The organism is Rathayibacter sp. PhB127, assembly GCF_003751665.1.
GTDB lineage: Bacteria > Actinomycetota > Actinomycetes > Actinomycetales > Microbacteriaceae > Rathayibacter > Rathayibacter festucae.
Genome location: NZ_RKHW01000001.1, coordinates 334,135 through 1,233,720, shown reverse-complemented (window position 1 = coordinate 1,233,720; position 899,586 = coordinate 334,135). Strand labels below are relative to the sequence as shown.

Here is an 899,586-nt window from a genome sequence, read left to right as displayed (position 1 = left end):
TCAGTCCGCGCTCGAGGTGCCACTGGGTGTAGGCGGCGACCACGCCGCTCGCTCGGGAGCGGGTCGAGGGCTCCGTCGTCTCGGCGTGCTCCCAGTCTCCCGTGAGCAGGGCGCCGAGGAGGACGACCACCTCGGGGGCGACGCGCGGGGCGCCGGGGGGCGTGCAGTCCTCGCAGACCACTCCGCCGAGCTGGACGACCACCGCGCCGTGCGGGCCGGGGGCGCCGCAGCGGGCGCAGTCCTCGAAGCTCGGCGCCCAGCCGGCGATCGAGAGCGCGCGCAGCAGGTAGGAATCGAGCGTGAGCACCGGCTCGTGCTCGTGCTTCGAGAGCGAGCGCAGGGCGCCGACGAGCAGGAGGTACTGCTGCAGCGACGCGTCGGCGTCGGTGAGGCGGTCGGCCGTCTCGACCATCGCGCTCGCCGCGGTGTAGCTGTCGTAGTCGGCCGCGATGATCGCGCCGTACGGGCCGAGCGACTCGGCCTGCGTGACGATGTCGAGGCTCCGGCCCTCGTAGAGCTGCAGGTCGGCGACCATGAACGGCTCGAGTCGCGAGCCGAACTTGGAGCCGGTCTTGCGCACGCCCTTCGCGACCGCGCGGATCTTGCCGTGGCTGCGCGAGAGCAGCGTCACGATGCGGTCGGCCTCGCCCAGCTTATGGGTGCGCAGCACGACGGCTTCGTCACGGTAGGTGGGCATGTGCTCGATTATCCTCCCCACCCCTGACAACCCCGCGGTGGACCGGCACCCGCCCGCTCCCGCCCGTGGAACGATGGCTCGGTGGCCGCCTCCCTCTTCGAGATCCCCGCCTGGGCCGACCTCCTCGCCATCGCGATCGGCTGCCTGCAAGGTGCGATGTTCGCGGGCGAGTTCCGCGACCGCCGGATCGACCTGCTCGGCGTCACGATCATCGGCACGGCGACGGGACTCGGCGGCGGTGTTCTGCGCGATCTGCTGCTGCAGACCCCGCTGGTGGCGCTGCACACCAACGCCTACCTGCTCGTCGCGGTGACGGCCTCTCTCTTCGGCATGCTGCTGCAGCACGTCCTCAACCGGGTCGACGGCACGATCACGGCGCTCGACGCCCTGACGATCGGGCTCTTCGGCGCCATCGGCACGACGAAGGCGCTCTCGCTCGGCGTGCCGGAGGTGCCCGCGGTGTTCGTCGGGACCGTCTCGGCCGTCGGCGGCTCGGTGATCCGCGACATCCTGCTCAACCGCCCGATCGCGCTGATGCACGTGGGCTCGCTCTACGCGATCGCGGCGACCGCCGGCACCGTCGTGCTGGTGGTCGCGCTGCGGTTCGGGATGGTGATCGACTACGCGGCGCCGATCGCGGTGGCGGTCACGGCCGTCATCCGGCTGCTGGCGGTGCGCTACGGCTGGAGCCTGCCGGAGCAGCGGGCGCTGAGCAGGGTGCCGCGGCTCGGCTGGCGGAAGCGCGGCTGACGGCGAGGATGCACGTCCGGACGGCCCGCGGAAGCCCGCGCCCGTGTCGGAGGTCCGACCTAGGGTGGCGGCATGACCGCTGCGGGCACCACGACCGACCGACACGACGTGCTGATCATCGGCGGGGGGAACGCGGGACTCTCGGTCGCGGGGCGCCTCCGCCGCTACGGCGTGGAGGACGTCGCGGTGATCGAGCCGCGCGAGACGCACCTCTACCAGCCGATGTTCTCCCACGTGGCCGGCGGCACCGCTCCCGCCTCGAAGGCGACCCGGCCCCAGGGCTCGGTGACGCCGAAGGGAGTCACCTGGATCCAGGACCGCGTCGAGGCGATCGATCCCGCTGCGAAGACGGTCGTGCTCGCCTCCGGTCGGCACGTCGGCTACGGCGACCTCGTCGTCTGCCCCGGCATACAGAAGGACTGGGAGGCGGTGCCCGGGCTGTCGAAGGCGATGGCGTCGCCGGTCGGTGTCTCGAACTACGAGTTCGAGTACGCGCGGAAGGCGTCGAGCGTGCTCCGCGGGGTCCGCTCCGGCACGGTCGTCTTCACCCAGCCGAGCGGCCCGGGCACCTGCTCCGGCGCCTCGCAGAAGCCGATGTACCTCGCCTGCGACTACTGGCGCGAGATCGGGGTGCTCGCGGACGTCCACGTCGTGCTCGTCGTGCCGACGCCGACGATGTTCGGGATGCCGCTGATCGACGCGGAGCTCGAGCGGAAGGTGGCGGAGTACGGGATCGACGTGCGCTACAGCCGCGAGCTGGTCGAGGTGGACGCCGAGAAGCGGACGGTCGTCATCGCCGGCGAGGACGGCCGGAGCGCGCAGCTGGGTGTCGACCACGACGGCGGGCACGTCGTCACCGAGCAGCGGGAGACGCTCTCCTACGACGTGCTGCACGCCGTACCGCCGCAGTCCGCGCCGGACTGGCTCGCGGACACCGGACTCGTGGTAGAGGGCGGCTTCGTCGAGGTCGACCCGCTGACGCTGCGCCACCCCCGAAACCCCGAGGTCTGGGCGCTCGGCGACGCCGCGGCCACCACCAACTCGAAGTCGGGCGGCGCGCTCCGGCAGCAGACGAAGACCCTGGCGAAGAACCTCGTCGCGGCTCGCAAGGGGAAGCCGCTTCCCCAGGTCTACAACGGCTACTCGGTCTGCCCGTTCGTCGTCTCGCGCTCGACCGTCGTCTTCGCCGAGTTCGACGACCGCTACCGCCCGAAGCCGACCATCCCCTTCTGGAAGGGCCTCGCGAAGGAGCGCCGCCTCACGTTCCTCGCCGACCGCTACCTGCTCCCCTGGGTCTACTGGAACCTCATCCTCCAGGGCCGCGCCTGACGGAGGTCCGCCTCGGCGGCGACCACAGCGGCGCGCAGCATGCTGATCGGGAAGCCGCGGAACGCGGCATCCCCATGCTGGTCGAGTAGCCGCGGCACGCGGCGTATCGAGACCCACCACCGCATGGACGGGGGGTCTCGATACGCCCGCTCCGCGGGCTACTCGACCAGCATGGCGTGCCCGCTCCTCGGGCGACTCGCAGGCAGGGAACGGGCCGCGCCGCCTCGGCGGCCGCCCAGCGCGAGCGTCAGGCCGAGGCCGTCGCCAGCTCGCGGTCCGGGGCCTCCTCGCGGAGGGCGCGGTTGACGGCCGAGACGATCGCCTTCAGCGAGGCGGTCGAGATGTCAGCGTCGACGCCCACGCCCCAGAGGGTGCGGCCGTTGACCGAGCACTCGACGTAGGAGGCGGCCAGCGCGTCGCCACCGGCGCTGAGAGCGTGCTCGACGTAGTCGAAGACGCGGACCTCGACGCCGTGCTGCGCCAGCACCGCCTCGAAGGCGTTGATCGGGCCGTTGCCGGTCGCGCTCGCGGTGACCGTCTCGTCGCCGACGCGCAGCACGGCGTCGAGGGCGATCGAGCCGCCCAGGTCGCTCGAGGTGCTCGTGCGGGCCAGCTCGAAGCGACCCCACTTGTCCTCGGCGCGGTGCGCGGGCGCGGGCAGGTACTCGTCCTGGAAGATCGTCCAGATCTGCTCGCTGGTGACCTCGCCGCCCTCGGCGTCGGTCTTGGCCTGCACGACCGCGGAGAACTCGATCTGCAGGCGGCGCGGCAGGTCCAGCGCGTGGTCGGTCTTCAGCAGGTACGCGACACCGCCCTTGCCCGACTGCGAGTTGACGCGGATGACCGCCTCGTACGAGCGGCCGAGGTCCTTCGGGTCCACCGGCAGGTACGGCACGGCCCAGGTCAGCTCGTCGCGGCTGACGCCGGTGCGCTCGGCCTCGGCCTCCATCGCCTCGAACCCCTTCTTGATGGCGTCCTGGTGCGAGCCGCTGAACGCGGTGAAGACCAGGTCGCCGGCCCAGGGGCTGCGCTCGGGCACGGCCAGCTGGTTGCAGTACTCGGCCGTCCGCTTGATGCCGTCCATGTCGCTGAATTCGATCTGCGGGTCGATGCCCTGGGTGAACAGGTTCACGCCCAGCGCGACCAGGTCGACGTTGCCGGTGCGCTCGCCATTGCCGAAGAGGCAGCCCTCGATGCGGTCGGCGCCGGCCAGGTAGCCCAGCTCGGCCGCCGCGACCGCGGTGCCGCGGTCGTTGTGCGGGTGCAGGGAGACGATGATGTTCTCGCGCTGGGCCAGGTTGCGGCACATCCACTCGATCGAGTCGGCGTAGACGTTCGGCGTCGCCATCTCGACCGTGGCGGGCAGGTTGAGGATGACCTTGCGCTCCGGAGTCGGCTCGAAGACCTCGACCACGCGATCGCAGATCTCGCGGGCGAAGTCGAGCTCGGTGCCGGTGTAGCTCTCGGGCGAGTACTCGTAGTAGACGGCGGTGCCGGGCACCGACGCCTCCATCTCGCGGCACTTGCGCGCGCCGGCGAGGGCGATGTCGATGATGCCCTGGCGGTCCTTGCGGAAGACGACCTCGCGCTGCAGCACGCTGGTGGAGTTGTAGAGGTGCACGATCGCCTGGCGGGCGCCGCGGATCGACTCGTAGGTGCGCTCGATCAGGTGGTCGCGGGCCTGGGTCAGCACCTGGATGGTGACGTCCTCCGGGATCGCGTCCTCCTCGATGAGGCTGCGGACGAAGTCGAAGTCGGTCTGGCTGGCGCTCGGGAAGCCGACCTCGATCTCCTTGTAGCCCATCCGGACCAGCAGGTCGAACATGATCCGCTTGCGCTCCGGGCTCATCGGATCGATCAGCGCCTGATTGCCGTCGCGGAGGTCGACGGCGCACCAGCGCGGCGCCGTCGTGATGCGCTTGGCTGGCCAGGTGCGGTCGGGCAGCTCGACGACGATCTGCTCGTGGAACGGCTTGTACTTGCCGATCGGCAGCGACGACGGCTTCTGGGTGTTCTTCATGAGGGTGCTCTCCCGGCGCGCGGACGCGCCTGTCTCTCGTCTCGCGGGGATCCGGATGCGGATCGAACCACGCGGGTGGTCTGTGGTGACGATGGGTCTGATTCAGCCGACGACGGACTCCGCGACGAGGAGGGCCTGAGGATCAGATCTCGTCGCGGCGGCTAAGAAGGAGCAGACCGATGCGCACGCGACCACGGTAGCACTGCGCCCGCGCGTCGGCACCCACGAGGCACCACTGCGGCGCGGACGTCGTCCTCAGGCGACGAGCCCGTTCTCGTAGGCGTAGACGACGAGCTGCACCCGGTCGCGCAGCCCGAGCTTGCCGAGCGTGCGGCTGATGTGCGTCTTGACCGTCGCCTCGCTGAGGAACTCCGCTCGGGCGATCTCAGTGTTGCTGAGGCCGCGCGCGGCGAGGTGGAAGATCTCGCGCTCCCGGTCGGTCAGCGTGCCGAACGCGGCGGGAGTCTCGCGGCCGCTCCCCGGCGCGCCGAAGTGCTCGAAGAGCTCGCGCGTCGCGGAGGCGGCGACGACCGCGGTGCCGGCGTGCACGGTGCGGACGGAGGCGAGCAGGAAGCCCGGCTCGGTGTCCTTGAGCAGGAAGCCGCTCGCTCCGGCGCGGATCGCGCGGGCGGCCGCCTCGTCCAGGTCGAAGGTGGTGAGCACCAGGATTCGCGGCGGCTCCACGCCCTTCTCCGCGGCGTCGGCGAGGATCCGGCGCGTCGACTCGATGCCGTCGACCCCCGGCATCCGGATGTCCATCAGCACCACGTCCGGGGCCAGCCGGCCGACGAGCTCCGCGCCCTCCGCGCCGTCGGACGCCTCGCCGATCACCTCGAGGTCCGGCTGGGAGCTGAGCAGCATGCGGATGCCGGCGCGGAAGAGCGCCTGGTCGTCGACGAGGACGAGGCGGATGGTGTCGGTCATGCGGGGTGGCCTCCAGAGGCGACGGGCAGGGCGGTGGAAGAGGGGGCGGGCAGGCGCGCGTCGACCACGAAGTCGTCGCCCTCGGGGCCGGCGCGGAGGACGCCGCCGACGAGTGCGGCACGCTCGCGCATGCCGACCAGGCCGTGCCCCTCCCCGGGCACACGAGCGGCGGCCTCGGCATCGGCGCAGCGCGCGTTGCGGACGGTGAGGACGATCTCGCCGGACTCGCGGCGCAGCGCGACGTCGAGCGGGGAGCCGGGCCGGCCGTGCCGGAGCGCGTTCGTCGTCGCCTCCTGCACGATGCGGTAGAGCGCGAGGCCGATGCCGCGCGGCACGGTCTCGAGGTCGACCTCGAGCTCGGACCGCAGCTGCGTCCCGGCTCCGGAGACGCTCTCGAGCAGCGCCGGCAGGTCGCGCGCCTCGGGTTGCGGTCCGTCGCTCTGGCTGTGCCGCAGCTGAGCCAGGAGGACGCGGACGTCGCCGAGCGCGTCGCGGGCGACCGAGGAGATGGTGAGCAGGGCGGCGTCGGTCTGCTCCGGGCTCGACGCGCCGAGGTAGCGGGCGCCGTCCGCCTGCGCGATCACGACGGCGAGCGAGTGCGCGACGACGTCGTGCATGTCGCGGGCGATGCGGTTGCGCTCCTCGACCGTGTCCAGCTCGCGTTGCGCCGCCGCGCGCTCGCGCTCGGCCTCGGCGCGGAGGGCCTGCCCCTCGCGCGCTCGCCGCACCGAGCGGGAGAGCAGGCCGACCGTCCAGGAGAGGCCGAGCGTGGCGAGGATCCCGCCGAACACCGCTCCCCCGGTCAGGATCGGCGACGTGGTGCTCGCGATCAGCCCGAAGATCAGGACCAGGTAGACGACGGCCACGATGGCGCCGAGCACCGCGGAGACGGCTCCCGCCGCGCGCACCCGGCGCCGCTCGGACGCACCGGTGCCGAAGAGCACCGCGAGGATCGCGAGGTCGGCCGGTCCCGGTGCCAGCTGCAGACCCATCTGCAGGAGTGCCCCGCCCCAGGCGATCGTGAGGGAGAGCGCCGGCGCCCGGCGGTGCAGGACCAGCGCGACCGCCAGCACTCCGCCGACGACCGGCTGGAGCGAGCCGTCGGGCGCCGCGAACGGCACGGTCGAGATCAGCAGCAGGAGGAGCGCCTGCCAGCCGGCCGCTCCGACGGCGAAGCCGTCCTGCGGACCGGCGACGCGCACCACGAGTGCATCGATCCTGTCGTCGGGACCGACCGGCCGCCGCACCCCGGCGCGCCAGACCAGGACCTCCGCGCCGGCGAGGAGGGCGGCGACGACCAGTGCGGCGACGGCGCGGAAGAGCAGGACCTGGTCGGCGCTCTCCTCCTGCGGCAGCAGCAGCTCGGTCCCGCTCAGTGCGGCGACCAGCCCGGCGACGCCCGCGAGCAGGAGGGCGCCGACGAGGGTCAGCGTCCGCGTCCAGGGACCGAGCCGACGCGCGGTGGACCAGAGGACGAGCAGGCCCACCAGGACACCGTCCACCGGCACGCCGAGGAGCGGGATCCCGCCGCCGGTGACCGCCCCGACGGCGACCAGGGACGGCGCGAGGGCCGGCAGGAAGGCCGCGAGGCCGAGGCCGAGCGCGATCAGCAGGCCGCCGCTGAGGTGCTCCGGCGCGATCAGGCCCGCCGCGCTCAGTCCGAGGTGGAGGAAACCGAGCAGCGCTCCCGCGATCGGGAGCGTCGCCGGACGATCCAGGAGCGCACGCATGAGCCCCACGCTACGCGGCGACGTCGCCGCCGGGCGTCGTCCGGCAGAGTGACTGCCGTCCCCCTCCCGATCCGGCGCCGCGCTCACCGGCTCAGAAGCCGAGGCGGCCGAGCAGCTTCGGGTCGCGCTGCCACTCCTTGGCGACCTTCACCCGGATCGAGAGGAACACGCGCCGGCCGAGCAGCCGCTCGATCTGCTCACGGGACACCGCGCCCACCTCGCGCAGGCGCTGACCGCCCTTGCCGATGATGATGCCCTTCTGGCTGTCGCGCTCGACGAAGACGTTCGCGTAGATGTCGATGAAGGAGCCGTCCTCGCGCTCGACCATGTCGTCGAGGGTCACGGCGAGCGAGTGCGGCAGCTCGTCCGAGACGCCCTCGAGCGCGGCCTCGCGGATGAACTCCGCGATGCGCGAGCCGGTGTCCTCGTCGGTCACGGCCTCCTCCGGGTAGAGCGCGGGCGAGACCGGCATGAGGCGCAGCAGCTCGACCGCGAGCACCTCGAGCTGCTCCTCGGTGACCGCCGAGATCGGCACGATGGTGTCCCACTCGCGCAGCTCGGAGACGGCGAGCAGCTGCTTGGCGACCGACTTCTTCGAGGAGAGGTCGACCTTGGAGACGATCGCGACCTTGCGGGCGCGCGGGAAGGCCTCGAGCTGCTCGTTGATGAAGCGGTCGCCGGGGCCGATCGGCTCGTCGGCCGGGAAGAGCATCCCGATCACGTCGACGTCGCCGAGGGTCGAGGTGACGAGGGAGTTGAGCCGCTCGCCGAGCAGCGTGCGCGGGCGGTGGATGCCCGGGGTGTCCACCACGATGAGCTGGCCGTCGGGGCGGTGCACGATGCCGCGGATGGCGCGGCGAGTGGTCTGCGGCTTCGAGCTGGTGATGGCGATCTTCTCGCCGACCAGCGCGTTGGTGAGCGTGGACTTGCCGACGTTCGGGCGGCCCACGAACGACACGAAGCCCGCCCGGTAGGGGGTCGTGGGAGTGCTGGGGTCGGTCATCGTGCGTCCTCGTCCTGGTGGTCTGTCTCGGCGACGATCGCGACCGGTCCGGTGCCGGTCTCGCCTGAGGGATCGTAGTCGGGATCGCGCCGCACGATGACGGTCGAGATGGTGCCGCGACGGGGATCCGCCTGCTCGGCCTCGAGGATCACCCCGTCGATCCGGGCGGTCGCGCCCCGCTCGGGCAGGCGGCCGTAGGCCTTGGTGAGCAGTCCGCCGACCGAGTCGACGTCGTCGTCCTCGAGTTCGAGGTCGAACAGCTCGCCCAGCTCGTCGACGGGCAGCCGCGCCGAGACGCGGTAGACGCCGGGCTCGATCTCCTCGAAGAGGTCGACCTCGCGGTCGTACTCGTCCGAGATGTCCCCGACGAGCTCCTCGATCAGGTCCTCGAGTGTCACGAGCCCGGCGATGCCGCCGTACTCGTCCACCACCATCGCGAGGTGGTTGGACTCGAGCTGCATCTGGCGCAGCAGCTCGTCGGCCTTCTTCGACTCCGGCACGAACAGCGCCGGGCGGGCGAGATCGGCCGCGGAGTCGTCGTCGTCCGGGCGCTCGTAGGTGTGCCGGGCGACGTCGCGGAGGTAGAGCACGCCGAGCACGTCGTCGACGCCGTCGCCGATGACGGGCAGCCGCGAGATGCCGCGACTGAGCAGCAGGCCCATGCCGGCGCCGACCGACGCACCTGCCTCGATCGTCACCATGTCGGTCCGCGGCACCATCACCTCGCGCACCAGCGTGTCGTTGAACTCGAAGATCGAGTGGATCAGCTCGCGGTCGTCCTGCTCCAGGACCGACTGCTCGGTCGCCTCGTCGACCATGCTCAGCAGCTGCTCCTCGGAGGAGAAGCCGGCCGAGCGGCCGGTGCCCGGGGTGACCCGGTTGCCCAGCGCGACGAGACCGTGCGCGACCGGGCCGAGCGCGACCCGCAGCACGTGCACGAGCGAGGCGCTGGAGCCGAGCACGGCGCGGGCGTGGGCGCGCCCGACGCTGCGCGGGCTGGAGCCGACGAGCACGAAGGACACGGCCGCCATGATCAGGATGGCGAGCAGGAGCGCCAGCCACAGGGCGTCGACCACCACGACGAGAACGGTGGTCACGAAGACCGCGGCGGTCGTCTCTGCCGCGATCCGGGTGAAGTTGACGACGTTGACGTGCGCGCTCATGTCGCCGGCGATGGCCCGCAGGGCGCGGGAGCTGCGGGAGTGGTTCGCCATGTCGAGGAGGTCGCTGCGCGAGAGGACGCCGAGCGCGGCGTCGGTCGCTGCGAGCCAGCCGCCGACGGCGACGAGGGCGAGAGCCGCGATGAGGAGCTGGACGGTGAGCACGCCGGGCCTAGCGGCGTCGCTCGCTGATGTGGAACCCGACGAGGATGTCGCGCTGGATGCCGAACATCTCGCGCTCCTCCTCGGGCTCCGCGTGGTCGAAGCCGAGCAGGTGCAGCAGCCCGTGGGCCGTGAGCAGCAGCAGCTCGTCGAGCACGGAGTGGCCGGCGGCCTCGGCCTGGCTCTGCGCCACCTGCGGGCAGAGCACGATGTCGCCGAGCAGGCCGGCCGGGGTCGGCTCGTCCTCGGTGCCGGGCCGCAGCTCGTCCATCGGGAAGCTCAGCACGTCGGTCGGGCCGGGCTCGTCCATCCACTGCACGTGCAGCTGCTCCATCGCGCCCTCGTCGACCAGCACGATCGCGAGCTCGGCGTCGGGGTGCACGTGCATCGAGTCGAGCGCGTAGCCCGCGAGGCGCAGCAGAGTCGCCTCGTCCACGGGGATGCTCGACTCGTTGTTGATCTCGATGCTCACGGGGTGCGGTGTTCCTTCGATAGGGAGGGGCTCGGCGGGAGGCGGTGGTACGGCGTTCAGGCGCGCGGGCGCTTGGGCTGAGCGTCGCCGGTCGAGCGGGTGGCCGCCCGGCGCTCGGCGCGGGCCGCGAACTCGCGGGCCTGCTCGCGCTCGAAGCTCTGCGCCTGCTTCTGCTGGTCGTACTCGGTGTACGCGTCGACGATCCGGCCGACGAGGCTGTGGCGGACCACGTCCTCGCTGGTCAGCCGCGCGAAGTGGATGTCGTCGATGTCGTCCAGCACCCGGGTCACCAGGCGGAGTCCGCTGGAGCCGGCGGGGAGGTCGACCTGGGTGATGTCGCCCGTGATCACCATCTTCGAGCCGAAGCCGAGCCGGGTGAGGAACATCTTCATCTGCTCCGGCGTCGTGTTCTGCGCCTCGTCGAGCACGACGAACGAGGAGTTCAGCGTGCGACCGCGCATGTAGGCCAGCGGAGCGACCTCGATCGTGCCCGCCGCGAGCAGCTTCGGCACGATCTCCGGGTCCATCATCTCGTTCAGCGCGTCGTAAAGCGGGCGCAGGTACGGGTCGATCTTGTCGGTGAGCGAGCCGGGCAGGTAGCCCAGCCGCTCCCCCGCCTCGACCGCGGGGCGCGTGAGGATGATCCGCTCGACCTCCTTGCGCTGCAGGGCCTGCACCGCCTTGGCCATCGCGAGGTAGGTCTTGCCGGTGCCGGCAGGCCCGATCCCGAAGACGATCGTGTTCTGGTCGACGGCGTCGACGTACTCGCGCTGCCCGAGGGTCTTGGGGCGGATGCTCTTCCCGCGCGCCGTGAGGATCGCCTGGCCGAACGCGTCCGCGGGACGCACCGGCCCGCCGTTCTCGAGGATGCGCGCGGACTCGCGCACGCCCTCCGGGTCGAGGTCGTGGCCGCCTGCCGTCATGAGCACCAGTTCTTCCACCAGCCGCGCCGCGGCGGCGACAGGGGTGCCCTCGCCGTCGAGGGTCACCTCGTTGCCGCGCACGTGCACCCGGACGTCGGGGAATCGCGATTCGACCGCCCGGATGAGGCGGTCCTGAGGTCCGAGGAGGCGCACCATGGCGATTCCGTCGACGGCGATGACGCGATGCGTCCCGCCGGTGGCCCGGTCCGCGTCGCTCTGCGGGACCGTCGGCTCCGTCGATTCGGTTCGAGTGAGGTTCTGGTCCGCGGAGCGATCGCCCGCGTGATCAACCGGTGGCAAGGGAGCCTTCCGTCAGGTGGGCGCCCAGGACGTGGGCGTGGACGTGGAACACGGTCTGACCGGCCTCTTCGCCGGAGTTGAAGACGAGGCGGAACTGGCCGTTGCTGTGCGCGTCGGCCAGGGTCTGCGCGACGACGGCCATCTCGGCGAGGAGCTCCGGATCGCCCGCGGCGAGCTCGGCGACGTTCGCGTACTCGGGGGTCTTCGGGAAGATCAGCAGGTGGACGGGCGCCTTCGGCGCGATGTCCTGGATCGCGAGGATCCGCTCGTTCTCGAACACCACGTCGGCGGGGATCTCGCCGCGGACGATGCGCGTGAAGACAGTGGGCTCGGTCATGCATCCATCTTAAACGGCGAGGCGACCCGGGCGGGGGCGCGTTCGCCCAGGGCGCGCGGATCGGCAGGGATCACCAGCGGCCGAGACGGGCCGAGAGCACGGCGATCGCGGCCGGGCCGGCGGTCGAGGTGCGCAGGACGGAGTCGCCGAGCGCGACGGCCTCGGCCCCCGCGTCGGCGAGCGCGCGCAGCTCCTCCGCCGCGATGCCGCCCTCGGGTCCGACGACGAGCACGAGGTCGCGCCCGTCCGGCTCGATCGCGGTGAGCCGCTCCTCGGCCGAGGGCTCGAGCACGAGGACGCGCGCCGTCGCGGCCCGCTCCACGAGCGCGCGGAGGCCGACCACCGCCGACACCTCCGGCACGCGGGCGCGGAGCGACTGCTTGCTCGCCTCGCGGACGATGCTGCGCCAGCGCTCGCGGCCCTTCTCCTCCTTGACGCCCGACCAGCGCGAGACGCTGCGGGCGGCCTGCCACGGCACGACCTCGTCCACGCCGAGCTCGGTCGCGGCCTGGATCGCCAGCTCGTCGCGGTCGCCCTTCGCGAGCGCCTGCACGAGCACGAGGCGCGGACTCGGCGCGGGCACCTCCTCGACCGACTCGACCGCGAGGACGACACGCGACGGCTCCGCGCTCCCGACGACGGCGATCGCCACCCTGCCGCGACCGTCGCCGACGCGGACGCTCTCGCCCGCACGGATCCGGCTGACGGTCGCGAGGTGGCGCGCCTCCGCGCCCGAGAGCTCCAGCCGGCCGCCGGCGACGAAGTCCCCGGAGTCGAGCGACTCGTCGATGTAGTGGTGCGCCACGCCGGATCCGGTCAGCCCAGGAAGCGGTCGCGGAGCTTGGAGAAGAGCCCCTGCTGGAAGTGCGTGAGGGCCGGCTTCTGCGGCTTGTAGTGCTTGGCGAACTCCTGCACCAGCTCGCGCTCGCGGTGCCCCAGCTTGGTGGGAGTGACGACCTGGATGCCCACGCGGAGGTCGCCGCGGCCGTTGCCGCGCAGCTTGGTGACGCCGCGGCCCTTGATCGTGACGATCTCGGTGCTCTGCGTGCCCGGCTTGACCTCGATCTCGATGTCGCCGTCGAGCGCCGCGAGGGTCGTCGTCGAGCCGAGGATCGCGTCCGTCATCTGCACCTCGAGGGTGCAGAGCAGGTCGTCGCCGTTGCGGCTGAAGATGTCGTGGTGCTTGACCTTGATCTCGAGGTAGAGGTCGCCGCTCGGGCCGCCGGCCGGGCCGACCTCGCCGCTGCCGGGCATCTGCAGGCGCAGGCCCGTGTCGACGCCCGCGGGGACGTCGACGGGGATGGTCCGGCGCGCGCGCACGCGGCCCTGGCCCTGGCAGGTGGAGCACGGAGTGGCGATGACGGTGCCGTAGCCGCGGCAGGTGCCGCAGGGGCTGGCGGTCATCACGTTGCCGAGCAGCGAGCGGACGGTGCGCTGGATCTGGCCGGAGCCGTGGCAGATGTCGCAGGTGACCGGCGAGGTGCCCGGCTGGCAGCACGAGCCCTGGCAGGTCTCGCAGAGCACGGCCGTGTCGACCTCGAGGTCGCGGTGGGTGCCGAAGATGACCTCGTCGAGCGAGACCTCGACGCGCAGCAGCGCGTCCTGGCCGCGCTCCCGGCGCGACCGCGGGCCGCGCGAGGAGCCCTGCGCGCCCTGGCCGAAGAACGTCTCGAAGATGTCGCCGAACCCGCCGAAGCCCTGCCCGCCGCCGCCGGGGAAGCCGTCCTGCGGGCCGCGGTCGTACTGCTGGCGCTGCTGGGCGTCGCTCAGGACGTCGTAGGCGTGCGTGACGAGCTTGAACCGCTCCGACGCGTCCGCACTCGGGTTGACGTCGGGGTGCAGCTCGCGTGCGAGCCGGCGGTACGCCTTCTTGATCTCGTCGGCGGAGGCGTCTCGGTCGACGCCGAGGACTTCGTAGTGATCGGCCACAGGGGGCTTCGTCCTTCGTTCGTGGGTCGGTGCGCCGGGCACGGCGGACCTGTCGGGAGCCGGGGGTGTCCGGCGAGGGTCTGGGAGCGGGTCATTCCTCGCCGAGGAGGCGGGAGAGGTAGCGGGCGACGGCGCGGACCGCCGCGATGTTGCCGGAGTAGTCCATCCTGATCGGTCCGAGGACCCCCAGGCGCGAGACCTGGCCGCCGGCCGTGTTGTAGCCACTGGTCAGCACGGAGGTCTCCTGCAGGCCGAACGGCGCGTTCTCGCGGCCGATGCGGACCGAGATGCCGCGCGGGTCCGGCGTCATCTCGGCGAAGAGGCGCAGCAGCTCGACCTGCTCCTCGATCGCCTCGAGAACGGGGTAGATGCTGCCCGAGAAGTCCTCCTCGGTGCGCACCAGGTTCGCGGCGCCCGCCATCACCAGGCGGTCCTGCCGGTTCGCGCCGACCTGCTCGAGCAGCGTCTGCACGACCGGGTCGACGACGGCGCGGCGCTCGGGGCTGAACTGCTCGGTCGCGCTCTGCAGCGTCTCCGCCGCGGCGGCGAGGCCGAGCCCGAGGACGGCGGTGTTGAGCTTCGCCCGGATCTCGCCGAGCAGCAGCTCGTCGACGTCCTCGGGCGTCTCGAGCACGCGCTGGTCGACGCGGCCGGTGTCGGTGATCAGCACCGACAGCAGCCGGCGCGGGGCGAGGGCGACCAGCTCGACGTGCCGGATGCGCGCGGCCCCGAAGGACGGGTACTGCACGAGCGCGACGCTGTTGGTGAGCTGCGAGAGCAGGCGGACCGTGCGGACGAGCACCTCGTCGAGGTCGGGGCTCTGGCCGAGGAAGGTCTCGATCGCCTGCCGCTGCGCCGCGGTCAGCGGGCGCAGGTCGGTCAGCTGGTCGACGAAGAGGCGGTAGCCCTTGTCGGTGGGGACGCGGCCGGAGGAGGTGTGCGGGGCCGCGATCAGCTCCTCCTCCTCGAGCTGCGCCATCTCGTTGCGGATGGTCGCCGCGGACACGCCGAACGCGTGGCGCTCGACGATCGACTTGGAGCCCACCGGCTCGCGGTTCGCGACGTAGTCCTGCACGATCACGCGCAGGACCTGGAGACCGCGCTCCGTCACCATACGACCGACCTCCCGCCGGACTCCGGGTGCCTCGCGGCACGACCACCTCGGCGCCGTGGCGCCGCGCGGAGCTTGGCACTCCGCGAGATTGAGTGCCAATCATAACCGCGCAGGAGGAAGGAGGGCGGGGCTTGCCCCGGATCGCCTCCCGGTGCGGCTGCGTCTCTGCCACGATGGACGCCGAGCGCCCGGGGTCGCCCGACGCGCCGATTCCTGAGACGGAGATCACCATGTCGGCCACCCCGCCACCGCCGCCCGCCTACTCGACGCCCGCGCCGCCGCTGAACCCGGCCGACGAGAAGACCTGGGCGATCGTCACCCACATCACGGGCATCTTCTTCAGCTTCATCCCGTCGCTGATCGTCTACCTCGTCTTCAAGGGCCGCGGGCCCTTCCTCGAGGCGCACGCGAAGACGGCGCTGAACTTCCACCTCACGACCCTGATCGCCTACGTCGCCGGGACGATCCTGAGCTTCGTGCTCGTCGGCTTCATCGTGTTCATCGTGGTGCCGATCCTCGTGATCGTCTTCGCGATCATCGCCTCGGTGCGCGCCAGCGCCGGCGAGTACTACACGTACCCGCTGAGCATCCCCTTCTTCAAGTAGAGACCGAGCGGGATCTCGATACGCCCGCTCCGCGGGCTACTCGATCAGCATGAAGGGAAGCAGCCGCCGCAGGCGCAGCCACATGCTGGTCGAGCAGCCGCCGCAGGCGGCGTATCGAGACCCACGTCCCTCGGAGGGTGGATCTCGACACGTCCGCCCTGCGGGCTGCTCGATCAGCATGGAGCGGTCCGGCTCAGCCGTCCGTCAGGCGGCGGACGACCGCGTCGGCCAGCAGCCGGCCGTGCAGGGTCAGCACGAGGCGCCCGCCGAGGGCCGCCGGGCCGTCGACGAGTCCATCGGCGATCAGCCCCGCGACCTCGCGGCGCCGTTCCGGGTCGATCGCGTCGATCGGCAGCCCGTCCGCCAGGCGCGAGCGCAGCAGCACGTCCTCCACCCGGCGCGTCGCCGCGTCCAGCGTCTCGCGGCCGGCGGCGGGCGACGAGCCGGAGTGCAGCCGCTCCGCGTAGGCCGCCGGGTGCTTCACGTTCCACCAGCGCACCCCGCCGACGTGACTGTGGGCACCGGGCCCGACGCCCCACCAGTCGTGGCCGAGCCAGTAGGACAGGTTGTGCCGCGACCGGTGCGCGTCGTCGCGCGCCCAGTTGCTGACCTCGTACCAGGAGTAGCCGGCCGCGGCGAGCCGCGCGTCGGCCAGCTCGTACATGTCCGCGGTCAGGTCGTCGTCCGGAGTCTCCACGTCGCCCCGGCGGATCTGCCGCGCGAGCTTCGTGCCGTCCTCGACGATCAGCGCGTACGCCGAGAGGTGATCGGGCCGGTTGGCCAGCGCCGAGTCGAGCGAGCGCTCCCAGTCGGCCAGCGACTCCCCCGGCGTCCCGTAGATCAGATCGAGGCTGACCTGCAGCCCCGCCTCGCGCGCCCACTCGACGACGAGCGGCACGCGCTCGGGATCGTGGGTGCGCTCGAGCGTCGCGAGCACGTGCGGCACGGCCGACTGCATCCCGAAGCTGACCCGCGTGAACCCGGCGTCGGCCAGCTCACGGAGGTAGGCGGCGTCCACCGAGTCGGGGTTCGCCTCCGTCGTCATCTCGGCACCGTCGGCCACGCCGAAGTGCCGGCGGAGCCCGTCGAGCATGCGCACCAGATCGCGGGCCGGCAGGAGCGTCGGAGTCCCGCCGCCGAAGAACACGGTCGCCGCGGGACGCCGCGGCAGACCCGCGGCGGCCAGCACGCCCTCGCCGAGCGCCATCTCGACGATCGCCTCGTCGGCGTAGTCCTGCTGCTTCGCACCGCGCAGCTCGGTCGCGGTGTAGGTGTTGAAGTCGCAGTAGCCGCAGCGCACCCGGCAGAACGGGACGTGCACGTAGAGCCCGAGGTCGCGGGTCTCCACGCCGTCGGCGACGGAGGCCGGCAGGAGTCCGTCGAGCGGCGCCGGGTCGGCGAGCGGGAGGGCGCTGCCCACGTCAGCTGACGCGCGCCGGCAGCAGCGCGCGCAGGTACTTCTTGACCTGCCGCTTCTGCACGACCCGGAGGACGGGGGTGCCGAGGCGGTAGAGAGCGGTGGAGGGCCGCGAGAACACGCGGATGACGAGCCAGACGGAGTCGTCGGCGCGCTTCTCGACCACGAAGGACTCCTCGCCGCTCTCCGGGTGGCCCTCGAGGGTGCCGTAGGCGAAGCCGACCTGATCGGGCTCGTCCACGACGTAGACGACCCGCACGGGAGCGTTCACCGTCCGGCCGAGCAGCGTGATCTTGAGCACGGCCGTCACGCCGGCGGTGATGTAGGGCGTCCCGTCCGCCGAGAACTGCTCCTCGGTCGGGCGGCTGGCGAGGTCGATCGGGGTGCCGGCGGAGTCGAAGTTGACGCCGGTGTACTGCACGCCGCTGCCGGCGGTGATGTCGGTGACGGCGATGCCGCTGCCGCGCTGCACGCCCCACGTCATCAGCGACGCGGTCGTGATCGCGAAGCGCTCGGCCCCCGAGCCCAGGCGCGCCTCGAACCGCTCGGCGGTGAAGCCGTCCGGCGGGTACTCGAGCAGGTCCGGCGCGAGCGTGCCGCCGACCGCCGCGTAGGTGACCTGCGGCTGCCCCTCGAAGCTCGAGCGCCGGACGCTCACTTCTTGTCCTTCGTCTCGACGTCACCACTCAGGGCGGCGATGAACGCCTCCTGCGGGACCTCGACGCGGCCGACCATCTTCATGCGCTTCTTGCCCTCCTTCTGCTTCTCGAGCAGTTTGCGCTTGCGGGTGATGTCACCGCCATAGCACTTGGCGAGGACGTCCTTCCGCATCGCGCTGATCGACTCGCGCGCGATGATGCGGGCGCCGATCGCGGCCTGGATGGGCACCTCGAACTGCTGGCGCGGGATCAGCTTGCGCAGCCGCCCCGTCATCAGCACGCCGTAGGCGTAGGCCTTGTCGCGGTGGACGATCGCGCTGAACGCGTCGACCTGCTCGCCCTGCAGCAGGATGTCGACCTTCACCAGGTCGGCCTCCTGGTCGCCGGCGGGCTCGTAGTCGAGCGAGGCGTAGCCGGCCGTCTTCGACTTGAGGTTGTCGAAGAAGTCGAAGACGATCTCGCCGAGGGGCATGTGGTAGCGGATCTCGACGCGGTCCTCGCCGAGGTACTCCATGCCGATCAGCGTGCCGCGGCGGCTCTGGCAGAGCTCCATGATCGTGCCGACGTAGTCCTTCGGCGCGAGGATCGCCGCCCGGACGATCGGCTCGGTGACGCTGGCGATCTTGCCGACCGGGAACTCGCTCGGGTTGGTGACCGTGACGGTGCTCTTGTCGTCGGTGGTCACCTCGTAGATGACGGACGGCGCCGTGGTGATCAGGTCGAGGCCGAACTCGCGGTCGAGCCGCTCGGTGACGATCTCGAGGTGCAGCAGGCCCAGGAAGCCGCAGCGGAAGCCGAAGCCGAGCGCGACCGAGGTCTCGGGCTCGTAGACGAGTGCCGCGTCGGAGAGCTTGAGCTTGTCCAGTGCCTCGCGGAGATCCGGGTAGTCACTGCCGTCGATCGGGTAGAGACCGGAGAACACCATCGGCAGCGGCTCGGTGTAGCCGGGCAGCGCCTCGGTGGCGGGCTTGGACGCGGTGGTGACGGTGTCGCCGACCTTCGACTGGCGGACGTCCTTCACGCCGGTGATCAGGTAGCCGACCTCACCCACGCCGAGGCCCTTGGTGGAGACGGGCTCGGGGCTGGAGACGCCGATCTCGAGGATCTCGTGCGTCGCGCGCGTCGACATCATCTGGATCTTCTCGCGCGGCGAGAGCTGGCCGTCGATCATCCGGACGTAGGTGACGACGCCGCGGTAGGAGTCGTAGACGGAGTCGAAGATCATCGCGCGAGCGGGAGCGTTCTTGTCGCCGACCGGCGCGGGCACCAGCTCGGTGACGCGGTCGAGCAGCGCCTCGACGCCGACCCCGGTCTTGCCGGAGACGCGGAGGACGTCGGCCGGGTCGCCGCCGATGAGGCTCGCGAGCTCGGCCGCGTACTTCTCCGGGTCGGCCGCGGGGAGATCGATCTTGTTGAGGACCGGGATGATCGCCAGGTCGTTCTCGAGCGCGAGGTAGAGGTTCGCGAGGGTCTGCGCCTCGATGCCCTGCGCGGCGTCGACCAGCAGGATCGCGCCCTCGCAGGCGGCGAGCGAGCGGCTGACCTCGTAGGAGAAGTCGACGTGGCCGGGGGTGTCGATCATGTTCAGCGCGAACGTCTGTCCGTCGCGCTCCCACGGCATGCGCACGGCCTGCGACTTGATCGTGATGCCGCGCTCGCGCTCGATGTCCATCCGATCGAGGTACTGCGCGCGCATCGCGCGGTCCTCGACCACGCCCGTGATCCCGAGCATGCGATCGGCGAGCGTCGACTTGCCGTGATCGATGTGGGCGATGATGCAGAAGTTGCGGATGGACGCCGGATCGGTCGCGGCGGGCTCGAGCCCGAGGTGTGCACGTGGAGACATCGTGCGTCCAGTGTCCCACGGCCGGGGTGCGGCGGCGGGCGAGGGGCCGGGACCGGTCGGATGCGGGGCAGAACATCAGCTGTGGAGGGGACTCGTCGCCGATCGGCGACGAGCGCGGCTCTCCGCCGATGTTCTGCGGCATTCCCCGCTAGAGGTCGAGTCCGTAGGTGCGCGTGGGCTCGATCCCGGGCGGGTTCTCGCGCTCGGGGAGCCGCACGAAGCCCATGCTCTCGTAGAGGGCGTGCGCGGCGAGCATGTCGGTGCCGCTGTTCATGACCACGCGCTGGAGTCCCCGCTCGACGGCGAGCATCACCACGAACTCGGTGAGCAGACGGCCCAGCCCGCGACCGCGCGCCTCCGGAGCGACCGCGAGCAGCCGCCAGTCGAGCTCGCCCGGGCGGCCGAGGGAGTACAGGGCGGCGCCGGGAGCCGCGGTGGTGACGGTCGCGAGGATCGCGCCGTGCTCCTCCGCGACCCAGACCTCGCCCTCGCGGTCGTGCCGGGCGACGTCGGCGACGTCCGCCGCGTACTCCTCCCCCAGCTCGTAGTCGTGCGCGTAGGCGGCCAGGCGCAGGCGGGAGACCTCGGCGTACTCGTCGGGACGGACCCGGCGGACCAGGACGTTCTCGGCGCTCATGCGCTCGCCGCCGCGATCGGGGCCGGCAGTGCGCGGAGCCCGTGCTCGAGGTCGGCGGGGTCGGCCGCGAGGCAGACGCGGATCCAGCCCTCGCCGGTGCGCCCGAAGGCGCTGCCCGGCGCGACGGCGACGAGCGTTTCGAGCAGGAAGGACTCGGCCCACGAGGCGACGTCGCCGTCGCTCGCGTGCGAGACGTCGATCCACAGGTAGAAGGCGCCCTCGGGCTCGCGGAAGCGGAGGCCGCGCTCGTCGAGCAGCGCCGTCGCGAGCCGCAGGTTCGAGAGGTAGTGCGCGGCGGCGTCGACCACCGCGTCCTGCGGCCCGGTCAGTGCCGCGAGGGCCGCGCGCTGGTCGGGCGTCGCGACGCAGCTGATCGACGCCTCCTGGACGGTGACCATCGTCGAGGTCAGGCCGGGAGGGGTGACCAGGTAGCCGACGCGGACGCCGGTCATCGCGTAGGTCTTCGAGAGCGAGAAGACGCTGAAGACGCGGTCGTCGTCGTGACCGGCCTCCTGCGCGAGCGCGGCGAGGCTCACGTGCGGGCGGCCGTAGGTGAAGCACTCGTAAACCTCGTCGCTGATGATCCAGAGGTCGTGGCGGCGGGCGAAATCGAGCAGCCGCTCGAGCATCGGCCGCGGCAGGACGATGCCGAGCGGGTTCGAGGGGCTGTTCACGATGATCGCGCGGGTGCGGTCGGTGATGATCCGCTCGAGCTCGTCGAGATCGGGGAGGAAGCCGTTCTCGGCGCGCAGCGTGTACGGCACCGGGACGGCGCCGATCATCCGCGCGTTCATCGTGAAGGTGGTGTAGCCGGGGTCGGGCAGGAGCACCTCGTCATCCGGGCCGAGCGTCAGCGTCATGGCCTGGTAGAGCGCCTGCGTGGCGCCGACCGTCACCCAGACCTGCTCGACGTCGGCGCGGAACCCGTTGTCGCGGGCGAGCTTGGCGACGATCGCGCGCCGCAGCTCCATCAGGCCGCCGTTCGGGCCGTAGCCGGTGTCGTCCGCGGCCCAGGCGGCGCGGGCCGCCTCGATGATGTGCGGCGCGACGGCGACGTCGGGCTCCCCCACGGCGAGCAGCGTCACGCCGTCCAGGCGGAGGGCGATCTCGAACAGCCGGCGGATGCCCGAGGGCGGAACGGCGGGGATGTGATCGGCGAGTCGGGGCATCGCTGGTCAGGCTACTGGCGGGCTCCTCCCGCGAGATGCCACTTGCGTACGCCTCGCGCGGCGTGTCGCGTGCACAAGTGGCATCTCGCGGGAGGGGACGGGGCGTGGGCGGCGGGCGCGGCGCGGTTGAAGGGTGGCGGCGGGTGCGCTAAAGTTCCTTGTTGGCTTGCGCTCCACCATTGGCGTGTGTGGAGTGATTCAGAAGCCGGCGACCTCCAGTCGCACCGGGATGGCGTTTCCACGCCACCGGAAGGGGCACTCCGTCGAGTAGCCGGCTGCACACACATCCGAGAAGAAGGTAATAGACGTGGCAAACATCAAGTCGCAGATCAAGCGCAACCTCACCAACAAGAAGGCGAACGAGCGCAACAAGGCCGTCAAGAGCGAGCTGAAGACCGCCGTCCGCGCGGTGCACTCCGCCATCGCCGCCGGCGACACCGAGAAGGCCGCCACCGCGCTCGCCTTCGCCGCCAAGAAGCTCGACAAGGCCTCGAGCAAGGGCGTCATCCACAAGAACCAGGCCGCGAACCGCAAGTCGGCCATCGCGAAGCAGGTCGCCGCGCTGTAAGGCTGCGTCTCACTGCAACGACGAAGGGTCCGGCCTCTGGCCGGGCCCTTCGTCGTTTCCGCTCGCCGTCGACGGACTCCTCGTTCCTCGTCGTCCGTCGCGCGGTCGGCTTCCCGAGAGGGTCGCGCTGAGTGGAGCGGGTCGCGTTCCGGCTACGACGATTCGCTGGCACGCGAATCGCCTGTTCGCCTGCGAGGCCGCGGCTTGAGCCCATCGGCGCCGGCTCGCCAGGACATCGCGCAACACGAGCCCGGACGACAACATGCTGGTCGAGTAGCCCCCGACGGGGCGTATCGAGACCGACCGTCGTCAGCACCAACGGCGCAAGCTCGCCAGAACATCGCGCAACACGAGCCCGCACACCTCATGCTGGTCGAGTAGCCCCGCAGGGGCGTATCGAGACCCACCACCGCAAGGACGTCCGGTAGCGTCACCGTGACGGACGGCTCCCGCGAAGAGCTGCCCGCGCGCGATCGGGGGATCATGACCAGCACGGAGACGGTGAAGCCGCTGAGCCAGGACAGGGCGATCCTCCTCGGACTGCTCGGGATGATCGTCGTGCCGACCGCGATCGTGGGTGGGACGAACTCCTGGACGGAGCCCGAGGCTGCGGACTGGGTCAGGATGGCCCTCGGCTCGGTGATCGCCGCGCTCGTCTCCGTCGTCGCGGCCTGGTGGCTCGCCTTCGACCGCCGTCGCGCGCATGCTCCCGGCCGCACCTGGTTCTGGGGCGTCGCCTGCGTCGTCACGCTCGTCGCCGTCTCGACGATCTCCTCCGCCGCGGATCGACTCACCCGGTTGATCGAGGCGGGCTGACGGTGGCCGCACCGCTCGACGCCACGACCGCTCCCGCCCGACCGCGGACCTCCGAGAGCCGGGCGCGGATCGGCTTCTGGACCGTGGCCTGCCTCGGCGTCCCCGCCGCGCTCTTCTCCTGGTGCTGGTTCGGCTTCGCGATGGCCGAGGCGCAGTCGGAGCAGGGCAAGGCCCTCGCCGCGGGGACGACGATGGCGGGCTTCGGGGAGACCGTCGGAGGAATACCGGTCGCCGTCGCGCACGTCGTCGGGCTGATCGTGCTCCTCGTTCTCGCACACAGGGCCTATCCGGGATCGGCGCTGGTCATCGCCGGCACGGCGGTGATCGTCGCGTCGGTCATCGGGCTCGGCGGCGCGCAGCTGCTCTTCGGCGGAGCCGTCTTCCACTTCGACCCGGAGAACCGGCAGACCTACATCCCCTGAGAATCCGGCGGTGCTGACGGGTCGGATCTCGATACGCCCGCTCCGCGGGCTACTCGATCAGCATGATTCTGCACGGCGGGCCCGGCACATGCGGGCTGATCGGAGGAGCCCCCGGGTGGCGGGTCGGGCACTTGCATGCTGGTCGAGGAGCTTTGCCCGGCATGCCACTCCACACCCGTACGTTCTTCGAGGAACTCGGACTGGCGGGCCCGGCACGTGCATGCTGGTCGAGTAGCCCCGCAGGGGCGTATCGAGACCCACCGCCCCCGGCAGGAGAAGTGCCGGTCGTCAGACCCCGCGCGCCGAGATGACGGACACCATGCGCTCCAGCGCGAAGACCGGATCGCGCGTCGCACCCTTCACGTTCGCGTCGGCCTCCGCGACGGTCAGGATCGCGGTCCCCAGGCCGTCACCGGTCCAGCCCGCCAGATCGCGGCGAGCGCGGTCCACCTGCCACGGCGCGAGGCCCAGCCGCGAGGCGATTTGACCGGACCCCTCGCGGGACCCGGCGACCTTCGCCATCGTGCGCAGCTTGCTCGCGAACGCCGCGACGATCGGCACCGGGTCCGCACCCGATGCCAGCGCGTGCCGGAGCCCCAGGAGAGCCTCCCCGTGCCGGCCGGCGATCGCGGCATCGGCGACCGTGAACGCGGTGGTCTCGACGCGACCGCCGTAGTACTTCGCGACCGTCGCCTCGGTGATGTCACCGGTGACGTCGGAGACGAGCTGCTGGCAGGCCGAGGCGAGCTCGTTAAGGTCGTCCGAGAACGCCGACACCAGCGCCCGCACCGCACCGGTGGTCGCCGTGCGCCCGGCCGTGCGGAACTCCGCGATCGCGAAGTCGACCTTGTCGCTCTCCCGCTTGAGCTCGGCGCAGACGATCTCGATGCCGCCGCCGGTGCCCGAGCGGATCGCGTCGAGGAGCTTCTTGCCGCGGTTGCCGCCGCCGTGACGGAGCACGACGGTCGCGCCGTCCGCCGGCTGGGCGAGGTACTCGATCATCTCGACGAGGAACGCGTCGGAGCACTTCTCGACGTTGGAGACGCGCAGCAGCCGCGGTTCGTCGAACAGCGACGGGCTCGCCAGCGTCAGCAGCTCCCCCGGCGCGTAGCCGCCGGCGTCGATGTCGTTGACCTCGAGACTCGGGTCCTCGGCGCGCAGGAACTCGCGGAGGAACCGCAGTGCCCGGTCGGCGAGGAACTGCTCGGGACCGGTTATCAGCACGATCGGAGCGGGTCGCGTCTGGTTCCACGCGAGCTGCGGGATCGCCGCCTTCGAGGGGGCCGCCTTGCCGCGCGCCGGGGCTCTGCCTGCCATGCCGTCGTCCTTCCGTGACCCTCGATTCTACGAGTCCGGAGACACCCGCTGGAGGAGCGAGGAGAGGTCGCGCCGTCAGGACGGACCGCGCCGTCGCTGCCTCTCCAGGTACTTCCGTCGGTACCTGCGGGAATCGGAGAAGGCGCCGATCCCCGTTCCGACCAGCGCGACCGCGGAGACGACGATCCACCACGGCGGCTGGTGGGGCACCGCGGCCAGGAACAGGAGGAGTGCCACGTGGGCGAACATGACCAGAGAGATCGAGACGCCGGGTTGATCCTTCCGGAGTTCGGGTCGTTCCTTCCGAGTCACGCCGACTCCTTCTCCTCGTCACGCCACGTCGATCCCGTATCCAAGCAGTCGGCGACGTCCGCGACCGATCCGCGGCGCCAGGCTGTCCACTCCGTCGCAAGACACCTGCGGATCGGGTTCCGGCAGCACCGTCCTCCCCGGCGACCGGCGACCCTCGGCCGAGCACAGACGTGACCCCACCTCCCTGCTCGTCCAGAGCGGCCACCGGGGCGGCGGCGCCGCTCGTCCAGACGACGACCCCCTCGGGTCGCGAGGAGAGCAGCACCGTCCCCTCCAGGTCCGTCCGAAGGGCGCGGGTGCCGCGCTCGGCCAGCAGGGCGAGCAGCGACGGCGTCGGATGGCCGTAGGTATTGTCGGCGCCGACCGAGACGAGGCCGATGCGGGCGCCGAGCGCGTCGTAGAGGGCCGGCGACTGGTCGGCGGAGCCGTGGTGCGCCACTTTCACGACGTCGACGCGGCCCGGGTCCAGGCGAGCGAGCCGCCCCTGCTCCTCGGCGCCGAGGTCGCCGAGCATCGCCAGCGAGAGCGGACCGCCGGTCTCGTCCGCGGCGATGTCGATCCGCAGGGTCACGCTCGCCTCGTTGCCGCGGAGGGTGGTCCCCCGCTCCGGCCAGACGACCCGCCAGTGCAGCGAGCCGACCGAGCCGCTGTCGCCGCGCGCCGCCTCGCGCACCGCGGCCCCGCCGGACACGAGGTCGGCGCGATCGCGGGTGTCGCCCTCGTCCGCCACCGGGCCGACGAGCGCCTCGTCGACGCGGCCGACCACGGCCGCCAGGCCGCCGACGTGATCGAGGTCGTAGTGGGTGAGCAGCAGCAGCGCGAGGCGGTCGATGCCGAGCAGGTCGAGGCACGCGTCGAGCCGCTCCGGCAACGGGCCGGTGTCGACGAGGACGACGCCGGCGTCGCCGCGGACCAGCACCGCGTCGCCCTGCCCGATGTCGCACATCGCCACCCGCCAGTCGGAGGGGACGGCTCCGGAGCGCAGCAGCGGCGTCGCCACGCTCGACGCTCCCCCGACGACCAGCGCCCCGGCGAGCACGATCGCCGCGACCTGTCGCGCCCGCGTGAGGCGACGCGAACGGGTGACGAGCAGCAGGGCGAGCACGGTCAGTACCGTGAGCGCCAGCATCCCGCCGAGCCCGGGCAGCCAGGCGATCCGCGGAGACGGCCAGGTGGCAACGGCGCGCGCGATCGAGGCGATCCACCAGGCAGGCACGGCCGCGAGACGGATCGCGACGTCGGCGCCGCCCGGCCACCACGGCGCCAGGAGGCAGCCGATCAGCCCGAGTCCGGTGGCCACCGGGGCCGCCGGCTCGGCGAGCAGGTTCGCCAGCACCCCGTAGACCGGGATCGACGGGTCGATCAGCAGGACCGCGGGCTGACAGGCCAGCTGGGCCGCCAGCGGGACCACGACCACCAGCGCGAGCGGACGCGGCAGCACGTCGCCGAGCCGGTCCGCGATCGGCTCCGCCGCGAGCAGCAGCCCGCCCGTCGCCAGCACGGACAGCACGAAGCCGAGCCGTCCCGCGATCGCGGGATCGATGAGCATCAGCAGGACGACACTCGCCAGCAGCGCCGGGACCGCCGCGCCCGAGCGCCGCCCCAGTCGCGCGAGCAGCACGACGCTCGCCATCACCGCCGCACGGACGACGCTGGGCTCGGGAGTGACGAGCACGACGAAGGCGCCGAGGACCGTCAGAGCCGACGCGGTCCGCAGGCGACGGCCCGCGCCGAGCAGCGCGGCGACGAGCCAGCCGGCCGCGACCACGACCGCGCAGTTCGCTCCGGACACCGCGGTGAGGTGGGTGAGCGAGGCGGTCCGCATGTCGTCCTCCAGATCGGACGGGAGGGCGGAGGTGTCCCCGGTCGCGAGGCCCGGCAGCAGGCCGGACACGTCTCCCCCGAGCACCGCGGTCCGGGCGAGGAAGCCCGAGCGCAGGACCTCCGCGACCGCCGCCACCCCCACGGGCGGGCGCCGCTCGAGCACGGCGCTCGCCGTCAGGAGCGTGCTCTCGCCGACGACGCCCGGCTCCTCGGCCCGGGCACGCAGCACCACCTCGGAGCCGACCGGCAGCCGCCCTCCGGGCTCGGCGAGGAACACCCGGACCGGCGCGGACATCGGCTGATCCTCCAGCTGCAGCACGGTGCCGTCGAACCACACCCCGCCGGTGACGAGCGACCGCGCGGACGTCTCGACGCGGACGAGCACGGCCTGAGCCGCTCGGGACTCCGCGGCTGCCCGCAGCTCAGGAGGATGCCGCTCCGGAGTCGTGACCACGACGGAGGTGACGGCCAGCGCCGCGCCCCCGAGAGCCACCGCGATCCCGGCCAGGACGACGGCACCGCGCCGCCGACGAAGCAGTCCGAGAGCCAGAGCGGCGACGAGGCACGCTGACCACGCGACCGTGCAGAGCAGCACCCCGCCCCCGAGAACGGCCGTGACCGGCAGCAGCCCGGTCGCCGCGGCCGCCGCCCAGGCAGAGAGTGCGAGCGGCAGCAGCCGCAGGTCCTGCGCGCGGATCACGGCGCCACCTGCTCGCGGAACGCCTCGAGCGTCTTCTCGCCGACGCCGGGCACCTCCAGCAGCTGGTCCACGGAGGTGAACGGCCCGTGCTCCTCGCGGTAGGCGACGATCTTCGCCGCCGTCGCAGGGCCGATCTCGGGCAGCTCCTCCAGTTGCGCGGCCGTGGCCGTGCTCAGGCGGACGATGCCGCCGGTGGTGCCCGCAGCTGCGGCCGGACCCGTGCCGCCCGGCACGACTGCCGCGCCCCGCTCGGGGACGAGGATCTGCTCACCGTCCACGAGTCTGCGCGCGAGGTTCACGGCGGCCCGCTCGGCCGGCTCCGTGAAGCCGCCCGCCGCCGCGAGCGCATCGGCCACCCGCGCACCGGGATCGAGCAGATACAGGCCGGGCGCGGCGACCGCCCCGGCGACGTGCACGTAGAGCACCTCACCGGCGCTGCTGCTCGGCTCAGGCGTCGCGTTCCCTCCGGCGGACGAGGGCGCTCCGGACGGACCCGCCGCAGCAGTGACATCACCGGCCGGCGCGAGCACCTCCGTCCGGCCGCTCGCCCGCGTCCCGGCGAGAAGCACCGCGACGACCGCCGCCGCGATCACCAGCACCATCGCCGCGCCGACCCCGATCCGCCAGCGCGAGCGCGCTCGCCGCGGACGGCGCAGCAGCCCCGCGGGGTCGTCGGCCTGGCTCGTCTGCTGCATCCGACGACGCTAGGGCGGCCCGGTTCGGGCGATCAGCGACTCCTGCGGATCAGTGGACGAAGCCCGAGATCCCGTCCTGTGGAGGACACACCCCCCGACCGCTCAGAGCAGTCGCAGCCGCCCGACGATCTTGTCGATCCGGTTCCTCGGCCCGATCAGACCGACCGCCAGGTACTCGACGAGCTCCGGCCCGGTCGCCCCGAGCACCTCGCGGTACTCGTCGTACACGCGGGTGTCCTGCGCGGCGGCCGGCATGTCGGCGACGAACGTCCCCTCGTGCGCCTCCGCCTTCGCCCGGATCATCCGCAGCGTGGCCGCGTCGGCGGCGAGCACGGTGCAGCCCGCCCACGGCAGCCCCGGGTGCTCGGAGCCCGAGGCGTCCTGCGCAGCAGGACCGAGCAGTCCGGGTACCTGCACACCGGTCGCCGCGGCGACGCAGACGGCGGCGTTCACCGCGCGCCCGATCGGCAGCGCCTCGTCGACCACGACCACCCACTTCAGCCGCGCCGATCGGGTCGGCGCCGCGGTGTCGATCTCGTCCTCGGCGTAGCCGACAGGTGCAGTGCTCATCGTCGTCCCTCTCTGGTCGATCCTCCCGACCGACCGCGCTCACGATAGGCGGATGCGCGAGCGTGCCGCAGGATATCCGTATGAACGACCAGCAGTACCATGATCCGGTGGTCCTCGACGCGATCGACATCGCCATCCTCCGCCTCCTGCAATCGGATGCGCGGATGTCGAATCGCGACGTCGCCACCGCGGTCGGGGTCTCCCCCACCACCTCCCTCGACCGCATGCGGCGCCTGCGCACCCGCGGCGTCATCCGAGGCGCCACCCTCGACGTCGACCTCGCCGCGATCGGCCGCGGCGTCCAGGCGCTGATCGCCGTCCGGATCCGCCCGCCGTCCCGCGAGGTGATCGAGTCGTTCCGCGACTGGGTCAGCGGCCTCGAGCAGACCCTCGGCGTCTTCGTCACCGCCGGCAACGAGGACTTCATCATCCACGTCGCCGTCCGCGACAACGACGACCTCTACGCCTTCGTCATCGACCGCCTCACCGAGCGCCGCGAGGTCGCGGACGTCCGCACCTCGGTCGTCTACCAGCACATCCGCAACGGCTCGGTGCCGCCCGCCTGACTCGACGCGTCTGACCCGGGAACGCCGAAGGGGCCCCTCCGCAGTGGAGGAGCCCCCTTCGACGTGAGCCGGCGCTCGAGACGGCCTAGGCCGGCTTCGTCACCAGGTTCACCAGGCGCGGCGCCCGCACCACGGCAGTGACGACCTCGCGGCCCTGCAGCGCCCGCGCGACACCGGTGGCCGCCCGCGCCTTCTGCTCGAGCTCGTCCGAGGAGATCTTCGGCGAGACCTCGATGCGGTCGCGGACCTTGCCGTCGACCTGCAGGATCGCCGTGACCTTCTCCTCGACCAGGAGCGTCGGGTCGGCCTTGCGCCAGAGCGCGTGAGCGACCGAGCCCTCGTAGCCGAGACGGTTCCACATGTCCTCGGCCGTGTACGGCGCGAACAGGTTCAGTGCCATCGCGACGACCTCGGTCGCCTCGCGGACGGCGGGGTCGCCCGCGCCGGCGCCGGAGTCGATGACCTTGCGGGTGGCGTTGACCAGCTCCATCAGGCGCGCGACGACGACGTTGAACTTGAACGCCTCGATCAGCGAGGGCGACTCGGCGAGGAAGCGGTGCGTCTGCCGGCGCAGCGCCGCGTCGCCGTTCTTCCACTCCACATCGGGCTTCGTCGTGACGTCCTTCGCCAGGCGCCAGGCGCGGGCGAGGAACTTCGCGCTGCCCGACGGCGAGACGTCGGCCCAGTCGATGTCGTCCTCGGGCGGGCCGGCGAACGCCATCGTCAGGCGCACGGCGTCGACGCCGAACTCGTCGAGCTGGTCCGACAGGCGAACGATGTTGCCCTTCGACTTCGACATGGCGGCGCCGTCCATCTGCACCATGCCCTGGTTGAGCAGCGCCGTGAACGGCTCGGTGAAGGAGACGTACCCCAGGTCGAAGAGCACCTTGGTGATGAAGCGCGCGTAGAGCAGGTGCAGGATCGCGTGCGTCACGCCGCCGACGTACTGGTCGACGGGCGCCCACTTCTCGGCGAGCTTCGGGTCGAACGCCTGGGTGTCGTCCTTCGGCGAGAGGAAGCGGAGGAAGTACCACGAGGAGTCGACGAAGGTGTCCATCGTGTCCGGGTCGCGGCGCGCGGGGCTGCCGTCGTTCGGGTTGGCGACGTTCACCCAGTCCTCCGCGGCACCGAGCGGCGAGGAGCCCTTCGGCTGCAGGTCCAGGCCGTCGGTCGAGGGCAGGCGCACGGGCAGCTGGTCCTCGGGGACCGGGATCAGCTCGCCGTTCTCGCCGTGGATGATCGGGATCGGCGTGCCCCAGTAGCGCTGGCGCGAGATCAGCCAGTCGCGCAGGCGGTAGTTCTTCGCCGAGCGGCCGCGGCCGCGCTCCTCGAGCAGCTTGATCACGCGCTCGATGGCGGTGCGCTTCGACAGGCCGTCGAGGGGGCCGGAGTTGATCAGGCGGCCGTCGCCGGTCAGCGCCTCGCCGGTGGTCGCCGGGTCGAGCGAGTACTCCTTCTCGAGCGCGGCCAGCTCCTCCGGGTCCTTCGGGATGACCGGGATCGCGCCGGTGACCGAGGCGGTCGTGTCGACGACGACCCGCACCGGCAGGTCGAAGGCGCGGGCGAAGTCGAGGTCGCGCTGGTCGTGCGCGGGCACGGCCATGACCGCGCCGTGACCGTAGTCGGACAGCACGTAGTCGGCCGACCAGATCGGCAGGCGCTCGCCGTTGACGGGGTTGATCGCGTAGCGGCCGAGGAAGACGCCGGTCTTCGGGCGGTCGACGGTGAGGCGCTCGATCTCGCTCGACTTCTGCACCTTCTCCAGGTAGCTCTTGAACGCGGTCCGCAGCTCGGGCTCGGCGCCCTCGACCAGCTCGGCGGCCAGGTCGGAGTCGGGCGCGACGACCATGAAGGTCGCGCCGAAGAGGGTGTCGGGGCGCGTCGTGAAGACCGTGATCCGCTCCTCGCGGCCCTCGATCTCGAACTCGACATCGGCGCCGATCGAGCGGCCGATCCAGTTGCGCTGCATGGCGATGACCTTCGACGGCCAGGAGCCCTCGAGCTGGTTGAGGTCGTCGAGCAGGCGGTCCGCGTAGTCGGTGATCTTGAAGTACCACTGCGTGAGCTTCTTCTTCACGACGACGGCGCCGGAGCGCTCCGAGGTGCCGTCGGCGAGGACCTGCTCGTTCGCGAGGACGGTCTGGTCCACCGGGTCCCAGTTGACCCAGCTGTCCTTGCGGTAGGCGAGGCCCTTCTCGTACATCTTGAGGAACAGCCACTGGTTCCACTTGTAGTACTCGGGATCGGAGGTGTGCAGCACGCGGTCCCAGTCGAAGGACGCGGCGTAGCGCTTCATCGAGCGCTTCTGCTGCTCGATGTTGTCGTAGGTCCAGGTGACCGGGTTGAGGCCGCGCTTGATCGCCGCGTTCTCGGCGGGCAGGCCGAAGCTGTCCCAGCCGATCGGGTGCAGCACATTGAAGCCCTGCTGGCGCCAGTAGCGCGCGATGACGTCGCCCAGCGCGTACGCCTCCGCGTGGCCCATGTGCAGGTCGCCGGAGGGGTACGGGAACATGTCCAGCACGTACTTGCGCGGGCGCTTGTCGGTGGAGTCGCCGGTCGCGAACGGCCGGGTCTCCTCCCAGATCGGGAGCCACTTCTCCTGGAGCGCGCGGAAGTCGTAGCGCTCCTCGTCGGTCGGGCCGGTCTGCTGGGAGGTCTCTTCTGCCACAGGTGTGTCCTACTTCTGTGAGGGTGGGGGTGGGCGCGCGCTCGGAGGGCGCCTGCGTCCGACCAACAACCCTACTGGCCTCTAGTGGCCGGGCGACGACTCCGCCGTGACGTGCAGGTCGACTCCGAGCGCGGCCAGCAGTGCGCGGGCCTTGAGGCGGGTCTCCTCCACCTCCTCGTCCGGGACGGAGAGAGCGGTGATGCCTCCGCCGGTGCCGATCCTGGCGCGGACGCCGTCGAGCACGAGGGTGCGGATGGTCATCGCGAGATCGAGCGAGCCGTCGCCGCCGAGGCGGCCGAACGCGCCGGCGTAGAGACCGCGCGGCCCGGCCTCCCACTCGCGCAGGAGCTCGATCGCGCGTCGCTTCGGCGCTCCTGTCATCGATCCGGCGGGGAAGGTCGCGGCGAGCAGCTCCGCCGGTCCGACACCGGGCGCGAGCTGCGCCGACACCTCGCTCACCAGCTGGTGCACGTGCGGGTAGGTCTCGATCTCGAGGAGGCGGTCCACCTGCACCGAGGCGGGGGCGGCGATGCGGGCCAGGTCGTTCCGCACGAGATCGACGATCATCACGTTCTCGGCGCGCTCCTTGACGCTCGCGAGCAGCTCGGCCCGCAGCTCCGCGTCGACGACGGGGTCGGCGCTGCGGGTCCGGGTGCCCTTGATCGGATGCGTGGCGACGCGGCCGTCGGTCGTGACGTCGAGGAAGCGCTCGGGCGAGGCGCTGACGAGGGCGAGCCCGCCGACCCGGATCAGTCCGCCGTGGTGACTGGGGCTCGAGCGGCGCAGGCGCCGGTACGCCTCGACCGGATCGAACGCACCCTCGACCACCACCTCGTTGGTGAGGCAGAGCTGATAGGCGTCACCCGCGCGGATCGCGGCCTGGCAGTGGGCGATCAGGGCTCGGTACCGCTCGGGACCGTGCCGCCACTCGGCGGGTCCGGACGGCTCCGCGTCACGCGGCGCGCCGACGTCGGCAGCGGTCTCGACGAGCGCCGTCAGCGCTCGCTCCAGCCGCCGCGCCTCCTGCTCCCTCTCCGGGGAGGAGACGAGGTGCAGGGTCTGCCGGGCGTGGTCGAACTCGAGCACCGGGTCGCCGCGGATCAGCGCGAGCGCGGGCGGAGCGTCGGCGTCGACGGGGGCGGGCGGAAGGGCGACGAACGGCGCACCCGCCTCGTAGGCGATCCAGCCGTACCGGCCGAGCGCCCGGTCGCCGGTGCGCTTCGTCGCGACGGCGGCGAGCGCCGCCGACACGTCCGCGCCGGGCCCGACGGTGAGCACGTCGTCCGAGGAGCCGAGGAAGGAGAGGCCCTCGGCGGCGTCGCGACCGGAGTCGAGCCAGAAGGAGGCGTTCGCCGAGGCGAACAAGCCGAGGTATGCTCGCTCGGGATCGACCCAGGTCAGCTGCCGCCGGGCGGCGGAAACCTCGGGGAACGCGGCCACTGGGCTAGCGTAGGCCGTCGTGGACGGCGAGCTGGTGCGGAAGTGGGACGGGCGGGAGCTCGGTCCCGCAGTGGACGAACCGGCCGGCGCCCTCCTCGCGGCCGACTCCTGGCTGGTGTCGGAGGGCCGCGTGCGCGGTCTCGAGCTGCACCGGGAGCGGTTCCTGGGCGCGCTCACCGACGCCGGGCGGCCCGTCGGCGGAGACCACGACGACACCGCGGCGTTCTTCGACGCCGCGATCGCGGCGCTCCCCCGCACCGGCGACTCCTTCCCGCGCGTCGAACTCACCGCCGAGGGTCTGCGCCTCCGGCTGCGCCCCGCCCCGCCGCGGGACCGCACCGTCGTCCTCTGGACCAGCCCCGTGGATCCGCGCCGCACCCCGGAGCGCAAGGGACCCGACATCGCACGGCTGGCGCTCCTGCGCTCCCGTGCTCTCGCCGCTGGTGCGGACGAGGCCGTGATCCTCGGTGCCGACGGCGCCGTGATCGACGGCGCCTCGAGCGCCGTGCTCTGGTGGCTCGGCGACGCGCTGGTCGTCCCGCCCGCGAACAGCCGCCGGGTGCGGAGCGTGACGGCCCGCACGGTCTCCGTGCTCGCGGGGGCACTGGGCGTCGACGTCATCGAGGCGCCGGCTGAGCCGGTCGACCTCGACGGCCGCGAGGTGTGGACGGCGAACGCCCTGCACGGCCTGCGCCTGGCCACGGGCTGGGTCGACGGACCGGCGCTCGCCGCGGTGCCGGGCCGGCTCGATGCCTGGCGCCGGCGCCTGGACGCCCTCCGCCGCCCCCTCCCCTGACGCGCGCGAGGCGCCGGAACGGACGGCGTGCCAAGGACCGGTCACCGCGCGCCGATCCCTCGTCGTACGCACCCGCGCGCGCCAGGATCGAAGCAGTCCGCTCGTGATGCCGCCCTCACCCCGACGGCGCCCATCTCTCGAGAAGGAACTGCGATGACAGCACACACCACCCCCCGCCCGCTCGCCTCAGGTCTCGTCGCGCTGGTCGCGACCGGCGCCCTGCTCTTCAGCGCGACACCCGCCCTCGCTCAGGGCGGTCTCAGCACCGCGTCCTCGAGCATCTCCGCCGCCGCCCGCGCGTCGGCCCCCGACGCACTGAACCCCGGCCAGCAGCTCCTCGCCGGTCAGTCCATCGCCTCGAGCCAGTCGGGAGGCGGGTACACCTTCCGGATGCAGGACGACGGGAACGCCGTCGTCTACGACGAGGTCGGCCACGCCCTCTTCAGCACGGCCACCTCGGGGCGGAGCAACCGCCTCGTGATGCAGGAGGACGGCAACGTCGTCATCTACTCCGCGGACGGCCGTGCGCTCTGGAGCACCGGGACGGACAACGAGCCGGACGCCCACCTCGTGATGCAATCGGACGGCAATCTCGTCCTTTACCGCGAGGACGACTCCCCGGCCTGGGCGAGTGACAACAACAGCAGGATCCCCGAGCCGCCGTTCAGCACTCTCTACGACGACGAGGTGCTGTACCGCGGCCACCAGCTCACGTCACCGAACGGACTGTTCCGCGCCGTCATGCAGCGCGACGGCAACCTCGTCGGCTACGGCCCGGACGGCGTCGTCTGGAGCACCGGCACCTTCGGCACCGACAACCAGCTCCTCGTCTCCGACGACGGCTACGCCGTGATCATCGGCGCGGACGGGGGGATCGTGTGGGCGGCCGACACCGAGGGTCCGGCCACCTCCATCGCCCTCGACGACAGCGGCGTCCTGAACGTCCTCGACGAGGACGACGCCGTCCTGTGGACGAGCCAGTCCGGACTGCCCGGCGCTCAGCTGTACGCCCCCAACACCCTCGAGGTCGACGACCACCTCCGCTCCGACGACGGCGCCTACCGTGCCGTCATGCAGGCCGACGGCAACTTCGTCGTCTACGGCCCGACCGGAGCGATCTGGCAGACCGCCACCTCCGGAGTCGAGAGCTCGTTCGAGTTCTCGGAGGACGGCACGGCACAGGTCGTGGCCGGCAACGGCGCCGTCACCTGGACGGCGACACCCGCCGCCGGTGCCGCCCCGTTCCACTTCGTCATGCAGGGCGACGGCAACCTCGTCGAGTACGACGCCCACCACCACGCGGTCTGGTCCAGCCGCTGACGGCTCCTGCGGTCCGGCGACCGCAGTCGCGCTGACGCTTCCACTCGACGGCCCGGCCCGTGCCCCTCAGCACGAGCCGGGCCGTCGTCGTGCCCTCGGAGCAGCATGCGAGGAGATCGCGTGCCGACCGCCGGCGCCGTCCGGAGAGCCGGGAACCGGACCGCGCGACAGAGAGCACGTACCGAACGCCAACGGGTGACGGGTCCGAGCGCGAGTGCTTCGGTGAGAGGGAAGACCGCTCGGCGACGCCGCCTCGTCAACGGCGGTGCCGATCTCTCGAGAAAGAACTGCCATGACATCCACCACCCACCCACGACGCCGATCCTCCGGGATCGTCGCACTCGTCGCAGCCGGAGCCCTGCTCCTGGGCGCGACACCTGCTGTGGCCCAGGAGGCCGCCCCAGACGCGTCTGCATCGACTCCCTGGAGTCCGACCACCCCGGCCTTCAAACGGTGGCCCGCCCCGTCCGGTGGCCCCGACCGCGATTACTACAACGCTCTTCTCGCCGGTCAAACGGTCTACTGGTCGGGCACGAACCCGGACGGAAGCCCGGACCTGGACCAGAGCGTCCTCTCCGACCCGTCCGGAAGCTACGTCTTCGCCATGCAGGAGGACGGTGACGTCGTCCTCCGCTCCAACGACGGCAGGATCCTGTTCCGTACAGGAACTCTCAACCCCTCCCCGACTCAGGTGAACCGTCTGGTGCTGCAGAAGGACGGGAACATCGTGGTCCTCTCGGGCGATGAACGTCCGATCTGGAGCTCCGGAACGGACGGCGAACCGGGCGCGAATCTCGTACTCGGGGAGGACGGCGACCTCGTCCTCTACCGCCGGAACGGCACTCCGGCCTGGTCCGCCAGCGCCGGCAAGATCGCCGAACCGCCGACCGACACCCTCGCCACCGGCGGCACCCTCACCTACGGCCACCAGCTCACCTCCGAGAACGGGCTCTTCCGCGCGGTCATGCAGCGCGACGGCAACCTCGTCGGCTACGGCCCCTCCGGAGCGATCTGGAGCACCGGCACTCGCGGCATCGGCAATCGCCTCGTCATCCAGGACGACGGCAACGCCGTGGTCTACGGGGCCGACGGCGCGGTGAAGTGGGCGTCCGGTACCAGCGGGGACGGTCTCACCGTCCAGCTCGAGGACAGCGGCGTGCTGGATGTCCGCGATGCCGACGACGACCTGGTATGGGACAGCCAGTCGGCGCTGCCCGGATCGGTCATGTACGCCCCGAACGACCTCCAGACCGGCAACCGGCTGCGCTCGGACGACGGCGCCTATCGTGCCGTGATGCAGGGTGACGGCAACTTCGTCGTCTACGGCCCGACGGGAGCGATCTGGCAGACCGCCACCTCCGGTGTCGAGAGCTCGTTCCAGTTCTTCCGGAACGGGAGAGCACAGGTCGTGGCCGACAACGGCGCCGTCACCTGGACGGCGAGGCCCGCCGCCGGCGGTGACGGCCCGTTCCGCCTGGTCATGCAGAGCGACGGCAACCTCGTCGAGTACGACGGACAGGGCCACGCGATCTGGTCCATCCGCTGACCCCGCCGGGATCGACGCGTCGGCGGACGCGCTGACGTCCCCCTCCGATGGCCCGGCTCGTGCACACCCTGCACGCGCCGGGCCCTCGGCGTTCTCACGCGCACGGTCCGGCCCTGCGCGACTCCCCCTCAGAGCGCAGAAGCAGGACGACGCGACAACGACCCTGCGCCCCGCGCCGGAACGCATCGAAGTCCAGCAGCAGTGCTTCGGTGAGAGGGAAGACCGTTCGGCGATGCCGCCTCGTCGACGGCGGTGCCGATCTCTCGAGTAAGGAACTGCCATGACGTCCACCTCACATCCACGCTCCCTCGCCTCCGGACTCGTCGCGCTCGTCGCGGCGGGAACCCTGCTCCTCGGCGCGACACCCGCCCTCGCCGAGAGCGCCGTCGGAGCAGCATCCTCAGCGAGCCGCGCTCCCGCCTGGTCCGCCGGCGCCGGGACGACCGCCGAACCGCCGCACGACACCCTCGGCACCGGCGGCAGCCTCGCGCCGGGCGACCAGCTGACCTCGAAGAACGGGCTGTTCCGCGCGGTCATGCAGACCGACGGGGACCTCGTCGGCTCCGGGCCCTCCGGCGTGATCTGGCACACCGGCACCCACGGCGCGGGCAACCGCTTCGTCCTGCAGAACGACGGTGACGCCGTCGTCCTCGGCGCCGACGGCTCGGTGAAGTGGACGTCCGGCACCAGCGACGACACTCTCACCGTCCAGCTCGACGACAGCGGAGTGCTGATGCTCGTCGACGACGAGGGCGACCTGGCGTGGGACAGCCAGTCCCAGCTGCCGGGGTCGGTCCTGTACGCACCGAACTACCTCTCGGCCGGTGACGTGCTGCGCTCGGACGACGGTCGGTACCTCGCGGTGATGCAGTCGAACGGGGACCTCGTCGTCCACGGTCCGACGGGCACTGTCTGGCAGAGCGGGACCTCCGGCATCGACAACGCGCTGCACGTCGCCGAGAACGGCGTCGCGTCGATCGACGACTGGAAGGACACCGTGGTCTGGACGAACGGTCCCGCCTCCGGTGCGGTCGGACCGTTCCGGTTCGTGATGCAGAACGACGGCGCCCTCGTCGAGTACGACGGCCAGGGCCACGTCGTCTGGTCCAGCCGCTGACGGCAGCGGACAGCGGGCTCCGCCGAGGCGGTCGGCCCTGCTCCGACGGCCCGGTCGTGCGCATCCCGCACGGACCGGGCCGCCGTCGTGAGGGCACGAGATCGGGGCGACGGGCGAGCGAGTGCCTCCGTCATGCCGACGAGCGCTGGACCGGGACACGGCGTCCCGACCGCACGCCCGATCCCGCCCCCGCGTGCGAGCATTCGAGGATCCGCTCGGCGACGCCGACCTCTCGAGAAAGAACTGCGATGACGCCTCCCTCTTCCTCCCGCTCCACCGGAGCCTCGCGCTCCACCAAGCCCTCCCGATTCGCCGGCTCCGGGCTCGTCGCGCTGGTCGCGACCGGGGCTCTGCTCTTCACGGCGACGCCGGCGTTCGCCGAGGAGGCGGTGCAGCAGCCGCTCTCCTCGTCCTCCGCCGACTCGGCGCCCGCACTCCAGACGAACGCCGACTCGCAGGCCCGCGCCGCCGGCGCGTACTACAACGCGCTGGAGGGCGGCGAGGAGCTCGCCCGCGGCGAGAGCATCGTCTCCGACAACCCCGGACCCGCCTACGAGTTCGTGATGCAGGCCGACGGCAACGCCGTCACCTACGGGCCCGACGGCCGCGTCGTCTACGCGACCGGCACCGCCGGGCGCGGCGACCACCTCGCGATGCAGACCGACGGCAACGTCGTGATCTACTCCGCCGACGACCGGCCCGTCTGGAGCACCGGCACGAACGACGAGCCCGGTGCGTACCTGATCATCCAGCAGGACGGCAACCTCGTCGTGTCCCGCGAGAACGGCTCCCCCGCCTGGGCGAGCAGCGTCAACGGGAGGATCGCCGAGCCCGCGACCGACACCCTCTTCACCGGCGAGACCCTCCGCGGCGGGCACCGGCTCACCTCGGCCGACGGCCGCTTCCGCGCCGAGATGCAGACCGACGGCAACTTCGTCGGCTACGGCCCGCAGGGCGTCGTCTGGACCACCGGCACGCGCGGCGCCGGCAATCGGCTCGTGCTGCAGACCGACGGCAACGCCGTGATCTACGGGCCGGACGGCTCGGTCCAGTGGTCCTCCGGCACCCGCGGCTCGGATCTGCGCCTCGGCATCAACAACGCCGGATCGCTGATCATCGTCGACCAGGTCGACACCGTGCTCTGGACCAGCCAGGCGCAACTGCCGGGCTCGAGCCTCTACGCCGAGAACGGGCTCGCGGCCGGCAGTCTCCTCCGCTCGGCGAACGGCGTCTACCGCGCCGTCATGCAGGGCGACGGCAACTTCGTCGTCTCCGGCCGCTCCGGCCCGATCTGGTCGACGGTCACATCGGGCGCCGGCAGCTCGTTCAACCTCTACGAGGACGGCTTCATGGCCGTCGTCCGCGGCGACGGCGCCGGGACCTCGACGGTGACCCCCCGCGCCGGCGCGGTCGCTCCGTTCCGCCTCGTCATGCAGGACGACGGCAATCTGGTCGAGTACGACGGCCGCAACCAGGCGGTGTGGGCGAGCCGCTGACCGCGGTCGACTCGACGCAGCTCTGATGGGGTCCCGCCCTGCGGCGGGCCCCTCCCGACGGCCCGGCTCGCGCCTCCCCTGCACGGGCCGGGCCGTCGGCGTCCCCGGGCGGCGTGACCCGCGGCCGAGGGCGGACCGCGACCTTCGGCGCGCGGTCGCCGGCGGAGCACGGTTCGTCGCTGCTCCCCCGCGCGTCGCATGATGGAGGGGTGAGCGACGCCGGCGACTTCATCCGCACGGCGCTGGAGTACGAGGGCGACGTCTGGCGCGCGCAGGACGTGCGCGAGCGACTCGGCGCGGGCCTCGATTCCACCGGCGCCTCCGTCGGCGCCGTGCGCGGGACCGTGCGGGACGCGCTGAAGAAGTTCCGCGGGCTCGGGCACGACGACGTCACCGCGCTGTCGTCGGAGCTGTGGGAGGCGCACGTCTTCGAGACGCGGCTCGCCGCGATCGTCCTGCTGCAGTCGCGGGCGGCGCTCCTGCGCGCCTCCGACCTGACCCGGCTCGAGGGATTCGTCCGAGATGCACGGGTCGAGGAGTTGACGGCGCCGCTGGCCCGCGACGTGATCCGTCCTCTGCTCGAGAGCAGCAGCGGATCCGCACGGGCTCGGGTCGACGGCGTGCTCAACCGATGGGCCGCCGAGGGCGGGACGCTCGCCGAGGCCGAGAGACGGGTCCGGCCGGCGCACTGATCCGGCCGGATCACCACTCGATCACGACCGCGCCTCGGCGGCGTGGCGCGGCGAGCGGCGTGGAAGCATTCGGGAGAACTGCCCACCGACTCCGCTCGAAGGACCCGCGATGACGCCTCTCCACCCCGCCCGCACCCTCGTCTCCGGGGCGGTGGTGCTCGTGACCGCGGGCGCCCTGCTGCTCGGCGCGACTCCTGCCCTCGCCGCCGGCCCCGGGCAGGTCCCGACCACGGTCGCCACCGCCGCGAACGTCTTCACCGACGCGCTGGTCAGCGGAGAGCAGCTCGCGCCCGGCGAGAGCATCGCCTCGGTCGGCGGCGGCTACCGCTTCGTGCTGCAGACCGACGGCAACGCCGTCACCTACGACGCGAGCGGCCGGGCCACCTTCAGCACCGGCACCGAGGGCCGCGGCGACCGCCTCGTCATGCAGGCCGACGGCAACCTCGTGATCTACGCCGCGGACGGCCGACCCGTCTGGTTCACCGGCACCGACGGCGAAGCGGGTGCCGCCGTGCGGATCCAGAGCGACGGCAACCTGGTCGTCAGCCGCGCGAACGGCAGCCCCGCGTGGGCGAGCAGCATCGGCACGACGATCGCAGCGCCGCCCACCGACTTCCTCTACCCCACCGAATCCCTCCGGCCGAACCAACGCCTCACGTCGGGCGACGGCCGCTTCACCGCGGTGATGCAGGGCGACGGCAACTTCGTCGGCTACGGTCCGAACGGAGTGACCTGGAGCACCGGCACCTCGGGCGCCGGGAACCGGCTCGTGCTGCAGGAGGACGGCAACGCCGTGATCTACGGTGCGGACGGCTCGGCGAAGTGGGCCACCGGCACCAGCGGCTCCGGAGTGCGGATGAACCTCGACAACACGGGCAGGCTCGTCCTGTACAGCATCGAGGACACCGTGATCTGGAGCAGCCGGATCGCCTTCCCGAGCAGCACCCTGTTCGCTCCGGCCGCACTGTACGCGGGCGAGGGCCTCCGGTCGGGCAACGGCGCCTACCGAGCGACGATGCAGGCCGACGGCAACTTCGTCGTCTCCGGCCGCACCGGTCCGATCTGGACCACCGGGACGTCCACGTCCGGCGACTTCCTCTCGATCGACGAGAACGGATACATGGCGGTCGCCGGCCAGGGCCGAGCGAGCTGGAGCGTTCTACCGCGCTACTTCGTCAATGCCGGCCCCGCTGTTCCGCCGTTCCGCCTGGTGATGCAGGACGACGGCAACCTGGTGCAGTACGACGGGCGCGGCCGCGCGAGCTGGTCCAGCCGCTGATCGCCGCGCTCCCGGGCTGAGCGGATCCCCGGGCCGTCCTCCGGTCCGGGGATCTGCCGCGTCGGGGGTCAGCGGGCGGTGCCCTCCGCGACCGTGATCCGCCGGTCGAAGGCGAGGGACGCGGGGACGCGGTGCGCGATCAGCACGACCGTGCGGCCCGAGGCGGCGTGCAGCAGGTCGGCGAGCAGGGCGTCGGCCACCGGCGCGTCCACCGAGGCGGTGGGCTCGTCGAGCACCAGCACGTCGAAGTCGGCGAGCAGGGCGCGGGCGAGCGCCAGCCGCTGCGCCTGACCGCCCGAGACGAGCGAGCCGCGCTCGCCGACCCGCGCGTCGAGACCGCCGCGCACCGCGGTCCAGGAGGCGAGGCCCACCCGCTCGAGAACGGTGGTCAGCACCGCGTCGTCGGCCTCGGGCCGGGCGAAGAGCAGGTTCTGCCGAATAGTGTCGTCGAAGAGGTAGGGCTGCTGCTCGACGAGGCCGACCAGCCGGCGCAGCTCGTTCTGGGGCAGCGTGCGCGCCTCCACCCCGCCGATCCGGTAGGAGCCGGTGTGGTCGAGGAACCGGACGAGCGCGTGCGCGAGGGTCGTCTTGCCCGAGCCGCTGCCACCGGTGACGAGGACCCGCTCGCCCGCGCGCAGCTCGAGCGAGACGTCGCGGAGCGCCGGCGTCGCGGCTCCGGGCCAGGAGATCGAGAGGTCGCGGAGGACGATGTCGCGGCCGAGCGGGACGGCGGCCGACGGATCGACGTCGGCGTCGGTCGCCAGCGCCGGCGACGCGGCCTGCGCGTCGAGGTCCGCGAGCCGCTGCGCGCTCGAGAGCGCGGAGCGCGCGCTCTGCACCGCCAGCGGAGCGGCGGCCGCGACCTCGAAGACGGCCAGCGGCACCAGGGCGAGCACCCCGAGCGCGGGGCCGCCCAGCTCGCCGACCGCCGGGATCCCGAGGGCCAGACCGGCCCAGACCGCGCCGCCGGAGCACAGCGCGAGAACGGCGGCGGCGAGCCCGGTCGACGCCGCGCGGCGACGAGCCGCCCGAGTCAGCGCCGCCTCCGCCTGCGCGACGTCGGCGATCGCGGCCTCGGCCGCGTCGAAGGCGATCAGCACGTCGAGCCGGGTGACCAGCAGGTTCAGGCGCTCGGCCAGCTCGCCGCGCAGCGGCGCCAGCTCGCGGTCGGCGCGCGCCGAGACCAGCCCCGAGCCGAGGGCTCCACCGAGGAAGGCGAGCACGAGCAGACCGAGCAGCACGGCGCCCATCGCGGGCAGCAGGAGCCAGACGCCCACCACCGCGGCGGCGGAGACGACGGCGGTGACGACCAGCGGCTGCACGATCCGCAGCGGCACGTCCTGCTGGGCGTCGACGTCGGCGACCACGCGCGAGACGAGATCGCCGCGGCGGACCCGCCCGAGCCCGTCGGGCGCCACGGGGACCAGCCGGTCGTAGACGCCCGCGCGCAGCTCGGCCAGCGCGCGGAACGCCGCGTCGTGCCCGGAGAGGCGCTCGAGGTAGCGGAAGAACGCCCGCGAGAGCGCGAAGGCACGCACGCCGACGACGGCCATCGAGAGGAACAGGATCGGCGGCTGCTCGGCCGCCCGCACGATCAGCCAGGCCGAGCAGGCGAGCAGGGCGACGACCGACGCGGACGACAGCAGCCCGAAGGAGAGTCCGGGGAGGAAGCGTCGCGGCGCCGGCATCGCCGCGCGCAGCACCTCGGCGCGGTTCACCGGAGCACCGCCTCGGCGGGGGCGAGTGCGAGCACCGCGTCGGCGGCGGCGATGGTCGCCGGGCGGTGCGTGGCGACGAGCACGATCACGCCCTCGTCGGCGAGAGAGCGGAGCCCGGCGAGCAGCGCGCGCTCCGACTCCTCGTCGAGCGCGGCGGTCGGCTCGTCGAGAGCCAGTACGGCGCAGCCGCGCTCGAGGACGCGGTGCACGGCCCGGGCCACGGCGACCCGCGCCGCCTGCCCGCCGGACAGTCCGGTGCCGTCCGCATCGATCCGCCGGCCAGGGTCGAGGTCGGCACCCGCGATCGCGAGCGCCCGGTCGATGCGCACCGGGTCGGGCGAGCGCGAGCCGAGCGCCACGTTCGAGCCGACGGTCCCGGGGAGCAGATCGGGCCGCTGCCCCGACCAGGCGAGCCAGTCGCGGCCGGTGGCGTCGTCGACCGCAGCCCCGCCCAGGACGCTCGCGCCGGTCGCCGGGGCGAAGCCGGCGAGAGCGGCGAGCAGCGTCGACTTGCCCGAGCCGCTCGGACCGGTCAGCGCGGTGATCGACCCGGGAGGCAGAACGGCGTCGACCGGCGCGAGGACCCGGCCCGCGCCGTCGTCGACCCCCAGGGCGCGGAGCTCGAGCGCTCCGGAGCGTCCCGGGGCCGCGGAGCGGGCGGGCACGGCGGAGGCGGCCTCGATGATCGCGAAGGCCTCGTCCGCCGCCTGCACGCCGTCCGCCGCCGCATGGAACTCGGCACCGACCTGCCGCACCGGCAGGAACACGTCCGGCGCCAGCACGAGCACGAAGAGCCCGATCGCGAGCCCGAGCGAGCCGTCGACCAGGCGCAGCCCGATCGACACCGCGACGAGCGCGACCGAGAGCGAGCCGGCCAGCTCGAGGACGAAGCTGCTGACGAAGGTCACCCGCAGCACCTTCATCGTGTGCACGCGGTAGTCCTCGGTCAGCGCGCGGATGCGTGTGCTCTGCCGCTCCGCCCGTCCGAAGATCTTCAGCGTGGCCAGTCCGCCGACCGTGTCGACGAAGCCGGAGGCCAGCGCCTGCAGGCGGCTCCACTGCCGCTTCTGCACCGCCTGCGTCGCCCAGCCGATCAGGATCATGAACACCGGGATCAGCGGCAGCGTCACCACGAGGAAGAGCGCGCTGAGCGGATCCGCGAGGAAGACCACGAGTGTCAGGATCGGCGTGGTGATCGCGGTCGCGATCAGCTGCGGCAGATAGCGGGCGAAGTAGCCGTCGAGCGCGTCGAGCCCGCCGCCGAGCAGGGCGACCACGCCGCCCGAACCACCCGTGCGGCCGGCCGGGCCGAGCGCGACGAGCGAGGCGAGGACCGCCGACCGCAGCTGCGCCTTCGCGTCGGTGCCGCCCCGCGCGGCGTTCACCTCGACGGCCCAGGCCAGCAGCGCGCGCACCGCCACGATCCCCAGCAGCGCCGCGAGTGACGGCGCCAGGTCGGCGGCGGAGCGCCCGTCGACCGCCCCGGCGGCGAGCTGCGCCACCAGCCACGCGAACGCGACCGCGGTCGCCGTGCGCGCCAGCGCGAGCGCCCCGCCGAGCACGAGGAACAGGCGTGCGGAGCGGGCGTAGCGGAGCAGTCGGGGGTCGAGGGGCTTCACGGTCGCGATCGGTCAGTGCGCGTCGACCGGGATGTGGCTCCGGGTGATGCGCTTGCGGAAGATCCAGTAGGTCCAGGCCTGGTAGCCCACGATGAGCGGGACGAAGACCAGCGCCGTCCAGCTCATCACCGTCAGGGTATAGGGCGTGCTCGAGGCGTTCTCGATGGTCAGGCTGTTCGCGACGTCGTTCGAGGCGGGCATCACCGCCGGGAAGAGCGTGGTGAACAGCGCGAGCACCGCGAGGCCGATCGTGCCGGCCAGCAGGGCGAAGGCGCGGCCCTCCCGCCCGCGCACGTTGGCGACCCAGGCGAGCACCAGGGCGGTCGCCGCGGCGATCGACAGCAGCCAGGACGGGCCGCTCCCCTGCGCCAGGTTCGTCCAGCCGAGGAACACCGCGGCGACCGCGATGGTCACCAGTCCCGCCCGCGTCGCCAGCCGCCGCGCCCGCTCGCGGATCTCGCCGTCGGTCTTCAGCGAGACGAAGACGACGCCGTGGGTGAAGAAGAGCAGGAGCGTCGTCGCGCCGCCGAGCAGCGCGTACGGGTTCAGCAGATCGAAGACCGTCCCGATGTAGTTGTGGTCGGCGTCCAGCGGGACGCCCTGCACGATGTTCGCGAACGCGACGCCCCAGAGGAACGCGGGCACGGCCGAGCCGACCACGATCATCGTGTCGAAGCGCTTCTTCCAGGCGGCCTCCGGGCGCTGGTGCCGGTACTCGAAGGAGACGCCGCGGGCGATCAGCGCCAGCAGGATCAGCAGCAGCGGCAGGTAGAAGCCGCTGAAGAGCGTCGCGTACCACTCGGGGAACGCGGCGAACATCGCCGCTCCCGCGACGATGACCCAGGTCTCGTTGAGGTCCCAGACCGGCCCGATCGTGTTGATCAGGACGCGGCGGTCGGTGTCGTCGCGGCCGAGGAACGGCAGCGACATCCCGACGCCGAAGTCGAAGCCGTCGAGGACGAAGTAGCCGATGAAGAAGACGGCGACGATCCAGAACCAGAGCGTGGCGAGATCGAGCGATCCGAGGTCCATGTGCGCAGTGCCCTTCTCAGTAGACGGTGCCGACGAGCTGCGGGCGACCGCTCTCCTCGTCGATCTCGGGGGCGTCGTCGGGGCCGGCCTGGGCCGCCCGCTTGATCAGCCGGAACTCGACGACCGCGAGGGTGCCGTAGATCGCGGTGAAGGCGATCAGCGAGATCAGCACCTCGAGGCCGCTGACTCCGGGCGAGACGCCGTCCGCGGTCTTCAGCAGGCCGAAGACGAGCCAGGGCTGGCGGCCCATCTCGGTGAAGACCCAGCCGACGATCATCGCCATCAGCGGCAGCGGTGCCGCCCAGATCGCGATCTTCCACATCCACTGCTTCGGCTGTCGGCCCTTGCGGGTGAACCAGAGGCCGGCGGCGGCGACGCAGATGGCGAGGATGCCGAGCGCCATCATCCAGCGGAACGACCAGTAGGTGACCCAGATGATCGGCGTGTAGTCGCCCGGTCCGTAGACCGCGCTGTACTGCGCCTGCAGGTCGTTGATGCCCTCGACGGTGCCGGTGAAGGTGTGCGTCGAGAGGAAGGAGAGCAGGTAGGGGATGCGGATCGAGAAGAGCTCGCTCGAGCCGTCGGGGGTGCCCCAGGTGAAGACCGAGAACGAGGCGTCGGCGCCGGTGGACGTCGTGTAGAGCGCCTCCGCGGCCGCCATCTTCATCGGCTGCGTGTCGACCATCGCGAGGCCGAGCGAGTCGCCGGTGAAGAGGGTGAGACCGCCGCTGATCAGCATCATCCAGGCGCCGAACTTCAGCGCCGGGCGCATCGTCTCGAGGTGCTGGTTCCGCGAGAGGTGGTAGGCGGCGACGCTGACGATCACCGCGGCCGAGACCATGAAGCAGGCGAAGATCGTGTGCGGGAACGCGGCGAGCGCGACCTTGTTGGTGAGCAGGGCCCAGATGTCGGTGAGCTCGGCGCGGCCCTTGGCCTCGTTGATCCGGAAGCCGACCGGGTTCTGCATGAAGGCGTTCGCGGCGATGATGAAGTAGGCCGAGAGCGTCGTGCCGAGTGTGGTGAGCCAGATCGTCGCGAGGTGCAGCTTCGCCGGGAGCTTGTCCCAGCCGAAGATCCAGAGGCCGATGAACGTCGCCTCGAGGAAGAACGCGAGCAGGCCCTCGAACGCGAGCGGGGCCCCGAAGACGTCGCCGACGAAGCGGGAGTAGTCGCTCCAGTTCATCCCGAACTGGAACTCCTGGACGATGCCGGTGACCACGCCCATCGCGAAGTTGATCAGGAAGATCTTCCCGAAGAACTTCGTCAGCTGCAGGTAGTGCACGCGGCCGGTGCGCACCCAGCAGGTCTGGAAGATCGCCACCGTGAGCGCCATGCCGATGGTGAGCGGCACGAAGAGGAAGTGGTAGATCGTCGTCAGGCCGAACTGCCAGCGCGACAGGAGGAGCGGGTCCAGGAGTTCGTTCACGGCTCCGAGCCTAGGTCGGCCGGAGGGGCGCGATGCCCTCGGATCCCAGTACTGGGGCGGATGTGCGCCTCCCGCGGGGCCCCCGGCGACACCCTTCCGGGGCGGTCCGAGCCGCCCGCCGACGGCCCGCGCGTCAGCGACGTCTCGACGTCGAGACAGAGCGTCTCCACATCGAGAGATCTTCGCCCGTGGGTCCGGTCGAGCAGCGCCCCCGGTCGTCGGAGGGTCGGCGACGGACCTCTCGACGGCGAGCGACCACGTGCGCCGACGCTTCCCGCTGTCGAGCTCGCATCTTCACAGGTCTTTCCCAGTCGCCCCGGCGTCCCGCGTCCGCTGTGAGAGATCGTGCGCCGTCACCGCGCGACGCTCGCGGCTCCCGCCCGGCCGCGCCCCCTACGATCGAGGGATGCCGAGCAAGGGGAGCTACGCCAAGGGCGTCGCGAAGCGCGAGGAGATTCTGCAGACCGCTCTCGAGGTGTTCTCGCGGCAGGGGTACCGCAAGGCCTCGCTGCGCGAGATCTCGGAGGAGGTCGGCCTGACGCAGGCGGGGCTGCTGCACTACTTCGACTCGAAGGAGGAGCTCTTCGCCGAGGTCCTCCGCAAGCGCGACGACACGGACCGCGCCGTCTACGACCTCGAGAAGAAGGGCGACCAGGCGATCGAGGAGGTCGTCAGGCTGATCCGTCACAACAGCGAGGTGCCCGGTCTCGTCCACCTCTACGCGACGCTCTCCGCCGACGCGACCGACGAGTCGCATCCCGCGCACGAGTTCTTCATCGAGCGCTACCGGACCGTCAACGAGGTCTTCGCCGCCCGGGTCCGCGAGGACCAGAGCGAGGGGCTCATCGCCGCCGACATCGACCCCGAGCTCGCGGCCAAGATGATCACCGCGCTCTCCGACGGCCTGCAGGTGCAGTGGCTGCTCGACGACCGGGTCGACATGGGCTCGATCGTCGAGACGTTCTGGTCGCTGCTCAAGCGGGTCCGCTGACATGCCGGAGCGCACGCAGCCGTGAACGACGCTCTGACCGGCATCCTCGCCTTCGTCGTGAGCGTGCCGCCCGTCTGGCGGACGCTGCTGGCCGGCCTCGCCGTCTTCTTCGAGACGACGATCCTCGCCGGGCTGATCGTGCCGGGCGACACCATCGTGATCGTCAGCGCGACCGGCGTGACGTCTCCCCTGCAGTTCGTCGCCCTCGCCGTCGCCGTGATCATCGGCGCGCTCTGCGGCGAGTCGGTCGGCTTCTACCTCGGCCGCTGGTTCGGACCGCGCATCCGCGGGTCGCGCCTCGGCCGCCGCCTCGGCGAGAAGAACTGGCTGCGGGCCGAGCGCTACCTCGCGCGCCGCGGCGGCATCGCCGTCTTCCTCTCGCGCTTCCTCCCGGTGCTGCACTCCCTCATCCCGCTCACCGTCGGGATGAGCGGCATGAGCTACCGGACCTTCATGGCCTGGACGACGCCCGCGTGCATCCTCTGGTCGTTCGCCTACGTCGGCGTCGGAGCCGCGGCGGCGGGCGGCTACCGCGAGCTGTCGGACAGCCTGCACTACGCGGGCTACCTCTTCGTCGGCGCGATCGTGGTCTTCGTGCTGGTCGTCATCGGCGTGAAGAAGCTCCTCTCACGCGCAGAGGCGCGTCACCTCGACGAGTGACGCGCCTCGGGGCGTGAGCGGGTCGGGTCAGCCGAGCAGGCCGGCCGAGGTGAGCCACTCGGTCGCGATGGCCGCGGCCGACTTCTGCTCGTTGACGCTCTCGGAGTTCAGCGCGACGAGGTCGTCGGCGGTCAGCTTCGCGCTGACGCCGTTGATGATCTCGGCGGCGTCGTCGTCGACCTTGTCGGAGACGATGGGCACCACGTTGTCCGCGACGAACAGGCCGTCGGGGTCGGCGAGGGGCAGCAGATCGTTCGACTCGATGTTCGGGTCGGCGGTGTAGATGTTCGCCATCTGGATCTGGTTGCTGGCCAGCGCGTCGACGGTCGTCGATCCGCCGCTGTCCTCGATCGCCTGGAACGTCGTGGTGATGCCGTACTTCGACTGCAGCGCGTCGGGTCCGTAGGGACGGGTCTGCAGCTCCGAGTTGCCGCCGAGCACGATCGGGTCGGTGACGTTCTTCAGCGAGGCGATGTCGGTCAGGTTCCACTTGTCGGCGAAGGCCTGGGTGACCGTGTAGGAGTTCTGGTCGCTCGCGTCCGCGGCGTCGAGCGCGCGCAGTCCGTCGGGCAGGGCGTCGGTGAGCGCCGAGTAGACGTCGTCGGCCGTGGTCGCGGTCGTGTCCGGCTCCAGCGCCTGCAGGAGGCTGCCGCCGTACTCGGGGAAGACGTCGATCGAGCCGCTCTCGATCTCGGGCAGGTAGATCTCGCGCTGACCGATGCGGAAGTCGCGCTGCACGGTCATCCCCCCGTCCTCGAGGGCCTGCGCGTAGATCTCGGCGATGATCTCGTTCGAGTAGTAGTCCTGCGAGCCGATGACGATGGTGTCGCCGCCGGCGGTCGCTCCCGATCCTTCGTCGAGCGGATCGCTGGACGAGCACCCTGCCAGCGCCACCACGGCGCCGACCGCGAGTGCGCTGAGAACGACACGGCCCTTCTTGGTTGCTGTGAACATCTCTTATTTCCCTTCGTCGATGGGGATTCCCACCACCGCGCGGCGTCGGAATGACGACGCGCGGAAACCTGTGCGCTCGGTCGAGGCGCGGCCGAGGCCGAGCACGACGCCGCGGGGCACGGCGATCCGCTGGAGGACCGCGAACAGCACCTCGCTGAGCAGCGTGAGCACGATCACGATGATCGAGCCCGCGAGCATCTGCGGGTAGTCGCCCGCCTTCACGCCCTGGAAGATGTAGCGGCCGAGACCGCCGGCGCCGATGTAGTCGGCGAGCGTCGCCGTGGCGATGATCTGCAGGGCCGCGACGCGCAGACCGCCGATCAGCAGCGGCAGGCCGAGCGGGATCTCGACCTTCGCCAGGATCTGCCACTCCGTCATGCCGACGGAGCGCGCGGCGTCGACGGTGCGGCGGTCGACCGCCTCGAGCCCGGAGTAGGCGCCCGCGAGGATCGACGGGATCGCCAGGATCACGAGTGCGATCAGCGGTGCGCCCAGGCCGAGGCCGAGACTCATCGCCGCGAGCACCAGCACGCCCAGGGTGGGCAGCGCGCGGAGGCCGCCGGCGACGGGCACGGCGATGCCCTTGCCCTTGCCGGTGTGGCCGATGAGGTAGCCGAGCGGGATGGCGATGGCCGCGGCGATCACCAGCACGACGAGGCTGATGCCGAGGTGCTGCGCGACGCGGGTCGGGATGCCGTAGATGCCCTCCCAGTGCGCCGGGTCGCCGATCCAGGCGAAGGCCTGGGCGATGAGGTTCATGCGGTCACCGCCTTCGCGCTCGCGGCGCTCCTGCGGCGGGAGCGGCTCCGGTCGAGGGTGGTCCACGGCATGAGCAGGCGCCCGAGCAGCACGAGGAGCCCGTCGAGGACGAGGGCCAGCACGATGGTCAGCACGATGCCGGTGATGATCTCGCCCTGGATGCCGCGCTGGAAGCCGTCCGTGAAGAGCAGGCCGAGGCTCTGGATGCCCAGCACCGCGCCGACCGTCACGAGGCTGACCGTGCTCACCGTGACCACGCGCAGGCCCGAGAGCAGGACGGGACCGGCGAGCGGGAACTCGACCTTCCAGAACCGCGCCCAGGCCGAGTAGCCCATCGCCGTCGCCGACTGGGTGACGTCCTCCGACACCGCCGAGAGCGCGTCGGAGGTGGTCCGCACCATCAGCGCGATGCCGTAGAGGGTGAGGCCGATGATGACGTTCGCGGTGGAGCGCAACGGGATGCCGAGCAGCGCGGGCAGCAGGATGAACATCGCCAGCGACGGGATGGCGTAGAGCACGCCGAGTCCGGTGAGCAGCGTGCCGCGGCTCCAGCGGTAGCGGTTGGCGACCCAGCCGAACGGCAGCGAGATCACGAAGCTGAGCAGGATCGGCGGGACCGAGAGCGCGAGGTGCGCCAGCAGGTTCGCGACGATCTGATCGGTGTTGTTGACGACCCAGTTCACGCGCCGACGCCGTCCTGCGCGCGCAGGACGCCGGTCGGCCGCCCGTCGCCGTCGACGACGATCCGGGCGCCGTCGCGCTCCTCGATCGACAGCGATCGCTTGCCGCGGTCGGCGCCGACGAAGCCGGCGACGAACTCGCTGGCGGGGTTCGCGAGGATCTCGGCGGGCGAGCCCTTCTGCGCGATCCGGCCGCCCTTCTCGAGGATGACGACCTGGTCGCCGAGCAGGAACGCCTCGTCGATGTCGTGCGTGACGAAGACGACCGTCTTGTCGAGCTCGCGCTGCAGGCGGAGCGTCTCGCGCTGGAGGTCGGCGCGCACGAGCGGGTCGACGGCGCCGAACGGCTCGTCCATCAGCAGGATGTTGGGGTCGACGGCGAGGCCGCGCGCGACGCCGACGCGCTGCTGCTGACCGCCGGAGAGCTGGCTCGGGTACCGGGTGGCGAGGGAGCGGTCGAGGCCGACGGTGTCCATCAGCTCGAGCGCGCGGTCGTGGGCGGGCTTCTTCGCGACGCCGTTCAGCCGAGGCACCGTGGCGATGTTGTCGATCACCCGGCGGTGCGGCAGGAGACCGGAGTTCTGCATCACGTAGCCGATGCGGCGGCGGAGCGAGACGGCCGGGAGCCTGGAGATGTCCTCGCCGTCGATCTCGATCGTGCCGCCGGTCGGCTCGATCATGCGGTTGATCATCCGCAGGATCGTCGTCTTGCCGCAGCCGGACGAGCCGACGAAGACGGTGGTCTGCCGGGAGGGCAGCACGAGCGAGAAGTCGTCCACCGCCCGCGTGCCGTCCGGATACTGCTTGCTCACTCCGCGGAATTCGATCACGGTCCTGCTCTTCCCTGTCCCGTGGTCCCGGTCAGAACCTGGCGATCAGCAAAACATCATTCGGAGACGCGTGCCAACCCGGATGGCGCAGTGTTGCACCCGAGCGTGGAAAGAGCTAGGCCGCCGGCGGCCGTCGCGGTCAGGCCTCGATCGGCCCGTAGTGCATCGAGAGGTAGTTGCGCAGCAGCACCCGGGCCTCGTCGATGAAGCGCTGGTCGCCGGCCGGGTCGATGAGGAAGGCGCGGGTGAGCATCGCGTCCGCGACCTCGATCACGACCTCGAGGCGGAACGACAGCTGGGCACCGCCGGGCAGGCCGTACTCGGAGGCGAGGATCTCGGCGAAGCGGCGGGCGAAGAAGCCCGCCTCGAACGCCTCCCCCGCGACCTCGGGCGCGTGGATCGTGTCGACGAAGCGGATCGAGCGGAAGCCGGCCTCGGTGCGGTGCATCTCGCAGAACGCGTCGACCGCGCAGTCGACGGCGCCCCACCAGTCCGCCGGGTGCTTCTCGCGGATGTCGGTGATGACCTTCTTGCGGAAGCGCTCGAGCGCGCGCTCGCGCAGGGCCTGGAGCACGGCGATGCGGTCGGGGAAGTAGCGGTAGACGGTGCCGATCGCGGCGCCCGCGCGCTCGGCCACCATCGCGGTGGTCAGGCGGTCGAAGCCGACCTCGTCGACCACGGCCGCGGCGGCGTCGAGGAGGGAGGCCAGCCGGGCCGCGCTGCGGACCTGGACCGGCTCGTTGCGGACCTGAGGCGACTCTCCGAAAGGTCGATCGACGAGGTTTCCAAGCGGCACGGCGAAGCTCCTTCGGTATCGGTTTCTACAATCGTACGCACGCGGACGTGCCGTTCGCGTCGAATCACCGAATGTCTCTCGCTTTCTTCGCCCCGCGTAGGGTGGGCGCGCAGCGGCACCCCAGGAGGACCCATGTGCGGACGCTTCGTCCTCTCGCAGACCAGCGCCGACCTGGTCGCGCTCTTCGACATCGACGAGCCCGGCGCGGATCTTCCGGGCCCGTCCTGGAACATCGCGCCGACGCAGCGGATCGCCGTCGTCGCGGAGTCGATGAAGGGCGTGGAGGAGGGCGAGCCGCCGCGCCGCCGCCTGGCCGGCGCGCGCTGGGGCCTGGTGCCGCGCTCCGCCGCGGATCCGTCCGGTGCGCCGCTCTTCAACGCGCGGATCGAGTCGGTCGCCGAGAAGCCCTCCTTCCGGGAGTCCTTCGCGGCGCGACGGGCGATCGTGCCGGCCTCCGGCTGGTACGAGTGGCGGGTCGGCGCCGACGGCGTGAAGGCACCTGTCTTCGTGTCGCCGGGCGGTGGCGCGCTCGTGCTGTTCGCCGGGCTGTACGAGTGGTGGCGCTCGGCGGAGCCCGGGGCGCCGTGGCTGCTGTCGGCGACGATCCTGACGCGCCCCTCCGCGGGAGCGGTGGCCGAGGTGCACGAGCGGATGCCCGTGCTGCTGCAGCCGGAGTTGATCGAGGACTGGCTCGACCCGCTCACCGCGGGCGAGGGCTCGCTGCTGCGCGCGGCGTCGGACGGCGCGGCCGAGCTGGCCGAGGAGCTCGACGTGCACCGCGTCGGCGCCGCGGTCGGCACGGTGGGCAGCAACGGGCCGGATCTGATCGAGCCCGTCGAGGACTGAGCCGGACCGGCGTCCCTCCACCGGTGCAGCGCGGCGCCCGCCGGACGGGGGCGACCGGCTCCCGGGGCCGTCTGGCACACTGGGCGGATGCCGCTGACGCCTGAGAGCAAACCGATGAGCGCCGGGGCGGCCGAGGTCCTGCACCGCGCCGCACGCATCGAGGACCGGATCCACGCGCTGCGCATGCGCCGGGTGACGCGCAAGGGCTACGTGCCGCGGATCATCCCCTACACCGGCTACGGCACCACCGAGCAGCTCCGCGTGCTCGCGCGCGTCCTCTACACCCGGCCGACCCCGCCCGGGGCGGAGGAGGTCCAGCCCGTGGAGAGCGTCCGCGGCTGGCGCAGCTTCACGAGCCTCTACATCAGCGGCGCGGTCGTCTCGGTCTCGGTCGACGGGCAGAGCCACCGGATGGTCGCGGATCGCGGCGGTGTCATCGACACCGACATCCCGATCACGCTCGAGCCGGGCTGGCACCGCATCACCCTCACTGTCGAGGGCGGCGCGCCGGTCGAGGCCCCCGTCTTCATCGTGCGGCCGGAGGCGAGGATCGGCGTCGTGTCCGACGTCGACGACACGGTCATGGTCACGGCGCTCCCCCGGCCCTTCGTCGCCGCCTGGAACACGTTCGTGCTCGACGAGCACGCGCGGATGCCCACGCCGGGGATGGCCGTCTTCCTCGACCGCTTCTCCCGCCAGAACCAGGGCTCGCCCGTCATCTACCTCTCCACCGGCGCCTGGAACGTGGCGCCGGCGCTGACGCGGTTCCTGTCGCGGCACCTCTACCCGGCGGGGGCGCTGCTCCTGACCGACTGGGGGCCGACGCACGACCGCTGGTTCCGCAGCGGCAAGCAGCACAAGGAGGAGAACCTCCGCCGCCTCGCCGCGGAGTTCCCGGACGTCCGCTGGCTGCTGGTCGGCGACGACGGGCAGCACGACGAGGAGATCTACTCCGACTTCGCGCACGAGCACCCCGAGAAGGTCGCGGCGATCGCGATCCGCCAGCTCTCCAACGGCGAGGCGGTGCTCGCGGGCGGTCGCTCGAAGGCGGCCGACCTCTCGGAGACGAGCGGCACCCCGTGGGTCTACGCCCCGGACGGCGCCGGCATCTCCGAGCAGCTGACCGAGCTCGGCATCCTCTAGCCCGGTGCGGCACGGCCGTGCCGACGCGCGGGTCTCGGGCATGCAGAGCCGGCCTCGGCACGCGGAGACCGTGCGGAACGACGAGCCGGACGTGGAATCGCGAGCCGCGACTCCCGCAGCCCGAGCTTCGGCTCGCGAAACTTGCCTGGGCACGCGAAAACCGCGCAGAACGACGAGCCGGAGCTGATTCCGCGAGCCGAAGCTGCTCGACGGCGAAGTCCGGCTCGCAGAATCCACCTCGGCACGCGGGAACCGTGAGGAACCGCGAGCCAGAGGTCGAATCACGAGCCGAAGATCCTCCCGCCGGACCTCCGGCTCGCCGAACATTCCTCGGCACCCGGAAACCCCGCCAGACCACGAGCCGTACGCGTAATCGCGAGCCGAAGGCCTCGCCGCCCAAGCTCCGGCTCGCGAGAACCGCCCAGGCACGCGGAAACTGCGTAGAACGACAAGCCGAAGAGCATTTCGCGAGCCGACCGTCGAATCGCAAACCGGAGGGCTTCCCACCCGAGGTTCGGCTCGCGAAAACCGCCCCGGCACGCGGAAACCCCGCAGAACCACGAGCCGGAGCTCGAATCACGAGCCGAAGCTCATCGCGCCTGACGTGTTCGGCTCGCGGAAACGTCCTCAGCACGCGGAAACCGCGCAGAACGACGAGCCGGAGATGATTTCGCGTGCCGAAGGTCCTCCCGCCGGAGGTTCGGCTCGCGGAAACCGCCTCGGCACGGGGAACGGGGCGGAATCACGAGCCGGAGGTTCTCCCGCCAGAGGTTCGGCTCGCGGAAACCGTCGCGGCACGCGGAAACGGGGCGGAATCGCGAGCCGGAGGGCGAATCACGAGCCGGAGATCCTCCCGCCGGAGGTTCGGCTCGCGGAGACCGCCTCGGCACGCGGGAACCGGCAGGAATCGCGAGCATGAGGTGGTTTCGCGAGCCGGAGGTGCCGGGGTGGCGGAGGGGTGGAGTGGCGGAGGGGTGGCCTGGAACGACGGAGGCCGCCCGCTCCCCGGGTGGGGAGGGGCGGCCTCGGTCGTGGGGGGACGGACTACGCCTGGTGCGCGGCCTGGAGGTCGAGCGTGATGGTGACCTTCTCGCCGATGAGCACGCCACCGGTCTCGAGGGCGGCGTTGTAGGTGAGACCGAAGTCGGTGCGGTCGATGGTCGCCTTGGCGGTCAGACCGGCCTTGTAGTTGCCGTAGGGGTCGGAGCCGAAGCCGCCGAACTCGACCTCGAAGGTCACGGGCTTGGTGACGTCCTTGATGGTGAGCTCGCCGTCGACGAGGAAGTCGTCGCCGTTCGCGCGGACCGCGGTCGACACGAAGTGGATCGAGGGGTACTTCTCGGCCTCGAAGAAGTCGCCGGTGCGGAGGTGTCCGTCGCGGTTGGGCTCGTTGGTGTTGATGGAGGCGACCTCGGCGGTGGCCTCGACCTTGGAGTCGAGCGGGTTCTCACCGGTGGTGAAGGTGGCGGTGAAGCGCTCGAACTTGCCCTTGACCTTGCTGATCATCAGGTGGCGGACGCTGAAGCCGACCTCGCTGTGCGTGGGGTCGATGACCCAGGTGCCGGCGCGGTATCCGGGGATGGTGGTGGTGTCGCTCATGGTTTCTCCTCGAGAGTGTGAATCGCGCGGGAAGCTCGTCCCCGTCCGATGTATGCAAGCGCATCGACGGATCGAGTATTCCATGTAGCGACAACCTTTTTCGACACGGGACCCCTGTCCGACGACTGACGGACACTTCCACGCCGCCTTCGACCCTCGAAAGGGGCACAGGCGGTCGCCACGGCCCGGGTGAGTCCGCGCGGAGCACGACGAAGACTGAGGACGGCCCCGCAGCATCCGCGCGATCCCCGGCCAGAGCCGGCGCCCCTTGGGAGGCGCCCTTCGACAGGAGACACCGATGACCGACGCCCCCACCCCCGCCGACGCCCTCCGCCGCCGCACCGTGCTGGCCGGCGCCTGGGCCGCTCCCGTGGTCGGAGCCGCCCTCGCCTCCCCCGGCGCCGCGGCCTCGACCACCGAGATCACCGGGACGATCGTCTTCAACCCCCGCCAGTACCGCGGGACCCGCGTCGGCGACCGGGTCGAGTTCCCGCCGCTGACCGGCACCGTCACCATCTCGCGCGGTCCGATGCCCTCGAAGGCCTTCGTGAACTTCTCGGAGCCGAACGAGCGCGTCGACCTCCGCCGCGACGCGGGCCGGTTCACCCCGGTCGATCCGGTGACCGGCCGCTTCTCCTTCGACGGCATCTACAACGCGATCGTCGACGGCGAGAACCCGTTCGGCTTCGCCTACGCCGGCATCGCGGAGGAGGACGCCGACGGCGCGATCTTCGGCTACGACGTCGCCGAGCTGGACGGCTGAGCCGTCCGGGGCGGCCGACCTGTCAGCGCGCGGCCGTCGGCTCCGCGTCGCGCACCGGGTTGCGAATGCCGAGCAGCGAGACCAGCCCGCCGAGGAAGAGCAGCACGGCGGTCGCGATCGCCGCGCGGCGGAAGCCCTCGGCGTCGAGCGTGTCGCCGACGATCAGGGAGGTGGCGGCGATCGCGACCAGCCCGGCGATCCGCGAGACCGCGTTGTTGATCGCGGAGCCGACTCCGCTGTGCCGGCTGTCGACCGCGCCGAGGATGGTGGAGGTCAGCGGGGCGACGGTGATCGCGAGGCCGAGGCCGAAGAGCAGGATGCCGGGCAGCAGCTGCGTCACGTAGTCGGCGGGCGGCCGCACACCGGCCAGCAGCAGGAAGCCGACGCCGGCGACCAGCGGGCCGACGCCCATGAAGAGCCGCGGCCCGAACCGCGCTGTCAGCGCGCCGGCGACCTGCGAGAGCAGCAGGAGCAGGATCGTCGGCGGGAGCGTGGCGAGGCCGGCGAGCGTGGCCGAGAAGCCGAGCCCCTGCTGCAGGTAGAGACCCAGGGCGAAGAAGCCGAACGAGAGCGCCCCGTAGATGAAGGCCGTCGACACGTTGCCGACCGTGAAGTTGCGCGAGGCGAACAGCGAGAGCGGCAGCATCGGGTTCGGCGTCCGCCGCTCCCAGAGCACGAAGGCGACCAGGGCGGCCAGACCGCCGATCAGGGCGACGAGCACCAGCGGGTTCCCGAAGCCGAGCCGCTCCTGCTCGATCAGCGCGAAGACCGGGCCGCCGAGGCCGATCACGCCGAGCACCGCGCCGACGCCGTCGATCGGCACCCGGGTGCCGGAGTCGACGTGGCCGAGCCGGCGCAGCAGCAGCAGCGTCACCGCGATCGGGAGGAGGTTGAGCGCGAAGACGTAGCGCCAGGAGCCGGCGTCCACGAGCAGCCCGCCGATCACCGGGCCCGCGATCGTCGCCGTGCCCGTCCACGCGGTCCACGCGCCGATGGTCTTCGCCTGCGCGGCGCCGTGGACCGTCGCGATGATCAGCGCGAGCGAGCTGGGCACGAGGATCGCCCCGGCGGCGCCCTGGAGCATCCGGGCGACGATCAGCACCTCCGCCGTCGGCGCGAGCGCGCAGAGCAGCGAGGTGACGCCGAAGCCGATCAGACCGATCGTCATGCTGCGGGCACGCCCGATCCGGTCGGCCAGCGAGCCGGCGACCAGGATCAGCGCGCCGAGGGTGATCAGGTAGCCGTCCACCACCCACTGCTGCACGGCGAGCCCGCCGCCGAGCTCGCGGGTGATCGCGGGCAGTGCCACGTTGACGACGGTGCCGTCGAGGAACGCCACGAAGGAGGCGAGGATCGCGACCACGAGGACCGCGCGCGGGCGGCTCGTCGCGGTGCCTTCGGAGGTGCTCATCGCTGCTGCCGGCTCATCCGCTCACCGTACTCCGAGCCGACGCGGCGCAGCGCGGCACCGCCGGTACAGACTCGTCGCCTACTCTCGTAGCCATGTCTGCGCAAGGAACCGCCCGCAGCGGCGTGCTCGCCCGCGTCCTCGGTGTCGTCGGAGCGAGCCTGGCCGGAGGGCTGCTGATCACCGTCGGCGTCACTCCCGCCCTCGCCGTCACCGGGCTCGCCGCCAACAACCCGATCGGCCTCTTCGAGACCGTGCCCGAGTACCTCGAGCTGGGCCAGCTGGCGCAGAAGACCGAGATCTACGCGAAGAACGCCGACGGGACCGACGGTCTCCTCGCCTCCTTCTACGCGCAGAACCGCGAGGAGGTGGCCTTCGACCAGGTCAGCCAGTTCGTGAAGGACGCGGCTGTCTCGACCGAGGACCCGCGCTTCTACGAGCACGGCGGCGTCGACCTGCAGGGCACGATCCGCGCGGTGCTGAGCAACGTGGTCGGCGGCGATCTGCAGGGCGGGTCCTCGATCACCCAGCAGTACGTCAAGAACGTCCTCGTGCAGAAGGCCGAGGCGCTCAGCGACACCGACGCCGCCGCCTCGCAGGCCGCCTACGACGAGGCGACCGCCACGACGCCGGCGCGCAAGCTCAAGGAGATGAAGCTCGCCGTCGACCTCGAGAAGAAGTACAGCAAGGACGACATCCTGCTCGGCTACCTCAACATCGCCGGCTTCGGCGGGCAGGTCTACGGGATCCAGGCCGCGGCCGAGTACTACTTCTCCAGCACAGCGGCGACGCTCTCGCTCGCCCAGGCCGCGAGCCTGATCGCGACGGTGAACAACCCCAACGGCCTCCGGATCGACCAGCCGGAGAACATCCCCGAGAACAAGGTCCGGCGCGACTACGTCCTGGGCCGGATGCTCGAGGAGGGGAAGATCTCGCAGGCCGACCACGACGCGGCGGTGGCCGAGGAGGTCGTCCCCGCGATCAAGGAGACGCCCACGGGCTGCCAGCAGGCCGGCAACGCCGCCTTCTTCTGCGACTACGTCACCCGCGTCATCCAGAACGACCCCGCCTTCGGCGACGACGAGAACACCCGCTTCGCCAACTTCCAGCGCGGCGGCTACAAGATCTACACGACGCTCGACCGCGAGCTCCAGGACGTCGCGACGGCGGCCACGAACGCCGCGGTGCCGAAGGTGCCCACGAACGACGTCAACATCGGCAGCTCGACCGTCTCGATGGAGGTGGGCACGGGCCGCGTCCTGGCGATGGTGCAGAACAAGGACTACGACGCCGCCGGCTCCGTGAACGGAGCGAACTTCTCGGCGATCAACTTCAACACCGACACGGCCTACGGCGGTTCCGCCGGCTTCCAGGTGGGGTCGACGTACAAGGTCTTCACCCTCGCGCAGTGGCTCGCCAACGGCCACACCCTCTTCGAGACCGTCAACGGGCGGATCCGCACCTTCGAAGGCTTCCCCGCCAGCTGTGTTCCAGGCGGTGAAGACGACACGCCCTACAAGGTCGGCAACGACGAGGATGAGAACGGGACCTTCAGCGTCCTGGCCGGAACCATGCAGTCGATCAACACGGCGTACCTCGCCATGGCGCAACAGCTCGACCTCTGCGCGATCCGCGACCAGGCCGCCGCCTTCGGCGTCAAGGCGGCCGACGGCGGCCAGCTCGGAGTGAAGCCGTCCTCGGTCCTCGGCTCGGACTCGAACATCTCGCCCCTCTCGATGGTCACCGCCTTCGCCGGTTTCGCAAACAACGGATCGGCGTGCTCGGCCATCGCCATCGATTCGATCACCGACGCGAGCGGAACCGCGGTCCAGCCGCCGACGTCGACCTGCAACCAGGCGCTCTCGCCCGAGCTGACGGCCGTCGCGAACTACGCTCTGCAGCGCGTCGTCACCTCGGGAACCGCCGCCCAGTCCGATCCCGACGACGGAATCGAGCACATCGGTAAGACCGGCACCACGGACAACGCGGAGTCGACCTGGATGGACGGCGCCAGCTCGCGCGTCGCCACGGTCGTCTGGGTCGGCAACATCGACGGCCACGTCTCGATGCGCGAGGTCCGCTTCCCGAACTCGGACCTGGAGTCGCGGCCCTACGCGTCGAACATCCGCCACTACATCTGGAACAGGGTGATGACGGCCGCCGACGAGAAGTACGGCGGAGACGACTTCGCCGAGCCGAGCAGCGCGCTGCTGAACGGCCGGCAGATCGCCGTGCCGAACGTCGCCGGGCAGTCCGTCGACGACGCGACCGAGGTGCTCGAGGACCTCGGCTTCGACGTCGAGGAGGGCGCCACCGTCGACTCCGCGACGCCCGCCGGGACCGTCGCCGGCACCGACCCGGGCGCCGGGACGACGATCGCCCGCTACTCCAGCATCACGCTGCTCGTGAGCAACGGCGCCCTGGTGCCCGCGCCCGAGACGCAGGCGCCCGCTCCCACGGCGACCACGGCGCCGACCGCCACGGCCGAGCCCACCGCGGAGCCGACCGCGACTCCGACGCCGCTGCCGACCGCGACGCCCACCACCACCCCGACGGCGGAGGTCGACCAGTGAGCGGCTTCGATCCCGGCTTCCTGGGCGCCCCGCTCGCGGCGCCCCGTCCCTCAGGTGACCGCGTGGTGCGGCAGCTGCCGTACACGCACTTCGAGGTGCTCCTCGACCCGGAGCGCCGGCTCGCGCTCTCGACCGCGGTGAACATCGACGGCGCGCGGCTGCTCGACCTCGGCCGCGGCGACGACTGGCACCTCGACGAGCGCGTGCCCGCGAGCGAGCAGACCGGGCCGGAGGTGTACGCGCGGAACGACTTCGACCGCGGCCACCTCGTCCGCCGCCGCGATCCCGTCTGGGGCGAGCCGGCCGAGGCGCGCGCCGGCAACGTGGACAGCTTCTGCTACACGAACGCGGCGCCGCAGGCGAGCGGCTTCAACCAGTCCAAGGAGCTCTGGCTCGGCCTCGAGGACCTCGTCCTCGAGTACGCGCAGGCGAACCGCGCCCGGATCGACGTCTTCACCGGCCCGGTGCTGGCGGAGGGCGACCCGGTCTACCGCGGCATCGGCATCCCGCTGCGCTTCTGGAAGATCGCGGCCTGGAGCCCTGACGGCACGACCCTCGCGGCGAGCGCGTACCTGCTCGACCAGACCGCGCTGGTGCGGCGGATCGTCGACGGCGAGGACCGCGAGGGCCTCGCCCCGCTCGGCGCCTACCGGACCTTCCAGGTCGCGGTGTCGAGCCTGGCCGGGCCGACGGGTCTGGACCTCGACGCCCTCGCCGCCGTCGACGTCCTCGGCGCGGCCGGAGCGCGGGCGGAGCCGCCGCGCGAGCTGCTCACGGCCGAGGACGTGGCGCGCGGTCTGACCGCCCGCTGAGCCGCACGCCGAGCCGCCCGCCGAGCCGCCCGGCGGTCCAGGATGGGGGCATGACCTCCCCCGTCCTCGTCGAGATCGACGACTCCGGCACTCCCCTGCTCCGCGATCCAGGGGCCGGGCTCGTCCGCGTCGACGAGCCGGGGTATCTGCGCGGCGACGGCGTCTTCGAGACGCTGGCCGTGATCCGCGGCCGTGCTCGCGGGCAGGAGGAGCACCTGACACGCCTCGCGGCCTCCGCCGCGGCCGTCGGGCTCGAGATCCCGTCCGCCGAGGTGTGGTCCGCGGCGATCGCCCTCGCGGTCGCCGAGCACGACGCGGTCGAGGACCTCAGCATCCGGCTGGTCGCGGGCTACCGGGACGCCACGACGGCGCGGGCGACGGTCCGCGCGGAGCCGACCGCCGACTCCTCGGAGCTGCGTGACCGGGGCGCCGCCGTCGCCGTGCTCGACCGCGGCTACCCGCACGGGGTGCAGGAGGAGGCCCCCTGGCTGCTCAGCGGCGTCAAGACGACCTCCGGTGCCGTCACCCGCGCCGCACTGCGCGAGGCGAAGCGGCGGGGCGCCGACGACGTGGTCTGGCGCACGAGCGACGGCCTCCTGCTCGAGGGCGCGACCTCGAGTCTCGTCCTGCTCGCGGACGGGGTGCTCGTGACGCCCGCCGCCGGCGCAGGGATCCTCGATGGGACGACGGTGGCGAGAGTGCTGCCGATCGGCGAGGGGCGCGGCCTCTCCTCCGCGCGGCGGGACCTGCCTGTCGCGGCGCTGGCCGGCGCCGACGCGGCCTGGCTGGTGTCGAGCACCCGGCGCGCCGTGCCGATCCGCTCCGTGGACGGACAGCCGCTCGCCGTGGACCGCGCGCTGACGGCGGCGTTCGAGCAGGGGCTGCTCGCCGACTGACGTGTCCCGGGCGCTCAGGCCGCGTCGGCGAGCTCGCGCGCCGTCCAGGCGCCGACCCCGACCGACTCCGCATGGCGCAGGTCGTCGACGGTGTCGACGTCCAGCCGCAGCGTCGAGGACTCGGTCAGATCGAGCACGCGGTAGCCGGCAGCGACGTGCTTCTCGCGCGAGTCGAGACCGAAGGCCGGCTCCGGGCCGGTCCCGCCGGGCAGGAGCAGCGCGGTCGTGCCGCTGCCGGCGCGGTCGCCGACCATCGCCGGGGTGTCGCCGGCGGCGGCGAGCGCGGCGTCGAGATCCGCGGCGGTGAGCGCTGGCAGGTCGGCGGTCAGCGCGATCACGGGCGAGCCGGGGCGGTGGTCCTGCGCCGCCGCGATGCCCGCGGCGACGGCGGGATTGAGCTGCCCTGGATCGCCGACGACGTGCAGGCCGGGGTGCTCGAGCGCGGCCCGCTCCACCGCGGACATGTCGGAGGTGACGAGGACGACGGCGCCCACGGACTCCGCCGCGCCGACCGCGGCCAGGGTGTCGAGGAGGAACGCCTCGGCCAGGGCGGAGCGCGCGACGAGCTCGAGGCGGGTCTTGGAGGTGCCGCGGCCCCGGTACACGACGACGGCGGTCCAGGCGCCGCTCACGACGCGACCCGCCCGGCCGCTTCTTCGAGCCCGGCCGCGTGGCCCTCGGCGTAGCCCTCCGCGTGCGCCTCGTCGGCGCCGACCCGGAACATGTCGTCCGGACCGGTGCGGGTCAGCGTGCGGGCGCCCGGTGCATCGAGGCCGCTGACGAAGCGGTCGAGGCCGCGGACAACGGCGACGGGATGCCCGGTCGCCTTGCCCTTCACCAGGTCGCCGAGCGCGGCGATCTCGTCGGCGACCGCGGGCATGGTCACCGCGAGCGTCCGGCCGAGCGCGTCCACGGCGCCGCGCAGGTCGTCGATCACCAGCAGACCGGCCGCGCCGATCGCCGCGTCGGTCTGCCCGACCCGCCACGCACGGCCGAGCGTGTCGCTCACGACGACGCCGACCCGGGCGCCGAGCCGCTCGCGCAGACCGGCGCAGAGCGCGCGGGCCGAGGCGTCCGGATCCTCGGGCAGCAGCAGGACGGTGCCCTCGGCGACGTTGCTGGAGTCGACCCCCGCCGCCGCCTGGACGATGCCGAGACGGTTCTCCACGATCCGGGTGACCCCGTGCGCGTGCGCGCGGGTGGCGACGACGCGGACCGTCTCGGCGGTGATGGCGTCCTCGCGGTCGTCGGCCGCGACGACCCTGCCCTCGGCCTTCGAGACCACCTTGCTGGTCACCACGAGGACGTCGCCGTCGACCGGACGGTCGGGTTCGGGAGCGGCCGCGACCGCCGCGAGGATCAGCTCGAGCAGGTCGTCCCCCGGGACCACCTCGGGGATCCCCTCGAGGACCCAGGCCGCCACGCGCATCGCACTCATCCCGCCATTGTCCCAGGCGCCGGAGACGCGGAGCGCACGCCCCCGGGGCGCTTGCGGCCCGGGCCCGGAACGTGCGAGCGGACGGTCAGGAAGCGAGGTACGCCGCGACGGCCGGCGGCACGTAGGGCGAGACGTCGCCGCCCAGCCCCGACACCTGGCGCACCAGCGAGGAGGAGACGTGGGCGTGCGCGGGGTCCGGCAGCAGGAAGACGGTCTCGACGTGCGCGAGGTTGCGGTTCACGATCGCCATCGGCGTCTCGTAGGCCACGTCGACCTGCGAGCGGATGCCCTTCACCAGGATGCTCGCGCCGACGTCGGTGCAGTAGTCGACGAGCAGTCCCATGCTCCAGGAGGCGACGACGATCGACCCCTCGATGCCGGCCTCGGCGATCGACTGCTCGATCAGCGCGACGCGCTGCGCGATCGGCAGCAGCGCGGTCTTGGACGGGTTGTGCACGACGACGACGTGCAGCTCGTCGACGAGGCGCGCGGCGCGCTCGATGACGTCGAGATGCCCGAGGGTGACGGGGTCGAACGAGCCGGGGACGACGGCGATGCGGGCCATGCCTCCAGCGTATCGGGCGCCCCGGCGGGCCTACCCGGACCCGACCACCCCGTCGGGGGTCAGCTCTTGCCGAGGAACTCGCGGTCGCGCTCCTGCACGCGCCGCTCGAGGGCGGCGCGCAGGCGGTCGTGCGTGGCGAGCACCGGGTCGGTCTCGAGCAGCCGCTCGGCCAGCACCCGCGCCTCGAGTATCATCCAGGAGTCCTGCACCACGCGCAGCAGGCGGAGGGAGGAGCGCCCACCCGACTGCGAATCGCCCAGCACGTCGCCCTCGCGGCGCAGCTCGAGGTCGGCCTCGGCCAGCTCGAAGCCGTCGAGGGTCGCCGCGACGGTCTCGACCCGCTCGCGCGCGGTCGTGCCGGCCTCGGCCGCGGTGACGAAGAGGCAGACGCCGGGCACCCCGCCGCGCCCGATCCGGCCGCGGAGCTGGTGGAGCTGCGAGACGCCGAACCGCTCCGCGTCCAGGACGATCATCATCGACGCGTTCGGCACGTCGACGCCGACCTCGATCACCGTCGTCGAGACGAGGACGTCGATCTCCCCGGCCGCGAAGGCCCGCATGACGGCGTCCTTCTCCTCCGCCGTCATCCGGCCGTGCAGGGCGGCCGAGCGCCGCTTCCCGAGCAGGGCGTGCCCGCGGACGCCCTCGATCGTCTCCGACACCGTCGACAGCGGGGTGGCCGCGGGCTCGTCCTCGCCGGCGAGCGGACCCTCCGCCGCCTCCCCCGGCTCGATCGCCGGGCAGACGAGGTAGACCTGGTGGCCCTTGCGGATCTCCTCCTCGGCCCGCTCCCACGCCCGGGCGATCCAGGCGGGGTGATCGGCCAGCGGCACCACGTGGCTGGTGATGCCCGGGCGACCGGCCGGCAGCTCGCGGATCGTCGAGACGTCCAGGTCGCCGAAGACGGTCATCGCGACCGTCCGCGGGATGGGCGTCGCGGTCAGCACGAGCACGTGCGGCGGCTGCGCCCCCTTGCGCCGCAGCGCGTCGCGCTGGTCGACGCCGAACCGGTGCTGCTCGTCGATCACCACCAGACCGAGGTCGTAGAACGAGACCTTGTCGCCGAGCAGGGCGTGCGTGCCGACCACGATCTTCGCGGTGCCCGAGACGATCCGCAGCAGGGCCGCGCGCCGGGCCGCGGCGCCGAGGCCGCCGGTCAGGAGGGTCGGCGAGAGCTCCGCCGCCAGCTCCGGCCCGAGGGTGCGCACGATCGAGCGCAGGTGCTGGCCGGCGAGCACCTCGGTGGGCGCGAGCAGCGCGGACTGCCCGCCGCTCTCGGCCGTCGCGAGCATGGCCCGCAGCGCGACCAGGGTCTTGCCCGAGCCGACCTCGCCCTGCACGAGCCGCGACATCGGCGACTCGGCCGCGAGGTCGCCGGCGATCTCCCGGCCGACCGTCCTCTGGTCGTCGGTCAGCGTGAACGGCAGCGCGGCGTCGAAGCGCTCGAGCAGACCGCCGGGCTCGGCGACCCGCCGAGTGCCCGGGGTCGAGCGCGCCGCAGCCCGCCGCTCGAGCAGGGCCAGCTGCAGCAGGAACGCCTCGTGGAAGCGCAGGGTGTCGCGCGCCGGGATCTCCTCGCCCTCGCGCTGCGGCCGGTGGATCAGCTCGAGCGCGGCGCCGAGGTCGAGCAGCTTGCGGTTCGCGCGCACCTCGGCGGGGATCGGGTCCTGCACGTACTTCAGGTCGTCGAGCACCACGTCGATCGCCGCCTGCAGCTGCCAGCTCGCGATCGTGCTGGTCGCGGGGTAGATCGGGATCGGCCGCTCGGTCCAGTCCTTCGTGAGCGCCGACTTCGCGATCGGGCCGTGCGCCGTGACCTCCTCGTCGTCGAAGAGCCGGTAGTCGGGGTGGGTGAGCTGCTTCGTCTCGCGGAACATCGACACGGTTCCGGCGAAGATGCCGCGCACGCCCCGGCGCAGCTGCGCGGCGCGCCAGGGCTGGCCGAAGAACGTCAGCGAGAGGGTGCCGGTGCCGTCCGAGATGATCACCTCGAGCAGTCCCCCGCGGCGGTTCTTCATCTCGCGCGAGCGCACCTCGCGGACCTCGGCGACGATCGTCACGTTCTCGCCCACCGGCAGCCGCGACACGTCGGTCAGCTCGCCGCGCTTGGCGTAGCGGCGCGGGTAGTGGCCGAGGAGCTCGCCGACCGTGCGGTAGCCGAACGCCTTCTCGATCGGCTTGGCCGTGCGCGGGCCGATCAGCGGCGCGAGCGAGGCGTCGAGGGGGTCCGGGATCACCCGACGATCATAGGTCGGACCTCGGACGCCGGGCCCGCGCGAGGCCCGGGAGGACCGATCGCGGCGCGACAGCGGCGCTCAGGCGGCGGCCGGTGCCGACGGAGGAGCGCAGTCCGGCGACCACCGTCGTCGCCGCGCGCCAGCCCGCGGACTGCTCCGCGACCACCGGCGCGTAGCGGACGCGCTCGACCCCCTGCCGGAGCTCCCGCAGGGCCGACCGTGCGCCCTCGTCCTCACCGAGGGCATCGGCGATCAGAGCCTCCTGGGCTCGCGGCGACTCGCCGTCCTCGACCGGGACACCGAGGTCGCGCGCGCTCGCCACCAGCTCGGCCCAGGCCGGCTCGAGCGAGCCGTCGGCCGCCCGGCGCCGGCGCACGGCGCGCTGGACGACGCGCAGCAGCCACGGCACGAGCAGCAGCAGGACCAGCAGCGACCAGAGCGTGACGACCGGGGCGGTGGACGCCGTGGAGCCGCCGAGGGCCCCGGGCGTCGCCGTCGCGGTCGATGCCGTGGGCGTCGGCGTCGCCGTCTCGCCGGGCTCCGCGCCGGGCGCGGCACTCGCGGCGGCTCCGGGGGTCGTCGACGGGGCGGAGGTCGTCGCGCTCGGCAGCGTGTACGAGGCCGGGGCGCCGCGGCTCGGCGTCGGCTCGAACGGGAGCCAGCCGACGCCCTCGAAGTACAGCTCCGGCCAGGCGTGCAGGTCGGACGACTGCACGCGGTAGCTGGTCAGCTCGGTGCCCGGCGAGGGCACGACCGAGCCCGGCTGGTAGCCGATGGCGAGCCGGGAGGGGATCCCCAGCTCCCGCGCCATCACGGCCATCGCCGAGGCGAAGTGCACGCAGTAGCCCTCGCGGACCTCGAGGAAGGAGGCGAGCACGCCGACGCCGTCGCCGTCGTAGCCCTCCTCGGCGGGGGTGTCCTCGGAGTAGCGGAACTCGGACGAGCGGAAGAAGGTCTGCAGCGCGCGGGCCCGGTCGTAGGCGGTGACCTCGTCCGCGGTGACCTCCGTCGCCGTGCTGCGGACGATCTCCGGCACGTCCTCCGGGAGCGAGAGGTAGCGCTCGAAGCCGGTGGGCACGGGCGCGTCGAGGAGCTGCTGCGGGTCGGGCTCGAGGCGCAGCGCCTGCACCTGGTACTCGTCGCCGGCGCGGGTGGTGGCGTCGCCGCGGATCGAGCCGTCCTGCACGTCCTGCAGCCAGCCGTCGCCGACCCCGCTGAGCTCGGAGACCGGGTAGGGCACCGGCAGCCAGCGGCTGCGGAGGGTCTCGACCGAGACGTCGACCTCCTCGGTCTCGCGCGGAACGGCCTCGCCGAGACCGGCGGGAGCGATGGGAGCGGCGATGTCCGCGGTCTCCTCGGTGTCGCTCGGCGCCCAGTCCTCGCCCTCGAAGTCCGAGACGGTGAGCACGCGGAGATAGACCGGCAGGTCGGAGTCGGTCGCGTAGCGCAGCACCGTCACCGGGTTGGGCCGGCGGAGGTCGGCGCCGAGGGCGACGACCGGGTCGATCGAGCCGTTGAAGAGCGTGCCCGAGACCCCTGACGGCGTGGAGACGCGGGTGAAGCCGCCCGCGGAGCCGGCGACGAGCCCCGCGGCGATCACGACGACCCCGGCCATCGCGATCGACGGCACGGCGGCGCCGAGCGAGCCCCCGCGCGGCGCACGGCGCTCGGGACGCGCGCTGACCGCGAGGATCCCGAGGTAGACCAGCGCCGTGAGCAGCAGGCTCGGCCAGGAGACGTCGGCCGGGTCGATGATCGCCGGCACCGCCAGCAGGGTGGCGGGGAAGAGACCGGCGAGCGCGGGCAGCCGCACCGAGAAGGCGAAGAGGTCGGCGGCCCAGGCCAGCACGACGACACCGCCGACGAGGAGGAAGGCGATGCCGTTGTCGGCGACCGCCGGCAGGCCCTGCTCGGCGATCGAGGTGAAGCCGGCCTGGGCGAGTGTCTGCGCGTCGGCGATCGCTCCCGGCGTCGGGACGAGGAAGAGCAGCGCCCGCCCGGGCACGAACATCGCGGTGAGCACACCGACGGCGGCCAGGGTGCCGAGGATCGGCGGGACGACCGGGTGAGCGCGGACGGCGCGCGCGGCGGCCGGGACGGCGAGGACGACGCCGACCGCGACGGCCAGCTGGACGAGCCAGCCGATCCCCTCGAGAAGACGGCCGATGCCGGAGGACGCGGTGACGAGCGAGAGCCAGAGCAGGACCGAGAGCAGGACCGAGCCCGAGCGGGCGTCGCGCCCGCGGCGGCTCACGCGACCACCCGGAGCGCGAGGGCCTGGGCCCACGCCTCCTCGACGGCGGTGCGCGGGGTGACCGGGACGGGGTACCAGCCGAGGGAGCCGAGCGCGGCCTCCTCCTCGGGGGTGCCGCCGACCAGGAAGGCGACGGCCGGGCGGGCATGGGCGGCGAGGGAGGCGAGTGCGGCGAGGTCCTCCTCGTGCAGCCGGGAGAGGACGGCGAAGACCGGGCGGCTGCCGCCGGCGTCGCGCATCTCGGCGGCGATGCGGCCGACCGCCTCGACCGACTCGGCGGCGGGGGCGAGCTCGGCCAGGCGCAGCAGCACGTCGTGCGCGGCCTCGCGCTCGTCCTCGGAGCGGACGGGCTGGTCGGGCGCGCCGGTCTCGATCAGGTGCGTCTCGAAGCCGCGCTCGAGCAGGTGCACCGCGAGCGAGGCGGTCATCGAGACCGCCCACTCCAGGCGGTCGTCACCGCCGCGCTCGTCGAGGATGCGGGCGGCCCGCGTCTCCAGCAGGATCCAGGCGTGCGGGTCGGTGTTCTGCTCGTCCTGGCGGACCTTGAGCTCGCCCGAGCGGGCGCTGGCCCGCCAGTGCACGCGGCGCATGGCGTCGCCGGGCCGGTAGTCGCGCGGGATCACGTCATCGGTCCCGGCCCCGGCAGTCGCGTGGGCGACCGGGCTGGAGCCGCCGGCGCCGTGGGCGTCGAGCACGTCGCTCTGCAGCGGGACGGCCCGCGGAGTGACCACGAAGGGCTGCGCCGCGCCCGCGATCGTCTCGCGCACGGCCAGGCCGAAGAGGTCGCCGCGGAGGAGCCGCAGCGGGCCGATGCGGTGGATGCCGCGCCGCCCCGCAGGGAGGCGGTAGCGCGCGCGGACCCGGCTCGAGCCGCTCCCCCGCTGCGCGACCGCCGGCAGGGTGAAGGCGCCGCGGGCGACGGTGCGCCCGGAGACGAGACCGCGCTCGACGCGGTCGAGCCGATCCTCCGCCCGGGCACCGGCCCGCAGCGCCGCGCCGCGGTTGTCGAGGACGACGTCGACGTCGACCACGTCGCCGACCGCGACGACCTGCGGGGCGAAGCGCCGCTGCACCTGCAGCACGGGCGTCACGGCGAGCAGCGCGAGGACGGCGGCGACGGGCAGGCCGAGGAGGACGATCCCCACGAAGAGCAGCTCGCGGAACTCGATGATCGGCGCGACGACGATCCCGAGCGCGCCGAGCACGACCAGTGCCCAGCCGCGCAGGGTGAGCGCGACCCCGCGGACCGCCGGGAGCGCGCCGATGCGCCGAGCCGGGCGCTCCGCACCGCGCCGCTGGGGCTCACGGGACCGGGGTGCGCCGGCGCGGGGACCGCGCGGCTCAGTCGGCACGGCCGCTGAACGGGACGGGGGTGGCGGCGACGATGCGCTGGACGATCTCGGTGACGGAGTGCGAGGCGCCGGTGCCGGAGCGGCCGGGGAGCCGGGTCGCCGGCAGCAGGCGGTGGCCGAGCACCGGCACCGCGAGCACGTCGATGTCGTCCGGGACGACGAAGTCGCGGTCGTTGATCGCGGCGAGCGCCTTCGCCGCGGCGATCAGCTGCAGGGTCGCGCGCGGGCTGCCGCCGAGGCGCAGCTCGGGGTCGATGCGGGTCGCCTGCATGATCGCCACCACGTACTCCTGCACCGGCGGGGCGACGTAGATCGACTGGACGTAGTCCATCATCCGGGCGAGCTGGTCGTGGCCGACGACCTGGCGCAGCTCCTCCAGCGGGCTCGCGGCGTCGCGGGTGCGGATCATCTCGAGCTCGGCGCGCTCGTCGGGGTAGCCGAGCGAGAGCCGCGCCATGAAGCGGTCGCGCTGCGCCTCGGGGAGGCTGTAGGTGCCCTCCATCTCGACCGGGTTCTGCGTCGCCACCACGGCGAACGGCCGCGGCAGGATGTGGGTCACTCCGTCGACCGAGACCTGGCGCTCCTCCATGCACTCCAGCAGCGCCGACTGGGTCTTGGGCGAGGCGCGGTTGATCTCGTCGCCGATCACCACGTTCGCGAACACCGGGCCGGGCTTGAACTCGAAGTCGCGGGTGGCCTGGTTGAAGACCGAGACGCCGGTGACGTCGGAGGGCAGGAGGTCCGGGGTGAACTGGATCCGCGAGACGGTGCCGCCGACGGACGCCGCCAGCGACTTCGCCAGCACGGTCTTGCCGGTGCCGGGGACGTCCTCCATCAGCAGGTGGCCGCCCGCCAGGAACACGGTCAGGGCCATCGAGACCTCGGCGTCCTTGCCGTCGATCACGCTGCACAGGTTCTTCAGGATCGCGGCGCAGTGGGCGCTGAACTCCTCGCGGGTCATCGCCGACCCGGGAGCCGCACCGCGGTCCGATGCCGTGCCGACTGCGGAGCGGGTCTCATCGAGGGACGTCATAACTGGTGATTCTCGCAGTGCGAACCGGAAAACGGCTCAGGCTTCCGGGGGGCTCCCAGCCCTCGGCGCGAGTCCTATGCTCGGAACGGTGACCAGGATCATCGCCGGCTTCGCCGGATCGCTCACCCTGCGGGTCCCCCGCGCCGGCACGCGGCCCACGAGCGACCGGGTGCGCGAGGCGATCTTCTCGGCGCTCGAGGCGCGCGACGCCCTCGACGGCGCGACGGTCATCGACCTCTACGCGGGCTCCGGAGCGCTCGGCCTCGAATCGGCCAGCCGCGGCGCCGCCTCCGTGCTGCTGGTGGAGCGCGACCCGAAGGCCGCGAAGACCGCCGGCGAGAACGCCCGCGCGATCGCGACGGCCGCGGCCTCGAACAAGCGCCCGAAGCCCCGGATCGAGGTCGTGATCGCCTCCGTGCGCTCGTTCCTCGACGGCTCCCCCGCGGTCAACGCCGACACGGTCTTCCTCGACCCGCCCTACGACCTCCCCGAGGACGAGCTGGCCGCGGATCTCGCCGGTGTCCTCCCGCTGCTCGCCGAGCACTCCGTCGTCGTCGTCGAGCGGAGCTCGCGCAGCCCGGAGCCGCGCTGGCCCGCCGGGCTCGAGCGCGACCGGCGGAAGGACTACGGCGAGACGACGATCTGGTGGGCGTCGCCGGCGGCGGGCGAGTAGCCGAGCCGCCGCCGCGGATCAGCCCGCGGCGCCGTCCCAGCCCAGGTAGGGGTCCCATCCGCCGCGCTCGTCCAGCGCGACTCCGCCGAGCCGCACCTCCGGGGCGCCCTCGCGCACGGTGCCCAGGGGAGTGAAGCCGGGTGGCAGCGCCGTGCCGGGCGGGAAGCAGGCGAGCATCGCGTGGTCCTCGCCGCCGCCGAGAACGAGCGCGCGGGCGAGCGCGGCGTCGATCCCGTCCACGGCCGTCAGGGGCGCGGCGTGGGCGTCGACGGCAGCAGGATCGAGATCGAGCACGACTCCGCTCGCCCGGGCCATCCGCCGCGCGTCGAGGACGACGCCGTCGGAGACGTCCATCATCGCCGTGGCGACGCCGCCCGCCGCGATGCCGGCCGCGATCGGCGGCGTCGGCCGCAGCTGCGCGTCGAGCACCTCGGGATGCTCGGACCGGAGCGCCTGGGCGAGGGCCGCGTCGGGCTCGCCGGCCGTCCGGGCACGCTCGAAGAGCAGCCGGAGGCCGAGCCCGGAGACGCCGAGCGGCCCGGCGGTCGCGATCACGTCGCCCGGGCGCGCGCCGCTCCGCAGCACCGGCGGCCGGCCGTCGAGCGAGCCGAAGGCCGTGATCGCCAGGGTCAGCGTCGCGGAGGCGGACAGGTCGCCGCCGACCACGCCGCAGCCGGGGGCCATCGCCGCGCAGCCCGCGGCGAGACCGTCCGCGATCCCCTCGAGCACGTCGACCCCGAGACGCTGCGGCGCCGCGATGGCGACCACCAGCGCGGTCGGGCGCGCGCCCATCGCGGCGACGTCGGAGAGGTTGGAGGCGGCGGCCTTCCAGCCGAGATCGAACGGCGAGGACCAGGCGAGCCGGAAGTCCGGGCCGTGCACCATCATGTCGGTCGTGACGACGAAGCGGCCGTCCGGCGCCCGCAGCACCGCGGAGTCGTCGCCCGGCCCGACGAGCGTCTCGGCACCGCCGCCGAGCCTCGGCAGGATCCGTGCGAGGACCTCGCCCTCGCTGAGCTCGGCCAGGGTGGGGCTCGGATCCGGTGCCATGGTTCACACGCTAGCGTTGCCGTCGATGTCCTCCCGCCTCCTCCGCACCCCCCTCGTCGCCGCCGCCGCCGTCCTGCTCCTGAGCGGCTGCTCGGCCGCCGTGGCGCTGCAGCCGGCCGACGACGCGACGAACGAGGGCTGCGCCGAGGTCTCAGTGCGCCTGCCCGACGTCGTCGCCGAACTGCCCGAGCGCGAGACGAACGCGCAGGGCACGGCGGCCTGGGGCACCCCCGCCGCCGTCATCCTGCACTGCGGCGTCACGCCGCCCGGCCCCACCACCGAGCTCTGCGTCTCGGTCAGCGGCGTCGACTGGATCATCGACGAGTCGCAGGCCGCCGACGACGTCTACACGCTGACCACCTACGGCCGCGACCCGGCGGTCGAGATCACCGTCGATCAGAGCCGCGCCTCCGGCACCTCGGCCGTCGTCGACCTCGCGAACGCCGTCTCCTACCTGCCGCAGGAGCGCGCCTGCACGAACGTGTCCGACACGGACACCCTCGACCCGCCGAGCACGCCCGCGGGCTGAGCCGTCGTCAGCCCGACGTGCCGAGCGCCGCGGCCGCGACCTCGAGCGCCCGCTCCGGCGTCGCTCCGAGCGCCCGGACCCGCGCCGCGTACGCACCGGCCGCCAGCTGCAGCTCGTGCTCGACCGAGTCGACGCCACCGGAGACGACGGTGCCCGCGCGGCCCCGCGTCTCGACGATCCCCGCGGCCTCGAGCTCCTTGTACGCCCGCGCGACGGTCCCCGGAGCGACGCCCAGCTCCTCGGCGAGGGTCCGCACCGCGGGCAGCCGCGTGCCGACCAGGAGCGACCCCGCGGCGATTTGCGCGGTGATGCCCTCGCGGATCTGCTCGAACGGCGCCCGCGGGCCCGGCTCGAGCCGGAGGCCGAGGCCCGCCGCGGTCATCGGACCGCGGCCGGCACGCGCTCGAGCGCCAGGTCGAGCAGCTCGCTGATCAGGTCGGGGTAGTCGACGCCGCTCGCGCCCCACATCCGCGGGAACATCGAGATCGGCGTGAAGCCGGGCATGGTGTTGATCTCGTTGATGACGAAGCCGTCGGCCGTGAGGAAGAAGTCGACCCGCGCGAGGCCCTCGGCCCCGATCGCGGTGAAGGCGCTGACCGCGAGGGCCCGCATCTCGGCGAGCTCGTCCTCGGTGAGCTCGGCCGGGCAGACCAGCTCCACGCCCTTCATGCCGAGGTACTTCGCTTCGAAGTCGTAGAAGCCGCCGCCGCTGACGACGACCTCGCCGGCCACGGACGCCCGCGGGGACTCCCCCCGGCGCGCGCCGAGCACGCCGATCTCGACCTCCCGGCCGACGATCGCGGACTCGATCAGCACCCGGGAGTCGTGCGAGAACGCCTCCTCGAGGGCGGCGTCGAGCTGCGAGCGCTCGTCGACCCGGCTCACGCCGACGCTCGACCCGGCACGGGCCGGCTTGACGAAGGCGGGCAGGCCGAGCTCGTCGAGGGCCGACGCGGCGTCGCTCGGGTCGTCGCGCCACTCCGCCTCGGTCACGGTGTACCAGGGGGCGACCGCGATGCCCGCGGCGCGGAAGACGGTCTTGGTGAAGTGCTTGTCCATCCCGAGCGCGGACGCGAGCACGCCCGAGCCGACGTAGGGCAGCCCGACCAGCTCGAGCATCCCCTGGACGGTGCCGTCCTCGCCCCACGGGCCGTGCAGGATCGGCAGCACCACGTCGACGTCGCCCAGCGAGCGGACGGAGCCGTTGGCCGCGGTGACGGTCAGCTCGCGGGAGAGCGCCGACTCCGGCCAGCGCACGCGCGTCCCGTTGTCCTCGACGCGCGGCAGGGCGCTCGCGTCGAGCGCGAACTTCTCCGGCCGGTCCTCCTCGAGCACGAACGCGCCGTCAGCGGTGATCCCGACGGGGATCACGTCGAAGCGGTCACGATCGATCGCCCGCAGCACCCCCGCCGCCGTTGCGCAGCTGATCGAGTGCTCGCTTGAACGCCCCCCGAACAGAACGGCCACTGCGAGCTTGCTGGTCATCGAGGTTCCTCTCACCCTGGGGCTCGTCCGAATCCGTGGTCAGGTGCGGCGCGATGTCCTTCGGATCGAGCGTACCGGCGAGCACCTGCGACACCTGCTCGACGATGGGCATGTCGACTCCGCGGGCCCGGGCGAGCTCGAGGATCGGCGCGACAGAGGAGAGTCCCTCCGCCGTCTGCTGCATCGACTTCACGACGTCGCCGAAGCTGTAGCCCTGGCCGAGCAGGCGCCCGGCCGTGTTGTTGCGGGAGAGCGACGAGCTCGACGTCGCGATCAGGTCGCCGAGGCCGGCCAGCCCGGACATCGTCTCGGGCCGCCCGCCGTACGCGACGGCGAAGTCGGTCATCTCGGCGAGGCCGCGGGTGATGATCGACGCCTTGGTGTTCTCGCCGTAGCCGACGCCGTCGACGATGCCGATCGCGACGGCGATCAGGTTCTTCAGCACGCCGCCGAACTCGGTCCCGATCACGTCGGTGTTGACGTAGGAGCGGAAGTAGCGGTTGGTCGCGGCGAGCGCGACCTCCTGCGCGGTGACGAGGCTCTCCGAGGCGATGACCGCCGCGGTCGGCTGCTCCTTGGCGATCTCGAGCGCGAGGTTCGGCCCGGAGGCGACCGCGATCCGGCTCGGATCGATCGGCAGCACCTGCGAGATCACCTCGCTCATCCGCTGGCCGGTGCCCTTCTCGACGCCCTTCATCAGGCTGACGAGGACGGTCCGCTCGGTGAGGAACGGCGTGATCGCCTCGAGGTTCCCGCGGAGGGTCTGCGACGGGATGGAGAGGTAGACGTGGTCGGCGCCCTCGAGCGCCTCCTCGATCCGCGGCGTCGCCCGGATGTTGCGCGGCAGGTTGATCCCGGGGAGGTAGTCGCTGTTGCGCTTGGCCTCGGTGATCTCGCGGGCGAGCTCGGCCCGCCGCGCCCACATCACGACGTCGGAGCCGCCGTCGGCGAGGATCTTGGCGAAGGTGGTCCCCCAGCTGCCGGCGCCGAGGACGGCGACACGGCGCGGCACGGGGATCGGCGCCTTCTCGGCCCTACTGCCCCTGCTCAAAGCGTCCCGTGCCCTTCTGATTGTGCTCGGCCGGGTTCCAGCGCTTCTCCGGTGCCGTCTCGCCGCGCAGCTCCTCGAGCAGGCGGGTGATCGCGGCCATCACGACGGTCGACGCCTCGTTGAGGGTCGCGGAGTCGAGGCTGCGCCCGCGGAACGCCGACAGGTCGACCGGATCGCCGACCAGGACGTCGACGCGCTTGCGGCGGAAGAGGGTGACCTTCTTCGAGTAGCGGCCCATGACCTGCTGGGTGCCCCAGTGCGCGACGGGCACGACGGGCAGTCCGTACTGCAGCGCCATCCGCACCGCGCCGGTCTTGCCGCGCATCGGCCAGAGCTCGGGGTCGCGGGTGAGGGTGCCCTCCGGGTAGATCAGGACGGAGCCGCCCCGGTCGACCAGCTCCTTCGCCGCCTTCAGCGGCTCGCTGCCGCGCACGGAGCCGGCCCGCTCGACCGGGATCTGCCCCGAGGCGCGCAGGATCGCTCCGGCGACGGGGATCTTGAACAGCGACGCCTTCGCCAGGAAGCGCGGCGCGCGACCGGCCCGCCACAGCACCCAGCCCGTGATGAACGGGTCGATCTCGCTGTAGTGGTTCGGCGCGAACACGAACGCGCCCTTGCGCGGGATCTTGTCGATGTCGCGGACCCGGAGGTCCACGGAGGCGGTGAGCGTCGGGATCACCAACGCCGCGAGGAGCCAGAAGATGGACGGGCGGCTTCGTTCAGACACCCGCCCATCCTCGCATCCCGGCTCCGCCGCCCCCACCGCCCACGCCAACGCGCGGCGCGGTGCACGCGCCGACGCTGGTCAGGCAGCCCCGCAGGGGCGTATCGAGGCCCCTCTCCCGTCGCTGTGCGCTCTCCGCTCGCGGGCTCCGGCAGGCCGACGCGACTTCGGCACGCGGTTCCGGCCGATCACGGGAGGGCGGCGCCGCAGCGTTAGCGTGGCGGAGTGAGCGAGCGACGCGAGAACCCGGTGTCCGCCGGACTCCGCGGGCTCACCGATTCGGTGACGGCGCTCCCGACGCTCGCGTTCGTCCTCCTGCTCGGCTTCGTCGCCGTCTACTCGATCGGCACCCGCAGCCCGGAGCTGCTCGCCCAGCTGCTCGCGTGGGCGGGTCTCGTCGCGGTCGGAGTCGCCGTCGCCACGGGGATCGTCCTGGTCGTCGTGCGCTCCATCGCGCGCGCGGTCGGCGGCCCGCTCGCGCACGTCGAGGCCGAGGCGAGCGACGGCGAGGTCGTGCTGGGCCGCGGAGACCTGGTCGACGTCCTCCGCTGGGTGGAGCCCCGCCTCCCGAGGCGGATCTCCCGCCCCTACGCCGTCGTCGTCCCCGGAGCGAGGGGACTCTCCGTCTCCCTCCGCTCGCAGGTCGTGATCGTCCCCTGGTCGCGCGTCCGCGCCGTCCGGCGACGCCGGGTCCGCCGAGGGCTGCGCCGGCACGACGCCGTCGTCGTCGACCTCTCCCGAGCCGGGGGCGGCCGAGCGCGGTCGCTCACGCTCGTCCCGGTCGTGCAGCCGGGGCTGCTCGGTCAGCGCCCCGCCTCCGAGCAGACACTGGTCCTCCTCCACCGCCGCATCGCCGCGGCGCTCCCGCCGGGCGAGCCTGCGCCGGCCTGGGGCACTCCCGACGAGTGACGCCGCCCTCGACGAGCTGCGCCGGCCGGGAGGACCGATCCGCTTCGGGGCGTCGCGCCGGCGGGATGCAGCGACGCCCCTCCGGACACGTCCCGTGCGTCACCGTCACCGTGCGGCGGATCGCCTCGGTACCGTGTCGACGTGATCCGCGCCCCTCGCCTCCTCGAAGCGGTGCTCGCCGCCGCATCGGAGAGCCCCGCGCTCCTGGTCGCTGCGGCGACCGCCGCGGTCACGATCGTGCTCCTGGTGGTCCTCGTCGCCGCGCGCCTCGTCACCGCTCCGCGCGCCCTCGTCCAGGCGAGCGCGATCGGCGGTGTCGTGGTCGTCGGCGGACCGGCGGTCTCGCGCCTGCTGCGGTTCGGCGACCCGACCCTCCCGACGCCCGATCTGCACCCGTACCTCGTCCTCGATCCGGCGGAGGAGGCCCTCGTGGTGCTCGCCGGCGATCGGCGCGTCGAGATCCTCTGGGACGAGATCCGCACCCTCGAGCGACGTACCGTCGGCTTCGGGAGCCGGACAGCGATCGGCATCACGGTGTCTCGTGGGTTCAGGCCCCGGTCCGCGGACCTGCGTCTCGTCGAGGAGCCGGGGCTTCTCGGACTGCGGCCGGCATCGGCTGAGAGCGTCGACCGCTTTCTCGGGCGGCTCCGCGCACGGGTGGAGGCGGCCGGGTCCGCGACCCCCGACAGCCGCTGAGCACGGCGCCGCAACGGGCCTCGTGACTGCCCACGGCCTGCAGGGACCGATCGCGAGGGGTGGGCCCGCGGGACGCCGGCCGGACCCGCGGAGCGACCGTGCGGCCGGAACTCCGGCACGCGGACACGACTCGGGCACGCGGGATCCCGCCGATCCGACGAGCCGGAGACGGTTCCGCGAGCCGGAGGTCGAGCCGACGAGCGGCGACGAGACGTCCGGCACGGGGAAACGGCTCCGGCTCGCAGGATCGGGGGGATTCTGCGAGCCGGAGCCGGTGTCACGTGCCGGAGGTGCTCCGGCGCCGCGGGCTACGCGTCGAGCGAGAAGTCGGCGCCGAGCAGCTCGAGCTTGGTGAGGAAGTTCTCGTAGCCGCGGCTGATGATGCCGACGTTCGAGACCGAGGAGGTGCCCTCGGCCGAGAGCGCCGCGATCAGGTGCGAGAATCCGCCGCGCAGGTCGGGCACGACGATGTCGGCGCCGTGCAGCTTCGACGGGCCGGAGATGACCGCGGAGTGCATGAAGTTGCGCTGACCGAAGCGGCAGGCCTGGCCGCCGAGGCACTCGCGGTGGATCTGGATGGTGGCGCCCATCTCGACCAGCGCGTCGACGAAGCCGAAGCGCTGCTCGTAGACGGTCTCGTGCACGATCGACACCCCCTTGGCCTTGGTCAGCGCCACGACGAGCGGCTGCTGCCAGTCGGTCATGAAGCCGGGGTGCACGTCGGTCTCGATGATGACCGGCTTGAGCTCGCCACCGGGGTGGTAGAAGCGGATGCCGTCCTCGGCGATCTCGAACGCGCCGCCGACCTTGCGGAAGACGTTGAGGAAGGTCGTCATCTCCTGCTGGCGGGCGCCGCCGACGAAGATGTCGCCGTCGGTCGCGAGCGCCGCGGCGGCCCAGGAGGCGGCCTCGTTGCGGTCGAAGAGCGCGCGGTGGGTGTAGCCCTCGAGGCGGTCGACGCCCTCGATGCGGATCACGCGGTCGGTGTCGACCGAGATGATCGCGCCCATCTTCTGCAGGATGTTGATGAGATCCATGATCTCCGGCTCGATCGCCGCACCCGACAGCTCGGTGATGCCCGAGGCGCGGACCGCGGTGAGCAGCACCTGCTCGGTCGCGCCGACGCTCGGGTAGGGCAGCGACACCTTGGCGCCGTGCAGGCCCTCGGGCGCCGACATCCGGATGCCGGAGGGCAGCTTCTCGACGATGGCGCCGAAGTTGCGGAGGACCTCGAGGTGGTAGTCGATCGGGCGGTCGCCGATGCGGCATCCGCCGAGGTCGGGGATGAACGCCTCGCCGAGCCGGTGCAGCAGCGGTCCGCAGAAGAGGATCGGGATGCGGCTGGACCCGGCGTGCGCGTCGATGTCGGCGAAGTGCGCGGACTCGACGTTGGAGGGGTCGAGGATCAGCTCGCCCACCTCGGGGCCCTGCTTCACCTTGACGCCGTGCACCTCGAGGAGGCCCTTCACGACGCGGACGTCGCTGATGTCCGGGACGTCGCGCAGGGTGGACGCGGTCTCGCCGAGGAGCGCGGCGACCATCGCCTTGGTGACGAGGTTCTTCGCGCCCTTGAGCTCGATCCGGCCCTTCAGCGGTCGCCCGCCGTGGATGGTGATCCGCTCGGTGGTCATCCCCACACGGGCTCCCGCCGCCTTCGCATCCTGTGCTCCCGCCGCCTTGGCGTCCTGAAGAAGTGTGTTCACGCTATTTCACCGGCAATGTCTTGGGCCGCCAGCTCGCGCGACGGGTCTCGAATTCGGAAATGAGCGCTTCGTCGCGCAGGGTCAGGCCGATGTCGTCCAGCCCTTCGATCAGGCGCCAACGAGTGTAGTCGTCGACCTCGAAAGGGAAGGTCTCACCACCGGCGGTGACCGTACGACCAACCAGATCGACGGTCATTTCTATTCCCGGCGTCGCGTCGATCAGCTCCCAGAGCCGGTCGATGTCGCTCTCCGCCAGGGCCGCCGCGAGCAGCCCCTGCTTGCCGGAGTTGCCGCGGAAGATGTCGCCGAAGCGGGAGGACAGCACGACGCGGAAGCCGAAGTCGCGCAGCGCCCAGACGGCGTGCTCGCGGCTGGAGCCGGTGCCGAAGTCGGGGCCCGCGACGAGGATCTGCGCACCCTGGAAGGCCGGCTGGTTGAGCACGAACTCCGGGTCCTGGCGCCAGCCGTGGAAGAGCGCGTCCTCGAAGCCGGTCTTGGTGACCCGCTTGAGGAAGACGGCGGGGATGATCTGGTCGGTGTCGACGTTGCTGCGCTTCAGCGGCGCGGCGATGCCGGTGACGGTCTCGAACTTCTCCATGATCAGGCCTCCACCAGCTCGCGGACGGGCTCCAGATCCGACGGACTGGAGAGAGTGCCGCGCACGGCGGTTGCAGCGGCGACGAGCGGCGAGACGAGGTGTGTGCGGCCGCCCTTGCCCTGCCGGCCCTCGAAGTTGCGGTTCGAGGTGGAGGCGCAGCGCTCCCCCGGGGCCAGCTGGTCCGGGTTCATCCCGAGGCACATCGAGCAGCCGGCGAAGCGCCACTCGGCGCCGAACGCGGTGATCACCTTGTCCAGGCCCTCGGCCTCGGCCTCGATGCGCACGCGGGCGGAGCCGGGGACGACCATCACCCGGACGCCGGGCGCCTTGGTGCGGCCGGCGATGATCGACGCGAAGGCGCGGAGGTCCTCGATGCGGGAGTTGGTGCAGGAGCCCATGAAGACCGCGTCGACCGGTATCTCCTTCATCGGGGTGCCGGCCTCGAGGTCCATGTACTCCAGCGCGCGGCGGGCGTTGGAGCGCTCGTTCGGGTCGGCGATCGCGTCGGGGTCGGGCACGGCCTGGGAGAGCGAGACGCCCTGGCCGGGGTTGGTGCCCCAGGTGACGAACGGCTCGAGCGCGTCCGCGTCGAGGACGACCTCGGCGTCGAAGACAGCGCCCTCGTCGCTCGGCAGCGTCCGCCAGTAGGCGACGGCGTCGTCCCAGTCCTGGCCCTCGGGGGCGTGCGGGCGGCCCCGGAGATAGGCGAAGGTCGTCTCGTCGGGCGCGACCATGCCGGCGCGGGCGCCCGCCTCGATCGACATGTTGCAGATCGTCATCCGGCCCTCCATCGAGAGCGCGCGGATCGCCGAGCCGCGGTACTCGAGCACGTAGCCCTGACCGCCGCCGGTGCCGATCTTCGCGATCACGGCGAGGATGATGTCCTTCGCCGTGACGCCCTCGCGCAGCTCGCCCTCGACGGTGATCGCCATGGTCTTGAAGGGCTTGAGCGGCAGGGTCTGCGTGGCCATCACGTGCTCGACCTCGCTGGTGCCGATGCCGAACGCCATCGCGCCGAACGCGCCGTGGGTCGAGGTGTGCGAGTCGCCGCAGACCACGGTGATGCCGGGCATGGTCAGGCCGAGCTGCGGGCCGACGACGTGCACGATGCCCTGCTCGATGTCGCCGAGGGAGTGCAGGCGGACGCCGAACTCGGCGGCGTTGCGCCGCAGGGTCTCGATCTGGGTGCGGCTGGTGAGGTCGGCGATCGGCTTGTCGATGCCGACGGTCGGGGTGTTGTGGTCCTCGGTCGCGATCGTCAGATCGGGGCGGCGGACGGGTCGGCCGGCCTGGCGGAGGCCGTCGAAGGCCTGGGGGCTGGTCACCTCGTGCACCAGGTGCAGGTCGATGTAGATCAGGTCGGGCGTGCCGTCCTCGCCCTTGGCGACGAGGTGGTCGTCCCAGACCTTCTCGGCCAGGGTGCGCGGGCGCTCGGCGGCCGGGGTGTCGGCGGCCGAGGGCGCGGCGGTGTCGGGGGAACTGTCGTTCATGACGGGTTTCTCTTCCTCAGGAATGGTGGTCAGCCCGCGAGAGACACCGCGACGAGGGAGGCCTGTCAGATCGAGGTCTCGTCGCGGCGGAGAAGGAGGAGCCGGCCGAACAGCATTGACCGAGGATAGCACCGCGTCGACGAGCGGCAGGGAGGCGGGACCCGAGCGGATCGGGGCGGGCCGGAGCGGCCGTCAGGGCGCGACGAGCATCGCGATGAGCACCGCGGGGACCACCAGCAGTGCGGCCGCGCCGACCACCACGCCGCCGACGACGAAGACCGCGGCGACCGCCGCGCCGACCATCCCGACGAAGCCCGAGCGCCGCTTCACCGGCAGCGCCTCGTGCTCGAACCAGTCGCCGTCGAGCGGGTCGGGCGACTCGCGCTCGAAGCGCTCGGCCTCGTCGATGCGGGCCGGGAGTGCCGCGAGCATCATCGCCGCGTGCTGCGACTCGGCCGCGAGCTCGAGCGGGCGGACCAGGGCACGCTCGGCGAATTCGAAGGGGTCCTCGTCGGTGCGCACGAGCGCACGCTCGAAGGCCCGCCGCTCCTCGGGAGCGGCGCAGTTCTCGATCAGGTAGCCCCACCGGCCCGCCTCGATGAGGTCGCCGGACCTCCGGTAGAGCTCGGACAGGAGGACGCGGGGGTCGATCCAGGTGGGGTCGGCCTCGACGCAGCGCTCGAGCAGCGACACGGCTCCTCGGACGTCCCCCTCTGCGAAGCGCATCTTCGCGCGATCGAGAGCCTCGACGGTGTCCATCCCTCCAGTATGCCCATCGACAGCCCGGCTCTGCAGTCCGGAGCCGGAGACGCTGCCACCTGTTCGAGGGGCACGACCAGTGGAGTCGGGTCGACGGTCTAGGCCCGGGGCACGAGCACGGCCTCCACGACGACGACCGTCACGTTGTCCCGTCCGCCCGCGTCGACCGCGGCGCGCACGAGCTCCTCGGCGAGATCGGCACCGTGCAGGTCCCCCGCGTCGCGGCGGGCGAAGAGCTCGGCGATGCGGGCGTCGGAGAGCTCCTTGGTGAGGCCGTCGGAGCAGAGCAGGTAGGTCGCCCGGGGCACGATCGGCAGGGTCCAGACGTCCGTCTCGACCTCGTCGTCGGCGCCGAGCGCCCGGGTGACGATGTTGCGGTCGGGGTGCGACTCCGCCGCCTCCCGGCTGAGCAGGCCGGCCGAGACCAGCTCCTGCACCGCCGAGTGGTCGACGGTCAGCTGCTGGATTCCCGCTCCGTCCCAGCGGTAGACCCGGGAGTCGCCGACGTTGAACAGGGCCCAGGAGGCGGGTCCGCCGTCCTCCGGCCGGACGAGCGTGAGGCCGGTGAGCGTCGTCCCGCAGAGGGCGCCGCCGACGTCGAGGTCGCGGACCGCGGCGTTGGCGGTCTCGACGACGGCGAAGACGTCCGAGACCGGGCCGATCGCCTCGGCCGCGCTCGCCCGCAGGCTCTCGACGGCGGTCGAGCTGGCCAGGTCGCCGCGGGCGTGCCCGCCCATGCCGTCGGCGACGGCGACCAGCGTCGGCGCGACCAGGAGGGCGTCCTCGTTCACCCGGCGGACGGCGCCGACGTCGGTGCTGCTCGACACCGTCAGGTGCAGGACGCCCTGGGGCAGGTCGATGCTGGTCGTGCTCGTCGTCGCAGTCACAGGACCGGGCTCACTTCTTCTCGGCGCGGTCCTGCCCGTCGGCGTCGGCGACGACCTCCGGGTGGCCGTCGTGCAGCTCGATGTGGGAGTGCTCGCGGCGCATCTTGATCAGGCTCGCGACCGTGGCGACGGTCATGCTGACGACGATGACGGCGAGCGAGGTGATCGTGTCGATGTCCCAGACCGGCAGCGGCTCGCCGCCGTTGAGGAACGGGAGGTCGTTCTCGTGCAGGGCGTGCAGCACCAGCTTCACGCCGATGAAGGCGAGGATGAACGCGATGCCGTACTTGAGGTACTCGAGCTTGTCGATCAGACCGCCGAGCAGGAAGTAGAGCTGGCGGAGGCCCATCAAAGCGAAGATGTTCGCGGTGAAGACGATGAACGGGCTCTCGGTGATGCCGAAGATCGCCGGGATCGAGTCGAGCGCGAAGAGCAGGTCGGTCGAGCCGATCGCGAGGAACACGATCAGCATCGGCGTGAAGTACGTCTTCCCGTCCTTCACCGTGCGGATCTTCGAGCCGTCGAACTCGTCCGAGATCTTCACGCGCTTGCGCAGCAGGCGGATGAGGAGGTTGTCGGTGCCCTCGTTCTCGTCCTCCTTGCCGAACGCCTGGTTCCAGGCGGTGTAGACGAGGAAGGCGCCGAAGAGGTAGAAGATCCAGCTGAAGCTCTCGATCAGCTGCGCGCCGAGCAGGATGAACACCCCGCGGAAGATCAGCGCGATGATGATGCCCACCATCAGCACTTCCTGCTGGTACTTCGGCGGCACCGCGAAGCGGCCCATGATGATCACGAAGACGAACAGGTTGTCGATCGACAGGCTGTACTCGGTCAGCCAGCCCGCGACGAACTGGCCGGCGACCTCTCCCCCGCCCAGCAGCAGCATCACCAGGGCGAAGATCAGCGCGAGCGTGACGTAGAAGCCGACCCAGAGGCCGGACTCCTTCAGGCTCGGCACGTGCGGGCGCTTGTAGACCAGCAGCAGGTCCGCGGCCAGGATCAGGCTGAGGACGACGAACGAGCCGGTCACGAACCAGACGGGCAGCTCTTGCATGGGGACCTTCCGGGGGTCAGTGGATTCCGACGGTCTCTCCCCGGGGAGCGGGCCGTTAAACGAGAAGAACCCCCGGCCATGACCGGGGGTTCTTCTCGTGTTGCCGTGGTGACCCCAGCGGGATTTGAACCCGCGTTACCGCCGTGAGAGGGCGACGTCCTAGGCCGCTAAACGATGGGGCCGCGTTTTTGCAACTCGAAGAGTGTTGCACACGGATCCGCGCCGGTGCAAATCGAGCGGGCGGACGGCACGGCCCCCGGGACCGTCTTGCACCGCGGTCGCCCCCGCGAGAGGCTCGGAGCATGCGACTGACCAAGCTCGAGCACGCCACCGTCCTCGTCGAGGAGGCGGGCTCGCGGCTCGTCCTCGACCCCGGCTCCTTCACGCGGCCCCTTGAGGGCACGGCCGACACCGTCGCGGTCGTGATCACCCACGAGCACGCCGACCACTGGACCGCGGAGCAGCTGGAGCGGCTGCGCGCCGCGAACCCGGCGCTGCGGATCCTCGGCCCCGCCGGAGTCGCCGCGGCGGCCGAGGGCTTCGACGTCGAGACGGTCGCCGAGGGCGACGTGATCGAGGTCGGACCCTTCGAGCTGCGCTTCTTCGGCTCGCGGCACGCGGTGATCCACTCCTCCATCCCGGTGATCGACAACGTCGGGGTGCTCGTGAACGGCCGGCTCTACTACGCGGGCGACTCGTTCACCGTCCCCGCCGGCGTCGACGTCGAGGTGCTGGCGGCCCCCTCCGGTGCGCCCTGGATGAAGATCGCGGAGTCGATCGACTACGTCCTCGAGCTCGCGCCGCGGCACGCCTTCGCGACGCACGAGCGCGTGCTGTCCGAGGCGGGCCAGAAGCTCGGCCACGACCGCCTCGGCTGGGCGACCCGCGAGGGCGGCGGCGAGTACCACGCCCTCGAGCCGGGCGACGTGCTCGAGCTCTAGCCGCCCGTCGGAGTGCGCTCCGCCGTCAGAGGACGCGGGCGTCGAGGATCTCGGCCTGATCGAGGTCGGTCCCCGCGGGCAGCACCCCGATCTGGACGAGCGCGCCCTCCGGAACGGTGCCGTCGGGCGTGACGATCGAGGCGCCGTCGATGTTCGTCTTCGACGCGTACAGCGAGACGTCGTCGAGCACCTCGGCCCGGTAGACGCCGTCGACCCAGACCACGACCCGCTTCCCCGAGTTCACCAGCGCGCTACTCATCGTCACCGCGACCCGGTCACCGGTCCGCTGGACGCTGTCGACGCCGGTGAGCGTCGACTGGAAGAGCAGGTCGGCCGCGGCGACGTCCACGCCGGAGGTCAGCTCGCCGACCTGGACGAGGTCGCCGTCCTTCACGGGCGTGGTGGGGACGATCTTCGTGCCGCCCGGGACGTCGTACTTCCACGCGTACCAGCCCCTGCCCTCGTTGTAGTCACCCGCGTAGCGCCCGTTCAGCCAGACCACGACGCGCTTCCCGGAGCGGACCAGCGCCTCGCTCATCGTCGCCTCCACGTACCCGCGGACGACCGAGACGTCCGTGATGCCCACCGTCTGGTCCGAGGCCGCCTCCCGCGGGGATCGGTCGTGCCCCTGCAGCTCCTTCAGCTTCTCCAGCGCCGGCCGCACGTCGGTGTACCCCATCATCGGCACCCGTTCATCGGGAAGGGTCGTCCCGTAGAACACCCCACGAGGTTCCCGTTCACGATCAGCGGCCCGCCCGAGTCGCCGGTCTCGCCGATCTGCTCGGTGCTGCCCGTCGTCGCTGTCGAGTGGAAGCCGATGAGACCGTTCGGCATCCGTCCCACCCTTCTGATCCAGACCTTCTCGGTCCTCTGCGTGGGGAACATGTCCGGACCCAGCCCGTAGAGGTGGCCCACCGAGCCGACCCGGTAGCCGCCCGGCACCAGTCGCGGGTAGTGCGGCAGCGCGTGCGGGCGGGAGAGGTGGAGGAGCTTCATGTCCGCGGGAGCGAGCGAGATCGACTCCGCCACCGGAACCGCTTCCGTCACCTCGTCCTCCGTCGGCGACGGGGCGTAGCGGTAGTAGACGTGACTCACGGGGCAGTGGTCCACGGTGAGCACCCAGTCGGCGGCGATCGCCGTGCCGGTGCAGGTGTTGGTCTGGATCCCCACGACCTTGTCGTACACCTGCACCACCCAGGGCTCGTTCGACTTCGTCCCCGACGTCAGTGCCGCCGCGGGCGCCGTCGTGAGCGCACCGATGCCCAGCACGGTCGCCAGCACGACCAGCGCAGCCGCCGTCCTCCGCAGGACGCGAGTCCTCATCGCCGTCACCTCTTCCTCAGCGCGGGGGTCACCCGGGGCCGGGATCCCTCTCCACCCGAGAACGATCGACGAATCACCGAGGTCGCGTCGAAGATTTGGCGCCGAAGAGTCCGGACGGCGGGATCAGGACCGATCGACGACGTGCTCGAGGTCGGCGCCGAACTCGAACGTGCGGTCGACCACCGCGCCGGAGTGCAGCACCGCGGGGAGCCAGAAGCGCGCGTCGTCCCACATCCGGCCGTACGGGACCTCGTCGAGTGGGACGAAGGCCGCGGCGAGCTCGCCCGAGGCGACCACCTCGCCCGACCAGCGGCGGCAGACGAAGACGTGCGAGCGCTGACTCCACGCGGGCCGGTGCGGGAAGAAGTAGTCGAGGGAGCCGCGGAGCTCGAGGTCGCGAGGATCCGCGCGCAGGCCGACCTCCTCCGCCAGCTCGCGGACGGCCGCTTCGGCGGGCGACTCCCCCGGCTCGAGCTTGCCGCCGGGAGCGACGACCCGGCCCTCGCCGAGACCGCGGAGCTTCCGCCCGAGCAGCACCTCGGTCCCGCGGGGCGACTCGCGGAGGACGTAGACCACGCAGACCTCGGGCAGCGGGTCGGTCGGCGGGTCGGTCGGCGGCCGCACGCCCATCCCGCACCTCCGCTCGCCGGGTCCGGGGGGTCGGGACCGCCGTCGTAGGCTAGCCCGGTGACGACGACCGCGCTCGAGCGCTTCCAGGCCCTGCTGCGGGTCGACACGGTGTCGCACTCCGACGAGTCCGACACCGACTGGAGCCGGTTCCGCGTCTTCCAGGAGCTGCTCGAGCAGTTCTACCCCGCGCTGCACAGTGCCCTCGAGCGCGAGACCGTGGCCGGTCACTCCCTGGTCTGGCGCTGGCGCGGCACCGAGGACGGCGAGCCGTCGGTCCTGATGGCGCACTACGACGTGGTCAGCGTCACCCCCGACGACTGGTCGATCGCGCCCTTCGCGGCGGACACGGTCCTCCGCCCGGACGGCCGCACCGCGATCGTGGGGCGCGGCGCGCTCGACGACAAGGGCTCCCTCGTCGCCCTGCTCGAGGCCGTCGAGGCGGCCGTCCTGCGCGGCGAGCGGCCCCGCCGCGACGTCTACCTGGTCTCCACGCACAACGAGGAGACGGCGGGGGACGGCGCACCGTCGATCGTCGCGCTGCTCGGGGCGCGCGGCGTGCGCCCCCGCTTCGTGCTCGACGAGGGCGGCAACGTCCGCCGCGGCATCGTGCCCGGAGTGACCACGCCGATCGCCGTCATCGGCGTCACCGAGCGCGGCATCATGAACCTCGAGCTGACCTGCCGCGACGCGGGCGGGCACGCCTCCGCCCCACCGCCCCTGCCCGGCATGCTCGCCACCCAGCGGCTCGCGCGGGCGATCCACCGCCTCACCGAGAACCCGTTCCCCTCGACGCTGCCGGAGCCGATCGCCGAGCTGGTGCGCGCGGCCGCGCCCCGCGCCGACGCCGCGCACGCGGTCTGGTACGCGAAGCCGCACGAGCACCCGGACGCCGTCGTCGCGGCCCTGGCCGCGCACTCCAACCGCTCCGCCGCGATGCTGCGGACCACCGTGGCGATCACGCAGCTGCGCGGCAGCACCGGGGCGAACGTGCTCGCGTCGACCGCCAGCGCGGTCGCCAACGTGCGGATCAACCCGGGCGGCACCGTCGCCGGCGTCGTCGAGCGGATCCGCGCGGTGATCGACGACCCCGAGGTCGAGATCGAGGTGCGCGTCGCGCACGAGCCCTCCCCCGTCTCCCCCACCGGCGAGCCCGGTGACGGCGGCCCGTACGACGTACTCCGCCGCGTGGTGCAGGAGGTCTTCCCCGAGGCGATCGTCGCGCCCTACGTGCAGACCGGCGGCAGCGACGCCCGCCACTTCCACGCGATCAGCGACGGCGTCTACCGCTTCATCCCGTTCGAGATCAGCCCGCAGCAGCAGCTCGGCATCCACGGCGCCGACGAGTCGGTCGAGGTCGACCAGTTCGAGCGCGCCATCGCGTTCTACGCGCGGCTCCTGCTCGAGCTCTGACGACTCCCTCTGCGACGCCGATGCGCGGCGTGGGCGGTCGGTGTGCGGGGAGTGCGCACCCGGTGAGCGGTTCCTGAGGACGGAGCCACCATCCGGCGCTGAATCTGGGAAAACCGTTCGATGACGCGCCGGGCCTCGTTGGCCCGCCGTTCACCCCGCGATGATGGACTGAGCCTCGCGGGAGCAGTTCCCAGCCCGCGGACCAGCAGTACAGCACCATGCGACATCCCGTACCGACGCCGACTCGATCGAGCCGGCCCCACCGATCGTGGAACCCGAGGATCATGACTGTCCGCCAGGCCGAGTACCCCCGGCCGAACCACTTCATCCTTCACCTCAGCGACACCCACTTCATCGCCGGAGACGGCGGGCTGTACGGCTCCGACGTCGACAGCGAGGCCCAGCTCCGCCGCCTGTTCGACGAGCTGGAGGCCTCGGGCGGTCGCCCGGAGGCCGTGGTCATCACCGGCGATCTGGCGGACAAGGGCGAGCCCGAGGCGTACGCCAAGCTCCGCGCCGTCGTCGAGCCGGCCGCCGCCCGCCTCGGTGCCGAGGTGATCTGGGTGATGGGCAACCACGACGACCGCGGTGCCTTCCGCTCCGGGCTGCTCGACCAGCTGCCGACCACGCAGCCGATCGATCGGGTGCACGACGTGAACGGACTGCGCATCATCGCGCTGGACTCGACCGTCCCGGGCGCGCACTACGGCGAGATCTCGGACGCCCAGCTGGACTGGCTCGCGGAGGAGCTCTCCAGCCCCGCGCCGCACGGCACGATCCTGGCGCTGCACCACCCGCCGGTCCCGAGCGTCCTCGACCTCTCGGTGCTCGTCGAGCTCCGCGACCAGCCCGCGCTCGCGGAGGTGCTCGAGGGCTCGGACGTCCGCAGCATCATCGCCGGCCACCTGCACTACTCCTCGACCGCGACGTTCGCCGGCATCCCCGTCTCGGTCGCGTCGGCCACCTGCTACACGCAGGACCTCAACGTGCCGGTCGGCGGCACTCGCGCCCGCAACTCCGCGCAGGCCTTCAACCTCATCCACGTCTACGACGGCACGGTGCTGCACTCGGTGGTGCCGATCGGCGCCTCGACCGAGGTGTCCTACGTCTCGGCGAACGAGACCGAGCGGATCCTCGCCTCGCACGGAGTCGAGATCGCGCCGGCCACGGCCGCACCGCTCGAGCAGGTCGAGGCGCTCTACCCGCCCGTCGCGGAGCCGGTGGGCGTCAGCGCCTAGCGGCCTGAGTCCGATCTGCAGGCGATCCGCGCCGAGAGACGATCTCGACCGCGGGTCCGAGGCTCCGGAGCCGCGGAGCGCCTGCAGAACGGACGTCAGCGCTTGGGACGAGTGCGGTCGAGGGCGAACAGGTGCCCGGCGAAGGCGAGGGCCGCGCCGAGCGCGATCCCGACTCCGAGGCCTGCCCCGATCCCGATGCCCGGGAAGACGAGCGCGCTGGCGAGCCCGAGCAGCAGCCCGAGGACTCCGCCGCCGATCGCCCAGGCCATGCTCAGTCCACCCGCTCCCAGGGCGCCGGGATCGGGTAGTACTCCTCGAGGAAGTCGATCACGGCGCGGGTGCGCGCCTCCGCCGAGATCTCGGGGAAGCTGCCGTCGTTGAGGCAGAAGAAGTCGACGCCGCGATTCTTCAGCAGCTTCTTCATGTCCTTCAGGCCCTGGTGCATCGTCGTGTCGACGTACTTCACCGAGGCGTTCTCCTGCACCACCGCTCGGCCCGTCATCAGCGCGTAGTAGTGGTAGAGCGAGTTGGTGACGGAGACGTCGCTCGCCGAGCGGAAGCGGCTCGCGGCGGTCGCGGTGAACTCCGGCTCGAACTCGGTCTCCAGCTCGGCCATCACGCTCTTGCGGAGAGGCGTGGCGGCGTGCTCGAGGTGCCGGGTCGTCATCGCGCCGAAGCGCTCGCGGAGCAGCCGGCGGTTGACGCGCGCCGCGTTCTCGAAGCCGCTCCGGGAGGCGTTGGAGTCGCCCATCCCGATGCGGGTGGTCGCCTCGATGAACTTGGTGATCCCGCCGGGCGAGAAGAAGATCGACGGGTCGACGGGGCGGCCGAAGAACATGTCGTCGTTGGAGTAGAGGAAGTGCTCCGCCAGGCCCGGGATGCGGTGCAGCTGGCTCTCGACCGCGTGCGAGTTGTGCGTGGGCAGCACCGAGAGGTCGCGGAAGTGGTCCTCGCTGCGGACCAGGGTGACGTCGGGGTGCTCGTCGAGCCAGCGCGGGCGCGGCGAGTCGGTGACGATGTAGATGTGCCGGACCCACGGCGCGTACATGTAGACGCTGCGCAGCGCGTACTTGAGCTCGTCGATCTGACGGAAGCGCGCGGGGGCGTCGTCACCCTCGCCCACGACGTAGCTGGCCATCCGGGCGGCGCGGGCGCGCTGGAACTCCAGGTCGGTTCCGTCGACCCAGGAGAAGACGATGTCGACGTCGAAGCGGATGTCGCTGACGAGCGGCTCGAACATGCCCTCGAAGGTCGGCCAGGTGCGTCCGTAGGCCTCGACGTGCGCGTCGATCGCCTCGGCGACCGGGAGGCTGCTGCGCATCAGCGCGTTCTCGGCGGGAGTGGTGATCTCCTCCTCGCCGACCTTCCAGAACTCCAGGCGGACGCCGCTGCGGGCGCCGTAGCGCAGCGAGCCGCTCGAGGAGACGCGGGGGCGGAAGAGCGAGAAGACCGCGGCGCGCGGGTACGGCGCGATCGCACCCTCGGCCAGGAGCAGCGGCGGGGTGCCGCGCTTGTCGAGCGTCTTCACGTAGAACGGCTCGGTCGCGAAGGCGCGCGCGAGCAGCGTGGCCAGCTCGGCGCCGAGCGAGCGGTCGATCGCGAGGAAGGGCGCGCCCTTCGTACCGCGGATGAGGCGGTAGGGGAACTCCGCCTCGTCGAGCACCTCGCCGAGCGCGATCAGGTCCTCGGTCCAGGCCGCCTGCGGTGTCGTACTCGAGTTGACCAGCGAGAACAGACCGGCATGGACGACCACGTCGTCACGGTCGAAATGGCGCGGACGCAGGAGGGCTGACGGAAGAGGACGGACGGAAGGCATGATTCACATTATCCGCCGCCTGTTTCGTGCGGATGACCGTCCTGCTCAGCTTGACAGGGAGTGCAGCCGCTCCAGGGCCGCGTCCCCGGCTCGCGCGGCCTCGTGAGCCCGGCTCTCCTCGCGGGCGGAGGCGACGCCGAGGGCGAACGCCGGCTCGCCGCGGCGGGCCGCCACGAGTGCGTGCGCGCAGAGCACGTCGCGGGCGGCGAGGGCGTCGCGCTCCTCCCCCAGCGCGTCGGCGACGGCCTTCGCCGCCTTCGCGATCTGTCGCTGCTTCGCGCCGACGGCGTCCGGAACGACCGCGCTCCAGGCCTCGACGACGTAGCGCAGGCGCTTCGCGGCCTTGCGCAGCTCGTGCCGGGCCTCGACGTCGTCTCCGCCCGTGCGGGCCGCGTCGACGCGCGAGACCTCCTTCGCGAGGGAGCGGCGGACGAGCTTCTTCGCGCTCGCGCCGGCCTTCGCCGTCCGCGGCGGGTCGGCCAGCAGGGCGTCGAGCGCGGCGAGCAGGGCGAGGTATCGGGCGCCGCGCAGGGTCTTGGCGACCCGCTGCAGGGCGATCGCGTGCCGGCGCTCGATCGCGTCGAAGAGGGTGGTGCCGGCGACGGCCTTCGCGGGCAGTCCCTCCCCCGCCTCATCGACGGCGGTGCGGAGCCGGGCCGCGAGGACCTCCTCGTCGCGGGCGGCGCCGAGGACGCCGGCGAGCCAGCGCAGCTCGTCGCGCAGCGGATCGAGGGCCTCGCGCTCCAGCACGGACCGGGAGGCGGCGAGGACGCTGCGCAGGCGGCGGGTGTGCAGGCGCATCCGGTGCAGCGCGTCGTCGGCCTCGAGGCGCACCCTCGGATCGACGGCGCGCAGACCGGTGAGGAGCTCGCGGATCGCGGCGAGCGCCGCCTCCCCGCCGTCCTCGGGTGCCGGGTGCGTGTCCTCGATCGGACCGCCGGTGGCGCGGGCGAGCTTCGAGGCGCTCTCGGCGGGGCGGGCGCCGGCGGCGAGCAGTCGCTCCTCGATCGCGTCGAGCACCGCCTCGCCCTCGGGGCCGTGGACGTCGACGAGCTCGACCTCCCACTCCCGCCAGCGCCGCTCGACGCCCGAGCGCTGATCGTGCGCGATGACCAGGTCGTCCGCGATCTCGGCGAGGCGGCGGCCGGCGGCGTCGGCGACGCGGGTGATCGAGCGGACGGTCTCCAGGGTGGCGAGCGGCTCGAGCCGCGAGCGGCCGACGTGGCCGAGCACCGGCTCCCGGACCTCGGCCGGCACGGTGCGGGAGGCTGTCAGCGCGGCGTGGATCTCGGTGCGGCCGGCCGAGCCGGGGAGCTTGACGTGCCAGCCCTCGTCCTCGCCGCCCTCGCGACGGCGGAGGGTGATCCGGCCGCGGGACAGGGCGCGGCCGGCGGTGTCGAAGTACTGGGCCCGGAGGCGGACGGGCTCCTCGGCGAGCGCCGTGGCGACGGTGCCAGCGCCGATCAGCTCCGGCAGGGCGGTGTCCGCGTCGACGTCGTACTTCCGCTCCACCTCGGTCTGCACGCGCCGCGGCGCCTCCGTCTTCGTCCGGTCCGCACGCTGAGCCATGGTCCATTGTGCGCACGTGGACGGTGCTCCCGGCGGCAGGCCCGCGGCGGGGCGCGAGGTCGGCCTAGGCTGGAGCGATGACCGCGCCCGTCCCTCCCGTCGCCCGCCGTGTCCCGCTCGAACGCCGTCACCACGGCGATCTCGTGGTCGATCAGTACGAGTGGCTGCGGCAGAAGGAGGAGCCCGAGGTGATCGCCCACCTCGAGGCCGAGAACGCCTACACCGACGCGCTCCTCGCTCCCCTCGCCCCGCTCCGCGAGCGCCTCTTCGACGAGATCCGCTCGCGCACGAAGGAGACCGACCTCTCCGTCCCCGTCCGCGAGGGCGCCTGGTGGTACTTCTCCCGCTCCTACGAGGGCCGCCAGTACGGCGTGCACTGCCGTGCGCCGATCTCCGGCCCGGACGACTGGACCCCGCCCTCCATCGCCGAGGGCGGACCGCTCGAGGGCGAGCAGGTCGTGCTCGACGGCAACATCGAGGCCGAGGGCCACGACTTCTTCTCGCTCGGCAGCTTCGACGTGTCCAGCGACGGGCGCTTCCTGCTCTTCGGCACCGACGTCGAGGGCGACGAGCGCTACACCCTGCGCATCCGCGACCTCAGCACCGGCGAGGACCTGCCCGACGTCGTCGAGGGCACCGGCGGCGGCGCCACCTTCGGCGCCGACGCCCGCTTCGTCTTCTACCCCACGGTCGACGAGTCCTGGCGGCCCGACACGATCTGGCGGCACACCGTCGGCACCGAGTCGACCGCCGATGAGGTCGTCTTCTCCGAGCCCGACGAGCGCTACTGGATCGGCGTGGGGCTCACCCGCAGCCGCCGCTTCCTCGTCATCGAGATCGGCAGCAAGATCACCAGCGAGTGCCTGCTGCTGGACGCGGAGGAGCCGACCGGCGAGTTCCGCTCGGTCTGGCCGCGGCGCGAGGGCGTCGAGTACGAGGTCGACCACGCCGTCGTCGACGGCCGCGACCGCCTGCTGATCGTGCACAACGACGGCGCGCTCGACTTCGAGATCGTCGAGGAGCCGGCCGACCTCGCGCTCTCCCCCGAGGAGCGGGCGGCCGAGCGCCGCGTCCTCGTCCCGCACACCCCCGGCCGCCGGATCGAGGGCGTCGACGCCTTCGCGCGGCACGTCGTCGTCTCCTACCGCGAGGCGGGGGCGACCCGCCTCGGCCTCCTGATCGACGGCGACGGCGGCGCGCGCCTGGACGAGATCGTCTTCGACGAGCCGCTCTACGACGCGGGCCTCGCCGGCAACCCGGAGTGGGAGCAGCCCGCGCTGCGCCTCGCCTACACCTCGTTCGTCACCCCCTCCACGGTGCTCACCCTCGACGTCGCGACCGGCGAGCGGACCGTGCTCAAGCAGCAGCCGGTGCTCGGCGACTACGACCCCGCGCGCTACGAGCAGCGCCGCGAGTGGGCGACCGCCGAGGACGGCACGCGCATCCCGCTGTCGCTGGTCTGGCGGAAGGACGCGGCGGCGCCCGACGAGGCCCCCGCGCCGCTCCTGCTCTACGGCTACGGCTCCTATGAGGCGAGCATCGACCCGGGCTTCTCGATCGCCCGGCTCTCGCTGCTCGACCGCGGCGTGGTCTTCGCCATCGCGCACGTCCGCGGCGGCGGCGAGATGGGGCGCTCCTGGTACGAGGAGGGCAAGACCCTCGCCAAGCGCACCACCTTCACCGACTTCGTCGACTCCGCGCGTCACCTCGTCGAGGCGGGCTTCACCACGCCCGAGCGCCTCGTCGCGCAGGGCGGCTCGGCCGGCGGGCTGCTGATGGGCGCGGTCGCGAACCTCGCCCCGGAGGCCTTCGCCGGGATCCTGGCGCAGGTGCCGTTCGTGGACGCGCTGACCTCGATCCTCGACCCGTCGCTGCCGCTGACTGTGATCGAGTGGGACGAGTGGGGCGACCCGCTGCACGACCCCGAGGTCTACGCCTACATGAAGTCGTACTCGCCGTACGAGAACGTGCGCGAGGGCGTCCAGTATCCACGGATCCTCGCGACGACGAGCCTCAACGACACCCGCGTGCTCTACGTGGAGCCGGCCAAGTGGGTCGCGCGGCTGCGCGAGGTCGGCGCGCCGGCACTGCTGAAGATCGAGATGACGGCCGGGCACGGCGGCGTGAGCGGGCGCTACGAGCGCTGGCGCGAGGTGGCGTTCGAGTACGCCTGGCTCCTGGACGTGCTCGGGCTGGCGGAGGAGACCCGCGACTCCTGAGCCGGGGATCCGGATCGGGTGGGCGCGCCGCAAGCCCCACCGGAGCGTCGATCGCGCCGCGTAAGGTTCGGGGTGCCGACCGAGGGGAAGTGCAGAGATGAGCGCAGGACTGTCGATCGACCGGGCCGCGGCCTGGGTCGCCGATCAGCGGTGGTACGCGAGCAAGGGGCGCCGCCCCGAGCTGGAGATCCGGGGCGAGTGGCGCCTGGAGCGCGGTGACGGCGACGTCGTCGTCCACCTCGTCATCGACCGGGCCGGCTCGAGCCCGGTGCTCTACCAGGTGCCGGTGACGGTGCGCTCGGCGCCTGTCGCGGGCCTCGAGGGCGCGCTGATCGAGAGCGACGGCACCCGCTTCGTCTACGACGGACCCCGCGACCCGCTGTTCGCGCGGGCGCTCTTCGAGCTCATCGCCGACGGCGGCTCCTCCGACGCGGAGGGCGCTCTGGGCGGCGCCCGCGCCGAGGGCCACCGCCAGCCCGGTGCCGTGATCGGCGCGTTCGCGTCGTCGCGGATCCTCAGCGGCGAGCAGTCGAACACCTCGATCATCGTGCAGACCACCGCGGAGGACGGCTCGGCCGGCACCCCCGTGATCGTCAAGGTCTTCCGCGCGCTGCACCACGGCGAGAACCCGGACGTCACCGTGCAGTCGGCGCTGAACGCGGCGGGCAGCACGCTCGTCCCGCCGGTGATCGGCAACGTCACCGGTGAGTGGGACGACCGCGGCGAGCCGACCGGCCGGGCCTTCGGGCACCTCGCCTTCGCGCAGGAGTTCCTGCCGGGCGTCGAGGACGCCTGGCGCGTCGCGCTCGAGGCCGTCGCCGGCGACACCGACTTCACCGGGCCGGCGCGTGAGCTGGGCCTGGCGACCGCGCAGGTGCACTCCACCCTCGCCGAGGTGATGCCGACCGAGGACGCGACGCCCGAGGTCGTGCAGCGGATGATCGCGACCATGCGTCGCCGGCTGCGGATCGCCTCCTCCGAGGTGCCCGTCATCGCCGAGGACGCCGACGCGATCGACGCGGTCTTCCAGGCGGCCGAGCAGGCGTCCTGGCCGCGGCTGCAGCGCATCCACGGCGACTACCACCTCGGCCAGGTGCTGGCCGTGCCCGGCCGCGGCTGGGTCCTGCTGGACTTCGAGGGCGAGCCGCTGCGGCCGATGCACGAGCGGCTGCTGCCGGACATCGCGCTGCGCGACGTGGCCGGGATGCTCCGCTCCTTCGACTACGCCGCGGGTGCGCACGAGCAGGCCTCGCCGGGCGACTCCCGGGCCGCGTGGGCGCTCGCGAGCCGCCGAGCGTTCCTCGAGGGCTACACGGAGGAGGCGGGCGACGCGGTCACCGCGCACCGCGCCGTCCTAGACGCCTTCGAGCTCGACAAGGCCATCTACGAGGCCATCTACGAGGCGCGCAACCGCCCCGAGTGGCTGTCGATCCCGGTGACCGCGGTGCAGCGGCTCGTCGGACGCTCGTAGGGTGCAGGTATGACCGCACGCGACGAGACCAGCGACGCCCCCGACTCCGCCAGCCACGAGGACGGGCCGCTCGACCCGCTGAGCGACTTCAGCATCCCCGGCGACACCGACCTGCACGTGGACGGCGACGCCTCCGGCGCCGATGGCCGGAAGGTCGCGGAGCCCTCCGAGGACGACTCGGCCGAGTAGCTCGGCCGACGGCGGATCTCGATACGCCCGCTCCGCGGGCTACTCGATCAGCACGAGGACCCGCGCCGCGGGCTGCTCCGTCATCCGCACGAGCACCCTCCCTGCTGGTCGAGTAGCCCCGCAGGGGCGTATCGAGACCCACCATCACCCGCACCCCCGGCGACAGCGGATCTCGATACGTCCGCTCCGCGGGCTACTCGATCACCAGGGGTGGCCGATGCGGGACGCCCTGCCGCAGAACATCGGCTGAGAAGGGTCATCGTCGCTGATCAGCGATGACCGCGGCTCCCAGCGGATGTTCTGCTCGGGCCGGGCCGCTCAGCGCAGCCGCGTGAGCGGCGTGACTGCCGGGCCCTCCAGCACCGTCCCGTCGGCGGCGAAGCGCGAGCCGTGCAGCGGGCAGTCCCAGCTGCGCTCGGCGTCGTTCCAGGTGACGACGCCGCCCAGGTGCGAGCAGACCGCCGAGACCGCGCAGCGTCGACCCTCGACCGTGGAGACGGCCACCGGCTGGAGCCCGTCGCGGGCGAGCGCGCCGTGCCCCTCCTCCGGCACCACGTCCACCGAGCGCGGCGCGCGCAGGGCCGACCAGTAGCCGCGGGCGTACCAGGCGCCGACCGCGGCGAGCGCTCCGGCCCCCTCCGCCATCACCCGGGGCAGCGTCGGGCGGCGGTGCAGGACCTTCGCCCACGGCGGCGTCTCGCCCCTCGAGTCGCCGACGAGCGTGAGCGCCGCCTGCACCGCGTTGGTCATCCCCCACTTGTCGTACCCCGAGGCGAAGAAGATCCGCCCGCGGCCCCGCGGCAGCCAGCCGACGAACGGCACCCGGTGGAACGCCTCGTAGTCCTGCGCGCTCCACTGCGCGATCGGCTCGGCACCGGGGAAGGAGCGTCGGGTCCAGGCGATCAGGTCGTCGACGCTCTCCTGCGTCCGCGCCCTCCGGCCGACGACATGGCCGTTTCCGCCGATCAGCAGCAGCCGCTCCCCGTCCCGGTCCAGGTCGCGGATCGAGCGCGAGGGCCCGTCGACGGAGAGGTACATGCCGTCCGGGATCGTCTCCGCGCCACGGAACGCCACCGCGTAGGAGCGCAGCGCGACCTGCTTGGCGAAGTAGAGGCCGCGGTCCAGAATCGGCGTGCCGGTGAGCAGGTATGCCCGCTCGCCGGTCACCTCGCCGGCGCTGGTCCGCACCCGCACGGGCGCGGAGGCGCGCAGCCCGAGCGCGCGGACGCCCTGCACGAGGACGCCGCCCGCGGCCCGGAAGTCGGCGGCGAGCGCCGTCAGCACCGCCATCGGATCGAACTCGGCCTGGTCGTCGAGCGCCACGGCGGCGGTGCTCGGGAAGGGCGTGTCCAGCGCGCCGACGAGGCGGGTGGCGAGGCCGAAGCGGCGGGCCGTCTCGTGCTCGCGGAGCACCGCGTCCACGCCGTCGGGGGTCTGCGCGTAGCTGTACGCGGTGCGGCGCTGCACGGGCACGCCGGCCTCGCGGAGGTAGTCGACGAGCCAGGTGAAGCCCGCGAGGTTCGCCGCGACGTAGGCCCGGGTGACCGCGGGGGTGTTGCGGGCGGCGATCCTCGAGAGGTGCGTCCCCTGCAGGAGGCTGAGCTTGGCCGTGCTGCTGCCGGTCGCGACCGCGCCGACGTCGCGGGCCTCGAGGACGAGGACGCGGCGGCCGCTGCGCTGGAGCAGGAGCGCCGTCACGAGTCCGGAGAGGCCGGCTCCGACGATCACGTCGTCGTAGTGCGCGCCCGGCACGAATGCGTCCCCCGGGATCGGCGCGGCGTCCTGCCGCCAGAGCGAGGTCCGCTCGATCGCCGGCACGTCGATTCGCTTCATCGGGTCTCCCTGCACTCGGGCCGCGGAGGGCGGCTCGGACCGACGCTACGCGCGGCGGCCGGACCCGTCAGGGTGTTGACAGCGCGCGCGGCCGTCGGCGGCGGCTCAGAGCCAGCCCCAGCGCTTGAACAGCCGGTGCAGGACCACGCTCGAGGCGACCATCAGCCCGAGCGCAGCCGGGTAGCCCCAGGCCAGGTGCAGCTCGGGCATCGCGTCGAAGTTCATGCCGTAGACGCTGGAGATCATGGTCGGCGCGAAGAAGATGGCGGCCCAGGCCGAGATCCGCTTGACCTCGTCGTTCTGCTGGTTGCCCGCCTCCGCGAGCTTCTTCATGTCCTCGTTCTGGCGCTGCGCGACCAGCGTGGCGTTCACCGCGAGGATCTCGCGGAGGGTCGTCCGGAAGCCCTCGACGCGCTCGTCGACCACGGCGACGTGGTCGGCGACGTCGCGGAGGTAGCGGCGCAGCTCGACGTCCTCGCGGAAGACGTCGAAGTCGGTGACCAGCCGGCCGAGCATGCCGGTCAGCGGACGGGTCGCCCGCTGGAAGTCGAGCACCTCCTGGGAGAGCTCGTAGATGCGCCGGGACACCGCGGGGTCCCCCTCGAAGACCTGCGCCTCGATCTCGTCGATGTCGTTCTCGAGACCGGCGACGACCGGGGCGTACTGGTCGACGACCGCGTCGAGGATCGCGTAGAGGACCGCCACCGGGCCCTTGCGCAGCAGCTCGGGGTCGGCCTCCATCCGGCGCCGGACCAGCGAGAGGTCGGGCTTCTCGGAGTGGCGGACGGTGACGACGAAGTTCGGCCCGACGAAGAGGTGCAGCTCGCCGAAGTCGACCTCCTCGCGCTGGTCCGCGTAGCTCGCGGCCCGCAGCACCACGAACATGTCGCTGCCGTAGCGCTCGAGCTTGGGCCGCTGGTGCGCGCTGATCGCGTCCTCGATCGCGAGCGGGTGCATCGAGAACTCGTCCTCGAGGGCGGCCAGCTCGGCCTCGGTCGGGCGGTAGAGGCCGATCCAGGCCATCGCATCCGGCAGCTTCTGCAGGGCGGCGAGCGCCTCCGGGATGCTGTGCGGCGAGACGACGCGCCGGCCGTCCTGGTAGATCGCGTTGTCGACGGTGCTCCGGCGGACCGGCTCCTCCTCGGGGCGGATCCGCTCGATCGGGCTGGTGTCCTCAGCGGCGGCGCGGGTGCGCGAGCCGAGACCGAGGAGGGTCGAGGGCACTCGGGGCAGCTTCACGCGGGGCCTCCTTCGATCGACCGACGACCCATTCTGCACCCGCGGGTGAACGGGAGGTGTCCGGCGGCGACGGCTCGGCCGGCGTCCGGTGTCGGAGCCGCTCAGTAGCCTGGAGGGGCACGACAGAGAGCGCCACCGCACACCCGCAGACCCCGCGAAAGGACGGTCGTGAAGCTCCTGCACACCTCCGACTGGCACATCGGCCGCACCTTCCACGGCCACTCGAGCGTCGCCGCGCTCGGCGTCGTGCTCGACGCGCTCGTCGAGACGGTGCGCTCCGAGGCGGTCGACGTCGTCCTGATCGCGGGCGACGTCTTCGACTCCGCGGTGCCGGCGGCCGAGCACTACACCCTGCTCACCCGCACGCTCGAGGCGATCCGCGCGGCCGGCGCCGAGGTCGTGCTGACCAGCGGCAACCACGACTCCCCCGCCCGGCTGGGCTTCCAGGCCGGGCTGCTGCGCGGCTCCGGCGTGCACGTGCTCACCGATCCCGAGGCGTACGCCGAGCCGGTCGTCCTCCGCGCCGGGAGCGGGCTCGAGGTCGGCGTCTACGGCATCCCCTACCTCGAGCCGGCCCTCTACCGGCACCGGCACCCGGAGGAGTCGCTCCGCCGGCACGAGGACGTCCTCGCCTTCGCGATGCGCCGCATCCGCGCGCACGCCGAGGCGGCCGGGCGGCGCTGGGTGGTGCTCGCGCACTGCTTCGCCGTCGGCGCCCCGGCCGGCACGGTCGAGCGCGACATCACGGCCGGCGGGATCGACTACGTCTCGGTCGACCACTTCGCCGCGGCCGACTACGCGGCACTCGGGCACATACACGGGCGGGCGATCCTGCTGCCGAGCGTGCGCTACTCCGGCGCTCCGCTGCACTACTCGTTCGGCGAGGCCTCGAAGCCGCGCGGCGGCTGGCTGGTCGAGCTCGGCCCCGACGGGCTCGGCGAGGTGACCTGGTCGTCGCTGCCCGTGCCGCGGCGGCTGAGCGTGATCGAGGGTCGGCTGGACGAGCTGCTGAGCGACCCGTCGCTCGCCGAGTACGAGCCGGACTGGGTCTCGGCGGTGCTGACCGACGAGGTCCGCCCGCTCGACGCGATGGCGCGGCTGCAGTCCCGCTTCCCCGGCTGCGCGACGCTCGAGCACCGGCCCCCGCACGCGGCGGTCGACGAGCGGCGCTACGCCGAGCGGATCCGCGGGCGCAGCGACGTCGAGGTGATCGACGACTTCCTCGCGCACGTCCGCGGTGGGCACGGCGCGAGCGAGACCGAGCGCGCGCTCGCGCTCGACGCGCTGGCGCAGGTCGACGCCGAGGCACTGCGGTGAGGATCCGCCGCCTCTCCTTCGCCGGTCTCGGCCCCTTCCGCGCGGAGCAGGAGATCGACTTCGACCGCCTGGAGGACGTCGGGATCTACCTGATCGCCGGACGCACCGGCGCCGGCAAGTCGACGATCCTCGACGCGATCAGCTTCGCGCTCTACGGCTCGGTGCCGCGCTTCGACGGCACGGCCTCGCGCCTGCGCAGCGACCACAGCGCCCCCGAGGACGAGACGTTCGCCGAGCTCGACTTCGAGGCGGCCGGCCGGCTCTACCGGGTCCGCCGCTCACCGGAGTACGAGCGGCCGGCCAAGCGCGGCGGCGGCACCACCCGGCAGGCGGCGAAGGTCGCGCTGCTCGAGCACGTCGACGGCGAGTGGCGGGGTCTGTCCTCCAGCGCGCGCGAGACGGGGGCCGACATCGGCCGGATCGTCGGCCTGACCAAGGACCAGTTCCTCCAGGTGATCCTGCTGGCGCAGAACCGCTTCCACGAGTTCCTGCTCGCGAAGAACGACGACCGCCAGCGGCTGCTGCGCACCCTCTTCGCGACGGAGCGCTACGACCTGCTGCGCCGGCGGCTCGTCGAGCAGCGGCAGGAGAGCGGAGCGGCGCTCGAGGAGGAGCGCGCGGCCGTGACGGCGCTGGCCGACGAGGCCGTCCGGCTCACCGGTGACGAGGAGCAGGCGCCGACACCGCCCGATGCGGAGTGGTTCCGTGCCCTGGTGACCCGGCTCGACGCTCCCCTCGCGCTCGCCCGCGACGAGGTGGCGGAGGCCGACGCCGCGAGCCGCGCGGCCGAGACCGCGCGGGACGAGACGCGGCTGGTGAAGCGGGCGCAGGACCGCCGCCGGAGCGCGCTGATCGAGGCCGAGGAGCTCGCGGTCGCGGAGTCGCTCGTCGTCCGGGAGCGCGAGCGGATCGAGCGGGCCCGACGGGCCGAGGGCGTGCTGCCGCTGCTGAAGGGCGCGCGCTCGGCGGCCGAGAGAGCCACCGCCGCCGACCGGAGCCGTGACAGCGCCGCCGTGGCCTTCACGGCCGCTCTCGACGAGCCCGCGGACCGGGCCGCCGCCGCGCGGGCCGCCGAGCGCCTGGCCGCGACGCTGGGAGCGCTGACCGAGGCCCTCGCCGACGAGCGCACGCTGCCCGAGGCGGTCCGCCTCGCCGAGCGCACCGTGACGGCGCGCGAGCGGTCCACCGCGGCGCTGGCCGTGCTCGAGCGCGAGCTGCGGACGCTCCCCGCCCTGCTCGACGCGCTCTCCGCGGAGGAGGACTCCCTCGCGCCGGACGCGACGGCGCTGCCGGCCCGCACCGAGGAGCTGGCCGCGCTCGAGCGCCGGATCCGCGCCGCCGCCGAGCGCGCGAGCGCCGCGACCGCGCTCGATCGCCTCCGCTCCGCCCACGCGGAGGCGGCCCGTGAGCACGGCGTCCGCGCCGCCGAGCACGCCGAGCTGGTCGCCCGCCGCTTCGCGGGCTTCGCCGGTGAGCTGGCCGGAGCGCTCGTCCCCGGCGACCCCTGCCCCGTCTGCGGCTCCTGCGAGCACCCGCGCCCCGCCGAGCACGGCGAGCTGCCTCCCGTCGGCACCGGTGAGATCGAGAAGGCGCGCATTGCCGTCGATCGCGCCGCCGCAGCGATGGATTCCGCCCGCGAAGCAGAGAGCACCGGCGCGCTCGCCCTGGCGGCCCTCGAGGAGCGGGCCGGCAGCACGACCGCCGAGGAGCTGCAGACCGCCCGCACCGAGGCCGAGGCGCGGCTCACCGCATCCCGGAGTGCCACGACGCGACTCGAGGAGCTGCGGCGCGAGCGGTCGGACCTCCGCGTCCGGAGCGAGGATCTCGCATCCGCCCTCGAGACCGCCCGCGCCGAGCACCAGCGCCTCAGCTCCGACGAGGCCCTCGCCGCCGAGGCGCTGCGCCTCCTGCGCGAGCGGATCGACGCCCATCGCGACGGCTCCGCCAGCATCGCCGACCGCGTCGCGGCCCTCACAACACAGCGCCGCCTGGCCGACGCGCTCGTCGAGGCCGAGGACGCGGCGACTGCCCGCCGCGAGGCGGCCGAGGCGGCCGAGGTCCAGCTCGCCGAGGTGATCGCCGACCGCGGCTTCGCGAGTGCCGAGGACGCCGAGTCCGCCGCCCTCACCTCGGGCGAGCGCGCCCGCGCCGAGGCCGTGGTCGCCGAGCACGAGCGCCGCCGCAGCGCCGTCGACTCGGTGCTGGCCGACCCCGAGCTCGCCGGCCTGCCGACCGCCCCCGTCGACCTCGCCGCCGCGGAGGAGGACGCGCGCGCCGCCTCCGCCCGCCGCGACGAGGCCCGCTCGCGGCACTCGGTGCTGGAGCACCGCGCCGCCCGGCTCGCCGAGCTGGCGGGCCGCGCCGAGGAGCGACTGGCGACTCTCGACGAGCGCCTGGGCCGGCACGAGGAGCTGCGCGCCCTCGCCGAGACGATCGACGGCCGTGGGCAGAACACCCGCCGGATGGACCTCGAGGCCTTCGCCCTCGCCGGCCGGCTGGAGGAGATCGTCGCCGCCGCGAACCTGCGGCTGAACGCGATGACCAGCGGCCGCTACGCCCTCGTGCACGACGACTCGCTCGCCTACCGCGGCGCCGCCTCCGGTCTCGGGATCGACGTGCTCGACGCCTTCACCGGCGCCCGCCGGCAGCCCGCGTCGCTCTCGGGCGGAGAGACGTTCCTCGCCTCGCTCGCCCTGGCCCTCGGGCTGGCCGACGTGGTCACCATGCAGTCCGGCGGCGTCTCACTCGAGACGATGTTCATCGACGAGGGCTTCGGCTCGCTCGACGCCGAGACCCTGGAGACCGCGCTCGGCACGCTCGACGCGCTGCGCTCGGGCGGGCGCACGATCGGCCTCATCAGCCACGTCGACGCGATGCGCGAGCGGCTGCCGACCGGGTTGAAGGTCGTCGTCAGCGACCGCGGCGACAGCAGGATCCTCACGGCGTGACGGAGCGACCCGCTAGGGTCGTCGGCAGTGACACGGGGTGCCCACCAGGGCTGAGATGAGACCCGTCGAACCTGATCTAGTTCGTACTAGCGAAGGGATGTCGCGAATGAGCATTCGCACGCCTGCCCACCCGACCCTCCTCGACGGCCCGGCCGTCGCCCGAGACCTCGACGAGCTGCGCCGCGCAGCGCCGCTCGTGCAGTGCATCACCAACGCGGTGGTCACCGGCTTCACCGCCAACAGCCTGCTGGCGCTCGGCGCGAGCCCCGCGATGTGCGATCTGCCCGGCGAGGCCGGCGTCTTCGCGGGCATCGCCTCCGCGACGCTGGTGAACCTCGGCACCCCGCACGCGGAGCAGCGCGACGGCGCCCGCGAGGCCGTCGCGGCGGCGCGCGCGGCCGGCACCCCCTGGGTGCTCGACCCGGTCGCCGTCGGTCCGCTGCCGGTGCGCACCGCCCTCGCGGCGGAGCTGCTCGAGGCGCGGCCCACGATCATCCGCGGCAACGCCTCCGAGATCCTCGCCCTCGCCGGCCTCGGCGCCGGCGGTCGCGGTGTCGACGCCGTCGACGGCCCGGAGGAGGCGCTGGAGGCCGCGACCGCGCTCGCTCAGAGGTGGGGGTCGGTCGTCGCCGTCTCAGGTGCCGTCGACGTCGTCACCGACGGCGAGCGCGTCGTCCGCGTCACCGGAGGGCACCCACTGCTCACCCGTGTCACCGGCGGCGGCTGCGCGCTGGGCGCCGTGATGGCCGCCTTCCTCGGCGCTCGGGGCTCCGACGCACTCGGGGCCGCGGTCGCCGCGTCCGTCGTCTGGGGTCTCGCCGCCGAGCGCGCCGCCGCCACCGCCGCCGGCCCCGGCTCGTTCGCGGTCGGCCTCCTCGACGCCCTCGCCGCGCTCACCGCCGACGAGGTCGAGAGCGGGGCGCGGATCGCATGATCGACCTCTCCCTCCAGCTCGTCACCGACACCCGCCTCTGCGGCCCGCGGGGAGTCCCGGCCGTCGTCGCCGCGGCCGTCGCCGGTGGCGTCCGCGTCGTCCAGGTCCGTGACCACGAGGCGACCGCCGCCGAGCTCGTCGCCCTCACCTGCGCCGTCGCCGCCGTCCTCGACGAGCGCACGACCCTGCTGGTCGACGACCGCGTCGACGTCGTCCTCGCCGCCCGCCTGGCCGGCGCCCGCGTCGACGGCGTGCACGTCGGCCAGTCCGATCTCCCGGTCCTCGCCGCGCGCAGCATCCTCGGCGTCGGCGCGGTGATCGGGCTGACGGCGAACACCCCGGCCCACCTCGCCGCCGCCCACGCCCTGCCCGGCGGCACCGTGGACTACCTCGGCGTCGGCGTGATCCGGGCGACGGCGACCAAGCCCGACCACCCGGTCCCGCTCGGGATCGACGGCTTCGCCGCCCTCGCCGCCGCGACCCCGCTCCCCTGCGTGGCCATCGGCGGCGTCACGGCCGACGACGCCGCGGCCCTGCGCCGCGCCGGCGCGACCGGACTCGCGATCGTCTCGGCGATCTGCGCGGCCGACGATCCGGAGTCCGCGGCCCACGCCTTCCGTGCGGAGTGGGACCGATGAGCGCCGCACTCCCCCAGCCCCGCCGGATCCCCCGGGTCCTCAGCATCGCCGGCACCGACCCGACCGGCGGCGCCGGCATCCAGGCCGACCTCAAGTCGATCGGCGCGCTCGGCGGCTACGGGATGGCCGTGGTCACCGCGCTCGTAGCGCAGAACACCCGCGGCGTGCGCTCGATCCACCTGCCGCCCGCCGAGTTCCTCCGCGAGCAGCTCGACGCGGTCAGCGACGACGTCGAGATCGACGCCGTGAAGATCGGCATGATCGCGAACGCCGAGCTGGGCGGGGTCATCGCCGCCTGGCTGGACGACGTCCGCCCGCCGCTCGTCGTCGTCGACCCGGTGATGGTCGCGACCAGCGGCCACCGCCTGCTCGACCCCGAGGCGGAGGAGGCGGTCCGCGCGCTCGTCCGCCGCGCCGGCCTGGTCACCCCCAACCTCCCCGAACTGGCCGTGCTCGCCGGAGCGGAGCCGGCCGCCGACTGGTCCGCCGCGCTCGAGCAGGCCCGCTCCCTGGCCCGGGATCTCGGCACCGCGGTCCTGGTGAAGGGCGGGCACCTCGACGGCCCGGCGACGCCGGACGCGATCATCACCCCGGACGGCGGCGTGCGCGAAGTGCCGGGCGAGCGCGTCGCCACCCGGAACACCCACGGCACCGGCTGCTCGCTCTCCTCCGCGATGGCGACGCTCCTCGCCGGTGGCGGGACGACTCCGGACACCCTCACGCAGGCGCTGACCGACGCCAAGGACTGGCTGAACGGCGCTCTCCGCGGCGCCGACGCGCTCCATGTGGGCGAGGGCAACGGGCCGATCGACCACTTCCACCGCCTGCGCGCCCCGGCGTTCTGCGAGCGGATGTGGGCCGAGACGGAGCAGCTCCGTGCCGGGATCGACGCGCTGCCGTTCGTGACGGCGCTCGGCGACGGCTCCCTCGAGCGCGACGACTTCGAGTGGTACCTCGAGCAGGACGCGCTCTACCTCACCGAGTACGCCCGGGTCCTCGCGATCGCCGCGCAGCGGGCGCCGAGCACCGCCGAGCAGGTCTTCTGGGCGGAGTCGTCGGCCTCGGCTCTGGCGGCGGAGGCGCAGCTGCACCGCGACCGCCTCGGCGAGCGCACGGCGACGGCGTCCCCCGTCACCCGCGGATACGTCGACCACCTGCTGGCGGTCGGCACGAGAGGGAGCTACGGCGAGATCGTCGCCGCGCTGCTGCCCTGCTTCTGGCTCTACGCGGACATCGGCGAGCGCCTCGCGGCGGCGAATCGGCCCGGGCACCCCTACGCGGACTGGCTCGTCACCTACGCGGATCCTGCCTTCGCCGTCGCGACCGAGCGCGCGATCGCGATCACCGAGGCGGCCGCCGCTCGCGGCACGAACGCGGAACGCGCCGCCATGGGCGACGCGTTCCTGCGCTCGAGCGTGTTCGAGCGCGACTTCTTCGCGGCTCCGCTCAGCCGATTCTTCGCGGCTCCGCTCAGCCGATCGCCTCGCGGAGGACGTGCATGAGCGCGTCCAGCTGAACCGTGTCGGCCGAGGCGACCTCGGCGTCCGCGCCGTCGAGCGCGCGGGCGGCGAGGCCGGCCTTCGCGTCGATCAGCTCGGCGATCTTGGCGTCGATCGTGTGCGCCGCGATGATGCGCCAGGCCGTGACCGGCTCCTCCTGGCCGATGCGGTGCACACGGTCGATCGCCTGCGTCTGCTCGGCCGAGGTCCAGGACAGCTCGGCCAGGACGACGTTGGACGAGGCCTGCAGGTTGACGCCGACGCCCGCCGCGGTGAGCGAGCAGACCGCGACCGAGACGTCGGGGTCCTCGTTGAACGCGTCGATCTGCGACTGGCGGAACGTCGCCGACTGGTCGCCGCGGATCGAGACGGAGGTGAGCTCGCGCTTCTCGAAGGTCTCCTCCGCCTGGTCCATCACGTCGATGTGCTTGGCGAAGAAGACCACCTTGCCGACCGAGCGGGCCAGCTGCGAGGCGTAGTCGGCGGCGAGCGCCGCCTTGGCCTGGCCGATCCGGCGCACCATCGTGAAGACGTTCTCGCCGGTCTTGGCCGACTTCGACTCCTCGAGCTCGCTCTGCGCGACGATGCGGACGAAGCGCTCGCGCTCGTCGTCGTCGAGCTCGTGCGTGATCGACGCGGTGACGGCCTTGTAGCGCTGCAGCATCCGGGCGCCGAGCTCGCGCTCCGCCTTCTGGATCGAGCGGCCGAGGTCGTCGTCCAGCTCGACCGGCAGGTCGACGATCCGCTTCGAGGGCAGGTCCGCGGCGACGTCGATCTTCTTCCGCCGGACGATGCCGAGGTCGATGACCGCCTCGCGCGCCTCCGGGTAGAAGCCGGTGTCCGCGGGGGTGAGCCCGGTGTCCTCGAGCAGGCTCATCAGCTCGGGCCCGGGCTTGGTCTCATCGATCCAGCCGAGGAAGCGCCAGATCGCGCGGAAGTCGTCCACGTCGTTGATCAGCGGCGTTCCCGTGAGGGCGATCATCAGCGGGTCGTGGCCCGGCGTCGTCTCGCGGATCTTCGCGGCGAGCGCCAGCACGCTCTGCGAGCGCTGCGAGCGGAGGTTCTTGATGAAGTGCGCCTCGTCGACGACCATGCCGCGGAAGCCGAGGCTGCCGAGCCAGCCGATGTGCCGGTCGAGGATGTCGTAGTTGACGATCACGACGTCGGCGAACGCGTCGAGCGTGCCGCCGTCGCCGTGGATGACGGTGGCGCGGCGCTGCGGCGTCCAGCGCTCGACCTCGCGCGCCCAGTTCATCTTCACGACGTTGGGCACGACGGCCAGCAGCGGGTAGGAGCCGGTGACGGAGGCGGCGAGGAGGCTCTGCGCCGTCTTGCCGAGGCCCGGCTCGTCGGCGAGCAGGAAGCTGCGGTGCCCCTCGCGCGCGCCCTCGATGAAGCGGGCCTGGTGCGGCATCAGGTCGCGCCCGCGCGGCGTCACCCGGTCGATCTTCGGCGGCTCGGGCAGCTCCATGCTGGCGGCGCGGCCGCCGGCGCCGTACTCGAACGCCTTGAACAGCGGACCGAGCAGCTCCCAGTCGTCGAGGCGGCGGCGGGCGGGGGTGGGCGCGCTGGCGATCGAGAAGTCCGGCGGGAGGAAGGGGTTGGCGAGCTGGCGCGCGCGCACCGACGGCGGCACGACCTGGTTGACCGGCACCTCCGGCTTGGGCTCCGGCTCGGTCACGATCAGCAGCTCGTCGGGGCTCAGCTCGGCGCCGGCCTCCAGCAGCCAGTCGCGGCGCAGCTTCTGCGCGGCCGCGGTGATGCCCGCCTCCGACTCGAGGAGGGCGATCAGGCTGGTGTCGCGCGCGGCGGTCTTCGCGAGGATCGTCGCGATGCCGTCGAGGCGCTTCATCTCCTCCGCGCGCTGCGAGTCGCTCAGCTCGGTGTCGGTCTTCACCCGCTTGCGCTCCTCGCGCATCAGCAGGGCGATGACGAGGAACTTCGTGCGATTGGTGGGCCCGACCTTGCCGGTCTGGGCCTTCGCCTCGACCTCGCGCACGCGACGGGCGAGGATCGGGATGATCCCGGAGTTGTCGACGCCACGCGGGCGCGACCGCGGGCGGGTGCCCGGGCTCGCGTTCGTCGAACGACGCGACTGACCGGACTGACGCTGGCCGCTGCGAGCCATGCTCCTCCTCGACGTGGACGGGGGCGGAGGAGGGGTTCCCGCGCTCTACCGTCGCATTGCACTGTGCGTGTCTTGCGTGCTGTGCGGGTCTTGCCTGCACTGCGTGTGTTGCACTGGCCGCGTCACGCCTGGGACGAGACGGGCACCGATGCACCCGGTGGCCGTCGGGAGCTCCGAGCAACGGGTCTGAGACCCGGTCGCAGCATCCCCGGCGTGCGGGTGCGCGACAAGTCTACTCCTCAGCGCCGGATCGGCGGCACCTCACGCCTGCGGGCGCGTCCAGCGGCCGATGGATCACTCGGCGACGCGCACCCGGATGATCAGGCCGGCGGCCACCACGACGCCGACCGCGGCGAGGTGGAGCGAGGACCAGACGGCGTCCGGGAAGGAGAACGGGAAGACCGGGTTCCAGAGCACGACGATCGGCGCGAGCCCGATCAGCCAGTAGTACGCCTTCGCCTGGATCGCGAACCAGCCGATGACGGCCGCGAGGATCGCCACCGGATACCGGACGAAGTCGTAGGCGTCGCCGCCGACCAGCGCGAGCCCCGCGAGCAGGATGATCGCCGCGAGGATCCCCGGCGCCAGCGCCATCCGCGCGCTCGAGCGGGACGGGTAGCGGGCGGTCGTGCCGCCGCGCGGGGGGCCGGACTTCTCAGCGTTCACCCGTCGATCGTACGGGGCGGTCCCGACCGCTCCGCTCCGGACCCCGCACGGCCCGTTCGGCTCCGGCCCCGTGCGAACCGACCCGAACCGGGCGCGCGCCCACGCACAGGCACCAGCAAGCGTCCACTCGCAGAGCCGCGCCCCCGTGCCGTCACGATCGGACCCGGATCGGGTCCTGACCCACCCGTGGGCCCCGACAGCTGTCCGTTCGACCTCCTCCTCCCGAGCGAGTCGACCCGGTCTGGGCTCGAGTGCGCCCGCAGACCCCATCGAGCGTCGACTCGAAGGAGTGCGGCCCCGCTCGTGCGCGCCCGGACGCGAAGAGGGGCCGGACAGGCCGGCGCACCCCAGCACGGGTTCACTCGTGCGCGGCACCCCGATCGAGACGACTCGAAACGGGCGCCGACGCTGCTTTCACCAATCACAGCTCGCGTCGTCTCACGGGCCGATACCCCCGCCGGGTATCGGCGTCGAGGCGTAAACTGGCCGGGTGATCGAGGATCTGAAGAAGCGCTCCCTGCACCGCGCCCGCATCCTGGCGGGCCAGATGCGCGGCCTCGAGAAGGCCATCGAGAACGAGGACTACTGCGTCGACATCGTCACGCAGTCGCTCGCCATCCAGAAGTCGCTCGGCTCGCTGAACAAGCTGATCGTCGAGAATCATCTGCGGACGCACGTGACCGCGATGTTCGACGAGGGCGGCGACGCGCGCGAGGCCGCGATCGCCGAGCTCGTGAAGATCTTCGAGTTGTCGAACAACCGCTCGTGACCGCGCTCACCGCCGTCCGCGGCGACATCACCCGCGAGCAGGTCGACGTGATCGTCAACGCCGCCAACTCGTCGCTGCTCGGCGGCGGCGGGGTCGACGGAGCGATCCACCGCGCGGGCGGCCCCGAGATCCTCGAGGAGTGCCGGCGCCTCCGGGCGGGCGAGCTGCGCGACGGACTCCCCGCCGGCTCCGCGGTCGCGACCACCGCCGGCCGCCTGCCCGCCCGCTGGGTCGTGCACACCGTCGGCCCCGTGTACTCGCGGAGCGACGACCGCTCCGCCGTCCTCGCCTCCGCCTACACCGAGTCGATCCGCGTCGCCCGCGCCCTCGGCGCCCGCACCGTCGCCTTCCCGGCCGTCTCCGCCGGCGTCTACGGCTGGCCGATGGCCAGCGCGGCGCGCATCGCCGTCGACTCCGTCCGACTCGCCGCCGCCGAGGACCGCCCGGGCGCCCTCGACGAGGTCCGCTTCGTGCTCTTCTCGGACGACGCCCTCGCCGCCTTCCGCGAGGCGCTCGGCTAGCTCGCCGTCCCGGTCGCGGCGCTTGAGCCCGCGTCCGCTCCGGTACCGGAGTCCGTGCCCGAGTCCGTCCCGGTGCCGCTCCCCTGGCCGCCGAACGACCCGGGCCCGCCACCGCCGGGGAAGCCGCCGTCCGGCATCCCGCCCCGCTGCGACGGGTCGAATCCGCCGACGGCGGAGGACCCGACCGAGTTCCCGACGGCGTAGCCGATCCCGAAGCCGCCGCCCAGCAGCAGCAGACCGGCGAGGACGGCGAGCGCGATCCACCGGACGCGTCGCCGTCGCCAGAGCGGCTGACGCGACCGCGCCGGCTCCGCCGCGCCCGGTGCCGCGGTCCCCGCCGTTGGCGGCGGCCACTCCGCCGTCCCCGGTCCCTGGTTCTCGATCGTGCTGCTCATGCTGCGCCTCCGGCTCTCGTCCGCACCCGGCCGGGTGCACGATCGACAGTGCCGTCGCCGCCTATGCTCCGGGCAAGAACCGCTGATCGATCACTGAAGACCCGAGCCGTCGGAACGAGCCTCGCCGCGGCAGCAAAAGAGAGAACCAGCCCATGTCGTCTCGGCGACTCGAGAATCAGTGAGCGACAGCGGGGCTGGTATTTCTGCATCGAGGCTAGGGGCCGCTGCTGTCGCGCACCCACGATGGCGTGAGATATCGGACCACTAACGCGCAATCCGCCGTTCTCGACAGCGAGAAAGGGGAGCGGGACCACACGGTCCCACTCCCCTTCGCCTCGTGGGGCTACGCCGTCTTCGGCCGCGCGAACTCGTCGTACGGCAGGGTGATCGGCCGGGTGCGCGGCGGCATCCGCAGCACCGAGTCGAGGGCCGGGCCGAGGGCCTCGCGCCAAGCGCCGTAGCCGGCCTCGTTGAGGTGCAGGCCGTCGGGCGAGTACTGCTCGAGCAGGGCGCCGTCCTCGCCGGCGAGCACCGGCCAGAGGTCGAGGTAGCCGGCGTGCGCCGTGGGCGCGAACTGCCAGAGGTGGCGGTTGACCTCGCGGATCTGCGCGCCGAACTCGCGGGCGCGCGGCAGGATCGAGGTCACCAGGATCCGCACGTCGGGGAGGTCGCGGCGGAAGGTCGCGACGATGGTCTCGATGTTGCGCACGATGTGCTCGGTCGTGCGGTGATAGGCCAGGTCGTTCGTCCCGACGAGCAGGACCACCGTGTCGGGCGCCGCCTCGACGAGCTCGGGCAGCCGCTCGACGACGTCGTCGCTGGTCGCTCCGCCGATGCCCTCGTCGACGACCGTCGACGCGGTCAACCACTCGTCCCAGGACCCGCCCTGGATGATGCTGTCGCCGATGAAGGCGACCTTTCCCAGCTGGAGATCGCGCCCCGCGTCCGTGTCCGATCGTTCGCTCATCGTGCTCCTCTCGTTCGCGTCCGAGGCGGCGTCGCCGCCCGCGGACCCCTCCATTGTCACCGCTGCGCCCCGCGCCCACCAGGGGAGCGCTCCTCGCCGGCGTCGGCGAGGTCGGTCGCGGTGGCCGTGATGCGGTTGGCCATCCCGTTGAAGATCACGCCGTGGAAGGGCAGCACGGCGAACCAGTAGAGCCGCCCGCCGAGACCCTGCGGGAAGAAGACGGCGCGCTGGGTGTACACGGATCCGCCATCCTCGCCGGGCTCCGCGCGCATCTCCAGCCAGGCGCCGCCCGGCACCTTCATCTCGGCGCGCAGGCGCAGCAGCGTCGGCCGCTCGATCGCCTCGACGCGCCAGAAGTCCAGGGCGTCGCCGGCGTGCAGCCGCTCGGAGTCGCGGCGCCCGCGCTGCAGGCCCACTCCCCCGACGAGCTTGTCCATCCAGCCGCGGATCGCCCACGCGAGCGGGAAGGAGTACCAGCCGTTGGTGCCGCCGATGCCCTCGATGACCCGCCAGAGCTTCGCCGGGTCGGCGTCCGTCCGGCGCACCTTGAGGTCGACGTAGACCGTGTGGCCGGCCCACTCCGGGTCGCTCGGCAGCGGGTCGCTGGGGGCGCCGACGACCTCGGCGTTCTGCCAGCTGGTCTCGATCTCGCCCGCCTGCATCTTGCCCAGCGCGAGCCGGACCGAGCGGCGGTACGGCGTCAGCCCGCCCTCGGGGTCCGGGATCAGCCCGCGGATGTCGTCCTCGCGCACGACGCAGTCGTACTGCAGCGAGGCGATGATCGGCACCGCGAGCGAGCGCGGGATGGGCGTCACCAGGTTGACCCACTGCGAGGCGAGCCACGGCGTGAACACCGGCAGCGACGCGATCGGCCGCTGCGCGAGCCCCGCCTCGACCGCGTAGCCGTTCATCATCTGGCCGTAGCGGAGGACGTCCGGCCCGCCGATGTCGAAGGTGCGGTTCAGCGTCCCGTCCTCGAGGGCGGCGGCGCCGAGCAGGTAGTGCAGCACGTCGCGCACGGCGATCGGCTGGATGAAGTTGCGGACCCACTGCGGGGCGGGCATGTAGGGCAGGACGTCGGTGAGGTGGCGGACCATCTCGAACGAGGTCGAGCCGGAGCCGATGATGACGCCGGCCTGCAGCGCGATCGTCGGCACGCCGGACGCCATCAGGATGCGGCCGACCTCGGCCCGCGAGCGCAGGTGCGGCGACAGCTTCTCCACGTCGGGGTGCAGGCCGCCGAGGTAGACGATCCGGTCGACACCGGCCGCGAGCGCGGCCTCGGCGACGTTCGTGGCGGCGCGGCTCTCGACCTGCTCGAAGCGCGCGTGGTCGGCGCCCGAGCCCATCGAGTGCACGAGGTAGTAGAGGACGTCGACACCCTCGAACGCGGCCGACAGCGACTCCGGGTCGCTGAGATCGCCCTGCGCCACCTCGACCTCCTCGGCCCACGGGACCTCGGCGAGCTTCCGCGGGTCGCGGACCAGCACGCGGACCCGGTAGCCGGCCTCGAGCAGGCGCGGGGTGAGGCGGCCGCCGATGTAGCCGGTCGCTCCGGTGACGAGCGCCAGCGGGCGAGACGGGTCCGAGGGGCGCGACGGGGCGGGTGAGGATTCGCTCATGCGAGCCACGGTACGCCGCCGCCCCTGGGCGCTCTCCCGCTGGTGCACCGCTCCGGCCACTGCTAGGACCGCCGGAGCCGCCCCCGCGGAGTCCGAGAGCGTCAGCCGGCCGGTCGCTCCGCGCCGAGGATCGTGCGGACCTTCTCGACGTCGTCGTTCATCTGCCGGATGAGCGGCTCGACGCCCTCGTAGGCCACCTGGCCGCGGATGCGCGAGACGAAGGCCACGTCGACGACGCGGTCGTAGAGGTCGATCGTCTCGTCCAGCAGGTAGGCCTCGACCTGCTTGGGCGGCACGCCGACGAAGGTCGGGTTGCTGCCGACGGAGATCGCGGCCGGGTAGCTGCGGCCCTCGGTGACGAAGCGGCCGGCGTAGACACCGTCGGCGGGGATCAGCCCCTGCGACTCCGGCGAGAGGTTCGCGGTCGGGAAGCCGAGCTCGCGGCCGCGCTTCGCGCCGTGCACGACGACGCCGCGCACCACCGGCTCGTGTCCGAGCAGCCAGGTCGCATGCTCGACGTCGCCCTCGGCGAGCAGCTCGCGGATCCAGGTGGAGGAGACGCGGCGGCCGTGCTCGGGCCGCACGTCGTCGATCAGCTCGACCTCGAAGCCGTGGGTCTCCCCCAGCTCCCGCAGCATCGCGACGCCGCCGGCGCCGTGGGCACCGAAGCGGAAGTCCGAGCCGACCAGCACCACGCGCGCCTCCAGGGCGTCGACGAGCACCTGCTGCACGAACTCCTCGGCCGTGAGCGATCGGAACCGCTCGTCGAACGCCAGGAGCAGCGTCGCGTCGATCCCCGTCCCGGCCAGCAGCTCGAGCTTCTGCTCGTTGCCGACCAGGGCCGGCGGGCACTTCTCCGGGGCGATCACGCTGAGTGGATTGCGGTCGAAGGTGACGACGACCGCCGCGAGACCGCGCTCGCGGGCCCGCGCGTGCAGGGTGTCGATCACGGCCCGGTGGCCGGTGTGGACGCCGTCGAACTTGCCGATGGTGACGGCGGACGGGCCGATGCCGGTGAGGTCGGCGGGGCGCTGCTCGACGCGCATCAGGCCGCCGTTCCCGCGGAGGAGCGCCGACCCTGCACCCGCAGCCACCAGAGCCCGAGCACCGGCAGCACCAGCGGGATGAGCAGGTAGCCCGCGCCGAACGCCGCCCAGACCGTCGACTGCCGGCCGAACGGATCAGCGCTCGAGAGCCCGAGCAGCTGCGGGGCCAGCACGCTGATCGCGCCGACGACGAGCACGCCGACCAGCTCGAAGGTGATGGTCACGAAGGCGATGCGCTGCCAGACCCGGCCGGGAGCCACGAGGGCGATCGTCGCAACGATGTACACGACGGCGGAGAGGGCCGAGAGCGAGAACGCGAGCGGCGCCTCGTCGAAGCGGTCGATGATCTGGAAGACCGAGCGGCCCGTCGCGGCGAGCGCGAGGATGCCGTAGACGACCACGAGGAGGCTGCCGATCCCCCGGGACCGCGCCGAGCGGGCGGGGCGCTGATCGGGGTTCGGCAGAGCTGGGTCCTGGGCCGCCCGTCCGGGCGCATCGCTGGGTTGGTTCGACATCGCAGGGTCAATGGTAGGCGCTCGCTGCGCCCTCTCCCCCTCGGCCGGGGATCGAGGGCGTCAGGCGGCCTGGAAGAACCAGATCTGGTGCATCCGGTAGACCATCACGGCGATCGCGAGGCAGACGACGCCGAGGATGACCGTGCTCCACCGGCTGCGCTCGATCAGCGCCCAGAAGCCGGCGGCGAGCGGCAGGATCAGCGCCGAGACCAGGTAGATGTAGAACTCGGGCAGGCTGCCGGTGGGGCGGTTGCCGACCAGGGGCGAGACGATCGCGACGGCGAGCTGGACGATCAGCAGCAGCTCGACGATCGCGGTGGCCCCGACCGTGACGTCGGAGGGGCGCCGGCCGATCATCCCGAGCACCAGGCAGAGCAGGCCCGCCGCCACGGCGATGCCGACCTGGAGCGTGGTGAACCAGTCGATCACGACGTCGCCACCCGGAGCTCCTCGGTGGGGAAGTTGACGACGCTCTTCAGGGCGGCGCCGCGGCGCTCGGCGAGGCCGACCAGGCGCTCCCCCGGACCGACGGCGGCGAGCAGGCCCTTGGCTCCCGCGAACGCCTCGGGCACCGGGATCCGCTTGCCGTTGGCGAGGTCGACCGCCTCGCCGGCGTCCAGGTGCAGCAGCGGGAACAGCTCGCCCGCGACCGCGGTCGGCGTGAGCAGGGCGGCGGGGACGTCGAGCTCGTCGATGACGCCGGCCTCGGCGACCCGGAACGGGCCGACGGCCGTGCGGCGGAGCACGGTGAGGTGCCCGCCGACGCCGAGCGCGGCGCCGAGATCGCGCGCGAGCGCGCGGATGTAGGTGCCGGACGAGCAGGTGACGCGGACGTCGAGGTCGAGGAAGCCGTCGGCCTCGCGGCGCTCGAGCACGTCGAAGGCGCTCACGGTGACGGGTCGCGCCGGCAGCACGACCTCCTCGCCGTCGCGCACGCGGGCGTAGGCGCGCCGGCCGTCCACCTTGATGGCGCTGACGGCGCTCGGGATCTGCTCGATCGCGCCGGTGAGGGTTGCCACGACGGCGTTGACCGCCTCGGCGGTGAGCGCCGCCACCGCGCCGGGCTCGGCGGTCGTGAGCGTCTCGCCCTCGCGGTCGTCGGTGCTCGTCGCGGCGCCGAGGCGGATCGTCGCCTCGTACTCCTTGTCGAGGCCGACCAGGTAGGTGAGGAGCCGGGTCGAGGGGCCGAGGCCGAGGATCATCAGCCCGGTCGCCATCGGATCGAGCGTCCCGGCGTGCCCGACCTTGCGCGTCCCGGCGCGGCGGCGGGTCCGCGAGACGAGGTCGTGGCTGGTGATCCCGCCCGGCTTGTCCAGCAGGAGGATCCCGTTCGGAGCCGCCGCAGAAGGGCTGGGAGTCTCGAGCACGGGTGCGAGGATACACGCGCAGTTCGGGAGTCGGCCCCGCGGAGCCCGCGCCCGGCACGGCCGCCGCCCGCCGCGGTTCTAGGCTGTCCGGATGAGGATCGCCGTACTCGGAGCGGGCGCCGTCGGCGGCACCGTCGCCGCTCTCCTGGACCGCGCAGGACACGACGTCGAGGTGACCGCCCGGGGCGAGAACCTCACGGCGATCCGGCGGCAGGGCCTCCGCCTCGACGGCGCCTGGGGCGAGCACACCGCCTGGGTGCGCTGCGGCGAGACGCTCGACCTCGTTCCCGATCTGGCCGTGCTCTGCACGAAGGCGCAGGACGCCGAGGACGCGCTCCGCGCCAACCGCCGCACGGTCGACGGCACGCTCCTGGTCGTGGTGCAGAACGGGCTCGACGGCCTGGAGGCCGCCGCCCGCCAGGTCCGCGACGCCCGCCTCGTCGGCGCGCTCGCCCTCTTCGCGGCCAGCCACCTCGAGCCCGGCCGCGTCACGGTGACCGCCCCGGCGACGACGACTCTCGGCGTCCCCGGCCGCCCCGCCGACGACGACGTCCGCCGGGCCGCCGCGATCCTCGGCGAGGCGGTGCCCACGGCCACCACCGACGACTTCCTCGGGGCGCAGTGGACGAAGCTGCTGATCAACGAGGTCAACGCGCTGCCCGCGATCACCGGGCTCTCCGTGCAGGAGACGATCGCGCACCCGGGCCTGCGCCGGCTGCTCGCGCGGGCGATGCGGGAGGCGGCGCGGACCGGCCTGGCCGCCGGCGTCCGCTTCGGCGCACTGCAGGGCCTCTCCGGCGCCCGGATTCGCGCGCTCGCCGCCGCGCCGCTGCCGGTCGTCGAGCTGCTGCCGCGGCGGATGGCGACCCGGATGGGCGACGTGCCGAACCCCGGGTCGACGCTGCAGAGCGTGCGGCGCGGAGTCCCGAGCGAGATCGACCATCTGGCCGGCGCCGTCGTCCGCACGGCGCACCGCCTCGGGCGCGAGGCGCCGGTCAACCAGCTGCTCGTCGAGCTCGTGCACGAGGTCGAGCGCTCGGGCGCCTTCCTGCCGGCGGACGACGTGGTGCGGCGCGCGTCCTCCGTCTAGGCGGAGGACCGCACCCGGCGAGCGGGACGACGACTCAGCAGGAGTCGGCGAAGAGCCGGCGCGGGTGCTCCGGGTCGCGGACGTCCACCAGGATCCCCGCGATCCGCTTCGGATCCGTGCTCGCCCGGTAGGCCTCGTCGACCGGCGGCTCCTGGGTGTCGAGCCGGATCGACGTGCTCCACGCTCCGCGGAGCTCGGGACGCAGGGCGAACGGCCCGTCGACGAGCAGCACGGCGTCGCGGCCGGCGGTGCGCCAGCGCGCCTGCCGCGCCTCGTCGCGCACGCCGTCGTAACCGGCCAGGACGAAGCCGGTGCTCCCGCCCAGCTTGAACGGATCGAGCAGCACCCGGCGCAGCAGCTCGTAGTCGTAGCCCGCGAGGTAGGCGCGCTGCGCCTCCGGAATCGACGGATCCTCCCGCTGGGCCCGCGGACGACGGAAGTCGGCGAGGTGCGCGACCACCGTGTCCCGGCCCGCCCGGCGCATCGCCTCGGCCAGCGCGAGCGCGAACTCACCGGACACCTCCGGGTCGTCGCCGTCGATCCCGACCGCCACGCGGCCGTGCCCGTAGTTGTGCAGCACCTCCGCCGCGAGAGCGTCGAGCACATCGGCCTTCTGCGGAGCCCACTTGGTCATTCGCCCACGATACGCGGCACGGCCTAGGGTGACCTGATGCCCACCGGATCGACGCCCGTCGCACCGATGCCCGCGCTCTCCGCCGCGATCGTCGACTGGTTCCGCGAGAACGCCCGCGACCTGCCCTGGCGCCGCGAGGGCTTCCCCGCCTGGGGAACCCTCGTCAGCGAGTTCATGCTCCAGCAGACCCCGGTCGTCCGGGTGATCCCGCGGCTCGCCGAGTGGCTCGAGCGCTGGCCGACCCCGGCCGATCTGGCGGCCGTCCCTCCGGGCGAGGCGGTGCGCGCCTGGCAGTCGCTCGGCTACCCGCGCCGCGCGCTGCGCCTGCACGCCTGCGCCGTCGCCATCACCGAGCAGCACGGCGGCGTCGTTCCGCACGACGTCGAGACGCTCCTCGCCCTCCCCGGCATCGGCGACTACGCGGCGCGCGCGATCGCCGTCTTCTCCTTCGGCCACCGCCACCCCGTCGTCGACACCAACGTCCGGCGGGTGATCGCCCGCGCGATCGACGGCGCGGCCGAGCCCGGCCCGCCGCGGGCCAAGACCGACCTCGCCGCGATGGAGGCGCTCCTCCCCGACGGCCTCGCCGACGCCGCCGCCTTCAACGCGGGCGCGATGGAGCTCGGCGCGATCGTCTGCACCGCCCGCGCTCCCCGCTGCGACGCCTGCCCGATCCGGGACGCCTGCGCCTGGCGGGCCGCCGGCTACCCGGCCTACGACGGCCCGGTCAAGGCGCGGCAGAAGAAGTACGAGGGCTCCGACCGGCAGGTCCGCGGCCTGATCCTCGCCGAGCTGCGCGCCGCACACGGCCCGGTGACCGCGGCCGAGATCGCCACGCTCTGGCCGGACGCCGAGCAGCGCGACCGCGCCCTCGCCGGTCTCCTCGCCGACGGCCTCGCCACGGGCACGCCGGACGACGGCTACCTGCTCCCCCACTCCTGAGCGGCGCTCCGGTGTCGGACGGGGCGGGTAGCGTGGCGCCGTGACCGGTCGCCGACTCCGACTCCCCCGCCCCGACGCCGAGCTCGACAGCGCGCTCGCCGCCGTCCGCACCGCGAACGACCTCCCGGGTACCTTCCCGCCCGAGGCCCTCGCCGAGGCGGAGCAGGCCGACCGCACGGCCGACGACGCGGGCCGGCTCGACCTCACGGGCGTCCCCTTCGTCACGATCGACCCGCCCGGCTCCCTCGACCTCGACCAGGCCGTGCACCTCGAGCGCCGCGGATCCGGAGTCGTGCTCCGCTACGCCATCGCCGACGTACCGGCCGTCGTCCGCCCCGGCGGGGCCCTCGACGCCGAGACCCGCCGCCGCGGCCAGACCTACTACCTCCCCGACGGCCGCGTCCCGCTGCACCCGCCGGTCCTCTCCGAGGGCACCGCCTCGCTGCTCCCCGACCTCGAGCGCCGCGCCCTGGTCTGGACCCTCGAGCTCGACGACGCCGCCGAACCGACAGACGTCCGCCTCGAGCGCGCCCTCGTCCGCAGCACCGCCCGACTCGACTACGACGGCGTCCAGCGCAGCGTCGACGCCGGCGAGCCGCACCCGTCGATCGCGCTCCTTCCCTGGTTCGGCGCGGAGCGCCTCGCCCGCGAGGCCCAGCGCGGCGGAGCGAGCCTCGCCCTCCCCGAGGAGGAGATCGTCGCCGTCGACGGCGTCTACCGGATCGAGCGCCGGGCACCCCTCGCGTCCGAGGGCTGGAACGCCCAGGTCTCGCTGCTCACCGGCATGGCGGCCGCGACGATGATGCTCGACGCGGGCGTCGGCGTCCTCCGCACCATGCCTGCAGCCGACGAGGACACCGTCACCGCCTTCCGCGCCCGCACCGAGGCCCTCGGCGTCCCCTGGGGCGCCGACGAGCTCTACGGCGCCTACCTCCGCCGCCTCGACACCGCCGACCCGGCGCAACTCGCGATCATGTCGGCCGCGGCGACCCTCTTCCGCGGAGCCGGCTACACCGCCTTCGACGGCGCCGCCCCCGAGCAGCCCGAGCAGGCCGCCCTCGCCGCCCCGTACGCGCACGTCACCGCGCCGCTCCGCCGCCTGGTCGACCGCTTCGGCCTGGCCACCTGCCTCGCGATCTCGACCGGAGCGGAGCTCCCGGCCTGGCTCCGCACGGCCCTGCCCGAGCTGCCCGCCCTGATGACCGCGAGCGACCGCCGCTCCGGAGCCGCCTCCCGCGCCGCGACCGCCGTCGTCGAGGCCGCGATCCTCCGCGGTCGCGAGGGCTCCACCTTCGAGGGCGTCGTCGTCTCCTCCGCGAGGACCCGCTCGCAGGTCCAGCTGCTCGACCCCGAGATGACCGTCGACGTGCCGGCCCCGCAGACGCCGGGAGCCCGTGTCGTCGTCGTCCTCGAATCGGTCGACGTCGCCACGGGCTCCGCGGTGTTCAGGCCTGCTGCCTAGTCCTCGTCCTCGTCCTCGCGCGGCTTCACGTAGGGGTCCGCGTCGCCGGCGTAGTCCGCCTTCGCGGCGAGCGACTGCACCTGGGTGTCCTGGTTGCGCGCCGTCGCGAGGAGGTCCTCGATGTGCTTCGCGTTCTCCGGGATCGCGTCGAGGATGAACTCGAGCGACGGCGTGAGCCGCGCCGTGATGTTCTTGCCGACCTCTGTGCGGAGCATGCCCGTCGCCGCCTTCAGGGCGAGCGCCGAGTCGGCGCGCTCCTCGTCGGTGCCGTAGACCGTGTAGAACACGGAGGCGTGCTGCAGGTCACCTGTCACCTGCACGTCGGTGATGGTGACGAAGCCGAGTCGGGGGTCGCGGAGTCCGCGCTCGAGCCGCTTGGCGACGATCACCTGAATCCGTTCGGCGAGCTTCCTCGCCCGTGCCGGATCTGCCATGGCTGGTCCTCATCTCTCTCGACGAACCGTTCGGCTCGCCATCTAACCACTCCCCGGCAGTCCTGCCGGGGGCTTGCTCTGTGCTCGACGGTTCTGCGCGGCACTGCCGGCGCGGGTGGGGTGCCTCGCCGCGGCTCCTTCCCGCGCGGCTGCGCCGCGCCCGCCAGACCCGAGCCAGGAGCCGCGACGAGACACCCCACCCGCACCTCACGTCAATACAGGCGGAAGTCCGTACTCCCGGTCCCCCTCCCGCGCAGGCGCCCCACCCCACGTGCTGGTGCAGGTACCCGACGCGACACGCCTCGAAGACCGGGCCCCGTCCGCACGTGCTGACGGAGCAATCCTCCCGGAGGGAGGGAGCCCACTCCTGCCCTCGCGCGACAGGCTCGGGTCTGGCGGGCGGGCCGCAGGCCCGCGGGAAGTCGCGCGAGGGCAGGAGTGGGCTCCCGATCCCCCCTCAGAAGACGAGCGGAACGCCGGAAGCCGAGGACCCCAGCAACGCCGGAAGGCCCGGGCGGACCCGGGCCTTCCAGTGAGTATTCAGGGTCAGCCTCGCGGCTTCTCCTTCATCTCGATCGTCTCGATCTCGTCGCCGATCTGGATGTCGTTGTACTTGCCGAGACCGATACCGGCCTCGTAGTCCGTACGGACTTCCGTGACGTCGTCCTTGAAGCGACGCAGCGACTCGATGGCGAGGTTGTCCCCGACGACGACGCCGTCGCGGATGACGCGCGCCTTCGAGTTGCGGGTGATCGTGCCGGAGCGGACGATGACACCCGCGATGTTGCCGACCTTGGAGGAGCGGAACACCTCGCGGATCTCGGCGACACCGGACTGGACCTCCTCGTACTCGGGCTTGAGCATGCCCGTGAGCGAGTTCTCGACCTCTTCGATCGCGTTGTAGATGACCGAGTAGAAGCGGATGTCCACTCCCTCTCGAGCAGCGCGCTCGCGGGCCTTCGGGTCGGGGCGGACGTTGAAGCCCACGATGATCGCGTTGTCGATCGTCGCGAGGTTGACGTCCGACTCCGTGATCGCACCGACACCGCGGTGGATGATGCGCAGCTGCACCGAGTCGTCGACCTCGATCTTGACGAGCGACTCCTCCAGCGCCTCGACGGCACCGGACACGTCGCCCTTGATGATGAGGTTGAGCGACTCGACCTTGCCCTCCTCGAGAGCACGGGTGAAGTCCTCGAGCGAGATGCGCTTGCGGGCCTTGGCCAGCAGGGCGTTGCGCTGAGCGGCTTCGCGCTTCTCGGCGATCTGACGGGCGGTGCGGTCCTCCTCGGTGACGAGGAAGGTGTCGCCGGCGCGGGGCACGGACGAGAGTCCCTGCACCTGCACCGGTCGCGACGGCACGGCCTCGAGCACGGCGACGCCGTTCTCGTCGGCCATCGCACGGACGCGGCCGTAGGCCGTTCCCGCGACGATCGCGTCGCCGACGCGCAGCGTTCCCGACTGGATGAGGACCGTCGCGACGGCACCGCGTCCCTTGTCGAGCTTGGCCTCGATCGCGACTCCGCGGGCCTCCTTGTCGGGGTTGGCGCGCAGGTCGAGACCGGCGTCCGCGGTGAGCAGCACGGCGTCCAGGAGGTCCTGGATGCCGGTGTTCGCGCGGGCCGACACGTCGACGAACATGACGTCTCCGCCGTACTCCTCGGCGACGAGGCCGAACTCGGTCAGCTGCTGGCGCACCTTGGCCGGGTTGGCGTCGGGCTTGTCCACCTTGTTGACCGCGACCACGATCGGCACGTTGGCCGCCTGGGCGTGGTTCAGCGCCTCGATGGTCTGCGGCATGATGCCGTCGTCCGCCGCGACCACGAGGATCGCGATGTCCGTGACCTGGGCACCGCGGGCTCGCATGGCGGTGAACGCCTCGTGACCCGGGGTGTCGATGAAGGTGATCGGGCGCTCGATGCCCTCGTGCTCCGCGACGACCTGGTACGCACCGATGTGCTGCGTGATGCCGCCCGCCTCGCCGGCGACGACGTTGGCGTTGCGGATCGCGTCGAGCAGGCGCGTCTTTCCGTGGTCGACGTGACCCATGACGGTGACGACGGGGGGACGGATCTGGAGGTCCTCGTCCGTCTCGTCCTCGAGCTCCTGCTCAAGGTCGAGGCCGAAGCCCTCGAGGAGCTCCTTGTCCTCGTCCTCGGGCGAGACGACCTGGATCTTGAAGCCGAGCTCACCGCCGAGCACCTCGAAGGTGGCCTCGTCGAGCGACTCGGTCGCCGTCGCCATCTCGCCGAGGGCGAAGAGGACGGTGACCAGGTTGCCGGGGGGCACCGGCACGCCGGTCATGGCCTCGATCTTGTCGGCGAAGTCCGAGATCGACGCGCCGCGGCGCAGACGGATGACCGTCTTGCCGTCGCCGCGGGGGACGCTGACGCCGCCGAGCGACGGGGCCTCCCTGAGCTCGAACTCCTGACGCTTCGTGCGCTTCGACTTGCGGGCCTTGCTCTTGCCGCCACCGCGACCGAAGGCACCAGCGGTGCCACCGCCGGGGCCGCGACCGCGACCGCCGCCGCCACCGGGACGAGGGGCGAAGCCGCCACCCGCTCCAGGGGCGCCGCCGGGACGCTGGAAGCCGCCGCCGGCCGGACGGCCGGGGCCGCCGGGACGACCGGCTCCGCCACCGGGACCGCCGGGACGCTGGCCGAAGCCGGCGGGGCGCTGGCCCATGCCGGGTCCACCGGGTCGGGGCGCACCGGGGCGGGGAGCCGCGGGACGGGGGATGTTGCTGGGCGTCGGGCGCGAGCCCATGCCCTGCGAGCTGGCGAACGGGTTGTTGCCCGGGCGCGGGGGCGTCGCGGGACGCTGGCCCATGCCCTGGTTGCTCGCGAAGGGGTTGTTGCCCGGACGCGGGGCACCACCGGGACGGCTGGAGCCGCCGGGAGCAGAGCTGCTGCCGCCGGACTTCGGCGGGGCCGCCGCCGGGGCCGGACGCGGGGTCGCCGGCTTCGGTCCGCCGGGGGTGGCGGGCGAGGCGGCGGGGGTCGCTGCGGCGGGCTTCTCGGCCGCGGGCGCCGGAGCGGCGGCCTCGGTCGGAGCCGGAGCGGCGGGGGCGTTCGCAGCGGCCTGGGCGCGAGCCGCGGCTGCGGCCTCCTGGGCGGCCTGAGCGGCCGCCTGACGCTCGGCGACCGACATCGGCGGAGCCGGCGCCGGAGCGGGCGGCTTGGCCGGGCCGGGCATCGGCGCGGAGGGGCGGGCACCCGAGGGGCGAGGAGCCCCCGGACGGGCGGTGCCGGCGGCGGGCGCCGACGGGGTCGACGGTGCACCCGTGCTCGCGCTGCCCTGGAGGGCCTGGCGGAGCTTGCGGGCGACGGGGGGTTCGATGCTGGAGGACGGTCCCTTGACGAACTCGCCCAGTTCTTTCAACTTCGCAAGTGCGACCTTGCTGTCGACGCCGAGTTCGGCGGCGATCTCGTGCACGCGTGGTTTAGCCACTTCTCTCCTGTCTCGGACCTGCGCCCAAGACGGGGCAGGCCATCACAAACGGACGGATCTCATTTCGAGCCGCTCATCAGTCGTTGCTCATGATCAGTTCACGGGCCGTTCTGCCTGTTCTCTCTGCGGTGTGATCGTTCGCCTGGCCGGTTCCTCAGGGTGAGGAGCCGAGCCGGTCAGGTCACGGGTGACGTACTGCTCCACGGCGCTCGCGTCCACGCTCTCGCGCGTCCGGAACGCCCTGCTGAACGCGCGGCGCTTCACCGCGAGCTCGTAGCAGTCGTACGCGTCGTGCAGCCACGCTCCCCGCCCAGCACGGACACCCCGCGGATCTACCACGAGGACGTTCGAGGGGAGGACGAGCCTCAGAAGTGAGGCCCTTGGGGCGCGCAGACGGCAGCCGACGCACGTTCTGACGGGTTCCACTGTACTCCCTCGTTCCCGGGAGCGCCTCCCCGCACCGCCGACAGCGGGGATCACTCCCCGTCCATCACCGAATCGGGCTGGATGTCGATCTTGGCGCCGGTGAGCTTGGCGGCGAGTCGGGCGTTCTGGCCCTCCTTGCCGATCGCGAGCGAGAGCTGGTAGTCCGGCACGAGGGCGCGGACGGCCTTGAGGCTCTGGTCGATCACGAAGGCGCTGGTCACCTTGGCGGGCGAGAGCGCGCTGGCGACGAAGGTCGGCAGGTCGGAGGAGTAGTCGACGATGTCGATCTTCTCGTTGTTGAGCTCCGCGGTCACCGCGCGCACGCGCTGGCCGAGCTCGCCGATGCACGCGCCCTTGGCGTTGACGCCCGGCTCGGTCGCCCGCACGGCGATCTTGGTGCGGTGGCCGGCCTCGCGGGCGAGCGAGACGATCTCGACGACGCCGGAGGCGATCTCCGGGACCTCGAGGGCGAAGAGCTTGCGGACGAGCGACGGGTGCGTCCGCGAGACCTGGACCGACGGGCCCTTGGGGCCACGGCTGACGCTCGTCACGTAGACGCGGATGCGACGGCCGTGGCTGTAGTCCTCGCCCGGCACCTGCTCCTCGGGCGAGAGGATCGCCTCGATCGAGCCGAGGTCGACGTGGATCATCTTCGGGTTGGGGCCCTGCTGGATGACGCCGGCGACGATGTCGCCCTCGCGGCCCTTGAACTCGCCGAGGACCTTCTCGTCGCCGATGTCGCGCAGGCGCTGGTTGATGACCTGCTTGGCGGCGAAGGCCGCGATGCGGCCGAAGTCGCGCGGCGAGTCCTCGGACTCGCCGACGACGGCGCCCTCCTCGTCGATCTCGGGCACGAACACGCTGACGTGCCCGGTCTTGCGGTCGAGGTGCACGCGGGCGTCCACGGCGGTGGCCTTGTCGGCGTCGTCCGCCTGGCCGATGTGCTTGAGGTAGGCGGTGAGGATCGCCTGCTCGATGATCTGCACGAGCTCCTCGAAGGGGATCTCGCGCTCGCGCTCCAGCAGGCGCAGAACGCTCAGGTCGATGTCCATGGGCGGGCCTTTCTCTCTATTCACTTGGGGCATGGCGGCGCAACGCGACCACGTCGAAAACCGGTCCGACGCCGGCGGCGCCACGGCCGGAGCCGGGCCCGCGCGTCGGGACCATTGAGCATAACCGACCGCGCTGAGGGCGGACGGGACGGAGGGACCGGAGCCGCTCAGGCTCCGAGGCGGGCGAGCGCCTCGGCGGCGGGCAGCTGCTCGCGCTCGCCGGTGCGCCGGTCCCAGAGCTCGACGATGCCGTCGGCGGCGCTGCGGCCGGCGATGACGATCAGCGGAACGCCGATCAGCTCGGCGTCGCCGAACTTGACGCCCGGCGAGACCTTGGGCCGGTCGTCGATCAGCACGTCGCGGCCCGCGGCCTCGAGCGAGGCGCCGACCGACTCCGCGAGCGCGAGCGCCGCAGGGTCCTTGCCGGTCGCGATCACGTGCACGTCGAACGGCGCGACGTTCTCGGGCCAGATGAGTCCGCGGTCGTCGTGGTTGCTCTCGGCGATGATCGCGAGGATCCGGGTCACGCCGATGCCGTAGGAGCCCATCGTGACGGTGACGAGCTTGCCGTTCTCGTCGAGGACCTTGAGGCCGAGGACGTCCGCGTACTTCCGGCCGAGCTGGAAGACGTGGCCGATCTCCATGCCGCGGGCGGTCTCGATCGGGCCGGAGCCGTCGGGAGCGGGGTCGCCGCTGCGGACGTCGGCGACCTCGACGACGCCGTCGCCGGAGAAGTCGCGGCCGGCGACGAGGTCGAGCACGTGCTTCCCGGTGGTGTTCGCCCCGGTGATCCAGGAGGTGCCCTCGACGACGCGGGGGTCGAGCAGGAAGCGGATGCCGCTCGCGGACTCCTCCCCCAGGACGGCGCCCTCGGCCGACCACGGGCCGATGTAGCCCTTGACCAGCGCGGGATGCTTCGCGAAGTCCTCCTCGGTCGCGGCCTCGACCTCGGCGGGGGCGAAGGCGACCTCGGCGCGCTTGAGGTCGACGTCCCGGTCGCCGGGCAGCCCGACGACGACGAGCTCGCGGGTTCCGTCGAGCGCGGTGAGCGCGAGGACGACGTTCTTGAGCGTGTCGCCGGCGGTCCAGGCGCGGCCGTCGGCGCGCGGCTCCTGGGCATTGGCGAGGTCGACGAGCGTCTGGATGGTCGGGGTGCCGGGCGAGTCGAAGACGCGCGCCTCGGCGAGTCCGTCCACGGGCAGCGCCTCGGGGACGGGCGTCCGGTACGCCTCGACGTTGGCCGCGTAGCCGCCGGCGGAGCGCACGAAGGTGTCCTCGCCGACCGGGGTCGGGTGCAGGAACTCCTCGCTGCGCGAGCCGCCCATCGCACCGGCGTCGGCCTGCACGATCACGTACTCGAGGCCGAGGCGCGCGAAGATCCGCTCGTAGGCGTCGCGCTGCACCTGGTAGCTCGCGTCGAGACCGGCGTCGGTGTAGTCGAAGGAGTAGGCGTCCTTCATGGTGAACTCGCGACCGCGCAGGAGGCCTGCCCGGGGTCGCGCCTCGTCGCGGTACTTGTCCTGGATCTGGTAGAGCGAGAGCGGCAGGTCCTTGTAGGACGAGTAGAGGTCCTTGACCAGGAGGGTGAAGAACTCCTCGTGCGTCGGCGCCAGCATGTAGTCCGCATCCTTGCGGTCCTTCAGGCGGAAGACGCCGTCGCCGTACTCGGTCCAGCGGCCGGAGAGCTCGTAGGGCTCGCGGGGCAGCAGCCCGGGGAAGTGGACCTCCTGCGCACCGGCGGCGGCCATCTCGGCGTGGATGATCGCCTCGATGCGGCGCTTGACCTTCAGACCGAGGGGCAGCCAGGCGAAGACGCCGGGGGCCTGACGGCGGATGTAGCCGGCCCGGACCAGGAGGCGGTGGCTCGCGACCTCGGCGTCGGCCGGATCCTCTCGGAGGGTGCGGACGAACAGGTGCGAGAGACGGGTAACCACGAGGGACGATCCTATCCGGAGTCCGCGGCGGGGTGTCCCGCGCGGTCCGGGGTGGCGGCGGACCGGGCGTGTGCCGGTCCGCCGCCCGCGGTCACTTCGAGACGACGACCACCGGGGAGCCGGTCGAGGTGTCGTCGGCGGGCATCTCGGCGGCCAGGCGGTTGGCCTCCTCGATGAGCGTCTTGACGATCTCGGACTCGGGGACGGTTTTGATGACCTCGCCCTTGACGAAGATCTGGCCCTTGCCGTTGCCGGAGGCGACGCCGAGGTCGGCCTCGCGGGCCTCGCCCGGTCCGTTGACGACGCAGCCCATGACGGCCACGCGGAGCGGGACGCTCATCCCCTCGAGGCCGGCGGTCACGTCGTTCGCGAGCGTGTAGACGTCGACCTGCGCGCGACCGCAGCTCGGGCAGGAGACGATCTCGAGCTTGCGCTCGCGGAGGTTCAGCGACTGCAGGATCTGCAGGCCGACCTTGACCTCCTGCGCGGGCGGCGCCGAGAGCGACACGCGGATGGTGTCGCCGATGCCCTCGCCGAGCAGGATGCCGAACGCCGTCGCCGACTTGATCGTGCCCTGGAACTCGGGGCCGGCCTCGGTGACGCCGAGGTGCAGCGGCCAGTCGCCGCGCTCGGCGAGCTGGCGGTAGGCCTGGACCATGATCACCGGGTCGTTGTGCTTGACCGAGATCTTGAAGTCGTGGAAGTCGTGCTCCTCGAAGAGGCTCGCCTCCCAGACGGCGCTCTCGACGAGCGCCTCGGGGGTGGCCTTGCCGTACTTCTGCAGCAGGCTGGGCTCGAGCGAGCCCGCGTTGACGCCGATGCGGATGGAGACGCCCGCGGCCTTCGCGGCGGCGGCGATCTTGCCGACCTGGTCGTCGAACTTGCGGATGTTGCCCGGGTTCACCCGGACGGCCGCGCAGCCCGCGTCGATCGCGGCGTAGACGTAGTTCGGCTGGAAGTGGATGTCCGCGATGACGGGGATCTGGCTCTTCTTCGCGATGATCGGGAGCGCCTCGGCGTCGTCGCGGCTCGGCACGGCGACGCGCACGATGTCGCAGCCGGAGGCGGTCAGCTCGGCGATCTGCTGGAGCGTCGCGTTGATGTTCGTGGTCGGCGTGGTGCACATCGACTGCACGCTGACCGGGGCGTCACCACCGACCAGCACCTTCCCGACCTTGATCTGACGGGTCTTCCGGCGGGGGGCGAGGGTCACGGGGACCTTGGGCAAACCCAGATTCACAGCAGGCACGAGCCCCATCGTACGCGCGCCGCGCGGCCGGACGCCGCCGCTCCCCCGGTTCCCAGGTCCCGCCGATCTGCGCCGCACCACCCGGAACGAGTTCCCGCTCCGGCTACTCCGAGTAGGCCTGTCGGATCAGATCGGCGGCCTGGTAGTAGACGCTCTCCCTCGAGTCGGAGAGAGTCACGCTGTCGTCGCCTTAGACCTTGAAGGCGATGTCGACGATCCGCTCCGGATCGTGGATGTCGAGGTGCCGGACGAGGGCGATCAGGTCACCGGTGTCCTTCGCGCGCCCCGCGGCGAGCTTCATCGCGAGGAGGAAGCGGGGCGAGGCGATCCGCAACCGCCCGTCGCCGATCGTCAGCTCGGTCGCCTCGATGTCGTCAGCCGGGTCGAATTCGACGAAGGACGACGCGCTGTCGCTGAACCACGACGGCGAGATGCCCTTCTCGCGCGCCAACGCCTCGGCCTCCGCCCTCGCGGCGGAGTATTCCGCGAAGAGCCCGTCGAGGTCCTCCGTCAGACGCCGCGCAGTCACCTCACGAGTCATGGCGAAGCCGCCGATCACATATCCGGAGAGCCGGACGCCGCGCCTCGCGAGCCTCTCGCCGAGCTCGGTGAGGAGAGCAGTGAGCTCCTCCTGGTTGAAGAGCGACGGCCGACCGGTCACCGGATCGACCAGCTCTTCTCCCGGGCGAGGATGTTCTTCTCGAGGAAGTCCTGCGGTGTCTCCCGGCGAACGATGTCGCGCCACTGCGGGATCGGTGTGCCCGTCGTGCCGGGCATCCACTCCTCGTCGAGGGCCCGGACATCTGTCCAGTCGGGGATCCGAAGTCCTCGCTGACGCGACGTCCGGCGCGCAAGGACAGCGATCAGTACGTCGAACCGGAGGTCGCCGGTCGAGCGCGGTGCGAGGAGGAAGTCCTCGAGCTCCTCACCCACGCACTGCGGCCGGAGCCCGCCGAAGGCCTGAGTGACGATCCTCAGAGCGGCGTCCTCGTCGTGCCGTCGAAGCTCGACTCCCGCCTCCTCCGCCGCTCGCCGCACTGTCAGCGCGTGCCCGTCCGACGAGAAACTCATGCCCTCATTTTACGGAGCCGCAGTGCGCTTCTCGTCCCTCATTCCACCGGTGAACCCTCGCGAGAACGCCGACTTCCGGCTCGCGGTGGGCCGGGCGAGGACCGGCGCCACCTCCAAGGCGAACGCGCGAATCGCGTGCCAGCGATTCGCGCTAGCCGACCGCAACACGCTCCTCCCCACACCACCCGTCGCGAAGCCGATCGCGGCGAGCCGGGCGAGGACCGGCGCCATCTCCAAGGCGAACGCGCGAATCGCGTGCCAGCGATTCGCGATAGCCGTCCGCGACACGCTCCTCCCCACGCCACCCGTCGCGAAGCCGACCGCGGCGAGCCGGGCAGGGACCGGCGCCATCTCCAAGGCGAACGCGCGAATCGCGTGCCAGCGATTCGCGATAGCCGTCCGCGACACGCTCCTCCCCACGCCACCCGTCGCGAAGCCGACCGCGGCACGCCGGGCAGGGACCGGCGTGCAAGACGACTCAGAACAGCTGGATCGGCTTGACGATGTCGGCGTAGATCAGCAGCGCGCTCATCCCGCCGAGGAGCAGGACGACCGCGTAGGTGAGCGGGAGGAGCTTGGCGATGTCGACGGGGCCGGGGTCGCGGCGGCCGAAGAGCTTGGCGATGCGGCGGCGCAGGCCCTCCCAGAGGGCGCCGGCGATGTGGCCGCCGTCCATCGGGAGGAGGGGGACGAGGTTGAAGACGAAGAGCGCGACGTTGAGGGAGGCGAGGACGCCGACCATCGTCTGCACCTTGGAGACGACGGGCAGCTGGTCGGAGGCGGCGATCTCGCCGGCGATGCGGCCGACGCCGACGACGCTGATCGGTCCGTTCGCGTCGCGGGCCTCGGTGCCGAAGGCGGCCTGCGCGACGTCGATGAGGCGCTGCGGCAGGTTGAGGATGACCCCCGCGACACTCCTGATGTTCTCGCCGACGGTGCCGGGGACCGCGGTGATCGGCTGCTGCACGAGGGCCTGGGTCGGCGAGATGCCGATGAAGCCGACGGTCTGCGTCTCGACCGCGCCGGAGGAGTCGAGCACCGCGTTCCCCGCGGCGTCGGTGACGGCCACCTCGTTCTCGGCCGGGGTGATCGTCAGGGTGAGGGGCTGGCCGTCGCGGTCGACGGCGACGCTGAGCGGCACACCGGCGGACGCGCGGATGATCGGGGTGAGGTCGTTCCAGGAGGAGACGGGCGTGCCGTCGATCGCGGTGATGGTGTCACCGGGCAGGATGCCGGCCGCGGCGCCGGGCGCGAGCGGGTCGTCGGCGGAGCAGCTCTCGGTGGTGGTGTCGCTCGCCGGGACCACGCACTGCGAGACGGTGGAGATGGTCGACGTGTTCTGGGCGACGCCGATGCCGCAGAGCAGCACCGCGAAGAGGACGGTGGCGATCACGAGGTTCATGAACGGGCCGCCGAACATCACGATGACGCGCTTCCAGACCGCGAGCCGGTAGAAGGCGCGGTGGTCCTCGCCCTCGCCGATCGTCTCGGCGCTGGCGGCGCGGGCCTCGTCGATCATGGTCGCGTAGCCGCCGCGGCGGGGCTCGGGGTCGGGCGCCGACTCGTTGCCGTTCAGCCCGTTGAAGAAACCCGTGCTCGACTCGCCGACGCGGTCGCCCGGGTGCTTGGGCGGGTACATCCCGATCATCGCGATGTAGCCGCCGAGCGGCAGCGCCTTGACGCCGTACTCCGTCTCGCCGCGGCGGACGGAGAAGACCGTCCGGCCGAAGCCGATCATGTACTGCGTGACCTTGACCCCGAAGAGCTTCGCCGGAACGAGGTGCCCGACCTCGTGCAGCGCGATCGACAGGGCGACGCCCACGGCGATGATGACGACGCCGAGGACGAAGAGCAGCACGGATTCCACTCGGTCACTGTAGGCCGCGGGATGACCCCTCGGCTGGAGAGGCGCTGGAGGATCGCGATGAGGGCGCGATCAGCCCGTCGAGGCCGGCGACCCGATCGAGGTGCTCTCGCGCCCGAAGCGCGCCGAGCTGCCGACCTGCGGTCCTCCTTCGAGCGCGCGCTCGCCTGAGGTTGGACCGCTGGACCGGCTCGAGCATGCTGATCGAGTAGCCCTCGGAGAGGGCGTATCGAGATCCACCGTCGTCCGGTGGGTGGGTCTCGATACGCCGCTCCGCGGCTACTCGACCAGCATGGTGCGGCTGCTGCCCTGCTATTCGACCAGCATGGGCTGCTGCCCGGCTACTCGACCAGCGTGGGCGGCCTCTGCCCGGCTGAGCGACCGCCTTGGTGGCCGCGGCGGAGCCGTCCTGCCAGCATGATGGGGCGTTGCAGGTTCGCGGGCCCGGCATTAGCACGCTGATCGAGTAGCCCGCCGGAGCGCATCCTTCCTCCCCACGCGCCGATCCGTCAGGAGTGGTCGCCGCCGGGTGCGCGAGAGGACCGTTCGCGACGGATCGACGGTGCGGCTCGGTGTCGGGATGCCGCAGCAGTCCCGTCGCGCTCAGGCGGCGGCGATCCGCTCATCGGCCGTGCGGCGCGCCCAGGCCTCGGCCTCGGCCAGCGACCCGCGGGTCAGCTCGCCGTCCACGGTGTGCGCGTCGACGACGGCCTCGACCGTCGCGAGGATGTCCAGGTAGCCGATCCGCCCGGCGTGGAACGCCTGCACGGCCTGCTCGTTCGCGGCGTTGAAGACGGCCGGGTAGGAGGCCCCCGCGACTCCGACCTTCTTCGCGAGCCGGACGGAGGGGAACGCCTCCTCGTCGAGCGGCTCGAACGTCCAGGACTGCGCGCGGGTCCAGTCCAGCGGGACGCCGACGCCGGCGACGCGGTGTGGCCAGTCGAGGCCGAGCGAGATCGGCAGTCGCATGTCGGGCGGCGACGCCTGGGCGATCGTGGAGCCGTCGACGAACTCGACCATCGAGTGGACGATCGACTGCGGGTGCACGGTGACGTCGATCCGGTCGTACGGCACGTCGAAGAGCAGGTGCGCCTCGATCACCTCGAGGCCCTTGTTGACGAGCGTCGACGAGTTGGTCGTGACCACGAGGCCCATGTCCCAGGTCGGGTGCGCGAGCGCCTCCGCCGGGGTGACGTCGCGGAGCGAGGCGCGGTCGCGCCCGCGGAACGGACCGCCCGACGCGGTCAGCACCAGCCGGCGGACCTCACGGTGCTCCCCCGCGAGCAGCGCCTGCGCGATCGCCGAGTGCTCGGAGTCGACGGGCACGATCTGCCCGGGAGCGGCGAGCGAGGTGACCAGCTCGCCGCCGACGATCAGCGACTCCTTGTTCGCGAGGGCGAGGGTGCGGCCCTCCTCGAGCGCCGCGAGCGTCGGGCCGAGGCCGACGGAGCCGGTGATCCCGTTCAGGACGACGTCCGCGTCGACCGAGCGGATGAGCTGCTCGGCCTCCTCGGCGCCGAAGGCGGTGTGCTCGACGCCGAAGTCTCGCGCCTGCCGGGCGACGACCTCTCGGTTGGAGCCGGCCCCCAGGCCGACCACCTCGAAGCGGTCGCGGTTCGCGCCGATGACGTCGAGGGCCTGCGTGCCGATGGACCCGGTCGAGCCGAGGATGATGACCCTGCGCATCCGCCCATCCTGGCACGGCGGCACCCGGCCCTCCGGGTCAGCTCACCGCGAGGATGTCCACCACGAAGACGAGGGTGTCCGTGCCGCTGATGCCCGCGTTCGCGTTGCCCGCCTCGCCGTAGCCCTTGTCCGGCGGGATGACCACGAGCACCTGCGAGCCGACGGTCTGACCGACCACCGCCTCCTTGAAGCCCTCGATCACGTCGCCCGTGCCGAAGGACGCGGGCGTGCCCTTGCCCCAGCTCTGGTCGAAGACCTCGCCGGTGCCCCAGACCACGCCCTGGTACTGGACGATCAGCGAGTCGCCGTCCGCCACGGTCTGCCCGTCGCCCTTCTTGAGCACCTCGAGCTGCAGCTCGGCCGGCGGGTCGGTCGCGGGGATCGTCACGGTCGGGGCGCCGTCCTCGGCGAGCGCCACCGTCGGCAGCCCGTCGACCGGGGCCTGCGGCTCGCCGGTCGCGGCCGAGGGGACGATGCCCTCGACGTCGATGACCATCACGATGGAGTCGTCCGCGGCGATCCCGAGGTCGGTGCTGCCGGCGTCGCCGAACGCGTCGGCGGGCGGGACGACCGCGACGACGCGCGAGCCGACGGTGGCGCAGTTGACCGCCTTCACCAGGCCGGCCAGGTACTGCTCGGTGTCGACCTCGAAGGCCGCGCGGCCCCCGGAGGCGTAGCTGCTCGCCGAGAACTCCGCGCCGCTCGTGCCGTTGTACAGGGTGTAGTCGACGAGGACGGTGTCGCCCTCGGCGACCGTCTCGCCGGTGCCGTCGATGACGGTGGTGCCCTCGGTCGCGTCGACGCTCATCGGGGTGGGGAAGACGGTGACCGGCTTGGTCCCGAAGTCGCCGGCGGCGTCCACCGCCTCGGACGCGTCTCCGGAGGAGATGCAGGAGAGCGGAGTCGGGCTCGCACTCGGGAGGGCCTCGGGGGCACCGCCCGTGCAGGCCGCGAGGCCGAGGGAGGCGCCTAGGACGGCGAGGATCGCGAGGGTTCTGCGCACGGGTGCACCTTTCCTGCCCGGCAGGGAGCGGGACGACGTCGGGGGGATCGGTCCATCCTGCGGGCTGCGCCTCTGCCCCGGCTGAACGATCCCTCCACGGCGCCCACCCGGTCGCGCCGCCCCGGAGCGTCCCCGGCCCCCTCCCCGGGAGCCGCGCCTAGCATGGAGGAATGCGTGAATTCTCGGTCCCCCAGTCCCGCGCGCTCGTCACCGAGCTCCCCGGCCCCCGCTCGATCGCGCTGCAGGAGCGCCGCGTCGCCAGCGTCTCCCGCGGCGCCGGAACCCTCGCGAACATCTACATGGACCACGCCTCGGGCGCCGTCCTGGTCGACGTCGACGGCAACCGCCTGATCGACCTCGGCTGCGGCATCGGCGTCACCACCATCGGCCACGCGCACCCCGCGGTCGCCGCCGCCGCCGCCGCCCAGGCCGAGAAGCTGACCCACACCCTCTTCACCGTCACCCCGTACGAGAACTACGTCCGGGTGGCCGAGAAGCTCGGCGAGATCACCCCCGGCGACTTCGAGAAGCACTCGATCCTCGTGAACTCCGGCGCCGAGGCGGTCGAGAACGCGGTCAAGATCGCCCGCAAGCACACCGGTCGCCGCGCGATCGCCTCGCTCGACCACGCCTTCCACGGCCGCACCAACCTCACGATGGCGATGACCTACCGCCCCTGGCCCGAGCGGGCCGGCATGGGCCCGTTCCCCGGTGAGATCTACAGCCTCCCGATGAGCTACCCGTTCCGCGACCCCGAGGGCATGACGGGCGAGGAGGCGGCCGAGCGCTCGATCGACTACATCCGCACCCACATCGGCGCCGAGGAGCTGGCGGCGCTGTTCGTCGAGCCGATCCAGGGCGACGGCGGCATCATCATCCCGGCGGCCGGCTACTTCGAGCGGCTGTCGGAGTTCTGCACCGAGAATGGCATCGTCTTCGTCGCCGACGAGATCCAGGCCGGCATCGCCCGGACCGGCGCCTGGTACTCGATCGAGCACTTCGGCGTCGTCCCGGACCTGATCACCACCGCCAAGGGCATCGCCGGCGGCTTCCCGCTCGCCGCGGTCACCGGCCGCGCGGAGATCATGGACGCCGTCCAGCCCGGCGGCATCGGCGGCACCTTCGGCGGCAACCCCGTCTCGACCGCCGCCGCGCTCGCCACCTTCGAGGCCATCGAGTCCGAGGGCCTGATCGCCGAGGCGCAGCGCGTCGAGCGCGCCCTGCAGGCCCGCATCGGTGACTGGGCCGAGCGCTTCGCCGTGGTCGGCGAGGTCCGCGGCAAGGGCGCGATGTTCGGCGTCGAGCTCGTGCACCCCGGTACCAAGAAGCAGAACCCGGAGGCGCTCTCCGCCGTCCTGAAGCACGTCACGACGAACGGCGTCATCGCTCTGGACGCCGGCAGCTGGGACAGCGTCCTGCGCATCATGCCGAGCGTGGTCATCAGCGAGGAGCTGATCGACGACGCCGCGGGTGTCATCGAGGAGGCGCTCGCCACCTTCGGCTGAGCCACTCCCTCTGCGTCGATCTGCGGGCCGCTCCTCGTCACGAGGGGCGGCCCGCGGTCGTCCACCCCGGCCCGCGAGAAGGGCCCGGCGGAGCGGTCGGCGGAGCATGACCCGAGCGGCATGCACCCGCCGGTAGCGTCGGGCGAATGCCGACCGACGACGCTCCCGCACCGCCGACACCCCCGGGGATCGGCGTCTCCGCGCGCGTGGCCCGCTTCACGATGAGCCGCCTCGGCCGGATGATCTACCGCCCGATCGTCGAGGGCCGCGACAACGTCCCCCGCACCGGCCGGGTCATCCTCGCCAGCAACCACCTGTCGTTCATCGACTCCCCCGTCCTGACCCTGCTGGCGCCGCGGCCGGTGCAGTTCCTCGCGAAGGCCGACTACTTCACCGGCACCGGCGCGCGCGGCGCCGCGTCGCGCTCGTTCTTCACGGCGGTCGGAGCGGTGCCCGTCGAGCGCGGCGCCGGCCAGGCCGCGCAGGAGGCCCTCGACCTCGGCCGCGCGATCCTCGAGCGCGACGAGGCGTTCGCGGTCTATCCGGAAGGCACGCGCTCGCGCGACGGCCGCCTCTACCGCGGCCGCACCGGCGTGGCGTGGCTCGCGCTCACCACCGGCGCACCCGTCGTCCCGGTCGGCCTCGTCGGCACCCAGGAGCTGCAGCCCGTCGGCTCGAAGATCCCCCGCCTGCACCGGATCACCGTGCGCTTCGGCGATCCGCTCGACCTCTCCCGGCACGGCTCCGCCGACTCGGGCCGCGCGCGCCGGCACGCGACCGACGAGGTGATGGCCGCGATCCACGCGCTCTCGGGCCAGGAGGCGGCGGGCGTCTACAACGAGTCGCCCCCGGTCACGACGGTCGAGAAGATCAAGCGCGCGCTGCCGCACGAGCGGCGCTGACGACTGACGCCGCCGCACCCGACGCGCTCGCCGCGGATCAGTGCGCGTCGGCCGCCGAGGTCTGCGGCTCGTGCCCGACCGGGAAGTTCACCGAGTTCGCGATGAAGCACAGCCGCGACGCCTCGCCGTGCAGCGACTGCGCGAGCTCGACCATCGACTCGTGCGCGACGCGGACCCGCGGCCGGAGGGTCACCGAGACGAAGCGCCCGCCCTCGCCCTCCTGCACCATCCGCCCGGCGGCGTCGTCGACGTACTCGGTCACGACGACGCCGTTCTTCACCGCGACGTGCAGGAACGAGAGCAGGTGGCACTGCGCGAGCGCGGCGAGCAGCAGCTGCTCGGGGTTCCAGCGGTCCGGGTCGCCGCGGAAGGGCTTGTCGGCCGAGGCGAGGATGGGCGGCGGGCCCTCGGCGACGAGGACGTTCTGGCGCCCGTAGTCCCGGTAGCCGCTGGTGCCGGTGCCGCGGTTGCCCTCCCAGACGACGGATACGGCGTAATCGTGCTCCGCTTGCATCGGAATCCTCCTTCTCGGCCGTGGTTCAGGCCGGTCTCGACGGTCTGGACCCCTGCTCCTCCGAGGCCCGCGGGTACACTCGGGGGACCATGACAGACACGCTCGCTCCCCAGGTTCCCACGTCGGCCGTCCCCCAGGAGCGTCGCGTCGCGACCGAGATCCCGGGGCCGCGATCGAGGGCTCTGCACGAGCGCCGCCTCGCCGTCGTCCCCACCGGAGTGGGCACCGCGCTGCCCGTCTACATCGACCGCGCGCACGGCGCGATCCTCGTCGACGTCGACGGCAACCAGTTCATCGACCTCGGCGCCGGCATCGGCGTGACGACGATCGGCCACACCGACGACGCGGTCGTCGCCGCCGCCACCGCGCAGCTCGGCCGCCTCACCCACACGCTCTTCACCGTCACGCCCTACGAGCCGTACATCCGCGTCGCGGAGCTGCTCGGCGAGCACACCCCCGGCGACCACGCGAAGAAGACCGTGCTGGTCAACTCCGGCGCCGAAGCCGTCGAGAACGCGGTCAAGATCGCCCGCAAGCACACCGGCCGCCCCGGCGTCGCGGTGCTCGACCACGCCTACCACGGCCGCACGAACCTGACGATGGCGATGAACTTCAAGGCACTCCCCTACGGACTCGGCTTCGGCCCGTTCGCGAGCGACGTCCACCGCGCGCCGAGCTCGTACCCCTACCACGACGGCCTCTCGGGCGCCGAGGCGGCCGAGCAGACGATCGCGTACCTCGAGAAGACGGTCGGCGCGTCCGCGCTGGCCTGCCTCGTCGTCGAGCCCGTCCAGGGCGAGGGCGGCTTCATGGTCCCGGCGCAGGGCTTCCTGCCCGCGCTGCAGGAGTGGTGCACCGCGAACGGCATCGTCTTCGTCGCCGACGAGATCCAGTCGGGCATGGCCCGCACCGGCGCCTGGTTCGCCAGTGAGCACTTCGGCCTCGTCCCGGACCTGGTGCTCTCGGCCAAGGGCATCGCGGGCGGCCTGCCGCTCGCCGGGGTCACCGGTCGCGCCGAGATCATGGACTCCGCGCAGGCCGGCGGCCTCGGCGGCACCTTCGGCGGCAACCCCGTCGCAGCGGCCGCGGCGGTCGCCGTCTTCGAGCGGATCGAGCAGGACGGCCTCCTCGCCGAGGCCGATCGGATCGGCGCCCGCCTCGGTGCCGCGCTGCACGCCCTGCAGGAGCGCTACGACATCATCGGCGACGTGCGCGGCATCGGCGCGATGATGGCGATCGAGCTCGTCGAGCCGGGGACCGCGCAGACGACCAAGCGGCCGAACACCGCGGCGGTCGGCGCGATCATCGACTACGCCGCCAAGCACGGCGTGCTCGTGCTCAGCGCCGGCACCTACGGCAACGTGGTGCGCTTCCTCCCCAGCCTCGCCCTCACGGACGAGCTGCTGGACGAGGCCATGGCCGTCCTCGGCGAGGCGTTCGCGACCCTCTGAGCCCCGCTCCCACCGACGACGGCCCGGCCCCTGGGCTCAGGAGGCGCCGGGCCGTCGGGCAAGATGGGGGGATGTCCGCAGGTACCTTCACTCTCGCCGAGTCCGTCGAACTGGCGGTGGTCGAGCGATCCGGCTTCGTCGAGTCGCGCCACGCCGGATCGGCCGTGCTCCTCGACTCCGACGGCCGCGTCGCCCGCACCCTGGGCACCCCGACGGCGCCTGTCCTCCCCCGCTCCTGCCTGAAGCCCTTCCAGGCCCTCGCCGTGATGACCGCCGGCGTCGAGCTGAGCGGAGCGGAGGCGGTGATCGCGACCGCGAGCCACGCCGGCATCCCGCAGCACGTCGCCCTGGTGCAGAACCTGCTCTTCCGCGCGGGCCTCGACCACACCGCCCTGCAGTGCCCGGCCGACTGGCCGAGCGACTCGGCCTCGCGCACCAAGCTGCTGCGCGCCGGCGCGAGCGCGGATCCGCTCTACATGAACTGCTCCGGCAAGCACGCGGCGATGCTGCTCGCCTGCGTGCAGAACGGCTGGAGCACCGACGACTACCTCGAGCGCTCGCACCCGCTGCAGCAGCACATCGTGGACACGATAGAGCGCCTGACCGGCGAGCGGATCGCGGGCTCTGCCGTCGACGGCTGCGGCGCACCGGTGCACGCACTGCCGCTGACCGCGCTCGCGAAGGGGATCTCGCGGATCGTCTCCTCCTCCCCCGCCTCGCCGTTCGGGCTCTACCGGCAGGCCGGAGTCCTGACCGAGGCGATCCTCGAGAACGCCTGGGCCCTGGACGGGCCGGGTCGCGACAACACCGTCGTGATCGAGCGCCTCGGCCTGGTCGCGAAGCTCGGCGCGGAGGGCGTGCTCGTGATGGCGTCGCCCGACGGCACGACGGTCGCTCTGAAGATCCTCGACGGCAGCCTGCGCGCCGCCACGGTGGTCGCGCTCAAGCTGCTGGTGGAGGCGGGCACCGTCGACCGCACGGCGGCGAACGAGGTGCTGGTGCGGCTCAACCCGGTGGTCACCGGCGGCGGCAAGCCGGTCGGCGCGGTCCGCGCCTCCTACGTCTGAGGCGCTGGGGCGCCGCCGGAGCGGCCGGTCCCGCCGCTACTGCGTGCGCGCCAGCCGCTTCGCCCGGGCCGCCGCCGACACCTGCGTGACGACGACGATCAGGATCGCCAGCACGAACACCGCCGACGCGATCACGTTCGCCTCGGCGGGGATGCCTCGGGCCGCCGCGATGTAGATGTACTTCGGGAACGTGGTGACGGACCCGGAGTTGAAGTTCGTGATGATGAAGTCGTCGAAGCTCAGCGCGAACGAGAGCAGAGCCGCCGCGAGGATGCCGGGCAGCAGCAGCGGGAAGGTGATCCGCCAGAAGACCTGGGCCGGCGAGGCGTAGAGGTCGCGCCCCGCCTCCTCGAGCCGCGGGTCGAGGCTCGCGACGCGCGCCTTGACCGTCACCACGACGAAGCTGATGCAGAACATCGTGTGCGCCAGGATGATCGTGACCAGGCCCTTCTCGGTGCCGAGCGCGAGGAACTGGGCGGCGAGACCGGCGCCGAGCACCACCTCCGGGGTGGCCATCGGCAGGAACAGCAGCAGGCTGATCGCCGAGCGGAACCGGAAGCGGAACCGCACGAGTGCGATGGCGATCATCGTCCCGAGTGCGGTGGCCAGCACGGTCGCCACGACGCCGACCAGCAGGCTGTTGCCGAACGCCGTCATCACCTCCTCGCTCGTCCACGCCGACACCCACTTGTCGAAGGTGAAGCCCCGCCAGGCGAGATTGCTCTTGCCCGAGTCGTTGAACGAGTAGACGAAGGTGTAGCCGATCGGGATCAGCAGGAAGATCAGGGCGAGGGCCGTGTAGATCCCGAGCCCGAGGCCCTTGAAGCGGCGCGGGCCTCGCACCTGCGCCGGAGCGGGTGCCCCCAGCGCCTCCTGAGCACTCGCGACGGGGCGGTCGGCGGTGGCGGTCACAGGAGGTCCTCCGTTCCACTGCGCTTCACGTAGAAGCCGACGATGACCAGGATCACGGCCATCAGGACGATCGACAGCGCGGCGGCGGCCGGATAGTTCTCGAGGGTGAGGAAGTTCGCCTCGATCGCGTTGCCGACCATCGAGGTCTGCGAGGAGCCGAGGAAGTCCCGGCTCGCGTTGATGTAGTCGCCCGCCGCCGGGATGAAGGTGAGCAGCGTGCCCGAGACGATGCCGGGCATCGAGAGCGGCACGGTGACCTTCCAGAACACCGAGGCGGGGTGCGCGTAGAGGTCGGAGCCGGCCTCGAGCAGCCGGGTGTCCAGCCGCTCCAGCGTCGTGTAGAGCGGAAGGGTCATGAACGGGATGAAGTTGTAGGTGATGCCGAAGACGACCGCGATCGGCGTCCCCGTGAGGTGGCCGTCCGAGGGCAGGATCGCGACGGTCTTGAGCGCCTGCACGAGCGGGCTCTCGTCGGCGAGGATCTGCTTCCACGCCAGCGTGCGCAGCAGGAAGCTGATGAAGAACGGGGCGATCACCAGCGTCAGCAGGAGTTTCTGCAGCAGCGGCCACGGCCGCGCCTTGACGCCGATGAAGTAGGCGAGCGGGTAGCTGATGACGAGCGCGAGCACCGTGGCGATCAGCGCGTAGCCGAAGGAGCGGATCGCGTGCGGCCAGTAGTCGGCCATCACGACGAGGTAGTTCTGCCAGGCGAAGCCCGGCGCGTACTCGCCGATGTCGCCGTCCGGGACCTCGACCTGGAACGAGGTCAGCACGAGCGAGATCAGCGGCGTCAGGAAGAACAGCAGCATGTAGACGATGCCCGGCAGCAGGAGCACCAGGGCGATCGTCGACCGCCGGCGGACCGGCGGATCGAGCGTGTCGGCCGAGCCGGTCGCGAACGCGGCGAAGGCCATGCCTACGCCCCTCCGGAGCGTCCGGCGAGCAGCCCGCGCTTCTGCAGGGCGATCGAGCGGGTGGAGTCATCGGCGGCGAAGCGGGGCACGGTGCCCGGCTCGTCGGCCAGACCGAAGCCGTGCTCGATGCTCCAGCTGACCCAGACCTGCGCGCCCTCGCCGACGACCGGCCCGAAGACCATGTTCTGGGCGAAGACGACGATCGAGCCGAGCGTCGGGATCTCGATCGTGTACTGCGTGCTGACGCCGCTGAAGGAGACGTCGACCACGCGGCCCGGCCCGAGCACGTTGCGGTCCGGCGTGTCGGCCGGAGCCTCGGTGAGCAGGAGGAGCTTCTCGGGGCGGACGCCGATGGTCATCTCCCCGGACTCGCGGGCCGCACGGGCGGTGGGCACGACGATCCGGGTGTCGCCGGCCTCGATCGTCAGCGCGGTGCCGCTCGAGGCGACGACCTCGCCGGTGAAGAGGTTCGACTGGCCGAGGAAGTTCGCGACGAAGACCGTCCGCGGGAGCTCGTAGAGCGCCTCGGGGGCGCCCATCTGCTCGATCCGGCCCTTGTTCATCACCGCGACGGTGTCGGCCATGGTCATGGCCTCCTCCTGGTCGTGCGTGACGTGCAGGAAGGTGAGGCCGACCTCCTCTTGAATCGACTTCAGCTCGAGCTGCATCTGGCGGCGGAGCTTGAGGTCGAGCGCGCCGAGGGGCTCGTCGAGGAGCAGCAGCGCGGGCCGGTTGACGATGGCGCGGGCGAGGGCGACCCGCTGCTGCTGACCGCCGGAGAGCTGGGCCGGGCGGCGCTGGGCCAGGTGGTCGAGCTCGACCAGCCGGAGCGCCTCGTGCGCCTTGCCCACCGGGTCGTCGATCCGGCGGCGCTTGAGGCCGAAGGCGACGTTCTCGAGGATCGACATGTGCGGGAACAGCGCGTAGGACTGGAAGACCGTGTTGACCGGGCGCTGGAAGGTCTTGGTGGCTGTGACGTCCTTCCCGCCGATGAGGATCCGGCCGGCGCTGGGCTCCTCGAGGCCCGCGACGAGGCGCAGGGTGGTCGTCTTCCCGCAGCCGGAGGGCCCGAGGAGGGCGAAGAAGGAGCCCGCGGGGATCGTCAGATCCAGCGAGTCGATGGCGGTGAAGCCCGGGTACTGCTTGCTGATCCCGACCAGCTCGAGGTCGGCGCCGCGCTCGGCGAAGGTTCCCATCGCCATCAGATGCCCAGCAGCACTTTCTGGAACTCGGCCTGGTAGTCCTTCTCCTCGTCCGCGGTGAGCGTCCGGAAGATGTGGGACTGCGCGAGCGTGTCCTCGTCGGGGAAGATCAGCTGGTTCTCGGCCAGCTCCGGGTCGATGCTCTCCATGGCGTCCTTCGCTCCGTCGACGGGGGTGATGTAGTTGACCCAGGCAGCCACCTCGGCGGCGACCTCCGGCTCGTAGTAGTAGTTCATCAGCGCTTCCGCGTTGGCTTTGCGCTGGGAGCCCATCGGCACGACGAACGTGTCGTTCCACAGGGTGCCGCCCGAGTCGGGGAGCGCGAACTCCCACTTGTCGCCGGCCTCGGTGTTGATCAGCGTGATGTCGCCCGACCAGCAGATCGCCGCGAGGGTGTCCTCGTTCTGCAGGTCGTTGAGGTACGCGTTGCCCTTGATGTTGCGGATCTGGCCCTCGTCGACCTGCTTCCGGAAGACGTCGATCGCGTTCATGAACTCGTCGTCCCCCCAGGAGCCGGCGATGTCGGTGCCCTGGGCGAGCATGATCAGCCCGATGGTGTCGCGCATCTCGCTGAGCACGCCGACCCGGCCGCGCAGTGCCGGATCCCAGAGGTCCTCCACGCTCGCGAGTCCGTTCGGCAGCTTCTCCTTGTTCCAGCAGATCCCGGCGAAGCCGGCCTGGAACGGGAGGGAGCGGTGGCGGCCCGGATCGAAGTCCGGGTTCGCGAGCGAGGGGGTGAGGTTCGCGATGTTCGGGATGTTGGCGTGGTCGAGCTCCTGGATGTAGCCGCGCCGGGCCAGCCGAGAGACCATCCACTCGGTCAGGCAGACGGTGTCGGCGCCGATGTACTGGCCGAGCGCGAGCTGGTCCTTGACCTTGCCGTAGTAGGAGTTGTTGTCGTCGACCGCGACGTTGTAGGTGACGGAGATGCCGGACTGCTCCTCGAACGCCGCCAGAGTCGGGTATCCGCCGTCGTCGTCCTCGTCGAGGTACGCCGGCCAGTTGTCCCAGACCAGTCTCGGATCGGAGGCGGACTCGTCGACCGCGGCGGTGGGGGCGGCCCGCGAGACCGGGGCGCAGCCGGCGAGCGCCAGCGCGCCGACGCCGAGCCCGAGGCCGCCGAGGACCGCGCGCCGCGAGAGCATCGCGCGCCTCTCCCGCTCGCGGGATCGTGCGACGGCGATGGCCTCGCGGAGGACGGGGTCCCTCGGGAGAGGACGGGTCATGGCTGCGGCTCCTGACTGCGTCGGTGCTCGGGCCCACCGGCGTGAACGTGGGGAAATACTTGCACAGTGCTCGGACGTCTGTCGATGACGGACGGAGGAGATCGGTGATCTGGAAACATGATTGTCACGAAATCCGCGCTCCGAGGGCTCTCCGACCACGGATTCCTCCTGTTCGGCGCCGGTGGTCAGGACGCCGGGGCGTCCGGCCAGCGCGCACGACGGAGACGGTCGTCCACCAGGAGCAACACCCTGTCGCCCGCGCAGAGAGGTGCCGGCGGGAGCGGACCCAGCACGACCCGCGCCTCGGCCGGGGGGAGGTCGAGCACGACGGGAGCGCTCGCGCGGAGGCGGGCGAGGAGCGCCCTCGCCACGGACCGCTCCGCGACCGACCCGAGGATCGCCGCGCCGGCCGGAGGCAGCCCGTCCGCCACCGCCGGGACCGGGAGCGCGGGGACGCCGGCCGCGGTGAGCCTCGCCCTCAGCGCCCCCGCGCGATTCGTCAGGACCGCGAAGGGCTTCTCGCCCCTCGGCACGACCGGCACGGCCGCCGGACGCCTGCCCGGCGGCGACGGCGGCGGCGCGAAGACCTGGATCCGCTCCCCGCGCCACCAGCCGCCGCCCGGGGGCAGGTCGCCGCGGTACGGCTCGCCGTGCAGCGCGAGCAGCTGGTGCTCCTGCCGGTGTGCGGCGCGCAGCAGCAGGACGTCGTCGAAGGCGTCCCGGAGGCCGGCGAGCCCGTCGGTCGCCCGGCGGGCGGTGGCGACGATCGGCTCCCCGCCGGAGCGGAGCGCCGTCTGCAGGGCGTCGAGGAGTCGTCGGCGCTCGTCCTCGGTGCAGCGCCGCAGCAGCAGATCCAGGTCGTCGATCAGCAGCGGACCGGACGGCCCGTCCTCGGCGACGACCGCGTCCCAGGCCTCCTCGGCGTCGAGCGGGCCGACCGTGCGAGCGCTGCCGAGCTGCGCGGCGACCGTGCGGAGCGCACCGCTGCGACCGGAGCCCGCTGCTCCGAGGACGAGGAGGGAGCGGTGAGCGAGGTGGACGACGTCCTGGCGCTGCTCGGCAGGGCTGTCGACGACGCCGAGCACGATCCGGCCCGTCCGCCGGCGCTCCGGCAGGGGGATCCGGTCGGGCAGCGGGTCGAGCCAGGGCCGGTGCGCCGGGGCCGACCCGGCGCCGCTCCGCCTCGCCCTGGCGATGTCGCCCTCCTGCGCGAGAGCCGCCTGGACCAGCTGTCCGCGTCCGCCGATCGACACGACGCACCGACCCGCCGCGCGGTGCGGGATCCGCGCGGCGGCGTCCGAGCCGATCAGCGCTCGCGAGTCGGCGGCGTCGTGCACCCGGAGCGCGATCCGGAGACCGCAGTTCGCCGCGACCGCGTCGCGGACGACGCCGACCGGCCGCTGGGTGCAGAGCACGAGGTGGACACCGAGTGAGCGCCCGCGCGCGGCGATGTCGGCGAAGGTGCGGTGCAGCTCCGGTGCGCGCTCCAGCACGACCGCGCACTCGTCGACGACGACGACCAGCCGCGCGAGCACGCCGGGTGCCAGCCGGGCGATGTCCGGAACGCCGCGCTCGGCGAGGACCACCTCGCGACGGCGCAGCTCGGCGGCGATGCTGGTGAAGGCGCGGAGAGCCCCCTCGGTGTCGAGATCGGTGATCACCCCGGTCACGTGCGGGAGGGGCCGGAGCGCGCCGAACCCCGCGCCGCCCTTGAAGTCCGCGAGCAGGAACGTCACGGCGGTCGGCGGGTGCCGGATCGCCAGTCCCACGACCCAGGCGATCAGGAGCTCGCTCTTGCCGCTCCCCGTCGTCCCGCCGACGACGACGTGCGGACCGTCGCGGACCAGATCGATCTCGATCGGGCCGCTCGGCGTCCGCCCCAGCAGCACCGGGAGTCCGGCGCCGTCGTCGGGTCCGTCCCGGCCGCCGAGGTCGGAGAGCAGCACGGTTCCCGGGAGCTCCGCCGGCCCTGCGCCGCGGGCGGCGGCGAGCGACTCGGCGTAGCCGCGCGCCTGCTCCGCGGCCACGAAGTCGACGACCAGCGGCTCCGTGGTGCCGGGCCCTCTCCGGCCGACGACGCTCGCGACGCCGGCTCCGCCGAGCTGGACGATGCAGCGGCACCGCTTCGGCAGCTCGGCCGCTGTGCCGGCGAGGGCGAGGACGGCGTCCGCCTCGGTCGCCGCGTCCGCCTCCAGGACGGCGAGGGCGTGCGGCGCGCCAGCCGGCCGCGTGTGCGGAAGAGCGCGGAGGCAGCGCCAGCCGCTTCCGTCCGGCAGCTCGATGCGGAGGGCTTCCGGCGCGACGAGCTCCGCGATCTGCACCAGGAGCCCCCGCACCAGCGCGCGGGTGAGGACGGTGGGGCCGACGACGCCGATCCCCGAGGACATCGCCGCCAGCAGCACCTCCCCGTCCTCCCGGGCCCCCTCCGCTGTCCCTCTCGCCCGTCCGAGCACGACCTCGAGTCCCTCCGCCGGCCGGCGCCAGCGGGCGTCCGCCGGGACGCGCTGCTCGAGGACGTCGAGCGGGAGCGGCGACGCGCGCCGGAGGGCGGCGAGCTCCTCCGCCCGCGCCTTCGCCGTCGCGACGGTGTGCTCCGCGAGCTCCCGGGAGTAGCGCTCCGCCTCCCGTCGCGCGGTGCGGCGGCGGAGTCGGGCCGCGTCGAGGAAGGAGGCTAGCGCCACCACCGGTCCGAGAGCGGCGAGGGCCAGCGTGTACGGCGACGAGGTCAGCGCGTACAGCACGAGGGACGACAGCACCGGGGTCAGCGCCGCGATCCACGGGAACGGCGGCCTCGGCGGCGTGCTCGGTGGAGTGGGCGGCAGGAGCCGTGCCCTGGGGTGCTGGATCGTCATCCGACCAGCGAAGCGGACGCCGGCCGCGCGCGGTGGGTCAGCGGGTGATCGGTGGACGGTTCGAGGCTGTGGAGGAGCCGTCGACCCGTTCCACCGCCATCTCGACCGCGGACAGCAGGAGCCTGCTGCCGATCTTCGCGCGGTAGCGGCGGCCCGCCTCGAGCGGGAGCGGAGCCTGCGTCGGGGCGACCAGCACGGTGCCGTTCGCGGACCATCGATCGCTGACCCACAGGCCGCCCTCGTCGAAGCCGAACTCGAGGTGCGTCTTCGAGAGCGAGCGCGTCGGATCCGGGACCGCGAGGATGTGCCGGAAGGTCTCACCCGCATCCGGCAGCGGCTGGCGGCCGATGAGACCGCTGCCGGTGACGATGGCGTGCTGCCCGGAGGCGAAGATCAGCTTCACGAGCCCCTGACTCGGCGGCGCCATGGGCGCCCCGGGGGCGGGCCGCCGGTGCCGGCCCGGCGCGAGACCGGGCAGCCAGGCACGGCGCGAGGGGTCGAGGACGGTGGTGTCGCCGGTCGACGCGGGGCGGGAGGCGCCGGGAGTCGCGTGCGAGGCCACCGAGGTGCCGCACTCTCCGCAGAGGATCGCCCCGGGATCGAGGGTGGAGCCACACGTGCTGCAGATCACCGAGACCACCCCTCCTCGACCCATGCTACCCGGGGCTCCGGCGGGCCTCGCGGGTCCTCGATCAGTCGCTCTCGCCGGTGACGGCGAGCACGTCGACGACGATCACCGTCACGTTGTCGCGTCCGCCGTTGCCGAGCGCCGCCTCGACAAGTCCGTCGGCGGCGTCCTGGGCAGTCTCCGCAGTGGAGAGCACGTGCTCGAGGCCCGCGTCGGTGAGCTCCTTGGTCAGGCCGTCCGAGCAGATCAGCAGCCGCGACGGGGCGATGACGGGAACGAGACGGTAATCGGGGACGGGCGGCTCGTGGAAGCCGACCGCCCGGGTGATCACGTTGCTGTGCGGGTGCACGTCGGCCTCGTCCCGGGTGATCAGGCCGGCATCGACGAGCTCCTGGACGATCGAGTGGTCGACCGTCAGCTGGACCAGGGCACCCTGGACGCAGAGGTAGACGCGCGAGTCGCCGATGTTGAAGACGGACCAGTAGGGCTCGCCGCCCACGGCGGTCAGTGCCGCTCCGGTGACGGTGGTCCCGGTCCCGCCGTCGGCGGTCTGCGACTGGCGGGCGATGTCGTCCACGGCCTCACGGAGCGCGCGGTCGATCTCCTCCGCTCCCACCGTGCTGCCGGTCGCGGCGAGGGAGAGCCGGGACACGACGGCGTCGCTCGCCACCTCTCCGGCCGCGTGACCGCCCATCCCGTCGGCGACGGCGAAGAGCGGCGTCTTCGCGAGGTAGCTGTCCTCGTTGGCGCTGCGCACCAGGCCGACCTCGGTGCGCGCCGCCCAGCCGAGGGTGACCTCCGCGGAGGGCGTGTCCGAGGACCAGGCCGAGACGGGGACGGTCACCGACGCTCGGCTGCGGCCGATCTGCGTCATCGCGTCTCCTCGCCTCCGCCGGCTCCGCGCATGCGGGCCGATCCCTCCGATGCTAGCGGCTGTGCGAGCACCGGAGACGCCCGCTCGGCGGCGCTCCGTAGCGCTCCCGCGGAGGATCGGACCGACCGTCGCCCGCGTGGGCGAGAGCGCTTCCGCGACAGTGGATTCCGTCATCCGGGACGCCTCGCCGATGCGGATTCACTTGCCGGGCCCCGCCGAGGCTGCCAGGATCATCGCATGAGCCCCTCCCGCCCTCCTGCGCCGCGCCCGCTCCAGCTCGACGACGTGTCCAAGGCGATCATCGAGCAGCTGCAGGCCGACGGCCGGCGGTCCTACGCCGAGATCGGCAAGGCGGTCGGGCTCAGCGAGGCGGCCGTCCGCCAGCGGGTGCAGAAGCTGACCGAGTCGGGCGTGATGCAGATCGTCGCCGTGACGGACCCGATGCAGCTCGGCTTCTACCGGCAGGCGATGATCGGCGTCCGCGTCACCGGGGACACCAGGGTGGTCGCGGACAGCCTCGCGGCGATCCCCGCGGTGGACTACGTGGTGCTGACGGCCGGCACGTTCGACATCCTCGCCGAGGTCGTCTGCGAGAACGACGACGACCTGATCGCCCTGCTCAACCAGGAGATCCGGTCGCTTCCGGGGGTGCTCTCGACCGAGACCTTCGTCTATCTGAAACTCCACAAGCAGTTCTACAACTGGGGAACGCGGTAACCGATGACCACAGAGACAGCATTCTCGAGCCAGGGCCTCGCGTCCGGCGATCCGGTGAAGGGCGAGGACGCCCCGGCCGGCTTCGACGACGCAGCGCTGCAGAAGAAGGCCAAGGACCACCTCTGGATGCACTTCACCCGGCAGTCGGTGATGGACTCCGGCGCGGGCGTCCCCATCATCACCCGGGGCGAGGGCCACCACATCTGGGACAGCACGGGCCGGAAGTACTTCGACGGGCTCTCCGGGCTCTTCGTCGTCAACGCGGGCCACGGCCGGCGGCGGCTCGCGGAGGCGGCGGCCAAGCAGGCGGCCGAGCTCTCGTTCTTCCCGCTCTGGTCCTACGCGACGCCCTCGGCGATCGAGCTCGCCGATCGTCTCGCGGATCATGCACCGGGCGACCTCAATCGCGTGTTCTTCTCGACCGGTGGCGGCGAGGCGGTCGAGACCGCCTTCAAGCTGGCGAAGCACTTCTGGAAGCTCCAGGGCAAGCCGGGCAAGCACAAGGTGATCTCGCGCGCGGTCGCCTACCACGGCACCCCGCAGGGCGCGCTGGCGATCACCGGCATCCCGGCGATGAAGGCGATGTTCGAGCCGATCGTGCCGGGCGGCTTCCGCGTGCCGAACACCAACTTCTACCGCGCGCCCCAGCACGGCGACGACCTGGAGGCCTTCGGCGTCTGGGCCGCGGACCGCATCGAGGAGATGATCGAGTTCGAGGGCCCCGAGACGGTCGCCGCCGTCTTCCTCGAGCCGGTGCAGAACTCCGGTGGCTGCTTCCCCCCGCCGCCCGGCTACTTCCAGCGGGTGCGCGAGATCTGCGACCGGCACGACGTGCTCCTCGTCTCGGACGAGGTGATCTGCGCCTTCGGGCGGATCGGCCACATGTTCGCCTGCGACGAGTACGGCTACGTGCCGGACATGATCACCTGCGCTAAGGGCATGACCAGCGGCTACTCCCCCATCGGCGCCACCATCGTCAGCGACCGCATCTACGAGCCCTACCGGCACGGCGAGGTCTCCTTCCCGCACGGCTACACCTTCGGCGGGCACCCCGTCTCGGCCGCGGTCGCGCTGGAGAACCTCGACATCTTCGAGGAGGAGAAGCTCAACGAGAACGTGCGGGAGAACTCGCCGCTCTTCCGCTCCACGCTCGAGAAGCTGCTCGACCTGCCGATCGTCGGCGACGTCCGCGGCGCGGGCTACTTCTTCGGGATCGAGCTGGTCAAGGACAAGACGACGAAGGAGACCTTCGACGCCGAGGAGTCCGAGCGCCTGCTCCGCGGCTTCCTCTCGAAGGCGCTGTTCGACGCCGGGCTGTACTGCCGGGCGGACGACCGCGGCGACCCCGTCGTGCAGCTCGCGCCGCCGCTGACGATCGGACCGAAGGAGTTCGACGAGATCGAGCAGATCCTCCGCTCGGTGCTGACGGAGGCCTGGGCGCGACTCTGACGCGCTCGTGCGCGCCGCCGGATCGAGTGGCGGCGCGTACGAACCCGCCGGACACGCCTCACGCGGCACGTCGCCCCTCGACGACCCACGGGCACGGTCCGCCGCCCTCGAGAGCGGCCAGGAGGAGCCGCGCATCGTGATCGTGCGGATCGAGGCGGACCGCCTCCCGCGCAAGGAGCGCCGCTGAGCGGGTCGACCCCGACGACCAGTGCAGCGTGGCGAGCAGGACCAGCAGCGGTCCCCGCTCGGTCCCCGGCGCCGCCGCGGCGGCGTGCGCGACGAGCCCGATGACGGACGGCGCAGCGGCGCGGTCGGGAGTGGCGACGAGTCGGATCACCCGCTCCCGGCCTTCCCGCCGCTGCGCGCCGACGATGAGCGCCGCGAGGGCGCGGGTCCGCGGCTGCCAGGGACGACCCGACGCCGCGCGCAGCAGGAGGGTCTCCACGTCGGCCGTCACCGCCTCCGGGAGACGAGCGCGCGGGTGACGGTCGAGCAGCGCGTCCACCTCCGCCGCGATCGCGAGCGCCTCCCCTCGGTCGACAGCGGGCAGCAGTTCCACCGAGGGGGTGTCGCCGGCCCTCCTGAGGACCGTCGTTCCGCTGCCCGGCCGAGTCGGGCGGCGGGCGCCCGAGGGGACGAGCACCTCCACGGCGAGTCCGACCTCCTGCGCTCGACTGCTCAGCGCGCCGAGGAGCGTACCGGCTGACGGGTCGCGCCGGCCGCTCGAGAACAGCGCGATCACCAGGCGCTCCACGCGCCCGAAGCGCCCGAGGGCCCCGATCCAGACCCGTGCTGCTCGTGTCGGATCGCCGACAGCGAGGTCGAAGCGGAGGGCACCGGTGGGCGTGCCGCCCCTCAGCGGAACGAGGACGACGCTCTCGTGCGGCGGATGGCCGAGCAGGCGAGGGATCGCCGCGAGCACGGCGCTGTGATCAACGGGACGGACCGGAGGCGATGCAGTGGATGTCATCCGGCAACGGTGGCGGGCCCGGCATCGCAGCGGGGCGGGCCCCTCGGCGACCGGAAGACAGATCGCCGGAACGCCACCTGTGGAGGACGCCCGCCGACGGCGCCCGGACGCGCGGCCACCTGCTGGTCGACCGGCCGCAGCCCATCGCGCGCGAGGACATGCTGGACGACCGACCGCAGGCGAACAAGCGCGCGGACATGCTGGTCGAGTAGCCGCCGCAGGCGGCGTCTCGAGACCCACCGTCTCTCGGTGGGTGGACCTCGATACGCCCGCTCCGCGGGCTACTCGATCATCATGGGGGCCCGACGCTCCGCAGTCGGCACAGTCATGCTGGTCGAGTAGCCCCGAAGGGGCGTATCGAGACCCGCGCACCGTCAGCACGGCGGGACTGCGAGGTCAGTGGATCTCGACGCGCCCGTTGCGTCCTCCACAGGCCACCGAGCTGCGGAGCCGTCCACCGATGTCCGATTCCCGCCGGTCGGCCGAGGGTCCCGCGGATACTCTCGTGGCATGAGAACGACTCCCCTGCACGTGCGCCGCACCGTCAGCCCCCTCGGCCGGATCGAGGTCGGCAGCGACGGCGAGTCGATCGTCTCGCTCGCGATCGAGAACGGCGGAGCCCTCCCGCACGACCACCTGCCCGACGGCTCGCTCCCCGTCCTCTGCAGCGCGGCCGACCAGCTCGACGCGTACTTCGCCGGAGAGCGGCGCACCTTCGACCTGCCGCTGCTGCTGCGCGGGACGCCCTTCCAGCTGGAGATCTGGGGAGCGCTCCAGGGCATCGGCTTCGGCGAGATCACCTCCTACGGCGCCCTCGGGCAGGCGACGGGACGGCTCCGCTCCGGCCGGCCCATCGGCGGCGCCGTCGGCGCGAACCCGATCCCGATCCTCGTCGGCTGCCACCGTGTGCTGGCCGGAGACGGCCGGATCACCGGCTTCAGTGCCGGCGAGGGCGTCGCCACGAAGGCCTGGCTGCTCGATCACGAGGGGATCGCGCACCGATGACGGCCGAGAACGGGCTGATCACCGACGCGGACGGGACCGTCCGCTGCGGCTGGAGCGGCGACGACGTCGAGTACCGCCGCTACCACGACGAGGAGTGGGGCGTCCCCCTGCACGGGGACCGGCCGCTCTTCGAGAAGATCTGCCTCGAGGGCTTCCAGGCGGGGCTCTCCTGGATCACCATCCTCCGCAAGCGGCCTCGGTTCCGCGAGGTCTTCCACGGCTTCGATCTCGACGTCGTCGCAGCGATGGACGCGGACGACGTGGACCGCCTGATGGACGACGCCGGCATCATCCGCAGCCGCCCCAAGATCCTCGCGACCATCGGCAACGCGCAGGCGGCCGTCGCCCTGCGCGAGCGCGACGGCGAGGGCGCGCTCGACCGCCTGGTCTGGTCGTTCGAGGAGGACACGCCGCCCGGCCGCGTCGTCCGCCCCGCCGACGTTCCCACCTCGACGCCGGCGTCCCTCGCGCTCTCGAAGGCGCTGCGGACGGCCGGCTTCCGCTTCGTCGGTGCGACGACCATGTACGCGCTGCTGCAGTCGGCCGGCGTCGTCGACGACCACCTCACCGGCTGCTTCCGCGCCCGCTCCTGACGCTCAGGCGGACCGCACGACGAGATCCAGCTCGCCGCTGCCGGCGTTCGGCGCCAGCTCGAACCCGCGGGACGCCGCCCACTCGATCAGCTCGGCGAGGGAGTCGGTCTCGACGCCGTCCTCCGCGAGCGCGCGGACGAAGAGACCCTTGCCCTGCTTGTTGAAGTGGTTGAGGTTGCGCAGCTGCCCCGACGCGTCGCGCGACCGCACCCGGACGAAGAAGCGCCCCTCCCCCGGCTGCAGCGGCCCGAGCGCCGCGTAGGACTCGCTGCGCAGGTCGAGGAGGAGCCCCGGGAGCGCCGACAGCTCGCGCCCCGCCTCGGCAGCCCACCAGCGCTTGAGCGGCATCCCGGGGATGCGCGAGTCGTGCGACAGCCGGTAGGCGGGGATGCCGTCGAGGCCCCGGACGGGCCCCCAGAGCGCGGACTGCACCACGACGATCCGGCCGAGCACGCCGCGCGCTCCGGCCGAGAGCGACGCCGCCTCGAGCGCATCGAACAGCACGCCGTCGAAGCGGTCCACCGCGGGCATCGCCGGCGCGGTCGGCAGTGCCGCGTTGCGCTCGATCTCGCCGAGCTGCCGGGGACCGAGCTTCAGTGCGCGGGCAGCCGCGTCCCGGTCGCCGGCGAGCGCGACCAGGGCGTCGCGCAGGGCGACTCGACGCTCGGTCAGCCCCGGGAACGACAGCTCCTCGACCCGGAACTCGGCCGAGCCGCCGTCGCGCTTGGTCTCGGACGGGGGAAGCAGGACGTGCACGGGACTCCTCGGGGAAGACGGCGCGCGAGAGCGCACGGGTGGAACGCGGCGAGGGGACGCCGCGCACGACGGAGGGGCCGGGCGATCGCGATGATCACCCGGCCCCTCCGGTCGCCGCCCGAGGCGGCGGGTCGTCAGACCAGCGCGGCCTCGCGGGCCACGACGGTGACGACGTCGTTCTCGACGGACAGGAAGCCGTCGTCCGCCTGAGCGGTGATCCGGCTCCCGTCCGCGGCCGTGACGCGGACCTCGCCCGAGGCGAGAATCGCGAGCATCGGCTCGTGACCGACCAGGATGCCGATCTCGCCCTCGACGGTGCGGGCCGAGATCTGCTTGGCCTCACCCGACCAGACCTCCGCGTTCGCGGAGACGACGCTGACCTTCAGGAACGCGGCCATGATCAGCCGTTCTCCTTCTGGATCTGAGCCCACTTCTCCTCGACGTCCGTGATCGGGCCGACGTTGAAGAACGCCTGCTCCGCCACGTGGTCGAACTCGCCGCGGGCGATCGCGTCGAACGACTCGATGGTGTCCTTCAGCGGGACGGTCGAGCCCTCCACGCCGGTGAACTTCTTCGCCATGTAGGTGTTCTGCGAGAGGAACTGCTGGATCCGGCGCGCACGCGACACCGTGATCTTGTCCTCCTCGGAGAGCTCGTCGACACCGAGGATCGCGATGATCTCCTGCAGCTCCTTGTTCTTCTGCAGGATCTGCTTGACGTTCGTGGCCACGCGGTAGTGGTCGGCACCCAGGTAGCGGGGGTCGAGGATGCGCGAGGTCGAGGTCAGCGGGTCGACGGCCGGGTAGAGGCCCTTCGACGCGATCTCACGGGAGAGCTCGGTCGTCGCGTCGAGGTGCGCGAACGTCGTGGCCGGCGCCGGGTCGGTGTAGTCGTCGGCGGGGACGTAGATCGCCTGCAGCGAGGTGATCGAGTGTCCGCGCGTCGAGGTGATGCGCTCCTGGAGCACGCCCATCTCGTCGGCGAGGTTCGGCTGGTAGCCCACCGCGGAGGGCATGCGGCCCAGCAGGGTCGACACCTCCGAGCCGGCCTGCGTGAAGCGGAAGATGTTGTCGATGAAGAGCAGCACGTCCTGCTTCTGCACGTCGCGGAAGTACTCCGCCATCGTCAGCGCGGAGAGCGCGACGCGGAGGCGGGTTCCCGGCGGTTCGTCCATCTGGCCGAAGACGAGTGCGGTCTTGTCGAAGACGCCCGCCTCCTCCATCTCGGCGATGAGGTCGTTGCCCTCACGGGTGCGCTCGCCGACGCCGGCGAACACGGACACTCCGCCGTGGTCCTGCGCGACGCGCTGGATCATCTCCTGGATGAGGACGGTCTTGCCGACGCCCGCTCCGCCGAACAGGCCGATCTTGCCGCCCTGCACGTACGGGGTGAGGAGGTCGATGACCTTGATGCCGGTCTCGAAGAGCTCGGTCTTCGACTCGAGCTGGTCGAACGCCGGGGGCTTGCGGTGGATCGGCCAGCGCTCGGTGATCTCGAACGACTGTCCGTTGATCGTGCCGTCGGCGTCAGCGTTGAGCACCTCGCCGATCACGTTGAAGACCTTGCCCTTGGTCACGTCGCCGACCGGAACCGAGATCGGCAGGCCGGTGTCGTGGACCTCCTGGCCGCGGACGAGTCCGTCGGTCGGGTTGAGCGAGATGGCGCGGACGAGGTCGTCGCCCAGGTGCTGCGCGACCTCGAAGGTCAGCTTGGACGAGACGCCCTCGACCTCGACGTGCGTGTAGAGCGCGTTGTAGACCTCGGGGATCGCGTCGTGGGGGAACTCGATGTCAACGACGGGGCCGGTGACGCGGGCGATACGGCCAACGGCCCCGCCCGGAGTCCCGGTCGCCGCCTCAGGTGCGGTCAGTGTCATTGCTTCTTCCTTCTGTGGTCTCACCGCACCCGGAGGGCGGAGGCTTCGTGTCGGGGAGGTGCGCCGTCTACTTCGAGGACGACAGGGCGTCGGCGCCGCCGACGATCTCGGCGATCTGCTGCGTGATCTCGGTCTGGCGCGCGTTGTTGGCGAGCCGGGTGTACGTCTTGATGAGCGTGTCGGCGTTGTCGCTCGCCGACTTCATCGCCTTCTGGCGCGCCGCGTGCTCGGACGCCGCCGACTGCAGCATCGCGTTGAAGATGCGGCTCTCGACGTAGACCGGCAGGAGGCGGTCGAGGACCGTCTCAGGGTCGGGCTCGAACTCGTAGAGCGGGTACAGATCGGTGCTCTGATCCTCGGCGCCCTCGACGACCTCGAGCGGCAGGAGCCGGACGACGGTCGGCTGCTGGGTGACCATGCTGACGAAGCGGTTGTACACGAGGTGGATCTCGTCCACTCCGCCCTCTTCGTCGTCGAGGTTGTAGGAGTCGACGACCGCGTCGGCGATCTCCTTCGCCGTCTCGAACACCGGCTGGTCGGTGCCGCCCGTCCAGATGCGGACGCTCGGGCGCCGGCGGAACGAGAAGTACGCGTTCGCCTTGCGGCCGACCAGGTAGAAGACGACCTCCTTGCCCTCGCTGCGCAGCAGCGAGGCCAGCTCCTCCGCCTCCTTGAGCACGCTCGAGGAGAACGCGCCGGCGAGGCCGCGGTCGGAGGTGAAGATCACGATCGCCGCCGTGTCGAGCTTCTCGCGCTCGGTCGTGAGCGGGTGCTCGACGTTCGAGTAGGTCGCGACGGCCGACACGGCGCGCGTGATGGCGTTCGAGTACGGCGCCGCGGCGGCGACGCGGTTCTGCGCCTTCTGGATGCGCGAGGCCGAGATCAGCTCCATGGCGCGGGTGATCTTCTTGGTCGTCTGGGCCGAGCGGATCTTCGACCGGTAGACCCGGAGTTGCGCTCCCATGTGTCTCCTGTAGTCCTTCTCTGAATCGTCAGGGGGCCGCTGTTAGCGACGGCCCTTGACGATCTTCTCCTGGCCGACCTCGTCGGCCGAGATCGCCTTGTGCTCCTCGCGCCCGACCGAGGCGAGCGGCTTGCCCTCACCGGTCTGGAACTCGAGCTTGAAGCCGTCGACGGCACGGTGCAGCTCGGCGACGGTGTCGTCGGAGAGCACGTTGGTGTCGCGCAGCGTGGAGAGGACCTGCGTGTTGCGGCCCAGGTAGTCGAGCAGCTCGCGCTCGAAGCGCAGCACGTCGGGGACGGGCACCTCGTCGAGCTTGCCGTTCGTTCCGGCCCAGATCGAGACGACCTGCTCCTCGACGGGGTACGGCGAGTACTGCGGCTGCTTGAGCAGCTCGGTGAGGCGGGCGCCGCGGGCGAGCTGACGACGCGAGGCGGCGTCGAGGTCCGAGGCGAACATCGCGAAGGCCTCGAGCGAGCGGTACTGCGCCAGCTCGAGCTTCAGCGTTCCGGAGACCTTCTTGATCGACTTGACCTGGGCGTCACCGCCGACTCGCGACACCGAGATGCCCACGTCGACCGCCGGACGCTGGTTGGCGTTGAAGAGGTCGGACTGGAGGAAGATCTGGCCGTCGGTGATCGAGATCACGTTGGTCGGGATGTACGCCGAGACGTCGTTCGCCTTGGTCTCGATGATCGGGAGACCCGTCATCGAGCCGGCGCCGAGCTCGTCGGAAAGCTTCGCACAGCGCTCCAGCAGGCGGGAGTGCAGGTAGAAGACGTCACCGGGGTACGCCTCGCGTCCCGGCGGGCGGCGCAGGAGGAGCGACACGGCGCGGTAGGCCTCGGCCTGCTTCGACAGGTCGTCGAAGATGATCAGGACGTGCTTGCCGCCGTACATCCAGTGCTGGCCGATGGCCGAGCCGGTGTAGGGGGCGAGGTACTTGAAGCCGGCGGGGTCCGAGGCGGGGGACGCGACGATCGTCGTGTACTCCATCGCTCCGGCGTCCTCGAGCGCGCCCTTCACCGAGGCGATGGTCGAGCCCTTCTGGCCGATGGCGACGTAGATGCAGCGGACCTGCTTGTTCGTGTCGCCGGACTCCCAGTTGGCCTTCTGGTTGATGATCGTGTCGATCGCGATGGCCGTCTTGCCGGTCTGGCGGTCGCCGATGATGAGCTGGCGCTGTCCGCGGCCGACGGGGATCATCGCGTCGATGGCCTTGATGCCGGTCTGCAGCGGCTCGTGGACCGATTTGCGCGACATGACGCCGGGGGCCTGGAGCTCGAGGGCGCGGCGGCCCTCCGAGGCGATGTCGCCGAGTCCGTCGATCGGGTTGCCGAGCGGGTCGACGACGCGGCCGAGGTAGCCGTCGCCGACGGGGACGGAGAGGACCTCGCCGGTGCGGGTGACCTCCATGCCCTCCTCGATGCCGGAGAACTCGCCGAGGACGACGACGCCGATCTCGTTCTCGTCGAGGTTCTGGGCGAGGCCCAGCACGCCGTTGGAGAAGCGGATCAGCTCGTTCGCCATGACGCCGGGGAGTCCCTCGACGTGGGCGATGCCGTCGGCGGCGTCGATGACGTAGCCGACCTCGGTGGTGGACGCCTTGCCCGGCTCGTACGACGAGACGAAGTCCTTCAGCGCGTCGCGGATCTCATCCGGGCTGATGGTGATATCTGCCATGGGAATTCCTATTCGTTGGGTCCGTGCGAGCCGAAGCGGTCGTCGGGGCCTGACCTGGGTGGTGCGGAGGTCGGAGGCGGCGCGAGCCGCTCCCTGAGGATACGTGCGTCCGTCAGGACGCGAGCTGGAGCTTCAGGTCGGACAGCCGCGCCGAGACGGAGCCGTCGATGACCTCGTCGCCCACGTGCAGTCGCATGCCGCCCAGGAGGGAGGGGTCGACCAGGACGTTGACGGAGACCGGGCGGCCGTACTGGCGCGTGAGCGCCGAGCGGAGCCGGTCGAGCTGCTCGGGATGCAGCGGAGCCGCGACCGAGACCGTGGCGATGGTGAAGCCGCCCTGGTCCGCGACGACGCCCGCTGCGAAGCGGACGAGCTCGGGGATGCGGCGACCGCGCGGGTGCGCGATCAGCTGGCGGAGGATGGCGAGGGTCTCCGCGGCGGCCTTCCCCTCGAGGAGGCGCTGCACGAGCGCGACCTTCGAGTCCGCCGCGGCGAGCTTGCTGCCGAGCGCGAGCTCGAGCTGCGCGTCCGACGCCACGACGGCGCCGAAGGTCTGCAGCTCGGTCTCGAGCGAGACGCCCTCCGGGGTGGCGGACGCGATCGCACGGACCCCGACCTCCTCGATCCCGGCGATCAGATCGCTCGGGCTCGACCAGCGGTGGCCCACGACGACGGTGAGCAGGCGCTTGGCCGGCTCGCCGAAGGGCGCGAACACCCGGGCGACGAGGGCCTGCCTGCTGCCCGCGTCGGTGCTCGGGTCGGAGAGGACCGTGCGCAGCTGCGCCTGCCCGTCGATGACCCGGGCCGCCTCGAAGAGCTGCTGGGCCGTGTCGAGGGACGCCTGGCCGCCGAGGGCGGAGAGCTCCGCCTTCGCCGACGCGAGTGCCTGCCTGGACGCGCTGCCCATCAGCTGTTCGCCTTCTCCGAGGCCTCGAGGTCGGCGAGGAAGCGGTCCACGATCGCGGACGCCTTCGCGTCGTCGTTGAGGCTCTCGCCGATGACGCCGGAGGCGAGATCGATGGCGAGGGTTCCGACTTCGGAGCGCAGAGCGACGACGGCCGACTGGCGGTCCGCCTCGATCTGGGCGTGCGCGTTCTGGAGGATGCGCTCGGCCTCGACCTGCGCCTGCTCCTTCTTCGCCGCCACGATCGCGTTGCCGTCGGCGTTCGCCTTCTCGCGGATCACTCCGGCCTCGGCGCGGGCCTCGGCCAGCTGAGCGGTGTACTTCTCGAGTGCGATCTCAGCCTGTCGCTGGGCCTCGTCGGCCTTCGCGATGTTCCCCTCGATCGCGGCGGAGCGCGCGTCGAGCATCGTCTGGATGCGCGGCAGAACCAGCCTCCAGAAGAAGAACAGCAGGATGAGGAAGATCACCCCCGACCAGAAGAAGTCGTAGAACTCCGGGATCAGAATGACCGCGGGGACGTCACCTTCTTCCGCAGCGATGTTCACAGCGGTGCTGAACACGACTACGCCGCGAAGATGAAGTAGGTGGCGAGACCGATGAGCGCGAGCACCTCGGTGAACGCGATGCCGAGGAACATCGTGGTCTGGAGGCGGCCGGCCATCTCGGGCTGGCGCGCCATGGCCTCGACGGTCTTGCCCGCGACGATGCCGACACCGATGCCGGGGCCGATCGCTGCGAGGCCGTAACCGACCGTCGCGATGTTGCCGGTGAGTTCGGCGAGAACGGTGACTGAGTCCACGAGTGGGTCCTTTCAGTGGGGTGATCGTGTGAACGGGCGGGAGCCCGTGAGTAGTGGGGTCAGTGCTCCTCGGCGACGGCCAACTGGATGTAGACCGCTGCGAGGAGAGTGAAGATGTAGGCCTGCAGCACCGCGACCAGCAGCTCGAAGAGCGTGAAGGCGCCGCCGAAGGCGAAGGTCACGACACCGAAGAGCTTGAAGCCCGGGTCGATCTGCGAGCTGAAGAGGAAGAACTGCGTGGCCGAGAAGCACAGCACCAGGAGGAGGTGCCCCACGATCATGTTCATCACGAGCCGCAGCGCGAGCGAGAGCGGACGGATGATGAACGTCTGCAGCAGCTCGATCGGCGTGAGGATGAAGTAGATCAGGAACGGGGCTCCGGGCGGGAAGAGGGCGTTCTTGAAGAAGCCCATCCCCCGGTCCTTGATGCCGGCGTAGATGAAGGTGACGTACGCGACCAGGCCGAGGAAGAGGGGCATGCCCACGACCGACGTTCCCGCGATGTTCAGGAACGGGACGATGCCGGTGAGGTTCATCGCGATGATCGCGAAGAAGATCGTCACCAGGATCGGCAGGAAGCGGCGCGCGTCCTTCTCGCCGAGGATGTCCTTCGCGATCGTCACGCGGACGAAGTCGAAGGCCATCTCCACGACGCTCTGGAAGCGGCCCGGGACGATGCGCATCTTGCGCGTCCCGAGGTAGAAGAACAGCATCAGGGCGATGACCGCGATGAAGCGGACCAGCATGACGCGGTTGATCTCGAAAGGGGTTCCCTCGAAGAGGAAACCGGGCGGGAAGAACTCGGAGATCGACGGGGTGTGGAAGTCACTCTCACCGGTCGAGGACGAGACCAACAGGGTCACAGCGTTAGCAAACAGCGCTAGCTCCTGGAATTCGGGGCGTGGCACGTGGCAGACGAACGACGTGAATCGTTCGGACGCAACGCTCTCGCGACGACGAAAGGTGGGGTATTCCGCTCGGACGGCGTTCGCACTCGGCGGTCGACATCAACGATGAGACGACCTGAGGACGGGCACACGTCGCCTGCGGGGATTGGACCCTACTGTAGCAACAGAACGGCCTGAGAGCCGAATCGTGATCCTCTCAGACGCCACTCGGGGCGCGCTCATCGGGCGATGTCGCTGACGTTCGCCATGCGCGAGCGCGAGACGACGAGCACGTCGATGACGAGCGAGCCGAGCACCGCCGCGATGATCGTGACGAACATCGCGGTGCTGTTCAGCCACGGCTGGTCGCGCAGCACGAGGGCCGCGATCACGAAGAGGACGAACTTGGCGAGCCAGGTGCCGAGCACCACGGCGAAGAACCCGCCGATGTCCATCCGGTTGGCGACGAGGATGCTGGCGGCGGTGAGCGCCACCATGACCCCGCCGACGACGGCGCCGATCAGGGCGCCGACGGCGCCCTCCCCGCCTGCGGCGAGGAATCCGACGACCGCGCCGACGACGGCGAGAGCGAGGACGAAGACGCCGCCGACGGCGAGCGTGCGCCGCAGGACGGGCACCGAGGCGGGCTGGGGGCGGGGGGCGGCCGGGGAGGCTCCGGTCATGATGCTTCTTTCCGCGCCTGGTGCGGCGCTGTCGTGTCGCGACCGAGCGGCAGGCCGATCGGCGAACGGCTCGTGTCCGTCTCGGACGCGCGGTCGAGGGGGTCGAGGACGGGGGACGCCTCCGCCGACTGCGCCGCCGCCTCGAGCCGCTTGCGGCGGCTGAGCGGGAGGAGCGTGACGACGGTGCAGGCGAGCAGCCCGATCGCGAGGAAGGCGAGCGGCACCCAGAGCACGTCGACGACGAACATCAGCAGGCAGCTGAAGGCGACGACGGCCGTCCAGGCGTAGAAGATCAGCACGGCGTGCAGGTGCGAGTGCCCCATGTCGAGCAGCCGGTGGTGCAGGTGCTTGCGGTCGGCGCTGAACGGCGACTTGCCCGCGCGCAGCCGCCGGATCACCGCGAGGCCGAAGTCCATCAGCGGGACGACCAGGATCGCGAACGGCAGGATGATCGGGATGAACGCGGGCAGCAGCTCCTTCGCCGCGAGCTGCGAGGGGTCGATCTGGCCGGTGACGGCGATCGCAGAGGTCGCCATCAGCATGCCGACGAGCAGCGCTCCCCCGTCGCCCATGAACATCTTCGCCGGGCGCCAGTTGATCGGCAGGAAGCCCGCGCAGGCGCCGACGAGGACGACCGCGATCAGCGAGGCGAGGTTGAAGTAGTCGGTCGGCGACGTCTGCTGCACGAGGAGGTAGCTGTAGAGGAAGAACACGCCGTTGGCGATCAGCGCGACGCCGGCGACGAGGCCGTCGAGGCCGTCGATGAAGTTCAGCGCGTTGGTCACCAGCACGATCGCCAGCACGGTGATGATCAGCGACATCCAGGGCGAGCCGACGGTGAGGCCGCCGATCGGCAGCGAGACGATCTGCACGCCCTTCCAGGCGATCAGCCCCGCGGCGATCATCTGCCCGGCGAGCTTCGTCGTCCAGTCCAGGTCCCAGATGTCGTCGGCGACGCCGATCAGGACGATCAGGAGGCTCGCGCCGAGGATCGCGAGGATCGGCTCGGGATTGGCGAACACCAGCCTGAAGTAGGGCAGCTGCGAGGCGATGCCGAAGCCGACGAGGATCCCGAGGAACATGGCGATGCCGCCCAGGCGCGGGGTCGGCCGGGTGTGCATGTCGCGCACCCGGATCGCCGGGTAGAGCCGGTACCGCAGGCTGAGCTTCCAGATGACCCACGACAGCCCGCAGGTCACGACCGCGACCGCGAGCGAGACCAGGACGAAGGTGATCATCGGCTACTCACCCGGGGTGGAGTCGGGGCGCGCGGTGCCGCTCGCCGCCGGCTCGTCCTGCACCTGGGCGCGCGACGCCCAGTCCGGCCGCGCGGTGGGAGCGGGCTGCTCCTCGGCGGCGACGGGCTCGTCGTCCTCGACGGTCGGGTCGCTGAGCTCGGTGGACGCGTCGTAGGACGCGACCGGCGCGGGGGCCTCGGGCTCCTCGGCCGTGGCGACGCCGTCGAGGAGGAGGTCGCCGACGACCTCCCGGATGCTCTCGGCCGAGACGACGCCCTGGCGGAGGATGCGCAGGGTGCCGCCCTCGAAGCTGAGCGCGGTCGCGTCGACGATGGTGGAGGACTCGCTCGCGCCGACCGGCCGGTCGCCGTAGCGGCGGCCGGCGGTGCCCGCGTCGAGGTAGACGTCGACGGAGTCGCCGAGCTGGTCGAGCGCCTCCTGGGCGGTGGTGGCGGACGGGCGGCCGGTGCGGTTGGCCGAGGAGACCGCGAGCGGCCCCGTCTCGGCGAGGAGCTCGAGGGTGACCGGGTTGTCGGGCATCCGGAGGGCGACGGTGCCCCGGGTCTCGCCCAGATCCCAGACGAGGGAGGGCTGCGCGTGCAGCACGATCGTGAGCCCACCCGGCCAGAAGGCCTTCGCCAGCTCGCGGACGGCCTCGGGCACGTTCTCCGCGAGGGCGTCGAGCGCGGCCACGTCGCCGATCAGCACGGGCGGCGGCGACTGGCGGGTGCGCCCCTTCGCGTCGAGCAGGCGCTGCACCGCCGCGGCGTCGAAGGCGTTGGCCGCGATCCCGTAGACCGTGTCGGTCGGCAGGACGACGAGCTCGCCCCGGCCGATCGCGGTGCGCGCGAGACGGGTGCCGGTCAGGAGGTCCGTGTCGACGGAGCAGTCGTAGATGCGTGACATAACGCCGCAATGATACGGGACCACCGGCGGTGGCCACCCGGAGGGGGCCCGCTGCACGCGACCAGGCGATCCGCGCCGCGGGACGCGCCAGACGAGGCGAAGTGGAACGGGGGCGTCCTACCGTGTCCCGGCGGCTCGCCTGCCGTCGTGATCCCCGATCGGGAGGCTCCCTCGATGGACCGGAAGTCCCGCCGCGCGCCGGAATCCGGGGCTCTCCGCCCCGGAGCTCGATGATCCTCCGCGTCACCGCACTGCTGCGCTCGCCGACAGCGCGGAGCTCCTCGAACGCCGCCCTCGAACGGCTCGTCTCCCGCGGCACGAGCGCGGTCGTCGGCCTCGTCGTCGCCGTCCACGTGTCTCCCGCGGAAGCAGGCGTCTACGCGATGGCCTTCCTCGCGCTCTCCCTCCTGCAGGAGATCGGGGAGAACACGGTGCGCCCGCTCGGCGTCGCGATGTGGCGGAGGGAGGGGGGCGCGCGCCAGCTCCGGCGCGCCGCCGCCGTGGTCTCCGTCGGCGGGGCGACGGCGATGGCGGTCGCGATCGGTCTGCTCTGGGCCCTGTCGGTGGCGTCCGCCGCGCAGGCCGTCGCCCTCCTGCCGTTCGTCGCCGTCGCGGCGCTCCACGGGGCGATCCTGCCCGCACTGACCCGGGCGCAGTACGAGGGACGCTGGGCCTCGATCGCGCGGGGCCAGGCCATCGGCAGCATCGCCTCGATCGTCGTCTGCGTCCCACTCGCTCCCGTGCTCGGCATCGCGGCCGGATCGCTCCAGACCGGGGTGACCGAGGGGATGCTCCTCCTCCTGCTCGCGAGACGGGGGACGCTGCCCACTCCCGACCTGCCACGTCGGCCGATGCTCAGGGACTACGTGATCCCCACCCTGCAGAGCAACGTCTTCGGCTGGTTGCAGGGCCAGTCCGAGCGGATCGTCCTCTCCGCTCTCGGCGGAGCCACGACACTCGGGCTCTACTCGATCGCGAGTCAGATCGCGCGCGCCGTCTCGGACGCCGTCGTCCTCGGACTCACCAACGTCCTCCGCGCCCGGGTGGCCACCTCCCGGACGGACGAGGAGCGGCGCGCAGTGCTCCGCTCCGTGATGATGCAGGCAGCGGTCGGCGCCCTGGTCGTCCAGGCGACGATGGTCGCCCTGGATCTCCTCGTCCTCGGCCGCGTCCTCGACTCCTCCTGGCATCCCGCCCTGCTGATCGTGCCGATCCTCTCCATCTCCTCCGCGCCGATCGCCTGCATGTGGTGCGCCTCCTCGTTCCTGATCGTGCAGGGCCGCGCGAGCGTGCTCGTGCCGTGGCACTGGATCGGCGTCGCTCTCAGCGTCGGAGCCGGATTCGCCGTCGCCGCCGATCTGCTCGCGGGCGCGTGCGCCGCCGTCCTCCGCGACGCCGTCGCCCTCGCCGGTCGCCTGCCGCACGTCGCGCAGGACATCGGCCGCGCCGGCCTCCTGCGCGTCTACGGCTGCCTCTCGGCCGGCCTGCTCATCGGCGCCGCAGGCTTCTGCGCGGCGCTCCTCACCTACAGCTGACCACCCAAGCCCCCGACCCTCCGACCTCTGAGGCGACCCGCCATGACACCACCTCCCACCGGCTCGCACCGGCGTTCGCTCGCGCGGTCTCCACGACGACTGCCGCCTCCGCCCGGTCAGCCGCAGTCCCCGCGTCCGGGCAGAGCGCCCGCGCAGCGCTCGAACGCCGTCTGGCTTCCCGCCCTGGCGGTCCTCCTGCTCGGCGCCGCGGTGGTCGCGGTCGTCACCGGCGAGCTCCGGATCCCGGCGCTCGCCGCCGCGGCGGCCTGCGTGCTGATCGTCGCCCGCCTGCTCCCGCCGGCCGCCGCCCTGACGCTCGTCCTCGTCCTCTACGCGGTCGTCCCGTTCGACTACCTGGCGCTGCCCGCGCCGTTCCGGATCCTCAGTCCGATCATCGTCTTCGCGGCACTCCTGGCGATCGCGACCGGAGCTCCGCCACCGCCCTGGCTTCGCAGGACCCGGCTGGTGGCGCCGATCGCGTTCACGGTCTACGCACTGGTGATCCCCGTCCTCCGGCCGCAGGGGCAGATCGAGACGATCGCCTCCTGGACGGTCGTCGTCGTCATCGCGCTGATCGCCCTTCCGCTGTGGATGAGCGACCCCTCGGTCTTCCGGCCGCTGACCACCGCCCTCCTCCTCGTGTCGGTCGTCCTCGCGATCGTCGGGACGGTCGAGTTCACGACCCGGTCGAACCTGTACGCCGAGATCTTCGCCTCTGCTCCCTTACCGCTCACGCAGAAGTGGAGCGTGTACCGAATCCTGACGACGCTCGGGCACCCCCTGGTGAACGGCACCTTCTTCGCCTCGGTCGGGTCCCTCGCGTTCGGGCTGTTCCTCAAGGGCAGACGGCCGGGTGCCCTCCTCGGCTTCGCGGCCTGCTGCGCAGGCGTGCTGCTCTCCGGATCACGCAGCGCCGTGATCGCGATCGCGGTCGGCGTCCTGGTGGCGGGCGGCGTGACCGTCGTCCGCCTCACGGGCAGCCGGCTCGTCCGACTGATCCTCGCGTTCGCCCCTCTCCTCGTGATCGTGTCGACCGTGGGTGCGCAGGCCCTCGACCCCCGCTCCGAGACGGAGGAGGGCGCCCGGTCCGCGGACGTCCGCGACCTGGTCCTCCGGATCGGTCTGAAGGTGCTGCCGACGGAGTCGGGCGTCTTCGGCTCCGGCGGAGGACTGTCGGGCGTCGTCTTCGCGCAGAACGGCGGGGGGAACTACGTCCTCGAGAGCAGCCTGTGGCAGACGGTCTTCAGCTACGGGCTCATCGGCACGACGCTCCTGCTGGCCCACCTCCTGATCGTCCTGATCTGCTCGATCGCCCGGGGTGCCGTGGCCGGTCCCGCGATGCTGGTCGCCTACCTGGTGGCGGCGTCGGCCTTCAACCTCCTCGAGTCGGCGCCGGCCTCTCTGATCATCCCGGCGCTCGCCCTCCTGCTGACCATCGCGGAGGCCCGGTCGGAACCGGCACCGCCGCGCGCACTCCCACCCGTCCCTCCGCGCCGCGTCCGCCCCGGCGAGCGCTCCGCACGGAGCACGGACCCTCACGGCGCCAGCGGCGCAGGACGGGCGCGCCGGAGCAGCCGGACCGGCGACAAGCCGGGTCGTTCCGGCCGCGCCGCGCCAAGAGCCCCGGAGACCGCGCCGCACGCCGCAGTGCCGGCGAGCGTCTTGGTAGCGTCCCGCGAGCCGCTGGACATCCCGCCCCCGGCGGACACCGAGGAGTGCTGATGACATCGACGCGGCGCTGGCTGGTCGCCACCACGGAGTACGCGGGGCTGACGCCCTACACCGGCGGAATCGGGCGCGGCTTCGCCTCGCTGCTGCCGGCACTGGTGAGGGCGGGCGTCGAGGTCGACCTCGTCGTCCTCTGCTGCGACCCGCCTCTCGACGGCTTCGATCCCGAGGGCGTGCGGATCCTCGAGTACGTCCGTCTGCGCCGTCGGCCCGCCATCGGCCGGCTCCTGCAGCGGGCGCTCCACCTGCGCGCGCTCGTCCGCCGCACCCGCTACGACGCGATCTTCCTCGCCGAGTGGGAGGGCCTGGGCGCGCTGCTCCCGCGGCACGCCCCGCTCGTGACGAACCTCGCGACCGGCTACCGCATCGCGGACTGGATCGCGGGCGGGTCGGCGAGAGGGCGCACCCTCCGCACGCGCCTCCTGATCGGGCTCCAGAAACGCCTCGAGACCCGCCAGATGAGACGATCGCGCGGACTCGTCCCGATCTCCCGCGCGGTCCGGGACTGGTACTCGACGCGGATCCCCGAGCTTCCGCCCTCGATCGTCGTCCGCAACTGCATCGACGTTCCGATGGTGCAGCAGAGTGCGCGGTCCGGCGACCTCCCGGACGGCTGGCCGCCGGGCCCGGGTCCCGTGGTGCTCTTCCTCAGCCGCATCGAGCGGCGCAAGGGCGTCGAGACCGCGATGCAAGCCTTCGAGGCACTGGCCCGGACCCGTCCGGACGTCTCCTTCGTCTTCGCGGGAGCCTTCTGCTTCCTCGAGCCGACGGAGGCCGAGCTCCTCGGCACGGTCGCCGACGAGCACCGCGACAGGTTCACGTTCCTCGGCCACGTCGGTGGTGACGAGGTGTTCGCCGCGATCAGGGCCGCCACCGTCGTGACCTGTCCCTCGCGCTGGGAGGGCTTCGGGAACGCGGCGCTCGAGGTCAAGGCGGTGGGTACCCCGCTCGTCGCCACCACCGGCAGCGGCTTCGACGACTTCTGCGAGGACGGCGTGGATGCGCTGATGGTGCCTCGGGACGACCGCTCGGCGCTCAGCGAGGCGATCGGACGACTGCTCGACGAGCCGGAGCTCAGGGAGCGCCTCATCGATCGCGCTGCGCGCGGGATCCACGCCTTCACCGCGGACGCGGTGGCACCGGACCTGCTCGCGGCCGCCCGGCAGCTGCTCGAGGGCGACGGCCGGGCAATCGGCGGGGCGAGCGCCTCGAACGGGCACCGATGACCCGCCCGAGCACGGCGCGTCCCCGCTCGGTCACGATCGGCGTCCCGGTCCACGGGGTCTCCGCGTACGTCGAGCGCTGCCTCTCCTCGCTGTGGGCGCTCGCGCTGCCGACCGGATGCGCGGTGGAGGTGATCATCGTGGACGACGCGAGCCCCGACGACTCGATGGTGAAGGTCCGCGCGTCGATCGCGGACGCGCCTTCGTCGTTCTCGGTGCTGGTGGTGACGCACGAGTCGAATCTCGGGCTCGCCGAGGTGCGGAACACGATCCTCGAGCGCGCCTCCGGAGACGCCGTCTGGTTCGTCGACTCCGACGACCACGTCCATCGGGACATGCTCGCCGCGATGGTCGACGCGATGTCCGGTGAGGTGGACGTCGTCGTCACCGATCTCGTCGCCGTCGGCGAGTCGGGCGAGCGGCTCGCCGTCGGTGCGATGCCGTACACCGGGGACCGCCTCTGGACGGGATGCGACGCCGCGGTCGAGCTCTTCGAGTTCCGGCTCTGGGCCTTCCTCTGGAACAAGCTCGTCCGACGCGAGCTCTACGACGGCCTCCGCTTCCCCGGCTCCCGCTCCTACGAGGACACGGCGCTGATGGCCGTCCTGCTCGCGCGTGCGCGCACGGTCTCCTTCGTCGATCGCGAGCTCTACGTCTACTCCGTCCGCCCCGGCGCGATCACCGACGGCCTGCGGGTCGACCTCCTGGACCTCTCGAGGAACGTCCGTCACGCCGTGCGCCTGCTCGAGGCGGACTTCCCCCGACTCGCCGCGCACCCCTCGGTCAGCTCCTACACGGCGCGGGTCGCCCACCTGTCGGCGCTGCACCACGTCGCCGAGCACCCCTCCGCCGGCGACGTCGGCCGCACGATCGAGCGGGAAGTCTCGGCCGACGTCCGAGCGAGCGACGTCCTCCGCACCGCCCGCGACGGGCACCTCGCCGTCGCGGGCGCACTCGCCCTCATCGCCGTGTCGCCGAGCACCTACGTCGGTCTGCGCCGCCGGTCGACGATGACGTGCATCCTGCGCCACCTGCGCCGATTCCGGCGCGTCTGACGCGGTCCGAGCGGTGCTGCGCGCCAGTCCCCCGACGAACACGTCCCTCCGGGTCGACGCTCGGTCCCGCGCGAATAGCGTCCCCGCCATGCCAAGATCCCTCGCCGTCCTCGGCACGCGCGGCTACCCCAGCTACTACGGCGGCTTCGAGACTGCGGTCCGCCGGCTCGCCCCCCACCTCGTCGACGCGGGCTGGGACGTCACCGTCTACGGGCGCCCCGGAGCGACCGTCGACGACGCCGAGGGACGGGACCCGCGCGTCCGCACCGTGGTCACCTCCGGCTGGGACTCCCGGTCGCTGAGCACGCTGAGTCACGGGCTGAGCGCGACCCGCGACGCGGTGCGACGCGCCCCCGACGTCGCACTCGTCATGAACGCCGCGAACGGCCTCTTCCTCCCGCTGCTCGAGCGAGCCGGCATCCCCACCCTCGTCAACGTGGACGGCATGGAGTGGGAGCGGGAGAAGTGGGGGCCTCTCGCGCGATCCGTCTTCCGGAGGGGCGCGCGGATGACCGCGGCGCACGCCACCGAGCTCGCCTTCGACTCGCACGAGATCGCCCGGCGCTGGGGCGCCGACTTCCAGCGCGACGGCGTCTTCCTGCCGTACGGCGGCGACGTCCCGCCGGCCCTGCCCGTCGAGCCCGGGCTCCGGCACCGGTCGTACGCCCTCCTCGTCTCGCGGTTCGTTCCCGAGAACACCGTCGAGGAGTTCTTCGCCGCCGCGCCCGCGATCGCGTGCACCCACGACGTCGTCATCGTCGGCTCCACCGGCTGCGGCGGCGCACTGGATCAGCGGGCCGCTCGTCTGGCGGCGTCCCACGAGCGCATCCACCACCTCGGTCACCTCCGCGACGACGCCCGGCTCTTCTCGCTCTGGCAGCACGCCGGCGCCTACTTCCACGGTCACAGCGTCGGCGGCACCAACCCCGCGCTGGTCCAGGCCATGGCCTGCGGCGCTCCGACGGTCGCTCGCGACACCGTCTACAACCGGGAGGTGCTCGGGGAGGGCGGCGTCTTCGTCGCGCCGGACGCCCCGTCGATCGCCGCGGCGGTCCGGCGGATGCTCCTCTCCCCCGACGAGCAGTGCGCCGCGAGCGACGCGGCCCGCGAGCGCGCCCGCGAGCACTACACCTGGAAGGCCGTCTGCACCGCCTACGAGGAGACCCTCGCAGGGCTGGTGGACGGCGCCTCGGCACGGTCGCCACGTCCGCGCGCCCACCGCCGCCCGCTGGTGAGCCGGTGAGCGGGTCCGCCGGCCGGCGACGCCGTCCCCGCCTTCCGGCCGCGGCGTCCTGCCCGCGGACGATCCTGTTCCTCCATCCCTCCGACGAGACCTACGGCGCCGATCGGGTCCTCCTCGAGGCGCTGCGAGCGGTCCCCGAGGACGTGACGGCCGAGGTCTGGCTCCCGGACGACCTGGACTACCCCGCTCGCCCCCTCACCCGCCTGCTCGAGGAACGCGGGGCGACCGTGCGCCGCATGCCGCTGCCCGTCCTCAGGCGCGCCTACCTCCGCCCGCGCCACCTCCTCTCCTTCCTGCGGCGGACCGCAGCGACCGGCCGGGCGATCCGCGAGCTCGGTCCGGCGCTCGTCTACGTGAACACCGCCGCGCTCGCGCTCGTGCTGCCCGTCGCCCGCCTCCTCGGTGCACCGACCCTCCTTCATCTGCACGAGCACAGTCGAGGGATCGAGCGGTGGGTCCTCTGCCTGCTGTTCCGCTCGGCGGATCGCCTCGTCGTCGTGAGCCGAGCGGTCGCGGACACGCTGACCGCCTCGAACCGGAGACGGTCGACCGTCGTCCACAACGGATTCGAGAGCGCGCCGCCGGTCCCGCTCCCGCAAGGAGACGAACTCGTCTTCGTCCTGGCGAGCCGGTGGAACGCGTGGAAGGGCCACGAGCACTTCCTCCGGGTGTGGAGTCGCCTCGAGCGCCGGGACGTGCGGCTGATCGTCCTCGGCGGGCCTCCGGTCTGCGGGACCGGAGTGGACGTCCCCGGCATCGTGGCGGGCATGCGGAACGGCGAGTCCGTCGAGGTGCGCGGCGAGTGCGAGGACGTGCGGCGAGTGCTCGACGCGGCTCACGTCGTCGTCGTGCCGAGCACGTCGCCGGATCCCCTGCCGACGATCGCCCTGGAGGCCGCCGCAGCCGGACGAGCAGCCCTCGTCAGCCGCTCCGGCGGGCTCCCCGAGATCGTGCTGGACGGAGTGACCGGGCGCACTCTCGCTCCCGGCGCGGTGGAGGAGTGGGTCGCGGTCCTCGAGGGGCTGGATCGGGCTGCCGTCGAGTCGTTCGGCCGGGCCGCGCACGAGCACTCCAAGGCGGCGTTCTCGCGGACCGAGTTCGTGCGCCGCATCGGCGAGGAGCTCCGGGCGATGCTGCGATGACGCGGCCGAGACGTGCACTCGTCGTCGCGAGCCCGTACTCCGAGGGGGCGGCCAGGGCCCTGATCGCCGGCGCCGCGTCCCGCGGGGCTCTGGCCGCGGAGATCCTCCCGCGGACGAGGCTGGTCGCTCTCGCCGCGTCGCTCCCCCTCCCGTCCGCTGCAGCCCGCACGACCTTCGGGCGGCGGATGCGCGTCCTCCGGGACGGCTACGCCGCCTCCCGTCCCCACCGGGTCGAGCGGGTGTCGCATCTGGCCGAGATGGTGCTCCGCGCGGGTCTCCGGCTGCCCTGTCCCGGTCTCGCGCTGCGGGCGTCCTACCTCTCCAAGGTCCTCTTCGACCGGGCGGCGGCGGCTGTCGAGCTCCCCGAGGGCGCGGTCGTGCTGGGCTTCGCGGGCGCCTGCCTCGCGCTCTTCCGCGCCCACCCCGACGCCCGGCGGGTCCTCCACGCCGTCGACGCGCATCCGCGAGCGCACAACGGCGAGCTCCTCCGGCACTTCTCCCGCCGCCGGACCTGGGACGAGCGCTACCCCGGGCGACTCGTGCGCCGGATCGAGAAGGAGCTCAGGCTCGCCGACATCGTCCTCACCCCCTCGGCGCTCGTCTCGGAGCAGATGGCCCGGTACGGCGTCGATCGCGCGAAGATCGTGCAGATCCCCTACGGCGTGAGCCTGACGGGCTTCACCCCGGACGGACCGTCCGTCGATCGGGACCCCGAGCGGCGACGACTCGTCTGCGCGGCCCACCTCTCGCATCGCAAAGGGATCCCCCAGCTCCTGGACGCCGTTCGAGGGCTGCCGGTCGACCTCGTCCTGGCCGGCGGGGTCTTCGATCGGCGCCTCCTGCGCGGTGCCCCGCCGAACGTGATCGTCACCGGCCCGCTCTCCGCGGAGGAGCTCGCGCGGGAGTTCCGGGCCGCCGACGCCTTCGTCCTCCCGACGCTGGAGGACGCCTGCTCCCTGGTCGTCGCCGAAGCCGCGGCCTCCGGGCTCCCTGTCATCACGACCGACGCCAACGGCGCCTCCGCCCTTCTCGACCCGCTGCACAGCACGGTCCTGCCCGCGGGAGACGTCCGGGGGCTCCGAGACGTGCTCGGCCGGGTGCAGCCGCTCGATCGGGCGACCCGGCTGGCGATCGCGGACTCGGCGCGCGCCGCGGCGACGTCGATCACCGACTGGACCACCTACGCGGAGCGGGTGCTCGACGTCGTCCTCGCCGAAGAGGTGGCTCGGGGGGCGGATGGTCTGGCCGATCGCAGAACGCGACTCGGCCGGAACTGAGAGAATCTCCCGTAATAGCGAGAACCCCTCATTTTCTCGTGTACGGTGCTGTTCCTGTCCTCCTCGCTCGAGGCGGCGCCGCTCCCGGCGCCCGCCTCTCGCTCCCGCCCCTCACCGAAGAAGAGACCACCGCCATGCTCCGACGCCTCGACGGCACCGAACCCCGGGTCATCGCCGTGACCGTGACCACCGGAAAACGCACGGCCACACTCGCCCGCGTCGTCGAGGCGGCTCTGCAGGCCGGCGCCGACTCGGTGCACGTCGTCTTCAGCGGCAACGGCGGCCAGGAGCGCGTGCTGCGCGGACTGCTCCCGGCGGGCCTCGACGCCCGAGTCAGCTCCACGGTCCTTCCGAACGACCTCGGCACCGCCGGCGGCTTCCGGGCCGCGATCGAGCACTGCCGGACGCTGGAGCCGGACTACGCCTGGCTCCTCGAGGACGACACTGCGCCGCGGCCGGACGCGCTCGCCGTGCTGCTGACCTCTCCCCTGGCGCTCGATCCGCGGGCCTGCCACGCGAGTCTGCGCGAGACCGACTTCTACCAGTCCCAGCTCGTCACGGGTCGGCCCGCCGCCGAGGTGTTCCCGAGTCCCGGCCGGTTCCTGGACACCGACGTGCGCCGGCTGCTGAAGCGCGGCGCCGGAGGCCGGTGCGGGGCGCGCCCGCAGGAGCCGATCGTGGTTCCGATCGCGCCCTACGGCGGCCTGCTGGTCTCCCGGGCCGCGCTCGTCGGGGTGGAGCCGCCGCGTCAGGAGTTCGTGCTCCAGGGTGACGACCGGGAGTGGACGCGGCGGATCACGCGAGCCGGCTTCACGATCACCCTGCATCCCCTCAGCCGGATCGACGAGCTCGACCGGTGCCGGAGCGCGGCCGAGCGCGCGTCCGCGACCGACGTGCTCCTGCACTCCTCGAACTCCCGCGAGCTCTACCTCGCCGTCCGGAACCGGACCGCCCTCGACCTCGAGCTGGCCCGGACGGAGGGGCGCCGCGGCGGCAGCGTCTTCGCTCTGAACCGCGGAATCTACTGCGCCGCGCTGGCGGCCCGGGGCCTGCGATGGGGCCGGACCGCGACGACCCGCACGATCCTCCGCGGCGTCGTCGCGGGCAGCCGGGGGCGCTTCCTCTCGGCGCGCTGACGTGCCGCTGGCCCTCCCCGGGTCGGTCCGCTGATCCCCCGGACAGGGTGGTCAGCTCCCCGCGTCAGGCCGCTAGGAGGCCGAGTTCGACGAGCTCGTCGAGGAGCTGCTCGATCTCCGCCCGACGGCCGTCGGCGAGCACGTCGCCGAACTCGTCCGCGGCGCGCACCACCGCGTCGGCCCCTGCTCGCGAGCGCGCGTCCTGAGCGGAGAACCGCTCCCAGAGCAGCCGAGCCGACCCCTGCAGCACGACCGGCTGCGCGCTCGCGGGGGCACCGAGGGGCAGGAGGTAGAGGCCCTGCGGGGTCGCCATCGCCGCCACGCGGGCCCCCGTCGCGGACGGCCGGCCGGACGTCAGCGCGCCGTCGACGACCGGCACTGCCTCCGGAGCCGTCCGCTCGATGCCGGGCGTCGGCGCGGGAGCTCCGCCGACGGGACCGGTCCTCCCGGGCGCGAGTCTCGGAGCAGCGCTCGGGTCGGCTCCCACCTGAGAGGCGCGGCGCACGGCCACGAGGTCCTGGATCGCGGGCAGGAGCGCACGCGTCGCGGCGACGAAGCGCCGCGCACGGATCGCCAGTCGAGCGGCGGCGGTCGGTGGGAGCAGCGGGTGGTCGATCACGAGGTCCCGGCCGGTGGGGTGGAGCGCTCGCCGGAGCACGACGAGACGCTCCGCGAGCGTCGGCGCCTGGACGATCGCCAGCAGCCAGTCGGCCGTCCTGCTCGGCCGGCGCGTGCGCAGCCGCCAGAGCGCGTACTGGCGACTCGGCCGGGCGGGCAGCGCGACGGTCCTGCCGATCCGCGCGAGGAAGGGGGCGATCGGCTCCAGGCAGCCGAGCTCCGCGGCTCGAGCGACCACCGCCTCCTCCCGGCCCTGTGCCGCCACCACCGCGACGAGCTCCTCCAACTCCTCCTCGCTGCGCTGCTGATACGGCGAGCGCAGGCTGTGCAGGGCGGAGACCACGACGGACGTGTCGACGCCGATCGCCCGAACCGGAACGCCGGCGACGACGATCTCGCAGCGGGTCCGCCAGAGCACCTCGAAGGCGAGCTGCGGATCGACGAAGAAGCCGGGCCAGCTGATGTGCACGTCGATGTCACAGGGCCAGGAGGGGTGGAGGAGGGTGATCGAGTGGGTCACGAACGCGCGGTGCGCGGCGGATCCCGGCCGGACCGACCAGCCGCGCTCTCCGAGCAGGGTGAGCAGACGGTCGGCGTCGCCCGGGGCGACGAGGACGTCGGCGTCGCTGGAGGGGTGCGGGCGGCGGATCCGGTGCGCATCGGCGATCGGGCCCTTGAGGAACAGGGCGCGGATCCCCGCACCGCGGGCGAGGTCGTCCACCAGCGCGTGGACCAGGCCGACGGCGGCGGGGAGCGGGAGGTCGACGACGGGTCGCATGGTGGCTGCCTGTCCTCCTTCCTCCGGGACGCGGTTCCGCGCCGCAGGAAACCGTAGGAGCCGTCGGTCGGAGAACGGCCCCGGGGCGCGGCATCGCGGGTCCGCGTGCGCGGGACGTCGCCCGGGCCAGGTGGGCCGCTCGCGGCCGGTGGGCGCCGAGGTGCCGTCCGGGCGTCCGCTCGTGGTGCGGTAACGTCCCTGCTGGAAGCCCCTGTCCCCCTCCCTCCCACTCACAGCAGGAGCACTCGTGCGAATCCTCGTCACCGGCGGAGCCGGCTTCATCGGCAGCAACTTCGTCCACCTGACCCTCCGCGAGCGCCCCGACGCGCGGATCACCGTGCTGGACAAGCTGACCTACGCGGGCAACCGCGCCTCCCTCGCCCCGGTCGCCGACCTGATCACGTTCGTCGAGGGCGACATCGCCGACGCCGAGCTGGTCGACCGCCTGGTCGCCGACGCGGACCTGGTCGTGCACTTCGCCGCGGAGTCGCACAACGACAACTCGCTGAACGACCCGACGCCGTTCCTCGAGACCAACATCATCGGCACCTTCACGCTGCTGCAGGCGGTGCGGAAGCACGACGTCCGCTACCACCACATCTCGACCGACGAGGTCTACGGCGACCTCGAGCTCGACGAGCCGGCGAAGTTCACGGAGCAGACGCCGTACAACCCCTCCAGCCCCTACTCCTCGACGAAGGCCGGCAGCGACCTGCTGGTGCGCGCGTGGGTCCGCTCCTTCGGCGTGAAGGCCACGATCTCGAACTGCTCGAACAACTACGGGCCGTACCAGCACGTCGAGAAGTTCATCCCCCGGCAGATCACGAACGTCATCGACGGCGTCCGGCCGAAGCTCTACGGCGCCGGCGAGAACGTCCGCGACTGGATCCACGTCGACGACCACAACAGCGGCGTCTGGGCGATCATCGAGCGCGGCGCGCTCGGCGAGACCTACCTGATCGGCGCGGACGGCGAGAAGAACAACCTCGAGGTGATCGGACTGATCCTGACGGAGTTCGGCCAGGACGCCGACGCCTTCGACCACGTCACCGACCGGCCCGGCCACGACCTCCGCTACGCGATCGACTCCACGCGCCTGCGCACGGAGCTGGGCTGGGTGCCGCGCTACACGGACTTCGAGTCGGGTCTTGCGGCGACCGTGCAGTGGTACCGCGAGAACGAGGACTGGTGGCGTCCGCAGAAGGCGGCGACCGAGGCGAAGTACTCGGCGGCTGCGAGCTGAGCCGCGGCTCACCCACTGCAGGTTATCTCCGAAGGCGAGCGCCGATCGGGCCAGCTCTGCGCCCGTTTCACGCGCTCTCGGAGATCAGCCCTGCCTCAAGGAGGACCTCGAGTGTCTCGGCGCTCACGGATGCCACCTCGTCCTCCAGTCGATCCGGGTACGCTTCGGCCAAGCATGCATGAAGCGCGGGCCGATCCTGGGGCACTTCGAGGGCGGTGAAGATGACGGCCGCTGGTCCACTAAGGGCGAGCGGCCGAAGTCGATGAGGGCCCGCAAATGACAGGACGTAAACATCGCCACCGCGCTCGAGGATGGTTGCCAGGCCTCCGGATCGCCAGATCATCGGTCGACCTCCCGCTCTCGATGTCGACGCTCAGCCGTCTAGAATCACTGCCGTGACCGGCGCCGCAATTTTACCATCCTCTGTAGCGACGCGTTTCGCTCATGTCCTCTGCCATCGCCTCGCCCAGGAGAACGGCGTGAGACTGCTGTCCATCAAAGGACCTGTAGCGATGGCGGAGGGCCTTCGCCCCCCTTACACACCGAGCGACGCTGACGTTCTGGTGGATCCGAATGACGCCGACCGGTTCGTGGAAATTCTCGGCGCTCTAGGCTGGCGCGCCCGTCCATCCGAAGGATTGCCTCGACTTCTCGAGGAGCACTCCGTCACGCTGATCAACGACAGATGGCCATGCGACATCGATGTGCATCGCCGTTTTCCAGGGTTCCTCGCGGCCGACGATCAGGTCTTCGATCTGATGTGGAACGACCGATCGGCCATCGATATCGCCGGCGTCGCCTGCGACGCACCGCCGACCGAGGCGAACTGGGCTATCGCTGTCCTGCACGTCTACCGCGACGGTTGGAAAAGCGATCAGAGCGCGAGTGACGGCTTGATCGAATTCGCCCGCCGACGGTTCGCCCGCGAGAGTCTTGCCGGCCTGGTCTCCTGGGTGAAGGCGAGCGGAGCAATGGCGACCCTCGAGCCAGCCATGACAGCACTGGGCGTGTACGACGCTTCATGCGCGGTCGACTCTGTTGCGCTAGCACGCTGGCGAATCAGACGCGAGGCGGGACTGAGCCCCGCGCTTCCGCTCATCGTGGAGCTCGCGGAAGGCCGTCTTCTCAGCGCGGCAACACTCTGCTGGAAAATGCTGACGGCCTCGTCACATCGACGACACAAGGGCGAGAGCCCAGACCGACGACCACTAGTCCTGAGAGTCGTCCGCACTCTACCCGCCCTTCCCAGATGGGTGAAGCTGGTCAGACGGTCACTCCGCACCGGTCCGGAGTGAGCGCTCGTTGGCATGTGCCGTCTTGGGCGGATCGGAGTGGCGTCCTGTAAGGAGGTCCTTGGCCAGCAACCGGGCAAGCTTGAGCGGTTCTACGAGGTAACGGCCGGCGAGCCTGCGAGGATCGTGGACCAAACGGAAGGCCCATTCGATGCCAGCTGCGCCCATCCACCTTGGCGCGAGAGCCTGTACGCCACCGAGGTAGTCGAGGCAGCCTCCGACATTTGCGAAGGCTGCTTGCGGAGCTTGAGAGCGGTACTTCATCACCCAGCGCTCTTGCTGGGGCATACCCATACCGACGAGCACGAGATCTGCTTGCGCCAGAGCCTCTGAGAGGGTGATGGGAGTACCTGCGCCCCGGTACTGCCCTTCGAAGCCGTCGAATGCGTGCCAGACGAGGCGCTTCGCTCCGCTCTCGACGGCGGCACTCGCGGCAGCGGACGCTTCGGGAGTCCCGCCCACCGCCACAATCGTGAGCGGCTGGTCGTACTCGATCAGGGGGAAGAGCCAGTCAGTGCTGCCGATCCGGTGGGCAGGAGTCAGATTCGAGCGACCGAGCCCACGCGCAAGAGCGAGAACAGGCCAGCCGTCGATCAAAACCGTCTCCGCCTCATCGCAGTAACGCTTAAATTGCTCATCCGTGCGGTAGAGAAACAGGCCGTGCAGATTCATGTTGCCAATGATCCGACCGCGATGAGAGCCGCGCACGATCTCCTCGACCATCTCGTCAGCTGTCCGAGCATCGACCGTCCCCAGGCCGAAGGGAAGTCGGGTCCGCGGTGTTTTCTCCGTCATACAGCAGTCCGGACGGCGGAGAGCACGGTCTCGACACGCCGACCCCACGAGTGCTGCGCCCACACCTCGAGCTGCTTCTCAGCAGCCCTCTGCGCAAGCTCCGGCAGAGAGGCGATCGAGCGAGCTAGCACGGTGCCGAGATCCTCCGGCCCGATCGGGTCGTAGCAGACGACAGGGAAGCCATCGCGTTCAAGGGCGGCGGTGACCTCGTGACGACTCGCAATGACGGGCTTCCCCGCCGCCAGATACTCCCAGAGTTTAAGTGGTGAGAAGTAGCTGCCGTTGGTGCTCGAGTGACCGGCGAAGCAGAGATCGACGTCGGAAAGGAAGCGTGGGACATCATCCGGGTGTACGCGACCTCGGAAGGTGACCCGGTGCTCGATTCCCAGCTCCCGCACCTGGCGTTCGAGAGCAACTCGCTCCGGACCGTCGCCCGCAATGTCGACTTCAACCGACTCGATTCCTTCGGTCGTCAGCAGTGCTAGCAACGAGGACACGTTCTGCCAGGGGTAAAGGGTTCCCAGGAAGCCGACACGGCACGTCGTCGTCCTCGCAGGGTCGACTCGACCGTGAACGGTGTGGTCGACGCCGTTCGCAACCACCAGAAGACGCTGCCGATCGATCCCGTAGTGGAGGACGAGTTGGTCAGCGAGGGCCTGCGTGACCGCGACGATCTTGTCCGCCCGACGCAGAGTACGCTTCTCCATCCACTCGGCCAGCCAGCGGCTCGTTGTAGCGCGACGCTCACTTGTCGCTTCGAGGGCGAGCAGTGCGTTGACCTCGAGGACCCATGGGGCTCCCGTCAGCTGCCGGGCAGTCGAGCCGAGCTCCTGGAAGAGTGCGTACCGCTCGTAGATGAAGTCGACGTCCTCGTGGTCAGAGCGCTTCTTCAGACGGCGCTGCGAACGAAAACGCGAGACGAGGCGGAACGCATCGGCGGCGAGCAAGGAGAGGGCATTCGACGTCATCCTGCCCTCCGACCCTTGACCGTGAACGGATTCCGGCATTGAATCACCAACAATGAAGCGCTCAACGTGAACTCCGTGCTGCTCAAAACCTCGAATGACTCCGAGAATATGTGACCGGGGTCCGAGACTCTCCGTGGATGCTTTGGTCGATAGGCGCGGTGCACCGGACAGGTACATTGCTTTCACGGGGCGATGCTCTCCAGACGATTCGTTCCACGGTATCACCGCGGTTGCGGGGCTCCTGAGGGCGAGGGGGGCCCGTTCGGGTGTCATGCGCACGAGGTCGTCTCACGTCTCGTTGCGAACCCGTCGGATTCGCTTCCTCGCCGAGTTTCGAGTATTACATAGGTACTGGACGCGAGCAGGACCTTCGAATCCGAGGGATCACCAGCAAACCGGCAGGTGTCGGAGAATGGAAGTGAAAACGGCGTGAGTTCCTCACGAGACGAAGAGCCGCACATTTCCGTACTCCTTTCGGTGGCGCCACCGGACGGCACTACGCGCTTTGTCGATCAAGTCACCCGTCACGCACCGCCGAACATCCATTTCCAATTTTTTTCCTGGCGGATTGCTCTCTTCGGCCGCTGGGACGTTTTCCACGTACACTGGCCCGAATTTCTCATCCGCGGCCGGACTACCGCGGTCGAAGCGATTCGAACGATCCTTTTTATGCTCTTTCTCCTTAGGCTCTTGTCTACACGTAAGAAAGTTGTTCGAACTCTCCACAATATTACGCCGCACAAGGCGGGGAGCGGCTTAGAATCGTTTTTACTCCGACTTCTGGACAAGCGGACAAACGTCTTCGTTCGACTCAACAACGAAACCCCAATACCGTCCGACGCGCCGTCCGTGCACATTCCGCACGGTCATTATCGCGATGTCCTCAACTCAGCGGCCCGACGCCCACCGATTGGCGGGCGACTGCTCTACTTTGGACGCATCGAGTCGTACAAGAATGTCGAGAGGCTCGTTCGTGTCTTCGGGCACCTCTCGCAGGCCGACCTGGAGTTGAGGGTCGTCGGCAAGGGATCCGCTGAGCTTCAAGAACGGATCGTCAACGCCTCGAGTGGCGACGATCGGGTTTCCATCCGATTCGGCTTCGTTCCCGACGACGACATGGTGGCCGAAATGACTGCGGCACAGCTCATCGTGCTTCCTTACACGGAGATGCACAACTCAGGGATCGTGCTCGTCGCGCTCTCGCTCGACCGACCCGTTCTGGTGCCGAAGACGCCGGCGAATGCGCTGCTCGCCGACGAGGTCGGAAAGCACTGGATCCGCTTGTTCGACGGCGAGCTGAACGAGGCCGACCTCCTCGAGGCCCTCGAGGCGACAACGGCTCTCCCCGCGAGTGGTCCGGAGCTCAGCGGTAGAGACTGGGATACTGTCGCCACCTCCTACGCGAAGGCCTACCGCTTCGCGCTCGGCCCTGGAACGCCTCGCTCCCCCACGTCCGGAAAGTCCAAATGACCATCAGGATCTTCGTCAACCCGAGCGGCCAGAAGGACAATCTCGGCGATTCGATTCTTCGACGCGCCTACCTCAACGCTCTCCGTCGTCACGGTGAGCTTCATGTCTTCGCAGGCACTCACTCCGAGTATGTTTCAGGACTCGGTCTGAGACCCGAAGACATCGTCTACAGGTCTCGACGCTCTTGGCTGGTCGCGGCACTTCACGGGAACCCCGCCAAGGAGAAGACCTCCTTCGCGATGAACGCCGGCGAGTGGGTGCTCGATCGACGATTCCTCGTAAATTCACTCTGGCAGTCATTGCTCCTACTGCGTTGTCGCATCAGCCGTGGGCGATCCGTTGCGTTGGGCATCGCGGTTCGGCGCAACCAGAACCGGCCTGCTCGGTCCTACTTCCAGACTATGCTCCGCCTCGTCGCGACCGTGAGTTGGCGAGATCCCGAAAGCGGAGCCGACTTCGGTCTTGGCACGGTGGCGCCGGACTGGGCCTTTGCTCTCGGCTCGGCCTCGGAGGATTTCCGCGCCCTTGGGGAGCGTGGCTCAATCGCTGTGGTTCTGCGCGGCGACCGCCCAGCCCCCGGTTCTGCGTGGATCGGAGCAGTCAGAGCACTGGCAGACGAGCACTCGTGCAGAGTCGTTGTCGTCAATCAAATGCGCGAGGACGAGGCGCGCTGCGAAGAGCTCGCGAAGGCACTTGACGGCGAAGTCCTGGCTTGGGCGCCCGGCATCCCGCATTCCGCTCAGGAGGAGCGCGTCCGATCCGTGTATCGCGATTCAGTGGCGGTGGTGAGCGACCGCATCCATGCCCTGATTCTGGGTGTGACAGAAGGTGCCGTCCCCATCGGCTTCACAACAGGAGACCCTGAGAAGGTGCGACGGACCTTCGCCGCCCTCACCGATCTTCCCGTGGCTTTCGCGGAAGCCGATGTCGATGACCTCGACGACGCCTTGAAGCGTTCGCGAGACCTGATCGGAGCTCACCGAAGCGTGGTCCAGAACCTTGCGGACGGAAGACGCCGCCTTGACGAGCTGGGGAAAAATCTCTCGCTAGGGTGACGCTTCTAACGCCCTGCCCACCGCTGCACGTCGGACTTATTCAGCGCGGACGGCACCTGCGTTAGCGGTGTCGCATCCTCCGGATCGTCGACCACAGCAGTCGGGCGTCCCGACGATACGGCGAGACCGCGACGACAACCGCGAGAACGACAAGTAGATCGAGGCCACCGACGGTGATGAGCTGCGCGATCGCCGTCCAGGAATCCAGGAACATCAACGCGAGTACTGATACCAAGACCACGATCACACCTAGCAGCAGGGGGCGGAGCGCCTGCACTGCAAGGGCCCTAACGTCAACCCCAGCCTTCGGAATCGCGAACACGGTGAGGACCACCCAGTTCAAGATGAGACCGGCGGTGCTGCCGATCGCAACCCCCACCGGACCCCAGATGACCCCTACCGCCATGAAGGCCACCATGAGCGAACGGGACAGCACACTGAAGCGCAATTGAAGACCGGTGAGTGCCTTTGCGAGGAATACCCAGTAGTAAACGAACCCGAGAGCTTGGAACACACCGCCGATAGCGAGGATGCGGAAGATCACCTTCGATTGGTCCCAGCCGTCGCCAAGCGCGATCTCGATGAGCGGATCGGCGAGCGCCGCCGCCACGAAGAAGACTCCGCCCATTGTGTACGCGAGGACGAGCTGGGCTCGCTGGACATAACTTTCGAAGCCGGGTTCGTCCTTCATTCGTGACAGCACGGGGAACGCCACCCGGGTCATCGGAGCAGCGATCTGCTGAAGCGGCATTCGAAAGATTTGGTACGCCCGGTCGTAAACGCCGAGGGCGCCTGCGCCCCAGACCCGGCCGATGAGCACGCTGTCGGCGTTCCCGCTGATGTAATTCACCAGCTGCACCCCGACCGTATTCGCGCCGAAGCTGAGAAATGAACGCATTCCGTCGGTTCGCCTCGGCAGCCCGGGTAGCCATCGAGCGCCGATGACGAGGACCACGAGGGTCGTCGCAGCGACGAGCACCTGCTGCGCTACAAGCGCCCAATAGCCCGCACCCGTCAGCGCGAGGAGAACGGCGGCCGACGAGCCGACGAGCTGCGCGCTGACATCGGACGCGGCGAGCCAACGGAAACGGAACGACCGCGAGACCTCAGCTTTGAATTGAGCCGTGATCGAGTTCACTAGGAACACAGACGCAAGCACCTGGCAGACCAGAACGAGCTCACTGCGCCCGTAGAAAGCCGCGATTGGATACGCAAGCAGGAAGACAACGCCGCTGAGGACGGAGCCAAGCGCGACATTGATCCAGAAAAGATTGCTTCGCTGAACGTCGGAAACGTCAGTCGATTGAATGGAGGCCATCGAGAGTCCGAAGTCACCAAGCAGCGTCGCGACCCCCGCGATGGCTAGAACCATCGAGATGACTCCGTAGTCGTCCGGCGACAGTAATCGCGCGAGCACCGCCAGCGCGACGAGTTGCAGCAGGAAGCGTAGCCACTGACCACCGAGCGTCGTCGCTGCCCCACGGGCAGCGTCGCCGGCGATCGTCACCGGCTGACCTGCTTTGCCCGTCCCCATAGATCGCGGGGGAACGAGGCAAGCAGCGGCGTAGGATCCCAATCCAAAGGAGGTTCGCCGCCCATCGCTATCGCTTGAGCGGCCGTGGCCGCCGGCGCGAACGACGACCGCCCTGATCCCTCGTAGTAGTCGCGGTACTTGAATTCAGGTTCACTATCCGAGACCACCAGGCGGGCAGGAATTCCCAGTGATTCCGCGATCACGACGGCATGCAGTGACGAGCCGACGACGAGGTCGCTCGCGGCTATTGCTCTAATGACGTCGCGGACTGGCTGCGTGGGCTCGACGAGCCCGTCCTCCACCGCCGGGACGGTGCCGACTGCGCGCATCCGCCGAAGATCGTTCAGGTTTGGGATGATCGTGACAGGTCGCGCTTGAACGTCTCCACGCAACTCCTCCCGTGTCCACAAGGCCCCTATGAGCAGACCGGGGTCTCCGTAGATCTCCGGGGCCGTGATTCCGCGGCGAGCAAGGAAGTCACGCGTAAGCGGACCCCTCACCGCGCGGACATCGAGGTTTGTGAACTCGAATCGGTCCTTCAGCGACTTCCCGTTCGCGCCAACTCCCCAGAGCGTGTCGCCTTCGCGTGCAAGCCTCAAGATCGACCCGACGGCGAGCAGCCTTCGCGGTTCGACCGCGGATGATGAGTCGATCCCTTCGCGCTTCAGCATGCGCGCGACGATCATCGGACCCAGCAGATCGCCGAAGTTGTCGACTCGCCGCCGAAACGGGAGGAAGCGAGCCCACGGGGATTCACTGATCGGTCTGCGCGGATTCCAATGGACCACTTCGATCTTCGGCACCTAAAGCTGTTCCCCTCGGGATCCACAAGTCATGATTCGGTAGACGCATCTATACTAGATCCCAGGTGAGGCCACATTCGGCCACTTTCTCGCGACGCCTCACCGCCGTCGCCGATGTACTCCGGAGAAGATCCCATCTCGAATCATCGATCAGTCACAGCACCCCCGAACGGGCGCTACCGCACGCGACCCTCCGCAGGGAAGGTCCCCGCCACGCAGCGCAACGCCCGCCGCCCGATGGTCGTTGGCTTGCTTCTCGGCATCTCGGCAGCGGTGGTCGGAGTGCAGATCAACTCTCTTGGCCCGTTCCAGGGCTTGAGTATTGTCTTTCTCGCCTTGGCTTTCGTCACAGCAATTCTCTGGAACGATCGCGCTCCACTTCTTCGACTTCGTCTCACATCTCTCGATTATGCTTTTGTGGCTCTTCTCGTCATTTGGACGGTCATTGAGTTCGTCAATAGTTCAGAGTTGGAACACCGCCCTTATCTGGGCGTCATCCTCACGGTCGGATTTGGTTACACAGCATCTATTCCGGTGAGAATGGTGATTCGTGGAAAGATCGATCTTTCTCCATTCCTCCGAGGTTTTGCCCTTCCAGGTGTGGCTGTCTCGGCAATTGCTTTGGCGCAACTGCTACGAGTACCCGGCGTCAACGCTTTACTCGTCGAATTCACCAGCTCAGGAGGACTTGCCGATCGACTGGCAAGCGGTTGGGACATCCGAGGTACCTCCACCATCGGACACTGGACCGCTTTAGGTGGTTATCTCGCCTGTGTGATCGCCGCGACGTGCGTCGACCTGCTGATAAGCCGGAGTGGAACTCGGCTCGCGGGCTGGCCCATCATCGTGCTCGCCATCCTCTTCGCCGGCTCCATCACCACGCTGACCTTCGCGGTGGTCGGTACAGCTGCGCTCATCATCGCTCTAACGGCCCTGCGACTGAGGGCTCGTCCATCATTGGTCATCTCGAGCGCAGGTGTCGTCTTCGCTGGCTGGTTCTTCTTCGGCAACAGCATCACCGAACGTCTCGCACAGCAGTCCGGTCAATCCGAGTACGTCGTCGCTCAATATGCGTGGCTGCCACAGACGATCGGGTACCGCATGAACATTTGGGTCACCGAGACGATCCCTGCGATTGAGGAGCGCCAGCTCTTCGGGTGGGGTGCGCAGGTCTACGCTGCGGCGCTCAAGGGGTGGCCGGTCCGCCCGCAGTCGCTCATCTGGGTCTCACCGGAATCGGAATGGATGCGCACCCTGACCGCGAGCGGGATGACGGGTCTAGTGATCGAGATCGTCCTACTAGTTGCGGCCTTCAGCGCGCTCTGGCGGTCGCGACGAACGCTCGGTGCTGCCATCGTCTCTCCCGTCGTCGTCCTGCTGACGTCGCTGGTTGTCATCTCGACGATTCACAGCCACTTCTCCAACCCTGGTGTCCCCCTCGCCCTTTGGCCTCTCGTGTTCGCGATCGCTACCGCTGCCTTGCGGACACAACGACAAGATGAGGGCCCGCCGATCGACACTGCTGTCTCCAATGATCGATCTCGGCGAAGCGGACGAACCCTCGCGCGGCCGCCGGTCCGCCGCGTCAGGCGATGACGCAGGAGGACCGATTCCGTGCTGCCGATCAGGGTGCTTCTCGCCAAACAGCGCCGTCCCAGAACAGGAGAAGCTGCCCACCAGGCTCAAGGACGAGATCTTGACCTGTGGTCAGAGCCACGTTGCCGGCCGAACCCTGCTTCACGGTCACAGGTCTCGTTCCGGAATGTAGGAAGTGCAGGCGCTGACCGAAGATCGTCGAGACAGGCAAGGCCGCCATCGTCAAGGTGTTTGAGGCCGTGATCCGCACCATGATGACCGGGTCCGGCGAGACAGCCAATCGCTGCTGTGTCGCAAGTACCTCGTTGTTACCCCAGGTGTACACAGCCGAGGAGGCGATCTCAGTGCTTCCGTTGGCCGGCGCATCGCAGCGCCACTCCACAGACGAACCGCCGGCTAGGTTCTCTCCCGGCATGTATCTGAAGGGATAGGTGAATCGCACGTTCCTCGCACGAACCTGATGAGTTGGGCCGCTGAAGGCACCCCATGTGCGAGCAACCACATCGGCGGTGCTTCGGACTTCCAGGCCATCGATCTCGGTCCTCTGCAAACCTGGATCGGCGCCGGTCGTCGTGCCTGCCGCAATCGGTCGGGGCGTCCCGGAGGTATTCGCCTCGAAGTCGAGGATCGTGTCGCGCAGACGAAGGAGGCTGTTCTCTGCGTAGACGCCGTGGTAGTCGCCGCTTCCGGGATTGGACTCGCCGGCCCGGAAGACCCCGCCGCTGAGGACTACAGAGGCGTTGTAGCTCAGGAGAAGGGCACCGGACCGTTCCGCGTAGACGTCGGAGATCGTGACTGTCGGCGCGGGGTCGTAGAGGCCTGCCCGGGGATGGCCGGTCGGTCTCCGCGCCACTCTCACCGCCGCACCTCGAGCGTCGAAAACCCGCAGACCATTGATCTGATGCGATCGCGAGTCTCCGCCCTTGACCTCGTCTTGCACAATGACACCGTTCTCGACGAATCGAGCTGTGCAATCGACAACCCGGTGCCCGATCCCACGTAGCTGGAATCCGCTTTGACCCTGGCTACCCTGCCCCACGCCGGACGTCGCGTTGCAGGCAATGAATGTCACACCTTCAGAGCAGTGGTGAGTGTCGAATGCGCTCGATGTCGTCATCAGTGCATTCACGCCCGACACGACCGTTCCGTAGGTCCGGCCGTACCCCGAGATCTCGCTGTTGGCTGCCACACGGTTCGTATCGTCCGAGTAGGCGTGCCGCACGTGCGAGTAGACGCCGCGTTCAACTTGACCGAAGCTACTTCCGACATCCGAGACTCCATAGCCGAGTATGGACGCGCCGGCATCATCAGTCGCGAATCGGACGACAGCGTCTTCGACGAGGTAGCCGTAACAGGAGGAGAAGCGGAACACCGGTCCCGAGGCGCGTGGAACGGTGACTGATCGTAGCTGCGGGTACTTGAGTCGCGAGAAATAGAGGAGCGGGTTGTTCGATGCGCCGACTCTCGCGTCCGAGACCTGAAGCGTCCCACCTTCAAGGGAGAAGGTCTGATCGGAGATTGCAGCGACTCGGATGTTGCTTGTGTACTGCTCGCGGAGCGGTCCGCCGAGTACGACGTTAGAGCCGTTCACCGAGCGCACGACCGCAAACTCCCCAATACGCGACTCGACCGAGCCGTCTCCCGGGCGTCGCTCTGGGATCACATCGTCCGACACTACTTTCACGACGGTACCCGCCGCCCATCCTGGGGGCGCCTCCATCATCAGCTGTGAGACCGAGGATGCCCCCGACGGACTGACCCGCGTCACTCCGCTCACGGCATAGACAGTGCCATAGCTCCCGGAGACGGAGAAGATCGGCGCTGCAGTGGTCGCGGTGAGGGTCGCACCCCAGGCGCTGACCCGCATCGACTTCGTGAGACGAGGATAGAGCGCGGTACCAACCAGATAGGTCCCCGTGGGGATGACCAAGACGCCCCCCTCAGGAGTCGCGTTGATTGCGAGCTGCAAGCCCGCACTCGAGTCCTTTGCACCAGTAGCATCGATCCCCGCAAAACGCGCGGCCGAGGCAACGACCGCGACGCGGTCCATCTCACCTTGGGAGATCGTGACGGCCGCCTCTGCCTCAGGTGCAGCAGCAACGCTCACCCCTCCGGCAAGCCCGAGCGCAGCGAAGGAGAGGATACTTCGCCGCCCTGGGGTCCCAAAACCGCCGCGTAGAGATTCGCCGAGCGCCGTGTCTGCCATCTTGAGGCCTTCCCCCTGCCGAGGGCCGCCATGTGCAAACCTCGTGACCAAGAGTTTCGACTCCTCCGGGATCGCGGCGGCCGCACTGAGGAATCTTGACCTGTTTTTGCCCCCCTGGAGAGGGGTAGATTCCGCCTCGGCCAGAATGCGCGAGCGGCTGAGTAGTCAACGTGAGAGGTGTTTTTCAATCACTGCGCTCTGTGAGCGCGCATCGTCGATCTCATCGCCGTTTCCGCAATATGCCATCAGCCACCCGCAGGAGCTCTTCCGCGTCGAAGCGAAGTACGTTATGTCCATGCCGTAAGCATCTGCGAGCGCGTAGAATTTCTCACCGAGAGAACTCCACGACGATCTGTCATCCCTCGAGATGTCCAGGCTCTCGTCACTTGGCCAGCCAACCTCGCCGATCGAACAGTGCACGTCGTACCGACGGCACCAAGTCCCGAACTCTGTCAGCGCGGCGAGAAAGGCCTCGTCTGCAGCGGATGCCGCGGTGTTGGGGCGGAGGGCCGTTCCGGTACCGCCGGGGTAGAAGTGCTGCGAGTACACGACACGGTCGAGTGTATCGCTGATCCATGGGCCCCCCGGAGCGATCTGCGCCACACCGCCAGTCGCCGCCTCCTTCATCCCCTCGACCCACAGAGTATGCGTGTCGCCGTTTGCCCTGATCGCGTCGACGACCGCTTGCGTATAATTCCGGTAGGTTTCAGCGCTCACCATCGATAGTCGTACCTCATTGAAGATGTCGTAGGCGGCCACGACGTGATCATTCCTGAATTTATCCGAAAGTTTCCGCCAGATCTCCTGCGCCTGCGACTTGGAGATTCCGTTCCCGAACCACACGGTCCCGGAGGGGAATTCACCCTGACTGGAAGGGTAGGTGCCGTTATTGTGCAGATCAAGCACCACACGCATGCCCGCTGCCCCTACCGACGCGATTTCCGTCCGCAGCACATGGACAGCAGACGGATCGAGCCCTCGGGACAATGCCTCGTCAGTAGACTCGCCAGCTCTCTGCGGTTGGAGGAAGCTCCACGGAACTGCAAGCCGCACGAGAGCGACTCCTCGAGCAGCGAGGAAGGAATAGCTCGACGCCGGATTGCGCGCCGTGCAATCGACGCCGACACTCACACGGGACTGCAGATCGAAAACATTGACTCCGCGCAGATATTTTCGATCGCCGAGGTACTCCACCTCCGCTGGAGAGGTCGTCGTCGACGGCGCAACCTGCGCAGGCGACTGTGAGACCGAGGCGGAAGGAGAAGTGCACGCGGTTGAGTGAGGCGAGGTCCCCGATTGCTGCGCAACATCTAGCTCGGCCACAACAACCACGACCACGATCAGTAGTGCGAGAAGAACGGCTGTAACCCTCGTTCGCTGCCGCCACCGCCGATGGGCCCTGGGCCCAGGGTGCTCATTGTCGATGCCGACCTCCCGCATCCGATCACTCTCGTGTCCGTGGATCCGGCCACGGTAGCAGGGCAGTCAGACCCATTCTGTCGTCCCGCCCCTGCTGCTAGCGAGACGCCTTCAGCGCACCGCCACCGTCGACCGATCGCGCCCGGTCAGATCCCGCTGCGTGGTCGCCCCGCGCCAGCCGTCCGCCGTCAGCAGCGCGCGGATCTCCGCCCCCTGCAGCTCGCCGTGCTCGATGACGAGCACTCCGCCGGCCCGCAGCAGTCGCAGCGCCGTCCGCGAGAGCGAACGCACGACGTCGAGACCGTCCTCGCCGCCGTAGAGCGCGGCCGGCGGGTCGTAGCGCTGCACCTCGACGTCGCGCGGGATCGCCGCCGACGGGATGTACGGCGGGTTGGAGACGACGACGGAGACCGTGCCGTCGAGCTCGGGCAGCGCGTCCGCGAGGTCGACGAAGACGATGCGGGCGTTCTCGAGGCCCAGGCGGTCGCGGTTGCCGCGCGCCCAGAGGAAGGCGTCCACGGAGTTCTCGACGCCGATCACCCGCGCGTGCGGGACCTCGTGCGCGAGCGCGAGTGCCAGAGCTCCGCTACCGGTGCCGAGGTCGACGGCGATGGGCGACTCGTCGGGAACGGCACGGAGGGCGTCGATGGCGAGCTGCGCCACTCCCTCCGTCTCGGGCCGCGGCACGAAGACCCCGGGACCGACCGCGAGCTCGAGCGAGCGGAAGGGCGCGACGCCGGTGATGTGCTGGAGCGGCTCGCGCGAGGCCCGGCGCTCGATCGCGTGATCGTAGGCGTCGCGGGTCGTCTCGTCGAGCGGGAGACCGGTGATCAGCCGCGCCTGGAGCGTCCCGCGGCCGAGGCCGAGCAGGTGGCCGAGCAGCAGCTCGGCGTCGACGTCCGGGGTGGGCACGCGCGCCGCGGTCAGGCGGGCGACGGCGTCCGCGAGGAGCGCACGCGCGTCGAGGTCCATCGTCACCGCGCTCACGACTCGTCGGAGCCGATGTCGGCCAGGCGGGCCTCCTCGTCGAACTGGATCGCGCTCTCGACCACGGGGTCGAGCGCTCCGTTCATCACGCCGTCGAGGTTGTAGGCCTTGTAGCCGGTGCGGTGGTCGGCGATGCGGTTCTCGGGGAAGTTGTAGGTGCGGATGCGCTCCGAACGGTCCATCGTGCGGATCTGCGTCTTGCGCGCGTCCGAGGCGGCGGCGGCGATCTCCTCCTGCTGGCGCGCGAGGATGCGGGCGCGCAGGACGCGCATGCCGGCCTCGCGGTTCTGCAGCTGGCTCTTCTCGTTCTGCATCGAGACGACGATGCCGGTCGGGAGGTGGGTGATCCGCACCGCGGAGTCGGTGGTGTTGACCGACTGGCCGCCGGGGCCGGAGGAGCGGTAGACGTCGATCTTGAGGTCGTTCTGGTTGATCGCGACCTCCTCCGGGGCGTCGACCTCGGGGAAGACGAGCACGCCGGTCGTCGAGGTGTGGATGCGGCCCTGCGACTCCGTCACGGGGACGCGCTGCACACGGTGCACGCCGCCCTCGTACTTCAGGTGCGCCCAGACGCCCTGCGACGGGTCGGTCGCGTTGCTCTTGATGGCGACCTGGACGTTCTTGTAGCCGCCGAGGTCGGACTCGTCGCGGTCGAGGATCTCGGTCTTCCAGCCCTTCGCCTCGGCGTAGTGCAGGTACATCCGGAGCAGGTCCGCTGCGAACAGCGCACTCTCGGCGCCGCCCTCGCCGCCCTTGATCTCCATGATCACGTCGCGGCCGTCGTCGGGGTCGCGCGGGATGAGCAGGCGGCGCAGCTTCTCCTGCGCGACGCGCAGGGACTCCTCGAGCTCCGGCACCTCCTCGGCGAAGGCGTCGTCCTCGCGGGCGAGCTCGCGCGCGGCCTCGAGGTCCTCGCCGGCCTGGATCCAGGCGGCGTGCGCCGACTTGATCTGGTTCAGCTCGGCGTAGCGGCGGTTGACCTTCTTCGCCCGCGCGGCGTCGGCGTGCAGGGCGGGGTCGGACAGCTGCGTCTGGAGGTCCTCGTGCTCGGCGAGGAGGACGCTGACGGATTCGAACATGGGTTCCTGGTTTCCGGGTGGTGGTGGAGGGGTGGGTCTCGATACGCCCGCTGCGGGGGCTGCTCGACCAGCATGGACGGCCCGCTTGGTGGGCTGCTCGACCGGCAGCACATGCTGGTCGAGCAGGTGCCGCAGGCACCGTATCGAGACCGACGTGCTCGGCGGGGCGGGTCTCGATACGCCCGCTGCGCGGGCTACTCGACCAGCCTGAGCGGCCCGCTTCGCAGGCTGAATGAAGAACAGGGCGGCCCGCACTGCGGGCTGCTCGACTGCAGAGCCGCACCGCAGGTGCCGACGGACGCGAAAACGTCCGCGGCCGCCCCCGGAGGGGCGACCGCGGACGTCGGGGCAGCTAGTGGTGGCCGTTGCCGTGGTTCGCGGTGGTCGGGCCGACGGCGGACTTCGAGACCTGCATCAGGAACTCGACGTTCGAGGACGTCTCCTTCAGGCGGGACAGGATGATCTCGAGCGCCTGCTGCTGGTCGAGCCCGGCGAGGGCGCGGCGCAGCTTCCAGGTGATCTTGACCTCGTCCGAGCTGAGGAGCATCTCCTCGCGGCGGGTGCCCGACGCGTTCACGTCGACGGCGGGGAAGATCCGCTTGTCGGCGAGGTGGCGCGAGAGGCGGAGCTCCATGTTGCCGGTGCCCTTGAACTCCTCGAAGATCACCTCGTCCATCTTCGAGCCGGTCTCGATGAGCGCCGTCGCGAGGATGGTGAGCGAGCCGCCGTTCTCGATGTTGCGCGCCGCGCCGAAGAACTTCTTCGGCGGGTACAGCGCCGACGCGTCGACGCCACCCGAGAGCACGCGGCCCGAGGGAGCGGCGGTCACGTTGTAGGCGCGGCCGAGGCGGGTGATCGAGTCGAGCAGCACGACGACGTCGTGGCCCAGCTCGACGAGGCGCTTGGCGCGCTCGATGGCCAGCTCGGCGACCGTGGTGTGGTCCTCGGCCGGGCGGTCGAACGTGGAGGCGACGACCTCGCCGCGCACGGTGCGCTGCATGTCGGTGACCTCCTCGGGACGCTCGTCGACGAGCACGACCATGAGGTGGACCTCGGGGTTGTTCTGCACGATCGCGTTGGCGATCTGCTGCAGGACGATCGTCTTGCCGGCCTTGGGCGGCGCGACGATGAGGCCGCGCTGGCCCTTGCCGATCGGGGCGACCAGGTCGATGATCCGCTGGGTCAGCTTGCCCGGCTCCGTCTCGAGGCGCAGGCGCTCGGTCGGGTAGAGCGGCGTGAGGTCGTGGAACTCGACGCGCGCGGCGGCCTCGTCGACGGTCTGGCCGTTGATCGAGTCGACGCGGACGATGGCGTTGTACTTCTGGCGGCCGCCGCCCTCGCCCTCGCGGGGCTGGCGGATCGCGCCGACGACGGCGTCGCCCTTGCGCAGGTTGTACTTCTTGACCTGGCCGAGCGAGACGTAGACGTCGCTGACACCGGGCAGGTAGCCCGTGGTGCGCACGAAGGCGTAGTTGTCGAGGACGTCGAGGATGCCGGCGACCGGGATGAGGACGTCGTCCTCGCTGATCTCGGGCTCGAAGTCGTCGCCGACCGCTCCCCCGCGGCGCTTGCGGTCGCGGTAGCGGCTGCGGCGGCCGTCCTCGCCGTCGGCCTGCTGGCCGTTCTGCGAGGATCCCTGGGCGTTCTGCCCGTTGCCGCCCTGCGGCTGACCGCCCTGGTTGCCCTGGTTGCCGCCCTGGTTCGACGGCGCCTGGCCGTTGCCGTTCTGCGCGGCGCCGTTCTGGCCGTTGCCGTTCTGACCGTTGTTCTGGCCGCCGTTGTTCTGCGCGTTGCCGCCCTGGCCGTTCTGCTGGCCGTCGTTCGCCTGGCGGTCCTCGCCGCGGCGGTTGCGGTTGCGGCGGTTGCGGCCGCGGCCGGTGCCCTGCTGGTCGCCGCCGTTCTGCTGGCCGTCGTTCTGCTGGTCGCCGGAGTTCTGCTGCTCGTCCTGGCGGTCGCCGGAGTCCGGCTCGTCGCCGGAGTCCTGCGCGGCGGACTCGACGGCGTCGGTCGTCTCGGGCTGCTCGTTCTGCTCGGCGCTGCCGCCGCGGCTGCGACGGCGTCCGCGACGCTCGCGCTGGCCGCCCTCGCGGGAGGAGTCGTCCGACTCCGGCCCGTTGGGCAGCTCGATCTCGATGACGGGCCGCGGCGCCTGCTCGGCGTCGGGGACCTGCTCGATGACGGGCGGGAGCTCGGGGATGAGCGACTCGACACCGCTGCCGGCCGGGACGTTCAGGTGCTCGCCGGCAGCGACCGTGCCGCTGGAGGCGCGACGCGAGCCGCGACGACGGGGCGCGCGCTCGGCGGCGGGCTCGGCGACCGGCTCGGCGACGACGGGGAGCTCGAGCTCGACCGGTGCGGCCTCGGCGGCGGCGGGTGCCGGCTCCTCGGTCGTGGCGGCGGCCTGCTCGAGGACGTCGGCGGTGTCCGCCTCCGTGCTCTCGGCGGGCGCGGGCACCTCGGCGGGGGCCTCGAGCACCGGGGCGCTCTGCTCCGCCACGTCGGCGGGCTCGGCCTCGACGCTCGTGCCGTCGACGACGGGCTCGGCCTCGGCCGGCTCGGCGAAGGCCTGCTCGGCGACCGAGGGCTCGGCGGGCGCCTGCTCCTCGGCGGGAGCGGCGGGCTCGGCGCCCTCGGAGTCCGCACCGGCGCGGAGGTCCGAGATGGCCGAGACGAGCTCGCCCTTGCGGAGCTTGGAGGCTCCGCCGATGCCGAGGCTCGTCGCGAGGGCCTGGAGCTCCGCGACGCGGAGGCCGATGAGATCGGCGTTGGTGTCCGCGGCGGTACCGCGGGTGTTGACATCTGTCACTGGAGAGGGGTTCCTTCCCCCCGGGAGCGATCGCTCACCGGGAGAGCACATCAGCCGTGCGGGTCCATCGCGAGTTCTGATCCACGCGATGCTCTCGGTCGCCGGCTCGACCTGCCTCGGGAAGCGCAGAGAGGGCACGAGCGACCAGGCGCTGATCTGCAAGAGAAGCAGGGGCGCCCTTCACACGATGTGATGGCCGTGATTATCGGGACGATCCGTCGGACAGATTCCGCTCGTTACGCGGCTCCTCGGGATGCGATCCCCACTGTAGCACCCTTGAAGTCGACGGCCAGCATGTGCGCGCGCCAGGGCGTGTGCGCCTGCTTCGCCACCAGATCCGCGGCGGCGAGGCGCTGCGCGGGGTCGCTGCACAGGACGAGCACGCTCGGTCCGGCGCCGGAGACGACGGCCGCGTACCCGTGCGAACGCAGCAGCGCGATCAGCTCGGAGGTCTGCGGCATCGCCGCCGCCCGGTAGTTCTGGTGCAGCTTGTCCTCGGTCGCCGCGAACAGCAGCTCGGGGCTCTGGATGAGCGCCGCGATCAGCAGCGACGAGCGCGAGACGTTGAAGACGGCGTCCTCGTGCGGCACGCTGATCGGCTGCAGCGAGCGCGCCAGCCGCGTCGACATGGTGTGCTCGGGCACGAAGACGACCGGCGAGACGCCGCGATGCACCATCAGCTTCTTCGAGCGCGGCCGCAGCGGCGCCTCGGGCCCGCCCTCGGCACCCGGCTCGACCCACGCGATGGTGAGACCGCCGAAGAGCGCCGGCGCGACGTTGTCGGGGTGCCCCTCCATCTCGGTCGCGATCCGGAGCAGGTCGTCGGAGTCGAGCTCGACGATCCCGTCGAGCAGACCCTTCGCGGCCATGATGCCCGAGACGATCGCGGCCCCGGACGAACCCATCCCGCGGCCGTGCGGGATGATGTTGCGCGCGGTCACGTCGATGCCCGGCATCTCCTGCCGCTGGTCGGCGAAGGTGTAGGCGATGGCCTGCACGACGAGGTTCGTCTCGTCGGTCGGCACCTCGCCCTCGCCCACGCCGTGCACCGACACCCGGGCGCCCGTCGCCGTGACGGCCGTGACCTCGAGCTCGTCGTAGGCCGAGAGCGCGAGGCCGAGCGTGTCGAACCCGGGGCCGAGGTTCGCCGAGGTCGCGGGGACCTTGACGTGCACGGTGCGGCCGACGGGAACCGCCGAGGTCATGCGCCGGCCAGCCCCAGCACGTCGGCGATCGCCGCGGTGTCCACGGGCACGACGGTCGGAGTGATGTCCTCGCCGTCCGCGGTGCGCAGGGCCCACTGCGGGTCCTTCAGGCCGTGGCCGGTGACGGTCAGCACGACGGTGGCGTCCTTGGGGATCGCCCCCGCCTCGGCGCGCTCCAGCAGGCCGGCGACGCTGATCGCGGAGGCGGGCTCGACGAAGACGCCGACCTCGCCCGCGAGGATGCGGTACGCCTCGAGGATCTTCTCGTCGCTGATCGCGCCGAAGTAGCCGTCGCTGACGCTGCGCGCGTTGAGCGCGAGCTCCCACGAGGCCGGGTTGCCGATCCGGATCGCGCTGGCGATGGTCTCGGGGTGGCGGACGACCGCGCCGTGCACGATCGGCGCGGAGCCCTCGGCCTGGAAGCCGAACATGCGGGGCAGCTTCGTCGACTCGCCGCGCTCGAGCTCCTCGGAGTAGCCGCGGAAGTAGGCGGTGTAGTTGCCCGCGTTGCCGACCGGGACGATGTGGAAGTCCGGCGCGTCGCCGAGGACCTCGACGACCTCGAAGGCCGCGGTCTTCTGGCCGGCGATGCGGTCCGGGTTGACCGAGTTGACCAGGTGCACCGGGTAGTTCTTCGCGAGGTCGCGGGCGATGTCGAGGCAGTCGTCGAAGTTGCCCTGGACCTGCAGCAGCTGCGCGTTGTGCGCGATCGCCTGGCTCAGCTTGCCGAGCGCGATCTTGCCCTCGGGCACGAGCACCGCGGCGGTGATGCCGGCGTGCGTCGCGTAGGCCGCGGCGGAGGCGGAGGTGTTGCCGGTCGAGGCGCAGATGACGGCCTTCGCGCCGTGCTCGACGGCCTTCGAGATCGCCATGGTCATGCCGCGGTCCTTGAAGGAGCCGGTCGGGTTCATGCCCTCGTACTTGACCCAGACCTTCGCGCCCGTGCGGGCCGAGAGAGCCGCCGCCGGGATGAGCGGGGTGCCGCCCTCGCCGAGCGTGATGACGGGGGTCGCCTCGGTGACATCGAGGCGGTCCGCGTACTCGTGCAGGACTCCGCGCCACTGCTTGGCCATCTCAGGCTCCTTCAACTCGTAGAACGGACGTCACGGCGCCGACGAACCCGTGGGATTGGAGAGCGGTGACGGTGGCCGCCAGATCGGACTCTGCCGCGGCGTGCGTGCCGATGACCAGGGTAGCGGTCGGCTCGCGCCGCTCCGCACCGGTGTCGGCGAGGGGGTCGAGCACGGGCGGCGTCTGCACGAGCGTCTCGACGGAGACCCCGTGCTCGGCGAAGACGCCGGCGATCTGGGCGAGCACGCCGGGGCGGTCGAGCACCTCGAGCGTCACCTGGTAGCGGGTGGTGACGTGCCCGATCGGCAGCACCGGGAGTCCGGAGCTGGCGCTGGTGACGAGGCCCGGACCGCCGACGACGTGGCGGCGGGCGGCCGAGACGACGTCGCCGAGCACGGCCGAGGCGGTCTCGACGCCGCCGGCGCCGGCGCCGTAGAACATCAGGCTGCCGGCCGCCTCCGCCTCGACGAAGACGGCGTTGTTCGCGCCGTGCACGGCGGCGAGCGGGTGCGAGCGGTGCACGAGCGCGGGGTAGACGCGCGCAGAGACGCCCTCCTCCCCCGTCTTCGCGTCGACGAGGCGCTCGCAGATCGCGAGCAGCTTGATCACGTAGCCCGAGGCGCGGGCCTGCTCGACCTGCTGCTGCGTGACGCCGGTGATGCCCTCGCGGTGCACCAGCGAGACCGGCACGTCGGTGTGGAAGGCGAGCCGGGCGAGGATCGCCGCCTTCTGCGCGGCGTCGTAGCCCTCGATGTCGGCGGTCGGGTCGGCCTCGGCGTAGCCGAGCTCGGTGGCGAGCGCGAGCGCCTCCTCGAGGGTGGCGTGCTCGGTGTCCATCCGGTCGAGGATGAAGTTGGTGGTGCCGTTCACGATGCCGAGGATCCGGTGCACCCGGTCGCCGGCGAGGCTGTCGCGCAGCGGGCGGATGATCGGAATCGCCCCGGCCACCGCGGCCTCGTAGTTGAGCTGCGCGCCCACCTGGTCGGCGGCCTCGAAGAGCTCGTTGCCGTGCGCCGCGAGCAGCGCCTTGTTGGCGGTGATCACGTCGGCGCCGGAGGAGATCGCCTTGAGGATGTAGCTGCGCGCCGGCTCGAGGCCGCCGATCAGCTCGACGACGATGTCGGCGCCGAGGATCAGCGCCTCGGCGTCGGTGGTGAGGTACTCCTTGGGGATGTCCGCGGTGCGCGGCGCGTCGAGGTCCCGGACGGCCACGCCGGCGAGCTCCAGCGGCGCCCCCACGCGCTGGGCGAGCTCGTCGCCGTGGTCGAGCAGGAGGCGTGCCACCTGGGCACCGACGGACCCGGCGCCCAGCAGGGCGACGCGGAGGCTGCGGTACTCGATCATCGGAGGATGGCCTTTCGTTCGATGCCGGCATCGCGGCGGAGGAGGTCGTCCTCGGTCTCGCCGTGCACGATGACGCGCGCGACTCCGTCCCGGACGGCGACGACCGGGGGGCGGCCGAGGTGGTTGTAGTTGCTCGACAGCGACCAGCAGTAGGCGCCGGTCGCGGCGACGGCGAGCAGGTCGCCCGGCTGCACATCGGCGGGGAGGAAGTCGTCGTGGACGACGATGTCGCCCGACTCGCAGTGCTTCCCGGCCACGCGCACGAGGGCGGGCTCGGCGTCGGAGACGCGGTTGGCGATCCGCGCCGTGTAGTCCGCGCCGTAGAGGGCGGGCCGCGCGTTGTCGCTCATCCCGCCGTCGACGCTGACGTAGCGGCGCACGCCGTCCGTGCCGACCGCGACGTCCTTGATGGTGCCGACCTCGTAGAGGGTCAGCCCGGCGGGCCCGATCAGCGAGCGGCCCGGCTCGATGGCGATGTGCGGCACCGGGATCCCGCGGCTCGCGCACTGCTCGCCGACCGCGTCCGCGATCGCCGCGGCGATGTCGTCGATCGGGGTCGGATCGTCGGCGCTCGTGTAGGCGATGCCGAAGCCGCCGCCGAGGTTGAGCTGCGGGACCGGGCCGTCGGCGAGGAGCCCCGCGTGCACCGCGAGCAGTCGCGAGGCGGACTCGGCGAAGCCGGCCGAGCCGAAGATCTGCGAGCCGATGTGGCAGTGCAGGCCGAGGAAGCGCAGGCTCCCGTGCGAGCGGATCCGCGCGACGGCGTCCGGGCAGTCCTCGAGGGTGATGCCGAACTTCTGGTCCTCGTGCGCGGTGGCCAGGAAGCTGTGGGTGTGCGCGTGCACGCCGCTGTTCACCCGGAGCCGCACCGGCTGGACGCGGCCGTGGCGCTCGGCCGCCGCGGCGACCCGCTCGATCTCGAGCACGCTGTCCAGGACGATCGCGCCGACGCCGGCCTCGACCGCCCGATCGATCTCGGCGAGCGACTTGTTGTTGCCGTGCAGGCCCATGTGCTCGGGCTCGACGCCCGCGGCGAGCGCGACGGCGAGCTCTCCCCCGCTGCAGGTGTCGATGTTCAGGCCCTCGGCGCGCATCCAGCGCGCGACCTCGGTGGAGAGGAACGCCTTGCCTGCGTAGTAGACGGTGACGCCGGTGCCGATCCGGCCGAGCTCGCGCTCGAAGGCCTCGCGCGTCGCGACGGCGCGGCGGCGGGCGTCGTCCTCGTCGACGACGTAGAGCGGGGTGCCGAAGCGGGCGGCCAGCTCGGTCGCCGCGACGCCGGCGATCTCGAGACCGCCGTCCGCCGAGCGGAGCGTGCCGCCGGACCAGACGCCGTCGGCGAGCGCGTTCGCGTCCTCGGGGCGGTGCAGCCAGTCCGGAGCGAGGGGATGACGGGGGGCGCGGACGGGTGCGTCGGCGTGTGCCACGGGTGAGACCTCACAGGAGAGAGTGGGAGCGTCACTGCGTGGCGAGCGAGTCCGGATTGACCCCTGAAGCCAGCAAGATCCTTGAGAGTGCTGTCGGTGGCAGTGCTCTCGGTGCGCGCACTGCCGGCGTTCGGCCCGCGGGACACGCGGGCACAGGGCTCCGATCCTACCGGTCGTGCGCTGCGCGTCCGTCCCGGGTCAGGAGCAGACGCCGGTCTCCTGCTGCGCCGGGTCGCTGAGGAACGTCGGAGAGAGGTCGAAGGAGGCGTTCAGCGAGTCGGCCGTCACGGCGACGTCGGTGAGCGCGAGCCCCTGCGGCACGGCGTCGGCGATGCAGACGGAGCGCGCGGCGAGCAGCCCCTCGGCGACGGCGCCGAAGCGGTCCTCGACGTCGGCGGCACTGATCGTGGTGCCGCCCGCCGTCACCTCGGACGGCGTCAGCTCGATCGCGCCGTCGGCCGCGCCGAGCTCGATGCCGACGCCCGCGGCGAGGGTGAGCCCGAGCACGTCGACCGAGGTGTTCACGCGCACCAGCGGCGGGTCGAGCGTGACACCGTCGATCGGCACCTGGCTCCGGGCGGCGACGAGCGTGCTCACCGAGTCGGGGTCGAGGGCCACGGTCGCGCGTCCCGCCTCGAGCGGACCGTCGCCGCTCGCGGGGACGCCCTCGAGAGTCGCGTCGACATCGCCGTTCAGGTCGCCGAACGCGACGTCCTCACTGCGGATGTCGAGCCGGTCGAGCGAGCCGGCGATCAGCTGCGGCAGCACCGCCCAGCCGGCGACCTCGACCTCGACGGGGTGGTCCGCGGGGAGCGAGAGCGCCTCCCGGATGCTCGACGCCGCGGTGTCGGCGACCGCGCGGCGGGCGAGCACGTCGCCGACGACGGCGGCGACCGCCAGCAGCACGATCACGATCACGGCGACGATCGCGATCCGGCGGCCGCGGCGCGGCTCACCGGCATCGGCGGCGGTCACATCCGGTCCGGAGCGGTCACGCCGAGCAACGAGAGCCCGTTGCGCAGGACCTGCGCCGTCGCGTCGTTCAGGCGCAGGCGGGTCGAGTGCACGGCCTCGATCGGGTCGTCGCCCTGCGGGACCACGCGGCAGTTGTCGTACCAGCGGTGGTAGAGACCGGCGATCTCCTCGAGGTAGCGGGCCACACGGTGCGGCTCGCGCAGCTCGGCGGCCAGGGCGACGATCCGCGGGAACTCCTGCAGCCCGCCCAGCAGTGCCGACTCGCTCGGGTGAACGAGCGTCTCGGGGGCGAACGGCTCGCGCGGCACGCCCGACGCCTCCGCCTTGGCCGCCACCTGCCGGGTGCGGGCGTGCGCGTACTGCACGTAGTAGACGGGGTTGTCGTTGCTGCGCTTCGTGAGCAGGTCGAGGTCGATGTCGAGCGAGGAGTCGGCCGAGGAGCGCACCAGCGAGTAGCGCGCGGCGTCGACGCCCACGGCCTCGACCAGGTCCTCCATCGTCACCACGGTGCCGGCGCGCTTGGACATCCGGACCGCCTGGCCGTCGCGGAGCAGGTTGACGAGCTGCCCGATCAGGATTTCGAGGTTGACGCCCGGGGTATCGCCGAAGGCCGCGCACATCGCCATCATCCGGCCGATGTAGCCGTGGTGGTCGGCACCGAGCATGATGATGGCCCGGTCGAAGCCGCGCTCGCGCTTGTCGAGGTAGTAGGCGAGGTCGCCGGCGATGTAGGCCGCCTCCCCGTCGCTCTTGATGATGACGCGGTCGCGGTCGTCGCCGAAGTCCGTGGTGCGCAGCCAGGTCGCTCCGTCGGCCTCGAAGATGTGGCCGAGCTCGCGGAGGCGCTCGATCGCCCGCTCGACGGCACGCGACTCGTGCAGCGAGTTCTCGTGGAAGTAGACGTCGAAGTCGACGCCGAACTCGTGCAGGCTCTGCTTGATCTCGCCGAACATCAGGTCGACGCCGATCGAGCGGAAGGTCTCGTTCAGCTCGGCCTCGGGCAGGACCGAGAGGTCGCCCGGGTAGGCCGCGACGACGCGATCGGCGATGTCGGCGATGTACGCGCCGCCGTAGCCGTCCTCGGGCGTCGGCTCGCCGCGGTAGGCGGCGAGGACGCTCCGGGTGAAGCGGTCGATCTGCGCGCCGTGGTCGTTGAAGTAGTACTCGCGGGTCACCTCGGCGCCCTGCGCGATCAGCACGCGGGCCAGGCTGTCGCCGACGGCCGCCCAGCGGGTCCCGCCGATGTGGATGGGGCCGGTGGGGTTGGCCGAGACGAACTCGAGGTTCATCTTCAGTCCGGAGTAGGCGGAGCCGGTGCCGTAGGCCTCGCCCGCGTCGACGATCGCGCCGGCGAGCGCGCCCGCCGCGGCGGCGTCGAGCCGCACGTTGAGGAACCCGGGGCCGGCGACCTCGACCGAGGCGACGCCGTCGATCGCGCCGAGGCCCTCGGCGAGCTCGGTCGCGAGCTCGCGCGGGTTCGCCCCGGCCTTCTTCGCGATCTTCATCGCGATGTTCGAGGCCCAGTCGCCGTGGTCGCGGTTCTTCGGCCGCTCGAGCACGACGTCGCCGAGCGCGACCTCGGCGTCGCTCCCCCGTCGCTGCACGGCGTCGAGGACGAGGGCGTGCAGGGAGGCGGCGAGCTGTTCGGGAGTCACGGAGCACGATTCTACCGGCCGGTCCCCACGCGCCTTCTTCCTCCGGATCGAGCAGCCCCTCTCCTTCTGCTGATCGAGTAGCCGGCGCAGCCGGCGTATCGAGATCCACTGCCGCCAGCACTCCACCCGCCCGCGCCCCGGCGCCCCGACCGCCGCGATTGCTAGGGTGCAGCGCATGCGCCGACCCGCCGCCCTCGCCCTGATCGTCGCCGTCGCGGCCCTCGCCGGCTGCGCGCCGGCCGCGGATCCGGCGCCGAGCGCGAGCGACGCGGTCACCGGCACTCCGATTCCCGTCACCTGCGAGCAGCTGGTGCCCGCCTCCGCCCTGACCGGCCTCTGGGCGAGCTTCTCCCCCAGCGACGCGGTGGAGCCGACCGCGGTCTCCGCCGAGATCGCCGGCTACGACGGCCTGGTCTGCGGCTGGGCCGACTCCGAGGGCGCCGACTTCCAGCTCGCGGTCGCCCGGCTCGACCCGGCCGTCATCGAGGCCCTCAAGAACGAGTTCTTCACCACGAGCGAGGCCGTCCCGACCTACGGCCGGCCGCCGGAGATCGAGGGCTACTACGAGGTCGCCGACAGCCGCGGCATCGCGGACGCCTTCATCGGCGACCACTGGCTCGAGGCGTCGAGCGCGTCGTTCGTCGAGCCGGGCGACCCGGAGCCGCTCGTGCGCGCGGCGCTGGACGCCCTCGCCGACTGACCGCCGCGGTCGGTGGGGCCGCTCAGCCCAGGCGCACCGGCGAGACGTGGTCGTCCTCGATGACCTCGTCGCAGGTCGCCTCGACGTTCATCGTCTCGAGCCGCAGGTCGGTGAGGTAGCTGCTGAGGAAGGCGGTGTCGGCGGTGTCGCGGCCGGAGGAGATCCGGAGCATCGACGGCCGCGGAGCGAGCCGTGTCGCGTCGACCACGTGCCAGGCCCCGTCGACCCAGGCCTCCGACACCGCGTGGAAGTCACGCGGCTCGAGGCCGGGAGCGTAGACGGCGGTCACCCGCGCCGGGATGTCGAGCGCGCGCAGCAGCCCCACGACGGTGTGCGCGAAGTCGCGGCAGACGCCCTGCCCGCTCTCGATCACCTGCGCGGCTCCCCCGGTCGCGACCGTCGAGCCGTAGACGTAGGAGAGGTGCGCGTGCACCCACTCCTCGACCGCGGCGAGCGCCTCGAAGCCCCGCGCCCGGCCGAACTCGCGCCGGGCGATCCCGCCGAGCGCATCCGTCTCGGCGTAGCGGCTCGGCCGCAGGTACTCGACCAGCTCGAGCTCGCTCGGCTCGTCCGGCACACCGCGCCCGGAGACGCGACCGCGGTACTCCACCTGCATCGCCCCGGCGTTCGCCGCGACACGGTGCACCCGCGCGCCGTGCCGCGCCGGGAACTCCCGCACCGGGACGGGCTCGCCGTCCAGAGTGACGGTGAACGAGTCCTCGAACTCGTCTCCCGTCGGTGTCGCCGCCATCAGGAAGATCAGGTCGGTCGGCCCGTTCAGTCGCAGGCCCAGCGAGGCGGAGACGGTGCGCAGCATGCCTCCATCGTGGCACGACCGCACGGCCCGCCAGGGCGTCCGGCAGCGCCCACCCCGGGTGCTAATGTTGACAGGCACTCCTGGCCCCCATAGCTCAGGGGATAGAGCACTGCCCTCCGGAGGCAGGGGCGTAGGTTCGAATCCTACTGGGGGCACCACTCTCGAAGGCCCGGAATCACGCGGAAAGCAGCGCAGCCGGGCCTCCCTCGCTCCCGCTCGCCTTCTCTGACGACCGTCCCGACCAGGTCAGGGTCCTCGGCCGATCAGCCGCCGCCTGTGGCCGCGCGCCGCCGTCGCCGGAGACGCTCGACGATGCCGAGCACCCGGGCGCGCACGGCCTCGGTCCTCCGCTCCGTGAGCGCGCCGAAGGCCCAGCCCACGGCGCAGGCGAGGAGTGCGAGAGCGAGGACGGCCGCCCAGCTCGCCGCCGACGGCTGCCACCGGGCCGACGGCGGCGGGAACAGCAGCGCGTGGAGCAGCATCAGCACGGGCACGTGCGTCGCGTAGAGCGAGAACGAGAACCCCGAGACCCAGGTGCCGCCGCGCAGCAGGCGGTCGAGACCCTTGTCCGGAGTCCCCTCGGAGTGGCACAGCACGACGACGAGGGCCGCCGCCGCGACCGTCGTCGCCCACGTCGTCCAGCCGAGATCGTCCGTCCCTGCTTTCGCGAGGCGATCGACCGACATCGCCGCGATCAGGAGCAGCAGCACCGCGAGGATCGAGGCGGCGGTGCCCTTCGGTCCGAGTCGGGAGAGGAACCGCGTGGCCGCCGATCCCTTCCAGGCGACCGCCGCGCCGGCGAGCCAGGCGAGGAAGAGGCCGGTGCCCGCCGGCCCGAGAACGCAGACGATCACGACGGCGGCCCCGGCGCACAGCACTCTCCGCTGCCGAGAGCCGCGCGTGAGCCCGACGAGGAGCAGCGGGAACAGGAGGTAGTAGCCGGCCTCGTAGCCGATCGACCAGAGCGGCTGGTCGGTGCCGAAGGGCCGGACCAGGTGCGGCTGGAGGAAGATCACGTTGCCCAGCGCACCGAGGACGCCGCCGTCGACCTGGGCGGAACCCCCCGGCGCGTACTGCGGCCGGTCCGCGAGGAAGGCGACGCCGACGGCGTCGAGGACGGCGGTGAGCACGAGGGCCGGGATCAGGACGAGCCAGAGCCGGGTCAGTCGGGACGTGAGGTACCTCGTCCAGCTGAAGGCGTCGCGGGAGAGGGAGCTGAGCACGGAGCCGCCGACGAAGAAGCCGCTCAGGACGAAGAAGACGATGACGGCGCCGTGACCGAGGGACGTCAGCGCATAGAGCGCGCTGTCGACGGGACCGAGCCGCGTCTCACCGGCCGGGATCAGGAAGGCCTGCCGCACGTGGGCGACGAGGACGAGCAGTGCGGCGCAGGCCCGGACGGAGTCGAGGGCTCGGTAGGTCATCGCCGCCGCTCCATCCGATCACCCGGACGCAGCGGAGCTCGTAGCGATCGCAGCGGGGGACGTCAGAAGGCTGCCGTATCGGCGGCACCGCTCGTTCGCAAGTCGCTGCTAGGGGCAAAATTGTCGCGGGACGGCGCGTCCACCGGGGTGCGAAATGCCTGCCCCAAGGATTCAGATCGAATGGCGTGCAGTCGGGGTGGCTAGAACACCCTGCGGAGCCGGAATATACGACGCTGTCACCGCAAGGAGAGGGCCGAGGCGCGCACCGAACACTGCAGGGATCGCCGACGGCCTCCGCGGTCTTGCCGCCAGTGGGGGTCCTCGTCGTCCGTGTTCAGCTGTAGTGGCCGTCGTCGTTCGCGCAGCCACGGGAACAATGAGGGTGGGCAAGATGACCGCCGCGACTGGCCGACCCTTGGCGGGACATCGCGATCGGGAGGCTCATTCCGTCGCAGACCGAGCGCCGTCGCCGATTTGGGATCCGTCGGTCCTGCAGCCGACGTGACCGAGGCGAAACACTCCCTTTCGCTGGGAGGACCACGCGGCACAACAGAGCGCCGTCCTGCGCCGCACTGCAGGTGATCCACGCCCGCCGCTGGACACTGCGTGACCCCGCAACCAGACTCACCTGCATGAATTTCGCGGAGCTTCGAGCCAACATCCGGGGAGACTTTGCCGCTCGGGGACGCACGTCCGACCGGCTGACGGTCCTCATCTTCCGGGTCGGCCAGTACGCCACCGGCCCGAAGGCTCGCTTCCCGTTGTACCTCCTGTTTCGCCTCGCCGACTTCCTCTGGACTCGTGCCATCGTGGGCGCCGAGCTCCCGGCTACCGCGCAGATCGGCCCGGGACTGCGACTTCCCCACTGGGGGCGTGGGGTCATACTTCATCCACGAACCGTAATCGGCCGAAACGCGTACATCTACCACGGAGTGACGCTGGGCGAGTCGAAGGGCGGCACCCCGACGATCGGCGATGACGTCTACGTCGGAGCGCGCGCGACGATAATCGGTGGCGTTACCGTCGGCAGCCGATCGCGCATCGGTGCAGGAGCAGTCGTGGTCCGGGACGTTCCGGCAGATGAATCGGCCGTAGGAGTGCCTGCACGGCCGACAACGAGGGCGCTCTAGCAGCTGCCCGCAGATTCCCGCGCCACATCGTCAGCGCGCGTGGCATGGTCGCTCGGAGACACTAGCCCGGACCCATCCCCCGCTGACGATGGTCGACTACAGACCACCTCGATGTGGACAAGCCGAATCGGACGATCTGACTCGGGCTAGTCGCTCTTGGTGGGGTCGGACACGACGGGCATCGACGCTCGCTGCCGCTCGACCGGTCGCTGGAACGGCAGCAGGAGGAGCATGATCGGCAGAGCGACCAGCCACAGAACGACCGACAGCATGACTCGGCTCCAGATCAATATGAAGGAACTCACGGTCGCACGGCGCCGTGAGGGAGCGGGACGCACGACGTCGGTCGCCTCCGGGCGCTGTTGATTCTGTCGGGGCAAATTCGAAGGTGCGGGCATGGGGATCACCGTTTCGTCGACGTCGCGAAGTTCCGTCAGACGGATTGCGCTTCGGGTGCACATGCCTCGCCGGGAGACGTCGAGTCCTATTCGTACTCGTGCCGAAGTCTGATTGGTATCGTTTGGCGTGAAATGAGGCAAAATCACGGTCGCGAGCGCGAGTTCGTCCGACGGACAGCGAGAAGTCATCCGTCGCTTGAGTTTCGTAGGGGTCCGTCTCACGGGCCCGTCCTTGCCGAAGTCACTCGAAACGCGCTCGGCGCACACCGCGTTCCTGAGAGCGGCGTCGTAGGGTGAGCGCGTGAAGATCCTTGTCGTCGAAGACGATCCAGCCATGGGCGAAGCACTCGTGGGCGGCCTAGAAGACGCCGGCTACGAGGCGGAGCTGACGACGAACGGCATCGACGCGCTCGTCGCGTTCAGCAACGCCGAGTTCTCGGCCGCCATCGTCGACGTGATGCTCCCCGCGATGTCGGGCTTCGAGATCTGCCGGCGCATCCGCGAGCTGGGCCGCTCCACGCCGATCCTGCTGCTCACCGCCCGCGACTCCGTCGAGGACCGCGTGTTCGGCCTGGACGCCGGCGCCGACGACTACCTGACGAAGCCGTTCGCGTTCACCGAGCTGAACGCGCGGCTGCGGGCTCTGCTGCGGCGGAGCCCCTCGCTGATGTCCACCTCGATCGAGGTCGGCCGCATCACCGTGGACGGCTCGAGCATCCGCCGCACCGCCGACAACACGCGCATCCACGTCAGTCCGAAGGAGCTCGAGCTGCTGAAGCTGCTGATCTCGCCGGTCGGATCGGTCGTCACCCGCCAGCGCATCCTCTCCGAGATCTGGGGCGGCGGCGAGATCGTCGACAACAACATCGTCGACCAGTACGTCAGCTACCTCCGCAAGAAGCTGCCCGCCGAGGACACCGGGGTCAGCATCGTCACGGTGCGCGGCAAGGGCTACTTCCTCCGCCCGGTCGAGTAGCCGCATGGCCGCCCCGAGCCCGCTCGCCGCGGCGCGTGCCGCGAGGCGGCGCTCGGGAGCCCTGTCGATCCGCGCCAGGATCACGGTCGGCTCCGTCGCCGTCGCAACCGTGCTCTTCGCCCTCGCGGCGATGCTCTTCTACCAGGTCGTCACCGGGATCGTCGAGCGCAGCGAGCGGACGATCCTCGTCTCGATCGAGGACGAGATCCGGCGGGACATCGCGGCGGGCGACGTCCCCCGGGTCCGGGACTCCTCCACGGGTCAGCTCTATCTCGCGATCACCCCGGACGGCGCGGTCGACGCGACCACCATGCCGACCGAGGTGCGCCGCTCGGTGCAGGCGGAGCTGCGCGAGCGCGCGGCCGACGCAGTGCCGCGCTACACCGAGGTCGCCACCGCCACCACGCGCTACCTGGTGCGTATCACCGCGGTGGACGGCGAGGACGGCACCTGGAGCGTCGCCACCGCCCGCGACCAGGCCGCGTCGCAGCTGGTGCTCGACGACTTCGCGCACGTCCTGGTCTACGCCGCGATCTTCCTCGTGGTCACCTTCGGGCTCGCCTCCTGGATCCTCACCGGAGCGGCCTTGGCCCCGGTGCGCCGGATGCGCGCGCGCGCCGACCAGATCGCCGCCGACCCCACTCCCGGCGATCAGCTGCCGGTCGTCGGCACCCGGGACGAGATCGACGAGCTCGCCGAGACTCTCAATGCGTTCCTCGCCAAGCAGACCGCCTCCCTGGCGCGGGAGAAGCAGATGGTCTCGGACGCCAGCCACGAGCTGCGGACGCCGCTCGCCGCCCTCTCCGCTCAGCTCGAGATCGCGCACCACCGCGTCGAGGACCCGGTCGCCGTCGACCGCGTGATCCTCGACGCGCAGAAGAGCGTCGACCGCCTGGTCCGCCTCGCGTCCGCACTGCTGGACATCTCCCGGATCGAGAGCCGCTCGGCGCGGCCCGCCTCGCCCTTCGCCGAGCTGGTCGACGAGCTGGTCGGCGCGGTCGACCGCACCCGGCTGCTCGCCGCCGAGTCGGACGTCGAGATCGACTACGAGATCGACGAGCGCGAGCCCGCCCGGCTCTACGCCGTCGCCACTCAGGATTTCGGCCGGGTGATCGACAACCTCGTCCGCAACGCGATCCAGGCGATCGGCCACGGCGGGACGATCGTCGCGGCGCTCGCGCAGAAGGACGGCCGGCTGCTGCTGACGGTCTCCGACGACGGACCGGGCATGCCGGCGGAGTTCATCCCGGTCGCCTTCGATCGCTTCTCCCGTCCCGACGACTCGCGCACGATCGCCTCGGGCGGCAGCGGCCTGGGTCTCGCCCTCGTGCACACCACGGTGCTCTCCGGGGGCGGGACCGTGGCGCTCTCCAACCGGGAGCCGCACGGCCTCGCGGTCGACATCGTCCTGCCTCCGGTGGGCTCCGCCGCCCGTTGAGGCGACGGCCCGACGCACGGGCCGTCAGATCAGGACGGTCCGGTCACCATGGCCCGGACGCGAAGAAGGCCCCCGAATCGCTCCGGGGGCCTTCGAGGTGGGTCAGCGCCGCTCGTCCTCCGGACGGATCGGCACCGGCTCCGCGTCCGCGGGAGGCGGCGACCAGACCGGCGCCGTCGACTCGGCGGGGGTGCCGTCGAGCAGGTTGCGCGCGCGGTTCACCACCTCGGGGTCGACGATCACCGAGTAGCTGGTGGCGATGACCTGCATCGTCGAGGTGAAGTCGCGGCGGCGGCGGTTGACCGCGTAGGAGGCGAGGCCGAAGAGCATGCCGAAGCCGGCACCGAGCAGCACGGCCGCGATGAGGAAGGAGAACTCGGTGGCCGGCGAGAAGATGATCAGCAGCAGGCCGAGGAAGACGCCGAGCCAGGCGCCCGAGGCGGCGCCGGCCAGAGCGACGCGGCCCCAGGTCAGTTTGCCGGTGACGCGCTCCACGCTCTTGAGGTCGTTGCCGAGGATGGCCAGCTGCTTGACCGGGAAGTCGGCCCGGGCGAGGACGTCGACGGCCTGCTGCGCCTTCTCGTAGGTGTCGAAGGTGGCGAGGATCTCGCCGCGCGGGATCGTCGGGGAGACGGCGCCCCGGCGGTTGTTCATGGGCATCTGCTGAGTCACCTGCTCAGACTGTCACAGAGGACTTGGAGCATTCTGGACACGGATTGGGAGGTTCCCGAGCGCGCGGTGGGAGCGCCGGGACCCCGCGCTCGGCTTCCGCAGGGGCGCCCGGGTCTAGGTTGGTAGCCGTGAGTTCCGCCAGAGTCTTCGTAGCGCGCTTGGCCGGTTGCAGCGTCTTCGACCCGGCGGGCGATCGCGTCGGCAAGGTCCGCGACGTCCTGCTCGTCCCCCGTCAGAACGACGCGCCGCGCGTGGTCGGCCTGGTCGTCGAGATCCCCGGCCGCCGCCGGGTCTTCGTCTCGATCGGACGGGTGACCAGCATCGGCAGCGGGCAGATCATCACCACCGGTCTGATCAACGTGCGCCGCTTCGAGCAGCGCGGCGGCGAGGTCCGCGTGATCGCCGAGCTGCTCGGCCGGAGGATGACCTTCGTCGACGGCTCGGGCGACGCGATCGTCGAGGACGTCGCGATCGAGGAGGTCGGGCCGGGCGAGTGGGAGCTCGCACAGCTCTTCGTCCGCCGCCCCAAGACCAGCCCCTCCCCGTTCGCCAAGGGCGCCACCACCTTCGCCGGCTGGCGCGAGGTCCGCGAGAGCGTGTCCACCGAGGCGCAGTCCGCCGAGCAGTACGTGGCGAGCCTCGCCGAGCTCAAGCCCGCCGACCTGGCCAGCACGCTCCTCGACCTGCCGCAGCAGCGGATGCTCGAGGTCGCGGGCGAGCTCTCCGACGACCGGCTCGCCGACGTCCTCGAGGAGATGCCCGAGAGCGAGCAGGTCGAGATCCTCGGCCGGCTCGACGACGACCGTGCGGCCGACGTCCTCGACCAGATGCAGCCGGACGACGCGGCCGACCTGATCGCGCAGCTCTCGGACGAGCGCGGCGAGGCGCTCCTCGGCCTGATGGAGCCGGAGGAGGCGGACGACGTCCGCATGCTGCTCTCCTACGCCCCGGAGTCGGCCGGTGGACTGATGACGACCGAGCCGATCATCGTCTCCTCCGAGGCGACCGTGGCCGAGGGTCTCGCGATGATCCGCCGCCACGAGCTGGCTCCGGCGCTCGGCGCCGCGGTCTGCGTGACCCTGCCGCCCTACGAGCCGCCGACCGGCCGCTTCCTCGGCATGGTGCACTTCCAGCGGATGCTCCGCTACCCGCCGCACGAGCGCCTCGGCACCCTCCTCGATCAGAGCCTGGACCCGATCACGCCCGACACCTCCGCGGCCGAGGTCGCCCGCATCCTCGCGAGCTACAACCTCGTCTCGGTGCCGGTCGTGGACGAGTCGCACCGCCTGGTCGGCGTCGTCACGATCGACGACGTGCTCGACTACCTCCTCCCCGACGACTGGCGCAGCCACGACGGCGACGACGAACCGCGCGTGCCGGTGAGCACGACGACCCAGGGCATACCGATCCCGGCACCGGTGGCGGCGGCGGGCAGGTTCAAGGCAGGACGACGAGGACGGAGGGGTGCGCGTGGCTAGGGACACCAAGCAGGATCGACGGCTCGACGCTCCGAAGGGCCTGCGCACGCGGGTGCTCCCCCGGCGCAACCGGCAGAGCAGCGACCGCTTCGGCCGCCTGACCGAGTCGTTCGCCCGCGGCATGGGCACGCCGTGGTTCCTCGTCGGCATGACGATCTTCTGCGTGTTCTGGCTGCTGTTCAACACCTACGGTCCGGAGGAGTCGCGCTTCGACTCCCAGGCCCTCGGCTTCACGGTGCTCACGCTGATCCTGTCGCTGCAGGCCTCCTACGCGGCGCCCCTGCTGCTGCTCGCGCAGAACCGCCAGGACGACCGCGACCGCGTGCAGATCGAGCAGGACCGCCAGCGCGCCGAGCGCAACCTGGCCGACACGGAGTACCTGGCCCGCGAGGTCGTCGCGCTGCGACTGGCGATCCGCGACATGGCGAGCAAGGACTTCATCCGCTCCGAGCTGCGCAGCCTCGTCGAGGAGCTCGAGAAGGACCGGGCGGAGTCGACCGCGAGCGAGCGGCGCGATGCCTGACCCGGCGACGCCCGACACGGTCGATCCCGCCGCTCTCGAGCAGGCGGTCCTCGCCGCACTGGCGCGAGTCATCGATCCGGAGATCCGGAAGCCGATCACCGAGCTCGACATGGTCGACTCGGTGTCGGTGGCCGAGGACGGCGCGGTGACCGTGGCGATCCGGCTGACGATCGTCGGCTGCCCCGCGGCGTCCGCGATCGAGCGCGACGTGCGCGCCGCAGCCGAATCGGCTGCAGGCGTCGGCGCCGTGCAGGTCGAGGTCGGCGTGATGACGCCGGCGCAGCGCACGGCTCTGACCGAGCGGCTGCGCGGCGGGCGGCGCGAGATGCCGTTCGGCCCGGACTCGCTGACGCGGGTCTACGCGGTGACGAGCGGCAAGGGCGGGGTCGGCAAGTCCACGGTCACCGCGAATCTCGCGGTGGCTCTGGCCCGGCGCGGACTCGCGGTCGGGCTGGTCGACGCCGACGTGCACGGCTTCTCCATCCCGGGGCTGCTCGGCCTCATGCACGACGGCCGCGTCGCGGGGCCGACGCGGGTCGGCGAGCTGATGCTCCCCCCGGTCGCCCACGGCGTGAAGGTGATCTCGATCGGGATGTTCCTCGAGGGAGACACCCGCGGCGCGGCCGTCTCCTGGCGCGGGCCGATGCTGCACCGCACCATCTCGCAGTTCCTCACCGACGTGTACTTCGGCGACCTGGACGTGCTGCTGCTCGACCTGCCACCGGGCACGGGCGACGTCGCGATCTCGATCGGCCAGCTCCTGCCGCACGCGGAGGTGCTGATCGTGACGACTCCGCAGCCGGCTGCCGCCGATGTGGCGGAGCGCAGCGGTGCGCTCGCCCGGCAGTCGGGGCAGCGGATCGTCGGCGTGGTCGAGAACATGTCCGGGCTGCCGCAGCCCGACGGGTCCGTGCTCGAGCTCTTCGGCAGCGGCGGCGGGGCCGAGGTGGCCCGCCGGCTCAGCGCGAGCGGTGAGGACGTGCCGCTGCTCGCCTCGCTGCCGATCAGCGTGGCGCTGCGCGCGGGCGGCGACGACGGCCTGCCGGTCGTCATCGGCGATCCGGAGGACCCGGCCGCCGTCGCGATCACGGAACTGGCTCAGATGCTCGCCTCGCGCCCGCGCGGTCTGACGGGCCGCCGCCTCCCGATGTCGGTCGGCTGAGGCCTTCGCCGCATGCTCCGGCCTGAGCGGGTCCCGATACGCCCACTGCGCGGCCTACTCGACCAGCATGCAGTGCCGGGCCTCCACCACCCACGCTGGTCGAGTAGCCCCGCAGGGGCGTGCATTCATGCTGGTCGAGTAGCCCCGCAGGGGCGTATCGAGACCCACCGTCGTCAGCACTCCGGCCGACGGGCGCGGGTCAGGTGGCTTCGAGGTCGATGGGCGGGGGCGCCACCGTCGAGAGCTCGCCGGCTCCGGCCGAGCGCTTCATCGTCGTGTAGTAGCTGTCCGCCGTGGAGGCGCCGCCACCCGCGGTGACGGGCGCGGAGACCGCGGAGGGCGGTTTGACCGTGGGGGCCGGCTCGTCCTCGAGCAGGGCGTCGCGGATGATGCGCCGCGGGTCGTACTGCCGCGGATCGAGCTTGCGCCAGTCGACCTCGTCGAACTCGTCACCCATCTCGTCCTTCACGCGCTCGCGCGCCTGCGTGGCGAATCCGCGGACCTTCCGCACCAGCGCAGCGAGCTGCGAGGCGTAGTAGGGGAGGCGGTCAGGGCCCAGCACGAAGACGGCGATGACTCCGATGATGAGGAGCTTGTCGAACGTCAAACCGAACACGGGACCACCCTAGTCCGCCGCGCCTGCGCCGACGACCGCGCGGACCCCCGTACCCTGGCGATGCGCAGGCGCGATCCGCCCGCCGCGACCACCACCAGAGGAGCCCACCCGTGTCCGACAAGGATGCCAACTGGAAGTACGCCGAGGACGCCGTCGTCGAGCCCGAGGCGATCGCCTCCGCCCGGCGGCTCGCCGTCGAGCTGGGCATCGACGCGATCGCGCCCTCGATCGGCGCGCAGTCCGCCCTCGTCGCGGCGGCCGCCCGGGCGACGTCGATCATCGAGATCGGCACCGGCACCGGGGTGAGCGGACTCTGGCTGCTCGACGGTGCTCCGGAGGCGATGCTGACCTCGATCGACTCGGAGGCGGTGCACCAGCAGCACGCGCGCGCCCAGTTCCACGAGGCCGGCATCTCGCCGAACCGCCTGCGCCTGATCCCGGGACGCGCCCTCGAGGTGCTCCCCCGGATGAACGAGAACTCCTACGACATCGTCTTCGTCGACGGCGACCCGCTGCAGGTCATCGAGAACGTCGAGCACGCGCTGCGCCTGGTCCGCGTCGGCGGCACGGTGCTCGTGCCGCACGCGCTCTGGCGCGGCCGCGTCTCGAACCCGGCGCAGCGGGACGAGATCGCCTCCGCCTTCCGCACGCTGGTCGCCGAGGTCTGCGGCTCCCCCGCCGTGGTCAGCGTGCTGTCGCCGATCGGCGACGGGCTGCTCCAGGCGAACAAGCGCCGCGCCTAGCACCGAGCCGACCCCGGGAACGAGGGAACGCCCGCCGCATCGGATGCGGCGGGCGTTCTCGACGGTGCTGGTGGGTCAGGCTGGAGTCACCACCGACGCGAGAGCGTCGTGGAGTTCTTTCGCCTCTGCATCGTTGACTGAGACGACGAGGCGTCCGCCGCCTTCGAGCGGAACGCGCACGACGATGAGTCGCCCCTCCTTAACAGCCTCCATCGGTCCGTCTCCGGTCCTCGGCTTCATGGCCGCCATAGAGTTCCCCTTTCGTGACGTATCCGTCTATTATCGTGCATCCGCGCCAGGGACGAAATCGGCGGCCTTCCGCGGAAACACGGCGTCGATCACGGCGGCGTCCAGTCGTAGCCGTCGACGGCCCAGCCGATGGTGATCCAGCCGATCTGGCCGGCGATCGAGACGATCACCAGCCCGCTCCGGAACAGGGGCGAGCGCGGCACCGCGAGCGCTCCGACCAGCGGGAACATCGGGCCCAGCAGGCGGAACGTGCTCGACTGCGGGAAGAAGAAGGCGAAGAGGTAGACGCCGTAGCCCGCGACCCACGCGCGGCTGAAGAGGTCCAGCCGCCGCGTCCAGGGCGAGGCCAGGATGCCGACGAACAGCAGCACGAGGACGACGACCAGCGCGATGCCGAGCATCGGCGCGCCGAACCACCAGCCGCCCCACCACGCGCCGCCCTGGAACCAGGAGGTGAAGGGGAACAGCTCCTGGTAGCCGATGTAGGAGGCTCGCCAGGCCAGCTCGGTGTCGGTGTAAGCCGTCGGCGAGCCGGTGACCGCCCAGGCGACGGCCGGCCACAGGAAGCCGACCACGAGGCCCCAGACCGTCAGCGCGACCGCGGGCACGGCGTCGGACCGCGGGAACGGCTCCTTCGCGCGCCGGACGAACCGGTAGAGGACGTAGAGGCCCATCGCCGCGGCGAAGGCCAGCCCGCTCGGGCGCGTCAGCCCGAGCGCGAGCACGGTCGGGAAGACCCAGGCGTACCGGCGCCGGACGAGCAGCAGCAGCACGATCGCGGTCAGCATCATCGCCATCGACTCGGCGTAGGCGATCTGCAGCATCGGCGAGGTGGGCGCGACGCAGAAGAACAGCACGGCGACGAGGGACTGCGACTCGCTCAGCGAGTGCCGCATCAGCCGGTAGAGCACCAGGCAGGTGACGGCCGCGCAGATCACCGAGACGGCGACGCCCGCGGTGGCCCAGCCGAGCCCGGTCAGCACCATCAGCAGGCGCACGACGACCGGGTAGAGCGGCATGAACGCCCAGGCGTTCTCGCCGATCTCCCCGGCCTCGGTCACGGGCAGCTCGGTCGGATAGCCGGCGGTCGCGATGATCTCGTACCAGCGGCCGTCCCACATCGTCGCGAAGTCGACATAGGCGGGTGACGGGCCGGTCCACGAGTTCGCCTGCTGATTCGCGGCGAACTGGAGCATGATCACGGTCGTCACGATGCGGGTGAGGACGAAGACCGCGAGGACGCGCGCCCACCAGGGGACGAGGCGCAGCTGCGCGCGGCGGCGGACCGGGAGCCCGGTGAGGACGGCGCTCACGCGGAGCCGCTCAGCCAGCGGCGGAGGCCCTCGGTGCAGGCGGTGATCTCGTGCACGGCGACGTGCTCGTCGTCGGCGTGCGCCTTGAGCGGGTCGCCGGGGCCGTAGTTGACGGCGGGGATGCCCATCGCCGAGAAGCGGGCGACGTCGGTCCAGCCGTACTTGGGCTTCGCCTCCGCGCCGACCGCGGCGATGAACGCCTGCGCCAGCGGGGCGTCGAGCCCGGGGCGCGCGCCCTCCGCCAGATCGACGACCTCGAGCTCGAAGCCCTCGAACAGCTCGCGGAGGTGGGCGACCGCCTCCTCGCCGGTGCGGCTGGGCGCGAAGCGGTAGTTGACGTGCACCGTGCAGAGATCGGGGATCACGTTGCCGGCCACTCCCCCGCTGATGCGGACCGCATTGACGCCCTCGCGGTAGACGAGGCCCTCGACCTCGACCTCGCGCGGCTCGTAGGCGGCGAGCCGGTCGAGGATCGGGGCGGCGGCGTGGATCGCGTTCTCGCCGACCCAGCTGCGGGCGGAGTGCGCGCGGCGGCCGTGCGTCGTCACGTCGACGCGGAGGGTGCCGTTGCAGCCGCCCTCGACCTCGCCCCGCGTCGGCTCGCCGAGCACCGCGAAGTCGGCGGCGAAGACGTCAGGGCGGTGGCGGGAGAGGCGGCCGAGGCCGTTGAGGTCGGAGGCGACCTCCTCGTTGTCGTACCAGATCCAGGTCACGTCGACGACCGGATCGGTCAGCTCGGCGGCGAGGACCAGCTGGACGGCGACGCCGGCCTTCATGTCGGTCGTGCCGCGGCCGACGAGGTGCTCGACGCCGTCGATCGTCTCGGCGCGCACCGGGAGGTTGTCATTGATCGGGACGGTGTCGAGGTGGCCGGCGACGACGACGCGCTGCTCGCGCCCGAGGTTCGTCCGGGCGACCACGGTGTGGCCGTCGCGGATCACCTCGAGGTGCGGGTACTGCTCGAGGGCGAGCTGCACCGCGTCGGCCAGCGCCAGCTCGTCGCCGGAGACGGAGGGGACGTCGCAGAGCACGCGGGTCAGCGCGATCGGATCCGAGCGCAGATCGAGGGGCGCGACGGGCGCCGGGGCGGAGGTCGGTACGGCCATGCGCCCCAGGGTACCGGCCGGATCGTGCGCGCTACCCTGGGCGACATGAGCCCCCAGAACACCGCTGACTCCGCCGTGCCTGCGCCCGCCTCCGCCTGGGGCTACGGACTGGCGACGATCGCCTCGGACGGCACCGTCCTCGACACCTGGTTCCCCGAGCCGCGGCTGGGCACGATCCCCGCGGGCCGCGACCCGTGGATCGTGCCGGCGGAGTTCGAGTCCCTCGCCGGCGAGGACGCGCGGCGCGAGGTGCGGATCGACGTGGTGACGCTGCAGATCGACCTGCAGAGCGCGCCGGCCTCGACCTCCGACGCGTACCTGCGGCTGCACCTGCTCTCGCACCTGCTCGTCCAGCCGAACACCGTGAACCTCGACGGGATCTTCGCGCACCTGCCGAACGTCGTGTGGACGAACGCCGGGCCCGTCGCGCCGGACTCGTTCACCCGGCTGCGTCCGTCGCTGCGGCGCCACGGGATCCAGGCCGCGGGGATCGACAAGTTCCCGCGACTGACCGACTACGTCACGCCGGCGAAGGTGCGCATCGCGGACACGTCGCGGGTGCGATTGGGCGCGCACCTCGCTCCCGGCACGACGGTCATGCACGAGGGGTTCGTCAACTTCAACGCCGGGACGCTCGGCAGCTCGATGGTCGAGGGCCGCATCTCGCAGGGCGTCGTCGTCGGCGACGGCTCGGACATCGGCGGCGGCGCCTCGATCATGGGGACGCTCTCCGGCGGTGGCGTGCAGCGCGTGTCGATCGGCGCGCGGGCGCTGCTCGGCGCGAACTCCGGCATCGGCATCTCGATCGGCGACGACACCGTCGTCGAGGCCGGGCTCTACGTCACGGCGGGCACGAAGGTCGTCGTCGTCGGCGGCGCCCCGCGCGCCGACGGTCGGCCGCAGACGGTGAAGGCCGTCGAGCTCTCGGGAGTGCCGAACCTGCTCTTCCGCCGCAACTCGCTCACCGGCGCGGTCGAGGTGCTCCCCCGCACCGGAGCCGGCATCGAGCTGAACACGGCTCTGCACGCCTGACGCGGGGGCGAGGCGCCTGCTGGTCGAATGGCCGCGGAACGCGGCGTAGCGAGACCCGCCATCTGCAGACGGCGGGTCTCGATACGCCCGCAAGCGGGCTACTCGACCAGCATGAGGTGCCCGCAAGCGGGCTGCTCGACCAGCATGATGCGCCCGCTGCGCGGGCAATGGGGGCCCGCGGAGCGGGCTCCCCGGACCGGGTCAGCGGTCGGTGGGCCAGTGGCGCTCGGGGGCTCCCGTGTAGAGCTGCTGGGGGCGGCCGATCTTGGTCTGCTTGTCGGTGTTCATCTCGCGCCAGTGCGCGATCCAGCCGGGCAGGCGGCCGATGGCGAAGAGAACGGTGAACATCCGGGTCGGGAAGCCCATCGCCTTATAGATGACGCCGGTGTAGAAGTCGACGTTCGGGTAGAGGCGACGCTCCTTGAAGTAGTCGTCCTCCAGGGCGAGGGCCTCGAGCTCCATCGCGATGTCGAGCAGCGGGTCCTTGACGCCGAGCGCCTGCAGCACCTCGGAGGCGCTCTCCTTGACGAGCTTCGCGCGCGGGTCGTAGTTCTTGTAGACCCGGTGGCCGAAGCCCATCAGGCGGACGCCCTCCTCCTTGTTCTTCACCCGCTCGACGAAGGTCTGGACGCTCTCGCCCGACTCGCGGATGCGGCCGAGCATCGTCAGCACGGCCTCGTTCGCGCCGCCGTGCAGCGGGCCGAACAGGGCGTTGATGCCGGCCGAGACCGACGCGTAGAGGTTCGCCTCGGTCGAGCCGACGAGGCGGACGGTGGAGGTCGAGGCGTTCTGCTCGTGGTCCTCGTGCAGGATCAGCAGGCGGTCGAGCGCCTTGGAGAGCACCGGGTCCACCTCGAACGGCTCGGCCATGGTGCCGAAGTTCAGGCGGAGGAAGTTGTCGACGAAGCTCAGCGAGTTGTCCGGGTAGAGGAACGCCTGGCCGATCGCCTTCTTGTGCGCGTACGCCGCCATCACCGGCAGCTTCGCGAGCAGGCGGATGGTGGTCAGCTCGACCGCCTCCGGGTCCTTCGGGTTCGAGCTGTCCTCGTAGTAGGTCGACAGCGCGGAGACGCCGGCCGAGAGGACCGACATCGGGTGCGCGCTGTGCGGCAGCGCGTCGAAGAAGCGCTTGAGGTCCTCGTGCAGCAGCGTGTGCCGGCGGATGCGGTCGTCGAAGCCGGCGAGCTCGTCCGCGGTGGGCAGCTCGCCGTAGATCAGCAGCCAGGCCACCTCGAGGTACGTCGCGTTCGTCGCGACCTCCTCGATCGGGTAGCCGCGGTAGCGCAGGATCCCCTCGTCGCCGTCGATGTAGGTGATGCTCGACTTCGTGGCGGCCGTGTTGACGAAGCCGTAGTCGAGCGACATCAGACCGGTCTGCTTCGACAGGGTCGAGAAGTCGATGCTCGAGGAGCCGTCGACGCTGCGCAGGACCGGGAACTCCGCGGTGCGATCACCGAACGTGAGCGTCACCTTCTCGGGCAGGACCTCGGCCGCGGCCGGCGCACTCTCCGTGGCGGGCTCGGGTGTCTCCACCGTCGCGGTTCCGTCGCTCTGCGTGCCGGATTCGGTCACAACGCCTCCCAGGTCATCGGTCGCACCCGGGTGCGCTCGCGCGGAGCGGGCGGCGCCGGGGCTGGAACTGGCCGGACCCAGGGCCGTTTGTGGCGACACTGACCGAACCGCATACAGCCTATGGGCAAAGCGGGGGCACTGTGACATCGCCCAGTGCTCGCCCCCGTCCCTTGTGGAGATCCTTCAGGAACGGGGTGCGCGCGGGGTCAGAGACCGCCGGCGAGCCGCTCGGCGGCCGCCGCGATGCGCTCGTCCGTCGCCGTCAGCGAGAGGCGGACGTGCTCGGTGAAGTGGTCGCCGTAGAAGACGCCGGGCCCGGCGAGGATCCCCAGGCGCGCGAGCCTGTCGATCGACTCCCAGGCCGGCCGCCCCTCGGTCGCCCAGAGGTAGAGGCCCGCCTCGCTGCAGTCGACGCGGAAGCCGGCGGCCTCGAGCGCCGGGCGCAGGAGGTCGCGCCGGGCGCGGTAGCGCTCCTTCTGCTCGGCCACGTGGCCGTCGTCGGCGAGAGCGACGACCATCGCCTCCTGCAGCGGTGCGGGGACGATCATCCCGGCGTGCTTGCGCACGGTGACGAGCCGAGCGATCAGCTCGCGGTCGCCCGCGACGAACGCGGCGCGGTAGCCGGCCAGGTTGGACTGCTTGCTGAGGGAGTAGACGCCGAGCACGCCGCGGCGGTCCTCGCCCGCCACGCGGGGATCGAGGACGCTCGGGATCGGCTCGTCTGCCCAGCGGCCGTCCCAGCCGAGCTCGGCGTAGCACTCGTCGCCCGCGACCACGGCGCCCAGCTCGCGCGCCCGGTCGACCGCGCGTCTCAGGGCGTCGACGTCGAGCACGGCGCCGTCGGGGTTGCCGGGCGAGTTCAGCCAGACGAGGCGCGTCTCGGCCGGCCACTCGTCGGGATCGTCGGACGCCAGCACCGAGGCTCCGGCGATCGCGGCGCCCATCGCGTAGGTCGGGTAGGCGGCGCGCGGGTGGACGACGACGTCGCCCTCACCGAGACCGAGCAGGAACGGCAGCCAGGCGACGAGCTCCTTCGAGCCGATCGTCGGCAGCACTTCGTCGAGCCCGAGACCCGGGACCCCCCGGCGCCGGGCGTACCAGGCGGCGATCGCCTCGCGCAGGGCGGGCGTGCCGACCGTGGTCGGGTAGGCGTGGGCGTCCGTCGCCCGGGCGAGCGCCTCGCGGATCGGCTCCGGCGTCGGGTCGACGGGCGAGCCGATGGAGAGGTCGACGAGGCCGCCGGGGTGCGCGGAGGCGACCCGGGTGGCGGGACCCATCAGGTCCCAGGGGTAGTCCGGCAGCGGTCCGAGTGACACGGACGCGCGCTCAGTGGCTCTGCGGCGGGAGGACGGCGATGACCGGGTGGTCCTTCGCGATCACTCCGACCTTCGCGGCACCGCCGGGCGAGCCGATCTCGTCGAAGAACTCGACGTTGGCCTTGTAGTAGTCGGACCACTCCTCGGGGAGGTCGTCCTCGTAGTAGATGGCCTCGACGGGGCACACCGGCTCGCACGCCCCGCAGTCGACGCACTCGTCGGGGTGGATGTAGAGCGAGCGCTCGCCTTCGTAGATGCAGTCGACCGGGCATTCGTCGATGCAGGCGCGGTCTTTGACATCGACGCACGGAAGTGCGATCACGTAGGTCACGGTCGTGGACGTCCCTTCGAACAGTGTTCTCTATCGTACGGGGAGCGGCGGGGCGGTGCTGTCGGCCGCCGGTTCCGCCGGAGCGGGGCGGGACGGCGGGCGGACACGCGGCCAGGCGATCACCACGAGGGCGATCAGCGCGGGGGCGAAGGTCCAGACCACGCCGAGGCCGTTGGCCGGCACGAGGACCGAGCCGCCGGTGCTGCGGAGGGCCAGCAGCCCGATCGCGCCGAGCAGGCCCATCGCGGTGCAGAAGGCGACGAAGCGGTCCACCATCACGAGACGGAGGCCGAGCAGCAGGAGCAGCACGGCGGCCAGCGACACGGCGAGGCCGACCGGGAGCTCCGCATCGCCGACGGTCACGGTGCTCTGGTGCGCGACGGTCGTGATCGCACCGACCACCGCGCCGGTCAGCACCGAGAGCAGGCCCGAGACGATGCGGGTGCCGAGATCGGGCCGCTCCTCGGCGACCGGCTCCGGCGGCGTCGGCGCACCCTCGGGGCGGAAGCGCTCGAGGCGGCCGATCGGGAACGCCGGGCCGCTCGAGAGCCGCAGCTCGTCGCCGTCGACGACGAGCTGCGTGCGGTGCGCCTCGAGCGCCGCGCGCTTGCGGGCGTAGTCGCTGTCGTCGAGCTCGATCGCGACGTCACCGGGCTGCTCGGCGACGGCCTCGGGCAGGACGGCGAGGTAGCGCAGTCCGAGCCGCTCGGCGGCCGTCGAGGCGATCAGGGCGGCGCGGATGTGGTCGGGATGGCCGTAGCCCCCGCCGACGTCGTAGGAGAGCACGAGGGTCGCGCCGGTCTGCACGAGGACGGCGACGAGGTCGGCGATCGCCTCCTCCTGCGGCGCGGAGGTGAAGGAGCGCGGGTCGACCGGCTCGAGCGGGACGGGCACTCGGCCCGGGCCCCACTGCATGCCGGAGTCGCGGTAGACCCGCGGGGCGAGGCCTGCGGCGCGGGCGGCCGGGTCGCCGAGGAAGCGGTGATCGGCGACGCCGAGGGCGGTCAGGGCGACGACCAGCTCGGTGGTGCGGTGCGCGGCGAGCTCGTCCGAGCCCTCGAGGTGCGCGAGATCGGGCGGGATGACCTCGCCGCACTCGCCGCGCGTCGCGGTGACGACGGTGACCGCGGCGCCGTCCGCGACGAGTCGCGCGAGGGTCCCGCCCATCGTGATGGTCTCGTCGTCGGGATGGGCGTGCACCGCCACGACCCGCTCGCCTGCGCCGTCTCGACTCGCGTCCACTCTCCGCCTCTCGTCCGTCGTGTGCTCTCGTTCCGCCGCGCGGCCCCGCCCGAAGCGCCTCCGACCGGCTGCCCGGCGCCGCACATCGCACGCCCGGCGTCCTGTGTGGACACACGACCGGATGGCCACTACAGTCGTCCACGGGTTAGGCAAGGCTTACCTGAGGATGCGGCCCGGGGGTGGGCTTCGCACCGTCCTCCCGTGCAGACGACGAAGAGAACACACGTGCTCGCAAACTACCTCATCGGCCTCCGTGAAGGCCTCGAAGCCGGGCTCGTCGTCGGCATCCTCGTCGCGTACCTGACCAAGCTGCAGCGGCGCGACGTGCTCCCCCGGCTCTGGACGGGCATCGCCGCCGCGGTCGTCCTCTCCCTCGTCACCGGCGCGATCCTCACCTGGGGCCCCTACGGCCTCAGCTTCACCGCGCAGGAGCTCCTCGGCGGCGGCCTCTCGCTGCTCGCCGTCGGCCTCGTCACCTGGATGATCTTCTGGATGGGCGCGAACGCCCGCAGCCTGAAGGGCGAGCTCGAGTCCAAGCTGGACGCGGCGGTCAGCGGCTCCGCCCTCGGGATCGTCGTGCTCGGCTTCGTCAGCGTCGGCCGCGAGGGGATCGAGACCGCGCTGTTCGTCTGGGCGAGCGTCTCCTCGAGCAGCGCCTCCTCCGACTCGGACGCCTGGGTCGGCACGGTCGGCGCGTTCCTCGGCATCCTCAGCGCGGTCGTCGCCTCCTACCTGATCTTCCGCGGCTTCGTCCGGATAGATCTCGGCCGCTTCTTCACCTGGACGGGCGGCTTCCTCATCGTCGTCGCGGCCGGCGTGCTGCTCTACGGCGTCGGCGACCTGCAGGAGGCGGCGCTGCTGCCCGGCTCGGGCACCCCGCTGTTCGACCTGGGTCCGATCCTGCCGGCGCCGGTCGCCGCGATCCTCGGCGGGCTCTTCAACTACACGCCCGAGCCGACGGCGCTGCAGTTCTCGGCCTGGCTGCTGTACCTCGTCGTCGTCGGATCCCTCTTCGTCCGCCAGGTCCGCTCCCGCCGGCCGCGACGGGGCAGCGCGGCCCCGGTCGCCGCTCCCGTCGCAACCTCCGTCTGATCCCGCCCCGGCACCGCCGGAACGACCTCCCACCACCAGGAGAACCATGCCCCCGCGCACTCGACCCCGCCTTCCCCGCGTCGCCTCCGGCCTCGCCGGCGCCGGCGCTCTCGCCCTGCTCCTCACCGGCTGCGTGCCGAACACCCCGGCCGCCTCCTCCGCCGCGGCCCTCGACGTCGCGATCGACGACGGGGCCTGCGCGGTGTCCGCCGCCACGGCCGAGGCGGGTGCGGTCACCTTCGCGCTCGAGAACACCGGATCGGACGTCAACGAGTTCGAGATCCTCGCAGAGGACAAGCTGCGCATCGTGGGCGAGAAGGAGAACGTCACCCCCGGGCAGAGCGTCTCCTACGTCGCCCAGCTCGAGCCCGGCACCTACTACACGGCCTGCAAGTTCCAGCAGGTCGGCGCTCCCGTCGGGCTCGCCGAGTTCACCGTGACCGGCGAGGCGACCGAGCAGTCGGCCGACGAGCAGGCCGCGACCGAGGCCGCCGTCACCAACTACGTCTCCTACGTGCAGTCGCAGTCGGGCGAGCTGCTGCCCGCCGTGACGGCCTTCGCCGACGCGTACGCGGCCGGCGACGACGAGAAGGCGCGCAGCCTCTTCGCCGCGACCCGCGTCTTCTACGAGCGCATCGAGCCGACCGCCGAGGCGTTCGGCGACCTCGACCCGAAGATCGACTACCGCGAGGTGGACGCCGTCGCGGAGGGACTGGAATGGACCGGATTCCACCGCATCGAGAAGGACCTCTGGGTCCCCGCCGCCGACGCGCTGAACTCCGACGGCACGAGCGCCTGGCTCGACTGGGCGCCGTCGACCCCGGAGCAGCGCACCGCGTTCGCCGACGGGCTCGTCTCGGACGTGCAGGACCTCTACGACCTCGTCGCCGCACCCGACTTCACCGTCTCGGTCGGCGACATCTCGAACGGCGCGATCGGCCTGCTCGACGAGGTCGCCGCCGGCAAGATCACCGGTGAGGAGGACTGGTGGTCGGGCACCGACCTGACCGACTTCGCCGCGAACGTGCAGGGCGCGGAGGTGGCCTTCGGCAACGTCGAGCCGATCGCGACCGCCTCCGGCGAGGACGGCGCGGCGCTGACCGCCGAGATCGGACAGCGCTTCGCCGAGCTCGACGCGATGCTCGCGCAGTACGGCTCGCTCGACTCCGGCTTCGTCGCCTACTCGAGCGTCACCGCCGAGCAGAAGAAGGAGCTCTCCGACCAGGTGAACGCCCTGTCCGAGCCGCTCTCGCAGCTCACGCACACGGTGCTCGGCGTCGAGGAGCCCGCGGAGTAGTGGAGCCCGAGCAGAACAGCGCCGACCCCGGCACCGACCCGGGCCCGAGCGCCGAGCAGCCCCGCCGCCTCTCGCGGCGCGGGCTGCTCGGCCTCGTCTCGGCAGGGACCGCGGGCCTCGCCGCGGGGATCGGCGGGACCGTCGCCGTCACCTCGGCGACCAGCGCGAGCGCCTCCTCCGCCGCGACGCGCGTCGTGCCGTTCTTCGGCGCGAACCAGGCCGGGATCACGACGGCCGCGCAGGACCGGCTGCACTTCGCGGCGTTCGACCTGGCCTCCACGGCGACCCGCGACGACCTGATCGAACTGCTGCAGGACTGGACCCTCGCGGCCGCCCGCCTCACGCAGGGGCTCGACGTCAGCGAGGAGGGCGCCGTCGGCGGCCCGGACACGGCGCCGCCGGACGACACCGGCGAGGCGCTCGGCCTCGACGCGTCCTCGCTCACGCTGACCTTCGGCTTCGGGCCGACGCTCTTCACCGACGAGTCGGGCGCCGACCGCTTCGGCCTCGCCGACCGGCGGCCGGCCGAGCTCGCGGCGCTCCCCCGGTTCCGCGGCGACGCGCTGGTGCCGACCGCGGGCGGCGGCGACCTCTGCATCCAGGCGTGCGCCGACGACCCGCAGGTCGCGGTGCACGCGATCCGCAACCTCAGCCGCATCGCCTTCGGCCGCGCCTCGCTGCGCTGGTCCCAGCTCGGGTTCGGCCGCACCTCCTCCACCTCGACGGCGCAGGCGACTCCGCGGAACCTCTTCGGCTTCAAGGACGGCACGGCCAACATCAAGTCCGAGGAGCCGGACGCCGTGCAGGAGCACGTCTGGGTGCAGGACGCCGACGGCCCGGCCTGGCTCGCGGGCGGCAGCTACCTCGTCGCGCGCAAGATCCGGATGATCATCGAGACCTGGGACCGCAGCCAGCTCGGCGAGCAGGAGCGCGTGATCGGCCGGAGCAAGGGCTCCGGCGCCCCGCTCTCGGGCGGCGGCGAGTTCACGGAGCCCGACTTCGAGGCGGCAGGAGCGACCGGCGTGCCGCTGGTCGACCAGGAGTCGCACGTGCGGCTCGCGCACCCGACCGTCAACAACGGCGTCCGGCTGCTGCGCCGCGGCTACAACTTCGTCGACGGGAACGACGAGCTCGGGCGGCTGAACGCGGGGCTCTTCTTCCTCTCGTTCCAGCGGTCGCCGGAGCAGTTCATCACCGTGCAGAGGAACCTCGCGACCGATGCGCTCAACGAGTACATCAAGCACGTGGGTTCGGCGGTCTTCGCCGTCCCGCCGGGCGTGCGCGACGAGAGCGACTACGTGGGGTCGGGGCTCTTCGCCTGAGCCGCTCGCGTTCCTGAGGGAATCTCCATCCCGGCACAGGTCGTCGGCGGCTGCCTCTCCGAGTGCGGCAAGGTCGGCTCCCTAGCCTCGACGGCGATGTCCGGGAACAGTGCGAAGAACCAGCCGACCAAGCGCGAGCGCCAGGAACTCGCCCGCCTCGAGGCGAAGGAGCGGCGCGAGCAGGAGCGGCGCCGGAAGCGGCGGAACCGGCTGCTCGGGCAGAGCGGTGCGGTGGTCGGCGTGCTCGCCGTCGTGGCGCTCGTCGCGTGGAACGTCTGGTCGCAGCAGGAGATCGCGAGCACCGGGCCGGCGAACATGCTGAGCGACGGGATCGTGCTCGCGGGAGCGGAGTCGGCGGTGACTCCCGTGACGACCGCTCCCCTCGAGGCGGGCGAGGAGCCGGTGCCGACCGACGAGGCCGCTGCGCGCGCGGGCGGCGTCGTCACGGTCGACCTGTACGTGGACTACCTCTGCCCGTACTGCGGGCAGTTCGAGACGGCCAACACGGCGAATCTCCAGTCGTGGCTGACGCAGGGGGCGATCACGCTCGAGATCCATCCGGTCGCGATCCTCGACTCCTCCTCGGCGGGGTCGGAGTACTCGAGCCGGGCGGCGAACGCCGCGGCCTGCGTGGCGGACGAGGATCCGGACCGCTTCCTCGCCGTGCACGAGGCGCTGTTCGCGAAGCAGCCGGCGGAGGGGACGACCGGGCTGAGCGACGACGAGCTGCGGGCGCTGGTGACCGGGGCGGGCGTGACGGACGACGACGTGCTGGCGTGCATCACGAGCGGCGAGTTCCGGCCGTGGGTCGCGGCGGCCACGAAGCGGGCGACGAGCGGGACCCTGGCGAACTCGTCGCTGGCGAAGCTGAGCTCGACGCCGACCGTGCTCGTCAACGGCGAGCAGTACACGGGGAAGCCGGACGACGCCGACGCGTTCGTCGCCTTCATCACGGCGACGCTCGAGGCGGAGGGACCGACGGCGACCCCGACGCCGGCGGGCTGACGGCGGGGTCTCGATACGCCGCGTTCCGCGGCTACTCGACCAGCATGCTGCGCTCCATGCTGGTCGAGCAGCCCTCGGAGAGGGCGTATCGAGACCCGGCGGACCGCGGAACGACGAACGACCGGCGGAGCGGGCTCCGGCCGGTCGTGCGTCGTGGGAGCGCCGCTGGGGCGCCCCGGGTCAGGCCTGCTTCTTGAGGCGGCTGGTCGCGCGGGCGCGGGCGTTCGCGTCCAGCTCGACCTTGCGGATGCGGACGATCTCGGGGGTGACCTCGACGCACTCGTCCTCGCGGGCGAACTCGAGGCACTCCTCGAGCGTCAGCTGGCGCGAGGGCGTCATCGACTCGAACGTGTCGGAGGTGGACTGACGCATGTTGGTCAGCTTCTTCTCCTTGGTGATGTTCACGTCCATGTCGTCGTTGCGCGAGTTCTCGCCGATGACCATGCCCTCGTAGACCTCCTCGGTGGGGTTCACGAAGAAGGTCATCCGCTCCTGCAGGGCGATGATCGCGAACGGCGTCACGACGCCGGTGCGGTCGGCGACGATCGAGCCGTTGTTGCGGGTGACGATGGCGCCGGCCCACGGCTCGTAGCCGTGCAGGATCGCGTTCGCGATGCCGGTGCCGCGCGTGGTGGTGAGGAACTCGGTGCGGAAGCCGATCAGGCCGCGCGAGGGCACGATGAACTCCATGCGGACCCAGCCGGTGCCGTGGTTCGCCATGTTCTCCATGCGGCCCTTGCGGGCGGCGAGGAGCTGCGTGATCGCGCCGAGGTACTCCTCCGGAGCGTCGATGGTGAGGTGCTCGAAGGGCTCGTGCACCTTGCCGTCGACCTGGCGGGTGACCACCTGCGGCTTGCCGACCGTGAGCTCGAAGCCCTCGCGGCGCATCTGCTCGACGAGGATGGCCAGCGCGAGCTCGCCGCGGCCCTGGACCTCCCACGAGTCGGGGCGGCCGATGTCGAGGACCTTGAGCGACACGTTTCCGATGAGCTCGCGGTCGAGGCGGTCCTTGACCATGCGCGCCGTGAGCTTGTGGCCCTTGACCTTGCCGACCAGCGGCGAGGTGTTGGTGCCGATGGTCATCGAGATCGCCGGGTCGTCGACCGTGATGGCCGGCAGCGGGCGGATGTCCTCCGGGTCGGCGATGGTCTCGCCGATGGTGATCTCGGGGAAGCCCGCGATCGCGACGATGTCGCCGGGGCCGGCGGTCTCGGCCGGGTAGCGGTCGAGCGCCTTGGTGATCAGCAGCTCGGTGATGCGGGCGTTGGTGTGCGAGCCGTCGTGGTGGACCCAGGCGACGGTCTGGCCCTTCTTGATCGTGCCGTTGAAGACGCGGAGGAGGGCGAGGCGGCCGAGGAACGGCGACGCGTCGAGGTTGGTGACGTGGGCCTGGAGGGGCGCCTCGTCGTCGAAGGTCGGCGCCGGGATGTGCTTGAGGATCGCCTCGAACAGCGGCTCGAGGTCCTCGGCGTCGGGCAGCGTGCCGTCCTCCGGCTTGTTCGCGGAGGCGCGGCCGGCCTTGCCGGACGCGTAGACGACGGGGACGTCGAGGATGGCGTCGAGGTCGAGGTCGGGGACGTCGTCCGCCATGTCGGAGGCGAGGCCGAGGAGGAGGTCCTGGCTCTCGGCGACGACCTCGTCGATGCGGGCATCGGGGCGGTCGGTCTTGTTGACCAGCAGGATGACGGGGAGCTTCGCCTCGAGCGCCTTGCGGAGCACGAAGCGAGTCTGCGGGAGGGGGCCCTCCGACGCGTCGACGAGGAGGCAGACGCCGTCGACCATCGACAGGCCGCGCTCGACCTCGCCGCCGAAGTCGGCGTGGCCGGGGGTGTCGATCACGTTGATGGTGATGGGGCCGTCGACCGCGTGCTTGCCGCTGTAGGACACAGCGGTGTTCTTCGCGAGGATCGTGATGCCCTTCTCGCGCTCGAGCTCGTTCGAGTCCATCGCGCGCTCGTCCACGTGGGCGTGCGCGTCGAAGGAGTTCGTCTGCTTGAGCATGGCGTCCACCAGGGTGGTCTTGCCATGGTCGACGTGGGCGACGATCGCGACGTTGCGCAGGTCGGAGCGGGTGGCACTTGCCATGTGAACGGACTCGTCTCGTGTTCTCGTGCAGTAAGGGGGACCCTCCATCGTACCGCAGGCTCGCGCCGAGACGGCGGAGGGCCCCGTTCCGGGCCGGCGACCCGATGAACATCGGGTGTCGCCGGCCCGGAACGGGGCCCTCGTGGCGTGGATCGGGCGGACTAGACCGCGAACTCGATCCCGGCGCCGGGGATGGCGGCGAGCAGCTCCCGGGTGTACTCCTGCTGCGGCGACTCGAACACGGTGTCGGTCGAGGCGTGCTCGACGATCCGGCCCTTCTGCATCACGCAGACGTCGTCGGCGATCACGCGGACCACGGCGAGGTCGTGCGTGATGAACAGGTAGGTCAGCCCGAGCTCGGCCTGCAGGTCGGCCAGGAGGCGGAGGATCTGCGCCTGGACGAGCACGTCCAGGGCCGACACCGCCTCGTCGAGCACCACGATCTCGGGCTTGAGCGCGAGCGCGCGGGCGATCGCCACGCGCTGGCGCTGGCCGCCGGAGAGCTCGTTCGGGTAGCGGCTCGCGATCACCCGCGGGAGGGACACCTGGTCGAGCAGCTCGAGCACGCGCTCGCGCTGCGAGGTGCGGTCGCCGACCTTGTGCACCCGCAGCGGCTCCGAGATGGTGTTGCCGATGTTGTGCAGCGGGTCGAGCGAGCCGTACGGGTCCTGGAACACCGGCTGCATCGAGCGCCGCAGCGCCAGCATCTCCTTGCCGCGGAGCTTCTCGGTGCGGCGGCCGTCGATCGAGATCGCGCCGGACGTCGCCGTCTCCAGACCGAGCACGAGGCGGGCGATCGTCGACTTGCCCGAGCCCGACTCCCCCACGAGCGCCGTGGTGGTGCCCTTGGGGATCGAGAACGACACGTCGTCGACCGCCGTGAAGTCCTCGGCCTTCAGCCCGCCGCGGCGGATCTTGAAGACCTTGGTGAGCCCGTCGAGCTCGATCATCGGCCGCGCGGTGGTGGTCGCTGCGCCGTGGTGGGCGCCGGCCGCGCCGACCAGGTCGACCTCGCGGACGGCGTCGGACTCGCCGGGCACCGCCTCGGTCGCCGTGCCGGCGGTGGACTGGATGCGGCGCGAGGCGAGGCTCGGCGCCGCGGCGATCAGGCGCTGCGTGTAGGGGTGCTGCGGGTTCTGCAGCACCTCCACCGAGGCGCCCGACTCCACGATCCGGCCCTTGTACATCACGATGAGCTTCTCGGCGCGCTCGGCGGCGAGGCCCAGGTCGTGCGTGATGAAGAGCAGCGCAGTGCCGTCGGTCCTCGTCAGGGTCTCGAGGTGGTCGAGGATGCGCCGCTGCACCGTCACGTCGAGCGCCGACGTGGGCTCGTCCGCGATCAGCAGCTGCGGCGACGCGGCCAGGCCGATGCCGATCAGCACCCGCTGGCGCATGCCGCCGGAGAACTGGTGCGGGAACTGCTTGAGCCGCTTCTCGGCGTCCGCGAGCCCGGCGTTCTGCAAGACCTCGATCGCCTTGGCGCGGACCTCCTTGCGGCCGGAGGCGAGGCCGTTGGCCTTGATCGTCTCCTCGACCTGGAAGCCGACCGACCAGACCGGGTTGAGGTTGGACATCGGGTCCTGCGGCACGTAGCCGATCCGGCGGCCTCGGATGTCCTCCAGCTCGGTCCTGGTCGCCTTCGCGAGGTCCTTGCCGTCGAACAGCACGGAGCCGCCGGTGACCGTGCCGGTGCCGGGGAGCAGGCCGATGATCGCCGCGGCGGTCGTCGACTTGCCGGAGCCGGACTCGCCGACGATCGCGACGGTCTGGCCGTGCTCGATCGTCAGGCTGACGCCGCGGAGGGCGGGGACCAGTCCGCTGCCGGTCTGGAAGCCGACCTCGAGGTCGGTGACCTGGAGCAGCGGCCCCTGCGGGGTGCTCGGTGTCGTGGACGTCATCGGAGGGCCCTCGCCTTCGGGTCGAGCGCGTCGCGGAGCGACTCGCCCAGGAGGATGAAGCTCAGCACCGTCACCGTCAGCGCGATCGACGGGTAGATCAGCGTCTGCGGGTTGGTGCGCAGATCGCGCTGCGCCTGGCTGATGTCGTTGCCCCAGGACATCACCGAGCCGGGCAGGCCGACGCCGAGGAACGACAGCGTCGCCTCCGCGGTGATGGCGGCGCCGAGCGAGATGGTCGTGACGACGATGACCGGAGCGATCGAGTTCGGCAGCACGTGCCGGAACAGGATCGCCATCTTGGACAGGCCCGTCGCGGTGGCGGCGCCGACGAAGTCGGACTGCTTCACGCGGAGGACCTCGGAGCGCAGCACGCGCGCCGTCGTCGGCCAGGCGAACGCTCCGATCGCCAGGGCGATGACGAAGACGTTCCGGTAGGCCGAGAAGACCGACATGATGACGACCGCGGCGAGGATGTAGGGGATCGAGAAGAAGATGTCGCCCAGGCGCATGATCACGGTGTCGACCCAGCCGCCGAAGAAGCCGGCCAGCGCGCCGCCGATGACGCCGGAGACGGTCGTGATGACGATCACGATCAGACCGACGGTCAGCGACGTGGACGTGCCGTGGATGATGCGCGAGAAGACGTCGCAGCCCTGCTTGGTGTAGCCGAGCAGGCTGCCGCCGCCCGGGCCCTGGTTGCTGAACGAGAGCGCGCACTGCCGCGGGTCCACCGAGGTGAACAGGCCGGGGAGCAGGGCGACCGCGATGATCACGACGATCATCACGCCGGAGATCCAGAACATCGGGCGCTTGCGCAGATCGCGCCAGGCGTCGGTCCAGAGGTTGCTGGGCTTCTCGTCGAGGCTGACCGCGTCGACGGACGCGATCGGCGTCTCCTCGAGCGGGGCGACGAAGTGGTCGATGCGGCGGGCCTTCTGCGCGCCGCCGGAGAACTCATTTGGCATAGCGGATCCTCGGGTCGAGTACGGCGTAGAGCAGGTCGACGAGGATGTTCACCACGAGGTAGAACAGCACCATGACCGTGACGAAGGAGACGACGGTCGGTCGCTCCCCTCGGATGATCGCCTGGTAGAGCGTGTTCCCGACGCCGGGAACGTTGAAGATGCCCTCGGTCACGGTGGCACCGACGATCAGGAGGCCGAAGTCGGCTCCGAACTGCGTGGTGACCGGGATCAGCGAGTTGCGCAGGACGTGCACCGGGATGACGCGACGACGCGAGAGTCCCTTGCTGTACGCGGTGCGCACGAAGTCCGAGCCGGCGGTCTCGATGACCGAGCCGCGGGTCAGGCGGATCGCCGAGGCGACCACGAACAGCGCGAGCACGATCGCCGGGAGCAGGAGCCTCTGGAACGACGCGTCGGCACCGACCGTCGGAGGGAACCAGCCCAGCTGGATCGCGAAGAACGACTGCGCGATGAAGCAGAGCACGAAGATCGGCACCGAGACGAGCAGGAGGCTGACGACCAGGGCGCTCGCGTCGAAGAAGCTGCCCTTGCGCAGTCCGCTGATGAGGCCGATGGTCAGCGCCACGACGATCTCGATGATGATCGCCATCATCGCGAGGGTCAGGGTCACCGGGAAGGTGCGGGCGAGGATCTCGTTGACCGACTGGCCCGAGAACGAGATGCCGAAGTCGCCGCGGACGACGCCTCCCAGGTAGTACAGGTACTGGACGATGAACGGCTCGTTCAGGTGGTACTGCTCCTCGAGGCGGGCGAGGAGCGCGGGGCTCGGCGTCTTGTCGCCGAAGAGCGACAGGAGCGGGTTCCCCGGCATGGAGAAGACCATGAAATAGATGAGGAACGTGGTGCCGATGAGCACGGGGACGGCTTGCAGGATGCGTCGGACGATGTAGGCGAGCATGTCAGCCCAGCCGGTTCCGGAGTCGCATGGATGGGGACCTCATTCGATTGTGACCGAAACAGGGCGCTCCGCCCGTGCCGTGACCTGGTGGCCGGCGGCACGGGCGAAGCGCCCCAGTGGTTCGAGCTTAGTTCTTGGTGATCTCGTAGTAGAGCGGCACCGAGTTCCAGCCGAACTCGACGTTCGACACGCCCTCGCCGTAGCCGCCGGTCACGTTCGCGTACCAGAGCGGCAGCGCCGGGAGGTCGGTGAGGAGGGTCTCCTGTGCCTGCTGGAACGTGGTGTTCGCAGCGTCGGTGTCGGCGTCGGAGAGACCCGAGGCGACGAGAGCGTCGAACTCGGGGTTCGTGTAGTCGCCGTCGTTCGACGAGGCGCCGGTCACGTAGAGCGGTCCGAGGAAGTTGTAGAGGCTCGGGTAGTCGGCCTGCCAACCGGTGCGGAACGCCGTCTCGATCGAGCGGTCGACGATCTTGGTGCGCGCCTCGGCGAAGGTCGGGTAGGCGTCGCCCTCGGCCTCGATGCCCAGCGTGTTCTTGATCGAGTTGGTCACCGCGTCGACCCAGCCCTGGTGGCCGCCGTCCGCGTTGTAGGCGATCTTGAAGGTGCCGTCCCAGGGGCTGATCGCGTCGGCCTGAGCCCACAGCGCCTTGGCCTCGTCGGGGTTGTACTCGAGCACGTCGGCGCCCTCGAGGGAGTCGCTGTAGCCGTCGATCACCGGGGAGGTGAAGTCGGAGGCGGGGGTGCGGGTGCCCTCGAAGATCACGTCGGTGATCTCCTTGCGGTCGAAGGCCATCGAGATGGCCTGACGGCGCAGCTGGCCCTCCTCACCGCTGAAGTGCGCGAGGCGCTCCGGGATGGTGAAGGACTGGAAGATCGCGGCGGGCTGGTTCACGGCGCGGTCGCCGAGGTCGCTCTCGAAGGTGCCGAAGGCGGAGTCCGGGATCTGGTCGACCACGTCGACGTTGCCGCCGAGGAGGTCGGCGTAGGACGCGTCCTGGGTGGCGTAGAAGACGATCTTCAGGCCGCCGTTCTGCGCCTCGCGGGGACCGGAGTAGTCCTCGTTCTTGACCAGGTCGATCTGGACGTCGTGCTGCCACGCGTCGTCGCCGGCCAGCTTGTACGGGCCGTTGCCGATCGGGTTCTCGCCGAACGCGGCCATGTCGTCGAACGCGACGGCGGGCAGCGGGTAGTACGCCGAGTAGCCGAGGCTGATCGGGAAGTCCGACTGCGGGGACTTGAGCGCCACGGTGAAGGTGGTGTCGTCCACGGCCTTGAGGCCGGTGAGCTCGCTGTCCTCGGTGTCGCTGTAGCCCTCGAAGTTCGCGAAGAACGACGAGCTGAGCTGGTTGTTCGAGAGCTTCGCGCCGTAGTTCCAGGCGTCGATGAAGGAGCTCGAGGTCACCGGGTCGCCGTTCGTGAACGTCAGGCCGTCCTTGATGGTGATGGTGTAGTTCTGCGCGTCGTCCGACTCGATCGACTCGGCGACGTCGTTGTTCGGCGCCCCCTCGGCGTCGTAGTAGACCAGGCCCGCGAAGATCTCGTCGAGGATCTTGCCGCCGCCCACCTCGTTGGTGTTGGTCGGGACCAGCGGGTTCTGCGGCTCCGAGCCGTTGGTGGAGATGATCGCGGCGGTGTCGCCGCTCGCGTCTCCCCCGCCCGAGTCGTTCGAGCTGCTGCAGCCGGCCAGGACCAGCGTGCTCGCGGCGACGAGCGCCAGAGCTCCGAGGCCGTAACGTCTGATTTTCACAATTCCTCCAGTGGTGTGGGGGCGCGCGAGAAGTGGTTTCCCTGACGCGTGGAGTGCCGTGCGCGTGGCGACGACGTCGGCGCGCGAGACTGGTGGCCACCGCGCGATTGCCTCCGACGAGACTATGTATCGACTGCCTATCGCCACAAAACGATGAGGAAACCGTTACACAGCGGTAACCAGGAGGTGGAATCCTTGCGCGGATTCGCACGAAACGTGCGTCTGCGCGTCGTTCCGCGCACACCAGCGAATCCGAGGAAGGGGCCCGCGTGTCCACCGCTCCCCCAGCGTCCGCACAGTCCCGGGGCCGGATCGGGGCGGAGATCCTCCTGGTCCTCGGGCTCTCCCTCGGGGCGTCGGCGGTCTACTCCGTCGTCTCGATCGCCAACAAGCTCACCCGCTCGGTGTCGCTCGGGCAGCAGTCGACGACGATCAACGGAGCGCTCAGCGACCGGCCCGCTTTCGACCTGATCTACCAGCTGCTCGCGCTGTTCTTCGACCTCGTGCCGGTGCTGCTGTGCGTCTTCCTGCTCTGGCAGGGCGGTCGGCGTCCGCTCGGTCGGCTCGGTCTCGATCTGCGCCGGCCGCTCCCCGACCTCGGCACGGGACTCGTCCTCGCGGTGGCGATCGGCGCGCCCGGCATCGGGCTGTACGCGCTCGGCCGGGCCCTCGGGATCACGGTGGCGGTCGTGGCGTCGCCGCTGGACGCCTACTGGTGGACGGTGCCCGTGCTGGTGCTCTCCGCGATCCGGGCGGGGGTGCAGGAGGAGGTGATCATGATCGGCTACCTCTTCGCGCGCCTGGGCGACCTCGGCTGGGGGCGGTGGAGGATCCTGTTCGCGAGCGCCCTGCTCCGGGGCAGCTACCACCTGTACCAGGGCATCGGGCCGTTCATCGGCAACGTGATCATGGGCGTGGTCTTCGGGCTGTTCTACCAGCGCTTCGGTCGCACGCTACCGCTGGTGATCGCGCACTCGATCATCGACATCGTGTCGTTCGTGGGCTACCCGCTGGCGGTCGCCCTCTGGCCGGAGCTGTTCGCGGCGCCGACGCCGCAGCCGACGCCCTCGGTCACTCCCACCCCTTGACGCCCCTCGTCGTCCGACGCCGAGCCGATCCGTCACGAACGGTCGTGTCGAGCGAGCGGACACGACCGTCCGCGACGGATCGTCGGCGGGCGTCAGGCGCGGATCAGGCGAAGGCCTCGATCGGCGGGCAGGCGCAGACGAGGTTGCGGTCGCCGTAGGCCTGGTCGACGCGGCGGACCGGCGGCCAGTACTTGCCGCGGACCAGCGAGCGGACAGGGTAGACGGCCTCCTCGCGGCTGTACGGGTGCGACCACTCGGCGTCGACGAGGCACTCCGCGGTGTGCGGGGCGCCCCGCAGCGGGTTGTCGTCCACCGGCCACTCCCCCGCGCCGACGCGGTCGGCCTCGGCCTTGATGCCGATCATCGCGTCGATGAAGCGGTCGATCTCGGCGAGGTCCTCGCTCTCGGTCGGCTCGACCATCAGCGTGCCCGCGACGGGGAAGCTCATCGTCGGCGCGTGGAAGCCGTAGTCGACGAGGCGCTTGGCGACGTCGTCCACCGTCACTCCGGTGGCCGCGGTGAGCGGGCGGATGTCGAGGATGCACTCGTGCGCGACGAGTCCGCTGCCGCCGGTGTAGAGGACCGGGTAGTGCTCGCGCAGGCGGGCGGCGACGTAGTTGGCCGAGAGGACAGCGGCGCCGGTGGCGGCGCGCAGTCCCTCCTCGCCCATCATCCGGGCGTAGGCCCAGGAGATCGGCAGGATGCCCGGGCTGCCGTACGGGGCCGCGGAGACGGGCGCGCCGCCGTGGACGACGGTCTCGCCGTGCTGGCCGACGGAGTGCTCGAGCCGCTGCGCGAGCGGGTGGCCCGGCAGGAACGGCGCGAGGTGCGCCTTCGCGGCGACCGGGCCGACGCCGGGGCCGCCGCCGCCGTGCGGGATGCAGAACGTCTTGTGCAGGTTGAGGTGCGAGACGTCGCCGCCGAAGTCGCCGAAGCGGGCGAAGCCGAGGAGCGCGTTGAGATTCGCGCCGTCGACGTAGACCTGGCCGCCGGCCTCGTGCACGAGCCGGCAGATCTCGGCGACCTCGTGCTCGTAGACGCCGTGGGTCGACGGGTAGGTGATCATCAGGGCGGCGAGGCCCTCGGCGTGCTCCGCGATCTTCGCGCGGAGGTCGTCGAGGTCGACGTTGCCGAGCTCGTCGCAGGCGACGACCACGACGCGCATCCCGGCGAGGACGGCGCTGGCCGCGTTCGTCCCGTGGGCGCTCGAGGGGATGAGGCAGACCGTGCGCGCCTCGTCGCCGCGCGAGCGGTGGTAGCCGCGGATGGCGAGGAGTCCGGCGAGCTCGCCCTGCGAGCCGGCGTTGGGCTGCAGGGAGACGGAGTCGTAGCCGGTGAGGTGCGCGAGCCAGCGCTCGAGCTGGTCGATCAGGGCGAGGGAGCCCTCGACGTCGGCCTCGGGGGCGAAGGGGTGCAGGCCGGCGAACTCGGGCCAGCTGACCGCCTCCATCTCGGCGGCGGCGTTGAGCTTCATCGTGCAGGAGCCCAACGGGATCATGCCGCGGTCCAGCGCGTAGTCGGCGTCGGCGAGGCGCTTGAGGTAGCGCATCATCGAGGTCTCGCTGCGGTGCGTGTTGAAGACGGGGTGCACCAGGAACGGCGTGGTCCGCTCCAGCGCGCCGGGGATGCTGCGCGCGGCGCCGGCGAGCACGCCGTGCCGGGCGTCGACGTCGCCGATCGCGACGGCGACCGCCACGACCTCCTCCGGGGTCACGGTCTCGTCGAGCGCGACCGCGACGGTGTCCGCGTCGACGAGGCGCAGGTCGAAGCCGGCCTCGCGGGCGCGGGCGACGGCCGCCTCCGCGCCCTGCGGGACGACGACCGCGACGGTGTCGAAGAAGTCGGCGTGCCGGAGCGCGTGCCCGCGGTCGAGCAGGAGGCGGGCCAGCAGCGCGGCACGGGAGTGCACCTGCTCGGCGATCCGGGCGAGGCCGTCCGGACCGTGGTAGACCGCGTACATCGCGGCCATCACGGCGAGCAGGACCTGCGCGGTGCAGATGTTCGAGGTCGCCTTCTCGCGGCGGATGTGCTGCTCGCGCGCCTGCAGTGAGAGCCGGTAGGCGGGATTGCCGGCCGCGTCCTGGCTGACGCCGACGAGGCGGCCGGGGAGCTGGCGCTCGAGGCCCTTGCGGACGGCGAGGTAGCCGGCGTGCGGTCCGCCGAAGCCCATCGGGACGCCGAAGCGCTGGGTGGTGCCCACGGCGACGTCGGCACCGAGCTCGCCCGGCGAGCGGACGAGGGTGAGCGCGAGGAGGTCGGCCGCGACGACCGCGAGACCGCCGTGCGCCTTGACCGCGCCGAGGACGGCGGACGGGTCCCACAGGTGGCCGGACGCACCGGGGTACTGGACGAGGGCGCCGAAGGACTCGGGCACGTCGTCCGCGTCGGTGCGCGAGAGCGGCAGCTCGACGATCCGGATGCCGACCGCCTCCGCCCGGCCGCGCAGCAGCGCGAGGGTCTGCGGCAGAGCGTCGGAGTCGACGACGAAGACGTCGGTCTTCGCCTTGGAGGCGCGGCGCGCCAGCAGCATCGCCTCGACGACGGCGGTGCCCTCGTCGAGCATCGAGGCGCCGGCGGTGTCGAGACCGGTGAGGTCGGCGACCATCGTCTGGAAGTTGATCAGCGCCTCGAGCCGGCCCTGGGAGATCTCCGGCTGGTACGGCGTGTAGGCCGTGTACCAGCTCGGGTTCTCGAGGACGTTGCGCTTGATCACGGCCGGGGTGAGCGTGCCGTGGTAGCCGAGGCCGATCAGCGGACGTCGCACGGTGTTGCGCGCGGCGAGGGCGCGCAGCTCGGCCAGTGCCTCGGCCTCGGTGGCCGGCGCGGGGAGCACCGGTGCGAGATCGCGGACGTGGATCGACTCGGGGACGGCGGCCTCGACCAGCGCGTCGACGGAGTCGTAGCCGAGGGCGGCGAGCATGGTGCGCTGGGCGTCGGCGTCGGTCCCGATGTGGCGGGACTCGAACTCTCCGGGCGTGCGGGCCGCCATCTACTCGCCCACCAGCTCGTCGTAGGCGGCGGCGTCGAGCAGGCCGTCGGGCAGGGCGTCGAAGCGCACCTTGATCAGCCAGCCGTCGCCGAAGGGGTCGGCGTTGACCAGCTCGGGGTTGTCGACCACCGCGGCGTTGGTCTCGAGGACCTCGCCGTCGACGGGGGCGAACAGCTCGCCGACCGACTTGGTCGACTCGATCTCGCCGACGACGCTGCCGCCCTCGACCCGGCTGCCCGCCTCGGGCAGCTCGACGAAGACGACGTCGCCGAGCTTGTCGGCGGCGTACGCGGTGATGCCGACGGTCGCGGTCTCACCCTCGACCAGGATCCACTCGTGGTCGGAGGTGTACTGGAGCTCGGTGGGAACGGCCATGGTCAGTTCTTCTTTCTGGAGTAGAAGGGGAGCTCGGTGACGGTCATCGGGAGCCGGCTGCCGCGGATGTCGACGGAGACGACGCTGCCGGGCTGCGCGGAGGCCGGCGCGACGTAGGCCATCGCGATCGGCACGCCGAGGGTGGGCGAGAGGACGCCGCTGGTGACGACGCCGATCACGTCGTCATCGGGGCCGTGGACGCTGTACTCGGCGCGGGCGGCGCGGCGGCCCTCGCCAATGAGGCCGACGAGCACAGGAGCGTCGCCGGAGGGGCCCTCCTCGCTGGCCGCGCGGCCGACGAAGTCGATCGGCTTGCCGAGGGCGACGACGCGGCCCAGGCCGGCCTGCGCGGGGAAGACGTCGCGGGAGAGCTCGTGGCCGTAGAGCGGCATGCCCGCCTCGAGGCGGAGGGTGTCGCGCGCGGCGAGCCCGGCGGGGACGAGGCCCGCGCCGGCGCCGGTCTCGGCGAGCGCCTCCCAGAGCTCCGGGGCGGTGTCGGGGGCGACGTAGATCTCGAAGCCGTCCTCGCCGGTGTAGCCGGTGCGGGCGATCAGGATCGGGTGCGCCTCGAAGCTGGCGGGGACGGCGCGGTAGTAGCGCAGCTCCTCGAGCAGGCGGGCGGCGTCGTCGGTGTCGAGCACCGACTCCTCGCCGCGGTCGACCTCGATCGCGAGGCCCTGCACGTTCTGCAGGATCTCCAGCGAGCGCGGGCCCTGGATCGCGATCAGGGCGACGTCGTCGCTCTCGTCGTAGAGCTCGCACTCGAACATCGCGGTGCGGTCGCGCAGCTGCTCGGCGACCACGTGGCGGTTGGCGGCGTTCGCGACGACCATGAAGCGGTCCTCGCCGGTGCGGTAGACGACGAGGTCGTCGATCACGCCGCCGGTGCGGTCGAGCAGGAGGGTGTACTTCGCGCGGCCGACGGTGACGGCGGAGAGGTCGCTCGCGAGCGCGTAGTCGAGGGCGTCCACCGCCTCCGGGCCGACGACGAGGATCTCGCCCATGTGGGAGAGGTCGAAGAGGCCGGCCGCGGTGCGGACGGCGTGGTGCTCGGCGAGGTCGCCGGAGTAGCGGACGGGCATCCACCAGCCGGCGAAGTCGGTGAAGGAGGCGCCGGCGGCCACGTGCACGTCGTGCAGCGGCGAACGGCGGGGCTCGGAGCTCGGCGCGGTGGCGTCGGGCGAGTCGATCTCGATGCCGCCGGTCTCGGGGGCGCCGGACTCGGGGGCGCCGGTACCGGCGGGGGTCTCTTCGACGGAGTTTTCTTCGGACATGTGGGAGTTCTCCATTTCGTCGCAGTGCTGCGCACGCGCCCGCACAGGTCGGTGATGCGTGGCACAGCAGTGCCGTGGGAACTCCCCCTCTGTCGTGGTGCCTGAGAGATTCACGCCGTCCCTCGCGGGGCGATCGCTTTCACCATCGGCGGATCCTCTGCGGATCGCTTTCCAGAGTGGCCAGTTCGACGCGGTACAAGACCTGAGAGATTGGCGGGGAGGCTTGCTCCTTCGGTGCCGACCGGAGTCGGCTCTCCCGCGTCGCGTATGCGGCCCGGTATTCGGTTGTCCGCTCACCCTAGCGGGCGGGTGCGCGTCCTGTCCCCCCGCCGCGAGATGCCACCTATGCACGCTTCTCACGGCGTGTCGCGTACGCAAGTGGCATCTCGCGGCGGGGAGGAAGGCGTGCACCGGGTTGGTGTTCGGGTCGGGGTGACACTAAGCTCGAGGGAGTCGTTAGGGTCAGGGTGACCTTTAGGGGGGTCTCGTGGAGGCAGCAGTGCCGCAGCTCGCGGTGTCCACCGTGATCTTCGCGCTGCGCCCGCATCCGGAGACCGGGGCCGCGGCCGTCTGGATTCCCGTCGTCCGCCGGCTCCGCGATCCGTATCAGGGGCTCTGGGCGCTGCCCGGCGGTCCGCTCCGGCCGGACGAGGACCTCGCCGAGGCGGCGCGCCGCACCCTGCGCGAGACGACGGGCCTCGCCCCGCGCTACCTCGAGCAGCTCTACGCCGTCGGCGGCACCGAGCGCTCCCGGAGCGAGCGACGCGTGGTCTCCATCGTCTACTGGGCGCTGGTGCGCACCTCCGAGGCCGACGCCGCGATCGTCGACGGGAACGTCGCCTGGCTCTGCACCGATCTGCTGCCCGAGCTGGCCTTCGATCACGGGCTGATCGTCGACTACGCCCTCTGGCGCCTGCGCAACAAGATGGAGTACTCCCGGATCGCGCAGGCCTTCCTCGGCGAGACCTTCACGCTCGCCCAGCTGCGCGAGGTGCACGAGGCCGTCCTGCAGAAGCCCCTCGACCCGGCGAACTTCCGCCGGACGATCGAGGCCTCCAAGACCGTGGTGCCGACCGAGCAGCGGCTGACGGGCACCCGTCACCGCCCGCCCCGGCTGTACCGCTACGACGGGTCCGTGGCACTCGTCGACAACGGGCCCCTGCCGGTCTAGCACCGGCCGCCGCCCCCGTCCGAACCGCACCATCGAGGAGACACCGTGACATCGGTCGACAGCACCATCCAGCTCATCGAGCGGGGAGCCGCCCCCGGCGCGACCTGCGCACCCGAGCTCGCCGAGGCGCCCTGGTCGTTCGACCTCGGCCTCCCGGCCTACGGCCCCGGCGCCTCGCAGGCGGACCCGATCCCGGCCGCGTCGCCCGTGCAGGGCCGGCTGCCCGACGAGTACACCGCGGCGAGCGCCGACGAGCTGCACCGCCGCATCCTCGCGGCGAAGGAGACGCTGGGCGAGCGCGTCGTCGTGCTCGGCCACTTCTACCAGCGCGACGAGGTGGTGCAGTACGCGGACTTCGTCGGCGACTCCTTCCAGCTCGCGAAGGCGGTGGCGAACCGGCCCGACGCCGAGGCGATCGTCTTCTGCGGCGTGCACTTCATGGCCGAGACCGCGGACATCCTCTCCCGGCCCGACCAGGCGGTCATCCTGCCGAACCTCGCCGCGGGCTGCTCGATGGCGGACATGGCCGACATCGACTCGGTCGAGGACGCCTGGGCCGAGCTGACCGAGCTCTACGGCACCGAGCCGGACGCCGACGGCCGGGTGCCGCTGATCCCGGTGACCTACATGAACTCCTCCGCGGCGCTCAAGGCGTTCTGCGGACGGAACGGCGGCGTGGTCTGCACCTCGTCGAACGCGACCACCGTGCTCGAGGACGCGTTCGCGCGCGGGCAGCGGGTCCTCTTCTTCCCGGACCAGCACCTCGGCCGCAACACCGCGAAGGCGATGGGCGTGCCGCTCGAGCGGATGCCGATGTGGAACCCGCGGAAGCCCGGCGGCGGCTCGGACGAGGCGACGCTGCTCGACGCGCAGGTCATCCTCTGGCACGGCTTCTGCTCGGTGCACAAGCGCTTCACCGTCGCGCAGATCGAGCGCGCACGCCTCCAGCACCCGGACGTCCGCGTGATCGTGCACCCGGAGTGCCCGATGGCGGTCGTCGACGCGGCGGACGAGTACGGCTCGACCGATTACATCGTCAAGGCGATCCAGGCCGCGCCGGCAGGCAGCACCTTCGCGATCGGCACCGAGATCAACCTCGTGCAGCGCCTCGCGGTGCAGTACCCGCAGCACACCATCTTCTGCCTCGACGACGTGGTCTGCCCGTGCTCGACGATGTACCGGATCCACCCGGGATACATCGCGTGGGTGCTGGAGGGGCTGGTCGCCGGGACGGTGCACAACCGGATCTCGGTCGACGAGTCGGTGCAGGACCAGGCGCGCGTGGCGCTCGAGCGGATGCTCGCCGCGGTGCCGCCGGCCGGGCCGGTGGCTCCTGCTCCTACGCCTGCTGCAGGGGTCTGACGTGGCCCGCGTCGTCGTGGTCGGCAGCGGGATCGCCGGCCTGGTCGTCGCCCTGCTGGTCTCGCGCCGGCACGAGGTCGTCCTCGTCACCAAGGGCGCGCTCGCGGAGTCGAGCACGCGTGCCGCGCAGGGTGGGATCGCCGCCGTCACCGCGGCGGGAGACTCCGTCGCTCTGCACGTCGAGGACACCCTGACCGCGGGCGCCGGGCTCTGCTCGCGCTCGGCCGTCGAGGTGCTCTGCGCCGAGGGTCCGGCGGCGGTCGCCGCGCTGCAGGCGTGGGGCGTCGGCTTCGACCGCGACGGCGACGACCTCGCCCGCGGGCTGGAGGGGGCGCACTCGCGGCCGCGGATCCTGCACGCCGGCGGCGACGCGACCGGCTCCGCGATCGAGGAGGCGCTCGTCGCCGCGGTGTGCGCCGCCGCCGTCACGGTGCTCGAGGAGACGGTGCTGGTCGACCTGGTGCGCCCGGGCGCCGCCGTGACCGGCGTGGACGTGCTGCGGGACGGCCGGGTCGAGCGGATCGACGCCGACGCGGTCGTCCTCGCGACCGGCGGCGCCGGGCAGCTCTACCGGCACACCACGAACCCCGCGGTCGCGACCGGCGACGGGCTCGCCGCGGCGCTCCGGGCCGGTGCCCAGACGGCCGACCTGGAGTTCTACCAGTTCCACCCCACCTGGCTCGCGCTGGCCGGCGGGTTCCTGGTGTCGGAGGCGGTCCGCGGCGAGGGCGCGGTGCTGCGCGACGCCGCGGGCGTGCGCTTCCTCGTCGGCGTGCACCCGGACGCCGAGCTGGCGCCCCGCGACGTGGTGGCCCGCGCGATCGCCGACCGGATGCTGCTCCAGGGTGGGCTGCCGGTGCACCTCGATGCGCGCGCCGTTCCCGCGGACGTGCTCGCGCAGCGCTTCCCCACCATCTCGGCCGCCTGCCGCGCGGGCGGACTCTCGCTCGCCGACGACCTCATCCCCGTGACGCCGGCCGCGCACTACTGGATGGGCGGCGTCGCCACCGACCTCGACGGGCGGACCAGCCTCCCCGGGCTCTTCGCCGTGGGCGAGGTCGCCTGCACCGGCGTCCACGGCGCGAACCGGCTGGCGTCGAACAGCCTGCTCGAAGGCGTCGTGTTCGCGCGGCGGGTCGCGGCGGCGCTCGACGGACCGGTCGGTGCGCCGACGTCCGACGCGGTCGAGCCCTCCGCCCTCGTGCCGCTCGCGCTCGACCGCGCGCTCCTGCAGGAGACGCTCTGGACGGGCGCGGGACTCTCCCGCGACGCTGCCGGCCTCGAGACGGCACGGACCTCTCTCGCCGCCGCCGGCTCCCCCGTCGCGCTGTCCCGGGCGACCCTCGAAGACGCGAACCTCCGCGCCTGCGGCCTCGCCCTGATCGACGCCGCCCTGGCCCGCGCCGAGTCGCGCGGCGCCCACCACCGCACCGACCACCCCCACCCCTCGGCGAGCGCCTACCGCGTCGCCGGTACGAGAAAGGTCGCCGTCCCGTGCTGACCCGTCAGAGCATCGAGCGCATCGTCACCCTGGCCCTGGAGGAGGACGCCCCCTGGGGCGACCTCACCTCCGACACCCTGCTGCCCGCCGACGCGACCGCCTCGGCGGCACTCGTCGCCCGCGAGCCCGGCGTCTTCAGCGGCGGCGCGGTGCTGCTCGGCACGTTCCTGCAGGCCGACTCGCGGATCCGCGTGCAGGACGTCGCCGCGGACGGCACGGTCTTCGCGGCCGGCGACGTCCTCGCGCGGATCGACGGCCCCGCCGGCGGGGTGCTGCGCGGCGAGCGCGTGGCGCTCAACCTCGTGCAGCGGATGAGCGGCATCGCGACGCTGACCGCGCGCTACGTCGAGGCGGTGGCGGGCACCCGTGCGCGCATCGTCGACACCCGGAAGACCACTCCGGGCCTGCGCGCCCTCGAGCGGCACGCGGTGCGCAGCGGCGGCGGGCACAATCACCGCTTCTCGCTCTCGGACGCGATCCTCGCGAAGGACAACCACCTCGCGATCCTCGCCCAGCGCGGTCTCGACCTGACGGAGGCGCTGCTCGCGGCGCGCGCGGCCGTCTCGCACACGACGCACATCGAGGTCGAGGTCGACCGGCTCGAGCAGATCGGCGCGGCCCTGGCCGGCGGCGCCGACACGATCATGCTCGACAACTTCACCCCCGAGCAGCTGGCGCAGGGCGTCGTGCTGATCGGCGGCCGGGCCGTGGTCGAGGCGAGCGGCGGGGTGAACCTCGAGACGGTCCGCGCCATCGCCGAGGCCGGCGTCGACGTGATCTCGGTCGGGGCCCTCACGCACAGCGTCCGCTCGCTCGACCTCGGCCTCGACATCGCGATCGAGGCTCCGGCCGCGTGATCTACCTCGACCACGCGGCGACCTCGCCCGTGCGCCGCGAGGTGCTCGAGGCGATGTGGCCGTACCTCACTGGCGAGTACGGCAACCCGTCGAGCAGTCATGCGCTGGGCGCGTCGGCGGCGCGCGCGCTGGAGGAGGCGCGGCGGCACGTGGCGCGCTTCCTCGGCGGGCGCGGCTCGGAGGTCCTCTTCACCTCGGGCGGGACGGAGTCGATCAACACGGCGGTCAAGGGCATCGCGCTCGGCGGTCTCGCCGCGGGGCGAGGCCGGCACGTCGTGATCTCGGCGATCGAGCACGAGGCGACGGTGGAGTCGGCCGATCATCTGCGGCGGCTGCACGGCTTCGAGGTGTCGGTCGCGCCGGTGGACGGCGCGGGGCGGCTCGACTTGGCGGCGCTCGCCGCATTGCTGAGACCGGACACGGCGCTGGTCTCGGTGCTGGCGGCGAGCAACGAGATCGGCACGCTGCAGGACGTGCCGGCGATCGCGGCGCTCTGCCGGCCGCACCGGATCCCGCTGCACGTGGACGCGGTGCAGGCGGCGGGGTGGATCGACCTGGTCGGACTCGGCGCGGACGCGGTGTCGATCTCGGGGCACAAGCTCGGGGCGCCGAAGGGCGTGGGGGCACTGCTGCTGCGCAGTCGCGTGCCGTTCGAGCCGCTCGTGCACGGCGGCGGTCAGGAGCGGGCGCGGCGCTCGGGGACCGAGAACGTGGCGTTCGCGGTGGCCCTCGGGGCGGCGGTGCAGCTCGTGGATCCCGCGCGGGGCACCCGCGTCTCGGCGGTGCGCGACGCGTTCGCGGCGCGGGTGGCGGCGGAGGTGCCGCGGGCCGTGCCGCTCGGGGCGGCGGAGCACCGGCTCCCCTCGATCGCGTCGTTCGTCGTGCCGGGGCGCAGCGGCGAGTCGATCCTGCTCGCGCTGGAGGAGCGCGGCGTCGTGGTGTCCAGCGGCTCGGCCTGCGCGGCCGGCCGTGACGAGCCGTCGCCGACGCTGCTGGCGCTCGGGCTCGAACCGTCCGTCGCCCAGACGGCGGTGCGCTTCAGCTTCGGCGCGGAGTCGACGCCCGCGGACGCGGACGCGGCGGCGGACGCGTTCGCGGCGGTGCTCGCGCCGGCGTAGGGCGCGGCGCGAGTGCCCCCCTCCCTGCTGGTGAGGAGTGGAGCAGGCGCACCTCCTCCCTGCTGATCGAGTAGCGCGCGCAGCGGGCGTATCGAGATCCACCACCGTCAGGAGCAGGGCCCTCAGCGCTCACGTACCGACGGGGCAGGTCTCGTGACGCCACTGCGGGGCTGCTCGACCAGCATGTGAGTGCGGCCCGATCCACTGACCAGACGTCGCGCGCCGATGCCCTCGAGTTCTTGCGCCGGGAAGGCTCTGGCTGTCGATCGTGCCTAGGGTCCTCTACGGACCAGGACGACGACGATCCTGCAGAAGGACGAGCGGTCGGTGTGCAGATGGTGATTCGCGAGCCGACGCCGTCGCCCTCCCGGTCCGGCGCCAGGGCGGCGACCGTCCTCGCGGTCGTGACCGCCGTCCTCAGCGGCTGCGCACTCGGACTGCCGCCGATCGACGGATCCGCACCACCGTCGCCCGCTCCGAGCGCCGTCCCGAGCGTCGACGGACCCGGTCAGGCCGTGCCTCTCGATCTCGAGGCGTTCGACGCGATCAACAGCGCGACGGTCGCGTCGGTCGGCGACCCGAGCGGCGCGGATCTGACGCGGGCGCTGATCGCCGGTGGCGTGGACCGGGCCGGTCTCGAGGTCACGGCCGACATCACGACCGCCGGCAAGAGGGCCGATGCGGTCTTCGTCGCGGTGAGGGTCGGCGACTCCTGCCTCCTGGGTCAGTACCGGCACAAGGCCTCGGGCGAGGACGGCGACCCGAGGTACCTCGGGGCGGTCGTCGCACCGCTCGCCACCGGTCGGTGCCTGATCGGGGACCCGGTTCCCGTCGAGTGACGATCGCGCGGGCGTCATGCTGATCGAGTAGCCCGCAGAGCGGGCGTATCGAGATCCACCGACGGCAGACGAGACGACTGACGACCTGCCCTGCTGGGGACGGTGGGTCTCGATACGCCCCTTCGGGGCTACTCGACCAGCATGCAGTCGCGACATGCCCCTGCAGGGCACCTCGACCAGCATGCAGTCGCAGCAGGCCCCTGCGGGCTGCTCGACCAGCATGCAGTCGCGGCGGCGGTGCGCCGTCGCGCCACCACTCGCCTCGCGGCCGACACGCCGGATGCGCGACGGATGTCGGCCGATCGGGAATGTCGGAGGCGCCTGGCAGTGTTCTGAGTCTCGTACCGCCCATCGCATCGACGTCACCCTGGCGATGCGCCCCCTCACGACGATCCCCTTCACGACCGGAGACGCACCAGTGACCGAGCGCACCCTTCCCGAGACGCGGCCCGCCCCCGCGACCGACACGCCCTCGACGGCCCTCGATCCGCGCAGCCGCCTGGTGATCAGCCTCCTGCTGGTCTCGGCCTTCGTCGTCATCCTCAACGAGACGATCATGAGCGTGGCGCTGCCCGACCTCATGCGCGACTTCGGTGTCGAAGCTCACGTGGGCCAGTGGCTGTCCACGGCGTTCATGCTGACGATGGCGGTCGTCATCCCGATCACCGGCTACCTGATCCAGCGGCTGCACACCCGCACGCTCTTCGCCGCCGCGATGACCCTCTTCAGCCTCGGCACGCTCAGCGCCGCGCTCGCGCCGACCTTCGAGGTCCTGCTGGCGGCGCGCGTCGTGCAGGCCGGCGGCACGGCGATCATGATGCCGCTGCTGATGACCACCGTGATGACCCTCGTGCCGCCGGCGATCCGCGGCCGGATGATGGGCAACATCTCCATCGTCATCTCGGTCGCACCCGCCGTCGGGCCGACGATCTCGGGCGTCATCCTCAACTTCCTCAGCTGGCGCTGGATGTTCTGGATCGTGCTGCCGATCGCCGTCGGCGCCCTGATCCTGGGCCTCCGCAAGGTCGAGAACGTCACCGAGCCGCGCAAGATCCCGATCGACTCGCTCTCCGTCGTCCTCTCGGTCTTCGGCTTCGGCGGCCTGGTCTACGGCCTGAGCAGCCTCGGCGAGGGCGGCGAGGCGATCGTCGCTCCCTGGGTGCCCTTCGTCGTCGCAGGTGTCGCGCTCGCCGCCTTCATCGTCCGCCAGCTGCTGCTGCAGAAGACCGACCGCGCCCTGCTGGACCTCCGTACCTTCTCCTCGGGCAACTTCACCGTGGTCATCGTGATGATGGCGGTGAGCATGTCGGCGCTCTTCGGCACGCTGATCCTGCTCCCGCTCTACACGCAGAACGTGCTCGGCCTCACCCCGCTCGAGACCGGTCTGCTGCTGCTGCCGGGCGGGCTGCTGATGGGTCTGCTCGCGCCGTTCGTCGGCCGCGGCTACGACCGCTTCGGCCCGCGGGTGCTGCTGGTGCCCGGCTCGATCATCGTGGCCGGTGCGCTCTGGGGCTACACGACGCTCGACGAGAACTCGGTCTCCTGGTTCATCCTCTCCCTGCACGTGGTGCTGAGCCTCGGCCTCGCGCTGGTCTTCACTCCGCTGTTCACCGCGGGCCTCGGCTCGGTGCGCCCCGCGCTGTACTCGCACGGCAGCGCGATCATCGGCACGGTCCAGCAGCTCGGCGGCGCAGCCGGCACGGCGCTGTTCGTCACGGTTCTCTCGGTGCAGTCGGCCGCGCTCGCCCGCGAGGGCGTCGACGAGGTCGTCGCCACGGCGGGCGGCATCCACTCCGCGTTCGTCTGGGGAGCCTCGATCGCGACCGCCGCGATCGTCGCCGCCTTCTTCGTGAAGCGCCCCGCCGAGACGGACGGCCCGCGGCCGATGGTCGCGCACTAGGCCGACCGTCGGTGCTCCGCGTCCGCGCGGGGCACCGGCTGTTCACCTCCGCGACACCGGGTGCCCCTACCGTGGCGCCCCGGCCGATCCGCTCCCGGACGCGCGGCCGGAACGGAGAGCACTCGTGAGCACGGACGCGCATCCCCAGGACCTCCTCGACGCCGGCGCCCTCGCCCCGGCACCGCGGACCCTGATCGACGTGCTCCGCGACACCGCCGAGCGCCACCCCGACGCCTCCGCACTCGAGGATCCCGCCGGCGCCCTCAGCTACCGCGAGCTCCTCGCCCGCGTCGTCTCCGCCGCCGCCGAGCTGACCGCCGCCGGGGTGCGTCGCGGCGACCGGGTGGGCGTGCGGATGGCGAGCGGCTCTCGCGAGCTCTACCTCGCGATCCTCAGCATCCTGGCCGCCGGCGCCGCCTACGTCCCGGTCGACGCCGACGACCCCGAGGAGCGGGCGCGACTCGTCTTCGGCGAGGCCGCCGTCCGCGGTGTCATCACCGGCTCCGGACGCTTCGAGCGCGCCGACGCGGAGCCGGCGCGACTGTTCACCGGGTCGGCACCGCACCCCAGCACCGCCTCGATCCCGCTGCTGCAGCCGCCGATCCTCGAGGACGACGCCTGGATCATCTTCACCTCGGGCTCGACCGGCACACCGAAGGGCGTGGCCGTCAGCCACCGCTCGGCCGCGGCCTTCGTCGACGCCGAGGCGCGCGTCTTCCTCCAGGCCGAGCCCCTCGGGCCCGGCGACCGGGTGCTCGCGGGCCTCTCGGTCGCCTTCGACGCCTCCTGCGAGGAGATGTGGCTGGCCTGGCGGCACGGCGCCTGCCTCGTGCCTGCGCCGCGCTCGCTCGTGCGCAGCGGGATGGACCTCGGCCCCTGGCTGACGACGCACGGCATCACCGTCGTCTCGACCGTGCCCACCCTCGCCGCGCTCTGGCCCGCCGAGTCGCTCGAGAACGTCCGCCTGCTCATCTTCGGCGGCGAGGCCTGCCCGCCCGAGCTCGGCCAGCGCCTGGCCGTCGACGGCCGCGAGGTCTGGAACACCTACGGCCCCACCGAGGCGACCGTCGTCGCCTGCGCCGCTCCCCTCGGCGGGCCCGGCCCGGTGCGGATCGGCCTGCCGCTGGACGGCTGGCGGCTCGCCGTCGTCGATCCCGAGGGCCGCCGCGTCGGCGAGGGCGAGGTCGGCGAGCTGATCATCGGCGGCGTCGGCCTGGCCCGCTACCTCGACCCGGTGAAGGACGCCGAGAAGTACGCCCCCGCGCCGACGCTGGGCTGGGAGCGCGCCTACCGCTCCGGCGACCTCGTGCGCTTCGAGAGCGCCGGGCTGGTCTTCCAGGGCCGCGCCGACGACCAGGTCAAGCTCGGCGGCCGGCGGATCGAGCTCGGCGAGGTCGAGGCGGCGCTGCAGGGCCTGCCAGGAGTCTCCGGCGCCGCGGCCGCCGTCCGCACCACCGGCGCGGGGATCCAGGTGCTCGTCGGCTACCTCGCCCTCGCCGGCGGCCGTGAGCTCGACCGCGACGCGGCGCTGACGCGGCTGCGCGAGGAGCTGCCGGCCGCCCTGGTCCCGCTGCTCGCGGTGGTCGACGAGCTGCCGACGCGCGTGTCGGGCAAGGTCGACCGGGCCGCGCTGCCCTGGCCGCTGCCCGAGAGCACCGCGGCCGACCCCGGGCTCGACGCCGGGACCGCCTGGCTCGCCGGACTCTGGCGGGAGGTCCTCGGCGTCCCGGTCGATGAGAGGGCGAACTTCTTCGACCTCGGCGGCGGGTCGCTCGCCGCCGCCCAGCTCGTCGCCCGCATCCGCGAGCAGGACCCCGAGTTCACCGTCGCCGACGTCTACGCGCACCCTCGGCTCGCGGCGATGTCGGCCGAGATCGCGAGTCGCGCGACCGGCGCCGGCGAGGTCTCGAGTCACCGGATCGCCCCGGTCCCGCGCCGGATGCAGGTGCTGCAGACCCTCCTGGGCGCGCCGCTCCTGGTGCTGAGCGGCGCCCGCTGGACGACGGCCGTGCTCACGGTCTGCGCCCTGCTCGACCTGCTGCCCGGCTTCGGCTGGCTGCCCACCGTGCCGCTGCCCGGGCTCGTCGTCGCGTTCGCCCTCTTCTGCACTCCGTTCGGCCGGATGGGCCTCACCGTCCTCGCCGCCCGCGCACTGCTGCGCGGCGTGCGCGCCGGCGACCACCCGCGCGGCGGCGGGGTGCACCTGAGGCTGTGGCTCGCCGAGCGGATCGCCCACCAGCTCGGTGCCGTCAGCCTCGCCGGAGCACCCTGGGTCGCGCACTACGCCCGCGCGCTCGGCGCCCGGATCGCCGACGACGTCGACCTGCACTCGCTCCCGCCGCTCACCGGGATGCTGACTCTCGGCCGCGGCGCCGCCATCGAGCCGGAGGTGGACCTCTCCGGCTACTGGATCGACGGCGACGTCCTGCGGGTCGGCGCGGTCCGCGTCGGCGCCGGCAGCACGGTCGGCGCCCGCAGCACCCTCCTGCCCGGCACCCGCATCGGCAAGAACGCGCAGATCGAGCCCGGCTCCGCGGTCTTCGGCCGGGTGCCGGCCGGCCAGCGCTGGGGCGGCTCGCCCGCGCAGCGCCTCGGCAAGGCGAGCGCGGGCTTCCCCGCCGAGCGCCCGCCGCGTGCGACGCCGTGGGTCTGGGCCTACGCCGTCTCGGCAGTCGGCCTGGCCGCCGTGCCGGTCGTCTCCTTCGCGGCGGGACTCGGCGTCCTCGCCCTCGCCGTGCAGGGCGCAGCGGATCTCGCGGAGGCTCTCCCCCGCGCCGTCGCCGCCCTCGTCCCCGCGGTCGCCGTCACCGGCGTCGTGCTGGCGGGGCTGGTCGTCGTGCTCGTGCGCCTGCTCGGCCGCGGCGTCGAGGCCGGCACGCATCCTGTCCGCGGCCGGATCGGCTGGCAGGTCTGGTCCACGGAGCGCCTGCTCGACCACGCGCGCGCGCTCCTCTTCCCGCTCTACTCCGGCCTCTTCACGCCGGTCTGGCTGCGGCTGCTCGGCGCGAAGGTCGGCCGCGACGTCGAGGCCTCGACCGTGCTGCTGCTGCCCGCGATGACGACCATCCGCGACGGCGCCTTCCTCGCCGACGACACCCTCGTCGCCTCCTACGCCCTCGGCGGCGGCTGGATGCGGCTGGCCCGCGCGGAGATCGGCGAGCGCGCGTTCCTCGGCAACTCCGGAATGGCGGCGCCCGGCCACACGGTGCCGGCCGGCGGGCTGGTCGCGGTGCTCTCCTCCGCCCCGCGGAAGTCGAAGGCGGGCTCGTCCTGGCTGGGCTCGCCGCCGGTGCGGCTGCGGCGCACCGTGGTCGAGGCGGAGTCGGCGCGCACGTTCCGGCCGGCCGCGCGCCTTCGCGCCGCCCGGATCGTCTGGGAGCTGCTGCGCTTCGTGCCGGTCGTCGTCTCGATGGCGATCGGCCTCGGCGTCGTCGCGGCCCTGCTGGCGCTGATACCGGTGATCGGGGCACCGGCGACGGCGGTCGTCGGCGGCGTCGTCCTGCTCGCCGCCGGTGCGGTCGCCGCAGGTGTCTCGACCGCGGCGAAGTGGCTCCTGATCCAGCGCGTGCGCCGGAGCGAGCACCCGCTGTGGTCCTCCTTCGTCTGGCGCAGCGAGCTGGCCGACACCTTCACCGAAATGGTGGCGGCGCCGTGGTTCGCGCACGCCGCGGCCGGAACGCCCGCCCTCGTCTGGTGGCTGCGGAGCCTCGGCGCGCGGATCGGCCGCGGAGTCTGGTGCGACAGCTACTGGCTCCCGGAGGCCGATCTGGTCGATCTGGGCGACGGAGCGACCGTGAACCGGGGCTGCGTCGTGCAGACCCACCTGTTCCATGATCGAATCATGAGCATGGATCTCGTGAGTCTCGACGCCGGCGCGACCCTCGGCCCGCACAGCGTGATCCTCCCCGCCGCGACCATCGCCGCGCACGGCACGGTCGGCCCCGCCTCGCTCGTCATGCGCGGTGAGCTCGTGCCCGCGGGCAGCCGCTGGAGCGGCAACCCGATCGGCCCGTGGCGCGAGGTCCGTGTCGGCGACTACCACGCGCCCGTCGCGTGAGCGACGCGCAGACCGGACTGGAGACGGCGGGCGACCCATACCTCCCCGGCATCGGCAACACCGGCTACCGCGTCGAGTCCTACGATCTCGACCTGGACTACCGGGTCTCGAGCAACCGGCTCGCCGGCCGGGCGACCCTGCGGATCGTCGCGCTGCAGCCGCTGCGCCGGTTCTCGCTCGATCTCAGCCGCCTCCGGGCGACGCGGGTGCGGGTCGCCGGACGCAAGGCGCGCAGCGACCAGGCGGCGCACAAGCTCCGGATCACCCCCGCCGAGCCGCTCGAGGCCGGCGCGAGCGCCGTCGTCGAGATCGAGTACGGCGGGCACCCCGGACCGCGCGCCAGCCACTGGGGCGAGCTCGGCTGGGAGGAGCTGACCGACGGCGTGCTCGTCGCCTCGCAGCCCTCCGGCGCGTCGACCTGGTACCCCTGCAACGACGACGTCGCCGACAAGGCGACCTACCGGATGCGGGTGAGCGCGGAGGAGGGCTACTCCGTCCTCGCGAACGGCGTCCTGCTCGAGACGAGCGAGCGCTCGGGCCGCCGCACCTGGCTCTACGAGCAGCTCGAGCCGACCGCGAGCTACCTCGCGTCGGTGCAGATCGGCCGCTACGTGCTCGAGGACCGCCTGCTCTCCGGAGTGGCCGTCACGCTCGCGCGCCCGGCCGCGCTGGCCGCGCGCGTCGCCCGCGACTTCGCACCGCTCAGCGCCATGCTCGCGTTCTTCTCCCGGGTCTTCGGCCCGTACCCGTTCCGCCAGTACACCGTCGTGGTCACCGCGGACGAGCTGGAGATCCCGCTCGAGGCGCAGGGCATGGCCGTGTTCGGCGCGAACCACGTCGACGGCCGCGGTGGCTCGGAGCGCCTGATCGCCCACGAGCTCGCGCACCAGTGGTTCGGCAACAGCGTCGGCCTCGCCCGCTGGCGGCACATCTGGCTGAACGAGGGCTTCGCCTGCTACGCCGAGTGGCTGTGGTCGGAGGAGTCTGGCGGAATCAGCGCCGACGCCCAGGCCCGCCGGCACCACGCACTCCTGCGGTTCCAGCGCCAGGACCTCGTGCTGGGCGACCCGGGACCGGTGGACCTCTTCGACGACCGCGTCTACAAGCGGGGCGCGCTGACGCTGCACGCGCTGCGGCTCCGGCTCGGCGACGAGGCGTTCTTCCGGCTCCTGCGCACCTGGACCGCGCGGCACGCGTCCGCCACCGCGAGCGAGGACGACTTCCGTGCGCTCTGCACCGAGGTCGCCGGCGGCTCGGCGATCGCGGGCGGCACGGCGGCCTCGGCGGTCGAGTCGCTGCTCGACGCCTGGCTCGTCGACGTGCGGCTGCCGCCGCTACCGCCCGCCCGCTGAGACCAGCGAGTCCTCGAGCGCGTCGCCGTGCTCGCGGCGCCAGCCGATGATCGGACCGGCACCTCCGACGGAGTCGCCCAGCGCGACGCTGACCCGGAGCGACGGGTCGAGGTGCGGCTCGGCGAGCCGAAAGCGCGAGGTGTCGATGCGAGCCTCCGCGGTGAAGCGCGACTCGTGGATCCGGACGCGCCGTGGGTCGACGTCCAGCCCGCGGCCGTCGGCCTTCAGTGCGGCCTCTATGCGGGTCCAGTGCAGGATCGGATCGGCGGCGCGGTACCCGCCCGTCGCGAAGGGAGCGCCGGCGATCCGCGTGATCGCGACGCCGCGCTCGGGCGGACCCGCGACCGGCTCGACGTCGACCCCGACGACGCCTGCGCTGCTGGCCGCGACGACGACCGCGCCCGGGCAGTGCGCGATGCTGACGGAGAGGTGCTCGGCGCCCTCAATCCAGGGGCGCCCGTGCGGACCACCGCAGCGGGAGCAGCGGGCGGTGACCCGGACCATCGAGGCGGACAGCCCCAGGAGCTCGCCCGCGAGCATGCGCAGCAGGACGCGGCCGAAGACGAAGCGCTCCGCCACCGCCGCCGACCCCGTCGCGCGGTAGCGCTCCCGCTCCGCCGTGCCGAGCAGCGGCAGCAGCCGCTCGGCGTCGAGGCGCTGCTCGTCGAGCGCGAGCCAGCGCAGGTGCACCCCCGGCAGGTCGCGCACGCCGTCGTCGTTCCTCATCCCGTCCCCCACGGTCGTGTCCCCCATGATCCCGTTCCCCCGGTCCGGCGCTACTCGGCGGCCCGCGCTGTCGCCGCGTGCTCGCCGCGCTCGTAGACGTCCGCCGCCGAGCCGACGATCAGGGGATCGGGTCCGAGCGGCGACACGACCTCGTCGTCCCGGCCGTCGTAGTCGTACAGGCTCAGCACGTAGCGCATCGCCTCGAGCCGGGCGCGCTTCTTGTCGTTGCTCTTGACGATGGTCCACGGCGCGTCGGCGGTGTCGGTCGCCGCCATCATCGCCTCCTTGGCCGCGGTGTAGTCGTCCCACTTGTCCAGCGAGGCGAGGTCCATCGGCGAGAGCTTCCACTGCCGCACCGGGTCGATCATCCGGATGGTGAACCGGGTGCGCTGCTCCTCGGCCGAGACCGAGAACCAGAGCTTGACCAGGTCGATGCCCTCGCCGACGAGCATGCTCTCGAACAGCGGCGTCTGCCGGACGAACTCGTCGTACTGATCCGGCGTGCAGAAGCCCATCACGCGCTCGACCCCCGCCCGGTTGTACCAGGAGCGGTCGAACAGCACGATCTCGCCCGCTGCGGGCAGGTGCGAGACGTACCGCTGGAAGTACCACTGCGTGCCCTCCCGCTCGGTCGGCTTCTCGAGCGCGACGACCCGGGCGCCGCGCGGGTTGAGGTGCTCGGTGAAGCGCTTGATGGTGCCGCCCTTGCCCGCGGCGTCGCGCCCCTCGAAGACGACGACCAAGCGCCGACCGTGCTTCTTGATCCAGTTCTGGAGCTTGAGCAGCTCGATCTGCAGCAGCCGCTTGCCGGCCTCGTACTCCTCGCGCGACATCCGCTCGTCGTAGGGGTAGCCCTCGCGCCAGGTGTCGATCTGCGTGCCGTCGCGGCGCAGCAGCACCGGATCGTCGTCGTCCTCGTCGAGCACGACGAGGTCGCGGGCGTCCTCGGGCGTGAGCGAGCGGAGCAGCTCGGGCGTCGGCACGAGGGCACCGTGGGGAGCGGCATCGGGAGCGGCACCGGGAGCGGCGTCGAGGACGGCGTCGGGGCTGAGGGAGCGATCGGAGACGGAGGGCACGGAGCGACGCTAGGGGCCCCGAGCGACGCCGGGGTGAACGGCGGGTGTCCGCCCTCTCGCGCCCGCGCGCAGCCGGACGTACCCTCGTCGCATGTGCCGGAACATCCACACGCTCCACAACTTCGAGCCCGCCGCCTCCGACGAGGAGGTGCACGCCGCCGCCCTCCAGTACGTCCGCAAGATCAGTGGCGCCACCCGCCCGTCGAAGGCGAATCAGGAGGCGTTCGACCGCGCCGTGGCGGAGATCGCCCACATCACGGGCCACCTCCTCGAGGACCTGGTGACCACCGCGCCGCCGAAGGACCGCGAGGTCGAGGCGGCGAAGGCCCGCGAGCGCTCGGCCCAGCGCTTCGCGACGGCCTGAGCCTCGACGCACGCGCCGACCGATCCGGGAGAGGCACGCGCTAGCCGATCAGGTAGACGAAGCCGCGACCCGACCGCGCGATCCGGGACGCGAACTCCACGGCGCGGTCCAGGTACTGCCCGAGCTGCTCCCCCTCGGGGTGCTGCGACAGGCCCTCCTCGAGCTCCTGCCGGAGCGCGAGGAGATCGTCGGCGATCTCGGGGACCTCGCCCGGGAGAACGGCGCGCGTCCACGGGTCCCAGCACATCCCCCGCAGCGAGACCCGGCCCTCCAGCATCCGGTGCGCCGGCCGCGGCGACTGCCCCGGCGAGCGCGGAGCGGTCAGCGCCTGCAGCCCGGACCACGCCCGGTCGAGGAACAGCATGTCGTCCTCCGGCACCGGCTGCGGCAGGTCGGCGGCCTCGATCGCGGCGCCGTGCGGCATCCCCCAGGCGCCCGCCAGTGCGGTCTCGCCGATCACACTCCGCGGGTCGGCGAGCGCGCGCTCGGTCAGATCGGCATCGAAGGCGTAAGCGTAATAACGGATTCCCATGCGTCGATGGTGGCGAGCGCCGCGCCCGCTCCGGCGCCGGATATCGACATCTGGGGAGGGCCGAGCGATCCCGCGGCTGTGGAGGGACGAGCGACCGCTTCTGCTCCCGGACTCGTCAGGCGTCGAAGGCCGCCGGCGGCAGGTCCGTCTCGCCGTCCTCGACGGCGCGGACAATGCGCGCCGCGACCGACTCCGGCGAGTGCCCCGCGCCGAAGCGCGGAGCCGTGCCCGCCAGCGGGTGCTGCGACAGCGCGGTCTCCGTGTGGCCGGGCCGCGCGTCGAGCAGGAGGACGCCCGCCTTCCGGTACTCCCGTGCCGATGCCCGGACGAACGAGTACAAGGCCGCCTTGGACGCGGAGTACGCCGCGAGACCGGCGGTCGGCGCCTCGGCGACCACCCCGCTGATCGTGACCGCGAAAGGCCGATTCCCGGAGGCGGACAGGGCGGCGAACGACGCCGTGAGCACACGGATCGGCGCCAGGGCGTTCACGTCGACGAGCTCCTCGAGCACCGCCGGATCGAGCTCGGCCGAGGGGCCGAAGGCGACGACGCCGGCCGCGACGACGACGCCGTCGAGGCGCCCGTGGCGGCGCAGGACCTCGTCCACCAGGCGCTGCGGGGCGTCCTCGCCGAGGAGATCGGCGACGAGCGGCGAGTCGCCGAGGTCGGCGGCGCGGCGCCCGGAGCGGACCACGGTCGCGCCGCGCTGCTCCAGCTCGTCCACGATCAGCCGCCCGAGCCCGCCGGAGGCACCGAGGACGAGGACGACGGAGTCTTCGAATCGAGTCATGTTCGAAGCGTAGACGGGGGGTCTGGCGCGAATCGCCTCTACCGGGACGCAAGGGCCGTCAATACGGTGGATCGCATGTCGCGACCGGACACCTGCGCCGTGCTCCACCGACTGGTGGAGGTCCTCGAGGACCCCGCGCCGATCAACCCGGGCCACGCCCGGCACGTGAGCGGACTGCTCGCCGGCGCCCTCGACTCCGCCCCGGTCCTCCGCGACTGCGCCGGCGCCCCGGCCCAGCTCGTCGCCTTCGCGACGGAGGACCCGGCGGACGAGAACCCGGCCCTCTGAGCGCACCGGCCGCCACCGCGTCACCCGGCACGTCGCCGCCTCGCCCCACTCCTCAGAAGTCGCGGTGGTCGAGCGCGAGAGCCGCGACTCCCGCGGACTCGGAGGCGTCTCTGCCTCTCGGCCTCGCTCCACTCCCCAAAAGTTGCGGTAGTCGGCTGCGACTACCGCGACTTCTGCGGAGTCGCGCCGCCGCCGCCGTCCGCCGCACGCCCCCTCGTAGACTCGACGGGCCGAGAGAACGGGGACCCGGTGGACGAGGAACGCGCCGCACCTGCGGGCTGGTACCGCGATGACGCCCACCCGGGGTCGATGCGCTGGTGGGACGGCACCGCCTGGACCGACGCCCGCCGCTCCGCGGAGGACTCGGCGCCCGGCGACCCGGACGAGCAGGAGAAGCGCAGGCTGCCGGACACCGCCCCCGAGCACGTCGAGTACCGCCTCCCCCACTCCGCCGGCACCCCCACGGTCGACGCCGTCGACGAGGCGGAGCGGATCGAGGAGATCGCCGCCGTCGTCGGCCGCCCGCTGCGCGTCGGCGAGATCTCCGACCAGATCCTCGACGTCGTCCTCGTGCCCGAGCCCGACCACCCCACCGGCACCCCCGCCGTCTCGGTCCGCGCCGGCGGACGCGTGATCGGCTACCTCCCCGACGCCTACCGCCGCGCCCCCGCGCTTCCCGGGCTCTCCCGCGTGGTCGCGAGTCGCGCCGCCCCCACCACCACCGCCCGGCTCCGCGCCGAGCGGACGGAGGCGGGACTGCGCGCCTCCGTCACGGTCGCGCTCGTCGCCCCCGAGCTGCTGATCCCGCTCAACGCTCCGCCCCAGGAGCGCTACTCGATCCTCCCCTGGGGCCGCGCCCTGCAGGTGCAGCGCGAGGACGAGCACTTCGTCCGTCTGGCCGGCGTGGTCCCCGAGGGCGGCCGCGGGCTCCTCCTCGTGACGCTCCACCCTGTCGGCGGCCTCGTGGAGATCCGCCTCGACGGCGACCGCGTGGGCGAGCTGACCACGGCGACGTCCGAGCAGTTCGCGCCCACCCTCCGCCACCTCGCCGGCCTCGGCCTCACCGCCGTCGCCTACTGCTCCTTCCAGGGCTCGCCGCTGAAGGCCGAGCTGACGCTGCAGGCCGCCCGCGCCGCCGAACTGCCCGCGGACTGGGTCGACGGCCGCCCGGCGACCCTCCCCCGCCTGGTCCCCGGCGCCACGGAAGCCCCGCCCGCCTACGTCGCGCCGCTGCGGCCGACCCCGCGCACCTCGGAGGCCGTGGCCCGGTCCACCCGCCGCACCGTCGCCTGGGTCGTCGTCGGCGTCTGCACGCTGGTCGGCCTCTCCAGCTGGATCATCGGCGACGTCCTGAACTGACCCGATCGGGACACGAGCTACTCGACGGCCCGCGTCCACGATTCGAGCAGGCCGGCCGTCTCCGCCACCTCGACGGAACCGGTGGCGACGCCGATGACGAGGTCGTACGCGTCGTCCTCTGGGGCGTCGAGTTCGAGTCCGTTGAGACCGAGGAAGACGACGACGGACATCCAGCCGAGCCGCTTGTTCCCGTCGACGAGCGGGTGGTTCCGCACGAGCGACTCGAGCAGTACCGCGGCCTTCTGAGGAATGTCCGGATACGCCTCCCGGCCGAAGAGTGAGGACTGCGGCCGATGGGCGGCCGAGTCGAGGAGTCCGAGATCGCGGACGTGCGGCACCCCGAGATCGTCGGCCAGCGCCAGCAGGTCCTCGAGTCGCAGGTACCGGACCCGTCGCGCGTCGCGCACCGATCTACTGAGCGAGACGATCGAGCAGAGCCGCGTACCGCTCCCGCCCACGGGCGGACAGCGCGGCGACGTCCTCGCGGTGCACACGTCGATCCGCTGCCTCGAGGATGGCGCGCACCGTCGCCTCCTGCTTGCTGATCCCCTGCGCCTCCGCGAGCGCGGTCAGCGCGGACTCCTGCTCGTCGGTCAGTCGAAGCGTCATGGCCATGCCGTCATGATACCGCCGTGATACCACGACGTGCAGTGGAACCAGGCCTGAGCAGGGCGCTGACGAAGTAGCCCCTCCCCCCTCACGCCCGAACGCATTCCTTCCATTCCTCGTGCCACAGCGGAGCTTCGTTCAGCTCGTCGCGACGTGCCCGCCAGCCGGGAAGGGCTTGGTCCATCAAGGCGACGAACTTCTCGCCGTGCCCGCGTTCACGTAGGTGGGCGAGTTCGTGGACGACGATGTACTCCAGGCACCGCGGGTCCTTTTTCGCCAACTCCGGGTTGAGCCAGATCGTCCGTGATGTAGCGATGCAGGTGCCCCACTTAGTCTTCATCCGGCGCACGACGAACCTGTTTACCTCGACTCCGAGGATCGGTTGCCACTTCTCTAGCAGCGCGGGCACGGCGGCCTTCAGTTCACGCCGATACCACCGATCGAGTGCTCCGAACCGCCCGGTGGCTTCGGTTCCGGGCGGAGTGATTACCCAGAGCGTGTTGCCCTTGATCTCGACACTGTGCCCACCGCTCGACTTGGAGACGTCGAGGAGATACCGCTGCCCCCAGACGTAATGGGTCTCCCCCGAGACCATCTTGCGCTCTGTCTGCCTGTCCGCGTTCTGGAGCTGCTCCCGCTGACGCTTGATCCACGAGAGCCGCTGCACGACCGCGAGCCGAATTGTATCCTCAGTCATCCGATGCGGTGCAGCGACTCGCACCCGGCCCACCGGCGGGTAGACCGAGATGTGCAAGTTTTTGATGTCTTTGTAGACTACGTCGACGCTAAGGCCCGCGACGGTGAGGTAAGCGTTAGCGGTACTCATCGTTATTCTTCAGCAGTTCGATAAAGTCCGCAAGTGAGTCCTCTTCGACGCCGGGGAGTTGCTTTCGTAGCTCACGAGCGAGCGAGCGTTCCTTCATCCTGCCGGCACCAGCGTCGGCCCATCCATGTTCCTTGCCCGCTTGGATTCGGTGATGCAGTCCTTCGTAGTCGACGACCACATGTTCTGGACGCCACACGAAGTCCACGATCGCCCGACGTGCTGGTGTGCTTGCCCATTCGGGGTAGGTCTTGCCGTCTGCGGCCTCCCGGGTGCCAACCTTCTTTGTCAACTCGATGAGTTTCCGGAGGTAGGCCGCGTAGTCCTCCGCGTCTTCCTTCTGCTTCTCGATGAGTGCGTCGAGGAGTTCGGACATGTGCTCGTAGTAGCGCGGGTTCATCGCGTGCTCGTCCACGATGGTTTTGCGGACATTGTTGATGATCGTTTCCGCCGTAGCCGCGCTGCTGCCCTTCACTCCAGGCGGTAGCGTGTCGATCGCGTCGGGCCCCCGCTCGACGATGAGCTGGACCAAGGTCTTCTCCAGGTCGGCGACCTGCGCGACGGGTTTGGCGTTAATGTAATTGTCGAGCAGTTGGCGCATCCCCGCCTCATACTGCTTCATGTCAATGTTCTCGCCGGCTCCGGCCTCGACCTCGCTCTTGACGGCGGCATAGAGGGCGACCTCGTCTCTAACCGACGCAATCTCAGCGGTCGTATAGCCGGCGGCTTCCATGTCGCTGGCGACGGCTCCGAAAGCACGTACCAGAGTGGCGACAGACTTGTAGAGTAAGACGCGTTTGGGTTCGTTGTCCTTTGTCTGGTCGGTATCGCCGGGCGTAGACGCAACGAAGTAGTGCTGGTATTCGAGCGTGCCCTTGGGCGGGGCGACGGGCTCGCACAGAGCACGGACGGCATCGAGAGCATCCTCCAGATCTCTGCGGTCCTGCTCGTTGCGATCGCTGATCAGTCCGTTGACGTCATCGGCTTCGAACTCGCCGAAGGCCTCGGAGGTGTAGTCGGTCACGGTCTTGTCGAGCGACTTGAACAGGTCGCGGTAGTCGACGATGTACCCGTAGGTCTTGTCGTCGCCGTCGAGACGGTTGACGCGGCAGATTGCTTGAAAGAGGCCGTGATCGCGCATCCTCTTGTCGATGTATACAAACGTTGCACTCGGCGCGTCGAAACCGGTCAGCAGTTTGTCGACCACGATGAGCAGCCGCATCTGGCCGGGCTCGTTGACGAACTTCTTCTTGGCATCGGTCTCAAACTCTTCCACCCGGCCAATGGCCTTGTTGGGGTGCTCGCCGAAGTGGTCGGCGAGCATCTGCCGGTAGATTTCGTACTTGCGGAGCTCTTCCGTGTCGCCCTCACCAGCGTCTTCCTTGGAAATTGCGGTCGGGTTGGGCTTGTAGCTGGTGACGATCGCGACCTTGCCCTTGAAGCCGCTCCTCACGAAGGCCTCGTAGAACGTGCAGGCCTGAAAAACCGAGTCACTGACCAAAATCGCGTTTCCCCGGCCGCTGATCAATCGTGGCTGGGTCTCCATGTCCATGAGGATGTCCTGGACGATTTGCGCCGAGCGAGGTGCTGAGGAAAAAACCTTTTGGATAGTGCCCCACTTCTGCTTCAACCGGGCCTTCGACAGGTCGGTGAGGTTGCGGGTCTTGGCCTCGAACCATCTGTCGACAGCCGCGGATCCCTGGAGCTCCTGTTCGACGTTGCGGGCCTCGTACTTCAGGTCGAGTACAACCCCGTCACGGACGGCCTCGTCGAACTTGTAGGTATGGATGAACGACCCGAACGTCTCGATGCTGGTCTTCTTGTCACTCTTCAGCAGCGGCGTGCCGGTGAAGCCGATGAACATCGCCCCCGGCAGAAGGTCCTTCATGAGGCGGTTCATCTTGCCGCTCTGGGTGCGGTGGGCCTCGTCGACGAATACGAAGATATTGCCTTTGGCCCTGAATCCGTCGGGGATATTCGTCTTGAGTTCCTTCGCGAACTCTTCGGCGCCCTTATCGCGCGCCTCGTCGTCGGTGCCGCGAAACTTGTGCACCAGGGAGCACATGAGTCGCGGGTTCGAGGTGTTTAGCATCGCAAGCATGTCCGCGCCCGACTGGGTACGAACAATCTTTTCGCCGACCCCAGAGAAGCCGCCCTCGATCTGCTCGTCCAGCTCAGTGCGGTCGGTGATAACAAGGACGCGAGCATCATGTTGGGTCTCCAGGATCCACCTGGCCAACCACACCATCGTCAGGCTCTTGCCCGACCCTTGGGTGTGCCAGATGATGCCGCCCTCACGCTTAGCGATCCGGGCCTTAGAGGCCTTGACGCCGAAGTATTGGTTGTGGCGAGGGGACTTCTTCACGCCCGCGTCGTAGACGATGAAGTCGTGGATGATCTCCAGGAAGCGCTCTTTGGAGCACATTTGTGTGATCGCGAGGTCGAGGGCAGCGTTCTCGCCGGCTTCCTTCCACCGCAACCAATACTTCTCCGGTGTCTCAATGACCCCGTAATGCAGTCCCTCGACATCGTTGCCCGCGAACAGCAGTTGGACCGTTGTGAAGAACGGGCGGACGAAGTCGTGGCGCTGGTTGCCGATGTTTTGACGGATGCCGCTAGCGACACTCACCGTTGAGCGCTTCAACTCCACCACACCGAGCGCGATCCCGTTCACAAAGAGGACGAGATCGGGTCGCTTCGTGTGCTGGCCCTTGACGGTGACTTCTTCGGCCACGACGAAGTCGTTCTTCGCCGGATTGGTCCAATCGATCAGGTGGACCGACTGGGTGGTCTGGTCGACGTCGGTCTTGACCTTTGCGCCGTATCTGAGCAACTCATAGACTTTGCGGTTCTGGTCGTACAACGAAGAGCCACCGCCGAACGCTGCAGCGATCAGGAGTTGATGTACCGCTCGAGAGATCAGAGCCTCGTCGTATCCACGACGGAGCAGGTAAGCGTGGAGCTTGGCTTCATCGACGTTGCGGTTGTCCTGATCCTTCAGGCTTCCGCCATAATCGTACCCGAGCTTGTCACGGAAGAGCTTGACGACCCGGTCCTGCGTCTCGCGTTCCTTCTGTCCGACCGTGCTCATTCTTGCTCCTTTACAGGCAGACGAGTGCGCCCCGTCAGCAGTTCCTGCATCAGCCCGACCTTCATCGCGCGCGCAGCCTCCAGTCGACGTCCAAGAGCTTCGATCTCAGCATCTGCATCCTGCAAGGCATCGGCGATAGCACGCTGCTCTTCCGTTCCGGGCAGGGTCAGCGCAATACTTGAGACATAGTTACGGGTCGTGGCAAGCACTTTCGTACCGGCGGCCAACCGGAGCAAAGCGCCACGAAATGCGGGCATGAACTGGATGTAAGCTTTGAAGCCATCTGCGAGTATGGATTTGTCGAACCGTGCGGCAATGGTATGGAGCCCCGGAACCACACCCTCTGGAGGCACATCAGAAATTTCCACCGACCTGCCTACTCCATCCGGATCTTCTGATGCATCAGCAAAGACCAAATCTCCAGGGAGCAAACGACCCGCAGAGGACGCTAGGTGCGCGGCTGTCCGCGGCATGCTCTCGGTAGATGCATCAAGACGAACGGAACTACGTGTGTGGATATCTCCATAGTGGAGGTAACGCAGAGGAGATTTTTGGTCGAGCTGATCGCGAGACAGCGCAACCGTACGAATGTATGTGACATGGTCACCGAGAAGGACTTGGCGCCAGTCACGGGTGAAGCCGGGGAGACGGGTACGCCCGGTGAGGAGCTCGTGCATCATGCCCCGCTGTACATCCCGCTTCTTCGCGATCAACCGCTCCAGCGACGCCCTGAGGTCATCCGCGGAGCGCAAGACTGTCGCTATCGCCTTCTGCTCAGCAGACGGCGGGACCGGCATTGGAACCCTGAGAAGATTTTCTTTGGTCAGATGAGCGAGGCTTGACTTCCCGACGATCGCCTGAAGCGCTCCTGTAGCGACGAAGTATTCGAAGAATGCCGCGGCCAATTCGGGTTCGTATCCTTGCTTGGGGCGCAAGCGATGGAGGGTATTGAGGTAATAGGCCTCTGAAAGTTCACCCCGCCAGACGCTGGAGCGTCCGATCTCGCCACCTTCACAAACAAGCAAGTCGCCTTCAATCAGTCGCAACGCACGAATATCGGCTTCGTTCAGTAGCTCAACAGCCGCCACCGACGGATTAATATACCCCCAGCGCACGCCGCGATTATTGATACATAGCTTTGGAACGCCCCGAGCAACAGCCGCGTCCACTCGCTTCCCAAGCTGAACCGAAAACTCGTCACCGACAGTCGAGGTGCCCCACGCGGTCATGCACGAATCCCCAGGTCGACAAGCCGGCGCACTACCTTTTGACCAAGCTGACAGACCAAAGCATCCAGCTCACCGACCGTAGCTTCGTACCGCCCGGCAAGCACGCCGAGGCGTTCGATCAGGGTCTGCCCGAGCGCGGTGATCTCACCATCTATCTGTCGTCGGAGCGTGGCACCCCATTTGTCATCTATCACGAGACTTTGCACTTCGGTCTCGGTCAGTAACTTGTACTTGGCAACGGCCTTTTCGTTGAGCGCAATCGTTGAGTCCTTGACCCTGGCCTTTGCCTTGGCCTCTAAAGCATACAGCGTGATGACCCTAGTGAGCGCTGCGATCTCTTGGGGGTAGCCATTGGTGGCTTTGAGTTCCTTTAACGCGGCCTTCGCGGCAGCATCGGTGAGCCTGCCTTCGACTTCTACTAGGTCGAACAAGGGCCCGTCTTCAATGGCGTTCTCTTCGATGAAGTCAGCAACCGCGAGGGTGGCTGCGTCGCGTGCTTCAGTGAGGCAGTCCAATGCAGCCTGCTCGGCAGCGAAGTAGCGGGCAATCACAAGCTCGGGCGGCAGGAGGTCCATGACCCAGCGCTGCGCCTTCGCACCGGTGCCGAAGGCGATGTGGGCGTCTTCGTACTTGGGCTTGTTGTTTTTGTCTTTCCAAGTACGCGCGGCGCGCGGCTGCACGGCCTGAATCCAGCCTTCGCCGACGATCAGCGACGCGTCATCTTGTATGACGTCGTTCCAGTAGCTCATTAGCCTCTCATATACGCCGTACTCGTCAATTAGCGGACGTGGCCGGAAGGCGTCCAAGAGCGCCTCAGAGATGTTGTGAATAAGGTCAGCGGGTTTTGTGTGAGCTTCGATTTTCTCAAGCGGACGGCGCTTGTTCGCCCACCACTGCTGAAACGTGCTCACGGTGTCGTGAACGAAAGCCTCGTACTCGCCGGAGCCGGTGACCGTTGACTGGATCGCGCCCGGTTCGACCTTCAACTGCGAGTAACCGTCGCGCAGCGGCGAGAAGAGCTCACCGCGGAGGTCTGGGAACGCATCCCAGTAGGGCTGGAGCGCGTCGAGGTCGCGATTCGGGATGCCGCCGAGCATATGGGCATGGAGATCCTGGATGTCCTCGGGCTCGGTAGAGTCGATGTATCGCGGGATGTTGAGATTGTAGTCGTTCTTAGGGTCCGCGATTTCGCTCACGGGCACCATGCGGGAGTACCTGGAGATCTCTTTGCTACTCGTGCAGGCGTCGACGATCTTGTGCATGTCGCGCGGGCGCAGGCGGTTCTTGGGACCGTCCTTGGCGAAGCCCTTGCTCGCGTCGATCATGAGGATGCCGGTGCGCGCCTGAGCGTCTTCCTTGTCGAGCACCATCAGGCAGGCGGGAATGCCGGTGCCGAAGAAGAGATTCGCCGGCAGACCGACGATCGCCTTGATGTAGCCACGTTTGATAAGCTCGGTGCGGATTCTCGCCTCGGAGTTCCCGCGGAACAACACACCGTGCGGAAGGACGACGACACCCTTGCCTCGTGGCCGTAACGACTTGACCATATGCAAGAGGAAGGCGTAGTCGCCGTTCTTGTCCGGCGGGGTGTCAAACCCGTCAAAACGGCCGAAGGAGAAGTCAAAGCCGTTGCGCCAGGTCTTGTGGGAGAACGGCGGGTTGGCCACGAGGTAGTCGAATGTCTGGAGGTTGCCGTTGTAGGTGAACTTCGGGTTCGCCAGCGTATTGGCCTGGCGCAGGTCGTGGGTCTCGTTGCCGTGAAGAATCATGTTCATCCGCGCGAGCGCCCAGGTGGCGTTGTCGTTCTCCTGGCCGTAGATCGTTAGTCCGTTAGGTGCGGCATCAGCGACTTTAATCAGCAGTGATCCGGAGCCGCATGTCGGGTCGTACACGGTGGTGGACTTCGGGGTGTTTGCAGGGATCTGGAGCAGCTGCGCTATCACGCGAGAGACCTCGGCTGGGGTATAGAACTGCCCCTTGCTCTTGCCGGACTGGGTGGCGAAGTGCCGCATGAGGTACTCGTAGGCGTCCCCTAAGAGGTCGTCCCCTTCAGCCTTGGAGCCGGTGAAGTCAATGTCCTGGAAGATTCCGATCAGGTTCGAGACCCTGTCCTGCAGCTCCTTGCCGGAGCCCAGCTTGGCGGGGTCGTCGAAGTTTGCGTTGTTGATGACGCCAAGCAGGTCGTTCTCTTCGGCGAGACGCCTGACCGCGATGTTGACCTTCTCGCCGACGTCGGGTTTCCCTTTGAGCGATATCAGGTGGTCGAAGGAACCGTCTTCGGGGACGTAGATGAGCGTCGAGTTGTCTGCCTTCGCCTTGTCGGAGACATACTTTACGAACAACAGCGTCAGGACGTAGTCCTTGTATTGGCTAGCATCCATGGATCCGCGCAGCTCATCAGCACTGCTCCACAGAGAGGAGTACAGATCAGATTTCTTTAGCGCCACAACTAACTCTTTCTCCGTCATGCATGAATCTCGGGCCTAGATCAGGCTTTCCTACCCGCCACCGCTTCTCAGAATCTTCCACTGCCGTTGCCCTCGTCCCAGATCGCGGCACCGCCGCTACGGACCCATTCGTCGACCTCGCGGGTCTGGCACTTCCAGGGCCCGCCGAACTCGTGGGCCGGAACGGAGCGTTCGGCGGTCCAGCTTTAGAAGGTCTCCTTAATTCCGCCGAGGTAGTTTACGATTGCGTCGGCAGAAAGCCATGGTTCGCTCAATTTCGCGCTCCTTGGAACAGGAAGCGGCCCTCAGGTCGCTTTCATCCGGTTTAGTCCGCCATGCCCGTCAGGGGCTCTCCGTCTAGCCAACGCGCCTCTCCTTTCGAATACTCGGAGACAGTCGGCGAGGAAGTTTGCTCTCCCTTACGCGCGCGACCACTATAAGAGACTCGATAGTCTACCTGACTACCATCAGACCGACGAAAAGTCAGGATCCATGGGACCCCCTGCAACGTGCCCCTTTTGTTGTAAGGTCGGAATGAGCCTATAAGGTTTCCTACCAACCACGATCCAGTACCGTTTCCGGGCCCCTTCCACCACTGCACCAGGTCCGCGAGCAGCTTCAACGGCACAGCCGATGCGCGGCGATACTCTCCGATGCTCCGGACGAAGATTACGTCACTCTCGTCGCTAGCGGACACCTCGGGCTCTTCTGAGGCAGAGTCAGGGCTACTCTCACCGACATCTGATTCGGGACCAGGCTCTGCGGCGGCCCGTGTGGCCGGCTCCATTGCCTCGAGGAAATCTTTCATGGATTCAACGCCGGACGCTGCTGCTGCGGAGTTGCTTGCAGCCTCCATAGAAGCAACACCAATATTTTTTAGCAGAAGCTCCTGTGCATTTTGGTCATCTACTGCCTTCTTCGCCTGAACACGGAAAATAGTCACCGCCACTGCCGCCCCGAAACCAGTAACCGCCAGGGAAAGCAACGAAAGCGCATTCCATATCCAGACATCGTCCCGCAGTACAACCGTGTAGAAGACTAGAAAAAGGGCGGCAGCCACTGACAACGAGTAGGCCCCCCTCTCCGCCCACATCCAGCGGCCCGCTGGCTTCACACCAGCAGCGCCGAGGTCAGCAGTGGCGCGCGACACAGCTACTTCTGACCAGAGGTTGTTTGGAAGCGGAACTCCACCACGTCGCCGTCCTGCATGACGTAGTCCTTGCCCTCGATGCGGGCCTTGCCCTTGGCGCGCGCCTCGGCGATGGAGCCGGTCTCGACGAGGTCGTCGAACGAGATGATCTCGGCCTTGATGAAGCCCTTCTGGAAGTCGGTGTGGATCACGCCGGCCGCCTGCGGAGCGGTCCAGCCCTTGCCGATCGTCCAGGCCCGCGTCTCCTTCGGGCCCGCCGTCAGGTAGGTCTGCAGGCCGAGGGTGTCGAAGCCGATGGACGCGAGCTGGTTGAGGCCCGACTCGGTCTGGCCGGTGGACTCGAGCATCTCGGCAGCGTCGGCCTCGTCGAGGTCGATCAGCTCGGACTCGATCTTGGCGTCGAGGAAGATCGCGTGCGCCGGGGCGACCAGCGCGGCCAGCTCACCCTTGCGCGCCTCGTCGGTCAGCACGGCCTCGTCGACGTTGAAGACGTAGATGAAGGGCTTCGCGGTCAGCAGGCCCAGCTCGCGGATCGGCTCGAGCTCGATCGAGGACGCCGAGAGCGGCTTGCCGGAGTCGAGGAACTCGCGCGCCTTCTTCGCCGTCTCGAGAACGATGGGCTCGATCTTCTTCCCCTTCAACTCCTTCTCGTAGCGCGCCTCTGCCTTCTCGAGGGTCTGCAGATCGGCGAGGACGAGCTCGGTGTTGATCGTCTCCATGTCGCTCGCGGCGTCGACCTTGCCGTCGACGTGCACGACGTCGGCGTCCTCGAAGCCGCGGATGACCTGGGCGATCGCGTCGGCCTCGCGGATGTTGGCGAGGAACTTGTTGCCCAGGCCCTCGCCCTCCGACGCGCCGCGGACGATGCCGGCGATGTCGACGAACGACACGGGCGCGGGGAGGATGCGCTCCGAGCCGAAGATGCCGGCGAGGACCTCGAGGCGCGAGTCGGGCAGATTCACGACTCCGACGTTGGGCTCGATCGTCGCGAACGGGTAGTTCGCGGCGAGCACCGTGTTCTTGGTCAGCGCGTTGAAGAGCGTCGACTTGCCGACGTTGGGGAGTCCGACGATTGCGATAGTGAGAGCCACGGGCATCCATCCTACGGCGTGGTCGCGGGGGCGCCGCGTGCCGGTCCCGGCGGCGTCGGAGGTGCGTGAGAGGGTGAAGTCGTGCCCATCGACTTCACCGCCATCGACTTCGAGACCGCCAACTCGCACGGAGCCTCCGCCTGCTCCGTCGGGCTCGTGAAGGTCCGCGACGGCCGCGTCGTGGACCGCGCGGGCTGGCTCATCCGCCCGCCCTACGGCTACGACGACTTCCTCGAGTGGAACACCCGCATCCACGGCATCCGCAAGCACGACGTCCACGGCGCCGCCTCCTGGGTCGAGCAGTTCGCCGACCTCGTCGCGTTCGCCGGCGAGGACGTCTTCGTCGCCCACAACGCCGGCTTCGACATGAGCGTCATCCGCGCCGCCTGCGCCGCGACCGCGCTCGAGCTCCCCGCCTACGACTACCTCTGCTCGCTGCAGCTCGCCCGCAGGACCTACCAGCTCGAGTCCTACCGCCTGCCGTCCGTCGCGTTCGCCGCCGGCTACGACGACTTCCGCCACCACGACGCCTCGGCCGACGCCGAGGCCTGCGCTGCGATCGTGGTGCACGCCGCCCGCCGGCACGGGGCCGGGAGCCTGGCCGAGCTCGGCGAGCTGGCCGGCGTCTCCGTCAAGCACCTGCGGCCGAAGGCGCCGGTCGCCGCCTGACTCCCGGGTCGGCGATCCGAGGGCCCCTGCGACTCACTCCCCCGCGCGCGGGTCGCCGAACCAGTTGCTGAAGATGCGCCAGAAGTTGCGGTTTCCGTAGGCCGAGCACGCGTCGCCCGAGCCGTAGAGATTCGCCAGCGCCGCGGCGTTCGGCTGGTACGGCGTGTAGTAGTAGAGCCCCGCCGTCGCCGCGTTCTCGATCCGCACCGGAGCCGTCCCGCAGGCGGCGTCGGGCGAGTACTGGATCTCGCTGGTCTCACCGACCGGATACCAGTCGAAGCTGCTGTCGGGGTTCCGGTAGCGCTGGAACTGCCAGGCCGCGCCGTAGACCTGGCCGAAGAAGCCGAAGTAGTCGCTGTCGCAGTCGGCGGTGTCCGGGCAGCCGTAGCCGGTGGCGCTGCGGAACTGCCGCTCGCTCGGCGCACTGTCGGTGACGAGCGACTGCTCCTTCTGCAGCAGTGTCAGCAGCACGGCGGGGCTGACGTCGCAGGCGCCCGCGACCGCGCTGACGATCTCCGCTGCGGAGACGTCCTGCCCGCCGAGGTACGCGTCGCACTGCTCATCGGCGGCGACGTCGCCGGTGTCCTCGGCGTAGTCGCGCAGGCACGGGACGTCGGTCCCGTTGCAGGAGGGCACCCGCGCGTTCAGGAACGCCTGCACGGTCAGCGGGCCGAGCGCCCCGCCGTCGAAGAAGACCTCGTCCGAGACGATGTCGCCCGGGTCGAAGCCGGACTCGTCCACGCCGCCGGCCAGGTCCGTCCACATCCGGATGCCGGGCACCTCCGTCGCGGGAGCGGCCGCGGCGCCCAGGTCCGTGGCTCCGGTGAGCAGCAGCACGACCCCGAGGGCGGCGAGGACCGCCGTCCCTCCCCGGCGCCGTCGGACGGCGGACGAGGAGGCGGCGGCCGGTGAGGGATCGGCCGGGCTCATCCCTCCACGCTAGCGGCCGGGCGCCGGACGATCCGCTGCAGGGCGCGCGCCGCGCGGCAGCGTCCGACCGCGTGTCCGGCGCCCCGGGAACCGGTGGAGGACACCCCGTCGAGCGCAGCTCTCCGGGGCGCAGGACGGCCGCTCCGGAGCGCCGCCGCTCGGATGTCGGAGGTCCGTGGTCTCCTCGGCGCATGGAACTCAGCTTCGTCCTCGGCCTCGCGGTCGGTGCGCTCCTCGCCGCCGTCGTCGCCGTGCTGCTCGCCCGCGCCCGTACTCCCGACACCGCGCTCGCCCTCGAGCTGGCCATCGCACAGGCGCGGGCCGAGGGGCTCGAGGAGCGGCACGAGTCCGTCGTGGAGCAGCACCGCGAGCACCTCGGCTCCGCCCGCGACCAGATCCGCGAGCTGCAGGAGCAGCTGCGGGTCGTCGCCGAGCGCGAGCGCCACGACGCTCGGATCCTGCAGACGCTGTCCCCCGTCGCCGAGAGCCTGCGTGGGATGCAGGAGTCGGTGCGCCGCCTCGAGAGCGAGCGCGCCGCGCAGTTCGGGGCCATCACCGAGCAGCTGGAGGGGCAGCGGCTCGCCGGGGAGAGGCTCCGCTCGACGACCGAGACGCTCGCCTCGGCGCTGCGCTCGAGCGCCAGCCGGGGTGCGTGGGGCGAGACGCAGCTGCGCAACGTCGTCGAGGCGGCCGGGCTGACCCAGCGGGTCGACTTCGACGTGCAGTTCGGCCTGGATGGCGAGGGCGGGAGGGGCCGCGCCGACATGGTCGTGCGCCTCCCCGGCGGCAAGGCGATCGCCGTCGATGCGAAGGTGCCGTTCGACGCCTACCTCGAGGCGAGCGCGATCCCCGCCGGCGCCGGGGCCGAGGAGGAGGCCCGGCGCGCCGGGCTGCTGCGCGCGCACGTGCGTGCCCTGCGCGGGCACGTCGACGCCCTCGCCGGCCGCGCCTACTGGACCGGGCTGCCGGCGAGCCCGGAGTTCGTCATCGCCTTCATCCCCAGCGAGCCGCTGCTCGCCAGCGCGCTCGACGCCGACCCGACGCTGCTGGAGTACGCGTTCCGCAAGCGGGTCGCCCTCGCCTCGCCGGTGACGCTCTGGTCGGTGCTGAAGACCGTCGCCTACACCTGGCAGCAGGACGTCCTGACCGACGACGCGAAGCGGCTGCTCGACCTCGGCAAGACCCTCTACGCGCGCCTCGCCACCCTCGCCGACCACGCCGAGGGGCTCCGGCGCTCCATCGAGAAGACGGTCGACTCCTACAACGCCTTCGCCGGCTCGCTCGAGACCCGCGTCCTCGTCACCGCGCGCCAGTTCGACACCCTCGACGAGTCCCGCGTGATCGCGCCGGCCGGCGGCGTCACGACGTCCCCCCGTCGGCTGACCGCCGTCGAGCTCCTCGCCCCGGACGAGCGCACGGCCTGAGCCGCGGGGTCTCGAGACGCCGCTCCGCGGCTACGCGACCAGCACGGACGAGCGACTGGTCTGATTCATGCTGATCGAGTAGCGCCCGAAGGGCGCGTATCGAGATCCACCGTCCGGCAGACGTCGGTCTCGATACGCCGCTGCGCGGCTACTCGACCAGCATGAGCGCGCCGCTTCGCTGCCGCTCGACCAGCGTGGGCGCGCCGCTTCGCGGCTATCCGCGAAGCACGGCTCCGCCGCTGCTCGACCAGCCCAGAGCGGCCTAGACCCACTTCTCCGCGAGGTGCTGGGCCGTCACGCGGCGGATCGTGCCCGAGCGCGAGCGCAGGACGATCGACTCGGTGGTGATGATGTGGCCCTCCTTGCGGACGCCCTTCACCAGCCCGCCGTTGGTGACGCCGGTGGCGACGAAGTAGGTGTTGTCGCTGCGGACCAGGTCGTTCGCGTGCAGGACGCGGTCGAGGTCGTGGCCGGCGTCGATCGCGCGCTGGCGCTCGTCGTCGTCCTTGGGGCGGAGGATGCCCTGGATCACGCCGCCGAGCGCGCGGATCGCGCACGCGGTGATGATGCCCTCGGGCGTCCCACCGGTGCCGACGCACATGTCGACCCGCGAGTCGTGCCGAGCGGCGTTGATGCCGCCCGCGACGTCGCCGTCGAGCAGCAGCCGCGTGCCGGCACCGGCGGCGCGGATGTCGTCGATCAGCTGCGCGTGCCGCGGGCGGTCGAGCACCGCGATCCGCATTTCGTCGACGGGCTTGCGCTTGGCCCGCGCGAGCGCGCGGATGTTCTCGCCGATCGGGCGCTGGATGTCGATGATCCCCACGCCCTCGGGCCCGGTGACGATCTTCTCCATGTAGAAGACGGCGGACGGGTCGAACATCGCCCCGCGGTCGGCGACGGCGATCATCGACAGCGCGTTCTGCCGGCCCGCCGCGGTCAGCGAGGTGCCGTCGATCGGGTCGACGGCGATGTCGGCGGCCGGCCCGGAGCCGTTGCCGACGTGCTCGCCGTTGTAGAGCATCGGGGCGTTGTCCTTCTCGCCCTCGCCGATGACGACGACCCCGTCGAAGTTGACGGTGCCGAGGAAGGTGCGCATCGCGTCGACGGCGGCGCCGTCAGCGGCGTTCTTGTCGCCCTTGCCGATGAAGGGGACGGCGCGGATCGCGGCCGCCTCGGTGGCTCGGACGAGCTCCATGCCGAGGTTGCGGTCCGGGTGGAGGTAGAGCGAGTCGTGGTCGATATCGGTCACAGCGCGGAGTCCTTCGCGTTCGAGTTCGTGCAGACGGCGTCGTCGCAGGACCCGCGGAGCGGATCCCCATCCCAGGGCGAAGCCTATCGGAGGCGTGCCCCGCGCCCGGGGGATGCCGGGGAGCCGCCTCGCTAGACTCGACGCCGACGCGGGCCTCGCCCGACCCCCTCCCGTTCATCCGTCAAAGGAGATGCCATGCCCGTCGCTACCCCGGACCAGTACGCAGAGATGCTCGACAAGGCGAAGAAGGGCGGCTTCGCGTACCCCGCGTTCAACGTCTCCTCCTCGCAGACCATCAACTCGGTGCTGCAGGGCCTGTCCGAGGCCGGCTCGGACGGCATCATCCAGGTCACGACCGGAGGCGCCGACTACTTCGCCGGCCACACGGTCAAGAACCGCGCCGCCGGTGCGATCGCCTTCGCGAAGTTCGCCACCGAGGTCGCCAAGAACTACCCGGTCACGGTCGCGCTGCACACCGACCACTGCCCGCAGAACGCGCTCGAGGGCTTCGTCTACCCGCTGATCGCCGCCTCCGAGGAGGAGGTCAAGGCCGGTCGCGAGCCGCTCTTCCAGTCGCACATGTGGGACGGCTCGGCCGTGCCCCTCGACGAGAACCTGAAGATCGCCCAGGAGATCCTGCCGCGCGTCAAGGCGATCAACGCGATCCTCGAGGTCGAGATCGGCGTCGTCGGCGGCGAGGAGGACGGCGTCTCGCACGACATCAACGAGCACCTCTACACCACGCTCGACGATGCGATCGCGACCGTCGAGGCCCTCGGCTTCGGCGAGCAGGGCCGCTACATGGCCGCGCTGACCTTCGGCAACGTCCACGGCGTCTACAAGCCCGGCAACGTGCGCCTGCGCCCCGAGCTGCTCCGCGAGATCCAGGACGGCCTGCAGAAGAAGTACGGCACCGAGGCCCTCCCGCTCGACCTCGTCTTCCACGGCGGCTCCGGCTCGACCGACGAGGAGATCGCCGAGGCGGTCCGCAACGGCGTCGTGAAGATGAACATCGACACCGACACCCAGTACGCCTTCAGCCGCTCGGTCGCCGACACCGTGCTGAAGAACTACGACGGCTTCCTCAAGGTCGACGGCGAGGTCGGCAACAAGAAGGTCTACGACCCGCGCTCGTGGGGCAAGATCGCCGAGTCCGCCATGGCGGTCCGCGTCGCCGAGGCGACCCGCCAGCTCGGCTCCGCCGGCCACTCCGGGAAGTAGGGCACCGCTCCGTGACGAACGCACACGACCAGCCGGGCCGCACCGAGCGCCCGGAACCGCAGTACGGCGAGTACGCGCCGCCCGGCTGGTCGTGGACGCCTCCGGAGGACGCCGTCGTCGTCCCCGATCCGCGAGGGTCCGAGACCGATCCGCGGCCCGCGACCGCGCCGTCGGCGAAGACCGTCGCGCACCCCGTCGACCGGCTGATCACGATCGTCCTGCTCGCGCTCGGCGTCTTCTTCGCGGTGCCGACCCTGCTCGACCCGTCGAGCTTCGCCACCACGCTCTCCGAGCTCTACACGAGCCAGGGCATCGGCACCTACGCCTCCCCCGACCTCGCCCGCACCCTCGGGCTGGTCGTGGCGCTCGCGCAGGCGCTGATCGTCGCGTTCGCGGTCTGGATCTCGATCCGCCGGCTGCGGGCCGGCAAGCGCGCCGTGCTGGTGCCGATCCTGGGGATCGTCGCGACGGTCGTGCTCTCGCTGGCGGTCGCGGCCATCGCGATCCTCGGCGATCCGACCTTCGCCGACTACGTCTCGCGGATGTCCGCCGGGACCGGCACGGACGTCTAGCGCCCGAGCCCGCACACGTGAGAAGGCCGCCCTCCCTCGGGAGCGGCGGCCTTCTTCTCGTTCTGGGTGCGGAGTCAGGCGCTGACGGAGGCGCTCACACGTCCGCCGGCCCCGCGGGCGTCGCGCTTGCCGGCGACGTCCTTGCGCAGCTCCTTGGGGAGCGAGAACATCAGGTCCTCCTCGGCCGTCTTGACCTCCTCGACGTCGCCGTAGCCGGCGGCGGCGAGGTCGTCGAGCACCTCGCGCACGAGGACCTCGGGCACCGAAGCGCCGCTGGTGACGCCGACGGTGCGGATGCCGTCCAGCCACTCCTGCTTGATCTCGCTGGCGTAGTCGATCCGGTACGCGGCCTTCGCGCCGTACTCGAGCGCGACCTCGACGAGGCGGACCGAGTTCGAGGAGTTGGCGGAGCCGACCACGATGACCAGCTCGGCGTGCTCGGCGACCTTCTTGATCGCGACCTGGCGGTTCTGGGTGGCGTAGCAGATGTCGTCGCTCGGCGGATTCTGCAGGTTCGGGAAGCGCTCGCGGAGGCGGCGCACCGTCTCCATCGTCTCGTCGACCGAAAGCGTGGTCTGCGAGAGCCAGACGACCTTGTCCGGGTCCTTCACCACGATGTTCGGGACGTCGTCGGGGCTGCCGACCAGGGTCACGTGATCGGGGGCCTCGCCCGCGGTGCCCTCGACCTCCTCGTGGCCCTCGTGGCCGATCAGGAGGATCTCGAAGTCGTCGCGCGCGAAGCGGACGGCCTCGCGGTGCACCTTGGTGACCAGCGGGCAGGTCGCGTCGATCGCCTGGAGGCCGCGGTCGGCCGCGCCCTGCACGACCGCCGGCGAGACGCCGTGCGCGCTGAAGACGATGTGCGAGCCCTCGGGGACCTCGTCGACCTCTTCGACGAAGATCGCGCCCTGGCTCTCGAGCGTGGAGACGACGTGCACGTTGTGCACGATCTGCTTGCGCACGTAGACGGGGGCGCCGTAGTGCTCGATGGCCTTCTCGACGGCGACGACCGCGCGGTCGACGCCGGCGCAGTAGCCGCGCGGAGCGGCGAGGAGCACCCGCTTGGCGCCGTCGACGGGCTCGTCGCGCAGGCGCCCGGTAGCGCGAGGCATGCGCGGCATGGGCAGGCTGATCGGGGCTTCACTCACCCCGCGATTCTACGCGGTGCATCCTGTGCTCCCCGCGGAACGGCCGGATCCGCTGACCGGCGGCCGGACGGGCGGCCCTGCGCCCGTCCGGCGCCGCGGCCGCCGAGGTGTCGGAGGCATCCCGTACCGTTGTCGTCGCGGGCCCGCCACCCGCTCCCCCGCCCGCCCGCTCCAGCGAAGGCACCGATGACAGACGCCCCTCCCACCGCCGATGCTCCCTGGCCGGTCGGTCTGCTCGCGAGCAAGATCAAGGGCTGGATCGAGCGCCTCGGCACCGCGTGGGTCGAGGGCGAGATCACGCAGTGGGGCGTCTCCGGCGGCAACGTCTACGGCAAGCTCAAGGACCTCTCCGGCGACGCGACCGTCGGCTTCACGGTCTGGTCCTCGGTCCGAGCCCGCCTCCCGGTCGACCTCAAGCAGGGCGACCGCGTGATCGCCCTGGTCAAGCCGAACTACTGGGTCAAGGGCGGCACCCTCTCGATGCAGGTGTTCGAGATGCGCCACGTCGGGCTCGGCGATCTGCTCGAGAAGCTCGAGCGGCTGCGCCGGCAGCTCGCCTCGGAGGGGCTGTTCGAGCCCGCGCACAAGAAGCGGCTGCCCTTCCTCCCCCACGGGGTCGGCCTGATCACCGGCAAGGACTCCGACGCCGAGAAGGACGTCCTCCGCAACGCCCAGCTGCGCTGGCCGGCCGTCCGCTTCCGCGTCGTGCACGCCGCCGTGCAGGGCGAGCGCACGGTGTCCGAGGTGACCTCTGCCCTGCGCACCCTCGACGCCGACTCGAGCATCGACGTGATCGTGATCGCCCGCGGCGGCGGCGACTTCCAGAACCTGCTCGGCTTCAGCGACGAGTCCCTCCTGCGGGCGGTCGCGGCCTGCACCACCCCCGTCGTCAGCGCGATCGGCCACGAGGCGGACCGCCCGCTGCTCGACGACGTCGCGGACCTCCGCGCGTCCACGCCGACCGACGCGGCGAAGCGGGTCGTCCCGGACGTGTCCGACGAACTGCTCCGCGTGCAGCAGGCGCGCCTGCGGATGACCACCCGAGTCAGCGGGCTCGTCTCGCACGAGATCGACCGCCTCTCGCAGCTGCGCTCCCGGCCGGTCCTCGCGCAGCCCCGGGTCCTGGTCGACCAGCGCTCGGAGGAGCTGACCCGCTGGGTCGCCCGCGGCGCCGAGCTGGTCGAGCGGCGGATCGAGCGCGCCCACCTGGAGGTCGAGCGCCTGCACGGCCACCTCCGCGCGCTGTCGCCGCAGCACACCCTCGACCGCGGCTACGCGATCGTGCAGAACGGCAGCGGTCACGTGGTCCGCACCCCGCAGGACGCGGCCGAGGGCGAGGCGCTCGTGCTCACCCTCGCCGAGGGCGCCGTCGCCGCCCGCTCGACCGGGCCCGCGGCCGATCCCGCCGGCCGCGGCTGACCCGCCCCGCTCCCACCCGCCCGCGCCCTCCTCGCAGCCCCGATCGATAGGATCACCCCCATGGCCGACGCCCGCACCGACTCCCCCGCCGTGCCGTCGAGCGACCCCGTCCCGACCCGCGAGACCGACGTCTCCGGCTTCAGCTACGAGCAGGCGCGCGACGAGCTCGTCCGCGTCGTCTCCGAGCTCGAGCAGGGCAGCTCCACCCTCGAGCGCTCGCTCGCCCTCTGGGAGCGCGGCGAGGCCCTCGCCGCCCGCTGCGAGGAGTGGCTGATCGGCGCCCGCGCCCGGCTCGACGCCGCCCGCTCGGGCGGATCGGCCGCCGGCGGATCGAGCGCCGGATGAGCCGCGAGAAGCCGCCGCGCGTCGTCGCCGAGCTCGGCCGGCCCGAGACCGCCGCCGAGACCGCGGCCCGCAAGGCCGAGAACTCCCGGCTCTACCGCCAGCGCAAGACCGTCAACAACCTCGTCTTCTCGCTGCTCGCCACCGTCGGCGCCGTCGCGCTGATCGTCCTGATCGTCCCCCGCGGCGAGGGCACCGTCCGCGATCCCGTCGACGTCCCGGCGGTCGCCGCCCAGTTCCAGCTCGGCGAGAGCGAGACCCTCGCCGCGCCCGACATGCCCGACTCCTGGTCCTCGAACGCGGCCGAGCTGCGCGAGGACGGCGGGATCGAGTACTGGTACGTCGGCCTGATCACGCCGAAGAACGGCTACATCGGCGTCAGCCAGGGCTTCGACGCCGATGAGCGCTGGGTGTCCGGCCAGCTCGACAGCGCCGCGGCGACCGGCGTCGAGCAGATCGAAGGCCGCGAGTGGACGGTCTACGACCACCGCGACGGTGCCGGCGAGACCGGCAACAGCCCCTACGCTCTCGAGACGACGGCCGGTGGCAGCACCTACCTCGTCTACGGCACGGCGCCGACGGACGAGATCCGCCAGGTCGTCGACGCCATCACCCCGCAGATCGGCCAGGAGGAGTCCCGTTGAGCTTCGATCCGTCGAGCCCCCAGCACGAGGTCCCGCAGAGCATCGCCGTCGCGCGCGAATCGCGCCCGCCGTCGTGGGTCTGGAAGGAGATGCTGCGCGGCAACCAGCGCTTCGTCGCCGGTGAGCCCCGCCACCCCCGCCAGGACGTCGAGCGCCGGAACGAGCTCGCCGCCGAGCAGAAGCCGCTCGCCGCGCTCTTCGGCTGCAGCGATTCGCGCCTCGCGGCCGAGATCATCTTCGACCTCGGCCTCGGCGACCTCTTCGTGGTCCGCAACGCCGGCCAGGTCATCGCGGACTCGATCATCGGCTCGCTCGAGTACGGCGTCGCCGTGCTCGGCGTGAAGCTGATCCTCGTCCTCGGCCACGACGAGTGCGGAGCGGTCAAGGCCGCGATCCAGTCGCAGGCGCCCGACGCCGCGCGCCTCCCGCCGCACATCGAGCACCTGATCGAGCCGATCGTCCCCGCCGTCCGCCGCGTCGTCGGCCCGCAGCCCGACGGTCGCGTGCTCGTCGACCCGTCAACGACCGACGCCCTCGCGGTCGGCCGCGAGCACCTCCGCGACACCGTCGCCGAGCTGCTGCAGCGCTCCCCGCTGATCGCCGACGCGGTCGCCGCGGGAGAGCTCGCGGTCGTCGGCGCCAACTACCGCCTCGCCGACGGCACCGTCGACTCCGACGTGGTCCTCGGCATCGACCCGCCGCAGATGAGCCCGTACCGCTCGGAGCAGGAGCGCACCTCCAGCCCCCTGCAGAGCGTGTCGAGCCCCGACGCGCCCGCTCCGGCCGCCGAGTAGCCGGCCCTCGACCTCCTCTCTCCGAACCGATGAACCGAACAGAACAGGACGAACACAGCGTGGTGGACACCTCCCCGACCGACTCCGGCGCCGACGAAGCCTTCCGCATCGAGCACGACACGATGGGCGAGGTCCGCGTCCCGCGCGACGCGCTCTACGCCGCGCAGACGCAGCGCGCGGTCGAGAACTTCCCGATCTCCGGCGCCGGCCTCGAGACCGCCCAGATCGCGGCCCTCGCCCGGATCAAGAAGGCCGCGGCCCTCGTCAACGCCGATCTCGGCGTGCTCGAGGGCGAGATCGCCCGCTCCATCGCCGACGCGGCCGACCTCGTCGTCGGCGGCGGCTACGGCGAGCACTTCCCGATCGACGTCTACCAGACCGGCTCCGGCACGTCGTCGAACATGAACATGAACGAGGTGCTCGCCACCCTGGCGACCACCGCGCTCGGCCGCCCGGTGCACCCGAACGACCACGTCAACGCCTCGCAGTCCTCGAACGACGTCTTCCCCACCTCGGTGCACGTCGCCGTGACCGGTGCGCTGATCCAGGACCTGGTGCCCGCCCTCGAGCACCTCGCCGAGGCCCTCGAGACCAAGGCCGAGCTGTGGGCCGAGGTCGTCAAGGCCGGCCGCACCCACCTGATGGACGCGACGCCGGTCACCCTCGGGCAGGAGTTCGGCGGCTACGCGGCGCAGATCCGCCTCGGCATCGAGCGCGTGCAGTCCGCCCTCCCCCGGGTCGCGGAGGTCCCGCTCGGCGGCACCGCCGTCGGCACCGGCATCAACACGCCCGCCGGCTTCCCGGCGAAGGTCATCGCCCGCCTCGCGGAGGAGACCGGCCTGCCCGTCACCGAGGCGCGCAACCACTTCGAGGCGCAGGGCGCCCGCGACTCGCTCGTCGAGGCGTCCGGCGCGCTCCGCGTGCTCGCCGTCAGCCTCACCAAGATCAACAACGACCTGCGCTGGATGGGGTCCGGCCCGAACACCGGTCTCGGCGAGCTCAGCATCCCGGACCTCCAGCCCGGCTCGTCGATCATGCCGGGCAAGGTGAACCCGGTGATCCCGGAGGCGGTCCTGATGGTCTGCGCCCGCGTGATCGGCAACGACGCGACGATCGCCTGGGCCGGCGCCTCCGGAGCCTTCGAGCTGAACGTCGCCATCCCGGTGATGGGCACCGCGCTGCTGGAGTCGATCCGCCTGCTCACCGCCTCGGCCACGCTGCTCGCCGACAAGACCATCGACGGCCTCGAGGCGAACGTCGAGCACGCGCGCGCCCTCGCCGAGTCCTCGCCCTCGATCGTCACGCCGCTGAACAAGGTGATCGGCTACGAGGCCGCCGCCAAGGTCGCGAAGAACTCGGTCGCGAAGGGCATCACCGTCCGCGAGTCCGTCGTCGACCTCGGCTTCGTCGAGCGCGGCGAGGTGACGGAGGAGCAGCTCGACAGCGCCCTCGACGTCATGTCGATGACCCACCCGGGCTGAGCCGGCCTCCATGCTGGTCGAGTAGCGCCGCAGGCGCGTATCGCGACTCACCCTCCGGACACCGGCGGATCTCGATACGCCCGCTCCGCGGGCTACTCGATCAACATGAAGGGTCGGCCGTCGCGCGACGGGCGCCCGCGCATGCTGGTCGAGTAGCCCCGCAGGGGCGTATCGAGACCCGCCGCCGTCAGCGCGCGGCCGGCCGCCGCGCCCACGACGGCGCGCGCTCGGGTCGGGGACCGATGCCGACCAGTGCCGCCGGCACGACGGCGAGCCCGGGCAGCAGCCGGAGCAGCGCAGCGAGCGCGGGCGGCGGCCCTGAGAGCCGCCCGGCCAGCGCCGGCAGGATCAGGCGTGCGTGCAGCACCCGCTGCAGCGACTGGATCAGCACCGCGGGCAGCGCGCGCCGGCGCTGCACCCGGGCGAGCACGCGGTCGCCCGCCGCCGTCCGCAGGACGCCGCGGCGCAGCGGCCCGGCCAGCAGGCGCGCCGCCGCCACCGCGTCCTGCACGGCCAGGTTGATGCCGACGCCGCCCACCGGCGACATCGCGTGCGCCGCGTCGCCGAGGCAGAGCACCCCCGGAGCGTGCCAGCGCGGCAGCCGCTCGAGCCGCACGTCGAGGTGCTTCACATCGTCCATCGACGCGATCCCCGCCACGTCCTCGGCGACCTCGGGGAGCAGCTCGGCCGCCTCCGCCCGGAACGCCGCGATCCCCCGCTCCCGGACGGCGGCATCGGTGCCCTTCAGCCCGAGCCGCGCGATCTGCAGGTAGCCGTCGCGCGGGATCGCGATCGACACCCGCCCGCGCCCGATCCGCGGCAGGAGGGACTCGCCCACGGCCCGCGCGGTCGGCAGGCGGTACCACCAGACGTCGAAGCCGACCGGCAGCGACCGCACCCGCAGCCCGACCGCCCGGCGCACCGCCGACCAGCGCCCGTCGCAGGCGACGGTCAGATCGGCGAGCAGGCGCCCCTCCCCGGCCGGCGACCGGTACTCGACGCCGACGACCCGCCCGCCCTCGCGGACGACGCCGGTCACCTCGTGCTCGGTGAGGAGCGTGAAGCGGCGCTCGGCCTGCGCCGCCTCGGCGACCAGGGCGAGCAGGTCCCACTGCGGCACCATCGCGACGTACGGGTGGCGTACCGGCAGCCGCGCGAAGTCCGCGATCACCACGTCGCGCCCGTCGCGGCCGGGGATCGTCACCCGCTCCACCCTCGAGTGCCGGATCGCCTCGAACCGGTCGAGGAGCCCGAGGTCCTCGAGCAGCCCCAGCGTCGTCGGATGCACCGTGTCGCCGCGGAAGTCGCGGAGGAAGTCGGCGTGCTTCTCCAGGACCGTCACCGCGACGCCGGCCCGCGCCAGCAGCAGACCGAGCACCAGGCCTGCCGGGCCACCGCCCACGATCGCGCAGGTCGTCCGCCGCTCCCGCACCGCGCTCCCGCTGTCCGTCCCGTCGTCTCCGCCGCCGTCCGCCATGTCGGCCTCCTCGCTCGGCACCGGTCTACACCTCCGCGACCGTGCTGACCAGCGTCCGAGGCTCGCCCGTCACGCGCCGACGATGACGAGCCAGAACGCGGCGAGCTGGAATGGTCCGAACGGGATCCGCTCGCCCCCGCCGCGGAGCGCCGACGGCAGACTCCACGCGCCGGCCAGGACGAACGCCAGCACCGGCGCGGCCAGCGCGAGCCCCGGATCGCCCGCCGCGAGCGGAAGCGCGAGCCCCGTCCCGAGCTTCACGTCGCCCCGGCCGAGCCCGCCCGCGAGGTGCAGCACCCCGAGCGCGAGCGCGGTCACCAGCGCGGCGGGGAGCTCCGACGGCACCCGGCCGACCGAGGACCCGCCGGCCATCGACGCGAGCCCCGCCAGCAGGATCGGCACCGTCATTGCGTTCGGCAGCCGCCGCTCGCGCACGTCCGCGAGCACGAGCGGCACGGTGGCCGCGGCGACGACGAGGACGACGATCGCCGCCCGCCCCTCGACCCGCGCGAGCCCGATCGCGCCGAGCAGGACCGCGCCGACGAGCGCTGCCGAGAGGTCCTGGAGCCGGTGCATCCGGAGACTGTAGGGCCGATCGCCCCGCGCACGCCGGAGTTGTCCACAGGCGATGCCGGACGTCCACCGCTCACTCCCGCGGCGGCACCGGCCCGAGCAGCGCGTTCGCGAAGAGCCCGTGCGCGGACTCGTCGTCGGAGGGGTGGAAGAGCCCGGCGAGCACGTCGCGGTAGAGCCGGGAGAGCTCGGAGTCGCGGCGGTAGGACGAGCCGCCCGAGACGCGGACCGCGCTCTCGACGATGCGCAGCGCCGCCTCGGTGGTGCGGATCTTCACACCGACGAGCGACGGGAACCAGCCCGCCCCGCGGTCCACGAGCGCGTCGACGTCGGCCGCCGCGCTCGCGAGCGGTGCCCGGAGCCCGTCGAGCAGGATCGCGGCGTCGGCGAGGCGCCAGCGGATGTCCGGGTCCTCGGAGAGCGGCCGCCCGCCGGCCCGGAGCGACGTCCGCTTCCGCGCCGACGCCACGCCGAGCTCGAGGGCGCGCTGGGCGACTCCGAGGTAGACCGAGGCGATCAGCAGTTCGAAGTCGGCGAAGATCGCGAAGACCAGTGGGTCGGCGGTCGGGCCGACGGGCAGCGAGCGGAACATCCGCGCGGCCGGCACCTCGACGCCGTCGAGCACCGTGGTCCGGCTCTGCGTGGCGCGCATGCCGAGGGTGTCCCAGTCGTCGTGCACGGTGAGCCCCGGCACCGGCGCGTCCGGCGACGGCCGGTCGACGAAGCCGTGCACGAGCCGCGGCTCCGGCCCGCTGTCGTCGCGGCCGAAGACGCCGAGCCGGGTCCAGGCGGGCGAGAGCGAGGTGAAGATCTTGGTTCCAGTGAAGCGGTAGCCGCCGTCGCCGAGCGGCTCCGCGCGGGTGAGCGAGTCGGAGAGCACGAGGTCGTTGCCGGGCTCGCTGTTGCCGAAGGCGAAGACGTGCCCGGCCGCCGCCTCGACGAGGACGTGCTCGAGCGAGACGTCGCCGCGGGCGCGCAGGGCCTTCGCGATCCCGGTCCAGACCAGGTGCATCGTGGTCGCGAGCGCGGTCGCGGGAGCGGCCGTCGCCAGCCGGGTGTGCTCGGCCGTGGCCTGCTCGAGGCCGAGGCCGCCGCCGCCGAGCTCCGCCGGGACGAGCATCGTCAGATACCCGGCGGCCTTCAGCTCCTCGAGGTCCTCGGTGAAGAAGACGTTGCGCGCGTCGTAGTCGGCCGCGCGGAGGCGGAAGCGCTCGAGGAGCGCGTCGTCGAGGATGCTCACCCGCCCCACGCTACGCGCCGCACCCCCGGATCACTCCAGCCGTGGAGCACCTCCGGCACGCGGAACGACCTCCGGCTCGCGGGAACCAGTGATTCCGGCGAGCCGGACGTGATTCTGCGAGCCGGAGGCGACCGAAGGTCGCTCAGGACCTAGGCCGACTCGTTCGACTCCAGCATCTCGGTCACGAGCGCCGCGATCGCCGAGCGCTCGGAGCGGGTCAGCGTCACGTGCGCGAACAGCGGGTGCCCCTTCAGCGTCTCGATCACCGAGGCGACGCCGTCGTAGCGGCCGACCCGCAGGTTGTCGCGCTGCGCGACGTCGTGGGTGAGCACCACCCGCGAGTTCTGGCCGACCCGGGACAGCACCGTCAGGAGCACGTTGCGCTCGAGTGACTGCGCCTCGTCCACGATCACGAAGGCGTCGTGCAGCGAGCGCCCGCGGATGTGCGTCAGCGGCAGCACCTCGAGCATCCCGCGCTCGATCACCTCGTCGAGCACGTTCTGCGAGACCAGCGCGCCGAGGGTGTCGAAGACCGCCTGCGCCCAGGGGTTCATCTTCTCGGCGGCGTCGCCGGGCAGGAAGCCGAGGTCCTGGCCGCCGACCGCGTAGAGCGGCCGGAAGACCATGATCTTCTTGTGCTGGCGCTTCTCCAGCACCGCCTCGAGCCCCGCGCAGAGCGCGAGCGCCGACTTGCCGGTACCGGCCCGACCGCCGAGCGAGACGATGCCCACCTCCTGGTCGAGCAGCAGGTCGATCGCGAGCCGCTGCTCCGCGGAGCGGCCGTGCAGGCCGAAGACGTCCTTGTCGCCGCGCACGAGCGTGATCTGGCGCTTGCCGGTCACCCGGGCGAGCGCGGAGCCGCGATCGGAGTGCACGACCAGGCCGGTGTTGATCGGGATGTCGGCGACCTCGTCGGTGAAGAGCCGCTCGCGGTCGTAGAGCTCGCTCATCTGGTCGCCCTGCAGGGTGACGTCGTCCATGCCCGTCCAGCCCGACTCGGGGGCGAGCTCGGCGAGGTACTCCTCGGCGGCGAGGCCGATCGAGGCGGCCTTCACGCGCATCGGCATGTCCTTGGACACGACCGTGACGAGGGCGCCCTCGCTCTGCAGGTTCATCGCCACGGCGAGGATCCGCGAGTCGTTGTCGCCGAGCTGCAGTCCGCTGGGCAGCACCGACATGTTCGAGTGGTTCAGCTCGACGCGGAGGGTCCCGCCCCGGCCGACCCGGATCGGGAAGTCCAGCCGCTCGTGCTTGACCCGCAGCTCGTCGAGGTGCCGCAGCGCCTGGCGGGCGAAGTAGCCGATCTCGGGGTCGTTGCGCTTGCCCTCGAGCTCGCTGATCACGACGATCGGCAGGACGACGGCGTGCTCCGCGAAGCGGAACATCGAGGAGGGATCCGACAGCAGCACCGAGGTGTCGAGGACGTAGGTGCGCTGGAGCTGCTCGGTGCGATCCGAGGAGCCGTGCTGCGCGCGGCGGTGGACCGCGCCCTGCGTGCCGTTCTGCGGATCCGTACCCTGGGGAACTGTCACGTCGACTCTCCACATTCCGGGGGCCGGAGCCCCCGACTCACTTCAGAGGATTCGAGTCGGCCGGTGGTGCGTCTCGGCACCGCGCAGTTCCTTCACTGGCAGTCATCGAGTCGTACTTGTGTGGCCGACTCGACCAGGCGCGTCACCTGATGATCCGAACCTAATCCCGGAAATGACAGCCGTGTGGTTCTTGCCGAGACGAACGTGTAACGGCTATGTGAACAGCGCGCGCGGGAGGGCGGCTCAGCTGCCGAAGCGGCGGTGCCGACCGGCGTAGTCGCGCAGCGCCCGGAGGAAGTCGACCTCGCGGATGTCGGGTCCGAGCGCCTCCATGAAGTAGAACTCGCTGTGCGCGCTCTGCCAGAGCATGAAGTCGGAGAGGCGTTGCTCGCCCGAGGTGCGGATCACCAGATCCGGGTCGGGCTGCCCGCTCGTGTAGAGGTGCTCGCCGATCAACTCGGGCGTGAGCAGCCCCGCGACGTCCTCGATCGACGAGCCGCGCTTGCCGTGCTCGTCCAGGATGCTGCGGACCGCCTGCGCGATCTCGTGGCGGCCGCCGTAGCCGACCGCGAGGTTCACGTGCAGACCGGTGTGCGAGGCGGTGCGCTCCTCCGCGCAGTCGAGCGCCGAGACGAGCGACTCCGGCAGCCCGTCGTCGGAGCCCACGTGCTGCACGCGCCACTCGGGCTGCTGCGAGACCTCCTCGGCGAGGTCGGCGATGATCGCGATCAGCTCGGTCAGCTCGGAGCTGTCCCGGCCGACCAGGTTGTCCTGCGAGAGCAGGTAGAGGGTGACGTGCCGGACACCGAGCTCGTCGCACCACTGCAGGAACTCGTGCACCTTGGCGGCGCCCGCCCGGTGGCCGTGGGCGGCCGTCTCGAGTGCGCGCTGGCGGGCCCAGCGGCGGTTGCCGTCGATGATCATCGCGACGTGGTTCGGCAGCGCGGCGCCCTCGAGACTCGAGCGCAGCCGCTTCTTGTAGACGCCGTAGAGGAGGTCCCTTCCCACAGGCAGTCTCGGCTTCGGCACCCTGCCACGGTAGTCGAAGACGGACCCGGATGACGGACCCCACGGCCACTCCCCCGTCCGAGCGCGGACTCCCGGGGCGGGCGGAGCGGCGGGTCGTATCCTCGACCGTATGAGCCACCGGCCGACCTCCCCCACGCCCGATCCGGATGCGCGCGCCCTGGCGGAGGACGACGCGGCAGGCCCGGCGCTGCCCGCCCTCCCGCTCGTCGAGGACGAGATCGCGCACGGTGCGGCGACGGAGGCGCGGCCGACCTGGCGCGGCTGGATCCACGCCGGACTGTTCCCGGTCGCGATCGTCGCGGGCATCGTCCTGGTCAGCGTCGCCGAGGGCGCTCCGGCGAAGTGGGCCGCGACCGTGTTCGCCGTCTCGTCGCTGCTGCTCTTCGGCAACTCGGCGCTCTACCACCGCTTCGACTGGTCGCCGCGGACCAAGATGATCCTCAAGCGGATCGACCACGCGAACATCTTCCTGCTGATCGCCGGCACGTACACGCCGCTCGCCGCGCTCGCCCTGCCGCCCGCGCAGGGCTCGCTGCTGCTCGTGCTGGTCTGGGCGGGGGCGCTGCTCGGGATCGGCTTCCGGGTGTTCTGGATCTCCGCGCCGCGCTGGCTCTACGTGCCGCTCTACCTGCTGCTGGGCTGGGCGGCGGTGATGTACCTCGGCCCGCTGTTCGAGGCGAGCGCGGCGATGATGGTGCTCGTGCTGGTCGGCGGCCTCTGCTACTCCGTCGGCGCGGTCGTCTACGGGATCAAGCGGCCGAACCCCGTGCCCGGGGTCTTCGGCTTCCACGAGATCTTCCACGCGCTGACCGCGGTGGCGTTCCTCTGCCACTGGACGGCGGCGCTGATCGTCTGCCTGCACCCGACCTACAACGTCGGCTGAGCGCCGGGCGCCGTCAGCGCAGGGCGCGTCAGCGTCCGAGCGTCAGCGTCCGGACGGGGCGTCCTCCGCGCGCTCGCGCTCCTCGGAGTCGAGCTGCTCGTTGACCTGGCCGCGGTAGGTCGTCCGGCGGACCCGGCGGACCATGTCGAGTGCGAGGAACACGGCGGCGAGCGCGATCACGAACATCGTGATGAAGCCGAACAGGCCGGGTGTCACCGTGTCCTCGTTGAACTCCGGCGCGGTCGTCGGCACCGGCGTCGCCTCGGCGGCGCGGATCAGGGCGAGGTGGGCGGCCTCGAGAACGGTCGCGGCGATCATGCGGACTGCTCCTCGGGGGCGGGGGCGGCGAGGGCGGCGTCACCCGGCAGCGCGACGTCGATCCCGGCGAAGAGGTCGGTCTCCGGCGTCGGCGCGTCGACCCGGCTCTGCACGAGCTGGAAGTCGTCGGTCGGCCACGCGGCGTCGATCGCGGAGTGCGGGAGGAAGAAGAACTTGTTGTCGGGCGCGACCTGGCTCGCGTGCGCCAGCAGGGCCGCGTCGCGGCGGTCGTGGAAGCCGGAGACGACGATCTTCGTGGTGGCGAGGTAGGGCGTCTCCTCGTTCCAGCGCTTCATCTCCTCGAAGGAGGCGAGCAGCGGGTCCTCCGGGTCGATCGAGCGGATGTGCTCGGCGATCGCCCGCAGCTTCTGCGAGGAGAAGACGCGGTCGTAGTAGAGCTTCGAGACAGACCAGGCGGCGCCGGTGCCTGGGTACTCGTCGGTCTCGCCCGCGGCGCGGAACGCCTCGACCGCGACCTGGTGCGCCCGGATGTGGTCCGGGTGCGGGTAGCCGCCGTTCTCGTCGTAGCTGATGATCACGTGCGGGCGGAACCGGCGGACGAGGCGCACCAGCGGTGCCGAAGCGGTCGGCAGCGGCAGGCCGGCGAAGGAGTCCGCGGCGACGGCGCCGTCCTCGGGCATCCCGGAGTCGACGAAGCCCAGCCAGGCGTGCTCGATGCCGAGCGCCCGCTGCGCGGCGGCCATCTCGTAGCGGCGCAGGCCGCCCATGTCGCGCTCGGCGTGCGCTCGGGCGCCGAGCGCCTCGTTCAGAACGGAGCCGGCCTCGCCGCCGGTGCAGGAGACGACCATGACCTCGGCGCCGCGATCGGCGTAGGAGGCGAGGGTCGCGGCGCCCTTGCTGGACTCGTCGTCCGGGTGGGCGTGCACGGCGAGCAGGCGCGGGACCTCGCGCGGCGCGGCGTCCGCACGCGCCTCTGAATCTGCGGAGACCTGGACGGCCTGGGACACGATCGCTCGATTCCTCGGGGTTTAATGGGGGGCGTCGCTCGGTTCTCACCGGCGCACGTCATCCGCCAGAATAGTCGCTTCACCCAGGGAGTTCCGTGGCCGCCCGAACGTCCGAGAGCGACGAGCGCGCGAGCGACCCCGCCCTCGACCCGGACGCCGTCCGCGCCGCCGGACCCCTCGCCTCCCGCTACGGGAGAACGCCGCGCAGCCGCCGCGGCGACCGCCGGCTCTTCGCCCTCGTCGCCGTCGCCTTCGTCGCGGTGTTCGCCGCCTGGGTGATCTGGGCCGGCCTCGACGGAGCCCGCGACGGCGTCGACGTGCAGGACACCGCGCACGTGGTCGTGGACGACCGCACCGTCCAGGTGTCCTTCGACCTCACCGTCCCGACCGGACGCGACGCGGCCTGCGCCGTCCAGGCGCTCAATGAGCAGTCCGCCGTGGTCGGCTGGCTCGTCGTCGAGTACCCCGCGTCCACCGATCGCTTCCGCTCCTACACCGAGACGGTGCGCACCACGGAGCTCGCCACGACAGGTTTGATCTCCTCCTGCTGGCTCCCGTAGGGTGTCGGGGTGCCCTGACGGACTCGTCGGGGCCTTGTCTTTTCCCCCGCCGCACGCCCTCGGTCGATCCGCTCGACGGGCCAGGCGCCCGACAGCACCGTCGGTCGCGCGCGGCCGTCATGTGAGGAGCCCACCATGGCCGACCAGCCTCAGGTCACCTGGATGACCCAGGAGTCGTACGACCGCCTCCAGGCGGAGCACACCGAGCTGTCCACCAACGGACGCCTCGAGATCGCCAAGCGCATCGAGGTCGCGCGCGAGGAGGGAGACCTCAAGGAGAACGGCGGCTACCACGCCGCCAAGGACGAGCAGGGCAAGATCGAGGCGCGCATCCGCCAGCTGACCGCGCTGCTGCGCGAGGCCGAGATCGGCACGCCGCCCGAGAGCCACGGCGTCGTCGAGGCCGGCACGATCATCACCGCCGAGATCGCCGGCGACGAGTCGCGCTTCCTCCTCGGCAACCGCGAGATGGCGGGCGAGAGCGACCTCGACGTCTACAGCCCGCAGAGCCCGCTCGGCGGCGCGATCATGGGTCTGAAGGTCGGCGACTCCACCACCTTCGAGGCCCCCAACGGCCGGAACATCACGGTCAAGGTCACGAACGTCGAGACCTGGAACGGCCACTGACCCTCAGCGCTGACGCACTCCGCGAGATGCCACTTGTGCGCTCGACACGCCGTGTCGGGCCGTCACACGTGGCATCTCGCGTATCCGGCGGGCTAGCCGCGGGAGAGGCGCGGGCTGTAGCCGGCGTCGCGGAGGACCTGGAGGACGCGGTCGGCGTGCTCGGGGCCGCGGGTCTCGACGCTGATCTCCAGCTCGACCTCGCTGATCTGCAGACCGCGGCCGTGCCGGGTGTGCAGCACCTCGACGACGTTGGCGTTGGCCTCCGAGATCAGCTCCGCGATCCGCGCGAGCTGGCCCGGCCGGTCCGGCAGGCCGATGCTCATCTTGAGGTAGCGCTCGGAGGCGGCGAGGCCCCGGCTGATCACCCGCTCCATCATCAGCGGATCGATGTTGCCGCCGGAGAGGATGACGGCGGTGCGGCCCGCGTTCCTGATCTTGCCGGTGAGGATCGCCGCGATGCCGACCGCTCCGGCCGGCTCGACGACGAGCTTCGCGCGCTCGAGCAGTACGAGCAGGGCGCGGGCGGTGTCGTCGTCCTCGACGGTGACGACCTCGTCGACGACCTCGCGGATGATCTCGAAGTTGAGCTGCCCCGGCTTCGCGACCGCGATGCCGTCGGCGATGGTGGGCGAGATCGTGATGGCGATCGGCTCCCCGGCCGCCAGTGACAGCGGATACGGCGCGGCGTTCGCCGCCTGGACGCCGATCACGCGCAGCGTGCGGCCCTCCTGGGCCGCCTTCTGCTTCGCGGCCGACGCGACACCGGCGATGAGGCCGCCGCCGCCGATCGGGACGACGAGTGTCTCGACGCCCGGCGCCTGCTCGAGGATCTCCAGGCCGATGGTGCCCTGACCCGTGATCACGTCGGGGTGGTCGTAGGGCGGGATGAAGACGGCACCCGTGCTCTCGGCGAACTCGGCCGCGGCGGCGAGCGCCTCGTTGAAGATGTGCCCGCTGAGCACCACCTCCGCGCCGTAGTCGCGGGTCGCCGCGAGCTTGGGCAGCGCGACGCCGATCGGCATGAAGATGGTCGCCTTGATGCCGAGCTCTCGCGCGGCGAAGGCGACACCCTGGGCGTGGTTGCCGGCCGAGGCGGCGACGACGCCGCGCTCCCGCTCCTCGGGGGTGAGGTGCGAGAGCCGGAACACGGCGCCGCGGATCTTGTACGAGCCGGTGCGCTGCAGGTTCTCGCACTTAAGGAAGACGGGCGAGCCGAGCACCTCGGCGAGGAAGGTGCTCGTCTCCATCGGGGTGTTCGCGATGACGGGGGCGAGGACGGTTCGGGCCGCCTCGAACTCGCTCAGGGTCGGTCCGACGACGCGGCTAGTCTGCATGCTCTTCGGCAACTCTCTCGGGGGTTCGGGTCGGCGAGCGCCAGGCTCCGCTCGCGACGTAGTTGACCATGACGTTGAGGGTCGCGACCACGGGGACCGCGAAGAACGCGCCCGCGATGCCCGCGACGATCGAGCCGCCGGCGACCGCGAGGACGACGGCGAGCGGGTGCACCTTGACGGCGGAGCCCATGATCAGGGGCTGGAGGATGTGCCCCTCCAGCTGCTGCACGCCGAGGACGACGATCAGCAGGATCAGCGCGATGACCGGTCCGTTGTAGACCAGGGCGATGAAGACGGCCAGCGCACCGGTGACGACCGCGCCGATCACGGGCACGAAGGAGCCGAGGAAGACCAGCACGCCGATCGGGATCGCGAGCGGGACGCCGAGCAGGAACGAGCCGAGCCCGATGCCCACCGCGTCGACGAAGGCGACCAGGATCTGCACCTTCACGAAGTTGGTCAGCGTGATCCAGCCCGCGCGGCCGGCCCCGTCGACGGCGCTCCGGGCGCGGTGCGGGAAGAGCCGCACGACCCAGCGCCAGATGTTCGGACCGTCGATCAGGATGAAGAGGGTCGAGAACAGGGTCAGCAGCACGCCGGTGAGCACGTGCCCGACCGTCGAGCCGACGCTGAGCGCACCACTGACCAGCATCCCCGAGTCCTGCTGCACGGCGGCGAGCGCCTGCTGCGCGTACTGGTTGATGTCGGTCTCGGTCAGGTGCAGCGGCCCCTCGAGCAGCCACGACTTCAGGGCGTCGTAGGACTGCACGGTCTGGCGGCTGAGGTCGTCGAAGCCCGAGGTGACCTGGGTGACGACGAGGAAGAGCAGGCCGCCGATCACGAGGACGATGCCGAGCTCGGCCACCACGATCGCGAGCCACTTGGGCCAGTGGTGCCGCTGCAGGAACGTCGAGAACGGCACGAGCAGCGCCGCGATGACGATCGCGAGCAGCAGCGGGATGACGATCAGCCGCAGCTCGATCACCAGCAGGCCGATCACGGCGAGGGCGCCGGCGACCACGAGGATCCGCCAGGCCCAGGCCCCGGCGATGCGCATCCCGGTGCTGACGAAGGCGGCGTCCGGGTCGAGCGGGCGGGGCTGCGGAGCCCGCTCGGGAGCCGCGGCGGCGCGGACGGCGTCGCGGGCGCCGGACGTGCGGCGGGACCGGCCGAGTCTCATCCGCCCAGACTAATCCCCGCCGCATTCCGCGGGCGGAATCCGCGACAGCTCACGAGGCCGCGCGGACGGCCACCGGCCGCCGCGCGAGCGCGAGGGCGACCCGCTCCCCCGGCTCGAGCCGGATCCCGGCCGCGTGCTGCACGACGAGCTCCTCCCCCTGCTCGGTGCGGACCGTGGAGCGGCGCACCGGTCCGAGGAAGCTGGTGGCGACGACCACGGCAGGCAGATCGCCCGGAGCGCCGCCCGGCACGATCTCGATGTCCTCGGGCCGGAGGAACGCCGAGACGGCGCCGTCGACGGCCGCGCTGTCCACCAGCGGCAGGCGCGCGCCGAGCACGGAGACCGCCCCGCTCGAGACGACCCCCGGCACGACGTTCGAGAGGCCGACGAAGTGGGCGACGAACGACGACGACGGCCGGGCGTAGAGGTCCTCCGGCGCGCCGAGCTGCTCGATCCGCCCCGCGTTCATCACCGCGACCCGGTCGGCGACGGCGAGCGCCTCCTCCTGGTCGTGGGTGACGAAGAAAGTGGTGATGCCGATCTCGGACTGCAGGCGCTTGATCTCGTCGCGCAGCTGCACGCGGACCTTCGCGTCCAGCGCGGAGAGCGGCTCGTCCAGGAGCAGCACCCGGGGGCGGGTGACGAGCGCCCGCGCCAGCGCCACCCGCTGCTGCTGTCCACCGGAGAGCTGGTGCGCGTAGCGGTCGCCCAGGGCGCCGAGGCCGACCAGGTCGAGCGCGTCCTGGGCGGCCGTCCGGCGCTCCTCGGCCGCGACGCCGCGGGTGCGCAGGCCGAACTCGACGTTCTCGCGCGCGCGCAGGTGCGGGAAGAGCGAGTACGACTGGAAGACCATGCCCATGTCGCGGCGGGCGACCGGCAGATCGGCGACGTCGCGCTCGTCGACCAGGATGCGGCCGGAGTCGATCCGCTCGAGCCCGCTGAGGGCGCGGAGAGCAGTGGTCTTGCCGCAGCCCGAGGGGCCGAGCAGGGCGATGAACTCCCCGGGCGCCACGTCGAACGAGACGCCGTCGAGGGCTTTCGCCGCGCCGAAGTGCCGGGCGACGTCGAGGAAGCGGACGCGGGCGCCCGGGGAGGAAGGCGCGGTCACGAGATGCCTTTCGAGGCGCGGCGTCCGGTCGCGACGAGGCCGATCCGCGCGAGGCGGCCGATCCCGAGCAGCAGGGCGAAGGCGAACAGGAGGGAGAGGAGGGAGAAGATCACGGCGACGTAGGCGTCCTGCTTCGACACCTGCACGAGACCGGTCTGCAGCGTCGTGCGGCTGAGCAGCGAGGCGATGGTGTACTCGCCGAGGACCACGGCGACCGTGATCAGTGCGGCGGCGACGAGACCGCGGCGGAGGTTCGGCAGCAGCACCCGGACGAGCACACCGAAGGGGCCGGCGCCCAACGAGCGTGCGGCCTCCGAGAGCGTGATCGCGTCGAGCCCGGCGAGGTCCGCGGCGATCGCGCGGTAGGCGTAGGGCAGCACGAGCACGCCGTAGGCGAGCGCGAGCGTCCAGGGGGCCGAGCCGACGAGCCGGGTGATCACCGAGTAGACCGGGGCCAGCCCGACGACCAGCACGATCGCGGGGACGGTCAGCGGGAGCAGGCAGGCCAGCTCGAGCGCTCGGCGCAGGCGCGGCAGGCGGATCTCGACGAGGAGCATCGTCGGCACCAGCAGCACCAGCACGATCAGGGCGGTGACCACCGCGAGGATCAGCGAGTTGCCGATGCCCTGGAAGAGCGCGCGGTAGCCGCGCTCGTTCTCCGGGTCGAGGATCGCGGTCCAGTGCGAGAGGTCGTAGCCGCCGGCGCCGCGGAGGGTGAACTCGGCCATCGCGATCAGAGGCACCGCGAAGGCGAGGCCGGTGACGACCAGGACGATGCGGGACAGCGCGCGGGTCATCGCTGCCACCGCCGGGCGCGGCGCTGCAGCAGCGCGTAGCCGGACATCAGCACGATCATCACCAGGAGCATCCCGAGGGCGAGCGCGCCGGCCAGGTTCTCCCGGCCGAGCACGGTTTCGCTGACGAGTGCGGCACGGATCTGCAGCGGCACGATCTGCGCCCCCTGGCTGATCAGCGCGGCGGCCGTGGCGAACGAGGAGAACGCGTTCGCGAACAGCAGCAGCACCGAGCCGAGGAAGGAGGGCGCGAGCACGGGGACCGCGACCCGCCACCAGTAGCTCACCGCTCCCCCGCCGAGCACGGCGTTCGCCTCGGCCCACTCGGGGCGCAGACCCTCGAGCGCGGGCAGGAAGGTCAGCACCATCAGCGGCACCTGGAAGTAGAGGTAGGGCAGGATCAGCCCGGGCAGCTGGTACAGCCAGACGCCGTCGGCGTAGAGGTCGACGCCGGCGCCGGCCAGGAGGGTCGTGACCAGGCCCTGGACGCCGATTGTCGCGATGAAGGCGAACGCGAGCATCACGCCGCCGAACTGGGCGAGGACGCTCGCCGCGGCGTCGACGATCGTGCGCAGCGGTCCGCGCGGGTCGGCGCCGAGCAGGGCCAGGCAGACGATGCCGCCCAGGATCGCACCGACGACGGCGGTGAGGGCCGAGAGGCCGAGCGAGGCGCCGAAGGCGGACAGGACGACCGGGTCGCCCAGCGCCGCGACGTTCGCGAGCGTCGGACGGCCGTCGCCGTCCACGAAGCCGGTGCCGACCGCGAGGACGGTCGGCACGGCGAGGAAGAGCAGGACGTAGACCGCGAACGGAGCGACGCCGAGCGCTGCGGGAAGACCGCGCCGTCCCCGGGGCGCGCGGGCCCCGGGAACAGCGCGGACGGCGGCGGTCGTCACTGGATCGCCGCGCCCCACTTCTCGGCCAGCAGGGCAGAGGCGGCCTCGGTCTGCTCGGAGGTGAACTGGACGAGGTCCTCCGGAGCGGCGCCGACGGCGTCAAGGGCCTCCTTGTCCACCGTGCCGGCGTCGACCATGGCGGCCAGGCGCACCGGGTAGGCGCCGGCCGCGAGGTAGAGGTTCTGCGCGGCGTCGGAGTAGAGGTACTCCTGCCAGAGGCGCGCGGCGGCCGGGTGCGGCGCGTCGGCGTTGATCGCCTGGTTGTAGTAGCTGCCGACCGCGGTGCCGGGCAGCACCGTCGTCGTCCACTCGCGAGTGCCCTCGTTCGCCTTCGCGGCGGCGAGGTTGTTGTAGCTCCAGTCGAAGACGACCGGGGTCTCGCCGGAGGCGACGGTCGCGTCGGTCGGGTCCAGCGGAAGGAAGTTGCCCGCGTCGTTGAGCTTCTCGAAGAAGTCGATGCCGGACTGGACGTCGTCGGCCGAGCCGCCCGACTGCAGGGCGGCGAGCTGCACGGCGGCGGCCGCGGCCCCGGCCTGGGTCGGGTCGCCGTTGATCGCGACGGAGCCGCGGTAGTCGGCGCCGAGCAGGTCGTCGAGCGACTCGGGCGCAGGCACGGCGTCGGCGTCGTAGCCGATCGACATGAGGCCGGTGTAGTCGTTCACCCAGAGGCCGGTCTCCTCGCGGTTGCCCTCGGGGATGTCGTCCCAGGTCTCGACCTTGTACGGCGCGAACAGGTCGGTGTTGGCGAGGGCGACGGCGGCACCGAGGTCGAATACGTCAGGCGCGGTGTCCTGGCCGGCCAGGTTCTGCGCGGTGCTGATCTCCTCGGCGGAGGAGACGTCGGGGTCGGCCGAGTTGACGGTGATGCCGTACTCGTCCTCGAAGCCCGAGATGAGCTCGCCGTAGTTGGCCCAGTTGTCGGGCAGCGCGATCACGTTGAGCTCGCCCTCGGCCTTCGCGGCCTCGACCAGGGCGTCGAGCCCGCCGAGGTCGGCGGCGGAGGTCGCGGTCGAGGCGTCGACGGACGCGTCGCCGGACGAGGCGCCGGCGTCACCGGAGCAGGCGGTCAGGGTCAGAGCGAGAGCGGCGGTCGCGGCGGCGAGCACACCGGCGCGGGGGAAGCGCTGGGTCGTCAAGAGTCCTCCAGGAGTCGGGTGGGTGGGCCCCTGCGGGCGCCTCGGGAAACGTAGGGGCGGCCCCCGACATCCCGGGGCCGCCCGGATGAACCGGACGGGAACACTCGGCGCCGGGGCGGGATCGGCCGATGTCGGCGGCCTTCGCTAGCGTGGGGGCACCATGACCGAGCAGCTCAGCCCCGCGCTCGCGCGCCGCATCGCCCTGGCCGCCCAGGGCTTCGGTGCCGCGCCGCCGCCGCGGGTCGGCACGCGGCAGATCCTCGGCGTGATCGACCGGATCCGGCCGCTGCAGCTCGACTCGGTCAACGTCTTCGAGCGGAGCCACTACCTCCCCGTCCTCGCCCGGCTCGGCCCCTACGACCGCGCCCTCCTCGACGCGGTGGCGTTCTCGCCGAAGGGCCACTACCTCGAGTACTGGGCGCACGAGGCGGCGCTGATCCGCCGCGCCGACCTCCCGCTCTACCGCTGGCGGATGGAGCACTACCGCTGCGTCCGCCTGCCCGAGCACGAGGGCTGGGCGGCCGAGAACCGGTCCACGCTCGACTGGCTGCGCGCGGCCCTCGCCGACGGCCCGCTCCGCGCGTCGGAGATTGAGCACGAGGCCAACACCCGGACCGGACCGTGGTGGGGCTGGTCGGACATGAAGCGCGGGCTCGAGGTGCTCTTCCGCTGGGGCGAGGTGGTGACCGCCGGGCGCACGCGCTTCGAGCGCTCCTACGCGCTCGCCGAGCAGGTGCTGCCCCGCGAGGTGCTCGACGCCGAGGTCTCCACCGAGGACGCGGTCCGCGAGCTGGTGCGCCGCTCCGCCCTCGCGCTCGGCGTCGGGACGCTCGGCGATCTGGCCGACTACCACCGGCTGCTGAAGGCGCCGACGCTCGCGGCCGTGCACGACCTCGTCGACGCGGGCGAGCTGGTGCCGGTCGAGGTCCGCGGCTGGGAGCGCTCGGGGCGCCCGCTGCCCCTCTGGCGGCACACCGCGGCGCGGCGACCGCGCGAGCTGCGCGCCGACGCACTGCTCTCCCCCTTCGACCCGGTGGTCTGGCACCGCCCGCGCGCCGAGCTGTTCTTCGACTTCCGCTACCGGATCGAGATCTACACCCCCGCGGCCCAGCGCGTGCACGGCTACTACGTGCTGCCCGTGCTGCTCGACGACGTGATCGCGGCGCGCGTCGACCTCAAGAGCGACCGGCAGAACGGTGTGCTGCGGGTGCAGGCCGCGTGGCGCGAGCCCGGAGCGCCGCCGGACACGGCCGAGCGCCTCGCCGCGCTGCTCGTCGCCGCCGCGCACTGGCAGGGGCTCGACACCGTCGACGTCGTCGGGCGGGGCACTCTCGCGCCCGAGCTCCTCGTCGCCCTCACCACCGGCCACCGGGAGGTCCTCGCATGAGCGGTCCGCAGGAGCGGCAGGGCACCATCGCGCTCGCCCTGTCCGAGAAGTGCGTCGCCCTGCTGCTCGAGCGCGGGACCACGAAGGGCGTCAGCTCGATCGACCTGGCGCACGCCGCCGGCATCTCGCTGCGCACCTTCCACCGCTACCTCGGCGGCAAGGAGGACTGCGTGCGGCCCGTGCTCTACGCGGCCATCGCGGCGATGGCACGCGAGCTCGTCGCGCGACCGGAGTCGGAGTCGCTGAACACCGCGCTGGGCGCCGCCTTCGCCGCGGCCGCGTCCGGCCCGCAGCTCGAGCGGACGCTGCGGCTGATGCCGCTGCTCACCGAGACGCCCGGCATGCGCGCGGTCTGGGCGCAGTCGCTGCACGACGGCGAGGCCGCGCTCACCCCGAGCATCGCGCAGCGGATGGGGCTCCCCGCGGCGGACGAGCCGCGCGCGGCCGTGCTCGCCACGGTCGTGCTCGCGCTGGTGCGGCGCGCCCTCGTGGACGCCGTCGCGACGGGCACGGACCCGTCCCCCGTCTTCGACGAGTACCTCACGACGCTCGACGGCGGCCCGCTCGCGGCGGGAGCCCCGGCGGCGCGCTGACGGCGGGTCTCGATACGCCGCTGCGCGGCTACTCGACCAGCATGAGGGGGCGACGTTGCGCAGCTACTCGACCGGCATGAGGGGGCGCCGCCAGGGCCGCTTCCCCCGCGGCGTCAGAACTGGACGCGGGGCGGCTCCGAGATGGCGGCGAGGTCGCCGACCTCGAAGAACTCGCGCTCGGAGAAGCCGAGGCGGCGGGAGAAGAGCGTGTTGGGGAAGACGGTGACCTTGGTGTTCATCTCGCGGACGCCGCCGTTGTAGAAGCGGCGGGCCGACTGGATCTTGTCCTCGGAGTCGACCAGCTCGCCCTGCAGCTGCAGGAAGTTCTGGCTCGCCTGCAGCTGCGGGTACGCCTCGGCGACGGCGAAGATCGACTTCAGCGCCTTCTGCATGTGGTCCTCGGCGGCGGACGCCTCAGCCGGACCCTGCGCGGAGAGCGTCTCGGCGCGGGCACGGGTCACCGAGTCGAACACCTGCCGCTCGTGGGAGGCGTAGCCCTTCACCGAGTCGATGACGTTCGGGATCAGATCCGCCCGCCGCTTCAGCTGGACGGTGATGTCACTCCAGGCCTCGTCGACGCGGACGTTCAGCGTGACGAGGGAGTTGTAAGTGGCCCAGAGGTAGATCCCGAGGATCACGACGAGCACGACGACGACGATGAGCGGGACGAGCCATTCCATGCCGACAAGTGTAGGGAAGGACCCCGCGCCGTTCCCCGGAGTCCGGCGCATTCGCAGAGACGCCGGTGGCGCTACTTGAGGGTCTTCTGCATCAGCACGGTGCTCAGCCAGCGCTCGAACTTGAAGCCGACGCGGCCCATCCGGCCGACCTCGACGAAGCCGTACTTCGCGTGCATCGTCAGCGACGCCTCGGCCCCCTTGTCCGCGATGACGGCCATGACCTGGCGGATGCCGACGGCCTTCGCGCGCTCGAGCAGCTCGGTCATCAGCGCCTTGCCGAGGCCCTTGCCGGTCGAGGCGGCGCGCAGGTAGATCGAGTTCTCGACCGTGAAGCGGTAGGCGCGCTTGGACGACCACGGCGACACCATCGCGTAGCCGAGGATCTGCCCCGACGGTGAGACGGCGACGATGAACGGCAGCCCGAGCTTCTGGTTGCGCGCGAACTTCGAGCGCCACTCCTTCAGCGTCGAGTCGTCCTCGTCGAAGGTCACCACGGTGTTCCGGACGTAGTGGTTGTAGATCTCCTGGATGTCCGGCAGGTCCGCGCTGCGCGCCTCGCGGATCTCGAAGGAGAACTCCGGCTCGGGGGCGGGTGCCCGGCGCAGGTGCGGCGGCAGGACCCGGCGCTGCTCGTACTCTTCCTCGAGCATCTCGCTCCTTCTCGGCGGTGGTGGTCGGCATCGCTGATCCCGGGCGGCGGCCGCGATCCGGGCCAGCGTAGCCGGGGTGGCGGAGCGCCGCACGCGCGGCGGGCTGCGGTGGGCGGGCCCCGAGGCTCAGGGCAGGAGCGCCCAGTCGACGGGCTCGGCCCCGCGCTCGGCGAGCAGCTCGTTCGCGCGGCTGAACGGCCGCGAGCCGAAGAAGCCGCGCGACGCGGACAGCGGGCTGGGGTGGGCGCTCTCGACGATGCCGGAGTCGCCCAGCAGCGGCCGGAGGTTCGCCGCGTCGCGCCCCCAGAGGATCGCGACGAGCGGCTGATCGCGGGCGACCAGCGTGCGGATCGCGTGCTCGGTGACCCGCTCCCAGCCCTTGCCGCGGTGCGAGGCGGGCGCGCCGGGTGCGACGGTGAGGACGCGGTTGAGCAGCAGCACCCCGCTGCGCGTCCAGCCGCTGAGGTCGCCGTGCTCGGGCGGGGCGACGCCGAGGTCGTCGCGGAGCTCGCGGTAGATGTTCTGCAGACTCCGCGGCAGCGGCCGGACGTGCCGATCGACGGCGAAGGACAACCCGATCGGATGCCCGGGCGTCGGATACGGGTCCTGCCCGACGATCAGGACGCGGACGTCCTCCAGCGGCGCGGCGAACGCGCGGAGCACCTGCGCCCCGGCGGGGAGGTAGGGCCGCCCGGCCGCGGTCTCCGCGCGGAGGAAGTCGCCCATCGCTGCGATGTCGCCGGCGACCGGGGCGAGCGCCTCGGCCCAGCCGCGGTCGATCAGGCCGGCACCGGCCAGCTCCTGCAGGTCCACGCTCAGCTCGCGGCGAGTGTGGCGACCGACACTCCGGCCTCGCCCGCGCTCGCGCGCCAGACCGAGCCGGCGCCGCGGACGCGCAGGGCGCCCATGCCGACGGTGAGCACCGTCGACTCGTCGATCGCGACACCGCCGTCGACCAGTCCGGCCTCGACGGCCGCGACCAGGCGGCCGAGCGTGCCCCACTGCGCGGCGTGCACGTCGATCGAGACGTCGACCAGGCCGATGCCCTCGAGCACCGTCACCTCGTCCAGCTCCTCGGCCGCGAGCTCCGGCGCCACGGCGACTCCGCCGATGCGGTCGCCGCCGACGATCGCGCGGTCGGCCGCGACCGCGGCGCCCGCCGAGTAGCCGGCGTACGGCACTCCGGAGGAGACGAGGTCGCGCAGGCGCGGGAAGGACGCCTCGAGCGCGTCGCGGTAGGCGGGGGTGAGTCCGCCGCCGACGAAGATCCCGTCGACGTCGTCGAAGACCGCGGGGTCGATCCGGCCGCCCTCGGGCTTCATCACCGCGAACGGGAGGAGCTTGCCGACCGTGGCGAGCGTCGCGGCCCAGCCCGCGTAGACCTCGGGGCCGAGGCCGTCGTGCACGACGACGATCGCGATCCGCGGGCCCTCGATGCGGCCGGCGTCGACGGCGCGGTCGTGCGCCTCCGCCAGGAACGCGCCGTAGAGCTGCGAGTCGTGCTCGGCTCCGCCGCCGCCGCCGATCAGGTGGACGCTCACTCGTCGTCCTCCGCGAGGGCTCCCGCCACCGGGGGCAGCGCCGACCACGGGAAGACGATCCAGCGCGGCGTGCGCCGCCAGAAGAAGTCGGGCTCGAGCACCGTGCGGGGCTTGGTGTAGAGGGTGACGGTCTGCACCTCGGCGCCCATCGCGCGGATCAGGTCGACCGAGAGGGCGAGAGTGTGGCCGGAGTCGGAGACGTCGTCGACCAGGAGGATGCGCTTCCCGCGCACGGACGCCTCGTCCAGCAGCGGCGGCAGGACGACGGGGGCGGCGAGCCGCGCCTCGACGCCGGTGTAGAACTCGACGTTGAGCGCACCGCAGCTCTTGATGCCCAGCGCGTAGGCGACCGCGCCCGCGAGCAGAAGACCGCCGCGCGCGATGGCCACGACCAGCTCGGGTCGGTAGCCGGAGGCGACGACGTCGTCGGCGAGATGGCGAGCGGCGTCACCGAACTCGAGCCAGCCGAGGACCTCCTTCTCCGTAGCGGCGAGGAGGGCGGCGGAGTCGTCGGCGTCGGAAACCATGAGGGACAGGCTAGAGCGTCGCGAGGCCCCGCGTCACATCGCAAGGCCCCGCGACGGGCGCCTGTCACGCCTTCGGGGTGAGCGCGCCCTTGATGACCTTGTGCGGGGCGGCCTGCGCCACCGGCTTGATCGTCACCAGATCGAGGTTGACGTGCGGCGGCAGCTCGACGGAGGAGACGATCGCCGCGGCGACGTCCTCGGCGACCAGCGGGGCGGGGACCTCGGCGTAGACCTTGTCGGCGCGCTCCTTGTCGCCGCCGAAGCGGACCAGCGAGAACTCCTCGGTGTGCACCATCCCGGGCGCGATCTCGATCACGCGGATCGGCTCGCCGGCGAGCTCGAGACGGAGCACCGCGACGAGCGCGTGCGCGGCGAACTTCGCGGCGTTGTAGCCGCCGCCGCCCTCGTAGGCGACGTGGCCGGCGATCGAGGTGACGGTGACGACATCGGCCGAGCCCTCGGAGCCGGCGTCGGCGATGCCCGCCCGGAGCAGCGGGAGCAGAGCGCTCGTGACGAGCTTGACCGAGAGCACGTTGATCTCGAACATCCGGGTCCAGTCGGCGGGGTCGGACGCCTCGACCGAGTCGAGGCCGAGCGCGCCGCCGGCGTTGTTGACGAGGGCGTGCACGGGGCCGGTCTCCGCGAGGTGATCGCGCAGCGCGTCGACCTGCGCCGCGTCGGTGAGATCGGCGACGAACAGGCTCGCCCCGGTCTCCGCGGCAAGCGCCTCGAGCCGCTCCCGGCGGCGGGCGACCGCCACCACGTCCCAGCCGTGCTCGCGGAACAGGCGGACCGTCGCCGCACCGATCCCCGAACTCGCTCCTGTCACCACGACGCGTCGAACCACGCTCGTCCTCTTTCCGTCAAGCCTCGGACACCATCGACTCCGTCGTCGGAGCCAACGCTAGCCTGGCCGCATGCAGCCCGCCGACCCGGCTCCCGCCACTGCCGGGTCGCCCACCGCCCCCAAGCGCCGCGTGCCCCTCTGGGACAACGCCCGCTTCGTCTGCGTCGCGCTCGTGGTGATCGGCCACGGCATCCAGCGGCTGACCGCGAACTCGGACACGTCGCTCGTCGTCTACCTGACGATCTACGCCTTCCACATGCCGGCCTTCGCGATCATCTCCGGCTACTTCTCCAAGGGAGGAGCGCCGAACGCCCGCGCGATGCGCCGGGTGCTCACCGACATCCTGCTGCCCTACCTGATCATGGAGACGATCTGGACGCTGGTGCAGTTCGCGGTCGAGGGCAAGCAGGAGTTCAACCCGACCAAGCCGAGCTGGACCCTGTGGTTCCTGCTCGCGCTCGGGATCTTCCGGCTGGTCCTCCCCTACCTCGCGCTGCTGCGCTGGCCGCTGCTGATCAGCGTGGTGCTCGCCGTCGGCGTCAGCTACTACGACAACATCGACTCGACCTTCTCGCTGGCGCGGGCGATCGGGATCCTGCCGTTCTTCGTCTTCGGCTGGCGGCTGCGCGGCTGGAAGGCCGGCTCCCGGCTGCTGGTGGACCGCTGGCTCGACCTGACGCCGCGGCAGATCCTGCTCTCCCGGGTGATCGCCGTCGCGCTCTTCGCGGCGACGGTCGTCGTGATGACCGTCAACATCGACGCCTTCCGCGCGGCGGACCTGCGCTACTGGTTCTTCTACGACCGGCCGTACGACGCGCTCGGCGAGACCGCCTGGTGGGCCGGGCTCGTCCGCCTGGCGCTGATGGCGACCGCGGTCGTGCTCTCGCTCGCGCTGTTCAGCCTGATCCCGCGCCGACGCACCGCGATGACGGCCTGGGGGCAGTCGACGATGTACGTCTACCTGCTGCACAGCTTCGTGCTCTACCCGCTGCGCGAGTCCGGGCTGCTGTCCGCGACCGAGAGCACGGTCGCGCTGATCCTGATGATCGTCTTCTGCATCGCGGTCGCGATCGCGCTCTCGCTGGGCTGGACGCGCACCGTCTTCCACAAGATCGTCGAGCCGAGGGCGACCTGGCTCTTCGCGCCGGTCGTCGACGAGCGGCCCGAGCGCCCGAACCGGGCCGACCCGACCGGGTCCAAGCGCGACCCGCATCCGACGTCCGGGATCCGCACCGGCCGCTGATCCGTCGCGGTTACCCCGTGTGTCGGGCGCCCTGGCCGCGCCGGGGACCCGCACCTAGGCTCGTCGCGACGGGGAACGGCCTTCCGTTCCGAACCGACGATGCGATGGGATGCACCATGACCGACTCCGAGAAGTGGCAGTTCGAGACCAAGCAGATCCACTCCGGAGCCGCGCCCGATCCCGTCACCAAGGCGCGCGCGACCCCGATCTACCAGACCACCTCCTACGTCTTCGACAACGCCGAGCATGCGAAGAACCTCTTCTCGCTCGCCGAGTTCGGCAACATCTACACCCGCATCCAGAACCCGACCCAGGCGGTCGTCGAGGAGCGCCTCACCGCGCTCGAGGGCGGCTCCGGCGCGCTCCTGCTCGCGTCCGGCCAGGCGGCCGAGACCGCGGCGGTGCTCAACATCGCGCAGGCGGGCGACCACCTCGTCTCGTCGTCGTCGATCTACGGCGGCACCTACAACCTCTTCAAGTACACGCTGGCCAAGCTGGGCATCGAGACGACTTTCGTCGAGAACCAGGACGACCAGGAGGAGTGGCGCCGCGCGGTCCGCCCGAACACCAAGCTCTTCTTCGCCGAGACCATCGGCAACCCGAAGATCAACATCCTCGACATCCGCGCCGTCGCCGATGTCGCGCACGCCGCCGGCGTCCCGCTGATCGTCGACAACACGATCGCGACGCCGTACCTGATCCGCCCGTTCGAGCACGGCGCGGACATCATCGTGCACTCGGCGACCAAGTTCCTCGGTGGTCACGGCACCGTGATCGGCGGCGCGATCGTCGACGGCGGCACCTTCTCCTGGACCGCGAACGCGGCGAAGTTCCCGGGGCTGACCACGCCGGACCACTCGTACCACGGCGCGGTCTACACCGACGCGGTCGGCGACGCCCTCGCCTACATCATCAAGGCCCGCGTGCAGCTGCTGCGCGACCTCGGCGCCTCGATCGCCCCGGCGAGCGCCTGGCAGCTGATCCAGGGCATCGAGACGCTGTCGCTGCGGATCGAGCGCCACGTGCAGAACGCGCAGGAGATCGCGGAGTACCTGGAGAACCACTCCGACATCGCGACGGTCAACTACTCGGGACTGCCCACCTCGCCTTGGTACGCGGCGGCGAACCACTACGCGCCGAAGGGTGTGGGCGCGGTGCTCTCGTTCGAGCTCAAGGGCGGGGTGGACGCGGGACGCGCCTTCGTCGACTCGCTCGTGCTGTTCTCGCACCTGGCGAACATCGGCGACGTCCGCTCGCTCGTCATCCACCCGGCGTCGACCACGCACTCGCAGCTCACCCCGGAGCAGCAGCTCACCGCCGGCGTCACCCCCGGGCTCGTCCGCCTCTCGGTCGGCCTCGAGAACATCGACGACCTCCGTGCCGACCTCGCCCAAGCCCTGCAGGCCGCCCGCAGCGTCGTCGAGGCCTCCCGCGCCAACGCCTGACGGCATGCTGGTCGAGTAGCCGCGCAGCGGCGTATCGAGACCCACCGTGCTGAGAACGGCGGATCTCGATACGGCCGCTCCGCGACCTACTCGATCAGCATGAGGGGGTGCGCCGCAGCCGGGGCCTGCGCGATCAGCATGCGAGGGTGCGCCGCAGCCGCGGCCTACTCGATCAGCAGGACGAGCGTCACCCCCGCGTAACAAAGGCCGGCGCCCCGCTGCGCTCTGCCACGATGGACACCGCTATGGACTGGCAGCAGACACTCGAGGACACCGTCCCTTCGGCGTTCGTCACCGAGCGCCAGCTCCGCTCGGTGATCGGCAAGCCCCCTGCCACCGGGGCCTGGCGCGAGGGCGACCACCCCGGCGGCCGGCGCTTCGTCGAGATCGGCCCGTACGCCTTCGAAGCGGGCGGTCGCCTCCCCCACGTCCGGGTGGCCTACGAGAGCTGGGGCGAGCTCTCCCCCGCACGCGACAACGCGATCCTCGTCCTGCACGCGCTGACCGGCGACTCGCACCTCATCGGCCGCGGCGACCCGGGTCACGCGACCGACGGCTGGTGGTCCGGACTCGTCGGCCCCGGCCTCGTGATCGACACCGACCGCTACTTCGTCGTCGCTCCGAACATGCTCGGCGGCTGCCAGGGCTCGACCGGCCCCGCCTCGCTCGCCCCCGACGGGCACGAGTGGGGTGCGCGCTTCCCGTACACGACGATCCGCGACCAGGTCGCCGTGCAGGCGCTCTTCGCCGACCGCCTCGGCATCGACCGCTGGCACACCGTCATCGGCGGCTCGATGGGCGGGATGCAGGCGCTGGAGTGGGGCATCGACCACCCCGAGCGGGTCGCCCGGCTCGCCGTCCTCGCCGCTCCCCCGCGCGCCACCTCGGACCAGATCGCGCTCAACTTCGTCCAGCTCGAGGCGATCCGCACCGACGCCGCCTTCGCGGGCGGCGCCTACTACGACGCCGGCGACGGCAAGGGCCCGTACCACGGCCTCGCGCTGGCCCGCCGGATGGCGCTGCTCAACTACCGCAGCCCGTCCGAGCTCAACGACCGCTTCGAGCGGAGCTGGCAGTCCGGCCTCAGCCCGCTCGGCGGCGGCGGCCGGTTCGCGGTCGAGTCGTACCTCGACTTCCACGGCAACAAGTTCACCCGGCGCTTCGACGCCAACAGCTACATCACCCTCGTCGAGGCGATGAACTCGCACGACGTGGGGCGCGGGCGCGGCGGCGAGGCGGAGGCGCTCGAGCGGATCACCAGCCCGACGCTCGTGCTCGGGATCGACAGCGACCGGCTGTTCCCGGTGGACGGGCAGCGGATCATCGCCGCCCACGCCCGCGGCAACATCGACGGCGACGAGGTCGCGGTGATCAGCTCGACGTTCGGGCACGACGCCTTCCTCATCGAGGACGACGCGGTCGGCGGCCACCTCGCGAGGCTCCTCGCGGTCTGACCCGATCCCGGCCGTCCCGCGGGCCGACCGCCGGTCTGTGACTATCGTGAGACGGGGGTCCGCCCCGCGCCGCCCACCGGAAGGAGCGTGCCCGTGCCGTTGGTCCGCAGCGCTCGCGAGCGCGACCGCCTCCTCCGCCAGTCCGCGTGCGGCATCGGCCTCCTGATCGACGCCACGGCGATCGCCCTGGTCCTCGGCCCCGGGGCAGTGGCGCCCGACGCCGTGCCGTTCGCGGTGGCGCTGCTCCTCGGACTCGCCGTCCTCCACCTGCAGCTCGGCCGCAGCGGACGCACGCTCTGGGTGCTCCTGCTCGCCGCCGGCGGCCTGGCGCTGAGCATCGGGCTCGCGAGCGCCATCGGCGTGAGCAGCGGCTTCGAGGGCTACGTGCTCGTCGGCACCGCCAACGCCGTCACCAGCACCGTCGCCGTCGTCGTCACCACCTCCGTCCGCCGGCTGCTGCTGCTCCTGCCCGTCCTGGTGCCGAGCGTGGTCGTCTCCGTGCTGGTCGCCGAGGAGGCGATGCTGTCCAACGCTCTCGTGCAGAGCCTGCTGCCCTGGGGCACGCTCGCCGGCTTCGCGCTCTGGATCAGCACGGCCGTCCCCCGGGTCGTCCGGCGCATCGACAGCATCGGCAACGCGCACCGCGTCGAGCGGCAGGCCAGCGAGACGGAGGCGCAGCGCCGCCAGGGAGCGCGGCTCCTGCACGACACGGTGCTCGCGACGCTCACCCTGCTCGCACACTCCGGCCGCGGCGTCTCCGAGGATGCGCTCCGCCGCCAGGCCGCGCAGGACGCGCAGCTCCTGCGCCAACTGCGCCTCGGCGGGACGCCGACGCCGAGCGCGTCCGGCTCGTACCAGCTGACCAGCGTCACGGCGTCGCCCGCCGCGACCTCGCTCGAGGACGTCCGGGACCGGTTCGGCCGGCTGGGCCTCGAGGTCGTCCTGCACGGCTCCGGGGAGGTCGTCCTCGAGGGCGACGCGCTCGACTCCTTCCTGCTCGCCCTCGCCGAGTGCCTCGAGAACGTGCGGCGGCACTCCGGTGTCGAGTCCGCCGACGTCACGATCACCGAGGACGAGCAGACCGTCCGCGCGATGGTGACGGACGCCGGTGCCGGCTTCGACATCGCCACGGTGCCCGCGACGAAGCTCGGCTTCAAGGAGTCGGTCGTCGCGAGGCTCGCGGACGTCGGCGGCCGCACCCGGCTCTTCAGCTCGCCCGGCTCCGGCACCACCGTCGTGCTGGAGGTGCCCAAGTGAGCGCCGGCACCGAGCAGGCCTCGCCCCTCCTCGGCGGACCCGGCGCCGCTCCTCGCCGGCCCGACGGCTCGCCCCGCTCCGCCCGCGCGCGGAAGGGACAGCAGGAGACCCTCGGCACCAGCTACCTCGGCAGCGGCCTCACCGGCATCGCGGCGGCGCTGATGGTCTACGAGCTCCTGGTCTTCCTCGCCACCGTCGACGACTACGCGCGGCCGGGGCTGGTCGTCGTCGCCTGGCTGCTCCTCGTCGCCTCCTTCACGGCGACCGTGGTCGCCATCCACGTCTGCGGACAGCGGCTGCCCACCGCCGCCTACGTCGGCCTGCTCGTGGGGATCACCGGGGCCGTGGCGCTGGACCTGATCGCCGTCGCCGGTCACGGTCCTTCCGCCGCCGTCCCGACCGCCGCGGTGGCCGCCGCGGTCGCCCACGCCGCGATGATCGTGCACCGCCGCAGCCTCGAGGTCCTCGCCGTCGCCTTCGCCATCGCGGTCGCCGAGCTCGTCGCCTACAGCGCCATGGGCTCGGGCGACGAGACCTCGTTCTCGGTGCGGATCAGCGCGATGGCCGTGACCCTCGCTCCCGCCGTTGTGGCGGTCGTGATGATGCGCGGCTTCCGACGGATGGTCCAGCTCGAGATCGACCGCGCCCTCGTCCAGAGCACCACCCTCGGACCGCGCTACGCGGTCGGCATGCTCGCCTCGGAGGAGCTCGCCCGCCTCGACCTCGCGGCCGAGCGCCTGCTCGCCGAGGTCGGCGACGGCACGACCGTCCTGCCGCTCGATCCGCACCGCGCCGCGCACGCCGCCGCGCTCGCGACCAGCCTCCGCCTGCACCTGATCGAGGGGCGTCGCGAGACCTGGCTGCACCACGCGATCCAGGAGTCCGAGCTGCTGGCCCCGCTCGTCGATCTGCACGACCCCGACGGCACCGCCGGCCTCCTCGGCCACCAGCAGCGGGACGGCCTGCTCTCCGCCATCTGGCTCATCCTCGACGGCGCCTCCGGGCTCACCGTCGTGCTGCACGTCGAGGCGGGAGCACCGCGCGAACCGGACGCCGACGCTCCGCCGCGCTCCCTGCTGGTGCCGCTCACTCTGCAGTCCGAGGGCGTGCCCGTGCGCGGAGTCGATCCCGCGACGTGGGAGGCTATCGCACAGGTCGGTGCGTTCCGCGACACGTCGCACGACGACGCGCTCCGGATCGAGATCGACTGCTACGTCGAGAATCCGGCCGATCGCTGAGCAGAGACGACCGCCCCGCCCTCCCGCCGAGCCGAAGGACACCGATGACCTCCACCGCAGAACCGAAGATCACGCTCGCCGTGGTCGACGATCACAAGATGCTCCTCGGTGCCCTCACGGAGTGGATCCGCGGCGCCGCGTCGGACATCCAGCTGGTCGCCGCGGTCGCGTCCTGGCCGGAGCTGCTCACCCACCCCGAGTTCCCCGTCGACGTCGTGCTGCTCGACCTGGACCTCAAGGACAACATCCCGATCTCGGTCAAGCTCTCCACGCTGAAGACCACCGGCGTGAAGACCGTGCTGATGAGCACCTACTCCGAGCCGGCCGTGGTCCGCGAGGCCCTCGCCTCGGGCGCGCTCGGCTATCTCGTCAAGACGGAGGACGCCGACATGATCGTCGAGGCGATCCGCGCGGCCAAGGATGGCCACTCCTACATCTCGCACGAGCTCGACATGGCGCTCTCCACCGGTGACTCCGACGGCGCCCCCAAGCTCAGCGCGCAGGAGCGCCGGGTCATGGCGCTCTACGGCGGCGGCGAGCCCGTCAAGTCCGTCGCATTCGAGCTCGGCATCTCCGAGGAGACCGCGAAGTCCTACCTCAAGCGCATCCGCGAGAAGTACCGCGTGGTCGGCATCGACGTCGGCACCAAGGTCGCGCTGCGCAAGCGCGCCATCCACGACGGCATTTTGATCGAAACGGATTGAGGTGGGCGCGTTCCGCAGAGCGTCTTACGGCGGCTGCGGAAATCCGCTGGCATGCCGTCCCGAGAGATGCGTGCCCGCTTCCATGCTGGTCGAGTAGCCCCGCAGGGGCGTATCGAGACCCACCGGCGTCGACACGGCGGCATGCAGACCCCCCGTCCGGTGCCGGCGAGTGCCGCCGGGCCGGCCTTACAGGGCGTTGACCGGGACGCTGCCCGTGGCGGGGCGGGCGGGGTCGCGCGGCGCGTCGACGGTGCCGCGGGCGCGGTCGATGGCGATGCTGGCGAACGCGAGCAGGATGCCGGCCGCGGTGAGGCCCACGCCGACCCAGATCGGCGACAGGTAGCCGAGGCCGGCGGCGATGGTCACCCCGCCGAGAGCGGCGCCGACGGAGTTGCCGATGTTGAGCGCGGAGTGGTTGAGCGCCGCGGCGATGGTCTGGCTGTCGCGGGCGACGTCCATCAGCCGGGTCTGGATGGCCGGCGAGGCCCCCGCCGAGAAGCCCGCCGCGAGGAACGTGAACACGACCAGGCCCACGACCGACGTCGCGGTCAGCGCCAGGCCGATCAGCGACACGAGCACTCCGAGGAACAGCACCACGAGTGCGAGCCGCACGTTCCGGTCGGCCGCCCAGCCGCCCGCCAGGTTGCCGACCGTCATGCCCAGGCCGATCACCACCAGGATCCACGGCACGGCGCCCAGCGGCAGGCCGGTCACCTCGGTCGACAGCGGCGTGATGTAGCTGTACATCGCGAAGAGTCCGCCGAAGCCGATCGCGCCGATCAGCAGGGTCATCCAGACCTGCAGCCGGCCGAAGGCCTTCAGCTCGTTGCGCATGGTCGCCCCAGGGTTCCCCCGCTGGAACGGCACGAGCAGCCACACGGCCACCACGGTCACAGCGAAGATCGCCGCGACGACCAGGTAAGCGCTGCGCCAGCCCGCGTTCTGCCCCACCCAGGTGATGGCGGGCACTCCGACGACGTTCGCGATCGTGAGCCCCGACAGCACGAAGGCGACGCCCTTGCCGCGCTTGCCCGGCCCCATCAGGTCGGCGGCGACGAGGGAGGCGATGCCGAAGTACGCGCCGTGCGGCAGCGCCGCGACGAAGCGGGCGGCCAGCACGAGCGGGAAGGTCGGCAGCAGGGCCGAGGCGACGGTCCCGATCGTGAACGCGGCCAGCAGCATCAGCAGCAGGCGCTTGCGCGGCCAGCGGGCGGCGGCCGCGGCGATCGTCGGAGCACCGACGACGACGCCGAGCGCGTAGGCGGAGATCAGCAGCCCGGCCTGCGAGTTGGCCTGCTCGGAGCTCACGGCGTAGACGTCCGGGAGCAGGTCCGCGGCGAGCTGCGGCAGCAGCCCCATCGCGACGAACTCGGTCGAGCCGATGCCGAAGCCCCCCATCGCGAGGGCGAGCAGGGCGAGGCGGGTCCGGGCCGGGGAGAGGGTCACCGGTCCACGATAGCGAGGATCGGAAGCGGATCGAAACGATTCGAGTCGGAGAGCGCTCCCGCGCGCCTCACTCCTCGAGCGCGCGGCCGAGCCGCTCGATCTTCGCGTCGATCTCGCCCGAGTAGCCGGGCCGGATGTCGGCCTTCAGCACCAGCGACACCCGCGAGCCGTAGGCGCCGACCGCCTCGGTGGCGCGCTTGATCACGTCGAAGACCTCGTCCCACTCGCCCTCGATCTCGGTGAACATCGAGGTCGTGCGATTCGGCAGGCCGGAGTCGCGGACGATGCGGACGGCGGCGGCGACGGCGTCGTGGACGGAGGCGTCGGGGCCCTCACCGCCGGACGGAGCGACGGAGAATGCGACCAGCACGAGGGACCTCCCAGCGGATCCGACCACCGGACCCGCCGTCCAGCCTAGGCGCGCGGACCGCCGACGGCACCGTCGGCCAGCACGGTCTGCGCGAGCGGCGACCGCTCCCCCGAGGCCTCCGGCGAGACGTCCCCCGCACGGCTCCCCGCCCGCCACAGCTCGCGGAGCACCCAGCCGAGCAGCACGAGCAGCAGGACGTTGCGCACGGTCAGCGCCAGCACCATGCCCGCGTTCGACCAGAGCAGGAAGAGGTAGAGGTACGGGTAGACGATCTGCGTGAACACCGCGATCGCCAGGGTCAGCTTCGCCGGCGTCGCGAAGTCGCGACCGGCCACCACGAGCCCGACGATCACCGGCGGCGCCAGCCAGACGATGTACTGCGGCGAGAGCACCTTGTTGATGTCGATCAGCACCAGCACGAGCCCGAGGCTCAGCAGCGGCAGCAGCCGCACCGGCGACGCCTTCGCGCGCAGCGCCCGGAGACCGAGCAGCACCGTGCCGATCACCGCGAGCGCGAGCGCCGGGTTCATCAGCTCGGCGGCGACATCGGTGAACGGGCCGTGCATCTCGAAGGTGTTGATGTCGGCGGCGTACCAGACGTAGCTGCCGGCCCAGCCGCCGATCGAGAGCCACATCCAGAGCGTGCTGACGGGCGCCTCGATCTGCAGACCGCGCGTGGTCTGGTCAGTGACGAAGCTGAAGACGTACTCGCCGCCGCCGAGCGCGTACACGCCGGCGATGATCGCGACGGAGAGCCCGGCGCCGACGGCCACCAGCCGCCAGCGGCCGCGCAGCACCAGGACGGCGGCGCCCAGCAGGGCCGCGGGCCAGACCTTGATCCACGTGGCGACGGTGAGCGCGAGCGCGGCGATCACCGGGCGGCTCGAGGCCCAGAGCAGCCCGGCGATGGCGAGCGGAACGGTGAAGGCGTCGATCCGGCCGACGGCGATCGGCCCGAGGAGCACCAGGAAGAGCAGCCACCAGCGCGCCGCGGCGAGCCGGGCGGGGACGCCCCGGTGCAGGAGGAGCGCGAAGGCGGCCGCGTCGACGGCGAGCACGCCGGCCAGCCAGGTCAGATCGTAGCCCGCCTCGCCGAAGAGCCAGGCGGCGCTGATCGGCACCAGAGCGAGGATCGGGTAGACCCAGCCGGTGTCGAAGCCGACGAGCCCGCCGCCCTCGACGGCGGTCCGCATCCAGCCCTTGTAGACGATGCTGACGTCGCCCATCGGCAGTCCCGGGGCGTACAGCGCGAGCAGGGAGAGCAGGACGTGCACGAGGGCGAAGCCGCTCCACAGCACGGCGGCGGAGTCGCGGTTCTCGCGCAGCCACGCGATCGGGCGCGAGGAGGCCCGGGGGGCGGCGGTCTCTGAGGCGGCAGGGGTCGGCACCGCGTCAGTGTAGACGGCGCCCTCATCGGACCCCTGAACGGCGCTGGGAACTCCTCCCTGAGCGGCCACCGGCCGCATCAGTACCCGGCGAAGGCGTCGGTGCGGACCTTCTTCGCACCGGCCGAGCGGAGGGCGCCGCGGACGGAGTCGACGAACGCGGGCGAGCCGGAGACGAAGCCGACGCGGCGGGGCGCGTCGGGCACGGCGTCCGCGAGGCGCTCCGCCGTGATCCGTCCGGCGACGTGCGACCAGCCCTCGGGCAGCCGATCCGGCGCTTCGGGCGAGACCAGCACGACGCGGGCCCCGGAGGCGCGGAGGAGCTCGCGGTACGCCACGTCCTCCAGCCGGGCGGCCGCGTAGACGACGACCACGTCGCGCTCCGGTCCGGCCGCGATCGCCGTGAGCTGGCTCGCGAACGGGGTGATGCCGATGCCGCCCGCGACCAGGAGCAGCGGCGTCGCCGGGTCGGCCGGCAGCACGAAGTCGCCACCGACGCTCGTGACGCGGACCACGGCCCCGGGCTCGAGACCGGCGAGCGCCCGCTTGAAGCTGCTCGCCTTCTCGGGCAGCCGCATGGCGACGGCGATCTCGCCGTCGGTGGGAGCGGAGGCGATGGAGAAGGTGCGCCGGCTCCCCCGGCCGTCGGAGCGGTGCGGCACGTCGAGCTCGAGCCACTGGCCCGCCTCGAAGCGCACCGGCGTCCGCGGGGCGAAGCGGTACTCCGTGATGCCCGGCGCGATGACGCTCGAGGAGCGCAGCTCCAGCGACAGCCGCCGGCGCTGGCCGAAGAAGAACGCGATCGCGTTGCCCGCGACGAGGCCGAGCTCCGGGCTCGCGTGCAGCGGTCCGAGCGAGAACGGGACGGTGGTCAGCAGGGCCGCGACGACGGCCACGATCAGCTGCTGCGAGCGCTTGGGCGCCAGGGTCAGCGGCTCGGTCAGCATGAAGGCGCCGGCGAACACGAACGGGTACGCGGTCAGGACCAGCGACAGCGCGGCTCCGGGCTCCTGGCCGTTCATCACCGAGTTGAGCACGGACACGGCGCCGGCGACCGCGACGAACACGACGACGATCGCCCAGCGGCGCACCCGCGCGACGACGACGAGCGCGCCGAGCAGCACCCACGGCCAGAGCGCGCCGGTGGGCAGCGCCCAGGCCGCGGCGGTCAGCGAGCCGGCGAACGGGGTGTCCTGCAGCAGGCCCTGCGCGATGCCGACGATCAGCACGGCGACGGCGGCCGGGTTGAAGAGGTGGCGCCCGCGCCAGACCAGCACGTACTTCGAGGCGGCGGCGATCACGCCGATCAGCGCCACGACGAGGAGGGCGCGCGGCTCCGAGGTCGGGAAGAGGAGGAACGCGATCAGCAGTCCGGTCACCAGCGACGACTCGAGGTGGGCGGGCGAGCCGACCAGCCGGGCGATCAGCCAGGTCGCCCCGGTCGTCGAGACGATCGCCACGACCGCCGTCGCCGCGATCTCGATCGGTGTGAAGAAGATCAGCCCGGCGGCGGAGTAGCCGAGCGCGACCACGAGGAGCGCGGCGAGCGTCAGCCAGACCAGCCGGTACATGGTGATGCGACCGAGGGCGCGATCGAGGGTGCCGAGCATCAGAAGACCTCTCCGGGGAAGCGGGGCGAGTAGTGCAGCCCGCCGGCGCTGAGCACGCGGACGAACTCGAAGTCGAAGCGCTCGGCGAGCACCTCGGGCGGGCGGACGAAGAGGGCGGTCGCGAGTCCGTCGGCGACGAGGGTGCTGTCGGCGACGACCCAGGTGGCGACGACCGTGTCGACGGGACGGCCGGTGCGGCCGTCGAGGACGTGGTGCAGCCCGTCGCCCCAGGCCCGCCGGTTGCCGGCCGAGGCGCAGAGCGCTCGCTCGCCCGGCTCGGCGACGCCGATCGCGCGGCTCGCGTCGAAGGGGTGCTCGAGGCCGACGCGGTAGGCGCCGACCCCGCGGGCGCGCAGGTCGCCGCTCGCGTCGACGACGGCGCGCTCGACACCGGCGCTCGCGAGCTCGTCCAGGACGAGGTCGACGAGCTGACCCTTGCCGGCCGCGCCGACGTCGAGCACGACTCCGGCGGCGGTGCGCAGCGTCGCTCCCCCGCCGCCGCGGGCCGCGGCCCAGGACGGAGCCGGCGCGACGGGGCCGCGCGGCACCAGGGAGTAGGCCGGGTCGTAGCCGAGCTGCTCGAGGGCGTCGCCGACGAACGGCGTGACGCCGCCCCCGGTCAGCGCGAAGAGCTCGTCGTAGAGGGCGAACAGCTCGACCGCCTCCGCCGGGAAGACGTGCTCGCCGGGCTCGGTCCGAAGGCGCGAGGCGGCGGAGTCGTCGCGGAACCGCGACCAGGTGCGGTCGTAGGCCTCGATGCGCGCGCGGACCCGTTCGCGCACGACCGCGTCCAGCGGTGCGTCCGTGTCGATCTGCCAGGTGGTGCCGATCGCGTCGAACCGCCAGGCGCTCTCGAGGACGCGCCGGGTCGCGGTCGGCGCGGCGTCAGGGTGCAGAGGTTCAGGCCGCGGCATCGGCCTTGATCGTCTCGACGGCGTCGTTGAAGCCGCCGGAGGTGAGCGAGGAGCCGGAGACCTTGGTGACGTCGAGCTCGTCGAGGCTCTTGCCGACGACCTCGCCCGAGATGCCGCTGGCGAAGCGGGTCTGGTACTCCTGGCCGGTCGGGTTCTCGGACTCGGGGGTCACCGTGACGGCGGTGACGACGCCCGACTCGAGGGTCAGCTCGACGCCGACCGACTCGTTGCCGCCGGGCGAGGTGTAGGAGCCGTCGGCCTCGTAGGTGCCGTCGGCGTAGGCGCCGGTCGCGGCGGAGCCGGTCGAGTCGGTGCCGGTCGACTCGGAGGAGGAGGCGCTGGAGGTGGCGGCGGGCGCGCTGGTCGCGGCGGCGCTCGAGCCGGCGTCCTCGGTCCCGGCGGTGGCGGTGCTCGAGCAGGCGGCGAGGGCCGCGAGGGTGCCGGCTCCGGCGAGGAGGGTGAGGGCGTAGCGGACGGGAGTCGTGGTCTTCGCGGTCATGTCTGTTCTCCTGTGTGGGGGTCGGACGCGGCTGTCGTCTCCGACGCTAGGGCCGGGAGCTCGGGGGTTCCGATGAGGCGGCTGTGCGGCTCCGATGTCCGGGTCGCGGGGGAAGCCCGCCTCTCCTGTGTCAACGGACCGAGGACGCGATCGGTTCAGTGCGGCGGGCGATGCCGGCGTTTCAGTTCAGCAGCCGCGCGACGACGCCGGGGAGCTGCTCGGCGATGTCGAGGGCCGCGATCGGCCCGCCTCCGGACGCCGCCGCGCCGGCCTGCGCGTGCAGGACGGCCGCGGCGGCGGCGACCGCCGCGAGATCCTCGTCCCCGAGCGCCGTCCCCCGGCTCTCCGCGTCCGCGGCCCGGCCGGCCAGCAGAGCGCCGAGCACTCCGCCGAGGACGTCGCCGCTGCCCGCCGTGGCGAGCCAGGGCGTCGAGCCGCTGACCTCGTGGGCGGTGCCCCCGGAGACCACGTGCGTGGTGCTGCCCTTGAGCAGCACGCAGACCCCGAAGTGCTCGGCGGTGCGCCGCGCCCAGCCGCTCGCGTCGGCGGCGATCGCGGCCGCGTCGACGTCCACCCCGGCGCGCGTGAGCAGGCCGGCGAGCTCGCGGTAGTGCGGAGTGACGACCACCGGCCCGCGAGCCTCGCCGATCAGGTCGAGCGCGCCCGCGTCGAGCACCACGGGGACCCCCGAGTGCAGCTGCTCGAGCAGGACGGCGCGCTCGTCCTCGGACCGGTCGTCCGCGCTCGTCCCGGAGCCGAGGAGCCAGGCCTGCACCCGCCCGGCCGAGGTCACGACCTCGGGGCGACGCGCCAGCACAAGGGCGGACGGCCGCTCCGGCCCGAGGTAGCGCACCATGCCGAGCCCGGTGCGCACCGCCGCCTCGACCCCGAGCACCGCCGCCCCCGGGTAGCGCTCGGACCCGGTCGCGATCCCGAGCACCCCGCGGCTGTACTTGTCGTCGTCGGCGCGCGGCACCCGCACGGCCAGCGCCGCCTCCGCGAGCCCGAACTCCCTCTGCCCATCCGTCATTCCGCCAGCCTAGGTCGCACCCCCGACGCCACCCTCTGCGCGATCCACCCGCAGCAGAACGTCGGCAGCCGCGCGCTTGTTGACCGCGGGTCTCGACACCCCCTGCGGGCTACTCGACCAGCATGGTCGAGCCCGCGCCGACGCGCCCCGCACGCCCTGTCGCCTCGCCCGCCCTGACCGCCGGCGCGCGCGCCGATGCGCCTTCCCTGCTGATCGAGTAGCCCGCATCGCGGGCGTATCGAGATCCATCACCGTCAGAACGGCGGCGGCACATCGACGAAGCGCGGTCGCCGGGGCGGGTCCGGCGGCCGCCCGGGCAGCGGGGGCGGCCGGTTGCTGATGCGCCTGCCGGTCGGTGTCGTCCACACGATCGTCCCGTCGTCGTCCTTCGTGTACGTCCACCGGTCGCCGTGCCGGAGGTGATGGTGCGCCGTGCACAGTGAGACGAGGTTCTCGAGCGAGGTCTCGCCGCCGTTGCGCCACTCGATCGTGTGGTCCGCCTCGCTGCGGGCGGAGGTGCGCAGGCAGCCGGCGAAGCGGCAGGTCTGATCCCGCAGCTGCACGTGCAGGCGCATGCGGGACGGCGGGAGGCGCTGCGTGCGGCCGACGGAGACGACCGCACCGGTGTCCCGATCGGTCAGGACGCGCGTGAAGGAGGCCGCCGTCCGGATGAGCTCCCGCGCGACAGCGGCGGGGACGGGGCCGTAGCCGTCCAGCTCCGCTGGTTCGTCGTCGAGGTCGACGGCCGTGGAAGCCGCGAGCGTGAGCCGCACCTCCGCCCGGACACCGGGAACGAACGTCGGGTCGGGCCGGTCCTCGGCGTCGGGAGTGGTGCCGAAGATGTCGCCGTCGCAGAGCAGATCCACGGCGACGTCCGCGCGAAGCTGCGAGAGCGTGCGCACATCCCCGGCATCGCGCAGAGAACGGGCCATCCGGTCGGCACGGTCGTAGGCGCCCATCACCGCAGAGGCCGGGCCGTACAGGCAGAGCGTCGCCATCCCGTCCACGTCCGGCGTGACCCACACCGCCCGGTCCGTCCGGGCGCGGGCGTGCCGCGCCGCGAGGGACTCCTGGTGCAGCTCCTCCCGCCAACGGCGCAGGGCGCGACGCAGCTGCGTCAGCGTCATCGACGGCGCCGCCTCCGCGACGCGCTCATCGAGAGTGGCGCGGGACCCCTCGGGGAGGCTGCTGGCGATCGCGCAGATCGCCTCACCCTCCTCCCAGTGCAGGCGCGCCTGCGCGAGCAGCTCGCGCGTCAGCGGGAGGTGCTCGAAGAGCAGCTGCGCGTTCTCGAGACGGCGGGCGATCACCTGCTCCGACAGACCCTCCGCGACCGCGAGCTCTGCGCGGATGGAGCGCTCGACGAGATCGCGGGTCTCGCCGGGGGTCGCGCCGCGGGCGAAGGCGTCGGGGTGGGCGAGGGCCGTGCGACGGAAGTCGTAGAGGAATCGGGCCTCGGCGAGACGCGGCCGGGCTGCGGCGCGGGCGTTCGCGGCGGCGCCGTCGCTGAGGGCGCGCAGGTGCTTCAGCACCTCTTCCGTCGATCCGAACTCCGTCATACGAGTATTGAAGCAGGGACCACCGACACGGGGTCCGGCTCGAGGGTGCAGCGGGACGATCGCGGGCTGAATCGGGGCTGTGGAGGAGGCACTGCGCTGGTGGGCGGGTCTCGATACGCCCCTGCGGGGCTACTCGACCAACATGTTCCGCCACCGCCACCGCCACCGCCACCCCAGCGTTCAGCGAGGCCTCTATTACCCGCCGCAGCCGGCGAAGCCGCTGCCCCGCCGCAGCCGGCGAAGCCGCTCACACCCGCACGGCGGGCGAAGCCACTGTCACCCGCACGGCCGGCGAAGCCGCTGCCACCCGCACAGCCGGCGAAGCCGCTGCCCCACCACAGCCGGCGAAGCCGCTGCCGCACCACAGTCGGCGAAGCCGCTGCCACCCCGCCTCGAGTCGAGGCGCGGGCCGGGGAGGTGGTGATCGCAAGGCGGAGGAGGGAGCGATACCGGCGGTATCGCGACCGACGACAACGCCGCGAGCGCCGCCTCCCCGGCCCGCGCCTCAGCGGCGGGTGGCGTCGTCGACTTCGCCGACCAACTCCTCGATGATGTCCTCGAGGAACAGGACGCCAGTCGCGCGGCCCTGCTCGTCGAAGGCGCGCGCGAGGTGGGCGCCGGTGCGGCGCATGATCGCGAGGGCGTCCTCGAGGTCGGTGGCCTCGAAGATCGAGGCGAGCTGGCGGATCCGCTTGGCCGGGATGGGCAGGCGGAACTTGGGCCCTTCGGTGTCGCCGTCGAGGTCGAGGACGTCCTTGAGGTGGATGTAGCCCTCGGGCTGCCCGTCCTCGCCGAGCACGACGTAGCGCGAGAAGCCGTGCTTCGCGACGGCGCGCTCGACGTCGGCGGGCGAGGCTCCGGCGGGGAGGCTGACGATGCCGTCGAGCGGCAGCGCCACGTCGTGCACCTTCTTCTCGGTGAACTCGAACGCGGCGAGGAGGGTGCCGTTGCTGCGCAGGGTGCCCTCGCGGGTCGACTGGTCGACGATCGTCTGCACCTCCTCGAGCGTGAAGGTGCTGTTCGCCTCGTCCTTCGGCTCGACCCGGAAGAGCCGCAGCACCCCGTTCGAGATCGCGTTGAGCGCGACGATGATCGGGCTGATCACGCGGGCGATCGCGACGAGCGGCGGCGCGAGCAGCAGCACGGCGCGGTCCGGCATCGAGAAGGAGATGTTCTTCGGCACCATCTCGCCGAGCACGACGTGCAGGAACGAGACGATCACCAGGGTGATCACGAACGCGACCGTGCCCGAGAACTCGTCCGGGATGCCGACCGCGTGCAGCGGCACCTCGAGCAGGTGGTGGATCGCCGGCTCGCTGACGTTGAGGATCAGCAGTGAGCAGACGGTGATGCCGAGCTGGGTCGTCGCCAGCATCAGGGTGGCGTGCTCCATCGCGGCGAGCGCGGTGATCGCGCTGCGGCGTCCGCTCTCGGCGAGGGGCTCGATCTGGGAGCGGCGCGCGGAGATGACCGCGAACTCCGCTCCGACGAAGAAGGCGTTCGCGGCGAGCAGCACCACGAGCCAGGCGATTCCTGCCCAGTCACTCATGGTCGGCCTCCTGGCGCCCTCGGTGCGGCCGGCCCACGTCGGCGAGCGGGTCGGGGATGCCCTCGCCCGCCGCGTCGGGGTCCGGGGTGAAGCGGAGCCGGTCGATGCGCCGGCCGTCGAGCCGCTCGACGCGGAGCGAACCGCCCTCGACGGGCACCTCGTCGCCGACGGCGGGCAGGCGGCCGAGCTCACTCATCACGAACCCGGCGACCGTCTCGTACGGCCCCTCCTCGGGGATGACGACGCCGGCGCGGTCGCGGACCTCGTCGGGCCGCAGCATGCCGGGGAAGGTGGTCGAGCCGGGCAGCTTCACGACGTCGGGGCGCGAGCGGTCGTGCTCGTCCGCCACCTCGCCGACGAGCTCCTCCACGAGGTCCTCGAGCGTCGCGACGCCCGCCGTTCCGCCGTACTCGTCGACGACGACGGCGAGCTGGAAGCCGCGGCCGCGCAGCTCGGTGAGCAGCACGTCGAGCTTCATCGTCTCGGGCACGCGGAGCGGCTCCGAGCGCAGCGCGGTGACGGGCACCTCGGAGCGCTTGCCGCGCGGCACCGCGACCGCCTGCTTGACGTGCACGACGCCGACGATGTCGTCGATGTCGTCGTCCGTGATCGGGAAGCGTGAGAGGCCGGTGGTCCGCGCGAGGTCGAGGACGTCCTGCGCGGTGCTGGAACGCTCGAGCGTGGACAGCCGCAGCCGCGGCGTCATCACGTCGCCCGCCGAGAGCGCGGAGAAGCGGAGGGTGCGCCCGAGCAGGTCGGCCGTGTCCTCCTCGAGCAGTCCCGCGCTCGCGGAGTGCCGCACCAGGCTCGAGAGCTCCTCGGCGCTGCGGGCGCCGGAGAGCTCCTCCTTCGGCTCGATGCCGGCCAGGCGGAGCAGGGCGTTGGCGCTGCCGTTGAGCAGTGCGACGGCGGGACGGAAGACGGTGGTGAACGCGGTCTGGATCGGCACGACCAGCTTCGCCGTCGCCCGCGGCAGCGCCAGCGCGAAGTTCTTCGGCACCAGCTCGCCGAGGATCATCGACAGCAGGGTCGCGATGACGATCGCGAGCACCGTCATGATCGGCGTCAGCACCTCGTCCGGGATCCCGAGACCGCCGAACGGCACGCGCAGCAGCGTCGAGAGCGCCGGCTCCATCGTGTAGCCGGTCAGCAGCGTCGTCAGCGTGATGCCGAGCTGCGCGCTGGAGAGGTGCGTCGAGGTGACGCGGAGGGCGGCGATCGTCATGCCGAGGCGGGTCTCGCCGCGGTCGCGGCGGGCCTCGAGGTCGGCGCGGTCGAGGTTGACCAGCGCGAACTCGCTGGCGACGAACACGCCGGTGCCGAGCGTCAGCAGCAGGCCGACGCCGAGCAGGAGCCACTCAGTGCCCACGGGGGTCACCCCCGGTCAGCGGAAGCGGGAGCGGCTGCAGGATCGAGCCCGAGGGGATCGGGGAGATCCGAACGAGCCGGTGCGAGGGCGGATGCGCAGAAGGGGGGTCGTCCATTGTGGCGTCGAGTCTAGCGGCAGCCCGGCTCCGGCAGGGCCGCTCTCAGAGCCACTTCTTGCGCTTGAACACGGCGTAGAGCACGAAGCCGAAGACCAGCATCAGCCCGATCGCCCACGGGTAGCCGAGCCGCCAGTGCAGCTCCGGCATGTCGTCGAAGTTCATGCCGTAGATGCCCGCGACGAGCGTCGGCGCGAACAGGATCGCTGCCCAGGAGGAGATCTTCCGCACCACGTCGTTCTGGGCCAGCCCGGTCTCGGTCTGCCGCCGCGAGACCAGCGTCGAGTGCACGGTCAGCGCCTTGTCCAGGATCGCCCGCAGCGCGTCGACCGCCTCCGTCACCCGGATGGTGTGGTCGAGCACGTCGCGGAGCGAGCGGTGCAGCTCGACGTGGTCGAGCGTCGCGTCGGCGCCCGGGGCCGCGTCCGGCGCCTCGGCGAGTTCGTGCAGCAGCGCCGTCAGCGGCTGCACCGAGCGCTGGAAGTGGATGACCTCGCGGGAGAGCCGGTAGATGCGCTCCGAGAGCCCGTCGTCCGAGCCGTCGCCGAAGAGCTGGTCCTCGATCTCGTCGACGTCGCCCTGCACGCCGTGCACGACGGGCGCGTACTCGTCGACGACCTGGTCGAGGATCGCGTAGAGCACCGCCTCGGGTCCGCGGGAGAGCAGCGACGGATCCCCCTCGAGCCGCTTGCGCACCGCCGCCAGGTCCGGCGAGTCGGCGTGCCGGATGGTCACCACGAAGTCCGGGCCCACGAACACGTGCAGCTCGCCGAAGACGACCGTCTCGGCCGAGTCCACGTAGCGCGCCGGACGGAGCACCACGAAGAGCCCGTCGTCGTAGCGCTCGAGCTTCGCCCGCTGGTGGCCGCTCAGCGCGTCCTCGACGGCGAGCGGGTGCAGCCCGAACTCCTGGGCGACCGCCTCGACCTCCTCGCGGCTCGGGCGGTAGAGCCCGATCCAGGCCATGCCGTGCTCGTCGCGCATCAGCTCGAAGGTGTCCTCGAGCGAGTCGGGGTTCCGGATGCGGTGACCGCCGACGTACACGGCGTTGTCGACGATCGTCATGGGCTCGGTTCTAGCACGCGCGCGCCGGGCACCGGCTGACGGTCACCGGCGAGCGGTCACCAGCTGACCGGCAGCGCCTTGCCCTCCTCGTAGCCCGCCGCCGACTGCAGGCCGACCAGTGCGCGCTCGTGGAACTCGGTGACGCTGCGCGCCCCCGCGTAGGTGAAGGAGGAGCGCACGCCCGAGGTGATCATGTCGAGCAGGTCCTCGAGCGAGGGGCGCAGCGGGTCGAGGTAGATCATCGACGAGGAGATCCCCTCCGCGAAGAGCCGCTTGCGGGCGAGCTCGTAGGCGTCGAGGCGGTCGAAGCGCTCCTGCACCGCCTTGGCCGAGGCCATCCCCCAGCTCTCCTTGTAGATCCGGCCGGCCGCGTCGCTGCGCAGCTCCCCCGGCGCCTCGATCGTGCCGGCGAACCAGGAGCCGATCATCACCGAGGCCGCACCGGCAGCGAGCGCGAGCGCCACGTCGCGCGGGTAGCGCACGCCGCCGTCGGCCCAGACGTGCGCGCCGAGCTCGCTTGCCCGCTCCGCCGTCTCGAGCACCGCGGAGAACTGCGGCCGACCGACCGCGGTCATCATCCGCGTGGTGCACATCGCGCCCGGGCCGACGCCGACCTTGAGGATGTCCGCGCCCGCGTCGACGAGGTCGTGCACCGCGTCGGCGGTGACGATGTTGCCGGCCGCGATCGGCACGCCGAGCTTCAGCGCGGAGACGGTGCGCAGCGCGCGCAGCATCCCCTCCTGGTGGCCGTGGGCCGTGTCGAGGACGAGAACGTCGACGCCCGCGGCGACGAGGGCGCGCGCCTTGGCCGCGACGTCCCCGTTGATGCCGACCGCCGCGGCGATCCGCAGCCGCCCGTCGGCGTCCAGCGCGGGGTCGTAGATGGTCGAGCGCAGCGCGCCGGTGCGCGAGAGCGTGCCGACCAGCGCGCCGTGGTGCAGCACCGGGGCGAAGTCGAGATCGGCCGCGACCATCAGGTCGAAGGCGGCGCGCGCGGTGGTGACGTCGTCGGCGTCGATCGAGGCGGAGGCGCCGTGCACGAGGTCCCCGAGCCGGGCGTCCTCCAGGGCAGTGGCGAGCCGCGCGGCCGGGACGCAGCCGAGGATCGTGCCGTCCTCCTCCTGCACCACGAAGCCGTGGCCCGCGACAGCGGGGAGGATCGCGAGTGCCTCCTCGACCGTCGTCGACGGCGAGGCGGTGAGCGCGCCGGAGAAGGCGACCGGCTGGTCCTTCACCCAGCGGATCGCCGCGTCGAGCTGCTGCAGCGGCATGTCCTGCGGGAGGACGCCGAGCCCGCCGCGCCGGGCGAGAGTCGCCGCGAGCCGGGGCCCGGTGACCGAGTTCATGTTCGAGGAGACGATCGGGATGCTGGCTCCGGTGCCGTCACCGGGGGCGAGCGACACATCGAGCCGGCTGGTCACGGAGGACCGGCCGGGAACGAGGAAGACGTCCGAGTAGGTGAGGTCGCCGGAGGGTGTTCCACCGTAGAAGCGCATGGAGACGACGCTACTCCGGCCCGGCTGGGGACCTTCGCCGGAGGATCCGGGCTAGGCTTGACGACCGGGACGGGACCGGGCGACGACGCCCAGATGCGTGTCGGATGCGACGGTGCCGTCCGGATGATCGAGAACGAATCAACGGAGAGAGTGGGCGATCGGCTGTGTCGAGCCAGTTGACCGGAGCGGGAACAGATCAGGGCTCGGAGGACTTCGGGGCCAACGAGTGGCTGGTGGAGGAGCTGTACGAGCAGTACAGCGCCGACAAGGCCTCGGTGGACGAGTCCTGGTGGCCGATCCTCGAGCGCTACGGCAAGCAGCTCGGCGGTGCCGCACCCGTCGGCGCGGGGGCCCCCTCGGCCGCCGCCCCCGCCGCCCCGGCGAAGGCGCCCGTCGCCGAGCGCGTGTCGACGAGCGCGGGCGGAGCGGTGAGCCACCCGGCCACCTCGGCGACCAGCACGGCGAAGACCACCTCGAAGCAGCCGAAGGCGCAGCCCATCCCGGCCGACGCGCCCGTGAGCAAGCCGGCCGAGCCCGCCGCCGCCGTGGAGGAGGACGTCGTCTCCCCCCTGCGCGGCATGGCCAAGAGCCTCGCCACGAACATGGACGCGAGCCTGTCGATCCCGACCGCCACCAGCGTCCGCACCATCCCCGCGAAGCTGATGATCGACAACCGCATCGTCATCAACAACCACCTGCGCCGCACCCGCGGCGGCAAGGTCTCCTTCACCCACCTGATCGGCTGGGCGCTGATCCGCGCGCTCAAGGACTTCCCGAGCCAGAACGTCTACTACGACGAGCCGGACGGCAAGCCCTCGGTGGTCGCCCCCGCGCACATCAACCTCGGCATCGCGATCGACATGCCCAAGCCCGACGGCACCCGCGCCCTGCTCGTCCCGAGCATCAAGCGCGCCGACACGCTGAGCTTCACCGCCTACCTCGCCGCCTACGAGGACCTCGTCAAGCGCGCCCGCGGCAACAAGCTCGCCGCCGGCGACTTCGCCGGGACCACCCTCTCGCTGACCAACCCGGGCGGCATCGGCACCGTGCACTCCGTGCCCCGGCTGATGAAGGGCCAGGGCTGCATCATCGGCGCCGGCGCCCTCGAGTATCCGGCGGAGTTCCAGGGCTCGTCCGAGAAGACCCTCGTCGAGCTCGGCATCGGCAAGACGATCACGCTGACCTCGACCTACGACCACCGCGTCATCCAGGGCGCCGGCTCGGGCGAGTTCCTCAAGATCGTGCACGAGCTGCTGCTCGGCAAGCGCGGCTTCTACGAGGACATCTTCTCCGCGCTGCGCATCCCCTACGACCCGATCCACTGGTCGACCGACATCGCCGTCGACCTCGCCGAGCGCGTCTCGAAGACCTCGCGCGTGCAGGAGCTGATCAACTCCTTCCGCGTCCGCGGCCACCTGATGGCCGACGTCGACCCGCTGGAGTACGTCCAGCGCTCGCACCCGGACCTCGCCATCGAGAACCACGGCCTCACCTTCTGGGACCTCGACCGCGAGTTCGTCACCGACGGCTTCGGCGGCTCTCGCCAGCTGAAGCTCCGCGACATCCTCGGCATCCTGCGCGACTCCTACTGCCGCACCGTCGGCGTCGAGTACATGCACATCCAGGACCCGGAGCAGCGCGCCTGGATGCAGCAGAAGCTCGAGCGCGGCTACGAGAAGCCGGGCCACGACGAGCAGCTGCGCATCCTCGGCCGCCTCAACGAGGCCGAGGCCTTCGAGACCTTCCTGCAGACCAAGTACGTCGGCCAGAAGCGCTTCTCGCTCGAGGGCGGCGAGTCGCTGATCGCGCTGCTGGACGCCGTCCTGCAGGGCGCGGCGGACGCGGACCTCGACGAGGTCGCCATCGGCATGGCCCACCGCGGCCGCCTCAACGTGCTGACCAACATCGCCGGCAAGACCTACGGCCAGATCTTCCGCGAGTTCGAGGGCACCCAGGACCCCAAGACGGTCCAGGGCTCGGGCGACGTGAAGTACCACCTCGGCACCGAGGGCACCTTCCGCGGCGCCGGCGGCGAGGAGATCCCCGTGTACCTCGCGGCGAACCCCTCGCATCTCGAGGCCGTCAACGGCGTGCTCGAGGGCATCGTCCGCGCCAAGCAGGACCGCAAGCCGATCGGCACCTTCACCACCCTGCCGATCCTCGTCCACGGCGACGCCGCGATGGCGGGTCAGGGCGTGGTCGTCGAGGGGCTGCAGATGTCGCAGCTGCGGGCGTACCGCACCGGCGGCACGATCCACATCAACATCAACAACCAGGTCGGCTTCACGACCCCGCCGCACGAGGCGCGCACCTCGATCTACTCGACCGACATGGCGAAGACGATCCAGGCGCCGATCTTCCACGTGAACGGCGACGACCCCGAGGCCGTCGTGCACGTCGGCCAGCTCGCGTTCGAGTACCGCCAGCGGTTCAACCGCGACGTGGTCATCGACCTGATCTGCTACCGCCGCCGCGGCCACAACGAGGGCGACGACCCCTCGATGACCCAGCCGCTGATGTACAGCCTGATCGAGGCCAAGCGCTCGGTGCGCAAGCTCTACACCGAGGCGCTCGTCGGTCGCGGCGACATCACCGAGGAGGAGTACGACCGGGCGCACCAGGACTTCCAGGACCGCCTCGAGCGCGCCTTCGCCGAGACGCACGCCGCGCAGACCGGCGCGATCCCGGTGATCAGCGCCGACGGCGACTCCGTGGCCGACCTCGAGCTGCCGGACGCGCAGCAGGGCGAGGACTACCCCGGCGAGCCCGAGGTGACCGGCGTCAAGGCCGAGGTGATCACCCGCATCGGCGACGCCTTCACCTCGCCGCCCGAGGGCTTCACCGTGCACCCGAAGCTGCAGCAGCTCCTCACCAAGCGCCAGGAGATGAGCCGCTCCGGCTCGATCGACTGGGCCTTCGGCGAGCTGCTCGCGCTGGGCTCGCTGCTGCTCGAGGACACCCCGGTGCGCCTCGTCGGACAGGACACCCGCCGCGGCACGTTCGTCCAGCGCCACGCGGTGCTGCACGACCGCGAGAACGGCCAGGAGTGGCTGCCGCTGATGAACCTGTCGGACTCGCAGGCCCGCCTGTGGATCTACGACTCGCTGCTCTCGGAGTACGCCGCGATGGCCTTCGAGTACGGCTACTCGGTCGAGCGCCCCGACTCGCTCGTGCTCTGGGAGGCGCAGTTCGGCGACTTCGCGAACGGCGCCCAGATCGTCATCGACGAGTTCATCTCCTCCGCCGAGCAGAAGTGGGGCCAGCGCTCGTCGCTCGTGCTCCTGCTCCCGCACGGCTACGAGGGCCAGGGCCCGGACCACTCCTCCGCCCGCATCGAGCGCTACCTGCAGATGTGCGCGGAGCGGAACATGACCGTCGCGCGTCCGTCGACCCCGGCGTCGTACTTCCACCTGCTGCGCCGCCAGGCGTACTCGCGGCCCCGCCGCCCGCTGGTGGTCTTCACGCCGAAGGCGATGTTGCGCCTGCGCGGGGCGTCGAGCCCGGTCGAGGACTTCACCTCGGGCCGCTTCGAGCCCGTGATCGACGACGCCCGCATCCAGGACGCGTCGGCCGTGACCCGGGTGCTCCTGCACGCCGGCAAGGTCCACTACGACCTCAAGGCCGAGCTGGAGAAGAAGCCGGACGACGGCATCGCTCTGGTGCGCGTCGAGCAGTACTACCCGGCGCCGATCGAGGAGCTGCGCGCGATCGCCGCGCGCTACCCGGACGCGGAGTTCGTCTGGGTGCAGGACGAGCCCGAGAACCAGGGCGCCTGGCCCTTCATCGCGCTGAACGTCGCTCCGCAGCTGGACCGGCCGATCCGCGTCGTCTCGCGCCCGGCCGCGGCCTCCCCCGCCGCGGGCTCGGCGAAGCGGCACGCCTCCGAGCAGGCCGACCTGCTGGGCCGGGCGCTGCAGCGCTGACCGCCTGACCGGAGCCGCCCCCTCGGCGGCGGCTCCGGCACGCGGAAAGACCTCCGGCTCGCCGGAACGGGCGGCTCCTGCGAGCCGGGCACGTTCCGACGAGCCGGAGGCCGTCGAGCGGGGAGTGCGGAGCGCTAGACCCGCGCCGGAGCCGCCGCGTGGCTCGCCTGCGCATCGCGCAGCATGCCGAGCACCTGGGCGCGGAGGTCCTCCGGCGCCGTCTCCTTGCACGCGCGCTGCACGGCGACGGTCAGCACGACGCCGACCTTCGCCTCACCGGAGCAGTCGGGGCAGTTCGCCATGTGCTCGCGGATGTCGGCGGCGTCCTCCTTGCACAGCTCGTTGTGGAGGTACTCCTCGAGCTCGGCCTTCGCCTTCGTGCAGCCGCAGTCGGTCATTTCGTGCTCCCGGTGGTGAAAGCGGCGCGGATCCCGCGCTCGCGTGCGTAGTCGGTGAGTCGTTCGCGCAGCATGCGCCGGCCGCGGTGCAGCCGGCTCATCACGGTCCCGACGGGGGTCTTCATGATGTCGGCGATCTCCTGATACGAGAAGCCTTCGACATCGGCGAAGTAGACGGCGAGCCGGAAGTCCTCCGGGATCGCCTGCAGGGCCTCCTTGACGGCGGTGTCGGGGAGGTGGTCGATCGCCTCGGCCTCGGCCGAGCGGCTCGAGGTGGCGGTGGTCGACTCGGCGCCGCCCAGCTGCCAGTCCTCGAGCTCGTCGATCGCGCTCTGGTACGGCTCGCGCTGCTTCTTGCGGTACGAGTTGATGAAGGTGTTGGTGAGGATGCGGTAGAGCCACGCCTTGAGGTTCGTGCCCTGCTCGAACTGCTTGAACGCGCCGAACGCCTTCGCGAAGGTCTCCTGGACGAGGTCCTGGGCATCGGAGGGGTTCTTGGTCATCCGCAGGCCGGCCGCGTAGAGCTGGTCGATGAAGGGCAGCGCCTGCTGCTCGAACAGCGCGCGGAGGTCGACCGGAGCGTCGGGAGCGGCGTCGTCGAGAGCCTCCTCGACGGTCTCCTCGATCGTCTCGGTCTCCTCGATCGCCTGCGCCTCGTCGGCGGTGCTGGGGCGTGTGCTGTCGTCGCGAGTCATCACACGCGATTCTAGGCCGCGGCGCAGGGAGGCGGCCGGTCGGGCCGGCCGGGGTCGGGCCTGCCGGGGTCGCACGAGGTCGATCGTCGCCGTCATGCCTCGCCTCCCGCCTGATCCTGCCGTCGGTCCGTTCGCCGACTACTCTGACAACCGATGGTCTTCTCGCGTTATTCCGCTCCCGAGTTCGATCCGTACGGCGACGCCCGCGCGCTCCCCGGCGAGGAGGACTGGTCCGCGCCGTCCGCCGCCGGCGCCCTCGACGCCGTGGTCGAGCTGCCCGGCTCCAAGTCGCTGACCAACCGCGAGCTCGTCCTCGCCGCTCTGGCCGACGCTCCGTCCGTGCTGCGCGCACCGCTGCACTCGCGCGACAGCGCCCTGATGATCGAGGGCCTGCGCTCGCTCGGAACGACGATCCGCGAGGAGGGGGCCACCGGCTCCTTCGGTGCCGACCTCGTCGTCGAGCCCGCCGAGGAGCTCTTCGGCTCCACGACGATCGACTGCGGACTGGCAGGCACGGTGATGCGCTTCCTGCCGCCGCTGGCCGGTCTGGCGCTCGGACCGACCACCTTCGACGGCGACGCCTACGCCTACAAGCGCCCGATGGGCGCCACCATCGCCTCCCTCCGCTCGCTCGGCGTCGACGTCGCCGACGACGGCCGCGGGTCGCTCCCCTTCACCGTGCACGGCGCCGGCTCGATCCGCGGCGGCGACGCCGTGGTCGACGCCACCCGCTCGAGCCAGTTCGTCTCGGCCCTCCTCCTCGCCGGGGCCCGGTTCGACGAGGGGCTGCGCCTGACGCACGAGGGCGGCGCCCTGCCGAGCCAGCCGCACATCGACATGACGATCGCCGCCCTCGCGGCCCGCGGCGTGAGCGTCGACGCGTCGACCCCCGGCACCTGGACGATCGCGCCGCAGCGGATCGCCGGTGCCGAGGTCCTGATCGAGCCCGACCTCTCCAACGCCGCGCCGTTCCTGGCCGCCGCGCTCGTCACCGGCGGCACCGTCCGCCTCCGGCACTGGCCGACCGAGACCACCCAGGTCGGCGCGCACCTCGAGCGGATCCTGCCGATGTTCGGCGCGAGCGTCGAGCGCGACGGCGAGGATCTCGTCGTCCGCGGCGGGGACGAGATCCTCGGCGTCGAGCTCGACCTCTCGGAGGGCGGCGAGCTCGCCCCCGCCCTCGCGGCCCTCGCCGCGCTCGCGAGCGGCCCGAGCACGCTGACCGGCATCGGCCACATCCGCCACCACGAGACCGACCGCCTCGCCGCCCTCGCCGCCGAGATCAACGGCCTCGGCGGCTCCGTCACCGAGCTGGAGGACGGCCTGCGGATCGAGCCCGCGCCGCTGCACGGCGGCCGCTGGCGCACCTACTCCGATCACCGCATGGCCCACGCCGGTGCGCTGATCGGCCTGGTCGTCCCCGGCGTCGCGATCGAGGACATCGCGACGACGTCGAAGACCCTGCCGCAGTTCCCCGAGCTCTGGACCGCACTCGCGGGCGGGGTCTGACCCGTGTCGTGGTGGACGGACAGCGGCCTCGACGCCGACGGAGTGCTCGACGACTTCGACGGCTACGACGAGTCGGACGCCCGGGTGCGGCCGAACCCCAAGGGCACCAAGCCGCGGACGAAGAACCGGCCGGCCTACGAGGACGCCGAGATCGCGATGGTCCTCGGCGTCGACCGCGGCCGCTACACGGTGATGATCGGCGACGGCACCCCGGAGGAGCACGAGTTCACGGCGGCGCGCGCCCGCGAACTGCGCAAGCAGGCGATCGTCCCCGGTGACCGCGTCGACGTGGTCGGCGACTCCAGCGGCGACGAGGGCACGCTCGCCCGCATCGTGCGGATCCGCGAGCGGTCGACGCTGCTGCGCCGCAGTGCCGACGACACCGACGCGATCGAGCGGGTGATCGTCGCCAACGCCGACCAGATGGTCTGCGTGGTGGCCGCCGCCGACCCGGAGCCGCGCACCCGGCTGGTCGACCGGTACCTGGTCGCCGCCTTCGATGCCGGCATCACGCCGATGCTCTGCATCACCAAGACCGACCTCGCCGACCCGGCGCCGTTCCTGCGCAACTTCGAGGGCCTCGACCTCCGCGTCTTCCTCTCCAGCCAGGACGAGCCGCCCGTCGACGAGATCGCCGAGGCGCTGCTCGGCCACGAGACCGTCGTGGTCGGCCACTCCGGAGTCGGCAAGTCGACGCTCGTGAACAAGCTCGTCCCCGACGCGCACCGGGCGATCGGCCGGGTCAACACGGTGACCGGGCGCGGCCGGCACACCTCCTCCTCCACCGTCTCGCTGCGCGTCGAGCGCGGCGACCGGCACGGCTGGGTGATCGACACCCCGGGCGTGCGCTCCTTCGGCCTCGGCCACGTGAACACCGACAACATCCTCGGCGCCTTCACCACGCTCGCCGTGCTCGCCGAGGACTGCCCGCGCGGCTGCACGCACCTCCCCGACTCCCCCGACTGCGCGATCATCGAGGCCGTCGAGGGCGGGCTGCTCGGCGCGAGCGGGCCGGAGCGCCTCGACTCGCTCCAGCGCCTCCTGACCACCTTCGCCACCACCGACGGAAGCAGACGATGACCGACACCGCCCTCCCCCCGATCCCCGCCGACGAGCGCCTCGCCGCGGGCGACGCCGCCCCGGACTTCACGCTGCCCGACCAGGACGGCACCCCGGTCACCCTCGAGGGCCTGCGCGGCCGCCGCGTCGTCCTCTTCTTCTATCCGCAGGCCGACACCCCCGGCTGCACCACCGAGGCGTGCGACTTCCGCGACAGCACCGCGGCCCTGCAGGCGGCCGGCTACGAGGTGCTCGGCGTCTCGCGCGACACCCCGGAAGCGCTGCGCCGCTGGGCCGACGAGCACGGCCTCGCCTACCCGCTGCTGAGCGACCCGGACATGAGCGTGCACCGCGCCTACGGCGTCTGGGGCGAGAAGAACAGCTACGGCAAGACGGTCGTCGGCGTCCTCCGGTCGACCTTCGTCGTCGGCCCCGAGGGCGCCCTCGAGTTCGCGCAGTACAACGTGCGCGCCACCGGCCACGTGCAGGCCCTGCGCAAGAAGCTCAAGCTGGCCTGACCCGCTAACGCACGCCGGTGACCGGCGGAATCAACTCCGTCGGTCGCCGCTCGCGGACGGCGTGGGAGACGGCGATGCCGGTGCGGGCTCGGGACTGACGACGTATCGTCCGGTCACCGCACTGCGACGCACGGCGCCGACCCGATAGACACCGTTGCCCAGGCTCTGGTACGACGACCGCTTCACGTTCTTCGCCATCAGTCCTCCTCGTCGACAGTCTCGATGGTAGTCGCCGCCTCGGCGAACACCGGTCTGGTCAGGCGTGAACTCCACGCGTCACCGACCCGCGCCAGCGTCTCCCCCCAGAGCAGCTTCGATCCTTCGTACCGGGCCGCAGCCTCGGGCAGCCCGATGGTGAGGACCCCGGCGGTCGCCGTCGGGAGGACCGGATGGGGTGCGGGCAGAGGGAGAGCGAGCACCGACGTCCAGCGGTGGACACCGTCCCGCGGGAGATCCTTGTGCAGCAGAGTGTCGGAGCCGAGGGCCTGCCCGGCGATCCACGGGCTGTCGAAGCCGGTCTCCACCCGCCGAAGACCGTGCCGGTCGAGGAACACCCTGTCCTGCGCCGCCCAGCGCGCGAGCATGCCGCGACCGTCCGACAACCACAGACTGAGGTTGAGCACATCGACGTCGAACGCTGACCTGAGGTCGTCAGCATCGACCCGCAACTGCTCGACGTACTCCTGCTGAAGAGGCAGGAACCCCTCGAGGTGGTGGTCCCAGATCTGCGCGATCCGCTCCTGTGGAGCGCGGTAGCCCGGGGAATCGATGTGTCGGAGTTCACGTATCACCTGCGCTGCGTCCGAGAAGTCGTCGAGGAGCACCGGTCGGAGGCCGATGGCAGTCCACTGTCCGCTCAGCGCCTTCGCGAGTTCCGCGAACTGCGCCTTCGTGACGTCGAAACCCTGCCGAGCGAGCAGAACGACGGCGGCGTGCTCCCGCGGCGCCTCGGCGAGGGCGGCATGGAGCCATTGGCGCACGTCCGGGTCGCGATAGGACGTCCCGGCGATGATCAGGGCGCCCCGGCCGACAGCCTGCCGCAGGAAGACCGACTGCCAGGAGTCGCGCTCGGCGACCAGATCGAGGAAGCCGGTCAGGGTGAGGACGACGTCTCTCGTCTGCGTCGGACTGACGATCCCGTGGAGATGCCGGACGACGTAGGTCGGGAGACCAGGAGGCGCGTGCTCACCGGTCGCGGCGATGACCGGGTACTCGGTCTCGGCGCGGAGGGCGTGTTCCAGAAGCGTGTCGAAGTTGAGCGTCGCCAGACTCGTCTCGGCCGGGTCACCCCCGAGCGCGTGAGCAACGGCGGCGTAGTGCAGGGGCGAGATCTCGACGGAGGGGATCCCGTCGTAGAGGGCCGCGCGGAGCTTCCGATCCCACGCCTCACCGTACGCTTCGCGCGCCGCTGCGACGGCGATCAGCGGATCCTGCCTGCTCACGACGAGAGCACCCGCCTCGCTGTCCGGCACGACTCCGCTGTCGACGAGGAGACGGACGACGAGTTCGTCCCAGCCGGGAAGTCCTGACGTGGTCGAGGCTCCGGCGCCGAGAAGAAGGGTCGTGTGCTTCTCGGCACCGCAGCCTCGGAGCGAGGCCATGACGGCAGCAGTCAGGTCGGGTGCGCTCATCCGGCCATGCTGGCAGCGTGACGAGCTCGGCCGACGCCTGGCGCGACCGCGGCCGCCCGACGGCGGCTAGAAGCCCTCGTTGAAGCGCGGGGCGTAGTCGGCGCCGAGGGCGTCGAGCTCGTCGGCCGTCAGCTCGAGGTCGACGGAGGCGACCGCGTCCTCGAGGTGCTGCATCTTCGTCGCGCCGACGATCGGGGCGGTCACCGCCTCCTGCTGGCGCACCCAGGCGAGGGCGACCTGCGCGCGCGGGACGCCGCGCTCGGCAGCGATGCGCTCGACCGTGCCCGCCGTCCGGCGGTCGGCCTCCTCCTGCTGGTGGTAGAGCGTCTTGCCGTAGAGGTCGGTCTCGGTGCGCGACGTGGTCGCGTCCCAGTCACGGGTGAGGCGTCCGCGGGCCAGCGGCGACCACGGGATCACTCCGACGCCCTGGTCGAGGCAGAACGGGTGCAGCTCGCGCTCGTCCTCGCGCTGGATCAGGTTGTACTGATCCTGCATCGAGACGAAGCGGGTCCAGCCGCCGAGGTCGGCGGTGTACTGCGCCTTCGCGAACTGCCACGCCCACATGCTCGACGCGCCGATGTAGCGGGCCTTGCCCGACCGGACGACGTCGTGCAGGGTCTCCATCGTCTCTTCGATCGGCACCTGCGGGTCCCAGCGATGGATCTGGTACAGGTCGATGTAGTCGGTGCCGAGGCGGCGGAGGCTGTCGTCGATCGCGCTGAGGATGTGCCGGCGCGAGAGCCCGCCGCCGTTCGGACCCGGGCGCATGGTGCCGTGCACCTTGGTCGCGATGACGACCTCCTCGCGCACGGCGAAGTCGGCCAGCGCACGGCCGACGAACTCCTCGCTCGTGCCGTCGGAGTAGACGTCGGCGGTGTCGAAGGTGGTGATGCCGAGCTCGAGCGCCCGGCGGAGGAAGGGCCGCGACTCCTCCTCCCCCATGCTCCAGCCGTGCGCGCCGCGGTCGGGGGCGCCGAAGCTCATGCAGCCGAGGATGATCGAGGAGACCTGGAGGCCGCTGAGGCCGAGTCGGGTGGAGTCCATCCCCCGACGCTAGCCCAGTGGCGCCCGCCCGGGCCCGCCGGCTCCGTGACGCTAGCCCAGCCCGGGATCGCGGCGGGTGGCGGCGACCGTGCTCGGCAGGAAGAGCAGCACCACGGCCAGCAGGGCCGGGACCAGCAGCGCCCAGCCGATGTCCGGCACGGCGTACTGCCCCTGGAACGCGCCGAGGGCGACGGCCATCATCACCAGCTGGATGGTGAGGGCGGAGGCGCGGATCCAGCTGCGACGCCGGGCGGTGCCGACGGTCGTCGCGGCGATCCAGGCCAGGGCGATGAAGGAGAGCACGACGATCGCGATCCCGCCGCCGATCGAGCCGGCCCGGGTGGTGAGGAGCTCGATCACGAGCCACCCTGTGATGCACGCCACGGCAGCGGTCTCCAGCGCCAGAACGGCGACCAGGAGGAGCAGGCCTAGGGGCCGCCGGGCGCTTCCCGGCCTGGTCGGAGGCCGGTTCCCGTCCATGATCACAGCTGCATCCCATCCAGCACTCTTGATTCGAGCCTGCCTCCGTGACAGGCTAGTGCAGTTCGTTTCACCGCTCACAGGGTCGTGGGTTACCGCCGATGTGAACACCCCGATCCTGCCGTGCCGAGAGGCATGCGTGCGAGCGGGGCGATCTCTCGGGAAGAACCGAGCACCGTCCGGTCCCGCACCCGAACCGCCTTGCGCAGCTGCGCAGGGTCTCGTGGCGTGCGCCGGTTCGGGCGCCCGGTGCATACCGATGGTCCAGGCCGTCGGTGTGACTCGATCATCCCACCCGAACACTGCGTGGTTCCTCCACGCACGCTGTCACACAAGGAGCACCCGCATGGACTGGCGCGACAAGGCCGCTTGCCTCACCGCTGACCCCGAGCTTTTCTTCCCGGTCGGCAACACCGGACCCGCGGTCGACCAGATCGAGAAGGCGAAGACCGTCTGCGGTCGCTGCACCGTCACCGAGGTCTGCCTGCAGTACGCCCTCGAGACCGGTCAGGACTCGGGCGTCTGGGGCGGCCTCAGCGAGGACGAGCGCCGCGCCCTCAAGCGCCGCGCCGCCCGCGCCCGCCGCGCCTCGTAGCACCCGCACCGGGACCGCCCGGCACCGCGACCCCGACCCCCGCTCGCCCTCCGGCAGCGGGGGTCGCGGCGTCCCCGGGGACGCCCGGCGGGAACCGGGCCCGCGCGGCGCGGACCGGTCCGGCTCGGACCCGTCCGGCTCAGACCCGCGGGCCCTTCAGCCAGCGCAGCGGCACCTCGATGGTCACCTCGGTGCCGCGGCCGACCAGCGTGTGCCAGTCGATCGTGCCGCCGAGCTCGCCCTGGATCAGGGTGCGCACGATCTGCGTGCCCAGACCCGAGCCGACCTTGCCCTCCGGCAGTCCGACGCCGGTGTCGCGCACCTTGACGGTGAGCTCGTCGTCGCCGCGGGTCGCGACGATCTCGACGTCGCCCTCCCGGCCGGCGAGCCCGTGCTCGACCGCGTTGGTGACCAGCTCGGTCAGCGCGAGGGCGAGCGGAGTGGCGTACTCGCTCGGCAGATCGCCGAAGCTGCCGGTGAAGGTGGGATGCACGGTGGTGTTGTGCGTCGACGCGACCTCGGCGATCAGCAGCAGGACCCGGTCGAACACCGCGTCGAAGTCGACGTTCTGCGCGAGCCCCTCGGAGAGGGTGTCGTGCACGACCGCGATCGCCGCGACGCGCCGCATGGCCTGCGTCAGCGCCTCGCGGGCGAGGTCGGAGTGGGTGCGCCGGGCCTGGATCCGCAGCAGCGACGCGACGGTCTGCAGGTTGTTCTTCACCCGGTGGTGGATCTCGCGGATCGTCGCGTCCTTGGTGATCAGCTCCCGCTCCTGGTGGCGCAACTCGGTCACGTCGCGGCAGAGCACGACGGCGCCGACGCGCTCGCCGCGGTCGCGGATCGGGATGGCCCGCAGCGAGACGGTGACGCCGCGCGCCTCGATGTCGGTGCGCCAGGGCGCGCGGCCGGTCACGACCAGCGGCAGCGACTCGTCGATGACGACCTTGCCGGCGACCAGGCCCGTGGTGACCTCGGCGAGCGACTCGCCCTCGAGCTCGTCCGCGAAGCCGATGCGGTTGAAGGCCGAGAGCGCGTTCGGGCTGGCGAAGGTCGTGATCCCGTCCACGTCGAGGCGGATCAGGCCGTCGGAGGCGCGCGGGGCACCGCGACGCGGTCCGGTCGGCGCGCCGAGATCGGGGAAGTCGCCCGAGGCGATCATCGAGAAGAGGTCGTTCGCGCAGTCGTTGAAGGTCAGCTCCTGGCGGCTGGGCGTGCGCGTCTCGCTGAGGTTGGTGTGCCGGGTGACGACCGCGATCGGCTGATCCGTGGTCGCGCTGTCGGAGCCGCCGAGGCGCCGGATGACCGGCACGGCGCGCACGCGGGTGGGCGTCTCCTCGAACCAGTCCGGGGCCGAGGTGTCGACGATGCGGGCGCTCTCGAAGGCCTCGGCGACCTGGGCGCGCCACTCCGCCTTGATCTTCTGCCCGACGAAGTCGCGGTAGAAGAGGGTCGCCGCACTCGAGGGCCGGGCGTGCGCGACCGCGACGAAGCCGCCCTCGGCGGTCGGCACCCAGAGCACGATGTCGGCGAAGGCCAGGTCGGCGAGGAGCTGGAGATCGCCGACGAGGAGGTGCAGCCATTCGACGTCCGCGTCCGTGGAGCGGCCGTGGGAGAGGACGAGATCACTGAGGGTCGACACCCGACAAGCCTAGGTCCCGTCATCGCGCGCACCGCACCTGCGGTGCCCCGCGCCCGGTTATCCACAGTCCGGCGCTGAGCCCGACGTGAGCATCGCTCGGCTGCTTCGATGAGGGCACCCCGTCGCGCTCGTCCTGCTGCGGCACGCACCGCCCGAGCCGAGAGGAGATCCGAACCGTGAGTCGCTCGTCCTGCCTTTGGAGCACGCCGCATGATCCACCCCACCAACGCGTTCGACTACCGCACCCTGCCGCTCGATGCGGACGCGGCGGCCCCCGCGACGTCGGCCGCCGCGTTCTTCGCCCCGCAGCCGGCCACGCGGGCGGAGCTGCCCGATCCCGAGCCGATCCTCGCCTGCCTGACGCTGCAGGTGGTCGAGGTCCTGGCCGGCTCCCGCGAGATCGACCAGCTGGCCCGCTGGCTGAGCGACGACGTCTACCGGCATCTGCAGAAGCGGGTGGTGATGGCCGCCCGCGCCCGCAGCCTCAAGGGGCGGTCGACGCAGCGCCTCCCGTCCACGGTCGGCCGGGTCGTCGTCACGGAGCCGCGGGACGGGATCGTCGAGGCGGTCGTCCTCGTGCACAACCGGGTGCGCACCCGAGCGGTCGCCATCCGGCTGGAGGGCACGGACGCCCGCTGGCGCGCGACCGCGATCAATGTGCTCTGAGACCGGTCAGCGCCCGCGGCTCAGCGCTCGCCCACCGGCTCGCGCGGGTCAGCGCTCGCGGACGGGAGCCACCGGCGGCAGCACCACCTGGACGCCCTTCTCGCGCAGCGCCTCCTCGAGCTCCGGCGGCGGCGGCGCGTCGGTGACGAGGTAGTCGGCCCGGCCGAGCTCCGCCACCTGCGCGAAGAGGGTCCGGCCGAACTTGGTCTGATCGGCCAGGATCGCCACCCGCTCGCAGCGCGCGATCATCTCGCTCATCATCACGCCCTCCGCCAGGTTGCTGGTCGAGTAGCCGTTCTCGGCCGACACGGCGCCGACGGAGATCAGGCCGATGTCGCAGTGCAGGTCGACGGCGCCGCCCGGCTCCGCAGCGGCGAAGCCCACCGGCCCGACCGTCGACTGGCCGCCGAGGCGGACGGCGCCGCCGAAGACGAAGAGGTCGCGGCAGGTCTTCGAGCCGATCTCGGCGGGAACGCGCAGGTTGTTCGTCGCGATGGTCAGCTCGCGGTGGTCGTTGAGGTGCCGGACGACCGCCAGCGAGGTGGTGCCCGCGTTCAGCATCACCACCGCCCCGTTCTCGACGAGGCCGGCGGCGAGCGCGCCGATCTTCTCCTTCGCGCCGCGCTGGATGCCCAGGCGCACGTCCAGGCGCTTCTCGGTCGCGGGCATCACGGAGAGGCTCACCGCGCCGCCGTGCGTGCGGACGAGGTAGCCGTCGGCGTCGAGCTGGTCGAGATCGCGGCGCACGGTGTCGGCCGAGACGGCGAAGCGGCGGGCGAGCGTGGTGACCGTGACCTCGCCCGCCTCGGCGACGTAGGCGGCCAGATCGGCCTTCCGGCCGGCCGGCAGACGGAGCGGGACGTCGTTCGCAGCGGGGGCGTCGTCGGTGTCGGGCATGTGCGTTGTCTAACACCGCCGTGCCGGATCCTGCAACTTGTCGCACTCGGATCGCGGTGGATCCTGCGGTCTGGTCCTCGTTTGTCGCACATCTCGGCAATTTCCTGCCGGTTCTTGCATGACCACGCATCGCCAGGTACATTCGCAGAACACAAGCGCAAGAATGCGCACACAACAGCAGATAACTGCAGAGTTGCAGGGAGTGACATGAGCAAAGGTGCTCGCATCAAGAGAGCCGTCGTCTTCACCGTCAGCGCGGCGTTCGCCGCGACGATGCTGACCGGCTGCAGCCAGGGTGGCGGCGACTCCGCGGCAGGCGGAGACGTCACCCTCGAATTCGCGCAGTGGTGGGAGCCCGAGCTCTCGGACGGCGCCCTCCGCGGCCTCATGGACGACTTCGAGGCCGCGAACCCCGGCATCACGGTCGACCTGCTCAGCGGCCCGTACGCCTCGACCAAGGAGCAGCTCTTCGCCGGCGCCGCGGCCGGCACGATGTCCGACGTCGTCGGACTGGACGGCGCCTGGATCAGCGACTTCGCCAAGCAGGGCGCGCTGGCCGACCTCGCCCCGCTGCTCTCGGACGCGGGCTTCGACGAGAGCCAGCTCTCCTCGACCGTCGTCGTCGACGGCAAGACCGCCATGGTCCCCGTCGTCAACTTCGTCTACCCGCTCTTCACCAACGACGCCCTGCTCTCCGAGGCGGGCGTCACCGCTCCTCCCTCGACCCGCAGCGAGTTCGAGTCCGCGGCCAAGGCGATCACGGCGCTGGGCGACAACACCAGCGGCTGGGTGCTCCCGCTCTCGAGCGACGCCCCCAACGGGATCCAGAACGACGTCATGTCCTGGGTCTGGGCCTCCGGCGGCAGCATGCTCGACGACGGGAAGCCGGACCTCACCAACGACGCCGTCACCAGCGCGGTCGACTACATCGCGCAGCTCGACGCCGACGGCGTGATTGCCCCCGGCGCCGCGACGATGAAGGAGCAGGACAAGGTCGAGGAGTTCACCAACGGCCGGGTCGGCATGATGATCGACTCCCTCTCCCACATCGCCACCATCCGCGAGTCCAACCCCGACCTGAAGTTCAGCATCTCGGCCATCCCGGCCGAGGACGGCTTCAGCGGCGAGCGCGGCATCCCCTTCGCCTCCTGGGGCATCGGGGTCTCGGCCAGCAGCGAGCACCCGGCCGAGGCCGCGAAGCTCGTGTCGTTCCTGATGAGCGCCGACACGAACTCGAAGCTGTCCACGCTGGCGAACGCCTTCCCCGGCAACACCGCCTCGACGCCGGACTTCTCGGACAGCGACCCGCTGTACCAGGAGGCCTTCGACATCTACTCGGCCGGCTACCCGGCGAACGAGTTCGTCGGCCTGCCCGTCGCGGAGCAGCTGATGCGCGACTTCGACGAGCAGCTGCAGGCCGCCCTCAACGGCGACCAGAGCGTCGACGAGGCGCTGGAGAAGTCCCAGGAAGCCTGGCTCGGCGAGTTCTGAGCCGTGACCCGTCCGTCCCCGATCGCGCCGCGGGAGTCCTCTCCCGCGGCGCGGTCCCCCCTCACCCCTTCCCCGATCGAAGGAGGAGCGCCGTGGTCTCCCTGCTGAGCGCCCCCCAGCGTCCCGCCTCCGGGACGCCCGCCCACGCCCCCGCGGGCCGCCGGAAGCGCCGCGACCTCGCGCCCTACCTCTACCTCTCCCCCACGGCGATCGTGATGCTCGTCCTGATGCTCGTGCCGGTGCTGCTGGTGATCGGGTACTCGTTCTTCGACAACGTCATCACGAACCCGAAGCCCGCCTTCGTCGGACTCGCCAACTACCTCGAGGTCCTCGGCGATCCGAAGTTCCGCACGGCCACCGGCAACACGATCGTCTTCGTCGGCGTCAGCGTCGCCGCCCACCTGGTGCTCGGCCTCGGCTTCGCGATGCTGCTCAACTCGCCGCTCGTGCCGACCGTCGCCAAGTCGCTCTTCCGCGTGGTCTACGTCCTGCCGTGGCTGTTCACCGTCGCGATCATCGCCGTGCTCTGGCGGCTGCTGCTGAACCCGAACGGCGTGATCAACTACGCGCTGATCTCGCTCGGGTTGACCGACAAGGGCATCGAGTGGCTCGCCTCCCCCGCGACCGCGCTGCTCTCGGTGACCTTCATCAACATCTGGGCGGGCTACTCGTTCTACATGATCACGCTGCTGGCGGGTCTGCAGGGCATCCCGCACGACCTCTACGAGGCGGCGAAGGTCGACGGGGCGAGCGCCTGGCAGCGCTTCTGGAACGTCACGATCCCGCAGCTCAAGCCGATCATCATCAGCATGTCGGTGCTCGACATCATCTGGACCTCGCAGCAGTTCGCGCTGATCTGGATGACGACCGGCGGCGGCCCGATCGACGCGACCGAGATGCTCAGCACGTACACCTACAAGCTCGCGTTCAGCCGCTACGAGTTCTCGGTGGCCTCGGCGAGCGCCGTCCTGATCCTCCTCCTCACCATGGTCCTCGCGTTCTTCTACGTGCGGAACCAGAAAGCCAGGGACTGACGTGACCGCCACCGCCACCCGCCCGGCCGTCCGCACGCCGCGGCTCCTCGCCGCGAAGGCCGGGGTCTGGGTCCTCCTCCTCATCGGCGCCGCCTTCGCGGGCCTGCCGATCGTCTGGATGGCCGCCAGCTCGTTCAAGTCGAACACCGAGATCTTCGAGTACCCGCCCCGGCTGATCACCGACACGTTCTCGTTCTCGGCGTACGCCGGGATCCTGGGCGACCCGACGAAGGTCCGCTTCTTCATCAACAGCTACGTCGTCGCCCTCGCGGTCGTCGCGCTGACGCTGGTCGTCGCGATCCTCGCGTCCTACGCGTTCAGCCGCTACGAGTTCCGCTTCAAGCGGCCGATCAACATCATCATCGTCAGCGTGCAGGCGGTGCCGCCGATCACCCTGCTCATCCCGTTCTTCGGGCTGATGGTGACGCTGCGGCTCTACAACACCTATCAGGGGCTGATCCTCACCTATCTGGTCTTCACGCTGCCCTACGCGATCATCATGCTGACCGGCTACTTCAACACCCTCCCCCGCGATCTCGACGAGGCGGCGCGGATGGACGGGGCCGGCCCGATGACCGTGCTCTGGCGGATCCTGGTGCCGATCGCGATCCCCGGGATCGTCTCGGTGGGGGTCTACACCTTCATGATCGCCTGGAACGAGTACCTCTTCGCGCTCACCCTGACTCGCACCGACGACATGCGCACGGTGCCGATCGGCATCCAGCTGCTGATGGGCCAGAACTCCTACGAGTGGAACGAGATGATGGCGATGAGCATCCTCGGATGCGTTCCCGTCCTCCTCCTCTTCCTCTTCTTCCAGCGGTACTTCATCGGCGGCATGACCGCCGGGGCCGTCAAGAGCTGAGGCGCGCGTCCGCGCGTCCGGAACACCACCACCACCACGAGAAGGACAGTCAGAGAATGCTTGTTTCCGGAAAAGACCTGCTGGACGTCGCCAATGCGAACGGCTTCGCCGTCCCGGCGTTCAACGTCAGCGACTACGCCATGATGAACGGCCTCTTCGAGATCAGCGAGGAGAAGGACTCCCCGCTGCTCATCGCGATCCACCCCGACGAGCTGAGCCACACCGGAGTGGACATCCTGCACGCGATCATCGCCCGCGCCCACCGCTCCAGCGTGCCGGTGACCATCCACCTCGACCACGGCGCCACCTACGAGCAGGTTCTGCTCGCGATCAAATCCGGCTTCACCTCGGTGATGATCGACGGCTCGATGCTCCCCTACGACGAGAACGTCGCGATCACCAAGCGCGTCGTCGACGCAGCGCACGCCGTCGGCGTCTCGGTCGAGGGTGAGCTGGGCACGATCGGCAAGACCGACAACGAGGCCGAGGACGGCGCCGCGAACATCATCTACACCGAGCCCGACGAGGCGGTCGACTTCGTCGCCGCCACCGGGGTCGACAGCCTCGCGATCGCCATCGGCACCAGCCACGGCCTCTACCCGGCGTCGATGAAGCCCGCGCTCAAGCTGGACCTGCTCGCCGAGATCAAGAAGCGCGTCGCCGTGCCGCTCGTCCTGCACGGCGGCTCGAACAACCCCGACGCCGAGATCGCCGAGTCGGTGAAGCGCGGAGTCAACAAGATCAACATCTCCAGCGACATCAAGGCCGCGTACCACAAGAAGATGCGCGAGGTGCTGGCCGACCCCTCCGTCCGCGAGCCCAACACGATCCAGCCGCCCTCCATCGCCGCGATGAAGGAGACGGCCGCCGAGAAGATCGACCTGTTCGGCTCCGCCGGCAAGGCCGAGCTCTACTAGGCCCGGCGAGACGCAGGAGAGCAGCGCGGTGAACGAGAGGATCGTGCTCGGACTGGGCGGGACCGTCGACTACGAGATCGACTGGGACGACCACGTCGTCCAGACGCTCGCGGAGGAGTACGGGATCCGCGCGGACGAGCTGACGAGGACGGCGCCGGTCACCACCGAGCGCGAGCTCGTCGTGGCGCTCCTCGCGTTCCTCGCCGACGGTGCGGGAGGGGAGAGATTCGCCTCCTCCTCCCGCATCGTCGAGGAGTTCGCGCAGCGCTTCCCCCGGCGCATCACCCTCGGCGGCACCGGAGTGCGGGCGGGCTACGCGCTCGCCGTGCACGGCCTCGCCGCGGTGCAGCACCTGGTGAGCATCGACGACCACGTCCGCCGGCTCCTGCCCGTCGGCACCGAGTACGTCTCGAGCGCGACCGCCGACAGCACCGACCCGCACCTGATCGTGCAGTTCCCGCGCGGCGCCCGGGTGCTCCTCGGCGACCGCGTGCTGGTGGCGCCGCATCCGAACCGGGTGATCTTCGCGAACGACCCGCCCAACCGCGAGCTGCTGCTGGCGGAAGGACTCGGCGGCGTGCTGGCCGACGCGGGCGTCTTCCTCGTCTCCGGCTTCAACAGCATCCAGGACGAGGCGGTGCTGACGGACCGGCTGGAGACGTTGCAGCGCCACCTCGCGGCGCTGCCCGCCTCCGCGGACGTGATCTACGAGGACGCGGGCTTCCACCTGCCCGCTCTGCAGGACCGGGCCCGCTCCGCCCTGCTCGGCTGCGTCGACGTCGTCAGCATGAACGAGGACGAGCTGCAGGCGCTGCTCGGGCACCGGCTCGACCTGCTCGACCCGGATGCCGTGGTCGAGGCGCTGGGCGCGGCCGCGGCGCTGCTCCCCGGCCCGGTGCTCGTCGTGCACACCCGGCACTGGTCGGCGGCCGTCGGAGCGGAGGCCGAGCGCTACCGCGCGGCGCTCCTGGGCGGAGTGACGATGGCGAGCACCCGCTACCTGCTCGGCGACGGCATCACCGCCGCGGACTACGACCGCGTCGCGCAGCTGCCGGCGCAGCCCGGCGGCGTCGCGGTCTGCACCGCGGTCACGGCTCGGCTGCAAGCCGTCTGCACGCCCGGCCTCGTGCTCGAGACCGACCGCCCCACCACGATCGGCCTCGGCGACACCTTCGCCGGCGGCTTCGTCTCGGCGCTGGTGCGGCACCGCGTCTGACCTGACGCGGCCGACGACGAAGGCCCCGCACCCCGCACCCCGCGTGAGCAGGGCCGGAGCCGGGGCCTTCGTCGTGCCGGTCGGCAGGGCCGGGATCAGCGGCGCTTGGTCTGCGCGCGGCGCTCCTGGCGGTTGTTCGGCGTCTCGTCGGAGCCGCCGGTCTGCTGGCCGAAGGCGCCGGTGGTCGCGGCGTCCTCCGCGTCGTCGGGACGCGCCTCGCGGGCCGCCGCGGCGCTGGCCTTCGCCGTCGCCGCCTGCTGCACCCGGCCGCGCTGGTCGCGGACCTCGACGCCGCCCGAGTCGCTCGGCGCGGAGTAGCTGAGCTTCTCGACCGGAGCGACCGGCTCGGAGAGGCCCTTCGCGGCGACGCCGGCGACCTCGCCCTGCTTCTGGGTGACCTCGACCTCGAGGTTGAAGAGGAAGCCGACGGTCTCCTCGCGGATCTGGCCCATCATCTGCTGGAACAGGGTGAAGCCCTCGCGCTGGTACTCGACCAGCGGGTCGCGCTGGGCCATCGCGCGCAGGCCGATGCCGTCCTTGAGGTAGTCCATCTCGTAGAGGTGGTCGCGCCAGCGGCGGTCGATCACCGAGAGCACGACGCGGCGCTCGAGCTCGCGCATGGCGGGGGAGCCGAGCTGCTCCTCGCGGCCCTGGTAGGCGAGCTTCGCGTCCGAGAGGATCTCGCGGCGCATGAACTCCTTGTTGATCCGGCCGCGGCTGCCGGCCTCCTGGACGACCTCGTCGATCGACAGGCTGACCGGGTAGAGGGTCTTCAGCTCGGTCCAGAGCGCGTCGAAGTCCCAGTCGTCGCCGTTGCCCTCGCCGGTGTGCACCTCGAGGATCTCGTCGATCACGTCGACGAGGAACTTCTGGGTGCGCTCGTGCAGGTCGTCGCCCTCGAGGATGTGGCGGCGGTCGGAGTAGATCGCCTCGCGCTGGCGGTTGAGGACGTCGTCGTACTTGAGGACGTTCTTGCGGATCTCGGCGTTGCGCGCCTCGACCTGCGACTGCGCGCTGCGGATGGCGCGCGAGACGACCTTCGACTCGATCGCCATGTCGTCCGGCACGTTGCCGCGGCCCATCAGGGCCTCGGCCGCACCGGAGTTGAACAGGCGCATCAGGTCGTCGGTGAGCGAGAGGTAGAAGCGGCTCTCGCCCGGGTCGCCCTGTCGGCCGGAGCGGCCGCGGAGCTGGTTGTCGATGCGGCGCGACTCGTGGCGCTCGGTGCCGAGCACGTAGAGGCCGCCGGCGGCCTGGACCTTCTCGGCCTCCTCGGCGACCTTGGCCTTGACGCCCGCGAAGACGTCGTCCCACGCGGACTCGTACTCCTCGGGGGTGTCGACGGGGCTGAGGCCCTTGGTCGACATCTCGGTGACCGCGAGGAACTCGGCGTTGCCGCCGAGCATGATGTCGGTGCCGCGGCCGGCCATGTTGGTCGCGACGGTGACGGCGCCGAGGCGGCCGGCCTGGGCGACGATCGCGGCCTCGCGCGCGTGGTTCTTGGCGTTCAGCACCTCGTGCCGCACGCCCTTCTTGGCGAGCAGGCGGGAGAGGTACTCGCTCTTCTCGACGCTCGTCGTGCCGACCAGGACGGGCTGGCCTGCCGCGTGGCGCTCGACGATGTCCTCGACGACCTGCTCGAACTTGACCTGCTCGTTCTTGTAGACGAGGTCGGCGTTGTCGATGCGCTGCATCTTGCGGTTGGTCGGGATGGAGACCACGCCGAGCTTGTAGGTCGACATGAACTCGGCGGCCTCGGTCTCGGCCGTTCCGGTCATGCCGGAGAGCTTGCCGTAGAGGCGGAAGTAGTTCTGCAGCGTGACGGTGGCGAGGGTCTGGTTCTCGGCCTTGACCTGCACGCCCTCCTTCGCCTCGATCGCCTGGTGGATGCCCTCGTTGTAGCGGCGGCCGGCCAGGATGCGGCCGGTGTGCTCGTCGACGATCATCACCTCGCCGTTGAGGACGACGTAGTCCTTGTCCTTCTTGAACAGGGCTCGGGCCTTGATCGAGTTGTTGAGGAACGAGATCAGCGGGGTGTTCGCGGACTCGTAGAGGTTGTCGATGCCGAGGTAGTCCTCGACCTTCTCGATGCCGGGCTCGAGCACGCCGACGGTGCGCTTCTTCTCGTCGACCTCGTAGTCCTCGCCCTCGATGAGGCGCGTGGCGAGGCCGGCGAACTCGGCGAACCAGCGGTTCGCCTCGCCCGAGGCGGGGCCGGAGATGATCAGCGGGGTGCGCGCCTCGTCGATGAGGATCGAGTCGACCTCGTCGACCACGGCGAAGAAGTGGCCGCGCTGGACCATGTCCTGCGCCTGCCAGGCCATGTTGTCGCGGAGGTAGTCGAAGCCGAACTCGTTGTTCGTGCCGTAGGTGATGTCGGCCGCGTACTGCTCGCGGCGCTGCTCCGGAGTCTGGCCGGAGAGGATCACGCCGGTCGTCATGCCGAGGGCGCGGAACACGCGACCCATCAGCTCGGACTGGTAGTTCGCGAGGAAGTCGTTCACCGTGACGATGTGCACGCCGCGGCTCGCGATGGCGTTCAGGTACGCCGGCAGGGTCGCGACGAGGGTCTTGCCCTCTCCGGTCTTCATCTCGGCGATGTTGCCGAGGTGCAGCGCCGCGCCGCCCATCAGCTGGACGTCGAAGTGGCGGAGGCCGAGGGTGCGCCGCGACGCCTCGCGGACGGCCGCGAACGCCTCCGGCAGCAGGTCGTCGAGCGACTCGCCGTTCGAGTAGCGCTCGCGCAGCTCGACGGTCTCGTTCTTCAGCTCCTCGTCGCTGAGGTGCGTGAAGTCCTCTTCGAGGGCGTTGACGGCTTTCGCGTAGTTCTCGAGGCGGCGGAGGACCCGGCCCTCCCCGACGCGAAGGACCTTTTCGAGAACTGAGGCCACGGGGTACTCCAAAACGTAGAAGACAGGTGCCCGACGGCACGGCGCGGACGGAACCACACTAGCCGGGGCGGGCTGTGCGCGGTCCGACAGGGCGCGAAGAACCCCCCGGAGGCGGACCTCCGGGGGGCTCCCGGGTCAGACCGCGGCGGCCTCGGGCTGCGCGTCCGCCTCGTCGCCGAGGCCGATCACGCCGTAGTCCCAGCCCTTGCGGCGGTAGACGACGCTCGGGCGGTCGGTGTCCGCGTCGATGAAGAGGTAGAAGTCGTGGCCGACCAGCTCCATGTAGTCGACGGCGTCGTCGACGCTCATCGAGACGGAGGGGAAGACCTTCTTGCGGATGACGACGGGGCAGTACGGCTCCTCCGCGTCGTCCTCGTCCGCGGCGACCGGCTCCGGGGCCGGCTCCTCCTGCACGGGGATCACGCCCGTGCTCAGGCGCTCGAGCACCTCGGCGTCCGCCGGCTGGATCGCGACGACGCTGAAGTCGTCGGCCGCCGCGTCGCGCAGCGAGGTCGGCCGATGCTGACCGCGATGCACCTTCTTGCGGTCCTTGGCTCGACGCACCCGTTCGAGCAGGCGCCCGAGGGCGACGTCGAAGGCCGCGTACTTGTCGGCTCCGCTCGCCTCGGCCCGCACCACGGGCCCCTTGCCGATGAGCGTGAGCTCGACCCGGTCGCCGCCGGCGGCGCCCTTGCCCTCGCTGTGACGGCTCGCCTTGATCTCGAGCGCGAGCGCCCGGTCGGCGAGGTGGGCGATCTTCTCCGACTTCTCCGTCGCGTAGGCGCGGAAGCGATCGGTGATGCCCATGTTGCGGCCTGTGATGTCGATGTCCATGACAACCTCCCAGTCGAGTACGGCGTGCCGCCTTTCTCCGGGCGGACCGTTCACGCCGTCCCCCGAGCGTAGACCCGTGGTCACCGGATCGTCCCCGGGAGTTCATCAGGAAGTCGCGCTGCGGCCGCCGGGGGTCCCCGCGAGCGCGACCGCCCCCGCCACGTCTCCCCCGCCCGCGCGGACGGCCCGGCGCAGCTCGAGCAGGGTCGCCCCCGAGGTGACCACGTCGTCCACCAGCAGGATCCGCTCGCCGTCGAGCGGACGCCTGGCGCGGAACGCGCCGTCGAGGTTCGCGCGCCGCTCCGTCCGGGTGAGGCCGACCTGGTCGAGCGCGAGCCGGGTCCTCGTGAGCGGCCGGGCGAGGCGCCCGCCGGCCGCGCGCACCAGCAGGTCGACGGGGTCGAAGCCGCGTCGCAGGTGCCGCAGGCGCGAGCCGGGCGGTGCGACCAGCAGCGCCGGAGCGCCGTCGAGCGCCTGGAGCAGCACGGGTCGCAGCAGCGCGCCGAGCGGTCGCGCCGCGGCCACCCGCCCCTCCGCCTTCAGCGCGAGGACGAGCCGCCGCACCGTCCCGGCGTACTCCGCGCCGACGCGCACCTCCAGCGGGTCGTCGGCGGACCCCAGGCGGCGGACGTCCGGTCGCGCCTGGGCGGCGAGCGCCGCGGTGCAGTCCGGGCAGGGCACCCGTGTCGTCGGCCGGCCGCAGGCCGGGCAGTCGACCGGCAGCAGCACGGCGAGGGCGTCGAGGAGGTGATCGCGCAGCATCGGGCGAGTGTGCCCGGGTTCAGGACCCCATGCCGGTCTGCGTCGCGAGGAGCTCGATGCCTGTCGCGACCGTCTGCCACGCCGAGCCGCGCTGCTGGCGCAGCTCGCCGCCCTCGGCGAGGAGGCGGATCTGCGTCGAGGCGTTGCCGGCCGCGATCTGCACGGTCCCGGTGGTCGTCCCCAGCGGGGTGTCCCCTCCGCCGAGCTGGTTCATCGTCACCGTGTCCTCGCCGGTGGAGCCGCGGACGACCGAGACGACGTCGAGCTCGTCCGTCCAGGCGGCGGCGACCGCCGTGCCGAGGGTCGAGCGCAGCACGACCGGCTCGCCGACCGCGATCGGATCGCCGTTGGCCGAGCGGGTGACCCCGGCGACGAGCACGGTCGCCTGCTGCCCGTCCTGCGCGAGGGCGAGCATCCGCGTGCCGTCCCGGGACAGCGCGAACGACGCGATCGACTCGATCTCGGGCCAGGCGGTCGCGACCTGCAGCGACCGGGAGCCGTCGGAGGAGTAGGCGACCAGCTGGCCCGGCGCCGCCGTGGGCACCGACCAGACGTAGCCGAAGGGGTCCATGCCGGGGGCCGCGAGGCCGCTCCGGGCGTCGAGCAGCACGTCGTCGACGCCGGGCGTGAGCAGCGAGACGCCGGCCGGGGTGAGGACGGCCGCCGAGGCGCTCGAGTCGGCGCCCCGCTGCTCGCCCAGCACCGCGGCCCGCGGCGAGAGCGCCGCGATCCGGTCGGAGACGGCGGTCTCGGCGAGCCCCGAGGAGCCGAGGAAGCCGAAGTCGCCGTCGGTCAGCACCAGCGGCCGGGTGTCCACCCGCGGCGAGGTCGGCAGCCCGGTCACCTCGGTCGGGATCTCGATCGGGTTCTGCTGCACCGAGAGCGAGACCCCGGTGACGTTCGAGACGTTGGCCAGGCTCCTGCCGAGCTGCAGCGCCATCCGGCGCCACTGCCGCTCGTCGGCCTCGAGCGCCGCGGAGTTCAGGTCGACGACGGCCCGCTGCGCCTCGACCGGCACCGTCTCGGCGGCGAGCGCCGTCCCGGTCGGGAACGCCGAGACGACGGCGGACGAGTCGCGGAGCCACGGCGTCGGCCCGCGCAGCAGCTCGGTGACGATCGTGGTGCTGGTCGAGCTGTCCGCGCGCGAGGCGAACCAGCGCAGGTCCGGCACCAGGTAGGAGTAGCTCGGGTCGAAGAAGTAGAGCGCGTAGGTGGAGAAGACCTGCTCGAAGGTGGTCCGGTCGATGACGACGCCGCTGGGCGGTGAGCTGATCCGCCATTCGCCGTTCTCCTGGACGAAGCCGTAGTCCAGCTCCAGCGCGGTGGTCGTCGCGACCTCGGAGTAGACGCCGGTGGCGTCGACCTCGGCCACGGGGGTGATGGTGAGCGAGAGCGTCGACGCGCCGGGCTGGGTCGAGGAGCGCTGGCCCTCGTCGACGGTGACGTGCTCGCCCGGCGTCCAGTCGGCTCCGGTGGAGAGGAACTCGCGGGCGATCTTGTAGTTGTTCTGCGGGCTCGACGCCGCGTCGATGAAGCCGGTGAGGATCTCGAACTGGTCGGCGCCGTCGGCGGGGCCGGAGGGGAGGAAGTCGTACTGCAGGTCCTGCGGCGCCGTGTCCGGGCGGCCGACGCCGACGTCGCCGCCGCGCGGGATGCCCGCGCAGCCGGCGAGGGCTGCCAGCAGCAGCACGGCGGCGACCGCGGAGCGCAGGCGCTTCACTGGACGACCCCGTGCTCGGGCACGCCGCCGAGCGGCAGCGGCGGCAGGACGATGGGGCCGGAGTAGGCCTGCTCGCCCGCGTCCACGGGCGGCAGCGGCAGCGGGGAGGCGTCGATCCGCTCGCCGCGCCGGCGCGGGACGGTGAGCCGGAAGCACGCGCCGCGGCCGGGCATCGACCAGACCTGCAGCCAGCCGTGGTGCAGCGCGGTGTCCTCCTGCGCGATGGAGAGGCCGAGGCCGGTGCCGCCCAGGGTGCGACGGCGGGACGGATCGGCGCGCCAGAAGCGGTCGAAGACGCGGACCACCTCCTCGGAGCTCATGCCGTGACCGTAGTCGCGGACGGCGAGCGCCACCGCGGTGGCGTTGCTGTCGACCGTGACCACGATCTCGCGGCCGTCGCCGTGCTCGACCGCGTTGCCGAGCAGGTTGCGCACGATGCGGCGGATGCGGCGGGCGTCCATCTCGGCGTCGAAGTAGCCGCCGGGGGCGGAGAGCGTGAGCCGCGAGCCGTTCGCCTCGGCGATCCCGCGCATCCCCTCGATCTCCTCGCCGGCCAGCCGCACCAGGTTCACCGGCTCCAGCTCGAGCTCGGCCGAGCCGGCGTCGTGCCGGGAGATCTCCAGCAGATCGGCGAGGAGGCTCTCGAAGCGGCCGATCTGGCCGTGCAGCAGCTCGACGGTGCGCTCGGCGACCGGCGGGAAGCCCTCGCGCTGGTCGTAGAGCACGTCGCCGGCGAGCTTCATCGTGGTCAGCGGGGTGCGCAGCTCGTGCGAGACGTCGGAGACGAAGCGCTGCTGCACCCGGCTGAGCGTGGCGAGCTCGCTGATCTGCTCCTGGAGGCTGTCGGCCATCCCGTTGAACGAGCGGGCGAGGGTGGCGATCACGTCCTGTCCCCTCTCCGGGATGCGCACGTCGAAGTCGCCCGCGGCGAGGCGCTGGCTGGTCTCCGCCGCCACCCGCACGGGCGCGACCACGATCCGGACGACGACCCAGCTGACCGCGCCGATCAGGAGGATCAGCAGGATGCCGGCGATGTTGAGGACCTGCTGCACGAACTGCAGCGTGCGCTCCGCGTCCGCGAGCGAGTAGCCGATGTAGAGCTCGTAGCGCCCCGCGGAGCTCGGCAGCTCGATCGTCGAGCCGACGACGATGCCCGGGAGCTGCTGGCCCGAGGCGCCGAGGCTCACCGACTGCCAGTACTGGCCGTCGGCGCCGGCCTGCACCCGCGCGCGCAGGTCGTCGCTGATGACGCCGTTCTGCAGCTCGCGGTTGTAGCTGTCCTGCGGGGCGAGCGAGGACGCCTCCTGATCAGGCGCGCGCACGACCGCGATCAGGGCGGAGGAGGAGGCGTCGCGCACCGCGGTGCGCACCGAGTTCATGACCTCCTCCATGTCCTGCCGGGTCGAGACCGTCGCCGCGTCGAGGTAGCCCTGCGCGGCGCGGGTGGCCCGCGAGGTGTCCCCGGTGACCTGGTCGAGCCGCGACTGGAACAGGTTGTCGCTGATGCTGTAGGAGAGGTAGGCGCCCGTCGAGCCGATCGCGATGCCGCTGAGCAGCACGGTGATCGCGACGGCACGGAACTGCAGCGAGCTCCGCCAGGCTCGGAGCACCCTCCGCGGCCAGCGCCGCAGCGCCGGCGCCCGGAAGCGGCGCGCGAGGCTCACGTCAGCTCGGCAGCACGGAGCCGGCGCGGTAGCCGACGCCGCGCACGGTCATCACGATGCGCGGATCGTCCGGGTCCTTCTCGACCTTCGCGCGCAGGCGCTGCACGTGGACGTTCACGAGCCGGGTGTCGGCCTTGTAGTGGTAGCCCCAGACCTGCTCCAGCAGCATCTCGCGGGTGAACACCTGCTGCGGCTTGGAGGCGAGGGCGAGGAGGAGGTCGAACTCGAGCGGCGTCAGGCCGATGCGGGTCTCGCCGCGCCGGACCTCGTGCCCGGCGACGTCGAGGCTGAGGTCGCCGACCTGCAGCACGGCGTTGGCAGCGACCTGGGAGGGGCGCAGGCGCGTCTTGATCCGCGCGACCAGCTCCTTCGGGTCGAACGGCTTGACCATGTAGTCGTCCGCGCCGGACTCGAGGCCCTGCACGACGTCCGAGGTATCGGACTTGGCGGTCAGCATGATGATCGGGACGCCGGACTCGGCGCGGATCCGGCGGCAGACCTCGATGCCGTCGATCCCGGGCAGCATCAGGTCGAGCAGGACGAGGTCCGGCCGGGCCCGCCGGAAGGCCTCGAGGGCGCCCGTGCCGTCGGCGCAGAAGGAGACGTCCCAGTCCTCCGCGCGCAGGACGATGCCGATCATCTCGGCCAGGGCCGCATCGTCGTCGACCACCAGGATTCGCGCGCTCATGGGGTCAGGCTAACCGACGCGAGTGGGAGCACGGCCGCGCCCGACCGCGAGCGCCGAGCGCGGCTGTGACAGCATGGGAGGGATGACCGACGCAGCTCAGTGGCCACCGCCCGCCGGGGCTCCGGAGGGCGACCACGCGCGGCCGCGCGTCGCCCCCGTCGCACCGGTCGCGCCCGTGTCCTGGACTCCGACGGCGGGTCCCGCCGGCCCGCCCCCGCCGCAGGGCTGGACTCCCCCGCCCAAGCCCGGGCTGATCCCGCTGCGGCCGCTCGGCTTCGGCACCCTGCTCGGCGCGCCCTTCGCGGTCCTCCGCCGCAGCCCGCGGACCACCCTCGGCGTCGCGCTGCTCGTGCAGGGCCTCGGCTCGCTGCTCGCCCTCGTGCTCTACGGCGCCGTCGCGCTTCTCGCGGTCGGCCGGATCACGCAGGCCGAGGTCGCCGATCGGGACGCCGTCGCGTCGGGGTCGCTGGCGATCGTCGTGCTGGCGGCGCTGATCCCGCTCGCCGTCACCCTGGCCACCGGCGCGCTCGTGCAGGGCGTCGTCGTGCTCGAGGTGTCGCGCGCCGTCCTCGGCGAGCGGCCGACGCTGCGCGCGCTGCTCCGGCGGCTCCGCGGCCGCTTCTGGGCGCTGGTGGGCTGGACCGTGCTGCAGGGCGTCGGCGTCCTGGTGCTGGTCCTCGCCGCGGCGGCGCTCTCGGTGCCGCTCTTCCTCCTCGGCACCCAGGACGCGGGGGCCAGTGCGGTCGTCGGCGGGATCCTGGTGCTCGTGCTGGCCGGCCTCGCCGCGACCGCGGTGGGCGTCTGGCTCGCGACGAAGCTCGCGCTGGTGCCGAGCCTCCTGGTGCTCGAGCGGCTCCCGCTGCGCCGGGCGGTCGCGCGCTCCTGGCGGCTCGTCACCGGCGGGTTCTGGCGGACGTTCGGCGCGCTCGCGCTGATGGCGGTGATCATCCAGGCGGCCGGGCAGGTCGTCTCGACGCCGTTCAGCCTGCTGATCCCGATCGGCGGGGCGCTGGTCGCGCCGACCGATCCGAACGCGCAGGTGGTCGCGTCGATCGTCGTGGCGCTGCTCTCGGTCGCCGTCGGCCTCGTCGTCGGCGCGGTCGGCACAGTGCTGCAGTCGGCGGTCACCGGGCTCGTCTACCTCGATCGCCGGATCCGGCGCGAGGGCTTCGACCTCGTGCTGATGCGGTACGTCGAGGAGCGCGCGGCCGGGCGCGAGTCCGCCGATCCCTTCCCCGCTCCGGAGCGGACCGCGCCGTGATCCGCCTCGCGCTCGTCACGGCGCCGCTCGACCCCGATGCGCAGGAGGCCCGCCGGCTGCTCCTCGAGGAGCTCGCCGACCCGCGCTACCGCGCCGCCGAGCCGAACTGGTTCGACCGCCTGGTGCAGGCCGTGCGCGACTGGTTCACCTCGCTCACCCTGCCGGGCGACGGGGTCGGCGTGCCGCTCGCGGCGCTGATCGGCGTGCTCTTGCTGGTGGTGCTCGTCGTGGTCGCCCTCGTCATCGCGGGACGGCCGCGACTGCGGCAGCGCAGTCGCGTGACCGGGGCGGTCCTCGCCGACGACGACGGCCGCTCGGCCGCGGAGCTGCGCGCCCTCGCCGAGGCGGCGGCCGCCCGGGGCGACTGGGACGAGGCACTGGTGGAGCGGTTCCGCGCCCTGGTGCGCGCCCTGGACGAGCGCACGATCCTCACCGTCTCGCCCGGCACCACCGCGCACGGCTTCTCCCGCCGGGCCGCGGCCGTCTTCCCCGCCTCGGCCGACGCGCTCCGGCGCTCGGCGGAGGCCTTCGACCGGGTCCGCTACCTCGGCCAGCCCTGCGGGCGCGAGGACTCCGAGCGGGTCGCCGAGCTCGATCGCGCGCTCGCGGCCGCGCCGGTCCCGCTCGAGGCGCTGCGATGACCGCGCCTGCTGCTCCACCGGCGTCGGACGCTCCCGTCGACACCGTCTCCTCCCCCACGCTCGGCGCGCTGCTGCGCCGGGGCCGGATCTGGGCGCTCCTCGCGGCGATGGTCGCCGTCGGCACGGTCCTGCTGACCGTGGCGACCGGCTCCCCGGTGCCGGCGGCCGATCTCGACGTCGACAGCGCGGCACCGGACGGCGCCCGCGCGGTCGCCCAGGTCCTGCGCGAGCAGGGCGTCGACGTCGTCCGCGCCGACTCGCTCGACGAGGCCCTGCGCGCGGTCGGCCCGGGCAGCACGCTCCTGATCGACGATCCGGGCTCGGCTCTGGACGAGGAGCAGTACGCCCGGCTCGCCGGGGACCCCGCCGCGGTCGTCCTCGTCGAGCCGTCCGGCGCGGCCCTCGACGCGCTGCTGCCCGGCGTCGCCTTCGCCGGCGCTCCGCAGGAGGACGGCGTGCTCGCCGCCTCCTGCGCGCTGCCCGCCGCGGAGCGCGCCGAGGGGATCCCGTCGGGCGGCAGCACCTTCCGCGTCCTCGAGGGCGGCGCCGTGGGCTGCTTCCCGTCCGGTGACGACGCCTTCGCACTCGTCGCCGACTCCCCGGCCGGCGGCCCGGACGTGATCGCTGTCGGCGACGCCGACCTCCTGCGCAACGGCACCGTCGCCGAGGAGGGACGCGCCGCCCTCGCGCTGGGCCTCCTCGGCGGCGAGGACCGCCTGGTCTGGTACCGCGCCGGCGCGGCCGACGCGACGTCCGCCGCCGTCGACCCGGCCAATCTCGCGCCGGGCTGGGTCACTCCGGCGCTGCTGCTGCTCGTCGGGGTGTTCGTCGCCTCCGCCGTCTGGCGCGGGCGGCGCTTCGGCCCGCTCGCCGTCGAGCCGCTGCCCGTCGTCGTGCACGCGAGCGAGACCGCCCGCGGCCGGGCCCGCCTCTACGCCCACGGCGCCACCCGGGTGCGCGCGCTGGACGCCCTGCGGATCGGCACGCTGCACCGCTCCGCCGCTCTGCTCGGCCTGGCCCCGTCGAGCGGAGTGGACGAGGTCGTCGCGGCGGCCGCGGCCCTGCTCGAGCGCGACCCGCGCGCCCTGCGCCGGCTCCTCGTCGACGACGAGCCCGCGGACGACGCCGCTCTCGTGGCCGCCTCCGACGAGCTCCTGCGCTTCGAGAGCGCGCTCCGCGCCGCCCGCGCACCCCGCACGGGCACCGCAGCGGCCGGCACCACAGGACCCGGCGCCGCCGGACCGGGCACCGCTCGACCCGCGCACGACCGCCTCGACCACGATCAGCCCGACCACGAACGACCGGAAGGCCCCCTCCGATGAGCGACTCCTCCCTCCCCCCGATCGCGGACGACGAGCTCCGCCGCGAGCTCGACCGCGTCCGCTTCGAGGTCGGCCGCGCCGTCGTCGGCCAGGACGGCGCCGTCTCCGGGCTGCTGATCGCCCTGCTGGCCGGCGGGCACGTGCTGCTCGAGGGCGTGCCGGGCGTCGCGAAGACGCTGCTCGTCCGCGCGCTCTCGGTCTCGCTGGGCCTGGACACCCGGCGCGTGCAGTTCACCCCCGATCTGATGCCCGGCGACATCACCGGCTCGCTGGTCTACGACGCCTCCACCTCGGGCTTCGCCTTCCGCGAGGGCCCGGTCTTCACGAACCTGCTGCTCGCGGACGAGATCAACCGCACACCGCCGAAGACGCAGGCCGCCCTGCTCGAGGCGATGGAGGAGCGCCAGGTCAGCGTCGACGGCCGCACGCTCCGCCTCCCCGACCCGTTCCTCGTCGCGGCGACGCAGAACCCGGTCGAGTACGAGGGGACCTACCTGCTCCCCGAGGCGCAACTCGACCGCTTCCTGCTCAAGCTGGTGCTGGACGTGCCGCCGCGGGACGTCGAGGTCGAGGTGCTCTCGCGGCACGCGGCGGGCTTCGACCCGCGCGACCTCGCCGCCGCGGGCGTCCACCCGGTGCTGGACGCGGGGCGCCTGCGCGCGGCCCAGGCCTCCGTCCGCCGCGTCGGCGCCGGCCCGGACGTGCTCGGCTACATCGTCGACCTCGCCCGCGCGACCCGCGAGAGCCCGAGCGTGAAGCTCGGCGTCAGCCCGCGCGGATCGACGGCGCTGCTCGCCGCGAGCCGCGCCTGGGCCTGGCTGAACGGCTACGGCTCGATCACCCCGGACCACGTCCAGGCGATGGTGCTGCCCGTGCTGCGGCACCGGATGCAGCTGCAGCCCGAGGCGGAGCTCGAGGGCGTGCGCACGGAGGCCGTCCTCGGCGGCATCCTGCAGCAGGTCCGCGTCCCGGTCTGAGCCGTGCACCTCACCGGACGCTCCGTCCTCGTCCTCCTCGTCGGCCTCGTGCCGGTCGTCCTGCTCGGACGCCGGGCCGAGGTCGCCTTCGCCGTGCTCGGGCTCTGGCTGCTGGTCTGGCTGATCCTGGTGGGCGTCGACCTCGCGGTGGCCGGCTCCGCGCGCGCGGTCGTGCTCGAGCGGCGGACCCCCGACCGGGTGCGCCTCGGCGAGCGCGCGGAGGCGACGCTGCTGATCACGAACACGGGACGGCGCCGCATCACCGGCGTCGTCCGCGACGCGTGGGAGCCCTCCGCCGGGGCGCTCGCGACCCGCTCGCCGCTGCGCCTGCCGCCCGGTGAGCGCCGCGCCGTCCGCACGGTCCTCGAGCCGCGCCGCCGCGGAGAGCGCCGGGCGCTGCACGCGACGATCCGCTCGAACGGCGTCCTCGGGCTGGCCGGCCGGCAGGCGACCCTCGCCGCGCCCGCGGTCGTCCGGGTGCTGCCGCCGTTCCGCTCCCGCCGCCACCTCCCCTCGCGCCTCGCGCGCCTCCGCGAGCTGGAGGGGCGCACCAGCGTGATGATCCGCGGTCAGGGCACCGAGTTCGACAGCCTGCGCGAGTACGTCCGCGGCGACGACGTCCGCTCGCTCGACTGGCGCGCCACCGCCCGGCGCCGCGAGCCCGTCGTCCGCACCTGGCGGCCCGAGCGCGACCGGCGGGTGGTGCTCGTGCTCGACACCGGCCGCACCTCCGCCGCCCGGATCGACGACGAGCCGCGCCTGGACACGGCGATCGAGGCGTCACTGCTGCTGTCGGCGCTGGCCGCCTCGGCCGGCGACCGCATCGACGTCCTCGCCTTCGACCGCACCCGGCGCGCCCGCGTGCACGGCGCGACCGGCACGGAGGTGCTGAGCCGCGTCGTCGACGCGCTCGCGCCCGTGCAGCCGCAGCTGATCGAGACCGACTGGTCGGCCGTGCCGGGCCAGGTGCGCACCCTGGTCTCGCAGCGCTCGCTCGTCGTCCTGCTCACGGCGCTCGACTCCGTCGGCGCGGCGGAGGGGCTGCTCGCGGTGCTCCCGCAGCTCACGAGGCGGCACACCGTGGTCGTCGCCTGCGCGATCGACCCCGAGCTGGCCCGGATGGCCGCCGACCGCGGCGACCGCAGCGCGGTCTACGCGGCCGCGGCGGCGGAGCGCTCGCTCGCCGACGCGGACCGGCTCGCGGCCGCCGTGCGGCGGCTCGGCGGCGACGTGGTCCTCGCCTCGCCGGAGAAGCTGCCGCCCGCCCTCGCCGACCGCTACCTCGCGCTGAAGGCCACCGGCCGGCTCTGAGCCCGGACCTCGCGCTCAGCCCTCGCTGATGCTCCGCGAGCCGGCGTCGAAGCGGCCGAGATCGCCTGTCTCCCCCGCCCGCACGGCCCGGCCGCCGAGCACCAGGAAGTAGGCGATGAAGCCGCCGAGCGCGAGCGCGCCGATGCCGATCTTCAGCCACCACGGCCACGGCGCCGGCGTCACGAAGCCCTCGATCACGCCCGAGACGAGCAGCACGAAGACCAGCCCGATCGCGACCGTGAACAGGCTCCGCGCGTCCTCCGCGAGCGCCTGCCCCCGGGTGCGCGGCCCGGGCGCGATCCAGGCCCAGAAGATCCGCAGCCCGGCCGCCGCGGCGACGAAGACCGCCGTCAGCTCGAGCAGGCCGTGCGGGAGGATGTAGAGGAAGAAGGTGTCGCCCTCGCCGACGTGGAACATCACGGCGACCGACGTGCCGAGGTTCTGCGCGTTCTGCAGCAGGATGTACGGCACGTAGACGCCGACGATGCCGAAGGCGACGCACTGCGCCGCGATCCAGGCGTTGTTGGTCCACACCTGACCGGCGAAGGACGCGGCCGGGTTCTCCGAGTAGTAGTCGACGAAGTCCTCCTGCGCGAAGCGGCGCAGCTGCTCGTCGTCGCCGAGCGCGGCGAGCAGGCGCGGGTCGCCGAGGATCCAGACCGCGAAGAGGCCGGCGACCAGCACGGTCGCCAGCGCGACGGCCAGGGTCAGCCAGCGGATCCGGTACAGCGCGGCGGGGAACGAGACGACGGCGAAGCGGGCGACCGCGGCGAGCGGATCCTCGCGCGTCCCGGTCAGGCGGCCCCGCGCTCGCGAGAGCGAGACGGCCAGGCGCGTGCCCACGGCGGTCGACCCCGCAATCGAGGAGATCGCGGCGAGATCGGCGGAGGCGGACTGGTAGCGCTCCACGAGCTCGTCGGCCTCGCCGCCGGTCAGCCGGCGCTTGCGCGCGAGCTCGTCCAGGCGGGTCCACTGGCCGCCGCGCGCGGCCGAGAGAGCATCGATGTCCATCTGCTGAGATGATAGCCGGGGCCGACGATCGAGGGAGCTGCTGCATGTCCGACGACCGCGACGACGCCCGCCTCGACAGCGCCGGCTTCGACACGGCGGGCCTGGTCACCGGCGAGGCGATCGCCCTCGAGATCCCCGTCACCTCGTTCGTCCTGCGGGCCGCCGGCGCGATCATCGACCTCGTCGCGGAGTTCCTGCTCGCCCTCGGTCTCTTCTACCTGGTCTTCGTCCTGGCCGGGGACGGCGGACTCGACCCCGCCGCCACGGCCGCCGTCGCGATCGCCGCGCTCGTCCTCTCGATCGTGCTCGTGCCCGTCGCTGTCGAGACCGCGACGCGGGGGCGCTCGCTCGGCAAGCTCGCCGTCGGCGCCCGGGTCGTCCGCGACGACGGCGGCGCGATCGGCTTCCGCCACGCCCTCGTCCGGGGTCTCACCGGCGTGCTCGAGATCGTGATGACGGCCGGCGGGCTGGCCGCGGTGGTGGGTCTGCTGTCGCGCCGCTCGCGCCGGCTCGGCGACGTGCTCGCCGGCACGCACAGCCAGCTCGAGCGGGTGCCCGCCGCGCCCCCGCTCGTCGTCGAGGTCCCGGCCCCGCTCGCCGGCTGGGCGGCGACCGCCGACGTGGCGCGGCTGCCCGACGCCCTGGCGCGCCGGCTCGCACAGTTCCTCCGCCAGCGCTCCGGGATGACCGAGCCCTCGCGCTCGCAGCTCGCCCGCTCGCTGGCGCAGGAGGCCTCCGCGTTCGTCTCGCCGCTGCCGGCCGCGCCCGCCGAGGACTTCCTGCTCGCGGTCGCCGCGCTGCGCCGACGCCGCGAGGAGCGGGCGCTGGAGCTCGTCGACCGGCGGATGAGCCGGCTCGCGCCGGTGCTCGCGGACGCGCCGCGCGGCTTCCCGGTGCGCGAGGCGCCTCGGGCTCCGCGGGGCGCTCCGGCTCCGCAGGACGCTCAGGCCGACGGCGGCTCGAGGTAGCGCACGGTCTCCCAGCCCCGGGGCACCAGCAGCCGCCGGTCGTGCTCCGCGCACAGGTCGTAGCCGTGCGGATCGGGCTGCGGGCTGAGCGGCCCGACCGCCACGAGCGAGTCCCGGTAGTCGTAGGTGAGCGTCACGACCGCGGGGAGGCTGCACCCGGTGCGCGAGCACTGCCGTCGGTCCATCGCGCCACAGTAGCAAGAGGCTCCGGGGCAATAAGCTGGTCCAATGCCCCGCGCACGCCGTTCCACCGCTCGTCAGTCGAGCTCGGTGCGCGGCGGCTCGCGCGACCGGCACGGCCGGGGCATCCGCGGCGCCGTGACCGGTCCGCACCTGCCGCCGCTGCAGACCCGCGCCAACTTCTTCGAGACCACCATCGGCTCCGCCTTCGACTACCTGCGCGACGCCTGGCCGGACGAGCTCGCGGGGATCCGGGTGGAGCTCGCCTCCACGCCCGACGTCGATCCGGCCCGGCTCGAGGGCACGGGCATCGCCCGCTGGCGGGTTGACCACGCCGCGCGGCGGATCACGCTGTACCGCGTCCCGATCGAGCGGCTGGCGAAGCTGCACCGCCGTGACGAGTGGCACCAGCGGATGATGATCGAGAGCTACGTCTTCCGCGCGGTCGCCGAGCTGCTCGGCCGCGACCCGTGGGACATCTCGCCGGACCGGTTCCGGCACCACTGAGCGTCCGGCCCCACTGAGCCGGGCGGCGCCTCCGGGACGCCGCCGGCCGCTCAGTGCGAGTAGACGGTGACCGGGGAGGACAGCGGTCCGGGCGGCACGATGGCGTAGCCCGCGATGCGCCCCTCGTTCGCGATCGAGACGGACGCCTGCACCGGCTGGTCGCTGCTGACGACCACGGGGTCGACGCCGAGCTCGGCGGACACCGAGGCGAACGGGCCGATGTCGAGGGTGCGGGTCCCGGTCTCGGACTCGAGCTGCACCGACGCCGAGGAGTCGCTGCCGTTCGCGAGGTGCAGCACGGCTCCGGTCTCGCGGGTGTTGCCGACGCCGAAGGGCACGACGGTCGCCGTACCCGACACGAACCAGGCGAAGTCGGTCCCGGCGGTGCCGGTCGACGTCGTGCGGCCGGCCGCGACGACGGGCTGATCGGAGGTGAGCGTGACGCGGTAGGAGCCGTCCGCGAGGCCGGAGAGGGGGACCTCGCCGACGCGGCCGGCCGGGACGACGACCTGGGTCGAGGTGCCGATGCCGCTCGGGTCCTCGTTCGCGACCTCGATCGAGACCGTGCTGTCCGCCTCGCCGGGGGCGAGGATCCGCAGGACGGGGGTGCCGTCGCCTCCGGTGCCGTCGTCGCCCGCCGTGTCGGCCGGGGGCGACGCGACGGTGAAGCCGGAGATGACGGCGAGCGTGGACGGCGCGGCCGCGGGGCCGGTCGTCTCGACACCCTGCGGAGTCAGGCCGGAGATGACGCTGCTCTGGATGCTCGCCGCGATCTCGCCGCCGCGCGCGGTCATCCGGACGACCGGCTGGAGCACGTCGGGGGCGAGCCCGGCCAGCGGGAGGGCTCGGACGGCGCCGGCGGGGACGACGATGCCGGTCGCTCCGGTCGCCGGGACGACGCCGTTCTCGCCGTAGAGGGCGAGGTCGACCGTCGCCGCCACCTCGCTGGCGTTCGCGAGGACGAGGGTCGAGGTCCGGCCGACGTCGGTCGATCCGGCGACGAGCCAGCTGTCGGCGGACGGCTCGGCGCAGCCGAGTGCCGAGAGGCCGAACAGCTCCTCCGTCGCGATGGACTGAGTCGTCACGCCGCCGGGCGTCGGATCGGACTCGGCGGGGACGTCGACCCGGGTGATGCCGGTGCCCGGGGAGGCCACGTCGGCCTCCTCGAGTGCCGAGGCGTCGCCCGTCGCGTCCTGCGGCCAGAGCGAGCTGCCCGACTCGCCGAGCGCGCTGAGCTCCTCGGGGTCGCTCGCGTCGATCAGGTCGCCCGCGCAGACGAGCGCTCCGTCGGCCGCCACGGGGGTGACCACGACGCCGTCGGCGGCCCGGCTCGCGAGCGGCCCGGGGAGGATCTGGGGCAGGACGACCGCGGCGCCGGCGAGGGCGAGTCCCGCGACGCCGGCGGCGGTGCGGAGCGCGGTCCGGCGGCGCCGAGCGGCCGAGACGGTCCGGTCGCGCTTCGGAGCGGCTGCGGGGGCGTCCCGGCCGGGCTTCGCGGCGGAGCGCTCGGCACGCCGCTCGGCACGCGAGGGGCGGGGCGGGGTCGGCGTCATGCGCTTCTCCTGGTCGGCGGGATCAGGCACGGGGCGGCCGGGCGCGGACGACTCGGCCGCGGGGCGAGCGGGCACCGCGGGATCGGGCACGGAGCGATCGGGACCGGCCGGATCGGACTCCGCGGCATCGGGCACGGAGCGATCGGGGTCGGACGGATCGGGCACGGACGGATCAGGCATCGTCGGTCCCGTCGTCGAACTGGCCGGTCGCCTCGCCCGGCTCGTCGTCGATCCCCGCGACGGCGGCTCCCGAGCGGGACCGCTCGAGCGAGAGGCCGGTGGGGACGGCCAGCAGGAACGCGACCAGGAAGACGATGAGCAGCGCGATCGTGTAGGCCACGCCGAACGGGCCGACGACGCCCTGCGGCGCCGCGTCGATCCGGGTGCCCTCGGTGTCGACGGCGGTCCAGAGCAGGCCGTACTGGGTGTCGCCGACGGCGGAGAACGCGGCGTTCCCGTCCAGCGAGACCGCGGCGCGGGCACTGACGGCCGAGGCCGCGTCGCCGGCGTCGGCGCTGGCCGGCGGGGCGAGCACGACGAAGCGCACGCCGAGGTCCTGCAGCGCCGTTCCGACCTCGTAGCCGGTGCGCGAGACGAGGTTGCCCGCGAGCTCGTCGATCGCGTCGGTCTGCTCGGTGCCGGTGGCGGCGAGGGTCGACTGCTGATCGAGAGTCGCTCCCGCGCCGCGCTCGAGCCGCGCGAGGATCCCGCCGTCCGACTGCGGGACGAGCACGATCGTGCCCACCCGCGGCTCGTTCTGCGCCTCCGCCGCGACGTACGCCGGCAGCGAGCGATCGGAGCCGGCGGTCGTCACGGTCCCGCCGCCCATCGGGAACAGCACCGCCAGCGGAGCGACCGCCACGACCGCGGCGGCCGTGACGACCAGAGCCGGGACGACCCGGTAGGACGGCAGCGCGGCGACCGAGAGCGAGAAGCCGACGACCAGGCCGAGCCAGTACAGGCTGAGGCCCGTGCCGCTCCAGACGGCGACCGCCTCGGACCCGGTGGTCACCACCTGGACGTCCTGCGCGAGCGCGGCGGTCAGCAGACCGGCGGCGGCCACGCCCACACCGCCGAGGGCGGAGAGGTTGTTCGGCAGCAGCAGCGCCGCGAGTGCCGAGATGACCAGCGGCAGCACGAGCACCGCGGTCGCGAGACCGGCCGCCGACGCGGGGACGCCCAGACCGCCGAGGAGGTCCAGCCAGCCGGTCGTGAAGCCCGAGGGGAAGCCGGCGACGAGCGAGAAGAAGTCGACCCGGCCGGTCGGCAGCGGCACGCCCGGGTCGGCGAGGATCGCGAACCAGTCGCCCCGCTGGGCGTGCGCGACGATGATCGGGAAGAGCAGCGCGAGAGCCGGGATCGGCAGTCCGGCGAAGCGGCCGATCCGGCGACCGGACGTGGCGAGCACGACGATCCAGATCACCGCGAGCGGGATCGCGAGCACCGGCGCGCAGGCGACGACGGCGGCGGCCAGGATCGAGGCGGTCGCCGAGGACGACCAGGAGCGGTAGGCGCCGAATCCGGCGAAGAAGAGCCAGGGCAGCAGGACGTGCACCAGGATCGCGGCCGGGCGGCCCTCGGACTGCGCGGCGAAGAAGGCCGGCGCGAGCAGGTAGACGAAGGCGCCGGCGCCGCGGGCGATCGGCCGCGCGGTGAGGCGGGCGATCATCATCCACGCGCCCATCGTCGCGAGCGGCAGAGCCGTGAGGTAGAGGAGGACGATCGAGAAGCTCGGCGCCCAGAAGGTGAGCGAGCCGAGCACGGCGAGTACGGCGGCGAACGGGTCCGCCGCCCCGATGAAGCCGGAGCCGAGGTCGCGCCAGCCGTACGCGGCGTTCCGCCACAGCTCGCCGACCGACGGCGAGAGGGTGAGCAGACCGCCGCCGCCCATGGCGGTGGCCGCGAGCAGGCGGGCGTAGACGATCAGCCCGGCGATCGCGGCGACCAGGACGATCCAGACGCCGCCGCCCTGGAAGAAGTGCAGCGGGTGGCGCTCGCGGCTGGCCTGCACCCGGACGGCGTCGTGCCGGACCGAGCGGAGCTGGCGGACCACGTCGAGCGGGATGCGCAGCGGCGCGATGGCCTTCCAGCCGACGTTCTTCGACGAGCGGAGCACGCGCCTGGCGTGGAAGACCTTGGTGCCGCCGAAGGCGACGACGAAGGCCGCGAGCAGCTCGCCGCCGACGAGGCCGGGCTGCTTGCGCAGGAGCCGGACGGCCGCGCGGCCGACGGCGAGCGGCACGAGCGAGAGCCAGTGCACGACGAGCAGCGCCACCGGGGCGTAGGCGAGGCGGCGGTGCAGCTGCGCGGTGCGGTGCTGGCGGGCACGCCGCCGCTCCCCGCTGTCGATCCGGCGGCCGTCCGGACGCTGCAGGCCGATGCGCGCGGTGGTGACCCGGGCGTCGGGGACGCGGCTGACCCGGTGGCCGGCGAGGCGGGTGCGGATCGAGAAGTCGAGGGCGTCGTCGACCACGGGCAGCCCGGGGTCGAAGCCGCCCAGCTCCTCCCAGAGCGCGTGCCGCACCAGCATGCAGCCGGCGGCGACGGCGAGCACGTCGGGCGTCCCGTCGTGCTGGCCCTGGTCGAGCTCGTCCTCGACGAGGTGGACGGTGGTGCCGTAGTTGGTGATCGACTCGCCGTAGCTGCGGATGTAGCCGGAGCGGGTCCAGTCCATGACCTTCGGCCCGGCGACCGCGACGGAGGGCGCGACCTCGACCGCGCCGAGGAGCGCGGCGAGCGCACCCGGCTCAGGGGCGGAGTCGGCGGCGAGCAGCCACAGCCACTCGTCCTCCCCCGTCGGCGCCTGCATGACGCGCACGGCGCGGGCGACGGCCTGGCCGAACGGGAGGTTCTCGGCGACCTGGACGAACTGCGTCGGACCCCAGCCGGAGAGGAGCTCCCCGGTCGCGTCCTTCGAGCCGCCGTCGACGAACACGGTCGCATCGGGCTGCCGGGTCTGGGCCCGCAGCGCCGCGAGGGTGCGTTCCAGGTAGGCCGCGCCGTTGTGGGCGACCAGGACGGCGGTTACTCGGGGATACATCGCGGACCACCCTAAGCGATGGGCGCGTGGCGCCCCGCGGCGGCTCGCCGCCCCCGGTGAGCGGCGGTCGTCACGCCCGACGGCGCAGCTTGCGGCGCTCGCGCTCGGAGAGGCCGCCCCAGATGCCGAAGCGCTCGTCGTTCTCGAGCGCGTACTCGAGGCACTGCGCACGGACCTCGCACGAGGTGCAGATCTTCTTCGCGTCGCGCGTGGATCCGCCCTTCTCGGGGAAGAACGCCTCCGGATCGGTCTGCGCGCAGAGCGAGTCGACCTGCCAGGAGAGGGCGCCGCCGGGCGCCTCGCTGCCCGAGTCGATGCCCTGGCGGACGCCGGGGACACCGAGGCGGACGGGATCGACGAACCAGTCCTCGGGGACCGCGCTCATGCCGGAGGCCCGGTCGCTGCCGGGGCCTGCGTCGTCTCCGAAGCCTCTGTCGCTTCCGAAGCCTCTGTCGCCGCCAGAGACGCTGTCGGGAATCGCCATACCGTCTCCTACCCCGCCCGCGAACATGATCGGCGACCGGCTCCTCCCGGAGGGTGGGCCGCCTCAGTAATTACACCGGTGTCATTCGCTGAGGTCAAGTCGCGGACCATAAACCCTCAACCCGCCGTGGAGGGTTCACGACACACCGGCGTGTCGCGACCGTGTCGAAGCTCCCGGCCGGCGTCAGGACCCCGCGGCGCTCCGGGCGCGCCAGGCGCTCTCCACCATCTCGGCGACGGTGTGGCGCATCTCCCAGCCGAGGTCGCGGGCGGCGGTCTCCCCCGACGCGACGATGCGGGGCGGGTCGCCCGGGCGGCGCGGCGCGACCTCCGGGGTGAAGGCGATGCCGGTGCTGTCGGCGATCGCGGTCATGATCTCGCCGACCGAGGCGCCGGTTCCGCTGCCCAGGTTGTAGACGGGCTCGATCGGCTCGCCGGCGGCCAGGCGGCGGGCCGCCGCGACGTGCGCGAGCGCGAGATCGGCGACGTGGATGTAGTCGCGGACGCAGGTGCCGTCCGGAGTGGGGTAGTCGTCGCCGTTGATGCGCGGCGTCCGGCCGGCCAGGAGCGCCTCGAACACCAGCGGGAAGAGGTTGTGCGGGCTGGTGTCGTAGACGTCCGGGTAGCCGGAGCCGACGACGTTGAAGTAGCGGAGCGACGCGTGGCGCACCCCGTGCGCGCGGCCGGCATCGGCGAGCAGCCACTCGCCGATCAGCTTCGACTCGCCGTAGGGCGACTCGGGGCTCTTGGGGGTGCTCTCGGTGACGAGCTCGACGTCGACCGCGCCGTACACCGCGGCGCTGGAGGAGAAGACGATCGAGCGGACGCCGGCGCGCTCCATCGCGGCGAGCACGCGCATCGTGCCGGTGACGTTCTGCTCGTAGGTGTGCAGCGGGCGCTGCACCGAGACTCCCGCGTACTTGAAGCCGGCGACGTGCACGACGCCCTCGATGTCGTGCTGCGCGAAGACCTCGTCCAGCAGCGCCTCGTCGAGGATCGAGCCGCGGTGGAACGGCACGCCCTCGGGGACGAAGCCCTCGTGGCCGGACGACAGATCGTCGAGGACGACGGGGTCGATGCCCTGCTCGGCGAACGCGCGCACCACGTGCGCTCCGATGTACCCGGCTCCCCCGGTGACCAGCCATGCCATGTGGATCCTCCTCGATGACGGGCGCCGCGCGCGCACCGACGCAACCCTAGCGGCGGGGCGGCGCGGTCCAGGTGGCGGGATCTCGTGGTGTCGCGATATCCTGCCGTCGTGCTCCGCTCCGCCGCCGTCCTCGCCCTGCCCGGGGTCGCCCCGTTCGAGTTCGGCGTGGTCTGCGAGGTGTTCGGGATCGACCGGCGCGACCACGGCGGGCCGGTGTTCGACTTCCGGATCGCGACCGCGGATCCGGGGCCGGTGCGCACCTCGCTCGGCTTCGAGCTGATGATCGCCGACGGCCTCGAGGCGGCCGAGGACGCCGACCTGATCGCGGTGCCGGCGCATCCGATCGGCCCCGCCGATGAGCGAGTGCTCGCCCTGCTGCGCCGCGCCCACGAGCGCGGGGCGTGGATCGTGAGCGTCTGCAGCGGCGCCTTCGTGCTGGCCGAGGCGGGACTGCTCGACGGGCGGCGGGCGACGACGCACTGGATGCACGCCGACGAGCTCGCCCGGCGCCACCCGGCGGTCGAAGTCGACCCGGACGTCCTGTTCGTGCAGGAGGGGCGGATCGTCACGGGCGCCGGGACCGCGGCCGGGATCGACGCGTGCCTGCACATCGTCCGCGAGGAGCTCGGCGCCGCGGCCGCGAACGTCGTCGCGCGCCGCATGGTGGTGCCGCCGCAGCGCCACGGCGGCCAGGCGCAGTTCATCCCGACGCCGATCCCGGAGGCGCGCGCGGACTCGCTCGCCGACGTCACCGAGTGGATGCTGCGCCACCTCGACGAGGAGCTCAGCGTCGACCTCCTCGCGCGGCGAGCGCTGATGTCGCCGCGCACCTTCGCCCGCCGCTTCCGCGCCGACCTGGGCACCACGCCGCTGGCCTGGCTGAACCGCCAGCGGCTCCTCCGCGCCCAGCAGCTGCTGGAGGAGTCCGACCTCACCCTCGAGGCGATCGCCGCCCGCGTCGGCTTCGGCACCGCCGCCGTCCTCCGCCACCACTTCGCCCGCGTGCTGCAGACGACGCCCGCCGCCTACCGCCGCACCTTCGCGACGGCGGCCGCGGCCGCCTCCTGAGCCGCGCCGGGACCCACCGACCCGGTGGCGGTGGGTCCCGATACGCGCTGCGCGCTACTCGACCAGCATGCTTCGCCCTGCGGGCTGCTCGACCGGCATGGGCGGGACGGCCGTCCATGCTGATCGAGTAGCCCGCGCAGCGGGCGTATCGAGATCCACCACCGCGAGGACGACGGACCGGAGGGCCCCGGTCAGACCGTGGCGACGAAGAGGGTGCCGCGGCCGGTGACCGAGAGGGCGCGCTCCGACGGCGTGACGTAGACGCTGCCGCCGCGCTCGACCTCGACCGAGCCCTCGGCGCCGTGGACGGTGAAGGACCCGGCGGTGGCGATCGCGATGGCCGGACCGTCGAGCTCGACGCGCACCGGCTCGTCCGAGGCCGGCTCGACGACGGCGAGCAGGAAGTCCGGCACGTCCGGCCGGTAGACGCGCAGCCCGGGCGCGGGCTCCTCGGCCGGCAGGTACGGCACCGGCAGCGGCGAGAACTCGAGAACGCTGACCAGCTCGGGCACGTCGATGTGCTTGGGCGTGAGCCCGCCGCGCAGCACGTTGTCGGAGGCGGCCATCAGCTCGACCCCCGTGCCCGCGAGGTAGGCGTGGATGTTGCCGGCGGGCAGGTAGAGCACCTCGCCGCGGGCGAGCCGCACGCGGTTGAGCAGCAGCGAGAGCACGACGCCCGGGTCGCCCGGGTAGGCCTCGGCGAGCGAGAGCACCGTTGCGGTCTCGAGGCGGTCGTCGCCCTCCGACGCTTCCACCACGGCGGCGATCAGCGCCGCGACCTCCGCGCGGTCGCCGTCGGCGAGCAGCCAGGAGACCGCCCGCCGCAGGACGACCGACGGCTCGCCCTCGAGCTCGCCGGCGAAGCGCGTGATCGCCGCCGCCCCCTCCCCCGCGGCACGGCCGGCCAGCTCCGCGAGCAGCGCGCGGGTGCCGTCGAGCTCGCGGAACCCGCAGAGCGCGTCGAAGCTCTCGGTGAGCGCGTAGATCAGCTCGGGCTTGTGGAACGGGTCCTTGTAGTTGCGCTCGGCCGCGTCGCGCGGGACGCCGGCCTCGTCCTCCTCGACGAACCGGCGCTGCGCCGTCGCGGACGACGGGTGCGCCTGCAGCGACAGCGGTGCGCCCGCCGCGAGGATCTTGAGCAGGAACGGCAGCCGCGGTGCGCCGGACACGGGGTCGACCGAGCCGGCGACTCCGGCGAGCGCCGTCTCCGGCTCGCGGGCGATCCACTCGGCGAGGGTCGACGCGCCGACGGAGGCGGGGTCGAGGATGCGGGCCGGCGAGCCCGGGTGCGCGCCGAGCCAGAGCTCCGCCTCGGGTCGGCCGGACGGCGCGGTGCCGAGGGCGTCCGAGATGCCGGTGAGCGAGCCCCAGGCGTAGTCGCGGGGGGTGTTGCCGATCGGGATGAACACGGCGGAGGCCTTCCGTTCCGGGGCGGGCTGCGAGGCGGGATGCGGGGCTGCGCCGTCCGGACCCTGCCGGGGCGGCCCGGGCCCGACGCTAGCAGGATCTACAAGAGCGGCCCCGGAGGACCGGCCGCCGCTTGGCGCCGATCGCCAGCGTCCGCGCCGGCCGTCCGCCCCCTTCGTACGCTGGAGGAAGCCGCACCGCCGCCGCTCCTGCGGGCCGAGTCGCTGCGCGCCCGAGCGATGGAGCGATGAACCATGGACAGCACGACCTTCGAACTGCTCAACGCCGACTTCTACGGCTTCGAGTCGCGGCTCACCCCCGCCGAGAAGGAGCTCCTCGTGGGCGTCCGCACGTTCCTCGAGGAGCAGGTCCGCCCGATCGCCGACGAGTACTGGGAGCGCGCCGAGTTCCCGCGGCAGCTCATCCCCGGGATCCACGCCACCGGCGTGATCGGCCTCTCCTGGCCCGAGACGCGCACGATCGAGAACTCGTCGGTGTTCCGCGGCTGGGTCGCCCTCGAGTTCGGCCGGGTCGACGCGAGCATCGCCACCTACGTCGGCGTGCAGAACGGCCTGGTGATGGGGACCGTCGGCGTCGCCGGCTCCGAGGAGCAGCGGGCCGAGTGGCTGCCGAAGCTCGCCTCGGGCGAGGTGATCGGCGCCTTCGGCCTCACCGAGCCGCACTCCGGCTCCGACTCCGCGCAGGGCCTGCGCACCACCGCCCGCCGCGAGGGCGACACCTGGATCCTCGACGGCGAGAAGCGCTGGATCGGGAACGCGACCTTCAGCGACGTCACCGTGATCTGGGCGAAGGACGTCGCCGACGGCCAGGTGAAGGGGTTCCTCGTCCCGACGAGCACCCCGGGCTACCGCGCCACGGCCATCGCCCGCAAGCAGAGCCTGCGCACCGTGCAGAACGCCGACATCGTGCTCGAGGGGGTCCGCGTGCCGGAGTCGCTGCGCCTGCAGGGCGCGAACTCGTTCCGCGACACGGCGAAGGTCCTCCGCCTGACCCGCGCCGAGGTCGCCTGGCAGGCGATCGGCGTCGCGATCGGCGCCTACGACGCCGCCCTGCGCTACGCCCGCGAGCGCGTCCAGTTCGGCAAGCCGCTGGTCGGGCACCAGCTGGTGCAGGACCTGCTGGTGAAGAGCATCGGCAACATCACCGCGAGCATCGCCCTGGCCACCCGGGTCTCCGAGATGCTCGACGCGGGCGAGCAGCGCGACGAGCACTCCGCGCTCGCGAAGGCGTACACGACGGCGCGGATGCGCGAGACGGTCGCCTGGTGCCGCGAAGTGATGGGCGGCAACGGCATCGTCCTCGACTACGGCGTCGCCCGGTTCTTCGCCGACGCGGAGGCCCTGTACTCCTACGAGGGCACCCGGGAGATGAACACCCTGATCGTCGGACGCGCGATCACGGGCAGCGCGGCGTTCGTCTGAAGCGCAGCCCGCCCGCTCGCCGGCCGCCCGCTCCCTAGACTGTTCGCCATGATCCGACGCGCCGCACCCGCCGCTCCCCGAGCGCTCGCGGTGGCCGTGCTCACGGTGATGCTGGGCGGCCAGGCGCTGCGGAACCTCGCGGGCTGGTGGGGCTGGGGCGTCGTCGTCGCGGCGCTGCTGGTCGGCGTCGTCGTGCTGCTGGTCCGGGTGCGGCCGCGGCTGCGCTGGAGCCGGACGCCCAAGGCACTCGTCGCCTTCCTCGCCCTCGCCGTGCTCTCGCCGCTCTGGTCCGCGTACCCCGGGGCGAGCGCGATCGGCGTCGTCGCGCAGCTCGCCACCTCGCTCGGCGCGGTCGCCCTCGCCCTGACGCTCAGCACGGCGCAGTTCGTCACCGCCCTCGGCCGCGCGCTGCGGATCACCGTCGGCGGCTCGCTCCTGTTCGAGCTCGTCGTGGCGGTCGTCGTCCGCGCGCCCGTGCTGCCGTTCGTCATCGACCTCCCCGCCGGCCGCATCCCGGACGCCTTCTACTGGTCGCAGGCTGCCCTGTTCACCGGCGAGCCGATCCAGGGCCTCGTCGGCAACCGCAACCTGCTCGGCTTCCTCGCGCTGCTCGGCCTGATCGTCGTGCTGATCGAGCTGGCCGCGTGCAGCCTCCGTCCCCGCTGGGGCGTCGTCTGGATCGTCCTGTTCGCCGCGACGCTCCTGCTCACCCGCTCCGCCACCGTGCTGCTCTGCGTCGTCGCCGTCGCGGCGGCCGCGGGCTTCGCGCTCTGGGCGCGGCGCCGCGGCGAGTCGGAGCGGCGGCCCGTCTACGTCACGGCCGCGGCGACCGCCGTCGTGCTCGCGGGCGGCGCGATCGCCGGCTGGGGCGCCCTGCTGGGCCTGCTCGGCAAGAGCGAGGACGCGACCGGCCGGCTCGACATCTGGCGCTCGGTCTGGGCGCTCGCCGCCGAGCGGCCCGTCCTCGGCTGGGGCTGGGTCAGCTACTGGGCGCCCTGGGCCGCCCCGTTCGACGCCCTCGCCGAGCGCAAGGGCGTCCTCTACCTGCAGGCGCACGACGCCTGGCTCGACGTCTGGTTCCAGCTCGGCCTCGTCGGGCTCGTGCTCTTCACCGCCCTCGTCGTCTCCACTCTCTGGCGCGCCTGGTTCCGCGCCGTCGACCGGCCGCGCCGCAGCGCGACGACGGCGCTGCCCTACTCTGCCGTGTCGCTCGCGCCGCTGCTGCTGCTCGCCGCCCTCCTCGCGCAGGCGCTGTTCGAGAGCCGGCTCCTGATCGAGGGCGGCTGGCTCCTGCTGGCCGCCCTGGCGGTCCTGACCAAGCAGCCCGCGAACGAGGAGGAGGACGCGCTCACCGCCGAGCCGATCCCCCTCGCCGGCCAGCGCGCCGTCCGATGAGGGGCGGACGGCCGTCGGCGCTGCCGGCCGCCCTCGCGGACGCCCTGGCGTCCCCGCAGTTCGCGGCGGCCCTCGCGCAGACCTCCCTCGTCGTCGTGCTCTGCGCGCCGGCCGTGCGCGGGATGATCGGCTGGCCCGGCTACATCGCGGCGATCGCGACGCTCACCGCCCTCGCGGCCGTCATGCTCGTGCTGCGGCGCGAGCTGCTCGACTGGGAGGGGCTGCTGCCGACCAGCATCCTGGTCTTCCTCGGCTGGATCGCCCTCAGCACGCTGTGGAGCGGCTACCAGTGGGCCACCGCCTCGAGCGTTCTCTACCAGCTCGCCCTCGCCTTCCTCGCGATCGCGATCGGCCTCACCCGCGACATCATCCAGGTGATCCGCGCGGTCGGCGACGTGATGCGGTTCGTGCTGATCGGCTCGCTGGCCGTCGAGGTGCTCTCCGGCGCCCTGATCGACCGGCCGCTGCACTTCCTCGGCGTCGAGGGCCTCCTGGCCGCCGGCGGCCCGATCCAGGGGCTGGTCGGCACCCGCAACCAGCTCGGGCTGGTCTGCCTGCTGGCGGTCGTCACCTTCTCGGTCGAGCTGATGACCCGGTCCGTGGCGCGCGGCCCGGCCCTCGCCTCCCTCGCTCTCGCCGCGGTCACCCTGGTGCTCACCCGCTCGGCGGTCAGCGCCGGAGTGCTCGTCGTTGCCGCGGTCGTCGCCCTGATCCTGCGCTGGGTGCGCCGCGCCACCGGCGAGCAGCGCCGGAGGCGGCAGTACACGACGCTCGCGGTGCTCGTGGCGTCCGCGCTCACCGCCGGGCTCTTCCGCTTCCGGATCGTCGACCTGCTCAACGCGGGCAGCGAGTTCGAGTTCCGGGTCACCCTCTGGCAGCAGGTCTGGCGCTTCACCGACCTGGCGCCGATCATCGGCTGGGGCTGGGTGGGCTACTGGCGCACCGACCTGTACCCGTTCAACGCGATCGACTTCCTCTCCGGCCGGCCGCACTCCTCCAGCCTGAACGCCGTGTTCGACCTGGCGCTGCAGGTGGGCGTCGTCGGGGTCGCGCTCTTCCTCGTGCTGGTCGGACTCGCGCTCTGGCGCTCGTGGATCATCGCCTCCGAGCGCAAGGCGGTCGTGCACGTCTGGCCGGTGCTGGTGCTCAGCGTCCTCGTCGTCACCTCGCTCGCGGAGAGCTCGCTCCTGGTCGACGCCGGCTGGCTGCTGCTGGTGATCTGCGCGATGCGCGCCGCGCAGGGGCTCAGCTGGCGGCGGCTCCTGCACCCCGGCGACCGGCCCGGCGGGCTGCCGCGACAGCCCATAGCACCGCCAGGTGCTCCTCCCGGCAGCGCTCCCAGCTGAACCGGGCCGCGCGCGCGACGCCCTTCGCGCCGAGCTCGGCGGAGCGCTCGATCGCCTCGAGGATCCCGTCCGCGATCGAGCGCGGCTCGAGCGGATCGACGAGCACCGCGGCGTCGCCGCAGATCTCGGGCAGCGAGCCGGAGTCGGCGGCCGCGACCGGGCAGCCGGAGGCCATCGCCTCGATCGGCGGGAAGCCGAAGCCCTCGTAGAGGCTCGGGAAGGCGAGGACGGCGGCGCGCCGGTAGAGCTCCGCCAGCTCCTCGGTGCCCACGTGCCCGCGCCACTCGACGAAGTCGGGCAGCGGGCCGAGCTTCTCCAGGTCGCCACCGGTCAGGACGAGCCGCAGATCGTGGCCCTCGGCGCGGAGCAGGCGCATCGCCTCGAACAGCCGCGCGTGGTTCTTGTGCGGCCAGGCGCGCGCCGGGTAGAAGACGAAGTCCTCGCGCGCGCCCAGGTGCGGGCGGAAGCGCTCGGTGTCCACGCCGAGGTGGGAGACGTGGATCCGCTCCTCCGGGATGCCGAGCAGCTCGACGATCCGCCCCTTGGTGAACGCGCTGATGGTGATGATCGCGTCGGCCCGGCGCGCTGTGGCCTCGTAGGCGATCCGCCGGAAGACCCGCTCGACGCGCGGGAAGAGCTGCGGGAGGTCCCGGTGCTGGAGGTCGAAGAGCATCTGCACGTGCCCCTGCCGCCGCGACGGCCAAGGCAGCGGGACGGTGAAGGGGAAGTAGAGGATCTCGTCCGGCCCGAGCAGGCGCCGGAGCCGGACGGTGCGCAGCAGCGCCTGCAGCATGCCCGTCGCCCGGCGCCGGTGGCCGGCCCCGCTGACGACGCCCTCGGCGACGATCTCGGGAACGCCCTCGCTGAAACCGCGGGCGTTCTCGGGGACGAGCGCCTGCACGCGCAGCCCCTCCTCCCCCGGCCGCGTCACGAGGAGGCGGGTGAGCGCGCGGGCGTAGGTCTCGCCGCCGCCCATCCCGCCGGGGTCGACGGTGAGCACGGCGAGCGTGACGGGGAGGCGTTCCGGCATGGCGTCCGATCGGATCGAGGCTCCCTCGTGGTGAGGGCCGGGTCAGACTACCCGCGCCCGCCCTCGGCGCCGCGGAGCGCCCCCCGGCGGGTGCTCCGCGGCGCGGCGGAGGCCGGTGGGTAGTATGTAGCCCGCTGTCACCGACCCCGACGAAACGGACCACCACGTGCCCCGCGCTTTGATCACCGGAATCACCGGCCAGGACGGCCTCTACCTCGCCGAGCTGCTGCTCGAGAAGGGCTACGAGGTCTTCGGGCTCGTCCGAGGGCAGAACAACCCCAAGTACGAGCTCGTCCGCCGCACCGTCCCCGAGGTGACGCTGCTCACCGGTGACCTCACCGACGTGTCGAGCCTCGTGCGCGTGCTCGCCGCCTCGCAGCCCGACGAGGTCTACAACCTCGGCGCGATCTCGTTCGTCGCCTACTCGTGGGAGAACGCGTCGCTCACGACCGACGTGACCGGCAAGGGCGTGCTCAACATCCTCGAGGCCGTTCGCCTCTACGCCGGCGACGACATGTCGCGCGTGAAGTTCTACCAGGCGTCCTCGTCCGAGATGTTCGGCAAGGTCCAGCAGGTCCCCCAGAGCGAGGAGACCCTCCTCTGGCCGCGCTCGCCCTACGGCGTCGCCAAGGTCTTCGGTCACTACATGACCATCAACTACCGCGAGTCCTACGGCATGCACGCCTCGTCGGGCATCCTCTTCAACCACGAGTCGCCCCGCCGCGGCCCGGAGTTCGTCACCCGCAAGATCAGCCTCGCGGTAGCCCGCATCAAGCTCGGCCTCCAGGAGACGCTGGAGCTCGGCAACCTCGACGCCAAGCGCGACTGGGGCTTCGCCGGCGACTACGTCGACGCGATGTGGCGGATGCTGCAGCAGCCCGAGGGCGACGACTACGTGGTCGCCACCGGCGAGACCCACGAGATCCGCGAGTACCTCGACATCGCCTTCAACCACGTCGGCATCGAGGACTGGACCCCTTACGTCACGCAGAACCCCGCGTTCATGCGCCCGGCCGAGGTCGACCTGCTCATCGGCGACCCGGCGAAGGCGCGCGACGTGCTCGACTGGCAGCCGAAGGTCTCCTTCCCCGAGCTGGTCTCGATGATGGTCGAGAACGACCTCGCCGAGCAGTCCGCGCTGATCAAGTAGCCGCCGTGCCCGCAGCGTTCGTCACCGGGGCGAGCGGACAGGACGGGGGCTACCTCGTCGAGCGTCTGCTCGCCGACGGCTGGGAGGTCTCCGCGCTCGTGCGCGACGAGGACGCCTCCCTGCCCGCGTCCGTCCGCCCCTTCCAGGGCGATCTCCGCGACCCCGCCGGCCTCGGCCGCGTGGTCGCCCAGGCGCGGCCCGACACGGTCTTCCACCTCGCCGGGATCTCCTCGGTGGCGCAGTCCTGGCAGGAGCCGGTGCTGACCGCCGAGGTCACCGGCACCGCGGTCGCCGCCCTGCTCGAGGCGTCACTGGCCCTGCAGGACTCCGCGGGGCGCGAGGTCCGCTTCGTGCAGGCGTCCTCCTCGGAGATCTTCGGCGCGGCCACCGAGAACCCGCAGACGGAGGCGACGCCGATCCGCCCCGTGTCGCCGTACGGCGCCGCGAAGGCGTTCGCGCACCTCCTCGTCGGCGTCTACCGCGGCCGCGGCCTGCACGCGTCCTCCGCGATCCTCTACAACCACGAGTCGCCGCGCCGCCCCGAGAGCTTCGTCACCCGGAAGATCACGGCCGGTGTGGCCGCGATCGCCGCCGGAACCGCGACCGAGCTCTCGCTCGGCAACCTCGACGCGCGCCGCGACTGGGGCTGGGCGCCCGACTACGTCGACGCGCTCGTCCGCGCCTCGCGCGCCGAGGCGGCCGGCGACTACGTCGTCGCGACGGGCGTCGCGCACTCCGTCCGCGAGTTCGTCGGCGCCGCCTTCGCGGCCGCCGGCATCGACGAGTGGGAGGACCGAATCCGGATCGACCCGCGCTTCGCCCGCCCCGTCGACGCCCCCGAGATGCGCGGCGACGCGTCGAAGGCCCGGGCGGAGCTCGGCTGGGCGCCGACGGTCGCCTTCGAGGAGATCGTCGCCCGCATGGTCGAGAACGACCTCGAGCTGGCCCGGGCCGCGAACTGAACCGCGGCCCGGCCCCGCTCGGGGCCGGGCCGGCTCACTCCGCGTCGGCGAACGACCGTCCTGCGACGGACGCGTCGTCGGAGGCGACGCCCTCCGTCGTCCCGGCGCCCTCGACGAGGTAGTCCCAGACGCGCTCCGCGTACTGGTCCCACGTCCCGCCGTCGATCGCCAGGGCCTCGGCGGTCAGCCGCTCGTGCAGCGCCGTGTCGGTCAGGAGCCGCTCGAGCGCGGCGGCGATGTCCTGGTCGTCGTGCGGATCGACGAAGAGGGCGCCGCCCTCGGACGCGACCTCGCGCATGCTGCCGAAGCCCGAGGTGATCACCGGCGTCCCCACCGAGAGCGACTCGACGATGGGCAGGCCGTAGCCCTCGTTGATCGAGGGGAAGACCGTGCAGTGCGCCAGGCGGTACGCACTCCAGAGCAGGGCGTCGGTGATCGAGGACAGCGAGCGCACCGGGCGCCCGAAGCCCTCGAGGACCTCCAGCCGGTAGAGGAACTCCGCGCTGTTCCACGCGTTGCCGCCGATGAAGACGAGGCTGAACTCCAGACCGCGCCGCCAGAGCAGCTCGGCCGCGTGCAGGACGGCGAGGTGGTTCTTCCGCGGCTCGTGGCTGCCGACGCACACCACGAGCGGGAGACCCTCGGTCACGAGCGAGCGGGCGGCGGTGGCCAGCTCCTGCTCGGTGACGTCCTCGGGCTGCGACGGCAGGAGGATCGGCCGGATGTCCGGCCCCGCCACGCCGATGCTGCCCAGCATGTGGCGCCAGCCCGAGTACTCGGTCGCGGCCGCGGCCGAGATCGTCGCGATCCGATCCATGTGCGAGACCGCGACGAGGGTGCGCGAGAAGGCCGCGCTGATGCCGGTGCTCGCCGTCTCGGCGGTGGTGACCGGGACGCAGTCGAAGCCGATGGTGCCGGTGCGGTTGCCGCTGAACTCGGCCAGCGCCGCGATGCGGGAGGTCCGCTCGTCCTCGACCGCGAGCTCGGGGAGGATGTAGGTGCACTCCCACGGGACGATGACGCGGGAGCGGTCCTCCTGGGCGTCGCGGACGTCGCCGGCGACGGCGTTCCGGCTCTGCTCCGGGGTGAGCAGGACGAGCGACTCGTGCGTGCTGTCCCAGCCGGCGAGCAGGACCTCGTGGTCGCGGGACCACCGGGCGATGCTCTGCCGGACGACGCGCTGGATCCCGGTCGCGAGACCGGTCCGCGCGGTGTGGTGGACGTCGATCACGACGGCCCCGACGACCACCTCGACGTCGGGGTGGTGGAACCGGGCGAAGACGCGGTCCGAGGCGATCGTGGACGCGGCGTGGCGCAGCAGCTCCGCCGTGCCGCCGAGCCGCGCTCGGCGACGGCCGTCGACGACGTCCTCGCGACGCGGCAGCGTCCCGCGGAGCACGGACAGCACGAGCCAGACCTCCCGGTCGCTCGGGGCCGGGAGGAGGACGCTCAGCTGCCCGGTGAGCGCGTCGACGCTCGAGAGCGGCTCGACCGCGGGGGCGAGGGTGCGGACGAGGGTCGAGAGACGCTCGATGAGGTACTGCTTACTGCGCACGGCGCGCCTCCTCAGGCTCGGTGGGCTCGGGATCGAGGCGCTCGGGTCCGGCGGACTCCGGCTCGAGCGACTCCGAGTCGGTCCGCTCCGAGTCGAGCGGCTCCGAGTCGAGGAAGGCCGAGGGGGCGATGAGGGCATCCCACAGCTCCGCGGCGTAGTCGTCCCAGGTGCGCACCGGGCGCTCCACGGCCTCGCGGCGCAGCCGCTCGAGGAGCTCGGCGTCCGTCAGCAGCGCCCGCATCGCGTCGATCAGCTCGTCGTCGGACGCGGGGTCGATGAGCACGCAGCCGCCGTGCTCGGCGATCTGCGCCGTGCTGCCGAACTTCGAGGTGAGGACGGGCAGGCCGATCGAGAGCGCCTCGGCCACCGGCAGTCCGTAGCCCTCGTGCAGGGACGGGAACGCGAGGAACCGCGCCTCCCGGTAGCTGGCGACGAGCACGTCGTCACCGACTCCGCGCAGGACCTCGACCGGCCGGCCGGCCGCCACGAGCTCGCGCACGCGCGGATCGAAGACCTGGTGTGACCACGGGTTCGCCCCGCCGATGAAGCGCAGGCGGAACCGCAGCCCGGCGCGCCAGAGCACCTCGGCGGCGTGCAGCACGGCGAGGTGGTTCTTGCGCGGCTCCTGGCTGCCCACGCAGAGCACGAGCGGCATCGACGACGTCGTCCCGCCGACCGCGCGGATCCCGTCGGGCAGCTCGACCGGCAGCGGCACGGCCTGCACCGAGGGACCGACCAGGCCCTGGGCGGGGAGCGCGCGGACGAAGCCGCCGTACTCGAGCGCGGCCGCCGAGCTCACCGTCGCCACCCGCGCGGCGTGCTTGACGACCGAGAGGAAGTTGACGTAGCGCACCGTCTCCTCCGGCGGGACCGTGTCGGCGCTGATGACGGGGATGGCGTCGTGCCCGAGGATAACGACCTCGTTCCCGGAGTGCTCCGCGAGCGCGGACAGCGGCCCGCACTGGTTGTACTCGGGGACGGAGGGGATCACGACGACGCAGCGGTACGGGACCACGAACTCGGTGCGCTCGGGGTCGCCGTGGCGCCAGGCGCGACGGTCGGACGCGGCCCAGTCGACGACGCGCTCCCGCTCGATCGGGCTGAGCCGGCGGAAGGACAGGGAGCCGTGCACCCAGGCGACCGGGATGATCTCGTGCGTCGCGTCCCAGCGCGAGACGGTCTGGCGCACGACGCGCTGCACGCCGGTGTTGTGCCCGTGCCGGGCGGGGAAGTCGACGTCCACGAGGACGGCGCCGGTGACGACCTCGACCCTCGCTCCGAGGTCGGCGAAGCCGGTCGCGGTCCGCGAGCCGGCCTCCATGAAGATGCGCAGCGCCGCCTCCTCGGGGGCCAGCGCGATCGCGCGCCGGAACCACTGGAAGAGCTCGCTGGTGGGGTAGGCGGCGGTGAAGGAGACCAGCGCCACCCAGGTCAGCTCGTCGTCGCCGCGGAGCCGGATCTCGCGGGCCACCTCGTCGAGGTACGGGCCCGGGCCGCGGGCGAGCAGGGAGCGGCGGGTGTCCTCGTCGAAGAGGAGCGCTCCGATCTGCTCGAGGCGCTGCAGCATCGCCTCGGATCGCTCCGCGCGTGCGGCGGCGGTGCCCTCGCTCATCGCGCCCGGCCGGACAGCCGGCGCTTGGCGAAGCGCGCCGAGTGGCCGATCGCGCCCGGCAGGCCGAGCTGCCGGACCCGGATCTGGAAGGTGCGGACCAGGCGCAGGGGCTTGGTGACCCGCCAGGAGAGGGTGTGCTCGAAGCCGCTGGCGGTCACCCCGCCGACCTGGATCCGCTCGACCCACAGGTCGAAGGGGTCGTTCAGCAGGGCGTCGACCTGGGTGCGCAGACGGCGCACCTCGTCGGCGTCGTCGCCCGGGAGGTCGTCGCTCGAGGGGTCCTCGTCCGGCCGGAGGGCCTGGAGGCTCGGGTCGGCGGAGATCGGCGCCTCCTCGGCGGAGCCCCCGAGTTCGGGGACCGGATCGCCGGCACTCTGGGCCACAGGCTCCAGCGGGACGTCGGATGGCTGCGTGGGCATGGCGAACACCTCGTTCGTGTCGTTCAGTCGGCGAGCGGGGACAAGACTACCCGCGCGGCGGCTGGGGTCGGCGCGCTCTCCGGCCGTGGCGCTCGGGTCGGCACGTATAATGATGCGGTCCGTCGCACGGCGGAGGCCGAGACCTTGGAGTTCCATGCCCATCAGTCCAGTCGATCGCGCACGCTCCATCGCCGACGAGCCCTTCCAACTCGCCGGCACGACCTCGGCGGTCGGCGGCGGATCCGGCGGCTTCGTCGCCTCGCTCCTGGAGATCCTCCGGCACCGCGAGCTCCTGCGGCTCCTGGTCGGCCGCGAGCTCAAGTCCCGCTACAAGGACAGCAGCCTCGGCTTCGTCTGGAGCCTCGTCCGGCCGCTGATCATGCTGCTGATCTACTACGTGGCCATCGGCCAGATCCTCGGTGCCTCGCGCGGCGTGCCGAACTTCGCCATCTTCGTCTTCTCCGGGCTCACGCTCTGGGGGCTCTTCAGCGAGATCGTCACCGCCGGCACGACGTCGATCCTCGGCAACGGCGGTCTGATCAAGAAGGTGTACCTGCCGCGGGAGATCTTCCCCGTCGCCGCGATCGGCTCGGCCCTGTTCAACTTCGCGGTCCAGTTCGTCGTGCTGATGGTGGGCGCGGTGCTCACCGGCTCGCTGGTCTTCGGCCGGGATCTGCTCTACATCCTCCCGGCGCTCGCGATCACCCTGGTCTACGGACTGGCGTTCGCGCTTGCACTGTCGGCGCTGAACGTCTACCTCCGCGACGTGCAGTTCCTCGTCGAGGTCGGCCTCCAGATCTTCTTCTGGCTGTCGCCGATCGTCTACGCGTGGAACTTCGTGGTGACCGCCACGACCGGCGCCGGCCGGGGCTGGCTCGAGCAGCTGTACCTCTTCAACCCCATGTCCAACGCGATCCTCGCGTTCCAGCGCGCGATCTGGGGCGACGGGTCCCGGGTCAGCATCATCGAGGGCAACGAGATCGCCCCCCAGGTCTGGCCGCCCGACATGGCGCTCCGCCTGCTCATCGTCTTCGCCGTCGGGGTGGTGTTCGTCTGGATCGGACACCGCATCTTCCGGCGCCTCGAGGGCAACTTCGCCCAGGAGATCTGATCGTGACCCTCACCAGCAAGCCGGAGTCGGCCTCGGGCCCCACGGCCACCCCCACCGTCGTCCGCGTCCGCGGCGCGTCCAAGCGCTTCGTGATCCGCAAGGACAAGTCGTTCAAGGAGCGGATCGTCAACTTCGGCCGCGGGCGCAAGCATCGCGACGAGTTCTGGGCGCTGCGCGACGTGGACCTCGAGATCCCGCTCGGCTCCACCGTCGGCCTCATCGGCGCCAACGGCTCCGGCAAGAGCACCCTCCTCAAGCTGATCGGCGGCATCGTCCAGCCGACCACCGGGACGGTCGAGCGCCGCGGGCGACTCGCCGCCCTGCTCGAGCTCGGCGCCGGGTTCCACCCCGACCTCACCGGCCGGGAGAACGTCTACCTCAACGGCGCCATCCTCGGGCTGTCCCGGGCGGAGCTCGACGGCAAGTTCGACGCGATCGTCGAGTTCTCGGAGATCGCCGAGTTCATCGACACCCAGGTGAAGTTCTACTCGTCGGGCATGTACGTCCGGCTCGCGTTCGCGATCGCGATCCACACGGATCCCGACCTCCTGCTGGTCGACGAGGTCCTCGCCGTCGGCGACGAGCCGTTCCAGCGCAAGTGCATGGACCGCATCCGCGCCTTCCAGCGCGCCGGGAAGACCATCGTCCTGGTCACCCACTCCCTCGAGCAGGTCGGCGAGCTCTGCGACCGCACGATCGTCCTCGAGAAGGGCAACGTCGTGTTCGACGGCGAGACGTCGGAGGGTCTGCAGGTGCTCCGCGAGAGCTTCGAGGACCGGCGCCAGGCCCGTCAGGAGCGCGAGGCGGCCGCGGCCGGCGCCGAGGACGAGCCCGCCCCGACCCTCATCGACATCCTCGACTGCCGGCTGCGCGGCGGATCGATCGAGCACGGCGGCATCGTCGTCCGCAGCGGCGAGTCGCTCGAGTTCGACGTCACCGTGCGCACCAGCCGGCCGGTCGACGACTGGAACATCGGCATGGGCATCGACACCCCGCTCGGCCAGCGCGTCTTCGGCACCAACACCGAGCGCATCGGCACCCCGCTGTCGAGCGTCGACGGCGAGATGACCGTCACCTTCACCCTGCCCGATCTGCACCTCGGCGGCGGCAACTACGCGGTGCACGCCTCGGCGGGCACCTTCTCGCAGGGCGAGACCACGCGGACCCCGGTCGCGGCGACCTTCACGGTCGAGCGCTCCTCCGTGCACGACGGCGTCGTCGACATCGACTCCGAAGTCCGCCTCAGCCGGCCGTGAGCGCAGCGCGCGGCCGGCTGCTGGTCGACGCGACCGCGCTCACCGCGCCGCGACTGACGGGCGTGGGCCGGGTCCTGCTCGGGATCCTGCGTGCCCTCGACACGGACGAGGTCGCGGCGCGAGCCGAGGTGCTGCTCGTCGTGCCGGCGAGCGAGGCGGACGCGCTCGAGCGGTTCGGCTTCCGCACCCTCCGCGTGCGCCCGGTGCCGCTCCCCCGCCGGCTGTGGAGCGCGCTGACGCGGCTCCCCTTCCCGGGGATCGACCTCCTCCTCGGGCGCGGCGCCTACTTCTTCCCCAACTTCCGCAACTGGCCCCTCGCCCGCTCGCGGTCGCTGACCTTCGTGCACGACGTCTGCTTCGCGGTCCTGCCCGAGCTGGTCCCCCGCGAGCGCCGCGAGCTGCTCGCGCGGGAGGTGCCGCGGTGGCTCCGTCGCTCCGATCTCGTCCTCACCGGGACTCCGTCCTCCGCGCGCGAGATCACCTCCGCGCTGGGCGTCGACGCGGACCGCGTCCGCGTGCTGCCGACCACGGTCGACGTCGAGCTCTTCCACGCCCGCACCGCGGCCGAGGTCGCCCGGGCCCGCGAGGCGCACTCGCTCGGGCGCTACCTCCTCTTCGTCGGCTCGATCGAGAAGCGCAAGAACCTCGCGACCCTGGTCGACGCCTACGCCGAGGCCGAGAGGCCCGCCGGGCACACCCTGCTCCTCGTCGGCGGCGACGGCTGGGACAACGGCGACGTCCACGACGCCGTCGCGCGAGCGGTCGCCGGCGGGGCGGACGTCCGCTTCGCGAGCGGGTACGTCCCGGACGAGGACCTGCCCGCCCTGCTGACCGGCGCCGACGCCGTCGCGATGCCGTCCTGGCACGAGGGCTTCGGCCTTCCGGCACTCGAGGCGGCCGCCTGCGGGAGTCCCGTCCTCGCCGCCGACATTCCGGGACTGCGCGATGCGCTCGCGGGCCGGGAGGAGGACGCCGTCTTCGTCGCGCCGGCCGACCGAGCCGGCTGGGTCGCCGCGATCGAGGCGGCGGTGCGCAGCCCGCGACGCGTCCCGCCGCGGGAGATGCCGGGCTGGGACCGCGCCGCGCGGATGCTCCTCGACCTGGCTCTCGCCGAGCCGACGGCCTGAGCGTCCGCCGCCGCGTCGGTCAGCGCAGGCGGGGGATGCGGCCGGTGTCCGCGGCTGCGGCCTGGTCGTCCTCGAAGAGGGCGGCGGCGGCCTGCTCCGCCTCGCGGTTCGCGACCACGCCCCCGCTCCGGTGGTGTCCGAAGACCCAGAAGCGGTAGAGCACGAAGCGGAACGCGGTGGCGAGCAGGAGGCCGATGACGTTCGCGGAGATGTTGTCGGCGACGAGGTTGTCGAAGCCGAGCACGTAATGCGAGATGTAGAGCGGCAGCAGGTTCACCAGCATGCCGGCGACCGCGACGACGCTGAACTCGGCGAGCTCGAGGAGGTAGTTGGCGCGGCGGTGCTCGCGGAACGTCCAGTAGCGGTTGCCGAACCAGGTGACGACGGTCGCGGCGGCGACCGCGACGACCTTCGCGCCGATCGGGCCGGAGAGGAGGTGCTCGCCGCCGATCCCGCCGACCCGCAGCAGGTTGAAGACCGTGACGTCGACGACGAGGCCGAGGATCCCGACGACGCCGAACTTCAGCACGTAGGAGATCAGACCGCTGTAGAGCGCCTTCGCCAGCGCGACGGGTCCCCTGCCGGCCACCGGCTCACACCCCCGCGGTCTGCGGCGGGCGGGTGCGGGAGCCCTCGCGGACCCGGATCTTGAGCAGGATCCAGAGGGCCTCGAAGCCGTCCTTGACGGTGATCTTCTTGCCCTCCTCGCGGGTGCGGGCCTTGTAGCTGATCCCGACCTCGTAGGGGCGGTAGCCGCGGGCGAGGAGCTTCGCGGTGACCTCCGCCTCCATGCCGAAGCCCTTCTCCTTGATCTGAAGCGAGCGGTACAGGCTCAGCGGCATCAGCTTGAAGCAGGTCTCGACGTCGGAGACGTAGGCGTTGAAGAGCACGTTCGTGATCAGGTTCACGCCCTTGTTGCCGATGACGTACCAGTAGGAGAACGAGGTGTGGCTGCCGAAGGTGCGGCTGCCGTAGACCAGCTGCGCCTCGCCGTCGAGGACGGGCTGCAGCAGCGTCGGGATCTCGCTGGGCCGGTACTCCTCGTCGGCGTCGCAGATGATGACGTAGTCGCCGGTCGCCTCCTGGACGGCCCGGCTGATCGCCGCGCCCTTGCCCTGGTTCACCGGCTGGTGGAAGACGCGGATGCGCGGGTCCTCCAGCGCGTCGAGGATCTGCTTCGTGCGGTCGCGGCTGCCGTCGTTCACGATGACGAACTCGATCTCGACGCCGTCCTGGAACTCGATCGCGAGCACGCGGTCGACGGCCTTCTGGAGGGTCGCCTGCTCGTTGTAGACGGGCATGAGGATGGAAAGCTTCACGTCGGGATTCTCTCTCGTGCGGCGCCGGGCGGGCTGCGGCGCGCGGTGGGGTCGGGCGCGGGTGCGCGGCGGGGCGAGGCGCGCAGGGTACGCGACGCGCGGCGGGGCGGGGCGGCTACGGCGCGGGGACGACGGTGGACTGGAACCAGGCGATGGTCCGCGCCAGTCCGTCCTCGAGGGGCACGGTCGGCTGCCAGCCGAGGATCTCGCGCGCCTTCGTGATGTCGGGCTTGCGGCGCTCCGGGTCGTCGATCGGGCGCGGCTCGTAGTGGATCTCCGAGTCGCTGCCGATGATCGCGACGATGCGGCGGGCGATCTCGCCCAGCTCCAGCTCGTCGACGCTGCCCAGGTTGATCGGACCCGAGTCCGTGGAATCGGCCATCCGGAGGATCCCGTCGACGAGATCGTCGACGTAGAGCAGCGAGCGGGTCTGGGTGCCGTCGCCGTGCATCGGGATCGAGGTGCCGGCCAGCGCGGCCTTCACGAACGCCGGGACGGCGCGGCCGTCGTCGATGTCCATGTTCGGGCCGTAGGTGTTGAAGATGCGCACGACGCCGGTGTCGACGTCGAAGTAGCGGCGGTACGCGAACGTGATCGCCTCCGCGTAGCGCTTCGCCTCGTCGTAGACGCTGCGCGGCCCGTTCGGGTTGACGTTGCCCCAGTACTCCTCGTGCTGCGGGTGCACGTGCGGGTCGCCGTAGACCTCCGAGGTGGAGGACACGACGAAGCGAGCGCCGTCGCGCTTGGCGACCTCGAGCAGAGCCTCGGTCACGGTCGAGCCCGCGTGCAGCGTCTCGATCGGGTGGGCGAGGTACCGCGGGGGCGACGCCGGGGAGGCGAAGTGCAGGACCACGTCGAAGCGCCCGGGGACGGCGAGGGCGTTCGCGGCGTCGTCCTGGACGAAGGTGAAGCGCTCGTGTCCGCGGAGGGACTCGAGGTTCGCGGTCGAGCCGGTCAGCAGCGAGTCGATCACCACGACGCTGTCGCCACGGCGGACGATCTCGGCCGCGAGGTGGGAGCCGAGGAAGCCGGCACCGCCGGCGAGGAGGAACATGCGGGTCACGGTCGAGGACCGCCTCCTCAGAGTGGGGAACGAAGGGGGAGAGCAGACCGGGAGCCCGGCGAAGCCAAATGAAAATACCATAGGGTTCCGGAGCGCCCCCTCCCCCGCACCGAGCGCGCCCGGTGCCCGACCGAAGGACGACCGCTCTGATGACACCCGAGGACGCGTCCGACACGCCGACCGCACCGGCCGGGCAGACCGACCCCGAGGAGCGGACGACGCCGGGCGAGCAGCCCGGACCGGACGGGCCGACCACCCCCGACGAGCAGCCCGCACCCGCCGAGCAGACCACCCCGGACGAGCAGCCCGCACCCGCCGAGCAGCCCGAACCGGCAGCGCAGCCCACCCCGGTGAAGCGCCGGCCCCGCGTCCTCCTCGTCGACGTGGGCCTGACACTGCTCTCGGCGGTCGTCGCCACGGTGCTCGGCATGCTCGCCCTGCGCGTCGGTGTCGACCAGCTCGGCCTGCGCTGGACCTTCGGCGGGGCCGACCAGGTGCTGCACTACGCGATCTTCTCGAGCGCGCGCGACGTCCTGCCGTTCTTCCCGAACGACCGGCTCGGCTTCCCCGAGGCGCAGAACCTGTTCTTCGCTCCGCTGTTCGATCCGTGGTCCGCCGCGTTCGTGGCGCTCGTCGGTCCGTTCACCCCGGACGGCGTCTGGCTGTTCAACCTCTACAGCCTCGCCGGGTTCCCCGCCGCGGGCGCGACCGCCTACCTCTTCTACCGCGCCCTCCGCCTGCGCCGCCCGACCTCGCTCGTCCTCGGGGTCCTGACCGCGATCCTCCCCTACCACTTCTTCCAGCTCGCGCTGGGGCACCCGTTCCTGGCCAACTACTGGTCCGTCCCCCTGATCGGCGTGCTCCTGCTCGTCATCGGAGGCGACGCCACCGATCCGCTGCGGCGCTGGACCTCGGGGGTCGCCGGCCGGCGCCGCCACGTCCTCCGCGGTCTCCTCGTGCTGGTCCTGGCGATCGCCGTGGCCTGGACGCAGTCGTACTACTTCGTCTTCGGTGCCATCGTCCTCGGTGCCGCCTGGGCCGTCGCGGTGGTGACCGTGCTCGTGCGGCGCGCTCCGCTGCGGACCCTGGCCTGGCCGACGTTCGCGCTCGGCGCCCTCGTCGTCCTGATCGCGGTGCAGCTGCTGGCCCTCTCGAACGACCAGGGCGACCGCTACGAGAAGTACTTCCAGGGCCGCTCGGCGCAGGAGTCGGAGATCTACGGCGGGAAGATCCAGAACCTGCTGCTGCCCGCGCCCTTCAGCGGGTTCGGCCCGCTCGCCGCGCTGGCCCGCGGGTACGAGAACTCGAGCGAGGTGGTGCCGACGTCGGAGAACCCCGTCACGGCGGTCGTCGTCTCGGTCGCCTTCCTCATCGTGCTGCTCGTCGTCCTCGTGATCCTCTTCAGCGCCGGTCGCCCCGCGCTCGAGCGCCGGTCGCGCCTCGGCGAGCTCGTCGCCGACGCCCGCGTGGGCCTGCTCTCGCAGGCCTTCGTCGTCGGGCTGCTGTTCTTCGTGGTGGCGGGCCTCGGCGCCGTCCTGGCCTACGTCGTCAGCCCGGAGATCCGCGCCTGGTCGCGCTTCTCCATCGTCCTCAGCGTCCTCGCCCTCGGCGTCGCAGGACTGGCGATGGAGGCGCTCGCCCCGCGGCTGCGGCTCCTCCTCCCGATCCTCGCCGCCGTCGCGGTGGTCGGCCTGGTCGACCAGGTCGGCGGCGCCTCGACCGGCATCGACGTCGAGGCCACCAGCGACTCCGCCCTCCGCTCCTTCGTCGACGAGAGCGAGGCGGTGCTGCGGTCCGACTGCGGCGTCGTGCAGCTCCCGCTCAAGGACTTCCCCGAGACCGGCGCCATCGGCGACATGGGCGACTACGACGAGGCGCTGCCCTACGTCTACTCCTCGGACGAGGACGGCCTGCGCTTCAGCTACGGTGCCGTGCGCGGCACGCACTCGGCCGACGACTGGGACGACGCGACCACGACCCGTGCCTTCGAGCGCGAGTACGACGCCTCCGGCGCCTGCGCGGTCCTCGTCGACACGGCGGCGTACGTCGACGACCCCGACGGCTGGCGCGCCTTCGTCGACGCGGTCGCGGACCCCGACGCCCCCGCCGTCACCAGCGACGACGCCGACCAGCGCTGGCTGCTCTTCCGCTCGTGAGCGGCGCCGCGGCCGGCGGCCTCGGACCGCGGACGCCCCGCGGTCACGCGGCGACCGCGGTCAGGGCACGACCGGGAAGACCAGCCAGCGCCCGGAGGAGGACTGCGCCGTCGGCGTGAGCGCTCCGCTCACCGCGACGACGTCGTCCTCCCAGGCGCTCTCGCGACCGACGTACGCGGCGGTGTCGACGGAGACGGCGCACGCCCCGCTCGCGCGCACGGCCGCGGCGAACTCGGCGGGTGTCCCGAGGTCGTCGAAGACCTCGTAGCCCTCGGTGCCGCCGACCGAGCCGTAGCTCCAGGCGAGATCCTCGCCCTCGGTCCGCAGATACGGGAGGGCGGGGTCGTAGTCGCCCATGCTCCCGATCGCCCCGCTGTCGGGGAAGCTCTTGATCGGCAGCTGCACCACTCCGCAGCCGTCCGGCAGTGCGGCGTCGGTCTCGGCGACGAGCGCGGAGACCTCGGCGTCGTCGGTCGGCGCGATCGGCACCATCCGCGCGACGCCCGCGAGCTGATCGAGAGCGGCGACGCCGACGATCACGACGGCCGCCGCGATGCGCAGTCCGCGCCGGGTGATCCGGCCGAGGGCGATCGCGACCGCGCCGAGCCCGAGCAGGATGATCACGATCGACAGCCGCGACCACGCGCGGATCGTCGGATCGAGGAACAGCGCGACCGCCATGCCGAAGCCCGCGATGACGAAGAAGGCGAGCGTCCAGAGCGCCGCGATCGCGAGGACCCGCAGCCGCTCGTCCGAGAGGAGCCGGCCGACGGTGGTGAGGCGGAGCGCCCGTCCGCCGACGGCACCGGTCAGCGGCAGCGCCAGCAGCAAGAGGCACAGCCCGGCGATCGCGAGCACGGGCATGCCGGGCGGCTCGGTCGTGACGGCGACGGCGGTCCCCGTCGAGTAGAGATTCGTCAGGGCGCCGATCTTGGGCAGCTCGGTGCCCTGCCAGGGCAGGAAGAGCGAGAGCAGCTTGCCGGCGAAGATCTCCGACTCCCCCACTCCGCGGCTCTGGAAGTAGGCCGTCGTGCGCTCGCCCCAGTCGCTGCCGAGGACGGCGATCTCGATCCCGACGAAGACCCCGAGGACGGCCAGCGGCAGCCCCCGGCCGAGGACCTCGCGCAGCGGCACCCGGCTGGCGAGACCGGCGAGTGCGCACAGCGCCCACACCCCGCCGAGCACGAGCACGCTGAAGACGTAGTAGTAGCCGCTGCTCGACGCGATGAGGGCGGGGAGGACGAGGACCGGCACGGCGCCGCGCAGCAGCCGCGCACGCGGCGTCGCACCGCGCGCCCGCCAGGCGCGGAACGGGTCGGTCCGATCACCGGCGGCGACGAGGACCAGGATGCCGAGGAGGGGGATCGCCCAGTACGCGGCGAGGAACGGGTGCCCGTAGCCGACCCGCAGGAAGTGGTAGGGGGCGAGGCTGAAGACGGCGGCCAGGAGCGCCGACGCCCAGACCGGGGAGCGCAGGCACCGGAAGAAGGCGTAGCCGGTCAGGGCGGTGGAGGCGAAGGTCAGCAGGGTGAAGACGTTGAGCAGCACGAAGCCGTCGCGGACGACGAGGCTCAGCGCGCCGGCCGTCACCGCGGCGGCGACGTCGAACTGCGCGGTGAAGAAGGCGTTGAAGCCGTCCGGGAATCCCAGGGCCCCGTTCTCGGTGAAGGGGAACGCCTGCGTCGCGCTGCGGAAGAGCAGGTAGTGCAGCGTCTGGTCGCCGCCGCCCACCTGCCAGCGCTGCGTCATCGCCGCCGGCGTCACGCCCAGCGCGACGACGGCGGCGAGCACGCTCGCACCGGCGGCGGCGAGCGCCGCGCCGAGCTCGACGAGCAGGCGCCGGCGCGTCGCGCCGCTGCGGCCCCGCGCCTCGGAAGCGGGACGCGCCCGCTGCTCAGAGGCCACGCTCGGCCTCCGCCGTCTCGATGCCGCGCTGGACGATCGTGTTCAGGGTCGACTCGCCCGCGGTCCCGGCGTAGTCGTAGACGTCGAAGGTCGGGCAGGCGGTCACCGAGGCGGGCTCGCCGAGCGTGCCGAGCGCGAGGGCCGCCCAGTCCGGGTCCCGGTCGGCGAGCACGTAGCTGAACGTCTTCGACCGGTACTCCGCCGCGTTGTTCATCCAGAGCTGCGGTGTGAAGTCGAAGTTGACCTGCTGCACGTCGACGGACGGATCAGCGTAGAGCGCCAGCGGCCGGGTGGTCCAGAACGAGCCGACCCCGGCCAGGTCGCGACCGTCGAGCCACTGCTCGAGGCACGCGCGCTCCGGGGTCGAGCCGGCCTGCGCCGCCGCGCTGCGGATCGGACCGGCCGCGAGGACGGCGCCCACCGCGGCGACGAGCACGACGAGGGCGGCCGCCGCGGTGAGCACGGGCCGGGGCATCCGCAGGCGGCGCAGCAGGCCTGCCCCCGGCAGACCGGGCGGGACCCAGTCCTGGAGAGCGGGCAGCACCATCAGGGCGGGGAAGACCGCCAGCGGCAGCAGGTAGCGGCTGACCAGGCTGCCGGTGACGATCTGGCCGAGCACGAGGGACGCCGAGGCGACCAGGACGAACACGGCGAGGACGACGCTCGAGTCGGCCACGGCCCAGGGCGTCTCCGGCCGGACCTGGGTCGCCACCGCGACGACGAGCGTGAGCACGGCCGCGAGCAGGAGCAGGGCGACGACGAGGATCTCGACCTTCCCGAGCCGGGTGGAGCCGACGTCGCGCACCTGCAGGAGGAAGCCGTCGACCGCGGAGCCCGCCCGCTCGAGGTGGAGGTAGGTGGCCGCGTCGACGGCGACGAAGCGCGCGAAGGCCCCTCGGGCGGCGTAGCCGATGCCCGCGCCGGCGACGAGCACGGCGGAGATCAGCAGCGCTGGGCGCCAGGCCATCCGCCGGAGCACCAGGACGGCCAGCAGCGAGACGACGGCCGGCGCCGTGAACTGCAGGGCGAACAGCGGATTGGCGAGGGTGGTCGCCGCCGAGACGACCGCGGCCCCGATCAGAGCGAGTGCGGTGCGCCGCGCGGTCGGCGGGCGGGCGGGGTCGAAGCCGCCGCTCGCCTCCGCCATCAGGGCGAGCGTCAGGACCGCGGAGAGAGCGACTCCCGAGTAGTAGGTCGTCAGGAGGATGCCGCTCGCGAACGCTCCCGCGTTGATCAGGCCGCGGACCTCGGTCGCCGCGAGCAGGAGCACCACGGCGGTCGCCGCGACCGCGGCGCCGATCCGCCAGGCGCGGGGTCGCCCGGCCAGGACGCGCCCCGCCAGCCAGCGCACCGCGAGGTGCAGGACCGCCACGTTGACGAAGGCGTTCGCGATGAGCGCGCCGACCGCCGACCCGCCGGCCAGCGCGAGGCTCACCAGGTAGAGCGGGAGCTCCGGGAACAGGAGGAGCTGGCTCGTCATCACCCACTCGAACGGCTCGCCCTCGGCGACCGACCGCACCAGGAGCGGGAGGGCGAGCGAGTCGCCGTCCGAGAGCAGGTACTCCCACCACGGCGTCGCCGACAGCCGGCCGAGCACGAGCGCCGTCCCGGCGAGGACGAGCAGCAGGCCGGCGGCCTCGAGGAGGACGGCACGGCGGCGGGAGGGAGCGGAGACGACCGCCGTCATCGAGACCCGTCCCGCCCGAGGCGGATCCGGAGCACGAGGAGGAGGCTCCGCAGCAGGGTGTTGCCGGGGATCTTCGAGGTCCCCTCCGTGCGGTCGAGGAAGACGATGGGGATCTCGCGGACCCGCCGGGCGGCGGTGAGCGCTCGGTGCTTCAGTGCGATCTGGAACCCGTAGCCGGTGGCATCGACGGTCTCGAAGTGGATCCGCTCGAGCAGCTCGCGGCTGAACAGGTTGAAGCCGCCGGTCCAGTCGGTCAGGCGGGAGCCGAGGATCGCCCGGGCGTAGATGTTGCCGCCCCGGCTGAGGATCTTCCGGTCGAGCGTCCAGTCCGGGGTGCCGCCGCCGGGGATGTAGCGCGACGCGACGACGAGGTCGGCGCCCGCGCGCACCTCGCGGAGGAAGTCGGCGAGGTACTTCGGGTCGTGCGACAGGTCGGCGTCCATCTGCAGGATGCAGTCCGGGGCGTCGTCGGCCTCGAGGATCCGCTCGAACGCCCAGAGGTAGGCCGCGCCGAGACCCTCCTTCGTCGTGCGGTCCAGCACCTGCACCGAGAACGACGGGGTCTCGAGCTCGGGGGCCAGGGCACGCGCCTTCTCGGCCGTCCCGTCCGGCGACGAATCGTCCACGACGACCGAGCGGACGACGACGTCGGTCTCGCGGGCCACAGCGGCGGCGACCCGGCGCAGCAGCTCGGCGATGTTGTCCGCTTCGTTGTACGTGGGGGTGACGATGGTGAGCGAGAGCATGCGGTTCCGATTCGGGCGGGGACGTGGACGGTCCGCCGGGGCGGAGGCGGTGGAACAGTATCAGCGTGCACCATGTCGTCCTGTGTGAGAGGAAGCAGGACGTCGCGTCGTCGTTCTCAGGTTCAGTTCCCCCGATGGAGGGTTCCAGTACAGATCGGCCGCGTACTCTCGCCCTCATCGCTCCCGCCCGGGTCGCGAGGACCCCGAGGAGCACCGTGTCGCGTCAGTCGAGTCCGTCTGCGGGGAGAGCGGCGCGCCTGCTGGAATCGCAGAAGGTGCGCTTCCTCGTCGCCGGCTCGCTCAACACGGCGCTCGACTTCCTCATCCTCAACGCGCTCGCCCTGCTGGTCGGGCTGCCCACGCTGGTCGCGAACGTCGCCTCGGTGACGGTGGGGATCTCGATCTCCTACCTGCTGAACCACTTCTTCGTCTTCCGGCACCCCGACCGGCCGACCGTGCGCACCTTCGCGCAGTTCTTCCTGGTCACCGGCTTCAGCTCGCTCGTGCTCCAGTCGCTGATCATCTACGGCTTCGAGGTCTTCTTCGACACCCGGTTCGGCACCTCGCTCCTCTTCCTGCCCAGCGCGGGCGAGAAGGCCTTCCTCGCGATCAACGTCGCGAAGGCGGTCGCGGTGATGGTCGGCCTGGTCTGGAACTTCTGCCTCTACAAGTTCGTCGTGTTCCGTGCGCCGTCCACGGCGATCGCCCCCGAGCTGGGCGAGGTCGTCGACGAGGTGGAGTCCGCCGCGCGCTGAGCGCCGGAGCCCCGCTCGGGGCCCGTGCTAGCCTCGTCGAGTTCTTCCGACGGTGCCCCCGCCCGTCGACGCCGCTCCCCCGGAGGCTCTCATCGCCCGCTCGACGTTGCCCATCGCGGTCGTCGTCGTCACCCACTTCTCGGGTGAGGTCCTCCGCGCCTGCCTCGAGTCGATCCCGGAGGCGACCGAGCACGACGTGCGCGTCGTCGTCGTCGACAACGCGACCACCGACGACTCCGTCCGTCGCGTCGTCGAGCGCCGCCCCGAGGTGCTCTTCCACGAGACCGGTGAGAACCTCGGCTACGGCAGGGCGATCAACTACGCCGTCGACCGCCTCGGCCCCGAGATCGAGTGGATCCTGGTGACGAACCCGGACACGGTCTTCCTGCCCGGCTCGATCGACGCGCTCTACGCGGCGGCGACCGCCGATCCCGGGATCGGCTCGATCGGCCCGCGCATCCTCGACTCGGACGGCACGGTCTACCCCTCGGCGCGCGCGCTGCCCTCGCTCGGGACGGGAGTCGGCCACGCGCTGCTCGCGCACGTCTGGCCGGGCAACCCCTGGTCCCGCCGATACCGCCGCTCCCGCGCGGTCGAGACGATGCAGCACGGCAGCATGACGGCCGGCTGGCTGTCGGGCGCCTGCGTGATGGTGCGGCGCACCGCGTTCGAGCAGATCGGCGGCTTCGACGAGCGCTACTTCATGTACTTCGAGGACGTGCAGCTCGGCGACTCGCTCGGGCAGCGCGGCTGGTCGAACGTCTACCTCGCCGACGCGGTCGTGTCGCATCTCGGCGGGCACTCGACGCGGCTGGCCTCGGCGCGGATGCTCGCGGTGCACCACCGCAGCGCGTACCTCTACCTCGCGCAGAAGTACGACGCCTGGTACCAGGCGCCCGTCCGCCTGGCGGTCCGCCTCGGCCTCGGCGTGCGCGTCGCGCTGATGCGCCTGCGGCCCAGCCGCTGACGCCGGTGGGTCTCGAGACGCCCGCTCCGCGGGCTGCTCGGTCAGCATGAGAGCCGTGCTGGTCGAGCAGCCGCGCAACGGCATCTCGAGCGGCGAGGACGCTTCGCGTCTCGGTGGTGAGGGAAAGGACGCGCCGCGCCCCTTCTCCATGCTGGTCGAGTAGCCCCGCAGGGGCGTATCGAGACCGACCGTCTCCAACAGGGCGGGTCTGCAGACTCGCGTTCTGACGGTGGTGGATCTCGATACGCCCGCTCCGCGGGCTACTCGATCAGCATGAGAGGCACGCTGGTCGAGCAGCCGCGACGCGGCGTATCGAGACCCCGCCGCGTCAGCGACCGAGCTCGAGCAGCCGCTGCAGGTAGGCGCCGTAGCCGCTCTTCACCAGCGGCGCGGCGAGCTCGGCCAGCGCCGCGTCGTCGATCCAGCCGTGGCGCCAGGCGATCTCCTCGATGCAGCCGATCTTGAAGCCCTGGCGCTGCTCGATCACGCGGACGAACTCCGTCGCCTCGATCATCGAGTCGAAGGTCCCGGTGTCGAGCCAGGCCGTGCCGCGGTCCAGCACCTGCACGTTCAGGGTGCCGGCCTCGAGGTAGCGCTCGTTGACCGTCGAGATCTCGAGCTCGCCGCGAGCGGAGGGCTCGATCGTCTTCGCGATGCCGACGACGGAGTTGTCGTAGAAGTACAGTCCCGGCACGGCGTAGTTGCTCTTGGGCTTCGCCGGCTTCTCCTCGATGGAGAGCGCGTGGAACGCGTCGTCGAACTCGACGACGCCGTACGCCCGCGGATCCGCCACCTGGTAGGCGAAGATCACTGCGCCCTCGATCTCGGTGTTGGCCGCGAGCGCCGTGCCGAGCGCCGTGCCGTGGAAGATGTTGTCGCCGAGCACCAGGGCGACGGAGTCGTCGCCGATGAATTCCTCGCCGATCAGGAAGGCCTGCGCGAGCCCGTCGGGCGACTCCTGCACCGCGTAGGACAGCGTCATGCCCAGGCTCGAGCCGTCGCCGAGCAGCGCGCGGAACTGGTCGTTGTACTCGGGGGTCGTGATGATCAGGACCTCGTCGATCCCGGCCATCATCAGCGTCGACAGCGGGTAGTAGACCATGGGCTTGTCGTAGATCGGCATCAGCTGCTTCGAGATGCCCTTGGTGATCGGCCAGAGCCGCGAGCCGGAGCCGCCGGCGAGGATGATGCCCTTCACGAGTGCGCTCCGTCCAGCTGGGCGTAGAGCGCCTTCGCCTCGGCCCAGGTCGGCAGGATGCCCTGCGCCTCCGCCTCGGCCAGAGTCGGCGCGTCGGTGTCCTTCGGCGAGAGCAGCGGCTCGCCCGCCTCGGCCGGGAAGCCCAGGCCGATCCGCTCGTCGAGCGGGTCGATGCCCTTCTCGCGGACCGGGTCGTAGGTCGAGGAGACCAGGTAGGAGACGACCGCCCCCTCCGTCAGCGCGACGAAGGCGTGGGCGAGGCCCTCCCCGAGGTACACCGAGCGGCGGTCGACGTCGTCGAGCAGGACCGAGTCCCACTGCCCGAAGGTCGGCGAGCCGACGCGGACGTCGATGATGTAGTCGAGCACCGCGCCGGAGAAGCAGGAGACGTACTTGGCCTGCGACGGCGGGATCTGCGCGAAGTGGATGCCGCGGACCGTGCCGCGCTTGGAGACCGAGGTGTTGCCCTGCTGCAGCGACAGCGGGTGCCCGACCTTCTCGGCGAGGCGGTCGAAGCGGTAGAACTCGTAGAACACCCCCCGGTCATCGGGGAACTGCCGCGGTGTGACCTCGTAGGCGTCGGGGATCTCGAGCTCTCTGATCTGCACGGTCACGAGTGTACTGAGCGCTCGGCGACCCGCCGACGCCGCGGCGGACCGTCGCCGCCGGTGCGCCGGGGTCCGCGCGTCGGAGGCCTCCGGCATGATGAGACGGTGACCTTCCTCCTCACGGGCGCCTCCGGCATGCTCGGCACCGACCTCCGCTCCTCCCTCGGCGATCGCGCCGTCACGGCGCTCGGCCGCGCCGACCTCGACGTGACCGACCTCGACGCCGTCCGCGCCGCCGTCGCCGGCCACGACGCGGTGCTCAACTGCGCGGCGTACACCCGGGTCGACGACGCGGAGAGCGACGAGGAGGAGGCCCGCCGCGTGAACGCCCTCGGCGCGCAGAACCTCGCGATCGCCACCGCCGAGATCGGTGCCGCGATCGTCCAGGTCTCGACGGACTACGTCTTCGACGGCTCGGCGACCAGCCCCTACGCCGAGTCGCACCCCCGCGGCCCGATCTCCGCCTACGGCCGCACCAAGGCCGAGGGTGAGGAGCTCGTGCTCGCCGCGAACCCCGAACGGGGCTACGTCGTCCGGACGGCCTGGCTCTACGGCGCGCACGGCGGCAACTTCGCCAAGACGATGGTCCGCCTCGCCGGCGCGCACCCCACGCTCACCGTCGTCGACGACCAGCGCGGTCAGCCCACCTGGACGGGTGATCTCGCCGACCGCCTGATCGCGCTCGTGGACGCCGCGGCTCCGGCCGGGATCTACCACGGCACGAACGCCGGCGAGACGACCTGGTTCGGCTTCGCCCGCGCCGTGTTCGAGAAGGCCGGGCTCGACCCGGAGCGGATCCGGCCGACGGACAGCGGCAGCTTCGTCCGCCCGGCCCCGCGGCCCGCCTACTCGGTCCTCGGTCACGACGCCTGGGCTGCCGCCGGTCTCGCGCCGATGCGCTCCTGGCAGGACGCGCTGGCCGCCGCTCCGCTCGAGGCGGTGACGCCGTGACCACCACGCTCCGAGTGGTCGTCGACCAGATGCTCGCCCGCGTCCCCGGCGGCATCGGCCGCTACACCGAGGAGCTCACCCGCGAGCTGATCCGCACCGCCCCGCGCGACTGCGAGGTCGAGGCCGTCTTCTCCGCGCATCCGCCGGAGAAGGAGGAGGATCTGCGGCTGCGCCTGCCCGGGCTCGCTCACCTGCACCGCCTGCACCTGGGCCGCCGCGAGCTGTCCCGCGCCTGGCAGTACGGCATCGGCATCCCCTCCGGGGGCGGAATGATGCACGCCCCGAGCCTGTTCGCCCCGCTGCGCAGTCACGAGGGCCGCGAGGGCGAGCAGATCGCCGTCACGATCCACGACACGGTGCCGTGGACGCACCCCGAGACGCTCACCCCGCACGGCGCCAAGTGGCACCGCGCGATGGCGAAGCGCGCGCAGAAGTTCGCCGATGCGGTCGTCGTCCCGACGCACGCGGTCGCGCAGCAGCTCTCCCAGGTCCTCGACTTCGGCGACCGGATCCGCGTCATCGGCGGTGCGGTCGGCTCGGGGCTCGTCCTGCCCGACGACGCCGACGAGCGCGCGGCGGCCCTCGGGCTGCCGGCCGAGTACGTCCTCAGCGTCGGCACGCTCGAGCCGCGCAAGGGCCTGGTCTCGCTGATCGCGGCGTTCGGCGAGGCGTCGGCCCCGGAGCTCCCGCTCCTGATCGTCGGGCCGACCGGCTGGGGCGAGCTCGACATCGCCTCCGTCGCGGACGAGCAGGGCCTCGGCGAGGACCGGGTGCGCGCGCTCGGCGTCCTCAGCGACACCGATCTCGCGCTCGTGCTCAGCCGGGCCACCCTCTTCGTCTACCCGAGCATCGCCGAGGGCTTCGGCCTGCCGGTGCTCGAGGCGATGCACTTCGGCGTGCCGGTCGTGCACTCGGACGACCCGGCGCTGCTCGAAGTCGCGGCCGACGCCGGTGTCGCCGTCGAGCGCGGCGATGCGAAGCACTACCCGGAGCGGCTCGCCCTCGCGATGAGCAGCGTGCTCTCCGACACCGGACTGCGCGAGCGCCTCTCGGTCGCCGGCCGCGACCGCTCCCGCGCCTTCAGCTGGCGCGACTCCGCCGAGCGCGTCTGGGCCCTGCACGCCGACCTCTGAGACGCGCTGATCCGCAGACCCGTCACCTGACGGCGGTGGATCTCGATACGCCCGCTCCGCGGGCTACTCGATCAGCATGAAAGCGATCGGCGACCTCGGTCGGTCGAGCAGCCCCGAAGGGGCGTCTCGAGACCGCGCCCGCCACCAGGGCGGCTTTCGGCGCTACTGCGCCGGGTCGTCCGGGAAGAGGCCCTGGTGCACGAGGGAGCGGACCACGTCGTAGTCCGGATCGCGGTCGACCTCGACGACGGGCGGGATCAGCTCGACGACACCGATCGGCTGGGCCTTCGTCTTGAGCCCGAGCTGGACGAAGTAGCCGAGCATCCCCTGCGGGACGTCGGTCTTGATCACCTGGGAGCCGGCGGCGGCCACGTCCTGGAACTTCGAGAGCACGTTGGCCGGCTCGAACTGCTCGAGCAGCGCGGTCTGCACCTGGCGCTGCCGCGCCATCCGGTCGTAGTCGCTCGTCGTGTAGCGCGAGCGGGCGTACGCGAGCGCCTGCTCGCCGTTGAAGTGCCAGGGGCCGGGGTCGATCCACTGGTTGACGCCCTGCATCACGCCGTCGGAGTCGGGGAGCCCGCCGAGCGGCAGGGGCTCGGTGCCCTGGTAGTCGATGTCGATGCCGCCGAGCGAGTCGATCAGCTGGGCGAAGCCCTCCATGTCGATCAGCGCGTAGTACTGGATCGGGATGCCGAGCATGCCCTCGACCGCGTCGCGGGTCGCCTCGATGCCGGGCTCGCTGCCCTCCGCGACCGCGTCCGGGTAGAGCTCGGGGTGCTTCAGCTCGACCTCGGTGTAGATCGAGTTGAGCTTGCACTTGTCGACGTCGCAGTTGTCGAGGTTGTAGCCGTCCGGGTACAGCTCGTGCATCGGGCTGTCCTCGGGGAACGGGATGTTGATGAACTCGCGGGAGACGCCGATCGTGGTCGCGGCGCCGGTCGACGCGTCGATGCTGACGACCGAGATGCTGTCCGGGCGCAGGCCGTCGCGGTCCTCACCGGCGTCGCCGCCCAGCAGCATGATGTTGTAGCGGCCGTCGATCGGCGCCTCCATCGCCCCGCCGCCGAAGATCGAGGACAGCGTGCCGCGGGTGATCCCGATCAGGTAGGTGCCGTAGGCGGTCGAGCCGACCGAGACGGCCATCAGCGCGATCGTCGCGAAGGCGAGCACGGCCCGCATCCTCGGCCGCGCCCGCACCAGCCGGATGAGCCGGAGGGTGTCCAGGGTGAGCACGAGCCAGACCACGCCGTAGACGACCAGGGCCGCCTGCAGAGCGAGCATCGACAGGTCGAAGGTCGCGAGCGTGTAGAGGCCGGTCGGGAAGACGAAGTAGAGGAGGACGGCGACCAGCAGCGCCGTCCAGAGCGCCAGGGTGAAGCCGAGGCCGAGCCGGCCGAGGCGGCGGTTGCCCGCGAGCACCTGCGCGGAGCCGGGGACGAGCAGGTTGCCGATCAGCAGCCACCAGGCGCGCCGGGTCATGAAGGAGCTCGAGCGGACGTCCGGGTGCCGCAGCGGAAGTGTCATCGCCGTCACAGGCCGGCCACCAGAGCGTCGTTCTTGGCGGCGACCTGCGCCTCCAGGTCCGCCGCGAAGGCGTCGAGGCGCTCGGACAGCGCGTCGTCGCCGATCGCGAGCATCTTCACCGCGAGCAGCCCGGCGTTGCGGGCGCCGCCGATCGACACGGTGGCGACGGGGACGCCGGCCGGCATCTGCACGATCGAGAGCAGCGAGTCGAGGCCGTCGAGCCGCGCGAGCGGCACGGGGACGCCGACGACGGGCAGGGAAGTGACCGCGGCCAGCATCCCGGGCAGGTGGGCGGCTCCGCCGGCACCCGCGATCACGACGCGCAGGCCGCGCGAGCGCGCTCCGCGGCCGTAGTCGATCATCGCCTGCGGAGTGCGATGGGCCGAGACCACGCGGACCTCGTGCGCCACGCCGAACTCCGCGAGGGTCGTCGAGGCGGCCTGCATGACCGACCAGTCGGAGTCCGACCCCATCACGACGCCGACGAGCGGGGAGGGACCGTTGACGAGCGCGTCGGCGCTCACGGGGCGGTACCGGCGGGGAGGGCGGAGGGCGTGGGGCGGGTCACGGCCACCATGGTACGTCTCAGTCCGTGAGAACGGCCGCCGCGGCACGCGCCTCGTAGACGACGAGCTCGAGCTCGTCGCCGGTGGCGTTCACGTGCCCCACCTTGCGTCCCGGACGCGGCTCCTTGCCGTAGTTGTGCACCTTCACCGCCGGGTGCGCGGCGAGCACGAGCGGGTAGCGGTCGGTCAGCGACTCCCCCACCGGACCGCCGAGGACGTTCACCATCACGGTCCAGGGATCGCGGCAGCCGGTCGCGCCGAGCGGCAGGTCGAGCACCGCACGCAGGTGCTGCTCGAACTGCGAGGTGGTGGAGCCGTCCATCGTCCAGTGCCCGCTGTTGTGCGGGCGCATCGCCAGCTCGTTGACGAGCAGGCGGTCGTCCGTCGTCTCGAAGAGCTCGACCGCCAGCACGCCGGTGACGCCGAGGCTCTCGGCGATCGTCTCGGCGATGTCGGCGGCGGCGGCCGCGAGGCGGCCGGCCGAGGCGGGCGCGGGAGCGAGGACCTCGGCGCAGACGCCGTCGCGCTGGATCGACTCCACCACCGGCCAGAGGACGCTCTCCCCCGAGGGGCGCCGGGCGACGAGCTGCGCGAGCTCGCGGCGGAAGCCGACCAGCTCCTCGACGAGCAGCGCGCCGCCGCGGCCGTCCTCGGCGAGCGCCGCGAACCAGTCGTCGGCCTCGTGCGCGCCGTGGACGACGCGGACGCCCTTGCCGTCGTAGCCGCCGCGCGCGGTCTTCACCACACCGCGTCCGCCGTGCTCGTCGAGGAACGCGGCCAGCTCGTCGGCGGAGGAGACCGCCGCCCAGTCGGGCACGGGGACGCCGAGCTCGGTGAGGCGCTGCCGCATCATCAGCTTGTCCTGGGCGTAGAGGAGGGCGTCCGGGCCGGGGTGCACGGCCACGCCCTCGGCGACGAGCCGGCGCAGGATCGCCTGCGGCACGTGCTCGTGGTCGAAGGTGACGACGTCGACGGTGCGGGCGAATCCGAGCACCGTCTCCTCGTCGCGGTAGTCGCCGACGCGGGTCGCGGCGAGGCCCGCCGGGGCGCCCTCGGTCTCGGCGAGGACGGCGATCTCGAGGCCGAGCTCGACCGCCGCGGGGATCATCATCCGGGCGAGCTGGCCGCCTCCGATCACACCGACGCGCATGACGATCCTCCTGGTTCCGCCCGCGGGCGCGGGGCGGCTCCATGGTAGCGAGGGGCGCGGACACGGCGAGGGCCCCGTCGCGCGGTCGGCGGTCAGAGCGGTTCGGGCGCGGGCCAGTCGGGCAGCGGCAGCGGGACCGCCGCGATCGCGTCCCGCAGCAGCTCGGCGACGAGCTCCGGGTCCTCCACGTCGCGCAGCACGAACGCCTCGGCGCCGTCGCGGGCGATCCGCACGTCCCCGCAGCGGGCGACACGCTGGCTCAGGGTCCGCGAGACGCCGACCGCCATCCGCGGGTCGAAGTCGAGGTCGGCGCGGCGCACCGACAGGACGCCGCGGCGGGCGTGCAGCCCGCGCTGCGTGATCCGGTAGCGGATGCTCGCCCAGCCGGCGACGCCGGGCACGCAGAGCAGCAGCACGAGCACGGCCGTGCCGAGGGCGATGATCCAGCGCTGCAGCTCCAGCTCGAACTGCGCGGCGAAGTAGAAGCCCGCCCAGGTGAGCAGGAGGAAGCCGGCGACCGGCGCGACGGCGCGGCGGGCGCGCGGCGTGAGCCGGGCGAGCTCCCGGTCCCCCTCCGCGAGCCGGTCCCGGCCGCCGGCGCTCACTGGCGCAGGTGGGTGACGTCGCCCGCGGAGAACGAGCGCCGGGCGCCGTCCTGCTCGAGCACGAGCGAGCCGTCGTCGTCGAGCGCGACCGCGGTGCCCTCCTCGACGGAGCCGTCCGGCAGCTCCACCCGGACGGAGCGGCCGAGGGTGCCGAGGTGCGCGCGCACGACGGCGACCGACCCCGCGGAGTCGGCGTCGCCGAGCGCGAGGAGCGGCGCGAGCAGCGCCGAGAACTCGGTGAGGAAGGCGGCGAGCACGGCGTCGGCGCCGGTCGTCGCCGCGCCGGCCAGGGCGAGGGAGGTCGCCGTCGGCACGGGCAGCTCCTCCTCGCTCAGCAGCAGGTTGATCCCGGTGCCGACGATCACGCGGCCGTCGGCGAGGCGCTCGGCGAGGACACCCGCCGTCTTCCCCCCGTCGATCAGCACGTCGTTGGGCCACTTGACCTCGACCGCGGTGCCGACCAGCGGGGCGAGCGCCCGCGCGAGGGCAGCGCCGGCCAGCAGCGGCAGCCAGCCGACCGCCGCGGCGGGGAGGGCCGCCGCGTCCACCAGCGTCGAGGCCGCCAGCGTCCGCCCGGCGGGCGCCTGCCAGACCCGCCCCAGGCGTCCGCGGCCCGCGCGCTGGTCGTCGGTCGCCACGACGGAGAGGTGCGGCCAGGCTGCGGGCTCGGCCGTCGCGCGCTCGCGCAGCTCGTCGTTGGTCGAGCCCGCGCTCTCGAGCCAGAGGACCTGCGGCGAGACGGAGAGGGAGAGCGGGAGCTGCATGCGGCCACGCTACCGGCGGGCCCCGCGAGAAGCCCCGGAGCCGGTCGCAGGCGCCGCGGCTTGTGCGGACCCTCCCACCGGACCCGCCTCTCCCTGTGCGGGTGCGACAACGGAGGGGTCCATCCGCGCCGATAAGGTGGGCGAGTGACCGCGAACATCGAACGTCCCGCGCCCGATCTCTTCACGACCGCGGGGAAGATCGCGGACCTGAAGGCCCGCTACCACGAGGCGGTCACCGCCAGCGGTGAGGCCGCGATCGAGAAGCAGCACGCCAAGGGCAAGATGACCGCCCGCGAGCGGATCGACACCCTCCTCGACCCCGGCTCGTTCGTCGAGCTCGACGAGTTCGTCCGCCACCGCACCCACGCGTTCGGCATGGAGAAGAAGCGTCCCTACGGCGACGCCGTCGTGACCGGCACCGGCACCATCCACGGCCGCCAGGTCGCCGTCTACTCGCAGGACTTCACGATCTTCGGCGGCTCGCTCGGCGAGGTCGCCGGCGAGAAGATCATCAAGGTGATGGACCTGGCGCTGAAGACCGGCGTCCCGATCATCGGCATCCTCGACTCCGGCGGAGCGCGGATCCAGGAGGGCGTCGTCGCCCTGGGCAAGTACGGCGAGATCTTCCGCCGCAACACCGCGGCCAGCGGCGTGATCCCGCAGATCTCGATCATCTGCGGCCCCGCGGCCGGCGGCGCGGTCTACTCCCCCGCCCTCACCGACTTCGTGATCATGGTCGACAAGACCAGCCAGATGTTCGTCACCGGGCCCGACGTGATCAAGACCGTCACCGGCGAGGACGTCGGCATGGAGGAGCTCGGCGGCGCGCTCACCCACAACAAGATCTCGGGCGTCTCGCACTACCTCGCGAGCGACGAGAACGACGCGCTCGACTACGCGCGCACCCTGCTCTCCTTCCTCCCCGACAACAACCTCTCGCCCGCGCCGGTGTTCGACAACGAGGTCGATCTCGAGACCACGGACTCCGACCGCTTCCTCGACACCGTCATCCCCGACAGCCCGAACCAGCCGTACGACATGCGCGCCGTGATCGAGCACATCGTCGACGAGGGCGACTTCCTCGAGGTGCAGCCGCTCTTCGCGCCGAACATCGTGATCGGCTTCGGCCGGGTCGAGGGCCGGTCGGTCGGCATCATCGCCAATCAGCCCAGCGCGATGGCGGGCACCCTGAACATCGAGGCCGGCGAGAAGGCCTCGCGCTTCGTCCGGTTCTGCGACGCGTTCTCGCTGCCGATCCTCACGCTCGTCGACGTCCCCGGCTACCTGCCCGGCACCGACCAGGAGTGGACCGGCGTCATCCGCCGCGGCGCGAAGCTGCTCTACGCCTACGCGGAGGCGACCGTGCCGCTGGTCACCGTCATCCTGCGCAAGGCCTACGGCGGCGCGTACATCGTGATGGGCTCCAAGCAGCTCGGCGCCGACATCAACCTCGCCTGGCCGACGGCCGAGATCGCGGTGATGGGCGGCCAGGGCGCCGTCAACATCCTCTACCGCAACGAGATCCGCAAGGCCGAGGAGGCCGGCGAGGACGTCGCCGCCGTCCGCACCCGGCTGGCGAACGAGTACACCTACAACGTCGCGAGCCCGTTCCTGGCCGCCGAGCGCGGCGAGCTGGACGGGGTCATCGAGCCGTCGGCGACCCGGGTTTCGGTGATCAAGGCCCTGCGGGCGCTGCGGACCAAGCGCGCGAACCTGCCGGCCAAGAAGCACGGCAACATCCCGCTCTGAGCCGCGGTCAGCCGGACGTCGTCGCCTTCTCGGGCGCCGGCGCCGGTGCGGTCGGCTTCTCCGCCACCGTCTTGTCGGCGCCGGGCTTCTCCGCGCCCGGCTTCTCCGCGACCGGCTTCTCCGCGCCCGGCTTCTCCGCGCCCGGCTTCTCCGCGGGCGGTGCCTTCTCCTCCGGGCGCGCTCCCAGCGCCCGGGCGAAGGCGAGCGCCTCGCGCGGGGAGACGTCCGGCAGGTAGGCGCGCCCGATCGCGGCTCCGATCCGCGGAAGCTGCAGCGCGTCGGGGTAGGCCATCCACAGTCCCTCGTAGCGCGGGTGGAACTTGGCCTTGAATCTGAACAGCGAGGTGAAGCCGTAGGCCGGCTCCAGGGTCCGCGCCAGGAACTCGAGCAGACCCGAGAGCGCGGTCGGCTCCGGCGGCTGCTCCCCCTCCGGCACGGGCGCCGTCGCGAGCGGTGCGCCGGACAGCGAGACGAACTCCGCGCCCTGCTCCTGCGCTCGGAGGGCGGCGGACGCGATCAGGAACTCCATGATCCCGGGCATCGCCTCGTCCGAGCGGCGCATGAAGTCGAGCGTCCAGCCGACGATCCGGCCGTCGCGGTGCACGGGCAGCCAGCTGGTGATCCCCTGCAGCACACCGTCCGGGCCGACGGCGAGGAGCAGCGCGACGTCCGGGTCGCGCGCCTCGTCGATCCCGCCGAGAGTGAAGCCCATCTCCGGCAGCGCCTTCTCGGACACCCACTTCTCGGACAGGTCGACGATCTGGCTGGCCATCCCCAGCGACAGCTCCGGCCAGCTCGTCCAGACCGGCTCGATGCCGAGCTTGATCGCGCGGGTCAGCGGGTAGCGCACCTTCTGCCAGCGCTTCCCGGTCAGCTCGAAGCCGCCGAGCTCGATGATCGTCTCCTCGCCCACCGAGATCCGCGACCAGCCGAGGTCGTCGAAGACCGGCAGCAACTCGTCGTGGACGCTGTAGAACACCGGCGTCCAGCTGCGCTCGTCGCAGAACGCGACGAAGCCGGCGACCACCTCCGCGCGCCGCTCGGGCGCGCAGGCCGGGTCGGACAGAGTGATCGCGACACCGCCCACGACGCGGTAGGCGACGCCGCCCTCGCCGTCGGGGGCGATCCAGTGCTCGTTGCCCTGCCAGGTGCCCTGGTGGCCGAGGCTGCCGGCGCCGTGGCGGACGAGCAGGCGGCGGTAGACGGCCTCGTCGCCGCGCACGCCCTGCACGTCGGTCGCCCGCAGGAGAGCGATCACCGCGACCACGACGAGAGCCCAGAAGACCGGCCCGACCCACTCGAAGCCGATCCGGGCGAGCGGCTCGCGCGGCACCGCCAGCAGGCCGTGCCCGCCGAGGAAGCTCGACGGCACGAAGCGCAGCAGCCCGTCGAGAAGCAGCCGGCCGATCCCGAGCACCGGCTCGAAGCTGGTCCTGGTGGAAGCGGAGAGCGCGAGGTATCCGCCGAGCGAGACGACGAAGCCGATGCCGACGACCACCGACCAGCGGCGCGCCGACTCCCGCGGGGCCCGGATGCGGAAGTGCCTGCTGCCGAACGCCAGGAGGACGATCACGGCGACCGGGACGATCACGGTGGTGGCCACCCAGAGCAGGTACTCGGCGTAGTACTGGAAGTCGGGGTGCCGCGCCGCGCGCTGCAGCAGCACGATGTCGAGGATCGCGATGGCCGCGTTGACGCCGATCGCCAGCAGCAGACCGAGCCGGCGCCCGGAGCGCATCCCGTACGCCGCGACGAGCAGCAGGATCATCGGGACGAACGTGAGCAGGATCGGCCCGGGCGAGATCAGGTTCAGCCGCACGTGGTGCGCGCAGTGCCGGACCGTGGCGCCGCAGGGGTCCTCGAGATCGGCGGCACCGGTGAACGCGCTCTGCAGCAGCCGGCCGAGGAACGAGAACGGCCCGTAGCCCGAGTCCGAGAGTACGGCGACGAGCGGACCGAGGGCCGTGACCGCGACCACCGCGGCGAGCAGGGCGCGCGACTCGCGGTGCGAGCTCGGCGCGGGGCGCTGCGGGCGCAGTCCGCTCACCCCGTGCGCCAGCACGGCCCCGATCACCAGGCCGGCGGCACCGGCGAGGAGGCGGTACACGTCGGCGGAGTCGCCGGCGTAGAGCACGAACATCAGGACCACCGCGAAGACGGTGACGCGCAGGCGCCGGCGCCAGAGGCCGCCCATGAACGCCGTCGCGGCCAGCAGCGCGCCGACGCCGCCGATCAGCGGGTCGAAGGTGTGGTCGCCGACCGTGTCCCCGGCCCACCACTCGCCCACCGAGGCGCCGACGCTCTGCAGGGCCGCTCCGACCCCCGTGCCGAGCGCCCCGGTGAGCAGGAAGGCGAGGACCAGCCGGCGCGCCCCGAGACGGCGCTCCGCCGCGATCAGCAGCGGCAGGAGCAGGAGGACGACGAGGAGCAGCGCGGGCGGACCCGACACGATCAGCAGGCCCGTCACCGCGGCCCAGGGCCGGCCGCCGAGGATCGTGCCGGCGCCCGCCGCCCACCAGGCGCCGGTCTCGTCGCTCGCGGGGGCGAGGAGGGTGCCGGCCGCCGCGCTGGCGAGCAGGACCACCGCCGTCGTCGCGAAGGCAGCGGGCGAGGACCGGAGGACAGCGGCGACGCGACGGGCGGAGGCGCGGCCGCGCTTCAGGGACCACGACGGCATGCGGTGACACTCCTGTTCGGACGGAAGGGGCGTCGCTCCGGCGGCGTCCGGCGTCAGCATAGTCACCGGCCCGCACGCGGGACCGTGAACGGCATGCGGTACCGTCGCGGGATGAGCGCAGCCGACTCCGCCCCCACCGTCGTCATCACCACTCCCGGCCTCGATGCGCGCGAGATCGCGGCCGTGACCGCGGTCGTGACCGCGCTCGCCGCGCAGTCGCACCCGGTCGCCGAGGTGCCGGTCGTCCCCAGCGGCGGCTGGAGCGACCGCGCGGCGGCCGTCCGGGCACCGCTGCAGCCGGCGCCCGGGGCCTGGCGCTCGTTCTCCGGCTGAGCCCTGCGGGAGGCCGCGAACGGCTCGAACCGGCGGGAACGACGCGGATCGCGGAATTTGTACCCCGATTAGTCCCCTAAAGTGCCGACTACCCGCCCCTCGCAGTCCTCGGCATAGTTATGCGTGTTAGGTGCTCACTCCACGGAGGGGGCATCGCCAATCACTCGCCGACCAGGGTAAGCAGGCGGGTGTTTTGGGGGCGAGTGAGGGTGACATTCGGGTTGTCACCCTCACTCGGGGTTTGACGGCGGGCTGGGCCCCCTCTTCGGAGGAGTGGACAGCCCGCCGCACTCTTTTAACCGCGCGTCCGCCGCAGGGTCGCCCGGCGCACCGGGGATCCGCAGCGCACCGAGCGGCGCGGACGGCGCGGTTCAGTCCTCGAGGACGCCCTGCTCGTCGCGCCGGATCTCGACCCAGGCGTCCACCTCGTCGCCCGCGTCGTCCGAGCCGAGGGCGCCCGCGCTGCCGTCGCCCGCGGTCCGCAGGCCCACGACCGTCACCGCCGACGGCGAGTCCGCCGACGCCGTGCGGACGACGACGCGGTCGACCCCCTCGCCGATGCCGCCGAGCGCCCGGGCGAGTTCGCGCAGCACCCGCCGGCTCTCCTCCTCCGTGGTCCGGTCCAGCCCGCCGTCGTCCAGCACCGACACCGTGACGCCCCGCCGTCGCGCGTCGAGCACCAGCCGGCGGACGTCGTCGTCCAGCAGCCGCCTCCCCCGGATCTCGTCCCGGACGGACGCCTCCAGCAGGGCGCACTCGCGGCGCTCCTCATCCGTGAGGCCCACCGGGCTGGTGGCGATGCGCAGCAGCATCTCCGAGGCGATGGCGCGGGTCTGCTCCAGCCGGACCTCCCGCTCCGAGAGGTGCGCCTCCTCCGCTGCCCGCCACGACGCGGCGGCCCGCTCGGCGGCCTCGAGCACGCGCGCCTCGGAGCCGGCGCGGCCGAGCTCGATGATCAGGAGCTGCGCGATGCCGACCCAGGCGATGCCACCGACGACGCCGAGGGTCGCCAGAGCGACGGGACCCGCCCAGACCGTCGTGTGCACGATCAGGAACGCCATCCCGGTCCACGCCGCCAGGGGGCGCCGACGGGCGCAGACGATCGTCATGAGCGTGCCGACCGCCGCGATGTACCAGGTGGAGTAGCCGTTGGAGGCACCGGGGTCCAGCGACGGCGAGACGAGCAGCGGCAGCCCCACCGCCACTCCCGCCATCGCCCACGCGGTCACCGCGTTCATCCGCGTGGTCGAGCTCGGCAGGAGGGCGATCACGGTGGCGGCGATGTAGACGGCGACGGCCGTCAGATCGGCGGGAGTCGCGGGTGTCAGCCGGTAGGAGAAGAAGGCGAGGACGACGTGGTAGAGCGAGAAGCCCCCGCCCAGCGCGTAGAGCAGCGGGCGCGGGTAGGCGATCACGATCGGCCCTTCGCGGCGGGCCAGAGGACGACGACCCGGGTGCCCTCGCCGGGGACGGTGTCGATCCGTGCCGAGCCCTGCACCTGGTGCACTCGGTCGAGGATCGAGAGCCGGATGCCGAGCCGCTCGCGCGGGACGTCGGCGAGGAGGAAGCCGCGGCCGTCGTCCTCGACGACGACCTCGACGGAGCACGCGGAGAGCTGCCCGCGCACGGAGCGGCGCACGGCGTCGCTCGGACCCGCGTGCTGGACGCTGTTGGTCAGGGCCTGCCAGACCGCGCCGAGGACGGCCTCGGCGACCGGCCGCGGCATCGTCGTCGCCCGCGGGTCGACGTCGACGTCCACGACGACCCCGAACTCCGCCACGAAGGTCGAGGCCGCGTGCGACAGCTGCCGCTCGAGCAGCTCCAGCGGCACCTCCCCCGCATCGAGGTCGGACTCCTCGTCCGGGAGCAGCACCGAGAGCGTCTTCCGCGCCATCGAGGAGACGAGGGCGCGCTCGGCGCCCGACTCCGCCGTCGCCGCGGCGAGCAGGGTCGCGAGCACGTTGTCGTGCACGAGGGCGTCCACCTCGACGCGCTCGACCTCGCCGGCGTGCTGGCGCATCGCGGCCTCGTACTGCTCCATCGCCGTCCGCTGCGCGCGGTCCACCCGGTCCGCCGACTGCCGGAGCACGGTGATCAGCACCAGCATCACGAAGCCGACGATGCCGACGTAGACGGCGTCGAGGGCGGCACGGGTCGGCGACGCTCCACCGCCCGAGGGGAGGACGCGCAGGACGCCGAACAGCAGCGTGGTGACGGAGGCGTAGACGATCGCCAGCCGCAGCGGCGCGACGATCGTGCAGAAGGCCGTGCCGATGGTCAGCAGGTACCAGATCCACGGCGTCTCCTGAAGGACGGCATCGGGGCGGATCGTCAGCGGCCAGGTGAGCAGCGCGAGCAGGAGCGACGCGGCGACGACGGCGCCGCTGACCTGTGTCCCGCGGCGGGCGATCGCGGTGACCACCGAGGCGCCGAGCGCGCCGAAGACGAGGACCAGCACGGGCCAGGCGGCCTCGGGCCGCAGGACCGGGAGCTGCCCGAGGATGGGCGGCACGGTCTGCAGCGCGAAGCCGAAGCCGAAGAACGAGACGACCGTGCTGATGATCCGGTCGATGCGCTCGCGGTTCGCCGGAGCGCGCGCGGGGACGACCTCAGCGCCCGGCATCGCCGTCGTCCGGATCGATGCCCGGCAGGATGCCGTCCTCGACGGCGCGGCGCAGCAGATCGACCTTCGTGGGGGCCGGCCGCCCGATCTCGACGTACTTGTCGCGGATCCGGTCGAGGTACTCCTTGGCCGTCGACACCGAGATCTGCAGGCGATCGGCGACGAGCTTGAGCGGCAGGCCGGAGGCGTAGAGGTGCAGCACGTCGCGCTCGCGACGCCCGAGCACCGCGCGGGCGAAGTCGTCGTCCGCGTCGATCGCCGACGCCCACTCGAGATTGTTCAGGACCTCGCCGCGCGCGACGGTGCGGATGGCGGCGACCACGGTGGACATCGGCGAGGACTTCGGGATCACTCCGGCGGCGCCCGCCGCGAGCGCCTCGCGGACGGCGACCACGCGGTCGGCGATGCTGTGCACCAGGACGGCCGAGCCGCGCACCTGGCCCCACTTGACGTTCGCCGTGATGCTCGAGCCGTCGTTCAGGGAGAGGTCGAGGACGAGCACCTCGATCTCCGAGCCGTCGAGGACCTCCTCGAGGGCGCGCACCGTCTCGGCCGCGGCCACCACCTGCATCCCCGCGGCCTCGATGGCGGCGGCGACTCCCAAGCGGACGGACTCGTGGTCGTCCACGATGGCGACCCGCACCTTCGGCGCGGCGGCGGACTCAGCGGTCATCGGCGGTCTCCATCGGGCTCATGCTAGCGACGCGGCGCTCAGCCGTCTCGGCGCACGAGGCGGGCGACGGCCTCCACGTGCGAGGTGTGCGGGAAGAGGTCGAAGCCGTCGAGCCGCTCGAGCTCGTAGCCGCCGGCGGAGAGCGCGCCGACGTCGCGGGCGAGTGCCACGGGATCGCAGGCGACGTAGACCAGCTGCGCGGGCGCGAGTTCGATCAGGGCGTCGGTCACCGCGCGGCCGGCTCCTGCCCGGGGCGGATCGAGGACGACCGTCGCGGCCCGCCAGCGCCCGCGCTCCCGGGCGTCGGCCTGGGCCAATGCGTCGCGGAGGTAGCGGTCGACCCGGGCGGTCACCGCGCGGGCACCGACCTGATCGGCGAGGTTCTCCAGGGCGTGCTCCGTGGCCCGGGCATCGCTCTCCACGCTCGTGACGCGGACGCCGGCGCCGAGGTGGTCGGCGAGCGCTGCGGCGAGCAGCCCGACTCCGCCGTAGAGGTCGTGGTTGGCGGCGCGGACGTCGGCGACGCCGGCGTCGACGGCGGCCTGCACCGCGTCGAAGAGGGTCGCCGCGGCTCCGCGGTGCACCTGCCAGAAGCCGGAGCGGTCGACGCGGAAGGTGCGGTCCGCGACGAACTCGGAGACGACCGTCCGGTCCCTCCGGGCGCGCTTGTCGGACGGATCGTGCACGAGCACGGCCGCGCCGTCCGATCCTGCGGCATCGACGAGGTCGACGACGGAGCCGGGTGCGAGGCGCTGGTCGAGCGGAGCCGCGGCCGAAGAGGCGGCGGTCGCGAGCGGCAGGCCCTCGACGTCGACGACGTGGTGACTGCGCGCGGCGTAGGGACCGACGCGGCCGGAGTCGTCGACGTGCAGGCGGTTGCGGGTGCGCCAGCCGAGGCCGCCGGACTCGTCGTCGCCCGCGACCGGTGCGACGACGACGTCGACCTCGCGCCGGGCGAAGCGGGAGAAGGAGTCGACCAGCACGGCGCGCTTGAGCTCGCGCTGGTACTCGAGCGCGGCGTGGCCGAACTCGGCGCCGCCGACGCGCTCCTCGGGGCGGCGGTCGATGCCCGCCTGCGCCCAGACGTGCTCGACGCGGTGCGGCGACGCCTCGAGCACCTCGAGCGCCTCACCGCGCCAGAAGCTGTCGTGGCGGATCTCGCTGACGCGAGCGCGGATCCGCTCGCCGGGGAGCACATCGGGGACGAACACCACGCGGCCCTCGTGCCGGGCGACGAAGACGCCGCCGTGGGCCACGTTGCTAATGTCGAGCTCGATCTCGGTCCCGAGTGCTCCGCCGGTCTCCGCGGCCGGGTCGGACGTTCGGGGCGGAGTCTGTGCCATCCGTCGAGCATCCCACAGCGTGGGCCCGATCGCAGGGAGCCCTCGTGCGCCTCCACCTCGCCTCCACCTCCCCCGCCCGGCTGGCGCTGCTGCGCGCCACCGGGATCGAGCCCGTCGTCGTGCCCTCCTCGGTCGACGAGCCGGCCGCCGTCGCCCGCGCCGAGCACGAGCTCGGGGCCGCGCTGGACGCCGACGCGACCGTGTCGCTGCTCGCCCGCGCCAAGGCGACGGCCGTCCTCGGGCCGGAGATCGACGGACTCGTCCTCGGCGGTGACTCCGCCTTCCTGCTCGACGGCGTCGTGCACGGCAAGCCGCACGAGCCCGAGCGCGCCCGCGAGCGCTGGCGGGCGCAGCGCGGGCGCACCGGACGCCTGCACTCCGGCCACTGGCTGATCGACCACCGCGGCGGGCGGATCGTCGCCGAGACCGGCGCGGTCACCTCCGCCGCCGTCACCTTCGCCGCGGACATCGAGGACGACGAGATCGACGCCTACGTCGCGACCGGGGAGCCGCTCGAGGTGGCCGGCGCGTTCACGATCGACGGTCGCGGCGCGGGCTTCATCACGGCGATCGAGGGCGACCCGTCGACCGTGATCGGGATGTCCGTGCCGACGCTGCGCTCGCTCGTCCGCGAGCTCGGGGTGTCCTGGCCGTCGCTCTGGAACCGCTGACGCCCGGGAACCGCTGACACCGCCCGCTCCTGGCGGCCCTTGTGCGGAACCGACGAAGCGCTCGCCCTTCTTTGTGGTGAGCCGCGCCGGGCATCCGCGGGGCGCCCTCTAGGGTTGGGGACCATGCCAGGTATCACGAAGGTGCTCATCGCCAACCGAGGCGAGATCGCCGTCCGCGTCGTCCGGGCCGCCCGCGACAGCGGCATCGCCTCCGTCGCCGTCTACGCCGATCAGGACCGCGACGCCGTGCACAGCCGCCTCGCCGACGAGGCGTACGCGCTCGGCGGCACGACCAGCGCCGAGACGTACCTCGTCATCGAGAAGCTGCTCTCCGTCGCCCGCCGCTCCGGCGCCGACGCCGTGCACCCCGGCTACGGCTTCCTCGCCGAGAACGCCGACTTCGCCCGGGCCGTCATCGACGCCGGACTGATCTGGATCGGCCCGTCGCCGGAGGCCATCGAGCGCCTCGGCGACAAGGTCTCGGCCCGCCACGTCGCCGAGAAGGTCGGCGCTCCGCTCGCCCCCGGCACCCTCAACCCCGTCTCGGGCGCCGCCGAGGTGCTCGAGTTCGTCGACCAGTTCGGCCTCCCCGTCGCCATCAAGGCGGCCTTCGGCGGCGGCGGCCGCGGCCTCAAGGTCGCCCGCGAGCGCGACGAGGTCGAGGAGATGTTCGCCTCCGCCACCCGCGAGGCGATCGCCGCCTTCGGCCGCGGCGAGTGCTTCGTCGAGAAGTACCTCGATCAGCCGCGCCACGTCGAGACCCAGTGCCTCGCCGACTCGAGCGGGAACGTCGTCGTCGTCTCCACCCGCGACTGCTCGCTGCAGCGCCGGCACCAGAAGCTGGTCGAGGAGGCGCCCGCGCCGTTCCTCACCGACGAGCAGAACACCGAGCTCTACCGCGCGTCGAAGGCGATCCTGCGCGAGGTCGGCTACGTCGGCGCCGGCACCTGCGAGTTCCTGATCGGCAAGGACGGCACCGTCTCCTTCCTCGAGGTGAACACCCGCCTGCAGGTCGAGCACCCCGTCTCCGAGGAGGTCACCGGCATCGACCTCGTCCGCGAGCAGTTCCGCCTCGCCGAGGGCGGCCTGCTCGACTACGAGGACCCGCAGCCGCGCGGCCACTCTTTCGAGTTCCGCATCAACGGCGAGGACGCCGGCCGCGGCTTCCTGCCCGCCCCCGGCCCCGTGCACGTCTTCAAGGCGCCCGGCGGACCGGGCGTCCGCGTCGACTCCGGCGTCGTCGCCGGCGACGTGATCTCCGGCTCGTTCGACTCCCTGCTGGCCAAGCTGATCGTCACCGGTGCCACCCGCGCCGAGGCGCTCGAGCGCTCCCGCCGCGCCCTCGCCGAGTTCGAGGTCACCGGCCTGCCCACCGTGCTGCCGTTCCACCGCGCGATCGTCGAGGATCCGGCCTTCGCCCCCGCCGGCGACGAGCCGTTCTCGATCTACACCCGCTGGATCGAGACCGAGTTCGACAACACCATCGAGGCCTGGAGCGGCGAGCCCGGCGCGATCGACGGACCGGCCGCCCGCCAGAGCGTCGTGGTCGAGGTCGACGGCCGCCGCGTCGAGGTCACCCTGCCGAGCGACCTCGTCGGCTCCGGCCCGTCCCGCGGTCCCGCCGCCGCCGCCCCCAAGCGCCGCGGCTCCGCCTCCGTCAGCACCGTCACCGGCGACTCCGTCACCGCGCCGATGCAGGCCACCATCGTCAAGGTCGCCGTCGCCGAGGGCGACACCGTCGTCACCGGCGACCTCGTCGTCGTCCTCGAGGCGATGAAGATGGAGCAGCCCCTGACCGCTCACAAGGACGGCGTCGTCCGCTCTCTGAACGCGGAGGCGGGCACCACGGTGTCCTCGGGCCACGTGCTGCTGTCCATCTCCTGAGCCGCTCCCCGCGCGGCTCAGCGCAGTCGGCCCATTCAAGTGGTGCGTCCCGCAGAGCGGCTCGCGTCGCGCGGCCGAGAAACGCTGACACGCGTTTCTCGGTCTCGCACTCCGGCTGTGCTCATCTCTGAGCCGCTCCCCGCGCGGCTCAGCGCGGTCGGCCCGTTCACGTGGTGCGTTCCGCAGAGCGGGTCGCGTCGCGCTGCCTCGAAACGCTGACACGCGTTTCTCGCTCACGCGCTCTGCCCGACACTGCACCGCTCCGGTCTGCTCCGGAACATGCTGGTCGAGCGGCCGCGCAACGGCGCACACATGCTGGTCGAGTAGCCGCGCAGGTGCGCACATGCTGGTCGAGTAGCCGCGCAGCGGCGTATCGAGACCCTCCCTTGATCAGCAGTGCGGTTGAATGACGCTCGCACCGCAGCTGACGCCGCGCCTCGGGCAGCGTCGGATCTCGATACGCGCGCTCCGCGCGCTACTCGATCAGCATGGACGGCCGATGCGCGACCGCAGGAACCGCGTCCGCCCCATGCTCGTCGAGTAGCCGCGCAGCGGCGTATCGAGAGCCTCCCTCGATCAGCAGTGCGGTTGAATGCCGCTCCCACCACCACCTCTGACACCGCGCCTCGGGCATCGCCAGATCTCGATACGCACGCTCCACGCGCCACTCGATCAGCATGGGCGGGCACCCGCCGGAGCCGCTCACCCGCAGGGCAGAGCGCCGCGACCGAGAAACGCGTGCCAGCGTTTCTCGGCAGCGCGACGGAACCCGCTCTGCGGAACGCGCCACGTCGACAGGCCGACTGCGCTGAGCCGCGCGGGGAGCGGCTCAGAGATGGGCGCGCACATCGTCAGCGTCAGCTGACGATGTGCATGGCGCGCGCCGCCTCCGAGATGGAGCCGGTGAGGCTGGGGTAGACGGTGAAGGCGCGGGCGACCTGGTCGACGGTGAGGCGGTGCTCGACGGCGAGGGCGAGGGGGAAGATCAGCTCGCTGGCCTTGGGGGCGACGATGACGCCGCCGATGACGGTGCCGGAGCCGGTGCGGGCGAAGACCTTCACGAAGCCGTCGCGGATGCCCATCATCTTGGCCCGGGGGTTGGCGGCGAGGGGGAGCTTGTAGATCTCGCCCTGGGCGAGGCCCTCCTCGATCTCCTTCTGGCTCCAGCCGACGGTCGCGATCTCGGGCTGGGTGAAGATGTTCGCCGCGACGTTGCGCACCTCGGTGGGGTTCACCGCGTCGCCCATGGCGTGGAAGACGCCGGTGCGGCCCTGCATCGCGGCGACGGAGGCGAGGGGCAGGAAGGTGGTGCAGTCGCCGGCCGCGTAGATCGAGGGGACGCTGGTGCGCGCGACGCGGTTGACGCGGATGTGGCCCGAGTCGGTGAGCTGGACGCCCGCCTCCTCGAGGCCGATGCCGGCGGTGTTCGGGATGGAGCCGACGGCCATCAGGCAGTGCGAGCCCTCGACGACGCGGCCGTCGGACAGCACGGCGCGGACACCGGTCTCGGTGCGCTCGACGCGGTCGGCGCGCGACTTGGACAGCACGACCATGCCGTTGCGCTTGAAGACGTTCTCGATCACGGCGGCGGCGTCGGCGTCCTCGCCGGGGAGGACCTGGTCGCGGGAGGAGATCAGCGTGACCTTGGCGCCGAGGGCGCGGTAGGCGGAGGCGAACTCCGCGCCGGTGACGCCGGAGCCGACCACGATCAGGTGCTCGGGCACCGTCTTGAGGTTGTAGAGCTGGGTCCAGCTCATGATCCGCTCGCCGTCGGGCGCGGCGGAGGGCAGGATGCGCGGGCTCGCGCCGACGGACACGACGATGGTGTCCGCCTCGATCCGGTCGAAGTCCATGCCCTCGTCGCCGGGCGCGGTCGCGACGATCAGCGCGTTCGAGCCGTCGAGGCGTCCGTCGCCCTGCACGATGCGCACGCCGTGGTGCACGAGGTTCGCGCGCATGTCCTCGGACTGCTGGCGGGCGAGCCCGAGGAGGCGCTTGTTGACGGTGGCGAGGTTGACCGCGACCTCGGGGCGGACCGGCTTGTTGGTCTGCTCGTGGCGGGTGAAGAACTGCACACCGAGGTCGGCGGCCTCGCCGATCGCATTGGTGGCCTCGGCGGTCGCGATCAGCGACTTCGACGGCACGACGTCCGTGATGACGGCCGAACCGCCCACGCCGACCCGCTCGACGAGGGTGACCTCGGCGCCCAGCTGGGCTCCGGCGAGGGCGGCCTCGTAGCCGCCGGGTCCCCCTCCGAGGACGGCGATCCGCTGCGTGCGCTCGAACTCGTAAGGCATGCCTCCCATTGTCCTCCCGTGCTGGGAGTTCGCCCAATCGACGCGGGTCCGGGAGGGTCCGCGGGCCTCGCCCGTCCCCGCGTCGCGCGTGGATAGGGTGGGGGAATGGCTGACCAGACCCCCAATCCGCTCGACTCCGCCGACGCCGATCCCTTCGCGATCGCCGCCGAGGCCGCCGCCCAGATCGCCGACGCGACCGGCGTCGAGAAGCACGACATCGCCCTCACGCTCGGCAGCGGCTGGGGCAAGGCCGCCGATGCGATCGGCGAGACGACCGCGACGGTCCCGGCGACCGACATCGTCGGCTTCACGAAGTCGGCCGTGCACGGCCACGGCGGGAGCCTGCGCTCCGTGCTGCTGCCGACCGGCAAGCGCGCGCTGATCATCGGAGCCCGCACCCACTACTACGAGGGCTACGGCGTGCGCCGGGTCGCGCACAGCGTCCGGGTCGCCGCAGCGACCGGCGCCTCGGTGATGATCCTCACCAACGGCGCGGGCGGCATCAAGGAGCACTGGACCCCCGGCACCCCGGTCCTGATCAGCGACCACATCAACCTCACCGCCGACTCCCCGCTCGAGGGCGCGACCTTCGTCGACCTCACGGACCTCTACTCGGCCCGGCTGCGGGCGCTGGCCCGGGAGACCCGCGCGGACCTCGACGACGGCGTCTACGTGCAGTTCCGCGGCCCGCACTACGAGAGCCCGGCCGAGGTGCAGATGGCCCGGATCATCGGCGGCCACATCGTCGGCATGTCGACGGCCCTCGAGGCGATCGCGGCGCGCGAGGCCGGAATGGAGGTGCTGGGCATGTCGCTGATCACGAACCTGGCGGCGGGCATCCAGAAGACGCCGCTGAGCCACGAAGAGGTCCTCGAGGCCGGACGGAACGCCGAGGACGACCTCGCCCGTCTCCTGGCCGGGATCACGGGCACGCTGTGACGGCGGACGTCCGCGCGCGCGCCGAGGACTGGCTCGCCCAGGACCCCGACCCGGAGACGCGGCAGGAGCTCGTCGACCTGCTGTCGGCCGACGCGGCCGGTGACCCCGCCGCCGCCGCCGAGCTGGCGGACCGCTTCCGCGAGCGCCTCGCCTTCGGCACCGCCGGGCTCCGCGGCGCGATCGCGGCCGGATCCAACCGGATGAACCGCGTCCTCGTCTCGCAGGCGGCCGTCGGGCTGGCGGACCACCTGCTCGCCCAGGGCCTCGAGCGCCCGCTGATCGTCATCGGCTACGACGGGCGGAGGAACTCCCGCGTCTTCGCCGAGGACTCGGCCGCCCTGATGGCCGGCGCGGGTGCCGACGCCGTGCTGCTCCCCCGCCTGCTGCCGACTCCCGTGCTCGCCTTCGCCGTCCGCCACCTCGGCGCCGACGCCGGAGTGATGGTGACGGCGAGCCACAACCCGCCGCAGGACAACGGCTACAAGGTCTACCTCGGCGGCGACGACGACGGCTCGCAGATCGTGCCGCCGGTCGACTCCGCGATCGCCGAGCGGATCCTCGCGGTCGCGACCGAGCGCCGCGTCACCGAGCTGCCGCGGGGCGAGTACCGCATCGCCGACGAGTCCGTCGTCGACGCCTACATCGCCGCGACGGCGGCGGTCGGACGGCAGTCGGCGCCGCTCCGCGTCGTCTACACGGCGATGCACGGCGTGGGCTGGGAGACCGCGCACCGGGTGCTCTCCGCCGCCGACTTCGACGAGCCGGCCGTGGTCGTCGAGCAGATCGATCCCGATCCCGCGTTCCCCACGGTGGCGTTCCCGAACCCCGAGGAGGCCGGCGCGCTCGACCTCTCCTTCGCGACCGCCCGCTCGGGCCGCGCCCAGCTGATCGTCGCCAACGATCCCGACGCCGACCGCTTCGCCGCGGCGATCCCGGACGCGTCGCTCGCGGACGCCTTCCGTCGCCTCTCCGGCAACGAGGTGGGCGCGCTGCTCGGCTGGCGCGCCGCCGAGCGCGCCCGCGCCGCGGGCCGGACGGGCGGCGCGCTGGCCTGCTCGATCGTCTCCTCCCCCGCGCTCGGTGCGGTCGCCCGCGACTACGGGCTGGAGTTCGCGGAGACGCTGACCGGCTTCAAGTGGATCTCGCGCGTTCAGGACCTCGTCTTCGGCTACGAGGAAGCGCTCGGCTACCTCGTGAACCCCGAGACGGTCCGCGACAAGGACGGGATCTCGGCGGCGCTCGCCTTCCTCGATCTCGCCTCGTCGCTCGCCGCCGAGGGCCGCACGATCGCCGACGAGCTCGACGCCTTCGCCGAGCGCTTCGGCCTCTTCGGCTCGGAGCAGATCTCGCTCCGGGTGACCGACCTCTCCGAGATCGGCCGGATCATGGCGGGGCTGCGCAGCGCTCCGCCGGCCGCGATCGGCGGTCTGGCCGTGCAGCGCACGGAGGACCTGCTCGCGGCGGGTGGAGCGCTGCCGCCGACGGATGCACTGCGGTTCACCCTCGACGGCGCCCGTCTGATCGCGCGGCCGAGCGGCACCGAGCCCAAGGTGAAGCTCTACCTCGATGCGTGGTCGCACGAGGCGGACGCCGACGCCCGGCGCGGCGCGGTCGCCGCCCGCCTCGACACCCTCCGGACAGGAGTCGCCGAGCTCCTGCGCTGAGCGATGGTCAGCCGCGGTCGGGGACGTCCGCCAGCGCGGGGTCGGTGTCGCCGGTGTAGATCGGCTGCGCCCGGTCGAGGAGGAAGTCGGACACGGCGGCGAGGCTGCGCTCGCGAGCCCGCACCCACGGGGCGTGCCCGCCCTCGGGGATGTAGACCGTCTGCGCGCCGGGGATCGCCTCGGCAAGGGCGTGCTGGCCGCGCCAGTCGACGAAGTCGTCCTGCGCTCGCACGACCAGCGTGGGCACGTTCACCGTGCGGAGCTGCTCGAGCGTCATCGCCCAGTGCGCCAGGAAGTCGTCGGTCAGCAGCAGGTTCGAGAAGAAGTTGATGCCGCCGGGTTCGCCCAGCGACGCCGCCGCCACTCGCCTGCCGGCGTCCTGCGGGAGCAGGTTCACGGCGGCGTCCGGGCCGACCGACCGCAGAAGCGCCACTCCGGCGGCCGCGCGCAGCTGAGCGCCCAGCGGGAGAGGAGTGGGCTCCTCCGCTGCGGTCTCCGCCGGCTCTGCCGGGTCTTCGACCGGCCGCGCGTCGGCTGCCCCCTGCGCCTCGGCGACCGCGCGCCGTCCGTCCTCCGACGGGTCGTAGGTCCCGGAGGAGAGGAGGACCGCCTTCTCCACGTGCTCGGGGTGCTCCGCGGTGTAGGCGGCGGCGAGGTAGCCCCCGGCCGAGTGGCCGACGAGGATCACGCGATCCGCGCCCGTCTTCTCCCGGACGGCGTCGATGTCGGCGACGGACCGCTCCAGCGAGTAGTCGTGGATCGGCAGGTCGTCGGAGTAGCCGGCGCCCGGCTGGTCGAACAGGTAGACGTCGTGGCCGGTCTCGGCGAGGGCGGGCAGGAAGTCGAAGTCCAGGGCGGAGACATAGCCGCCGGGGCCGCCGTGCACGTACACGATCGGGACCTCGGATCCCCCGGGAGTGGGAGCGGGGGTCTTCCAGTACGCGACGTGCGAGCCGGTGGAGAGGTCCCAGTACTGCGGGGCCACCGGGCCGAAGCCGACGGACGACCCGCCGACCGGCGCGAGGACGGTTCCCCCGGCGAGCGCGCCGACGGCCGCGGTCGCGACCGCGGCGACGATCAGCGGGGTGCGCAGGCGCACCGACCGGCGGACCGGCCGAGGCCGACGCGGGAGCAGGCGCTGCACGGCCGAGACCAGCAGGAAGACGAGAAGCAGGGACAGGACCACCCAGACGACGATCGCGAAGGGCAGGGACGCGGCGAGCGCGAACGCCGCCGCGACCGTCGACAGGGTGAGCCCGAGGACGACGGCGACGGCCGCCGCGAGGACGGACAGGAGTCGGCGGAGCAGCGGACGCGGACGCCGCGAGGCGTGCCGGAGACCGGGTGAGGAGGAGTCGGACGGGATCGAGGACATGGGTGGATCGGCTCCAGGGGAAGGGGACGGGCAGAGGGGCAGGAGAGGAGAGGGAGACCGGCGCGGACCGAGTGGACCGTCGTCGGGCGGGCAGGCGGGACCTCCGGCGCTGGTCGCGCCGGGAGGTCAGCGCTCAGGGGTCGCGGTCAGTGCGGGGTTGGCGTCACCCGAGTGGAGGGGCTGCTCACGATCGAGGACGAAGTCGGCGATGACGGCGTTCGTGCGCTCGAGAGCCGAGGCCCAGGGATCGTGCTCGGCGTCCGGGAGGTAGACGATGCGAGCGTCGGGGCCGGCCGATCCGAGCGCGTGCTGGCCGGGCCAGTCGACGTAGTCGTACTGGGCCCGCACGAGGAGCGTGGGCACGTCGAGCGTTCTCAGCTTCGCGATCGTGGCCTGCCACTGCGCCTCGAAATCGGCGGTCAGCAGGCGGTTCTCGTACAGGTTGACGCCGGTCGGGCGGCCGAGTGCCAGTGCGCTCGCGCGCTTCCCGTCCCCCTGGGAGTACAGGTTCGACGCGGCGTCAGGGCCCACCGCCTCCAGCAGGGTGAGGGCGGCGATCAGCCGAGGGGACGAGAGGGAGGCGAGCCGGTCGTTGAGCGGATCCCGCTCGTCGTGCCGGTCGTCGGCACCGGCCATCGCGGCCTCGTCGGCGGCTGCGGCGCGGAGCCCCTCCTCGGAGACGTCGTAGGTGCCCGGCGACACCAGGACGGCCTTCTCGACGTGCGTCGAGTGGCTCGCCGCGTAGGCGGCGGCGAGGAACCCCCCTGCCGAGTGACCGAGGACGATGATCCGCTCCGCGCCGATCTCCTCGCGGAGAGCATCGATGTCCGCGAGCGACCGCTTCAGCGAGTACGCGCTGGTCGGCAGGTCGGGGGAGGAGCCGCCGCCGGGCTGGTCGAACAGGTAGACGTCGTGACCGGTCGCGGCGAGCGGCGCGAGCGCCTCGACGTTCCCCGGCGAGATGTAGCCGCCGGGGCCGCCGTGCAGGTACACGATCGGCACCTCGGAGCCGTCGGACTCAGGGGCGTCGACCTTCCAGTAAGCCACCCGCGAGCCGGTCGGCAGATCCGCGTACCGCGGCGCCTCCGGGCTCGAGGGGGCCGAGGCCCCGGGAACCGGCGCGAGGACCGTGGCGCCGCCGAGCGCACCGAGGAGCAGGGTGGCGACGACGGCCACGGCGGCCGGGGTCCGCCGCCGCAGCAGGGTTCGGCGCGGCGCTCGGCGATGCAGGAGGAGGCGCTCCGCCGCCGCGACCAGCAGGAACACCAGCAGGAGCGAGACGGCGGTCCACACGATCACGGCGAACGGCAGCGACGCGGTGAGGGCGAAGGCGGCCGCGAGTGTCGCGACGGAGACGCCGAGGAGCACCGCGATCGCGACCGCGAGCACGAACAGGACGACACGGAGGACAGCCCACCGAGAGGAGGGCTGCGGCGACGACGGTGCGGTGGCGGGAACGGGGGCAGGCGAGGGCGGGGTGGAGCGCACGGCGGAGGACTCTCTGAAGGCGGTGGAGGAGTGACGGGGCGGACTGCGCCGCCTCGCCGATCGCGGATCGGCGGGCGGCGCAGCATCGGGAACGGGTGCTAGCCGGCGCGGTTGACGACCGCGGCGAACGCCCCTGACGGGATGGCCGTCCCGGAGCCCAGCGGAGACACCACGCCCACGGTGGAGGGAGTGTCCCGGTCGACGGACCAGTGGTGCAGACCGGCGAGGCCCTGCGTCTTCACGAAGTCGGCGATCGTCTCGAAGTCCGCGACGGAGGTGACCTCCTCGGTTACGTCGTTGACGCCGATCATCGCGGTCAGCTCGAGCTTCGAGTAGGGGATGCCGTGCTTCTCGTGCACGTTCCGAGCGGCCTGGACGGCGGACGCCCCCATGTCGGTCCTCCCGGTCGTCGAGTCGATGACCGCGTTCGCGGCGGTCGCCGACCCGTAGTCCATGGCCATCAGGTCGACGGTGTAGTGCTGCAGGCCGGAGGCCTTGATCGCCTCGACGGTCGTGACTCCGACGTCGGTCAGGCTGTACCTCGATCCGTCCGACGCCGCCGCGGTGGGCAGGGTGAACTGGAACCGGAGGTCCGGGTACTTCACCTCGGCCGCGGCAGCGGCGTCCGCGAGCTCCCGGATCTGAGCGGCGGTCTGCCCGCGCTCGATGTCGAAGTCGATGCCGATCAGGTTCTTCGAGGCGTAGCGGCTGATGAAGGAGTCGAGCTGCGCGGCGTTCGCGGTGAACACCGCCGAGGCTCCTCCGGTGGCGAGCACGTAGTCCACGTCCGCAGCGACCAGCTGGTCGATCGAGCTGCGGAACTCGTCCGCCGTGACGCCCGCCCAGTTCGGGGCGTCCCCGGTGCCGGAGGCGAAGGCGAGCGTGACCGCGCTGCTGCCGGTCCGGCTCGCCCAGGAGTCCGGACCCACGAGCGGGACGATCCGGCCGTCGACCGCGGTGCGCAGCTGGTGGGTGTTCCAGTCCATGTTGACGGTGATGTCCTTGTAGCCGGAGCGCAGGACGGCAGGGGACGTTCCGGTGACGGGCGCCGCGGTGCCGGGGCCCTTCGCGGGATCCGTGGCGGCGGACGGCGCCGGCGTCGGCACCGCCGTCTTCGCGGGGACCGGAGTCGTCGTCGGGGCCGGGGTCGAGGTCGGGGCCGGAGTCGAGATCGGGGCGGGGGCGACCGCGCTCGCGGGCTGCCACACCTTCCCGGAGCCGATCGCACCGGACTCGATGCGGGGGTCCGCGCCGCTGGTCCACCAGCCGGCGGTGTAGAGCTTCCCGTCGCGCACGACCTGCTGGCCGCCGGTGTAGGTCGCCGACGCACTCCAGGCCGCGACGCCGGGGAACGGGTCCGACGCGGCGGCTGCCGGCGCGCGCGCGGCGGTGGGCACCGCGGCGGCGACGGGCGCCGGGGCGCGCACGGGGGTCGGCGTCGACACCGGAGCGGGCACGGCGGTCGGCGTCGGCGCGGGCGCCTGCGCGGCGGACGGCGCGCTCACGCCGGCGGTGGGCTGCCACACCCTGCCCGTCCCGACCGCACCGGAGACCAGCAGCGGGTCCTCGCCCCGGGTCCACCAGCCGGCGGTGTACAGCTTCCCCTGGCGGGTCACCTGCTGTCCGCCCGTGTAGACCCTGGTCGCGCTCCACTCCGGGGTCGCAGAGGAGGCGGCGGCCGCCGACGCGAGGGAGGACGGGGTCCGAGCGAGGGCGGGTCCCGCTCCCAGAACAGCACCTCCCGCCAGGAGCCAGAGGGTGGTGAGCCCGGCGATCGTGCAGCGGATTCGAGTGCGCACTTCAGTCCTCTCGATTCGGTGAAGAGGCTCGGAGACGGAGCCACGTCGGAGAATCGCACGGACGTCCCGACCCCGCCGTCCTGGCGCGGGACCTGGCGCACCGCATCGTCAGCGGGAGGGACGACTCCCCAGCTGCTCGCCGCGCCTCCAGAGCCACTCGACCGGGCCGACAGCGAAGCGGCGGAGCCAGAGATGCGCAGCGAGCACGACGATCGCCGCGATCAGGACGAACGCGCCGATCGTCACCGGCACCCGCCACGGGGCTGCGGTGACCGCGAGCCCGAGACCCCAGCCGTAGAACAGAGCACCCCCGAGCAGGTTCTGCAGAAGGTAGGCGCTCAGAGCGACCCGGCCGACCTCGCGAGCGCGACGCGCGACCCAGCCGTCGCTCCCCCGGCGCAGGCCGAGCTCGGCGAGGAGGGCGAGCAGTCCGAGCGCCACCAGCGGAGCGGCGAGATAGCGCTCGGCCAGCAGACCGGCCGCGCTCCCGGTGAGGCCGAGCGCCAGGTCGACAGGGGCCGCGAGCGCGCCGAGGACCATCAGTCGCCGCCGCAGTCGCCGGCCCTCCTCCTCGAAGAGGCCGGCGCGCAGCAGCTGGGCGCCGAGCAGGAACATCGCCAGGCTGAGGACGCCGATCAGCACGGGTTCCGCCCGGAAGACTCCCGTGTTCTGCAGCCGGAAGAGGGCGAGGCCGAGGAAGGAGGCGTCCGCGTACGGGCTGCGACCGGTGGGACCCTGACCGGCACCCGGCTGCGTCGCCACGAGCGCCACGAGCGCCGAGATCAGCAGGACGTGCAGCGCGCCGAGGACGACCACCGTGCGCCGCTGCGTCCGCGGCCGGGTGAGCAGCAGCCACGCCACCACGGCCCCCGTCACCGCGTAGCCCATCAGCACATCGAACTCCGCGATCAGCACGTAGTTGACCGCCCCGTCGAGCAGGAGCAGCGTCGCCCGCCAGAGGTAGCGGCCGGGCCAGCGCCGACCCCGGCGGACCGCCGACGCGTGCTGGATCGCCAGCCCGATGCCGAAGGTGAGCGAGAGCAGGGCGAGGAACTTCCCCTGCGCCAGAGCCATCAGCACCAGTTGCACGGTCTGCGCGCCCGGGGACGTCCCGGGTGTCACCGGCTCGCTGAGCATCCCGAGCAGTCCCCAGGGGTGGGAGAACAGCCAGATGTTGGTGCCGAGGGTCCCGATGATCGCGACGCCGCGGACGACGTCCAGCGAGTCGATGCGCCCTCTCGCCGTCTCGGGGACCGGCAATACAGTCGTATTGGTCATGGTCGAGAGCGTAGCCTGCTCGAGCGGACGGATCGAGAGGAGCGCACGTGGCCGATCGGCGCGAGAGCAGGAGCGACATCCTCTCGGCGGTCGTCACCGTCCTCTCGACGCGCGGGGCCGATCAGCTCAGCATCCGGACCGTCGCCGCTGAAGCAGGCGTCTCGGCAGGCGCCGTCCAGCACCACTTCCCGACGAAGCAGGCGCTGCTGACCGGCGCGATGGCAGCGGTGGAGGAGCGGTTCCGCCGGCGGATGCTCGACCTGCGGGAGGAGGAGCCGTCGGCGGACGCTCGTCTCCGCGCCTTCTGCGAGGCGATCGCCTGCGTCGAGGACGCCGACGTCCCCGACGCCGTGGTCTGGACCGCGTTCGCCTCACGCGCCGGCACCGACCCCGAGATCCGCGCCCTGCACACCGACGGCTGGTCGCGCACGGAGGACGTCGTCCTGGAGCTGCTGCACGCCGCGCACCCCACGGCGCCGCTCGGCCCCGACGACGCCGCGCTCCTCCTCGCCGTCCTCGACGGCATCGCCGTCGCCCGCGCCGCCGAGCAGCCGACCCGCCTCTCCCCCGCCCGCGCCCGAGCCCTCCTCACCCGCACCCTCACCCTGCTGATGCCCTGACCCCCCTCGCGAGATGCCACTTGAGCCCGCTTCCCCCGGCGTGTCGCGTACCCAACTGGCATCTCGCGACCCGTCACGCCCTCGCACCCACCAGGAGCGAGCACCCTCCAGGCAGAGCGCGCGATCGAGAATCGCGTGCCAAGCGATTCTCGACAGCGCGACGGAACCCGCTCTGCGGAACGCACGACGTCGCAAAGCCGACCGCGCTGAGCCGCACAGGGGGCGGCTCAGAATTCAACACAGTTCGCGTGCCAGCGATTCTCGACAGCGCGACGCGACACGCTCCACGAAACGCACCACGTCGACAAGCCGACAGCGCTGAGCCGCACAGGGGGCGGCTCAGAATTCAATACCACGGGTCAGAAGCGAGCACCTCTAAGGCAGAGCGCGCGAACGAGAATCGCGTGCCAAGCGATTCTTGACAGCGCGACGCGACCCGCTCTGCGGAACGCACTATCTCCAGAAGCCGACCGCGCTGGGCCGCGCGGGGAGCGGCCCAGAAGACGGCACCGCTCGGCTGATCCGCCTCCGGCGGATCAGCCGAGCGCCCGCTCGATCTTCGCCGTGATCTCGGTCTGGTCGAGGTAGTTGTCGATGACGACGACCTCGGCGAAGGTCTTGCCGATCCTGCCGATCAGCTCGCGGGAGGTGAGGATGACCTGCGCGTCGGCGGCGAGGGCGTCGACGGAGGCGAGGTCGGAGGCGACGACGTCGGCTTCGAGGTCGAGGGCCTCGAGGGCCCGCTCGGCGCCGAGCTTGAGGATGGCGGAGGTGCCGATTCCGGCGCCGCAGAGGGTGACGATCTTCATGCGCTTCTTCCGTGATGCGGGATGTCGTCGGTGAGGACGGCGTTGATGCTGCGGACGGTGCGGGCGGCGGCGAGGGCCGCGACCGCGTCCGGCTTGCTGAGGACGTCGGCGAGGCCGGAGACGAAGCCGACGTGGCCGTGCGCCTGGGTGGCGGCGATGCCGATGACGACCGAGACCGGGTCGTTGGTGCTGTGGCCGAAGGCGACGGGGTCGGCGAGGGTGACCACCGAGATCCCGTCCGCGAGCACGTCGTTGCCGGGGCGGGCGTGCGCGAGGGCGAGGCCGGGGGCGATCACGATGTAGGGCCCGAGCACGTCGACCTGCTCGACCATCCGGCGGGAGTAGGCCGGGTCGACCGCGCCGCTGCGCTCGAGGGCGCGGCCCGCCTCCATGACCGCCTCGCGCCAGCTGGCAGCGGGGTGCCGCAGTGCCACCGCGGCGTCGGAGAGCGGGTCGAGGGGCATGCTCAGGCCGCCTCGAAGCCGGCGCTGATGGTCTCGATCAGCTCGCGACGCTCGTCCAGCGGCAGGAAGCTGGCCTCGGCCGCGTTGACCTGGAACGCCTCGAGGTCGTCGAGGTCGTACCCGAACGCGTCCGAGAGCAGCGCGAGCTCGCGGCTGAGCGTGGTGCCGCTCATCAGGCGGTTGTCGGTGTTGACGGTGACGCGGAAGCCGAGCTGGTAGAGCAGGTCGAACGGGTGGTCGGCGAGCTCGGTGCCCCACGCGGCGATCGCCCCGGTCTGCAGGTTCGAGGACGGGCTGAGCTCGAGGGCGATCCGCCGGTCCTTCACCCACTCGGCGAGCTCGCCCAGAGTCACGTAGCTGGCATCGTCGTCCTGGCGCTCGATGCGGATGTCCTCCGCGAGCCGGACGCCGTGGCCGAGGCGCAGCGCGCGGCCGTCCAGGAGCGCGGAGCGGATGCTGTCGAGTCCGTCGGCCTCGCCCGCGTGCACCGTCGTCGGGAAGTGCGCCGCGGCGAGGAGCTCGAAAGCGGGGCGGTGCCGCGACGCGGGAAAGCCCGCCTCGGCTCCGGCGATGTCGAAGCCGATCGCGCCGCGCTCGCGGTGGCGCAGGGCGAGCTCGGCGATCTCGAGCGAGCGGTCGGTGTGCCGCATCGCGGTGATGAGCTGGCCGACGCCGAGGCGGGAGCCGTGCGCGGCCGCCTCCTGGACGCCCTGCTCGATTCCCTCCTGCACGGCCTCGACGGCCGCGTCGAGGGTGAGACCGGCGCGGAGGTGCTGCTCGGGCGCCCAGCGGATCTCGCCGTGCACGACTCCGTCCGCGGCGAGGTCGAGCACGAATTCGCGGGCGACGCGCTCGAGCGACGAAGCGGTCTGCATGACGGCGATCGTGGCCTCGAAGGTCGCGAGGTAGTCCTCGAGCGAGCCGGAGTCCGCCGTGGTCGTGAACCACCGCTCGAGGGCCTCGGGGTCCTCGGCCGGGAGGGCGACGCCGGTCTCCGCGGCGATCTCGACGATCGTCTCGGGGCGGAGTCCGCCGTCGAGGTGGTCGTGCAGCGACACCTTGGGCAGGTCGTCGATGAGGATGCCCTCGCCCGGGAGGAGGTACTCCTCGTGGCTGCTGCCGATCTCGGTGCTGTCGGTCACGGTGCTCCTCCGGTGGGACGACGGTTCGCCGACCACCTTACGGTGCCGCCCGCGCCGGCCTCCCTCGCGGCTGCCACCCCGTCCGGGTCGCGGCGGGTCCGCGAGCGGGCCGCGCCCCTCCGGCACGCGGAACGACCTCGGGCACGCCGGAAGTGGAGGATCCCACGAGCCGGGGCCGGTTCCACGAGCCCGAACATCCGCTCGGCTCACCTCCGGCGCGCGGAATCACCTTCGGCACGCCGGAACACGCGGATTCCACGAGCCCGAATCGAGCCTCCGAGCCGAACGTCCGCCGGGCTCGCCTCCGGCACGCAGAGACGGCACCGGCACGCCCGAACCAGCGGATTCGACGAGCCCGACTCGATTCCACGAGCCGGACATCCACCCGAACCACCTCCGGCACGCAGAGACAGCCCCGGCACGCCCGAACCAGCGGGTTCGACGAGCCCGAATCGAGCCTCCGAGCCGAACGTCCGCCGGGCTCGCCTCCGGCACCCGGAGACAGCTCCGGCACGCCCGAACCAGCGGGTTCGACGAGCCCGACTCGATTCCACGAGCCGGATATCCACCCGAACCACCTCCGGCACGCAGAAACAGTCCCGGCACGCCCGAACCCGCGGATTCGACGAGCCCGACCCGATTCCACGAGCCGGACATCCACCCGAACCACCTCCGGCAGGCGGAGACGGCTCCGGCACGCGGAGACAGCTCCGGCACGCGGAGACGGCTCCGGCACGCGGAGACAGCTCCGGCACGCCGGAATCCGTGGATTCCGCGTGCCGGAGGGCGTTTCGCGAGCCGGAGATCGACCCGAGCGGCGGCGACGGTCAGGCGATGCGCTCCGCCACCAGTGGGCCGCCGTCGAGGACCACGTCGCCCTCGTCGCCGATGCGGTACGCGCCGTCCAGCGCCTCGAGCGCGCGGGAGAAGCGGGACGGCTCGTCGGCGGAGAGCGTGAAGAGCGGCTGACCGGCGCGGACCCGGTCGCCGGGCTTCGCGTGCAGGTCGATGCCCGCCGCGTGCTGCACCGCGTCCTGCTGGCGCGCGCGCCCCGCGCCGAGGCGCCAGGCCGCGATGCCGAAGGGCAGCGCCTGCTGCTCGACCAGGACGCCGTCGCGCTCGGCGAGCACCACGTGCGTCTCGCGGGCGACCGGCAGTGCGCCGTCCGGGTCGCCGTCCTGCGCGCGGATGACGGCACGCCAGGTGTCCATCGCCGCGCCGCCGTCGAGCGCGCCCTCGACGTCCGCGTCGGGCTGCCCGGCCAGCGCGAGCATCTCGCGGGCGAGCGCGAGGGTCAGCTCGCGGACGTCCGCGGGGCCACCGCCGGCGAGCACCTCGACGGACTCGCGGACCTCGTTCGCGTTGCCGATCGCGAGGCCGAGCGGCACGTTCATGTTGGTCAGCAGCGCCGTGGTGCGGACGCCGGCGTCGTTGCCGAGATCGACCATGGCGCGGGCCAGCTCGCGCGAGCGCTCGATGTCGGTCATGAAGGCGCCGGAGCCGAACTTGACGTCGAGGACCAGGGCGTCGGTCCCCTCCGCGATCTTCTTCGACATGATCGAGGAGGCGATCAGCGGGATCGCCTCGACGGTGCCGGTGATGTCGCGCAGGGCGTAGAGCTTCTTGTCCGCCGGGGCGAGACCGGAGCCCGCCGCGCAGATCACGCCGCCGACGGTCCGCAGCTGCTCGAACATCTCCTCGTTGCTGAGGTCCGCGCGCCAGCCGGGGATCGCCTCGAGCTTGTCGAGCGTGCCGCCGGTGTGACCGAGGCCGCGGCCCGAGAGCTGCGGCACCGCGACGCCGAAGGAGGCGACCAGCGGCATCAGCGGCAGCGTGATCTTGTCGCCGACACCGCCGGTGGAGTGCTTGTCGACCGTTCGCTTGCCGAGGCCGTCGAAGCTCATCCGCTCGCCGCTCGCGATCATCGCGAGGGTCAGGTCGCGGATCTCGTCGCGGTCCATCCCGTTGAGCAGCACGGCCATCGCGAAGGCGGCCATCTGCTCACCCTGGACGTAGCCGCGGGTGTAGGCGTCGATCAGCCAGTCGATCTGCTCGGTCGAGAGCGTGCCGCGGTCGCGCTTGGTGCGGATGACGTCGACGGCGTCGAACGCCTCGACGGGGGTGGACGGGGTCATGCGGGGTCCTCGGTTCAGGAGTGGGAGCGGGAGGCGGCGGGGCGGGACTACTCGGCCGCGTACGCCTCGAGAGTGCGCGGACCGAACGCGTCGGGGATGACCTCGTCGATCGTCTTCACGCCCGACACGGTCTGCAGGAGCATCCCGTCCGCGGAGTGCTCGAAGAGCAGCTGACGGCAGCGCCCGCAGGGCATCAGCACGCCGCCCTTGCCGTCGACGCAGGTGAAGGCGACGAGCCGGCCGCCGCCCGTCATGTGCAGCGAGGACACCAACGCGCACTCGGCGCAGAGGGTCAGGCCGTAGGAGGCGTTCTCGACGTTGCAGCCGGAGATCACCCGGCCGTCGTCGACCAGCGCGGCGACGCCCACGGGGAACTTCGAGTACGGCACGTAGGCCTTGCCCATCGCGTCGAGCGCGGCGGTGCGCAGCGCGTCCCAGTCGATGTCGGTCATCGGATCCGTCCTCACGATTTGAGATAGGGCTTGCCGGCGGCGGCCGGCCCGCGGGACTGCCCGACCAGGCCGGCGACCGCGAAGATCGTCACCACGTAGGGCAGCATCAGCATGAACTCGCTCGGCACCGGCGAGCCGATGACGCCGAGCACGTTCTGCAGGTTGGTCGCGAAGCCGAACAGCAGCGAGGCGAGGGTGGCCTTGATCGGGTCCCAGCGGCCGAAGATGACCGCCGCCAGGGCGATGAAGCCCGCGCCCGCCGTCATCTCCTTGCCGAAGGCGCCGACCGCGTCGAGCGTGTAGTACGCCCCGCCCATGCCGGCGATCGCGCCGGCCAGCGAGACGTTCCAGAACCGCGTCCTGGCCACGTTGATGCCGACGGTGTCCGCGGCCTGCGGGTGCTCGCCGACCGCGCGGAGCCGCAGGCCCCACTTCGTCTTGAAGAGCCCCCACCACACGGCGAAGATCGCGAAGTACATCAGGTAGACGATGATCGTCTGGTTGAACAGCACCGGACCGAGGATCGGCACCTGGCTGAGTCCCGGGATCGGCAGCCGGTCGAACTTGACCGGCGAGTTGAAGACGGCGGCGTCGCTGGTCAGCACCTGCGAGTAGAGGAAGCTCGTCAGCCCCGTCACGAGGACGTTGAGGACCACTCCGACGATCACCTGGTCGACCAGGTACTTGATCGCGAAGGCGGCGAGCACGAACGAGACCAGCACGCTCGCGACCATCGCCGCGAGCAGGCCGAGCACGGGCTGGCGGGTCAGCGAGCCGACCATCGCCGCGGTGAAGGCGCCGGCGAGCAGCTGGCCCTCGATCGCGACGTTGACCACGCCGACGCGCTCCGAGATGACGCCGCCGAGCGAGCCGAAGATCAGCGGGGTCGCGAGCCCGACGGTGCCGAGCAGCAGACCCGGCAGCGGCAGGGTCGCGCCCGCGGACGCCCAGACCAGGAAGCCGACCAGGAAGACGAGCGCGAAGAGCGCCGAGAGCCAGAGCGGCAGGCGGCGGGCCGAGCGGGTGAACGCGACGGCGACCGCCGTCAGACCGACCAGGACGACCGCCACGACCACGCCGGTAGCGCGGGTCGGGAACGGCAGGTCCGGCAGGGCGAAGAAGTCGTTGCCGGAGGCGAGGCGGAACGAGCTGGTGCCGTCGCGGCCGAGGGCCACGAACAGGATCACGGCCAGCAGCGAGAAGATCCCGAACGCGATCGGGGCCTTCCAGCTGCGGACGGCGACCCGGGACGCGGTCCCGGGGGCACGGGTGACTGCGGTGGTCATGCGGACACCTCCGTGGTGCGGCGCGTGCGGCGCTTCGGGGCGACCCCGGGCGTCGGGAGGCGGAAGATCGCGCGCACCAGGGGCGGCGCGGCGATGAAGAGGACGATCAGCGACTGCACGACGAGGACCACGTCGATCGGCACTCCCTCGGCGGCCTGCATCGAGTAGCCGCCGGCCTTGAACGCGCCGAAGAGGATGCCGGCGAAGAACACGCCCCAGGGCCGCGAGCGGCCCAGCAGCGCGACGGTGATCGCGTCGAAGCCGATGCCCGCGTCGATCCCGGAGGTGAATCCGGTGGTGACCGTGCCCATCACCTGCGCGCTGCCGGCCAGGCCGAGCAGGCCGCCGGAGAGCAGCATCGCGTACACGTAGCTGTTCTTGACGTCGATGCCGGCGACGCGGGCCGCGTGCGGGTTCTCGCCCACCGCGCGGAACTTGAAGCCGATGCTCGAGCGGTTGAGCAGCCACCAGACGAAGACCGTCGCGAGGATCGCGACGACGAAGCCGAGGTTCAGCGAGTAGCCGGAGCCGAGGAGGTCGGGGAAGACCGCCGTGTCCTTCATCCCGGGCGACTTGGGGTTGTTCGAGCCCGGAGCCTGGAGGGCGCCCGGCGTGCGCAGGAGGTAGGAGACGAAGTAGAACGCGACGTAGTTGAGCATGATCGTGAGGATCACCTCGTGCGCGCCGGTCCGCGCCTTGAGCAGGCCGACGAGGCCGCCCCAGAGCGCACCGCCCAGGATGCCCGCGGCGAGGGTGATCACCAGGTGCACGCCGAACGGCAGGTCGAAGGAGAAGCCGACCCAGCCGGCGCAGGCGGCGGCGATCAGCATCTGGCCGCGGCCGCCGATGTTGAACAGGCCGACGCGGAAGGCCAGGGCGACACCGAGACCGCCGGCGATCAGCGGCGTCGCGAAGGCGAGCGTGTCCGTCAGCGGCTTGATGCCGTTCGCGAAGCCCTCGCGGCGGAAGTTGTAGACCGAGCCCTGGAAGAGCGAGGAGTACGCCCCCGCGACCGACTGCCAGATCGCCTGCAGCGTGTCGAGCGGCCGGGCGAAGAAGTAGCCCGAGGCCGACTGGACCTCGGGGTCGGTCGCGGCGATCAGCACGCCGCCCGCGATCAGCGAGAGCAGGACGGCCAGCACCGACATCAGCGCGGTCCCGGAGAGGATCTCGCGGAGGACGCGCGAGGCCCCGCTCTCGATCGGGCCGGGCCGCGCCTCCTGACCCGGCTTCTGACCCGGCTCGAGGCCGGTCGCCCTCTCGGACTCGGCGTCCGGATCGACGGCGGGCAACTGCGCGTCGCTCATGCGGCCGCACCCTTCTCGGCGGGCGACTGCCCGGCCATCATGAGCCCCAGGGTCTCCCGGGGAGTGTCGGCGGGGACGATTCCGATGATGCCGCCCTTGTACATGACCGCGATGCGGTCGGCGAGAGCCGCGACCTCGTCGAGCTCGGTCGAGACGACGATGACGGGCACGCCCGTGTCGCGGGTCTCGACGATGCGCTTGTGCACGAACTCGATCGAGCCGACGTCGATGCCGCGGGTGGGCTGGGCGGCGATGAACAGCCGCAGTTCGCGGCTGAGCTCCCGGGCCAGGACGACCTTCTGCTGGTTGCCACCGGAGAGCCGGCCGACGTGGGTGGTGATGCCCTGGGCGCGGACGTCGAACTCGCGGACGCGCTCCTCCGCGAACGTCTCCAGCGCCTTCAGCTGCAGGCCGAGGCCCTTGACGAAGGGGCCGCTGTCGCTGCGGTCGAGCATCAGGTTCTCGGCGATGGTGAACTCGGCGACCAGGCCGTCCTCGGTGCGGTCCTCGGGGACGAAGCCGACGCCGGCGTCGAGCACCCGCCGGACGGAGAGGCCGTCGAGCCGGCGCCCGTCGAGGGTCACTGTGCCCTCCACGCGCTCCTGCAGGCCCATGATCGCCTCGGTCAGCTCGGTCTGGCCGTTGCCCTGCACGCCGGCGATGGCGAGGATCTCGCCGCGGCGGACCTCGAACGAGACGTCGTCGACGACAGCCTGCCCGTTCGCGTCCCGGACGGTGAGGTGGCTGACGACGAGGGCCTCGTCGCCCGCCCGGGCCGGCTCCTTCTTGACGGTGAGCTCGACGGCGCGGCCGACCATCAGCGAGGCCAGCTCGGCGTTGCTCGCGGTCGGCGAGGCCTCCCCCACGACCTGGCCGAGGCGGATGACCGTGATGCGGTCGCCCACCTCGCGGACCTCGCGCAGCTTGTGCGTGATGAAGACGATCGCGGTCCCGGAGGCGCGCAGCTGCCGCATGATCGCGATCAGCTCGTCGGTCTCCTGCGGGGTCAGCACCGCGGTCGGCTCGTCGAAGACGAGGACCTTCGCGTCGCGGGAGAGCGCCTTGATGATCTCGACCCGCTGCTGGACGCCGACGGGCAGGTCCTCGACGATCGCGTCGGGGTCGACGTCGAAGCCGAAACGGTCCGAGATGTCCCGGACCCGGGCGCGCGCGGCGGCGAGGTCCAGCCGCCCGCCCGACTTCGTCTCCTCGTGGCCGAGCATGACGTTCTCGGCGACCGAGAAGACCGGCACGAGCATGAAGTGCTGGTGCACCATGCCGATGCCCGCCTTCATGGCGTCGCCGGGGCCGGAGAAGCGCTGGACCACGTCGTCCAGCAGGATGTCGCCCTCCTCCGCCTGGTACAGCCCGTACAGGACGTTCATCAGCGTGGACTTGCCTGCGCCGTTCTCGCCGAGGAGGCAGTGGATCTCACCGGGTTCGACGGTGAGATCGATGTGATCGTTGGCCACGAGAGCGCCGAAGCGCTTCGTGATGCCCCGCAGTTCGAGCTTCATGGGTCCAATCTAACTTTCGGTGCGGGGTGCCAGCGCGCGGGAGCCGGCGGGACAGCCGACGAGAGGCCGGTGGGCCCGAGCAGAACTCGGGCCCACCGGCCTCTTCGTCAGTGCGCTGCGATCGATCCGGGGATCAGGACGCGGCGGGAGCGGACGGCGACTCGACGGTGATCGAGCCGTCGATGATGCCCTCCTTGATGGTGTCCAGCTCGCCCTGCAGGTCGGCCGAGACCTTCGACTCGAAGTCGTGGAACGGCGCGATGCCGACCCCGTCGTTCTCGAGCGTGCCCACGTACGGGGTCGCGTCGAAGGCGTCGGCGCCCGCGGTGGAGGTGACGTCGGTCGTGCCGGCCTCGATGCCCTTGAGGATCGAGGTCAGGTACAGGTCGCCGCCGTCGGGGTAGGTCTCGTACAGGTCGGCGTCGACACCCACCATCGCGATCTCCTTGCCGGAGTCGCGGATGGCCTCGATGGCCGACTGGAAGATCGGGCCGCCGACCGGGAGGATGACGTCGGCGTTCTGGTCGATCAGGGACTGCGCGGCCGACTTGGCCTCGACACCGGCGGCGAAGCCTCCGGTGAAGGAGCCGGTCTGCGCGGCGACGTCCCAGCCGACGACCTTGACGTCGGTGCCCTTCTGCTCGTTGTGGTACGCCACGCCGTCCGCGAAGCCGTCCATGAAGATGGTGACGGTCGGGAACTGCTGGCCGCCGTAGGTGCCCACGACGCCCGTCTTCGAGTACGAGGCCGCCGCGTAGCCGGCGAGGAACGCCGACTGCGAGGTGTCGAAGGTGATCGGCTTGACGTTCGGCAGGTCGATCGACGCGTCGTCGATGATGGCGAAGTCGATGTCGGTGTTCTCCTCCGCCGCGGCCGAGGTGGCCTCGGCGAGGGCGAAGCCGACGGTGATGATGAGGTTGCAGCCCTGGTCGACGAGGCTCGTCAGGTTGGGCGCGTAGTCGGTCTCGGACTCCGAGGTGACGGTCTTCGGGGTGACGCCGAGGTCCTCGGACGCCTTCACGAGGCCGTTGTAGCCGAGCTCGTTGAACGACTTGTCGTCGAACCCGCCCGCGTCGGAGACCATGCAGGGCAGGAAGTCGCCACCGGCGGCGGCGCTCGAGCCGGTCTCCTCGGGGGCGGAGGCGCAACCGGCGAGAAGCGCGGTGACGCCCAGAGCGGCGAGACCGCCGAACGCGGCCTTACGCGTGGTGATAGTCAAGATTCGTCCTCCAAGATTCGGCCCCGCGCGCACGATCGGCACTGCAGGGCATCGATGACCTCACGTTACCCAAGGTGTCGGAACGCTCAGCCGCCGCGGAGGGCCAACTCGGGAAGCGTTACACAGTGTTGATCTTGGGGAAGAGCCGCGAGCGGCTCCTCCCCCGCGGTCGGCCACCTGGAGTGGTGCGTTCCGCAGAGCGGGTCGCGTCGGGCTGGCGGAAATCGCTCGCACGCGATTCCGGCTCGCGGCCCTCGACCCTTCGGGCGAGGGCGTCCGGGAGGTGGCCCTCCTGGACGGCTCCGCAACCAGCAGGTGAGGGCTCCACTTCCTCGGGCGCGCGTCCACCCCATGCTGATCGAGTAGCGCGCGGAGCGCGCGTATCGAGATCCACCCACGCCAGCAGGTGAGCCTGCAGGCCCGCCCTGCTGAGGACGTCGGGTCTCGATACGCCGCTGCGCGGCTACTCGACCAGCATGAGGAGAGCGGGCCGCGGGCTACAGGACGTCGGTGCGGCCCGAGAGGCGGAGGGCGTCGACGACGCCCTTCACCTTCTGGGCGTTCTCCGTGGTGGTGACGAGGAGTGCGTCGGGGGTGTCGACGACGACGATGTCCTTCACGCCGATCAGCGCGATGGTGCGGTTGCCGCCGCTGACCACGATGCCGGTCGCGGAGTCGGCCAGAACGCGGGCGTCCTCGCCGAGGATCGCCAGGTCGGAGCGCAGGCCGCTCGCGTGCAGCTTCGCGATCGACGCGAAGTCGCCGACGTCGTCCCAGGAGAAGTGGCCGGGGACGACAGCGAGCTTGCCCTCCGCGGCGGCCGGCTCGGCGACCGAGTAGTCGATCGCGATCTTCTCCAGGCCCGGCCAGATGCGGTCGACGACCGCGCCGCGCTCCGGGGTGTCCCACGCCTCCGCGAGCTCGAGCAGACCCGCGAGCAGCTTCGGCTTCGAGCGGCCGAGCTCCTCGAGCAGGCGGTCGGCACGGGCGATGAACATGCCGGCGTTCCAGAGGTACTGACCGCTCTGCACGTAGGTGCGGGCGGTGTCGGCGTCGGGCTTCTCGACGAAGGAGTCGACGGCGAGCGTGTGCGCGGCGCCCTCGATGCCGAGGTGGTCGCCGGTGCGGATGTAGCCGAAGCCCACCGCCGGCTCGGTCGGCGTGATGCCGATCGTCACGATGAAGCCGGCGTCGGCGGCGACGACCGCCTCGGCCACCGCGTCGTGGAAGAGGTGCTGACCGCTGATCACGTGGTCGGCCGCGAACGAGCCGATGATCACGCCGGGCTCGCGGCGCTCGAGGATCGCGGCGGCGAGGCCGATCGCGGCGGAGGAGTCGCGCGGCTCGCTCTCGAGGACGACGTTGAGGTCCTCGAGGCTCTCGAGCTGCTGCTCCACCGCGGCACGGTGCGCACGGCCGGTGACGACCATGATCCGGTCGGCACCCGAGATCGGGGCGAGGCGGTCCCAGGTGTCGCGGAGCAGGGTCTGGCCCGAGCCGGTGAGGTCGTGCAGGAACTTCGGGGCGTCGGCCCGGGAGAGCGGCCACAGCCTCGAGCCGATCCCGCCTGCCGGGATCACGCTGTAGAAGCGGTCGAGCGGGGCGCGGCCATCGGTCTCAGGTGATGTCATGTCCGCAGGATACAAGGGCGCCCGGACGTGTCCGTCCGTTCACCCGGGCGCGCTCCCGCGTTCACACGGCGCCCGTAGCGTCCGGAGGGTGAGAGTCGCGGTCGTCACGGAGAGCTTCCTCCCGTCGTTGAACGGTGTCACCACGAGCGTCCTCCGGGTCCTCGACGAGTTCGCGGCGCGCGGGATCGAGGCCCTCGTCGTCTGTCCTGCCGCGGGGGCGCCCGGGCACTACGCCGGCCACCGCGTCGTGGAGCACCCGGCGATCGCCTACCGCGACTTCCCCGTCGGGATCCCGACGCTCGCGCTCACCCGCGAGCTCGCCGCCTTCGAACCCGACGTCGTGCACGTCGCCTCGCCCTTCCTTCTGGGGGCGCGCGCCATCGCCTCCGCGAACCGGCTCGGTGTGCCCAGCGTCGCGATCTACCAGACCGACGTCGCGCGCTTCGCCGCCCGCTACGGGATCCGCGGGGCCCGGGCACTGGCCTGGCGGGTGATCCGCCAGATCCACGCGGGTGCCGATCTCACGCTCGCCCCCTCGACCAGCGCGCTCGACGACCTCGCCGCGGCCGGCATCGAGCGCACCGCGCTCTGGGGGCGCGGCGTGCAGAGCGACCGCTTCCACCCGCGGATGCGCTCCTCCCCCTACGCCGCGGAGGTGCGGGCGCCGGTCGCCCCCGGCGACGCGCTCGTCGGCTACATCGGCCGCCTCTCCCCCGAGAAGCGCGTCGAGCGCCTGGCCTCCCTCTCCTCTCTTCCGGGCGCGGACCTGGTCGTCGGCGGCTACGGCCCCTCCTCCTCCCGGGTCGCGGCGGCGCTCGGCTCCTCGGCGCGGATGCTCGGACGGCTCGACGGCGAGCGACTGCCCGCGGTCTTCGCGGCTCTGGACGTCTTCGTGCACACCGGCACCGAGGAGACCTTCGGGCAGACCGTGCAGGAGGCGCAGGCCTCGGGCACGGCGGTCGTCGCCCCGCACGCCGGCGGCCCGACCGATCTGATCGAGCACGGCGTGGACGGGCTGCTCTACGCGCCGGAGAGCGACTCCGATCTGCGTCGGCAGGTCGAGCGGCTGCTGGACGATCCGGGGCTCCGCTCGAGGCTCGGCGAGGCGGGCCGGCGCCGCGTGCTTCACCGCACCTGGAGCGCGCTCACGGACGAGCTCCTCGCGCACTACGCGACGGTCGGCGCACCCGTGTCGATGGCCCGCGGCAGCTAAGGCTCGCCTAAGCCGCGGCGACCGGGCCCGGCGCTTAGAATCGTCGAGCGAGTGTTCTCGCCGCTCCTCCGCCCCGCCCGCGTCCTCGAGTCGCGGGTCCGGTCAGGCCGACGGAGCAGTCAACCAGGGAGGGTTGTTCGTGTCAGTTTCAGCTGCTCAAACCCTCGCACCCCGGAAGCAGGGGAAGATCCGCCGTCCGGCCGGAACCCTCTACCGCGGTCGCGAAGGCATGTGGTCGTGGGTGCTGCACCGGATCACCGGTGTCGCCATCTTCTTCTTCCTCCTCGTGCACGTCCTCGACACGGCCCTCATCGCCGTGAGCCCCGAGGCGTACAACGCGGTCATCGCCCAGTACAAGAACCCGATCATGGGCCTCGGCGAGACCGGCCTCGTGGCCGCGATCGCGTTCCACGCCATGAACGGCCTGCGCATCATCCTCGTCGACTTCTGGAGCTGGGCCACCCGGAACCAGCGCCTGCTCTTCTGGGTCGTCATCGGCCTGTGGGTCGTGCTGATGCTCGGCTTCGCGCCCCGTCACCTCATCAACGTCTTCAGCGAGGGAGGTGCCCATTGAGCACCGTCGCCGCACCGCGGACTCCGCACGTCCCGACCCGCTCCTCCGGCACCAACTGGGAGAAGTGGGGCTGGATCTACATGCGCGCCTCCGGCGTCGTGCTGATCGTCCTGATCTTCGGGCACCTGATCTTCAACCTGCTGCTCGGCGACGGCATCAAGGCCATCGACTTCGGCTTCGTCGGCGGCAAGCTCGCCAACCCGTTCTGGCAGTGGTGGGACGTCGCGATGCTCTGGCTCGCGCTCATCCACGGCGGCAACGGCATGCGCACGCTGGTCAACGACTACGCGACCTCGCCGCTGCTGGCCCGCGTCTTCAAGGGCGGCATCGTCGTCTCGGTGGTCGCGCTGATCGCGCTCGGCACCTACGTCGTCTTCGGCTTCAACCCCTGCCCCACCGGCGGGGACCCGAGCCTGCTGCCCTCCTTCTGCGCCGCCTAGGCGCCCGGTGCCGCGCGGTCTGTCCGCGCGGCAATGCCACGCCACCGGGAGCGCCCCTCCCCCACTCCCGCCCTTCCACCCCGTTCAACGGAGCAGTCACCCAGTGAGCACACCAGGCCACGTCCACAGCGGCGGCGCTGATCAGAGCGCCTCCACCCAGACCCTCGGCGCCGACGGCGTCCACTACCACCAGTTCGACGTGGTGATCGTGGGAGCCGGCGGAGCGGGCATGCGCGCCGCGATCGAGGCCGGGCCCAAGGCGAAGACCGCCGTCATCTCCAAGCTGTACCCGACGCGATCGCACACCGGTGCGGCGCAGGGCGGCATGGCCGCCGCCCTCGCGAACGTCGAGGAGGACAGCTGGGAGTGGCACACCTTCGACACCGTCAAGGGCGGCGACTACCTCGTCGACCAGGACGCGGCGGAGATCCTCGCGAAGGAGGCCATCGACGCGGTCATCGACCTCGAGAACATGGGCCTCCCGTTCAACCGCACCGAGGACGGCAAGATCGACCAGCGCCGCTTCGGCGGGCACACCCGCGACCACGGCAAGGCGCCCGTGCGCCGGGCCTGCTACGCGGCGGACCGCACCGGCCACATGATCCTGCAGACGCTGTTCCAGAACTGCGTCCGCCTGGGCATCAACTTCTACAACGAGTTCTACGTGCTCGACCTCGTGATGACCGAGGTCGACGGCGTGAACAAGCCGTCGGGCGTCGTCGCCTACGAGCTGGCGACCGGCGAGCTGCACGTCTTCCAGGCGAAGGCGATCATCTTCGCCACCGGCGGCTTCGGCAAGATCTACAAGACGACGTCGAACGCGCACACCCTCACGGGCGACGGCGTCGGCATCATCTGGCGCAAGGGCCTCCCGCTGGAGGACATGGAGTTCTTCCAGTTCCACCCGACCGGCCTCGCCGGGCTCGGCATCCTCCTCACCGAGGGAGCGCGAGGAGAGGGTGCGATCCTCCGCAATGCCTCGGGCGAGCGCTTCATGGAGCGCTATGCCCCCACCATCAAGGACCTCGCGCCGCGCGACATCGTCGCCCGATGCATGGTGCAGGAGGTGGCGGAGGGCCGCGGCGCCGGTCCGCACAAGGACTACGTGCTGCTGGACTGCACCCACCTCGGCGCCGAGGTGCTCGAGACGAAGCTCCCGGACATCACCGAGTTCGCCCGCACCTACCTGGGCGTCGACCCGGTCGTCGAGCCGGTGCCGGTCATGCCGACCGCGCACTACGCGATGGGAGGCATCCCGACGAACGTCAAGGCGGAGGTCCTCTCGGACAACACCACCGTCGTCCGCGGCCTCTACGCCGCCGGCGAGTGCGCCTGCGTCTCGGTGCACGGCTCGAACCGCCTCGGCACCAACTCGCTGCTCGACATCAACGTCTTCGGCAAGCGCAGCGGCAACAACGCCGCCGACTACTCGCAGACCGTCGACTTCACCCCCCTGCCCGAGAACCCGGCCGGCGCGATCCGCGACATGCTCGCCTCGCTCCGCGGCGCCACCGGAACCGAGCGGATCGCCTCGATCCGCAAGGAGCTGCAGGACGAGATGGACAAGAACGCCCAGGTGTTCCGCACCGACGAGTCGCTCGAGCAGGTCACCGGCACCATCCAGCGCCTGCGCGACCGGTTCCGCAACATCTCGGTGCAGGACAAGGGCAAGCGCTTCAACACCGACCTCCTGGAGGCGGTCGAGCTCGGCTTCCTCCTCGACCTCGCCGAGGTCGTCGTCTACTCCGCCCGGAACCGCAAGGAGAGCCGGGGCGGCCACATGCGCGACGACTTCCCCAAGCGCGACGACGAGAACTACATGCAGCACACGATGGCGTACCTCTCCGGTGACGCCCACTCCTCCGACGCGGGCGACCACATCCGCCTCGATTGGAAGCCCGTCGTGATCACCCGGTACCAGCCGATGGAGAGGAAGTACTAGTCGTGTCGTCCGCCACTCTCGAGCAGCCCCCCGCCGCCCCCGCGGCCCCGGAGGCGTTCACCGTCACGTTCATCATCCGCCGCTTCGACCCGGAGCAGGACACCGAGCCGCGCTGGCAGGACTTCGACGTCGAGATGTTCTCGACCGACCGCGTCCTCGACGCGCTGCACCGGATCAAGTGGGACCAGGACGGGTCGCTGACCTTCCGCCGCTCCTGCGCGCACGGCATCTGCGGCTCCGACGCGATGCGGATCAACGGCCGCAACCGCCTGGCCTGCAAGACGCTGATCAAGGACCTCGACATCTCGCAGCCGATCTACATCGAGGCGATCAAGGGCCTGCCCCTCGAGAAGGACCTCGTCGTGGACATGGAGCCGTTCTTCGCCTCCTACCGCGAGGTGCAGCCGTTCCTGATCGCGAACACTCCGCCCACGAAGGGCAAGGAGCGCGTGCAGTCGGTCGCCGACCGCGCCCGCTTCGACGACACCACCAAGTGCATCCTCTGCGCCGCGTGCACGTCGTCCTGCCCGGTGTTCTGGACCGACGGGCAGTACTTCGGCCCCGCCGCGATCGTGAACGCGCACCGCTTCATCTTCGACTCGCGCGACGACGCGGGCGGAGCGCGCCTGGACATCCTCAACGACAAGGAGGGCGTCTGGCGCTGCCGCACGACCTTCAACTGCACCGAGGCCTGCCCCCGCGGCATCCAGATCACTCAGGCGATCGCCGAGGTGAAGCAGGCCGTCATCCGCGGCCGCGCCTGACGCCTCCTCCCCTGTTCGGCCCGTCGTGATCCTCGGATCCGGCGGGCCGTTCGTCGTTCCCGGGCCCGGCGGTGCACCTCCGGCACGTGGAAGCAGCTCCGGCACCCCCGAATCCGGCCGATCGACGAGCCAGACCCGGAATCACGAGCCGAACGCGAGCACATCCCACCTCCGGCACGCGGAAACTGCTTCGGCACGCCCGACGACGGCGGATCGACGAGCCGGACCCCGAATCGCGAGCCCGACGTCCTCGGAGCCGGCCCTCGATCGCCGGTCATCTCCTCCACAGTCGGCGGAGAGCGCGAGCCCTCCACCGAACGGGCGATCAGGTCCGCACGGATCGCCGTCCGACGGCAGAGTCGGCGCATGCAGTACGGAGTGCACCACATCGGCTACCTTCACGCGGTCGGCGTCGACGCCATCGCTGCCGTGCGATCGGGGGCACTGCGCCGCATCAGACGCGGTTGGTATGCGTCGCCGCACGCCTCGGCGGAGGAGCTGCGCGCGGCGGAGGCCTGCGGGTCGCTGTCCTGCATCTCGCTGCTGGCGGAGGCGGGCGCTTTCCGCCCGCCCGACACCCGACTCCACCTCGCCCTCACCTCCAGCTCGCGCCCGCGACCGCGAGAACTGGGCAGCGACGTGGTCACGCACTGGAGTCGCCGTTCGCAACCGACGGAGTACCGCTCCATCCGGACGACGCGCACCGAGGCGCTGACCCAGGTCTTCCTCTGCCAGCCTCTCGAGCTCGCCGTCGCCGTCGCCGATTCGTGCCTGCGTCTGCGCCTCATCGGGGCCGATGCTCTCGCCCAGGCGCTGGCGGCGCTGCCCCGTCGCTTCGCCGTCGTCGCGGAGCTCGTCGACGCCCGGTCGGAGTCCGGGACGGAGTCTGCCACTCGGGTCCGCCTGCATCTGCTCGGCATCAGGTGCGACATCCAGGTCGAGATCGACGGCGTCGGCAGGGTCGACCTGGTGATCGACGGGTGGCTGCTCCTCGAGATCGACGGTCGGGCCTGGCACGACGACCCCCACGCCTTCCAGCGAGACCGGGATCGCGACCGCGCGGCAGCCGAGCGCGGGTACACGACGCTCCGCTTCACCTACGCGGACGTGATGCATCACTGGCCGCACACCCGCGACAGCATCCTCGCGGTCCGCGCGCGCGGCCCGCTCCGCTGAGCCCCGCTCGTCCGACGCGAGGACGCCTCCCGTACGGTCAGAGGCGCACGGTTCGAGGAAGCCGAGGTCTCCGGGCGACCACCGGACGGCAGCGCCGATGCTCCGGCACGCGGAACAGGCTCCGGCACGCAGGAGGGACGCGATTCCACGAGCCGGAGGCGATCCCGCGCGCCGGAGGTCGCGGTGCGCCCGCCTGGGCACGGGGAACACGCTCCGGCACGCCAGAAGCCCGTGCACCCGCGAGCCGGAGGCGATTCCACGAGCCGGAGATCACGATGGACTCACCCCGGCGCACACGGAACAGGCTCCGGCGCGACGGAGTGACGTGCTTCCGCGAGCCGGAGGTCGTTCCACGAGCCGAGGGTCGCGTCGGGGGCATTCGGGCACGCGGAAAGCGCTCGGGCACGTCAGAATCGGCCGGAGTGACGAGCCGGGGGCGATTCTGCGAGCCGGAGGTCGCGCGGCCGAGGTTCGGCACGCGGAAACCACTCCGGCACGCCGGAAGTGCGCGATTCCACGAGCCGGGGATCGTTCCGCGAGCCGGACGTGACGGCGTCGGCGCTTCGGCACGCGAGACGAGCTTCGGCTCGTCAGAGGCGCGCAGGACGACGAGTCGGAGGCGATTCCGCGAGCCGGAGGTCGCGCGGCCGAGGTTCGGCACGCGGAAACCCCTTCGGCACGCGGGAAGCAAGCAATTCAACGAGCCGGGGATCGTTCCGCGAGCCGGACGTGACGGCGTCGGCGCTTCGGCACGCGAGACGAGCTTCGGCTCGTCAGAGGCGCGCATGACGACGAGTCGGAGGCGATTCCGCGAGCCGGAGGTCGCGCCGCGGAGATCCGGCACGCGGGAACTGCTCCGAAACGTCGGATGTGCGACATTCCACGAGCCGGAAGTGATTCTGCGAGCCGGAGGTCGCGCCGCCGCGGGCAGCGGAGGCATGCGTCTCGGAGCCGCGCCCGGCGCCTCTACGCTGGAGGGCATGACGGAGGCGGCGACCGAGGCACCGCGCGGCATCCCGGCGCTGTTCGAGCGGATCATGCGGACGAGGCCGGTGCGGGTGATGCTGCACTACTCCGAGAGCGGCGGGCCGCTGTTCGCGTCGGGGCTCGCCTTCCAGGCGCTGTTCGCGATCTTCGCGGCGCTGTTCGTGTTCTTCGCGGTCTTCGGCTTCGTCCTGCGCGACAACGCGGCGCTGCGCGACTCGCTCCTGCAGCTGCTCACCAGCTCGGTGCCCGGGCTGATCGGGGATAAGAACGCGCTGGTGTCCATCGACACGCTGCTCGACTCCACGATCCTCGGCTGGACCGGAGTGATCGCCGCGGCGGGTCTGCTCTGGACGGCGCTCAACTTCCTCGGCAGCCTCCGGCAGGCGGTGCGGATCCTGTTCTCCCTGCCCGGTCCGACCGTCCTGTTCGTCCTGCTCAAGCTCAAGGACGCGGGCCTCGCGCTCGTCTTCGGCGCCGTGCTGATCGTCTCGGCGGCGCTCTCGGTCTTCTCGACCTCGTTCGTCGACGTCGCGTTCGACGTCCTCGGGATCGGCAGCGACTCCACCCTCGGCCGGGTCACCGGCACCGTCGTCGGCCTGCTGATCATGCTCGCGCTCGACACCGCGACGCTCGCCGGCTCGTTCCGGATCCTCAGCGGCATCCCGATCCCGTGGAAGAACCTCTGGGTCGGCGCTCTGATGGGCGGGATCGCGCTCGGCGCGCTCAAAGTCCTCGGAACCCAACTGCTCGGCGGAGCCTCGCGCAACCCGCTGCTCGCCTCCTTCGCCGTCCTGATCGGTCTGCTGATCTGGTTCAACCTGGTCTGCCAGGTGATCCTGATCGTCGCCTCCTGGATCTCGGTCGGCATGAGCGACGCCGGCATCTCGGCGCGCAAGCGCACGCCGGACGAGATCGAGCGCGAGCGCGAGGAGCAGCTGCGCGTCGCCCGCCGCACCCTCGCCGAGGCGGAGCGCGAGCGCCTGCGCGCCGCTCTGCCGGACGCCTCGCTGCTCAAGCGCCGCCGCCTGGAGAAGCAGCTCTCGCGCCTCGAGGACGAGCTGGCCGACGCGGCCGCCTGACGCCGCGACCCACGCTCTCCTCGACGCCGATGCGGCCGCCTGAGCCCTGGCGCGGAACGACGTCTGTCGAACATGTCCGTTTCTGTTGACAACGGACACGAACGGGTCTAAAAAGATGTAAACGCAGATCCGAGGTCGACACCGACATCGCAGACGAGGCGTAGCATCTCGCGAGACGACGGAGTCCACATGTACGCACCGGAGCGGCACCAGGCGATCCTGGACCGCGCCCGCACCGACGGGCGGGTCGAGGTCCGCGACCTCGCGCAGTCCCTCGCGGTCACGCCCGAGACCATCCGCCGGGACCTCACCAGTCTCGAGAAGCGCGGCCTGCTGCGCCGGGCCCACGGCGGCGCGATCCCCGTCGAGCGCCTGGGCATCGAGCCCGAGGTCGCCGCCCGCGAGGGCCACCTCGCCGCGGAGAAGGACCGCATCGCCACCGCCGCGCTGGCCGAGGTCCCCGACGGCGGCTCGATCGCCATCGACGCCGGGACCACCACGGTCCGCCTCGCGGAGCTGCTCCCCCTGGACCGCCGGCTGACGGTCGTCACCCATTCCCTCCCCGTCGCGGTGGCGCTCGTCGGCCGGCCCAACATCGACCTCCACCTGCTCGGCGGGCACCTGCGCGGCGTCACGCAGGCCGCCGTCGGGCCGTGGGTCGCCCAGGTGATCCCCACCGTCTCGGTGGACGTCGCCTTCATCGGCACGAACGGCATCAGCCGGGAGCGGGGGCTCACCACCCCCGACCTCGACGAGGCCGTCGTCAAGACCGCGCTCATCGCCGCCGCGCGCCGGGTCGTCGTCCTCGCCGACCACTCCAAGTTCGGCCGCCAGGACTTCGGGCACGTCGCCCCGCTGTCCGCGATCGACACCGTCATCACCGATCGAGGGGTCGACGACGAGCTCGCCGACGACATCGAATCGGCAGGCCCGGAGGTCGTCCGCGCATGATCGTCACCGTCACCGCCAACCCCAGCATCGACGTCACCCTTTCGACGAGCGGCTTCGCCGTCGGCGAGGTCAACCGCGCCCACGGCGTCCGCCGCGACCCGGCCGGCAAGGGCGTCAACGTCGCCAGGGCCCTCGCCCGCAACGGCGTCGAGGCCACGGCGATCTACCCGGCCGACGCCTCCACCGGCCTCGACCTGCGCACCATGCTCGAGGCGGCCGGAGTCGCCTCCGCCAGCGCCGCGATCGCCGAGCCGATCCGCACCAACATCACCGTCGTCGACGACGCGACCGGCCGGACCACCAAGATCAACGAGCCCGGCCCGGCCGTCACCCCGGAGGAGGCGAAGGCGCTCTCCGACCTGATCTGCGACCACGTCGTCTCCGCCCCGCGCTGGCTCGTCGCCTGCGGCAGCGTCCCGCCCGGACTCGGCGACGACTTCTACCCGGCGCTCGGCCGCCTCGCCACCCACTTCGGCGTCCCCCTCGCCGTCGACACCTCCGGAGCACCGCTGACCGCGATCATCGCGGCCGGCACCGCGACGCTGGTGAAGCCCAACCTCGAGGAGCTCGAGGAGCTCCTCGGCCGCTCCCTCGCGACCGTCGGCGACGTCGTCGACGGAGCCCGCACACTCCTCCGCCTCCCGGACGCGCGAGCGCTCGTGAGCCTCGGAGAGCACGGCGCCCTCCTCGTCACGGCGGACTCGTCGTGGTGGGCGGGCGCACCCCCCGTCGTGCCCCTCAGCACCGTCGGCGCCGGCGACAGCACCCTCGCGGGCTACCTGTCGGCGACCAAGGCCTCGGAGGCGGAGCGTCTGCGGACGGCCGTCGCCTGGGGCACCGCCGCCGTCACCCTCCCGGGCAGTGAAGCCCCGGGTCCCGACTCCCTCCGCCTCGACGACGTCTCCGTCGTCGAGAACCCTGACCCCACCCTCCCGATTGGAGAACTGAGCGCATGACTGCTCTCACCGAGGCGTCGACGGTCATCGTCGACCTCACCGCCGCCACGAAGGACGACGCCACCGCGCAGCTCGCGAAGACGCTCGCCGACGCCGGCCGCGTCACCGACCTCGACGGCTTCCTCGCCGACGTCCGCGACCGCGAGTCGCAGATGGCCACCGGCATGCCCGGCGGCATCGGGATCCCCCACGCCCGCTCCTCGCACGTCGTCTCGCCCAGCGTCGCCGTCGGCATCGCGAAGTCCGGTGTGGACTTCGGCGCCCCCGACGGCCCGGCGGACCTGATCTTCCTCATCGCCGCCCCCGACGGTGCCGACCAGGCCCACCTCAAGATCCTCGCCCAGCTCGCCCGCAAGCTGATCCACGAGTCCTTCACCGGATCCCTCCGCGCCGCCGGCAGCGGCCAGGAAGTCGCGGACATCATCGCCCGAGAGGTCGTCGTCTCGTGAAGATCGTCGCCGTCACCAGCTGCATCGCCGGCATCGCGCACACCTACATGGCGGCCGAGGCCCTCGAGCAGGCCGCCAAGAAGAAGGGCTACCAGATCCAGGTCGAGACCCAGGGCGCGGCCGGCTCCGACCCGATGTCCGACCAGACGATCGCCGACGCCGACGTCGTGATCCTCGCCGCCGACCTCGAGGTCCGCGGCAAGGACCGCTTCGCCGGCAAGCCGACCCTCGAGGTCGGCACCTCGGAGGCGCTCGCCAAGGCCGCGGACGTCATCGACCGCGCCGCCGCGAAGGTCCAGGACGCTCCCGCCGCCGCCTCGACGGGCGCCCCGCGCTTCGTCGCGGTGACGAGCTGCATCGCCGGCATCGCGCACACCTACATGGCGGCCGAGGCGCTGGAGCAGGCCGCCAAGAAGCGCGGCTACCCGATCCACGTCGAGACCCAGGGCGCCGCCGGCTCGGACGAGATGACCGCGGGCGACATCGCCGCCGCGGACGTCGTCATCCTCGCCGCCGACCTCGAGATCCGCGGCAAGGACCGCTTCGCCGGCAAGCCGATCCTCCAGGTCGGCGTCGCCGAGGCGCTGTCGAAGCCGGACGAGGTGCTCGACCGGGCGCTCGCCCTGCGCGGCACCGGCACGGCTCCGTCCGCTCCGGCCGCGGCGCCCGCCGCCCCGAAGAAGGTCGGCGTCGGCACGCGCATCCGCCAGAACCTGATGACCGGCGTCTCGTACATGATCCCGTTCGTCGCGGCGGGCGGTCTGCTGATCGCACTGTCGTTCCTCTTCGGCGGCTACCAGATCGTCAGCTACACGCCGCAGCAGATCATCGACAACGGCTTCAACATCGCCAACATCACCGACTGGGCCGGAGTGATGTTCCTGATCGGCGGCGCGACCTTCGCCTTCCTGGTGCCGGTGCTCTCGGGCTTCATCGCCTTCGGCATCGCGGACCGCCCCGGCATCGCGCCCGGCTTCCTCGGCGGCGCCGTGGCGGTCACCGTCGGCGCCGGCTTCCTCGGCGGCCTCGCGTCCGGCTTCATCGCCGGCTACGCGGCGCTGTACATCTCGCGGATCAAGCTGCCGGCGGCCTTCAAGTCGCTGATGCCGGTCGTCATCATCCCGCTGATCGCGACCTTCATCACGGGCTTCCTGATGTTCGTCGTCCTCGGGGCGCCGCTGCGCGCGCTGAGCGAGGGACTGTCGGCCTGGCTCTCGGGCCTTACCGGCGGCAACCTGATCATCCTGGGGATCATCCTCGGCCTGATGATGGCGTTCGACATGGGCGGCCCGGTCAACAAGGTGGCCTACGCCTTCGCGACCACCGGTCTCGCCTCGGTCCCTGCGGACGGCGACCCGAACTCGGTGCAGTTCAAGGTGATGGCGATCGTGATGGCGGCCGGCATGACGCCGCCGCTGGGTCTGGCCCTCGCGACCTCGCTCCGCAAGCGCCTGTTCACCGACGCCGAGCGCCAGAACGGCAAGGCCGCCTACCTGCTGGGCGCCTCCTTCATCTCGGAGGGAGCGATCCCGTTCGCCGCGGTCGACCCGCTGCGCGTGATCCCCTCCGCCATGATCGGCTCGGCCGTCACCGGCGCGCTCGTCGCGCTCTTCGGCTCCACGCTGCGCGCCCCGCACGGCGGCATCTGGGTGACCGGACTGGTGGGGCAGCCGCTGCTCTACCTGGTCGCGATCCTCGTCGGCATGGTGGTCACGGCGGTCTGCGTGATCATCGCGAAGAGCATCAAGCGCGCTCCGATCGTCGCCGAGGTCCCGGAGCCGGCCACGGCCCGCCCCGTCGCCGTCTGATCCGTACCGACCGACCGTCCTGAGCGGTCCCGCCGGCGGTCCCGACTCCGTGTCGCCCCTCTCCTCCGAGGGGGCGGCGCGGGGCGGGGCCGCCGGCTTCTGCGTGTCCGGGGGTGCGCCGCTGCGCCGCTCCCCCGCGTGCCGCTCCGTGTCGGCGGTCCTCCGTAGACTGCTCCGGTGACTCGAAAGCCGCTCCGCATCGCCTCCGTCAACGTCAACGGCGTCCGCGCCGCCTTCCGCAAGGGCATGGGCGACTGGCTCGCCGCCCGCGACGTCGACATCCTCGCCCTGCAGGAGGTCCGCGCCTCCACCGACGACCTCACGGGGCTGCTCGGCGACGAGTGGGACGTGCTGCACGACGAGGCGACCGCCAAGGGCCGCGCCGGAGTCGCGCTCGCCTCCCGCAAGCGCGCGACGATCCACCGGGTCACGCTCGGCGCCGACGACTTCGACTCCGCGGGCCGCTGGCTCGAGGCCGACTACGAGGTCGGCGACCGCACCGTGACCGTCGTCTCCACCTACGTGCACTCGGGCGGCGTCGGCACGCCGAAGCAGGACGAGAAGATGCGCTTCCTCGACGCGATGATCGAGCGACTCCCCCAGCTGCAGGCGCACAACCCGCTCGCCGTCGTGATGGGCGACCTCAACGTCGGCCACCGCACCCTCGACATCAAGAACTGGAAGGGCAACGTCAAGAAGGCGGGCTTCCTCCCCGAGGAGCGCGCCTACTTCGACCGCTTCGTCGGCGCCGAGGGCGAGGAGGGCTACAACGCCGGAGCCGGGATGGGCTGGGTCGACCTCGGCCGCCGCTTCGCCGGCGAGGTGCCCGGGCCCTACACCTGGTGGTCGCAGCGCGGCCAGGCGTTCGACACCGACACCGGCTGGCGGATCGACTACCAGCTCGCGACTCCGGAGCTCGCCGCCCTGGCCCGCAGCTACGAGATCGACCGCGCCAGCGCGTGGGACACCCGCTGGTCCGACCACGCCCCCGTCGTCGTCGACTACGAGCTCTGACCCCCTTCTCCCCCGGCGCCGACCGCGCCGCCGTCACTCACGAGGCCTCACCATGACCCCCAGCACTCCGGGCGCGAAGCCCGTCATCTTCTCCGGCATGCAGCCCTCCTCCGGCTCGCTGCACCTCGGCAACTACATCGGCGCCCTCAGCCAGTGGGTGGCGATGCAGGACGACTTCGACGCGCACTTCTGCGTCGTCGACCTGCACGCGATCACCGTGCCGCAGGAGCCCGCCGAGCTGCGCGCGCGCACCCGCGCGACCGCCGCGCAGTACATCGCGGCCGGCATCGACCCGGAGCGCTCGACGCTGTTCATCCAGTCGCACGTCCCGGCGCACGCCGAGCTGGCCTGGATCCTGAACACGGTGACCGGCTTCGGCGAGGCCAGCCGGATGACGCAGTTCAAGGACAAGTCGGCGAAGCAGGGCACGGAGGCGGCCTCGGTCGGCCTCTTCACCTACCCGATCCTGATGGCCGCCGACATCCTGCTGTACCAGACCGACGCCGTGCCGGTCGGCGAGGACCAGCGCCAGCACCTCGAGCTGACCCGCGACCTCGCGGGCCGCTTCAACACGCGCTTCGGCGAGACGTTCGCGATCCCTGAGCCGTACATCGCCAAGGAGACGGCGAAGATCTACGACCTGCAGAACCCCGGCGCGAAGATGTCGAAGTCCGCGGAGTCGGACGCGGGCCTCCTGAGCGTGCTCGACGAGCCGAAGGTCACCGCGAAGAAGATCATGCGCGCCGTCACCGACACCGAGTCCGAGGTGCGCTTCGACCGCGCGGCGAAGCCGGGCGTCTCGAACCTGCTCACCGTCTACTCCGTCCTCGCCGGCCGCACGATCGAGTCGCTCGAGCAGGAGTACGCGGGCCGCGGCTACGGCGATCTCAAGAAGGGCCTGGTCGAGGTCGTCGCGGCGACCTTCGATCCGATCCGCGCGCGCACCGCCGAGCTGCTCGAGGACCCGGCCGAACTGGACCGGGTGCTCTCCCGCGCGGCGGACCGCGCCTCGGAGACGGCCGAGCGCACGCTCGCGACCGTGTACGAGCGGGTCGGCTTCCTGCGCCGCAGCCGCTGAGCCCTCGATGATCCGGCTCGCCCTCTTCGACCTCGACGACACGCTCTTCGCGCACGCCCGCGCGGTGCGCGAGGGGATCGTCGCGTACGCGGCCACGCTCGGCGACGCGTACGCGGGCGAGGCGGGCGCGCTGCAGCGGCGCTGGTACGCGCTGGAGGAGGAGCACTACCACCGCTACCTCGCCGGCGAGCTCGACTACGAGGGTCAGCGCCGCGCTCGCGCCGTCGCGTTCGCCGCGGACGCGGGCGTCGAGCTGACGCCGGAGCAGGCGAGCGAGTGGTTCGCCAGCTACCTGGGGCACTACGTCGCCGCGTGGACGCTGCACGACGACGCCCTGCCCGTGCTCGATCGACTCGAGGCGGCGGGCGTCCGGATCGGTGTCATCACCAACGGCGATGTGGACTTCCAGACGATGAAGACGGACGCGATCGGTCTGACGGAGCGGGTCGAGCACCTCGTGGCGTCGGGCGAGGTCGGCGTGACGAAGCCGGACGCGCGGATCTTCCATGTCGCGTGCGAGCGCTTCGGCGTCGCTCCGGCCGACGCGCTGTACGTCGGCGACCGGCTGGGCACCGACGCGATCGGCGCGGCGCGCGCCGGTCTGCGCGGGGTGTGGCTCGACCGGGTCGGCGGGCCGGAGCACGGGCGCGAGCTGCCGGCGGAGGCCGTCGAGCTCGGGGTGCGGCGCATCGGCTCGCTGGACGAACTGCACGTGATCGCGGGGCTGACCGGCTGAGCGGCCGCGGTCCGGCGTCTCGGCACGTGCGGAGCGGTCCGTCGCCCGCCCAGCAGCGTCCATGCTGATCGAGTGGCCCGCGAAGCGGGCGCATCGAGATCCACCTGCGCCGGAAGAGGAGCCTGCAAACCGCCCTTCTGAGAACGGTGGGTCTCGATACGCCCCTCGGGGCTACTCGACCAACATGCGTGGACTCGCTGCACGGTGTCCATGCTGATCGAGTAGCCCGCGCAGCGGGCGTATCGAGATCCACCCGCGTCAGAGGACGAACCTGCAAACCGGCCTTCTGAGGAGGGTGGGTCTCGATACGCCCCTGCGGGGCTACTCGACCAGCATGATGAGAGATCGGCGCACGGTGGGCGTTGACGCGGGTCGGCGGGCCGACGCCTCCGGCTCTACTGCCCGCCGCCGGCCTCTCGGTCCGTCTGGGCGGCGGCGGGCGAGGCCGCAGCGGCACGCTTCCTCCGTCTGTGCCGCCGCTCGAGGGCGAGCGCCGCGATCGCCACGACGAGGAGCACGGCGGAGGTGCACAGCGACACGATCCCGAGCGCGCTCGGTGATGCGATGACCGCAGGGGCGTCGAGGGCGACCCGGACGAGGCCGTACAGACCGAGGACGACGAGGACGACGAGGTCGGAACGGGATCTCACGACAGCCACCGCCGTCCCAGGAGTCGCCTGCTTGCTGCTGCGTTGTTCATACCGGTATGTCTAGCACCGACGCCGACAGGAGGGGCCGGAGGCGCGTGCCGAGCCCCGCCAGTGGCGCACAGCAGCGATCGTCGAGCCGCTCGGCGAGTCACGCTTGACAGACGTGAGCTTCGGTCGATTACCATCCGAGTATGGCTTGCGACCCACGACCGATCCGCCCCGACGGAGACGCGACGCGCTCCCCCGATCCCGGCGACCGCGGCTCACGAACGGCGCTCTCGACTCCGTCCCGTTCCGCCGACGCCGACACGCGAGCGACCGCGGTGGATCGACGCGGAGTCGCCCGGGCCGTCCTCCAGTGGGTGACGGGTGATCGGGTCGACGCTCGACGGGTCGTGCGCCTCGCCGACCGGCGGTGGCGAGGAGCGGTGGAGCCACTGCTCGGGCCGGAGGACGTCCTGCTCCTCCCGGCCGAGAGCGCGACCGACGACCATGCGACCTGCGAGGCCCCGACCTGCGACGGCGTGGCCGTCCTCACCTACCGCGGTGGACTCGACGAGCCGGGAGACGTCGCCTGGTTCGGCGAGCTGCGGGTCCAGACGGAGGACTACGCCTCGATCGCGTTCCTCCCGGTCACCGGTGCGACGACCGCACGGCTCCGCGATGCGCACGGCTGGCAGGCGTATCTGGAGGACGCCGACGCCGCCCGCGCCTCCGGCAGGCTGGTCCCGCAGCTCCTGGGAGCCGCGGTCGCCGTGAGCGGTCTGCCGCTGACGGACGACCCCGCTGCCGGACCCGTCTCCGCCGTCGATGTCGACCAGGACGGGGTCGCGAGGCTCGGTCCGGACGGGCTGGTCCTCGGCGACGCCCGAGACCCCGACGGTCTGGCGGCCGCCCTCGGCCGGACACACCGTCCGCTCGACCGGCTCGCCGTGCTGGGCGGCGATGTCGCCGACGACATCGCGCGCCGCCCCTGGCTGGCGCTGTACCGCGCCGGCCTCGCCTTCGCCGCCGCCGACGACACCGGCCCGGCGTGGTCGGTGGCCGGGCTCGGAACGTCCCTCCGACCGGACGGGGAGGTGGCGACGCTCACGCGCTCCGATCTGATCCTCCTGCACCGGGGCGACAAGCGCGTGCTGGTGGAGCCCCGGACTCTGCGGCGGTTCGCCCTCGCACCCGCCACCGCGGTCGTCGTCGAGCGGCTGCTGAGCGACGGCCCGGACGACGAGACGCGCACGCCGGCCGACGAGGCCTTCGTCGCACGGCTCGTCGAGCGGTTCGAGCACGCGGGCGTCCACCTCCGGAGAGCAGCGTGACGGCCTCGCCGGTCGTCGTGCCCCTGGTCTCTCCGACGACGGCGGCCACGACCGCTGCGGCGGTGAGCGCGTCGGGGACACGCGTCCGCTTCGCCGACGGCGTCGAGGCGATCGACCTCACCAGCGGGCTGTGGAACGTGCCGTTCGGCTACGGCCGGCCGGAGTTCACCGCCGCCATCGCCGCGGCTCTGACCGAGGCCTCCTACCTTTCCCTCTTCCGGCGGAGTCACCCCTGGGCGGAGCGGGCGGCCTCGGCACTGCTCTCGGCCGTCGGCGACTCGCTCCCGGACGCCTCCTTCCGGCGCGTCCTCCTCACCACCTCGGGCGGCAGCGCGAACGACGCGGTCATGAAGCTGCTCCGCCAGCGCGCCGCGCTCCTCAGGCGACCGGAGCGCCGGCTGGTCGTCGGCCTGTCCGGCAGCTACCACGGGCTCACCTACGGCGCCCACGCTCTGAGCGGCGACGAGCTGGGCCAGGACCTCTACGGCGTCGACCGCTCGGGGGTCCGGCACGTGGCGCACGACGACCCGGACGCCCTGGAGTCGCTCCTCCGCCGCGAGGGACGGCGCATCTGCGGCATCGTCGTGGAGCCCGTCCTCGGCTCCGGCGCTCTCCCGCTCTCGGACGCACTCCTCGCGGTGCTCGAGCGCGCGTCCCAGGACGGCGTCCCCGTCGTCGCGGACGAGGTGGCGACCGGCTTCGGCCGCACCGGCCCGTTCCTCGCCTCCTCGCGCTGGCCGTTCGCGCCCGACGCGGTGGTCCTCTCGAAGGCGCTGACGAACGGCACGCTCGCGGCGGCCGCCGTGGTCGTCGGCGAGCGGCTCCTCGCCGAGATCGATGCCGCGGACGCCCCGTTCGTCCATGCGGAGACGCAGGCGGGGACCCCCGCGGTCTGCGCCGCCGTCCTGCAGAGCCTCGCGCTGCTCCCCGAGCTGCTCGGAGCCGACGGCTTCCCGCGCGTGAGCACCGGCCTCGACCGGGCCGTCGCCGCGCTGTCCGCGCATCCGCGGGTGCTCGGATCCTCCGGTGCCGGGTCCTTCCGGGCCCTGCGGATCGAGGGGGTCGCCCACGCCGAGGAGGTCCTCGGCCTGGTGGAGGACATCCGGCGGCGCGGAGCGGTCGTGCATCCCGCGCCGGGCGGGATCCAGTTCCTCCCTGCGGCGGTGTCCAGCGACCACGACCTCGCAGACATCCCGCGCCTCATCAGTGCGGCGCTCGACGCATGAGCGTCCGCAGCACCGATCTGCGGTCCGGTCTGGCGTCGGATGCGGCGATCACCGGCTCCCGGCGGACCCTCTTCGTGCTCGACAGCACGCTCGTCCGGTGCGGAGCCGTCGAGCCCGAGCGACTGCGCGGACCGGTGGTCGTCCTCGACGTCGCGTCCGAGCAGGGTCGTCTGCTCGACGCCGTCGACCGCGACCTCCGCACTGTCCGTCCCGACCGCCTCGTCGGCATCGGCGGCGGCAGGCTGCACGACGTGGCGGCGCTGGCGCGCCTGTTCGCCGTCGACCGCGCCCTCCGATCGCGCCTCGACGGACTGCTGGGCAGGCACGGAGGCCTTCTCGCACCGGACCTCCCCGCGTCGACGGAGGTGCCCCGTCTCGTCCTGGTGCCCACGACGATCGGGCCCGGCAGCGAGACGAGCGCCGCGGCCTGCCGCGAGATCGGCGGCCTCCGCTCCGTCGTGGTCGGCGAAGCGCTCCGGGCCGATGCCGCCGTGCTCGACGCCGAGCTCACGGCGACGCTGACCCGCTCGTCCGTGCTCGAGGGAGCGGCGGAGGCGGCCCTGCGGCTGATCGGCTCGCGGTCCGGGTCGCCCGCCGACCGCTCCGCCGACGATCGGTCGAGGCGACTGCTGGGGTCGCTGGGCGAGGCCGGCGGCCGCGTCGCCGAGAGCGCCGGGCTCGTCCGCCGCGCCGACCGCGCGACGCTCGCTGCGGCGAGCGCCGGCAGTCACGGCGTGCTGCGCTCGGCGACCGCGGATCCTTTCGCGGCGACGCACTGGTACCTCGCGAACGAGGTGAGCAGTCGCGCGGGCCTGCGGAAGGTACCGGCGACGATGCCGCTGCTGCCCGTCCTGTGGAGTCGCGACTCCCCGGAGCGTCGCGCGCGGCGACGGGCGGTCTGGCAGTGGTTCGCCGCTCCCCTCGGGCTCGACGCCGATCCCATCGTCGGCAGCGCCCAGTGGTCCGAGCGGTGGGGCATTCCCGTCCCCGCCGTCGACGACCGCGCCCTCCGCGACGCGGCACTCGCGATCGTCGCCCGCTGGGGCCGCTCGGCGCTGCCCGGCTTGGCGCTCGACGACGCCCTCCGACTCCTGCGCGCGGCGTTCCTGCCGGCGCAGGCCCCTCGACGTCACGAAGGAGGTGAACACATGAACACACAGAACGAACTCGCGTTCCACGAGCTGGAGGCGGCGGTCGCTCCCGACTGGGAGTCGGCGGCGGCGGGCTTCACCACCGGCCTCGCCGTGGCGGCCGTCTTCATCGGAATGCTCACCTGACCAGGAACGAGCATGAGACGACGCACCCCATCAGCCCCTCGGGAAGAGGAGAAGACATGCACCCATCGGCAGACCTGCGATTCGAGGAGATCGAATCGATGGCGGCGCCCGACTCGGACTGGTACATCGCCGCCAAGCTCGGAATCGCCGTCGGGCTCGGGCTCGGCGCCATCGTCCTGACCTAGCGCCCGATGTCCCGATCCCGAGCACACCTCGAAGGAGGTGAGCAATGACGAGAGCAGATCTGTTCGAGGAGATCGAACCCGCGGTCGCCCCGGCCGACGGCTGGCGGGTCGCCGACACGGGACTCAAGATCCTCGTCGCCCTCGGCGGCATCGTCCTGGTCGCGACCTGAGCGATTCAAACCGGCGGTTCCGGGCGCGCGAGCGCCCGGAACCGCCCTCACCCCTGGAGCGACCATGCAGCACCCCTCGGACACACAGCCGCTCACCGCGGCGAGCGCCGCCCTCCTCGGCGCCCTCACCACCGTCCCCGCGACTCCTGAGGACCTCTACGGACCCGCCGGGTCCGTCGTCTACGAGCACTTCACCGCCGACGACCGCAGCGAGATCAGCCCCCTGCTCGCGGCGGTCCGCCGGACCGAGGGGCCGATCCTCGAGCTCGCCTGCGGCGGCGGACGCCTCACCGTGCCCCTCCTGGGCCTCGGCCGTCCCGTCGTCGGCCTCGATCTCTCGCCGACGATGATCGACATCCTCCGGTCGCGGATCGCGGCGCTGCCCGCCGCCAGGATCGCCGACGGCTCCCGGGCGCTGGTCGGCGACATGACCTGCTTCCACCTTCCGGACCGGTTCGGCGCCGTCGTCCTCGGGGCGACGTCCGTCGCTCTCCTGGACCGCGCCGGCCGGCACGCGTTCTTCCGAGCCGCCCGCGAGCACCTCGGAGCGGACGGCGTCCTCCTGATCACCGCGTCGAGCCCCGACCACGCCTACATCGCCGGAAGCCGCAGCTCGCGCATCCGCGCCGTGCCCGGGCCGTCCGGCGGACCGGGAGCGGCCGTCGTGACGTCCGCCGTCACCCCCGACGGTCTCCACCGGGACGTCGAGGTCGTGCAGCTCGGTCTCGATTCCGAGGGGCGTGCGGCGGCACGCTTCTTCCGCTCGCGGGTGAACGTCGTCGACGCCGACCAGGTCGCGGTGGAGGCCGAGCGCGCGGGACTCCGGCTCGTCGCGAGGACGGCGCTGGTGGAGACCGAGGACTCGACGCTGTTGCAGCTGGTCCGGGCATGAGCGATCCCGCGCCCCGGCTGGCGGACACCGTGACGATCGACGAGCCGATCGCGCCCGGCGCTCCGTGGATCCTCTCGGTGCGGGGCGTCCCGCGCGCACGGGTCGGCCCCGCGGTGGCGACCTTCGCCGCCGGGCTCCGCCCGAGCGCGCACGAGACGGACGAGACGGACGGCACCAGGAGCACGCCGCTGACGGACGAGGAGACGGCCGCTCTGCTCCGCGAGTTCGCGGCGGCCGGGCTCCTGGTCGGCTCGGAGCGCCGCGAGCCCCGGTCGCGCCGGCTGCAGCTCCGGCCGCCGGCGAGTCTGCAGCTGACCCTGCTCGATGCGACGCGGCCGGCGCTCGCGCTCGCGCGGCTCCTGCGGAGGCGGCCGGTCCGACTGCTCGCCGTCGCCGCGGTCGGCGCCGTGCTGCTCCTGGGCACCGCGAGCGCGATCGCGCACTCGGCGGAGATCGCCGCCGTCCTCAGCGAGCCGCTGCCCCTGCCCTCGCTCCTCGCGGTCTCGGTCGCGTTCCTGCTCGCGGGAGCGGTGCACGAGGCCGGTCATGCCGTGTCCCTCGCGGCCTTCGGTGGACGGCCGCGGCGTGCCGGGGTGATGATCTTCTACCTCGCGCCCGCGTTCTTCTGCGACGTCACCGACGGCTGGCGCCTGGGCGACCGGCGCTCCCGCGCGGCGGTCGCGCTGGCCGGCCCGGCGGTGCACCTCGTCCTCGCGGCGAGCGCCGCTACCGCACTGCTCTGGGCGCCGACGGGCCGGCCTGCTCTCGCCTGTTTCGTCGTCGCGGCCGCGCTCAGCGCGGTCACCAACCTCATCCCCCTGGTGCACCTCGACGGCTATCTCGCCCTGGTCGCGGTCCTCGACCGGCCGTTCCTGCGCAAAGCCGCGATCGGAGCCGTCGGCGACGCCGTCCTGCGCCTGCTGGGCGGAACCGCGCCACGCGCCTCGCCCTGGCTCGTCCTGTTCGGGGTCGGCTGCCGCGGCTTCGCCCTGCTCCTGGTCGGCTGGGCCTACGTCCGCAGCGTCCCCGTCCTGACCCTCACCGAGCCGGGGGCGGCAATCGCGCTGGTGTTCGCCGCGGCGCTCCTCGGCGCGCTCGTCGTCTCCGTCGTCCGGTTCGCGCGAGCCGCGAAGGAGGCGCGAGTCGGAGCACTCCGGGTCGCCGTCGCGTCCACTGTCCTCGCCGCCGCTCTCGTCGGCGTCGCAGCCCTCCCCCTCGAGGAGCGCATCGAGGCCGGCTACGTCGTCCGCAACGGCGAGGCCTTCCTCGTGCGGACCTCGGCCGACCCGAGGATCGTGCCGGGCATCCCGGTGCGGCTGACCAGCAACGGGATCGCGGTGCGGTCCCCGCGGTCGACGGCCGTCATCAGCGGTCCCGCGGAGCCGCTGCTCGCCCCGATCGCCGCGCTCGCGCCCCTCACCGGGCTCGACGACGTGCCCGCCGTCGGCTATCCCCTCGCCCTGCCCGACTCCGCGAGCACTCCCCCGGTGGGCGGCGCCTCGGTCTCGCTCGGCCGCGGGACGGTCGGTGGTGCGGTGCTCGATCTCGTCACCGGGGACGCGCTCCGCCGCCTGGGGGTCGGCCGGTGACCGGCGGGAACGCGCTCGAGCGCGCCTTCGAGCACGCCCTCCGCGCGCTCACCGTCGTGAGGGACGGCGACACGGTCCTCGGCTGGCGAGGCAGGAGCCTCTCCGGTCCCGTCCGGCGCCGCGGTGAGCCGCTCTGGCTCCGCCTCGTCAGCTCCCCCTCGGCGCTCGCCCACGGGACGTGGTGGACCGGCACGGCGGACAGCGCCGTGCTCCCGGCCCTGCCCAAGCCGGTCGTGCTCGCCGTCGAGGAGTGGGACCCGCCCTCCGTGGAGGGGTTCCGGCTCCGCGCCGAGCTGATGACCCGCCTGCCCGGTCGTGCCCTGTCCCCGACGGCGGAGCTCGCGCCGGGGACCGACATCGATCCGGCGGTCTGGGTCGAGCTCGGCGGGATCCTCGACGCGCTCGCCGCCGTCCCGACGCTGCGGGAATCGACCGTCCCCGCCACGGTGGACCGGCTGCTGCACAGCTTCTTCGGCGACCGGTTCCCGCGCGGCACCCCGTGCTGGACGACGGCGCACGGCGACCTGCACCCCGGCAACCTGCTCGTCGCACCGCTCGGTCTCGCCGACTGGGAGGCCTGGGGGCGCGGACCCGAGCACCTCGACGTCGCGACCCTCTACGTGCACAGCCTCGCCGCCCCGGACGCCCGGCGCTCCCTCATCGAGGTGCTCGGCGAGCGGCTGCACTCGGACGCAGCACTGCCCGCCCTCGCCTTCGCCGCCGCGAAGGTGCTCGCGCGATCGGTCTCCGGCGACTACCCGACGCTGGTCGACCCCGTGCACCGGCTCCTCGACGACCTGACCGCCCGACCGTTCGGCGCCGGCGGCACGACCGCTCGACGACGATGACCCCCCTCCCTCGAAAGGTCCGCCCATGAGCTCTGCGCTCGACTTCCAGCACTTCACCAAGACCTTCCGCGGCCGCCGCGTCGTGGACGACCTCAGCTTCTCCGTGCGGCAGGGGACGGTCGTCGGGCTCCTCGGCCCGAACGGCGCCGGCAAGAGCACGGCGCTCCGCGGGCTGGTCGGACTGCTGCGCCCCGATTCCGGTGAGGCCCGGATCGGCGGCCACCGGTTCGCGGAGCTGCGCGCTCCCGCGCGGGTCGTCGGCGTGCACCTCGACGGCCTCGGCTTCGAGAACGGCATCACCGGCCGTCGGCACCTCGCGATCGTCGGCCGCGCGGTCGGCGCACCGCTCTCCCGCGTCGACGAGCTGCTGGAGACGGTCGGCCTCGCCGAGGCGGCGCGGCGGCCGGTCCGCGGCTACTCGACCGGGATGCGCCAGCGCCTCGGTCTGGCCACCGCCCTCGCCGGAGATCCCGAGATCCTCGTCCTCGACGAACCGGCGAACGGGCTCGACCCCGAGGGGATCCGCTGGCTGCGGCGCCTGATCCGCGCCGAGGCCGAGCGCGGACGGACGGTCCTCGTCTCCAGCCACCAGCTCGCCGAGCTCGAGCACACCGTCGACGAGGTCGTCGTCCTGCGGCGCCGGATGCTCTTCCACGGCCCGCTCGAGGACCTCACCCGCTCGGGCGGGCGGAGTCTCGAGGACGGCTACTTCGACCTCGTCGACGGCGAGGCCGGCCGATGACCGGGGCCGGCGCGCTCGCACGGGCCGAGATCCTGCGCTCCCGCAGCGGCTCGTCGTTCCCGGTCCTCCTCGTCTACGCGATCCTGATCCCCGTCTTCGCCCTGAGCATGCCCGGCACGACGGATCGGCTCAGCAGCCTCGACGACGCTCCGGCGAGCCGCTTCGTCTTCGGCTTCGCGGCCTGCGCCGCCCTGGGCGCGTGCTTCTACGGGTCCTACGCCTACACCCGGGAGACGTACTACCACTCGCTCGACCGGACACTGCTGCTCGGCAGCCGGGACGCGATCCTGGCGGCGAAGGCGCTGGCCGGCGCGGTCTCGGGCGCGGTCTTCGGGGTCGTGGCGGTCGTGGGCTGGTGGCCGATCACCACGGTGGTCCTGGCGACGGCCGGCCGCCGGGTCACGGTCGACGCATCGCTCCTGTCCGCCTCGCTCGGCGTCGTCCTCGCGTGCGCCCTCAGCGGCGTGCTGGGCGTGGGCGTCGGCTACACGGTGCGGAACTACTACGCCTGCATCCCGATCGTGCTGGTCCTGCCCGCCGCCCTGGCCGTGCCGCTCCTCGGCGTCGCCCGCGGCGCCGGGCGGCTGCTCCCGATCGGAGCCGTCGCCGGAGCGACCGGGGCGCCGGTCGACGGGATGCTTCCGGCGCCGCTCGCGCTGGCCGTCCTGGCCGCCTGGGCGCTCCTGGCGATCGGCGGCGCACGGCTCCTCGAGCAGCGGCGGGCGCGGTGACGGACGCGGCCGCGAAAGCACCGTTCACCCGCGCCGTCACCGCCGAGTTCCGGCGCGTGGTCGCGAGCCGGACACCGCTCTGGGGCCTGGTCTTCGGACTGCTGCCCGTGCTCCCCCTCCTCGTCGCCGTGTCGCAGGTCGATCTCGGCGCGCTCCCGCCCGGAGAAGCGGCCTCACTCGAGCACGCGATCACGGCGGCGCTGCTGCATGGCGGCGTCGTCGGCGCGGCGGCCTTCGGAGCACTGCGGACGGCGAGCGCCTTCGAGAAGGGGATCCTCGCACGCGACGTGCTCTCGTCGGGGCTTCGGCCGGCGCTCGCGGCCCGGTTCCTGGTGGCGGCCGGTGCCGGTGCGGTGCTCGCGACGGCGGCGGTCGCGATCGGAGTCGCCGGCGTCGCGATCGTCTCGGCGGGAAGGGTCACTCCGAATGTCGGCGTCGTGGCCCTCGTCCCCGTGGCCGGTGTCGGTGGCGCGATCTGGGGTGCGCTGGTCGGCACGATCGTCCGGGCACCGCTCTTCGTGCTCTTCGCGGCCCTGGTGCCGCTCAGCGCCGCGACCTTCGCGAGCGGCACCGCCCTCGAGGACGTCGTGCCCCTCGCCGCCCTGTCGGCGTCCGCGTCGCCCACGGTCGCGGCCGTGCTGGCGGGCCCGGCCTGGCTGCTGGTGCTCGCGCTCGTCGCGGTCGCGACGGGGCGTCGGCGCCCGCTGCTCTGACGGAGCTCCGCCGGGCGGGTCTCGATACGCGCTGCGCGCTACTCGACCAGCATGTCTGTGGGCGCTCCTCGCGCTTCTTGGCCGCGCGGCCCGCGCAGCGCGCGTCTCGAGATCCACGCACGAGGGCCCGCGCACGGTACGTGCGCAGGCCCTCGTCGTTCAGTGGTGCGGTACTACTGCACGTCCTCGTCGACCCAGTCGAAGGTCTTCGTGACGGCCTTCTTCCAGAGGCGGTACTGGCGCGCGGCCTCGTCCTGGTCCATCTGCGGGGTCCAGCGCGAGTCCTCCTGCCAGTTCTGGCGCAGGTCGTCCAGGTTCTCCCAGAAGCCGACGGCGAGGCCCGCGGCGTACGCGGCGCCGAGGGCGGTGGTCTCCGCGACGACCGGCCGGACGACCGGGACGCCGAGGATGTCGGCCTGGAACTGCATGAGCAGGTTGTTGGCGATCATGCCGCCGTCGACCTTGAGCTCCTGCAGCGGGACGCCGGAGTCGGCGTTGACCGCGTCCAGGACCTCGCGCGTCTGGAACGCCGTCGCCTCGAGCGCGGCGCGGGCGATGTGGCCCTTGTTGACGTAGCGGGTGAGGCCGACGAGCGCACCGCGCGCGTCCGCTCGCCAGTACGGCGCGAAGAGGCCGGAGAACGCGGGGACGAAGTACGCGCCGCCGTTGTCCTCGACGGTCGCGGCCAGCGCCTCGACCTCGGGGGCCGAGCCGATGAGGCCCAGGTTGTCGCGCAGCCACTGGATCAGCGAGCCGGAGACCGCGATCGAGCCCTCGAGCGCGTAGTGCACCTCGCCGTCGCCGAGCTTGTAGCCGATCGTCGTGAGCAGCCCGTTCTTGGAGTGCACGATCTCGGTGCCGGTGTTGAAGATCAGGAAGTTGCCGGTGCCGTAGGTGTTCTTCGCCTCGCCCGGATCGAACGCCGCCTGGCCGAAGGTCGCGGCCTGCTGGTCGCCCAGGATGCCCGCGATCGGGACCTCGCGCAGCAGCGAGGAGGACTCGACCTGCCCGTAGACCTCGGACGACGAGCACACCTCGGGGAGCATCGACTTCGGCACCCCGAAGGCCTCGAGGATGTCGTCGCGCCACTCGAGCGTCTCGAGGTCGAGGAAGAGGGTGCGCGAGGCGTTGGTGACGTCCGTCTTGTGCACGCCTCCGTCGACTCCGCCGGTGAGGTTCCAGAGGACCCAGGTGTCGGTGGTGCCGAAGATCAGGTCGCCGGCCTCCGCCTTCTCGCGGGCGCCCTCGACGTTCTCGAGGATCCAGACGATCTTGGTGCCGGAGAAGTAGGTCGCGAGCGGGAGCCCGACGATCGACTTGAAGCGGTCCGCGCCCTCGTCGCCGGCGAGCCGGTCGACGATCGACTGCGTGCGGGTGTCCTGCCAGACGATCGCGTTGTAGACGGGCTTGCCGGTGGTCTTGTCCCAGACCACCGCGGTCTCGCGCTGGTTGGTGATGCCGACGGAGGCGATGTCGTGGCGGGTCAGGTCGGCGCGGGAGAGCGCCTGGCCGATGACCTCGCGGACGTTGTTCCAGATCTCGATCGGGTCGTGCTCGACCCAGCCCGCACGCGGGAAGATCTGCTCGTGCTCCTTCTGCCCGGTCGAGACGATCGAGCCCTTCTTGTCGAAGATGATCGCGCGGGACGACGTGGTCCCCTGGTCGATAGCGATGACGTAGTCAGCCATGAATGATTACTCCTTCGTAACGGGTGAAGTGGAGTGCGGATCGCGAGCCGCAGCGGCCCGCGAGCCCGGTCGGGGGATCGGCTAGAGGATCGGCAGCAGCGCGGTCGACGCGAGGCCGGCGAGGACACCGCCGACGATCGGGCCGGCGACGGGCACCCAGGCGTAGCTCCAGTCGTTGGAGCCCTTGCCCTTGATCGGCAGCAGCGCGTGGGCGATGCGGGGACCGAGGTCGCGGGCCGGGTTGATGGCGTAGCCGGTCGGGCCGCCGAGGGAGGCGCCGATCGCGATCACCAGGATGGCGACGGGCAGGGCGCCGAGCGCCGCGAGTCCGCCGTCGCCCTGGCGTCCGCCGCCGAAGCCGATGACGACGAAGACGAGGACGAAGGTGCCGATGACCTCGGTGACGAAGTTCCAGCCGTAGCTGCGGATCGCAGGACCGGTGGAGAAGACGCCGAGCTTGTTGGCCGGGTCGGGCTCCTGGTCGAAGTGCTGCTTGTAGGCGAGCCAGCAGAAGACGGCGCCGAGGATCGCACCGATCATCTGGGCGAGGATGTACATCAGGATCGAGACGATGTTGACCGGGACGCCCGAGCCGAACTCCGTCGCTCCACTGGCCGCGAGGCCGAGCGTGACGGCCGGGTTGAGGTGCGCACCCGAGTTGTAGGAGACGATCACACCGGCGAAGACGGCGAAGCCCCAGCCGAAGTTGACCATCAGGGTCCCGCCGTTGAGACCCTTGCTCTTCACGAGCGCGACGTTGGCGACCACGCCGCAGCCGAGGAGCACGAGCATCGCCGTTCCCACGACTTCCGCGAGGAACACCACTCCGAGATTGTCCACGTTGACCTTTTCCTTTTCGTCGATCGGAACGCGCGAACGCGCCCGCGACGGGCATCGATGCCCGACGGTGTGAAGTTATCGGCGCCCCGTACCGGGGACAAGGAACGCCGCGTGCACGTTTGTGCGTTGTGACGACGGAAGTCCCGGCTCGAGATCACTCCTCGAACCGGGACTCCCGTCGATCCGCGCCAGTCGCCCTGCTAGGAGGCCACGACCGCCGTCGGCGCCTGCACCGAGGTGCCGCCGACATCGACGCCGTTGTACTTCTTCAGGTGCTCGATCGTTGCGTCGACCTCCTGGGCGCGCTTGGCCTCGTCCCAGCCGAGGACCTCGCCGGTGTGCTGGGCGAGCTCCTCGAGGAGCTCGCGGCTCAGGCCGCCGGTGAAGGCGTGGTTGGTGCGGCGCATGACCAGGTCGATCAGGTGCACGACGCTCTCGCGCTGGGCGAGGTAGCGGATCTCACCGGTGGTGAAGTCCTTGTCGAAGTCGAGCGCCTCGTCGTGACCGTCGGCCAGTGCCTCGATGACCTCCTGGGCGCGGGTGCCGTAGCGCTCGAGCAGCTGGCCGGTGCGGGCCGAGGACAGGCCGGAGCGGTGCTGGCTGATCCACTGGGCGCGCGAGGCGTCCGTGCGCGGGAAGCCCTTGCCGCCGCCGATCGCGGTCTTCACGGTGGAAACGCGGCGGGTGACGCCGATCCGCTTGAAGACCTCGTTCGAGAGGTGCTCGGACAGGGCGCGGAACGTCGTCCACTTGCCGCCGACCAGGCTCAGCACGGGGGTCTTCCCGCCGGGGACAGTCGAGGGCTCGATGCGGTAGTCGCGGGAGACGAAGCCGGGGGTCTCGTCGTCGTGACGGGGCAGCGGGCGGATGCCGGAGAACTTGAAGACGATCTGCTCGCGGGTGACCGGGATGGAGGGGAACACGTGGTTCACCAGGTCGAAGAAGTAGTCGATCTCCTCCTCGGTGCAGACGGCCGGCTCGTTGGGGTCGGCCTCGATGTCGGTGGTGCCGACCATGACCCGGCCCTTGAGCGGGTAGATCAGCACGATGCGGCCGTCGCTGTGCTCGAAGAACATCTCGCGGCCCTCGCAGGCCTCGACCAGCTCGGGGTTGTCGAGCACGATGTGCGAGCCCTTGGTGCCGCCCATGAACTTCGTGGTCGTGCCGAGCGCCGTGTTGGTGAAGTCGGTCCACGGTCCGGAGACGTTGACGACGACGTCGGCCTGGAAGGCGAACTCCTCGCCGCTCTCGCGGTCGCGCAGCAGCACGCCGCCCTCGGAGGTGCCGACGGCCTCGACGTAGTTGGCCGCGCGGGCCTTCGTGCCGCCGACGAGCGCGTCGCGCAGCACGTCGAGCGCCAGGCGCTCGGGCTCGTGCACGGAGGCGTCGAAGTAGGTGGCGGTGTACTTGATCTTCGGGTCGAGCTTGGGCAGCTCGTTCAGCGAGCGCTTGCGGCCGTGGAACTGGTGGCGCGGGACGACGCCGCCGTCGCGGGAGAAGAAGTCGTACAGGGTCAGGCCGACCTTGATCAGCAGCGCGCCGCGCTCCTGGGGCTTGCCCGACTTGTGCGTGAGGAAGCGCAGCGGCGCGGCCAGGATGCCCGAGAACGTCGAGTAGATCGGGATCGTGGTCTGCAGCGGCTTCACGTAATGCGGAGCGATCTTGAGCAGGCCGTTGCGCTCGTTCACGCCCTCGTTGACGAGGCGGAACTCGCCGTTCTCGAGGTAGCGGATGCCGCCGTGGATCATGTGGCTCGAGGCGCTGGACGCACCCGAGACGTAGTCGCCGCGCTCGACGAGGGCGACGTCGACGCCGTTGAGCGCGAGCTCGCGGAACGTCCCGATGCCGTTGATGCCACCGCCGATCACGAGGACGGTCGCGCGGGGGGTGTCCCGCAGTGCGGAGACGCTCTCGCGGAGAGAGGAGCTTCCGGGAGTTCCGACAGACTGTGCCACTTCGTACTCGCCTTCGTGTCGTAGGTGTTGCGTCGAATGCCTCGTGCGAGTGTGGCCGCCCCAGATGGACGGTTGATATCGCGAGGGAATACAGCCATCCTTGACCCGACAACACATCCGGTCAAGACGGGTGGAAATACGTGCAAGGAGTGGCAATGACCCCTGTCCGACCGGTCGTCGAGCTGGACGAGACGACGCACGCGACCCACCCGGACAAGACGCGCGACGCGCTCCGGGCCGCGCAGCTGTACTACATGCAGGACCTGACGATGGACGCCATCGCGCACGAGCTGCACACCTCGCGCTCCTCGGTGTCGCGGCTGCTCTCGCACGCCCGGGCGACGGGACTGGTCGACATCCAGATCCGCTCCCCCCTCGACCGGGCGAGCGCCCTGTCGGCGGAGGTGCGCGCGCACTTCGACATCACGGCGCACATCGTCCCGGTGCCGGACCACACCAGCGAGATCGACCGGCTCGAGCGCGTCGCGCTGTCGGCCGCGCGGATCCTCGGGCCGTTCATCGACTCGAACATGATCGTCGGCATCGCCTGGGGCTCGACGATGAGCGCGATGAGCCGGCACCTGATCGCCAAGGAGACGCACAACACCCAGATCGTGCAGCTCAACGGCGCGGGCAACACCGAGACCACCGGCATCAACTACTCGAGCGAGATCCTGCGCCGCTTCGGCGACGCCTACGCCGCGAAGGTGCAGCAGTTCCCGGTGCCGGCGTTCTTCGACGACCCGATGACCAAGAAGGCGGTCTGGCGCGAGCGATCGACCAAGCGGGTGCTGGAGTTGCAGCAGCGGATGGACGTCGCGCTCTTCGGCCTCGGCTCGCCGTTCGCGGCGGTGCCCTCGAAGGTCTACATCGGCGGCTACCTGGAGCCGAGCGACTTCACCTCGCTCAGCGCGTCCGGCGTGGTCGGCGACGTCGCCACCGTGTTCTACCGGGCCGACGGCACCTGGGACGACATCCCCATGAACGAACGTGCAAGCGGCCCGGACCTCTCCACCGTGCGCCGCGCCTCCCGCCGCATCTGCGTCGTCTCGGGCGCCTCGAAGCTCCCGGGCCTGCGCGGCGCCCTCGCCGCCGGCCTCCTCACCGACCTCATCCTCGACGAGGGCACGGCCCGCGCCCTGATCTCCGGCTGACCCCGGCTCCTCCCGCGAGATGCCACTTGGGTACGCCTCCCTCGGCGTGTCGCGTACCGAAGTGGCATCTCGCGGAGGGGATCCTGCGCGTGGGTCAGCGGGTCGGGTCAGCGGGTGAGGGCGCGGCGGACTCGGACCGCCGTCGCCTCGGGGTGGTCGAGGACTCCCGACGCGCGGATGCGGAGGTGGTGGTAGCCGAGCGCCTGGATCGCCTCGCTGCGGGCGATGTCCCGCTCGTACTGGAGCTTGTCGGTCCGATGGTGGTCGCCGTCGTACTCCACGACGACCCGCTGGTCGCGGTACAGCAGGTCCACCCGTGCGACGAAGCGGCCGTCGGCGTCGTAGAGCTCGACGTTCAGCTCCGGCTCCGGCAGCCCCGCTCGGATCAGCAGCAGCCGGAGCAGCGTCTCCATCGGTGATTCGGAGCCCTCGCGGACCCAGCCGATCGCCTCGCGGGCGCGCTTTCCGCCCCTTCCCCGGTAGCCGGCGACCCTCGCCGCGAGCACAGTCAGGTCGACGCGGAGACCGTGACGCCGCCCCTCCTCGTCGGGGCGGACGAGGGCGTCGCCGAGCACGACGAGATCATCGAGCGAGCGCGACGAGCTGAGGTGGCAGAAGGTGGACGCCGGATCGGCGACCGGAAACCCCGCGTCGACGACCGTCACCGCCTCGTCCCAGAGGTGGTGCGAGCGCACGCCGACCCGCCGTGCCGCCCGCAGCGGCGGGGCGACGGACACGTGCAGCGGCGTGACCTCCGTCGGCGTGCGGCCGGGAAGGCCGAGCAGATGCGCAGCGGTGTCGTGCGAGAAGAACTCCCCCGGCCGCATCACCGCGGAGAACGCCGCGATCCGCTCCCCGTAGGTGATCGGCTCGACCGTCGCGCGTGCCCCGCGGAAGGCGACGACGGGATAGTCGGTCGCGAGTCGCCGCCGCGACACCCCGTCCCTCGATGCGATGACCTTGCCGGGTTCCTCTTCCATGCCGGAACCCTGCCCGCTCCGATGCCACCCCCGCTCGCGTTCTCCACAGCCCCCTCCGCGAGATGCCACTTGGGTACGCGACACGCCGGTGGAGGCGTACCCAAGTGGCATCTCGCGAGAGCAGTCAGGACTCGCGGGCGTGGGTGTCGAGGAAGGCGTAGACCTCGGCGTCGTCGATGCCGGGGAAGGTGCCGGAGGGCAGCGGGGCGAGGACGTGCGCGTGCAGGCGGGCGCTGGGCCAGGCGTTGCCGTCCCAGCGCTGGGCGAGCTCGGCGGGGGCGCGGCGGCAGCAGGACTCGTCGGGGCAGCGGGACTGCTCGCGGCGGTCGGTGTCGCGGCCTCGGAAGAAGCGCGCCTCGGCGAAGGGGACGCCGACGGTGATCGAGAACTCCTCCGTCGCGGTGGTGCCGGTCTGCGAGGCCGACCAGAAGGTCCCGGCCGGCGTGTCCACGTACTGGTAGTACTCCGTCGTGCGGTTGGTGCGGCTGAAGGCCGAGCGCGCCGACCAGTAGCGGCAGACGATCTGCCCCTCCACGGCGCCCGTCACGTCGGTCGGCAGCGGCAGGCCGTCGTTCTCGTAGGCCTTCTGGATCGAGCCGTCGCCGAGCACGCGGAGGAAGTGCATCCGGATGTCGAGGTGCGAGGTCAGCAGGTTGGTGAAGCGCAGCGCCGCCGCCTCGTGCGTGACGCCGAAGCCGTCGCGGAAGTCCTCGACGGAGATGTCGCGCTCGCGCTTCGCCTCCTCCAGGAACGCCACGGCCGGCTCCAGCGGCATCAGGCAGGCCGCCGCGAAGTAGTTGATCTCGAGCCGCTGCCGGAGGAAGTCGGCGTAGGTGACCGGGCGCTCGTGGCCGAGCAGCCGGTGCGCCATCGCCTGCAGGGCGAGCGCCCGCAGCCCGTGCCCGCCGGGGATCGAGGCGGGCGGCAGGTAGATCCGTCCGTTGGCGAGGTCGATCACCGAGCGGGCCGAGTGCGGCAGATCGCCGACGTGGATGATCTCGAAGCCGAGGTGCCGCGCCATCTTCGAGACCGAGCTGTGGGTCAGCGCGCCTCCGCGGTGCCCGACCGTGCGGAGCATCTCGCCGGCGACCGCCTCGATCTCGGGCAGGTACGCGTTGCGCTCGCGCAGCTGCAGCCGCTGGGCGGTATTGGCGCGCCGCGCCTCCTCCGGTGTCGCGCTGGCCTCGCTCTTGCGGCGCGCCAGCTCGCGGTAGACGCCGAGGAACGCCTCGAGGACGGGCGTGGTCAGGCTCTTGTTGACCTTGAACTCCGGCAGCCCGAGCGAGCGGTAGAGCGACCCCTTCTGCACCCGCGCCAGCTCGATCTCGAGGGCGGCGCGCTCGCTCGGCGGCTCGTCCGAGAGCAGCGCGGCCAGCTCGACGCCCAGCGCCGTGGCGAGCGCCTGCATCAGCGAGAGCCGCGGCTCCCGGCGACCGGTCTCGATCAGCGAGAGCTGGCTGCCCGAGACGCCCACGCGCTCGGCGAGCTGCCCGAGGGTCAGCCCGCGGCGGGTGCGAAAGTGCCGGATGCGCTGCCCGAGCAGGGCGGCATCGGTCCCGGCCGAGGGGCCGGCGGCGGGGGCGGTGGTGTCGGTCACGGCGAGCTCCAGCGATCGGTTATGACGAAGGCGCAAAAACCGCGGTTCTTGACGGTTAAGGCCTCGCAAATACCCCTCGATCCTCCTCCATCCTGGCTTCAGGCGCCAGAGAACGCCCCTCGCACCGTCGGATCACGACCGCCACGAGGACCGACTCCCCACCCCGTCGACGACGACTGCACTGAAAGCGGAGCCAGCATGAGCATCTACAGCAACACCCTCCTCCTCGAGACGACCACCATGACCGCGCCGATCCCGGTCGCCGCGCCGGTCGTGCCGCCCGCCCCGCTGGCCCTGCGCCGCTGGGTGCGCGAGACGGCCGCGATCCTCCAGCCCGACGCCATCGAGTGGTGCGACGGCTCCCCCGCCGAGTGGTACCGCCTCACCGCCCGGATGGTCGAGGAGGGGAAGCTGATCGCTCTGAACCCGGAGTGGCGGCCCGGCTCGTTCCTCGCCCGCACGGACCCCGACGATGTCGCCCGCGTCGAGGACCGCACCTTCCTCTGCACGACGAACGAGTCCGACGCCGGCCCCACGAACAACTGGCGCGAGCCCTCCGCGATGAAGGCCGAGCTCGCGCCCTTCTTCGCCGGCTCGATGCGCGGCCGGACGCTGTACGTCGTCCCGTTCTCGATGGGCCCGGTCGGCGGCCCGCTCTCGCAGCTCGGCGTGCAGCTGACCGACTCCGCCTACGCCGTGCTCAACATGCGGATCATGGCCCGTGTCGGCGCCGAGCCGCTCGCCGCCTTCACCGAGGAGACCGCCTTCGTCCGCGGTGTGCACTCGGTCGGCTTCCCGCTCCGCGACGTCGACGGCGCGACCCGCGACGACGTCGCCTGGCCCTGCAATTCGACGAAGTACATCACGCAGTTCCCCGAGACGCGCGAGATCTGGTCGTTCGGCTCCGGCTACGGCGGCAACGCCCTGCTGGCCAAGAAGTGCTTCGCGCTGCGGATCGCCTCGGCGATGGGCCGCGAGGAGGGCTGGCTCGCGGAGCACATGCTCCTGATCCGGATCGTCTCGCCCGAGGGCCGCAGCTACCACGTGGCCGCCGCCTTCCCGAGCGCCTGCGGCAAGACGAACCTCGCGATGCTGCAGTCGACCGTCCCCGGCTGGCGCGTCGAGACACTCGGCGACGACATCACCTGGATGAAGAAGGGCGAGGACGGCCGACTCTGGGCGATGAACCCCGAGACCGGGTTCTTCGGCGTCGCGCCCGGCACCGGGCAGAGCAGCAACCCCAACGCCGTGCACACCCTCTGGGGCAACACGATCTTCACCAACGTCGCACTCCGCGAGGACGGCGACGTCTGGTGGGAGGGCCTCACCGACGAGGTGCCCGAGCACCTGACCGACTGGCGCGGCGAGCCGTGGACGCCCGCCTCCGGGACCCCGGCCGCGCATCCGAACGCGCGCTTCACGGCGCCGGCCGAGCAGTGCCCGACGCTCTCGCGCGAGTGGGACGCCTTCGAGGGCGTGCCGCTGGACGCGATCGTCTTCGGCGGGCGCCGGGCGAGCAACGTGCCGCTCGTCACCCAGGCCACCTCGTGGCAGCACGGCGTCTTCCTCGGCGCGACCATCGCCTCCGAGAAGACGGCCGCCGCGGAGGGGACGGTCGGCGAGCTGCGGCGCGACCCGTTCGCGATGCTGCCCTTCTGCGGCTACAACATGGCCGACTACTTCGCGCACTGGCTCGCGATCGGCGCGGACCTCGGCGAGAAGGCGCCCGCGATCTTCCAGGTCAACTGGTTCCGCAAGGGCGCCGACGGCTCCTTCCTCTGGCCCGGCTTCGGCGACAACGCGCGGGTCCTGCAGTGGCTCGTCCGGCGGATCGAGGGGCTCGCGGAGTCGCGGCCCAGCGCGATCGGCGACCTGCCGCTGTCGATCGACACGCACGGGCTGAACCTCTCGGCCGCCGCGAAGGAGGAGCTGTTCTCCGTCCCGGTGGAGGCGTGGCTCGACGAGTGCGCGCTGACGGAGGCGTTCTTCGCCCGCTTCGGCGACCGCCTGCCGCCCGAGCTGACCGCCGAGCTCCGGGCGCTGCGCCTGCGGCTGCTCGCCGAGGAGCTGCCGGGCGCGCACGCGGCCTGATCCCGATCCCGCCGGCCGCGCGCCGGCGCCCCCTGTGGCCCGCGGAGGGGAACCATCCCCTTCTTCGCATCCCCCTCCGCGGGTCCACTCCCCCCGCGCGGCAGCGACCGCGCCGCCGCCTTCATGCTGATCGAGTAGCCCCGCAGGGGCGTATCGAGATCCACCACCGCCGAGCACGTGGGTCTCGATACGCCGCTGACGCGGCTACTCGACCAGCATGGAGGGACCCCTCCTCCGCACGACCAGACGGGCACCATGGACGACCGCATCACCCTCCGCTTCCTCGCCGCGCCGCAGGACGCGACCGCCGACGGCCGCAGCGCCCAGGCCGGCCGCGTGCTCGAGTGGATCGACAAGGCCGGCTACGCCTGCGCCGTCGGCTGGAGCGGCGGCTACTGCGTCACCGCCTACGTCGGCAACGTGCACTTCACCCGGGCGATCGCCGTCGGCAATCTGATCGAGGCGACCGCGCAGGTCATCCACACCGGCCGGACGAGCATGCACGTGCTGGTGCGCGTCGCCCAGGCCGATCCGCGCACCGGGCGCTACGAGGCGGCGACGCACTGCCTCCTGATCTTCGTCGCGGTCGACGAGGAGAAGCGCCCGCGCCCGGTGCCGGAGTGGACGCCGCGCACGATCGAGGACCTCGCCCTGGCCGAGGGCGCCGCCGCCCGCATCGACGGCCGGCGCGCGCTGCACGAGGTGATGCGCGCGCAGGAGTACACCGAGTCGGGCACGGGCCCGCGGATCGTCTTCCGCTTCCTCGCCGCGCCCGGCGACGTCAACTGGGGTGGCAACGCGCACGGCGGCATCGTGATGCGCTGGATCGACGAGGCCGCGAACGCCGTCGCGCAGGGCTGGAGCGGCCGCGACGCGGTCGCCGTCTACTCCGGCGGCATCCACTTCTACCGGCCGGTGCGGATCGGGCATCTGGTCGAGGTGGAGGCGCGGCTGATCCACACCGGGCCGCGCTCGATGCACCTCGCGATCCACGTGCGCTCCGGCGACCCGCGGACCGGCGAGCTCGAGCTGACGACGCAGTGCATGAGCGTCTTCGTGGTGCGCGGCGACGACGGAGCGGCCGAGGCGGTGCCGGCGCTCGAGCCGCGGAGCGACGAGGACCGCCGGCTGGACGAGCACGCGCGCGAGCTGATCCGGCTGCGCGCCGAGCTGCCGGCGCTGCCGGTCGGCATCGCGGCGACGCTCGCCTGACCGGTCCGCGCTCCCGGGTCGCTAGGGTCGGAGCGTGAAGATCCTCGTCGTGAACGGCCCGAACCTGAACCTCCTCGGCACCCGCGAGCCCGCGGTCTACGGCTCCGACACGCTCGCGGATGCGGAGGCGCTCGCCACCCGCGCGGCGGAGGGGCTCGGCCTCGAGATCGAGTTCTTCCAGAGCAATTCGGAGGGCGCGATCATCGACCGCCTGCACGAGGCGCGCGGCACGGCCGCCGGCCTGCTGCTCAACGTCGGCGCCTACACCCACACCTCGATCGCGATCCGCGACGCCGTCCTCGCCACCGAGCTGCCGCTGGTGGAGGTGCACGTGAGCAATGTGCACCGGCGCGAGGAGTTCCGGCGGCACTCCTACCTGTCGGACATCGCGGTCGCCGTGATCGTCGGGGCCGGCATCGCGGGCTACGGCTACGCGGTGGACGTCCTCGCGCGGACCCTGGGGGCGACGGCTCCGGACGTGTAGCTCCGGGGCGAGTCGCCGGGGCGTAGCGTCGGGAGCATGACGCCCTCCGACGCGACTCCCTCCGCTCCCGACGCCGAGCTCGGCCGCTCCTTCGGCTCCGCCGTCGACGCCTACGACCGCGGCCGGCCGGGCTACCCGGACGACGCGGTGGACTGGCTCGTCGGGCACGCGCCAGCCCGGGTGGCCGGTGCCTTCGTGCCCGAGCGCGCGCGGGCGGCCGGCGCGGACGCCTCCGACCGGGTGCGCGCTGTGGACCTCGGGGCCGGCACCGGGAAATTCACCGCCTCGCTGGTGGCGCGCGGTCTCGACGTGACGGCCGTGGAGCCGGACGCGGCGATGCTCGAGCGGCTGACCGCGCAGCTGCCGTTTGTCCGGGCGCTGGCGGGGACCGCCGAGGAGATCCCGCTGCCGGACGCGTCCGTCGAGCTGGTCACCGCGGCGCAGTCCTGGCACTGGGTCGACCCCGAGCGCGCGAGCGCCGAGGTCGCGCGGGTGCTGGTCCCGGGCGGCGTGCTCGCGCTGGTCTGGAACATCCGCGACGAGTCCGTGCCGTGGGTGCGGCGCCTCGGCGAGGTCGCCGGCTCCTCGGCCGCCGAGCGCTTCGAGACGGTGCAGCCGCCGCTCGGCTCCGCGCTGGAGCGCGTCGCCTACGCGCAGTTCGAGTGGGCGTACGAGCTCGACCGGCCGGCGCTGCTCGACATGTTCGCCTCCCGCAGCTACGTCATCGCGATGCCCGAGGAGGAGCGCGCGGCGGTCCTCGCCGCCGTCGGCGAGGTCGTCGACGCGCTGCCCGGCGACCGCGTCGCCATGCCCTACGCGACCCGCGTCACCATCGCCCGCCGCGCCTCGTAACAGTTCGATCCATGCTGGTCGAGTAGCCGCGCCAGCGGCGTATCGAGACCCACGTCTGCAGAACGGTGGATCTCGATACGCCCCTCCGGGGCTACTCGATCAGCATGGAACGGCCGCCTCGCGGGGCGGATCATGCTGGTCGAACAGCCGCGCGAACGGCGGGGAATCATGCTGGTCGAGTAGCCCCGCAGGGCCCTATCGAGACCCACCATCACCAGAAGGGCGGGTCTGCAGACTCGCGTTCCGACGGTGGTGGATCTCGATACGCCCGCTGCGCGGGCTACTCGATCCGCAGGGCTTCCCCCTCCGTACGAGGGAATCCTTCCCAGGAGACCCCCGCGTCAGACCTCGTTCGGGTCGCCGCCGACGCGGCCGGCGCGCTCGAGCGCGGTGATCGCGTCGCGCTCGTCGGACGTGAGCTCGAAGCCGAAGACGTCGATGTTCTCCACGATGCGGGCCTTGGTCGAGGACTTCGGGAAGACGATGTGCCCGCGGTCGAGGTGCCAGCGCAGCACGACCTGCGCGGGCGTGACCCCGTGCGCCTCGGCCGCGCCGGTGATCACCGGCAGCTCGAGCAGCGGGTACTTGTTCTGCCCGAGCGGGCCCCACGCCTCCGTCGCGATGCCGTGCTGCGCGCCGAACGCGGTGACCGTCGGCTGCTGGTGGTACGGGTGCAGCTCGATCTGGTTGACCGCGGGGACGACCTCGGCCGCGGCGAGCAGCCGCTCCAGGTGCGGCACCAGGAAGTTCGAGACGCCGATCGAGCGGGTGCGGCCGGCGGCCCGCAGCTCCTGCATCGCCTCCCAGCTCTCGACGTAGCGGTCCTGCTTGGGCTTGGGCCAGTGGATGAGGTAGAGATCGACGGCGTCGAGGCCGAGCTTCTCGAGGCTGGCGTCGAGCGCCCCGGCCGCCGTGTCACGGCCCTGGTCGTCGTTCCACAGCTTCGTCGTCACGTAGAGCTCGTCGCGCGCGATCCCGGAGGAGGCGAGCGCCCGCCCGACGCCCTCCTCGTTGCCGTAGATCGCGGCGGTGTCGATGTGCCGGTAGCCGGCCTCGAGCGCCTCGGAGACGATGCGCTCCGTCTCGGCGGGGTCGACCTGGAAGACGCCGAACCCGAGCTGCGGGATGCTCGTGCCGTCGTTGAGGGTGAGGGTGGGGATGCTGGTCATCCCTCCACCCTGCCAGCGGCCCCCGACACCGGACAGCGGGTTGCGCTCGGCGACCGGCGTCGGCGCGGGCGACTACCCTCGAAGGGCGCTCGCGAGGGCGCACCGACTCCGAGGAGGACCGCACGTGAGCATCATCGCCGCCGCAGACGGATCAGCGCTGGGCAACCCCGGCCCCGCGGGCTGGGCCTGGTACGTCGACGACGAGCGCTGGGCGGCCGGCGGCTGGTCGCACGGCACCAACAACATCGGCGAGCTCACCGCGGTCCTCGAGCTGCTCCGCGCCACCGCGCAGGAGAGCGAGCCCGTGCACATCCTCTGCGACAGCCAGTACGCCATCAAGGCCTGCACCGAGTGGCTGCCGGGCTGGAAGCGGAAGGGCTGGCGGAAGGCCGACGGCAAGCCGGTGATGAACGTCGAGATCATCAAGGCGCTCGACGAGGAGCTGCAGGGCCGCGCCGTCACCTTCGAGTGGGTGAAGGGGCACGCCAATCACCGGATGAACGAGGCCGCGGACGTGCGCGCCCGCGCTGCCGCCACCGCCTACCAGCGCCGCACGGCCGTCGACGCCGGCCCGGGCTGGCCGGGAGCGGCTCCCGCCGTGACCCCCGCCGTCGACACCGAGGACGCCCCCGCCACGCTGTTCTGACCCGACGCGCCGCGCTCAGGGCAGCCGCAGCATCCCGGTCGCGACGAGCTCGCGCACCCGCGGCAGCACGGAGTCGAGCACGGCGGCCTCCTCCACCTGCAGGAGCGAGGCCACCGCGGCCGTGATGGCGGCGACGGACAGCTCGCCGTCGCACGCCCCGACCACCGCGGCGAGAGCCGTGTCCGCCTCCTCCACCCGGGCGAAGCCGCCGCCCTGCCGCAGCCGGAGCACGGTCGGGTCGTCGTTGCCCGGCCAGTAGTGCCGCTCCTCGGTCACGTCGCCGGCGACGACGAGCGCCTGCCGCGCGAGGTCGGCGTCGTCGAGCACCGACAGCGCGTCGAGCGCGTCGAGGCAGTGCGCGAGGTGCCCGCCCAGCCCCGCGGTCGCGAACGCCGCATCGAGCCGCTCGAGACGCCGGATCGGCGGCCGGGGCGAGGCGGGGAGCCGCAGGGTCACGTAGCCGAAGCCGACGCCGGTCACGCCGCGCCGCTCGAAGTCCTCGAGCCAGGCGTCGACGAGCGCGTCGGACTCCGCACCGCGGGTGGTCCCGCCGTCGCGGATCCAGGTCTCGGCGTAGATCGCCGGGTCCTGCTGCTCGCGCTCCACGATCCAGACGTCGAGCGGCGAGGCGGTCCCGTCCATCCACGCGGCGAGTCCGGCGTGCCCGGGTTCGAGCGCCTGCTCGAGCGGGCTGCGGCCGTCGGCCAGCCACGCGCGGACCCGGTCGAAGGCGTCCGCCTCGGCCCGGTACTCCCAGTTGCCGAGCAGCTGCGCGACACCGCCCGGCACCAGGTGCTCGGCGGCGCCGACGATCACGCGGCGGACGATCTCGTCGCCCTCGAGGCCGCCGTCGCGGTACTCGTAGGCGGGGACGCCCGCGGACCGCGGCGTGATCACGAACGGCGGGTTGGTGACGATCTGGTCGAACCGCTCCCCCGCGACCGGCTCGTAGAGGCTGCCGTGCCGGAACTCGATCGAGTCGATGCCGTTCAGCGCCGCATTGAAGGCGGCGATGGCGAGCGCGCGGTGCGAGACGTCGGTCGCGACGACGCGGTCCGCGTGCCGGGAGGCGTGCAGCGCCTGGATCCCGCAGCCGGTGCCGAGGTCGAGCAGGCTGCCGACCGGCCGCTGGATCATCAGCCCGGCGAGGGTGAGGCTCGCGCCGCCGACGCCGAGCACGTGGTCCTCGTCGAGCGGCCGGCCGAGCGCGAGCTCGCCGAGATCGGAGGCGATCCACCAGGAGGCGGCGCCGTGCAGGTCGACGAGGTCGTAGGGCCGCAGGTCGAGCGCGGCGGTGACCACCGCTCCGGCCTCGGAGCGCACGAGCTCCAGCTCCAGGGCGCCGTCGAGCCCGAGCGACGGGAACGCCGCCACCGCCTGCTCCGTCGGCACCGGATCGGCGAGGAGGAACAGCCGGGCCAGCGTGGCCAGCGGCCCGTGATCGCCGCTGCGCTCGAGCGCCCGCCGGGCCGGGACCCGGTCGCCGCGGTGCAGCGCCTCGCCCGCGGCCTCGCCCCACAGCTCGCGGACGGCGTCGACGCGGTAGCGGGCACGGGAGAGGTCGTCGCCGAGGAGCGCGATGCGGGCTCGGTCGAGCTGGTCTGCTGGCTGCACCGCTCCATCCTCGTGCACGCTTCGGCCGCGGACGGCGCGGCCGCCCCGCATAACATCAGCTGAGAGCGGGGTCCCTCGCCCGTCAGCCGAGGCCGGTCACTCTCAGCTGATGTTCTGCGCGCAATACGATCGACTCATGCCCCTCACCGGAGAATACGAACCGAGCACGTCCGCCTGGGCCCGCGAGCAGGCGGAGCTCTACGAGGCCACCGGCGGCGCGGAGGGCAACCTCCTCCGCGGCAAGCCGATCATCGTCCTGACCACGGTCGGCGCCCGCAGCGGCAAGGTGCGCAAGACCGCGCTGATGCGCGTCGAGCACGACGGCTCCTACGTCGTCGTCGCCTCGAAGGGCGGCGCGCCCGAGCACCCGGTCTGGTACCTGAACATGGTCAAGGAGCCGCACGTCGAGCTGCAGGACGGCCCGGTGAAGAAGGACTACACCGCGAGCGTCCTCGAGGGCGACGAGCGCGCCGCCTGGTGGGAGCGCGCGGTCGCGGCCTGGCCCGACTACGCCGAGTACCAGACCAAGACCGACCGGCAGATCCCGCTGGTGCTGCTCACGCCCTGGTCCTGACCCGGCCGGCCGTCACTCCGGAGCGACGACCGTCGTCTCCGGAGTGTCGTCGCCCGTCTCCGGAGACTCGTCCTCCGGCTCCACCCGCGCCGCGATGAGCGCCAGCACCCGCGGGTGCGACAGCAGCACGAAGTGCCCCACCACCGACACCGCGATGTTCTCGCGGGCCCCGGCGAGGCGACTCCCGCCCGGGATGTACTGGTCGCGCATCCCGTAGATCGAGACGATGCGGCGGTCGGCGTCGCGCTCGGCCAGCAGCGTCCGGATCACGGGCCGGTGCGGGCCGAACTCGCGCAGCGCCCGGGCCGGCGCGATCCGGGCCAGCGGTGAGCCGTTGAACGGCGTCGAGACGGCGATCATCCGGTCGATCCGGCCCTCGTCGCGGTCGTCGACGACCATCATGTGCTTGCCGATCAGGCCGCCCTTGCTGTGCGCGACGACGACGACCCCGTGCAGGTCGTGCTCGCGCAGGTACTCCTGCCCGAGCGCGGCCGACGCGACGATCGGCCGGGTGTTGTAGCCGAGCGCGGGCAGCACATGGATCGGGTGCCCGGCCGCGTGCAGCCGGTCGGCGATCGGCCGCAGGAACTGCCAGGTCTCGTAGATGCCGGGGATCAGCAGGACGGGCGCGCCGTCGCCCGAGGCGTAGCGCGAGACGTCCCAGCCCTCGCGCAGGTGCGTGAACCGCGAGCCGTAGGCGTAGCGGTAGTCGCGCAGATAGGCCGCGCGCAGCGACGCGGACGAGCGCCGCGGGCGCCCCCGCTCAGGCGCCGGCATAGGCCGCTTCGAGGGCGGCGACGTCGAGCTTCGTCATCCCGAGCATCGCCTGCAGCGCCCGCGCCGCGCCCTCCGCGTCGGAGCCGCCGAGCACGGTCGCGAGCGCGGTCGGCACGATCTGCCAGGAGAGCCCCCAGCGGTCGCGGAGCCAGCCGCAGCGGCTCTCCTCGCCGCCGTCGGCGATCAGCGCGTCCCAGAGCCGGTCGACCTCGGCCTGGTCCTCGACCGAGACCTCGATCGAGACCGCCTCCGTGAACGGGAAGCGCGGGCCGGCGTTCATCGCCCGGAAGAGCTGCCCGTCGAGCTCGAAGGTCACGACCGTGACGGTGCCCGGCGAGGGCGAGCCCTCGGGCAGCACCTCGGTGCTCAGGATCCGCGAGTTCGGCACGAGCTCGGTGTAGAACTCGGCCGCCTCCCTCGCCTGGTCGTCGAACCACAGGAACGTGCTGACTGCACCCATGCCGGCCTCCTCGTCGATCCCCAGTGTGCCCCGTCGCGGGCCGGAGCGGTCGGAGCCGCCGACGTGTCAGCGGCCCGAGCATCAGAGCGGGTTGACCCCGAACGCGGTCGCGAGCTTGTCGATCTTCTTCGCCCGGCCCAGGCGGGGCAGGTCGCTGCCGTCGCGGATGACGCGGCCGCGGGCCTCGAAGTCGTCGAGGAAGTCGCGCGCCCAGGCCACGTCGGACGGGGTCGGGCTGATGACCTCGTTGATGACCGCGAGCTGCTCGGTGTCGAGGCAGAGCTTGCCGGTGAGGCCGAGCGAGACGGTGAGCGCGGACTGCTCGCGCAGCACCGGGTGGCTGTTGGAGACGGTCGGGCCGTCGATCGGGCCGGGCAGGTCGCCGATGCGGGAGGCGACGACGAGGCGCGAGCGCGGGTAGGCCATCGCCAGGTCGTCGGCGCTGGTGCCAGTGTCGCGGCGGTAGTCGCCGCTGCCGAAGGCGAGGCGGAAGGTCCCGCGGGCGCGGGCGATCGAGACCGCCTCCTCGATGCCGAGGGCCGACTCGACCAGCGCGAGCACCGGGGTCGCGCCGCCGAGGCGGTCGAAGGTCTCGGTGACGTGCTCGCCGGCCTCGGTCTTCGCGAGCATGACGCCGGCCAGGCCGGGCAGGCCCTTCAGCGCGTCGACGTCGTCCGACCAGAACGGTGTGGAGTGGTCGTTGATGCGCACCCAGGCGCGCTTCTCGCCGCTGAGCCAGGCGGCGACGTCGGCGCGGGCCTCGGGCTTGGCCTTCGGGTCGACCGCGTCCTCGATGTCGAGGACGACCTGGTCGGCGCGCGAGGCGTGCGCGGCGTCGAAGGTGTCGGTGCGGGTCGCGTTGACGAGCAGCCAGGAGCGGGCGATCTCGGGGGCGACGTCGCGCCCCTTGCGCTTCAGGCCGGTCTCGCCGGAGGGGGTGGAGGTGGTGGGCAGCGTCACGTGAGCAGGTCCTTCCGGTGGCGCGGTCTTCGCACCGCGAGCCCCGCCGCGCAGCGACGGTGCCGGGGTCCAGGGTAACGGCTCGGGGCGGAGCGGACGCGTCAGCGCCGCTCCCAGAGGGTGATCGTCGCGGTCGGCACGGTCGAGCCGGGGCCGGCCTCGAAGCCCTCCGCCGTGAGCCAGTCGAAGGCCGCCGGGTCGGAGGCGGGAGCCGCGGTCCAGACGCGCTGCTCGCCCGCGAGGGCGGCCCGCAGCGACGCGTCGTCGAGCAGGACGTCGGAGTAGGTGCCCGTCGTGGCGTAGGAGCGCTCGAGGGCGACGTCGTCGAGCCCGGCGAAGGCCGAGGGGTAGGCGGCGAGGGCGATCCGCGGCCGCAGCGACACGGTCCCGCTGTCGCCGAGGAGGAACGCGTCGCCCGGGCGCGCGCCGGCCTGGATCGTCTGCGCGAGGGCGCGGAGGTCCTGTCCGGCCGGCTTGCCGGTCTCCGTCCGCATCAGGACGAGCGCGGGCAGCGCCGCGACGGCGAGGGCACCGACGAGGACGCCCGCCGTCACCGGCCGCCAGGAGGCGAGGGCCACCCCCAGCGCCATCGCCAGCGCGGGCGAGCTGAGGCTGAGGTAGCGCGGGGTGAACATCGGCTCGATCAGCGCGGTGCCCAGGAGCAGGACGGCCGCGGGCAGGAGCAGCCAGACGGCCAGCACGAGGACGAGCGGGGATCGGACGGCCCGCGTCCGCACTGCCGCGACGGCCAGCAGTCCCACGGCGAGCGCCGCCAGCCACCACGCCGAGCCGAAGAACGACTCGACGACCACCGTGTAGGCGTTGACCGGCTGCGAGCGAAGCCAGCCGATCTGCCCGCTCTGCCCCGCCGCCGTGAGGATGACCGGGCTCGCGACGCCGACCGACAGCACCGCGCCGAGCACGCCGGCTCCGAACGCCCTGCCACGACGAGGCCCGACGGCCGCCGCGAGCAGCGCGAAGGCCGGCAGCACGAGCACGCAGTAGAGGAAGACGGCGTTCGCGAGCCCCGCCACCGCGACGAACGCGACCCAGCGCAGCACTCCGCCGTCCCGCGCCGCTCGGACCACCAGCACCGCCGCCCAGACGACCAGCGCGGTCGCGAGCGCGGAGGAGCGCGCCTCCGTCCCGTTGAACGACGTCCGGGGCAGCAGCCCGAAGACGATCGCGGCGAGCAGCGCGGCCCGCGGCCGGCCCAGCGAGCGCAGGAGCACCAGCACGCCCGCCGCTCCCGCCCCCGCCGCGAGGGCGGACGGCGCGCGCACGGCCAGCTCCGACTCCCCCGCGATCGCGATCCAGCCGTGCATCAGCAGCGCGTAGACGACGTGCACGGCGTCCTTCTGCTGCGCGAAGGCGAGCAGCTCGGGCAGCGGCAGCCGCGCGAGGCGCAGGGTCGCGGCCTCGTCGTTCCAGTAGGAGGGGATCCAGGAGCCGACCAGGGTCAGCAGCGTCGCGACGACGAGCACGAGACCCGCCGGGATCGACTCCGCCCCGACCCCTCGGGCCCTGCTCCCCCACCGCACCGTCCCACCGTAGGGGCGGCCGGCGTCGCTCAGAGCCCGGCGCGCTCCGCGAGGCCGGCCGAGAACGCGGCCTGGCCCGCGTGCTGGGTGTCGTCGTCGATCACCGAGACGAGCCGGACCGCGAGGGTCACCGGCGGGTCCCAGTCCTCGTCGACCACGCGGGCGAGGTCGGCGTCCTCGAGGGTGTCGAGGTAGGCGAGCGTCTGCTCGTGCACGGCGTCGTAGTACTCCGCGAGCAGCTCAGCCGGCACCGCGGCGAGTGCCGCGACCTCGGCCGGCTCCATCCCGTAGCCGTTCGTCTCCGCCGCGAACGGCAGGCCGGAGCGCTCGTGGAAGCCGCCGGAGATCCAGAGCTGCTCGCGGCCGGCGAGCGGGGCGAGGTGGTCGTCCTGCACCCGGGTCAGGTGCCAGACGAGCCAGGCCGCGGAATTGGCCTGCGCGTCGGCGCGGAAGCCGAGCCGCTCGGGGGTGCTGTCGTCCAGCACGGCGTGCACGGTCCCGTGCACCCGGTCGAAGGCGTCGCGGAGGAGGTCGATGGCTGCAGTCATCCCGCCAGTCTGCTCGGCGCGCCGGTGTCGCGTCACCCCCTGCCGAGTGCTCGGAGGATCCCCGGAGGCGGGTGCCGGATACTCGCTCCGTGACCTCCGGAACCTCGAACCTGGCGATGAAGCCGTGGCTGACCTCCTACGCGGAGGGCGTCCCGGCCGAGATCGACCCGCCCACGCAGACGCTCGTCGATCTGCTCGAGGACTCGGTGGCCCGCTACAAGCGCGGCATCGCGCTCGAGTTCTTCGGCGCTGAGACGAGCTACGCCGAGCTCGGCGAGAAGGTCGCCCGGGCCGCGGAGGGGCTGCGCCGACTCGGCGTGCGCGCCGGCGACCGCGTCGCCCTGGTGCTGCCCAACTGCCCCGAGCACGTCATCGCGTTCTACGCGGTGCTGCGGCTCGGCGCGATCGTCGTCGAGCACAACCCGCTCTACACCCCGCGCGAGCTGCGCCGGCAGTTCGAGGACCACGGCGCCCGCGTCGCGGTGGTCTGGAACAAGACGGCCGACGTCATCGCCGCGCTGCCCGCCGACCTCGGCGTCGAGCGCGTCGTCTCGGTCGACCTCACCGCGTCCTTCCCGCTCGGCAAGCGGCTCGCGCTGAGGCTGCCCCTGGCGAAGGCCCGGGAGGCGCGCGCCAAGCTCACCACGAGCCCGCGCACCCGCTCGCTGATCCCCTTCGACCGCCTCCTGGGCGGCCGCCGGATCGCCCGCTCGCACCCGCGACCGGCGCTCGCCGACACCGCGCTGCTCCAGTACACGAGCGGCACCACCGGCACGCCGAAGGGCGCGATCCTCTCGCACGCCAACCTCCGCGCGAACGCGCTGCAGGGCCAGGCCTGGGTGCCCGGGCTCCGCGAGGGCGACGAGACCTTCTACGCGGTCCTCCCCCTCTTCCACGCCTACGGGCTCACGCTCTGCCTCACCTTCGCGATCAGCATCGGCGCCAAGGTCGTGCTCTTCCCCACCTTCGACGTCGGACTGGTGAAGGCCGCCGCGAAGAAGTCGCCGCCCACCTTCCTGCCCGCCGTGCCGCCGGTCTACGACGCGCTGGCCCGCGCCTCCGAGCGCGGCGAACTCGGCCTGCGCGGCATCCGCTTCGCGATCTCGGGAGCGATGAGCCTGCCAGTCGCGACCGTCGACCGCTGGGAGCGCGCGAGCCGGGGACTCCTCGTCGAGGGCTACGGGATGACCGAGAGCTCACCGGTCGCGCTCGGCAACCCGGTCGGCCCCAGCCGCCGGCCCGGCACCGTCGGCGTGCCGTTCCCGAGCACGCGGATCCGCCTGGTCGACCCCGCCGACCCCACCGTCGACCGCGGACCCGGCGAGTCCGGCGAGCTGCTGCTGCAGGGCCCGCAGGTGTTCCAGGGCTACTGGAAGCGCCCCGAGGACACCGCGGCGACGCTGCTCCCCGACGGCTGGCTCCGCACCGGCGACATCGCCACGGTCTCGGCGGACGGCTTCGTCACGATCGTCGACCGGGCGAAGGAGCTGATCATCACGGGCGGCTTCAACGTCTCGCCGTCCGAGGTGGAGGGCGTGCTCGAGTCGCACCCGGACGTCGTGCGCGCCGCGGTCGTCGGCCTGCCCCGCGCCGAGGGCGGCGAGAGCGTCGCAGCCGCGGTCGTGCTGCGGGCCGGGACGGTCGTCGAGGCCGAGGCCCTGCGCGACTTCTGCCGACTGCACCTGACGGCCTACAAGGTGCCGAAGCGGGTGGTGACGGTCGACGCGCTGCCGACCTCGCTGATCGGCAAGGTGCTGCGCCGCGAGGTGCGCGAGACGCTGCTGGGCTGAGCCGGCCGGCTCCGCCCGCTTCCCGGTTACAGCTCGACGGGTCACAGCTCGACTGGTCACAGCCCGACTGGTCACAGCTCGACTGGTCACAGCTCGACTGGTCACAGCCCGATGAAGGAGAACGACATGACGCGATTCGTGCAGTACACCGAGAACGGCGGCCCCGAGGTGCTCGAGGTCGTCGAGGCGCCCGAGCCCGAGGCCCCCGAGGGCGGCGTCGTCGTCGCGATCCGCGCGGCCGGCGTGAACCCGATCGAGTGGAAGATGCGCTCCGGCGTCCGCCCCGGACCGCCCTTCCCCCGCCGCCTGGGCTCGGACGGCGCCGGCGTGATCACCGCCGTCGGCGCGGGCGTCTCCGGCTGGAGCGTCGGCGACGAGGTGATCGTGAGCAGCGCGGTCGGCACCTACGGCGAGTCCGTCGTCGTCGCCCCCGAGAGCCTCGACCGCAAGCCCGCGGGCCTCGGCTTCGAGGAGGCCGCCGCGCTCGGCGTCCCGATCAGCACGGCCTACCAGGCTGTCGTCTCGCTCGGCGTCGCCGAGGGTTCGGTCTTCCTCGTGCACGCCGGTGCGGGTGCCGTCGGCCAGGCCGCGGTGCAGTTCGCGGTGGAGCAGGGTGCGCGCGTGATCGCGACGGCGAGCCCGGCCAACCACGACCGGCTGCGCGAGCTCGGCGCGGAGCCCGTCGCCTACGGTCCCGGCCTCGAGGACCGCCTGCGTGCGGCGGCTCCCGGCGGAGTGGACCGCGTGCTCGATGCCGCGGGCACCGACGAGGCGCTCGCCGCCTCCCTCGTCCTGGTGAGCGACCCGCAGCACGTCGGCACCGTCGTCGTCGGCGCGCGCGCCGCCGAGCTGGGCATCCGCGCCTGGATGGGCGGCAGTCCCGTCCCCCTGACCGACGAGGAGAAGGCGCTGCGCCGCGAGGGCATCCCCCGCGCCGCGCAGCTCGCCGCCGACGACCGCTTCTCGATCGAGCTCGGCCCGCGCTTCGCCCTCGACGACGTCGCCGACGCCCACCGCCTCAGCGAGGACGGCCACACCCGCGGCAAGATCCTCCTCGTCCCCTGAGCCACCGCCGCTGTTCGAGCACCCCGCCCACTGCATGCTGATCGAGCGACCCGCGCACCTCATCCTGACCGCGCAGCCCGCGCACATCATGCCGATCGAGATACCCGCGCACCTCATGCCGATCGAGTAGCCCGCGCACCTCATGCTGGTCGAGTAGCCCGCGCACCTCATGCTGGTCGAGTAGCCCGCGCAGCGGGCGTATCGAGATCCACATTCGTCAGAAGCCGAGTCTGCAGACCCGCCCTCCTGGTCGACGGCGGGTCCCGATACGCCTCTGCGGGGCTACTCGACCAGCAAGATCCGCGAACGTCCCACGGCATGCCCACGAACACCGCGCACCCTGCATGCTGATCGAGTAGCCCGCGCAGCGGGCGTATCGAGATCCACCCGCCGACGAAGGAGTCCCGCCATGACCACCGACGACACCACCCCCGTCATCCTCGGCGGCGCCCGCACCCCCTTCGCCCGCTTCCAGGGCGCCTTCGCCCCGCTCTCGGCGGTCGAGCTCGGCGCCGCCGCCGTCCGGGCGGCCCTCGAGCGCTCCGGCGCGCAGCCGTCCGACATCGACGCCGTGATCCTCGGCCAGGTCATCCAGGCCGGCGCCGGCCAGGGCCCCGCCCGCCAGACCGCGATCCGCGCCGGCCTCGGCTGGGACGTCCCCGCCACCACGATCAACAAGCTCTGCCTCTCCGGCCTGACCGCCGTGATCGACGCCGCCCGGCTGATCCGCACCGGCGAGGCCTCCGTCGTCGTCGCCGGCGGTCAGGAGTCGATGACGAACACCCCGCACCTCCTGCTCGGCGCCCGCTCCGGCCTCGGCGTCGGCGCGCGGCCCCTCGAGGACGCGCTCCTGCACGACGGCCTCCTCGACCCCTTCGACGACCGGATGATGGGCCGCGTCACCGACGACGGCAACGCCGAGCGCGGGATCCGCCGCGAGCGCCAGGACGCCTACGCCGCCCTCTCGCACCAGCGCGCGGCGGCCGCCCGCGACTCCGGAGTCCTCGCCGAGGAGATCGTGCCGGTCGAGGTCCCGCAGCGCCGCGGCCCGGACCTCCTGGTCTCCGAGGACGACGGCATCCGCCCCGAGACCACCGTCGAGATCCTCGCGGGCCTCCGCCCCGCCTTCAGCCCCGAGGGGACCATCACCGCCGGCAGCTCCTCCCCGATCACCGACGGCGCGGCCGCCCTCGTCATCGCGAGCAAGGGCTGGGCCCTCTCGCGCGGCCTGCCCTGGCTCGCCGAGATCGCCGAGCACGGCCAGGTCGCCGGCCCCGACAACTCGCTGCACTCCCAGCCGTCCGCCGCGATCCTCCGCGCCCTCGCCCGTCGCGGGGCGACCGTCGCCGACCTCGACTCGATCGAGATCAACGAGGCCTTCGCCTCGGTCGTCCTGCAGTCCGCCGACGACCTCGGCGTCGCTCCCGAGGCGGTCAACCTCGACGGCGGCGCCATCGCCCTCGGCCATCCCGTCGGCGCCTCCGGCGCCCGCCTCGCCCTGCACCTGGCCCTCGCCCTCCGCCGCCGCGGCGGCGGCCTCGGCGCCGCCGCCCTCTGCGGCGGCGGCGGTCAGGGCGAGGCCCTCCTCCTCCGCGCCTGACGCCCTCCGCGAGATGCCACTTGTGCACGCCTTTCGCGGCGTGTCGCGTGCACAAGTGGCATCTCGCGGAAGGCGCCGTGCGCGGGTGCGACGTCAGCGGGTGCGGAGGACTCTCGGTGCCCGGAGGAGGGCCAGGACGGACAGGACGAGCGAGAGGCAGTGAGCGGCGAGAAGCGGGCCGCTCATCAGGAAGACGGCTCCGGCCGCCGGCACGGACATCCCGCCGACGAGGATGACGAGGCCCACGGCGAGGAAGCAGGCGTGCAGGATCGTGCAGACGACGGAGGTGCGCCACCACGTCATCCAGCGAGCGAACAGCGGCGGGAGCGTGACGAGCGCCCACAGCGCGACGCTCGGCAGGCCGAACACGGAACCGTCGACGAGGACCGCGATCAGCGTGATCGCGACGAACGGGCCTCCCACGACGGCGGTGACCAGCTGCAGGAGCTTCGACTGCAGGAGCAGGCTCGGACGGAGCGGACGGCGGGCATCGAGGTCGTGCTCGTCGATCGCGGCGCGGGCGATGACGGCGGGATCGCCGAAGGACTCGACGAACCCCTCCTCGTCTCCCACCCCCGCCGCGTGCTCGGCGGCGTCCTGCAGGAGGCACCGCTGCGAGCGTCGCGGCAGGACGGCGAGCTCGCGTCGCAGCTGCGCGTCGTAAGCGCGCCGAGCGGTCCCGGTGGTGTGCGTCGTCGTCATCGGTTCGTCTCCAGGAGGTCGTCAACGGTGCTGCGGAACGGCGCCCATTCCGAGCGGAAATCGTCGAGCCGTGCCCGACCCGCTGGGGCGAGCGAGTAGTAGCGCCGCTGGCGTCCCTCACTCGGGTCGGTGAGCTCGGTCGACACCAGTCCGCTGTCGCGCAGGCGGGAGAGGAGCGGGTAGAGCGTGCCCTCGCCTGCGATCAGGCCTGCGCGGCTGAGGGTGAGGGCGAGCTCGCGCCCGTACTTCGGCTCCCCGGCGATGGCCGCCAGGACGCAGAACTCGAGAACCCCCTTCCGGAGGTTCGCGAGGATCTTCTCGGTATCGGTCGCCATGCCCGCAATGATGCCTTGCATCGCAAGGCCTGGCAATACCCAGCTTACGCACCTGGCAGATCCCGACACCAGGCGGGCTCTCGCGAGATGCCACTTGCGCACGCCTTTCGCGGCGTGTCGCGTGCACAAGTGGCATCTCGCGGAAGGGGTCAGCCCGCCCGGCTACGCTCGCGGGATGAGCATCCTCAGCGCGGACGGCCTCGAGTTCGTGACCCAGCGGCACCTGGCCACCCTGTCGACCCCGTGGCAGCAGGGACGCCTGCACGTCGTCGCCGTCGGCTTCACCTACGAGGACGGCGTCGTCCGCGTGATCACCTCGCGCGAGAGCCAGAAGGTGCTCAACGTCCGCCGCGGCGGCACCGCGACCGTCAGCCAGGTCGACGGCATCCGCTGGCTGAGCCTGGGCGGCCCGGCCTCGATCGAGGAGGACCCCGAGGCCGTCGCGCACGCCGTCGAGCTGTACTCGCAGCGCTACCGGACGCCCCGCGAGAACCCGCTCCGCGTCGCGATCCGCATCGACGTCGACTTCGCCCTCGCCTCCTCGGGCCTGCGCGCGGACTAGCCCCGTGCACTCCCCCGACGCACTGCGGGCCGACGGCGCCGTCTCGTCGCTGCGGACCTACCGCTACGTGCGGGTGTCGCTCGTGGCCGCCGTGCTGTTCCTCGGCGTCGGAGTGACGTGGCACCTCGCCACGCTCGGCCCGCTGCGCTCGATCAGTGCCGCGCACTACACCCCCGTGCGCTCGATCTTCGTCGGCTCGCTGTTCGCCGTCGCGGTCGGCCTCGTGGTCCTCGCCGGGCGCAGCGTCCGCCGCACGCTGCTCGTGATCGCCGGCTTCACGGCTCCCGTCATCGCCCTGGTGCCCGCACCGATCCCCTCCGACGAGCTGCAGCTGCTGACGGGCACCGGCTGCCCCGCGGGTGTCTCGCGCTGCATCGCCCCCGGCACGGAGGACGCGATCGCCGTCGGGATGCTCGCCTACCTCGTCGTCGCCGCGGCGGCCCTGGTCGCCTCGCTCGCCTTCCTCGCCGTCGACCGCGCGCTCGACCGCGGCGCCTGGCTGCGCGCCGGCGGTGCCGCCGTGCTTCTCGCCGGCCTCGCCGTGTTCTCGACCACCCCGGCCTTCGCCGACCTCGGCCACTACGCCGCCGCCGCGCTGTTCTTCCTGCTGATCGCCGCCGTCGCCGGGATCCACGCCCACGCGGTGCGCTCGCAGGGCGTCCGCGGACCGGGCTCGCTCCGCGCCTACTCGCTCGCCTACTCCGCGCTCGCCGTCCTCCTGGCGGCGGTCGACGCCGCCGCGATCGTCCTCCTGCTGACCGGCCGGGCCTCGGCGCTCCTCGGCGAGCAGTGGCTGCTGATCGTCGAGGCGATCGCCCTCGCCCTCTTCACCGCCTTCTGGATCCTGCAGACCGTCGAGAACTGGCGCGACCCGGACGCGGCGGCCCGCTGAGCGTGGGTCCACCCGTCCGCCGTTCCGACACGACGACGCGAGCGGGTCGGCCGACGTTCCACGCAGCGCGCCAGTTCACGAACGCACGCACCGGCCTTCACGCTTCCGACTACGGTTTCTCGGGAGATCGAGTGCGCAGCGGTGCCACGACGGTGCTCGGACGACCAGCTCTCTCCGCGGAGGGGAGGAGCCTGTCACCGAATGTGGGCGATTCGACCAGCACCGAGAGGAATCACTCGTGTTCCTCGTCAGACGAGAGAAGGGTCCGGGATGGACGTGCGGATTCCGGTGAACACCGTGTGGCGGATCATTCGGCACCTGGTTCAGGGGGCGGTGGTCGGCGCCGTCCTCGTCGTCCTCGGAATCATCCTCGTGCTCGGTTCGGCGTTCCTCACGAGCAGCGACATCCACCTGCCAGGAGTGATCACGGTCTGGTCATCGACCGAGAACGGCCTGCCCGCTCTCGTCTTCGAGCCGCATCCTCTCGGTCTGCTCGTCGTCGTCATCGCCATCGCAGTCGTCTCGACTCGGCGGGGACTCGCACGTCGTCGCCCGCGCCCCACGGTCCTGGAGAGCTGACCGGATCAGCCGCTCTGCTCGGCCCCGGTGGAATCCGTACCGACCCTGGTTCCGCCGGACACTTCGTCGTTGCCGTCAGCGCTCCGCCGCGTAGCGGAACAGGTGCTTCTCCCGCACGAGGAGCGTCCCCGCCGCGCAGCCCGCGGCCGTCGCCGCCGAGGCCAGGACGAGCAGGCGGAGGCAGCCGTGCAGCAGGGCCGCCCGGTCGCCGGGGCTCTCGGGCAGAGCGAGAACGAGCACACCGGCCGGAATCACAGCCCAGGCAGCGGCCAGCCAGAGCGCGTTCTCGGTCAGGAGCTGCACCAGCAGCGCCGATCGACGGACGCCGACGTGGAGCGCCGAGGCCAGCTCGAGGCGACGGAGGCGGACGAGTACCGTTCCGAGCACGACTCCGAACACTGCCGCACTCGGCACCGCGAGAAGGGAAGGCCTGGCGCGGACCGCCTCGCCGACGTCGTAGGGCTCGCCCAGTCGGGAGTTCAGCCGGCTGACGGACGGCTTCTCGACCGGACTCGGAGCGACTGCGGTGAGGAGGAACGACGCCGTGGGTGACTGGACGAAGGGGACATCGAGCCAGCAGGCGTCGAACATCCCGTCCGCCGGAACGACGACGAGGACCGACCAGCCGAGTCCGGGCAGGCGGCCGTCGTCGGGGTAGTCGAAGATCCCCGCGACCGCGACGGGACCCGCCGTCGTCGCCACCGTCTGGCCGACGTCGCTGCCGAGGGCGACCGCGACCTCCCGGGAGAGGAGGAGACCGGCGATCGCGGGATCGACCCGGTGCGGCAGGAGGTCGACGAAGTGCGGCGTCACGTGTCGGCTGGGGACCGTCGTGGACGGCAGCGCCTCGAAGACGACCCCTCCGCCGTCCGACATCGCGCCCGCCGCTTCGGCCCCCGCCACTCCGGCGAGTCTCTCGCAGGCCCTGCCGGAAATGCCTCGCGTCGACGCCACCGTGCTGATCGTCGCTCCGGCGGAGTGGAACGCTCGGAACTCGGTCACGATCGACCTCACCGTCATCGCGTCGTAGAGGCAGAGCGCTCCGATGACGACGACGAACGACACCAGCGCGAGGATCGGCCTGCTCGTGCGGGCGGCCGTGCTGCGGAGCGCCTCGGTGAGGACGGACGAGAGCCGCACTAGGGCGCCAGCTCGATGGCCGTCTCGCAGGCGGCCGCAGCACGCGGATCGTGCGTCGCCACGACGACGATGCTCCCGCCGCTCGAGACGTGGCCGAGCACCTCGATGACGGTCTCCGCACTCCTCGAGTCGAGCTGCGCGGTCGGCTCGTCGACGAGCAGCAGGTCGGGAGCGGAGGCGACCGCCCGCGCGAGCATGAGCCGCTGCGCCTCCCCGCCGGAGAGCCGCGCGAACGGCGTCGCGGCGCGCTCCTCCAGACCGAAGGTGCTGAGCAGGGCCTCGGCGTGGACCTGGGCCGACCACCGTCGCTCGCCCCTCGCCAGGAAAGGGAGGACGACATGGTCGAGTGCCGAGCGCCTCGCCGTGCCGTGCGGGTTCTGCAGCACCCGGCCCGTCCGCGCGACGCCGCAGGTCCGGACGGTTCCGAGCGAGGGCGCGAGTGATCCCGCCAGGATCCCGAGCAGCGTCGACTTCCCCGAGCCGGAAGGACCGGTCAGTGCATAGGTCCGCGCCGGCAGGAGGAGTCGGCTCACCGGAGCGAAGAGCGGTGCGCGGGCGTCGAACGAATGACTCACCGCCACCAGCTCGACGAAGACCGCGCTGGAGTCGAGTGTCTCAGCGGACTGCCGATCCCGACTGTTCAGCATCCTCCCGTCCTCTCCGGGGCCGTGCTGATCCGCGCGGGTGGCTCGGGCGAGGCGAAGCGGACGAAGGACTTCCCGAGCTCGGACGCCACGACCTCGACGGCGACCGCCTCACCTCCGGCCAGCACGCAGCCGTGGCGCCCCTCGAGGGCGTAGATCGCGGCCGGAGGGACGGCCCAGGTCTCGATCGGCTCCGCCAGTTCGAGGGTCGCGTCGAGCACGACCGAAGCGGTGCCACCTACGGTGCTCGCACCTCCGCCCGCGCCGGAGCCGACGGCCCGAACCGCCTGTTCGAACTCCGCCGACGACCGCAGCAGGCGGAGGTCCTCCTCGGACCGGATCGCCCCGAGATCGTCCACGGCCAATCGATGCTCGGCGATGAGCGCGATGCGCTCGCCGGGCAGGAGATCCGAGGGAACGGGATCGACCGCTGCCGCCGTCACCGGCGACTCCAGCTCGGCGATCGCCGCACCGGACTCCACCGTGGTGCCGAGCTCGACGGAGCATCCCGCCGCTTGGGCCGTCGGGGATGGCAGCCAGACGAGGCTCTCTATCGCGATGACGTCCGGCTCCGTCGCCGCGCCCAGCTCGCGCAGCCGCGTGTCGATGAGCTTCACGGACGTCTGCCCGAGGACGCCGTCCGCCCGGACTGCGTGACCCAAGCGGCGGAGTTCGTTCTGGAGCGCGAGCACGTCGTCTCCGGTGTCGCCGACGCGGAGGTCCCGGTAGAGCGGCGTCACAGTGGCGATGCTGAGGAGCCGCGAGCCGTCGACCGCGAGCACGCTGCCCCAGGAGTCGATGGCGGTCCCGGGTGCGCAGTCCAGCGCCGTGATCGTGCCGGAGCGCCGCACCTGCAGCTGCTCTCGTGCGCCCTGCTCGACCGCGATCTTCACGGCCCGCGCATCGACCGTCGACTGGGCCGTCGGCTCGAACTCCGCAGGAGCGGAGGTCGGGAACGCGACCGACGGCGGCACCTCCGGCGTCGCCGTCGCGGTCAGAGCGATCGCGACGCCGGCGCCGGCGAGGACGACGGCCGCGAGGACGACGAGGCCGGGTCCGCCTCTGTCACCCATGCTCGAAGAACGAACGGATCGCGAGCAGTGGCCGGTCCCCGACTGTGAGCAGACGGCTCACGAGCCGACTCCCAGGGGATCGATTCGGCACCCCTGCAGCGCCAGCCGCCCCGCGGCCTCGTCGACGAAGGGGAAGTCATCGCGCGACGTGTCGTCCGCGTAGTCGCCCTTCGAGTACGAGGAGGGCACGACGCCGGAGCGGGCGAGGCACTCCACGATCAGCGTGGTCTCGTCAGCTCGATCCGGGTTGCGATGGGTCCAGCTGTAGAGGGCGCCGATCTCGGTCTCGCCCGAGCTCCGGGAGCAGCCCTTCACATCTTCGTTGGCGGCGTCGGCGTCCGTATCCGGAGCGAACGTCAGGTGGAACGACCCGTCGAGCGCGTACTCGTCGATGCCGTAGCCGAGATCCGCGACGCACCTGGTGAAGCGGTCGATCATCTCCGCGCGCTCCTCCTCCGATACGGAGCCGTCCTCGATGACGGACCGGGTGAAGTCGTCTGTCGCCCGTTCGTAGGAGGCGGCGAACTCCGAGGCCCACGGGCCGGTGAAAGCGGGGGCGTCCCGGGCGGGAGCAGTCCCGTTGGCTGACGGTCCGTCGGCCGCGCATCCGGTCAGGCCGAGCACCAGCACTGCGCCTCCTATGACAAGTCGTGTCGTCTTCGACATGAGGGGTGGACGACCTACTCGAGGACGTCGTAGTACGCCGTGTTGCCCGAAGCTCGCAGGGGCGACCAGTGCGCTACGGCGAGCGTCGAGGACGGCTGCCAACCGCTGTACGCGCAGCCGCCGTGACCGCAGGCCGTCGCCTTGTGGCTCTTTCCACTGTGCTGGTACTCGGAGTAGACCTGCCCGCCGCTTCCGTAGATGCCACCGGAGCGGGTTCCGTGATCCCAGACCCCGCCCTCGGAGGGACGCTCCGTCACGGCGGAGGCGCTGACCGCGCCGCCCGCGAGGATGCCTCCTGCCACGAGGGCGCCCACGACCATCGCCGTCGTCCTGCGTCGAATCATGTTTCTGCCTTCTCTCCAGCACCGTCGGTGCCATTTGTCGGATGGTGTTCTGAGAGCACCATACGCGTCTGGTCCACTCGGCAGGCAGATGGCGTGAGACGCAGTGACGGCGGGCGTGAGAACACGGACTACGCCGGCGCCCTCGGTCCGGCAACCGGAGCCGGCCCGACGCAGCAGGACGCCCACCCGAGCGATCCCGTCCCCGAAACGACGGAAGGCCCGCTCTCTCGAGCGGGCCTTCCGTGTGGTGGTGGATCCGAGGGGATTCGAACCCCTGACCTCTTCATTGCGAACGAAGCGCGCTACCAACTGCGCCACGGACCCGTGCCTTCCGAGCCGTCACCGGCCCGAACAACTCGTCCACACTAGCACGTGGCCGAGGGGCGGAGGACCGGTCAGGCTCCGCGGCGGCGCTGCAGGGCCTGGTCGAGGTCGATCGCGTCGACGCCCTCGACGACGCCCATCGAGGCGAAGCGCGAGGACGGGCGGGGCGCCTCGGGGACGGGGACCGGGCCGGTCGCGCGCGGGGAGCGGATCGGCGCGACCTCAGGGGCCGACGCGGCGGCGCGCTGCGCGATCTCGGCGTCGGCGGCGGCGGCGCGGAGGCGCTCCACCGCGTCGATCGAGGCCATCGCGCTGGCCGCGACGGTTCCGCGGGAGAGGTAGAGGGGCTTCGGCAGGGGCTGCGGCGTCCAGCGGGTCTCCTCGGCGGCGGCGGCCTCCTCCTCGGGGGCGGCGGCCTCCTCGGCGAGCTCGGCCTCGAAGACCTCGGCGCGGCGGCGGGCCACCTCGGCGGTGCTGGTCGAGACCGCGGCGGGCGCGGCGCTGCGCTGCCGGCCCGGAGCGAGCAGGATCAGGGTGCCCAGACCCGCGGCCAGCAGCAGCACGCCGACCAGCGGTACGACGCCCGCACCGCCGAAGGGCAGCATGACCAGCCCGACGAGGGCGACGACGAGGCCGATCAGCACCGTCAGCGCCGCGCCCTGGCGCCAGCGCATCGCGCCGGGAGCCGTCCGCGTGCTCTGCCGCGTGCTCGCGGCCGCCCGCCGCAGCGCTTCGCGCGCCGCCTTCTCCGCCTGTGCCAGCTCCATCGCCTGTGCCTTCTCTTCGGCTCGTTGTTTGGTCTCGGTCGCCCGGAGGGTGCGCTGCTGCAGCGCGACCTCGCGGGCCGTCGCCTCCGCACGCACGTGCTCGGGCACCTCGGCGGTCTCGGCGAGGATCCGCAGGGTCTGCTGGAGCCTCACCGCGTTGCGCTCGGTCGCGTAGAACGACCGCCGGCGCATCCACGCGGGGATGAGATAGGCGACCCACAGAACGGCGGCGAGCGCCCAGACGACGCCCCCGCCCAGCCAGTCGCTACTCATGCGACCAACGCTAGGAGCACGGGGCGCTCCCGTCCGTCATTACGGGTAGGTGTGTCCGTGCGGATCGCGGATTAATCGGCTCCCCGTCGGGGGGACACCGGCGCCGTCGGGCGGCCCGGAGAGGCCCGATCGGCGGGAGGCGCGCTGGTCGGCGTCGGTCGGCACGCCGACGTCGGACGGCACCTGGCCCTCGAGGTAGCGGCGCAGGACACCGCGCGGCACCTCCTCCGCCACCAGCGCGAAGCAGAAGTGGTCGCGCCAGTCGCCGTTGATGTGGATGAAGCGGCGGCGCAGGCCCTCGTAGCGGAAGCCGAGCTTCTCGACCACGCGCAGGCTCGGCCGGTTCTCGGGGCGGATGCAGATCTCGATCCGGTGCAGGCCGAGGTCGAAGAAGGCGTGGTCGGTGGCCAGCGCCACCGAGACGGGGGTGATGCCGCGGCCGGCGTAGCGCTCGGAGACCCAGTAGCCGATCGAGCCGGAGGAGAGGGAGCCGTAGCCGATGTTGGAGATGTTGAGCTGGCCGGCCAGCTCGCCGTCCCAGTCGATCAGGAACGGCACGCCGCCGCCGGCACGCGCGTTCTGCTGCAGCGAGCGGATGCTGGCCCGGACGTCGAAGGCGGCACCGCCGCGGGGGTCGGACGCCTCCCACTGCCGCAGCCAGGCGCGGTTCGCGATCAGCTCGCGCTCGAGGGGGCGGGCGTCCCGGACCCGGATCGGGCGGATGGTGACACGACCCTCGGTGAGCGTCGGTATCGGCAGCGGCATGTGCTGACCCTACTGCGCGGTCGCGACGGTCGAAGGGGGTGGACCGGAGCGCCGGGACGCGGCAGGGGCCGGAGCAGCGGGGGCCCGCCGCCCGCATGCTGGTCGAGTAGCCCCGGAAGGGGCGTATCGAGACCCGCGTCCGCCAGAAGGGCCGGTCTGCAGGCTCGACTGCCGCGACGGTGGATCTCGATTCGCCCGCTGCGCGGGCTACTCGATCAGCATGGCGAGGACGCCCGCGAGGCGGGCTACTCGATCAGCATGCGGAGGGCCGCGAAGCGTGCCGCTCGAAGCGCAGCGCCCGCCCCGCGGGATCCTCGGTCAGAGGCCCGCGACGAAGTCCTTCAGCCAGGGCTTGAGGTCGACGCCGAGGTCCTCGCGGTCGGAGGCGAGCTGCACGATCGCCTTGATGTAGTCGAGCTTGTCGCCGGTGTCGTAGCGACGGCCGCGGAAGACGACGCCGTAGACGCCGCCGAACTCGGCCGGGTCCTGCGCCATGCGCTCGAGGGCGTCGGTCAGCTGGATCTCGCCGCCCTTGCCGGGCGCGGTGTGCTCGAGCACGCCGAAGACGTCGGGCTTGAGGACGTAGCGGCCGATGATCGCCAGGTTCGAGGGCGCGTCCTCCTTGGAGGGCTTCTCGACCAGACCGGTGATGCGCACCACGTCGTCCTCGTCGGTGGCCTCGACCGCGGCGCAGCCGTAGAGGTGGATCTGGTCGGGGTCGACCTCGAGGAGGGCGACGACCGTGGTGTCGCGCTGCTCCGCCACGTCGATCATGCGGGTGAGGAGCGGGTCGCGCGCGTCGATCAGGTCGTCGCCGAGGAGGACGGCGAACGGCTCGTCGCCGACGTGGCGCTGCGCGCGCGAGACGGCGTGGCCGAGGCCCTTCGGCTCACCCTGGCGGACGAAGTGCACGTCGGCGAGGTCGCTCGCGTACTGCACGTGCGCCAGCTTGGCGTCGTCCAGCTTCTTGGCGAGGTTCTGCTCGAGCTCGGGGACCGAGTCGAAGTGGTTGGCGAGCGCGTTCTTGTTGCGCCCGATGATGACGAGGACGTCCTGGAGTCCGGCGTCCGCGGCCTCCTCGACCACGTACTGGATCGCCGGCTTGTCGACGACGGGCAGCATCTCCTTGGGGATGGCCTTGGTCGCCGGCAGGAAGCGGGTGCCGAGACCGGCGGCGGGGATGACGGCTTTGCGGATTCGAGTGCCCATGGGGCGCCATACTAGCGGCGGCCGTGGTCGGGCACGTTTCGGCCCGGAGAGGGGCTTGACCGCCGTGTACCCCGCTCGTGGACAGAGCCACCGCAGGACTCCTCACGATCGCGATGCTGCACTCCTCGCGATCGTCATCCGTCCCTCTTCAGGATCGCCGTTCCGGCCGCGAAAGCCGTCCGACACCCCGGATCTAGACTGGGCCGCATGCCAGCCGACATCACCCACGAGAAGCGGGCGCTGCGCGCCGAGCTCCGTGAGCGCCGACGCACGCAGACCGCGACCGCCCGCGAGCAGGCCACCCTGCACCTCACCGAGCACCTCGAGGAGCTGGCGACCCGGGTCGGCGCACGGTCGATCGCCTGCTACCTCTCGGCGCCGGACGAGCCGAGCACCCGCCCGTTCCTCGGCTGGGCCGAGAGTCGCGGGATCCGGGTCCTCTTCCCCATCTCCCGCCAGGACGGCCTGCTCGACTGGGCAGTCGGCGACGGCCACACCGAGACCCAGGGCCTCTTCGGCATGCCGGAGCCGGTCGGTCAGCTGCTCGGCCCGATCGCGATCAACGACGTCGACCTGATCATCGTCCCCGCCGCCACCGTCGACCGCTCGGGCATGCGGATGGGCTGGGGCCGCGGCTACTTCGACAAGACGCTCGGCTCGATGGAGAAGTGCCCGCCGGTCTACGCCGTGGTCTTCGACAGCGAGTTCGTCGAGCACGTGCCCAGCGAGGTGCACGACCAGGCGGTCGACGGCGTCGTCACCCCCTCGGGCATCGTCGACATCCCGCGCTGACCCGCTCCCCTCATTCCCCCACTCCCCCGCCGCCACCCGCCTCAGGAGCACCAGTGCCCACCTACTCCTACCGCTGCACCCAGTGCGGCAACGCCTTCGACATCCAGCAGAAATTCACCGACGACACCCTCACGGAGTGCCCGAGCTGCCAGGGCGCGCTGCGCAAGGTCTTCAGCGCGGTCGGCGTGACCTTCAACGGGTCGGGCTTCTACCGGACCGACTCGCGCGCTTCGGGGTCCGGGTCCGGCTCCGGCTCGAAGGAGTCGAAGGGCGAGTCGGGCGGCGGGTCGTCCACTCCCGCCTCGACCGGCTCGGGCTCCGGCGGATCGTCCTCGGGCGGCTCCGGCTCGTCGTCGGGCTCCTCGGGGTCGGGATCCTCCGGCTCCGGCTCCGGCTCCTCGTCCTCGTCCTCGGGCTCCGGCTCCGGCTCCTCGGGCTCCTCCTCCTCCAAGCCCTCGTCCTCCGGGTCGGGCTCCTCCTCGTCCTCCTAGGGCCGCCGCTCCCCCGGGAGCGACCCCGCCTCCGCGCACCTCACTCCGCCCGCCCGAAGAAACGGAACAGATCATGATCAACGGCTTCAAAGAGTTCATCCTCCGCGGCAACGTCATCGACCTGGCTGTCGCCGTGGTCATCGGCGCCGCGTTCACCACCATCGTCAACGCCATAGTCACCGGGATCTTCAACCCGATCATCGGCGTGATCTTCGACGCCTCTTCGCTCGAGACGCTCGTCTGGACGATCCGCCCCGAGGGCAACGGCCAGGAGGCGTCGGTCATCGCCTGGGGCAGCGTCCTCTCCGCCCTGATCCAGTTCGTGATCGTCGCGTTCGTGCTCTACTTCGCGTTCGTCCTGCCGATCAACCACCTCAAGAACGCCGCGTTCAAGAAGAAGATGGACGACGCCCCGGCCGCCGAGGACAAGGCGCCCACCGAGCTCGAGCTCCTCGCCGACATCCGCGACCTGCTCGCCAACGGCGGCACCGCGACCACCGCGAACTCCGGCAAGCACGTCGACTGACCAGTGTTGACGGCGGAGGGTGCGGCGATCTCGAGGTCGCCGCCCCCTCACCGCGTCCGGTGGTGTCCGCGGAGCGCACTCCCGACGCCTCCGCCGTGTCAATTCTTGTTAACGGTAACAAACTGCTCGCGTGTCGCCCACGCGAGCCTTTAGTGTGTGGTTCCTCACCACCCGTGCGACGGAGCACCGGCACCCTCACTCTCGAGGGCCAGCGGCCTCGTCGCCCTCTCGACGACGAGGAATCCTGCATGAGACGAACACGATCGACGTTGCGGACCGCTCTGGCGACCACGACGATCGCAGCCACTGCGCTGCTCGGAGCCGCCCTCCCGGTCTCCGCCTCCGGAGCGACGGCCCAGCCGCTGCTCCACTACAGCTTCGACACCGCGCCGACCGGTACGACCGTCGCCGACACGAGCGGCAACGGCTACAACGGCACGCTGCGCGGCAGCGGCGCCACGGTCGCCGCGGGCGCGCTGAGCCTGCCGGGCGGCTCGGCCGCCGCGGCCCCCTACGTCGACATCCCGACGGCGGGCCTGGTCGGCAAGAAGGACCTCACCGTCTCCACCTGGCTGTCGAACCGGACCGGACCCGCGAACACCGCGGCCGCCTTCCTCGGCGCCCCGGTCGCGGCCGGCGCGTCCTTCTCCTCCGGCTACTACCTGCTCAACCCGACGAATCCGGCGGGCTTCGTCAAGTCGGTCGTCACGAACGCGACGAACGCCGGCGCCCCGTGGAGCACCGAGGTCGGCCCCGGCTCGACCAACGCCGCCACGACCGGACTGCGCGCCCCCTCCGGCTACTCGCTGTACACGACGGTCATCGACGGCACGAACGGGACGCTCTCCGTCTACGTCAACGGCACCCGGATCGGACAGAACCCGATCGCGCGCAACGTCTCGTCCTTCGGAACCTCGCTGGTCGGCTACCTCGGCCGCTCGACCTACAACGACGCCGGCTGGAACGGCCTCGTCGACGACTTCGCGGTCTACGACAGCGCGCTCACCGCCGACGCCGTCACCGCGCTGTACTCGTCGCAGGCGATCGACCGCGCCGTCGCCTCCGTCAGCATCCCGACGACCGCGACCGCCGACTTCGCGCTGCCCACCAGCAGCGCCGGCGTCGCCGTGACCTGGCGCTCGAGCAGCGCGGCCATCGCCGTCTCCGGAAGCAGCGCCGTCGTCACGCGACCGGCCGCCGGCTCCCCCGACGCCGCCGTGACGCTCACCGCCACCTTCACCTCCGGCAGCGACACGCGCACCGTCGACTACCCGGTGCTCGTCACCGCGCAGCTCGCCGACGCCGACAAGGTCCAGCGCGACCTCGACGCCGTGACCGTCGCCCAGGCCGGCGACGTCCGCACCAACATCTCGGTGCCGTCCCGCGGCGGCCTCGGCTCGGCCATCGCCTGGAGCGTCGTCGGCTCGACCGCCGCGACGATCCGCGACGGCAGCACCGCCGACAGCCGCACCATCGTCGTCGAGCGCCCCGCCGCGGGCAGCCCGGCCGTCGATGTGATGGTCCGCGCGACCGCCACCAGCGGATCGGTGACGCGCACCCGCGACTTCACCCTCCGCCTCCAGCCGCTGCCCACCGGCACGGACGACACCGAGGCCTACGTCTGGGCCTTCTTCACCGGGGAGGGCGCGGGCGCCGAGCGCGTCAGCCTCGCCGCCTCGAAGGGGAACGACGCCCTCGACTGGAACACGCTGAACGGCGGGCAGCCCGTCTTCACCTCCGACCAGGGCACCAAGGGCCTGCGCGACCCGTTCGTGATCCGCTCGCACGAGGGCGACAAGTTCTTCATGCTCGCGACGGACCTGAAGATCGACGGCCTGGCCGGCGGCTTCGACACCGCGCAGAAGTCGGGCTCGAAGTACATCGAGGTCTGGGAGTCGACCGACCTGGTGAACTGGTCGGCGCAGCGCCACGTGAAGGTCTCGACCGACTTCGCCGGCAACACCTGGGCCCCCGAGGCGTACTGGGACGACGAGCTCGACACCTACGTCGTCTTCTGGGCCTCGAACATGTACCCGACGACGAACGCGGCCGACCGCACCGCCGTCACCTACAACCAGATGATGTACGCGACCACCGACGACTTCGTCACCTTCTCGGAGGCGAAGCCGTGGATCGACGTCCAGCGCGGCACCGGCCGCGGCACGATCGACTCGACCATCGCGAAGGACGGCGACACCTACTACCGCTTCACCAAGGACGAGGCGTCGATGACGCTGCGCGAGGAGAAGAGCACCGATCTGCTCGCCACGGTCAGCGGCTCACTGCCCGGCACCTCCGGACCGGCGGACGAATGGACGCTGGTCAAGGAGCGCGTCGCCTCCGGCCTGCCCAACGGCGAGCCGAACGGCACCTTCACCAGCGGTGAGGGCCCGAACGTCTTCCCCGCGAACGAGGGCGACGTGAACGGCCTGGACTGGTTCCTCTTCATCGACCAGCCGGACTACCACGCGGGACCGAACCACTACATCCCGTTCGGCACCGACGACCTGGCCGCCGACGCCTGGCAGCCCCTCGGAGCGAAGCTGCGGGAGAACCTGCCGCAGAACTCCGACGGCGGCAAGCCCCGCCACGGCACGGTCATCCCGGTGACCCGCGCCGAGTACCAGCGGATGCTCGAGGCGTACGCCCCGGCGATCGCCGTCACCTCGGTCGCTACGATCGCGGTCTCGACCGCGGCCGGCGTCGCCCCGGTGCTGCCCAGCGCGGAGCTCACGACGGCCGACGGCGCGAAGCGCACCGTCGCCGTCACCTGGGACGCCGTCGCCCCCGCCTCCTACGCCGCCGCCGGCACCTTCACAGTGCGGGGAGTGGCGCAGGACGACTCGCGGATGCCGGTGACCGCCACGGTCACCGTGCAGTCCTCGCTGAAGCTGACGGCCGCGGCGACCACCCGCTGCGTCGCCGGCAAGGTGGTGCTGACGGTCGTCGCGACCAACGGCGACACCGTCCCGATGGACGTCACGATCACCTCGACGGCGGGGACGAAGTCCTTCGCCGGCGTCAAGGCGGGCTCGAACGCCTCCGCCGCCTTCACCGTCCGGGCCGCCCAGCTCGCGGCCGGCGAGGCGACGGTGACGGCGACCGCCTCCGTCGGTGGCAAGACCGTCACCTCGACGGTCAAGGCCCCCTACGCGGCCCGCACCTGCGGCTGACCCGCTACCGCGACGACGACGGCCCATCGTGCTCCGGCACGGTGGGCCGCCGTCGTCCGCGGCCCGCGAGATGCCACTTGTGCGCGCGACACGCCGTGAAAAGCGTGCACAAGTGGCATCTCGCGGAGGGGGTCAGTAGTGCGGGGGGACGTCCTGGCGGAGGCGGGCGTCGTTCGGGCCCGTGTCGGGGCGAACGGGCGCGGCCTCGGGGTCGGGGACGACGGCGTCGTGCGGGGACGGATCGGTGCCCGGCTTCGCGGGCAGGGTCGCCCGCCGGCCGCCACGCGAGCGCCGGAGCGGTCGGTCGGCGCCGGCGGGCGCGGCGGCCCGGGAGTCCTCGGGCACGCTCAGTCGGCGGGCAGGGGCGTGATCGGCTGCGTCTCGTTCGACGCCGGAGCGGCGTCCTCGACGATCGGCGCGCCAGCACCCACCGGCACCTCGATCGGACCGGTCGACGTCTCATCCTGCGGGGCGCCGATCAGCCCGGCGACCCGCGCGGCCACGGCCTCGGGGTCGGCGAACAGCTCGAAGTTGTGCACGCGGAGGTAGTGCCAGCCGAGGCGGCGCAGCAGCTCCGGGCGCAGCCGCAGCGAGACCCGGAGGCTCTGCGTGCTGACGTCGCGGTCGGTCTCGACGACGACGGCGCGGGTGCCGTGCGCCGCGACCAGTGCGAGCTTGCCCTTGTGGCCGATGTTGACGCGCAGTCCGCGGCGCTCGAGGCGCGCGGCCAGGTCGACCAGCATCGGCTCGGAGTAGTCGTCGCGGTCGCTCGGCTGGACGCGGTCCTCCGCCTCCTGGAGCACCTGGGCGAGCGCGACCATGCCGTAGCGCATCCGCGACTCGTCGATGTCCCCGGGGCGGAAGCAGGAGACGATGTCCATCGAGCGGCGGGCGCGGGTCATGCCGACGGCGAGCAGGCGCTCTCCGCCCGGCTCGGCCAGCGCACCGAAGTTGGAGAGCAGGCGGCCGTGCGGGGTGCGGCCGTAGCCGATCGAGAAGATCACCCGGTCGCGGCTCTGCGCCACCGACTGCTCGAGCGTCACCACGGCGAACGGCTCGGGCCGGTCACCGAGGATGAAGTCGTTGAGGTCCGCGCGCTTCGCGAACGCGGTGAGCACGGCCTGCTGCACCCGGACGGCGTGCCGCGGGCTCGCGGTGATCACCATCAGCGACTCGCGCGGGCGGATGACCGCGTGCTCGAGCACCAGCTCGACCACCTTCGCGACCTCGGCGTCGACGGACTCGACCGCTCCGGAGTCGTTCTCCGGCATGCCGTGTCCGCTGGCGATGTAGTGGAAGCGGAGCGAGTCGTGCCCGAGGAACGAGCCGGCCCACGGCAGCGAGTCGATCCGGCCGCCGTAGAAGCGTCGGTTCACCAGCTCGGCGAGGTCCTCGCCGCCCGCGCGGTAGCTGCGGGTGAGCGTGACGGTGTTCAGCAGCTCGCCCAGGCGGGCCAGCGCCGACTGCGCGTGCAGGGCCTCGACGTCGGTGCGCGAGGCGGCACTGCCGAACTCGACGGTCTCGTCGACGCGCAGCGAGAACGGCGTCGGCGTCTGCGTCACCGGGTCGCCGAACGCGACGACCTGCTTGGCGCGGCGGATCGCTCCGACGTTCTCGGCGAGGGTCGTGGCGCCGGCGTCGACGAGGAAGACCGCGTCGAACGTGGTCTCGGTGCCGATGCGGTGCACCTCGTAGGGCGAGGCGAGCCAGGCCGGAGCGAGCACGCGGGAGAGGTGCGGCGCGGCCTTCTGCAGCTCCTGCGGCGTGGTCGACGCCTCGGAGCGCAGCAGCGCGCGCAGGGCGTCGCGCTCGAGCTGCCAGTCGACGAGCCCGATCTTCCAGGTCTCCGAGAGCTTCCAGGCCAGCAGCTCGGCGCTGGAGGCGGCGTGCGCCTCGTCCACGAGCTTGAAGTCCGCCTCGAGCCGGTCCAGGACGCTGGTGTTGCCGCCGAGCAATGCGCGCTCGTCGGTCAGCATGATCTCGAGCGCCGAGCGCCACCAGGCGAGGTCGAGCTCGATCGCGACCAGCTCGGCCGGCACGTGACGGCGAGACAGGTCGGTCAGCAGCGGGTCCAGGCCCCACTCGCGCAGCGTCGAGAGCAGCGTCGTGCGCTCCTGCAGGTTGGCGAGCACCTCGCTGTCCTCGGCGAGGCCGGAGACCATCGAGACGAGCTCGGCGAGCGGGAGCGACGCGAGCGGCGTGCTGCTCCCGCGCCGGCCGAGCGGCTCGTCGAGCCGGCCGAGCTGGTCGGACACCTGCTGGAACGCGACCTGCACGTCGGCGACGCCGACCGGCACCTCGGGGACGGTGCCCGCGACGGCGTAGCGCTGCCAGAGCGTGCGCTGCTGCTGCACGCGGCGCAGCGACGCGTTGAGGTCGGTGACGTGCGCGCCGGGCCGCATGTACTCGCGGGCGAGCTTCTTCAGGCGGCGGCGGTTGGTCGAGGACATCTCGGCGGCCTCGCGGCGCGGCGAGGTGGCGACGATGAGGTCCTGGATCGAGCGGTCGAAGACGGCCGGCTGGAACTTGTCGAGCGTCTCCCGGACGTCCTGCAGCAGGCGCAGGTAGATGCCGAGCTCGGCGACCGACTCGAACGGGCGCATGCGCGTCTGCGCGATGACGTCCTGCGCGCGGTCGAGCAGGCGCGGCAGGTCGCGCAGGTGCAGGCGCTTGGCCAGCTCGTGCGCGGCCTCCGCGTCGGCCGTCGAGTCGAACTGCGCGCCGTACCAGGGCGAGTCGCCCGGTCCGTAGCGGAACTCGCCGAGGCGGGCCGACTCGATCAGCATCCGGGTCGCCTCGGGGCGGCTGTGCGCGAGGGCGGTGACGGCGCGGCGGTCGAGGCGGGCGGCGGTCGACGGGGGCGTGCGCAGCTGCGAGAGGCGCGCCAGCTCCTCGAGGGCCTGCAGCGCGGAGACGCCGAAGCTGGGGTCGCGGCGCGAGAGGGCGCCGCGGTAGTCGAGCAGCACCTTGCGCAGGCGCAGCAGGGCGTCGTCGATCTCGCTGACGGAGGGGCGTGCGGCCTTCTCGTTGCGGCCGATCGACTGGATCAGGTCGCGGCGGAGCGTGCGCGGGCTGACGGCGATGCCGCCGAGGCCGGCGGACAGCAGCCGCTGGTGGATGCTGTCGAGGCTCGAGCGGCGGGCACCGACGACGAGGACGCGCTTGTGCTGCGCGGCGAGCGCGCCGATCGCGTTGACGATCGTCTGGGTGCCGCCGGTGCCGGGGAGGGTCTTCACGACGAGCGAGTTGCCGGCCGCGATGTTCGCGATGACCTGCTCCTGCTCGGCGTCGGCGTCGAGGAGGAGGTTGTCGGTCGCCGGCGGACGCTCGTCCTGCGGGATGATCGACGCCACCTTCTGCGACTGCTGCAGCGCGCGCTTGGCGGCCGGGTTGCCGGCGACCGCGTCCAGGACGGGGTGCTCGAGCATCCGGGCGTCGCGGAGCATGTCGCCGGCGACGTCGGCGAAGCTCGACACCACCAGGCGCGGGTGCACGGCGAACCAGGGCAGGTGCGAGGTGAGTCCGCGCAGCTGGTCGATGACCGGCTGCGGCTTGAAGACGCCGCTCTGCACCGCGAGCTCGACGAACTGCTCGGGGTCGATCGTGATGCCGAACTGCTGCTTCAGCGCGCGGGCGAGCTGCGGGTTGAAGTAGGGCTGGCCCTTGAGCTTGAGCTCGAAGTCGCGGCCGTAGCGGCGGATCGCGAGCGGGCGCAGCAGGACCGGGGCGGTGAACTCCGTCTCGCCGGCGCGCCACTGGGCGAGGCCGATCGCGAGGTGCACGCCCTCGATGCCGCGGACCGAGCGCAGCTCGATCCCCTTGTCGGTGATGGCGGCGGCGGCGTTCTTCGCGGTGCGCAGCGCCAGCTCGTCGCGGATGAGGGAGGAGAGCAGGGTCGTCTTGCCCGAGATGAACGGGGGCAGCCCGCCCGGGTGCGTGGTGGACAGCTCGATGCGGGTGCGCGGGGAGTCGACGAAGTGCAGGAGCGGCGAGGGGCCGCCGACCTTGGCGAGCTCCTCCCGCCAGGACTGCCAGACCGGGTCGGCCGCGTTGCCGCCCTGGTAGCCGGCCTCGCCGCTCGTCACCTGGACGGGCGTGGTGGCGTTGGAGGGGAGCTGGAGGGCGGACGCCTCGCGCGGGTCACCGGACTCGGGGGAGGTCGCCACCGGTCCGGCTCCTGGGAAATCGTCGACACGTTGCACACGGACACCCTAAGCCGGGGATCTGCGAAAGGCCGTAGCGACGCGGATCGGCCGGACGACCGAGGCGTCACCCGCGTCTGGGGGTCGTGCGGGTCGGTCAGGCCGCGGTGCGGGCGAGCCCCTCGTCGCCGGATCGCGCTCCGCGATCGGGCCAGACGCCGAGCGGGGGCACGCTCTCGACCCGGCGCTCGCCGTCCGCGACGACGACGCGGCTCTCGACGCGGTCGTGCCCGCCGGCGACGGCCACGGCGATCATGACGGCCTCGGCGTGGTCGCGGGTCAGGTGGCCGAACGCCGCGCGCAGGTCGACCGGGCGGCCGGTGGCGAGCGACAGCGCGATCCGGGCGACCGCCTCCTCGGAGAGGTCGAGCAGGTGCGCGCCGCGCTCGAGGACCGCCAGGTCGACCGCCGATCCCGCTGCGCTCTCACGGACCCACGGCAGTCCCGGGCGGGCGCAGCCGGTGCGCCGGAGCAGCTCCTGCGCGAGGGCGACGGCGGTGCTCGCGGTGGACGGGACGGCGGGCGCGGCGGTCACGAAGCGGCTCCGGTCGGCGCGGACGGCCCGCGGCGGCTCGTGCGGCGGGCGGCGCGGACCGCCACCGACGTCACGGCCGTGAGGACGCAGATCAGCCCGACCAGCGCCGGCGCGAGCCAGCCGAGCACGCCCGCCCGCTCGACGGTGGGCCCGACGTACGACCACTGGGTGAGGCCGTGGACGAAGAGGGCGAAGAAGCCGAGGGCGACGCCGGTCAGCGCGGTGACGAGATCGGCCGGGCGGAGGACCTCGTCGACGTCGGAGAGGGCGGCGGGAGCGGGAGGCGCGACGGCGGCCGGGTCGGTGGCCGGCAGCGCGAGGGTGCCGGTGGACGGAGTGGACATGGAACCGATGGAACCAGGCGACGGCCGTCTCCGGCGTCCTCCGCTGGCATGATGGCGCGCGCCGTTCGGCTCACGTCGCGCGGCGTCGCCCGAGCGAGGATTGGAAGCGCAGGAGGTAGCCGTCGGGATCGGTGACGAGGACCTGGCGGACGCCCGCCTCCTCCTCCCCCGCGCGGTACCAGCGGGTCTCGGCAGGGGTGAACAGGAGCACTCCTGCCGCGTCGAGGGCCGCCGCGACGGCGTCGGCGTCGTCGACGCGGATCTGGAGGTTCGCGCCGCGGCCGAGCGGGCGCTCCAGCGGCGCGGTGATCCAGTCGCGGGTGCTGCCGATCCGGTCGAGCATGACGTGGGCGCCGCCGCGGACGAGGTACGCGAAGCCCTCCTCCGGCCGCGCGTAGCGGACCGCGAAGCCGCAGGGGCCGCACCAGAAGGCGAGGCTGCGCTCGAGGTCCGCGACGAGGAGCTCGGGGACGAGGTCGGGCTCGAAGGCGGAGCCGGGCTCGGCGGCGGGGTCGGCGGCGGTCACAGCGCCATGCTGCCATGGACCCGCAGCGGATCGAGGGCCGGGCTAGGGTCGACGGCATGGGGGCCGGGAGCACGGGGATCAGGGACGACGGGAACCTCGAGGACGGCGAGTCGAGAATCCCGGACAGTGCGGACGGCGACAGGTCCGGAGCCGCGACCGCTCCGGTACACGACGGGCCCCCGCGCTTCCCGCTCAGCCTGGTGGTCGTCGTCCCGGTCGGGATGCTGGTGCTCGGCGGCCTCTTCGGGAGCACCCTCGCCCTGAGCACTCCGTGGCTGCCGATGGCGCTGACGCGGGCGGGACTGCCCTACGCCGTGCTCGCGCTGATCGTCGCCTTAGTGCTCCGCCTCCGCGCGGTGCGAGCCGTGCGGGCGGACCGGGCCGAGCCGCTCGACGCGGTGATCGCCTCCGGCCGCAGCCTCGCCCAGCGGGCGACCCGGGCCACCGCTGCGACCCTGCTCGCGATCTGGCTGATCGTCGCCACGGCGTTCGCGCTGCAGACCGAGCCGGGTCTCCTCGTCCTCGCCGGCGGGCCGGTCATCATCGGCGCGCTGCTGTCGATCGTCGCGAACGCGCCCCTGCTCTACTCCCCGCGGATCGCCCGCTCCGAGGTCGCCGTGGTGCTCGCGCACGCGGACGGCCGGCGGCGGATCCTCGCGAACTGGATCCTCGCGCCGCTGTCCTGGTTCGCCTACGCGATCCCGGTGCAGCTCCTCGGCCTCTGGAACGTCTAGCGCGCTTCGGCGGTCTCGGGCGCGGTCTTCGTGCGGCCCGGCAGCAGCAGGAGGCCGGAGACGCCGACGACGATCAGCAGGATCGCCGCGACGGTGACGAAGGCGGACAGCGCCAGCACCGGCATGATGACGGTGAGCAGGCCCGCGATCACCGAGGCGATGCCCGCGGCGATCGGCAGCCACACCGGGCCGGCGACGGTGCGGCCGCTGGTGATGCTCGAGACGCCGTCGAGGATCCAGCCCAGGCCGATCACGAGGCCGAGGATGCTCAGCGACTCGAACGGGTTGGACAGGCAGAGGATGCCGGCGACCAGGATCAGGGCGCCGAGCAGGCCCGCGAGCCAGCGCACCCGGTTCTGCAGGCGCGTGGCGGTGAAGGCCAGCAGGAGCCGGAAGACGCCGGCGGCGATCAGGTGGATGCCGAAGACGATCGCGACGGTGAGCAGGGTAGGGCCGGGGATCAGCACCGCGATCACGCCGAGGGCGATGGCGATCAGCGAGACGCCGATGATCCAGCTGCGCTCGACGGCGGTGCGGGAGAGGGCGGGAGGCGGAGTCGCGGCGGCGGCGTTCTCGGCCGTGTTCTCGGGCATGAGGGTCCTCTCGTCGGGGGCTGACCCCTCGAACGCTAGGGCACTTCCGCCCCGCGGCGAGCGGGACACGGGGGCGGTCGCGCTCGGCTCGCGCGCCCGCTACCCTGCGGCGGCGGCGACCCCGGTCAGTGCCGGCGGCGCGCCCCAGTGCCGCGGGCGGCGCGATGCCGGCGGATGCTGCGGACCACCAGCAGCAGCACGACCACGCCGATCGCGCCGTAGATGATCGCGTCGAGCACGCCCGCGTACTGGTCGACCAGCTCGTACTGGGTGCCGAGCGCTGCGCCGAGGCCGATCAGCAGGCCGTTCCAGACGCCGGAGCCGAGGATCGTCAGACCGGAGAACAGCAGCAGGTTCATCCGCTCGGCACCCGCGGGCAGCGAGATCAGACTCCGGACTCCGGGGATGAGCCGGCCGAAGAGGACGGCCCAGGTGCCGTGGCGGCGGAACCAGCCGACGGCCTTCTCGAAGTCCTCGCGGTCGACCAGGGGCAGCTTGGACAGCAGGCGGATCGAGCGCTCGGTGCCGATGCGGTAGCCGAGCCAGTACAGGATCAGGCCGCCGAGGTAGGCGCCGAGGGTCGCGGTGATCACGACGAGCACCAGGTTCATCCGCCCCTGCTGGGCCAGGAAGCCCGCCAGCGGCAGCACCAGCTCGCTCGGGATCGGCGGGAAGACCGTCTCGATCAGCGTCAGCAGACCGACACCGGCCTCGCCGAGTGCCGCGATCACGCGGGCGGCGACGCCGACGAGACCGGAGAGCTCGTCGATGCTGTCGGTGGAGGAGGCCGCCGTCACGGTGGCAGGGGCGAGGGCGAGGGTCGCGATCGTCATGACTGAGAAGCTACTCAGTCCCGGGGCTCCGCACCTGGGAGATCGGGTCGGCACCGGACCCCGCGTCAGGGGCTGCCCGTGCCGGGGTGAGGTCCGCGTCAGGGGCTGCCGGTGAGGACGACCTGCTCGGAGCCCTGGAGGCGCACCTCGACCGAGGCGATCTCGGCCAGTGGCAGACCGGTCGAGAGGCTCGGCTCCACCGTCGAGCCGGGCGTGCTCGTCCACGAGCCGATCGGCTCCGTGGAGCCGGCCGTGTCGGTCACGTACATCACGTAGCCGACGGACGCCGCGCCCCCGGTCGCCGCGCCGCTCTCCTCCCAGCTGCAGTCCATGTCGATCCGGGTGCCCCACGCCTCCGGAACGAAGCGGACCGACGCCTCGACCGGGACGCCGGGGGCCGCGGCGAGCGCCACCGTGTTCTCGACCACCGTGGGCGGGGCGCCGACCACGAGCGGGAGGGCGATCGCGGCGGCCGCGGAGACCCCGGCTGCAGCGAGCACGAGGCCGGCGATGCGGAAGCGGGTGCGGCGGCGGAGCGCGTCGGTCGCGCGGGCGAGGTGCGCGAGCAGGGCGGGCGGGGCGGACTCCTCGACGCGCTGCTCCGTCTCGAGCAGCGCGAGCCCCTCCTCCTGCGGCAGATGCGCGAGCAGGCCGGGGATCGCGACGAACTCGCCCAGTGCCTCGCGGCAGCCCGGGCAGCCCCGCAGGTGCTGCTCGTAGGCGCGGCGGTCGGCGGGCGAGAGCGCGCCGAGGAGGTACGCCGCGTCCCAGTCGCGGAAGGCGTCGTCGCGGAAGGCGTCGTCGCTCTGCTGCTCGGTGCTCACGGTTCGGTCACGCCTTTCTCCTGGAGGGCGAGCTTCAGCGCCCGCATCCCGTAGTGCATCCGCGACTTCACCGTTCCGGGCGCGATGCCCAGCAGCTCGGCGATCTCGCCGACCGTGCGCCCGCCGTAGTAGGCGTGCACGATCACCGCGCGGTGGTCGTGGCTGAGGGTGCTCAGCGCCTCCGAGAGCAGCCAGGCGTCCAGTACCTGGTCGGTGCGGTCGCCGTGCGCGCGCTCGGGCACCTCGTCGGTCCCGAACTCGCGGTTGTGCCGGGCGCTGCGGCGGTCGTCGATGACGATGTTGCGGGCCACGGTGTAGAGCCAGGAGCGGGCCGCGGCCTCGCCCTGGGCCAGGATCTCCGGGTGCTTCCAGGCGCGCAGCAGGGCCTCCTGCACCACGTCCTCCGCCAGCTGGCGGTCGCCCGTGAGCCGCAGGACGAAGCGCCACAGCGCCGCCGAGTGCTCGTCGTGCAGGGCACGCAGCATCTCGGCCTGATCCTCGGACATCTCCACCTCTCCTCCTTCAACGTAGAGGGGCGGCGTCCGGTTCACCCGCGGCCCCGGTTCGCGCCGGGCGCCGCACTCTGGTACTCCGGAGCGGTGACCTTCCCCGATGCCGCCGACGCCGCCCGCGTCCGCACCTTCCTCCGCGACCAGCGCGTGCGCATCCTCGACGACGTCCGCCACCTCGTGATGATGGAGAGCCCGAGCGACTCCCTCGAGGCGCTCGACGAGCTGCACGCGTTCCTGGTGCACTGGGTCGGCGAGCGGCTCGGGCACGCGGGCGAGCTCGAGCACCTCCGCGAGCAGGACTGCCCGAGCGCGTCGAGCTGGACGTTCCCGGGCAGCGCCCCGGGGCGCGGACCGCGCGGGTCGCGCCCGTTCGTGGCGCTGGTGGGGCACTACGACACCGTCTGGCCGCTCGGCACGACCCGCGGCTGGCCGTTCGCGATCGACGGCGACCGCCTGAGCGGCCCGGGCAGCTACGACATGAAGGTCGGCCTGGTGCAGATGGTCTGGCTGGTGCTGGCGCTGCGGCACGCCCGACTCGCGCACCCGGCCGTGCGGCTGGTGATGAACGGCGACGAGGAGGTCGGCAGCCTCACCTCGCGCAGCTTCCTCGAGCACCAGAGCCGCGGGGCGGAGGCGGCGCTCGTCTTCGAGGGGGCGATCGGCACCGCGGTGAAGACCGCGCGCAAGGGCATCGGCAACTTCGTGGTGGACATCGTCGGAGTCGAGGCGCACGCGGGCGTCGAGCCGGAGAAGGGGGCGAGCGCGATCCACGAGCTCGGCGCGCTGATCCCGCGCGTGCTCGGCATCGCCCGGCCCGAGGCGGGGACGACCGTCAACATCGGCGTGGTCAAGGGCGGCAGCCGGGTGAACGTCACGACCGCGAAGGTGCGGCTCGAGCTCGAGGTGCGGATCCGCGGCGCGGCCGAGGCGGCGCGGGTGGAGGCCGAGATGAACGCTCTCGAAGCGTCGGACCCGCGGATCCGGATCGAGGTCCGCGGTTCGTGGCAGCGGCCCGTCTTCGAGCGGACGGCCGCCGTCGGCGCGCTCTACCGCCGGGCCGAGCGGGTGGCGAAGACGATGGACCTGCCGCTGACCGAGACGGCGGTGGGCGGCGCCAGCGACGGCAATCTGATCGCCGCGCTCGGGATCCCCGTCCTCGACGGGCTCGGCGCCCCTGGCGAGGGCGCGCACGCCCGGGGAGAATCGGTGAGCATCGACGGGATGCTCGAGCGGACCGCGCTCGCGGCACTGCTGGTGGCGAGCTTCGCCGCGGAGGGAGACTGAGATGGTCCTGTACGAGTCGCGCCCGGTCGGCGTCGTGATCGACGCGCCGGCGGACGAGGTGTACTCCTTCGTCGTCGATCCCTCGAACCTGTCGCTCTGGGCGGCGGGGCTGGCGCAGGCCTCCGTCGAGGAGGTGGACGGCCACTGGTTCGCCGACTCGCCGATGGGCCGGGTCGAGATCGTCTTCGCGCCGCGGAACCCCTACGGCGTGGCGGATCACCGGGTGATCACCGAGGGCGGCCGGGTCTTCGACAACCCGCTCCGGATCCTCGCCAACGGCGACGGCGCGGAGGTCGCCTTCACCGTCCGCCGGTACGACGGGATGACGCTCGAGCAGTGGGACGAGGACTGCGACCGGGTCGCGGCGGACCTCGAGACGCTGCGAGGGCTGCTGGAGCGCGCGGAGGACTGAGCGGGCGGGACCGCGGGTCTCCTCCCCAGGAGCGGACCTCGCGGAGCCGTCCACCGGTCTTCGGGCCCGCCGCGATCGGGCGCCGATCCTGCACTACATTCGACAGGATCCGGCGTTCGCCCGGGCCTTCCGCGCGAGAACGAGGGACGTCATGACCTCTCCCGAACCCACCACCCGGCCCGCCGGCGGCATCGAGCTCAACGGTCTCGACACGATCCAGGAGTCGGAGCGGCACGGCCGGCCCCGCGACCTGTTCTGGCCGTGGTTCGCGGCCAACGTCTCGGTGCTGGGGCTGAGCTACGGCTCGTTCCTGCTCGGCTTCGGCCTGTCCTTCTGGCAGGCGACCGCGGTCGCCGTGATCGGGATCGTCGTCTCCTTCCTCTTCTGCGGCTTCGTCGCGGTCGCCGGCAAGCGCGGGTCGGCCCCGACGATGGTGCTCAGCCGCGCCTCCTTCGGCGTCGACGGCAACCGCCTGATCGCGGTGATCTCCTGGCTGCTCACGGTGGGCTGGGAGACGGTGCTCGCCTCGCTCGCCGTGCTGGCGACGGCGACCGTCTTCGAGGAGTTCGGCTGGGACGGCGGCGTGCTGACCAAGGTCGTCGCGCTGATCGTCGTCGCGGCGCTGATCGTCGTCGCCGGGATCGCCGGCTTCCGGCTGATCATGCGGCTCCAGCTCGCGATCACGATCGCGACCGCCGTGCTGACCGTGGTCTACGTCGTGCTCGTGCTCGACCGCATCGACCTCGCCGCCGTCGGCAGCCTGCCCTCGGGCTCGGCCGGCGCCGTGATCGGCGGGCTGGTCTTCATGATGACCGGCTTCGGGCTGGGCTGGGTGAACGCGGCGGCCGACTACTCGCGCTACCTCCCGCGCACCGCCGGCACCGCCGGGGTCATCGGCTGGACCACGATCGGCGGCGCCGTCGCGCCCGTCGTGCTGGTGGTGGTCGGGCTGCTGCTCGCCGCCTCCTCGACGGAGCTGTCCGACGCGATCGCGGCCGACCCGATCGGCGCGCTCGCGAGCATCCTGCCGACCTGGTTCCTGCTCCCCTTCATCGTCGTGGCCCTGCTGGGGCTGATCGGCGGCGCGGTGATGGACATCTACTCCTCGGGTCTCGCGCTGCTCAGCACCGGCCTCAAGGTGTCCCGGCCGGTGGCCGCCGGCATCGACGGCGTGCTGATGGTCCTCGGCGCGATCTACGTCGTCTTCGTCGCGGGCGACTTCCTCGGCCCGTTCCAGGGCTTCCTGATCACGCTCGGCGTGCCGATCGCGGGCTGGCTCGGCGTCTTCCTGGCCGACCTGATCCTCCGCCGCCGCGACTACGACCAGGAGGCGCTCTACACCTCGCGCGGCCGCTACGGCAGCGTCTCGATCGCGCCGGTGCTGCTCGTGGTCGTCGGTGCCGTGATCGGCTGGGGCCTCGTCGTCAACTACTCCCCCGGCTTCGAGTGGGAGGGCTACCTGCTCGGCCCGATCGGCGGGCGCGACGGCGAATGGGCCGGGGCGAACCTCGGCGTGCTGGTCGCCCTCGTGATCGGCTTCGCCGGCACGCTCGTCCTCTCGCGCTCCGCAGTGCGGCGCCAGGAGGCCGACGCGTGAGCCTGCTCGTCGCGATCGACCTGCAGCACGTCTTCGCCGACGCGTCCTCGCCGTGGGCATCGAAGGAGTTCGACCGTGCGGCGGAGGGGACGACCCGGCTGCTCCCGCGCTTCGGCGAGCGGGTGGTCACCACCCGCTTCGTCGCCCCACCCCAGCCCCGCGGCGCCTGGATCCCCTACTACCGGGACTGGCCGTTCGCGCTCGTCCCGGACGAGGATCCGCTCTACGCGCTCGTCCCCGGCTTCGAGGGGCACCGCACGATCATCGCGCCGACGTTCGGCAAGTGGGGCGCCGAGCTCGAGGCGCTGCTCGACGACTCCCGCTCGATGGTGCTGACCGGGGTCTCGACCGACTGCTGCGTGCTGGCGACGGCACTCGCCGCGGCCGACGCCGGCGTGCAGGTCCGGATCGTGACCGACGCCTGCGCGGGCGCCTCCGAGGCCGACCACGCCCGCGCGCTCGACGCGATGGCGCTGTTCGGGCCGCTGATCACCCTGACGACCGTCGACGAGGTGCTGGCCGATGTCCGTGCCGGAGTGTGAGCGCGCGGGAGGTCTCGCGACGACGGCCTGCGGACCGGCATGATGGCGGGATGTCCTCCACCGACGTCCGCGACAGCGCGGCGCCCCGCATCCTCGTCATCGGCGAAGCCCTGATCGACATCGTCGAGCGCGACGGCGAGAGCACCGAGCACGTCGGCGGCTCGCCCGCGAACGTCGCGCTCACCCTCGCCCGCCTCGGCCGCGAGGCGACCCTCGTCACCGACATCGCCGACGACGCGCGCGGCCGCCGCATCGCCGAGCACCTGGGTGCCTCCGGCGTCACCGTGCTGCACGGCGACGCCGAGCGCACCTCGACCGCCGGGGCCCGCCTGCAGGAGGACGGCTCCGCCGAGTACGACTTCGATCTCTCCTGGAACCCGCCGGCCGCCGATCCCTCGAGCGCGACCCACGTGCACACCGGCTCGATCGCGGTCTACCTCGAGCCGGGAGGCTCCGCGATCGTCGAGCTGCTCGAGGCACTGCCGGCCGGCGTCACCGCGAGCGTCGACGCGAACATCCGCCCCGCCCTCGTCGGCGAGCACAACGACGCCCTCGCGCGCTTCGAGCGCGTCGCCGCGGCCTGCGAGATCGTCAAGCTCAGCGACGAGGACGCGGAGTGGCTCTACCCGACGATGCAGCTCGACGAGGTGCTGACCCGCCTCCTCGAGCTGGGCGCGCAGGTCGCCGTCGTGACCCGCGGCGGCGAGGGCCTGCTGCTCGCCTCCGCCGTCGCCCGGGCCACCGTCCCGGCCGCCCGCATCGTCGTCGCCGACACCATCGGCGCGGGCGACTCCGCCATGGGCGCGATCCTCGACGAGGCCTTCCGCCAGGGCCTCGGCGCCCCGAACGGCCTGCTCCTCGACGAGCCGTCCCTGCGCGCGATCGGCCACTGGGCCGCCCGCGTCGCCGGCATCACCACCTCCCGCTCCGGCGCGAACCCCCCGACCCGCGCGGAGCTGTAGGGGGCGCGCGGGTCGCGCCTGCTGGGCGCGGGGATCTCGATACGCCCGCCGCGCGGGCTACTCGATCAGCACGCGGGGCCCTCTGCGAGGACTGCTCGATCAGCATGCGGGGCCCGCTCCGCGGGCTACTCGATCAGCTCCCGACGCGAGGTGTCACGGCAGGCGCCAGGTGACACGGCGACCCGCGCGACCTGTAACCCTCGTCGCCGTGACCACGATTGTTCCGGCCGACTACGGCGCGACGCTGGACGAGCTCAAGCGGCATGTGCACGACGCCCGATTCCGCGCCCAGCGCAAGGCGAACACGGAGCTGCTTCGACTGTGGTGGCGGATCGGCTCGACGATCCTCGACCGTCAGCAGCGCGAGCCCTGGGGCAGTGGCGTTTTGGAGCGCCTCGCGGACGACCTGCGAGCCGAATTCCCCTCGATGAAAGGGTTCTCCCGCGCGAACCTGTTCTCCATGCGCCGCTTCGCGGCGGCCTGGCCGGACGAGGAGTCGATTGTCCAACGACCCGTTGGACAATTGCCCTGGGGCCACGTCATCGAGCTGCTCGACAAGCTCGACGATCAGGGGCTCCGGGACTGGTACGCCGCCCAGGACGTCTCGCGCGGCTGGAGCCGGCCGATCCTGGTCCACCAGATCAGGACTCGTCTGCATGAGCGCGAGGCCGCCGCCGCCAGCAACTACGCCGCCGTCCTCGCAGCGACCGATTCCGAACTGGCACAGCAGATCACCCGAGATCCGTACGCTCTCGACTTCCTCGCCATCGACGGAGACAGCCGGGAGCGCGACCTCGAGGACCGCCTGGTCGGCCGGATCACGGACACCCTCCGCGAGCTCGGTCCCGGGTTTGCTTTCGTCGCCCGCCAGATGCACTTCGAGGTCGACGGTGACGACTTCTTCATCGATCTGGTCTTCTTCCACGTCGAACAGCTGCGATACATCGTCGTCGAGCTGAAGACGACCAAATTCGAGCCGAGGGACGCCGGGCAGCTCGGCTTCTACGTCGCCCTGGTGGACGACAAGCTGCGGATCTCCGGAAAGCACGAGCCGACCATCGGCATCCTCGTCGTCACCGACAAGAACGATGCGGTCGTCCGCTACTCCCTGGCCTCGACGACGCAGCCCGTCGCCGTCAGCCGCTATGAGCTCGCGGAGGACGCACGGGCAGCGCTCCCCGACGAAGCGTCTCTCCTCGACGTGTTCTCGCGCGAGCGGCGACTCAGCCCCGATGGCGGGACAGCGCCGTCGGCCGAGGAGGGAGCGGACAGCTGAGACGCGAGGCTCTTCCCGCTGCGCGGACTGGGCGATCAGCAGGAGGGCGGCCGTTGCAGCGGGGTCGCCGGCGGGTCGATACTGGGCCCTCCTCGACAGGAAGGCGCCGTCATGTCCACGAGTCTCAGCCCCTACATCGGCTTCCGCGACAACGCTCGCGAGGCGATGGAGTTCTACCACTCGGTCTTCGGCGGGGAGCTGCAGTCCAGCACCTTCGCGGACTTCCACGCGAGCGAGGATCCGGCCGAGCAGGACCTGATCATGCACTCGCAGCTGGTCACGCCGAACGGGCTGATCCTGATGGCGTCCGACACTCCGGGCTCGATGACGTTCGAGGAGGGCGCGCGCATCACCGTCGCGCTCTTCGGCGACGACGACGCCGAGCTCGGCGGCTACTGGGACGGGCTCGCCGCCGGCGGCTCGGTCCAGGAGCCGCTGACCACGTCACCCTGGGGCGACCGCTTCGGGATGCTGACGGACCGGTTCGGCGTGCACTGGATGGTCAACATCTCGGGCGCGTCCGCCTGAGCGTCCCGATCGCCGCCCGCGCGGGCGCAGAATGGAGGGACCGCCCGGTGTCCGGAGCGGTCCCCTCCCTCTGACGAAGGCGGCACTATGACGATCACGCTCGGGTACAAGGCATCGGCGGAGCAGTTCGGGGCGCGCGAGCTCGTGGAGCTGGCCGTCGGCGCCGAGCGGCACGGCTTCGAGAGCGCGGTGGTCTCCGACCACTTCCAGCCCTGGCGCCACACCGGCGGCCACGCGCCGTTCTCGCTCGCCTGGCTCGCCGCGGCCGGCGAGCGCACCTCGACCATCCGGCTCGGCACCTCGGTGATGACGCCGCACTACCGCTACAACCCCGCCGTCATCGCGCAGGCGTTCGGCACGCTCGGCGTGCTCTACCCGGACCGCATCATGCTCGGCGTGGGCACCGGCGAGGCGCTGAACGAGGTCGCCACCGGCTACCAGGGCGCGGGCGAGCAGAGCTGGCCCGACTTCAAGGAGCGCTTCGCCCGGCTGCGCGAGGCCGTGCGCCTCATGCGCGCCCTCTGGGCCGGGGACCGCGTCTCCTTCGACGGCGAGTACTACTCCACCCACGAGGCGTCCATCTACGACAAGCCGGAGAACGGCGTCCCGGTCTACATCGCCGCGGGCGGACCCGTCGTCGCCAAGTACGCCGGCCGCGCGGGCGACGGCTTCATCTGCACCTCCGGCAAGGGCATGGAGCTCTACACCGAGAAGCTTCTCCCCGCGGTCGAGGAGGGCATCGCGGCGGGCGGGCGCGACTCGGCCGCGCTCGACCGGATGATCGAGATCAAGCTCTCCTACGACCCCGACCCGGCGCTCGCGCTCGAGAACACGCGCTTCTGGGCGCCGCTCTCGCTCACCCCCGAGCAGAAGCACTCGCTGACCGACCCGGTCGACATGGAGCGCGCCGCCGACGAGCTGCCGATCGAGCAGGTCGCCAAGCGCTGGATCGTCGGCTCGGACCCGGACGAGACGGTCGCCCAGATCAAGCCCTACGTCGACGCGGGCTTCAACCACCTCGTGTTCCACGCGCCGGGCGACGACCAGCAGCGCTTCTTCGACGCGTTCGAGCGCGACCTCGCGCCGCGCCTGCGCGCCCTCTGATTCGGTCGCGACCGGCCGGCGCAGTGCCGCCGGCCGTCCGACCCTCCCGTGCCCCGACCCGTCGGCGCCCGCCGACCGACCCCTCCGGAAGAGCCGCCTCCGCATGACCGTGCCCACCCTCCTCGCCCGCCTCGCCGAGGGCGAGCCGATCACGCGCGAGAGCGCCGAGGTGCTCCTCGAGGCGCGCGGGGACGACCTCGACGCGGTGCTGCTGGCCGCCGGGCGGCTGCGCGACGAGGGGCTCGCCCGCCGCGGCCGGCCGGGAGTGATCACCTACTCCCGCAAGGTCTTCGTGCCGCTGACCAAGCTCTGCCGCGACCGCTGCCACTACTGCGTGTTCGTCGAGACGCCCGGCGGCCTGGCGCTGAAGCGCGAGTCGACCTTCATGGAGCCGGAGGAGATCCTCGAGGTCGCCCGCGCCGGCGCCGCGCTCGGCTGCAAGGAGGCGCTGTTCACCCTCGGCGACCGCCCGGAGGACCGCTGGCCCGTCGCCCGCGCGTGGCTCGCCGAGCACGGCTACGCCTCGACGCTCGAGTACGTGCGCGCCATGGCGGTGCTGGTGATGACCGAGACCGGCATGGTCACGCACCTCAACCCCGGAGTGATGTCCTGGGCCGAGCTGCAGCGCCTGCGCCCGGTCGCGCCCTCGATGGGGATGATGCTCGAGACGACCGCCGAGCGGCTCTGGTCCGAGAAGGGCGGCGTGCACTACGGCTCACCCGACAAGGACCCGGCGCTCCGGCTGCGCGTGCTCGACGACGCCGGGCGCAGCCGGATCCCGTTCACCACGGGCGTCTTGCTGGGTATCGGCGAGAACACGGCGGAGCGGGCCGACGCGCTGTTCGCGATCCGCGACTCGCATGCGCTCTGGGGCCACGTGCAGGAGTGCATCGTGCAGAACTTCCGCGCCAAGCCGCGGACCGCGATGCAGAACGAGGTCGACCTCGAGCTGCAGGAGTACGTCGCGAACGTCGCCGTCGCGCGCCTCGTCCTCGGCGCGGACATGACGATCCAGGTGCCGCCGAACCTCACCGACGAGCAGGAGCTCGGGCTCCTCCTCCGCGCCGGGATCGACGACTGGGGCGGGGTCAGTCCGCTGACCGCGGACCACGTCAATCCGGAGCGGCCCTGGCCGAACATCGACGACCTCGCGCGGCTGACCGCCGACTCCGGCTACCGGCTGCACGAGCGCCTCACCGCGCATCCGCGGTACCTCAGCGACGCGGAGACCTGGATCGACCCGCGGGTCGCGCCGTACGTCCTCGCGCTCGCCGACCGGGAGTCGTGGCTGGCCGACGAGGCCGTGCCGATCGTCCCCCGCGCATACGAGGAGGAGCTGCCGCCCGCACCGCGTCCGGCCGCGCCGACCCTCGCCGCCGTGCTCGAGCGCGCGAGCGCCGACCCGGCCGGTCTCGACGACGCCGACTATCTGGCCCTGCTCGCCGCCGACGGCGACGACCTCGACGCGCTGGCCGCCCTGGCCGACGACGTCCGGCGCTCGGCCGTGGGCGACACCGTCACCGTGGTCGCCAACCGCAACATCGACACCGCGCTCTGGGGCGCCGGCGGGCTCACCGTCGAGACCCTGGAGCAGCTCGCCGACGAGGCCGTCGGGCTCGGCGCCACCGAGCTGTGCCTCCAGGGACCGCTCGCGACCCCGGGCGAGGACCACCTGCTGATCGTGCGCACCCTGCACGCACGGCACCCCTCGCTGCACCTGCACGCGTTCCGGCCGGGCGAGATCCTCGACGCCGCGACGAGCACCGGGCGGACCCCCGCCGAGATGCTGGCCGCGCTGCGCGAGGCGGGCGTCGACTCCGTGCCGGGGACCGCGGCGCGGATCCTCGACGACCGGGTGCGCGCGATCCTGAGCGAGGGCGCGGACCCGAGCGTCGCCGAGTGGCGGGAGTCGGTGACGACCGCGCACCACGGCGGCCTCAAGTCGACCGCGACCATGGTCTACGGGCACGTCGAGTCCCCGCAGCAGCAGATCGACCACCTCCGTGCGCTGGCCGCGATCCAGGACGAGACGGGCGGCTTCACCGAGTTCATCGCGATGCCGTTCGTGCCCGCCGAGGCGTCGGCGGCGGTCGTCGTGCAGACCCGCGGCGGACCGACCCGGCGCGAGACCCGCGCGGTGCACGCCGTGGCGCGGCTGCTGCTGCACGGGCGGATCGACCACGTGCAGACGGCCTGGACGAAGCTCGGGCTGCAGCTGTCGCAGGAGCTGCTGCGCGGCGGCGCGGACGACCTCGGCGGCCTGCTGCTCGACGGCGCGATGAGCCCGGAGGCGGGCGCCGAGGCGCACCGCTCCCTCGACATCGCGACCGTCGCGCGCCTCACCGGCGAGATCGGCCGGCCCTGGCGCCAGCGCACCACCGACTACGGACACGTCGCTCCCGAGCGCGCGATGGTGGTGCCGACACCCGGCAGCACGGCGACGCGCCGGCTGCGCCTCCCGGTGCGCGAGGCCGGCCGCGTCTCGTGACGCGGTCGTCGGCGTACCTCGAGCGGCAGGCGGCGCTGATCCGGGAATCGTCGCTGACGGTCGGCGACGACACGGTCCGCCTCCACTGCGGTGGTGAGCCGGCGACGGACGTCGTCCTGCTCGCGACCGGGCCGGGGCGCGGTGCCCGGGCCGACGGGGCGCTGCTGCTGCCCATGCTCGCTCGCCGGCACTGGGTGGCGGCGGTCGAGCTCGCCGACCTGCGGGATCCTCTGCGCGACGCGCCTCGCGCCGTCACCGCCGCGCTCGACAGGCTCGGCGCCGAGCGGGCGGTGGTCGTCGGCGTCTCCCTCGGCGCCTGGGCCGCGATCACCGCCGCCGAAGCCGACCCGCGCGTGGTCGCCCTGGTGCTGGCCGCCGGCTGGCTGCGGCCCACCGAGCGCCTCCTCGCGGTCGCCCGGCTGTGGGAGTCGCTGGCCGGCCTCCCCGACGCCCGCGCCGACCTGGCGCGCGTGATCGGCGTCCGCACGCTCGCCGACCTCGGACCCGGGCGCGCGACTCCCCTGGCCGCCGACGCCGCGACCGCCGCGCTCCTCGCCGCGGCCGCCCGCGCCGACGCGACCGAGTCCGCGGCCCGCCTGCGCGTCCCCGCGCTGGTCGTTGGCTGCACCGCCGACGCCGTCGTCGGCGTCGAGGGGGCGGAGGCGCTGCTCGGGGCGATCGACGACGCCCGCTACGCCGTGATCGACGCCGGCCACTGCGTGCTGGCCGAGCGGCCGGCCGAACTGCTGGCGCTCGTCGAGCGCTTCGTCGCCGACCCGCACCGGGACCCGGCCGGGTCGACACTCCCCCGGACGATCGTCTGATGGCGACCTCGGTCGACGTCGTCGTGGTCGGCGCGGGCTTCGCGGGCATCGGAGCGGCGGCGCGCCTCGCCCGCCGCGGCGGCGTCTCCTTCGCGGTGCTCGAGCGGGCCGAGCGCGTCGGCGGCACCTGGCGCGACAACCGCTACCCGAACGTCTCCTGCGACATCCCCTCGCACCTGTACTCGTACTCGTTCGCGCCCGAGCCGGACTGGTCGGCCTTCTACGCGCCGGGTGCGGAGATCCAGGCCTACCTCGAGCGGGTCGTCGAGCGCGAGCGGCTCGCGCCGCAGCTGCACCTCGGCACCGACGTCCTTGAGATGACCTTCGACGAGGACGCCGAGCGCTGGCGGGTGCGCACCTCGCGGGGCGACTTCGACGCGGCGGTGCTCGTGGTCTGCGCCGGGCGGCTGTCGGAGCCGCGCCTGCCCGACGTCCCGGGGCTGGACGGCTTCGCGGGGCCGGTCTTCCACTCCGCCCGCTGGCGCGACGACGTCATCCTGGACGGGGCTCGCGTCGGGATCGTCGGCTCCGGCGCCTCCGCCGTGCAGATCGTGCCGCACCTCGCGGAGCGCGCGGCCGAGGTCGTGCTGTTCCAGCGCTCGGCGCCGTACGTCGTGCCGCGTCGGAATCGCGCGTACCCGCCGGAGGAGCGCCGCACGCTCGCGCGCGTGCCGGGCGCCGTCGAGCGCCTGCGCTCCGAGCTGTTCTGGCGCGCGGAGCTCGGCTTCGCCGGCCGCGTCGGCGTGCCCGACGCCATCGACCGGCTGCGGGCGGAGGCGCTCGGCCATCTCGCCGCGCAGGTCGCCGACCCGGAGCTGCGCGCGGTCCTCACGCCGGACTACGAGATCGGCTGCAAGCGGGTGCTGCTCTCGGACGACTACTACCCCGCGCTCGCGCAGCCGCACGTGCGCGTGGTGCCCTCGCCCCTGCGCCGGATCGAGGGCTCGGCGGCGATCGGCGACGACGGTGCCGCCCACGAGGTCGATGCGCTGGTCTTCGCGACCGGCTTCCACGCGACTCGCCCGCCGTTCGCCCGCCGGATCCGCGGCCGCGGCGGCGAGCTGCTGGCCGACCGCTGGGGCGACGGGATGTCGGCGTACGAGTCGACCGCCGTGCACGGCTTCCCGAACCTCTTCGTGATCAACGGCCCGAACGCGAGCCTCGGCCACAACTCCGCGGTGCACATGATCGAGTCGCAGATCGACTACGTCCTCGCCGCACTGGAGCACCGCACCGTCGCGGGTGTCGACCTCCTGGAGGTCACCGCCGAGGCCGAAGCCGCCGCGCTCGCCCGCCTCGACGCGCTCAGCGCCGACACCGTCTGGACGAACGGCGGCTGCGAGAGCTGGTACGTCGACTCCGCCTCCCGCCGCCTCACCCTGCTCTGGCCCGACTTCGCCTTCGCCTTCCGCGAGGAGCTCGGCCGCTTCGACCCGTCGGCCTACGCGCACTGACCACGCTGACACGCGGTGGATGCGGTGCGGACATCATGCTGATCGGGTAGCCCGCGCAGCGGGCGTATCGAGCGGAGGGGGCGCCTCCGGCGCCATCGCAGGACGGGGACGAGACCGACGTGCATGCGGTGGTGGGTCTCGATACGCCCCTACGGGGCTACTCGACCAGCATGTCTGCGGGTGTCTCTTCCAAGTAGATCCACCAGCACCAGAAGCCGAGCCTGCAGACCTGCCCTGATGAGAGCGCGGTCCGGCCTCACGAGGTGTTCTCTCTTATCCGCAATGCCCAGATCGCGAAACGCGACTGCAGCGCGCTCAGAGCGTCCGGGCTCACTCCGTACTCGCGGACCCGGTCGGGAGTGAGTCTCTCTGCGCGGTCGAGCTGCTGGGCGAACATCAGTGGCTCGAAGCCGGGATCGCGTTCGCGCGCGGCGCTCAGAAGCTGTTCATCAGTCGATCTGCCGGAGGAGCGGATCGCGTCGACGTCCAGGAAGTCGCGGGCCTCCGCGCGGCTGTAGAGCGCACTCACCTTGTTCCCGACGGCGTCGTCGACGCTGAGGACCGGCCCGATCTGCAGCAGCACGGGGTCGTCCTCACGCCAATCCATCCCCAGGTCGACATCGATCCGCTCGCCGCTCGGGGTCTCGACGTGCAGCCTGGCGAACTGCGCGGACCGGCGGCTCTCCGCGACGATGAAGCTCGCTGCCCGAAGCCCGTCGAGCACTCGATCGACGGCCTGTCCGAAGGCGCGCGTGTCGGTGTTGGACGTGAAGAGGTCGATGTCCTCCGTCGGGCGGTCTGTGATGCCGTGCTCCCGGATAGCACCCGACCCGGCGAGCGCGAAGGAGGCGCCGTCGAGCATCGTGAGGAGCAGCCGGGTGACCAGACGCTGAAGCTCCCGATTCGCCTTCTCCACCTCAAGCACCCGCCAGTTCGGGGAATCGCGTCTCCCAAAGCAGGCGCACTCGGTCGGGCAGGTCCAGCTCCTTCCACAGCGACGCCAGAAGCCCCCGGTCGAGAAGAGCCTCCTGATCCTTGGAGGTGCCCTCGGTGAGCAGAGCCTGGTATGCCTTCGCAACTCCTCCGGGTGCGCGCAGATCGACGGTCACCTCCGGTCCCCAGTGCACGTGGTGAGGGAGCTCGATCACTCCGGCTGATGGCCCGACCAGATCATCGAGCGCCAGCGGCAGCTCGTACGGCTTCACGTCGCGGTAGAAGACCCGCTCCTGAGCGGGGGCCTCCTTCGCGAGCGCCCGGGCCACCGAGGACTTGCCGACGCCGAGGGCTTCGGCGATCTGCACCACGCTGCTCCCCGACGCCCTCATCCGCCTGGCTTCGCGGAGCCGCGGCGGCGTCATGACCGAGGGACGCCCGCCGACTCGGCCCGCTGCCCTGGCTCGATCGAGGCCGCGGCGCGTCTCCTCGCTCCTCGTGCTCGTGCCGACCCGAGCAAGCGCCCGGACCATCGCGAAGGACGCGCGGCCCCCCGGCGCCGCTGTGTCGATCACCGGCTCGGAGAGCGTTCTGAGCTCGGCACCGCGCACCTCCAGGTCCTGGACGATCTCGAGGACGAGTCGCTCCGTGCCGCCGAGGCAGTCGAGCCCGCGGACGAGAAGGGTGTCGCCCGCGCGGAGGCTCTCGACGCAGATCAGCCACTGCAGTCGCTCGGCGAGGCCGCTCCTGGCTGAGCGGTCGATGAAGACCTGCTCGGCGCCTGCCGCCTGCAATTCCGAGACCTGCTTCGAACCGTCGTCGTCGGATCGCACGGTCCTCGCATAGCCGATGATGCTGGTCATCGCCGTCTCCTCCTGCTCTGTCCCGAGGGTATCCCGAAAACGATCGATCGACGTTCCGGGACGCGCAACGCCCCCTCAGTGACGGACCATCGAGGCTGCGCCCGCCGCGCTCTCCGACGCGCGATCATGGAGCCACCCGATCCCCGCTCGACAGGACCCCCGCCATGCCGTCCGACGCCGCTCCGCCGCCCCCGCCCGCGCTCGACCACGAGGTCGCGGCCGCCCTGCTGCGGGAGCGCTACGGGCTGCACGGTGCGCTGCGGGAGCTGGGCAGCAATCAGGACCGCAACGTCCTCGTCGACACCGGCGACGAGCGGCTGCTGCTCAAGATCGCGAATCCCGCGACGCCGAGAGGGCGGATCGAGGCGCAGACGGCGGCCGTCGCGCGGCTGGCGGACCGGCTCGAGGGCGTCCGGCTCCCGCGCGTGCGCCCCGACCGCGAGGGCCGCACCCTCCACGAGATCGACCTCGGCGGCACGACCGCCGCGGCCCGGGTCCTCGACTTCGTCCCCGGCCGGACCCTCTCCGGCTCCGGCTACCTCTCCCCCGCCGTCGTCCGGGCGATGGGCGACCTCGCCGCCCGGGTCGACGTCGCGCTCGCCGAGCAGCCGCTCGACGGCCTCGCGGAGACCGACCAGTGGGACCTGCGGCGGGCGGGCGAGGTCGTCGACGCGCTGATCGGCCGGGTGCCGCGGCGCTCCGCGCGGGCGATCCGGGCGGCCGTCGACGCGGCGCTGGCGGTCCTCGATCCGCTCGCCGCCGCGCTCCCGGTGCAGCTCGTGCACGGCGACCTCACCGACGACAACGTCGTGGTCGACGCGGGCGTCCTCCCCGACGGCGTCATCGACTTCGGCGACCTCGGCGCGGGCTGGGCGGTCGGCGAGCTCGCGATCACGCTGTCCTCGCTCCTGCACCACGCGGACGCCGACGCGGCCACCGTGCTCCGCGCCGCCACCGCGTACGACGCCGTGCGCCCGCTCGCCGGCGCCGAGGTCGAGGCGCTCTGGCCGCTCGTCGTGCTCCGGGCGGCGGTGCTCGTCGTCAGCGCCCACGACGTCCTGGCCGGCGACCCCGCCAACGACTACGCCCGCGAGAACCTCGAGCACGAGCGGCTGATCCTCGACCGGGCGATCGCCGCGCCGCTGCCGGTGCTGCAGGCGCTCGTTCGGCGGGCCCTCGGCCGGCCGAGCGCATCCACCGCCCTCACCCCCGCGGTCCCCGTGCTCGGCGTCCTCGACGCCGTCGTCGTCGACCTCTCGCCCCAGAGCCCGGCGCTCGACGCCGGCCGCTGGCTGGACGACGACGCCGAGCCCGCCCTCGCCCGCGCCGCGCTCGCCCGCGGCGCCGGGGCCGCGGTGCTGCGCTACGGCGAGCGCCGTCTGACCCGCGGCCGCCCGCACACCGCGCAGGAGCCCGAGACGACCGCTCTGGTCACCGAGGTCCACCTCGCCGCGGAGACACCCCTGGCCGCGCCGTTCGACGCGGAGGTGGGCGGCGGCGTCCCCGGCGGAGTCACCCTGCTCGCCGACGGGGTCCGGCTGCGGCTCGACGGGGTCGACGACGCTCCCGCACCCGGCACGCGGGTCCGGTCCGGCGACCGGCTCGGCACGGCCCGCGGACTCCTGCGCGCCCAGGCCGCACCGCGCGCGCTCGACACCGTCGACCTCCCGCCCTTCGCGAACGCGCGCTGGGCCGACGCCTGGCTCGACGTCCTCCTCGACCCGACCCCGCTGCTCCTGGGACGCACCCTGCCGGCCCCGCAGCCGGACCCCGAGGTGCTCGACCGGCGGCTCGCGCACCTGGCCGAGGCGCAGGAGCACTACTTCGAGTCCCCGCCCACGATGCTGCGCGGCTGGCGCGAGCACCTCGTCGACGACTCCGGCCGCGTGCACCTCGACGTGCTCAACAACGTCACCTCGATCGGCCACGCCCACCCGCTGCTCGTCGAGCGGGTCGCGCGGCAGTGGCGGCTGCTCAACACCAACTCGCGCTTCTCCTACCCCGCGATCGGCGAGTTCTGCGAGCGGCTGGCGGCACTGCTGCCGGACGGGCTCGACACCGTGCTGCTCGTCAACAGCGGCACGGAGGCGGCCGACCTCGCGCTGCGGATCGCCCGCGCCTGGTCGGGCCGCGACGACGTGCTGGCGGTGCGGGAGGCGTATCACGGCTGGTCGGGCCTGTCCGATGCGGTCTCCACCTCCGTCGCCGACAACCCCGACGCGCTCGCGACCCGGCCGCCCTGGGTGCACACCCTCGACGCCCCGAACAGCTACCGCGGCACGCACCGCGGTGCCGAGGCGCACCGCTACGCGCCGGAGGCCGTCGCCCGGATCGAGGAGCTGGCCGCGGCCGGCACTCCCCCGGGCGGCTTCATCGCCGAGACCTTCTACGGAAACGCCGGCGGCATCCCGCTGCCCGACGGCTACCTCGCCGCGGTCTACCCGGCCGTCCGCGCCCACGGCGGGCTCTGCATCGCCGACGAGGTGCAGGTCGGCTACGGCCGCCTCGGCGACTGGTTCTGGGGCTTCGAGCAGCAGGGCGTGGTGCCCGACGTCGTCGCCGTCGCGAAGGCGATGGGCAACGGCCACCCGCTGGGCGCGGTCGTGACGACCCGCGAGATCGCCGACCGCTACCGCTCGCAGGGCTCGTTCTTCTCCTCGGCGGGCGGCAGCCCGGTCAGCTCCGTCGTGGGGACGACGGTGCTGGACGTGCTCGCGGACGAGCGGCTGCAGGAGAACGCGCGGACCACCGGCGCGCACCTCCGCCGCCGGCTCGAGGACCTCGCCGAGCGCCACCCGCTGATCGGCGCCGTGCACGGCAGCGGGCTGTACCTGGGCCTCGAGCTGGTCCGCGACCGGGGGACTCTCGAGCCGGCGACCGCGGAGACGCGCGCGATCTGCGAGCGCCTCCGCGAGCGCGGCGTGATCGTGCAGCCCACCTCCGACCGGCAGTGCGTGCTGAAGATCAAGCCGCCGCTCTGCTTCACCGTCGAGAGCGCCGACTTCTTCGCCGACCAGCTCGACGAGGTGCTGACGACGGGCTGGTGAGCGCGCCGTTGGGCGGGCGCCGCCTCACGCCCGCGCCCCGCCCGCCAGCACCCGCCGCACGATCACTCGCTCGCAGAGCGTCCAGGTCGTCGTGACCGTCAGGTAGAGCGTCGCCGCGAGCGGCACGAACGCGGCGAACAGCACCGTCAGGAACGGCATCCAGCTGAGCACCCCGGTCAGCTGCGCGACGGCCGCGGGCGTCCCCTCCGGCACCGGGGTGAGCGCCGCCTGGCGCAGCGCGACCCGGCGCGCGAGCCACGAGACGAGCGCGATCACCCCGAGGAGCACCGCGAACACGCCGAGCTGCGCGGGGTCGCCGCCGCCGAGCGCCGTGACGAACGACCGGCCGAGCGGAACGTCGAGCAGCCGCGCGTCGAGCAGCGCGTTGCCGTGCCCGGCGATGTCCGGGTGCACGAACAGCCCGTAGAGCAGCGAGACCACGGGCGCCTGCAGCAGCACCGGGAGGCAGCCGGCGAGCGGCGAGGCCTTCTCGTCGGCGTAGAGCTTCATGGTGGCGCGCTGCAGCGCCTCCGGATTCTTCGCGTGCGTGCGCTGCAGCTCGCGCAGCATTGGGGCGAGGCGGCGGCGGGTGATCTCGGCCCGGCCCTGCGAGATCCCGACCGGGATCAGCAGCGTGCGGACGAGGAGGGTCACCAGCACGATCGCGGCGGCGGCCGAGGCGCCGCCCGCGAGGGGCTCGAGGGCCGAGGCGAGGGCGGTGACGAAGTGGGAGGCGGCGTCGAGCGCCGCCGCGATGGGCGGGAAGTCGTAGAGGTTCACAGGAGTCCTGTCGTCGGGAGGTGAGCGCGATCGCGAACGGTCGCGCCCCCCGAGGCAGAGCTCCGGACTACGCGACCAGTCCCGGCAGGCCCGGCGCCCGCGAGCGCACGCGACCCGCGGTGCGCGGGTGCTGCGGCGAGGGCTGCGCGGCGAGGCCGAGCCGATGCTCCCGGGCGCGGCGCCCGATCGACAGCACGGGCCGGCGAGCGCCGACGGCCAGGTAGCGCGCCCCGAGGACGAGAGCGGCGACCGCGGTGGTGGTGACGACCAGCACGACGGCGGCGTCGGGACTCGACGCGAGCGCGAGCAGCAGGAACGTCCCGCTCAGCAGAGCGAGGAGCTGCTCGAGGTGCGCGCGCACGGGAGTCCTTCCGACCCGACCAGGCTAGCGGCCCGTGCGCCGCGGCGGGCGGGGTGCCAGGCTGTCGAGTGGCGGAGGGAGCCGACGATGGCAGCTCGAGGAGACAAGACGAACGGGCGGGTGCTGCGGTTCCTCGCCGCCACCGGCCGGATCCTGCTCGCCGGGGTCACAGCCGGGATCGCGACGCTGAGCCCGGGAGGCGAGACGCACCGCCCCGACCTGCCGCCCCCGCGCCGCGACGAGTACCGGCCCTGACGCCGGCGCCCGCGACGAGCACCGTCCGTGAGCGGGCAGGGTAGGCCTCCCGCGCCGCCGCGGCCAGCCGTCGCCCGGCACCGGCGGGGCCGACGATAATCGGGGGATGCGTGAAGACGACGATGTCGATCTGGTGATCGACGCGTGGGCCGACGCCCTGCCCGATCTCGACTTCGCCCCGCTCGACGTCCTCTCCCGCCTGCGCCGGCTCAGCCCCCGGGTGCAGGAGGTGCGGCGCCTCTCCTTCGCGGCCGGCGAGCTCGCCCCGTGGGAGTTCGAGCTGCTCTCGCTGCTGCGCCAGAACCCGGCCGGGACGATGACGCCGTCCGTCCTCTCCACCCGCTTGGGCATCTCGAGCGGCAACCTCGCCAGCCGCGTCGACCGGCTCGGCGCGCGCGGGCTCGTCGTCCGCGAGCAGAACGCCGCCGACTCGCGCAGCAAGATCGTCTCGCTCACCCCGCGCGGCACGAAGCGCGTCGACGACGCGATGCGGCACCTCGTCGCGGCCGAGGGCGAGGTCCTCGCCGACCTCGACTCCCGGCAGATCGGCGTCCTGATCGAGTGCCTGCGCACCATCAGCGCGACGCTCGACCGCCTGGACTGACGACTCGGTCGCCGTGCGCCGGTCGCGCCGCACCGGCGATACTCGACGGGATGCGGATTCTGGTGGTCGACGACGAGGCGGTCTTCGCCGACGGCGTCCGGCGCGGTCTCGAGGCCGAGGGCTTCTCGGTGGACGTCGCGCACGACGGCGTGGACGGACTGTGGCGGGCCCGCGAGACCGTCTACGACGCGATCGTCCTCGACCTGATGATGCCCGGGCTCAGCGGCTCCGCCCTCTGCCGCACCCTCCGCGACGAGGGCGACTGGACTCCGGTCCTGATGCTGACCGCGAAGGACGGCGACCGCGACCAGATCGAGGGCCTCGACGCCGGCGCCGACGACTACGTGGTGAAGCCGCTGGAGTACTCCGTCCTGGTGGCGCGGCTGCGGGCGCTGGTGCGCCGGGGGCGGCCGGAGCGGCCGGTGGTCCACCGCGTCGGTGACCTGCTGATCGACCCGGCGCTCCGCGAGGTGCACCGCGGCGACGTCGCGATCCGGCTGACCTCGCGCGAGTTCGCCGTCGTCGACTTCCTCGCCCGCCACCGCGACCGGGTGGTCGCCAAGCGCGAGATCCTCGAGGGCGTCTGGGACGACGCGTTCGACGGCGATCTCAACATCGTCGAGGTCTACGTGGCGCGGCTGCGCGCCAAGCTCGACCGCCCGTTCGGCACGGAGTCGATCACCACGCTCCGCGGCGCCGGCTACCGGCTCGTCGAGGGCTGAGGACCGATGTCCCGGCGCCCGCCCTGGAGCATCCGTGTGCGGCTGACCGCCCTGGTCTCCGCCGCGATCCTCGCCGTGCTGGTCGCCGGCTCCGTCGCCTTCACCGCGTTGCTGGAGCAGTCCCTCGTCGACGCCGAGGCGTTCACCGCGAACCAGCAGGCCCGCCAGATCGCCACCGACACCGAGAGCGCCGGGCGGCTGCCGCCGTTCAACACCGACGAGGTCGTCATCCAGCTGCAGCGGGAGGGATCGGTCGTCGCGGTCGCGGACGACGACTTCGTCTACGCCGTGCCGCTGCCGGTCTCCGACGAGCCGCAGATCACCTCGATCGACGGCACCCGCTTCGTCGTCGGCTCCGAGAGCCTCCAGCTCGGCGGCGACCCGGGTGAGACCGTCGTCGTCGCGCGCACCCTCGCCGGGGCCGACGACGCCGCGGGCTCGGCCGTCCGGCTTCTCGCGGTCGCCGTCCCACTCGTCACGGCGGTGGTCGGAGCGCTGGTCTGGTTCGTCGTCGGCCGCTCGCTCCGGCCGGTCGAGCGGATCCGCGCCGATGTCGAGGCGATCGAGGCCGCCGATCTCCAGCGCCGTGTGCAGGAGCCGCCCGGTCGCGACGAGCTCGCCCGCCTGGCCCGCACGATGAACGGCCTGCTCGACCGCCTCGAGCGCTCGCAGGCCGCCCAGCGCCGGTTCGTCTCGAACGCCTCGCACGAGCTGCGCTCCCCGGTCGCCGCCGTTCGGCAGCACGCCCAGGTCGCCCTGCGGCATCCGGAGGCGGTCCCGCTCGCCGACCTCGCCCGCGTCGTCGAGGTCGAGGGCGAGCGGATGCAGCACCTCGTCGCGAGCCTCCTGCTGCTGGCCCGCGTGGACGAGCGCGACGAGGGAGCCGAGCAGGACGTCGACCTCGACGACCTCGTGCTCGCCGAGGCCGCGCGGCTCCGCGCGCTGGGCGTCGACGTGCGCACCGAGGACGTCGGACCCGCTCAGGTGCACGGGCACGAGCCGCTGCTGCACAGCGCCGTGCGCAACGCCGCCGAGAACGCCCGGCGGCACGCGGCGGGCGTCGTCGCCTTCACTGTGCGCGAGGAGGACGGCACCGCGGTCCTGCGCATCGACGACGACGGCCCGGGAGTGCCGGCCGAGGACCGCGAGCGGGTCTTCCTCCGCTTCGAGCGCCGCGACGACGCCCGCGCCCGCGACACCGGCGGCTCGGGCCTCGGCCTCGCGATCGTCGCCGAGGCGGCGCGCGCGGGCGGCGGCACGGCGCGCCTGCTCGACTCCCCGCTCGGCGGCGCGCGGCTCGAGATCCGCCTGCCGGCTCCCGGCTGACCGCAGGACACCGAGGCTGTTCAGGCTGGCGAAAGGTCCCGCCGGTCACCCTGAAGCAGTGGAAATGCCGACCTACCTCCTCGTCCTCTGGCGCTGCAAGCTCCTCGTCGTCGCGAGCGCCGTCCTCGCGATGATCGTCGCGACCGCCGTGCACTTCACCGTCACCGACGAGGGGCTCACCCTCCGCGGCGACCGCGAGCACAGCGCCGCCACCACCGTGCTGCTCGGCGGCGGCCCGAAGAACCCCTACGCCGCGCAGATCCCCGGGATCGAGCGCATCCCGGGCGTTGAGGACGACCAGTTCAGCGACCTCAGCAACACCGCGGTGATCTACGCCTACCTCGCCAGCGGCGAGGAGGTCCGCGCCGCCGTCGCCGAGCAGGCCGGTCCGCTCGAGGAGGGCGACGGCGTCGGCGCCGTCCGCCGCACCACCCAGCCGCGCGGCGACGAGTCGAACGGCGGCCGCTTCACCCTGCCCTTCCTCTCGGTGATCGGCACCTCGTTCGATCCCGCCCGCGCCGTCGAGCTCTCCCGCGCCGCGACGACGGCGCTCCTCGACCGGATCGTGCGGGAGCAGGACGCGCAGGGCGTCCCGGAGTCGATCCGCGTCACCCTCACCGTCACCGACGAGGGCGACGCCGTCCCGGGCGCGCTCGGCACGGTCGCGATCCCGATCGCCGGGACCGGACTCGCCGTCTTCCTCCTGGCGCTCCTGGGGATCGTGCTCGGCCACCGGTTCCGCGTGCGGCGCGGGCTCACCGCCCCGCTCCCCCGTCGCGGCGAGCCGGACGAGGACTCCTCCCTCGACGCCGAGCTCGAGTCCGCCCTCGCCGCCGAGAGGCCAGACACGGTGTCCCGTCGGTGACTACCTCCGCGCACCTGGGAGGTCAACCCCGTTCGGGAAGGACACCCGCGGACCTAGCGTGAGGACGCACGGTCGAGGCGGAAGCCTTCCGAGCACGATGCACGCGAAAGAGCACCAATGACCCAGATCCCCATTCTTCAGCCCGCACGATGGAGTCGCAACGGAGTCCGGATCGTCGTCGTTCCCGGGGCGGAGCTGCCCCGCTTCCGACTCGAGATCGAACCCGGACGAGCCGTCCTGACCGGGGCCTTCACCGGCCCCTTCGCGACCGTCGAGGAGGCCGAGCGCGCCGCCGAGGCGCTCGCCTCGGCCGCCGACCGCAAGCTGTCCGCCTGACGCCTCAGCCGGCGAGCTCGTCCAACCGGCACGTCGGCAGGGCGATCCAGCCCTCGGCCTGCGCGGCCCCCTGGAGCTCGTCCGGCACCGGCACCGTCCGCCCGACAGCGTGGGCGCGGGCGTTCAGTGCCGCGATCACCGCGTCGAAGGCGTCGTCCGAGCGCGCCATCAGCGCCGCCGCGTCCGCCGGCAGCACGAGCCACGGCGCCGCCCGGCGCAGCGCCTCGACGGCGAACGCCACCGCCTCGGGCCGCGTCTTGTAGCCGGTGGTGTCGACTCCCCAGAGCCGGAGCGCCGCCGCGGGGTACGCCTCGACCAGCCGACCGCCCCCGGAGCGGTCGACGTCCTCGCCCCCCGCCGCGAAGGCGTCCAGCAGCTCGGCGCAGCGCATCGCCGTCATGCCGAGCCGGTCGGTGGACACGCTCAATGGCCACCTCTTCGTCACCTTCTGAACGGCCCGGTCGGTCTCCCGATAGGCGAGCCGCCGCCGCCAGTCCCGCCCCGAGAGCGTCCGCGGCGAGACCTCCCGGCGGGTGTGCGCCGAGACGAACGCGGCGAACTCCAGAGGCCAGCCGAACGCGCAGTCGATGCCGATCGTCGTCGCCTCCCGCGAGGCCTCGACGATGTCGTCGTCGGAGGCACCGAGCACCAGCGAGCGGACGACCGCCCGGCCGCCGCCCCACTCCAGCGCGGCGACCGCCGTCCGCACCGGCTCCGCGGCCAGGTCGACACCGATCGTGAGCATCGGATCAGGCTACCCGCCGGGCGCGCCCCGGCCCCGCGCTCGCTACGCTCGTGCGATGACGCCGCCCTCCCCCGCCCTCGGGACGCGCGCGATCCGGATCCCGGTCGCCCTCCTGCGCCTCGCCGTCGCCCTGCTGGTCCTCGCGGCCGTCGTCGGCACCGCCCTCGACACCGCCTCGCGGACGCCGATCGTGCCGGTCAACTTCTTCGGCTACTTCACGATCCAGGGCAACATCCTCCTGGCGATCGTGCTCCTGATCACCGCGGCGGTGACCCTCGCCGGCCGACCGCAGGGACCGCTGCTGACGCTCGTCCGAGGAGCGGCGACGAGCTGGATCCTCGTCGTCGGCATCGTCTACAACACCCTGCTGATCGGCACGGCGGGCGGCGTCACGCTGCCCTGGGCCAACACGGTGCTGCACGTGGTCTTCCCGATCTACGGACTGCTCGACTGGCTGCTCGTCGCCGACCGGCCGGCCCTGCCCTGGCGCCGCCTCTGGGTCGTCACCGTCTATCCGATCATCTGGCTGGTCGTCGTGCTCGTCCGCGGCGCGACCGACGGCTGGGTCCCGTACCCGTTCCTCGACCCCGCGAACGGCTACGGCGCGGTCGCGATCGCGGTGCTGATCGTCGCGGTCGCGTTCGTCCTCTCCGGTGCGCTCGTCTGGGCGCTCAGCCGGGTGCGGCTGATCGGCGATCGGCCCGCCTGACAGGGCGGGGCTCGCCGGGCCCCGTTCTGGGGCCACAGGCGCAGGACCGCCGGTGACCCCGCAGGCCTAACGTCAGGATCGGCGGCCCCCACCGCCGTCCCCCGACCGAGAGCGGTTCCCCTCATGCGCCTCCCCACCTCCCTCCGCCCGCGCCGCACCGGGAGCCGCCGCGTGCGCGCGCTCGCCGTCGGCGCCGTGCTCGCCCTGGCCGCGGCGGTGGTGCCCGCGGGCGCCGCCTCCGCCGCGACCCCGACCCTGTCCGTGCTCAGCCTCGGCGACTCGATCACCCAGGCCTACGGCACCTGCGGCCAGTTCGCGGACTGCCCGCGCAACAACTGGTCCACCGGCACGAACGCGACCGTCAACTCCTTCGCCAGCCGCCTGCGCACCGCGAACCCGGGCACCACGGTGACCACCGCGAACTTCGCGCAGACCGGCGACCTGATCGCCGGCGTCCCCGCGCGGATCGACGCCGCCGTCGCCGCCGGCGTCCGCCCCGACGTCGTCACCCTGCTGATCGGCGGCAACGACCTCTGCTCCGCGAAGAACCCGGTCGCCGCCGACGGCTACACGATGACCACGGCCGCCGCCTTCAGCACCGGAGCGAGCGCCGCGATCACGAAGATCCGCAGCACCTGGCCCGCCGCGAAGATCGTCCTCTCCTCGATGCCGAACGTGGCCGCCGAGTGGGCCGTCGTCAAGGGCGGCTTCGGCTCGGTGGTCTGGTCCTCCGGCAACCTCTGCCGCACCACCCGCGGCGTCAGCGCGACCGGCGGTCGCCTCAGCACCACCGCCGCCTCGGCCTCCGCCACCGCCGCGAAGACCCGGACGACGCAGTACAACAGCGCCCTGCAGCAGGCGTGCACCGCCGCCGGAACCCTCTGCGACTACGACGGCGGCGCGCTCACCGCGACTCCCGTCACCAAGGCGCTGATCGGCACCACCGACTACTTCCACCCCAGCATCGCGGGCCAGGCGAAGATCGCCTCGGTGCAGTGGTCGGCGTCGAACTTCGGAGCCACGGGCTAGCGCGGGACGCGGCCGCTCGACGCCTCAGGCGTCCTGCGGCCGCTCGCCCTCGCGGAGCCGGCGCTGCTCCTCGGCGAGCCGTGCGTAGTGCGCCTCCTCGCGCTCGAGGTCGGCGAGCTGCTCCTCCGTGCTCTTCGTCGGCGGCCGCACCACCATGGTCGGCGGCGGCGGCGTCTTCGAGCGACGAGGCCGGCGGGTGCGCCCGCCCGGAACGAAAGAGGCGCCCTCGCCCTTCTTCCAGTCGTGCCCGAGCAGGAACCAGATCGTCACGCCGATCAGCGGGATGAAGACGATCAGCAGGATCCAGACGATCTTGGGCAGATTGCGGACCACGTTGTCCGGCTGACGCACGACATCCACGAGCGCCAGCACCATCAGCACGACGGTCAGCAGCGAGAACAGAAACCCCATGCGTCCGAGGGTACGTCGCCGAACCCCTGAGGATCCTCGCAGTCGCCGTTCCGACGTGCCCGGCGCCGCGGCGGTGCGCCCCGAGACACGCGGTGACCGCGTACCCCGCGCCAGCGGACTCCGAGCAGGGTGCGGTCGCGGCTAGCGTCTCCTCCCGAGCCGAGGGTCGGCATCCGCCGACCGCAGGATCCCCGATCACGGCTGCGGACCCCGGTTCTGCCGCGTCGAGTGGATCCGGGCGCGCCCGGAGGAGTGCGAGTGACCAGCGACGCCCTCCCGACGACGGCGGCCGCAGCGCCCCGGCTCCCCCGGCCCCTCGCCGGCGCACTGCTCAGCAACGCTGTCTTCGGCGGCATCACCGCGGTCGGCGTGCCCGTCGCCCTGAACGCCGCCGGACTCAGCAAGGTGCAGATCGCGGTCTTCTTCGTCGTGAACGCCGCGATCGCGATCAGCTACAACACCCTCCTCGTGCCCCGGATCCGCCGGGCCGGCTACCCGAGGTCCGCCCTGCTCGCGACCTCGCTCGCGGTCCCGGCCGGACTCCTGCTCGTGCGCGCCAGCGGCGGCCACGTCGTCGTGCTCTATCTGGGCGGCGCGCTGATGCTGTTCGTCAGCACCCTCGTGCCCCAGCTCTTCGGCCGCGTCGCCGCTCGGGGCGGCGGTGCAGCTCAGGAGTCGTCGATCGCCCGGCTGCGCGCGGTGCTCATCTCCGGGTACATCCTCGGCCTGATCCTCTACGCCCTGCTCGCGCAGGCGGGTCTCGATCCGCTGCTCGCCGCGGTCGCCGCGGCCGTGCTGACGACCGTCTGCGCGACCGGCTGCCCGTCGACCCCCGCGGTGGACCCGGACGCCCGGGTCGCCTCCGCCGCGGCTCGCCCGCGCCTCGTCCTCGTCTTCGTCGCGGCCCTCGCGCTGGTCGCACTGCTGAAGTCGGTCGACACGCTCCGCGCGATCTATCTGCCGCTCTTCGCCGTCTCCTCCGGCGTCCCCGCCGCGCACGTCCCGCCGGTGCTCCTGGCCTCCGCGGTCCTGGAGCTCGCCGCGCTGCCCGCGCTGACCCGGCTCAGCTCGACCCGCGGCAGCGTGCTCACGCTCGCCGTCGTCGCGCTGGCCGGCGTTCTGGCGTTCTCGATCCTCTCGAGCACGCAGTCCTATGCGGCGCTGCTCGTCTCACAGGCGGTCTACGCGGTCGCGGCCGCCGGCTACCAGAGCATCGGCCTGCTCCTGCTCGAGCGGACCAGCGGCGGACCCGGCGCCGGTGCGAGCGCCTACATGGCGGTGGTGCAGATCGGCACCGTCCTCGGCGCCCTGCTGCCCCTCGTGGTCACCGGCTACGACCCGCGGATCTTCCTCCTCGCGGTCGGCCTGGCGGCGACCGCCCTGCTGCTCGCTCTCACCCTCCGCCTCGCCGGCCACCGGTTCTGAGCCCCCTGCCCCATCGCCACCCGCCGCCACCACCTCCGCCCGGTCACCGCCGGTCGGATCTGCAGGCGATCGGAGCGTTCCGGAGCCCGCCACGCGGCGGAACGCGCTCCCGCCCCGGGATCACCTGCAGAACGCGCGGCCGGCACCTCCCAGCCGCCGCGTGACACCATCGACGGATGAGCGCGCCGACCCCCGCCCCCGCGTCACGCCGCTTCCTCACCCCGCGCCGCGTCGCTCTGCTGGCCGCACTCAGCGCTCTCGTCGTCGGCCTCGCGCTCCTCGGGCTGGTCGCCCTGCAGTACTCGACCCTCGCCGCGCAGGGCTTCGACGACGTCTGCCTGGCCGGCGTCGGCCGCGTCCCGGCCGAGGAGGGCTCGCTCGTCGCCGGCTCCTGGTCCTGGTGGCCGCTCGGCGGCACCTGCCGCTGGGAGCTGCTCGACGGCACCGTCGTCGACTCCGCGCCGGACTGGTCGACCACCGCCGTCGCGATCACCGGCGCCGCACTCGCGCTGCTGGGAGTGGTGGGCACGGCGCTCGCACTCCTCGTGCGGCGCCGCGCCCGCTGACTCAGCGGTCGAAGAGGTTCCCGAGCCCGCCGAGATCGGGCATCTCGAAGTTCGAGCCGAAGTCCGAGACCTGCTCGCCGAGCCCCGACACGTGCTCGCCGGCACCGGAGACGAACTCGCCCGCGCCGCCGGTGATGTCGCCGAACTCGCCCAGATCGCCGAACTCGCCCAGCCCGCCGGCCAGGTTCTCGAAGTCCACACCCATCCCGGCCGCCTGCGCGAGCAGCGGACCGGCGACGCTGCTGAGCACCGCGCCGCCCGCGACCGCTGCGAGCAGTCCGCCCGCGGCTCCCAGGCCGACGCCGGCGACGGCGCCCACTCCGGCACCGGCCAGCGCGCCCTTCGTGCCGGGCTTGGAGAACATCCTCTTGAGGAACCCGGGGTTGTGCGCCTCGCCGCGCGTCGCCGCCCGGGCGAGATCGTCCGGGGCGGAGGAGCGCGGCTGCTCGTTCGCGGGCAGCTCGTCGCGCAGGCGCCCCTCGATCTGGGCGCGCTGCGCCGGGGTCAGCTTGGCGAACGCGTCACGGTGCACCTGCTCCAGCTGCTCGGGGTCGGCGGTGCGGAGGAGGTAGTCGTAGCGGGCGATCGCCGCGCGGTCCTCCGGCGCGACGGCGGCGGGCCGGGCGTCCTGCGGGCGGGCCGAGGGGTGCGGCGAGCCGTAGGCCGGGGTGGGCGTGCGGGGCGCCGAGGGGTTCGAGGCGGCCGTGCTCGAGGATGCGGCGCGGGAGTCGCCCGTCACCGCGTTCGCCGCCGAGCGGACCATGTCGCGCCAGTCCGTGCCGCCACCGGTCACGGGGCGCGAGGAGGAGCTCGACGAGCTCTTCGAGTCGAGCGCCTTCGACGCCATGCTGAAGATGCGCTTGAGAGTGCTCACAGGGGACCTTCCGTCGGGTAACAGGTTCGATAGTGGCGGGCCCTCCTGAGCGAAGCCCGGTGGAACGCCCTCCGGAAGCCGAGAGCGCCCGCTCCGACCCGGCATCGCCCCCGCGCTCCGCTGTCAGCGGACTCGGGTCCTCCGGGGAGGCGCCGCCGGAGGATCGCGGGCAGACTCCTGCCATGGAACTGCTCTTCGTGCACGGCGCCCTGGTCCGCGACGGCGACTGGTGGTGGCACCGCACCGCCGAGCTCCTCCTCGAGCGCACCGGCGTCGCGAGCCGCGCCGTCGCCCTGCCCTCCTGCGGCGAGTCGGCGGCGGACCGCGCCGGCGCCGGCCTGGTCGAGGACGCCGCCACCCTGCGCGCCGCACTCGACGACATCGAGGACGACGAGGCGATCGTCGTCGGCCACTCCTACGGCGGCACCGTCATCGCCGAGGCCGGCGCGCACGCCGCCGTCGCCCACCTCCTGTACATCTCCTCCTACCTCCCCGACATCGGCTCGGCGCAGGGCGACATCATGGCCGGGGAGACGGACCCCGTCTCGATCACCCCCGGCGACGACGGCACACTCGGCGTCGCCGGCTACGACGCCGCCTCGTTCGGCCGCCGCTTCCTCCAGGACGCCGACGAGAGCACCCAGCGCGCCGCCTGGGAGCGGGTCACCACCCAGTCGATCGCCGCCTTCACCACCCCGACCACCGTGGCCGGCTGGCAGGGCGTCGACTCCAGCTACCTGGTCTGCACCGAGGACCGCAGCACCTCGGTCGGCCTCCAGCGCCTCCACGCCGAGCGCGCCACCCGCTCGATCGACCTGCCCACCGGCCACCACCCCTTCCTCTCCCGGCCCGACCTGGTCGTCGCCGAGCTCGAGGCGATCCTGCGGTCCTAGCCGACCGGATCCGGACGCCCTGGCCGGAAGGACCTCGCCGACCCGAGCTGCGCGACGATCGGACGGTCGTCACCCGTCCGTCACCCGGCCGCCCTCGACCCTCAGCACCTCATCGCTGAGCATCTCGATGTCGCTGTCGCGATGACTGGTGAACACGATGGTCGTGCCCTTTGCCTTCTCGGCGACGAGGATCTCGCGCAGGCGCTCGACCGATTCCGCGTCGAGGGCGTTGAACGGCTCGTCGAGCAGGAGGACCGCGGGGTGCTCGAGCAGCGCCTGTGCGAGCGAGAGCTTCTGCAGCATGCCCAGCGAGAAGTTCCGCGCCTTCAGCGGCGACGTCGGCGAGAGACCGACCTGCTCGAGGACCTCGTCGATGCGGTCCTCGCCCACCTGCTTGCGGATGGCGGCGAGGTCGGCGAGATTCTGGCGAGCGCTCCTGCCTGCCAGGTAGCCCGGGCCGTTGATCGAGACGCCGAATCGATCGGGGTAGTCCCGACCCCGGGAGAGGTAGGCCGGATCGATCGCCACGGTGCCGCTCGAGGGTCGCAGCAGACCGCACATCAGGAGCAGCAGCACCGACTTGCCGGCGCCGTTCGGTCCGACGAGGCCGTAGGTCCGCCCGTCCTCGATCCGGAGGGACACGTCCCGGAGGATCTCCTTCCGGCCGAAGCTCTTGCCGACGTCGGCGAGGGTGATCACAGCCATCGGACCACGACCTTTCTTCGTGCAGTGCGGGCGAGGAAGCCGACGCTTCCCAGCGGCAACAGGGCGAGCAGGGTCGCCACGAGGACGGCGATCCGCAGAGGGATCCGATCATCGCCCAGGCCGTCGTCGGCGAGTCCGCCGAGGAGGAACGGGTTGTGAGGGGAGATCGAGCGGGACAGGACGACGGCGACGGCGACGAGGCACACGGCGACGAACCTCGGCTGAGCACTCGAGAGCGAGCAGCGCAGGACGACCCCGACGCTGCCGTACAGGGCCGCGCACACTCCACCCGCGGCGACGGCACCCGCCACCGCGATCCACTCCTGCGAGGGCGGGACGAGTCCCCGGGCCGCGCAGAGGACGCCGGCGAGCACGAGCAGAGCCGCGACCGTCCACGCCGCGAACGAACCGGCCGAGCTCCGGACGACCTCGCGCCGCAGCCGAGCCGCCCGGCTCCCGACTCTGATGAGCTCGTGAAGCTCGCGCTGAGGTGTCGGCGACCCCCGGCCGATCATGCCGGCCAGGAGGAACGGGAGGAAGACGAGCAGGTACTGCATCGACTCCGCGATCGATCCGAGCGGACTCGGCACCAGGAGACCGGCGACCTCGAGCAGGTCCCGGCCGGCGGACGCCTCGAGGAAGGAGAAGAGGACGAGCAGCGCCGAGACGGCCAGGAGAGCGGAGACGGCGACCCGGTCCGCACGGCTCGAGGCCCGCGCGGCGAGCCGTACCACCAGTCCGACGCCGAGGAGGACGATCATCGGCCTCGATGCCGTCCCGACAAGGGAGGTCCTCTCCAGTCCGACCGCCACGTCGAGGAAGGCGGCCGCGCTGAGGGGCGCACTCGGCGGAACGACAGTGAGCACCGAGAGGACGACCCAGAGGAAGAGCCCGCCGACCGACGCCCAGGCAGCGGCGGCCCTGCCGGAGAGCAGGCGGACGGACACCACGACAGCGGCCGTCGCGCAGAGCGACGCTCCGAGCAGGCCGACCTGCGCGATCAAGGCCGCGACCGGAGCGAAGCCGTGCGCTCGGAAGACGGCGGCGACGCTCTCCGGAGGCGCGAACGACGTCGGCTGCAGGCCCGCACCGCAGACGAGGCAGACGGCGAGGGCAGCCGCCGCCGCCTTCGCGTACAGCGCCGCCAGGCCCATGAGAGTCCCGCCCCAGGCTCGGAGGAGCGACCCGTGGCGGAGCAGCGCTCCGGGCGAGGCGGTCCGGGTCGCCCGCAGCGCCGACAGAACCAGCCACAGCGGAACGACGACGAATCCGAGGTAGTAGGGATCGGCGGCCACCGTCAGGAGCAGGTCCCAGACACCCGGCGACCGGCCGGTCGCCGTCTCCTCGAAGAAGCGCGCGTAGAGGGCGTACGACCCTGTGAGACCGAGGAAGACCAGTGCGGTGAGTCTCTGCGCCGTCACAGGAGGTGCCTGCTCTCGCTCGGCCGCCGCAGGATGAACACCCAGAGCGCGGCCGCCCCGAGTGCGGTGAGGATCGTCGGCGACGCTGCGATCGGCCACGGGGACTGCTGGAGACCCGCGGGGAAGACGGAGAACATCGGCGTCAGGGCCGGCCGATGGAGAACGGAGAGGACGACGGTCATCCCGAGATACAGCGCGAAGGGCAGGAGCAGGGCGACGGCCCTGTTCGGGACGAGGACCAGACTCGCCGACGTGAGCACCGAGTAGACCGCCGCCGCGAAAGCGAACCAGAGCGACATCAGCAGCCCGAAGACCAGAACGCTCCCCCCGCTGAGATCGGCGAAAGTCGTGCGCTGCTCGAACGGAGTGACGTTCGAGTACACCGAAGCATCGACCCCTGGGTGTCCGAGGAGGGGCCAGGCGACTGAGGCGATGAGGGTCGCTGCGAGACCGTAGAGGAAGAAGACGACCGAGGACAGAAGCCCCGCAGCGACGAATTTGCTCGAGATGAGGGTGGCGTAGGACAGTCGCTGCCGTTCGTTGACGACACCTCTCCTCGCGACGTCTCTCGCCAACGGCAGCGAACCCACAAGGGTGACGAGCAACGGAAAGACGACCGTCATCGGCGAGCCGAGAAGTGAACTCAGAACATCACCGTCGTCACGGAAGACGGAGCGCGCGTCGGCGAAGATCCTCTGGACGATCACCGCCAGCACCACGCTTCCTGCGACGCACAGCGTGACGTGCCATCGCCGTCTGACGAGCTCTCGCTGTACCTGCCCGAGCAGACTGCGAGCGGATCGCCCTCCCCGAGACGTCACTGATGATTCCTTCCGCTCCGCGCCGCGCCGAATCCTGTTGAGACGAGTCGGCAGCTCTCGCATGCCGGGTGCTAGTTGCTGCGCCAGGCTCCCTGAACCTGGACCTGCACGAAGTTGTAGCTTCCGACATGCAGTTGCAGCCTGACCTCGGCGCCCGCGGGAAAACCGTTGGGCAGGTTCGCGTCGTCTCGATCGCGGAGACCCCGCACCTTGTCAGTGCAGACGAGAAGAAGGCTCTGACACAGTTCGACGTCGACGGAGTAGTCGTCACCGACGGTTCCGACGTTCACATGGCCGGCGAGATTCGACACCTCTTTGGTCTGGCTGTTCGTCCACCCGGCGATCTGGAAGCGGGGAAGAGTCTCGTTGAAGGCGATGTTCTTCGTTCCGGCATACGCGGTACCGGTCGCTCCGAAAATCAGCGCGGCCACGAGACCGCCGGTCGCCAGTGCTTTCGTCGATCTCTTCATGTCGGTGACTCCGTCTGTGAAGGGTCCATCTCCGTCGTGAACGCCATACACGTATTGAAGTCGAAGGCGGGTGATGCGGACAAGCGATCCCACTGTTCTGGCGCGAGATCGTGCGCGTGACGGAGGTTCTCCGCACCGAGCCGACCGGAAGGCCCGTCCCAGACCTTCGAAAGACGCAGGCGCTCGGCGCACCGGGATCCACCCCGCCGAGCGAGCCGCCCGTACACTCGCGAGCATGCCCTCCGCGAGCTCTCTCGAGCACCCGATCGGAGCCGTCTGAATGCCCGACATCGAGCTCGTCAGCGCCGACGGCTCCGTCCGCGCCTCGATCAACCCCGTCGCCGCGAGCATCCGGACCCTCGCGGTGCGCGGCCGCGCCCTCGTCGAGCCCTACGAGGGCGACCAGCCGCCCGGAGCCGCGGGCGCGGTGCTCGTCCCCTGGCCGAACCGGGTCCGCGACGGCCGCTGGCTCCTCGACGGCGCCGTCCAGCAGCTCGCGATCACCGACCCGGCGACTCGCTCGGCCAACCACGGCCTCCTCGCGACGACCCGCTACCGCGTCGGCGAGAGCACCGCCGACAGCCTCGTCCTGCACGCCCGCCTCGACTCCCCGCCCGGCTACCCCTTCACCCTCGTCACCAGCGTCCGCTACCGGCTGCGCCCCGCCGGGATCGACGCCCGCCACGTCCTCGTCAACGAGTCGAGCAGGAGCGCCCCGGTCGCGCTCGGCGTCCACCCCTACCTCCGCGCCGGCGAGGCGCCGGAGCCGACGATCCGCCTCCCCGCCCGCGAGCGCCTCGTCCTCGACGAGCGCCACCTGCCCACCGGCGAGCGCCGCCCGGTCGCGGGCACGCCCTTCGATCTCCGCGCCGGCGTCCCGGAGCGCGACGCACCCTGGCACGCGAGCTTCACCGCCCTCGACCGCGACCCGGACGGCACGGTCCGCGCCGACGTCAGCGCCCCGGGTCACGGCCGCACCGCGCTCTGGGCCGACGCGTCCTTCACCGCCCTGCAGCTCTACATCGACCGCGACCGGCGTCCGCCCGCGATCGCGATCGAGCCGATGACCGCCCCGCCCGACGCCCTGAACTCGGGCGAGGGCCTCCGCTGGCTGGAGCCGGGCGAGCGCGCCGAGTTCCGCTGGGGCATCGACTCGGACTGAGCAGGTTCGTTCAGGCCCGCGCGCGCAATACCCGGTGGAGCGGTCAGCGAGAAGAGGCGTCGCCCGCGAATCGTCCAGGGGACCCGGCCGATCGCCCATTCCTCCGCCCTCGCCGCGCTCTCTACCCTCGACCCATGGCAGTCATCGCAGAAGCCTCGCAGCTCATCGCGCCCCCGCCGGCGGCGGCCGACCTCCTCGCGCAGGGCGCGGCGGCCGTCTGGGAGACGACGATCACCCTCCCGACGTACACCCCTGAGGAGCCGGTGCAGCTGCCGATGTTCCTCGACCGCCGCGTCTACCAGGGCTCGAGCGGGCGGGTGTATCCGCTGCCGTTCATCGACCGGATCGCCTCCGAGGCCGTCGACCAGGAGTGGCGCGTCGTCGTCCTCGAGAACGAGTTCGTCCAGGTCGTCGTCCTGCCCGAGCTCGGCGGCCGGATCTACTCCGGCTACGACAAGACCACCGGCTACGACTTCTTCTACCGCAACACCGTCATCAAGCCGGCCCTGGTCGGCCTCGCGGGTCCGTGGATCAGCGGCGGCGTCGAGTTCAACTGGCCGCAGCACCACCGCCCCGGCACCTACCTGCCCACCGCCTGGAGCCTCGAGCGCGCCGAGGACGGCTCGGTCGTCGTCTGGTGCAGCGACCACGACCCGTTCAGCCGGATGAAGGGCCTGCACGGCGTCCGCCTGCGCCCCGGGTCCAGCCTCGTCGAGCTCGACGTGCGCCTGCACAACCGCACCAGCGAGCGGCACACCTTCCTCTGGTGGGCGAACGTCGCGGCGCGGGTGCACGACGACTACCAGTCCTTCTTCCCGCGCGACGTCCGCTACGTCGCCGACCACGCGCGCCGCGCGATCACCGCCTTCCCGGCCGCCGACCGCCCCTACTACGGCGTCGACTATCCGGCCCTCGCGACCGAGCGCGGCGACGGACCGACGCCGGACGGCCCGCCCGCCGACCGGATCGACTGGTACCGCAACATCCCGGTCCCCACTTCGTACATGGTCGTCCGCACCGACGACTCCTTCTTCGGCGGCTACGACCACCGCGCCGGAGCGGGCTTCGTGCACTGGGCCGACCGCCGCTTCGCCCCCGGCAAGAAGCAGTGGACCTGGGGCGACGCCCCGTTCGGGCACGCCTGGGACGCGCAGCTGACCGACGCCGACGGCCCCTACGTCGAGCTGATGGCGGGCGTCTACACCGACAACCAGCCCGACTTCTCCTGGCTGATGCCCGGCGAGACCAAGACCTTCTCGCAGTACTGGTACCCGATCAGCGGCATCGGAGTGGCGCACCAGGCGACCCGCGACGCGGCCGTGCACCTCGACGTGGAGGCCGGGAGCCTCCGCGTCGGCGTCGCGACGACCCGCCGGTTCCCCGCCGCGACCGTGACGCTGCACGTCGACGGCACCGTCCTGCACGAGTGGACCGTCGACCTCGAGCCCGGGCAGCCGCTGCTCGCCGACCTGCCGACCACCCGCACCGGCCCGGAGGGACTCGGCGTCACCGTCGTCGCCCAGGGCTCGACCGTCCTCGCCTACGAGGTGCCGACGGAGTTCGACGACACCGAGCCCGAGGTCGCGACGGAGCCGCTGCCGCCCGCCGAGACCGCGTCGGTCGACGAGCTGTACCTCGTCGGCGTCCACCTCGCGCAGTACCGGCACCCCACCCGCTCGCCGCTGCCCTACTGGGAGGAGGCGCTGCGCCGCGATCCCAGCGACGTGCGAGTGCACCTCGCCCTCGCCGACCACGCCTACCGCCGCGGCGAGTACGCCGACGCGCTCACCCACGCCGACGCCGCGGTCCGCCGCTTCACGGCCCGCAACGGCAACCCCGCCGACACCGAGGCCTTCTACCTGCGCGGGCTGATCCTGCGCCGCCTCGGCCGCACGACCGAGGCCGCCGCCGCCTTCGGCAAGGCCGCCTGGGACGGGAAGTGGGCGCACGCCGCCCTGTTCGAGAGCGCGAGGCTCTCCGCCGTCGCCGGCGACCACGCCGCGGCGCTGGAGGACCTCGCCACCTCGCTGCGCCTCGACACCGACGACCTCCGCGCCCGTGCCCTGCGCGCGGTCTGCCTGCGTGCGCTCGGCCGCGTCGACGAGGCCGAGCGGTCCCTCCACGAGACCCTGCGCCTGGATCCGCTCGACCAGCTCGCCCGCACGCTCACCGGCACCGACCCCGCCGACGCGCACGAGAGCATCGACGTCGCGCTCGACCTCGCCTCGTTCGGCGAGACCGGCGAGGCCCGCAGACTGCTCCGCGCCGTCGCCGGCGGGAACGCCGGCACCTCGGGAGCGGGCAACGCCGCGCCGATCGCCGCCTACCTCCTGGCCCGGCTCGGCGAGCCCGTCGACACCCGCGCGCTCGATCTCACCCGCGCCTTCCCCGCCGGCCTCGACGCGCACGACGCGCTGACCGCCGCGGTCGCGGCGGACCCCGCCGACAGCACCGCCCGGGCGCTGCTCGGCATGCTCCTCTACGACACCGGCCGCCGCGCCGAGGCCGCCGAGCACTGGCGCCGCGCGATCGCGGACGGCGGCGCCGACGCCGTGACCCACCGCAACGCGGGCCTCGCCGCCTACAACGACGAGGCGGACGACGACGCCGCCTGGGCGCACTACCTCCGCGCCCGCGAGCTCGCCCCGCGCGACGCCCGCCTGCTCTACGAGCTCGACCAGCTCGCCGACCGCCTGGGCCACTCCGCCGCCGACCGCCTGGAGCGCCTCGAGGACGAGCACGACCTCACGCTCTCCCGCGACGACCTGACCGTCGAGTACGCCGGACTGCTGATCGCCGCGGGCCGCGCGCAGGAGGCGCTGTCGCTCCTCGAGTCGCGCCGCTTCCAGCCGTGGGAGGGCGGCGAGGGCCGCACCCTCGCGGCCTGGGACGCGGCCCGCGCCGCGCTCGGCCTCGAGCCGGCGACGCCGCCGTCGACGCTCGGCGAGGCACGTCCCCGCTTCGACGCCCCGCAGGCGACGCTCGAGGACGGCTCCACCGACTACTTCGCCACGAGCCTGCCCGCGCTGCTGCTCTTCCACCGCGGCTGAGGGCGGGCGCCGCGCACACGAAGGAGGGCCGGCTGCGAACAGCCGGCCCTCTCCTCATGCCTTCCCCCTACTTGCTCGAACCCACCATCAGTCCCGAGACGAACTGCTTCTGGAACGCGAAGAACACGATCGCGGTCGGGATCGCCGCGACCACCGCCCCCGAGGCGACCACGTTCCACTGGCTCACGTAGCCGCCCTGGATGTTGAGCAGCGCCGCCGTGATCGGGAAGTTGGTCTCGGTCCTCAGCACGGTGACCGCCCAGATGAGGTCGTTCCAGATCCAGGTCGTCGCGAGAGCGCCGAGTGCCGCGAGCGACGGCCGGCACAGCGGCAGCAGGATCCGCCAGTAGGTGCGCAGCACCCCCGCACCGTCGACCTGCGCCGCCTCGAAGATCTCGGCCGGGATCGACCGCATGAAGCCGTGCAGCACGAAGGTGTAGAAGCCGAGCCCGAAGCCGACCTGCACCACGATCAGCGCGAAGAGCGTGTCGTAGATGCCCAGGCTCTCGGTGATACGCGAGACCGGGATCAGCAGGATCTGCGGGGGCAGCAGGTTGCCGGCCAGCATCAGCAGCAGGATCCCCCGGCGGAACGGGATGTGGAACCGGCTGAGCGCGAACGCCGCCCAGGAGGCGAGCAGCAGCGAGAGGAACACGGTGAAGACTGTGACGATCAGGCTGTTCACCAGCGCCTCGCCGACCAGCCCGGCCGTGAACACCGTGACGAAGCCGTCGAAGCTGAAGCTCGCCGGCAGGGCGCCGAGCCCGTTGCCGGTGATGTCGTCGAAGCTGCGGACGGCCACGAAGAGCACGAACAGCATCGGCAGCACCCAGAGCAGCGCGACCGGCGCCATGATCGCGTGGAAGATCCACGAGCCCTTCACCCTGCGGCGCGGGAGGGTCGGTGCGGCGAGACCGGGCGCGACCGGAGCGATGACGGCCATCTCAGTCCTCCTCCTTCGTGGCGCGCACGAGATAGCTGATGATGAAGACGATCGCGAGCAGGAAGATGACGACCGCGATCGCCGAGCCGTAGCCAAGGTTCAGCACGGTGAAGCTCTCCTGGAACATGTAGGTCGAGAGCAGCTGCGTCGAGTTGTACGGACCGCCGCGGGTCATCGCCCAGACGATGTCGAAGGTGCGCAGCGAGTCGATCACGGTGACCGCGAAGACCACGCCGTTCACGCCCTTCAGCTGCGGCATCACGATCCGCCAGAAGCGCTGCGTCCGCGAGGCGCCGTCGACCTGGGCGGCCTCCTCGAGACTCGGGTCCACGCCCTTCAGCCCGGCCAGGTAGAGCACCATGATGTAGCCGCACTGCCGCCAGACCGCGGCGACCAGCACTGCGTAGAGCGCGAGCGTCGGGTCCGCGAGCCACTGCCGCTCGAGGTCGCCCAGGCCGATCCCGCCGAGGAAGCTGTTGACGACACCGTCCGGCTGGTAGATCACCCGCCAGAACAGGCCGGTCACCGCGAGCGAGAACACCATCGGCAGGTAGATCGCACTGCGGTAGATGCCGACGCCCCGCCGCGGCTTGTTCAGCGCGACGGCGAGCGCCAGCCCGATCGCCACGGAGAGCCCGCCGAAGCCGACCACCCAGATGACGTTGTTGACCAACGCGGTCGCGAAGATCGGGTCGGAGCCGAGGTCGGTGAAGTTCTCCAGGCCGATGAACTCCGGCTCGCCGATCCCGTTCCACCGGGTGAGCGAGAGGTAGAAGGAGTTGATCGCCGGCCAGAAGACCCAGGCCAGCTCGACCGCGAGCGGGATGAGCAGGAAGAGCCAGACCACCGCGGGCACCCGGGTGATCCGGCGCCCCTTCCCCGAGCGGACCAGCGGGCGGGCCGGCGGCTCCGGCTGCGTCTCCGGCGAAGGGGCGGGCGGCCGCTCCACGGCGGCCGCCCTGGTCGTCCCGGTCACGGGTTGAAGACCTTGTCGGCCGCCGTCTGCCACTCCTTCAGGATGCTGTCGACCTCGCCGGGCTGGGCGATGAACTTGGTGAGCGCCGCGTCAGCCGTGGTCTGCAGGTCGTCGGAGGAGTCGCGGTTGAAGAACTGGGTGATCTGCTCGGTGCCGGCCAGCAGCGCGACGCCCTTCTGCACCAGCGGCGAGAACACCGAGGTGTCGACGTCGGGCGAGGTCGGCAGGTTCGACGACTGCGAGGCCGCGATGTAGGCGGACTGGCTCTCGGCCCCGGCGAGGTAGGAGAGGAACGCCTTGGTGGCGTCCGCGTCCTTGGTCTTCGCGCTGGCGAAGTAGCCGTCGGTCGGCGCCTCCTCCGCGGTCGGGATGCTCGCGTCGATCACCGGGACGGAGAAGAAGTCGAGGTCGTCGCCCTCGCCCTCCGGCATGTTCTGGCTGATGAACGCCCCGACGAGGTACATCGCGTTCTTCTTCTGCACCAGCGGCGTGACCGCGTCCTGCCAGGCGTACGAGGGGGCGTTCGGATCCATGAACGGCACGATGTCGGCGTAGTACTTCATGACGTTCTTCACCTCGGTGGAGTCGAACGACGACTTCCCGGCCAGGAGCTCCTTGTGGTAATCCGCGCCGTTCACGCGGAGGTTGAGGATGTCGAACCAGCCGGACGCCATCCACGGCGTCGAGCCGATGCCGTTGGAGAGCGGCACGATCCCCTGGCCCTGCAGCGTCTCGCAGAGGGCCATGAACTCGTCCCAGGTGGTGGGCACCTCCACGCCCCACTCCTCGAAGGCCGACTTGCGGTAGAAGACGCCCCACCAGTAGTAGTTCGTCGGCAGGAAGATCTGCTTCCCGCTCGCGTCGGTCGAGAGGTCCTTGAGCGCGGCGGAGTAGCCGGCCGCGGCGCCGTCGCCGGTCCAGAGGTCGGAGAGGTCGAGCAGCAGGTCCTGCGCGGCGTAGTCGCGGGCGACGGAGCCGGCGTACCAGGTGAGCACGTCCGGCGGGTTGCCCGAGGTCAGGTAGGTGGAGAGCTGCGCGCGGAACTGCTCGATCGCCACGGTGTTGAGGGTGACGGAGCCGCTCGAGTAGCTCTTCACGAGCGCCTCCAGCGCCGCCTTCGGGGCCGGGTCGGAGAGGGAGGACTGCAGGACGATCCCGCCGCCGCCCGCACCGCCGCCGCCCCCGCCGCCGCCCATGCAGCCGGTGAGGAGCGCGGTGCTGCCGAGCGCGGTCGCGCCGTAGAGGAAGCCTCGTCGGGTGAGGTTCGGGAATCGCTGTTCGTTGGTCATGGTGTCCTCCTTGACTCCGTGATGCCGGGGGCCGTGCTGTGCTGTGGTGCCGGTCCTTCTGTCGTGCCGTTGTGCTGGCCGTGCGGTCGTGCTGGTCGTGCCGTCGCCGGTCCGCCTACGCGGGCGCGGCGAAGATCTCGTTGCACTCGCGCTGCAGGGCGACGTCGTCCCACATCGGGTGCTGGGGAGCGCCGTTCGAGCAGACGATCGATCCCCGGGCGCCGACCCGCCGCGACTCGCGCATCGCGAGCCGGCAGTACTCGGCGCCGATCGGCCCCTCCTCGAAGCGGCCCTCGAGCGGTGTGTAACCGACCCAGCCCTCGCCGAAGACGAGCGGCACCCCGCGCAGGGCGGCGTGGTCGGCGGCGACGGCGATCCAGATCTTCAGCGTCGAGCGCATCTCGAGGTGGTGCGCCCCGTAGCGCTCGTACAGCCAGCGGTCGATCCGCTCGGCGTCGCCCCAGTCGTGCGCGTAGATCTCGCCCTTGCCGACGATCGTCGCGGTCAGCTTCCACTGGTCCTCGGCCGGGAGCGTCCACTCGGCGATGGGCGGGGCGCCCTCGAGCAGGAAGGCCTCGGCGGCGAGATCCTGCTCGAACTCCTCGATCGGGCTGCGCAGCGCGAAGGCGGCGATGAACTCGTTCAGCACGCCGTAGATGTAGGGGTGCAGGACGAGCACGTCCGAGTTCCACGGGATCCCGCGCATCCCGCCGACGGGCACGTGCGCGTAGTTGACCGAGCACGGGACGCCGTCGGTCAGCTCGTGGAACCGGTCGATGCCGCGGGTGAGGCGCGGGGTGAGGGCGAGCGTCGCCGCGTCGAGGTCGGCGCGGTCGTAGTCGAGCCCCTCGGTGAGGTGCCCCGCCTGCACCTCGTTGTGCAGCTCGACGAAGGCGATCCGGTCGTCGAGGTCGTGCTCCGCGAGGAAGCCGACGAGCGCCGCCTGCGCCTCGGCGAGCCGCTCGGCGCGGTCCTCCGGCGGCACCGCCATCAGCGCGTCGAACCAGTCGCGCTCGAGCGCGAAGGAGGAGGACTGCTGGTACTCCCAGGACGAGACGATGACGAATACCCCGTGCCGCTCCGCAGCCGCGAACAGCGCGAGGAGGTGGGCGCGGGCGTCGATCACGGTCGGCTCAGCGACGTCGTACCAGCGCACCCGCTGCGCGTAGGAGCCGCCGAGCGGTCCGAGCCGGAGCTCCCGGGTGTCGAGACCGGACCCGAACAGGAGGAACGGCATCGCGCAGATCCGGATCGTGTTGTACCCCCGTTCGACCGCGCCCGCGAAGGCCGCGTCGAGGTCCTCGAAGGGCTCGCCCGGTCCGGTGCGGACGTACCAGGAGAAGTCCCAGAGGGTGATGGTGAGGCGCTCGGGGAGGTGGTCCGCGAGCGGCACCGGCTGGTAGGGGGACGAGGGGTACTCCGCTGTGAGCATGCCGAAAGCCTAGGCACGCGCGGAGCGCCGACCAATGAAACGTTGCACGCCAAAAGCTGGACGATCCTCTGCCCTGACCTACACTCGTCGGCATGCTGATCCCCGACGGCTTCCTCGGCCAGCGCCTGCATGTCCTCCCGAAACCGCGGGTGGCCGAGGCGCTCGCGGCCCCGATCACCGAGCGCCTGCTGGTGACCGATGCTGGACACTTCCCGCATGCCGCCGCTCACGGCCGCAGCCGCCCCGAGGGCACGCGAGAGGCCGTCGTGATCCTCTGCACCGCCGGCCGGGGCTGGGTCTCGATCGCCGACTCGACCGCTCGGGTCGACCCCGGCGAGGTCGCCGTCATCGCCGCGGGCACCCCGCACCGGTACTGGGCCGACTTCGCCGACCCGTGGACGATCTGGTGGCTGCACGTCGCCGGCGCCGATGCCGCAGCCCTCATCTCGGCCGTCGTCCACGAGCGGACGTCCCCCGTCGTCACCGCGCGCGACGCCTTCTCGGCGAAGACCCTCATCGAGCACGCCGTCGCCGCCCTCGAGCGCGACGAGACCGACTCGAGCCTCTACGCCGCGAGCGGCGCCGCCTGGAACCTCCTCGCCCAGCTCGCCTCCGACCGCACCCGCGGCACCCTCGAGTCGGGCGACCGGATCCGCATGGCCCAGGACCACCTCCGCGAGCACCTCGACTCCCCCACCAGCATCACCGAGCTCGCCACCCTCGCCGGCATGAGCACCTCGCACTTCTCCGCCCTCTTCAAGAAGGCCGCCGGCATGAGCGCCGTCGAGTACGTCAAGCGCCTGCGCAGCGCCCGCGCCCGCGAGCTCCTGATCACCACCGACGCCTCGATCGCCGACATCGCCCGCGCCGTCGGCTACTCCGACGCCTTCTACTTCTCCCGCCAGTTCCGCGCCATCAACGGCACCAGCCCCTCGGAGTACCGCGCCGAGTTCCACGGCGAGGCCCTGCGCTGAGAGCACCCTCCCTCGCTACTCCGCTCGCGGTTGCAAGGAGATGGCACAAGCCGGTCGCGGATGATCTCTTCTTACCCGTCTCTCCTCGCGAGGACTTGTCCGCGACAACCCGCGCCGCTGCTCACGTCGTCGTCGGAGGCGTACGGATCACCGTAGAGCGCTTCGAATTCCGGCGATCCGTACTTCTCGTCGGACGAGGGCAGACCTTCTCCGTTCTGAGAGATTGGCCGATCCCACCAGAGCACGAATTCGTAATCGAACCCCTTGTCGCGCATGCACCCCGCTGTCGCGGCCTGAACTTCGACCGACTCCCGAGCAGCCGTCAGTTCGACGGAGTCGAACGAAGTGGGGTACTCGATCAGCGAGATGTCACTGGAGGCGTCGTAGTGAGGAATGCCGTCCTCCGCGCCTGCGCTGCTCACTGCTGCCGGAGGATGCACGACGTTCGGAGCAGGAGCCGATTCGTCCTCAGCAACAGCCTTGAGTTTGCGATCCACGCTCTCGCTGGACCGCGCGCCGGTCGCCTGCTGGTCGGCAAAGGCGACCTGAACACCGGCGACGGCACACGCCACGAGAACGCCTGCTATGCCGAAGACAGCAATGATTCGTTTCGCGATTGACATCGAAGCTCCCGGAAATCGGTCAGTGACTCTTCGGCCACTGTGATCGTGCCCGCACGCCTCCAGTAGCTCAACGCTGCGTCGAGCGCGAACGGCACTGTGAGCGGACTCTGCGTGGTGCGGGCACTGTACATCCGATGCTGCCCCGGTCATCGCAGAAGTGGCGCCGATCAATGTCCTGGCAGCCGATGTGCATTTGGATCGACGATCAACGCCACCTCCTCCGCGACCCGGAAGCAAGGAGCGGCCGCGCAGGGAGACCCCGAAAACTCGTCGACGGACGACAGATTCAACGAAAAGCGCCAATACCGCTACGAACTGCCACAATGATGCATTTCGGCCTCGAATTGTCCCCGCGACACCACCGCGTGGCACTGTGCTTCTTGCAGTTCCCCTCAGGCGCTCTCCCGTTCCCTCCCGTACCCATGGTCGCGCGCCGGACCCTCGCCGAACCGCGTCATCTCGGCCGGCCGATCGATCAGCTCAGAGGTGTTGACCAATCACGAGCGACATTCCACGCCCGGCAGGAACTGAGGGATCAGGTCGACGGGTCTCCACCTCCGTCGCTATTGGCGTCGCCACTCTTCTCGCCCTGTCAGCCTGTACCTCGTCGGAGGTCGAAGATTTCGTTTATCGCGACGCCGCCCATCGTGTGCACTGGCTGGGCGAGTACATGGGCAAGGTCTTCGCCGAACAGAGCACGCCGTCGGGCGTCGAGAAGCAAGTGGAGAGCGAAGCTCGATCCCCATACGGTGGAGCGGATCTGTGGGTGAAGGGTGAGTCGACCATCTCATCCGGCGGCAACTGGATCACCGGCCTCGACTATTTTGGAGCCAGCGCCGATATCACCGCAGATGCGCTGATCACCATCCGCGGCCAGCTGTCGAGCGGACCGTTCTCAACGAGACCCGCCAGTGTCCTCCTCTGCGTCCGCTACCTCGGGGAGCTGGGATCGAAGAAGGTGGAGGTCGTCGACGGATACTGCCCGGACGGCGTCGAGGAGCAGCTCAGCTCCTTCCACCGGGTGACCGTCGACCAGATTGCCGGTTACAAGGTCGACGAGTGACCGGGCTGCCGACGAATCGGCCTCACCCGACGTGGGCAGCGCCGGGTGCACCAGCGCGTCAGCGGGAGCACTCAGCTGACGGCCCGCGGTACTCGGCCGATTCGAGGACTTCCACTTCGCCGAACCTCGCGACGACGCGATACCCGTCCGCCAGCGCGTCGTCGCGCAGCGTGGTCGTCCGCAGGTCCAGTCCGCGCACCGACCCCGCATTCTCCTGCGTCAGGTCCAGGAGGACGAAGTCCGGAGCCCGCCGGAGAACACGGGGCAGCGACACCCGGTTGCTGCGCGTCAGCAGCGGCACGAGCCGGTCGTCGGCCGCGACGCACGTGCTCGCCGGCACCCTGTCGACCCCAGCGACCTGATCTCTCCGATGTGCCGTCCGCGACCACGCCTCCCCGGTGACCATCCGCGCCAGTGGGTAGGCCTCGTCGTCGTGGCGCACGATCGTCCCGATCACCGGCGCGGCGCAGACGACAGCGCCGACGAGCAGAGCCACTAGAGCTCTCCCCGTCGAGGACGGAAGCCGCCGCAGGAGTCGTCCTCCCCCGTCGATCGCGCCCAGGACCAGCACGACCCAGACGGGCGCGTCGTAGTGGAACCCGCTCGTCCAGACCGCGGGCCGGTCGGACAGGAACCGCTCGGCGAGGAGCGGCAGCGCGAGCAGCGACACCGGCGAGAGCAGCGGAAGCAGAAGGAGGGGTGAGAGCAGCCCCAGAAGCGTCATCGTCTTCACGATCGGCGTGAAGAAGAGCCCGATCGCGATCCACGGCCGCTCGAGCATCGTCCGGACCACTTCGCCCCCGTCGGCTCCGAGCGCTCCGTAGTCCCAGTAGGCGTACCCGCGTCCGCCGACCGAGGGGATCACCACCCCGACGACGACCGCGAACGCCGCGGCCCCCGAACACGCCAGCAGCACCCCGACGATCCTCGGTCTCCTGGCCGCTCGCAGCAGTCCGAGGATCAGCACCACCGCCCCCATGTCCTCCCGGATCAGGAGGAGGACCACCGACGCGGAGACGAGCTGTCGATCACTCCTGCTGTCGACTGCATCGATCGCCCAGGCGAGGACCGGCACCGCGAACGCGACCTCGTGGAAGTCGAAGTCGGCCAGCGACTGCAGCGGCCGGCCGAGGAGATACCCGACGGCCAGCAGGCAGCTCGCCTGCACTCCCCCGCGCCGGCGCGCGACGCGCCAGACGAAGACGGAGGAGCCGGCGACCAGCGCGGCCTGCGCCACGAGCAGCACCCGCGCATCGTCCCAGATCCAGTACAGCGGAGCGAGAACGACGAGGATCGGATGGAAGTGGTCTCCGAGAAGGTTGAAGTCGTCGCCCTTCAGCGGCGCGAGCGGCGGACGGAACTGCGAGTACGCCCGCACCGCCTGGTCGAAGATGCCGAGGTCGTAGCCCGCCGTGAGCAGCTGGTCGGCCCGGGAGATCGAGTAGACCGAATACACCGCGAACGCCAGGAGCGCGAGCGGGACGATCGGTGAGCGCAGGCACGCGAGACGCCCACCGCACACCGGCCGACTCCCGCCGCGTCCCTTCCAGCGCATCCGCACCTCCGCCGACGTCGGACGGCGCACCGGTGGCCGAGGAACCCGACGTCTCTGCGGACGACAGTAGGCGAGCTTCCCTCAGCAAGTCTGGACTGGCGCCCGATGCCGCCTCACCGCGCTGGATCGAGCGTGAATGACGGAGCGCCGCGGACGCAGCCGCCGTGCCGCTGGACGGGGTCCGGCGGACGACCGGACGCGACTCGCGGAGAGAAGAGCAGTGGTGCCCCTGGAGGGACTCGAACCCCCAACCTGCTCCTTAGGACGGAGTCGCTCTTCCATTGAGCTACAGAGGCCGGTGCCGTCCAGTGTACCGATCGCCCGGACCCGTCGCTCTTGACACGGCACGAGGCGCATGGTTGGTTAGTTACTGCACCAACTAACCAATACACCACGAAGCACCCAGACCGAGGGAAGGAGCCCCATGGACGACTCCCGCCCGATCTTCCTGCAGATCGCCGAGCAGATCGAGAACGACATCATCGCGGGCGCGCTGCCCGAGGAGGACCAGGTCCCGTCGACGAACGAGTTCGCCGCGTTCCACCGCATCAACCCGGCCACGGCCGGCAAGGGCGTGAACCTGCTCGTCGACGAGGGCGTCCTGTACAAGAAGAGGGGGATCGGCATGTTCGTCGCCGAGGGAGCGCGCGACCGCCTGGTCGAGAAGCGCCGCACGCAGTTCCGCGACCAGTTCGTCGCACCGCTCCTCGCGGAGGCCGCCAAGCTCGGCCTCACCCGCGAGCAGCTCACCGCCATGATCACCGACATCGAAGGGGGATCGCGATGAGCGCGGTCATCGAGGTCGCCGGCCTCAGCAAGCACTACGGCAGCATGCATGCCGTCTCCGACGTCAGCTTCACCCTCGAGGAGAACCGGATCCACGGCCTCCTCGGCCGCAACGGCGCCGGCAAGACCACCCTGATGTCGCTGCTCACCGGCCAGGAGTTCGCGAGCACCGGCAGCATTCGCGTCTTCGGCGAGGCACCCGTCGAGAACGCCGCCGTCCTCTCCCGCACCTGCTTCATCAAGGAGAGCCAGAAGTACCCGGAGGACTTCAAGGTCAAGCACGTCCTCCGCAGCGCCCGCTGGTTCTTCGAGGGCTGGGACGAGGAGTTCGCCCATCAGCTCGTCGTCGACTTCCGCCTCCCGCTCGAGCGCCGCGTCAAGAAGCTCAGCCGCGGCCAGCTCTCCGCGATCGGCGTCATCGTCGGCCTCGCCTCCCGCGCCCCGCTGACCTTCTTCGACGAGCCGTACCTCGGCCTCGACGCTGTCGCCCGGCAGCTCTTCTACGACCGCCTGCTCGCCGACTTCGCCGAGCACCCGCGCACCGTGCTCCTCTCCACCCACCTGATCGACGAGGTCAGCAGCCTCCTCGAGCACGTCCTCGTCATCGACGACGGCCGCCTGCTCGTCGACAGCGACACGGAGGAGCTGCGCGGTGCCGCCGCGACCGTCACCGGCAGCCGTGCCGCGGTCGACTCCTTCACCGAGGGCCGCGAGGTCCTCTCCCGCAGCGGAGTCGGCGGCCTCGCCACCGCGACGCTCCCCCACCTCGGCACCGCCGACCGCGACGAGGCCCGCCACCGCGGCCTGGAGCTCGAGCCCGTCTCGCTCCAGCAGCTCGTCGTCCAGCTGACCACCGGAAAGGCCGCCTCATGACCGCCCTCGCCCCGCAGCGCTCCGTCGCGCGCCACCGCCTGCTCAGCATCGTCCGGCTGCACCTCGCCAACCCGGCGACGCTGCTCGTCACCCCGCTCGCGATCCTCGGCGCGATCTTCATCGGCAGCCTGATCATCTGGCTGCTCGTGCTGCGGATGGTCGGCGTCCCGGCGGCCGGCGGCGACTCCGGCGTGCAGATCACCGGTGGCACGACCTTCATCTTCATCTACATGCTGGTCGTCGCCGTCCAGGCCACCAACGTCACCTTCGCCCTCGCGCTGGGCTACGGCTCGACCCGCCGGGACTACTCCCTCGGCACGGCGCTGACCTTCGTCGGCCTGTCCGCCGCCTGGACCGTCCTCTACTCCACGATGTCCGCGCTCGAGCAGGCGACGAACGGCTGGGGGCTCGGCGGCTACATGTTCCGCGCCGCCGCCTACAGCGACGTCTCCTGGCTCACCCAGACCTTCGCGACCTTCAGCCTCTTCCTCTTCTTCTTCTTCGCCGGCTCGGCGGTCGCCGCGGTCTTCGTCCGCTGGCGGGCCACGGGGATGACCGTCTTCTTCCTCGCCCTCGGCGCGCTGATCGTCGGCCTGGTCGCCCTGTTCACCCTCACCGACAGCTGGGACTCCGTCTGGCTCGCCTTCGAGGCGATCGGCTTCACGGGCGCCTTCGCCCTGCTGCTCGTCCCGACGGTCCTGTCCGCGGTCCTCGGCGCCCTGATCCTCCGCCGAGCCACCCCGCGCGGTTGATCCGGCTGCAGAACATCAGCTGAGAGAGGGGGGCATCCGCTGAGGAGCGATGCCCTCCCTTCTCAGCTGATGTTCTGCGGCGAGCAGCCCCGTCCGGACGGCGCCCCGCCGCCCGCAAGGCCCTTCCGCCCCGCGCGCTCGCCTGGGAGCGTTGCAGCATGGCCGCATCCCACACCACCGCCGCTGCTCAGCACGTCTGGGCCGCCCGCGACGACAGTCCGCTCGACCCCGCCACCCTCGACACGATCGACGCCTGGTGGCGCGCCGCGAACTACCTCGCGGTCGGCCAGATCTACCTCCTCGCCAATCCGCTGCTGCGGGAGCCCCTCGCGAGGGAGCACATCAAGCCGCGCCTCCTCGGTCACTGGGGCACGACCCCCGGCCTCAACCTGATCTACGCGCACCTCAACCGCGCGATCACCGAGCGCGCGCAGCCCACCCTCTACATCACCGGCCCCGGCCACGGCGGACCGGGCATGGTCGCCAACGCCTATCTCGACGGCACCTACAGCGAGATCTACTCGCACATCGACGAGACCGAGGACGGCCTGCGCCGCCTCTTCCGCCAGTTCAGCTTCCCCGGCGGCATCCCGAGCCACGCCGCCCCCGAGACCCCCGGCAGCATCCACGAGGGCGGCGAGCTCGGCTACTCCCTCAGCCACGCCTACGGTGCCGCCTTCGACAACCCCGACCTGCTGGTCGCCGCGGTGGTCGGCGACGGCGAGGCCGAGACCGGCCCGCTCGCCACCAGCTGGCACTCGAACAAGTTCGTGAACCCCGCGACCGACGGCGTCGTGCTGCCGATCCTGCACCTCAACGGCTTCAAGATCGCCAACCCGACGGTCCTCGCCCGCATCCCGCACGAGGAGCTCGAGAGCCTCATGCGCGGCTACGGCCACGAGCCGTTCACCGTCGAGGGCGGCTTCGACGGCGAGGACCCGATGCGCGTGCACGAGCGCTTCGCCGCGGTCCTGGACACCGTGCTCGACCGCATCGCCGCGATCAAGGCGCGCGCCGCCGAGGGCGACCTCTCCCGCCCCGCCTGGCCGATGATCATCCTGAAAACCCCGAAGGGCTGGACCTGCCCGGCCGAGATCGACGGCGTGCAGGTCGAGGGCACCTACCGCGCGCACCAGGTCCCGCTCGCGAACGCCCGCGACACCGAGGCGCACACCCGCCTGCTCGAGACGTGGATGCGCTCGTACCGACCCGAGGAGCTGTTCACCGAGGAGGGCGGGATCGCCGACCGTGTCCGCTCACTCGCGCCCGAGGGCGACCTCCGGATGAGCGCGACGCCGCATGCCAACGGCGGCCTGCTCCGCCAGACCCTCCGGCTGCCCGACTTCCGGCGCTACGAGGTCGTCGTGCACGAGCCGGGCGGCACCGTCGCGGAGGCGACCAAGGTGCTCGGCGAGTGGCTCGCCGACGTCGTCCGCGAGAATCCGACGAACTTCCGGATCTTCGGCCCCGACGAGGTCGCCAGCAACCGCCTGCAGAGCGTCTACGCCGCCACCGACAAGCAGTGGAACGCCGAGCTCGACCCGCTCGACGACCACCTCGCCCGCGCCGGCCGGGTGATGGAGGTGCTCTCCGAGCACCAGTGCCAGGGCTGGCTCGAGGGCTACCTGCTCACCGGCCGCCACGGGCTCTTCACCTGCTACGAGGCCTTCATCCACATCATCGACTCGATGTTCAACCAGCACGCGAAGTGGCTGGACGGCACCCGCGACATCGAGTGGCGCCGCCCGATCGCGAGCCTCAACTACCTGCTCTCCAGTCACGTCTGGCGCCAGGACCACAACGGCTTCAGCCACCAGGACCCGGGCTTCATCGACCACGTCGTCAACAAGAAGCCGGAGGTGGTGCGCGTCTACCTGCCGTTCGACGCGAACACCCTGCTGTCGGTCTACGACCACTGCCTCCGCAGCGTCGACTACGTCAACGTCGTCGTCGCCGGCAAGCAGCCCGCGCCCGCCTGGCTCACCATGGCGGAGGCGGTGGCGCACTGCACCCGAGGTCTCGGCATCCTGGAGTGGGCGAGCAGCGAGCGCCGCGGCGAGTCCCCGGACGTGGTGCTGGCCTGCGCGGGCGACGTCCCGACGCTGGAGACCCTCGCGGCCGTCAGCATCCTCCGCGAGGCGCTGCCCGACCTCGCCATCCGCACCGTCAACGTCGTCGACCTGATGCGGCTGATGTCCGCGTCCGAGCACCCGCACGGCCTCTCCGACCGCGAGTTCGACGCGGTCTTCACCCCCGACCGCCCGGTGATCTTCGCCTACCACGGCTACCCGTGGCTCATCCACAGGCTGACCTACAAGCGCACCGGCCACGGAAACCTGCACGTCCGCGGCTACAAGGAGAACGGCACGACCACCACGCCGTTCGACATGGTGATGCTCAACGACCTCGACCGCTACTCGCTGGTGATGGACGTCATCGACCGCACGCCCGGCCTCGGCGCCACCGCCGCTGGCCTCCGCCAGGAGATGCAGGACGCCCGGATCCGCGCCCGCGCGTACACCCGCGAGCACGGCGAGGACATCCCCGAGGTCGCGAACTGGACCTGGTCCGGCTCCCGCTCCGGCAACGCCTCCGACGCCACCGGCGGCGACAACGAGTAGCCCCCCCTCGCTCCCCGCGAGATGCCACTTGTGCACGCGACACGCCGTGTCGGGCGTGCACAAGTGGCATCTCGCGGCGCGGGTCAGGCCGCCGCCGCCGTGAGGTAGTCGTCCCACTCGGGCTGGGTGCGCTCGGCACCGCGCACGAGCCAGGAGCCGGCGCGCGGCATCCGGGGCACGGAGCGCAACTGCCAGCCCATCTCGAGTGGCGTGCGGTCGCTCTTGACGTTGTTGCAGCGGTGGCAGCAGGCGACGAGGTTCTCCCAGGTGTCCCGTCCGCCGCGCGACTTCGGCTGGATGTGGTCGATCGTGTTGGCGTGCTGCCCGCAGTAGCCGCAGCGGTGGTTGTCGCGCCGCAGCACCCCGCGGCGCGAGACCGGCACGCTCCGCGAGCTCGGGATGCGCACGTAGCGCGTCAGCACGATGACCGAGGGCCGGACGTAGTCGCCGGTCGCTCCGTGCACCGGGTGCTCCTCGTCGGCGACGATGATCATCGCCTTCTCGGTCATCAGCAGCACCAGCGCCCGCTTGAACGACACCACCGCCAGCGGCTCGTAGCCGGCGTTGAGGACGAGTGTGCGCATCAGTGACCTCCGTGCTGTCGCACGCCGCCGCACGGAGGCGCCGCGACCACGCGAAAGGGCGCCGTCGTGATGACGGCGCCCTTCGAGGCCGCGGCGCAGAGCCGCACGGTGACGTGGTGCCGTATCCGAGTGTCGGCGGAGTGGAGTGCGGCGAGGAGGATCCCCGCCCGGATCGCGTCGGTCCGCCGCACGCGCGAACGCAGCCCCACGCAGTGGTGCCCGTTCCGCTCGGCCATCCCGGCACTCCGTCCCTCGACGAATCGCTCCGCTCGCCACGCGAGCGGACTGAGGTTCAGATTAACCCTTCGCGCCCGGAACACCAGAGGAACCGGGGATTTCGTCATGCGCAGTTCACACGGTGGGCGGCGGGCCGGCACTGCCGGGAACGCGGAAGAGCCCGCCCCGGTGAAGGGACGGGCTCTCGAGCCGAGCGGACGCGGAGCGCGTCAGCCGGAGATGCGGACGATCGTGTAGTTGCTCGTCCAGATCGGCTGCACGCGGACGCTCGCGCCCTCGTACGGCGCGTGCAGGATGTTGCCGTTGCCCGCGTAGAAGCCGTCGTGGCCGGGCATGATCACCAGGTCGCCGGGCTGCGCCTCGGACAGCGGGATCTGCGTGCCCATCGCCGCCTGGCCCGCCGCGGAGTGCGGCATCGAGATGCCGTACTGGGCGAAGACGTACATGACGAGACCGGAGCAGTCGAAGCCGCTGGGGTCCGCGCCGCCGAAGACGTAGGGCACGCCCTGGTACTGCAGCGCCGTGTTGAAGACGGCGGAGAGGCTGTAGCTCGTGCTCGGCGCGCTCGCCGCGAGCTCGCTGGCCGAGGCGCCCTCGTAGGAGTTGAAGCTCTCGGCGGTCTCGGCGCGGGCCTCGGCGACGTCGGTGGTGTCGACGACGGGCTCGACGACCGGCTCCGGCTCGGGCGGCGGGGGCGGCGGCGCGGCCTCGGCGGTGAAGCCGTCGCGGGCGATCGCCGCCTGGACCACTCCCCCGGCGACGGCCACGGTCTGCGCGTCGCCCTGGCGCAGAAGGTCGGCCTGCGAGGCGGCGAACAGCCCGTCGCTCTCGGTGCCGGGCGAGAAGGCGTAGGCGGGGAGCGCCATGGTGGCGACGAGGGCTCCGGCGAATCCGACGATGGCGACCTTGCCGATCGTGCGGCCTCGGCTGCGCTTGCGGGGCGTGCCGGCGGGCGTCGGCACGAAGTCCGTGACGTCGGCCTGGCGCGACGGCGCCGTCGGCACGGCCCGGCGGGCGACGGGGGCCTCGTCCGTGTAGCGAGCGCGGATCACCGGCGGTCGGTTCTCGAAAGAGGACGCGTTGCGGGGGCTGTCCGGGTGGGTGGAGCGGAACCGGTCGGGGGAACCGGCGGGGGTGGTGGGGTTCTGGGGCAAGGGGGAGGACCTCCGACGTCCCGCCAGCCCAGGCAGCTGTCCCGTCTCGAGTGCGCGAAGCATCGGCGTTCACGGAGTCCGAGACGGGAAGGGACGTCGGACTCCGCGCCTCACGACCGGGGTTCGGGCGCAGGGCTCCACAGAGCGTAAGCGACCGTTACCGATTTGTCACCAACTGGAGACGAGATCGTGTCCCGCTCCGACCCTCCGATGCTGTAGTGCGCGTGGAGCGGACGTTCAGCTGACGAGGAAGATGTGCGCAGCGACCTCGTTGGGCAGTTCGATGCCCGCCTCCACGCCGTCGATGCGCACGAGCACGTAGCCGTTGAGCGCGGAGAACTCGCCCTCGGCCCCGGGGACGACGCCCGCCTGCTTGAGCTGCAGCAGCAGCTCCGGGTCGACCTGCGCGGGCTCGCCGAGCCGGCGCACGGTGCCGCGCTGCGGCTCGGCCGAGCCGGCGACGAAGCGGGGGATGCTGATGACGCCGTCCGCGAAGCGCGACGCCGGGGTGTCCCCCAGCTCGTCGAGCCCCGGGATCGGGTTGCCGTAGGGCGACTCGGTGGGGTGGTCGAGCATCTCGAGGAGGCGGCGCTCCACCTGCTCGCTCATCACGTGCTCCCAGCGGCAGGCCTCCTCGTGCACGAACTCCCAGTCGAGCTTGATGACGTCGTGGAGGAGGCGCTCGGCGAGGCGGTGCTTGCGCATGACGTGGATCGCCTTGCGGCGTCCGTCGCCGGTCAGCTCGAGGTGGCGGTCGCCGGAGACGACGACGAGGCCGTCGCGCTCCATCCGGCCGACGGTCTGCGAGACGGTGGGGCCGGAGTGGCTGAGCCGCTCGGAGATGCGGGCCCGGAGGGGGATGATGTTCTCCTCCTCCAGCTCCAGGATGGTGCGCAGGTACATCTCGGTCGTGTCGATCAGATCCGTCATCTCAGCCTTCCGGTCTCAGCGCGCACAACCTTACTGGGCACCGTGTCCCGTCTCCGTCGACGGGGCAGGGCGCAGGGCCTCCGATGGTCGAAGGCGGGGCGGGCCGGGAACCCTAGTATTAACGCATGCCGGACGTCACCATTCCTCGCGAGCTCCTCCCCCACGACGGGCGGTTCGGCTGCGGCCCGTCCAAGGTGCGGCACGACCAGCTCGCGCACCTCGCGACGCAGGGCGCGCACCTCCTCGGCACCTCGCACCGGCAGGCTCCGGTCAAGAACCTGGTCGGGTCCGTGCGCGAGCACCTCGCGACGCTCTTCCGCATCCCCGAGGGCTACGAGGTCCTGCTCGGCAACGGCGGCTCGACCGCCTTCTGGGACGCGGCCGCCTTCTCGCTGATCGACCGCCGTGCCGAGAACCTCACCTTCGGCGAGTTCGGCCAGAAGTTCGCGAAGGCGGCGTCCGCGCCGTTCCTCGAGCCCGCGCACGTCGTCTCGGCCCCGGCCGGCTCGCGCAGCGAGGTCGAGATCCTCGAGGGCGTCGACGTCTATGCCTGGCCGCACAACGAGACCTCCACCGGAGTCATGGCGCCGGTCCGGCGCGTGCACGGCGACGAGGGCGCGCTCACGGTGATCGACGCGACCAGCGCCGCCGGCGGCATCGACTTCGACGCGGCCGAGGCCGACGTCTACTACTTCGCCCCGCAGAAGAACTTCGCCTCGGACGGCGGCCTGTGGTTCGGCCTCTTCTCGCCGGCCGCGATCGAGCGGATAGAGCGGATCGCGGCGAGCGGTCGCTACATCCCCGAGTTCCTGAGCCTGCAGAACGCCGTCGACAACTCGCGCCTGAACCAGACGCTGAACACCCCCGCCCTCTCCACGCTGCTGCTGATGGAGTCGCAGCTCCAGTGGATGAACGAGAGCGGCGGACTGGCCTGGGCGTCGGCGCGCACTCTCGAGTCCTCGTCGGCGATCTACGACTGGGCCGAGGCCTCGCCGGTCGCGACCCCGTTCGTCGAGGTGCCCGAGCACCGCTCGCAGGTCGTCGCCACCGTCGACTTCGACGCCTCCGTCGACGCCGCGGTGATCGCGAAGATCCTGCGCGCGAACGGCATCGTCGACACGGAGCCGTACCGCAAGCTCGGCCGCAACCAGCTGCGCGTGGCGACCTTCGTCGCCATCGAGCCGGACGACGTCCGCTCGCTGCTCGGCTGCATCGACCACGTCATCGAGCGCCTGGCCGACTGAGCGACCGGGGAACGGGGAGGCGCGGGATGAGGCTCTGGCTCCGTCCGGACGAGCGCCGCCCCGCTCCCCCGCCCTACGCGTCCGACGACGCGACGGCGCTCCTCGTGGGCTGCATCGTCTGGGTGCTCGCCCTCGTCGGCGTGCTGATCGCCGCGGCGGCCGGCGCGACCGTGCCGCCGCTCGTCCTGTCGACCGTCGTGATCGGTGTCGTCCTGGGGACGATCGGCCTCTTCTACAGCCGCAACCGCCGCTGAGGCGCCGGGCTCGCCGCCTGTCGGAGCGCCGTCGCGTCGGCAGCGGGGCCGAGCGTGGGCGTCCCCGCTCGGCCGGATCCGGTCAGCGTCGGCGACGCCGACGTCCGCGACTGCCGCTGCCGCGTCGTCCTTCGGTGGAGGCGCCGGACGTGCCGTCGGCGTCGACGTCCTCGCCCTGCGACTCGTCGTCGTCGTCGTCCGGATCGTCGTCGTCGGAGTCGGCGTCGTCCGAGTCGTCATCGTCTGAGTCGTCGGAGTCGTCGTCCGAGACGTCGTCGTCGGAGTCGTCGTCGTCGTCCGAGACGTCGTCGTCGTCCGCCTCGTCATCGTCGAGGACCTCGTCCTCGTCCGTCTCCGCCGAGTCGACGACGGTGTCGTCGTCGTACTCGTCGTCCTCGGTCTCGTCGCGCTCACCGCTGGCGTCCTGCGCCGCGCGGTAGTCCGCGAGCCGGACCGACCACGGCACCCAGTCGGGCGCGAGCACGCTGCCCTCGCCCGGCAGCAGCTCGACCTCGAGGACGTTGACGTCCTCGGACTCGTCGATCCTCGACAGCGTCGCCGTCCAGAGCCAGCCCGGGTATCCGCGCATCAGGTTCGTGAACTGCAGCGAGACCACGTGCTCGCCCTGGGCGAGTGTCGCGACGAGGTCGCCGATGGTGTCGGCGGTCGTGATGTCCAGCAGCGCCTCGCGCGCACGGTCCTCCGAGCCGGCGAGGACGGCGTCGAGCTCGTACACGGGCGCGGGCTCCGGCTCTCCGGCGGCCATTGCGGACCCGGCGTCAGGCTCTCCTCCGTCATCGGAGTCGGTGTCGGAGTCCTCGTCGGAATCGTCCTCGTCCTCCTCGTCGATCTCGTCGCTCCAGACCGCCGGCGCGGGAGTGCGCGACGCCGGGACGCCGTCCTGCGAGTCCGCGGGACCCTCGGTCGCGGCCTCGGACCCGGTGTCCGGAGTCCCGTCGTTCTCGGGCGACGGATCGCCGGTCGTCTCGTCGGCGTCAGGCATCGAGCTCGTCCGCAACCCGGCGCAGCAGCGTCGCGATCGTGTGCCCGTGCGCCTTGTCGGGGTAGCGGCCCCGCTTGAGGCCCGTGCCGATCCCGTCGAGCAGCTTGACCGTGTCCTCGACGATCACGGACATGTCGTCGGCCGACTTGCGGCTGAGCTTGACCATGCTGGGCGGGGTGTCGATGATCCGGGCCGAGAGGGCCTGCGCACCGCGCTTGCCGTCGGCGATGCCGAACTCGAGGCGGGTGCCGGCTTTGACCGCGGTCCCGGAGTGCAGCGCGGAAGCGTGCAGGAAGACCTCCTGGCCGTCATCAGTGCTGATGAAGCCGAAGCCCTTCTCCTCGTCGTAGAACTTGACCTTGCCGGTAGGCATGCAGAACCCCTCCTGGAAATGAAGCAGCCATCAGTTTAGAGGACGGCGCCCGCCCTATCCTTGACCCGTGAAGCCACAGCAGCCCGCGGGCATCGGACGCGCGGAGCGCGTGCTCGCCTACATGTTCGTCGCGATAATCGTCGTGACGGTGATCGCATTCATCGCCGTCCTGGTGGCGCCGATGATGGGCGTCAGAGACTACAGCGGGAGCCTCTGGCAGTTCGTCCTCGCGCTGCCGCTGGTCGGCCTGCCGATCGCCTTCCTGATGATGATCGCGATGCTCGTGGTCGGCGTCCGCCGCCGCCGCTCCTCCTAGCGGGGACCTCTCCGGCTGCGCCGAGCCTTCGACGAGCAATCGGTCACGCGACTCCCAGACTTCATCCAGGCCACGCGCAGATACTGTCCGCATGGACGGACCCCGCATTCTCATCGTCGACGACGAGCCCAACATCCGCGACCTGCTCACCACGAGCCTCCGCTTCGCCGGCTTCGCCGTGCGCGCGGTGGGCAACGGTGCTCAGGCGATCTCCGCAGTCCTCGAGGAGGAGCCGGACCTCATCATCCTCGACGTGATGCTCCCGGACATGAACGGCTTCGGCGTCACCAAGCGCCTGCGCTCGGCCGGCTACACCTCGCCGATCCTCTTCCTCACGGCGAAGGACGACACCGAGGACAAGATCACCGGTCTCACCGTCGGCGGCGACGACTACGTCACCAAGCCGTTCAGCCTCGACGAGATCGTCGCGCGCATCAAGGCGATCCTCCGCCGCACGATGCACGCCGAGGAGGACGCGGTCATCCGCGCCGGCGAGCTCACGATGGACCAGGACACGCACGAGGTCCTCGTCGGCGACGAGCCGGTCGAGCTCAGCCCGACCGAGTTCAAGCTGCTGCGCTACCTGATGCTCAACCCCAACCGGGTGCTCAGCAAGGCGCAGATCCTCGATCACGTCTGGGAGTACGACTTCAACGGCGATGCGGGCATCGTCGAGTCCTACATCTCGTACCTGCGACGTAAGCTCGACACGCATTCGGAGGAATCGCTCATCCAGACCAAGCGAGGATTCGGATACATGCTGAAGGTCGCGAAGGTCTGACCTCCGCCGCCCCGGCGCCGGCCCCGTGAGGGGGCGGGCGCCCGCACGACTTCGAGGGAGTTCCACCGCCATGCACCAGGGTCTGGCCGAGCGGTGGAACTCCATCTCGCTGCGCACGAAGATCACGGCCGTCACCGTCCTCCTGCTGACCCTCGGCCTGCTGGTCTCCGGCATCGGCACGATGACGATGCTGAAGCCGCAGCTCGTCGCTCAGCTCGACGCGCAGCTGGCCGACAAGGTGCAGAAGGTGGCGACCGACCTCTCCGCGCAGGGCGTCTCGCAGTTCTCCGAGTCGGACGACTACTACGGCGCCGTGTACGACTCCTCGGGGAAGCTCGTCTACTCGAACGCCGGGCAGGGCACCGACCCCGCCTTCCCCTCGCGCTACTCGATCGAGGACGCCCTGAGCGCCTCCAGCGAGCCGAAGGCGCTGATGAGCGTCAACGACCGGATCGAGTACCACGCCGTCTCGACGGTGTACTCCCGCGGGAACGACTACCAGACGCTGCTGCTCGCCACGTCGACGCGCGACATCGACAACATCATGACGATCTACCTGACGATCTTCCTCGGGTTCGGCGTCGCGATCGTCGTCATCGGCGCGATGCTGACGCGACTGCTCGTCACCACGACGTTCGCTCCCCTGCGCCAGGTCGAGCAGACCGCCGCCGCGATCGCCGACGGCGACTTCAGCCAGCGCCTGGACGGCACCACGCCCAACACCGAGGTCGGCCGCCTCAACCGCTCGCTCAACGCGATGCTGGTGCGCATCGACAGCGCCTTCCGCGACCGCGCCCGCACCATCGACCAGATGCGCCGCTTCGTCGGCGACGCGAGCCACGAGCTGCGCACCCCCCTCGTCTCCGTCCGCGGGTACGCCGAGCTCTACCGGATGGGCGCGCTGCAGACGCCCGAGGCGGTCGGCCAGGCGATGGAGCGCATCGAGAAGGAGGCGATCCGGATGGGCGGCCTCGTCGAGGACCTCCTCGAGCTCGCCCGCCTCGACGAGACCAAGCCGCTCGCCCTCTCCCCCGTCGACCTGATGCCGCTCGCCCGCGACGCCGCGATGGACGCCATGGCCTCCTGGCCCGACCGCGACTTCGGAGTCGAGACCCGCGACGACACCCCCGTCGAGACGCCCGCGCTCGAGATGGACGAGCCGTCCGGCACCGCGACCCAGACCATGGAGGTTCCGGCCGCCGCCGGGCTCACCGGACCGATCGCGGCCGCCGGCGCACGCCTGGCGCGCTTCCGCCGCCGCCCGCGCCGTGTCCCGGCTGAGGACCTCGCTGCGGGCACCGCCCCCGAGCCCGAGCAGGTCGGCGTCCCGGCACTGGTGATGGCGGAGGAGAACAAGATCCGCCAGGTGCTGACCAACCTGATCGGCAACGCCGTCCGCTACACGCCCGAGGACACCCCGATCGAGGTCGGCGTCGCCGTCGACCGCGCGCGGCGGCTGGCCTTCCTCGAGGTCATCGACCACGGCGAGGGCATCCCGCCGCAGATCCGGGAGAAGATCTTCCAGCGCTTCTGGCGCGCCGACACCTCGCGCACCCGCGAGACCGGTGGCAGCGGACTGGGGCTGGCGATCGTCTCCTCCATCGTCGCGGCGCACAAGGGCCGTGTCGACGTCGTCGAGACTCCGGGCGGCGGCGCCACCTTCCGGGTCGCCCTCCCTCTCCTCACCGTCGACCCGGACGGCGATCCGTCCCCAGCTGCGGCCTGACGGCCCGCGCGGCCGACGCGGTCCGCCCTAGGTTCTCTTCCACGCGCCGAACGGCGCGGACGAGTGAGAGGACCTGACATGACCCACTTCCAGACCGACATCGACGCGATCAGCACCGCGAGCGGCTCGATCCACGGCTCCGCGGACCGCATCCGCGCCGAGGTGGCCGGCATGCTCGCTCTGCTCACCGGCCTCGAGAGCTCGTGGACGGGGCAGGCCTCGGCCGCGTTCCAGGGAGTGGTCGGCCTCTGGCGGACCACGCAGGGGCAGGTCGACGACGGGCTCGAATCGATCGCGCTCGCCCTGGGGACGGCGGGGCAGCAGTACGCGGAGACCGAGGAGGCCAACGCGCGCCTGTTCGCGTTCTGACCCGCCGGCGGCGTCCTCGACCGTCTGCGGACCGAGGACGCCGCCCGGAAATGCCGAAGGCGGCTCCCCCGGAGGGGAACCGCCTTCTGCGTGGTGCGGGTCGGACTAGAAGTCCATGCCACCCGTGGGGTCTCCGCCTGCGGCGACGGGGTTCCGCTCGGGCTTGTCGGCGACGACGGCCTCCGTGGTGAGGAACAGACCGGCGATCGAGGCGGCGTTCTGCAGAGCGGAGCGCGTGACCTTGACCGGGTCGATGATGCCGGCGGCGATCAGGTCGACGTACTCGCCGGTCGCGGCGTTGAGGCCCCAACCGGTCTGCAGCTCGCGGACCTTGGCGGCGACGACGCCGGGCTCGAGGCCGGCGTTCAGGGCGATCTGCTTGAGCGGAGCGTCGATCGCGACGCGGACGATGTTCGCGCCGGTCGCCTCGTCTCCGACCAGCTCGAGCTTCTCGAACGCGAGCTTGCCGGCCTGGATGAGGGCGACGCCACCACCGGCGACGATGCCCTCCTCGACGGCGGCCTTCGCGTTGCGGACGGCGTCCTCGATGCGGTGCTTGCGCTCCTTGAGCTCGACCTCGGTCGCAGCTCCGGCCTTGATGACCGCGACGCCACCGGCGAGCTTCGCGAGGCGCTCCTGGAGCTTCTCGCGGTCGTAGTCGCTGTCGGTGTTCTCGATCTCGCCGCGGATCTGCGCGACGCGACCGGCGATGGCCTCGGCGTCGCCGGCACCCTCGACGATCGTGGTCTCGTCCTTGGTGATGACGACCTTGCGGGCCGAGCCGAGCAGGTCGAGGGTGACGTTCTCGAGCTTGAGGCCGACCTCCTCGGAGATGACCTGGCCGCCGGTGAGGATCGCGATGTCCTGGAGCTGCGCCTTGCGACGGTCGCCGAAGCCGGGGGCCTTGACGGCGACCGACTTGAAGATGCCGCGGATCTTGTTGACGACCAGGGTCGCCAGCGCCTCGCCGTCGACGTCCTCGGCGATGATCAGCAGCTGCTTGCCCGCCTGAATCACCTTGTCGACGACGGGGAGGAGGTCCTTGATGTTCGAGACCTTGGAGTTGACGATCAGGATGTACGGGTCCTCGAACACGGCCTCCTGGCGGTCGGGGTCCGTGACGAAGTACTGCGACAGGTAGCCCTTGTCGAAGCGCATGCCCTCGGTCAGCTCGAGCTCGGTGCCGAAGGTGTTCGACTCCTCGACGGTGACGACGCCCTCCTTGCCGACCTTGTCGATCGCCTCGGCGATGATCGCGCCGATCTCGGGGTCCGCGGCGGAGATGGAGGCCGTGGCCGCGATCTCCTCCTTGGTCTCGATCGCCTTGGCGCCGGCGACGAGCTCGGCGGTGACGGCCTTGACGGCCTTCTCGATGCCCTTCTTCAGGCTGATCGGGTCGGCGCCGGCCGCGACGTTGCGCAGACCCTCGCGGACGAGCGCCTGGGCGAGGACGGTCGCGGTGGTGGTGCCGTCGCCGGCGACGTCGTCGGTCTTCTTGGCGACCTCCTTGACGAGCTCGGCACCGATCTTCTCGTACGGCTCGTCGAGCTCGATCTCCTTGGCGATCGACACGCCGTCGTTCGTGATGGTGGGGGCTCCCCACTTCTTCTCGAGCACGACGTTGCGGCCGCGCGGGCCGAGGGTCACCTTGACCGCATCGGCCAGGGTGTTGAGTCCACGCTCGAGGCCGCGGCGGGCTTCTTCGTCAAAAGCAATGATCTTGGCCATGTGTGTTCTTCGTCCCTCCCGGACGTCAGGGGAATTCCGTCGTTGGCACTCGACTGGAGCGAGTGCCAACAGCGATTCTGGCACTCACCCGGGAGGAGTGCAAGTGACGTCGGCGCCTGGCGCAACGCGAGGAGCCGCCGCCCGCACGAGGCGGACGACGGCTCCAGGCAGGGCGGGGGCTTCAGACCACGCGCACCGATTCGGCCTGCGGGCCCTTGGACCCGGTGCCGACCTCGAACGCGACGTGCTGGCCCTCTTCGAGGACCTTGTATCCCGACATGTCGATGGCGGAGTAGTGGACGAACACGTCCTGCCCGCCGCCGTCGACCGTGATGAAGCCGTAGCCCTTCTCAGAGTTGAACCACTTGACGGTTCCGTTCGCCATCTCTCACTCCCAAAGTGCTGTGCTGCCTGCGACACGAGCGATGCGCAGGTGCCTGATTAGGGAGCATAAGCCAGCGTTTCGGCCCGGAATGGGGCGGAAAGCGCCCGTGGGAAAGAGTTGTCCGGGATTCAACATGAATTAAACGTGCCGGAAACAGAACGCCCCCGGGACACGCCCCGAGGGGGTGCTCCGGGGGCGTCCGCGCCGCCGTGCTACTGCGGCGGATAGTCCGAGCCGAGCACGACGACGACGGATCCGGTCTCGACGAAGTCCTGCGTCAGAGCCGGCGTGCCGACGCCGAGCGACTGAGCGACACCGAGCGCCGCGCCCTCGAGCGCGGGGTCGGTGTAGTAGATCGTCGTGGCCGTCTCCTCCTCGGTGTTTGCGTTCGCGACAGTGGGCACGCTCCAGCCCGCCGCGGCCAGCGCGTCCCCGGCGTTCGCGGCGAGGCCCGCCGTCGCCGTCCCGTTCAGGACCGCGAGCGCGAGGGCCGGGTCGACCGTGGGGGTGACCGCGGGGGTCGCCTCCGTCTCGGCGATGCCGGTGGGCGGCGTGAAGACGTCGTTGAACTGCACCCGGTTGTCGATCACGAGCAGGCCGATGAAGCCGAGCAGCACGATCACTCCGGTGGCCAGGGCCGCCCAGGCCAGCGCGACCGCGCGGGCGTGCGGGGCGGGCGGGCGGCGGTGGGCGCCGACGCGACCCTCCGTGGCCGGGATCTCGTCGAAGCGGTCCTTCGGAGCGGTGGTGGTCATCGTCGGTACGGCCGGCCTTCCGTTCGTGGGCCCGAGCAGCTCGTCTACTCGGGGCGCCCGAGGCGGCGCGCGGCGCGGGCGCCGGCGCGCCCGTCGCGGATGCGCTGCAGCCGCTTGACGAGCATCGGGTCGTGCGCGAGGGCGGCCGGTGAGGCCAGAACCGCGCTGAGCACCTGATAGTAGCGGGCGACCGAGAGGCCGAACCTCTCGCGGATCGCGTCGTCCTTGTCCCCGGCGCGGGCCGTCCACTCGCCCTCGAACTCGAGGACGCGGCGATCCCGCTCGGACAGGACGGCGCCCGTGCTGCGCTCGACGTCCGTGGCCCTGCTCATCCCTCCACAGTAGGGAGGGACGGCTCGGCGGCGGCTGAGGCGCTCCGGTACATGCCGATGTGCGGGATGCCCGCCTCGTCGAACTCGTCGCCGAACGGCTCGAAGCCCGACCGCGCGTAGAGGCCCGCGATGTACGACTGCGCGTGGAGCAGGAGCGGCTCGTCCCCATGGCGCTCCAGGACCGCGCTCACCAGCCGGTGCGCGAGGCCCTCGCCCCGCCGGTCGGCCCGGGTCACCACCCGCCCGATCACCCGGTGGGCGTCGCGGTGCTCGGGCCGCTCGTCCCGGAGGGTGCGGAGGTAGGCGGCCGTGCCGCGCTCGTCGGCGATCCACCAGTGCCGCGTCGTCGGCTCCAGATCGCGGCCGTCGAGCTCCTCGTCGTCGACCCGCTGCTCGCGCAGGAACACGTCGGTCCGCAGCCGCGCGAACGCGTAGACCTCCTCGGTCGTGAGTTCGCTCCACGCCTTCGAGATCACGGAATTCAGCTGCACGGCGGAGAGTTTACGAGAGGAGAGGGGAGCGCCCTCCCCCGTACACTGACCAGGATTCCTAGGGAGACCCATGTCGTCGTATTCCGTGAACAAGACCGACGCCGAGTGGCGCGAGGAGCTCGACCGCGAGCAGTACTCGGTGCTGCGCCAGGCCGCCACCGAGCGCCCGTGGACCGGCGAGCTGCTCGACGAGCACCGCGAGGGGCTCTACACCTGCGCGGCATGCCACGCCGAGCTGTTCAAGAGCGGCACCAAGTTCGACTCCGGCTGCGGCTGGCCGAGCTTCTACGAGTCCATCCGCCCCGACGCGGTGCAGCTCATCGAGGACAGCACCCTGGGCATGGTCCGCACCGAGGTCCGCTGCGCCAACTGCGGCTCGCACCTGGGCCACGTCTTCCCGGACGGCTTCGGCACGCCCACGGGAGACCGCTACTGCATGAACTCGATCGCGATGAACTTCACGACCGAGGGCGAGTGACCGTGTCCGCGACTCCCGTGCTCGAGGCCGTCCTGGCCCGGCGCTCCCGCTCGAAGGTCACCGCGGAGGCGCCGGGGCACGAGGAGATCGCGGCGTACGTCTCGGCCGCCTCGCGGCTCGCGGACCACAGCTCGCTCCGGCCGTGGCGGGTCATCGAGATCCGCGGGGCGGCGCGCGACCGCATCGGGCGCAGCTTCGCCGCCGCGTCCGGCGACAAGAAGGACGCGCGCAAGCACATCGAGAAGACGCATCGCGCCTCCCTCCTCCTCGCGGTCGTCGTGAGCGTGAAGAAGTCGAAGGTGCCCGCCTGGGAGCAGGAGGCCGTCGCCTCGGGCGTCGCGCACCTGCTCAGCCTGCTGCTCGACGAGGCGGGCTGGGGCGTCTTCTGGCGCACCGGCTCCTACACCCGCGCCAAGGCCGTGCGGAAGGCGCACCGCCTGGAGAAGGGCGAGGAGCTCCTCGGCTGGCTGTACGTCGGCCGCCCCGACGGCAAGATCGGCGGGCCCAAGCGGCCGATGCCGGCCGAGCGGCACCTGAGCATCCTCGAGCCGTGATCCGCCCGCGCGGGCCGGAGCCGAGGCGGCTTCCGGCCCCGCGATAGGGTGGCCCGGTGCGGTGACGCACCTGCCGACGTGGCGCAATTGGTAGCGCACCCGACTTGTAATCGGGCGGTTTGTGGGTTCGAGCCCCACCGTCGGCTCAGTTTGACCACCTGAGTGAAGCCATTTGTGAAGCCTACGCGGCTTCACGCCGCGCAGTGGGGGCGCGGTGCCCGCCTGGTGCCGCGCCTCCACCGCGTCAGTCCCGCAAGGCCAAGACTTCGCGCCAGTCAGCGCCGGCGCGGTCGCAGGTTTCGAGCAGGTCGTTGACGGTGGGCAGGTCGCGACCGTCCCACCCGAGCTCGCGCAGTCGGTCGGAGATTCTGTGGTGGTCGTGCTCGGGTCGGTTCGGCATTGCTGCGGGCTCCTTCGTCCGTTCGTCATCCTGTTGGGGGCCAGGGAGTGACGTGAGCGTATGCGAGGCAACCGACATTCGTAGGTTTGTTCGAACGGATCGGGACATTCGGTCTCGAACTGTTACCTTGGCGCGAGTGGATGCGCATCGTAGGCTCGCTTCATGACTCCTGGACAGTTGCGCGCGCTCGGTTGGTCGGCGTGGCTGCTGCTGGTCCTGGGCGGGCTGTTCTTCTACCTGGGCGCGACGCTCGATGGCATTTACTGGCTGGCCGTCGTGGGACTGTGCTCGATCGCTGCGGGCGTGACGCTTGGTGCGCGGTGGTTGATCCGCCGTTCGTCCCGCTGACTCACTCCCCGCGCTTCCACCTCTGCACGGTGTTGGTGGAGATCTCGGCTGCGGCTGCGAGTTCGCGGATGGATGCGCCTTCGTTGAGGAGGTCGCGGACGACGTCGCGCAGCTCTGCCTCGGCGTCTTCGAGGGAGCGTTGTGCGGCCCTCAGACGCGTTGTCTGCTCGTCGGTGAGCGTCTGCTTGACCCGGGGCATTCTGCAACGGTAGCTAGCCAACCGTGGCCGTAGTCGCTACAGTTCCCGGCATGTGGTTCGCCGTCTTCCGTCGCCTGTTCTTCCGCCGCGTGGAGGAGCGCCAGTCGGTCGTCGGCATCTACGCGCGCCTCGCTCTGTCGTTGGCGCTGTGGGTTCTCCTGCTGCCGGTGATGCTTCTCCTGCTGCCGTTCCAGCGGCGCGGTTGATGAACGACAGAAAGGCCCCCTCGCGGCTCCGGAAGGAGTGAGCGAGGGGGCCTTCTACGTGTCGACTAGACGGTCTGCCGGAACGTCTCGTACCAGACGCTTGCCGCTGTGGTCGAGTCGCCGATCGAGCGCAGCCCGAGGACGGCGCCAGGTGCGGCGGGGAACGAGCCTCCGGCGAGCTTAAGGTTCGCGGTTGAGGTGATCGTCTGCGAGCCGGAGCCGGTGAACAGGATGGTCACCTGCCGCACTTTCCCGATCTTGTGGCCGGCGATCGCGGTGATCGCTGTGCCCGCGTTGACGCTGATCGCCTCGCAGTAGGACGGCACGCGGACGGTCCCGCTAACAGCGGTCGCCGCCTGTGTTGCGACGGTGAGGAGGTCGCAGCCGTCGAACGAGGCGTTGTGCCCGACGATGATGACGGGCGATCCGGTCGATGATCCGGTGGTGTAGATCTTCGGCATGGTCGAGCCGGAGTAGTTGATGTAGTCGGTAGCGCCCTCTTCGATCACGGCGTACGCGTGGCCGAGCGCGGCTTGCTTCCCGGGGTAGGGGTGGGTTGGTGCGGTGACGGGCATGCTCCCGGTCATCGCCGAGTTGTTGTCCCACACGTCGACCATGATCCGCCAGCGCTGACAGTTGACCAGCCGGATCGCAGCGAATGCGGTGGACGAGACGCCGGTCGTGTTGCTGACGCAGTTGCGGTAGATCTGCACCCCCTCGAGGGTGCAGTTGTTCGCGCCGGACCCGAGGACGCCCTCCTTCACGTTGCCCCAGATCGCGCCGCCCACGATCTTGTTCCCCGACGCGAAGACCGCCGCGCCGTAGCCGAGGTTCTTCTCCGACTGCAGGTTGATGATCGTGTTGCCCGAGGACATCAGGATGATGCCTGCGCTGTCGGTGGGCTCCTCGAGACCGCTCGACCAGATGTGGATGTCGGTGATGTTCTGCGCGCCGACGCCGAGGTAGACGGACGACTTCCCCGCGTAGGCGAGGTCGAGGTGCGCCCACTGGCCATCGGTGGACCCGGAGCCTGCGACGGTCTCGATGTCGTAGCCGCGGTTCTCGCGGGTCTGCACGTTCATCAGGTTGACGGCGATCGCGGTCGCCGCCTTGCCGATTACGATGCCGCGGCCCGTGGCCTTCGAGGACGCGAAGTCCGTCCCGGCGAAGTAGCTCGAGTTGATGACGAGGTTGTCCATGCCGAGCGTGCCGGTGTTCTGGTAGCGGCCGCCCTCAAGCGTCAGGTCCCGGATGCCGGAGTAGGCGGCGTTGAAGGTGAAGAAGTCGCCCGTCGATCCGGCCGGACGCTTGAGGGTCGTGTTCGTGCGCCCGTGCCCCTGGACCACCATGCGCTTGGAGAGCACGAAGCTGCCCGCGAGGAGTGTCGTGCCGGGCGGCATGACAATCACCGCTCCGGACCCGACGTCGGATGGGTCCGGGATGGAGGCGATGAGTGCGCGCAGCTTGTCGCCGTTCCCGGCCGCGAATGACGTCGAGTTGTTCGCGACGATCCCGTAGTCCGCGGCGTTGTAGTAGACCTGCCGGGACTGGTCGAGCGGGACCTTCTTGTCGGGGCCGAGGGTTGCAACCGTCTCGCCCTTGTCAGAGGCGACCAGGGGCGTGCGCTGTTCGGCTGTCAGCATCAGCTGTCCTCTCGGTAGACGAACACAAGGCGTCCGCCCTGTTCGGTTGCAATGAGCCCGTTGCCGAGCTCGATGTCAGCGACCACCTGATCGATGTGCTCGCGGTCCGCCGCGACCTGCTGTGCTGCAGCAAGGGCTTCCGCGACGCCGGGGGGCACGGTCGCGTCGCCCGGCTGGTCGATCGCCACGAGGTCGACGAGCGCCTTGTACGGGATGACGCCGCCGTCCGTGGTGCCTTCGGGGAAGCCGACGATGCGCTTCACGTAGGGCAGGTCGGAACCTTCCTCGATGATCTCTAGGCCCTTGTCGAGCGGCGGGATGGCGACGCGAATGTTCTTCGTCACCCCGTCGATGCGGAACAGGCCCTCGGTGACTTCGACTTCGATGGGTGCCTTCGTGATGAAGCCGTCGAGGTTGCCGAAGCGGACGCGCTGGGTGACCGTGAGCCGGCCGTTCTGCACAGGCTCGCCCGCCGTGTTGAGGATGGGCGGCGCGATCTCCACGTACCCCTGCTCGGTGACCGCGGGAGTCTGCCGAACCAGGTTGATCGACGGGCTGTCGTAGGAGAGCCCGACGCCGTTGACGATCCGCGCGAACACCGCAGTGGTGCCGTACGGGAGGCTGCCTACAGGGAGATCCGCCTCATAGATGCCGGGGCTGACGAGCGTCGCCGTCGCCAGTTCGCCAAGTGTCGACGTCCTCAGGGATACCGAGGAGATCCCTGATTGCGGATCGGATGCCGAGAACTTCACCCGCTGGAAAGGGGGCACCACCACCGTTCCGGTGACGGGGTCGGTGATGCCGCCGGTCGGCGGGGTCGTGTCGGGTGCTGCGGGTGCGAGAACGTTGATCGATCGGCTCTCCGACCATGCGCTGTTGCCTGCGTTGTCGGTGAACTTGACCCGGTAGGACGTGACACCGGCGAGCTCGCTGCTCGTCATGTCGAAGCCCCAGAAGTCGCCGGAGATCTGCGCGCCCACGTTGATGAGGGTGTCGCCGAAGTAGGCGTCCGCGGATCGCACGCCGGACTCGAGATCGACTGCCGTGTACCGGAACTCGACACGCCCCGGCTGGATGTCCCCGGCTGCGGGGGTCGACAGCTGACCAGTCGGAGGCGTCGTCTCAGTTCCGGTGGTGACGGTCTGCACGTTCGACGCGGGCGACGCGTTGCCGGCCGGGTCGTAGGCGACGACGTAGGCATCGTACTTCGTTGCCGGGAGGAGGTTCTCGGCGCGGTAGTTGGTGCCGGTCACCTTCACGGGTGCCGCGTTGTTGAGGTAGATGGAGTAGTCGCGGATCACCCCACGGTCGTCGCTCGCTCCAACCCAGGAGTAATCGATCGACGAGATGCCCGCGGTCGGGGTGGCGAGGGTCGGCGCGATCGGCGCGACCGTGTCCGCAGTCCCCGGGGTGGTGACCTCGAGCAGGTCCGACGACGTGCGGTTTCCGGCGGCGTCGTAGGCGATGACCGCGACGTCGTAGTCCGTGTCGGGGGTGAGCCCGGTCGCCTTCAGGGAGCGCGCCGACGAGGACACGCGCTGCGCGAGCACGCCGTTGACCATCACGTCGTAGCCGGTCACGCCAATGTCGTCGGTCGCGGCCGTCCAGTTGAGGGTGCCACTCGTGGTGGCCAGGTTGGTGACCGTGAGCTCCGGCTTGGTCGGCGGCGTGGTGTCTGCGGTGCCGGAGCCGGTGGTCGCGGTGCGGACATTCGAGCCGGTCCGCTGGTCGGCGTTGTCGACCGCGAACACCTGGTACTGGTACGTGGTGGCGACTGGAAGGCCGGAGTTCTCCCAGGTGAGGCCACTGACGGACGCGACGAGCTCGCCGTTTCGCTCGATCTCGTAGGTGACGGGACCCTCAGCGTCGGTCGCGGCCGTCCACGAGAGCGACACCTTCGACGTGGTGACGGCGGGGATCGCGAGGTTCGGCGCGGTCGGGTAGTCGTCATCGGGCACGACAACGGACGACCCGTCGAAGATCGCCTTGATCTGCGCGCGGGTGTAGTTCGGTGCGACCGTGTCGAACCAGGACAGCGGCTTGCTGGCGAGGGTCGTGTCAACGCCCCACGTCGCGCCGGTCGTCGGCTGCTGGGAACCCTGCGGCGCCTCGGACAGCCACGAGTCCCTGGCGTACGTGAACTTGAACTGGCCGACCGTGCCGATGACGACGAGGCCGTCCGCGGTGCAGCCGGTGGGTCCACCGTTGAGGGCGTTCGGCTTGACGAAACCGGACCCGTCCGCGCGCCACTCGTCCGTGCCCTCAGGGACGGGATAGCGCTTGTTGGTCGAAGGCCCGCCGATGACGAGGGACTGCTCGAAGTGGTAGCCGGTCAGCGCGCCAGTCGACTGGATCGCCGCGTTCGTGGAACCCCACGTGACGGAGCGGCGCTGGCGAACGTTGGAGATGAGCGAGCCGCCGGAGATCTGGCGGGAGTCGGTGTGCGCGGCCTCGCTGGGCTTCTTGCCCTCGGGCAGCTTCTCGCGGAACGAGGGACCCTCGTAGACGCCGGTGAGCAGCACGTCGGTGATGGGTGCGTTCGAGCCGGTGCGGATCGCGGCGGTGTCGAACGAGTTGTCCGGGTAGATCTTCAGCGGACCCTCGGGGAGCACGACGTTGACGAGCTCGATGGTCGACGCGGCCTCGTTGTCGATCGACTGGACGCCCCAGTAGTACAGCGGCCACAGGTTGAACAGCGCCGAGTTGGATGCGCCACGCAGCAGCACGCCACGGTTCAGGCCGTTCGACTTCGGCGCGATGAACTCGTAGCCACCGAACGCGACACCATCCGCGTAGATGGCCATCGACTTCGTGAACGTGCACGAACCGAAATCGCCGAGCGGCGTGATCAGAGTGCGCATCTTCCGGCCGGAGCGACCGGTCGCGAGCCATGCGGCAGAGCCGGCGCCTGCACCCGAGCCTTCCGTGTTGTTGCCGGCCTGGGTGAAGACGACGCATCCGAGGTCCCAGTCCGCGTCGGAGAAGCCGTTGAGGGCCGTCTGGACTGCGGCCTTGGTGAACGGCACGACAGCACGCCGAGTGGAGGAGGCGGGGAGAGCGAGCGCCTGCGCCCGGGTGAGCGTGTTCTTCGGCCAGAAGTCCTTCGACGGGCCGTAGAGACCAGCGGTGGTGGGTGCGGGCATGATGCTCCTCGGGTCAGGCGGTGCGCCCGTTCCCGGGCAAGACGAAAGCCCCCGTCCGATTGGACGAGGGCTGAGGGTTTGAGTGGAGCGGGAAGGGGTAGTGGTTAGGCGCGGTGGTCGGGGCCGCTGCCGTTGCTGGTGTTCGCGAGCGCGAGCCCACCGACTGCGATTCCGGTGTAGGCGACGACCGCCTGAGCTCCGACGAGGATCTCGGGGAGCGCTGCACCGATGCCGAGGAAGTAGGCGGCAGTGCCGCCGACGATGAACGCGCAGATCCCGTAGGTCGCGTAGATGGCCTTGCGAGCGGACGTGCTGGTCACGATCGCGCCGAGGTCGGGGGTGGTGGACATGGCTACTCCTGAGTGATGGGGTCGTTGGCGAGAGTGCTGAGGTCTTCGATGCCCAGCTCTTCCATCTCCTGAGCGGAGGGAAGCGGCATGGGCCCGTGGTGTCCGAGGCGCTCCCAAGAGATGAGCTTCTCGAACGCGCGACGGACGATGCGCTGAACGCGCGTCTGCCGCTTCTCGAGCGCGGTGATGCGCTCATTCAACGGTTCGACAGCTGCGGCGACTGCGCTTTCGACTTCGTCTCGGACGTACTGCATGAGCGTCTTCGAGCCGTCGATCGTGGCCTGTGCGGCGTCACTGCGAACCTTCTTGCGGGTTGCGAGCGACGTGATGAGACTTCCGATGCCGAGCAGCAGCCCACCACCAAGGAGGAGGAGGAGCCACTCAGGCATCTGCACCTCCGGACTTCTCGTCCTTCAGCCGCCGATCACGGATCTCGATGCCGAGAATCCACAGCGCTACTGTCGGCAGGACCATCGCGAAGAGGACGATGCCCGCCACGAAGTAGCGCGTCCCAGCTGCGGTGTGCGCCAACGTCATCAGGGCGAAGAAGTACATGCCGAGAATCGAGAAGATCACCCGCTTGCCCCACAGCTCGAGGCGGCACAGCTTCGGGAACACTGCGCCGAGGAGAGCGGACAGAGCGGCGACCGCGAACATCCCCGCAACACTGTCGGCGAACCAGTCGGGCGCGAGGGTTTCGATAGCGGGGATGCCGACGATGATGCCGATGATGCTGGTCACGACGGCGACGAGGTCGTAGAACGGGAACGCGAACCTGCGAAGAGGAGTGGCCCACTTCTTCTCGTGCTCAGGGATAGCCCCCGGCGCCCAGATGGTGCGTGATCGGAGCGCGTGCAGGAAGTCGCGCATGGGTCCTCCTCTCAGAGGCGAGGAGGGGCTAGACGCCGAGCTTGTCGGCGATCGCACGCACGAGGGGTTCCAGCGCGTCGAGCCGGGAGTTCGCGTTCTGAGCGGCCGTCAGCGTGTCCGCGTCGATGACATCGTTCGGCGCGTCAACGTCCCGGTGCTTCGTCCAGTCGCTCTGCCCGGCGAGGCGGAGCAGCTCGTCCAACTTTGTCGCGGACTGCTGCACGCCGAGCAGGGTGTCCGCGAGGACAACGACAGCGGGCGCATCCACCGTCTTGTGCTTGATCTGGTCTGCGAACGACACGTCGTCTCCTTCGGTAGCGGTGGGGTTGGTCGGGGTGTCATCGAAGCCTTCGCGGATGATGTGGTTCGCTCGGTCGACGATCCATCGGACGTCGAGGTGCTCCGGGCACGTCTTCTTCGCGACGGCCCGGTGCGGAATGACGTTGAAGTCGCGGCCGAAGCCGGGTATCGCGCGGTCGTAGAAGTGCGGGCCGATCTTCGGGTAGTCGGAGAGCTCGGCGTACACGAGCTGCAGCTTGCCGGCGATGCGCCAGTCGAAGCGGACCGCGAGCTGCGCGTGCAGTAGCGCCGACGCCTCGTGCACTTCCGCGGTGGGCTTGGCGGACAGGTCGGGGTACTTCGCCCGGTCGTTGGCGTGCTCGATGGACACGGCCCGGGTGTTCATGTCGGTGTTGCCGTTGCCCCAGGCGACGAGGTCGGGGGCTACGTACTCGGAAACGCGGACCTTGCCGTCTGCGCCGAGGCCGATGCCGTAGTTGGTCGAGTACCCGGTCGACGGCTTCTGGAACATGCCGTCCGTGCCGAGGAGGTATCCGCCCATGTGGTGATCGACTGCACCGACCGGGGTGCGGCGGATCGGCCGCGCCGGCTGATTGGCTGCTGCGGCCGGTATGCGGACGATGGTGAGGCTCATGCTGTTCTCCTCGGTCAATGTCAGTCGTAGATGGCGTCGGCGTGGAGCCACTGCAGGGTGCCGAACGTGCCGTTGCGGTGCACCTGAGTACCCGCGGCCGTGCACGACACCTTCAACCGCAGATCGCCGCCCTGATGGTCATACGTTCCCCACCAGGACCACTCCGAGAATTCGAACGTGAAGAAGTGGTTGCCGTCGTCACTCAGGTTCTGGTCATTCGCCAGCACGCGAACGTTGCCCGCAGCGCCGCCGCTCTGCGCCGACCGGACAGTCGCCCTGAAGCCGATGAGCACCTTGCCTCGCGGGTAGTCCGGGAAGTCCTTCGCCAGCAGTGCGCCCTTGAAGTCGAGCGGGACGTTGTCGACGAGCTCGCCCTCACGCTTGAACGTGAGGTGCTCGTCGTAGTTCACCGGCTTCCCGTCGATGCCGAGACGGAGGTCGTACACCTCGACGTTCCGGTTCGCGGCGCGCGCCCACACCCACGCGATCGGATGCTCCCACCCCTCGCCCGGGGTGTTCAGCAGATCCGGGAGATCCTTCGGCGCCTGCTTGCCGCTCGAGCCGCCAGTGTCGATCGACGCCTTCAGAACGAACGACACCGACATCGACAGCCACGAGGAACGCGCGACCAGCAGCCACCACTTGCCGCCACTGTTCGGCACCGGCACGTCCACGAGGACTTCCTGCTGCAGCACGTGACGGATGCCCGCCGCCTGGCCGATACCGCGGCCGACCTTCACTCGAGACTGGCCCGAGATGGGCGTCACCTTCCACGACGACGCCCCGTACACGCACCCCCTGCCGGTGCCCGGAGTCAGCGCGTACGCCCACTCGCGCTCATCGACGGTCTCATCAAATCCGTACGTGGGCATACGCCGCTCCCGTCACTTTCGTAGGTCTTTCCGTTGGTTGCGGCGTAGCGCTTGCAGTTGCTTCGCCTGACGTCGCTCGGGCGCCTGGTTCTCGCCGAGAGTCGGAGTGATCTGCACGCCGTCGCTGTCGACCACGAACTCGACTTCAGCGATGCGCTCCTCGACGTTCACGCCCGCGATGCGCACGTTCAGTCGATCGCCGAGCTCGAAACCGCCCGGACCGAAGTAGAAGCGCTCGCTGGTCGTCAACTTCGCGGAGATCGACAGGCCCGCCGCGTTGTCCGCTAGCGCCTGCTCACCCGTGCGTCGCAGTACTTCCGACGCCGCATCCCGCTGCTCCTGCGTGATCCCCGCGACGAGGAAGAAGTACTTCGGCACCTTGAACTCGTCGTCGAGATCCTCAGGCCACGTCAACTCGACGTCGTTCGTGGACTCGAAGATCTCCCGCGGCCACCGCGACCGAGACTCAAGCCCCGTGTCGTCGCGTTTCTCCGCGAACATGCGGCCGGCGTCAGAACCGTTCCCGCCGACCACCACCCGAGTCGCCCCGAGAGTGCGCGTGTACTTCAGCTCCGACAGCAGCCCCGACGCCGGATCGATCGGCGACGGGAACACGTTCGGTTCACGCCACACGACCTGAGCGAACTCATCACCCGGATTCTGGAACACCTCAAGAGAGCCGCCCGCGTCGAACAGGATCGTCTCGAGCGCCTCATCGATCGACCCGAAGCGCACCTCAGGGATCGCGACGATCCGGCCGCGACCACGATCAGGTTCCACCCGAAGCTGCAGACCCATCCGGCTCACAAGGTTCTCGACGATCAGGGTCTTCGCGGCAGTCTCCGCCGGCATCGTCGCAGCATTCCACGCGTAGTAGCCGACCTGACTCTGCACTGTCCCGGTCTTCAAGTCGCCCGGCGCATGCCATGCCTGAGCGAGATCGTCCAAGCTGATGGTGCCCAGCGCATTGCCGGGACGCACCCACGCGGGAGTGTCGAACAGGGACCAGTCGTCGGTGATCTCGAACGGAACCAGACCGCCAGGCAGGCCGTCAGCTTCACGCTCGAGAGCGACACCTGAGATGAGCGTCTTCCCCATCCAAGTGATGACGACGCCCGCACCATCCGCCTGCAGATCAGCGAGCGCGGGATGCTCGGTAGAGATGGTGATGGTGGCAGTCCCGCGTGCGTTATCCCGCGCGGTGACTTGCAGCTCGGTGAAGTCCGCCAGAGGACGCACGCGCCGCAGATTCGCATCCACGATAGCCACACTGAGATAACGGCGGTCGAGGGGATTCACGCGGCCCTCCGATACTTCGGCGTCCACTCCGCCTTCACCCGCCCAGTGCCATACACCAGCACACTCACCGGAACCGCAGACCCCGCAGGCAGAGACGCGAACCCCCACGACGCCTCACGCGTCAGATCCACCGACTCCGCACCCGTCCACAAGACAACGCTGTAGTTCCGGCTATCCACCGTCACCTGCTGCCCATCCGGCACCGCACGATCAAGCGCAACCGTCTGGCCGGCGACCGTCAGCTCGAACGACTCGAACGGACCAGTCAACGTCCACGTCACCGGCGAAGGCACATCACCCGGATTGAACAGGTTCTGCGCGTTCCTCACGATCGAACGCGACCGGTAGAACCGCGGACCACCCGCCTGACCACGATCGCGGCCGTAGAAATCGACCGGCGCCTTATTCGGGTTGAAGTCGAACGACAACTTGTCGCCACGCCAGAACGGATCATCCGCGACGACATCCATCGGCACCCGCGCCCGCTTGAACAAGTCCGGGTCCGCATCCACCGACCAGCGCCCATCACTACGAAACCGCAGATCCAGATATCGGGAGCCGCGACCCTCAGTAGCCACCTCGAGAGTCGCGTACTTCGACGGCTCCCACGACTTCCACCAACGCCGATCAATCGACCGAAACTCAGCCGGCCGATCCCAACCGATCTTCGCGACGAACGAACCCTGCCGAGGCTGAGCACGCGTCCCCACGAAACGCTGACCATCGAGACCAGCCGACTGCTGAGTCTGCTCCTCCCACTCAGGATCACCGAGCAGACCCTCAAACGAAGACCCGTCGATGTGCACCTGGTCTCCGCCGAGATCCCAGCGCTCACCATTTGTACCCACCAGCAGATAGCGCGACATCAAGCAGCCCCTCTAGTTGTCGTACAAGGCCAGCGCCTGCGACTGCTTACGTGTCATCTCCTTGGCCCACTCATTCGGGCCGGAGTTGTAGAACGTGTTGCCACTGCCAAGGGACACCACAGGCGCGATCGTCTTTCCGCCGTACGAGTACGACGACGAATACTGCGCAGGCATCGGCGCCAACGACCGCGGGTCGACTAGGCCACCACTCGAGTAGCCGCCGAAGCCGCGGATATCGCCTCCCGAATGCATGTACTCGAGAGCTGCACGGTTGTACGGGTTAGCGACCGTCTCTTGCTTCGAGACCCACTCGCCTCGATGCACAATTCCGGCGGGCACGTACTTGCCGCCATCCCCGGTATAGCCGCCGGAAGCGAACGTCCCCAGTCGCCCGCTGCCCGACTCCACACCATTCAGGTCGGGCAGCTGCGCGCGGTAGATGATCGTGCCAGACAGCGTCCCGTATGCCGCTTGGAAGTTCTGGATTGAGATCACCGCGCCGGAGGTATCCGCGAGGATGTCGATCTGCTTCTGCGAGGGCAGGGCGTACACCTTGTCGGTGAGACCTTGCACCTCATCGGCATTCGCGCCGGCCGCAACAGCGCCATCGATCATCGACTGCTTGCTTGTAGCAAGGGTGCCGATGTAGATGTCGGTGGCAGCCTTTGCGCCCATCGTCGTCTTGTCGACCTCGTACTGCGCCTTCGCCGCGTCCTGAGCTTTCGACGCGACGTCGGCGAGCGTCGACGCGTTCTGAGCCCCGACCAGACTGTTCTGATCCAGGGAAGCCGAAAACCCGTCGAGCGTCTCGGTGTAGCCGTCCAGCGACCCGTTCGCAGCGAGGTAGTCGTCCTTCTGCTTCTGAATCCAGTTGTCCTCGAACGCCGCCTTCACGCCATTCAGGGACTCGAGGTAAGCAGTATTCGCCTCAACCGACGACTGGTTCACACCGTTCAGCTCGTTCAGCTGCTCAATGAAAGCGTCAAGCTCCTCAGCTACCGCAGCCGCCGCGTCCGCCTGATCCAGATAGTTCGTGGCCGCAGTCTCGCTAGCTTCCGCGCTGGTCTCCGTAGCCGCGGTCGTCGCGCCAAGTGCGAGCTCGAGAAGGGCGGCAGAGTTCGCTGCCTCATCCGAACTCGACACGTTGATGCCGAGTGCCGTCGCTTGAGCGGTCAGGGCATCTCGATACTCGGGCATCGTGTCGAGGAGGACTGCCTGCTGCTCGGCCGTCAGGTTGTAGTCGTCGGCCAGGCCCTTGAAAGCGGCCTGGGCGGCAGGGAGATCTGTGCCGGCAAGGTTCGCCAACTCGTCACCGAGACGATCGAGCCCGTCGATCGCACCGAGCTCGTTGAAGTTCAGGCTCAGGGCGCCGAGGAACTGGTCTTGAGCAACTCCCGCGCGATCAAGAAGATCCGGCAGGTTCTTGAGTGAGTCGCCATAGTCACCGAACAGGGTCTTGGTGGCGCCGTCCGACTTTGCGGCCAGCCGCAGCAGCTCGGCCGCGCTCGCACTGCGCTTCAGCGCGTTCTCGAACTCGCCGGAAGTGGCCTGCCCCTTCTTGATCGCATCAAACAGGACGGTGACGGCAACTGCGGCCGCTGCGAGGGCGAGGCCAAGCGGCCCACCAGCGAACGCAGCAACGCCCTTCAGCTTGCCCGTGACGCTTGTCGCCGTGACCCCCAGGGTCTGCAGGGCAATGCGGGTTTCGGCGATCCTCGGGACGATGGTTAGCATCGCGCCGGTGCCGAGGGCAAGAGCTGCCGTGACTACGCCGATCGCGAGCGCGGCAGTCTGGACGGGCTGAGGCATGTCATTGAACACATCGACAGCGCCCGTGACCGCCTGGACCATAGCCCGGAGCACATCGTTGCCAGCGGAACCGGTCTTGATGAGCGCGGTGTCAATCGCCCCGCCGAGGTACTCCATGTCGCCGGAGAGGTTGTCGAGCTTGATCGCGGCAGTCTCCGCCGCGTAGCCAGCGTCATCGACCTTCTCGGCCCAGTCGTCGATGCCTTCCGCGCCATTCGCGTAAAGGACATTGGCCGCGCGCACGGCGTCGTTGCCGAAGATGGTCGCCAGGGCAGCATTGCGCTGCTCGTCGGTCAGCCCGCCGAGCTTGGACTCGAGCTGGCCTGCGATCTCCGAGAAAGAGAGCATGTTGCCGGAGCTGTCGTAGATGGAGAGCCCGTAGTCTTCCATGATCCCGCGGGCCTTGTCGGACGGGTTCTGCAGGGCGAGGATCGCGGTCTTCAGCGACGTGCCCGCGTCAGAGCCGACGAGGCCAGCCGCAGCGAACGCCGCGAGCGTGCCCGTCGTCTCCTCGATCGAGAAACCCGCCTGAGATGCCACGAGGCCGCCCTGATTGAGGGCGTTCGACAGGTCCTCGACGGAACCCTGCGCCTTACCTGCACCGGCTGCGAGGAGGTCAGCGATGTGCGGGACCTCGGAGCCCTTCAGGCCGAACTGAGTCATCGCCGTTGCGGCGATCTCAGCCGCCGCCGCCACGTCGAGGGAGCCGGCCGAAGCGAGCGACAGGGCGCCAGTGAGCCCGCCGCCAATGATGTCGGACGTCGAGACGCCCGCTTTGGCGAGCTCGTTGATTGCGTTCGCAGCCTCAGTGGCAGAGAAGACCGTGTCCGCACCGGCCTGCAGTGCCGCCTCACGGAGCAGGCCCATGTTCTCGGCCGACTCATGCGTCGACGCAGAAACCTCCGACATCGCCTGATCGAACTCAGCGAACTTAGAGACCGCCAGCCCTACAGCCGAAGCCGCCACCGCACCGATAGCGAACGCCGCAGTACCAACCTGCGTCATCGCCTCGCGCTGCTGACCGAGCTGATCCTTCGCATCGGTCGTCGTCTCGCGCTGCTTGCGCTTCATCGCCTCGAGCCCAGCGATGTACTGCTGAGCCACCAGGACAGCAGTGACCTTGACAGTGCGGTCGGCCATGCGAACCTCCCGCCGTGTGTTGAGTTAGTGGATCGACTTCTTCTCGACGCGCCAAACGAGGCCCTTGGGCATCGGTCGGTCGCCGAGCTCGGCTCGGTATGCCTCGCGGGCTTCATCCGCGGCGCGCTCTGCGTAGTTCACTTCCGGGCCTTTGGCGACATACCAGTGGGTCGGGTGCTCGCCGTTCAGGTCCGCGCCAGGAGACATCGCCTCAGACAGCGGCTGCCCATACGGCCCCATGTCGCGCTCAAGCTCAGCGAGAGCCAGGAGCAGATTGACCTGCTCGGCGTTGAACTCCGGCTCGGTCTGAATCTCGGTGCCGACGAATCGGCCCCGCTCGTCACGGACGCGCACGTGGCGCTGGGTGGGTGACCAGCCAGCGATCACGCGAGGAGCGCGCCCCAGGCGGGCTGCTAGCTCGACTTCTGCGCGGAGCCGGCCTGACGCGCGGAGGCTTTTTTTGCGCGCTGCACAGCCCGCTCAGGGTCCCACTCGTTGAGCACGAACAGGGCGTCAGCGATTCGCTCCACCTCATGGCCGGACAGGACAGCGAGAAGGTCGTTCCACTGCTCCTTCGGCAGCGAAACCTCGTTCTCGCTATCGAGTAGACGGCCGCACGAGACGACCGCAGCTGGAGTGACCTCGTGCAAGTTGAACCCGTAGCGGAGGTCCAGTGCGACGTGAGTGCGCGGCGGGTGCTCCGCAATCAGCGCAGCCCACTTCAGGCCGTCCATCCGGTAGAAGCGGAACTTGTCGACCGTTGCGGACGACAGCATCTCGTCGATCCGCTCGCCGACCGCGATGCTCTGATCGACCGCGCCGAGCCGGGCGTCACGCTTGAAGTCGTCGGCGAGCCTGTCGCGCTCAGCCTCGAGCTGGCCGATCTGATCCGACAGGTCCGCGTCGAGCAGAACCTCAAGATCCATTGAAGCTTTCGGGGCAGCCTTCGCTGCGGCCAGGCGATCCTGGAAAGACATGCGTTACCTCCACGGTAGCCACGGTGCGAAAGAGCCTGCGAGCGCGCCCCGTGGACGGACGCGCTCGCAGGGGATCAGGTGAGAGTGATCTCGCGCGGCGGCTGCGAGTAGACGCCGATCCGCGTCTTCGTGAACTTGCCCGACTCCGCCGGCACGCGGTCAGCGTCCGACAGGGTCACGACATGCACGATGACCTTCTGACCGGTCGCGACGTCGGTCTGGTTCGGCAGGTTGCGGCGCTCGTAGAACACGAACGGCGCCGACGTGTCGCCGAGGACAACGTCAGTCGATCCGGCGGCGGTCGACTCCGTGTACGTGATCGTGAAGCCGAGCGTCTTGCGGTCGAGCGAGTTCAGCACGGCCGCGAGAGCGAGGCGCGCGTCCTCCGTGGTCGCCGTCGAGCTCGTCGGCTGCCAGCCGTTCGACGTGAAGCCGTACGTGATGCGAGTGCCAGCCTTCACGGCCGTTGCAGTCGTCGCGACCGTCGTGCCGGGGACGGCGATGATCGTGAGGTTGCCGGACACGTCGACGGCGGGCGGGATGATCTCCTGAACATCAGGCATCGGGGGTATTCCTTTCGGTATCCCCCGTCGCGGGGGCTTGATGGGTAGATCCGGGCATGCCGGAGACACCGCTCAGGGGCGGTGACAGATAGGAGTAGAGCTAGACGAACGTCTGGCTCGAGAAGCCGACCTCAGCGACGTGGAAGTAGGTGCGCGGGTTGCTGTCTGCGTCGTCCTGCACCGGGATCGGCGACGACACCGTCACGCGACCGGGGAACTCACCATCGATCTCAGGGATCACGCCGAAGCCGCGGACGACCAGCCGCGAATGCCAAAGCTCGAACGCCCACTTCGCCTGATCGACCGTCTTGCCGACCGAGTGGATCGTCCAACTCGGGTTCGCGTCGAAACGGCCACCACCGAGACGATCGCCGCTGTCCTCGCCATCAGCCGGATGCACCACCACGTACGGCAGGGCCGCCGACTGCAGGCCAGGATCGGAGAGCAAGAAGACCTTCTCGGCGAGTTGCATCGGTAGGCGCAGGCGACTCAGCAGCCATGCGTCATGCTTGCGGGTCACAGGCCAGCCGCCTTCTCCGCTTGCTGCAGCGCGATGTCGATACCGCGCTCAAGATCCGCGACGTTCTCCGCCAGGGCAGCTGATCCGTAGTTGCGAGGGGCGTGAAGCGGCGTGCCGAACTCATTTGCCGCGCCGTACTCAGAGATGGCGCCAAACGGGCCCTGGAAGCGGCCCTTGTCGTACCCGATCTCAGCTTCGATGGCTGACCGAGACGATGAGTCCGACTTCACGTCGTAACTGACCGCGCCGGCCAGACCCGGAAGACCAGGCGACCCGGTCACCTTCTGCCGCCAGTCGTCTTTCACGTGGCGCGCAGTGACCTCCATAGCCTTGCGGAGATTCGACCGGGCGGCGGACGGTACTGTGCCGAGCTTGGCGGCGAGTGCGTCAAACTCAGTGAAGTCGAAGTCGATCTCGCTCATCGCGTCTCCTCCACTCGGAAGCGTCTCGCGGTGCCCAGTGACTGGCGGTGCGCGGTGATGATGCGCATTTCGACGCCGACCAGCGCCGGGTCCCATACGCACTTGGTGATGCGAGCGATGTGGTCACGGTCGACGTCGGCCGAACCGGCCGCGTTGACCGGCAGGCTCAGCGTGGCCTCCTGTTCGACGCGCTGCTGACCCTGAACGTCGATCTCCTGCGCGCCGACAGTGCCAGCACGGAACCGGCAACGACCTTCGTAGACCGTGCTGTCGATGCTCTCGTAGTTGCCTGTCTCCTCGTTGAAGACGGTCCCCGAGCTGCGCGACACGATCACGCACTCATCGACCATCAGCGCGTCAGCCTGAGCACGAAGCGCCGGAAGTTCGGCGGCAACGTCCTCGTAGAGGCTCACTCGTCGCCACCCTCGAAGATCGGGGCACCGGCGAGCTCGAGCCCGCACGAGCAGTACAGGGCGCCGAACATGCGCGCGCACCACGGCAGGTGCGGTGACGTCGACCCGACAGTGTCGATCGAGAACGCGCCGCCCTGCTCCCCGGTTAGCCCGAGGAACGCCCACCAGTCGGACACCGACACGCGGCCCTTGCCCGACTGGTACGTGCGCGACGTGGAAGCGTCATCGATCGACACGGTCACCTGTGTCGCGTCGTCCGGCTTCTTGATGTGCGCGACGACCGCCTGGCGTACGACGTAGTCGAGTTTCGCCTCATCGATCTGGTCGGTCTTGCCGACCTCGACCTGACGATCCTCGATGAGCATGTAGGCGTCATCCACCCACATCGTCCACTGCTGCTCCGTAATGGAACCCGGTTCGGGGGCGGCCTGCCCGAGAGCAACCGCAAGCTTTGCCGGCGTCACAGCCATGACCGCCCCCTACCTTCTAGTCGGACTTCTTGGCGCGGGCCGCGGGGCGCTTGCCCTCGTCGGCCGGCTTCCACCCGGAGGCGAAACGGTCGTCCTTGGAGTCGTCGACCGAGACGACGACGTGAGTGTCGAGGTTCTCGAAGCGACTCATCAGACGTTCGCCACCTTGTCGACCACGGTCGAGAAGCCGTCGAGGTCCATGACGCCCCAGCCGTAGACGACCTCCGCGCGGAGGGCGATCTGGTTCTGGCGCTTCAGGTCGCCCTGACCGTCAGGGTCACCGAACTCGATGACCTCGACGGGGATGTCCTTCTGGACACCCCAGCGGAACAGGTCCCACTGGCCCATGATCGCCTTGACGCCCGTGTTCGCGGTCGCCTCGGGGACACCCGACACGGTCGAGGTCGAGAACGCGCGCAGGCCCTCGAACGCGGTGACGTTCGAGCCAAAGCCGAGCTCGGGGTACTTTTTGCGGCCGTCCGCGTAACGCGAGGTCGCGATCGTCCACGCGTACGTCGGGTCGAAGATGACGCCGTTGGGGATGTACCCGTCCGCGATGATCAGGCCGGCAGCCTGCTCGAGCACGAGATCCGGGGTGGTCAGCGTCGCCGTGGTCAGCTCGACGCTGTTCGTGGTCGTCGCGATGCGGTCGCCGGTGACGATCGATGCGGCCGCGGCACCCGTGAGCGGGTTGATGCCGTGGAACGCGCCGAGGTCGAGAGCGCGAGCGAGCGCGAGGCCCGCCTCGTTCGCGAGGGTGGTGAGGACCCCGAGCTGGTAGTCCTCGTCCGCCCACTGCACCTCCTGGTTGAAGCGCTGCGTCACCTGGAACTTGTGCGGGGTGACGACCTTGGTGCCGAACGTGGTGTTCGTCGACCCCTTCTGCGCACCCTCGCCGACGAGCTCGGCGCGGGGGCGACCGGTGAGGGTCATGTGCGTCACGGAGCCGAACTTCTGCGGCTCGGCGCCGGAGATCGCCGCGATGCCGGAACCGGTCGTGGCCTTCGCGAACATGCCGTCCGCGATGTTCTGGGGCAGGGTCAGCCCCGAGGTGGCAAGGATTGCCATGATGATGCCTTTCGGTTAGTCACCCTTGGAGCCGAAAAGCTGCTTTACGAACTCGCGTTCGTTGCTGGGCTTCGGCGTGGAGGTGGAGCCTTCTTTGGGGACGACCAGGCCCGTTGCCTGCTTCTCTCCCCGGAACGTGATGAGCGCATCCGCGTGCGCCTCGAGCTCCGCCTGAGTGCTGCCGGTCAGCAGGGAGACGGGGACGCCCTTGGCGGCGGCGACTTCGGCGCGGAGGGCCTTCGCCTCCCGCTGCTCCACCTCAGCGAGGCGAGCGGCGAGCTTCTCCGCATCCGTCTTGTCCCGGTCCTCGAACTCCTTGAGACGCTTCTCCGCGGCTGCCCGAGCTTCGCGCTCGGCCTTCAGTGCCGCGATGCCCGCCTCACCGAGCTTGTCGTCTGCCTTCGCAGGCGGCTCGACAGCGGGATCGGTCGTGGTGGGTTCGGTGATGGGGTCGGACATGACGGTGCCTTTCGTGGGATGCGGCATCGCGCCGCAGCGGACCCGGCAGCCATCGCGGCAGCGGGAGATCAGTAGAACGAGTCGAGGTACTCGCGCAGACGACGACGCGACTCGGGGGTGCGGTTCCGGCGAGATCCCAAGTACTGGAAGCCGGACGCTTCCTCACCGACGTCGCCGCCGACGAACACGGGCTGGGCACTGCAGTTGCAGTTGGGGTGCGCCGCGAATTGGGCCGTCGACTCCTTGTAGACGGCGCCACGATCGGCGAGCATCCGGCAGAGCTTGCAGCCACCCGACGTGATCCGACGCCAGCCGACCGACTGCGGATCTTTCTGCTGGTTGGTGAGGATCGTGTCGCGGAACGGGCGCGCCGTGTCCAGCTGGATCACGCCAGCCAAACGGTCGCCAGCGAGAAGCTCATCACCCTGGAACAGCGGATCGGCAGCCCACGCAAGCGCCCGCCGCAGCTTCACCGTCCGATCGGCTACGACCAGCTCGACGCGGTAGACGCCAGCAGCGCCGGCAGCCTCGCGCTGGTCCTCGTAGAAGTCGGCAGCCAGAGCCGCGGACCCTTCGGAGTAGTAGCCGACGAGATCTTCGCCGCCATCGAGCAGCGCGGTACGGCGACTCTCCGGCGAACCGGACGTCGACCGCAGCAGCTCGAGCGACGTCGCCGCAGCTTGCCCCGTGAGGAGCTTGAGCGCCGCCCGCGACTCCTTAGGCGACATCCGCCGGCACCGGAGCCGCAGCAGGCGCAGGCGGCGTCAGAGCGGCAATCACAGCGCGACCGTTGGCACGCCGCCGCTCAGCCAGCGCGCGACCGATCTGCTGAGCGTCCAGCCCGAGTAGCTCGAGGCCGACCTCAGTCTCCGCAAGCCACGGGACCGCTGCGAGCTGCTTGCCGCCAGCGTCCGCCGCGGCAGCCTTCGACAGGTAGATCGGCGACCGCCACTTCGGAGCGATCGACGCCCAATCAGCCGGAACCGCGTTCAGGCCATTCTGGATAGCCAGAGCACGAGTGACAGTGCGACGGATCGGAACGGACCAGTCGTCCATAGCGCCCTCAGCCTCAGCGATCAAGTTCTCCCGCGACGCCGAGTACGACTCGGCCGACGTCGGGTTCGCCATGTCCGTCAGCGCGAAGTCCGAATCGGGGAGATCCGACTCCCGCGCAATCAGCTTCGCCACCGCGTTCAGCTGCGCCAGATGCGACTCCGGCGACTGCGCATCGAACTGCTTCACGTCAGCGCGCGGATTGGTCGCGTCATCGTCATCCGGGATACCGAACTGTCGACCAAGCGCCACCTGCCACGAAGACTTCATCGAACCGTCCTGGTTCTTGAAGATCGACTCATCCGCGCCGAGAAGGATCAGCTTCGGGATCGTGTAGATATCCATGTGCGCCTCGAGGCGGATCAGCGCACGTAGCGCCGAGTCCTGATGGGCCATGACGGCACGAGTGATCCGCGACTTGCCCATCCGACGCGACGAACGCGGCCGGTAGATCAGCGGCTCAGCAGGAACACCCCACGGGTGCTCGCGACGATTGACAACCCACTTCGCGCCGGACAGCTCCGCGCTGATGGTCACACCATCCAGGTACAGGATGAAGCCCGTGATCTTGTCGCCCTCGCGGCTCGTCACCGACAGCAGCGAGTTGAGGGCGCGCTTTCGCACGTTCCACTCGCCAGTCGCGTTCAGACCATCCTTCGCGTGCACCAGCGCCGGCGACTCGCCGACCGCAGTGTCGCCCTGCGTCGTGATCAGGTACGAGACGCCGTGAATCAGCGAATCCGTTCGCGCCTGCGAGATCTCCGACAGTAGGAAGTTTCGATCCGCGAGCTCCGCGATACCAAGGCTGTCGAGATCCCCGTCCGGCCAGACCATCTTCTCGAGGTTGCAGCGCCGGCCCAGACCATCGACCGTCTTCGCCGCCCAGCCCAACGCGAGGCCGATGCGTGCGTACTGCGGCGGGATGACCGTGCCGATCTGCTGCGCCGCCCGCTTGCCGTCGTAATACGACGACCGCAGCAGGTTCCGAGACGCCTTCGCGTCCAACTGCTGAACCAGCAGGTTCAGCGTCCGGCCCTCGTCATCCGACAGGCCATCGACGGTCAGCTTCTCGCTCAAAGCACCACCGCCGTCCTAGATCCAGAACGCCGCACAGGACGCTTCACGTTGTCGTTTTGAGCGCCCCACAGGGCGAGAGTCGCTGACACGATCGGAGTGATATCCGACGCCGCATCCTTCCGGTTCCACGCCCAGCCGCCCGCCAAAGGCCGCTTACGCGCCACCGACAGGGCCACGTTCACCTGCGGCTGATCCGTGTGCCGGACCGAACCGTCGATCACCGAGTCGAAGAACTTCGCAGACGCGATCGCCATGTCCCGGCCCTCCGCTGCAGCGAGAGTCACCTCGACATCCGTACCGACCAGGAAATTCCTGTCCCGGCGCTTCTCCACCAGGCCCGACATCTCGTCCACCACGACCGCATGCAGCCGGTTCTTCGAGACGCGGGCTTCGATCCACGGGATCACCCAGTCGACGCCCTTACGCTGCTCATCGAGCTCCACATGCCAGCGCCCATCTGGCCGCATGCCAGCCAGGGACACGGACGCCATCTTCCGATCCGGCGGGACATCGATAGCCAGCGAGAGGCGCTCTACCGCCATCGACGACGCATCCGCGATTAGCGACCACGAGTGCTCATCGATCACGCGTGCCGTCTCGGTCGGGTCCCAGATACCCAAGCCCTCACGGCGGAACGAATCATCATCTGTCAGCTGCTCGCGCATCCGCTCGATCGACTCGACCGGAGTACGAGCAGGGAACGACGGGTTCGCCTTCGCCCACTGCTTCCGATCGTCAGGATCAGCGCCGTCATCCGCCGAGAACTCGACGTACACGATGTTCTTCGCCTTGCCCGACAGCGCCTTCGACCGGCGGTTCGTGAACTCCTCGCCAGGATCAGACGGCCGAGGTGGTGTGCCCATGAAGAACAAGAGCGCACCAGACGGCTGCTGCGACTGGTTCGCCGCCGGCACCATGTCCTCGAGCGCCTTCGCTGTCAGGATCTGCGCCTCGTCGAACACTTCCGCGTCGACCTTGTCGAATCCGCGGCCGAAGCCCTGCTCGCGGGCGCCGAACATGATCACCGACCCGTTACGGAAGCTGATCTCCTGCTCGCCGTTCGTCGACCGGATCGCCTTCACGTGCGGCCAAATCTTCTTCTTGCGGACCATGCCCTGCATCGAGTTGAACGTCATCGATGCGGTACGTGTCCGGTGCGCAGTCCACAGGACCGTGAAGCCCGGGTTCAGAACACACAGGACGATCATGATCATGCCGACCCAGAACGTCTTGCCCACCTGGCGCGGGATCGACAGAACGATGCCACCGACCGTGGCCGCGTACTTCCCGTCCTTGCGCTTACCCAAGGCCACCGAGCCGGCGCCGTGCTGCCACGGGTCGAACTCGACACCCATCTCCGCAGCCTTTGCCACGATCCGCGGCCAAGCAGTCGTCACGATCCCCGCAGGGATCACCACATGGCGGGCAGCCTCAGATAGCCGCGGCGTCGAACTCACCGTCGCCGACGTCGACATGCGCGCCCGCCTCCTGCTCGCGAGCATCGATCGCCTCGATGTCGCGCACCGTCTCCATCAGCCGCTTCGTTAGAGCAGCCAGATCGCGAGCCGGCGTATTCGGGTCCTCAACCGCAACCGCGATCCGATCCCGCGTCGCCGACAGCAGCTCCCGAGCAGTACCCGACTTCGCCGCCTCAGTCACCGACTTCGTGCGCTTCGGACGCTCATCCGCGGCAACCGCGCGCAGAGGATTCGATGCTCGAGCCATGCCGGATCACCGCCTTCCAGGGGGTTGGTACAAACGAGCAGCCACCCTCATGATCACTGCACTTCAGTGTGGGAAAAACGCCGGGGGGAGATTCGGTCTATACCCGGAGGTCTTTGGCAGAGCCGTCGAGGGGCCCTCCCCCACCCTTGTGTGAGGTTTGTACCAAGGTTTGTATTGGTACAAAAGGGCCCTTTTTGACCCGTTCGAGGGTCACTCGAGGGACCGCGACCGCCTGACGATCGGTGCGACGAGTCGCGCGCGCTTGGTGCTGTTGCAGCTACTACATCGATGCGCTGCCCGAACATTGGACAGCGCATCTTCACCGCCAAGATGCAACGGTCGAACATGATCTATGACGAAGGACAGCGGGTCAGTATGCGGCGCATCCCACAAGATCGGACGCCCGCAGATATGGCAGTCGGGCTTGGCCTTAGCTACCCGCTCGCGCATCTTGGCTTGGTGCCAGGAGTTCCGCTTCATAGTTCTCCTTGGCATGCTTCTTGCTGTTGCATATCCTGCACGCCAGAGCAGCGTTTGATCGGGCGTGAGCCCCACCGTTCACGAGCGCTTGGATGTGGTCCAGGCTTGGGTAGGTCGGGCCGCTGATGTGCTGCTGCCAGCCGCCCTTGTTGATCCGGGTCTGATAGTCAGACGGATTGCACTCGACTCCGCACAGATAGCAGGCCCGGTGCCCTTCTGCCCAGAGCGTGCGCCAAGACAGCAGTCGATCAATCGTCGGTGCGTTAGCTATCCGTGCCCTACGGCTCGCGCGTGCCGCTGCGGTTACCTCGGCTCCACGCCCTTCAGTGATCCACTTCTGGTGGTAATGAGAGCGACAGAGGCCAACAGTCGAGGACAGGGCGGAGCACTTAGGTGCGGAGCAAGTCGGGTCATACTCGGGTCGTCCGACACTCGCATCGCCGTGCGTCTTGTGCCGACGGTAGTGCTTGTCGCACATGCCACCGGCGCGGGAGTCTGCTTCACAGGAGCCAACCGAGCACTTCTTCTTCTCAAACCGGCCATTCGGGTCGCCGTAACGGCGGTACTTGTTGTAGTGCTTCCAGCACCACCCTCGAGGTGCGCTGACGTTCTGCTCGCATCCGAGCACGCTGCATGTACTATTGGTCATGTCGACCCCCAAGGTCGTCCGTGCCCGGGCTGTTAGCGCAGCGCCGGGTCTTTCTCTCTGTAGTTGTGATGGCTTCAGTCGGCGTCGTCACCTCGGAGCCAGTCGCATCCTTGGGTGCAGTCGGCGACGCATTGCCAGTGGAAGACGCGGTGGCAGCAGTTCATGCATGCGTGTCCGTGGCAGGTGGTGCAGGTCATGGGGTGTCGCCGGCTATGGAAGCGGCGGTACGAACGTGTAGCGCACGTTGGAACTCGCGAGGCTGCGGTCTTCGATCACTCGCCATCCTTCGGGGATGTCGTGCTCGATCTCACGGGTGATGACCCGATCGCCGTCAGCCGTACGCAAAGCGTGGCCACGATCGTCGCTGACGACCTGCTCGGCGATGATCTTGTTGTCGCGGAACGTGAACGGGTGGAGAACGAGCGACCACATGCCCGTCCAGGACTCGGGTTCGTATCCGAGCGCAATGGCCAGGTCGTACTCCCATGCTTCGCCTTGCACGTCCTCGGCGAGGATGCGTGCCCGCTGCTGCTCTGCGGTCTCGGTGATCATGCCCGCCCCGGTTCACGCTTGGTTGTCGTCGATCATTTGTTTGAGTTGGGCTCTGACACTTTCGTCGAGCCGTTCGCCTACCTGCCATGCGTATCGCGGCACGCCCATCGAGTCGTAGCTGACGGGTTCAGGTTCAGCCGTCGTCACGGTCGCCCTCGAGCAGGTCACCAATGCGTGTTGCTACCCACTGCGCAAGGTAGGCCTGCGAGTTGGGGTTGGTGTCTTGCGAGTCGTAGCCGTTCGCGTATCCAACCGTGTCGTCTCCGTCGATGTTGACGACGTTCGAGACGGTGTAGCCGACGACCCAGTCGACGACGACGGCGGTTTCGCGTTCGGGGACGTCGCCTTCTGCGTCTGAGCGGTAGTGCGCCTCGATCGCTTCGGCGAGAGCCCGCTTAGTTTCGGCGCTCATCGTTCGAGTGCTACCCACATGGCGCGGGCATCGAGGAAGGCGTCTGCGGTCTTGGGCCTGAGCCGTCCAGTGTTCGCACATTCGGCCATCTGGTAGTCGATCATGTCGACGTGGTCGAAGCCGATGAAGCCCGGCGTGATGTTGAATCTTGAGACTCCATCGTCGACACTCGTCACGCCGCCGTCTGCTTCGATCGCGGCTTCCCACTCGGCCTTGGTCATCAGCATCGGCATCGGCTCAGTCAGCATGGTTTGCTCCAGATTCTGCGCAGGCTTGGAGTCAGTCTGTGGTTGGCACGGTCGACAGGATTTGAACCTGCAGCTTCCGACTTTGGAGGTCGGCACTCTAGCCAGTTGAGTTACGACCGCACGCCTTTGATGATCCTTTGGGGAAAGTGCAAGAGTTGCGCTTCCCCCAAAGGCGGGTCAAAGGGGTGTTGCCTCGTGCTCGCGTCGCGTGCGTGTGCGCGTGGCTGCTGTGTCGACGGCCGAGGCAAGTGGTGTCGCGCGTCCGCTTCTGTCCACCGCCATGCCTTCGACAGGTGGGTGAGGAGGGTGCCGCGCGAGTAGGTGGGGGCTTATATCGTCCCGTTATCAGCTGTGGGCTGATGTTCATCCACGGTCACGCTTGCATGTGCGTGGCCGTGGGACTTGGCGCATCGTGTGCGCCGCCTGAAACGACGAAAGGCCCCCGCCGAAGCGAGGGCCTCCCGTGAAGGTGGTGAACTGGAAACAGGCAAGGCTGTGCGAATTCGGTATATCTAAACACAAGCACGCGGCAAGATGCAACTCTGGGCTAGCGATGGAGCCAATCAGCGACGAGGCATGCGATGACGCCAGTCGCGATCGAGCCGACCAGTACTCCGACTGCGAGCACCTGAATTGGGTCCGCCAAAGCAAGCCAAGCGTTCACGCCTCCTCCTCTGGCACCCACAGGATGTGCGCGGGCAGTTCGATAAGGCTCGAGAACGTGGACATCTCATTGCCCGCCTCAATCCAGTAGTCGCGCCCGTTGCTGATCTGCTTCTCGTATGCGACGCCAGTGCGCCCACGAACAATTGCTTCGGAGGGCAACGCGTCCAGGTCGCTTACGGTCTCGGCTAGCCGGTCTCGCTTCGGCTCCCAGTTGCTGCTGATGTCTTCGATCACGTTCGCGGCTTCGACGAGGAGTTTGGCGGTGTCGATGTCGACGTTGAGGGTGGCTTTGCGGAGGCGGTCGATGAAGCCGGGGTAGCCGCCGGGCTTGGCGTCTTTCGCTTGGGTCAGTCGTAGTGCTTCATGCGCCGCATCCATGGCCGTCCAGTACCGGTCTGGGTCGGCTTTCAGAATGAGGTGCACGTTGCGCACCCCGTCTTCGATGTCTTCCTCTGCCATACCCGCCTTGCGCAGTTCGTCAGGGATGTCGAAGGTCTCCGCTTCGGCCGCTTCGTCGATCCCTCGCAGCACGTCCTCCGCGGCCATGAGGCACATGGCTCGGTCGTAGTTGAAGTCGGACCGGTCTACGTCCCACTTGTCGGCGTTGTGCTGACGCAGCGGCCCGGTGAACAGGAGCTTGGCGACCGCTTCGATACGCGGGTCCTTCTCGGCGGTCATAGCGTCACCCCTGCCTTGATCTTCTGCCAGCAAGCGGGCGAGCACGTCTCGTCGGAACGCGGAACGAACTTCTCGCCGCATCCAACGCATGGGTCGATGGCCTCGATACGCGGGTCCGGGGCGTCGGTCATGCGTCGTCCTCCTCTGGTCGAGCAACGACTCGCAATGGCGCAAGCTTGGAGAGGAACTCTGCCGGAGCCGTCTTCGAGTCGCCAGCAATCTGCCAGCCATGACCGAGCCTTTGCCAGGGGTCGCCCTGAACGTCGACTACGACGGAACCCATGGGCAACTCTTCGATCTCGGCGACCGTGCTGACGTTCTCCTCCCGCAGTCGCCGCACCTCAGCGATCAGCGCAGGGATGTCCTCGCGGGCGTGAGCGATGAATTCCGCCTCGGCCGGGGTCGAGCCGCCCGCGGTGATCGCGTAGATCGATGCAGGCTCTTCGTCCGCGTCTCCGGTGTAGATGATCCTGCACTCGCCCGTCTCGGGAACCTCGTCGACACCCCACGGGCCGGACGCGATTGTCTCGGTGCGCTCTTCGATCGCGTCGAGGTCGAGCGGTTTCGGGGTGACGGTCATGCGGTCTTCTCCTCGATCTGGCGACGAAGCCGAACGTTCTCGGTGAACTCGCTCCGGTAGAGACTTCGGTAACGGTCTCTCTCCGCGGTCGCAGGGTGAACCGTGACTAGTTCCTCGCGCAGTCGATGCACCTCGTCCATCAGCGCGGGCACGTCCTCCCTAGCGAGGTAGTGCGACTGCTCTTCTTCGTGGTCGAGTCGTGACCAGTCACCGCGTTCGGACGTGCCGTTGTACCAGTCGATCCAGCGCTCATTCACGGCGTCGAGGTCGAGCGGTTCGGTGTCACTCATGGCTGTTCTCCTCGTCGACGGCAACAGTGACCCTCGGCTCTCCGGCGCGGTACTCGCTAGCGCGCCGTTCGAGCATGCGCGAACCGAGGAGCCATGCGCTTCGGATCTGCTTGGCACCGCTCGATCCGTGCTTGCGTGTGATCTGCTCGTACTCGGCCTGCCAGTGCGCGGCTTCGGCTTCGAGCACGACGGCCGCGAAGATTCCCCAGTTGGATTCGTCGATCACTCCGGGCTTGCTATCGTTCATGTTGGCTCTCCGTTCACTTCACTGAATTGGATGGGCTTGGCCGGTAACGTTCGCTGCGTTACCGGCCTTTCCATTATCCCACTTATCGGGCGATATCGATGGCGTGCTGAAACCAGAAGTCAGCGCCGCCGGACAGATAGTCGTGCTTCTGAATTCGGCGGCGGTTGACCATCCGAAGCCACACCCAGCCGCGATCGACCGTCTGGATGGGGCGCCATGCGAAGTAGCGATGCCAACGCGAGAACGCCCAGCCAAACTGTGGCTCGTAACGGTCAGTCATCGCTTCCGCCATTCACGCCAGTCCACGTGTCGTGCGCGCAGCTTGGCAAGGCGGCGATTGAACTGGCGCTCCGAAGCGATGCAGATCAGCCAGATCGCGTACAGCTCGCATGCGATGAGCACTAGTCCACCGATGAATGCGATTTGGACGACTATGGCGGTCGCCTCGGTCATACGCTCGCCTCCTTGTTCTCGAGCAACCACGCGAGCTCGCGTACTCCGAATGCGGTGTCGCATGCCCGGCAGAGTCCCTTGCCACCGTCTGGTAGCTCCTCACCGTCGCGAAAAGTAAGCACGAGGGGTCGGGCGTACTCCTCGCCGGTGTTCGGATTGAACCAGGATTTCGAGTCGCACACTGGGCATGCGTCGGGCAGGTCCATGACGCGCGGCGGGTCGATCTTCCCTTCGATCTCGTTCGCCCACGCCCACAGCTGCTTGACGTGGAACTTGTCTTCCTCGTACGTGCGCGTCTTCTGGCGGTAGACGACGTACCAGGCTGCGAGCGTCTTCCCACTGTCGGGCTTCGAGATGATGGAGCCGGCGAGTCGCGCCCAGTCGTTGACGGTGGTGTTGATGCGGATGAATCGCCAGAGAGCGTCCGTATCGAGGATGTTCTGCTGCGACTTGAGTGTGCCGCCTGCCGATCCGCCCATCGTTTCGCGGATCATCGTGTCAAGCGTCTCGAGGAGTGGCGGCAGATTGATGGGTGAGATGCATTCGATGCCGTTCTTCGACTGCACCACCTTCGACGTTCTCGGGCGGGTGAGCGCTTCAACAGCGAGGAGGAGGGCGTCGTCGTCAGTCATCGGGTCTCCTCCGCGGTGGTCGTGTCGCTTTCTGTCCACTCGGGTTCAATCCCCAGAATTCGAGCGAACTCGTCACGATCATCGGTTAGCAGAGCCACGCCCTCACGAAGTCGCCGCACCTCTGCTATCAACGCGGGCACGTCTTTCTCAACGACCAGGGCGAGGGCTATGTGACTTTCGCCCCACTCTGCTTCGCTTGCCCGCTGCTCAATCGCGTCGAGGTCAATCTCTTCGTTCGTCATGTCGTCTCCTGTTCGTGTTGGTCCCGCTTGTGGTCGAGGTACAGCGACCGGACCGGGAAGGTGGCGCCGCAGTCAGGGCAGATCATGCGGTGGGCTCCTTGTGGCGCGGGTTCTTGCAAATCCAGTCGTCCTGCCAGTCGTCGTCGTGCTCCCCAGTCAGGAACCAGACCTGCTTCATGAAGCGGCCACACGAGCAGCGGGCGGGGCGTTCTTCTTCCTCGTACATCCGTCTTCTTTCGGGTACAGGGAAAGCCCGCCCTCCGTGTGGAGTGACGGGCTTTCCGCGGACGTGATGGGGTGTCCGGCTGGCAGGTGTGGCGCGTTGTATCCGTCCGCCCACGCCTGCTGCACGTAGCCGAGCAGCTTGGCCGTTTCCGCCACGAGCACCTTGTCGGTTCACGTTTCGATCAGATGCTCGACGTACGCGACATCCGGGTACGAGTCGGCATCAGTCGGCATCAGCGGCCTCCTTCGTGCAGTCGCCGCAGTAGCCTGTGCCGTAGCCGTGGTGACTGTCGTTGCCGCACTCGCGGGCAGTGGCGGGCTCCTCGGGTGGGGGCGGGACACTGAGCACGCGGCCACTGATCGCGTCCCTCATCCCGCCGCATCCGAGGCATACGATCCGCGGGTCGTCGCCGTCGAAGGACCAGGAGTGCTGAGGCCCATCGATTCGCACCGGCGTCGAGCAGAAGTCAGCCACGGTCGTCCTCCTCGGTCCCGTCGTGTGCTGCGAGGCGGTCGAGGAGCGGCCTCTCGCGCGCGATGATCTTCGCGGCCAGGCGGCGCACCTCATCGGGGGTGGGCGGGATGGCTCGGCGGATCTCCTCAATCACGCTCATATCGAGCCCGGGCGTCACCATCTCGGCACGGCGAGCCAGGGCGGCGCGGATCGTCTCCCAGTCCTCCACCGTCTCTACCATGCGCGCCTCCACCCCTTCGCAGACGCCGACCGACCGCTGCCCGTCGTCCATCACGGCCGTCTGGTAGCCGTCGCACGACGGGCAATGGGTGGGCGTCGCCTCCGCGATAGGCGCCGCAAGAGTGTCTGCGAGGCGTCTAGTCACGCATGGCCATGCCTTTTCACACGACTCGCACTCCTGGTCGCGAGTCTCGCCACACCAGTCGCAGCAGACCCAGCCGCTCGACGGGTCCACGACGTGAGGATCAGCCTCCTCGATGAGGGCGCGTACGGCGTCCTGTGTTAGGGGTTCGGCGGTCATCGTTCATTCCTGTCCATGTAGGTAACCCCTGCATCCCCGACGCTGATGTGCCGGGCGATGACGGTGATGGCGGTGATGGTGACGGCGGCGATCATCCAGCCGGCGCGCGTCACCGGGTCACCTCGCCGTACGAGTGTTCGCCGTCTTCGAGTGGCGTGTCTCGGAGCGGCTGGGATGCGGCGTCGAGAGCTTCGACGGTCGCGCCGGTCGGAACCTTCGCTTCTTCGTCGTCGAGTGCCCGCTCGAGCTGCCGGACACCCTGAGGCGTGATGTGATCCGGGGTGAGCAGACGGATCGTCGCGCGGATACGGGCAGTGGTTGCGGTCATCGACGTCCCTCCGCCCAGCATTCGCCGCAGATGTCTCGTCCACCCGGAAGCGTCTTCCACCCCGCACTACGCAAGATCTTCCTAGCGTCAGCAGCAGTGTCGGCCGTATCCCATTGCCCACACGTGTGGCCGTTATCGCGGATGGCATCGCACCAAATGGTCGCGTCGGTCGTTGCGCTCATCAGAACGCCGGTGCAGTGTCGTATGCGGCCGCGAATCCGTCCGGCTCCCACGGCTGCTCAGCCTGACGCTGCACCGTCTGCTTCGGCTGACCCTTCACCTCGCGGAACTTGGTCTTGTTCAACGTGTGCTCGACACCACCCGGACGCGTCTGCCCCTCGCGGTCCTCCCACGGCTCACCGACCTTCGTGGACAGCACGCCCGTCAGGCTCACCTGCTGGCCGATCTCGAGCGGCGTCTCCTCCTCGAACCAGATCGACCATCGACGCTTGATGTCCTTGCCCTGCGCCTGCCACGACTCGATGATCGTGTAGCCCTTGCCTCCACGCTTGGCGTAGTCGACGGTTCCGGTGATAGATGCGAATGCCATCAGAGGCCCTGCTTTCTGTCTCGTTCGGCTCGTCGGATTTCGGAGAGCATGTTCTTGGTTTCCCGGTCGTACGCGCGGTTGGCGAGCGTTTCCGGGGATGGAATGAAGTACTCCTTAGCGACGAAATCCGGGCGGAACTCGACGCGGCGGATGAAGAGCGCAAAGTCGGCCGCAGCCTTGCCTGGCACGTTCGCGTGCTTTTCGGCCTCGATGCCTAAACGACGAGACAGGGCGCGCATGCTGCCCTTGTGCTGATCGAGCAGCACGGAACCGATCTCGTCATTCACTTCGACTGTCAGCAGCATCTGCCGCCTCTCTTTCGCACGCGGCACAGGTGGCCACGAGACGGCTCAGGATGTAGCCGGGGTGACTGGGACACTCAGGCGGGGATTCGATCGCTCTACGGGCAGCCTGCGCCCGCCTAGCGTTCTTCACGACATGCGCCGGCAGCAGATAGTCCGTGGATTCGCGTCGATGAGTGCGCACACCCTCAATCGCCGCCTCGAACGGCAGGAACCCGATCGTGTCGAACCACTCCTCGAGCACCAACTGATCCACCTGCCGACTGTCACCCAACTGGATCTTCGCCAGCACCTTCGCGCACTCGGCCTTGTTCACGACTCCACCTCCAACAGGTCCAGTTCGGTTGCCAGCTGCACCGTCCGCATCGCGCGCTCGGTGGGTGTGGCTTTCGGTCTTCGCGCCGTGTAGTCGTCCTGCTTGCGACGCATCCAGTTCCGCCACGTCGCCTCCCAGTCCGTCTTCACGCCCTTCTGCCCCGGCTGCGCGATCCAGTAGTCGACGAAAACGGCATGCTCGGCGCGATGGTCGACGTCGGGTGCGTCGGTGCGTGCTTTCGCTCGAGATGCTTCGGAGGGGAGCCAGTCGGGTGAGAGACGGACGCCGCGCTTGCGTGGGGTCTCACCTTCTTTAGAAGGTGATGTCTCTGTCTCTGTCTCTGTCTCTGTCATAGCTTGGGATGTGCTTGCGTTTTGCTTAAGCACATCCGAAGCAGGTGCTTGAGTTGTGCTTGCCGCGCGCTTGGCTCGTGCCTGACCACCCATCCGACCCGCCTCCCGCTTCTTCTCGATGTCCGCCCTCGTGATCTGGTGCTCGTCGTAATCGCGGATGTGCCAACCGCCGTCGATGCGCTCGAGAGTCGGCCGCTCCGGATGGTTGCTGGCCAGCTCGTCCAGCACCTCGCGACCCCACATGCGCACGGCCACCCGCTCGTCGAGGAAGCCGTCCGTCAACTGGCGGCGGGCGTACATGGTGCACTCGATCAGCGCACGGAACGCCGCATCACTGAGCAGCATCACCTTCGGATGCTCGGACATGCCGATGTCGAAGCGCGCGTACAGACGTTCATCCTTCGGCATCCGGCGGCTCCTCTTCTTTGGTTGTCGGGTCGACTCCCTCTGTGGCCCACGCGATGAAACGTCGCGCGAGTTCTGCGATGTCTCCTGGGTGATCGACGTAGAGCCGCGCATCCTCGACGGTCGCAAAAGTGGCCGATGCGCACGGTGTTCGAAAGCGTCCTTTGAGTGGGTAGCCCGGCGTCGGTGTGTGGCGAAATCGGCAGTACCAGCCGGGCTCGCCAAATCCAGCGGTAACGATCTGCTCGAAAGGAGTTTTGCCGGAACTGAATCCAAGCGGTGCACCCCAACCCATCAGATCATCCGTCTCTCTACCCGCAGCAGCACGTGGCATCGGTCCGTGTGCAGGGAGCCGTAGATGAGGTCGCCGGACGGGAGCTGCCACACGGCGTCGTCGTCGAACCAGCCGTCTACCTCGGTCATGGCCGGTCTCCTGTCACGAGCGCCACGAAGTCATCGACAGTCATGAGGACAAACTGCTGACCGGGCACACGCGTCCCCTTCCGCTTGATGGCGACGACACCGCCGATCGCGTCATCGTTCGCCGCTTCGACTGCCGCCTCGCCCACCCACGTCGCGGGAAGCATGCGGCCGCCATAGTCCTTCGCCTCGATGACCCAGCGGTTGCCGAGAACTCTCAGCCCGCCGATGTCGCCGCGGTCGTTGGCACCGTGCTTCACGCGCCGTTCGATGCGGTCGTCGATGTGCTGGGCAAGGTAGTTGGCGATGAGGAGCTCGAACGCGGTGCCGGCTGCCTTCGCGGAGGAACGGTTGCGGGTCATGCGGCCACCACTGCAAACCGGACGCCTATCCGCGCACTCTGGTCGGCGGTCCACCTGACGTGCCCATCGGGCTCGCGCGTCCACCGTCCAGCTTCGGCGCGGTCCCACTCGAGACCATTCGGCAGTTCGAGCTCCGCGCCTTGGATGAGGCCGAGCACGTAGATCGCCCTACCCTGATGAACCACCTCCACGCCGCTCATGCTCCTGCCGCCTTGACCCGGTTGTATGCCTCGCTGATGGGGCCGAGTGCTGCGGCTCCGGCGTTGGCTTCGGTGGCTGCCTTGCCGAGTGCCGCGATCGCTGCGAGGTCATCGCCGGCCGCGGTGAGGTCGGCCAGCCAATCGCGAGCGGGTGCGGCGTCAGCGAGGGGATCGACGTGCCATGTCTGCTTTCTCCCGGCGGCCCCGGCGCCTCTGATCAGCAAATCGCGGGGGCCTTCGATGTTCGAGAGGTGACTGATGCGGATACCACCGACCTTGTTCGGGCCGAACATGACATCGGGCTTGTTGTAGACGGTGACGCGGCGGCCGACCCACTGGTCGCCCTTGGTGCCCCAGCATGCGGCGAGGACGTCGAGCATCCCCTTGCTCGGCCGCCAGACGCGATCGACCTCAACGAGCCGGATCTCGGCTACCGTCTTGCCGTCGCGCTTGCCGAGTCGCGAGCCGGGGGCGATTGTGAACGTGCGTGGCTCTACGAGTTCGATCGCGTCGATTTGGTCACTGGTTGGCGCGAGGGCTTGCGTGATGTCCATGTTCAGAACTCGATCTCTGTGAAGTGGTCGATGCGGGGTGCCACAGGGAGGCCCACGGTGATGGCTCGGTATCTAGCGATTGCTTCTACTGCTCGCTCCTCGAAGGCCGTGAGCGCCGCCGTAATTCCGTCGTCCCATGTCTCGCTCCGGTGAACGCGAATTACATGCAGGGGCCACCCCCCGGCATAAGACACGTAATCCCACCAAGCGCGGTCGAGAACGAACATGCATGCATGGATCTGGGCGAGATTGCCGAGCGGGATCGCGTTGTCGAGGGTTGTCGTCAGCTGAGTGCGGGGGCGACGAGATTTGATCTCAATGCCGCCATCCGAGCCGACAAGACCGTCAGGTGACGCTCCGATTTGCAGTTCGCCTATGGACCGCACCGCGAAACCGATCTCCTCAACGGGCGCGTACTGCTCGGCGTAGAGCTGCCGGGCGTACGGCTCATCCAGAGTGCCGCGTTGCATGTCGAAAGACGGGTGAACGTAGTCGACGTGCTGACTAATCCGCTCGGCGATCAGCGTCTCAGTGAGAGCTCGAGACGTGTCGTTGTTAGCAAGCCTGCCGGTGGTCGTAAGCAACTTGCCGATGGTCGATGCGGTGGCCAACCCGCATCTAGCGGCAAGCCAGTCCGGGCTGCCTTGCTCCAAATCGGTATAGATCTGAATGTTCATGCGTCTACCTCTTCTGCGTATCGGACCAGGGACCACTTGGCGCGCCACCATCCGCCGTTGTCTTGAGCGTCGACCGCGACCCACCGAACGCCCTTCTTGCAAGTAGCGCGCTGCTTGGTTTTGAGGGCCAGATGCTCGGGCTCGCAGCACGGTTCTATAGGGGTGAGGATGCGGACTACCATGGCTGCGGCCTCGTCTGGACCTTGTCGCACCATCGGCACTTGCGTTCTTCCTGTCGCTGCCAATTGATGTAGGTGTGGCTCCATGAGTGACCGCCCACGGCATAGCATCCGAAGGCGAGCAGTGGGTTACGCATCGCTTTCCTCTCCGGCGATCATCCCGAGGAAGTTGATCGCCTTGTCGATGGCTTGTTCTTCGCTGAGCCAGGGGTTGTCGTTCATGAGTTCCATTGCGCGGGCGATGATGCGGTCGGATTCGGCGTCCGTGAAACCGTCGATCGTGTACGTCATGCGCGTCTCCTCTTCGGCAGGACACCGCATGCCGCGAGTCCGGCGATGACGAGCACGTGCCCGTCGTAGTGGGTGGGTGTGAACGCGACCCAGTAGGCGGCGTATGCGAGAGCGGCGGCGAAGAAGACGTGCGCGCGGGGCATCAGCTTCGCGTTTCAGTTGCATGAGCGAAGACGGCTTCGATGATCAGCAGCTTGTCCTTCGGCGTCAAAGGAGCTTTCATTCGCAGCTCTTCGATGATCCTGCTGGCCGCCGCAAGAGAGTGAGCATGGCCGCGCCGGATATCTTCGCGAACGGCTGCCTTTGCCTCTTGAGTCTTCATGCCGCCTTCTTTCGGTCGCATCGGGCGCACACGTCGCCCTCGGAGTAGGAATGGAACCGCCACGCGTGCAACCCGAGACGGCAGAGGATGGTCAGCGCAGCCATGTCAGCCCCGCACAAGCGACGAGACCGACGATCGCGACAACCCATGCGACGTTCACTACGAGAGCCGCAGACAGGCACACGTGGACAGTGCGGGTGGAGAGTTCGCGGGTCACGATGCGAGCCTCAGCACCGCAGACGGACGATTGCGCTTCGTCAGACGACGCTCACCCGTATCGACCACGCGGCCGTCGTTCTTCAGATCCGTTACCCGCTTGTCGACCGTGTGCTCATCCACGTCCGGCCAATGCATCGACGCGCGCATCTCGAAGTACGCATCCCGCAGCTCCGTGACAGTCGCCGGACCATCAAGCAGCAGCCAGAGAACGGCCGACTTCACGCGGTTCGTCGTCTCCCTATCGAGCCGTCTCGCCGCATCATGCGATGTGTCCGGGTCGTGAGTGTGCGCGAGGGCGGTCATCGGCTCTTCCTGTTCGCTCGACTTGCCTTCCGAGAAGCCTTCGTCTTCGCGCGCTGCTTCTCGATTTGCGCGAGGCGAAGAGCGGAGTAGTTCGACTTCTTGCTCGCGGTCTTGCCCGACGCGCGACGATCGAAGGGAAGGCCGGCTCGGTACGTCATCTCGCCCGAAGCGCGGACCAGATGCGACATCCAGTAGTCGTAGAGATCGGGGTTCATGCTGCTTTCTCCATTTCGGGTCGAAGGTCAGCGGTCAACTCCGCCACCTCACGGGCAATAACGGCTTCAAGCTCAGCGATCAACGCGTCACGAGCGGCCACAAGATTCGTCGGCAAGGACACGCCCCGCCGCTTACACACCAGGCACTCGTTCAACGTGCCCTTCACCCGATTCGACTTCGTGATCGGATGCTTACGAGAACACGTCAAGTACAGCGGGTCGCGCTTCGGGGGCTTGGCTTTCGAACGCTTGATCGGGGCGGGCTTCGGGTCCTTCACCACACGCAGACTCGGGGGCTTCACAGTGCCCGCAGCTCTCCTCGTCTGCACCGGCTTCACACCAGCCGACTTCAGATACAAGCTCACCGTCGACGACGACAAACCCAAGTGCGCCGCGATCTGCGGACCCGTCATCGTCGGCGCCAACTCGATCATCCGAGCCGTCTTCTCCGCCCGCTTATTCCGCGTACGATCCGCGAACGGACCATGCTCCGACTCCACACGCACCAACCGCTGCCACGAGATCCCCGTTCGCCGGTGAATGATGTGCAACGACTCACCCGACCTCAACGCCTCGATCACCGCCGAGTCGTCGTAGATGCGCTTGTTCACGAAACCCTGACCATTCGCGCGCAGAACACGCTGCAGAACAGAACGGGAAGCGCCGTACTTCTCGAGAGCCTCAGCCGGCGACATGCCGGCGCGGACATCGGTCAGCAGCTGCGACTGCTGCTCCGGAGTGAGGACTGTGCAGGTGTAGGTGGACATCACTTTCCTTCAATGGCTAGTGGGTACAAGAAAGGGGGCCGGGTGGTCTTCGCCAAACTCAAGTCGAGAAAGGGAACCGGCCCCCAAGGTGCCAGCGGGATGCTGGCTAGTGCCCCCGGACACCACGACAGCATCCGGGGGCTCTGCATTACCCCGCAGCTAGGGCACCTCTTACGTGGGTAATCCGCACCCGTTACGAGGGTGAACCGTCTCCTGCGCGACTTCGGGTGAAGCGCAGAAGAACTCACACGTTTCGACCCCAGGATCTACCGAGGACCAACGCTGCGGACACAGCCGCGTTTTCATCCCGCGCTTGCAAGGCGTGGGGCATCCCCTTGCCTCTTCGGCTGGGGGCAATGCCGACCAATGGGCGGCAGTCGATGTGGAATTGTCAAGGAGCGGTAGTGCTTGTCACCCTGTTTTTGGGTGCAGCGATCCACCCCGGGGTCGAACCGGGTCGAAAGAGCCGCCCGAATGCGGCGTGGATCGGTGGAGCTACCAGATCCGGGTATGAAGGAAGTAGACGGTGCGACGGATACCCACTCCGCCGACCACCGGCCGCACGGTTGTAGCGCGACGACCGTGCCGGGTGATGAAGACGATCATGTGAGCACCTAAACCTTCACTCGCATGAACATCCCGGACGGACGAGGCTCGTGCGCTGAGGGACGAGAGTCGCACACCGCACAGAAACCGAATACGTGAACGAGAAGCGAATCAGTCGTTTGCACCACGGGCACGTGACACGAGCGGCACTTCTCGAGGTGGGCCATCATGCGCGGCCCAGACCATCAATGTACGTACGGGCGACGTCGACTGCCGTTCGGGAAAGGATGGACGAGTCCTGGATGCTGATCGTGACCGGCAGCCCGTTCACCAGGAGAGACTCTGCAAATGCAGATGCCGCCGGGTAGTCGTAGAACCTGCCCATCACGCCGGACGGGATGTCCACCTGGAACGGGAGACGGTCGAGGATCGGGTTGCTGTCGGCGGTCATTCGTTCACCACCGGCTCGGGAATCAGCGCGGCCTTGTAACCCCCACGTCCGTCCGGCTTGCGCGAGATGTACCTGCTCAGCGTCTCGTTGTTGCGCCACGCGTTCCATGCGCGGAAGACGTAGAAGATCTGGATGCCGGCTCCCATGCGGGTCCGGTCGTCCCGCAGCTTCGTAAACGCTTGTGCAAGCGCGAGCCTCGGGTCGCCCAGCCCGGCAGTGCGCTGCTCTGCGATCGAGTTGAAGAACTCCATCGCCGCGAACGGGTCGATCTCCTCGAGCACCCACACGCAGTAGGTCAGCACGGCCGGCGTCGCGCCGAGCTTCCGGTAGATGCGGCCAGCAAATGCCGCAGCGTTCACGATGCTGGGGTTCTCCTGCACCCACGCGACAACCTCAGAGTTCGTCATGCTCGGACCGCTCGGGTTGACGGCCGCTGACTTGATGAAGCCGCGCTCCCGCTGGCGAGCGATGTTCGCTGCGCCAGCGATCACGGTGGCGTTGCTGCGCACTCCGTCGAATCGAAGGGCGTCTGCCGAAGAGCGGCGGGCGTTCACGTCGAGAACTTTCTGGGCGGTAGGGATGACGTTGCGCGCGACGGCGAAGCGGATGGTTCGGTTGGCAGAGATGACTGCGCTGAGTCGATGCTGTCCGTCGATGAGCCGACCGTTCCAGTCGAACTTGAGCGAGTCGCCCGTGGCGACCCAGGCGCCGGCGGTCATGTCTCTGGCGTACGCCGCGATGATGACCGGGCGCAGGTTGCGGTTGTCGAGGTTGTGCCCGAGCCATTCCTGAGCGAGAGCCGGGGTGACGTCGACCATCTCGACGGTCGTCGGTCGGTTCATGGGGTGATCCAGGGTCATGGCCTTGAGGGCGGTGGTACCGTTCGTGGTGGGCATTGTCGTTACCTTTCGTTGGGTTCGATGCCGAGGTCTGCGAAGACCTCACGGGCGAGGTCGACTCCGGGCTGTAGGGCAGCGCGGATGTCGGCCTTGTTTCGGTTGAAGCGGTCGTCGGAAGTGATAGATCGAATGCGCTCGAGCACCTTCCACAAGTCGCGGGAGGCGGTGTACGCGTCATCCACGAGAGAGCGGCGACGCGGCTCGGTCGGCGCCTGTTGCGGATAGGACTTGCCGTCGAGGCCAGTGACCACGCGAACGGGCTCCGGCTCGGGCTCCACGTCCACGATGACCTCGCCGGTCGTCGGGTCGAAGTCAGGGGCTCCCGGCTCGACCCAGTCGTACTGCGACGGCGGGAGAGTGGGCGTCGGGTCGAACGCCGGCTCATCGGCAGGTGATAACCGGGTTATCACCTCAGACGCCTCGATCGCCCGGACATCCTTCGCGATCATCGGCTGCGATACGCCAAACACCGGAGCAATGGCGCGCTGGCTCAAACCAGCCTCGGTCAGCTCGCGGACGACTTCGCGGCGCATGTCTACACCGAGCTTGGCGAGCGAATCGCCGAAGCGGTCCGACACATAGGCGCCGTGGCTTGCGTAGCCGAGAAGCGCGTACACGTCGCGCTCGATTGCTTCACGAATGAGGGGCAGGACGCCGGCGAATGTGTCCGCCATAGAGTCGAGCTTCAGCCCGATACGGCTCGAGAGGCGCTCGGCATCCGCGGCGGAGAATGCGCGCGGCACGTCGACGGCGCTCATGATGCGACCTCGGTGGCGCGCTTGTCCTTGGGAAGCGACTTGATCCAACGCTTGGCTTCGTCGACTTCCACGACCGGCTTGGTGCCAATGCGCGAGACAACGAGTCGGCCAGCCTTCGCCGCTCTCTCGACCATGTCGATGGAGCATCCGGCGGCTGCGGCGAGCTCTGCGTAGTTGTACGCGAGGGCCGGCTTGGTGGAGGGTGCGGGCTGGGTCATGCTGTGGCTCCTCGGAAGAGTTCGGCAGTGGAGCAACGCAAAAAGCCACCGACACGGCGCACCTCGGGAAACGAGAAGTCGACGTCTCCGTAGAGGCGGGCTTCAAGGTCCCGAGGGTCCATGTCGGTGGCTGCTGCAACACTTGCAGTGGTGGCCCCGGAGCGAACGATCGCGTCAGCAACGCGCTGAGCGACCGATCCGGTGGCAGTTCTTCTTGTCATGAGAGACACATTATCTGCCGCTAGAGACAGATACAAGGGGCTGGGGCAGAAAATCTGTCGCCAGGGGAAGATTTCTTTCGCTAGCCTGTCTGCATGCCCCTCGAAGAGATCGACCCCGTCAACCGCGCCATGGCAGACGAGTTGGTTGCTCGGTACAAGGGGAAGCGGCTGAACCAGGCACAGCTGGTCGAGGCAACCGGCATCAACGCGACGACGATGCAGCGGATCATGGCGGGCAAGAGCGCCGTCTACGTCGCGCAACTGTTCTCGCTCGCGCGCGCGCTCGAGACCTCTCCAGAGGCGATCGTGGAAGGTGCGGTGCGACGACTCGGTGACGAGGCCTAAGCCTCGACGGCGGGCCGCTTCTCGACAGCCGGGATGTCGAACATGGCAGACATGCTCGCCATGGCCTGACGAAGCCGGAGATCGTTGCCCTTCGACTTGTAGGCTCGGCTCATCGCTCGCGTGGAGTGGCCCAGGATCTCGGAGATCAAGTCTTCCGGGATGCCCGCCAGGTAGAGCAGGTCGGCGGTCGAGTGTCGCAAATCGTGAAGTCGCACCGTGCGCTTCTTCATGTTCGCTTTCATCCACTCGTTCCAGAGCTTCGAGTCGTAGTCCGGGTGGACGGGCTTGCCGGCGCGTGTGAAGACCATGCCGTTGACCGGCGGGTTGTTTTCCATGTGGCGCTCGAGCAGAGTCTTCAGGGGCTCAACGAGGGGAACGACTCGCCAGCCGGCGCGCGACTTAGGGCGCGTAAGGTAGAGTCCGCCTCCAGCGGGTCGGTACTCGTAGTCCGCGGGTACGACAATCTTCCGCTCGGGGCACTCGGCCGCACGTGTCCACCTGCATGAGTGATTGCCGTCATCCATCCTGGCGCACCCGTGCTCGAAGAGCATGCGCTGTAGCTGCCAGGAGAGGTCGAGCGAGTCACCGATGCGGTCGACTTCGAGCCCGAGTACCTCGCCGCGGCGGGCGCCGGTGAGGAGCGCAGTAGCCCAGCGCGTGCCGTACCTCTCGTCTGCGATGAACAGCTTCATGGCTTCAACGGACTCAGGGAGCGTCAGGACATCGAGCTTGGTCAGCTGCTTGCGTGGCGCATTCATCGTCTTCGCCGGGTTAGAGGTGATCCGCTTTTCACGGACAGCCGCTTCGAGGGCGATCGAGATGACGCGGTGCACCTGCAACGCGTACGTGGAGGAAAGTGCACGCAGCGGCTTGTCCTTGCCTGCGCTGTGGACGGGTGAAGTGACCCTGTCCGTAACGAGCCGGATGGTGCGGGCGCTCACCTTTGAAAGGCGGACGCTGCCGATGGTGGGGATGACGTGGTTGTACGTGATGGTCCGGTAACCCTCGGCCGTCTTAGGGCGGACGTCGGGTTGGACTATGGCGCGGAACCAGTAGTCGAACCACTGCCCCACGGTCTGATCCGTGGTCGCCAGGTCGCCGTTGTCGTGGAGATCCTTCGTGAGAGCGATCAGCATGTTCTTCGCCGTGTCTTTGTCACGCGCGCGAACAGTCTTACGGCGCCGCTTACCGTCGCGCTGCGGGAGCTCGACGGTAGCGGTCCAGTAGCCGCGTGCGTCCTTGAAGAGGGCGCCCTCACCCTTGCCTCGCGTTGACCTGGGCATGCGTTCCTCCTAGGGGGAAGGGTTAGGGAGCGCCGTTGCTCCCGGCCACTCTTCTGTCGTGGGCGGCCCACATGCCGCCGAGTACTCCGGTGTGCTGAGGTCTTCTGTAGGGCGCGTGTGTACGCTTCTTCATGTCCTTCTCCTGTTGCATCAGGGGGTGGATCGGGCCTCAGATCTGCCAGGATCTGGGGCCTTTTTGGTTGTAGCCAACGCGAGCCGAGTCGTGAAGCCTTAGCTACCCACCGCTAGGGGGTGCTGTGCGTCGCTAGAGACAACATACACACCAGCAGGGGCGCAAAACAAGCCACCAGAGACACATTTCACCCGACTTGTAATCGGGCGGTTACGGGTTCAAGTCCCGTCGTCGGCTCCGAGGCGATCTCGTGAGCGCTCGATCGGCCGCCCGCTCCGACGCGACTGCCTGCCGCGTCCGGCCGTCCGGCGGCAGTCCGGCGTACGGTAGTCCTCGCAGCCTCCGCGTGAGCGGCCTCTCGACCCAGCGGTGGATCACGATCCCGGCGACCAGCGAGACGGCGATCGTGCCGACCACGGAGAGGGCTCCCGCTCGCAGGCCGATCAGTGCCAGGACGGCGGGCGCGACCGGCCCGATCAGGGGATGGAAGAGGTACAGGCTGTAGGACGCCTCGCCCAGTGCGAGCAGCGGTCGCCGGAGGACGCGATCCGCGCCACGACGCGACGCGAGCCGCCGGAAGAGCGGTTCGGCCAGGACCACCGCGACGAACGAGGCGGCGACGATCCCCTTCCGGAAGAGCGCGTCGCGCTGCCAGGAGATCCCCTCCGGTGCGAGTGCCGCGACGACGGTGAACGCGGCGGCGGCGCCCAGCGCGAGGAGCAGGCCGCGACGCGCGCGCGGAAGCCCGGCGATCCTCCCGATCGCCATCCCGATCGCGAAGTACAGGACGAGCGGGTCGAAGTAGACCGCCCAGGCCGGCCAGTCCTCGGCCGGGCGGAGGAGATGGCCGGACGCGACGACGAGCACGACCGTCGACGCGAACACGAGGACGTTCCGCCGCAGGAGCAGCCCGAGGGCGAAGACCGCGTAGAAGGCCGTCTCGAACGTGAGGGTCCACCCGACGCCGAGGAGCGGCTCCACCGCGCCGTCGGGATTGCGGGCGGGCAGGAAGAGGTAGGACGCGACTCCCGTCCACGGAGTGAGGGCGGCGTGCAGCACGGCCCCGGGCAGGACGAGGATCGACGCGATCTTGAGGGTCGTGGCGACCCAGTACAGCGGGACGATCCGGATCACGCGGCGGACGGCGAAGAACCGCCAGCCGCCCCGCACCGCGAAGGGACCCGCGGTGACCGCCATCACGAAGCCGGAGACGACGAAGAAGACGTCGACACCCGCGGCGGCGCCGTTCCAGACGGTGATCGAGTCGTCGAGGCGCTCGTGCGCGTAGAACGTGGCGTGCGTGATGACGACGAGCAGAGCCGCGACGAAGCGCAGGGCCTGGACGCCCTCGAAGATCGGTGTCCTGGCGGTCGCCGGCGCGACGATCGGCGGCGTGGTCATGGCGGCCCCCCGGTGAGATCGGGTGAGCCTATCCACGAGAGCGAGCGGCCGACGCGGAGGCGCGGAATCGGCTGTCGCGCGATCGCGGGCGTCCTCCTCCCGCAGCGCCTCCCCCTGCAGTGACCGGGCTCAGGCCTCCCGAGGTGCACGACGAAGGGCCCCGGTCTCCCGGGGCCCTTCGTGTGCTCCGACCCGCCTCGGCGGGTCCGCGACCTAGCCCGCGGCGGGCGTGGGGGTCGGCGTGGCCGAGGAGTAGGTGTCGGCGGCGGCCGAGAGCACGAACGAGCTGAAGGCGTCCGCGTCGGTCAGCGAGCCGGTGTACGCCTCCCCGTTGACGAGGACCGTCGGCGTGCCCGAGACGGAGGCGACCTCGGTGCCCGGCAGCGGGCCGGAGGTGGCGCGCTCCGTGGCCGCGCGCACCCAGCTGACGAAGGACTGGTCGTCGATGCAGGAGTTCACCACGGCGGTGTCCTCGACACCCGCGTCGGCGGCGGCCTGCTTGAGCTGGTCGTCGGAGAGGCCGTCGGTGCCCTCCGCCGGCTGATCGGCGAACAGCGCCGCATTGAAGTCGAAGAAGGAGTCGGGCGACCGGTCGGCGACGCAGGCCGCGGCGTTGGCCGCGCGCTCCGAGTACTTGGTGCCGTTCGAGCGGGTGGTCAGGATGGCGATCGGGTGGATCTCGACCGTGGCGGCACCGCTGGTGACCCACTCCTTGATCTGGTCGCCGTTGGTCTGCTCGAACTGGCCGCAGTAGGGGCAGAGGTAGTCGAGGTACACCCGGATGTCGACGGTGCCCGTGGAGGTGTCGAGCACGCTCGGGGTCGGGGTGCCGTCGGCCGGGATCGCCGGGGTGGTCGAGGCGACGAGGCCCTCGGTGATGAGGACGCCGTCGCTCGCCATGTTGGCGGGGCCGGGGCCGGCGGGGCGGATGCTCGAGGTGACGGCGAAGACGACGACCGCGACGATGGCGATCACGACGATCGCGAGTCCGCCCTGCAGGGCGAAGCGGCTGACGCGGTCGCGGCGCTTCTGCTGCTCGCGGAGTCGACGGGCCTTCTCGCGCGCGGCCTCTCGACGCTGGTTCTTCGAGAGACGGTCGTTGGCTCCGCCGATGGTCATGACAAGAACGCTCCGAATGAGAGAGGAAGTGCCGCCGGGCTGCGACTCGCCGGAATCCTACGCGCGAGCCCTGGGAAACCTCCAAACGACGGATACCGCAGGCCCCCGGCGCCCGGCATCGGGCCCCGGCTCCCCGCTCCGGCGCTCCGTGGCATACTGTGACGGTTGGTCGGAGTCGCCCACGCGACGACGACCGTCACTTCCATTCACTCGGATCGTCCGGCACGTACCTGCCGGTGAAGGAGCAAGAACAATGGCGTCCGTAACCTATGACAACGCGTCCCGCGTCTACCCCGGGGCCACGCGTGCCTCGGTCGACAAGCTGAACCTCGAGGTCGGAGACGGCGAGTTCCTCGTCCTCGTCGGCCCCTCGGGCTGCGGCAAGTCCACCTCCCTGCGCATGCTCGCCGGCCTCGAAGAGGTCAACGAGGGCCGCATCCTGATCGGCGACCGCAACGTCACGGACGTTCCGCCGAAGGACCGCGACATCGCGATGGTCTTCCAGAACTACGCGCTCTACCCGCACATGTCGGTCGCCGAGAACATGGGCTTCGCGCTCAAGATCGCCGGCATCAACAAGGACGAGCGCGCCGCGCGGGTCCTCGAGGCCGCGAAGATGCTCGACCTCGAGCCCTACCTCAACCGCAAGCCGAAGGCCCTCTCCGGTGGCCAGCGTCAGCGCGTCGCGATGGGTCGCGCCATCGTCCGCAAGCCGCAGGTGTTCCTCATGGACGAGCCGCTGTCGAACCTCGACGCCAAGCTCCGCGTCCAGACCCGCACGCAGATCGGCACGCTCCAGCGCCGCCTGGGCATCACCACCGTCTACGTCACCCACGACCAGACCGAGGCGCTCACCATGGGCGACCGCATCGCGGTCCTCAAGGACGGACTGCTCCAGCAGGTCGGCACGCCCCGCGACCTCTACGAGAACCCGAACAACGTCTTCGTGGCCGGCTTCATCGGCTCGCCCGCGATGAACCTGTTCCACGCGGACGTCACCGACGGCGGCGTCAAGTTCGGCGACACGGTCCTCCCGATCGCCCGCGAGGCGCTCGCGAAGACCACCCAGAAGGTCGTCACGCTCGGCGTGCGCCCCGAGGACGTCACCGTCTCGACCCAGCCCGGTGGCCTGCCGATCGAGGTCGACCTGATCGAGGAGCTCGGCTCGGACGGCTACCTCTACGGCCACACCGAGGTCGAGGGTCGCCGCACCGACATCGTCGCGCGCGTCGACGGCCGCGTGCACCCGACCGCGGGCGACCGCGTCTACGTGACCGCGAACCACCGCGTGCACATCTTCGACGGCGAGTCGGGACTGCGCCTCTCCTAGGCTCCGCCCCCGCGCACACGCTGCCGTCGTCTCCTCCGAGGCGGCGGCAGCGTTCGTCCGGGCCCCTCCACCGTCCGACTCCCGACACGAACGGCGCGCCATGTCCGGCTCCCTGAACATCACCTCGGCCACGGTCGATCCCGCCCTCCTCGACCTGCCGTGGAACCTGCGGCTGAACGACTGGCCCGACGAGTACATCGCCGCGCTGCCCAAGGGCATCTCGCGGCACACGGTCCGCTTCGCGCACCTCTCCGGCCACGTCGTCGCCGTGAAGGAGACGACGGCGGAGATGTCGCGGCGCGAGTACGAGATGCTCAAGACCCTGCAGCGGCTCGACGTCCCGTGCGTCGTGCCGGGCGCCGTGATCACGAACCGCACCGACGACGAGGGCGACGAGCTGCCCGCCGTGCTGGTCACCCGGCACCTCAAGTTCTCGCTCCCCTACCGCGCGCTGTTCTCGCAGACGTTGCGTCCCGACACGGCCACGCGCCTCGTCGACGCACTGGCGCTGCTGCTGGTGCGCCTGCACGTCATCGGCTTCTTCTGGGGCGATGTCTCGCTCTCGAACACGCTGTTCCGGCGCGACGCGGGCGCCTTCGCGGCGTACCTCGTGGACGCGGAGACCGGGCAGCTCTACTCGGGCGGACTCTCCAACGGCCAGCGCGAGAACGACCTCGAGATCGCCCGGGTCAACATCGCCGGCGAGCTGCTGGACCTCGAGGCGGGCGGGCGCGTCGACGACGACCTCGACCCGATCACGGTGTCCGACGGCATCGTCGCGGCGTACCGCAGTCTCTGGAAGGAGCTGACCGGGGCGGAGTCGTTCTCGACCTCCGAGCGCTGGCGCATCAACGACCGGGTGAACCGGCTCAACGAGCTGGGCTTCGACATCGAGGAGCTCGCGATCAAGACCGACGAGGCGGGCTCGACCGTGCGGATCCAGCCGAAGGTCGTCGACGCGGGTCACCACCAGCGCCGCCTGCTGCGGCTGACCGGGCTGGATGCCCAGGAGAACCAGGCGCGCCGCCTGCTGAACGACCTCGACTCCTACACCGCCACCTACGACAAGCAGGGGCTGGACGAGGAGATGGTCGCCCACGAGTGGCTCGCGCAGGTGTTCGAGCCGGTCATCCGCTCGATCCCGCGCGACCTCAAGGGGCGGCTGGAGCCGGCGGAGATGTTCCACCAGCTGCTCGAGCACCGCTGGTTCATGTCGCAGCAGCAGGCACGCGACGTGCCGCTGGCGGAGGCGGTCACCGCCTACGTGAACGACATCCTGCGCCACCGCCGCGACGAGGCGACCATCATCGCGCCGCCGACCGAGGCGATCACCCTGCCGAACCTGGTCATCGACGGCGCGGGTGACGCCGAGCTGACCGACGAGGACGCCGACGTCGACTGGATGAAGAACGTCTGACCCGGCACGCCGGAGGGCTCGTGCGGATCCCGGATCCGGCACGAGCCCTTCATCGTCTGCGGCGGCTGCGGACGCGGATCTCGATACGCCCGCTCCGCGGCCTCCTCGATCAGCATGAAGCGCCCCTTGCTCGGCGCTAGCCGATCAGCATGCTCCCCCGCTCGCCGCAGGCGGCGCCCCTCAGCCTTCGCTCGCCGAAGGCGGCGCCCTCAGCCGCCGCTCGCCGAAGGCGGCGCCCCTCAGCCGCCGCTCGCCGCAGGCGGCGCCCCCCTGCTCCTCCCCCGGCGTCAGCGCGGGTGCCGGCGCGGTGAGCTGCAAGGCGGAGGAGGAAGCGATACCGGCGGTATCGCGCCCGACGACAACGCCGCAGATCGCCGTGCCGGCGCCCGCGCTGCCCGTGCTAGGCGGAGGCGGCGCGGAGTTTGGAGATCTCGTAGAGCGCGACCGACGCCGCGATGCCGGCGTTGAGCGATTCGGTCGCGGCGCTGATCGGGATGGAGACGACGGCGTCGCACTGCTCGGTGACGAGGCGCGAGAGGCCCTTGCCCTCGCTGCCGACGACGACGAGCAGTGGGCGGTCGGCGAGCTCGAGGCCGGGGAGCATGGTGTCGCCGTCGCCGTCGAGGCCGATGACGAAGACGCCGTCGCGCTTGTAGTCCTTGATCATCGCGGTGAGGTTGGACGCCATCGCGACGGGCACGCGCGCGGCGGCTCCGGCCGAGGTCTTCCAGGCCGCCGAGTTGAGGCCGACCGAGCGGCGCTGCGGCACGATGACGCCCTGCCCGCCGAAGGCGGCGACGGAGCGGATGATCGCGCCGAGGTTGCGCGGGTCGGTGATGCCGTCGAGCGCGACGAACAGCGGGACGACGCCGCGGGAGACACTGCGCTCGAGCAGGTCGCTCGGGTGCGCGTACTCGTACGGCGGGACCTTGAGCACGAGGCCCTGGTGCACGGAGTCCGGGCCGGCGAGGCGGTCGAGCTCCGGGCGCATGACCTCGAGGACGGGGATGCCGCGGGCGGTGGCGAGCTTGAGCGCCTCCTTGACCCGGTCGTCCATCTCGATGCGCGTCGCGAGGTAGAGCGTCGTCGCGGGGATCTTGGCGCGCAGCACCTCGAGGACCGAGTTGCGGCCGGTGACCATCTCGGACTCGTCGCCGCTCTTGGGCTTCCGCGACGGGGCCGGACGGCCCTGGCCGCGGGCCGCGCCGTTCAGCGCCGCTCCGGGTCGGCCCTTGCCGCCGGCGGCGACGAAGCGCTCGCGCGCCAGCTTCGCCTTGCCCGCGGGGTGGTACGGCCGGTCCTCGGCCTTGGGCGTGGGCTTCTTGCCCTCGAGGGCCTGACGGCCCTGACCGCCGGAACCGACGGCCTTGCCCTTGCTCTTCTTGCGGACCGCTCCTGGGCGGCCGGGCTTATTCGCCATCGAGACTCCAATGCGCACCCGTCTGGGTGTCTTCGATCGTGATTCCCGCAGCAGCGAGATCGGTTCGGATGCGGTCGGCGGCCGCCCAGTCGCGCTGCTCGCGCGCGGTCTGCCGCTCGGCGACCAGGCGGTCGACGAGCACGGTGAGGGCCCGGTAGGTGGGCTCGTCGTCGGAGCGCGCCCACTCGGGGGCCTCCGGGTCGATGCCGAGGACCGACGCCATGGCGAGGACCTGGGTGCGCAGCGCGGACACCGTGCCGAGGTCCTCCGCGTCGAGAGCGGCGTTGCCGGCCCGCACGGTCTCGTGCAGGACGCCGATGGCCTGCGGGACCGAGAGGTCGTCGTCCATCGCCTCGGCGAACTCGTCGGGCACGACCGGCTCGCCGACGGCGGCGAAGCGGGTGCCCTCGAGGCGCCGTCGGCTGCGGTCGAGGAAGCCCTCGATCCGCTCGAGCGCCGCCTCGGCCTCCTCGAGCGCGCCGTCGTGGAACTCGAGCGTCGAGCGGTAGTGCGCCGAGCCGAGGTAGTAGCGGACGACCAGCGGGCGGGCGGAGTCGAGCAGCTCGGAGGCGAAGACGGAGTTGCCGAGCGACTTGCTCATCTTCTGCCCGGTGACCGACACGAGGCCGTTGTGCAGCCAGTAGCTGGCGAAGGCGTGGCCCGCGGCACTCGACTGGGCGAGCTCGTTCTCGTGGTGCGGGAAGCGCAGGTCGAGCCCGCCGCCGTGGATGTCGAACTGGGTGCCGAGGTACTTGGTCGACATGGCGGAGCACTCGATGTGCCAGCCGGGCCGGCCCCTCCCCCAGGGCGAGGCCCAGGAGGCGGACTCGGGCTCGTCGGGCTTCATGCCCTTCCACAGCGCGAAGTCGTGCGGGTCGCGCTTGCCGCGCGGGTCGGCGTCGGTCGCCGCCTCCATGCTCTCGAGGCGCTGGTGCGTGAGCACGCCGTAATCCGGCCAGGAGCGGGTGTCGAAGTAGACGTCGCCGGAGTCGTCGGGAGCGGGGTAGGCGTGGCCCAGCTCGATCAGGCGCTGCACGAGCGCGACCATCTCGGCGATGCTCGCCGTCGCGCGCGGCTCGTAGGTGGGCGGCAGGATGCCGAGCGCGGAGTAGGCGGCGGTGAACTCGAGCTCGACCCGGTAGGCGAGCGCCCACCACTGCTCCGAGGGCTCGCCCTCGCCGGCCGCGCGGCGGGCCTGCTCGGCGATCGCGAGGATCTTGTCGTCGATGTCGGTGACGTTGCGGACGAGCGTGACCCGGTAGCCGCGGTAGGCCAGCCAGCGGCGCAGCTGGTCGTAGACCAGGGCGGAGCGCAGGTGCCCGATGTGCGGCGACGACTGCACCGTGGGTCCGCAGACGTACATCCCGACCTCGTTCTCGCGGAGGGGGACGAAGTCGACGAGGGCCTGGGCCTTCGAGTCGTGCAGTCGCAGAGTCACGCCGCGAGTTTACCGGGCGGGGCGGGCGCGGCCGGGCGGCGGGCTGGCGCGGTGGATCAGTGCGCGGATCCGGGAGTGGGGAGGACGAGCGCCGTGGCCGTCGCAGCGACCCCCTCCCCGCGCCCGGTGAAGCCGAGCGCGTCCGAGGTCGTCGCGGCGACGCTGACCGGGGCGCCGAGGAGCGCGGACAGCAGCTGCTGGGCCTCGTCCCGCCGCGGGGAGAACTTCGGGCGGTTGCCGATCAGCTGGACCGAGACGTTGCCGATCGTGAAGCCGGCCGCCTCGACGAGCTCGCGGGTGGCGCGGAGGAAGACCTCGCCGTGCGCGTCCTGGAACCGCGGGTCGTCCGTGCCGAAGCGGGAGCCGATGTCGCCGAGGTTCGCCGCGGCGAGCAGCGCGTCGCAGATCGCGTGCGCGACGGGGTCGCCGTCGCTGTGCCCGGAGAGTCCGCGCTCACCCGGCCAGTGCAGTCCGGCGAGCCAGAGCGGCGACGCGTCGTCGAAGGCGTGCACGTCGGTGCCGATGCCGACGCGCGGCACCGCGGACGATAGCGGCGGCGCGAGCAGCTGCTCCGCGCGGGCGAGGTCCCAGGGCGTGGTGATCTTGAAGGCGAGCGGATCGCCGGGGACGACGACGGAGCCGCGGCCGTGAGCGGCGAGGAGGGCGGCGTCGTCGGTGAACTCCCGGCCGGCGGCCGCGTAGGCCTCGTCGAGCAGGCGGCGGGGGAAGCCCTGGGGCGTCTGCACGGCGGCGAGCTGCGAGCGGTCGACCGTGTCGAGGATCACCGCGTCGGCACCGACCAGCTTGATGGTGTCGGTGACGGGCAGGCCCGGGATCGCGCCGCCGCCGGTTGAGCGGACGGCCGCGAGGACGCGCTCGAACTGCGCGACGGGTGTGAGGGCCCGGGCGGCGTCGTGCACGAGGACGGTGGCGACTCCCGGGTGCAGGAGGGCGAGCCCGCGGGCGACGGACTCCTGGCGGATCGATCCGCCGGCGGTGACGAGGACCTCGACGGCGGACCCGGCGGCGCGGCGGCAGAGCGCGGCGGTCTCCTCGACGAGGGACTCCGGTGCGACGACGACGACCTGGACCGGCTCGGCGAGGGTGAGGACCGTGCGGAGGCTGCGCTCGAGGATCGTGACGCCGGCGCACTCGACGTAGGCCTTGGGGAGCTCGCGCCCGAGACGGGTGCCGCTGCCGGCGGCGACGATCACGACGGCCGCGGTCGGCGCCGATCCGGAGACGGTGTTCAACGGGACGTCCTTTCGCCGCCGGTCACAGTAGCAGCGGCCGGGAGGAGGGGGCAGCCCGGCCGGGACGCCGACGAGGCTGCGCTAGTCTTTTTCCGGCTCCTGCACCTCGATTCCGCCCTGTCCGGGGCGGGCGGAGCCGATGATCTGGAGGAACCCGTGAAGGCGCGCATCGCTGCATCCGTCGTTCTCGCGGTCGGCGTCGCGTTCGCCACCGCCGGCTGCAACCTGGTCGCCCCGCAGGCGACGCGGGCCATCTACGACCCGAGCGACGGAGTGGGTGCGACGATCGGTGATCTCGCCATCCGCAACGCGATGATCATCTCCGAGGACGGCGAGACCGGCACGCTGGTCGTCTCCCTGGTCAACGACACCGACGAGACGGTGAGCGTCGAGGTGCAGTACGAGGCGAGCACGGGCCGCACCAGCGACACGGTGGACGCGGTCCCCGGTCGCACGGAGGTCCGCCCGGGCAGCACCGAGTCGGTCACCATGGAGGGCCTCGACACGATCCCCGGCAGTCTGTTCCCCGTCTACTTCCAGTACGGCTCGGAGGAGGGCGAGGAGCTGCTCGTCCCGATCCTGACGAACGCCCTCGAGGCCTACGCGACGCTGACCCCGGCCCCGTCGGCCAGCCCGACCCTCACGCCCACGCCGAACCCGGCGCAGACGGCGCTGCCCACCCCGACCGTGCAGCCCGGCGTCGACGCCCCGGCCGAGTAGCACCCGCTTCCGCGAAGGGCCGTCCACCTCGGTGGGCGGCCCTTCGTCGTTCCGGCGGGCGGGTCCACGGGGAAGGGCCGCCCGCGCGCATGCTGGTCGAGTAGCCCCGCAGGGGCGTATCGAGACCCACCCACCCGCACAGCGGCGGCCTCCCTGACATCTCGTCGCGCAGCGACGACCCGTCGGCACTGCTCGCTCTGCTCCGGTAGGTCTCGATACGCCGCCTGCGGCGGCTACTCGACCAGCATGTGCTCCGGCGGTATCGCAACCGACGACAACGCCGCAGACGCCTCCGCCAGGCCCCGCGATCAGGCGTCGAAGCGGTAGCCGAGGCCGCGGACGGTCACTAGGAGGACCGGCTCCTTGGGCGTCTTCTCGATCTTGGAGCGGATGCGCTTGACGTGGACGTCGAGGGTCTTGGTGTCGCCGAAGTAGTCGCTGCCCCAGACGCGGTCGATCAGCTGGCCGCGGGTGAGGACGCGGCCGGCGTTGCGGAGCAGCATCTCGAGGAGCTCGAACTCCTTGAGCGGCATCGGGGTCTCGACGCCGTCGACCTCGACGGTGTGGCGCTCGATGTCCATGCGGACGGGGCCGGCGACGACGATGCGCTCCTCCCCCGGGTCCTCGGTGCGGCGCCGGAGGACGGCGCGGATGCGGGCGAGCAGCTCGCGGGTCGAGTACGGCTTGGTGACGTAGTCGTCCGCACCGAGCTCGAGTCCGACGACGATGTCCACCTCGGAGTCCTTCGCGGTGACCATGATGATCGGGATCGCGGAGCGGGTGCGGATCTCGCGGCACACCTCGGTGCCGGGCATGCCGGGGAGCATGAGGTCGAGCAGGATCAGGTCGTACTCGCCCTCGTCGAAGGCGGCGACGGCGCGCAGGCCGTCCTCGGCGACGGTGACGTCGTAGCCCTCGCGTTCGAGCAGGTAGCTGAGCGGCTCGCTGAGGGCGCTCTCGTCCTCGACGAGCAGGATGCTGGTCACGCGGTGTCTCCTATCGGGGCGGCGGACGCGAAGGGCGTCCTGGCCGGGTCTACTTCGGGGAGTCGGATGGTGAAGGTGCTGCCGCGGCCCGGCTTGGACCAGACGCGGACGTCGCCGCCGTGGTTCTGCACGGCGTGCTTGACGATGCTGAGGCCGAGCCCGGTGCCGCCGGTGTGGCGGGAGCGGGCCTGGTCGACGCGGTAGAAGCGCTCGAAGACGCGGTCGAGGTCCTCCTCGGGGATGCCGATGCCCTGGTCGGTGACGGCGATCTCGACGACGCCGCCGGTGGAGCGGACGCCGATCCCGACGCGGGAGCCGGGCGGGGAGTACTGGATGGCGTTGGCCAGCAGATTGTGCAGCGCCGAGACGAGCATCTTCTCCTGGCCGGCGACGTACGCCTTCTTCATCCCGCCCTTGACGAGAGTGACGTCGTGCGACTCCGCCATCACGTGCGTCGTCTCGAGCGCGGCGACCACGATGTCGTCGACGCGGACGACCTCGGCGGAGCCGGCGACGTCCGCCGACTGCAGGCGGGAGAGCTCGATGATCTCGCGGGTGATCTTCGCGAGGCGGTGCGACTCCTGGGTGAGGCGGTGCGCGAACCGGCGGACCTGCTTCGGGTCGTCGGCAGCGGAGTCGAGGGCCTCGGCGAGCAGGCCGACGGCGCCGATCGGCGTCTTCAGCTCGTGCGAGATGTTGGCGACGAAGTCGCGGCGGACCGCCTCCAGCCTGCGGGCCTCGGTGTGATCCTCGGCGAGGACGAGGACGAAGCGGGAGCCGAGCCGCGTGGCGTGCACGACGAGGGTGACCGCGGCGTCCGAGAGCGGGCTCGTCGCCAGCTCCAGGTCCTGCTCGATGTCGTCGCCGAAGCGGCGCACCCGGTCGACGATCGCGACGAGGTCCGGATGGAGGAGCGTGTCCTGGGAGACGAGGCCGAGCGAGATCGCGCGGGCGGACGCCTTCAGCACGTTGTGGGAGGGGTCGGTCACGAAGGCGGGAGCGCCGACGGCGTCGATGATGGCGCCGATCCCCTCGGGCAGGCCGACGGTGACGACCTCCGCGGCGATCCGGCCCTGGCGCGCGGCGAGGGTGACGACACTGGTGAGGACGATCCCGAGGACGATGCCGAGAACGAGCGACAGCACGACGATCAGGCCCGGATCCACGCTCCCAGGCTATCCATCCACCGCGCGTCTCCCTACCGGATGCCCGGCGACGGGTCGCGGGTCGAGTACTGTTCAAACGCTCGGCACCGTTCGTTAACCTGCCGTGGTCATCATGGCTGCGCCTGCGCCGGACTGGTGCAGTCGCAGCGCCGTGCGCGGCGCGGATCGGCACCGGTCTCCGTGCGTGCCGCAGAGAGGGTCGAGAAGAAGATGCGCGAAGTTTTCCAGCAGGAGCTGGCCGAGGTCCAGGATCGGCTCGTCGAGATCTCCGGACTCGTCGAGATCGCGATCGAGAAGGCGACCCAGGCGTTCAACCACTCCGACGTGTCCCTCGCCGAGGAGGTCATCGCCAGCGACGCCCGCATCGACGAGCTGGCCATCAGCCTCGACGAGCTCGCGATCGACATCCTCGCCCGCCAGGGCCCCGTCGCCCGCGACCTGCGGACCGTCGTGTCCGCGCTGCGGATCAGCGCCTCGCTCGAGCGGATGGGCGACATCGCCGAGCACATCGCCCAGCTCTCCCGCTACCGCTTCCCCGACAAGGTCGTGCCGAAGTCGCTCCGCCCGACCTTCGTCGAGATGGGCCGCCTCGACGTCGTCGTCGCGCACAAGCTCACCGAGCTGCTGCGCACCCAGGACCCCCGCATCGCCGAGGAGATCCGCGACGAGGACGACAAGATCGACGAGCTGCACGTCAGCGTCTTCGACAAGGTGCTCAGCGAGGCCTGGAAGGGCCAGGCCGCCGACACCGTCGACGCCACCCTCGCCAGCCGCTACCACGAGCGCTTCGCCGACCACGCGGTGTCCATCGCGAAGAAGGTCCAGTACCTGATCTCGGGCGACTGGGGCTGAACCTATTTGTCGATGTCGCGCGGAGCGCGATATCGACCGCGGTCGGCAGGTCGCGTGGGCGCGTTTCGCAGAGCGGGGTGCGAACGGCTATGACGAATCGCTGGCACGCGATTCGTCCGTTCGCCTTGCAGGGGGCGGCTGGTCTCGACTGTCCGCGCCCGGGCGTCGGTGAGCGAGTGCCTCCGTTCGTGCTGATCGAGTCGCGCCGGCGTGCAACGGGCGCGTACCGCGACCCGGGCCGTCCAGGGTGATCGAGTAGCGCGCGCAGCGGGCGTATCGAGATCCGCCGCCGTACGGAATCGGGGTCTCGATACGCCGCGTGCCGCGGCTACTCGACCAGCATGCGAGGGGCGCGTTCCGCGACCTGGCTCTCGCGTCCACGCTGATCGAGTCGTCGCGGCATACAGGGGGCGCGTTCCGCGACCCGGGTCGTCCATGCTGATCGAGTAGCGCGCGCAGCGGGCGTATCGAGATCCGCCGCCGCACGGGCGGGGTCTCGGTACGCCGCGTGCCGCGGCTCCTCGACCAGCGTGCGAGGGGACGGACGCGGACGGCCCGCGGGAGGGGGACTCCGGCGGGCCGTGCGGGGGTGCGAGAAGGCGGGCTACTTCTTGGCGCCCTGGGCGGCGACGGCGGCGGCGCCGGCGGCGGCGGCCTCGGGGTCGAGGTAGCGGGCCTCGCCGATCGGCTCGAAGTTCTCGTCGAGGGTGTAGACGAGGGGGATGCCGGTCGGGATGTTCAGCTCGGCGATGTCCGAGTCGGAGATGCCGTCGAGGGTCTTCACCAGCGCGCGCAGCGAGTTGCCGTGCGCGGTGATCATGACGGTCTTGCCCGAGGCGAGATCCGGCTTGATGTCCGACTCCCAGTAGGGCAGCATCCGCTCGATCACGAGCTTGAGCGACTCGGTGCGGGGCAGGTCGTCGCCGAGCTCGGCGTAGCGCTCGTCGTGCGCCTGCGAGTACTGGTCCTCGTCGTCGATGGGGGGCGGCGGCACGTCGAACGAGCGGCGCCAGGTCATGAACTGCTCGGGGCCGTACTCGGCGAGGGTCTGCGCCTTGTCCTTGCCCTGCAGCGCGCCGTAGTGGCGCTCGTTGAGGCGCCAGGAGCGCTTCACGTCGATCCACAGGCGGTCGGCCTTCTCGAGCGCGATGTTCGCGGTCTGGATCGCGCGCGTCTGGCGGGAGGTGTACACGACGTCGGGGTGCAGCTCCGCCTCGACCAGCAGCTCGCCGGCGCGAGTCGCCTCCGCGACGCCCTGCTCGGTCAGCCGCACGTCGACCCAGCCGGTGAACAGGTTCTTCTGGTTCCACTCGCTGTTGCCGTGGCGCACGAGGATGAGGGTGTAGGTCTCGGACATGCGTCCAGCTTAGAGGCGGCCCCTGCGCCCCCGGATACGCTGGAGACCATGCCGATCGGAGCCGTCACCCGCGGCACGACGGGCACGAACCGCCTCCGCCGGGTCGACCGCCGGCTGGCCGAGCTGCCGGCGCTGCGCACGACTCCGGAGCCCGTCGTCGTCGACCTCGGCTTCGGTGCGAGCGCGGTCACCACGCTCGAGCTGCACCGCCGCCTCGTCCGCGCAGCACCCGGCGTCGACGTGGTCGGCTTCGAGATCGAGCCGGCCCGTGTCGAGACCGCGCGACGGCAGCTGCAGCGGGTCCGTGAAGGGGGCACCGCCTTCCCGGCCGACGCCCGGGTGCGCTTCGAGCGCGGCGGCTTCGAGGTCCCCCTGCCCGGACGGCAGCGGGCGAGCGTGATCCGCGCCTTCAACGTCCTCCGGCAGTACGACGAGTCGGCGGTCGCGGAGGCGTGGCGGACGATGACCGACCGACTGACCCCCGACGGCGTGCTGGTGGAGGGGACCTGCGACGAGATCGGCCGGATCTGCACCTGGATCGAGATCGGCCGCGAGGGGCCCCGCTCGCTCACCCTGTCGCTCCGGCTCGGCGCCGTGCCCTCGCCGATGATCGCGGCGGAGCGGCTGCCGAAGGCGCTGATCCACCGCAACGTCGCGGGCGAGCCGGTCCACGCGTTCCTGCTGGCGCTGGAGCGGGCCTGGCTGCACGCCGCCCCGCTCGCCGTCTACGGGCCGACGCAGCGCTGGATCGCCGCCGTCGAGTCGCTGCGGGGTAAGTGGCCGATCCTCGGCGGGCGGCGGCGGTGGCGTCTCGGGGAGGTGACCGTCGCGTGGGACGCAGTGGCTCCGCTCGGCCCAGCCCCGTCACTGTGAGCATTCTCATATTCACGCCCGCTACCCTCGTGCCCCATGGACGACCCTCCCCCTGAACCCTCGGGCACTGCTCCCTCCTCCGCCGCACCGACCTCGACCCTGATCGGCGGTGCCGCGGGTGCCTGAATGGCTCGGCATCGTCATCGGACTGCTCCTCACCGTCGGCACCGGTCTCTTCGTCGCCTCCGAGTTCGCGCTGGTCAACCTCGACCGCAACGAGCTGGAGGAGCGCCGCGCCCGCGGTGAGAAGCGCCTCGACCCGACGATCTCCGCCCTGCGGATCACCTCCACCCATCTCTCCGGCGCGCAGCTGGGCATCACCCTCACCACGCTGCTCACCGGCTACACCTTCGAGCCCGCGATCAGCTCGCTGCTCGGCGACCCGCTGCGCTCGCTCGGGATCCCGGCCGAGATCGTGCCGGGCATCGGCACGGTCGTCGGCGTCCTGCTGGCGACCGTTTTCTCGATGGTGATCGGCGAGCTGGTTCCCAAGAACTTCGCGCTGGCGCTGCCGCTGAAGACGGCGCAGGTCGTCGTGCCGTTCCAGATCCTCTTCACCACGGTCTTCAAGCCCGTGATCCGGCTCTTCAACAACACGGCCAACGCCCTGATCCGCGCCATGGGCATCGAGCCCAAGGAGGAGCTCTCGGGCGCCCGCAGCGCCGACGAGCTCGGCTCGCTGGTGCGCCGCTCGGTGCTCGAGGGCACGCTCGACAGCGACCACGCGGACCTGCTGCACCGCACGCTCCGCTTCTCGAGCCGCAGCGTCGCCGACGTGATGACGCCGCGGGTCCGGATGGCCTCCGTCCCGCTCGCGAGCACCGCGGAGGACGTGGTCCGGCTCGCGAACCGCACCGGGTTCTCGCGCTTCCCCGTCATCGGCCGCGACTCCGACGACGTCCGCGGCGTCCTGCACGTCAAGCACGCGTTCGCGCTCGAGCCGGAGCAGCGTGCCCGGGTGACGGCCGAGTCCCTGATGATCGCGCCGATGCGCGTCCCCGAGACCGCACGCGCCGACGCCCTGCTCGCTCCCCTGCGCGGCAGCGGCCTCGCGATCGCGGTCGTCGTCGACGAGTACGGCGGGACCGCGGGGGTCGTGACGCTCGAGGACCTCGTCGAGGAGATCGTCGGCGAACTGGAGGACGAGCACGACCGCAGCCGCGCCGGCGTCGTCCGCTCCGGCCGCTCGGCGACCTTCGGCGGCGAGCTGCGCCCCGACGAGGTCGCGGAGCGCCTCGGCGCCGTGGTGCCCGAGGGCGAGGACTACGACACGGTCGCGGGCTTCCTCGCCTCGACGCTGGGGCGCGTGCCCGAGCTCGGCGACGAGGTCGCCGTGGCCGGCGGCGTGCTGCGGGTCGACCGCGTCGCCGCCCACCGCGTCGACCGCGTCCGCTTCACCCCGTCCGCTGCCGGAGACGAGACCGACGGAGGCGATGCCGTCGGCGTCGCCGCCCTCCGAGCCGAGGGGGCCGCCCATGAGTGAGTACCTGCCGGGGATCGCCTGGCTCGTGGTCCTGCTGATCGTCAACGCCTTCTTCGTCGGCGCCGAGTTCGCCGTCATCTCCGCTCGCCGCTCGCAGATCGAGCCGCGGGCCGATGCGGGCAGCCGCGCGGCGAAGACCACCCTGTGGGCGATGGAGCACGCCACCCTGATGCTCGCGACGAGCCAGCTGGGCATCACCGTCTGCTCGCTGGTGATCCTCAACGTCTCCGAGCCGGCGATCCACCACCTGCTCGAGGTCCCGCTGGGCTTCACGGCGCTGTCCGCGGAGGCGATCGGCGTGATCGCGTTCGTCGCCGCGCTGCTGCTCGTCACCTTCCTGCACGTCGTGTTCGGCGAGATGGTCCCGAAGAACCTGGCGTTCTCGGTGCCGACCCGGGCCGCGCTGCTCCTCGCTCCGCCGCTCGTGCTGGTCTCGCGCCTCGTGAAGCCGGTGATCTGGTCGCTGAACGCGGTCGCCAACGGCATCCTCCGCCTGGTGCGGGTGGAGCCGAAGGACGAGGCGACCAGCGCCTTCACGCTGGATGAGGTCGCCGCGATCGTCCGCCAGTCGACCCGCGAGGGCGTGCTGGTCGACGCCTCCGGCACCGTCACGGCGGCGTTCGAGTTCACGACCAAGCGGGTCGCGGACGTCGCGGTCCCGCTCGAGCGGATGGTGCTGCTGCCCGCCGAGGCCACGCCCGCGGACGTGCGCCGCGCAGTGGCCGAGCACGGCTACTCCCGCTATCTGCTCGCGGACGGCGACGGCCTGCCCGGCGGCTACCTGCACCTCAAGGACGTCTCCGACCTCGACGCGACCGAGGTGCCGGTGCCGCGCAAGCGGATCCGCCGGCTCGCCGCGGTCTCGGCCGGCGACGAGCTGGAGGACGCGCTCGCCGCGCTCCGGCGCACCGGCGCGCACCTCGCCCGGGTGGTCGACGCCGAGGGCCGCACCACCGGTGTCCTCTTCCTCGAGGACATCATCGAGGAGCTCGTGGGCGAGGTGCAGGACGCCACCAACGCGTGAGCCCCGGAGGAGCCCGGCCGGTCAGGCGAGCTCGGGCAGCGCGGCTCTCGCCTCGGCCGAGCTCGCCCCGGTCGCCGTCAGCAGGTCGACGACGAGCGGGCGGAGGATGACCAGCAGCGTCTTCTCCGCCAGCCGCGCCTCGGGGATCAGCGCCTGCGGGTCGAGGGTCGTCGCGAGCAGCACGAGGTCCTGACGCGCGAGCGCGAGCACGGCGGGCTCGGTGACGGCCCGGCCGATCAGCGCGATCCCCGGGCCGACGTCCGCGACCACGTCGGCGAGCGCCGGCCGCGGCACGGCGTCGCCGACCAGGAAGTCGGTGCGCCGCGCGACGATGCGGAGGTTGCGGGTCGCGAGGTCGAGCGCGGCGAGCATCGTGCGCTGCCGCTCCAGCTCCGCGCGGTGCCGCCGGACGAACGGCGAGATCCGCGCGACGCCGATCGCCGAGTCGAGGGCGGCCGTCCAGCCGTCGATCACCGGCTGCGTGCCGCGGACGCGCTCGAGCGCCGCCGCGGAGGCCGCCTGATCGCCCCGGCGGAGCGCGTCGGCGAGCGCGTCGATCGTCTCCGCCAGTGCCGACACCAGCCGCCGAGCCTCGGCGCGCGCCGCCCGGAGCGGGTTGCGCGGCACGATCGCGGTGCACAGCAGCGCGGCGAGTCCGCCGACCAGCCCGTCGAGGCTCCGGGTGAACACTCCCCCGTCGGGCGCGGGCAGGATCATCACCAGCATCGCCTGCGTACCGGCCGCCACCGCGAAGCCGGGCGACGGCGAGAGCGCCCGCCCCACGGTGAAGACGATCGCGAGCACCACGGCCAGCTGCCAGACACCGGTGCCCCAGAGCAGCAGCAGCACCTCGCTCGCGGTGATCCCGATCAGCATGCCGATCGCGGTCTCGGCGACCTGCTTCGGCCGGGTGTCGCGCGCGATGCCCAGGCTCGAGATGGTCGCCGTCAGCGACAGCACCGGGGCGGGGTGCCCGAAGACGAAGCGCGAGACGGAGTAGGCGAGGATCGCCGCGAGGACGATCTGCAGCACCGCGGGCAGCGACGCCACGGCGCGCGCGACGCCCCGGCCGGGCCGGACGTCGTCGAGGCGGACGAGCGCCCGGATCCGCGCGGCCGCCCGATCCCGCCGAGCGGGTCCTGCGGCCACCACGGCGTGGCCTACCTGGTCGCTGCCCCGAGGCGGGGCAGGCGGGGCACTCCCGCCTCGGCGCCGGCGCCCGGCGGCACGACGACCTCCTGGGCGGCGGAGACGCGGATCTCGCCGGCCAGCACGGTGAGCTCGAGGTCGACGGGGACCGAGCGCTTGACGACGGCGAGGGCGATGGGGCCCTCCTCGTAGTGCCAGGCGCTCGCGGTGACGGTGCCGACCTCGACCGGCTCGCCGCCCTTGAGCGCCGTGACGACGTCGCCGTGCCCGGGCAGGGCGGAGTCGGAGCCGTCGAGCTGCAGCAGCACGAGGCGGCGGGGCGGGTGGCCGAGGTTGTGCACCTTGGCGACCGTCTCCTGACCGCGGTAGCAGCCCTTGGCCAGGTGCACCGAGGAGCGGAGCAGGTCGAGCTCGTGCGGGATCGAGCGGTCGTCGACCTCGGTCGCGTGCCGCGGGCGCCAGGCGGCGATGCGGAGCGCCTCGAGGGCGTCGGAGCCGGCGAGCGCCACGCCCGCCGCGCGGGTCCGGGACTCGAGCCCGTCGAGCGCCGCGCGCGGCACGAGGGTCTCGCGGGCGGTCCAGCCGGCCGCGGGGTGCGCGGGAGCGGTGGCGTACTGCCAGCCGCCGGGCTGCACCTGCGCCCACGGATCGAGCCAGCTGATGCCGGACTCCCCCGCGAGCTCGAGGGCCAGCGCGGTCGCGGGGCCGTCGCCGAGCGTCGCGAGCGTCGCGAACTCGACGGTGCGGTCGGCGATCTCGACGCGGAGCATGAAGCGCATCCGGTCGAGCCAGGCCGCGAGCCCCGGCGTCTCGTCGCGGTCGAGGAGGAGCCAGGCGGTCTCGCCGTCGTCGACGACGCGGATGAGGTGCTCGATCCGCCCGGACGGGTCCAGCAGCAGAGTCTCGGCCGAGTCGCCGGGGGCGAGGCGGGCGAGCGCCTGGCTGGTCAGCGAGTCGAGCCAGGTGAGGCGGTCCGGACCGGTGACGGTGACGACGCCGCGACCCGAGAGGTCGACGATCGCGGTGCCCGCGGCGAGCGCCCGCTGCTCGCGGAACGGCTCGCCGTAGTGCGCGGCGACGCCGGGCTCGGCCGCACTGGTCCCGACGACGGCGCCCGAGACAGACAGGAGCGGGGAGATCGGCAGCCGCTCGGAGGACGCGGTCTCATTCGACACGGGCGAGCCTTCCGGAGGAGTGGGTGCGGAGTCCCTGGCCGAGCGCGGCGATGTCCCACGCCCAGAGCAGGTGGTCGTCGACGAGGCCGTAGAGGCGGGTGGCGGCCGCGTAGTCCTTCGCGGCGGCGGTGCGCATGACGGCGTCGGTCGCGAGGTCGATCCGCGGGCCCTTGACCTGGCCGAGGTACAGCTCGCTGACGCCGTCGGGGTGCACCAGCGACACCTCGATGTCGAAGCCGCCGGCCCCGTTGCGCAGCGTCTCGACCGACTCGGCGTCGGGGAACGCGGGCGCACCGCGGCCCGGGAGCATCGCGGGGCCCGCGTCGGCGTCGGTGAGCGGGCGGCTGAGCCGCCAGTAGCCCATCTCGCTCACGAGCGGCCGATGGCCGACCTCGCTGTCGTCCTCGAGCAGCCAGGTGTACGAGCTGTAGTTGAGGTAGGGCAGGCCGTCGTAGCTGAAGCTCACGCGGTGGCCGAACTCGGCCTGCACGGAGTCGTCGCCGACGGCGTAGTCGATGACGCCCGATCCCTCCCAGACGCCGAGAAGCCAGGAGAGCGGGACGAGTTCGGGCGGGAGGCCCGAGGGGAGGGAGATCAAACCTGCTCCGGCGGCGGCTAGCGCTGGCCGCGGTAGAGCTTGTAGACGACCACGCCGGAGACCCACGCGATCGCGAGGGAGGCGAGCCCGAGCAGTCCGAGATAGAAGAGTTCGAGGGCGAGAAGCATGAGTCCATCCTATCCGGCGGCACCGACGCGACGGGGTGGAGGAGGCCCGATCAGAGCGAGGCGAGGGCGGCGATGCCGCTGGCGACCGCGACGACGACCATCGCGCCGACGACGCTCGTCATCGTGCGCACCAGGTAGCCGTCCGCCTTCGCCACGGCGAGCTGGACGGCGAAGGTCGCGAGGACGCAGCCGCCGAAGGTCAGCGCCAGCCAGAGCTGCTGCGAGACGGCCGGGGCGATCACCAGGGTGACGACGGAGCCGAGGAGCGCGAGCACCCAGACCGCTGCCACTCCCGCGCGATCCCTGCCCATCCCTCAATTGTGCCCCAGGGAATCGGCCTCTCCGACCCGCCGCTAGTATTGCCGGAGACCAATCCTGGAGGATCCGTGGCGCAGTTGTTGATACTGACCTCAGCCGGTGGCTCGGAGGTCCTCCCCGCACTGGGCCTGCTCAGCCACAAGACCCGGCAGATCCCGGCGGAGCCGGCGCACCTCGTGAACGCCCCGAGCTGCGACCTCATCTTCGTCGACGCCCGGCAGGACCTGGCCAGCGCGAAGTCGCTCTGCAAGATCCTGACCACCACCGGGATCAACGTCCCGCTCATCCTCATCCTCACCGAGGGCGGTCTCACCGCGGTCTCGGCGGACTGGGGCGTGAACGACGTCATCCTCGACTCGGCGGGCCCCGCCGAGGTCGACGCCCGCATCCGGCTGGTCATCGGCCGACTCGCGCAGGAGCAGTCGACCTCGCGGATCCAGGCGTCCGGCGTCGTGATCGACGAGGCCAGCTACTCCGCGAAGGTGCACGGGCGCCCGCTCGACCTCACCTTCAAGGAGTTCGAGCTGCTGCGGTTCTTCGCGACGCACCCGTCGCGCGTCTTCACCCGCGAGCAGCTGCTCAGCGAGGTCTGGGGCTACGACTACTTCGGCGGCACCCGCACGGTCGACGTGCACGTGCGGCGCCTGCGCGCCAAGCTCGGCGATCTGGAATCGCTCATCGGGACGGTCCGCAACGTCGGATACCGCTTCAACGTGTACGAAGAGGACAATGAACGAGTCGCTCAATCTCTCGGTTGAGAACCTGGCCGATCCCGCCGTCGCCGCGGGGCTCGAGCACCTGATCGGCCGGGCCGCCTGGTTCGACGGCCGGCCGCCGTTCAGCGATCAGACCCTGATCGACGCGCGGGCCGGATCGCGCACACTCCTCGTCGGCCTGCGCGCCGACGTCGTGGTGGCGGCCGCCGTGCTCGGCCAGGGCGAGCTGGAGTTCGTGGTGGACCCGGAGTGGCGCGGCGTCGGCTTCGGCCGCGCCGTCCTCGATCAGGTGCTCGCGAGCGGGCGCACCGGGCTCCTGGCCTGGGCGCACGGTGACCACCCGGCGGCCAGGGCCCTCGCCGCCTCGCACGACTTCGCGCCGGTGCGTACGCTGCTGCACCTCGCGCTCGATCCGCTCGTCGCCCCGGAGGTGAGCGTCCCCGAGGGCTTCGCGCTCTCCGACGGCCGCGACCTCGACCCGGCCGAGTGGGTCGCTCTCAACGCCCGGGTCTTCGCCGCGCACCCGGAGCAGGGCCGGATCACCGAGGACGACCTGGCCGCACGCCGGGCCGAGTCCTGGTACGACGACGGGGACTTCCTCCTGCTCCGCGACGCCGACGGCGCGCTCGTCGGCTACGACTGGCTGAAGATCGAGCCGGAGTCGACGACGGGCGAGATCTACGTCCTCGGCGTGGCCCCCGAGACCGCCGGTCGCGGACTCGGCCGGACGCTCCTCGGGGCGGGACTCGCCCGGATGCTCGAGCGCGGCTGCGCCGTCGCGGACCTCTACGTCGAGGCGGAGAACCGCTCCGCCGTGGCGCTGTACCGCTCGCTCGGCTTCACCGACGCCGCCGTCGACGTGCAGTACCTGCACCGCCGCCCCGCGGTGCGCTGAGCGGCGCACCGGCTCCGAGGCTCCTCCCCAGGGCGGGTTCACCCGGCATTCACCACGGGCGGCGCGGGCGCGTCCGAGGCGGTGCCAGGATGGTCGCATGGACGGCGACAACCTGATTCTCGAAGACGGCCTGAGCGACGAGCTCGACGACGACTTCGACGAGGAGGAGGAGGGTCACTCCGACCCCCTGCTCCCGGACGACCGCTACCTCGACCGCGAGCTGAGCTGGCTGGCGTTCAACCAGCGCGTGCTCGAGCTGGCCGAGGACCCGCTGGTCCCCGCGCTCGAGCGGGCCAACTTCCTCGCGATCTTCTCGTCCAACCTCGACGAGTTCTTCATGGTCCGCGTCGCGGGGCTGAAGCGCCGCATCCTCACCGGTCTCGCGCTGCCCACCAACATCGGGCGGGTGCCGGTCGACGTGCTGACCGACATCTCCGAGAAGGCGCACCTGCTGCAGCAGCGGCACTCGCGCGCCTTCAAGGAGCTCGTCGAGCCGGCCCTCCGCGACGCCGGGATCGACATCGTCCGCTGGAGCGAGCTCAGCGACGCCGAGCGCGAGGTGCTCGACGACTACTTCTCGGCGCAGGTCTTCCCCGTGCTGATGCCGCTGGCCGTCGACCCGGCGCACCCGTTCCCCTACATCTCCGGGCTCTCGCTCAACCTCTCGGTGCGCGTGCGCAACCCGAAGACCCAGAAGACCGAGTTCGCCCGCCTCAAGGTGCCGCAGATGCTGCCGCGCTTCGTGCGGATCGCCGGCGTCGCCGCTCCGGGCGAGCCGATGCGCTTCATCTCGCTCGAGGACCTGATCGCGAACCAGCTCGACGACCTCTTCCCGGGCATGGAGATCCTCGACCACCACGTCTTCCGGGTCACCCGCAATGAGGACGTCGAAGTCGACGAGGACGAGACCGAGAACCTGATCAAGGCGCTCGAGAAGGAGCTCCTCCGCCGCCGGTTCGGCCCGCCCATCCGCCTCGAGGTGACCGACGACATGGACGACGAGACCCTCGGGCTCCTCGTCCGCGAGCTCGACATCACCACGCAGGAGGTCTACAAGCTCCCCGCGCCGCTCGACCTCGGCGGCCTGTTCAGCCTCCAGAAGATCGACCGGCCGGACCTGAAGTACCCCAACCACGTCCCGACGACGGCCGTGCAGCTCTCGCCGAGCGAGCCGAACCAGCGCCAGGACATCTTCAAGGCGGTCTCGCGCGGCGACGTGCTGCTGCACCACCCCTACGAGTCCTTCGCGACGAGCGTCCAGGCGTTCCTCGAGCAGGCCGCGGCCGACCCCGACGTGCTGGCGATCAAGCAGACGCTGTACCGCACCTCGGGCGACTCCCCCATCGTCGAGGCGCTGATCGACGCCGCGGAGTCCGGCAAGCAGGTGCTCGCGCTCGTCGAGATCAAGGCGCGCTTCGACGAGAAGGCCAACATCTCCTGGGCGCGCAAGCTCGAGAAGGCCGGCGTCCACGTGGTCTACGGCCTCGTCGGGCTGAAGACCCACTGCAAGCTCGCGCTGGTCATCCGCCAGGAGAAGGGCGGGGTGCTGCGGCACTACTCCCACATCGGCACCGGCAACTACAATCCGAAGACCTCGCGGATCTACGAGGACCTCGGCCTGCTGACCGCCGACCCTGAGGTCGGCAAGGACCTCACCCGCCTCTTCAACGAGCTCTCCGGCTACGCGATCGAGAAGAAGTTCAAGCGCCTGCTGGTCGCGCCGCGTCATCTGCGCAAGGGACTGCTGAAGCGGATCGCGGCCGAGACCGAGAACGCTCGCGCCGGCCGCCCCTCGGGCATCCGGATCAAGATGAACTCGATCGTCGACGAGTCGGTGATCGACGCGCTCTACCGCGCGAGCCAGGCCGGCGTGCCCGTCGACGTCTGGGTCCGCGGCATCTGCGGGCTGAAGCCCGGGCAGGAGGGACTCTCGGAGAACATCCGCGTCCGCTCCATCCTCGGGCGCTACCTCGAGCACTCCCGCATCTTCAGCTTCGTCAACGGCGGCGAGCCCGAGGTCTTCATCGGCAGCGCCGACATGATGCACCGCAACCTCGACCGCCGCGTCGAGGCGCTGGTGCGGATCGTCGAGCCGGCGCACCTCAGCGAGATCGCCGACATGTTCGACCGCGCGATGGACGAGAAGACCGCCTCCTGGTGGCTCGGCCCGGACGGGATCTGGACGCGGCACCACCTCGACGAGGACGGCGCACCCCTCTCCGATCTGCAGAACCGGCTGATGGCGCACATCACGCACCGCAAGCGCACGGCGACGCGGACCGGCTCCCGAGCCTCCACCCGCTGACGCCGTGACGGGGACCGTCTACGCGGCCGGCGCCGTGTGCTGGCGGATCATCGAGGGGCGCCTGCACGTCCTGGTGATCCACCGGCCGCACCGCAAGGACGTCAGCCTGCCCAAGGGCAAGGTCGATCCGGGCGAGTCGCTGCCGGAGACCGCGGTGCGCGAGATCCGCGAGGAGACCGGGTTCGCGGTCGCGCTCGGAGTGCCGCTCGGCACCGTGCAGTACGCGCTGCCGAACGGGCGACCGAAGACCGTGCACTACTGGGCGGCACGAGTGACCGAGAAGGCGGTGCTCGCCTCGGACTTCGTGCCGAACCGCGAGGTCGAGGCGCTCGAGTGGGTCACGATCAAGCGCGCCCGCAGCTACCTGACCTACCCGCACGACATCGAGATCGTCGACGAGTTCGCGCGGATCGTCTCGCGCGGCACGCATGACACCTTCGCCGTCGTGGTGCTCCGGCACGCGAAGGCGGTCCCCGCGTCCTCCTGGGACGGGCGCGACTCCACCCGGCGGCTCAACCGCCGCGGCGACGAGGAGGCGGCCGCCGCGAGCCGCGCCGTCGCCGCCTGGCGGCCCCGTCGGCTCGTCACGAGCACGGCGAAGCGCTGCCGGGCCACGATCGCTCCGCTCTCCGCGCTGCTCAAGCGGCCGGTCCGCCTCTCGGAGGACCTCAGCCAGGACGCGCACGAGCACGGCGCCGCCGACGTCCGCTCGGTCGTCGGCAAGCGGGTCCGCGCGCGCAAGAGCGCCGTGCTCTGCAGCCACGGTCCGGTGATCCCCGAGATCCTGCGCGAGCTGGCACTGGCCACCGCGACCCCGATCGGCCCGTACCTCGAGGAGGCCTCCGACCTGCCGACCGGCGGCTTCGCGGTCGTGCACCTCTCCGTCCAGCACCCGGGGTCCGGGATCGTCGCGATCGAGACGCACGCACCGCTCGAGTAGCTCCCGAAAGGGCGGCGGGAGTGCCGCGCGAATACTGCTCCTCCGCGCTCAGCGGCGCCTGAGGGCGGCCCGTCGTTCACCGCGCGTTCACCGAGCGGACGGGGCCAGGACACGACCCCTCCGTACTCTCGCTGGCGGGCCGCACCAAGCCCGTCCATCCCCCCTGCTTTCCTACCCGAAAGGGATACTTGTGCGTTTCTCGCGTCTCGGCCAGGCGGCCGTCATCGCCGCCGTCGCAGCCATCACGCTGACCTCCTGTGCTGCCAACGAGGGAGGCGCCTCCGCGGGCGAGTCCTCCGGCTCAGCCAGCACCCTCGAGGGCACCCTCAACGGCATCGGCGCCTCCTCGCAGGGCTCCGCCCAGGAGGCCTGGGTCTCCGCCTTCCAGCAGGCGAACACCGGCGTCACCGTCAACTACTCCCCCGACGGCTCCGGCGCGGGCCGTGAGGCCTTCATCGCCGGCGGCGCCGACTTCGCCGGCTCGGACCGCGCGCTGAAGCTCGAGGAGCTCGACGGCTCCTTCGGCAAGTGCGTCGAGGGCACCTCCGCCATCGACGTCCCGGCCTACATCTCGCCGATCGCGATCGTCTTCAACGTGGAGGGTGTCGACGAGCTCAACCTCGACGCCGCCACCATCGCGGGCATCTTCAAGGGCACCATCACCACCTGGAACGCCCCCGAGATCGCCGCGCTGAACCCCGACGCGACGCTCCCGTCCTCGAACATCACCGCCGTGCACCGCTCGGACGACTCGGGCACCACCGAGAACTTCGCCGCGTACCTCAACGCGACCGCGCCCACCGTGTGGGACGCCGAGCCCGACGGAGTCTGGCCCTACGAGGGCGGCGAGGCGGCCCAGGGCACCTCGGGCGTCATCGACACCGTCACCAACGGCCAGAACACCATCGGCTACGCCGACGCCTCGCGCGCCGGCAGCCTGGGCACCGCCAAGGTGAAGGTCGGCGACGACTTCGTCGCCTACTCGCCCGAGGCCGCTGCCGCGATCGTCGACGCGTCCCCCGAGGCGACCGACCGTCCCGAGAACGACATCGTCTACGAGATCGACTACGCCTCCGAGGAGGCCGGCGTCTACCCGGTCGTCCTGGTGAGCTACCTCATCGCCTGCCAGGAGTACCAGGACGCCGCGACGGGCGAGCTCGTCAAGGCGTACCTCGGCTACGTGACCAGCGAGGAGGGCCAGCAGGAGGCCGCCACCTCCGCCGGCGCCGCGCCGCTCTCGTCGGAGCTGTCGACCCAGGTCGCGACGGCCATCGAGTCGATCAAGTAACCTCCCCCTCATGACGCGGCCCCGGACCCCAGCCGGTCCGGGGCCGCGTCACGGCTCGGCCCCCTCCCCCACACCGAACGCAGGGACACCCACATGACCACCGCAGAGCGGCCCGTCGGCGCCATCAAGGCGAAGCAGCGGCCCGCAGACCGGATCTTCTCCGGAACGGCAGTCGCCTCCGGCGCGCTGATCCTCGTCATCCTCGCCGCCGTCGCCCTCTTCCTGGTCGTCCAGTCGATCCCGGCTCTCACGGCGTCCCCTGACACGATCTCCGGCGGAGCGGGCTTCTGGTCCTACGTCGGCCCGCTCGTGTTCGGCACCGTCTACGCCGCCGGGCTCGCGATGGTGATCGCGGTCCCCATCGCGATCGGGATCGCGCTCTTCATCTCGCACTACGCCCCGCGCAAGCTCGCGCAGGGCCTCGGCTACGTGATCGACCTGCTGGCCGCTGTGCCGTCGGTCGTCTTCGGCCTCTGGGGCATCACGGTGCTCGCCCCCTTCGTCCAGCCGTTCTACGCGTTCCTCACGGACGCCTTCGGCTGGTTCCCGCTCTTCAACGGCCCGGTCTCCGGCACCGGCCGCACGATCCTCACCGTGGCCCTCGTGCTCGCGGTCATGATCCTGCCGATCGTCACGGCGATCTCGCGCGAGGTGTTCCTCCAGACGCCGACGCTGCACGAGGAGGCCGCGCTCGCCCTGGGCGCGACCCGCTGGGAGATGGTCCGCACCGCGGTCCTGCCCTTCGGCCGCCCCGGCATCATCTCCGCGTCGATGCTCGGCCTCGGCCGCGCACTCGGCGAGACGATGGCGGTCGCCATCGTGCTCTCGCCGTCCTTCGTCGTGAACTTCGCTTTGCTGCAGTCGACGAACTCGAACACCGTCGCCGCGAACATCGCGCTGAGCTTCCCCGAGGCCTACGGCCTGAAGGTCAACGAGCTCGTCGCCTCCGGCCTGATGCTCTTCGTCATCACGCTGCTCGTCAACATGCTCGCCCGCTACATCATCAACCGCCGCAAGGCCTTCTCGGGAGCGAACTGATGGTCACGATGACTCCGCCCCGCCAGCGCCGCGTCGAGGACGCGGTCCCTGCGCCGGTCAACACGCTCACCAGCGGCCAGCTGCCCAAGTGGGCGCCCGTCGCCCTCCTGGTCGGCAGCATCGCCGTGATGGCGCTCGTCTACGCCCTCCTCGCCGTCACCGGCACCACCCAGGGCTTCGACGTCGTCGGCACCGTCTTCTTCGGCGCCGTGCTCTACACGGTCGCCGTCTTCGTCCTCGCCCGCCTGGTCGAGGGCCCCCGCCGCGCGACCGACCGGGTCGTCACCACCCTGGTCACCGCCGCCTTCGTCGTCGCGCTGATCCCGCTGATCTCGCTGATGTACACCGCGGTCACCGCGGGCGCCGCGCGCTTCGACCTCCTCTTCTTCACCTCCTCGATGCGCAACGTCGTCGGCGAGGGCGGCGGAGCGCTGCACGCGATCGTGGGCACGCTGATCATCACGGCGCTGGCCGCGGTCATCTCGATCCCGATCGGCCTGATGACGGCCATCTACCTCGTCGAGTACGGCCGGGGCGCGCTCGCCCGCGGCATCACCTTCTTCGTCGACGTGATGACCGGCATCCCCTCGATCGTCGCCGGCCTCTTCGCCTACGCCCTGCTGGTGCTCCTCTTCGGCGACGGCATCCGGATGGGCTTCGGCGGCGCGATCGCGCTGTCGGTGCTGATGATCCCGGTCGTCGTGCGCTCCACCGAGGAGATGCTGCGCCTGGTCCCGAACGAGCTGCGCGAGGCGTCCTTCGCCCTCGGCGTGCCGAAGTGGCTGACCGTCGTGAAGATCGTCCTGCCGACCTCGATCGCCGGGATCGTCACGGGCGTCATGCTCTCGATCGCCCGCGTCATCGGCGAGACCGCCCCGCTGCTCATCGTCGCCGGGTTCACCCAGTCGATGAACTACAACCCGTTCGACGACCGGATGATGACCCTCCCGGTCTACGTGTTCCGCCAGTACGCCGACCAGGGGGCCGACGCGGCCGCCTACATCGATCGGGCCTGGACCGGCGCGCTGGTCCTCATCCTGATCGTCATGCTGCTCAACCTGCTCGCTCGCCTGGTCGCGCGCATCTTCGCCCCCAAGCTCGGCCGCTAACCCTAAGGATCTCCGTTGTCCAAGCGCATCGAAGTCAACGACCTCAACGTCTACTACAGCAAGTTCCTCGCGGTCGAGGGAGTCGGTCTCACCATCGAGCCCCGCACCGTCACGGCGTTCATCGGCCCCTCCGGCTGCGGCAAGTCGACCTTCCTCCGCACGCTCAACCGCATGCACGAGGTCATCCCCGGCGCCTACGTCGACGGCGAGGTGCTGATCGACGGCAACAACCTCTACGGCCCGGGCGTCGACCCGGTGCTCGTACGCCGCCAGGTGGGCATGGTCTTCCAGCGCCCCAACCCGTTCCCGACGATGTCCATCCGCGACAACGTGCTGGCCGGCGTCAAGCTCAACAACCGCCGCATCTCGAAGTCCGACGCGGACGACCTCGTCGAGAAGTCGCTGCAGGGCGCGAACCTCTGGAACGAGGTCAAGGACCGGCTCGAGAAGCCCGGCTCCGGCCTCTCCGGCGGTCAGCAGCAGCGGCTCTGCATCGCCCGCGCCATCGCCGTCTCTCCCGACGTGCTGCTGATGGACGAGCCGTGCTCGGCCCTCGACCCGATCTCGACCCTCGCGATCGAGGACCTGATCGAGGAGCTCAAGAACGACTACACGATCGTCATCGTGACCCACAACATGCAGCAGGCCTCGCGCGTCTCGGACCGCACCGCGTTCTTCAACATCGCAGGCACCGGCAAGCCCGGCAAGCTCATCGAGTACGACGACACCGCCACGATCTTCTCGCGGCCGTCCGTCCAGGCGACCGAGGACTACGTCTCGGGCCGCTTCGGCTGAGCCTCCGACCGCACGCACGAGAGCCGCACTCCTCCGGGGGTGCGGCTCTTCTGCTGTCCGGAGCCCGTGAGAGCCGTCTGCAGTCCGCATTCCCGGGTGGGGAGCGCAGAAGAGCCGCACCCCTCGGGGAGTGCGGCTCTTCTGTACTCGATGCTGTGGCGGTGTCAGGCGGTCGCGATGGCCAGGATCGGGTCGGTGGTCGGCGCCTCGGAGCCGCCCGCGTCCTCGACGGTCACCGCGACGACGGCGCCCTCGGCGAGCGTGCCCTCCAGCGGTGCGACCGTGCGGCCGTCACCCCCGTCGAACGTCCCGGCCGAGACCGGGCCGGACGAGCCGATGTACCAGAGCTCGTAGGTCTTGTCGTCGGGCAGGGGCGCGAGGTCGTCGACGACGAGGGCCGAGCGGCCGAGCGAGGCCGACCAGACCAGGGTCGCGGTCTCGCCGGTCGCGACGGCTCCGGCGGTCTCCTGCACGTCGGGGGCGCTGCGGATCTGCTCGAGGGCGCTCAGCTGCTGGCTCTGCCCGGCATCGGGCGTGAGCAGCGGCGGGAGCGCCACTCCCCCGACCACGATGACGGCCGCGGCGGCGGCGGCGGAGAGGTAGACGGCGGGGCGGGTGAACCAGCGCCCGCGGGCGCGGGTCTCGGCGCCGTGGCGGCCCGAGGTCGCGGCGGCGGACGGCGCAGCGGCCGACGGCCCGCTCGCGGCGGACGCGGAGGGCTCGACGGCGTGCAGGGTCGGGACCTTCTCGCGCCGCTCGGCGGGGTCCTCGGCCGGAGCATCGGCGGTGTCGTCACGGGGCAGCTGGGGCGTGGTCGCGATCAGCGCCATCAGATCCGCCTTGAGGGCCGGCGACGGTGCGACCGACGGGGCGTCGGCGGCCAGCGCGTCGGCCACGGTCGAGAAGGCGTCGGCCTCGCCGCGCGCCTCCGGATTCTCGTCCAGGAATCTCTCGTACCGGGCGGTCTCGTCCGGGGTGAGGATGCCGAGTGCGTGTCCTGCTGCGAGTTCGCGCGGATCTTCGGGGAGTTGCACGTCGTTCACAGGGCCACCCCCATCTCTTCTCTCAGTCGTATCATCCCGTCGCGCAGGCGCGTTTTTATGGTACCGACGGGGCAGTTCAGGATCCCGGCGATCTCGCTGTGCGAGTATCCGCCGTAGTACGCGAGCTGCAGCGCTTGCCGCTGGAGCTCGGTCAGCCGCTCCAGGGCGGCGGTGACCTTCTCGTGCTCGAGGGACACCTCCGCCTGCTCGGCGACCTGGTCGTAGTCGCGACCGAGGTCGCGGATTCCTATGCGGACGTCCCGATCACGGCCCGCTTGGGCCGCGCGAACCCGATCGATGGCCCTGCGGTGTGCCATCGTGAGGATCCAGGTCGTCGCACTTCCCTTATTCGGAGCGAAGCGTCCAGCGGTTTGCCAGATCTCGAGGAAGACCTCCTGGGCCACCTCCTCCGACTGGGCGCGGTCGACCAGGACCCGCGTGATCAGTCCGAGGACGCGCGAGGCGACGAGGTCGTAGAGCTGCGAGAACGCGGCCTGCTCCCCCGCGGCGATCCGCTCGAGGAGAGCGCCGAGGTCGGGGGCGGTGCCCTCGGCGGTGGTGTCGTCGCTCATGCGCCCTGCCCTGCTCGTGCCCGGGACTTCAGATTCCGGGTCATCCAGAAGGCTGTCACGGCGAGTCCCGCGATCACGACCGACACTTCGAGGGGGAGGACGACGAAGCGGACGTCGAGAGCGAAGCCGCCCAGGTCGACCAGCGCCGCGGCGCCCATCCGCGGGGCGAGCCAGAGTCCGATCACGGCCGCGAGGGCCGCGGTCAGACCGGCGGAGCTGCGCGGACGGACGAGCACCCAGAGCGCCGCGGCCACGTCGAGCACGGCGAGCGTGCGCATCAGGGCACCCTGCGAGAAGACGACGCCGTTGCCGAGGAGGGCGCCGATCTCGTCGTCGACGCCGGGGGCGGAGAGGAAGAGGAGGACGGCGATCACCAGGAGGGCGATCCCGGCCCACCACCGCGCGCCGATCCGGAGTGCCCTGCGGTTCTTCATTCCGGATGTCGCCTGTCTGTCGGGGACTCTGCCGGGAGGGGAGGACTCGCGCCTCGGACCGCCCGCCACTGGGCCCTCGCTCGCCGCCGGGATCCGCTGGGGATGCTGTCGAGAGGAGAAGGGGCCGGATCGCAGAAACGCCTCTCGGCGCGAGGCCGCTCGAAGCGGCTATAAGTGGAGCCCGGGGTTACTGCGATCCGGCTCCGACCAGTGTACCGGCTGTCCCCCGCAGGCCCGCGAGGGGCGTTCGCGGAGCGAGAACGCGGGGTGCCGCGGGGCGCCGCGATCGGGTAGCGGAGCCCGCTCCTACTCGAGCGAGTCGCTGCGCCAGAGGCGTGCGCAGCTCACCAGCTCGGCCGCGGTGGTCGAGAGCCGGAGGGCGCGGGTGGTCAGCTGGCTCGCCCGCGGTCCGTCGATCAGCTCGACGTCGTCGGCGACCGACGCGGCACCGGAGGCGCTCACGCGGCAGAAGGCCGCCGCACGGTCGAGGGCGACGGCGAAGTCGCCGTCGAACACTCCGCGGAGGATGCGGTCGGCCAGCTCGGTGATCTCGGCCGGGCCGGTCGGCGTGACCGCGCCGGCGACGACCGGGTCGATGGTCGCCGAGAGCTCGACGCCGCGCTGGTAGAGGAAGCTCGTGCTCTCCGGATCCTGCCGGATCACGAGCCGCAGCAGGTAGATGCGCCAGAGGGCGCCGGGGAGGCTGGACGGGCTGGAGCGGGCCCAGAGCTCGGCGAGCGCGTCGATGCCGTTGTGGTCGGTGTACTCGACCAGGCGGTCGATGACCACCGGATCCGGGTCCTCGCGCACCCGGCTGAGCAGTGCGATCGCCGTCTCGTGGGCGACCCGGCTGATCTGCGCCGGGTCCTCCCCGCCCTGGAACGCCTCGAAGACGCGGGAGGGGAACTTGGTCGGCTTGTGGAAGCCGTCTGTCATGGGGCCGCCTTCCGCGGTCGGGCGGGACGCGCGGACGCGTCCTGCTTCGTGGGGGTTCGAGGAGGGTAACGCCTGCGCCTGGGCAGGTATGCCCGACGCCGGTCCGGGCGCGCGGGGGCGCTACCCTGGATGCCGCGGGCCTCTAGCTCAGTTGGCAGAGCAGCGGACTTTTAATCCGCGGGTCGTCGGTTCGAGCCCGACGGGGCCCACTCCTCCCGCCGTCCCCGAGCACGACCGCCGCGTGACGCGCGCCGGTGGACACGGCGGAGCAGCAGCGCTCGACGCCCCTCCCGATGTCGGCCGAGATCACTCGTGGCAGAGGGACCAGGCGGCGTCGGGGTACTCGCGCTCCTCGCCGTCCTCGAACGAGACCAGGCGCCAGACGCCGTCGTGGTGCTCGAGGAGGCGGCCGCGGACGATCTCGGACTGCCAGCCGTCCACGGTGCGGAACCAGTGGACCAGGCGGACGGTCGTGCTCTGGTGGGGCTGGAGGCGGTGGGTCATCGGGTGTGTCCTGTCGGGGCGTGGTGGTGGCGGGACGCCTGGTGGAGCTGCTCGATCGGCGGGGGGTCTCGGTACGCCGCCGGCGGCGGCTACTCGACCAACAGGGATCGGTGGCGGGGAGGGGCTGCTCGAGAGTCGGGTCGGCTGGAAGACAGGCCGCAGATCTTGCTGGTCGAGGAGCCCCGCAGGGGCGTATCGAGACCCACCTCCCTACGAACCTCGGTCGCCTCCTCGCCCCGCGATGGCGGCTGAGCGATCAGCAGGGGTGGCCGCGGGGGCGGGGCGACCGGCGGAAGGGGACACCGCCGGCCGCCCCTGCGGGTCAGCGCGTGGGGTCGTCGGCCCAGAAGCAGACCATCGTCATGGTCGAGCGGTAGAACAGCGTCTTCGCGTCGACCTTGTCGACCGCGCGACCGGGATCGTCGAGGTACTCCTCTCCGGCCGAGTCGACGCCCGGCGGCAGACAGGCGTCCTGGGCCACGTAGCGGGTCGGCTTCTTCGGGGCGTACCAGTCCCCGCCGTCGCCCTGCTCGGTGCCGGGGATGAACGACGGGATCCTCGTGTAGGAGCAGACCAGCGTCAGCGAGGCGCCGGTGCGGACGAAGCGGTAGCTGGTCGTCGAGAGGCTGATGTCGGGCGAGCCCGTCAGGAGGGCGCCGTAGTAGCAGGAGCCGTTCGACGAGATGTCGGTCGAGGCGTAGCCGTCGAGATTGGCCCCGGCGTTGTGGTCGGCGAGGGCGGGGGTGGCGGCGGCGCCCACGAGGGCGACGGAGGCGGCGAGGGCGAGCAGGGTGGAGCGGAAGGACGGCATGACGGTCTCCTCATCGAGACGGCGTCGGCGCTGAGCGTCGGCAGGGAGCGGTCGCTCGTCGTGCGAGCGGAGGGCGGGCCCGGCTCGTGGGACGACGTCGTCCCCGTGCTCGGCCCCGCAGGCGTCCGGCGGACCGGATGACCCGAATTCTAGACCGCTGTGCGCGCGCTGTCTGCCCCCTGCGAGGTCAAGCAGGCACTCCTGCCACGGCCGTCAGACCAGGCGACCGGAGCGCAGCCTGCGGGAGCGGCGGCGCAGCGTCCGGTCGCTCGGACCGAAGCTGTCGGATTCGAGGAGGAGTCTCAGCGAGAGCGAGACCTGGCGGGCGAGACGCGGGTCGATCCCCTCCGGGATCCGTACCGCGTCGATGAGATCGAGAGCCGTCTGCGTGGTCCGGGACATCGCCATGCCCGTGACCCTAGAGAGGGTCGGCGCATCCTGACGGCCCCGACACGGGGGCGCACGACGGCAGCAATGCTCAGCCGTCGTGCGCCCGGGTGCGGGTGGGGCGGGAGGCTACTTGCTGCCGTCGCCGCGGCCGGTCGCGGACTGCAGGCGATCGATGTGCTCGGACGCCTCCGCCTTCGTGATGTCGGCGGGGAGGGTCTCGCCCGCCTCGCGGGCGAGGGTGTCGAGGTAGCTGCGCTGCGGGCCGGTCATCGGCTCGTCGCCGGTGACCCAGTCGGACGGGTCCTTGCTGGCGCTGGTGTCGCTGCCGTCATCGGCACGGGCGCCGAGGACGTCGCCCTCGGTCTTGACGTCGGGATCGGTGGTGTTGGGGATGTCGTCGCTCATGCTGCGACCGTACGCCCGACCACCGACACCGGCGAGGGCTTGCGGAGCGGTCCGGAGCGACCCGTTCCGATCGCACACAGGATGCGGCGGGCGTCCCGAGTCAGGAGCCGAGCAGCGCGTGCGCGACGGTGAAGATCACCAGGCCGGCCAGCGAGCCGACGACGGTGCCGTTGATCCGGATGAACTGCAGGTCCTTGCCGACCTGCAGCTCGAGCTTCTCGGAGGTCTCCTGCGGGTCCCAGCGGCCGATCGTCTCGCCGATGATGCTGGCGATGTCGCCCCTATAGCGATCGACGAGGTTGGCCGCGACGGTGCCGATCCAGGTGTCGACGGTCGAGGCGAGCGCCTGATCGGTCGAGAGACGGCGGCCGAGGTCGACGACGATCGACTCGATGCTCGCGCGCAGCGGGCTCTCCGGGTCGTCCATCGCGCCGAGGAGCGACGACTTCGTCGACTCCCAGGCGTCCCCGGCCAGCTCGCGCACCGGGGGGCTGTCGAAGGCGCGGTTCTTGATCTCCTCGACGCGCATGATCAGGTCGGGGTCGCTGCCGAGGTCCTTCGCGAGCGTCGCGAGGTAGCCGTCCACCGCGATCCGGAAGGGGTGACCCTGGTCGTCGCGGATCGTCTCGACGAGGACGAGCGCCTCGCGGTAGAGCCGCTCGTCGACCGCGCGACTGACCGCGGAGGGCAGCCAGCTGGGGAGCCGGCCGCTGACCATCCGGGTGAAGCTCTCGGGGTTCGCGATCAGCCAGGCCTCGGCCTGCTCGACCAGCGTGTCCACGAGTCGGCGGTGGTGCCCCGCCTCGACGACGCTGCCGACGAGCGAGCCGAGCGGCGGGCCCCATTGCGGATCGAGCAGGTGGCGCCGGGCGAGCGCCTCGATCACGCGCTGCACGTCGGAGTCGTCGAGCAGCGCGATCGCGGACCGGACCGCCGCCGCGCTCTCGCCGCCGACGCGGTGCGCGTTCTCGGGCTCGGCGAGCCAGAGCCCGGCACGGCGGGCGATGCCGAAGGAGTCGAGCTTCTCGCGGACGATCGCGCCGCGGAGGAAGTTCTCCTCGACGAACTGGGCGAGGCTCGCGCCGATCTCGTCCTTCTTGGTCGGGATGATCGCCGTGTGCGGGATCGGCAGCCCGAGCGGCCGTCGGAAGAGCGCCGTCACCGCGAACCAGTCCGCGAGCGCGCCGACCATGCCGCCCTCGCTCGCCGCGCGCACCCACTGCAGCCAGGGGTAGCGGTCCTGGAGGGCGAAGGACACGGCGAACACGATCGCCATCAGCACCAGCAGCCCGGTGGCGAGCCGCTTCATCGCGACGAGGGCGGCGCGCTTGGCCTCGTCGTCGCGCCCGGCGGAGGTGCGCCCGGCGGAGGTGCCGCCGGCGGAGGTGCCGCCGGCGGAGGTGCTGACGGCGCTCGTGCTGCTCGTCGTCATGACGAGGCGGGGAAGCCCTCGTGGCGGATGCCCCAGGCGACGCTCCACTCCTCGCCCGGCTCGAGCCAGCGCAGGCCCTGACCGGAGTTGAGCGCCTCGGCGGGCGCGGTCATCGGCTCGACCGCGATGGCGGTCTTGACGTCGTCGCCGTCCGGGAAGATCCGGGTGATGAAGACCTGGATGAAGTTGTGCGAGGCGTCGGCCCAGAGCAGCACGCGGCGGCCGTCGTCGGCGCGGAGGCCGTGGACGCTCTCGCCGTCGACGATCGTGACGTCGGCCCAGGCGTCGTCGAGCTCGAGCTCGCCGATCCGGCGGCCGCGACGGAGGTCCCACTCGGTGCCGTCGACCGGGCTCTGACCCGTGGGGTTGAGCCGCTCGTCGACCTCGATGTGCACCGCCGCGTCGACCGTGATCTCGAGCTCGTCGGTCGGGACGTCGCCGATCGCGAGGAACGGGTGAGTGCCGATCGCGACCGGCGCCTCATCGGCGCCGACGTTGACGACGCGGTGCACGACCTTCAGGCCGTCGGCCTGCAGCTCGTAGCGGACCGTGGTCTCGAGGTGGAACGGGTAGCCCGCCTGCGGGACGACGGGCGCGGCGAGCTCGACGAAGGACGGGCCCTGCTCGACGACGCGGTAGGAGGCACTGCGCAGCAGGCCGTGGATCGCGTTGTGGTACTTGGGCTCGGTGATGTCGAGCTGCTGGGTGCGCCCGGCGTGGTGCCAGCGGCCGTCCTTGACGCGGTTGGGCCAGGGCATCAGGACGATGCCCGAGCCGAACGGCGGGACGACGCTCTCGGGGTATCCGGCGGTGATCTCGACGCCGTCGACGGAGAGGTGGCGCAGCCCTGCGGCCACCTCCGTGACGACGGCGTGCAGGGTGCGTCCCTCGGCGGTGAGGTCGAGGGCGAACTGGCGCCCGGTTGCAGGGGCGGGAGTGAAGTCGGCCATCCCTGAATCCTACGGACCGGCACCGCCGTCGGCCTGCGGACCGGGCCGGAGCGTGCCGCAGAGGGTGACGGCGAGGCCCGCCGCCTCGAGCCGCTCCACGACGGCGCCGCCCGCGGCCGCGCCGGTGAGCAGGCGGTCGAACTCCTCGGTGCCGGCGACCCGGCCGAGGTCGACGACGCCGAGCTTGCTCGAGTCGGCGACCACGACGCGTCGGGTGGCCGCGTGCAGCATGCGGCGCTTGAGCGTCGCCTCGGGCAGGTTCACGTTGGTCACCCCCGCCTCGGGATGGACGCCCGTGCAGCCGACGAAGACGACGTCGGCGCGGATCCGTTCGAGCACCTCGGACGCGAGAGGCTCGACGAGGGAGTGCTGCAGCGGGCGCAGGGTGCCGCCGGTGACGACGACGGTGAAGCGCGGGATGGCGGGCTCGAGGGCGAGGGCGATGCTGAGGCCGTTGGTGACGACGGTGACGTCGCGGAGGTCGTCCCGCGCCACGAGTGCGTGAGCGATCGCGAGCGTCGTGGTGCCGACGTCGAGGATCACGCTCTCGCCGGAGACGACCGAGGCGGCGGCCTCGCGGCCGATCGCGGCCTTCTCGTCGGAGGCGGAGGCGAGGCCCTCCTCGAACGAGCGCTCCCCCGAGCGCTCGCCGGTCGGCACGGCTCCCCCGCGGACGCGCTGGACGGTCCCCTCGCCGGCGAGCCGATCGAGGTCGGATCGGACGGTGACGACGGAGACGCCGAGGCGATCGGAGAGGTCCGCGACGGAGACGAAGCCCTGCTTCTCGGCGAGCAGCCGCATCTCGAAGCGGCGCTCGAGCGCCGAGCGGCTCTCCTGCTCCCCGTCCGTCCTCATCGCTCCATCGTGTCCTTCGCGCCATCGACTTGTCAAAGAGAAACCGCGCTTTCCTTTCCGAAGGTCGCGGTCTATCGTGGGCGGTGCCATGAACGAAGCGATCCCCCTCTCCGCCGGCGTCGTCAAGCGCCCGCACGTCCTCGCCGACGGCCGCGACCTCATCTACTTCGATGACGCGGACACGTCCCTCCCTCCCGAGCGCTCGGCGGATGCCCGCGAGCTCGATCCCCGACCTGCGACCGCGCGCATGCGCCAGGACGTCCTCACCGGGGAGTGGGTGTCGATCGCCGCCTCCCGGCAGAACCGCGTCTTCCTCCCGCCGGCCGAGCTCGACCCGCTCGCCCCGGCCTCCCCCACCAATCCGTCGGAGGTGCCGAGCGTCTACGACGTCGCCGTCTTCGAGAACCGCTCGCCGTCCTTCGGGCCGCTGCTCGAGGACGAGGACGCGCCCGCGTCCCTCGAGGACCTCCGCACGCTCGGCCTCGGCCGGACCCTGACGAGCGTCGGCCGCTGCGAGGTCGTCTGCTTCAGCCCCGAGCACGAGGGGTCGTTCGCGACCCTCTCCGCCTCGCGGGCCCGCACTGTCGTGGAGGCGTGGGCCGACCGCGTCGCCGCACTGTCGGCCCTGCCCGGGGTGCAGCAGGTCTTCCCGTTCGAGAACCGCGGAGAGGCGATCGGCGTCACCCTGCACCACCCGCACGGCCAGATCTACTCCTACCCGTACGTCACCCCGCGGACGACGCGGCTGCTCGCGTCGCTCGACGCCTACGGTCCCGGGATGTTCGCCGACATCCTCGCCTTCGAGCAGGCCGGCGAGCGCGTGCTCGTCCGCGGCGAGCACTGGACCGCCTTCGTGCCCTTCGCCGCGCGCTGGCCCATCGAGGTGCACGTGCTGCCGCACCGCCACGTGGCCGACATCAGCGAGACGACGCCCGAGGAGCGCGACGAGCTCGCCGTGGTCTACCAGCGGCTCCTGCGCGGGATCGATGCGCTCTACGACTCGCCCACCCCCTACATCTCCGCCTGGCACCAGGCGCCGGTGCACGAGCGGCGCGACGAGGTGCGGCTCATGCTGCAGATCACGTCGCCGCGCCGCGCCGCCACCAAGCTCAAGTACCTGGCGGGCAGTGAGGCGGCGATGGGCGCCTGGATCGGCGACATCGCTCCTGAGACGAGCGCCGCCGCCCTGCGCGAGGCGATCGAGCGCGCCGACGCCGCCACCCTGGCCGCCGAGACGGCCGCGAACCCCGACGCGTCGCTCCCCGCCGCCGACACCACCCCCGAGGAGAACCGATGACCACCTCCGCCTCCCTCGACGCCGTCGCCGAGCGCGCCGCGCAGGACTTCGAGCGCGCCTACGGCCACCCTGCCGTCGGCGTCTGGGCCGGACCCGGCCGCGTCAACCTGATCGGCGAGCACACCGACTACAACGACGGCTTCGTCTTCCCGTTCGCCATCGACCGCGCCACCGCGATGGCCGTCGCGCCGAGGGAGGACCGGGTCGTCCGGATCTCGAGCGCCTTCTCCCCCGAGCACGTCGAGATCTCGCTGGACGACCTCGGGCCGGACGCGCTCGACGGCTGGTCGGCCTACCCGCTCGGCGTCGTCTGGGCGCTCAGCGAGTACGGCGTCGACCTCGGCGCGCGCTCGGGCTTCGACGCCTTCGTCGACTCCGACGTGCCGGTCGGCGCGGGGCTCTCCAGCTCGGCCGCGCTGATGTGCGCGATGGCCGTGGCGCTGAACGAGCTCTGGGAGCTCGGGCTCGACCGCGCGACGCTCGCCCGCGTGGGCCGTCGCGCCGAGAACGTCGCCGTCGGCGCGCCGACCGGGATCATGGACGAGTCCGCCTCGCTGTTCGGCGAGCGCGACGCGGCCGTCTTCCTCGACTGCCGGAGCCTGGACACCGAGGTCGTGCCGCTCGGCTTCGAGGAGGCCGGGCTGGTGCTTCTCGTCATCGACACCCGGGTCGAGCACGCGCACGCCACCGGCGGCTACGCCGAGCGCCGCGCCTCCTGCGAGCTCGGGGCGTCGACGCTCGGAGTGGAGTCGCTGCGCGAGCTGTCGGTGGAGGACCTGCCCCGCGCCGAGGAGCTCCTCGACGACGTGACCTACCGCCGCGTGAAGCATGTGGTGACCGAGGACGCCCGCGTCCTCACGACCGTCCGCACCCTCCGCGAGCAGGGACCGCGCGCGATCGGCGAGCTCCTCGACGCCGGCCACGTCTCGCTCCGCGACGACTTCGAGATCTCGATCCCCGAGCTCGACACCGCGGTCGAGGCCTCCCGCGGCGCCGGCGCGATCGGTGCGCGGATGACGGGCGGCGGCTTCGGCGGCTCCGCCATCGCACTCACCCCCGTCGAGAAGGAGGAGGAGGTCCGCGCGGCGGTCCTCGCCGCCTTCGCCGACAAGGGCTTCCGCACCCCCGAGCTGTTCCTCGTGACCGCGGCCGACGGCGCAGGCCGCGTCCGCTGACCCTCGGACCTCCTAGAAAGATCACCTGGTAGGCATGGGCGGACCATGCTGATCGAGTAGCCCGCGGAGTGAGCGTCTCGAGATCCACCACCGTCAGAACGCGAGTCTGCAGACCCGCCCTGTCGAGGGCGGTGGGTCTCGATACGCCCCTGCGGGGCTACTCGACCAGCATGAAAAGGGGCGCGGCGCGTCCTTCCCCTCACCACCGAGACGCAAGGCGGCTTCGCCGACCGATACGCCCGCGGAGCGGGCTGCTCGATCAGCAGGCTTCGCCGACCGAGCAGCAGAACGGGTCACGCCGGCGGGACGACCGGGCGAAGGCCGCCTCCGGTGACGCGGACGAGCTCCGCGGCGCTGGTCGGGTAGACGGTGTGGGCGTGGCCGGCGGCCGCCCAGACGGTGTCGTACTCGGCCAGGGCGGTGTCGACCACGGTGAGCAGCGGGGTCGGGTGACCGACCGGCGCGACGCCTCCGATGGTCTGGCCCGTCGCGGCCTTGACGACCGACGCCGAGGCACGGGTGATCTCCCCACCGAGCTCGTCGCCCAGCCAGTCGGTGTCGACGCGGTGCCCACCGCTGGTGAGGACCAGCAGCGGCGTCCCGTCGAGGAGGAAGATCAGCGAGTTCGCGATCTGGCCGACCTCGATGCCGAGGGCCGCAGCGGCGAGCGCCGCCGTCGACGCCGCCTCATCGAGCCAGCGGACCGGCGGCCGCACCCCGTGGACCTCGAGATCGGCCAGGACGCGGTCGACCGCGGGGTGGCTGCGCTCGCTCATGCGAACGACCGTAGCCGACCCCGCGGCCGGTGGAACCGCTACTTCGTGAGCGTCGCGATGTCGATGACGAAGCGGTAGCGCACGTCCGAGGCGAGCACGCGCTCGTAGGCCTCGTTGATCTGCGACGCCGAGACGACCTCGACCTCGCTCGCGATGCCCTTCTCGGCGCAGAAGTCGAGCATCTCCTGGGTCTCGCGGATGCCGCCGATGCCGGAGCCCGCGAAGGAGCGGCGCGCGGCGAACAGGGTGAAGACGTGCAGCGGCAGCGCCTCGGCCGGAGCGCCGACGTTGACCATCGTGCCGTTGCGGCGCAGGAGGCCGAGGTAGGCGTCCAGGTCGAGCGGCGCGCTGACCGTGTTGATGATGATGTCGAAGGAGTTCTTGAGCGTCGAGAACGTCTCCTCGTCCTTCGTCGCGTAGTAGTGATCGGCGCCCAGACGGAGGCCGTCCTCCTTCTTGCTCAGCGTCTGCGACAGCACGGTGACCTCGGCGCCCATCGCGTGCGCGAACTTGACGGCCATGTGGCCGAGCCCGCCGAGACCGACGACGGCGACCCGCTTGCCGGGGCCCGCCTCCCAGTGCGAGAGCGGCGAGTAGGTGGTGATGCCGGCGCAGAGCAGCGGCGCGGCGGCCTCGTACGGGATCGACTCCGGGACGCGGAGCACGAAGTCCTCGACGACGACGACGTGGGTGGAGTAGCCGCCCTGGGTGACGGTGCCGTCGCGGTCGACGGAGGCGTAGGTGCCGGTGTTGCCCTTCAGGCAGTACTGCTCCTCGCCGGCGAGGCAGTTCTCGCATTCGCGGCAGGAGTTGACCATGCAGCCGACGCCGACGCGGTCGCCGACCTTGTGCTTGGACACCTCGGAGCCGACCTCGGCGACGACGCCGACGATCTCGTGGCCGACGGTGAGGGGGTACTGGACGGGGCCCCACTCGCCGCGGACGGTGTGGATGTCGGAGTGGCAGATGCCCGCGTAGGCGATCTCGATGAGCACGTCGTGCGCTCCGACGTCGCGGCGCTCGATCGTGGTGGGGACGAGCGGCTCGGTGGCGGAGGGGGCGGCGTAGGCGTTGACGGTCAGCATGTTTTCTCCTTCGTGGGGGCGCGCTCGAGCGGTGGTCCGGAGGGGGTGGGAACGCGAGCGCGTCTGCCCACGCTAGCGAGCCCCGGCTGGACGCCGCCCGTAGGCTCGGAGGATGCGGAGTGCGATCGACCTGAACGCCGACCTCGGCGAGGGCTTCGGCGTGTGGTCGCTCGGCGACGACGACGCAATGCTCCGGCTCGTCACCAGCGCGAACATCGCCTGCGGCTTCCACGCCGGCGACCCCTCGATCATGCTCGCCACCTGCCGCACCGCCGCCGAGCGCGGCGTGGCGATCGGCGCCCACGTCGCGTACCGCGACCTCGTCGGCTTCGGCCGGCGCGACCTGCCCGTCGGCCCCGACGAGCTGCACGCCGACGTCGCCTATCAGCTCGGCGCCCTGCAGGCGATCGCGCGGGCCGCGGGCACGGAGGTGCGCTACGTGAAGCCGCACGGCGCCCTCTACAACCGCATCGTCCACGACGAGCGGCAGGCGGAGGCGGTGGTCGCCGCCGTCCGCGACACCGCGCCCGGACTGCCCCTGCTCGGCCTCGGGTCCTCCGCCGTCGAGCGGGCGGCGGCGAACGCCGGCCTGCCGTTCCTCCGCGAGGCGTTCGTGGACCGCGGCTACCGCGCCGACGGGACGCTCGTCCCACGCGGCGAGCCGGGCGACCTGCTGGCCGACCCGGCGGTCGTCGCGGCCCGGGCCGTGCGGATGGTCCTCGAGGGCGCAGTGACGGCGGCTTCGGGCGAGGACGTGAAGCTCGACGTCGACTCCCTCTGCGTGCACGGCGACACCCCCGGCGCCGTCGCGATGGCGGAGGCGGTGCGCACGGCCCTCGCCGAGGCGGGCGTCGCTCTGGCGAGCGCCGCCCCGTGATCCCGGTGCGGCTGCTGCCCTCCGGCGACTGCGCCGTGCTGGTCGAGGTCGACGGCCTCGACGAGGCGCTCGCCCTCGCGGCGGCGCTCGACCGCTCCCGCCCCGCAGGTGTGCTCGACCTCGTCCCCGCCGCGCGGACGGTCCTCGTCGTGCTGGACGAGTCACTGCCGGTCGCGACCGTGTCCCCGTGGATCCTGCGGACCGCGGAGGCGACCGAGCCGAACGGGCCGGGCACGGTCGGCCGCCGGCACGAGATCGCCGTCCGCTACGACGGCGCCGACCTCGCCGAGGCAGCGGACGCCCTCGGCTGGACGCCCGCCGAACTGATCCGCCACCACACGGCGACCCCGTGGCGCGCGGCCTTCGGCGGCTTCGCCCCCGGCTTCGCCTACCTGGTCGCGCTCGCCCCCTGGCCGGAGGTCGCCCGCCGCGCCGAGCCGCGCACCCGAGTCCCGGCCGGCGCGGTCGCCCTCGCAGCGGGCTACTCCGGCGTCTACCCGCGCTCCTCCCCCGGCGGCTGGCAGCTGATCGGCTCGACCGACGCGGTGCTCTGGGACATCGAGCGCCTGCCGCCCGCCCTGCTCGCCCCCGGCGACGAGGTCCGCTTCCGGGCGCTGCCGTGAGCCTGCGCGTCCTCGACCCCGGCCCCCTCGCCCTCGTCGAGGACCACGGCCGCCCCGGCCACGCCGCCGTCGGGGTCGGACGCTCCGGCGCGATGGACCGCGGCGCCCTCCGCCTCGCGAACCGCCTCCTCGGCAACGCCCGGGACGCAGCCGCCCTCGAGCTGCTCGGCGCCGGCTTCACCGCCCGCTTCGAGACCCCCACCTGGATCAGCCTCACCGGCGCCGCCGGAGCCGCGACCCTCGACGGCGCAGCCCTCGCCCGCGTCCTGCCGACGCTCGCTCCCGCCGGCTCGGTCCTGAGGCTCGGCCCCCTGACGGCGGGCCTGCGCCGCACCCTCGGCGTCCGCGGCGGCATCGCCGCGCCGCCCGTCCTCGGCTCCCGCTCCCGCGACACCCTCTCGGCCCTCGGCCCGACCCCTCTCCGCCCCGGCGACCTGCTCGCGTTCGGCCTCCCCGCCGCCCCGGTCCTCCTCCCCGACTGGTGGCCCTTCGACCCCCCTCGGAACCCGGTCCTGCGCGTCCTCCCCGGCCCCCGCCTCGACCTCCTGCCCCCCGGCACGTGGCAGCGCCTGCTCACCGGCCCCTGGCACCTCAGCCCCTCCGCCGACCGCATCGGCCTCCGCCTCACCGGCACCCCCCTCCCCACAGGCGACGCCCCCGAACTCCCCAGCGAGGCCCTGGTCCACGGCTCGATCCAGCTCCCGCCCTCCGGCCTCCCCGTCCTCTTCGGCCCCGACCACCCGACAACGGGCGGCTACCCCGTCCTCGCCGTCATCGCCTCGCCCTCCCTCGACGCCCTGGCCCACCTGACCCCCGGCGACGAGGTCCGCTTCCACGCCTGAGCACGGAGGTCGGCCCGCACCTGGTCCCTTACCCCGGACTCCGCACCGCGCCGCCCGAAGGGCGCGCCCCTCTGCAGTCGCCGCCCCGGAGGGGCGCGGTGTCTCGTCGCGGCTCCTGGCTCGGGTCTGGCGGGCGCGCCGCAGGCGCGCGGGAAGGAGCCGCGACGAGGCACCGCGCCCCTCCCACCGTCAGACCGCCGGCAGCAAGCACCCCCCCCGACGTCGTACTAGCGAAGAGCCCGCTCCGCCGCCCCCACCACGTTGTGGATCAGCATCGCCCGCGTCATCGGCCCGACCCCGCCCGGCACCGGCGACAGCCACCCCGCGACCTCCGCGACTCCGGGAGCGACGTCGCCGGTCAGCTTCGCCTTCCCCGTCTCCGGATTCTCGACCCGGGTGATCCCCACGTCGAGCACCGCCGCCCCCGGCTTCACCCAGTCCGCCGCGATCAGCCCCGGAACACCCACCGCGGCGACGACGATGTCCGCCCGCCGCACCTCCGCCGCGAGATCCGTCGTCCGCGAGTGCGTCAGCGTCACCGTCGCATCGAGCCCCTTGCGGGTCAGCAGCAGCCCGAGCGGGCGGCCGACCGTGAGCCCGCGCCCGACGACGACGACGTGCTTCCCCGAGATCGGGATCTCGTGGCGCTTCAGCATCTCGACGATGCCGTTCGGCGTGCAGGGCAGCGGGCTGTCGAGCTCGCCCTCGACGCCCAGCACCAGCCGGCCGAGGTTGGTCGGGTGCAGCCCGTCGGCGTCCTTGTCCGGGTCCATCAGCTCGAGCATCGCGTTCTCGTCGATGCCCTTGGGCAGCGGCAGCTGGATGATGTAGCCGGTCACCGAGTCCGACTCGTTGAGCTGCCGGATGGCCGCGCGGATGTCCTCCGCGGAGGCCGTGGCGGGCAGGTCGACGCGGATCGACTCGATGCCCACCTCCGCGCAGTCGCGGTGCTTGCCCGCGACGTAGGAGCGCGAGGCCGGGTCGTCGCCGACCAGCAGCGTGCCGAGACCGGGCACGACGCCCTTCTCTCGCAGCACCGCCACGCGCTCGGCGATCTCCGCCTTGACCGTCGCGGCGGTCGCGACGCCGTCGAGTACCTGTGCCGTCATCGTGCAACTCCTCGTTCGTCGGCGCTCCCGCGCCTGTCGTGCAGTGGTGCTCGGCGGGGTCCGGAGGCGCACTCGGCGCTCCGGACCCCGCTGAGCACGGGGAAGCGGTGCGGCCTACAGCCCCGGGTACAGCGGGAAGTCGTCCGTGAGCCCCTTGACCCGGGCGCGCAGCGCCTCGAGGTCGGCCGAGGGCTTGAGCGCCTCGGCGATCACGTCGGCCACGACGGTGAACTCGGCGTCGCCGAAGCCGCGGGTCGCGAGCGCGGGGGTGCCGATCCGCAGGCCCGAGGTGACCATCGGCGGGCGCGGGTCGAACGGCACCGCGTTGCGGTTGACCGTGATGCCGACCTCGTGCAGGCGGTCCTCGGCCTGCTTGCCGTCGAGCGGGGAGTTGCGCAGGTCGGCGAGCACGAGGTGCACGTCGGTGCCGCCGGTGAGCACGTCGATGCCCTCGGCCTTCGAGTCGGCGGCGGTGAGCCGCTCGGCGAGGATCTGGGCGCCGCGGATGGTGCGCGCCTGGCGGTCGGCGAACTCCTGCTCGCCCGCGAGCTTGAAGGCGGTGGCCTTCGCGGCGATGACGTGCATGAGCGGCCCGCCCTGCTGGCCCGGGAAGACGGCGGAGTTGAGCTTCTTGGCGTACTCCTGCTTGGCGAGGATGAGGCCCGAGCGCGGGCCGGCCAGCGTCTTGTGCACGGTGGTGGTCACCACGTCGGCGTGCGGGACGGGCGAGGGGTGCAGGCCCGCGGCGACGAGTCCGGCGAAGTGGGCCATGTCGACCCAGAGCTTGGCGCCGACCTCGTCGGCGATCGCGCGGAACGCCTCGAAGTCGAGGTGACGGGGGTACGCCGACCAGCCGGCGATGAGGACCTGCGGGCGGACCTCGAGGGCCTTCTCGCGGACCGCGTCCATGTCGATGCGGAAGGTCTGCGGGTCGACTCCGTACGCGGTGGCGTTGTAGAGCTTGCCCGAGAAGTTGAGCTTCATCCCGTGGGTGAGGTGGCCGCCGTGCGCCAGCTCGAGGCCGAGGATGGTGTCGCCCGGCTGGACGAGGGCGGCGAGCGCCGCCGCGTTCGCGGTCGCTCCGGAGTGCGGCTGGACGTTCGCGAACTCGGCGGCGAAGAGGGCCTTCGCGCGGTCGATCGCGAGCTGCTCGGCGACGTCGACGAACTCGCAGCCGCCGTAGTAGCGGCGGCCGGGGTAGCCCTCTGCGTACTTGTTGGTGAGGACCGAGCCCTGCGACTCGAGGATCGCGCGCGGCACGAAGTTCTCGCTGGCGATCATCTCGAGGTAGCCGCGCTGGCGGTCGAGCTCCTGCTGCAGGACGGCGGCGATCTCGGGATCGACGACGGAGACGGGCTCGTTGAACGAGGCCGAGACACCGGTGCTGGCGGTGCTCGAGGCGGGAGAAGAGGACACGTGCGCTCCTTGGCTGCGAAACGGATGGCGTCCGCGAGGCGACGAGGCACGCTCGGGCACGCAGAACAACGGTATCCGTTCCGGCCCAGGCGAGCGGCAGGAAAAGTGTCCGGAAGAGGTCTCCGGAGAGGGTGCCGCTCCCTGATGGTCACCCATCCGAACGCCAGTCGCGACGCGGCCAGTGTAGCAACGGGCGGCCGATATCCTGAGCGGATGCAGACCGATTCCGCCGCGCCCGCTCCCGCCCGAACGCCCGCCGACGCGGCGAGCGGCGGCTCCGACGACGGTCCCGGCAACCACTGGACGCTCACCTTCGCCTGCCCCGACCTGCCCGGCATCGTGCACGCGGTCTCGGGAGCGGTGGTCCAGGCCCGCGGCAACATCACCGAGAGTCAGCAGTTCTCCAGCGCCGACACCGGGCGCTTCTTCATGCGCCTGCAGGTGCAGTCGCCCGTCACCCGCGACGAGTTCGAGGCCGCGCTGCTGCCCGTCACCGAGCACTACGGCATGACCTGGCGGCTCGACGTCGTCGGCCGCCCGTTGCGCACGCTGCTGCTCGCCTCCACGGCGGGGCACTGCGTGAACGACCTGCTCTTCCGCCAGCGCGCCGGGCAGCTCGCGATCGACATCCCGCTGATCCTCTCGAACCACGCCACCCTGCAGGACCTGGCCGGCTTCTACGGAGTGCCGTTCGAGTCGCGCGCGGTGACGTCGCCCGAGACCAAGCGCGCCTTCGAGGAGCGCGTCGTCGAGGTCGTCGAGGAGCACGACGTCGAGCTGGTCGTCCTCGCCCGCTACATGCAGATCCTCTCCCCCGAGCTCTGCGCGCGCCTGGCCGGCCGGGCGATCAACATCCACCACTCCTTCCTGCCGGGCTTCAAGGGCGCGAACCCCTACAAGCAGGCGCACGCCCGCGGGGTGAAGCTGATCGGTGCGACCGCGCACTTCGTGACGAGCGACCTCGACGAGGGCCCGATCATCGAGCAGAACGTGGTGCGGGTGGATCACTCGCACTCCCCCGCGCAGCTGGTCGCGATCGGGCAGGACGAGGAGAGCCGCACGCTGACCCAGGCCGTGAAGTGGTTCGCGGAGGACCGCGTGCTGCTCGACGGCGCCCGCACGATCATCTTCCACTGACCCCGCGCCGGTCACCGGCGGCGTCGAGTCGCCCGGAGCGGCTGACCGCAGGGCGGGAGAACGAGCCCTCTCGGGCGACTCACCGCGGGCGGATACGATGGTCCGCGTGAATCGAGCGACAGCGGGCACTGCACGGACCGATCCGAAGGTCGGAGCGAACGATGTGCTCCGCCTCGTGCTCGAGCTGTTCGCGTTCGTCAGCCTCGGGCTGTGGGGCTTCCTGTCCTGGGACCTGCCGTGGAGCATCGTCTTCGGCGTGGGCGCACCGGTGCTGGCGATCCTGCTCTGGGCGCTCTTCCTGTCGCCGCGCGCCGTCCTCGCGATCGACCTCTACGGCCGCTCGCTGATCGAGCTGCTGATCATGGGTGCCGCCGCCCTCGCCTGGCTCGACCTCGGCCAGCCCGTCGTGGCGATCGTCTTCGGCGTGGTCGCCGTGGTGTCCGGCGTGATCTCGGGGCGCCGCGCGCTGAGCTGACGGCGCTGTGCGAGTGCACCTCTGCTGATCGAGTAGCCCGCGCAGCGGGCGTATCGAGATCCACCACCGTCTGAACCGGAGCCTGCAGACCACCCTGCAGGCGACGGCGGGCCAGCATGTTCCAGCGATTCGGCTCCCTGCTCATGCTGATCGAGTAGCCCGCGCAGCGGGCGCATCGAGATCCCGCGCCCAACGAGCGACGGCCGCCCCGCCGCCCCCGGAGGGGCGTGCGGAGCGGCCGTCGACGGGCTGCGGAGGGCTACTCCGCGGCGCCCGCCTCACGCTGCGCGAGGGCGCGGCGACGCAGTCCCGTCAGCACCGCTCCGGCGCCGATCAGCGCCAGGGCGCCCGCTCCGAGCAGTCCGCCGCCGAAGCCGGTGGAGGGCAGCCCGCCCGCGCCATGGCCGGGCGCGCCCGGTCCAGCGGTGGGCGTGGAGGTCGGCGCGGGAGGCGCGGTCGGTCCGGCGGTCGGCGTCCCGGTCGGAGCCGGCGTCGCCGTCGGTCCGGCGGTCGGCGTCGCGGTCGGCTCGGCCGTGGGTCCGGCCGTCGGCGTCGCGGTCGGAGCCGGCGTCGCCGCCTCCGTCACGTCCACGCTGACGAGGGTCCGGAGACCCGAGTCCGCGTAGTCGACGCTGCCGAGGTACTGCGCCGGGCCGGCGAGGCCGGTCCACGACACGGAGTAGCTCGTCGGCGCGCCGAGGACCGCGTCGACGGTCTCGGGCGCGGTGGTCAGCGAGCCCTCGCCGCCGTCCGCCGCGATGAGGAAGCTCCGGAGGTCGAAGGTCGCCTCCGGCTCCGCGCCCACCGCGTAGATGTCCGCGGAGACCAGGTAGCTGCCGGCCTCGGGGGCGTAGAGGTCCACCCGCTCGTCGGCCGAGCCGGTCGCGCTGGTCGCCGTGGGCACCGGCTTCCCGTCGACGATCTGCGAGACCGTCAGGTCGAGGTCGGCGGTGTCGTCGAGCGAGTCGAGGTCGAACCGGGCGAACTCGGTGCCCTCGGGCACCTCGACGGTCGTCTCGAACGTCACGCCCTGCGGCAGCGTGCCGGTGTGGCCGTCCGCCGCGGTCGCGTCCTCGGCGAGGACTCCCACCGCGAGTCCGCTCGGAACCAGCGGCAGGGGGCCGTCGATGCCGGGGATGATCTCGGCGCTCGTCGAGCCGGTCGAGCCGGAGCCCGACACCTCGTACGGCGCGTCGAGCAGCACGGGACGCACGGCCACGGGGCTGCGCACCTCGTGCTCGGCGCTCGACCAGGTGAGGTAGCCGGTCGCGAACTCGGTGAGCTCGGCGTCGGTCCTCGTGAAGGTCACCGTGTACTCGGCGGTCTGGCCCGCTCCGGTGAAGGAGAGGGTGGACGGCGAGACGACGGCGTCGATCCCGGGGATGTCGAGGGCGGCGGTGTAGCTGCCGGCCTCGGTCGAGGTGACCGTGCGGGTGACCGTCTGGGTCCCGGCCAGGGCGCCGATCGCGATCGAGGCCTGGTTGAGGTCGGACGGGTCGATCGCCTCGACCGCGTCGAGCTCGGGGTCGGCGAAGACGTAGCCGGCCCCCTTGAGGAACGCGATCCAGTCGCTCGTGCCGCTCTCGTAGAGCAGTCCGGGGTCGAGGAACGCGGTCGGGTCGACGTGTCCCGCGCCCTGAGCGAAGACGTCATCGGACGCGGCGCCCGACTGGTCGACGCTGTCGTAGGAGGTCGTCATCATGGCCGACTTGACCGCCGACGGCGACGCGTTCGGGCTCACGCCCAGGATGAGGGCGGCGAGGCCCGCGATGTGCGGGGAGGACATCGAGGTGCCGGACTCGAACGCGAAGGCGGGGTCGTCGCCCTCGGCGTTGAAGCTGTCGGCGAGGATCGCGACGCCGGGCGCCGTGAGGTCGGGCTTGAGCACGTCCGTGCCGTCCGCCTCGGCCGGTCCGCGCGAGGAGAAGCCCGCGACCTGCGGCACCGGGATCTCGGTGCCGGTCGCGTTGCCCTCGGTCAGCGTCGCCGTCGCGCCCGCGGTGCCGGCGTACGCGGTGATCGCGTCGTAGGCCTGCGAGTCGATCTGGATGCTCGGGACCGAGTGGTCGTCGACGTGCAGGGCGTTCGGGAACGGGTTCAGCAGCAGCATGCCGATGCCCCCGGCCCGGTCGACCTCGGCCGACTTGGAGACGCGCGCGGTGACGCCGGCGGTGCAGGCGACGATCTTCCCGGCGACCTTCGCGGCGTCGAGCGAGCCCGGCGCGCAGATGTCGGCGTTCTCGGTCCCGGCGACGACGACGTCGGCGCTGTTCACGAGCGGGCCGGTCACGTCGTCGTGCACGCTGATCGATCCGCCGACGAAGGCCTGGCCGTCACCGAGGGTGGCGGTGGCCGTGTAGGTCGGGATCGAGGACGCGGCGACCGTGGTGTACCAGGGCGAGGCGTGGTCGAGGGTCGAGACGCCCGGGCCGGAGTTGCCGGCCGAGGCGGCCACGAAGACACCCGCGGCCGCGGCGTTCAGGAACGCCTCGTCGTAGGGGGTCAGCGTCGAGACGGCGGAACCGCCGCCGATCGAGAAGTTGATGACGTCGACGCCGTCCGCGACGGCCGCGTTGATCGCGGCCAGGATGCCCTCGCCGGAGCAGTAGTCGTCGTCGTCGGTCCCGTTCTCGTCGCCGTTCCAGCAGACCTTGTAGGCGGCGACCTTCGCGGCGGGTGCGACACCGGAGATGGTGCCGTAGTCGTAGCCGTCGACCGAGGCCTCGACGTCGGCGTTGCCGGCCGCCGTGCTCGCGGTGTGCGAGCCGTGGCCGTCCGCGTCGCGCGGCGAGCGGTACTCCGGGTTGTCGGTCGAGCCGGCCTTCTCGTTCGGGCCGAGGAACCAGCGGGCGCCGATCAGCTTCTGGTTGCACTCGCCGCCGTCCCACTGCTCGGATCCGGCGAGGCCGGGCGAGCAGGAGCCGGCGAAGGTGGTGCCGTCCGACTTGGCGTAGCGGACGGTCGTGCCGTCCGTGTACGGAGCGGCACCCGGGGAGGTCGCGAGCGGAGCGCCCGCGAAGGACGGGTTCTCGGGTGCGATGCCGGAGTCGATGACGCCGACGACGATGCCCTCGCCGGCCTTCTCGACACCGCCGACGGTGTCCCAGACTCCGCCGTCGCCCTCGAGGCCGAGGAAGCTCGTCGAGGACTCCTGCCCGGTGTCAGGAACGGGGATGCCGGCGTCGGCGGCGGCGGTCGGAGCCGGCGCGGTCGAGGCCGCGGCACGGTCGAGCTTCAGGTCCTCGAGCTCCCGCACCTGCGCGACGTCCTTGCGGCCGGCGAGCTCGCTCGCCTGCTCGGCGGTGAGCGAGGCGGAGAAGCCGTTGAGGGCGACCGTGTAGTGGTAGCCGATCGCGGCGTCGACAGCGGCGGCGACGTCGTCCTGCCGCTGCTCGAGGTGAGCGGAGTAGTCCTCGACCGGGGCCGAGCGGGCCTGCAGCTGCGCGCCGGCGTCCGGAGCGGTGCGGGCGAAGCGGGCGTCGGTGCCCTCGTAGGTCGCCGCGGACGGCTCGACGAGCGTGACGACGTAGTCGCCGTCGTCGAAGGTCTGGAGGGTGGAGAGTCCGCCGACGAGAGCGGCCCCGCCGACGAGCGGGGCGGCCGAGGCGGCCGAGACGGCGAAGGCGCCGGAGGCGGCGATGCCGAGGACGGCGAGGCCGGCGAGGATGCGCTTCTCAGCGCGGCGGACGGGTGGACGGTGGGACAAGTGAAGCGGCAATCGATGTCCTTTACTCACAGTTGCTGAGAACCGGATCGGTTCTCGCACAGAGTCGACCCTACGAACTGGATCGCCCGGCTCTGTTACGAACAGGTAACGAAGTCCTTGTTCGGGGGACAACGGCGTCCGATCTCCGGGGATCCCGGTGCCCCCATTTCGGGGACTCCGCCCCGCCGGTCCTACGCTGGCGGGATGCGCACCCCGAACCCCGACGCCGCCGTCGGCGTCCTGCTCCCCCGCGATCTCCCCGCCGCCGAGGTCCTGCCCTACGCCCGCCGCGCCGAGGAGCTCGGCTTCGACGAGCTCTGGGTCGTCGAGGACCTCGGCTTCCGCGGCGGCATCGCCCAGGCCGCGGCCGTGCTCGCCGCGACCGAGCGGATCGTCGTCGGCATCGGCATCCTGCCCGCCGCGGTGCGCACCGCCGCGTTCACCGCGATGGAGCTCGGCACCCTCGCCGAGCTCTTCCCCGGCCGCGTCCACGCGGGCATCGGCCACGGCATGCCGGGCTGGATGCGCGGACTCGGCGTCTGGCCGAAGAGCCCGCTGACCCTGCTCTCGGAGCAGTTCGATGCGATCCGCGCACTGCTCGCCGGCGAGGAGGTGACCCGTGACGGCCGCTACGTCCACGTCGACGGCCTGCGGCTCGAGTCGCCGCCGCAGATCGTGCCACCGCTGCTGGCCGGGGTCCGCGGACCGCGCTCGCTCGAGCTGGCCGGGCGCATCGCCGACGGGGCGATCCTCGCCGAGCCGGTCGTTCCGGAGTACCTCGCCCGGGCCCGCGAGCAGATGGGCACGCCGGGCCGCGTCGTCGCCTACAACGTGGCCGCTGTCTCGGACGACGCCGGAGAGGCCCGCGCCGCCGTGCGCCCGGGACTGGAGTGGGTCGGCGAGCCGGACTGGGCACCGCACATCGAGCCGCTGCCCTTCGCCGAGGAGTTCGCGCAGCTGCGCGCCTGGAGCGCCGACCGCGCCGCCTTCGTCCGCGATCTGCCGGACGAGTGGGTCGACCGCCTCGCCGTCGTCGGGACGCCGGAGACGGCGCGCGCGCGGATCGACGAGCTGCACGCGGCCGGAGCGGCCAGCACGGTGCTCATGCCGGTCGGCAGCGACCCGCGCGGGGCGATGGAGCAGCTGGCCCGCGTGCTCTGACGCCGGCCGACCCGTCGCACATCCGACCCGTCGCACCGTCGGCACGCGGAAACGGCTCCGGCTCGCGGGATCCGAGGATCACCGCGAGCCGGAGCCGTTCGTGCGAGCCCTGGACGGGCCGGCGGACGGGAGGTCAGGCCTCCATGCGCGCCTTGAGGTTCGCGTCGAGCGTGGCGAGGAACTCCTCGGTCGTCTGCCAGGCCTGGTCGGGGCCGACGAGGAGCGCGAGGTCCTTCGTCATGCTGCCGGACTCGACCGTCTTGATGACGACGTCCTCGAGGGTCAGCGAGAAGTCGATGAGCTCCTGGTTGCCGTCGAGCTTGCCGCGGTGCGCGAGGCCGCGCGTCCAGGCGTAGATCGAGGCGATCGGGTTCGTCGAGGTGGGCTTGCCGGCCTGGTGCTGGCGGTAGTGGCGCGTGACGGTGCCGTGCGCCGCCTCCGCCTCGACGACGCTGCCGTCGGGGGTGGAGAGGACCGAGGTCATCAGGCCGAGCGAGCCGAAGCCCTGCGCGACGGTGTCGGACTGGACGTCGCCGTCGTAGTTCTTGCAGGCCCAGACGTAGCCGCCCTCCCACTTCATGGCCGAGGCGACCATGTCGTCGATGAGGCGGTGCTCGTAGGTGAGGCCGGCGGCCTCGAAGCGCTCCTTGAACTCGGTCTCGAAGATCTCCTCGAAGATGTCCTTGAACCGGCCGTCGTAGGCCTTGAGGATCGTGTTCTTCGTGGAGAGGTAGACCGGGTAGTTGCGGGTCAGGCCGTAGTTGAGCGAGGAGCGCGCGAAGTCGCGGATCGACGAGTCCTGGTTGTACTGGACCTGCGCGATGCCGTCGTCGGGGGCCTTGTAGACCTCGAACTTCATCGGCTCCGAGCCGTCCTCGGGGGTGAACTCGACGGTGAGCGTGCCCTTGCCCTTGAAGACGAAGTCGGTGGCGCGGTACTGGTCGCCGAAGGCGTGGCGGCCGATGATGATCGGCTTGTTCCAGCCGGGCACCAGGCGCGGGATGTTCGAGATGATGATCGGCTCGCGGAAGATGACACCGCCGAGGATGTTGCGGATGGTGCCGTTGGGCGACTTCCACATCTTCTTCAGGCCGAACTCCTCGACGCGCGCCTCGTCGGGCGTGATGGTCGCGCACTTGACGCCGACGCCGTGCTTCTGGATGGCGTGGGCCGCGTCGATCGTGACCTGGTCGTCGGTCTGGTCGCGGTACTCCATGCCGAGGTCGTAGTACTCGAGGTTCACGTCGAGGTACGGGTGGATCAGGGTGTCCTTGATCTTCTGCCAGATGATCCGCGTCATCTCGTCGCCGTCGAGCTCGACGACGGTTCCTTCAACCTTGATCTTCGACATTGCACTCCCAGGGTCTCGTTGCACCGCCCCGCTGCTGCGAGGGACGGGTGGCTCCGCGGCCGCTCCAGACGGCCTCGACCAGCCTACCCGAGGCCGGAACTGTCTCGACGTCGAGACAGTTCTCCGTGGGGAGGAGCCCCGCACCGTGCGTGGCGCGTCGCTCGTCCGCGAGGAGGATGACCGGCGTCGAGCCGGGCCGCTAGATTGGGCGGCATGAGTGACCTCCGCCTGGAAGAGCTGTCGGCCGCGAACATCTCCGCCGTGAACGGACTGAGCCTCAAACCGGGTCAGGAGCAGTTCGTCGCACCGGAGTCGTACTCCGCGGCCGCCGCCGTGATCGACCCGGGTGCCGCCTGGCAGCGGGCGATCCTCGACGGCGACGAGCTCGTCGGGTTCATCCACGCGCACTTCGACCCGCAGGCGCCGGAGGAGTTCCGCAGCTGCATCTGGCGGATCAACATCGACGCGGCCAAGCAGGGCCGCGGTGTCGGCACCTTCGCCGTCCGCGCGGCCGCCGACGAGGCGCGCGCCCGCGGCTTCGACACCCTCACCGTGATCTGGGAGTCCGGCGCCGACGGCCCCGAGCAGTTCTTCCGCTGGATCGGCTTCGAGGTCATCGGCGAGACCCCGTACGGCGAGAACATCGGGGCGCTGAAGCTCTGACCGGCACTCCGGCGGCCTCCTCCGCCGACCCGGATCCCGCCGACTTCGTCTCCGCGGTCCTCGCCGTCGTCGACGCGATCCCGCCCGGCCGTGTGATGGCCTACGGAGAGATCGCCGCGGTGCTCGGCACCCGGGCCGCCCGCGCCGTCGGCACGGTGCTCGCCCGCTACGGCTCCGACGTCGCCTGGTGGCGGGTGGTCCGCTCCGGCGGCGCCCCCGCGATCGGGCACGAGGACCGCGCCCGCGAGCACTACGAGCGCGAGGGCACGCCGCTCGTCACGACGCCGAGCGGCTACCGGGTGGACGTCCGCGCCGCACGCTGGACCCCCTGACCACGGCGGCGGGCCCTCCGGCTCAGACCAGGGAGTCCCGCCAGGCCGCGTGCAGGGTCGCGAAGCGGCCGTCGTCCGCGATCAGCGCCTCCGGCGTCCCGTCCTCGACGATGCGGCCGTGCTCCATCACCAGCACCCGGTCGGCGATCGCGACCGTTGACAGCCGGTGCGCGATGATCACCGCGGTCCGGTCGGCGAGCAGCGTCTGCAGGCCGAGCTGCACCAGCCGCTCGCTCGGGATGTCGAGCGAGGAGGTCGCCTCGTCCAGGATCAGCACCGCCGGGTCCGCCAGGAACGCGCGAGCGAACGAGATCAGCTGCCGCTGCCCGGCCGAGACCCGCCCGCCGCGCTTGTTCACGTCGGTGTCGTAGCCGTCGGGCAGCGCCTGGATGAACGCGTGCGCGCCGACCGCCTTCGCCGCGTCGACGATCTCGTCGTAGGAGGCCGAGGGCCGGCCGATCGCGATGTTGTCCGCGACGGAGCCGGAGAAGAGGTACGCCTCCTGGGTCACCATCACGATCGCGCGGCGCAGGTCCTTCGGGTGCAGCTGCCGGAGGTCGACGCCGTCGAGGGTCACCACTCCGTCGGTCGGGTCGTAGAAGCGCGAGACGAGCTTCGCGAGCGTCGACTTGCCGGCACCGGTCGAGCCGACCAGCGCGATCGTCTGGCCCGCGGGGATCCGCAGATCGAAGCGCGGCAGGATCTCCCGGTCGGTCGTGTAGGCGAAGCGGACGCCCTCGAAGCCGAGCGCACCGCGCGCCTCGCGCAGGTCGACGGGGTGCGCCGGATCCGGGACGCTCTGCTCCTCCGCGAGGACGCCCGAGATCTTCTCGAGCGCGGCCGCCGCGGACTGGTAGGAGTTGTAGAACATCGCCATCTCCTGCACCGGAGCGAAGAAGCGCCGCGTGTAGAGCAGGACGCCGAGCAGCGCGCCGATCTCGAGACCGCCGTCGAGCACCCGCATCCCGCCGAAGAACAGCACGGCCGCCATCGTGACGTTCCCGATCAGCACGAGACCGGGGTCGAAGGTGCCGAAGACGCCGAAGACCTTCTTGTAGGCGACCCGGTAGCGCTCGACGACGACGCCGAAGGCGGACTCGTTGCGCTCCTGGGTGCGGAAGGTCTGCACCGCGCGGATGCCGGTCATCGTCTCGACGAACTGCACGATCAGGCGGGACGACGCGACGCGGGTGCCGCGGAAGAGCGACTGCGAGCGCTTCTGGAACCAGCGGGTCAGGATCGCCAGCGGCACGAGGGCGCAGGCGAGCACGAGGCCGCTGACGCCGTCGAGCGAGACCAGCGCGATGGCGACGAAGCCCATGTAGAGCGCGCCCTGCACCAGCTGGTTGATGCCGGAGTCGAGCAGCTCGCGGATCGAGTCGAGGTCGCTGGTCTGCCGGGAGATGATCCGGCCGGAGGTGTAGTTCTCGTGGAACTCGAGGCTCAGCTTCTGCGTGTGCAGGAAGACGCGCTTGCGCAGGTCGATCAGGATCGCCTGGCTCACCCGGGCCGACAGCACGGTGTACCAGGCGACGAGGACGGCGCCGATGACGCCGGTCAGGACGTAGGCGATCACGGTGAGGACCAGCGGGGTCGCGTCGCCGTCGAGGATCGCCGGCAGCCCGTTGTCGATGCCCAGTGCGATCAGCGCCGGTCCGGCGACCTGCGCGGCGGTCGAGATCACCACGACGACGGCCGTCAGCACCAGCCGCATCCGCAGCGGGCGCAGCAGCGACCCGAGCAGCGCGAGCGAGCGCCGGCGCAGGGCCGCGGACTCCGCGCGGGTGAGGTCGTCGCGCTCCTCGGTGGATCCGAGAGTGCTCATGATCGGGTCTCCAGCTCCGTGAGGTCGGTCAGGTCCGTCAGCTCGGCCTCTGTGCGCGGGCGCGAGCCGACGCGCTCGGTGCCCCGGGGACGGGCGAGCTCGTCCTCCTCGAGGCTCGAGATGACGAAGCGGTAGTGCGGGCTGCTCGCGAGCAGCTCGGTATGGGTGCCGACCGCCGTGACGCGGCCCTCCTCGAGGAGGGCGACGCGGTCGGCGAGGGCGACGGTCGAGGGGCGGTGCGCGACGATCAGCGCGGTGGTGTCGCCGAGCACGCGGCGCAGGCCCTTCTCCACCCGCGCCTCGGTGTCGACGTCGAGGGCCGACAGCGGATCGTCCAGGACGAGGACGGCGGGCCGCGCGGCGATGGCGCGCGCGAGGGCGAGCCGCTGGCGCTGGCCGCCGGAGAGGCTCATCCCCTCCTCGCCCACGGTGGTGTCCAGCCCGTTCGGCAGGGAGTGCACGAAGTCGGCCTGGGCGGTCTCGAGCGCCTCGAGCAGCTCCGCCTCGGAGGCGTCAGGGCGGCCGAGCAGCACGTTCTCGCGCACCGAGGTGGAGAACAGCGTCGCGTCCTCGAAGGCCATGCCGACGTGGGAGCGCAGCTCGTCGCGGCGGAGGTGACGCACGTCGACGCCGTCGATCTCGATCGCTCCGCCGGTCACGTCGTAGAGGCGCGGCAGCAGCGCGGTGAGCGTCGTCTTGCCCGAGCCGGTGAGGCCGACGAGCGCCATCGTCTCGCCAGGCTCGACCTCGAGGTCGACGCCGTCCAGCAGGTCGGCGAAGCGCTCGGGCGCGTCCTGGTAGCGGAAGTGCACGTCGCGGAAGCGCACCCGGCCGAGCGGCCGGGCGATCGTCGCGGGCGACTCCGGATCGGTGATCGTGTTCCGGCTGTCCATCACCTCGAAGTAGCGGTCGACGGCGGTGCGCGCGTCGAACGTCATCGAGAGCAGGAAGCCGATCGACTCCACCGGCCAGCGCAGCACGGTCGCGGTGGCGAAGAAGGCGAAGAGCTCGCCGACGCTGAGCTGTCCGTCCGCAGCCAGCCAGACTCCGGCGAGGAGGCAGAGCGCGAAGGCGATGTCGGGGATGAGCAGCAGGACGACCCAGATGCCCGCGATGGCCTTCGCCTTCTCCACCTCGGTGCCGCGCAGCTTCTCCGCCTGGTCGGCGAAGCCAGCCAGCGCGTGCTGGTGGCGGCCGAACGCCTTGATCACGCGGATGCCGTGCACCGACTGCTCGACCGTGGTGGCGAGGTCGCCGGCCTGGTCCTGGCTGCGGCGCGCGATGCTCGAGTAGCGCTTCTCGAAGGCGAAGCCGTAGATCCAGACCGGGATCGAGCAGGCCACGAACAGCGCGCCGAGGATCGGGTTCCAGTAGACGAGCACGCCGAAGCCGACGACGATCGTCAGCGCGTTGACCACCAGCAGCACGAAGCCGAAGGCGATCCAGCGGCGGATGAGGCTGAGGTCGCTCATCGCGCGCGAGAGCAGCTGCCCGCTCTGCCACCGGTCGTGGAACGAGACGGGCAGGTCCTGGAGCTGGCGGTAGAGCGCGGTGCGCATCCTCGCCTCGACCCGCGTGCTCGGGGTGAGCACCATCCGCCGGCGCAGCGCGATGGCGGCGGCCTCGAGGACGCCGAGCAGGAGCACGACCACGACCGGGCCGATCAGCGGGCCGAGGTCGCCGGAGCCGGCGGCGGTCGCGCCGTCGCCGAGTGGTCCGTCCACCAGCTGCTGGAGGACGATCGGGATCGCGAGCGAGACGAGGCTGGCCACGAGGGCGATCGCGATGCCGCCGACCAGGCGGGGCAGCGCGTCGCCGATGAACGGGACCAGGCGCAGCAGAGTGCGGAGGGTGTTCGGGCGCTTCGGAGCGGCGGGCGGAGAGGACTGTGCGAGCACGGTGCTGGGCTTTCGCGACGGAGGACGGAGCCCTGCGGCACCGTGGCGTCGCGAGGGCGGGGATGCCGCCGGCCCGTTGCGGGCTTCTGGGCAGCCTTGAAGGCTATACCCGGTCCCTCGGCGGCGTCCACCGCTCGGCGACCGCGGGCGCGGATCGTCGGGTCGCTCCCTCCTCCACGACCGAGCCCGCCGGACGAACCCGCGCGAGCGTCGCCGAGGCGCTCAGCGCACCCGCACCGACAGGCAGGTGACGCAGCCCTCGAGCTTCTCGAACTCCGAGATGTCGACCGTCATGACGCGGTAGCCGAGCTCGCGGAGCAGCTCCGCGCTCCGCGGCGCGGACGCCGCCATCAGCAGCGTGTCCGGGCCGAGCACGACCACGTGGGCGCCGCCCTCCTCCGGCATCGGCAGGAAGGAGGGGAAGAGCCGCGGCTCGTCGACGACGGACTCCCAGCCGATCACCGTGCCGTCCGGCAGAGCGGTGACGGCGCTCTTGAGGTGCAGGGCGCGGGTGAGCGGGACCGCGACGACGCTCAGGCCGAGCGGACGGAGCAGGGCCCGCAGCTGCGCGACGCCCTCGGCGTTGGTGCGGCCGCCGCGGCCGATGTAGACGGTGGAGCCGACGCGGAGGACGTCGCCGCCCTCCAGGGTGCCGGGCGCCTCGATCCGGTGCACGATCAGGTCGAGGGCGCGAGCCGCCTCCTCCGCGCCGTCCACCTCGCCGCGGCGCGACTCGGCGCCCGGGCGGGTGAGGACCGCGTGCCCGTCGACGACGAGCAGCGCGTCCTCGAGGAAGACGGAGTCGGGCAGCTCGGGCGCCGTGGCGACCTGGACGGTCTCCCAGCCGGCCTCCTCGAGCGCATCGACGTACTCCTCCCACTGCTGCAGCGCCTTCACCCGGTCGACGGGGACGCGCTCGAGGTGGGTGAGCTCGCCGGCGTCGAGGTCGTCCGCGGGCTGCCGGATGAGGGCGATGCGGCGCTCCGGACGGGCGGTGGCGGCCGAGGACTTCCGGGCGCGGGCAGGTGTCGATGCGACGGCGATGCGGTGGCCGAGGGTCGCCGCGGCGATCACGAAGGCGAGCAGGAAGACGAGGTTGAGCCCGCCGAAGGTCGCGACGATCGATCCCCAGACCTCCCCGGTGATCGGGGTGCCGCTCGCGCTCGCCTGCACGAGCGTGCCGAAGACGGCGCCGACGAGCCCCGCGACGAGTCCGGCGATCGCCGCCGTCCAGGCGCGGGCGAGCAGTCCGGCCGCCGCGAGGACGAGCACCACCACGAAGGCGAGCACGCTCGAGAGCAGGAAGTAGGCGTTGACCTGCGGGATCGACGTCGGCGCCAGCTGGTTGCCGATGAAGAAGGCGAGCAGGTTGGCGAGGTGGGCCGCGACCGCCGTGGCCGCCGCGGCGGCGAGCGCCGTCAGCAGGCGCCGCCCCACGGTCGGGGCGGTGGTGGCGGTCGGAGCGGTGGGCGCGTTCAGCGTCGAGTCGGAGGGCACCCGGAGACCCTACGCGCCCGCACCCCTGCGCCCCCTGCCCAGACCCTTGCAGCCGTCTGAGAGCCGCGCGCCGGGCCGCGCCCCGCCCCCTCCCCCGCCACTCCTCAAAAGTTGCGGTAGTCGCGCGCCACCACCGCAACTTCCCGAGTCTGGAGCCCCCGCCCCGCGCTCGCCGAACACCGACTCAGCACAAGTTGCGGTAGTCGCACCCCACTACCGCAACTTCTGAGGAGTCGAGCCACCCGCCCGCCTCGCGCCGCCAGTGCGCAGAAGTTGTCGAACCCGACGCCCCACTACGACAACTCCTGGAGAGCGGAGGGACCCGTCCGCGCTCGGAGGCACCGACTCCGCAGAAGTTGCGGTACTCGCACCCCACTACCGCAACTCCTGAGGAGTGGCAGCGCGCACCGTGTCCGCTCCCCCGAGTACGCGGAAGTTGTCGTACTCGACGCCCGACCACGACAACTCCTGGCGAGCGGAGAGACCCGTCCACGCTCAGATGCCAACGACTCCGCAGAAGTTGCGGTAGTCGCGCCCCGCTACCGCAACTTCTGGAGGGTGGCGGCGCGGCGCCGGGCTCGCACCCCGAGTCCGCAAAAGTTGTCGTACTCGACGCTCGACTACGACAACTTCTGAGGAGTGGAGCGGGCAGACCCCGAGTCCCGAAGGGAGAGGCCGCGTGCGGGGATCGCGTGCCAAGCGATTCCCGCGGCGGCCGACGCGACCCGCTCTGCGGAACGCACCACCCCAGGAGGCCGACCGCGCCACGCCGCGCAGGGAGCGGCGTGGAAGAAGGCGCCCACTGAGCGCCTGCGGCGCTCAGTGGAAGAAGTGCCGCTCCCCCGTCGTGTACATGGTGACGCCGGCGCGCTTCGCGGCCTCGATGACCTCGGGGTCGCGGACGGAGCCGCCGGGCTGGACGACGGCCTTCACGCCGGCGGCGAGGAGGACCTCGAGGCCGTCGGCGAAGGGGAAGAACGCGTCGGAGGCGGCGACGGAGCCGGGGGCGCGGTCGCCGGCGCGGGAGACGGCGAGGTGGCAGGAGTCGACGCGGTTGACCTGGCCCATGCCGACGCCGACGGAGGCGCCGCCCTTGGCGAGCAGGATCGCGTTCGACTTGACGGCGCGGCAGGCCTTCCACGCGAACTCGAGGTCGAGCATCGTGTCGGCGTCGGCGGGCTCGCCGGCGACGAGCTCCCAGCCGGAGCTGACCTCGCCGGGGCCGCCGACGACGCGGTCGGGCTCCTGCAGCAGGATGCCGCCGGAGATCTGCTTGAACTCGGTCTCGACGGGGGCGTAGAAGTCGGGGAGCTGCAGGAGTCGCAGGTTCTTCTTGGTCTTCAGCACCTCGAGGGCCTCGGGCTCGAAGCCGGGGGCGACGAGGACCTCGGTGAAGATCTCCTTCACCGTCTCGGCCATGGCGAGGGTGACGGTCCGGTTCGCCGCGATGACGCCGCCGAAGGCGGACACCGGGTCGCACTCGTGGGCGCGGCGGTGCGCGGACGCGATCGGGTCGATCGCCTTCGCGCCGGCGATCGCGATGCCGCACGGGTTGGCGTGCTTGATGATCGCGACGGCGGGGAGGACGAAGTCGTAGGCCGCGCGGACGGCGGCATCCGCGTCGACGAAGTTGTTGTACGACATCTCCTTGCCGTGCAGCTGGCGCGCCTGGGCGATGCCGGTGCCGTCGGGCGAGACGTAGAGCGCGGCCTTCTGGTGCGAGTTCTCGCCGTAGCGGAGCACCTGCTGCCGGGTGCCGCGGATCTCGACCGAGCCGGGGAACTCGGACTCGCCGCCCGCCTCCTGCCCGGCGAACCAGGCGGCGACGGCGGAGTCGTAGGAGGCGGTGTGCGCGAAGGCGCGCGCGGCGAGCGTCCGGCGAGCGGCGAGGGTGGTGCCGCCGGTGCCGAGCGCGGCGACGATGCCGGCGTAGTCGGCCGGATCGACGACGATCGCCACGTTCGCATGGTTCTTCGCCGAGGCGCGGACGAGCGCGGGGCCGCCGATGTCGATGTTCTCGACCACGGTCGGCGCGTCGGCACCGCCGGCGACGGTCTCGCGGAACGGGTACAGGTTCACGACGACGAGCTCGAACGGCGCGATCTCCAGCTGCTCGAGCTGCTCGCGGTGCGAGGCGAGGCGGACGTCGGCGAGGATGCCCGCGTGCACGCCGGGGTGCAGGGTCTTCACCCGGCCGTCGAGCGACTCGGGGAAGCCGGTCACGGCCGAGACGTCGGTGACGGCGTGGCCCGCGTCGCGGATGGTCGCGGCGGTCGAGCCGGTGGAGACCAGCTCGACGCCGGCGCCGGCGAGCGCCGAGGCGAGCTCGAGCAGTCCGGTCTTGTCGCTGACCGAGATCAGCGCCCGGCGGACGGGGACGACGTCGCGGTCGTCGTAGCTGCTGGGGTCGTGTGCGGTGATGCTCATGCGCGGGCGAGCTCCTCGAGATCGACGTTTCCGTGGGCGATGTCGAGCACCGTCTGCACCAGCAGGCGACGCTCGATGGTCTTGATGCGCTCGTGCAGCGCGTGCTCGCTCTCGCCGGGGAGCACGGCGAGGCTCTCCTGGGCGATGACCGGGCCGGTGTCGACGCCGGTGTCGATGACGTGCACCGTCACTCCGGTCTCGGTGGCGCCGGCGGCGAGGGCGTCGCGCACGGCGTGCGCGCCGGGGAAGAGCGGCAGCAGGGCGGGGTGCGTGTTGATCATCCGCGGGCTGAGGGCGTCGACGACGACCGGCGGCAGGATCCGCATGAAGCCGGCGCAGACGACGAGGTCGGGCTGCCAGCCCTGGATCTGCTCGAGCAGCTCCGCGCCCCAGGCGTCGCGGGAGGCGAAGGCGCCGGGCGTCACGGTGAAGGAGGGGACGTCGTGCGCCTCGGCGTGGCGCAGGCCGTCGGCGTCGGTGTCGCTGCCGACCGCCACGACGCGGGCGGGGAAGCGGTCGTCGCGCGTCGCCTCGAGCAGCGCGCGGAGATTGGAGCCACCGCCGGAGATGAGGACGACCAACTTCAGCACTGCGCAAGTCTAGGGGGACGCCTCCGCGGCGACCACCGGCGGTCGGGCCCGGCGGTCAGGCCCGGCGCTCAGCCGCGGCGGATGCGGCCGGCGGCCAGTCCGAGACCCGCGGCGAGCGCCAGCTCGAGCGCCGCGAACGCGCCGACGAGCAGCGGATCGGGCCCGACCTGGACGAGGCGCCCCGGCCCGGCCGCTCCCGCCGAGAACCAGGCGAGCAGCCCGAGCAGCAGACCGCCGACCACACCGATGCCGCCCGCCGCGGCCGCACCCCAGCGCAGCAGTGACCGCCCGTCGAGCCCGTCGACGACCTCCGCGCGCAGCCGCCAGCCGGCGAGGAAGCCGGCGAGCAGCGGCACCAGCAGGCCGAGGAAGGCGAAGGCGAGCTCGCCCTGCGGCAGCGCCGCGAGCACCGGGATCGAGGGGATCGGGCCGAGGAGGGTCCCAGCGGGTGCGACCGACGAGCCCGCGCCGAGGGCGAAGCCCGGTCCGATCAGCCAGCTCGCCGCCCAGATCACCAGGTTCGGGAGGATCGCCAGCTGCCCGAGCGTCAGCGCCAGGCCGCCGAGCGCCTCCCCGCCGAGACCCTCGTAGAGCGCGACGACGGCGGCGTAGTCGGCGACCAGCAGCACCGCGACGAGCACGCCGGCGACCCCGATCACGCCGGCGGCCGCGAGCGTCCCGCCGCGGAGCGAGGCGAGGACGAGCGGCGCGGCAGGCTCGGGCAGGCGGTGCAGCGTCCGGTCGGCGAACTCGCCGATCGGGTCGCGCTCGCCGCTCCTGGCGGAGTGGGTCGCGGCTCCGATCACCACGCCGAGTCCGAAGACGAGCGGCGGGAGCAGCGTGCCCTGCAGGACGTCGATCCGGGCGACGTCGGTGGTCGCGCCGAGGGTGACCAGCAGCGCGACGAGGAGGTAGGTGGCGATCGCCGAGCCGATCCCGAGGAGGCGGTAGGGCGACTCCTGCGCGCGGCGGCCCGTGCGGGCGCCCAGCAGGATCGCGAGGAGCGCGAACGCGATCGGCGCGATCGTGATCGCGAAGGGCTGCCCGCCGTCCGGGAGTCCGAGCGCCAGCGGGGAGTCGGGGGCGAAGGCGGCCTGCAGATCCGCGCCGTGGCCGAGCAGCCAGGCGTCCGCGGCGACGCGCCAGAAGACGCTCCAGTCGACCGCCGTGTCGTACTGGACGGCCCAGAGGATCGTCAGCGGCACGAGCGGGATCGCGAGCCCGATCAGCGCCGAGAGCGCGGCGTCGAAGGCGGCGAGGAGTGCGACGGTGATCCGGTTCATGAGCCTGTCGAGCCTATCGGCGGCCCCGCCTGCGACCGCTCAGCGACGCCCCGGACGAGCGGCGACCGACCAGCGTCGGAGGCACCTCGACCAGCATGCACCGCCGCGCCATGCTGATCGAGTAGCCCGCGGAGCGGGTGCATCGAGATCCACCTGCGTCACCAGAGCAGCCGTCCCCTAGGGTCGAGCCGTGACGACCAGCGCCTCCCGCACCGAGCGCGGACTCGACCGCCTGGTGAACTTCACCGACGCGACGGTCGCCATCGCGATCACGTTCCTCGTGCTCCCCCTCGTCGACGTCGTCGAGGAGGGCGGCGAGACCGACCTCGGCGCGCTGCTCGCCGGCCACTACGGCACGCTCTCGGCGTTCTTCATCACCTTCGCCGTGATCGGGCGCTTGTGGCTGGTGCACCACGCGGTCTTCGAGGGCGTGGCCCGCTACTCCCCCGCTCTGGTCGCGGTGAACTTCGTCTGGCTCGCGGCGATCGTGTTGCTGCCCTTCGCGGCGAATCTGCTGTCGAACGTCTTCGCCACCGACCCGAGCGTGTTCGCGCTCTACATCGGCACCATGATCGTCGCGAGCACCGCGACCCTGGCGATGCAGCTGATCCTGCGCCGGGACCCCGCCCTCCTCGTGCCCGGCACGGACCCGCTCCGCTCGCTCTCGCGCTCGCTGATCGTGATCGCGCTGCTGGCCGTCGCACTCGTGCTCGCCGTCACCCTCCCGAGCGTCAACATGTTCGCGCTCCTGCTCCTGCTGCTCTCCGGCCCGATCGAGCGCCTGGTGCACCGCGGGCACGCGCCCGAGCGGCACCGCCCGGCACGCACCGAGCGGGGCCTGGATCGCCTGGTCAACTTCTCCGACGCGACCGTGGCCATCGCGATCACGATCCTGGTGCTCCCGCTGGTCGAGCTCGCCCCCGAGATCGGCAGCGACGGCGGCGGCGTGGGCGAGGTCCTCGGCCAGCACCTCGACTCGGTGCTCGCCTTCGCGCTCTCCTTCACGCTGATCGCGGTGTTCTGGATGCCGCACCACCGGGTCTTCGAGCTGGCCGGCGACTACGACGCCGGGCTGGTCTGGCTCGATCTGCTCTGGCTGGTCGCGATCGCGTTCTTCCCGTTCTCGACCAGCGCCATCGCCCTGCTGCCCGACTCGCGCGCGACGAACGGCCTCTACATCGGCACGATGGTCGTGGTCAGCGGGGCGCTGCTGCTGATCGAGCTGCGGCTGCGGCGCCGACCGCACCTGCTGCGGGAGGGCGCCGGGCCGGTCCGGCTCGCTCCCGCCGTCGTCCCGTTCGCGCTCCTCGTGCTCGCCCTCGCGCTCGCACTGCTCGTGCCCTCGGTCGGGCTCTGGTGGCTGCTGCTGCTGATCGCGCAGCGCCCGCTCACGCTGCTCCTGCTGCGCCGCAGCTAGGCGGCGGGCGTCCAGCCCAGCCGCGGCGCGATCTCCGCAGCGATCGTCCGCAGGATGCGCCGGTGCGACTCGACCCCGCCGACCGCGGGCAGTGTGACCGTGAGCGAGTCCGCCTCCGCCAGCGCGGGGTCGGCCGCGAGCGAGGCGACGATCTCGTCGGCCGTGCCGAGGTGCAGCGGGCTGAAGCGCATCGGCGCCGCGATGATCGAGCGGTCGGCGGTGCGCGGCCGGCCGTCGTCGTCCATCCGCGCGAGGTAGCCCTCGATGAAGGGGCGGTGCGCCTCCTCGTCGGCGGGGCCGGTCAGCGGCAGCACGATGCGCCCCGCCGTGACCCGCGAGGTGCGCCCGGGGTGCGCGGCGGCGAAGGCCTCGCGGTAGGCGCGGATCTGCGCGGCCTGCTGCTCCGCGAACGACAGCCCGGTCTCCTCCGTGTTCAGCGTGGAGACCTGGAGGTGCATGCCCTGCTCGCCGGCGCGGACCGCGGAGGCGGTGGTGCCGGCGCCGTACCAGAGCCGGTCGGCCAGACCGGGCGCGTGCGGCTGCTGCACGAGCGGATCGCCGACCGGCACCGACATCAGCGCGGACTCCGCGATGCCGAGCACCGAGCCCGAGAGCGCGTCGCGCAGGCGCTCGATCCGCTCCTGCGCCTCGGCGCGGAACTCCCGCTCGGCCTGCCCGAAGACGCCGTCGAAGACCGAGGCGAGGTGCGCGAAGCCGCTGCTCACGCCGAGGTCGAGCCGGCCACCGGAGAGCAGGTCCACAGTGGCCGCGTCCTCGGCGAGGCGGACGGGCGACTCGTAGCGCGCGCCGATCACCGCGGTGCCCAGGCGCAGCTGTCGGGTCCGCTGCGAGGCGGCGGCGAAGAAGGTCATCGGCGAGGCGAGGAAGCGCTCGAAGTGCCGCACCCGCACCCAGCCGGTGTCGTAGCCGAGCTCCTCCGCGAGCTCGAAGAGCGCGAGGCCGTCCTCGAGGCTGCGCGCCGCGTCACCCGGCTGCTCGGGGCCCTCCGGGTAGGGCACGAAGGTCAGGAAGTCGAGTCCGAGGCGGCGGGTCACCCCTGCACGCTACCGCCGCCGGGGCCCGCGACGACCGACGGGACCCCCTGCCGAGGCAGAGGATCCCGTCCGATCGTGTCCCGCGGCGCGCGCGGGACGTGGGGGCGCTACAGCGCCGCGTACACCTCGCGGAGCAGGTCGGCCGTCTCGGAGGGCGTCTTGCCCACGCGGACGCCGGCGGCCTCGAGGGCCTCCTTCTTCGCCTGCGCGGTGCCCGCGGAGCCGGAGACGATGGCGCCGGCGTGGCCCATGGTCTTGCCCTCGGGAGCGGTGAAGCCCGCGACGTAGCCGACGACCGGCTTGGTGACGTTCGCCTTGATGAAGTCGGCCGCACGCTCCTCGGCGTCGCCGCCGATCTCGCCGATCATGACGATCGCCTTGGTCTCGGGGTCCGCCTCGAACGCCGCGAGGGCGTCGATGTGCGTGGTGCCGATGATCGGGTCGCCGCCGATGCCGATGGCGGTCGAGAAGCCCAGATCGCGCAGCTCGTACATCATCTGGTAGGTCAGCGTGCCCGACTTCGAGACGAGGCCGATCGGGCCCTTGCCGGTGATCGTCGCGGGGGTGATGCCCACGAGCGACTCGCCCGGCGTGATGATGCCGGGGCAGTTCGGGCCGATGATCCGGGTCTTGTTGCCCTTCTCCTGCGCGTAGGCCCAGAACTCGGCCGAGTCCTGCACCGGGATGCCCTCGGTGATGACGACGAGGAGGCCGATCTCGGCGTCGATCGCCTCGATGACGGCGTCCTTCGAGAAGGCGGGCGGGACGAACGCGATCGACACGTCGGCGCCGGTGGCCTCGATGGCCTCCTTGACGGTGCCGAAGACGGGCAGCTCGACGTCGCCGTGGGTGACGGTCGTGCCGGCCTTGCGGGCGTTGACGCCGCCGACGACGTTCGTGCCGGCCTTGAGCATCAGCGCGGTGTGCTTGGTGCCCTCGCCGCCGGTGATGCCCTGGACGATGACCTTGGAGTCCTTGTTGAGGAAGATCGACATGCTTGTTCTCTGATTCCTTGAGTCGAGGGGGTCGTTACGCGGCGGCGAGTGCGGCGGCCTTGTCGGCGCCCTCGTCCATCGTCGCGGCCAGGGTGATGAGCGGGTTGGCGGCGGCCTCGAGGATCGCGCGGCCCTCCTCCACCTTGTTGCCGTCGAGGCGCACGACGAGCGGCTTGGTCGCCGAGTCGCCGAGGATCTCGAGGGCCTGCAGGATGCCGTTGGCGACCGCGTCGCAGGCGGTGATGCCGCCGAAGACGTTGACGAAGACGCTCTTGACCTGCTCGTCGCCGAGGATCACGTCGAGGCCGTTCGCCATCACCTGGGCGGAGGCTCCGCCGCCGATGTCGAGGAAGTTGGCGGGCTTCACGCCCTTGTGCTTCTCGCCGGCGTACGCGACGACGTCGAGCGTGGACATGACCAGGCCCGCGCCGTTGCCGATGATGCCGACCTCGCCGTCGAGCTTCACGTAGTTGAGGTCGTTCTCCTTCGCCTTGGCCTCGAGCGGGTCCGCCGCGTCCTTGTCCTCGAGCGCGGCGTGCTCGGGGTGGCGGAAGCCGGCGTTCTCGTCGATCGAGACCTTGCCGTCGAGCGCGACGATGTCGCCCTCCTCGGTGAGCACGAGCGGGTTGACCTCGACGAGCGTCGCGTCCTCGCCGGTGTAGACGTCGTAGAGCTTGACGAGCACGGGGGCGACCTTGGCGATCAGCTCCTCCGGGAACTTCGCCGCGCGGGCGATCTCCTCGGCCTTGGCCTGGTCGATGCCCTGGCCGGGGACGACCTCGACGCGCGCGAGCGCCTCGGGGCGCTCGACGGCGAGCTGCTCGATCTCCATGCCGCCCTCGTAGGAGGTGAGCGAGAGGTAGGAGCGGTTCGCCCGGTCGAGCAGGACCGAGAAGTAGAACTCGCGGTCGATGCGGGCGCCACCGGCGACCATGACGCGCTTGACGACGTGGCCCTTGATGTCCAGGCCGAGGATCGACTTCGCCGCCTCGAACGCGTCGTCCGCGGTCTTCGCGACCTTCACGCCGCCCGCCTTGCCGCGGCCGCCGATCTTGACCTGCGCCTTGACGACGGTGACGCCGCCCAGCTTCTCCGCCGCGGCGCGCACCTCCTCCGGCGTGTCGGCGATGATGCCGGGGAGCACGGGCACGCCGTACTTCTCGAACAGATCACGGGCCTGGTATTCGAAGAGATCCACGCTGCATTCCCATTCCGCGCCGAGCGCGCTTGCGTTCCGAGTCCGAGGTCGGCCCACGGCGCCGGCGGTCCGTGCTGTCCGGATCCGCGCTGGTGGTCCGCTGCGCTGTCCGGAGTCTCGGCACGGTTCTGTGTCGGCACTCTTCCTGGGCCGCGCCAACTCTACTCCGGACCCCGCGGGCGCTTCCTGCGCCGGGGGGGGGGGGGGGGGGGGGGCCCCCCCCCGGGGGGGGGGGGGGGGGCCCCCACCCCCCGGGGGGCGGGGCCCCCCCCCCCCCCCCCCCCCCCCCCCCCCCCCCGGGGGGGGGGCCCCCCCCCCCCGCCCCCGCCCCGCGCGGGGGGGGGCGGGGGGCGCGCGGCGGGCCGCGGGGGGGGGCCCCCCCCCCCCCCGCCGCCCCCCCCCCCCCCCCCCCGCCGGGGGGGCGCCGGGGGGGGGGGGGGGGGGGGGGGGGGGGGGGGCGCACAGCCGCGGACTGTGGAGAGGTGGCCGGAACGCGCAGTGGGGAGGGACCTGCCCCGCGTACCGTGGAGGAATGCCCCTGCGCGCGCCCGTCCACCGCGACGTCTTCCGCGAGGGCGTCTTCCTCGTCGCGGGCGCGCGCGCCATCCTCCTGCAGATCGCGCACCCCGCGGTCGGCGCCGGCGTCGCCGAGCACTCCGACTTCGTCCACCGCGCGCTCGGCCGGCTGTTCGGCACCCTCTCCTACCTCTACGCCCTGCAGTTCGGCAGCCCCGAGGACGTCCGCTCCGTCCAGCGCCGGGTGAACCGCGCGCACGCGCCGGTCCGCGGCCCCGGCTACACCGCGTTCGATCCGGAGCTCCAGCGCTGGGTCGCCGCGACGATCACCCAGTCGATGCTCCAGCTCCACGAGGGCGCCTTCGGCCCGCTCGGCCGCGAGGAGGCGGACGAGATCGTGCACCGCTCCCGCGTCGTCGGCACCGCGCTGCAGATGCCCGAGGAGCTGTGGCCCGACTCCCGCGCGTCGTTCGACGCCTACTGGGAGCGGGAGCTCGCCCGGCTCGAGGTCACGCCCGCCGCGCGCCGGGTCGCCCACGACCTGCTCGATGGCGGGATCGCCGCCTGGTGGCTGCGCCCGGTCGGCCCCTACCTCCGCCTGATGACGGCGGGCCTCCTGCCCCCGGAGCTCCGCGCGCCGTTCGGCTTCCGCTGGAGCGCACGGCAGCAGAGGCGGTTCGACCGGGCGCTCGCCCGCACCTTCGCCGTCTACCGCGTCCTGCCGACCGCGGTGCGCACGGCCCCGAGCAGGTTCTTCCTGGCCCGGGTGCGCGCCGAGTCCGACCGGAGTCTCAGAAGCCGGCCGTGATCGTCCAGCCCGCGTAGGCGGCGAGCTCCAGCCCGAGCGCCTGCGCCGCGGCGCGCGCCTCGTCCTGCCCGCGCTCGTCGCGGACGTCGACGCTGATCGGCACGCTGTCGCCGAAGCCCGCGACCGAGACCCGCGCGCTGGTCGGTCCGCTGTAGAGCGGGACGTGCGCGTCCGCGGTGCGCGCGCCGACCACCCGCGAGCCGGTCGCCTCCGCGATCACGGCCAGCGCGAACGGCGCCGTCGCGATCGTCTCGGTGTAGAGCGTGGCCTCCCCGCGCATGAGCGCCTCCTCCGTCGTCGCCTCGACTGTACGGGCGGCAATGCTCGGGTGCAGGCCCTTGCCTCCGGCGCGATCCGCTCCCTCGCCGACGGCCGCCACCGGCCTGCCGCCGCGCTGCCGCAGAGGGAGGGCACGCTGAGCATCCGATGCGCAGCGCTTGAACGGCGCCCCCGGCGGATCTACCGTGAAGCACCCGGCGAACGCGCCGCGGCGGTCAACGACGACTGGAGCCCCGATGAGCATCACCGAACCGCGCACCACCGAGGCACCCGCCGCACCCCCGCCCACAGCCGGGTTCGGCAGCGTCTCGGTCGCGGCGATCCTGGCGGAGGCGGCCCGCCGCACGCCGACGACGATCGCGGTCCGGGTCGGCCCGCAGGCGATCGACTACGGGACCCTCTGGGAGCAGACCCGCGCCTACGCCGGAGCTCTCCGCGCGCAGGGCATCGGCCCCGGCGACCGGGTCGCCCTGCTGATCCCCAACGTCCCCGACTTCCCGCGCGGCTACTTCGCCGTCCTCGCCCTGGGCGCCGTCGTGGTGCCGGTGCACGCGCTGCTCAAGCACGACGAGATCGCCTACGTGCTGCGCGACTCCGGAGCGACCGCGCTGATCTGCGCGGCTCCGCTGCTGGCCGAGGGCGCCGCCGGAGCGGCCCTGGCCGACGTCCCGGTGCTGAGCGTGCTGGTGCCCGACGGCACCGAGAGCCCCTTCCCCCGCCTCGAGGACCTCGCCGCCGACGCGACGCCGATCGACACCTACGTGCCGCGCTCGCCGTTCGACACCGCGACGATCCTCTACACCAGCGGCACCACCGGCCGGCCCAAGGGCGCCGAGGGCACGCACTTCGCGATCGTCTCGCAGTCCGACGTGCTGCTGATGAACACCTTCGACCTGCACCAGGGCGACGTGGTCCTCGGCGCACTGCCGCTCTTCCACACCTTCGGCCAGGTCTGCGCGATGAACACCGCGTTCCGCACCGCCGCGACCGTGGTGCTCGTGCCCAAGTTCGACGGCGATGCCGCGCTCGAGGCGATGATCGCGCACGGCTGCACCGTGTTCGAGGGCGTGCCGACGATGTACGTCGCACTGCTCGACGCCGCGAGCCGGCGCGAGGACCGTCCGCCGCTGCGCTACGCGGTCTCCGGCGGCGCGGCCCTGCCCGTCGCCGTGATCGAGCGCTTCCGCGAGGTGTTCGGCGTCGAGATCTACGAGGGCTACGGCCTGACCGAGACCTCCCCCGTCGCCACCTTCAACCACGTCGGCGTCCCGCCGCGGGCCGGCACCGTCGGCACGCCGATCTGGGGCGTGGACGTCGAGGTCGCCCGCGCCGAGGTCGTCGACCGGATCGAGCTGCTCCCCCGCGGCGAGCTGGGCGAGATCGTGGTCCGCGGCCACAACCTGATGAAGGGCTATCTCGGCAACCCGGAGGCGTCGGCCGCCGCGGTCGTCGACGGCTGGTTCCGCACCGGCGACCTCGGCACCAAGGACGACGAGGACTACATCCGCATCCTCGACCGGACCAAGGACATGATCATCCGCAACGGCTACAACGTGTACCCGCGCGAGGTCGAGGAGGTCCTGATCGGGCACTCCGCCGTGGCCAATGCCGCCGTCTTCGGCGTCCCCGACGAGAAGCACGGCCAGGAGATCATGGCCGCCGTCGTGCTGCTGCCCTCGGCGACGGCGACCGCGGAGGAGCTGATCGCCTACGCGAACGAGCACCTCGCCGCCTTCAAGTTCCCCCGCCGCATCGAGCTCGTCGACGCTCTCCCCCTCGGCCCCAGCGGCAAGATCCTCAAGCGCGAGCTCGTCGCCCAGTACTCCTGACCCCGGCCCGGGTCCGCCCCTCCCCGCGAGATGCCACTTGTGCACGCCTTTCCCGGCGTGTCGCGCTCATAAGTGGCATCTCGCGAAAAGGAGGGCTCGGGAGCGCTGTGCAGAATCTGCCCTGTAAGGGGGACACGGGGAGGGGCGCGAGTGGGGCATGCTGAGGCGTCCCGCCGCGCCACCAGGAAGAAACGACGATGAGCCCCCGCCACCCGCACCTCCCACCCGACCTGCCGGGCCGCGGCCGCCGGAACGCCCGCTCCGCCGATCCGCGTTCGGCCGTTCGCCGGCGGGCGGCCGCCCTGCCCTCCCTCCTCCGGTCCGCGGGCCGACCGCAGGACAGCGTTCCCGCCGGCCTTGCCTCCACGGACCGCAGCCCGTCCGGACGCCGGCCGCTGCGGGCGGGATCACTGCGGCTCACCCGCCTCCGCCTCACGCCGCTGCAGTGGGTCGTCGGCGGAATCACCGCCTTCCTCGCCCTCGTCGCCTGGCTGACAGGCGGGCCCTGGTCGGCGCTGATCATGGTCGCTCTCGTCGTGCTGATCACGGCCGCCTACGGCGTGCTCCTGCGCCGGCCGACCTGGCTCGGACTGCCGCGCCGCCGCCGCGCCTCAGCGATGACGGGGGCCGCCGCGATGCTCGTGCTGGTGCTGAGCACGTCGGCGTTCGGAGCCACGTCCGCGCCGGCACCGGCCGACGAGCAGGCCGTGGCGTCCGGGACCGAGAGCCCGGCGTCGTTCGCCGCCGCTCCGACCCGCACGACCACGCCGGCGCCCACCCGCACGCCGACGCCGACCCCCACCCCGACCGTCGTGATCACGACCGAGCAGGTCACCGAGACGGCCGCGATCGCCCGCTCCTCGCGCACCGAGGAGGACCCGAGCGCCGCGCAGGGCACGAGCACCGTCGTCGCCGGCGTCGACGGCGTGCTCACCCGCACCTTCGAGGTCGTCAAGCACGACGGCGTCGAGGTCTCCCGCGCGCAGCTGTCGGAGGCGGTCACCACACCCGCGGTCGACGACGTCACCCGCGTCGGCACGCTGGTCCCGGCCCCCGCCCCAGCCCCGGTCGCCGCGGCAGCCGACGCCGGCTGCCACTCCAGCTACGCCGGCGAGTGCGTCCCGATCGCCTCCGACGGCGACTGCGCGTCCGGAAAGGGCGACGGCCCCGTCTACATCCAGGGCCCGGTCACGGTCGTCGGCCCCGACGACTACGACCTCGACCGCGACGGCGACGGCATCGCCTGCGACGCGTAAGCCCACTCCCCCGCCGCGAGATGCCACTTGTGCACGCGACACGCCGTCGAAAGCGTGCACAAGTGGCATCTCGCGGAGGGGGTCAGCTCAGGAAGGTCCAGACGAGTGAGGCGAGCACGGCGCCGACCACGGCGCCCGCGATCACCTGCGCCGGCGTGTGGGCGCCGAGGCGCACGCGCGACCAGCCGGTCCAGAGCGCGATCGGCACGGTGATCAGCAGCGACCAGGGGCCGTAGGCGATCAGCACCACCACCGCGCAGGTCGCGACGACCGCCGCATGGCCCGACAGCTTCCAGCCCAGGTTGACGATCCCGATCACCGTGAGCACCGCCACCGTCACCACGCCGAACGTCGTCACCGCGGCCGGCGCGCCGAGCACGGCGAGCAGCACGAGCCCGACCACGATCGAGACCAGCGCGAGCCCGATCGGCAGGGCCCGCTCGCGGCGGTCCGGCACGTGGTGATCGCCGCGGATCCGCCCCGCGCGCATCAGCAGCCGCACGACGAGGTACGGCAACACACCGACGAACAGCGCCGCGAGTGCTCCCCAGGCCACCCCGAGCAGCGGCGGGTCCGCGACCCGCGCGCCCACGATCAGCGGGACGACCATCGCCAGCACCGGCGGCGCGAACGCCTCCGTCGCCACCCGCGCCGCGAGCGGCCCGCGTCCGCTCGTCGCGGTATCGGCCGCAGGGCCCCTGAAGCGGCTCACGACTCGTCGACCGGCACGGGGCATTCCGACCGGCTCAGATCTTCTCGATGGGCGCGACCTTGATCAGCAGCTTCTTGGCGCCGACCTGGTCGAAGAGCACGTGCGCGACCCGCTTGCTGCCCTCGCCGGTGACCGCGTTCACGCGGCCCTCGCCGAAGTCGGTGTGCCGGATGCGGTCGCCCGCGATCAGCTCGAGGTCGCCGTTGTCGCGCACCATTCCGGTGATCCGGTTGGGGAACTCGCCCTTCGCCTTCGGCGCCGCGGCGAGCGCCTGGCGGAACTCGGTGTTCGACTTCGAGCGGCCGAACCCGGGCCGCTGCGCGTTCAGCGCCCGCGGCTGGGTGCCGCCGCGGGAGGTCGCCGCCCCCGGCGACTGGCGCCACTCGATCAGCTCGGCCGGGATCTCCTGGAGGAACCGGCTCGGCATCGCGACCGAGGTCTCGCCGTACTGCGCGCGGGTCATCGCGAGCGAGAGGTAGAGCCGCTTCCGCGCGCGGGTGATGCCCACGTAGAACAGCCGCCGCTCCTCCGCCGGGCCGCCCGGCTCGTTCGCCGAGATGCGGTGCGGGAGCAGGTCCTCCTCGATGCCGGTGAGGAACACCGCGTCGTACTCGAGCCCCTTCGCGGTGTGCAGGGTCATCAGCGACACGGTTCCGGAGTCGTCGTCGAGGTCGTCCGCCGCGGCGACCAGCGACACCTCGGTGAGGAAGTCGACCAGGCCGCCGTCGGGGTTGTTGCGCGCGAACTCCTTCGTCACGGCGATCAGCTCGTCGACGTTCTCGGCGCGCGCCTCGTCCTGCGGGTCGCGGCTGGCGCGGAGCATGTCGATGTACCCGCTGCGGGAGAGCAGCGCCGACAGCACCTCGTGCACCTTCGCCTCGCCCTCGGGCCGCGCCGGGTCGAGCATCAGGGCGCACTCGTCGAGCAGCGTCGCGAGGTCGACGATCGCCTTCGTCACCTTCGGCCCCATGCCCAGCGACCCGGCGTTGCGCATCGCCTCGCGGAGGGTCACCGCGTTGGTGTCCGCGAAGGACTGCAGCTGCGCCTCCGTCGCCGGGCCGATGCCGCGCTTGGGCGTGTTCATGATCCGCCGCAGCGCCAGCACGTCCGCCGGGTTGGCGACCGTGATCAGGTAGGCGAGTGCGTCCTTGATCTCGGCGCGCTCGTAGAACTTGGTGCCGCCGAGGATCCGGTAGGGCAGCGCCGAGCGGATGAAGATCTCCTCCAGCGCGCGGGTCTGCGCGTTGGTGCGGTAGAACACCGCGATCTCGTCGTAGCCGGTGCCGGCCGCGTGGATCCGGGCGATCTCGTCGACGACGAACTGCGCCTCGTCGTGGCCGGAGTACCCGGTGTAGCCGATGATCTTCTCGCCCTCGCCGCTGGCCGACCAGAGGTTCTTCGCGCGGCGGTCGAAGTTGTTCGAGATGACGGCGTTCGCGGCCGAGAGGATGTTCTGGGTGGAGCGGTAGTTCTGCTCGAGCAGGATCACCCTGCAGCCGGGGAAGTCGCGCTCGAACTCGACGATGTTGCGGATGTCCGCCCCGCGGAACGCGTAGATCGACTGGTCGGAGTCGCCCACGACGGTGAGCGAGGCCCCGGGGATGGAGCCGTCGGCCGTCACCGGGCCGCGGTACGGCCGGTCGAAGGCGGCCGCCGCGATCGTGGCCGGCGGAACGGCCCGGGTCAGCTCGTGGATCAGCGAGTACTGCGCGTGGTTCGTGTCCTGGTACTCGTCGACCATCACGTGCCGGAAGCGGCGCTGGTACTTCGCCGCGACGTGCGGGAACGCGCGGAAGAGGTAGACCGTCTGCGCGATCAGGTCGTCGAAGTCGAAGGCGTTCGCGCTCTCGAGCGCGCGCGAGTAGGCGCGGAAGACCTGGAGGAACATCTCCTCGTTCGGGTCGCTCATGTTCGCGGTCCGCGCGTAGGAGTCGACGTCGGCGAGCTCGTTCTTGAGCTTGGAGATCTTCGACGAGGCGCTCGCGACCGTGATGCCGAGCGAGTCCGCCTCGAGGTCCTTCACGATCCGCTTCAGCAGCGCCCGCTGGTCGCCCGAGTCGTAGATCGTGAACGACGAGGTCATCCCGAAGTTCTCGGCCTCGCGCCGCAGGATCCGCACGCAGGCGGAGTGGAACGTCGAGATCCACATGCCCTCGGCCGCCTGGCCGACGATCTTCTCGACGCGCTCGCGCATCTCGGCGGCCGCCTTGTTGGTGAAGGTGATCGCCAGGATCTGGCTGGGCCAGGCCTCGCCGCTTCCGAGCAGGCTCGCGATGCGCCGCGTCAGCACGCTGGTCTTGCCGGACCCGGCGCCCGCGACGATGAGCAGCGCGTCGCCGCGGTACTCGACCGCCTCGCGCTGCTGCGGGTTGAGTCCCGCCACGAGGCGCTCGTGCTCGGGGTCGGTGCGCGCGGAGTCGCCGGAGGGCCCGCCGGGCGCGCCGACGATGACCGGGGTGGCGCGGGAATCGCTCGGATCGAAGAGGAGGCTCATGTCCCTCCGAGTGTAGATCGCGCCTCCGACACCCCGCCGCGGGACGCCGCGCGGTCAGGCACCGATCAGGCGGCGCGCGGCCGCCGCACGGGCGCGGTGAGCGGCCCGCCGATGTCGAGCCCGCGCCAGGCCAGCGCGAAGCCCACCACCGCGACGGTGGAGGTCGCCACCGCGAGCACCTGCAGCAGCACGAACGCCGTGAGGTCCTTGGTGTCGTCCGGGTAGTACTGGATGCCCTGCACGGCGAGCGCCCCGAGCGTCAGCACGAGCACGATCGAGCAGACCAGCAGCACCCGCAGCACCGCCCGGCGCGGCGGCTTCCGCGGCGCCCGGCCCACCTGCGCCCGCGTCGACAGCCAGGCGCAGGCCAGGGAGGCGGAGGCGAGACCGACCAGATCGGCGCCCAGCACATCGCTCGCGCGGTGCCAGGAGGCGGCCATCGTCAGATTCCCGACCAGCACCACCACGGCGCCGCCGATCGCCAGCACGACCGTGCGCCCGCGTCCCGGAACGACCATCGCCAGCGCGAAGACCACCGACACCGCCGCCGCGGTGTGCCCGCTCGGGAAGCTGCCGCCGGTGTACCAGGAGTCGGTCTCGACGAGCAGCGGCCGCTCGAGCACCACGTTCTTCAGCAGCTGCGTCAGCCCGGCCGTGACCACGATCGAGCCGACGGAGGCGAGCGCCAGCGCCGGACGCCGGCGGATCAGCGCGATCGCCGCGACCAGCAGCGCACCGCCGATCATCGACACCGGGGTGACGTCGGCGAGCGCACCCGCCGCCGTGCCGGTGGCCCGGCCGAAGACCAGATCGGCGCCGCGCAGCCCGGAGTTCTCGGCCGCCTGCCCCTGCGGAGTGAGCACGGCGAGTCCGTAGACCACGGCGACCCCGAGTGCGGCGAGCACGGCGAACACGATCCAGCGGCGGGTGATGCGGGCGCGGGTCTTCACGGTCGGGCTCCTCTCGGGATGCGCGGGGCGGGGTCGGTCGGCACCGGCGGGGTCGCCGGGCGGCGGGGTCGTCGGCCCGATGATGCCAGCGGAGGCTCCCGGTCGCCTGCGCACTCGCCGGGCCGCGCGCTCGGGATCAGCCGGCGGACCCCGCCCAGGCGTCGTCCTCGGCGGCGCGCGCCTCGATCGCCAGGTCCGGCTGGTCCGCGAACACGCCGTCGATCCCGGTGCGCAGGATCGCGCGGAACTCGTCCTGCCAGGCGCCGTACGCCTCCGGCTCGCGACCGACGCGGTGCACCTTCTCGAGGAAGCGGTTCTCGGCGCGGAGCGTCCAGGTGTAGACCTGCAGACCGACGGCGTGGGCGTCGGCGACCAGCGAGTTCGTCCCCACGGCCCGCCCCGCGCCGTCCCGGCCGAACAGCATGCTCTTGTCGACGCTGACGCCGTCGACCGTCCCCGCCAGTCCGCGGAGGCCGGCGGGAGTGACGAAGTCGGCGTAGGGCGTCGCCCGCGAGCCGTGCGCCGCCACGAGGTCGGGCGGAGTGCCGCGCGACTCGATCAGGTAGACGCGCCGGGCGCCCACTCCGCGGACGGCGAGGCGCTCCAGGACGGTCTTCTCGAAGCTCTCGACCGTGAGGCGCGGATCGGTCCGCGCCCAGCCCGCCGCGGCCAGCTCCTGCTCGAGGAGCACGTCCAGCGGCAGACCCAGCGCATCGAAGTACGTGGCGTGCTTGATCTCGGCCACGAGCCCCGGCGGCGACAGGGGCGACTCCTCCCCCGCCCGGTCGAGCAGGGCGAGGAGATCGCTGAAGCGCAGGATCGGGAACTGCCCGTCGAAGGTGGCGCTCGAGGCGCGGACGGCCGGCAGCCGCTCCCGGGCGCGGAGCGTCGACAGCTCGGCCCACGTGAAGTCCTCGGTGAACCAGCCCGTGATCTCCTTGCCGTCGACCCGCTTCGTCGTGCGGCGCTGCGCGAACTCGGGGCGACGTTCCACGTCAGTCGTGCCGGAGATCTCGTTCTCGTGCCGGAGCACCAGCACCCCGTCGCGCGAGGCGACGAGATCCGGCTCGACGGCGTCGGCGCCGAGCGCTATCGCGAGCTCGTAGGCCGATCTGGTGTGCTCCGGGCGGTAGCCGCTGGCCCCGCGGTGGCCGATGACGAGCGGGACGGGACGGGTCGGCATGCGGCGATCCTACGGGCGGCGGCAGGCGACTCCGGGCGGAACCGAGGCTCCCGCGAAGGGAATAGCCAGACTCTGAGAGATGTTCTCAGATACTGTGGACCTACCGCCTGTGGCCCGAGAGGGCAGCCGGTGGATCCCGCAGTCACAGCGACTCAGCTCCGCGAGTCCCGACGGATCCGTCCGTCACCGTCGAGCGCACCTGAGAGAAGAGGAACCATGGCAAGCAACAACCCGGCGTTCGGTCGTCCGGAGTTCAGCAACCGGGGCTACGCCGGCCGCGTGCAGGACGTCCCGGACGTGTCGCCCGGCACGCTCGACCAGATGTACAACCGTCCGGCCGCGGGCTCGGCCGACACCAACCGGATGACCGTCGAGGACACCCTCGCGAAGACGGCACTCGCCTTCGTCGTCCTCCTCGCGGGTGCCGCGGTGGGCTGGTTCGTCCCCGGGCTGATGCTGCCGGCCGTGCTGGTCGCGCTGGTCCTCGGCATCGTCAACGCCTTCAAGAAGGTGCCGTCGCCGGCTCTGATCCTCGGCTACGCCGCGACCCAGGGCATCGGAGTCGGCGCGATCTCGCGCTTCTTCGAGAGCGCCTACGAGGGTGCGGTCGTCCAGGCCCTGCTCGCGACCGTCGTCGTGATCGGTGTCACCCTGGCGCTGTTCATGAACGGCAAGATCCGCACCTCGCCGAAGCTGAACAAGATCTTCTTCATCGGCATGATCAGCTACGCGGTCTTCTCGCTGGTCAACCTCGGCCTCGGCCTGTTCGGCGTCGGCGGCGGCTTCGGTCTCCGCACCGGCTTCATCGGCATCGTGATCGGCCTCATCGCCATCGCGCTCGCCACCTACTCCCTCGTGATGGACTTCGAGTTCATCCAGCAGGGCGTCCGCAACGGCGCCCCGCGCATCTACGGCTGGACGGGCGCCTACGGCATCCTCGTCACCGTCGTCTGGATGTACCTCGAGCTACTGCGACTGATCTCGATCTTCCGCCAGTAGTCACGTCCGCTCCGGAGCGATCCGGACCGGCCCGACGGGCGCTCGACCTCACCGGTCGGGCGCCCGTCCGTCGTTGAGCGGCCGGGCCGCCCAGTCCCGCCCGCCGCGTTTGAGACGATGGAGGAATGATGGCCGCCGCTTCGACCCGCATCGTCGGCCTCGACGTCGCCCGCGGTCTCGCCGTGCTCGGGATGTTCGCGGCGCACCTCGCGCCCGCCGAGCGCGAGATGATCTGGGACGGCCGCAGCGCCGTCCTCTTCGCCGTCCTCGCGGGCGTCTCGATCGGCCTGATGTCCGGCGGAGCGACGCGCTCGACCCGTCCGCTCCTGGACACCGCGTCGATCCTCCTGCGCGGCCTCTACCTCCTCGTGATCGGCGTGGGGCTGAACCTGCTCGGCACGCCGATCGCGGTGATCCTGCCGCACTACGGCCTGATGTTCGTCGTCGCGGCCCTGCTGATGTTCCTGCCGCGAGCGGTGCTCGCCGTCCTCGCCGCCGTCTTCGCGATCGGCGGCCCCCTGCTCGTCGACCGGATCGTCACCACCGGGAACGACTGGATCGCGACGCTCTCCCCCGAGGACGCCCTGCTCGCGCGGATGCCGCTCACCTGGCTGACGCAGTACTACCCCGTGCCCTCCTGGCTCGCCTACGTGATGCTCGGGCTGCTGATCGCGCGCTGCGACATCCGCTCGGCCACGACGCAGCGCCGGCTCGTGATCGGCGGCGCGATCGCCGCGGTCCTCGGCTACGGCGTCGGCCTCGCCCTCGGCGGGCCGGAGAGCGTCGAGGCGCACTCGAGCACCACCGCCGAGATCGTCGGCGCCGGCGGCCTCGCGGCCGTCGCGATCGGAGCGCTCACCGCGCTCGCCGCGCGCCTCGCCGTCGTCCGTGCGGTCACCGCGCCGCTCGCCGCGGTGGGGGCCATGCCGCTCACGGTCTACTCCGTGCAGCTCGTCGCGCTGGCGGTGTACCTGATCCCGTTCGAGCCGTTCGACTTCGCCGCCTGGCAGAGCTGGACGCTGCTCGCGTCCTTCACCGTCGTCGCGGTGTTCGGCGCCCTGCTCTGGCGTCGCTTCGTCGGCCAGGGGCCGCTGGAGTGGCTGGTCGCGCGGGCCTCGCTCCGGCCGCGCACCCGGGCTCCCCGGCCGGCGCTCGGCTAGGGTGATCCGATGATCACGCGACGCGAAGCCGCTCAGCGCCTCGACATCCCCGTCGAGATGGCGACGCGGCACGGGCTGCCCACCCGGCTCTCCGAGGAGGAGCTCGTCGCCCTCGAGCAGGACCCGCCCGCCTGGCTCGCCCAGTCGCGCGAGAACCGCACCGGGAAGCGCCCGGTCTGGGTGACCCTGGACTGCGCGATCTGCGGCCGCTCCGAGTCCGCCCGCCCGAAGAAGTGGTGGCCCGACTTCAGCTTCCTCGTCTGCGAGGACCATTCCCCCGACGCGTGGCCGCACCACCCCGAGGGCCACCGCCGCGACGAGTACGACGGCATCGGCACCCGCTTCGTCGGCGTCCTCGACACCCCCGTCTGACCCGCTCGTCCCTCCTGCCCCCGTTCGATTCGCAGGCGATCCGGCCGCCCGTCGACGTCCGACGCGGGCGAGCGCGCTCTCGCGCCGGGATCACCTGCTCATCGGACCACCCGTCCACGACGAGGAACGGGCCCCCCGCAGGAGGCCCGTTCACGTACCGCGGTCGCGGCTACTCCCATTCGATGGTGCCCGGGGGCTTGGAGGTCACGTCGAGGACGACGCGGTTCACGCCGCTCACCTCGTTGGTGATGCGGTTGGAGATGCGGGCGAGCAGGTCGTAGGGCAGTCGCGTCCAGTCGGCCGTCATCGCGTCCTCGGAGGAGACGGGGCGCAGCACGATCGGGTGGCCGTAGGTGCGGCCGTCGCCCTGGACGCCGACGGACCGGACGTCGGCGAGCAGCACGACCGGGCACTGCCAGATCTCGCCGTCGAGCCCGGCGGCGGTGAGCTCGGCGCGGACGATCGCGTCGGCCTCCTGCAGCAGGTCGAGCCGCTCCTGGGTGACCTCGCCGACGATGCGGATGCCGAGGCCGGGGCCGGGGAACGGCTGGCGGCCGACGATCGCCTCGGGCAGCCCGAGCTCGCGGCCGATCGCGCGGACCTCGTCCTTGAAGAGGGTGCGCAGCGGCTCGACGAGCGCGAACTGGAGGTCCTCGGGGAGGCCGCCGACGTTGTGGTGCGACTTGATGTTCGCGGTGCCGGTGCCGCCGCCCGACTCGACGACGTCCGGGTAGAGCGTGCCCTGCACGAGGAAGTCGATCGACGTGCCCTCGCCCTGCGCCTCGAGCACGAGCGCCTCGGCGGCGCCCTCGAAGGTGCGGATGAACTCGCGGCCGATGATCTTGCGCTTCTGCTCGGGGTCGCTGACGCCGGCCAGCGCGTCGAGGAACTGCTCGCGCGCGTCGACGGTCACCAGTCGCACGCCCGTGGCGGCGACGTAGTCCTCCTCGACCTGGCGGCGCTCGTCCTTGCGCAGCAGGCCGTGATCGACGAAGACGCAGACCAGCTGGTCGCCGACCGCGCGGTGCACGATCGCCGCGGCGACGGCGGAGTCGACGCCACCGGACAGACCGCAGATGACGCGGCCGGTGCCGACCTGCTCGCGGATGAGCGCGACCTGGTCGTCGATGACGTTGGAGGAGTTCCAGTCGGCGGGGATGCCGGCGGCGCGGTGCAGGAAGTTCTCGATGACGGCCTGGCCGTGCGCCGAGTGCTTGACCTCGGGGTGCCACTGCACGCCGTAGAGGCGGCGCGCGTCGCTGCCGAACGCGGCGACGGCGGTCGAGCCGGTCGAGGCGAGGACGTCGAAGCCCTCGGGCGCCTTCGAGACCTGGTCGCCGTGGCTCATCCACACCGTCTGGTCGACGGGCTGGTCGCCGAGGAGCACGCCGCCGTCGGCCGTGACGGACGCGTCGGTCGCGCCGTACTCACGGAGCCCGGTGTTCGCGACCTCGCCGCCGAGCGTCTTGGCCATCACCTGGAAGCCGTAGCAGATGCCCAGCACGGGGATGCCGAGGTCGAAGATCGCGGGGTCGAGCTGCGGCGCCCCCTCCTCGTACACGCTCGAGGGACCGCCGGAGAGGATGATCCCGACCGGCGACTTGGCGGCGATCTCCGCGGCCGTCGTGCCGGACGGGACGATCTCGGAGTACACGTTCGCCTCGCGGACGCGCCGCGCGATCAGCTGCGCGTACTGGGCGCCGAAGTCGACGACGAGCACGGGCTGGGCGGCGAGGTGCGGCTGCGGGGCGGACTGCGGCGCGCTGGCGCCGGACTGCTCACTGATGGGGGGCCTCCACGGAGTCGGTCGGGGTCGTCGGCTCGAGGGCGGCGGTGCGCCGCTCGAGGTACTGCTCCACCTCGCGGGCGATGCGGGTCTCGACGAAGAAGGACAGGGTGGGCACGACTCCGCCGAGCGCGATGAGGACGAACCGCGAGAACGGCCAGCGCATCAGGCTCCACAGGCGGAAGTCGGCGAAGAGGTAGACGACGTAGAACCAGCCGTGCGCGATCAGGATGCCGGTGGACAGGTTCGCGCCCGTCCCGCTCGACTTCCACTCGCCGCCCGGCACCTCGTACATCGGGGCGAAGTGCGCGATCCCCTGCTGACCGAAGACGAACAGCTCGAGGTGGAACACGTACTTCAGCAGCATCTCCGCGCAGAGCAGCAGGAGCATCACGCCGGTGATGATCGAGGTCACCCGGTAGAAGCGCAGCGCGCTCCGGATCGCAGGGAACTGCGCGGGCTTGGGCTCGAGGGGCATGGGGTCCAGTTTACGGGGCGGAGGCGGTGACCGGGCTCTGCGCGAGCTCGGCGGCCTCGAGAGCCTCCTCGGTCTCGCGCTCCCAGGCGTCACGGACCAAGCGGAACCACAGGTAGAGCGCGAAGCCGGCGAAGACGACCCATTCGATCGCGTAGAAGACGTTGAGCCAGTTCAGCGAGACGTCGGTGACCCGGGCCGGTGAGTCGATCGCCTCGAGCCCCGCCACCGGCTGGTCGACGACGACGTAGCCCTGGTAGACGTCCAGCGGCGGATCCGGCCAGCGGTTGATCAGCGCGGGGATCGACAGCGCGGTGAGGGTCATCGGATCGGTGCCCTCGGCGGGCACCTCGGCGGCCTCGTTCGCGACGAGGCGGCCGGTGAAGCCGGTCGGCGCCGCCTCCGCTCCGTCGTTCAGGCGCTCGGCGACGCTCTGCGCCTGCTCCTGGTCCGCGGTCCAGCCGTAGGCGACGACGAGGTCGGCGTCAGCGGTGCGGGTGCGCGCGATGACCCACCAGCCCGGCTGCTCGCCGTTCAGACGCCCGCCGAGGATCTCGGCGCCGCCGGGAATCAGCTCGGAGCTGCCCGCCACGCGCTGGCCGTCGGCGGTCGCGGTGATCGGGCGCGACGGGGCGGCGACCTCGTCGAGCGGCAGCACCGTCTCGGAGACGCCGGAGTCGGGCGCGGCGGCCTCGACCGCGCGTCCCACCTGCCACTGGCCGAGGGCCGCGAAGAGCCCCGCGATGACGAGGGCCAGGGCCAGGGCCGCGAGCCAGCGCGGTCGCCGGGCGACCTGCCAGACCGTGCTCTGCGGCGGGGCGCTCTGCGTCATGCGTTCCTCGTTCGGGGCGGATCCGCTCGGCGGCGGCGGACCGCTGAAGCCTAGCCAACGAGGGTGGGAGGACCCTCGGATCGCTGCCGCTCAAGCCGCTCGAGCACCGCCGAAGCGGCGGCTCCCCTCTCCATGCTGGTCGAGCAGCCCCGCAGGGGCGCCCTCCATGCTGGTCGAGCAGCCCCGCAGGTGCGCCCTCCATGCTGGTCGAGCAGCCCCGCAGGGGCGTATCGAGACCCGACGCCATCAGCACGGCGGGGCTGCAGACCCGTCCTTCTGATTCAGGTGGGTCTCGATACGCCCGCTCCGCGGGCTACTCGACCAGCATGAAGGTCCGCCCGATGATCGGATCGGACGGCTCAGTAGTCGGGCTCGCGCGGGCGCCGCGGCCGGTCGGAGTCGATGCCGTCGGACTGCTGCATGGCCTGGTCGATGAGGGCCTGCCGCATCGGGTCCGGGAACTCGTCGTCCAGCTCGTCCGGCTCGACGGGCCGGCGCGGGCGGGGAGCAGGCTCGGCGACCGGCGCCTCGGCGGGGTCGGCCGCCGGACGCTCGTCCGCCGCCCCGTCCGCCATCGCCGCCTCGACCAGGGCGAAGTCCTCCTCCGCCATCGCGCTGCGGGTGGCCGGCTTCGGCCGGTGCCGCCGCCGCGAGAGGAACTGTCCGATGCTCTCCGAGCGCGACGCGAGGATCGGGCCGACGATCGCCATGATCAGCACGTAGAGACCCGCGAACGGCTGGATCCGCTCGTCGAGCCCCGCCGAGAGCGAGAGCGTCGCGAGGATCAGCGCGAACTCGCCCCGGTTGTGCAGGATGAAGGCCGCGTTGAGCCCGGCGCGGGGCCCGAGCTTGTTCAGCCAGGCGACGAACTGGCCGGCTCCGAGGTTGAGCACGATCGTCATCACCGCGGCGGCGATCACCGGCAGCACGACGTCGGGGAAGGCTCCCGGATCGAGGCCGAGGCCGAAGTTCACGAAGAAGAAGGCGCCGAACACATCGCGGAGCGGGATCGCGATCCGCTCGACCCGCGCGCGGAACCGGGTGGCGCCGATCACCAGGCCGATCAGGAACGCGCCGATCGCGTCGGTGACGCCGAGGACCTCGCCGATCCCGCCGAACAGGATCGCGAGACCGAAGAACAGGATCGTGAACAGCTCGTCGTCGCGGGTGCGGAAGAACCGGGAGACCACCCGGCCGCCCCAGCGCGCGATCGCGAACATCACCACGAGGAACGCGAACGCGATGACCAGCTTCAGGACGACCGGCCACGGCTCCGTCTCGCCCGAGAGCACGACCGACACGATCGCCAGGTAGACCGCGATGAAGATGTCCTCCACGACGGTCACGCCGAGGATCATCGGCGTCTCCGGGTTGGCGAGGCGCTTGAGCTCGATCAGCAGCTTCGTCACGATCGCGCTCGAGCTCGTCGCCGTGATGCCCGCGATGATCAGCGCCTCGCGGCTGCCCCAGCCCAGCACGAAGCCGAAGGCGAGCCCGGCCGCCATGTTGACGGCGATGTAGGAGCCGCCGGAGAGGATCAGCCGCGCCGCATTGCCGTAGAACTCGTCCTGATCGAACTCCAGGCCGAGGTTGAACAGCAGCAGGATCAGCCCGAAGACCGCCGTCAGCTCGATGTAGGACGACTCGAAGTCGAGCGGGAAGAGGTGGAAGTTCGGGCTCGCGAGCAGGCCGACGACCATGTAGATCGGGATGGCCGGAAGGCCGATCGTGCGCCCCAGCCGCCCGAGGACGTAGGCGACGACGAACAGGACACCGAGGACGATGAGGTCTTCGCCGTGGTGCATCCTCAGGCTCCGGGCGGCGTCTCGGGAGCCTTGGCGAAGACGCCGGAGCGGAAGAAGGCGAAGGCCTTGGCGACCTTCTCGGGGCTGCCGGCGACGACGAGCGTGTCGCCCGGGAACACCCGGAAGTCGGGGGCGGGAGCGGGGTTCGCGGCGTCACCGCGCACGACGGCGACGACGGTGAGGCCGACGATGCCGCGGTCGGCGGGCTTGCCGAGCTGCTGGCCCGCGATGTGGTCGTCGTAGTCGACGGTGAACCAGTCGATCGAGAGCCCGGGGATCTGATCGAGCGCGGTGAGCGACTCGGTGATCTGGGTGCCGCCGAGCAGCTCGGCGAGGGTGTGCGCCTCGTCGTCGCTGAGGCGGAGCGAGACCTTCGCGCCGTCCTGGTCGCCCTCGGCGAAGGTGATCAGGTCGCTGTGGCCCGAGCGGTGCGCGATGACGCCGACCTTGCCGCCGTCGGCGGTGAGGAAGGTGTGCAGGACACCGACACCGGGCAGCTTGACCCTGCGGACCTCGACCATGCGTGCTCCATCCGCGCCTCGCAGCGCTCCGACGTCGGGAATCCTCCCAGTTTAGGCGGCCACCGCCCGCCCCCTGCCCCCGTTCGCCCACGGAGGACCCGGCCGCCGGCCGCCGGCCGCCGCCGCCGAGGCGTCCCCGAACGGTCGAGACGTCCATCCGCAGGGGGACGTCTCGACCACAGTGGGACGCCTCGCTCTCCACAGGGTGTCGCGCGCCGTCCACAGAGGTGGGGAGAGGCAGGCCGATGAGGGCGCCCGGAGTGGGAGGGTTCCGGGATGACACGGGTGGAGCTGTTCCGGGGAGAGGCCTGCGGGAGGTCGGCGGAGTTCGTCCGCCTCCGTCGCGGGGTGCACGTGTGCGCGGCGGAGTGGGCGAGCGCCTCGGTCGACGCGCGCCACCGCGCCCGCATCGACGCGGTCGCCGCGACGTGGAGCCGGCCCGTCTTCCTCCGTGAATCCGCCGCCGCTGTCTGGGGCCTCCCCCTGGTCGAGCCGCTCGACGAGACCGTGCACGTCGCGGCGTCGCCGGCGGTCGGCAGCCGAACGCGCAACCGCGTCGCGGAGCACGGAGGCGTGTCATCCGATTCCGCGGTGGTCGTCGACGGGCTGACGATCTCCGATCTCGCGCAGACCGTTCTCGACCTCTGCCGCTTCTCGTCCTTCCGGCGCGCCATCACTGCGGCGGACCACGCCCTGCGGATGCGCGGCAGCCACGGCGAGCACCTTCTCGAGCCGGAGGAGCTGAGGGAGCGCCTCGCCGTCCTTCCCGGCGGGGCCCGCGGTCGTACGGCGGCGGCGCGGGCGATCGACTTCGCCGACGAGCGCGCCGACTCGCCCTTGGAGTCGATCAGCCGGGTCGCGATGCACCAGGCGGGGCTCCCCCGCCCGGTGCTCCAGCGGCCGTTCCACGACGACGAGGGCCTGATCGGCCCGGTCGACTTCTTCTTCGAGGACGCCGACGTCGTCGGCGAGGCCGATGGGGCGCATAAGTACACGGATCCGCGGTTCCTCCGCGGGCGCAGCCCCGAGCGGGCGCTGCTCGACGAGAAGCGCCGGGAGGACCGCCTCCGCGCTCTCGTCAGCGGCGTGGTCCGCTGGCGCTGGCAGGACGCCTCCGCCGCGCGCCCGATGCTCGCCGCCCTCGCGCGCGCGGGAGTCCACCCCACCGAGACGGCCTCGAACGGTCGAAGCGTCCAGCTGCTGCGGGACGTCTCGACCGTTCGGGGACGCCTCGGCCGGCCGGCCGGCTAGCTGGGCTGGTACGGGGCGACGACGACCTCGACGCGCTGGAACTCCTTGAGGTCGGAGTAGCCGGTGGTCGCCATCGAGCGGCGGAGGGCGCCGATCAGGTTGGCGGTGCCGTTCGCGTCGGTCGCGGGGCCGTAGAGCACCTGCTCGAGCGTGCCGACGGTGCCGACCTGGACGCGGCGTCCGCGCGGGAGCTGCTGGTGGTGTGCCTCGGCACCCCAGTGCCAGCCGCCGCCGGGCGCGTCGGTGGCTCGGGCGAGCGCGGAGCCGAGCATCACGGCGTCGGCGCCGACCGCGACGGCCTTGACGATGTCGCCGGAGGTGCCGAGGCCGCCGTCCGCGATGACGTGCACGTAGCGTCCGCCGGACTCGTCGAGGTAGTCGCGGCGAGCGCCGGCGACGTCGGCGACCGCGGTCGCCATCGGCGCCTGGATGCCGAGCGTTGCGCGGGTGGTCGACGCCGCACCGCCACCGAAGCCGACGAGGACGCCCGCGGCGCCCGTGCGCATCAGGTGCAGGGCGGCCGTGTACGTCGAGGCCCCACCGACGATGACCGGCACGTCGAGCTCGTAGATGAACTTCTTCAGGTTGAGCGGCTCGGTGTCCCGCGAGACGTGCTCGGCCGACACGGTCGTGCCGCGGATGACGAACACGTCGACCCCCGCGTCGACCACCGTCTGGTACAGCTCGGCGGTGCGCTGCGGCGACAGCGCGCCCGCGACCGTCACGCCGGCCGCGCGGATCTCCGCGAGCCGCGCCGTCACCAGTTCCGGCTTCACCGGCTCCGAGTAGATCTCCTGCATGCGCTGCGTCGCCCGCTCCGCCGGCAGCTCCCGGATCTCCGCGAGCAGCGGCTCCGGGTCCTCGTAGCGCGTCCACAGCCCCTCGAGGTCGAGGACGCCCAGCGCCCCCAGCCGGCCGAGCGCGATCGCCGTCGCCGGCGACACCACCGAGTCCATCGGCGCCGCGAGGATCGGAGTGCTGAACTGGTAGGCGTCGATCGCCCACTTCACCGAGACCACCTCCGGGTCGCGGGTCCGGCGGCTCGGGACCACCGCGATGTCGTCGAAGGCGTACGCGCGGCGGGCGCGCTTGGCGCGCCCGATCTCGATCTCCATAGGGGCGATGTTACCGGTGGCTCGCTCCTCGCTCCGCGCCTCGCTGCGCTCGCCCCTCCGCTCGTCGCTCGCCCGCAGTCGGCTCAGGCAGGCGGTCGCGTCCCGCAGAGCGTCCCGCGTCCACGCACGGCGATCCGCTGGCACGCGGATCGCCGGATAGCGCTCCCACCTTGCTGCCGCGCGTGTCTGACGGGGCAGTCGCGGCGGGCAAAGCCCGCTCGCGCTGCCGATAGCCGGCGCAGTCGCGGCGGCGCGCCAGCGCCGCTCGCGCTGCGACTCTCGGTCTTACACAGATCCGCGTGCCCCGAGTGGGAGGCGTCGGGTCGTGAGGGCGGCCCCTCCGGCGTGGTGGGCGTGTGGGCCGAAGGCCCATCGGGCAGAGGGGCCGCCCTCACGACCCGACGCCGACCCCCACCCCGAGCCCCAGCAGCAGAATCAGCGCCGGTAGTTCGGCGCCTCCACCACCATCTGCACATCATGCGGATGCGACTCCTTGAGCCCCGCCGCCGTGATCCGCACGAACTTCCCGCGCTCCTTCAGCTCCGAGATCGTCCGCGCCCCCACGTAGAACATCGACTGCCGCAGCCCGCCCGCCAGCTGGTACGCCACGTTCGCGAGCGGCCCGCGATACGGCACCTGCCCCTCGATCCCCTCGGCGATCAGCTTGTCGTCGGTGGGCACGTCGGACTGGAAATAGCGGTCCTTCGAGTAGGAGGTCCGCTCGCCGCGGGTCTGCAGCGCGCCGAGCGAGCCCATGCCGCGGTAGGTCTTGAACTGCTTGCCGTTCTGGAAGACGAGGTCGCCGGGGCTCTCCTCGCAGCCGGCGAGGAGCGAGCCGAGCATGACGGTGTCGGCACCGGCGACGAGCGCCTTGGCAATGTCGCCGGAGTACTGCAGTCCGCCGTCGGCGATCACCGGGACGCCCGACTCGCGGGCGGCGAGCGACGCCTCGTAGACGGCGGTCACCTGCGGCACGCCGACGCCGGCGACGACGCGGGTGGTGCAGATGGAGCCGGGGCCGACTCCGACCTTGATGGCGTCGGCGCCCGCGTCGACGAGCGCCTGCGCGCCGGAGCGGGTGGCGACGTTGCCGCCGACGACGTCGACGCCGGCGAAGGCCGGGTCTGCCTTGAGGCGGCGGATGATCTCGAGGACGCCGGCGGAGTCGCCGTTGGCGGTGTCCACGACGAGGACGTCGACCCCGGCGTCGAGGAGCGCGGTGGCGCGCTGCCAGGCGTCGCCGAAGAAGCCGATGGCGGCGCCGACGCGCAGGCGCCCCTCCTCGTCCTTGGTCGCGTTCGGGTACTGCTCGGACTTGTCGAAGTCCTTCACGGTGATGAGCCCGGCGAGCTTGCCCTGCGCGTCGACGAGGGGCAGCTTCTCGATCTTGTGCTGCGCGAAGAGCGCGATCACCTCGCTGTCGGGGATGCCGACGCGGCCGGTGATCAGGCCGGCGCTCGTCATCACGTCGCGCACGAGGGTGGACGCCTTCTCGAACGGCGAGACGAAGCGCATGTCGCGGTTGGTGATGATGCCGACGAGGACGCCGCTCGCGTCGACGACGGGGAGGCCGCTGATCCGGTACTGGCCGCAGAGGTCGTCGACCTGCGCGACCGTCGCGTCGGGAGTGGTGGTGACAGGGTTCGACACCATGCCCGACTCGCTGCGCTTGACGCGGTCGACCTGGTCGGCCTGATCCGCGATCGAGAGGTTGCGGTGCAGGATGCCGAGGCCGCCCTGGCGGGCCATGGCGATCGCCATCCGCGACTCGGTGACGGTGTCCATCGCCGCGGAGAGCAGCGGGGTCGCGACCGTGATGCGCTTGGTGAGCCGGGAGGCCGTGTCGGCCTCGCTCGGGATGACGTCGGTGTGCCCGGGGAGGAGCATGACGTCGTCGTAGGTGAGTCCGAGGAATCCGAAGGGATCCGGCTGGTCCATCAATGCCCCTTAGCAGGTCGTGCGGGTGGCCCGGTGGTGGAGGTCGCGCATCCGGTCACGGGTGTCCCGGATGCTCAATCTTAAGCGCGGCGACGCGCCCGGTATTCCTGCCCGGACGTCCCTCCGATGTGCTCCGGGCGCGCTCGCGACCCGTGCGGGGGACACGGGAGCGCTCTCCGCCCCGCATAATGTCGTCACGCAGTAGTGCAGGTGGGGAAACACCGCCGACACATGCGGAACGTATGGTCAACCAACGTTGTTTGACGACGGCGATCCGGGCGCGCCCGAGGACCCCATCCGTCTGTGCACCCTGACGAGAGGTAGACGTCTTGCTCACAGCCAGCCGTTCGACGCGCCACAAGCGCGCGACGACCCTGCATCCGACGGACCGGGAGGCTCCCCGTGCCTAGGCGGCTCCCCACACTCCGCACGCTCCGCGACGGCCTGGTCGCCCTCGGCCTGCTCGCCGCGACCCTGACCGGCGTCGCCGCCGCAGCACCCGCCGCGACCGCCGAGACCTCGGCCGACCAGTCGATCATCGCCTGGGTCCGCGTGCAGGGCACCAACGAGAACCTGGTGGGGGTGACCGTCGAGCTCGGCGGCGACGCCACCGCGACCCTCACCACGGGCGACGACGGCCGCGCCGTCTTCCCGCTCGAGGAGGCCGGCACCTTCAGCGTGACGGTCGACGAGGAGACGCTCCCCGCCGACAAGGGCTACCCGGCAGCGGGGCAGAACCCGAAGCAGGTGACGATCGTCTCCTCGCAGAACCAGATCGTGAACTTCATCGTCTCGACGGCCAACCCGATCGGCACGGGCGCGAGCGCTCCGGTCCCGACCGACTCCGCCGCCCCCACGAACCCCGCCACCGAGGGCACCACGGGCAACGACGCGACGAACCCCGACGGGACCTCGACCGCGGCGAACCAGCCGGTCACGGCGAACACCTTCTGGATCATCTTCTGGCCCAAGGTCGTCACCGGCCTGATCTTCGGACTCCTGATCGCCCTCGCGGCGATCGGCGCCTCGCTGATCTACGGCGTCACCGGGCTGAACAACTTCGCCCACGGCGAGCTGGTCACCTTCGGCGCGCTGATGGCGTACCTCTTCTCCGGCGTCTTCGGGCTGCCGGCGCTGCTGGCGATCCCGATCGCGGTGATCCTCGGCGGGGTGTTCGGCTTCGCGCAGGACGGACTGCTCTGGAAGCCGCTGCGCAAGAGGAACATCCAGCTGATCCCGCTGATGATCGTGACCATCGGCCTGTCGCTCGCGCTGCGCTACACCTTCGTCTTCTTCTTCGGCGCGGACCGGCTCTCCCTGCCGAACAGCACGGCGCCGTTCTTCACGGTCCCGGCGCTCGGCATCAGCCTCAAGTTCACCGACCTCGTCGGCGCAGCCGTCGGCATCGTCTGCATCGTCGGTGTCGCCCTGCTGCTCACGAAGACCAAGATCGGCAAGGCGATGCGCGCGGTGTCCGACAACCGGGCCCTCGCCTCCGCCTCCGGCATCAACGTCGAGCGCGTCATCCGCGTGGTCTGGGTGCTCTCCGGAGCCCTCGCCGCGCTGGCCGGCGTCTACATCGGCTACTACCAGTCGCTGCGCTGGGACACCGGAGCGTCGATCCTGCTGCTGATCTTCGCGGCGATCACGCTCGGCGGACTCGGCTCCGCCTACGGAGCGCTGGTCGGCTCGCTCATCATCGGCCTGATGATGAACATCTCGACGATCTGGATCCCGGAGAACCTCAAGTACGTGGCTCCGCTCGTCCTCATGATCATCATCCTGCTGGTCAGACCGCAGGGCATCCTCGGTCGCAAGGAACGGATCGGCTGACACCATGAACCTCAACTTCATCTGGCTGGCGATCGGGCAGATCGTCGATCCCACCGTCGCCGCCTACGCGCTCGCGACCATCGGCCTGGTCATCCACTTCGGATTCACCGGCCTCCTCAACTTCGGCCAGGCCGGCTTCATGGCGGTGGGCGGCTACGCCTTCGCCATCACCTCGGTCAAGTTCGAGTGGCCCGTCTGGGGCTCCCTGCTCGCGACGATCGTCGCGGCGACCCTCTTCGCCCTCATCCTCGGCATCCCGACACTGAGACTGCGGGCGGACTACCTCTCGATCGTCACGATCGCGGCGGCCGAGATCGTCCGGCTCTCGGTCAAGACACCCGAGTTCTCGGCGGTGACCGGCGGCTCCGAGGGCATCAACGGCGCGGCGAAGGCGTTCAACGACCTCAACCCGCTGCCGGAGGGGCGCTTCGGGATCGGGATCCTCACCTACAACCAGGACCAGTGGTGGGTCCGCATCGTCGGCTGGGGCCTCGTGCTCCTGGCCTGCCTGCTGGTCTTCCTCCTGATGCGCAGCCCCTGGGGCCGCGTCATCAAGGGCATCCGCGAGGACGAGGACGCCGTGCGCTCGCTCGGCAAGAACGTCTTCTCCTACAAGATCCAGGCGCTGATCCTCGGCGGCGTGCTGGGCGGCCTGGCCGGAGCGCTGTTCATCCTGCCGCGCTCCCTGCAGCCGGACAACTACGGCACCCAGCTGACGTTCTTCCTCTACACGATCATGCTGCTGGGCGGTGCCGCGACGGTCTTCGGGCCGGTCGTCGGCTCGATCATCTTCTGGGTCGTCCTCGGTCTGACCGACGGACTGCTCACGCTCGGGATCGACACCGGGGTCCTCAACAACGACCTCATCAAGCTCACCACCGTGCAGACCGGACCGATCCGGTTCATCGTGGTGGGTGTGGCCCTCATGCTCCTGGTGATCTTCAGACCCCAGGGCATCTTCGGCAAGAAGAAGGATCTGCACTTTGCCTAAAACGCCGGTCTCGGACGTCACCGAGCAGGAAATCGTCCCCGGGGTCGTCAAGAAGGACCCCATCCTCGTCGCCGACGGCGTCAGCCGCCGCTTCGGCGGCCTGACCGCGGTCGACGTCGCCCACGTCGAGATCCCGCGCGGCTCGATCACCGCGCTGATCGGCCCGAACGGCGCCGGCAAGACCACGTTCTTCAACCTGCTGACGGGCTTCGACAAGCCCAACACCGGACGCTGGAACTTCAAGGGCAAGAACCTCGCGAACGTCCCCGCCTACAAGGTGTCCCGGATGGGCATGGTGCGCACGTTCCAGCTCACCAAGGCCCTCGGCGGCATGACGGTGCTCGAGAACATGCTCCTCGGCGCCAAGGGGCAGAAGGGCGAGAACATCCTCACCTCGCTCATCCGGCCGCTGTGGTCGAAGGAGGAGGAGTCGATCGAGAACCGCGCGATCCGGCTGCTGGAGAAGTTCAAGCTCGACACCAAGAAGGACGACTACGCGTCGAGCCTCTCGGGCGGTCAGAAGAAGCTGCTCGAGATGGCGCGCGCCCTGATGTCGGAGCCCGAGCTGGTCATGCTCGACGAGCCGATGGCGGGCGTGAACCCGGCACTGACGCAGTCGCTGCTGGGCCACATCGTCAACCTCAAGGACGAGGGCATGACCGTGCTCTTCGTCGAGCACGACATGCACATGGTCAACACCATCGCCGACTGGGTGATCGTGATGGCCGAGGGCAAGGTCGTCGCCGAGGGACCGCCCTCGACGGTGATGAACGACCCCGCGGTCATCGACGCCTATCTCGGCGCGCACCACGACACCGACCTCGGCACGATCGAGGGCCAGCTCGAGGTCGCGGAGGAGATGGACTCGGACCTGGTCCGCGAGGACGTCGAGAAGCGGGCCGAGGCGGCCGGCGTCGACGTGCACCACACGGGCGGCGAGCACGCGGCCGCGGCGACCCCTGCGGCCTCCACTGCGACGGCCTCCACCGCGACGGCCTCCACCGTGGACGACGCCCCTGCGACGGCCGCACCGGCGGACGGCGCACCGACGAGCATCGCGCCGACGACCGACGCGCCCGCCGTCGACTTCGGAAAGGACGAGAAGTGACCCAGAACACGCTCGAGACGCACGACCTCCACGCGGGGTACGTGCCGGGAGTCAACATCCTGAACGGGTCGAACGTCTATGTGAAGAAGGGCGAGCTCGTCGGCATCATCGGCCCGAACGGAGCCGGCAAGTCGACGCTGCTCAAGGCGATGTTCGGGCTGGTGAACATCCGCCAGGGCACGGTCCTGCTCAACGGCGAGGACATCACCGGCTTCAAGGCCGACAAGCTGGTCTCCAAGGGCGTCGGCTTCGTGCCGCAGAACAACAACGTCTTCCCGTCGCTCACCATCGAGGAGAACCTCGAGATGGGCATGTACCAGAAGCCGAAGATGTTCAAGGACCGCCTCGAGTTCGTGACGGAGCTCTTCCCCGAGCTGACCAAGCGCCTCAAGCAGCGCTCCGGCTCGCTCTCGGGCGGCGAGCGCCAGATGGTCGCGATGTCGCGGGCCCTGATGATGGACCCGTCGATGCTGCTGCTGGACGAGCCGAGCGCCGGTCTGTCGCCGATGCGCCAGGACGAGACCTTCGTCAACGTCCAGCGGATCAACCGCGCCGGCGTCTCGATCATGATCGTCGAGCAGAACGCCCGCCGCGCGCTGCAGATCTGCGACCGCGGCTACGTGCTCGATCAGGGCCGCGACGCCTACGAGGGCCCCGGCCGCGAGCTGATGAACGATCCGAAGGTGATCGAGCTCTACCTCGGCACGCTCGCGACGACCAACGAGGTCACCACGAGCACGCCCACCGTCGGCGGCTGAGGCCGCCGCACCCCCGGGCCCGTCACCCGCCGAGAGGCGGGGGCGGGCCCGTCGTCGTCGAGGAGGAGGACCGGATGCGCCGCAGCGCCGCTCTGATCGTCGTCGCGCTCGCGGCGGGGCCCCTCTCCGGCTGCGCACCCGGGCCGGTCTCGCAGCTGCCGGCGGGCGTCTCCGTCGGCGTGCAGCAGAACCGCGACGACTACGGTCCCCGCCGGCTCGAGGTCCTGGTGACGAACACCGCCGACGAGCCCCTGGACGTCTGGGAGGCGCGGCTCGACTCCCCCGCCTTCACCGACCCGGCCGCCACCGACGGCCCGACCACGGTGCGCCCGGGGACGACGACCGCGCTCCGGCTGCAGCTCGCTCCCCCGGACTGCGCGGACCCCGGCGCGGACGCCCGCGTGCGGCTCGCCTTCACGCAGGGCGGGGTGTCGGGGACGGCCGTGGTCGCGCCGGACGACCCGCTCGGCAGCCTGCCGCGCATCCACGCCGAGGACTGCCTCGCGCAGCGCGTGGCGGACGTGGTGTCGATCGTGCCCGGAGACGCCGTCACAGTGGCGCAGGAGGGCGGAGAGCCGGTCGCGCACCTGGAGGTCGTCCTGACCCCCACGGGGGCGGACGGGGGCGTCTCGATCGCGGCGATCGGCCGGACGATCCTGCTCCGGCCCGCCTCGGGAGCGGACGCCTGGCCCGTCGGCGTGCGCGTGGACGCCGGCGCGGACGCCTCCCGCGTCGACCTCGCGATCCTGCCGAGCAACTGCAACACGCACACCGTCTCGGAGGACAAGCGCGGCACGTTCCTCCCGGTCGCCGTCACACTCGACGACGGCACGTCGGGAGTCGTCGCGGTCGGTGTCTCCGACGCCGTGCGCGGGGCGCTCTACCGCTTCATCGCCGAGGACTCCTGCCGCTGGCAGTGAGCGCCGGCGCCGCACGGACATCGAGTCTCTCTCTGCGCTGGCACCCCCCGCCCGAGGGCCAGGACGGCGGCCGCCGTGCCGTAATTTTGGTGACAAGAAACATCGGCGCCGACACCCCGGCCGGACTCCTCTCCCCCTGATCAGGGGCGGATTCCCACTGTCCTCGGCACCGATTCCTTCCCCTTCCGCGTCCCGTTCCGGCGCCGCGGTCCCCGTCTTCGAAGGAGCCGACCCATGAAGAGCTACACCCCCGCACCCGTCGCCCTCGGCGCGACCTTCGGCACCGGTGCGATCGGCGACTACGAGCGCTGGTCCGTCGTCGGCGTCTACGCGCAGGTCGTCATCGCCGAGACCACCGGCGGCAAGCGCCGCAACTACAGCCGCTCGTTCGTGACCTACCGCCTGGCCCAGGAGGCGGAGCTCCTCCGCGCCTCCTGAGCCGCACCGAGCACTGAGCGAGCGCGCGTCCCCTCGGGGGCGCGCGCTCGCTGCGTCGTGCGGCACCGGGAGGGACGGAGCGGGGACCCACGTTCGTCCGGTGGTGGATCTCGATACGCCCTCTCCGAGGGCTACTCGATCAGCATGGAGATGGCCTGCCGATCGAGATCGGCGCGGGTCCACCGGAACGGGAAGCCGGCGCTTCATGCTTGTCGAGTAGCCGCGCAGCGGCGTATCGAGACCTCGGGCACGACGAAGGGGCCCGGTCGGATGACCGGGCCCCTTCGCGCGTCGCGGCCGGAGCCGCAGGCGGGGTGCTAGTTCAGCGAGCCGTCGACGGTCTCCTCGAACGAGGTGACGTTGCCGGCGCCGTACTTGTAGATCGACACCGACGCCTCGGTCGGGTCGCCGTTCTCGTCCCACGAGATCGGGCCGGAGAGGCCGTCGTAGTCGATGTCCTCACCGTCGGCGAGCATCGTGGCGCAGTCGGCGAACGTGGTGCACTTCGTGCCCCCGGTCGAGACGTCCTGCAGGTTGTCGCGGATGGTCGCACCGTCGGTCGCGCCGCCCGCGAGCGCCGCGAGAGCGGCGAGCACCGTGGCGTCGTACGACTCGGGGGCGTAGCTGAACACCGTCAGCGCGTCGTTCCCCTGCTCCTTCACGAGAGCCTGGAGGTTCGACTGGAACTCCTCCGACGCCTGCACACCGGGGTTGGTGAACTGCGCGCCGTCGATGTCGACGTTCGTGTCCGCATCGGTGATGACGCCGTAGTTGCCGTCCGTGCCGTAGAGGTTCGCGAAGTCGAAGCCCTTGGCCGCGAGCTGCTCCGCGATCGTGGTGATCTCGTCGAACGAGATGACGACGAGCGCGTCCGGGTTCGGGGCGAGCAGCGAGGTCAGCGCCGAGTTGAAGTCGGTCGAGGCCGGCTCGAAGATCTCCTCGGCCGCGACGGTCGCGCCGCCCGCCTCGAGGGTCTCCTTGATGTTCGACTCGAGGCCGGTGCCGTACGCGTCGTTCAGGTACAGGATCGAGACGTTGGTCTTGCCGTCGCCGAGGATCTTGTTGCCGAGGATGCGGCCCTGGAGCACGTCCGAGGGGGCGGTGCGCCAGTAGTAGCCGTCGTCGTCGTAGGTGGTGAAGTCCGGCGAGGTGTTGGCCGGCGAGATCTGGACGACGCCCGCCTGGGTCACCTGGTCGATGAACGTCTTCGAGACACCCGAGGAGGCCGCACCGATGATGACGCTCGCGCCGTCGGCGATCAGCGAGGTCGCCGACTGCGTCGCGATGTCCGTCGTGGTGTCGCCGGAGTCCTTCTGCTCGACATCGATGGTGAGGCCGGCAGCGGCGTCGTTGATGTCCTTGACCGCGAGGTCGACGCCCGCGATCTCGGGCGGGCCGAGGACGGCCAGGGTGCCGGTCTGCGGGAGGATCGTGCCGATCTTCAGGGACAGGTCGCCGGACTCGCCGCCGTCGGTGCCCGCGTCTCCGCCGCCGCCGCTGGCGCAACCGGCGAGGACGAGAGCGCTGGCGCCCAGGAAGGCGACCCCGCTCAGGGTCACCCGGAGGGATCGCGTACGGGCCGTCCCGGCCTTCGCGTGAACGCGCATGTTTCTCCTTGAGAGGTTCTGTCGTGGGAGCGGTGCCGGAGGCAACCGCTCGGCCAACCTAACCTTCGGAGAAGCCGTGAACAATACGGGGGTGTTTCAGATGCGTTTCGCGACCTGATCGTTACTTTTCGTCGTCGGAGCGCTCTCCCGCGACGCGATCCGCAGGTCAGGCCGTCACGCGCCGCCTCCGGCGCTCGGCCGAGACGAGGTCGACTGAGAAGATCGCCAGGGCCGCCCAGACGAGCGCGAAGCCGATCCAGCGCTCCGGCGGCATCTCCTCGTGCAGGAGGAAGGCGCCGACGACGAACTGCAGCACCGGCGTCAGGTACTGGATGAAGCCGACGATCGAGAGCGGCAGCCGCCGGGCGGCGCCCGCGAACAGCAGCAGCGGCACCGCGGTGACGATGCCGGCCGAGGCGAGGATGAGCGCGTGCCCCGTGCCCTCCGTCGCCAGCGTCAGGCCGACCGTCGAGCCGACGACCAGCAGCTGCACGATCGCGAGCGGCGTGAGCCAGAGCGTCTCGAGCGTGAGACCGCTGACCGCGTCCATCCGGCCGCCGACCCGGCTCTTCACCAGGCCGTAGAGGCCGAAGGAGAAGGCGAGCGCGAGCGAGACCCAGGGGAAGGAGCCGTAGCCGACGGCGATCACGAGGACGGCGACGGCGCTGATCGCCATCGCGACCCACTGCGCCCGCCGCAGCCGCTCGCGCAGCACGATCACGCCGAGCAGCACCGTGACGAGCGGGTTCATGAAGTAGCCGAGGGCCGCCTCGATCACGTGGCCCGTGGTCGTCGCGATGACGTAGACCTGCCAGTTGATGTAGATCAGCACGCCGGCGATCGCCATCACGCCGAGCAGCCGCGGCTCGCGGAAGAGCGCCGCGAAGCCGCGCCAGCTGCGGGTCACCGTCAGCAGGAGCAGGCAGAAGACCAGCGAGAAGAGCACCCGCAGCGCGACGATCTCGAACGGCGAGGCGGGGGCCATCGCGATGAAGTAGAGCGGCATCGCGCCCCAGAGCAGGTAGGCGGCGAAGCCGAACCAGAGGCCGGTCGACGACAGCGCGCCGCCGGCGCCCTTCACGGGCAGGGCCTCGACGCCCTCGCCGGCCGCGGCGTCGCCCGTCGTCGGCGAGGCGGGTTCGGCGGGGAGGCGGGAGGCGGGCACCCGTCCGATGCTACGCAGGGCCGGCGCCCGCGGACCGCCCGGAACGGTCACCGAACGTCAGGATCAGGCCACCGGTCGCGAAGAGGACCGGGCGCACGACGGTGGGCCCGGCGACTCCCGCCGGCGGGCCCACCGCACGGGACGACGAAGGGCCCGGCGACTGTCGTCGCCGGGCCCTTCGGGGATCCGTCTCTAGCGGACGACGACCGCGAGGACGTCGCGGGCGGAGAGGACCAGCAGGTCGTCCCCACCGAACTTGACCTCGGTTCCGCCGTACTTGGAGTAGATGACCTTGTCACCGACGGCCACGTCGAGCGGGACGCGGTTGCCGTTGTCGTCGATGCGGCCGGGGCCGACGGCGACGACTTCGCCCTCCTGGGGCTTCTCCTTGGCGGTGTCGGGAATGACGAGACCGGAAGCAGTGACCTGCTCGGCCTCGACCTGCTTGATGACGATGCGATCTTCGAGCGGCTTGATGGACACCGACACGGTTGACCTCTTTCTTGACGACGACGGGGGCGGAGCGCCGCCGTTGGCAGACACGCTCCGAGAGTGCTAGCTCCACTGTAGAGGCTCCGCTGGCACTCGTGCAATCAGAGTGCCAGGCAGGCGCGCCGCGTCGTGCGGAGGGCGTGGCCTAGCATGGCCGGATGCAACGCGCCGAGCTGGTCGAGCTCCTCTCCCCCGAGGGCCTCCGGCTCCTCGACTCGCTCGACGGCTACCGCGCGGACGACCTGGTGCGCGCCGTCGCGGCGCTCCGCTCCGCCGGCCACTCCCCCGGCCTGGTCTCGGCCGTGCTGACCCAGGCTCGGCTGCGGGCGAAGGCGACCGGGAAGTTCGGCGAGTTCGCCCGGTCGATGCTCTTCACGGACGCCGGGCTCGAGCAGGCCACCCGCCTCCGGGTCGCGGCGCTGCACGCCGGCCGCTTCTCCTCCGCCGGGCTCACCCGCATCGCCGACCTCGGCAGCGGCATCGGCGGCGACGCGCTCGCGATGGCGGCCATCGACCTCGAGGTGACCGCGGTGGACGCGGACGAGATCACCGCGACCCTGGCCAGCTTCAACCTCGCCCCGTTCCCCTCCGCGCAGGCCGTGCACGGCGACGCCGAGGCGTTCGACCTGGACGGCTTCGACGCCGTCTACCTCGATCCGGCCCGCCGCACCGCCGGCCACCGGGAGACCCGGCGCCTCGACGATCCCGACGACTACTCCCCCTCGCTCGACTTCGCCTTCGGCCTGGCCGAGGCGCGGCCCGCGGGCGTGAAGCTCGGGCCGGGCTTCGACCGCGAGCGGATCCCCGCGGACGCGGAGGCGCAGTGGGTGTCGGTCGACGGCGAGCTCGTCGAGACGGGGCTGTGGTTCGGTCCGCTGGCGCGGCCGGGCGTCCGCCGGTCCGCGCTCCTGCTCTCGGCGACCGGCGCCGTGGAGCTCACCGCGCCGGCCGACAGCGACGACGAGGAGGTGGGCGACCTCGGCGCGTTCGTGCACGAGCCGGACGGGTCGGCCATCCGCGCGCGCCTGCTCGGCGAGCTGGCCCGCACCAGCGGCTCGCGGATGCTCTCGCCCGGCATCGCCTACCTCACGGGCGACGAACCGTCCGCGTCGCCGTTCCTGCGGAGCTTCCGTGTGCTCGCGGAGCTGCCCCTGGACGAGCGCACCCTCGCGCGCGAGCTGCGCGCCCGCGGCATCGGCGTCCTGGAGATCAAGAAGCGCGGCGTCGATGTGGACCCCGCGCGCTTCCGCAGGAAGCTCGGCCTGGCCGGGCGGGGCAGCGCCGTCCTGATCCTCACCAGGATCCAGGGGCGCCACCGCGCCCTGCTCGCCGAGCGCGTCTCCTGAGACCGGCCGTCGGCGCCTAGTAGCCGGAGGAGGAGGTCGCCGCGTCGAGGGCGACCACGAAGATCACGATCGTGACGGCCAGGTAGATCAGCGAGACCACGACGCCGGCGATGCCGGTGATGATCGCGGTCAGCGCGAAGCCGCGTGCTCCCGGCTCGCGACGGCGGCCGAGGAAGCCGAGCACGATCGCGGGCGCGGACAGGATGAAGCCGAAGCCCCAGCCGAAGATCGAGATCACCAGGCCGACGATGCCGAGGATCATGCCGGTGAGGCTCAGGGTCTTGGGCACCGTCGTGGGCGCCGGGACGTAGGCGTACTGCGGCGGCGCGGCGCTCGGGGCCGGCGGGAGCGGCGTCCCGTACGCGGGCGGCGGGGTGTCCTGGGCGCCCTGTCCCGGTGCCGTCGGGGTGCCACCCGAGTACGCGGGCGGGGCCGGGGGCGCCGGAGTGCCGCCGGAGTGCACCGGCGGGGCCGGGGGCGCCGGCGGCACGGGGGGAGCAGGGGGGACGGGAGGGCCCTGTCGGTCGTCGGACCCGGGCCGGCTGCTGTCGCTCATGCCTCGAAGTCTAGAACGAGGCCGCCGACCGGCTCAGGCCGGGAGGTAGCCGTCCGTCCGGAGTCCGCCGACGAAGGCCGAGTAGGCGAGAGCGCCGACCAGCAGCAGCACGAGCGCGAGGTAGCCGAGGAGGAAGCCGGCGATCGCGAGTCCGCGGCCGCGCTGCCCCGAGCGGCGCGCCTGCGCGAAGCCGACGTGCCCGAGGACGATCGCGGCGGGCGCGAGCCCGAGGATGCCGCAGATCAGGGCCGCGACGGCGAGGCCGTTCAGCGGCGGGCGCGGCGCGGGAGCACCGGGATGCGCGGAGCCGTCGAAGGCCTCCGGGCCGCTCGGGGCTCCGGGGGGAACGGCCTCCCCGGTCCAGCCGGACGCGGCACCGGCGGCCGGCGGAGCGGAGGCGGGGGACGGTGCTCCGGAGGGCGGCGCGTACCGCGGCGGCGGGGGCGGCACCGATCCCGGTGCCGGATCGCCGGTGGACTCGTCGTTCACGTCGCCCTCCTCGAGCGCTCCGCCGTCCCCGCCGTGCGGGGCGGGGCGGTGGGGATCAGTAGTTCGTCGTGCTCGCGATGCCCGCGAGGGAGAACAGCGCGACGGCGGAGATGATGGTGATGATGATCGCGACGAAGCCGATCACGACGGCGGCGATCGCGAGGCCGCGACCGCGCTCACCGGTCCGCTTGATCTGCGAGAGGGCGATGAAGCCGAGGACGATGCCGACGATCGAGACGAAGAACGAGGCGATGAAGCCGATGATCGCCAGGATGTTGTAGCGATCGGACGCGGGCGTGTACGGAGCGGTCATGGTGGATCCCCCTTGATCAGGAACGAGTGGATGCGCTCAGCGTGGCAGCGTCCCCGGAGGGCTGTCAAAACCCTGGACGGCGCTTGTGACGCGCGACGGCACTGCGGTAGAGCGCCTAGCGCACCTGGATCTCGGTGACGGGCAGCGTGGAGTCGGCGCCGAAGGAGAGGCTCGAGGGCGCGTGCCCCGCCTCGATCAGCTGGGCGCCGAGCGCCGCGATCATCGCGCCGTTGTCGGTGCAGAGCGAGAGCGGGGGGATCCGCAGCGCGATGCCCGCCGCCGCGCAGCGCTCCTCGGCGAGCTCGCGGACCCGCGAGTTGGCGACCACTCCCCCGCCCAGCAGCAGCCGGGGCACCTCCCGGTCGACGCAGGCCGCGATCGCCTTGGTCAGCAGCACATCGGCGACCGCCTCGCGGAAGCTCGCGGCGACGTCGGCGACCGGCACCGCCTCGCCCGCGTCCTGGCGCTTCTCCACCCAGCGCGCGACGGCGGTCTTCAACCCGGAGAAGGAGAAGTCGTAGCCATGCTTCTCCCTGTCCTTCGGGAGGGTGAGGCCGCGGGGGAAGCGGATGGCCCGCGGATCGCCGTCGGCGGCGACGCGGTCGATCTGCGGGCCGCCGGGGTAGGGCAGGCCGAGCACGCGGGCGACCTTGTCGAACGCCTCGCCGGCCGCGTCGTCGATGGTCTCGCCGAGCAGCTCGACGTCGGAGACGAGATCGCGCACGTGCAGGAGCGAGGTGTGCCCGCCGGAGACGAGCAGCGCGATGGTGGGCACCTCGACCGGACCGCCCTCGCCGCCGTCGGCGCGCAGGACGTCGGCGCCGACGTGCCCGACGAGGTGGTTGACCGCGTAGAGCGGCTTCCCGAGCGAGACCGCCAGCGCCTTGGCCGCGCCGACGCCGACCATCAGCGCCCCGGAGAGCCCGGGACCGCTGGTGACCGCGATCGCGTCCAGCTCCTGCAGCGAGACGCCGGCCTCGGCGAGCGCCGTCCGCAGCGTCGGCTCGAGCGCCTCGAGGTGCGCGCGGGCGGCGACCTCGGGAACGACGCCGCCGTAGCGGGCGTGCTCCTCCATCGACGAGGCGATGGTGTTGGCGAGCAGCGTCGTGCCGCGGACGATGCCGATCCCGGTCTCGTCGCAGCTGGTCTCGATGCCGAGGACGAGCGGACCGGCGGTCATGGCGACTCCTGTCGAGGGGCGGCGATCGGCGCGCGCATCACGAGCGCGTCGACGTTGTCGGGCTGGTAGTAGGCGGGGCGGACCCCGATCTCCTCGAAGCCCTCCGAGCGGTAGAGCGACTGAGCGGCCGGGTTGTCGGCGCGGACCTCGAGGAAGACCTCGCGGGCACCGCGCTCCGCCGCCGCGGCGACGAGCGCGCGCAGGAGGCGCCGACCGAGCCCGGTGCGGCGGGCGGAGGCGAGCACCGCGATGGTCTGCACGTCGCCCTCGTGCGCGCCGACCGGGCAGAGCAGCCCGGCGTAGCCGACCAGCTTCCCCGCGTCCTCGGCGACCAGGTAGCGGGTGTGCCGGCTGCGGATCTCCTCGCGCATCATCGTGCGGGACCAGGCGTCGCTGGTGAACTCGGACTCCTCGATCGCCATGATCGCGTCGAGGTCGTGGACCGTGGCGTCGCGCAGCTCCGCGCTCACGCGGTGACCCGCTTGGGGCCGGCGGAGAGCGTGACGTCGGGCGAGCGGAGGTAGAGCGGCGCGTCCGCCGCGGGGGCGCGGCCGGCCGCGCGGGTGAGCGCGGCCACGACGCCCAGCTCGGCGGCCGACACCGACTCCGCCTCGAGGCGGGGCAGCTCGGGGAAGGGCAGCGCGGGCGGCTTGTCGAGGCCGGGACCGGCGGTCCGGACGGGCAGGCCCTGCTCGTCGAGGCCGGCGTAGGCGCTCCAGTAGAGCTCGCGGCGGCGTGCGTCGGTGACGACGAGGAAGCCGTCGGCACGGCCGTGGCGCAGGGCGCCGAGCGCGACCGCGTCGTGCGAGACGACCGGGAGGGTGGGCACGTCGCGGCCGAACGCGAAGGCGCGGGCCGCGGCGATGCCGACCCGGAGGCCGGTGAAGGGGCCGGGGCCCATGCCGACGGCGACGGCCTCGATCGCGTCGGGGCCGATGCCGGCCGCCTCGAGGGCCTCCTCGATCAGCCGGCCGACGACCTCGGCGTGCCGCATGGTGTCGGTCTCGGTGCGCTCGGCCCGGACCACCCCGTCGGCGCCGACGACGGCGACGGAGGTACCGGAGGAGGTGTCGATCGCGAGCAGCACCCTGACAGGGTACCCGCGGGAGGACGGGCACCGACCGAGGAGCCTGCGGCGCTCCAAAGATGCTCGGTGGATCTACTTGGAAGAGACGCCCGCAGACATGCTGGTCGAGTAGCCCCGCAGGGGCGTATCGAGACCCACCACCGCATGCACGACGGTCTCTTCCCCGCCCTGCGCTGGCGCCGAAGGCGCCCCCTCCGCTCGATACGCCCTCTCCGAGGGCTACTCGATCAGCATGGACGGCGGACATCTCCGACGGCTGTTCGGTCAGCATGCAGACCATGCTGGTCGAGCAGCCGCGCAGCGGCGTATCGAGACCCGCCGTCAGCAGAGCGGTCAGCGCCAGCCGGTGCCGCGGAAGCGCACCGTGCGCGGCTCGATCGGCTCCTCGCCGTCCTCGGCGTCGGAGCCGCCGGTCGGGCGCTCGATCACGATGTCGAGCCACGAGTCCGCGACGCCGTCGAGCAGCCCGGCGCCCCACTCGACCACCACGACCGAGTGCTCGAGGTCGAGGTCGAGGTCGTCCAGCTCCACCGCGGAGCCGACCCGGTAGGCGTCCACGTGCACCAGCGGCGGCCCGCCGTGCAGCGGCGGGTGCGTCCGCGCGATCACGAAGGTCGGGCTGGTCACCGGCCCGCGCACCCCGAGCCCGTCGCCCAGGCCGCGGGTGAAGGTCGTCTTGCCCGCGCCGAGCGGCCCGGTCAGCACCAGCAGGTCGCCCGCGCGCAGCACCCGGCCGAGGGAGCGGCCGAGCTCCTCCATCGCCTCCGGATCCGCGATCTCGACGGTGCTGTCGGCGAACCGGTCGCGCTCAGGCACGGACGCCTCCCGCGGCGCCGCCGACCGTTCTGCGCGGGACGCGGTGCCCGATCCGCGTGACCAGCTCGTAGTTGATCGTGCCGCACCAGCGCGCCCACTCGTCGACCGACGGGACCCCGGTGGTCGGGTCGCCCCAGAGCGTCACCGGGTCGCCGACCGCGACGGGAGCGTCTCCGACGTCGACGACGAACTGGTCCATCGCCACCCTCCCGGCGATGCGGTGCCGGCGCCCGCCGATCGAGACCTCGGCGACTCCGGACGCGGCGCGCGGGATCCCGTCGGCGTAGCCGAACGGCACCAGCGCGAGCGTCGTCTCGCCGGCCGTCCGATAGGCGTAGTCGTAGCTGACGCCCGTCCCCGCGGCCACCCGGCGCACCCCGGCGACGCGCCCCTGCAGGGTCATCGCGGGCACGAGGCCGAGTCCGAGCGACGTCTCGTCGTCGAACGGCGAGAGCCCGTACACGCCGATGCCGGTGCGCACCTGGTCGAGCCGCGCCTCCGGCAGGCGGAGCGCCGCGGCCGTGGCGGCCAGGTGAACCAGCGGCGCCGGCGTCCCGTGCGCGCGCAGCACCTCCTCCGCCCGGCGCAGGAGGGCGAGCTGCGCGAGGTCCTCCTCGCGCGAGGTGTTCGAGAGGTGCGAGAACAGCCCGGTGAGCTGCAGCGAGCCGCGCGCCGCGTGGCGGACGAGGGACTGCGCGAGCGGCACCCACTCCGCCTCCGCGGCGCCGTTCCGGCTGAGACCGGTGTCGACCTTGAGCTGCACCGCCCCGCGCACCCCGCGGTCCTCGGCGGCCTGCGCCAGCCGGTCGAGCTGCCCGACCGAGGAGACGGCGACCTCGATCCCGTGCTCGAGGGCGGTGTCGAAGTCCTGCTCGGGGTCGTGCAGCCAGCAGAGCACCGGCGCCAGGATCCCGGCCTCGCGAAGGGCGACCGCCTCGTCGAGATCGGCCGTGCCGAGCGCGTCCGCGCCGCCGGCCAGCGCCGCCTGCGCGACCGCGAGCGCGCCGTGCCCGTAGGCGTTCGCCTTGACGACCGCCATCAGCCGGGGCGCGGCCGTCAGCTCCCGGAGCCGCGCCGTGTTCGCCGCGACGGCGTCCAGATCGATCAGCGCCTCGCGGAAGGCGAGCGGCGCGATCACGACTCGGCCACCACGAACGCGCAGGCGACGCCGGCGTCGTGGCTCATCGAGAGGTGCACCCGCGCGATCCCGCGCGACTCCGCCGCCGCGCGCGCCGCGCCGTACAGGACGAAGGACGGATTCCCGTGCTCGTCCCGCTCGACCACCATGTCGTGCCAGCGCGCGCCGGCCGAGTCGCCGAGCGCCTTGATCAGCGCCTCCTTCGCCGCGAACCGTCCGGCCAGCGAGGCCGTCGGCAGGTCGCGTTCGCTCTCGGCGAACAGCCGCTCGCGGAGCCGGGGCGTGCGGGAGATCGCCCGCTCGAAGCGCGCGAGATCCACCACGTCCACGCCGATCCCGACGATCACAGCAGGGTCACTCGACCGTGACCGACTTGGCGAGGTTGCGCGGCTGGTCGACGTCGAGGCCCTTGGCCGAGGCGAGCTCCATCGCGAACATCTGCAGCGGCGTCACCGCGAGCAGCGGCTCGAACAGCGGGTCGGCCAGCGGGATCGGCACGACCTCGTCGGCGATCTGGATCGCGGCGGCGTCGCCCTGCTCGGCGATCGCGATCACCCGGGCGCCGCGCGCCTTGATCTCCTGGATGTTCGAGATCACCTTGCGCTGCAGCTCGTAGGACTCGCTCGGGCTCGGCACGATGACGAAGACGACCTGGCCCGGCTCGATCAGCGCGATCGGCCCGTGCTTGAGCTCCCCCGCGGCGAAGCCCTCGGCGTGGATGTAGGCGAGTTCCTTGAGCTTGAGCGCGCCCTCGAGCGCCACCGGGTAGCCGACGTGGCGGCCGAGGAAGAGCACCGCGCGGGTGTCCGCCATCCAGCCGGCCAGCTGGGCGATCGCCTCGGAGGCGTCGAGCACGCGCGAGAGCTTCTCCGGGATCGCGGCGAGCTGGGCGGCCTGCGAGGCGATCAGCTCGGGTGTGGCCGCACCGCGCACCGCGGCCAGGTGCAGGCCGAAGAGGTAGAGCGCCGCGATCTGCGCGACGAACGCCTTGGTCGAGGCGACCGCGACCTCCGGGCCGGCGTGGGTGTAGAGCACGGCGTCGGACTCGCGCGGGATCGTCGCGCCCTGGGTGTTGCAGACGGAGAGCGTCTTCGCGCCCTTCTCGCGGGCGTACTTGACGGCCATCAGCGTGTCCATGGTCTCGCCGGACTGGCTGATCGAGACGACCAGGGTGCGCGGCGTCAGCACCGGGTCGCGGTAGCGGAACTCGTGGCTCAGCTCGACCTCGACGGGCACGCGCGCCCACTTCTCGATGGCGTACTTGGCGACCATGCCGGAGTAGGCGGCGGTGCCGCAGGCGATCACGGTGATGCGGTCGATGTCGGTGAGGGTCGCGTCGAGCGACGCGAGTTCCGGCAGGACGATCGCGCCGTCCTGGATGCGGCCGAGCAGCGTCTTGGCGACGGCCTCCGGGCCCTCGCTGATCTCCTTCGCCATGAAGCTCGACCAGCCGCCCTTCTCGGAGGCGGAGGCGTCCCAGGCGATCTCGAACGGCTCGGTCTCGACGGGATTCCCGAAGAAGTCGGTGACGGTGACCTCGTCCGGCGTGATGGTGACGATCTGGTCCTGCCCGATCGCGACCGCACGGCGGGTGAACTCGACGAACGCGGCGACGTCGGAGCCGAGGAAGTTCTCGCCGTCGCCGAGGCCGATCACGAGCGGCGAGTTGCGGCGCGCGCCGACGACGACGCCGGGCTGGTCCTGGTGCAGCGCGAGCAGCGTGAAGGCGCCCTCGAGGCGCGCGACGACGGCCTGGAACGCGAGCACGAGGTCGCCGGTGCGGCGGTGCTCGCGGGCGATCAGGTGCGCGGCGACCTCGGTGTCGGTCTCGCTCTCGAAGACCGCGCCCTCGGCGAGCAGCTCCTCCTTGAGGGGCTGGAAGTTCTCGATGATGCCGTTGTGGATGACGGCGAGGCGCCCGTCGTCCGCGAGGTGCGGGTGCGCGTTGCGGTCGGTCGGGCCGCCGTGCGTCGCCCAGCGGGTGTGCCCGATGCCGGTGGTGCCCTGCGCGATCGGGTGCGCCTCGAGGTCGTCGACGAGGACGCTGAGCTTGCCCGAGCGCTTGCGGCTGTCGATCCGGCCGTCGGCGTCGATCACGGCCACACCGGCGGAGTCGTACCCGCGGTACTCCAGTCGCTTCAGTCCCCCGAGCAGCACGGCCAGGCTGTCGCGCGCGCCGACGTATCCAACGATTCCACACATGCGCTCGATCCTAATCGCGCGCGGGGGCGCTCCTGCGGCGACGGGGCCGAGCCGCGGCGGCCGCTAGGATCGTGCAGATGTCCTCGTCAGCTCGCGAACCCGGGCGCGAGGCGCACCCCTCCCCGTTCGTCGAGATCGTCCGCTCCGACTGGGCCGAGCTCGCCCGCAGCACCGAGCTGCCGCTGAGCGAGACCGAGGTCGTGCAGCTGCGCGGGCTGGGCGACCGGCTGAGTCTCACCGAGGTCGCCGAGGTCTACCTCCCGCTGTCCCGGCTGCTCACCCTCTACGCCGGCGGCGCGCGCCAGCTGCACCGGGCGACGAGCACCTTCCTCGGCGAGCGCGCGCAGCCCACTCCGTTCGTGATCGGCGTCGCCGGCTCGGTCGCGGTCGGCAAGTCGACCATCGCCCGCCTGCTCCGCGAGCTGCTCGCCCGCTGGGACGACACCCCGCGCGTCGAGCTGGTGACGACCGACGGCTTCCTCCTGCCCAACAGCGAGCTGGAGCGGCGTGGACTGATGAGCCGGAAGGGCTTCCCGGAGTCGTACGACCGCCGCGCGCTCCTGCGCTTCGTCTCGGAGGTGAAGGGCGGGGCGGCCGAGGTGCGCGCTCCGTTCTACTCGCACCTCTCCTACGACATCGTCCGCGACGCCGAGATCGTGGTGCGGCGACCGGACGTGCTGATCGTCGAGGGCCTGAACGTCCTGCAGCCGCCCGCGCCCGGTCACGGCCTCGCGGTCAGCGACCTCTTCGACTTCACGGTCTACGTCGACGCGCGGACGAGCGACATCGCGCGCTGGTACGAGGAGCGGTTCCTCGCACTGCAGCAGGGCGCCTTCGCGAGCCCGAACTCGTACTTCCACCGCTACGCCTCGCTGACGCCCGACGAGGCGCGCGAGCGGGCCCGCAGCATCTGGTCCTCGATCAACGAGCCGAATCTGCTGCAGAACGTGCGGCCCACGCGCTCGCGGGCGAGCCTGGTCCTGCGCAAGCAGGCCGACCACACCGTCTCCTCGGTGCTCCTCCGCAAGATCTGAGTGCGCGGCGGAAGCGTGCTGATCGAAGCATGCTGGTCGATCAGCCCCGCAGGGGCGTATCGAGATCCCCGCGTCAGCGGTGGATGCAGCCGCTAGGCCGCGACGCGCAGCTGCTCGAGCACGACCGCAGCGAGGGACTCGGCCAGCCGGTCGGCGGTCTCCTTGGTGGAGGCCTCGACCATGACGCGGACCATCGGCTCGGTGCCCGAGGGCCGGAGCAGCACGCGCCCGCCGGTGCCCAGCTCGCGCTCCGCCTCGGCGATGGCGGCCGCGATGACGGCGTCGTCGTGCACGCCCTCGCGGTCGACGCCGCGGACGTTGACGAGCGTCTGCGGGAACACCCGCATCACCGAGGCGAGCTCGGCGAGCGACTTCCCGGTCCGTGCCACCTCGGCGGCGAGCTGCAGCCCGGTGAGGACGCCGTCGCCGGTCGTCGCGAAGCGGCTCATGATGACGTGGCCGGACTGCTCGCCGCCGAGCGAGTAGCCGCCGTCGTTCATGGCCTCGAGCACGTAGCGGTCGCCCACGCCGGTCTCGATCACGCGGATGCCGGCGTCGGCCATCGCGGTCTTGAGACCGAGGTTGCTCATCACCGTGGCGACGAGCACGTTGTCGCGGAGGACGCCGCGCCGCGCCATCGACGTCGCGAGGATCGCCATGATCTGGTCGCCGTCGACGACTCGCCCCTCGGCGTCGACCGCGAGGCAGCGGTCCGCGTCGCCGTCGTGCGCGATGCCGAGATCGGCGCCCGCCTCGCGGACCGCCTCAGCGACGTGGTCGAGGTGGGTCGAGCCCACGCCGTCGTTGATGTTGATGCCGTCCGGATCGTTGCCGATCACGGTGACGGTCGCGCCGGCGTCGGTGAAGACCTCCGGCGAGATGCCCGCGGCGGCACCGTGCGCGCAGTCGATGACCACGTGCAGTCCGTCCAGGCGGGTGCTGCCGAGCGAGCCGAGCAGGTGGAGGACGTAGCGGTCCTCCGCGTCGGCGAAGCGGCGGATGCGGCCGACGTCGGGGCCGAGCGGCGTGAGCGGCGGGACGCCGAGAGCCGCCTCGATGCGGTTCTCGAGCTCGTCCGGGAGCTTGCGGCCGCCGGCCGCGAAGAACTTGATGCCGTTGTCGGCGGCGGGGTTGTGCGACGCCGAGATCATCACGCCGAAGTCGGCGCTCTCATCGGCGATGAGGTATGCGGCGGCGGGCGTCGGGATGACTCCCGCGTCCAGCACGTCGACGCCGGCGCTCGCGAGGCCGGCCGCGACGGCGGCACCGATGAACTGACCCGAGATCCGAGGATCGCGGGCCAGGACGGCGAGGGGCCGACGGCCCTCCGCCCGGGCGGCCGCACCGAGTACACGGGCGGCCGCCTGAGCGAGGCCGAGGGCCAGGTCGGCCGTGACGTCGCGATTCGCGAGGCCACGGACGCCATCTGTTCCGAACAGGCGCGGCATGATGCCAGTCCCCTTCTGAAGCTGCTGATCGGCGGCCACGGGGGCCGCAGCGACTAGCGCTTCGAGAACTGGGACGCCTTGCGGGCCTTCTTGAGACCGGCCTTCTTGCGCTCGATGACGCGAGCGTCGCGGGTGAGGAAGCCGGCCTTCTTGAGGATGGCGCGGTTGTTCTCGCGGTCGATCTCGTTCAGCGCACGCGCGATCGCCAGGCGGAGTGCACCGGCCTGGCCGGAGGGGCCACCGCCGGTGATCTTCGCGACGACGTCGTACGAGCCGAGGAGGTCGAGGACCTTGAACGGGTCGTTGATCAGCTGCTGGTGCAGCTTGTTGGGGAAGTACTCCGCGAACTCGCGGGCGTTCACGGTCAGGCTGCCGGAGCCCGGGACCAGGCGCACGCGGGCGATGGCCTGCTTGCGACGGCCCACGGCTGCGCCGGAGACGTTGAGGACGGCGCGGGGCGTCGAGGACGCCTCGGTGGCCGGGCTTTCGGTGGAGTAGCTCTCGGGAGCCACGTCGATCTGGTCTGCGATCTTCGCCACGGTGTAGGTGATCCTTTGTCTTCGAAGTCTGGGGTGTCGGGGAGGGCCGGAGCCTACTGGGCGACCTGGGTGAAGGCGTACGCCTTGGGCTGCTGAGCCGCGTGAGGGTGCTCGGTGCCCGTGTAGACCTTCAGCTTGCGCAGCTGCGCACGACCGAGGGAGTTCTTGGGGAGCATTCCGCGGATGGCCTTCTCGACGGCGCGGATCGGGTTCTTCTCGAGGAGCTCGGCGTACGTGGTGGCCGTGAGGCCGCCCGGGTAGCCGGAGTGGCGGTACGCCTTCTTCTGGAGGAGCTTCTGGCCGGTGAGGGCCACCTTCTCGGCGTTGACGATGATGACGAAGTCGCCCATGTCCATGTGCGGCGCGAACGTCGGCTTGTGCTTGCCGCGCAGGAGCGCAGCGGCGTGGGTGGCCAGACGGCCGAGCACGACGTCGGACGCGTCGATGACGATCCAGTCGTGCTGGACGTCAGCCGGCTTCGGAGAAAAAGTGCGAGTCACGTGAGTGCTGCTTTCTGATCGGAGTGAGGAGTTCGTGAATCCCGCTCCGTGGCCGTTCGACCCGCGAGGGGGCCGAACCGATCCGATGGAGGGCTCAACTTCGGGTGCCGGCACGCGGCCGAGAACACCAAGGGTCGACAGTACAGCAATCCGTACCGGAGCGGAAGCTCACGGGTTCGCCGCCGCGCTCCCCCGGGCGGTCCGGGTCAGGAGTCGTCCTGCCCCAGCGCGGCCAGGACCTCGGTCGCCAGCTCCTCGAGCGGGGCCTGGCCGCCGACGTAGGAGCGGAGCGAGAGCAGCCGATCCCCGGCGAGCACGACGACCGTGGCGGCCGGGTCGACCGCCGGGTCGCCAGCGCGGAAGAAGGCGGCGTCGCCCAGCCCGCTCGGCCCGACGGGGGCCGCGGACTCCTGCGCGGCGACGTCGGCCGTGGTGGCGCCGGTCGCCGTCTGCAGGACGAGCGCGGCGGGGTTGCCCGCCATCGCCCAGGCGCAGCCGGAGCCCTGATCCGAGGCGGTGACGAAGCCCTCGGGCAGCTGGAGCGCCGCCTCGATCGCCGGCACCGGAAGCACCGCGGCGCAGTCGAGGACCTCGACCGTCGCACCGGCGGTCGGCTCGGCCGCGGGAGCGGTCGGCACCGCGGTGGGCACGGCGGTCGGCGCGGTGGAGTCGACCGCGGCGGCGGGCGCCCGGTCCGGCACGTCGATCGCCGACGACGAGCAGCCGGCCAGCAGCAGCCCCGCAGGCAGGACGAGCGCGGCGACCAGCGCCCTCACGCGGTGGTTCCTGCGGATCACTCGTCGTCCTCCCCCTGGGCGTCCCCGCCGGGCAGGGTGCGCTTCACCCGGGTGAGCACGGCCCGCTCGGCCAGTTCTGAATCCTCAGGGTAATCGACCTCGCGCAGGATGAGGCCGCGCGCCGGCATGACCGCGAAGGCGTTCGTGCGGCGGGCGGCGTCGCGCAGCAGCGGGAGCTCTCCCGCGTCCAGCTTGCCGATCCCCACGGCCACGCAGGAGCCGACGAGCGCCCGCACCATGCTGTGGCAGAAGGCGTCGGCGCGCAGGTGCGCGTGCAGCACGCCGTCCTCGTCGCGCTCCCAGGTGAAGTCGAGGAGGCTCCGGATGGTGGTGGCTCCCACGCGCGCGCGGCAGAACGAGGCGTAGTCGTGCAGGCCGAGAAGCGACTCGGCCGCCTGCGCCATCACGCCCTCGTCGACCGCCTCGTTGATCCAGGTCGTGAAGCCGCGCTCGAGCGGCCGACGGAGCGAGGTGCGGTCGGCGAGCCGGTACTCGTAGCGCCGCCAGCGCGCGGAGAAGCGCGCGTCGAAGCCCTCGGGCGCCCGGGTCACCCGGTGCACGGACAGGTCCGAGTACTGACCGAGGATCCCCTGGAGCTTGCGCTGGAGCACGACCTCGGGCGCGACCTTCTCGGTCCCGGCCCGCGGGCTGCCGTTCAGGCGCGACCACTGCTGGGGCGTGAGGTCCAGGTGCGCCACCTGAGCGCTCGCGTGCACGCCCGCGTCGGTGCGGCCCGCGACGGTGACCACCGTCCGCTCCTCCGAGCGCAGCAGCACGCCGAGCGCGTCCTCGAGGACGCCCTGCACCGTGCGGAGGCCGGGCTGGAGCGCCCAGCCCGCGAAGTGGGTGCCCTCGTAGGCCAGGTCGAGGCGGACGCGGTGGAGCACCCGACGAGTCTAGGTCGTCCGCCGGGCCGCCTCGGATCGCGGATCAGCCCGCCGAGAGCCGGACGCCGAGCGAGTCGAAGACGGCCACCGCCCAGTCGGCGATGACGTCCTGATCCCCGACGAAGGACTCGACGTGCAGCTCGTAGCCGCCCGCCAGCACGGCCAGCTGGGACGGCGTCGTCGGCGAGCCCTCGAGCCGGTAGGCCGCCTCCCCCAGCGGAGCCGGCACGGCGCCGACGGCCTCGCCCGCACCGGCGAACGTCTCCGCGAGCCGCGCGGGCCCGACGGTGACGAGGACCGCCGACGGGTTGCCGGCGATGCCGTAGGAGCAGGTGTCCCCCGCCTGGACGAGCACGGCCGTCCCGGCGGACAGACCGACCGCCGTCTCGACCGCCGAGGCGGGCAGGGCCGCGGAGCAGTCGAGGGCGGGAGCCGCCGGCGCGAGGGTCGTGGCGGTCGCACTGGGCACGGACTCGGAGGCGGCGCTCGGCGCCGTCGTGCGCGCCGACTCCGGCACGTCGACGACCCCGGTGGAGGAGCAGCCCGCCAGCAGGGCCGTCGCGGCGAGGAGCAGGACCGCATGGTGCGCGCGCACGGAACTCCTCCTGCTGGCCGACGAGGACGGAGGCCCGGGTACCGGACGCCTCCGCCCCTCTGTCGGGACGATCCCGCCATCGTAAGCGACGTTCCGCGCCACCGAGCACGCAGGAGTGCCGCGGCCGGGAACGACGAGAGCCCCCCGTCCCCGAGGGGGCGGAGGGCTCTCGAGACGCGCTCGGGACTACTTGGTCTCGGTGGTCGTCTCGACCGGGGCGTCCTCGACGGGCGCGTCCTGGACGGTCGCGTCGGCCTCGGTCGTGTCGGCGACGGGCGCCTCCTCGACAGTGGCGTCCTCGGCGGGGGCGTCCGCGACGACGGTCTCGTCCTCGACCGGAGCCGAGACGGGAGCGGCGCCGGTGCGCGACTTCTTGACCTTCGGCGTCACGGGCTCGAGGACGAGCTCGATGACGGCCATCGGGGCGTTGTCGCCCTTGCGGGGACCGATCTTCGTGATGCGGGTGTAGCCGCCCTCACGCTCGGCGACGAGCGGCGCGATCTCGGTGAAGAGCTCGTGCACGACGCTCTTGTCGCCGATGGTCGCGAGGACGCGGCGGCGGGCGTGCAGGTCGCCGCGCTTCGCGAACGTCACCAGACGCTCGGCGAGGGGACGCAGGCGCTTGGCCTTGGTCTCGGTCGTCTTGATGCTCTTGTGCGTGAACAGGGCCGCGGCCAGGTTCGCGAGCAGCAGACGCTCGTGTGCGGGACCGCCTCCGAGGCGGGGGCCCTTCGTGGGCTTGGGCATGGCTTTACTCCAGTACTAAAGGGGTGTCAGAAGGTCGAACGCCGGAGCGGAGACCTAGATGCTCTCGTCGTCGTAGCTGTAGAAGTGGGCGCCGTCGAACCCGGGGACCGAGTCCTTCAGCGACAGGCCCAGCTCCGTCAGCTTCTCCTTGACCTCATCCACCGACTTCTGACCGAAGTTGCGGATGTTCATGAGCTGCGTCTCCGAGAGGGCGACGAGCTCATTGACGTTGTTGATGCCCTCGCGCTTGAGGCAGTTGTAGCTGCGCACCGAGAGGTCGAGGTCCTCGATGGGCATGGACAGCTCGGTCGAGAGGACGGCGTCGACCGGCGCGGGGCCGATCTCGATGCCCTCGGCCGCGTTGTTCAGCTCGCGGGCGAGACCGAACAGCTCGGTCAGCGTGCGACCGGCCGACGCGATGGCGTCGCGCGGCGTGATCGCCGGCTTCGACTCGACGTCGACGACCAGGCGGTCGAAGTCGGTGCGCTCGCCGGCACGGGTGGCCTCGACGCGGTAGGTGACCTTGAGCACGGGCGAGTAGATCGAGTCGACCGGGATCTGGCCGGCCTCGGAGAACTCGCTGCGGTTCTGGGTCGCCGAGACGTAGCCGCGGCCGCGCTCGATGGTGAGCTCGAGCTCGAACTTCGCCTTGTCGTTCAGGGTCGCGATGACGAGGTCCGGGTTGTGGATCTCGACACCGGCCGGAGCCGAGATGTCGGCGGCGGTGACCTGGCCGGCGCCCTGCTTGCGCAGGTAGGCGGTGATCGGCTCGTCGTGCTCGGAGGAGACGACGAGTCCCTTGATGTTCAGGATGATCTCGGTGACGTCCTCGCGGACGCCCGGGACGGTCGTGAACTCGTGCAGGACCCCGTCGATCCGGATGCTGGTGACAGCGGCGCCGGGGATGGAGGACAGCAGGGTGCGACGCAGCGAGTTGCCGAGCGTGTAGCCGAAGCCGGGCTCGAGGGGCTCGATGACGAAGCGGGAACGGAACTCCGAGATGTTCTCCTCGGTGAGCGTCGGACGCTGTGCGATAAGCACTGTTGATTCCTTTCGATCACGTGTCCGCTATATGACACGTGCGTTTGCGAGTCTGAAGTTGTGAAAGAAATGCGCGATCCGCCGGCCGGCCTCACGCCGCGCTGGAGAGCGCTTCGTTCGGCCGGCCGACGGCTGCGAGTGCTGCGTTAGACGCGACGGCGCTTCGGCGGGCGGCAGCCGTTGTGCGCCTGCGGGGTGACGTCGTTGATCGAGCCGACCTCGAGGCCTGCGGCCTGGAGCGAGCGGATCGCGGTCTCGCGACCCGAGCCCGGGCCCTTCACGAAGACGTCGACCTTCTTCATGCCGTGCTCCTGCGCCTGACGCGCGGCCGACTCGGCAGCGAGCTGGGCGGCGAACGGCGTCGACTTGCGCGAGCCCTTGAAGCCGACTCCACCGGACGAGGCCCAGCTGATGACGGCCCCGGCGGGGTCGGTGATCGACACGATGGTGTTGTTGAACGTCGACTTGATGTGGGCCTGGCCCACAGCGATGTTCTTCTTCTCCTTGCGGCGCGGCTTGCGCGCGGCCGACTTGGGGGTAGCCACTTGTTATCTCCTCTAGGTCCGTGTCGCCCGCGTTACTTGCGGCCGGCCTTCTTCTTGCCGGCGACGGTGCGCTTCGGGCCCTTGCGGGTGCGAGCGTTCGTCTTGGTGCGCTGTCCACGGACCGGGAGGCCGCGACGGTGGCGGATGCCCTCGTAGGACCCGATCTCGACCTTGCGGCGGATGTCGGCGGCGACCTCGCGGCGGAGGTCTCCCTCCACCTTGTAGTTGCCCTCGATGTAGTCGCGGAGCGCGACGAGCTGGTCGTCGGTGAGGTCCTTGACGCGGATGTCGCCGTCGATCCCCGTGTCGCTCAGCGTCTTCAGCGCGCTGGTGCGGCCGACTCCGTAGATGTAGGTCAGTGCGACCTCCACGCGCTTCTCGCGCGGGATGTCTACTCCTGCCAGACGTGCCATGGTGGCTTCTCCTGTGAGTGAGTGGAGGTGTGAAGCAACGTCGGTGCCTCGGCCTCCGACCGAAGGTGTCCTCGCCGTTCACTCCGGGAGACCCGGAGTGCTGCGCGATTTCTGACGTTGCGGGGTGGTGTGTTGCCGTGCTGCTGGGCGGTTTCCCGCCCGCGCTCCTCGCAGGAGCGCCGGGTGTCCCGGAGGACTAGCCCTGGCGCTGCTTGTGGCGGGGGTTGCTGCTGCAGATGACCATCACGTTGCCGTGGCGGCGGATGATCTTGCAGTGGTCGCAGATGCGCTTGACGCTGGGGTTGACCTTCATTGTTCTGTTCCTTGTTTTCGCTGGCGTCGTGCTCCCGGCGGATGCCGGGGCCGTTCCTTACAGGACACGCACGTCGCGAACTGAGCGGAGCGAACGTCTACTTGTAGCGGTAGACGATCCGGCCGCGGGTCAGGTCGTAGGGGCTGAGCTCCACGATCACGCGGTCCTCGGGGAGGATGCGGATGTAGTGCTGACGCATCTTGCCCGAGATGTGGGCGAGAACCTTGTGTCCGTTGGTGAGCTCCACGCGGAACATCGCGTTGGGGAGCGCCTCGACAACCGCACCTTCGATTTCGATGACACCGTCTTTTTTGGCCATAGCCTCACTGTCGTTCGGAAGTAGTGTGTGTACTGGTCGTGCGAATGCTTTCGCGACGATCCTCCCCCCGGGCGGAGCCTGGGGAGCGGTGCGCGGGCGTGCCGGAGCACGCGCAAACACCAAGGGTCGATACTACGCGAATCCCCGCTTCTCCGCCAGCCCGGGCGTGTCGCCTCAGGGCGGGGGCGGGCACCCGCCGGGGACGGCGGTGTGCGCGCCGCGGAGCGCGAGCACGACGGCCGCCGCCTAGGCTCTCCCTCGTCGAAGGGACCGCGGATGGCGCGCACGGAGAAGACGACGGACGGCACGGCGAGGAGCCGGCGGAGCTGGTACTCGCACCCCCTGGTGACCGTGCTCGTCGCGATCGTCGTCATCGCCCTCGTGCAGACCTTCTTCGTGAAGGTGTACACCGTGCCGACCGGCTCGATGGAGAACACGCTGCAGGGCGGCGGCTTCTTCGGCGACCGCATCCTGGTCGACCGCACCGCGGCGCTCCACGGCGCCCCGGAGTCGGAGCAGATCGTCGTCTTCTCGCGCGACGCGCGCTGGGGCGCGACCGACGCGATCGGGAACCCGCTCTCCGAGGCGGTGAAGTACTTCGGCGACGTCACGAGCATCGGCCCGTCGCACGAGGAGTTCCTCGTGAAGCGCGTGATCGCGACCGCCGGCCAGACGGTGTCCTGCTGCGATGCCGAAGGGCACGTGCTCGTGGACGGGCAGCCGCTCGCGGGCGACTACGTCTTCGAGGACTTCCCGTTCACCCCCGGCACCCAGGACTGCGACTCGCAGCCGGCCTCCACCCGCTGCTTCCAGGAGTACACGGTGCCGGAGGACACGCTCTTCGTCCTCGGCGACCACCGCTCCAACTCCAACGACTCGCTCGGCGACTGCCGCGGGGCGCCGGGCCCGATCGACTCCTGCGTGAAGACGGTGCCGATCGAGCGGGTGGTCGGACGCGTCTTCGCCGTCGCCTGGCCGCTGACCCGCTGGCGCCTCTTCTAGTCCGGCCCACCCCCGGAACCGCGAAGGGGCGGGGCCGGATGCCGGAGCACCCGATCCCGCCCCTCCGGACGCGGACCCGCGATGGTCAGCCGCGGACGACCGCGACGACCTGCGCGAACAGCGGGTGGTCCGCGCCGAGGCCGGTCACCTCGGCGACGAACTCCTCGGGCGACAGCGCCGCCAGCTTCTCCTTCAGCTCGACGCTCTGCGGGTCCTCCGGCACGTCGAAGCGGAGGGCCGCGCCGATCGCCGTCAGCAGTCCGCTCGGCACGTGCCCGCGCTCCGCGAGCTCCGCCGCCGGGCCGATGAAGCGCTCGTGCCGCGAGAGCTTGCGCAGCGGCTGGCGCCCGACCCGGTCCACCGTGTCGGTGAGACCCGGGTTCGCGAAGCGCTTCAGCGTCTTCTGGAGGTAGGCCTCCTGCTCCTCGTCGCTGAAGCCGTGCTTCTCGACGATCAGCGTCTTGGTGTCCTCGAGCGCGGCCTTCACCGCATCGTGCACCTCGGGCAGCGCGAGCGCGTCCGACAGCTTGTGCGCGCCGGCCGCGAAGCCGACGTACGCCGCGGTGGCGTGTCCGGTGTTCACCGTGAAGAGCTTGCGCTCGATGAACGGCTCGAGGTCGTCGACCCAGGTCGCGCCGGGGATCGCGGGCTCGGAGCCCTCGAACGGCGTGCGGTCGACGACCCACTCGAAGAAGCTCTCGACCGTGACGTCGAGACCCTGGCCGGCCGCCTGGTTCGGCACGATGCGGTCGACCGCGGTGTCGGCGAAGACCGCGCGGGTGCGCAGGCGCTCCCACTCGTCCGCGCCCAGGCTCGCGGCGACCTCGGTCTGCAGCAGACGGGTCGCGTTGATCGCGTTCTCGCACGCCATCACGGCCAGGCGGGGCGCCGACTCCGCTCGGGCCGCGAGGCCCTTCGCGATCACCGGGGCGACGAAGCGCAGGATGCTCGGACCCACCGCGGTGGTGACGATGTCCGCGGCGGCGATCTCGCGGACGAGTGCCTCCTCGTCGCTCGCCGAGTTGATCGCGCGGAAGCCGTCGACGACGTGCGTCGCGGACGACTCCCCCACCTCGTGCACCTCGTAGCTGTCGGCGGCGGCGAGCTGGTCGATCAGCGCCGCGTTGACGTCGGCGAAGACCAGCTCGTAGCCGGCACCGTGCAGGATCAGCCCGACGAAGCCGCGACCGATGTTGCCGGCGCCGAAGTGGACGGCGGTGGGCATCAGGAGTTGACCTCGCCCAGCAGCGCGTAGAGCGACTGCGCGTCCGGGGCGTCGAGGAGCTTCTGCACCTCGTCCTCCTCGGAGAAGATGATCGCGATCTTGGAGAGGATCTCGAGGTGCTCGTTGTTGACGCCGGCGATGCCGACGACGAAGCGGACCTCGTTACCGTCCCAGTCGATCGGCTGCGCGTAGCGGACGAAGGAGAGCGCCGAGGAGCGGATCTCGTCCTTCGCGTCGTTCGTGCCGTGCGGGATGGCGAGCAGGTTGCCCATGTAGGTGGAGACGGTCGCCTCGCGGGCGAGCATCGCCTCGTGGTAAGCGGGCGTCACGGCGCCGACGCCGACCAGCATGTCGGCGGCCTCCTTGATGGCGGTCTCCTTCGACGTGGCGGTGCCGGAGGCGTTGATCTGTCCGATGGTGAGCACATCGCTCATGGCGTGCGTCCTTTCCGTGGGTGGTGAACGAATGAGGGAACCCGCAGGGGCGAGCGGAGCGTCTCCGCCACGTCGCACCCTACGGGCTCCCTCAGGGGTGTTCCCGACTACTTGCCGTGCTGCTCCGCGACGAGCGAGACGACCTCGTCGTACTTGGGGCTGTTCATGAAGTTGTCGACGGAGACGTGGATCGCGCCCGGCGTGCGCTGGCGCGCCCGCTCGGTCAGCTCGGCCTGGGTGATGACCAGGTCGACGTCGTCCTCGAGGGCCGCGATCGCCTTGTTGGTGACCGTGACGTCCTCGAAGCCCGCCTTCTTCATCTTGTTGCGCAGGACGGAGGCGCCCATGGCGGACGATCCCATTCCGGCGTCGCAGGCGAAGACGATGTTGCGGACCTGGGTGGCGGTGGCGGTCGCCGAGGCACCGTCCTGGTTGGAGGCGCCGCTCGCGTTGAGGAGCGAGCCGACGGCGCTCTCCTTGCCCTTGTTCGACGAGTTGGCGGCGACGGCGGCGGCGAGCTTGTCGTCACCGGCGGCCATCGCGTCGAGGTCGCGCTTGCGGCTGCCGCGGATGATGAACGACGCGACGACGAACGACACGGCCATCGAGAGCAGGACCGAGAGGATCACGCCGAGGTAGCTGTCCCGCGAGGTCTGCAGGAGCACCGCGATGATCGATCCCGGCGACGCCGGGGCGACGAGGCCGGAGTCGAACGCGACGTTGGTCGCGACACCGGTCATGCCGCCGAGGATGACGGCCGCGACGAGCGCGGGCTTCATCAGCACGTAGGGGAAGTAGATCTCGTGGATGCCGCCGACGAAGTGGATCAGCGCGGCGCCGGGAGCGGAGCCGCGGGCGATGCCCACACCGAAGATCGCGAAGGCGAGCAGCACGCCCATGCCGGGGCCGGGGTTGGCCTCGAGCAGGAACAGGTACGACTTGCCCTGCTCCTGCGCCATGACGGTGCCGAGCGGGGTGAGGACGCCCTGGTTGATGGCGTTGTTGAGGAACAGGATCTTCGCCGGCTCGATGAAGATCGAGGTCAGCGGCAGCAGGCCCGCGTTCACCAGGAGGTCGACGCCGTCGCCGAGGATCTTGGTGAGGAACGAGATGATCGGCGCGATGCCGAAGAACGCGCCCAGCGAGAGGAGCATGCCGAGGATTCCGGCGGAGAAGTTGTTGACCAGCATCTCGAAGCCGGGCTTGATCTTGCCGTCCCAGATCGAGTCGACCTTCTTCATCAGCCACGCGGCGAGCGGGCCGATGATCATGGCGCCGAGGAACATCGGGATGGTGGCGCCGACGATGACGCCCATGGTGGCGATCGAGGCGACCACGCCACCGCGCTGGCCGTAGACCATGCGGCCACCGGTGTTCGCGATGAGCAGCGGGAGCAGGTAGGTGATCATCGGGGCGACGAGACCGACGTACTGCTGGAAGGTCGCGCCGTCCTCACCGGCGGCGAGCTGGGTGCGGGCACCCTCCCAGCCGATCTGGGCCGCGTCGCCGAAGCCGCCGAGGATGCCGTTGGGCAGCCAACCCGCGGCGATGAAGAGCGAGGTGATGAGACCCCACGCGATGAAGGCCGCGATGTTCGGCATGACCATCCCCGAGAGGAAGGTGCCGAATCGCTGGACGTGGACGCGCGTACCTCCGCGCGTCGACGTCGCTGACGTCGTTGTCATGTGGTGTGTTCTCCGATTCTGAGGGTGGGAGATCCGGTCGCTCCTGAGGCGGACCGGGCTCCCGCGGGGCGGGACGAGACGGGGTGGTGCAGGGGTGGTGCGGGGTGGTGCTGCGGAGGATCGTGCGCATGCGGGCCGCGCGATCCCCGGGATCAGGAGGCGGCGATCGCCTCGGTGACGGCGGACCGGGCGTCCGCCGCGCTGTCGGCCGCGAGGGCGAGCTCGGCGTAGCGCCTCGCGTCCTCGAGGGTGTGCTCGGCCAGCTCGGCGCGGACGTCGGCGAGAGCCGACGGCGACATCGAGAGGGTCGTCGCGCCGAGGCCCACGAGGACCACGGCGAGCAGCGGATCCGCGGCGGCCTCGCCGCAGATGCCGACGGGCTTGCCCAGTGCGGCGCCCGCGCGGCCGACCTCGCCGACGAGGCGGAGGACGGCGGGGTGCCACGGGTCCTGGAAGGCGGACACGGTGCCGAGCATCCGGTCCGCTGCCAGGGTGTACTGGGTCAGGTCGTTGGTGCCGATGGAGGCGAAGTCGGCGACTCCGAGGATCCGGTCGGCGAGCAGGGCGGAGGAGGGGACCTCCACCATCACGCCGGCGGTGCGGATCCCGAGCTCCTTGGCCATGGAGGTGAAGTAGCGGGTCTCGTCGACCGTCGCGACCATCGGCGCCATGACCCAGAGGTCGGCGTCGGTCGCGGCGTCGGCCTGGGCGAGCGCGGTGAGCTGGTCGCGGAGGATCTGCTCGCTCGCGCGCAGGGCGCGGAGGCCGCGGAGGCCGAGCGCCGGGTTCTCCTCGTGGTTGTCGTTGAGGAAGGCGAGCGGCTTGTCGGCGCCGGCGTCGAGCGCGCGCACCACGACCTTGCGGCCGGGGAAGGCGGCGAGGAGGCGGGTGTACTGCTCGGCCTGCTCGGCGACGGTCGGGGCCTCCTTCGCGTCGAGGAAGAGGAACTCGGTGCGGAACAGGCCCACGCCCTCCGCGCCGAGCTCGACGGCGTTCTCGGCGCCGTCGGCGGAGCCGAGGTTCGCCAGCAGCGGCACGGCATGACCGTCGGCGAGGGCGCCGGGGACGACGGGGGCGGCGAGCATCTCGGCGCGCTCCGCGATCGAGGACTTCGCGTCGCCGATCTCGACGTCGGACGGGTTCACCGTCACGACGCCGGAGGAGGCGTCGAGGATGACGAGCTGGCCGTCGCGCAGGTCGAGCGCGCCGGTGGTGCCGACGATGGCGGTGATCGACTTCTCGCGGGCGAGGATCGCCGTGTGCGAGGTCGGGCCGCCGTCGCTGGTGATCAGGCCGAGGACCTTCTCGAGGTCGAGCAGCGCGGTGTCGGCCGGCGCGAGGTCGCGGGCGACGAGCACGAACGGCTCGTCCGACTCCGGGACGCCGGGCGCCGGGACGCCGCGCAGGTGGGCCACGACCCGCTGCGAGACGTCGTCGAGGTCGGTCGCGCGCTCGGCCATGTAGCCGCCCATCGCGACCAGCAGGTCGCGGAAGCCGGCGAACGCCTCGTGCACCGCGCGCTCGGCGGTCTTGCCCGCGGCGAGGCGGGTCTTGACGTCGTCCGCGAGCGAGGGGTCCTCCGCCATCAGCGCCTGGGCGTCGAGGACGTCCTTCGCCGAGCCGCCGGCGCGCTCACCGCGGTGGCGGATGGTCGCTGCCGTCGCCGACAGCGAGGCGACCGCGCGCTCCTCCTCCTGGGCGACGGAGCGGGTGCTGGCGGTGTCCTCGGGCTCGGGGAGCGGGTCGGGCATGCGCAGCACCGGCCCGAGGGCCAGGCCGCGGCCGACTCCGGTGCCCTGGAGCTTCGCGGAGGCGTAGGCGGTGGAAGGAGTGGACAGCGTCATGGGTTCCCGGTTCCTGTCGTGCGTCTCGTCGGTGAGAGGGCGGTGGGGCGAGGGGTCTTATGCGTCGTGGTCGGTGGAGAGGAACTCCGCGAGCTCGTCGAGGATCGCCTGCTCGTTGTCACCCTCGACCGAGAGGGTCAGCGAGTCGCCGTGCTCGATGCCGAGCGAGATGATGCCGAGGATCGAGGCCGCGTTCACCGCGGTGCCCTCGCCCTTCTTCACCAGGACCTTCTGACCCGACTTCGCCGCGGCCTGGCTGAAGAGCGAGGCGGGGCGGGCGTGGAGGCCCTTCGACGATGCAACCTGCACGGTGCGCTCGACCATGAACGTTTCTCCTTGATCCTGCAGTCGGAACTGCGTCAGTGGTTCCCGGCGCCGGGCGCGAGGCCCGGGGCGGGAGGTGGGGCGTCCCCGTCCGATCCTGCGACGACCGCGCGAGCGGCGAAGAGGACGGGAAGGGTGTCGAGCACGGCATCGGCACCGTGCGCCCCGAAGACGTCGTGCGGGAGGAGTGCTGCCGCGGCGCCGACGTGCACCGCGCGCTGGCGGAGCTCGTCGAACTGCGGCTCGAGGTGCGGTCCGACCAGGAGGACGTCCGCCTGGGGCAGAGCGTCCGCGAGACCGGGAAGGGTCTCGGATCGGAACACGGCATCGATGCCGCGCTGCTTCGCGCCCGCTCGCAGCCGGTGGGCCAGGAACGTGCTCGACGCGCCTGCACCGCAGACGATCAGGATCGTGCGCACCTCGTTCGCCTCCTCGCGTCCGGGTCTTGCCTCATCCAAGCATCTCGGGGGCCGCGCGTCCGCCCCCCGCAGACAATCTTCCGCGGGGGCGGAAGAGCGCTCCCGGCGGCTTCGGCGCGGGTCCGACCGCGCCGAGCCGGAGATGGTTGACTGGAAGACCGATGCCTGACAACCGCGAACGACTGCTGGAGTACCTCTCCCGCGCCGACGGCTGGGTGACCGCGCACGAGCTGGCCGACCGGCTCGGGGTCACCACCCGGAGCGTCCGCAGCTACGTGACGGCGGTGAAGGCCCAGGCGGCTCCGCTCGAGCCCGTGGAGTCGTCGGCGAACGGCTACCGGCTCGCCCGCGACGCGTACACGGCGTTCCTCGAGACCCGGCTGCTCCGCGACGACGAGCCGGACACCCCGCGCGACCGGCTGTACAGCATCGTCCGGCGCCTGGTCGACTCCGACGACGGACTCGACGTCGCGGCGCTCGCGGAGACGCTCTCCGTCAGCGAGTCGACGATCGACGCCGATCTGCGCCGGGTGAAGGCGCTGGCGGACGAGTCCGGCCTGGCCCTCGTGCGCCGCGGCCCTTCCGTTCGTCTCGAGGGCAGCGAGGAGGCCCGGCGCCGGCTGATCTCGCGGATGTTCCGCGACGAGAGCGCGCAGGGCGTCTTCACGCTCGACGACGTGCAGCGCGAGTTCGCCTCCCCCGGTCTCGGCGCGTTCAAGACCGAACTGCTGGCCGAGCTCGAGACCCGCGGCTACTACATCAACGACTACGGCGTGAACAGCGTGCTGCTGCACATCGCGATCGCCGTCGACCGCATCTCCCGGGGCATCGGCGACCCGTCGGGCTCGCGCCCCTCCCCCGCGGTGCACGGCGAGCTCGCCGCGCTGCTCGCCGAGCTCGTCGAGCGCCACTTCGCCACGCGGCTCACCGACGCCGAGCTCGCCCAGCTGGCGATCCTGATGACCACGCGGGTGGCGACGCCGGGTCAGAACGAGCCCGTCGCCGCCGTCGTCGAGAACTACCTCGATCCGGAGGACGTCGCCGTCGTCCGCGAGCTCGTCGCCGATGTGAACGAGGCCTATCTCGTGGATCTGGACGACGAGGGCTTCATCGTCCGCCTCGCGTTGCACGTGCGGAACCTCGTCGCGCGGGCGGCCGAGGGCGGCTACTCGCGGAACCCGCTCACCCGCTCGATCAAGACCAGCTTCCCGATGACCTACGAGATCGCGGTGTTCCTCGCGAGCGGACTGCAGCGGCTGCGCGGGATCACCGTCAACGAGGACGAGATCGCCTACATCGCCCTGCACGTCGGCTCCTTCCTCGAGCGGGTGTCCCGGCGCGAGGAGCGGCTCTCCTGCGTCATCGTCTGCCCCAACTACTACGACCTCGCGCACATGCTGCGGCTGCGGGTCGAGCGCTCGCTCGGCACCGAGGTGGAGGTCCGCTCGCTGATCACCCGGAGCGACGTCGACTGGGACCGCCTGACCGCGGATCTGGTGATCACCACGATCGACGAGCGGCCCGCCTCCGAGGACGTCGTCGTGGTGCAGCCGTTCCTCACCGACCACGACGTGGACGCCGTGCGCCGTGCGATCGCCCGGGTGCGCCGGCACCGGCGCCGCGCGCGGATCAAGGACGAGCTGCTGCAGTTCTTCGACGAGTCGCTCTTCTTCCGGAACGTGCACGCGCGCGACGAAGCCGCGATGATCCGGCTGCTCGGCGAGCGGATGATCGCCGGCGGCATCATCGACGAGGACTACGTCGACGGGGCGATCGAGCGCGAGCGGATGAGCTCGACCGCCTTTACCGACAACCTCGCCGTCCCGCACGCGATGGCGATGAGCGCGCGCCGGACCGCGATCGCCATCGTCGTGAACGACGTGCCGATGGCGTGGGGCGAGCAGCGGGTGAACGTGATCGCGATGATCGCCTTCGCCTCCGCCGGCCGCAGCAGCTTCCAGTCCGTCTTCGACCAGTTCGTCGAGGTCTTCGCCGACCGCGCGGAGGTGCAGCGCCTGATCCGCCGCTCCGCGGACTTCGGCGGCTTCATCGAGGAGCTGGTCAGGGTGATCGACAGCTGACACGGGTCTCGATACGCCGCTCCGCGGCTACTCGACCAGCATTTCCCTCCATGCTGATCGAGTAGCCCGCGGAGCGGGCGTATCGAGATCCACCAGCGTCGGAAGACGAGTCTGCAGACCGCCCTGCTGGGGACGGCGGGTCTCGATACACCCCTGCGGGGCTACTCGACCAGCATGTGTCGGCCGTCCCCTCCGGAAGCAACGCACCCGCACACCCCTGCTGATCGAGTAGCCCGCGCGCCCATGCTGATCGAGTAGCCCGCGCAGCGGGCGTATCGAGATCCGCCCCCGCAAGCAGGCCGGGTCTCCATGCGCCCCTGCACGGTGTACGGCACCCGATCCGCCGCTCCGCGGAACCCGATCTGCGCGTGCCCCTGTCCCTGGCGGGGGTGTGCGGTCAGACTCGGCAGGGGGCGCCCCCGATCGCTGCGACGAAGGAGCATCCCATGTCTGTCGATCCCGAGGTCTACCGTTCCGCTCTGGACCGATCGTCCGCCGCCGCGATGCGCTGGATCGAGTCCCTTCCGAGTCGGCCGATACCGCCGTCCAGGACCGTCGAGCAGATGGCTGAGGCGTTCGGCGGGGCGTTGCAGGAGAGCCCGCTCGAGCCCACCGCCGTGGTGGAGGAGCTCGCGACGATCGCCGAGCCCGGCTTGATGGCGATGCCCTCCGGGCGCTTCTTCGGCTGGGTGATCGGCGGCACCCTGCCCGCCGCACTCGGCGCGGACTGGCTGGTCAGCGCCTGGGATCAGAACGCCGCCATGCGCTACGCCTCGCCGGCCACCGCCGCTGTCGAGCAGGTCGCCGGGGAGTGGCTGCTCACGGCGCTCGGGCTCCCGGCGACGGCGGACGTCGGGTTCACCACCGGGGCGACGATGGCGAACTTCGTGGGGCTGGCCGCCGCCCGCGCCTCCGCTCTGGACCGGGTCGGCTGGGACGTGAACGCCGACGGCCTGCAGGGAGCACCGCGGCTCACCGTGCTCGCCGGAGCGGAGCGGCACACCTCCGTCGATCTCGCCCTGCGCTACCTGGGGCTCGGGTCGCCCGGCCTCGTCGACACCGACGACCAGGGCTGCCTCCTCGTCGCTGCGCTCCGCACCGCACTGGAGCGGGCGGACGGCCCCGTGATCGTGTGCCTCCAGGCCGGGAACCTGCACTCCGGCGCCTTCGATCCGATGGCCGACGCCATCGCCGTCGCGCACGAGTACGGCGCGTGGGTCCACGTCGACGGCGCCTTCGGCCTGTGGGCGGGAGCCAGCCCCGCGCTCCGTCCGCTGCTGCGCGGGATCGAGACGGCGGACTCCTGGGCGACGGACGCGCACAAGACGCTCAACGTCCCGTACGACTGCGGAGTCGCCGTCGTGGCGCGGGGCGGGGCCGCCGGCGCGGCACTGGGGACCCGCACGGCCTACCTGATCCGCGCCGACGGCGACGAGTCGGACCCCATGGACCTGACGCCGGAGATGTCCCGCCGTGCGCGCGGTGTCCCGGTGTGGGCTGCCCTGCGCCAGCTGGGCCGGACCGGCCTCGTCTCCCTGGTCGACGGACTGGTCGCCACCGCGCGGGATCTGGCGGATCAGCTCTCGGCGATCCCGGGTGTCAGCGTGCTGAACGAGGTCGTCTTCACTCAGGTCTGCCTTGCCTTCGAGCCCGACGAACGGACCCGGGAGGTGACCCGCCGGCTGATCGAGGACGGGACCGTCTGGATGTCCGGCTCCCACTGGCGGGGTCGGGACGTGCTGCGGATCTCGGTGAGCAACTGGTCGACCAATGCGACCGACGTCGCCACGAGCGTCGCCGCCGTCCGCGCGGCGGCCGGCGCTCCCCCGGTGTGACCTCGCCGAGGCACGGCCGGACGCCGGAGCGTCTCAGGCGATCGGGGTCGGCACGATCCCGTACGGCGCCAGGCCCGCGGCGCCGCCGTCGGCGAGCGTCATCACCCAGATGCCGTCGCGGTGGACCGCGACGGAGTGCTCCCAGTGCGCCGACATGCTGCCGTCGATGGTCGCCACCGTCCAGTCGTCCTCGCGGACGACCGTCTCGGCGCTGCCCGCGGTGACCATCGGCTCGATGGCGACGACGAGGCCGGGCTTCACCTCCGGGCCGCGCTGGCGCACCCGGTAGTTGAACACCGGCGGCGCCTCGTGCATCGTCCGGCCGATGCCGTGGCCGATGTAGTCGGTGAGGATGCCGTAGACGGCGCCGGAGGCCTCCGCCTCGTCCTCGATGTACTCCTCGATCGCCGCGCCCACCTCGTTGAGGTGCCGCGCGGACGCCAGAGCTGCGATGCCCCGCCAGAGCGAGCCCTCGGTGACGCGGGACAGCGCCTCGCGACGCGCGACCTCGTCGGGGCGCTCGGCGTCGGGCAGGACGATCGTCATGGCGGAGTCGCCGTTCCAGCCGTCGATCTCGGCGCCGCTGTCGATGGAGACGATGTCGCCGGGCTCGAGGACGCGGCCGCCGGGGATCCCGTGCACGACCTCCTCGTTCACCGAGGCGCAGATCGTGTGCCGGTAGCCCGGCACGAGCTGGAAGTTCGAGTGCCCGCCGAGCGCGACGATCGCAGCCTCGGCGATCGCGTCGAGCTCGAGCGTGCTGACGCCGGGTCGCACGGCGGCACGGACAGCGTCGAGAGACGCGGCGGTCGCCAGCCCGGGCGCGATCATCGATCGCAGCTGGGCCGGCGTCTTGTAGAGGGAGGAGCGCAGCGCCACGGGTCAGGCGGCCGGCGAGTCGCCGACGAGACGACCGACGCGGTGGCCCTCGAGGGCGACGACGATGCGCTCGGTGACCTCGTCGACCGGGCCGAGGCCGTCGACGACGATGACGAGCCCGCGCGCGGCGTAGATGTCGATCAGCGGCGCGGTCTGCTCCTCGTAGAGGGCGAGACGGTGCCGGATGACCTCCTCGGTGTCGTCGCTGCGGCCCTGCTCCGCGGAGCGCTTGAGCAGACGTGCGACGACCTCGTCGGGATCGGCGGTCAGCTGCACGACCGCGTCGAGCCGGTTGCCGTCGGCCGCGACGATGCGGTCGAGCTCGTCGACCTGCTCCGTGGTGCGCGGGTAGCCGTCGAGGAGGAAGCCCGTCGAGACGTCGGCCTCCTGCAGCCGGTCGTGCACGATCGCGTTGGTGAGCTCGTCGGGCACGTAGCGGCCTGCGTCGAGGTAGGACTTGGCCTGCAGGCCGAGCTCGGTCTCGTTGGCGACGTTGGCGCGGAAGATGTCTCCGGTCGAGATCGCGGGGACCTTCAGGACCTCGCTGAGCCGAGCGGCCTGAGTCCCCTTGCCGGCGCCCGGAGGGCCGATCAGCAGCAGACGGAAGCCGACCGGGGTCGAGGTCATCGGAGGAGCCCTTCGTAGTGGCGCTGCTGCAGCTGGGAGTCGATCTGCTTCACCGTCTCGAGTCCGACTCCGACGATGATCAGGATGGACGTGCCGCCGAACGGGAAGTTCTGGTTGGCGCCGACGAGCGCGAGCGCCACGAGGGGCACGAGCGCGATCAGACCGAGGTAGACCGAGCCGGGCAGCGTCACCCGGGTCAGCACGTAGTTCAGGTACTCGGCGGTCGGACGGCCGGCGCGGATGCCGGGGATGAAGCCGCCGTAGCGCTTCATGTTGTCGGCGACCTCGTCGGGGTTGAAGGTGATCGCGACGTAGAAGTAGGTGAAGCCGACGATCAGCAGGAAGTACAGCGCCATGTAGAGCGGGTGATCGCCCTTGGTGAGGTAGTTCGTGATCCAGGTCACCCAGAACGGCGCCTCCTGGCCGGCCGCCGGCTGGTTGAACTGCGCGATGAGCGCGGGCAGGTACAGCAGCGACGAGGCGAAGATGACGGGCACGACGCCGGCCATGTTGACCTTGATCGGGATGTACGTGTTGTTCCCGCCGTACGTCCTGCGCCCGACCATCCGCTTGGCGTACTGCACGGGGATCCGCCGCTGCGACTGCTCGACGAAGACGACCGCGACGACGAGCACGAGCCCGACCGCGAGGACGAGGAGGAAGGTCTCGAAGCCGCGCGACTGCGCGATCGACCAGAGCGAGGTGGGGAACTGGGCGGCGATCGAGGTGAAGATCAGGAGCGACATGCCGTTGCCGATGCCGCGCTCGGTGATGAGCTCGCCCATCCACATGATGATGCCGGTGCCCGCGGTCATGGTGATGACCATGAGCAGGATGGAGTACCACTCGTCGGTGATGATGAGCGCCGAGCACTCCGGGACGCCGGAGTTGCCGAACAGCGCGCCCGAGCGGGCGACGGTGATGAGGGTGGTCGACTGCAGGACGCCCAGCGCGATCGTGAGATAGCGGGTGTACTGCGTCAGACGGCCCTGGCCCGACTGACCCTCCTTGTAGAGGGTCTCGAAGTGCGGGATGACCACGCGCAGCAGCTGCACGATGATCGACGCCGTGATGTACGGCATGATGCCGAGCGCGAAGATCGACAGCTGGAGCAGAGCTCCACCGCTGAAGAGGTTCACGAGCTCGTAGAGACCCGAGGTGCCCTGGTTGCCGGCGAGGCAGGCCTGGACGGCCTCGAAGTCGACGAACGGAGCGGGGATGAAGGATCCCAGCCGGAAGATCGCCACGATCGCGAGGGTGAAGCCGATCTTGCGGCGGAGGTCGGGGGTGCGGAAGATCCGCGCTACGGCGCCAAACATCTACCTAGGGTCTCCTGCTCAGTTCTTGGTGCGGGATACAGGTCGAGCTTGCCACGCGCTCTCCAGGGGCGAGGTGCCCGTGGGGAGTCGTCGTGGCAAGCCCGACCGACAAGCTGCTGGTGCTACTTGATGGATCCGCCCGCGGCGACGATCTTCTGCTCGGCAGAGCTGGAGACCTTGTCGACCGCGACGTTCAGCGTAACCGCAATGTCCCCGTCGCCGAGAACCTTGACCTTCTCGTTCTTGCGGACGGCACCCTTCGCGACCAGGTCGCTGATGGTGACGTCGCCGCCCTGAGGGTAGAGCTCCGCGAGAGCGGACAGGTTCACGACCTGGTACTCGACGCGGAACGGGTTCTTGAAGCCGCGGAGCTTCGGGGTGCGCATGTGCAGCGGCATCTGCCCACCCTCGAAGCCGACGCGCACCTGGTAGCGGGCCTTGGTGCCCTTGGTGCCGCGACCGGCGGTCTTTCCCTTGGATCCCTCACCGCGGCCGACGCGAGTCTTCGCCTTCTTGGCGCCCACTGCGGGTCGGAGGTGGTGGACCTTGAGCACGTGCTCCTTGGTCGAGGCCTGCGCGGGAGTCGTGGACTCCGCGACGGCCTGGTTCTTCTCAGCCATTAGTCAATCTCCTCGACCTTCACCAGGTGGGCGACGGTCTTCACGTATCCGCGGTTCTGAGAGTTGTCCTCGCGGACGACGCTCTGACCGATCTTCCTGAGGCCGAGCGAGCGCAGCGTGTCGCGCTGGTACTGCTTCTCGCTGACCTTCGACTTGATCTGGGTCACCTTGAGCTGGGCCATCAGGCACCTGCCTTCGACTTGGACGCGGCGGCGAGGGCGTCGGCCTCGGCACGGACGAGCCGGGGCGGCGCGACCTGGTCGAAGTCGAGCCCGCGACGAGCGGCGACGGCGCGCGGCTCCTCGAGCTGCTGCAGGGCCGTCACCGTCGCGTGGACGATGTTGATGGTGTTCGACGAGCCGAGCGACTTGCTCAGGACGTCGTGGATGCCGGCGCACTCGAGCACGGCGCGGACGGGACCGCCGGCGATGACACCGGTACCCGACGACGCGGGGCGCAGGAGCACGACACCGGCAGCGGCCTCACCCTGGACGGGGTGCGGGATGGTCGAGCCGACGCGCGGGACGCGGAAGAAGTTCTTCTTCGCCTCCTCGACGCCCTTGGAGATGGCGGTGGGGACCTCGCGGGCCTTGCCGTAGCCGACTCCGACGAGCCCGTTGCCGTCGCCGACGACGACGAGCGCGGTGAAGCTGAAGCGACGACCGCCCTTGACGACCTTCGACACGCGGTTGATGGTCACGACGCGCTCGAGGAACTGGCTCTTCTCGGAGTCGCGGCCACCGCGGTCGCGGCCACCCTGGTTGCGGTCACGGCCGCCACGACGGGGCTCGCGAGCCTCCTGCTGGGGCTGCGTGGACGCAGCGGTCTCGACGGGGGCCTCCGACACGGCGGCGACCTCGGGTTCCTTGCTCTCTGCGGCGGTCACAGGTTGAGCCCTGCCTCTCGTGCTCCATCGGCGATCGCGGCGACGCGACCGGCGTACTTGTTGCCTCCGCGGTCGAAGACGACCGCCTCGACTCCTGCGGTCTTCGCGCGCTCGGCGAGAAGCTCGCCGACCCGGCGGGCCTTGGCGGTCTTGTCACCGTCGAACACGCGGAGGTCGGCCTCGAGGGTCGACGCGGACGCGAGGGTGCGGCCCAGCGAGTCGTCGACGATCTGCACGAAGACGTGACGGGCCGATCGGTTGACGACGAGACGGGGGCGCTCGGCGGAGCCGACGACCTTCTTGCGCAGACGGTCGTGACGACGACCGCGCGCAGCGGACTTGCTCTTTCCTCTGGTTCCGAGTCCCATGATCACTTACCGCTCTTTCCGGCCTTGCGGCGAACGACCTCGCCGGCGTAGCGCACGCCCTTGCCCTTGTAGGGCTCGGGCTTGCGGATCTTACGAATGTTGGCGGCCACTTCACCGACGGCCTGCTTCGAGATGCCGTGCACGGTGACCTTGTTGTTGCCCTCGACCGTGAACGAGATGCCCGCGGGAGGGGTGACGACGACCGGGTGCGAGAAGCCGAGGGCGAACTCGATGTCCGAGCCCTTCACCAGCACGCGGTAACCGGTTCCGACGACCTCGAGGCCCTTGGAGTAGCCCTGCGTGACACCGATGATGTCGTTCGCGATGAGCGTCCGGGTGAGGCCGTGGAGCGAGCGCGACTCGCGCTCGTCGTCGGGGCGGGAGACCAGGACCTGGCCGCCTTCGACGGCGACCTGGATGGGGCTGGCGACCGGGACGGTCAGCTCGCCCTTGGGGCCCTTGACGGTGACGAGGGATCCGGCGACGGAGACGTCGACGCCCGCCGGGATCTCGATGGGGAGTCTTCCGATTCGCGACATGGGGTTACCACACGTAGGCGAGGATCTCCCCACCCACGCCCTTCTTCTCGGCCTGACGGTCGGTCAGCAGACCGCTCGACGTGGACAGGATGGCGACGCCGAGGCCACCGAGGACGGTGGGGATCTCGGTCGACTTCGCGTAGACGCGCAGGCCGGGCTTCGAGACGCGCTTGATGCCGGCGATGGAGCGCTCGCGGTTCGGTCCGTACTTGAGGGAGATGGAGAGCGTCGTGCCGACGCGCGCCTCCTCGACCTTCCAGTCGGAGATGTAGCCCTCGCGCTTGAGGATCTCGGCGATGTTCGCCTTGAGCTTCGAGCCGGGGAGGGCGATGGAGTCGTGGTGCGCGGAGTTCGCGTTGCGGATTCTGGTCAGCAGATCTGCGACCGGATCAGTCATGGTCATGGCTGATGGTGCCTTTCTCGCCTGGTTTCGGCACCCTTTACAAGAGTGACGACCTGTGGTGTGGGACGGCGCCGACGACGTCGACGCCCATGCGGCCGCGCGAGCGCAGGCCAACGAGCCATGGTACACGGCTGAGGGCCGGCGGTCGAGGGCCGACGGCCGATCCTCCCGGGAGAGGACCGGAGCTCTGAGAGTGCTTCCGCGCCGCGGGGCGGGCGGGTGCACAGCGAGGCCGGAGGGCGGGTGATCCGCCCTCCGGCCTCGGGGGTCGTGCTACGCGTTGTCCGCCGACTTGAACGGGAAGCCGAGCTGCTTGAGCAGCGCGCGACCCTCGTCGTCGGTCTTCGCGGTGGTGACCACGGTCACGTCGAAGCCGCGGACGCGGTCGATGCGGTCCTGGTCGATCTCGTGGAAGATCGACTGCTCCGTGATGCCGAAGGTGTAGTTGCCGTTGCCGTCGAACTGGCGGTCCGAGAGACCGCGGAAGTCGCGGATGCGCGGCAGCGCCACCGAGAGCAGGCGGTCCAGGAACTCCCACGCGCGGTCACCGCGGAGGGTGACGTGTGCGCCGATGGCCTGGCCCTCGCGCAGCTTGAACTGCGCGATGGACTTGCGGGCCTTCGTGACCTGGGGCTTCTGGCCCGTGATCGCGGTGAGGTCCTTGATGGCGCCGTCGATGATCTTGCCGTCGCGGGCAGCCTCGCCGACTCCGGTGTTCACGACCACCTTGACCAGGCCGGGGACCTGGTGGATGTTCGAGAAGCCGAACTGCTCCTTGAGAGCGGGGATGATGTCGGCCTGGTACTTGGCCTTGAGCCGCGGCTGAACCTTCGCAGCCACTGCGGTGGTGTCAGTCATTACAGTTCCTCACCCGACGCCTTCGCGTAGCGAACGCGAACCGTCTTGGTCACGCCGTCCTTGGTGACGGCCACGTTGCGGTGGCCGACCCGGGTCGGCTTCTTGGTCTTCGGGTCGACGACCGCGACGTTCGAGATGTGGAGGGGGGCCTCGATGGTCTCGATGCCGCCCTCCTTCGAGCCGCGCTGCGACTGGCCGACGCGGTTGTGCTTCTTGACGAAGTTCACACCCTCGACGACGACGCGGTTCTTCTCGACCAGGACCTCGAGAACCTTGCCCTGCTTGCCGCGGTCTCCGCCGCGGGCCTGGGTCGCGCCCGAGATGACCTGCACGAGGTCACCCTTCTTGATCTTGGCCATGACTAGATAACCTCCGGTGCCAGCGAGACGATCTTCATGAACTTCTTGTCGCGGAGCTCGCGACCGACCGGACCGAAGATGCGGGTGCCGCGGGGGTCCCCGTCGTTCTTCAGGATCACGGCGGCGTTCTCGTCGAACTTGATGTACGAGCCGTCGGGGCGACGGGTCTGCTTGATGGTGCGGACGATGACGGCCTTGACCACATCGCCCTTCTTGACGTTTCCGCCGGGGATCGCGTCCTTGACGGTCGCGACGATGACGTCACCGAGGCCGGCGTAGCGGCGGCCGGAGCCACCGAGCACGCGGATGGTGAGGAGCATCTTGGCGCCGGTGTTGTCGGCGACCTTGACTCGGGATTCTTGCTGAAGCATGTGTCTCTCCTGCTAACTCAAGCGGGCCGGGGCCTACTTGGCCTTCTCGAGGATCTCGACCAGGCGCCAGCGCTTGGTGGCGCTGAGGGGACGGGTCTCGCTGATGACGACGGAGTCGCCGATGCCGGCGGAGTTCAGCTCGTCGTGGACCTTGACCTTGGACGTGCGGCGGATGACCTTGCCGTACAGCGGGTGCTTCACCCGGTCCTCGACCTCGACGACGATGGTCTTGTCCATCTTGTCGCTGGTCACGTAGCCGCGACGGGTCTTGCGGTAACCGCGAGCGCCCGCCTCCTTGATGTCGTGGGCGGCCGACTCGTGGCCGGCGCTGTCAGTGACGGTTGCCATTACTTGGCCTCCTCGTTCGACTCGGTCGCCGCGACCTCGGCCTTGGCGGCCTTCTTGGTCTTCGGCTTCTTCTCCGCCTTGGCCGGAGCCTCGACGGGGGCGGGGGTGGCGCGGATGCCCAGCTCGCGCTCACGGATGACCGTGTAGATGCGGGCGATGTCGCGCTTGACGGCACGCAGGCGGCCGTTGGTGTCCAGCTGGCCGGTGGCCGACTGGAAGCGGAGGTTGAACAGCTCCTCCTTGGCCTTCTTCAGCTCCGTGACGAGACGCTCGTCCTCGAAGGTGTCGAGCTCGGTGGGAACGAGCTCCTTGGATCCGATCGCCATTATGCGTCTCCCTCCTCGCGCTTGATGATGCGTGCCTTGAGGGGCAGCTTGTGGATGGCACGGGTCATGGCCTCACGAGCGAGCTGCTCGTCGACGCCGGCGACCTCGAAGAGGACGCGACCCGGCTTGACGTTCGCGACCCACCACTCCGGCGAGCCCTTGCCGGAACCCATGCGGGTCTCGGCGGGCTTCTTGGTCAGCGGGCGGTCGGGGTAGATGTTGATCCACACCTTTCCGCCGCGCTTGATGTGGCGCGTCATGGCGATACGAGCGGACTCGATCTGACGGTTGGTCACGTAGGCCGGGGTGAGGGCCTGGATGCCGTACTCACCGAACGACACCTTGGTGCCACCGGTGGCCTGGCCGGAACGGCCCGGGTGGTGCTGCTTGCGGTGCTTGACTCGACGCGGAATCAACATGGTTATGCCTCAACTCCTGCTGCGACGGGCGCCTCGCTCTGCTGGCGGGGGGCGCGACGCGGACGGTCGCTGCGCTCGGGGCGCGACGACTTGCTGTTCGCCTGCTCCCGAGCGAGCTCCTTGTTGGTGATGTCGCCCTTGTAGATCCAGACCTTCACGCCGATGCGGCCGAAGGTGGTCTTCGCCTCGTAGAAGCCGTAGTCGATGTTCGCGCGGAGGGTGTGCAGCGGCACGCGTCCCTCGCGGTAGAACTCCGAGCGGCTCATCTCGGCGCCGCCGAGGCGGCCGGAGACCTGGATGCGGACGCCCTTGGCGCCGGCGCGCTGCGCGCCCTGCAGACCCTTGCGCATCGCGCGGCGGAAGGCCACGCGGGCGGAGAGCTGCTCGGCGATGCCCTGCGCGACCAGCTGAGCCTCGGCCTCGGGGTTCTTCACCTCGAGGATGTTCAGCTGGATCTGCTTGGCGGTGAGCTTCTCGAGGTCGGCGCGGATGCGCTCGGCCTCGGCGCCGCGGCGACCGATCACGATGCCCGGGCGGGCGGTGTGGATGTCGACGCGGACGCGGTCGCGGGTGCGCTCGATCTCGATGCGGGCGACGCCCGCGCGGTCGAGCTGCGTGGCGAGGAGCCGGCGGATCTTGACGTCCTCAGCGAGGAAGTCGCTGTACCGCTGGCCCTTCTTGGTGCTGTCGGAGAACCAGCGCGACACGTGGTCGGTGGTGATTCCCAGACGGAAACCGTAGGGGTTTACTTTCTGACCCATTACTTGGTCCCCTCCTCAGGAGTGGCCAGCACGACGGTGATGTGGCTGGTGCGCTTGTTGATGCGGAAGGCACGACCCTGAGCACGGGGCTGGAATCGCTTGAGGGTGGTTCCCTCATCGACGAAGGCGCGGGACACGAACAGGTCCTGGTCGTCGAGGTACTCGTTCGAGGCATCGGCCTTGACGCGAGCGTTGGCCATCGCCGAGGCGACGAGCTTGTAGACGGGCTCGGACGCACCCTGCGGGGCGAACTTGAGGATGGCCAGGGCCTCCTCCGCCTGCTTCCCGCGGATCAGGTTCACGACACGGCGAGCCTTCTGGGGGGTGACGCGGATGTGTCGCACGCGTGCGATCGACTCCACCATTTCTCTCCTCCTTCTCGTCGCCGCGTCAGCGGCGACGGCCCTTCTTGTCGTCCTTCTCGTGACCGCGGAAGGTCCGAGTGGGGGCGAACTCGCCGAGCTTGTGGCCGACCATGGTCTCGGTCACGAACACGGGGATGTGCTTGCGACCGTCGTGGACCGCGATGGTGTGACCCAGCATCGCCGGGATGATCATCGAGCGGCGCGACCAGGTCTTGATGACGTTCTTGTTGCCGGCTTCGTTGGCCGTGAACACCTTGCGGAGCAGGTGGTCGTCAACGAAGGGGCCCTTCTTGAGACTGCGAGGCATCTTCTACAACTCCTACTTGCGCTTCTTACCGGCGGTGCGGCGGCGAACGATGAGCTTGTCGCTCTCCTTGTTGGGGCGACGGGTGCGTCCCTCGGACTGGCCCCAGGGGCTGACCGGGTGGCGACCACCGGAGGTCTTGCCCTCTCCACCACCGTGGGGGTGGTCGACCGGGTTCATCGCGACACCGCGGACGGTCGGGCGGACGCCCTTCCAGCGCATGCGGCCGGCCTTGCCCCAGTTGATGTTCGACTGCTCGGCGTTGCCGACCTCGCCGATCGTGGCGCGGCAGCGCGCATCGACGTTGCGGATCTCGCCCGAGGGCAGGCGGAGCTGCGCGTAGGGGCCGTCCTTGGCGACGAGGCGGACCGAGGTGCCGGCCGAGCGGGCGAGCTTGGCGCCGCCACCCGGCTTGATCTCGATGGCGTGGATGACCGTACCGGTCGGGATGTTGCGCAGCGGCAGGTTGTTGCCGGGCTTGATGTCGGCACCCGAGCCCGACTCCACGACGTCGCCCTGCGAGAGCTTGTTCGGAGCCAGGATGTAGCGCTTGGTGCCGTCCACGAAGTGGAGCAGCGCGATGCGCGCGGTGCGGTTGGGGTCGTACTCGATGTGAGCGACCTTGGCGTTGATGCCGTCCTTGTCGTTCCGACGGAAGTCGATCAGACGGTACTGGCGCTTGTGGCCACCACCGATGTGACGCGTCGTGATGCGACCGGAGTTGTTGCGGCCACCGGTCTTGGACAGCGGGCGAAGGAGCGACTTCTCGGGCGTCGATCGGGTGATCTCGGCGAAGTCGGCAACGCTGGAGCCGCGGCGACCGGGGGTCGTGGGCTTGTACTTACGAATAGCCATTGTCTGTTTCCTCTACGCTTCTTCGGCTCAGCCGACGCTCGTGAAGATGTCGATGGAGCCGGACTTCAGCGTGACGATCGCGCGCTTGGTGTCCTTGCGCTTGCCGGTTCCGAACTTCGTGCGGCGGGTCTTGCCCTGACGGTTCAGCGTGTTGATCGACGCGACCTGGACACCGAAGATCTTCTCGATGGCGAGCTTGATCTCGGTCTTGTTGGAGCGCGGGTCGACGACGAAGGTGTACTTGCCCTCGTCGATCAGGCCGTAGGACTTCTCCGAGACCACCGGCGAGATGATGACGTCGCGGGGGTCCTTGTTGAACGCGGCGGACTGGCTCATGCGTTCACCTCTTCCTTCTTGGCGCCGGACTTCGAGGCGACGAACGCGTCGAGTGCGGCCTTCGTGAAGACGATGTCGTCGGAGACGAGCACGTCGTACGCGTTGAGCTGGTCGGACGGCAGGATGTGCACGAACGGCACGTTGCGGAGCGAGAGCTCGGCGATGAAGTCGTCGCGCTCGAGGACCACGAGGACGTTGCGCGACACCGAGAGGGCGTCGAGCAGGACGAGGACGTCCTTCGTCTTCGGGGTCTCGCCGAGGGCGAGGGACTCGACCACGTGCACGCGCGAGCCGCGGGCGCGGTCCGAGAGAGCACCGAGCAGAGCCGCGGCGATCATCTTCTTGGGGGTGCGCTGCGCGTAGCTGCGGGGGGTCGGTCCGTGGACCACGCCACCACCGGTCATGTGCGGGGCGCGGATCGAGCCCTGACGAGCGCGACCGGTTCCCTTCTGCTTGAACGGCTTGCGGCCGGCTCCCGAGACCTCGCCACGGTTCTTCGTGGAGTGGGTGCCCTGGCGCGCCGCGGCGAGCTGCGCCACGACGACCTGGTGGATCAGGGGGATGTTGGTCTGGACGTCGAAGAGCTCGGCGGGGAGCTCGAACGCGCCCGACTTGTTGCCCTGGACGTCGATGATGTCGACAGAGGTAGCCATGGAACTACGCTCCCTTCACGGCGTTGCGAACGAACACGAGGCGACCGCGCGCACCGGGGACGGCGCCCTTGACGAGCAGCAGACCCTTCTCGGCGTCGACGGAGTGCACCTTGAGGTTGAGCACGGTGACGCGCTCGCCACCCATGCGACCGGCCATGCGCATGCCCTTGAAGACACGGCTGGGGGTCGAGGAGGCGCCGATGGAGCCGGGCTTGCGGTGGTTGCGGTGCGAACCGTGCGAAGCCGAGACGCCCTTGAAGTTGTGACGCTTCATGACACCGGCGAAGCCCTTGCCCTTGGAGGTGCCGACGACGTCGACCTTGGTGCCGGCTTCGAAGACGGCGTCCACGGTCAGCTCCTGGCCGGCCGAGTAGTCGGCGGCGTCGGAGGTGCGGACCTCGGTGAGGTGGCGGCGGGGGGTGACGCCCGCGGCGTCGAAGTGACCGGCGGCGGGCTTGTTCACCTTGCGCGGGTCGATCGCACCGGCGGCGAGCTGGACGGCGGTGTAGCCGTCCTTCTCCTCCGTGCGGACCTGGGTCACGACGTTGGGGCTGATCTCGATGACCGTGACGGGGACGAGCTTGTTGTTCTCGTCCCAGACCTGGGTCATGCCGAGCTTCGTGCCGAGGAGGCCCTTGCTGGTCTTCAGCGTGGGGGAAACAGTGACAGACATGGTGGCACTCCTCCTTAGAGCTTGATCTCGATGTTGACGTCGGCCGGGAGGTCGAGGCGCATCAGCGAGTCGACGGCCTTGGGCGTCGGGTCGATGATGTCGATGAGGCGCTTGTGGGTGCGCATCTCGAAGTGCTCGCGGCTGTCCTTGTACTTGTGGGGAGAACGGATCACGCAGACCACGTTCTTCTCGGTCGGAAGCGGCACGGGGCCGACGACCGTTGCACCGGCACGGGTCACCGTGTCGACGATCTTGCGCGCCGACGTGTCGATGACCTCGTGGTCGTACGACTTCAGTCGGATGCGGATCTTCTGTCCCGCCATGTGTGATCTCTCACTCTCTTGTTATTGCGTCGTACGCCACTCCCCCGGCCGGAGCCGGGCTCGTGTCGCATAGGACGCGCTCGCGAAGGAACATCCGGAGAACCGGAGGAAGTGCACCAGTGTTCTTCTGTCAAAAGCACCGCGCTCGAGGCGCTCTGAGAGCCGTGCAGAACGCACGACGCACGGAGAGCCCGTTGAGTTGTCGGTTGTTGTCGTTCTGCTACCCGCCGCCTCGACGTCGCACTCGCGGGGCCGCCCTCTCGGGTCGAGCCGCTGGGGCGCCGTCTCGGCACTGCCTGGCAGTGTTCCACCCCCTCGCAGCACGCTGCGCGGGCGGAAATTTTGAACTAGAAGAGTCTCTCACGGATCCAGCACCCGTGCAACCCGGGCGTGTCGCGGCGCGGAGGTCGGTGGCCGCGGACGTCCGCCCGCGGAATCCCGGGGCTCAACGGGTCCGGCCGACGCGGGCCGCTCACTCGAAGAGCAGAGCGCGCAACGTCGTCTCGGCCGAGCCGGGCCGGGACGGATCGATCGTCTCGCCCGCCCGGAAGTGATCGAGCACCCGGGGGTCGACGTAGCTCGCGCGAGCCACGGTCGGCGTGTTCCCGAGCACCTCCGACGCGTCCTTCATCGCCTGCGAGATCGCCCTCGTGCGCAGCCGCTGGGTGGGCTGCGGTCCCGCCTTCGCGAGACTCAGCGCGGCGGCGACGGTGCCGTGCAGGGTGCGGAAGTCCTTCGCCGTGAAGTCGTCGCCGGCGCGCTCGCGCACGTAGTCGTTGATGTCGGCCGCGGAGACCGGGCGCCAGACGCGGCCGTCCTTCCAGGCCAGGAGCCGGGCGTTCGGGCCGCGGCGCTTCAGCGCCCGGACCACGCGGGCCAGGTCGTGATCGAGGATCTCGCTCGTCCAGGCCTGGTGGCTCTTGCCCGGGAAGGCGAGTGCGACGCGGTCGCCGTGCGTCGTCGCGTGTGAGCAGAGCAGCGTCGTGAGGCCGATGCTGCCGTGCTCCTTCGCGTACTGCTCGCTGCCGACCCGCAGCGAGCCGGTGTCGAGCATCCGGAAGCCGGTCGCCAGCGCGCGCTCGCGGGTGGGCCCTTCGTCGCGCAGGGCGATCGTCACCCGGCGTCGGGCGCCGGGGAGGGCCTCCGCGAGCCGGAGCGCCCGGTCGAACTTGATCCGGTCCTTCTGCTCGCGCCAGGTCGGATGGTAGATGTACTGCCGGCGGCCGGCGCCGTCGACGCCCGTGGCCTGGATGTGCCCGTTGGGGTACGGCGCGATCCAGACCTCCTGCCAGGCCGGCGGGATGCCGAGGTGGTCGAAGCGGGCCCGCAGCTCGGGGTCCGTGACCGTGGCGCCCTTGGGGTCGCGGTAGCTGAAGCCGGTACCGGAGCGGACCCGGCTGTAGCCGCGACCGCTCGAGTCGGTCCGGCGGAGTCGTTGAGTGGGCGGATCGGCCATCGACCCGACGATAGGGCGGGGGCTCCGGCACCGTCAGCGGGTTGACGGGCGCCCCCGGCCCTGCGCTACTCGTTGCCGAGGCGCTTGTCGGCCTGTCGCTTGAGGTCCTCGATGCGGTCGTCGTACTTGCCCTTGGTCAAGCGACTCGCGATGTCGCCGGTCTTCTCGAGCACCTGGTCCGAGACGCCTTCCGCCTTCTCGCTGCGGAGCGTCTCCTGGACCTTCTTGCTGTTGAGCAGCTCGCCGGCCTGTCGTCCGAGCTTGCCGAAGTCCACCATGGTTCCTCCTTGATCCGTGCGGGCAGGGGGCCGCGCGAGCCTCAGTGTGGCGACACCGCCTGGACGAACGGTGCGGGACGCGCCGGGGGGATCAGAGAGCGAGGACGCGGGCCGCGGCATCGGCGAGGGCCCGGCCGTAGGAGGGTCCGTGGCCGGCGGCGTGCACCGCGAGCGGATGGAGCTGGTGCAGCGGCACGCGGTCCTCGGACCCCGGACACAGCGGGTGGACCTCCTCGTAGCCGGCGAGGACGTCGTCGAGCCGGGGCAGCCCGAAGAGCGCCAGCATCGCGAGGTCGGTCTCGCGGTGGCCGCCGTGCGCGGCCGGGTCGATCAGCACCGCGCCCTCGTCCGACCACAGCACGTTGCCGTTCCAGAGGTCGCCGTGCAGGCGCGCGGGGACGTCGTCGTCGTCGAAGGCTCCGGCCCGGACGAGGTCGAGGGCGCTCTCGACGGTGCGGGCGTCGGCAGAGGACAGGTTGCCCGCCTCGACGGCCGGGCGGAGGAAGGGCCGGACCCGCTGGTCCGCGTAGAAGCGGCCCCAGGAGTCCGCCGGAGTGCAGGGCATCGTGCGGCGCCCGATGAAGGCGGGGCCGGACCAGCCGGCCGGCGGCGCACCGAAGGCGGCGGCTCCCGCGTCGTGCGTGCGCGCGAGGGCGCCGCCGAAGCGCCGGGCGGCGTCCAGCGTCGGGCGGGCGGAGCTGACCTCCTCGAGCTCGATGCGGCCGGGCTCGACCAGCAGCACCTCGGCGCAGCGGGCTCCCCCGGCCTCCTCGGCCTCGGCCAGCCAGCGCAGTCCCGCCGCCTCCCACTCGAAGAACTGCGCGGGAGCGGACGGGTTCGTCTTCACGAAGGGCATGCCTCCCACGCTAGTCAGCCTCCGCCGAGCGGATCGAGACCGGGGCCGACCTGCACCGTGAACGACGAGAGGGGCCGCCCGCCGAAGCGGACGACCCCTCTCGAGAGATCAGTAGGAGAACCTACTTGACGATCTTGGTGACCGTTCCGGCACCCACGGTGCGGCCACCCTCACGGATGGCGAAGCCGAGGCCCTCCTCCATGGCGATCGGCTGGATCAGCGCGACCGTCATGTCGGTGGTGTCGCCGGGCATGACCATCTCGGTGCCCTCGGGCAGCGTGATGACGCCGGTGACGTCGGTGGTGCGGAAGTAGAACTGGGGGCGGTAGTTCCCGTAGAACGGGTTGTGACGCCCACCCTCGTCCTTGGACAGGATGTACGCGGTGCCCTCGAAGTCCGTGTGCGGCGTGACCGAACCCGGCTTGACGACGACCTGGCCGCGCTCGACGTCCTCGCGCTTGGTGCCGCGGAGGAGCAGACCGCAGTTCTCGCCGGCCCAGGCCTCGTCGAGCTGCTTGTGGAACATCTCGATGCCGGTGACCGTGGTCTTCTGCGTCGGGCGGATGCCGACGATCTCGACCTCGGAGTTCAGCGAGAGGGTGCCGCGCTCGGCGCGACCGGTGACGACGGTTCCACGACCGGTGATCGTGAAGACGTCCTCGATCGGCATGAGGAACGGCTTGTCCTTGTCGCGGATCGGGTCCGGGACGGAGGCGTCGACGGCGTCCATGAGGTCGAGGATGGACTGGGTCCACGCCTCGTCGCCCTCGAGGGCCTTGAGGCCGGAGACGCGGACCACGGGGGCGTCGTCGCCGGGGAAGCCCTGCGAGGACAGCAGCTCGCGGACCTCGAGCTCGACGAGCTCGAGGATCTCCTCGTCGTCCACCATGTCGGCCTTGTTCAGGGCGACGAGGAGGTAGGGCACGCCGACCTGCTTGGCGAGGAGGACGTGCTCACGGGTCTGAGCCATCGGGCCGTCGGTGGCGGCGACCACGAGGATCGCGCCGTCCATCTGAGCCGCGCCGGTGATCATGTTCTTGATGTAGTCGGCGTGACCGGGGGCGTCGACGTGCGCGTAGTGGCGCTTCGGCGTCTCGTACTCGACGTGCGAGATGTTGATCGTGATGCCGCGCTGGCGCTCCTCGGGAGCGGAGTCGATCGACGCGAAGTCACGCTGGACGTTGGTCGCGGACGGGTACTTGTCCGCCAGAACCTTCGAGATCGCCGCGGTGAGGGTGGTCTTTCCGTGGTCGACGTGACCGATGGTTCCGATGTTGACGTGCGGCTTGGTCCGCTCGAACTTGGCCTTAGCCACTGTGGGTCCTCCTCAGGACTTAGGTGCAAGCATCCGCATCCGACGCCGCACGGGGCGGCACGAGGACAGGAGGACTTGCGGGGGTTTTGTGTAGGTATGTTACCGGCAGTGGTCGCGCGGGCCATCCGATGAGGATCCGAGGCGCGCAGAACGCGGCAGCAAACCCGCACGACACTACCAGGCCCGCCGCGGTTCCGCAGAACCGCGGCGGGGGTGGGACGAGTGCTACTCGCCCTTGTTCTTCTGGACGATCTCCTCGGCCACGGCCTTGGGGACCTCGGCGTAGGTCTCGAACGTCATCGAGTAGACCGCGCGGCCCGAGGTCTTCGAGCGCAGGTCGCCGATGTAGCCGAACATCTCGGACAGCGGGACGTTGGCCTTGATGACCTTGACGCCCGCGGCGTCCTCCATCGACTGGATCATCCCGCGACGCGAGTTGAGGTCGCCGATGACGTCGCCCATGTACTCCTCGGGCGTGCGGACCTCGACGGCCATCAGCGGCTCGAGGAGGACCGGCTGCGCCTTGCGCGAGGCCTCCTTGAACGCGATGGAGCCGGCGATCTTGAACGCCATCTCCGAGGAGTCGACGTCGTGCGCCGCGCCGTCGGTCAGGGTCGCCTTGATGCCCACCATGGGGTAGCCGGCGAGGACGCCGACCAGCATGGCGTCGCGGATGCCCGCGTCGACCGAGGGGATGTACTCGCGGGGGACGCGACCACCGGTGACGCCGTTGACGAACTCGTAGGTCTTGTCGGCCTCGACCTCCATCGGCTCGATGGAGATCTGGACCTTCGCGAACTGGCCCGAGCCACCCGTCTGCTTCTTGTGGGTGTAGTCGTACTTCTCGACCGTGCGGCGGATCGTCTCGCGGTAGGCCACCTGCGGCTTGCCGACGTTGGCCTCGACGTTGAACTCGCGCTTCATGCGGTCCACCAGGATGTCGAGGTGCAGCTCGCCCATTCCCTTGATGACCGTCTGACCGGTCTCCTGGTTCTGCTCGGTGCGGAAGGTGGGGTCCTCCTCCGCGAGCTTCTGGATCGCGGTGCCGAGCTTCTCCTGGTCGGCCTTCGTCTTGGGCTCGATGGCGACCTCGATGACGGGCTCCGGGAAGGTCATCGACTCGAGCACGACCTGCGCGGTCGGGTCGCTCAGGGTGTCACCGGTGGTGGTGTCCTTGAGGCCGATGACGGCGTAGATGTGGCCGGCGGTGACCGAGTCGACCGGGTTCTCCTTGTTGGAGTGCATCTGGAAGATCTTGCCGATGCGCTCCTTCTTGCCCTTGGTCGAGTTGATGACCTGGGCGCCGGAGTCGAGCTTGCCCGAGTAGACGCGGACGTAGGTGAGGCGACCGAAGAACGGGTGCACCGCGACCTTGAACGCGAGCGCCGAGAAGGGCTCGGTCGAGTCCGCGTGGCGCATGATGACCTTCTCCTCGTCGCGGACGTCGTGCGCCTCGATGGCGGGGACGTCGAGCGGGGAGGGGAGGTAGTCGACGACCGCGTCGAGCATCGGCTGGACGCCGCGGTTCTTGAACGCGGAGCCGCAGAGCACGGGGTAGATGTCCGAGTTGACGGTCAGCTTGCGGATGGCGCCCTTGATCTCGGCGACCGTGAGCTCCTCACCGCCGAAGTACTTCTCGAGCAGCTCGTCGGAGGTCTCCGCGACGGTCTCGAGCAGCTTCTCGCGGTACTCGGCGGCCTTGTCGGCCAGATCCGCGGGGATCTCCTCGATCTCGTACTTCGCGCCCAGCGCGACGTCACCCTTCGAGTCGCCGCGCCACGTGAGCGCGCGCATCTCGACGAGGTCGACGACACCCTCGAAGCTGGACTCCGCGCCGATGGGCAGCTGGATGACCAGCGGCTTGGCGCCGAGGCGGTTGATGATCGTGTCGACGGTGAAGTAGAAGTCGGCGCCGAGCTTGTCCATCTTGTTGACGAAGCAGATGCGCGGGACGTCGTACTTGTCGGCCTGACGCCAGACGGTCTCGGACTGGGGCTCGACGCCCTCCTTGCCGTCGAAGACGGCGACGGCGCCGTCGAGGACGCGCAGCGAGCGCTCGACCTCGACCGTGAAGTCGACGTGACCGGGGGTGTCGATGATGTTGATCTGGTTCTTGTTCCAGAAGCACGTCGTCGCGGCGGACGTGATCGTGATGCCGCGCTCCTGCTCCTGCGCCATCCAGTCCATCGTGGCGGCGCCGTCGTGGACCTCACCGATCTTGTGCGTGATACCCGTGTAGAACAGGATGCGCTCGGTGGTGGTGGTCTTGCCGGCATCGATGTGGGCCATGATGCCGATGTTGCGGACCTTGTTCAGGTCGGTGAGCACATCTTGTGCCACGGAGTTCCTCCGATAGGTGATGGAGCCAGCGCAACGGGTTCATGGCCGATCGGCTGGGATCGTGATGGTGGCGGTCGCCCGTCCACGCCGGATCCGAGGATCCGCCGCCGGGTCCGGGACCGCGGCGCACGCACTGAGGCGCGCGCCGCGGGACCGGGGGTCGCGCTCGCCGGGGGCGGGCGCGGGGTGCGCTACCAGCGGTAGTGCGCGAAGGCCTTGTTCGACTCGGCCATCTTGTGGGTGTCCTCGCGACGCTTGACAGCGGCGCCCAGACCGTTCGACGCGTCGAGGATCTCGTTCATGAGACGCTCGGTCATCGTCTTCTCGCGACGGGCCTTCGCGTAGCTGGTGAGCCAGCGGAGGGCGAGGGTGTTGGCGCGGTGCGGCTTGACCTCGACGGGGACCTGGTAGGTCGAGCCGCCGACGCGGCGGCTGCGGACCTCGAGGGTCGGACGGACGTTGTCGAGCGCCTTCTTGAGCGTGACGACGGCGTCCTGGCCGTTCTTGGTCGAGACCCCCTCGAGCGCGCCGTAGACGATGCGCTCGGCGAGGCCCTTCTTGCCGTCCAGGAGGATCTTGTTCACGAGCTGGCTGACGACCGGGGCGCCGTAGACGGGGTCTGCGACGACGGGGCGCTTAGGAGCGGGTCCCTTACGAGGCATTACTTCTTCTCCATCTTCGCGCCGTACCGGCTGCGAGCCTGCTTGCGGTTCTTGACGGCCTGGGTGTCCAGGGCGCCGCGAACGATCTTGTAGCGGACACCGGGGAGGTCCTTCACACGACCGCCGCGGACGAGCACCATCGAGTGCTCCTGGAGGTTGTGGCCCTCACCGGGGATGTAGGCCGTGACCTCGGTGCCGTTGGAGAGCTTCACGCGGGCCACCTTGCGGAGGGCCGAGTTCGGCTTCTTGGGCGTGGTCGTGTAGACGCGCGTGCAGACGCCGCGCTGCTGGGGGTTGGCCTTCAGGGCGGGCGCCTTGGTCTTGGTGACCTTCGGCGTGCGTCCCTTTCGGACCAACTGCTGAATCGTTGGCACTGATTTGCTCCTTGAATGCTGCACGGTGACAGCGGATCGATGGTCGACATTCGGCCTGCCCGTCTCCGGGACGGCCGAGTTCATCTGGACCCGACTCCCTCTCGGCACCGACGAGCGGAGACCTGGAGGAGGAGGGGTATGCCGTGGGGGCCGCCCGATCGGACGAACCCGCGGGTCCTCGCGGACCCGGTGGAGCGAAGCGCGGCACTGCGCCGGCCCGGAGGCACGACACGAGCGCACGACAAAGCGCACACCCGAAGAATATTACGGGGAGTGACGGGGGCGGTCAACCGGACGGCGTTCGCCCTGGGAGAGAACGCGGCCCGGGAGCCTCACTCGCGCTCGTCGCCCTCCCAGCCCCAGTGCGGGGTCCCGCCGCCGGCGTCGCGGCGGGCGAGCATCGCGAGGAAGAGGATCTGCACCGCTCCGGCCAGCACGCCCGCGGTGATCGCGAACGGCGTCGCGGCGTGGTCGACGACGAAGCGGAGGATGGCGCCCGGCTCTCCCAGACCCAGGCCGTAGATCGCGCCGCCGACCAGGAGGAAGAGCGCGTAGACGACGACCGCCGTCAGCAGCGAGGGGCCGACGAGGCGGCTGACCCCGGGCCGGGCGGCGAGCGTGATCATCGAGACGAGGACGGCGAGGACGCAGACCGCCACCACGACCGGGCCGAGGATCGGGCCGGCGTCGCGCTCGGGGACGACGTCCTGGTCCAGCAGCAGGCTGAGCACGCCGAACGCGCAGACCACCAGGGCGAGGTAGAGGAAGGACGCGAACGCCGCGAGGGCGATGCCGTAGCCGAGCCCGGCGCCGCGGCCCTGCTCCCCCGGGCCGGCGGGCGTCACGACTGCGCGGCGGCGTCGCGCTCGGCGTTGCGGCGCTTCACTCCCCGCGCGCGGCCGGCGATGAGGCTCCCGCCCCAGACGCTGACCTCCCGGGCGAGCACGGCGGCCGCGGCGACGGCGAGGAGGGTCGCGGGGTCGCGGAGGAAGTCGACGACGGCGGTGCGGTCCTGCGGCACGGCGAAGCCGCCGACCGCGGACCAGGCGCCGACGAGGGCCGCCGCGCCGGCGAGCAGGGCGACGAAGAAGCCGCCGAGGACGTAGGCCCACCAGCCCGCGCGGTTGACCGCGAGCACGATGAGGGCGAGTCCGGCGAAGAAGGCGGCGACCGGGAGGAGGAAGACGGCCGTGGGGCCCTGCGCGAGCGCGATCGCCACGGGGTCGCCCGCGACGGCGTCGATCAGCACGCGGATCGCGGTGAGGGCGACGAGGTACAGGGCGGCGAAGACCGCGGTGGTGAGCAGGGCGATGGCGAGGCCGGCGAGGCGGTTGCCCTTCCGGCGGGCGGGCTCCGGCTCCGGCTCGACGGAACCGAGCGGAGACGGCGACGCGGGCTGCGCCTCCTGCACGGCGGTGGCGCCGGTCGCGGGACGGCGCCCGCCCGGCTCCGGCTCGGGCCACACGTACTCCCGGGTCGGCTCGGTCCCGTCGCCCGTCGTCGGCATCCGCGTGGTCTCGGCTTCGCTGTTCCCCGTCACTCCGACAGCTTAGGCACGGGTCCGCGCGGGACGAGCGACCGCCGCGCCCACCCCGGGACGGGGGACGCCGCTGCGCTACTCGAGCGGGTGCAGCAGGCGGTGCAGGAACTGCCGGGTGCGCGGCTCCTGCGGCTCGCGGAGGATCTGCGCGGGGGCACCGCGCTCGACGACCACGCCGTCCGCCATGAAGACGACCTCGGAGGCGACCTGCCGGGCGAACTCCAGCTCGTGCGTGACGACGAGCATCGTCCAGCCCTCGCCCGCCAGCTCGCGCATCAGCGAGAGGACGTCGCCGACCAGCTCCGGGTCGAGCGCCGACGTCGGCTCGTCGAAGAGCAGGAGATCGGGCCGGAGCGCGAGGGCGCGGACGATGCCCACGCGCTGCTGCTGGCCGCCGGAGAGCTCGAAGGGGTAGGCGCCGCCGCGGCCGCCGAGACCGACGCGCTCGAGCAGCGCCTCCGCCTCCGGCACCACCTCGGACGCCGGGCGGCGCTGCACGCGCAGCGGGCCCTCCGTGACGTTCTGCAGGACGGTGAGGTGCGGGAAGAGGTTGAAGTGCTGGAAGACCATCGCCGAGCGGTCGCGCAGCGCGGTGAGGGCGCGCTTGCCGACCGGCCCGCCGAAGTCGAGCACCGAGCCGTCCGCGAGCTCGAGCAGGCCGCCGTCGGGAACCTCGAGGCTGTTCAGCGAGCGCAGCACCGTCGTCTTGCCCGAGCCGGACGGGCCGATCAGCGCGATCACCTCGCCGCGGCGGATCTCGAGGTCGATGCCGCGGAGGACCTCGACGCCGCTGAAGGACTTGCGCAGCCCCGTGGCGCGGAGGACGGGGCGGTCGCCGTCGGCGGGGCGGCCGGCGGTGCCGGAGGGGGCGTCAACGGGCGACATAGCGGTCCAATCGCTTCTCGAGGAGGCTCTGGCCGCTGGAGAGGACGAGGCAGATGAGCCAGTAGATGAGGGCGGCCTCGAGGTAGAGCAGCATGAACTCGCTCGAGGCGGTGGCGATCTTCTGCGCCTGGCGGAAGAGCTCGGTCACCAGGATCAGCGAGGCGAGCGAGGTGTCCTTGACCAGCGAGATGAACGTGTTGGAGAGCGGCGGCACCGAGACGCGCGCGGCCTGCGGCAGGATGATCCGCCTCAGGGCGAGACCGCGGCCCATGCCGATGGTGTGCGCCGCCTCCCACTGCCCCTTGGGCACGCTGAGGATCGCGGCGCGGATGACCTCGGCCGCGTAGCCGCCGACGTTGAGCGCGAAGGCGATGATCGCGCTCGGCCAGGGGTCGATCTTCACGCCCAGGCTGGGCAGGCCGTAGAAGATCACGAAGAGCTGCACCAGGAGCGGCGTGCCGCGGATCACGGAGATGTACGCGCGGGCGATCCAGGCCAGGACCTTCACCCGCGAGAGGCGCATCAGCGCGACGGCCAGCGCGAGGGCCAGGCCGAGCACGAAGCTCGACAGCGCCAGCGGGATCGTGCCGACGATGCCGCCCGACAGGATCGGCCAGAACGACCTGACGAAGAGTTCCATCTTGTCTTCTCCCGCCGGAGGCGGGAGAAGACCGCGGTCGGCATGTCGAGGTGGATGCGTGGGGCAGAGCGAGTCGCGTCCGCTTCCGAGAAATGCTGGCACGCATTTCCCGGGGCCGCTCGGCCTTGCGAAGCGGGGGTGTCGGCCGACCCGTGCTGGTCGAGCAGCCCCGGAGGGGCGGATCGAGACCCGCCGTGTCCGAGACGGTGGTCGGTGGACTCGCGTCTCGGTGACGGTGGATCTCGATACGCCCGCTGCGCGGGCTACTCGATCAGCATGTCGCAGCAGGCCGTCGGAAGCGGCGACCAGCGCGGCAGGCGCCCTTCTTGCTGGTCGAGTAGCCCCGGAGGGGCGTATCGAGACCCACCGTGTCCGGGACGGTGGTCTGCAGACTCGCGTTCCGGTGACGGTGGATCTCGATACGCCCGCTGCGCGGGCTACTCGATCAGCATGATGCCGCTACTGGGAGACGTCGGCGCCGAAGTAGCGCTCGGAGATGGAGGCGAGGGTGCCGTCGGCGCGCAGCTCGTCGAGGGCGCCGTCGACCGCGGCGACGAGGTCGTCCGAGCCCTTCGGGAAGGTGAAGGCGCTGGAGGAGCTGTCGTCGGTCGTCACGGCGACCTTCAGGCCCGCGGCCTGGTCGGGGTAGGTCGTGGACCAGTCCAGCCAGGTGAGGCGGTCGTTGAGGGTCGCGTCCACGCGCCCCTGCTCGACGAGGGCGACGGCCTGGGCCCAGCCCTCGACGCCCTCGACGGTCGCGCCGCTGTCCTGCGCGAGCGTGTACCAGTTGCTCGAGAGCGACTGCGCGGTCGTCTTGCCGGAGAGCGAGTCGAGCGAGGTGATCTCGGTGTCGTCGGCCGGCACGACGACCACGCCGGGGCTCACCGAGTACGGCTCGGAGAAGTCGTACTTCGCGCTGCGCTCGTCGTTGATCGAGACCTGGTTGGCGATCACGTCGAAGCGGCCGCCGTCCAGTCCCGCGAACATCGCGTCCCACTGGGTCTCCTCGAACTCAGGCTCGACGCCGAGCTTCTCGGCGACCGCGGTGATGACCTCGACGTCGTAGCCGGTGAGGTCGCCGGTGCCGCCGTCCGCGTGGAACGAGAACGGCGAGTAGGTGCCCTCGGTGCCGATGGTCAGCTTCCCGGACTCCTCGACCTCGGCGAGCGTCAGCCCGGAGGCGGTCGACGCGGTGCTGTCGCCGCTGGAACCGGAGACCACGTCGTCGGTGGAGGCGGGGGCGCAGCCGGCGAGGACGAGGGCGGCGGCGGCCGCGGTCGTGCCGAGCAGGACGCGCAGCGAGGTGCGGGCGGGGAGGAGCGTCACAGTGTCTTTCCTTCGTAGCATCGCGGTGTCTCACGACCGGATCGCGGCCGGAGCCGCGCACGGTTCGGTGGGGTGGGGAGGAGCGGACGGCGATCGATCGCACGCGTCCGCACCCTCCACCCAACCAGCGGGAGGGGGACCGCTATTCCCGGATGTCGCCGTGTGACGCCGGGCGGGCACCGAGTCCCGCGAGGAACGACTCCGCTCCGGCGACCTCGTCCGCCGTCAGACCGGTCGCCGCCTCGGGCACGATCAGGTGGAACGGCGTCTCCTGCTCGCGCGCCCAGTCGAAGGCGTCGCCGCGGAGGTTGTCGTCGATCCAGACGACGGCGTCGATCGCGGACCTCTCCCGTGCCTGCTCGAGCCAGACGGCGACCGGCTGGAGCTTGCCGGTCTGCCCGGGGAAGCGCGGGTCGCGCGGCAGGCCGCCGCCGAAGACGATGGCCTCGGTGCCGGCCGGCAGACCGAGGTCGTCCGCGAGCACCGAGGTGAGCTTCGGCGGCCAGGTGGTGGCCCAGACGATCGTTCCGACGGCGGCGAGGCGGCGCACCAGCTCCTCGCGCTCGGGCTCGAGCATCAGCCGGTGGCCGCCGGCTGCGCGGTCGCTCGAGACGGACGGGTTCAGGACGCCGTCGACGTCGAGCAGGATGAGGGCGGCCATGGCTGCAACCGTAGCCGCGGCCGCGGTCCGGCGCGAGGCGGGAGCGCCCGCTAGCGTGAGCGGGTGACCCCCTCCGCCCGACTCCCCGGTGGAGCGCTGGTCTCGCTCGAGCCCGACCCGATCCGCGAGGGCTCGCTGGTGCTGGAGATCGACGGCTCGGAGCAGTCCCTGATCGACCTCCGCGCGCCCGAGCAGCTCGGCCTCGAGTACCTGGCCCGGCTCGGCGCCGCGGTCGATGCGCTCGCGCCGCAGGGCGTCCCCGTGACGGTCCTCCACCTCGGCGCCGGGGCGCTGGCCCTGGCGCGCCATGTCGCTGCGACCCGGCCGGGCTCCGAGCAGACGGTCGTCGAGCGCGCCGCCGGGCTGGTCGAGTTCGTGCTGGCGCACGCACCGCTCCCCGCCGGGACGCGGCTGCGCAGCGTCACCGCGGACGCCGCCGGCCCCCTCGCCGTGCCGCCGGCCGACCTCGTCGTGCTGGACGTCTACGACGGCGACGAGATCCCGGAGCCCTTCTACCGCGCCGAGGTGCTCGGCCGTCTCGCCGGGCTGGTGGAGGGCGGCGGCCTGCTCGCGGTCAACGTCGCCGACGACGCCGATCACCGGCGCCTGCGGCGGCTCCGACGGGAGGTGCAGCGCGTCCTGCCGGTGGTCGCCGCCGTCGGTCCGCTCAGCTACGCCGAGGGCCGCGGGAGCGGCAATGCGATCCTGCTCGCCTCACGAGACGACCTCGCCTCGCACGCCGCCGCCCGCCTCCTGCAGGCCGGGCCGCACCCGGTCGCGGCCGTTGCGGATCGCGACGTCGTGCCCGTCGAGGTGGCGGTAGAAGTCGACCCGTGACTCCAGCGCGATGCCGGCGTCGAGGTACTTGGCCTTGATCCGCTTGATGTAGGTGCGCACGGTGTGCTCGGCGATCCGCATGTCGAGGGCGACGTCCTTGACCGCCGCGCCGGAACCGTACGAGCGCATGACGCGGCTCTCCTGCCGGCTGAGCACGGGCCGGCGGTGCTCGCCGGCGGCGAGGAAGCGGTGCCGCGCCGCCTCCGAGATCCAGGAGCGGCCGGACGCGACCGACACCAGGGCCGCGACGAGCTCGCCCGGCTCGTCGCCCTTCCAGACGAAGGCGGTGCGCTCGAGGCGGAGCACGGCGCGGACGGCCTCGAGCGAGTCCGACGCGGACAGCACCACCAGACCGCGATGCCGCGCGCTGACCGCCGCGAGCGTGCTGGTCAGCACCTCGGGCGCGACCCGGTCGAGGTCCAGGACCGCGATCGTGTCCGCCTCGGCGGCGTCCGGGTCCGCGACACCGAGGTGCGGGAGGACGTCGGCCAGGAGGGCCGTGAGCGCCGCGCGCTCGATGGACAGACCGCTCACCACGGTCACAGCGAACTTCTCGAATTCCGCCACGGAAACCCCTTGCAAGGACGGTCGGGTCCGTCCTGGATCGAACCGTAGCGAAAGGAGGACCGGCCGAGCCACGCACGGGACATTCCGTCCCGTCGGCGATCAGCGCATCTCAGCCGAGCCCGCTCCTTGCTCGCACCCCGCCCAGGAGGGCTAGTCTCCGTGTCGATGAACGACTCCGACGAGACCTCCCTCCGCTCGACCCGGATCCCCGCCGACCAGGTGCGGACCCGGATGCTCCGCGCCGCCCGCGAGGTCATCTCGGCCCACGGGCTCACGGTCGGCTTCGCCCACCTGCCGATGGAGGAGTACATCCGCCTGGCCGCCGTGCCGCGCAGCTCGGTCTACCGGATCTGGAGCACGCGGGAGGAGTTCGTCGCCGACCTGATCGGCGAGATCTTCGTCGCGGACCGCTTCGCGGACGGCGCGGATCCCGACGCCCAGCGGGCGATGACCGAGGTCTACGAGCGCTCCTCCGCCCACCTCGGCACCGCGGTGGGCCGCCGCCAGGTGGCCTGGGAGATGATCCGCATCGGCGCGAACTCCAGCGTGGAGACCCTCCGCGCCTCGGTGGACTGGTCCTCCTACAACGCGCTGCTGGCCTGCACCTTCTCGATGGAGGAGGGTCCCGCGCGCGAGGCGGTGCGCGCCACCGCCCGCCGACTCGAGACGATGCTCAGCCAGCGGCTGCGCGACTACTACCAGGACGTCCTGGACCAGTTCAGCGCCTCACTCCGGCCCGGCTTCACCACGCTCCAGCTCGCGCACCTCACCGCGATCGTCACGGACGGGCTGGTGCACCGCGGGCGGCTGCTCGACGACGAGCTCGACGCCGTCGTCACGGCGCCCGGCCTGGACGGCGAGCCGGTCGAGTGGAGCCTCACCGCCTGGACGATCCGCTCGATCGTCGACGGGATGCTCGAGCCGGTCGCCGAGGACGAGCCTCCCGCCGACCGCTAGAGCGCGGCGTCCTCCGCCGGTGCCGACCCGGTGGGCGCGGGCGCGGACGGCACGGGCTCGCAGAAGCCGTCGATCAGCATCAGCGTGCCCGCCACCACGAGCGAGGGCGAGTCCGGCCGGCCCGGATCGATCGGTCCGGTCACCAGCTCGGGCGCGGCGATCCGGGCGACGCAGAGTCCCTCGACGAACGACGAGATCGCGGAGGCGAGCACGGCGTACTCCTCCTCCCGGCCCGAGCGCAGGCGCAGACCCGCCTCGGCGAGGGTGTGCCGGTAGTACTTCGCCATGTTCTCGATGAAGTGCACCTGGCGGGAGTGCAGGGCCTCGTGGATCGCGACGCGGGCCGACTCGGAGTGCGAGTCGACCGCGCCGATCAGGGCGACGAAGTTGCGCCAGTGCTGCGAGGCGAACACGTTGTCGTAGTTGGCCTCGATGGCGACGGTGAGCGAGGCGACGAGGATCTCGCGCATCTGCTCGGGAGTCGGCTGCTCGGCGAGGCGGCGGTGCAGGTAGGCGTCCCCCGCGGTGAGCGAGGTGGGGTCGAGCCGGGCCGTGAGGATCCGCTCGGGGATCGCCGCGACCAGCTCGTCGTAGAACGCCTGACGGGTGGGCCAGATCCGGTAGACCGTGCTGCGCGGCACGCCGGCGGAGCGGATGACGTCCTCGAGCGGAAGGTGGGAGACGCCGACGCGCAGGCCCTCCGCGCGGACGACCGCGAGGGCGGCGTCGAGCAGCCGGGTCCGGACCTGCTCACGGCTGAGTCGCGCCGGTCGCGGCGGGACCTCAGGCGGGGTGTCGGTGCCCATCGTGCCTCCGGAGGCGGGTGAGCGGGGCGGCTTCGGCGTCCCCGGTGCACCCGAGCGTAGACGATCGCCGACAGTCGTCGCGCACAGGGGCGACTCGGGAGGTCACAGAGGCCGCCGGACGCGCGGGGACGGGCGCGGCTCGCGCTCGGCGTGCGAGCCGCGCGAGCCGCGCTGCCTGTCCCCCAGGCGGCCGCCCCTTCGGCCGATCTCGACCGTAGGCGCTCGATCAGGGCCGCGTCAAAACTCCGGACATCATGTCCCGCCGATCAGGGGCGGAAGGGGCGGCGGGGCTCGTCCGACGGCGGCAGGAGGTGCTGCCCCGCGCGCACGGCCCCGAGGCGCGGGATGCCGAGCTCGTCCGCCACCGCACCGGCGACCTCCGCCTCGGCGTGGCCGGCGAGCTCGACGTTGCGCATCAGCTTGGCGTGGTGGCACGGGCTGGCGTCGATGGCGACCACCATCGCGGAGAAGCGCAGCGCGTCGCCCAGCCGCGCCATCGGGTTCAGCTCCGCGAGCACCGACGGGACGTCCGGCATCGACAGGAGCGTGTAATAGCAGGTCGACACGACGTAGTCGTCGACGCCCGCCTCGGCCGACGGCGGCGCGACGATGATGTCGCCGAGCGACACCGAGCCCGTCCGCGAGCCCAGGACCGAGGCGATGGTCACCCGGATGTCGCCGGCGAGCGAGACCACGCGGACGCTCTCCGGCCACGGCGGCAGGGCCGCGAGCTGCGTGGAGCCGGTGCGCAGGGCGATCCCCGCCTGCGAGGACAGCGCATCGATCATGGGCATGCCCGTGCACTCCCCCGCGTTGCCCGCGTCCTGCGAGGCCGCCGCGCCGCAGGAGGCGAGCAGCGCCGAGAGGCCGAGGCGCGACTGCGGCTCGAGTCCGCCGACCACCGCGGGGCTGACCGTGCCGGTGGAGTCGATGATCTGGCCGAGGCGGAGGGCGAGGTCCGAGCCCGTGTTGGGCGTGCCGAAGGTGACGACCTCGCGCACCATCGACTCCACCGGCACGCCGTCGACGCTCTGGCTGAGGGCCTGGCGCGCGGCGAGGCCGCCCATCGAGTGGGCGACGACGACGGCCCGGTGGCCGGTCGCGGCGGTGAGGCAGGCGATCGAGGAGGCCAGGGCGTCGGCGATGCCGGGATCGGTCACCCAGCGGGCCGCGAGATCGCGGTAGTCGAAGGTGTAGACGACGGCGCCCTCGGTGTCCTGGAACGCGCCGATGAGCGAGCGCTGGGAGGTGGTGACCGGCTGGTCGACGCCGTTGGTGGCGATCAGGTCGACCAGGTGCGAGAAGGCGCCCGTGCGCGACTCGTCGTGCGTCGCGGTGCCGAGCCAGCCGTGCAGCACCAGGATCGGCACCAGCGAGGCCGCCGCCGTGGACTCGACCTCGTCGCCCGGGAGGACCGGGGCGAGCTCGGCGATGCCGCAGGTCGCCGGCGGAGGGGCGGCTGCGGCGGCCGCGGCGACCGCGGTGCCCGACGGTACGACGACGGCACCGACCACCACGAGAAGGGCGGCCAGCACGGCGATCAGGACTCTCATCCGCACGTTTCCTCACCGCCGCGACCCCTGCTGAGCGGGTTCAGGGGATCGACCGGACGAACGTCCGAGAAGTCAATCATCCCGGGGCCCCCGTTCGGGCTCGCTGTCGGGAATCGACGGACCCCCAGTCAGGGTGCCCTTACCGCGCGGCCTTATCGACCGCCTCCGACCCGACCCAGTTCCCGAACGATCCATCCCCCGCGCCGTGCGCCAGACGAGCACATCGTTTGACGGGAGTTTGGGGAAAGTGCAAGAGTTGCAAAACCCCCAAAGGAGGATCAAAGTGAATCCAGTTGATGATGCGATGCGACGCATCTTCGCGGGCCATGCAACGGCGGACGACGTCGAGGGCCAACGGTTGGACTTCAAACGCGAGACGCCCAGTGCGAAGGACACGCACCAAGACATCGCGGACGCCGCTGCTTGCTTCGCCAACGCCAGTGGAGGGACTGTCATCATCGGGGTCGCCGACCGCGTCGCCGGCCCCGCGGCATTCCTCGGGACGCAAGTCGACACGTCCGTACTTCGTCGACGCATCTTCGAGATCACGGATCCGGGTCTCGATGTGCAGGTCACCGACTTCAGCTTTGAGGGTATTCGACTGGTCCGCGTCGATGTCCAGGAAGGTTTGGACGTCTACACCGCCGGCCAGAAGAAGGCCCCGACGCGGCGCCACGAGGACAGATGTCTGCCGATGTCGACCGTCGACATCAGCCGACTCCACGATGAACGCCGAGGTACCGACTGGAGTGCCACCGAATCGGAGAGAAGTGTCAGCGATTCCGATCCCACGGCAGTCACCGCGCTTCGAGCGCTCATGAGGCGCGCGAGCAATCCGACGCTGCAAGCACTCGCGGACAGCGATCTGGACGAGGCGCTGCGTGCGCTCGGTTTGGCATCCCGTGACCGACAGCTCACGAAAGCCGGCGAGCTACTCCTCTGCCAGGAAAGAGACCAAGCACATGAAGTGCTCGTGTACCAATATCGGGACACCATGGGTGGTGAGACTAAATTCAGCCGCAGATGGAACCCGCCATTGCTTCCGGCGTTCTCCGAGTCGCTAGCCGTGGTCGAGGCCCGGATCGACTCCACACCGGTCAACTTGCCATCGGGGCAGCAGATTCAGATACAAGACTATCCCGTTGCTGCAATCCGGGAGGCGGTGTCGAACGCAATGATGCACGGAGACCACCGAGATCGGCGGCCAGTTCATGTCGAGCATTCGCCAGAATCGCTCGAGGTGAGGTCGCCTGGACGTCTAGTGGCGGGAGTATCACCCTCGAACATTCTCACGCACCCGCCGAAGCCGCGCTTCCCGGCGCTGGCAGAGGCCCTGCGCGCGTTGGGTTTAGCTGAGAAGTTCGGGCAGGGCGTTGACCGCATGTATCGAGAGGCAATCAGGAACGGCAGATCGACGCCGACCTTCGAGGAGACCGAAGGCGACGGTTCTGAAACTATTGTTCGATTCCTGGGTGGACCGCCGAACACGCGCATTGCGAAGTTCGTCTCGACCCTGCCCGAGAGTGCTCAAGACGACACGAATGCCCTGCTGGTTGTGTCCATCCTCACGAATCAGCGCTCGATCGATGCGCGGAAACTGGCGCCGATCGCGCAACGGGACGCCGCCGCTGCGCAAGCCATACTCCTTCGACTCGCGACTGATGAGATCGGGCTGATTGAACCTACTTCAAGAACGGCTTCGCGGGCATTCCCTGACTATCGGCTACGTGCAGGCGCCATCGCCGCTCTCGGCCCCGCCCTGTCATACCAAACGCGATCAAGAAGCGATCGGGACAAGAAAATTCTCGATCATGTCCGAGAATACGATTCGATCAACAACGCGACGATCCAACGTCTTTTCGACGTCGACGTCTACACGGCCCGCGATATCCTGCAGGAACTTGTCGGGAGAGAAGTTCTCGTTCGAACATCCGTACAGACCCGCGGTACCGCGGTGCGATACGGCCGCGGTCCTCATTTTCCTGCCGTCCGCCGTCGCTCCTCGCGGAATACGAAAACAGATGATGCCGGTTCGGACCAGCTGTTCTGACGCGTCGCGAGCGAACTGCGCACGAGATTCCAGCGATCTCCCGGGAGGGAACCCTCACCACGGGATGCCGCGGACGACGAAGGGCCCCGCCGGTCTCCCGGCGGGGCCCTTCGTCACTCAGACCGTGCTCAGCTGTAGTTGCCGGGCTCGTAGCCGTCGCTCGAGAACGAGTCGAAGTCGACGAACGAGAGGTCCGCGTCGCTGAACGCGGCGTCGTCGGCGAAGATGCGATTGGGGTACCGCTCGGCCTTCGCCTCCTCCGTCGCCTCGACCGACACGTTCCGGTAGCGGGGCAGACCCGTTCCGGCCGGGATCAGCTTTCCGATGATCACGTTCTCCTTGAGGCCCATCAGCGGGTCGCGCTTGCCCTCCATGGCCGCCTGCGTCAGGACGCGGGTGGTCTCCTGGAAGGACGCGGCCGACAGCCACGACTCGGTCGCGAGCGAGGCCTTGGTGATGCCCATGACCTCCTGGCGAGCGGACGCGGTCCGCTTGCCCTCGGTCAGAGCCGCACGGTTGACCTCGCTGTAGCGCGAGCGGTCGACGAGCTCACCCGGCAGCAGGTCGGTGTCGCCGTGGTCGACGACGGTGACCTTGCGGAGCATCTGCCGGACGATGACCTCGATGTGCTTGTCGTGGATCGGGACGCCCTGCGAGCGGTAGACGCCCTGGACGCCGCCGACGAGGTGCTTCTGGACCTCGCGGACGCCCAGCACGCGCAGGACCTCCTTGGGGTCGACCGTTCCCACGTGCAGCTGCTGACCGAGCACGACCGACTGGCCGTCCTCGACGAGGAGCTGCGAGCGCTTGAGCACCGGGTAGATGACCGCCTCGTCGCCGTTGTCCGGCTGGAGGATGACCCGGCGGGCCCGGTCGGTGTCCTCGATCGTGATGCGACCGGCGGCCTCCGCGATGGGCGACGCACCCTTGGGGGTGCGGGCCTCGAAGAGCTCCTGCACGCGGGGCAGACCCTGCGTGATGTCGTCGGCCGAGGCCGATCCACCGGTGTGGAAGGTGCGCATCGTGAGCTGCGTGCCGGGCTCGCCGATCGACTGGGCCGCGATGATGCCGACGGCCTCTCCGATGTCGACGAGCTTGCCGGTGGCGAGCGAGCGGCCGTAGCAGGCCGCGCAGACGCCGACGGCCGACTCGCAGGTCAGGACCGAGCGCACCTTGATGTGACGCACCTCGGCGCCGACCAGCTTCTCGATGAGGACGTCGCCGACGTCCTCGCCGGCCTCGGCCACGACCTCGCCGGCCTCGTTCGTCGCCGCGGTGGCGAGCGAGCGGGCGTAGACGGAGTTCTCGACGTTGGAGTCCTGGATCCAGGCGCCGGTGGCGTCCTGGAGCATGATCGGCAGGTCGAGGCCCTTGGTCGTGCCGCAGTCGTCCTCGCGGATGATGACGTCCTGCGAGACGTCGACGAGTCGACGCGTCAGGTAGCCCGAGTCCGCGGTGCGGAGCGCGGTGTCGGCCAGACCCTTGCGGGCACCGTGCGTGGCGATGAAGTACTCGGCGACCGACAGTCCCTCGCGGTACGAGGAGATGATCGGACGGGCGATGATCTCGCCCTTCGGGTTGTTCACCAGGCCGCGCATGCCGGCGATGTTGCGCACCTGCAGCCAGTTACCACGGGCACCGGAGGTGACCATGCGGTTGATCGTGTTGTCGATCGGGAAGTTCGCGCGCATCGCCTTGGCGACCTCGTCGGTCGCCTCGGTCCAGATCTTCACGAGCTCCTGGCGGCGCTCCGCCTGGGTGGTCAGACCCTTGTCGTACTCGGACTCGACCTTGGCCGCCTTCTTCTCGTAGCCCGCGATGATGACGGGCTTCGAGGGCGGGGTGAGGATGTCCGAGAGGGCGACGGTGACACCGGACCGGGTGGCCCAGTAGAAGCCGGCGTCCTTGATGCGGTCGAGCGAGGCGGCGACCTCCACCTTCGGGTAGCGCTCCGCGAGGTCGTTGACGATCCCGGAGATGGTCGTCTTGTCGGCGACCTGCTCGAAGTAGGGGTAGTCGACCGGCAGCGCCTCGTTGAAGAGGGCGCGGCCGAGCGTCGTGTCGAGGAGGACGGGCGCGGTGACCTTGCCCTTGTCGTCGATCTCGACACCCTCGGGGGTCTGACCCTGAGCGAAGTACACGTCCGACATGCGGATGCGGACCTTCGAGTTCAGGTGCAGCGAGCCCTGGTCCTTCGCGAGGATCGCCTCCGAGACGGAGGAGAACGCGCGTCCCTCACCGGCGCCACCCTCGCGGATGGTCGTCAGGTGGTGGAGGCCGATGATCATGTCCTGCGTGGGCAGGGTGACCGGGCGGCCGTCGGAGGGCTTGAGGATGTTGTTCGAGGCGAGCATCAGGATGCGCGCCTCGGCCTGGGCCTCGACCGACAGGGGCAGGTGGACGGCCATCTGGTCGCCGTCGAAGTCCGCGTTGAACGCGGCGCAGACGAGCGGGTGCAGCTGGATCGCCTTGCCCTCGACCAGCTGGGGCTCGAAGGCCTGGATGCCGAGTCGGTGCAGGGTGGGCGCGCGGTTGAGCAGGACGGGGCGCTCGCGGATGATCTCCTCGAGCACGTCCCAGACCTGCGGACGCGAGCGCTCGACCATGCGCTTGGCGGCCTTGATGTTCTGCGCGTGCGACAGGTCGATCAGGCGCTTGATCACGAACGGCTTGAACAGCTCGAGCGCCATCTGCTTGGGCAGACCGCACTGGTGCAGCTTGAGCTGCGGTCCGACGATGATGACCGAGCGGCCCGAGTAGTCGACGCGCTTGCCCAGCAGGTTCTGGCGGAAGCGACCCTGCTTTCCCTTGAGCATGTCGCTCAGGGACTTCAGGGCGCGGTTGCCGGTACCGGTGACGGGACGGCCGCGGCGGCCGTTGTCGAAGAGGGCGTCGACCGCCTCCTGGAGCATGCGCTTCTCGTTGTTCACGATGATCTCGGGGGCACCGAGGTCGAGCAGGCGGCGGAGGCGGTTGTTGCGGTTGATGACGCGGCGGTACAGGTCGTTCAGGTCGGAGGTGGCGAAGCGGCCACCGTCGAGCTGGACCATCGGGCGCAGCTCCGGCGGGATGACCGGGACCACGTCGAGGACCATCGCGGCCGGCGAGTTGCCGGTGGCGAGGAACGAGTTGACGACGCGCAGGCGCTTGATGGCGCGGATCTTCTTCTGACCCTTGCCCTCGGCGATCTGCAGGTGCAGCGTCTCGGCCTCGGCCTGGAGGTCGAACTGCTCGAGGCGCTTCTTGATCGCCTCGGCGCCCATGTAGGCCTCGAAGTAGACGCCGTAGCGGTCGACGAGCTCGTTGAAGACGGCGTCCTCGGGCTTGAGGTCGCCGACCTTCAGGGTGCGGAACTGCTCCCACACGCTCTCCAGTCGCGCGATGTCCTCGTCGAAGGACTTGCGGATCTGGCCCATCTCCTTCTCGGCGCCGTCCTTGGTGCGGCGCTTCTGGTCGCTCTTCGCGCCCTCCGCCTCCAGGGCGGCGAGGTCGGTCTCGAGGCGCGCCAGGCGGTCCGCGATGCGGGAGTCGCGCTGGTCCGAGAGGGTCTTGATCTCGAGCCGGAGCTCGTTCTCGAGGCCGGGCATGTCGGCGTGACGGCCGTCGTCGTCCACGTCGATGATCATGTACGCCGCGAAGTAGATGACCTTCTCGAGGTCCTTCGGCGCCATGTCCAGCAGGTATCCGAGGCGCGAGGGGACGCCCTTGAAGTACCAGATGTGGGTGACGGGGGCGGCGAGCTCGATGTGGCCCATCCGCTCGCGGCGGACCGAGGACTTGGTGACCTCGACGCCGCAGCGCTCGCAGACGATGCCCTTGAAGCGGACCCGCTTGTACTTGCCGCAGGAGCACTCCCAGTCGCGCGAGGGTCCGAAGATCTGCTCGCCGAACAGACCGTCCTTCTCGGGCTTGAGGGTGCGGTAGTTGATGGTCTCGGGCTTCTTCACTTCACCGTGCGACCAGCGACGGATGTCATCGGCCGTCGCGAGGCCGATGCGCAGCTCGTCAAAAGTTGTTACGTCGAGCAATGTTTTCTCCTTGTCGGAAAACAGGGTGTCTCGTCAGAGACGGGGAGTCGTCAGATGCTGGCGCGGGATCAGATGTCGTCGACGGAGGACGACTCGAACCGGGAGGAGATGTTGATGCCGAGCTCCTCCGCGGCGCGGTAGACCTCGTCATCCGTGTCGCGCAGGCTGACCGCGGTGCCGTCGGCCGAGAGGACCTCGACGTTCAGGCACAGGGACTGCATCTCCTTGATGAGGACCTTGAAGGACTCCGGGATGCCCGGCTCCTGGATGTTCTCACCCTTGACGATGGCCTCGTACACCTTCACGCGGCCGAGGATGTCGTCCGACTTGATGGTGAGGAGCTCCTGCAGCGCGTAGGCGGCACCGTAGGCCTCGAGGGCCCACACCTCCATCTCGCCGAAGCGCTGGCCGCCGAACTGCGCCTTACCACCGAGCGGCTGCTGGGTGATCATCGAGTACGGGCCCGTCGAGCGCGCGTGGATCTTGTCGTCGACGAGGTGGTGCAGCTTCAGGATGTACATGTAGCCGACCGAGACCGGGTCCGGGAAGGGCTCTCCCGAGCGGCCGTCGAACAGCTGCGTCTTGCCGGACGAGCCGATCAGGCGCTCGCCGTCGCGGGTCGGGGTGGTGGAGTCGAGGAGCCCTGCGAGCTCCTCCTCCGCCGCACCGTCGAACACCGGGGTGGCGACCTTGGTGCCGGGAGCGGCCTCGCGGGCGTGCTCGGGCAGGCGCTTGGCCCACTCGGGCTTGCCCTCGACCTTCCAGCCCTGCTTCGCGATCCAGCCGAGGTGGATCTCGAGGACCTGGCCGAAGTTCATCCGGCCGGGGACGCCGAGCGGGTTGAGCACGATGTCGACCGGGGTGCCGTCGGCGAGGAACGGCATGTCCTCGACCGGCAGGATCTTCGAGATGACGCCCTTGTTGCCGTGGCGGCCGGCGAGCTTGTCGCCCTCGGTGATCTTGCGCTTCTGGGCGATGTAGACGACCACGCGCTGGTTGACGCCCGAGCCGAGCTCGTCGTCGCCGTCCTGCGCGTCGAACACCTTGACGCCGATGATCGTGCCCTGCTCGCCGTGGGGCACCTTCAGCGACGTGTCGCGGACCTCGCGGCTCTTCTCGTTGAAGATCGCGCGGAGCAGGCGCTCCTCGGCCGAGAGCTCGGTCTCGCCCTTGGGCGTGACCTTGCCGACGAGGATGTCGCCGGGGCGGACCTCGGCGCCGATGCGGATGATGCCGCGCTCGTCCAGGTCGGCCAGGAGCTCCGGGCTGACGTTGGGGAGGTCGCGGGTGATCTCCTCCTTGCCGAGCTTGGTGTCGCGGGCGTCGACCTCGTACTCCTCGATGTGGATCGAGGAGAGGACGTCGTCCTTCACCAGGTTCTGGCTGAGGATGATCGCGTCCTCGAAGTTGTGACCCTCCCACGGCATGAACGCGACGAGCAGGTTCTTGCCGAGCGCGAGCTCGCCGTTCTCGGTCGCGGGACCGTCGGCGACGATCTCGCCGACCTCGATGCGCTCGCCGGCGGAGACGACCACGCGGTTGTTGTACGAGGTGCCCTGGTTCGAGCGGTCGAACTTGCGCAGGAAGTAGGTCTGCGTGCCGCCCTCGTCCAGCTGGACGGTGACGGAGTCGGCGGAGACCTCCTGGACCACGCCGGCCTTGTCGGCCGTGATGACGTCGCCGGCGTCGATGGCCGCGAAGCCCTCCATGCCGGTTCCGACGACGGGCGACTCGCTGCGCAGCAGCGGGACGGCCTGACGCTGCATGTTCGCGCCCATGAGCGCGCGGTTCGCGTCGTCGTGCTCGAGGAACGGGATCAGCGAGGTCGCGACCGACACCATCTGGCGCGGGGAGACGTCCATGTAGTGCACGCGCTCGGCGTCGACGAGCTCGACCTCTCCGCCCTTGGGGCGGACCAGGACCTTGCCCTCGGCGAAGCGCATGTCGGAGGTGAGGGGGGCGTTCGCCTGGGCGACCAGGTACTCGTCCTCCTCGGACGCGGTGAGGTAGTCGATCTGCGCGGTGACGACGCCGTCGACGACCTTGCGGTACGGGGTCTCGATGAAGCCGAACGAGTTGATGCGCGCGAAGGACGCGAGCGAGCCGATCAGGCCGATGTTCGGGCCTTCCGGGGTCTCGATCGGGCACATGCGGCCGTAGTGCGACGGGTGGACGTCGCGGACCTCGACGCCGGCGCGCTCACGGGAGAGACCGCCGGGGCCGAGCGCCGACAGGCGGCGCTTGTGGGTCAGACCCGCGAGCGGGTTGTTCTGGTCCATGAACTGCGACAGCTGCGAGGTGCCGAAGAACTCCTTGATCGCGGCCACCACGGGGCGGACGTTGATCAGGGTCTGCGGGGTGATCGCCTCGATGTCCTGCGTGGTCATGCGCTCGCGGACGACGCGCTCCATGCGGGACAGACCGGTGCGGACCTGGTTCTGGATGAGCTCGCCGACCGCGCGGATGCGGCGGTTGCCGAAGTGGTCGATGTCGTCCACGTCGAGGCGGAGGTCGACCGCGGCGCCGTCGCGCACACCGGGCAGGTTGGTGCGGCCGTCGTGCAGCGCGACCAGGTACTTGATGGTCGCGATGATGTCCTCGACCGTGAGCACGGAGTCGGAGAGCGCCTTGTCGATGCCGAGCTTGCGGTTGATCTTGTAGCGGCCGACCTTGGCGAGGTCGTAGCGCTTGCTGTTGAAGTAGAAGTTGTCCAGCAGCGCGCGGGCGGCCTCGGCGGCGACCTGCTCGCCCGGGCGGAGCTTGCGGTAGATGTCGCGGAGGGCGTCCTCCTTGGTGAGGATGTTGTCCTTCTCGAGGGTCAGCTCGATCGACTCGTAGCCGGCGAACTGCTCGAGGATCTCCTCGCTCGTCAGGCCCAGGGCCTTGAGGAAGACGGTGACCGACTGCTTGCGCTTGCGGTCGATGCGGACGCCGACCTGGTCGCGCTTGTCGATCTCGAACTCGAGCCAGGCACCGCGGCTGGGGATGACGCGGGCGGAGTAGATGTCCTTGTCGGACGTCTTCTCCTGCTGGCGCTCGAAGTACACGCCCGGGCTGCGGACGAGCTGGGACACGACGACACGCTCGGTGCCGTTGATGATGAACGTGCCCTTCTCGGTCATCAGGGGGAAGTCGCCCATGAAGACCGTCTGGGTCTTGATCTCACCCGTGAGGTGGTTCATGAACTCGGCCTCGACGTACAGCGGAGCGGCGTAGGTCTTGCCGCGCTCCTTGCACTCCTCGATCGTGTACTTCTCGGGCTCGAGGTACGGGTTCGTGAAGCTCAGCTGCATCGTCTCGCTGAGGTCCTCGATCGGGGAGATCTCCTCGAAGATCTCGTCGAGTCCGGAGTTGGCGGGGAGATCCTCCCGGCCGACGGCCTTCGCCTCGGCGACGCGGGTCTTCCACGCCTCCGAGCCGACGAGCCAGTCGAAGCTCTCGGTCTGCAGCGCGAGCAGATCCGGAACCGTCAGGGTGTCGCTGATCTTGGCGAACGAGAGACGCGAAGCTCCGCGTCCGTTCTTGGGTGAGGTGGTGGTTGCGTTGGGCGCAGCAGCCAAGGAAGGAACCTCCGTAGACCCTCGCGGGTCTCAATCTGTGGGATGTGTGGAGTGGGCTCCCGCCGGGCGGGCCGACACGTCCTGCCCCCCGTTCCGTGACCGCGGTGACGCGGCCGCAGCGACGAAGCGACCGGTTTGACGCGGCCTTCGGGGCGGGGGCTAGAGTGTGGCATCGGCATCCACCATCTGATGCCGGGTTCCGATGGCTGGTCGACCGCAATATGACGACTCGGCACTCGGGAGCGCAAAGTACAACTATAGATGCACTGCGCCACGCCGCGCAAGTGCAGGTGCTTGCGTCCGGCACGGGCCTCGGGTATACGGCCGGGTCGAGGGCCGCGCCCTCCCCGCCTCTCCCGCTCCGCCGCTCCGCCTCTCCCCTCCGCCTCCCCTCCTGCGCGGCACGGCAGACTGGTCGGATGGCCGAACGCACCGGTCGCCGACGCGGCGACGACTCCGAGCACCCCCGCGCCGTGCTCGCCAGCGGGTTCCTCGCGCAGATCGAGCCCGACCGGCACTCCGCCGACGCGGCGACCCTCGTCGTCGATGGCACGCCGCAGTCGCACGTCGACCTCGCCGACCCCACGCACCTCTCCTTCGAGTACGTGCGGCGGATCGGCCACGCGATCGACCTGCTCGCGCCCGAGGGCGAGGCCGTGACGGCGCTGCACCTGGGCGCCGGCGCGCTGACCCTCCCCCGCTACGTGGCGGCGACGCGGCCCGGCTCGCGGCAGCAGGTCGTCGAGATCGAGGCGGCGCTGGTCGACCTGGTGCGGGAGGCGCTCCCGCTGCCCCGCGGCGCGCAGATCCGGATCCGCCAGGGCGACGCCCGCGAGGTGCTCGGCAAGCTGCCGCCGGGGCTGCTCGGCACCGTCGACGTCGTGGTGGTCGACATCTTCTCCGGGGCCAGGACGCCCGCGCACGTCACGAGCGCCGAGTTCTACCGCGAGATCGCGCCGCTGCTCGCGCCCACCGGCGTCGTGGCGGTCAACGTGGCCGACGGCGGGGCGCTGGCCTTCGCCCGCGCCCAGGCCGCCACGCTCGCGGCGGTCTTCGCGCACACGGCGATCATGACCGACACCCAGATGCTGAAGGCCAAGCGCTTCGGCAACGTGGTGATGCTCGCCTCGCCCTCTCCGCTGCCGGTGGACGGGCTGCCGCGGCGGCTCGCCTCCGATCCCGCGCCCGCGAAGCTGGTGCAGGGGCGCGAGCTGGAGAACTTCCTCGGCGGCGCCTCGGTCGTCACCGACGACACCGCCACGCCCTCGCCGCTGCCGGCCCGCAGCATCTTCCAGGTCCGCCGGGGCTGAGGAGAGTCGCCGGGGCCGACCTCGACCCCGCGCGCCCGGGCCGGGCGCCCCGGCCCGGTTGCCCGTACAGTGGACGGGGGCCAGAGCCCCCTCCGTCCTCTCGCCGCCGCGTGCGCCGATCCGGATCCGCATCCACGAGGAAGAACCGCCCTGAGCATCATCATCCGCCACGACCCCGCGACGCTCCGCGAGGAGATCGACGTCGACGCCGCCCAGGACCGCCTGGAGGAGATCGGCGCGCTGCGCTCACTCGCCGCGCTCACCGAGAAGGCCGAGCTGCTGCGCCTGCTCGGCCGCCTCGACGAGGCCTGGGACATCGCCACCGAGGCCGTCCGCCGCACCCGCTTCTCCGGCGACCGCGCCGAGCTGCTCACCGCGCGCGTCCGCCGCGCACGCCTCATGCAGCTGCGCGACCGCTCGGACGAGGCGCTCTCCGAGCTGACGCTCTGCGTCGAGGAGGCGCGCACGCACGAGTGGCACGTCGAGCACTCCTTCGCACTCAAGCACCGCGGGCTCGCGCTCTTCGAGAGCGGCGAGTACAGCCAGGCGGCGCGAGACTTCGACGCGGCGACCGCGCTCGGCGAGCGGGTCGGCGTGGAGGAGGAGGAGCTCGAGGTCGCGCGCCTCGGCTTCGCCGCCGCCTCCGAGGTCCAGGACGAGTCGACCCGCGGCCCCCGGGCGGACGGCGCCGTGCGCGGCCGCCGCCGCGCCGAGGGCGACGAGGCCTGAGCCCCGGAGCCGATCCGACCGATGGCTGAGCTCGACCAGGTCGCCCGCTGGGCGGACGCGCTGCTGCGCGAGCACCTGGACGCCTCGTGGAGCTTCGCCTTCGATCACGCCCGCACCCGCGGCGGCGCCTGCCACTGGAAGGACCGGCGCATCACCGTCTCGCGGCACCTCGCCGCCCGGTGGAGCGACGAGGAGGTGCACCAGACCCTGCTGCACGAGGTCGCGCACGCGCTCGCCGGCCCGAAGGCCGGCCACGGTCCGGCCTGGCGGCGGGCGGCGACGGCACTGGGCTACACCGGCGACCGCACGCACAGCAATCCGACCGCGGACGAGCTCGCCCCGTGGGTCGGCAGCTGCCCGAGCGGGCACCTCTTCTACCGGCACCGCCGCCCGAGCCGGCCGCTGGCCTGCGGGAAGTGCGCCCGGCGCTTCGAGGCCGCGAACGCGATCGAGTGGCGGCGCCGCGAGGTGCCGGCACGACCGGCCGCGAGCGAGCGCTCGGCGTGAGCGAGGGCGCACCGCACCGCGTGGTCCGCGGCCGGGTGCCGAGCACCGGGCAGTGGCTGGTCGACGCGGGCGGGCTGCGCTGGTGGTTCGACTCCGGGAGTATCGCGCTCGACTTCGCCTGCACCGGGCCGCTCCGCGGGATCCCCGGCGAGCGCCTCGACTCCCACGAGGCCCTGGCGGCCTGGCTCGCGGAGCGCTTCGACGCCGTCGACGCCACCGCCCGCGACGCCCGGCTCGACGACGCGCTGATGCTGCGCGGCGCGGTCTCGCGGCTGGCGGTCGCCGCCGAGCGGAGTGCCGTGGGCGACCCGGCGGACGTCGACGTCGTCAACCTCTTCGCCGCGATGCCGGACGTGCCGCCGTCGCTCTCCGGCGGCTCGCGCCAGGCCGGCCGCTCGCACGCGGCGGCGCGGCAGGCGCTCTCGACCCTCGCCCGCGAGGCGGTCGACCTGCTCGGCGGCGGCACTCCGGGGCGGCTGCGCCGCTGCGACGCGGAGGACTGCCGCATCCTCTACCTCGACACCTCCCGGGCCGGCTCCAGGCGCTGGTGCTCGATGCAGCGCTGCGGCAATCGGGCGAAGGTCCGCGCGCACCGGCGCCGGAGCGCCGAGCGCGCGGACCGCGGCGAGGGCTAGTCGACGACCTTCACGTCCTTCCAGAACGCGAGGTAGCCCGAGAAGTCCTTGCCGACGCGGTCGAACGCGGTCGGGTAGGGCGTGGGGTAGGACCAGGCGCGGTCCTTCAGCATCCCGTCGTCGGACTTCACGTCGTAGTACTGGGCCTCGCCCTTCCACGGGCAGGTGTACTGGGTGCTGCTCGGCACCAGGTAGTCGTTGTTCACGCTCGTGGGCGGGAAGTACCAGTTGCCCTCGATGGAGATGAGATCGGAGTCGGGGGCGTCGGCGATGACGACGTCGTTGAGGACGGCTTTCATTCGGGCCAGCTTTCCTGTCGCGGAGACGATCGGCGGAGGCGGTCCTCCGCTCCCGGGGAACGCTACGCCGCTCCGGCCCCGCGGGTCGAGCGCGGCCGCACCCCTTGCGGAGACGCTCAGGCCCGGTCCGTCAGCGCGGGGAGCGAAGGACCGTCACCGCGTCGACGGTGTCCACGCGGGCGGCGGCGGAGATCTCGGCCCCGCGGCCCTGCGCCGTGAGCAGGCGTCCGGTGGCGGAGGCGGTCAGCAGGTGCACGCAGGCCCGGCGGAGTCCCTCGTAGGAGGCCGAGGCCACGGCCGCGTCGGGTGAGACGTGGTCGATGCCGAGCCCGATCAGGGCGTCGATCAGCGCGCCGGCGGCCAGCTGGTCCTCGACGGCGAAGCGCGGCTCGCCGCTCGGGTCGAGCTCGCCGACGGCGACGACGTTGACGCTGGTCCGGCCGCCGTTCTCGTGCTGGCGCTCGAGGATCCAGCGGGCCACGGCGGTGCGGTCGGCCAGGCCGGCGCGGACGACGTGGCCGTCGATCCCGTCGGAGTCGATGGCGACGTCCGCTCCTCCGGGGAGCGCGTCGACCAGGACGGTGATGTGCGCGGGAGCGAGGGCCCGGATGCCGCGGGCGCCCCATTCGAAGCGGATCTGGTACGACCCCTGGTCGAGGGCGGCGGCCGGGGCGGCGGCGGTGCGGTCGGAGTCGGGGAGCGCGGCGTTCACTCCTCCACGGTACCGACCGCTCCCGGTGCCTACACGCCCGCGGCCCGGCGCGCACCCGGTTCCCGCCCGGGAGAACCCGGAGGAGGATGGACCCCGTGAAGGTGATGCTCAAGCACGTGCTCGACACCGACCCCGACTCCGCCTGGCGCGCCCTGCAGAGTCCCGCCGTGTTCCGCGAGGTGATGTCCCCGTTCCTGACCGCCGCGTCCCTGGACGAGGGCGGCTTCCGCCCGACCTGGGGCCTCGGGCCGCACGACGTCGCGATGGACGCCCTCGGGATCGTGCCGATGGGCGCGCAGGAGATCGACCTCTCCTACCGCCGTGTCCCGTCGATGCCCGACGTCCGGATCCTCCGCGACAACGGCGCTCCGCTCTCCGGCGCGCTGCGGCTGATCACCGCGTGGGACCACCGGATGGCCGTTGCCCCGCTCCCCGACGGGCGGACGCTCTTCCGCGACCGGCTGGAGTTCAGCGCCGGGCTCGCCTCGCCGGCGCTCTGGCCGTCGATGTGGGCGTTCTGGCAGTGGCGCGGGATCCGCATCCGCGCCCTGGCGCCGACCTGGCGGCACGACGTCGGCGCCGATACCCGCCCCCGAGGGGAGGACGCACCGTGAGCCCCGACGGATCGGCCGAGGAGGCCGTCGAGCTGTCCCGCGCGGACCTGCTGCGCTTCCGCTGGCCCTCCGGCGAGGACGACGGCAGCGAGGACGAGGACGCCGTGTCGCCGCGGCGCCGGCTCGCCTCCGCCATCGAGGTCGCCGACTGGCGCCGCCACGTCCAGGCGATGTACGCCGAGGTCCGCCGCCTCTCGAACGTCGACCTGCTCGCCGCGCACGCGTCGTGGATCCGGGCGCGCAACGCGCTGTTCGACCGCCACCCCGCCACTCCCCTGCTGCCCGCCGACCGGGCGCACTTCCGCTCCCTGCCGATCGCGCCGTACGACGCGGCCTGGCGGTTCGAGCTCGAGGTCGCGCCGGCCGAGGAGGCGCGGCGGATGGACGTGGAGACCGGGACGGACGGCGTCGTGCCGTTCGAGCTCGTCGGAACCGTCGAGGTCCCCTCCGCAGGGACGCTGGACGTCTGGAAGCTCGGCTCCTACGGCGGCGGGCTCTTCGTGCCCGTCAAGGACGCGCTGGCCGGGACGCCGGGTGGCACCTACGGGGGCGGCCGCTACCTGCTCGACACCGTGAAGGGCGCCGATCTCGGCACCGGCGCGACGCCGTCGACGCTCGTGCTCGACTTCAACTTCGCCTACAACCCCTCCTGCGCGTACGACCCGGCCTGGGCCTGCCCGCTCGCGCAGGCCGGCAGCACCCTGCCGGTCGAGGTGCCGGTGGGCGAGCGCTACAAGGGCTGACGCGGCGGCGACATGCTGATCGAGCAGCCCTCGCAGAGGGCGTATCGAGATCCCGCCCGCCGATGCTGACCGTTCTCGGAGGCTCCGCCGATAACCTCCGGGCGGCGCGCCCCCGCGCCGGAAAGCAGGAATCAGCATGCCCCGACCCGTCCTCCTCGTCACCGGAACCTCGACCGGCATCGGCCGCGCGACAGCGATCGAGGCCGCCCGCTCGGGCTGGCAGGTGGTCGCGACGGTCCGCGACGTGGAGCACGCCGACGGACTCCGCGAGGCGATCGGCGGGGCCGGGGTGGAGCTCGACGTGCAGGAGCTCGACATCACCGACGCCGACTCCGTCACCGCCTGCCTCGAGCGGATCCAGGCCGTGCACGGCGGGCTCGACGTCCTGGTGAACAACGCCGGCGCGGGCCACATCGGCATCACCGAGCTCGAGGACCCGGCGGAGCTGCGCCGCGTCATGGAGGTCAACTTCTTCGGCACGGTCGCCGTGACCCGCGCCGCGCTGCCGCTGCTGCGCTCCTCGCGCGGTCGGATCGTGACGGTGTCGAGCGTCGGCGGCGCCGTCGGCCAGCCCTTCAACGAGGACTACTGCGCCGCGAAGTTCGCGATCGAGGGCTTCTTCGAGGCGCTCGCGCCCGTCGCAGCGGCCGTCGGCGTGCACGTCTCGCTGATCGAGCCGGGCGCCGTCCGCAGCAGCTTCGTCGAGAACGTCGGCATCGACTCCTCCGCCCTGATGGCTGAGGCCGGCCCCTACGCCGGCGCGCTCGGCGCCTACCTCGACCGCACGGCCTCCGCCTTCTCCTCCACCCACGCCCAGGAGCCGGCCGATGTGGCCGCGGTGATCCTGCAGACCCTGCGCGACCCGGAGCCGCCCTTCCGGGTGCAGACCTCGGACTGGGCGCGGGACTTCGTCGGTCTGAAGCTGGCCGACCTCGACGGCTCCCGCGTGCAGTCGACCATGCGGGGATGGATCGGCACCCACTAGGGTGGAAGGGTGCGAGCGCGACGACTGCGCTCCCCCGCGTCGTAGAACGCCCATTTTCCGTTGCGGATCCCTCTGGATCCCGACCATCTGGCGCACGTGCATGAGGCCCCCGGCCGCGCGCACCGCTTCGTACGGCGAACGGATGTGACCACCGTCACCTTCGCCCGAACAGCCGATCACCCGCGCCCGGCCACCCGCCTGCGCTGTCAGATCGGCATGATGCCCCGAAAGGCACCATCCATGTCGACCATCCCCACCTTCGCCGCTCTCGGCGTCCCCGCACCCCTCGTCGCCGCCCTGACCGCGAACGGCATCACCGAGCCGTTCCCGATCCAGGTGGACACTCTCCCCGACACCCTGAACGGCCGCGACGTGCTCGGCCGCGGCAAGACCGGCTCCGGCAAGACCCTCGCGTTCGCCATCCCGATGGTCGCCCGCCTCGGCGGCGCCCTCGCCGGCGGACGCCGCCGCCCGGGCCGCCCGCTCGGCCTGATCCTCGCGCCGACCCGCGAGCTCGCCACGCAGATCACCGCGGCCATGCAGCCCCTCGCCGACGCCTACGGCATCGTCACCACCACGATCTTCGGCGGCGTCTCACAGCAGCGCCAGGTCGGCGCGCTCAAGCAGGGCGTCGACATCGTCGTGGCCTGCCCCGGCCGCCTCGAGGACCTCATGAAGCAGGGCTTCGTCAACCTCGACGCCGTCGAGATCACCGTGCTCGACGAGGCCGACCACATGGCCGACCTGGGCTTCCTGCCCGTCGTCACGCGCATCCTCGACAAGACCCCCCGTGGCGGACAGCGCCTGCTGTTCTCGGCCACGCTCGACAACGGCGTGGACAAGCTCGTCAAGAAGTACCTGCAGAACGAGGTGCTGCACTCGGTCGACGAGGCCAACTCGCCGGTCGCGCTGATGACCCACCACGTCTTCGAGGTCGACGGCCTCGACGCCAAGAACGCCCTCGTGAAGACCCTGGCGTCCGGCACCGGCCGCCGCATCCTCTTCATGCGCACCAAGCACCACGCGAAGAAGCTCGCCAAGCAGCTCACCGGCCAGGGCATCCCCGCCGTCGACCTGCACGGCAACCTCTCGCAGGTCGCCCGCGACCGCAACCTCGCCGCCTTCGGCGCCGGCACCGTGAAGGTGCTCGTCGCCACCGACGTCGCCGCCCGCGGCGTGCACGTCGACGACGTCGAGCTGGTCATCCACGTCGACCCGCCGATGGAGCACAAGGCGTACCTGCACCGCTCGGGCCGCACCGCCCGCGCCGGCAGCGAGGGCGACGTCGTCACCGTCGTGCTGCCCAGCCAGCGCGGCGACGTGAAGACGCTCCTGCGCAAGGCCGCCATCCAGGTCACCCCGCAGCTCGTCACCGCCGACTCGGCCGCCGTGTCGAAGCTCGTCGGCGACGTCGCGGCGTACGTCACCCCGACCGCCGTCGTCGAGCCCGTCCGCGGCCAGTCGCAGGGCGGCCGCTCGCAGGGCGCCAACGCGCAGCGCAAGCGCGCCGCACGCACCGACGGCGGCACCGCCCCCCGCGGCGGACGCGGCGAGCGCTCGGCGGCTCCCGCCGGCGCCGGCTCCGACCGTCCCCGCCGCGGCACCGGCGGCAGCTCCGACGGCGCCGCTCGCGGCGGACAGCGCGGCGGCCGCGGCCGCTCCGCCGCCGCAGCGACCACCTCGGGCGGCTCGCGCTCGTATTACAGCACCGGCTCGGGCTCCAGCAGCTCCGCCCCGGCCGGCGCCGAGCGCCGCCCTGCGCGACGCGCGCAGGGCTGAGCCGATTTGCGCGCCGCGTGGCGGCGCGCCGCAGTCGGCTGGGTGGACGGTCGCGTTCTGCAGAGCGGGTTGCGAACGGCTCCGGCGATTCGCTTGGCACGCGAATCGCCGCTCCGCCTCGTGAGGGGCGGCCGGTCCGGGGGCGCGTCTGACGACGTGGGCGTGCCGCGACGACTGCACGAAGACAGATGAGGAAGGCCGGGAGTCCTCCCGCGACGGAGTCGCGGGTCGGGGTCCCGGCCTCGTCGTCTCTGGGAGAGGCTGCTTCTTCTGCGGCGGTGGCGAAGGAGGAACGGCAGTCGGCGCTGCTCCGACTGTCGTCAGGCCGGGGCTTCTCGTTCCCAGTCGAGAGCTTCAGCGAGTCGCTCGGCGTCGGGCAGGACGGCTCGTTCTGCCGCCGGCAGACTGTCGTACGAGTAGGTCGACACCGCCATCGGCGATTCGGCGCCTCCCAGCGAGTATCTGACAGTGTGCTCGTTACGGCTGCCGCAGATCAGGATCCGCACCGTCGGAGCATGTGCCGGCCTGCGGAGTCTGTCGTCGACGAGGGCGACGTAGAAGCCGAGCTTGCCCGCGTACTCGGGCTGGAATCTGCCGGTCTTGAGCTCGATGACCACGTACCGGAGCTGGTCCACATGGAAGAACAGCAGGTCGAGGAAGAAGTCGTCACCGTCGACATCGAAATGCACCTGGCGGCCGACGAATGCGAAGCCCGCGCCGAGCTCGCGGAGGGTGTCGACGATGCGATCCATGAGGGCCTGCTCGAGGTCTCGCTCTGCGGCGTCCTTGGACAGGTCGAGGAAGTCGAACACGTAGGGGTCTTTCGCGAGCTCCCGCGCGAGGTCCGAGTCGGACAGGGTGAGTCGGTCCGTGAAGTTGGTCGGTGCCGCGCCGATCCGATCGCGGGTGCGGTTCATGATCTGGTTGGCCAGCATGTTCCGTGACCAGGCCCGCTCCACCGCCGTCTCGGCGTACCAGTCGCGTGCATCACGTTCGTCGAGCCGGTCGAGGAGCACGGTGATGTGGCCCCAGGGCAATCGTGCAACAGGCTGTTGCACGATTCCCGGCTCAGGCCAGCTGGCGGCGAATGCGCGCATGTAGAGCAGGTTGCGACGAGAGAAGCCCTTCATCGCCGGGAACTCCGCTCGCAGATCGTTCGCGAGTCGTTCGACGACCCCGCTCCCCCACTGCTGAGTTTCCTGCTGACGCAGAATGGTCTGTCCGAGCGCAACTCCCGTCCCATCGGCGTGCCCGCGCGAGAGCACGGCCGGCTCAGGTCGAAGGCCTCTCAGACCCGAGAACTGCGGCCACCACTGAGCCCAGAGGCGGGAAGCCCCCTCGCCCCGACTCTCGGCGCGAGAGCGCGCTTCGAGCCGGAGGCGGAATTCGCGTGCCAGCGAATTCCGCTAGGCGGACGTCGGACGCTCTACAGAACCCGACCACCTGCGAGAGCCGACTGCGGCGCGCCGCCCCGCGGCGCGCAAGAAGGCACGCTGCGCGCTATCGAAGCTTCCCCACCGATGCGAGTGCGGCGCGCAGCAAGGCGCCGCGCCCGCCCTCCATCTCGGCGGAGACGGCGTCGGAGCAGGCCTCGTCCGGAGTCATCCAGGTCAGCTCGAGGGCGTCCTGGCGGGGGTCGCAGGTGCCGGTGACGGGGACGACGTAGGCGAGCGAGACGGCGTGCTGCCGGTCGTCGGTGAAGGGGCCCATGCCGGGCATGGGGAAGTACTCGGCGACGTGGAAGGGCAGGGGGCTTGCCGGCAGCAGCGGGAACGCCATCGGGCCGAGGTCCTTCTCGAGGTGGCGGAAGAGCGCGTCGCGGAGCGTCTCGCCGTACATCACCCGGCCGGAGACGATGGTGCGCGTGATCTGCCCCGAGGCGGTCGCCCGGAGCAGCACCCCGACCTCGGTCACCTGGCCGAGTCCGTCGACGCGGACGGGCACCGCCTCGACGTACAGCAGCGGGAGCCGACGGCGGATCTCGGCGAGTTCATCGTCGGACAGCCACCCGGAGTTGGGATCAGGGGTACGCACGCTCATAGGGCCATTCTTACCCGACGTTCATGTCAGTCCGGTTTCGGCTCGCATCCGGCGGGCTCGGCGATGATGGTCCGATGGCTATCGACGCGAACGCAGTGCTGTGGTCCTCCTCCGCGAAGGACCGGGCCGGGCGGCCCCTCCTGGTGCTCCTGCACGGCTACGGCTCGCACGAGGGCGACCTGTTCTCCCTCGGCGTCTACCTGCCGCTGGAGCCGGTGCTCGCGTCGCTCCGGGCTCCGCTGGCCCTCGACGGCGGCGCGAACGCCTGGTGGCCGCTGCGGGTGCCGCTGGACCCGGACCAGCCCCGGGCCGACCCGGTCGCGGTCGAGGCGGCGGCGCAGGGCGTCCTCGACTGGCTCGACGCGCTCGAGCACGACGGTCCCGTCGGGCTGCTCGGCTTCTCGCAGGGCGCGGCGCTGGCCGTGCAGCTGCTGCGGCGCGCCCCGGGCCGGTTCGCGTTCGCGGTGGCCCTCTCGGGCTTCGTGGTGCCGCTCACCGAGGGCGACGCGGCCGACGAGGTCCTCGCCGAGAAGCGGCCGCCGGTGTTCTGGGGGCGCGGCACGCTCGACGCCGTCATCCCGCCGGAGCTGGTCGCGGCCGCGGCGGAGTGGTTCCCGGCGCACACCGCGCTCGACGCGCGCGTGTACGAGGGGGTGGCCCACGGCGTGAGCCAGGCCGAGCTCGCCGACATCGGCACCTTCGTGCGGCTGGGCTTCGCCTGATCCCGGTGCCGCCCGACGATCACGAGACCTCGCGGCCGCTCGTCAAGGGCTCGTCCGCGGGGCCCGCGCACGGCAATGTCGGTGGTGGCAGGGAGGATTCACGCATGCCGCACGTCCTCGATCGCTTCAGCCCCGCCACCCGGGCCTGGTTCGAGGGCGCCTTCCCGGCGCCGACGGCCGCCCAGGAGGGCGCGTGGTCGGCGATCTCGAGCGGCGCGCACGCCCTCGTCGTCGCTCCCACCGGCTCGGGCAAGACGCTGTCGGCGTTCCTCTGGGCGATCGACCGGCTCGTGCAGGGCCCGCCGCCGGAGGATCCGCAGCACCGCACCCGCGTGCTCTACGTCTCGCCGCTGAAGGCGCTCGGCGTCGACGTCGAGCGCAACCTCCGCTCGCCGCTGGTCGGCGTCACGCAGACCGCGCTCCGGCTGAGCGCCGAGGGCATCGGCAGCGCGCCGTCGACGGTCACGGTCGGCGTCCGCTCCGGAGACACGCCCGCGGCCGAGCGCCGGGTGCTGCAGAAGACGCCGCCGGACATCCTGATCACTACCCCCGAGTCGCTCTACCTGATGCTCACCTCGGCGGCGCGGGAGTCGCTGCGCGGGGTCGAGACGGTCATCGTCGACGAGGTGCACGCGGTCGCCTCCACCAAGCGCGGCGCGCACCTCGCGGTCTCGCTCGAGCGGCTCGACGCGCTGCTGCCGAAGCCCGTGCAGCGCATCGGGCTCTCGGCCACGGTCCGTCCGCGCGAGGAGGTCGCGCGCTTCCTGGCCGGCCGCTCGCCCGTCACGATCGTCGCCCCCGTCTCCGAGAAGCAGTGGGACCTCAGCGTCGTCGTCCCCGTCGAGGACATGTCGGAGCTTGGCTCCACCGCCTCGCAGGACGGCTCGACCATGGGCGCCACCGGTCCGCAGAGCGGCTCGATCTGGCCGCACGTGGAGGAGTCGATCGTCGACCGGGTGCTCGCGCACACCTCCTCGATCGTCTTCGCGAACTCGCGGCGGCTGGCCGAGCGGCTGACGGCCCGGCTCAACGAGATCTACGCGGAGCGGCGGGAGGCCGAGGCCGAGCGCTCCCGCGAGGCCGGGGAGCCGGTCGCGGTCGGCGCGCTCCTCGAGGGGGTCGTCGGCGCCTCCGCCCGCCGCACTCCGGCCGCCACCATGGGCGCCGCCGGAGCGACCAGCGGCACCGGCCAGGCCGCACCCGAGGACGAGCCGCTCCTCGCCCGCGCGCACCACGGCTCGGTCAGCAAGGAGCAGCGGGCGATCATCGAGGACGACCTCAAGTCGGGCCGGCTGCGCTGCGTGGTCGCCACCTCGAGCCTCGAGCTCGGCATCGACATGGGCGCCGTCGACCTCGTCGTGCAGGTCGAGACGCCGCCGTCGGTCGCCAGCGCGCTCCAGCGCGTCGGCCGGGCCGGCCACCAGGTGGGCGAGGTCTCCCGCGGCTCGTTCTACCCCAAGCACCGGGCCGACCTGCTGCACTCCGCCGTCACCACCGAGCGGATGCGCGCCGGCCTGATCGAGGCGATCATGGTCCCGGCCAACCCGCTCGACATCCTCGCGCAGCAGACGGTCGCCGCCACGGCGCTGGAGTCGCTCGACGTCGACGAGTGGTTCGACACCGTCCGCCGCAGTGCCCCCTTCGTCGCCCTGCCGCGCTCGGCCTACGAGGCGACGCTCGACCTGCTCTCCGGCCGCTACCCCTCCGACCAGTTCGCGGAGCTGCGGCCCCGCGTCGTCTGGGACCGCGACGAGAACACCCTCACCGGCCGTCCCGGAGCGCAGCGCCTCGCGGTGACCAGCGGCGGGACGATCCCGGACCGCGGGCTGTTCGGTGTCTTCATGGTCGGCGAGCCCGGCTCGACCGGCAACCGGGTCGGCGAGCTCGACGAGGAGATGGTCTACGAGTCGCGCGTCGGCGACGTCTTCGCGCTCGGCGCGACCAGCTGGCGGATCCAGGAGATCACCTACGACCGCGTCATCGTCACGCCCGCCTTCGGCGAGCCGGGACGCCTGCCGTTCTGGAAGGGCGACTCGCAGGGCCGGCCCGCCGAGCTCGGCGAGGCGATCGGCGCCTTCACCCGCGAGATCGGCGGCGCGGCCGTCGAGACCGCGCGCGAGCGCTGCACCGCCGCGGGCCTGGACGAGTACGCGACCAACAACCTGCTCTCCTTCCTCGACGAGCAGCGCCTGGCCACCGGTCGCATCCCGGACGACCGGACGCTCGTCCTCGAGCGCTTCCGTGACGAGCTGGGCGACTGGCGTCTCGTCCTGCACTCCCCCTACGGCATGCAGGTCCACTCCCCCTGGGCCCTCGCCGTCGGCGCGCGCGTCCGCGAGCGGCACGGGGTCGACGGCGCCGCGATGGCGGGCGACGACGGCATCGTCGTGCGCATCCCCGACACCGAGTCCGAGCCGCCCGGCGCCGAGCTCTTCCTCTTCGAGCGCGACGAGCTCGAGCAGCTGGTGACCAGCGAGGTCGGCGGCTCGGCGCTCTTCGCCGCCCGGTTCCGCGAGTGCGCGGCGCGGGCGCTGCTGCTCCCCCGCTACAACCCGGGCAAGCGCTCGCCGCTCTGGCAGCAGCGCCAGCGCGCCGCCCAGCTGCTCGACGTGGCGCGCACCTACCCGACCTTCCCGATCATCCTCGAGACGGTGCGCGAGTGCCTCCAGGACGTGTACGACCTGCCTGCCCTGCTGCGCCTCGCCGCACGGCTCGACGGGCGCGAGCTGCAGATCTTGGAGGTCGAGACGCCGACGGCGAGCCCCTTCGCCCGCTCGATGCTGTTCGGCTACGTCGCCGCGTTCATGTACGAGGGCGACAGCCCGCTCGCCGAGCGCCGCGCCGCCGCGCTCTCGGTCGACGCGACGCTGCTCGGCGAGCTGCTGGGCCGCGCGGAGCTGCGCGAGCTGCTCGACCCGCTGGTGCTCGCGCAGATCGAGCGCGAGCTGCAGCGGGTCGAGCCGGAGCGGCGCCTGCGCGGGCTCGAGGGCGCCGCCGACCTGCTCCGCCTGCTCGGCCCGCTGACGATCGACGAGCTGGGCGAGCGGCTCGTCGATGAGTCGGTGACGTCGGCCGACGTCGCGAAGGCCGAGCCGATCGCGCGCGCGACGCTCGACGCGATCATCGCCGAGCTGGTCCGCGCCAAGCGCGTCCTGCCGGTCGGCCTCGCGGGCGAGCAGCGCTACGCCGCGATGGAGGACGCCTCGCGCCTGCGCGACGCCCTCGGCGTGCCGCTGCCCATCGGCGTCCCCGTCGCCTTCATCGACCCGGTGCGCGACCCGCTCGGCGACCTCGTCGCCCGCTACGCGCGCACCCACGGCCCCTTCACCGCCGTCGCCGTCGCCGAGCGGCTCGGTCTCGGCGTCGCGGTCGTCAACGACACGCTCCGCCGGCTCTCCGGCGAGCGGCGCGTCTCCGAGGGCGAGTTCCGCCCGAACGGCACCGGCTCCGAGTGGTGCGACAGCGAGGTGCTGCGGCGCCTGCGCAGCCGCTCGCTCGCGGCGCTGCGCAAGGAGGTCGAGCCGGTCGACGCCGCCGCCTACGGTCGCTTCCTGCCGGCCTGGCAGCACCTCGGCGGCTCGTTGCGCGGCATCGACGGCGTCGCCTCCGTCATCGACCAGCTCGCGGGTGCGCCCATCCCCGCCTCGGCCTGGGAGTCGCTGATCCTCCCCGCCCGGGTGCGCGACTACTCGCCCGCCATGCTCGACGAGCTGACCGCGACCGGCGAGGTCCTCTGGGCAGGCGCCGGCACCCTGCCCGGCAACGACGGCTGGGTGAGCCTGCACCTCGCCGACACCGCGGGACTCACGCTGCCCGTCCCCGCGGCCGAGGCGGTGCCGCTCGGCGAGCTGCAGCAGGAGATCGTCGGCGTGCTCGGCTCCGGCGGCGGCTACTTCTTCCGCCAGCTCTCCGACGCGGTCGGCTCCACCGACGACAAGACGCTGGTCGAGGCGCTGTGGGAGCTGGTCTGGGCGGGCCTGCTCACGAACGACACGCTCGCTCCGCTGCGCACCCTCGTCGGCTCGACCGGCGGCGCGCACCGGCAGCCGCGCGCCCCCGCCCGCGCCAGGGCGCCCCGCGGCCGGATGACCGCCCGGCCCACCATGGCGACCCGCGTCGGCCCGCCCACCGCGGGCGGCCGCTGGTCGATCGTGCCGCTGGCCGAGTCGGACGCGACGATCCGCGGGCACGCGCTCGGCGAGACGCTGCTCGAGCGCTACGGCATCGTCACCCGCGGCTCCGTCCAGGCGGAGGGGGTGCTCGGCGGCTTCGCGCTCGCCTACAAGGTGCTCAGCGGCTTCGAGCAGCAGGGCCGCGCCCGCCGCGGCTACTTCATCGAGAAGCTCGGCGCCGCGCAGTTCGGCACCGCGGGCAGCGTCGACCGGCTGCGCACCTTCGCGCCGCAGGACGAGGCCCAGCAGCGAGCGCGGCCCGTCTTCGCGCTGGCCGCGACCGACCCGGCGAACCCGTTCGGCGCGGCACTGCCGTGGCCGCAGGGCGAGGGCCACCGGCCCGGTCGCAAGGCCGGCGCCCTGGTCGCCGTCGTCGACGGCGAGCTCGCCGTCTACCTCGAGCGCGGCGGCAAGACGGCGCTCACCTTCTCCGCCGACGAGACCGTCCTCGCGGACGCGGCCGGAGCGCTCGCCCAGCTGGTCCGCTCCCGCGGGGTCGAGAAGCTCACCGTCGAGAAGATCGACGGCGTCTTCGCCCTGGGCACGCCCTTCGGCGACGCCCTGACCGCCGCCGGGTTCGTCGCGAACCCGCGCGGCCTGAGGCTGCGCGCGTGAGCGCCGGCCGCCACGAGAGGAGCGCCCGTGCCCGAGGGTGACACCGTCTACCGCTCCGCCCACAACCTCGCCGACGCTCTCGACGGGCAGGTGCTGACCCGCTGCGACGTCCGGGTGCCGAAGTTCGCGACGGTGGACCTCACCGGCGAGACCATCGACTCGGTCGTCCCGCGCGGCAAGCACCTGCTGATGCGCATCGGCGACGCGGTGATCCACTCGCACCTCAAGATGGAGGGCAGCTGGCACCTCTACTCGCTGACCGGCGACCGGCCGAAGTGGCACCGCCCCGCCTTCCAGGCGCGCATCGTGCTCGAGACGGACGAGTGGCAGGCCGTCGGCTTCGAACTCGGCCTGCTCGAGATCGTGCCGCGCGCCGCGGAGGAGGACGTCGTCGGCTACCTCGGCCCCGACCTGCTCGGTGCGGACTGGGACGCCGACGAGGCGCTGCGGCGCCTCACCGCCGACCCGGAGCGGCCGATCGGCCTGGCGCTGCTCGACCAGCGGATCATGGCCGGGCTCGGCAACGTCTACCGGGCCGAGCTCTGCTTCCTCCGCGGTGTGCTGCCCACGCGTCTCGTCGGCGAGAGCGGCGACCTCGTCCGCACCATCGCCCTCGCGAAGAAGCTGATCACCGTCAACCGCGAGCGCATCGAGCGGACGACGACCGGCAACCTCCGGCCCGGCCAGCAGCTCTGGGTCTACGGCCGCGACCGCAAGCCGTGCCGGCGCTGCGGCACCGCGATCCGCCGCGGCGAGCTCGGCGACGACGAGCTGCAGCTGCGGGTCACCTACTGGTGCCCGCGCTGCCAGACCTGACGCCGGGCGTTGTCGCGCTGCGTGCCCGCTACTCCTCGACGGCCGCCGAGCGGTGCCCGGGGACGTGCTTGACGTGCAGGGCGACGTCGCTGAGCCGCTCGATCCGGTCGACGTGGCGGGCGGCGCTCGCGTCCTCGGCGACGATCCAGCTGCCGACGAGCAGGTAGGGGTCGCGGCCGCCGGCGGTGAGCGGCCCGGTCACCGTGAAGGAGCCGATCGTCGGCGTCGAGAAGGTCACCCGCACCGGGTCTCCGTGCGCGAGCCCGTCGACGGAGCGGTCGCCGTCGGCGCCCGCCTCCGGCTCGGGCGCGAGCGCGATGCTCTGGATCTCGGTCCCCGTGTTGAGGAAGACGTCGGCGACGACGAGCTCCCCGCCGACCGCCTGCCGGACGACGCCCTCGATGCCGTAGAGCCCGTAGCGCGGCGAGCGGACGAGCACCCGCACCGAGTCGCCGATCGAGACCTCCGCGAGGGCCCCGCGGATCGACGCGACGTCCCGCCGGGCGGGAGCTGCGGACAGGGCCTCGAGGATCGCACTGGACATCCCGCCAGGCTAGCCGGTCGAAGCCGCTCGGAGCGGCTCGGGCCGCGCACGGCGAACGAGGGAAGAGGACACCGTGTCGAGCTCTCGCTCGAACCCGCGGTGATCGGCGCAGTCACGGCGTGGCCCGACGCTGGTCGATCGAACGCGACACGATCGCGGTCGGCGCACCACGGCGCCCGACTGTCGCGCCAGGGTCGAGTGCGCGGCACGCCTCTGCGCCGGTCAACAGCCCACGACCGAAGATGCGACTGGTGACCCACAGTGACCACAGTCGGGGAGCCAGTGGGCTCGAAGAACGTCGGGCAGCCAGTGGGCTCGAAGAACACTGCGGAGACGGTGGGATTTGAACCCACGGAACCCAATAAAGGGTTCTCCACCTTAGCAGGGTGGTGCACTCGACCGGACTATGCGACGTCTCCTGAGCGCTCGCCAGGCGAACGCACGACGACCACTATAACCGCACCCGGGAGCAGGGCGTGACACCCGGCGCGGCGGCGCTACTGCTCGTCGAGGGTGCGGCCGACGGTGCAGGTCTGCTGGTCGGCGGTCTGGCCGGAGACGTCGCTCGGGAGGGCGACCGCGGTCTCGCCCGGAGCCGGCGTCCCCGGGTCCGCGGTCGCAGCGGGGTCCGAGGTGGCCGGATCCGAGGGAGCCGCCGAGTCGGTCGCGGCGGGAGTCGACCCGTCGGCCGACTCCGAGCCGCCGCCGGTGGTGCCGGTGAGGGCGATCGGCTGGTCGGCCAGGAGCGCGGCGTTCAGCGTCGCCGACGCCTCCTCGCTCGGGTAGACGCCGTCGCCGTCGATGAAGGTCGGGTACTGCACGAAGACGACGCTGGCGAGGTCCACGTCCTTCACCGCGAGGCCGATCGAGACCAGCGTGTTGACGTTCTCGAGCGACGTGGAGAGCTGCATGTTCGACACGGCCGCCTTGCCGAGGCCGTAGAGGGCGACGGGGTTCGAGAGCGTCGAGGCGTCCTTCACTTTGCGCACCAGCGACGACAGGTACACCTGCTGGCTGGAGATGCGGGTGAGGTCGCTGCCGTCGCCGACGCCGTGCCGGGTGCGCAGGAAGGCGAGCGCCTCCGCGCCGACGAGCGTGTGCGTGCCGGCGGTGAGGTTCAGACCGGTGTACTCGTCCTCGATCGGGGTGGCGACGCAGACGTCGACCCCGCCCACCGCGTTCGACATCTCGATCACGCCGTCGAACTGGATGAGGGCGGCGTAGGGGATGTCGAGGCCGGTGAGCTGCTCGACGGTCTGCACGGTGCAGGCGAGCCCGCCGTAGCTGAGCGACGTGTTGATCTTGGCGGAGCGCAGCGCGTCCGAGACCGCGCCGGTCGCCGGGTCGGTGCAGGACGGGATCGGCACGTACATGTCCCGGGGGAAGCTGATCACCTCGACCGTCGAGTGGTCCTCCGAGATGTGCATCAGCATCGTGACGTCGTTGAGGTTCTCGGAGCGGTCGCCGTACGCGCCCGCCGCGGAGCCCTCGGCGCTGTCGCTGCCCGCGAGCAGGATGTTGACGCCGCCCTCGATCGCCCCGATCTCCGGGATCGCGGAGCCGGCGTCGGTCGAGCCGATGCCGAGGTCGACGGAGGGCCGCGCGCTGCCCGCGATCATCGAGAGGGCGATCACCACGATCGAGATCGTGCTGAGCACGCCGACGCCGACGCAGGCCGCGAGGATCCGCCCGGCGAACCGGAGCCCGCTGCGCGGTCGCAGCCGCCCGTGACGGGCCGCTGTCCTGCGCGAGACGACGGGGTCGGTCATCGGATCCGCCTCCGGCGTCAGCCGAAGAACCCGACCGAGCAGGTCTGCTGATCGGCGGGCTGGCCGGTGATCGCCTCGGGAAGCTCGACCGGTGCGCCGGCTGCGGGGGTGCCGGGCGCGGCGGTGGCGCCGGGAGTGGCCTCAGCGGTCGCGAGCGGATCGGTCGTGGCGGGGCCGGCGGCGGGGGCCTCGGTCGCCGCAGGGGCCGCGGGCTCACCCGTGGTCGTCGCGCCGGCGCCGGTGCCGCCGGTGAGGGCGATCGGCTGGTCCGTCTGCAGTGCGGTGGCGAGCACGTCGCCGGCCGTACGGTCGGGGACGACGCCGCCGGACACCGAGCCGGTCGGGTACTGGGCGAACACCACGTTCGCGATGTCGACATCCTTCAGTGCGAGGCCCATCTGCACGAGGGTGTTCACGTTGTTCAGCTCGTCCGAGAGCGTCATGTTGCCCAGGGCGGCCTTGGCGAGTCCGTAGAGCGCGACCGGGTTGAGCAGCGTGTCGGCGCTCTTGACCTGGCGGACCAGCGAGGAGAGGAAGACCTGCTGGTTGCTGATCCGGGTCAGGTCGCTGCCGTCGCCGATGCCGTGCCGACTGCGGAGGAACTGCAGCGCGGCCATGCCCTCGAGCGAGTGCACGCCGGGCTCGAGGTAGGTGTTCGTGTACGGATCCGCGATCTCGGTCGCGACGCAGACGTCGACTCCGCCGATCGCGTTCGACATCTCGATGACGCCGTTGAACTGCACGACCGCGCCGTAGTCGACCCGGACGCCGAGCAGCTCCTCCGCGACGCCGGCGACGCAGCCGAGGCTGACGTCCTTGCCCATCGCCTCGTTGATCTTGGTGTCGTAGCGGGCGGGGATGGTCTCCCCCGTCACCGCGTTGACGCAGGACGGGATGTCGACGTACATGTCGCGGGGGAAGCTGACGACGGTCGCGTTGCTGTGGTCGGCCGAGACGTGCATCAGCATGTTGACGTCGTTCAGGACGCTGGTCTCCTCGTCCGGGTCGCCGTAGGCGTCGCCCTGACCCTGGCGCGAATCGCTGCCGACGACGAGGACGTTGAAGCCGCCCTCGAGGGCGCCGATCTCGGGGACCGAGCCGGCCGCGACCTCGGAGCCCGCCGCGATCGGGTGCAGGCTGACGGACGGCTGGGCGGACTGGACGAGCAGCGTCGCGGCGATCGCGACGATCGAGATCGAGGCGACGATGCCCACTCCCGAGACGGTCGCAGCGGCCTTGACGAGGGTCCGCGGCAGGCTGTGGCGCTTCTGCCGTCCGTGCCGGACGTGGGGTCGCGGCGTGCGCGCCGACTCGTCCGCGGCGGAGTGGTCCGTCGAAGGGCGCGTCGTGCGCATCCGTCTCCCGTTCGTCTGTGGGCTGGGGCTGGTGGGGCTGGGGTGTGGAGCTGAGGGGCGGGCCTGGGACCCGCGGGCGCGGAGGAGGGGACTCCCACCGCGTCGGGACATAGTACCCAGAGCGCTCCGGAAAGCCATCCGTCGCCCGGAATTCGCGCCGGAGGGCAGGGGCGGCCGCGCCACACGGCCACCCGCCCCGCGCTCAGCCCTGCTGCTCGACGACGCTGATCACCCAGACCACCCCGAAGCGGTCGGTGAGCATGCCGAACCCGGCCGACCAGGCCGACGCCGCGAGCGGCTCGACGACGCTCGCTCCCTCGGCGAGCGCGTCCCAGTGGACGGTCGCCTCCTCGAGGGTCGCGGCCTGCAGCGCCAGGAAGAAGGGACGGTCGGTGATCGTCGTGCCGTTCTCGCGGCGCGTGGCTCCGGCCTGCAGGTCCGCCTCGCTCGAGGGGACGTCGTACGCCATCACGGTGAAGCCGCCCGCGCCGACGACCTGGCCGTGGACGACGCGATCGGTGTCGGGCAGGCCCGCCGGCATCCCGAAGTCGCCGTAGGTGCGGACGACGGCCCGGCCGCCGAAGACGGCGGCGTAGTACTCGAGGGCGGCGCGGGCCGCTCCGGTGAAGTTGAGGTGGGCGACGACTGCTGCGGTCATGGGTGTGCTCCTTCGCTGCGCGGTGGTGGGGCCGCGGTTCTCCCCGTTCCTCCGGGGCTTGAGAACACGATCTCGTCGGTACCGGCCAGGGAACGTCCGCTTCGCGCGCGATGATCGATCCGTGCCCACCTCCTCCTCGCCCTCCACCTCGAAGCGGCTGCTCACCCTCCTGTCGCTGCTGCAGTCGCGCCGCGACTGGTCGGCACCGGTGCTGGCGGGGCGACTCGAGGTGAGCGAGCGCACCGTCCGGCGCGACGTCGAGCGGCTGCGCGAACTGGACTACGTGATCGAGACCACGCGCGGCCCCGACGGCGGCTACCGCCTGGCCGCCGGCACGGAACTGCCGCCGCTGCTCTTCGACGACGAGCAGGCCGTCGTGATCGCCCTGGCGCTGCGGACCGCCGGCGCCCTCGGCACCGACCTCGACGAGGCGGCCGAGCGGGCGCTCCGGACGATCCGCCGACTGCTGCCGAGCCGCCTCGCGCACCGGATCGACGGACTCGCGGCGAGCGCCGGCACCGCGACCCGCCCGGCCGAGGCGCACGCCGACGCCGGGGTGCTGCTGCGGATCGGCGACGCGATCCGCGACGCGCTGACCCTGCGGTTCGACTACGACTCGCCCGCAGGACCGACCGACGCCGTGCGCGCCACCGAGCCGCACCACCTCGTCCTCGCCGGCGGCCGCTGGTACCTGATCGGCTGGACTCCCGAGCGCGACGACTGGCGCACCTACCGGGTCGACCGGATCCGGCTCCGCAGTCACACCGGCGCCGCCTTCACCCCGCGGACGGTGCCCGGCGGTGACCCCGCAGTGTTCCTCTCCGCCCGATTCAAGGGCTCGACCGGAGCGGACACCTGGCCGTGCGGGGGCTCGGCGATCCTCGACGCCGACGCCGTGCAGATCGCCCCGTACCTCGGCGACGGCACGCTGAGCGTCGAGCCGGACGGCCGCTGCCGGATCCGCGTCGGCTCCTGGTCCTGGCCCGGCGTCGCCGCGTCGATCGCCCGCTTCGACGCGCCGATCACCGATGTGGAGCCGGTCGAGCTCCGCGCGGCGTTCGCCCGCCTGGCCGCGCGAGCAGTGGACGCCGCGCGCCCGGGCGAAGACACCGGCTGACCGACGCGCCGACGCCCGGGCTCAGGGCCGCAGCGTCCGCCGGAGGAACCGCACCTGATCCTCGAGGCTGGCCTGCGACACGGCGGCGTCCGGCACCAGCTGATCGAAGACGTGGTACGTGCCGGCCCAGAGCCGCAGATCGACGGGGACCCGGTCCTCGAGGAGCCGCGCTCCGAATCGGAGAGCCTCGTCGCGCAGGGGATCGAGCTCTGCGGCCAGGAGATAGGTCTCGGGCAGTCCGAGCAGCGACTCCCGTCGCGCCGGTGCCGCGTACTCGTCGGCGGGCGCACCGGCGAGGTAGAGCCGCCACATGACCGCGGCGTTGCGGTTGTCCCAGACCGGCGTGGCGTCGAACTCCCGCATCGACGTGCTGTGCAGGCGGTCGTCCAGCACGGGGAACAGCAGCAGCTGCGCCCGCGGCACCCGCTCGCCCTCGTCGAGGGCGAGCATGCTCACTCCCGCCGCCAGTGCCCCGCCCGCGCTGACGCCGGCGACCGCGATCCGGGCGGGATCGATCCCGAGCTCGGCCGCTCGCTCGATCATCCACCGGAGCACCGCCCGGCAGTCGCGGAGGCCGTGCGGATACGCGTGCTCCGGCGCGAGTCGGTAGTCGACCGAGACGACGAGGCAGCCCGCGTCCCCCGCGTAGCGCAGGCACCGGGCGTTCTCGGAGAGGGTGTCCCCCGCGACGAAGGCGCCGCCGTGCAGGAAGAGCAGGGCGGAACCGACCGACGCCGACGGGCGATAGAGCCGGAGGCCGATGTCGTGTCCGTCGAGGCGCACCGAGCGCGACTCGATCGCGACGGACCCGCCGAACACCATCTCGGCGGACGACGGCTGCATCGTCGACGAGCCCATCAGTCGCCGGGTGCCCTCGACGTCGTTCAGATCGGGCCGGAGCATCAGCTCGGTGGCGGCGGCGAGCTCAGCGTCCACGGCGACCACCGCCTGCCGCGCCCAGGGCGCTCACGCCTCGTCCGGCTCCGCCTCGGCGATGCGCAGCAGCTGCAGCGCGAGCCACGCGTCGTTGCGCTGCACGGCGTCGAACACGTCGATCCCCAGCTTCGCGCCCACGTTCTTCAGCCGGTGCCCCAGAGAGCTGTGGTGCAGCAGGAGCTCCGTCGCCGCCGCGCGGACGTTCGCGTGGCGGCAGTACGCGTCCAGGGCGAGGATCTCGCCCAGACCGATGGGCGTCCGCACCAGGAGCCGCATCCGCTGCACGAGCTCGGAGCCGGCGGCCTCCGCCGGGGAGACCCGGGCGAGGCAGCGCAGCGAGCCGAGCGCGTCGTACGCGAGCGCGCGCGGACCGAGCACCGGCGAGCACAGCCGCAGCGTGCGCAGCGCGGAGAGGTAGGAGTCCCGCGGCGAGAGCGCCGAGGCCGTCGCGCCGACGGCGACGGTCTCGGCACCCACGGGGAGCGTGCCCGGACGTGTCCCGGGACCGTGCAGCAGCACCGCGTGCGCCGTCCCGAAGCGCACGGGAGCGGTGCAGCGGTGCTCCGGCCCGCACCACTCCCGCCAGCCGCGCGGATCCGAGAGCGGTCCGCTCGCGCCCCGGGCGAGGACGACGCGCACGCGCCAGTCCGGCCGGAAGCCCAGCCGCCGGAGCGCCTCCTCCCGGTGCTCCGTGATCGAGGGCAGCGCCTCGATGAGCATCCGCAGCGGCTCGCCGTCGCCCAGCCGGGCCGCGTCGGCTTGCCGGATCAGGATCGTGGCCGCCGTCAGGGACATGCGCTCGAGGATCAGCTGCGCCATGTCCGGGTCGCTGCTCGCGGGCGCCACCCAGACCAGGCCGGCGTCCGCCGTGCCCCCGCCGATCGCCGTGCTGATAGCCCCGGTCGGCGGATCGTGCGGCCTCGCGCGTCCGAGGCTGTCGAAGCCGCAGCCGCCGCCCGGACCGGCGAACCCCGCCTCGGTCCCGATCAGCATCGCCGTCGAGCGCACCAGCTCGTCGATCCCGGCCCGGAACTGCTGGAGCTTGTCGAAGAAGCTGACGACGCGCAGCGCGTCCGCACCGCTCTCGCCGCCCTCGGACAGCCGCCGGAGAAGACCCTCCATGCGTCACAGCCTCACTCGTCATCGCGTGCTCGCAACCGGTCGATCGCCAGGGCGAGCACCAGCACGGTCCCCGTCGCGATGCCCTGCCAGTAGGACGATACATTCAGGATCACGAGGCCGTTGCTCAGCGTCGAGAGGAAGACGATGCCGAGCGCCGTGCGCGGAATGCTGCCGCGGCCGCCGAAGAGCGAGGTCCCGCCGAGCACGACCGCGGCGAAGATGTCAAACTCGGCGCCCTGGCCGTTGTTCGCGGATCCGGAGCCGAGCCGCCCCGCGAGGAGCACGCCGGCCACCGCCGAGAGCGCCCCGGCGACCACGAAGACCTGCATCGCGTGCAGGTTCACCCGCAGCCCCGCGACCCTCGAGGCCCGCCCGGACGAGCCGATCGCGTAGGAGCGCAGCCCCCAGGTCGTCGTGCGCATCACGAGCCACGCGACGACGTAGAGGACGGTCACGAGCACCACCGCGACCGGGAGCGGACCGATCGACCCGGTGCCGACCCAGAGCAGGAGGTCGAAGCCCTCCACGACCGGCGCCGCGATCGACTGCCCGCTGGTCCAGACCTGAGCGGCACCGCGCACCACCAGCGCCACCGCGAGCGTCGAGATGAACCCCGGGATCCGGAGGCTCTCGGTCAGGACGCCGTTGACGAGGCCGAGCAGGGCCCCGAGCGCGATCGCCCCGAGGACGGCGACGAGCGGCGGCAGCCCGGCCTGCAGGAGCGAGACGCAGGTGATCCCGGACGCCGCGATCAGCGCGCCCTGGCTGATGTCGAGCCGGCCGGCGATCAGGATGATCGTCGCGCCGATCGCCGCGACGCCGAGCACCGCCGACTGCCGCAACACGACGAAGAGGTTGTCCACGGTGAAGAACGTCGTCGAGCTGACGGCGAAGACGACGATCATCACGGCCAGCGCCACCGGGAGGACGATCGCGGCGAGGCGTTCCTGGTCGAACCCGCGGCGCGGAGCGCGGGCCACTCCGGGAACGGGCGTGTCGAGGCGGGTCATGACACGCCTCCGGTCGCTGCGGACATGAGTTCTCCTTCGGTGGCTGTGGTCGCCGGGAGCTCCCGGACGACGGCGCCGTTGCGGACGACGACGATCCGGTCGCAGGCGGCGCGCAGCTCGGCGATCTCCGAGCTGATGAGCAGGACGGCGACGCCCTGCGCGGTGAGATCCCAGACCGTGTCGATGAGATCGGCCTTGGCCCGGACGTCGATGCCGTGGGTGGGCTCGTCGAGGACGAGCAGGGACAGGTCCTCGGCGAGCAGGCGCCCGACGAGGACCTTCTGCTGATTGCCGCCGGAGAGCGAGCGGATGTCGAGGGCGTCGCTCGCGGCCTTGATCCGCAGCCGGGACGTCATCTCGGCGACGAGGGCGGTCACCGCGCGCCGGTCGAAGACCCCGCCTCGAGCGACGTTCCGCGGCGCCCGGACGATCATGTTCCGCCGCACGCTGAGGTGCGGCAGGATCCCCTCGCTGCGGCGGTCCTCGGAGAGGTACGCGACACCGCGGGCGAAGCCGGCGGCGGCGGAGCGGGGACGGTAGGGCCGGCCGGCCAGCTGCATCGAGCCGGAGTGCAGGGCCTCCAGCCCGGCGATCGAGCGGCCGATCGACGACTTGCCCGCTCCGACGAGCCCGAAGACGCCCAGCACCTCGCCCCGCCGGATCGCGAGGTCGACGGGCGGGCGTCCCTTGACCACCAGAGCACTGCCGACGAAGGCGGGCTCGCCGAAGACGGCCGCCCGCTCGACCCGGGTGACCGCGGCGGAGCCGGGCACCATGGCGTCGACCACCTGCGGCAGCACGGCGGCGGTGGCGCCGAACTCGCCGGCGACGCGCCCGTCCCGCAGCACGACGATGCTGTCGCAGAGCTGGACGACCTCGTCGAGCCGGTGCGAGATGAAGACGACGCCGACGCCCTCGTCGCTGAGCGAGCGCATCACGCGGAAGAGGCGAGCCGCCTCGAACGGCGTGAGCGAGGACGTCGGCTCGTCCAGGAGCAGGACGGATCCGGCGCTGCGCAGCGCGCGGGCGGCCGCGATCAGCTGGCGGTCGCCGATCGACACGTCGCGCACCGGGGTGTCGACGTCGTTCTCGAGCCCCATCCGGCGCAGCAGCGCGCGAGCGGCCTCGCGCATCCGCCGCCGGTCGAGCCGCAGCGCCCGCTGGAACACCCGCTCATCGCCGAGGAAGAGGTTCTCGGCGATCGTGAGATCGGGAACGAGATCCAGCTCCTGGCGCACCACGCCGATGCCCTTCTGCTGCGCCTCCCGAGGGCTGGAGAACGAGACGGGCTCCCCGTCCACCCGCAGCTCGCCGGAATCGGGTGGCAGCTGGCCGGTCAGGATGTTGATCAGGGTGGACTTGCCCGCCCCGTTGGCGCCGGCCAGTCCGAGGATCCGGCCCGCGCGCACCGTGAGATCGACGCCGGTGAGGGCCGCGACCCCGCCGAAGGACTTGCTCACTCCGCGGACGGTGAGGACGGCGGCGCTGCCCTGCGGTGCCGTCATCCGAGGGAGTCCAGGATCCCCTGGGCGTTCTCCGCCGTCACGAGCTCGACGGGCACGATCTGCTCGCGCTCCACGTCGCCGCCCGAGGAGAGCTCGAGGACCGCTCGGGCGATGATCTCGCCCTGCTGGACCGGGAAGAGTCCCACCGTCGAGACGACCTCCCCGGACAGGACGCCCTGGAGGATCCGCGCGTCCTCGCCGCCCGTGACGATCGCCACGTCCTCGCCCGGGGTGCGTCCCGAGGCCTTGACCGCGGAGAGCGCCCCGAGCGCGCTGGAGTCGTTCAGGCCGACGATCAGGTCGAGATCGGGGTGCGCCTGCAGGACGGTCGAGGTCTGCGCGTTGCCGGTGTCCTCCTGATACGCCTCGACCTCGCTGACGAGCGTCCACTCCCCCTCCCCGAGCGCCGCGTCGAGCCCCGCGATCACGCCCTCGTGCCGGGCGATCAGCGGTGCACCGCCCGAGTCCTGGTGCAGGATCGCGACGGTGGGCTTCTCGTCCGCGCGGTTCGCCGCGAGCCAGCCGCCGGCGCTCTCGCCCTCGAGCTCGCCGAAGGCGCGGTCGTCGAGGTTGAAGACGACGTCCGCCTCGGGGATGTCGGTCGCGAGGCCGATGACGAGGACGTCCTGCCCCGCCAGGCGGCGTGCCACCGGCGAGATCGCCTTCGGGTCCGTCGGGCACACGATCACCGCCTTGGCGCCGGCGGCGACGAGGTTCTCGATGCCGGAGACCTGCTCGCCGGACTCGCCGTCGGGGTCGGAGGTGACGACGTCGATGCCGCAGTCGCCGAGGACGCTCTGCAGTCCCTTCTCGACCAGCGGGAAGTAGCCGCCCGAATTGGAGTACGGCGAGTAGCCGACGCGGGTGAGCCCGACGCCGTCGCACTCGGCCGGGCGCTCGCCGGCCGGGGGTGACGAGGTCGCGCTCTGACAGCCGGTCAGCGGCAGCAGCACCACCGCGGCCGCGGCCAGTGCCGACGTCAGGCGGCGGGATCTCGTGGTGGGTCCGTGGACGTGCATCGTGTCTCCTTCGACAGGCAGTGCGGGTGGGGCGACTCCCCGCGAGGGGATCGACGCCACCGGCCACTCTGCCGACGCAGCGGCCCGGAGTCATCCGGACGGCGACGCGCATCTGCCCGCCATCTGGCGGATGGCAGCGCCACCACGGACGGCCCCCGGCGGCCGGATGACCGAGCGCGGATCCCGGTCATCCGTTCATCGGAGGGGTGGGCCCGACGCTGACCGGCGCAGAGTCGAGGAGACGCCTCGGGGATCGACCCGGGCGCGACGCGCACCGAGCGAAGGAGAAGAGACCATGAACGAGAAGCACCTGACGGACGTTCGGGACCTGCCGATGACCGTGTTCGAGGTGGCGGACCAGGGCGGGGTCGTCGAGTCCCTCACCGCCGGTCACGGCATGAAGGAGCTCGCCGACTCCAACTGCGTCTGCTACATCTGCTGCGGCGGCCCCGCCGCCTGAGCGCCGAGTGCGCGCCGGTCGACCGCTCGGCACGGCTCGCGAGCACGCGTCCCTCCGCGTGCCGCACCGGGCTCCCGTCCCGCTTCACGCAGGACGGGAGCCTTCTGCTGTCCGCGGCGACGCCGGAGGGGCAGCCCACCGGCCCTCCGGCGAGACCGTCTCGGCGACCGCCGCCGCGTACTCGGCGTGCCGGTCGTGGGCCGGCTGCCCGAAGGACCGCTGCAGGACCGTGCCGAGGAGCCGGGCGCAGTCGCCGTTGCGATCCGCGTCGCCGGCCCCCTCCGGCCGGAGGACGAAGCCGCCGACGACCGCTTTGACGGCCAGCCGCCCGGATTCCGAGCGCGCGTCGCCGAGCACGAGGTGGTGCCGGCTGAGAACGCCGAGGTAGCCCGGGTCGGAGAGCCGGGAGACGAGCGAGAGCCCGAGCCGGTCGGGCGCTCCGGGCCGGGCGCCGCGCGAGCCGAGGACCGCGCTGTCCCCTCGGTTGTAGGCGCCGAGCAGCGGCACCGCCATGGTCCCGTGGTAGAGCATCGCGGCCGTGAGGCCGAACGCGACCAGCTCCGGCCGGCGCAGGAGGGCCGCCCCGAGCTCGGCGTCGATCCGGCCAGCCTCGCGGACGAGGACGGCGTCGAGGAGCTCGTCCTTGCTGCTCCAGTGCAGGTAGAGCGTGCCCTTGCCGACGTGCGCGGCGTCGGCCACGTCCTGCATGCAGACCTTGCGGTAGCCCCAGCGGAGGACGAGATCGCGCATGGCGTCGAGGATGCGCTCCCGCCGCCGCGGGTCGGCGGTCTCGGGACGGCGCGGATGGGCGACCTCCGAGCTCCGGCGGAGACCCGGCTCGCTCCGCGCGGCTCCGCTCCCTGATGCGGACGTCACGGGAACGGGTGCGGGTCGGGGTTCAGCTCGTCCGGGAGCAGGTCGCGGTCGAGCCTGCCGAGCCGCCGCGGCAGCTCGAGGAGCCGGGGAAGCCCGTCGATCCTGCGGTTGCGGTGGCCGAAGGTCATCGGCACGGCGCCCGGCACGAGCACCTTCACGCAGGCGAACCCGCCCGTGCGGTGCTCCGGCGTGGTCTGGTCGACGACGAGCACCTCGCCGATCCGGTCCACCGCAGCGCGGAGATCGACCGCCAGGTCCGCGGCGTCCGGGCGCACGCGGTCCGCTCCGCCGATGTCGTCGGCGCGGATCGTCGGACCGCCGCGGAGGAAGTCGAGGCGGTGGCGGGCGTCCGGGTGCGCGGAGAGGGCGGAGTGGTCGAGCATCGTCCGCACGGCGGAGGGGTCGCGCACCATCTGCGCGGCGTGCGCCTCCTCGCCCGGGTAGCGCCGGAGGAGGTCCGCCAGGATCGGACCGAGCTCGTTCATCGCGCCGAGCAGAGCGCGCTCGGGGTCCAGGCCCGCCCCGGCGGTGCAGAGCGCAGCCGGTCCGGAGCCGCCCTGCCGCGTCGCCAGCAGCCACACCGCCGGGATGCCCCAGTCCGTCGTGACGTCGAAGGCGGTGACGTCGTAGCCGGTCGCCGCGGTGATCGCCGCCGCCTGAGCGGGGACGAGGGGGTCGCGGCAGCTGGTCAGGTCGATGGCGGCGGGCGTGCTGCGGGTGTACCAGGTGCAGAGGAACGCGTCGCGCTCGACCGTCTCCAGCAGGCCGTGCAGGGCGGCCTCCTCCCAGGAGGAGCCGAGCGCGCAGCCGTTCGAGACCTCGTAGTACGACACGGGGTCGTCCCCGCGCAGTCGCTGCGAGAAGTAGTAGGCGAGGGCCTCGGGGACCAGGCGCGCGCGGCCCTCGGCGAAGGAGTGCGCCCAGACCCACTGGATCGGCACGTCCTCGTCGAACCGCCGGTAGCGGAAGGCCGGATCGTCGTAGGACTCGTCCGGATGGCGGCCGAAGACGTCGGGATGCACGGCGTCGGCGGCGAGCTGCTGATAGCTCCCCCGCACCGTCGAGCGGCGCCCGCCCGGCGCGACTCCCCCGTAGCGCTCGAGCGCCTCCAGCACGGCGGTGACCTCGGCGGACCGGTAGTCGCGGCCGCGCCCGTAGCCCGGCTCGACGAGGCCGTCGAGCCGCATCGGCATCGGGGCGGCCGCCATGACCAGCCCGCCCTCGTCCCCGCGGCGCGTGGCGGCGATCGTCCCGCAGAAGGGGTCGATGTAGAGCGAGCGGAGCGCGTCGGATTCGCTCACGACGTCTCGGATCCGAGCGCCGAACGGGGTCGACTTGGGTTGCGGCGCGAGGACGTGCTGGGCAGCCGCGGCGGTGTCCTCCGGGAGGTCGCCGCAGAGCTCGCAGAGGGGCTCGGGGAGGAAGGCGTGCGACTCCACCTCCAGGGTGTCGAGGCGGACCACCGCGACCCGGCGCTGGGCGCCCGCCGCCTCGCACTCCCGGGCCAGGAGGCGCTCGAGCGCGATCGCCGCGACGTCGGCCGCCAGCTCGTCGAGCGCCTCGGGGCGGCGGCCCTCGAGCTGCTCCGCGTACTCCGCCCGCAGCCGCACCCGCCACGGCTCCGCGCCGCCGAGGCGTTCCCGGCGGAGCGCCAGGCACTGCGGGCAGCCCGGGAGTCCGGGACGGACGAGGGGCCCGATCACGATGCGGCTCACCTCGACGTGCACGGGCAGCCACGGGACGTCCGCCGCGGGGCGGCTCGGGATCCGCCAGGTGTCGGACGCCCGGACGGCGACCCCGCTCAGCGCGCCGATGCCGGCCAGCGTGCACTGGAGCAGTCCGTCGTCCGCGGGATCCGCCTCCTCGACCGCGCTGGCGCTCACGGCAGGATCACCACCTTCCGGACGACGAGCCCGAGTCGCGCGACGACGGGATCGTGGTCCAGGTCGACCACGACGGCCCGGGGATCGGAGGTGGGAGCCGCTTCCCGCGCAAGCCTCAGCGCCTCCTCCTCCGTGTCGGCGACCCCGAGGCCGCCCGCCGCAGGCGCGGCGTCCGAGCAGCGGAAGGCGAGGGAGACCGGGACCCGGACGGTCGCGCCGTCGGCCAGGCGTCGGCCCGGCACGGTGCCCTCCGCCGGTGCGGTGACGAGGTCGCGGACCGCTGCGCGCAGCTCCTCGACAGTCGCGGTCGGCGCAGCGACGGCGCGTCCTGCGGCGTCGAGCACCCGACGCGGATCGAGGACCGACTCCGCGCGGACCGCGAGTGCCCGGCGCACGGCGTCCGCCCGTGCCTCCGCGAAGTCGGCGCCCTCGCCGACGACCTCGACGTCGCGCCGGTCGACGACGGCGTCGCAGGCGACCAGGGCTCGGGAGTGGTGGCGCGGCACCTGCGGCAGGTCCGCCTCCTCGATCAGCCGGACGACCCCGAAGTCGGGATCGACGAGCGTCATCGCGCGCTCCTCGAACGGGCCGGTCGCCTCCGGCTGCCCGGCCTGCCACGGGTGCGGGCTGATCCGGGTGAGCACGGTTCCGTCCGCAGTGACCGTCGTGGCCCGCCACGGATCCGTGCGATCGGACGCTGTCCGGCGGACCAGCTGGGCGACGGCCAGCCGGAGCACGTGCCCCTCGGGCCTGCCCGCCTCGACCCCGCGCTCTGCCGCTGCCACCAGCACCGGGAGCAGCTCCGCCCCGGGCGCCGGGCCGACGACGAGCGCCGCGCCGTCGCGGAGGAGTACCGCCCCGTACGTGCGCTCCGGGTGCTCGCGGACGCCGTCGATCAGCCACCGCCCCTCGACCGGACCGACGGCGAGCCAGGACTCGGGGAGTGCTCGTCCGCTCCGCGCCACCGCGCGCTGCAGGAGTTCCGTCTCCCCGAGGAGGCGGACACGACCGGCGACGGGAGCCGCCCGGAGGAGGCCGAGACTGAGCATCGCGCTCTGCACGCGCCGGACCTGGTCGGCCCGGGCCGGATCGAGTGATCGCGCCCGCTCCTCGACGTCGTCGTCGGCCAGGATCCACGCGGCGATCACGCGCATCCAGCCCGCGACCTCGCCGGCGAGCTCGATGTCGCCGGCGTCGGTCATGCCGTACGTGCGGCCCTCGTGGTCGATCACGCAGGCGCTGGTGTCCACGGTGAGGGTCATCGCGCCACCGCCGTCACCGGTCGCGGGCTCGACCCGACGATGAACTGGCCCACGCTGCACTCGAGCAGGGGGTCGCGACCGGTCGCCTCGGCGAAGGCGACCGGGTCGTCGGTGCCGAGCGGGCAGCCCGCCAGCCCCATCGCGCTGCACGCCCCGGCGAGCGCCTGGTAGAGGACCCCGGTGTCCTTCAGCACGAGCTCGAACGCCATCCTCTGGTACTTCCACATCACGCGGCCGACGCGGGCCGAGACGACGATGAGGACCTGCGGAGGGACCCCCGTCGCCGCGACCCTGCTCGCGACCTGGACCATCCGGCGCACGGCGGGAGCGCCGATGCCGCACACCTCCTCGAGCTCGTGGCGGTGCGCGTCGTAGTGGTAGAACGCCGGCCCGAGCCCGGCGCAGCGCGAGACGGCGAGGTACAGCTCGAGCTCTGCGAGCGAGCCGCCGGACGGCCGCGGCGAGCTGACCACCTCCGTCCCGTGGTCGACGCGCAGCCCGCGGACCCGATCCGTCCGGAACAGGAGCTCCCCGAGCTCGGCGACGTCGATCGGCGCGGCGTCGTCGTGGTCGCGCAGGGACGCCCGGCGCTCGACGACCTCGGCGTAGGGCGGGTCACTCGCGCGCAGGGCGGCGAGATCGACTGCGGGGAAGGCGACCCGGCGCCCGCCGAACGGGACCGGAGCGGCACCCTCCGGGGGGAAGCCCGCCTTCTGGCCCCACCAGGTGCCGCCGAAGTCGGCGACCGGGCCGCGGTAGCCCTGCCGGCTCCGGTCGTGGAAGAGCAGCTCGTGGGGTGCCCACTGCCGGTAGCGGTACTCGGTGTCCTCCGGTCCATCCGGCAGGGCGAGGAAGCCGTGCCGGCGCAGCTCGCGGCGCAGAGCGGCGGCGAGACCGCCGGAGCCCGAGAGCGCGTCGGCGAGCAAGGGCCGCCGGTGCAGCACGATCTCGGCGCTGGCCAGCGGGGACTCGACGAGCAGGTCGGCGCCGTCGCGGCGGACCACGGCGAACCTCGAGAGGTCGAGGTCGGCGGACAGTGCAGCAGCGGGCTCGACCGCGGCTCGCAGCGGGCGGACGACGAAGCCCGGACCGTCGTCGTCCCCGAACTCCTGGACGAGCCAGCCGTCCTCGCGCAGCCGCACAGTGACGGGATCGTCGGCATCGCCCGGCCCGCCCTCGACGAGCTGCCGGAGGCGCTCGTCGACGTCCGCGCCGTCGCCGAGCGCAAGCGCTCGCGGCCACGCCATCACGGTCGTGACGTTGCCGTCCCGTGTCGCGTACACCCCCGGTCGCAGGCGCTCAGTGCGAGGTCCCGGCACGTTCTCGTCGCTCATGACGGCTCCTTCTCCCTCGAGAGGCGGGCGGCCCGAAGCTCGGAAAGGAGGTCTCGGCGAAGGTGACCCGTCTCGAATATCGACAGAACGTCACTTTAGCGTCGGGGCCCGACGACGCGATCGCTGTGCGCCAGGGACGCGCAAAAGGCGCTCCATGCTGATCGAGTAGCCCGCGCAGCGGGCATGCGAGATGCACCCACGTCAGGAGGGCGTGTCTGCCGACCCACCCTGCTGATGACGGTGGGTCTCGATACGCCCCTGCGGGGCTACTCGACCAGCATGCACTTCCCCGCGGGCTACTCGGCCGGCATGCACATCCCTGCAGGCTGGTCAGCCGGCATGCGCATCCCTGCGAGCTACTCGGCCGGCGTGCACATCCCTGCGGGCTGCTCAACCGGCATGACGGCGGGATCGCGTGCTCGTCCTCGTCACCTGCCGGCGGAAGGCGTCGCCGCTCGATCGCGGTGGCGGAGGGCTAGGGATTCGAACCCTAGAGACATCTCTGCCCACCAGTTTTCAAGACTGGCTCCATCGGCCGCTCGGACAGCCCTCCCTGCCGCTCCCCGCGGGGAGAGACAGTCGATGGTAACCGACGGTCCGCGCGGCGCGGGAGCGGCGGGCGCTGCGTCGGGTCAGCGCAGGTCGGCGAGGGCGACGGCGACGCCGTCCTCGTGCACGCCGGGGAGGATCGCGGACGCGACGGCGAGGACCTCGGCGGGCGCCTGGCCCATCGCCAGGCCGGCGCCGTGCTCGGCGGCCCAGGTGAGCATCTCGATGTCGTTGCGGCCGTCGCCGAGCGCGACCACGTCGCTCCGCTCGATGCCGAGACGGTTGCGGACCAGCTCGAGCGCGGTCGACTTGTTGACGCCGTGCGGGGCGATGTCGAGCCAGGCGGTCCAGCCGATGGCGTAGCTGACCTGGTGCAGGCCCATCCGCTCGACGAGCTCGGTGAACTCCTCGATGCCGGTGCCGGGCGAGATGACGACCACGCGGGTGGACTGCACGCCCAGCAGCTCCTCGAACGGCACGTGCACCGTCTCGGCGCCCATCACGGCCCCGCCGGGGAAGGCCTCGGTGTAGGAGAAGGCGCCGTCGGCGTCCTCGACGGCGTAGTGCGCGTCGGGCAGTTGGCGGCGGATGGTCTCCAGGACCTCGGTGGGGTCGAAGGTCTCGACGACGTCGGGGCGGTAGCCGCCCTCCGCCTCGGGGTCGCGGCGCAGGGTGACGGCGCCGTTGCAGCAGATGACGAACTCGGGCGAGATGCCCAGGCGCGCCACCACGGGCAGCGTTGTCGACGGCGAGCGGCCGGTCGCGAGCATGACCTCGTCGCCCTGGGCGACTGCGCCCGCGATCGCCTCGACGACCGCGTCGGTGATGGTGCCGTCCTCGTGCATGACGGTGCCGTCGATGTCGAGGGCGATGAGGCGGCGGCCGGCGCTCATGCGGTGCGGACCGGCTCGAGGACCTCGAGGCCGCCCAGGTGCGGGCGCAGCGCCTCGGGGACGAGCACCGAGCCGTCGGCCTGCTGGTGCGTCTCGAGCAGGGCGACGATCCAGCGGGTGGTCGCCAGGGTGCCGTTCAGGGTCGCGACGGGCGCCGTCTTCCCCGACTCGGTGCGGTAGCGGGTGTCCAGGCGGCGGGCCTGGAAGGTGGTGCAGTTCGAGGTCGACGTCAGCTCGCGGTAGGCGTCCTGGGTGGGCACCCAGGCCTCGACGTCGAACTTGCGCGCGGCGCTCTGGCCGAGGTCGCCCGCGGCGACGTCGATGACGCGGTAGTGCAGGCCGAGGCTCTGCAGCACGCCCTCCTGGTGGGCGAGCAGGCGCGCGTGCTCCGCCTCCGCGTCCTCGGGCAGCGTGTAGACGAACATCTCGAGCTTGTTGAACTGGTGCACGCGGATGATGCCGCGGGTGTCGCGCCCGCCCGAGCCGGCCTCGCGGCGGTAGCAGGTGCTCCAGCCGGCGTAGCGCTTCGGGCCGCCCGCGAGGTCGAGGATCTCGTCGGCGTGGTAGCCGGCGAGCGCCACCTCGCTGGTGCCGGTGAGGTAGAGGTCGTCGTCGCGGAGGCGGTACACCTCGTCGTCGTGCTCACCGAGGAAGCCGGTGCCGTCCATGATCTCGGGGCGCACCAGCGTCGGCGTGATCAGCGGCGTGAAGCCTGCCTCGAGGGCGCGCTCCAGGCCGAGGTTCATCAGCGCGATCTCGAGGCGGGCGACGAGGCCCTTGAGGAAGTAGAAGCGCGCGCCGCTGACCTTCGCGCCGCGCTGCATGTCGATGCCGTCGAGCAGCTCGCCGATCTCGAGGTGGTCGCGGGGCGCGAAGTCGAAGACCGGGCGCTCGCCGACGGTGCGCACGAGCTCGAACTTGTCCTCGCCACCGGCGGGAACGCCGTCGATGATCGGGTTGGCCAGCCGCTTCACGAGCGAGCCGAAGCGCTCGTCGGCCTCGGCGGCCTCCTGCTGCGCCTGCTTGGCCGCGGCGGCGAGGCGCTGCGCCTCGGCGACCAGGGCCGCCTTCTCGTCCTTCGGCGCCTTCGCGACGGTCTTGCCGAAGGCGTTCTGCTCGGCGCGGAGGCGCTCGGCCTCGGTGATCGCGGCCCGGCGTGCGCGGTCGGCCTCGAGGGCGTCGTCGACGAGCTCGACGGAGTCGCCGCGGGCCTCCTGCGAGCGCTTCAGGACGTCCGGGTTCTCGCGGAGAAGTACGGGATCAATCACCCCAGCAGTTTAGAGGGGCCGGGAGGCGCGCCTGAGGATCGGCCGGGCGGACCGAACCGGCGGGGCCGGGGCTGCGAACCACTTCTGCGCCACCTCCCCCGACGGACGGCGCCGGCCCCCTCCGTTCCCCCGCGAGAGGGCCGCAGCTCTCCACAGCAGCTCTCCACCGCAGCTCCCCGACCTCAGCCCGAGAGGCCCCGCCATGACTCCCCGACCCCCGACCGTGCGCGTCGAGCGCTCCGGACCCGTCGCCCGCCTGATCCTCGACCGGCCCGACGCCCTCAACGCTCTCGACCTCGACACGGCCCTGCAGCTGGTGCGCGCCCTGATCACGCTGAACGCCGACGCGGGCTGCACCGTCCTCGTCGTCGAGTCCGCGGGTCGCGCGTTCTGCACCGGCGGCGACGTCTCGGCGATCATGGTCGCCGACCGGCCCGACCAGTACCTCCGCGATCTGGCGACGACCGCGGGCGAGGCCTTCCGCCTGCTCGGCGAGAGCAGCGCCGTCGTCGTCTGCGCGATCGACGGCATCACCGCGGGAGCCGGGATCGCCTTCGCGCTCGCCGCCGACATCGTCGTCGCGACGCCCGCCGCCACCTTCGTCAGCGCCTACGGCGACGTCGGGCTGGTGCCGGACTGCGGCGTCACGGCGACTCTGCCCGCGACGATCGGCCGCCGCCGCGCCCTCGACTTCGTGCTCTCCGGCCGCTCGGTCCGGGCCGCTGAGGCGCTCGAGTGGCAGCTGGTCACCGAGGTCGTCCCCCGCGCCGAGCTCGCGGCCCGTGTCGATGAGCGCGTCCGGGCGCTCGCCGCCCGCCCACCGCTGGTGGCCGCCGCCGCCAAGCGACTGCTGAACGCCGAGCCGCTCGACCTGCGCGAGCGGATCGAGGAGGAGACCGACACCCTCGTCGAGCTGCTCGCGACCGAGCGCACCCGCGCGCTGCTCGAGGCCGAGCACGAGCGGCAGCAGCGCCGCCGGACCCGCAGCAGCATCGCGGCCTGACCGCGCACCTTCGTCAGGACCGGGCGACGAGCCCGCCGAGATCGCGGATCGACGCCGCCCCCGACTGCTGCAGCATGACCCGGAACTCGCGGTCGAGGAGCCCGAGCAGCCCGGCGACCTCGTCGGCACCGCCCACGGCGAGCGCCCACATCAGCGGCCGCCCGACGAAGACCGCGCGGGCCCCGAGCGCGAGAGCCGCGAGCACGTGCCGGCCCGTGCGCACCCCGCTGTCGATGTAGACCTCGGCGTCGGCGCCGACCGCGTCGACCACCTCGGCGAGCGCCCCGACCGCGGTGATCGAGCCGTCCATCCGCCGGCCGCCGTGCGTCGAGACGACGACCCCGGAGGCGCCCGCGTCGACCGCGCGCCGGGCGTCCTCGCCGCGCAGCACGCCCTTCACCAGGACCGGCAGACCGCTGACCGAGCGCAGGCGGCCGATGTCGTCGAGTCCCGGGTTCGGCACGGGACGGCCGAGGACCAGGGCGCGCTCCTGCTCGGTCAGGTTGCCGAGCCGCGCCTTCCCGGGGATCTCCGGCCAGGTCAGCGGCTCGATGCCGGGGCGCTCGCCGCGCAGCACCGGCATCTCGACCGTGAGCATCAGCGCGCGGGCGCCGTTCGACGCGGCCCGCTCGATGAGCGCGTGGGTCACGTCGCGGTCCGCGAGCAGGTAGACCTGGAACCACCACGGCGCACCCGCCGCGGCGATCCGCTCGAACGGCAGCGCCGTGTTCGTCGAGACGCCGAGCAGGGTGCCGGCGCGCGCCGCCGCCTCCGCCATCGCGATCTCGCCCCGCGGATCCGCCGCGTTCTGCTGCGCCATCGGCGCGATCAGCACGGGGCCCCGCACCTCGGTGCCGAGGACCGTGGTCGTGGTGTCGCCGTCGAGCTCGCCGCGCAGCGCCGCCGGTCGGAAGCGGATCGCGTCCCAGGCCGCGAGGTCGGCGTCGCGCTCCGAGCGGCCGCCCGCGACGGCGCCGTAGTAGTCGGCGACGAACCAGGGCAGCGCCTCGCGGGCGCGCTCCTCCAGCTCGGCGACGAGTCGGCGGGTCGGTGCGCTGTCGGCGGTCATGGGCGGCCTCCCCTTCGAGGGCGCCGGTGCGGCGCAGGGGCGGGCCGGGAGGCTCCGCCGCGGCTCGACTGTACCCGCGGGCGCCGCCCCGCGATCGGAGGGGCGCCGCGCTGCCTTCTCGGCTACGGTGGTCCCTGCGAAGGGGAGTAGTTCCCACCGTCCGCCGAGCGGACGACGAGGCGCGTCGACATGCTGGTCCGGAGAGTCCCGGACCCGGCGCGCCACCCGGATCCTCGCGGAACCGGGCGAACGAGACCTTCGGCCAGTCGACACGTGTCCTGGCCGGTCCTCTCGTGCGGGTCGGCCGGGGTGCCGAAGCCCAGGAGATCCCATGGCGACCACCGCCCGAGACACCCCTTCCTCCCCCACTCCCGTGCAGATCCGCCGCTGGCGGCGCTACCTCGCCGACGAGCTGGCCGAGGCCGCGAGCTACCGCGATCTCGCCGAGCGCCGCTCCGGCGAGGAGCGCGAGATCCTGCTCGCCCTGGCCGCCGCCGAGGGCCGGCACGAGGAGCACTGGCGCGAGCTGCTCGGGCCGGCCGCCGAGCCGCAGCCGCGGCCGGACCTGCGCACACGGCTGCTCGGCTTCCTCACCCGGCAGTTCGGCTCGGTCTTCGTCCTCGCGCTGATCCAGCGCGCCGAGGCCCGCTCGCCCTACGCCGACGACGACGACGCGACGGAGGCGATGGCCGCCGACGAGCGGATCCACGGCGAGGTCGTCCGCGGGCTCGCCGAGCGCGGCCGCAACCGGCTCTCGGGCACCTTCCGCGCCGCGGTCTTCGGCGCCAACGACGGCCTGGTCTCGAACCTGGCGCTCGTCCTCGGCGTCGGCGCGAGCGGAGTCGGCACCGGGGTCGTGCTGTTCACCGGCATCGCCGGGCTGCTCGCGGGCGCGCTCTCGATGGGCGCCGGCGAGTTCGTCTCGGTGCGCTCGCAGCGCGAGCTGCTCTCCGCCTCCTCCCCCGACCTCGACACCAACCACGTCGTGCCCGACCTCGACGTCGACGCCAACGAGCTCTCGCTCGTCTACCGCGCCCGCGGGCTCTCGCAGGAGGACGCGGACGCCCGCGCGGCCCGGGTCTTCGCGGGACTGCGCGGCGGCGCGGCGCCGACCTCGCCGATCACCATCGGCGGAGTGAAGGCCGACCCGTCGGTCGACGAGTACGAGTCGATCGGCACCGGCATGGGCGCGGCGCTGTCGAGCTTCTGCTTCTTCGCCTCGGGCGCGATCATCCCGGTGCTGCCCTACCTGCTCGGGATGTCCGGCCTGGCCGCGGTGGTCCTCGCGTCCGTCCTGGTCGGCCTGGCGCTGCTCGCCACCGGCGCGATCGTCGGCCTGCTCTCCGGCGCGCCGCCCCTCGCCCGCGCCCTGCGCCAGCTCGGCATCGGCTACGGTGCGGCGCTCGTCACCTACCTGCTCGGGCTGCTGTTCGGCGCGTCGGGGGTCTAGAGGACACGCTGCTCAGTCAGCCAGCGCAACGGCCTGCCCCATGCTGATCGAGTAGCGCGCGCAGCACGCGTATCGAGATCCACTTCCGCCGGAAGTGCTGGTGACAGCAGGTCTCGATACGCCCCTGCGGGGCTACTCGACCAGCATGTGTGCGGGTGTCTCTTCCAAGTGGATCCCCCTCCGCCGGAGGGGCCGGCGTCAGAGGGTCGTCGCCTCGGACTCGGCCTCGACGTCGTCGGAGGGAGCCTGCTTGGCGGGCCGGGCCCGCCAGCGCAGGGCCGCGACGCCCATCGCCAGCAGCAGCGCGAACGGCAGGCTGCCCAGCAGCGGGATCGAGGCGTAGTAGGTGATCTGGCGCTGGATCCACTCCGGTGACGGGGTGTCGGAGTCGCCGTAGTACGACGCGGGCGGCGAGGAGTAGCCGCTGTAGAGCAGCGCGACGCCGAGCACGCTGCCGGCCAGCCCCGCGAGCAGCAGGGCGAGCAGCCAGGGGTTCCGCCAGAGCGGCGCCGACGGCTCCACGGCGACCTCGACACGGCGGACGGCCACCTCCTCGGGCGCGGGATCGGCGAACGGCTCCCGGGCCGGCGCCGCGTCCGAGGGCAGCCGGGCGGGCGCGCTGATCGGAGCGCCGCCCTCGGCCGCCCGCCGCGAGCGCCGGCTGTCGGCCGTGGTCGCGATGTCGGCGAGGGCGGGCGGCCGCCGGCGCGCGATCCCCTCCGGTGCCGTCCCTGGCCGGGTGAAGGCGCGCTCGTCGCCGCGCACCCGGTCCACTCCCCCGGCGAAACCCCGCTGGAAGGCGGCGTCGTACCGCGGATCGACGCGCTCGCGCTCGGCTCCGCCTCGTTCAGTCATCGTCGACCTCCGGTTCGCTGCCGAGGATCCCGCGCAGCCAGTCGCGGGCCTCGATGAACACCTCGTCGTCGTAGCGTCGCACGTACGAGACCGGACGGCGATCCGCACGGGGATACGAGCCGAGGAAGATCACCCGCGGACTGAAGCGGCGGAGCCCCAGAAGGGCGTCGGCGACCCGCTCGTCGTGCACGTGGCCGTCGAGGTCGATGACGAAGCGGTAGCGGCCGAGGGCGTCGCCGATGGGCCGCGACTGGATCATGCTCAGGTTCACTCCGCGGGTCGCGAACTGCTCCAGCATGTCGAGCAGCGCTCCCGGGGCGTCGGAGGGCAGCTCGACGATCAGGCTGGTCTTGTCGGCGCCGGTGGCCTCGGGCAGCTCCCGCGAGCGGGAGACGTGGACGAAGCGGGTGACCGCGTTCGGGTTGTCGCCGATCCGCTCCGCGAGAACCTCGACGTCGTGGTGGGCGACGATGCCCGGCGGCGCGATCGCGGCCTGCGCGGGCGAGCCCGCGAGCAGGTCGATCGTGGCCTGCACGTTGCTCGACGCCGGCAGGTGCTCGTGGCTCGGGATCGTCCGGTCGAGCCACCCGCGGCACTGGCCGTAGGCGACCGGGTGCGCGGCGACGATCCGCACGTCCTCGAGCCGCGAGCCCGGGCGGCCGACCAGGATGAACGACACCGGCACGAGGTACTCGCCGACGATCCGCACGCCCGGGATCTTCGCCAGCGCGTCCTGCGCGGCCGTCACTCCGCCCTCGACCGAGTTCTCGATCGCGATCACCGCGCCGTCGCTGCGCCCCGAGACCAGGTCGTCGAGCGCCTCGCCGACGTTGCCGACGCTCCGCCAGACGTGCCCGCGCGCCTCGGGCACCTGCGCGAGCGCCGCCTCCGTGAACGTGCCGGAGGGCCCGAGATAGCTGTAGGTGCGGGGGGCGGAGGCGGTGTCGGGGACACCGTCGGAGGCGCGGTCGGGCATGGCGGACAGCCTAGCCAGCGCCTGTCCAGCCGGTATCGCGGCCCCGGCGCGACTGCCACTATGGACCCCATGACCGATCGCGCAGGGAAGCCGGCAGAGGCCTCCGATCTCATCGACGTCGAGGCCCTCGTGAGGGCGTACTACGAGAAGAAGCCGGACGTGTCCGACCCCTTGCAGAAGGTGGTCTTCGGCACCTCCGGGCATCGCGGCTCGTCGTTCGACACCGCCTTCAACGAGGACCACATCGCGGCGGTGACGCAGGCGATCGTCGAGTACCGCACGAACGAGGGCGTCACCGGGCCGCTGTTCATCGGCGCCGACACCCACGGCCTCTCGCGCCCCGCGCTGACGACCGCGCTCGAGGTGCTGGTGGCCAACGAGGTGCGCGTGCTCGTCGACGAGTTCGACGACTACGTGCCGACCCCGGCGCTCAGCCACGCGATCCTCCGCTACAACAACGACCCGTCGCACACCGACCGGGCCGACGGCATCGTGGTCACCCCCTCGCACAACCCGCCCCGCGACGGCGGCTTCAAGTACAACCCGCCGCACGGCGGCCCCGCCGACTCCGACGCCACCTCCTGGATCGCGAACCGCGCCAACGAGCTGATCGCCGACGGCAACCGCGACGTGAAGTCGGCCGAGCCGAGCGCCGTCGAGACCTACGACTACCGCACCCACTACGTCGCGGATCTGAAGAACATCATCGACATCGACGCGATCAAGAAGGCCGGCGTGAAGATCGGAGCCGACCCGCTGGGCGGCGCGTCGGTGCACTACTGGCAGCTGATCGCCGAGATGTACGAGCTCGACCTGACGGTCGTCAACGGCGAGGTCGATCCGGCCTGGGGCTTCATGACCCTGGACTGGGACGAGAAGATCCGGATGGACCCGTCCTCCCCCAGCGCGATGGCCTCGGTCGTCGCCCGCGCGGGCGACTACGACATCCTCACCGGCAACGACGCCGACGCCGACCGCCACGGCATCGTCACGCCCGACGGCGGCCTGATGAACCCCAACCACTACCTCGCGGTCGCGATCGACTACCTCTACCGCCACCGCTCCGGCTGGCGCGAGGACGCGGCGATCGGCAAGACGCTGGTCTCCTCCTCGATCATCGACCGGGTCGCGGAGTCGCTCGGCCGCCGCCTCTGGGAGGTGCCGGTCGGCTTCAAGTGGTTCGTGCCCGGCCTGGTCGACGGCTCGGTCGGCTTCGGCGGCGAGGAGTCGGCGGGTGCGTCGTTCCTCCGCTTCGACGGGACCGTCTGGACCACCGACAAGGACGGCATCCTGCTGGCGCTGCTCGCCTCGGAGATCGTCGCCGTCACGGGCAAGAGCCCGTCGGCGCTCTACCGCGAGCTGACGGAGCGCTTCGGCGACCCGGTCTACGAGCGCGTCGACGCGGTCGCCACGAAGGCGCAGAAGGCGGCGCTCGGCAAGCTCGACGGCGACGCGATCTCGGCGACCACCCTCGCCGGCGAGGAGATCGTCGCCAAGCTCTCGAAGGCCCCCGGCAACGACGCGGCGGTCGGCGGCGTCAAGGTCGTCACCGAGAACGCGTGGTTCGCCGCGCGCCCCTCCGGCACCGAGGACGTCTACAAGATCTACGCCGAGTCCTTCCGCGGCCTCGACCACCTGCACGAGGTGCAGGCCGAGGCCCGCACCATCGTCGACGCCGCCCTGGGCTCCTAGCCCGCGCGCCGCCCGCGGCTCGCGGCCGCTGAGTCGCCCGAGAAGGCTCGTTCCCCACCCCGGGAACGAGCCTTCTCGGGCGAGTCACTGCCGCAGCGCCGCGCGCACCTGGGCGACGACGGAGTCGAGGTCGGCGAGGTCGTCGCCGGTGAGCTCGATCACGGTCCAGCCGGCCGCGCGGAGGCGGCGGGCGCGCGCGACGTCCCTGCGCCACTGGCCGGGCTCCGAGCGGTGGTAGTCGCCGTGGTACTCGATGATCAGGCGTGCCCGGGCGAGGCACAGGTCGACCCGACCGAGGAAGGCGCCCGATTCGTCGCGGATCTCGACGTTCGCCTCGAGACCCCGGATGCCTGCGAGCACGAGCGCGACGCGGACCTGCGACTCGGGCCGAGACTCCGCGCGGCCGTCGAGCAGCCCGAGGGCTCGACGCAGGCGCGCGATCCCGCGTCGACCCGGGTACCGGGCGAGTGCGGCACGCAGGGACTCGTCGCCGACGAGACGACGGTGGAGGAGGTCGTCGCCGACCGCGACGAGGTCCGCCAGCTCGAGAACGGCACCGAGGTCGCACCAGGTGCGGGCCGGAGTGGTCAGCGCGCCTCGCTTGCCGACGACGATGTCGACGTCGCGATCGACCGTGAGGCTGCGGCCCGCCAGCCCTCGCGCGTGCGGGGCCCGGGCCGGTGCGACGACGGCGACGTCCAGGACGGCGCGCTGCTCCCAGTGCCGGTCGAGCGGAGCGCCCCACAGCAGCGCCGCGGTCGGTCCGCAGACGAAGACGTGGTCACCGAGCCGGTGCAGCACCGCCGCACAGCGATCCGCGAGCGTGACGGCCGGAGCCGACGATCTGACTCCGTAGGCCGGCGACGGGAACTCCGCCGACCGCATCCGCGCCCGCGACAGCCCCGCGGCGCTCCCCTCCGCCACCCTGAAGAGGCCCTCCGGCCCGTCGCCACTCACCGCGCCATGCTGGCGCCCCTGAGCGACCCGTGCGTCGAGTTGTCCACAGGCACCACTGACTCGCCCGAGAAGGCTCGTTCTCGGGGTGGAGAACGAGCCTTCTCGGGCGACTCAGTGGGTGACGGCTACCAGCGGGGGTGGACCGTGGGGCGGAAGTGGGTGTCGTAGAGGGCGTTGACGGCCTCCATGAAGGCGGGGCCGAGGGGGGCGGCGTCCGCGGCGGTGGCGTTCGCCTTCGCCTGCTCGACGGAGCGGGCGCCGGGGATGACGGCGGTGACGCCGTCCTGCTGGATGATCCAGGCCAGCGCGGCGGCGGCGGGGGCGAGGCCGTGGTCGGCGGCCAGGAGGGAGAACTCCTGGGCGGCCTCGACGCCGGTGGCGAAGTCGACGCCCGAGAAGGTCTCGCCGACGTCGAAGGCGGAGCCGTCGCGGTTGTAGGTGCGGTGGTCGTCGGGCGCGAAGGTCGTCTCCGTCGTGTAGCGGCCGCTGAGGAGGCCGGACGCGAGCGGGACGCGTGCCAGGATTCCGACGCCGGCCTCGCGGGCCGCCGGCAGCACCGCGTCGAGCGGCTTGAGGCGGAACGCGTTCAGGATGATCTGGACGCTCGCGACGTTCGGTCGAGCGATGGCAGTGAGCGCCTCCTCCGTGCGCTCGACCGAGACGCCGTAGTGCGCGATCGCGCCCTCGTCGACCAGGGTGTCCAGCGCGTCGAAGACGGCGTCGTCGGAGTAGACGGAGGTCGGCGGGCAGTGCAGCTGCACGAGGTCGAGCGTGTCGACGCCGAGGTTCGAGCGCGAGCGGTCGGTCCAGGCGCGGAAGTTGTCCAGCACGTAGTTCGCGGGGATCTGCTCCACGCGGCGGCCCATCTTCGTCGCGACGAAGACGCCCGCGTCGGGGTGCGCGGCCCGCCAGGCGCCGATGGTCCGCTCGCTGCGGCCGTCGCCGTAGACGTCGGCGGTGTCGAAGAGGGTGACGCCGGACTCCGCCGCGGCGTCGAGGATCGCGAGGGCGTCGCTCTCCGCGACGTCCCCCCAGTCGGCACCGAGCTGCCAGGTTCCGAGGCCGACGACGGAGACGGGCGCACCGGTGCGGCCGAAGATTCGAGTTTCCATCCCACCACCGTAGGTGCGGCCGGAGGATGCGAGCAGCCCCTTGCGCGTGCCCTACCGTCGGAGCATGAGCCTCGTCGTCCTCGGAAGCGCCAATCTCGATCACGTCCACCGGGTGGCCCGCATCCCCGCGCCCGGCGAGACCGTGCTCGCCCTCGACTCCCGCACCTTCCCCGGCGGCAAGGGGCTCAACCAGGCGGTCGCCGCCGCCCGCACGGTCGCGGGCAGCAGCTTCGTCACGAGCCTCGGCCGCGACGCCGCGGGCGACGAGCTCGCGGGGCTGCTGGCGGAGGAGCCGCTCGAGCTGCACGCGCGCCGGGGCGACGAGCGCACGGGCACCGCGCAGATCACGGTGGACGACTCCGGCGAGAACGCGATCGTCGTCGACTCCGGCGCCAATGCCGCCTTCACCGACCTGACCGCGGCGGAGGAGGCGCTGATCGCCGGCGCCTCGGCGCTCCTGCTGCAGCTCGAGATCCCGGTCCCGACCGTGCTGGCGGCGGCGCGGGCCGGCCGCGCGGCGGGGACCACCACGATCCTCAACGCGGCGCCGATCGGCCCGCTGCCCGAGGAGCTGCTCGCCGAGCTGGACGTGCTGATCGTCAACGAGCACGAGGCGCGCGAGCTCGGCGCCGAGCGCGGCATCGCGGCGGCGGACGACACCGCCCTCGCCGTCGCCCTCACCGCGCTCGTCCCGGTGGTGCTGGTGACGCTCGGCGCGGACGGCGTCGTGGTCGCCGTCCGCGACCGCGAGCCGGTGCGCGCACCGGCCTTCCGCGTCTCCGTCGTCGACACGACCGGCGCGGGCGACACCTTCTGCGGCGTCTTCGCGGCACGGCTCGCGGCCGGCGGCGAGAGGCTCGACGACCCGGCCGCGCTGGTCGAGCTCGTCCGCTGGGCGACCGCCGCCGCGGCGATCTCGGTCACCCGGGCGGGAGCGGCGGTCTCGACGCCGACGGCCGGCGAGACGGAGGCGTTCCTCGCCGAGCACGGCGCCTAGCGGCGGCACCCTCAGCGACGGCGCACTCCGGCGTCAGTCGACGGAGGCGATCCGGACCGCGACGCGCGCGCGGCGCCCGGGGTGCTCGCGCCGGCACCACTCGCGCACCGCGGAGCCGACCGCGCGGGCGATGTCCGGCGCCGACGACTCGGCGGCGACGCAGACGTCCGCGGACACCGACACCTCGTCGCCGAGGACGCGGACGAGCACCGGCTCGGCGAAGGTGCCGCCGGAGACCGCGCCGAGCGGGCCGTCCGCCGGATCGACGGTGGCGGGCGTCAGCGCGCCGGCCGCGTGCGCGAGGACGTCGCGCACCTGGCCGCGCGCCGGGACGAGCATCGCCACTCCTGCGAGGGCGCGGATCTCGGCGGTGAGCACGGCGGCCGCACTCGGCGCGGATCCACCGGGGGCCGCCGCGGGGACCAGCACGGCCGGGGCGACGGGGAGCTGCTCGGACCCGGTCACGACTCCTCCTCCCCCGGGACGTAGACGTCCTCGACGCGCACGTCGATCGTCGAGACGCGCAGCTCGGTCTGGGTGAGCAGGCGGGAGTGGATGCGCTCGCGCACCTGCTGCGCCGCGTCGGCGATCGGCACGCCCCAGAACACCGAGATCGTCACCTCGACCGCGATGTCGGCACCCGGATCGGCGACGTCGCCCTGCAGCCGGCAGCGGCCGACGAGGACTCCGGAGACGCTGTCGCCCGCCTCGCGGACGATGCCGCGGACGGCGCCCTCGGTGATCGTCAGCTCGACATCCGGATCGGTGCTCGCGAGCGGGATGTCCCGTCCGGCCCGCGCCTCGCGCCGAACCTGGGTGAGGATCGAGCCGAACCAGCTCTCGGCGGGGGCCGGCAGGTGCGCCGCGTCGTCGTCGATCAGCGCACCGGAGAGCGCGCGGACGCGCTCGAGGGCGCGCAGCGTGCGCCGGTGCTCCGGCGACTCCTCGATGGCGGGGTCGTAGGGCAGGCGGCCCCGGTCCAGGTAGTCGCCGAGCTCGTCGATGCCGATCGCGTCGGCGGAGCCGGCGTCCGGATCGGCGTCGGCGTCGTCCGCGACCAGCGGCACGGGCAGCGGCAGCACGGCGTCCTCGCCGGTGCCGGGCAGGCCGGGCGTCTCGTCCGGGGTCATCGCGCCGACTCCTTCATCGCGCCGACTCCTTCATCGCAGGCCCTCATCGCCAGTCCTCCATCGCCACGACCAGCGACTCCCGTGCTCGGGCGAGCTTGCCGCGGACGGCGGTGGCGGTGATGCCGAGGTGCTCGGCGATCTCACTGTACGACTCGCCGCCGACCTCGCGGAGCAGCCAGCACTGCCGCTGGGTCTCGGGCAGCTCGGCCAGCGCCTGGGCGAGAGCGCGCATCGCGTCGCTCTGCTCGACCGACTCGAACGGCCCGGGCTCGCGGGCCGGCGGGTGCTCGACGGCGTCGACGTCGTCGACCGGCTTGCGCTGGCGGAGCAGGTCGACGCTGGAGCGGCTGACGATCCGCATCATCCAGCTCCGCACGCTCGCCGGCTCCTGGAGCTGCGGAAGCTGGGCCCAGACGGTGATCAGCGCGTTCTGCACCGCGTCGGAGGCGTCCGCCTGCGAGCCGGTCAGCCGCCAGGCGTAGGCGCGGAGGATCGACTGGTGCCGCTTGACCAGCACCTCGAACGCGCGGACGTCGCCCTCGGCGGAGCGCTCGGCGAGGAGCGCGTCGCTCGCCGTCTCCAGACCGGGCATGGGGCTCCTCCAGCGGGCACCGGCTCGAGCCGGCATCGACCATCAGGTGACTATCAGGAAAAACTCCGGATCGCACCGTGACGAATCCCCGTCGGGCTCCGTCTCACTCATGAAAGCACAGCCCGACGGGAAATCCGCCGGACTCCCCGACCCCGGCCGCGCACCACCAGCGGCCGACGACACGCACAGGAGTCACCATGAGCGACAGCACGCGCACCCCCGCCACCCCCGCCACTCCCACCGCCCCCCGCGTCGACAAGGCGTCGGTCGACACCGTCACCAGCCTCGGCAACAGCGCCGCCTCGGGCACGGCTCAGGGCCGCACCGTCATCGACGACGCCGTGATCGCCAAGGTCGCCGGCATCGCCGCGCGCCAGGTGCCCGGCGTCTTCGCCCTCGGCAACAACGCCGCCCGCGCCTTCGGCGCGATCCGCTCGGCCGTCGGCGGCAACGACCACGCCCAGGGCGTCAGCGTCGAGGTCGGCGAGACCCAGGTCGCCGCCGACGTCACCCTCGTCGTCGAGTACCCGGTGCCGATGCAGTCGGTCGCCGACCAGGTCCGCGCTGCCGTCTCCGAGGCCATCACCGAGCTCGTCGGCATGTCCGTCGCCGAGATCAACGTCGCCATCGTCGACGTGCACATCCCCGGTGAGGACAAGGGCGACACCGAGACCGAGAGCCGCGTCCGATGAGCGACCCCCGCACCCCCGCACCCGCCCCGGCCGGCCGCAGCACCACGCTCGGCCTCGTCGTCGGCGCGGTCCTCGCCTTCGCCGCCCTGCTCTTCGGCTTCTGGGGCTTCGTCCTCACCGCCGTCTTCATGGCGCTCGGCGTCCTGATCGCGCGGATGCTGGACGGCTCGCTCGACGTGCGCAGCCTCGTGGACGTGTTCCGCGGCCGCACCACCTCCCGCTAGGAGTCGCCGTGACCGCACTCGACCAGCGTCCCGGCGAGCGGACCGCTCCGTCGGAGCCGGGCACCGTCACCATCTCCGTCCGCTCCCTCGAGCGGATGGCCGTGGCGGTCGTCCACGAGGAGCTGGGCGTCGAGGTCTCCGCGATCCGCGTCCGGCTGTCGGACGACAGCGGCGGCCTCGCGCTCGCCGTCTCCGCCCCGGTCCTGACCGAGGGCGCCTCCACCGCCGAGGGGAGCCTGCTCGATCGCCTCCACCGCGACCGGGCGGCCATCGCTTCCCGGATGGGCGCGCTCACCGGCCGCACCGTCAGCCGCGTGGACATCCGCGTGACCGGCACCCGCATCCCGACCCGAGCCACGAGGAGAGTCGCATGAGCCCCGCAGCCACACCGCGCGACGCGGCACCGGACGCGCGCTACCGCCGCTACCTGCGCCGCGAGACCCACAGCTCGCGCTCGGCCGCCCAGATCGTCGTGCTCGTGCTGATCATCCTGATCGCCGCGTACGTCGGAACGGAGGCGGTGCTCGCCATCGTCGGGGCCGCTCCGCTGCTGCTCGCCCCGTCCGCGCTCCTCGGCGCGATCGTCGGCGTGACCGATCTCGCCTCCGGCGCGATCATCGGCATCGCCGTCGGCACCGCGGTGCTGGCGCTGATCCTGCTGCTCCTCGCCCTCGCCCCGGGCGCCCGCGCCCGCCACACCGTGGCGGACGACCGGCTCGCCGTGGTGATCGACGACGGCGTGATCGCCTCCTCGCTCGCCCGCTCGGCCCGCTCGGCGGCCCGCTCGCGCCGCGAGGACACCCGCGCCTCGATCGGCCGCCGCACCGCCGTGATCGAGGTGACCCCCTCCTCGGGGATCACCGTCGACCGCGACTCCGTGCAGTCCGCCGTCGACGACGAGCTGAGCCGCATCGCGGCGACGCCCGCCACCCGCGCCACCGTCCGCATCTCCGAGTCCGGGAGGATCTGATGACCACGAGCAACCGGTTCGTGAACCGCCTGATCCTCTTCCTGGTCGGCCTCGTCCTCGCCGCCGTCACGGCGGGCCTGGTCCTGATCGCCGTCTCGCAGCCGGTCCGCGACGCGGTCGCCGACTTCGCGGACGGCCAGGGCGCGGCCCTCGTCTCCCGCATCTCGCCGGAGGACGGCACCGCCTGGAGCGACGCCGCCGTGCTGTGGCCGCTCTACGCGATCGTCGGGATCTGCCTGCTGGGCATCGTGCTCGCGATCGTCCTGATCTCCGCCCACGGCCACGGCCGCACGAGCACCGTCCTCACCGACGCGGGCTCGTCCAGCGGCGTCGCCGGAGAGGTCGAGATCGCCACCGGCTTCGCCGAGGACGTCCTCGAGAACGCGCTGGCCGGCCGCACCGACCTGCTGGACGTGACCGTCTCGGCCTACCGCCACGGCTCGTCGACGGCGCTCAAGGTCCGGGTCCTGCCCCGCGGCGGGGTCTCGCCCCGCACGGTCGTGGACGCGGTGCACCAGGAGGTCCTGGAGCTCGATCGCCTGCTCGGCGCGCGACTGCCCGTCGTGCTCGAGGTCGCCTCGAGCGCCCGGGCCGGGTTCTCCAAGGAGGACCGGGTCGCCTGATCCGCGAGCGCCCGCGCTCGCCACCACTTCCTCCGGCGGACGTCGCCGGAGGACGAACCGAATCGAACGGAAGGAGCCCCCTCATGGGTGCTGACGACAAGATCCGCAACGCGGCCGAGAACCTGCTCGGCAAGGCCAAGGAAGCGGCCGGCAAGCTGACCGACAACGAGAAGCTCGAGGCCGAGGGCAAGGCCGACCAGACCAAGGCGCACACCAAGAAGGTCGGCGAGGACGTCAAGGACGTCTTCAAGAACTGACGCCCTCGTCGAACGACGAAGAGGCCGCCTGTCGCTGATGCGACGGCGGCCTCTTTCGCTGTGTCCGGGCTCCCTGCGGAGTCCTGGGCTCGCGGCCCCGGGGTTCCGGCTCAGACGCTCCAGAACATGATGCGTCCGGCCGAGGCCGAGTCGATGCTCTGGTCGAGGTTGTCGGCGGTGTGCGAGGAGTAGAGGATCGTGCTCCCCTTCACGCTCGTGACGACGCCGGTGTGATCCCAGTCGCCCGAGCCGTCCCAGTCGAACTGCACGACGTCGCCGGGCTTGACCTCCGAGCGCTGCGCGTTCGTGAGCGGCGTCGCCCGCTCCGGGTGCGCGGCCAGGTAGGAGTTGAACGCGGTCGAGGAGGCCCAGGCCGAGCTGTAGCCGCCGGTCCGCGAGTAGCTCCACTCGCCGTCCATCTCCCAGCCGCGGGCGATCAGCGACTGCGAGGTGAAGTTGACGCAGTCGTTGCCGCCGATGACGCCGTACTGCGCGGAGTTGTAGTCGGACCAGTAGGTCTGCAGGTAGTCGAGCTGCGAGGCGAGGCGGCTGGCCTCGAGCGCGGCGGCGGCCTTCGCGGCCTCGATCGCCGGGTCGGGCGTGTAGGCGAAGGTGATCGCGGAGGCGACGACCTTGGTGGTCGCGAGGACGCCGGTCGCGGTCGGGCTGGGCGAGGCGGTCGCGGTGGGGGCGACGAGCTCGGCGGGCTGCGCCTCGGTCGCGGCGGCGGCCGGCGTCGCGGTCGGAGTGGCGGTCGCGTCGGCGGTGGTCGGAGTGGCCGCCGGTGTGGCCGTGGTCGCGGTCAGCGGCTCCTCGGTCGAAGTCGTGGTGTCCACGGCGGGCTGCACCGTCTCGACCGGCGTGCCGTCCACGGTCGCGGCTGCGACGGAGTCCGTGACGGCGTCGAAGGTGATCGGCGCTCCCCCGGCGTCGAAGAAGGCGACGGGGACGACACCCTCGGTCTCGCCGTCCGCGGGCGGCGCCGTGACGGTGATCTGGTCGGGGTTGTCGACGGTGACGCTGCCCTCGGCGTCACCGAAGCGGACCGTGGCGACGGAGTCGAGGTTCGAGCCGGCGATGGTGACGCTCGTGCCGCCGGCGACGGTGCCGGTGGTGGTCGAGACGCTGCTGAGCACCACGCGGGCGTCGGCGGTGATGGCCGGCAGCACGGTGACGGGCGCTGCCGTCGCCGTCGGGGCGGCGGTCGAGGCGGTCGCCGACTCGGCGTCGGCGGAGGCGCCGACGGTGAGGCTCACGCCGGAGGCGGCGGCCACGAGGACGAGCCCGCCCGACATCGCCAGCACGAGGTGCCGGCGCGAGGGGCGGAAGAAGGAGGAGCCGCGACGAGCGGGCTCGACGCGCTGGCGGTGCCCCTCGGCGGCGCGGCGGTCGCGGCGGGAGGGGAAGACGTCGCCGCTCGCGGGGTGCAGCGGGGCTCCGGCGGAGGGGCGGATGCCCTCGGCGGCCGGCGCGAGCGCGGCGGGAGCGAGGACGGCCGGGGCCGGGGGCTCGACGGCGGGGGCGGCAGGAGCGGCGACCGGAGTCGCGCGGACTCGGCCCTCGCGCTCGCGCGCCTCTCGGCGGGTCAGCGGCGGTGCGAGCTGAGCGTCGGCGGGGGCGACCTCAGCGGCGGCGGGCACGGTGGAACGGGTGGAACTGTGGGGCACAGGGGAACTCACGGGTCGGTGCGCACGGGGGCGGGGGCGTGCGGGATTTCAGGGGGAAGCGGCCATGTCACCACGCGGGAGTCGGAGTCCCCTAAGGGTTGCCTCCGAAAGCACTCCGAGTAACGGTACGGTAACAACGCCCGTCTGTCACGTCCGCTTCTGATCGCGGCCGTCTCCGCAAGCCCTTGCGGACCGATTTCCGGACACATCTGGATGTCCGAACGGACACGCCGTCAGCCCCGGAGTTTCTCGATCCTCCGAACGGCCGCGCGCCGCCGATTGTGCAGCCACCCCCAGCTGGAGAAGTTCCGGGCGTAGAAGATCCAGATTCCCGGGATGGTCGGCAGACCCTCCTCCGCCAGGCGCGCGTTGATCCGCTGCCCGTCCTTCCCAGTGCCGTCGCTCTCGGCGAAGACCGATCGGAGGCGAACGAGCACGTCGGAGGAGAACGGATGTCCGGCGATCGCGGCGTCGATCACCTCCAGCTCGCGCTGCAGCTTCTTCCGCGTCGGTCTCCGGAGCACCGTGCTTCCCTTCCGCCTTTCGGCCACGCGGTCGGGAACCCCTCCCGCCCGCGTCTCAACAGGCTTGTCACCCTCCAACGGATGCGCCGACAGCTCCCAGTCCGTTCGAGCACAGGGCAGGCTTACCCACGGACGACGAGCGGGTTCAACCCCGATGCCGCTCGATCCTGCGCCGAGCGGCACGTCGTCGATTGTGCAGCCACCACCAGCTCGGCCAGCTCCGCAAGTAGAGGAGCCCGAGCCTGTGCAACTCAGGCAGCCCCTCCTCCGCGAGTCTTGCGCTGATCAGGTCCTTGTCCCCCGCGCCCTGCTCGATGATCGCCTCGATGCGCTTCGTCCGCTCCGAGGAGAGCACGTGCGCTGCGATGGCGGCCTCTGCCGTGTCGAGGTCCCGCTGAAGCCTCTCGCGCGAAGAGCGGCGGAACATCACGTCCTCACTTTCCAGTGAGGCAGGCGGCGATCGACTTCGCCAGCGCCACACCGATCGAGCCCGGGAGACCAGATGTCGCGGCGAGGCCGATCTGCGCCCCGTTGAGTCCCAGTCCGACCATGCACTTGAACACGAAGGGCGCAAGCCACGCCGGGTCGGCGACCACCGGGTACGCCACTTCAGGCGCCGTGTGGTCGACGGTCTGAGTGAGGGTCGAACCGGACACCGAGTAGTGCGTCGGGATCCGGTCCCCGTCCGCGTCGATCGCCCACGCTGCTCCGATGAGCAGCGCGACGCCGCCGTCGGCGTCGACGACCGCCGCTCCTTCGCCGAGCAGCTCGAGCCGCTGCCCCTCGGCGAGGGTCACGTCGTAGGAGTAGTCGGCGGGAGCCTGAGCATCCGCGATCGTCGTCAGCATCTGCACGCCTCGATCGCCGACCACGACGGAGGTCGCGCTGTGAGCTGCGGGGTACACGACTCCGCCGTCCGCGAGGGCGGCAGCCCGACCGGCGCTCTCCGAGTCGGGGAGATCGACGATCACGGTCCGAGCGCCGTCGCCGATCCGGACACCGGCGGACGGATCGGACGGTACGACGATCGAGCCGGAGCCCAGGTCGGCCGTCCCGGCACCCTCGAGAACAGCGTCGTGAAGGAGAGTCGGATCGACCCTCTCGACGTTCTCGAGTGCCTCGGCGACGGTCTTCGGCGCGAGCGTCGGCGGGCCCGGGTCCTCGGCGGCGATCGCCGCCGGGGCGAGGAGTGCGGAGACGGCCACGAGGGCCGTCAAGGACAGAGCGGACGAGCGCCTCGAGGAGGCGAGCAGCGGGAATGTCATGAGATCTCCTTCGATCGAAAGCGAGCCTGCCTCGCTTTGAAGGAGAGGTTAGGGACGTGCTCTTTCGAACGGAAGGCGTGGCGTGGGATGCCCGACAGGGCGCGCCAGGATGCGCGAAGAAGTGATGTCGAGTCCGCCGATCAGCCGACCGGGGACACCGCTAGGAGACCGTGCCCGGCGCGTAGTCGGGGGCGTCCGGCAGCCCGAACAGGCGCTCGAGTGTCGGGATGCCGGCGTCGTGCAGGTGCTGCGCGAGCTCCACGCCGATGTAGCGGAGGTGGTACGGCTCCGACTCGTAGCCGGTGATCGGCGTGGTGTCGGGCTTGTAGCGGACGAGGAAGCCGAAGCGGTGCGCGTTCGCGCCGACCCACTGGCCCTCGGGGGTGTCGCCCCAGCAGATCTCGAGGGCGCACGTCCCCGAGGAGCCGACGACGTCGACGGCCCAGCCGGTCTGGTGCTCGCTGTGCCCCGGGCGCGCGCTGGTCGCGTCCGCTCCGGCCTGGCCGCGGGAGGAGACCCAGCCGGCGTAGACGCTGACCTGCGTGTCGTAGGAGCGGTAGGCGCTCTGCACCGCGAGCGTCAGGCCGGCCTCGCTCGAGGCCGCCGCGAACATCGGCACCAGCGCGTCCGCGGTCGCCTGGCGCATCGGCTGGCGGTTGACGTAGCGCACGTCCGGGTAGACGAGGTCGGCCGGCACGTAGTCGACCGGATTCAGGGTGCGCAGCTTGTTGACGACCACCCAGATGCTGGCCGGGTCGTCGTTCGAGTGGGCGGAGAGGTCGATCCCGGGCGTCGCGGCCGGCGGCGTCGGCGTCGGCGTCTCGGTCGGGGTCTCGACCGGAGCGGCGCTCGCCGTGGCGGAGGCGCCGGCCGACGCGCCCGGGGTGGCACTCGGAGTCGCGGACGCGGTCGGAGCGCTCGCGCGCCCCGCGCCGAGGGCCGCGTTCATGCCCACGGCGGCGATCCCGGCGGCCACGGCGACTCCCCCGATCACCAGGGCTCGGCGCCGTACGGGGCGCCCGTCGGGGGCCGGGTTCTCGTCCGAGGTCATGCTCCGAGCCTACGCGGGGCCCCGCTCGCGCCCGCGGAGAGCGCTGTCAAGCACTGAGGGGTGTCTCCGTTCAGCACTGCTCCTCCACGCGGGTGTCGAATATCCTCAAAGGATTCACATAAGCAGACCCCCTAGCTTGAGTGACAGCCTCGGCGACCGCGCGCATCCGCCCCCTCGGATGAGCCGCCCACCGGTCCCGATGACGAGAGGACCCCATGCTGCGCCCCCTGCACGTCCGAGCAGTCCCCCTCCCCGCCCTCGCCCGCGCGATCGAGCTGCCCGACGGCGACGTCCCGCTTGTCGAGGTGACCGGGATCACGCTCACCGCCTCCGACGTCGAGCCGGGTGACCTCTTCGTCGCTCTCGCCGGCGTCCACCGCCACGGCTCCGACTTCGTCGCGGAGGCCGCCGAGCGCGGCGCCGTCGGCGTCCTCACCGATCCGGCCGGCGAGTCCGCCTCGCGCGCCACCGGTCTGCCCGTGCTGGTCGTCGACGACCCGCGCGCCCGCCTCGGCGCCGTCGCCGCCGTCGTCTACGCGACCACCGAGCGCGCCCCCCTGCTCCTCGGCGTGACCGGCACCAACGGCAAGACCTCGACGGTGCACATGCTCGAGGGGATGCTCCGCCAGCTCGGCGTCGTGCCGGGCCTGAGCTCCACGGCGGAGCGCCACATCGGCGATACCTCGGTGACGAGCGGGCTGACCACTCCCGAGGCGACCGAGCTGCACGCCCTCATCGCGCGCATGCAGGAGGAGGGCGTCGGCGCCGCGGCGATCGAGGTCAGCGCGCAGGCCCTCACCCGGCACCGCGTCGACGGCGTCGTCTTCGACGTCGCGGCGTTCACGAACCTCAGCCACGACCACCTCGACGACTACGGCGACATGGACACCTACTTCGCCCAGAAGGTGCAGCTGTTCCAGCCCGACCGCTCCCGCCGCGCGGTCGTCTCGCTCGACTCGCCCGCCGGGCATCGGATCGTGGCGGAGGCGGGCGTGCCCGTCACCACGATCACCTCGCTCCCCGACGTCGACGCCGACTGGCGGGTGAGCATCCTCGAGCAGGAGTTCGGCCGCACCCACTTCCGCGTCGAGAACCGCGAGAACCGGGCGATCACCACCTCCGTCCCGATCATCGGCTCGCACATGGCGGCCAACGCCGCCCTGGCGATCGTGATGCTGATCGAGGCGGGCCGGCCGATCGGCGAGATCCGCGCCGCCCTGCACCGCGACGGCGGCCTCGACGTCTCGCTCCCCGGCCGCACCGAGCGCGTCTCGGGCGAGCGCGGCCCCACCGTCTACGTCGACTTCGGTCACAGCGCCGACGCCTTCGCCCGCACGCTCGAGGCGGTCCGCGAGGTCACCCCCGGCCGCGTGATCATGGTCTTCGGCGCCGACGGCGACCGCGACGCCCTCAAGCGGCCGGCGATGGCCGAGGCGGCCGTCTCGGGCAGCGACGTGCTGGTGATCACCGACCACCACCCGCGCTTCGAGGACCCGGCGTCGATCCGCGCCACGCTGCTGGCGGCGGCCCGTGCGGCGCGTCCCGACGGCGAGATCCACGAGGTCGACGACCCCAAGCGCGCGATCCGCGTCGCGGTGTCGCTGGCGCACGAGGGCGACTCGATCCTCTGGGCGGGACCCGGGCACCAGAACTATCGCGACATCGAGGGCGTGCGGACGCCGTACTCGGCGCGGGCCGAGGCGCGGGCGGCGCTCCGCGAGGCCGGCTGGGCCGAGGCGGGGATCCCGGCGCACAGCTGATCGGCGGCGATCGGCGCCCTTGATCGCCGCTCGCTTCGAGCCCTTCATCGGGGGCGCTTCGGGCCCTTCATCGGGGGCGCTCCCGGACCCTGAGCAACGGCATCGGACCCCGGATCGGGCGGCGCCCTCTGAGATCCTCCACAGGCTCGCCGGAAGCAGTGCCGGTGAGCTCGCACGCGGTGTAACTTTGCGCAGCACGCAACGTTTGCGGCGGTCCGCCGTGCCCTGGCGGCGTCCGCCAGACAAGGGGACCCCCGTGACCGATTCCGCCCGCCCACCCGCGACCGCCGCCACCCCGTCGGGCGCGATCATGACGCACCGCCAGATCCTCTTCGTGATCTTCGGCCTGATGGCGGGGATGTTCCTGTCCTCGCTCGACCAGACCATCGTCGGCACCTCGATGCGCACCATCGCCGACGACCTCGACGGCCTCTCGCAGCAGGCCTGGGTCACCACCGCGTACCTGATCGTCTCGACGATCGCGACGCCGATCTACGGCAAGCTCTCCGACATCTTCGGCCGCCGCCCGCTCTACCTGATCGCCATCGTCCTGTTCCTGATCGGCTCGCTCCTGGCCGGCTTCGCGACATCGATGCTCGGCCTCGCCGGCTTCCGCGCGGTGCAGGGCCTCGGCGCCGGCGGACTGATGTCGCTCGCCCTCACGGTGATGGGCGACATCCTCCCGCCGCGCGAGCGCGCCAAGTACCAGGGCTACTTCCTCGCCGTCTTCGGCATCTCGAGCGTCGTCGGTCCGCTGATCGGCGGGCTCCTCGCCGGCACCCCCGAGATCCTCTTCATCACCGGCTGGCGCTGGGTCTTCCTGATCAACCTGCCGATCGGTGCCGTCGCGCTCTTCATCGTCGTGCGCTTCCTGCACCTTCCCAAGCCCGCCGCCCGCCGCTCCGTCCGGATCGACTGGTGGGGCGCCGCGCTCGTCATCGTCGCCGCCGTTCCGCTCCTCCTCGTCGCCGAGCAGGGCCGCGAGTGGGGCTGGGGCTCGCCGATCGCCTGGGTCTGCTACGTCGTCGGCGTGCTCGGCATCGTCGGCTTCATCGCGGCCGAGCGGATGATGGGCGACGACGCGCTGATCCCGCTCAAGCTCTTCCGCTCGCCGACCTTCTCGATGGCGACCGTCCTGGGCGTGCTCGTCGGCTTCGGCATGTTCGGCGGCATGATGGCGCTCCCGCTCTACCTGCAGCTCGTCAACGGCGCGACGCCGACCGAGTCCGGCTTCCTGATGCTGCCGATGATCCTCGGCCTGATGATCGCCTCGATCGTCTCGGGCCAGATCATCTCGCGCACCGGCCGGTACCGCGCCTTCCCCATCCTCGGCACCTTCCTGATGTCGGCGGCGTTCTTCTACCTGTCCTTCGTCTCGATCGACAAGCCGGTGATCTTCGTGATGGGCGGCATGCTGCTGCTCGGCCTCGGCCTCGGCCAGATGATGCAGACGCTGACCCTCGCCTCGCAGAACTCGGTCGACACGGCGAACATGGGCGTCGCGACCAGCGCCTCGACGTTCTTCCGCCAGATCGGCGGCACGCTCGGCACCGCGGTCATCTTCTCGGTGCTGTTCAGCCGCATCCCCGAGACGATCGCCGCCGCTTTCAAGAACCCGACGATCGCCGCGAACCTGCAGGCCGCCGCCTCGGACCCGACGATCGCGGCCGACCCTGCCAACGCCGGCATCCTGAAGCTGCTGCAGTCGCAGGACACCGCGGCGATCGGCTCGGCGCTCGACGGGGACACCTCGTTCCTGAACACGGCGAACGACGCGCTCTCGGCGCCGTTCCTCACCGGCTTCAACGACGCGACGGTCACGGTCTTCCAGGTGGCGCTCGGCGTCGTGCTGCTCGCCTTCGTGCTCTCCTGGTTCCTGAAGACCCCGCCGCTGCGGGCGAAGTCGGCGATGCAGGAGGCGCACGACCTCGCGAACGAGGACGCCGCGGCCGAGCTGCGCCGCACCGACCCGCAGATGGCCGCCCGCGCCGGTGCCGATCTCGCCGCCGGCAGCATCGAGCCCGACGTGCGGACCGACTCCGTCGCCACGGCGCCCCGGCGCACGGAGGACGGCGACCGGCGCGGCTGAGCGCTGAGCCCGGTCGACTCCCCGCGACCCTCGACGGCCCGGACGCCTCGGCGTGCCGGGCCGTCGGCGTTCCCGGAGCCACGCCTTTGCCCGCAGGGCCGCCCGGCCCACCTCCCGCACCGCCAGCGCGGCGAGAGAGCGCTCCACCGGGATGGTCGTAGGATGACGGGACAGCCGCCGAAGGAGTCCGCAGTGACCGTTCCCCCCTCCCCCGCCTCGCCGACCCTGCCGGCCCAGATCGCGCGGGCCGAGCGCCTCGCCGCACGCGACTGGCCCGCCGGATTCCTCTGGGGCTCCGCCACCGCCGCCGCGCAGATCGAGGGCGCCGGCCACGAGGGCGGCAAGGAGGACAGCATCTGGGACGCCTTCTCCCGCGTCCCCGGTGCCGTCGCGAACGGCGACACCCCCGAGGTCGCCGTCGACCACTACCACCGGATGCCGGCCGACGTGCAGCTGATGAAGCGCCTCGGCCTGGCCTCCTACCGCTTCTCGGTCAGCTGGTCGCGGGTGAAGCCCGGCGACCGCGCCGTGAACGACGAGGGGCTCGACTTCTACTCCCGCCTCGTCGACGAGCTGCTCGGCGCCGGCGTCCTGCCCTGGCTGACCCTCTACCACTGGGACCTCCCGCAGGCCCTCGAGGAGACGGGCGGCTGGACGAACCGCGACACCGCCGAGCGCTTCCGGGACTACGCGGAGGCCGTGCACGCGCGCCTCGGCGACCGGGTGGCGCATTGGACGACCTTCAACGAGCCGTTCTGCTCGACCCTGCTCTCCTACGGCGCCGGGATCCACGCGCCGGGTGTGATCTCGCAGCAGGCCGCCCTCGCCGCCGTGCACCACACCCACCTCGCGCACGGACTCGCCGTCTCGGCCCTGCGCGAGCTCGGCGCGCAGAACCTCGGCATCACGCTCAACCTCTCCAACGCCGTCCCCGACGACCCGGAGGACGAGGTCGACCTCGACGCCGCCCGCCGCTTCGACGCGCTGCAGAACCGCATCTTCCTCGACCCGCTGCTGCTCGGCGAGTACCCCGAGGACCTGCTCGAGGACGTCGCGGGCCTGGGCCTGGACGAGCTGATCCAGGACGGCGACCTCGCGACGATCGCGCAGCCGCTCGACTTCCTCGGCGTGAACCACTACCACGACGACAACGTCTCCGGGCACCCGCTGCCGGCCGGCGCGGAGGACTTCGCCCAGGCCACCGAGCGCGAGGTCGGCTCGCCGTGGGTCGGCTCGGAGTCGATCACCTTCCCCTCGCGCGGCCTCCCCCGGACCGCGATGGACTGGGAGGTGCACCCCGACGGGCTGCGCTACCTGCTCACCCGGCTGGGCCTGGAGTACGAGAACCTCCCGCCGCTCTACGTCACCGAGAACGGCGCCGCGTACGACGACCTCGTCGAGGACGGCCGCGTGCACGACGTCGACCGCACGCAGTACGTGCTCGACCACGTCGAGAAGGTCGCCGACGCGATCGACCAGGGCGCCGACGTCCGCGGCTACTTCGTCTGGTCGCTGCTCGACAACTACGAGTGGGCCTGGGGCTACGAGAAGCGCTTCGGCATCGTCCGCGTCGATTACTCCAGCCAGGAGCGGCTGATCAAGGACTCGGGACTCGTCTACTCGCGGCTCATCGGCGGCACCGCGGCCGAGGCGCTGGACTAGACCGTGTCCGAGGGGATCAGGGGAGGCGGGCGCTCGCCGACGCTCGAGGCCGTCGCCGCGCGGGCCGGGGTCTCGCGCGCCACGGTCTCCCGGGTCGTCAACAACGCGCCGCAGGTCGCCGCCGAGATCGTCGCCGCCGTGCAGAAGGCCATCGCCGAGCTCGACTACGTGCCCAACCGGGCCGCGCGGATGCTCGCCTCCCGCCGCACCCAGTCGATCGCGCTGATCGTGCCGGAGTCGACCGCGCGCGTCTTCGCCGACCCGTTCTTCGCCGCGATCGTGCAGGGCGCCGCGATGCGCCTCGCCGACACCGACTACACGCTCTCGATGCTGATCGCCTCGGAGACCAGCGGCGAGAAGACCCGGCGCTACCTCCTCGGCGGCAACGTCGACGGCGCCCTGGTCGTCTCGCACCACTCCGGCGACCACTCCTACGCCGCGCTCTCGAACTCGCTGCCGATCGTCTTCGGCGGCCGGCCGCTCTCGCCGGACGAGCGCGACTCCTACTTCGTCGACGTCGACAACGCCGACGGGGCCGCCGTCGCGACCGCGCACCTGATCGCGGGCGGCCGCCGCCGCATCGCGACCATCGCCGGCCCTGCCGACATGCCGCCGGGCGTCGACCGGCTGATCGGCTGGCGCAGCGCCCTCACCGACGCGGGGCTCGACGACTCGCTCGTCGAGTGGGGCGACTTCTCGCCCGAGAGCGGCACGGAGGCGATGCGCCGCCTCCTCGAGCGCGACCCCGCCATCGACGGGCTCTTCGCCGCCAACGACCAGATGGCCGTCGGCGCCTACGCCGCGCTGCGCGAGGCCGGACGCCGCGTCCCCGAGGACGTCGCCGTCGTGGGCTTCGACGACGACATCTTCGCCCGCTCCGCGGTGCCCGCCCTCAGCACCGTCCGCCAGGTCCCGGTCGAGCTCGGCGCCCGCATGGCCGAGCTGCTGACCGCCCGCATCGAGGGCGCCGACGTCGAGCACCGCACCCTGATGCCCACCGAGCTGATCGTCCGCGCGAGCTCCTGACCGCGCCCGCTCTCCTCCCCTCCTCCTCGCCACTCTCCAGAAGTTGTCGTATTCGATGGCCGAGTACGACAACTTTCGAGGACCCGGCGGAGTGAGTGAGCTCTCGGTGAAGGCAGGGCGGGTCATGGCCGCCAGCCGTGCGCCATCAGGGCGGCCCGGATCTCGAAGATCGTGCGGGCTCGCTCTCGGCCGAGCCCATCCGCGCGGACCACGACCTGGATCCAACCCGCCAGCTGGAGCGCCAGGGAGCGCTCGCGATCGCGCGCGTACTGCGCATCGCTGGTCTGGTGCTGGCGGCCGTCGTACTCCGCGAGCACCTTCCACCGGCGGAAGACGAGGTCGCCGATCGCGATGAGCCGGCCGCCGACCGTGATCTCGGCGTTGACCTCCGGCGCCGGGAGTCCTGCCTCGCGAACCAGCGATCGCAGTGCCGTCTCCCTGCAGGAGGCGGCCGCGGTCGAGACGAGCCGCAGCACGCTCTCGAGCCGTCGTCGTCCGGGCCCGTGGTACCCGTTCACTCGGTCCTGCAGGTCGGAGAGTCCCGCGTACGGACGCGGATCGACCTCGTCCGGGTAGCGAGGCACGAGGAGGAGGTGATCGGCGGCCGCCAGGAGGTCGCGGTCGGGAAGGAGCATCGCGAGCGAGACCCACGTCGACGCCGCATCGGCGACCGGCAGTTCGAACCTCTTGGACACGACGACGTTGTGCGGCAGAAGGACGTGCCCGACAACGCCCCGAGTCCGCGGCGGTCGCCGCGGGGAGAACGTTGCGACGTGAATCGGATCGTCCTCCGGCCGCCGGAAGGGAAGCGGCACCGACCAGAGCTCGGCTGCCGTCAGATGCGAGAAGAACTGCCCCGGACGCAGCCGTGGCCGATAGGCCAGAGCACGCTCGACGTGCGTCACCGGCATGACGCGTGTCCTCACTCCGTGGAACGGGCTCGCCAGTCGCGGCGACCGCAGTTCGCCGTCCGTCGCGCCTTCGCGCAGGGCCGCGCGGCGGGTGAACGCTCCGAGATCGATGTCCGTCATGCGCCGATCGTGCTGCACCCGAGCCGACGCCGTAGCTCCGTTCCCTCCAACCGAGGGACAACTCCCTCCGACCGTCCCTGTGGAGGACTAACGCCCCCGACCTCTCCTCAAAAGTTGTCGTACTGGGCGCTCCTCTACGACAACTCCTGGAGAGCGGATCCTCACGCCGACGAGGCGGCCATCACGTCCGCAGGAGTTGTCGTAGCGGGTGCGCGAGTACGACAACTTTTGGAGAGGGGGCGGGGCGGCCTCAGAGGTAGAGCGGCTCCGGGTCGTGGGCGGCGAAGCGGCGGCGCATCACGGCGATGGCGTCGGCGTGCTCGTCGACGAGGACGAAGCGGCGGCCGAGGGCGTGGGCGACGGCGCCGGTGGTGCCGGAGCCGGCGAAGAAGTCGAGGACGGCGTCGCCCTCGCGACTGGAGGCCTGGACGATGCGACGGAGCACGCCCTCGGGCTTCTGGGTGGGGTAGCCGGTCTTCTCGCGGCCGGTGGGCGAGACGATGGTGTGCCACCAGACGTCGGTGGGGCGCTTGCCGCGCTCGGCCTTCTCGGGGGTGACGAGTCCGGGCGCCATGTACGGCTCGCGGTCGACGGCGGCGGAGTCGAAGTGGTAACCGCGCGGGTCCTTCACGTAGACGAGGATCGTGTCGTGCTTGGTCGGCCAGCGCTTGGTGGCCTTGGCGCCGTAGTCGTAGGCCCAGATGATCTCGTTGAGGAAGCACTCGCGGCCGAACAGAGCGTCCAGCAGAACCTTCGCGTAGTGCGCCTCGCGGTAGTCGAGGTGCAGGTAGAGGGTCCCGTCGTCGGCGAGCAGCCGCCAGGCCTCGGCGAGGCGCGGCTCGAGGAAGGACCAGTAGTCGTCGAAGCGGTCGTCGTAGCGGAGGAGGTCGCCGCGGATCCGCTCATAGCTGCGGCCCTTGAAGCCCGAGATGGTCCCGGTCGCCGAGCGGACGGAGGTGGTCGACGTCCGCACCTGCGCCCGGCCGGTGTTGAACGGCGGATCGAGGTACACGACGGTGAAGGACCCGTCCGCGAGCAGCGGCAGGACCTCGAGGTTCTCGGCGTGGATCACCGCGCTCCGGGTCGCCGGGACGCCGTCCGCGATCTGGATCGTCCTGGGCACTCCGCAATGGTGTCACGGGGGCGGCGGCCCCTCCGACACGGCGCCGGCCCCTCCGACACGCCTCGGCGGCGGGTGCCCGGGCCGCCGCGGGCCCCGGCGTAGAGTGACGCGATGATCTCCGAGGTGCGCCACGACGAGGACCGGTCCCAGTACACGCTGTGGGTCGACGGCGAGAACGTCGGCCTCGCCGACTACGCGGTCCGCGGCGCGGACGTGGTCTTCCTGCACACCGAGATCGCGCCCGAGCACCGGCACGAGGGCCTCGGCGACCGCCTGGTCGAGGCGGCCCTGGACGACGCCCACGAGCGGGGAGCGCACGTCGTCCCGCTCTGCCCGTTCGTCGCCGACTTCATCGCCGAGCACCCGGACTACCAGGAGCTCCTCGCGAGCTGAGCCGAGCGGAGCCGGAGCCGGCGCCGCGGAGGGCGCCCCGCCTCACGGCACCCGGCGCAGCCACTCCGGCGTCGAGTACTTCGACGCCACGAGCTCCTCGGCCTCCGCGTACTCCTCGGCCGTCAGGTCGCCCGGAGTCCCGCCGTGCAGCTGGACGAACGTCGCCTTCATCCGCTCGATGATCTCGGCGCGGCTGAGCCCGGTCTGGCTGCGCAGCGGATCGACGCGCTTGACCGCGGAGGCGATGCCCTTGTCGGAGAGCTTCTCGCGCCCGATCCGCAGCACCTGCACCATCTTCTCGGCGTCGATGTCGTAGCTCATCGTCACGTGGTGCAGGACGGCGCCGGAGCCGAGCCGCTTCTGCGCCGCTCCGCCGATCTTGCCGGAGGGCGAGGTGATGTCGTTGAGCGGCTGGTAGACCGCGTCGATGCCGAGCGACTGCAGCGCGCTGACGGCCCACTCGTCGAGGAAGGCGTAGGAGTCGGCGAAGGTGAGGCCCTGCACCAGGTCGCCGGGCACGTAGAGCGAGTAGGTGACGACGCTGCCGGCCTCCATGAACATCGCGCCGCCGCCGGAGATCCGGCGGACGACCTCGACGCCGTACTTCTCCGCGTTCTCGAGGTCGACCTCGTTGCGCAGCGACTGGAAGCTGCCGATCACCACGGCGGGCTGGTCCCACTCCCAGATCCGCAGCGTCGGCTCGCGGCGCCCCTCGCCCACGGCGGCGGTGAGCACCTCGTCGAGCGCGAGGTGCATCGACGGCGAGACCGCCTTCGCGTGCACGATCCGCCAGTCGTAGTCGCGCCAGCTGGTCGCCTGCTGCAGCGAGCGCCGGATCGCCACCGCGACGGCCTCGGGCGTGAAGCCGAGCAGCACCGCGTCGGCCGGCAGCGCCTGCCGAATGGCCGCGGCGATCGTCTTCGCGTCGCTCTCGGCCGGCAGCCCGACCACCGCGCGGTCGATGTCGTCGAGCGCCGTGTCGGGCTCGAGGAAGAAGTCGCCCGCGAGCCGGAAGCCGGCGAACCTCCCGTCGACCACGTCGAGGTCGACGACCACGAGCTTTCCACCGGGGACCTTGTACTCGCCATGCATGACGTCAGCCTAGGCCGGAGGAGCGACGTCCTCCCCTGCGGCCGGGAACCGGTCGTCGAGCCAGCCGACCAGGTCGGCCGTGACCTCGACGCGGTTGAGCTCCTGGAACAGCTCGTGCCGCGCCTCCGGGTACACCCGCACGCTGACGTCTCTGTAGCCCGCGCGACGCCGGTAGGCCTGCGCCAGTGCCCGTACCGAGCGCTCGCCGCCGAGGGTGTCGTCGGCGCCGACCACCAGCAGCAGCGGCAGCGGGTGCTCGGGCCGCCGGGCGGGCCGGCCGATCAGGCGGAGCGTCTCGCGCAGCCCGATCCGCTTCGCGAGCGGAGTGGTGAAGGTCAGCGGGTCGTCGTGGAAGAGCTGCCAGACCGCCGGGTCGCGCGAGAGCCACTCGAGCCCGAGCCCGCCGGGCACCCGGTGCCGACGCGCCAGATCGCCCGCGTTCATGTAGCCGGGCAGCCGGTAGGCCGTGCCGCTGAGGATCAGGGCCGCGTAGTCGGCGGAGCGGTGGTCGACGATCCGCTGCGCCATCAGCGAGCCCCAGGAGTGGCCGAGCAGGACGATCGGAACGCCGCAGTTCTCCCCGGCGAGCTCGCGGGTGAGCCGGTTGATCGCCTCCTCCGCCGCGCGCAGACCGCCCGGCCCGAGCCGGCCGAGCTCGGCGACGTCGCCGCCGTGCTGCTCGAGGCCGGTGCGCCCGTGCCCGCGGTGGTCGTCGGCGGCGACGGCGTAGCCCGCGGCGACCAGCGCCTCGGCGAGCTCGACGTAGCGGCCGGAGTGCTCGCCGACGCCGTGCGCGATCTGCACGATCGCCCTCGGGCGCGGGTGCGACCACCAGCGCCAGTGGATCGTCACGCCGTAGGCGTCCTGGAAGGTCCTGTCGACCGCGGTGCCGGGCATGGGACCAGTGTGGCCCTCCGGCCGCTGAGCGCGAAGACGAGCGGGAGAACTGAGAAGATACTCACGATCCGTCGGACAACGGTCCCGTCCGCCCGCCTGATCGCTAGCGTTCTACCGCCGTGCGGAGCCCCCACGACCGTCCCCATCCCCCATCTCGAGCGAGGCCAGCCCCCACATGACCGTGTCGCCCCTGATCTGGACCCTGACGATCGTCTTCATCGTCCTGCTCCTGCTCTTCGACTTCTTCTTCCACGTGCGCAAGGCGCACGAGCCGACCCTGAAGGAGTCGGCGCTCTGGTCGGCCCTCTACGTCGGCATCGCCGTGCTCTTCGGCGTCGGCGTCCTCGTCTTCGGCGGACCGACCCCGGGCTCCGAGTACTTCGCCGGCTACATCACGGAGAAGGCGCTGTCGGTCGACAACCTCTTCGTCTTCCTCATCATCATGGCGAGCTTCAAGGTGCCGCGCGCCGACCAGCAGAAGGTGCTGCTCTTCGGCATCGTCTTCGCGCTGATCGCCCGCACCGGCTTCATCTTCCTCGGCGCCGCGCTGATCAACTCCTTCGCCTGGATCTTCTACCTCTTCGGCCTGATCCTGCTGCTGACCGCCTTCAACCTGGTGAAGCCCGGCGACGAGCACGCCGGCGACAACGTGATGGTCCGCCTCGCCAAGCGCGTCTTCAAGACGAGCGACCAGTACGACGGCGACAAGTTCTACACCCACATCGACGGCAAGAAGGTCCTCACGCCGATGATCCTGGTGATGGCGGCGATCGGCGGCACGGACATCCTGTTCGCCCTCGACAGCGTCCCCGCGATCTTCGGCCTCACCAGCGACGTCTTCCTGGTCTTCACCGCCACGGCGTTCTCGCTGCTGGGCCTGCGCCAGCTCTACTTCCTGATCGACGGACTGCTCGACCGCCTCGTCTACCTCAGCTACGGCCTCGCCGCGATTCTCGCCTTCATCGGCGTGAAGCTGATCCTGCACGCGCTGCACGAGAACAACCTGCCGTTCATCAACGGCGGCGAGCACGTCGAGGTCTTCGAGATCGGCACCGGCCTCTCACTCACCGTGATCATCGGAGTGCTGGCCGTCACGGTCATCGCCTCGCTGGTCAGCCCGAAGGGCCGCCGCATGGCCGCCGAGGCCGCGGAGCGCAAGCGCGTAGCCGCAGCAGCGGGCGCGGACGTCGACGCGACACACTGACCTGCAGAGACAAGGCTGGGACGCCGATCCGGGGACGAATCCTCCGGGTCGTGCGTCCCAGCCTTCGTTGTGTGACTACTTCGCTCGGTACCGGTGCTCCGGGCGGCCCGTCGTCCCGTAGCTGAGGGTCATCTCCACCAGGCCGCGGCCCGCGAGGCCCGAGAGATAGCGCTGAGCGGTCGCGCGGGAGATGCCGGCGCGCTCCGCGACGTCGAGCGCCGAGAGCTCCGCGGCCGACTCGGACAGGCGCGCCAGCACCAGCTGCTCCGTCGCCGAGCGGGACGGCTGGGTCGCCGCCGCATCGCCCGAGTGCAGGATGCGCAGCGCCCGCTCCACCGCCTCCTGGTCGGCGACCCGGTCCTCGCGCAGCACGTTGCGGAAGCGCACGTAGGCGTCGAGGCGCTCGCCGAGCAGCCGCGCGTCGAACGGCTTGATCAGGTAGCCGAGGGCCCCAGCGTGCAGGGCCTTCCGCACCGTCGCCCCGTCGGAGGCGGCGCTCACCACGAACGCGTCCGTCTCCAGCTCGCGCAGCAGCGCGATCCCGCTCTGGTCCGGCAGGTGCACGTCGAGCAGCAGCAGGTCCGGCGCGTGCTCGAGCACCGCCGCCCGCGCCGCCCGGGCGGTGTGCACCGGCGGCAGCGCCCGCAGGCCCTGCCGGGTGTCGACCAGGTCGGCGTGCAGCTGCGCCACCCGGAAGTCGTCGTCGACGACGAGCACGGTGCGCTCCTGCTGATCCGGGGTCATCGGTCCTCCTCCTCGAGCGGCGACTCGTCGGGCAGCTCCTCCGGCGGCAGGACCGCGCCCGGCAGCCGCGCGCAGAGCACCGCCCCGGAGGACTCGCCACCGGCGTCCGCCAGCCAGACCTCGCCGCCGCGCCGCGCCGCGACCTCGCGGCAGAGCGGCAGCCCGAAGCCGCGGCCGTGCACGCGGTCGTCGTCCTCGTCCACCGCGCCCGGCCCGCGCGCGAAGAGCGACTCCGGATCGGCGACGCCGTCTCCCGAGTCCGCGACCGTCACGAACAGCGCGTCCCCGTCGTCGAGCAGCTCGATCTCGACGAACCGGACGTCCCGGCTCCCCTCGACCGCCGCGCGCACGGCGTTGTCGACGAGGTTGCCGACCACCGTCGCGACGTCCTCCGGCTCGATCACCGTCCCGCGCACCAGCGTCTCCTCACCCAGCGTCAGCAGCACGCCGCGCTCGGCCGCCTCGATCCCCTTCGCGCCGACCAGCGCCTGGAGGTACGGCTCCTGCAGCCGGTCGGCGTGCTGCACCGGATACTTCAGCGGCCCGCGGGTCAGCACCTCGTCGAGGTACTCGCGCGCCGAGCCGATCCGGCCGGCGTCGAGCAGCCCGGCGACCACGTGCAGCCGGTTGGCGAACTCGTGCCGCTGCACCCGCAGCGCGTTGGTCATCGCGCCGACGGCGTCGAGGCGCCGACTGAGCGCGGCGAGCGCCGTCCGATCGCGCAGCACCACCACGACGCCGAGATCGCGGTCGCCGCGGGTGACCCGCCGGATGTCGACGTAGACGATGCGGGAGCGCACGACGAAGCCCTCCTCGCCGGTGCCGCGGGAGGGCTCCGTCGAGGCGAGGGCCGCGGCGATCGCGTCGGCGAGCGGCTGCGGCAGCCCGAGGTCGGCGAGCGCGCGGCCGTGCAGGGCGCGACCGGTCGGATCCTCCGAGCCGAGGATCGCCGCGGCGCGGGCGTTGCAGACGCCGACCCGTCCGTCGCGGTCGAGGGCGAGCACCCCCTCGTCGACTCCGTCGAGCACCGCGGCCTGGTCCTGCACCAGCGCGGTGAGCTCCTCCGGCGCGAGGCCGAGCGTCAGCCGCAGCAGCCGGCGCCGGATGAAGACGGAGGCGACGGCCGCGAGCACCAGGCCGGCGAGCGCCGCCGCGAGCACGCCCAGCAGCGCGGTCGGCAGGTCGTCGAAGACGCTGGAGCGGGCGAAGCCGATGCTCACCTCGCCGACCACGCGCGCGCCGTCCGGCCCGTAGACCGGCACCTTCGCCCGCGCGGACTCCCCGAGCGTGCCGGTGCCCCAGGACACCGACTCCCGGCCGGCGAGCGCCTCCTCCGCACTCGTCGAGACCACCTCGCCGAGCCGCTCGGGGTCGGGGTGGGCCAGCCGGATGCCGCGGTCGTCGGTGATCACCACGAAGAGGGCGCCCGTGCGCTCCTCGATCGCCTCGGCGGCGGTCTCGAGCGTCCCGCCCTCCAGCTCGGCCCGGGAGGGCACGGCCGGGTCGGCGGAGGAGGAGGCGACCGCGTCGCGCACGTCGGCGTCCTCGGCGACGGTGCGGGCGATGGCGAGCGCCGTCTCCTCCGCCTCGCCCTGCAGCTGCTGCACGCTCAGCGCGGTGACGAGGCCCGCGCAGACCAGGACGGCCGCCGTGACCGTCGCGAGCTGCAGCACGAGCACGTGGGTCGCGAAGCGCATCGAACTCCTCGTCGTCGAGACGGCCGGGCTGATCGGGACAACCCTCGGGCCGGCTGCGCAGAATGCGCAGAACCCACACTATGCGCAGATCGCGCGCTAATGAGCGATACCCGGGCCGGGCACCGTGGGCTGCCTAGTGTGTCCACGACCTGGAGAGCCCGCCGCGGGATCCCGGACGCACGACGACGAAGGAGTCAGCAGTGTTGGTAGTACTCGGATTCACGATGATCCTGGCCTTCATGGCCCTGATCATGACCAAGCGGCTCACGCCCATGGTCGCCCTGATCGTCGTCCCGACGATCTTCGGGCTCTTCGCCGGCGCCGGTCTCGGCATCGGCGACATGGTGCTCGAGGCGATCGGCAGCCTCGCCCCCACGGCCGCCCTGCTGATGTTCGCGATCATGTACTTCGGCATCATGATCGACGTCGGCCTCTTCGACCCGCTGATCCGCTTCATCGTCCGCGCGCTCGGCGACGACCCGGCCAAGGTCGTCCTCGGCACGGCCCTGCTGGCCGGCGCGGTCTCGCTCGACGGCGACGGCTCGACCACCTTCATCGTGACCACCGCCGCGATGCTGCCGATCTACCTCCGCCTCGGGATGAACCCCGTGGTCCTCACCTGCGTCGCCGGCCTCGCCAACGGCACGCTCAACATCGTCCCCTGGGGCGGCCCCACGGTGCGCGCCGCCGCGGCGCTGCAGGTCTCGCCGAGCGAGATCTTCGTGCCGATGCTGCCCTCGCTCGCCGTCGGCCTCGCCGTCACGCTGGTCTTCGCCTGGTTCCTCGGGCTCGGCGAGCGCCGCCGCCTCGGCTCGCTCGCCCTCGCCGAGCCGATGCTCGAGCAGGAGCTCGTCGGCGCCGGCTCGTCCCGCGGCGGCGCGGCCCGCTCCGGAGCGCGCACCGGCGGCCTCGCCGCCCTCACCGGCGGCATCCGCACCGTGGCCCGCGAGCGCTTCTCCTTCCTCCGCGGCCCGGAGTCGCTGCGCGGCGCCCAGGTCGCCGTCGCCGCCCGCGTCCAGGCCGACGACGCGGACACCGCGATGGCCGACACCATGCTCGACCCCGAGCGCGAGACGCTCCGCCCGAAGCTGATCTGGGTCAACCTCGTGCTCACCCTCGCCGTGATGACCCTCCTCGTCGCCGACGTCCTCCCGCTCCCCTACGTCTTCATGGTCGGCTCCGCGGTCGCGCTGCTGATCAACTTCCCGAAGATGAAGGACCAGGCGTCCGAGATCGTCAAGCATGCGCCGAGCATCGTCGGCGTCGTCTCGATGGTCCTCGCGGCCGGCGTCCTGATCGGCGTCCTCAACGGCACCGGCATGGTCGACGCGATGGCCGAGTGGGTCGTCGACGTCATCCCGCCCGCGCTCGGCCCGTTCCTCGCCGTGATCACCGGCGTGCTGAGCATCCCGATGACCTTCTTCATGTCGAACGACGCCTTCTACTACGGCATCCTCCCGGTGCTCTCCGAGAGCGCCGCGCAGTACGGCATCGATCCGGTCGAGATGGCCCGCGCCTCGATCACCGGCCAGCCCGTCCACCTGCAGAGCCCGCTCGTGCCGGCGATCCTGCTGCTGGTCTCGCTCGCCGCGGTCAACCTGGGCGACCACCACCGCAAGGTCCTCTGGCGCGCGGTGATCGTCTCGCTGGTGATGCTGGCGGTCGGCGTCCTGGTCGGAGCGATCCCGTTCGGCTGATCCGACCGCAGAACGTCAGCCGGGAGGGGCCGTCATCCGCGATCAGCGATGACGGCCCCTCCTGGCTGATGTTCTGCGTGCGCCCTGCCCGGTCAGCCCAGCAGCGGCGCCAGGTTCTCCGTCCAGACGTCGAAGCCGAGCTTCACGATCAGCGCCCCGACGACCACGAGGAACGCGATCCGGATGAACCGGCTGCCCTTCGCGACCGCCATCCGCGAGCCGAGGTAGGCACCCGCCACGTTCGCGAGCCCCATGAACAGCCCGAGCACCCAGATCACGTGGCCGCCCGGCACGAAGTACAGCAGCGCACCGAGGTTCGTCGCGACGTTGACGATCTTCGCCTTCGCGCTCGCGAGCAGGAAGTCGTAGCCCAGCGCCGTGATCAGCGCGATGATCAGGAACGTCCCGGTCCCCGGTCCGATCAGCCCGTCGTAGAAGCCGATGACGAGCCCGAGCACCCCCGCGGTCACCAGGTGCCGGCGCCCGGCGTGCTTGAGCGCGGTGACAGCGCCCATCGCCGGCCGCGCGATCGTCACCACGGCCACGACGATCAGCGCGACGACGATGATCGGCTTGAACACCGAGGCGGGCAGCAGCCCCGCGAGGTTCGCTCCCCCGTAGCTGCCGGCCAGCGCCACCGCCGCCATCGGCAGCGCCGTCCGCAGGTCCGGCCTCGCCCGCCGGTAGAAGGTGATCGCGCTCGTCGTCGTCCCGAAGATCGAGGCGAGCTTGTTGGTCGCGAGCGCCTGCACGGGCGAGATGCCCGGCACGAGCAGCAGGGCGGGGAGTTGGAGCAGGCCGCCGCCGCCCACCACCGCGTCGATCCAGCCCGCGGCGAACGCGGCCAGGATCATCAGCAGGATGACGGGGAGGGCGAGGTCCTCGGTGAACGTCAGCATCGGTCGGAAGCGTATCCGGCCGCCGCCACCCCCTCGACCCGGGCGTCGCGCCACCCTAGGGTCGGCGGCATGCGATTCGGACTCTTCATCCCCCAGGGCTGGCGCCACGATCTCGTCGGCATCGATCCCGCCGAGCAGTGGCGCACCATGCGCGACCTCGTCCAGCACGCCGACGCCGGCCCGTGGGAGTCGGTGTGGGTCTACGACCACTTCCACACCGTCCCGGTGGTGACGGAGGAGGCGACCCACGAGGCCTGGACGCTGATGGCCGCGTTCGCCGCCGCCACCTCGCGGGTGCGGCTCGGCCAGATGTGCACCTGCATGAGCTACCGCAACCCCGCGCACCTCGCCAAGATCGCCACCACCGTCGACATCGTCTCCGGCGGCCGGGTGGAGATGGGCATCGGCGGCGGCTGGTACGAGCACGAGTGGCGCGCCTACGGCTACGGCTTCCCCCCGATCGCCGAGCGCCTCGGTCGGCTCGACGAGGGCGTGCAGATCATGCGCCAGGCCTGGACCGAGGGCGTCTCGACGCTCGACGGCCGGTACTACCAGGTCGACGGCGCGGTGAACCGCCCGCTCCCCCTGCAGGACGGCGGCATCCCGCTCTGGGTGGCCGGCGGCGGCGAGAAGGTGACGCTGCGCATCGCGGCGCAGTACGCGCAGTACACCAACTTCGCCGGCGCCCCGGAGGCGTTCGAGCACAAGAGCGCCGTCCTCCGCGGCCACTGCGAGCGGCTCGGCACCGACTACGCGGCGATCACCCGCAGCTCCAACTACAACGTGATGATCGCCGAGACGCAGGCGGAGGTCGAGAAGGGCCTGCAGCGCCTGGAGGACCGCGTCACCCCCGCGCTCGGCGCCGAGGCGGCTGCTGCCTTCGTCGCGGAGTACCGCAGCCCCGACGCGCTCGCGGTCGGCACCCCCGCGCAGATCGTCGACCGCCTCGGCGACATGCGCGAGCGCGGCATGGACTACGCGATCACGTACTTCCCGGACGCCGCCTACGACCGCTCCGGCCTCGAGCTCTTCGAGCGCGACGTCGTCCCGCACCTGTCCTGACCCGCGCCGTCGATCCGTCGCGAACGGCTCTCGCCACACGGGCGAGACGACCGTTCCCGACGGATCGGCAGCGCCTACGCCTCGCTCGCGCGGTCCGCAAGTCCCTGCGTCGGGGCGGGCCGCGCGCCTACGGTCGAGGCATGGACGCACAGGACATCCGCTGGAACGACGAAGCCCGCGACAAGATCCTCGAGGACTCGGACAGGGTCCTCCGCGAGGCGGTGCTCGACCTCGCGAAGACCAAGAAGGGCGAGCCCTGGGAGGACGTCTTCGCCGAGCTGAACGCACGACTGAAAGATCAGTTCATCGACTTCGAGCCCGGCCCGGACCTCCGCAAGTACGCCGAGGCCGTCTCCGCGGGGGAGATCGAGTCGTGAGCGCCGACGACGGCGACACCGGCCGAGCCGTGGACCCGGCGCTCGCCGACGAGCTGGCCTCGATCCGCGCCGTCGGCGAGGGCCGCCGCGGCGACGCCGCCGACGAGTCGGACGTCGAGCACGGCGACCCGCAGACCGTCGAGCAGGTCGAGCAGGAGCTCAAGGGCGGCCTCGACCTCGACTGACCGTCAGTGACATGCGGAAGGCCCGCTCCCCCGTTGAGGGAGCGGGCCTTCTTGCGTGCTCGGGTGACTACGCCGAGAGGCGCTCGTAGTCGGTGTAGCCCTCGGCGCCACCGCCGTAGACGGTCTCCTGGACGAGCTCGTTCTCGGGGTGGCCGCCCTGCCAGCGCTCGACGAGGTCGGGGTTGGCCATGACCGGACGACCCACCGCGACGGCGTCGGCGTGGCCCTCGGTGATCAGCGACGTCGCCTCCTCGCGGGAGGTCGGGCTGCCGAAGCCGCTGTTCGCGACGAAGACGCCGCCGAAGCGGGTGCGCAGGTCCTGGACCAGCTCGCCGGCTGGCTCGGCGTGCAGGACGCTGAGGTAGGCGAGGCCCAGCGGCGCGAGGCCGTCGACGACCGCATCGTAGGTGGCGCGCACGTCGGCCTCGTCGGTCTCGACGACGTCCTGGATGTTGTGCGCGGGCGAGAGGCGGATGCCGACGCGGCCGGCACCGATCTCCTCGGCGACCGCGCGGGTGACCTCGATCACGAACGCGGCACGGGCGGCGGGGCTTCCGCCGTAGGCGTCGGTGCGGACGTTCGAGACCGGCGAGAGGAACTCGTGCAGCAGGTAGCCGTTGGCTCCGTGCACCTCGACGCCGTCGAAGCCGGCGTCGACGGCGCGGCGGGCGCCGGCGACGAACTCGTCGCGGACGGTGGCGAGCTCCTCGGTGGTCAGCGCGTGCGGGACCGGGAACGGCTTCTTCTCGCCGCTCGGGACGCGGACCTCGCCGTCGATCGCGACGGCGCTCGGCGCGACGATGCGGTCGGTGCCGGTGACGTCGGTGTGCGTGACGCGCCCGCCGTTCATGACCTGCATGACGATGCGGCCGCCGGCCGCGTGCACGGCGTCGGCGACGCCCTTCCAGCCCTCGGCCTGCTCGGCGGTGACGATGCCGGGCTGGCCCGGGTACGCCTTCGACTCGGCGCTCGGGAAGACGCCCTCGCTGATGATCAGGCCGAGGGAGGCGCGCTGGGCGTAGTGCTCGGCGATGAGGGCGCCGGGGACGCCCTGCTCGTCGGCGCGCAGGCGCGTCATCGGCGCCATCACGAGGCGGTTCGGCAGCTCGAGGTCGCCGGCGGAGAGGGGGGAGAAGGGATCCACGGATCGCCTTTCGATCGGAGAGCGGGGGGAGGGCACGTCACCGTTCCCGGGACGCACCCCGGAGGCAACGGCGCCCGCGCCGCGCGCATTCCGCCTCCCGGCGTTCTCCCACCCGCGGTGCGCGGGCCGGCCGGGCGTCGCGCGACAGCACTCCACGCCAGCCGGCTCCTCGGCGAGCCGGTCGACCTACGGTTGCGCCGTTCTCTGCACCAGATCAACGAGGAATCGTGCAATGAAACGATCGACCGCTCTCTGTCTCGCCGCGGCGCTGGTCGTCGTGGTTGGAGCAGCCGTTCCCACTGTGATGAACGCTCTCGAGCGCTCCGAGTTCCAGACTTCGGTGGAAGGTCACATCTACACGGCGAATGCGAAGTGCCAGCTCGTCCGCATCAAGCCCAACGAGACGATCGGCTACATCGAGGGCTACGGCGAGGGGAACACCGAGGCGTCCGCGAGGTCGAGCGCTCTCAAGGACGTGGACAGTCGCGTGCCGGAAGGACACTACAAACGGCACTGCTCGTATTCAGGAATCGGCCGCCGTGGTGGCGGAGGTCGATTCTGATCGCCGCTGCAGACACTGAGAACGACGACTCCCGCGACTGACCACTCGATCACGCATCGTCGACCGGCCTGGCTCTGAAGACTCCGGACCCCGGTGCGCACTGCCCACCTCTCCGCTCTCCCCTCTCGGACAGCCCTCGCTCGGGTGACACCCGGGCTGTCTACACTCGGGAGGCGAACGACGAGGGAGTGCGCGATGCCGAACGATTCATCCCCGACGAGGGCCGTGGCCCGCCGGGGCGCCCGCCGATCGCCGATCGCAGCGCTCCTCGCCCTGCTCGCCGCCGCCGCGCTCGCGCTCGTCCCTGCCGCCGGCGCCGCGGCCGAGCCGCCCGCGACGCTCGGCTCCTCCGTCGTCCTCGACTCGGCCGGAGTCCTCAGCTCCGCGGAGATCAGCGACATCGAGGCCGCCTCCGCCCAGCTCTACCAGGAGCACAGCGTCCAGCTCTTCGTCGCCTACGTCGACACCTTCACCGGCACCACCGGCGACGAGCGCTGGTCGGACGCGACCGCCGAGCTCAACGGACTCGGCACGAACGACGTCCTCCTCGCCGTCGCGGTCGAGTCCCGGCAGTACCAGGTGTCCGTCGACAACGGCTTCGCCCTCGACGCCGGCCAGGTCTCCGCGCTGGAGACCGACGACATCGAGCCGCAGCTCGTCGACGGCGACTGGGCCGGCGCCGCTGTCGCCGCCGCCCAGGGCATCGGCACCCGCCTCGACGCCCCGAGCGCGGGCCAGGCGCTCGGCTCCGGCCTCCTGATCGTCCTCGCCGTGCTGGCAGCACTGGTCGTCGTCGGCGTGATCGTCTGGCTCCTCGTCCGCCGCGCGCGTCGCAGGAAGGCCGCCGAGGCCGTGGAGGCGTCGATCGACGAGCTCGCCACCCGCGCCGGATCCGCCCTCGTGCACGCCGACGACGCCGTGCGCACCAGCGAGCAGGAGGTCGGCTTCGCGGAGGCGCAGTTCGGCTCGGACGCGACCGGCCCCTTCCGCGAGGCACTCACGACCGCGAAGCGGCTTCTCGGCGAGGCCTTCGCCCTCCAGCAGCGGCTCGACGACGCGGAGCCGGAGACCGACCAGGAGCGCCGCGACGGCTACGGCCGCATCCTGCAGCTCTGCGCCGACGCCGAGCAGGTGCTCGACGAGAAGGCCGAGGCCTTCGAGGAGCTCCGCGCCCTCGAGAAGAACGCCCCGGAGGTGGCCGCCCGCCTGACCGCGCGCACCGCGGAGGTCCGGGCCCGCCTCTCCCCGACCCGCGCACTGCTGACCGACCTCTCCACCCGCTACGCCCCGACGGCGATCGACGACGTGGAGGACGACGCCGACCAGGCCGAGGACCGCCTCCGCTTCGCCGACGACCAGGTGACCGAGGCGCGGACGACCCTCACCGCCGGCGACTCGGGCCGCGCGGCCGTGCTCCTGCGCGCCGGCCAGCAGGCGGCCGAGCAGGCCTCGGGCCTCCTCGACGCCGTCGCCACCCGCTCCACCGATCTGCAGGAGGCGGAGCGCACCCTCGCGGGGCGGGTCGCCGAGATCCGCGCCGACGTCACCCAGGGCCGCACGATCGTGGCGGCGGGCGACTCCGCCGACGCCGCGAGCGCACCCCTCGTCGCGAACGTGCAGTCCGCGGTCGCCACGACGGAGGCCGCCCTCGACGCCGTGGAGCGCGACGCCGCCGCGAGCCCGCGCGACCCGCTCGCGCTGCTGGAGCGTCTGACGGCGGCCGACGCCACCATCGACGCCGCGGTCGGCGGCTACCGCGACGCCCAGGCGCAGCGCGAGCGCCAGCGGGCCGCCCTCGCCGCCGAGATCGGCGCCGCCCGCAGCCGGGTGTCCGCCGCGGAGGACTTCATCGCCGCCCGGCGCGGGGCGGTCGGCTCGCAGGCGCGCACCCGCGTCGCCGAGGCCGCGCGCTCGGCGGAGTACGCGGCGCAGATCGCGGCCACCGACCCGGCCGAGGCGCTCGCCTCCGCGCAGCGCGCCTCCGCCCTCGCGCAGCAGGCGCTCCAGGCCGCCCGCTCCGACGCGAGCGCCTACTCCGCCCCCGGCCTCGGCGGCGGCTACGGCGGCAACACCACCGGCGCCTTCCTCGGCGGCATCCTCGTCGAGTCGCTCCTCGGCGGCGGCGGCCGGCGCTCCGGCTACCGCTCCGGCGGCTTCGGCGGCGGTGGCTTCGGAGGCGGTGGCGGCTTCGGCGGCGGCGGCTCCCGTCGCTCCTCCGGCGGCGGCTTCGGCGGCGGTGGCGGCGGCGGCCGTCGCGGCGGCGGCGGACGCTTCTGACCCGCTCCGGACCACCCGCTCGATCCGACGACCCCGCTCACAGACCCCGGGCCCGCATCCGCTCGGCCCCCGCCCGCAAGCACCTCACCCAAGGAGAGACAGCATGGCTCAGAAACAGTCGATCTTCGGCCGCATCGCGCAGCTCGCGAAGGCCAACATCAACGCGCTCCTCGATCAGGCCGAGGACCCGCAGAAGATGCTCGATCAGATGGTCCGCGACTACACCGACAGCATCCGCGACGCCGAGGCCGCCATCGCGCAGACCATCGGCAATCTGCGCCTGCTCGAGGACGACTACCGCGAGGACGTGCAGAACGCCGACGAGTGGGGCGGCAAGGCGCTCGCCGCGAGCCGCAAGGCCGACGAGCTCCGCACCTCCGGCAACGCCGGCGACGCCGACAAGTTCGACGCGCTCGCCAAGGTCGCCCTCACCCGCCAGATCCAGTCCGAGAAGGAGGCGAAGGACGCCGAGCCGACCATCGCCTCGCAGACCGAGGTCGTCGACAAGCTCAAGTCGGGCCTCAACCAGATGCGCGAGAAGCTCAACCAGCTCTCGTCCAAGCGCGACGAGCTGATCGCCCGCTCCAAGACCGTCGAGGCGCAGTCGCAGGTCCAGGACGCGATCAAGAGCATCGACATCATGGACCCGACCAGCGAGGTGAGCCGCTTCGAGCAGAAGATCCGCCGCGAGGAGGCCCGCGTGCGCGGCGCCGAGGAGCTCGCGTCCTCGAGCCTCGACGCGCAGTTCGAGTCGCTCGAGGACCTCGGCGAGATGACCGAGGTCGAGGCGCGCCTGGCCGCCCTCAAGTCGGGCCGTCCGCAGGACTCGATCGGCTCCTGACCGAGCGGAGTGCTCCGGGTCGACGAACGCCTGGTCGGCCCGGAGTTCTCCTCATCGCATGCCCCCTCCGGCATGCCTCTCGAAGACTGGCAATCGCCCTGATGCGGGGCCGCGCGGCACCCCATAGTGTTGACCTCGGTCGCCCCGGAACCCGGTTGGCCGCAGCCTCGTCCGGCCCCTACCGACGCGGTGAACACCATGAGCGGACCCGGACCTCCCGGGGATCGCTCACCGAGCGGCCGTCGACGAGGACGGCCACCCCGAACGAGCGAGGCGCCGATGAGCACCCCCACCGCACTGTCCGACGGAAACGTCCCCACCGCCCCCCGGGTCGAGGCCTCCCCCCGGGTCCAGGCCTCCCCCCGTGTGATCCGCACCCGCCCCCGCGGCGAGGGCAACACCAACCCGACGACCGAGTACTCCGGTCTGCTGAGCACCGTGCGCGACGCCGGGCTCCTCCGCCGCCGCCGCGGCTTCTACTACATCCTCTTCTCCGTGCTGACGCTCGCCCTCGGCGGCATCGTCACCGGCTTCGTCCTGCTGGGCGACTCCTGGTTCCAGCTGCTGCTCGCCGCCGCGCTGGGCATCGTCCTCACCCAGTTCGCCTTCCTCGCGCACGAGGCCTCGCACCGCCAGGTGTTCGAGTCCGGCAAGGCCAACGACGTCGCCGGCCGCACGCTCGCGAACCTCGTCGTCGGCATCAGCTACTCCTGGTGGATGAACAAGCACAGCCGCCACCACGCCAACCCGAACGTGCTCGGCAAGGACCCGGACATCGTCCGCGACGTCGTGTCGTTCACTCCGGAGGACGCGGCCCGCTCGCGCGGCGCCTACGCCTGGCTCACCCGCCGCCAGGGCTACGCCTTCTTCCCGCTGCTGCTGCTCGAGGGCATCAACCTGCACCTGCACGGCTTCCGGACCGTGTTCGGCAAGGGCAAGGTCGACAAGCGCTGGGTCGAGATCTCGATGCTCGTCGCCCGCGTCGGCCTGTACCTCGCCGTCGTCTTCTGGGCGCTGCCGCTCGGCATGGCCTTCGCCTTCGTCGGCGTGCAGATGGCCGTCTTCGGCCTCTACATGGGCGCCTCGTTCGCCCCGAACCACAAGGGCATGCCGATCCTGCCCAAGGAGGCGCGCGTCGACTTCCTGCGCCGCCAGGTCCTCACCTCGCGCAGCATCCGCGGCAACTGGTTCAACGACTACTTCATGGGCGGCCTGAACTACCAGGTCGAGCACCACCTCTTCCCGAACATGCCCCGCCCCGCCCTGCGCGAGGCCCAGGTCATCGCCAAGGAGTACTGCGCGACGCACCAGATCCCCTACACCGAGACCTCGCTGCTCGAGTCGTACGGCATCGTCGTCCGCTACCTCAACCGCGTGGGCCTCTCGGCCGGCGGCGATCCGTTCGACTGCCCCGCCGCGGGCGCCTACGGGCGCTGAGCCGCCGCTCCGCACCGCACGAACGGCGAAGGCCCTCCCCTCCGAGAAGGAGGAGGAGGGCCTTCGCCGTTCCGCTCGTCAGTTCGCGGAGCAGAGGATGAGCGTGCTCGACACGTTCGCCGCGGTCTTCGAGCCGGTCCCGCTGTAGCCGGAGGGCAGCGTCGAGACGGCGTTCAGCTGGAAGGCGACGCTGATCGAGAGCGTCGTGCGGAGGGCGATGGTCGCTCCCGCTGCCAGCGGGGCGGTCAGCGTGATCTGACGGGACGTGTTGCTCAGCACGTTCACGGTGGCCGTGCCTCCCGAGACCGAGAAGACGCCGATGTTGGCGACCCCGGAGCCGGTGATGATGACGGTCGTGCCGGTCGGCAGCGGCTCCGTGGGGCCCGCCTGCAGCAGGAAGCCGGGACCGATCAGGCCGAGGGTGCCGCAGGTGCCGCGGAGCGCGTAGGCGCCGAGATCGACGATCGACGCCGCAGCGGACGGGGTGGCGACGGCGACGGCGACGACCGGCACGGTCCACGCGGCGGCGGCGGTGACGGAGCGGCGGGTGACCAGGCGGTCGGAATCGGGGCGGGGCGAGGAGTCGTGGGTCACGGTGTGGCCTTCCGGTCGAGGTGCGCGGGCTTCGGCGCCACACCGGCGACGGTGACGGGTGGTCCGGCTCGATGCTCGCGAGAGGCGCAGGCCGGCGCCAGCGCCCGGAGCCTGTCCCCCGTCAGTGGGACGGCGTTCGATGGCAGCCGCTTCCGGGCGAGACGCAAGGGGCTTCCGGGCGCGGAGGAGGCGTCCTAGCGTTGCCCTATGAGCAGCTCCGAGAACGACATCGAGACCACCCCCGTCGACCCCGAGGAGACCACCGGCAGCGCCGGCACCGGGAACCCCGCCGGACTCGACGAGGTGGGCAGCCCGTCCCCCGATGGACCCGACGGCGTCGACGCCGCGGGCGAGGAGCAGAACCCGCCCCTGCCCGACTGGGGACCCACCGACGGCGTCCACGGCACCGACGCGGAGACCGCCGACGGCACCGACGCGTCGGGCACCGCCGGTCACTGACCGCCCCTCCGCAGGGCCCTCGCACCTCCCCTCCGGCACCGCGCCGGCCGGGAAGCGCGGGGGCCCTGCGCCGTCCCTCCGTGTTCGCCGGAACGTCGCCGGAGGCCCCCGCCGGCGGCCCTACACTGGCGCAATGCAGCCGAACGAACGCGCTCTCCGCGTGATCTCCTACAACCTCCGGGAGCACCGGGCGCACGGCGAGATCGCCCCTCTCGCCGCCCGGCACGACGTCGACGTCCTCTGCCTCCAGGAGTGCGACACCACCAAGCTCCCCCAGGAGCTCGGCGATCTGCGGCTCGCCTCGGTGACCGCGCGCAACCGCCTCGGGCTCGCCGTCTACTACTCGCATGCCCGCTTCGAGCTCCTCGGCAGCGCCGCGTTCGAGCTCAGCAAGTCGATGCACGACCGGGTGATGTCCCCCGCTCACGAGCGCCTGCTCGCCGTCCGGCTCGAGGACCGCGAGGGCGGATCGATCGCCGTCTCGTCCTTCCACGCGGCTCCGCTCTCGGCCGGCAACGCGCTGCGCCGGAAGCAGATCGGCGAGGCGCTCGACCGTCTCCGCGACTACGCCCCGGACACCCCGTCGCTGATGGTCGGCGACTACAACTACCCCTGGTTCTTCCGCGGACTCGACCGCAAGATGACGCGGAACGGCTACCTCGTGTCGCGCAGTGATTCCCCGACCTACGCGCGCTACCGCTACTTCAGCGGGCACTTCGACTTCGCGATCAGCGACTCGGTGCGGATCGAGCGGGTCTCGACCCTGCCGCAGGGCGTCTCCGACCACCTCCCGGTGCTGGTGGACGCGCACTACGACGTGCGCGCCGCATGACCGGCCGGGTTCCCCGCTGCGGTCGGGCTCCCAGGGGCCGCCTCGGTAGGCTCGTCGAGTGACGACCCTGATCCTCGCCCGGCACGGAGAGACCGTCTGGCACGCCGAGAACCGCTACGCGGGCTCCTCCGACATCGCACTGACCCCGCTCGGCCAGGACCAGGCGGCGACGCTCGCCTCCTGGGCCGTCGATGCCGAGCTCGACGCGGTGTACTCCTCCACCCTGGTCCGCGCCGTGCGGACCGCCGTCCCCGCCGCCCGGGCCGCCCACCTCGAGGTGCAGCTCGACCCGGCCCTCGTCGAGGTCGACTTCGGCCAGGGCGAGGGGCTGACGAACGCCGAGATGGAGAAGCGGTTCCCCGACGAGTACCGCGCCTGGGTCGCCGCGCCCGCGATCCAGCCGATGCCCGGCGGCGAGTCCGGCCTCGACGCCGTCGCCCGCGCCAACACGGCGCTCGCCCGCATCCACCGCGACCACCCGGACGGCCGCGTGCTCGTCGTCGCGCACGGCACGCTCATCCGGCTCCTGCTCTGCGCCTACCTCGGCATCAATCCCGAGACCTACCGGCACACCTTCCCCTCGGTCGACAACGTGTCGCTGACGACCCTGCTCTGGGACGAGACCGGTGTCGGACTGCTCGGCTACAACGTCCCTCCCGTGCAGAAGCAGCGGCGCTCGAGCTGAACGCCGTCCCGCCCGCCCGGGCGAGCGCGGGGCCGATCGGACTCGTGCTCGGCTCGATCGCGAGCGTGCAGCTCGGCGCGTCCTTCGCCGTCCTGCTCTTCCCCGCCGCCGGGCCGATCGGCACGGTGACCCTGCGCCTGGTCTTCTCCGCGCTGGTGCTGCTCGTCGTCTGCCGGCCGCGGATCCGCGGCTACTCGGGCTCGGACTGGGCCACCGTCGGCGCCTACGGCCTCGCCCTCGGCGGGATGAACGCCTGCTACTACGAGGCGATCGCCCGGATCCCGCAGGGCGCGGCGGTGACGCTCGAGGTACTCGGTCCGCTGGTGCTGTCGGTGATCGCCGGGCGGAGCCTCGTCAGCCTGCTCTGGGCGGCGCTCGCCCTCGGCGGCGTGGTCGTGCTCTCGCAGGGCGGCTTCTCCTCGCTCGACCCCGTCGGCGTCGCCTTCGCGCTCGGCGCGGCGGCGCTCTGGGCCACCTACATCGTCTTCGCCGGGCGGACCGGCGGGCGCTTCCCGCGACTCGACGGCCTCGCGCTCGCGCTGACCGCCGGCGCGATCGTGTCGCTGCCGTTCGGCATCGCCACGGCCGGGCCCGCGCTCGTGCTGCCGCCGGTGCTGCTGCTCGGACTCGCGGTCGCCGTGCTGTCGTCCGCACTGCCCTACGCGCTGGAGCTGCTGGCGCTGCGGCGCCTGCGCTCGTCGACCTTCTCGATCCTGATGGCGCTGGCGCCCGGCGCCGCCGCGCTCTCGGGGTTCCTGGTGCTGGGCCAGCGGCTGACCGCGATCGAGGCGGTCGGCATCGCCCTCGTCGTGGCGGCGAGCGTCGGCGCGGTGCGCACCGCCCGTCGGACCTGACCCGCCCGTCCCGCTGCCGTCGCGGAACGACGGGAGGCGGAGGCCAGGCCGGGGCGCGGGAGCCGCCCTTTCGGGTCGGGCGGCCGATCGGACCAGGTCACCGTACGCGTTGTGTCCCCGGCCTGGTCTGCCTCCGACCGTACTGAGCGCCGCCCGTCCCGCCAAGCTGTCGCGATCGGCGTGGCCACAACGGGGGGGGGATCGGCGGACCGGGATCTCGATACGCCGCTGCGCGGCTACTCGACCAGCATGCTCCTCATCGACTGACCGCACTCACGCTCGGGCTGCTCGATCCCCATCGACCCACTCCATGCTGGTCGAGTAGCCCCGCAGGGGCGTATCGAGCGGAGGGGACGCCCGCTGCGCAGGCCACTCGATCAGCATGCAGCGGGCCAACTCTTTTGTTAGGCTAACTATGTGACTCCTGCCGACACCGATCTCCCCGCCCTCGCCGGCGAGACGCGCATCGCCGTGGGCCGGCTCGGCCGCCGCCTGCGTCAGGAGAAGGCGGAGCACGAGCTGAGCGACGCGCAGTTCGGCGTCCTCGCCCTGCTGCACCGCGAAGGACCGCGCACGCTCGGCGAGCTCGCCGAGGCGGAGCGCGTCCGTCCGCCCTCGATGACACGCACCGTGGGCTGCCTCGCCGACGACGGACTCGTCGAGCGCCTCCCCGACCCGGCCGACGGCCGCGTCACCCGCATCCGCGCGACCGCGCGCGGCTCCGAGCTGGTCCTCGACGTCCGGCGCAGCCGCGACGCCTGGCTCATCGCCCGCCTCCGCGAGCTCGATCCCGCCCAGCGCCGGCTGCTGCACGACGCCGCCGCGCTGCTGCGCGAGGTGGCGGACCGATGAGCGCGATGTTCCGCTCGCTCGCGGTGCCGAACTACCGCATCTGGTTCGCCGGGGCGATGGTCTCCAACATCGGCACCTGGATGCAGCGCACGGCCCAGGACTGGATCGTCATCAACGATCTGACCGACCACGACGCGACCGCGCTCGGCGTGACGATGGCGCTGCAGTTCGGCCCGCAGCTGCTGATGGTCCCCTTCTCCGGCTTCATCGCCGACCGCTTCGACCGCCGGAAGCTCCTGATGGCGACGCAGGCCGCGATGGCCGTCCTCGGCCTCGCGCTCGGCCTGATCGTCGTGACCGGGATCGTCCAGCTCTGGATGGTCTACGTCTTCGCGCTGCTCCTGGGCTTCGCCGCCGCGATCGACGCTCCGGTGCGCCAGACCTTCGTCTCCGCGCTGGTCGAGGAGCGCGACCTCTCCAACGCGGTGTCGCTGAACTCGGCCTCCTTCAACTCCGCGCGGATGATCGGCCCGGCCCTCGCGGGCGTGCTGATCGCGGCGGTCGGCTCCGGCTGGGTCTTCCTCCTCAACGCGGCGAGCTTCATCGCGGTGCTGGTCTCGCTGCGCTTCCTGCACCGGGAGCAACTGCGCTCCGCCCCGCGCGCGACCCGCGGCCCGGGCGCGCTGCTCGAGGGCTTCCGCTACGTCTCGCGGCGGCCGGACATCCTGGTCGTGCTCTCGATCGTCTTCCTGATCGGCACCTTCGGCCTCAACTTCCCGATCTTCGCGTCGACGATGGCGACGGTCGAGTTCGACATGGGCGCGAGCGAGTTCGGCCTGCTCTCCTCCGCCATCGCCGTCGGCTCGGTGGTCGGCGCCCTGCTCTCGGCTCGGCGCGACCGCCCCCGGCTGCGTCTGATCGTCGGCGCCGCCGCGGCGTTCGGCGTCGCGCTCGCCCTCGCCGGCCTGATGCCGACCGTCTGGGCCTTCGCGATCCTGCTGCCCTTCGTCGGCATCGCCGCGCAGACGCTGATGACCTCCGCGAACGGCTACGTCCAGCTCTCGACCACGCCGGAGATGCGCGGCCGGGTGATGGCGCTCTACATGGCGATCTTCATGGGCGGCACCCCGATCGGCGCCCCGCTGATCGGCTGGGTCGCCAACGCCTACGGCCCGCGCTGGGCGATGCTCGTCGGCGCCGCCTCCGGAGCCCTCGCCGCCGGCGTCGGCCTCGGCTGGTACCTGCGCACCCGCCGCCGCGCCCGCGCCGGCGAGCCCGCCGCCCAGGAGGAGGTCGCCCTCGTGACGACCCCCGCCCTCACGCCTCGCGCGTGATCTCCACCCGGACGAACAGCTTCGAGGCGTGCTACTCGGCTCGCGACGAGGGCCTCCCTCGTCCCGAGGCGCGTTCCGCTGCGTCTCGCATCCGCTGATACTGCTCGGGCGGGACCGACTCCAGGATCCGGCGCACACCGTCTCGTCCCGCGAGCGGCCTCACGGCAGCGAAGACGGCAGCACCGTGCAGGTCCTCGTGAGCACGGTGCTGCAGATGGAGCTTCGATTCCCCGGTGAACGCGCGCCTGAGGGTCGGCGACAGGGTCAGCGGGACCCAGGCGTTCCGTTCGACCTCGGTCACCAGGAGCTGGCGCTCGATCCCGCGAGTCACCGCCGCGGCGACCCAGTCGGCGAACTGGACGTTCGCGCTGAGCGCGCTGTCGACGTGCATGGGGGGCTCCACGATCCGCCTCATCTCGGGGTGCTCGCCCGCTCGTCCGAGGATGTGTCCGTACATGAGCGGCAATCGCTTCGCGCGGTCCTTCTCGTTGATCTGGTCGATCGTGACGAGGAGCTGCTGATCTCTGCGATCGGAGTAGGTGCAGAGCCGGTTGAGGGCCTCCCGCATGGCCCTGGTCTCGCGATCGTCCTTGTCGAGATGCGTCTGCTTCGGCGTCCCGATCGGCTTCTCGTCGGCGTAGAAGAACAAGGCCCCACCGAACCTCTCGCAGAGGTGACGGACCAGGCCGTTGAAGACTCGGATCTGCTCCGGATGGTGCTGGGCGGTGAAGGAGTGGAAGATCTCCGAGCCCTTCTTCTCCCACCGCCCCGGATGCTCCGCGCGCGCGATGTCCGGAGCGAAGACGGTCCGCTTCTCGCGATCGAAGAGCTGTCCGAAGCGGCGCGCGGCACCGTCCGGCACGATGAAGCCGGCATACCCGAACGCAGGACTGGTCCTGAACCGAGGGTCCGTCTTCGAGACGAACGCACCGGTCTCGCCGATCTCATCGATGTAGGCCAGCAGCATCCGACGAGTATCCGCCAACGCAGAAACCCACGCGCAAGGCGTGGGTTTCTCGAATTGGCGCTCTGAGGAACTCTTTCATCCCCCGCTACCGGTGATCACGCTAGCACCCGCGTTTCGCGCATCGCCATCGGGGCGCATCGCCGCCCTCGCAGCCCATCCGTACTGGCGCGGAACACAGCCTCCGAGCACCCCGCCCTCACGCCTCGCGCGTGATCTCCACCCGGACGAACAGCTTCGAGGAGTGCGGACCGGCGTAGACGCCGCGGAGAGGCGCGATGTCGTTGTAGTCGCGGCCGCGGCCGACGATCACGTGGCGGTCGCCGATGTCGATGAGGTTGGTGGGGTCGTAGCCGCGCCAGGCGCCGCCGCAGAACCACTCGACCCAGGCGTGCGACTCGCCGACGACGGTCTCGCCGATCGCCGCGTTCGGCTTGGGGTGGAGATAGCCGGAGACGTAGCGCGCCGGGATGCCCGTCGAGCGCAGCGCGCCCAGGACGATGTGAGTGATGTCCTGGCAGACCCCCTCGCGGGCGGTCCACGATTCGGTCGCCGTCGAGTGCACGCCGGTGACGCCCTGGCGGTAGGTCATCTCGCGGCCGATCGTCTCGGCGATCGACAGGGCCGCGTCGCACGGGCCCTCCGCCGCATCGGCCAGCCGGCGGGCGAGCTCGACCAGGTCCTCGGGCGGCGCCGTGCGGTTGGTCTGCTTGAGCTGCTCGACGTACTCGGTCAGCGTCTGGACCTGATCGTCCAGCTGCTCCCAGCCCACGGGGTGGTCGGGGTGCGCCTTGGGCCGGATCTCGACGAGCGAGGTCGCGGTCAGCGAGAGCTCCTGGTGCGGGTCGAGCACGTCGAACGACGAGACCCGGGTGCCCCAGTAGTCGGTGTAGGTGTGCGCGGAGGTGACCGGGCGGATGACCAGGTTCGACGAGAGCACGAGCTGCCCGTCCGAGGACGCCGGGAGCATCCTCGCCTCGTTGTAGGAGGCGACGACGTCGCCCCGGTAGGTGAACCCTGTCGTGTGCGTGATGCGCAGCCTGCTCACAGCGCCTCCCCGATCCAGCTCGGCATGACGTTGGTGGGGAAGTAGCGCTGGCGGATCGCCTCGGAGGCCGATGAGGTCGCCTCCTGCACGCTGTCCATGTGCCGCGGCAGGTCCTCGAGGATCTCGGCGATCGGCCGGTACTCCAGCTCGCTGCGGATCTGGCCGAGCACCCGCTGGGCGTCGCCGGTGTGCCCGACGCGGCCGGTGCGCGGCTCGATGTCGCGCATGCACATCTCGGCACGCGAGACCGAGAAGAGGATCGAGCGCGGGAAGAGGCGGTCGAGCAGGAGGAACTCCGCCGCGTTGCGCGCACTCGGCACGCCGCGGTAGGTGCGGAGGTACGCCTCGTAGGCGCCGCAGGAGCGCAGGATCGTGGTCCAGGACGGGCCGCTCGCCTCGGTCAGCGACCGGGTCGCCAGCAGCCGGGCCGTCATGTCGGCACGCTCGATCGAGCGGCCGAGGGTGAAGAACTGCCAGGCCTCGTCGCGCGAGGTGGCCGACTCGATGATGCCCACGGCGAGCGCCGAGCGCTCGCGCACCCAGCCGAAGAACTCCGACACCCGCTCCCCCGTCACGCGGCGGGGCATCCGGGTGCGCGTGGTGTTCAGGCACTCCCACAGCTCGGTCGAGACGATCTCGCGGGCACGGCGGGCGTTCTCGCGGGCGGCGCCGAGCGAGTAGGCGATCGAGGCGGGGTTCGTGCGGTCGATCGCGAGGATGGTCAGCACGTCGGCGCGGGTGACCTCCTTCATGTCGTCCGGAGCGGTCGATCCCATCACCGACAGCAGCGAGCGGCAGGCGGTGTCCTCGTCGATCCACGGGTCCTCCAGCAGGAGCTGCAGGTGGACGTCGAGGATGCGTGCGGTGCCGTCGGACCGCTCGATGTAGCGGCCGATCCAGAACAGCGACTCGGCGATCCGGGAGAGCATCAGGCGTCCTCCCCTGCGGCGAGCGTCTGCTGCTGCTGCTGGTCCTGGTCGTGGTTGGCCGCGTCCTGCGGCGACTGGTCGGGCGTGTGGTTCAGCGGATAGACGATCGGGATCGAGCTGGTCACCGCGGCCTGGTCCTCGACGAGTCCGGAGATGTCGTGGGCGTCCGGCTCGGTGGTCTGCTGGCCCTCGAGGCCGACCACCCAGGTGTCCTTCGAGCCGCCGCCCTGCGACGAGTTGACGACCAGCTGGCCCTCGGGCAGCGCCACCCGGGTGAGACCGCCGGGCAGGACCCAGATGTCCTTGCCGTCGTTGACCGCGAAGGGGCGCAGGTCCGCGTGCCGGGGCCGCATGCCGTCGTCCACCAGCGTCGGGATCGTCGAGAGCTGCACCACCGGCTGCGCGATCCAGCCGCGCGGATCGGCCTGGAGCCGCGAGCGGAGCTCGGCCAACTCCTTCGCCGAGGCGGCCGGCCCGACCACGAGGCCCTTGCCGCCGGAGCCGTCGACCGGCTTCACGACGAGCTCGTCGAGGCGGTCAAGCACCTCCTCGAGCGCGCCCGGATCCTCCAGGCGCCAGGTGTCGACGTTCTTGATCACCGGCTCCTCCGAGAGGTAGTAGCGGATCAGGTCGGGCAGGTAGGTGTAGACGAGCTTGTCGTCGGCGACGCCGTTGCCGACCGCGTTCGCGATCGTGACATTGCCGAGGCGCGCGGCGAGCATCAGACCGGGCGAGCCGAGCATCGAGTCGGCGCGGAACTGCAGCGGGTCGAGGAACTCGTCGTCGACTCGGCGGTAGATCACGTCGACGCGGGTGGGCCCGGAGGTCGTGCGCATGAACACCTTGCCGCCGGTGCAGAAGAGGTCGCGGCCCTCGACCAGCTCGACGCCCATCAGCCGGGCGAGCAGGGTGTGCTCGAAGTAGGCCGAGTTGTAGACGCCCGGCGTGAGCACGACGACGGTGGGGTCGTCGACGCCCTCCGGGGCGGAGGCGCGCAGGGCCTGGAGCAGGCGGTTGGGGTAGTCGCCGACCGGGCGCACCCGCATCGAGACGAACAGCTCGGGCAGCGTCTGCGCCATCACCCGGCGGTTCGAGATGACGTAGGAGACTCCGGAGGGCACGCGGACGTTGTCCTCGAGGACCCGCCAGTCGCCGACCTCGTCGCGGATCAGGTCGATGCCGGACACCTGGATCCGCACGCCGTTGGCCGGCTCGATCCCGGCGGCCTGGCGGTGGAAGTGGCTGGAGCTGGAGAGCAGGGCGGCGGGGATCACGCCGTCCTTCACCGCGTTCTGCGGGCCGTAGACGTCGGCGAGGAAGGCCTCGAGCGCGCGGACGCGCTGCTTGATGCCGCTCTGCACCTCGTTCCACTCGGCGCTCTCGATCACGCGCGGGACGGCGTCGAGCGGGAAGGGCCGCTCCTCGCCCGCGAAGTCGAAGGTCACGCCCTGCGCGAGGTAGGAGGAGGCGAGCGCATCGGTGCGACCGCGCAGCTCCTCCTGCGTCATCCGCGCGAGCGAGGAGTAGATGTCGCGGTAGGAGTCGCGGACGCCGGCGGGGCCGCTCGTCGCCGCGACATCGGCGAACATCTCGTCCCAGGGTGAGGCGCCCGTGCGGGGCCGCTCGACCTTCTGGGACCCGTATCCGTCGAAGAGGTCACCCATGGCACGACTCTAGTGCGGGGCAGATTGCGGGGATGTTTCGGGCGGCCGGAGGGAGAGGAGCCCGCCCGTCACCCGATCGTGAGCGCCCGGGAGATCCGGTCGGCGTCGAAGGCGCGGGCCATCCTCCGCCGCTCCCCGACGGGGAGGCCGAGCTCGATCGCGACGGCCTCCCACTCCCGCACCTGCTCCGCGGTCTCCCGCACGATCCGCGCGGCGTCGGGGCGGGTGAGTCGGTAGGCGTCGGCCGTCGCCAGGAGCTCGCCGAGGTCGCGGTGGCGGGGGTCGTCGCGGTCGCTGATCGGCCGCGAGTGCACGACTCCGGTGCTCGTGCTCGCGTTCACGTCGAAGAGCGGGGCGAGACGCCAGCCTCCGTCCTGCCGGAGGAAGCCGTGGTTGCGCCAATGGTCGTCGACGTTGTTCACGAGGACCGTCAGAGCGATCCGGGTGAACATCTCCCGCAGGTCCGTGCGCGGATCGGCGCTGAGGTCCGCCAGCACGTCCGAGAACTGCTCGTACGAGTATCGGCCGAGATCGTTCGCGCCGATCTCCAGGGCGGAGGCGGCGGAGAGGTAGGCGCGACGACCGCCGGCGGCGGTGCGGTCGAACCGGTCGAGCAGCAGCACGCTCTTCTCCGCCGAGGCGCGCAGCAGCGTCCACGCGGGAGTCCGGAGGCCGATCCGCTCGGCCAGGACGAGCACCACCGCCTCCCAGCGCTCGACGTCGAGACCCTCGTCCTTCGAGTGCGGGAGCTTCGCGAGAGCGAGGCGGCCGTCGGCGCGGAGGACGTTGGCTTTCGGTCGAGCTCCACCGGGCGAGGTCGCGATCCCGGAGAGGTAGGCGACGTCCTCCTCGGAGGCGTCGTCCGCCTCGTAGCGCGCCGCCACGCGCAGGATCCGCTCGATCTCGTGGACGTTCGCCACCCCGGTGTCCGAGGAGGACCACTCCTCCGCGCCGGGCAGCCGGAAGCGGAGCGCGCCCATCCGGGCGGCGTCGGAGACGCCCAGCAGGTGGTCCCAGGCACCCCGCAGTGCGGGCGCGGCCGGATCCTGCCTTCGGAGAGCGCCGTGATTCGCCTCGATCAGACGCCGACCCCATTCGTCCGGCGACGCGTCCTCGAGCGCACCGGGGAGCGAGTGCGACTCGGGCGTCCAGATCCTGCCGCTGACGAGGGGCAGATCGGGCGAGATCGCGAAGGCGCCGGGCGAGGCCAGGTAGTCGGAGTCGTACTGGAAGGACGACGAGGCGAGGACGCGCCCCGCGAACGACGGATGGAGGGTGCCGACCCGCACGAGTCCCCGCGATTCGTCGTCGAGATGGACCTCGACCGGCCCGGCAGTCACACTGAGCCGCCGGCGCCGAGGATCGCGTCGATGCGAGCCCGCGCCGTCTCGCTGCGGTAGGGGTCGGTCGCCTGGACGAGGGAGTCCGCGATGCCGAGCGCCCCGAGGACCGCGATGACCGAGTCGAGGCGGGCCGAGCCGTCCCCCGCCTCCAGGCGGCGCAGCGTCTCGCGGGTGACGCCCGCCCGCTCGGCGAGCGAGGACGCGGTCATCCCGTTCACAGCTCGCCAGCGCCGGATGTTGGCGCCGATCTCGGCCAGCTGGAGGGAGCGGCGAGGCGACCGTCGTGCGACCATGCGAAGACTCCTGAACTCTGTAAGTTACAGACTATCGCCGATTGGCACCTTTACCGTTCAGAATGCCTACCGCCCCCCTTGGCTGAGTGCGCGGGAATATCCCCAGCCGCACGTGGTTGGATGAGGATGTACATGCGAACGCATGGATCAGGTCTCGCCAGGACGGGGCCACGGAGAGAAGGAGCGCCCGATGCAGTTCGGCATCTTCACGGTCAGCGACATCACCACCGACCCCACGACAGGCCGCACCCCGACCGAGTCCGAGAAGATCGCGGCCACCGTCGCGATCGCCCAGAAGGCGGAGGAGATCGGCCTCGACGTCTTCGCGCTCGGCGAGCACCACAACCCGCCGTTCTGGTCCTCCTCCCCCACGACGACCCTCGCCTACATCGCCGCGAAGACCGAGCGGCTCCAGCTCAGCACCGCGATGGCGCTGATCACCACGAACGACCCGGTGAAGCTCGCCGAGGACTACGCGATGCTCCAGCACCTCGCCGGCGGCCGCGTCGACCTGATGCTCGGCCGCGGCAACACCGGCCCGGTCTACCCGTGGTTCGGCAAGGACATCCGCCGCGGCATCGAGCTGACGATCGAGAACTACGACCTGCTGCATCGCCTCTGGACGGAGGAGTTCATCGACTGGGAGGGCCAGTTCCGCACGCCGCTCCAGGGCTTCCAGTCGACCCCGCGCCCGCTCGACGGCGTCGCCCCCTTCGTCTGGCACGGCTCGATCCGCTCGCCGCAGATCGCCGAGCAGGCCGCGTACTACGGCGACGGCTTCTTCGCGAACCACATCTTCTGGCCCGCCTCGCACACCGCGAAGATGGTGCAGCTCTACCGCCAGCGCTTCGAGCACTACGGCCACGGCAGCGCCGACCAGGCGATCGTCGGACTCGGCGGCCAGATCTTCCTGGCGAAGAACTCGCAGGACGCGGTCTCGCAGTTCCGCCCCTACTTCGACAACGCCCCGGTCTACGGCCACGGCCCCTCACTCGAGGACTTCACCGAGCAGACCCCGCTCACCGTGGGCTCGCCGCAGGAGATCGTCGACCGCACCCTCGGCTTCCGCGAGTACGTCGGCGACTACCAGCGCCAGCTGTTCCTGATGGACCACGCGGGTCTGCCGCTGAAGACCGTCCTCGAGCAGATGGACATGCTCGGCGAGATCCTGCCCGCCCTGCGCGCCGGCTTCGCCGAGGGCCGCCCGGCGCACGTGCCGGACGCGCCCACCCACTCCTCGCTCGTCGCCGCCCGCGCCGAGCAGCCCGTCCCCGTCAGCGCCTAGGAGGCCCCGCCCATGGACACCCGCAGGATCACCGTCCTCTCGGCCGGTCTCAGCACGCCGTCCTCCACCCGCCTGCTCGCCGACCGCCTCGCCGACGCCGCGGAGGCCTCGCTCACCGAGCAGGGCTTCGCCGTCGAGCGCAGCGTCGTCGAGCTGCGCGACCTCGCGCACGACGTCACGAACAACCTGCTGACCGGCTTCGCGAGCCCCGCTCTGCAGACCGCGCTCGACGCGGTGGCCGGCGCGGACGGCCTGATCGCCGTGACGCCGATCTTCACCACCAGCTACAGCGGACTGTTCAAGTCGTTCGTCGACGTGCTCGACACCGAGGCGCTGCGCGGGCTGCCCGTGCTGCTCGCCGCGACCGGCGGCTCGCCCCGCCACTCGCTCGCGGTCGACTACGCGATGCGCCCGCTCTTCAGCTACCTGCACGCCGCTCCCCTGTCGACGACGGTCTTCGCCGCGACCGAGGACTGGGGCGGGGCCACCGAGGACGGGCGGGCGCTGCCCTCCCGGATCGAGCGGGCCGGGCGCGAGCTCGCAGCGGAGGCGGCGCGCACCTCCCGCGCTCCCGCGGACCCGTGGGCGCTGGACGGCTCGTTCGAGGGGATGCTCGGCCGCCGGCCGTGAGCGGCACCTCTCTCACAGGAACGCGGATCCGTCCAGTAGCGGCGCCCGCAGGAGCCCGCAGCTAGCCTCCCCTCGGAGGGCCCGCCGGTGGCCCCCGAGGGGAGGCCATGATGGCTCTGGACAGGACGTCGCGCGGCAGGAGCGCCTTCGATCGGGTGACGCTGGATCGGCGCCGCTTCCTCAGCGCCCTGGGCGTCGCCGCCTCGGTGCCCGTGCTGGCCGGCTGCGGCTTCGCACCGGCCCGCCCCGCGGCGAGCGCCGACAGCGGCACCCTCACCTTCACCACCTGGGGCACCGACGCCGAGCTGGCCGGCTTCCAGCGCGCGATCGACCGCTTCCAGGAGGCGAACCCCGGCTCGACCGTGGCGCTCAACTCCGTGCCGTACGAGCAGATGTTCACCAACATCGACGCGCAGCTGCAGGCGGGCAACCCGCCGGACGTCTTCCGCGTGCCGTACTACACCTTCGGCAGCTACGCCGGTCGCGACCAGCTGCTCGACCTCACCCCGCACCTCGAGGCGGACGTGGCCGAGCGCTTCACCGACCCGGCCTGGGCCGCGGTGCAGAGCGGCGGCAGCCCGTTCGGCGTGCCGCACCACACGGACACCTCGCTGATCCTCTACAACACCGAGGCGCTCGCCACCGCGGGCATCTCCGACTTCCCGGCCTCGCCGGACGAGGCGTGGACGTGGGAGGAGTTCACCGAGGTCGGCCGGAAACTGCGCGCCTCGCTCCCCGCCGAGCGCTACCCCTTCGCCTACAACTGGCAGGGCAACGGCGTGACCCGCTGGCTGAGCCTGCTCTTCCAGGCCGACGGCCGCTTCCTCACCGAGGACCTCTCCGCTCCCGCGATCGACTCCGACGCCGGTCGCGCGGCGATCGACTTCAGCCGCAGCTTCTTCACCGACGGCCTCGTGCCGCCGAGCAGCTCGATCCAGGCGACGACCTACGCGAGCGACCTCTGGTACTCGCAGACCACCGCGATGACCTTCGGCGGGGCGTTCCTCATCCCGGACGCGGAGTCGACGCTCGACTTCGAGTGGGGCGCGACCTACTCGCCGCGGAACGTGCGCGGCGGCGGCGACTTCGGCGGCAACGCCCTCGTCGCGACCAAGGCGACCGCGAACCCTGAGCTCGCGGCGGCGTTCCTCGCCTTCGTGACCGAGGAGGAGCCGATGCGCGACTTCTGCGCCGGCGCCTCGCTGCTGCCCACCCGCCGCGACCTGACCGAGTCGGGCATCGAGTTCGAGGTGCGCCCCGAGCTCGCGGAGGTCTTCCTCGGCCAGGCGGGCACCGTGCAGGCGTCCGACGCGGCGCAGGTGGCCTCGCCGGACATGGCGGCGATCATCGCGGTGCTGAAGGACCAGCTGGAGCAGGCGTTCGTCGGCGGCCAGAGCACCGAGGACACGATCGCGAAGCTCAGCTCCGGCATCGCCACCGCCGTGCAGTGAGCGGCAGGATCCGGTGACCCGCACCCTCCCCGCGCCCGAGGAGGTGACGGCGCGACCTCGCCGCACCTCCCGGGCGCCCGCCGCCCGTGAGACGGTGGCCGCCTACGGGTTCCTCGCGCCGAACCTGCTGATGCTGGCGCTGTTCGTCTTCGTGCCGCTGGTCGGCGCGTTCCTGCTCAGCTTCCAGCGCACCAACGGCTTCGGCGACGGCGTCTTCATCGGTCTGGACAACTACGGCCGGCTGCTCAGCGACCCGCTGTTCTGGCGCTCGACCCTCAACACCGCGCTGTTCACGCTGATCGTCACGCCGCTGTCGATGGCGCTCGGGCTGGGCGCCGCGGTGCTCCTCAACTCGGTGCTGCCGGCCCGGCCCGTCTTCCGCTCGATCCTGATCCTGCCGATGGCCGTCTCGGGTGTCGCGACGGCGCTGATGGGGGTGCTGATCTTCGACGAGAACAGCGGGGTGCTCGACGGGCTGCTGCAGACGATCGGCCTGCCGCGCATCGCCTGGCAGTCGGGCGGCGCGGCGGCCTTCGCCTCCGTGATCCTCGTGACGCTCTGGTGGCGGACCGGCTTCAACATGCTGATCTACCTGGCCGGGCTGCAGGGCGTGAACCCCGCGCTCTACGAGGCGGCGCGGCTGGACGGCGCGAACGGCTGGCAGCAGTTCCGGCACGTGACGGTGCCGCTGGTCGGGCCGTCGACGTTCTTCCTGCTCATCCTCAACGTCATCTACTCGTTCCAGGTCTTCGACATCGTCTTCGTCCTCACCGGCGGCGGGCCGCAGAACTCCACGTCGGTGCTGGTGACCTACGCCTACGACACCGGCTTCGTCACCCGCGATCAGGGCTACGCGGCGGCGATCGGCATCGTCCTGCTGATCCTGACGATGATCTTCACCGCCGTGCAGTGGCGCACGAACCGCTCGAGGGACCTCGTCGAATGAACCGCGTCTCCCGCTCGACGACCGCACTCCGGCTCGTCCTGGCGATCCTCGTCTCCCTCGTCATCCTCTTCCCGCTCTACTGGATGCTCGTCGTCGCGTTCTCCTCGCGCGCCGAGCTGCTCGGCGGCACGCTGCGGCTGTGGCCGCGCGAGTTCACGCTGGCCAACTTCGAGCGCGTCTTCGACTCGTTCCCGGTCGCGACCTGGTTCGGCAACTCGCTCGCGATCAGCCTCACCACCGCGCTGATCACCGTGGCGATCAACCTGCTCGGCGGCTACGCCTTCGCGCAGCTGCGCTTCCGCGGCTCCGGCGTGCTCTTCCTGCTGGCCCTGTCGACGCTGACGCTCCCCGTGCAGGTGATCATGGTGTCGCTCTTCCGGCTCGTCACCGATCTCGGCCTCTACGGCAGCTACTGGGCGGTGATCCTGCCGACGGCGGCCTCGGCCTTCGGGCTGTTCCTCGCGCGGCAGTTCATCCTCGCGATCCCTCGCGACCTGATCGAGGCGGCCCGGATCGACGGGGCCGGCCACTTCCGCGTCTTCACCCGGATCGTGCTCCCGCTCTCGAAGCCGCTGATCGCCGTTCTGTTCTTCATGTCGCTCCTCGGCTCCTGGAACGACTTCGCCTGGCCGCTGATCGCCCTCAAGGAGAACGTCCTCTTCACCCTCCCGATCGGGCTGCTCTACCTGCAGGGGCAGTTCGGCAGCGACTACGGCGGAACGATGGCCTTCGCGCTGGTGAACGTGCTGCCGATGGTCGTGCTGTTCCTGATCTTCCAGCGCTACTTCGTGCAGGGCTTCGCCCGCAGCGGGCTGCGCTGAGCGGTCCCGCTCGGTGCCGGATCGACTGCTTCTGTCACGGCCGTATGTCAATCCCGGCTATTGCGCTCCCCGTTGTCGCGGCACCGCGGTACCGTCTACCCAGGCGCTCGTCCTGAGCGCCGCGGAGCACGTCGCTCCAGCAGAAGGCGGGGTCGTCGTGAGCACCATCGCCGCCAATGCCGCCCAGCAGCGGGTGGCCGGGCGCTACTTCCTGATCGAGCGGATCGGCTCGGGCGGGATGGGCTCGGTGTACCGGGCCCGCGACGAGACCGTGCAGCGCGAGGTGGCCGTGAAGGTCTTCCGCGCCGAGGCCTCCAACCCCGAGGACGTCGCCCGCCAGGAGCGCGAGGTGCGGATGCTGAGCTCCTTCGCGCACCCCGGGATCGTCAATCTCTTCGACGCCGGCCTGCACAACTTCGGCGGTGAGGTGCGCCGCTACGTCGTGATGGAGCTGGTCGCCGATCCGACCCTCGAAGCGCGGCTCGAGCCCGGCCCGATGGCACCGGACGAGGTCGCCGCGATCGGCACGCAGCTGGCCGAGGCGCTCGCGTACCTGCACGAGCGCGGCGTCGTCCACCGCGACGTGAAGCCCGCGAACATCCTGGTCAGCGAGGTGGCCTCCAGCGGCTACGCCCGCACCGCCAAGCTCACCGACTTCGGCGTCGCCCACTTCATGGACGGCTCGCGCCTCACCAGCGACGGCATCGTGATCGGCACCGCCAGCTTCGTCAGCCCCGAGCAGGTCGCCGGCGAGCCGATCAGCGGCGCCAGCGACGTCTTCTCGCTCGGCCTCGTCCTGCTGGAGGCGATCACCGGGCACCGCGAGTACTCCGGCACCGTGCTCGAGGCCGCGATCGCGCGCCTCAACCGCTCCCCCGTCGTCCCGGCGACGCTGCCCGCACCCTGGCGCGCGCTGCTCACCTCGATGACCGAGCGCGACCCGGCGAAGCGGCCCACCGCCGACCAGGTCGCCCACCGGCTGCGCGCGGGCATGACAGCGTCCAACGCCTCTGGGCTGGATGCGGCGTCCGCTCCCGACGGCCGCGCCGTCCGCCTGCGCCGCGCCGTCATCATCGGCTCGAGCGTCGTCGGCGTCGGCGCCGTCGCCGCCCTCTCCTGGATGCTCGGGATGCTCGCCGGCCGCTGAGCCGCACCCCCGTGGGCCGAGCAGCGGCGCGCGGCAGCCCGCACGCTGGTCGGACAGCCGCGTCGCGGCATTCCATGCTGGTCGAGTAGCCGAGCAGCGGCCACCTCATGCCGGTCGAGGAGCCACGCAGCGGCAGCACCTCATGCTGATCGAGCAGCCGCGCAACGGCCGCCTCTCATGGTGGTCGAGTAGCCGCGCAGCGGCGTATCGAGACCCACGCACCTCCAGCGCACGGTCGAGCCCACCGTAAGCGAGAGAGACCGGATCTCGAAGCGCCTGGCCAGCGAGCCGCGCTGAGCGCCAGCGAGCGCGCACGAGACGACACGACCTTGTGAGTCGACGAAGCCTCACGTACCGTGACGTCCCGTCGGGCTTTGAGAGCCCGATGACCGCAGGGTCTCGATTCGATCAACGGAGATAGAACATGAAGAAGAAGCACGGGTCGCTTCTCGTCTCAGGGGCCGTTACCGCGGCACTCGCCTTCGGAGGCGCGACGACCGCGTCGGCATTCCCGATCTACGAGGACGCGGACTACCGCGGGTACGCCTACCAGGCGACATGGGGTCAGAAGGACGGCCTCGGCTCGGTCAATCGGAAGGCGTCCTCACTGAAGGCGCCTGACTCCGGGAAGACCTTCTTCGAGGACCGCAATTTCATGGGCCGCTCGATCTTCCTCCAAGGAGATGTTTCGGCTCTGTCGAGCCTCACATCGAATCTGGGCTGGCTGGAGACCTGGAACGACCGCATCGAGAGCTACCGCTGATGAGCCGTCGGCAAGGGCGTCCTGGCGGTCGGATTGTCCAGGGCGCCCTCGCCGCTGCGGCCTCCGCCGCGATTCTGAGTGGCTGCACTGCCGACGCGGCCGGACCCGACGACTCCGCGCATGCCTACCTGGACTCGGTCAGCGGTGAGATCGTCATGCCGCTGGACGAGTACGCGTTCTACGGGCGGCATTCCGACCAGCAGGTCTTCGAGGCGGCCGCTCGAGCCGCGATCGAAGAGTGCGTGACGTCGAAAGGGTTGACCCACTCCATCGCTCGCATACAAGCCGACCCGGCGACCGACCTCGACGACCGGACTTTCGGAATCTGGGAGGAGCGACGCGCGGCGCGCTACGGCTTCGGCTTCGCGGCGTCACCACTGGACGTCGCGCTCGAGGAGGCGCGAGCGATCGGAGGAATGCAGTGGTCCGTGGCGTGGGACTCCTGCAGTCAGGGCGACGAGTCCGTGACGGAGGCGATGCGCGCCGTCACCCCGCCGCAGGACGAACGTCTGAACAGTCTCGCCTCCCGCCTGGAGAGCGAAGCGCTGACGAAGGCGCGCAAAGACGAGCGCTGGCAGCGGGCCCGCGAGCCGTGGGAACAGTGCCTGACAGAGGCCGGGCTCACTCCCGAATCCGGAGAGCACTACGGCTCGAAGCAGTCGAACGCTCTGCCGGAGACGGATGGACGGGGCGGCATCGAGGAGGGGATCCGCCTCGCCTCGATCGAGGCCCGATGCAATACGGAGAGCCGCCTGACTCAGACGCTCGCAGACCTCGAGGCGGCGTACCAGCAGCCCTTGATCGACGCGAACCAGGCGGCGTTGAACGAGGAGAAAGAGCGCAAGCAGCAGCTCCTCGAGGCCGCCCGCGCGTACATCGCCGCGCATGGCTGAGAGCGGCGTCGCCGACAGTGATCGTGCAGTCGCGACAAGCGGGCGACTGCAGCGAGGAGAGCCCGGCGAAGGTGGAAGGGAAGGGACGAGATGACCGACCGATGGCAGCGCGCTGACACTCGAGTCCTCGGCGGTGTCATCGGCGCTCTCCTCGCGGTCGCCAGCCTCAGCGGCTGCGCTGTCGGCGCGACGAAGCCCGACGACTCCGCGCACGCCTACCTGGACTCGGTCAGCGGCGAGATCGTGATGCCGCTGGACGAGTACGCGTTCTACGGGAGGCATGCCGACCACCAGGTCTTCAAGGCAGCCGCGCGGGCGGTGATCGTCGAGTGCGTGAAGTCGAAAGGGTTCACCACCTCTCCCGCCCGCACACAGCCCGACCCGGCGACAGACCTCGACGATCGGACATTCGGACTCTGGGAGGATCAACGCGCAGCGCGCTACGGCTTCGCTTTCGCGGCGTCGCCCATGGACGTCGCGCTGGAGAACGCTCGAGCGGCCGGTGGCGTGCAGTGGTCCGCAGCGTATGACGCCTGCAACCAGGGCGACGAATCCGTGATCGACACGATGGATGCCGTCACTCCGCCGCAAGACGAGCGTCTGAACAGTCTCGCCTCCCGCCTGGAGAGCGAGGCGCTGACGAGAGCGCAGAAAGACGAACGCTGGCAGCGCGCCCGCGAACCGTGGGAGCAGTGCCTGAAGGAGGCCGGGCTCACTCCCGAATCCGGGGAGCACTACATGTCGAAGCAGTCGAACGCCCTGCCGGAGTCGTACGGGGGGAGCAGCAGCGAGGAAGGGATCCGGCTCGCCTCGATCGAGGCCCGGTGCAACACCGAGAGCCGACTGACACAGACGCTCGCCGACCTCGAAGCCGCGTACCAGCAGCCACTGATCGACGCGAATCAAGCGGCGTTGAACGAGGAGAAGGAGCGCAAGCAGCAGCTCCTCGTGGCCGCGCGCGAGTACATCGCCGCGCATGGTTGACGGCGGGGGTGCAGAGCCGAGCAGCATGCGGCTCCGGCGCGTCGAGCACCCTTTGCGGGCGGTCGTCGCGACCCTGGTCCTGCTCGGCTCGATCACGGCCTCCTTCCTGACCGGGCTCCTGGTGCAGGCGCCGGACCACGGACCCGGAGAGCAGGCGCAGCAGTCGATCCAGGTCACCGCGCCTGTGGAGCGACGAGTCGTCGACTCCCGCACGGCGTTCGCCGGCAGCGTCGTCGCCGGGAGCGAGCAGGCGCTCAGCACGATCCCGTCGGGAGTCCCGGCCGTCGTCACCAGACGGACCGTCGACCTCGGCGACGTGGTCCGACCGGGGAGTCTCGTCGGCGCCGTCTCGGGACGACCCGTCTTCGCCGTGCCAGGCCCGCTGGCGCTCTACCGCGATCTGCGAACCGAGGACGAGGGCGACGACGTCTCCTCCCTCCAGCGCGCGCTCCGCGAGACCGGGGCGGACATCGAGGTGACGGGCTGGGTGGACTGGCGGACCACCGCCGCAGTAACGGAGCTCTTCGTCGACAACGGCTTCCCCGCGCCGACCGCCTCCGCCCCCGAGACGGTGGAACCGTCGCCGGCCGATCCTGACCCGTCGGAGCCCGCCTCCTCCCCGACGCCCGAGGTGCAGCAGCCCCGCGTCGTCCGGCCCCCGGGTCCGCTCATCCCCTCCGCGAGCTTCGTCGCGCTGGCGGCGGCCGAGGCGACGGTCACCGGCGCTCTCCCGCTCGGCGCGACGGTCACGAGCGAGGCGCCGCTGGTCACGGTCCGCACCTCTCCGAACACCGTCTCGTTCCGGGCCGACGCGGTGAGCGCTGCGACGCTGACCGATGGGCAGGAGGTAAGCGTGCAGGCCGACACCCGGCAGCTCCCGGGCACGATCACGGCGATCGGGGAGTTCGTCGAGGCCTCGGACGGCAAGGCACCGGGCCGGGACGTCACGGTCGTCTCGGCCGATCCCGCCTTCGCCGGACTCTCGCCGGGACTGAGCGTCACCGTCCTTCCGGAGGCCGTGCACGAGGAGTCCCTCGCAGTGCCGACGGTCGCCCTCCGGCAGGACGCCGAGGGGACCTTCGTCCTCGTGACGGCCGACGCCGAGGCGGACGCCGGAGCCGAGCAGCCGGAGCCCCGGCGCGTGCCCGTCACCGTCGACTACTCGGGGAACGGCTGGACCGCGATCGCCGGCGACGTCCTCGCACCCGGGAGCGAGGTGATCCTGCAGTGACCGTCGGCACGCCTCCCGCGCCGGCCGCCCTCGAGCTGACCGGGATCACCCGGATCTTCGGCGCCGACCCCGCGACCGGCATCCGGGACATCGGCATCACCGTGCGGCAGGGGGAGTTCGTCGCGATCGTCGGTCCGTCCGGCTCGGGCAAGAGCACGCTGCTCAACGTCCTCGGCCTGCTCGACACTCCGACGGCGGGCAGCTACCGCGTCTTCGGGACGGAGGTAGCCTCCCTGCGCGAGCGCGAGCGCGACCGCCTCCGGTCCCGGGTCTTCGGATTCGTCTTCCAGCAGTCGTTCGTCCTCGGCGACGTCTCCGCGCTGCACAACGCGGCCCTCGGCCTGCGCACGCAGCGCGTCCCACTCGCGGAGCGCGGCACCCGGGCGCTGGACGCCCTCGCCCGACTCGGCGTGGAGGCGAGGGCGCACGCCGCCGGGCGGGTCCTCTCCGGCGGTGAGCAGCAGCGTCTCGCCCTCGCGCGCGCCATCGCCACCCGGCCGCGGATCGTCCTCGCCGACGAGCCGACCGGCAATCTCGACCGGGCCAACGGGACGGCGGTGCTCGACTCCCTTCGCGACCTCCACGCCGGCGGAGTCACCGTCGTCCTGATCACCCACGACGAGACGATCGCGGCGGCCGCGGATCGGACGATCCGCATCGTCGACGGCACCGTCGACCCGACCACGGCAGCCTCGCCGCGAGCAGGAGCGCAGAGAGCCGCCGAGGAGGAGGGTGCCGAGGAGGCGGAACCGTCGCGCAGGAGTCCTCACCGCTGGGTCACGGCGCTGGCCGACGACCTCGGCGACGCCGTCGACGTCGTCACCACCCGGCTGGCACGCACCCTATTCCTGCTGCTCGCTTTCGCCCTGGGGATCGGCGGTCTGGTCGCCTCCATCGGGGTCAGCGAGAGCGCCTCCGGGAGTGTCGCGGACCGGCTGAGCGCGGCTGCCCTCGACGAGGTGCGCGTCTCGGTCCCCGGCGGCACGGGTCTCCTGCGTGACGACGATCGTCGCCTCTCCGAGTGGATCGCTTCGGCGTCGTCTCTGCCGCGGGTCACCGGAGTCGGCTCCGCGTCCGTTGCGTCGGGAGGCACCGCCTCGATCCAGCGCCTCTCGCCGACCGAGCCGGAGAGGGGATCGCCGCTGAGGCTGA

The 899,586-nt window shown here is 71.6% G+C and carries 865 protein-coding genes, 9 tRNA genes, 1 pseudogene and 2 riboswitches (2 of these 877 cut by a window edge); of the genes and pseudogenes, 337 read left to right on the top strand and 538 right to left on the bottom strand.

What is annotated here, in order from left to right:
• Positions 1-697, bottom strand: the 5' portion of a protein-coding gene (gene recO, locus EDF22_RS05915) for a DNA repair protein RecO (protein WP_123703112.1). Its footprint begins 26 nt before the window's first position; only the first 697 of its 723 coding nucleotides appear in the window; it begins with the start codon at positions 695-697; its stop codon lies off the left edge, out of view.
• Positions 698-778: 81 nt separating this feature from the next.
• Between recO and EDF22_RS05910 the strand changes: the two genes are divergently transcribed.
• Together EDF22_RS05910 and EDF22_RS05905 are read left to right on the top strand one after the other, a co-directional pair.
• A complete protein-coding gene (locus EDF22_RS05910; RefSeq protein WP_260303317.1) occupies positions 779-1,447 on the top strand; it encodes a trimeric intracellular cation channel family protein in 669 nt (222 codons plus the stop codon).
• A 72-nt stretch (positions 1,448-1,519) separates the two neighbouring features.
• Positions 1,520-2,776, top strand: coding sequence for an NAD(P)/FAD-dependent oxidoreductase (locus tag EDF22_RS05905; RefSeq protein ID WP_123703110.1), 1,257 nt, complete (start codon positions 1,520-1,522; stop codon positions 2,774-2,776).
• A 247-nt stretch (positions 2,777-3,023) separates the two neighbouring features.
• Here EDF22_RS05905 and leuA read toward each other — a convergent pair whose 3' ends face one another.
• From leuA to hrcA, 11 genes are all read right to left on the bottom strand, one after another.
• Positions 3,024-4,796: a 2-isopropylmalate synthase gene (leuA, locus tag EDF22_RS05900; protein WP_123703108.1), complete on the bottom strand. Its 1,773-nt coding sequence runs from the start codon at positions 4,794-4,796 to the stop codon at positions 3,024-3,026.
• A 255-nt stretch (positions 4,797-5,051) separates the two neighbouring features.
• The gene (locus EDF22_RS05895) at positions 5,052-5,720 is read right to left on the bottom strand and encodes a response regulator transcription factor (protein WP_123703106.1); all 669 of its coding nucleotides are present in this window, start codon (positions 5,718-5,720) and stop codon (positions 5,052-5,054) included.
• A complete protein-coding gene (locus tag EDF22_RS05890; protein WP_123703104.1) occupies positions 5,717-7,450 on the bottom strand; it encodes a histidine kinase in 1,734 nt (577 codons plus the stop codon). Before EDF22_RS05890 ends, EDF22_RS05895 begins: the two co-directional genes overlap by 4 nt.
• A gap of 91 nt (positions 7,451-7,541) precedes the next feature.
• Entirely contained in the window at positions 7,542-8,453 is a 912-nt protein-coding gene (era, locus tag EDF22_RS05885; protein ID WP_123703102.1) for a GTPase Era, read from the bottom strand.
• Positions 8,450-9,778 (bottom strand): hemolysin family protein, encoded by a 1,329-nt coding sequence (locus tag EDF22_RS05880; RefSeq protein ID WP_123703100.1) that lies wholly within the window; start codon positions 9,776-9,778, stop codon positions 8,450-8,452. Before EDF22_RS05880 ends, era begins: the two co-directional genes overlap by 4 nt.
• Positions 9,779-9,785: 7 nt before the next feature.
• The gene (gene ybeY / locus EDF22_RS05875; RefSeq protein ID WP_123445622.1) at positions 9,786-10,247 is read right to left on the bottom strand and encodes an rRNA maturation RNase YbeY; all 462 of its coding nucleotides are present in this window, start codon (positions 10,245-10,247) and stop codon (positions 9,786-9,788) included.
• 56 nt (positions 10,248-10,303) lie between these two features.
• Positions 10,304-11,326, bottom strand: coding sequence for a PhoH family protein (locus tag EDF22_RS05870; RefSeq protein ID WP_123704751.1), 1,023 nt, complete (start codon positions 11,324-11,326; stop codon positions 10,304-10,306).
• Positions 11,327-11,456: 130 nt separating this feature from the next.
• Entirely contained in the window at positions 11,457-11,807 is a 351-nt protein-coding gene (locus EDF22_RS05865) for a histidine triad nucleotide-binding protein (protein ID WP_123703098.1), read from the bottom strand.
• 70 nt (positions 11,808-11,877) lie between these two features.
• A complete protein-coding gene (locus EDF22_RS05860; RefSeq protein ID WP_123703096.1) occupies positions 11,878-12,612 on the bottom strand; it encodes a 16S rRNA (uracil(1498)-N(3))-methyltransferase in 735 nt (244 codons plus the stop codon).
• Positions 12,613-12,623: 11 nt separating this feature from the next.
• A complete protein-coding gene (dnaJ, locus tag EDF22_RS05855) occupies positions 12,624-13,736 on the bottom strand; it encodes a molecular chaperone DnaJ (protein ID WP_123445619.1) in 1,113 nt (370 codons plus the stop codon).
• Between the two features lie 91 nt (positions 13,737-13,827).
• A complete protein-coding gene (hrcA, locus tag EDF22_RS05850; RefSeq protein ID WP_123445618.1) occupies positions 13,828-14,850 on the bottom strand; it encodes a heat-inducible transcriptional repressor HrcA in 1,023 nt (340 codons plus the stop codon).
• 230 nt (positions 14,851-15,080) lie between these two features.
• Between hrcA and EDF22_RS05845 the strand changes: the two genes are divergently transcribed.
• A complete protein-coding gene (locus EDF22_RS05845; RefSeq protein ID WP_123704749.1) occupies positions 15,081-15,455 on the top strand; it encodes a DUF4870 domain-containing protein in 375 nt (124 codons plus the stop codon).
• 193 nt (positions 15,456-15,648) lie between these two features.
• On the opposite strand, the gene hemW is transcribed toward EDF22_RS05845, so the two are convergent.
• The 5 genes from hemW to EDF22_RS05820 form a co-directional block, all read right to left on the bottom strand.
• Entirely contained in the window at positions 15,649-16,875 is a 1,227-nt protein-coding gene (gene hemW, locus EDF22_RS05840) for a radical SAM family heme chaperone HemW (RefSeq protein WP_123703094.1), read from the bottom strand.
• A gap of 1 nt (position 16,876) precedes the next feature.
• A complete protein-coding gene (locus EDF22_RS05835) occupies positions 16,877-17,530 on the bottom strand; it encodes a DUF1990 family protein (RefSeq protein WP_123445616.1) in 654 nt (217 codons plus the stop codon).
• Positions 17,527-19,377 (bottom strand): translation elongation factor 4, encoded by a 1,851-nt coding sequence (lepA, locus tag EDF22_RS05830; protein WP_123445615.1) that lies wholly within the window; start codon positions 19,375-19,377, stop codon positions 17,527-17,529. Before lepA ends, EDF22_RS05835 begins: the two co-directional genes overlap by 4 nt.
• 148 nt (positions 19,378-19,525) lie before the next feature.
• The gene (locus tag EDF22_RS05825) at positions 19,526-20,014 is read right to left on the bottom strand and encodes a GNAT family N-acetyltransferase (RefSeq protein WP_123703092.1); all 489 of its coding nucleotides are present in this window, start codon (positions 20,012-20,014) and stop codon (positions 19,526-19,528) included.
• Positions 20,011-21,183: a pyridoxal phosphate-dependent aminotransferase gene (locus EDF22_RS05820; RefSeq protein WP_123703090.1), complete on the bottom strand. Its 1,173-nt coding sequence runs from the start codon at positions 21,181-21,183 to the stop codon at positions 20,011-20,013. The genes EDF22_RS05825 and EDF22_RS05820 overlap by 4 nt, the downstream gene beginning before the upstream one ends.
• Before the next feature lie 307 nt (positions 21,184-21,490).
• Here EDF22_RS05820 and rpsT point away from each other — a divergent pair, with 307 nt between their 5' ends.
• From rpsT to EDF22_RS05805, 3 genes are all read left to right on the top strand, one after another.
• The gene (rpsT, locus tag EDF22_RS05815) at positions 21,491-21,751 is read left to right on the top strand and encodes a 30S ribosomal protein S20 (RefSeq protein ID WP_123445612.1); all 261 of its coding nucleotides are present in this window, start codon (positions 21,491-21,493) and stop codon (positions 21,749-21,751) included.
• Between the two features lie 483 nt (positions 21,752-22,234).
• Positions 22,235-22,567, top strand: a complete 333-nt coding sequence (locus EDF22_RS05810; protein ID WP_133961793.1) for a hypothetical protein — start codon at positions 22,235-22,237, stop codon at positions 22,565-22,567.
• Between the two features lie 2 nt (positions 22,568-22,569).
• Positions 22,570-22,989 carry a hypothetical protein gene (locus EDF22_RS05805; RefSeq protein ID WP_123703086.1) on the top strand — a complete coding sequence of 140 codons (420 nt, stop codon included), beginning with the start codon at positions 22,570-22,572 and terminating at the stop codon, positions 22,987-22,989.
• Between the two features lie 288 nt (positions 22,990-23,277).
• Here EDF22_RS05805 and holA read toward each other — a convergent pair whose 3' ends face one another.
• The 5 genes and pseudogenes from holA to EDF22_RS05785 all read right to left on the bottom strand — a co-directional run bounded on the left by holA (position 23,278) and on the right by EDF22_RS05785 (position 28,407).
• Positions 23,278-24,306 carry a DNA polymerase III subunit delta gene (gene holA, locus EDF22_RS05800; protein WP_123703084.1) on the bottom strand — a complete coding sequence of 343 codons (1,029 nt, stop codon included), beginning with the start codon at positions 24,304-24,306 and terminating at the stop codon, positions 23,278-23,280.
• A 75-nt stretch (positions 24,307-24,381) separates the two neighbouring features.
• Positions 24,382-24,543: a hypothetical protein gene (locus tag EDF22_RS20745; protein WP_165909220.1), complete on the bottom strand. Its 162-nt coding sequence runs from the start codon at positions 24,541-24,543 to the stop codon at positions 24,382-24,384.
• 826 nt (positions 24,544-25,369) lie between these two features.
• Positions 25,370-26,443: pseudogene (locus tag EDF22_RS21475) on the bottom strand (ComEC/Rec2 family competence protein); the annotation flags it as partial.
• Positions 26,444-27,138: 695 nt separating this feature from the next.
• The gene (locus EDF22_RS05790) at positions 27,139-27,837 is read right to left on the bottom strand and encodes a ComEA family DNA-binding protein (RefSeq protein WP_123703082.1); all 699 of its coding nucleotides are present in this window, start codon (positions 27,835-27,837) and stop codon (positions 27,139-27,141) included.
• 102 nt (positions 27,838-27,939) lie between these two features.
• Positions 27,940-28,407, bottom strand: coding sequence for a DUF2000 domain-containing protein (locus EDF22_RS05785; protein ID WP_123703081.1), 468 nt, complete (start codon positions 28,405-28,407; stop codon positions 27,940-27,942).
• An 80-nt stretch (positions 28,408-28,487) separates the two neighbouring features.
• On the opposite strand from EDF22_RS05785, the gene EDF22_RS05780 reads away from it, so the two are divergent.
• Positions 28,488-28,973 carry an Lrp/AsnC family transcriptional regulator gene (locus EDF22_RS05780; RefSeq protein ID WP_123703079.1) on the top strand — a complete coding sequence of 162 codons (486 nt, stop codon included), beginning with the start codon at positions 28,488-28,490 and terminating at the stop codon, positions 28,971-28,973.
• Positions 28,974-29,058: 85 nt separating this feature from the next.
• On the opposite strand, the gene leuS is transcribed toward EDF22_RS05780, so the two are convergent.
• On the bottom strand, positions 29,059-31,641 hold the full coding sequence (gene leuS / locus EDF22_RS05775; RefSeq protein ID WP_123703077.1) for a leucine--tRNA ligase: 2,583 nt from the start codon (positions 31,639-31,641) through the stop codon (positions 29,059-29,061).
• Between the two features lie 81 nt (positions 31,642-31,722).
• The gene (locus tag EDF22_RS05770; RefSeq protein WP_260303313.1) at positions 31,723-33,081 is read right to left on the bottom strand and encodes an anthranilate synthase component I family protein; all 1,359 of its coding nucleotides are present in this window, start codon (positions 33,079-33,081) and stop codon (positions 31,723-31,725) included.
• Positions 33,082-33,100: 19 nt separating this feature from the next.
• On the opposite strand from EDF22_RS05770, the gene EDF22_RS21230 reads away from it, so the two are divergent.
• From EDF22_RS21230 to EDF22_RS05735, 7 genes are all read left to right on the top strand, one after another.
• Complete coding sequence (locus EDF22_RS21230; RefSeq protein ID WP_123704747.1) at positions 33,101-33,877, top strand: aminotransferase class IV; 777 nt, start codon at positions 33,101-33,103, stop codon at positions 33,875-33,877.
• 153 nt (positions 33,878-34,030) lie between these two features.
• A complete protein-coding gene (locus EDF22_RS05760) occupies positions 34,031-35,197 on the top strand; it encodes a hypothetical protein (protein ID WP_123703073.1) in 1,167 nt (388 codons plus the stop codon).
• Between the two features lie 292 nt (positions 35,198-35,489).
• Positions 35,490-36,743 (top strand): hypothetical protein, encoded by a 1,254-nt coding sequence (locus EDF22_RS05755; protein ID WP_123703071.1) that lies wholly within the window; start codon positions 35,490-35,492, stop codon positions 36,741-36,743.
• Between the two features lie 280 nt (positions 36,744-37,023).
• Entirely contained in the window at positions 37,024-37,860 is an 837-nt protein-coding gene (locus EDF22_RS05750) for a hypothetical protein (RefSeq protein WP_123703069.1), read from the top strand.
• A gap of 248 nt (positions 37,861-38,108) precedes the next feature.
• Complete coding sequence (locus tag EDF22_RS05745; protein WP_123703067.1) at positions 38,109-39,356, top strand: hypothetical protein; 1,248 nt, start codon at positions 38,109-38,111, stop codon at positions 39,354-39,356.
• Positions 39,357-39,565: 209 nt separating this feature from the next.
• Positions 39,566-40,048 carry a DNA alkylation repair protein gene (locus tag EDF22_RS05740; protein WP_123703065.1) on the top strand — a complete coding sequence of 161 codons (483 nt, stop codon included), beginning with the start codon at positions 39,566-39,568 and terminating at the stop codon, positions 40,046-40,048.
• 109 nt (positions 40,049-40,157) lie between these two features.
• Positions 40,158-41,327 (top strand): hypothetical protein, encoded by a 1,170-nt coding sequence (locus tag EDF22_RS05735; RefSeq protein ID WP_123703063.1) that lies wholly within the window; start codon positions 40,158-40,160, stop codon positions 41,325-41,327.
• Between the two features lie 68 nt (positions 41,328-41,395).
• Here EDF22_RS05735 and cydC read toward each other — a convergent pair whose 3' ends face one another.
• Genes cydC through EDF22_RS05715 form a run of 4 tightly spaced genes read right to left on the bottom strand, consistent with a single transcriptional unit; the run spans position 41,396 to position 47,122 of the window.
• Positions 41,396-43,045, bottom strand: coding sequence for a thiol reductant ABC exporter subunit CydC (cydC, locus tag EDF22_RS05730; RefSeq protein ID WP_260303311.1), 1,650 nt, complete (start codon positions 43,043-43,045; stop codon positions 41,396-41,398).
• Positions 43,042-44,664, bottom strand: coding sequence for a thiol reductant ABC exporter subunit CydD (gene cydD, locus EDF22_RS05725; RefSeq protein ID WP_123703061.1), 1,623 nt, complete (start codon positions 44,662-44,664; stop codon positions 43,042-43,044). Before cydD ends, cydC begins: the two co-directional genes overlap by 4 nt.
• 12 nt (positions 44,665-44,676) lie before the next feature.
• A complete protein-coding gene (gene cydB, locus EDF22_RS05720) occupies positions 44,677-45,696 on the bottom strand; it encodes a cytochrome d ubiquinol oxidase subunit II (protein ID WP_123703059.1) in 1,020 nt (339 codons plus the stop codon).
• A gap of 16 nt (positions 45,697-45,712) precedes the next feature.
• A complete protein-coding gene (locus EDF22_RS05715) occupies positions 45,713-47,122 on the bottom strand; it encodes a cytochrome ubiquinol oxidase subunit I (RefSeq protein ID WP_123703057.1) in 1,410 nt (469 codons plus the stop codon).
• Between the two features lie 406 nt (positions 47,123-47,528).
• Between EDF22_RS05715 and EDF22_RS05710 the strand changes: the two genes are divergently transcribed.
• A complete protein-coding gene (locus EDF22_RS05710) occupies positions 47,529-48,113 on the top strand; it encodes a TetR/AcrR family transcriptional regulator (protein WP_123703055.1) in 585 nt (194 codons plus the stop codon).
• A gap of 21 nt (positions 48,114-48,134) precedes the next feature.
• On the top strand, positions 48,135-48,773 hold the full coding sequence (locus EDF22_RS05705; protein WP_123703053.1) for a DedA family protein: 639 nt from the start codon (positions 48,135-48,137) through the stop codon (positions 48,771-48,773).
• Positions 48,774-48,800: 27 nt separating this feature from the next.
• Here EDF22_RS05705 and EDF22_RS05700 read toward each other — a convergent pair whose 3' ends face one another.
• The 5 genes from EDF22_RS05700 to EDF22_RS05680 all read right to left on the bottom strand — a co-directional run bounded on the left by EDF22_RS05700 (position 48,801) and on the right by EDF22_RS05680 (position 52,792).
• Positions 48,801-49,727 carry an ABC transporter substrate-binding protein gene (locus EDF22_RS05700; RefSeq protein ID WP_123703051.1) on the bottom strand — a complete coding sequence of 309 codons (927 nt, stop codon included), beginning with the start codon at positions 49,725-49,727 and terminating at the stop codon, positions 48,801-48,803.
• 3 nt (positions 49,728-49,730) lie between these two features.
• Complete coding sequence (locus EDF22_RS05695; protein WP_123703049.1) at positions 49,731-50,486, bottom strand: ABC transporter permease; 756 nt, start codon at positions 50,484-50,486, stop codon at positions 49,731-49,733.
• The gene (locus EDF22_RS05690; RefSeq protein ID WP_123703047.1) at positions 50,483-51,169 is read right to left on the bottom strand and encodes an ABC transporter permease; all 687 of its coding nucleotides are present in this window, start codon (positions 51,167-51,169) and stop codon (positions 50,483-50,485) included. The genes EDF22_RS05695 and EDF22_RS05690 overlap by 4 nt, the downstream gene beginning before the upstream one ends.
• On the bottom strand, positions 51,166-51,996 hold the full coding sequence (locus EDF22_RS05685; RefSeq protein ID WP_123445589.1) for an ABC transporter ATP-binding protein: 831 nt from the start codon (positions 51,994-51,996) through the stop codon (positions 51,166-51,168). The genes EDF22_RS05690 and EDF22_RS05685 overlap by 4 nt, the downstream gene beginning before the upstream one ends.
• Before the next feature lie 139 nt (positions 51,997-52,135).
• Complete coding sequence (locus EDF22_RS05680; RefSeq protein ID WP_123445588.1) at positions 52,136-52,792, bottom strand: TetR family transcriptional regulator; 657 nt, start codon at positions 52,790-52,792, stop codon at positions 52,136-52,138.
• A gap of 132 nt (positions 52,793-52,924) precedes the next feature.
• Here EDF22_RS05680 and EDF22_RS05675 point away from each other — a divergent pair, with 132 nt between their 5' ends.
• Together EDF22_RS05675 and EDF22_RS05670 are read left to right on the top strand one after the other, a co-directional pair.
• Complete coding sequence (locus EDF22_RS05675; protein ID WP_123703045.1) at positions 52,925-53,638, top strand: SOS response-associated peptidase; 714 nt, start codon at positions 52,925-52,927, stop codon at positions 53,636-53,638.
• A gap of 87 nt (positions 53,639-53,725) precedes the next feature.
• Positions 53,726-54,781 (top strand): App1 family protein, encoded by a 1,056-nt coding sequence (locus tag EDF22_RS05670; protein ID WP_123703043.1) that lies wholly within the window; start codon positions 53,726-53,728, stop codon positions 54,779-54,781.
• Positions 54,782-55,825: 1,044 nt separating this feature from the next.
• Here the strand turns inward: EDF22_RS05670 and EDF22_RS05665 are convergent.
• A complete protein-coding gene (locus tag EDF22_RS05665) occupies positions 55,826-56,380 on the bottom strand; it encodes a YceI family protein (RefSeq protein WP_123445585.1) in 555 nt (184 codons plus the stop codon).
• 298 nt (positions 56,381-56,678) lie between these two features.
• Here EDF22_RS05665 and EDF22_RS05660 point away from each other — a divergent pair, with 298 nt between their 5' ends.
• Positions 56,679-57,143, top strand: a complete 465-nt coding sequence (locus EDF22_RS05660) for a hypothetical protein (protein WP_123703041.1) — start codon at positions 56,679-56,681, stop codon at positions 57,141-57,143.
• A gap of 22 nt (positions 57,144-57,165) precedes the next feature.
• Here the strand turns inward: EDF22_RS05660 and EDF22_RS05655 are convergent, their stop codons facing one another.
• Entirely contained in the window at positions 57,166-58,554 is a 1,389-nt protein-coding gene (locus tag EDF22_RS05655) for a DHA2 family efflux MFS transporter permease subunit (protein ID WP_123703039.1), read from the bottom strand.
• Positions 58,555-58,646: 92 nt separating this feature from the next.
• On the opposite strand from EDF22_RS05655, the gene EDF22_RS05650 reads away from it, so the two are divergent.
• Genes EDF22_RS05650 through EDF22_RS05640 form a run of 3 tightly spaced genes read left to right on the top strand, consistent with a single transcriptional unit; the run spans position 58,647 to position 62,832 of the window.
• The gene (locus tag EDF22_RS05650) at positions 58,647-61,124 is read left to right on the top strand and encodes a transglycosylase domain-containing protein (protein WP_148059121.1); all 2,478 of its coding nucleotides are present in this window, start codon (positions 58,647-58,649) and stop codon (positions 61,122-61,124) included.
• Positions 61,121-61,936 carry a DNA/RNA non-specific endonuclease gene (locus EDF22_RS05645; protein ID WP_123703035.1) on the top strand — a complete coding sequence of 272 codons (816 nt, stop codon included), beginning with the start codon at positions 61,121-61,123 and terminating at the stop codon, positions 61,934-61,936. Before EDF22_RS05650 ends, EDF22_RS05645 begins: the two co-directional genes overlap by 4 nt.
• 50 nt (positions 61,937-61,986) lie before the next feature.
• Complete coding sequence (locus tag EDF22_RS05640; RefSeq protein ID WP_123703033.1) at positions 61,987-62,832, top strand: aminotransferase class IV; 846 nt, start codon at positions 61,987-61,989, stop codon at positions 62,830-62,832.
• A 14-nt stretch (positions 62,833-62,846) separates the two neighbouring features.
• Here EDF22_RS05640 and cofC read toward each other — a convergent pair whose 3' ends face one another.
• The 7 genes from cofC to EDF22_RS05605 form a co-directional block, all read right to left on the bottom strand.
• The gene (cofC, locus tag EDF22_RS05635; RefSeq protein ID WP_123703031.1) at positions 62,847-63,464 is read right to left on the bottom strand and encodes a 2-phospho-L-lactate guanylyltransferase; all 618 of its coding nucleotides are present in this window, start codon (positions 63,462-63,464) and stop codon (positions 62,847-62,849) included.
• Complete coding sequence (gene cofE, locus EDF22_RS05630; RefSeq protein ID WP_123703029.1) at positions 63,461-64,261, bottom strand: coenzyme F420-0:L-glutamate ligase; 801 nt, start codon at positions 64,259-64,261, stop codon at positions 63,461-63,463. Before cofE ends, cofC begins: the two co-directional genes overlap by 4 nt.
• A gap of 94 nt (positions 64,262-64,355) precedes the next feature.
• Positions 64,356-64,835: a pantetheine-phosphate adenylyltransferase gene (coaD, locus tag EDF22_RS05625; protein ID WP_123445577.1), complete on the bottom strand. Its 480-nt coding sequence runs from the start codon at positions 64,833-64,835 to the stop codon at positions 64,356-64,358.
• Between the two features lie 59 nt (positions 64,836-64,894).
• Positions 64,895-67,072 (bottom strand): ATP-dependent DNA helicase RecG, encoded by a 2,178-nt coding sequence (locus EDF22_RS05620; RefSeq protein ID WP_260303309.1) that lies wholly within the window; start codon positions 67,070-67,072, stop codon positions 64,895-64,897.
• A 7-nt stretch (positions 67,073-67,079) separates the two neighbouring features.
• Complete coding sequence (locus EDF22_RS05615) at positions 67,080-69,326, bottom strand: DUF3488 and transglutaminase-like domain-containing protein (RefSeq protein WP_123703027.1); 2,247 nt, start codon at positions 69,324-69,326, stop codon at positions 67,080-67,082.
• Positions 69,323-70,678, bottom strand: coding sequence for a DUF58 domain-containing protein (locus EDF22_RS05610; protein ID WP_123703025.1), 1,356 nt, complete (start codon positions 70,676-70,678; stop codon positions 69,323-69,325). Before EDF22_RS05610 ends, EDF22_RS05615 begins: the two co-directional genes overlap by 4 nt.
• Positions 70,668-71,639, bottom strand: a complete 972-nt coding sequence (locus EDF22_RS05605; protein WP_208110582.1) for a MoxR family ATPase — start codon at positions 71,637-71,639, stop codon at positions 70,668-70,670. The genes EDF22_RS05610 and EDF22_RS05605 overlap by 11 nt, the downstream gene beginning before the upstream one ends.
• A 160-nt stretch (positions 71,640-71,799) precedes the next feature.
• On the opposite strand from EDF22_RS05605, the gene EDF22_RS05600 reads away from it, so the two are divergent.
• Complete coding sequence (locus tag EDF22_RS05600) at positions 71,800-72,384, top strand: RsmD family RNA methyltransferase (RefSeq protein WP_123445992.1); 585 nt, start codon at positions 71,800-71,802, stop codon at positions 72,382-72,384.
• An 18-nt stretch (positions 72,385-72,402) separates the two neighbouring features.
• On the opposite strand, the gene thiL is transcribed toward EDF22_RS05600, so the two are convergent.
• Positions 72,403-73,434: a thiamine-phosphate kinase gene (thiL, locus tag EDF22_RS05595; protein WP_123703023.1), complete on the bottom strand. Its 1,032-nt coding sequence runs from the start codon at positions 73,432-73,434 to the stop codon at positions 72,403-72,405.
• A 25-nt stretch (positions 73,435-73,459) separates the two neighbouring features.
• Between thiL and EDF22_RS05590 the strand changes: the two genes are divergently transcribed.
• The gene (locus EDF22_RS05590) at positions 73,460-73,963 is read left to right on the top strand and encodes a DUF3515 domain-containing protein (protein WP_123703021.1); all 504 of its coding nucleotides are present in this window, start codon (positions 73,460-73,462) and stop codon (positions 73,961-73,963) included.
• A gap of 7 nt (positions 73,964-73,970) precedes the next feature.
• Here the strand turns inward: EDF22_RS05590 and EDF22_RS05585 are convergent, their stop codons facing one another.
• Genes EDF22_RS05585 through EDF22_RS05570 form a run of 4 tightly spaced genes read right to left on the bottom strand, consistent with a single transcriptional unit; the run spans position 73,971 to position 77,226 of the window.
• Entirely contained in the window at positions 73,971-74,345 is a 375-nt protein-coding gene (locus EDF22_RS05585) for a GntR family transcriptional regulator (protein WP_123703019.1), read from the bottom strand.
• Positions 74,342-75,448, bottom strand: a complete 1,107-nt coding sequence (locus EDF22_RS05580) for a D-alanine--D-alanine ligase family protein (protein WP_123703017.1) — start codon at positions 75,446-75,448, stop codon at positions 74,342-74,344. Before EDF22_RS05580 ends, EDF22_RS05585 begins: the two co-directional genes overlap by 4 nt.
• A complete protein-coding gene (locus EDF22_RS05575; RefSeq protein ID WP_173286025.1) occupies positions 75,345-76,460 on the bottom strand; it encodes an NAD(P)H-dependent glycerol-3-phosphate dehydrogenase in 1,116 nt (371 codons plus the stop codon). Before EDF22_RS05575 ends, EDF22_RS05580 begins: the two co-directional genes overlap by 104 nt.
• 22 nt (positions 76,461-76,482) lie before the next feature.
• On the bottom strand, positions 76,483-77,226 hold the full coding sequence (locus EDF22_RS05570; RefSeq protein ID WP_260303308.1) for a 1-acyl-sn-glycerol-3-phosphate acyltransferase: 744 nt from the start codon (positions 77,224-77,226) through the stop codon (positions 76,483-76,485).
• Between the two features lie 222 nt (positions 77,227-77,448).
• Between EDF22_RS05570 and EDF22_RS05565 the strand changes: the two genes are divergently transcribed.
• On the top strand, positions 77,449-78,132 hold the full coding sequence (locus tag EDF22_RS05565) for a hypothetical protein (RefSeq protein WP_148059120.1): 684 nt from the start codon (positions 77,449-77,451) through the stop codon (positions 78,130-78,132).
• 141 nt (positions 78,133-78,273) lie between these two features.
• Positions 78,274-78,828 (top strand): hypothetical protein, encoded by a 555-nt coding sequence (locus EDF22_RS05560; RefSeq protein WP_123703011.1) that lies wholly within the window; start codon positions 78,274-78,276, stop codon positions 78,826-78,828.
• Positions 78,829-79,136: 308 nt separating this feature from the next.
• Here EDF22_RS05560 and murA read toward each other — a convergent pair whose 3' ends face one another.
• The 7 genes from murA to EDF22_RS05525 all read right to left on the bottom strand — a co-directional run bounded on the left by murA (position 79,137) and on the right by EDF22_RS05525 (position 85,501).
• Positions 79,137-80,459: a UDP-N-acetylglucosamine 1-carboxyvinyltransferase gene (gene murA, locus EDF22_RS05555; RefSeq protein WP_164874434.1), complete on the bottom strand. Its 1,323-nt coding sequence runs from the start codon at positions 80,457-80,459 to the stop codon at positions 79,137-79,139.
• 73 nt (positions 80,460-80,532) lie between these two features.
• A complete protein-coding gene (gene leuD / locus EDF22_RS05550; RefSeq protein WP_123703009.1) occupies positions 80,533-81,129 on the bottom strand; it encodes a 3-isopropylmalate dehydratase small subunit in 597 nt (198 codons plus the stop codon).
• Positions 81,130-81,131: 2 nt separating this feature from the next.
• A complete protein-coding gene (gene leuC, locus EDF22_RS05545; RefSeq protein ID WP_260303307.1) occupies positions 81,132-82,619 on the bottom strand; it encodes a 3-isopropylmalate dehydratase large subunit in 1,488 nt (495 codons plus the stop codon).
• A 192-nt stretch (positions 82,620-82,811) separates the two neighbouring features.
• On the bottom strand, positions 82,812-83,378 hold the full coding sequence (locus tag EDF22_RS05540; protein WP_123703007.1) for a DUF6584 family protein: 567 nt from the start codon (positions 83,376-83,378) through the stop codon (positions 82,812-82,814).
• Positions 83,379-83,476: 98 nt separating this feature from the next.
• Positions 83,477-84,265: a PP2C family serine/threonine-protein phosphatase gene (locus EDF22_RS05535; protein ID WP_243839900.1), complete on the bottom strand. Its 789-nt coding sequence runs from the start codon at positions 84,263-84,265 to the stop codon at positions 83,477-83,479.
• Between the two features lie 10 nt (positions 84,266-84,275).
• Positions 84,276-85,319 (bottom strand): TerC family protein, encoded by a 1,044-nt coding sequence (locus tag EDF22_RS05530; RefSeq protein WP_123703005.1) that lies wholly within the window; start codon positions 85,317-85,319, stop codon positions 84,276-84,278.
• Positions 85,320-85,425: 106 nt separating this feature from the next.
• Positions 85,426-85,501 (bottom strand) — tRNA-Glu (locus EDF22_RS05525).
• Between the two features lie 120 nt (positions 85,502-85,621).
• Between EDF22_RS05525 and EDF22_RS05520 the strand changes: the two genes are divergently transcribed.
• Positions 85,622-86,260: an MBL fold metallo-hydrolase gene (locus EDF22_RS05520; protein ID WP_123703003.1), complete on the top strand. Its 639-nt coding sequence runs from the start codon at positions 85,622-85,624 to the stop codon at positions 86,258-86,260.
• Between the two features lie 25 nt (positions 86,261-86,285).
• Here EDF22_RS05520 and EDF22_RS20740 read toward each other — a convergent pair whose 3' ends face one another.
• The 3 genes from EDF22_RS20740 to EDF22_RS05505 form a co-directional block, all read right to left on the bottom strand.
• Positions 86,286-86,942 (bottom strand): hypothetical protein, encoded by a 657-nt coding sequence (locus tag EDF22_RS20740; RefSeq protein ID WP_185038757.1) that lies wholly within the window; start codon positions 86,940-86,942, stop codon positions 86,286-86,288.
• Positions 86,939-87,583 carry a trypsin-like serine protease gene (locus EDF22_RS05510; protein WP_148059119.1) on the bottom strand — a complete coding sequence of 215 codons (645 nt, stop codon included), beginning with the start codon at positions 87,581-87,583 and terminating at the stop codon, positions 86,939-86,941. The genes EDF22_RS20740 and EDF22_RS05510 overlap by 4 nt, the downstream gene beginning before the upstream one ends.
• 123 nt (positions 87,584-87,706) lie before the next feature.
• A complete protein-coding gene (locus EDF22_RS05505; protein WP_123702999.1) occupies positions 87,707-88,213 on the bottom strand; it encodes an 8-oxo-dGTP diphosphatase in 507 nt (168 codons plus the stop codon).
• Positions 88,214-88,270: 57 nt separating this feature from the next.
• On the opposite strand from EDF22_RS05505, the gene EDF22_RS05500 reads away from it, so the two are divergent.
• Both EDF22_RS05500 and EDF22_RS05495 read left to right on the top strand, forming a co-directional pair.
• Positions 88,271-89,623 (top strand): M20/M25/M40 family metallo-hydrolase, encoded by a 1,353-nt coding sequence (locus EDF22_RS05500; protein ID WP_123702997.1) that lies wholly within the window; start codon positions 88,271-88,273, stop codon positions 89,621-89,623.
• A 284-nt stretch (positions 89,624-89,907) separates the two neighbouring features.
• Positions 89,908-90,861, top strand: coding sequence for a phosphodiesterase (locus tag EDF22_RS05495; protein ID WP_123702995.1), 954 nt, complete (start codon positions 89,908-89,910; stop codon positions 90,859-90,861).
• A 95-nt stretch (positions 90,862-90,956) separates the two neighbouring features.
• Here the strand turns inward: EDF22_RS05495 and EDF22_RS20735 are convergent, their stop codons facing one another.
• From EDF22_RS20735 to EDF22_RS05485, 3 genes are all read right to left on the bottom strand, one after another.
• A complete protein-coding gene (locus EDF22_RS20735; protein WP_185038755.1) occupies positions 90,957-91,130 on the bottom strand; it encodes a hypothetical protein in 174 nt (57 codons plus the stop codon).
• A 2-nt stretch (positions 91,131-91,132) separates the two neighbouring features.
• Positions 91,133-92,614: a stealth family protein gene (locus tag EDF22_RS05490; RefSeq protein WP_243646392.1), complete on the bottom strand. Its 1,482-nt coding sequence runs from the start codon at positions 92,612-92,614 to the stop codon at positions 91,133-91,135.
• Positions 92,615-92,722: 108 nt separating this feature from the next.
• Positions 92,723-94,246 (bottom strand): CYTH and CHAD domain-containing protein, encoded by a 1,524-nt coding sequence (locus tag EDF22_RS05485; protein WP_123702991.1) that lies wholly within the window; start codon positions 94,244-94,246, stop codon positions 92,723-92,725.
• Positions 94,247-94,323: 77 nt separating this feature from the next.
• Here EDF22_RS05485 and EDF22_RS05480 point away from each other — a divergent pair, with 77 nt between their 5' ends.
• The 3 genes from EDF22_RS05480 to EDF22_RS05470 all read left to right on the top strand — a co-directional run bounded on the left by EDF22_RS05480 (position 94,324) and on the right by EDF22_RS05470 (position 98,125).
• On the top strand, positions 94,324-96,465 hold the full coding sequence (locus EDF22_RS05480) for a S9 family peptidase (protein ID WP_123702989.1): 2,142 nt from the start codon (positions 94,324-94,326) through the stop codon (positions 96,463-96,465).
• A gap of 97 nt (positions 96,466-96,562) precedes the next feature.
• The gene (locus EDF22_RS05475) at positions 96,563-97,936 is read left to right on the top strand and encodes a maltokinase N-terminal cap-like domain-containing protein (RefSeq protein WP_123702987.1); all 1,374 of its coding nucleotides are present in this window, start codon (positions 96,563-96,565) and stop codon (positions 97,934-97,936) included.
• Positions 97,937-97,945: 9 nt separating this feature from the next.
• Positions 97,946-98,125 carry a hypothetical protein gene (locus EDF22_RS05470; RefSeq protein ID WP_123702986.1) on the top strand — a complete coding sequence of 60 codons (180 nt, stop codon included), beginning with the start codon at positions 97,946-97,948 and terminating at the stop codon, positions 98,123-98,125.
• Between the two features lie 318 nt (positions 98,126-98,443).
• Here the strand turns inward: EDF22_RS05470 and EDF22_RS05465 are convergent, their stop codons facing one another.
• A complete protein-coding gene (locus EDF22_RS05465) occupies positions 98,444-99,958 on the bottom strand; it encodes an FAD-dependent oxidoreductase (RefSeq protein WP_123702984.1) in 1,515 nt (504 codons plus the stop codon).
• Positions 99,959-100,063: 105 nt separating this feature from the next.
• The gene (locus tag EDF22_RS05460) at positions 100,064-101,197 is read right to left on the bottom strand and encodes a magnesium and cobalt transport protein CorA (RefSeq protein ID WP_123702982.1); all 1,134 of its coding nucleotides are present in this window, start codon (positions 101,195-101,197) and stop codon (positions 100,064-100,066) included.
• 168 nt (positions 101,198-101,365) lie between these two features.
• On the opposite strand from EDF22_RS05460, the gene EDF22_RS05455 reads away from it, so the two are divergent.
• From EDF22_RS05455 to thiD, 5 genes are all read left to right on the top strand, one after another.
• A complete protein-coding gene (locus EDF22_RS05455) occupies positions 101,366-102,514 on the top strand; it encodes an exonuclease SbcCD subunit D (protein ID WP_123702980.1) in 1,149 nt (382 codons plus the stop codon).
• The gene (locus EDF22_RS05450) at positions 102,511-105,462 is read left to right on the top strand and encodes an AAA family ATPase (RefSeq protein WP_123702978.1); all 2,952 of its coding nucleotides are present in this window, start codon (positions 102,511-102,513) and stop codon (positions 105,460-105,462) included. The genes EDF22_RS05455 and EDF22_RS05450 overlap by 4 nt, the downstream gene beginning before the upstream one ends.
• Before the next feature lie 23 nt (positions 105,463-105,485).
• Positions 105,486-105,577: riboswitch (TPP riboswitch) on the top strand.
• Positions 105,569-106,396, top strand: coding sequence for a hydroxyethylthiazole kinase (gene thiM / locus EDF22_RS05445; RefSeq protein ID WP_123702976.1), 828 nt, complete (start codon positions 105,569-105,571; stop codon positions 106,394-106,396). Its footprint overlaps the riboswitch before it by 9 nt.
• Positions 106,393-107,034, top strand: coding sequence for a thiamine phosphate synthase (gene thiE, locus EDF22_RS20730; RefSeq protein ID WP_185038753.1), 642 nt, complete (start codon positions 106,393-106,395; stop codon positions 107,032-107,034). Before thiM ends, thiE begins: the two co-directional genes overlap by 4 nt.
• Positions 107,031-108,536 carry a bifunctional hydroxymethylpyrimidine kinase/phosphomethylpyrimidine kinase gene (thiD, locus tag EDF22_RS05440; RefSeq protein ID WP_185038751.1) on the top strand — a complete coding sequence of 502 codons (1,506 nt, stop codon included), beginning with the start codon at positions 107,031-107,033 and terminating at the stop codon, positions 108,534-108,536. Before thiE ends, thiD begins: the two co-directional genes overlap by 4 nt.
• Here thiD and EDF22_RS05435 read toward each other — a convergent pair.
• Positions 108,505-110,661 (bottom strand): DEAD/DEAH box helicase, encoded by a 2,157-nt coding sequence (locus tag EDF22_RS05435; RefSeq protein WP_123702974.1) that lies wholly within the window; start codon positions 110,659-110,661, stop codon positions 108,505-108,507. The two genes, thiD and EDF22_RS05435, sit on opposite strands and share 32 nt — an antisense overlap.
• A gap of 294 nt (positions 110,662-110,955) precedes the next feature.
• Positions 110,956-111,327: a DUF6804 family protein gene (locus EDF22_RS05430; RefSeq protein ID WP_244231816.1), complete on the bottom strand. Its 372-nt coding sequence runs from the start codon at positions 111,325-111,327 to the stop codon at positions 110,956-110,958.
• Positions 111,328-111,817: 490 nt separating this feature from the next.
• Between EDF22_RS05430 and EDF22_RS05425 the strand changes: the two genes are divergently transcribed.
• On the top strand, positions 111,818-112,096 hold the full coding sequence (locus tag EDF22_RS05425; protein WP_123445545.1) for a metal-sensitive transcriptional regulator: 279 nt from the start codon (positions 111,818-111,820) through the stop codon (positions 112,094-112,096).
• Positions 112,093-112,617 carry an O-acetyl-ADP-ribose deacetylase gene (locus EDF22_RS05420; protein WP_123702972.1) on the top strand — a complete coding sequence of 175 codons (525 nt, stop codon included), beginning with the start codon at positions 112,093-112,095 and terminating at the stop codon, positions 112,615-112,617. Before EDF22_RS05425 ends, EDF22_RS05420 begins: the two co-directional genes overlap by 4 nt.
• On the opposite strand, the gene EDF22_RS05415 is transcribed toward EDF22_RS05420, so the two are convergent.
• The 7 genes from EDF22_RS05415 to truB form a co-directional block, all read right to left on the bottom strand.
• Positions 112,614-113,012 carry a hypothetical protein gene (locus EDF22_RS05415; protein WP_123702970.1) on the bottom strand — a complete coding sequence of 133 codons (399 nt, stop codon included), beginning with the start codon at positions 113,010-113,012 and terminating at the stop codon, positions 112,614-112,616. The two genes, EDF22_RS05420 and EDF22_RS05415, sit on opposite strands and share 4 nt — an antisense overlap.
• Before the next feature lie 343 nt (positions 113,013-113,355).
• Positions 113,356-113,979 (bottom strand): GDSL-type esterase/lipase family protein, encoded by a 624-nt coding sequence (locus EDF22_RS05410; protein ID WP_123445987.1) that lies wholly within the window; start codon positions 113,977-113,979, stop codon positions 113,356-113,358.
• Between the two features lie 56 nt (positions 113,980-114,035).
• Complete coding sequence (locus tag EDF22_RS05405) at positions 114,036-115,601, bottom strand: SDR family oxidoreductase (protein WP_123702968.1); 1,566 nt, start codon at positions 115,599-115,601, stop codon at positions 114,036-114,038.
• Positions 115,602-115,702: 101 nt separating this feature from the next.
• Entirely contained in the window at positions 115,703-116,647 is a 945-nt protein-coding gene (locus EDF22_RS05400; protein ID WP_123702966.1) for a bifunctional riboflavin kinase/FAD synthetase, read from the bottom strand.
• Positions 116,647-117,162 carry a hypothetical protein gene (locus tag EDF22_RS05395; RefSeq protein ID WP_260303306.1) on the bottom strand — a complete coding sequence of 172 codons (516 nt, stop codon included), beginning with the start codon at positions 117,160-117,162 and terminating at the stop codon, positions 116,647-116,649. The genes EDF22_RS05400 and EDF22_RS05395 overlap by 1 nt, the downstream gene beginning before the upstream one ends.
• Positions 117,163-117,222: 60 nt before the next feature.
• The gene (locus EDF22_RS05390; RefSeq protein WP_123702964.1) at positions 117,223-117,591 is read right to left on the bottom strand and encodes a hypothetical protein; all 369 of its coding nucleotides are present in this window, start codon (positions 117,589-117,591) and stop codon (positions 117,223-117,225) included.
• On the bottom strand, positions 117,588-118,529 hold the full coding sequence (gene truB / locus EDF22_RS05385; protein WP_123702962.1) for a tRNA pseudouridine(55) synthase TruB: 942 nt from the start codon (positions 118,527-118,529) through the stop codon (positions 117,588-117,590). The genes EDF22_RS05390 and truB overlap by 4 nt, the downstream gene beginning before the upstream one ends.
• Before the next feature lie 91 nt (positions 118,530-118,620).
• On the opposite strand from truB, the gene EDF22_RS05380 reads away from it, so the two are divergent.
• Positions 118,621-119,619 (top strand): ketopantoate reductase family protein, encoded by a 999-nt coding sequence (locus EDF22_RS05380; RefSeq protein ID WP_123702960.1) that lies wholly within the window; start codon positions 118,621-118,623, stop codon positions 119,617-119,619.
• 34 nt (positions 119,620-119,653) lie between these two features.
• On the opposite strand, the gene EDF22_RS05375 is transcribed toward EDF22_RS05380, so the two are convergent.
• A complete protein-coding gene (locus EDF22_RS05375) occupies positions 119,654-120,253 on the bottom strand; it encodes a hypothetical protein (RefSeq protein ID WP_123702958.1) in 600 nt (199 codons plus the stop codon).
• A 66-nt stretch (positions 120,254-120,319) separates the two neighbouring features.
• Between EDF22_RS05375 and EDF22_RS05370 the strand changes: the two genes are divergently transcribed.
• Together EDF22_RS05370 and EDF22_RS05365 are read left to right on the top strand one after the other, a co-directional pair.
• Positions 120,320-121,195, top strand: a complete 876-nt coding sequence (locus EDF22_RS05370; RefSeq protein ID WP_123704733.1) for an A/G-specific adenine glycosylase — start codon at positions 120,320-120,322, stop codon at positions 121,193-121,195.
• Positions 121,196-121,235: 40 nt separating this feature from the next.
• Positions 121,236-122,657 carry a ribonuclease catalytic domain-containing protein gene (locus EDF22_RS05365; protein WP_123702956.1) on the top strand — a complete coding sequence of 474 codons (1,422 nt, stop codon included), beginning with the start codon at positions 121,236-121,238 and terminating at the stop codon, positions 122,655-122,657.
• On the opposite strand, the gene rbfA is transcribed toward EDF22_RS05365, so the two are convergent.
• The 11 genes from rbfA to EDF22_RS05305 form a co-directional block, all read right to left on the bottom strand.
• Entirely contained in the window at positions 122,654-123,091 is a 438-nt protein-coding gene (rbfA, locus tag EDF22_RS05360; protein WP_123445535.1) for a 30S ribosome-binding factor RbfA, read from the bottom strand. The genes EDF22_RS05365 and rbfA overlap by 4 nt on opposite strands.
• A gap of 546 nt (positions 123,092-123,637) precedes the next feature.
• The gene (infB, locus tag EDF22_RS05355) at positions 123,638-126,541 is read right to left on the bottom strand and encodes a translation initiation factor IF-2 (protein WP_123702954.1); all 2,904 of its coding nucleotides are present in this window, start codon (positions 126,539-126,541) and stop codon (positions 123,638-123,640) included.
• 93 nt (positions 126,542-126,634) lie between these two features.
• Positions 126,635-126,967, bottom strand: coding sequence for a YlxR family protein (locus EDF22_RS05350; protein ID WP_123702952.1), 333 nt, complete (start codon positions 126,965-126,967; stop codon positions 126,635-126,637).
• Between the two features lie 50 nt (positions 126,968-127,017).
• On the bottom strand, positions 127,018-128,019 hold the full coding sequence (gene nusA, locus EDF22_RS05345) for a transcription termination factor NusA (protein WP_123445531.1): 1,002 nt from the start codon (positions 128,017-128,019) through the stop codon (positions 127,018-127,020).
• A gap of 167 nt (positions 128,020-128,186) precedes the next feature.
• A complete protein-coding gene (locus tag EDF22_RS05340) occupies positions 128,187-129,953 on the bottom strand; it encodes a proline--tRNA ligase (RefSeq protein WP_123702950.1) in 1,767 nt (588 codons plus the stop codon).
• Between the two features lie 91 nt (positions 129,954-130,044).
• Complete coding sequence (gene ispG, locus EDF22_RS05335; RefSeq protein WP_123445529.1) at positions 130,045-131,202, bottom strand: flavodoxin-dependent (E)-4-hydroxy-3-methylbut-2-enyl-diphosphate synthase; 1,158 nt, start codon at positions 131,200-131,202, stop codon at positions 130,045-130,047.
• Positions 131,203-131,392: 190 nt separating this feature from the next.
• Positions 131,393-131,863, bottom strand: a complete 471-nt coding sequence (locus EDF22_RS05330; protein WP_123702948.1) for a hypothetical protein — start codon at positions 131,861-131,863, stop codon at positions 131,393-131,395.
• Positions 131,860-132,273: a hypothetical protein gene (locus EDF22_RS05325; protein ID WP_123702946.1), complete on the bottom strand. Its 414-nt coding sequence runs from the start codon at positions 132,271-132,273 to the stop codon at positions 131,860-131,862. Before EDF22_RS05325 ends, EDF22_RS05330 begins: the two co-directional genes overlap by 4 nt.
• A 478-nt stretch (positions 132,274-132,751) precedes the next feature.
• Entirely contained in the window at positions 132,752-134,140 is a 1,389-nt protein-coding gene (locus EDF22_RS05315; protein WP_185038749.1) for an RIP metalloprotease, read from the bottom strand.
• A 600-nt stretch (positions 134,141-134,740) separates the two neighbouring features.
• A complete protein-coding gene (locus tag EDF22_RS05310; RefSeq protein ID WP_123702943.1) occupies positions 134,741-135,823 on the bottom strand; it encodes a 1-deoxy-D-xylulose-5-phosphate reductoisomerase in 1,083 nt (360 codons plus the stop codon).
• 37 nt (positions 135,824-135,860) lie between these two features.
• Positions 135,861-136,826 carry an FKBP-type peptidyl-prolyl cis-trans isomerase gene (locus EDF22_RS05305; protein WP_123702941.1) on the bottom strand — a complete coding sequence of 322 codons (966 nt, stop codon included), beginning with the start codon at positions 136,824-136,826 and terminating at the stop codon, positions 135,861-135,863.
• A 170-nt stretch (positions 136,827-136,996) separates the two neighbouring features.
• Between EDF22_RS05305 and EDF22_RS05300 the strand changes: the two genes are divergently transcribed.
• Positions 136,997-138,331, top strand: a complete 1,335-nt coding sequence (locus EDF22_RS05300; protein ID WP_123702939.1) for an aminotransferase class III-fold pyridoxal phosphate-dependent enzyme — start codon at positions 136,997-136,999, stop codon at positions 138,329-138,331.
• Positions 138,332-138,477: 146 nt separating this feature from the next.
• Positions 138,478-139,233 (top strand): 1-acyl-sn-glycerol-3-phosphate acyltransferase, encoded by a 756-nt coding sequence (locus EDF22_RS05295; RefSeq protein WP_123702938.1) that lies wholly within the window; start codon positions 138,478-138,480, stop codon positions 139,231-139,233.
• A 37-nt stretch (positions 139,234-139,270) separates the two neighbouring features.
• On the opposite strand, the gene EDF22_RS05290 is transcribed toward EDF22_RS05295, so the two are convergent.
• Positions 139,271-139,747 carry an OsmC family protein gene (locus tag EDF22_RS05290; protein ID WP_123702936.1) on the bottom strand — a complete coding sequence of 159 codons (477 nt, stop codon included), beginning with the start codon at positions 139,745-139,747 and terminating at the stop codon, positions 139,271-139,273.
• A gap of 89 nt (positions 139,748-139,836) precedes the next feature.
• Here EDF22_RS05290 and gabT point away from each other — a divergent pair, with 89 nt between their 5' ends.
• On the top strand, positions 139,837-141,198 hold the full coding sequence (gene gabT, locus EDF22_RS05285) for a 4-aminobutyrate--2-oxoglutarate transaminase (RefSeq protein WP_123702934.1): 1,362 nt from the start codon (positions 139,837-139,839) through the stop codon (positions 141,196-141,198).
• Between the two features lie 71 nt (positions 141,199-141,269).
• On the top strand, positions 141,270-142,265 hold the full coding sequence (locus tag EDF22_RS05280) for an asparaginase (RefSeq protein ID WP_123702932.1): 996 nt from the start codon (positions 141,270-141,272) through the stop codon (positions 142,263-142,265).
• A 36-nt stretch (positions 142,266-142,301) separates the two neighbouring features.
• On the opposite strand, the gene EDF22_RS05275 is transcribed toward EDF22_RS05280, so the two are convergent.
• The 7 genes from EDF22_RS05275 to EDF22_RS05245 form a co-directional block, all read right to left on the bottom strand.
• A complete protein-coding gene (locus tag EDF22_RS05275) occupies positions 142,302-143,069 on the bottom strand; it encodes an ABC transporter permease (RefSeq protein WP_243582724.1) in 768 nt (255 codons plus the stop codon).
• A gap of 104 nt (positions 143,070-143,173) precedes the next feature.
• Positions 143,174-144,091, bottom strand: coding sequence for an ABC transporter permease (locus tag EDF22_RS05270; RefSeq protein WP_123702930.1), 918 nt, complete (start codon positions 144,089-144,091; stop codon positions 143,174-143,176).
• A gap of 2 nt (positions 144,092-144,093) precedes the next feature.
• Complete coding sequence (locus EDF22_RS05265) at positions 144,094-145,293, bottom strand: ABC transporter ATP-binding protein (RefSeq protein WP_123702928.1); 1,200 nt, start codon at positions 145,291-145,293, stop codon at positions 144,094-144,096.
• Entirely contained in the window at positions 145,293-146,519 is a 1,227-nt protein-coding gene (locus EDF22_RS05260; RefSeq protein WP_123702926.1) for a PotD/PotF family extracellular solute-binding protein, read from the bottom strand. The genes EDF22_RS05265 and EDF22_RS05260 overlap by 1 nt, the downstream gene beginning before the upstream one ends.
• Before the next feature lie 185 nt (positions 146,520-146,704).
• On the bottom strand, positions 146,705-149,371 hold the full coding sequence (locus EDF22_RS05255) for an FtsK/SpoIIIE domain-containing protein (protein WP_148059118.1): 2,667 nt from the start codon (positions 149,369-149,371) through the stop codon (positions 146,705-146,707).
• Positions 149,372-149,408: 37 nt separating this feature from the next.
• Positions 149,409-149,933, bottom strand: a complete 525-nt coding sequence (locus EDF22_RS05250) for a hypothetical protein (RefSeq protein WP_148059117.1) — start codon at positions 149,931-149,933, stop codon at positions 149,409-149,411.
• A 130-nt stretch (positions 149,934-150,063) separates the two neighbouring features.
• Entirely contained in the window at positions 150,064-150,873 is an 810-nt protein-coding gene (locus EDF22_RS05245) for a PP2C family serine/threonine-protein phosphatase (protein WP_123445515.1), read from the bottom strand.
• Positions 150,874-151,110: 237 nt separating this feature from the next.
• Between EDF22_RS05245 and EDF22_RS05240 the strand changes: the two genes are divergently transcribed.
• Both EDF22_RS05240 and EDF22_RS05235 read left to right on the top strand, forming a co-directional pair.
• Positions 151,111-151,590, top strand: a complete 480-nt coding sequence (locus tag EDF22_RS05240) for an Lrp/AsnC family transcriptional regulator (RefSeq protein ID WP_123445514.1) — start codon at positions 151,111-151,113, stop codon at positions 151,588-151,590.
• Between the two features lie 126 nt (positions 151,591-151,716).
• On the top strand, positions 151,717-153,039 hold the full coding sequence (locus EDF22_RS05235) for an aspartate aminotransferase family protein (RefSeq protein ID WP_397460151.1): 1,323 nt from the start codon (positions 151,717-151,719) through the stop codon (positions 153,037-153,039).
• A gap of 58 nt (positions 153,040-153,097) precedes the next feature.
• On the opposite strand, the gene EDF22_RS05230 is transcribed toward EDF22_RS05235, so the two are convergent.
• Complete coding sequence (locus tag EDF22_RS05230) at positions 153,098-154,009, bottom strand: DUF4192 family protein (RefSeq protein ID WP_123702918.1); 912 nt, start codon at positions 154,007-154,009, stop codon at positions 153,098-153,100.
• On the opposite strand from EDF22_RS05230, the gene EDF22_RS20410 reads away from it, so the two are divergent.
• The 3 genes from EDF22_RS20410 to EDF22_RS05220 all read left to right on the top strand — a co-directional run bounded on the left by EDF22_RS20410 (position 154,003) and on the right by EDF22_RS05220 (position 155,607).
• Positions 154,003-154,221 (top strand): hypothetical protein, encoded by a 219-nt coding sequence (locus tag EDF22_RS20410; RefSeq protein ID WP_148059116.1) that lies wholly within the window; start codon positions 154,003-154,005, stop codon positions 154,219-154,221. The two genes, EDF22_RS05230 and EDF22_RS20410, sit on opposite strands and share 7 nt — an antisense overlap.
• Before the next feature lie 298 nt (positions 154,222-154,519).
• Positions 154,520-155,014, top strand: a complete 495-nt coding sequence (locus tag EDF22_RS05225) for a methylated-DNA--[protein]-cysteine S-methyltransferase (protein ID WP_123702916.1) — start codon at positions 154,520-154,522, stop codon at positions 155,012-155,014.
• Positions 155,011-155,607 carry a DNA-3-methyladenine glycosylase I gene (locus EDF22_RS05220; protein ID WP_123702914.1) on the top strand — a complete coding sequence of 199 codons (597 nt, stop codon included), beginning with the start codon at positions 155,011-155,013 and terminating at the stop codon, positions 155,605-155,607. Before EDF22_RS05225 ends, EDF22_RS05220 begins: the two co-directional genes overlap by 4 nt.
• A 3-nt stretch (positions 155,608-155,610) precedes the next feature.
• Here EDF22_RS05220 and EDF22_RS05215 read toward each other — a convergent pair whose 3' ends face one another.
• The 12 genes from EDF22_RS05215 to EDF22_RS05160 form a co-directional block, all read right to left on the bottom strand.
• On the bottom strand, positions 155,611-156,363 hold the full coding sequence (locus tag EDF22_RS05215) for a YaaA family protein (protein ID WP_123702912.1): 753 nt from the start codon (positions 156,361-156,363) through the stop codon (positions 155,611-155,613).
• 134 nt (positions 156,364-156,497) lie between these two features.
• Entirely contained in the window at positions 156,498-156,761 is a 264-nt protein-coding gene (locus EDF22_RS05210) for a F0F1 ATP synthase subunit epsilon (protein ID WP_123702910.1), read from the bottom strand.
• Positions 156,762-156,763: 2 nt separating this feature from the next.
• Positions 156,764-158,239, bottom strand: coding sequence for a F0F1 ATP synthase subunit beta (gene atpD / locus EDF22_RS05205; protein ID WP_123445507.1), 1,476 nt, complete (start codon positions 158,237-158,239; stop codon positions 156,764-156,766).
• 67 nt (positions 158,240-158,306) lie between these two features.
• Positions 158,307-159,203, bottom strand: a complete 897-nt coding sequence (locus tag EDF22_RS05200; RefSeq protein ID WP_123702907.1) for a F0F1 ATP synthase subunit gamma — start codon at positions 159,201-159,203, stop codon at positions 158,307-158,309.
• Between the two features lie 42 nt (positions 159,204-159,245).
• Positions 159,246-160,883, bottom strand: a complete 1,638-nt coding sequence (gene atpA, locus EDF22_RS05195; RefSeq protein ID WP_123702905.1) for a F0F1 ATP synthase subunit alpha — start codon at positions 160,881-160,883, stop codon at positions 159,246-159,248.
• Between the two features lie 112 nt (positions 160,884-160,995).
• Positions 160,996-161,790 (bottom strand): F0F1 ATP synthase subunit delta, encoded by a 795-nt coding sequence (locus EDF22_RS05190; RefSeq protein ID WP_123702903.1) that lies wholly within the window; start codon positions 161,788-161,790, stop codon positions 160,996-160,998.
• On the bottom strand, positions 161,790-162,347 hold the full coding sequence (locus EDF22_RS05185) for a F0F1 ATP synthase subunit B (RefSeq protein WP_243582674.1): 558 nt from the start codon (positions 162,345-162,347) through the stop codon (positions 161,790-161,792). The genes EDF22_RS05190 and EDF22_RS05185 overlap by 1 nt, the downstream gene beginning before the upstream one ends.
• A gap of 2 nt (positions 162,348-162,349) precedes the next feature.
• Entirely contained in the window at positions 162,350-162,586 is a 237-nt protein-coding gene (locus EDF22_RS05180; RefSeq protein WP_055794702.1) for an ATP synthase F0 subunit C, read from the bottom strand.
• A gap of 59 nt (positions 162,587-162,645) precedes the next feature.
• The gene (gene atpB / locus EDF22_RS05175; protein ID WP_123445503.1) at positions 162,646-163,449 is read right to left on the bottom strand and encodes a F0F1 ATP synthase subunit A; all 804 of its coding nucleotides are present in this window, start codon (positions 163,447-163,449) and stop codon (positions 162,646-162,648) included.
• 263 nt (positions 163,450-163,712) lie between these two features.
• Positions 163,713-164,156 (bottom strand): hypothetical protein, encoded by a 444-nt coding sequence (locus EDF22_RS05170; RefSeq protein ID WP_123702901.1) that lies wholly within the window; start codon positions 164,154-164,156, stop codon positions 163,713-163,715.
• The gene (locus EDF22_RS05165; RefSeq protein ID WP_123702899.1) at positions 164,153-165,394 is read right to left on the bottom strand and encodes an MraY family glycosyltransferase; all 1,242 of its coding nucleotides are present in this window, start codon (positions 165,392-165,394) and stop codon (positions 164,153-164,155) included. Before EDF22_RS05165 ends, EDF22_RS05170 begins: the two co-directional genes overlap by 4 nt.
• Before the next feature lie 3 nt (positions 165,395-165,397).
• A complete protein-coding gene (locus EDF22_RS05160) occupies positions 165,398-166,300 on the bottom strand; it encodes an L-threonylcarbamoyladenylate synthase (RefSeq protein WP_123702897.1) in 903 nt (300 codons plus the stop codon).
• Positions 166,301-166,530: 230 nt separating this feature from the next.
• Here EDF22_RS05160 and EDF22_RS05155 point away from each other — a divergent pair, with 230 nt between their 5' ends.
• The 8 genes from EDF22_RS05155 to EDF22_RS05120 all read left to right on the top strand — a co-directional run bounded on the left by EDF22_RS05155 (position 166,531) and on the right by EDF22_RS05120 (position 176,639).
• The gene (locus EDF22_RS05155) at positions 166,531-167,835 is read left to right on the top strand and encodes an oligosaccharide flippase family protein (RefSeq protein ID WP_123702895.1); all 1,305 of its coding nucleotides are present in this window, start codon (positions 166,531-166,533) and stop codon (positions 167,833-167,835) included.
• A gap of 42 nt (positions 167,836-167,877) precedes the next feature.
• The gene (locus EDF22_RS05150; protein ID WP_148059115.1) at positions 167,878-169,557 is read left to right on the top strand and encodes an O-antigen ligase; all 1,680 of its coding nucleotides are present in this window, start codon (positions 167,878-167,880) and stop codon (positions 169,555-169,557) included.
• Positions 169,557-170,789, top strand: coding sequence for a glycosyltransferase family 4 protein (locus tag EDF22_RS05145; RefSeq protein ID WP_123702891.1), 1,233 nt, complete (start codon positions 169,557-169,559; stop codon positions 170,787-170,789). Before EDF22_RS05150 ends, EDF22_RS05145 begins: the two co-directional genes overlap by 1 nt.
• Positions 170,786-171,841, top strand: coding sequence for a glycosyltransferase family 2 protein (locus EDF22_RS05140; protein ID WP_123702889.1), 1,056 nt, complete (start codon positions 170,786-170,788; stop codon positions 171,839-171,841). The genes EDF22_RS05145 and EDF22_RS05140 overlap by 4 nt, the downstream gene beginning before the upstream one ends.
• An 88-nt stretch (positions 171,842-171,929) precedes the next feature.
• A complete protein-coding gene (locus EDF22_RS05135) occupies positions 171,930-173,084 on the top strand; it encodes a glycosyltransferase (RefSeq protein WP_123702887.1) in 1,155 nt (384 codons plus the stop codon).
• Positions 173,081-174,226: a glycosyltransferase family 4 protein gene (locus EDF22_RS05130; protein ID WP_123702885.1), complete on the top strand. Its 1,146-nt coding sequence runs from the start codon at positions 173,081-173,083 to the stop codon at positions 174,224-174,226. The genes EDF22_RS05135 and EDF22_RS05130 overlap by 4 nt, the downstream gene beginning before the upstream one ends.
• A complete protein-coding gene (locus EDF22_RS05125; protein WP_123702883.1) occupies positions 174,223-175,503 on the top strand; it encodes a glycosyltransferase family 4 protein in 1,281 nt (426 codons plus the stop codon). Before EDF22_RS05130 ends, EDF22_RS05125 begins: the two co-directional genes overlap by 4 nt.
• A gap of 134 nt (positions 175,504-175,637) precedes the next feature.
• Positions 175,638-176,639, top strand: a complete 1,002-nt coding sequence (locus EDF22_RS05120) for a glycosyltransferase (RefSeq protein ID WP_123702881.1) — start codon at positions 175,638-175,640, stop codon at positions 176,637-176,639.
• A 64-nt stretch (positions 176,640-176,703) separates the two neighbouring features.
• Here EDF22_RS05120 and EDF22_RS05115 read toward each other — a convergent pair whose 3' ends face one another.
• Positions 176,704-178,035, bottom strand: a complete 1,332-nt coding sequence (locus EDF22_RS05115) for a nucleotidyltransferase family protein (protein WP_185038747.1) — start codon at positions 178,033-178,035, stop codon at positions 176,704-176,706.
• Positions 178,036-178,282: 247 nt separating this feature from the next.
• Here EDF22_RS05115 and rfbB point away from each other — a divergent pair, with 247 nt between their 5' ends.
• A complete protein-coding gene (gene rfbB, locus EDF22_RS05110; RefSeq protein ID WP_123702878.1) occupies positions 178,283-179,278 on the top strand; it encodes a dTDP-glucose 4,6-dehydratase in 996 nt (331 codons plus the stop codon).
• A 395-nt stretch (positions 179,279-179,673) separates the two neighbouring features.
• The gene (locus tag EDF22_RS05105; protein WP_185038745.1) at positions 179,674-180,573 is read left to right on the top strand and encodes a nucleotidyltransferase family protein; all 900 of its coding nucleotides are present in this window, start codon (positions 179,674-179,676) and stop codon (positions 180,571-180,573) included.
• Here the strand turns inward: EDF22_RS05105 and EDF22_RS05100 are convergent.
• A complete protein-coding gene (locus tag EDF22_RS05100) occupies positions 180,550-181,293 on the bottom strand; it encodes a WecB/TagA/CpsF family glycosyltransferase (protein WP_185038743.1) in 744 nt (247 codons plus the stop codon). The two genes, EDF22_RS05105 and EDF22_RS05100, sit on opposite strands and share 24 nt — an antisense overlap.
• Positions 181,294-181,361: 68 nt before the next feature.
• A complete protein-coding gene (locus EDF22_RS05095; RefSeq protein WP_260303390.1) occupies positions 181,362-182,510 on the bottom strand; it encodes a glycosyltransferase in 1,149 nt (382 codons plus the stop codon).
• A gap of 225 nt (positions 182,511-182,735) precedes the next feature.
• Between EDF22_RS05095 and EDF22_RS05090 the strand changes: the two genes are divergently transcribed.
• A complete protein-coding gene (locus tag EDF22_RS05090; RefSeq protein ID WP_148059113.1) occupies positions 182,736-183,803 on the top strand; it encodes a glycosyltransferase in 1,068 nt (355 codons plus the stop codon).
• Positions 183,800-184,858: a polysaccharide pyruvyl transferase family protein gene (locus EDF22_RS05085; RefSeq protein ID WP_123702868.1), complete on the top strand. Its 1,059-nt coding sequence runs from the start codon at positions 183,800-183,802 to the stop codon at positions 184,856-184,858. The genes EDF22_RS05090 and EDF22_RS05085 overlap by 4 nt, the downstream gene beginning before the upstream one ends.
• 61 nt (positions 184,859-184,919) lie before the next feature.
• On the opposite strand, the gene EDF22_RS05080 is transcribed toward EDF22_RS05085, so the two are convergent.
• Together EDF22_RS05080 and EDF22_RS05075 are read right to left on the bottom strand one after the other, a co-directional pair.
• Entirely contained in the window at positions 184,920-186,365 is a 1,446-nt protein-coding gene (locus tag EDF22_RS05080) for a lipopolysaccharide biosynthesis protein (RefSeq protein ID WP_185038739.1), read from the bottom strand.
• Positions 186,362-187,078 (bottom strand): polysaccharide pyruvyl transferase family protein, encoded by a 717-nt coding sequence (locus EDF22_RS05075; RefSeq protein WP_123702864.1) that lies wholly within the window; start codon positions 187,076-187,078, stop codon positions 186,362-186,364. Before EDF22_RS05075 ends, EDF22_RS05080 begins: the two co-directional genes overlap by 4 nt.
• A gap of 399 nt (positions 187,079-187,477) precedes the next feature.
• Here EDF22_RS05075 and EDF22_RS20405 point away from each other — a divergent pair, with 399 nt between their 5' ends.
• The gene (locus EDF22_RS20405) at positions 187,478-188,791 is read left to right on the top strand and encodes an O-antigen ligase (protein ID WP_148059112.1); all 1,314 of its coding nucleotides are present in this window, start codon (positions 187,478-187,480) and stop codon (positions 188,789-188,791) included.
• A gap of 28 nt (positions 188,792-188,819) precedes the next feature.
• On the opposite strand, the gene EDF22_RS20400 is transcribed toward EDF22_RS20405, so the two are convergent.
• The 11 genes from EDF22_RS20400 to argS form a co-directional block, all read right to left on the bottom strand.
• Positions 188,820-190,997: a hypothetical protein gene (locus EDF22_RS20400; RefSeq protein ID WP_148059111.1), complete on the bottom strand. Its 2,178-nt coding sequence runs from the start codon at positions 190,995-190,997 to the stop codon at positions 188,820-188,822.
• A gap of 165 nt (positions 190,998-191,162) precedes the next feature.
• A complete protein-coding gene (locus EDF22_RS05065) occupies positions 191,163-192,191 on the bottom strand; it encodes a glycoside hydrolase family 5 protein (RefSeq protein ID WP_185038737.1) in 1,029 nt (342 codons plus the stop codon).
• A gap of 336 nt (positions 192,192-192,527) precedes the next feature.
• Positions 192,528-193,388 carry a peptide chain release factor N(5)-glutamine methyltransferase gene (gene prmC, locus EDF22_RS05060; RefSeq protein WP_123704727.1) on the bottom strand — a complete coding sequence of 287 codons (861 nt, stop codon included), beginning with the start codon at positions 193,386-193,388 and terminating at the stop codon, positions 192,528-192,530.
• Between the two features lie 11 nt (positions 193,389-193,399).
• Positions 193,400-194,482, bottom strand: a complete 1,083-nt coding sequence (gene prfA / locus EDF22_RS05055) for a peptide chain release factor 1 (RefSeq protein WP_123445476.1) — start codon at positions 194,480-194,482, stop codon at positions 193,400-193,402.
• A gap of 352 nt (positions 194,483-194,834) precedes the next feature.
• Complete coding sequence (rho, locus tag EDF22_RS05050; RefSeq protein WP_260303302.1) at positions 194,835-197,288, bottom strand: transcription termination factor Rho; 2,454 nt, start codon at positions 197,286-197,288, stop codon at positions 194,835-194,837.
• Between the two features lie 236 nt (positions 197,289-197,524).
• Positions 197,525-198,493 (bottom strand): homoserine kinase, encoded by a 969-nt coding sequence (gene thrB / locus EDF22_RS05045; protein WP_123702856.1) that lies wholly within the window; start codon positions 198,491-198,493, stop codon positions 197,525-197,527.
• Positions 198,490-199,566 (bottom strand): threonine synthase, encoded by a 1,077-nt coding sequence (gene thrC, locus EDF22_RS05040; RefSeq protein WP_123702854.1) that lies wholly within the window; start codon positions 199,564-199,566, stop codon positions 198,490-198,492. The genes thrB and thrC overlap by 4 nt, the downstream gene beginning before the upstream one ends.
• Before the next feature lies 1 nt (position 199,567).
• On the bottom strand, positions 199,568-200,908 hold the full coding sequence (locus EDF22_RS05035) for a homoserine dehydrogenase (protein WP_123702852.1): 1,341 nt from the start codon (positions 200,906-200,908) through the stop codon (positions 199,568-199,570).
• Entirely contained in the window at positions 200,905-202,335 is a 1,431-nt protein-coding gene (gene lysA / locus EDF22_RS05030; protein WP_123702850.1) for a diaminopimelate decarboxylase, read from the bottom strand. Before lysA ends, EDF22_RS05035 begins: the two co-directional genes overlap by 4 nt.
• 198 nt (positions 202,336-202,533) lie before the next feature.
• On the bottom strand, positions 202,534-203,310 hold the full coding sequence (locus tag EDF22_RS05025; protein WP_123702848.1) for a DUF2993 domain-containing protein: 777 nt from the start codon (positions 203,308-203,310) through the stop codon (positions 202,534-202,536).
• On the bottom strand, positions 203,307-204,965 hold the full coding sequence (gene argS, locus EDF22_RS05020) for an arginine--tRNA ligase (RefSeq protein WP_132435770.1): 1,659 nt from the start codon (positions 204,963-204,965) through the stop codon (positions 203,307-203,309). Before argS ends, EDF22_RS05025 begins: the two co-directional genes overlap by 4 nt.
• A gap of 175 nt (positions 204,966-205,140) precedes the next feature.
• Here argS and EDF22_RS05015 point away from each other — a divergent pair, with 175 nt between their 5' ends.
• Positions 205,141-205,665, top strand: coding sequence for a hypothetical protein (locus EDF22_RS05015; RefSeq protein ID WP_123702846.1), 525 nt, complete (start codon positions 205,141-205,143; stop codon positions 205,663-205,665).
• A 22-nt stretch (positions 205,666-205,687) separates the two neighbouring features.
• Here the strand turns inward: EDF22_RS05015 and EDF22_RS05010 are convergent, their stop codons facing one another.
• Positions 205,688-206,482, bottom strand: coding sequence for a transglutaminase family protein (locus tag EDF22_RS05010; protein WP_123702844.1), 795 nt, complete (start codon positions 206,480-206,482; stop codon positions 205,688-205,690).
• An 83-nt stretch (positions 206,483-206,565) separates the two neighbouring features.
• Between EDF22_RS05010 and EDF22_RS05005 the strand changes: the two genes are divergently transcribed.
• Positions 206,566-206,640: transfer RNA gene (locus tag EDF22_RS05005), tRNA-Arg, on the top strand.
• A gap of 105 nt (positions 206,641-206,745) precedes the next feature.
• Here EDF22_RS05005 and EDF22_RS05000 read toward each other — a convergent pair.
• A complete protein-coding gene (locus EDF22_RS05000) occupies positions 206,746-207,906 on the bottom strand; it encodes an acyltransferase (RefSeq protein ID WP_123702842.1) in 1,161 nt (386 codons plus the stop codon).
• Between the two features lie 632 nt (positions 207,907-208,538).
• On the opposite strand from EDF22_RS05000, the gene EDF22_RS21470 reads away from it, so the two are divergent.
• Positions 208,539-209,036 (top strand): serine O-acetyltransferase, encoded by a 498-nt coding sequence (locus EDF22_RS21470; protein WP_123702840.1) that lies wholly within the window; start codon positions 208,539-208,541, stop codon positions 209,034-209,036.
• Between the two features lie 146 nt (positions 209,037-209,182).
• On the opposite strand, the gene EDF22_RS21225 is transcribed toward EDF22_RS21470, so the two are convergent.
• Positions 209,183-209,308: a hypothetical protein gene (locus EDF22_RS21225; RefSeq protein WP_260303297.1), complete on the bottom strand. Its 126-nt coding sequence runs from the start codon at positions 209,306-209,308 to the stop codon at positions 209,183-209,185.
• Between the two features lie 427 nt (positions 209,309-209,735).
• Here EDF22_RS21225 and EDF22_RS04990 point away from each other — a divergent pair, with 427 nt between their 5' ends.
• Entirely contained in the window at positions 209,736-210,410 is a 675-nt protein-coding gene (locus tag EDF22_RS04990; RefSeq protein WP_260300519.1) for a response regulator transcription factor, read from the top strand.
• A gap of 4 nt (positions 210,411-210,414) precedes the next feature.
• Positions 210,415-211,848 (top strand): cell wall metabolism sensor histidine kinase WalK, encoded by a 1,434-nt coding sequence (locus tag EDF22_RS04985; RefSeq protein WP_123702838.1) that lies wholly within the window; start codon positions 210,415-210,417, stop codon positions 211,846-211,848.
• A 102-nt stretch (positions 211,849-211,950) separates the two neighbouring features.
• On the opposite strand, the gene EDF22_RS04980 is transcribed toward EDF22_RS04985, so the two are convergent.
• The gene (locus EDF22_RS04980; RefSeq protein WP_185038735.1) at positions 211,951-212,502 is read right to left on the bottom strand and encodes a general stress protein; all 552 of its coding nucleotides are present in this window, start codon (positions 212,500-212,502) and stop codon (positions 211,951-211,953) included.
• A gap of 146 nt (positions 212,503-212,648) precedes the next feature.
• Here EDF22_RS04980 and EDF22_RS04975 point away from each other — a divergent pair, with 146 nt between their 5' ends.
• From EDF22_RS04975 to EDF22_RS04965, 3 genes are read left to right on the top strand one after another with little or no spacing between them, the layout of a single operon-like run.
• Entirely contained in the window at positions 212,649-213,998 is a 1,350-nt protein-coding gene (locus EDF22_RS04975) for a magnesium transporter MgtE N-terminal domain-containing protein (protein ID WP_123702834.1), read from the top strand.
• On the top strand, positions 213,991-214,521 hold the full coding sequence (locus EDF22_RS04970; RefSeq protein ID WP_123704723.1) for a DUF1003 domain-containing protein: 531 nt from the start codon (positions 213,991-213,993) through the stop codon (positions 214,519-214,521). The genes EDF22_RS04975 and EDF22_RS04970 overlap by 8 nt, the downstream gene beginning before the upstream one ends.
• On the top strand, positions 214,514-215,683 hold the full coding sequence (locus EDF22_RS04965) for an Mrp/NBP35 family ATP-binding protein (protein ID WP_123702832.1): 1,170 nt from the start codon (positions 214,514-214,516) through the stop codon (positions 215,681-215,683). Before EDF22_RS04970 ends, EDF22_RS04965 begins: the two co-directional genes overlap by 8 nt.
• A 199-nt stretch (positions 215,684-215,882) precedes the next feature.
• On the opposite strand, the gene EDF22_RS04960 is transcribed toward EDF22_RS04965, so the two are convergent.
• The gene (locus tag EDF22_RS04960) at positions 215,883-216,299 is read right to left on the bottom strand and encodes a Sec-independent protein translocase TatB (RefSeq protein WP_123445460.1); all 417 of its coding nucleotides are present in this window, start codon (positions 216,297-216,299) and stop codon (positions 215,883-215,885) included.
• Between the two features lie 110 nt (positions 216,300-216,409).
• On the opposite strand from EDF22_RS04960, the gene EDF22_RS04955 reads away from it, so the two are divergent.
• A complete protein-coding gene (locus EDF22_RS04955) occupies positions 216,410-217,042 on the top strand; it encodes an O-methyltransferase (protein WP_123702830.1) in 633 nt (210 codons plus the stop codon).
• Positions 217,043-217,117: 75 nt separating this feature from the next.
• Here the strand turns inward: EDF22_RS04955 and EDF22_RS04950 are convergent, their stop codons facing one another.
• The 3 genes from EDF22_RS04950 to dapE form a co-directional block, all read right to left on the bottom strand.
• Complete coding sequence (locus EDF22_RS04950) at positions 217,118-217,291, bottom strand: DUF3117 domain-containing protein (RefSeq protein WP_077221916.1); 174 nt, start codon at positions 217,289-217,291, stop codon at positions 217,118-217,120.
• An 89-nt stretch (positions 217,292-217,380) separates the two neighbouring features.
• Positions 217,381-218,604, bottom strand: a complete 1,224-nt coding sequence (locus EDF22_RS04945) for a hypothetical protein (RefSeq protein WP_260303294.1) — start codon at positions 218,602-218,604, stop codon at positions 217,381-217,383.
• Positions 218,601-219,710, bottom strand: coding sequence for a succinyl-diaminopimelate desuccinylase (gene dapE, locus EDF22_RS04940; RefSeq protein WP_123702828.1), 1,110 nt, complete (start codon positions 219,708-219,710; stop codon positions 218,601-218,603). Before dapE ends, EDF22_RS04945 begins: the two co-directional genes overlap by 4 nt.
• Before the next feature lie 45 nt (positions 219,711-219,755).
• Between dapE and dapD the strand changes: the two genes are divergently transcribed.
• Positions 219,756-220,742 carry a 2,3,4,5-tetrahydropyridine-2,6-dicarboxylate N-succinyltransferase gene (gene dapD, locus EDF22_RS04935; RefSeq protein ID WP_123702826.1) on the top strand — a complete coding sequence of 329 codons (987 nt, stop codon included), beginning with the start codon at positions 219,756-219,758 and terminating at the stop codon, positions 220,740-220,742.
• A 201-nt stretch (positions 220,743-220,943) separates the two neighbouring features.
• Here the strand turns inward: dapD and EDF22_RS04930 are convergent, their stop codons facing one another.
• From EDF22_RS04930 to EDF22_RS04915, 4 genes are all read right to left on the bottom strand, one after another.
• Positions 220,944-222,224, bottom strand: coding sequence for a citrate synthase (locus EDF22_RS04930; protein ID WP_123445980.1), 1,281 nt, complete (start codon positions 222,222-222,224; stop codon positions 220,944-220,946).
• A 296-nt stretch (positions 222,225-222,520) separates the two neighbouring features.
• A complete protein-coding gene (dapC, locus tag EDF22_RS04925) occupies positions 222,521-223,630 on the bottom strand; it encodes a succinyldiaminopimelate transaminase (protein WP_123702824.1) in 1,110 nt (369 codons plus the stop codon).
• 10 nt (positions 223,631-223,640) lie between these two features.
• Positions 223,641-223,961, bottom strand: coding sequence for a ferredoxin (gene fdxA, locus EDF22_RS04920; RefSeq protein WP_085475430.1), 321 nt, complete (start codon positions 223,959-223,961; stop codon positions 223,641-223,643).
• A gap of 30 nt (positions 223,962-223,991) precedes the next feature.
• Positions 223,992-225,203: a PIG-L family deacetylase gene (locus tag EDF22_RS04915; protein ID WP_133961592.1), complete on the bottom strand. Its 1,212-nt coding sequence runs from the start codon at positions 225,201-225,203 to the stop codon at positions 223,992-223,994.
• Between the two features lie 225 nt (positions 225,204-225,428).
• On the opposite strand from EDF22_RS04915, the gene efeU reads away from it, so the two are divergent.
• The 4 genes from efeU (at position 225,429) to EDF22_RS04895 (ending at position 229,919) form a co-directional block, all read left to right on the top strand.
• A complete protein-coding gene (gene efeU / locus EDF22_RS04910; RefSeq protein ID WP_123702821.1) occupies positions 225,429-226,295 on the top strand; it encodes an iron uptake transporter permease EfeU in 867 nt (288 codons plus the stop codon).
• 46 nt (positions 226,296-226,341) lie between these two features.
• Positions 226,342-227,592, top strand: a complete 1,251-nt coding sequence (gene efeO, locus EDF22_RS04905) for an iron uptake system protein EfeO (protein ID WP_123702819.1) — start codon at positions 226,342-226,344, stop codon at positions 227,590-227,592.
• Positions 227,592-228,914, top strand: coding sequence for an iron uptake transporter deferrochelatase/peroxidase subunit (gene efeB / locus EDF22_RS04900; RefSeq protein ID WP_123702817.1), 1,323 nt, complete (start codon positions 227,592-227,594; stop codon positions 228,912-228,914). The genes efeO and efeB overlap by 1 nt, the downstream gene beginning before the upstream one ends.
• 96 nt (positions 228,915-229,010) lie before the next feature.
• On the top strand, positions 229,011-229,919 hold the full coding sequence (locus tag EDF22_RS04895; protein WP_123702815.1) for a thioredoxin domain-containing protein: 909 nt from the start codon (positions 229,011-229,013) through the stop codon (positions 229,917-229,919).
• A 180-nt stretch (positions 229,920-230,099) separates the two neighbouring features.
• Here EDF22_RS04895 and typA read toward each other — a convergent pair whose 3' ends face one another.
• From typA to EDF22_RS04870, 5 genes are all read right to left on the bottom strand, one after another.
• The gene (gene typA / locus EDF22_RS04890) at positions 230,100-232,004 is read right to left on the bottom strand and encodes a translational GTPase TypA (RefSeq protein WP_123445448.1); all 1,905 of its coding nucleotides are present in this window, start codon (positions 232,002-232,004) and stop codon (positions 230,100-230,102) included.
• Between the two features lie 161 nt (positions 232,005-232,165).
• Positions 232,166-233,902 carry an ABC transporter ATP-binding protein gene (locus EDF22_RS04885; RefSeq protein WP_123702813.1) on the bottom strand — a complete coding sequence of 579 codons (1,737 nt, stop codon included), beginning with the start codon at positions 233,900-233,902 and terminating at the stop codon, positions 232,166-232,168.
• Positions 233,899-234,867 carry an ABC transporter permease gene (locus tag EDF22_RS04880; protein WP_123445446.1) on the bottom strand — a complete coding sequence of 323 codons (969 nt, stop codon included), beginning with the start codon at positions 234,865-234,867 and terminating at the stop codon, positions 233,899-233,901. The genes EDF22_RS04885 and EDF22_RS04880 overlap by 4 nt, the downstream gene beginning before the upstream one ends.
• Positions 234,857-235,786: an ABC transporter permease gene (locus tag EDF22_RS04875; RefSeq protein WP_123445445.1), complete on the bottom strand. Its 930-nt coding sequence runs from the start codon at positions 235,784-235,786 to the stop codon at positions 234,857-234,859. Before EDF22_RS04875 ends, EDF22_RS04880 begins: the two co-directional genes overlap by 11 nt.
• Before the next feature lie 127 nt (positions 235,787-235,913).
• On the bottom strand, positions 235,914-237,533 hold the full coding sequence (locus EDF22_RS04870) for an ABC transporter substrate-binding protein (RefSeq protein WP_123702811.1): 1,620 nt from the start codon (positions 237,531-237,533) through the stop codon (positions 235,914-235,916).
• Between the two features lie 269 nt (positions 237,534-237,802).
• Here EDF22_RS04870 and EDF22_RS04865 point away from each other — a divergent pair, with 269 nt between their 5' ends.
• A complete protein-coding gene (locus EDF22_RS04865; protein WP_123702809.1) occupies positions 237,803-238,621 on the top strand; it encodes a CPBP family intramembrane glutamic endopeptidase in 819 nt (272 codons plus the stop codon).
• A 103-nt stretch (positions 238,622-238,724) separates the two neighbouring features.
• Here EDF22_RS04865 and gcvP read toward each other — a convergent pair whose 3' ends face one another.
• The 3 genes from gcvP to gcvT are packed head-to-tail and all read right to left on the bottom strand — an operon-like array spanning position 238,725 to position 243,259.
• Positions 238,725-241,610 (bottom strand): aminomethyl-transferring glycine dehydrogenase, encoded by a 2,886-nt coding sequence (gene gcvP, locus EDF22_RS04860; protein ID WP_123702807.1) that lies wholly within the window; start codon positions 241,608-241,610, stop codon positions 238,725-238,727.
• Positions 241,611-241,985 carry a glycine cleavage system protein GcvH gene (gcvH, locus tag EDF22_RS04855; RefSeq protein WP_123702805.1) on the bottom strand — a complete coding sequence of 125 codons (375 nt, stop codon included), beginning with the start codon at positions 241,983-241,985 and terminating at the stop codon, positions 241,611-241,613.
• Positions 241,986-241,987: 2 nt separating this feature from the next.
• A complete protein-coding gene (gcvT, locus tag EDF22_RS04850; protein WP_123702803.1) occupies positions 241,988-243,259 on the bottom strand; it encodes a glycine cleavage system aminomethyltransferase GcvT in 1,272 nt (423 codons plus the stop codon).
• A 181-nt stretch (positions 243,260-243,440) separates the two neighbouring features.
• Positions 243,441-243,528: riboswitch (glycine riboswitch) on the bottom strand.
• A gap of 218 nt (positions 243,529-243,746) precedes the next feature.
• Here gcvT and EDF22_RS04845 point away from each other — a divergent pair.
• From EDF22_RS04845 to EDF22_RS04805, 9 genes are all read left to right on the top strand, one after another.
• Complete coding sequence (locus EDF22_RS04845) at positions 243,747-244,430, top strand: NrtR DNA-binding winged helix domain-containing protein (RefSeq protein ID WP_123702801.1); 684 nt, start codon at positions 243,747-243,749, stop codon at positions 244,428-244,430.
• Between the two features lie 45 nt (positions 244,431-244,475).
• On the top strand, positions 244,476-245,792 hold the full coding sequence (gene nadA, locus EDF22_RS04840) for a quinolinate synthase NadA (RefSeq protein WP_123702799.1): 1,317 nt from the start codon (positions 244,476-244,478) through the stop codon (positions 245,790-245,792).
• A 1-nt stretch (position 245,793) separates the two neighbouring features.
• Complete coding sequence (gene nadB, locus EDF22_RS04835; RefSeq protein ID WP_123702797.1) at positions 245,794-247,293, top strand: L-aspartate oxidase; 1,500 nt, start codon at positions 245,794-245,796, stop codon at positions 247,291-247,293.
• Positions 247,287-248,150 carry a carboxylating nicotinate-nucleotide diphosphorylase gene (gene nadC, locus EDF22_RS04830; protein WP_123702795.1) on the top strand — a complete coding sequence of 288 codons (864 nt, stop codon included), beginning with the start codon at positions 247,287-247,289 and terminating at the stop codon, positions 248,148-248,150. Before nadB ends, nadC begins: the two co-directional genes overlap by 7 nt.
• Positions 248,147-249,268: a cysteine desulfurase family protein gene (locus EDF22_RS04825; protein WP_123702794.1), complete on the top strand. Its 1,122-nt coding sequence runs from the start codon at positions 248,147-248,149 to the stop codon at positions 249,266-249,268. Before nadC ends, EDF22_RS04825 begins: the two co-directional genes overlap by 4 nt.
• 335 nt (positions 249,269-249,603) lie before the next feature.
• Complete coding sequence (locus tag EDF22_RS04820; protein ID WP_148059110.1) at positions 249,604-250,107, top strand: DUF6993 domain-containing protein; 504 nt, start codon at positions 249,604-249,606, stop codon at positions 250,105-250,107.
• Positions 250,108-250,480: 373 nt separating this feature from the next.
• Positions 250,481-252,007 carry a DHA2 family efflux MFS transporter permease subunit gene (locus EDF22_RS04815; RefSeq protein ID WP_123702791.1) on the top strand — a complete coding sequence of 509 codons (1,527 nt, stop codon included), beginning with the start codon at positions 250,481-250,483 and terminating at the stop codon, positions 252,005-252,007.
• A 124-nt stretch (positions 252,008-252,131) separates the two neighbouring features.
• Entirely contained in the window at positions 252,132-256,064 is a 3,933-nt protein-coding gene (locus tag EDF22_RS04810; protein WP_123702789.1) for a Pls/PosA family non-ribosomal peptide synthetase, read from the top strand.
• On the top strand, positions 256,061-257,416 hold the full coding sequence (locus tag EDF22_RS04805; RefSeq protein WP_260303291.1) for a M1 family metallopeptidase: 1,356 nt from the start codon (positions 256,061-256,063) through the stop codon (positions 257,414-257,416). The genes EDF22_RS04810 and EDF22_RS04805 overlap by 4 nt, the downstream gene beginning before the upstream one ends.
• Here EDF22_RS04805 and EDF22_RS04800 read toward each other — a convergent pair.
• Together EDF22_RS04800 and ppk2 are read right to left on the bottom strand one after the other, a co-directional pair.
• Positions 257,399-258,142 (bottom strand): 4'-phosphopantetheinyl transferase superfamily protein, encoded by a 744-nt coding sequence (locus EDF22_RS04800; RefSeq protein ID WP_123702787.1) that lies wholly within the window; start codon positions 258,140-258,142, stop codon positions 257,399-257,401. The genes EDF22_RS04805 and EDF22_RS04800 overlap by 18 nt on opposite strands.
• 50 nt (positions 258,143-258,192) lie before the next feature.
• Positions 258,193-259,218, bottom strand: a complete 1,026-nt coding sequence (gene ppk2, locus EDF22_RS04795; protein ID WP_397460133.1) for a polyphosphate kinase 2 — start codon at positions 259,216-259,218, stop codon at positions 258,193-258,195.
• 91 nt (positions 259,219-259,309) lie between these two features.
• Between ppk2 and EDF22_RS04790 the strand changes: the two genes are divergently transcribed.
• On the top strand, positions 259,310-259,582 hold the full coding sequence (locus EDF22_RS04790; protein WP_123702785.1) for a DUF2277 domain-containing protein: 273 nt from the start codon (positions 259,310-259,312) through the stop codon (positions 259,580-259,582).
• Positions 259,583-259,622: 40 nt separating this feature from the next.
• Here the strand turns inward: EDF22_RS04790 and EDF22_RS04785 are convergent, their stop codons facing one another.
• Positions 259,623-260,114 carry a DUF1877 domain-containing protein gene (locus EDF22_RS04785; RefSeq protein WP_123702783.1) on the bottom strand — a complete coding sequence of 164 codons (492 nt, stop codon included), beginning with the start codon at positions 260,112-260,114 and terminating at the stop codon, positions 259,623-259,625.
• Positions 260,115-260,229: 115 nt separating this feature from the next.
• Positions 260,230-260,904 (bottom strand): SDR family oxidoreductase, encoded by a 675-nt coding sequence (locus EDF22_RS04780; RefSeq protein WP_123702781.1) that lies wholly within the window; start codon positions 260,902-260,904, stop codon positions 260,230-260,232.
• 75 nt (positions 260,905-260,979) lie between these two features.
• Between EDF22_RS04780 and EDF22_RS20725 the strand changes: the two genes are divergently transcribed.
• Both EDF22_RS20725 and EDF22_RS21055 read left to right on the top strand, forming a co-directional pair.
• Complete coding sequence (locus tag EDF22_RS20725; RefSeq protein WP_123731979.1) at positions 260,980-261,192, top strand: hypothetical protein; 213 nt, start codon at positions 260,980-260,982, stop codon at positions 261,190-261,192.
• Positions 261,193-261,441: 249 nt separating this feature from the next.
• Positions 261,442-262,551 (top strand): DUF2510 domain-containing protein, encoded by a 1,110-nt coding sequence (locus EDF22_RS21055; protein ID WP_221180886.1) that lies wholly within the window; start codon positions 261,442-261,444, stop codon positions 262,549-262,551.
• 17 nt (positions 262,552-262,568) lie between these two features.
• Here the strand turns inward: EDF22_RS21055 and EDF22_RS04770 are convergent, their stop codons facing one another.
• The 7 genes from EDF22_RS04770 to ychF form a co-directional block, all read right to left on the bottom strand.
• On the bottom strand, positions 262,569-262,958 hold the full coding sequence (locus EDF22_RS04770) for a type II toxin-antitoxin system death-on-curing family toxin (protein ID WP_123702779.1): 390 nt from the start codon (positions 262,956-262,958) through the stop codon (positions 262,569-262,571).
• A gap of 4 nt (positions 262,959-262,962) precedes the next feature.
• Complete coding sequence (locus EDF22_RS04765) at positions 262,963-263,166, bottom strand: CopG family transcriptional regulator (protein WP_123702777.1); 204 nt, start codon at positions 263,164-263,166, stop codon at positions 262,963-262,965.
• Between the two features lie 82 nt (positions 263,167-263,248).
• Positions 263,249-263,986, bottom strand: coding sequence for a M48 family metallopeptidase (locus tag EDF22_RS04760; RefSeq protein ID WP_123702775.1), 738 nt, complete (start codon positions 263,984-263,986; stop codon positions 263,249-263,251).
• The gene (locus EDF22_RS04755; protein ID WP_123702773.1) at positions 263,973-267,074 is read right to left on the bottom strand and encodes a type I restriction endonuclease subunit R; all 3,102 of its coding nucleotides are present in this window, start codon (positions 267,072-267,074) and stop codon (positions 263,973-263,975) included. Before EDF22_RS04755 ends, EDF22_RS04760 begins: the two co-directional genes overlap by 14 nt.
• Positions 267,071-268,303, bottom strand: coding sequence for a restriction endonuclease subunit S (locus EDF22_RS04750; protein WP_123702771.1), 1,233 nt, complete (start codon positions 268,301-268,303; stop codon positions 267,071-267,073). Before EDF22_RS04750 ends, EDF22_RS04755 begins: the two co-directional genes overlap by 4 nt.
• Positions 268,300-270,771 (bottom strand): class I SAM-dependent DNA methyltransferase, encoded by a 2,472-nt coding sequence (locus EDF22_RS04745; RefSeq protein ID WP_260303289.1) that lies wholly within the window; start codon positions 270,769-270,771, stop codon positions 268,300-268,302. Before EDF22_RS04745 ends, EDF22_RS04750 begins: the two co-directional genes overlap by 4 nt.
• A 1,131-nt stretch (positions 270,772-271,902) precedes the next feature.
• A complete protein-coding gene (ychF, locus tag EDF22_RS04735) occupies positions 271,903-272,991 on the bottom strand; it encodes a redox-regulated ATPase YchF (protein ID WP_123702769.1) in 1,089 nt (362 codons plus the stop codon).
• An 81-nt stretch (positions 272,992-273,072) separates the two neighbouring features.
• Here ychF and EDF22_RS04730 point away from each other — a divergent pair, with 81 nt between their 5' ends.
• Positions 273,073-273,660 carry an exonuclease domain-containing protein gene (locus EDF22_RS04730; RefSeq protein ID WP_123702767.1) on the top strand — a complete coding sequence of 196 codons (588 nt, stop codon included), beginning with the start codon at positions 273,073-273,075 and terminating at the stop codon, positions 273,658-273,660.
• A gap of 33 nt (positions 273,661-273,693) precedes the next feature.
• Here EDF22_RS04730 and EDF22_RS04725 read toward each other — a convergent pair whose 3' ends face one another.
• Positions 273,694-274,590, bottom strand: coding sequence for a hemagglutinin (locus EDF22_RS04725; protein WP_123702765.1), 897 nt, complete (start codon positions 274,588-274,590; stop codon positions 273,694-273,696).
• A 191-nt stretch (positions 274,591-274,781) separates the two neighbouring features.
• Here EDF22_RS04725 and EDF22_RS04720 point away from each other — a divergent pair, with 191 nt between their 5' ends.
• Entirely contained in the window at positions 274,782-276,014 is a 1,233-nt protein-coding gene (locus EDF22_RS04720; protein WP_123702763.1) for a DNA recombination protein RmuC, read from the top strand.
• 262 nt (positions 276,015-276,276) lie between these two features.
• Here the strand turns inward: EDF22_RS04720 and glpX are convergent, their stop codons facing one another.
• Positions 276,277-277,209: a class II fructose-bisphosphatase gene (gene glpX, locus EDF22_RS04715; protein WP_123704712.1), complete on the bottom strand. Its 933-nt coding sequence runs from the start codon at positions 277,207-277,209 to the stop codon at positions 276,277-276,279.
• Between the two features lie 249 nt (positions 277,210-277,458).
• On the opposite strand from glpX, the gene fbaA reads away from it, so the two are divergent.
• Positions 277,459-278,484 (top strand): class II fructose-bisphosphate aldolase, encoded by a 1,026-nt coding sequence (gene fbaA, locus EDF22_RS04710; RefSeq protein WP_123445424.1) that lies wholly within the window; start codon positions 277,459-277,461, stop codon positions 278,482-278,484.
• Between the two features lie 11 nt (positions 278,485-278,495).
• The gene (locus EDF22_RS04705; protein WP_123702761.1) at positions 278,496-279,056 is read left to right on the top strand and encodes a DUF6264 family protein; all 561 of its coding nucleotides are present in this window, start codon (positions 278,496-278,498) and stop codon (positions 279,054-279,056) included.
• A 74-nt stretch (positions 279,057-279,130) separates the two neighbouring features.
• Here the strand turns inward: EDF22_RS04705 and EDF22_RS04700 are convergent, their stop codons facing one another.
• On the bottom strand, positions 279,131-280,177 hold the full coding sequence (locus EDF22_RS04700) for a 4-hydroxy-3-methylbut-2-enyl diphosphate reductase (protein ID WP_123445422.1): 1,047 nt from the start codon (positions 280,175-280,177) through the stop codon (positions 279,131-279,133).
• A gap of 213 nt (positions 280,178-280,390) precedes the next feature.
• On the opposite strand from EDF22_RS04700, the gene xseA reads away from it, so the two are divergent.
• The 5 genes from xseA to EDF22_RS04675 all read left to right on the top strand — a co-directional run bounded on the left by xseA (position 280,391) and on the right by EDF22_RS04675 (position 284,884).
• Positions 280,391-281,623, top strand: coding sequence for an exodeoxyribonuclease VII large subunit (xseA, locus tag EDF22_RS04695; RefSeq protein WP_123702760.1), 1,233 nt, complete (start codon positions 280,391-280,393; stop codon positions 281,621-281,623).
• Positions 281,624-281,683: 60 nt separating this feature from the next.
• A complete protein-coding gene (locus EDF22_RS04690) occupies positions 281,684-281,968 on the top strand; it encodes an exodeoxyribonuclease VII small subunit (protein ID WP_243586462.1) in 285 nt (94 codons plus the stop codon).
• The gene (locus EDF22_RS04685) at positions 281,965-282,609 is read left to right on the top strand and encodes a DUF4245 domain-containing protein (protein WP_123702759.1); all 645 of its coding nucleotides are present in this window, start codon (positions 281,965-281,967) and stop codon (positions 282,607-282,609) included. Before EDF22_RS04690 ends, EDF22_RS04685 begins: the two co-directional genes overlap by 4 nt.
• A gap of 89 nt (positions 282,610-282,698) precedes the next feature.
• Positions 282,699-283,403, top strand: a complete 705-nt coding sequence (locus tag EDF22_RS04680) for a carbonic anhydrase (protein WP_123704710.1) — start codon at positions 282,699-282,701, stop codon at positions 283,401-283,403.
• Between the two features lie 59 nt (positions 283,404-283,462).
• A complete protein-coding gene (locus tag EDF22_RS04675; protein ID WP_260303288.1) occupies positions 283,463-284,884 on the top strand; it encodes an aspartate ammonia-lyase in 1,422 nt (473 codons plus the stop codon).
• Positions 284,885-285,071: 187 nt separating this feature from the next.
• Here the strand turns inward: EDF22_RS04675 and EDF22_RS04670 are convergent, their stop codons facing one another.
• From EDF22_RS04670 to EDF22_RS04650, 5 genes are all read right to left on the bottom strand, one after another.
• Positions 285,072-286,382, bottom strand: coding sequence for an FAD-dependent oxidoreductase (locus EDF22_RS04670; RefSeq protein ID WP_260303287.1), 1,311 nt, complete (start codon positions 286,380-286,382; stop codon positions 285,072-285,074).
• Between the two features lie 48 nt (positions 286,383-286,430).
• Positions 286,431-286,937, bottom strand: a complete 507-nt coding sequence (locus tag EDF22_RS04665; RefSeq protein WP_123702755.1) for a prepilin peptidase — start codon at positions 286,935-286,937, stop codon at positions 286,431-286,433.
• Positions 286,938-287,007: 70 nt separating this feature from the next.
• Positions 287,008-288,183 (bottom strand): acyl-CoA dehydrogenase family protein, encoded by a 1,176-nt coding sequence (locus EDF22_RS04660; protein WP_123702753.1) that lies wholly within the window; start codon positions 288,181-288,183, stop codon positions 287,008-287,010.
• 140 nt (positions 288,184-288,323) lie between these two features.
• The gene (locus EDF22_RS04655; RefSeq protein WP_123702751.1) at positions 288,324-289,721 is read right to left on the bottom strand and encodes a PhoH family protein; all 1,398 of its coding nucleotides are present in this window, start codon (positions 289,719-289,721) and stop codon (positions 288,324-288,326) included.
• 228 nt (positions 289,722-289,949) lie between these two features.
• Positions 289,950-290,714 (bottom strand): isoprenyl transferase, encoded by a 765-nt coding sequence (locus EDF22_RS04650; protein WP_279587533.1) that lies wholly within the window; start codon positions 290,712-290,714, stop codon positions 289,950-289,952.
• 130 nt (positions 290,715-290,844) lie between these two features.
• Here EDF22_RS04650 and EDF22_RS04645 point away from each other — a divergent pair, with 130 nt between their 5' ends.
• Positions 290,845-291,618: a hemolysin III family protein gene (locus tag EDF22_RS04645; RefSeq protein WP_123702747.1), complete on the top strand. Its 774-nt coding sequence runs from the start codon at positions 290,845-290,847 to the stop codon at positions 291,616-291,618.
• Positions 291,619-291,660: 42 nt separating this feature from the next.
• Here EDF22_RS04645 and EDF22_RS04640 read toward each other — a convergent pair whose 3' ends face one another.
• The gene (locus EDF22_RS04640) at positions 291,661-291,936 is read right to left on the bottom strand and encodes a hypothetical protein (RefSeq protein WP_123702745.1); all 276 of its coding nucleotides are present in this window, start codon (positions 291,934-291,936) and stop codon (positions 291,661-291,663) included.
• Positions 291,933-292,904 (bottom strand): mycothiol conjugate amidase Mca, encoded by a 972-nt coding sequence (gene mca / locus EDF22_RS04635; protein WP_260303285.1) that lies wholly within the window; start codon positions 292,902-292,904, stop codon positions 291,933-291,935. Before mca ends, EDF22_RS04640 begins: the two co-directional genes overlap by 4 nt.
• A gap of 95 nt (positions 292,905-292,999) precedes the next feature.
• Between mca and EDF22_RS04630 the strand changes: the two genes are divergently transcribed.
• Together EDF22_RS04630 and greA are read left to right on the top strand one after the other, a co-directional pair.
• On the top strand, positions 293,000-293,464 hold the full coding sequence (locus tag EDF22_RS04630; protein WP_123702743.1) for a DUF4307 domain-containing protein: 465 nt from the start codon (positions 293,000-293,002) through the stop codon (positions 293,462-293,464).
• Between the two features lie 135 nt (positions 293,465-293,599).
• Entirely contained in the window at positions 293,600-294,091 is a 492-nt protein-coding gene (greA, locus tag EDF22_RS04625; protein WP_123702741.1) for a transcription elongation factor GreA, read from the top strand.
• Between the two features lie 92 nt (positions 294,092-294,183).
• Here greA and ilvA read toward each other — a convergent pair whose 3' ends face one another.
• Genes ilvA through EDF22_RS04595 form a run of 6 tightly spaced genes read right to left on the bottom strand, consistent with a single transcriptional unit; the run spans position 294,184 to position 300,539 of the window.
• The gene (gene ilvA, locus EDF22_RS04620) at positions 294,184-295,425 is read right to left on the bottom strand and encodes a threonine ammonia-lyase (protein WP_123702739.1); all 1,242 of its coding nucleotides are present in this window, start codon (positions 295,423-295,425) and stop codon (positions 294,184-294,186) included.
• Entirely contained in the window at positions 295,415-296,605 is a 1,191-nt protein-coding gene (locus EDF22_RS04615) for an AI-2E family transporter (RefSeq protein WP_123702736.1), read from the bottom strand. The genes ilvA and EDF22_RS04615 overlap by 11 nt, the downstream gene beginning before the upstream one ends.
• A 49-nt stretch (positions 296,606-296,654) precedes the next feature.
• Positions 296,655-297,713, bottom strand: a complete 1,059-nt coding sequence (locus tag EDF22_RS04610) for an ABC transporter ATP-binding protein (protein ID WP_123702734.1) — start codon at positions 297,711-297,713, stop codon at positions 296,655-296,657.
• Positions 297,710-298,510 carry an ABC transporter permease gene (locus EDF22_RS04605; RefSeq protein WP_123702732.1) on the bottom strand — a complete coding sequence of 267 codons (801 nt, stop codon included), beginning with the start codon at positions 298,508-298,510 and terminating at the stop codon, positions 297,710-297,712. Before EDF22_RS04605 ends, EDF22_RS04610 begins: the two co-directional genes overlap by 4 nt.
• Entirely contained in the window at positions 298,507-299,403 is an 897-nt protein-coding gene (locus tag EDF22_RS04600; protein WP_123702730.1) for an ABC transporter permease subunit, read from the bottom strand. Before EDF22_RS04600 ends, EDF22_RS04605 begins: the two co-directional genes overlap by 4 nt.
• Positions 299,400-300,539, bottom strand: coding sequence for an ABC transporter substrate-binding protein (locus EDF22_RS04595; protein ID WP_185038732.1), 1,140 nt, complete (start codon positions 300,537-300,539; stop codon positions 299,400-299,402). The genes EDF22_RS04600 and EDF22_RS04595 overlap by 4 nt, the downstream gene beginning before the upstream one ends.
• 160 nt (positions 300,540-300,699) lie before the next feature.
• Between EDF22_RS04595 and EDF22_RS04590 the strand changes: the two genes are divergently transcribed.
• Positions 300,700-301,926, top strand: coding sequence for a winged helix-turn-helix domain-containing protein (locus EDF22_RS04590; RefSeq protein ID WP_123702728.1), 1,227 nt, complete (start codon positions 300,700-300,702; stop codon positions 301,924-301,926).
• Complete coding sequence (locus tag EDF22_RS04585) at positions 301,923-302,519, top strand: TetR/AcrR family transcriptional regulator (protein WP_123702726.1); 597 nt, start codon at positions 301,923-301,925, stop codon at positions 302,517-302,519. Before EDF22_RS04590 ends, EDF22_RS04585 begins: the two co-directional genes overlap by 4 nt.
• 113 nt (positions 302,520-302,632) lie before the next feature.
• On the opposite strand, the gene EDF22_RS04580 is transcribed toward EDF22_RS04585, so the two are convergent.
• From EDF22_RS04580 to EDF22_RS04555, 6 genes are all read right to left on the bottom strand, one after another.
• Complete coding sequence (locus tag EDF22_RS04580; RefSeq protein WP_123702724.1) at positions 302,633-303,199, bottom strand: LemA family protein; 567 nt, start codon at positions 303,197-303,199, stop codon at positions 302,633-302,635.
• Positions 303,200-303,270: 71 nt separating this feature from the next.
• Complete coding sequence (locus EDF22_RS04575; protein ID WP_123702722.1) at positions 303,271-303,849, bottom strand: GNAT family N-acetyltransferase; 579 nt, start codon at positions 303,847-303,849, stop codon at positions 303,271-303,273.
• A 126-nt stretch (positions 303,850-303,975) separates the two neighbouring features.
• Positions 303,976-304,662 (bottom strand): uracil-DNA glycosylase, encoded by a 687-nt coding sequence (locus tag EDF22_RS04570; protein WP_397459887.1) that lies wholly within the window; start codon positions 304,660-304,662, stop codon positions 303,976-303,978.
• 2 nt (positions 304,663-304,664) lie between these two features.
• Complete coding sequence (locus EDF22_RS04565; RefSeq protein ID WP_123702721.1) at positions 304,665-305,390, bottom strand: Type 1 glutamine amidotransferase-like domain-containing protein; 726 nt, start codon at positions 305,388-305,390, stop codon at positions 304,665-304,667.
• Entirely contained in the window at positions 305,387-305,917 is a 531-nt protein-coding gene (locus EDF22_RS04560; RefSeq protein ID WP_123445400.1) for a phosphoribosyltransferase, read from the bottom strand. The genes EDF22_RS04565 and EDF22_RS04560 overlap by 4 nt, the downstream gene beginning before the upstream one ends.
• Before the next feature lie 64 nt (positions 305,918-305,981).
• Entirely contained in the window at positions 305,982-306,764 is a 783-nt protein-coding gene (locus EDF22_RS04555; RefSeq protein WP_243840058.1) for an SDR family NAD(P)-dependent oxidoreductase, read from the bottom strand.
• A 70-nt stretch (positions 306,765-306,834) separates the two neighbouring features.
• On the opposite strand from EDF22_RS04555, the gene EDF22_RS04550 reads away from it, so the two are divergent.
• The 6 genes from EDF22_RS04550 to EDF22_RS04525 all read left to right on the top strand — a co-directional run bounded on the left by EDF22_RS04550 (position 306,835) and on the right by EDF22_RS04525 (position 314,105).
• Entirely contained in the window at positions 306,835-308,007 is a 1,173-nt protein-coding gene (locus EDF22_RS04550) for an acyltransferase family protein (protein WP_123702719.1), read from the top strand.
• 116 nt (positions 308,008-308,123) lie between these two features.
• On the top strand, positions 308,124-309,452 hold the full coding sequence (locus EDF22_RS04545; RefSeq protein ID WP_123702717.1) for a bifunctional o-acetylhomoserine/o-acetylserine sulfhydrylase: 1,329 nt from the start codon (positions 308,124-308,126) through the stop codon (positions 309,450-309,452).
• A gap of 245 nt (positions 309,453-309,697) precedes the next feature.
• Complete coding sequence (locus EDF22_RS04540; RefSeq protein WP_123702715.1) at positions 309,698-310,906, top strand: homoserine O-acetyltransferase; 1,209 nt, start codon at positions 309,698-309,700, stop codon at positions 310,904-310,906.
• Between the two features lie 93 nt (positions 310,907-310,999).
• Entirely contained in the window at positions 311,000-312,163 is a 1,164-nt protein-coding gene (locus EDF22_RS04535) for a sensor histidine kinase (protein ID WP_260303282.1), read from the top strand.
• On the top strand, positions 312,160-313,401 hold the full coding sequence (locus EDF22_RS04530; RefSeq protein WP_123702711.1) for a hypothetical protein: 1,242 nt from the start codon (positions 312,160-312,162) through the stop codon (positions 313,399-313,401). Before EDF22_RS04535 ends, EDF22_RS04530 begins: the two co-directional genes overlap by 4 nt.
• Before the next feature lie 44 nt (positions 313,402-313,445).
• A complete protein-coding gene (locus EDF22_RS04525) occupies positions 313,446-314,105 on the top strand; it encodes a response regulator (RefSeq protein ID WP_123445394.1) in 660 nt (219 codons plus the stop codon).
• Between the two features lie 186 nt (positions 314,106-314,291).
• On the opposite strand, the gene EDF22_RS04520 is transcribed toward EDF22_RS04525, so the two are convergent.
• The 12 genes from EDF22_RS04520 to EDF22_RS04465 form a co-directional block, all read right to left on the bottom strand.
• Positions 314,292-315,503 carry an MFS transporter gene (locus EDF22_RS04520; protein ID WP_123704698.1) on the bottom strand — a complete coding sequence of 404 codons (1,212 nt, stop codon included), beginning with the start codon at positions 315,501-315,503 and terminating at the stop codon, positions 314,292-314,294.
• A 115-nt stretch (positions 315,504-315,618) separates the two neighbouring features.
• Entirely contained in the window at positions 315,619-315,921 is a 303-nt protein-coding gene (locus tag EDF22_RS04515) for a thiamine-binding protein (RefSeq protein WP_123702710.1), read from the bottom strand.
• 44 nt (positions 315,922-315,965) lie between these two features.
• Positions 315,966-317,309 carry a glycosyltransferase family 87 protein gene (locus EDF22_RS04510; protein WP_185038730.1) on the bottom strand — a complete coding sequence of 448 codons (1,344 nt, stop codon included), beginning with the start codon at positions 317,307-317,309 and terminating at the stop codon, positions 315,966-315,968.
• A 77-nt stretch (positions 317,310-317,386) separates the two neighbouring features.
• Positions 317,387-318,916: an RnfABCDGE type electron transport complex subunit D gene (locus EDF22_RS04505; RefSeq protein WP_123702706.1), complete on the bottom strand. Its 1,530-nt coding sequence runs from the start codon at positions 318,914-318,916 to the stop codon at positions 317,387-317,389.
• Entirely contained in the window at positions 318,916-319,830 is a 915-nt protein-coding gene (locus tag EDF22_RS04500) for an FAD:protein FMN transferase (protein WP_123702704.1), read from the bottom strand. The genes EDF22_RS04505 and EDF22_RS04500 overlap by 1 nt, the downstream gene beginning before the upstream one ends.
• Complete coding sequence (locus tag EDF22_RS04495; RefSeq protein ID WP_123702702.1) at positions 319,817-320,329, bottom strand: FMN-binding protein; 513 nt, start codon at positions 320,327-320,329, stop codon at positions 319,817-319,819. The genes EDF22_RS04500 and EDF22_RS04495 overlap by 14 nt, the downstream gene beginning before the upstream one ends.
• A gap of 181 nt (positions 320,330-320,510) precedes the next feature.
• A complete protein-coding gene (locus EDF22_RS04490; protein ID WP_123702700.1) occupies positions 320,511-321,359 on the bottom strand; it encodes an ADP/ATP-dependent (S)-NAD(P)H-hydrate dehydratase in 849 nt (282 codons plus the stop codon).
• Positions 321,360-321,613: 254 nt separating this feature from the next.
• Positions 321,614-322,918, bottom strand: a complete 1,305-nt coding sequence (locus EDF22_RS04485; RefSeq protein ID WP_123702698.1) for an HNH endonuclease signature motif containing protein — start codon at positions 322,916-322,918, stop codon at positions 321,614-321,616.
• 505 nt (positions 322,919-323,423) lie between these two features.
• Positions 323,424-324,467, bottom strand: a complete 1,044-nt coding sequence (locus tag EDF22_RS04480; RefSeq protein ID WP_123444413.1) for a hemolysin family protein — start codon at positions 324,465-324,467, stop codon at positions 323,424-323,426.
• Positions 324,460-325,845, bottom strand: a complete 1,386-nt coding sequence (locus tag EDF22_RS04475) for a hemolysin family protein (protein ID WP_123702696.1) — start codon at positions 325,843-325,845, stop codon at positions 324,460-324,462. Before EDF22_RS04475 ends, EDF22_RS04480 begins: the two co-directional genes overlap by 8 nt.
• A gap of 151 nt (positions 325,846-325,996) precedes the next feature.
• Positions 325,997-327,016 carry a magnesium/cobalt transporter CorA gene (corA, locus tag EDF22_RS04470; protein WP_123702694.1) on the bottom strand — a complete coding sequence of 340 codons (1,020 nt, stop codon included), beginning with the start codon at positions 327,014-327,016 and terminating at the stop codon, positions 325,997-325,999.
• A 56-nt stretch (positions 327,017-327,072) separates the two neighbouring features.
• Positions 327,073-328,512 (bottom strand): GuaB1 family IMP dehydrogenase-related protein, encoded by a 1,440-nt coding sequence (locus EDF22_RS04465; protein ID WP_123702692.1) that lies wholly within the window; start codon positions 328,510-328,512, stop codon positions 327,073-327,075.
• A gap of 164 nt (positions 328,513-328,676) precedes the next feature.
• On the opposite strand from EDF22_RS04465, the gene EDF22_RS04460 reads away from it, so the two are divergent.
• Positions 328,677-332,435, top strand: a complete 3,759-nt coding sequence (locus EDF22_RS04460; RefSeq protein ID WP_185038728.1) for a multifunctional oxoglutarate decarboxylase/oxoglutarate dehydrogenase thiamine pyrophosphate-binding subunit/dihydrolipoyllysine-residue succinyltransferase subunit — start codon at positions 328,677-328,679, stop codon at positions 332,433-332,435.
• A 134-nt stretch (positions 332,436-332,569) separates the two neighbouring features.
• Here EDF22_RS04460 and EDF22_RS04455 read toward each other — a convergent pair whose 3' ends face one another.
• Both EDF22_RS04455 and EDF22_RS04450 read right to left on the bottom strand, forming a co-directional pair.
• Complete coding sequence (locus tag EDF22_RS04455) at positions 332,570-332,833, bottom strand: zf-HC2 domain-containing protein (RefSeq protein WP_123444408.1); 264 nt, start codon at positions 332,831-332,833, stop codon at positions 332,570-332,572.
• Positions 332,830-333,528 carry a sigma-70 family RNA polymerase sigma factor gene (locus tag EDF22_RS04450; RefSeq protein WP_123702688.1) on the bottom strand — a complete coding sequence of 233 codons (699 nt, stop codon included), beginning with the start codon at positions 333,526-333,528 and terminating at the stop codon, positions 332,830-332,832. The genes EDF22_RS04455 and EDF22_RS04450 overlap by 4 nt, the downstream gene beginning before the upstream one ends.
• 153 nt (positions 333,529-333,681) lie before the next feature.
• Here EDF22_RS04450 and aroA point away from each other — a divergent pair, with 153 nt between their 5' ends.
• Genes aroA through bcp form a run of 3 tightly spaced genes read left to right on the top strand, consistent with a single transcriptional unit; the run spans position 333,682 to position 336,614 of the window.
• Entirely contained in the window at positions 333,682-335,037 is a 1,356-nt protein-coding gene (gene aroA / locus EDF22_RS04445; RefSeq protein WP_123702686.1) for a 3-phosphoshikimate 1-carboxyvinyltransferase, read from the top strand.
• 3 nt (positions 335,038-335,040) lie between these two features.
• The gene (rsgA, locus tag EDF22_RS04440; protein WP_173250401.1) at positions 335,041-336,117 is read left to right on the top strand and encodes a ribosome small subunit-dependent GTPase A; all 1,077 of its coding nucleotides are present in this window, start codon (positions 335,041-335,043) and stop codon (positions 336,115-336,117) included.
• Positions 336,114-336,614, top strand: coding sequence for a thioredoxin-dependent thiol peroxidase (gene bcp, locus EDF22_RS04435; protein ID WP_123702685.1), 501 nt, complete (start codon positions 336,114-336,116; stop codon positions 336,612-336,614). The genes rsgA and bcp overlap by 4 nt, the downstream gene beginning before the upstream one ends.
• Positions 336,615-336,811: 197 nt before the next feature.
• On the opposite strand, the gene EDF22_RS04430 is transcribed toward bcp, so the two are convergent.
• The 3 genes from EDF22_RS04430 to EDF22_RS04420 all read right to left on the bottom strand — a co-directional run bounded on the left by EDF22_RS04430 (position 336,812) and on the right by EDF22_RS04420 (position 339,649).
• A complete protein-coding gene (locus EDF22_RS04430; RefSeq protein ID WP_260303280.1) occupies positions 336,812-338,245 on the bottom strand; it encodes an SIR2 family protein in 1,434 nt (477 codons plus the stop codon).
• A 66-nt stretch (positions 338,246-338,311) separates the two neighbouring features.
• A complete protein-coding gene (locus EDF22_RS04425) occupies positions 338,312-339,289 on the bottom strand; it encodes an aldo/keto reductase (RefSeq protein ID WP_123702683.1) in 978 nt (325 codons plus the stop codon).
• Positions 339,290-339,340: 51 nt separating this feature from the next.
• A complete protein-coding gene (locus EDF22_RS04420; RefSeq protein WP_260303279.1) occupies positions 339,341-339,649 on the bottom strand; it encodes a hypothetical protein in 309 nt (102 codons plus the stop codon).
• Positions 339,650-340,115: 466 nt separating this feature from the next.
• Between EDF22_RS04420 and EDF22_RS04415 the strand changes: the two genes are divergently transcribed.
• Complete coding sequence (locus EDF22_RS04415) at positions 340,116-340,364, top strand: WhiB family transcriptional regulator (protein ID WP_056045195.1); 249 nt, start codon at positions 340,116-340,118, stop codon at positions 340,362-340,364.
• 139 nt (positions 340,365-340,503) lie between these two features.
• On the opposite strand, the gene EDF22_RS04410 is transcribed toward EDF22_RS04415, so the two are convergent.
• Complete coding sequence (locus tag EDF22_RS04410) at positions 340,504-342,003, bottom strand: sensor histidine kinase (protein WP_123702681.1); 1,500 nt, start codon at positions 342,001-342,003, stop codon at positions 340,504-340,506.
• Between the two features lie 210 nt (positions 342,004-342,213).
• Here EDF22_RS04410 and EDF22_RS04405 point away from each other — a divergent pair, with 210 nt between their 5' ends.
• The gene (locus EDF22_RS04405) at positions 342,214-342,669 is read left to right on the top strand and encodes an Rv3235 family protein (RefSeq protein ID WP_221180885.1); all 456 of its coding nucleotides are present in this window, start codon (positions 342,214-342,216) and stop codon (positions 342,667-342,669) included.
• A gap of 48 nt (positions 342,670-342,717) precedes the next feature.
• On the opposite strand, the gene EDF22_RS04400 is transcribed toward EDF22_RS04405, so the two are convergent.
• On the bottom strand, positions 342,718-343,566 hold the full coding sequence (locus EDF22_RS04400; RefSeq protein WP_123444402.1) for a DeoR/GlpR family DNA-binding transcription regulator: 849 nt from the start codon (positions 343,564-343,566) through the stop codon (positions 342,718-342,720).
• 207 nt (positions 343,567-343,773) lie between these two features.
• Between EDF22_RS04400 and EDF22_RS04395 the strand changes: the two genes are divergently transcribed.
• From EDF22_RS04395 to EDF22_RS04375, 5 genes are all read left to right on the top strand, one after another.
• Entirely contained in the window at positions 343,774-345,057 is a 1,284-nt protein-coding gene (locus EDF22_RS04395) for a sugar ABC transporter substrate-binding protein (RefSeq protein WP_123702679.1), read from the top strand.
• Positions 345,058-345,149: 92 nt separating this feature from the next.
• Positions 345,150-346,091 carry a carbohydrate ABC transporter permease gene (locus EDF22_RS04390; RefSeq protein WP_260303278.1) on the top strand — a complete coding sequence of 314 codons (942 nt, stop codon included), beginning with the start codon at positions 345,150-345,152 and terminating at the stop codon, positions 346,089-346,091.
• 1 nt (position 346,092) lies between these two features.
• Positions 346,093-346,956, top strand: coding sequence for a carbohydrate ABC transporter permease (locus EDF22_RS04385; protein ID WP_207901631.1), 864 nt, complete (start codon positions 346,093-346,095; stop codon positions 346,954-346,956).
• A gap of 56 nt (positions 346,957-347,012) precedes the next feature.
• Entirely contained in the window at positions 347,013-347,873 is an 861-nt protein-coding gene (locus tag EDF22_RS04380) for a ketose-bisphosphate aldolase (protein ID WP_123702677.1), read from the top strand.
• 28 nt (positions 347,874-347,901) lie between these two features.
• Entirely contained in the window at positions 347,902-349,089 is a 1,188-nt protein-coding gene (locus EDF22_RS04375; protein WP_123702675.1) for an ADP-dependent glucokinase/phosphofructokinase, read from the top strand.
• Between the two features lie 95 nt (positions 349,090-349,184).
• Here EDF22_RS04375 and secA read toward each other — a convergent pair whose 3' ends face one another.
• From secA to mtrA, 6 genes are all read right to left on the bottom strand, one after another.
• Positions 349,185-351,980, bottom strand: a complete 2,796-nt coding sequence (gene secA / locus EDF22_RS04370) for a preprotein translocase subunit SecA (RefSeq protein ID WP_123702673.1) — start codon at positions 351,978-351,980, stop codon at positions 349,185-349,187.
• 135 nt (positions 351,981-352,115) lie between these two features.
• Entirely contained in the window at positions 352,116-352,814 is a 699-nt protein-coding gene (hpf, locus tag EDF22_RS04365) for a ribosome hibernation-promoting factor, HPF/YfiA family (protein WP_123444397.1), read from the bottom strand.
• Positions 352,815-352,919: 105 nt separating this feature from the next.
• The gene (locus EDF22_RS04360; RefSeq protein WP_123702671.1) at positions 352,920-353,576 is read right to left on the bottom strand and encodes a ComF family protein; all 657 of its coding nucleotides are present in this window, start codon (positions 353,574-353,576) and stop codon (positions 352,920-352,922) included.
• Between the two features lie 19 nt (positions 353,577-353,595).
• Positions 353,596-355,296 carry a GerMN domain-containing protein gene (locus EDF22_RS04355; RefSeq protein WP_148059109.1) on the bottom strand — a complete coding sequence of 567 codons (1,701 nt, stop codon included), beginning with the start codon at positions 355,294-355,296 and terminating at the stop codon, positions 353,596-353,598.
• A complete protein-coding gene (gene mtrB / locus EDF22_RS04350; protein ID WP_132435837.1) occupies positions 355,293-356,960 on the bottom strand; it encodes an MtrAB system histidine kinase MtrB in 1,668 nt (555 codons plus the stop codon). The genes EDF22_RS04355 and mtrB overlap by 4 nt, the downstream gene beginning before the upstream one ends.
• 1 nt (position 356,961) lies before the next feature.
• Positions 356,962-357,648 (bottom strand): MtrAB system response regulator MtrA, encoded by a 687-nt coding sequence (mtrA, locus tag EDF22_RS04345; protein ID WP_123444394.1) that lies wholly within the window; start codon positions 357,646-357,648, stop codon positions 356,962-356,964.
• Positions 357,649-357,730: 82 nt separating this feature from the next.
• Between mtrA and EDF22_RS04340 the strand changes: the two genes are divergently transcribed.
• Genes EDF22_RS04340 through EDF22_RS04320 form a run of 5 tightly spaced genes read left to right on the top strand, consistent with a single transcriptional unit; the run spans position 357,731 to position 363,160 of the window.
• Positions 357,731-358,909, top strand: coding sequence for a hypothetical protein (locus EDF22_RS04340; protein ID WP_123702668.1), 1,179 nt, complete (start codon positions 357,731-357,733; stop codon positions 358,907-358,909).
• A complete protein-coding gene (locus EDF22_RS04335; RefSeq protein ID WP_123702666.1) occupies positions 358,906-359,550 on the top strand; it encodes a DUF4129 domain-containing protein in 645 nt (214 codons plus the stop codon). The genes EDF22_RS04340 and EDF22_RS04335 overlap by 4 nt, the downstream gene beginning before the upstream one ends.
• A complete protein-coding gene (locus tag EDF22_RS04330; protein ID WP_123702664.1) occupies positions 359,547-360,872 on the top strand; it encodes a DUF4350 domain-containing protein in 1,326 nt (441 codons plus the stop codon). The genes EDF22_RS04335 and EDF22_RS04330 overlap by 4 nt, the downstream gene beginning before the upstream one ends.
• Positions 360,869-361,849, top strand: a complete 981-nt coding sequence (locus EDF22_RS04325; protein WP_123702663.1) for a MoxR family ATPase — start codon at positions 360,869-360,871, stop codon at positions 361,847-361,849. Before EDF22_RS04330 ends, EDF22_RS04325 begins: the two co-directional genes overlap by 4 nt.
• Before the next feature lie 3 nt (positions 361,850-361,852).
• Entirely contained in the window at positions 361,853-363,160 is a 1,308-nt protein-coding gene (locus EDF22_RS04320) for a DUF58 domain-containing protein (RefSeq protein ID WP_123702661.1), read from the top strand.
• A gap of 15 nt (positions 363,161-363,175) precedes the next feature.
• On the opposite strand, the gene EDF22_RS04315 is transcribed toward EDF22_RS04320, so the two are convergent.
• Positions 363,176-364,171: a stage II sporulation protein M gene (locus EDF22_RS04315; protein WP_123702659.1), complete on the bottom strand. Its 996-nt coding sequence runs from the start codon at positions 364,169-364,171 to the stop codon at positions 363,176-363,178.
• Positions 364,172-364,215: 44 nt separating this feature from the next.
• Here EDF22_RS04315 and EDF22_RS04310 point away from each other — a divergent pair, with 44 nt between their 5' ends.
• A complete protein-coding gene (locus tag EDF22_RS04310; protein ID WP_123702657.1) occupies positions 364,216-365,139 on the top strand; it encodes an RDD family protein in 924 nt (307 codons plus the stop codon).
• Here the strand turns inward: EDF22_RS04310 and EDF22_RS04305 are convergent.
• Positions 365,115-365,324 (bottom strand): DUF3499 family protein, encoded by a 210-nt coding sequence (locus tag EDF22_RS04305; RefSeq protein ID WP_123444386.1) that lies wholly within the window; start codon positions 365,322-365,324, stop codon positions 365,115-365,117. The genes EDF22_RS04310 and EDF22_RS04305 overlap by 25 nt on opposite strands.
• A 43-nt stretch (positions 365,325-365,367) precedes the next feature.
• On the opposite strand from EDF22_RS04305, the gene EDF22_RS04300 reads away from it, so the two are divergent.
• Entirely contained in the window at positions 365,368-365,826 is a 459-nt protein-coding gene (locus EDF22_RS04300) for a metallopeptidase family protein (RefSeq protein ID WP_123702655.1), read from the top strand.
• Between the two features lie 50 nt (positions 365,827-365,876).
• On the opposite strand, the gene EDF22_RS04295 is transcribed toward EDF22_RS04300, so the two are convergent.
• The 4 genes from EDF22_RS04295 to galE all read right to left on the bottom strand — a co-directional run bounded on the left by EDF22_RS04295 (position 365,877) and on the right by galE (position 372,052).
• Complete coding sequence (locus EDF22_RS04295) at positions 365,877-367,379, bottom strand: DUF5719 family protein (protein ID WP_148059108.1); 1,503 nt, start codon at positions 367,377-367,379, stop codon at positions 365,877-365,879.
• A 172-nt stretch (positions 367,380-367,551) separates the two neighbouring features.
• Entirely contained in the window at positions 367,552-370,419 is a 2,868-nt protein-coding gene (locus tag EDF22_RS04290; RefSeq protein WP_123702651.1) for a glycosyltransferase family 2 protein, read from the bottom strand.
• A 70-nt stretch (positions 370,420-370,489) separates the two neighbouring features.
• Entirely contained in the window at positions 370,490-370,804 is a 315-nt protein-coding gene (locus EDF22_RS04285) for a WhiB family transcriptional regulator (RefSeq protein ID WP_123444423.1), read from the bottom strand.
• A gap of 282 nt (positions 370,805-371,086) precedes the next feature.
• Positions 371,087-372,052: a UDP-glucose 4-epimerase GalE gene (gene galE, locus EDF22_RS04280; RefSeq protein ID WP_123444382.1), complete on the bottom strand. Its 966-nt coding sequence runs from the start codon at positions 372,050-372,052 to the stop codon at positions 371,087-371,089.
• Positions 372,053-372,160: 108 nt separating this feature from the next.
• Between galE and EDF22_RS04275 the strand changes: the two genes are divergently transcribed.
• The gene (locus EDF22_RS04275) at positions 372,161-373,120 is read left to right on the top strand and encodes a GlxA family transcriptional regulator (protein ID WP_123702649.1); all 960 of its coding nucleotides are present in this window, start codon (positions 372,161-372,163) and stop codon (positions 373,118-373,120) included.
• Positions 373,121-373,311: 191 nt separating this feature from the next.
• On the opposite strand, the gene manA is transcribed toward EDF22_RS04275, so the two are convergent.
• Complete coding sequence (manA, locus tag EDF22_RS04270) at positions 373,312-374,529, bottom strand: mannose-6-phosphate isomerase, class I (RefSeq protein WP_123702647.1); 1,218 nt, start codon at positions 374,527-374,529, stop codon at positions 373,312-373,314.
• A 252-nt stretch (positions 374,530-374,781) separates the two neighbouring features.
• Here manA and EDF22_RS04265 point away from each other — a divergent pair, with 252 nt between their 5' ends.
• Genes EDF22_RS04265 through EDF22_RS04255 form a run of 3 tightly spaced genes read left to right on the top strand, consistent with a single transcriptional unit; the run spans position 374,782 to position 378,710 of the window.
• Positions 374,782-375,969, top strand: coding sequence for an acyl-CoA dehydrogenase family protein (locus EDF22_RS04265; RefSeq protein WP_123702645.1), 1,188 nt, complete (start codon positions 374,782-374,784; stop codon positions 375,967-375,969).
• Between the two features lie 48 nt (positions 375,970-376,017).
• The gene (locus EDF22_RS04260) at positions 376,018-377,364 is read left to right on the top strand and encodes an O-antigen ligase (protein WP_123702643.1); all 1,347 of its coding nucleotides are present in this window, start codon (positions 376,018-376,020) and stop codon (positions 377,362-377,364) included.
• Complete coding sequence (locus EDF22_RS04255; protein WP_123702641.1) at positions 377,361-378,710, top strand: O-antigen ligase; 1,350 nt, start codon at positions 377,361-377,363, stop codon at positions 378,708-378,710. The genes EDF22_RS04260 and EDF22_RS04255 overlap by 4 nt, the downstream gene beginning before the upstream one ends.
• Here the strand turns inward: EDF22_RS04255 and EDF22_RS04250 are convergent.
• On the bottom strand, positions 378,610-379,740 hold the full coding sequence (locus tag EDF22_RS04250) for a glycosyltransferase family 1 protein (protein WP_123702639.1): 1,131 nt from the start codon (positions 379,738-379,740) through the stop codon (positions 378,610-378,612). The genes EDF22_RS04255 and EDF22_RS04250 overlap by 101 nt on opposite strands.
• A gap of 166 nt (positions 379,741-379,906) precedes the next feature.
• On the opposite strand from EDF22_RS04250, the gene EDF22_RS04245 reads away from it, so the two are divergent.
• Both EDF22_RS04245 and EDF22_RS04240 read left to right on the top strand, forming a co-directional pair.
• Positions 379,907-380,890, top strand: a complete 984-nt coding sequence (locus EDF22_RS04245) for a GDP-mannose 4,6-dehydratase (protein ID WP_123444375.1) — start codon at positions 379,907-379,909, stop codon at positions 380,888-380,890.
• A gap of 5 nt (positions 380,891-380,895) precedes the next feature.
• Positions 380,896-381,852, top strand: coding sequence for a GDP-mannose 4,6-dehydratase (locus tag EDF22_RS04240; protein ID WP_123702637.1), 957 nt, complete (start codon positions 380,896-380,898; stop codon positions 381,850-381,852).
• A gap of 34 nt (positions 381,853-381,886) precedes the next feature.
• Here EDF22_RS04240 and EDF22_RS04235 read toward each other — a convergent pair whose 3' ends face one another.
• The 3 genes from EDF22_RS04235 to EDF22_RS04225 are packed head-to-tail and all read right to left on the bottom strand — an operon-like array spanning position 381,887 to position 385,438.
• On the bottom strand, positions 381,887-383,407 hold the full coding sequence (locus tag EDF22_RS04235; protein WP_185038726.1) for a glycosyltransferase family 1 protein: 1,521 nt from the start codon (positions 383,405-383,407) through the stop codon (positions 381,887-381,889).
• Positions 383,397-385,019 carry a glycosyltransferase family 1 protein gene (locus EDF22_RS04230; RefSeq protein ID WP_123702635.1) on the bottom strand — a complete coding sequence of 541 codons (1,623 nt, stop codon included), beginning with the start codon at positions 385,017-385,019 and terminating at the stop codon, positions 383,397-383,399. Before EDF22_RS04230 ends, EDF22_RS04235 begins: the two co-directional genes overlap by 11 nt.
• Positions 385,016-385,438: a hypothetical protein gene (locus tag EDF22_RS04225; protein ID WP_127886090.1), complete on the bottom strand. Its 423-nt coding sequence runs from the start codon at positions 385,436-385,438 to the stop codon at positions 385,016-385,018. The genes EDF22_RS04230 and EDF22_RS04225 overlap by 4 nt, the downstream gene beginning before the upstream one ends.
• Before the next feature lie 154 nt (positions 385,439-385,592).
• Here EDF22_RS04225 and EDF22_RS04220 point away from each other — a divergent pair, with 154 nt between their 5' ends.
• From EDF22_RS04220 to EDF22_RS04210, 3 genes are read left to right on the top strand one after another with little or no spacing between them, the layout of a single operon-like run.
• Positions 385,593-386,549 carry an ABC transporter permease gene (locus EDF22_RS04220; protein ID WP_123444370.1) on the top strand — a complete coding sequence of 319 codons (957 nt, stop codon included), beginning with the start codon at positions 385,593-385,595 and terminating at the stop codon, positions 386,547-386,549.
• Positions 386,550-386,551: 2 nt separating this feature from the next.
• Positions 386,552-387,805 (top strand): ABC transporter ATP-binding protein, encoded by a 1,254-nt coding sequence (locus tag EDF22_RS04215; protein ID WP_123444369.1) that lies wholly within the window; start codon positions 386,552-386,554, stop codon positions 387,803-387,805.
• A complete protein-coding gene (locus tag EDF22_RS04210; protein WP_123702631.1) occupies positions 387,802-388,932 on the top strand; it encodes a glycosyltransferase family 1 protein in 1,131 nt (376 codons plus the stop codon). Before EDF22_RS04215 ends, EDF22_RS04210 begins: the two co-directional genes overlap by 4 nt.
• Before the next feature lie 19 nt (positions 388,933-388,951).
• Here the strand turns inward: EDF22_RS04210 and EDF22_RS04205 are convergent, their stop codons facing one another.
• From EDF22_RS04205 to EDF22_RS04195, 3 genes are all read right to left on the bottom strand, one after another.
• Positions 388,952-389,521, bottom strand: coding sequence for a GtrA family protein (locus EDF22_RS04205; protein WP_243586413.1), 570 nt, complete (start codon positions 389,519-389,521; stop codon positions 388,952-388,954).
• 4 nt (positions 389,522-389,525) lie between these two features.
• Complete coding sequence (locus EDF22_RS04200; RefSeq protein ID WP_123702629.1) at positions 389,526-390,251, bottom strand: glycosyltransferase family 2 protein; 726 nt, start codon at positions 390,249-390,251, stop codon at positions 389,526-389,528.
• 115 nt (positions 390,252-390,366) lie between these two features.
• Positions 390,367-391,305 carry an NAD-dependent epimerase/dehydratase family protein gene (locus tag EDF22_RS04195; RefSeq protein WP_123702627.1) on the bottom strand — a complete coding sequence of 313 codons (939 nt, stop codon included), beginning with the start codon at positions 391,303-391,305 and terminating at the stop codon, positions 390,367-390,369.
• A gap of 158 nt (positions 391,306-391,463) precedes the next feature.
• Between EDF22_RS04195 and EDF22_RS04190 the strand changes: the two genes are divergently transcribed.
• Positions 391,464-393,470 carry a hypothetical protein gene (locus EDF22_RS04190; protein WP_123702625.1) on the top strand — a complete coding sequence of 669 codons (2,007 nt, stop codon included), beginning with the start codon at positions 391,464-391,466 and terminating at the stop codon, positions 393,468-393,470.
• A 60-nt stretch (positions 393,471-393,530) separates the two neighbouring features.
• Here EDF22_RS04190 and EDF22_RS04185 read toward each other — a convergent pair whose 3' ends face one another.
• From EDF22_RS04185 to EDF22_RS04175, 3 genes are read right to left on the bottom strand one after another with little or no spacing between them, the layout of a single operon-like run.
• On the bottom strand, positions 393,531-395,375 hold the full coding sequence (locus EDF22_RS04185) for a hypothetical protein (RefSeq protein ID WP_123702623.1): 1,845 nt from the start codon (positions 395,373-395,375) through the stop codon (positions 393,531-393,533).
• Positions 395,365-397,062 (bottom strand): hypothetical protein, encoded by a 1,698-nt coding sequence (locus tag EDF22_RS04180; protein WP_123702621.1) that lies wholly within the window; start codon positions 397,060-397,062, stop codon positions 395,365-395,367. The genes EDF22_RS04185 and EDF22_RS04180 overlap by 11 nt, the downstream gene beginning before the upstream one ends.
• On the bottom strand, positions 397,059-397,808 hold the full coding sequence (locus EDF22_RS04175) for a polyprenol monophosphomannose synthase (protein ID WP_123702619.1): 750 nt from the start codon (positions 397,806-397,808) through the stop codon (positions 397,059-397,061). The genes EDF22_RS04180 and EDF22_RS04175 overlap by 4 nt, the downstream gene beginning before the upstream one ends.
• 275 nt (positions 397,809-398,083) lie before the next feature.
• Between EDF22_RS04175 and EDF22_RS04170 the strand changes: the two genes are divergently transcribed.
• Together EDF22_RS04170 and EDF22_RS04165 are read left to right on the top strand one after the other, a co-directional pair.
• Entirely contained in the window at positions 398,084-398,563 is a 480-nt protein-coding gene (locus EDF22_RS04170) for a GtrA family protein (protein WP_260303276.1), read from the top strand.
• A 52-nt stretch (positions 398,564-398,615) separates the two neighbouring features.
• A complete protein-coding gene (locus EDF22_RS04165) occupies positions 398,616-399,530 on the top strand; it encodes a glycosyltransferase family 2 protein (protein ID WP_244209381.1) in 915 nt (304 codons plus the stop codon).
• Positions 399,531-399,858: 328 nt separating this feature from the next.
• On the opposite strand, the gene rfbA is transcribed toward EDF22_RS04165, so the two are convergent.
• Both rfbA and EDF22_RS04155 read right to left on the bottom strand, forming a co-directional pair.
• Positions 399,859-400,728 (bottom strand): glucose-1-phosphate thymidylyltransferase RfbA, encoded by an 870-nt coding sequence (gene rfbA / locus EDF22_RS04160; protein WP_123702615.1) that lies wholly within the window; start codon positions 400,726-400,728, stop codon positions 399,859-399,861.
• Positions 400,725-401,336, bottom strand: a complete 612-nt coding sequence (locus EDF22_RS04155; protein ID WP_123704683.1) for a dTDP-4-dehydrorhamnose 3,5-epimerase family protein — start codon at positions 401,334-401,336, stop codon at positions 400,725-400,727. The genes rfbA and EDF22_RS04155 overlap by 4 nt, the downstream gene beginning before the upstream one ends.
• A gap of 105 nt (positions 401,337-401,441) precedes the next feature.
• Between EDF22_RS04155 and rfbD the strand changes: the two genes are divergently transcribed.
• Both rfbD and EDF22_RS04145 read left to right on the top strand, forming a co-directional pair.
• Positions 401,442-402,287, top strand: coding sequence for a dTDP-4-dehydrorhamnose reductase (gene rfbD, locus EDF22_RS04150; protein ID WP_123702613.1), 846 nt, complete (start codon positions 401,442-401,444; stop codon positions 402,285-402,287).
• Positions 402,284-403,420: a glycosyltransferase family 1 protein gene (locus EDF22_RS04145; protein ID WP_260303275.1), complete on the top strand. Its 1,137-nt coding sequence runs from the start codon at positions 402,284-402,286 to the stop codon at positions 403,418-403,420. Before rfbD ends, EDF22_RS04145 begins: the two co-directional genes overlap by 4 nt.
• A gap of 162 nt (positions 403,421-403,582) precedes the next feature.
• Here EDF22_RS04145 and EDF22_RS04140 read toward each other — a convergent pair whose 3' ends face one another.
• From EDF22_RS04140 to EDF22_RS04120, 5 genes are all read right to left on the bottom strand, one after another.
• Positions 403,583-404,944 (bottom strand): LCP family protein, encoded by a 1,362-nt coding sequence (locus tag EDF22_RS04140; RefSeq protein ID WP_123704679.1) that lies wholly within the window; start codon positions 404,942-404,944, stop codon positions 403,583-403,585.
• Positions 404,945-404,949: 5 nt separating this feature from the next.
• Entirely contained in the window at positions 404,950-405,417 is a 468-nt protein-coding gene (purE, locus tag EDF22_RS04135) for a 5-(carboxyamino)imidazole ribonucleotide mutase (RefSeq protein WP_123704677.1), read from the bottom strand.
• Positions 405,418-405,529: 112 nt separating this feature from the next.
• Positions 405,530-406,660, bottom strand: a complete 1,131-nt coding sequence (locus EDF22_RS04130) for a 5-(carboxyamino)imidazole ribonucleotide synthase (protein ID WP_397459923.1) — start codon at positions 406,658-406,660, stop codon at positions 405,530-405,532.
• 92 nt (positions 406,661-406,752) lie between these two features.
• Positions 406,753-407,265, bottom strand: a complete 513-nt coding sequence (locus tag EDF22_RS04125) for a PH domain-containing protein (protein WP_123702609.1) — start codon at positions 407,263-407,265, stop codon at positions 406,753-406,755.
• Entirely contained in the window at positions 407,262-408,029 is a 768-nt protein-coding gene (locus EDF22_RS04120) for a biotin--[acetyl-CoA-carboxylase] ligase (RefSeq protein ID WP_123702607.1), read from the bottom strand. The genes EDF22_RS04125 and EDF22_RS04120 overlap by 4 nt, the downstream gene beginning before the upstream one ends.
• 144 nt (positions 408,030-408,173) lie before the next feature.
• Between EDF22_RS04120 and EDF22_RS04115 the strand changes: the two genes are divergently transcribed.
• Positions 408,174-409,778, top strand: a complete 1,605-nt coding sequence (locus tag EDF22_RS04115) for an acyl-CoA carboxylase subunit beta (RefSeq protein WP_243582397.1) — start codon at positions 408,174-408,176, stop codon at positions 409,776-409,778.
• A gap of 7 nt (positions 409,779-409,785) precedes the next feature.
• Here EDF22_RS04115 and EDF22_RS21425 read toward each other — a convergent pair whose 3' ends face one another.
• Positions 409,786-412,455, bottom strand: coding sequence for a phosphatidylglycerol lysyltransferase domain-containing protein (locus EDF22_RS21425; protein WP_123702605.1), 2,670 nt, complete (start codon positions 412,453-412,455; stop codon positions 409,786-409,788).
• 111 nt (positions 412,456-412,566) lie between these two features.
• Here EDF22_RS21425 and EDF22_RS04105 point away from each other — a divergent pair, with 111 nt between their 5' ends.
• The gene (locus tag EDF22_RS04105) at positions 412,567-412,788 is read left to right on the top strand and encodes an acyl-CoA carboxylase subunit epsilon (protein WP_123445310.1); all 222 of its coding nucleotides are present in this window, start codon (positions 412,567-412,569) and stop codon (positions 412,786-412,788) included.
• A gap of 371 nt (positions 412,789-413,159) precedes the next feature.
• Here the strand turns inward: EDF22_RS04105 and EDF22_RS04100 are convergent, their stop codons facing one another.
• Genes EDF22_RS04100 through EDF22_RS04085 form a run of 4 tightly spaced genes read right to left on the bottom strand, consistent with a single transcriptional unit; the run spans position 413,160 to position 417,427 of the window.
• Entirely contained in the window at positions 413,160-414,203 is a 1,044-nt protein-coding gene (locus EDF22_RS04100; RefSeq protein ID WP_123702603.1) for a hypothetical protein, read from the bottom strand.
• On the bottom strand, positions 414,200-415,411 hold the full coding sequence (locus tag EDF22_RS04095) for a sensor histidine kinase (RefSeq protein ID WP_123702601.1): 1,212 nt from the start codon (positions 415,409-415,411) through the stop codon (positions 414,200-414,202). Before EDF22_RS04095 ends, EDF22_RS04100 begins: the two co-directional genes overlap by 4 nt.
• Positions 415,398-416,084, bottom strand: coding sequence for a response regulator transcription factor (locus tag EDF22_RS04090; RefSeq protein WP_123702599.1), 687 nt, complete (start codon positions 416,082-416,084; stop codon positions 415,398-415,400). The genes EDF22_RS04095 and EDF22_RS04090 overlap by 14 nt, the downstream gene beginning before the upstream one ends.
• Positions 416,085-416,122: 38 nt before the next feature.
• A complete protein-coding gene (locus tag EDF22_RS04085) occupies positions 416,123-417,427 on the bottom strand; it encodes a class I SAM-dependent RNA methyltransferase (protein WP_123702597.1) in 1,305 nt (434 codons plus the stop codon).
• Positions 417,428-417,471: 44 nt separating this feature from the next.
• Here EDF22_RS04085 and EDF22_RS04080 point away from each other — a divergent pair, with 44 nt between their 5' ends.
• Both EDF22_RS04080 and EDF22_RS04075 read left to right on the top strand, forming a co-directional pair.
• The gene (locus EDF22_RS04080) at positions 417,472-418,098 is read left to right on the top strand and encodes a nucleoside triphosphate pyrophosphatase (protein ID WP_123702595.1); all 627 of its coding nucleotides are present in this window, start codon (positions 417,472-417,474) and stop codon (positions 418,096-418,098) included.
• 123 nt (positions 418,099-418,221) lie between these two features.
• Positions 418,222-419,982, top strand: a complete 1,761-nt coding sequence (locus EDF22_RS04075) for a biotin carboxylase N-terminal domain-containing protein (protein WP_123702593.1) — start codon at positions 418,222-418,224, stop codon at positions 419,980-419,982.
• Between the two features lie 857 nt (positions 419,983-420,839).
• Here the strand turns inward: EDF22_RS04075 and EDF22_RS04070 are convergent.
• Positions 420,840-422,279, bottom strand: coding sequence for an NAD(P)H-quinone dehydrogenase (locus tag EDF22_RS04070; RefSeq protein ID WP_123702591.1), 1,440 nt, complete (start codon positions 422,277-422,279; stop codon positions 420,840-420,842).
• Between the two features lie 105 nt (positions 422,280-422,384).
• Between EDF22_RS04070 and EDF22_RS04065 the strand changes: the two genes are divergently transcribed.
• The gene (locus EDF22_RS04065; protein WP_123702589.1) at positions 422,385-423,218 is read left to right on the top strand and encodes a purine-nucleoside phosphorylase; all 834 of its coding nucleotides are present in this window, start codon (positions 422,385-422,387) and stop codon (positions 423,216-423,218) included.
• Positions 423,215-424,882: a phospho-sugar mutase gene (locus EDF22_RS04060; RefSeq protein WP_123702587.1), complete on the top strand. Its 1,668-nt coding sequence runs from the start codon at positions 423,215-423,217 to the stop codon at positions 424,880-424,882. Before EDF22_RS04065 ends, EDF22_RS04060 begins: the two co-directional genes overlap by 4 nt.
• A gap of 7 nt (positions 424,883-424,889) precedes the next feature.
• On the opposite strand, the gene EDF22_RS04055 is transcribed toward EDF22_RS04060, so the two are convergent.
• The 4 genes from EDF22_RS04055 to EDF22_RS04040 form a co-directional block, all read right to left on the bottom strand.
• On the bottom strand, positions 424,890-426,257 hold the full coding sequence (locus EDF22_RS04055) for an alpha/beta hydrolase (protein WP_123702585.1): 1,368 nt from the start codon (positions 426,255-426,257) through the stop codon (positions 424,890-424,892).
• 126 nt (positions 426,258-426,383) lie between these two features.
• Positions 426,384-427,745 (bottom strand): alpha/beta fold hydrolase, encoded by a 1,362-nt coding sequence (locus EDF22_RS04050; RefSeq protein WP_123702583.1) that lies wholly within the window; start codon positions 427,743-427,745, stop codon positions 426,384-426,386.
• A 98-nt stretch (positions 427,746-427,843) separates the two neighbouring features.
• The gene (locus EDF22_RS21210; RefSeq protein ID WP_123702582.1) at positions 427,844-429,544 is read right to left on the bottom strand and encodes a carbohydrate-binding protein; all 1,701 of its coding nucleotides are present in this window, start codon (positions 429,542-429,544) and stop codon (positions 427,844-427,846) included.
• Positions 429,545-429,652: 108 nt separating this feature from the next.
• Complete coding sequence (locus EDF22_RS04040; protein ID WP_123702580.1) at positions 429,653-430,822, bottom strand: DUF418 domain-containing protein; 1,170 nt, start codon at positions 430,820-430,822, stop codon at positions 429,653-429,655.
• A gap of 47 nt (positions 430,823-430,869) precedes the next feature.
• Between EDF22_RS04040 and EDF22_RS04035 the strand changes: the two genes are divergently transcribed.
• Entirely contained in the window at positions 430,870-431,442 is a 573-nt protein-coding gene (locus tag EDF22_RS04035) for a TetR/AcrR family transcriptional regulator (protein WP_123702578.1), read from the top strand.
• Between the two features lie 536 nt (positions 431,443-431,978).
• Here the strand turns inward: EDF22_RS04035 and EDF22_RS04030 are convergent.
• The 10 genes from EDF22_RS04030 to EDF22_RS03985 all read right to left on the bottom strand — a co-directional run bounded on the left by EDF22_RS04030 (position 431,979) and on the right by EDF22_RS03985 (position 443,404).
• A complete protein-coding gene (locus EDF22_RS04030; RefSeq protein ID WP_123702576.1) occupies positions 431,979-432,251 on the bottom strand; it encodes a PTS sugar transporter subunit IIB in 273 nt (90 codons plus the stop codon).
• A complete protein-coding gene (locus tag EDF22_RS04025; protein WP_123702574.1) occupies positions 432,248-432,715 on the bottom strand; it encodes a PTS sugar transporter subunit IIA in 468 nt (155 codons plus the stop codon). Before EDF22_RS04025 ends, EDF22_RS04030 begins: the two co-directional genes overlap by 4 nt.
• A 2-nt stretch (positions 432,716-432,717) precedes the next feature.
• Positions 432,718-433,839: an adenosine deaminase gene (locus EDF22_RS04020; RefSeq protein WP_123704675.1), complete on the bottom strand. Its 1,122-nt coding sequence runs from the start codon at positions 433,837-433,839 to the stop codon at positions 432,718-432,720.
• Positions 433,840-434,684: 845 nt separating this feature from the next.
• Complete coding sequence (locus EDF22_RS04015) at positions 434,685-435,992, bottom strand: thymidine phosphorylase (protein WP_123702572.1); 1,308 nt, start codon at positions 435,990-435,992, stop codon at positions 434,685-434,687.
• 47 nt (positions 435,993-436,039) lie between these two features.
• Positions 436,040-436,444, bottom strand: coding sequence for a cytidine deaminase (locus tag EDF22_RS04010; RefSeq protein WP_123445294.1), 405 nt, complete (start codon positions 436,442-436,444; stop codon positions 436,040-436,042).
• Positions 436,445-436,455: 11 nt separating this feature from the next.
• Positions 436,456-437,730: an ABC transporter permease gene (locus EDF22_RS04005; RefSeq protein WP_123702571.1), complete on the bottom strand. Its 1,275-nt coding sequence runs from the start codon at positions 437,728-437,730 to the stop codon at positions 436,456-436,458.
• A complete protein-coding gene (locus tag EDF22_RS04000) occupies positions 437,727-439,037 on the bottom strand; it encodes an ABC transporter permease (protein WP_123445292.1) in 1,311 nt (436 codons plus the stop codon). The genes EDF22_RS04005 and EDF22_RS04000 overlap by 4 nt, the downstream gene beginning before the upstream one ends.
• Positions 439,034-440,554, bottom strand: coding sequence for an ABC transporter ATP-binding protein (locus tag EDF22_RS03995; protein WP_123702569.1), 1,521 nt, complete (start codon positions 440,552-440,554; stop codon positions 439,034-439,036). The genes EDF22_RS04000 and EDF22_RS03995 overlap by 4 nt, the downstream gene beginning before the upstream one ends.
• A gap of 133 nt (positions 440,555-440,687) precedes the next feature.
• Positions 440,688-441,773, bottom strand: a complete 1,086-nt coding sequence (locus EDF22_RS03990; RefSeq protein ID WP_123702567.1) for a BMP family protein — start codon at positions 441,771-441,773, stop codon at positions 440,688-440,690.
• A gap of 497 nt (positions 441,774-442,270) precedes the next feature.
• Positions 442,271-443,404 carry a mannose-1-phosphate guanylyltransferase gene (locus EDF22_RS03985; RefSeq protein ID WP_123702565.1) on the bottom strand — a complete coding sequence of 378 codons (1,134 nt, stop codon included), beginning with the start codon at positions 443,402-443,404 and terminating at the stop codon, positions 442,271-442,273.
• An 88-nt stretch (positions 443,405-443,492) separates the two neighbouring features.
• Between EDF22_RS03985 and EDF22_RS03980 the strand changes: the two genes are divergently transcribed.
• The 14 genes from EDF22_RS03980 (at position 443,493) to EDF22_RS03915 (ending at position 458,571) form a co-directional block, all read left to right on the top strand.
• Complete coding sequence (locus EDF22_RS03980) at positions 443,493-444,617, top strand: glycosyltransferase family 1 protein (protein ID WP_123702564.1); 1,125 nt, start codon at positions 443,493-443,495, stop codon at positions 444,615-444,617.
• A gap of 139 nt (positions 444,618-444,756) precedes the next feature.
• Complete coding sequence (gene sdhC / locus EDF22_RS03975) at positions 444,757-445,191, top strand: succinate dehydrogenase, cytochrome b556 subunit (protein WP_123445287.1); 435 nt, start codon at positions 444,757-444,759, stop codon at positions 445,189-445,191.
• The gene (locus EDF22_RS03970; RefSeq protein ID WP_123702562.1) at positions 445,188-445,631 is read left to right on the top strand and encodes a succinate dehydrogenase hydrophobic membrane anchor subunit; all 444 of its coding nucleotides are present in this window, start codon (positions 445,188-445,190) and stop codon (positions 445,629-445,631) included. The genes sdhC and EDF22_RS03970 overlap by 4 nt, the downstream gene beginning before the upstream one ends.
• A 199-nt stretch (positions 445,632-445,830) precedes the next feature.
• Positions 445,831-447,573: a succinate dehydrogenase flavoprotein subunit gene (sdhA, locus tag EDF22_RS03965; protein ID WP_260303388.1), complete on the top strand. Its 1,743-nt coding sequence runs from the start codon at positions 445,831-445,833 to the stop codon at positions 447,571-447,573.
• A 2-nt stretch (positions 447,574-447,575) separates the two neighbouring features.
• Positions 447,576-448,337, top strand: a complete 762-nt coding sequence (locus EDF22_RS03960) for a succinate dehydrogenase iron-sulfur subunit (protein WP_123445284.1) — start codon at positions 447,576-447,578, stop codon at positions 448,335-448,337.
• A gap of 366 nt (positions 448,338-448,703) precedes the next feature.
• On the top strand, positions 448,704-449,513 hold the full coding sequence (locus EDF22_RS03955; protein ID WP_123702558.1) for a DUF559 domain-containing protein: 810 nt from the start codon (positions 448,704-448,706) through the stop codon (positions 449,511-449,513).
• Positions 449,514-450,493: 980 nt separating this feature from the next.
• The gene (locus EDF22_RS20710; RefSeq protein ID WP_185038718.1) at positions 450,494-451,579 is read left to right on the top strand and encodes a YihY/virulence factor BrkB family protein; all 1,086 of its coding nucleotides are present in this window, start codon (positions 450,494-450,496) and stop codon (positions 451,577-451,579) included.
• A 189-nt stretch (positions 451,580-451,768) separates the two neighbouring features.
• Positions 451,769-452,530 (top strand): DeoR/GlpR family DNA-binding transcription regulator, encoded by a 762-nt coding sequence (locus tag EDF22_RS03945; protein WP_123445281.1) that lies wholly within the window; start codon positions 451,769-451,771, stop codon positions 452,528-452,530.
• Entirely contained in the window at positions 452,527-453,486 is a 960-nt protein-coding gene (locus EDF22_RS03940) for a 1-phosphofructokinase family hexose kinase (protein ID WP_123702554.1), read from the top strand. The genes EDF22_RS03945 and EDF22_RS03940 overlap by 4 nt, the downstream gene beginning before the upstream one ends.
• The gene (locus EDF22_RS03935) at positions 453,483-453,935 is read left to right on the top strand and encodes a PTS sugar transporter subunit IIA (RefSeq protein WP_123445279.1); all 453 of its coding nucleotides are present in this window, start codon (positions 453,483-453,485) and stop codon (positions 453,933-453,935) included. The genes EDF22_RS03940 and EDF22_RS03935 overlap by 4 nt, the downstream gene beginning before the upstream one ends.
• Complete coding sequence (locus EDF22_RS03930) at positions 453,932-455,743, top strand: PTS fructose-like transporter subunit IIB (RefSeq protein ID WP_123702552.1); 1,812 nt, start codon at positions 453,932-453,934, stop codon at positions 455,741-455,743. Before EDF22_RS03935 ends, EDF22_RS03930 begins: the two co-directional genes overlap by 4 nt.
• 177 nt (positions 455,744-455,920) lie before the next feature.
• Entirely contained in the window at positions 455,921-456,757 is an 837-nt protein-coding gene (locus tag EDF22_RS03925) for an exodeoxyribonuclease III (protein WP_123702548.1), read from the top strand.
• 52 nt (positions 456,758-456,809) lie between these two features.
• Positions 456,810-457,835, top strand: coding sequence for a tryptophan--tRNA ligase (gene trpS, locus EDF22_RS03920; RefSeq protein WP_123702546.1), 1,026 nt, complete (start codon positions 456,810-456,812; stop codon positions 457,833-457,835).
• Positions 457,836-457,842: 7 nt separating this feature from the next.
• Positions 457,843-458,571 (top strand): HAD family hydrolase, encoded by a 729-nt coding sequence (locus tag EDF22_RS03915; RefSeq protein ID WP_123702544.1) that lies wholly within the window; start codon positions 457,843-457,845, stop codon positions 458,569-458,571.
• 395 nt (positions 458,572-458,966) lie between these two features.
• On the opposite strand, the gene EDF22_RS03910 is transcribed toward EDF22_RS03915, so the two are convergent.
• Complete coding sequence (locus EDF22_RS03910) at positions 458,967-459,221, bottom strand: hypothetical protein (RefSeq protein ID WP_148059107.1); 255 nt, start codon at positions 459,219-459,221, stop codon at positions 458,967-458,969.
• A 428-nt stretch (positions 459,222-459,649) separates the two neighbouring features.
• On the opposite strand from EDF22_RS03910, the gene EDF22_RS20705 reads away from it, so the two are divergent.
• The 11 genes from EDF22_RS20705 (at position 459,650) to EDF22_RS03865 (ending at position 468,910) form a co-directional block, all read left to right on the top strand.
• Entirely contained in the window at positions 459,650-460,537 is an 888-nt protein-coding gene (locus EDF22_RS20705) for a hypothetical protein (RefSeq protein ID WP_185038716.1), read from the top strand.
• On the top strand, positions 460,534-461,763 hold the full coding sequence (mpaD, locus tag EDF22_RS03900; RefSeq protein WP_208322992.1) for a daptide-type RiPP biosynthesis aminotransferase: 1,230 nt from the start codon (positions 460,534-460,536) through the stop codon (positions 461,761-461,763). Before EDF22_RS20705 ends, mpaD begins: the two co-directional genes overlap by 4 nt.
• On the top strand, positions 461,760-463,040 hold the full coding sequence (locus tag EDF22_RS03895; RefSeq protein ID WP_123702540.1) for an iron-containing alcohol dehydrogenase: 1,281 nt from the start codon (positions 461,760-461,762) through the stop codon (positions 463,038-463,040). The genes mpaD and EDF22_RS03895 overlap by 4 nt, the downstream gene beginning before the upstream one ends.
• Before the next feature lie 56 nt (positions 463,041-463,096).
• Positions 463,097-463,225, top strand: a complete 129-nt coding sequence (locus EDF22_RS21205; RefSeq protein ID WP_260300762.1) for a daptide-type RiPP — start codon at positions 463,097-463,099, stop codon at positions 463,223-463,225.
• 44 nt (positions 463,226-463,269) lie between these two features.
• Positions 463,270-463,395, top strand: coding sequence for a hypothetical protein (locus EDF22_RS21200; RefSeq protein WP_260300761.1), 126 nt, complete (start codon positions 463,270-463,272; stop codon positions 463,393-463,395).
• A gap of 64 nt (positions 463,396-463,459) precedes the next feature.
• On the top strand, positions 463,460-464,287 hold the full coding sequence (gene mpaM / locus EDF22_RS03890; RefSeq protein WP_123702538.1) for a daptide-type RiPP biosynthesis methyltransferase: 828 nt from the start codon (positions 463,460-463,462) through the stop codon (positions 464,285-464,287).
• Positions 464,284-465,876 (top strand): daptide biosynthesis intramembrane metalloprotease, encoded by a 1,593-nt coding sequence (mpaP, locus tag EDF22_RS03885; protein ID WP_123702536.1) that lies wholly within the window; start codon positions 464,284-464,286, stop codon positions 465,874-465,876. Before mpaM ends, mpaP begins: the two co-directional genes overlap by 4 nt.
• Positions 465,873-466,724 carry a phosphotransferase gene (locus EDF22_RS03880; protein ID WP_123702534.1) on the top strand — a complete coding sequence of 284 codons (852 nt, stop codon included), beginning with the start codon at positions 465,873-465,875 and terminating at the stop codon, positions 466,722-466,724. The genes mpaP and EDF22_RS03880 overlap by 4 nt, the downstream gene beginning before the upstream one ends.
• 25 nt (positions 466,725-466,749) lie before the next feature.
• Positions 466,750-467,466 (top strand): ABC transporter ATP-binding protein, encoded by a 717-nt coding sequence (locus EDF22_RS03875; RefSeq protein WP_123702532.1) that lies wholly within the window; start codon positions 466,750-466,752, stop codon positions 467,464-467,466.
• A complete protein-coding gene (locus tag EDF22_RS20700) occupies positions 467,463-468,197 on the top strand; it encodes a hypothetical protein (protein ID WP_185020528.1) in 735 nt (244 codons plus the stop codon). The genes EDF22_RS03875 and EDF22_RS20700 overlap by 4 nt, the downstream gene beginning before the upstream one ends.
• Entirely contained in the window at positions 468,194-468,910 is a 717-nt protein-coding gene (locus EDF22_RS03865) for a hypothetical protein (protein WP_123702528.1), read from the top strand. The genes EDF22_RS20700 and EDF22_RS03865 overlap by 4 nt, the downstream gene beginning before the upstream one ends.
• A gap of 173 nt (positions 468,911-469,083) precedes the next feature.
• Here EDF22_RS03865 and glpK read toward each other — a convergent pair whose 3' ends face one another.
• The 3 genes from glpK to EDF22_RS03850 form a co-directional block, all read right to left on the bottom strand.
• Complete coding sequence (gene glpK / locus EDF22_RS03860) at positions 469,084-470,598, bottom strand: glycerol kinase GlpK (RefSeq protein ID WP_123445264.1); 1,515 nt, start codon at positions 470,596-470,598, stop codon at positions 469,084-469,086.
• Between the two features lie 81 nt (positions 470,599-470,679).
• A complete protein-coding gene (locus EDF22_RS03855; RefSeq protein ID WP_397460150.1) occupies positions 470,680-471,390 on the bottom strand; it encodes an MIP/aquaporin family protein in 711 nt (236 codons plus the stop codon).
• Between the two features lie 248 nt (positions 471,391-471,638).
• Positions 471,639-473,393 carry a glycerol-3-phosphate dehydrogenase/oxidase gene (locus EDF22_RS03850; RefSeq protein ID WP_260303273.1) on the bottom strand — a complete coding sequence of 585 codons (1,755 nt, stop codon included), beginning with the start codon at positions 473,391-473,393 and terminating at the stop codon, positions 471,639-471,641.
• A gap of 155 nt (positions 473,394-473,548) precedes the next feature.
• Here EDF22_RS03850 and EDF22_RS03845 point away from each other — a divergent pair, with 155 nt between their 5' ends.
• Positions 473,549-474,547, top strand: a complete 999-nt coding sequence (locus EDF22_RS03845; protein ID WP_123445261.1) for a sugar-binding transcriptional regulator — start codon at positions 473,549-473,551, stop codon at positions 474,545-474,547.
• Between the two features lie 107 nt (positions 474,548-474,654).
• On the opposite strand, the gene EDF22_RS03840 is transcribed toward EDF22_RS03845, so the two are convergent.
• Positions 474,655-475,527, bottom strand: coding sequence for an endonuclease domain-containing protein (locus tag EDF22_RS03840; RefSeq protein ID WP_185038714.1), 873 nt, complete (start codon positions 475,525-475,527; stop codon positions 474,655-474,657).
• 124 nt (positions 475,528-475,651) lie between these two features.
• Positions 475,652-477,124 (bottom strand): helix-turn-helix domain-containing protein, encoded by a 1,473-nt coding sequence (locus EDF22_RS03835; protein WP_123702520.1) that lies wholly within the window; start codon positions 477,122-477,124, stop codon positions 475,652-475,654.
• A gap of 240 nt (positions 477,125-477,364) precedes the next feature.
• On the opposite strand from EDF22_RS03835, the gene EDF22_RS03830 reads away from it, so the two are divergent.
• The 4 genes from EDF22_RS03830 (at position 477,365) to EDF22_RS03815 (ending at position 481,763) form a co-directional block, all read left to right on the top strand.
• Entirely contained in the window at positions 477,365-479,215 is a 1,851-nt protein-coding gene (locus tag EDF22_RS03830; RefSeq protein ID WP_123704671.1) for a phosphoenolpyruvate carboxykinase (GTP), read from the top strand.
• Positions 479,216-479,470: 255 nt separating this feature from the next.
• Positions 479,471-480,427 (top strand): acyl-CoA thioesterase, encoded by a 957-nt coding sequence (locus EDF22_RS03825; RefSeq protein WP_123702518.1) that lies wholly within the window; start codon positions 479,471-479,473, stop codon positions 480,425-480,427.
• A gap of 34 nt (positions 480,428-480,461) precedes the next feature.
• Positions 480,462-480,911, top strand: a complete 450-nt coding sequence (gene aroQ / locus EDF22_RS03820) for a type II 3-dehydroquinate dehydratase (protein WP_123702516.1) — start codon at positions 480,462-480,464, stop codon at positions 480,909-480,911.
• A gap of 36 nt (positions 480,912-480,947) precedes the next feature.
• Positions 480,948-481,763 carry a class I SAM-dependent methyltransferase gene (locus EDF22_RS03815; protein ID WP_123702514.1) on the top strand — a complete coding sequence of 272 codons (816 nt, stop codon included), beginning with the start codon at positions 480,948-480,950 and terminating at the stop codon, positions 481,761-481,763.
• A 341-nt stretch (positions 481,764-482,104) separates the two neighbouring features.
• Here the strand turns inward: EDF22_RS03815 and EDF22_RS03810 are convergent, their stop codons facing one another.
• The gene (locus tag EDF22_RS03810; protein WP_123702512.1) at positions 482,105-482,932 is read right to left on the bottom strand and encodes an aldo/keto reductase; all 828 of its coding nucleotides are present in this window, start codon (positions 482,930-482,932) and stop codon (positions 482,105-482,107) included.
• A 124-nt stretch (positions 482,933-483,056) separates the two neighbouring features.
• Between EDF22_RS03810 and EDF22_RS03805 the strand changes: the two genes are divergently transcribed.
• A complete protein-coding gene (locus EDF22_RS03805) occupies positions 483,057-483,578 on the top strand; it encodes a ribonuclease H (protein WP_123445254.1) in 522 nt (173 codons plus the stop codon).
• A 15-nt stretch (positions 483,579-483,593) separates the two neighbouring features.
• Here EDF22_RS03805 and EDF22_RS03800 read toward each other — a convergent pair whose 3' ends face one another.
• Complete coding sequence (locus tag EDF22_RS03800) at positions 483,594-485,192, bottom strand: methyltransferase (RefSeq protein WP_260303271.1); 1,599 nt, start codon at positions 485,190-485,192, stop codon at positions 483,594-483,596.
• 136 nt (positions 485,193-485,328) lie between these two features.
• Between EDF22_RS03800 and EDF22_RS03795 the strand changes: the two genes are divergently transcribed.
• Entirely contained in the window at positions 485,329-485,766 is a 438-nt protein-coding gene (locus EDF22_RS03795) for a nitroreductase family deazaflavin-dependent oxidoreductase (RefSeq protein WP_123702508.1), read from the top strand.
• A 12-nt stretch (positions 485,767-485,778) separates the two neighbouring features.
• Here the strand turns inward: EDF22_RS03795 and EDF22_RS03790 are convergent, their stop codons facing one another.
• From EDF22_RS03790 to EDF22_RS03770, 5 genes are all read right to left on the bottom strand, one after another.
• Positions 485,779-486,543, bottom strand: a complete 765-nt coding sequence (locus EDF22_RS03790) for a triacylglycerol lipase (protein ID WP_123702506.1) — start codon at positions 486,541-486,543, stop codon at positions 485,779-485,781.
• Positions 486,530-487,003 (bottom strand): VOC family protein, encoded by a 474-nt coding sequence (locus EDF22_RS03785; protein ID WP_123445250.1) that lies wholly within the window; start codon positions 487,001-487,003, stop codon positions 486,530-486,532. Before EDF22_RS03785 ends, EDF22_RS03790 begins: the two co-directional genes overlap by 14 nt.
• An 81-nt stretch (positions 487,004-487,084) precedes the next feature.
• Positions 487,085-487,921 (bottom strand): CoA ester lyase, encoded by an 837-nt coding sequence (locus EDF22_RS03780; protein WP_123445387.1) that lies wholly within the window; start codon positions 487,919-487,921, stop codon positions 487,085-487,087.
• A 143-nt stretch (positions 487,922-488,064) separates the two neighbouring features.
• Complete coding sequence (locus EDF22_RS03775) at positions 488,065-489,504, bottom strand: glycosyltransferase family 39 protein (protein WP_148059105.1); 1,440 nt, start codon at positions 489,502-489,504, stop codon at positions 488,065-488,067.
• A gap of 29 nt (positions 489,505-489,533) precedes the next feature.
• Positions 489,534-490,052: a mycothiol transferase gene (locus EDF22_RS03770; RefSeq protein WP_123702502.1), complete on the bottom strand. Its 519-nt coding sequence runs from the start codon at positions 490,050-490,052 to the stop codon at positions 489,534-489,536.
• An 89-nt stretch (positions 490,053-490,141) separates the two neighbouring features.
• On the opposite strand from EDF22_RS03770, the gene EDF22_RS03765 reads away from it, so the two are divergent.
• The 3 genes from EDF22_RS03765 to EDF22_RS03755 all read left to right on the top strand — a co-directional run bounded on the left by EDF22_RS03765 (position 490,142) and on the right by EDF22_RS03755 (position 494,507).
• Entirely contained in the window at positions 490,142-491,842 is a 1,701-nt protein-coding gene (locus tag EDF22_RS03765) for a long-chain-fatty-acid--CoA ligase (RefSeq protein ID WP_260303269.1), read from the top strand.
• Between the two features lie 126 nt (positions 491,843-491,968).
• Positions 491,969-492,907 (top strand): NADP-dependent oxidoreductase, encoded by a 939-nt coding sequence (locus tag EDF22_RS03760; RefSeq protein ID WP_123702500.1) that lies wholly within the window; start codon positions 491,969-491,971, stop codon positions 492,905-492,907.
• Positions 492,908-493,316: 409 nt separating this feature from the next.
• Positions 493,317-494,507, top strand: a complete 1,191-nt coding sequence (locus tag EDF22_RS03755; protein WP_123702498.1) for an acetyl-CoA C-acyltransferase — start codon at positions 493,317-493,319, stop codon at positions 494,505-494,507.
• 93 nt (positions 494,508-494,600) lie between these two features.
• Here the strand turns inward: EDF22_RS03755 and EDF22_RS03750 are convergent, their stop codons facing one another.
• Both EDF22_RS03750 and EDF22_RS03745 read right to left on the bottom strand, forming a co-directional pair.
• Positions 494,601-495,209, bottom strand: a complete 609-nt coding sequence (locus EDF22_RS03750; RefSeq protein WP_123702497.1) for a hypothetical protein — start codon at positions 495,207-495,209, stop codon at positions 494,601-494,603.
• On the bottom strand, positions 495,206-495,544 hold the full coding sequence (locus tag EDF22_RS03745) for a PadR family transcriptional regulator (RefSeq protein ID WP_123702495.1): 339 nt from the start codon (positions 495,542-495,544) through the stop codon (positions 495,206-495,208). The genes EDF22_RS03750 and EDF22_RS03745 overlap by 4 nt, the downstream gene beginning before the upstream one ends.
• 175 nt (positions 495,545-495,719) lie before the next feature.
• Between EDF22_RS03745 and EDF22_RS03740 the strand changes: the two genes are divergently transcribed.
• From EDF22_RS03740 to EDF22_RS03730, 3 genes are all read left to right on the top strand, one after another.
• On the top strand, positions 495,720-496,106 hold the full coding sequence (locus EDF22_RS03740) for a pyridoxamine 5'-phosphate oxidase family protein (protein WP_123702493.1): 387 nt from the start codon (positions 495,720-495,722) through the stop codon (positions 496,104-496,106).
• A 4-nt stretch (positions 496,107-496,110) separates the two neighbouring features.
• Complete coding sequence (locus EDF22_RS03735; protein ID WP_123702492.1) at positions 496,111-496,998, top strand: hypothetical protein; 888 nt, start codon at positions 496,111-496,113, stop codon at positions 496,996-496,998.
• Between the two features lie 270 nt (positions 496,999-497,268).
• On the top strand, positions 497,269-497,577 hold the full coding sequence (locus EDF22_RS03730; RefSeq protein WP_123702490.1) for a hypothetical protein: 309 nt from the start codon (positions 497,269-497,271) through the stop codon (positions 497,575-497,577).
• Positions 497,578-497,652: 75 nt separating this feature from the next.
• Here the strand turns inward: EDF22_RS03730 and EDF22_RS03725 are convergent, their stop codons facing one another.
• From EDF22_RS03725 to galU, 9 genes are all read right to left on the bottom strand, one after another.
• Positions 497,653-498,717: a hypothetical protein gene (locus tag EDF22_RS03725; protein WP_123702488.1), complete on the bottom strand. Its 1,065-nt coding sequence runs from the start codon at positions 498,715-498,717 to the stop codon at positions 497,653-497,655.
• Positions 498,717-499,364, bottom strand: coding sequence for an ATP-binding cassette domain-containing protein (locus EDF22_RS03720; RefSeq protein WP_123702486.1), 648 nt, complete (start codon positions 499,362-499,364; stop codon positions 498,717-498,719). Before EDF22_RS03720 ends, EDF22_RS03725 begins: the two co-directional genes overlap by 1 nt.
• A complete protein-coding gene (locus EDF22_RS03715; protein ID WP_123702484.1) occupies positions 499,358-500,434 on the bottom strand; it encodes a peptidoglycan-binding protein in 1,077 nt (358 codons plus the stop codon). Before EDF22_RS03715 ends, EDF22_RS03720 begins: the two co-directional genes overlap by 7 nt.
• A gap of 57 nt (positions 500,435-500,491) precedes the next feature.
• Positions 500,492-501,064, bottom strand: coding sequence for a hypothetical protein (locus EDF22_RS03710; protein WP_123702482.1), 573 nt, complete (start codon positions 501,062-501,064; stop codon positions 500,492-500,494).
• Positions 501,065-501,114: 50 nt separating this feature from the next.
• Positions 501,115-501,444: a lactococcin 972 family bacteriocin gene (locus EDF22_RS03705; protein WP_123445238.1), complete on the bottom strand. Its 330-nt coding sequence runs from the start codon at positions 501,442-501,444 to the stop codon at positions 501,115-501,117.
• A 248-nt stretch (positions 501,445-501,692) separates the two neighbouring features.
• Positions 501,693-501,768 (bottom strand) — tRNA-Ala (locus tag EDF22_RS03700).
• A gap of 71 nt (positions 501,769-501,839) precedes the next feature.
• A complete protein-coding gene (locus EDF22_RS03695) occupies positions 501,840-502,808 on the bottom strand; it encodes a hypothetical protein (RefSeq protein ID WP_123702480.1) in 969 nt (322 codons plus the stop codon).
• A gap of 39 nt (positions 502,809-502,847) precedes the next feature.
• Positions 502,848-503,573: a GNAT family N-acetyltransferase gene (locus EDF22_RS03690; protein WP_123445236.1), complete on the bottom strand. Its 726-nt coding sequence runs from the start codon at positions 503,571-503,573 to the stop codon at positions 502,848-502,850.
• 318 nt (positions 503,574-503,891) lie between these two features.
• Positions 503,892-504,782, bottom strand: a complete 891-nt coding sequence (gene galU, locus EDF22_RS03685) for a UTP--glucose-1-phosphate uridylyltransferase GalU (protein WP_123702478.1) — start codon at positions 504,780-504,782, stop codon at positions 503,892-503,894.
• 207 nt (positions 504,783-504,989) lie between these two features.
• Here galU and EDF22_RS03680 point away from each other — a divergent pair, with 207 nt between their 5' ends.
• The 4 genes from EDF22_RS03680 to EDF22_RS03665 all read left to right on the top strand — a co-directional run bounded on the left by EDF22_RS03680 (position 504,990) and on the right by EDF22_RS03665 (position 509,764).
• Entirely contained in the window at positions 504,990-505,574 is a 585-nt protein-coding gene (locus EDF22_RS03680) for a 5-formyltetrahydrofolate cyclo-ligase (RefSeq protein WP_123445234.1), read from the top strand.
• Positions 505,575-505,627: 53 nt separating this feature from the next.
• The gene (locus tag EDF22_RS03675) at positions 505,628-506,065 is read left to right on the top strand and encodes an FmdB family zinc ribbon protein (protein WP_123702476.1); all 438 of its coding nucleotides are present in this window, start codon (positions 505,628-505,630) and stop codon (positions 506,063-506,065) included.
• 73 nt (positions 506,066-506,138) lie between these two features.
• The gene (gene mscL / locus EDF22_RS03670) at positions 506,139-506,591 is read left to right on the top strand and encodes a large conductance mechanosensitive channel protein MscL (protein ID WP_185020085.1); all 453 of its coding nucleotides are present in this window, start codon (positions 506,139-506,141) and stop codon (positions 506,589-506,591) included.
• Between the two features lie 248 nt (positions 506,592-506,839).
• Positions 506,840-509,764: an immunoglobulin-like domain-containing protein gene (locus EDF22_RS03665; RefSeq protein ID WP_123702474.1), complete on the top strand. Its 2,925-nt coding sequence runs from the start codon at positions 506,840-506,842 to the stop codon at positions 509,762-509,764.
• A 132-nt stretch (positions 509,765-509,896) separates the two neighbouring features.
• On the opposite strand, the gene EDF22_RS03660 is transcribed toward EDF22_RS03665, so the two are convergent.
• From EDF22_RS03660 to EDF22_RS03640, 5 genes are all read right to left on the bottom strand, one after another.
• Positions 509,897-510,109, bottom strand: a complete 213-nt coding sequence (locus tag EDF22_RS03660) for a hypothetical protein (protein WP_123702472.1) — start codon at positions 510,107-510,109, stop codon at positions 509,897-509,899.
• A 2-nt stretch (positions 510,110-510,111) separates the two neighbouring features.
• Positions 510,112-513,930, bottom strand: coding sequence for an ATP-binding protein (locus tag EDF22_RS03655; RefSeq protein ID WP_372487843.1), 3,819 nt, complete (start codon positions 513,928-513,930; stop codon positions 510,112-510,114).
• A 133-nt stretch (positions 513,931-514,063) separates the two neighbouring features.
• Complete coding sequence (locus tag EDF22_RS03650) at positions 514,064-514,501, bottom strand: hypothetical protein (RefSeq protein WP_123702470.1); 438 nt, start codon at positions 514,499-514,501, stop codon at positions 514,064-514,066.
• Complete coding sequence (locus EDF22_RS03645; protein WP_123702468.1) at positions 514,498-514,845, bottom strand: hypothetical protein; 348 nt, start codon at positions 514,843-514,845, stop codon at positions 514,498-514,500. Before EDF22_RS03645 ends, EDF22_RS03650 begins: the two co-directional genes overlap by 4 nt.
• 70 nt (positions 514,846-514,915) lie before the next feature.
• Entirely contained in the window at positions 514,916-515,371 is a 456-nt protein-coding gene (locus EDF22_RS03640; protein ID WP_123702466.1) for a VOC family protein, read from the bottom strand.
• Positions 515,372-515,427: 56 nt separating this feature from the next.
• On the opposite strand from EDF22_RS03640, the gene EDF22_RS03635 reads away from it, so the two are divergent.
• Positions 515,428-516,105 carry a hypothetical protein gene (locus tag EDF22_RS03635; RefSeq protein WP_123702464.1) on the top strand — a complete coding sequence of 226 codons (678 nt, stop codon included), beginning with the start codon at positions 515,428-515,430 and terminating at the stop codon, positions 516,103-516,105.
• Here EDF22_RS03635 and EDF22_RS03630 read toward each other — a convergent pair.
• The 4 genes from EDF22_RS03630 to EDF22_RS03615 all read right to left on the bottom strand — a co-directional run bounded on the left by EDF22_RS03630 (position 516,102) and on the right by EDF22_RS03615 (position 518,861).
• Entirely contained in the window at positions 516,102-516,698 is a 597-nt protein-coding gene (locus tag EDF22_RS03630) for an HdeD family acid-resistance protein (RefSeq protein WP_123702462.1), read from the bottom strand. The genes EDF22_RS03635 and EDF22_RS03630 overlap by 4 nt on opposite strands.
• Before the next feature lie 125 nt (positions 516,699-516,823).
• A complete protein-coding gene (locus EDF22_RS03625; RefSeq protein ID WP_123702460.1) occupies positions 516,824-517,531 on the bottom strand; it encodes a DedA family protein in 708 nt (235 codons plus the stop codon).
• A gap of 98 nt (positions 517,532-517,629) precedes the next feature.
• On the bottom strand, positions 517,630-518,355 hold the full coding sequence (locus tag EDF22_RS03620) for an anti-sigma factor (protein ID WP_123702458.1): 726 nt from the start codon (positions 518,353-518,355) through the stop codon (positions 517,630-517,632).
• Positions 518,352-518,861 (bottom strand): sigma-70 family RNA polymerase sigma factor, encoded by a 510-nt coding sequence (locus tag EDF22_RS03615; protein WP_123702456.1) that lies wholly within the window; start codon positions 518,859-518,861, stop codon positions 518,352-518,354. Before EDF22_RS03615 ends, EDF22_RS03620 begins: the two co-directional genes overlap by 4 nt.
• 93 nt (positions 518,862-518,954) lie before the next feature.
• Here EDF22_RS03615 and EDF22_RS03610 point away from each other — a divergent pair, with 93 nt between their 5' ends.
• The 11 genes from EDF22_RS03610 to EDF22_RS03560 all read left to right on the top strand — a co-directional run bounded on the left by EDF22_RS03610 (position 518,955) and on the right by EDF22_RS03560 (position 531,338).
• Positions 518,955-520,151, top strand: a complete 1,197-nt coding sequence (locus EDF22_RS03610; RefSeq protein WP_221180884.1) for a M20/M25/M40 family metallo-hydrolase — start codon at positions 518,955-518,957, stop codon at positions 520,149-520,151.
• 1 nt (position 520,152) lies between these two features.
• Entirely contained in the window at positions 520,153-520,563 is a 411-nt protein-coding gene (locus tag EDF22_RS03605; protein ID WP_123445222.1) for an SRPBCC family protein, read from the top strand.
• Positions 520,564-520,714: 151 nt separating this feature from the next.
• Entirely contained in the window at positions 520,715-522,160 is a 1,446-nt protein-coding gene (locus EDF22_RS03600) for a cytosine permease (protein ID WP_123702454.1), read from the top strand.
• Positions 522,157-522,702 (top strand): cysteine hydrolase family protein, encoded by a 546-nt coding sequence (locus EDF22_RS03595; RefSeq protein ID WP_260303241.1) that lies wholly within the window; start codon positions 522,157-522,159, stop codon positions 522,700-522,702. Before EDF22_RS03600 ends, EDF22_RS03595 begins: the two co-directional genes overlap by 4 nt.
• Positions 522,703-522,752: 50 nt before the next feature.
• A complete protein-coding gene (locus tag EDF22_RS03590; RefSeq protein ID WP_123702450.1) occupies positions 522,753-523,664 on the top strand; it encodes a carbohydrate kinase in 912 nt (303 codons plus the stop codon).
• A 208-nt stretch (positions 523,665-523,872) separates the two neighbouring features.
• A complete protein-coding gene (locus EDF22_RS03585; RefSeq protein WP_123702448.1) occupies positions 523,873-524,940 on the top strand; it encodes a YhcG family protein in 1,068 nt (355 codons plus the stop codon).
• Between the two features lie 111 nt (positions 524,941-525,051).
• Positions 525,052-525,468, top strand: a complete 417-nt coding sequence (locus EDF22_RS03580) for a VOC family protein (RefSeq protein WP_123702446.1) — start codon at positions 525,052-525,054, stop codon at positions 525,466-525,468.
• An 87-nt stretch (positions 525,469-525,555) separates the two neighbouring features.
• A complete protein-coding gene (gene fgd / locus EDF22_RS03575) occupies positions 525,556-526,572 on the top strand; it encodes a glucose-6-phosphate dehydrogenase (coenzyme-F420) (RefSeq protein ID WP_123445218.1) in 1,017 nt (338 codons plus the stop codon).
• A 103-nt stretch (positions 526,573-526,675) separates the two neighbouring features.
• Entirely contained in the window at positions 526,676-529,060 is a 2,385-nt protein-coding gene (cofG, locus tag EDF22_RS03570; protein ID WP_185038712.1) for a 7,8-didemethyl-8-hydroxy-5-deazariboflavin synthase CofG, read from the top strand.
• Positions 529,057-529,884 carry an alpha/beta fold hydrolase gene (locus EDF22_RS03565; RefSeq protein WP_123702444.1) on the top strand — a complete coding sequence of 276 codons (828 nt, stop codon included), beginning with the start codon at positions 529,057-529,059 and terminating at the stop codon, positions 529,882-529,884. The genes cofG and EDF22_RS03565 overlap by 4 nt, the downstream gene beginning before the upstream one ends.
• Positions 529,884-531,338 (top strand): NAD(P)/FAD-dependent oxidoreductase, encoded by a 1,455-nt coding sequence (locus EDF22_RS03560; RefSeq protein ID WP_123702442.1) that lies wholly within the window; start codon positions 529,884-529,886, stop codon positions 531,336-531,338. Before EDF22_RS03565 ends, EDF22_RS03560 begins: the two co-directional genes overlap by 1 nt.
• Before the next feature lie 256 nt (positions 531,339-531,594).
• On the opposite strand, the gene EDF22_RS03555 is transcribed toward EDF22_RS03560, so the two are convergent.
• A complete protein-coding gene (locus tag EDF22_RS03555) occupies positions 531,595-532,254 on the bottom strand; it encodes a nucleotidyl transferase AbiEii/AbiGii toxin family protein (RefSeq protein WP_260300755.1) in 660 nt (219 codons plus the stop codon).
• 1 nt (position 532,255) lies between these two features.
• Positions 532,256-533,134, bottom strand: coding sequence for a recombinase family protein (locus tag EDF22_RS03550; protein ID WP_123702440.1), 879 nt, complete (start codon positions 533,132-533,134; stop codon positions 532,256-532,258).
• 164 nt (positions 533,135-533,298) lie between these two features.
• Here EDF22_RS03550 and EDF22_RS03545 point away from each other — a divergent pair, with 164 nt between their 5' ends.
• Positions 533,299-536,181: an aminotransferase gene (locus tag EDF22_RS03545; RefSeq protein WP_123702438.1), complete on the top strand. Its 2,883-nt coding sequence runs from the start codon at positions 533,299-533,301 to the stop codon at positions 536,179-536,181.
• 24 nt (positions 536,182-536,205) lie between these two features.
• Here EDF22_RS03545 and EDF22_RS03540 read toward each other — a convergent pair whose 3' ends face one another.
• Both EDF22_RS03540 and EDF22_RS03535 read right to left on the bottom strand, forming a co-directional pair.
• Positions 536,206-536,961 (bottom strand): membrane protein insertase YidC, encoded by a 756-nt coding sequence (locus tag EDF22_RS03540; RefSeq protein WP_123702436.1) that lies wholly within the window; start codon positions 536,959-536,961, stop codon positions 536,206-536,208.
• A 67-nt stretch (positions 536,962-537,028) separates the two neighbouring features.
• Positions 537,029-537,322 carry a hypothetical protein gene (locus tag EDF22_RS03535; RefSeq protein ID WP_123702434.1) on the bottom strand — a complete coding sequence of 98 codons (294 nt, stop codon included), beginning with the start codon at positions 537,320-537,322 and terminating at the stop codon, positions 537,029-537,031.
• A gap of 87 nt (positions 537,323-537,409) precedes the next feature.
• Here EDF22_RS03535 and EDF22_RS20695 point away from each other — a divergent pair, with 87 nt between their 5' ends.
• The 6 genes from EDF22_RS20695 to EDF22_RS03510 all read left to right on the top strand — a co-directional run bounded on the left by EDF22_RS20695 (position 537,410) and on the right by EDF22_RS03510 (position 541,430).
• Positions 537,410-537,577 carry a hypothetical protein gene (locus EDF22_RS20695; protein ID WP_185038710.1) on the top strand — a complete coding sequence of 56 codons (168 nt, stop codon included), beginning with the start codon at positions 537,410-537,412 and terminating at the stop codon, positions 537,575-537,577.
• A 106-nt stretch (positions 537,578-537,683) separates the two neighbouring features.
• On the top strand, positions 537,684-538,181 hold the full coding sequence (locus tag EDF22_RS03530) for a MarR family winged helix-turn-helix transcriptional regulator (protein WP_123445211.1): 498 nt from the start codon (positions 537,684-537,686) through the stop codon (positions 538,179-538,181).
• 50 nt (positions 538,182-538,231) lie between these two features.
• Complete coding sequence (locus tag EDF22_RS03525; protein WP_123702432.1) at positions 538,232-538,903, top strand: response regulator transcription factor; 672 nt, start codon at positions 538,232-538,234, stop codon at positions 538,901-538,903.
• Positions 538,904-538,909: 6 nt separating this feature from the next.
• Positions 538,910-540,229: a HAMP domain-containing sensor histidine kinase gene (locus EDF22_RS03520; RefSeq protein ID WP_123702430.1), complete on the top strand. Its 1,320-nt coding sequence runs from the start codon at positions 538,910-538,912 to the stop codon at positions 540,227-540,229.
• A gap of 64 nt (positions 540,230-540,293) precedes the next feature.
• Positions 540,294-541,094, top strand: a complete 801-nt coding sequence (locus tag EDF22_RS03515; RefSeq protein ID WP_123702428.1) for a hypothetical protein — start codon at positions 540,294-540,296, stop codon at positions 541,092-541,094.
• 117 nt (positions 541,095-541,211) lie between these two features.
• Positions 541,212-541,430 carry a hypothetical protein gene (locus EDF22_RS03510; RefSeq protein ID WP_123702425.1) on the top strand — a complete coding sequence of 73 codons (219 nt, stop codon included), beginning with the start codon at positions 541,212-541,214 and terminating at the stop codon, positions 541,428-541,430.
• Between the two features lie 4 nt (positions 541,431-541,434).
• Here the strand turns inward: EDF22_RS03510 and EDF22_RS03505 are convergent, their stop codons facing one another.
• Positions 541,435-542,175, bottom strand: coding sequence for a DUF429 domain-containing protein (locus EDF22_RS03505; RefSeq protein ID WP_123702423.1), 741 nt, complete (start codon positions 542,173-542,175; stop codon positions 541,435-541,437).
• Between the two features lie 55 nt (positions 542,176-542,230).
• Between EDF22_RS03505 and EDF22_RS03500 the strand changes: the two genes are divergently transcribed.
• Together EDF22_RS03500 and EDF22_RS03495 are read left to right on the top strand one after the other, a co-directional pair.
• Complete coding sequence (locus EDF22_RS03500) at positions 542,231-542,884, top strand: Pr6Pr family membrane protein (RefSeq protein ID WP_123702421.1); 654 nt, start codon at positions 542,231-542,233, stop codon at positions 542,882-542,884.
• Positions 542,885-543,007: 123 nt separating this feature from the next.
• The gene (locus EDF22_RS03495; protein WP_123702419.1) at positions 543,008-543,913 is read left to right on the top strand and encodes a GDSL-type esterase/lipase family protein; all 906 of its coding nucleotides are present in this window, start codon (positions 543,008-543,010) and stop codon (positions 543,911-543,913) included.
• A 24-nt stretch (positions 543,914-543,937) separates the two neighbouring features.
• On the opposite strand, the gene EDF22_RS03490 is transcribed toward EDF22_RS03495, so the two are convergent.
• On the bottom strand, positions 543,938-544,324 hold the full coding sequence (locus tag EDF22_RS03490; protein ID WP_123445203.1) for a PLD nuclease N-terminal domain-containing protein: 387 nt from the start codon (positions 544,322-544,324) through the stop codon (positions 543,938-543,940).
• Between the two features lie 258 nt (positions 544,325-544,582).
• Between EDF22_RS03490 and EDF22_RS03485 the strand changes: the two genes are divergently transcribed.
• Positions 544,583-545,749, top strand: coding sequence for a hypothetical protein (locus EDF22_RS03485; protein ID WP_123702417.1), 1,167 nt, complete (start codon positions 544,583-544,585; stop codon positions 545,747-545,749).
• A gap of 176 nt (positions 545,750-545,925) precedes the next feature.
• Positions 545,926-546,315, top strand: a complete 390-nt coding sequence (locus EDF22_RS03480; RefSeq protein WP_123702415.1) for a hypothetical protein — start codon at positions 545,926-545,928, stop codon at positions 546,313-546,315.
• 1 nt (position 546,316) lies between these two features.
• Here EDF22_RS03480 and EDF22_RS03475 read toward each other — a convergent pair whose 3' ends face one another.
• Positions 546,317-547,189: a cation-transporting ATPase gene (locus EDF22_RS03475; protein ID WP_123702413.1), complete on the bottom strand. Its 873-nt coding sequence runs from the start codon at positions 547,187-547,189 to the stop codon at positions 546,317-546,319.
• A gap of 182 nt (positions 547,190-547,371) precedes the next feature.
• Here EDF22_RS03475 and EDF22_RS03470 point away from each other — a divergent pair, with 182 nt between their 5' ends.
• A complete protein-coding gene (locus EDF22_RS03470) occupies positions 547,372-548,082 on the top strand; it encodes an alpha/beta hydrolase (RefSeq protein WP_123702411.1) in 711 nt (236 codons plus the stop codon).
• A gap of 69 nt (positions 548,083-548,151) precedes the next feature.
• Here EDF22_RS03470 and EDF22_RS03465 read toward each other — a convergent pair whose 3' ends face one another.
• The 4 genes from EDF22_RS03465 to EDF22_RS03450 all read right to left on the bottom strand — a co-directional run bounded on the left by EDF22_RS03465 (position 548,152) and on the right by EDF22_RS03450 (position 551,499).
• The gene (locus EDF22_RS03465; RefSeq protein ID WP_123702409.1) at positions 548,152-548,787 is read right to left on the bottom strand and encodes an ATP-binding cassette domain-containing protein; all 636 of its coding nucleotides are present in this window, start codon (positions 548,785-548,787) and stop codon (positions 548,152-548,154) included.
• Positions 548,778-550,208 (bottom strand): hypothetical protein, encoded by a 1,431-nt coding sequence (locus EDF22_RS03460; protein ID WP_123702408.1) that lies wholly within the window; start codon positions 550,206-550,208, stop codon positions 548,778-548,780. Before EDF22_RS03460 ends, EDF22_RS03465 begins: the two co-directional genes overlap by 10 nt.
• A complete protein-coding gene (locus EDF22_RS03455) occupies positions 550,205-550,924 on the bottom strand; it encodes a hypothetical protein (protein WP_123702406.1) in 720 nt (239 codons plus the stop codon). The genes EDF22_RS03460 and EDF22_RS03455 overlap by 4 nt, the downstream gene beginning before the upstream one ends.
• Positions 550,925-551,100: 176 nt before the next feature.
• Entirely contained in the window at positions 551,101-551,499 is a 399-nt protein-coding gene (locus EDF22_RS03450; RefSeq protein ID WP_123733824.1) for a hypothetical protein, read from the bottom strand.
• A 280-nt stretch (positions 551,500-551,779) separates the two neighbouring features.
• Here EDF22_RS03450 and EDF22_RS03445 point away from each other — a divergent pair, with 280 nt between their 5' ends.
• Together EDF22_RS03445 and EDF22_RS03440 are read left to right on the top strand one after the other, a co-directional pair.
• Complete coding sequence (locus tag EDF22_RS03445) at positions 551,780-552,661, top strand: galactose mutarotase (protein ID WP_123702402.1); 882 nt, start codon at positions 551,780-551,782, stop codon at positions 552,659-552,661.
• Between the two features lie 134 nt (positions 552,662-552,795).
• On the top strand, positions 552,796-555,711 hold the full coding sequence (locus tag EDF22_RS03440) for a DUF5107 domain-containing protein (RefSeq protein ID WP_123702400.1): 2,916 nt from the start codon (positions 552,796-552,798) through the stop codon (positions 555,709-555,711).
• A 67-nt stretch (positions 555,712-555,778) separates the two neighbouring features.
• On the opposite strand, the gene EDF22_RS03435 is transcribed toward EDF22_RS03440, so the two are convergent.
• The 4 genes from EDF22_RS03435 to EDF22_RS03420 all read right to left on the bottom strand — a co-directional run bounded on the left by EDF22_RS03435 (position 555,779) and on the right by EDF22_RS03420 (position 560,351).
• Positions 555,779-556,654: a carbohydrate ABC transporter permease gene (locus tag EDF22_RS03435; protein ID WP_185019943.1), complete on the bottom strand. Its 876-nt coding sequence runs from the start codon at positions 556,652-556,654 to the stop codon at positions 555,779-555,781.
• Position 556,655: 1 nt separating this feature from the next.
• Positions 556,656-557,630, bottom strand: coding sequence for a carbohydrate ABC transporter permease (locus EDF22_RS03430; RefSeq protein WP_260303149.1), 975 nt, complete (start codon positions 557,628-557,630; stop codon positions 556,656-556,658).
• Positions 557,627-558,919: an ABC transporter substrate-binding protein gene (locus EDF22_RS03425; RefSeq protein WP_123445191.1), complete on the bottom strand. Its 1,293-nt coding sequence runs from the start codon at positions 558,917-558,919 to the stop codon at positions 557,627-557,629. Before EDF22_RS03425 ends, EDF22_RS03430 begins: the two co-directional genes overlap by 4 nt.
• Positions 558,920-559,034: 115 nt before the next feature.
• Positions 559,035-560,351 carry a cellulase-like family protein gene (locus tag EDF22_RS03420; RefSeq protein ID WP_123702398.1) on the bottom strand — a complete coding sequence of 439 codons (1,317 nt, stop codon included), beginning with the start codon at positions 560,349-560,351 and terminating at the stop codon, positions 559,035-559,037.
• Positions 560,352-560,443: 92 nt separating this feature from the next.
• Between EDF22_RS03420 and EDF22_RS03415 the strand changes: the two genes are divergently transcribed.
• Positions 560,444-561,325 (top strand): AraC family transcriptional regulator, encoded by an 882-nt coding sequence (locus EDF22_RS03415; RefSeq protein ID WP_243839807.1) that lies wholly within the window; start codon positions 560,444-560,446, stop codon positions 561,323-561,325.
• Between the two features lie 71 nt (positions 561,326-561,396).
• Here EDF22_RS03415 and EDF22_RS20395 read toward each other — a convergent pair whose 3' ends face one another.
• Positions 561,397-561,948, bottom strand: a complete 552-nt coding sequence (locus EDF22_RS20395) for a hypothetical protein (RefSeq protein ID WP_148059104.1) — start codon at positions 561,946-561,948, stop codon at positions 561,397-561,399.
• A 670-nt stretch (positions 561,949-562,618) separates the two neighbouring features.
• Here EDF22_RS20395 and EDF22_RS03405 point away from each other — a divergent pair.
• Positions 562,619-563,011 carry a hypothetical protein gene (locus tag EDF22_RS03405; RefSeq protein WP_148059103.1) on the top strand — a complete coding sequence of 131 codons (393 nt, stop codon included), beginning with the start codon at positions 562,619-562,621 and terminating at the stop codon, positions 563,009-563,011.
• A 58-nt stretch (positions 563,012-563,069) separates the two neighbouring features.
• On the opposite strand, the gene EDF22_RS03400 is transcribed toward EDF22_RS03405, so the two are convergent.
• Positions 563,070-564,467: a DUF2079 domain-containing protein gene (locus tag EDF22_RS03400; RefSeq protein WP_185038708.1), complete on the bottom strand. Its 1,398-nt coding sequence runs from the start codon at positions 564,465-564,467 to the stop codon at positions 563,070-563,072.
• A 320-nt stretch (positions 564,468-564,787) separates the two neighbouring features.
• Positions 564,788-564,862: transfer RNA gene (locus EDF22_RS03395), tRNA-Arg, on the bottom strand.
• A gap of 128 nt (positions 564,863-564,990) precedes the next feature.
• Between EDF22_RS03395 and EDF22_RS03390 the strand changes: the two genes are divergently transcribed.
• From EDF22_RS03390 to EDF22_RS03375, 4 genes are all read left to right on the top strand, one after another.
• Positions 564,991-565,353: a GntR family transcriptional regulator gene (locus tag EDF22_RS03390; protein WP_123445182.1), complete on the top strand. Its 363-nt coding sequence runs from the start codon at positions 564,991-564,993 to the stop codon at positions 565,351-565,353.
• Complete coding sequence (locus EDF22_RS03385; RefSeq protein WP_123702390.1) at positions 565,350-566,225, top strand: ABC transporter ATP-binding protein; 876 nt, start codon at positions 565,350-565,352, stop codon at positions 566,223-566,225. Before EDF22_RS03390 ends, EDF22_RS03385 begins: the two co-directional genes overlap by 4 nt.
• Positions 566,222-566,977 (top strand): ABC transporter permease, encoded by a 756-nt coding sequence (locus EDF22_RS03380; RefSeq protein ID WP_123702388.1) that lies wholly within the window; start codon positions 566,222-566,224, stop codon positions 566,975-566,977. The genes EDF22_RS03385 and EDF22_RS03380 overlap by 4 nt, the downstream gene beginning before the upstream one ends.
• Positions 566,978-567,135: 158 nt before the next feature.
• Positions 567,136-569,598, top strand: coding sequence for a phosphoketolase (locus tag EDF22_RS03375; protein WP_123702386.1), 2,463 nt, complete (start codon positions 567,136-567,138; stop codon positions 569,596-569,598).
• Positions 569,599-569,681: 83 nt separating this feature from the next.
• Here EDF22_RS03375 and EDF22_RS03370 read toward each other — a convergent pair whose 3' ends face one another.
• The 3 genes from EDF22_RS03370 to EDF22_RS03355 all read right to left on the bottom strand — a co-directional run bounded on the left by EDF22_RS03370 (position 569,682) and on the right by EDF22_RS03355 (position 572,503).
• On the bottom strand, positions 569,682-570,182 hold the full coding sequence (locus EDF22_RS03370) for an HNH endonuclease (protein ID WP_123445178.1): 501 nt from the start codon (positions 570,180-570,182) through the stop codon (positions 569,682-569,684).
• 446 nt (positions 570,183-570,628) lie between these two features.
• Entirely contained in the window at positions 570,629-571,573 is a 945-nt protein-coding gene (locus tag EDF22_RS03360; protein WP_260303109.1) for a C40 family peptidase, read from the bottom strand.
• A 237-nt stretch (positions 571,574-571,810) separates the two neighbouring features.
• Entirely contained in the window at positions 571,811-572,503 is a 693-nt protein-coding gene (locus tag EDF22_RS03355; protein WP_123702382.1) for a metal-dependent transcriptional regulator, read from the bottom strand.
• 125 nt (positions 572,504-572,628) lie between these two features.
• Between EDF22_RS03355 and serC the strand changes: the two genes are divergently transcribed.
• Both serC and EDF22_RS03345 read left to right on the top strand, forming a co-directional pair.
• On the top strand, positions 572,629-573,747 hold the full coding sequence (gene serC, locus EDF22_RS03350) for a phosphoserine transaminase (RefSeq protein ID WP_123702380.1): 1,119 nt from the start codon (positions 572,629-572,631) through the stop codon (positions 573,745-573,747).
• Between the two features lie 26 nt (positions 573,748-573,773).
• Entirely contained in the window at positions 573,774-574,001 is a 228-nt protein-coding gene (locus EDF22_RS03345; RefSeq protein ID WP_123702378.1) for a DUF2530 domain-containing protein, read from the top strand.
• Between the two features lie 82 nt (positions 574,002-574,083).
• Here EDF22_RS03345 and EDF22_RS03340 read toward each other — a convergent pair whose 3' ends face one another.
• Both EDF22_RS03340 and EDF22_RS03335 read right to left on the bottom strand, forming a co-directional pair.
• On the bottom strand, positions 574,084-575,004 hold the full coding sequence (locus tag EDF22_RS03340; RefSeq protein WP_260303095.1) for a DUF3027 domain-containing protein: 921 nt from the start codon (positions 575,002-575,004) through the stop codon (positions 574,084-574,086).
• Entirely contained in the window at positions 574,997-575,377 is a 381-nt protein-coding gene (locus EDF22_RS03335; protein WP_123702376.1) for a cold-shock protein, read from the bottom strand. Before EDF22_RS03335 ends, EDF22_RS03340 begins: the two co-directional genes overlap by 8 nt.
• Positions 575,378-575,444: 67 nt before the next feature.
• Between EDF22_RS03335 and EDF22_RS03330 the strand changes: the two genes are divergently transcribed.
• The 4 genes from EDF22_RS03330 (at position 575,445) to EDF22_RS03315 (ending at position 578,569) form a co-directional block, all read left to right on the top strand.
• Positions 575,445-575,693 (top strand): hypothetical protein, encoded by a 249-nt coding sequence (locus EDF22_RS03330; protein WP_243582849.1) that lies wholly within the window; start codon positions 575,445-575,447, stop codon positions 575,691-575,693.
• Positions 575,694-575,784: 91 nt separating this feature from the next.
• Positions 575,785-576,474, top strand: coding sequence for a response regulator transcription factor (locus EDF22_RS03325; RefSeq protein ID WP_085475163.1), 690 nt, complete (start codon positions 575,785-575,787; stop codon positions 576,472-576,474).
• Between the two features lie 70 nt (positions 576,475-576,544).
• Entirely contained in the window at positions 576,545-578,200 is a 1,656-nt protein-coding gene (locus tag EDF22_RS03320; protein WP_123445171.1) for a cell wall metabolism sensor histidine kinase WalK, read from the top strand.
• Positions 578,201-578,278: 78 nt separating this feature from the next.
• Positions 578,279-578,569, top strand: a complete 291-nt coding sequence (locus tag EDF22_RS03315) for a WXG100 family type VII secretion target (protein WP_123702374.1) — start codon at positions 578,279-578,281, stop codon at positions 578,567-578,569.
• A gap of 105 nt (positions 578,570-578,674) precedes the next feature.
• Here EDF22_RS03315 and groL read toward each other — a convergent pair whose 3' ends face one another.
• The 5 genes from groL to EDF22_RS03290 form a co-directional block, all read right to left on the bottom strand.
• The gene (groL, locus tag EDF22_RS03310) at positions 578,675-580,297 is read right to left on the bottom strand and encodes a chaperonin GroEL (protein ID WP_123702372.1); all 1,623 of its coding nucleotides are present in this window, start codon (positions 580,295-580,297) and stop codon (positions 578,675-578,677) included.
• A gap of 181 nt (positions 580,298-580,478) precedes the next feature.
• Positions 580,479-580,682, bottom strand: a complete 204-nt coding sequence (locus EDF22_RS03305; RefSeq protein WP_123445168.1) for a cold-shock protein — start codon at positions 580,680-580,682, stop codon at positions 580,479-580,481.
• Between the two features lie 212 nt (positions 580,683-580,894).
• A complete protein-coding gene (locus EDF22_RS03300) occupies positions 580,895-581,437 on the bottom strand; it encodes a LytR C-terminal domain-containing protein (protein WP_123702370.1) in 543 nt (180 codons plus the stop codon).
• 44 nt (positions 581,438-581,481) lie between these two features.
• A complete protein-coding gene (locus EDF22_RS03295; protein WP_123445166.1) occupies positions 581,482-581,769 on the bottom strand; it encodes a DUF3263 domain-containing protein in 288 nt (95 codons plus the stop codon).
• Positions 581,766-582,260 carry a GNAT family N-acetyltransferase gene (locus EDF22_RS03290; RefSeq protein ID WP_243582848.1) on the bottom strand — a complete coding sequence of 165 codons (495 nt, stop codon included), beginning with the start codon at positions 582,258-582,260 and terminating at the stop codon, positions 581,766-581,768. Before EDF22_RS03290 ends, EDF22_RS03295 begins: the two co-directional genes overlap by 4 nt.
• A gap of 70 nt (positions 582,261-582,330) precedes the next feature.
• On the opposite strand from EDF22_RS03290, the gene msrB reads away from it, so the two are divergent.
• The 3 genes from msrB (at position 582,331) to EDF22_RS03275 (ending at position 583,438) form a co-directional block, all read left to right on the top strand.
• A complete protein-coding gene (gene msrB, locus EDF22_RS03285; RefSeq protein ID WP_123445164.1) occupies positions 582,331-582,738 on the top strand; it encodes a peptide-methionine (R)-S-oxide reductase MsrB in 408 nt (135 codons plus the stop codon).
• On the top strand, positions 582,735-583,292 hold the full coding sequence (locus EDF22_RS03280; protein WP_123702368.1) for a nitroreductase family protein: 558 nt from the start codon (positions 582,735-582,737) through the stop codon (positions 583,290-583,292). Before msrB ends, EDF22_RS03280 begins: the two co-directional genes overlap by 4 nt.
• Positions 583,293-583,364: 72 nt before the next feature.
• A tRNA-Thr gene (locus EDF22_RS03275) sits at positions 583,365-583,438 on the top strand.
• A 98-nt stretch (positions 583,439-583,536) separates the two neighbouring features.
• On the opposite strand, the gene EDF22_RS20690 is transcribed toward EDF22_RS03275, so the two are convergent.
• Positions 583,537-583,692, bottom strand: coding sequence for a hypothetical protein (locus EDF22_RS20690; RefSeq protein WP_185038706.1), 156 nt, complete (start codon positions 583,690-583,692; stop codon positions 583,537-583,539).
• Positions 583,693-583,854: 162 nt separating this feature from the next.
• Here EDF22_RS20690 and EDF22_RS03270 point away from each other — a divergent pair, with 162 nt between their 5' ends.
• Entirely contained in the window at positions 583,855-584,040 is a 186-nt protein-coding gene (locus EDF22_RS03270) for a hypothetical protein (protein ID WP_123702366.1), read from the top strand.
• Position 584,041: 1 nt separating this feature from the next.
• On the opposite strand, the gene EDF22_RS03265 is transcribed toward EDF22_RS03270, so the two are convergent.
• Positions 584,042-584,239 (bottom strand): hypothetical protein, encoded by a 198-nt coding sequence (locus EDF22_RS03265; RefSeq protein WP_123702364.1) that lies wholly within the window; start codon positions 584,237-584,239, stop codon positions 584,042-584,044.
• Between the two features lie 50 nt (positions 584,240-584,289).
• Between EDF22_RS03265 and EDF22_RS20685 the strand changes: the two genes are divergently transcribed.
• Positions 584,290-584,445 (top strand): hypothetical protein, encoded by a 156-nt coding sequence (locus EDF22_RS20685; RefSeq protein ID WP_185038704.1) that lies wholly within the window; start codon positions 584,290-584,292, stop codon positions 584,443-584,445.
• A 65-nt stretch (positions 584,446-584,510) separates the two neighbouring features.
• Here the strand turns inward: EDF22_RS20685 and EDF22_RS03260 are convergent, their stop codons facing one another.
• The 61 genes from EDF22_RS03260 to EDF22_RS03010 all read right to left on the bottom strand — a co-directional run bounded on the left by EDF22_RS03260 (position 584,511) and on the right by EDF22_RS03010 (position 623,102).
• Entirely contained in the window at positions 584,511-586,088 is a 1,578-nt protein-coding gene (locus EDF22_RS03260; RefSeq protein WP_123702362.1) for a glycosyl hydrolase family 28-related protein, read from the bottom strand.
• Positions 586,088-589,231 (bottom strand): fibronectin type III domain-containing protein, encoded by a 3,144-nt coding sequence (locus tag EDF22_RS03255; RefSeq protein ID WP_185038702.1) that lies wholly within the window; start codon positions 589,229-589,231, stop codon positions 586,088-586,090. The genes EDF22_RS03260 and EDF22_RS03255 overlap by 1 nt, the downstream gene beginning before the upstream one ends.
• A gap of 104 nt (positions 589,232-589,335) precedes the next feature.
• Positions 589,336-589,581 (bottom strand): hypothetical protein, encoded by a 246-nt coding sequence (locus tag EDF22_RS20680; protein WP_185038700.1) that lies wholly within the window; start codon positions 589,579-589,581, stop codon positions 589,336-589,338.
• 2 nt (positions 589,582-589,583) lie between these two features.
• Positions 589,584-589,970, bottom strand: a complete 387-nt coding sequence (locus tag EDF22_RS20675) for a hypothetical protein (protein ID WP_185038699.1) — start codon at positions 589,968-589,970, stop codon at positions 589,584-589,586.
• The gene (locus EDF22_RS03250; protein WP_123702358.1) at positions 589,963-590,451 is read right to left on the bottom strand and encodes a hypothetical protein; all 489 of its coding nucleotides are present in this window, start codon (positions 590,449-590,451) and stop codon (positions 589,963-589,965) included. The genes EDF22_RS20675 and EDF22_RS03250 overlap by 8 nt, the downstream gene beginning before the upstream one ends.
• A 28-nt stretch (positions 590,452-590,479) precedes the next feature.
• Positions 590,480-591,385 carry an N-acetylmuramoyl-L-alanine amidase gene (locus EDF22_RS03245; RefSeq protein WP_123702357.1) on the bottom strand — a complete coding sequence of 302 codons (906 nt, stop codon included), beginning with the start codon at positions 591,383-591,385 and terminating at the stop codon, positions 590,480-590,482.
• 20 nt (positions 591,386-591,405) lie between these two features.
• Positions 591,406-592,257 (bottom strand): hypothetical protein, encoded by an 852-nt coding sequence (locus tag EDF22_RS03240; RefSeq protein WP_148059102.1) that lies wholly within the window; start codon positions 592,255-592,257, stop codon positions 591,406-591,408.
• Positions 592,258-592,269: 12 nt separating this feature from the next.
• On the bottom strand, positions 592,270-593,556 hold the full coding sequence (locus tag EDF22_RS03235) for a Gp37-like protein (protein ID WP_185038696.1): 1,287 nt from the start codon (positions 593,554-593,556) through the stop codon (positions 592,270-592,272).
• Positions 593,553-594,422 (bottom strand): hypothetical protein, encoded by an 870-nt coding sequence (locus EDF22_RS03230; protein ID WP_148059101.1) that lies wholly within the window; start codon positions 594,420-594,422, stop codon positions 593,553-593,555. Before EDF22_RS03230 ends, EDF22_RS03235 begins: the two co-directional genes overlap by 4 nt.
• A gap of 12 nt (positions 594,423-594,434) precedes the next feature.
• Positions 594,435-597,371 carry a phage tail tape measure protein gene (locus EDF22_RS03225; RefSeq protein ID WP_123702349.1) on the bottom strand — a complete coding sequence of 979 codons (2,937 nt, stop codon included), beginning with the start codon at positions 597,369-597,371 and terminating at the stop codon, positions 594,435-594,437.
• A gap of 24 nt (positions 597,372-597,395) precedes the next feature.
• Complete coding sequence (locus tag EDF22_RS03220; RefSeq protein ID WP_148059100.1) at positions 597,396-597,725, bottom strand: hypothetical protein; 330 nt, start codon at positions 597,723-597,725, stop codon at positions 597,396-597,398.
• Positions 597,726-597,784: 59 nt separating this feature from the next.
• Positions 597,785-598,348, bottom strand: coding sequence for a hypothetical protein (locus EDF22_RS03215; protein ID WP_148059099.1), 564 nt, complete (start codon positions 598,346-598,348; stop codon positions 597,785-597,787).
• A 74-nt stretch (positions 598,349-598,422) separates the two neighbouring features.
• Positions 598,423-598,911, bottom strand: coding sequence for a hypothetical protein (locus EDF22_RS03210; protein WP_123702343.1), 489 nt, complete (start codon positions 598,909-598,911; stop codon positions 598,423-598,425).
• 100 nt (positions 598,912-599,011) lie between these two features.
• Entirely contained in the window at positions 599,012-599,431 is a 420-nt protein-coding gene (locus EDF22_RS03205) for a hypothetical protein (RefSeq protein WP_123702341.1), read from the bottom strand.
• Complete coding sequence (locus EDF22_RS03200) at positions 599,428-599,853, bottom strand: hypothetical protein (RefSeq protein WP_123702339.1); 426 nt, start codon at positions 599,851-599,853, stop codon at positions 599,428-599,430. The genes EDF22_RS03205 and EDF22_RS03200 overlap by 4 nt, the downstream gene beginning before the upstream one ends.
• Positions 599,850-600,266 carry a DUF6093 family protein gene (locus tag EDF22_RS03195; RefSeq protein WP_123702337.1) on the bottom strand — a complete coding sequence of 139 codons (417 nt, stop codon included), beginning with the start codon at positions 600,264-600,266 and terminating at the stop codon, positions 599,850-599,852. The genes EDF22_RS03200 and EDF22_RS03195 overlap by 4 nt, the downstream gene beginning before the upstream one ends.
• Positions 600,263-600,736 (bottom strand): hypothetical protein, encoded by a 474-nt coding sequence (locus EDF22_RS03190; protein ID WP_123702335.1) that lies wholly within the window; start codon positions 600,734-600,736, stop codon positions 600,263-600,265. Before EDF22_RS03190 ends, EDF22_RS03195 begins: the two co-directional genes overlap by 4 nt.
• A gap of 16 nt (positions 600,737-600,752) precedes the next feature.
• The gene (locus EDF22_RS21195) at positions 600,753-600,887 is read right to left on the bottom strand and encodes a hypothetical protein (protein WP_260303048.1); all 135 of its coding nucleotides are present in this window, start codon (positions 600,885-600,887) and stop codon (positions 600,753-600,755) included.
• Complete coding sequence (locus EDF22_RS03185) at positions 600,887-601,804, bottom strand: hypothetical protein (RefSeq protein ID WP_123702333.1); 918 nt, start codon at positions 601,802-601,804, stop codon at positions 600,887-600,889. Before EDF22_RS03185 ends, EDF22_RS21195 begins: the two co-directional genes overlap by 1 nt.
• A gap of 15 nt (positions 601,805-601,819) precedes the next feature.
• Positions 601,820-602,263 carry a hypothetical protein gene (locus tag EDF22_RS03180; protein ID WP_123702331.1) on the bottom strand — a complete coding sequence of 148 codons (444 nt, stop codon included), beginning with the start codon at positions 602,261-602,263 and terminating at the stop codon, positions 601,820-601,822.
• A 68-nt stretch (positions 602,264-602,331) separates the two neighbouring features.
• Positions 602,332-602,991, bottom strand: a complete 660-nt coding sequence (locus EDF22_RS03175) for a hypothetical protein (RefSeq protein ID WP_123702329.1) — start codon at positions 602,989-602,991, stop codon at positions 602,332-602,334.
• The gene (locus tag EDF22_RS03170) at positions 602,981-604,393 is read right to left on the bottom strand and encodes a phage portal protein (protein ID WP_123702327.1); all 1,413 of its coding nucleotides are present in this window, start codon (positions 604,391-604,393) and stop codon (positions 602,981-602,983) included. Before EDF22_RS03170 ends, EDF22_RS03175 begins: the two co-directional genes overlap by 11 nt.
• Positions 604,390-605,868, bottom strand: a complete 1,479-nt coding sequence (locus EDF22_RS03165) for a terminase (RefSeq protein ID WP_185038694.1) — start codon at positions 605,866-605,868, stop codon at positions 604,390-604,392. The genes EDF22_RS03170 and EDF22_RS03165 overlap by 4 nt, the downstream gene beginning before the upstream one ends.
• Positions 605,825-606,118, bottom strand: coding sequence for a hypothetical protein (locus EDF22_RS03160; RefSeq protein WP_123702325.1), 294 nt, complete (start codon positions 606,116-606,118; stop codon positions 605,825-605,827). The genes EDF22_RS03165 and EDF22_RS03160 overlap by 44 nt, the downstream gene beginning before the upstream one ends.
• A 210-nt stretch (positions 606,119-606,328) precedes the next feature.
• Positions 606,329-606,568, bottom strand: coding sequence for an HNH endonuclease (locus EDF22_RS21465; RefSeq protein WP_397460149.1), 240 nt, complete (start codon positions 606,566-606,568; stop codon positions 606,329-606,331).
• Positions 606,549-607,076, bottom strand: coding sequence for an HNH endonuclease (locus EDF22_RS21460; protein WP_397460148.1), 528 nt, complete (start codon positions 607,074-607,076; stop codon positions 606,549-606,551). The genes EDF22_RS21465 and EDF22_RS21460 overlap by 20 nt, the downstream gene beginning before the upstream one ends.
• 381 nt (positions 607,077-607,457) lie before the next feature.
• Entirely contained in the window at positions 607,458-607,799 is a 342-nt protein-coding gene (locus tag EDF22_RS03145) for a hypothetical protein (RefSeq protein WP_123702319.1), read from the bottom strand.
• Between the two features lie 133 nt (positions 607,800-607,932).
• A complete protein-coding gene (locus EDF22_RS03140; RefSeq protein WP_123702317.1) occupies positions 607,933-608,211 on the bottom strand; it encodes a hypothetical protein in 279 nt (92 codons plus the stop codon).
• A complete protein-coding gene (locus tag EDF22_RS03135) occupies positions 608,208-608,459 on the bottom strand; it encodes a hypothetical protein (RefSeq protein ID WP_123702315.1) in 252 nt (83 codons plus the stop codon). Before EDF22_RS03135 ends, EDF22_RS03140 begins: the two co-directional genes overlap by 4 nt.
• Before the next feature lie 43 nt (positions 608,460-608,502).
• Positions 608,503-608,579: transfer RNA gene (locus tag EDF22_RS03130), tRNA-Trp, on the bottom strand.
• Between the two features lie 540 nt (positions 608,580-609,119).
• Positions 609,120-609,803 carry a hypothetical protein gene (locus EDF22_RS03125; protein ID WP_148059098.1) on the bottom strand — a complete coding sequence of 228 codons (684 nt, stop codon included), beginning with the start codon at positions 609,801-609,803 and terminating at the stop codon, positions 609,120-609,122.
• A 127-nt stretch (positions 609,804-609,930) separates the two neighbouring features.
• A complete protein-coding gene (locus EDF22_RS03120; RefSeq protein WP_123702311.1) occupies positions 609,931-610,383 on the bottom strand; it encodes a hypothetical protein in 453 nt (150 codons plus the stop codon).
• Positions 610,380-610,673 (bottom strand): hypothetical protein, encoded by a 294-nt coding sequence (locus EDF22_RS03115; protein ID WP_123702309.1) that lies wholly within the window; start codon positions 610,671-610,673, stop codon positions 610,380-610,382. Before EDF22_RS03115 ends, EDF22_RS03120 begins: the two co-directional genes overlap by 4 nt.
• Positions 610,666-610,920: a hypothetical protein gene (locus EDF22_RS03110; RefSeq protein ID WP_148059097.1), complete on the bottom strand. Its 255-nt coding sequence runs from the start codon at positions 610,918-610,920 to the stop codon at positions 610,666-610,668. Before EDF22_RS03110 ends, EDF22_RS03115 begins: the two co-directional genes overlap by 8 nt.
• Positions 610,921-611,002: 82 nt before the next feature.
• Entirely contained in the window at positions 611,003-611,200 is a 198-nt protein-coding gene (locus EDF22_RS03105; RefSeq protein ID WP_123702305.1) for a hypothetical protein, read from the bottom strand.
• Positions 611,197-611,373: a hypothetical protein gene (locus EDF22_RS20670; protein WP_185038690.1), complete on the bottom strand. Its 177-nt coding sequence runs from the start codon at positions 611,371-611,373 to the stop codon at positions 611,197-611,199. The genes EDF22_RS03105 and EDF22_RS20670 overlap by 4 nt, the downstream gene beginning before the upstream one ends.
• Positions 611,370-612,005 (bottom strand): hypothetical protein, encoded by a 636-nt coding sequence (locus tag EDF22_RS03100; RefSeq protein ID WP_123702303.1) that lies wholly within the window; start codon positions 612,003-612,005, stop codon positions 611,370-611,372. The genes EDF22_RS20670 and EDF22_RS03100 overlap by 4 nt, the downstream gene beginning before the upstream one ends.
• A complete protein-coding gene (locus tag EDF22_RS03095; RefSeq protein WP_123702301.1) occupies positions 612,002-612,247 on the bottom strand; it encodes a hypothetical protein in 246 nt (81 codons plus the stop codon). Before EDF22_RS03095 ends, EDF22_RS03100 begins: the two co-directional genes overlap by 4 nt.
• Positions 612,248-612,329: 82 nt before the next feature.
• Complete coding sequence (locus EDF22_RS20665; protein ID WP_185038688.1) at positions 612,330-612,473, bottom strand: hypothetical protein; 144 nt, start codon at positions 612,471-612,473, stop codon at positions 612,330-612,332.
• A gap of 222 nt (positions 612,474-612,695) precedes the next feature.
• Entirely contained in the window at positions 612,696-612,947 is a 252-nt protein-coding gene (locus EDF22_RS03090; protein WP_123702299.1) for a hypothetical protein, read from the bottom strand.
• Entirely contained in the window at positions 612,940-613,467 is a 528-nt protein-coding gene (locus tag EDF22_RS03085) for a hypothetical protein (protein WP_123702297.1), read from the bottom strand. The genes EDF22_RS03090 and EDF22_RS03085 overlap by 8 nt, the downstream gene beginning before the upstream one ends.
• Positions 613,468-613,576: 109 nt before the next feature.
• Positions 613,577-613,795, bottom strand: a complete 219-nt coding sequence (locus EDF22_RS03080) for a hypothetical protein (protein WP_148059096.1) — start codon at positions 613,793-613,795, stop codon at positions 613,577-613,579.
• Positions 613,796-613,976: 181 nt separating this feature from the next.
• Positions 613,977-614,345, bottom strand: coding sequence for a hypothetical protein (locus EDF22_RS03075; RefSeq protein WP_123702293.1), 369 nt, complete (start codon positions 614,343-614,345; stop codon positions 613,977-613,979).
• Positions 614,345-614,650, bottom strand: a complete 306-nt coding sequence (locus tag EDF22_RS03070; protein ID WP_148059095.1) for a hypothetical protein — start codon at positions 614,648-614,650, stop codon at positions 614,345-614,347. Before EDF22_RS03070 ends, EDF22_RS03075 begins: the two co-directional genes overlap by 1 nt.
• Positions 614,625-614,963 (bottom strand): hypothetical protein, encoded by a 339-nt coding sequence (locus EDF22_RS03065; protein ID WP_123702289.1) that lies wholly within the window; start codon positions 614,961-614,963, stop codon positions 614,625-614,627. The genes EDF22_RS03070 and EDF22_RS03065 overlap by 26 nt, the downstream gene beginning before the upstream one ends.
• Positions 614,960-615,724 (bottom strand): hypothetical protein, encoded by a 765-nt coding sequence (locus EDF22_RS03060; RefSeq protein ID WP_123702287.1) that lies wholly within the window; start codon positions 615,722-615,724, stop codon positions 614,960-614,962. Before EDF22_RS03060 ends, EDF22_RS03065 begins: the two co-directional genes overlap by 4 nt.
• On the bottom strand, positions 615,711-616,016 hold the full coding sequence (locus tag EDF22_RS20390) for a hypothetical protein (RefSeq protein WP_148059094.1): 306 nt from the start codon (positions 616,014-616,016) through the stop codon (positions 615,711-615,713). Before EDF22_RS20390 ends, EDF22_RS03060 begins: the two co-directional genes overlap by 14 nt.
• Positions 616,016-616,144 (bottom strand): hypothetical protein, encoded by a 129-nt coding sequence (locus tag EDF22_RS21190; RefSeq protein ID WP_260303008.1) that lies wholly within the window; start codon positions 616,142-616,144, stop codon positions 616,016-616,018. The genes EDF22_RS20390 and EDF22_RS21190 overlap by 1 nt, the downstream gene beginning before the upstream one ends.
• Positions 616,141-616,503 carry a hypothetical protein gene (locus EDF22_RS03055; RefSeq protein WP_123702285.1) on the bottom strand — a complete coding sequence of 121 codons (363 nt, stop codon included), beginning with the start codon at positions 616,501-616,503 and terminating at the stop codon, positions 616,141-616,143. Before EDF22_RS03055 ends, EDF22_RS21190 begins: the two co-directional genes overlap by 4 nt.
• A 196-nt stretch (positions 616,504-616,699) precedes the next feature.
• The gene (locus EDF22_RS03045) at positions 616,700-617,257 is read right to left on the bottom strand and encodes a hypothetical protein (protein WP_123702281.1); all 558 of its coding nucleotides are present in this window, start codon (positions 617,255-617,257) and stop codon (positions 616,700-616,702) included.
• 2 nt (positions 617,258-617,259) lie between these two features.
• A complete protein-coding gene (locus tag EDF22_RS03040; RefSeq protein ID WP_185038686.1) occupies positions 617,260-617,934 on the bottom strand; it encodes a lambda exonuclease family protein in 675 nt (224 codons plus the stop codon).
• 308 nt (positions 617,935-618,242) lie between these two features.
• A complete protein-coding gene (locus EDF22_RS20660) occupies positions 618,243-618,404 on the bottom strand; it encodes a hypothetical protein (protein WP_185038684.1) in 162 nt (53 codons plus the stop codon).
• A complete protein-coding gene (locus EDF22_RS20655) occupies positions 618,401-618,547 on the bottom strand; it encodes a hypothetical protein (RefSeq protein ID WP_185038682.1) in 147 nt (48 codons plus the stop codon). The genes EDF22_RS20660 and EDF22_RS20655 overlap by 4 nt, the downstream gene beginning before the upstream one ends.
• On the bottom strand, positions 618,547-618,726 hold the full coding sequence (locus tag EDF22_RS20385) for a hypothetical protein (RefSeq protein WP_148059093.1): 180 nt from the start codon (positions 618,724-618,726) through the stop codon (positions 618,547-618,549). The genes EDF22_RS20655 and EDF22_RS20385 overlap by 1 nt, the downstream gene beginning before the upstream one ends.
• 213 nt (positions 618,727-618,939) lie before the next feature.
• On the bottom strand, positions 618,940-619,248 hold the full coding sequence (locus tag EDF22_RS03035; protein ID WP_123702277.1) for a hypothetical protein: 309 nt from the start codon (positions 619,246-619,248) through the stop codon (positions 618,940-618,942).
• The gene (locus EDF22_RS20380; protein WP_148059092.1) at positions 619,245-619,463 is read right to left on the bottom strand and encodes a hypothetical protein; all 219 of its coding nucleotides are present in this window, start codon (positions 619,461-619,463) and stop codon (positions 619,245-619,247) included. The genes EDF22_RS03035 and EDF22_RS20380 overlap by 4 nt, the downstream gene beginning before the upstream one ends.
• Positions 619,460-620,230: a hypothetical protein gene (locus EDF22_RS03030; protein WP_123702275.1), complete on the bottom strand. Its 771-nt coding sequence runs from the start codon at positions 620,228-620,230 to the stop codon at positions 619,460-619,462. The genes EDF22_RS20380 and EDF22_RS03030 overlap by 4 nt, the downstream gene beginning before the upstream one ends.
• 772 nt (positions 620,231-621,002) lie before the next feature.
• Positions 621,003-621,227, bottom strand: coding sequence for a hypothetical protein (locus EDF22_RS03025; protein WP_123702273.1), 225 nt, complete (start codon positions 621,225-621,227; stop codon positions 621,003-621,005).
• Positions 621,224-622,123, bottom strand: a complete 900-nt coding sequence (locus EDF22_RS03020; protein WP_123702271.1) for a hypothetical protein — start codon at positions 622,121-622,123, stop codon at positions 621,224-621,226. Before EDF22_RS03020 ends, EDF22_RS03025 begins: the two co-directional genes overlap by 4 nt.
• A 5-nt stretch (positions 622,124-622,128) precedes the next feature.
• The gene (locus tag EDF22_RS03015) at positions 622,129-622,884 is read right to left on the bottom strand and encodes a hypothetical protein (RefSeq protein WP_123702269.1); all 756 of its coding nucleotides are present in this window, start codon (positions 622,882-622,884) and stop codon (positions 622,129-622,131) included.
• Positions 622,881-623,102: a hypothetical protein gene (locus EDF22_RS03010; protein ID WP_123702267.1), complete on the bottom strand. Its 222-nt coding sequence runs from the start codon at positions 623,100-623,102 to the stop codon at positions 622,881-622,883. The genes EDF22_RS03015 and EDF22_RS03010 overlap by 4 nt, the downstream gene beginning before the upstream one ends.
• A gap of 314 nt (positions 623,103-623,416) precedes the next feature.
• Here EDF22_RS03010 and EDF22_RS03005 point away from each other — a divergent pair, with 314 nt between their 5' ends.
• On the top strand, positions 623,417-623,668 hold the full coding sequence (locus EDF22_RS03005) for a helix-turn-helix domain-containing protein (protein WP_123702265.1): 252 nt from the start codon (positions 623,417-623,419) through the stop codon (positions 623,666-623,668).
• On the opposite strand, the gene EDF22_RS03000 is transcribed toward EDF22_RS03005, so the two are convergent.
• From EDF22_RS03000 to EDF22_RS02990, 3 genes are all read right to left on the bottom strand, one after another.
• Positions 623,665-624,951 (bottom strand): tyrosine-type recombinase/integrase, encoded by a 1,287-nt coding sequence (locus tag EDF22_RS03000; protein WP_123702263.1) that lies wholly within the window; start codon positions 624,949-624,951, stop codon positions 623,665-623,667. The two genes, EDF22_RS03005 and EDF22_RS03000, sit on opposite strands and share 4 nt — an antisense overlap.
• A 343-nt stretch (positions 624,952-625,294) precedes the next feature.
• Positions 625,295-626,485 (bottom strand): acyltransferase, encoded by a 1,191-nt coding sequence (locus EDF22_RS02995; protein WP_123702261.1) that lies wholly within the window; start codon positions 626,483-626,485, stop codon positions 625,295-625,297.
• Positions 626,486-626,698: 213 nt separating this feature from the next.
• Positions 626,699-627,604 (bottom strand): thioredoxin domain-containing protein, encoded by a 906-nt coding sequence (locus EDF22_RS02990; RefSeq protein ID WP_123702259.1) that lies wholly within the window; start codon positions 627,602-627,604, stop codon positions 626,699-626,701.
• A 253-nt stretch (positions 627,605-627,857) separates the two neighbouring features.
• On the opposite strand from EDF22_RS02990, the gene EDF22_RS02985 reads away from it, so the two are divergent.
• Both EDF22_RS02985 and EDF22_RS02980 read left to right on the top strand, forming a co-directional pair.
• The gene (locus tag EDF22_RS02985; RefSeq protein ID WP_123702257.1) at positions 627,858-628,934 is read left to right on the top strand and encodes an ABC transporter ATP-binding protein; all 1,077 of its coding nucleotides are present in this window, start codon (positions 627,858-627,860) and stop codon (positions 628,932-628,934) included.
• Positions 628,935-629,034: 100 nt separating this feature from the next.
• Positions 629,035-630,351, top strand: a complete 1,317-nt coding sequence (locus EDF22_RS02980) for a DUF4032 domain-containing protein (protein ID WP_123445159.1) — start codon at positions 629,035-629,037, stop codon at positions 630,349-630,351.
• Between the two features lie 400 nt (positions 630,352-630,751).
• On the opposite strand, the gene rlmB is transcribed toward EDF22_RS02980, so the two are convergent.
• Genes rlmB through ispD form a run of 3 tightly spaced genes read right to left on the bottom strand, consistent with a single transcriptional unit; the run spans position 630,752 to position 634,462 of the window.
• Positions 630,752-631,771 (bottom strand): 23S rRNA (guanosine(2251)-2'-O)-methyltransferase RlmB, encoded by a 1,020-nt coding sequence (gene rlmB, locus EDF22_RS02975; protein WP_123702255.1) that lies wholly within the window; start codon positions 631,769-631,771, stop codon positions 630,752-630,754.
• Positions 631,761-633,209 carry a cysteine--tRNA ligase gene (gene cysS / locus EDF22_RS02970; RefSeq protein WP_123702253.1) on the bottom strand — a complete coding sequence of 483 codons (1,449 nt, stop codon included), beginning with the start codon at positions 633,207-633,209 and terminating at the stop codon, positions 631,761-631,763. Before cysS ends, rlmB begins: the two co-directional genes overlap by 11 nt.
• A 56-nt stretch (positions 633,210-633,265) precedes the next feature.
• Complete coding sequence (gene ispD, locus EDF22_RS02965) at positions 633,266-634,462, bottom strand: 2-C-methyl-D-erythritol 4-phosphate cytidylyltransferase (RefSeq protein ID WP_123702251.1); 1,197 nt, start codon at positions 634,460-634,462, stop codon at positions 633,266-633,268.
• 156 nt (positions 634,463-634,618) lie between these two features.
• Here ispD and EDF22_RS02960 point away from each other — a divergent pair, with 156 nt between their 5' ends.
• The gene (locus tag EDF22_RS02960; RefSeq protein WP_123445155.1) at positions 634,619-635,182 is read left to right on the top strand and encodes a hypothetical protein; all 564 of its coding nucleotides are present in this window, start codon (positions 634,619-634,621) and stop codon (positions 635,180-635,182) included.
• Between the two features lie 308 nt (positions 635,183-635,490).
• On the opposite strand, the gene EDF22_RS02955 is transcribed toward EDF22_RS02960, so the two are convergent.
• On the bottom strand, positions 635,491-636,168 hold the full coding sequence (locus EDF22_RS02955) for a response regulator transcription factor (RefSeq protein ID WP_123445154.1): 678 nt from the start codon (positions 636,166-636,168) through the stop codon (positions 635,491-635,493).
• A complete protein-coding gene (locus tag EDF22_RS02950) occupies positions 636,165-637,334 on the bottom strand; it encodes a cell wall metabolism sensor histidine kinase WalK (protein ID WP_123702249.1) in 1,170 nt (389 codons plus the stop codon). Before EDF22_RS02950 ends, EDF22_RS02955 begins: the two co-directional genes overlap by 4 nt.
• Before the next feature lie 210 nt (positions 637,335-637,544).
• On the opposite strand from EDF22_RS02950, the gene phoU reads away from it, so the two are divergent.
• Entirely contained in the window at positions 637,545-638,186 is a 642-nt protein-coding gene (gene phoU / locus EDF22_RS02945) for a phosphate signaling complex protein PhoU (protein ID WP_123702247.1), read from the top strand.
• A 604-nt stretch (positions 638,187-638,790) separates the two neighbouring features.
• On the opposite strand, the gene EDF22_RS02940 is transcribed toward phoU, so the two are convergent.
• Positions 638,791-639,543 carry a phosphoglyceromutase gene (locus tag EDF22_RS02940; protein WP_123702245.1) on the bottom strand — a complete coding sequence of 251 codons (753 nt, stop codon included), beginning with the start codon at positions 639,541-639,543 and terminating at the stop codon, positions 638,791-638,793.
• 48 nt (positions 639,544-639,591) lie between these two features.
• Here EDF22_RS02940 and EDF22_RS02935 point away from each other — a divergent pair, with 48 nt between their 5' ends.
• From EDF22_RS02935 to EDF22_RS02925, 3 genes are all read left to right on the top strand, one after another.
• Positions 639,592-640,416 carry a class I SAM-dependent methyltransferase gene (locus EDF22_RS02935; RefSeq protein ID WP_123702243.1) on the top strand — a complete coding sequence of 275 codons (825 nt, stop codon included), beginning with the start codon at positions 639,592-639,594 and terminating at the stop codon, positions 640,414-640,416.
• A 118-nt stretch (positions 640,417-640,534) separates the two neighbouring features.
• The gene (locus tag EDF22_RS02930) at positions 640,535-641,899 is read left to right on the top strand and encodes a hemolysin family protein (protein ID WP_123704653.1); all 1,365 of its coding nucleotides are present in this window, start codon (positions 640,535-640,537) and stop codon (positions 641,897-641,899) included.
• On the top strand, positions 641,892-642,923 hold the full coding sequence (locus EDF22_RS02925; RefSeq protein WP_123704651.1) for a hemolysin family protein: 1,032 nt from the start codon (positions 641,892-641,894) through the stop codon (positions 642,921-642,923). Before EDF22_RS02930 ends, EDF22_RS02925 begins: the two co-directional genes overlap by 8 nt.
• Positions 642,924-642,944: 21 nt before the next feature.
• On the opposite strand, the gene EDF22_RS02920 is transcribed toward EDF22_RS02925, so the two are convergent.
• The 4 genes from EDF22_RS02920 to EDF22_RS02905 form a co-directional block, all read right to left on the bottom strand.
• On the bottom strand, positions 642,945-644,075 hold the full coding sequence (locus EDF22_RS02920; RefSeq protein WP_123702241.1) for an aromatic acid exporter family protein: 1,131 nt from the start codon (positions 644,073-644,075) through the stop codon (positions 642,945-642,947).
• Positions 644,076-644,083: 8 nt separating this feature from the next.
• The gene (locus EDF22_RS02915; RefSeq protein ID WP_397460132.1) at positions 644,084-645,247 is read right to left on the bottom strand and encodes a folate-binding protein YgfZ; all 1,164 of its coding nucleotides are present in this window, start codon (positions 645,245-645,247) and stop codon (positions 644,084-644,086) included.
• Complete coding sequence (locus tag EDF22_RS02910; protein ID WP_123702239.1) at positions 645,237-645,845, bottom strand: FABP family protein; 609 nt, start codon at positions 645,843-645,845, stop codon at positions 645,237-645,239. The genes EDF22_RS02915 and EDF22_RS02910 overlap by 11 nt, the downstream gene beginning before the upstream one ends.
• A gap of 178 nt (positions 645,846-646,023) precedes the next feature.
• The gene (locus EDF22_RS02905) at positions 646,024-646,284 is read right to left on the bottom strand and encodes a hypothetical protein (RefSeq protein WP_133960548.1); all 261 of its coding nucleotides are present in this window, start codon (positions 646,282-646,284) and stop codon (positions 646,024-646,026) included.
• A gap of 75 nt (positions 646,285-646,359) precedes the next feature.
• Here EDF22_RS02905 and EDF22_RS02900 point away from each other — a divergent pair, with 75 nt between their 5' ends.
• The 8 genes from EDF22_RS02900 (at position 646,360) to pstB (ending at position 655,377) form a co-directional block, all read left to right on the top strand.
• Positions 646,360-647,049, top strand: a complete 690-nt coding sequence (locus tag EDF22_RS02900; RefSeq protein ID WP_123445147.1) for a winged helix-turn-helix domain-containing protein — start codon at positions 646,360-646,362, stop codon at positions 647,047-647,049.
• The gene (mshD, locus tag EDF22_RS02895; RefSeq protein ID WP_123702235.1) at positions 647,021-647,902 is read left to right on the top strand and encodes a mycothiol synthase; all 882 of its coding nucleotides are present in this window, start codon (positions 647,021-647,023) and stop codon (positions 647,900-647,902) included. The genes EDF22_RS02900 and mshD overlap by 29 nt, the downstream gene beginning before the upstream one ends.
• Positions 647,903-647,999: 97 nt before the next feature.
• Positions 648,000-650,207 carry an RNA degradosome polyphosphate kinase gene (locus EDF22_RS02890; RefSeq protein ID WP_123702233.1) on the top strand — a complete coding sequence of 736 codons (2,208 nt, stop codon included), beginning with the start codon at positions 648,000-648,002 and terminating at the stop codon, positions 650,205-650,207.
• Positions 650,208-650,211: 4 nt separating this feature from the next.
• Positions 650,212-651,147: an NUDIX domain-containing protein gene (locus EDF22_RS02885; protein ID WP_123702231.1), complete on the top strand. Its 936-nt coding sequence runs from the start codon at positions 650,212-650,214 to the stop codon at positions 651,145-651,147.
• A gap of 190 nt (positions 651,148-651,337) precedes the next feature.
• Positions 651,338-652,435 carry a phosphate ABC transporter substrate-binding protein PstS gene (locus EDF22_RS02880; RefSeq protein ID WP_123702229.1) on the top strand — a complete coding sequence of 366 codons (1,098 nt, stop codon included), beginning with the start codon at positions 651,338-651,340 and terminating at the stop codon, positions 652,433-652,435.
• 93 nt (positions 652,436-652,528) lie between these two features.
• Complete coding sequence (gene pstC, locus EDF22_RS02875) at positions 652,529-653,473, top strand: phosphate ABC transporter permease subunit PstC (protein WP_123445142.1); 945 nt, start codon at positions 652,529-652,531, stop codon at positions 653,471-653,473.
• Positions 653,473-654,582: a phosphate ABC transporter permease PstA gene (pstA, locus tag EDF22_RS02870; RefSeq protein WP_397459993.1), complete on the top strand. Its 1,110-nt coding sequence runs from the start codon at positions 653,473-653,475 to the stop codon at positions 654,580-654,582. Before pstC ends, pstA begins: the two co-directional genes overlap by 1 nt.
• 15 nt (positions 654,583-654,597) lie before the next feature.
• Positions 654,598-655,377 (top strand): phosphate ABC transporter ATP-binding protein PstB, encoded by a 780-nt coding sequence (gene pstB, locus EDF22_RS02865; protein WP_123445141.1) that lies wholly within the window; start codon positions 654,598-654,600, stop codon positions 655,375-655,377.
• Between the two features lie 164 nt (positions 655,378-655,541).
• On the opposite strand, the gene EDF22_RS02860 is transcribed toward pstB, so the two are convergent.
• From EDF22_RS02860 to EDF22_RS02845, 4 genes are all read right to left on the bottom strand, one after another.
• The gene (locus tag EDF22_RS02860) at positions 655,542-656,411 is read right to left on the bottom strand and encodes an anti-sigma factor (protein ID WP_148059091.1); all 870 of its coding nucleotides are present in this window, start codon (positions 656,409-656,411) and stop codon (positions 655,542-655,544) included.
• Between the two features lie 5 nt (positions 656,412-656,416).
• A complete protein-coding gene (gene sigK / locus EDF22_RS02855; protein ID WP_123445139.1) occupies positions 656,417-656,992 on the bottom strand; it encodes an ECF RNA polymerase sigma factor SigK in 576 nt (191 codons plus the stop codon).
• Positions 656,989-657,426, bottom strand: coding sequence for a hypothetical protein (locus EDF22_RS02850; protein ID WP_123702225.1), 438 nt, complete (start codon positions 657,424-657,426; stop codon positions 656,989-656,991). The genes sigK and EDF22_RS02850 overlap by 4 nt, the downstream gene beginning before the upstream one ends.
• A gap of 306 nt (positions 657,427-657,732) precedes the next feature.
• Positions 657,733-658,362 carry a DNA-directed RNA polymerase subunit beta gene (locus tag EDF22_RS02845; RefSeq protein WP_123445137.1) on the bottom strand — a complete coding sequence of 210 codons (630 nt, stop codon included), beginning with the start codon at positions 658,360-658,362 and terminating at the stop codon, positions 657,733-657,735.
• 136 nt (positions 658,363-658,498) lie between these two features.
• Here EDF22_RS02845 and EDF22_RS02840 point away from each other — a divergent pair.
• Positions 658,499-658,571 (top strand) — tRNA-Lys (locus tag EDF22_RS02840).
• Between the two features lie 97 nt (positions 658,572-658,668).
• Here EDF22_RS02840 and EDF22_RS02835 read toward each other — a convergent pair.
• The 7 genes from EDF22_RS02835 to EDF22_RS02805 all read right to left on the bottom strand — a co-directional run bounded on the left by EDF22_RS02835 (position 658,669) and on the right by EDF22_RS02805 (position 663,709).
• Positions 658,669-658,866, bottom strand: coding sequence for a hypothetical protein (locus EDF22_RS02835; protein ID WP_123702223.1), 198 nt, complete (start codon positions 658,864-658,866; stop codon positions 658,669-658,671).
• Between the two features lie 322 nt (positions 658,867-659,188).
• Positions 659,189-659,677 (bottom strand): hypothetical protein, encoded by a 489-nt coding sequence (locus EDF22_RS20650; RefSeq protein WP_133960557.1) that lies wholly within the window; start codon positions 659,675-659,677, stop codon positions 659,189-659,191.
• Positions 659,678-659,890: 213 nt separating this feature from the next.
• Complete coding sequence (locus EDF22_RS02825; protein ID WP_123702220.1) at positions 659,891-660,085, bottom strand: hypothetical protein; 195 nt, start codon at positions 660,083-660,085, stop codon at positions 659,891-659,893.
• A gap of 108 nt (positions 660,086-660,193) precedes the next feature.
• A complete protein-coding gene (locus EDF22_RS02820) occupies positions 660,194-660,472 on the bottom strand; it encodes a DUF3072 domain-containing protein (RefSeq protein ID WP_123445134.1) in 279 nt (92 codons plus the stop codon).
• Positions 660,473-660,572: 100 nt separating this feature from the next.
• Entirely contained in the window at positions 660,573-661,904 is a 1,332-nt protein-coding gene (locus tag EDF22_RS02815; protein ID WP_123702218.1) for a DUF445 domain-containing protein, read from the bottom strand.
• A complete protein-coding gene (locus EDF22_RS02810; protein WP_123702216.1) occupies positions 661,901-662,854 on the bottom strand; it encodes an aldose 1-epimerase family protein in 954 nt (317 codons plus the stop codon). The genes EDF22_RS02815 and EDF22_RS02810 overlap by 4 nt, the downstream gene beginning before the upstream one ends.
• 9 nt (positions 662,855-662,863) lie before the next feature.
• A complete protein-coding gene (locus EDF22_RS02805; RefSeq protein ID WP_185038680.1) occupies positions 662,864-663,709 on the bottom strand; it encodes a DeoR/GlpR family DNA-binding transcription regulator in 846 nt (281 codons plus the stop codon).
• Positions 663,710-663,797: 88 nt separating this feature from the next.
• Here EDF22_RS02805 and galT point away from each other — a divergent pair, with 88 nt between their 5' ends.
• Both galT and galK read left to right on the top strand, forming a co-directional pair.
• Positions 663,798-665,006, top strand: a complete 1,209-nt coding sequence (gene galT / locus EDF22_RS02800) for a galactose-1-phosphate uridylyltransferase (RefSeq protein ID WP_123702214.1) — start codon at positions 663,798-663,800, stop codon at positions 665,004-665,006.
• Entirely contained in the window at positions 665,003-666,181 is a 1,179-nt protein-coding gene (gene galK, locus EDF22_RS02795) for a galactokinase (RefSeq protein ID WP_123702212.1), read from the top strand. Before galT ends, galK begins: the two co-directional genes overlap by 4 nt.
• Positions 666,182-666,474: 293 nt before the next feature.
• On the opposite strand, the gene EDF22_RS02790 is transcribed toward galK, so the two are convergent.
• Both EDF22_RS02790 and EDF22_RS02785 read right to left on the bottom strand, forming a co-directional pair.
• Positions 666,475-666,957 (bottom strand): YbaK/EbsC family protein, encoded by a 483-nt coding sequence (locus EDF22_RS02790; RefSeq protein ID WP_123702210.1) that lies wholly within the window; start codon positions 666,955-666,957, stop codon positions 666,475-666,477.
• A gap of 38 nt (positions 666,958-666,995) precedes the next feature.
• On the bottom strand, positions 666,996-668,042 hold the full coding sequence (locus tag EDF22_RS02785; protein ID WP_123702208.1) for an NAD(P)-dependent alcohol dehydrogenase: 1,047 nt from the start codon (positions 668,040-668,042) through the stop codon (positions 666,996-666,998).
• 112 nt (positions 668,043-668,154) lie between these two features.
• On the opposite strand from EDF22_RS02785, the gene EDF22_RS02780 reads away from it, so the two are divergent.
• From EDF22_RS02780 to EDF22_RS02770, 3 genes are read left to right on the top strand one after another with little or no spacing between them, the layout of a single operon-like run.
• Positions 668,155-668,919, top strand: a complete 765-nt coding sequence (locus EDF22_RS02780; RefSeq protein ID WP_123702206.1) for a LamB/YcsF family protein — start codon at positions 668,155-668,157, stop codon at positions 668,917-668,919.
• Entirely contained in the window at positions 668,916-669,542 is a 627-nt protein-coding gene (locus EDF22_RS02775; protein WP_260302939.1) for an allophanate hydrolase subunit 1, read from the top strand. The genes EDF22_RS02780 and EDF22_RS02775 overlap by 4 nt, the downstream gene beginning before the upstream one ends.
• Positions 669,539-670,384, top strand: a complete 846-nt coding sequence (locus tag EDF22_RS02770; RefSeq protein WP_260302937.1) for a biotin-dependent carboxyltransferase family protein — start codon at positions 669,539-669,541, stop codon at positions 670,382-670,384. Before EDF22_RS02775 ends, EDF22_RS02770 begins: the two co-directional genes overlap by 4 nt.
• A gap of 227 nt (positions 670,385-670,611) precedes the next feature.
• On the opposite strand, the gene EDF22_RS02765 is transcribed toward EDF22_RS02770, so the two are convergent.
• On the bottom strand, positions 670,612-671,493 hold the full coding sequence (locus EDF22_RS02765; protein ID WP_123445127.1) for a bifunctional methylenetetrahydrofolate dehydrogenase/methenyltetrahydrofolate cyclohydrolase: 882 nt from the start codon (positions 671,491-671,493) through the stop codon (positions 670,612-670,614).
• Between the two features lie 114 nt (positions 671,494-671,607).
• Positions 671,608-672,909: a serine hydroxymethyltransferase gene (gene glyA / locus EDF22_RS02760; RefSeq protein ID WP_185038678.1), complete on the bottom strand. Its 1,302-nt coding sequence runs from the start codon at positions 672,907-672,909 to the stop codon at positions 671,608-671,610.
• A gap of 213 nt (positions 672,910-673,122) precedes the next feature.
• On the opposite strand from glyA, the gene purU reads away from it, so the two are divergent.
• On the top strand, positions 673,123-674,046 hold the full coding sequence (gene purU, locus EDF22_RS02755; protein ID WP_123702202.1) for a formyltetrahydrofolate deformylase: 924 nt from the start codon (positions 673,123-673,125) through the stop codon (positions 674,044-674,046).
• A gap of 106 nt (positions 674,047-674,152) precedes the next feature.
• Positions 674,153-674,521 (top strand): YrdB family protein, encoded by a 369-nt coding sequence (locus tag EDF22_RS02750; RefSeq protein ID WP_260302929.1) that lies wholly within the window; start codon positions 674,153-674,155, stop codon positions 674,519-674,521.
• A 259-nt stretch (positions 674,522-674,780) separates the two neighbouring features.
• Here the strand turns inward: EDF22_RS02750 and EDF22_RS20375 are convergent, their stop codons facing one another.
• Positions 674,781-678,227, bottom strand: coding sequence for a S8 family serine peptidase (locus EDF22_RS20375; protein WP_185038676.1), 3,447 nt, complete (start codon positions 678,225-678,227; stop codon positions 674,781-674,783).
• A 204-nt stretch (positions 678,228-678,431) separates the two neighbouring features.
• Here EDF22_RS20375 and EDF22_RS02735 point away from each other — a divergent pair, with 204 nt between their 5' ends.
• Positions 678,432-679,388 (top strand): LLM class flavin-dependent oxidoreductase, encoded by a 957-nt coding sequence (locus EDF22_RS02735; RefSeq protein ID WP_123704640.1) that lies wholly within the window; start codon positions 678,432-678,434, stop codon positions 679,386-679,388.
• A gap of 133 nt (positions 679,389-679,521) precedes the next feature.
• Here EDF22_RS02735 and EDF22_RS02730 read toward each other — a convergent pair whose 3' ends face one another.
• Positions 679,522-680,739, bottom strand: coding sequence for an NADP-dependent isocitrate dehydrogenase (locus EDF22_RS02730; RefSeq protein ID WP_123702198.1), 1,218 nt, complete (start codon positions 680,737-680,739; stop codon positions 679,522-679,524).
• 213 nt (positions 680,740-680,952) lie between these two features.
• On the opposite strand from EDF22_RS02730, the gene EDF22_RS02725 reads away from it, so the two are divergent.
• The gene (locus EDF22_RS02725) at positions 680,953-681,402 is read left to right on the top strand and encodes a GNAT family N-acetyltransferase (protein WP_123445122.1); all 450 of its coding nucleotides are present in this window, start codon (positions 680,953-680,955) and stop codon (positions 681,400-681,402) included.
• Positions 681,297-681,734: an MGMT family protein gene (locus EDF22_RS02720; protein ID WP_311316354.1), complete on the top strand. Its 438-nt coding sequence runs from the start codon at positions 681,297-681,299 to the stop codon at positions 681,732-681,734. The genes EDF22_RS02725 and EDF22_RS02720 overlap by 106 nt, the downstream gene beginning before the upstream one ends.
• A gap of 22 nt (positions 681,735-681,756) precedes the next feature.
• On the opposite strand, the gene EDF22_RS02715 is transcribed toward EDF22_RS02720, so the two are convergent.
• From EDF22_RS02715 to EDF22_RS02690, 6 genes are all read right to left on the bottom strand, one after another.
• Positions 681,757-683,559 (bottom strand): ABC transporter ATP-binding protein, encoded by a 1,803-nt coding sequence (locus tag EDF22_RS02715; protein WP_123702194.1) that lies wholly within the window; start codon positions 683,557-683,559, stop codon positions 681,757-681,759.
• The gene (locus EDF22_RS02710) at positions 683,556-685,457 is read right to left on the bottom strand and encodes an ABC transporter ATP-binding protein (RefSeq protein WP_123702192.1); all 1,902 of its coding nucleotides are present in this window, start codon (positions 685,455-685,457) and stop codon (positions 683,556-683,558) included. Before EDF22_RS02710 ends, EDF22_RS02715 begins: the two co-directional genes overlap by 4 nt.
• A gap of 222 nt (positions 685,458-685,679) precedes the next feature.
• Entirely contained in the window at positions 685,680-686,954 is a 1,275-nt protein-coding gene (gene ddaH / locus EDF22_RS21420; RefSeq protein ID WP_311316351.1) for a dimethylargininase, read from the bottom strand.
• 819 nt (positions 686,955-687,773) lie between these two features.
• Entirely contained in the window at positions 687,774-689,381 is a 1,608-nt protein-coding gene (gene purH / locus EDF22_RS02700; protein WP_123702190.1) for a bifunctional phosphoribosylaminoimidazolecarboxamide formyltransferase/IMP cyclohydrolase, read from the bottom strand.
• Positions 689,378-689,971 (bottom strand): phosphoribosylglycinamide formyltransferase, encoded by a 594-nt coding sequence (purN, locus tag EDF22_RS02695; RefSeq protein ID WP_123702188.1) that lies wholly within the window; start codon positions 689,969-689,971, stop codon positions 689,378-689,380. The genes purH and purN overlap by 4 nt, the downstream gene beginning before the upstream one ends.
• 68 nt (positions 689,972-690,039) lie before the next feature.
• Entirely contained in the window at positions 690,040-691,254 is a 1,215-nt protein-coding gene (locus tag EDF22_RS02690) for a DUF6350 family protein (protein ID WP_123702186.1), read from the bottom strand.
• Positions 691,255-691,444: 190 nt separating this feature from the next.
• On the opposite strand from EDF22_RS02690, the gene EDF22_RS02685 reads away from it, so the two are divergent.
• Positions 691,445-692,671: a TMEM175 family protein gene (locus tag EDF22_RS02685; protein ID WP_123702184.1), complete on the top strand. Its 1,227-nt coding sequence runs from the start codon at positions 691,445-691,447 to the stop codon at positions 692,669-692,671.
• Here the strand turns inward: EDF22_RS02685 and EDF22_RS02680 are convergent.
• The 3 genes from EDF22_RS02680 to sucC all read right to left on the bottom strand — a co-directional run bounded on the left by EDF22_RS02680 (position 692,668) and on the right by sucC (position 695,919).
• Complete coding sequence (locus EDF22_RS02680; RefSeq protein WP_123702182.1) at positions 692,668-693,726, bottom strand: LLM class flavin-dependent oxidoreductase; 1,059 nt, start codon at positions 693,724-693,726, stop codon at positions 692,668-692,670. The genes EDF22_RS02685 and EDF22_RS02680 overlap by 4 nt on opposite strands.
• Positions 693,727-693,833: 107 nt before the next feature.
• Complete coding sequence (gene sucD / locus EDF22_RS02675; protein WP_123445113.1) at positions 693,834-694,721, bottom strand: succinate--CoA ligase subunit alpha; 888 nt, start codon at positions 694,719-694,721, stop codon at positions 693,834-693,836.
• A gap of 34 nt (positions 694,722-694,755) precedes the next feature.
• Entirely contained in the window at positions 694,756-695,919 is a 1,164-nt protein-coding gene (gene sucC, locus EDF22_RS02670) for an ADP-forming succinate--CoA ligase subunit beta (protein ID WP_123702180.1), read from the bottom strand.
• Positions 695,920-696,451: 532 nt separating this feature from the next.
• On the opposite strand from sucC, the gene EDF22_RS02665 reads away from it, so the two are divergent.
• The gene (locus EDF22_RS02665) at positions 696,452-697,243 is read left to right on the top strand and encodes an oxygenase MpaB family protein (RefSeq protein ID WP_123702178.1); all 792 of its coding nucleotides are present in this window, start codon (positions 696,452-696,454) and stop codon (positions 697,241-697,243) included.
• Here the strand turns inward: EDF22_RS02665 and EDF22_RS02660 are convergent.
• Positions 697,227-697,523, bottom strand: coding sequence for a hypothetical protein (locus tag EDF22_RS02660; RefSeq protein ID WP_123702176.1), 297 nt, complete (start codon positions 697,521-697,523; stop codon positions 697,227-697,229). The genes EDF22_RS02665 and EDF22_RS02660 overlap by 17 nt on opposite strands.
• Before the next feature lie 235 nt (positions 697,524-697,758).
• Between EDF22_RS02660 and EDF22_RS02655 the strand changes: the two genes are divergently transcribed.
• Together EDF22_RS02655 and EDF22_RS21185 are read left to right on the top strand one after the other, a co-directional pair.
• Positions 697,759-699,351, top strand: a complete 1,593-nt coding sequence (locus tag EDF22_RS02655; RefSeq protein WP_123702174.1) for a long-chain fatty acid--CoA ligase — start codon at positions 697,759-697,761, stop codon at positions 699,349-699,351.
• A gap of 197 nt (positions 699,352-699,548) precedes the next feature.
• Complete coding sequence (locus EDF22_RS21185) at positions 699,549-700,607, top strand: G5 domain-containing protein (protein WP_260302864.1); 1,059 nt, start codon at positions 699,549-699,551, stop codon at positions 700,605-700,607.
• Between the two features lie 82 nt (positions 700,608-700,689).
• Here EDF22_RS21185 and EDF22_RS02645 read toward each other — a convergent pair whose 3' ends face one another.
• From EDF22_RS02645 to EDF22_RS02630, 4 genes are all read right to left on the bottom strand, one after another.
• On the bottom strand, positions 700,690-701,319 hold the full coding sequence (locus tag EDF22_RS02645) for a phosphatase PAP2 family protein (protein ID WP_148059089.1): 630 nt from the start codon (positions 701,317-701,319) through the stop codon (positions 700,690-700,692).
• Between the two features lie 34 nt (positions 701,320-701,353).
• On the bottom strand, positions 701,354-703,813 hold the full coding sequence (locus EDF22_RS02640) for an ATP-dependent helicase (protein ID WP_123445106.1): 2,460 nt from the start codon (positions 703,811-703,813) through the stop codon (positions 701,354-701,356).
• A 65-nt stretch (positions 703,814-703,878) separates the two neighbouring features.
• A complete protein-coding gene (locus EDF22_RS02635) occupies positions 703,879-704,763 on the bottom strand; it encodes a phosphatase PAP2 family protein (protein ID WP_123702170.1) in 885 nt (294 codons plus the stop codon).
• Between the two features lie 136 nt (positions 704,764-704,899).
• Positions 704,900-705,946, bottom strand: a complete 1,047-nt coding sequence (locus EDF22_RS02630; RefSeq protein ID WP_123702168.1) for a glycerophosphodiester phosphodiesterase family protein — start codon at positions 705,944-705,946, stop codon at positions 704,900-704,902.
• Between the two features lie 216 nt (positions 705,947-706,162).
• Here EDF22_RS02630 and EDF22_RS02625 point away from each other — a divergent pair, with 216 nt between their 5' ends.
• The 3 genes from EDF22_RS02625 to EDF22_RS02615 all read left to right on the top strand — a co-directional run bounded on the left by EDF22_RS02625 (position 706,163) and on the right by EDF22_RS02615 (position 708,477).
• Positions 706,163-706,945, top strand: a complete 783-nt coding sequence (locus tag EDF22_RS02625) for a Bax inhibitor-1/YccA family protein (protein WP_123702166.1) — start codon at positions 706,163-706,165, stop codon at positions 706,943-706,945.
• Between the two features lie 128 nt (positions 706,946-707,073).
• The gene (locus EDF22_RS02620) at positions 707,074-708,105 is read left to right on the top strand and encodes a DUF418 domain-containing protein (RefSeq protein ID WP_185038674.1); all 1,032 of its coding nucleotides are present in this window, start codon (positions 707,074-707,076) and stop codon (positions 708,103-708,105) included.
• Positions 708,106-708,114: 9 nt separating this feature from the next.
• Positions 708,115-708,477 (top strand): hypothetical protein, encoded by a 363-nt coding sequence (locus tag EDF22_RS02615; protein WP_123445101.1) that lies wholly within the window; start codon positions 708,115-708,117, stop codon positions 708,475-708,477.
• A gap of 169 nt (positions 708,478-708,646) precedes the next feature.
• Here EDF22_RS02615 and guaA read toward each other — a convergent pair whose 3' ends face one another.
• The 5 genes from guaA to EDF22_RS02590 all read right to left on the bottom strand — a co-directional run bounded on the left by guaA (position 708,647) and on the right by EDF22_RS02590 (position 713,896).
• Positions 708,647-710,197, bottom strand: coding sequence for a glutamine-hydrolyzing GMP synthase (guaA, locus tag EDF22_RS02610; RefSeq protein WP_221180883.1), 1,551 nt, complete (start codon positions 710,195-710,197; stop codon positions 708,647-708,649).
• Positions 710,198-710,255: 58 nt separating this feature from the next.
• Positions 710,256-710,741, bottom strand: coding sequence for a DUF3817 domain-containing protein (locus tag EDF22_RS02605; RefSeq protein ID WP_123445099.1), 486 nt, complete (start codon positions 710,739-710,741; stop codon positions 710,256-710,258).
• A gap of 10 nt (positions 710,742-710,751) precedes the next feature.
• Positions 710,752-711,570 (bottom strand): SURF1 family cytochrome oxidase biogenesis protein, encoded by an 819-nt coding sequence (locus EDF22_RS02600; RefSeq protein ID WP_123702160.1) that lies wholly within the window; start codon positions 711,568-711,570, stop codon positions 710,752-710,754.
• Positions 711,571-711,929: 359 nt separating this feature from the next.
• Positions 711,930-713,375, bottom strand: coding sequence for a cation:proton antiporter (locus EDF22_RS02595; protein ID WP_123445097.1), 1,446 nt, complete (start codon positions 713,373-713,375; stop codon positions 711,930-711,932).
• 2 nt (positions 713,376-713,377) lie between these two features.
• Positions 713,378-713,896: a cation:proton antiporter regulatory subunit gene (locus EDF22_RS02590; protein ID WP_123445096.1), complete on the bottom strand. Its 519-nt coding sequence runs from the start codon at positions 713,894-713,896 to the stop codon at positions 713,378-713,380.
• Between the two features lie 276 nt (positions 713,897-714,172).
• On the opposite strand from EDF22_RS02590, the gene EDF22_RS02585 reads away from it, so the two are divergent.
• A complete protein-coding gene (locus EDF22_RS02585; RefSeq protein WP_148059088.1) occupies positions 714,173-715,147 on the top strand; it encodes a hypothetical protein in 975 nt (324 codons plus the stop codon).
• Here the strand turns inward: EDF22_RS02585 and EDF22_RS02580 are convergent.
• On the bottom strand, positions 715,144-716,262 hold the full coding sequence (locus EDF22_RS02580) for a GuaB3 family IMP dehydrogenase-related protein (RefSeq protein ID WP_123702156.1): 1,119 nt from the start codon (positions 716,260-716,262) through the stop codon (positions 715,144-715,146). The genes EDF22_RS02585 and EDF22_RS02580 overlap by 4 nt on opposite strands.
• A gap of 435 nt (positions 716,263-716,697) precedes the next feature.
• Entirely contained in the window at positions 716,698-718,200 is a 1,503-nt protein-coding gene (gene guaB / locus EDF22_RS02575; RefSeq protein ID WP_123702154.1) for an IMP dehydrogenase, read from the bottom strand.
• 402 nt (positions 718,201-718,602) lie between these two features.
• Here guaB and EDF22_RS02570 point away from each other — a divergent pair, with 402 nt between their 5' ends.
• The 6 genes from EDF22_RS02570 (at position 718,603) to EDF22_RS02545 (ending at position 724,248) form a co-directional block, all read left to right on the top strand.
• Positions 718,603-720,033: a branched-chain amino acid ABC transporter permease gene (locus EDF22_RS02570; protein WP_260302847.1), complete on the top strand. Its 1,431-nt coding sequence runs from the start codon at positions 718,603-718,605 to the stop codon at positions 720,031-720,033.
• 4 nt (positions 720,034-720,037) lie between these two features.
• The gene (locus EDF22_RS02565; protein WP_123445092.1) at positions 720,038-721,024 is read left to right on the top strand and encodes a branched-chain amino acid ABC transporter permease; all 987 of its coding nucleotides are present in this window, start codon (positions 720,038-720,040) and stop codon (positions 721,022-721,024) included.
• On the top strand, positions 721,017-722,132 hold the full coding sequence (locus EDF22_RS02560; protein WP_123702152.1) for an ABC transporter ATP-binding protein: 1,116 nt from the start codon (positions 721,017-721,019) through the stop codon (positions 722,130-722,132). Before EDF22_RS02565 ends, EDF22_RS02560 begins: the two co-directional genes overlap by 8 nt.
• A complete protein-coding gene (locus EDF22_RS02555; protein WP_123445090.1) occupies positions 722,129-722,890 on the top strand; it encodes an ABC transporter ATP-binding protein in 762 nt (253 codons plus the stop codon). The genes EDF22_RS02560 and EDF22_RS02555 overlap by 4 nt, the downstream gene beginning before the upstream one ends.
• Positions 722,891-722,964: 74 nt before the next feature.
• A complete protein-coding gene (locus tag EDF22_RS02550) occupies positions 722,965-723,810 on the top strand; it encodes a hypothetical protein (RefSeq protein ID WP_123702150.1) in 846 nt (281 codons plus the stop codon).
• 234 nt (positions 723,811-724,044) lie between these two features.
• Positions 724,045-724,248: a hypothetical protein gene (locus tag EDF22_RS02545; protein WP_123445088.1), complete on the top strand. Its 204-nt coding sequence runs from the start codon at positions 724,045-724,047 to the stop codon at positions 724,246-724,248.
• A 317-nt stretch (positions 724,249-724,565) separates the two neighbouring features.
• Here EDF22_RS02545 and EDF22_RS02540 read toward each other — a convergent pair whose 3' ends face one another.
• The 3 genes from EDF22_RS02540 to groES form a co-directional block, all read right to left on the bottom strand.
• Positions 724,566-725,855, bottom strand: a complete 1,290-nt coding sequence (locus EDF22_RS02540) for an ABC transporter substrate-binding protein (protein ID WP_123702148.1) — start codon at positions 725,853-725,855, stop codon at positions 724,566-724,568.
• 166 nt (positions 725,856-726,021) lie between these two features.
• Entirely contained in the window at positions 726,022-726,936 is a 915-nt protein-coding gene (gene rarD / locus EDF22_RS02535; protein ID WP_397460147.1) for an EamA family transporter RarD, read from the bottom strand.
• Between the two features lie 276 nt (positions 726,937-727,212).
• Positions 727,213-727,509 carry a co-chaperone GroES gene (gene groES / locus EDF22_RS02530; RefSeq protein WP_068251574.1) on the bottom strand — a complete coding sequence of 99 codons (297 nt, stop codon included), beginning with the start codon at positions 727,507-727,509 and terminating at the stop codon, positions 727,213-727,215.
• A 161-nt stretch (positions 727,510-727,670) separates the two neighbouring features.
• Between groES and EDF22_RS02525 the strand changes: the two genes are divergently transcribed.
• Positions 727,671-728,858: a class I SAM-dependent methyltransferase gene (locus EDF22_RS02525; RefSeq protein ID WP_123702146.1), complete on the top strand. Its 1,188-nt coding sequence runs from the start codon at positions 727,671-727,673 to the stop codon at positions 728,856-728,858.
• A 16-nt stretch (positions 728,859-728,874) separates the two neighbouring features.
• Here the strand turns inward: EDF22_RS02525 and EDF22_RS20645 are convergent, their stop codons facing one another.
• The 10 genes from EDF22_RS20645 to glmS form a co-directional block, all read right to left on the bottom strand.
• Positions 728,875-729,414 carry a DUF4190 domain-containing protein gene (locus tag EDF22_RS20645; protein WP_185020489.1) on the bottom strand — a complete coding sequence of 180 codons (540 nt, stop codon included), beginning with the start codon at positions 729,412-729,414 and terminating at the stop codon, positions 728,875-728,877.
• A gap of 33 nt (positions 729,415-729,447) precedes the next feature.
• Positions 729,448-729,903: a DUF4190 domain-containing protein gene (locus tag EDF22_RS02510; protein ID WP_123702144.1), complete on the bottom strand. Its 456-nt coding sequence runs from the start codon at positions 729,901-729,903 to the stop codon at positions 729,448-729,450.
• Positions 729,904-729,958: 55 nt separating this feature from the next.
• Positions 729,959-730,216: a DUF4190 domain-containing protein gene (locus EDF22_RS02505; protein WP_123445082.1), complete on the bottom strand. Its 258-nt coding sequence runs from the start codon at positions 730,214-730,216 to the stop codon at positions 729,959-729,961.
• A gap of 115 nt (positions 730,217-730,331) precedes the next feature.
• Complete coding sequence (gene tsaD, locus EDF22_RS02500) at positions 730,332-731,396, bottom strand: tRNA (adenosine(37)-N6)-threonylcarbamoyltransferase complex transferase subunit TsaD (RefSeq protein WP_123702142.1); 1,065 nt, start codon at positions 731,394-731,396, stop codon at positions 730,332-730,334.
• Complete coding sequence (rimI, locus tag EDF22_RS02495; protein WP_260302816.1) at positions 731,393-731,866, bottom strand: ribosomal protein S18-alanine N-acetyltransferase; 474 nt, start codon at positions 731,864-731,866, stop codon at positions 731,393-731,395. Before rimI ends, tsaD begins: the two co-directional genes overlap by 4 nt.
• Entirely contained in the window at positions 731,863-732,483 is a 621-nt protein-coding gene (gene tsaB, locus EDF22_RS02490; protein ID WP_123702140.1) for a tRNA (adenosine(37)-N6)-threonylcarbamoyltransferase complex dimerization subunit type 1 TsaB, read from the bottom strand. Before tsaB ends, rimI begins: the two co-directional genes overlap by 4 nt.
• Before the next feature lie 333 nt (positions 732,484-732,816).
• Positions 732,817-733,242, bottom strand: a complete 426-nt coding sequence (gene tsaE, locus EDF22_RS02485) for a tRNA (adenosine(37)-N6)-threonylcarbamoyltransferase complex ATPase subunit type 1 TsaE (RefSeq protein WP_123704628.1) — start codon at positions 733,240-733,242, stop codon at positions 732,817-732,819.
• 49 nt (positions 733,243-733,291) lie between these two features.
• On the bottom strand, positions 733,292-734,437 hold the full coding sequence (gene alr, locus EDF22_RS02480) for an alanine racemase (protein WP_123702138.1): 1,146 nt from the start codon (positions 734,435-734,437) through the stop codon (positions 733,292-733,294).
• The gene (locus tag EDF22_RS02475) at positions 734,434-734,784 is read right to left on the bottom strand and encodes a holo-ACP synthase (RefSeq protein WP_123702136.1); all 351 of its coding nucleotides are present in this window, start codon (positions 734,782-734,784) and stop codon (positions 734,434-734,436) included. Before EDF22_RS02475 ends, alr begins: the two co-directional genes overlap by 4 nt.
• Positions 734,785-734,791: 7 nt before the next feature.
• Positions 734,792-736,639: a glutamine--fructose-6-phosphate transaminase (isomerizing) gene (gene glmS / locus EDF22_RS02470; protein WP_123702134.1), complete on the bottom strand. Its 1,848-nt coding sequence runs from the start codon at positions 736,637-736,639 to the stop codon at positions 734,792-734,794.
• A gap of 77 nt (positions 736,640-736,716) precedes the next feature.
• On the opposite strand from glmS, the gene coaA reads away from it, so the two are divergent.
• The gene (gene coaA / locus EDF22_RS02465; RefSeq protein ID WP_123445076.1) at positions 736,717-737,673 is read left to right on the top strand and encodes a type I pantothenate kinase; all 957 of its coding nucleotides are present in this window, start codon (positions 736,717-736,719) and stop codon (positions 737,671-737,673) included.
• 92 nt (positions 737,674-737,765) lie between these two features.
• Here the strand turns inward: coaA and glmM are convergent, their stop codons facing one another.
• The 12 genes from glmM to infA all read right to left on the bottom strand — a co-directional run bounded on the left by glmM (position 737,766) and on the right by infA (position 745,817).
• Entirely contained in the window at positions 737,766-739,121 is a 1,356-nt protein-coding gene (gene glmM / locus EDF22_RS02460; protein ID WP_123704625.1) for a phosphoglucosamine mutase, read from the bottom strand.
• A gap of 53 nt (positions 739,122-739,174) precedes the next feature.
• Positions 739,175-739,660, bottom strand: coding sequence for a 30S ribosomal protein S9 (gene rpsI / locus EDF22_RS02455; RefSeq protein ID WP_123445075.1), 486 nt, complete (start codon positions 739,658-739,660; stop codon positions 739,175-739,177).
• A gap of 53 nt (positions 739,661-739,713) precedes the next feature.
• Positions 739,714-740,160, bottom strand: a complete 447-nt coding sequence (gene rplM / locus EDF22_RS02450; RefSeq protein ID WP_123445074.1) for a 50S ribosomal protein L13 — start codon at positions 740,158-740,160, stop codon at positions 739,714-739,716.
• A 206-nt stretch (positions 740,161-740,366) separates the two neighbouring features.
• Entirely contained in the window at positions 740,367-740,957 is a 591-nt protein-coding gene (locus tag EDF22_RS02445; RefSeq protein WP_123702132.1) for a hypothetical protein, read from the bottom strand.
• Positions 740,954-741,844 (bottom strand): tRNA pseudouridine(38-40) synthase TruA, encoded by an 891-nt coding sequence (locus tag EDF22_RS02440; RefSeq protein WP_123702130.1) that lies wholly within the window; start codon positions 741,842-741,844, stop codon positions 740,954-740,956. Before EDF22_RS02440 ends, EDF22_RS02445 begins: the two co-directional genes overlap by 4 nt.
• Before the next feature lie 43 nt (positions 741,845-741,887).
• Positions 741,888-742,439, bottom strand: coding sequence for a hypothetical protein (locus EDF22_RS02435; RefSeq protein WP_123702128.1), 552 nt, complete (start codon positions 742,437-742,439; stop codon positions 741,888-741,890).
• Between the two features lie 186 nt (positions 742,440-742,625).
• Entirely contained in the window at positions 742,626-743,186 is a 561-nt protein-coding gene (rplQ, locus tag EDF22_RS02430) for a 50S ribosomal protein L17 (protein WP_123702126.1), read from the bottom strand.
• A gap of 54 nt (positions 743,187-743,240) precedes the next feature.
• A complete protein-coding gene (locus tag EDF22_RS02425) occupies positions 743,241-744,227 on the bottom strand; it encodes a DNA-directed RNA polymerase subunit alpha (RefSeq protein WP_123445069.1) in 987 nt (328 codons plus the stop codon).
• A 146-nt stretch (positions 744,228-744,373) separates the two neighbouring features.
• On the bottom strand, positions 744,374-744,772 hold the full coding sequence (gene rpsK, locus EDF22_RS02420; protein WP_056037257.1) for a 30S ribosomal protein S11: 399 nt from the start codon (positions 744,770-744,772) through the stop codon (positions 744,374-744,376).
• A gap of 32 nt (positions 744,773-744,804) precedes the next feature.
• Complete coding sequence (rpsM, locus tag EDF22_RS02415; RefSeq protein WP_123445068.1) at positions 744,805-745,185, bottom strand: 30S ribosomal protein S13; 381 nt, start codon at positions 745,183-745,185, stop codon at positions 744,805-744,807.
• Between the two features lie 196 nt (positions 745,186-745,381).
• On the bottom strand, positions 745,382-745,498 hold the full coding sequence (gene rpmJ / locus EDF22_RS02410; protein WP_055787164.1) for a 50S ribosomal protein L36: 117 nt from the start codon (positions 745,496-745,498) through the stop codon (positions 745,382-745,384).
• Between the two features lie 97 nt (positions 745,499-745,595).
• Complete coding sequence (gene infA / locus EDF22_RS02405; RefSeq protein ID WP_022883252.1) at positions 745,596-745,817, bottom strand: translation initiation factor IF-1; 222 nt, start codon at positions 745,815-745,817, stop codon at positions 745,596-745,598.
• A gap of 276 nt (positions 745,818-746,093) precedes the next feature.
• Between infA and lepB the strand changes: the two genes are divergently transcribed.
• Positions 746,094-746,819 carry a signal peptidase I gene (gene lepB / locus EDF22_RS02400; RefSeq protein ID WP_123702124.1) on the top strand — a complete coding sequence of 242 codons (726 nt, stop codon included), beginning with the start codon at positions 746,094-746,096 and terminating at the stop codon, positions 746,817-746,819.
• 85 nt (positions 746,820-746,904) lie between these two features.
• Here lepB and EDF22_RS02395 read toward each other — a convergent pair whose 3' ends face one another.
• The 6 genes from EDF22_RS02395 to EDF22_RS02370 form a co-directional block, all read right to left on the bottom strand.
• Positions 746,905-748,044 (bottom strand): mannitol-1-phosphate 5-dehydrogenase, encoded by a 1,140-nt coding sequence (locus EDF22_RS02395; RefSeq protein WP_123702122.1) that lies wholly within the window; start codon positions 748,042-748,044, stop codon positions 746,905-746,907.
• Positions 748,044-748,478, bottom strand: a complete 435-nt coding sequence (locus EDF22_RS02390; protein WP_123445065.1) for a PTS sugar transporter subunit IIA — start codon at positions 748,476-748,478, stop codon at positions 748,044-748,046. The genes EDF22_RS02395 and EDF22_RS02390 overlap by 1 nt, the downstream gene beginning before the upstream one ends.
• A 107-nt stretch (positions 748,479-748,585) precedes the next feature.
• Positions 748,586-750,163, bottom strand: a complete 1,578-nt coding sequence (locus EDF22_RS02385; protein ID WP_123702120.1) for a PTS mannitol transporter subunit IICB — start codon at positions 750,161-750,163, stop codon at positions 748,586-748,588.
• A gap of 152 nt (positions 750,164-750,315) precedes the next feature.
• Entirely contained in the window at positions 750,316-751,914 is a 1,599-nt protein-coding gene (ptsP, locus tag EDF22_RS02380) for a phosphoenolpyruvate--protein phosphotransferase (RefSeq protein ID WP_243587258.1), read from the bottom strand.
• A gap of 150 nt (positions 751,915-752,064) precedes the next feature.
• The gene (locus EDF22_RS02375; protein WP_123702116.1) at positions 752,065-752,331 is read right to left on the bottom strand and encodes an HPr family phosphocarrier protein; all 267 of its coding nucleotides are present in this window, start codon (positions 752,329-752,331) and stop codon (positions 752,065-752,067) included.
• Positions 752,332-752,366: 35 nt separating this feature from the next.
• Positions 752,367-752,750 (bottom strand): PTS sugar transporter subunit IIB, encoded by a 384-nt coding sequence (locus EDF22_RS02370; protein ID WP_159423403.1) that lies wholly within the window; start codon positions 752,748-752,750, stop codon positions 752,367-752,369.
• Between the two features lie 161 nt (positions 752,751-752,911).
• Here EDF22_RS02370 and EDF22_RS02365 point away from each other — a divergent pair, with 161 nt between their 5' ends.
• Together EDF22_RS02365 and EDF22_RS02360 are read left to right on the top strand one after the other, a co-directional pair.
• Entirely contained in the window at positions 752,912-754,831 is a 1,920-nt protein-coding gene (locus EDF22_RS02365; protein ID WP_123702112.1) for a BglG family transcription antiterminator, read from the top strand.
• Positions 754,832-755,277: 446 nt separating this feature from the next.
• Positions 755,278-756,666 carry a pyridoxal-dependent decarboxylase gene (locus EDF22_RS02360; protein ID WP_123702110.1) on the top strand — a complete coding sequence of 463 codons (1,389 nt, stop codon included), beginning with the start codon at positions 755,278-755,280 and terminating at the stop codon, positions 756,664-756,666.
• 33 nt (positions 756,667-756,699) lie between these two features.
• Here the strand turns inward: EDF22_RS02360 and map are convergent, their stop codons facing one another.
• The 37 genes from map to EDF22_RS02175 all read right to left on the bottom strand — a co-directional run bounded on the left by map (position 756,700) and on the right by EDF22_RS02175 (position 782,995).
• On the bottom strand, positions 756,700-757,545 hold the full coding sequence (map, locus tag EDF22_RS02355; protein WP_123702108.1) for a type I methionyl aminopeptidase: 846 nt from the start codon (positions 757,543-757,545) through the stop codon (positions 756,700-756,702).
• A gap of 3 nt (positions 757,546-757,548) precedes the next feature.
• The gene (locus EDF22_RS02350; RefSeq protein ID WP_123445057.1) at positions 757,549-758,172 is read right to left on the bottom strand and encodes an adenylate kinase; all 624 of its coding nucleotides are present in this window, start codon (positions 758,170-758,172) and stop codon (positions 757,549-757,551) included.
• Positions 758,169-759,491 (bottom strand): preprotein translocase subunit SecY, encoded by a 1,323-nt coding sequence (secY, locus tag EDF22_RS02345; protein WP_123445056.1) that lies wholly within the window; start codon positions 759,489-759,491, stop codon positions 758,169-758,171. Before secY ends, EDF22_RS02350 begins: the two co-directional genes overlap by 4 nt.
• A gap of 122 nt (positions 759,492-759,613) precedes the next feature.
• A complete protein-coding gene (rplO, locus tag EDF22_RS02340; protein ID WP_123445055.1) occupies positions 759,614-760,111 on the bottom strand; it encodes a 50S ribosomal protein L15 in 498 nt (165 codons plus the stop codon).
• Positions 760,111-760,293: a 50S ribosomal protein L30 gene (gene rpmD, locus EDF22_RS02335; RefSeq protein ID WP_173232138.1), complete on the bottom strand. Its 183-nt coding sequence runs from the start codon at positions 760,291-760,293 to the stop codon at positions 760,111-760,113. Before rpmD ends, rplO begins: the two co-directional genes overlap by 1 nt.
• On the bottom strand, positions 760,293-760,997 hold the full coding sequence (gene rpsE, locus EDF22_RS02330) for a 30S ribosomal protein S5 (protein WP_123445054.1): 705 nt from the start codon (positions 760,995-760,997) through the stop codon (positions 760,293-760,295). Before rpsE ends, rpmD begins: the two co-directional genes overlap by 1 nt.
• Positions 760,994-761,365 (bottom strand): 50S ribosomal protein L18, encoded by a 372-nt coding sequence (gene rplR / locus EDF22_RS02325; protein WP_123445053.1) that lies wholly within the window; start codon positions 761,363-761,365, stop codon positions 760,994-760,996. Before rplR ends, rpsE begins: the two co-directional genes overlap by 4 nt.
• A gap of 2 nt (positions 761,366-761,367) precedes the next feature.
• A complete protein-coding gene (gene rplF / locus EDF22_RS02320) occupies positions 761,368-761,904 on the bottom strand; it encodes a 50S ribosomal protein L6 (RefSeq protein ID WP_123445052.1) in 537 nt (178 codons plus the stop codon).
• A 4-nt stretch (positions 761,905-761,908) separates the two neighbouring features.
• Positions 761,909-762,307 (bottom strand): 30S ribosomal protein S8, encoded by a 399-nt coding sequence (gene rpsH, locus EDF22_RS02315; RefSeq protein ID WP_123445051.1) that lies wholly within the window; start codon positions 762,305-762,307, stop codon positions 761,909-761,911.
• A gap of 273 nt (positions 762,308-762,580) precedes the next feature.
• Entirely contained in the window at positions 762,581-763,165 is a 585-nt protein-coding gene (gene rplE / locus EDF22_RS02310; protein WP_123445050.1) for a 50S ribosomal protein L5, read from the bottom strand.
• Positions 763,165-763,524: a 50S ribosomal protein L24 gene (gene rplX / locus EDF22_RS02305; RefSeq protein ID WP_123445049.1), complete on the bottom strand. Its 360-nt coding sequence runs from the start codon at positions 763,522-763,524 to the stop codon at positions 763,165-763,167. The genes rplE and rplX overlap by 1 nt, the downstream gene beginning before the upstream one ends.
• Positions 763,525-763,526: 2 nt before the next feature.
• Positions 763,527-763,895 (bottom strand): 50S ribosomal protein L14, encoded by a 369-nt coding sequence (gene rplN / locus EDF22_RS02300; protein ID WP_123445048.1) that lies wholly within the window; start codon positions 763,893-763,895, stop codon positions 763,527-763,529.
• 33 nt (positions 763,896-763,928) lie between these two features.
• Entirely contained in the window at positions 763,929-764,243 is a 315-nt protein-coding gene (rpsQ, locus tag EDF22_RS02295; protein WP_123445047.1) for a 30S ribosomal protein S17, read from the bottom strand.
• Positions 764,243-764,569 (bottom strand): 50S ribosomal protein L29, encoded by a 327-nt coding sequence (rpmC, locus tag EDF22_RS02290; protein ID WP_123445046.1) that lies wholly within the window; start codon positions 764,567-764,569, stop codon positions 764,243-764,245. The genes rpsQ and rpmC overlap by 1 nt, the downstream gene beginning before the upstream one ends.
• Positions 764,569-764,988: a 50S ribosomal protein L16 gene (gene rplP / locus EDF22_RS02285; protein WP_123445045.1), complete on the bottom strand. Its 420-nt coding sequence runs from the start codon at positions 764,986-764,988 to the stop codon at positions 764,569-764,571. Before rplP ends, rpmC begins: the two co-directional genes overlap by 1 nt.
• 2 nt (positions 764,989-764,990) lie before the next feature.
• Positions 764,991-765,749 carry a 30S ribosomal protein S3 gene (rpsC, locus tag EDF22_RS02280; protein WP_056037327.1) on the bottom strand — a complete coding sequence of 253 codons (759 nt, stop codon included), beginning with the start codon at positions 765,747-765,749 and terminating at the stop codon, positions 764,991-764,993.
• A complete protein-coding gene (gene rplV / locus EDF22_RS02275; RefSeq protein ID WP_123445044.1) occupies positions 765,749-766,114 on the bottom strand; it encodes a 50S ribosomal protein L22 in 366 nt (121 codons plus the stop codon). Before rplV ends, rpsC begins: the two co-directional genes overlap by 1 nt.
• A 25-nt stretch (positions 766,115-766,139) precedes the next feature.
• Positions 766,140-766,421 carry a 30S ribosomal protein S19 gene (gene rpsS, locus EDF22_RS02270; protein WP_055787078.1) on the bottom strand — a complete coding sequence of 94 codons (282 nt, stop codon included), beginning with the start codon at positions 766,419-766,421 and terminating at the stop codon, positions 766,140-766,142.
• 12 nt (positions 766,422-766,433) lie between these two features.
• The gene (gene rplB / locus EDF22_RS02265) at positions 766,434-767,273 is read right to left on the bottom strand and encodes a 50S ribosomal protein L2 (protein ID WP_123445043.1); all 840 of its coding nucleotides are present in this window, start codon (positions 767,271-767,273) and stop codon (positions 766,434-766,436) included.
• A 27-nt stretch (positions 767,274-767,300) separates the two neighbouring features.
• Positions 767,301-767,609, bottom strand: a complete 309-nt coding sequence (gene rplW / locus EDF22_RS02260) for a 50S ribosomal protein L23 (RefSeq protein ID WP_123702106.1) — start codon at positions 767,607-767,609, stop codon at positions 767,301-767,303.
• On the bottom strand, positions 767,606-768,262 hold the full coding sequence (rplD, locus tag EDF22_RS02255; RefSeq protein ID WP_123445041.1) for a 50S ribosomal protein L4: 657 nt from the start codon (positions 768,260-768,262) through the stop codon (positions 767,606-767,608). The genes rplW and rplD overlap by 4 nt, the downstream gene beginning before the upstream one ends.
• 4 nt (positions 768,263-768,266) lie before the next feature.
• Positions 768,267-768,935: a 50S ribosomal protein L3 gene (rplC, locus tag EDF22_RS02250; protein ID WP_104224566.1), complete on the bottom strand. Its 669-nt coding sequence runs from the start codon at positions 768,933-768,935 to the stop codon at positions 768,267-768,269.
• A gap of 14 nt (positions 768,936-768,949) precedes the next feature.
• A complete protein-coding gene (rpsJ, locus tag EDF22_RS02245; protein ID WP_005050520.1) occupies positions 768,950-769,258 on the bottom strand; it encodes a 30S ribosomal protein S10 in 309 nt (102 codons plus the stop codon).
• A 472-nt stretch (positions 769,259-769,730) separates the two neighbouring features.
• Complete coding sequence (locus EDF22_RS02240) at positions 769,731-770,714, bottom strand: DNA topoisomerase IB (RefSeq protein ID WP_123702104.1); 984 nt, start codon at positions 770,712-770,714, stop codon at positions 769,731-769,733.
• A gap of 65 nt (positions 770,715-770,779) precedes the next feature.
• Positions 770,780-770,992, bottom strand: a complete 213-nt coding sequence (locus EDF22_RS20640; RefSeq protein WP_123735027.1) for an antitoxin — start codon at positions 770,990-770,992, stop codon at positions 770,780-770,782.
• Positions 770,993-771,083: 91 nt separating this feature from the next.
• Positions 771,084-771,866 (bottom strand): fructosamine kinase family protein, encoded by a 783-nt coding sequence (locus EDF22_RS02230; RefSeq protein WP_260303384.1) that lies wholly within the window; start codon positions 771,864-771,866, stop codon positions 771,084-771,086.
• Positions 771,867-771,969: 103 nt separating this feature from the next.
• Positions 771,970-773,163: an elongation factor Tu gene (tuf, locus tag EDF22_RS02225; RefSeq protein WP_123445037.1), complete on the bottom strand. Its 1,194-nt coding sequence runs from the start codon at positions 773,161-773,163 to the stop codon at positions 771,970-771,972.
• A gap of 225 nt (positions 773,164-773,388) precedes the next feature.
• Positions 773,389-775,503: an elongation factor G gene (gene fusA, locus EDF22_RS02220; RefSeq protein WP_123445036.1), complete on the bottom strand. Its 2,115-nt coding sequence runs from the start codon at positions 775,501-775,503 to the stop codon at positions 773,389-773,391.
• 191 nt (positions 775,504-775,694) lie between these two features.
• Positions 775,695-776,165, bottom strand: a complete 471-nt coding sequence (gene rpsG, locus EDF22_RS02215; protein WP_056037355.1) for a 30S ribosomal protein S7 — start codon at positions 776,163-776,165, stop codon at positions 775,695-775,697.
• Complete coding sequence (gene rpsL, locus EDF22_RS02210; protein ID WP_011186743.1) at positions 776,165-776,539, bottom strand: 30S ribosomal protein S12; 375 nt, start codon at positions 776,537-776,539, stop codon at positions 776,165-776,167. Before rpsL ends, rpsG begins: the two co-directional genes overlap by 1 nt.
• Positions 776,540-776,871: 332 nt before the next feature.
• Positions 776,872-777,384, bottom strand: coding sequence for a DUF6121 family protein (locus EDF22_RS02205; protein WP_123702098.1), 513 nt, complete (start codon positions 777,382-777,384; stop codon positions 776,872-776,874).
• Complete coding sequence (locus tag EDF22_RS02200) at positions 777,381-778,079, bottom strand: hypothetical protein (RefSeq protein WP_148059086.1); 699 nt, start codon at positions 778,077-778,079, stop codon at positions 777,381-777,383. Before EDF22_RS02200 ends, EDF22_RS02205 begins: the two co-directional genes overlap by 4 nt.
• 75 nt (positions 778,080-778,154) lie before the next feature.
• Positions 778,155-778,964, bottom strand: a complete 810-nt coding sequence (locus EDF22_RS02195; RefSeq protein WP_123702094.1) for an amino acid ABC transporter ATP-binding protein — start codon at positions 778,962-778,964, stop codon at positions 778,155-778,157.
• Complete coding sequence (locus tag EDF22_RS02190; RefSeq protein WP_123702092.1) at positions 778,951-779,604, bottom strand: amino acid ABC transporter permease; 654 nt, start codon at positions 779,602-779,604, stop codon at positions 778,951-778,953. The genes EDF22_RS02195 and EDF22_RS02190 overlap by 14 nt, the downstream gene beginning before the upstream one ends.
• Before the next feature lie 459 nt (positions 779,605-780,063).
• Entirely contained in the window at positions 780,064-780,930 is an 867-nt protein-coding gene (locus tag EDF22_RS02185) for an amino acid ABC transporter substrate-binding protein (RefSeq protein WP_397459903.1), read from the bottom strand.
• A gap of 142 nt (positions 780,931-781,072) precedes the next feature.
• On the bottom strand, positions 781,073-781,591 hold the full coding sequence (locus EDF22_RS02180) for an HAD domain-containing protein (RefSeq protein WP_123702088.1): 519 nt from the start codon (positions 781,589-781,591) through the stop codon (positions 781,073-781,075).
• Between the two features lie 714 nt (positions 781,592-782,305).
• The gene (locus EDF22_RS02175; RefSeq protein WP_123733508.1) at positions 782,306-782,995 is read right to left on the bottom strand and encodes a LuxR C-terminal-related transcriptional regulator; all 690 of its coding nucleotides are present in this window, start codon (positions 782,993-782,995) and stop codon (positions 782,306-782,308) included.
• Positions 782,996-783,160: 165 nt separating this feature from the next.
• On the opposite strand from EDF22_RS02175, the gene EDF22_RS02170 reads away from it, so the two are divergent.
• The gene (locus tag EDF22_RS02170) at positions 783,161-783,952 is read left to right on the top strand and encodes a hypothetical protein (protein WP_148059085.1); all 792 of its coding nucleotides are present in this window, start codon (positions 783,161-783,163) and stop codon (positions 783,950-783,952) included.
• Here EDF22_RS02170 and EDF22_RS02165 read toward each other — a convergent pair.
• Positions 783,949-784,758 (bottom strand): TetR/AcrR family transcriptional regulator, encoded by an 810-nt coding sequence (locus tag EDF22_RS02165; protein WP_123702083.1) that lies wholly within the window; start codon positions 784,756-784,758, stop codon positions 783,949-783,951. The genes EDF22_RS02170 and EDF22_RS02165 overlap by 4 nt on opposite strands.
• Before the next feature lie 266 nt (positions 784,759-785,024).
• On the bottom strand, positions 785,025-786,311 hold the full coding sequence (locus EDF22_RS02160) for a triacylglycerol lipase (RefSeq protein ID WP_123702081.1): 1,287 nt from the start codon (positions 786,309-786,311) through the stop codon (positions 785,025-785,027).
• A gap of 283 nt (positions 786,312-786,594) precedes the next feature.
• Here EDF22_RS02160 and EDF22_RS02155 point away from each other — a divergent pair, with 283 nt between their 5' ends.
• A complete protein-coding gene (locus EDF22_RS02155; RefSeq protein WP_221180882.1) occupies positions 786,595-788,361 on the top strand; it encodes an RNA-binding domain-containing protein in 1,767 nt (588 codons plus the stop codon).
• A 128-nt stretch (positions 788,362-788,489) separates the two neighbouring features.
• Here the strand turns inward: EDF22_RS02155 and EDF22_RS02150 are convergent, their stop codons facing one another.
• Both EDF22_RS02150 and rpoB read right to left on the bottom strand, forming a co-directional pair.
• Positions 788,490-792,389, bottom strand: a complete 3,900-nt coding sequence (locus tag EDF22_RS02150) for a DNA-directed RNA polymerase subunit beta' (protein WP_123445025.1) — start codon at positions 792,387-792,389, stop codon at positions 788,490-788,492.
• Between the two features lie 68 nt (positions 792,390-792,457).
• Positions 792,458-795,949, bottom strand: coding sequence for a DNA-directed RNA polymerase subunit beta (rpoB, locus tag EDF22_RS02145; protein ID WP_123702077.1), 3,492 nt, complete (start codon positions 795,947-795,949; stop codon positions 792,458-792,460).
• A gap of 419 nt (positions 795,950-796,368) precedes the next feature.
• Here rpoB and EDF22_RS02140 point away from each other — a divergent pair, with 419 nt between their 5' ends.
• From EDF22_RS02140 to EDF22_RS02125, 4 genes are all read left to right on the top strand, one after another.
• Positions 796,369-797,259: a spermidine synthase gene (locus EDF22_RS02140; protein WP_123445023.1), complete on the top strand. Its 891-nt coding sequence runs from the start codon at positions 796,369-796,371 to the stop codon at positions 797,257-797,259.
• A 69-nt stretch (positions 797,260-797,328) separates the two neighbouring features.
• Complete coding sequence (locus tag EDF22_RS02135) at positions 797,329-797,988, top strand: hypothetical protein (RefSeq protein ID WP_185038672.1); 660 nt, start codon at positions 797,329-797,331, stop codon at positions 797,986-797,988.
• Between the two features lie 21 nt (positions 797,989-798,009).
• Positions 798,010-798,495, top strand: a complete 486-nt coding sequence (locus EDF22_RS02130) for a SprT-like domain-containing protein (protein WP_123702075.1) — start codon at positions 798,010-798,012, stop codon at positions 798,493-798,495.
• The gene (locus tag EDF22_RS02125) at positions 798,492-799,130 is read left to right on the top strand and encodes a CGNR zinc finger domain-containing protein (protein ID WP_260302662.1); all 639 of its coding nucleotides are present in this window, start codon (positions 798,492-798,494) and stop codon (positions 799,128-799,130) included. Before EDF22_RS02130 ends, EDF22_RS02125 begins: the two co-directional genes overlap by 4 nt.
• On the opposite strand, the gene EDF22_RS02120 is transcribed toward EDF22_RS02125, so the two are convergent.
• Positions 799,127-799,429 carry a DUF427 domain-containing protein gene (locus EDF22_RS02120; RefSeq protein WP_123445021.1) on the bottom strand — a complete coding sequence of 101 codons (303 nt, stop codon included), beginning with the start codon at positions 799,427-799,429 and terminating at the stop codon, positions 799,127-799,129. The two genes, EDF22_RS02125 and EDF22_RS02120, sit on opposite strands and share 4 nt — an antisense overlap.
• Positions 799,430-799,559: 130 nt before the next feature.
• Complete coding sequence (locus EDF22_RS02115) at positions 799,560-800,141, bottom strand: 2-phosphosulfolactate phosphatase (protein ID WP_123702073.1); 582 nt, start codon at positions 800,139-800,141, stop codon at positions 799,560-799,562.
• Positions 800,142-800,227: 86 nt separating this feature from the next.
• On the opposite strand from EDF22_RS02115, the gene EDF22_RS02110 reads away from it, so the two are divergent.
• The 4 genes from EDF22_RS02110 to EDF22_RS02095 all read left to right on the top strand — a co-directional run bounded on the left by EDF22_RS02110 (position 800,228) and on the right by EDF22_RS02095 (position 804,262).
• On the top strand, positions 800,228-800,755 hold the full coding sequence (locus EDF22_RS02110) for a hypothetical protein (RefSeq protein ID WP_243586244.1): 528 nt from the start codon (positions 800,228-800,230) through the stop codon (positions 800,753-800,755).
• Between the two features lie 170 nt (positions 800,756-800,925).
• Complete coding sequence (locus EDF22_RS02105) at positions 800,926-801,498, top strand: DUF1684 domain-containing protein (RefSeq protein ID WP_123704621.1); 573 nt, start codon at positions 800,926-800,928, stop codon at positions 801,496-801,498.
• A gap of 136 nt (positions 801,499-801,634) precedes the next feature.
• On the top strand, positions 801,635-802,483 hold the full coding sequence (locus EDF22_RS02100; protein ID WP_123702071.1) for an SDR family oxidoreductase: 849 nt from the start codon (positions 801,635-801,637) through the stop codon (positions 802,481-802,483).
• A gap of 240 nt (positions 802,484-802,723) precedes the next feature.
• Positions 802,724-804,262: a DEAD/DEAH box helicase gene (locus tag EDF22_RS02095; RefSeq protein WP_123702068.1), complete on the top strand. Its 1,539-nt coding sequence runs from the start codon at positions 802,724-802,726 to the stop codon at positions 804,260-804,262.
• 320 nt (positions 804,263-804,582) lie between these two features.
• On the opposite strand, the gene EDF22_RS02090 is transcribed toward EDF22_RS02095, so the two are convergent.
• Positions 804,583-805,527, bottom strand: coding sequence for a YhcG family protein (locus EDF22_RS02090; protein WP_260302624.1), 945 nt, complete (start codon positions 805,525-805,527; stop codon positions 804,583-804,585).
• A gap of 235 nt (positions 805,528-805,762) precedes the next feature.
• Positions 805,763-806,302, bottom strand: coding sequence for an NUDIX hydrolase family protein (locus tag EDF22_RS02085; protein ID WP_123445016.1), 540 nt, complete (start codon positions 806,300-806,302; stop codon positions 805,763-805,765).
• A gap of 74 nt (positions 806,303-806,376) precedes the next feature.
• Between EDF22_RS02085 and EDF22_RS02080 the strand changes: the two genes are divergently transcribed.
• The 3 genes from EDF22_RS02080 (at position 806,377) to EDF22_RS02070 (ending at position 812,627) form a co-directional block, all read left to right on the top strand.
• Positions 806,377-807,024 carry an alpha/beta hydrolase gene (locus EDF22_RS02080; RefSeq protein ID WP_123702064.1) on the top strand — a complete coding sequence of 216 codons (648 nt, stop codon included), beginning with the start codon at positions 806,377-806,379 and terminating at the stop codon, positions 807,022-807,024.
• Positions 807,025-807,128: 104 nt separating this feature from the next.
• The gene (locus tag EDF22_RS02075; protein ID WP_123702062.1) at positions 807,129-811,811 is read left to right on the top strand and encodes an ATP-dependent helicase; all 4,683 of its coding nucleotides are present in this window, start codon (positions 807,129-807,131) and stop codon (positions 811,809-811,811) included.
• A gap of 27 nt (positions 811,812-811,838) precedes the next feature.
• Positions 811,839-812,627: a DNA-formamidopyrimidine glycosylase family protein gene (locus EDF22_RS02070; protein ID WP_123702060.1), complete on the top strand. Its 789-nt coding sequence runs from the start codon at positions 811,839-811,841 to the stop codon at positions 812,625-812,627.
• 28 nt (positions 812,628-812,655) lie between these two features.
• Here the strand turns inward: EDF22_RS02070 and EDF22_RS02065 are convergent, their stop codons facing one another.
• From EDF22_RS02065 to EDF22_RS02045, 5 genes are all read right to left on the bottom strand, one after another.
• A complete protein-coding gene (locus EDF22_RS02065; RefSeq protein ID WP_123702058.1) occupies positions 812,656-813,171 on the bottom strand; it encodes a hypothetical protein in 516 nt (171 codons plus the stop codon).
• Positions 813,172-813,499: 328 nt separating this feature from the next.
• Positions 813,500-813,590: transfer RNA gene (locus EDF22_RS02060), tRNA-Ser, on the bottom strand.
• A gap of 78 nt (positions 813,591-813,668) precedes the next feature.
• Positions 813,669-814,940 carry an LCP family protein gene (locus EDF22_RS02055; protein WP_123702057.1) on the bottom strand — a complete coding sequence of 424 codons (1,272 nt, stop codon included), beginning with the start codon at positions 814,938-814,940 and terminating at the stop codon, positions 813,669-813,671.
• Between the two features lie 17 nt (positions 814,941-814,957).
• The gene (locus EDF22_RS02050) at positions 814,958-816,295 is read right to left on the bottom strand and encodes an LCP family protein (RefSeq protein WP_123702055.1); all 1,338 of its coding nucleotides are present in this window, start codon (positions 816,293-816,295) and stop codon (positions 814,958-814,960) included.
• Positions 816,296-816,497: 202 nt separating this feature from the next.
• A complete protein-coding gene (locus EDF22_RS02045) occupies positions 816,498-816,953 on the bottom strand; it encodes a VOC family protein (protein ID WP_123702053.1) in 456 nt (151 codons plus the stop codon).
• A 121-nt stretch (positions 816,954-817,074) separates the two neighbouring features.
• Here EDF22_RS02045 and EDF22_RS02040 point away from each other — a divergent pair, with 121 nt between their 5' ends.
• Complete coding sequence (locus tag EDF22_RS02040; protein ID WP_123702051.1) at positions 817,075-818,070, top strand: YafY family protein; 996 nt, start codon at positions 817,075-817,077, stop codon at positions 818,068-818,070.
• A 21-nt stretch (positions 818,071-818,091) separates the two neighbouring features.
• On the opposite strand, the gene EDF22_RS02035 is transcribed toward EDF22_RS02040, so the two are convergent.
• Genes EDF22_RS02035 through EDF22_RS02015 form a run of 5 tightly spaced genes read right to left on the bottom strand, consistent with a single transcriptional unit; the run spans position 818,092 to position 823,662 of the window.
• Positions 818,092-819,006, bottom strand: coding sequence for an alpha/beta hydrolase (locus EDF22_RS02035; protein WP_148059084.1), 915 nt, complete (start codon positions 819,004-819,006; stop codon positions 818,092-818,094).
• Between the two features lie 30 nt (positions 819,007-819,036).
• Positions 819,037-820,128: a helix-turn-helix domain-containing protein gene (locus EDF22_RS02030; RefSeq protein WP_123702047.1), complete on the bottom strand. Its 1,092-nt coding sequence runs from the start codon at positions 820,126-820,128 to the stop codon at positions 819,037-819,039.
• Positions 820,129-820,139: 11 nt separating this feature from the next.
• Entirely contained in the window at positions 820,140-821,138 is a 999-nt protein-coding gene (locus EDF22_RS02025; protein WP_123702045.1) for an ABC transporter permease, read from the bottom strand.
• Positions 821,135-822,643: a sugar ABC transporter ATP-binding protein gene (locus EDF22_RS02020; RefSeq protein ID WP_123702043.1), complete on the bottom strand. Its 1,509-nt coding sequence runs from the start codon at positions 822,641-822,643 to the stop codon at positions 821,135-821,137. The genes EDF22_RS02025 and EDF22_RS02020 overlap by 4 nt, the downstream gene beginning before the upstream one ends.
• A complete protein-coding gene (locus EDF22_RS02015; protein ID WP_123702042.1) occupies positions 822,640-823,662 on the bottom strand; it encodes a sugar ABC transporter substrate-binding protein in 1,023 nt (340 codons plus the stop codon). Before EDF22_RS02015 ends, EDF22_RS02020 begins: the two co-directional genes overlap by 4 nt.
• A gap of 295 nt (positions 823,663-823,957) precedes the next feature.
• Between EDF22_RS02015 and EDF22_RS02010 the strand changes: the two genes are divergently transcribed.
• On the top strand, positions 823,958-824,122 hold the full coding sequence (locus EDF22_RS02010; protein WP_123445007.1) for a thiomuracin/GE37468 family thiazolyl RiPP peptide: 165 nt from the start codon (positions 823,958-823,960) through the stop codon (positions 824,120-824,122).
• Positions 824,123-824,206: 84 nt separating this feature from the next.
• On the opposite strand, the gene EDF22_RS20635 is transcribed toward EDF22_RS02010, so the two are convergent.
• The 7 genes from EDF22_RS20635 to serS form a co-directional block, all read right to left on the bottom strand.
• On the bottom strand, positions 824,207-824,872 hold the full coding sequence (locus EDF22_RS20635; protein ID WP_185038670.1) for a TetR/AcrR family transcriptional regulator: 666 nt from the start codon (positions 824,870-824,872) through the stop codon (positions 824,207-824,209).
• Between the two features lie 122 nt (positions 824,873-824,994).
• Positions 824,995-826,881 (bottom strand): TOMM precursor leader peptide-binding protein, encoded by a 1,887-nt coding sequence (locus EDF22_RS02000; RefSeq protein ID WP_185038667.1) that lies wholly within the window; start codon positions 826,879-826,881, stop codon positions 824,995-824,997.
• Positions 826,878-828,143, bottom strand: coding sequence for a hypothetical protein (locus EDF22_RS20630; protein WP_185038665.1), 1,266 nt, complete (start codon positions 828,141-828,143; stop codon positions 826,878-826,880). The genes EDF22_RS02000 and EDF22_RS20630 overlap by 4 nt, the downstream gene beginning before the upstream one ends.
• Positions 828,140-829,477 (bottom strand): SagB family peptide dehydrogenase, encoded by a 1,338-nt coding sequence (locus EDF22_RS01990; RefSeq protein WP_123702036.1) that lies wholly within the window; start codon positions 829,475-829,477, stop codon positions 828,140-828,142. Before EDF22_RS01990 ends, EDF22_RS20630 begins: the two co-directional genes overlap by 4 nt.
• A gap of 465 nt (positions 829,478-829,942) precedes the next feature.
• Positions 829,943-830,030 (bottom strand) — tRNA-Ser (locus EDF22_RS01985).
• Between the two features lie 79 nt (positions 830,031-830,109).
• Positions 830,110-830,919, bottom strand: a complete 810-nt coding sequence (locus tag EDF22_RS01980) for an HAD family hydrolase (protein WP_123702034.1) — start codon at positions 830,917-830,919, stop codon at positions 830,110-830,112.
• The gene (gene serS / locus EDF22_RS01975; protein ID WP_123702032.1) at positions 830,916-832,187 is read right to left on the bottom strand and encodes a serine--tRNA ligase; all 1,272 of its coding nucleotides are present in this window, start codon (positions 832,185-832,187) and stop codon (positions 830,916-830,918) included. Before serS ends, EDF22_RS01980 begins: the two co-directional genes overlap by 4 nt.
• A gap of 202 nt (positions 832,188-832,389) precedes the next feature.
• Between serS and EDF22_RS01970 the strand changes: the two genes are divergently transcribed.
• Positions 832,390-833,190 (top strand): enoyl-CoA hydratase/isomerase family protein, encoded by an 801-nt coding sequence (locus EDF22_RS01970; RefSeq protein WP_123702031.1) that lies wholly within the window; start codon positions 832,390-832,392, stop codon positions 833,188-833,190.
• Between the two features lie 13 nt (positions 833,191-833,203).
• Here EDF22_RS01970 and EDF22_RS01965 read toward each other — a convergent pair whose 3' ends face one another.
• Complete coding sequence (locus EDF22_RS01965) at positions 833,204-834,259, bottom strand: alpha-hydroxy-acid oxidizing protein (protein ID WP_185038663.1); 1,056 nt, start codon at positions 834,257-834,259, stop codon at positions 833,204-833,206.
• Positions 834,260-834,590: 331 nt separating this feature from the next.
• Here EDF22_RS01965 and EDF22_RS01960 point away from each other — a divergent pair, with 331 nt between their 5' ends.
• Positions 834,591-835,709 (top strand): VIT1/CCC1 transporter family protein, encoded by a 1,119-nt coding sequence (locus EDF22_RS01960; RefSeq protein ID WP_123445000.1) that lies wholly within the window; start codon positions 834,591-834,593, stop codon positions 835,707-835,709.
• Positions 835,710-835,907: 198 nt separating this feature from the next.
• Here the strand turns inward: EDF22_RS01960 and EDF22_RS01955 are convergent, their stop codons facing one another.
• Both EDF22_RS01955 and pheA read right to left on the bottom strand, forming a co-directional pair.
• A complete protein-coding gene (locus tag EDF22_RS01955; protein ID WP_123702028.1) occupies positions 835,908-836,564 on the bottom strand; it encodes a hypothetical protein in 657 nt (218 codons plus the stop codon).
• Positions 836,557-837,540, bottom strand: coding sequence for a prephenate dehydratase (pheA, locus tag EDF22_RS01950; protein WP_123702026.1), 984 nt, complete (start codon positions 837,538-837,540; stop codon positions 836,557-836,559). The genes EDF22_RS01955 and pheA overlap by 8 nt, the downstream gene beginning before the upstream one ends.
• A gap of 69 nt (positions 837,541-837,609) precedes the next feature.
• Here pheA and pgm point away from each other — a divergent pair, with 69 nt between their 5' ends.
• A complete protein-coding gene (pgm, locus tag EDF22_RS01945) occupies positions 837,610-839,232 on the top strand; it encodes a phosphoglucomutase (alpha-D-glucose-1,6-bisphosphate-dependent) (RefSeq protein ID WP_123702024.1) in 1,623 nt (540 codons plus the stop codon).
• Between the two features lie 84 nt (positions 839,233-839,316).
• Here pgm and EDF22_RS01940 read toward each other — a convergent pair whose 3' ends face one another.
• Both EDF22_RS01940 and EDF22_RS01935 read right to left on the bottom strand, forming a co-directional pair.
• Positions 839,317-840,189: a DUF559 domain-containing protein gene (locus EDF22_RS01940; RefSeq protein ID WP_148059083.1), complete on the bottom strand. Its 873-nt coding sequence runs from the start codon at positions 840,187-840,189 to the stop codon at positions 839,317-839,319.
• Positions 840,190-840,314: 125 nt separating this feature from the next.
• The gene (locus EDF22_RS01935) at positions 840,315-841,301 is read right to left on the bottom strand and encodes an aldo/keto reductase (RefSeq protein ID WP_123702021.1); all 987 of its coding nucleotides are present in this window, start codon (positions 841,299-841,301) and stop codon (positions 840,315-840,317) included.
• 64 nt (positions 841,302-841,365) lie between these two features.
• On the opposite strand from EDF22_RS01935, the gene EDF22_RS01930 reads away from it, so the two are divergent.
• Positions 841,366-842,298 (top strand): ribokinase, encoded by a 933-nt coding sequence (locus EDF22_RS01930; protein ID WP_123702019.1) that lies wholly within the window; start codon positions 841,366-841,368, stop codon positions 842,296-842,298.
• A gap of 33 nt (positions 842,299-842,331) precedes the next feature.
• On the opposite strand, the gene EDF22_RS01925 is transcribed toward EDF22_RS01930, so the two are convergent.
• The 3 genes from EDF22_RS01925 to EDF22_RS01915 are packed head-to-tail and all read right to left on the bottom strand — an operon-like array spanning position 842,332 to position 844,020.
• On the bottom strand, positions 842,332-842,763 hold the full coding sequence (locus EDF22_RS01925) for a hypothetical protein (RefSeq protein WP_123702017.1): 432 nt from the start codon (positions 842,761-842,763) through the stop codon (positions 842,332-842,334).
• Entirely contained in the window at positions 842,760-843,428 is a 669-nt protein-coding gene (locus EDF22_RS01920; protein ID WP_123702015.1) for an Asp23/Gls24 family envelope stress response protein, read from the bottom strand. The genes EDF22_RS01925 and EDF22_RS01920 overlap by 4 nt, the downstream gene beginning before the upstream one ends.
• Positions 843,429-843,471: 43 nt before the next feature.
• Positions 843,472-844,020, bottom strand: a complete 549-nt coding sequence (locus EDF22_RS01915) for an RNA polymerase sigma factor (protein ID WP_123444992.1) — start codon at positions 844,018-844,020, stop codon at positions 843,472-843,474.
• A gap of 197 nt (positions 844,021-844,217) precedes the next feature.
• Here EDF22_RS01915 and EDF22_RS01910 point away from each other — a divergent pair, with 197 nt between their 5' ends.
• The 6 genes from EDF22_RS01910 to EDF22_RS01885 all read left to right on the top strand — a co-directional run bounded on the left by EDF22_RS01910 (position 844,218) and on the right by EDF22_RS01885 (position 846,786).
• Entirely contained in the window at positions 844,218-844,712 is a 495-nt protein-coding gene (locus EDF22_RS01910; RefSeq protein ID WP_123702013.1) for an Asp23/Gls24 family envelope stress response protein, read from the top strand.
• Positions 844,709-844,936 (top strand): DUF2273 domain-containing protein, encoded by a 228-nt coding sequence (locus tag EDF22_RS01905; protein ID WP_123444990.1) that lies wholly within the window; start codon positions 844,709-844,711, stop codon positions 844,934-844,936. The genes EDF22_RS01910 and EDF22_RS01905 overlap by 4 nt, the downstream gene beginning before the upstream one ends.
• An 8-nt stretch (positions 844,937-844,944) precedes the next feature.
• Positions 844,945-845,310 carry a hypothetical protein gene (locus EDF22_RS01900; RefSeq protein WP_123702011.1) on the top strand — a complete coding sequence of 122 codons (366 nt, stop codon included), beginning with the start codon at positions 844,945-844,947 and terminating at the stop codon, positions 845,308-845,310.
• Positions 845,307-845,906: a hypothetical protein gene (locus EDF22_RS01895; protein ID WP_123702009.1), complete on the top strand. Its 600-nt coding sequence runs from the start codon at positions 845,307-845,309 to the stop codon at positions 845,904-845,906. The genes EDF22_RS01900 and EDF22_RS01895 overlap by 4 nt, the downstream gene beginning before the upstream one ends.
• The gene (locus tag EDF22_RS01890) at positions 845,906-846,529 is read left to right on the top strand and encodes a hypothetical protein (RefSeq protein ID WP_123702007.1); all 624 of its coding nucleotides are present in this window, start codon (positions 845,906-845,908) and stop codon (positions 846,527-846,529) included. Before EDF22_RS01895 ends, EDF22_RS01890 begins: the two co-directional genes overlap by 1 nt.
• 83 nt (positions 846,530-846,612) lie before the next feature.
• Positions 846,613-846,786 carry a CsbD family protein gene (locus EDF22_RS01885; protein ID WP_123702005.1) on the top strand — a complete coding sequence of 58 codons (174 nt, stop codon included), beginning with the start codon at positions 846,613-846,615 and terminating at the stop codon, positions 846,784-846,786.
• A 110-nt stretch (positions 846,787-846,896) separates the two neighbouring features.
• Here the strand turns inward: EDF22_RS01885 and EDF22_RS01880 are convergent, their stop codons facing one another.
• The 5 genes from EDF22_RS01880 to EDF22_RS01860 form a co-directional block, all read right to left on the bottom strand.
• Positions 846,897-848,426, bottom strand: a complete 1,530-nt coding sequence (locus EDF22_RS01880) for an amidase domain-containing protein (RefSeq protein WP_123702003.1) — start codon at positions 848,424-848,426, stop codon at positions 846,897-846,899.
• Between the two features lie 260 nt (positions 848,427-848,686).
• Positions 848,687-849,160 carry a hypothetical protein gene (locus EDF22_RS20370; RefSeq protein WP_148059082.1) on the bottom strand — a complete coding sequence of 158 codons (474 nt, stop codon included), beginning with the start codon at positions 849,158-849,160 and terminating at the stop codon, positions 848,687-848,689.
• A complete protein-coding gene (locus tag EDF22_RS01870) occupies positions 849,123-849,404 on the bottom strand; it encodes a hypothetical protein (RefSeq protein ID WP_123704619.1) in 282 nt (93 codons plus the stop codon). The genes EDF22_RS20370 and EDF22_RS01870 overlap by 38 nt, the downstream gene beginning before the upstream one ends.
• Before the next feature lie 7 nt (positions 849,405-849,411).
• A complete protein-coding gene (locus EDF22_RS01865) occupies positions 849,412-850,242 on the bottom strand; it encodes a hypothetical protein (RefSeq protein ID WP_123701999.1) in 831 nt (276 codons plus the stop codon).
• A gap of 160 nt (positions 850,243-850,402) precedes the next feature.
• Positions 850,403-851,293 (bottom strand): M15 family metallopeptidase, encoded by an 891-nt coding sequence (locus EDF22_RS01860; protein WP_148059081.1) that lies wholly within the window; start codon positions 851,291-851,293, stop codon positions 850,403-850,405.
• Positions 851,294-851,508: 215 nt separating this feature from the next.
• Here EDF22_RS01860 and EDF22_RS01855 point away from each other — a divergent pair, with 215 nt between their 5' ends.
• From EDF22_RS01855 to EDF22_RS01840, 4 genes are all read left to right on the top strand, one after another.
• Complete coding sequence (locus tag EDF22_RS01855; RefSeq protein ID WP_123701995.1) at positions 851,509-853,053, top strand: Mur ligase family protein; 1,545 nt, start codon at positions 851,509-851,511, stop codon at positions 853,051-853,053.
• A gap of 310 nt (positions 853,054-853,363) precedes the next feature.
• Positions 853,364-855,142, top strand: a complete 1,779-nt coding sequence (locus EDF22_RS01850; RefSeq protein ID WP_123704617.1) for an MDR family MFS transporter — start codon at positions 853,364-853,366, stop codon at positions 855,140-855,142.
• A gap of 162 nt (positions 855,143-855,304) precedes the next feature.
• Positions 855,305-856,804 carry a GH1 family beta-glucosidase gene (locus tag EDF22_RS01845; protein WP_123701993.1) on the top strand — a complete coding sequence of 500 codons (1,500 nt, stop codon included), beginning with the start codon at positions 855,305-855,307 and terminating at the stop codon, positions 856,802-856,804.
• A 3-nt stretch (positions 856,805-856,807) separates the two neighbouring features.
• Complete coding sequence (locus EDF22_RS01840; RefSeq protein WP_123701991.1) at positions 856,808-857,830, top strand: LacI family DNA-binding transcriptional regulator; 1,023 nt, start codon at positions 856,808-856,810, stop codon at positions 857,828-857,830.
• A gap of 122 nt (positions 857,831-857,952) precedes the next feature.
• Here the strand turns inward: EDF22_RS01840 and EDF22_RS01835 are convergent, their stop codons facing one another.
• Both EDF22_RS01835 and EDF22_RS01830 read right to left on the bottom strand, forming a co-directional pair.
• Positions 857,953-858,861, bottom strand: coding sequence for a hypothetical protein (locus tag EDF22_RS01835; protein ID WP_123701989.1), 909 nt, complete (start codon positions 858,859-858,861; stop codon positions 857,953-857,955).
• 250 nt (positions 858,862-859,111) lie between these two features.
• On the bottom strand, positions 859,112-859,984 hold the full coding sequence (locus tag EDF22_RS01830) for a site-specific DNA-methyltransferase (RefSeq protein WP_123701986.1): 873 nt from the start codon (positions 859,982-859,984) through the stop codon (positions 859,112-859,114).
• A 111-nt stretch (positions 859,985-860,095) separates the two neighbouring features.
• Between EDF22_RS01830 and EDF22_RS01825 the strand changes: the two genes are divergently transcribed.
• Entirely contained in the window at positions 860,096-860,377 is a 282-nt protein-coding gene (locus EDF22_RS01825) for a GNAT family N-acetyltransferase (RefSeq protein WP_123701984.1), read from the top strand.
• A gap of 42 nt (positions 860,378-860,419) precedes the next feature.
• Here the strand turns inward: EDF22_RS01825 and EDF22_RS01820 are convergent, their stop codons facing one another.
• Positions 860,420-861,469 carry a biotin/lipoate A/B protein ligase family protein gene (locus EDF22_RS01820; protein ID WP_123701982.1) on the bottom strand — a complete coding sequence of 350 codons (1,050 nt, stop codon included), beginning with the start codon at positions 861,467-861,469 and terminating at the stop codon, positions 860,420-860,422.
• Between the two features lie 9 nt (positions 861,470-861,478).
• Positions 861,479-862,366 (bottom strand): alpha/beta fold hydrolase, encoded by an 888-nt coding sequence (locus EDF22_RS01815; RefSeq protein ID WP_123444975.1) that lies wholly within the window; start codon positions 862,364-862,366, stop codon positions 861,479-861,481.
• 175 nt (positions 862,367-862,541) lie between these two features.
• Between EDF22_RS01815 and EDF22_RS01810 the strand changes: the two genes are divergently transcribed.
• A complete protein-coding gene (locus EDF22_RS01810) occupies positions 862,542-863,570 on the top strand; it encodes a TerC family protein (RefSeq protein ID WP_123701981.1) in 1,029 nt (342 codons plus the stop codon).
• A 75-nt stretch (positions 863,571-863,645) separates the two neighbouring features.
• On the opposite strand, the gene EDF22_RS01805 is transcribed toward EDF22_RS01810, so the two are convergent.
• On the bottom strand, positions 863,646-864,314 hold the full coding sequence (locus EDF22_RS01805) for a response regulator (protein WP_123701979.1): 669 nt from the start codon (positions 864,312-864,314) through the stop codon (positions 863,646-863,648).
• Complete coding sequence (locus tag EDF22_RS01800) at positions 864,311-866,011, bottom strand: sensor histidine kinase (protein ID WP_123701977.1); 1,701 nt, start codon at positions 866,009-866,011, stop codon at positions 864,311-864,313. Before EDF22_RS01800 ends, EDF22_RS01805 begins: the two co-directional genes overlap by 4 nt.
• 224 nt (positions 866,012-866,235) lie before the next feature.
• Here EDF22_RS01800 and EDF22_RS01795 point away from each other — a divergent pair, with 224 nt between their 5' ends.
• Positions 866,236-867,708 (top strand): CitMHS family transporter, encoded by a 1,473-nt coding sequence (locus EDF22_RS01795; RefSeq protein ID WP_123701975.1) that lies wholly within the window; start codon positions 866,236-866,238, stop codon positions 867,706-867,708.
• Positions 867,709-867,800: 92 nt separating this feature from the next.
• Here EDF22_RS01795 and EDF22_RS01790 read toward each other — a convergent pair whose 3' ends face one another.
• Positions 867,801-868,607, bottom strand: a complete 807-nt coding sequence (locus EDF22_RS01790) for a TSUP family transporter (RefSeq protein WP_123444970.1) — start codon at positions 868,605-868,607, stop codon at positions 867,801-867,803.
• Between the two features lie 69 nt (positions 868,608-868,676).
• Here EDF22_RS01790 and EDF22_RS01785 point away from each other — a divergent pair, with 69 nt between their 5' ends.
• From EDF22_RS01785 to EDF22_RS01775, 3 genes are all read left to right on the top strand, one after another.
• The gene (locus tag EDF22_RS01785) at positions 868,677-869,669 is read left to right on the top strand and encodes an LLM class F420-dependent oxidoreductase (RefSeq protein WP_123701973.1); all 993 of its coding nucleotides are present in this window, start codon (positions 868,677-868,679) and stop codon (positions 869,667-869,669) included.
• Between the two features lie 140 nt (positions 869,670-869,809).
• On the top strand, positions 869,810-870,046 hold the full coding sequence (locus tag EDF22_RS01780; RefSeq protein WP_123444967.1) for a hypothetical protein: 237 nt from the start codon (positions 869,810-869,812) through the stop codon (positions 870,044-870,046).
• On the top strand, positions 870,043-870,231 hold the full coding sequence (locus tag EDF22_RS01775) for a hypothetical protein (RefSeq protein WP_123444966.1): 189 nt from the start codon (positions 870,043-870,045) through the stop codon (positions 870,229-870,231). Before EDF22_RS01780 ends, EDF22_RS01775 begins: the two co-directional genes overlap by 4 nt.
• Before the next feature lie 67 nt (positions 870,232-870,298).
• Here the strand turns inward: EDF22_RS01775 and EDF22_RS01770 are convergent, their stop codons facing one another.
• On the bottom strand, positions 870,299-871,375 hold the full coding sequence (locus EDF22_RS01770; RefSeq protein ID WP_123701971.1) for an alkene reductase: 1,077 nt from the start codon (positions 871,373-871,375) through the stop codon (positions 870,299-870,301).
• A 232-nt stretch (positions 871,376-871,607) separates the two neighbouring features.
• Here EDF22_RS01770 and EDF22_RS01765 point away from each other — a divergent pair, with 232 nt between their 5' ends.
• From EDF22_RS01765 to EDF22_RS01750, 4 genes are all read left to right on the top strand, one after another.
• A complete protein-coding gene (locus tag EDF22_RS01765; protein ID WP_148059080.1) occupies positions 871,608-871,937 on the top strand; it encodes a hypothetical protein in 330 nt (109 codons plus the stop codon).
• A gap of 195 nt (positions 871,938-872,132) precedes the next feature.
• Positions 872,133-874,214 carry a TPM domain-containing protein gene (locus EDF22_RS01760; RefSeq protein WP_123701967.1) on the top strand — a complete coding sequence of 694 codons (2,082 nt, stop codon included), beginning with the start codon at positions 872,133-872,135 and terminating at the stop codon, positions 874,212-874,214.
• A gap of 103 nt (positions 874,215-874,317) precedes the next feature.
• A complete protein-coding gene (locus EDF22_RS01755; RefSeq protein WP_123444961.1) occupies positions 874,318-875,055 on the top strand; it encodes a PspA/IM30 family protein in 738 nt (245 codons plus the stop codon).
• Between the two features lie 279 nt (positions 875,056-875,334).
• Complete coding sequence (locus tag EDF22_RS01750) at positions 875,335-876,492, top strand: acyl-CoA desaturase (protein ID WP_123701965.1); 1,158 nt, start codon at positions 875,335-875,337, stop codon at positions 876,490-876,492.
• A gap of 78 nt (positions 876,493-876,570) precedes the next feature.
• On the opposite strand, the gene EDF22_RS01745 is transcribed toward EDF22_RS01750, so the two are convergent.
• A complete protein-coding gene (locus EDF22_RS01745) occupies positions 876,571-877,086 on the bottom strand; it encodes a hypothetical protein (protein ID WP_148059079.1) in 516 nt (171 codons plus the stop codon).
• 207 nt (positions 877,087-877,293) lie between these two features.
• Here EDF22_RS01745 and EDF22_RS01740 point away from each other — a divergent pair, with 207 nt between their 5' ends.
• The 6 genes from EDF22_RS01740 (at position 877,294) to EDF22_RS01715 (ending at position 882,042) form a co-directional block, all read left to right on the top strand.
• Positions 877,294-877,545, top strand: coding sequence for a hypothetical protein (locus EDF22_RS01740; protein WP_123701963.1), 252 nt, complete (start codon positions 877,294-877,296; stop codon positions 877,543-877,545).
• 133 nt (positions 877,546-877,678) lie between these two features.
• On the top strand, positions 877,679-878,377 hold the full coding sequence (locus EDF22_RS01735; RefSeq protein WP_123444958.1) for an endonuclease/exonuclease/phosphatase family protein: 699 nt from the start codon (positions 877,679-877,681) through the stop codon (positions 878,375-878,377).
• A 58-nt stretch (positions 878,378-878,435) separates the two neighbouring features.
• Positions 878,436-879,062, top strand: a complete 627-nt coding sequence (locus EDF22_RS01730) for a histidine phosphatase family protein (RefSeq protein ID WP_123444957.1) — start codon at positions 878,436-878,438, stop codon at positions 879,060-879,062.
• A 44-nt stretch (positions 879,063-879,106) separates the two neighbouring features.
• Positions 879,107-879,916, top strand: a complete 810-nt coding sequence (locus EDF22_RS01725; protein WP_260302417.1) for a DMT family transporter — start codon at positions 879,107-879,109, stop codon at positions 879,914-879,916.
• 417 nt (positions 879,917-880,333) lie between these two features.
• Entirely contained in the window at positions 880,334-880,768 is a 435-nt protein-coding gene (locus EDF22_RS01720; protein WP_123701959.1) for a MarR family winged helix-turn-helix transcriptional regulator, read from the top strand.
• Positions 880,765-882,042, top strand: a complete 1,278-nt coding sequence (locus EDF22_RS01715) for an MFS transporter (protein WP_123701957.1) — start codon at positions 880,765-880,767, stop codon at positions 882,040-882,042. Before EDF22_RS01720 ends, EDF22_RS01715 begins: the two co-directional genes overlap by 4 nt.
• 31 nt (positions 882,043-882,073) lie before the next feature.
• On the opposite strand, the gene EDF22_RS01710 is transcribed toward EDF22_RS01715, so the two are convergent.
• From EDF22_RS01710 to EDF22_RS01685, 6 genes are all read right to left on the bottom strand, one after another.
• The gene (locus EDF22_RS01710) at positions 882,074-883,009 is read right to left on the bottom strand and encodes a DUF3800 domain-containing protein (RefSeq protein ID WP_123701956.1); all 936 of its coding nucleotides are present in this window, start codon (positions 883,007-883,009) and stop codon (positions 882,074-882,076) included.
• A gap of 196 nt (positions 883,010-883,205) precedes the next feature.
• Positions 883,206-884,054, bottom strand: a complete 849-nt coding sequence (locus EDF22_RS01705; protein ID WP_123444952.1) for a transglutaminase family protein — start codon at positions 884,052-884,054, stop codon at positions 883,206-883,208.
• On the bottom strand, positions 884,051-884,983 hold the full coding sequence (locus EDF22_RS01700) for an alpha-E domain-containing protein (RefSeq protein ID WP_123444951.1): 933 nt from the start codon (positions 884,981-884,983) through the stop codon (positions 884,051-884,053). Before EDF22_RS01700 ends, EDF22_RS01705 begins: the two co-directional genes overlap by 4 nt.
• A complete protein-coding gene (locus tag EDF22_RS01695) occupies positions 884,983-886,647 on the bottom strand; it encodes a circularly permuted type 2 ATP-grasp protein (protein ID WP_123701954.1) in 1,665 nt (554 codons plus the stop codon). Before EDF22_RS01695 ends, EDF22_RS01700 begins: the two co-directional genes overlap by 1 nt.
• Positions 886,648-886,715: 68 nt before the next feature.
• Positions 886,716-887,987 (bottom strand): type II toxin-antitoxin system HipA family toxin, encoded by a 1,272-nt coding sequence (locus tag EDF22_RS01690; RefSeq protein WP_123701952.1) that lies wholly within the window; start codon positions 887,985-887,987, stop codon positions 886,716-886,718.
• Complete coding sequence (locus EDF22_RS01685) at positions 887,984-888,283, bottom strand: helix-turn-helix domain-containing protein (RefSeq protein ID WP_123701950.1); 300 nt, start codon at positions 888,281-888,283, stop codon at positions 887,984-887,986. The genes EDF22_RS01690 and EDF22_RS01685 overlap by 4 nt, the downstream gene beginning before the upstream one ends.
• Before the next feature lie 190 nt (positions 888,284-888,473).
• Between EDF22_RS01685 and EDF22_RS01680 the strand changes: the two genes are divergently transcribed.
• From EDF22_RS01680 to EDF22_RS01630, 11 genes are all read left to right on the top strand, one after another.
• A complete protein-coding gene (locus EDF22_RS01680) occupies positions 888,474-889,568 on the top strand; it encodes an LLM class flavin-dependent oxidoreductase (RefSeq protein WP_123701948.1) in 1,095 nt (364 codons plus the stop codon).
• A 12-nt stretch (positions 889,569-889,580) separates the two neighbouring features.
• Positions 889,581-890,198: an FMN reductase gene (locus EDF22_RS01675; protein ID WP_123701946.1), complete on the top strand. Its 618-nt coding sequence runs from the start codon at positions 889,581-889,583 to the stop codon at positions 890,196-890,198.
• Positions 890,199-890,305: 107 nt separating this feature from the next.
• Positions 890,306-891,649 (top strand): sugar ABC transporter substrate-binding protein, encoded by a 1,344-nt coding sequence (locus tag EDF22_RS01670; protein WP_260302396.1) that lies wholly within the window; start codon positions 890,306-890,308, stop codon positions 891,647-891,649.
• A gap of 13 nt (positions 891,650-891,662) precedes the next feature.
• Complete coding sequence (locus tag EDF22_RS01665) at positions 891,663-892,595, top strand: carbohydrate ABC transporter permease (protein ID WP_260302394.1); 933 nt, start codon at positions 891,663-891,665, stop codon at positions 892,593-892,595.
• Entirely contained in the window at positions 892,592-893,416 is an 825-nt protein-coding gene (locus EDF22_RS01660; protein ID WP_123701944.1) for a carbohydrate ABC transporter permease, read from the top strand. Before EDF22_RS01665 ends, EDF22_RS01660 begins: the two co-directional genes overlap by 4 nt.
• A 157-nt stretch (positions 893,417-893,573) precedes the next feature.
• Entirely contained in the window at positions 893,574-894,563 is a 990-nt protein-coding gene (locus EDF22_RS01655) for a serine/threonine-protein kinase (protein WP_123701942.1), read from the top strand.
• A gap of 424 nt (positions 894,564-894,987) precedes the next feature.
• Positions 894,988-895,326: a hypothetical protein gene (locus EDF22_RS01650; RefSeq protein ID WP_123701941.1), complete on the top strand. Its 339-nt coding sequence runs from the start codon at positions 894,988-894,990 to the stop codon at positions 895,324-895,326.
• Positions 895,326-896,219, top strand: a complete 894-nt coding sequence (locus EDF22_RS01645) for a hypothetical protein (protein WP_123701939.1) — start codon at positions 895,326-895,328, stop codon at positions 896,217-896,219. The genes EDF22_RS01650 and EDF22_RS01645 overlap by 1 nt, the downstream gene beginning before the upstream one ends.
• Before the next feature lie 90 nt (positions 896,220-896,309).
• Positions 896,310-897,203, top strand: a complete 894-nt coding sequence (locus tag EDF22_RS01640) for a hypothetical protein (protein ID WP_123701937.1) — start codon at positions 896,310-896,312, stop codon at positions 897,201-897,203.
• 25 nt (positions 897,204-897,228) lie between these two features.
• Complete coding sequence (locus tag EDF22_RS01635) at positions 897,229-898,434, top strand: hypothetical protein (protein ID WP_148059078.1); 1,206 nt, start codon at positions 897,229-897,231, stop codon at positions 898,432-898,434.
• Positions 898,431-899,586, top strand: partial view of an ATP-binding cassette domain-containing protein gene (locus EDF22_RS01630; protein WP_123701933.1) — the 5' portion only. 812 nt of this gene lie beyond the right edge of the window; only the first 1,156 of its 1,968 coding nucleotides appear in the window; its start codon is at positions 898,431-898,433; its stop codon lies beyond the right edge, outside the window. The genes EDF22_RS01635 and EDF22_RS01630 overlap by 4 nt, the downstream gene beginning before the upstream one ends.

Excerpts from the sequence above, each read along its gene's own strand:
- EDF22_RS05905 (WP_123703110.1), top strand. The coding sequence starts at position 1,520 with ATGACCGCTGCGGGCACCACGACCGACCGACACGACGTGCTGATCATC.
- leuA (WP_123703108.1), bottom strand. The coding sequence starts at position 4,796 with ATGAAGAACACCCAGAAGCCGTCGTCGCTGCCGATCGGCAAGTACAAG.
- EDF22_RS05895 (WP_123703106.1), bottom strand. The coding sequence starts at position 5,720 with ATGACCGACACCATCCGCCTCGTCCTCGTCGACGACCAGGCGCTCTTC.
- EDF22_RS05890 (WP_123703104.1), bottom strand. The coding sequence starts at position 7,450 with ATGCGTGCGCTCCTGGATCGTCCGGCGACGCTCCCGATCGCGGGAGCG.
- era (WP_123703102.1), bottom strand. The coding sequence starts at position 8,453 with ATGACCGACCCCAGCACTCCCACGACCCCCTACCGGGCGGGCTTCGTG.
- EDF22_RS05870 (WP_123704751.1), bottom strand. The coding sequence starts at position 11,326 with ATGGTGCGCCTCCTCGGACCTCAGGACCGCCTCATCCGGGCGGTCGAA.
- EDF22_RS05865 (WP_123703098.1), bottom strand. The coding sequence starts at position 11,807 with ATGACCGAGCCCACTGTCTTCACGCGCATCGTCCGCGGCGAGATCCCC.
- hrcA (WP_123445618.1), bottom strand. The coding sequence starts at position 14,850 with ATGGTGACGGAGCGCGGTCTCCAGGTCCTGCGCGTGATCGTGCAGGAC.
- EDF22_RS05845 (WP_123704749.1), top strand. The coding sequence starts at position 15,081 with ATGTCGGCCACCCCGCCACCGCCGCCCGCCTACTCGACGCCCGCGCCG.
- lepA (WP_123445615.1), bottom strand. The coding sequence starts at position 19,377 with ATGTCTCCACGTGCACACCTCGGGCTCGAGCCCGCCGCGACCGATCCG.
- EDF22_RS05825 (WP_123703092.1), bottom strand. The coding sequence starts at position 20,014 with ATGAGCGCCGAGAACGTCCTGGTCCGCCGGGTCCGTCCCGACGAGTAC.
- EDF22_RS05820 (WP_123703090.1), bottom strand. The coding sequence starts at position 21,183 with ATGCCCCGACTCGCCGATCACATCCCCGCCGTTCCGCCCTCGGGCATC.
- EDF22_RS05810 (WP_133961793.1), top strand. The coding sequence starts at position 22,235 with ATGACCAGCACGGAGACGGTGAAGCCGCTGAGCCAGGACAGGGCGATC.
- holA (WP_123703084.1), bottom strand. The coding sequence starts at position 24,306 with ATGGCAGGCAGAGCCCCGGCGCGCGGCAAGGCGGCCCCCTCGAAGGCG.
- EDF22_RS05790 (WP_123703082.1), bottom strand. The coding sequence starts at position 27,837 with ATGCAGCAGACGAGCCAGGCCGACGACCCCGCGGGGCTGCTGCGCCGT.
- EDF22_RS05785 (WP_123703081.1), bottom strand. The coding sequence starts at position 28,407 with ATGAGCACTGCACCTGTCGGCTACGCCGAGGACGAGATCGACACCGCG.
- EDF22_RS05780 (WP_123703079.1), top strand. The coding sequence starts at position 28,488 with ATGAACGACCAGCAGTACCATGATCCGGTGGTCCTCGACGCGATCGAC.
- EDF22_RS05760 (WP_123703073.1), top strand. The coding sequence starts at position 34,031 with ATGACAGCACACACCACCCCCCGCCCGCTCGCCTCAGGTCTCGTCGCG.
- EDF22_RS05755 (WP_123703071.1), top strand. The coding sequence starts at position 35,490 with ATGACATCCACCACCCACCCACGACGCCGATCCTCCGGGATCGTCGCA.
- EDF22_RS05750 (WP_123703069.1), top strand. The coding sequence starts at position 37,024 with ATGACGTCCACCTCACATCCACGCTCCCTCGCCTCCGGACTCGTCGCG.
- EDF22_RS05745 (WP_123703067.1), top strand. The coding sequence starts at position 38,109 with ATGACGCCTCCCTCTTCCTCCCGCTCCACCGGAGCCTCGCGCTCCACC.
- EDF22_RS05735 (WP_123703063.1), top strand. The coding sequence starts at position 40,158 with ATGACGCCTCTCCACCCCGCCCGCACCCTCGTCTCCGGGGCGGTGGTG.
- cydB (WP_123703059.1), bottom strand. The coding sequence starts at position 45,696 with ATGGACCTCGGATCGCTCGATCTCGCCACGCTCTGGTTCTGGATCGTC.
- EDF22_RS05710 (WP_123703055.1), top strand. The coding sequence starts at position 47,529 with ATGCCGAGCAAGGGGAGCTACGCCAAGGGCGTCGCGAAGCGCGAGGAG.
- EDF22_RS05700 (WP_123703051.1), bottom strand. The coding sequence starts at position 49,727 with ATGTTCACAGCAACCAAGAAGGGCCGTGTCGTTCTCAGCGCACTCGCG.
- EDF22_RS05695 (WP_123703049.1), bottom strand. The coding sequence starts at position 50,486 with ATGAACCTCATCGCCCAGGCCTTCGCCTGGATCGGCGACCCGGCGCAC.
- EDF22_RS05675 (WP_123703045.1), top strand. The coding sequence starts at position 52,925 with ATGTGCGGACGCTTCGTCCTCTCGCAGACCAGCGCCGACCTGGTCGCG.
- EDF22_RS05670 (WP_123703043.1), top strand. The coding sequence starts at position 53,726 with ATGCCGCTGACGCCTGAGAGCAAACCGATGAGCGCCGGGGCGGCCGAG.
- EDF22_RS05665 (WP_123445585.1), bottom strand. The coding sequence starts at position 56,380 with ATGAGCGACACCACCACCATCCCCGGATACCGCGCCGGCACCTGGGTC.
- EDF22_RS05660 (WP_123703041.1), top strand. The coding sequence starts at position 56,679 with ATGACCGACGCCCCCACCCCCGCCGACGCCCTCCGCCGCCGCACCGTG.
- EDF22_RS05655 (WP_123703039.1), bottom strand. The coding sequence starts at position 58,554 with ATGAGCACCTCCGAAGGCACCGCGACGAGCCGCCCGCGCGCGGTCCTC.
- EDF22_RS05650 (WP_148059121.1), top strand. The coding sequence starts at position 58,647 with ATGTCTGCGCAAGGAACCGCCCGCAGCGGCGTGCTCGCCCGCGTCCTC.
- EDF22_RS05640 (WP_123703033.1), top strand. The coding sequence starts at position 61,987 with ATGACCTCCCCCGTCCTCGTCGAGATCGACGACTCCGGCACTCCCCTG.
- cofE (WP_123703029.1), bottom strand. The coding sequence starts at position 64,261 with ATGCGCGTGGCGGCCTGGGTCCTCGAGGGGATCCCCGAGGTGGTCCCG.
- coaD (WP_123445577.1), bottom strand. The coding sequence starts at position 64,835 with ATGGCCCGCATCGCCGTCGTCCCCGGCTCGTTCGACCCCGTCACCCTC.
- EDF22_RS05605 (WP_208110582.1), bottom strand. The coding sequence starts at position 71,639 with ATGACCCGCGAGGAGTTCAGCGCCCACTGCGCCGCGATCCTGAAGAAC.
- thiL (WP_123703023.1), bottom strand. The coding sequence starts at position 73,434 with ATGGCACCGGATCCGAGCCCCACCCTGGCCGAGCTCAGCGAGGGCGAG.
- EDF22_RS05590 (WP_123703021.1), top strand. The coding sequence starts at position 73,460 with ATGTCCTCCCGCCTCCTCCGCACCCCCCTCGTCGCCGCCGCCGCCGTC.
- EDF22_RS05585 (WP_123703019.1), bottom strand. The coding sequence starts at position 74,345 with ATGACCGCGGCGGGCCTCGGCCTCCGGCTCGAGCCGGGCCCGCGGGCG.
- EDF22_RS05580 (WP_123703017.1), bottom strand. The coding sequence starts at position 75,448 with ATGACCAGCAAGCTCGCAGTGGCCGTTCTGTTCGGGGGGCGTTCAAGC.
- murA (WP_164874434.1), bottom strand. The coding sequence starts at position 80,459 with ATGACCACCGAGCGGATCACCATCCACGGCGGGCGACCGCTGAAGGGC.
- leuD (WP_123703009.1), bottom strand. The coding sequence starts at position 81,129 with ATGGAGAAGTTCGAGACCGTCACCGGCATCGCCGCGCCGCTGAAGCGC.
- leuC (WP_260303307.1), bottom strand. The coding sequence starts at position 82,619 with ATGAACGACAGTTCCCCCGACACCGCCGCGCCCTCGGCCGCCGACACC.
- EDF22_RS05540 (WP_123703007.1), bottom strand. The coding sequence starts at position 83,378 with ATGGACACCGTCGAGGCTCTCGATCGCGCGAAGATGCGCTTCGCAGAG.
- EDF22_RS05530 (WP_123703005.1), bottom strand. The coding sequence starts at position 85,319 with ATGCAAGAGCTGCCCGTCTGGTTCGTGACCGGCTCGTTCGTCGTCCTC.
- EDF22_RS05520 (WP_123703003.1), top strand. The coding sequence starts at position 85,622 with ATGCGACTGACCAAGCTCGAGCACGCCACCGTCCTCGTCGAGGAGGCG.
- EDF22_RS20740 (WP_185038757.1), bottom strand. The coding sequence starts at position 86,942 with ATGATGGGGTACACCGACGTGCGGCCGGCGCTGGAGAAGCTGAAGGAG.
- EDF22_RS05510 (WP_148059119.1), bottom strand. The coding sequence starts at position 87,583 with ATGAGGACTCGCGTCCTGCGGAGGACGGCGGCTGCGCTGGTCGTGCTG.
- EDF22_RS05505 (WP_123702999.1), bottom strand. The coding sequence starts at position 88,213 with ATGGGCGTGCGGCCGCCGACCGACCCGCCGACCGACCCGCTGCCCGAG.
- EDF22_RS05495 (WP_123702995.1), top strand. The coding sequence starts at position 89,908 with ATGACTGTCCGCCAGGCCGAGTACCCCCGGCCGAACCACTTCATCCTT.
- EDF22_RS20735 (WP_185038755.1), bottom strand. The coding sequence starts at position 91,130 with ATGGCCTGGGCGATCGGCGGCGGAGTCCTCGGGCTGCTGCTCGGGCTC.
- EDF22_RS05485 (WP_123702991.1), bottom strand. The coding sequence starts at position 94,246 with ATGGCTCAGCGTGCGGACCGGACGAAGACGGAGGCGCCGCGGCGCGTG.
- EDF22_RS05480 (WP_123702989.1), top strand. The coding sequence starts at position 94,324 with ATGACCGCGCCCGTCCCTCCCGTCGCCCGCCGTGTCCCGCTCGAACGC.
- EDF22_RS05475 (WP_123702987.1), top strand. The coding sequence starts at position 96,563 with ATGAGCGCAGGACTGTCGATCGACCGGGCCGCGGCCTGGGTCGCCGAT.
- EDF22_RS05470 (WP_123702986.1), top strand. The coding sequence starts at position 97,946 with ATGACCGCACGCGACGAGACCAGCGACGCCCCCGACTCCGCCAGCCAC.
- EDF22_RS05465 (WP_123702984.1), bottom strand. The coding sequence starts at position 99,958 with ATGAAGCGAATCGACGTGCCGGCGATCGAGCGGACCTCGCTCTGGCGG.
- thiM (WP_123702976.1), top strand. The coding sequence starts at position 105,569 with ATGAGCATTCGCACGCCTGCCCACCCGACCCTCCTCGACGGCCCGGCC.
- thiE (WP_185038753.1), top strand. The coding sequence starts at position 106,393 with ATGATCGACCTCTCCCTCCAGCTCGTCACCGACACCCGCCTCTGCGGC.
- thiD (WP_185038751.1), top strand. The coding sequence starts at position 107,031 with ATGAGCGCCGCACTCCCCCAGCCCCGCCGGATCCCCCGGGTCCTCAGC.
- EDF22_RS05435 (WP_123702974.1), bottom strand. The coding sequence starts at position 110,661 with ATGGCTCGCAGCGGCCAGCGTCAGTCCGGTCAGTCGCGTCGTTCGACG.
- EDF22_RS05415 (WP_123702970.1), bottom strand. The coding sequence starts at position 113,012 with ATGAGCAGCACGATCGAGAACCAGGGACCGGGGACGGCGGAGTGGCCG.
- EDF22_RS05410 (WP_123445987.1), bottom strand. The coding sequence starts at position 113,979 with ATGAGCGAACGATCGGACACGGACGCGGGGCGCGATCTCCAGCTGGGA.
- EDF22_RS05405 (WP_123702968.1), bottom strand. The coding sequence starts at position 115,601 with ATGAGCGAATCCTCACCCGCCCCGTCGCGCCCCTCGGACCCGTCTCGC.
- EDF22_RS05400 (WP_123702966.1), bottom strand. The coding sequence starts at position 116,647 with ATGCGCGTCGAGCAGCGCCCCGCCGACCTCACCGGCATCGGCCCGTCC.
- EDF22_RS05395 (WP_260303306.1), bottom strand. The coding sequence starts at position 117,162 with ATGTCGAACCAACCCAGCGATGCGCCCGGACGGGCGGCCCAGGACCCA.
- EDF22_RS05380 (WP_123702960.1), top strand. The coding sequence starts at position 118,621 with ATGAGGATCGCCGTACTCGGAGCGGGCGCCGTCGGCGGCACCGTCGCC.
- EDF22_RS05375 (WP_123702958.1), bottom strand. The coding sequence starts at position 120,253 with ATGACCAAGTGGGCTCCGCAGAAGGCCGATGTGCTCGACGCTCTCGCG.
- EDF22_RS05370 (WP_123704733.1), top strand. The coding sequence starts at position 120,320 with ATGCCCGCGCTCTCCGCCGCGATCGTCGACTGGTTCCGCGAGAACGCC.
- rbfA (WP_123445535.1), bottom strand. The coding sequence starts at position 123,091 with ATGGCAGATCCGGCACGGGCGAGGAAGCTCGCCGAACGGATTCAGGTG.
- nusA (WP_123445531.1), bottom strand. The coding sequence starts at position 128,019 with ATGGACATCGACCTGAGCGTTCTGCGCCTGCTGGAGCGCGAGCGCGAG.
- EDF22_RS05325 (WP_123702946.1), bottom strand. The coding sequence starts at position 132,273 with ATGAGTTTCTCGTCGGACGGGCACGCGCTGACAGTGCGGCGAGCGGCG.
- EDF22_RS05310 (WP_123702943.1), bottom strand. The coding sequence starts at position 135,823 with ATGCGCAGGGTCATCATCCTCGGCTCGACCGGGTCCATCGGCACGCAG.
- EDF22_RS05300 (WP_123702939.1), top strand. The coding sequence starts at position 136,997 with ATGCGTGAATTCTCGGTCCCCCAGTCCCGCGCGCTCGTCACCGAGCTC.
- EDF22_RS05295 (WP_123702938.1), top strand. The coding sequence starts at position 138,478 with ATGCCGACCGACGACGCTCCCGCACCGCCGACACCCCCGGGGATCGGC.
- EDF22_RS05290 (WP_123702936.1), bottom strand. The coding sequence starts at position 139,747 with ATGCAAGCGGAGCACGATTACGCCGTATCCGTCGTCTGGGAGGGCAAC.
- gabT (WP_123702934.1), top strand. The coding sequence starts at position 139,837 with ATGACAGACACGCTCGCTCCCCAGGTTCCCACGTCGGCCGTCCCCCAG.
- EDF22_RS05280 (WP_123702932.1), top strand. The coding sequence starts at position 141,270 with ATGTCCGCAGGTACCTTCACTCTCGCCGAGTCCGTCGAACTGGCGGTG.
- EDF22_RS05270 (WP_123702930.1), bottom strand. The coding sequence starts at position 144,091 with ATGGCCTTCGCCGCGTTCGCGACCGGCTCGGCCGACACGCTCGATCCG.
- EDF22_RS05265 (WP_123702928.1), bottom strand. The coding sequence starts at position 145,293 with ATGGCGATGGGAACCTTCGCCGAGCGCGGCGCCGACCTCGAGCTGGTC.
- EDF22_RS05260 (WP_123702926.1), bottom strand. The coding sequence starts at position 146,519 with ATGACCCGTCCTCTCCCGAGGGACCCCGTCCTCCGCGAGGCCATCGCC.
- EDF22_RS05255 (WP_148059118.1), bottom strand. The coding sequence starts at position 149,371 with ATGACGATCCAGCACCCCAGGGCACGGCTCCTGCCGCCCACTCCACCG.
- EDF22_RS05245 (WP_123445515.1), bottom strand. The coding sequence starts at position 150,873 with ATGACGCAGATCGGCCGCAGCCGAGCGTCGGTGACCGTCCCCGTCTCG.
- EDF22_RS05240 (WP_123445514.1), top strand. The coding sequence starts at position 151,111 with ATGAGCCCCTCCCGCCCTCCTGCGCCGCGCCCGCTCCAGCTCGACGAC.
- EDF22_RS05235 (WP_397460151.1), top strand. The coding sequence starts at position 151,717 with ATGCACTTCACCCGGCAGTCGGTGATGGACTCCGGCGCGGGCGTCCCC.
- EDF22_RS20410 (WP_148059116.1), top strand. The coding sequence starts at position 154,003 with ATGTCATCCGGCAACGGTGGCGGGCCCGGCATCGCAGCGGGGCGGGCC.
- EDF22_RS05230 (WP_123702918.1), bottom strand. The coding sequence starts at position 154,009 with ATGACATCCACTGCATCGCCTCCGGTCCGTCCCGTTGATCACAGCGCC.
- EDF22_RS05225 (WP_123702916.1), top strand. The coding sequence starts at position 154,520 with ATGAGAACGACTCCCCTGCACGTGCGCCGCACCGTCAGCCCCCTCGGC.
- EDF22_RS05220 (WP_123702914.1), top strand. The coding sequence starts at position 155,011 with ATGACGGCCGAGAACGGGCTGATCACCGACGCGGACGGGACCGTCCGC.
- EDF22_RS05210 (WP_123702910.1), bottom strand. The coding sequence starts at position 156,761 with ATGGCCGCGTTCCTGAAGGTCAGCGTCGTCTCCGCGAACGCGGAGGTC.
- atpD (WP_123445507.1), bottom strand. The coding sequence starts at position 158,239 with ATGACACTGACCGCACCTGAGGCGGCGACCGGGACTCCGGGCGGGGCC.
- EDF22_RS05200 (WP_123702907.1), bottom strand. The coding sequence starts at position 159,203 with ATGGGAGCGCAACTCCGGGTCTACCGGTCGAAGATCCGCTCGGCCCAG.
- atpA (WP_123702905.1), bottom strand. The coding sequence starts at position 160,883 with ATGGCAGATATCACCATCAGCCCGGATGAGATCCGCGACGCGCTGAAG.
- EDF22_RS05190 (WP_123702903.1), bottom strand. The coding sequence starts at position 161,790 with ATGGGCAGCGCGTCCAGGCAGGCACTCGCGTCGGCGAAGGCGGAGCTC.
- EDF22_RS05170 (WP_123702901.1), bottom strand. The coding sequence starts at position 164,156 with ATGACCGGAGCCTCCCCGGCCGCCCCCCGCCCCCAGCCCGCCTCGGTG.
- EDF22_RS05165 (WP_123702899.1), bottom strand. The coding sequence starts at position 165,394 with ATGATCACCTTCGTCCTGGTCTCGCTCGCGGTCGCGGTCGTGACCTGC.
- EDF22_RS05160 (WP_123702897.1), bottom strand. The coding sequence starts at position 166,300 with ATGTCACGCATCTACGACTGCTCCGTCGACACGGACCTCCTGACCGGC.
- EDF22_RS05155 (WP_123702895.1), top strand. The coding sequence starts at position 166,531 with ATGATCCTCCGCGTCACCGCACTGCTGCGCTCGCCGACAGCGCGGAGC.
- EDF22_RS05150 (WP_148059115.1), top strand. The coding sequence starts at position 167,878 with ATGACACCACCTCCCACCGGCTCGCACCGGCGTTCGCTCGCGCGGTCT.
- EDF22_RS05145 (WP_123702891.1), top strand. The coding sequence starts at position 169,557 with ATGACATCGACGCGGCGCTGGCTGGTCGCCACCACGGAGTACGCGGGG.
- EDF22_RS05140 (WP_123702889.1), top strand. The coding sequence starts at position 170,786 with ATGACCCGCCCGAGCACGGCGCGTCCCCGCTCGGTCACGATCGGCGTC.
- EDF22_RS05135 (WP_123702887.1), top strand. The coding sequence starts at position 171,930 with ATGCCAAGATCCCTCGCCGTCCTCGGCACGCGCGGCTACCCCAGCTAC.
- EDF22_RS05125 (WP_123702883.1), top strand. The coding sequence starts at position 174,223 with ATGACGCGGCCGAGACGTGCACTCGTCGTCGCGAGCCCGTACTCCGAG.
- EDF22_RS05120 (WP_123702881.1), top strand. The coding sequence starts at position 175,638 with ATGCTCCGACGCCTCGACGGCACCGAACCCCGGGTCATCGCCGTGACC.
- EDF22_RS05115 (WP_185038747.1), bottom strand. The coding sequence starts at position 178,035 with ATGCGACCCGTCGTCGACCTCCCGCTCCCCGCCGCCGTCGGCCTGGTC.
- EDF22_RS05100 (WP_185038743.1), bottom strand. The coding sequence starts at position 181,293 with ATGGTCGAGGAGATCGTGCGCGGCTCTCATCGCGGTCGGATCATTGGC.
- EDF22_RS05095 (WP_260303390.1), bottom strand. The coding sequence starts at position 182,510 with ATGTACCTGTCCGGTGCACCGCGCCTATCGACCAAAGCATCCACGGAG.
- EDF22_RS05085 (WP_123702868.1), top strand. The coding sequence starts at position 183,800 with ATGACCATCAGGATCTTCGTCAACCCGAGCGGCCAGAAGGACAATCTC.
- EDF22_RS05075 (WP_123702864.1), bottom strand. The coding sequence starts at position 187,078 with ATGATCGTCGCGCGCATGCTGAAGCGCGAAGGGATCGACTCATCATCC.
- EDF22_RS20400 (WP_148059111.1), bottom strand. The coding sequence starts at position 190,997 with ATGGCAGACACGGCGCTCGGCGAATCTCTACGCGGCGGTTTTGGGACC.
- prmC (WP_123704727.1), bottom strand. The coding sequence starts at position 193,388 with ATGGACCTCGACGCGCGTGCGCTCCTCGCGGACGCCGTCGCCCGCCTG.
- prfA (WP_123445476.1), bottom strand. The coding sequence starts at position 194,482 with ATGTTCGAATCCGTCAGCGTCCTCCTCGCCGAGCACGAGGACCTCCAG.
- thrB (WP_123702856.1), bottom strand. The coding sequence starts at position 198,493 with ATGACCTCGGCGGTTCCCGTCGGCCGCACCGTGCACGTCAAGGTCCCC.
- thrC (WP_123702854.1), bottom strand. The coding sequence starts at position 199,566 with ATGGCCAAGCAGTGGCGCGGAGTCCTGCACGAGTACGCGGACCGCCTC.
- EDF22_RS05035 (WP_123702852.1), bottom strand. The coding sequence starts at position 200,908 with ATGATCGAGTACCGCAGCCTCCGCGTCGCCCTGCTGGGCGCCGGGTCC.
- EDF22_RS05015 (WP_123702846.1), top strand. The coding sequence starts at position 205,141 with ATGCGCCGACCCGCCGCCCTCGCCCTGATCGTCGCCGTCGCGGCCCTC.
- EDF22_RS05010 (WP_123702844.1), bottom strand. The coding sequence starts at position 206,482 with ATGCTGCGCACCGTCTCCGCCTCGCTGGGCCTGCGACTGAACGGGCCG.
- EDF22_RS05000 (WP_123702842.1), bottom strand. The coding sequence starts at position 207,906 with ATGACCTACCGAGCCCTCGACTCCGTCCGGGCCTGCGCCGCACTGCTC.
- EDF22_RS21470 (WP_123702840.1), top strand. The coding sequence starts at position 208,539 with ATGAATTTCGCGGAGCTTCGAGCCAACATCCGGGGAGACTTTGCCGCT.
- EDF22_RS21225 (WP_260303297.1), bottom strand. The coding sequence starts at position 209,308 with ATGCTGTCGGTCGTTCTGTGGCTGGTCGCTCTGCCGATCATGCTCCTC.
- EDF22_RS04985 (WP_123702838.1), top strand. The coding sequence starts at position 210,415 with ATGGCCGCCCCGAGCCCGCTCGCCGCGGCGCGTGCCGCGAGGCGGCGC.
- EDF22_RS04980 (WP_185038735.1), bottom strand. The coding sequence starts at position 212,502 with ATGAACAACCGCCGGGGCGCCGTCTCCCCGACGATCCCGCGCGGCGAG.
- EDF22_RS04965 (WP_123702832.1), top strand. The coding sequence starts at position 214,514 with ATGCCTGACCCGGCGACGCCCGACACGGTCGATCCCGCCGCTCTCGAG.
- EDF22_RS04950 (WP_077221916.1), bottom strand. The coding sequence starts at position 217,291 with ATGGCGGCCATGAAGCCGAGGACCGGAGACGGACCGATGGAGGCTGTT.
- dapE (WP_123702828.1), bottom strand. The coding sequence starts at position 219,710 with ATGGCCGTACCGACCTCCGCCCCGGCGCCCGTCGCGCCCCTCGATCTG.
- dapD (WP_123702826.1), top strand. The coding sequence starts at position 219,756 with ATGAGCCCCCAGAACACCGCTGACTCCGCCGTGCCTGCGCCCGCCTCC.
- efeO (WP_123702819.1), top strand. The coding sequence starts at position 226,342 with ATGCCCCCGCGCACTCGACCCCGCCTTCCCCGCGTCGCCTCCGGCCTC.
- EDF22_RS04895 (WP_123702815.1), top strand. The coding sequence starts at position 229,011 with ATGTCCGGGAACAGTGCGAAGAACCAGCCGACCAAGCGCGAGCGCCAG.
- typA (WP_123445448.1), bottom strand. The coding sequence starts at position 232,004 with ATGGCAAGTGCCACCCGCTCCGACCTGCGCAACGTCGCGATCGTCGCC.
- EDF22_RS04885 (WP_123702813.1), bottom strand. The coding sequence starts at position 233,902 with ATGACGTCCACGACACCGAGCACCCCGCAGGGGCCGCTGCTCCAGGTC.
- EDF22_RS04880 (WP_123445446.1), bottom strand. The coding sequence starts at position 234,867 with ATGCCAAATGAGTTCTCCGGCGGCGCGCAGAAGGCCCGCCGCATCGAC.
- EDF22_RS04875 (WP_123445445.1), bottom strand. The coding sequence starts at position 235,786 with ATGCTCGCCTACATCGTCCGACGCATCCTGCAAGCCGTCCCCGTGCTC.
- gcvP (WP_123702807.1), bottom strand. The coding sequence starts at position 241,610 with ATGGCGGCCCGCACGCCCGGAGAGTTCGAGTCCCGCCACATCGGGACC.
- gcvH (WP_123702805.1), bottom strand. The coding sequence starts at position 241,985 with ATGGCCGTTCCCACCGAGCTCCAGTACACCTCCGACCACGAGTGGATC.
- gcvT (WP_123702803.1), bottom strand. The coding sequence starts at position 243,259 with ATGTCCGAAGAAAACTCCGTCGAAGAGACCCCCGCCGGTACCGGCGCC.
- EDF22_RS04820 (WP_148059110.1), top strand. The coding sequence starts at position 249,604 with ATGGTGATTCGCGAGCCGACGCCGTCGCCCTCCCGGTCCGGCGCCAGG.
- EDF22_RS04815 (WP_123702791.1), top strand. The coding sequence starts at position 250,481 with ATGCGCCCCCTCACGACGATCCCCTTCACGACCGGAGACGCACCAGTG.
- EDF22_RS04800 (WP_123702787.1), bottom strand. The coding sequence starts at position 258,142 with ATGAGGAACGACGACGGCGTGCGCGACCTGCCGGGGGTGCACCTGCGC.
- EDF22_RS04790 (WP_123702785.1), top strand. The coding sequence starts at position 259,310 with ATGTGCCGGAACATCCACACGCTCCACAACTTCGAGCCCGCCGCCTCC.
- EDF22_RS04785 (WP_123702783.1), bottom strand. The coding sequence starts at position 260,114 with ATGGGAATCCGTTATTACGCTTACGCCTTCGATGCCGATCTGACCGAG.
- EDF22_RS04780 (WP_123702781.1), bottom strand. The coding sequence starts at position 260,904 with ATGACTCGATTCGAAGACTCCGTCGTCCTCGTCCTCGGTGCCTCCGGC.
- EDF22_RS20725 (WP_123731979.1), top strand. The coding sequence starts at position 260,980 with ATGTCGCGACCGGACACCTGCGCCGTGCTCCACCGACTGGTGGAGGTC.
- EDF22_RS04765 (WP_123702777.1), bottom strand. The coding sequence starts at position 263,166 with ATGGCCATGACGCTTCGACTGACCGACGAGCAGGAGTCCGCGCTGACC.
- EDF22_RS04760 (WP_123702775.1), bottom strand. The coding sequence starts at position 263,986 with ATGAGTACCGCTAACGCTTACCTCACCGTCGCGGGCCTTAGCGTCGAC.
- EDF22_RS04755 (WP_123702773.1), bottom strand. The coding sequence starts at position 267,074 with ATGAGCACGGTCGGACAGAAGGAACGCGAGACGCAGGACCGGGTCGTC.
- EDF22_RS04750 (WP_123702771.1), bottom strand. The coding sequence starts at position 268,303 with ATGACCGCGTGGGGCACCTCGACTGTCGGTGACGAGTTTTCGGTTCAG.
- EDF22_RS04745 (WP_260303289.1), bottom strand. The coding sequence starts at position 270,771 with ATGACGGAGAAAGAGTTAGTTGTGGCGCTAAAGAAATCTGATCTGTAC.
- EDF22_RS04725 (WP_123702765.1), bottom strand. The coding sequence starts at position 274,590 with ATGAGCCCGGCCGATCCCTCACCGGCCGCCGCCTCCTCGTCCGCCGTC.
- EDF22_RS04720 (WP_123702763.1), top strand. The coding sequence starts at position 274,782 with ATGGAACTCAGCTTCGTCCTCGGCCTCGCGGTCGGTGCGCTCCTCGCC.
- glpX (WP_123704712.1), bottom strand. The coding sequence starts at position 277,209 with ATGGAGCTCGTCCGAGCCACCGAGGCGGCCGCGATCCGCGCCGTCCCC.
- fbaA (WP_123445424.1), top strand. The coding sequence starts at position 277,459 with ATGCCCGTCGCTACCCCGGACCAGTACGCAGAGATGCTCGACAAGGCG.
- EDF22_RS04700 (WP_123445422.1), bottom strand. The coding sequence starts at position 280,177 with ATGCCGCGCATGCCTCGCGCTACCGGGCGCCTGCGCGACGAGCCCGTC.
- xseA (WP_123702760.1), top strand. The coding sequence starts at position 280,391 with ATGACAGACGCCCCTCCCACCGCCGATGCTCCCTGGCCGGTCGGTCTG.
- EDF22_RS04690 (WP_243586462.1), top strand. The coding sequence starts at position 281,684 with ATGGCCGACGCCCGCACCGACTCCCCCGCCGTGCCGTCGAGCGACCCC.
- EDF22_RS04685 (WP_123702759.1), top strand. The coding sequence starts at position 281,965 with ATGAGCCGCGAGAAGCCGCCGCGCGTCGTCGCCGAGCTCGGCCGGCCC.
- EDF22_RS04680 (WP_123704710.1), top strand. The coding sequence starts at position 282,699 with ATGCTGCGCGGCAACCAGCGCTTCGTCGCCGGTGAGCCCCGCCACCCC.
- EDF22_RS04665 (WP_123702755.1), bottom strand. The coding sequence starts at position 286,937 with ATGCACCGGCTCCAGGACCTCTCGGCAGCGCTCGTCGGCGCGGTCCTG.
- EDF22_RS04655 (WP_123702751.1), bottom strand. The coding sequence starts at position 289,721 with ATGTGGAGAGTCGACGTGACAGTTCCCCAGGGTACGGATCCGCAGAAC.
- EDF22_RS04645 (WP_123702747.1), top strand. The coding sequence starts at position 290,845 with ATGAGCCACCGGCCGACCTCCCCCACGCCCGATCCGGATGCGCGCGCC.
- EDF22_RS04640 (WP_123702745.1), bottom strand. The coding sequence starts at position 291,936 with ATGATCGCCGCGACCGTTCTCGAGGCCGCCCACCTCGCCCTGATCCGC.
- greA (WP_123702741.1), top strand. The coding sequence starts at position 293,600 with ATGGCCGACCAGCCTCAGGTCACCTGGATGACCCAGGAGTCGTACGAC.
- ilvA (WP_123702739.1), bottom strand. The coding sequence starts at position 295,425 with ATGCAGACTAGCCGCGTCGTCGGACCGACCCTGAGCGAGTTCGAGGCG.
- EDF22_RS04615 (WP_123702736.1), bottom strand. The coding sequence starts at position 296,605 with ATGAGACTCGGCCGGTCCCGCCGCACGTCCGGCGCCCGCGACGCCGTC.
- EDF22_RS04605 (WP_123702732.1), bottom strand. The coding sequence starts at position 298,510 with ATGACCCGCGCGCTGTCCCGCATCGTCCTGGTCGTCACCGGCCTCGCC.
- EDF22_RS04590 (WP_123702728.1), top strand. The coding sequence starts at position 300,700 with ATGACCGAGCAGCTCAGCCCCGCGCTCGCGCGCCGCATCGCCCTGGCC.
- EDF22_RS04585 (WP_123702726.1), top strand. The coding sequence starts at position 301,923 with ATGAGCGGTCCGCAGGAGCGGCAGGGCACCATCGCGCTCGCCCTGTCC.
- EDF22_RS04580 (WP_123702724.1), bottom strand. The coding sequence starts at position 303,199 with ATGGAATGGCTCGTCCCGCTCATCGTCGTCGTCGTGCTCGTCGTGATC.
- EDF22_RS04575 (WP_123702722.1), bottom strand. The coding sequence starts at position 303,849 with ATGCTCGAGGAAGAGTACGAGCAGCGCCGGGTCCTGCCGCCGCACCTG.
- EDF22_RS04560 (WP_123445400.1), bottom strand. The coding sequence starts at position 305,917 with ATGGTTTCCGACGCCGACGACTCCGCCGCCCTCCTCGCCGCTACGGAG.
- EDF22_RS04550 (WP_123702719.1), top strand. The coding sequence starts at position 306,835 with ATGCAGCCCGCCGACCCGGCTCCCGCCACTGCCGGGTCGCCCACCGCC.
- EDF22_RS04545 (WP_123702717.1), top strand. The coding sequence starts at position 308,124 with ATGACCGACTCCGAGAAGTGGCAGTTCGAGACCAAGCAGATCCACTCC.
- EDF22_RS04540 (WP_123702715.1), top strand. The coding sequence starts at position 309,698 with ATGGACTGGCAGCAGACACTCGAGGACACCGTCCCTTCGGCGTTCGTC.
- EDF22_RS04525 (WP_123445394.1), top strand. The coding sequence starts at position 313,446 with ATGACCTCCACCGCAGAACCGAAGATCACGCTCGCCGTGGTCGACGAT.
- EDF22_RS04520 (WP_123704698.1), bottom strand. The coding sequence starts at position 315,503 with ATGGGGGGCTTCGGCATCGGCTCGACCGAGTTCGTCGCGATGGGGCTG.
- EDF22_RS04505 (WP_123702706.1), bottom strand. The coding sequence starts at position 318,916 with ATGCTCGGCACCCTCGATCGCGCCCTCGGTCGCATCACCATGTACCGG.
- EDF22_RS04500 (WP_123702704.1), bottom strand. The coding sequence starts at position 319,830 with ATGCCGCGGCCTGAACCTCTGCACCCTGACGCCGCGCCGACCGCGACC.
- EDF22_RS04495 (WP_123702702.1), bottom strand. The coding sequence starts at position 320,329 with ATGACCGCGAAGACCACGACTCCCGTCCGCTACGCCCTCACCCTCCTC.
- EDF22_RS04490 (WP_123702700.1), bottom strand. The coding sequence starts at position 321,359 with ATGACGGATGGGCAGAGGGAGTTCGGGCTCGCGGAGGCGGCGCTGGCC.
- EDF22_RS04485 (WP_123702698.1), bottom strand. The coding sequence starts at position 322,918 with ATGACGGAGTTCGGATCGACGGAAGAGGTGCTGAAGCACCTGCGCGCC.
- EDF22_RS04480 (WP_123444413.1), bottom strand. The coding sequence starts at position 324,467 with ATGAGTGACTGGGCAGGAATCGCCTGGCTCGTGGTGCTGCTCGCCGCG.
- corA (WP_123702694.1), bottom strand. The coding sequence starts at position 327,016 with ATGACGATCGTCGACAACGCCGTGTACGTCGGCGGTCACCGCATCCGG.
- EDF22_RS04465 (WP_123702692.1), bottom strand. The coding sequence starts at position 328,512 with ATGCGCTTCTACGGTGGAACACCCTCCGGCGACCTCACCTACTCGGAC.
- EDF22_RS04455 (WP_123444408.1), bottom strand. The coding sequence starts at position 332,833 with ATGACCGACTGCGGCTGCACGAAGGCGAAGGCCGAGCTCGAGGAGTAC.
- EDF22_RS04450 (WP_123702688.1), bottom strand. The coding sequence starts at position 333,528 with ATGACTCGCGACGACAGCACACGCCCCAGCACCGCCGACGAGGCGCAG.
- aroA (WP_123702686.1), top strand. The coding sequence starts at position 333,682 with ATGGTCTTCTCGCGTTATTCCGCTCCCGAGTTCGATCCGTACGGCGAC.
- bcp (WP_123702685.1), top strand. The coding sequence starts at position 336,114 with ATGACCGACACCGCCCTCCCCCCGATCCCCGCCGACGAGCGCCTCGCC.
- EDF22_RS04430 (WP_260303280.1), bottom strand. The coding sequence starts at position 338,245 with ATGAGCGCACCCGACCTGACTGCTGCCGTCATGGCCTCGCTCCGAGGC.
- EDF22_RS04425 (WP_123702683.1), bottom strand. The coding sequence starts at position 339,289 with ATGGACTCCACCCGACTCGGCCTCAGCGGCCTCCAGGTCTCCTCGATC.
- EDF22_RS04415 (WP_056045195.1), top strand. The coding sequence starts at position 340,116 with ATGGACTGGCGCGACAAGGCCGCTTGCCTCACCGCTGACCCCGAGCTT.
- EDF22_RS04405 (WP_221180885.1), top strand. The coding sequence starts at position 342,214 with ATGATCCACCCCACCAACGCGTTCGACTACCGCACCCTGCCGCTCGAT.
- EDF22_RS04400 (WP_123444402.1), bottom strand. The coding sequence starts at position 343,566 with ATGCCCGACACCGACGACGCCCCCGCTGCGAACGACGTCCCGCTCCGT.
- EDF22_RS04395 (WP_123702679.1), top strand. The coding sequence starts at position 343,774 with ATGAGCAAAGGTGCTCGCATCAAGAGAGCCGTCGTCTTCACCGTCAGC.
- EDF22_RS04380 (WP_123702677.1), top strand. The coding sequence starts at position 347,013 with ATGCTTGTTTCCGGAAAAGACCTGCTGGACGTCGCCAATGCGAACGGC.
- hpf (WP_123444397.1), bottom strand. The coding sequence starts at position 352,814 with ATGGACATCGACATCACAGGCCGCAACATGGGCATCACCGATCGCTTC.
- EDF22_RS04360 (WP_123702671.1), bottom strand. The coding sequence starts at position 353,576 with ATGCTGCGCGATCACCTCCTCGACGCCCTCGCCGTGCTGCTGCCGGTC.
- mtrA (WP_123444394.1), bottom strand. The coding sequence starts at position 357,648 with ATGAGCGCGCGAATCCTGGTGGTCGACGACGATGCGGCCCTGGCCGAG.
- EDF22_RS04340 (WP_123702668.1), top strand. The coding sequence starts at position 357,731 with ATGACCGACGCAGCTCAGTGGCCACCGCCCGCCGGGGCTCCGGAGGGC.
- EDF22_RS04330 (WP_123702664.1), top strand. The coding sequence starts at position 359,547 with ATGACCGCGCCTGCTGCTCCACCGGCGTCGGACGCTCCCGTCGACACC.
- EDF22_RS04325 (WP_123702663.1), top strand. The coding sequence starts at position 360,869 with ATGAGCGACTCCTCCCTCCCCCCGATCGCGGACGACGAGCTCCGCCGC.
- EDF22_RS04315 (WP_123702659.1), bottom strand. The coding sequence starts at position 364,171 with ATGGACATCGATGCTCTCTCGGCCGCGCGCGGCGGCCAGTGGACCCGC.
- EDF22_RS04310 (WP_123702657.1), top strand. The coding sequence starts at position 364,216 with ATGTCCGACGACCGCGACGACGCCCGCCTCGACAGCGCCGGCTTCGAC.
- EDF22_RS04305 (WP_123444386.1), bottom strand. The coding sequence starts at position 365,324 with ATGGACCGACGGCAGTGCTCGCGCACCGGGTGCAGCCTCCCCGCGGTC.
- EDF22_RS04300 (WP_123702655.1), top strand. The coding sequence starts at position 365,368 with ATGCCCCGCGCACGCCGTTCCACCGCTCGTCAGTCGAGCTCGGTGCGC.
- EDF22_RS04295 (WP_148059108.1), bottom strand. The coding sequence starts at position 367,379 with ATGACGCCGACCCCGCCCCGCCCCTCGCGTGCCGAGCGGCGTGCCGAG.
- EDF22_RS04290 (WP_123702651.1), bottom strand. The coding sequence starts at position 370,419 with ATGTATCCCCGAGTAACCGCCGTCCTGGTCGCCCACAACGGCGCGGCC.
- EDF22_RS04285 (WP_123444423.1), bottom strand. The coding sequence starts at position 370,804 with ATGAGCGCGGTCCCCGAGGACTGGTTCGTCGATCCCGTCCGCCTCGGT.
- galE (WP_123444382.1), bottom strand. The coding sequence starts at position 372,052 with ATGGCATGGCTGGTCACCGGGGGAGCCGGGTACATCGGAGCGCACGTG.
- EDF22_RS04265 (WP_123702645.1), top strand. The coding sequence starts at position 374,782 with ATGGACAGCACGACCTTCGAACTGCTCAACGCCGACTTCTACGGCTTC.
- EDF22_RS04260 (WP_123702643.1), top strand. The coding sequence starts at position 376,018 with ATGATCCGACGCGCCGCACCCGCCGCTCCCCGAGCGCTCGCGGTGGCC.
- EDF22_RS04255 (WP_123702641.1), top strand. The coding sequence starts at position 377,361 with ATGAGGGGCGGACGGCCGTCGGCGCTGCCGGCCGCCCTCGCGGACGCC.
- EDF22_RS04250 (WP_123702639.1), bottom strand. The coding sequence starts at position 379,740 with ATGCCGGAACGCCTCCCCGTCACGCTCGCCGTGCTCACCGTCGACCCC.
- EDF22_RS04230 (WP_123702635.1), bottom strand. The coding sequence starts at position 385,019 with ATGAGCGAGGGCACCGCCGCCGCACGCGCGGAGCGATCCGAGGCGATG.
- EDF22_RS04225 (WP_127886090.1), bottom strand. The coding sequence starts at position 385,438 with ATGCCCACGCAGCCATCCGACGTCCCGCTGGAGCCTGTGGCCCAGAGT.
- EDF22_RS04220 (WP_123444370.1), top strand. The coding sequence starts at position 385,593 with ATGCCCATCAGTCCAGTCGATCGCGCACGCTCCATCGCCGACGAGCCC.
- EDF22_RS04195 (WP_123702627.1), bottom strand. The coding sequence starts at position 391,305 with ATGTTCCTCCTCGCCGGCGGTGCCGGCTTCCTCGGCTCCCACCTCGCG.
- EDF22_RS04190 (WP_123702625.1), top strand. The coding sequence starts at position 391,464 with ATGACACCCGAGGACGCGTCCGACACGCCGACCGCACCGGCCGGGCAG.
- EDF22_RS04180 (WP_123702621.1), bottom strand. The coding sequence starts at position 397,062 with ATGACGGCGGTCGTCTCCGCTCCCTCCCGCCGCCGTGCCGTCCTCCTC.
- EDF22_RS04175 (WP_123702619.1), bottom strand. The coding sequence starts at position 397,808 with ATGCTCTCGCTCACCATCGTCACCCCCACGTACAACGAAGCGGACAAC.
- EDF22_RS04140 (WP_123704679.1), bottom strand. The coding sequence starts at position 404,944 with ATGACACTTCCGCTGCGGCACCCGGACGTCCGCTCGAGCTCCTTCATG.
- purE (WP_123704677.1), bottom strand. The coding sequence starts at position 405,417 with ATGGGGTCGGACTCCGACTGGTCGGTCATGCAGGCCGCCTCGACGACC.
- EDF22_RS04130 (WP_397459923.1), bottom strand. The coding sequence starts at position 406,660 with ATGCGCGTCGGTGTGATCGGAGGCGGCCAGCTCGCCCGGATGATGATC.
- EDF22_RS04120 (WP_123702607.1), bottom strand. The coding sequence starts at position 408,029 with ATGCAGCTCCCGCTCTCCCTCTCCGTCTCGCCGCAGGTCCTCTGGCTC.
- EDF22_RS21425 (WP_123702605.1), bottom strand. The coding sequence starts at position 412,455 with ATGCCGTCGTGGTCCCTGAAGCGCGGCCGCGCCTCCGCCCGTCGCGTC.
- EDF22_RS04105 (WP_123445310.1), top strand. The coding sequence starts at position 412,567 with ATGAGCGCAGCCGACTCCGCCCCCACCGTCGTCATCACCACTCCCGGC.
- EDF22_RS04095 (WP_123702601.1), bottom strand. The coding sequence starts at position 415,411 with ATGCCGGGCGCTGAGGTCGTCCCCGCGCGCGCTCCGGCGAACCGCGAG.
- EDF22_RS04090 (WP_123702599.1), bottom strand. The coding sequence starts at position 416,084 with ATGACCGCTGAGTCCGCCGCCGCGCCGAAGGTGCGGGTCGCCATCGTG.
- EDF22_RS04085 (WP_123702597.1), bottom strand. The coding sequence starts at position 417,427 with ATGGCACAGACTCCGCCCCGAACGTCCGACCCGGCCGCGGAGACCGGC.
- EDF22_RS04075 (WP_123702593.1), top strand. The coding sequence starts at position 418,222 with ATGCCAGGTATCACGAAGGTGCTCATCGCCAACCGAGGCGAGATCGCC.
- EDF22_RS04070 (WP_123702591.1), bottom strand. The coding sequence starts at position 422,279 with ATGCCTTACGAGTTCGAGCGCACGCAGCGGATCGCCGTCCTCGGAGGG.
- EDF22_RS04065 (WP_123702589.1), top strand. The coding sequence starts at position 422,385 with ATGGCTGACCAGACCCCCAATCCGCTCGACTCCGCCGACGCCGATCCC.
- EDF22_RS04055 (WP_123702585.1), bottom strand. The coding sequence starts at position 426,257 with ATGTCCTCGATCCCGTCCGACTCCTCCTCACCCGGTCTCCGGCACGCC.
- EDF22_RS04040 (WP_123702580.1), bottom strand. The coding sequence starts at position 430,822 with ATGACCAATACGACTGTATTGCCGGTCCCCGAGACGGCGAGAGGGCGC.
- EDF22_RS04030 (WP_123702576.1), bottom strand. The coding sequence starts at position 432,251 with ATGAAGATCGTCACCCTCTGCGGCGCCGGAATCGGCACCTCCGCCATC.
- EDF22_RS04025 (WP_123702574.1), bottom strand. The coding sequence starts at position 432,715 with ATGCCCCTCGACCCGCTCTCCGACGCCGCGGTGGCACTGCGGCACCCC.
- EDF22_RS04015 (WP_123702572.1), bottom strand. The coding sequence starts at position 435,992 with ATGACCCCGTCCACCCCCGTCGAGGCGTTCGACGCCGTCGACGTCATC.
- EDF22_RS04010 (WP_123445294.1), bottom strand. The coding sequence starts at position 436,444 with ATGACCGACATCGACTGGGACGCGCTGCGCACCGCCGCGCTCGACGCG.
- EDF22_RS04005 (WP_123702571.1), bottom strand. The coding sequence starts at position 437,730 with ATGACCACCGCAGTCACCCGTGCCCCCGGGACCGCGTCCCGGGTCGCC.
- EDF22_RS04000 (WP_123445292.1), bottom strand. The coding sequence starts at position 439,037 with ATGAGCGACGCGCAGTTGCCCGCCGTCGATCCGGACGCCGAGTCCGAG.
- EDF22_RS03995 (WP_123702569.1), bottom strand. The coding sequence starts at position 440,554 with ATGAAGCTCGAACTGCGGGGCATCACGAAGCGCTTCGGCGCTCTCGTG.
- EDF22_RS03985 (WP_123702565.1), bottom strand. The coding sequence starts at position 443,404 with ATGACATCACCTGAGACCGATGGCCGCGCCCCGCTCGACCGCTTCTAC.
- EDF22_RS03955 (WP_123702558.1), top strand. The coding sequence starts at position 448,704 with ATGCAGTACGGAGTGCACCACATCGGCTACCTTCACGCGGTCGGCGTC.
- EDF22_RS20710 (WP_185038718.1), top strand. The coding sequence starts at position 450,494 with ATGACGGAGGCGGCGACCGAGGCACCGCGCGGCATCCCGGCGCTGTTC.
- EDF22_RS03945 (WP_123445281.1), top strand. The coding sequence starts at position 451,769 with ATGTACGCACCGGAGCGGCACCAGGCGATCCTGGACCGCGCCCGCACC.
- EDF22_RS03940 (WP_123702554.1), top strand. The coding sequence starts at position 452,527 with ATGATCGTCACCGTCACCGCCAACCCCAGCATCGACGTCACCCTTTCG.
- EDF22_RS03935 (WP_123445279.1), top strand. The coding sequence starts at position 453,483 with ATGACTGCTCTCACCGAGGCGTCGACGGTCATCGTCGACCTCACCGCC.
- trpS (WP_123702546.1), top strand. The coding sequence starts at position 456,810 with ATGACCCCCAGCACTCCGGGCGCGAAGCCCGTCATCTTCTCCGGCATG.
- EDF22_RS03915 (WP_123702544.1), top strand. The coding sequence starts at position 457,843 with ATGATCCGGCTCGCCCTCTTCGACCTCGACGACACGCTCTTCGCGCAC.
- EDF22_RS03895 (WP_123702540.1), top strand. The coding sequence starts at position 461,760 with ATGAGCGTCCGCAGCACCGATCTGCGGTCCGGTCTGGCGTCGGATGCG.
- EDF22_RS21205 (WP_260300762.1), top strand. The coding sequence starts at position 463,097 with ATGCACCCATCGGCAGACCTGCGATTCGAGGAGATCGAATCGATGGCG.
- EDF22_RS21200 (WP_260300761.1), top strand. The coding sequence starts at position 463,270 with ATGACGAGAGCAGATCTGTTCGAGGAGATCGAACCCGCGGTCGCCCCG.
- mpaM (WP_123702538.1), top strand. The coding sequence starts at position 463,460 with ATGCAGCACCCCTCGGACACACAGCCGCTCACCGCGGCGAGCGCCGCC.
- mpaP (WP_123702536.1), top strand. The coding sequence starts at position 464,284 with ATGAGCGATCCCGCGCCCCGGCTGGCGGACACCGTGACGATCGACGAG.
- EDF22_RS03875 (WP_123702532.1), top strand. The coding sequence starts at position 466,750 with ATGAGCTCTGCGCTCGACTTCCAGCACTTCACCAAGACCTTCCGCGGC.
- EDF22_RS20700 (WP_185020528.1), top strand. The coding sequence starts at position 467,463 with ATGACCGGGGCCGGCGCGCTCGCACGGGCCGAGATCCTGCGCTCCCGC.
- glpK (WP_123445264.1), bottom strand. The coding sequence starts at position 470,598 with ATGGCTGACTACGTCATCGCTATCGACCAGGGGACCACGTCGTCCCGC.
- EDF22_RS03855 (WP_397460150.1), bottom strand. The coding sequence starts at position 471,390 with ATGCTCGTGCTCCTCGGCTGCGGCGTGGTCGCCAACGTCGCGCTCGTG.
- EDF22_RS03845 (WP_123445261.1), top strand. The coding sequence starts at position 473,549 with ATGACCCCTGTCCGACCGGTCGTCGAGCTGGACGAGACGACGCACGCG.
- EDF22_RS03840 (WP_185038714.1), bottom strand. The coding sequence starts at position 475,527 with ATGGAAGAGGAACCCGGCAAGGTCATCGCATCGAGGGACGGGGTGTCG.
- EDF22_RS03830 (WP_123704671.1), top strand. The coding sequence starts at position 477,365 with ATGACCGCGCCGATCCCGGTCGCCGCGCCGGTCGTGCCGCCCGCCCCG.
- EDF22_RS03825 (WP_123702518.1), top strand. The coding sequence starts at position 479,471 with ATGGACGACCGCATCACCCTCCGCTTCCTCGCCGCGCCGCAGGACGCG.
- EDF22_RS03815 (WP_123702514.1), top strand. The coding sequence starts at position 480,948 with ATGACGCCCTCCGACGCGACTCCCTCCGCTCCCGACGCCGAGCTCGGC.
- EDF22_RS03810 (WP_123702512.1), bottom strand. The coding sequence starts at position 482,932 with ATGACCAGCATCCCCACCCTCACCCTCAACGACGGCACGAGCATCCCG.
- EDF22_RS03795 (WP_123702508.1), top strand. The coding sequence starts at position 485,329 with ATGCCCCTCACCGGAGAATACGAACCGAGCACGTCCGCCTGGGCCCGC.
- EDF22_RS03790 (WP_123702506.1), bottom strand. The coding sequence starts at position 486,543 with ATGCCGGCGCCTGAGCGGGGGCGCCCGCGGCGCTCGTCCGCGTCGCTG.
- EDF22_RS03785 (WP_123445250.1), bottom strand. The coding sequence starts at position 487,003 with ATGGGTGCAGTCAGCACGTTCCTGTGGTTCGACGACCAGGCGAGGGAG.
- EDF22_RS03770 (WP_123702502.1), bottom strand. The coding sequence starts at position 490,052 with ATGACTGCAGCCATCGACCTCCTCCGCGACGCCTTCGACCGGGTGCAC.
- EDF22_RS03760 (WP_123702500.1), top strand. The coding sequence starts at position 491,969 with ATGACGCGATTCGTGCAGTACACCGAGAACGGCGGCCCCGAGGTGCTC.
- EDF22_RS03755 (WP_123702498.1), top strand. The coding sequence starts at position 493,317 with ATGACCACCGACGACACCACCCCCGTCATCCTCGGCGGCGCCCGCACC.
- EDF22_RS03750 (WP_123702497.1), bottom strand. The coding sequence starts at position 495,209 with ATGACGACGACGCACACCACCGGGACCGCTCGGCGCGCTTACGACGCG.
- EDF22_RS03745 (WP_123702495.1), bottom strand. The coding sequence starts at position 495,544 with ATGGCGACCGATACCGAGAAGATCCTCGCGAACCTCCGGAAGGGGGTT.
- EDF22_RS03740 (WP_123702493.1), top strand. The coding sequence starts at position 495,720 with ATGAGCATCCTCAGCGCGGACGGCCTCGAGTTCGTGACCCAGCGGCAC.
- EDF22_RS03730 (WP_123702490.1), top strand. The coding sequence starts at position 497,269 with ATGGACGTGCGGATTCCGGTGAACACCGTGTGGCGGATCATTCGGCAC.
- EDF22_RS03720 (WP_123702486.1), bottom strand. The coding sequence starts at position 499,364 with ATGCTGAACAGTCGGGATCGGCAGTCCGCTGAGACACTCGACTCCAGC.
- EDF22_RS03715 (WP_123702484.1), bottom strand. The coding sequence starts at position 500,434 with ATGGGTGACAGAGGCGGACCCGGCCTCGTCGTCCTCGCGGCCGTCGTC.
- EDF22_RS03705 (WP_123445238.1), bottom strand. The coding sequence starts at position 501,444 with ATGATTCGACGCAGGACGACGGCGATGGTCGTGGGCGCCCTCGTGGCA.
- EDF22_RS03695 (WP_123702480.1), bottom strand. The coding sequence starts at position 502,808 with ATGAGTAGCGACTGGCTGGGCGGGGGCGTCGTCTGGGCGCTCGCCGCC.
- EDF22_RS03690 (WP_123445236.1), bottom strand. The coding sequence starts at position 503,573 with ATGCCGCTGCCGATACCGACGCTCACCGAGGGTCGTGTCACCATCCGC.
- galU (WP_123702478.1), bottom strand. The coding sequence starts at position 504,782 with ATGGGCACTCGAATCCGCAAAGCCGTCATCCCCGCCGCCGGTCTCGGC.
- EDF22_RS03680 (WP_123445234.1), top strand. The coding sequence starts at position 504,990 with ATGCCAGCCGACATCACCCACGAGAAGCGGGCGCTGCGCGCCGAGCTC.
- mscL (WP_185020085.1), top strand. The coding sequence starts at position 506,139 with ATGATCAACGGCTTCAAAGAGTTCATCCTCCGCGGCAACGTCATCGAC.
- EDF22_RS03665 (WP_123702474.1), top strand. The coding sequence starts at position 506,840 with ATGAGACGAACACGATCGACGTTGCGGACCGCTCTGGCGACCACGACG.
- EDF22_RS03645 (WP_123702468.1), bottom strand. The coding sequence starts at position 514,845 with ATGTCCACTCCGTCCACCGGCACCCTCGCGCTGCCGGCCACCGACCCG.
- EDF22_RS03635 (WP_123702464.1), top strand. The coding sequence starts at position 515,428 with ATGGGGGCCGGGAGCACGGGGATCAGGGACGACGGGAACCTCGAGGAC.
- EDF22_RS03630 (WP_123702462.1), bottom strand. The coding sequence starts at position 516,698 with ATGCCCGAGAACACGGCCGAGAACGCCGCCGCCGCGACTCCGCCTCCC.
- EDF22_RS03625 (WP_123702460.1), bottom strand. The coding sequence starts at position 517,531 with ATGACGATCGCGACCCTCGCCCTCGCCCCTGCCACCGTGACGGCGGCC.
- EDF22_RS03615 (WP_123702456.1), bottom strand. The coding sequence starts at position 518,861 with ATGTCCGAGGATCAGGCCGAGATGCTGCGTGCCCTGCACGACGAGCAC.
- EDF22_RS03605 (WP_123445222.1), top strand. The coding sequence starts at position 520,153 with ATGGTCCTGTACGAGTCGCGCCCGGTCGGCGTCGTGATCGACGCGCCG.
- EDF22_RS03600 (WP_123702454.1), top strand. The coding sequence starts at position 520,715 with ATGACCTCTCCCGAACCCACCACCCGGCCCGCCGGCGGCATCGAGCTC.
- EDF22_RS03590 (WP_123702450.1), top strand. The coding sequence starts at position 522,753 with ATGTCCTCCACCGACGTCCGCGACAGCGCGGCGCCCCGCATCCTCGTC.
- EDF22_RS03580 (WP_123702446.1), top strand. The coding sequence starts at position 525,052 with ATGTCCACGAGTCTCAGCCCCTACATCGGCTTCCGCGACAACGCTCGC.
- fgd (WP_123445218.1), top strand. The coding sequence starts at position 525,556 with ATGACGATCACGCTCGGGTACAAGGCATCGGCGGAGCAGTTCGGGGCG.
- cofG (WP_185038712.1), top strand. The coding sequence starts at position 526,676 with ATGACCGTGCCCACCCTCCTCGCCCGCCTCGCCGAGGGCGAGCCGATC.
- EDF22_RS03560 (WP_123702442.1), top strand. The coding sequence starts at position 529,884 with ATGGCGACCTCGGTCGACGTCGTCGTGGTCGGCGCGGGCTTCGCGGGC.
- EDF22_RS03550 (WP_123702440.1), bottom strand. The coding sequence starts at position 533,134 with ATGACCAGCATCATCGGCTATGCGAGGACCGTGCGATCCGACGACGAC.
- EDF22_RS03545 (WP_123702438.1), top strand. The coding sequence starts at position 533,299 with ATGCCGTCCGACGCCGCTCCGCCGCCCCCGCCCGCGCTCGACCACGAG.
- EDF22_RS20695 (WP_185038710.1), top strand. The coding sequence starts at position 537,410 with ATGGCAGCTCGAGGAGACAAGACGAACGGGCGGGTGCTGCGGTTCCTC.
- EDF22_RS03530 (WP_123445211.1), top strand. The coding sequence starts at position 537,684 with ATGCGTGAAGACGACGATGTCGATCTGGTGATCGACGCGTGGGCCGAC.
- EDF22_RS03525 (WP_123702432.1), top strand. The coding sequence starts at position 538,232 with ATGCGGATTCTGGTGGTCGACGACGAGGCGGTCTTCGCCGACGGCGTC.
- EDF22_RS03520 (WP_123702430.1), top strand. The coding sequence starts at position 538,910 with ATGTCCCGGCGCCCGCCCTGGAGCATCCGTGTGCGGCTGACCGCCCTG.
- EDF22_RS03515 (WP_123702428.1), top strand. The coding sequence starts at position 540,294 with ATGCCGACCTACCTCCTCGTCCTCTGGCGCTGCAAGCTCCTCGTCGTC.
- EDF22_RS03510 (WP_123702425.1), top strand. The coding sequence starts at position 541,212 with ATGACCCAGATCCCCATTCTTCAGCCCGCACGATGGAGTCGCAACGGA.
- EDF22_RS03505 (WP_123702423.1), bottom strand. The coding sequence starts at position 542,175 with ATGCTCACGATCGGTGTCGACCTGGCCGCGGAGCCGGTGCGGACGGCG.
- EDF22_RS03500 (WP_123702421.1), top strand. The coding sequence starts at position 542,231 with ATGACGCCGCCCTCCCCCGCCCTCGGGACGCGCGCGATCCGGATCCCG.
- EDF22_RS03495 (WP_123702419.1), top strand. The coding sequence starts at position 543,008 with ATGCGCCTCCCCACCTCCCTCCGCCCGCGCCGCACCGGGAGCCGCCGC.
- EDF22_RS03490 (WP_123445203.1), bottom strand. The coding sequence starts at position 544,324 with ATGGGGTTTCTGTTCTCGCTGCTGACCGTCGTGCTGATGGTGCTGGCG.
- EDF22_RS03480 (WP_123702415.1), top strand. The coding sequence starts at position 545,926 with ATGAGCGCGCCGACCCCCGCCCCCGCGTCACGCCGCTTCCTCACCCCG.
- EDF22_RS03470 (WP_123702411.1), top strand. The coding sequence starts at position 547,372 with ATGGAACTGCTCTTCGTGCACGGCGCCCTGGTCCGCGACGGCGACTGG.
- EDF22_RS03465 (WP_123702409.1), bottom strand. The coding sequence starts at position 548,787 with ATGGCTGTGATCACCCTCGCCGACGTCGGCAAGAGCTTCGGCCGGAAG.
- EDF22_RS03450 (WP_123733824.1), bottom strand. The coding sequence starts at position 551,499 with ATGAAGAGATCGACGAAAGCACTGGCGACCGGCGGTCTCGTGGCCGCG.
- EDF22_RS03445 (WP_123702402.1), top strand. The coding sequence starts at position 551,780 with ATGCCCGACATCGAGCTCGTCAGCGCCGACGGCTCCGTCCGCGCCTCG.
- EDF22_RS03440 (WP_123702400.1), top strand. The coding sequence starts at position 552,796 with ATGGCAGTCATCGCAGAAGCCTCGCAGCTCATCGCGCCCCCGCCGGCG.
- EDF22_RS03435 (WP_185019943.1), bottom strand. The coding sequence starts at position 556,654 with ATGGCCGTCATCGCTCCGGTCGCGCCCGGTCTCGCCGCACCGACCCTC.
- EDF22_RS03425 (WP_123445191.1), bottom strand. The coding sequence starts at position 558,919 with ATGACCAACGAACAGCGATTCCCGAACCTCACCCGACGAGGCTTCCTC.
- EDF22_RS03420 (WP_123702398.1), bottom strand. The coding sequence starts at position 560,351 with ATGCTCACAGCGGAGTACCCCTCGTCCCCCTACCAGCCGGTGCCGCTC.
- EDF22_RS03415 (WP_243839807.1), top strand. The coding sequence starts at position 560,444 with ATGCTGATCCCCGACGGCTTCCTCGGCCAGCGCCTGCATGTCCTCCCG.
- EDF22_RS20395 (WP_148059104.1), bottom strand. The coding sequence starts at position 561,948 with ATGTCAATCGCGAAACGAATCATTGCTGTCTTCGGCATAGCAGGCGTT.
- EDF22_RS03405 (WP_148059103.1), top strand. The coding sequence starts at position 562,619 with ATGGGCAAGGTCTTCGCCGAACAGAGCACGCCGTCGGGCGTCGAGAAG.
- EDF22_RS03390 (WP_123445182.1), top strand. The coding sequence starts at position 564,991 with ATGGACGACTCCCGCCCGATCTTCCTGCAGATCGCCGAGCAGATCGAG.
- EDF22_RS03385 (WP_123702390.1), top strand. The coding sequence starts at position 565,350 with ATGAGCGCGGTCATCGAGGTCGCCGGCCTCAGCAAGCACTACGGCAGC.
- EDF22_RS03380 (WP_123702388.1), top strand. The coding sequence starts at position 566,222 with ATGACCGCCCTCGCCCCGCAGCGCTCCGTCGCGCGCCACCGCCTGCTC.
- EDF22_RS03375 (WP_123702386.1), top strand. The coding sequence starts at position 567,136 with ATGGCCGCATCCCACACCACCGCCGCTGCTCAGCACGTCTGGGCCGCC.
- EDF22_RS03370 (WP_123445178.1), bottom strand. The coding sequence starts at position 570,182 with ATGCGCACACTCGTCCTCAACGCCGGCTACGAGCCGCTGGCGGTGGTG.
- EDF22_RS03355 (WP_123702382.1), bottom strand. The coding sequence starts at position 572,503 with ATGACGGATCTGATCGACACGACCGAGATGTACCTGCGCACCATCCTG.
- serC (WP_123702380.1), top strand. The coding sequence starts at position 572,629 with ATGCCGGACGTCACCATTCCTCGCGAGCTCCTCCCCCACGACGGGCGG.
- EDF22_RS03345 (WP_123702378.1), top strand. The coding sequence starts at position 573,774 with ATGAGGCTCTGGCTCCGTCCGGACGAGCGCCGCCCCGCTCCCCCGCCC.
- EDF22_RS03340 (WP_260303095.1), bottom strand. The coding sequence starts at position 575,004 with ATGCCTGACGCCGACGAGACGACCGGCGATCCGTCGCCCGAGAACGAC.
- EDF22_RS03335 (WP_123702376.1), bottom strand. The coding sequence starts at position 575,377 with ATGCCTACCGGCAAGGTCAAGTTCTACGACGAGGAGAAGGGCTTCGGC.
- EDF22_RS03325 (WP_085475163.1), top strand. The coding sequence starts at position 575,785 with ATGGACGGACCCCGCATTCTCATCGTCGACGACGAGCCCAACATCCGC.
- EDF22_RS03320 (WP_123445171.1), top strand. The coding sequence starts at position 576,545 with ATGCACCAGGGTCTGGCCGAGCGGTGGAACTCCATCTCGCTGCGCACG.
- EDF22_RS03315 (WP_123702374.1), top strand. The coding sequence starts at position 578,279 with ATGACCCACTTCCAGACCGACATCGACGCGATCAGCACCGCGAGCGGC.
- groL (WP_123702372.1), bottom strand. The coding sequence starts at position 580,297 with ATGGCCAAGATCATTGCTTTTGACGAAGAAGCCCGCCGCGGCCTCGAG.
- EDF22_RS03305 (WP_123445168.1), bottom strand. The coding sequence starts at position 580,682 with ATGGCGAACGGAACCGTCAAGTGGTTCAACTCTGAGAAGGGCTACGGC.
- EDF22_RS03300 (WP_123702370.1), bottom strand. The coding sequence starts at position 581,437 with ATGACCACCACCGCTCCGAAGGACCGCTTCGACGAGATCCCGGCCACG.
- EDF22_RS03295 (WP_123445166.1), bottom strand. The coding sequence starts at position 581,769 with ATGAGCAGGGCCACGGACGTCGAGCGCAGCACGGGCGCCGTCCTGTCC.
- msrB (WP_123445164.1), top strand. The coding sequence starts at position 582,331 with ATGTCGTCGTATTCCGTGAACAAGACCGACGCCGAGTGGCGCGAGGAG.
- EDF22_RS20690 (WP_185038706.1), bottom strand. The coding sequence starts at position 583,692 with ATGCCGAACCGACCCGAGCACGACCACCACAGAATCTCCGACCGACTG.
- EDF22_RS03270 (WP_123702366.1), top strand. The coding sequence starts at position 583,855 with ATGACTCCTGGACAGTTGCGCGCGCTCGGTTGGTCGGCGTGGCTGCTG.
- EDF22_RS03265 (WP_123702364.1), bottom strand. The coding sequence starts at position 584,239 with ATGCCCCGGGTCAAGCAGACGCTCACCGACGAGCAGACAACGCGTCTG.
- EDF22_RS20685 (WP_185038704.1), top strand. The coding sequence starts at position 584,290 with ATGTGGTTCGCCGTCTTCCGTCGCCTGTTCTTCCGCCGCGTGGAGGAG.
- EDF22_RS03260 (WP_123702362.1), bottom strand. The coding sequence starts at position 586,088 with ATGCTGACAGCCGAACAGCGCACGCCCCTGGTCGCCTCTGACAAGGGC.
- EDF22_RS03255 (WP_185038702.1), bottom strand. The coding sequence starts at position 589,231 with ATGCCCGCACCCACCACCGCTGGTCTCTACGGCCCGTCGAAGGACTTC.
- EDF22_RS20680 (WP_185038700.1), bottom strand. The coding sequence starts at position 589,581 with ATGTCCACCACCCCCGACCTCGGCGCGATCGTGACCAGCACGTCCGCT.
- EDF22_RS20675 (WP_185038699.1), bottom strand. The coding sequence starts at position 589,970 with ATGCCTGAGTGGCTCCTCCTCCTCCTTGGTGGTGGGCTGCTGCTCGGC.
- EDF22_RS03250 (WP_123702358.1), bottom strand. The coding sequence starts at position 590,451 with ATGCGCGACTTCCTGCACGCGCTCCGATCACGCACCATCTGGGCGCCG.
- EDF22_RS03245 (WP_123702357.1), bottom strand. The coding sequence starts at position 591,385 with ATGAGCCTCACCATCGTCCGCATACCGGCCGCAGCAGCCAATCAGCCG.
- EDF22_RS03240 (WP_148059102.1), bottom strand. The coding sequence starts at position 592,257 with ATGCCCACGTACGGATTTGATGAGACCGTCGATGAGCGCGAGTGGGCG.
- EDF22_RS03230 (WP_148059101.1), bottom strand. The coding sequence starts at position 594,422 with ATGTCGCGCTATCTGCTGGTGGGTACAAATGGTGAGCGCTGGGATCTC.
- EDF22_RS03225 (WP_123702349.1), bottom strand. The coding sequence starts at position 597,371 with ATGGCCGACCGCACTGTCAAGGTCACTGCTGTCCTGGTGGCTCAGCAG.
- EDF22_RS03215 (WP_148059099.1), bottom strand. The coding sequence starts at position 598,348 with ATGTCTTTCCAGGATCGCCTGGCCGCAGCGAAGGCTGCCCCGAAAGCT.
- EDF22_RS03210 (WP_123702343.1), bottom strand. The coding sequence starts at position 598,911 with ATGCCTGATGTTCAGGAGATCATCCCGCCCGCCGTCGACGTGTCCGGC.
- EDF22_RS03200 (WP_123702339.1), bottom strand. The coding sequence starts at position 599,853 with ATGAGCGAGATCGACTTCGACTTCACTGAGTTTGACGCACTCGCCGCC.
- EDF22_RS03190 (WP_123702335.1), bottom strand. The coding sequence starts at position 600,736 with ATGGCTGTGACGCCGGCAAAGCTTGCGGTTGCTCTCGGGCAGGCCGCC.
- EDF22_RS21195 (WP_260303048.1), bottom strand. The coding sequence starts at position 600,887 with ATGAGTCGCTTCGAGAACCTCGACACTCACGTCGTCGTCTCGGTCGAC.
- EDF22_RS03185 (WP_123702333.1), bottom strand. The coding sequence starts at position 601,804 with ATGGCAATCCTTGCCACCTCGGGGCTGACCCTGCCCCAGAACATCGCG.
- EDF22_RS03180 (WP_123702331.1), bottom strand. The coding sequence starts at position 602,263 with ATGTCCGACCCCATCACCGAACCCACCACGACCGATCCCGCTGTCGAG.
- EDF22_RS03175 (WP_123702329.1), bottom strand. The coding sequence starts at position 602,991 with ATGTCGCCTAAGGAGTCGCGGGCGGCGCTCAAGCTCCTCACGGGGCAA.
- EDF22_RS03165 (WP_185038694.1), bottom strand. The coding sequence starts at position 605,868 with ATGTCGACGTCGGCGACGGTGAGTTCGACGCCGCGGCTATCTGAGGCT.
- EDF22_RS03160 (WP_123702325.1), bottom strand. The coding sequence starts at position 606,118 with ATGGCTCGAGCATCGAATCCTCTGCGCGCGGTTGCCGCGGATGAGCGT.
- EDF22_RS21465 (WP_397460149.1), bottom strand. The coding sequence starts at position 606,568 with ATGCGCGAGCGGGTAGCTAAGGCCAAGCCCGACTGCCATATCTGCGGG.
- EDF22_RS21460 (WP_397460148.1), bottom strand. The coding sequence starts at position 607,076 with ATGTGCGACAAGCACTACCGTCGGCACAAGACGCACGGCGATGCGAGT.
- EDF22_RS03145 (WP_123702319.1), bottom strand. The coding sequence starts at position 607,799 with ATGATCACCGAGACCGCAGAGCAGCAGCGGGCACGCATCCTCGCCGAG.
- EDF22_RS03140 (WP_123702317.1), bottom strand. The coding sequence starts at position 608,211 with ATGAGCGCCGAAACTAAGCGGGCTCTCGCCGAAGCGATCGAGGCGCAC.
- EDF22_RS03135 (WP_123702315.1), bottom strand. The coding sequence starts at position 608,459 with ATGCTGACTGAGCCGATGCCGATGCTGATGACCAAGGCCGAGTGGGAA.
- EDF22_RS03125 (WP_148059098.1), bottom strand. The coding sequence starts at position 609,803 with ATGACCGCCGAGAAGGACCCGCGTATCGAAGCGGTCGCCAAGCTCCTG.
- EDF22_RS03120 (WP_123702311.1), bottom strand. The coding sequence starts at position 610,383 with ATGACCGTCACCCCGAAACCGCTCGACCTCGACGCGATCGAAGAGCGC.
- EDF22_RS03115 (WP_123702309.1), bottom strand. The coding sequence starts at position 610,673 with ATGAGTGACACCGAACCGCTCGACCTCGACGCCGTGAATGAGCGCTGG.
- EDF22_RS03110 (WP_148059097.1), bottom strand. The coding sequence starts at position 610,920 with ATGAACGATAGCAAGCCCGGAGTGATCGACGAATCCAACTGGGGAATC.
- EDF22_RS03105 (WP_123702305.1), bottom strand. The coding sequence starts at position 611,200 with ATGACTGACCGTTACGAGCCACAGTTTGGCTGGGCGTTCTCGCGTTGG.
- EDF22_RS20670 (WP_185038690.1), bottom strand. The coding sequence starts at position 611,373 with ATGACCGAGGCGACCGCCATAGTCGTCCAAATCGCATTCATCGGTGGA.
- EDF22_RS03100 (WP_123702303.1), bottom strand. The coding sequence starts at position 612,005 with ATGACTGACGACGACGCCCTCCTCCTCGCTGTTGAAGCGCTCACCCGC.
- EDF22_RS03095 (WP_123702301.1), bottom strand. The coding sequence starts at position 612,247 with ATGACGAACGAAGAGATTGACCTCGACGCGATTGAGCAGCGGGCAAGC.
- EDF22_RS20665 (WP_185038688.1), bottom strand. The coding sequence starts at position 612,473 with ATGTACGAGGAAGAAGAACGCCCCGCCCGCTGCTCGTGTGGCCGCTTC.
- EDF22_RS03085 (WP_123702297.1), bottom strand. The coding sequence starts at position 613,467 with ATGACCGCCGAACCCCTAACACAGGACGCCGTACGCGCCCTCATCGAG.
- EDF22_RS03080 (WP_148059096.1), bottom strand. The coding sequence starts at position 613,795 with ATGACCGCAACCACTGCCCGTATCCGCGCGACGATCCGTCTGCTCACC.
- EDF22_RS03075 (WP_123702293.1), bottom strand. The coding sequence starts at position 614,345 with ATGGCATTCGCATCTATCACCGGAACCGTCGACTACGCCAAGCGTGGA.
- EDF22_RS03070 (WP_148059095.1), bottom strand. The coding sequence starts at position 614,650 with ATGCTGCTGACAGTCGAAGTGAATGACGAGATCGGTTCCGTGCTGCTC.
- EDF22_RS03060 (WP_123702287.1), bottom strand. The coding sequence starts at position 615,724 with ATGCCGAAGGATGAACGTCTGTACGCGCGCTTCGACATCGGCATGTCC.
- EDF22_RS20390 (WP_148059094.1), bottom strand. The coding sequence starts at position 616,016 with ATGGGTTGGGGTGCACCGCTTGGATTCAGTTCCGGCAAAACTCCTTTC.
- EDF22_RS21190 (WP_260303008.1), bottom strand. The coding sequence starts at position 616,144 with ATGACCGAGGTAGACGGCTGGTTCGACGACGACGCCGTGTGGCAGCTC.
- EDF22_RS03055 (WP_123702285.1), bottom strand. The coding sequence starts at position 616,503 with ATGACCCGCAACCGTTCCTCCGCGAAGGCAGCCGGCACCGCGTTCGAG.
- EDF22_RS03045 (WP_123702281.1), bottom strand. The coding sequence starts at position 617,257 with ATGGACATCACGCAAGCCCTCGCGCCAACCAGTGACCAAATCGACGCG.
- EDF22_RS03040 (WP_185038686.1), bottom strand. The coding sequence starts at position 617,934 with ATGAACATTCAGATCTATACCGATTTGGAGCAAGGCAGCCCGGACTGG.
- EDF22_RS20660 (WP_185038684.1), bottom strand. The coding sequence starts at position 618,404 with ATGACGTACACGATCGACGGTTTCACGGACGCCGAATCCGACCGCATC.
- EDF22_RS20655 (WP_185038682.1), bottom strand. The coding sequence starts at position 618,547 with ATGCCCCGCGCGCACGTCTTCTTCGCCGCCGCTCTCGCATACGCCGCC.
- EDF22_RS20385 (WP_148059093.1), bottom strand. The coding sequence starts at position 618,726 with ATGAAGACTCAAGAGGCAAAGGCAGCCGTTCGCGAAGATATCCGGCGC.
- EDF22_RS03035 (WP_123702277.1), bottom strand. The coding sequence starts at position 619,248 with ATGACCGCCCTCGCGCACACTCACGACCCGGACACATCGCATGATGCG.
- EDF22_RS20380 (WP_148059092.1), bottom strand. The coding sequence starts at position 619,463 with ATGAACCCCGATCTCTACGACTACTGGATGTCGCATCTGGTCCGCGCT.
- EDF22_RS03030 (WP_123702275.1), bottom strand. The coding sequence starts at position 620,230 with ATGTCCACCTACACCTGCACAGTCCTCACTCCGGAGCAGCAGTCGCAG.
- EDF22_RS03025 (WP_123702273.1), bottom strand. The coding sequence starts at position 621,227 with ATGACCGCCGACAGCAACCCGATCCTCGACCGTCTCCCGTTCCAGGTG.
- EDF22_RS03020 (WP_123702271.1), bottom strand. The coding sequence starts at position 622,123 with ATGCCCACCACGAACGGTACCACCGCCCTCAAGGCCATGACCCTGGAT.
- EDF22_RS03015 (WP_123702269.1), bottom strand. The coding sequence starts at position 622,884 with ATGAGCGCCGTCGACGTGCCGCGCGCATTCTCCGCCGCGGATGCCGAG.
- EDF22_RS03010 (WP_123702267.1), bottom strand. The coding sequence starts at position 623,102 with ATGACCCAGCCCGCACCCTCCACCAAGCCGGCCCTCGCGTACAACTAC.
- EDF22_RS03005 (WP_123702265.1), top strand. The coding sequence starts at position 623,417 with ATGCCCCTCGAAGAGATCGACCCCGTCAACCGCGCCATGGCAGACGAG.
- EDF22_RS03000 (WP_123702263.1), bottom strand. The coding sequence starts at position 624,951 with ATGCCCAGGTCAACGCGAGGCAAGGGTGAGGGCGCCCTCTTCAAGGAC.
- EDF22_RS02995 (WP_123702261.1), bottom strand. The coding sequence starts at position 626,485 with ATGACCACGCCGCCGATCGTCGCGCCGGCGACCGCCAGGACACCGATC.
- EDF22_RS02990 (WP_123702259.1), bottom strand. The coding sequence starts at position 627,604 with ATGACCATCGGCGGAGCCAACGACCGTCTCTCGAAGAACCAGCGTCGA.
- EDF22_RS02985 (WP_123702257.1), top strand. The coding sequence starts at position 627,858 with ATGGCGTCCGTAACCTATGACAACGCGTCCCGCGTCTACCCCGGGGCC.
- EDF22_RS02980 (WP_123445159.1), top strand. The coding sequence starts at position 629,035 with ATGTCCGGCTCCCTGAACATCACCTCGGCCACGGTCGATCCCGCCCTC.
- rlmB (WP_123702255.1), bottom strand. The coding sequence starts at position 631,771 with ATGGCGAATAAGCCCGGCCGCCCAGGAGCGGTCCGCAAGAAGAGCAAG.
- phoU (WP_123702247.1), top strand. The coding sequence starts at position 637,545 with ATGCGCGAAGTTTTCCAGCAGGAGCTGGCCGAGGTCCAGGATCGGCTC.
- EDF22_RS02940 (WP_123702245.1), bottom strand. The coding sequence starts at position 639,543 with ATGTCCGAGACCTACACCCTCATCCTCGTGCGCCACGGCAACAGCGAG.
- EDF22_RS02935 (WP_123702243.1), top strand. The coding sequence starts at position 639,592 with ATGCCGATCGGAGCCGTCACCCGCGGCACGACGGGCACGAACCGCCTC.
- EDF22_RS02925 (WP_123704651.1), top strand. The coding sequence starts at position 641,892 with ATGAGTGAGTACCTGCCGGGGATCGCCTGGCTCGTGGTCCTGCTGATC.
- EDF22_RS02905 (WP_133960548.1), bottom strand. The coding sequence starts at position 646,284 with ATGGGCAGGGATCGCGCGGGAGTGGCAGCGGTCTGGGTGCTCGCGCTC.
- mshD (WP_123702235.1), top strand. The coding sequence starts at position 647,021 with ATGAACGAGTCGCTCAATCTCTCGGTTGAGAACCTGGCCGATCCCGCC.
- EDF22_RS02890 (WP_123702233.1), top strand. The coding sequence starts at position 648,000 with ATGGACGGCGACAACCTGATTCTCGAAGACGGCCTGAGCGACGAGCTC.
- pstC (WP_123445142.1), top strand. The coding sequence starts at position 652,529 with ATGACCACCGCAGAGCGGCCCGTCGGCGCCATCAAGGCGAAGCAGCGG.
- pstA (WP_397459993.1), top strand. The coding sequence starts at position 653,473 with ATGGTCACGATGACTCCGCCCCGCCAGCGCCGCGTCGAGGACGCGGTC.
- sigK (WP_123445139.1), bottom strand. The coding sequence starts at position 656,992 with ATGAGCGACGACACCACCGCCGAGGGCACCGCCCCCGACCTCGGCGCT.
- EDF22_RS02850 (WP_123702225.1), bottom strand. The coding sequence starts at position 657,426 with ATGAAGAACCGCAGGGCACTCCGGATCGGCGCGCGGTGGTGGGCCGGG.
- EDF22_RS02845 (WP_123445137.1), bottom strand. The coding sequence starts at position 658,362 with ATGACAGACGGCTTCCACAAGCCGACCAAGTTCCCCTCCCGCGTCTTC.
- EDF22_RS02835 (WP_123702223.1), bottom strand. The coding sequence starts at position 658,866 with ATGACCCACCGCCTCCAGCCCCACCAGAGCACGACCGTCCGCCTGGTC.
- EDF22_RS20650 (WP_133960557.1), bottom strand. The coding sequence starts at position 659,677 with ATGCCGTCCTTCCGCTCCACCCTGCTCGCCCTCGCCGCCTCCGTCGCC.
- EDF22_RS02825 (WP_123702220.1), bottom strand. The coding sequence starts at position 660,085 with ATGGCGATGTCCCGGACCACGCAGACGGCTCTCGATCTCATCGACGCG.
- EDF22_RS02820 (WP_123445134.1), bottom strand. The coding sequence starts at position 660,472 with ATGAGCGACGACATCCCCAACACCACCGATCCCGACGTCAAGACCGAG.
- EDF22_RS02815 (WP_123702218.1), bottom strand. The coding sequence starts at position 661,904 with ATGACGACGAGCAGCACGAGCGCCGTCAGCACCTCCGCCGGCGGCACC.
- EDF22_RS02810 (WP_123702216.1), bottom strand. The coding sequence starts at position 662,854 with ATGGCCGACTTCACTCCCGCCCCTGCAACCGGGCGCCAGTTCGCCCTC.
- EDF22_RS02805 (WP_185038680.1), bottom strand. The coding sequence starts at position 663,709 with ATGAGGACGGACGGGGAGCAGGAGAGCCGCTCGGCGCTCGAGCGCCGC.
- galT (WP_123702214.1), top strand. The coding sequence starts at position 663,798 with ATGAACGAAGCGATCCCCCTCTCCGCCGGCGTCGTCAAGCGCCCGCAC.
- galK (WP_123702212.1), top strand. The coding sequence starts at position 665,003 with ATGACCACCTCCGCCTCCCTCGACGCCGTCGCCGAGCGCGCCGCGCAG.
- EDF22_RS02790 (WP_123702210.1), bottom strand. The coding sequence starts at position 666,957 with ATGAGCGAGCGCAGCCACCCCGCGGTCGACCGCGTCCTGGCCGATCTC.
- EDF22_RS02785 (WP_123702208.1), bottom strand. The coding sequence starts at position 668,042 with ATGCTGACCGTCAACGCCTACGCCGCCCCCTCCGCCACCGAGCCGCTC.
- EDF22_RS02780 (WP_123702206.1), top strand. The coding sequence starts at position 668,155 with ATGCGGAGTGCGATCGACCTGAACGCCGACCTCGGCGAGGGCTTCGGC.
- EDF22_RS02765 (WP_123445127.1), bottom strand. The coding sequence starts at position 671,493 with ATGACGGCACAGGTACTCGACGGCGTCGCGACCGCCGCGACGGTCAAG.
- purU (WP_123702202.1), top strand. The coding sequence starts at position 673,123 with ATGCAGACCGATTCCGCCGCGCCCGCTCCCGCCCGAACGCCCGCCGAC.
- EDF22_RS02735 (WP_123704640.1), top strand. The coding sequence starts at position 678,432 with ATGCGCACCCCGAACCCCGACGCCGCCGTCGGCGTCCTGCTCCCCCGC.
- EDF22_RS02730 (WP_123702198.1), bottom strand. The coding sequence starts at position 680,739 with ATGTCGAAGATCAAGGTTGAAGGAACCGTCGTCGAGCTCGACGGCGAC.
- EDF22_RS02725 (WP_123445122.1), top strand. The coding sequence starts at position 680,953 with ATGAGTGACCTCCGCCTGGAAGAGCTGTCGGCCGCGAACATCTCCGCC.
- EDF22_RS02715 (WP_123702194.1), bottom strand. The coding sequence starts at position 683,559 with ATGAGCACTCTCGGATCCACCGAGGAGCGCGACGACCTCACCCGCGCG.
- purH (WP_123702190.1), bottom strand. The coding sequence starts at position 689,381 with ATGAGCATCACCGCACACGACCCCAGCAGCTACGACGACCGCGACGTC.
- EDF22_RS02690 (WP_123702186.1), bottom strand. The coding sequence starts at position 691,254 with ATGAACCGGATCACCGTCGCACTCCTCGCCGCCTTCGACGCCGCGCTC.
- sucD (WP_123445113.1), bottom strand. The coding sequence starts at position 694,721 with ATGTCGATCTTCCTCAACAAGGACTCCAAGGTCATCGTCCAGGGCATC.
- EDF22_RS02665 (WP_123702178.1), top strand. The coding sequence starts at position 696,452 with ATGCCCCTGCGCGCGCCCGTCCACCGCGACGTCTTCCGCGAGGGCGTC.
- EDF22_RS02660 (WP_123702176.1), bottom strand. The coding sequence starts at position 697,523 with ATGCGCGGGGAGGCCACGCTCTACACCGAGACGATCGCGACGGCGCCG.
- EDF22_RS02655 (WP_123702174.1), top strand. The coding sequence starts at position 697,759 with ATGAGCATCACCGAACCGCGCACCACCGAGGCACCCGCCGCACCCCCG.
- EDF22_RS21185 (WP_260302864.1), top strand. The coding sequence starts at position 699,549 with ATGAGCCCCCGCCACCCGCACCTCCCACCCGACCTGCCGGGCCGCGGC.
- EDF22_RS02640 (WP_123445106.1), bottom strand. The coding sequence starts at position 703,813 with ATGAGCCTCCTCTTCGATCCGAGCGATTCCCGCGCCACCCCGGTCATC.
- EDF22_RS02630 (WP_123702168.1), bottom strand. The coding sequence starts at position 705,946 with ATGCCGACCCGTCCCGTCCCGCTCGTCATCGGCCACCGCGGGGCCAGC.
- EDF22_RS02625 (WP_123702166.1), top strand. The coding sequence starts at position 706,163 with ATGGCAAGCAACAACCCGGCGTTCGGTCGTCCGGAGTTCAGCAACCGG.
- EDF22_RS02620 (WP_185038674.1), top strand. The coding sequence starts at position 707,074 with ATGGCCGCCGCTTCGACCCGCATCGTCGGCCTCGACGTCGCCCGCGGT.
- EDF22_RS02615 (WP_123445101.1), top strand. The coding sequence starts at position 708,115 with ATGATCACGCGACGCGAAGCCGCTCAGCGCCTCGACATCCCCGTCGAG.
- EDF22_RS02605 (WP_123445099.1), bottom strand. The coding sequence starts at position 710,741 with ATGCCCCTCGAGCCCAAGCCCGCGCAGTTCCCTGCGATCCGGAGCGCG.
- EDF22_RS02600 (WP_123702160.1), bottom strand. The coding sequence starts at position 711,570 with ATGACGCAGAGCGCCCCGCCGCAGAGCACGGTCTGGCAGGTCGCCCGG.
- EDF22_RS02595 (WP_123445097.1), bottom strand. The coding sequence starts at position 713,375 with ATGCACCACGGCGAAGACCTCATCGTCCTCGGTGTCCTGTTCGTCGTC.
- EDF22_RS02590 (WP_123445096.1), bottom strand. The coding sequence starts at position 713,896 with ATGGTCGAGGTCCGCAGGGTCAAGCTGCCCGGTGTCGGTGTCCTGCAC.
- EDF22_RS02585 (WP_148059088.1), top strand. The coding sequence starts at position 714,173 with ATGACACGGGTGGAGCTGTTCCGGGGAGAGGCCTGCGGGAGGTCGGCG.
- EDF22_RS02580 (WP_123702156.1), bottom strand. The coding sequence starts at position 716,262 with ATGGAGATCGAGATCGGGCGCGCCAAGCGCGCCCGCCGCGCGTACGCC.
- guaB (WP_123702154.1), bottom strand. The coding sequence starts at position 718,200 with ATGGACCAGCCGGATCCCTTCGGATTCCTCGGACTCACCTACGACGAC.
- EDF22_RS02565 (WP_123445092.1), top strand. The coding sequence starts at position 720,038 with ATGAACCTCAACTTCATCTGGCTGGCGATCGGGCAGATCGTCGATCCC.
- EDF22_RS02550 (WP_123702150.1), top strand. The coding sequence starts at position 722,965 with ATGCGCCGCAGCGCCGCTCTGATCGTCGTCGCGCTCGCGGCGGGGCCC.
- EDF22_RS02545 (WP_123445088.1), top strand. The coding sequence starts at position 724,045 with ATGAAGAGCTACACCCCCGCACCCGTCGCCCTCGGCGCGACCTTCGGC.
- EDF22_RS02540 (WP_123702148.1), bottom strand. The coding sequence starts at position 725,855 with ATGCGCGTTCACGCGAAGGCCGGGACGGCCCGTACGCGATCCCTCCGG.
- EDF22_RS02525 (WP_123702146.1), top strand. The coding sequence starts at position 727,671 with ATGCAACGCGCCGAGCTGGTCGAGCTCCTCTCCCCCGAGGGCCTCCGG.
- EDF22_RS20645 (WP_185020489.1), bottom strand. The coding sequence starts at position 729,414 with ATGAGCGACAGCAGCCGGCCCGGGTCCGACGACCGACAGGGCCCTCCC.
- EDF22_RS02505 (WP_123445082.1), bottom strand. The coding sequence starts at position 730,216 with ATGACCGCTCCGTACACGCCCGCGTCCGATCGCTACAACATCCTGGCG.
- tsaD (WP_123702142.1), bottom strand. The coding sequence starts at position 731,396 with ATGACCGCCGGTCCGCTCGTCCTCGGCATCGAGACCAGCTGCGACGAG.
- tsaE (WP_123704628.1), bottom strand. The coding sequence starts at position 733,242 with ATGGAGGAGCTCGGCCGCTCCCTCGGCCGGGTGCTGCGCGCGGGCGAC.
- glmS (WP_123702134.1), bottom strand. The coding sequence starts at position 736,639 with ATGTGTGGAATCGTTGGATACGTCGGCGCGCGCGACAGCCTGGCCGTG.
- coaA (WP_123445076.1), top strand. The coding sequence starts at position 736,717 with ATGTCCTCGTCAGCTCGCGAACCCGGGCGCGAGGCGCACCCCTCCCCG.
- glmM (WP_123704625.1), bottom strand. The coding sequence starts at position 739,121 with ATGCCGCGCCTGTTCGGAACAGATGGCGTCCGTGGCCTCGCGAATCGC.
- rplQ (WP_123702126.1), bottom strand. The coding sequence starts at position 743,186 with ATGCCCAAGCCCACGAAGGGCCCCCGCCTCGGAGGCGGTCCCGCACAC.
- rpsM (WP_123445068.1), bottom strand. The coding sequence starts at position 745,185 with ATGGCACGTCTGGCAGGAGTAGACATCCCGCGCGAGAAGCGCGTGGAG.
- rpmJ (WP_055787164.1), bottom strand. The coding sequence starts at position 745,498 with ATGAAGGTCAACCCCAGCGTCAAGCGCATCTGCGACCACTGCAAGATC.
- infA (WP_022883252.1), bottom strand. The coding sequence starts at position 745,817 with ATGGCCAAAAAAGACGGTGTCATCGAAATCGAAGGTGCGGTTGTCGAG.
- lepB (WP_123702124.1), top strand. The coding sequence starts at position 746,094 with ATGGCGCGCACGGAGAAGACGACGGACGGCACGGCGAGGAGCCGGCGG.
- EDF22_RS02395 (WP_123702122.1), bottom strand. The coding sequence starts at position 748,044 with ATGCCCACCGCCGTCCACTTCGGCGCCGGCAACATCGGTCGCGGCTTC.
- EDF22_RS02390 (WP_123445065.1), bottom strand. The coding sequence starts at position 748,478 with ATGAGCGATGTGCTCACCATCGGACAGATCAACGCCTCCGGCACCGCC.
- EDF22_RS02385 (WP_123702120.1), bottom strand. The coding sequence starts at position 750,163 with ATGACAACGACGTCAGCGACGTCGACGCGCGGAGGTACGCGCGTCCAC.
- ptsP (WP_243587258.1), bottom strand. The coding sequence starts at position 751,914 with ATGCCCGACCCGCTCCCCGAGCCCGAGGACACCGCCAGCACCCGCTCC.
- EDF22_RS02375 (WP_123702116.1), bottom strand. The coding sequence starts at position 752,331 with ATGGTCGAGCGCACCGTGCAGGTTGCATCGTCGAAGGGCCTCCACGCC.
- EDF22_RS02365 (WP_123702112.1), top strand. The coding sequence starts at position 752,912 with ATGCCTGACAACCGCGAACGACTGCTGGAGTACCTCTCCCGCGCCGAC.
- EDF22_RS02360 (WP_123702110.1), top strand. The coding sequence starts at position 755,278 with ATGTCTGTCGATCCCGAGGTCTACCGTTCCGCTCTGGACCGATCGTCC.
- EDF22_RS02350 (WP_123445057.1), bottom strand. The coding sequence starts at position 758,172 with ATGACCTCGACCCCGGTCGGCTTCCGTCTGCTGCTGATCGGCCCTCCG.
- secY (WP_123445056.1), bottom strand. The coding sequence starts at position 759,491 with ATGTTTGGCGCCGTAGCGCGGATCTTCCGCACCCCCGACCTCCGCCGC.
- rplO (WP_123445055.1), bottom strand. The coding sequence starts at position 760,111 with ATGGCTGAGAAGAACCAGGCCGTCGCGGAGTCCACGACTCCCGCGCAG.
- rpmD (WP_173232138.1), bottom strand. The coding sequence starts at position 760,293 with ATGGCCCAGCTCAAGGTGACCCAGATCAAGTCGAAGGTCAGCGAGAAG.
- rplR (WP_123445053.1), bottom strand. The coding sequence starts at position 761,365 with ATGGGACTCGGAACCAGAGGAAAGAGCAAGTCCGCTGCGCGCGGTCGT.
- rplF (WP_123445052.1), bottom strand. The coding sequence starts at position 761,904 with ATGTCGCGAATCGGAAGACTCCCCATCGAGATCCCGGCGGGCGTCGAC.
- rpsH (WP_123445051.1), bottom strand. The coding sequence starts at position 762,307 with ATGACCATGACTGATCCGGTCGCAGATCTGCTGACCAGAATCCGCAAC.
- rplE (WP_123445050.1), bottom strand. The coding sequence starts at position 763,165 with ATGACTGACACCACCGCAGTGGCTGCGAAGGTTCAGCCGCGGCTCAAG.
- rplX (WP_123445049.1), bottom strand. The coding sequence starts at position 763,524 with ATGGCCAAGATCAAGAAGGGTGACCTCGTGCAGGTCATCTCGGGCGCG.
- rplN (WP_123445048.1), bottom strand. The coding sequence starts at position 763,895 with ATGCTTCAGCAAGAATCCCGAGTCAAGGTCGCCGACAACACCGGCGCC.
- rpsQ (WP_123445047.1), bottom strand. The coding sequence starts at position 764,243 with ATGGCAACCGTCACTGACAGCGCCGGCCACGAGTCGGCCGCCCACGAC.
- rpmC (WP_123445046.1), bottom strand. The coding sequence starts at position 764,569 with ATGGCGATCGGATCCAAGGAGCTCGTTCCCACCGAGCTCGACACCTTC.
- rplP (WP_123445045.1), bottom strand. The coding sequence starts at position 764,988 with ATGTTGATTCCGCGTCGAGTCAAGCACCGCAAGCAGCACCACCCGGGC.
- rpsC (WP_056037327.1), bottom strand. The coding sequence starts at position 765,749 with ATGGGTCAGAAAGTAAACCCCTACGGTTTCCGTCTGGGAATCACCACC.
- rplV (WP_123445044.1), bottom strand. The coding sequence starts at position 766,114 with ATGGTGGAGTCGATCGCACGCGTGCGACACATCCGCGTCACCCCCCAG.
- rpsS (WP_055787078.1), bottom strand. The coding sequence starts at position 766,421 with ATGCCTCGCAGTCTCAAGAAGGGCCCCTTCGTTGACGACCACCTGCTC.
- rplB (WP_123445043.1), bottom strand. The coding sequence starts at position 767,273 with ATGGCTATTCGTAAGTACAAGCCCACGACCCCCGGTCGCCGCGGCTCC.
- rplW (WP_123702106.1), bottom strand. The coding sequence starts at position 767,609 with ATGAGCCAGTCCGCCGCGTTCAACAAGGACCCCCGCGACGTCATCATC.
- rplD (WP_123445041.1), bottom strand. The coding sequence starts at position 768,262 with ATGGCTACCTCTGTCGACATCATCGACGTCCAGGGCAACAAGTCGGGC.
- rplC (WP_104224566.1), bottom strand. The coding sequence starts at position 768,935 with ATGTCTGTCACTGTTTCCCCCACGCTGAAGACCAGCAAGGGCCTCCTC.
- rpsJ (WP_005050520.1), bottom strand. The coding sequence starts at position 769,258 with ATGGCGGGACAGAAGATCCGCATCCGACTGAAGTCGTACGACCACGAG.
- EDF22_RS02240 (WP_123702104.1), bottom strand. The coding sequence starts at position 770,714 with ATGGCCGATCCGCCCACTCAACGACTCCGCCGGACCGACTCGAGCGGT.
- EDF22_RS20640 (WP_123735027.1), bottom strand. The coding sequence starts at position 770,992 with ATGGTGGACTTCGGCAAGCTCGGACGACAGGCCGGCGAGCTGCTCAAC.
- rpsG (WP_056037355.1), bottom strand. The coding sequence starts at position 776,165 with ATGCCTCGTAAGGGACCCGCTCCTAAGCGCCCCGTCGTCGCAGACCCC.
- EDF22_RS02195 (WP_123702094.1), bottom strand. The coding sequence starts at position 778,964 with ATGTCGCCCGTTGACGCCCCCTCCGGCACCGCCGGCCGCCCCGCCGAC.
- EDF22_RS02190 (WP_123702092.1), bottom strand. The coding sequence starts at position 779,604 with ATGGAACTCTTCGTCAGGTCGTTCTGGCCGATCCTGTCGGGCGGCATC.
- EDF22_RS02180 (WP_123702088.1), bottom strand. The coding sequence starts at position 781,591 with ATGGCCGCCCTCATCCTGCTCGACGTCGACGGCGTCCTGAACCCGTCC.
- EDF22_RS02170 (WP_148059085.1), top strand. The coding sequence starts at position 783,161 with ATGAACGACTCCGACGAGACCTCCCTCCGCTCGACCCGGATCCCCGCC.
- EDF22_RS02165 (WP_123702083.1), bottom strand. The coding sequence starts at position 784,758 with ATGGGCACCGACACCCCGCCTGAGGTCCCGCCGCGACCGGCGCGACTC.
- EDF22_RS02160 (WP_123702081.1), bottom strand. The coding sequence starts at position 786,311 with ATGAGAGTCCTGATCGCCGTGCTGGCCGCCCTTCTCGTGGTGGTCGGT.
- EDF22_RS02140 (WP_123445023.1), top strand. The coding sequence starts at position 796,369 with ATGGCCGAACGCACCGGTCGCCGACGCGGCGACGACTCCGAGCACCCC.
- EDF22_RS02130 (WP_123702075.1), top strand. The coding sequence starts at position 798,010 with ATGGCTGAGCTCGACCAGGTCGCCCGCTGGGCGGACGCGCTGCTGCGC.
- EDF22_RS02120 (WP_123445021.1), bottom strand. The coding sequence starts at position 799,429 with ATGAAAGCCGTCCTCAACGACGTCGTCATCGCCGACGCCCCCGACTCC.
- EDF22_RS02110 (WP_243586244.1), top strand. The coding sequence starts at position 800,228 with ATGGACCCCGTGAAGGTGATGCTCAAGCACGTGCTCGACACCGACCCC.
- EDF22_RS02105 (WP_123704621.1), top strand. The coding sequence starts at position 800,926 with ATGTACGCCGAGGTCCGCCGCCTCTCGAACGTCGACCTGCTCGCCGCG.
- EDF22_RS02100 (WP_123702071.1), top strand. The coding sequence starts at position 801,635 with ATGCCCCGACCCGTCCTCCTCGTCACCGGAACCTCGACCGGCATCGGC.
- EDF22_RS02095 (WP_123702068.1), top strand. The coding sequence starts at position 802,724 with ATGTCGACCATCCCCACCTTCGCCGCTCTCGGCGTCCCCGCACCCCTC.
- EDF22_RS02085 (WP_123445016.1), bottom strand. The coding sequence starts at position 806,302 with ATGAGCGTGCGTACCCCTGATCCCAACTCCGGGTGGCTGTCCGACGAT.
- EDF22_RS02080 (WP_123702064.1), top strand. The coding sequence starts at position 806,377 with ATGGCTATCGACGCGAACGCAGTGCTGTGGTCCTCCTCCGCGAAGGAC.
- EDF22_RS02075 (WP_123702062.1), top strand. The coding sequence starts at position 807,129 with ATGCCGCACGTCCTCGATCGCTTCAGCCCCGCCACCCGGGCCTGGTTC.
- EDF22_RS02065 (WP_123702058.1), bottom strand. The coding sequence starts at position 813,171 with ATGTCCAGTGCGATCCTCGAGGCCCTGTCCGCAGCTCCCGCCCGGCGG.
- EDF22_RS02055 (WP_123702057.1), bottom strand. The coding sequence starts at position 814,940 with ATGACCGACCCCGTCGTCTCGCGCAGGACAGCGGCCCGTCACGGGCGG.
- EDF22_RS02050 (WP_123702055.1), bottom strand. The coding sequence starts at position 816,295 with ATGCGCACGACGCGCCCTTCGACGGACCACTCCGCCGCGGACGAGTCG.
- EDF22_RS02045 (WP_123702053.1), bottom strand. The coding sequence starts at position 816,953 with ATGACCGCAGCAGTCGTCGCCCACCTCAACTTCACCGGAGCGGCCCGC.
- EDF22_RS02030 (WP_123702047.1), bottom strand. The coding sequence starts at position 820,128 with ATGGAGGGTCTTCTCCGGCGGCTGTCCGAGGGCGGCGAGAGCGGTGCG.
- EDF22_RS02025 (WP_123702045.1), bottom strand. The coding sequence starts at position 821,138 with ATGACCCGCCTCGACACGCCCGTTCCCGGAGTGGCCCGCGCTCCGCGC.
- EDF22_RS02020 (WP_123702043.1), bottom strand. The coding sequence starts at position 822,643 with ATGACGGCACCGCAGGGCAGCGCCGCCGTCCTCACCGTCCGCGGAGTG.
- EDF22_RS02015 (WP_123702042.1), bottom strand. The coding sequence starts at position 823,662 with ATGCACGTCCACGGACCCACCACGAGATCCCGCCGCCTGACGTCGGCA.
- EDF22_RS02010 (WP_123445007.1), top strand. The coding sequence starts at position 823,958 with ATGAACGAGAAGCACCTGACGGACGTTCGGGACCTGCCGATGACCGTG.
- EDF22_RS20635 (WP_185038670.1), bottom strand. The coding sequence starts at position 824,872 with ATGCGCGATCTCGTCCTCCGCTGGGGCTACCGCAAGGTCTGCATGCAG.
- EDF22_RS20630 (WP_185038665.1), bottom strand. The coding sequence starts at position 828,143 with ATGACCCTCACCGTGGACACCAGCGCCTGCGTGATCGACCACGAGGGC.
- EDF22_RS01990 (WP_123702036.1), bottom strand. The coding sequence starts at position 829,477 with ATGAGCGACGAGAACGTGCCGGGACCTCGCACTGAGCGCCTGCGACCG.
- EDF22_RS01980 (WP_123702034.1), bottom strand. The coding sequence starts at position 830,919 with ATGAGCGCCGGCCGCCGCCTCATCGCCCTCGACATCGACGGCACCGTC.
- EDF22_RS01970 (WP_123702031.1), top strand. The coding sequence starts at position 832,390 with ATGACTCCCCGACCCCCGACCGTGCGCGTCGAGCGCTCCGGACCCGTC.
- EDF22_RS01965 (WP_185038663.1), bottom strand. The coding sequence starts at position 834,259 with ATGACCGCCGACAGCGCACCGACCCGCCGACTCGTCGCCGAGCTGGAG.
- EDF22_RS01960 (WP_123445000.1), top strand. The coding sequence starts at position 834,591 with ATGGCGACCACCGCCCGAGACACCCCTTCCTCCCCCACTCCCGTGCAG.
- EDF22_RS01955 (WP_123702028.1), bottom strand. The coding sequence starts at position 836,564 with ATGACTGAACGAGGCGGAGCCGAGCGCGAGCGCGTCGATCCGCGGTAC.
- pheA (WP_123702026.1), bottom strand. The coding sequence starts at position 837,540 with ATGCCCGACCGCGCCTCCGACGGTGTCCCCGACACCGCCTCCGCCCCC.
- pgm (WP_123702024.1), top strand. The coding sequence starts at position 837,610 with ATGACCGATCGCGCAGGGAAGCCGGCAGAGGCCTCCGATCTCATCGAC.
- EDF22_RS01935 (WP_123702021.1), bottom strand. The coding sequence starts at position 841,301 with ATGGAAACTCGAATCTTCGGCCGCACCGGTGCGCCCGTCTCCGTCGTC.
- EDF22_RS01930 (WP_123702019.1), top strand. The coding sequence starts at position 841,366 with ATGAGCCTCGTCGTCCTCGGAAGCGCCAATCTCGATCACGTCCACCGG.
- EDF22_RS01920 (WP_123702015.1), bottom strand. The coding sequence starts at position 843,428 with ATGACCCCGGACGAGACGCCCGGCCTGCCCGGCACCGGCGAGGACGCC.
- EDF22_RS01915 (WP_123444992.1), bottom strand. The coding sequence starts at position 844,020 with ATGCCCGGTCTGGAGACGGCGAGCGACGCGCTCCTCGCCGAGCGCTCC.
- EDF22_RS01910 (WP_123702013.1), top strand. The coding sequence starts at position 844,218 with ATGAGCGACAGCACGCGCACCCCCGCCACCCCCGCCACTCCCACCGCC.
- EDF22_RS01905 (WP_123444990.1), top strand. The coding sequence starts at position 844,709 with ATGAGCGACCCCCGCACCCCCGCACCCGCCCCGGCCGGCCGCAGCACC.
- EDF22_RS01895 (WP_123702009.1), top strand. The coding sequence starts at position 845,307 with ATGAGCCCCGCAGCCACACCGCGCGACGCGGCACCGGACGCGCGCTAC.
- EDF22_RS01890 (WP_123702007.1), top strand. The coding sequence starts at position 845,906 with ATGACCACGAGCAACCGGTTCGTGAACCGCCTGATCCTCTTCCTGGTC.
- EDF22_RS01885 (WP_123702005.1), top strand. The coding sequence starts at position 846,613 with ATGGGTGCTGACGACAAGATCCGCAACGCGGCCGAGAACCTGCTCGGC.
- EDF22_RS01870 (WP_123704619.1), bottom strand. The coding sequence starts at position 849,404 with ATGTTCCGCCGCTCTTCGCGCGAGAGGCTTCAGCGGGACCTCGACACG.
- EDF22_RS01865 (WP_123701999.1), bottom strand. The coding sequence starts at position 850,242 with ATGACATTCCCGCTGCTCGCCTCCTCGAGGCGCTCGTCCGCTCTGTCC.
- EDF22_RS01860 (WP_148059081.1), bottom strand. The coding sequence starts at position 851,293 with ATGACCTCGGACGAGAACCCGGCCCCCGACGGGCGCCCCGTACGGCGC.
- EDF22_RS01855 (WP_123701995.1), top strand. The coding sequence starts at position 851,509 with ATGCTGCGCCCCCTGCACGTCCGAGCAGTCCCCCTCCCCGCCCTCGCC.
- EDF22_RS01850 (WP_123704617.1), top strand. The coding sequence starts at position 853,364 with ATGACGCACCGCCAGATCCTCTTCGTGATCTTCGGCCTGATGGCGGGG.
- EDF22_RS01845 (WP_123701993.1), top strand. The coding sequence starts at position 855,305 with ATGACGGGACAGCCGCCGAAGGAGTCCGCAGTGACCGTTCCCCCCTCC.
- EDF22_RS01835 (WP_123701989.1), bottom strand. The coding sequence starts at position 858,861 with ATGACGGACATCGATCTCGGAGCGTTCACCCGCCGCGCGGCCCTGCGC.
- EDF22_RS01825 (WP_123701984.1), top strand. The coding sequence starts at position 860,096 with ATGATCTCCGAGGTGCGCCACGACGAGGACCGGTCCCAGTACACGCTG.
- EDF22_RS01820 (WP_123701982.1), bottom strand. The coding sequence starts at position 861,469 with ATGCATGGCGAGTACAAGGTCCCCGGTGGAAAGCTCGTGGTCGTCGAC.
- EDF22_RS01815 (WP_123444975.1), bottom strand. The coding sequence starts at position 862,366 with ATGCCCGGCACCGCGGTCGACAGGACCTTCCAGGACGCCTACGGCGTG.
- EDF22_RS01810 (WP_123701981.1), top strand. The coding sequence starts at position 862,542 with ATGACCGTGTCGCCCCTGATCTGGACCCTGACGATCGTCTTCATCGTC.
- EDF22_RS01805 (WP_123701979.1), bottom strand. The coding sequence starts at position 864,314 with ATGACCCCGGATCAGCAGGAGCGCACCGTGCTCGTCGTCGACGACGAC.
- EDF22_RS01800 (WP_123701977.1), bottom strand. The coding sequence starts at position 866,011 with ATGCGCTTCGCGACCCACGTGCTCGTGCTGCAGCTCGCGACGGTCACG.
- EDF22_RS01795 (WP_123701975.1), top strand. The coding sequence starts at position 866,236 with ATGATCCTGGCCTTCATGGCCCTGATCATGACCAAGCGGCTCACGCCC.
- EDF22_RS01790 (WP_123444970.1), bottom strand. The coding sequence starts at position 868,607 with ATGCTGACGTTCACCGAGGACCTCGCCCTCCCCGTCATCCTGCTGATG.
- EDF22_RS01785 (WP_123701973.1), top strand. The coding sequence starts at position 868,677 with ATGCGATTCGGACTCTTCATCCCCCAGGGCTGGCGCCACGATCTCGTC.
- EDF22_RS01780 (WP_123444967.1), top strand. The coding sequence starts at position 869,810 with ATGGACGCACAGGACATCCGCTGGAACGACGAAGCCCGCGACAAGATC.
- EDF22_RS01765 (WP_148059080.1), top strand. The coding sequence starts at position 871,608 with ATGAAACGATCGACCGCTCTCTGTCTCGCCGCGGCGCTGGTCGTCGTG.
- EDF22_RS01760 (WP_123701967.1), top strand. The coding sequence starts at position 872,133 with ATGCCGAACGATTCATCCCCGACGAGGGCCGTGGCCCGCCGGGGCGCC.
- EDF22_RS01755 (WP_123444961.1), top strand. The coding sequence starts at position 874,318 with ATGGCTCAGAAACAGTCGATCTTCGGCCGCATCGCGCAGCTCGCGAAG.
- EDF22_RS01750 (WP_123701965.1), top strand. The coding sequence starts at position 875,335 with ATGAGCACCCCCACCGCACTGTCCGACGGAAACGTCCCCACCGCCCCC.
- EDF22_RS01740 (WP_123701963.1), top strand. The coding sequence starts at position 877,294 with ATGAGCAGCTCCGAGAACGACATCGAGACCACCCCCGTCGACCCCGAG.
- EDF22_RS01735 (WP_123444958.1), top strand. The coding sequence starts at position 877,679 with ATGCAGCCGAACGAACGCGCTCTCCGCGTGATCTCCTACAACCTCCGG.
- EDF22_RS01715 (WP_123701957.1), top strand. The coding sequence starts at position 880,765 with ATGAGCGCGATGTTCCGCTCGCTCGCGGTGCCGAACTACCGCATCTGG.
- EDF22_RS01710 (WP_123701956.1), bottom strand. The coding sequence starts at position 883,009 with ATGCTGCTGGCCTACATCGATGAGATCGGCGAGACCGGTGCGTTCGTC.
- EDF22_RS01700 (WP_123444951.1), bottom strand. The coding sequence starts at position 884,983 with ATGCTCTCCCGGATCGCCGAGTCGCTGTTCTGGATCGGCCGCTACATC.
- EDF22_RS01695 (WP_123701954.1), bottom strand. The coding sequence starts at position 886,647 with ATGGGTGACCTCTTCGACGGATACGGGTCCCAGAAGGTCGAGCGGCCC.
- EDF22_RS01685 (WP_123701950.1), bottom strand. The coding sequence starts at position 888,283 with ATGGTCGCACGACGGTCGCCTCGCCGCTCCCTCCAGCTGGCCGAGATC.
- EDF22_RS01680 (WP_123701948.1), top strand. The coding sequence starts at position 888,474 with ATGCAGTTCGGCATCTTCACGGTCAGCGACATCACCACCGACCCCACG.
- EDF22_RS01675 (WP_123701946.1), top strand. The coding sequence starts at position 889,581 with ATGGACACCCGCAGGATCACCGTCCTCTCGGCCGGTCTCAGCACGCCG.
- EDF22_RS01670 (WP_260302396.1), top strand. The coding sequence starts at position 890,306 with ATGATGGCTCTGGACAGGACGTCGCGCGGCAGGAGCGCCTTCGATCGG.
- EDF22_RS01660 (WP_123701944.1), top strand. The coding sequence starts at position 892,592 with ATGAACCGCGTCTCCCGCTCGACGACCGCACTCCGGCTCGTCCTGGCG.
- EDF22_RS01650 (WP_123701941.1), top strand. The coding sequence starts at position 894,988 with ATGAAGAAGAAGCACGGGTCGCTTCTCGTCTCAGGGGCCGTTACCGCG.
- EDF22_RS01645 (WP_123701939.1), top strand. The coding sequence starts at position 895,326 with ATGAGCCGTCGGCAAGGGCGTCCTGGCGGTCGGATTGTCCAGGGCGCC.
- EDF22_RS01640 (WP_123701937.1), top strand. The coding sequence starts at position 896,310 with ATGACCGACCGATGGCAGCGCGCTGACACTCGAGTCCTCGGCGGTGTC.
- EDF22_RS01635 (WP_148059078.1), top strand. The coding sequence starts at position 897,229 with ATGCGGCTCCGGCGCGTCGAGCACCCTTTGCGGGCGGTCGTCGCGACC.